Source organism: Plesiomonas shigelloides, from assembly GCF_900087055.1.
GTDB lineage: Bacteria > Pseudomonadota > Gammaproteobacteria > Enterobacterales > CAMTGL01 > Plesiomonas > Plesiomonas shigelloides.
This window is the reverse complement of the sequence record NZ_LT575468.1, coordinates 57,672-980,417: the sequence shown is the minus strand read 5'-3', so window position 1 is coordinate 980,417 and position 922,746 is coordinate 57,672. Positions and strand designations below refer to the sequence as shown.

Genomic DNA, 922,746 nt, shown 5'->3' with positions numbered 1-922,746 from the left:
CACGCATGGCATTAAGCATCGCACTCATCAGCTGCTCTGGGCGCGAAACGCGATCCCAATAGCGCGATACCGGACGGAAACAGTCGTTGGTGCTGATCGAGGCATCATGATACTGCTCCACCTGCTGCAACACCGGATCAGGCTGGCGGGTCGCAAACAGATCGCCAGGCAGTAACAAAATCGGCAGGCGGTTGGCGGTGGCTGTCGCGGCGGCCGTCACCATATTGGCCGCGCCCGGCCCTACTGATGAGGTAACCGCACAGATCCGACGGCGTTTGTGCTGTTTGGCAAAACCGAGCGCGATGTGCGCCATCCCTTGCTCATTGCAGCCTTGATACACCTGTAAGTCACCGGCATCTTGCTCCAACGCCTGCCCCAATCCCAGCACGTTACCATGCCCGAAAATGGTGAAGATCCCGTGTACGAACTTCTCTTCCACGCCGTCCACGTCGATATATTGCTGGTTCAAAAATTTCACCAGCGCCTGTGCGGTTGTCATTCTCTCTGTGCGCATAGCCACAACTCCAGATTCCCTGCTACCGTCACGCTGCCCGCATAACGGCGGCGCGCCTGCTTTCCGGCCAAGCCGGTGCCTTTGCTGTTCGCATTATTTCCATAACGATTACTTTATAGAATATTTATTTCATTTAAAGATTTATTCGAAATGAAATTGCCGGAGTGTGATCCGCATGCGGTTAAGCAGCACGCTGCCATCCACGCACGAAATCGAAAAAGACAGAAGACAGAAGACAGAAGACAGAAGACAGAAGACAGAAGACAGAAGACAGAAGACAGAAGAGTAACCCCGAGCCCACACCGCGCCCAGCGCAAACAGCACTCGCTAGCTCAAGACAAACAAAACAATGCCAGCGGTGCTAATAAATCGAAGAAGATCAGCCCCACCGATGGCGAACACCACCGGCGAGGTAACATGCGATACGCTCACTTACAGCGAGGCGGCCACATCTTGACCGGACGTTTGAAACGCCAACCCCACGGCCAGCGATTGCAGCAGACATAAGGTGGCAGATTGCGAGCGAAACGCGCCGACTTGCGCTTCTTTAACCACGAAACACACATCGCTCAGTGAGGCTAACGGACTGATTTGACTATCGGTGATCACAATTTGGCGTGCGCCGGTTTGGGAGGCCTTTTCACTGACCATCACCGTCTCCTCGGCATACGGCGTGAAGCTGATCGACAGCACCACATCCTCACGGCCCATCAGATTAAGCTGCTCCGCCAGCATGCCACCGAGGCCATCGAGCAACACCACCCGACGCTCCAGATGACTCAAGGCATAGCGCAAATAAGCCGCGGCGCTGAACGAGCGGCGCAAACCGATGACATAAATGGTCTGAGCTTGCTCCAGCAGATCAACTGCCCGCTGCATTTCCTCAGCGGGAGTATGCACCACCAGCTGCTGCAATGCCTGCGCATTAGCGCGGGCGAACTCTTGCAAAATATCGTGCGGTTGATCGGCGGCGCTGGCCCCTTCCATTTCCCGGAACAGACGTGCTCGCTCGGTGTAATTGGCGGTTTCCTTGACCAGATCTAGGCGAAATATCTGTTTCATTTCATTGAAACCGCTAAAGCCAAAGGTATTGGCAAACCGGATCAAGGTAGAAGGCGGCACATCGGCTTCTTTAGCAATCACCGCCACCGTCTGCATTGCCACGGTGTTTTTATTATCAATCACATACTTGGCAACCTGCTGCAGACGCTTACTCAGCTCTGCATAGCGGGCGCGGATTTGGTCTTGCAATTCGGCAAAATTTTTGGCACTGCTCACGCGAGTCTCCCCCGTTATATCCTTAGCTCTGCAGCGATGTTTACCGATGGCGAAACACCCTGATACCGCAGAAAAAGCGCGGACGCTGGTAATAAAGAATAGAATATCTGTTCTGTTATTCTATATCTATGAAAGATTTGAATAAATTAAGACACAAAAAAAAGCCGCCGCCTACCCTACTGTCTGCCGAACGGCATCGGGATCACAAAACAGAATAATGAAATCACTTTATGTTTAAATGAAATAAATATTTCATTATGCTTTTTGCATGACATCTTTGATCCTGCTGACAGAGAGAGAAACCGAATGGATATCGTACACAACTTTATCGGCGGCCAACTGACCGCGAGCCGCAGCGAACGTTTAGCCCCTGTGTTTAATCCGGCACTCGGTGAGCCGGTGCGGCAGGTCGCCCTCAGTACCGTGGCTGAAGTCGAACACGCGATCAGTGTCGCCGATGCCGCCTTCCCTGCATGGTCACGCACGCCACCACTGCGCCGTGCCCGCGTGATGTTCCGCTTTAAAGCCTTACTCGAACAGCACAAAGACCGGCTGGCACGCCTGATCTCAGAAGAGCACGGTAAGATCCTGTCCGATGCCCATGGCGAGTTGGTGCGCGGCTTAGAAGTGGTCGAGTTTGCCTGTGGTATTCCGCATCTGCAAAAAGGCGAACACTCGGCCAATGTGGGAACCGGGGTCGATAGCCATTCACTGATGCAACCGCTCGGGGTATGCGCCGGGATCACGCCGTTTAACTTCCCTGCCATGGTGCCAATGTGGATGTTCCCGATTGCACTGGCTACCGGCAATACCTTTATTCTCAAGCCCTCGGAAAAAGATCCGTCACTGGCGCTAGCACTGGCCGAACTGCTAAAAGAAGCCGGTCTGCCCGATGGTGTATTCAACGTAGTGAACGGCGATAAAGAAGCGGTGGATGTTCTGCTGACCGATCCGCGCATTCAAGCGGTGAGTTTTGTCGGTTCAACACCGATTGCCGAGTACATTTACTCGGTAGCCTCGGCGCACGGTAAACGCTGTCAGGCGCTGGGCGGCGCGAAAAACCACTGTATCGTGATGCCGGATGCCGATCTGGATATGACGGTGAACGCCATTATGGGCGCAGCATTTGGCGCGGCGGGTGAACGCTGCATGGCGCTGTCGGTGGCGGTAGCGGTTGGAGATGATGTAGCCGATGCCCTGATCGCCGGCGTCAAAGCGCGCATTGCCACAATGCGCGTCGGCCCAGGCATTTTACCGGCTGGTGAGCCCGAAAATGATATGGGACCGGTGATCTCCGCCCAGCACCGCGCGTCTATCCTGCACTATATCGATTCGGGTGTAGAACAAGGCGCGACCTTGTGTATCGATGGCCGAGCTTTCCACGTCGCCGGTCATGAGCAGGGTTTTTTTGTCGGCCCGACCTTGTTTGATCGGGTTACGCCAGAAATGCGGATCTATCAAGAGGAGATCTTCGGGCCGGTGCTGTGCGTGGTGCGCGCCCCCGATTATCACACCGCGCTGGAGCTGATTAATCGTCACCAATACGGTAACGGCACGGCCATTTTCACCCGTGATGGCGAAACCGCGCGTCAGTTTGGTGAGCAAGTGCAAGCGGGGATGGTGGGAATTAACGTGCCCATTCCAGTACCAATGGCATTCCACAGCTTTGGCGGCTGGAAGCGCTCAGTGTTTGGGCCATTGAATGTGCATGGCAGTGACGGCGTGCGTTTCTACACCCGCATGAAAACCATCACCAGCCGTTGGCCAGCGGGGGTGCGTTTGGAGCAACATAGCGGCACTTTCACCATGCCTACCCTCGAGTGATAGAAGCTCAATAACGTGCCAGAGCGCCGGCAAGTCAGAGCCAGGCGCAAGTAGCGGGATAACCCCCCGCTCGAACACCCACAAAAAAGCCGGCAATGCCGGCTTTTTTTATCAATCGGGTTTCTCACCGCGTGCTGAGCGTACTCGCTGTTCACGCTCTCTGTTCATACTCTCTGTTCACAACGGCAATTTAGCCGATTGCTCAAAGAGGCTGACGAGATTAGGTGCGACGATTTTTCATCTGCCGCTGTAAGTTCAGCAACAATTCCGCTTCGGCCTTAGGCAGCTCGCACTCTTGCATCAGCTCATCCAGACCGGCGCCCATTTCCGCCAGCTTGGTGGCACGGCTATACAGGCGATGCTCAGGATCGATATAGGTCACTTCATTCAGTTTGACACTAAACTGCTCCTGCTTATCCACCAGCTGATGCAGTTCATTTCCCAGACCGATAAAGCCGCCACGCAGCTCTTCGATACTTTTTCCGGTCGTATCAAACTGACGCCGGGCGGCCTTCAGCAATACTTCGCTGGCCTCAACCCGACGCAGAATGGTTTTATGTTGCCGCCACAGAGAAATCAGGCTCCACGCCAGACCGGCACAGACCACACTCAGTACCGCTACGGCAACCATTAATCCAATCATTACAGACCACTCAACTCATCCCACTCATCGTTGGTCAGTAATTTATTCAAATCTACCAGAATTAACAACTCTCCATCGCGGTTGGAGACGCCCTGAATGAAGCGCGAGCTCTCATCGGTGCCCACATTTGGCGTTTTGTCGATTTCTGATGCACGCAGGTAAACCACTTCTGCCACGCTGTCGACCAGAATACCGATCACTTGCTGTTCGGTTTCGATGATCACAATACGGGTATTGTCGGTCACATCACTTGGATACAGGCCAAAACGAGAGCGCGTATCAATCACGGTCACCACGTTACCGCGCAGGTTGATGATCCCCAGCACGTAAGATGGCGCGCCCGGCACTGGCGCGATTTCGCTGTAACGCAGCACTTCACGTACCTGCATTACATTAACCCCGTAGGTTTCTTCGCCCAGATTGAAGGTTACCCACTGTAATACTTTGTCGCGGCTTTCGCCGGTATCGACAGCACTGCTGCTATTCATTGCTGATTCCTTAATGATTATTCACAACCGACTTCAATCATGATCCGCTGGGCAACCCGCTCCAGTGGCAGGATTTCCGCGGCAATACCGGCTTTAACAATGGCCTGTGGCATACCGTATACCACGCAGCTCTCTTCATCCTGTGCCCAGATAGTTGCGCCCTGCTCATGCAGCAGTTTGGCGCCATCGCGACCATCGGCGCCCATACCGGTCAGCACAACCGCCAGAACTTTGTCACGATATTGACGGGCACACGAGGCAAAGGTGATATCCACGCACGGCTTGTAGTTCATGCGCTCACCGCCATCGAGGATCCGAATGCGCATCGCCCCCGGACGGCCATCCAGCACCATCTGCTTGCCACCCGGCGCCAGATAAGCGGTACCCGGTTGCACCACATCACCGTCTGCCGCTTCTTTGACGTTAATCTGACACAAGTTGTTCAGACGGCTGGCAAACGCCGCGGTAAAGGTCGCGGGCATGTGCTGGATCAGCAAAATTGGATGCGGGAAATTACCCGGCAATTTAGTCAGGATATTTTGCAGCGCAACCGGACCACCGGTTGAAGTGCCGATCGCCACCAACTGATACACCTTGCCACTACGGCGGGTATTCAGCGCCGCCGGACGCACCGGACGGTTCTCCGCAGCAGGCGCCGCGGCACGCAGCGGTGTCGCGCTGTTGCTGGTCGCTGGCGTGCGGCTCGCGCTCAAACTGCTGGTCGCTGGACGCTGACTGAGCAGAGGACGCACCCGATGACGAGAGATAGAGATCACCCGCTGTTGCAGCAAGGTAATCGCCTCTTCCCGATCGCGGGCGATATCTTCAAATTTCTTCGGCAGGAAATCGACGGCACCGGCGTCCAACGCATCCAGCGTGGCTTTGGCACCCTCATGGGTCAAAGAAGAGAACATCAGGATCGGCGTTGGCCGCACCCGCATAATTTCCCGTGCCGCATCAATGCCGTTCATCACCGGCATTTCGATGTCCATGGTGACGACATCAGGGCGCAACTGCTGCACTTTTTCGAGCGCTTCTTTGCCGTTGTTAGCGGTATCAATCACTTCCAGCTGTGGATGACTGTTCAGGATCTCACTGACACGGCGACGGAAAAATACCGAGTCATCAACAACTAATACTTTGATTCCCATTATCCCTCTACTTTTTTATCTCTTTTTTCGGGTCGTTATGACGGCAGGGATGAAGGCCAGCGCGCGCTGGCCCCAAGTCCTCAGCGATGGGTGTAATGTTTAAGCAGACCCGGTACATCCAGAATCAAAGCGATTCCGCCGTCACTGGTGATGGTGGCACCGGCCATGCCCGGCGTTCCTTGCAGGAATTTATCCAGCGCCTTAATCACCACTTCTTCCTGTCCGATCAGGGTATCGACCACAAAACCGATACGCTGATGGGCAATCTGAACAATCACCACATGGCCGAACTGCGGACGCTCCTGCTGGCATTCGCCGCGGGTTTTCGCCAGCCAGTCCTGTAAGTAAAACAGTGGGATGGCTTTGTTACGCACGATCACGGTCAACTGACCATCCACACAATTGGTTTTGCTCAGATCCAGATGGAAAATTTCATTCACGCTCGCCAGCGGCAGCGCGAAGGTTTGATTCGATACGCCAACCATCAGAGTTGGCAGGATAGCCAGCGTCAACGGCACTTTGATTTCCAAGCGGGTACCGCGCCCTTTGCTGGAATCAATGTGAATGGCACCGTTAAGTTTGGTGATACTGGTTTTCACCACGTCCATCCCCACGCCACGGCCGGAGATGTCGGAAATTTCTTTTTTGGTCGAGAAGCCCGGCGCAAAAATCAGCGCGTAGGCTTCATTGTCACTCAGGCGAGCGGCGGCATCGGCGTCCATCATGCCGCGATTAACGGCGATCCCACGCAGTTTTTCGGGATCCATCCCCGCGCCATCATCTTCGATGATCAGCAGGATATGGTCACCTTCTTGGGAAGCGGCCAGACGCACTTTACCTTGCGCCGGTTTACCCGCTTGTACGCGGACATCCGGCATTTCGATGCCGTGGTCCACCGCGTTACGCACCAAGTGCACCAACGGATCGGCCAGCGCTTCGACCAAGTTTTTATCCAGATCGGTGTCTTCCCCACTCAGCTCCAGTACCACCTCTTTTTTCAGGCTACGGGCCAAGTCGCGTACCACGCGCGGGAAGCGGCCAAATACCTTACGGATTGGCTGCATGCGGGTTTTCATCACGGCGCCTTGCAGATCAGCGGTCACCACATCGAGGTTGGCGCACGCTTTGGACATCTCTTCGTCATCGCTATTGATGCCAAGGCTGATCAGGCGGTTACGCACCAGTACCAGCTCGCCCACCATGTTCATGATGTCGTCGAGGGTCTTGGTATCCACGCGCAAAGTGGTTTCCGGTTGCACGGCGTTAGACGCTGGCGCTTTACTGGCCGCCGCAGCCACAGGGGCTGCTGGCGCACTTTCTTCCCGAGCCACATTCGGCACTGAGGCTGGTGCTGGGGTCGGTGCTGTTGCAACAGCGGCCGGCGCAGCTGGCGCTACCGGTGCAGCACTGGCGGATGCAGCTGGTAAACGGGTGACCGCAGGGCCTTTACCGGCACCGTGCAAATCATCGAGCAGACGCTCGAATTCGTCATCGGAGATTTCGTCACTGCTGGCCGTGGCCGGTGCGCGGGTGGCGGTAGCCGCAGGGCCTTTGCCAACACCGTGCAGGTCATCCAGCAGGCGTTCAAATTCGTCATCAGAGATGGCGTCGCTGCTCGCAGCAGGCGCGCTCTCGGTTGTTACTGCGGCCGGTGCCGCAGTGGCTGGTGCTAACGCTACTTCCGCTGACGCGCTCGGGCCTTTGCCTTCGCCGTGCAGGGCGTCGAGCAGGCGTTCAAACTCATCGTCGGAAATGTCGTCGATACCGAAGGTCTGCGGCGCAGCCGGTGGCTCGCTAGCCGCTTGCATTTGGGCCAGTGCATTCATTTCGGCCATCAGCAGCGCTTCGGCATCGGCAGCCGGAGCCACCGGAGCGGCGACAGGCTCTGGCACCACTTGCGGCGCGGCAGTCGGCTCTTCACACAGTTGATGCAAGGCTTCCAGCAGCTCAGGTGCAGCCGGTACCGGCTCTTCGCCGTTTTGCACTTGCTGGAACTGCGCCACCACGGTATCCAGTGCTTGTAAAATGACATCCATCAGCGCCGAGTCAATCTGTCGCTTACCGTTACGCAGAACGTCAAACACATTTTCAGCGCCGTGACAGGTGTCAACCAGTGATGTCAGGGACAGGAAACCTGCGCCCCCTTTGACCGTATGAAAGCCGCGGAAGATGGCATTCAGCAGGTCTTTGTCATTCGGCTGTTGTTCCAGCTCTACCAGCTGCTCTGACAGACGCTCGATGATCTCACCGGCTTCAATCAGAAAATCCTGCAGAATGTCTTCGTCTAGTTCAAAACTCATCACTTGCCCCTGAAAATGATTCTGAATATCTAATAAGCGACGGATTGACGCCGGGCTTAAAAGCCTAAGCTAGAGAGCAGATCGTCCACGTCATCCTGACTTTGAACCACATCTGCGCGTTTTTCGCGATCATGGATCGGGCCTTCGGCACAAATGGCCTGCGCGCGCAGATCTTGCTCTTGCAACGGATTCTCGACCTCAGTCATCCCGAACGACTTCATGATGTTGATCAGGTGCTCTTCCACCTCACCCACCAGCCCAGTCACACGACGGATAATCTGGCCGGTCAGATCCTGGAAGTCTTGCGACATCAAGATTTCGGTCAGCTGGCTACGCAACTGATCGCTTTGCTGTTCGGTCGACTTGAGGAATTCATCCAGCTCCAGACACAGAGACTTAAATTCCCCCAGCTCCATTTCGCGGTTAAACAGCTTCTGCCACACCGGTAAAATGGCACCGGTTCGCTCCGCCAAGCTGTCCGCAATGGGGAACGCCGCATCGACCGCATCCATGGTGCGGTTGGCTGCCGTTTCGGTCATGCTAACCACGTAATTCAAGCGGCCTTGTGCATCCGGCAAATCCTGCTGGGTCAGTTGCGACAGGCGTGGGTCTAATCTGAATTCTGACAGGCCGCTGTGCAGTACCCGCGTCACTTTGCCCACTTCATTGAACAGGGTGTTATAGCTTTGCGACGCTAACATCTGGACGATCTGGTTGGCTTCTTCCTGCTGACCATTTTCCAGCAGTGCCACCAGCTCTTTGGCTTGTTCGAGCGTGATCATGGGATCTCTTCCGTTCAGTGGGGATTACTGGATCCGCACGAAAATTTTGTCTAGTTTCTCTTTCAAGGTCGCCGCAGTGAACGGTTTAACGATGTAACCGTTAACGCCCGCTTGCGCCGCTTCGATAATCTGTTCACGCTTGGCTTCTGCGGTCACCATCAATACCGGCAGATGCTTAAGATCGGCATCGGCGCGGATGGTTTTCAGCAGGTCAATACCCTGCATACCCGGCATGTTCCAGTCGGTTACGACAAAATCAAAATCGCCGTTGCGCAGCATTGGTAAGGCGGTAGTACCGTCATCCGCTTCATGGGTATTGTTAAATCCCAGATCGCGCAGCAGGTTCTTAATGATGCGTCTCATCGTAGAGAAGTCGTCAACGATAAGGATTTTGATATCTTTGTCCAAAGTAGCCTCCAATGAGGTGTAGTGCTCAATTGAGTGAATAAAACGTGCCGCTTCTTATACGGCTGACCAAGCATGCAGCTTAGCCCGCAGACGGTGCATCGTCTGACTCAGAATCTGGCTGATCCGCGATTCGCTTACGCCAAGTACGGCGCCAATTTCTTTTAAATTCAATTCTTCATCGTAATACAGTGACAACACGAGGGCTTCGCGCTCCGGCAGGCTGCGAATGGCATCGGCCAGCGCCTGCTGGAAGTTGTCATTTTCCACGCCTTGAAACGGTAAATCGTCGTGACGGGCTTCTGGTGCAAACGCCACATCCTCGGGCACGCCGAGGTCATCAAAGCCAATCACTTTACCGCCGTTCACGTCTTGCAGCATGTGGTGGTACTCATCCAGTGAGACCTCCATATACGCGGCCACTTCGTGATCACGCGGATCGCGACCGAGCTGTTTTTCTAAATTTTCGATCGCTTCCGTAATGCTGCGACTGTTGCGGTGAACAGAGCGCGGGATCCAGTCGCCACGTCGGATCTCATCCAACATCGCGCCACGGATCCGAATGCCGGCATAGGTTTCAAAACTGGCCCCTTTGCTGGCATCGTAATTTTGCTGAGCTTCCAGCAGGCCAATCATGCCGGCCTGAACCAGATCTTCGAGCAGTACACTCGGTGGCAAGCGCCCCATCAGATGGCAGGCTATACGCTTCACCAGCGGAACATGGCGCATCAGCAGGCTGTTGCGATCCTGACATTGGCTGTAAGCCAGGGCTTTACTCACGACACTCTTCCTCCCGTATCATGACGGGACGGCGCAATAAGCGCTCGACGAAAAACTCGAGATGTCCTGTCGGGTGGTTCGGTGCCGGCCAACTGCTGGCGCGCTGGGCCAAGGTGTTCAAGGCCAACGCAGCCGGCGATTGCGGGTACGCATCCACCACCACTTTTTGCTTACGCACCGCCAACCGGACATGTTCATCCAGTGGGATGCAGGCCACCAGCTCTAAGCTGGCATCCAGAAAACGGTCAGTTACCCGACTCAGTTTGCTGAATAAATCTAAGCCTTCGCGGTAACTGCGCACCATGTTGGCGACAATCTTAAACCGGGTCAGGCCATGCTGACGGTTGAGCACCTTCATCAGGGCATACGCATCCGCAATTGAGGTTGGCTCATCACACACGGTAACCAGCACGTCTTGCGCCGCGCGCGAGAAGCTCATCACCATGTCAGAGATCCCCGCCGCGGTATCAATCAGCAGTACGTCGACCTGATCTTGCAGCGAGCTAAACGCGCGGATCAAACCGGCGTGCTGCGCCTCCGACAAATCGGTCATCGACTGGGTACCCGGCGATGCGGGGATCACCTTCAGGCCGTATGGCCCTTCCACGATGATATCTTCCAGATCGCACAAACCTGCCAGCACATGTGACAGGTTACGCCCCACTCGGATCCCGAGCAGCAGATCGACATTAGCCAGACTTAAGTCGGCATCAAAAATCATTACCCGCAGTCCTTTACGGGCCATAGCTACCGCCATGTTTAAGGTGATGTTGCTTTTCCCTACACCACCTTTACCACCAGTAACGGCGATAACCTTGGTTTTGGCCGGCTGTACCAGACTTCGTAAACCGCTGGCTTGATCATTTAAAACTGCATTACTCATAGAGGTCCGCTGCCTGAGGCTGAGCACGCTCGCTCGTCCAAAAATGCTGTACAGAGATGTCCTTATCCAACAATTCTGCCGCCCGTTTCACTAAGTTCTCCCGACTGGCAATCCGGATATCTTCCGGCACCCGCTGCCCGTCAGTGATGTAACTGATAGGTAAGGCGTTTTGAATCGTAACGCTCATTACCTCTCCCAAACTTAAGCTCTCATCCAGCTTGGTTAAAATGGTGCCGGAGAGGGGGATGCGCCGAAAATGTTCCACCGTTTCTTGCAGCACACTGCGCTGCGCGGTGGCCGGTAATACCAGCAGGCTCCGGATACGTTCGCCTTGGGTCTGCATCAGCGTGTTCAGCTGTTCTGTCAGGCGCAAATCGCGCTGACCCATACCGGCCGTATCCAGCAGGACAAAGTGTTTATGCCGCAGCTGATATAATACAGCGGCCAGTTCGTCCGCATCTTTAGCCGCCCGCACCGGACAGCCTAAAATTCGTCCATAGGTGGCCAATTGTTCATGGGCACCAATACGGTAGGAGTCGGTGGTCACCAAGGCGATATGCTCCGCGCCGTACTCCATGGCATAGCGCGCTGCCAGCTTGGCGATGGTGGTGGTTTTACCTACGCCTGTCGGGCCAACCAGCGCAACCACGCCGCCGCGGCTGAGCAAATTGTCATCCGAGATCATCAGCTGATCGGTCAGCAGCTCCAGCACCAACGACCACGCTTGCGTTAATTCGGTCTTTTCTGGGATATAACCCACCAGCTGTTCCGCCAGATTATCGGGAAAGCCCATCTTCAGCAGACGGTCAATCAGCATGGCGCGTACCGGCTCTTTGCGCTCCATCTCCTGCCACATCAGGTTCGAGACCTGATGCTCCAGCAACCGGCGGATAGACTGCATCTCACTGCGCATCTGCTCAAGGGCGCGCTGATTTTCTTGTGAGCGTGAGCGCGGGCGCGATTCGGTATTGGAAAGTGGATCAAGGTTGGCGTAGCGCGCGCCACCGTTCACAGGCGCATCAGTACTCGCCTGACGGCTCGCATCATGGCGCGCCGCGCTGCCTACCGCGCCTTGGCCGGCGTTGCTGCCAAGCGAATTAGGCATCCCCGCCGCCTGACTTTGGCTATCCGGTCGGCCTTCTTGGCGAAAACGCTGCTGGCGATCCAGCAAGGCACTCAGGGAGTCCGCCGGTGCGTCGTCTTGCTCACGACCACGGGCATAAAACGATGGCAAGGATGACGGTGCGCTGTCCGCAGCTGGTGCGCGATTATTCGCTGGCGCATAGCCAAAACCCGGCTGCGCAGATGTTGCGCCCGGCTTAAGCCCCTTGCCCTCTTCCATCAGTCGCTTGCGCGCAGCGGTCAGCTGGCTAACCAGCTCACGCTTGATGGCTTCATTGTCATCCTGCCGGCTGACCGGCGCGGCGGAAGCGGCGTCATCAAACGCGGCTACAATCTCAACCCCGCCTGCCACTTTCTTATTGGACATGATGACGGCATCCGGACCCAGATGCTCTTTCACCTGCTCCAGTGCTTCGCGCATGTCTTTGGCAAAAAAACGTTTGATCTTCAACACTGACCCCTGACGGTTTTATCGCCCGACTGAATTAACGATTCGAATTTGTTTATCATCCGGTACTTCCTGATAAGAAAGCACCCGTAAGCTTGGTATCGCGTTTTTCACAAAACGCGCCATGGTGGAGCGCAGTACCCCGGATGTCAGCAGTACCGCAGGTTCACCCTGCAGTTCCTGATCTTGCGCCGCCTGCAGCAGAGATTGTTGCAAACGTTCAGCCAAGCCCGGCTCAATGCCACCGGCATCGCCGCCCGCCGCCTGCATCGTTTTATGCAACATCTGTTCCAGCTCAGGGGCCAAGGTAATCACCGGCAATTCGCCCGCGTTACCGTTAATCTCCTGCACAATCATGCGGCGCAGTGCAATACGCACCGCGGCCGTCAGCACATCCGGATCTTGGCTACGCGGCGCATATTCGGTCAGGGTTTGTACGATGGTGCGGATATCGCGCACTGGAATGGCTTCGCTCAGCAGGTTTTGCAGCACTTTGACCACAGTACCCAGCGGCAGCGTCTCCGGCGTGAAGTTCTCCACCAGTTTCGGCGCACTGCGCGACAGCATCTGCAGTAGGTTTTGTACTTCTTCGTGACCAATCAGCTGCGAGGCGTTGTTGATCAACACCTGACTGATGTGGGTGGCCACCACCGTGGCCGCATCCACCACGGTGTAACCCAAGGCTTGCGCATGTTCACGCTGCTCAGGGGCTATCCACACCGCTTCCAGACCAAAGGCCGGATCGCGGGTTGCTTGGCCATCAATGGGGCCAAAAACCTGACCGGGATTGATAGCCAGCTCACAGTCGTGACGGATTTCCGCCTCACCGTAATTCACGCCCATTAACACGATGCGATAGGTGCTCGGTTGCAGCTCAAGGTTGTCGCGAATATGTACAGAAGGCAGTAAAAAGCCCAAGTCTTGCGACAGCTTCTTACGCACCCCTTTGATCCGCTCTAACAGCTCACCGTTTTGGCTGCGATCCACCAGCGGGATCAGGCGATAGCCCACTTCCAGCCCGATGATGTCAATCGGCTGTACGTCATCCCATGACAGCTCGCGCAGCGGCGCAGGCAAGGCTTCGGTCGGCGCGTCGGCTTGCTCTTTTTCCTGCACCGCCCGTTTTTTCTGCTGCTCCAGCTTCCAGTACACCAAACCGGCACAGGCCAACGCCAAGGACAAAAACGCAATGTGCGGCATGCCCGGCACAATCCCCATCACGAACAGAATGCCGGTGGCAATCATCAAGGATTTCGGGTTGCCAGTCATTTGCTGCACCAGCTGCTCGCCCATGTTCTCGGAGCGGTTCTGACGGGTCACCATGATGGCCGCCGCGATAGAGAGCAGCAGCGACGGGATTTGCGCTACCAGACCATCACCGATGGTCAGCAGGGTGTAGATAGACAACGCTTCGCCGGCGGACAACCCATGCTGGATCATGCCGATGAAAAAACCACCGATGATGTTGATAAACAGGATCAGGATACCGGCGATGGCATCGCCTTTAACGAATTTGGAGGCACCGTCCATGGAGCCGTAGAAGTCCGCTTCGCGGGTCACTTCTTCACGGCGGGAGCGGGCTTGTTCTTGGTCAATCAGACCGGCGTTCAAGTCGGCGTCAATCGCCATTTGTTTGCCGGGCATCGCATCGAGGGTAAAGCGGGCGCTCACCTCGGAGATACGGCCTGCACCTTTGGTCACGACCATGAAGTTGATGATCATCAAGATGACGAACACCACAATACCCACAGCGTAGTTACCGCCAATCACCACGTTACCGAACGCTTCGATCACCTTACCGGCCGCTTCCGGGCCGTTATGACCTTCCAGCAACACCACGCGGGTCGAGGCCACGTTCAGTGCCAAGCGCAATAACGTGGCAATCAGCAGCACCGTTGGGAACGCCGCGAAATCCACTGGCCGCAAGGAGTACACCGACACCATCAGCACCACCAGTGCCAACGCGATGTTGAAGGTAAACGCGATATCCAGCAGCATGGCTGGCATCGGTAGCACCACCATGGCCAGCGCCGCCAGCACCAGAAGCGGGGTACCGAGTCCGCGCAGCAGTTGTGTTTTATCCGATGGCAGTTTGCCCAATACCGCTTGGAGATTCATGAACAGCAGACCTGATCGTGCACTAAATTTTAGTTCAGCCGCCGTATCTTGCTGCCAGACGCACGCTAACTCGCGTTTTGCGAGCGGCGGCGCGTCTAAAAATCACACAAAACAGTGCGCTATCTCATTGAAGCGACGATAAATTGGCTGAACACCGTCAATATCTTGGTTTAAAGCAATATGAGTGCCAAGATTAACGGCGCAGATCGTCCGGAATTGGGAGCTCGTCCGGCAACGGAATTGGCCGACGGAAGGTTTTGCCCTTGCGGTATTGTTGCAGCTGGAATACGTAAGCCAGCACCTGCGCAACAGCCATAAACAGGCCATCGGGGATCGGCTGCTCCAACTCGGCGCTGTGGTACAACGCCCGCGCCAGAGGGGGCGCTGGGACTATCGGAATATCGTGGGCATTAGCAATTTCCCGGATCTTCATCGCCGTGAAGTCGACCCCTTTGGCTACTACCACCGGCGCTTTATCCACATCACGCTGATAGCGCAGTGCCACCGAAAAGTGCTCCGGGTTGGTGATAATCACATCCGCCGATGGCACTTCGCCCATCATACGGCGGCTGGCCATCTCGCGTTGTAACTGACGAATGCGCCCTTTGATGTGCGGGTTACCTTCGCTGTTTTTGTATTCTTCCTTCACTTCCTGCTTGGTCATCATCAGCTTTTGGCTGTGATTCCACAGCTGATACGGAATATCAATCGCCGCCACCAAAATCAGGGTACAACTGAGCAGCAGAACAAACCACAGTAGTGAATCGACCGCATGGAAAATATTGCGCGGGAAGGCTTCCAAGCTAAGCTGCGCCAAATCATTGCGCGTGTTGAGCAGCAAGCGCCAGGTCACCACACCAATGAGCAAGATCTTAAGAATGGATTTACCCAGTTCAACCCAGCTTTGCAGACCAAACATCCGCTTAATGCCAGACATTGGGTTCAGTTTGTTGAACTTAGGCTGCATCGCCTCAACCGAGAAGTTAAAGCCGCCGATTAGCGATGCGCCCAACACCGAGGCGACAAACAGCAGCAGCAAAATCATCGCCAGTGACGGTAAGATATTCAGCAGCGCTTTACAGGCAATGGTAAGCAGCGCATCAGAATCGAACACTTCATCACGGGTAAAGCTGAACAAACGGTGCATCAGGCGCGCCAATGCCATGGCAAGGTTCTGACCAAACCACAATAGCGCCACCGAGCCCATCACCAGCACGATCACCGTGGCAAACTCGCGCGAACGCGCAACCTGACCTTTTTTACGGGCGTCTTCTAAACGCTTAGACGACGCCTGTTCCGTGCGTTCTTGGCCGTCGGACTCCGCCATCAGGCGCCTCCTTTACGGTTACGAATAGCTGCAGTGTACTGCGGCAAGCCGGTCAGCATTACAAACCATCCCCACAGGTCATGTGCAGCAAGGTACACATATCATCCAGCGCCACACGCCAATAAATATCATAGTGGCGCGGGAAGGCGGACAGCAGATACCAGAGAGAGAACAAGCCGCACAGCAAAATCAGACCAAAGCCGAGGCTGTAAACGTTAAGCTGCGGCGCGGCGCGGTTCATGATCCCCATCGCGATGTTGACGGTCAGCAGCGAGATAATCGCCGACAACGACATACTCACTGAGCCGAGAAACAAAATGCCAAACCACTGACTCAGCAGATGGTAGCCGCCAGCGGTAATGCCGGTTTCCCCCACCGGTAAGGTGGTAAAACTGCGCACCAGCATCTCAATCATGATCAAATGACCATCGAGCAGCAAAAACACCAGCAGCGTCAGCATCATATAAATCTGACCCAGCAGCGGCGTATTCTGACCACTGGCCGGATCGACCATTGAGGCAAAACCGAGGCTCGATTGCATACTCACCACCTGCCCCAGCATCACAAAGATCTGGGTCAGAAACTGCGAGATCATGCCAATCGCCACGCCAATTAAGATCTGTTGCGCGGTGATCAGCGCACTGTGTAGGCTAAACAGCTCAATGCCTTGCGGCATGGCGGGAATGGAGGGCAATGACGCCAGCGTTACCGCTACCGCCAACAGCAAACGCACCCGCGCAGGCACGAACGCCGCGCCAATGGCGGTCATGGTCATCAGCATGCTGCTGATACGGGCAAACGGCCACAAGAAACTGGCCCAAAACTGCATGATATTGCCCGATAACCAATCCATCAGCGGATCACCCGAGGGATGTCATCAATCATGGCGTAAAAGAAATCCATCAGCTGACCGGTCATCCAGTGGCCGAGGAAAATCAGCGCCAAAATGGTCACTACCAGACGCGGTAAGAAGCTCAAGGTCTGTTCGTTGATCGAGGTGGCAGCCTGAAATACCGCCACCACCAGACCAATCAGCAACCCCGGCACCATGATGGCCGACACCATCACCAGTACCTGATAGAGCGCATGCTGAAAGATTTCTACAAAGGCTTCGGGAGACACCTGCGGTTCCTTGTTCTATGCAGCCACACGTCGATAACGCATGAAATTAATGAGTAAGATGCACTGAGACGCCAAACGGCAGTTTGTACATGTCGCAACCGCATGCACAAGTTACATGCTAAACCGCGCTACATACCAAAACTGCCGGCCAAGGTGCCTAAAACCAAATTCCAGCCATCCACCAGCACAAACAGCATCAGCTTAAATGGCAACGACACGATCATCGGCGACAGCATCATCATACCCATCGCCATCAACACACTGGCGACCACCAAGTCGATAATCAAAAACGGCAGGAACAGCATAAAGCCAATCTGGAACGCGGTTTTCAGCTCGCTGGTCACAAACGCTGGGATCAGCACGGTCATGCTGACCTGCTCCGGTGATTGCACCTTGTGACCGGATAAGCGCACGAAAGTGGCTAAATCGGTTTCGCGGGTCTGTCCCAGCATAAAGGCATGCAGGGGCTTCTGAGCGCGGGTAATGGCCTCTTGGGCGCTCACCTCTTCGCGCATATAAGGCTGCAAGGCATCTTGGTTGATCTTGTCCAGTACTGGCGACATTACAAACAAGGTCATGAACAAGGTAATGCCAATCAAAATCTGGTTAGACGGGCTTTGTTGCAGACCAATGGCTTGGCGCAAAATCGACAGCACCACAATAATGCGAGTAAACGAGGTCATCATGATGACAATGGCTGGCAAGAAGCTCAGCATGGTCATCAGGATCAACACCTGCAGCGATACCGAATAATCGGTGCCACCGCCTGGGTTATCGTTCATGGTGATGGCCGGAATACCGGTTCCCGCCGCCCATACCCCGGCCGGTAACAGCAACAACAACGGCAAGACAATATACAGCGGACGCTGCAACGTAGCCCGTAAGCTACGCAAGCGAGAAAAGGTCGGGAACATCAGTGAGCAGACTCGTTATCAGAAGCAGACGCAGCGGACTTGGCCGCCGACTTGCGTTTTTCCAGCAGGGCATTGAGCTGCTGCTGAAAGCCCGATGGCGGATTGGCGTGACTTTCCGGCGCGTCGCCCAACTCTTTGAGCAGGCTGATGCTTTGCGGCGTCACCCCCAGCAATAAACGCTGGCCTTCGACATTTACCACCATCAACCGCTCGCGCTGACCGAGCGCCTGTTGCTGCTCAACACGCATATTGCCATGCCCGTTAAACGGCAATCGCATACGCTTGGCGACCCAGCCCAATCCAACAATCAGACCCAGCACCAGCAGCAGTGACATCAGCGCCATGCCGATATTCATGTCCGGCTGGGCAGACCAAGCCGGTAACGGCAGCAACGCGGCTGCCGGTAAAAGACGTTTCATGCTTACTTCAGCTTCTTGATGCGTTCAGTTTGGCTGATCACATCGGTCAGACGGATGCCGAACTTGTCGTTCACCACCACCACTTCGCCGTGCGCGATCAAGGTGCCGTTAACCATCACGTCCAGCGGCTCACCGGCAATACGCTCCAGCTCCACCACCGAACCTTGGTTCAATTGCAGCAGGTTACGGATGCTGATCTGACTGCGACCCACTTCCATGGAGATGGTCACCGGAATGTCCAGAATGCTGTCCAGACGCTTACGCTCGTTTGGATTGAGCGGCACACTTTCGTCCTGCAGCTCTTCGAGCTCGGCACGCTTGACGCCATCGTCTTCCACGCCCATTTCGCTAGCCCACTGCGCGGCCAGTTTCTCCTGATCGGTTGTCATATCACTCATCGTCTAACACCACAATTTCATCGAGTAATTTATCGCTGCCCCGGATCAGGGACAGTTCACTTTTCATCACCTCCGGCCGTTTCAGACGCTCGGTGATCTTGAGGGCCAGATTCTCATTGGCCTGCCCTAACTGGGCACGGAAGCTCGGCAGGTCTTCAACATATACCAGCAGGTTTTCCGGCATATCCACCGGAATAATGTCGCCCGCTTTCATGTTCATCAGATCGCGCAGCGTCAGATCGACATCCAACAACTTGGCGCGCAGATCGACGTTGATCTCCATGATCTCTTCGCGCAGGGCCTTGCCCCAACGCATGTCGGTGTCGCTCTTGTCACCTTGAACACCGGCATCCAGCAGTTCACGAATTGGCTCCAGCATCGAATACGGCATAGTGATGTGCACATCGCCACCGCCGCCATCGAGTTCGATATGGAACGAGCTGACGACTACCACTTCGGTCGGGCTGACGATGTTGGCCATCGCTGGGTTCACTTCGGAGTCGAGATAATCGAACTCGACATCCATCACCGGTCCCCACGCCTCTTTGTAATCACCAAAGATCAGCTTAAGCAGCATCTGGATAATTCGGCGCTCGGCAGGGGTAAATTCCCGCCCTTCCACTTTATTTGGGAAACGGCCATCACCGCCGAAGAAGTTTTCCACCAAAATGAACACTAAGCGCGCTTCAAGCGTGATCAACGCAGTGCCCTTTAGTGGGCGGAAACGCACCATGTTCAAGCTGGTCGGCACAAACAGGGTGTGCACGTATTCACCAAACTTGAGCATTTGTACGCTGTTGATCGACACTTCGGCAGTGCGGCGCATCATGTTGAACAAACTGATGCGCATGTGACGGGCAAAACGTTCGTTAATCAGCTCCAGAGTCGGCATCCGGCCACGGACAATCCGATCCTGCGAGGAAAAGTCAAAGGCCTTCACACCCTGTGATTTCGGCTGCTCCGGCGCATCGTCAACGACATCGTCCACCCCGTGTAACAGGGCATCAATTTCGTCTTGTGAGAGGATATCAGACACGGGCTACCTTACTGCATGACATAACTGGTTAACAGGATCTGTTCAACGGCAGGTGCGTTGACCAATTTTTCCATCGAATCACGCACCTCTTTGAGGGCCTGATCACGCAGCAATTCACGGCTGCGCGGATCGCGCCACTGCTCTACGGTAGCCGCAGAGAAGGACGACAAAATAATGCTTTCAATCAGAGGTAAGTTCGCTTGCACCAAGGCGCGATCGGTTTCACTGCGTACCAGCAGTTGCACCCGGATCTCCACCAAGCGATCGCGCAGACCACCGGAGACGTTAAACACGAAGGGGCGCGAGGTATTCACATACATCGCCATGGTGCCCAATACCGGCGAGAAGCCTTTTTTCGGCAGGGATTCGCTCTTATCCGCAGCAAACCAGTAGTAACTACCGGCACCCGCGCCAATCACCAGCAGCGCGATCAGGCCGATAATCAGCCAGCGTTTTTTATTATTGCCGCTGGCGTTGCCATCCAGCGTAAGGTTCTCTGCCATCTGTTCTCTTTTCCTAATAATGTCTGACGGGAGCGGGGGAAACCGTCTTACGCGTAGTAATCGACCGCGTGTGCGCTGCCGGTGACTGTGTGCTGCTGTACCGTCAGGGCCTCGTCAGTACCGACATCGCTGCCATTGCCGAGGCTGCTGCCAGAGTGTCCCGGCGCGCCGCGCAGATCCTGACCTTGACCCGACGCACCGCCTTGCTGTTGCTGGCTTTGCTGCTGAACCTGCGTTTGTCCCAGTTGGATCCCTTGCTGGGCCAGCATTTCACGCAGCCGTGGCAAGGTTTGCTCCAGTAACTCGCGCGCATGGCTGTTTTGCACCACGATCCCGACTTGCGCCTGATCCTGATTGAGGTGCAATTTAATCTGCAAATTGCCCAGCTCTGGCGGGTCCAGACGGATTTCCACCGTATCCAGCTTGCGGTTAAGCAAAAACTGTACCTGTTCTTGCAAGGCTTGCGCACTTTGTTCCGGATGACGCAGCGGCAGCGGCGTAGGCGCTTGAGGTTCAGGCTGACGCATTGCCGACAAACCGTTATTGCCCTGCGCTTGGCGCAAGCTGTCGAGAAAATCGTGGGTGGCCGCTTGTGGATGCGCGGCTGTCGCTGGGGTGTCGGTAGCCTGATGGGTGGCGGCTTTGGTCGCGGCCAGCAGGGTGCTATCCGCTTTGCTGGTCGCGTTATCGCTTGGCTCATCGGTGCCGAGCAACATTTTTAAGGCACTCTCGGTATGCTGCGAAGATACCGCCGAAGCCTCCACTTTGGGCTCGCCCACCCCTTTTAATGCCGCCGCCATTTGCTCGGCGCTGGCGTTCAGTTTGCCACTGGCATCTAATTCTACGCTCGGCACTTGCGTGCGGCCTGACACGCCGGTCAACTGACTCAAGGCGTTCAGGTTCGCTTCTTTGCTGGCACTGCCTGCGCCGCCCTCGGCACCTTTTGCTGACTGCAAGGCCTGACGGCTCGCGGTGATTTGCTGCAGCCACGGATCATCGCTGGCACTGGCCACGGTCTCGGCTTTGCTGGCTGCGCTATTGGCATCCATGCTTGGCGAAGCCTTGGCGGACGCTTCGCTCTCTGCCTCGGAAGTATCGATAGTCAGGGTCTTATCACCGCTAGCTGAGTCGTCAGCCGCCTCTTGCGGCTTAGTCGCAGCAGTGTCGGCAGTATTCGCATTGGCGTCTACCGCGAGATCTTTTTTGTCTTTATTCGCGGCCGCTTTATCTTTTTTATCGGCTTTGTGGGATTTATCCGACTTATCTGTTTTGTCGGTTTTATCGGTATTGCCCGCCTTATCGCTGGCCGCCGTGTTTGCATTGTTATCTGCTTTTTTACCGGCGGCATCTTTTTGCCGCTCATCACGCTGCTGCGCTTTGTTCAGGCATTCATCAAAGCGACCGCTCGCAGAGGCTGAGCGTGCAGAGCCCGACGTTGGAGTCGAAGTTTGAGACACGGGGCCGGCACTGCCAGCGGCGGATGGCGCGGCGGGAAGAAGAACGGATTGTGGCATCTCAACCTTCCTTAGGATAATTAATCATGCAGGGAACAGAGCGCGGCTGACCGGCCAAGCAAAATGCGGCGCAGATCAAATCGCGTCAATTACTCAACCATATGAGCAAAAAGCACGCCAACAAATTGACATCCTGCCAAGATGCTTGCGGCTAAGATAGTTGCGCCAATCATATCCGCGCGAATCACACCAGTGCGCTTTAGCACGCTACGTCACCCAACGCGGCTATCTGCTGCATGCGGATTAACGCTGAGTTTGTAAACGGCGCAGCAACTGCGCCGCCATCTCATCATTTAATTTTTGCTCTTCGCGCGCGGCTTTTTGCTGCTTTTGTTTTTCGCGGCGCTCCACCAGCATTTCGAGGGATTTGCGTTTTTGCTTGGCATCCAGCCACAGCTCACGCGCGCGGTCCGCTTGCTCTTCAAAGGTGCGGCGAGCATAGTTTTGTTTGACCAGATTCTGATCCAAATGGCCAATAAACTGCTGCAGATGGTGATATTCACTGGCATTTAAACCAGCACAACCGCGCTGTGACATCTGTTGGCAGTAGTCATAGCGATACTCATGGATCCGCTCCATCTGCGCCTCATGCATGCTCAATTGCTGGCGCGCTTGTGACAGATGGCCGGAGGCATCTTGCTCTTTTTTACCGGCTTGCTCTAACAGTAAATCCAAGGCTTTCATGTTGCATTAACCTCTGCGTCAACCACCGAGCAGAACCTGTTTCAGATCACTGACACAGCGATCAAACGGCCAGACATCTTTCATACCCTGTTGCAGGTACTCATCGACCTTCGGTTTAAAATCAATCGCCTGATCCACCCGCGGATCATTGCCGCGCTGATAAGCGCCGATGGCAATCAGATCCTGATTGCGGTTGTAGGTGGCACAAATTTGCCGCACCGCGCGTGCCATCAGTTGATGCTCATTGCTGGTAATCGCTGGCATCACTCGGCTAACCGAGCGCTCAACATCAATCGCAGGATAGTGACCGGCATCAGCCAATTGGCGCGATAACACGATGTGACCATCAAGAATGGCCCGCGATGCATCGGCAATCGGGTCTTGCAGGTCATCACCTTCACTCAGTACGGTAAAGAATGCGGTGATCGAACCCTTCCCTTCCGCGCCATTACCGGCGCGCTCCACCAGTGCCGGCAGTTTGGCAAATACCGACGGCGGATAGCCTTTGGTGGCCGGAGGCTCGCCGACCGACAGCGCGATTTCCCGCTGCGCTTGAGCAAAACGGGTCAGTGAGTCCATCAGCAGCAGCACATCTTGCCCCTGATCACGAAAATATTCGGCGACCGTTAGCGCCGTCTGACAGCCTTTCAGACGCATCAGCGGTGAAGAATCCGCCGGCGCGGCGATCACCACCGAACGACGACGCCCCTCTTCACCTAAAATCTCTTCGATAAATTCACGCACCTCACGGCCACGCTCCCCGATCAGGCCCACTACCACCACCTGCGCGGTAGTACCGCGGGTCATCATGCCGAGGGTTACCGACTTACCAACACCGGAGCCGGCAAACAGGCCAATACGCTGACCCTTGCCTACCGTCAGCATGCTGTTGATGGCCTTGATGCCGACATCCAGCACTTCATGGATCGGTTTACGTTGCAGCGGGTTAATCGGCGCAGCAGAAAAATCGGCGCTTTGCTGACAGCGCAGCGGCCCTAAGCCATCGAGCGGACGGCCAACACCATCGATAATGCGCCCTAATAGCTCCGGCCCCACCGGGATCCCTTGCTTGCTGACAATCGGCGTGACGCGCGCACCCGGTAACACGCCGGTTAACGGCTCTGTGGGCATCAAAAACAGGGTATCGCCGCTAAAGCCGACCACTTCAGCTTCCATCTCACCAGAGACAGTTTCAATCAGGCACAGGCTACCGACCGGCGCACGGCAGCCAATGGCTTCCAAGGTCAACCCGACCACGCGCACCAGTTTACCGGCCGCCACCGGCTTATCGGCAAGATTGCGGCATTGATAAGCGGCCAGCGACTCACGCAGGGACATGCGCGGTCTCCGCATCGCTGCGCTGTGGCTCAGCACTGGTATCAGAAAGGGAATTGGCCTGCTCTGGCGTTAGCTGCGCTGGAGCTGACTCATCTGGCGCGAGCTCAGGCGGTGCCGGCGGCATGCGATCATGCGCAGCCTGTACCGCTTCATCTAGTGCTTCTAAGCGGCGATGGTTCACATGGCGAAATTGCTCCAGCACTTGCGCCAGACGCTGCGCCATATCACAGCGCACTTGCGAGACATGCTCACTGACCCGCACATCGCCGCGCGCCATCGCCGGATCGGCGCGCAAACGCCAACCCTGCTCACGAATTTGCTCTGGCGAATAGTGCTGCTCAACGCACGCTAAATCCTGCGGATGCAGACAGATTAACGGATGTTCGGCAGCAACCGGCAGCGCGGCAATGGCTTGGCGCAAAGTCTCCAGCAATACTGCCGGATTGAGACTGACCTCGGTTTGCGTCACTTCGCGAGTCAGCGTCAGCACCATGTGCAGCAGTTGCTGCTCGAGCTGGGTGTCGATATCGCGCAAAGGCTGATGCAACTGACCCAGCGCCTGAGTCAACGCCTGCACATGCTGCGCGATTTCGGCTTGCCCTTCGGCAATGCCCTGCTCACGGCCTTCGGCCAGCCCTTCAGTGAAACCGGCGCTCTTACCTTCGGCGTGACCGGCGGTAAAACCTTCTTGTTTACCTTCGGCGTGACCAGCGGCAAATCCCTCATCGCGGGCGGCCTGATGAATTTGCTCCAGCTCTTCGGCAGTCAGCGCCGGTACGCTCTCTTCCTGCTCCGGCTCGGGATCCGGCCAGCGGATTGTGCGGTTATAGCCCAGCGCGTTTAAGGTGCTTTCATCCAGCACCTCGTGACTGTAATCGGGCAGCGACCAGCTTTCAAACTGCTCGGCTGCGGTCTCGTCGGGGCGCACATAGCGGCCGGTTTGACGCTCATCCATCTGGTTACCTCACCGCTTAGATAAACTGATCGCCACTGCCAGGGCTGTTGATCACAATCTCGCCGGCATCGGCCATCCGACGAATGATAGCCAGCACCTCTTTCTGGGCGGCCTCCACATCGGCGACCCGTACTGGGCCCATGGCTTCCAGATCTTCGCGCAGCATTTCCACCGCCCGTTTGGACATATTGCGGTATACCTTTTCGCGCAGGTGTTCGTCGGCGCCTTTGAGAGCCCGCTGCAGCACATCGTTCGGCACTTCGCGCAACAACATCTGAATACCGCGATCTTCCACGTCCATCAGGTTGTCGAACACAAACATCAGATCGTGGATCTGCTGAGCCAGCTCTTCGTCGTGCTCGCGCAGAGAATCCATCAATGGCGATTCGATAGAGGTGTCCAGATAGTTCATGATCTCGGCCGCCGCCTTCGGTCCACCCATCTTCGCAGACTGGGCACCGGCTTGACCGGCGAACTGTTTCTCCATGATGTCGTTCAGCTCTTGCAGCGCGGCTGGCTGAACCTCGGACAAGTTCGCTATACGCATGGTCAAATCCAGACGTACCCGCTCTGGGAACTGGGCCAAGATACTGGCCGACTGATCCGGCTCCAGATAGGCCAACACAATGGTCTGGATCTGCGGGTGTTCGTGCTGGATGATGCTGGCCACCTGACGCGCATCCATCCACTTGAGGGTATCCAAGCCTTTGGAGCCACTGGACAAGATGATCTGATCCACCAGATTGCTGGCTTTATCTTCACCCAGTGCCGCCACCAAGGCATTACGCACGAAGTCATGGCTACCGACACCAATGCTGGTGAATTTCTGGATATCATCCACAAAGCGGCGATGCACATACGACACCTGATCGTGACCCGGGTCGAGGGTGACCGCCATCTGACGGCCCAGTTTCTGCACCTGCTTAGGCTCGAGTTTGCTGAGAATGTTACCGGCGTCTTCTTCGCTCAGGCTCAGCAACAAAATCGAGGCCATCTCCAGCCCCGACATCGAGACCGAAGGGGCCAGCTCATTATCATTTGTCATGGTTTTCCAGCCAGTACTTAATTACTTGCGTTGCCAACTCAGGCTCGTTCGCGGCCAGAGCCCGCACGGCTTTCACCAGATCTTCATCTCGGTGCAAGTTCGGCAGCTCCAACATACTGCCTATCGACAGGGTGCTGTCTTCCAAATCGCTGCTGAGCAATTTGAGCTCGTCTTCTTGCAGCAATTCGTTTTCGGCATCTTCTTGCAGTTGCTTGTCGATCTTCGGATTGAGCAGACGCTGCATCGCCGGACGCACCAGCACCAGCAGCAGAACCACCACCACCAGCGCCGCAGACAGATATCGAATGCTCTGACGGAAGTTCTCACTTTCCCAGAACGCCGGCTCGGTAATATCGGCCAAGGCATCGGTAGACGCGAAAGGTACGGAGACCAGCTCCAGCACGTCGCCGCGCTTCATGTCCATACCCAAACCGCCAATCAGCAAGCGACGTAAGTTTTCCAGTTCAGCATCATTTCGCGCCACACGCACCGCATTGCCGGTATCCGGCGCCGTACCCGGCTTGTAATCCACCGCCACCGAAACGCTCATTTTCTCCAGCTGACCGGTCGCCTGACGGGTGTGCTTAATGGTGGTATCCACCTCGTAGTTACGAGTCGACTCTTTGCTAAAGCTACCGTCGGAAAGCTTGTCACCGTTTTGCAGTGCTTTAACATCCTGCGGAATTGAAGAGTCCGCCGGTGGCTGATTGCTCAGCGCGCCCGGTACGCCGGCCACACCACGGCCACGGTTCACGTTCTCGCGGCTAAACTCACTGCGCATCGCCGGTTTGTCTTGGTCAAACTGCTTTTGCGTCTGTTCGCGCTGGGTAAAATCCATCAGCACGCCGACTTCGGCGGTATAGGCGCCCATGCCCAAGACCGGGATCAGGATGGAGTCAATCTTTTCGCGCAGCGCTTTTTCTTGCTGCCGCTGTAAGTCAAATTCCCGACGCTGGGCCATTGACGCTGGATCTTGGCTGCCGGAATTCAGCAAACGACCGGTTTGATCGGAAACCGTCACCCGCGTGGTGCTCAATCCCGGTACGGCCGATGCGACCATATCCACAATCGAGTCCACCTCTTCCTGAGTCAGGCTCTTACCGGCGCGCAGCGTCACCATCACGCTGGCACTGGCGTTGTTCTGATCGCGGATAAACACGCTCTCACGCGGCAGCGCCAACAGAACCTGCGCCTTCATCACGTTGCGAATTTGCTCAATCGCCGACGCCAACTGCCGCTCACGGCTTAGCTTCAGGCGTTCCCGCTCCAGACGCTGCGAAACCCCAAAGCCCATATCACTGAGCAAGATGCTATCACCGTTATCAGCCGGTTTATCCAGCCCGGCACGGGTCAGCATCAGTTGGACTTTCTGATATTGGTCTTGAGCGACCTTGATGGTGTTGCCATCGAGTTTGTAGGGCACTTTGTTCTGGTCAAGATAGTCCAGCGTCTGCACCAACTCTTCGTTACCGTAAGTGCCAAGCGGACGCATTTCCGGCTCTTGAGCCCAGAAAAAAGCAAAGATAATCAGCGCAATACAAATTGCGACTGCCACGACCAAGATCAGCTGGCGTAGCCAGTCGACCTGCGAGAGAAATTCAAAGCGCGAGGAGCGCTCACCCAGATCCGGATTTTGTCCGGCGCTACCTGCGCCCACCGGATCGGTTGCTGTTGCTAAAGTTGTACTGGAGTCTGCCATAATTCAACCGCGTGCCGTCAGACAGGCATACTCATGATTTCTTTATAAGCTTCAAGCAGCTTATTACGTACCTGTACCGTCGCCTCAAAGGCCACGGAGGATTTTTGCCCCGCGATCATCACATCTGCCAGCCCAACACTGTGATCGCCGGCATCAAAGCGCGTCGCCATGGTGTTAGAGGCCTTTTGCAGACCGTTGACATGGTTGATGGCATCCCCTAATAAAGCAGAGAAGTCCAAAGCACTGTTCTGCGCCGTACCCGTTACCGGCAGGCTGCGCGCGGATCCCGCAGCATCCAGAGCCATGCTCTTCATTTCTTGCTGTATTGCGGACAATTCCATCCTCAAACTCCATCGTCAAAACGTCATCAGAACGACTTAAATTAAGATTAATTACCCCTCATGCAATTTAGATACCACATCCGGCGAACCAAAATGTGGCATCACTCGCACCGAAATCGCCAACCTCTGCTGTAGCAAAAAAATGCGATGCGGGATTACTGCGGGATCGCTATCCCGCTATCGCGCATGCGAGCCAGTTTGTAGCGCAAGGTGCGAGGGCTAATGCCGAGGCGCTCCGCAGTTTCGAGGCGGCGCCCATCGCAGGCGTGCAGCGCCTGTAAAATCAAGTTGGCTTCCTGCAAACGCAGGTCACCATCGAGGGTAGCCGCCGAGGTTGCGCTTATCGCAGGATCCAAGCCTGCCTCGGGTAACGCTGCGCTCAGAGCGTCTTGCTCCGCATGGCTCACTGCAGGGGAAAACTCGCTCAGGGATGGCGTCATGGCCGTTTGACACTGCTCAGGCTCCAGCAAAATGTCATGCACGCCGATTTCATCGCTAGCGGATAAGATCAAGGCGCGCTGCATCACGTTGTCCAGTTCACGCACGTTGCCCGGCCAGCGGTAACGGCGCAGCAGCTGCGCCGCGTCGGCAGTCAAACGCGGTAAGGTACTGCGCCCTGTCAGCTGATAATCACGCGCAGCATGGCGCGCGAGCAGATAATGCGCCAGCGGGATAATGTCATCCGGTCGCTCACGCAAGGCGCTCAAGTGCAGTGGAAACACATTCAAGCGATAGTAGAGATCTTCACGAAATTCGCCCTGACGCACCGCATCCAGCAGCTGCCGGTTCGAGGTCGCCAGCACCCGTACGTTCAGGCTGATAGTCTTGCGTCCCCCTAAGCGCTCCACTTCACGCTCTTGTAGCACCCGCAATAATTTCGCCTGCAGGCTAAGCGCCATCTCACTGATTTCATCCAGCAGTAAGGTACCGCCTTGCGCCTGCTCAAACTTCCCTGGACAAGCTTGCACCGCGCCGGTAAACGCGCCCTTTTCATAGCCAAACAAGGTGGCTTCCAACATGTGATCCGGGATCGCCGCGCAGTTAATCGCCACGAATGGCGCACCGGCTCGCGGTGAGTGCTGATGGATAAAACGCGCTAGCACCTCTTTACCGACCCCACTCGGCCCTTGGATCATCACCGTCGCATCGGTCGCCGCCACTTTTTCGGCTAAGGTATACAAATGGCACGAACGAGCATCATGGATCACCGGCTGACTGGCACACTCAGAGGTCAGCTCAGTACCGTACTGTTCGCTATTGTTCGACGATGGGCTATTGCTAGACAGTGGATTTTGCCGACAAAAACGGCGCATATCCTGCGCTTGCGCACTGAGCTCCTGTAATCGCTCGTACAGCTTGCGCTGAAAACGCTGTCGCTGCTCAGGCTGCAAGGCCGCCGACTGTAACTCTTCAGCGTATAGCAACGCCGATGAAAGCGGCGCATGCAGTTGATGCGCGACCGAGGCCAAGATTTGGCCCAGTGACGAACGCTGTTGCTGCTTACTCACTCGCGCCTGTAACAAGCGCGAATCGGTCAAATCAGTGATCAAGATGAGTTGCCCCGCATCGGTTGCAGACAGCGCCACCCGCACCCGTCGCCCATCACGCAGCGACACTTCATGACCATCATCTTTTTGTGGTGCAAAACAGCGTTGGATAATATCTAACCAACGCTCACCACACAGAGGCTCGCCCAGCAAACGCACTGCTTCCGCATTGGCCTCGGCCACATAACCATGCCCATTCAGCACAATCACAGCCACCGGCATCGCCGCAATCATTTGCTGATAATAGGCAGCCGGTTGCAAGAGAGGAGCGACAGGGTCAGACATGGTTCCACCTTCATTTTGCTTAAGTCGCACTGACTGAAAACAGTGATTTATGGAGAACTAAGCAAATAGCAGACCAGAGCAGCAGAATCGGTGTGGTTATCCTTAGTGTACGGTAAAAGCATCATATAAAAGCCGATGCGGTTTCAAGATAAGAACAGAAAACTCATCACATCATATCGATGTATCAATAAGCGTATATTTTGGAAAACACAAAGATGCACAAGTGCGCCGCCGTGCATATAATTCGTTAATTATATGATGAAATAATAAAATAATTAGCCAACATTATTTTATATCATTATTTAGCAATCGCACGTTTAGCTAAAATTGCAGTCAAACCCCACTGCATATATTAACTGAGCCGAATAGCTCATAGCAGCGGAAAATAAACTTTGCATACCACACTATAGCCATACTTATATTTAGCGAATCGTGCTCAATTTTACCGGTAACATTCATAATTTAAGGTAACAACCAAAATTCAGCACGATTCGCCAATTACATCAAACTAGGTGTCTCATTATGATACTTGTCATTTACGTGCAGCCACCATGATAAAAATCCTCAGCATCAAGTTGAGAGTTGAGATATGCATCGAGGCAACTGGATTCGTGGCAGCTGTAAATAAAAAAGAGAAACATCAAAAACGCATAAAAAAACACCACTACTTAAACGGAGCATCCGAAAAGTCAGTGGTGTTTGATTGGAGACAGAACTAATAAGATGTGTAACAGAACGCTTAAACGGTCAAACTGCAGCGCTTTCCTTGTTCAATCCGTACTTACGCATTTTTTCAACCAATGTTGTACGGCGCATACCCAGCATGTCTGCGGCACGGGCTACAACCCAGAACTGAGCATCCAGCGCTTGACGAATCAATCCAATCTCCAAATCAGAGAGCATCTCTTTGAGGTTCATTCCTTCCGGCGGTAACGCACCCAAAGTAGACGGTCCTTCTGACTGGCTAGCCCCTGTGGCTGGCACCGCCTCGTTGAAGATCTCAGACAGTGCGGCACGCTCTAGCTCGGTTTGTTCATCTTCATGGCTACGCGGATAACCGTGTAATGCAGACAAGTCCTGCACGGCTGGTGTGGTATTCGGCTGGAAGCTCGATACCTCAACACTGCGGTATTTCGGTGGCAAATGGCAGATATCAATCAGCTCATCCGGATACAAAATAACTAAGCGCTCCACCAAATTCGCCAACTCACGCACATTACCCGACCAAGAGTACTCGCACAGTGAGTGCAGCGCTCGCGGAGTAAAGTGAACGGAGCGAGCACCTTCGGCAGTTAAACGCGATAGCAACTCTTGCAATAGCAAAGGAATATCCTCGGCCCGCTCACGCAGTGCTGGGACATCAATCGGGAATACATTCAGACGGTAGTACAAGTCTTGGCGAAACTCACCATTGGCAATCATCTCTTCCAAGTTACGGTGTGTTGCCGCAATCACTCGCACATCCGCGCGGATGGTCTTATTGCTCCCCACACGCTCAAAGCAACGCTCTTGCAATACACGCAGCAGCTTCACCTGCATGGACATCGGCATATCGCCGATTTCATCCAAGAACAGTGTACCGCCTTCAGCCAGTTCAAAACGGCCTTTACGCGCAGAAATGGCACCGGTAAACGCACCTTTTTCGTGCCCAAACAGCTCACTTTCCAACAATTCGGCTGGAATAGCGCCGCAGTTTAACGGAACAAAAGGCCCTTCTCGACGAGCAGAGTAATAGTGGATATTACGTGCCACCACCTCTTTACCGGTACCAGACTCACCTAAAATCAGCACGTTAGCGTCAGTAGGCGCTACTTGCTCAATCATACGGCGCACATTTTGCACCGCATGGCTGCGCCCTACCAGGCTACGGAATAGACTGTTTTTACGGGTAATTTGCGGATAAGAAGCCGAGTGCTTACCTTGAAATTCGTAACAGTGCCCCAGCGCTTCGGTTAACTGAACGTAGTTGAGAGGCTCAGCCACTTCGCCAACATAGTTAGCAAGCCCTTGTAAATCCTCGCCCTGCCCAGCAAACGTAATCACAGGGATATGATGATTGATACGCAGAAAATCAATCACTGCTTGATACTGAGAATCCGTACTTGTGATACGGCCGAGCAAACAGCCTGCCCAGGAATGCTTTTCCTCCAGAGACAGCTCTACATCTCTGGATGAAACAACGATATTTTCCTGACCTATAAAGTTAAAAATAACCGTCAGAACCTCACGGCGGTGAGGCTCATCTTCTATCAGTAAAAATTTTTGCAGTCCCGGCATGATTATGTGTCTAACGTAACGATTCTAGTATTTATGGCAGCGACTATAGCAATATCAGACTACCCTATAACATGAGCTTTATTTAATATTTCGTGATTTTGTGAGGTTATTAACTAAAATCCCGTATCGCTCAGTCATAAAAGCATAACATCAGAAAAAAATTATCACAAATAATTGTGATACATATCACTGTTCTCGCTTATTTAGCAGCATCCCTAAGTTTTTGCCAATTCTGTAACGAATTTATTCCGCACCGATATGATGTAAATCTGCAGGTATTTGATCCCATGAGCTTTTTATCTCACGTAATAATTCGATAACGGTGTCAAGACCTGCTGTCTCATTATTGACATTAGCGTCAAAAACTTGACGAATCATATAGTCATATAACCCTTCAAGATTATTAGCAATCGCTTCCGCCTCTGGCGTTTCACGGGTCAAACTGGCCTTTAGGTTAGTCAATATATCAATCGCCTTTCCTAGCCGCTCACCCTTTTGCGCGGTATTTCCGGCCTGCATCGCCGCCTTACCTTGAATTAAACGCTCAATAGCGCCGGCAAGCAGCATCTGAATAATCCGGTGTGGTGATGCCGCATCTAACTGACTGTCTACGGATACTTTTTTATAAGCTTGTAATGTGCCACGCATTATTTAAATTCACCTTTACTGCATAAATTCCAATGCAACTTACTGCGTACTGACTTGGCGATACGCATTAATCCCACGCTGGCCGCGTTTGCGCACAGCCAGCTTATCACCACACTCCTGCTTCGCGGTTTGCGCTAAGCAAAGCAAACTTTGCGTCTCTAGCAATAACTGCTGCTTATTCTCGACCGACAATGTTGGTATCAGGCGTTGCAACAGCTGCTGACGCTGTCCCATCAACTGTAAGATCTCATCTGGATCCGGATCCGCATCTGGGGCAAACAATTCACGAAGGCGGGTATCTAGCGCGCTGATTTCCACTAGCATGGTGTACTCCGCATAAAATTAGGCCAATGAGGACATCAAGGTGCTCATTTGCTGGTTCATCTGAGCAATCGACTGATCCAGGGCGCTAAACTGCGCTGTCACTCGAGCTTCGTACTCTTTCATGTGCTTTTCAAACGCACTAATCTGAGTATCTAACTTGCTCTTTTGCTCTTGTAGGGTTTTATCTTTTTCAGTCAGAGTGCCGCCAGTCCCCACATAGTCTTTCATCAGGGATTCCATTTTCCCGATGATACCGTCTTTTCCACCGAACATATCACCGGCTTGGGTAAAGTGCTTCTCTAACGCGCCATCCAGCTTTTTATCATCAATCTGAAGCTTACCGTCACGATCCGAGGTGATCCCTAAGTCAGCCAAGAATTTGATGTCTTTGTTGTTTTCGTCTGGAGCAGTCAGGATACCGCGCATCTCGGTATTTAGCGAACGAGTCAGACTATCGCCGGTCAGTGGGGCGGCTTTTTTTGTCTCTTTGTTGTATTTCGTTAGCTCAGTTGTAACGTCAATTACCTTGTTATAGGCATCGACAAACTTCTTCAGACTATCCTTTACTCCATCGCGATCGTAGTCGATGGTAATACGATTGGTCTTATAAGCATCCCCCACTTTTTCTGACACATCCGTCAGCTCCAAGGTGATGCCTTGAATAGCATTCTTCACCTTGTTGGTACTGCTCGTCATCTTCTGGCCATCAACGGTAAATTCAGCATCTTTAGCCGGTTGAGTTGACTGCCCGGCCAACATATTTGTCAGCTCTGTAGAGCCTGAGCCTGCTACGGTAAATTGATTCTCTTCACCGGTATCTTGCCCCACCAAGACAAGACGACTTGTACCATCATTTCCGGCAAGGATAGTAGCTTTTACACCTTTATTATCAGGTGACTTGTTGATGGCATCAGCCACCTCTTTAAGGCTACTTCCCTCTTTGATATCAACACTGAAGGTTTCTGAGCCATCTTTACCCACAGAAAAATCGAGTGTACCAGAGAATTTAGCGTCCGCATTCACTCCGTTCAGCGTTGTTTTTTGTTCACTAGCTAATTGCTGAACAGAAATATCAAAGTTTCCGGAGATAGCATTTTTATCTGCTGTCGCACTAAATGGCTGATCTTTACCATTAATTGTTACGCTGCGTTTTTCAAATGCTTCATCTTTCTGCATTTTTTCCAGCATATCTTTAAACTCAGACAGGCTGGACTTAAGTTGACCATAGGAAGAGAGCTGAGTGTCCAGTTTGGTTTGCTGGCTCTGGAACTGCTTCATTTTTGGTGTTGCTTCCGCTTTCACCATCATGTTAACCCAATCAGTGATCGGTAAGCCTGAGCCGATTCCCGGTGCACGCATAGTTTTCCCCTTCCTACATCATTTATTCGTTATCGCTGAGCAATAGTGTTTCAGCACAGCATCTATATCTCGGTGCGTTATACTTCGGTTTTAAGCAAAATTCCTGCCGCTTTGTCCGCCATTTGGCGCGCAATCACCAGCATATCCTCTGACGGGATCTGGCGGATCACCTCACCGCTGCGCTTATCCAACACTGAGACCACTTGGTTGCCCGACTTTTCATCAATACTAAACGCCAGCCCACGCTGCATGCTGTTCATGAATTTTTCAATCTGTGCGGTTACTTCACTTAAATCACTCTCTTCAAGATTTTTATCAACAAAATTGTGATTTTGCGGCGACGTATGCTCAGATGTCAGCATCTTGCCGGTGTTTTCGGCAAAATGAGCGTCGACAGAAGAAGAATGCTGTTTAGCCTGACGATTAATAGAATCAGTTGAAGGCAGCAGACTTGCTGCATGAGAAGAGATATCCATAAAGGAGCCTCTTAATCAGGATGTTTCAGATAATAAAAAGGGAGCAACGCTCCCTTTTTTATACTTGGCTGAGAAAGAATTAACCCAGCAGAGACAGCGCTGCTTGTGGCAGAGCTTTCGCTTGAGCCAGCATCGCGCCACCTGCTTGTTGCAGGATCTGCTGCTTGGTCATGTTGGTCGTTTCTTTCGCGAAGTCTACGTCCATGATACGGCTACGGCCAGCAGCGGAGTTTTCAGAGATGTTCTCCAGGTTGCTGATGGTGCTGCTCAGACGGTTTTGCAGCGCACCCAGATCAGCACGCTGGCTGTCGATTTGCTTCAGAGATGAGTCGATAACCAGCAGTGCTTTGTTAGAGCCGGACTGGGTAGACATATCGATGTCAGCCATAGAAATGGTAGCAGAAGCAGCAGCACCAGCAGCAGCCCCTTTAGCACCAATTTTGCTAGCGCTGATGATCTCCAGTTTGCCAGATGCATTTACAGATGCTGTTGCACCACTTTTACCAGACTGCTTATTAATTTCCTCTGCAACTTTGCTCAGGTCTACTTTACCATCGCCACCCATACATTTATTCATGGTTGCAGTATTGATAGTTGCAATCGCTTTACCATCAGCGCCACTGATAGCAAAACTAGTAGTTCCTGGAGTACCAGCAGTGCCAACAGTAACCTCTTTTGCACTCATCGTCACTGAATGAACTTTTGTTTTCAGATCGCTAGCTTTAGTACTGTTCAGGCTCAGGTTGATGGTTTCACCAGCTTCAGAACCTACCTGCAGTGCACGGCTACCGAAAGAACCATCCAGCAGTTTTTGGCCACCGAAAGAGGTAGTATTCGCGATACGATCCAGTTCAGTAGACAGAGCAGACACTTCTTTTTGGATTGCCGCACGGTCATCCGCAGAGTTAGTACCGTTAGCAGATTGCAGCGCTTTTTCACGCATAGTTTGCATGATGTTGGTAGATTCTTGCATTGCACCTTCAGCAGTTTGTGCAATGGAGATACCGTCGTTAGCGTTCTTTGCTGCCACATCCAGACCATTGATCTGAGAGGTCAGACGGTTGGAGATCTGCAGGCCAGCAGCATCATCTTTTGCAGAGTTGATACGGCTACCAGTAGACAGACGCTGGATGGATACGTTCAGCGCGTTGTTGGTTTTGTTCAGGTTACGCTGGGCATTCAGCGCGGTTACGTTGGTATTTACAGTAATAGCCATGCTTGTAATCTCCGTTAAACTTGCCGCCCAGCATACTGCCCGCAGCAACTTATTGATTGTGTTACGTCATTACTTATCGGCACTGCCGACAACAACATTAGCCCATTGATCAATTTTTTATTTTCATCGCTAGAACTAACGTTGCAGCCAGCATGCTGACTGCTTGTAATAGTTAATCGGCGGACGCTAGAAAACTTGAAGAATAAATTTCACCAATTCACACAATGCATTGATTAAAAAGAGTTTATTTATTTTCCGCGATGTAAACCCCGGATAAAAACACACCGATATGTCACCAATCGTATTGGCACAAGTTATGCTTGAGACTTGCCATAACGAGTTTGCAACGCGGCATGTCAAGAAATCGACTTCCTATAGAGGATGCATTCCCTTTGCAGCCCTTCACTAATGAATTAATGGCGTATCTATGTTTAATGACAAAGTGATTCTGGTAACCGGCGGTACTGGCTCTTTCGGTCACCAGTTTGTTGAAATGACTCTGGCCAAATACAACCCTAAAAAAATCATCATTTATTCACGTGATGAAATGAAACAATGGGATATGGCTAAGAAATATCCAAACGAAAAACGCCTGCGCTTTTTCATTGGTGACGTGCGTGATAAAGATCGTTTAATGCGTGCACTGGATGGCGTTGATTTTGTTGTGCACGCCGCCGCAACTAAAATTGTGCCTACCGCTGAATACAATCCGTTTGAATGCATCAAAACCAATATCAATGGTGCCATGAACCTAATTGATGCCTGCATCGATAAAGGTATTCAAAAAGTTGTCGCACTGTCTACAGATAAAGCTAGCAGCCCTGCGAACTTGTATGGGGCGACTAAGTTAGCCTCAGATAAGCTCTTTGTTGCGGGCAACTCTTACTCTGGTGCTAACAAAACCCGCTTTGCCGTTGTTCGCTATGGCAATGTGATGGGATCTCGCGGTTCAGTTATTCCATTTTTCCTGTCAATCAAAGACAAAGGCGTTCTGCCAGTAACAGATCCGCGCATGACACGCTTTATGATCACGCTAGAGCAAGGTGTTGAACTCATTTGGCATGCCTTCGCAGATATGGTGGGTGGCGAGATTTACGTTAAGAAAAGCCCGTCGATGAATATCACAGATATTGCAGCAACGATCGCACCGGAAGCACAACAAGAAATTGTCGGTATCCGTCCAGGTGAGAAACTGCATGAACAAATGATTGGTGTTGAAGACTCCTACTACACCTACGAATACCCTGAACATTATAAAATCCTACCCGCAATCCATGAGTGGCATGCATCTCCTGAGCGTATCAAAGATGGTAAGAAAGTGACTGAAGGCTTTGTTTATTCCAGTGATAACAACACTGAATGGATGAGCAAAGATACGCTTCAGACATGGATTGAGCTGAACCAAGCTAAAATTGGGAGTATCTGATTCATGATCCCTTACGGTAGACAGCAGATCTCTCAGGATGATATTGATGCCGTTGTTGCTGTATTGCAGTCGGATTTCTTAACTCAAGGGCCACAAGTGCCGGCCTTTGAGTTGGCTTTACAGCAAGCTACCGGCGCTCAATATGCTCTGGCTGTCAACAGTGCGACATCGGCGTTACATATTGCCTGTATGGCGCTCGGATTAGGTGTTGGCGATCGTTTATGGACAACACCGATTACCTTCGTCGCATCCGCTAACTGTGCCCGCTATTGTGGTGCCGATGTCGATTTTGTCGATATTGACCCCGTGACCTATAACTTGTGCCCACAGCAGCTGGAGAAAAAACTCAAGCAGGCTCAACAAAACGGTACCCTGCCAAAAATTGTTGTGCCGGTACATTTATGCGGCTATCCATGCGATATGGCAGCCATTTATGCGCTATCGCAAGAGTACGGCTTTCATATCATCGAAGATGCCTCGCACGCAATTGGGGGGCAATACCATGGCGAACCCATCGGTAACTGCCGATACTCCGACATCACGATTTTTAGCTTTCATCCGGTAAAAATCGTCACCACCGCCGAAGGTGGCGCTGCATTGACCAACTGCCCAGAATTAGCCGAGCGCATGGCACTGCTACGCAGCCATGGCATCACCCGAGAGCCATCAAGAATGCAGGGCGAAAGTCACGGTAGTTGGTATTACCAACAAATTGACCTTGGCTATAACTACCGTATGACCGAATTACAAGCCGCGCTCGGCGTTTCTCAAATGACACGCTTAGATGAGTTTGTTACGCGCCGCCATCAACTGGCCCAACGTTATCATGCAGCGCTACATGATTTACCGCTAACGCGGCCATTGTTCAGCCAACAAGATGCTTATTCTGCTCTTCATCTGTATGTGATCCGGCTTCAACGTTCAAAACTCAACAAAACACGGCGAGACATTTTTGATACGCTGAGAAATGCCGGAATCGGTGTCAATATTCACTATATCCCTGTTCATACCCAGCCTTATTATCAAAACTTAGGTTTTCAAATTGGCGAGTACCCGATAGCTGAAGCCTATTATGAAGACGCTATTTCATTACCTATGTTTGCGGCAATGACAGATCAGCAGCAAGACACCGTAATCGAAGTACTGCGTACCATTTTACAGGATGCACAACTGTGAAAATTGCATTGATCCCAGCACGAGGTGGTAGCAAGCGTATCCCTCATAAAAACATTCGTCCCTTTGCTGGAAAACCGATCATTGCTTACTCCATCGAAGCAGCTCTGCAAGCGGGCTGCTTCGATGCTGTCGTTGTATCGACTGATGATCCTGCAATCGCCGAGGTGGCGCAGCAATATGGTGCTGAAGTCCCCTTTATGCGGCCTGCGGATATTGCCAACGATTACGCGACAACTACGGATGTAATTCGACATGCTTTGCTGTGGTTTCACCAGCAGCAACAGCCCGTAGATGTATTGTGTTGCCTGTATGCCACGGCCCCTTTTGTACGTGCTGAAGATTTGTTGGCGGGATATCATTTATTGGCACAAGACGATACCGACTATGTATTCAGTGCCACCCGCTATGCTTTTCCGATCCAACGTGCGATTAGACTCGATGCCCAGCAACGAGTGAGCATGTTTCAACCTGAACACTTAAGCACTCGCTCACAAGACTTGCCTGAAGCATTTCATGATGCAGGCCAGTTTTACTGGGGAACCGCTGATGCTTTTTTAAATGGCAAACCTATCTTCTCCCCTGCTGCGCGCGCCATGATTTTACCCCGTCAGCGAGTACAGGATATTGATACACCTGAAGACTGGGAATATGCAGAGCTCATGTTTCGGTTATTGCACGATGAAAACTGAAAAGCCACGCCATATCCTTATTAGAGCCGACGCCTCAGCACTGATTGGTACGGGACATGTGATGCGCTGTATGGTCTTAGCACAGCATCTCACCGTATTAGGCTGTCAGGTTCATTTCATTTGCCGCGATTTACCAGGCAATCTGAATGATTATATTGCCGCTCATGGATATGGCATCACCGTATTACCTGATAATGCAGAATCCGTTACGTGGCAAGATGATGTTGCGAATATCATTACGCAACATGCGCACGCCGATGGGGTGATAGTTGATCACTATCAGCTAGGAAAAGAATGGGAGTCCGCAATTAGCACCCATTTTGCATGTCCTCTGCTGGCAATTGATGACATGAATCGTCCTCATCAGAGCGATTTAATCTTGGATCAAAATCTCTGGCCAGCCGGAAGTCAACGTTACTTAAATAGTCCAGGAACCCATCTTATCGGTCCTGAATACGCTTTATTACGGCCAAGTTTTGCCTCACTGAGAGAACAGCATTTACCCAGAGAAAATCAATTATTGGTCTGCTTTGGCGGTAGCGATCCAACGGGAGAGTGTGAAAAATTCTTACGCGCGGTACAAGAGATGCCCGCACTTCCCTTCACGGTTATCTTGATTGCCGGTCGAGCTAATTTGCGCTATCCGCAATTACAGGCAATCGCGGAAAACACGGATGTGTTGCTATATGCGCATCGCGATGATTTTGAACAACTGTTAGCTACCTCACATTACATGATTGGTGCATCTGGCAGTAGTAATTGGGAACGCCTGTGCTTAAACACGCCAGCTTCGGTGGTCTGTGTTGCGGATAATCAGCGTGATACATCCGAACATCTAGCGAATCTAGGTGCTATACGCTACCTAGGAGAAGCTCAACTCCTGAATTCTGCAGACTATTATGCTGAATTAACCTGGCTCATCCAACATTGGACTGCTCTTCCTACTTTATCGCCAATCACCATTGACGGTAATGGCGCAATTATTACAGCTAATTCATTTTTCAGGATACTCACATGCTGAAATTAACTCCGATGGATGATAAACATCTCGAACAGGTACTTGCATGGCGTAATCATCCAGATGTACGAAAAAACATGTATACAACGCATGTTATTTCATACGAAGAGCACTCGGTATGGTTCTCAAAAATTAAACATGACCCATCCTATGCTTATTTTATAGCCTATGCAGATATCGTACCCATGGGAGTTATTGCTTTTTCAGATATTAACCCAGCTGATAAATCCGCATCATGGGCATTTTACGCGGCGCAGCCTGCGCCACTTAAAGCTGGGAGCCTGTTAGAGTTTTACGCTTTAGAATATGCATTCCATAATTTGCAATTAGAACGTTTACGCTGTGAAGTTCTTGACTTCAATCACTCGGTGATAAAATTACACCAACGTTTTGGTTTTATTGCGCAGGATATTTGCTCAAATCATGGACAACACCAAGTCGTACATTTAGCGATAACCCGCACTATTTGGCAAGAATATCGTACTGTTATTGCAAAAAAATTGAAAATCACATTATGAATAAATACATTGAAATCGATGGTCGCCGTATTGGTGCAGACTACCCACCTTATATTATTGCTGAATTGTCAGCAAACCATAATGGCGATATCAACCGTGCAATCCAGATCATAGACGCAGCCAAACAAGCAGGCGCAGATGCTGTTAAATTGCAGACTTACACCGCAGACACTATCACCATTGAGCATGACAGTGATGAGTTCAAAATTCATGGTGGCTTGTGGGATGGTGAAACTCTGTATTCTCTCTATCAAAAAGCCCATCTACCGTGGGAATGGCATCAACCGCTATTCGAACATGCCAAAAAACTGGGAATTACGATATTTAGTTCGCCATTTGATTTTACTGCAGTAGATTTACTCGAACAGTTAGACGCACCCGCGTATAAAATTGCGTCATTTGAATTGGTTGATTTACCACTTATTCGCCGCGTCGCCCAAACCGGTAAGCCGATGATTATGTCAACGGGGATGGCAACTGCTGAAGAAATAGCAGAGGCCGTGAATACTGCACGCTCACATGGCTGCCAACAGCTCATATTGCTGCATTGTGTGAGTGGTTACCCTGCCCCCGCAGAGCAATATAATTTGCGGACAATTCCTGATATGGCACAACGCTTTAATAGCATCACGGGATTATCCGATCACACCTTGGATAATGCCACGGCGATTGCATCCGTCGCTCTAGGCGCTTGTGTGATAGAAAAACATGTGACTCTTGATCGCTCAGCCGGTGGACCGGATGACAGCTTTTCACTAGATCCCAATGAACTGACTCGTTTATGCCAAGATACCCGAACAGCATGGTCAGCTTTAGGCTGCGCGACCTATGAACGAACAGAAGCTGAAAAAGGCAACGTCAAGTTCCGACGCTCATTATATGTAGTAAAAGATATTGCTGTAGGAGAACAACTGAACGCTGATAACATTCGTAGCATTCGACCAGGCTTTGGCTTATCGCCACGATATTATGATGAAGTCCTAGGGAGAGTAGCCCATCGCCCATTAAAAAAAGGGACCGCCTTGTCGTGGGACGATATCAGTAATGGCTAACAGCTAAATAACCGCTCAAAGTAATCGCCCCGATAATCAATTATTGGGGCGATACTTAATGAATTATGCTTCAGTACGAGTCAACATATCTTTAACGCACTGTTGTACAACAGTAGACTTATCTTTCGTTAATGGTGAAAACAAATAGTACTGACGTCCCCAACCACTAAAGTCTTTATGCAGCACACCTTCCTCTTGGCCAAGATAATTGGCATATAGCATAATGGCAGGAACACCAGCAGCATACGCAATATCACCTACGGATGTACCTACTGAGATGACAAAATCCAGTGATTGATACAAGGCAGCAACGCCCATAAAGTCATTTTTTTGGTCAAGATCATCAAAAACAACCAAATCTTTTCCACGCTTTTGTAACTGCTTACGCTCTTTACTCACGTCATCGTATTGTAAAGAGATGATATTCGCATCCAACTCAAACACTGGCAGCATATCCATTACATCCAGTAAGCCCAAGTTACGCCCTTGGTTTCGCATCCCACTTCGCCATGAGATACCAATATTATATTTGCGTTTAGGTAATTGCTTGATGCGTTCTTTCCAGAAGTCAGTTAACTCTGTTGGCAATACTACATAGGGCTCTGTCCGCATTAATGAACCAGACTCACGGAAGTTAATTTCCATTAAATCACCAGCAGCCACAATGAACGTATTATCTTTAATATGTAAAAGTTCATCAGGGTAAGTACGTGACGAGCCATTAAATCCACATGGAATAAACTTAATCGTTGGAAATGCTAAGCTAAACATTTCGATAAGACGAGGTTCAGTATAGGCAATTACGTTTTTCGCTTTTTGAGCAGCTATAGCGTAGTTATGCGCAAAGCGGATTTCATCCCCAACCCCTTGCTCGCAATAAATCAATAGTGTTTCGTCATCTTTTAATTCTTGGCCTTGCCAGCGGTTAACTTCACGACCAAAACTTACGCGTTGGCCGCATTGCTCACCAAACCGATAAGACGCTAAAAATGCTTCATACTGCTTGCTCATCCATAAATATGAATGCCGATTCCATTTTGGCGACAACACATTCGGATAGCGTTCAATCAGATCCTGATACACCAAATCCCCTTGCTCACCCATCCCTAACCACTGGTAAATCTTGGCGGCAGCATCTGCCAACTCAATATTTTCCGGAAATTGGTGATATAACGGCAACAACTTATCTTGGAACTGACGTACCGTTGGGTAATCAAGGTTTTTATTGCTGCTTTGTAACCATTTAAACTCAGCAATAGCCATTTGGATGCGGTATTCATCAGATGGTTTATCTACACTCAGTTTCCGATAGGCTTTAAGAGCCTGCTCGTAGGCACCGGATTTGAGGTAGTTTTTGGCCAGAGTTTCATAGATAACAAAGCTTTGCGGGCAAGCTTTTACGCCTTCTTGCAAGATCTCACGTGCAGCAGGATATTCGCCTAAGTCATTGAGAATATAGCCGTACACATAGTAGATTCCTGGCTTACGGAAGCCTTTTTTATAAGCAAGTTCAGCTTTGGTTTTGGCCTGCTCATTTTTATCTTGGCGATGATAGAGATAAGCCCACAGAAAATCGTGTTCGGCATCACCGTCTTTGAGCTCTTGCGCCATTGAGAGCAAGAACTCAGCATCAGAGAAATCCCCGTTTTCGATCAGCGCTTGTGCTTGCTCATAATACTCTTGCAGCGTGGTTTCCAGCTCCACAATCTCTTCACTTTGCTGCACTTCACGCAGCAATGCACGGTAGCGCATGGCATTGGGTTTATCGCCAATTTGCTCGTAGGCTTCTTTCTTCAGCGTCAAAAGCTCGACACTACCGGAAATATGCTGTTCCAGCTCAGTCAATAAGTTCAGACAACTTACGTACTGCTGACTGCGAAAATAGGATTGTGCCAGCGTGAAATAGAGTTCAAGATTGTTTGGGTCACACTCGGCGGCGCGCCACAAATAGCGCTGAGCAGCTTCCTGGTTGTTGTTTTCAAAGGCAATCAGACCGGCGGTATGCTGATAGGTAAAATTGTCGGGACACAGGTCCGCCATCAGGCGTACAACCTGATAACCGTCTTCCTTGTTGCCCTGATTAAACAATTCCACGCCACGTTGAAAATGCGCTTCGATCTCTTCTGCCGAAGGCAGGTTCTGTATGTCAGACATGTTTTCCTCTGATTGCCCGTCACTGATATGCCTGATATAGCAATTATTACGCCATTTTCTGCGGTTTCTCTGCGGTATTCGGCATGATAAAGGCGTAAAAAAACCGCGCCTAAGCGCGGTTTTTCACCAAAGAAGCCATTTGTTATCTGCAGCCCATTAATTAAACAATTAGCGATAGCAGATTAAGTTTAGATATAGTTAAACAGACTCAACCCCTGCAACTTCATGAACGTGGCCTGACTGGCCTGCATTGAGCTACTGAGCATGGTCATCTGCAAAATGGCAGTCGGATAGTCCACATCCTCTTGGGTAGAGAGAGCGCTTTTTACCACCACATCATTATCGGCATGATCTTCTTTTGCAGTTTCCGCCGCTTGCATGCGCGTACCCACTTCACCACGTACCGAGTTCAGGTGTTTACTGATGGCATCCAGGTCGGCAAGACCCATACTGATGTTGCCGGTGTTGGTGCCATCTTGCACGTTTTTGATTGCGTCTTGCATTGCTTCGAATGCATCGATGGTTTTACCCGGCTTGATGCTGACTTTATCCGCACCATCATCTGACACTTTAGGCTCGCCGCTGAATTTGATCCGCGCCAGATCCTGCGTGCCATCATTGATCACCAGTTGGCCATTTTTCATATCCACTGGCTGCGGCTCCGGCGGTAATAACGCGCCTGTAGCTGTATCCGTTTTTTGCGCCGGAACGTACTCGCCCTTGCTATTTTTAGCCAGAAAACCGGTTGAGCCGTCAGCCATTTTGACAAACTCGACATCATACTGCTCATCAGAACCTTTCAGGTTCTCGGTGCTATTGATGAAGAAATCCGAGCCTTCGCTAAGATTGTAATCCGGTCGATAATCACCAAATGGGTTCGGCACTTGCTGGAACAGCTTTGCCCCAGAATCATTCACCGGAACTTGAATTGAGGATGCCACCTGCATGAAACGCTGTTCATCGTTGCCACGGTACTGAATTTTACCGCTGGCATCTTTGAAAAATGGCGGTTGATCGGTTTTGGTACCACCAAAGATATAGTTACCGGCTTCATCACGGGTATTGGCCAGATCAAACAGAGCATCTAAGTTAGATTGCATGTCTTGCGCCAGTGCATTACGGCCATCTTGGTCCAGTGACGGATTTAATGCCCCTTGCACACGCTCTTTGCTGTTTTGAATCAAATCGTCAGCATTTTTCAGGTAGGTCTCTTCCTGCCCTAAGCGATTGAGCGCCAAGTCCGCCATGTTGGTGTACTGCTGATTCAGGGTGCTTTGCTGTTTGAGGTTATGGATGGAGACCATGGCCACCGCATCATCACCGGCGGTCTGAACCCGTTTGCCAGAATCAATCTGGCTCCATACTTTGCTCAGCTCAACCTGCTTTTGCCCCATGTTAGTGGTAAACAGGCGGTAGTCCTGAAAAGAAGATACACGCATCATAATGCTGGTCCTGTAATGTAATCGGTAAAACGTCTGGCAAAGACCGGTCTAGACCGGTTTTCTTGGGCACGGCTCATTGAAGCTTTAATCAGCCCAGCGCGCCCATCAGGGTTTTAAAAATATCGTCGGCTAATGTAATGATCCGCGCACTGGCTGAGTAAGACTGCTGATAGCGAATCAAATTACCGGCCTCTTCGTTCAGATCCACACCGGAGACACTGCTAGCGCGAGTTGCCGCGCTCTGATACTCCAGTTTGGTGTGGCTGTAATCACGCATAGCCGATGACTGCGCCGCACCGATATCCGTATTGAGTTTTTCGTACACATCAAACAGGGTCTGGGTGCCGTTACCCATGATTTTGCTGTTCTGCAGATCTTGCATTGCCAGCAAGTTGGTGTTGCTACCTGAGGCAGGATCCATATCGATGCTGAAAGAATCGCCGACTTGCGGTTTACCGCCGAGGGTAATTTCCATCCCGCCCACGTTCACTTTAGCGCCTGCGGTATACTCGCCTTTTTGCAGCTCTTTTGGTGGCTCGCCACCATCGGTGATGCGGTATGACAACTTGCCGCCATCATCGAAGTATTCGATATTCAGCTTACGGCCATCAATCGGATAATTCGGATCGGCTTTATCTTTCACCGAGACATTCACGCTACCGCTGCCCTTGTTAGCTTCACCTTTGTTGGTAATGCCTTGCGCAGCGATTTGCGATGGATCGGTCATGTTCATACCGATATCCGCTGCACCTTGGCGGGTTGGACGAATTTCAATTTTATCGCCTTTGGCGATAGTGCCGCCGTTGATCTCCAGCGTGAAGCCGTATTTATCAGAGCTTAAACCGTTCATCGGCGTGCCTTTCGGCGTCAGCTTTTCCAGCTCGTTACCGCTCTTATCACGCAGAATGTAATCTTTACCGTCAAACTCGACTTGGAACGGACCGGCGCTGAGTTTGCTGACATCATCAATGTTGACGCCCAGATCCAAGCCCGGATTGTTGCTGATAGCACGGCTCTGCTTGGCCTGATCGCTATTGATATCGGTGAACATGTTTTGACCGATATCGCCATTGAGATCCAAGCCTTGTTGCTGCTGCTTGTTAATCGCATCCGCAATGCCTATCGCCATCAGACCGATTTGATCCATCGCCTTCGGAATATGCACATCGCGCATTTCAAACATCGCACCCAGCTTACCGCCGAGCGACTGGCCGTTGAGCGGCTTGCTGCTGTTACCCCAGCTAATCGCCATTTGGCTTTGACGAGGATCGGGTGAGCCATCCACCATCTTGATTTTGGCGCTGTCGCCACCGGACACAAGGGTGTGACCACCACCAATCAGGACGTTCATCGAGCCATCGTCTTTCGGCACCGTCGAGACTTGGGTGTACTCAGCCAGCTCGTCCAGCAGCGACTGACGACGGTCTTCCATCTCGTTGGAGCTACCGCCTTGTTCGACGATGGTTTTGTTCAGATCGGCCAACTCTTTGGCGATATCGTTAACCCGCTGCGCACTGCCGGTCAGCTGATCATTCAGTTCATTAACTTTGTTATCGAGGGTGCTGTGCAGGTTATTGAACTGGGCGGAGAGGTTTTTTCCCTGTTCAAGAACTTGCTGGCGCAGTGCAACATCATTCGGTGCATCGCCCAGTTTATTCACCGCATCAAACCAGCTGTTGAGGGTGTTCGGAATTTTAATCCCCACTTTCGACAGCAAGTTATCCAGCTCGGTCAACCCGGTGGTGCGCTGAGTGGCGTTGGAGAATTTGGTGGTCGCCATGTTCAGTTCGTTGTTGGCGTAAGTGCTGTACACGCGACGCACTTCGGTGATGTTCACACCGGTACCGAACTGCAGGTTGCCCTGATACTGGGTTCCGTTGGTGGTCTGAACCGCAACCTGACGGCTGTAACCGATGGTATTGACGTTATTGATGTTGTTACCGGTTACCCGAAGCTGAGCTTGGTTAGCCAATACACCGCTCATGCCCAGTTGCAGTAGATCATTCATTACCTTCTCCTCAATCTGATGTGCCCTGAAGCGGCGTTTAGCCAGTTCAGACGACGGCAGCTACCTGATATGTATCTGCCGTACTCAGAAAAACTTTACCCGAATCAGAACGGGAACCACTCGCTATTAAAGAAGCGTGACAACCAACCCTGCTTCTGGGTATCCGAGAACGCACCGGTACCGGAGTATTGGATACGCGCATTGGAAACTTTCACCGAGGCAATCACGTTATCTGGGCTAATGTCTTCTGGGCGGATCGTGCCGGTCAGGCGAATGAACTCTTCACCGTTATTCAAGGTGATCCACTTCTCGCCGCGCACACGCAGGTTACCGTTCGACAGCACCTGAATTACTTCCACCGAAATCGAGCCGCTTAGGCTGTTGCTCTGATCGGCGGCCGCCCCACCGTTAAAGTCATTGCTGTTAGTGATGCCAAAGGAAACCGGCACCCCGTTGATGGTCACAGGGCGACCGGCAATGGTTGGGCTTGGCAGGCTGGCGTTGCTCTCTTTGCTCAAGTCGGTCTTGGCGTTTTTCTTGGCTTTGGTGTTTTCCATCAGCTGCACGGTGATGATGTCACCTACCCGGTGCGCCTTGATATCCGAATACATCCCGCCGCCTTGCGGTTTAATAAACAGGGAGCCAGTCAGTTCAACCGGCGGCTTTGGCGCTGGCGGCGGCTCGACCGGTGCCCAGTTGGGATCATCGGCAATCGGTTTATTGGGGCTAGCACAACCGACTAGCGTGATCCCGCACAGCAGTACCAGCAGGGAAGAGATTCGGCGAAATTGCATCATGTTCACGGGTTCCGACAAAATAGATGACGTCTAGGCGCGTTATTCCAGCAGTGACTGGACACGGCGCAGAATACTGATGACCTTGTTGGCATAGCGCGGGTCGGTGGCATAACCGGCTTTTTGCAGATGCGAGATATAGTTTTCTGGATTGGCGGCCTGTTTGAGCGCCTGCGCGTAACGGCCGTTTTCTTGCAAGAAACGTACGTAATCCTCAAAGCTATCGGCAAAGCTGTCATAGGCTCGGAATGGAGAGGTCACGTTCACCGCCGTACCGTCGAAATACTCCAGCGTACGCACGGTGACCTTATCGCCATCCCAGCTCTTACCGGCTTTGATGTTAAACAGGTTATTACTGCTGCCGGCGGCGTTTTGAATGATGCTCTTGCCCCAACCGGTTTCCAAGGCGGCCTGCGCAATCAAAATTGCCGGCGTCGTCCCCAGTTTTTTAGCCGCTTTCAAGGCATGCGGGAACAAGGTCGCCACAAACTCTTGCGCGCTGGAAAAACCGTCTTCTGGCGCATCGGGCAAATTGTCATCGGTTCCCACCGAACGGGTTTTACGATGACTCGCGATGCCGGTCACCGGATCGGGTTGATGCAGACCAGAGGATTTATTTTTACGCAGGCGCAGCTCAGAGAGCAGATCGCCACCGGCCTGCGCGACCGGTGCAGCGCTGTTGCCCTCATGCTTGGCGTCTTTACCGCCCAATTGCGTGACCAGCAGATCTGCAAGCCCCAATGAGCCTTTGCGCGATAGCTCCGCCGCCAGCTCTTCGTCGTACATCTGCTGATAAAAATCTGCCGATGGCGAGTTAAACGGCGAGTCTTCGGATTTGAAGGCCGAGTTAGCGTCACGCATGCTTTTCAGCATCTGGCGCATAAAAGTGGCCTCGAACTGATTGGCTGCTGCGCGCAGCGCATCCTTATCATTTTTCAGCGCCGCCTCACGCATACGGCTGAGGCTGTTTAAGTCATGATAAGTACTGGCATCAACAAATCCGCTGTCCATCAGATCACCACCAACTCACCTTGAATCGCCCCGGCCTGTTTCAAGGCCTCGAGGATCGCCATCACATCAGACGGGCCCGCGCCAATATCGTTCACCGCCCGCACCAGATCGTCGAGGGTCACGCCCGGATCAAACTTCACCATCTTGGATTTGTTTTGATCGACTTGGACGTTAGACTGCGGTGTCACCACCGTTTGCCCTTGCGACAATGGATTTGGCTGACTGACATTGAGATTTTCGTTGATGGTCACGGTCAAGCCGCCATGGGTGATGGCTGCAGGGCGCAAACGCACATTCTGACCGACCACGATGGTGCCGGTACGGGAGTTGACCACAATCTTGGCCGCCTCTTCCGCTGGATCAAAATCGATATTTTCCACCGTCGACAGGAAATTCACCCGCTCGGTGGCATCGCGCGGCGCGCGCACTCGAATCGAGGTGCCATCAACCGCTTGGGCAATTTGACCACCTAAGGTGTCATTGATCGCCTCGGCCATACGGCGGGCGCTGGTAAAATCGGCACTGTGCAGGTTGTAGGTGATGAAATCGCCGCGATCAAACGGAGTTGGCACTTCCTGCTCCACCGTCGCACCGTTTGGAATTCGGCCTACGGTCGGGGTGTTGGCTTGCACCTTAGAGCCGTCATTGCCTTCGGCGCTAAAACCGCCGACCACTAAACTGCCCTGCGCCACCGCATACACCTGACCATCCAAGCCTTTCAGCATGGTTTGTAGCAGCATACCGCCGCGCAGGCTTTTGGCTTCACCCAGCGACGACACCGTGACATCCACGCTCTGCCCTTGCTTGGTAAACGGCGGCAACTCGGCGGTTACCGCTACCGCTGCCACGTTGTTGATCTTCGGCTTGACGTTGGCCGGGATCTGGATGCCAAAGTTTTGCAGCATCGCCTTGAAGCTCTGCTCGGTAAACGGGCTCTTTTCTCCGGTGCCGGTCAAACCCACCACCAGACCGTAACCCACTAACTGGTTACTGCGCACCCCTTCCACCACGGCCACATCTTTGATGCGCGCCGCGTGCACCGGCTGCCAACACAGGCAACCGATCACTATCCCTAACCAACCCAATCGCATGACGTTAGTTCTTACCTGCATTACAAGCGCTGTGACACATAGCCCAGCATTTCATCTACCGAGGAGATCACTTTGGAGTTCATTTCGAACACCCGCTGCGCTTCGATCAAGTTGATCAGCTCTTCGGTTACGTTCACGTTGGAGGATTCCAGCGCGCCCTGCTTGATTTTGCCAAGACCATCTAAACCTGGCGTACCTTCTTGCGCTTCACCGCTAGCACCGGTTTGCAGATACAGGTTTTCCCCGATCGGCTCCAGACCTTGCGGGTTTACAAAGCTGACCAAGGTGATCTGGCCGACTTGCTGCTCTTCAGCTTGCCCTTGCAGACGCGCAGAAACCTGACCATCGGCGCTGACGGTAACGGAAGTCGCATCCGCCGGTACCGAAATGTTCGGCTCCACCGGATAACCAGCCCCCGCGGTGACCAGATTGCCTTCGTCATCGCGCTGGAACTGCCCGTTACGGGTGTAAGCGGTCGAGCCATCTGGCATGCGGATCTGGAAGAAGCCATCACCGTCGATCATCATGTCGAAGGTGTTGCTGGTCACTTGCACGCCGCCTTGCTGGAAGTTTTTCTGCGTGGCCACCACTTTGGTACCACTACCCAGCATCAAACCGGATGGCATGGTGTCATCTTGCGCTGACGTTGCACCCGGTTGGTTGATTTTCTGGTACAGCAAATCCTCGAATACCACCCGGCCTTTTTTAAAGCCTACGGTGCTGGCGTTGGAAATGTTGTTCGAGATATTGCGAATGTTCGTTTGCTGGGCATCCAGACCGGTCTTACTGACCCACAGAGCGGGATCCATGGCATTCTCCTTCTTTATCAGTGCAGGCGCTTAGGCCTGCGCTGAAAACGGGCTCAACTCATTTTTAATAGCTGACTTTGAGCTGAATCATTCTCTTCGGCCGCTTTCATGGCCTTGACCTGCATATCGAACTGACGCTGCAAATCAATCATCTGTACCATCTCACCCACGGCACTGACGTTACTGGCTTCCAGCTTACCGCTCACCAGTGACACCGTCGGGTCGGCGGCCGGTGGCAGGCCATCTTGGGTGCGAAACAGGCCATCAGCGCCCTTCACCAGTGAGGCAATCGACGGATTCACCAGCTTGATGCGGCCACCTTGTTCGATGGCGTCTGGCGGCGCGCCTTTTGGCAAATACGAGATAGTGCCGTCAGAGCCGACTTGCACCTTGGCCAGTGGCTGCGGCAGCGTGATGGGATTGCCGTCTTCGCCCAAAATCGGCTGATTGGCAGCGTTGCGTAACTGGCCATTTTCATCCAGTTGCAGGTGACCGGCACGCGTATAGGCTTCACCGCCATTAGCGGCTTGCACCGCTAACCAGCCGTCACCGGCAATAGCGACGTCCAGATCACGGTTAGTGCTCATGAAGCCGCCGTGGGTAAAGTCACTGCCCGGACGCTCAGTCATGCTGAACACCCGTGACGGCAGCCCTTCGCCATACGCCTGCATGGCGCGAGCCTGTTCAAAATCTTTGCGGAACCCCTGCGTGTTGGCATTCGCCAAATTATTGGCGTGCACCCGCACACCTTGCAGGTTCTGCTTGGCACCGCTCATGGCGATGTACAGCATCTTGTCCATGTCTGATTACTGGCCCTTGCTGAAAATCGGTAAAACAGTTGCGTTCACCACACTATGCATCGCGGCATAGGCGCATACCGACATCGGTATGGCCGCATCTGTATAAGGCATACGTCTTACAAACTTAACTGCTGAAAAATGCTTACAAGAAACATGCCATATACCTCGCTCACGTCAGTACGAGTGAGATAATGCGGCCGAGTACACTTTGCTGCTATTAAAACGCTGAGTTATGCCCATACCGTGGATCTTGGTGGGCTAACTCAGCGCGAAAGCAAATGTGTTACGGCAAAATGGAATTAGCGGATCTGCAAGATGGTCTGCTGCAAGCCTTGGTCAATTTCCAGCGCACGGGAGTTCGCTTGGAAGTTACGCTGTGCCGAGATCAGATCCACCAGCTCGATGGTCATGTTGGTGTTGGACTCTTCCAGCGCACCGCTCATGATCTTACCGTTGGAGCCTTTACCTGGCTCACCAATCAGCATCGCACCAGAATCAGGTGTCGCGCGCCACTGGGTGCCACCAATCTGAGTCAGACCTTGTTCGTTCGGTACGGTCACCAGCATCACTTTACCCAGATACTCGCTCTTACCGTTGCTGTAGTTCGCCACCAGCAAACCGTCAGGACTAATATCCACCTTGGTCAGACGACCCACAACCACGCCGTTTTCGTTGATCTTTTTCACGTTAAAATCAGAGGCGTACTGTGTCGGCTTATCGAAATTAATTTCTAAGGTCTGCGCGGTATCGGCACCGTTCAAGTTGATGCCGGCTGCCGCCATGCTGACCGTTTTCGGATTGGTTGGTTTTTGCGTTTTCAGTGAGCCATCACTGTTGAACTCCAGCTTCACGCCTTTTTGGCCAGTACCGCCACTCGCTTCACCGCCATCGATATCCAACGCTTTTTCGTTACCGTCTTTATCGGTCACCGTGGTATAGGCTTCCCACGTGTTATCGGCTGTTTTAGCAAAGTAGGTGGTCATCGAGTAGCTGTTACCCAATGAGTCATAGATGCTGGTTGAAGTGGATTTGCTGTAAGTATCCGGATCGTCAAAATTAAATGGTGTTTTAGTAACAGCTGCTTGGTTAGCTGGCAGGTTTACCCCAACATCCAGTTTGGTTGACGCTGATGGCTGACCGGCCTCGGTGGGTACCTGTACCGGGCTAGAGGCTTGCAAACTCACGGAAGACGCCTGACCTTTGGCATCCACCGGCAGCACACGCAGATACTGACCGGCTGAGTTCACAATGTAGTTATCTTTGTTCAGCTTAAACTCACCGGCGCGCGTCAGGCTGACATCTTTGTAATCCATGCCGTTACTGACGGCAAAAAAGCCCTTACCGTTGACCCGCAAATCCAGTGGGTTATTGGTATAACGGGTCGAGCCTTCATGGAACTGCTGAGAAATCATCGCCGTCTGCACACCGCCGCCGACGGTGGTTTTCGGGTTTGAGAAAATGGAGGAAGAATACACATCCGAAAACTCAGCACGGGATTCTTTAAAGCCGACAGTATTGGCGTTGGCAATGTTGTTACTGGTGGTGCTCAGATCCTTTTGCGCAGCAAACAGGCCACTCAGGGAAATACTCGACATTATAAAAATCTCCGTAAACGTTGTTCGTCAGTTTCTTCTTTATCGTTGTCGTTCATCAGTCCAGTTTGCATTACCGGCGTATACGGCTTCTTGTCATCAGAGCCGCTCGACCCACCATCTGAACCATTCACTTTGCCCACTTCCAGAATGTTGCCAAGTGGAACACCGCCTTCGACACCCTTGACGTTGATCAGCGCACCGGCATCGGACTGCAATACCACACTGCTCACGCGGTGATACGTCGCCAACTGGTCGGTAATATCCTTGTTCTCGCCTTCAATCTCGGCAGTCGCTTTCAGCTTGTATTTGCCTTCTGGAACCGGATTACCGTCTTTATCGGTACCATCCCAGTTAAAGCGGATCACGCCATCTTTCTCGCCGCCCATATCAATGGTTTTGATCAGCTGGCCATTTTCATCTTCAACGCGAATCGAGAGGTTGTTGAGCTTCTCACCATTTTTGGAGAAGATCGCCCCGCTGACCTGACCGTTTTCCAGCCATACATCCGAGGTTGGCAACAACACGTCTTGGCCCACCAGCGATGACGCCTGCAGCGCCTGACCAGAGCCCATCAGCTGGTTCATCACCGCAAACTGATCGCCCATCTTGTTGATGCCGTCAACGGTGGCGAATGACGCCATCTGCGACACCATCTGATCGTTACTGACCGGATTGAACGGATCTTGATACGCCAGCTGCTGCGTCAACAGACGCATAAAATCTTGCTGATTTAACGAAGCCGTCGCGCCACCGGTTGGGGTCTCATTCGGGCGGGTATTGTCCGCATCGCTGGTCTTATTGGTGCCGTCAGCCGCTGATTTTTGCGTACCGTCGGTTGCCGCTTTGCCACCGGCGGCATTACTTTGCCGGCTCACCTGCTCTAGGTAGTTATTACTACGTAAGGTAGGGTCAATCATCTGTTACTCCTTACTTACCCAGATTCAGGGTTTGCATGGCCATTTGCTTAGCCGCATCGGCCACTTGCACGTTGGTCTGGTAAGAGCGCGACGCAGAAATCATGTCCGCCATCTCTTCCATCACATTCACGTTTGGCTTGAAGATATAACCGTCTTTGTTCGCCAACGGATGATCAGGGCTGTACTCCATATCCAGCGGCTTTTGGCTTTCAATGATGCCCGCGACCGATACCGGCACACTGCTCGAATCGCTCATCGCATCGTCCAACACCGCATTGAATACCGGATGACGCGCTTTGTAGGTTTGATCCGCAGAACTGCTCACGCTGTCGGCGTTGGCCAAGTTACTGGCGGTGGTGTTCAGTCGTACTGACTGCGCGCTCATGGCCGTACCAGCCACGTTAAATACATTAAACAGACTCATACTTAGTCTCCGCGAATGGCTTTTTTCAGACCGGAAAACTTGCTGCCCAGAAACTGCAGGGAAGCCTGATATTCAATGGTGTTTTCCATAAACAGGTTACGTTCCACCTGCAAATCTACGGTGTTACCGTCGCCACTGTCGGGCTGATTGGGAATGCGGTATCCCTTCACGCCAGAAAAATCGGCCGACGCCGCAATGTGGCGAGAATCGGTCATCGCCAAACTGCCACCGGTTAACTGGTCACTGCCCTGCGCAATGGCTTGATCCAGCGCCTGAGAAAAGTCCATATCCCGCGCTTTGTAGCCTGGGGTATCGGCATTGGCGATATTACTGGCCAGCATTTCGGTACGCTGGTTACGCAGGCCCGGGGTGTACTGGTGGATCCCCAGCGCCTTATCGAAACTGATTGCCATCATCATTCTCCGAATACATCTGTCTGGCGGTAAAGCAAACTTAATGCCAAGACACCGCCGGTTGTCATTTCCCTGCAGACCATTTGCCCACGCGCCGCACGCTAGGCATAGCTCTGCCTGCCTACACCGCGCTTAGCTCAACACCACGTATCAATCTTTAGCGGCAATCTCCCCACCACCCAACGGCAAAAACGGCAAAGCCCTGCCGCCGGCAAATACCCGTGAATTCATCATGCAGAAAAGAGAACGGCACCAAAGCGCCCAAAGCCGATTAACAAAGGGACCAGAGATAAGAAATAAGAAATAAGAAATAAGAAATAAGAAATAAGAAATAAGAAATAAGAAATAAGAGATAAGAGATAAGAGATAAGAGATAAGAGATAAGAGATAAGAGATAAGAGATAAGAGAAGGATAAAAACAACGCCGCGCGGCAAGTAGCGATAATCACCCGCGACCGAAACAAAAAACCCCGACAGAGGTCGGGGGACGGCCGGGAAAACCGGAAAGCTGATCAACGCAGCCTGCGGAACCGCGCTGATCGTGGTGTCCGGCCCTACACAATAAACCGATGCGGCATAGGCACAGCGGCCTACGCGCTTACTTCAAGCGATAAATAATGCCCGGATTGCAACGCACCATCTCAAAGCGCTCACTCAAGCCGCTCATTGATTCCGACGCGCCCAGCAGCAGGTAACCACCCGGATTCAGGCACGTAGCCAGCTGGTTAATCACCTTAGACTTCATCTCGGCGGAGAAGTAAATCAGCACGTTACGACAGAAAATGATGTCGAACTTGCCCATCAGCGCATAGCTCTCTTTCAAGTTCAGCGGCTTGAATGACACCATGCTGCGCACTTTGCTGTTGAGGCGCATCCGGCCATCCGGCAACGCTTCAAAGAACATGCGCTTACGCTCCGGTGACAGGCCGCGACCCAGCGCCAGATTGTCGTAAGCCGCCTCGCGGCATAAATCCAACATCTGCGGAGAGATATCGGTACCGACGATCTGCACCGGCTGTGGACCGGCCAGCATGCCCGGGCGACGCGCTTGCATCTCCAGCACTGTCATCGCAATCGAGTACGGCTCTTGGCCAGAAGAACAAGCTGCCGACCAAATCTTCAGTGGCCGCTTGCTCTGTGCCAGCTCAGGCAACAAACGCTCGGCCAGAATGTCGAACGGGTAGTTATCGCGAAACCACAGGGTTTCGTTGGTGGTCATCGCATCAACAACCGACATCCGCAGATCACGGTTCATGCCGGTCAGGGTATGCTTGAGCAGTTCAGACAGATGAGCATAACCATAGCGCGACAGCAGCGGAGTCAGGCGGCTGCGCACCAAATATTGTTTATTATCCCCCAGTACAATCCCGCACTGAGACTCCAGAAAACGGCTGAACTCTTTATATTCCTGATCACTGATGCTTACTGAATTCATTGATTACTCTGTTGCTAATTGCTGAAGTGCCTGCTTAACCGCACCGGCCAGCTCGTCGGGATTAAATTTGGCGATAAAGTTATTCGCGCCCACTTTGCTTACCATCGCTTGGTTAAACACACCGCTAAGCGAAGTGTGCAAAATCACATGCAGACCTTTAAGCTGTTCATTACTGCGGATCTCGGCGGTCAGGGTATAGCCGTCCATCTCCGGCATTTCGATATCGGAAATCACCAGCGCATAGTAATCCGTTACGCGGCCTTCCGATGCCACCTGACGCAGGCGATTCAGCGCTTCGCGGCCATCTTTGGCCATCTCGCATTCCAGCCCCACGGAGGTCAGCGCGCGTTCAATCTGCTTACGTGCCACACTGGAGTCATCGGCAACCAGAATTTTCTTACCGGCATTCACCACTTCTTGCGCCTGCGCCACCGTCTCATCCAGCACGTCTTGGCTGATGTGAGTGCGCACCGGTGAAATCTCATCCAGGATGCGCTCCACATCCAAAATCTCAACCAGCTCTTTATCCACCTCGGTCACCGCAGTCAGGTAGTTAATTTTACCCGCGCCTTTTGGTGGTGGCAGAATGGACTCCCAGTTCATGTTGATAATGCGCTCAACAGACTGTACCAAAAAGCCCTGCACCGAGCGGTTATACTCAGAGATGATGATAAAGCACTTAGACGGATCATCGACCGGCTTACCACCAATCGCCAAGCTCATGTCGATCACCGAAATGGTCTGACCCCGGATATGCGCGATGCCTTTTACGATCGGATTAAGATTCGGTAGCATGGTCAGGCGCGGGCACTGCAGCACTTCGCGTACTTTAAACACGTTAATGCCGTAACGCTGTGACCCGTTGAGTTTAAATGTCAGCAGCTCCAGTCGGTTCTGTCCGACTAATTGTGTGCGCTGATTGACCGAATCCAGAATTCCCGCCATAACGTGCTACTCCCAGGGGTATTTAAAGTGTTTCTTATAACTCGTATACCCCTTAGGATATCAGAGGTATTTTGCATAACAGGAGACGTTTTGTGTTTTTCTCAACGCCAGTGTCCAAGGCGACTCGCCCTATTGGTTTGTTTATCGGCATATTCTGCCTTTTCTTAAACGAAAATGGCATGGCCGCCAATGCTGAACCCGCCTATCAGGAGCCGTCGAGCATTACGCAAGCCGCAGAATCCTTTGTGATCAGCCAGTTACCGTCAGAAAACACGCTCCAGCATCAAGTTCGGGTTACGCCGCTCGATCCGCGTCTCAAATTTGAACGCTGTGCTACCGATTTAGAAACTACCTTACCGGGGCGGCAAACTATTACCTCACGGGCCACCGTATTGGTGCGTTGCCCGACCCAAAACTGGCAAGTGTATGTACCGGTCAAAATTTTGTCGGTCAGCCCAGTCGTGGTGAGCGCCCGCGCGATGCGTAGCGATACGGTGTTGCAGGCCGATGATCTGAACGTGGTGTATAAAGATGTGCGCCAAGCGCAAGCACGGATTTTTGACAATGTTGACGAGCTGGTTGGCGCCAAAACCATCAAACCTCTCAATGCCAATGCCCCTATCAGCACCGCGCAAATTTGTCAGGTGTGCAAAGGCGATCGCGTGGTACTCAAAGCCGGTAAGCCGGGCTTGAGTGTGGTGGCCTCCGGCACCGCGCTCGGCAATGGCACCGTCGGCGACACTATTCAGATCCGCAATAGCCGTTCGCAGCGCGTGATTAATGCGGTCGTCAGCCGTGTTGGTGAAGCGGTTGTCACTTATTAACTGCCGGTAAGCACAGCAAAAAAGGCGAAAATAATTATTCAAGTAATCATTTGCTACGCCGATACGCTATAACAAGAGCGACAGACAGTGAATGACTAAAATTCAATTCGCCGCAGGACTATAAACATGAGCAGCATCGATAAATTAAATTACGCCCTGAAGATGAATTCTGCGCCGGTGGGTAAAAAATCCACCAACGCCAATGCAGCCGTCAATGCCGACGCGACTGCCGCGCCACAGCAGCCGGCCGTTGCCCGTGACGGTGTTACCTTAACCTCACAGGCACAAGAATTGAGCCAGATCCCGAAACAAGTCAGCAGTGACATGAGCTTTGACAGCGCTAAAGTGGCGCGTCTGAAAGCCGCCGTTGAAAGTGGTGAATATCAGGTTAACCCGGAAAAGCTGGCCGCGAATTTGCTTAAGTTAGAGTCAGGCTCTCACTAACGTCAGACCGGCCATCAGAAGACCGGCGCGGCGCTGACCCCGAAACGGAATCATCATGACGCTGAGCATCAACGACTTACTTGAACAGCAGCAGCAAACACTGCTGGCGCTGGATCCTCTGATTGAGCAGGAGCTGCAAGCTCTGATTGCCCACGATGCCGAACAAATTCAGGCATTGAGCGAGCAAAAAAATCAGTTGCTGCAAACCCTGCAACAAGGCGATCAGGCGATTGCGGCGCATCCCGAGCGCAGCCAGTTATTGGCCGATGATCCGCGTTTGGTCGCGATTCGCCAAAGTCTGAGCTCTTGTCAGACCCGCAATGCATTGCTGGGCGAAGTGATGAAAGAAGCGCGGATTAGCCTCAGCCGTTTGGAAAGTCAGCTGATGGCAATTCGCGGTAAAGAGATGATGACCTACGATGCCGAAGGGCGTACCCGTAATACCTCTACGTTGGGGAATAATGTTCGGGTGTAACCCCTCACTAACTTGCGCTTTCCAGCAATAGAGATTGCCACTTAACCGCGCAGACTGCTGCTCAGAGCCGGTTGATGTGAATACTCAAGACACAAAAAAAGACAGATGTCGTCCTGCGCATCTGTCTTTTTTATTGTCTTAATTTGAGTTGAGTTTACGTTTAGTAAGTCGCTCCGCGCGCTGGCACCAAAATCACTGGCTGCGGTGCTGGCGCTGCGGGTTTAGCCGGTGCCGGCAGTGGCGGTAATTGTTTGACCTGACTCATGTCTAAACGCAGCTCAGTCACATAGTTATCGCCAACCGGATAGCTACGTACCACTTCCGCCCCGCGGATCACGCCCGCCGCCTGTGAGCGGATCCCCGCATCACGCAGTGCACCATCGGCGGCGACTTGCGAATCGGTATTGATGCGCAGACCATACACCTGCTCCGCCATATCGCGATACGCATCTAAACGCGAGGCACGCATGGCCTGAATTTGCCGCTCCTGCAAAGTTTTGCCGCTTTGAGTGGCAATGGGGGCATAACCGACCGCGGTCAGTGTCTGCCGGCTACCCGACGAGGCGCAACCCAATAACAGCCCACACAGTCCGATTACGCCTAACCACTTACGCATTGTTTGTCCTCTGCGCCAGCGCAGTCACCGCCGCTGACGTCACTAATAAATCAAATAGGTTCATGATGACGCAGGTTAACCGTTAGCTCGGTTTCCCTACCCTCACGGCGCCACAATACTTGGCGACGTAAAGCGGTTATCACCACGCACGATCATCCCATTACGCATCTGCACCAGATTCGGGTTGCCGATACTGCGCCCCAGTCGATCTGCCGGCAAGAAGCCTTGCGCCGTGGCGATCACCACGCGATCGCTAAAGCGGATAATGCGCGCGTTGATCTGAATACCGGAGCCTTGGCGCAACATGGTACCGGTCAGCACACTGTTCACCTGATAGGCTTTTTGCAGATCGCGCCAGTTACGGCTCAGGGCAAAATCCCCTTGCGGCGTGACTCGGATCTGGCCGGTGGTTTTATAGTCCAGCACTGTCATGCCACGCTGTTGCAGCTGATAGATAAAGGAGTCGGCCATCAGATTGCCCAGCCAGTTGGTTTGATCCATCTGCTGTAAATCGACGAATGAGGCCACTGCAATCGGCCCACTGGCCGCCAGCGTTTTATTGGAGTCCACCAACTGACGCGCCATCGCGTCGACAAAAAAGTCCAGACTGTGGCGTGGCAACACCTGAACCTGATTCTTGTCCATAACATACGGCTGATCTGCCGAGGGTTGATTACCGGCACAGCCGGTCAATAACAGCCCGGAGAGTGCCGCCAGCGGCAGTAATGTCTTCATGTGCTTCACGTTCTGCGTCCCAGTCACATTCTCTGTTATCTTATCGCCCGTTACGGTAAAAACTTGAACCGGATGAAACGGAACATTAATTGCATTACTCATAACATCGCCAACCGGTACAGTTATCACCGGCAGCAGCCACTGCCGCGGGCAATCACGATTCAGGTTCACGTAATGACATTGACACTCCGGCCGCGTGCCACCTGTCTGGCCACCGTGCTTATGCTGGCCAGCAGCTTATATACAAGCAACCTTTATGCCGCTTGGTATCAGACCACCGTCAGTATTCCGACGCAGGCGGGTAGCGAGAGCCAATTGCGCTCGCTCGCGCTCAGTGATGCCAGCGGTCAGCTGCTCGGTTATGCCGGGGTGTCGATGAACTATCAGCAACCGCTGGTCGCATCGCTACTCTCCGGCGATAAAGACGGCCAGACCATTCGTTACGCCGCCGGCAGCCCCGTACATGCAGCAACGGTGGTCAGTAGCGCTACCCAGAATGGCCGCTTTACCCTAACGTTACGTGCCGATATCATCCCTGATCGCAGCCTGTGCCGCCGACAAGGTTATCGCAAGCCGCTGGCGGTCTACCGCTTTGCGCTCAATGACTTGACGCAAGCCTCACTGGGCGCGATTTTCAATATCGATTCGGATTACCCACGGGTGTTAGAGCGTCAACTGCGCCAAGACCTGCAAGGTCTGCAAGTACGCAGCTATCAGAACGAGCACTTACCTGCGGATGCTTCAGCCAACTGGCTGGCCGCCGCCGGTGAGCAGCAGCAAGCGCAATATCTGCTGACCGGACAACTGATTGATTTAAGCCCTGCCCCTGTCACCGGTCTGAACTCGTTTTTCCGCGTCAGCCCGATGAAGCGCCACTTTGCAGTTAATATCAGCGTCTTTGATAGCTACAGCGGTGAGCAAGTTTTCGAGCGCCTGTATCGCACGGAAGCCGAATGGCCGTTTGAGCGCACCGAGCGTGTAGATACCAGCAGCGCCAACTTCTGGCAATCCGCCTACGGTTACGCGATTCGTCTGCAAACCGATCAGATAGCCCAAGATCTGGATACCGCCTTAGGCTGCTCGGCTACCCAAGCGCGTATCACTGAAATCAACGGCAACCGTCTGAAAATCAACATCGGGAGCCGCAACGGGGTACGTAAAGGCGATCGGGTTAAGCTGTTGCATACCACCGAGTTTGTCGATCAAAGTGGGAATGTCGCCGAGATGTTCACGCCGAGCGGTATGTCGCTGACGGTGTCGCAAGTCTACGCCACCTACGCGATCATCAATATCGGCAGCCTAAATACCGCTTCGACGATTCAGGTCGGCGATCTAGTGACTAAATCCTGAGCAGTCAGCCGGGATTACCGCGACAGAACTTAAAAACGCCGGATTTATCAGTATAATGACAGGCCGGCGTGCTCCCGTAGCTCAGATGGATAGAGCGTCCCCCTCCTAAGGGGAAGGCCACTGGTTCGAATCCAGTCGGGAGCACCATTAAAATCAATGATTTATAACACCCTCTCATCGTGCTAAAAGCCTATTTTTAGCTTAGGGCCCAACAGCTGACACGCTATAGACCACATATCAACATTTTACTCAAAGTTTAATGCGACTCTCTTTTCGCTTACGTATGCCTTTAGCGAAAGGTGTTCATTGACCGCGCCGTTATCGCTACTCAAAGATTCACTTTTCCTCAAGAAGTACGGATACCTCTGAGGGGATAATAAAGCACAGCTACATCCGTACCCCTCCCTGTACCCCTCTAATGCAGCGTATTGCAATCCATGAGTTTTTTTTACGCAGGCCATCAATGCTTTGAAAAAGCTCGCAAAGCGCAACAATCCATAAAAATTTCTTATACCTGCCAATCAAAAAAGCCATTTCTCACGGCGTAAAAGCGCAACTATAGTGTTTTCCTTGCCGCAAGACATTTTAATTTTCTATACCAGTAGATCTGTTTTCATTGCGGTCTCTTGCTCAACTCGCATAACAAGGAGTCAACTTGCGTCCTATTTCTGTCATCGGCCTCGGCGCCATGGGCTCTGCTCTTGCCTCCACCTTGCTCAAGGCAGGCCATCCGGTCACCGTCTGGAATCGCAGTGCAGCCAAGGCAACACCATTAATCGCGCTAGGAGCGACACTCGCGCCCTCAGTGAGTGAAGCTATCGCAGCGGGCGATATCACCCTAATCTGCATCGATAACTACGCCGTCAGCCAGCAGTTGCTGGACGAAGCGAGTAATACGGTGACAGGCAAAGTCGTGGTGCAGCTATCAACAGGCAGTCCGCAGGGAGCCAGAATGCTAGAGGGCTGGTGCCATGCCCGCGGATCCTGCTATCTGGATGGCGCTATCCTCTGCTTCCCCGATCAGATTGGCACTACTGATGCCAGTATCATCTGCTCAGGAGCCAACGCCGCCTTTAGCAAGACCGAGCCAGTACTGCGCCAGCTAGCCCCCACGCTTGAGCATGTCGCGGAAGCCGTGGGCGCTGCCGCCGCGCAGGATTGTGCGGTTGCGGCCTACTTTGCTGGTGGCCTACTCGGCGCGCTACACGGAGCACTCATCTGTGAAGCCGAGGGGCTCCCTGTCGCCAAGGTATGCGCTCAGTTCAGCGAGTTGTCGCCGATTTTAGGAGGCGATGTGGCTCACCTTGGCAAAACACTGGCCAGCGGCGACTTCGATCACCCCTACGCCAGCCTGAAAACGTGGAGTGCCGCCATTAGCCGCCTGACCGGTCACGCCACCGACGCGGGGATCGACAACCGTTTCCCACGTTTTGCCGCCGATTTGTTTGAAGAAGGGGTAGCGCAAGGATTGGGTCAGCAGGAGGTATCGGCGCTGATCAAGGTACTGCGGGCTCGCAATGGAGCAGCACTATGAACGATAAACAAATTGCTCTCGTCACCGGCGCCGCTGGCGGGATTGGCCGCGAGCTCTGCCTTGGCTTGGCTAACGCGGGCTATCGGGTAATAGCTACCGATCTAACCGTTTACTCTTTCGACCACCCCGAGATCCATTTTCACCCTCTCGATTTACGTGACGAACAGGCCATTGCACAGCTCTTTGCTGAAGTGCGCGCACAACACGGTGGTATTCATCTGCTGATCAACAACGGCGCCATCAGCAAGTTCCACACCCGTTTCGAAGAGCTTGGCACTGAGCAGTTCGATCTCATGATGGCCGTCAATGTGCGCGGCGCTATGCTGTGCGCCCGCGCTTTCGTTCAGGCCAACAGTGGTCTGCCCTATGGCCGTATCATCAATATTGCCTCCACCCGCTGGCAGCAGAACGAACCCGGCTGGGATGCCTACGGCGCGTCGAAGGGCGCGTTGGTTGCCCTCACTCAGTCCCTTGCCAACTCATTGGCCGAGTATCCGATCACCGTCAATGCCATCAGTCCTGGCTGGATCCAGACGGAGGATTACCACACCCTGACTGAAGCCGATCACCGCCAGCATCCAAGTGGCCGCGTCGGTCGCCCCGATGACATCACGCGTGCTTGCCTCTTTTTAGCCGACTCGCGGAATGACTTTATCAATGGTGCCAATCTGGTTGTCGATGGAGGGATGAGCAAGAAGATGATCTATCACACATCCGCGACATTCTGGGAAAACTAACTTGGAAAACTAAGCCAAGCAGGCGCGGTCAACAATGTGGCGCAGCATTCCGCACCATCCCAATGACGGTCTGGGATCCTTGTCTCACCACTACGAGCAAAAGCTGTGCTTTGTTGCTACAATGGCTGGCTTCGGGGTTCGCTTGATGCAGCGTCAGTCGAATGAATTGGCCGGTAAAATTACGCTCACACTGAGAAGCACACCCGTACACAACACCCTTTACAGTAGCCCTGCTCAAGCGGGGTTAATCACCACAGGATACTTTCCTTGAGTAATTCAGATACCCAGCCTGCACACGCGTTTTCGACTCTTAAGCTGAAACCCGAACTGCTTGATAACCTTTCCTCCATGGGCTACCACGCGATGACGCCCATTCAGGCCCAGAGTTTACCTGCCATTTTAGCGGGTGAGGATGTGATTGGTCAGGGCAAGACCGGCTCGGGTAAAACGGCGGCCTTCGGCCTTGGGTTACTCAACAAGTTAGATGTGAAGCGCTTTCGGATTCAAACCTTGGTGCTGTGCCCGACTCGGGAGCTGGCCGATCAGGTCGCGCAGGAGATCCGCACCCTCGCCCGCGGGATCCACAACGTAAAAGTGCTCACCCTATGCGGCGGTGTGCCGATGGGACCACAGATAGGCTCACTTGAGCACGGCGCGCACATTATCGTGGGTACGCCTGGCCGGATTGTGGATCACCTAGAGCGTAACCGCTTAGATTTGAGCAACCTCACGATGTTGGTGCTCGATGAAGCTGACTGCATGCTGGAGATGGGCTTTCAGCCGCAGCTGGAAGCGATTATTGCCAGCGCCCCTCGCCAGCGCCAGACGCTGCTGTTCAGTGCAACCTTCCCTGAGAAAATTCAGACCATTACCCAGAAGGTAATGCATAACCCTGTGATGGTGAAAGTCGCAGTAACCCACGAAAAGAGCACTATCGCCCAGCACTTCTTCCATTTGGAAGAGGACCGCGCGCGGATGCAGGCACTGCGTTTATTGCTGCTCGAACACAAACCTGAAAGCGCTGTGGTGTTCTGTAACACCAAGCGCGAAACCCAGAACGTAGCCGATGAGCTCGCCGCTTCTGGCTTTAGCGTGCTGGCACTGCACGGTGATTTGGAGCAGCGCGATCGCGACGAAACCCTGCTGCAATTTGCCAACAAGAGTGCTCGCGTGCTGGTGGCGACCGACGTAGCGGCCCGTGGACTGGATATCGATGCCCTCGATGCTGTGTTTAACTACCATATGGCTCACGATACCGAAGTGCACATTCACCGCATTGGCCGTACTGGCCGCGCAGGTAGCAAGGGCGCAGCCTTTACCTTCTTTAGCCACGAAGATGGCTACAAGATGGCGCTGCTGGAAGATTATCTGGAGCACGAAATTCACGACGAGCCGCTGCCATCAGCCAGCCTGCTGGGGCAAACGCCGACAGCGCCAGCCATGATCACCTTGCTCATCGATGGCGGTAAAAAGGATAAACTGCGCCCCGGCGATATCCTCGGTGCATTAACCGGCCAAAACGGCATCGACGCTGCCGCGGTGGGCAAGATTTTAGTCACCGATTACCGCGCCTATGTCGCGGTTAGCCGCAGTGTGGCAAAACAGGCTCTGAGCAAAATCACCAGTGGCCGTATTAAAGGTAAGTCATACCGCGCTCGTCTGATGAAGTAGGTTACTGCGCACCTCTCTACACAGAGCGCGTTGCTTACAACCCTGCTCTCGGCACCCGAATGGATGCCGAGAGCAATGTCTTATCGTAGGCGTAGTGTCATCGGCTTAACCGCCGCCACTACATCCCTCTGAAACTCGCTACAGCACGCACATCCCCACTGCCCACGCAAAAACTAAAACCGCCCCTGTACCTAAAATACTCCACGCAGTTATACTGTATATATTTACAGTTATTGGTGTGCCGCTATGTTTGCTATTCCTCAATCAACGCCCGATGAGCTCGCGCTTCCACTGTTCTTATCGCCAGCTGCATGTGGTTTTCCTAGCCCCGCGCAAGACTATGTCGAACAGACTATCGATCTTAACCAGCTCTGCATTGAACACCCTGCGGCAACGTTCTATGTGCGAGCCAGTGGCGATAGCATGCTGCAAGCGGGGATCCACTCCGGTGATTTGCTGGTGGTTGACCGTGCCGTTACCGCGACACAAGGTGCCATCGTTCTGGCCTGCCTTGATGGCGAGTTCACCGTTAAATATCTACAGACCCACCCTCACCCTGCGTTAGTGCCTGCCAATCCTGACTTTCCAGTTATCTATCTCAACCAAGGGCAAGAGTTAGAGGTGTTTGGTGTCGTGACCTACGTTTTGCATAAAACCAAGCTGGGGTAAGCAATGAGCCGAGCCGTCGCCCTTGTGGATGTGAACAACTTTTATGCCTCGTGCGAACGCTTGTTCCGACCGGATTTAAAAGGTCGTCCTATTGTGGTGCTGTCCAACAATGATGGTTGCGTGGTGGCGCGTAGCCCTGAGGCCAAAGCATTGGGCGTGCGTATGGCGGAGCCATTTTTCAAGATACGAAAAGCCTACGAAGCACAAGGCGGGGTCTGGTTTAGCTCCAATTATGCCTTGTATGCCGATATGTCGCAGCGGGTGATGAGTACACTGGAAAGCATGGTGCCGTCTATCGAGATCTACAGCATTGACGAGGCCTTCATTGAACTCAGTGAAACGTGGGCTGGCGATCTCAGTGAATACGCCAAGCAGATGAAAAACCGTGTCTCTCAGTGGACCGGGCTGCAAGTCGGTGTCGGTATTGGCCCCACCAAAACCTTAGCCAAGCTGGCTAACTATGCCGCCAAGCGTTGGCCTGCAACCGGTGGGGTTGTTGACCTGCGCGATCCGGTGCGCCGTCAAAAACTGCTCGCCATCACTCCGGTGGAAGAGATCTGGGGCATTGGTCGGCAATTGCGAACCAGCCTTAACGCGAAAGGCATTCACACGGCGGCAGATTTGCTGCGCATAGACAGTAAATCATTACGCCAAGCGTACAGCGTAACCCTTGAGCGAACGCTGTTAGAGCTGCAAGGCTGCCCGTGTACTGAGCTGGATGTAACTCCAGCAGCCAAACAACACATTGTGTGCTCACGCTCCTTTGGCGAACACATCACCGAGCGAGCCATCATGCATCAGGCGCTCGCGGCTTATATGGAGCGTGCTGCAGAAAAGCTGCGTCAAGAAGGTATGTGCTGTCGTCATGTCACCCTTTTTATCCGCACTAGCCCGTTTAGTGGTAAAGAGCCTTACTACGGCAATAAAGTCAGCACCCAGCTGTCTGCCGCCACGGCAGATACACGTCAGCTGCTAGCGCTGATCCCACCCCTACTTGAACGTATGTGGCGAGAGGGCTATCGCTATTTAAAAGGCGGCGTCATGCTGGCGGATTTCACGCCCCTCAACTGCCAGCAAGGCGATCTGTTTACCAGTCCACAATACCACCAGCGCAGCGAAGCATTAATGCAGGTCATCGACCGTATTAACCACAGCCATCGAGGAAAGATTCATTTTGCTTCGAGAGGCACCGATACCTCTGAATGGATGATGAAGCGCGAACATCTGAGTCCGCGCTATACCACGTCGCTAGCGGATATTTTGGTGGTGAGGTAACAGTAAAAGACTATTTCACTTTAAAACTCTAAACTGCTCATTGGATTCATGACCACTGTTGTCATGTCATTAAAATGTCATCCTTCTTCACTAGGTTTATTGGCTCTAACCTCTTTTAATGACGAGCTAATGCCATGAAATTAAAGCCGCTTTTTCTTTTTTTTGCCTCAGCACTCCCTCTACTGTCTCAGGCTGCAGACCTTAGCGTAGAACGTTATACCGTCTCTTTCCCCGCAGGGGATCGCGTCAGCTATAACGGAGCATTCGCAAAGAACTTCCCGCAAGGCTTACCCGTTGGCATTGGCTCAGGACTTGTATTTAACGGCGTTGAAAACGGTGATCTGCTATTCACCACCGTCACCGATCGCGGCCCGAATGCCGATGCGCCTTCGGTGGGCAAACAAGAGGCGAAGATTTTCGCTAATCCTGCGTTTGTCCCGCTCTTGATGGATATCCGCATCAGTAAAAATCAGGCCATCGCAACCGATGCTCGCCCTTTGCATGATAAAGATGGCCCTGTGAGTGGATTACCTTTGCCAAGCTCACTGATTGGCTCGACTAACGAAGCGGCCTTAAGCGATACCTTACAACCGGTATCCAGTGACCCACGAGGCTTAGATACCGAAGGGATCACGCCAGATGGTAAAGGTGGATTTTGGCTCAGTGATGAATATGGGCCATTTTTGATTCACGTCGATAAGCAGGGAAAAATTCTGGAAAAATATGCCCCAACGCCGGCTGCCGGCGAACAAGGGGTGGCCACGGGTTTACCTAACATCCTCAAATGGCGTCAGCCGAACCGTGGCTTTGAAGGGGTGACGCGCCTTCCTAATGGCCAGCTATTAGTGGCCGTACAAAGTACGCTGGATATCGAAGGAAAAAGTAAAAATACTGCTCAATTTACGCGCCTCATGAGCTTTGACCCAACAACGGGTAAGACAGCCATGTACGGCTATCCGATTGATGTCGATAGCTATAAAAAAGCCAAAGATGCCAAAATTGGTGACATTGTGGCGCTAGATAACCAGCATATTTTGCTAGTGGAACAAGGTAGTGATAAAGACAAGCAGATGATCAACAAGATCTATCTTGTCGACCTCACTGACGCCAGCGATCTTGCGGCCTTTGATAGCAGTGGCACCGCCCCTGAGTTTGATGATGCAAAAACATTGGCCAAACGTGGGATAAAACTGGCGCAAAAACGCGAAATTGCCGACCTGCGTAAACTCGGCTGGCAACATGAAAAAGTCGAAGGCCTCGCGCTCATTGATAATCATCGTATCGCCATACTGAATGATAATGATTTTGGCCTACAGCCTAAATTGATGAATGCCGAAGCAAACACCAAGAAAATCACCGACTATCAGGTCAATGAGCAAGGCAAACTCAACGTAGATGGAAAGCCCGTCGCCACCACGTTGGAACTCCCCCCACTGGAGCAACCAGAATCGTTGAGTGAGCTGTGGGTGATCACCTTGCCCGAAGCATTACGTTAATCGCTCTCGCCGACATCGCGCATGTGGAATACGGCGACATTCAGCTAAACATAAAGGCGCTTGGTGTTCCCAAGCGCCTTTATGCATAAATTCACTGGCATACCTCGGCAATCCGCTCATGAGGCTTTCTGTCTATAGGTCACATTGCTGCAGAATGTATTTTCCCTGAATTGGAACATCAGTCATCTTCTGGCTATCCCCACAGGCAAACCCATTGAGGTACATTTTTTCCGCCGATACAATGTCCTTATTAAATAAGAGGTTGTCATGTCTGTTAATTACTATAACCAAAATGCCCAAGCATTCTTTGCTGCCACTAAAGATGTTGATGTCTCTTCACTGATGGCGCGCTTTACGCCAGACCTTCCCCCACAAGCCCATATTTTAGATGCAGGTTGTGGCTCAGGACGTGATAGCAAGGCTTTTCTTGCCATGGGCTTTGCGGTGACCTCTTTTGACGCCAGTCATGAACTGGCTGCGGTTGCGGCCAACTACATCGGCCAACCTGTTCAGGTATGTACTTTCAGTGAGTTTACTCACACACAGCCTTTTGATGGGATCTGGGCGTGTGCCTCATTACTGCACGTGCCAGCCAGCCAACTACCACACACCTTTGCGCATTTAGCTTCCCTGCTAAAACCGCAAGGCCTGTTTTATTGTTCGTTCAAATATGGAGCGCACGATGAGGTGCGTGATGGGCGCGCGTTTACGCATTGCGATGAGGAACGGCTACAGCGCTTTATTGCGCATTCCGGATTAGTGCTACGCGAAACATGGAAGACCACCGATTTACGTCCTAGTCGTGAAAATGAATATTGGCTCAATGCCCTCTTAATTAAAGAATAAAAATAATGACCAATTTGGATTTGGCCGCACCATCACTCACACAGTCAGAGCATAAACTGATCACGGGTGGAGGCTCCGACCCCCTACTCCCGCAGTTGATACAAGCCATCAATCATGCCACTCAGATTGATATTGCGGTTTCGTTTATCCAGCCTTCTGGGCTTGAGTTACTCTTTACCCCACTACTCGATGCCCTAGAGCGTGATGTCACCATTAATATTCTGACGTCTGATTATCTGGCTATTACGAGCCCCTTTGCACTGCGCCGGCTGATGCAATTGCAAGAGCGCGGCGCTCAATGCCGGATTTTTGAATGCCAAGACGGCAACAGCTTCCACATGAAATCCTATATTTTTGTGCGGATGCATCATGGGGAAATGGCGGAAGGCTGCGCATTTATTGGCTCCAATAACATCAGTCGATCCGCCTTGCTTGATGGCCATGAATGGACATTACGCCACGACTACATGCCTCCAGCAAACTCACCGGCAGCGCAAGACTTCACCCATATTCAAGCCCAGTTTTTAGCCATTTTTCAGCATCCGTATACTCAATCACTCAGCCATACATGGATTGACGGCTACCAGATCCGACATGAGCAGACGAAAATTCACACCCCGCTGCTAAAAGCTATCTGGAAAGATGATGACATCAGTGACACCCCAACCCCGAACAGCATCCAAGAACTGGCATTAACCGCACTTGCCAATACCCGAAAAGCAGGCTTTAAACGTGGGTTAGTGGTACTGGCCACCGGTATGGGCAAAACATGGCTCGCCGCCTTCGATGCCCGCCAGATGCACGCCAAGCGCGTTTTGTTCGTTGCGCACCGCGAAGAGATTTTGCTACAAGCGGAAGAAACCTTTTTACGCCTAAACCCACATGCCCATACGGGGTTGTATAACGGTAATCAGAAAAATGGGGATGCGGATTATCTTTTTGCTTCGGTAAGCACCCTAGGTCAAGATGCCCACCTGCAACGCTTTGCGCCTGATCACTTCGATTACATCGTTGTGGATGAGTTTCATCACGCCAGTGCACAAACCTACCAAGCATTGCTGGCCTATTTTACCCCGACATTTTTATTGGGGTTAACGGCGACGCCTGAGCGAACTGATCGCGCCGATATTTTATCGCTGTGCGATAACAATCTGGTATACAGCCGCGATCTGCAATTCGGCATTAATGCCGGTATTCTGGTGCCCTTTACCTATTATGGGATCAGAGATGAGAGCGTGGATTATCAAGAGATCCCATGGCGCAACGGCAAATTTGATCCGGTTAAGTTAGAAAACCAGTTTGCAACCGAACGCCGCGCGAAACACATCTTCAACCACTGGCATGCCAAAAAACAGCAACGCACACTCGCCTTTTGCGTGTCAAAATCGCATGCCAACTATATGGATGCGTATTTTAAGCGTCATGGCATTCGTTCGTGCGCCGTATACAGTGATTCTACAATGCGGCGTAATGAAGCATTACGGCAGCTTAATAACGGTGAACTGGACATTATCTTTTCGGTCGATCTTTTTAATGAGGGCACCGATCTACCTGCTATAGATACGGTACTCATGATCCGCCCGACGGAGTCCAAGATCTTATTCTTACAGCAATTAGGTCGGGGGCTGCGTCTATCGCCAGCATCCAATAAAACCCAGCTCGTCGTGATTGATTTTGTCGGTAACCACACTGCGTTCTTGAATCGGCCTGCGGCATTACTGGGTACTCGTAATTTCCAGCAACTGAAAAAAGCACTGCGAGAGCCGACACTCACGCCGGGTTGCTTTGTCAATTTTGACCCAGTTGTAATTAAGTTGTGGTTAGCCTTGATAGAAGCAAAGGGATTTACCGCGAGCGAACATTACGCAGAGCTTACCGAACAATTAGGTCATCGCCCGACCGCCACGGAGTTTTACCAAAGCGAGTACCCCTTCAGTAAAATACGCCAACAATATCGCAGTTGGTTCGATCTCGTCGCACAACAAGAAAACAGCGATGATGAACTGCATCAAATACTGGCGCAGCATCATGCCCTCTTACTCAAAGGTATCGAAATGACCGCCATGAGTAAGTGCTTTAAAGCTGTCTTGCTGCAAGCTTTGCTGGAGCTCGACGGCTTCAACACCCCACCAACATTGAGTGCATTGGCGATTCGAAGTCACCGCGTATTATCTCGTCACCCCGATCTGAAAGCCACTGAGTTACCAGAGAAAATGCGCTCAGTAGAGGCAAAAGACAGTGCATGGCTTACTTATTGGAAAGGAAATCCGATTAAAGCGTTTACACATGCCAATGCCTCCGGTGAGCAGTGGTTTACTGTTCAAGATGATCGCTTTGTACCGACCTTCTCCGTTAAACCGCAGCATATCGAACGCTTTCACCAACTGGTGCAAGAGCTGGTGGATTTACGATTGGCGCAGTATGTGGAAAGGCGAGTGGAGCAATAACCGCGTTTAAACAAGAATGGAGAACCTAGGTCCATCAGAGTGATGTTATTTTTGAACTGACACAGAAAATGCACGTATCGGTGAATTAAAAGCATATGAGTCAGCCTTAACGGCCAAAACGTTGACGAAATGCAGTGGGTGTTAACCCCATGATGCGGATAAAGGCTTTCCGACAAGCACCGCTATCGTCATACCCCACCTGATTGGCAATCTGCGTAAATGACTCGGTGGTTGTTTCCAGCAACTCACATGCCCGTTGGATGCGCAGGCGCTGTAGGTATTCGTAAGGGGTGTAGCCGGTGGCTTTGGCAAAACGACGTAGCAAGGTGCGCTCTGTCACCGCGCCTTGCTGACTTAATTGGTTAAGCGTTATAGGTTGCGCCAGATGCGCCGCTAACCAACGCTGTAATTTCTCGATCATGCTATCGCCGTGCAAAAATGATGGCATAAACTGCTGATAAAAGCGCTGCTCGCGCTCGGCGGTATCGACCACCAACAGCTTACCCAAATTACGCATCACCAGCACTGATGCATAGCGCGCGACCAACTCCAAGCCTAAATCCACCCATGACATTAGCCCTCCGGCACTGATCACATCGCCATGATCAATCAAGATGGCATCTGTTTTGAGCGGTTGTTCGGGAAACTGCTGCGTAAAACTCTCAGCCAATCCCCAATGGGTGGTCACCGGACGTTGATGCAATACTCCGGCCCCAGCCAGCATAAAGCTGCCCGTACAGGCTGAGGCGATCACGCTACCGCGCTGATGAGCTGTGCGTAACCACGCCAGCACCTTTGTGGCCATATAGGGCGCAGTCCCCGGCGGTAGAATCACCACATCAAAATGAGTATTAACACCAAACGGCTCGGTAAAAATAGCAGGCGAAAACTGTACCTTGAGCCCCTGCTGGCGGCACTGCGTATTGGCCAGCACAAACATCTCTTCCAGCCCATAAACTGCCGATTTTAGTGCCTGAGGATAGTGATAAATGCCAAGAGTAATCTTCGTCATCGCCGCCTCAATGCGCATCTTATTCACGTGATATTTGTCGGTATTAGACTGTTTTATGTCATTTTAGACACTACAGCAAATGCCACTTCAGCGTCATACTCATTACACGCTTTACTCGATGTATTACCACTATCTCGTTCAACCCTAGCGCTGTAAATACAATGACCTTGTACTTGTAGGAGTGCGCCAAATGGAAAAGACTGCATTACTGATTATTGATCTGCAAAATGATTACTTCGCTGCCGGAGCCTTTCCGCTGTGGCAAGCCGAAGAGACCAAAGACCGCATTGTGGCATTTATGCATAAAGCGCAAGCGGCAGGTGTAGAGATTATTCACGTGCAACACATTGCCGATCCTGCGTTAGGCTTAGCGCCATTTTTTAATCAAGGCACAACCGGCGCAGAAATTCACCCGGATGTTTTGGCCGCAGCCCCTAATGCACCGATAGTGGTTAAAACCTTTGCCGATAGTTTTGTGAAAACCACATTAGAACACGTGTTGTCAGAAAGAGGCGTTAGCCGTTTGTGGGTCGCCGGCATGATGACGCAAAACTGCGTTACCCATACGGCAATCTCACGCTCAGCAGAAAAGTATGATGTCGCTATTTTGCCCGATTTATGCACCACGGTTTCTGAGATGCTGCATCTGATTGCTTTACATGCGGTTTCTACACGAATGGCATTAACACCAAGCGCTACGCTATTGCCATAATAACCAAGCCAAAGGAATCGGTTATTAATCGTAGAAATAGCAATGTAAGCGGTATTCATCATTACCGAACGCCGCTTTATTTCATCACCAATATTTCATAACCGAAACTTCATAATGAAGAAGAAAATAGCGCCGAAATAGCCCCACCAATGCGCATGAAGAAATGACCAAACTCGGTGAGAACATGCACGAACAACAGCGGCCAACGATAGGCGATGAACATGGCCGTCATGAAGCCTAAAAAGAAAAACCACGCGGGAAATAACCAATGGCGAGATGCCTGTTTTTCACGGGCATAGCTATCGTAGCTCTCTCTTCTTTTCGGTTCGTGATAAGACGGCCTTTCTCCTGCGGAATAACCAAGATCGGATCGCTCTCCATCGCGAAACTCTCGGGGATGATAAATATCTTTGGGGTCAAACATAAGCAGCCTCCTTGCACATCAATAGTAACAAAGGCGCTATGTCAGCTCAGATTTGGATAGGAAATGCGGGAAATAAAACACAAAACGTGCGGCATAATTGACTCAATTACACCGCATTATCTCAGCCTGCAGGAAAATCACACCAACAACGCTTATTCCTGATAAGCACCGGCGGAATACGTCAGCTCATAGCTGTGGCTGTAAATCTCGATGATGTTGCCAAACGGGTCTTCCATGTAGACCATACGGTATGGTTTTTCACCCGGATAGTATTCACGAACTGGCATGCGCTGCTTACCGCCTGCTGCCACAATGCGTGCAGCCAAGCCTTCGACATCCGGATCTTGCACGCTGAAGTGAAACACGCCCGTTTTCCAGAATTCAAAATTGTTCTCGCGCTGCTCGCTGTTCGGGAACTCGAACAACTCAATCCCTATTTTATCGCCGGTAGATAAGTGCGCGATCCGAAACGAACCCCAACCAGGGCCAAACACATCGTTGCACATCACGCCAATCGCCGAGTCATCTTCAGTGATGGTGGTGGCCGGCATAATCAGATACCAACCCATAACTTGGGTGTAAAACTCTACCGCACGATCTAAATCAGTAACGGTAATGCCGATATGCGAAAAGTTACGTGGATAAGTCATAAATCACCTGATGTTGTGTCAGAAAACAGGTGACATGATAGGGAGACTGAGCATAATTAAAAATAAGGTCAAAATAATGGATGCCATAAATATTTCTTATGCTTAATCCCCTCTGGTTAAAGACGCTGATCGCGATACAAGAAACCGGCAGCTTCACCCGCGCTGCGGAGCGACTCGATCTTACGCAAGCGGCCGTCAGCCAACATATCCAACGTCTGGAAGCAGAATGTGGGCCGCTGTTGCTGCGTAAACCGCGTCAACTCGAGCTCACGCCGCGCGGCTTACGCGTGTTGGCTTACGCCCGTGAACAACAACGAGCCAGTGAACGCCTGTATGCCGAGCTATCAGAAGATAACCCGCATGCGGGCAACATCCGCCTCTCAACTCCCGGCAGTATTGGCCTGCTGATCTACCCTTGGCTGCTAGAGCTGCAACAAACCTACCCGACGCTCAGTATCCAGCACCGCTTTGCCCCCACCACCGATATCATCTCTGCCGTGCTTGAAGGTCGCAGTGATCTGGGCGTGGTCGATCAAGCGCCTGAACACCCCAGTCTGCATGCCGAACCCTTGGCGCGCGAACCACTGTGTCTGGTAGTCCCCGCTGCTCTAGCTGAAGTTAGCTGGCCAGCATTGCAGACATTAGGCTTTATTGATCACCCCGATGGTCGCGCGATGGCATTGCGTTTACTTAGCCGTCAGTTTCCTGGCCAACGTTTAGATGACATTCCTGTGCACGGTTTTACTAACCAAATCAGCCTGATCCTTGAGCCGGTAGCGCGCGGTCTGGGCTTTACCGTACTTCCGCGCTTTGCGGTGACCGCATTCGCCAAATCTGAATTAATCCGCGTACATCACAGTGAATCGCCGGTTATCGATACCCTCTGGGCCATTCACCGCGCCGAATGGCCGCTTCCGGCACGCTATCAGCAATTATTAAGCGACATTAAACTGCGCATTACAGAGCAAAGTCAGGCAAAAGGTGCACAATAAAAACGTCGCGCCGTGTTATTTTCCGTATATTTAAATATATGCAATATAAAAAACTAATAGGTAGTAAGTTAATAGATAAACCCAATCCCAAAGAGGGATAAAACAACAGAAAGCCAAAGAAGATAAAAGGATAAAACCACGCCAACAGTCTACCCAGCCCACAGGGCCAAACAGCAAGGAAAGCGTAATAACTGATTAAAAAACAAAGCATAAATAACACTGCAAGATAGGTATCAATATCACTGCCGTTATAGTTTTCCTACAGCAAGAAATGCTATGATTAACAGATGTAGCCATTAATTGAGAATCGCAGTACCGCGCGAGTCATCTCAACAAAAGCATTGTCTAAAAGAAGTGTGACCGCGTTTTATTTCAACATCGCAGCAATATCCAGAATAAAGGTAAGGGCTATAGCGAGCTGTTTGTACAGAATAAATTAACGTTCTGTCATAAAAATAAATATGACACGCATTATAATAAATGGACATCGACAGCGGATAGCCAAGCTCTCTCTACGCGGTACAACCCGGTACATTCCACGCACACTTTGACATTACGGTTAGCCATATAAGATGAACGAAATTGCCATCAGTATCGTGAAAACCATAGGTTGTCTGGCAACCGTAACCTTTTTTTCTATTTACAGTACGTCGGATAACTATAACTACAATTACCACTGGCTGCTGGAACTGCTGACCTTTATCTCCACAATCGCCACGCCGCTGTTCTTTGTGGTGGCCGGTTACACCGATGCCAGCACCCGCAGTGAACCGGGCTGGCGCAACATAAAAACGCGTCGCTTAATGCTGGTGTTTATCTTCTGGCTCACCGCCCATTATCTGTTTACCCCTTATCAAAAGGGTTACCTGATCCATACGTGGTTTGCCATCTCGTTTGCCGCGATATACCTGTTAAATCCAATGATTATTTGGCTATCGGCCAATCGACGTTATTTTATTGCGCTGGTGGCAGTACTGTTTGTCTTTTCCTTTTTGTACGATTTCATTTTCTCGGTCGGACACTTTGGCCTCAATCTGCGCATTGAGCCGCAATATCGCATATGGAACTGGCTGTTATTTTATTTGACCGGGCAGCTACTCAGTGATCCCGAGATCTATAATGTCGTCACCCGAAAACGTAACATCAATATTATTATTGTCGCATTACCCATTATCTATGCGCTGAGCTGGTTATTTGAGCGGACGTATCTCTATCCACTGTTTGAGCGCGATAATAACTCCTTTTTCTTGATAGGTTCACCTATCTATACCTTGGTGATCGGGGTGATCATTGCGTCCAATAAACTCAGTAAATACATTCACAGTGATGTGATTAAAATTTTGCTGACCAAAACCAGTAAATCGATGACCGGCGTGTATATCCTGCACTATTCGATTTTCGCCCTGTTCTCATCGCAAATTGTTATCGACTCGATTGCGATCAAAATCGCGGTGTTACTGACTACCTTTGTGTCTTCGGTATTGCTCTCAATGCTACTGCTGTCGAACAAAGCCACTCGCGCCATCATTACCTTGTAAAAGGCGCGGTTAACACTAAAGCACGATAACGAGATAAAAAATTACATCGCTAAATCACATCACTCGCTAGCTCGCTGGTTATCTCACCGCAAAAAACAAGGCCGACGTGTTTGCACAGCGCCGGCCTTATTCATTCAGAGATCAGTGTCGCGTTATAACTCGGCGAACTCAGTGCCCCGTCACCGGATCGGGCTTGTTAAAGCAGCTGTAAATCACCGGCAAAATCAGCAACGTCAGTACCGTGGCAAAGCCAAGACCGAACATGATCACCACCGCCATACTCTGGAAAAACGCATCACTTAACAGCGGGATTAACCCCAGTACCGTGGTAAATGCGGTCAGCAAGATAGGCCGCATCCGCGATGCGGCGGCATAAATCACTGCCTCTTTAAACGGTTTCTCTTTGCGCTGTAAGCCAATCTCCTCCACCAGCACAATCCCGTTACGGATCAACATCCCGCTCAAACTGAGCAACCCAATCAACGCCATAAAGCCAAACGGGATCCCGGTGAGCAGAAAACCAAACGTCACCCCAATCATCGCCAGCGGTACGGTCAACCAAATGGCGACCGCATTTTTTAACGAGCTGAACATCAACACCGTGATGATAAACATGATGACAAAGGCCACCGGCAAGCTCAGCAACAGCCCTGACTGCGCATTCTTGGTACTCTCATAGTCCCCGCCCCACTCCAGCGAATAGCCTTGTGGCAGCACCAACGAATCCATCTTCGGTTTGATCTGCTGCAGCAACTCTGCCGAGGTTTCGCCGCTGACAGAGCTTGGGTCAGCCATCACGGTCAGGGTTCTTTTCCGATCGCGGCGCATAATCAGCGGGTCTTCCCACTCTGAGGTGAATTCACTGACCACGTTATCAATCGGGATAAAGGTGCGCTGGGCATTACTCCACACCATCACATCATTCAGGTGCTCGACATTTAAGTGCTCTTCGACTGGCGTTTGCAGCATGATCGGCATCAAACGGCTGCCGTCACGGTAAATACCGACCGGCGCGCCCTCAAAGTTCAGGCGTAATGCCAAATCCACTTCGCGCTTATCCACCCCCAACTCAGAGCCCAGATACTGAGAGTATTGTGGACGGATCACCTGTACCCGCTCGCGCCAATCATGCATCACCCCATCGGCGCTCGGCACAGTATTGAAAATCTGGATGGTTTGATCAGCCAAATTACGCAGCACTTCTGGATCGGCTCCAATGAAGCGAGCCTCAATCGAGCTGCTGTTTGATGGGCCAAACATGATGCGTTTTGACTGCACCCGCACATCCGGATACTGAGCGCGAATATACGACTCAATCTCTTTCACCATGCCAGGGATGACTTGCAGATCGTCGGTTTTCACCAAAATTTGCGCATAGTTAGAATACAAACGCTGGGCGTTGTAAGTCAGGATAAAGCGTAGCGCACCTTGACCGGTTGTCACCACCGTGCCTTTAACCGGCTCTTTTTCGCGAATATGCTGCTCAATTTCTGCTGCTACGCGCTCGGTGTGCTTGATATCGGTGTTAAACGGCAGCCACAAATCGACGAAGAAAATTGGCGTATTTGACGGAGGGAAAAAGCTCTGCCGCACCGAGCCAAATCCCCAGATAGACAGTGCTAGTAAGGCACCGAGGATTAACAGCGTCGGCGTTTTAAAGCGCAGCAATTTATCCAGCGTGCCCATATAAATACGGAACACTGCCCCCGAGTAAATAGCCTCGTCTTTCTGCTCGCTGTCCTCTGTCAAGGTTTCTGTAGCCGCGACGTCAGCGGGCTTAACGGTCGCATCCGCGGCCTTCTCGTCTACCGTACTGACCTCTGTAAGGGTTCCCTCACCGTGATCTTTGAAAATCCACTTCATCAGTACCGGCGTGATCGTGAGTGCAATAAACCAACTCAGCATCAAAGAGATCAGCAGAACCTGAAAGAGCGACTTACAATATTCACCGGTGGAATCATTCGACAGACCAATCGGCGCAAACGCCAGAATGGCGATAATGGTCGCCCCCAGTAGCGGCAGCATGGTTTTGCCCACCGCATACCGGATTGCCGCCAGCAACGATTTACCCTGCTTACCGGCAATCAATACCCCTTCCACAATCACTATCGAGTTATCAACCAGCATACTGAGCGAGATCACCAGCGCCCCGAGCGAGATCCGCTGCAGCTCAATATCCAGCATTTTCATGATAAACAAGGTCCCCAGCACGTTCAGTGCCAGCGACAACGCAATCACAATCCCGCTTTTCGCTCCCATAAAGAGCAGCAAGATCCCGATAACAATCAATAGCGAAATCAGAAAGTTGGCGATAAAGCCATTTACTGCCGTTTCTACTTCAGAGGCCTGATCGTAGAACAGGCTCATCTCCATCCCGGCAGGACGTTCGCTTTCCAGCTCGTTGAGTTTTTCCTTAACCAGATTACCGACATTAATCACGCTGACATTGGGCGCAAAAGACACCCCGAGCACCACCGCCGACATACCGTTAGCGCGGTAAATATTGTTAGGCGCGTGCGTTACCCCTTGCGTGATGGTGGCAATATCGCGCAAATACACACTTTTTGGTGCACCCGGCTCGCTGATCACCACCGTGCTCAACTCCTGCACACTGCTAAATTCACCGGTCGGATTGAGGCGGATCTTCTTGTTGCCCACCAGCACATTACCGGCATTAGACACCACGTTTTGCTGGCTCAAAATGGCATGCAAACGCTGCGGCGTGATATTGAACGACGCCATTTTGGCGCGCGAGACTTCAATTTGGATCTCTTCCGGAATAATCCCAGAGATCACCACCTTGCCCACCCCTGGGATCACCACCAGCTCGCGGCGCAAGGTTTCGGCAAAGTCACGTAAGCTTTGGTTACTGTAGCCTTTGCCATACAGGGAAAGAAAAATCCCGTACACGTCACCGAAGTCGTCATTCACAAACGGCGGACTGACTCCGGGCGGAAACGCCAGCGCGGCGTCAGCCACCCGCCGACGCAAGGTATCCCAGATTTGCGGCAGCTCATTCGGGCCATAGCGATCCAAGATGGAGACCGTGATTTGCGATAAGCCCACCCCAGAAATCGAAGTGATGTTATCCACATACGGCAATTGCTGGATAAAGCGCTCCAGCGGTAACGTCACCTCTTCTTCAACTTGTTTGGCCGACGCACCGTCATAACGGGTGACGATAACCGCCGTTTTGATGGTAAACGCGGGGTCTTCCAACTTTCCGATGTTAAGAAACGAGATAACGCCGCCCACGCCCAACAAGATAATCAGCAGCCAAGCGCGGGTATTGTCTTTTATGAAAAAATCTAGCAGTTTCATCATAAACCTCGCTCGCGGACCCAGATCCTCACTTGCTGATTTTCTTTAAGTTCATTGGCCCCTGTCGCTACGATGCGCTCACCATCGGATAAGCCGGAGAGCACCTGCACGCCCTCGGAGGTATACCCGCCCAGCGTCACGTTACGGGCTTCGACAAAATATTTACCTTCTTTTTCCTGCACCACCCACACGCAGGTTTTGCCGCAGATATTGCCATCTGGGCTAAAGACCGCATCCACCGGCACCACCACGCTCACGCGATTGGCCGCCGACGGGATGTTATCGAGATTGATACGCACCACGCCGCTCATCCCTGATAATAAAGGGAAATCTTTCGGCCGTGGCATGGTGAGCGTGACCTGATAAGTCAACGAGTTAGCCGATGCGTTAGCGCGGTGCTCTTTATATTGAGCAATAAACTCTTTACCGGGCAGGTTATTGATGGTCACTGTCGGCTGATAAGCTTTGTTCTGTTCATTGATTAGCTTGAATAAGCTTTCCGGCACATTGAACACCACATCCAATGTATCAAGGGAGTTTAAGGTCACAATGGTCTGCCCAGGGGAGATCACCTGATAATTGCTGACACTGACATTCGAAATAATTCCCGCAAATGGCGCGCGTAACTGCATATCTTGCAGCTCTTGTTTGACCAGATTCAGTGCCGCCAAGGCAGAATCTCGAGCGGCGCGCTGCACATCAAAATCCGCCTTGGACACCACATCTCGGGCTCTGAGCTGCGAGAAGCGGTTAAATTGTTTTTGCGCCAAATTATAGGAAGCTTGGCGATCCGACAGACGATGCAGCACATCATAGTTGTTGAGGCTAGCAATCAGTTGCCCCGGCGTGACTCGCTCGCCTTCCAACACTTCGACCCGATTGAGCGTGCCCGGCACTTTGAATGACAAGTCAGTCTTATCGCCAGCGACCACGCGCGCAGGGAAGGTACGAACGCCTTTTTTCAACGAATTACTCACGTCGTAGACATTCACCGGCCGTAATGTATCTTGCTCAGTCTGAGCACCTCTATCACAGCCGGAGAGGGCCATCACCAGACATACCATCATAATGCGCTTCATATTCACGGCAGCATCTCTTCACTTAACATTGAATGCGGTCACTCACAGAACAGCGGGGCGCAAACAGTTTGCTGAATCCTGAGCGATTGAATTTACGTTTTCGTGGCGTACCGGCTATCCGCTACGCCGCCATTTATGCTCGACCTTGTGCCATCCGAACGGTGTTAGTACGGATTAAGCTTAGTGCTGATTAAGACAGGCCAAGAGATCACTGCTGTCACTGCACGCAATCCGGCCTTCGACCACATCCATCATGTAGGTAAAGAAAGGATTGGATGTGGCACGCATCAGTGCATCCATCCCCACAATCAGTACCGATGATTCGCCGCGCATCGAAATTGTCCCTAGATTGATGCCATAGCGAGTTTTATCTACCGGCGCACTGCCATAGAGCGAGTCCGTCACAGAAAACGGCAGCGCAACGTGGGACAGCGAAAACATGTCATTCGGATAGCGGAGCCCAATCGGCGTCGTCAGGGTGCGCGTCTCGCCTGCGCGGGTCACTGTCGCCACCGCTTCCGGTGAGTTCGGCGTTAAGTTGGTAATCACGATGGTGTTGTAATTGCGCGCCCCGCGTGGCAACAAGGAGTTGACCGCGGTGTAAGCGGAGCGGCGGAATAACGGAGGGAAGCTGACCGCATGGTTAATATCAAACAGCACCAGTTCGCTGCCGTTATCGCCTAAATAGCGGTATAACGAGTTCACTACCGCACGGGTGCTGACCGTTGAGTCCATCACCGATTGGAACGTTAAAATCGGCGGTACTTTATGCAAGTCTTCCGGTGTCAGCTCACGAATACTTTGCTGTAACTCCTGCGTCAGCAAAAATGACTCTCTGGCCGCTTTCACCGGAAACGAGTTATATTTGAACGGATTAAATTCCGGAATAATGCTCAGCCATGCGGATTTAGCAAACGCAGGGAAGATAGAAGGCAATCCCGCCAAGCCAGCAAAGCGAGCAAAACTGGTAATGCCGATCATCGGCGATAACAGAATGACTTGTTGTGGCGTGCGCAGCGTTTTGTCATTGAGGCTAGAGAGGGTGTATTTCATCGCCAGCGCGCCGCCATTGGAAAAGCCCACAATGTGCAACGGCACCTGTTCACCGGCGAGCGCGGTGGCTTCGCGCACCGCCATACGGGTTACCGCCAACCACTCATTGCGCCCAACGCTAGTCAGCCCGGCCGGAACGGTACCGTGCCCCGGTAACCGCGGCGCCACCACCACAAACCCTTTCGACTGATACAGAGCAGCCATCTCGGTCAAACTATACGGCGTATCTGTCAGCCCATGCAGCAACACCACCGCGCCCTGCGGCTTGCCTTCTGGCATCAATAAATACGAACGGTTCCAGTCTTGATGGAATTTTGGCGGGTAAACCAAACTATTTTCGTAATAACGATTCAGTTCAGTTTTTTCACTTTCGGGAATTTTATCCGTGACATTTTCTTTTAAATTTTTATAAATATCATCTTCGCGCGCCAGATAATCACTAAAGCTCGCATTATCAACTTGCGCCACCGACATTTCATCGGGCGTCCACGTGTGCCACGCCTGCAGTTTAGGGCCGCGTTCAGTGTCATAAATTCGAATAGCAATCAGCGCCACTAAAAATACCAGTAGCAAGACGAAGATTTTCTTCACTGTCTTGACTGAAAATAACGCTAACCCGAAAATTTTTTTAAAAAAATTATTATTTAACATCATGAATACCCACCCAAAAGCAAGTATGCGCTGTTAATAATGGCTTTTAGTTCATACAGATAACGAGCCCGTACTTAGAATGAGTATAAACAGGGTTGGTTAAAATGCCACTGAGTGACAAGTTTTGTTATTGGTGCCTGTTTAACTACACCCTGTTATATCTTTATATCATTCGTTATCATTTACTTAGCCAACAGCACCTGCCAGAAAATTGTCGATTACCGTCTGCGGTCGCTCTTATGGTTTCGTCTATATGGTTTATCTATATTATTTTTCTATATCGCTTCGTCGGTTTTATGACGGCACATCGCGGTACGTTTATTCTTTTTTTCATGTCGTACTCTCCCTCTACGTTAACTATTTCTTTATTCACGTACTTCCTAAAATCGCTCACCGATAAACGTACCGACATGTCTTATTTATTGCGTTATGGGCGCGAACGCAATAAATCACGCCCATAACGGTTTATTTCGTTTGATTACGTGGAATTAATCCTCTTCTGAAGGATAAATCACATATTCAAACGGGTTATTGCTGTTATCCGCTGGCGTGGTAGTGCTGGTGCTAGTAACGGAAGCCGGAGTTGGCTGCGCATTGGTGGTTCCAGGGATAATTTCAAAGTCCGGCGTGAAGCGGACTAAGGTACTTTTCAGCTTGTTATAGGCTGAGCGATCCCCTTCCATCTTCACCTTGCCCGCTGACTCCAGTGCTTCAAAGGTCGTCGCCCCCATCATGACGTTGTTCAAATCAGCACGATTCAAGGTGATGGTTAAGGTCGGGTTCTTCGCCTGATAGTTGGCAATGTTGGTCAGGGTCGCGTTACTCATCTCAATTAAGTAACGTTCGTTGTTATCTGGCGTCACCAAGTTGATGGTAAATGCCATGCCATCGGCTTTTTTGCTATCCATGCTGATGCCGAGGAAATCCAGCCATAACGAGGTCGGCATGGCGCTAATCACATCGGGGCCGGTGGTTCTTGGCGGTAACGATTGCGGAATACCGGTGCGTAACTCGTAAGCACCTTGCAAGAAGCTATTACGCAAACTGGTACTTTCTTTCTGATAACCGAGCTGTTCATACGCATCAGCCAGTAAATTACGGGCATCTTGGTTTTTCGGTTCGGCGTACACCAGTTTGTTCAGGATCTCGGTGGCCTCCAAGTATTTGCCTTGCTCGTTCAGCTCTTTGCCTTTGGCCAAAATCTTGGCCGCACCGCCCATCATCTCGACATACAAAGGCGCAGATTCACGTGGCGACAGCGGGATCAGGGTGGCTGGGTTACCATCCCAATAACCGATAAAACGGTTGATGATCGCCCGTGAGTTATGCGGCTCAGAGCCGTGGTAACTGCGTGCCGCCCACTGACGCTGCAAGCTTGGTGGCGCTTGGTAGACATTGTGAATTTCGTTGATGGTGACGCCCTGATTGGCGTAATGCAGCACCTGATTATTCATATTGGCATACAGATCGCGCTGTGCACGCAGCACTTCTTTGATGCGATCATTACCCCAACGAGGCCAGCTGTGTGAGGCAAACATCACCTGCACATCATCGCCAAATTTGTACAAAGCAGTATTGATCTGTTTTGACCAGTTCAACGCATTTCGTACCGGTGCGCCGCGCAAGGTGTAGATGTTATGGATGGTTCCCGTAACGTTTTCTGCCGCCCAAAACGCGTTGAATTGCGGGAAGTAGGTGTTCATTTCCACCGGCGCTTCGGTATCTGGGGTGTTCTGGAACACCATTTTCACGCCATCAATGGTGATCTCTTCGAAATCATCTTTAATTAAGCGATTTGGCACCAGCAGGCCGGTATTACCCACCGCCACATTCTTACCAATGGCCTGATCCACATGCCCAAATGGGCTGCGATCTAACAACACCGCATATTGATACTGAAAGCGGCGTGCCATGGCATTACCCGCAAACACGTTTTCAGAAATGGCAGCTTCAACAAAACCGTCTGGAGCAATCAACGGCACTTTCCCGCTGGTCACATCGGCTTCATCCACTACGCCACGCACTCCACCAAAGTGGTCACCGTGCGAATGCGAAATCACCACGCCAACTACCGGCCGTTTGCCCAGTTTTTCATTCACGAACGCCAGCCCTGCCGCCGCAGTTTCGCGAGTTGTCAGTGGGTCAAAGATGATCCAGCCGGTATCCCCTTTGATGAAGGTCATGTTGGCCAAATCAAAACCACGTACCTGATAAATACGATCCGGCACCACTTCATACAGGCCATAAGCCATATTTAAAATGGCTTGTCGCTGTAATGAGGGGTGAATACTGGTGAAGTCTTTGCCCTGCAGCAGGAATTCATAGCTTTCCATATCCCAAGCAACGTTGCCGGCATCGGCCATGATCTTTTTAAATGGCGGTTTGGCAATAAAGCCTTTTTGAGATTCTTCAAAATCACGCGCATCTTCAAACGGTAAGCTGTTTTTATTCTGATCGTGCAGGGCAATCGTATATTTTGATGGTGGTTTGCCCTGTGGGTGGAAGTGTGCTGGCCCACTATCTGTCGCTGTAGCGGCAGGCGTTTCACTGCCGGCGGCATAAGCCGAGGTGGTGGCATGAACGGTCATCATCATCGCGGTAATCTGAGCAAGCTTACTTAATCTCATGGCTCTGTCCTTTTCGTTTACAGATACAGATAGCAAAGCATCGGGTCAGTACAGCTACTACTTGGGGTCCGGCATCCTCTTTTTTGGTAATGCGCATAAGCAATTAATTTAACTGCATGTAATTTCATTAACTACCAAGCAAAACCTAGGCCAACATATACACCCGAGGTCGCAACATCATAAACAAAACCGTCACGGTCATAATCAATCGAGAAGTAGCGGTAACCAAATCGACCTTGCAGTGTCGGGTTAAAGGCGTAGTTGACGCTGCCAATCATCTGCCACGTTAAATCAGAACCAGAGCCTGAGCCGCCAACATCGGCATAGCCCGTTACACTCCACTGGTTATAGTTCACGAAATCATGCAGTACGCGGATCCCCACATAAGGGTCTACCCAGCGTTTACGCTCTGAGGTTGTCGGTGTGACGCTCACATCGGGCAATAAAGGTGATGTCAGGGTGGCATTCGCGTCCCAGTTGATAATGTTGTAGCGCAGACCGGCAACCGCATCGACTTTGGTTTGCTCATCGAGCACGCGGTAATACCCTGCGACAGCATATTGTTGCTGCGTCACTTTGCCGTCAGCATCGATGTCGACCAAGCCGCGTGGGCCAGATAAGGTGGCCTGATCCGAGATCCGCAGATAGATGGCGTCCACCATCACACCCCAGCGGTCATAGCGCGCTTCAAAGGCAGCCATCCCCGCCATGTCCATGCGATCCCAGATATCAGAAAAACTTTGCTCAAATTGCTGGCCGTTACCGGGGCCTTCCGCTATCCCCACCTTGCCATCTTGGCCGACGGCCCAGATATAGGGCGTCAACTCATAATGCCACTGCGGAGTGCTCGCTTCGCTGCCAGCGGCCAACACCGTCGACGCAAAGAAAGAAGAGCTCAATACCATAACACCACAGCAAAATGCCTTTTTGCCGGTGCTTGTTGCCACGCCGATTGCCGTTTTAGTTGTACTGGCCATTGTGACTTTCCTTTTTCTGAATTGCCCTGCTTCCTACCTTGGTTTCCTACTCTGGATAGCTGGCCACATGTTCCGTTATGTAGAGCTCATGCTCAGCCTTACCGTGACGACCATGTTCACCAAGCTCACTGCCTGCAGGGACGTTATTTTGTGTTCCGGTATAGAGGTATTTTTTATTCAGTAACGCGGTCTTTATTACATGCTTATTGCTTAGAAAATCTGCCAGTGCGATTGAGTCAACCGCACTGGCATGTGTCATGCTTGCTGTTTCGTTTGTGGCTTAACCTTATTTAGCTTTGGGTTTATCCAGATTGTCGGAGGTCAATTCACCCGGCAGATAATCCGGTAAACGGCTGGCAGGGAAAATCGCCAACAGTGACAACATAGACATAATCAGCAGCCCGAACTTCAAGGCGCGTAAGCGCGCCTCTTCATTGACGCGCACTGCTTCTGCCACTTGCTCCGGTGTGGCCGAGGTTTGTGCCAGTACGCTTTCCAGACGGTCATTGCTGACGAAGTTGATGCTGTCCATATTCACTTGCGATTGCAGCTCTGGAGTCAGGATCGGCGTTTCCGCCACTCCGCGCATGACGTTAGCGCTGAGTAATCCCACCAGTAAGGCCCCCGCCACCGCAGTACCGATCGCGCCCGCTAAGTTGTTGGTGGTACCACGCAATGAGCCAACATCCCCCGCCAGCTCTTTGGGTGACGAACTTACCAGCACGTTGAACACCAGGGTCACCAACGAACCCTGACCAATACCGAACACCACCAACCCGAACAGTACCGCGAATTCACTCCAGTTGTTGCGCACCACGAACGACAGCCACAGCAGGGCGATCGTACAGGTAATAAAGCCGTAACGACCGATCTGCCGTGGCGTCCACTTACCGTAAAAGCGCACAATCAACATGGCGGAGAAGAACACCGACAGGTTAAACGGCATCATGGCAATGGCGGTCGCCATTGGGGTACTGCCCTGCACAATCTGGATATACAGTGGCACCGAGAAGTTCAGCATTGCCTCCAGCGCCACCACCGCAAACATGGCAATTACTGCCGCCCGTTCACTCGGCGAGTTAATCACTTCCAGCGCCAGCAGCGGCGTCTTGCCTTGCTCTTGACGACGACGCGTCCACACCACAAAGGCTTGCGCCAACACGATACCGACCACAATCATGAACGGCGCCGGAGACAGTCCGAATAAGGTAAACGGTGCGCTGTCAGTGGCTAAGCCAAAGCCCCAGCGATTGAGATTATTAAAACCGAACGACATCAAAATGATCGCCGCCGCCGCCAGCACCACACCAACCAGATCAATGCTGACATCTGGGCGCGCCTTATCGGCTTTCAGACGAAAACTCAGGATGAAAATGATCACCGACAGACCAATCAAGATCCCGAACGCCGGACGCCAACCGATGTAGGTGCCCAGCACACCACCGATAAGGAACGCACTCACCCCCGCACCGGCACGGGCCGAACCCAATGCACCCAGCGCCGTGGCTTGTTGTGAGCCGCGGTAGTTTTCAGCAATCAAGGCCACCAGCGCCGGTACCAGTGCCGCTGCGGTCAAGCCGCTTAACGCTTGGGCGCTGATCATGATGGTGGCATTCGGGCTGAAGGTCATCATGATCTGAGCAACACCGAAGACCAGTACGCTGACCCGGAACACATGCACCGGCCCAAAGCGCTGGTTAAGTTTGGCACCCAACATCACAAAACCCGCGACCGACAGCGAGTACATAACGATCGCCGTGGCAATGGTAGTCGGTGGAACGTTAAAGCTTCTGACCATCCCGCCCAGAGCAACGGGCAGAGAGGCAACGTTGAAGGACATGAGCACCTGAGCCATCGCAATGGCGATCATTGGTACCCAGGATTCTTTGACTTCTTGACCCGTGAGGTGAGCTGATTGATTACCCATAAGATCTCTAGCCTTTTAACAGGTGTTTTTGTTCTGCCAACATTCACGGCGGTCTGCCAGCAGACCGCCGCCTGCGTGACTTAACCTTTGTCGATGGTTTTATCGATATACGGTTCGGAAACAAACATATCCATGCCCAAGGTGCGCGATAAAAAGCGCGCGGCCAGCTGTCCTTTCACACTGTTACCCGCACTGTCTAGCAACGGCGCAAATGTCCCTAAGCCGCCTTTGCCCGGGGAGACGGTGACGATCCCGCCGCCAATCCCGCTTTTCCCCGGTAAACCAATGTCATACAGCCAATCACCGGAGGTTTCATACAAGCCCGCCGTCACCATGACCGCCAACGTGTAGTGGCAGACATCGTTGTCGACCACCCGCTCTTTGGTCAGCGGGTTGACGCCGCCGTCAGCCAAGGTCGCGCCCATCACCGCTAAGTCGCGCGCACTGACATTTAAAGCGCACTGACGGGTGTACAAATCGGTCGCGACCATCGGATCGCTGCCTAACCGCCCATAGCCTTGCAGCACGTTGGCGATCCCACGGTTACGAAAGTTGGTATCGCTGGCGCACTGATACACTTCTTCATTAAGTGTTAGTTTGCGACCGGCAAAACGGCAAAGTCCGTCGTAAATAAATTTCCATTGTTCATCACTCGTGGTACCGGGCACGAAGCTGGTGGTGGCGATAGCGCCTGGGTTTACCATGGGGTTAGTGCGACCATCAGTGGTTTTTTCAATCGCCGCCACGGAGTTAAAGGCCATGCCGGTGCTATTCACCCCGAGCAGCTCACGTGCGACTTTCGGGCCAATGGCTTGGCAAACCAGCGCAAACACAAAGGGTTTCGAGACACTCATGATGGTAAATTCATGGTCAATATCGCCGGCGGCGTGCAGCGAACCGTCGGTTCCCACCATGCAAATCGCAAACAGATCCGGATCGACGCGTTCTAATGCCGGATAAACCGTCGAAACCTTCCCATTCGTATCGGCACCGAAACGCGCATGCGCTTCTTGCACTAACGTGGTCACGGTATGTTGATCTGGCAGGTGGCCGGTTGAAACATAGCTGTTAAATCCGGTACTGGCTTTACTGGTTGGCATATCAGGTATCTCCGGTAGTCGCTGTTAATTACCATTCACTCAGCATGGCGGTAGAGATACAGTTAAGAATAGACAGGATTTTTAAAATCGCGGTGGCGTGTTGTGTTTATTGCGCAGGCAGAAGAACAAAAAAGAATCAACGTAGGGATGGTTATAAGCGTTTGATTAGGGATAGATTACGTGAGCGCCGCCTCCTTCAAACCTTACATCACGACGTTCTCTCACGATCGCTGGCGAGCCTCAAGCCTAACAAAAAGGGCTGCCATGCAGCCCTTTGACTTATTACTGTGATGCTATCCGCACTTTATCCTGCGGTTAAATTTTCACCCACGCATCGTTCCAGTGGCTACCGGTGCCAGGAGCATAATGGCTGGTAGAGCCACCACACCAACCACTAAATGGCCACGGTTTACACTCGTAATCACCCCCTGCATGACTCACGCGATCACCGGCCTGATAGGCGGTATCTGGGGTATAGGCCGGGTAATTATCTTGGTTGCCCTCATTCCCTTCATTACCGCCATTTCCTCCATTGTCTTCATTGCCGCCGCCGGCAACGGTATCGACCAACGTGACACTAAAACGCTGCTGCGAACCTTGCTTACCGCCTTCGGCCATCCCTTCCAGTAACAGGTCATAAGACCCAGCGCTGAGGTTGTCTAACGCCAGCAACAAGGTGCCATTCCCCTCAATGCGGGCGCTGGCATTACCGCGCGGATTACCCGCTTGCGCTAAGGTCGCGGTGATATCCACGGGGTTAGCGGTGGTGAGCGCCAACGACATAGCGACCTGCCCATTCACCAACGGGTATTCAGTATTGAGGTTATTCAGCGTGAACTCGCTGCTCGCCCCTGCCGTAGGCGGTACAAAATCGCCACTAACGTAGTTAATTTGCGTCCAACGGCTACTAAATAGCCATTTATTACCATTTACATGATAAACATTGGGTAATTGAGCACATTGATTTTTGGTATTAATAAAGCCAATACCGTAGAAACCCGACGAGCTCATGTAACACAGGGGTTGTCCATTTTGGTGTAATACCGGCTGATTAAGCTGTCCTTTTTGGTGCAGCGACAGCCAATCAAACTGGTTTGCGGGGGAAACTAATGGAACAAATTGGCCATTCGATTGGCGATAACGGATCAGTTCACCGGCGTCACAGCGATAGCCGCCGTCTACCGGCTCCACATAACCGTAATACTGCTCACCATCGGTGAAGGTAAAGCGGCACAAGTTGCGCTTTTCGTTCTCTTTCGGCAGCGTACTCATCAGCAACCGCTCTTGATTGTTCAGACCGCTCAGCTGCTCTGCACTAAACTCACTGCCGTTAGCCACCCAGCCCATGGGCATTTGCGAATACTGCATGAAATAACGATCAATGGTGTACATGTGGCTATCCGCCCGGTACTTACGCGCCCCTTGATTAACCGAGTTATAGCGATAGCTATCATTCTCTGGTTTATGGAAACCATTAAGATCGTCATCCATATACGGCAGATCGCCTTTGCGAATGTGGTAGTTAGCCAATTCGGTCATCAGCGGATGCCAACCGTAGCCCCCGTTGGCAAACGCGCTTTGGTGACCATAGTGACCGCCATCAAAACCGTGACCAAATTCATGCGCAATAACACCCCAACCACCGTAATAGTGGCTGACGAAGTTAAAGGTATCGACGCCAGTGATCCCCCCATTTCCCAGACCGCCGCCCATTGCAGTGATGCCCAAATTAAGGTGCGAGCGTTTCATCAAGCTCTGGTAGTAATGGGCATAATCCTCGGCAGTAAAGATCCCATTAGCGACGTAACTGTTGCCGCCGTTGCCAAACATGTCATAGCCCATGATGTTTTTGAAATTGAACCAGACATGCTTGAACTCTTCGGCCGATACCATGTACGCCAAGTTAGTGGCAATAATCAGCCACTCTTTGGCATACAGCGCATTCATGGCGCGCCACTTGGTGTCATTCGGATTCGTGCTGGCAAATCCGACATTCCACGTTGGTTTCAAGCGCGAGAGTTTTTGCGCAAACGGATCGCTGTCAGAGCTAAAACGGTGGGTAAATTGCGCCGGTAAGGCTACGCGGTTATCAAACAAGGCATTGAGATCAAACACCCCATCGCGGTTAGCGCTGTTAAAGCGGCCACTTTCGCCAAACGCACTTAACGGCAGGACAATCTGGGCATAAGCCGGCAAGCGATCAAACTGGCCGAGGATAAACCACTTGTTGACGCCACTGAGTTTGGACTCAATGTTGATATCACGCAGCTCTTGCGCCGCATAGTTGGTGATGCGCACGCGCTCATTATCGAGCAGTTCGGTTTTCACCAAGGAGTTGATGTTGACCGAGCGCAGTGACTTGTTGACCAACACTTCATACGGCTCATCTTTATCAAAGATGTACCCCACTGAGCTGGGCTGCAACTGATCAAATTTAAACTGCGGCACAGACAAGCTGCTGCCCGCCACAAACGCGATCTCTTTGGTCAGTAGCTCGTTGATCCCCAAGCCCTGGCTGTTGGCCGAAATCAACGTGTTCCCCGCAAGATGCAGATCATTGAGCGACGTTACCGGCGCATCATTAATACGCTTTACCGCAAAGGTTTCATTGGTAAAGCGGAAGCCGCCGTCAATAAAATCACGCATCGAATACCACGCGATCCGATCTTTAAAATTGACGACCAACTGCTCGCCATCGGTATCGATTTTTTGCAGTGAGCTATCGGAGATCACCTGCTCAGGCGCTAACGGCACACCATCACGCATGGCTTGCTCAAGCTTGCGCAGGTCATAAATGTAGTAGTTTTTACCGGTGGTATGGGCAATCAAATAGTCTTGCAGCAGATGCAGTTGCACCAGACGGTGGCTGTATTTGCCTTCAAACTCCAACAAGCCGGCAATCGGGGTTTTTAAGTTGTTTTCCGGCAGTATATCTTGCTGGCGATAAACCTTAATTTGGCTCAACGCATCGGCCACCAGCACATACTGGTCATTCGCCACCACCGCTTGAGTGCGATGCAAACTGTTGCTACCCGAATCGCGACCAGTACCGAGTGTGGTGACATGCTGGTGGTTATTATCCAGATCGAAGATGTCGACCCGATGCGAGTAACGCGATACCACGTACAGCAGGTTATTGCGGATATACAGCTCACTGACTTGGTTGTATTCGCTGCCTGTTCCGGTGATCTGGCCGATCACTTGGCGAGAGGCCAGATCGATAATCTGCACGCTGCCCGGATTGGTATTCTGGCTGACATATAACCGATCTTGATAGCGCTCCACGGCGGTGATCAAGCTGGCATCCAGCCCCAATTGTTCGGCTGGGATCTGCTCGCCGATATCCAGATTTTTCACCGTCGTATCAAACGAGTTGACGCGGCACGAGGCGGTTTCCAGTACCACATGGGTTTGCTCACCATTTTGGATGGTGCCGCGCGGGTAATACTCCATCAAACAGCCGTTGCCGTAATCATAATTTCCAAACAGCTTGTTAACGGCGACCACCCCACTGTCATACCAAGTGAGCTCCCAGTCTTGATTAAAGAAATTAAAGACATTACGGATGGCGGTTTCATCGGTAAAGGTCGGCTTTGGAAAATCAAACAGGATCCGGTTATCGGCAGTGAGACGATACTCGGTGCCGTTGACGTTCAGGTAACGTTGGCCGTCTTTAATGCTCACGTTATCGCCGTTTTCCGCTTCAGCGCGCAGCGCCGCCAAACGGTCGGTCATCAGTTGGTGATGTGTTTGATAGGTCTGGCGAAAATAATCTTGTTCGCTGGTGGTCGCCCACACTGAATGCGACAGACTTACCCCAATCATGGCGGCAAGGGTGGAGATCCTCATCATGTAACGCTCCTTTTGTCAGTGGCGTGAATAGGCAACCGTCGAAAAGTCAGTGCCTTAAAAGCTAAAACGGAAAGGGAATATCCATAGCGAAAATGAAGGGGCGGGCTGGCCGCCCCCTATTGGTTACTGAGCTAGGTTGCAGAGCTAGATTGCAGGTCTAAGTTGCAGATCTAGATTGCCGGATCACAGGCGCTGCCATGCATCAGACCACGCGCTACCGGTACCCGGCGCGTAATGGGCGGGAGACAGACCACACCAGCCGCTGTACGGCCACGGCTTACACTCGTAGTTCGCGCCGCTGTTGCTGACGCGATCGCCGGCTTGGTAGCTATTGCCGGCCACATAGGCCGGATAGTCGCCTTCGCTCCCTCCGCCTTGATTGTCTTCGCTCAGCGTCACGGTATGACGTTGCACCACTGGCTGCTGGCCTTCGGTCTTGCCTTCAATCACCAGTTCATAGCTACCGGCGCTGGCATTGCTGACCGCCAGCGTCAGTGCGCTGTTGCCGTTCACCTGAGCACTGACTTCCCCAAAGCGCTGACCGTTTTGCTGCAAGCTCGCGGCAATCTGCACCGGATTTTGGGTGGTCAGATTCAAACGGATGCTGACCTGACCGTTGACCAAGGTGTAGTGGGAATCAAGATTACTGAGGGTAAAATCGCTGCTGCCGGTCACCGGAGGTGGCGTGACCCCGCCGCTGCAATCACTGTCACCTTGCAGACGCCAGACACCCCATTCGCCGGTGGTACCTGGCTCTTCGCCTTGCGTCCACCACTCAGCGCGCCAGCTCTTACCGTTATGGCTGGCCAGATCGCCGCCCACGTAGGTTGCCTCTGCGCGCCAGGCATTGCTGCACTCACCACCACCGTCGGTTTCCGGCAACTTGCCATTGATGGTGTACACCAAATCGGTCGGCGCAGCAGACAGCGCAGTTTCGCTCAAGGTGCGGTTGTTACACACCACCCGCGCTTTGCTCGGTTGACTGTCGCTAGGCACGTTAATGTGGAATTTGTTCATCACAGCGCTCGATGCGCGGTGATTCAGCAGCTTAAAGCGCAGCACGCTGTCACGGGTTTCGACCTGTAACTGACAGTCATTACTGGACACTGTGGCGCTGTCATCGGGGTAGGTAAATCCATACGCTGCATGCAGTGCCGGATAGATGTAGCTTTGCAGACGCGCTTGCGGATCGTAGTAGCCGACCAAGGTGGTCACCGGAATTTCGAAACGCTGTGGTTGACGGGCAACGCGTGTATTCACCTCCGCCCGCTCTTGCCAGCGCTGGCCATCAGAGGTGAAAGTTTTCTTGTAGCCGTTGCTGACCAGAATTTCGCTGCCATTGATAAACAGATGACTGTTATAGCCTGCGCGGTGATCAATACTGATGCTGCGGCCCCGGTTTTCACTTGATGCCGCCGGCATATAAATGTTGCGCGCCCAGTGTCCGTTCCACATGCCAATTTTGACCAGCTCATACTCCGAAAGCAGCTGAGCCAGATTCTCGGCGCTCAGATTATCGACCGGGGCATTGACCGTTTCGAGTCCTTCTACGGTATGTTGGTATGGCTCCATGCGTGCGGTATCAGCATTCCATTTGCTAAATCCGGTCGGTGATTGGCTATCAAACACCGCTTTGCTGGCAAAGAAACGCTGGATCAGCGCCGCCGAGTTTGGGGTATATAAGGTAAAGCGGTTGGCTGCAGAGAATGGCTCGCCACCGGCCATCGCATCCTTACCAAACTGACGCCCGTCAAACGGCAACTGACACTGACCGTCGAGACAGGTTTCGGCCTGATTTTGACGCGGGAAAAAGTTTGGAATAAAGCGCAGCTTGTCGCTATCCCAACCCCAGGTCGAGTTGATTTGATCGGCGCTGCGATGCACCGAGCCACGAAAACCATCCACATAGTGGCCCAAGCCAAAGTTATGACCCACTTCGTGGCTAAATTCGTTACCCAGTGAATTATCCAGCGTGACAATACCGCCGCCGCCCGAACCACCGTGCACCTGTACGCCATTCGCATATTTGCCACGGCTGTTATGTGCCGCCAGCTGAGCGACCACAAACGGATGGCTACCCTCGCCTTCGCCCGCCGAGCTGTTAATACCGTAGTTAGCGTTATCAATACCGTGCGAGATCAGCTCTTTACCGATCCGCTGGCGCATAGTACCGCCATGCCAGCCGCCATCACTCGGGTCAAAGTCCGTCAGCAAAGTGCCGTTAGGCAACATCACTTCCGGTAAGTACAACGGTGCATACTGGTTAACCACCATGCGACGTGCTGGAAGGGTCTGGAAGTATTCGCGTTGCGCGTCAAAATCCTTGGCAAACGAAAAACGATCGCGCGGCTCTACCAACATCCCAATATCAATGGTGTGCAGCAGCAATTCGCCCGGCGCACCGACGGGAATATCCGTCAGCTCACCGGTTAAATTACCTTGGCGCACGGAAAGCGTAAGCCCTGGCACAATCCACTCGGCCGGTAACTCGCCACTCCACGTATCTGGGGCATAACTCAGGCGGTTGTTTTCCAACTCGCCTTCGCGAAACCACTGGCCGTTGGCATATTTAAACGCGATGGTTTGACCATTCGATACAGTGACTTTGCGCTCGCCATAATAAAGGTTTGAGTTATAACCGGCGCGTGAACGCATCCGCACCATCTTGCCTTCCAGCTCAGCGCCTTGTGGCAGATAGATATCGCGCACCCAACGGCCATCAGCAGTTTGGATCTCAACCAATGCACTCGTGGCCAGACGCTCTTTCAGAAAAGCGCCATTCTTGTCATCCAATTTGGCCAATTCAGCGCTGCTGTTAATGACCCGCGTTTCACCACTTTCTGGGGTAAAGTTAACGCCACCAGCAGGAACACCCGGTAGATGGTAGACCGTTTCTGGCAACGCCGATGGCGGCGCTAAGGTCACGGTGCCCAAAAGCGCGCCGCTGCTATCACGGGCATCAACAAACATCGGCGTGACCGCATCCGGTTGCAATGGCTGCACCAAAATCAGACTTTTGCGCAAACTGGTGAGGATGGGCTGGCGATCGCCTTCGAGAGCCTTAGACGGCAAGATTTGGCTTTGAGCAAACTGAACTTTGGCTTCCAGCTTTCCCACCAAATCATTTTTCGGTTGGATGCTGTTGAAATATAACGGAGAGGTGTCATTAGCGGATACAGGTAAAGCAGCGGTGACCAGTGAGGCTGCAATCAAGCATGAGAGATAGCTCATTTCCATATTACCTACCTTTTATTAAACAACTGTTTGTTAAATGAACAGCCATCAAACAACTGCGCCCTTATGCTTGTTAATTAATAAAAATCAACATGTTAACAAGAGCTGTTTGCTTTCAATTTCATCAGATACTCATACTGCGCGTATAAAAAGGGGCAGCCGAGCTGCCCCGATATGTCGATGAATATCGCGATGAGATAATCAGATTAGATAACGCGATGGATTACAGGCGATCCCACGCATCACCCCAAGCGCTGCCGCTGCCTGGTGCATAGTGCGCCGGGGAGCTGCCACACCAGCCGCTGTACGGCCACGGTTTGCACTCATAGTTCGCACCGCCATTGCTCACGCGATCGCCCGCTTGGTAGGCATTACCGGCCACATAGGCTGGGTAATCGCCCTCACCGCCACCGCCTTGGTTGTCTTCGCTCAGGGTCACGGCATGACGCTGTACCACCGGCTGTTGACCTTCGGCCTGACCTTCAATCACCAGCTCATAGCTGCCCGCCGTGGCATTGCTCACCGCCAAGGTCAGTGCGCTGTTACCGTTAACCAGCGCATTCACCGCGCCAAATGATTGGCCGTTTTGCTGCAGGCTGGCGGCAATTTGGACCGGGTTTTTGGTGGCCAGATTAAAGCGAATGCTGACTTGACCGTTGACCAAGGTGTAACGGGAGTCGAAGTTGCTGAGGGTGAAATCGCTGCTGCCGGTTACCGGAGGCGGAGTTACGCCGCCGTCACAATCACTGTCACCTTGCAGACGCCAAACGCCCCACTCTCCGGTCGTGCCCGGCTCGTCACCCTGCGTCCACCACTCGGCGCGCCAGCTCTTGCCGTTGTGGCTCACCAGATCGCCACCCACATAAGTCGCAGTGGCGCTCCAACCGTTAGTGCACACGCCGCCGCTTTCTTTCACGGTCACGTTACGCGCTTGCGTCACGGTCTGACCGGCGCTATCGCTCACTTGGTAGGTCAGGGTGTAACGGCCGACGGTGTTGCTATCTACACTGCCGCTCAGTTTGATGTGAGAGGTCAGATCGCCATCTTCTTCATCCTGCGCGCTCACGCCTGCCAATGGATCAAAGGCGGTGCCGAGGATCAAGGTGGTGTCGGCAATACCACTGAAGGTTGGCTTCATGTTGTAAACTTCAACCGTGCGCACTTGCTCGGTCTGGTTGTTGTCGCTGTCGCTCACTTTGTAGATCAGCGGGTACAGGCCGATACGCTGCGTATCCACTGAACCTTCGACGCGGATCTGCGCGGTCAGATCGCCGTCTTCGCGATCGCTGGCGCTAACGCCGCGCAGTGGATCAAACTGCGCACCTTGCTTGATGCGGATGTCGCTGATGCCGGAGAAGATTGGCTTGCCGTTTTCTACCGGTGGCGGAGTGATGTCCTGACCATGAATGAACGGGCCGTAGTTCTTAATGAACGACTCGTTATACGTCTGACCGGCAGCATTGCGCCCCATATCCCAGTTAATGGACCACGTCATCACCCCACGCAGTGGCTGACCTTGGCTCTTCAGACGATTGAAGGCGTTGTACAGCTTTTGTGGCTCTTGAACGTAGCCGGTTGCCGCGGCATCAATGTTGGTTGGAATACCGAACACCAGTTTGTCGTGTGGAATTTTGTAAAAACCGCGCGAGCCGTTGCTCAGAGAGTCCGCGATGTAGTAGATGAACTCTTCTTTCAGCGCGTCATTGTTCTGGGCAATCCAGCCAATACCATCGATGTAGATCCCATCGCCGCCTTGGTTGTAGAACTGCGGGTTGATCCAATCGTAGTAGCCTTCCAGATTACGGATGTACGGAATATACGCACCGTTGGTGGTCAGATACGGGAACTCTGGCGCCATAGTGATCAGGAAGTTTTTACCTTGAGCGCGGTAGTGGTCTTTGACGATACGCAGCGCTGCTGGGATCACAGTCTGGTTGTCGGCAGCGGTGATCGCCGCTTGTTCCAAGTCGATATCCAGACCATCAAAGCCATAGGTTTCCACCTGACGGATTATTTCATCTGCAAACGCCTGCTCTTGGCCTTTACGCAGTTCGATGTGCGCATCAGCGCCGCCCAGCGCCAGCAGTACCGAGCGACCTTGGCGGTTCAGTTCAGCAATCTGTGCGATGAACTCGCTTTCACTCATGCCAACAGCCGGATCCAGCTTAAACGTCGGGATCGGATCGCTGCCGTACACTTTCATAAAGGAGACATCAACCACGTTGTACTGTGGGTTGACTTGATCAAGCTTCACACATGGCGCAATACCGCCTTTGTAACCGGCGCCATCACACCAGTTATGCCAGTAACCCACCACCACACCGGATGATGGATTAACCATTGTCTGACCGGCATTGGCCGCATGCAGCATTGGGCTACTCACGCCAATCAGGCAGCCCAGCAAAGATAGTTTCAGCTTGTTCATTATTTCTCCCATTTATGCGTTAACAACGCCTTACCAGCAAATACTCAAAACTCATACATACGCAGTGCAACGCCCCTAAAACGGTGTGCGGTACACGTGCGCTGTAATTGGTACAAAATTCTGTGCAATTCGTTCTATCCCCTTCCTACTTGAAGCTGCAGCGGTGTTGGCTACGTTCGTTCACCCCAATCACATATTTCCTATGCTCATGGGGATTCACTCACGTACCGCCTACCTGCAACTTCAGGTTGTTTGGGTATATACAATATTGAACAACACGGATAGTCATCACCGGTTGGGCGATTGACCTACGCGCGAAAACTTATTTACGCCGCGCTCGCTTACACCCAGCGCGACTATTTTTTATTCATTGTTGTTGTGGTGGCAGATTTAAAAGAAAAGCGCTGTTTTTTCATTCTTATTATGTGCTGCGCATCTATTTTAAATGGATAAAACACACTTATTTCTGCCGCCATGACTTTTAAAGCGACAATATTATGACGACATTAATTTGACGAGCATGCTTCTGAATAACCGTGCAAATATATTACCCACAGACTCTTTGATTTCAGCACGTACTTAAAGTAAGTGTCAATGAGTTATATCTATTTAGCATTAATAAACAAAACCACCGCCTGCTTTATCCATACAAACAAATTTTAATGTCATATAATTTACGGCGTTAAATAAAGCCTATATGCAACTTGCTGGCTATTTTTTTAATTAACTCATTTTATATAACAACGAATAACCCAATACGCATTTAATGGCATAAAAAAGTAATAAATAACGCCGTTTAAAAAGCCCTGTTAAGACAGGGCTTTTTTAGGTATTACTCACTTTATGTAGTGATAATTGAGTCTAATTCGCCAGTTGCGTTATTTTTTCTCAATCCACGCATCTTGCCAGTGTGAACCGACACCCGGCTCATAATGGGTTGCAGTTTCGCTCCACTGCGAGCAATAGCCACTGTATGGGAATGGCTTACACTCATAGACTTTGCCGTTTTTCGGCTGCAGCACCGTTGTACCAGCAGTATAGGATTTGATGGACTGCGGGAACGTAAACTCATACTCACCGGATGGTTCGCCAGTTTCCTCCGCCTTCAGCATAAAGTCAGCGCTTTTTTGCAGCACTTTTTGTTCTTTATTGCTGGCTTTAACCACCAAGCGATGATGACCGGCCTGCGCATCCTGCACCGCCAGCGTGACATTGCGCGTGCTGTCTTGCAGATCAAACGCAGTGAACGCCTGCGCCACGCCGCCATGATTATAGATGGTAGCCTGAATCGCTAAATCGCCAACCGCACGCACGTCAAAGCTAATGCTGGCCTTACCTTCGCTTAAGGTATAGATCTCTTGCAGGCCGCTCAACTCAAGATCCAGTGGCAACGCACTTTCATCCTTAATGATTTCAATCTCAACTCGCTCCAATCCACTGTCTTTCTTGGCATAGACGGTATTTTGGCCATAAGCCGGATTGATATTGCCCTGTGCATCTTTCTGGCCTGCCTGATACAAGGTCTGGCTGCTATTAATCGCTTTCGACAGTGCGTAAGCCCACTGATTTTTCTCACCTTGCTCATTTGAGGCGATGGTCAGCGTGGTGGACAGCGCATGACGCTCACCTTGGGCATCAAACACACGCGTTTTGACTTTATCGCCGATGCTCAGATTGACGCTTGGATAGATGGTACCCACGTTTGCCCAGCTAAAATCAGGGATTTCGCTGTTATCGTCGTCAAACATCACGTCAATCATGTTATAGAAACTGTTGACGGTATCACCCACTTCCCACACCGCCAGAATAACGTGGTAACCGCTGCGCTCAGGGATCACGATGTCATGGCTAAATTGCTTCGGCGGCTGCTGCATATCACCGCTATGAACCGCAAACGGTGTTAATTCAAATGCATCGCGGGTCAGTGGCGCATTCTGATCCCAGTTCGGTTTGGTGATGTAATAACGCCACTCGCGCGTCACGTGGTTGGCGGTAAAATTCCAGCGAATGGTCTGCTTACCGCTTTTAATCGGCGTTTTACTCCAACGGGTGCTGGTTTGCGCATCCAGTTCGCTAAATTGCACCAAGCCCGCGCTCGCCAGCTTGCCATCCGCAGGGCCTGCTAACGGAAAACCATCTGGCCCTTCAATACTTTGTGGCTCCCACTGCACTGCGCCACAGTCACTGTTTAAGCCGGTTTTACAGGCGTAGCCACGTGATTGTGGCACTTCCACATAACCGTGGGCCCAAGCCGTCGAGCTAAACGCGGCGATTGTTAGCAATGCAATTTTAGTCAGTTTCATCATAGTTCCAGTTTAGAGATAAAAAACAGCGCAGAAGCGATGCTGCGCCAAAAAAGACCACCTCGGCGTGATACCGCTGCGGTCAAAAACGTTGATGCAATCCCTAAGAGGGCTTTATTAAATTTTTTATTTATATCCACGATTATTTATATCCGCTCCACGATACGGATATCAGCATTGATGCATATTGGTAATAAATTAGCGTTGTTACTCATCCTCCACCATGCAATACGCAAAGCAGATAAACTTAATTTTATATTGAGATTTAAATCAATCGTCTGCGCTTGATATACATCAGACAATTGGGTGCGCTAACTGGTCGCTTTAATAATCAATTTAATTATTTTATTAAGTAAACAGGAAAATTCGACAATAAACCGTCAAACCAAAACGCAAATAACGACAATATATTGACCCACAAATTCAGAAAGCAGTCAGAAAATAGAGTGTGCGTTAAGCATGCAAATAGACTTCTCATTTTATTGGCATTTGAGCACAGGGGTAAAAGGGCTGTCAATAAAGCTTAGATGACGTTTTCATTAATTCGCAATATTCACTAATCAAAATAGATTAAACACTCTAAATATACCGTATTCAGATTAGCCAGCCTGAAATTAATCGCACAAATCACGGTTTGTTTCTCACCGAATTTGATTTTGCATACCTCTAATTAGGTACTATTGAGTTAGATGTTTGAGTATCGATTGAAATTATGCCAACTCCAAATTCAATACGCGCACCTGCCCCGGCACCATTTCAGCACTGACATCAAAGAAACGTACTTGGATGCCAAACTCATCGTGTAGTGTATTGAGCCATGCCAGCAAACTGTTAAAACTGAGCGGATTGATGCTCAGTTGAATGCTATCGTCTTTATTCACAATCCGCGTTACCACTATCTGGTGCTGCTGCGCACTTTCGCTGATCACCTGCGCAAGTGAGCCTTGTGGGCGAGCGGGCCCCGCCTTAGGTTGCGCGTTGCGATGTGCCAGTATCTGCGGCTGCACCACTTGCATGCGCGTTAGCAAGGTTTGCTGCTGCTGCAATTGACTGCGCTCGTGCTCTAACGCTTGCTGCAACGGTTGCCAAATGCCCCAGTAATATCCGCCCACCAGCAATGCAACACTGGCCAGGATCACGAGGCGTTTTTCACGCGCTGAGCGCGCATGCCAATAAGGGGCCATCCGCAGCACTGCCATGCTGCCCACTCGAGTATAAGCATGACGCAGTGAATCAAAGCTTGAACCCTGTGCCGCCAGCCGCTCTGATAGGCGAGATAGATAACCGCGCATTAGGCTTTTCCTCCGCGTAAAATAAATTCGCCACTTACGCCGCCACTTACGCCACTGCTGCGGTTAACGCTGCTCTCTTGCGCCAGTGGGCTTAACTCCACCGAAAAGTGCGTTGCCAGCTGACGGCGCAGCGTATCAAAATCGGAAAAATTCCCTGCTCGCAACTTTAAACGCACCTCTTGGCGCGGCTGATCAAAGCGCAAGTTAAGTACACTCACTGGCGTAGCGAGCGCGGCGCTGTCTAATGCCTGCGCAATGGTCGGTAGCAACACCAATAACTCCTGTGTACTGCTCGCTGATTGCGTTTCGCGCAGTGCGGCATTGAGTTGAGCGCGTAAATTGACGATCCGTTTTTGCTCAGGGAATAACTGGCGGAACTGCTGCTCAGCGGCCTGCCGCGCCTGCGCGCTTTGCTGCGCCACACTCCATAGCGCCACCGCTCGCTCAACGGTCAACAGTGACAACAGCAGCGCTGCCGTAAACGCCAACGGCCGCCAGCGCCGCCACTGACGCCGCACATCTGTGCGCAAACGCCAGCGGCCAGTGAGCAACGTCGCGTTACTGGCGATAGCCGCACTGGGTGTGGTGAGCACTAATGTATTGATATCTTTAACCATCAGCGTATGTGCATCACGCGCTAACTCATCACCAGTCAACGCCGTTAATAAAGCCGGATAGTCTGTTAACGGCTGCGCGCTAAAGACTTGCCACTCTGGCGCACGTGACTCACCACGCGCCATCTCATCATGGTTGCTATCCGCCTGCAGCAATACACTCGCCAGCGCCATCTCAGTACTAAAACCGTGCCAGCCCTGCTGATGAAACAGCACGCGATCGGAGGCGATCAGCAGGCTATTTTCTGGCAATGCAGCCCAATCGGGTAACACGCGTGCCGAGGTGATGTTCGCCTTCGCCAGCCAATCGACAATCTGCTGCATGCGCCGATGTTCAATCACTGCCACGCTGGCCTTATCGCCTTGCAGCTGTAGCAAACTACAATGCAAAAGCTCGATATCTTGTGTCAGCTCATCTTCCAGCAAGGCGGGTAGCACTTTATCCGCTTGGCGCTGCGCACCTTTTGGCAATGTCACCGACCAGAGACTGACCCACTCGCCGGGAATCAACAGCTGAACAGTGGTGTTTGGCGTGACTAACGCGGCTACACTCTCGAGTTCAGCATGGCCAAACTGACCTTGCTGACTAGGCGTTTGCGCTAACGCGCCAGAAGGCGACTCTAAAGCAACGCACTGCCAGCGGATCGGCTGCTCGGCGCTGACCGGCAACAACAGACTCAGTAACTCACTCACTCCAAATCTCCTTGCTGATGCCACAGCACATAAAACCCTTGTCGATCCGAGGCCGAACGGCCAATCACCGCTTCACTGTCACGGCGCACGCCGTTCATCTCAATGCGCACTGACAGGCGAAAATAATCACTGCTCACCGTCAGCAACGTTTTTAGCCGCTGCTTAACGGCGCTATCCACATCGGCCAGCGCCGGTGTTTGTAAAAAAGCAGCAACGCTTTCCCAACCTTGCTGCGGACGCTCCCGCAAGATTTGTCCCGCCTGCATGCGGCTTAAATAAGGGGTAAACACCGCTTCAAGCAGCGGCGCATTATCCTCACCCAACGTGTTGACGTTAATACGTAAATTCTTCTCGGGGATAGTGCAAAGCACTGGCGCAACACGCTGATACAGCTCAGCATCCATCCCCTGTACCGGACGTATTTCGCTTACATCGGTCAATAAACTGTTGGGCGGATAAAAAGGCAGATCGCGCGCAAGATATTCACCGTCTTCTCGCCCTTGCGCGGTTTGCACCACGGAGTCAGCGTCAATAAATTCCCATAAATTGTCCGCTAACAGTTCGGCGCGGTACTCTGGCACATCCTGACTTTTAAGCAGCGCCAATAATTGGCGGACAACCAACGGCGTGCCGTTTTGCGCTGCGCTCTCTGGCGTTGGAATTACGGGCGCTGGATTTTCGGGTTCTGAATTTTCCGGCTCGGCGTTTTCTGGCTCGGTATTTTCCCCGCCGCCCTCACCGGTATTGGATGACGAGCCTGACGTTTGACCGGCCAGCGAGGTTTGCGCTTCATGCAGCGCATTAAGGTTAAAGCAGGCCTGTAAATCAGACAGCGCCAGGCTCACGCGCCCTTGTGGCAGCGCAAAGTGCAAATCCTCTTGCGCCCAGGATTGTGACAAATTCACTGTCGGCTCAAGCCCCACACTATCGCGTAACAGGCGCAGCGCCTGACTTTCGGCCGCCGTCGTCAGCCACGGCAATGCTTGATATTCTTGCTGATGCAAGGCGAGTCCGATTTGCTGTTGTATCCGCCCACTCATGTTAGCGGCCAGCAGCGTCATGACGGCGAGCAGCACCATCACTATCACCATCGCCATGCCACGCTTAGGTGGCTTAGTCGGCTTAGGTGGCAGAGCCAGTCGACGCGGCACATTAGCCGGTTTTCGCTTCATGCCCGCCCTCCACGGCCAGAGGGCAATAGCGCGCCGCGCAGTAACCACACTCGCTCAATGGTGCCTAATTGCGGGAAATCGAAAGTGATGCGAATGGCCTGTGGAATCGCTTGTGGGCTGCTCCACTGTCCACTCCAACGGCCATTATCATAAAACTGCACGCGCAGGGCATTCACCGGCGCTAACACCTGCACTTGCGGCGTCACGCGGCTATCCAGATCGGTTTGCGGCCACAGCCAACGCTCTAACTTACCCTCGGCGATTCGGTAGCCAACTTGGGTAAAGTGGCTGCGCGCCTGCATCATGTGCGGATTGACCACTCCACCTCGGGTAAAACGCAGCCCGACACCTTGCGAGCCCAGCACGCCATTGCCCACCAGTAACGCCGCCTCACGCCCAGCAGGGCCACTGCGCACCGTTTTGGGGATCATCTGGGTTAAATCGTGAGTCAGGTACTGCATCATCTGCTGCAATGCCTGCAACTCGCTGTGCTGCTGCTCGCTAATGCTATCGGCTTGCATCACGCCGCTCACCACCTGCTGACTCATCACGCTCAGCATGGCAAAAACCGCAATCGCCACCAGCATCTCCAGCAGGGTAAAGCCTGCGGCGGGAATTCGCGTAGACATACCCGTCCTGCGATGAGAAGAGACTGTCACCCGACTCTTCCTCATTAACGCAGCTCCGTCAGCGGTGCTGGCAACCAAATACGGCGCGTGACCAGCAACGCACTAAAATCGGCTTTGTGGCTGATCTCAATATCCATCGCTTGCAGCGTGCGATTATCCCCCGCTACCGCGCGGGTGCGCCAATACCAAGGCTGGCCGTCCACCACGGTTTCCCCTTGCTGGGTTTGATAGGCCAACGCACTCTCGCGGCTTCCCGCTTGCAAATAGAGCAAGGCACTTTGATTGTCGGCCAGCCAGTCACCCAGCATGCGCTCTTTTAAGCGCGCTTGGTGCGACAGCGTAGTGCCCGACACCTGCATGACCGTTAGCGACGCCATGGCAAAAATGGCCAAGGCGATCATCACTTCGAGCAGGGTAAATCCGGTCTGCAGACCTCGCAGATGAATGCTTCGACCATCAATGCGCTGACCTAAAGGTGTCGGATTAACCGGACGCATATTCGCCATGCCTTATCCCCCCACCGTACATTCGGTCAGCTGCGGCGACTGCCCAGCACTGACACTGACTTGCCAACAGGCTGACGGATAGCTTTGCACAAAACGCAAACTAAATGGCCGCTCCAGTTGATGCTCGGCAAACACCAGCTGCGGCGGGCGCTCAGCGCTGTGGCTTTGCATCTCCAGCTCAATGTCATGTAGGCTCAAACGTTGCTGCTGCAAATCCAAACCACCGGCGCGGACAGAAGGCAGCGCTGCCAGCTCTAATTGACTGCGCACCTGCGGCGGCAAGGTGACCTGCGAGCCCTGGCGAGCACGCGACTCCGGCTGCCACTGACCTTGCCGGCGCACCATCAGCTGATAACCATCAGGCTCCACTCGCACGCCCACCATCTCGCCACTGACCAAGGCTTCATCACGCAAGCGCGTCCACTGCGACCAAAAGGTGGCCGCAGCACCATGCGCGACGGGCTTGGTACCACTTGAAAGCGTTGGCACAATCATGCTGGTGACGGTGCCGAGCAGCACTATCACCAGCATCATCTCGAGCAGAGTAAAGCCGCGCGTCACCACTTACTTATGCAGCTCCTGCATGTTCCAATTACCAATATCCAAACCATTGCCTTCACCGCCCTCGACGCCATCAGCGCCGAGTGAATAGATATCCACCTGACCGTGCTCGCCCGGGCTTAAGTACTGATATTCGTTGCCCCACGGATCGGTTGGCAGACGTTTGATATAGCCATTTTCACGGTAGCGACGCGGCTGCGGCTCCCCATCCGGCTTGCTGACCAACGCTTGTAACCCTTGCTGGGTGCTCGGATATTGGCCGTTATCCAGCTTGTACATATCCAAACTGTTTTCCAGCGCGGTTAAATCACTGACCACTTTTTGCTGATCGGCACGCTCTTTGTTACCGAGCAAATTGGGCACCACCAAACTGGCCAGTACGCCCAAAATCACAATCACCACCATCACTTCCAACAAGGTAAAACCCGCTTGCGGCGCGCGTTTGACAGACTTTGAATACATGCGTTATCTCCGTGAGTTAGATTTTGGCCACTTACGCGCCAACCACACTTACATCCCAACCATGTTGTTGAGCTGCAACATCGGCTGCAAAATGGCGATGACAATAAAAAGCACCACGCCCGCCATCAGGACAATCAGCAAAGGCTCAAACACCCCTAGCGCAATCCCGACTTGGGTATCAAATTCGCGATCTTGGTTATCCGCAGCTTGCGCTAACATCGGCTCTAGCTCGCCACAGCGCTCACCTGAGGCGATCATGTACAACATCATCGGCGGGAATAAGCGCAGCTCGCCGAGCGCAGCGCGCAAACTACTGCCTTCGCGGATCCGCTCAGCAGCAGAAAGAATTTGCTGTTCGATATAGCGATTGGCACACACGCTGGCGGCAATACGCACACCATCGAGCACCGGAATGCGGCTTGCGGTGAGAATGCTTAAGGTGCGGGCAAAACGCGCGGTATTCAGGCCACGACTCACGCGCCCAATCACCGGTAAACGTAAAATGAAGCGATCCCAGCGCAAGCGCAGCGCTGGCTTTTGCAGTAAACGCTGCATCAACACGCCTAACGCCAGTAACGAGATCAAAAGCGGTAACCCGGCCACCTGTACGCCATCGCTTAAACTCATCAATAAGCGGGTGGAAGCAGGGAGCGCCTGCCCTAAATGCTCAAACTGCGCCACCACTTTAGGCACCACCGACGAGAGCAAAATGCCAATCACGCCGATAGCGACTAAGGTCAGCATCAGTGGATAGAGCATCGCCTGCAGCAAGCGGCTTTTCATGCGCTGTTTTTGTTCGGTGTAATCGGCCAAACGCAGCAACACGCGCTCTAAGTGGCTGGATTTTTCCCCTGCAGCCACCATCGAGCAAAACAGGGAATCAAACACCTGCGGATGTTCACGCAGGCTATCTGACAACGTAAACCCTTCTTGGATACGCGCACGTAAACTGAGCACCAGTGTTTTGATATGTAGCTTTTCACACTGTTCGCTCACCGCCTGTAAGCACTCTTCCAGCGGCATCGCCGCTTGCACCAAGGTGGCCAATTGACGAGTCAGCAGCGCCAAATCCGCCGAACTGACCCGCCGCTGCAACCAGCGCCGTGCGGAGGCTGCGCGCTTCCCCGTTGTTGGACTGCCCGCCGCATGTCCTACCGTAGTAGAGCACGGCGCAGCAGCCGGCGTGTCTACCGCCCACACTTCCACCGGCAGCAAATCTTGCGCGCGCAGCAGTTGCCGTGCATGACGGGGAGAGTCAGCTTCGGTCATCCCTTTACGCGTCCGCCCCGCAGCGGTTAAAGCCTGATAACGAAATAACGCCATCGCGCTTATCCTTCCTGTGTCACGCGCAACACCTCATCGAGCGAGGTGTCACCCGCCAGCACTTTTTGTAAGCCGTTACCGCGAATACCGGGGCGCAGGGCGCGTAGATGACTTTCCATCTGCGGCTCACCGGCGCGCTGATGAATCAAAATGCGCAGCGCCTCATCCACCACCATCAATTCATGGATGCCAGTACGGCCGCGAAAGCCTTTGAAATTGCATTCTGGGCAGCCTTCGGGGTGAAAGAGGGTGATAGGACTAGAATCAGCTGGGCGGATGCCGAGCAAACGGCGCTCTTCGCTATTGGCAGGCGCGGCGCGCCGGCAAGCCGGACACAAGGTACGCACCAGACGCTGCGCCATTACGCCGAGCAAACTGGAGGAGAGCAAAAACGGCTCGATGCCCATATCTTGCAAACGGGTGATCGCACCCACGGCGGTATTGGTGTGCAGAGTCGACAGCACTAAGTGGCCGGTCAGTGAGGCTTGGATGGCGATCTCCGCCGTTTCGGTATCGCGGATCTCCCCCACCATCACCACATCCGGGTCTTGACGCAAAATCGCGCGCAGGCCGCGAGCGAAGGTCATGCCGACCCGACTGTTCACTTGGGTCTGACCAATACCTTCAATGACGTATTCCACCGGGTCTTCAACGGTAAGAATATTGCGCGCCTGATCGTTCAGCTCCTGCAAGCCCGCATACAAGGTGGTACTTTTCCCCGAGCCGGTAGGGCCGGTAACCAGAAAAATGCCATGCGGACGATGCAGCAACGTGCGCAGTTCATCCGCCATCGCCGGCTGCATGCCAAGGTGCGCCAGTGTCAGGCGAGACTGATTTTTATCGAGCAAACGCAAGACGATGCGCTCACCCCAGGTGGAAGGCAGCGTAGAGACACGCACATCCACCGCGCGGCCACCGAGCAGCAACGCAATGCGGCCATCTTGCGGCACCCGCTTTTCAGCGATATCCAGCTTGGCCATCACCTTGATGCGCGAAACCAGCAGCGAAGCCAAGCGCCGTCCCGGACGCAGCACTTCATGCAGCGCGCCATCGACCCGAAAACGGATGATCAGGCTTTTCTCGAATGTCTCGATATGAATATCCGACGCGCCCTCTTTGATAGCTTCGGTCAGCATGGCGTTGATGAGTTTGATCATCGGTGCATCGTCGGCGCTTTCCAGCAGATCTTCCGTTTCCGGCATCTCTTCGGCCAGACTGAAAAAATCATCGTCCGCGCCAATGTCTTCCATCAACTGACGGCGCTCAGACGAGTCGCGCTGGTAAGTTTGCTCCAGCAACAGCTCCAACTGCGCCTCATCCACGTGCTGCAAAGCAAAAGGCGTATCCAAGCCACGGCGAAGCTCGAGCAACACCGCGCGCGACAAGGGATGCACGTGATACAGCGTTAAGCCATGCGTATTTTCTGCATTAGGCACTGCCAGTAATTGCCAGCGGCGAGCGTAGCTATAGGGTAAGCGTGGCGCGCGCTCGGTCGCGGAGTTCGCACTGCAGGGCGCATCCAAAGCAGTGCACTGTTCTGAGTCCAGTTTAGCGCCCTGCTCAGTCACCCGCGAGGTCGTTAACCGATTAGCCATGCGGAGCTTTCCCGAGCTGTAAGAAGGCTTGTACTTCCACCGCCACCGGTTGCTGGCCATAGGCCGGCAAAATCGGCTGCGCGGTTTGTGGCATCAGGCTCAAACCCTGCTCATCACGGTAGATTTGCTCGGCGCGGATATAGTTGTATTTGCGCTGGGAAATGCCGTCCGCCGCTAGCCCGTTACGTAAGATGGTTGGTCGGATAAACACCATCAGATTGCGTTTTTCTTTTTTATTGGCGGTGGATTTAAACAGATGCCCCAGCAGCGGAATATCGCCCAGCAAAGGTACTTTCGCGACACTTTCGCCGGCCTGATCATCAATCAGACCGCCCAGCACAATCAGCTCACCATCATCGGCCAACACGGTGGTTTTCAGCTTACGCTCGCCGAACACCACATCCAGATTGGTCTGGCCTTCCACTTTGGAAACTTCCTGCTCAATCACCAACTGCACCGCATTACCTTCGTTAATCTGCGGCGTAACTTTAAGCATGATGCCGACTTTCTTACGCTCGACGGTGTTGTACGGATTTTTATTGTCCGAGCCGGTGGTAGAGCCGGTTAACACCGGCACATCTTGCCCGACCATGAAGAACGCTTCTTGGTTATCCAAGGTGGTAATACTTGGCGTGGAGAGCACGTTGGATGACGAATCGGCCTTCACTGCCTGTACCAGCGCCATCCAATCGCCTTTCACAACGCCCACCGCCGTGCCGCTGTAACCGGCCAGCAGCTGGGTTAACGCCGACAGATCCCCCTCTTTATCAGGGTTAATGGTGGTCGCGCCATTTTCACTGATAATAGTGGAGCCTTTTTGCGGCTGGGCTTTCGACAACGCGCCGACCAAAGATCCGATAGGGATCTGAGTGCCATTGGAGAACTGCATCAATCCGGCATCTTTGGATGCCCATTGCACGCCAAAGTTGATGTTATTGCCTTCGGCGACTTCTACGATCAGCGCTTCCACATGCACCTGCGCGCGGCGCACATCCAGCTGGGTGATCACGCTTTCCAGCGAGCGCATAATGTCTTGCGGCGCGGTGACAATCAGCGCATTGCTGGTTTTGCTGGCCGCAATCGACACCACATCCTGACGGCTACGCACGCCCGCTTGACCTTCCCCTTGCGCCGCTTTCAACGAGCCGCTGACCTGATTGAGCACTTCCACCAGATCTTCGGCTTTACTGTACTTAAGGTAGAACACCTGACTGTTGCCACTGCGCTCCATCTCGGAGTCAAGTTGGCGGATCAGGCGCTTCATTTTGTCGCGGATTGCCGGATCGCCGCTGATCACCAAACTATTGGTACGCTCATCGGCTACCACTTGCGATTTCATGCTCGCCGGTTGGCTGTCTTTGCTATTTTTGGTCAGATTTTCCAGTACACGCGCGATTTCGGAGGAGGAAGCATGCTCGAGCGGGATCACCTCTTCGGACTTATTCCCGGCGCGATCCACCCGTTGGATCACCTCGGTCAAACGCTCTACCACCGCCGCGCGGCCAGTCAGCATAATCACGTTCGACGGATCGTAATTGACCACGTTGCCGGAGCCCGCGTTATCAATCATCTGGCGCAAAATCGGTGCCAGCTCGCGTACCGACACATTGCGCACCGGCACCACACGCGTGATCAGTTCATCGCCCTGATAATCATTGCCCTGTTCACCCAATACCGGCAGCGGCTCGGTTTTCGCCACATTCGACTTCACCACTTTCAGCACGCCATTATCCAGCGTCACCACCGCGTAGCCTTGCGACTCCAGCACATTCAAAAACAGCTGGTAATACTGCCGCTCATTAAGCGGCGTCACGGTGCGGATACTGACTTTGCCTTTGACATCCGCGCCCATGATGATGGTTTTATTCAGGTTACGGCCACTGGTCTCGATGAAGGTTTTGAGATCGGTATCTTTGAAATTGGCGCTGAACTCTTCGGCCAACACCGCCTGCGGGCTCAGCGTTGTGCCGACTAAAGCCAGACACAACATCAAGGCCGCCGGACGACGCCAAAAAGTGCGCGTAGCGCTAACACGCGCAGCACGAGGGGATACAAAACTGTTAGGCCACAACACGATGGAAATCTCTCCCGGATGGAATACCGTTTGGTACAGGATCACTGAAGTAGTGGTTCAGCACTGTATTACTGAGTGCCGGTTCATTAACGCAGGGGAATGCGCAACTCGTGGTGCGCCTCTTGCCGCTCAACCGTCATCACCAATTCGGTCATCGCCGGTAGCGTCATCAAGAGCTCCATCGCTTTGGCGTGCTCAGTCAATGACTGACCATTGAGCGCCACCACGATGTCCCCCAGCTGCAGTCCGGCAGCATCAAACAGGGTGCGGTCAGCCCCAGGCTCGACCCCCCATCCATACCTGTGCCCATCCTTGTTCACGGGATTAAAACGAAGAAAACTGAATAACTTTTGCGGATCCGCGGCCAAGGTTTGCCGCACCTTTGCCATTGACGACAGTTCGGTTTGGGTGGGCGCAGCCGTGCGCGTCACGGTCAGCAAACCGGCTTGCTCGGCTTCAGCCGGAAAGCTCAAACGCTCCAAACGGCCATTAATCGACAGCACCACAAAATCCGGCTGAATATCCACCACGGTGGCGTTATGTCGGCGCAGTTCATCGCCTTTTTCGTACGTCTGGGTATTACCCGCCGCATCGATCACCGCCGAAGGAAAACGCCCCGCGGAGATACCGCGCAGCACCAGTTTTAACGGCGTTTCTTTTAAAACCGCTGGCGGCGGTGGCGTCACAGCCGTTACCGGTGCGGGACGTCCAAACCAATGTTGCTGGGCTACCCGCTGCCAATTTAGCGACTCGGCATCAGCGCTGCCTGTTGCAGATGCCGAATTCGCAGACAGAGCCGCATCGTGCCTTGGCGAACTTACGCTGACCGCAACCGGATCGAACGTCAGCGCTTGCCACAGCGAGTAGCTGATCGCCCCTACCGTCAACAAACTGGCCGGTAACAGCAAAAAGCCACAGCACAGGCGCACCGATATACGGCGCCCCTGCGCACGCCATGCCCCACGCCACGGCGCACTGGGCAACTTAAACCGTCGATGAGCTGTCATTGCGCGCCCTGCTCGTTCCACTCGTCATATTCAGAAAATCATTCACCAGCGCGGTTAGCCGCGCGGGCATAGGACTGATTCGCGCATTGTGTTGCCGTGAGGTGCGCCGCTTGCAGGCTGCTCCCTTGCAGATTATTCACCTGCAGCCGGTAGCTCACCCCTTTCGCCAAATAGGTTCGTACCGTCGGATCGCTACATAAACCTTGCTGATAACCAGCCAGCACAGCGCTCGGGCTCATACGCGCAGCACTTTGATTATCCGCCACCAAGGTCAAACCAATTTCCGCGCCCTGCTGCTGTGCAAAGACCAACGTATAACCGGCCGCTTTTGCCGGCAGGCTTTGATTAATTTTTTGTACCTGACTCTCAGCAATGCTTTCCGCCACACTGTTTTTCGTCGAGGTGCTGCAGCCAGATAAAATAAGCAGACAGACTGCCGAAGCGATATAACCGTATTGTTTCATTCTCAACCTAACGTGTGGCATTAGCCCAAATTCAGCTTAAACGTAAACGAGTAGACAGCCGCGGCATGCCATTTAAATAGGTATGATATAAGGCTGCCTAAACGAATAATCACATTACCGCCTTGAGCGGTGATTAACCCTATAAGTCAGAGAGTCAGTACGCTAGAGCGTTAGTTATTGCTGTGGTTTCATCGTGTATTTAATCATGCAATTCATGGCCACGCGCTATAACCGCGCATCAACCTAAATAAACTGTCGATATACACAAACCCAGCACCCTATAGCCGATGGAATATTTAGCCTCACAGACATCATACATATGATTATTTGCTATTGTTTGCACGGCCACAGATAATTTATATGACTAATCACCTATCCCTTACCGAGATAACTTATTTATCACATGAATAATCCGCTTTAAAACAGCACTCAAGATAAGCGTGCTTCAATAAGCGGGCATGATAATGTCATAAAAAATAGCGCCAATACAACAAACAGATTTCTTATGCTCGTAGATTCACACCATTTGCTAAATAAATATCACGGCACTTAAAAATAGCACTCTTCAATGACAATTCAACTTGCGGAAATAGTAAGATAAATAGCCAAGAAAACAGTCAAATAAATGGCAAACAAATACCAATGGAATATTCAATCTCAATATGAAATGACTATTTACTGACGGAGAATGCGAAGATTAACGCCATATAAATGACGATAAGGAGTTTTGGCGTAAATTATTCTGACGAAGTAATAAGCGCCAATATTTAAAATAATACAATAATGGCTCGATAGCTCACTTATCCACCGAATCAGCCACATCAACCACCGCGTTATTACCCCGCTGTTATTGCGGCGCCGACTCACACACGGCATGCACCGGCTGCGGATAGTGCGAAGTGGCAAGCGCGACAAACCGGTCACGCAGCGGATCGGCTAACGCCGGATTCCACACCAAACTGATTTCCCAGCGAGAATGCGGCCCAGTCAACGGAAACAAGGTGACTGCTGGCCCGGCTATAAAACTGACGCTATGCGGTAAAATCGCGCTACCAATCCCCGCCGCCACCAAAGCCACCAGCGTTTGGATATCCTCGGCTTCTTGAATCACTCCAGTTAAGCGGTTAGCGCCCAAGAAATTAGCAATTTGCTGACTCAAGCCCGGACAACGCCGCCCCACCATCTGCAGCAATGGCTGACTGGCCAGCGCCGCCGGCACATCAAACGCAGCCGGATCCGCCCCCACCACACTGGTCGGCACGGCCAGCACCAGACGATCACTGAGCAAACGATGCTCGCTCAAGGTAGTGCCCCGTGGCCGGCGCATAAAGCCCAGTTGCAACTGGCCAGAGAGCAGCATTTCCTGCTGCACCGCCGATGGCATATCCTGCAAATGCACCATGACATCCGGAGCCTGCTGCTTAAAACGCGCCACCAATGACGGCGCCAACACAAAACTCGACAAGCCAAAACCAATGCGTAACTGACCGGCCAGCCCTTTGGCCAACGCCAACGCATGACGCTCGAACTCACTCGCCTGCTCAATCAACGCCTGAGCCTGCACCAACAGCTGACGACCCACCGCCGTCAACTCCGCACCATGTCGGCCACGATGAAATAAGGTGCAGCCAAGAGTCTGCTCTAACACCTGGATCTGCTTGGTAAGCGCAGGTTGGGTGATAAATAAGCGCTCGGCGGCGGCGCGATAGTTGGCAGTTTGCGCCACAGTGACAAAAGCTTGTAGCTGTCGAAGATCGAGTTTCATTCCATTTAGTTATCGAAATTGGCGATTTATTGATTATAAATTATCTAACTGACTTGTTCTAATAGTCTCATCCGCGCGGGACAACACTGTATTCATCACGATGCATCACTTTGCGTTCAGTGAATTATTTCGTTATCTAACGAGGTTCTCCTATGTCGACATCCACCGAATCCCGACTGCTGCGCCCTGCACAGAGTAGCCAAACATTTTTGTTTTTAATCAAAGAGCCTCTGGTGATCGCCCAACCCCTCGAGGCACCAGAAACCGGTGAGCTGCTGGTCAGTTTATTACGCCAAGGCTTTATTGTCGGGCCGGTCACCATTCGCGCCACAGACAGCCGGCAGGCGTTAGACTGTTATGACCAGCACGCGCAGCTGCAAGTCCTGACCACCCGTCTCGCACGCAGCAAAAATGGCCACCCTGCACCCGTACAGGTGATCGCATGAAGCACTTACAACTGCAGGCCGAGGCATTACTGCTGGATATGGATGGCACGCTGGTACAATCCACCACCGAGGTAGAAAAGGTCTGGCGACAATGGTGTCAATGGCACGCTTTAGCGCCAGAGCCGGTGCTGGCGATATGCCATGGCCAGCGCGCGCAAGAGGTGATCCGAACGATTGCCCCTCATTTGGACATTGCCACCGAAGCAGCGCGCCTAGATGCGCTGGAGCTCAGCCTAACCACCGACGTGCATGCCATCGCCGGTTGTCGTGAATGGCTGCAACGCCTCCCTCCCTCGCGCTGGGCGCTAGTAACATCCGCCAGCCATCCGTTGGCGCGTCAGCGATTGCAAAGCGCCGACTTACCTTTACCCGCCTTGCTGATTGGCGCAGAAGATGTGGCTCATGGCAAACCCGATCCACAGCCCTATTTACTGGCCGCGGCGCGCCTTGGCCTGGCACCGGCACGCTGCTTAGTCTTTGAAGATGCCCATGCAGGGATCACCAGCGCTTTGCAAGCCGGTTGTCAGGTGATTCAAGTCGGCGGCCAGCAAAAACAACATCCAGATGTCCGCGCGATCATCCGCGATTGGCAGCAGATTACGATTGATTGTCCGGCGCAAGGTCCGCTTTGCATCACGCTATCTGCCTGAATCATCTACGCCAAAGTCACCCACGCCAGAGCCATCCACGTAAGGCATCGGCAAAATGCACACGCCGAGCTCAGCAGGCCATGTGCGAGTAACTAGTGGCGGTCGCGCTTAAAATGGGTCGTGCGATGACCTACCGTCACTATCTCCCCGTCATCCAGCACCAGATAGTGGCGGCGTAAACGCTGACACTGCTGGTGACTGATGCTGGTCTGTTGCGCGAGGCGCGCCAAGCTCTTGCGGCTCCAGAAGAAAATCTCCCGTCCGCGATGATAATCAGCATGACCAAAATCCAGCAACCACTCCACGGCTTGACTCGAAATGCCGCGCTGCTGCATCCGTTGTTGTGCATGTCGGCTATACATAGGCTCACTCCTTAAGCAAATGAAGATACGAAGGGGTGTTAAGGACGCTCGATTCAGTATGGTCAATTTGACGCTCACTAACAAAACCCATCGTCACATATTTTTGACGCGCCCTATTCACCCTGTCAGTATATGTAGCCTGTGTAGTCATGCCGATACTGGCTACATCAACATGTCGCATTTTGGAGCACACCGCATGAGCACGGAGCTAACTTGGGATCAGACGCTACGCTTTCGTCTGCTAGAGATTGTCCTGCAATGGGAAGGTCGCCTGACTACCAACCACCTGTGTACCGCCTTTAATATTGGTCGCCAGCAGGCCTCACGGGACATCAACCGCTATAAAAATGATTTTGCTCCGCAAGGGTTAGAGTATGACCACTCCCTAAAAGGTTATCGCCCTACCGCCGAATTTAAACCGCAGTTTAGCCAAGGAAAGGTTGATGAATACCTGACGCTGCTGCACCGCGAAAAGCAGCACGCCGTGCAATCGCAGCAACAAGCGCTACTTACGCTCCCGCTGCTAGATTTGCGCTACGGCCATATCGAGATGCTGGATGTCCCCACTCGCCATGTCGATCCGGTGATTGTGCGCGGGTTGGTGCAAGCAGCACGCGGTCAGTTACGGGTGGATGTGAACTATGTGTCACTCAGCTCAGAAGAGGAAAGCGGACGCAATATCGTGCCGCACACTCTGGTCTATGATGGGATCCGCTGGCATGTGCGCGCGTATTGCGAGAAAAAAAGCGAGTATTTGGATTTTGTGATGAGCCGCTTTCGCGGTGAACCGGATTTGCTGGATGCCTCCGAGCATGGCCGCGAGCACGATGTCGAATGGAACACCTTGGTTACGGCCGAGATTATCCCCAATCCACATCTGAGCGCCGGACAACAAGCCATTATTGCCGCCGATTACGCGATGGACGACGGACATTTGTTGTTAACCCAGCGCATGCCGCTGATGCATTACGCACTGGAGCGGATGCAAGTCAGCTTTGATGATGAGCATCATCAGCAACCGGCACATGCGCCGATCATTTTGAAAAATCGCGCCGAACTGATCGCGCAAGGCTGCACATTTAAACTTAAAAGTGCCGACTTGCAGCCATCCATTACCGTTGCAAGCACGGCTTACGCGTAAGCCGTACAACATTGATCGGCGAATTTATCACTAGTAATCACAACTCGCCGTAACAATCCGCATGGTAGCCACAAGCAACACATCCACTCGGAGTCGAGCTTGTGGCGCAGTCATGGCGTCACGCTTCGAGCAGCAGAGGGCTTTCTTGCATAAAAAAGCCCTTATTTAACAAGCGCCAATTGAAGCCTTGGCTAAAATCTGATCCTGCATACACCGACAAGTCTTGCAGATACTCATCCTCCACCCCTTCTAGCGTCACTTTGCCTGCATAACATTTGCAGCAATGCACTAAGGCACAGAGTTGCTCTTGCGAACTACGCCAGACAATCTCTTTATCGATCTTTACCCCATCCCAAGGTAAGTCCAGTAACAAGCTGACTGTCGCATTATTGACGCCGTGATCATCCAACCATATTTCATGACCAAAAGATTGAATTATTTTAAAGGCGTTTTTTAATTTAATTAGCTGTTCCGCATCACATTCAAAACCATTAATCTCAAAGGCAAAATTAACCCATTTTATTTTTTTAGCCAACTTTATAAAGTCGGCATTAAATAGTGTTTTGTAATGAATATTCACATGTACACGCAGGTTATCACCTTTATTACTGACCGATAAAAGATCAGCAATTTGGTTCATTTGGATGCAGCTAACTTTTGTCACATCAGAGGCCGAAAGGGTTCCGAAGAAGCTGTCCACGCAATCAATGGCGATACTTCGTGAAAGTAATTCAAAAGAACTGACTTTCTTAGTCCTATTTTCAATTATTGGTTGCGCGATGACTCCGAACTCCATTTCTCTATATTTATATTTAAAGAGAACGTTGTTTAACATTTATAATTATCTTCGTTTTATATAAGGGCATTTTAAATAACATCCCGCAGATGCTAGGGAAGGTATACCATAACGAAAATTCGATGTAAAACGAGGTGAATAAGCATACATTTGATGTGGAACGTAATGCTGACAATATTCCGTCATTTTATTTCATACGATGTTTTGATAACACATAATGTATTACAATAAAGCGCGATAAATAGAACTCATTGTTTATTTTTTAGACGAAATATATTTCTCATTTTTTTGAACTTGAGCACACAGAACAATCAATACCACACACAATAGTGCTTGACTAATGGCAGTAAAGCGTAAACATAAAATTACACACTAAGTGTCACTTATGACTTGCGTGACGTCTGCCAGCGAACCAATCCGAATTTCCCCCGCACGATTAAATTTGCTTTTATCACTCAGCAACAATGATTGTGATGCGCGCTTAAGCAGCAAAGATTTAAAATCGGCGTTGTAGGCATTGGACTCCCACAGCTCGCCTTGCGCATCAATCCCTTCACAGGAAAAAATGAACAGATCGATCTCCAGATGACGTAATTGGGAGAGAATAGCCGGATTAACATAACAGGCATATTTGCGTTCAAGCACCCCACCTGAGCTGATGAGCCGGATATGCTGACAGCGCGCTAACGCTTGGCAAATACGCACGCTATTGGTAAATACCGTGATATCAATATCCGGTAACTGCCGCGCTAAATAGTAGCAAGTCGAGCTGGCATCTAACGCAATCACCATCCCCGGCTCAATCCATGACAATGCTTGGCGGGCGATATCGGCTTTACTGGAAAAATGACTTTTTAGACGGGAGCTAAACGGATCACCACTGTCTTGATTACCCAATCCGATGGCGGCCGCGCGGCCATGACGGCGCACAATGCGCCCTTGTTTCTGCAACACATTCAAGTCGCGACGAATGGTTTCCTTGCTGACTGCCAGCATCTGCGCCAGCGCCTCGGTAGACAGTGTTTCATGCTGTGCCAATAACTGCACAATAGCCTGATGGCGTTCGCTTTTCATCCTGCCTCCTGCACAAGGCCGCCCACACCTCGCAGGCGGCAGCAGGGCAAGATTACTGGGTCACGCCTTTCTTTAACAGGATATTGCCGTATTTGGCACACTCTCCTGTGACTACGATCGCAAAGGCCCGTTGTGCTCGCTCATAGAAGGCAAAACGATCAATTCGCTGCACCGGCGGTAACGGCTGCCGCGCATCGGCGCCGGCCAGCGCTTGCAAGTAACGCAACTCCACCTGCGGATCGAGGCTATCCCCTTCGACAGCGGCCATCATCACCAACGGCGGGGCATAGCTATCCAGCTCAAACAGTGGGATCACGGCCGCCAGCAAATCGCTAACACTCACGCCATCGGCACGTAACACCTGTGGGCCCATGCTGTGGGCGGGGAAGTGTGCATCGGCAAAAATAATCTCATCACCGTGCCCCATTTGCGCCAGCACTTTCAGTAAATCCGGTGAAATTAACGGCGAAATATTCTTCAGCATAATTCACTCTCACATTCGGTTTGACTCGCCAGCTGTTCACGCCACGCGTGGTACTGCGCCTGCTGCGCGCTTGGCAAGTACTCATGATAGGTCAGCGCCACTTCTGCGCGCGCCCGCTCTGGTGAGCTAAAATGTCCCGCGCCACTCCAAGCAAACATGGCCGCTCCCGACACCGTGGTCTCAGCATTATCCAATACGCGCACCGGCAACCCGAGCATATCGGCCTTGATTTGATTCCACAGGCTGTTACGGCTGCCGCCGCCCACCAACAGCAAACTCTCGGCAGTAAACCCACCAATGGTTTGCAACACGTTCAAGTTATGGCTCAATTGCCCACTCAAGCTTTCCAGCGCCGACCGATAAAAATGCCCGCGACGGGTATTCAGTGACGCGCCGCGCCAACCCGCTTGCCGTTTGGCCGACAGCAAGCTGCTGTCCATCACCAATCCGTCACAACCAGGCGCTACCGCCGCCGCCTCCGCCATCATTTGTGGATAAGCGTCTGACCGTGCGACTTGCGGCCAATACAACTCCCGCACCCACTCCAAAACGCCAGAGGCCAACCACTGCAGACCCGGATTAAACAGCCCCGCACAGCTATCTAGCTCGCACGTTGAGCCAGCATGTGCCGGTAACAGTGCCGTGTTCACATTCGGCGTGCGCACCATCAAAATTTCCCAGGTGCCGGAGGATAAGACCGGTTGATCTAAGCCAGCACCGGAGCCAAACAGCGCAAACTGAGTATCGTGACCGGCTGAAATCACTGGGATCCCCGCTGGTATGCCCAATTGCTCAGCCATCTGCGGGAGCAATGCCCCAACCACCTCACCGGCGGAAACCATTCGGGGGAATAAATCATTGCGCAGGCCAGTACGCTGCAAAATTTCGTCACTGAAACGTTCGCTGCGTACATCCAATAACTGGCTGGTGCCTGCCATAGTGCGATCGGTGGTAAATTCACCGGTCAAACGCTGATTAATGAGGGAAGAGATAAACAGCCACGCATGCGCTTGTTCGAGGACATCAGGGCGGTGATGCTTAAACCACAGCAGTTTGTACAGCGTATTGAAACTGAACTGCCCAATCCCTGACAGGGTTTGCAGCTGCGTCGCATCAATATAGCGCGCCACCTGCTCCATCTCGGCCACCGTGCGCGGACATTTCCAGCTGATCACCGGATACAACATCTGCCCTTTGGCATCCACCAATGCGCCGTCGACGCCAAACGTGGTCACCGTCAGCGCATGAATTCGCGCCCCTTGTAATTGCGGCATGATTTGCCGACAACAATCCGTAAAACGCTGCAAAATGGCATCCAAAGACCACACATGCCAATCGGGATTTTCCGCTCCCGGCGCACTGGCATTGGCGACCGCTGCCTGCGCCAGCCGATTACCGCGTGAATCAACCGCAATGGCTCGGACATTGGTCGCACCGCAATCCAGAACCAAAACCACATCATGAGTCATACAGGCTCCTTGGCAAATGTGGGCGGCATAGCCGCCCACTGAGGTAATTTCAACGTAAGCGCAAAGGAAAGCCCTTATTTGTACAGCGGACCGTAGTTACTGCAGGCACGATAATCTTGGCCTTCGCTATCCATGCCATGCGCCGCCCACGAGGATGGACGATAAATCGCTTCGTCAGCCACGTTATGCATGCAAACCGGAATGCGCAGCATAGAGGCCAACGTGATCAAATCAGCGCCCACGTGTCCGGCTGTCAGCACACCGTGGTTAGCGCCCCAGTTTGCCATCACCGAATAGACATCGCGGAATGGCCCTTGCCCAGTCAGGCGCGGTACAAACCAGGTGGTCGGCCAAGTGGCATTGGTGCGGTTGTCCAGAATGTCATGCATCTCATCCGGCAGCTCGACGCTCCAACCTTCAGCAATTTGCAGAACCGGCCCAACTCCTTTGATTAAGTTGACGCGACTCATGGTAAACGGCACGCCACCGCGGGTCAGGAAGCGAGATGAGAAACCGCCGCCACGGAAATATTCGTGGATCGCCGGACACCATTCGGTCGCCGCCAAGCACGCATCCGCTTCTTCTTGGCTAATCTCCCAATGCGGCTTGATAGTTGGACGCCCTTCCGCATCTTGCTGACGACAGGTTCCATCCAGCGCTGCCGAGCCGGAGTTAATCAGGTGGATAATGCCGTTTTCCGCCAGACCGGTCAGCGGTTGGCCTGTCACTCGCTGTACCGCCTCCGGTGACCAATACGTCCGAACATCAGCAAACACTTGTGCCGTACCGGTGAGCTGATGGCCAAACAGCATCGCGACGCCATTTAAGCTATCGTTTTCGGTCGCCACCACCAGCGGTTGACGCACCCCATTCCAGTCAAACGCGCTGTTCAGCAACGCTTCGGCGGTATCGCCATTCGGGTATTGATCGGTCCAGTGACGCTGACCTTGGAAACCGGCGGCCACTGCGTTATACCCCAGCGCCTCTTCACCCCATCCTTTTTCGGCTAACTTCGGATTGCCCTGCATCATGTCGCGGATACAGATCGCCATCAGCAGACTTTCACGCAGCACTTGGTAGTTATCTTCCGGCGAACGGCGATATTGTTCGCTATTCAGATCCGGCCCATAGCGGAAATGCCGATCCGCCCATGACAGCGCCAACGCTAACTCTTCTTCGTCATAAATGCCCTGATCAATACGGCGACGCAGCTCGGTCATGTCCACCGCCTGCACCTTCATCCCCAACCAAGACTCAAAGAAATCATGATCGACAATTGAACCGGCGATCCCCATCGAAACGCCGCCCAGCGACAGATAGCTCTTACCCTTGATGGCGGCCACCGCTAAACCGGCGCGCGTAAAGCGCAGCAATTTGTCCTGCACATCCTGCGGAATGCTGTTATCGCCAGCATCCTGCACATCTTCGCCATAAATCGAGAAGGCTGGGATCCCTTTTTGGCTGTGCGCTGCCAGCGCTGCGGCCAGATAGACAGCCCCAGGACGTTCAGTGCCATTAAAGCCCCAAATGGCTTTCGGGCGCTGCGGATCCATATCGATAGTTTCGCTGCCGTAGCACCAGCACGGCGTCACGGTAATGGTCAGGCCCACATTATGGCGACTGAATTTATCTTCACAGGCCGCGGATTCGGCCAGCCCAGCAATACAGGTATCGGCAATCACACACTCAACCGGCTCACCGCTAGGGTGGCGCAGCGTTTCACTGATCAGCGCTGCGGTAGCGCGCGCCATGCTCATGGTCTGCTCTTCCAGTGATTCACGCACCCCCATGCGGCGGCCATCAATCGCCGGACGGATCCCTACTTTTGGCAGACTTAATTTCGTTTTCATCGGGTTACCTCATGTAATCGGCTAAGCAAGTCAGAGCGGCCTTGGCCAGCCTGCTGTCAGAATCGCGTTATGAAAATGATTGTTAATGCGTCTCAAGAAGAGGCCTGACCGGCAGGCCCTCTTCCCTCTTAGGCCTTGTGACCTTTAAAACCAAAGTGAATCAGGTAGATAAAGCCCAGCATCGGGATAACAAACGCCATCCGGATCCCGGCCATATCGGAGATTTGTCCCATAATCGCAGTGAGTACCGCGCCGCCCAAAATGGCCATAATCAAGCAGCTGCCACCAAACTGAGTGTCTTTACCCAGGCCGTGCACTGACAAACCGAAAATGGTAGGGAACATCAAAGACATGCAGGCAGATACCGCGACCAACGCATAAATGCCGGTCATCCCGCCCACAAACATCACCAGCAGCAGACTGAGTGACGCCAGAGAAGCCAGTAACCCCAACAGCACCGCAGGTGAGATAAACTTCATCATGGCGGTACACACAAAACGTGAGGCCGAGAACAACACGATAGACACCAGCAGATAGGTAGATGCATCCGCCTCGTTACCGCCCATTTCCGTCATCACATAACGGATGGTGTAAGACCAGCAACCAATCTGCGCACCGACATAGAAAAATTGCCCCAGCACACCGCGCACAAAGTATTTCTTGGCCAGCAAGCGCCCAAAGCTGCTCTTCAGGCTCTGGTCACTGCCACCGGTATCACTGGCCACTGGCATGCGAGTAAACGCAATGGCTAACCACACCAGCATGATAACCAGCGCTACCACCACATACGGCCCCATCACCGCCGACAATTCAGCCGACTGGATAGAACCCAGCGCTTCCGGCGACATGGCCGCCCGTTCAGCATCGGTTGCGGGGTGCAGTTGCGACAAAATATAGAACTTACCGATCAAGACACCGGTGATAGAGCCAATCGGGTTAAACGATTGCGCCAGATTCAAACGGCGAGTGGCCGTTTCTTGTGGCCCCATCGCAATAATGTAGGGGTTGGCACTGGTCTCCAGAATCGATAAACCACCGGCCAGCACGAACAACGCCATCAGGAACGGGCCATACTCCATAATTTGACTGGCGGGATAAAATAACAATGCGCCAGTACAAAATAATCCGAGGCCTAATAGCACGCCGGCTTTATAGCTGAACCGTTTAATAAAGAGCGCGGCGGGTAAAGCCAGGCAAAAATAGGCACCATAAAAAGCAGTCTGCACTAAACCAGATTGCATATCCGTCAAGGTAAATACTTTTCTAAACTGTGCAATCAGCACATCGGTCATATTATTGGCCAGTCCCCACAATGCAAAACAACTGGTCAGTAATATAAACGGGATCAGAATATTCTTAGGCACCACCTCGGCTGACGGTGCATTACCAGCAATAATGTCCGCAGCCTCCGTGCTTTTGGTCGTTATTTCTGACATGGCTAACACTCCATTGGTTATCGGGTAGGGCATCATTATTTTTATGTCATGCTGTTATTTATTACGGTCAAACCGAACAATAATCAGGAACATGACTGTAGGGATGTCCCGCAGTTCAGAAGGAATTGGTCGCAATGCAATGCATTATTCTTTCTACTACTGACGCCAGAATACGCCTGTGGATGAATAGCCATTCGCCCACCATAATGCGCTGCAGATTAACGTCATTGGCCCATTTTTCAGCGCAGCACTGCTGCCGAAAAAGGAAACCTAAGTAAGATAACCATCAGGTAACCGCATACATCACCGCAGAGCTAAGAGCAGGTTAAACCGGTCTCTCAGCGCCAAGCGTAAGCAACAAGCTCAGTAACATCAGCCAGATAACAGCGCTGTTATGCCACAGAGTTTGCTACCTGTAATACGCTTCTTACCTGATTTTTTCATAATCCTGATTTAGGCCTCATCACACCGCCATTAAATCACACAATCTAATTTATTCATGACACCACGCCAGTGATGCCATAAAAAGCTTCGCGATTTAACAATCCGTACGATAAAAAACCCTCAGTCAGATTTAGCTTTTCTTACTCTACTTTTATCTCTGTTGCTGAGCTCTATTGGCTTGCACTCTTTGTATTTTGTTTCTGTTTTGTTTTTCATTTCTTTCTGCTTGCGGGTGTTGCTGACAATTAATTTAAAGACCTAACACGAATAAAATATGACGGGGCTCACATCGCCCCCTTTCATCCGGTTAAAATGTGAATTTAATCACTTTATCACCACATAAACCGCTGACCGTTTGATTCGTTCCCTAAAGAAAAAACACAAATACCAAATACATCATGACCGAATAAGCGCGTAATAATCAAAAACGGTCATTCATACAGCCACGCACATATTTAATGCCCGTTTTAGCGACCCAACAAAACAAACGGACAAAATAATTCCCGATTAAACATAGGGTTTACTTTAAAGAAAGTAATTCCTATTGACGAACGTCACAAAATAAACGCGAAAAATTCAATTCAACCGATATTAAGCTGAAGATAACTCAACAACAATTTACTCACTGCCTCTATCGAGACTCACATATAGAGACGGGTATAGAGAAGCAGACGTATTTAACGAATTATCGAAATTAAAATCCAAAACGAAATATCGAAACACCGTAATCATTAACGCTTTCATCTGGTGCGATTATCACGTATTGCCAAACCGCTTTACTTGGCGCCAGCACATACTCAAGGCCAACACCGGTGATCCGGCATCGCCTATCACTGATTGAATATAACCGAACATAGATGACGCTCGTCGTAAAAGGGGTACAGCATGGAAAGAGCAACACTGGCTCGTGAGATTATTGCGACTTGTCTGGAGATGACCCGACTGGGTCTGAATCAGGGAACTGCCGGTAACGTCAGCGTACGTTATCGTGATGGTATGCTGATCACGCCAACCGGCATTCCTTACGAGCAATTGACCGAAGATCATATTGTCTATATTGATGGCAATGGCCAACATGAAGCCGGTAAGCTGCCATCGAGTGAATGGCGCTTCCATCTGGCCGCCTATCAAACACGCCCTGATGCCAATGCCGTGTTGCATAACCATGCTATCCACTGCACAGCGGTATCTATTCTCAACCGCCCGATCCCTGCGATTCATTACATGATTGCCGCCGCTGGCGGCAACAGCATTCCATGTGCGCCTTACGCCACCTTCGGCACACGGGAGCTGTCTGAACATGTCATTAAAGCGCTGAAATACCGTAAAGCGACCTTGCTGCAACATCACGGGCTGATCGCCTGCGAAGAAAACCTAACCAAGGCCCTGTGGCTAGCACATGAAGTCGAAGTATTAGCGCGCCTTTATCTCACGACACTGGCAATTACCGATCCAGTGCCGGTGCTGTCAGACGAAGAGATCGCTGTGGTGCTGGAGAAATTCAAAACCTACGGTTTACGTATTGAAGAGTAAGCCACGCTCTCATCTCCGCCTTTCGGACACAAAAAAGCGGTGCTCAGCACCGCTTTTCTGCATTGATTCACATCAAACACTCATAACCGCGGATCACGCCCCCTCGAAGTGGTACTTCATATCCGTGTCATGGGTCATTTTAGTAAAGACCTGGTTGGTCAATTTATCGGTTAAATCAAGCGCCGCTTGCATGGTTTTATCTTCAAACTTTTGCAGCACTTGTTGCGCTTTAGCAGGCTCGGTTTTATAGAGCTTCAGATACTCTTGCTCCATCGCTGCTTGCCGCGCAGCGGTTTGTTCTTCGAACGCTTTATAAGCGCGTTGCACATCAGGGGCATACGCGTTGTAGTTTTGCATCACCAGCGTCTGCAGTTTGCGGTATTTCCAGTTTACCGATTCATTATCTGCCTGATCGGAGCCTTTATCATAACCTGGCAAATAGTGCTGAATACCTTGGTAATACGGCACGTACACACTCAGCGCTGGCATTCCATAAGCCACATACTCCACCTCTCCAATGGCTTTGGGTAAGTTCGGGCGAACCTGCAAAATATGCGACTCTTGTGTACGGAACACAGCAATCGGGCGATATGGCTCTGCTGGATTATTGTTCGTATACGGATCGTGTTTGGTGCCTTGATAATGATTACGCAGCGCCTGTTCAACCTGCGCGACCGAGATCTTCTGCGCCGGTTTTAGGAATACTGGGAAGTTTTTGCCATCAGTAATGGTGGTTTTCAGCTCCGGATTGAACATATGCTGTAAAGTCCAAACCCGAGGATAGTTATAGGTCAGATCGTTTTCGACATCCTGTGAATACACCTGATGGAAATTAAACGGCCCTTGCTGTGGGTTATACAGACCATGCTGCTCAGCAAAGCTAATCAAGGTTGGTGAGCCTAAATAGTTTGCCGTATCTTTAGGATCGTATTTTTGCAACCGGCCCTGATTAGCCGAGACAAAATATTGATCCGCAGGCAAACGAGTGGCCATCCACTGGTGGCCACTGCCGGTCTCCAGATACCAAAGATCGTGCTGGTCAACAAACGCCACCCCAAAACCTTCACCCGCCCCTTGCTGCTCAATAATTTTTCCCAGTAATTCCACGCCTTCACGCGCAGAATGGATCCGCGGCAAAATCACGGTTTGGATCGAGTCTTCGGTGATCCCCGTTTTTTCCACATATGGATCGACTTTCAGCACCGGCTGACCGTTATAGATAGTTTCAGTCGCCGTCATTCCCACGCCAGCAGAGTTAAAACCCACCTCGCCCATAGATTTATCTTGTGTATCAAAATCATGGATTGCGGTATAGCTCAGCGCCTCTTGCGGCAACGGATAGGTAAAATCATTACCGTGTGCTTTGAAAACCCCTTTCTGATGATGTGCCGCCGGATGGCTCACCATGTGTTTGGCATTGGTTGCGGAATAATCTTCATTACGCGCCGCAATAAATGAGCCATCCGCCGACGCCTGATTCCCCACCAAAATGGTGGTACAAGCGGACACCTGTCCAGCAAACAGCGCTGTCATCAACGCAGCAAGCAGCGTGGTCTTCATAAGGAACTCCGTTTTTCTCTTCTGTCTCACCGAGACTAAAACAGTAGACTGACTTTTTTCCCTCCACAAATCATCGAAATTAACAGCGAGTTACATTTTGTAAGCGGAGATGAGTGGTAATGTTTGGTAAATAAAAACATGAAGATTAATGTATGGGGGGTGATTTATGGTACTGTTTTAAATTTAAGATAGATGCAAATACTGAATCCTAATTTGGTTACTTACACAGGGGTGTTCGCTCTGTACAAGTAACCCACAATTATTTATAATTAGTCTGAATAACTCTAAACTACGCTACATCTACCACATGATTATTTTAAGTCAACATGAACAATAAAAACCATGTTATCTAAGACCCATTCCTAGCAAAATTAAATTAAAAATATACAATTAACTTAACTCTTATAAAATCTAAATGGTTTCGATATACTTATTTCTATCTAGAGTAATTTTCGATATACAGGTTTGACCCACCGCCTTCATATAAGGAGCGTCACTCTCATAATTAAAATCAGTTGACTCATAAAGACAAGCTGCATCTCTATAAGCTAACCACTTTCTTTGGGAGTCTTTGAATCGCTCTAACAGAAGAGGTGATTTTAATGTGTTTATTTTCTTCTTATACAAAATATTTAAATTAAGATCGGAATCTATATAATCGCAAATATCTGACTGTGAAGATTGAAGCCCATTTTTTTTATTTAAACTTAATGTGGACACATCAAAAAATATCACTATACCAGATGAGGATATTGCTATTTTATAAAAATATACCTCACCACTATCACCGTTAGATGAGTTAGAATTAACCACCACTTCATCAACAACCTGAGAATTACATTCTCGCCTATGTTTTTCAACAATATTAACATCCCTAGCATTTCCATCTAACTCAAAAGATATTATTTCATGACTTTTTCCTTCGATGAATATACCCCAAGATGAATCGTTCAATAATCGAGCATAAACCTCCGTAGCCATAACAGAGCTATTTGGAAAAACGAAAAAAAATGCAGCGATGAAAAATTTATAAAACATCATCAAAAACTCCCATTGAAATAAATGACGTAAGATTTTTAAATCGTTTTTGATAGCTATCATCATATTTGTTAACCACTTTAGTTATAGCGCTTGATTCAGCGTATGTGACACCTTGATCGGCTATGGAATATAATTTCTTTTGTCGCCAAAAAAACAATGCAGAGCGAATTGATATATCTATGTTAACAAGTAAATCGGGATTCAACTCATAATCATCAAGCGTACCCCACTCTGCCCGACTAAATCGGGTGAACTCCTTGTAATTACTTCTAAACGTTAATTGTTTCGCGCCTCTACCTCTATATTTATAACCATCACCACTTTTCACAGAACCATTTTCATATCTATTAGCATAAGCTTTATTAGCTATAGTGATTTGGTTAGCAGGATGCTCTCGAGTCCTTCCATCTTGCTCAGCTTCATCTGGCCTCTTAGAATAGTATTCAAATTTACCAATAAGAACACTTGGCTTATAGTTTAAATTCTCAACAACCTTAAAAGAAGAACCTACCTCTTGGTAAACTTGAGCCATAAAGTGGTATAGTCGGTTACTAGTATTAATTTTCATATTTTCAATATTACTATTTAATTCATTAGCAACAACATCTAGTAAATCGTCAGAGACTAATCCTATGTCACTCCATATTTTTCTTAACATGGCCAGTGTGATTTTTTTCTTTGAAAACTCAGACACCAACCCCATCATCCCAGCCGGATGAATAAACCACATTTTAGAGTTGCCCAATATCTCTTTAGCTTCTTCAACCCAAGCCATATTGTTGTGTACCTGCATTGCATATTCATACAGTTTAGGCTGGTCAGCTAGCTCTTTTTGAAGACGTGGCCACCCTTTATCACGCTTTATCCATTCACTTTCATGCTTGATAAATAACCGGCGCAGCTTGTTTGCCAAATCATCATCGGCCAAAGCAGATTTAATTTCGTCGCCACTCAGTACATTATCATTGTCTCGATCTATAGTTAGTTGGTCATAAAGAGTGCTAAAAAATGCCCCACCTTCCTGACCTTCTGTATCCTGTTTATCCAAGAACCCATCAGGATCACTACTGCCATCAACGAGTTTAACCCCTAACTTGCCCCAATCATGTTGGCTTAGTAACTCAGTATCACCCGCCAATAAGACAAATTCCCCAGCCAATTCCCCTTTTGCCGCAGCACGTTCGCGTACTCGAACAAATTTTTGGGTGCCATGAGTAACAATATCAGCCTTCTTTACCGCCAACGGGACAGTCAGTGGACCAAGTTTAGCCACATTCTTATAACTTGGTTGGTTTTTATGGTTAGTCAGGCGGCACGTATCAACCTCATTCTTCTTAATAACCAAGTAATCCTGACCACCGGTTACCTGCGCTTTGTTCTGGATACAATCGTTAAGCATCTGCTTATCTTGCGTATCTTTCTCAGTGACAAACACTTCAAAATGTACAGCCTTCTGATCAGGATCGAGGCTAAATCCACTCGCACTGGACGTTGCCACTTGGTGCTCGCCCCAATGGCCGATAACCTCGCCTGCCTGAACAGCTATTGGGTTACTATCACGCAATACAACCTTATCAAACTCAATCGGGATGCTAGATTCCGCGGTTAAAGCCGCACCGAATTTATTTTTTGCTAACCAGCCAATCGAACCCTTGCTAGCATTAGCCATCACCTGATTAGCACTATTCTTGACGGTTCCGTTCCCCACTTTGAACACTTGAACTTGACGAAAATCAGTAAGACCACCGTTAATCGTTACCATCTGTTGCTCACCTAACAACACAACTTCACTACCGGCAGGTACTCCAGTACTTTCTTCAGTACTGTCCGCCGTTTTTCTTAGCCATGTATTATTAGGTACTGTATAGCGAGCTGGCTTACTTTCCGGTGGAGTCAGCCAGTTAGGTTTCATTTTACACTCGGCCTTGATATATTTTGCCGCAATATAAAACAGTTCAGGATCTCCGGCCTTGGGCTCGGCATAGCACATCAATTGGTAAATTTGAGGCTCATTGCGCAAGTTGTATCTCTCAGACCAATTATTCCTATCCACTAAAATAACTTCAGCCCCTTTCCGCGCAATGCCTAATTTATCTTCAGACTTAAGCTGCAACCCCGCAGATCCCTTATAAATAGAGACGTCATTACCATCAACAACATACCGCTCAGGCTCAGCGCTATAGCTGTTTTCACAAGCTATATGCATGTACAAGCTATAAAAAGTTAAGCTGTTTTTATTTTTCTCTCCCGCCTCATAGCGGTGACGAATTAGGCAAAACGAAGGAGAGGTATACAAATCAATCTCGTGCTCAGGCTCCCCGGCTTCAGATTTACGCGTTGCTTTAGCAGGTTCAGTCGCAAACCGATAAGCAACAATTTCTCCATCAGCAATAGCACGAACAGCACCGCTTGAATGCCATCCCCCTTTTTCGCTGAGGTGAACTCCACCATGCCAAATACGATTACGTCCTATAGGGAAGGTTCCACTATTTAATTTATTGAGCTGGCTAATAAACTCATCAAGTGATGCAATTTCCTTGGGAGTACCCTCTCCCGCCAACTGCATGGGGTAGACGATTTTCATCTTTACTGTTCAACCCTATATTATACGTAAGCCATCAAACAGACGGTTGATAATCCACTTTAAGCATCCGCTCTTTGAGCAATGCCTCCATCGCCTCTTCCGTAGGCAGTGCCTTAATCAGCTCAACCGGCTCTGGAGCCTTCTCCGCGCCAATGCCTTTAGGAAGCGCGGGAGCCTGCCCCGCCCAACTCGTCCCCACTTCTGGGCTTCCTCCTGCATTGAGCTTAATATCTGGACCCACCAGCTTGATGCCACTTGGGTCGAGCTTCACAAAGCTACCGCCGCCACTTAGCGTCAGCTCCGAGCCTGCTTCTAATACCAATTTCTCTCCGACATTGATGTGCACTTCAGTGCCTGTATCCACCAACAGGGATTGCCCCACTTTTTGGTGCATATTGGTATCTACGGTCAAAGAGTAATCAGCTTGGATGTGCTCTCGTTTCTGCACATCAACCGTCAGGTGATCATTGGCCTTAATCCGCGTCACGCGTTCATTATCAATCGCGCAGTGCTCATCATGTGTAATGTGCCAAGTCGCATCCTGCTCAATAAGAGCGTTCAGATCCTTCTGGCCATGGATATAGATCTCTTCCTGCCCAGCCTGATCTTCAAAGCGCAGCTCGTTAAACCCTTGCCCTTGATGAGTCATCGTCCGCAGCACTGTGCGCGTTTTATGTTGTGGAAGCGGATACACTGGGCGCTGCGTGGCATGGTAGGTTCGCCCCGTCACTATGGGCTGGTCAGGATCACCGTCCAGAAATGACACAATCACCTCATGCCCGATGCGCGGAAGCGCCATGGCGCCATAATGTCCACCGGCCCATTCTTGCGATACGCGCACCCAACAAGAGCTTTGTTCATTACTCGCGCCGTATCTGTCCCACGGAAACTGCAACCGTACACGCCCATAGTTGTCACAATAGATCTCTTCACCTGCCGGACCGACCACGGTCGCTATCTGCGGGCCATCCACCATCGGCTTATGCGGCATCAATGCACGCCATGACATGTCCGCCGGGATCACCGCAAACTGGTTGTAATACAGTGTTGGCTCACTACCGCCTTCTTCTTCCAATGCTTGCGGTTGCTGACCGGTATGGCGAATGCCAACCACTTGCCACGCGACGTTGAATTTGGCATTCGGGTGCTCGTTTAACGTAAAGGCCATGCCGGGTTGCAACTGCGGCGCATTCGATTCACCTTGCCCCCGAAGAGCATCTGCGCGTAGCGCATCAAGGCGATAACCGCTCAACGCTTTACCACTCGGGTCTTGCTTGAAACGTCCGGGATAATCAAAATGTTGGTAGTGGTCCTGCTGATGCGCAAGCGCACTGCCTTGCTGACGATGGGAGAGTGCGTAAGCCGGCGTTTTGAAGCAGTAATCTTTGAGCTCAACTTCCGCCGGACGCACCGCTTCGACATACTGGAAACGGCGCACAAACGGCCCGTGTTGCTGACCTTGATTAGCCAGATTGAAAAACAGCGCGGGGCCTTGCTGCAACGCGGCATGATGATCGGTAAACACCACGCTATGTTTGCCCGAGGTAAACTCGTGATACCAACACATCCCCTCTTCTGCAGTTAAGCGCGCCAGAAAAGCCAGATCGGTTTCGCGATATTGCACGCAGTATTCACGCTGCGCATGGCTATCTTTGAGCGCAAAAGCATAATCAGTCACCCCAGCCTCTTGCAGCAAGATACTGATGATTTCCTGTGGTGTCAGGGCTTGAAACATGCGTGCGTTATGGCGCAGCGATAAGCGCCACAGCGCGGGGCGCACCGCTAGGCTATAGCGAGTACGGCGAAAACCGGTATCACCCTGTGAGAACTGACTCACCACGCCGTTCACGCGGCGCTGTAACTCGCCATCAAACCATATCAGCAACTCGCACGGCTGCTCCAACACGTCAGCTGCATCGATATCCGGTTGCAAACTGGCCAAATCTAGGCTGAGCAAAAACGGCGTATTAAGCTGCTCATCCAAGTCAAATGCCGCCACGGCAAAGGTGTTTTGCGGCAGCGCGCCCACCTTAACCGTAAACTGTAATCCCGTACTGTCTGTCATCACCCATCCTCTTCTCTGTCGCGCTTATCAGCCAGCCTGACCACTGCCAGAGCCGATGACGACACCACCGCAATCGACCGGCTTACCGGTAACCGCTATTGGCTGGCCATTCACCAACACTGAACCAACCCCTGCTGCAATACTGCGTGGATGGGGGGGATTATTGGGTTTATCGTGCGGCTCAAGGGCATCGCCTTGCCGTGCCACCGGCTTGTTGTCCAAGAACACATCAGGGCTGGCCGCAATCACCGGAGAAGGATGAAAGCCGTCATGATCGGTGCCGATATCACCCAGCAATACAATTGAAGGACACATAGTTAGCTCCTATTGATCGTCTGATCCGTTAATGAGGCCTTTAGCTATCAGAGCGGCTTTTTTGCAACTGATACAAACGCACGCTGAACGCTTTCAACTCACTTTCCAGTGCACTGAGATCGGCTTGACTGATCGGCTCTTGCGCACTCAATCTGGCTTCCAATGCATTCAAGCGCTGTGCAAACGGGGCTCCCGTCAGCAACGACTTTTGTACTTCGTACAACTGAGTTTTGAGGTAGGAAATACTGACGCTTTTACGCTGACTCTCGAGTACCTGTAAACGCTCCAATAACGCATCAACACCTTCCCGAGCGGCATCGTAATCGGCCAGCGATGGCAAATTGGTGAGATTTTTTTGCAAGCCATCCTGCCATTGCTGGTTCATAGTTTTAACGGCCAAAGAGTCCGGATACAGCATCTGTAATGCCTGATTTAAGCTGTCGCCATAGCGATACCAATACAAAGGCGAGGCTTGCTCAGCCTGCGTCAATTGACTCTGGTAGCGAGATAACACACGGCGCTCCATCCCCTGCAATGCCTGCTCACCTAACGTAGATCGCGCTTGGCGAATATCGTCATAGGTCAGCGCCAACGGCTGGATTGCCACTGGCTGCACCAGTGCTAACGCAGCCTCTTTTTTCTCTTGCTGGCCATAGCCAATCCACGCAATCAACGCGGGCAATAAACAACTCAGAGCGCCACAGGCAAACCAGAACCATGCCGGTTTTGGCTTACGCTGGGTCTCAATTTTGAGTACCGTTGGTTTCACTTGCCCTTTTTCACGGCCGACCAAGATGCTGCCGTGTGGCAAGGTTGGTGCCACCGTCACGGCACCATCACTCGCGCTGTCAGGGCTGAAGAACACCATTGGCGGGACCTGCATGTCATCGACTTTGCTGATCTGTTCGTCAGACACAATCACAATCTCGGTCTCATCAAACAGATGACTATAGCCCTCGACGAAATGCAGCAGATTCTCAATGCGCGGCACACGACTCAGCCCCGAGGTATGCAGCTTTTCACTGATCAATTGCAGCGCTCGCTCACTACGGTAAATCAGCCGTTTGTCTTCATGGCTAATCGGGTATTGGCGCATCACATCGCTGATCCGGGCAATGAACCAATCCAGCATCTCGATCCGAGCGCGCTCTTGATGCCGAGGCGGCCAGAAGGTGTCCCACTGCGTCACAATCAGATTCGCCAGAAACTCACAGCCTTCGGTAAAGCCGCGCAGCCCTTGTAAGCGCGCACGTGCCAAGGTGAAATAAATGGCGGTTTGTAAATCCACCCCGTGAATCTCAAAAATGCGACTGGCGAGCTGATGGATCCGTTGCCAATCCACATCGGGGCGCGATGCGTGGCTCAGTTTGTTAATTTCCGCGCGCAGCGCTTCATATTCCGGCAGCATGCGTGGGTCTTGCCCGACTTTCAGCGCCTGTTGTGCATCTTGCATCTTTAATAGGTCCTGTCACTTCGGGGCCTGATGGCCCCGTAACGGCTTAATACAGTGATTCGGGCAGACGGAACTGATTGAACAATCCACCGGCAAATGGGTTATGGCTAGCATCGGCGTATACCCGATAGGTCATCGCGCCTTTGTCGACTGGGAAGCGCACATCAAACGTGCCAGCATTCACCTGTGTCAGCTCACCTTTTTGCATCAAGCGGAACATCGCCCACGGTCCGGTAAAGCTTTCACTGCGGGGCGAGTTTTCACGGTTAGCTGGCACCAAGGTGATTTTACTTTCAGCACCATCACGCATCGTGTTCGGCCAAATCAGTGGGATTTTGCTACGCCGGCCATGCGCATACTCCAGCAGCTGCCCATCAATATTGAGCACACTGCGCCGTTTATTGGCGGTCAGCTCAATAGGCTCCAGCGCAAACTGCACTTCCAGATAGCCTTGAGCGTTAAAGAAGGTTTCCCGAATTTTGCTGGCGCGCTCCAGCTGCTTTAACAGCTCATTTTGCAACGGCGAGCCTTGTTCGCTACTCATTAACCCACTGTCTACCATCGGTTTTAAGTTGGTTTGATAGAAGCTATCCAGCGTGCCGCCAGGAGCAAAAAAACGCTCCATTTCAGAAAGTGGCGCATCTTTATCCGCCCCTAAATCAAACGGATAACGATCGGCCAGCAGGGTGGTAAACGGCTGAATCACCTGCTCTTGCCACTCTTGGTTGAGTGATGACATGGCCATATCCACCACCAAGGCAGCGCTTTGCTCGGCTATCTGCCCTACCCAGCGATTCAGCGGCGCCGGCAGACTGCGCGCATACTGCTGCAGAGCAAACACCGGATCGGCATACTTGTTACCTAGGCGGACTTGCACGGCTTTCAGCGCCGATTGGCCCGGATCATTGGCATTCACAATCAGCTCCAGATAGTGATACAGCTCAGTCAGTTTTTGGTTAACCTCCTGAATCACTGGCGCTTGCTCGCCATTACCACTTAACGCGGCATTGCTGTTAATAAACGGTCGACCAATACGGCTCAGGATCCCTTGCGCCAACGCATTTTCTTCCTCCGACAACGGCCGAATTCGCGTGTTGTTGTTGAGCGCGCTCAATACCCGTTGGAACGGTTGATCATTGCCAATCACAGCGGCCAACACGTTCAGCGCCTGCTCAGGGCTACTCAGTGGCTGGACATCCAAGCTGCTGAGCATTTTTTGCCAGTGGTTAACGTAATCGGTCACATAACGATCATTGACCTGACGAGAGATCTCCTTACGATCCGCCGCACTCAAACTGACTTGCTGGCGCTGGCCCAACACCCAAACATCCATGGCGGTTAAATCCATCAGGGTTTTATCCTGACGCAAGAAAAACTCGCTAAAGCCTGGCCACGTTAATAGGCGCGGTACGGTGCCAGCATCATCGCTACGCAGCACAAATACGCTGTCAAAGGTTGGACCCACTTCGTCACGAATGGCCAAATCGGGCGCTAACTGATCGTTGGCCTTCACCACCAAGCTTTGGTACACGCGCTGGAACATCGGTAACTTGCTCAGCTCACGCTGCGCGGCATAAACCGGCTTACTGAACGGAGCGAAGGCACTGATTGCAGCCTGATCTTTATTTTGCCGAGCGCCATACCAGTTGGTGTGTTGCAGGGCATAATCCAGATGCTGCATCAGCTGTTCTTGTACCTGCCCTTGACCAGGAAATGCCTGCTGCCAACGCTGAGCCATAAACTGTTCGACCAGGGCGTTATTGCGCCCAGAGGCATCATCGAGCATGCGCATTACGCGCAAGATCGCCAGTTTCTGCTCACTGCCTGCCGGCGCCTGATTTAAATCATCCAGCAACCCTTGCATGACCGCCGGTAAAAAGCGCAGGTTCAGCAGCTGCAGATAAGTGCCTTCAACATATGGCCCGATCCGATCGCCTTGATACAGACCCAAATCGGCCAACAATGGGGTTTTATCGCGATAATCACCAAACGACAGCGTCGCCTCACGAATCAAGTTCAAGCGCGGCAACTGGCTGTAGCCAAAGCCTTGCTCCCCCGTCAGCTCTCCGGTACCGGTAAAGGCCTGCGCTTTGTTCAGCACATTGTGACCCGCCGCTTCATTGACGCGGTAAAAGTGGTGCCAACCGGCAATCAGCAGCGCACAACACAACGACAGTGAACCCACCCCGATCGCCATCCGACGTCGGCGATACAAGGTATGCAGACGGTTCTCCCCGGCCAAATGCGCCTCAGGGAAGATGATGTCGGCAAACAAGCTACGCACAAAAAAGGCGTTCGATTCACCACGTAGCGCCGAATGCACCGGCTCGGCCAGCTGATAACGGTTGGACGCCGCTTGCGTGAAAGCATCAAACGGCACACCTTGCTGATACACCGAGCTGATATACACCCCGCGCATCAACAGCCCTTTTTGCTCTTTGTCGGTTAAGATGTCGCCCAGTACTTCCAGCACATAATCTTTCAGCCCCGCTAGCTGGCGTACAAACGCAAACAACGTGCTGCGCTGCGCCGCATCGAGCTTATCCAACATCATCGACGGCAGGTTGTTGTTCAGATGATCCAGCCACTGCGTCCAGAACTTATCCAGCTCCTGCAGCCACTCATCGCCTTGGCTACTATCCGGACTGAACGTGACTCCCAGTACGGCATCACGCGCCTCTTTATCCAACTGCTGATACAAGACATCAAAGCCACGCAGCATATCCAGCTTGGTCAGCGTGATGTACAGCGGCAAACGGGTATTAATGTGTAAGCTGATATCCTGCAAACGCGCGCACATCATCTGCGCATATGCCTGACGCTCTGCGACCCCAGCTTGTGCCAACCACGCCAGATCTAAGGTCAGCACCAAGCCATTTAATGGCTGGCGACGGCGGTTGCTACTCAACCAGCGCAAGGCGTGTTGCCACAAACGCTCATCAGCCCGCTCCGACTCCTGCGCACCGCTGTGCGCTTGCGTCAGCAATTTGCCATCCGGATCGAGCATCACAGCCTGCTCCCCAACCCAGCAATCAATCTGCTGATCGGCGGCATAATCGCGCAGCTCCGCTTCCAAACGCGGATTGAGTTTGTTGGCCGGATTGGCGCGATGGATCAAACTGCTTTTACCACTGCCCGGTAAACCAATCACCAGATACCACGGCATGGCATACAGCGCACCGCGCCCAAGATGCTCACGCAGCGCCTGTAACCAGCGATCGAGAAAATGCTGCTGCGCGTCCAAACGCGGCTTGACCGGATCGGCCTCGGCACTCTCTTGCTCTTGTCGCTCGGCCTTGAGCTGCTGCATCTTTTTCCAAATCTGCCAAGAGTAGACGCCAAAAATCAGCCACAACCAGACCAGGGTAAACACCACCCGATGCCAAATACCGGCCAAGGGTTTAAATTCTCCGAGCGTTAATTGTGGGCCTAACCACCAGCCCAACATGAGCGTCACCGCCCAGAGCACTACGCCGATCACCATCCATGAGATCCGGAATCGGGACATGACTTGCTTAATGAGGGAAAAAAAAGTTTTGAACATAACTATCCATTCAGCTCCGAATGTCTCATGCCGACCGCGGGGTCGCGTAACGTGCCAGGCGGTTGACCAACCCAGGCTCCCACTGTGCCAGTCCTAAGCGCTGTGTTTCCTGCCACAAAGATTGATATTGTTGGGCGGCCAAGTGCGGCATCCCTTCTGCAGCCAAAAGGTCAGCACCGGCCAACTGGTGATAAAAGCGACTGCGCGGCTCTTTGAGCTGCCGCACTTTTTCATCCAGCATGCTCAAGGCGCCGGACAGCCCTTGTGTCTGGCAGCAAGCCTGCAACTCGCCGCCTAAATCCGCTGAGCCGCCCGCTACACTGGCGGCCGGTTGCAACCACTGGCTACATTCAGCACTTAAAAACGGGGTGCCATCACTGAAGGTCATCTCGCGCAGTGTCGGTAAGCGCGCCAAAAACGCCCCCACCTCATCAGCAATGGCATTCGCGACGGCGGTATAGCCGAGTTTGAGCGCCACTTGTGCCGAGAGGTAATGCCCCTCAAACCAATAGGGTGCCAACGTCAGGCTGTGCTCGATTTTCTGCCATAGCGCCAGATCCGCTTGCGCCAGTGCGCTGCGATACTCATCCGCCATATCAGCAGAAAACGGCGCCAACTGGGTTTTATTAGCGCGACTAACCAAGGGCGCGGCCGTGATCCCACTCCACAGTGCGTGCCGCCGTAAGCGAAAACCGATTGCCGCACTCGGCTGCGCCTCAATGAGTAACTCAGCGACGCGCAACTGCGTCTGACGCCAAGCCCGTTCATCCGAGGTATCAATCGCCGACTGGCTACTGGCGCTCATCAGTGATGCCGCCCCGCCCGACACCGCGTTCTGGCCCGATATCGTTGACGATGCTGTTGATGCAGCAGGCGTCGCCGCCGCATCAGCCTTCGCCTGTTCGTGTTTTTGTCGCTGCGCGCGGCGTAAACCCGCTAATAATTCATCTAAAAGCGCACTTTTATCCGGTGCTAATGCATTCCAACGCTCAGCAAACGCTTCGCTCAGTTGCAAGAGCTGGGTTAACTCGGCGCTTGAGGCCGCGCTACATACGCGCTCTAATACTCCCTCAAAACGCTTGATGATCTGGCTCACCACCCGCTGTTTTTGCATCACGCTGGCCGGCCACGCACATGCCCAATAAGCCTCGACCCAGCAATCCAGTAACATCAGTGCGGTAGCAAACGGCGTGGCTTTAGCTGGGTGCTGCAGACAACGGGTCAATTGCGCCAACACCCGCATATCTTTGGTGCGCGTTTCCAGTAAGGTTAAACAAGCGCCCGCCACTTTCTGTAAATCCACTTGGCTATGCGCCAAAGAGCCGAGTTTGACTAACTCGGTCTCGACGCTCTCCCACAGCGGATCGTCAGCGGCAACGGCGCAGCGCATGGCTTCATCCGGTAGCGGCGTCAGCAAACGCTGACACCAAGGGTGTGAATGCTGCATCCTGCCTCCTACCACCGACACAACTGGCGCAGCGGTTGCAATGCCTCGGGCATGCCACTCAAATCCACGCGAATCGAAGAGCCATCGGAGGCCTGTAGCAACAACTCGCGTTGACCGCTCCAGTGCTTAAGCTCGTCAATCGCCGGCAATCCACGACCAAACTCCAACAGCAGCCCGTGGTCACGAACAAACCAGTTATTACCTGCCGGCTCACCATCTACCGATGCGCTCACCTGATCGCCCACCCAGGAGCTATCTAAACGCAGCCAAATGCGGGTAATGGCGTTATTACAACCTATCGCCAAGGTGCCACCGCGCAGCGCTGCACGCGTCAGTAGCAGATCATCGGAATCCGGCAGTTGGCCCAACATAAAAAGCGGGCTATCACCACTGCGGCTTGCTTCCTGCGCTTGGATTTGACGCCAGATAAGTGAACGCGGTGCGGCATCATGCGCGCTAACCGACACAGGAGCCTTGCTCGCACCTATTGCGTCATAACACGCTAAACGCGCCAACGGCGCGGCTTGCGCACGACAACGTTGCCATTCCACAGGCCAATCCGTTTGTGCCACCGCGCTGCTGGTCAGCAGTAACGCGGCCAGCGCCCAACCTTTCATCCATTAACCTCCAGCTTCTGGCATTTGTGATCCAGTGTGCGCTTCGGGATATTGAGGCTTTCCGCCACCCGCATCCGGTTACCTTGGAAATAACGCAACCGCGCTTCAATCACGGAAGCCTCAAATTGCTGCAAGGCTTGGCGCAAATCACTGACGTGGCAAAAATCATCCTGATAAGCATCCGGCTCCACGGTCAGGCGGTCGTGAATTTCCGGCGGTAAGGCCGACAAGGTGATCGCCTGTCCAGACGGCGTCTGAGCACACGCTACTTCCAACAAGTTACGCAGCTCACGCACATTGCCGGGAAAGTCATAACTGATTAACTGCTTGAGAAAACCACGCTGCAGCGCACCAAACGATTTGCCTTCTTGCGCGGCAAAATGAGCAATGAAATGCTCGCTAAGCACACTGATATCATCCGGCCGCTCACGCAGCGGCGTGAGCATCAACAGGCACTGACATAAGCGATGGTACAAGTCTTGGCGAAACAGCCCTTCACTGACCCGCTGCTCCAGCGGCTGGTGCGTAGCCGCAAGCAGGCGAAAATCGGAATACACCTCTTTATCGCCGCCCAACGGCCGAAAATGGCGTGTTTCCAGCACGCGCAGCAACTTGGCCTGCATTCCCGCAGGCATATCACCCACTTCATCCAGAAATAAGGTGCCGCCATTGGCTTGTGCAACGAGACCGGTTTTATTGCTTTGCGCCCCCGAAAACGCTCCTTTTTGGTACCCAAACAGCTCGCTTTCAATCAGGTTTTCTGGGATAGCCGCACAGTTGATCGCAACAAACGGCTTATCAGCACGCGCAGAACACTGATGCAGCAGACGAGCGACCACCTCTTTACCGGTGCCCGTTTCGCCCTGAATCAACACATTGAGGCGATGCGCTGCGGCCTTAGCAATTTGCTCACGCAGCTGTCGAATCGCACGCGATTCACCGACTAAGGTTTCTTTCAACCGCTCATCCTGACGCCGACGCTGCTCGCCTTCACCGCGCATTACGCGGATAGAGTCTTGTAAATCGCTGACCCCTCGACGCGAACGCCCTAAATCGCGGATCAGCGTAAGCTGACCGGTAAAAATCTGGGTTAGCAACGCCAGCGCATCTTGCGCTTGCCACTGTTTTAAACAGTCTGCCGTATCCAACAAAGCTAAAACCGCTACCGGTTTACCGTCATGGCTATGTAATGGCAGGCAGTGGATCCCGCTATCGGTGCCGGCTTGCGCTAACATGCGACGCAATCCGCTTGGACCAATACGCGCGCCGCCATGGAGAGACTCCCAAGTGCACACCTGATCGCGACACAGCGCCAAGGCCAGCGGATGGGTAAAATCATCCGCCGCCAATGACAACGTCGTCTCCTGCTCTCCCACCCAGCCACGGCATTGCAACTGGCGACCGCTGACATCCAGCATGCCCAGTAACGCACCGCGTGGCTGCCATCCTTGGCGCACAATCGCCAGCAACCAATCACACAGTGACGGCTCCCCGCGCGCCTGCGTCAGGGAGAACGCGAATTCGAGTGCCTGTTGCATGCTTAGCACTCCACCTCAGCGATAAACTCGCCCGCAGTGACGCCAAAGCTGACTTTACGCACCGATTCGCCCGCTGACAGCCGCTGCAACAATTGCAGCGAAACCGGTGGCAACAGCGCACCATCAATCACCGACTCGAGCATCCGCGCACCATTCTCACTGCGATTAGCGCGGCGTAAGATCTCCTCGTGCACCTGCGGGTCAATGTCTACCTCGGCGCCAAAGCGGCTCTGGAGCAACGACGTCAAACGCGCCAGCTTGCCACCGACAATCTCCACCAACGTGGCATGATCCAGCGGCAAATAGGGGATCACTTCCATCCGCGCCAACAGTGCGGGCTTAAAGAATGCCGCCAACTCTGGATACAGGGCATCGAGCAGATGCTCTGGCTGCTGGGCATACTCGACAATGGTTTGGAAACCTAAGTTGGAGGTGAGGAAAAACACCACATTTTTGCAATCGATGATGCGCCCTTCACCGTCGGCCAATTCCCCTTTATCAAAGGCTTGGTAGAACAGGTTCAGTACATCAGGGTGCGCCTTTTCGACCTCATCCAGCAGCACCACCGAATACGGTTTTTGCCGGATAGCCTCGGTTAACACGCCGCCTTCGCCAAAACCGACATAACCCGGCGGCGAGCCGATTAAACGCGAAACGGTATGTTTTTCCTGATATTCCGACATGTTGATGGTGGTCAGATACTGACGGCCACCAAACATCAGATCGGCAATCTGCACTACGGTTTCAGTCTTACCGACCCCGCTCGGCCCAACCAGCAAAAATGCCCCCAGCGGACGCCCTGGACGGCGCAAATCGGCGCGCGCAGTCAACAAATGGCGATGCAGATGGCTAACGGCCACATCTTGGCCTTTGATACAGGCCCCCAGATACTCCGGTAAGCGAGTCACCACATCTAACTCGCCTTGCGAGATCCGATTAAGTGGCACGCCAGTCCACTCAGCGATCACCGAGGCGATCTGACTCTTATCCACATGCGCTGAAACCAGCACCGACTCTTGTTGCAACACCGACAACTCGGCTTCAAGCGCGGTAAGCTGCGTGGTTTGTTCTGTCACATTCGCATCATCGGTGGCTGCATCGTGTTGCAACAACGCGGCGCGCACATCGATGATTTGCTGCACCATCACTTGCTGCTGCTGCCAATTGGCCTGCAAGCGTGTCAGTTCGGCGTTATCTTGCTCCTGCAATGCATGCAGTTGCGCCAAACGCTCACTGTGCTCTCCTAGCCCAATCACGCTTTGGCGCTCTAATTGGGTAATTTCCAACTCACGTTGGCGCAGCGCATTCTGCAAATGGCTAATCGCGCGCGGCGGAGTGGTCAAATTGATGGCGACGCGCGCACAGGCGGTATCCAGCACATCGATGGCTTTGTCGGGCAGCTGGCGACCGGAGATATAACGAGCCGATAACTGCGCCGCCGCTTGCAGTGCTTCATCATCAATCAATACGCCGTGGGCTTTTTCATAAATGCCGCGTAAGCCACGCAAAATGACTGTCGCTTCTTGCGCATCAGGCTCGCCCACTTTCACCAACTGGAAACGCCGAGAGAGCGCCGCATCCTTTTCGACGTATTTTTTATATTCACTCCACGTGGTTGCCGCAATGGTACGCAGCTCACCGCGCGCCAAGGCCGGTTTAATCAGGTTAGACACATCCAATCCACCAGCCTGATTACCCGCACCGATCAAGGTATGCGCTTCATCAATAAAGAGGATGATCGGGTACTCGGAGGCTTTCACCTCTTGCATCACGCCTTTAAAGCGCTTTTCAAATTCCCCTTTAACCGAAGCGCCGGCCTGCATCGCCCCTAAATCCAGCGACAACAGCGCTACATTACGCAATTTTTCTGGCACCTGTCCGGCCACAATCCGCAGAGCCAAGCCTTCAATTAGGGCACTTTTACCCACCCCAGCTTCGCCAACCACTATCGGGTTATTTTTACGGCGACGGGATAAGATATCGATCATCAGGTCGATTTCATGATCGCGGCACAACACCGGATCCAGCTGCCCTTTGCGTGCTTGCTCGGTGATGTTTTCGGTAAAACGTCCTAACAAAGAGGCATCGCTAGCGACGGCGTTTGCTTTGCTTTCGCCAGCCTGCGCCACCACCTCGGTTTCAGCCGAGTCTTTAACCCACTCATCAAACTGCTGGCGCACCAGATCGCGATTAATCACTGTCAGTAAACGCACTACCGAAGCAGGTAAATAGCGCGCAGGGCTCATCAGCAAGACCAGCAATAACACCCCGCTACGTAGCTGAGCGTGTTGCAACTCCGCCGACGCGAACAGCCAGCTATCTTGTAACCACTCCACCAATAACGGAGAAAAAGAGGGATATCCCTGCTCAAAAGACTGGCCATTGAGAGCAGGCTGCAACAGTTCATGCAGCGCCGCCATATCCACCCCTGCACGCTGCATGATCGCTTTGCTATCACACAGTGGGGTTTCCAGCATTTTGAGCAGCAGATGCTCAATTCGGATCTCCGTGCCCTGATGATTTACACACAGGGCTGCCGCTTCTTCCAGCATATGCCGGCAGACCGGATTCAGCCTTTCCACCAAGACGGGCAGTTCAATACGGATCAAAGCACGCTCTCCTTAACTTATTTCAACAAATCGCTTAGCTGGCGCAGTACGTCCTGCGTCTGGTTATCCAGCCGGGTGTAATACAAAACAAAAATGCCGGTCAGCAGCAGAGCGGCGCCGATACACAGGCTACGCAGCGACACCTGCCGCTTAAGCTGGTAACGGGATGCTTGCTGGCCTAAATCGAGATGAAATACCGTGGGTGCATCACGGCCATCGGGATACAGCTGGCGGTGCAACTGGCGGACCACGCGCTCAAACTCATCCCGACCATGGCTCATCACCCGATAGCGCCCTTCAAAACCCAGACACAGGCACAGGTAGATAAACTCCAGCACATCGCGATAGCGCGCGGGGTCTTCTTGTAATTTGCCTAACAGGACAAACACCTTTTCGCCGCCCCAGGTTTCGTTGTGAAACCGAGTCAATAACGAGTGTTCAGACCATTCACTTTGGCTGCCCCACTCACGGCTCATCACCGCCTCATCGATAAAGGTGCACAGGATGTAGCGAAACGAGAGCACCACACCGTTTTCATAGCCATGGGCCATCAGCTCTTGTTCGATGGCCTGAATTTCTGTCACCACACGCTGATACAGCTCGCCGACTTGGCTGTGGCTAGACAGCTGACGGACACGCAGCACCATGCCCAGTAGCGGCGTAACCGCATCAATCATAGGATTAATGCTGTGGCCGCGTAGGCGGAACCAATAATCAGAGTCCAGATCCAGCTGTGCGGCATGGTCATACAGCAGATCGTCCAGTTGCTCATGTTGAATAATGTCGATAGTCATCGCTCATCTCATCCCTGACTGCGGATCGCCCAGAACTGCATATCCAGCTCAGGGAAGTCTCCGGCGATATGGAAAGCCAACGTGTTACTTTGGGCCAACATCTGCCACGCGGGGCTTTGTCTATCCAGTTGGAAATAGCTGTAACCGGCGTGGTATGGCAGCTGACGCGGCGCCACCGGCAAAGGCAATAACGGGATCCCCGGTAACTGCAAACTAATCAGCTCACGAATTTTCTCGCTGGAGGCAATTTTGGTTTGCTGCAGCAATTGCTTACGCAGCTGCTCTTGTGGCATCCGCGCACGCACCGCCAGAACAAACTCGGCACTGGCCATCAAATCGCTGTCGCCCACCATCGCGACCATGATGCCGTACGGATGTTTGCGCAGCTGGATAGACACCGCACGCGGTGACAGCACGGTGCTCAGTGATTGGCGCAGCGCCAAGATCACCGGCTCGAAACTGACTTGCTGATCATCATGCCGGTAGGCCGGAAACTCTGGCGGCAATCGCGACTCGTCGGTAAAGGTCATCAACTCACCACACAGCTGCACCAAGGCCTCATGTAAACGCTCAGGATGCAAAGTGCCCAAACGGGCCAGATGAGAAAGCTGTGGCTGTGCCCGATTGAGCAGCTGCAACATCATGAACTCAGCGACATCCGCCACCCCTTGCTGACCGGGAGCGGCCAGACGCTGGGCTAGACTGCGCGCGCGTTCAGCCACCAGTCCGGCGGACTCGCCCAAAAAGCGCTTTAAGGTCGGGATCGCTGCCACGCTAATACTGCACGGCATAAAGTTCGGATCGAGCACCAAGCCGCCATCTGGGCGCTTATCCAAAATGCGCGCAATCGCGATCGCGGCATAGGCACTGCGATCTTCACGCTCCAACATCAGACGTAAGCTGACTTTGCCCACTTCCAGTGACGTAATATCGCCGCCGTCACTGTGCAGATCGCGCAGGTCATGGCGATGCGATTGCAAACGAGTCGCTACCGCTTGCCCTGACTCACCGACCTCACTGACGCCACTGACCGACAGCGGTAACGCCAGATACACTTTCTGGTTGGCCACCGAAACATCGGTGACCTCCAATGGCGGCGGCAATACATCATCCACGGGAATACTGAACACCGTACCGTCCGGCATCACGCCACTGGCGCCGACCAGCGCAATGCGCCCAAAGCCTAAGTAATCTTCATTGATGCTCAGCGACTGCAGACCATAAAAATAGTCACTCAGGGCACTTAAGCGAGCATGCAGCATGTGATCCGTATGCCGTTGCTGCTGCTGGAAATGCTGGGGCTTGATGAACAGCCCTTCACGCCAGATGACCCGATTTCGGCTCGACATGGTTATTCTTCTTCTTTTTGCAGTTCAACTTCATCCTGACGCAGGTGCACCAAGATCTGATAATGGCGGCCGGTGTTTTTGACCTTGATGACTTTGCGCCACTCGGCCTTATCCGGCTCGGCGTAATGGGCAATCACCCCGATATAGCGCACCTCTTCTTCCAGCTTCACGGGCGGTAGGTACTTGAATTGCCCAGGAAGTAAGGTGTAATCCTGATGATCGAGGTAGTTTTTCCCCAATACCTTGGCCACATCCTCGGTCACTTGATCGTAATCGGTGGCCAACAAGCGCGAATCTTCAGACAGCAGCAAAACCTGAAACTCTATGGGTGCCGCTTCGCCACTTTCATTCGGATTGACATCCGGCTCTGCCAGCAAACTTAAGCCCACAGTTGAAGGTTGATCGGCATTGCTGCCCACCTGAATATCCGGGTTCATCGCCACATCAGCCATCTTGCCGAGTGTGGTACAGCCGGTCAGCGCCAACAGCCATACCACACACCACAGTGTTCGCAGCATCAACGCAGCCCCTGTTGTTCGCGTACTGCGCGGTCATAGGCTTGCGCATACACCTGATGGAAGAGCTTATCGAAGCCTTGTTGACGTACTGAGGTCAGCTCACGGTAATAGTGCTGGTACATGGTCCACGCCCAACCTTCATCGAGGCTGTCGTTAGTACCGGTACGGCGATAGTGTTCAAAGCGCCCGAGCAATGCCTCTGGCGAAAAGGCATGTAAAATACTGTCCAGCGCCGTAGCAATTGCCTGCTGGTTCGCAATATGGTGGGTACGCACATTGTGCAGCACTTCGCTGATTGCAGCCGGTGCAGACAGATGCACCGGGCTTTTGCCGTCGGCAAACAGCAGCGGCAAGGTTGCTTCGTAATCCAGCCCCAGACGCAGAGGATTATCTTCAATGGGGCGCAAGTGTTTGTCGGCCAGCGCTGCTTGATCGGCTTGTACCGCGAGTAGCCCTTCCACCATCGCACGCAAGGTTTTGCCCATTTCTTCTAGCATATCGTGGGCTTGCTGGGAGTCGCGCAATTGCAAGCGCTGGCCCAGTCCACGCATCAGTGGCGTTAACGCCACATGATCCACATCGCCTTGTTCGGCTGGGATGCTGTAGGGATTATCAATCCCCGGCATATCAATGAATTCCTGATCCATGGTGTCCTCGATAGCTGAAAAAACAGATGCCGGAATAGCTGACGACAGCGCTGACGTCTGCGCCTCGGGTGTATGCAATAACGCGCTCAGTGACGTAGCCTGCTCACGCTCTAGGGCATGTAACGGATCGCTGTGCAACACAGACAAGCGCGCCGAATCATGACTGGCCAGCTCACGATTCCCATCGCTGGCCAGCCAGTCATCCAACTCATCGGCAGGATGATTGCCCAGCACCTGTTCAATGTTGGCCTCGGCCTGCACCTGTCCCAGATAGACCCGCAGACGAAATGGCCCAACCAGCAACTCATCACCCTGCTCTAGATAGACTTTGCGACTGCGTCCGACGGGCGTGGTGGCGCCGTTAATAAACGTTTGTCCGCTTAAATCGCACAGACAAAAACGGCCATCGTGCAGCTCGATACGGGCATGAGAAGGCAATACAGCGCCCAGACGATCGGTTAATACCCAGTCATCATGCGAGGCCGCACCTAAGGTGCCGCCATCATGATCAAACTGATATTGCACCTGAGAATGGCCATCCAGTTGCTCGCTGTTCAGTACTACCAAAGAGAGTTGCTGATTGAACGGGTTCACACTTACTCCTGCACACAAATCGTCACATACGGGTCAACGGGGGGTTGCCCTAAAAAACTGCTCCAGCCGAGCCGACCACTTTGTTCATCACCGAGCCGTAAACCGCGCGCTTGCTCTGCGCCAAATCCCAAACGCAGATCCCACGCCAACTGGTCACGCAAAATGAACGAGACAAAACGCACCAACGGCTGAAAATGTTCACCATTGGGGAGGAAACTCAAAAATCGCTCAAAACTTAAGGCGTTAATGCGTAAAACAAACTTACCGGCACAATCGTTGACCTTATCGCCCAGCACCAACTCGCCGCCGAGTCGCACATTGGCCCGCCCTAAACGGTTTTGTTGTTCGGGATGGACAGCCACTTTGCGCGCCTGCCACGCCTCTAACACCACATCCTCAAGGTCAAAACAGTGCGAAACCAAACCGGCGACCACTTCCGGTGAACGGCTGGGGCTTGCCAGCATTCCGGCGTAAGACAGCATCTTGGCGCGGTTGACCGGCAAGCTATCGCGCACCGCCTGATTACCAAGGCCAACGAGCGCAAACATCAACCGCGAAAACCCATCACTGCCGTTATCTTGAAAACGCACGTGATAGCGGTACTTGCGCCAACCGCGGTGTAACAAGGTCAATAGGCGATGATGGAAAAAGTCCAGAAACAAGCCCAGTTTCGGCTCACCCTGTGCGTACTCCCAGGCCAAATCATCCAAGTAATAACCGGGCATTGGCGATTGGCTGCCATGCAGCCCCAAAAACGCCACCTCCAACTGGTGGCGTCCCACCTCATCTTGCGAGACCTGCAACACATCGCTGGCCGGAAAACCGAGCGACGCAGCCGATTTAAACCGGATTTTTTCCTGTGCCGGTAAGCGATCGGTTTCCGCTTCCAGATCCATCTGCTCAAGGCGGCTCAACACCTCGACCAGCTGGAAAAAATTAAAACGAGGCGCGTCGTCCTGCGCCATCACATCATGGAGTGCTGACCTATCTGCACCGGCCATCGGTAGCGCTCCTGGTTATCAAGGTTGACCACTTCCAGCAGGTGAAACGCATTCACGCTGGCATACAACGAAAAAAAGTGCGCCAACACGGTGCTGAACAAGTAAAGTTCGCCCTCACTGCCAAAGGCGCTTTGGCGAATCGACAGCACCGATTTCAACCCACGAACAGGCATACCGCGTACCAGACGATCCACCGGAACGGTTTCAATCTGCTCAATACCTGCCAGACGCTTACGCGATGCCTGTTCCGCCTGCTTGTCATGCAAGGCAGGAAAATCGTAGGTGCGCAAAATTTGCACCAAGGCATCACGGCGCAGCAGCGAAACATAGTTCAGGGATAAGTTAGAAATCAGCGTCCAATGCAAGCTGCCATCTAGCGCTGGGCGCAGTGGGCGCGTCGGGCGCAGTAAATTCTTGAACGTGGCAAATGACGGTGAGCTGCCCGTGGGCACACAAATCGCACCGACCGGTAACCGCGCCGCTTTGCCACGATTAGTGCAGGTCAACGAGACCGAAACCGACTCATCCAGCCCCAACATGGCCGTTTCATCGCCGCGCACAAAAGACAGCGCATGCTCAAATCCATCACCGCTGACCGCTTCCCGTACTCGGATACGGTAGTACAATGCCTGCCGACCTTTAGCCCGTTCAATCTGATGCTGGAAGCTCTCAAACGGGTGATATTGCCGCGTCGCTCCGCGGGCGCGCCCAATGCCACCTTCAGCCCAGCTCTCCACTTTATCGACCGAAAAAATCTCGAAACTGTCCGCATAGCGATAGCTGGCTTTCAGCGGATATTCGGTCTGACGGCCATGCAAATTAATCGGCTCACTGTCATGCTGAAATAAATTAATCGCTGGCACACAATTAAGCTGCAAGGAATCTGGACGAATTTTTAATGCCGACGGCAAAGGCCGCTCAAAGCAAAAATGCAATTTAAATTCAGTCACCGCTAACGGCTGTTTTGGCCAATCGGCGCCCGCGCCTGAGAGCTCAAAGAACAAGAAACTTTCTGGAAAACAGAAATACTCCTGCAAAATGCGATAACCGGAATAAACGTTCCCTGGATAGGGCAGCAGCGCATCATCACGTTCAAAACCCAGCGCCTTTAACACCGACGCCGATTGACGAAAACGCTGACCATTAACCTCTAGCTCGATATAAGACAATTGCGCCGATAACCAGTAATACAGCTCATTGGCGGTATAGCTGTCACCGCCCAAATAAAAGCGCAATTTATCCAACTGTAATTCGGCTAAGGTCAGTGGACTGTGTAAATGAATTTCGGTGGTGATGGTGGATAAATCATTGCCGCTTTGCGCGCGAATATCGTGAATATCTGCCGGATAAATCCAGGCATCATGGCAAGTTTGAAAATGGCACGTCACCCCATCAACCGGCAAGCTGTCTAAACGACAACCGCGTGCCACCGGAGCCGGTTGCACAATCGCGCCAGGGATCACCGAAAATTGCATGACCGTCATGCTAGGTACTGGCCGCAAATAATTAGGCCACAGCATACCTAGCAAACCGTGGGTTAATTCTGGGAATTCATCTTCAATTTTGGCGCGCAGACTACCGGTTAAAAAGGCAAAGCCTTCCAGCAGGCGCTCGACATCCGGATCTGTAGTTTGTTCGGAAAGAAAACGCGTCAGCTCCGGATGAGCGTCAGCAAATTCACGCCCTTGCAGACGCAAATACGCCAATTCATCCCTGAAATAATTGTCCAGCGGCATCAGTAATTACACCATTCGATAGTGACGATGGTTATCCATATGAATATTGAAGGAGGTCACCTGCTCGATATTCTCCAACCGAACATGTGCTGTGACTTGAAATGACATTTCCAACGGGTTCATTAATGAGTCCGCTGACTGAACATCCACATGCACTATTCGGGGCTCATACCGGCGGATACATTGCCGGATCGCTTCCCTGATCCGTCCACGAATATCTGCACTGCCTTGTGTCGCATCATTCAAATCAATGACGCCTAATTCAGGGGCACTGCGGCAACTGCCAGGACGGGTATTGAGGACACAATCGAGTTGTTTTTTAACCGATACAATCAGTGTCTCAAGTTCTTTATCCGGAGAGACAGTGACTGTCTCTCCGCGAATGCGATCGAACAGGCTGGCCGTACTCCCTCTATCCCACGAGGTGAGTGACGGCATAAACCTTATTCCTTATCTAAACGGCCCACGAGAGACAGCTCAAAACTGGCACCCATATATTTAAAGTGTGGGCGTACTGACATCGCGACCTGATACCAGCCCGGTTCACCTTCCACATCCAGCACTTTAATTTGTGCCGCGCGCAGTGGACGACGGCTACGAACATCGGCTGGCGGGTTTTCCTGATCCGCTACGTACTGCTTAATCCAGCCATTCAGTTCACGCTCCAGATCCTGACGCTCTTTCCAAGAGCCGATCTGCTCGCGCTGCAACACTTTGATGTAATGCGCTAAACGGTTGATGATGAACATGTAAGGCAGCTGCGTACCCAGTTTGTAGTTGGTTTCCGCTTCTTTACCTTCTTTGGTATTCGGGAAGACCTTCGGCTTTTGTACCGAATTTGCCGAGAAGAATGCCGCATTATCGCTGTCTTTACGCATGGTCAGGGTGATAAAGCCCTCTTCAGCCATCTCGTATTCACGGCGATCGGTGATCAGCACTTCAGTTGGGATCTTCGCCTGCAGCTGTCCCATCGCTTCGTACACGTGTACCGGCAAATCGGTTACCGCACCACCGCTTTGTGGGCCGATAATGTTCGGGCACCAACGGTACTTGGCGAAACTGTCATTCAACGCCGACCCCATCAGATAAGCAGTATTACCCCACAGGTAGTGGTCGTGATCCGCGCTGATATCTTCTTTGTAGTTGAAAGTTTTGATTGGGTTTTCAACCGGATCGTACGGCAGACGCGCCAAGAAACGCGGTGCGGTCAGACCCAGATAGCGTGCATCTTCGGACTCACGTAGTGAGCGCCACTTGGTGTAAGCCGGACCTTCAAATACCGATTTCAGATCTTTGATGGACGGCAGATCAGTAAAACTATCAACCCCAAAGAAAGTCGGGGCTACGGAAGAGATAAACGGAGCATGCGCCATGGCGCCAACGGCACTGACATACTGCATCAGTTTGATATCTGGTGAGCTTTGGCTAAAGGCGTAATCACCGATCACCGCCCCCACCGGTTGACCACCAAATTGGCCATAACCACTGGAGTAAACATGTTTGTAAAAACCGGACTGGGTAATTTCTGGCGCAAACTCAAAATCATCCAGCAGCTCTTCTTTAGTGGCATGCAAGACTTGGATTTTGATGTTTTCACGAAAATCGGTACGATCCACCAACAGCTTCAAGGAGCGCCAAGAAGATTCCAGCTCTTTCAGTGGCTGAGCATGTAAAATGACATCCATCTGCTTGCTGAGTTTTTTATCTAACTCAACAATCATGCTATCCACCAGCGCTTTATTCACTGGCTCAGCGGTGTTGCCGCTATCCAGAATATTGGCCACCAACGCAGCAATACCCTGCTTAGCAACACTGTATCCCTCGTCTACCGGTGTAATTCTGGCTTGCGCCATAATTTCATCCAGCAACGAACCTGAAGAGGCCTGCACCCCGGCTTTAACTTGTTCTTCAACCACAGACATGTTTCGCTCTCTCTTCCTTTCTTATCCGATTATTCCGCCGGAGCAACCAGATCTAATTCCTTCAGTAATTGTTCGCGCGCTTCATCGCTGGATAATAAATCCTGCAAACGATTTCTAAACGCCGGAATATTTCCCAGTGGACCTTTCAGAGCTACCAGCGCTTCACGCAATTCCAGCAGTTTTTGCAATTCGGGAACTTGGTTAGCAATACTGTCTGGCGCAAAATCGGCCATAGAGGCAAACTGCAATTTCACTGGTAATTCATCTTGGCTCCCCTCTTCCAGACGATTTTGCACGCTGAAATTAAGTTCCAAACCCGACTCTTTCATCACGGAAGAGAAGTTATTTTTATCGATGGAAACGGTCTGCCGCTCTTCAATCGGTGTATCTTCGACGCGACCTTTCATATTACCGATAACCATCATTGTCATTGGTAATTCGATTTCGGCCTGCTGACCACCTGTGGCGGGAACATATTTAATATTGATACGTTCTTTTGGCGCAACGCTCACGCCAGTAATTCCTTTACCCATATTCCAGATACCAAGGTTAGAAGGCCAAACAGGCCTAGATGAGGAAATATCAGATATACCGCTAACTGCAGGATCTACAGACGGTATTACAACGAAGCAAAGACAGGTTTACTCGCGACTACACGGTTGAGAAGCAGATAATGCTAGAAATCTCATCCATCTAATTTGTCTGAGTAATATACGTGGAAAATCTACCCTGTCAATTAAACGCAACTACATGATTGCTTACAAATCACATTAAATGTGAGACATATCCCAATGCCAATGATTTCATATAAAAACAATTTAAACATTTTCGGAGATGGTCGTCTTATATAGGGCAAAATCTATTAACCAGGATAGATGTAGATACAAATAACATAATGGAATACAACTCAATAAATCTAGAACAAAATGGAATTATTTGTTTTTCATCCAATCACTAAATTCACTTTCTACTACAGGTGGCATCATTAAACCAAGATTAAACAAAGTGATTAACATTTTGCATAGTGTTCGCAAATAAAGCTCGTTTAAGGTAGTTGATTTACGAATCAATTAATTATCTAAAGACATTCTAATTTCACGTTATTCTTATCAAAAAAAGCAGCCCAACGGCTGCTTTTTTAGTGGGTATACGCACTAATATATTATGATAGCTATTGCTGCGCTCGCGCTAAAGGCGCTGCGGCAGTCAGCGGTAAACGGCGACGCTGCCACCACACAATTAATCCAAAGAGCATAAAGCCTGGGATCCAGATAATTTCTTTACGCCAGCGATCGGTAGGCGCTTTCACGCCAATAATCTGCTGATCAAACTCCAATCCCAATTCAGCGGCTGTACTGCCAAAGGTGACATTATCAATGAGTGTCTTACCATCTTGCTCATACAGCGCAATTCCGAGCTTTTGTAAGCGCTCTTCACCACTTTCGCCAGCGGGTACCGGTAGCAAGACCGTAAAGCGGCGAATTTTCCCTACCGCATCTGGCCCTTCTACTCGCAAGCGCAAATTGCTGTCCTCTTCCACATCACCCAACGTTTGTACTAGCTGCGCGGGCTCTATCTGACGATAGGGGTCATGGATCCGATCCATCCAAAATCCTGGACGGAACAAGGTAAAGGCCACCAACAGCAGCAATAAGCTCTCATACCAGCGGCTTTTGACGAGGAAATATCCCTGCGTTGCCGCAGCAAAGATCAACATGGCAACTGTTGCGACCGCAAAGATCAGTACCCCGTGGGCAAAATCCACGTTGATCAGCAACAGATCGGTGTTGAAGATAAACAAGAACGGCAACGCCGCGGTTCGCAAGCTGTAATAAAACGCGGTGATCCCAGTTTTAATCGGATCGCCTTTGGAGACCGCCGCAGCGGCAAACGAGGCCAAACCGACTGGTGGCGTCACATCCGCCATGATCCCGAAGTAAAACACAAACAGGTGCACGGCAATCAGCGGGACTATCAGGCCATTTTGCTGACCCAGCGTGACAATCACCGGCGCCAGCAAGCTGGACACCACGATGTAGTTCGCGGTGGTCGGCAAGCCCATCCCTAAGATCAAACTGAGCAAGGCGGTCAAGAGCAGCATCAGCAGCAAGTTGCCCATCGACAGGTATTCCACCAGATCGGCCAAGACCAAGCCGACCCCGGTCTGAGAAACGGCGCCAACAATAATACCGGCAGTGGCGGTAGCAATACCGATCCCTATCATGTTGCGCGCGCCAGCAATCAGCCCTTCACGCAAGTCCACCACACCATCATTGAACGAACCATAATCATGGCGCCCATCGGTGCGCAGCCAGTTCAGCAGCGGGCGTTGAGTCAACAAAATCACGACCAACATGACGGTGCCCCAAAACGCCGACAAACCCGGCGATAAGCGCTCGACCATCAAACACCAGACCAGCACCACCACCGGTAACAGGAAATGCAAGCCCGACAGCAACACCGAACGCGTCTGCGGCAGGCGCTCCAGTGGCGCATCAGGGTCTTCTGGCGGCAGCGGCTCATTGCTGGCTGCCACTTTCAGCAACCCCAGATAAGACAGTGCCAGCAAAACCCCAATCCCTGGCAGCGCATAATCGCCCAGCAATGGCTTAAGCCAGCCAAGGCCATAGTACACGGCCAGTGACACACCGCTAACCAACGCCGCGCCAAAGGCAAAGCCGGTCAAACGTTGTAACCAAGGGCGCGGTTGTACATTACCGATCGGCTGCATGCCGAGTTTCAACGCTTCCAAATGCACGATATAGAGCAGCGCAATATAAGAAATTGCCGCGGGTAAAAACGCATGCTTGATGATCTCAACATACGGAATGCCGACATACTCCACCATCAAAAAGGCGGCCGCGCCCATCACCGGCGGCATGATTTGCCCGTTCACTGAGGAGGCCACTTCCACCGCGCCGGCCTTTTCCTTGGAAAAGCCCACCCGCTTCATCATCGGGATGGTAAAGGTGCCGGTAGTCACTACGTTGGCAATGGATGAACCGGAAATTACCCCAGTCAGGGCCGATGCCACCACGGCCGCTTTAGCTGGCCCACCACGCAGGTGCCCCAACATACTAAAGGCCAGTTGGATAAAGTAGTGTCCAGCTCCAGCTCGCTCCAATAGCGCGCCAAACAGCACAAACAAAAAGACAAAACTGGTCGACACCCCAAGGGCAATACCAAATACCCCTTCGGTGGTGATCCACTGGTGATTGGCCAACGCCATCAAACTGACGCCGCGATGCGCCAGTAAACCCGGCATCCAAGGGCCGGCCAAGCTATAGCCTAAAAAGACAATCGCAATCACCGCTAACGCGGGGCCTAATGCGCGTCGCGCAGCTTCCAGCAGCAACGGGATACCCAGACAAGCCACGGCAAAATCTAACGTTGTCAGATTACCCGGTCGCTGGGCTAAAAACTCATAGGCTAAAAATAGATAGGCGGCGCAGCCAGCTCCGGCTAATCCCAATAGGATATCGCCGATAGGCACGCGATCACGCGGCGAGGTGCGCAAGGCCGGGAAAACCAAGTAAGCAAGCAAAATGGCAAACGCCAGATGAATGGAGCGCGCTTCGGTATCATTCAGCACCCCGATACCTAAAACAAACGGCAGTGGTGAGGCGATCCAGAGCTGAAACAATGACCAAAGTAGTGCCAGCATGGCAATCACTTTGCTCATCGCGCCCAATGGCAGGCGGGCGCCGACATCCTGAGCAATCAGATCTTCTGCTGATTGCAGTTCTTGTTGTGGTGTGTGTTGCATGGGGATGACTCCGTTGATACTACACAAACAGACCGGCTCTCTAACAAGCCGGCCTGCCTTATTGCGTAACGTGCGGCATAATCAGTGACACTGATTACATCCAGCCACGCTCTTTGTAGTAACGCTCGGCCCCTTCGTGCAGCGGCGCTGAAAGCCCCACTTTGATCATGTCGGTTTCTTGCAAATCGGCAAACGCCGGATGCAGACGCTTAAAGCGCGCTAAATTGTCAAACACTGATTTGGTGAGCTGGTACACCACTTCAGGATCAGTCTTGGCACTGGTCGACAGCACCGCTTTCCCGCCAATCGATGGCGTTGGCTGCGGGTTGCCTTTATACAATCCACCCGGGATCTCAGCTTTGGTGTAATAGCTCTTCTCGGCTAACAGTTTATCGATTTCAGGTCCGGTGACTGGCACCAGCACCGCATCGGTGGTGGTCGAGGCTTCTTGAATAGCACCGTTTGGATGACCGACAAAATAGCTCATGGCATCGATATTATTGTCACCCAACGCGGAAGCCTGCTCGGCCGGTTTCAACTCCGAAACCAGACGAAATGCCGACTTATCCCAACCTTTAACGCCCATGATCTCTTCAAAGGTATCACGCTGACCCGAGCCCGGATTACCGATATTCACGCGCTTATTTTTCAGCTCATCAAAGCCACCAATGGCCGCATCTTTACGTGCCAAGATGGTGAAAATTTCGCTTTGCAGCGAGAATACCGCCCGCATATCGTCCATCGCACCTTGCGCCTTGAATGGCTCTAAGCCTTTCATCGCTTTGTACTGGTGATCAGATTGCATGATACCGAAATTAAATTCGCCACTGCGGATCCCGTTAACGTTAGCCACGCCACCACCGCTAGCCGGGGCGTTACATTTGATCTCGTTCTGCGACGCACCCTGATTAAGAAAACGACAGATAGACTGGCCAGCCACGTAATACACCCCGGTTTGCCCACCGGTACCAATAGTGACAAAACGCTCAGCCGCTTGCGTGGCCGGTACAGACAAGGTTCCAAATAAAGCAGCAGAAATGGCACATGCCAGGGTTAATCCCTTCATCAATTAATCCTTTTTATCGTCATCAGAAGAGTGCCATCGTCCCCTCACGGGGAGATAACGTGGGTAGGTGCAATGTCTTCACGGCAAGAAGACGAATGACGGGGCGTCAACAATCAAGCGGAGGAAAGTTACACCCCATCACAAAAACACACATTCTGAAAATAACCCGAAACAGGCAGGTCAAGGCAAACACTAATCGTGATTCTGGCCGATATTCATCGATTTTTTTGAAGGGGATCAACTTAAAACAACGATTATTTACGCAGAAATTATCTGGATGTTTATTCTGATAACCAAGTTTGTAACATTATTTTATGTTTTGTCAGACCAGAGAGGGAATATTTGCTCAGCAAACCACGCAACAGCAAATACGCACTCAATTGCACACCAGCGACCAGCGACCAGCGACCAGCGACCAGCGACCAGCGACCAGCGACCAGCGACCAGCGACCAGCGACCAGCGACCAGCGACCAGCGACCAGCGAGATGTTAATCATAAAAAATAAACAGCAATAGGCACTGCCACTCGCAGTACCTATTACGGCGCATTACCGCTAGTTAACGGCTATCGAACGAGGCTCTATCAGAACGCAATTCGATAGGTCAAACCCACATTGCCTTCGCCACTGCCAAAACCGATATCTTGGTAGCCTGCCGAGAGACTCACCGCCTGATGTTTATCCGCAGCAAAGGTATAACTGGCCTCGACGTGCGGCATGACATCATCCACATCCGGCACTTGGTATTGGCTTGCTAGACCGGCAAAACCACCCAGCACACTGGCGACTGCACGGCTGTTGTGTTGCTTGAGGTTTTTCTCGAGACTGATATCCAAGCCCAGTGAAGAGCGCGCGCTGACCTGCCACTGCGTAGCTACCCCAAGAGCAGCCGAGGTGACTTTGCTGCGTAGCCCATCAAAATGTGCGGTAAAAACGGAGGTATCGACTTCGTCATAGCCATTCCAACGCAAGTCGTGGTAACTCAAGACGAGATACGGGGTCAGTTGTACATGGGTGCATGGTGTGAAGGTATAACCGCCACTGAGATTAAAATCATAGGCACGGGTGCGTGTATGGCCATAACCGATCTCGCGAGCATCGCCATTGTGGTAAGCCCGCTCAATGTCCATCCCTGCATCCAGTAAGGTGACACCAGCATAAGCTTTCCATCCTGCCTCGCCCGCATTACCGTAACCGGTAAACAGGGTAAAGGCTGGTGCTTGCTGGGTAATACGGCCACCATTGGCATCTTTGATGTGCATATCCGCAGCCATGGCCGATAACCCTAAGCGCCACTGTGGATAAAATTGGTAGGCAACGGTCAGACTCGCGGCCGGCACTCGATATTGCACCTCACCACCACGGAAACGTAAATCAGCCTGCGCTTTGACGCACATCCCATCGGCGCCAAAACTGGCGCAATCGGCCTGTGACGCGGCCACATCCAGTAACTGACGCTGTACCTCTAAATTACGTTGTACAAAGTACAAGGAGGACACCACCTGCCGCGTTTCGACGATACCACTGGCGTGATAACCCGGCTTAACCACATGGTGATCACTAGGATGTTCAGGCTCTGGTTTCGGTTGCTCTGGCTTAGGTTGCTCTGGCTTAGGTTGCTCTGGTTTTGGCTGCTCTGGCTTAGGCAGCTCTGGTTTAGGTTGCTCTGGTGTGGGTAATTCGGGATCAGGTTTGGGGCTTGAAGGATTAACATCAGCAGGATCTTTTAATTCTATCAAATGAGCCACATAACCATGGCCATTTGTCAATTGCCCTGCAATAGTTTCACTATCAGCCGAAATTGCATTAACCGACTTCACCGACATACTATTCGCTTGCACATGCGCATATTTTAGCCACTCATTAACCGAGTACATCCCGGCCCCTTCTTTCCATATAAAGCCGGTACGTTGTGTGTCGCTATCCGCTGACCCCACGATCACTTTACCAGTCGCACTAATAGCCTGTGCAGAGCTAGAACCGCTGTTATCTGCCCGCAGTGTACCTAAATCTCTAATCTTATTCTTATCCCAATAAACGGCACGACCTTCATTTTTAGCATTCGTGGAATAACCAATAATTCGCCCTGTATCGCTGACTCCTGTCGCTTGCGAAGTTCCGCCTAACGATTGTAATTCGACCATACCGGCTTGAGTCGTCCAACGAAATCCTTGCGTAACACCTGCGAAATTGGTACTACTCCCGACAATTACCGAACCATCATGATTCGCCGCTATGGCATTAGAATACTGACTTGATGAATGACTGAACGAACCTAAATCATGGATCGTATTCGCCACGCGATCCCAATAAACAGCATGTACATTATTATTTTTATCTGATGCAGTACCAACAATGATGCTCCCGTCTGCGCTAATACCATTTGCATAATAATCAGCACCGGGAGCCAGTGGCGTTAAATAAGTTAATTTTGATGCATCTGTCCACAAGACCCCCAGCATTAATGATGAGTTCTCAGGCATAACATAACCAACAATATACCTTCCATCACTGCTGACGCCCTGAGCATTACTCATCCCCTCTGTTTGAGCAAAAGGGATAGGTAAAGCAATAAGCCCATGAGATACGGTCCAAGCACCTGCTTGATTATTATTGGCTGGCGTTGCAATGAATCCGACTGCAATTTTCCCTGATGACGATAATGCCAACATATCTGAATAGGGATTTCCGCCCAAATCAACGATACCGTCTTTATCGAAATTTTCTAGCAAACCATTTTTTGCCAAAGGGACTGTTGCAGCCCATACGCTCATAGAGAGTGATAAGACAGCAACTCCTGTTATTGCTCGTAATGAGTTTATTTTCATTTCAATATTCTCTTTTATCACATTACTTACATAGCGCTATTCAGTGAGTGAGCGAAAGCAATGTGAAACCATTCAGTTCTATGTTTATATCCAAAGAAAATTGACCTCGATCCTGAGCATTATTAATTCGACCAACACAGTCTTTAGGCTAAGCATGACTTCTCAGACGGGATTATCTTGACCAATTGTTATTTCTTTATCATTTCGCCATGTAAGATGATATGTAGTAAAGAAACCATAAATTAAATTAGACGTTAAGGTACGAATGGAAGCACATGAAATGAAAGGCAATATAAAATAAAAGAGATCTAGGTCTTAGATGTGAGGGTAAAAACAAATATAATTCCAACAGCTAAATTACCCATTGAAATAATTTATTTGAAAAAAATACTAGACATCAGAGTTATAAAAAGGCCTAACGCATCGCGTTAGGCCTGAAGTCACAAGCCATGTCGATTACGACTTTTTATCCGCACTGAAAAAACCGTGATACAGCATATACAAGTGCGCTGAACTCCAAGAGAAGTTCGGTGCGCCTTGCTGAGCGCCGGTTTCTGGGTTGTAGTTCTCACGGATCGGGCCATCTTGCGTCAGGCCATTGGCATTGCGGAACAGCTTATTCGCCAGCTCCACCGCCTGTGCACGATAACCGTACTGCTCCATCCCTTTTACCCCAAAATAGAACTGATCCAGCCACACACGGCCACGCCAGTAGATATCTGGGCCATAGGCTGGGTTGGTTAACGCCGCCGTACCCAGTGGGATCAGGGTGTTAAACTCTTTCGGATCCAACATCACTTTGACCACCGCATCGGCATTCGCCTGTGTTGCGGCGCCATTAAACAGCGGTGACCACCCCTCCGGCCCTTTGCCGCGCTTATACAATGGCTCTCCGGCGCATCCGTTAGCCAAAGGTTTATCTGCAATTTCGATATCGTAGAAATAACCGCTCGGCGCATGGAACATACATGTATTGATGTACTCGGCCGTTTTTTCAGCGCGGCTGCGGAACGCTTTGGCTTCCTCAGGCTTACCTAAAATCTCGGCCATTTGTGCCAGATAGTGATTATCGCTGTACCAGTACGAGGCTTGGTCGACCGACTCTTGCAGCAGGGAGTAGCCTTTCAGCTGACCGGTTTTCGGATCGCGACTTTCAGCAAAACGGACCTGCCAGTCACCGGCGCTGCCGCCATTGGCCACGTAACGCGCTAACTGATCTTCATCGATAAAGCCAAACACGGCGGCATCATCACGCCCCGATTCCCAAGAGGCAGCGGTTTGCGCCGGAATAGTCAGCGACTGATAAGGCTTACCGGAGTCGAGCAGCGCGTTATAAGCCTCAATGCCGGTCATCTCCTGCTTTTTGCCATCGGCATAAGTGACGCTAAACAGCATCTTGCCATCGGCAGTGTTGTGCGCCACGTCAGTTGCCGCGCCGTACTCTGGGATGCCGTTGTTGTTAGTATCACGAGCACGCAGCCACCAATCATGATAAGCCACCAGCTTCGGATACATCTCATCCAGCCACGCTTTGGCTTCTTGCTCACGCTGATGCTCATTGTTCAGCGCGTTATACACTTCCCAGACCGCCCATGCAGCCAAAGAGGGCTTGGTGTTACGCTCATTCCAGTTACCGCCATCAGCATCTGGCTGGCCGGAAGCCTTACCGCGCTCTGGGCTCATGTTGTAGCCAATCACATCAATCACGTAACCGGCATCGTACGGGCGGATCGGATCATCGGCCTGAATTTGGCGCGAGAACACGGCGCGGATATTCGACATCGCCACATCCGGATTAAAGTGTGCCATGGCGTAAGCTTGCTTCCATGAGTCCCACGGCCACGTCAGGTTGCCGGAGAACCAACGTGAAGTCACCGATGGCGTTACGGTATCAAATGCCACCGCACCAGCGGCGCTACGCCAGTTACCATTGAGGGTTTCAATCGCTTTTACCGCAACGCGCTGCTGTTCGGTGCTGGTATTCGGGTTGGTCAGCCCACGCTGTAAATACTGATCCCAGCGCGTAACGGAAGCTTGCATCACTGCCTGTGGGTTAGCCAGAATTTCTTTCACTCGCGCCCGCTCTTGACGCGCCTCATCGGCGGTCAGCACATGGCTGTAGGTGGTATAAAACACGGTCGAGCCGGTGATCTCGGCCTGCGCGCGATAGCTATCGGCGCTAATTTGGGTCTGATGCGGTAACGAGCGAGTGAGCATAAACGCACTCTCACCCGAGGTGAGCAAGGCGTTCGGATCGCGTACACGGCCAAAATCGACCTGTACGCCATTCTCGGTGGTACTGAGGGTGCGCTGATAAGTCGGATAGGCTTCGGCTAACATCAGCTTATCCCCTTTCGGTTGGCCATTTTCGCCGTAATGCGCCTGCATCAATTGGCCTTGCCACTTCAGCGTCAGCGGCGCATTGGTGGTAATGCGGGTTTCCATCAGCGAGGTGCGATTCGAGGCAAAGCGCAGGGTCAGCGTCACGGTCACGCCATCGTCAGAGGTCAGCTCTTGCACCAGTGCGCCCGGGATGCTGTAAGCCTGCATCGCAAACGTCACGGGCTTGCCATTTTTCCACACCGACAGCTGATCAAACTGATCCGCCATGTAATTCATGTACTCTTCGGTCACCAACGCAGGCCCAGGAAAACCACCGGCCTCTGCAGCGGATGCCGGTAACAGGTGACCATGCCACGCCCCGAGGTCAAACAGTGGGTTATAGCGCATGTGGCCCTTTGAGGCAGTATCGCGCATAAACATCGGCTTACCGGTGCGATCAATGACATTGCGAAATTGCGGCGCTGACCACTGAGAGGGTTGCGTAGTCGCCGCTGGCGTAGCGTCTTGCGTAGACGCAGCAGGCGCAGCAGGCGCAGCCACAGACATAGCGGGCATTAACAACGCGGCACTGACCGCCACGGCACACAGATGTTTTTTCATGATTTACGACTTCCCTTATGTACAGCACATCAAACGGGTTTTATTTTTCGCGCAAAAATAAAACAGCTCTTCGCATTTTGCTTGTGCCTTTCCGGGAAAGTGTGAATCAGCTCCGTTTCTCAACCGCGTTCAGTGAGCCAGATCGGGTAATCGTTTACATTTGTCTTTCAAATGCCAATAAAGAGCAGACAAACAAAGGGTTAAACAGGGAAAAGAGACTGCCGAACAATCAGAAACTGACCGCCAATCCCAATGAATATCCGGTGGTGTTATCGCCGGTAATATAGCGCGCTACCAGCCGTGTGCGGGAGATCCAGATATCGTATTTGCTGGTATCAATTTCCATCCCCAAGCCAAACGAGGTCAGGTAATCAAACCCCAATGCCCCGCGCTGATCATCAAGAAATTCGGTATGCGCTGACTCCAACACCACCCGCACCGGGCGCTCAAAAAGGTGCATTCCGGTTGGGATACGGGTACGAAAATAGAGATTCAACTGCTCGGCCGACGCACCGCCGGCCACCGCACGGTCATCTTTTTGAAATGGCTCGAGACGGATGTTGGAGTAACGCGCTTCCACATCCATGTCATAGGCATCAGAGAAAAATTCATAATCCAACATTAACGAGCCGCCATAGCCATAAAAGCTCATACTGCCGCCATCTAGGAAAGCCAACTCTCGTCCGGTGCGATTTTCCAAAATCAGGCGACCTATCAACACATCACTGGCCACCGTGCCCAACGAAATGTTTAAGATTGGACGCAGCACCAAATGCTCACGCAAGGGAAAATCCCAACCCAATCCTCCAGCAGCCGAAAAGGCATTCCAACGAAACGGCACACTGCGCACCTCTTCACCCGAGGTGACGATAAAACGCGGATCATAACGGCTATAGCCCATAGTGCCTTCGGCATACAGCGGGAAATCGCTACTTAAAGTTGCGCCGCCACCAAACTGAGTCAGTCGCATGCCAACATCGTCATCATTCACATTACCGGACGCCACAGACAAATTGCTTGTCGTCACATCCGGCACGACCGTGAAGCTGAGCAAACTGGCGGCAGCGTTAATACGTTTTCGAACCAGCTCATCATTTTGCAACAGTGACTGGGCATCACTCGGCGCGCTCAACAACCCGCTCCATACCATGCATAAAACACAACTTAACGTTATTTTGTTCATGCTATGCCTTACTTCATCCGTTAACTCTGATTGTCGCTTCGTTGAGAGTGCACTTACGCTAATACATTTATACGGTGCAATTTGTTATCTCATCGCATTGTAGAATATAGCTGTCATAAGAACGTTACAGCGACACTGAAAGAGCATTCATTTATTAGTGGCAATAAATGAATTAATAGACTACTCCTTCATTCACTGAATAAATAGATACCTAAAATACGCAACCAATCGACAAAGCACAGCATAACAACTTGAATTATCAACAAAACAATACTCATGATTTTGTATACCTTAAAATGAATAATTCATGTTGGCTAAGTACTTTTTTTGCTATAGTCCACTGCTTTTAAATAAGATGGAGCTATAAACAACGAGCAAATTGAACTTTCATCAATAAATGTCTATATCAATATGCAGAAAATGAATGAATTACCACAAAACTAATTCACTGCATTAAATAATAGCAGCAAAAATTTCATAAATTATTTAAGGAGCTTCCTATGTTCCTCGATTATTTTGCTTTGGGGATCTTGGTTTTTGTGGTGCTCACCATATTTTACGGGGTGATCGTCATTCACGATATTCCTTACCACATCGCGCAAAAACGTAACCATCCACACCAAGATGCCATCCATGTTGCGGGCTGGGTCAGCCTGTTCACTCTGCACGTTTTATGGCCATTCTTATGGATTTGGGCCACCTTGTACCGCGAAGATCGCGGTTGGGGATTTGTGCAGCAAAAACTCGATGCTGAAGAAAACGAAATTCAACAACTCAAGGCCCGGCTTGCGGTACTCGAAGCCTCAGTAAAACCGGCCGAAACCCGCTCAAAAACCGAATAACAATCAGCAGGGAAACGTATGGATTTACTCATCATCCTGACCTATACCGCCTTTGCGTATGGGTGCTTTAAACTGTTTCGGATCCCCGTTAATAAATGGACGGTTCCGACTGCCATTTTGGGCGGAATTGTGATTGTCGGCGCGTTAGTGCTGACCATGAACTATAACCACCCTTACACCTATCGCGCGCAAAAAGCGGTGATTTCGGTACCGATCGTGCCGCAAGTCTCCGGCGTGGTCACCGAGGTTCTGGTGCAGTCTAATGATTGGATCAAAAAGGGCGATATTCTGTTTAAACTGGACCCCACCCGCTATCAAGCGCGTGTCGAGCGGCTGCAAGCGGATCTGGTCACCGTTAAACAACAAGTGTCGTCACTGCAAGCCAGTGTGCGTGAAGCCAATGCCAATGTCAGCCGCGCACAAGCCGATCGCGATAAAGCATTGCGCGACTCCGAGCGTTATTCTGGAGGCGGCAAGAAAGCTGTCAGCCCATTCTCCGAACAAGAGATCACCAATGCTCGGCAAAACTATTTAGCCCAAGAAGCGGTACTCGCCTCGGCGATTGCGGATCGCGAGCAGATCCAAGCACAACTCGATGGCATCATCAGCGGCGATAACTCACAAGTCGCCAGCCTGAAAGCCCAATTGGCGGAAGCCCGCTATAATCTAGACCAAACCATTATCCGCGCCCCAAGCGATGGCTATGTCACGCAAGTTTTATTGCAACCGGGCACCTATGCGGTAGCCATGCCGCTGCGACCGGTGATGGTCTTTATTCCAGCCCAAGACCGCCGCATCACCGCCGTCTTTCGGCAAAACTCATTTCTCAGCATAACACCGGGCGATGAAGCGGAGGCCGCATTTAACGGTATTCCCGGCAAAGTCTTCCCTGCTAAAGTGCTGAATGTTGCTCCGATCGTGCCAAACGGCAGTTATCAAGCCCAAGGCACGCTGCAAGGATTGACCTTTGACCCCTCGCGTGACGGTATTTACGTCACCTTGCTACTGGGGCCGGAAATCGACCAATACGCGCTGCCAGACGGGGTGAATGCGCAAGTGGCGATTTACTCCAAGCATTTCGAACACGTGGCCGTGATGCGTAAAGTGCTGCTACGCATGACCAGCTGGATGCACTACCTGTATCTGGATCACTGATAATCACCGCGATTGGAGAGCATCGGCTTTTCCTGTACCAATAATTGGGCGTGTTCATAACGACACGCCCATAACCTGATTCTCAAGTGCCTATTTCTTCAAACTCAACGCGTTACAACAACCCCACCTATACGACACACACCTTGTTGCATAAAGCACGTGCCGTCCGCCGTTATCCCTTTTATGATAGCCAGAACCAAGATCCGTCCTACCCAGAAAGCGGACTGAATGTGACGAAAAATGAAGGAAAAATAGCATGAATATCGTTGATGCAGCGCAAACCCGTTATTCCACCAAAGCGTTCGATGACACTCGTAAAATCAGCGATAACGATGTCGAATCGCTGATGGCCTTATTGCGCTTAAGCCCATCCAGTGTCAACCTGCAACCTTGGCATTTTGTGATTGCAGGCACCGACAATGCCAAACGCCGTCTGGCCAAAGGCACCCAAGACCTATACAGCTTTAACGAAGCCAAAGTGATGAATGCCTCACACGTGGTACTGTTTTGCGCTCGCACTGGAGTCGACCATGCTTATCTTGAGCACCTGATTGCCACCGAAGAGCGCGATGGCCGCTTTGCCGATCCAGCGATTAAAACCCTGAGCCACAATGCGCGCTCGTTGTTCGTCAACATGCACCGCTATGACCTCAAAGATCTGCAACATTGGATGGAAAAGCAGGTTTACCTGAATATGGGAACCTTGCTGCTGGGCGCTGCCGCGCTGGGCATTGATGCCGTGCCAATTGAAGGCTGTGATACCCGCATTTTGGATCAAGAGCTGAACCTGCGTGAGCAAGGCTTTACTGCAGTGGCAATGGTCGCGCTAGGATATCGCAAAGAGTCTGACTTTAACGCCAAACTGCCAAAATCGCGCCTGCCTGAAACCGAGATTTTTACCGTACTGGCGTAAAACCAGCCTTACGGCAGTTCATCGCAGCTCAAAACCATCCGGCGTTACGACGCCGGATTTAACTGCAATAAATCCCATTTATTGCCGTACAGATCCTGAAACACCACCACGGTGCCGTACGCTTCTTCCCGTGGCGCTTCACAAAACGATACCCCAGCCTGCTGCATCGTGTGGTAATCACGCCAAAAATCATCGGTCTGTAAAAATAAAAAGACCCGTCCACCGCTTTGATTTCCTATCGCCGCAACTTGCTGCTCGCCGACAGCCTTGGCTAGCAACAGCTGTGTCCCTTGCTGGCCGCGCGGTGCGACCAGTACCCAACGTTTACCTCCACCAAGTGGCGTATCTTCTGTCAGGATAAATCCCAGTTTTTCGGTATAAAAGGCGATCGCCTCATCATAATCGCGTACCACCAGCGCCACTTTGCCGATCATCTGCTGTCCTTCCACGCTCATTTTGGGGTCTCCTTCAATCTGTGGTGTACCGCCATCACGTTCTGGATGACGCCAACTGTTTTGCTTGCACTGCAATTGTATAATGAAAGATGCGGTGATATGGCTAGATCTAGATATGGTTCGATAATGCTGCCACCGCTACCGACGCTATCGCGCACCCATTGTCTACAATGCGATGCGCGGTGATTACATGGATTTTACTCTGCGCTCAGGCTACCCGATGCTCTTTCAATCCCTTGACGCTTCATCTAAAAATGTGATGACTCCCCGCGCCGCTCTGCGTGGTCTGACGGTCACAATACTGGCAACATTACTCAGCACCAGCGTAGCGCAGGCCACGCCATCCACCGCCGTCATCCCAACCGATCCCCCCGCCAGCAAAACAGACGCTGCGGATACTACAGCTCACCAACCCGCATTTCCCAACATCAGCACTCTGCTCGCGCAAGGCACGCTGGTGCACGGCCCGCTGCCGCTATTGAATAATGTGTATGACAAAGCCGAGCAAACAAAGCGCGATCTGCGCTTCTATCTGTTTGAGAATGCGGTATATCCGGTGACGTTTCCCTATGGTGATAAACACCCGTCTGAAGCCAAGATTTGGGATCGCTTAGACAACTTAGCCTCCTCTTCGCCCATCAAGGCGGTGTTCTATACCGATCTGGATACCGGCGGGGAAGACGAAGTCATTGTGATGTATGAAGATGCCACCGGACAACGCCTGCGCGCTTACGGTAAAAATGAGGCTACTTTAGCCGAAGGCGATTGGCTAACCCCGCCGCCACCTTCCGCCAATGTGCAAGTGCCACTCACGCGCCTGCAACCGCTGCTGGATACGCTAGCGCCAACCATCAAGCCCTTTACCGTAAACCAGACTCGGCGCGCCCTACTCGCCGTTCCTCCCCAGTTGTATCAGGCACGTTATGACGACAGAGCACTGACCGACCCACTGCTGCTCGCACTGCTGCACGGTCCATTACTGGCCAAAGCGAAAGTGCAGGCGGTTTTCGATGAAAATGGCTTTGCCCTGTTTCGCCCGCGGTCAGCGGACTCGACCAATACGCCTGTGGTGTTAAGTCAGCTAGGAGCGCGTGAAATGGGTCAAGTGCAGACCATTTTGCTGACCGTTCCCGAGCACACACGCCCAGCAGCGCCGGCAACGAATACAACCACAACAGATAAGCCTGCACCGGCCTCACCCTACGTGCTTACCGCGTTGCTACGTCGCCAAAACGTATCTTGTGGCAGTAATTTTCAGTCGTTTATTCTCACTGAAATGCGCTATCAGCAGGCGGATAGCCTGCAGCAAAACCCCGATGAGATTGAGGAAACCTTACTCGATGGCGAGCAGGTGCGTTTCATCGCCCAGCAATGTGAGCTTCGCCCTGAGCGCGTGGCGCATTTTCAACAAGGAATACGCCACGGCCAATGGCAAACGTGGGATCATGACTACGTATTGCTGCTCGAGCAAGGAGAGTACGTACAAGGTCAACGGCAAGGCGAGTGGAAACTGGGCCGCCGCCAGCCTTTTCCACCCATCTATACCTCCAACAACCTCTGGCAAGGTCGCTATCTGAATGACCAGCCGCAAGGCCTGTGGAAGCAAACCTTGATTTATCATGAGTCGATACGTGGCCGAGATACCCCCTTCGCCGGAGGAGAAAAGCACTACCAGAACGGCGTCTTGCATGGCGCTTATCAATCCTACCGCTTAGTCATGGGCAAAGATGCGAACGGGGAAAATCAAGTCCAACTGCAGCTATCAGAGCAAGGTCAACGGGTAAATGGTAACTATGAAGGCGTATGGCGCTCAGGTCTGGCTGACGGCGGTTATACCGATACCCAGTACCAAAACAGCCAAGTCAACGGCGAACAGCGCGAATACGATGCCGAGCAGCGTTTGCTCCGCATCTCCCATCTTCAAGGCGTGGAGCGTCAAGGGGAGGAGCAGCTCTTTTACCCGTCCGGACAGCTTAAAGAAATTAGCCACTATCAGAACAATGCGCGCACCGGCGCACAACTGATGTATCACCCCAACGGGCAACTGGCTCAGGTGCGTCACTGGCAGCCACTCCCGGTACCGGAAAACCCCAAACTCTGCCGCGGCTTTAGCTGCCTGCAAGATAAAGATAAGCCCAACTCGCTGCTCGAAGGCGAACAACGCGACTATGACGCACAAGGTCAACTGGTCAATGTCGAATATTATCAGACTGGTCAACGCAATGGCCCCAGCTACAGTTTCAGTGGAGCGCGCCTCACCAGCAGCAACCTGTATCGTAACGATCGCAATGACGGCGCCATCAGCCGCTACCTGACCGATACAAAATCCGCCCCAGCACAGGGCGAGCGGCTGATCAGCTACAATGACGCGCAAGACAACGTGCCTATCGGGCCGCTGTGGCTATTTGCCGCCGATGGCAGCTTGAGCGCCCTCGAACAAGGTTGTCGTCAGCGTAATGACCAATCAGATCCCGAAGCAGTATATAGCCTACCCGCTGCGTGGCGTAACGCCACGGCACGCTGCGCGAGCCAATACCGATTTAGCCCAACCGGTCAGCTAAACCGGCTGCGCTACGCCGATGATACGGCGAACGTGCAGTACGAAGTGCTGTATGACCCACAGGGAAACTGGCTCAGTCTGGCACAACCGCTGCCTGATGGAGAACAGCGTCTGCATCTGCGCCGCCAACCGGACGGCAGCATCACACAAAGCCACAGTCCGCTCTACGAGAGCTTATAGTGGAGATAAAAAAAACCGCTGTCGTTAGGTAACGGCAGCGGCGGGAAAGGTTCTCCACAAACAAGCAGTGGATGGAGCTGATAAGGAAACGCACACTGTCTGTACCGCCCAGCTCACAACCACTCCGGTACAGACAGCGTTTAACTCTTACTCCGCCAGTTACACGCGGCGATACGGCAGATACATCGGCGCCCACATACAAGCTTCAATGTGCTGCATCAGATCTTTGCCGTTTAGCGGATGCTGCGGATCATTGCGGACAATCTCTTTTAAGATCTCCGATGCTACATGCACCGAAATTCGGCGCAGTTCACTGATCCGCGGATACACCGTACCGCGCGCCAGATCGGAAGGCTCTACGCACTCGGCCAAAGCAAAAGCGGCGGTGGTAAAGATATCCGGTGAGATCTCGCGAATTTGGCTCACAATTGCCGCAAGGCCAACTCCCGGGAAGATAAACACGTTGTTACCCTGCCCAATGCGGTACGACTCGCCTTGATACTGCACATCTTTGAACGGGCTACCGGTCGCCACAATCGCCTGACCTTCGCTCCAACGGAAAATATCCTCCGGCAACGCCTCGCAATTACTGGTCGGGTTCGACAGCGGGAAAATCATTGGCCGTGCACAATGCTCCATCATCTGACGAATATGCGCCTCTTTAAACGCGCCGCCCGAGCCACTGGTACCCAGTAGCACCGTCACCGGCACATGGGTCAACACATCCATCAAATTAGCTTTGCCCGGCTCTTCAGTACGCCACATTTCCAGCAGCGCGCCCGGCTTGGCATAGCGGCGCTTGTACTCATCCAGATTATCGCGGTTATCACACACCAAGCCTTGCGTATCGAGAATATAGATGCGATCCCGCGCCGCCTGCGGCTCTAACCCTTCACGCAGCATACCGGCATAAATCTGATCCGCGACGCCAACCCCGCCAGCTCCAGCGCCATACACCAGATAATTTTGCTGGCCTAAGCTCTCGCCTTTACTGCGCACCGCGCCGATGATCCCCGCCAGCACTACCGCTCCGGTGCCCTGAATATCATCATTAAATGAGGGCAATTCCTGCTGATAGCGGCTTAAGTTATTAAAGGCATTCGATTTACTGAAATCTTCCCACTGCAATACTGCATTAGGGAAATGTACCTTCACCTGACGTACAAACTTCTCAATAAACGCGTCGTACTCCTGACCGCGAATCCGCTTATGGGGCTGTCCCAAATACATAGGATCGTCGAGCAGAGCCTGATTATCGGTACCCACATCCAGCGTGATCGGTAAGCAACAAGCAGGGTGGATCCCCGCCGCCAAGGTGTACAGTGACAACTTGCCAATCGGGATCCCCATCCCGCCGACCCCTTGGTCACCGATCCCCAAAATGCCTTGGCTATCGGTCACCACAATAATCTTGATGGTTTTGCCGTTAAAATGGCGCGCCATGTTCCCCATGTTGTCCACGTTTTCCGGCGTAATAAACAACCCGCGCGGCTTTTGGTAACGGTGGCTAAACTCCTGACAAGCTTTGCCCACCGTAGGGGTGTAGATAATCGGCGTCATCTGCTCCACATGCTGAGAAAGCAGCGCGTAGAACAACGTTTCGTTACGGTCTTGCAGCGAGCGCAAAAAGATATACTTTTCGATATCGGTCGAGGCGCTTTCAAACCCCTGATACACCCGCTCAATCTGATCATCAAACATCTGCACCTGAGGTGGCAACAGGCCGTCTAGCTCAAAATCGGCCCGCTCCTGCTCACTAAACGCTGTCCCCTTATTCAGGTTACGGTCATTGAGCAAATCCATGCCGGTCAATGAAACCGGCCGGAATTCATTACCTTCGGAGTCTTTCCAGCGTAAATACTTACCTGTAGCCATAGCCTCTCCCTTTTCCCCAGTGCCGAGCCGGTGAAAACACCGCGCCCGTGTTACCCGAACTCAACGTATTATGACAATTGCAGACGCTCTTACCCCGCAAGCAACCTCACCGTAGCGTACAGCCGACCGTGCAGAGCCATTGCTAATCTAATGATATTCCTGTGGAAAAGGTTATTTTGTGACCAGAGGCAAACTCCGCTGACTGGCAAGCGAATAAAGCGTGAATCGCCCCGCAACCTGCTAAGTAACGGCTTGCAGGGAATATCACTGCGTTTCCTGCGCGAAAAAATAATGGGATGAAAAAGCCAATACCTTAAAAAGGCACCGATTAAAGTAGATAAGGATACAAACACTTAAAAATAAAATGCAAAACAGCGAATATTATTTGAACGCAAAGTTATTTCAACGAGAAACTATTGGCGCAGTATTTTATATCCACTACGCCTCTCGCCTTGAAAAATCCGTGACACAATTCACAGCCAGCGTAAAAACAGCAGAGAATAATAAGATTGCAAAACATGACTAATAACCGCATTTATTTTTCAAATGTAATAACTTTCATTTTGTGACTCACACGTAATTATGGCGCAACCCACTGATAATTATTCACTATCAAGCATGATGCGCGCATAATTGTAACTGCAATAGGTTATAGTGAAATATCAGACACACCCTCTCACAACCGCCCCTCTGGGCAGTACACACTTGGCGGCGTATATTAACGGCGTTCATAAAATCAAGAACACACGAGTTTGATAACGGTTTTATTTCCTCGTTCGGACATGGCTTGTTTATAAATAAAATCGACCAGCCATAACGCTGAGCGAGCAAAATAAAAACCGGCATATGAAAATGCGTACACAGCATCAAAATATACTGACCAGGTTAATTTATTTTTAACTCATCGTGATGGAGTCAATTCATCACTGAGTCAACGTGTACCCTAATATCTTGACAAAAACGTTCTATACGTGAGGATCAAGCATGAATATTATTGCTGTAATGAGTGAGCGTGGTGCATTCTTCAAAGAAGAACCACTGCGTCAGCTGCAGGACACCCTTGAACAAAAGGGATTTGAAGTCGTCCTGCCATCAGATCGCGAAGATTTGATTAAGCTTTTGGAAAATAACCCGCGCATTTGCGGTGTGATTTTTGACTGGGATCTGTACAGCTTAGAGCTGTGCGCTGAAATCAGCCAACTGAATGAACACCTGCCGGTTTACGCTTTTGCCAATACTCACTCAACACTGGATGTCAGCCTCAACGACCTGCGCCTGAACGTCACGTTCTTTGAGTATGCGTTAGATACCGCAGCGGATATTGCGCTGAAAATTGAGCAAAAAACTGATGAATACATCAACACTATTCTGCCACCGCTGACCAAAGCGCTGTTCAAATATGTTGATGAAGGCAAATACACCTTCTGTACCCCAGGCCACATGGGCGGTACCGCGTTCCAAAAATCCCCTGTCGGTAGCCTGTTCTATGACTTCTTCGGTGAAAACACCATGAAGTCTGACATTTCTATCTCCGTCAGCGAGCTGGGCTCTTTGCTGGATCACTCCGGTCCGCACAAAGAGGCCGAAGAGTACATCGCCAAAGTCTTCAACGCTGAGCGCAGCTACATCGTTACTAACGGTACGTCCACCGCCAACAAAATTGTTGGTATGTACTCCTCACCGGCCGGTAGCACCGTACTGATTGACCGTAACTGCCACAAATCACTGACTCACCTGTTGATGATGAACAATGTGGTGCCGGTTTATCTGCGTCCAACCCGTAACGCCTACGGTATTCTGGGTGGGATCCCGAAAAGCGAATTCATGCACAGCACCATTGAGCAGAAGGTAAAAGAAGCGCCGAATGCCCAGTGGCCGGTCCATGCGGTCGTAACCAACTCCACCTATGATGGCCTGTTCTACAACACCGACTTCATCAAGCAAAATCTGGACGTCAAATCCATCCATTTTGACTCTGCATGGGTGCCTTATACCAACTTTGACCCGATCTACAAAGGCAAATGCGGTATGAGCGGTGACCGTGTACCGGGTAAAGTGATTTACGAAACCCAGTCCACTCACAAACTGCTGGCTGCCTTCTCACAAGCCTCGATGATCCACATTAAAGGTGATGTGAACGAAGAGACCTTCAACGAAGCCTTCATGATGCACACCTCAACATCACCGTTGTACAGCATCGTCGCTTCCGCTGAAATGTCTGCGGCCATGATGAAGGGCAACAGCGGTCGTCGCATGATCCGTGGCTCTATCGAGCGCGCCATCCGCTTCCGTAAAGAGATCAAGCGTCTGAACAAAGAGTCTGACGGCTGGTTCTTTGACGTATGGCAACCTGACAACATCGACAGCATCGAATGCTGGAACTTGGATCCGAAAGCCAAATGGCACGGCTTCAAAGATGTCGACAGCGACCATATGTATCTGGACCCAATCAAAGTCACCATTCTGACTCCGGGCCTGAACAAAGACGGTCAACTGGAAAGCACCGGTATCCCAGCGGCACTGGTGGCCAAGTATCTGGACCAACACGGCATCATCGTGGAAAAAACCGGTCCATACAGCATGCTGTTCCTGTTCAGCATCGGTATCGACAAAACCAAAGCACTTAGCCTGCTGCGTGCACTGACCGACTTCAAACGCGGTTATGATCTGAACCTGAAGATCAAAAACATCCTGCCAAGCCTGTACCAAGAAGATCCGGAATTCTACGCCGACATGCGTATCCAAGATCTGGCGGCTGGGATCCACAAACTGATTTGCCAGCACAAACTGCCAGATTTGATGTTCAGCGCCTTCGAAGTTCTGCCGAAGATGATCATGACACCGCACGAAGCCTTCCAAGAAGAGCTGCGCGGTAACGTGGAAGAGTGCTATCTGGATGAAGCGGTTGGCCGCATCAACGCGAACATGATCCTGCCATACCCACCAGGTGTGCCTCTGGTAATGCCAGGTGAAATGATCACCGAAGAAAGCCGCCCAGTGCTGGACTTCCTGCAGATGCTGTGCGAAATCGGCGCCCACTTCCCAGGCTTTGAAACCGACATCCACGGCGCTTATGCGCAAGCCGATGGCCGTTATACCGTTAAAGTCATCAAAAAATAACGGACACTGCTGCATGATGCATTAAGTCAATGCGATTGCAGAAACTGTCTCCAACCTCAAAGGCGTGGTTTATCCGCGCCTTTGCACGTTATCTCCCGCCGTTTTCAGCGCAGAAAATGGGGGACAGAAAACCTGTATTGCGATAGCCACCTCACCACCAAACGCCCAGTATGCTCTCTCAGACGCTCAAAGTGCTTCAGGCAAGGTTAATGCCATCAACGCCCCAAAACGTCCATCTCAGCAAGCTCTGTGCGCCTGCTGCGCTATAATCATACGCAGATAGCAGATAGCAGATAGCAGATAGCAGATAGCAGATAGCAGATAGCAGATAGCAGATAGCAGCTTATGCGAGAAAAAGTTTAGGGAAAATTAAGATTAATACGAAGGATTGAGAGAAGATAGAATTGTGAGAGCGAAATTTGGTGGAGCTAAGCGGGATCGAACCGCTGACCTCTTGCATGCCATGCAAGCGCTCTCCCAGCTGAGCTATAGCCCCATCATAAAGAAAGGTCGTGCGAGTTACTCTGATAATGAATCTGTGGTGATGATGGTGGAGCTAAGCGGGATCGAACCGCTGACCTCTTGCATGCCATGCAAGCGCTCTCCCAGCTGAGCTATAGCCCCAATCAAAACACATCACAGACTCTGAAAAGATGGTGGAGCTAAGCGGGATCGAACCGCTGACCTCCTGCGTGCAAAGCAGGCGCTCTCCCAGCTGAGCTATAGCCCCATCGCTATATCAGAGTGCTTAACTTAACATCATCGGTATGGGTACCGATAATGCTGCGAATCCTATACGTAAGACAGATGGTGGAGCTAAGCGGGATCGAACCGCTGACCTCTTGCATGCCATGCAAGCGCTCTCCCAGCTGAGCTATAGCCCCGTTACCTGACTCATGTAACAGAATCGCTGTAAGCGAGGCGAATAATAGGCATGCCGCCGCAGACTGTCAATACTATTCCCATGACTCTCTAGCTAAGTGCGCAAAAACTCAACACTTCAGCCGCGATTCTGGAAAAAATTGCCTCTATACCCAAACGACTTGACGTTGCAGGTAGGCGGCCAGTGAGTGAATTCCCATGAGCATAGGCAAACTATGTGATTGGGGTGAACGAACGTAGTCAACACCGCTGCAACTTCAAGTAGGAAAGGTATATTCGCCCATAAAAAAAGCAAGGCCATCACAGCCTTGCTTTTCCTTTTTACGCCTCGCTCGCCTTAGCTGGCGATAACGTGCGATTTACTGCGCCGCACGCGCCGCGATATACGCCAGCGCCATATCGATACGCGCTAATACGCGCTCACGACCAATGGCATGCACGGTGGCATCCACAGATGGCGACTGACCCGCACCGGTCACCGCGACACGCAGTGGCATACCAATTTTGCCCATGCCAATTTCCAGCGCATCGGCAGTGGCTTGGATAGCGGTATGAATCGCCTCAACATTCCACTCCACTTCCGCCAGACGAGCACGCACCGCTTCCAATGGCGCTTGCGCGACCGGACGCAGATGTTTTTTCGCCGCATCTTCATCAAACGCAGCAAAATCTTCGAAGAAGTAACGGCTAGCCGCTGCCATCTCTTTCAGTGTCTTGCAACGCTCGCCCAGCAACTTAACGATATCCGTCAGCACCGGACCATTTTCGGTGTTGATCCCTTGATCTTGCATATGCCACGCCAAGTACTCAGCAACACGCGCAGGATCAGCATGGTTGATATAGTGATGGTTCAGCCATAGCAGCTTATCGGTGTTAAACGCACTGGCTGATTTGCTTACCGCATCCAGCGAGAACAACTGCTCCATCTCAGCAATCGAGAAGATCTCCTGATCGCCATGGGACCAACCCAGACGCACCAGATAGTTCAGCAGCGCTTCTGGCAGGTAACCGTCATCACGGTACTGCATCACGCTCACCGCACCATGACGCTTAGACAGCTTCTTACCATCATCACCCAAGATCATCGATACGTGGGCATACTCAGGTACCGGCGCACCCAGCGCTTTCAGAATGTTGATCTGACGCGGCGTGTTGTTGATATGGTCTTCACCACGGATAACATGCGTGATCTCCATATCCCAGTCATCCACAACCACACAGAAGTTGTAAGTTGGCGAACCATCGGTACGGCGGATAATCAGGTCATCCAGCTCTTGGTTGCTAAATTCAATCGGACCACGGATCAGATCGTTAAAAATCACTGAGCCTTCTTGTGGGTTACGGAAACGCACCACATGCGGCTCATCCGGGGTATGATTATGCGCGTGATCGCGGCAGCAACCATCGTAACGTGGTTTCTCTTTCTTCTCTTCCTGCTCAGCACGCAGCGCTTCCAAACGCTCCTTAGAGCAATAGCAACGGTATGCGGTACCGGCTTCCAACATCTCATCGATGATGGCGTTGTAACGGTCAAAACGCTTGGTCTGATAATACGGGCCTTCATCCCAGCCCAGATCCAGCCAGTTCATCCCATCCATAATGGCATCGATGGCTTCCTGAGTAGAACGCTCCAGATCGGTATCTTCAATCCGCAGAACAAACTCACCGCCCATACGACGGGCATATAACCAAGAGTAAAGAGCGGTACGGGCACCACCCACATGCAGATAACCGGTAGGACTTGGCGCAAAACGCGTTTTAATTTTCATGGTGAATCCAGGCCTTTGCTAAAGCTGTAGATATAAGCAGGTATAAAATTCTGTCAGTAGTTACCGGCGTGATACCTCACATCACAACGCCACTACACACAGCACTCACAGCACACCGTCATGGTTTAACCTGCAAAACGCTATATATAGAGAAGAGCACACCGAATAAAACTGAAAAGTGGCGCTTATTTTAGCACTCCCCCCAGAATGCACCAAGGTAACTAACGCGTTGCAGGCTAAAGCGATGCAAAAAAAGTCATTTTGTGGAAAAATAAATCAAATAGCTTGTTTTTACGACGGACGTACAGTTTGGCTAAAAAAACCGTTGACTCTCAACGCTTAGCCCCTATAATGCGGCCCTCGTTGACGGCGGGCGATTAGCTCAGCTGGGAGAGCACCTCCCTTACAAGGAGGGGGTCACTGGTTCGAACCCGGTATCGCCCACCATACTTTCGCCGTCACGAAAACCTGATTATTCAGGTACTGGATGGGTCGTTAGCTCAGTCGGTAGAGCAGTTGACTTTTAATCAATTGGTCGCAGGTTCGAATCCTGCACGACCCACCATCTTTTACTGCTATACTTTGGCAGCGAAAATCCCAGGGCGATTAGCTCAGCTGGGAGAGCACCTCCCTTACAAGGAGGGGGTCACTGGTTCGAACCCGGTATCGCCCACCACTTCCTTTGTTAAAAGGAAGTCGTTAACTGAGATGTTTATCGAATAATAAACGATACATCAGTTAACGAATTAAAACTTGCTAAGTCTTTAAGTTTGCAGTGTACTGCACTTTTAGAGCGTAGGATGGGTCGTTAGCTCAGTCGGTAGAGCAGTTGACTTTTAATCAATTGGTCGCAGGTTCGAATCCTGCACGACCCACCATTCTTTCTCTGTAGACTCTGTCGCAGATTAAGTCCCAGGGCGATTAGCTCAGCTGGGAGAGCACCTCCCTTACAAGGAGGGGGTCACTGGTTCGAACCCGGTATCGCCCACCATATTCTCCTTCTCACGAAGGAAAACCTGATGATTACGTGAAACACCGTACTCCTCAGTTAAAAATGTGTTTTAGGATGGGTCGTTAGCTCAGTCGGTAGAGCAGTTGACTTTTAATCAATTGGTCGCAGGTTCGAATCCTGCACGACCCACCATTCTTTCTCTGTAGACTCTGTCGCAGATTAAGTCCCAGGGCGATTAGCTCAGCTGGGAGAGCACCTCCCTTACAAGGAGGGGGTCACTGGTTCGAACCCGGTATCGCCCACCATATTCTCCTTCTCACGAAGGAAAACCTGATGATTACGTGAAACACCGTACTCCTCAGTTAAAAATGTGTTTTAGGATGGGTCGTTAGCTCAGTCGGTAGAGCAGTTGACTTTTAATCAATTGGTCGCAGGTTCGAATCCTGCACGACCCACCATTCTTTCTCTGTAGACTCTGTCACAGATTAAGTCCCAGGGCGATTAGCTCAGCTGGGAGAGCACCTCCCTTACAAGGAGGGGGTCACTGGTTCGAACCCGGTATCGCCCACCATATTCTCCTTCTCACGAAGGAAAACCTGATGATTACGTGAAATACCGTATTCCTCAGTTAAAAATGTGTTTTAGGATGGGTCGTTAGCTCAGTCGGTAGAGCAGTTGACTTTTAATCAATTGGTCGCAGGTTCGAATCCTGCACGACCCACCATTATTTATCTGCTGACTCTGTCGCAGATTAAGTCCCAGGGCGATTAGCTCAGCTGGGAGAGCACCTCCCTTACAAGGAGGGGGTCACTGGTTCGAACCCGGTATCGCCCACCATATTCTCCTTCTCACGAAGGAAAACCTGATGATTACGTGAAACACCGTATTCCTCAGTTAAAAATGTGTTTTAGGATGGGTCGTTAGCTCAGTCGGTAGAGCAGTTGACTTTTAATCAATTGGTCGCAGGTTCGAATCCTGCACGACCCACCATTCTTTCTCTGCTGACTCTGTCGCAGATTAAGTCCCAGGGCGATTAGCTCAGCTGGGAGAGCACCTCCCTTACAAGGAGGGGGTCACTGGTTCGAACCCGGTATCGCCCACCATATTCTCCTTCTCACGAAGGAAAACCTGATGATTGCGTGAAATACCGTACTCCTCAGTTAAAAATGTGTTTTAGGATGGGTCGTTAGCTCAGTCGGTAGAGCAGTTGACTTTTAATCAATTGGTCGCAGGTTCGAATCCTGCACGACCCACCATTCTTTCTCTGTAGACTCTGTCGCAGATTAAGTCCCAGGGCGATTAGCTCAGCTGGGAGAGCACCTCCCTTACAAGGAGGGGGTCACTGGTTCGAACCCGGTATCGCCCACCATATTTCTGTCGATAAACATCATTTGCATATTCATTTGTATGGTTATCGAATAAAAAAAGCGCCTAATTAGGCGCTTTTTTGTATGCAAACCCAACCGATTGATCTCCAAGTCAAATCTTAATGTGAACCAAAAAATAACGCTTCAACGTGGAAATTTTGTTATCCACCTCTATATTTGTAACTGTAACGACATGTACGTGAACACGCAAACACAACATTTGTCACATATACGCGATAGAGGTCATTCACATGAAACGGGTAATTGCACTTACATTACTGCTAGCATCAGGGCTTAGTTCTACGGCATTTGCTTTTACTCTTGCAGGAACGCCAACTTACTTTCCTGAAGCGGCATTACAGCATTGCGCTACAGCAAATAATCTTTTTGTCTGCTTAGATAATTTTGCTCGATTTAATCCTGAAAAGGTCATCCCACCGCAAAAAAACACCAATTGATGGATCATACTCACCGATAAAAGGATCCGTCGGTGAGTATGCGCTCAGTCAAGCATTTTATTGAACAGAACCCCTATAGATTTCCGTTATTTGCGCCAGCATCCATAATTACTCGCAACCCCTATTATCTAAAACAAGCTGATCGTTACAATAACAAGGCCACTTCGTCTAAATAGGAACGATCAATGTTAATTCGCAAAACATTGCTATGCACCCTTATTGGTGTAAGCAGTCTTACTGCACAAGCAGCAGTCAATCTTGAGCTTCCACCTTCGCTGGTTATGATTATGGTGAATGGAGAAGAAGCGACTCCTGACATGCTCAAAGCTCAGCTAAAAAGCCCTACTTTTGTTCTGCCTGATGGCGAAAACCAGATCGTTTTCCGTTATGAAAATATGGTCAGAAATTCAGGTGGGTATGAAAAATTCGTATCCGATGCTTATATCGTAAAGTTCGATGCCTCGAATCAGAATTTAAAACTGGATATTCCTAAAATTGAAAATCGGGATGAGGCGCTACTCTTTGCTAAAAAGCAAAACTATACCATTAACAATATCGCGAACAATGCCCCAATCGCGATAGCTAAAGATGTGCTCATGAGCGGCGGATTCCAGTTTGTTCGCGATTTTGACAAAGAGCTCTATAAATATAATCAACAGAACAAGCCTGCTAGCCTACCAAGCATCAACGTCAAAATGGCTAATCTGCTCGGCGAGCATACCGGATCCTCGCAGCCAACAGCTGCTCTAGCATCCACAGTGGTAGCTACCACTGCGCCAGTACAAGCCTCAGCACCGGCAACAACAGCCGTATCGAATAATAAAAACATTGAACAGCTACAGCAATTATTTAATCAATACGATAGCGAAACACAAAAGAAATTCATCAGTTGGGCGGTACAAAACATCAAATAACCTTCATAAAAAGCCTTCTTTGCAAGGCTTTTTATTTCCCCTGATTAACGATTACCTGTCGTTCTCCCCCACTTACATCCAATCTGTTATAACTCACCGCCCCATGCCGTATCTGATGTAATGGCTTAATTAATTTTAATACTCGCACGGATATATTTTATCCAAAAAGAAAAGGCAAGCTTACGCTCGCCTTTTCCATTAGGTCTAACTCGGTAGGTGAATATTAGAAACCGTATTCCATACCAACCAAGTAGAACATGCCTTTTGAACCGCCATCAGCTTTGCCATCGTTGTAAACATCACGGTGGCCGATTCGTACATAAGGTACAAAATCATTAACTACAGCCATCAACTGACCAGATACCACTTCATCAGCTGTATTTTCAACCTTATTACCATTAAGCTCGTAATCAAAGTTCTTCGCATAACCCAGTTTAAAGCCTACTGGACCATTCCAGTACTGGCCGATGATAGACATAGAGTCTTGAGTCTTCTTATCACCGCCATTGTTAATTTTCTGCTCAGCAGACTTGAATGCGCCAGAGAAACCGAATCCAGCAGGTAAGCTAGCTTCAAAACCTACTAAGTAAGTAGAACGATCGGCCAGCACCGCATCAGCACCACTTACACGCTCCCAAGACACAGAGCCATCAGTATGGTGTACAAGCTTAATATCTGCAGCAGTAGCACCAGATACTTCATGGTTTGAGCCATTTTCATAGCCCGCATGCAACGTCAACGCATCGATAACTTTGTAGTGTGCACTTGCGCCGTACCAGTTATTGCCAGTAGAGCTAGTATTACCACGACCGGTTGCTACACTGAAAGAGAAACCACCCCATACTGGAGAATCGTAACGAATGGTATCGCCTTTACGATCATAGTTACCGGCAAAATCACCACCCCAGTCAAATACTTGACCTAAGCCAGGGTTAGAGTATGGCCAGTCAATCAGCTCATACAGAGGGGTCAGCATACGACCGAAACGGGCCGTACCCCATGAACCTTTAGCACCAATAAAAGTATCACGAGCACCTAACTTACCACTGCCACCATCATCACCTACATAGCCAGATTCGATCTGCGCAAAAACTTCGAAATCATCGAACATTTGCTTGCCTGCGCGGAAACCAACACGCGATTCGTTGTTGATGTCATAACCAGTACCGGTATCAGCGTAGTAGTTCAAGTCAACGGCGATAACACCATAAACTTCAACATTCATGCCGTTTTCGGTGCCAATTTTGTATGCATGAGCAGGAAGGGCGGCGAAAGAACCGATGATTGTTGCGGCAATCATACTTTTCTTAAACATGTGTGAAACTCCTATTTGTTGGACTTTTATCCATCTCTGTCATGCAGCCACTGCAGCCAGAGCTCTCCCAAAGAAAAAATTTTTCCGAAATCCCATACGGGTAAATGTGCAATGCCTTCATCTATCCGTATGGGAGGCAGTAGGTACATAACAAGAGTACTTTTGCAGCGCAAAACATCAACGGTTATTTGGGTGATTTTTATAAATTTATGACAGAGTGCAAAAATTTATTAGGGCATGCGGGGAACTATTTAAAATAGGCAGGTTCAAATGCGAAGCAGATCAATGAATTACAATTAAAACATTAAAAATCAATAAGTTATCAAATTACCCTATCCAATATAAAGCGTGCCGAGATCATAACTTGCGTTATTAGCACGCTTATTTATATGATTTACATCGCAGTTATTTGTTATAAAAATGCGTCTTTTATGATCTTGTTCCCAATATTAAACCCGCAGCCAATCACTGACTGCGGGACTTAATTTGCGGCAAAAACATTAATTCGCGAATTGGGATAAAAACTCATCTTCAGTGAGAATGGTGATCCCTAACGACTGTGCTTTGGTTAACTTTGAGCCCGCCGCCTCACCTGCGATCAGAAAATCGGTTTTCGCTGATACGCTACCAGTCACTTTACCGCCCATGGCTTGAATCCGACTTTTCGCCTCGTCACGGCTCATTTGTGTCAAGGTGCCGGTCAATACCACGGTTTTACCACTGAACAGTGACTCGCCGGCGACTTGCGGTTTAATGGCATCCGGCCAGTTCACACCTAAGGCCAACAAATCCTCAATCACGCTGTCATTATGTGGCTCACGCAGGAAATGATAGATATGCGTAGCCACCACCGTACCTACGTCAGGTACTGCTTGTAGCTGTTCAATATCGGCAGCGCGCAGAGCATCGAGCGTTGTAAAGTGATCGGCTAGGTTTGCGGCAGTCGCCTCGCCCACCTCACGGATACCCAGGGCATACAGAAAACGAGCGAACGTCGTCTGTTTGGCATGATTAATAGCGTTGAGTAGCTTTTGCGCCGACTTCGGCCCCATGCGCTCCAAGCGCGTCAGCTCGGCTAAAGATAGACGGAATAAATCAGCCGGCGTATGTACCAACTCACGTTCAACGAGCTGATCGACAATCTTCTCACCCATCCCTTCGATATCCAGCGCTCGGCGTGACGCAAAATGGCGCAGAGCCTCTTTGCGCTGCGCCGGACAAATCAGGCCGCCGCTGCAGCGAGCAACCGCCTCGCCTTCAATACGCTCGACAGCTGACTGGCACACAGGGCATTGAGATGGGAATGTCACTGCGTGCACCTGCTCTGGGCGCCGCTCCAGCACCACGCTAGCAATTTTAGGGATCACATCGCCGGCACGGCGGATCACCACATAATCGCCAATCATTAAGCCCAGACGAGTTATCTCATCGGCATTATGCAAGGTGGCATTACTGACCGTCACGCCGCCGACAAACACCGGATCAAGCTTAGCCACTGGCGTGATTGCGCCGGTACGCCCGACCTGAAACTCAACATCGCGCACCTGCGTGATCTCTTCTTGTGCGGGGAATTTGATGGCAACAGCCCAACGTGGCGCGCGAGCTACAAAGCCCAATTCATCTTGCAGCGCTAACGCATCGACCTTGATCACAACGCCATCAATATCAAAATTCAGCTGGTCGCGTTTGGCCTGAATCGCGTGGTAATAATCAATCACCGCTTCACCGCCGGTGACTTGACGCACTTCTTGGCTGACTGGGATCCCTAAAGCTTGTAGATATTGCAAACGTGCAACGTGGCTGTCCGGCAGCCTAGCGCCCTCAACAACACCCAAACCATAGGCATTGAAGGCTAATGGCCGTTGCGCGGTGATATTGCTGTCTAACTGACGCAGTGAGCCGGCAGCAGCATTACGTGGGTTAGCAAAGGTTTTGTCCCCGCGGCGCTGGGCCTGCTCGTTTAAGCGCTCAAATCCGTCACGGGTCATAAACACTTCGCCACGCACTTCTAGACGCGGTGGATAATCGCCACTTAAGCGTAAAGGCACATTGCGGATGGTGCGTACGTTGGCTGTGATATCTTCACCAGTAGTGCCATCGCCTCGGGTCGCGGCTTGAGTCAATACGCCATCAACATACAAAATACTGACCGCCAGCCCATCAAGCTTCGGCTCACAAGAATAGGTCAGCGCGGTGGCATCGCCTAAACGATCGGTAACCCGCTTTTGAAATGCCAAAAAGTCTTCGGCATCAAAGGCATTATCCAGCGACAACATCGGCACTTCATGCTGTACCTGTGCAAAACCGGTGAGCGCCTTGCCGCCGACCCGCTGTGTTGGCGAATCCGCAGTGATGAGCTCTGGGTGCGACTCTTCCAACGCGCGTAATTGCTGCATCAAGCGGTCATATTCCGCATCAGGGACTGACGGCTGATCCAGAACATAGTAAAGGTATTCGTGGTGACGCAGCTCTGCGCGCAATGCCAAAATCTGTTGTGCGATGGTCTTCGCCATATTCCTGCCCCGTAATGAGAAAAACCCCCGCAGTGCGGGGGTTTTATTCGTTTTAAACCCTGTCAGCCTGATGCATCACGATTTGGTTATGCACAGACCGCTTTAATGCGAACTTTGTATTCTTCGGTCTTTTGCGGTGTCCACATCCGGCGCTCATCATCCAGAACCAGCCCGCCCACATCATCAGCAATACGCTGAGCGGCCTGCAGCATCAATTTAAAGTTCTGACCCGCATCCCCATAAGAAGGGATCTGCATGAACATCGTGACGCCCGGCGTGGTGAAATGGTGCATCTGCGCCACATCAAATGTTCCCGGCTTAACCATGTTGGCCAAACTGAATAGCACTGGGCCATTACCCATCGGATCCACATGACGGTGGAAAATAGACATTTCACCGTGATGGAAACCCAGTTGCAGCAAGCTATTGAGCAAACGCTCACCATCGATCACCTGACCGTGATGCGCCGAAACGTTCAGTACCAGCACATCGCTCGTTGGCCGCTTTGGCTCCGGTTCTGGCGCTGGCTGCGCCGCAACAGTTTGTACCGGTTGTACCGGCGCTTCTTCAACTGGCGCAATCACCGGCTCCACACGCTCTTGTGGCGCACGTACCGTTACCGATGGCTCAGGGGTTGCGACACGCACCTCCGGCTCACGAGGACGCGCAGCTAACGGATCGTCTGCCTCGTCCATATACGCGGTCTCATCGGCACTGGTGGCAGAGAACGTCGGCTCCTGAGATACCGCAGCACTCGGGGTGACCACGCGCACGGCACCGATGCCGTCATCGTCATATTCACTTTCCGCAGCCGGCGGAGGCGGTGTCTTTTTCAGCCGCTTAACCGGTTTACTCCCGAAGACTGTTGGTTTTTCCTTGCGGCTTGCCCACAATCCATGCAATAACAAGGCAGCGATCGCAATCGCTCCCACCACAATTAAAATCAGACGCAAATCCTGCATCGCTGGTATCTCTTCAGTCCGCTGTTCTGGCTATGCCACACACACTATGCATCATACATAGCTGTTACTGCTGCTAACTTTATGTGTTAGTGCAGCGCTCTTCAAGTACTGAGCAAGATTTCTGGACGGTTAATAAAATTTTATCGTCGTTTTTGTCTAATTAAGCACCATTTTGCCTGACGTATTTGCAACCGTCTCGTTACGCCTCGGTGCACTCGCCCTTTCTGACCGCCAAGGCGGTGTGCTCAACAACGGTATGCTCAATGCATCAATACTAACAAGGCGTAGCGGATATCGAGAATCACTTATCTAGAATCACTGACGCACAGTCGCTATGATGCCGATATTCAGGTACAGAGCGGATATCTTAATTTATGCACAAAGCGCTGACACAAAATGGGATGAGCTATTTTCTGCAAGGATGGCGGCTGGCTTTCTTACCCGGGATCCGGCGATATGTGATTTTGCCGCTTCTCGTCAATATCTTGCTGCTGGGCGGCTCGTTTTACGCCCTGATGTTACATCTGGGCAGTTGGATCGATCGCTTACTCAGCCACGTTCCAGAATGGTTGCAATGGCTGAACTATCTGCTGTGGCCATTGGCGGTGATCAGTATCTTGCTGCTGTTCGGTTATTTTTTCAGCACTATCGCCAATATCATTGCATCCCCATTCAATGGCCTGTTAGCAGAGCAATTGGAAGCCAGACTGACTGGCGAAGAGCCACCCGTTACCGGCGTGATGACACTGCTGCGCGACGTGCCTCGTATTTTACGGCGTGAAGTGCGCAAGCTGACCTATTACCTACCCAAAGTGCTGGCGCTACTGCTGTTGTACTTTATTCCCGTGATTGGGCAGACCTTGGCACCGGTGCTGTGGTTTTTACTGACTGCGTGGATGCTGGCCGTGCAATACGCGGACTATCCTTTTGATAACCACAAAGTGCCGTTTGCCACCATGCGCGATGCCCTCAAGCAGCGTCGCCTGACCAGCTTAGGCTTTGGTGCCTTAATCAGCGCATGCACCATGATCCCACTGCTCAATCTGGTGATCATGCCGGTTGCCGTTTGCGGCGCTACGGCCATGTGGGTGGATTGCTACCGGCCACAGCTCAAAGGTAAGTTTGCCGAATAACTGCGCGTAAGCAACGCCCTAATGGCAAACCGCAAACGCAAAAAGAAAAAGCCCCAAAAGGGGCTTTTTCTTTTGTTGATGCCGTTGTTCGCTGGCCTAGATGCCGAATTATAAGCGGCGCAGCAACAGAGATCCGGCAGAATAACCGGCGCCAAAAGAACATAAGATCCCAAGCTCTCCGGACTTAAAATCGGCGTGATAACGATGAAACGCAATCACAGATCCGGCCGAACTGGTATTGGCAAATTCGTTCAGGATCAGTGGCGCCTCTTCTGGGGTTGGCTCACGACCCAAAATCTTGCGGGCAATAAACCCATTCATATTGCTGTTGGCTTGATGCAGCCACAAGCGCTTGAGATTTTCAGCGCGAAGACCTGCGCGGCTGAGTTGATTTTCCAGCAGCGTACACACCAGCGGCAGAACTTCTTTGAAGACTTTGCGCCCTTCCTGCACAAACAATTTATCCCTATCAAACTGGGTTTGTGGATGGGTTCGGTTCAAGAAACCAAAGTTATTGCGAATGTTGTTGGAAAATTGCGTTTGCAGCACCCGGTCTACGATCACAAACGCTTGTGCGTTATTACTTAACTCTCGCAGCTCCAGCACTACCGCGGTACAGGCATCCCCAAAGATAAAATGTGAATCCCGATCGCAGAAATTAACGTGACCACTGCAAATTTCAGGATTAATCACCAATGCCCGCTTAGCCATACCGGACAAAATCGCATCCATCGCCTGGCTGATACCAAAAGTTGCCGATGAGCAAGCCACATTCATATCAAAGGCGTAGCCGCGGGTGCCCAGTAGCTGTTGCACCTCAATGGCAATCGCCGGATAAGCGCGCTGTAGGTTGGACGCGGCAACAATCACCAGATCGATATCGTCTGCCTTCAAGGAGGCCTGACGTAGCGCGTCTTGCGCGGCCGCTGCCGCCATCTGCGCCATCCAACAAGGTTGATCGTTACTCGGCTCGGCCAACAACGGCTGCATGATCTCAGGATCCAAAATACCCTGCCGCGTCATCACATAGCGTTGCTGGATCCCGGAGGCTTTCTCGATAAACTCAGCACTCGAAGGTTGCAATGGCTGTATTTGTCCAGCCTGAATTGCTCCGTAGTTTTCCTGATTATAGCGCTCAACATAGCGATTAAACGCGTCCACCAATTCGTCATTACTGATGCGATATGGTGGGGTGTACAGACCTGAGCCGCTGATCACAACTTCCTGCATAACCGGTTCCTCTCGGAGCACATCCTGTTCGACATAGACTACCCCGCAGGCGTCAAGCAGCTCTCATGGCCTACCGTTACGCGCTGCAAAGCATAAAACGTGATCTTAAGATTACGTGTAGGTTAATAAATGTCGAGTAACCGCATGCAAGATTGCGGGGCTGGGCACGGGGAAACCTACTAATTGCAGAAATCACATAAGGATATGACGATTCTTTTCTTTTCATCGTGGCCGGTCAGCGTATGCTGATTCTCAACAGTACTGCATAGCTTCTCTGATCAGTCTGCCAAGGCAGGTTACTCGCGGTTCAGTGCTGGGTTTTGGGGATGAAACTGTTTATAACAAGATAACTGACATACTGAAAACGTTAGCGGAAGGAACAGATTATGAGCAAAATTTTTGCCGACAATTCACAAACCATTGGTCATACCCCGCTGGTACGCCTGAACCGCGTCGGCCCGAGCAATGTGCTGGTCAAAGTGGAATCCCGTAACCCTAGCTTCAGCGTGAAATGCCGGATTGGTGCCAACATGATCTGGGATGCCGAAAAACGCGGCATCCTGACCAAAGACAAAGAGTTGATTGAGCCCACCAGTGGCAATACTGGGATTGCTCTGGCTTATGTCGCCGCTGCACGTGGTTACCGTTTGACCCTGACCATGCCAGAAACCATGAGTCTGGAGCGTCGCAAACTGCTCAAAGCGCTGGGGGCGAACCTGATCCTGACCGAAGGCGCCAAAGGCATGAAAGGGGCGATCACCAAAGCCGAAGAGATTGTGGCGGCCGAGCCAGATCGCTACGTTCTGCTGCAACAATTTAATAACCCAGCCAACCCAGAAATTCATGAAAAAACCACCGGCCCAGAAATCTGGGAAGATACCGATGGTCAAGTGGATGTGTTTGTGGCCGGCGTTGGCACCGGTGGTACCCTGACTGGGGTTAGCCGTTATCTGAAAAACACCCGCGGCAAAGCGGTGATTTCTGTGGCGGTCGAGCCAAAAGACTCACCGGTGATCAGCCAAGCGTTGGCAGGGGAAGAGATCAAACCGGGCCCGCATAAAATTCAAGGCATTGGCGCCGGCTTTATCCCGAAAAACCTGGATTTGAGCCTGATTGACCGCGTGGAGCAAATCACCAACGAAGAAGCTATCTCCACGGCACGTCGTCTGATGGAAGAAGAAGGCATTTTGGCGGGGATCTCATCCGGCGCTGCCGTGGCAGCAGCTAACAAGCTGGCCGCCCTGCCAGAGTTTGCCGATAAAACCATCGTGGTGATCCTGCCATCGTCTGGTGAGCGCTATCTGAGTACTGCACTCTTTGCCGACATGTTCACTGAAAAAGAAATGCAACAGTAATGCCATTTTACTGAAATGAACAAAAAGGCATCATTTTTGATGCCTTTTTGTGCGCGAGTGCTAACTTCTACCTCTCCCGTTATTGATTTATTGTGCCCTCTCTTGTATTAAACCAATCAATTTTTTTAGTGCGTAAAATTATTCTCCTGACTACAACGTTCCTGTGCAGCATGGATAATCTTATACAATGCTGATTGATGTAGAATGTGAGTGGTTAACAGGGATCAATTTACGTTTCTGTTTCATCGACTATCATTTAATAACAAGACAGGTTGACGTTAGTTGGCATCGCTAATTAACGGATAATCTTCACTCATTGGGATGACATATTATGTTTGAGAAACAAGTTACTATCACTGCTCCAAATGGTCTGCACACTCGTCCAGCCGCTCAGTTTGTGAAAGAAGCGAAAGAGTTCACCTCTGACATTACTGTCAGCTCCAACGGCAAAAGCGCCAGCGCCAAGAGCCTGTTCAAGCTGCAAACTCTGGGCCTGACTCAGGGCACCGTAGTGACCATCGCAGCAGAAGGTGCGGATGAGAAGAATGCGGTTGAGCACCTGGTTAAGCTGATGGCTGAACTCGAGTAATCTCGGCTGTACTCTTAAGAACGCGTCACTGACACAGATTTTTAGATAGGTAGGGCTATGATTTCAGGCATCTTGGCATCACCGGGTATCGCTTTTGGTAAGGCATTACTGCTGAAAGAAGACGAGATTGTTATCAACCGCGCAACACTGGCCGACTCTGAGTTGGACAACGAAGTTGCCCGTTTCTTAACCGGTCGGACGAAAGCATCTGCCCAATTGGAAGCGATCAAACAAAAAGCAGCCGTGACTCTGGGCGAAGAAAAGGAAGCCATCTTCGAAGGTCACATCATGCTGCTGGAAGATGAAGAGCTAGAGCAGGAAATCATAGCCTACATTAAGGACAACAAAGCTTCTGCAGAAGCGGCGATTTATGCCATTATCGAAGGTCAGGCTCAGGCTCTGGAAGAGCTGGATGATGAGTACCTGAAAGAGCGTGCGGCTGACGTACGTGACATCGGTAAGCGTTTGCTGAAAAACGTGCTCGGCATGGACATCGTCGATTTGGGTGCCATCAGTGAAGAAGTGATTCTGGTTGCTAACGACCTGACTCCTTCAGAAACTGCGCAGCTGAATCTGGACAAAGTTTTAGGTTTCGTCACCGACATCGGTGGCCGGACATCCCACACCTCTATCATGGCGCGCTCTTTAGAGCTGCCAGCGATCGTGGGTACCAACAATGTAACTCAGCAGGTTAAATCCGGTGACTATCTGGTACTGGATGCGCTGAACAACGCTATCTACATCAACCCGACTGCAGCGCAAATCGAACAGCTGAAAGAGACGCAAGTTCGTTACGCCAATGAGAAAGCCGAGCTGGCTAAGCTCAAAGATCTGCCAGCCATGACGCTGGACGGTCATCAGGTTGAAGTGTGCGGTAACATCGGTACCGTACGTGATGTTGATGGTGTTGAGCGTAACGGCGGTGAAGGCGTTGGTCTGTACCGTACCGAATTCCTGTTTATGGATCGCGATGCGCTGCCAACCGAAGAAGAGCAGTTTGCCGCTTACAAAGCGGTTGCCGAAGCAATGGGCAGCCAAGCGGTTATCATCCGTACCATGGACATCGGTGGTGATAAGGACTTGCCTTATCTGAACCTGCCAAAAGAAATGAACCCATTCTTGGGCTGGCGTGCAATTCGTATCTGCTTGGATCGTAGAGAAATCCTGCGTACTCAGCTGCGTGCCATCCTGCGAGCTTCCGCCTTTGGTAAGCTGCGCATCATGTTCCCAATGGTGATTTCAGTGGAAGAAGTTCGCACCCTGCGTGCCGAACTGGATGCCCTGAAACTGGAACTGACCGCAGAAGGCCATGCGTTTGACGAGAGCATCGAAGTCGGTGTGATGGTTGAAACCCCGGCTGCAGCGGCGATCGCACACCATCTGGCGAAAGAAGTCGATTTCTTCAGTATCGGCACCAACGATTTGACCCAGTACACACTGGCAGTAGATCGGGGTAATGAGCTGATCTCTCACCTCTACAATCCGATGACACCAGCGGTTCTGACCCTGATCAAGCAGGTTATTGATGCCTCGCACAAAGAAGGGAAGTGGACCGGTATGTGTGGCGAGCTAGCCGGCGATGAGCGCGCGGCAGTGCTGCTGCTCGGTATGGGGCTTGATGAGTTCAGCATGAGTGCCATTTCCATTCCGCGCATCAAAAAAGTGATCCGTAACGTGAACTTTGAAGATGCTAAAGCGCTGGCAGAACATGCTTTGGCGCAGCCTACGGCAGCGGATATTATGGAGCTGATTAACAAGTTTCTGGAAGAAAAAGCACTTTGCTGATTGTGCTGAACGTGCAAGTACACTAAGTTAGCACTATCAAGCCGAATAATTACCGATAATTAGGAGAATACTATGGGTCTGTTCGATAAGTTGAAGAAACTGGTTTCCGATGATACCAGCGATGCCGGCAGCATTGAGATTTTTGCGCCGTTGTCAGGTGAAATCGTAAACATCGAAGATGTGCCTGATGTGGTATTTGCTGAGAAAATCGTAGGTGATGGTATTGCCATCAAGCCGGCCGGTAACAAGATGGTTGCACCGGTTGACGGTACTATTGGTAAGATCTTCGAAACCAACCATGCGTTCTCTATCGAATCTGACAGCGGTATTGAGCTGTTCGTACACTTCGGTATTGACACTGTTGAGCTGAAAGGCGAAGGCTTCAAGCGTATCGCTGAAGAAGGCCAGCGCGTGAAGATGGGCGATCCAGTGATTGAATTTGATCTGGCCGTTCTGGAAGCGAAAGCAAAATCTACCCTGACTCCAGTGGTTATCTCCAATATGGATGAAATCAAGGAGATGGTGAAGCTGTCTGGTAACGTAACCGTAGGTGAAACTCCGGTTCTGCGCATTAAAAAGTAATGCAGCCTAACGGCTAAAACAGAAAAGCCATCCCACGGGATGGCTTTTTTATGGCTGATTTTCATCACGCGACAGCAGAGTCAGAAGCGAACACCACCTTACAGCAGGTTACCTTCCATCTCCAAAATGGCAGGTGAAAATGCTGCCGTTGGATGTTGCAGGGCAAACAGCAACTTCTGTCCGTTATAAAAGCTCAGCGTATCAGCACGATCGGCTGCCACTTCCAGCCGGTTGACCTGACGCCAGTCAATATCCAGCTGACTGCCGCTATCTCCCACCAGCAGGCGATCGCCTTGCGCGCTGGCTGCCAATTGGCAATGGCCTTGCAGGCGAACCCGCACACCATCCATCATGGCCGAAACGGCCAGCGGGCCGGATTGCATTAACAGCTCAAACAGTTGACGTTGTTTACCGGATTTCAGTTTGGTCACCATATCCCTAGCTCATTGTTATCTTCGGGTTTCAGAGGGTATCTCGCGCACTTTCAGTCTGTTTTGTCTGAGAGCTAAACATGACTGGTCGGCAACAAAAAGGCTGACGACATAAAAAATGCGCGATAACGCGCATTATTCTACCGAAGAGCGGGCTAAAAGTGGAAGAAAACGAAATTCGTTTTCAAAACTCAGCACTGAATCGCTTCACAGTTGCTCAAGACGAGTACGTGACGGAGCAAAATAGTAGCCGCCGGTCACAGCACGGGTGTACTTCAGCAGGCGATCGTACTGGCCATCTTCCATGCCACCAAACATGCTCAGCAATTGCTGCTCAATGTTGCGCAGGGAATGGCAGTAAGCGCAGAAGTACAGACCATGTTCATCACTGACTTTGCCATAAGGCAGGCTGTGACGCAGGATTTTTAGCCCCTTGCCCTCTTCTTTCAGATCGACGCGGCTAACGTGTGAGTTGGCAAAGCGTTGCTCTGGCTCTAACTCTTCACTGTCAACCTTAGTACGGCCAATGGTCTTTTCCTGATCTTCTTCGCTTTGTGCATGCCATTTTGGCAAGTTATGCGCATAGCGCTGCACCAGAATATAGCTGCCGCCCTGATCCGGACCTTCTTCAATCACGCCCACTTGCTGACGAGTCTCATCCCCGTGCGGGTTTTCAGTGCCATCAATAAAGCCGGTCATGTCACGGGCATCTAGGTAACGGAAACCGTGCTGCTCATCCGTAACGGTGACACAATCGCCTAAGGCATTGAGAACCGCTTGTGCGAGCGCATAGTTCAGGTCGTGACGCTGAGAGTGAATGTGGATAAACAGATCTTCTTGCGTGGACGGTGCCAGATACGGCGCTTCGCCCAGCTCAACAAAAGACTTCAGCTCTGGCGCTTCTTCATCCCCTGCCAGTGTGCGCCACAGCGCTTCACCAAAGGCCCAAGTTCCAGACAGCTCGGCTTGTGGATCGCTCTCCGCATACTGCTGCACCATCGCCGGGAACTGCTTGGCAATATCACGCACCCGGGAAACACCCTGTTCAACATGTAAGACAAGGAACATGGCAAAGCGACTACCCTCCGGTACAATTCCGCTTTGTGCAATGGTCATACTGTTCTCCTGTTTTATTCTGCTTGTCATGCTTGGTATCAGTTATCGATTACGGTGCCGGAGCGGCCTGCCAGATAATCCGTTTTATCTGCCAGTCACGCAATGTTGCATCCGGTGGAAGCAAGGTTTGCGGGCCATCCCATTCACCACTGAAAACGTAACGAATGCGCTGATCTTGTGGCGCTTGGCAAATCACCGCCGAGTCCACCTCGGCCTGCCCGATTTTGCAATTGGCACCGAGCGCTTTGGGGTAGATATCGCTGAACCGGCTACCGACATGGGTTCCCCATTCGGTTTTAATCTCTGGGCTATCGATATCCACTGACGATATCTGACCGTCGGCTTTGCCGTTCACGGTCATCACACGGGCGTCATTTTGTCGCACTTCAGCATACGGCAGCACATCGGCCCCATTGGATTGCATGCCGGTGCGGATCTGAAATCCATCGCCTAATTGGCGGCTGATGGCATCGTGGGTGACGGGGGTATCCGCATCCAAGCCTAGCACGCTGTCGCCGGTCACGGTATCGCTACTGCCAAACCAACTCGTTGGCATCCAATTGCTGACGCCGAGGCTGCTACAGCCAGACAGCAATAGAGGGAAAGCTATCATCCATACGGGACGCTTCATTCGGTACTCCCTGGTAGTGGCCAGCACTGCCAGGATGGCAATGTGGCGCTAACGGATACGCAGTACAGCTATCTTACCAGACAATTATCCTCTGCGGTTGTCGGCAATATAGGTAGCCATGGCACAGGCTAGTTTGATGCTGAAGAGGAAGAGGTATGCGCCGGAAGGATGAAACAGCAGGCTAAACGACGGCTACGCAGCACATACAGCAGCGCCCATAGCGTCAGCACCGAGAAGGTCGCCGCCGTTAGCGAAAAATCAGCCGGCGCCAAAAGTAGCGTTTTAAGCGATAACAGCAGATCGCCCACCAGCATCACTGGCAACAAACGTCGGCTGCTGCGCCACAAACGTGGCCAATGCTGACGACGTCCGGCTAGCAAAAAGAGCGCCACCGCCGGTAGGCCGATGATCATGCCGAGCCAAAAATCATCGGTTTGCGGATAAAACAATCGCAACAGGCGATCGCCGGTATCGCGCGACGCGCCGGCAATCAAAAACAGCGCCCAGGTTTTGGCTTGTAGCACCAAAATCGTCCAATACCAGAGCGGTAAACGCAGCCAGCCATGCTGGTCATAATCATCCGGCGCGTACAGGCACGGGTCGGCGGTTTTACTCATCCACGCTATCTTCTATCAAGCGCTTGCCTAAGCAGATGGTGTCTTGAATATCGTAGCCAAGCTTTTCATACATGCTGATCACGGCCTGATTTTCTTCACGCACCAGCAGATGGATTTTCGGGCATCCGCGTGCAATCAGCTTTTTCTCCACCCGATTTACCAGCGCATTAGCTATTCCGCGCCCGCGGTAGTCCGGATGCACCGCCAGATAGTTCACCCAGCCACGATGGCCATCATAACCGCCCATAATGGTGCCAATCACTTCGCCAGCTACTTCGGCCACCAAAAACAGATCCGCACCCGCATGCACTTTGCGTTCAATATCGAGCTCAGGATCGTTCCATGGCCGAACCACATCGCACCGATCCCACAAGGTTAAAACCTCTTCAAAATCACTCTGTCTGAAAACGCGAATTTCCATAACCTTATCCGAACACTCGTTAAGCTGTTTGATTATTATACAATTATCAGCATGACCGAAATGCCATGCAATTCTTATTAGCCGAAAGGGCGTAACTTAGCATAACCACTGAGATCTGCCTCGGTCTGGAGTGCAAAAAAACTTAAAAAAGCCGGCGAACAGCGCGCTCCATCCCACAAAGCGCACCTCCGACCGCTAATGTGCTCTGCCACACCTTGTCGCACGCCAAACGTAACATGCCAAAAGATGCCCTCGTAGACGCCTTAACGCCCCCAAAATAGAGGATAAAAATCACGGTAAAGAGGTTAATAGCGAAAAGACGGAAAAACAAAGAGGAGACCACAAGGGATAAAACAAAGAACAAGAAGAGAGAAGAAGAGAAAACAAAAAAGAAAAAACAGCAGTAACCACGAAATCACACCGAAGAGATGACTATGAGTGGCTCATCACGATGCACCGATAAGCGGTGGTCAGCCCTATTTTCCTTCGGCGGTAGCCGGTTTCCCGCTTGCCGCCGAAGCTGCGCGCTTTAACCACGCGCGTACGCTGTGTATCAACCACACCTGAGGATATCAGGATTTATCCAGCGCGGCACAAATCAACGGCAAATGCTCCGTGATCCACGGCTGTTGCAGCGGGCCCCAATCCGAGAGCTGATAATAGCCATCATTATTGCGCACACCGTCCTGCACAAAGCGAACGTCGACACCCAGACCCGGTAACGCCTTCATGACATCCTGCAAGGTGCGTCGTGGCCAGCCGGTTATCTCCATTAAACAGGGAATATTAGGCCGTTCGGTCACCGCTAACAGATGACATAAATATAAACGACGGGCAAACACAGGGTTTAACGTCATAATGCACTCCCTAGCAAAATTTATATGCTCTATTATTCCACTGCCGTCGCCCCCCTGCGCGGCGAAAATGAATAACTGTGAGCGGCAGGACATTTTGTCTTTGCTTTACCGGCGCTGCTTCACACGGTATAAACGCTGAACCAAAGAAATCCCCATAAAAATAATCACCTAAACGGTAAGCCTTCTCCGCCTTTGCCCCCAAACGGCTGTGGCAAAAAGAGGCTTCACCACTAGCCCGTATTGTTACGGGTGACCGACTTTACTGACTAACTTTACTGACTAAAAGAGAGCACGCTATGACCACCATCTTCGGGATCAAAAACTGCGACACCATCAAAAAAGCCCGCCGCTGGCTGGAGCAAAACAACATCCCTTATCAATTTCATGACTACCGCGCCGATGGCGTTGATGCTGCACTACTCGCACCAGCCATCTCGCAGCTCGGTTGGCAGCCCCTGCTCAATACCCGTGGCACGACGTGGCGTGGCTTACCTGAAGAGGCCAAGCAGGTCACCACTGAAGAGCAAGCCATCGCCCTGATGGTGGCGCATCCTGCACTCATCAAACGCCCGTTATTGGCGCACAATGGCCAGTACTGGCTCGGTTTCAAAGAAGCCGACTATCAGCAGGTGTTTTACCCAGCCAATTAATGGCATAGTGAATGGCATCGTCATACCGCTAACCACCCACGTTTACAGGGAGTGCATCACGTAATGAGTAGTGTTGTTGATTTAAGCTGCGCACTGATCCGCAGCCCGTCGGTCAGCCCGCAGGATGCCGGTTGCCAGACGCTGTTGGCTGAGCGCTTGGCCGCGGCGGGCTTTACGCTGGAGTGGTTACCCTTTGGCGATACCCTGAATTTATGGGCGCGCCGCGGCACGGCCAGCCCGTGCTTTGCCTTTGCCGGCCATACCGATGTAGTCCCGGCAGGGGATACTAATTTGTGGCAGTCAGATCCTTTTACGCCGCAGATCCGCGATGGCATGTTATACGGGCGCGGCGCCGCCGACATGAAAGGCTCACTGGCCGCGATGGTGGTGGCTGCCGAGCGCTTTGTCGCTGCCCATCCCCAACACAGCGGTTCACTGGCGTTCTTGCTGACCTCAGATGAAGAAGCCAGCGCCATCAACGGCACGGTGAAAGTGGTAGAAACCCTGCAACAGCGCCACGAAATGATTGATTATTGTCTGGTGGGGGAGCCATCTAGCACCGAGCGGGTCGGCGATGTGGTCAAAAATGGCCGCCGCGGCTCGATGACCGCTAACTTGTACATTCAGGGCATTCAAGGCCATGTGGCCTACCCGCATCTGGCGGATAACCCAGTGCACAAGGCGTTACCATTCTTACAAGCGCTGACCGCTATCGAGTGGGATCAGGGCAATGCCTTTTTCCCGCCCACCAGCTTGCAAATCGCCAATATTCAGGCCGGAACCGGCAGTAATAACGTGATCCCTGGCGAGCTGTACGTGCAGTTTAATTTGCGCTTTAGCACTGAGGTTACCGATAGCCAAATTCAGCAGCGGGTAGCCGCATTACTGGCCGAGTATGATTTACCACACCGAATTGAATGGGTAATCTCCGGTCAGCCCTTTTTAACGCCAACAGGCCCTCTGGTGGATGCGGTGTCTGCCGCCATTGCCGAACACACCGGCCAAACCACCCAATTACTGACCACCGGCGGTACCTCCGATGGACGTTTTATCGCCCGCATGGGCACCCAAGTGGTCGAGCTGGGGCCAGTCAATGCCACCATTCACAAAGTCAATGAATGTGTCAGCGTGGACGATCTGGAGCAACTGACGCTGATTTATCAGCGGATTTTGGAGAAAATATTACCATGATGAACTCACTGCCGGCTGCCTGCCTGACCGGAAAAGACCGCGCTCATTTGTCGGCCCTCAATGAGCGGCATGCTTTGCACCACGCGGCACTACCGGCGTTTTTGGCTCTCCAACAGGCAGCGGCCCGCAGTGGTTTTAATCTGCAACCGGCCAGCAGTTTTCGCGATTTCTCGCGTCAGCAACTGATCTGGAACAGCAAATACCACGGCCAGCGACGCGTACATGACGATGCAGGCAACAATGTCGATGTGCTGCAGCTTGCGCCGTTGGAGCGCTGTCGTAAGATTTTGCGTTGGTCAGCCTTGCCGGGAGCCAGTCGCCATCACTGGGGTACCGAGATTGATGTGTACGATCCTGATGCGCTGCCCGCAGGCACGGCACTCCAACTAGAGCCGTGGGAATATCAGCCGGGCGGCTATTTCAGTGAGTTGTCTGCGTGGCTGGATGAGCATTTGGCCCACTATGATTTTTGTCGGCCATTTTTGCATGATCATGGTGGTGTCGCGGCAGAGCCGTGGCATATCAGCTATCATCCAGTGGCCGAAAAACTGGCCGAGCAGCTAACGCCAGCGCTGTTATTAGAGGCTTGGGAGCACGAAGAGATCGCCGGTAGCGATACGTTGCAAGCACATCTACCCGCGTTATTTCGTCGCTATGTGCAAAATCTGCCCGGCATGTAACGGCAAAACCGGCTAGCGCTGTTCCGTCATCAACGGGTCAGGATAGCCTGCCAAGTCCGCAAGGAGCGCCGCATGGATCTATTGGAAAAAGGCTGGTTCATTATCTTTTTAGTGATTGCCTTTATTGGTGGCAATCTGGCGGCGCTGCGCGTCACCGCCAATATGAAGTTTCCGCGCGGCAGAGCGCCGACCCAGCGAGATACAGACGCGCCAGTAGAGCCCCATACGGACGACAGCACCGATGCCAGTGATGGCAATACGCCTGATACTTCCCCTAATACGCCCCCTGATGCATCCAAAGCAGCGCCGTCAGCACCACCATCCTCCACGGCGGCAAATGTGCCACAACCGACGCTGAGCACAGAACAAAATGTAACCGCAACGCAACGGGAAAAGGCAGTCAGGAAACAAGATCACAATCATAACAATGACTTGGTATAAGTTCGGGAATACATCACGTTTCTGTCGCGTATGCCCTTCCACCGCCAAAGAAAACGGCTATTCTTGCAACAATTATTACAACGGATGAGGATCTGCATGACATACCAAGATGAGTATGAAAAAGCGCTCGCCGAATATTCGGAATATCAGGCCGCATGGCCTGTGACGTCTGAAAATGATACACCCGTAGCCGACTGCGAATTTACCTCCGATTCTGGGGCGTAAACCGCAGAGACTCACTTTCCAGCGCACTGCCTCTCCTCCCTAATCTTCTGCAGTGCGCTGACTTTTCTTTTGTCTTTTTTGTCCTTTTGCTTTGTTGCCCTTTCGCTTACATCCTATTAATTACAGTCATTATCTGTTTATCTCAGCGGCGAAATACCGCGCGATTGCAAGTAAGCCGCCACCTCCTGCCGACATGCCTGTAACCATGCCTTTTGGCCATGCAAGCCACATTCCTGCACAATATGCGCCACGCTTTGACGTTGTAACAGCCGCCGGCTCAGCAGTGGCAACGGTTCAGGTGAAGCCAAACGTAATAAACGCTGTAAAGCTGCCCAACTGGCTTCTATCGGACGATGCGCATAGGCAAAGCCCTGCAGCTCGCGCCAATCGGCGCTATCCAGCGACCGATCCACTGATGCGACACTGTTCGAATGAGTTTCTTGCGAGTGAGAAACCTCATCCAATGCATACTCTGCCGGCCAATCCATCCAATCGGCCGTAACTTGGTGCGGCCAGCGCCGCGCGAAATCAGCTTGCGCTTGCACTAACAGCTGCTGCCCAGCACTGGAACAAGGTCGGATCGCCATCGCGGCATAGCAACCACTGCTCGCCTCTTTTTGCGTGCCGATACGCACCAGATGAAAACCACAGCGCTGCCAAAATGCCCATAACGCCGGAGTAAAACCAAAACTCACCGACACAAAATCCTGTTGCTGCTGCACGGTTGCCGCCCAGACGGTTTCCAACAATGACGATGCCAACCCTAAACGTCGCCAATCCGGTAATACTGCAATTCGACTCACACGTAGCGAGCGCAGCTGGCAGGCGTGCGCGACCCCAGCATGCGCCGCTAAAGACTGCACCAACAAATTACCGCGCGGACGTCGCTCACCACGCCAGATGGCCTGCGCCAGCTCGGCGCTCAATCCGCCCTCCGGCACTAACCAAGCGGCAGCCGGAACCTGTTGTTCTGGCGTTTGCGCTAGCCAGAATTGTTGCTGTGGCGCATCCAGCAAACGGCGTAAATCTAACGGGCTGGTGCGGTAATGCGCGCCGGTCAGCAAGCCATAAAATCGCTGCAACAACACAGGCTCAGCGGCTAATTGCGCCGCTTGATAAGGCTGTACCGAGATGCCAGATACGGGGGGTGAGGCTGGCGCGCAATCTGCTGGTAAAGAATGTACGGAAACAGGAGCCAATTGCTGCTCGGCATCGAGCAATAATAAATCGGCAATGGTGGCTTCTAAGGGATCGCCTACGGCCCAACGCACCGGCGCGGACAAACTTAACGCATGCCACGGCGCCCCTGACGCTTGCAGCTCGGCGCAAAATTTAAGTAAAAAACCACGTCCGGTGCCTTCATACCCTTGCACAGTGGTCAGCAACAAACAGCGGCGAAAATAGGGTAGCAAGGCGCGCAGCTGTGGTGCGGGCAAGGCGGCAGCCTCATCCACAATCAGCCAATCAGCCAGCGGTGCGCCGGTTGACGCGGCCTGCTGGCAACGCGCCAGCAATGCATCCGGTGCGATAAATTCGGTTTGCTCACCACTGCGCTGCAGTAGCTGATCGCAAGCGGCGCGTTTCGGCGCCGTCACCCACAACGTCGCATTCGGGTGCACAGCCCCCCAACGCGACGCCAGCATCCCCGCCAAGGTGGATTTTCCCCGTCCGCGATCGGCCGTCAGGCAATAAATGCCCGGCTCGCCGTGCAGCAACTGCTGCAATAAACGCTGCTGATCGACTGTCGGTTGCCCATTGGGCGCAGACCACGGCGTGCTGACCGCCGCGTGATATTTCAAGAAAGGAAGCTGCGTGCTCGCTTCGAACACTGGCACAGACTCCCCCGATGAACCCTCACGCCACAACAGCGCCGGTGATTGCCGCAAGGTTTGCTGACAATGCCGCACAAAATTAGGCGTTGCAATGGCGCTGGGTTGCTCAGACCAACGTACGCTGTCGCAATCGGGAGTCGTCGGCCATTGCAGCCAGTCGGGTACCAAAAGCAGTAACCAGCTGCCCGCCGCTAAGGCGCCCGCCACAATGGCGAGCGCCTCGGCATCCAATCCTTGCCGCGCATCAAACAGGGCGTGAGTAAATTCCTGACCGAGCAAGGTACGCGCGGCGCGAAATGAGATGGCGGGCGTCGCCATGCCAAACGGCAACACGCTGTCGGCACTCGCCATATTGGGAGCAGGGAGATCGGGCACCAACTGCAACCAGTCACCGGGCAACGCATGTAAAAAACGCTGCGCCTGCGCGGCTGTCCATGCTGCACTGCCGCTCAGGCAGCACAGCTGACGATGTCCGCGCTGGCGTAACTCGTCGGTCATCTGTTGCAGTTGAATATCCACGCCGAACCTTTGTTTTGCTGCTATCACACAATAGCGGCATGCTAACAGATCAGCGGCCAAATGGCAGGTTGTCGCCCCTACCCACAGAGAACCGTGCGCAGGGGCGAATATCATGCATGAAGGTCAGTACAGTGCTTAGGCTCGCTGGCGATCATCGCGTTTATGACTATCCGGTTGGCCATTCTCGCGGCGGATCCGCAACTGCACTTGATGGGTTTTACCATCATCTTGCAATTGAATGCCCTCTTGGGGATTGTCGATACCATCGACCGTCATGCCCGTTGCGCTGTGATTATCGACCTGCTCCACCTCGATATGATATTCGGCGCTATGGTAACGATAGCGGATCGAAAAGCGATTCCACTCTTCGGGTAAGCAAGGTTCAATCAGTAAGCGCGTGCCACTGCGTTTGATCCCCAGCAATGACTCGCTCATGAGGCGGTACATCCAACCGGCCGAGCCGGTGTACCACGTCCAGCCACCACGGCCGGTATGCGGCGCTACCGCGTAAATATCAGCCGCCGCCACATACGGCTCGACTTTATACTGTGCCACTTGCGCTAAGCTCTTGCCGTGATTAAGCGGATTGAGCATGCGCGTAAGCTCCCACGCCCGCTCTTTATCGCCCAACGCGGCAAATGCCATGGCTGACCAAACCGCGGCATGGGTGTACTGCCCACCGTTTTCCCGCACGCCGGGCACATAACCCCGGATATAGCCGGGGTTTGGCTCGGCGCGATCAAAGGGTGGGTCAAGCAGCTGAATAATGTTTTCCGGCCGTTTTACCAGATGACGGTTTAACGCATGCATGGCTAAGCGGCTGCGCTCCAAAGCTCCCGCCCCCGATAGAACCGACCAACTTTGCGCGATGGCATCAATCCGGCACTCACTGTTAATCGCCGCCCCCAGCATGCTGCCGTTATCAAAATAGGCACGTCGATACCACTGACCATCCCAGCCATGTTGCTCCAGATTTTGTTGTAGCGGCTCAGCATATTGATGGCACATCTCAGCGATGGCGGTATCGCCGCAGCGCTCGGCCAATTCAGCAAAGCGCTGCAGTACGTCATACAGGAAAAAGCCGAGCCAAACACTCTCCCCGCGCCCGTGGATCCCAACCTGATCCATACCATCATTCCAGTCTCCCGAGCCCATCAGCGGTAACCCATGTTCACCAAAGCGCAGCCCGTGCATCAAGGCGCGCACCGCATGCTGATACAAGGTTTCACTCTGCCCTGAGGCGTGCATGGCATCGTAGTATGACTCTTCCCCTTCTTTGAGCTCGCGCCCTGCCAGATAACTAACCGACTCACGCAAGATGCTCAAATCACTGGTGCTATTCACGTAATGACACAGCACATACGGCAACCACAGATAATCATCCGAGCAGCGGGTACGCACGCCTTGTCCGAGCGGAGGATGCCACCAGTGCTGTACATCACCTTCGATAAACTGCCGTGCAGCCGCGGTCAGTAAGTGTTGGCGCAATAAGCTCGGAGCAGCATGCACCAATGCCATGCAATCTTGCAGCTGATCGCGAAAACCAAAGGCGCCGCCCGACTGATAATAGCCACTGCGCGCTTCCACGCGACAAGCTAAGGTCTGGTATAGCAGCCAGCCATTAAGCAGTACATCCAGCTCAGGCTCTGGGGTGCTGACCTGAACTGCGCCCAATGTGTTACGCCAAAACGCATGCACGGCCGCCAAAGCGCGATCGGCCTGCGCCACCATCCCACCATCATCACTGCGCCCATGCAACTGTTGCAATAACGCCAGTGCGCGGGTTTCATCCTCTTCAGCGCCCAACACAAACACCAGCTCACGGGCTTCGCCACTGAGCAGATGGACATTCACCTGCAGCGCCGCGCAAGGATCGCAACTGGCCGGATTGATGCCCGGCAGTCGCTCAGGTGCCTGTTCGACGGCCAGCCAAAGCGGCGCGCTTTCCTGACCGAGCGGCCCTAAGAACTGCTGGCGGTCATTACAGACACTGCGCTCGTGCATGCTGACATCAAAAAAGAGTGTTCGCGGATCGCCCGCGTGGTTGTATGTGTTGCGCGCCAACAACGCACGACTGCCCGCATCTTGCCAGCTAACCACGTGCAAGGCGGTTTTCTGTTTCAAATCACCGGCAATCCATTCGACATAGCCAGTGATTTGCAGATGACGGCGAACCGCAGAGCGATTCACCAGCCGCAGTTGCCAGAATTTCACCGGCCGTTCGCGATCGACAAACACCTGCAGACTGCTTTCAATGCCGCCTTGTTGATGCTCGAATACGCTATAGCCAAAGCCATGTCGCGTGCGGTATTCCCCCTCTCCCGTGCACGGTTGCGGCGTCGGCGACCAAAGTTCTCCCCGTTCCATATCACGGATATACAGCGCCTCCCCGCTCCGATCGGTCACCGGATCGTTATGCCACGGCGTCAGGCGATATTCATGCGCATTTTGATACCAGGTGTACGCTTGCCCACTTTCACTGATCACCGAGCCAAAATGAGGGTTCGCCAAGATATTGCTCCACGGCACCGGAGTTTTGCGTTGTCGATCTAGCAATAAAATGTACTCATGCCCATCGCGGCTAAAACCGCCTAAGCCGTTAAAAAACTGCAACTCTTGCTGCGAATAGGTGATGTCAGGCTCTGAAGACGCATCCTGCGGAGCGACGCGGTTAGCGCGTCGCGTCATCGACAACGCTGCCACCGAGGTGATCGACACCGAAGTGAGTGGCGTCACACTGGCCGCGCCCAGCGTAGCGGATGCTCCAATGCCAGAGATAGATGCTGAGCTTCGCGTATCACTTGCCAATTGCTCGGCTAATGAGCCGTGGCGCTCATCCAAAATCACCACTGCCACCGCCTGCAGCAAAGTTTGCTCCTCCGCCGTCAGATTTTGCATCGCACGCAGATAGACGCCGCCAGCGCGATCCACATACTCTGAGGCGCCGGTCGCATTCAGCAGTCCACCGAGGGAAGTTTGCAGCTCTTGGCGATAGCCTGAATGCTCTTGGTTGGCGATCACCAAATCGAAGATAAAACCTTTATGCCTGAGATAGGCATGCGCTTGCAGCAACTGGCGCACCAAACTCTCGCCATCGGCACTTTGTACCTGCACCAGCAAGATTGGATGATCGCCAGAGATCGCCTGCGGCCACAGATCCGATTGCCCGCGCCGGTTAACCTGCAAAATAGCCGGTTCAGCGCGCAGACGGGCGTCGGGGTACAAAATACGCCCTGCCAACTGGTTAAACAGCGCCGCATCCTGATCGTTGATATTAAGTTGATGTAAAAAGACCTGACTGTGCGTCCACGCTAAATGCTCGACCCGATCGGCCAAATGCGGATCGCGGTATTTATGCGCCAACAGCAAACAACTTTCGCGCTCTGGTGCGACCCCCAGTAGCAAATCTGCGGTAGCGGTGGATTGCGGTGCCAACGTGATACGACGGCGGATCGCCACTATCGGATCGAGCACCGCACCATGACTGTTGGTTAACGGTTGCTCTAATGCCTGCGGATTGGCCGCGCTACGCCCACGGCCAATGAACTTCATGCGGTCAGTTTCATAGCTGATAGCTTCGCTCTCGGCGCCTTGCACATTCAACTGATGGAACAACCACGGATTGCGCTCATGCGCCGTGCGTGCTCGGCGATGGCACAGCAAGGTCTGCAATCCAGCCACAATTTCCGTCTGCATAAAAAGATTGCTGAACGCGGGGTGCAGCTCATCGGTGATCAGCGGCGCCAGTACCACTTCGGCATAAGTGGTAAGCTCCAGTGTCAGTGGATGGTAGCTGTCATTGGTCAGTCGAATACGGCGCAGCTCCACATCATCTTCTGGAGAAACCACGATTTCGGTTTGTACCGACACCTGCGTCAAGCACTGGCTAAACTCAGCGCGCGACTCAGAAAATATCACCCGATATTCCGCTTCCGCCAGCTCCGGTCGTCGGCCAAATGGCTGGCATGTCACGCTATCCGTACGTGCGCTGTTTACCTCGCGCAGATAACAGAACAACCCATAGCGCTCGGTGGTGGCATCAGTGCGCCAGCGCGTCAACGCCAGCTGATGCCAACGGCTGTAGCCAGCCCCACTTTGGCTAAGCAGCACATGATAACGGGAGTTAGACAGCAACTGGATTTGCGGCTGCGTCAGATCGGCAACGCCAAATTGGCGGCGCACATCCCCCAGATCTGGGCGCTCTTCCCACACCGGTTCAAATTTCTGCCGCTGCACGTAAACGCTAATGACTTTCGGCATCCGCTCTTGCAGCAACAATTGGGTCGCTTTGAACAACGGCTCCGCACTGAAGCGCTGTGGCATGCGTGCCCCCAATAAAGCATGGGACAACGCCAAGAATCCCATACCTTGGTGATGCGCCATATAAGAGCGGATCAGGGCGTGAGTCTCGCCCCGATTCAGGCGCGACGGCGTAAAATCCAGCGCCTCATAAAAACCAAAACCACCGCGCGCGCCCATACCTTGCAGGCGCTGCAAATTGTGCAGCGCCGCTTGCGGCTCCAGCATCAATGCCATCATAGTGGCGTACGGCGCCACCACGCGGTCTTCCGCTAAGCCGCGCTTGAGCCCTAATCCGGGCACGCCAAACGCACGATATTGATAGTTAAACTGCGCATCGGTACGGTTATAACCAGACTCCGAAACGCCCCACGGCAAACCGGTTTGTCGGCCATAATGCATCTGTTGTAGCACAGCATGGTGGCAGGTGGTGCTGATGAGGGTATCTTGGTATGACGGCATCACCAATTGCGGCATCAGGTACTCAAACATCGAGCCGCTCCATGATGCCAGCACCGCGCGCCCATCTAACACTGTCAGCAAACGGCCCAAATTAAACCAGCTCTTCAAAGGAATTTGCCGCCGCGCAACCGCCAGAAAATAGCTCAGCCGCGCTTCTGATTGCAGCAAATCGTAGTGGCCAAGGTCAAACTGGTGCGAGTCTAGGTTATAGCCAACACGCAGTAACTGGCGCGCCGGATCGAACAGAAACTCAAAGTCCATATCTGCTAACGCTTCCAAGCGCTGGGCGAGCAATGCGATATCCGCCTGCTGCTGTTGCTGCACCGCGCTGCCCCCTTCTAGCTCGCTCACCAGCAACCCTGTTTGTTGCACTAACGCCTGCGACCAGCGCCGAGCCGCAGTACTGGTGTAGGTATCTTGAATATACAAATTGAGCTCAGCGGCCAGCTGCTGCACGCGGGTAAAGTAGGCCAGCGGCGATTGTTCCAACTCCGCGCCATTACAGCTCAACACTTCTTGCAAGCGATCGGTTAATGCCTCGGCCACCGGTGAGGCGCGCTCACCTAACGCCTGAATCAGAAGCTGCAAGGTATCCATCAATCCCTGCTGCCAACTGAGCCAATTAGGCGGAACTTCGCGTAGCGCCAATAACCCGCGGCGCAAAATCAGCAAATGACCGGCCAGATTGCCGCTGTCGACCGTTGAGATATAGCGAGGATAGAGCGGGCGCAGAGTCTGGGTGTCATACCAATTGTAAAAATGGCCTCGATAACGTCCTAATTGCTCAAGGGTATCTAACGTCTGGCGCGTGCGCGCCAGCAGTTCGCCTCGCGGGATATACCCAAAATCATACGCCGTCAGGTTGGCCAGTAACGACAACCCGATATTGGTCGGTGACGTGCGATGCGCCACCACCGGATCGGGTACTTCCTGATAATTATCCGGCGGCAAAAAGTGGTCATCTGCACTGACAAAGGTTTCAAAAAAGCCCCAGGTCTCGCGGCTGAGCTGGCGTAAATAGCGCTGCTGCTCACGAGATAAATTCGCCGGCGTGATCTGTACCGGCTGGCTTAGCCTTGCCATCAACCACGGCGTCAGTAACCAACCGGCGGCAATGGCCAACGCTAACCCAAGATTCGCCGACATGCTGAGTGCCACTAACGGCACCAGTAGCAATGCCAGCGTCCATGACAGCCACATCTGGCGATAAAAATCTGCCGCTAAGCGGGGCGCCTGTTGCTGCTGCGCCTCGGATGTTGTCCACTCCAGCATGCGCCGGTGACTGGCAAACATCCGCCATAATGCGGTGCTGGCCGCGCTGAGATGAAACAGCGTTTCAAAAGGAAGCAACAACAGTTGCAATCCTTGCTGACGAATGCGGCGCAACGCCTTAACAACGCTCAAACGGCTGTACTGCCACCACGAGACCTCTTTGGCCACCAGAGCTACATCTAACACCAGCGCCAGCAGCGCCGGTGATAGCCAAAGCAGCCCGACTATCCACAGCACACTTACTGGCGTCGTCAGCAATAATCCCCCCACCAGCAACATCAACGTGGCTAACGGCGTTAGGCTGCGGCGCAAGTTATCCAACAGTTTCCAGCGCGATAACGCCGATAACGTGTTGTCTTCCCAACTGCCGCCTAATGTCCGCACGCGCCGGCGCAGCCAAGGTAATAACTGCCAATCACCGCGCACCCAACGCCGGCGGCGAGCCACATCGGCTAAATAGTTATCCGGAGATTGTTCAAAGAGCGCAACATCACTGACCAAGCCCGAGCGCGCATAGCACCCTTCCAACAAATCATGACTGAGCACCTGATTCTCCGGCCAGCGCCCACGCAGCACTCGCTCGAAGACCGCCAGATCATAAATGCCTTTCCCGATGAACGAGCCTTCGCCAAACAGATCCTGATACACATCCGATACCGTGCGGGTATAAGGGTCAAGACCGCACTCGGTCGCGCACACGCGCAAATAAGCATTGAGCCCTTGCTCAGGGATTTGCTCGGCGATGCGCGGCTGTAAAATGCCATAACCGGCCACCACTCGCTGACAAATCGGATCGTAAACCGCCTGATTCAGTGGATGCGCCAAGGTGCCGATCAACTGGGTGGCACTACCGGGCGGCAGCTGGGTGTCGAGATCCAAGGTGATCACATAGCGAATATTACTCAGTACCGCGCGCCGACCTGCAATCACATCAAAGGCATCCGGATCTTGGCCGAGCAAAAAGGCATTCAGCGCCGCCAGTTTGCCGCGTTTGCGCTCATAGCCCATCCAGCAGCCTTCGCGCTCATTCCAGCGCCGCTCGCGGTGGAATAAGAAGAAGATACTGCCGCGACTGTCACCATTAATGCGTTGATTCAGGGCTTGGATATGTTGACGAACATGGTTCAACAGCCCTTCATCTTCCGGCAACGTGGGCTGCGGTGCATCGGTAAAATCGGTCAGCAACGCAAAGTGCAAATAAGGATCGGGATTGGCCAGATAACGCACTTCCAGTGCCGCCACCGCTGCATCAATTTGCGCCGGTGAGCGCAATAACATCGGCACCACCACCAACGAGCGATACTCCGGCGGTAAGCCATGAGAGAAATCCATTTTCGGCAGATGAGACGGCGTCACGGTGCGCGTCAGCAATTCATTGACCCACTGCACCGCCAGCTGACTGAATGCCAAAAACGCGCAAACCAGCAATAACCCGCAGCTGACCATAGCGAAGGGGCTGCTACCGGCAACCGCCGCGAAAAACGCAGGCATATCGCTAGCATGAGGCGTCAACATACTGAAGGCCAATACGCCCACCGCCAACAACGCAAATCCAGAAACGGCCAGCAAATATGCTGGCAGTGCATGACGATGTAAAAACTGCTGGCTGCGTCGCGTCAATGAACTGCGGATCCCCAACTCACGGGTTAGCTGCGTCTGACCGTCACCAATCAGGTAATAACCAACATGTAAACGCCGGTCCTGACTGTGATAACGCTCTCCGGCTTGCTGCGCTAACTCGACGCAGCGCCTTGCTACCACCGGCTCACTCACACGGGCACGGCGTGCCAAGCGCTCCAATTGATGGCGATAACGATCGCGCGTGGCAAAGTCCATGCGCGCGTACACCGCCGCCGGATCACTGCGCAAAATCTGCTCGCTGACGCTCATGGTTTCGACAAACTCCGGCCAGTTCATCTGCTCCAGTGCACGTAAGCTGTTGATGCTGTTACTGACCGACAACTGACTAACCGCCTGCGACTGCGCATGCTGCTGCAACGCGCTATCGAGCGTCATCCCTTGTTCCCGCAAACGCAGCGCCAACCAATCGGTCACCACCGACAAGCCAGGATCTTTGCCCTGTAAGCGACGCGTCAGCTCAGCCACAAAGCTGGCAGACAAGCACACCGGTGTCTGCGCCAACTCCGCCAACGCTTGGATCAACGCATCCGGTGACTGACGACTCACCTGCACCAACCGTTCGGCCCATGTCATCGCCAGCGCGGTGGTGTGTAATTCATCAGTCAGATGGCGAGCTATCCGGCGCAAATTTTCAATCAACGCCAGCCGCAACATGATGGGCAACGCCCATAACTCGCCCAAATTCAGATCCGATTGCTGCTGATAAGCACCAACAAAACGGCTGAAACTGTCTGCATCCCAATGACCATCGCCGTGCGCGATGGCTTCCAGCGCAATATCATAAACTCGTGGAATACCGTGCTGTGCGGGGTTATTCAGGCGCGGCAAACCGCGACCATACTCTTTCGGCAGATTTTGCCGAATCAGGTAAATTTGCTCTTCAATCAGATAATAGTTATCCAGCAGCCATTCCCCTGCGGGAGTGAGCTTTTGCTGCGAGGTAGATACTTGCAGCAGCTGACAGCAACGGATCAGGATCTGCTCATTTTCTGCCAAACGCGGCAATAAGCGCTCAGGGCAACGGCCTCGGCTGAGCTTGTGCGAGCGCGCCAGTACTCGGCCATGACGCTCCATTTGGCCAGCCGTAAATAATTCGGCCCGTAATGGCGCTTCCGCCTGTATACCGGCCACCTCCGGATGCTGCCAGCGCAGTTTGCGCCGTATCGCTGAAAAAAGGCTCATATTCACCGTCATCTCCCCTGTTCAGACGGAGACCGCACAACTCCGAAACCGTAAGGCGCACTATGCCTGCACGCGCATAAGCGCGACAGGTCATTGGTAAGCATAGAACACAAATGCTTAATACGATGACCGCATGAGTATTAAGCCTCATGACAAATTGGCAGAACGAAAGCCGAAGGCATGCAAAGCCACAGCAAAGGGATAAGAGGCAAGGAATAAGGGATAAGAGCAAAGCAAAAAAGAAAAGCAGAGCAGAGCGGCCCTGCGGATAGACATAGCGCTGATTTACTTAGCCGCAAGCAATCCTAGCTAAAACCCTAGCTAAAACTTCAGCCAAACACATAAAAACAACAGGGAGCCGGACGGCTCCCTGCTTATTGCCGGATAACACGCATTCGTGCTTAGGCATTGTTTTTCCACTCTCGGTTTACATCACGCCTACACGGATACGGCCTCGACCGACTTTACACGAACAGACTAGACGTAAACGTTTGCGTGGAAAAACCAAAGAAAATCAGGCCAGTTCAATACCCAGACGCTGCGCCACTTCTTCGTACGCTTCAATCACCCCGCCCAGACCTTGACGGAAACGGTCTTTGTCGAGTTTCTTCAGCGTATCTTTATCCCACAGACGGCAACCGTCCGGCGAGAACTCATCGCCCAGCACGATCTCCCCGTGGAACAGACCGAACTCCAGCTTGTAATCCACCAGAATCAGACCAGCATCGGCAAACAGCGCTTGCAGTACGGCATTGATCTTGAAGCTCAGCTCTTTCATCCGATCCAGTTGTTCATCGGTCACCCAGCCAAAAGAGCGGCAGTGGTACTCGTTGACCATCGGATCATGCAGGGCATCGTTTTTCAGGAACATTTCGAAGGTTGGCGGATTGAGCTCCATCCCTTCTTGTACACCCAGACGACGCACTAAAGAGCCGGCGGCACGGTTACGGATCACACACTCAACCGGTACCATATCCAGTTTTTTCACCAAGGCCTCAGTATCCGACAGCAGGGCTTCCATCTGCGTTGGAATACCGGCTTCGGCCAGTTTGGTCATGATGAAATAGTTAAATTTATTATTCACCATCCCTTTGCGATCCAGCTGCTCAATCCGCTGACCGTCAAAGGCTGAGGTATCATTACGGAACTCCAGCACCAGAAAATCCGGATTCTCTGTGCTGTACACCGTTTTAGCCTTACCACGATACAGCTCAGCTCGCTTCTGCATTTTTCTACTCCATGATTGAGGGGTGTATAAATAAGAAAAGGGGCCGAAGGCCCCTTTGATCCATTACTGGTTTACAGCTTGGCTGTCGAATACCGCCTGCACCGCTGGCAGCAAGGCTTCGAAGCTGCTGTCGGACAACGGCTTACCGTCTGCATCCGTCAGCGCCAAACTGGTACGGTTCCCCAGATCCCCGACTTGCAGCTTGTATTCACTGCGCGACAGTTGTGGATCTTTGGCCGACAGCGCACTCCAGCCGCTGTCTCCGATATTCTTGTAGCTCAAGGTCATTTGACCTTGTGGACGATTACGCTCTTCGACCGTAAAGCCCAGCTTGCTCAGCGTGGCTGGCAAACGCGCCCACACCACATCATAACCGGCACGCACGATATACACCGGCAAACCGGTATTATCCTGACCGGCCTGAACGTTCAGTACCGCGCCTTGCTGCGCCAAACGAGCGGCTTCTTGAGCACGGCTTTGCGCATCCATGGTGCTCATCAGTTTGTTGAGCAACATCGCGTTATAACGCTGGATCTCGGTGCTTTCGGTGACGCTCTGGCCTTGGCTGTCTTGCAGCTCGGTCAGGCGGCTTTGCAGCACAGTGTTGTAACCTTGGCTTTGTACCTGCAGCTGATAACGGGCGCGCATGTTCTGCACTTCATCGCTTTGGGTCCAATTCACCCAATCGGTGGTCAGCGTCATGTCAGCAGCTGATTGGCTGGCGATGGTCACTTTTTCTTGCTGCAGAGCACTTAACAGATTGCCCCACAAGGTTTGCGCTGGATATAAGCGCCCTTCCATGATCACTTGTGACAGATTGCCTTCCGATTGCGTACGGGAGCCGTTTAACAGCGGCATCACTTGCTGCGGAGGACGCACATCCACCTGCTTGCCCACAGGGCCTTGTCCAGCAGATGGGATCGCATAATCATTGGACGCCAGCGGCGCACTGACGCCGGCCGGCCATACCATGGCCGTTTGCGCCGGAGTATTCAGGTAACTGTCGTTACCGTTGACTTCGCGCTTGAAGCGACCGCCATCAGATGAACAGGCCGTCAGCGCCATCACCAGCGATAACCCTAACACGCTCTTTACGGACAGCGTGTTTTTCAGCACCGCAGTGCCTTTCAACGAGTGAGACATTCCTACTCCCAACAATTAGAGCAAACCAGCTGCAAGCAACGCTTTCTCGACACGGGGTTTAGCCGTCTCGCTCAGCGGTAACAAAGGTAGACGCAGCATGTCGTGGCTGATAAGACCCAGACGATGGCACGCCCACTTCACCGGAATCGGGTTTGATTCGGCAAATAAATCCACATGCAGCGGCATCAGTGTTGCGTTAATTTCTTCTGCAGCTTGCCACTCACCAGCCAGTGCCAAACGGCACATCCGGCTCATCGCTTCAGCTGCTACGTTTGCGGTGACCGAAATCACTCCGCGTCCGCCTTGCTGCATAAAGTCCAGCGCAGACGCATCATCGCCGCTTAACAGGGTAAACTCTGGCCCTGTTAACGCATGAATTTTTTGTACTCGGCTAATATCGCCAGTGGCCTCTTTCAGTGCCACGATATTAGGCACTTGCGCCAAACGGCCCACCGTTTCCGGCAGCAGATCGCAACCCGTACGGCCCGGCACATTATAAAGAATTTGCGGTAAATCGGTATGCGCGGCAATCGCCGAATAATGACGGAACAAGCCTTCTTGGGTCGGCTTATTGTAATAAGGCGTTACGCTCAGGCAACCCACCACGCCGGTATCGTTGAACATTTTGGTCAACGTGATAGCCTCGGCAGTGGCATTGGCACCGGTACCGGCAATCACAGGGATGCGGCCATCTGCGAACTCAAGGGTTTTCAGGACAACCTTGATGTGTTCTTCCACACTGAGCGTTGCCGACTCACCGGTGGTCCCCATGGCAACGATGGCATCAGTCCCACCGGCTACATGATACTCCACCAATTTTTTCAGGCTTGCATAATCAACTTCTCCGGCCTGATCCATCGGCGTAACTAGCGCAACAATGCTTCCTGAAAACATCTGATTATCTCCCTTGAATTTTGACTAATCATGGTACTTTTTACCGGACGATAAATGCAAGCTACACAATGCAGATACGGCTCAGTTTTGCTCACCGGAAACAAAATATTTTGTGCTACCATGCAAGCATCCATGCTTTCGGAGATATCAGGGTGCAACAGCCGCAAGCTCATTATCTGGTTCTGACCGCGGTCGGAACAAACCGTCCGGGGATCGTTAACACCATCACCCGTCACGTCAGCAGTTGCGATTGCAACATCGAAGACAGCCGTTTAGCCCTGCTCGGGGGCGAGTTCACCTTCATCATGTTGCTGTCCGGCAGTTGGAATGCCATCGCCCGCATCGAATCCACTTTGCCGGTTACCGCCGCCGAATTAAACCTGATGATCGTCATGAAGCGCACGGTGTGCGAGCCCAAAGCGCCGTACCCGGCGATGGTCTGGGTGCAGGTGGATGTGGATGACTCCCCGCACATCATCGAAAAATTTACCGACTTTTTTGCCTCGCGCAATTTGGATATTGCCGAGCTGGCCTCGAAGACCTTAGCACGGCCCGGACAAGTTCCCTTGCTCAGCATTCAGATTGCAGCCCACTGCCAAAACTGTGCGCTGGAGCAACATTCAGTGATTGATGATTTCCACGCTTTGTGTCAGAAATTGGGCGCACAGGGCAATATCAATGTTGCGGTTCACAGCCAGCCTGAGCAGCCGTAACCGGATACTGCCATAACAATGACCAGAATCTGAACACGCAAGGACTTACCGCTTATGCAAACGCTAAAGGCCGGAGATAAAGCTCCGCAATTTACGCTGCTCGATCAAGACGGCGAAGAGATCAGTCTGAGCGACTATCTGGGCAGCAAAGTGCTGGTCTATTTTTACCCGAAAGCCATGACGCCGGGTTGTACCGTACAGGCCTGTGGCTTACGGGATAGCCAGCCTGATCTGAAACAGTTTGGCGTCGATGTCCTGGGGATCAGCACCGATAAACCAGAGAAACTGTCGCGCTTTGCCGAAAAAGAGATGCTTAACTTCACCCTACTGTCTGACGAAAACCATCAGGTGGCCGAACAGTTCGGCGTCTGGGGTGAGAAGAAGTTCATGGGCAAAGTGTACGATGGTATCCATCGCATCAGCTTCCTGATTGATGAGCAAGGCACCGTGCAGCACGTCTTTGATAGCTTTAAGACCAAAGACCACCACGAAGTAGTGCTCAACTACCTGCGTAGCCTGTAAGCGCCGCGCTTAACAGCGCACGCCAACAAACACCAGACAGCAAAAAGGACGGGTTACCCCGTCCTTTTTATTTATTGGCTCTTCGCGTTTTGCTCTTCGCTTTGCCATTAAAGCGGCAAACAACTCACGCCGTTTCCATCGGTGGCTCTTCCGGCGCTGGCCAAACATTGATCACCGCCTTGACTAAGGTCGCCAGTGGGATGGCAAAAAAGACGCCCCAGAATCCCCACAGCCCACCAAAAACCAGCACCGACACAATAATCACCAACGGATGCAAATTCACCGCTTCCGAGAACAATACCGGCACCAGCAAGTTACCATCCAGCGCCTGAATAATCAGGTAGGCAGTGAGCAGATACCAGAACTCCGGCGAAATGCCCCACTGAAACAGCGCCACCAGCGCGACCGGAATGGTCACCAACGCCGCCCCGATATACGGGATCAACACCGACAGCCCCACTAATACCGCCAACAACAGCGGATAGTTCAGGCCAAAGGCGATAAACGTCAGGTACGAGGTCACCCCAACCACCAAAATTTCAATCACCTTACCGCGAATGTAGTTGGTGATTTGCTGGTTCATCTCCAGCCACACTTTACCGACCAGATGGCGATTTTTCGGCAGCACTCGCGATACGGCGCGAAACATCTGCTGTTTATCCTTGAGCAGGAAAAATACCATCAGCGGTACCAGCACCAGATACACCGCCAGTGCGACCAAGCTCACCAGTGACGCCAAAGATAACTTGAGCACCGATTCGCCCATGGCCAGAAACTTATCGCGCAAACTCGAGGTTAAGGTATCGAGCATGCTGTAATCGATATAATCTGGGTAATGCTCTGGCAAGGACGCGACAAAATTGTGGAATTGATTGAGCATGGTCGGAATATCACGTGCCAAATTGGCACACTGCTGCCAGAGGCTTGGCACCAACACCAGCACCGACAGCAACATCAAACCAACAAACGCCGACATCACCAGCACCACACTCAGCGTACGCGGCATCCCGTAATGGCTCAGACGGCCGACCGGCCACTCCAACAGGTACGCCAGCACAATCGCAGCCAGCAGCGGAGTGATCAAACTACTGAAAAAATAAAGGGTTCCGGCACCAATCAACAGCAGCAATGCCAGACTGACCGCCTGCGGATCGGAAAAGCGCTGGCGGTACCAGCGCAACAACATCGCCAACATTAACTTACAACTCCTTGGCTATCAGAAGGCCGACGGCTCAATTGCACCCGCCAGCGTGATAACGCCTGTTCATGCTCATGGGATACACACCATCCCTGCGCCAGTGCCAGACGGAGCAAATCATGCAACTCCGCCGAACCGGAAAGATAAAAAACCACCATTGCGGCATCAGGATACATGCGTAACGTTTTTTTCGCCTGCAATAACAGTTGCGGACAGCGTAACGCACTCAAATCAATTTGAATCATTTCCATAACATCTTGGCACCGGTGTAAGATGTCTGTCTATTGTAAAGGAGTGTCCCTGCGGGCAGAAGAACTTCTCCTGCAAAGCAGGGTCGAAGTTTACTTACGGCGTCGTTAGATTAAGGATAATACAGAGATCCATGGCATATCGATTTTCGCACTCTGCGATTGCCGGCTTGCTGACCGGCATTTTGCTTACCAGCAGCCTGCCCGTTCAAGCAGCGCTGGATTTACGTTTGCCGGAAAGCAGTCCGGATGCTGCGCTCGACCGCGATTTGCCGGATATCGGCACTGCTGGCGGCAGCGTACTCAGTATTAATCAGGAAAAAGAGCTAGGGGATTTTTACCTGCGCCAAATGCGCGGTAAAGCGCCGTTGATCTCCGATCCGCTGCTCGATGCCTATATCGCCGGTCTAGGCCAACGTCTGGTGCGGCATGCCGATTCGGTGCAAACACCGTTTAATTTCCTGCTGATCCGCAACAATAATCTCAACGCCTTCGCCTTTTTTGGCGGCAACGTCGTGCTGCACTCCGGCTTGATCCTGACCGCCGATAACGAAAGCGAACTGGCCTCGGTCATTGCGCACGAAATCTCACACGTTACCCAGCGCCATCTGGCGCGTGCGATGGAAGAGCAACAGCGCTCCGCACCGCTCACTTGGGCGGCAACCATCGGCTCGATATTGCTGACCATGGCAAACCCACAAATGGGGATGGCGGCGCTCAGCAGTACCTTGGCCGGTACGCAGCAAAATATGATTTCGTTTACCCAAAGCAACGAACAAGAAGCGGATCGGATTGGGATCGCCTTGCTGTCGCGCGCGGGCTTCGATCCGCAAGGTTCACCGTCATTTTTGGAAAAGCTCGCCGCGCAGTATCGTTACGCTTCTAAGCCACCCGAAATTTTGCTGACGCACCCGTTACCAGAAAGCCGTTTAGCCGAAGCGCAAACTCGCGCTAATCGCCTGCCACAACGCCATCCAAGCGGTTCACTGGAGTTCCAGCTAGCCAAAATCCGTCTGCTTGGGATGTACGGCAGCGGTGAAAATACGCTGTCTAGCGCCACACTGAATCAGATGAGCGCGCAAGGTAATGCGTTAGAAAAACAAGCGGCGCAGTACGGTAAAGCCTTGTTGGCTTATCAAAACCGCCAGTACGCGCAAGCACGCACCGAGTTACAACCGTTACTGACGCAGAGCCCGAAAAATCAGTGGTATATCGATCTGATGACCGACATTGATATCGGCCAGAATCGTGGTGCCGATGCGGTACGCCGCTTGCAACAGGCGCTGCAAAGCCAGCCCGATAGCCGCGTCTTACAGCTCAACTTGGCCAACGCCTATTACAAAGCCGGTCAGTCCCAAGAAGCGATCAAGCGCTTGGAGCGCTATACCTTCGCCAATCCAAATGATCTCAATGGTTGGGGACTGTCAGCCGAAGTGTATGCCGCGCTTGGTCAACGTGATGCCGAATTGGCCGCCCGCGCCGAAAACAGCGCACTGCAAGGCAATTTCGATGAAGCGATCACCTTGCTGACTAACGCTAGCCAGCTGGTGAAGGTCAATAGCCTCAAGCAAGCGCGCTATGATGCGCGCATTGATCAGCTGCGCCAGCTACAAAATCGCTACAGTAAATTTAAATCCTAAGATAACAACAAAAATCGCGCTCGCCATAATAACGAAAAAGGAAACATCGCTAATCATGCTGACCATTTATCACAACCCACGCTGCTCAAAAAGCCGAGAAACCTTAAGCCTGCTCGAAGAGCGTGGTCTGCAACCGGATGTGGTGCTGTACCTGCAAACACCACCTGATAAAGCCACCTTACAAGCGCTGATCCAACAGCTCGGCCTTGCCTCGGCACGTGACTTAATGCGACACAAAGAGAGCGCATATCTCGAGTTGGGTTTAGATAATCCGGCGCTGAGCGAAGATCAATTGCTGGATGCTATGCTGGCTCACCCACGGTTAATCGAGCGGCCAATTGTGGTCAATAACGGCCAAGCGCGTATTGGCCGTCCGCCGCAACAGGTTCTGGATATCCTCTGATGTCGGCGGTATTGGTACTGTATTACTCACGCCATGGAGCCACCCGCCGTCTGGCACAGCAGATTGCGCGCGGCGTCCAAGCCGAAGGTCTGCCCGTTTGGCTGCGCACCGTGCCCGAGTGGGGAGAAAGTACCTCCCATGCCGCCGAACATCCCGATGACGATCCGCGCGTTAGTGCGCATGAGCTCGAACACTGCATGGGGCTCGCCTTAGGCAGCCCCAGCTATTTTGGCCAAATGGCCGCACCCATGAAGCACTTTTGGGATAGCACCAGTGCCGACTGGCTCAAAGGCAGTCTGATCGACAAACCGGCCTGTGTGTTTACCTCATCATCCAGCCAACACGGCGGACAAGAGGCCACCTTACTGGGGTTGATGTTACCGCTGCTGCACCACGGTATGCTGGTGCTCGGCCTGCCCTACAGTGAACCGGCGCTGCATCAAACCCAGCAAGGCGGCGCGCCTTATGGTGCGGGGCATACCGGACATCAACCAGGTCTGAGCCCTCATGAGCAGCAACTGGCGCGCATTCAAGGGCAGCGACTGGCGCAGGTATGCAAAAAACTGCGTGACAATGCCCCGCCAGCACGCTGATACTGCCGCAAAGCGTGCTTTGGCAAATGGACAGACAATTAACAGGATGTTGATGATGGCACAGACCCCGATAACCCCTTCCGCAAGCTATCCACCACCCGGCACTTATACCCATACCTTGTGGCAAGGTACTCGTCTATTTTGGCTCGGGTTACTGTTATGGCAGGTGGTTTGGCATTTATGGCTTTCACCGCATCCGCACCTACCGGCATGGGCCGTCACGCTAGGCTGGTGTGCGCCGTTACTGTTCCCTTTACGTGGACTGTTTCAAGGGCGGCCGTATACCCATGCGTGGGCTAATTTCGTCCTGATGCTCTATTTTTTACATGCCTTAACGATCATCACCATTGATGAGGGTGAGCGCTGGCTGGGCATTGTCGAGCTGATCCTAACAAGCGGTAGCTTTACCTTAAATCTGCTGTACGCACGTAAACGTGGTCAAGAATTGGGGCTAAAACTGCGCAAACTAAAAGCGGAATAAAATCCCAAAACGACAACACGCGCCTCAGGTATCGCGCGCAATTAGCCTAGATAGCCACGATAGCCCTTAATAGAAAGAAAGATAACAAGATAAATAGATAGGCAGGCAAGTAGATAAAAAGCGAGAAAACCCAACTCAGAGCGAGAGGATCTCTTTCACAAACGGGATGGTCAGCTTACGCTGCGCCGCTATCGAGGCGTGATCGAGTTTATCTAAGGTATCAAACAAGGTCCGCATATCGCGGCTCAAACGCTTGAGCAGAAAGCGGCCAACATCTTCTGGCATCTCAAAGCCACGCAAACGCGCCCGCGCTTGCAGCGCCTGCAGCTTATCTTCATCCGCCAGTGGATAGAGTTTGTAGATCTGTCCCCAATCCAGACGCGATGCCAGATCCGGTAAGGTCAGGTTGAGTTGACGCGGTGCCTGATCACCGGCGATCAGCAAACGCGTGCGCCCCTGCTCACGGATCCGGTTATACAGGTCAAAAATCGCCAATTCCCACTCGGGATCGCCCGCGATCAGCTCGATATTATCGATACAAACCAGCGCCAGATGCTCCATGCCTTCTAGCACATCGGGACCAAAATACTCGCGTTTATCCAGCGGTACATAACCTACCGCCAGATTATGAGCAGACAGTTCGGCACACGCAGCGTGTAGCAGATGACTACGTCCCGCGCCTTTACGCGCCCAGAAGTAGAGATATCCGCCACTATCGCCCTGAATCAGGGATTGGATCGCCTCCAGCAATTGCTGGTTTTTACCCGGATAAAAACTGGAAAAGGTTTCATCGTCAGGAAGGTTGATCGGTAGCGACAGCTGAGCCGGTGTATTCAGATCCACTCAAGTCCACTCATTAATATAACTGCCGCTAAGTCTATCATGTTCAGGGCCATGTTAGAACTCACCTGGGGATCGGTTACGATCCCCATTGATATTTTAGCACTTTTCCCTGCGCCGCATTGCCCGCATCCATTTTCAGCGAACCGGCCGCCGCCAACTCTTTTTCCAAATCAGCGCGCGTTCCTTTCATCACCATGTGATATTCCACTTCGCTACCGGCCAGACCAATCATCTGTACATCCGTCGCCGCCGTCAGTGCTTTCAGGCGTTTACTGAGCTGCGTTAACTGATCAGGCGAGGTTATTCCTGCCACCACCAAGGCGTATTGATTATCAGCCAGCGGCGTAGAGGGGTAACTCATTTGCGGTGAAATCGCGGAGGCCGGCGGCGGCGTGGTACCGCTACGCATCACCGTGCCGGCATAGCCGCTCACACTGCTGGCATCCGGCAGCGCCGATTGTGCCTGCATATCTTGCTGCACCAGCTGCGCGGTAGGTAAAACGCCATCGGCCGATGCACTACCCGCCACGCTATTAGCTGCGGCACTGGCTGCCGCTGTCGCAGTCGCCGGTACATTCGCGGGTACCATTCCGCCAGCCACAGATGTCTCTTGTGGGCCAGTAATGGGCACCGCGGTTGTTGGGACAGCAGTTGTGGCGGCGGTCGCTGAGGCCGCGCCCATGGCAATAGGTGCCACAGCGGCAGTCGCAGCAGAATCGACAGCCGGTGCAGAGTTAGCCACAGGCTCTGAGCCAGCGTTAATCGCACCGACCGCAGCAGTGCTAGCAGGAGCAATGTTCGCCGAAGCGGCACCCGCCACGGCAGTAGCCGGTGTAGCCGCATCGCGCGCTTTTTTCGCGTAGTAATCGGCGACCTGCTCTAGCATCTCACCAACGGTCTGATCTGGCGCGCCCGGTAAGGTATATTCTTGCGATTGTGGCAGTGAAGTTTGCAGCTTATCTGGCGCGGCATCATACAGATGCCAGGTCAGGCTATCATTGTTCAGTGACGCCACCAGTACCGCATCCGGCTGGTAACGCAAACTGGCGGCGGCAATTGGGTTAATAAAGTTGCCGTACACATCGCTGGCCGACACCGCCATGTTATCTTCCAGATCGCCTAAAGGCAGCAGCAGTGGGATCCCGCGCTCCATGGCGACTTGACGCAGTTGTTCACGAGCAGCGGAATACTCTTGATCGAGCATGATGCGCCGCTCGCCTGCGCTGTTATTACCGCGGTTATCCACCAACCACAGCATGATGGCCGGACGATCATGGTTCCACACCGGTAAGCCTAAGGTTTGTGCCAAATGCTGCACAGCGGCTGGATCAAAGCTGACATCGGCGGTCTTTTCGCCGTTTTCATTGCGCGTTTGTGTTTGGGCAATATAACGACCAGCTTGTTGCTGAGCGCTTTGTAGCGCCGGAGAGGCCGGTAATTCACGCAGACCACTGTAGCGGATCAACATATCATCCAGCGCTTCGCTACGCTGAGCATCGGTCAGTTGGGCGCCACTTGCCGGCAAGCGCACCAGATAAAAATCATTCACCTCTGCCGCTTGCACGCCGCCCGCCAGTAGCAGGAAAGTCCATGCCACGATGGGTTTAATCCGCATACCTTGTTCCCCTTGGAGTTCTCGATTTCGGGTCTAACTACTCTAACTACGGGTATCAATGCCCGTATGACTGCCGCTTTTGACCGGTACATTGCCGCAAAAGTGCCGTAACCGCAAAAAATAAAACGCCGCACAAAGGCGGCGTCTGAAGCTGCTCGCAAAAATCTGTCATAGAAATCACACCGGAGCTGCTCGTGTCTACCACATGGCCTGCACTACATGGCCAGTAGCACGTAACAACAACCTGCAAGGTGATGTTCTATTTATAAAATCCCTGCGTCAGTGCTGGTTTAACTTATGTTGGCACTGATGATTGAGTACCGATTATTTAGTACCGAAGATCTTATCGCCCGCATCACCCAGACCCGGGATAATGTAGCCTTTTTCGTTCAGGCACTTATCCACGGACGCGCAATACAGCTCGATATCCGGATGCGCTTTTTCCAGCGCCGCGATCCCTTCTGGCGCTGCCACCAGCACCAGCACTTTAATGCTGCTGCAACCGGCTTTTTTCAGCAGGTCGATAGTCGCAATCATCGAGCCACCGGTAGCCAGCATTGGGTCAACCACCAGCGCCATACGCTCTTCGATGTTAGAGACCAGCTTCTGGAAGTAAGGTACCGGCTCCAGAGTCTCTTCATCACGGTACACGCCCACAACGCTGATGCGCGCGCTTGGCACGTGCTCCAGCACACCGTCCATCATGCCCAGACCGGCACGCAGGATCGGTACTACGGTAATTTTTTTACCCTTAATTTGCTCAACTTCGACTTTACCGCACCAGCCATCAATGGTAACCTTCTCGGTTTCCAGATCTGCGGTAGCTTCGTAGGTCAGCAAACTGCCCACTTCGGATGCCAGTTCACGGAAACGCTTGGTGCTGATATCAGCCTCACGCATCAGACCCAGTTTGTGCTTCACCAGAGGATGTTTGACCTCAACAACCTTCATAAACCTTCTCCTACACCAGCCCGAAATAAAATCGACAGATTATATACTGGAATTCACCCATTCCGGTAGACCTTCGCGTGCGTTTGCTCACAAGTTAATCGATTGCGCTTTACCACTACCCTTTTTTCACCCGCTACGCGCAACACCTCGCAAACGTTTGCCTTCGCTGCTAGAATGACGCCGCCGAGTTTAAACCCTGGACTAAACCGCGAGGAATCCCCGTGAGCAACAAGACCTCTTTGAGCTACAAAGATGCTGGTGTAGATATTGATGCAGGTAATGCGCTGGTCGACCGTATTAAAGGCGTCGTCGGCCGTACCCGCCGTCCGGAAGTGATGGGCGGGCTGGGTGGTTTTGGTGCGCTGTGTGCGTTACCGCAAAAATACCGTGAGCCGGTTCTGGTCTCAGGTACCGATGGTGTAGGTACCAAACTGCGTCTGGCGATGGATCTTAAGCGTCACGATACGATCGGTATCGATCTGGTGGCGATGTGCGTCAACGACCTGATCGTTCAGGGGGCCGAGCCTCTGTTTTTCCTCGACTATTACGCCACCGGCAAGCTGGATGTCGATACCGCAGCCGCCGTGATCACAGGGATTGCCAAAGGCTGTGAAGAGTCTGGGTGTTCGCTGGTCGGCGGTGAAACCGCTGAGATGCCGGGGATGTACCACGGTGATGATTATGACGTGGCCGGTTTTTGCGTAGGCGTGGTCGAAAAATCCGAAATCATTGACGGCAGCAAAGTACAAGCGGGCGATGCCTTGATTGCCCTCGCCTCCAGCGGCCCACACTCCAACGGTTATTCCCTGATCCGTAAAATTTTGGAAGTCAGCGGCCAAGACCCAGAGACTACCGAGCTTGAAGGTCAATCTCTGGCCGATCACCTGCTGGCACCCACCAAGCTGTATGTGCGCTCGGTACTGGAGCTGATTGCCAACAGTGAAATCCACGCCATTGCACACTTAACCGGTGGCGGTTTCTGGGAAAATATCCCGCGCGTGCTGCCAGAAAATACCCAAGCCATTATCGATGAAAGCAGCTGGCAATGGCCGGCCATCTTCCATTGGCTGCAAACGCAAGGGAATGTATCGACACATGAAATGTACCGCACCTTTAACTGCGGCGTGGGCATGATCATTGCGCTGCCACAGGCGCACGTAGAGTCGGCATTGAAAATTCTCACCGCAGCAGGTGAAAAAGCGTGGCAAATCGGTATGATCGGAGCATCGACTCCTAACGAACAACAAGTGGTCATCCGTTAATGTCTTCGTCATCTCAAAATATCGTGGTATTAGCTTCAGGCAACGGCTCCAATCTGCAAGCGATTATGGATGCTTGTGCGGCTGGACAAATTCCGGGTCAGGTTGCAGCAGTGATCTGCGATCGCAGCGATGCTTTCGCCCTGGAGCGTGCGCAGGCAGCCGGCATTCCAACGGCAGTACTGCGTCAGCGTGACTTCGCCGACCGCGCAGCTTTCGATGCTGCGCTGGCCGAACAGGTTGACCATTACCAGCCTGCGGTGGTGATTTTAGCCGGTTTCATGCGCGTGCTGAGCGATGCCTTCGTGCAGCGTTTTAGCGGTAAGCTGCTGAACATCCACCCATCCCTGCTGCCAAAATACCCAGGGTTAAATACCCACCAGCGGGCGATTGATGCCGGTGATACCGTGCACGGAGCCAGCATTCACTTCGTGACCGAGCAGCTCGATGGCGGCCCGATCATTTTGCAAGCGCAAGTGCCGATTTTTGATGATGACACCGCCGCCGATGTGGCCCAGCGCGTGCAAGAGCAAGAGCACCGCAGCTATCCATTGGTGATCAAATGGTTCTTGGAAGGCCGTCTGCAATACCAAAATCAGCAAGCGCTGATGGATGGTGAGCCACTGCCAGCCCAAGGCTATGCGGCAGAGTAACTCGGTTCATTACACCGATTACTGACTACAATGAGCACCAGAAAACCCGCTACGGCGGGTTTTTTATTGGCGCGCGGAGCCTGAACACCAACCGGCATTCACCACTTATCAGATCAATTTGTCAGCGATGGCCCATTTCTGCCTAATCGCATGCGCTACACTGCCACTAGGCAGAGTGAAGTTGTCGCCGTATTCCCCCATTTCCGAATTCAAGGAGTGCGTATGGCTAAGGACAAATTGAGTAAAGCCGTCTACGAGCGCGAATTGCTGGCGCTGCAAACAGAGCTGGTCAGCATGCAAGAGTGGGTCAAAGCCCAAAAGCTCAAAGTGGTGGTGGTGTTTGAAGGACGTGATGGCGCGGGCAAAGGCAGCACCATCAAAGCGATTACCGATAAGCTCAATCCGCGCGTGTGCCGGATTGTGGCGCTGGATAAACCCACAGAGCGTGAACGCAGCCAATGGTACTTCCAGCGTTATGTCGCCCAGTTACCGGCCGGTGGCGAAATCGTGCTGTTTGACCGCAGCTGGTATAACCGCGCAGGCGTTGAACGGGTGATGGGCTTTTGCAGCGATGCCGAATACGAAGAGTTTCTGCGTACCTGCCCCGAATTTGAGCGCATGCTGCAACGGGCAGGGATCATCTTGATTAAATACTGGTTCTCAGTGTCCGATGAAGAGCAGGAAAAACGCTTTTTAGAGCGCATCAATACGCCGCATAAGCGCTGGAAATTCAGCCCGATGGACTTAGAATCGCGCACCCGCTGGGCCGAATACTCGCAGGCCAAAGATCAGATGTTTGAGTTCACCGACACCAAAAACGCCCCTTGGTGGGTGGTGCCCTCAGATGATAAACGCAGTGCACGCTTAAACTGTATTCGACATCTGCTCTCGCAAGTGCCGTATGAAAAAATTACCTACGCGCCGGTGGAGTTACCGCCACTGAATAAAAATGGCTATCTGCGTATCCCGTATGAAAGCCAAACGTTGGTGCCTGATTTTTACGGCACTATGAATGGCGAACCGGAACTGCCAGACACTCATGGCAAGTAGGCTAGGCAAGTAAACCATACATCGTCTGTACATAACCTACGCGCTCCAACAACAACGCCGCCGTACCCGTTTATCCTATCGTGAAATAGGTCAGCCGGAGACGGCAGCGTTGACGTTATGGCTGATGCCACGCTGCCACGCACGCGCAGACATAGTTGTTACTGCAGCATCTGCTCCAGATCATCACCGTTTAAGTGACGCACATCTTTTCCTTTCACGAAGTAGAAAATGTACTCACAGATGTTCTGGCACCGATCGCCAATCCGCTCGATGGCGCGCGCGCACCACATGGCGGTCAGCACGTTAGGAATCGAGCGCGGATCTTCCATCATGTACGTCATCAGCTGACGGATAATCCCTTCATACTCTTTATCCACCTTGCGATCTTCACGGTAGACACGAATGGCCGCATCAACATCCATGCGAGCAAAGGCATCCAGCACGTCGTGCAGCATCTGAACGGTGTGGCTACCGAGCGACTCCAGACTCACCAGCAGTGGCTGATGCTGATTGGTGAAGTTCTCCAGCGCGGTCTTGGCAATCCGCTCGGCAACGTCGCCAATGCGCTCCAGCTCGGCGATGGTTTTAATAATCGCCATCACCAAACGTAAATCACTGGCTGTCGGCTGACGCTTAGCGATGATGCGCACACAGGCTTCATCAATGGACACTTCCATCATGTTGACCTTGGCATCATCTTGGATCACGCGCCGCGCCAGATTCTCATCACGATCGTGCATCGCACGGATAGCATCGGTCAGTTGTTGCTCCACCAGACCGCCCATGCTCATCACTTGGGTGCGGATGGTTTCCAGTTCGGTATTGAACTGGCCGGAAATGTGTTTATTTAATTGCATATTGTCCATATCAGCACCCATCCATTAACCATAACGACCGGTAATGTAGTCTTCGGTTTTCTTTTTCTTCGGAGTTGTAAACAGGGTATTGGTATCGGAATACTCAATCAGCTCCCCCATGTACATAAACGCCGTCTGATCGGATACGCGGGCTGCCTGTTGCATGTTGTGGGTTACAATCACCACAGTGTACTTGCTCTTCAGCTCGTTGATCAGCTCTTCAATCGTTAATGTTGATATCGGATCCAGTGCCGAGGTCGGTTCATCCAGTAACAGCACTTCCGGCTCGATGGCAATCGCGCGCGCAATCACCAGACGCTGCTGCTGACCGCCAGACAGGCCAAAGGCATTTTCATGCAGACGGTCTTTCACCTCATCCCAGATAGCCGCACCGCGCAGTGAACGCTCAACCGCTTCATCCAACACCCGGCGATCTTTGATGCCTTGCAGGCGCAAGCCATACACCACGTTTTCGTAGATGGATTTCGGGAACGGGTTCGGGCGCTGGAACACCATCCCAACGCGGCGACGCAGCGCCGCTACATCCACCGATTTGTCATAAATGTTATGACCATGCAGGGCAATCTCGCCGTCAACGCGGCACGTATCAACCAGATCGTTCATCCGGTTAAAGCAACGCAGCAAGGTCGACTTACCGCACCCTGATGGGCCGATAAACGCCGTTACCTGGCCTTTGGGGATCTTCATGCAAACATTAAATAACGCCTGCTTGTTACCGTAGAATAAATCCAGCTCCTTCACTTCCAGCGCGGTCAGCTCAGGGCTTAAGTTTTCCAGATCCAACACTGGAGAATCAGATACGTTGGCATTCAGTGTAATCATCACGCTTTCCTGTCAATACTGCCTAAACCGGCCGGTTAGATATCCATGGAACGGTATTTTTCACGTAAATGGTTACGGATGCCGATGGCGGTCAAGTTCAGACCGACAATCACAGTAACCAGCAGGAACGAGGTGGCAAACACCAGCGGACGGGCCGCCTCCACGTTCGGGCTCTGGAAGCCCACGTCGTAAATATGAAAGCCCAAGTGCATGAACTTACGATCCAGATGCACATACGGGAAGTTCAGATCGACCGGCAACGTCGGTGCCAGTTTCACTACCCCCACCAGCATCAACGGCGCCGTTTCACCGGCGGCGCGTGCCACCGCCAAAATCAAACCCGTCATAATCGCTGGGCTAGCCATCGGGATCACAATCCGCCACAGGGTTTCGGCTTTAGTCGCGCCCAAGGCCAGTGAGCCTTGACGCACCGCACTTGGAATACGTGACAAGCCTTCTTCGGTTGACACAATCACCACCGGCAAGGTCAAAATCGCCAGCGTGATCGCCGCCCACATCACCCCAGGGGTGCCGAACGTTGGCGTTGGCAGCGCTTCTGGGTAGAACAGCTTATCAATGCTGCCGCCCAGCATGTAGACGAAAAAGCCTAAGCCAAATACCCCGTACACAATCGACGGTACGCCGGCTAAGTTAATCACCGCGATGCGGATCACCTTGGTGATGGCGTTTTTACCGGCATATTCGTGCAAGTAGATCGCCGCGACCACCCCGAGCGGCGTCACCAACACCGACATCAGCAGCACCATGAATACGGTACCGAAAATCGCTGGGAACACCCCGCCTTCAGTGTTGGCTTCACGCGGGTCTTCGGTCAGGAACTTCCACACCTGATGGAACCAGTGCCCGACTTTCTGCACCCCGTGCATGTCATTCGGGTAGTAGGCATCCATCACGTTAGACATTGGGATGGTGACCACTTCCCCGCGCATATCTTTGACCAGCAGCGCATCACGACCGGTCTGCTCACGCAGACTCATCAGTTGCTGCTCCAGCGCCGAATACTGACGGTCAAAACCGGCGCGCTCGGCGGCAAACTGCGCTTCATCTTGCTCGGTCAGATTGCCTTGCAGCTGCAGCGCACGCTCACGCATCCGCAGGCGCTCTAATCCGTGGTTGATGGCACCGATATCCACTTTCTGCAAGCGGTCAATCTGCGCATTCAACTCCAGTACTCGCGCCAGACGACGCTGCATTTCGCCTTTCAGATCAGCGGTTTCCAGCGGCTGACCATTTTCGGTCATCCCCTGTAAGAAGCCGTAAAAGTTGCCGTTTTTCGCCCGCTCTAATACCAATACGCCTTCTGGCACCGTGCGCGACTTGATTTCACTTTCCAAAATGGTACGGAAATCAAGGTTCACGAACTCGCGGTTACCGGTTTTCACCAGATAACGCGGCACATCGGCATCGGGGAAGTTATCCAGATTCACGCCGTTGGCAATCAAACGCTCACGCGGCACCATCTCACGACCATGGATCTCGCCAATCACCCGCTCGATGCCTTGCTCGCTGATCACGCCAAATTGGTATACGGTGTGCGGCCAGAAATACACCAGACCGCGGGCACCAATCAGCAACAACAGCCCCACAACCGCAATCAGACTCAAGGAGACGGCGCCAGCCGTCATCCAGATCCACGGGGTTCCTGATTTAAACCACTTATTCATCACTCTTCCCTTACAGCGAGCTGTACTTGTCACGTAAACGCTGACGGATGTATTCCGCAATGGTGTTGAATACGAACGTAAAGACGAACAACACAAAAGCCGTCAAGAACAAGACCCGGTAATGGGTACTGGCCACTTCGGCCTCTGGCATTTCTACCGCGATGTTGGCCGCCAAGGTACGCAGCCCTTGGAAAATGCTCCAATCCAGAATTGGGGTGTTACCGGTCGCCATCAATACGATCATGGTTTCGCCTACCGCGCGGCCAAGGCCGATCATCACCGCCGAGAAAATCCCCGGGCTGGCGGTCAGCAATACGACGCGGGTTAAGGTCTGCCATGGTGTGGCGCCCAGCGCCAGTGAGCCGTTGGTCAGGTTACGTGGCACACTGAAAATCGCATCTTCCGCAATCGAGAAGATATTCGGGATCACCGCAAAACCCATCGCAATCCCCACCACTAAGGCGTTACGCTGGTCAAAGGTGATGCCCAAATCGTTGCTCAGATAATCGCGAATGTTGCCACCAAAGAAGGCGTGATCGATCCACGAGCTGGCCGAGAACGAGCCGTAGCCCACCAGCAAAATGACCGGCACTAACACCAGTGCATCCCAGCCCTCTTTAGAGCGCAAACGCTCTGGCAGACGGCCCCAGACAAAGGCGGTCAGCAAAATCGACACTGGCAGCAAGACCAAGAAGGTCAGCACCCCAGTGAGGTATTGCTCAAGTACCGGAGCCAACCACAAACCGGCCAAGAAGCCCAAGATCACGGTAGGCAGCGCGCCCATGATCTCCACGGTCGGTTTAATCGCTTTGCGCATCCCCGGCGACATGAAGTAGGCGGTATAAATTGCGCCGGCCAAAGCCAATGGCACAGCAAACAACATGGCGTAGAAAGCTGCTTTCAGGGTACCGAAGGAGATCGGCACCAAGCTCAGCTTGGACTCAAAATCATCACTGGCGGAGGTGGACTGCCACACATACTGCGGCTCACGATAACCTTCGTACCAGACTTTGTCCCACAAGGCACTCCAGCTTACTTCAGGGTGCTCGTTGTGTACTTGGTACAACTTCCAGCTGCCATCTTCTTCCAGCAACAAGCCATTAGCACGCGAAGAAATGGTCAACGCATTTGGTTTTTTATCCAGCAGCTTTTCTTGCAGCAGCTTATTGGCACTGGTGGTGTAGTACAGACCCACATTGCCGTTATCAGACAGCGTGACAAAGCCACGGCGGAAATACTCAGGTTGCAGTTGCACCAATGGGCCAGCATGGTTTTCCAGCTCACGGATTTGCGTCAACACTGGGCCTTTGCCCTTGTTAACATCAAACCATTGCGTGATGCGACCATCATCGGTAGCCACCAGCAGCGAACTGCCTCCCGGCATTAAGGCCAGTTTAGTTGGCGTCGCATCTTGGCTTAAGGTCACCACTTCACGCAGCTCAGGCGTATCACCGCGCAAATCAAAGATGTGCAGTTGTTTGCCAGACAGCAGATACAAAAAACGGCCGTTTGGTGTCAGCAGCAGCTCATTAATCTGCTTGGGAATATCCGCGATAGCCTGAACATCACCCTTCCATTCGGTTTCCCCGCTCAGCATATTTTCATCTTCGCTGTAACGGCCAAACAGCAGGCGATGGTCAGCAGTCAGACCCACCAGCTCGGCAGAGTCCTCTTGCACACTGACCGCTACACGCACCAACGGCTGCTTTTGGCTATCCAGCAGCAGTGGCGTTTCCCCCAGAGGGTATTTGATTTTTGGCGTGGTATGACGCTGGTTATCCGTCCCGAACAGGGAAGAGAACTGCGGTTGCACCACACTCACCGAGCCATCGGCATTGCCCAAAGCATAAATGCCCACGCTCGGAATGGTATAACCCACCGAGGTGCTATTGGGGCTGATCTTTTGTTGCAACAGCACCGTGCCCGGAGGCTGAGTACGATCGGCAGCCAGTTGAATATAGGTCAGCTCACCGTCCGTCGTCAGACGGTAACCGGCTTCGCTGCGCTCATCCAGCCCGAGCGCAAGCGCTGGCTTTTGTGTGTTCACGCTCACCTGCTGCTGTTTTTCGACTGAAGCCGATTTAAACAGTGGCAAAATCACGTACAGTAGATAAAAGAAAATCAGCATCAGTGCGACCAGAACCAGCATTCCGCCGCCGGTGACACCATACTTTGCGAGCTTATCTTTTAAGGCTCGGCTTTTGCTTCCCTTTAATGAAAGACTGACTGCATCAACCATGTGTATTCCCATTGACTACATGATGTAGCGAATTGTATGTCGGTTATATTACAGCTATGTGACAAAGATTGTTTATAGACTTAGTTACACTAATATGTTGATATCAGTGAAATATTATATAGTTTTTAGTGATGCCTCACGATTGTTCGTCTGCAGGGAAACATGAGCTTCAGTGGTGTACGACAATCCTGTGACATGGATGATTTAGGGAAACATTATGAGTCTGGAAAAGCTGTATATTGAAAAAGAGCTCAGTTGGCTTTCCTTTAACGAGCGCGTCTTGCAAGAAGCGGCCGACAAAACCAACCCGCTGATTGAGCGCGTGCGTTTTCTAGGGATTTACTCCAACAACCTCGATGAGTTTTACAAAGTGCGCTTTGCCGATGTGAAGCGGCGCATTTTGATTAACGAAGAGCAAGGCACCGAAGCCAGCGCACGGCATCTCCTGAAAAAAATCCAATCACGCGTTCTACGCATGAATCAGGATTTTGATTCACTGTATAACGAACTGTTACTGGAAATGGCACGTAATCAGATTTTCCTGATTAACGAGCGCCAATTGGCCGATGGCCAAAAACGCTGGCTGAAAGAGTATTTCCGCCATAATGTTCTGCAGTTCATCACCCCGACCATGCTGTCGTCACAGGTCGATTTGGTGCAGTTTATGCAGGATGACTACACCTACTTGGTGGTCGAGATGCGTAAAGATCAGGACATCCAATATGCCCTGATTGAGATCCCCTCCGATCGTCTGCCGCGCTTTGTCTCTTTGCCGCAAGAAAAACCGCGCCGCCGTAAAACCATCATCTTGCTGGATAACATCATTCGTTTTTGCCTCGATGACATCTTCCGTGGCTTTTTCGAGTACGACTCATTAGCCGCTTACTCGATGAAGATGACGCGCGATGCCGAGTACGACTTGATCAACGAGCTCGAATCCAGCCTGCTAGAGCAGATGTCGTACAGCTTAAAGCAACGTTTGACCGCCGAGCCGGTGCGCTTTGTCTATCAGCGTGATATGCCTGATGAGTTGGTGGATTTCCTGAAAGATAAGCTGGGGATCTCCTCATACGACTCGGTGATCCCGGGCGGACGCTATCACAATTTCAAAGACTTCATCGGTTTTCCGGATGTGGGCAAAGCCTCACTGGTCAACAAACCGCTGCCGCCGATGGAGCAATCCATTTTCTTGCGTCACGATACCGCCTTTGATGCCATTCGTGAACGCGATGTGCTGCTGTACTACCCGTACCACACCTTCAACCACTTTACGGAGTTTTTGCGGCAGGCCTCCTTTGATCCGAGCGTGGTCTCAATCAAGATCAATATCTATCGGGTTGCGAAAAACTCGCGCATCATCGACTCGATGATCCACGCCGCCAACAACGGTAAAAAAGTGACGGTGGTGGTTGAGCTGCAAGCTCGCTTTGACGAAGAGGCCAACATTCACTGGGCCAAGCAGCTGACCGAAGCAGGCGTGCACGTGATTTTCTCCATCCCGGGGCTGAAAATTCACTCCAAACTGTGCCTGATCACCCGCCGAGAAGGGGATAACTACGAGCGCTATGCGCACGTGGGCACCGGTAACTTCCACGAGAAAACCGCGCGTCTGTATACCGACTTCACCTTGCTGACCCGCGATCCGCGCATCACCAATGAAGTGCGTCGGGTATTTAACTTTATCGAAAACCCGTACCGTCCGGTGACCTTCGAGCACTTGATCGTGTCGCCACAAAACTCGCGCAAAGTGCTGTATCAGCTCATCGATCAAGAGATCTTGAATGCCCAAAGCGGCCAGACCGCGAAAATCTCGCTCAAGATCAATAATCTGGTCGATAAAGGTCTGATCGATCGGCTGTACGCCGCGTCTAATGCAGGGGTGTCGATTCGCTTGCTGATCCGCGGCATGTGTTCACTGGTGCCGGGCTTGAAGGATGTCAGCGAAAATATTCAGGTCACCAGTATTCTGGACCGTTACCTGGAGCACCCGAGAGTCTATGCTTTTGAAAACGGCGGAGAGCCTTTGGTTTATATCTCTTCTGCCGACTGGATGACCCGGAATATCGACTACCGGATTGAAGTGGGCGCGCCTATCTTCGACCCGCGTCTGAAAAAACAGGTACTGGATATTCTGGATCTGCAATTTAACGATACCGTCAAGGCTCGCATCATCGATAAAGAGCTGAGTAACCGCTATGTTCCGCGCGGCAACAAGCGCAAACTGCAGTCACAGATCGCTATCTATGATTACCTCAAAGGTGTCGAACAACGAGAACAGCAGGCGGATAACGATGCCAATCACCTCAATGCCTAATGTTAATGCCAGTAAGCCAAAAGAAATTGCCGCGATCGACTTAGGTTCGAACAGCTTCCACATGGTGGTCGCCCGAATTGTTGATGGCTCACTGCAGATCCTGTCACGTATCAAACAACGGGTGCATATGGCCGATGGGCTAGATGCGGAAAATCACTTAAGCCAAGAGGCGATGGATCGCGGCTTGGCCTGTTTGGCGCTGTTTGCCGAGCGTTTGCAGGGCTTTGATGAGGACAATGTCCGCATCGTGGCGACCCACACTCTGCGCCGCGCCGTCAACGCCGAACAGTTTCTGGACCAAGCAGCGGCTGTGCTGCCCTACCCCATCGAGCTCATCAGCGGGCAAGAAGAGGCGCGTCTGATTTATCTTGGCGTCGCCCATACCCAGTCCGAAACTGGCCGCCGTTTGGTGGTGGATATCGGCGGCGGCTCGACCGAGATGGTGATTGGTGAAGGTTTCGATCCCATTTTCGCCGAAAGCCGTCAGATGGGTTGCGTCAGCTTTGCCCAGCGCTTTTTCCCTGCCGGAAAAATTTCGGCCGGTGCATTTCGCAAAGCCTGCGTCGCCGCGCAGCAAAAAATCGAAAACTTAAGCTGGCAGTACCGTCAGCTGAACTGGGATTTTGCTCTCGGCTCATCAGGCACTATCAAAGCCATCCACGAAGTGATCTTGGCGCTGGGGGAAAAAGATGGTCACATCACCCGTGAGCGTTTGCAGCAGATCACCGATAAAGTGCTGGCCTTCGATGATTTTGCCTCGTTGAAATTGCCGGGTCTGCCGGATGAGCGCCAAGCGGTATTCGTACCGGGGCTGGCCATCTTGTGCGGCGTTTTCGATGAGCTGCAAATCAAAGAGATGCGTTTTTCCGATGGCGCCCTGCGTGAAGGGGTCATGTATGAAATGGAAGAGCGCTTTCGCTACGAAGACATTCGGGTGCGCACCGCGCTGAGTCTGGCCGAACGCTATCGCATCGATCGCGAACAAGCCGGTCGAGTGCGGGATACTGCGCTCAACTTGTATCAACAGTGGCAAGCGGATAACCAAGATGCGGCCAGCCCACGCTTAGAAACGCTGCTCGGTTGGGCGGCATTGCTGCATGAAGTGGGGCTGAGTATCAACGACAGCGGCATTCATCGCCACTCGGCGTATATTTTGCAGCACACCAACTTGCCGGGTTTCAACCAAGAGCAGCAAAACATGCTGGCGACGTTAGTGCGCTTTCAGCGTAAAGCGCTCAAGCTCGATGGTTTGCCTTCGTTTGCCCTGTTCAAGAAAAAGCAGGTGCAAGCGCTGATCCGTTTGCTGCGTATGAGCGTACTGTTTAATAAATTGCGCCAAGCTTCTAATCCACCGGCGTTTATGCGTTTGTATTGCCACGGCCATGACTGGCGCTTGATTCTGCCTGAAACTTATCTGGCGCAAAATGCGTTGGTGCAAGCCGACTTGGAAATTGAGCAAAATTACCTGCAAGACATCGGCTGGTCACTGACCATCGAAGAAGCCGGTATTCCGGCTGAGCACAGCGATGATTAATCGCGGCGATAAGCTATTCGGTTAAGGCGCTCGCCTGACAAAAAGTGGCTCACCGTGGGCCACTTTTTTGTCAAAAGCGCGTTATGTGGCGAGCTAGGCATGGGCGCCAAGGAATGAATGACAAGGATTTAAGATGGAACGAGTGACACTGGCCGCTGACGGCCCGCAATTTTCCCGCATGGTGATGGGCTACTGGCGTTTGCTGGAATGGAACATGACACCAATGCAACTGGCTGATTTCATCCAGCAACATATCGACCTTGGGATCACCACCACAGATCACGCCGATATCTATGGCGGCTATCAATGCGAAGCGGCGTTTGGCTCGGCGCTGAAACAGGCTCCGCATCTGCGCCAACAGATTGAAATCGTCAGTAAATGTGGAATTGCGCTGACCGCCCGCCCCGAGCACCAGCTCAATCACTACAATACCGAAGCGCGCCATATCATCCAGAGTGCCGAGCAATCGTTGCGTAACTTGCACACCGAATATCTCGATTTGCTGCTGATCCATCGCCCCGATCCATTAATGGACGCCGATGACGTGGCCGAGGCGTTCGTCCAGCTGCGAGCCAATGGCAAGGTGCGCCATGTCGGGGTATCCAACTTCACGCCAGCGCAATTTGCCTTGTTGCAAAGTCGACTGGATTTCCCGCTGGTCACCAATCAGCTGGAGATTTCACCGCAGTACCAAGACCTGTTACTAGACGGTACGCTGGATGATTGCCAGCAGCGTCGCATCGCCCCTATGGCCTGGTCTTGCTTGGGCGGTGGACGCCTGTTCAGCGCGCCGGAATATCAGCCGCTGCGTGACGAGCTGGAAACCATCCGTCAGGAACTGGGCGCCGCCAGTATCGAACAAGTGGTGTACGCGTGGGTCTTGCGCTTACCAAGCCGGCCACTGCCAATTATTGGCTCAGGGAAAATCCAGCGCGTCCAACAAGCGGCGGCGGCATTAACCCTGCCGCTGACGCGTCAACAATGGTTCCGTATTCGCAAAGCGGCACTGGGGTACGATGTGCCTTAATGGCTGGCACTGATACCGCTTTACCCCGCAATGACAGCACTTCCAGTCACAGCACCATTGCCAGTATCGTTTACCCATCGCTTACCAAGGTCGGCAACTCGCCGACCTCGTCTCATTCGCGGAGCTAATTAGCGGTTCTTATTCTCCGCCGGTGATCGCCTCCTGCGGACATATCTACTTAGCGCTAAGTTACATTTTCTGACCTTAAGCCAGATGACAAGTCAGCCTTGCCGACGGCATGCTTTTGCTACCTTCCTTAAGCGGTAGATTCGGACCTTTCATCATGAAAATACTGTTTCATATTGATACCCACGAACGCTGGGGCGTGCTGCTACACCAAATCCACAATACGCTGCGCGATGCGCAAAATCGGGTCGAAGACGTGGATATTCAGGTGGTGGCTGTCGGCACGGGTGTAATTGCGCTGCAACAACCGGTGGCTGAAAACTTAGGTTTCATCGACAACATGCGCGAGCTGTCACGTCAAGGCGTGCGTTTTTGTGTCTGTCACAATGCGCTTAATGCATTGGCGGTAGCGCCCGAGCGACTGACCGACTTTGTGCTGGTCGTGCCCGCCGGCATTGTCGCGCTGACCCAAAAGCAGCAACAAGGCTATGCTTATATTCGGGTCTAACCATAATTTGGGCTAGCAACCAGAGCGCATAATGACAGGATGCGCGCTATGGGCATCGCGCGCACCTGCCACTTACCACCTATCGATAACCGATGCCGCTCACACAAGCCGACAACCGGTGTCATATAGGGCTTGCTCAGGGTTGTTGAGTTCAGTCTGGCCACGGTACTCCGCCACGGGTCGCTCGCGCCGCGGCGCGCCGTTGATCCATTTCACAGTTGTTAAATTTCCGCGCCGTCACCGGCTGTCCTACGCGTCAGACAACGTAATATAGGGCAGCGTAAAATCTTGCCATTTTGGGCATATTCCACAGACTCACGAGGAGAATCGGATGTCCCACGCATTTTATCGCCATCTGGCTAACGAATTAGAGCAAGTCAAAGCCGATGGATTGTATAAACAAGAGCGCGTTATCACGTCTGCTCAACAAGCAGAGATTGAGGTTGGTGGACGCGAAGTGCTGAACTTCTGCGCCAATAACTATCTGGGACTAGCTAACCATCCGGCACTGATTGAAGCGGCCAAACACGGGCTGGATCAGCACGGCTTTGGTATGGCCTCGGTACGTTTTATCTGTGGTACACAAGACCTGCACCATGAGCTGGAACGCAAGATGTCCGCCTTTCTCGGCACCGAAGATACCATCTTGTACTCCTCCTGTTTTGATGCCAACGGCGGCCTGTTTGAAACGCTGCTGGGGGCCGAAGATGCCATCATCTCCGATGCACTGAACCATGCCTCTATCATTGATGGCGTGCGTCTGTCCAAAGCCAAGCGTTACCGCTATGCCAACAACGATATGGCCGCGCTGGAGCAGCAATTGCAGCAAGCCACTGCAGATGGCGCACGCTTTAAGCTGATCGCCACCGATGGCGTTTTTTCCATGGATGGCGTGATTGCCGACCTGAAAACCATCTGCGATCTGGCTGATAAATACGATGCGCTGGTGATGGTGGATGACTCGCACGCTGTGGGCTTTATCGGCGAAAACGGTCGTGGTACCCATGAATATTGTCAGGTGATGGAGCGCGTCGACATCATCACCGGTACGCTGGGCAAAGCGCTCGGCGGCGCATCCGGTGGTTACACCTCAGGCAAAAAAGAGGTGATCGACTGGCTGCGTCAGCGCTCACGCCCGTATCTGTTCTCAAACACACTGGCGCCAGCAATTGTGTCAGCGTCCATCAAAGTACTGGAGCTGCTCGAGCAAGGCGGCAGTTTGCGCCAACACCTGCAAGAAAACAGCCGCTATTTCCGTGAGCGCATGAGCGCGGCCGGCTTCACACTGGCTGGCGCCGATCATGCCATCATCCCAGTCATGTTGGGCGATGCCAAACTGGCTGCAGAAATGGCCAGCCGCATGCTGCAAGAAGGCATTTACGTGGTGGGCTTCTCTTATCCGGTGGTGCCGAAAGGTCAGGCGCGCATTCGCACGCAGATGTCTGCCGCGCACACCCGAGAGCAATTGGATCGCGCCATTGATGCTTTCATCCGCATCGGCCGCGAATTGAACGTGATCTAATGCCAGGTTGAGGCGTGCGCGCCTCGGCCTTTTGCCATCAATGCCAACCTCGGCCAACAACAGTGAAGTCATCAGTATGAAAGCACTTTCCAAATTACATCCCGAAAAAGGGATCTGGATGACCGACGTACCGGCTCCGGAGCTGGGACACAACGATTTACTGATCAAAATCCGCAAAACCGCAATCTGCGGTACCGACATGCACATCTACAACTGGGATGAGTGGTCACAAAAAACCATTCCCGTCCCGATGGTGGTCGGCCATGAGTACGTGGGCGAAGTGGTCGCTATTGGTCAGGAGGTGCGTGGGTTTGCCATTGGCGATCGCGTCTCTGGCGAAGGCCACATCACCTGTGGTTATTGCCGCAACTGCCGTGCCGGCCGCACCCACTTATGCCGTAACACCATCGGCGTCGGTGTTAACCGTCAGGGCTGTTTTGCCGAGTATCTGGTGATCCCTGCCTTTAACGCATTCAAACTGCCGGACAACATTCCCGATGATCTGGCGGCGATTTTCGATCCATTCGGTAACGCGGTGCACACTGCGCTGTCGTTCGATTTGGTCGGTGAGGATGTGTTGATCACGGGCGCTGGCCCAATCGGGATCATGGCGGCCGCCGTTTGTCGGCATGTCGGCGCGCGGCACGTGGTGATCACCGATGTGAATCCGTATCGTCTGGCGCTGGCCGAAAAAATGGGTGCCACACGCGCCGTGGATGTCAGCAAAGAAAAGCTGGCCGATGTGATGGCCGAGCTCGGCATGACCGAAGGATTCGATGTGGGGCTGGAGATGTCCGGCGTACCGTCGGCATTTCAAGAAATGCTGCTGCGCATGAACCACGGCGGCAAAATTGCCATGCTGGGCATTCCGCCATCCACCATGGCGATTGACTGGAATCAGGTGATTTTCAAAGGGCTGTTCATCAAAGGCATTTACGGTCGCGAGATGTTCGAAACTTGGTACAAGATGGCCAGCCTGATCCAATCGGGTCTGGATCTGAGCCCTATCATCACTCACCGCTTTGCTATCGATGATTTCCAACAAGGCTTCGATGCCATGGGATCGGGTCAATCAGGCAAAGTGATCCTGAACTGGGATTAATCACGTTCAGGCTGGTAATCCTGATTACCTTACCAAACAAAACAGGCCATCCGAAGATGGCCTGTTTTTTTATCCGCATGGGATCTTGGCAGCGAACTTGAGCGCTTATTTCAGGCCCAGAGTGGCCAGATCTTTTTCCAAGACTTTCGCTGGCACCGGAATGTAGCCGTCTTTGGCGACCAGCTCTTGTCCTTGCTTGGACAGAACCATCTTCAAGAACTCTGCTGTCATTGGATCCAGTGGCTTGTTCGGATGCTTGTTCACGTAGATATACAGGTAACGTGACAGCGGGTACGAGCCATTCACAGCGTTTTCTTCGGTTGGCTCAACATACTTGTCCCCTTTCTCTGCCAAAGGCAGGGCGCGCACGCCAGAGGTCTTGTAGCCGATACCGGTGTAACCGATGCTGTTCAGGGACGCGCCCACTGACTGCACGACCGATGCAGAGCCTGGTTGCTCGTTCACGTTGCTACGAAAATCGCCTTTACACAGGGCGTGATCTTTAAAGTAGCCATAGGTACCGGATACTGAGTTACGGCCATACAGCTGGATATCTTTATTCGCTAGCTCGCCGGTCACACCCAGCTGACCCCAACGGGTCACTTGCTCATTCGCGCCACACTTCAGCGTGGTGGAGTAAATGGCATCCAGTTGTTCAAAATTCAGGCCTTTGATTGGGTTATCTTTGTTAACAAAGACGGCCAGCGCATCGATCGCCACCGGAACCCCAATTGGCTGATAACCAAATTTTTTCTCGAAGGCTTCAATTTCCTTGCCTTTCATTTTACGGCTCATCGGGCCCAGCTGCGCCGTGCCTTCAGTCAGTGCTGGAGGCGCAGTAGAAGAGCCTGCCGCTTGCACTTGAATATTAACGTTCGGATATTCGCGCTTAAATTGCTCTGCCCATAAGGTCATCAAGTTAGCCAGGGTATCAGAACCCACTGATGACAGATTGCCAGACACACCGCTGACTTTTTTATATTCAGGCAAGCTGCTGTCTACTGCGGCATAAGTACTGCTAGCAAAAGACGCCATCAGAGTGAAACCTAATGCGCTTACCAGGGTTTTTACTTTCATGCACTCTCTCCGTAAAACGGTCCTTCGTGGAAGTCGCAGCCAGTATCCGGCTCGTTGATGACAGTTTTATCGCTAAAAAATGACAGTTAAATGACAATCCGGCCTTTCAACGTAACTTTCTTTACCTTTTGCATTGGCGTGAACACCATTACGGATGCCGCCGCGCCGCCGCATCAATGCGAATGCGGTAACAAGTCTTCGCGCACCACCAGTGAACGAGGCAAGACAAACGAGAACACACTGCCTTCGCCGAGGGTACTTTGAATATCCAGACGACTGTCATGGTGGATCAACGCGTGTTTCACAATCGCCAGCCCTAAGCCGCTACCACCGGTTTTGCGTGAGCGCGCCTTATCCACCCGATAGAACCGCTCGGTCAATCGGCCCAAATGATTGGCGGGGATCCCTGGGCCATTATCACGCACCTCAAAGCACGCACCGGCCGGTGTAGCGCGCCAACGCACGCGGATTGCCGTGCCATCAGGGGTGTGATTGATGGCGTTATACACCAAATTCGACACCGCACTGCGTAGCTGCTCGTTATCGCCATACACCAGCAGTTGTGGGTCGACCTCAAAGCTAACCTGATGGGTTTGACTGAGCGCCGCCGCTTCGTGCTCCAATTGTTGTAGCATCACCGGCACGTTAACCGGCTCACTCAAGTTAATCTCGGGTGCTGCTTCAATGCGCGATAAGGTCAGGATCTGCTCGACCAAAGATTCCATCCGCCGCGTTTGCTCCAACATGGTGCTGTGCGCTTTGGCCCATAGCGCCGGATCCAGATCGTCATCCAGCATTTCCAAATAACCCTGCAACACGGTCAGCGGCGTGCGCAGTTCATGGCTGACGTTGGCAAAGAAATTGCGCCGCATGCCCTCTAACTGGCGCATTTTGCTGATATCGCGCGCGGCGATCAGCAATTGCCCTTCACTGTAAGGCATGACGCGCAACTCTACATAGCGCTCGTGGTTCGCTGGCGAGGGGATCACCAACGCTTTGCTGAAATTTTGCGTTTGCAGATAGGCGGCGAAATCAGGGTTACGCACCAGATTCAAAATATGCTGCCCGCTGTCTTCCGGCCAACGAAACCCCAGCATGTGCTGCGCCAGTTTGTTACACCAAAAAATGCTGCCCTCTTCGGTACACACCACTACCGCATCGGGCAAGGATTCCGCTCCGCTACGAAAACGGCGGATCAAGGTGGCCAGCTCGCGTCGCCGCCGCCGGTTGCGCTGCTGCAAACGGTAAATCCCGTTAAACAGCGGCCCCCAGCTACCACGGCTGGTGGGCGGGGTCATGCTCTTGTCCACCCATAACCAACTGGATAACTTCAACTGGTTATAAAAATGCCACAACAGTGCCAACACAGAGGCGGCCAGCAATAATTCAAGGTAATGACCAAAAATCAGCCCAGCGACCAGCGCTGGGATATAAAAAAACGCCAGCTCGCGCGCCAGCGTTTTCCATGACAAACGTTCAACCATGGGGTACTCCATATCTCCACACTGACGTTTTCAGCAAGGGAGGTGCCGCTGTCGCAGGTTGTTTTATCCTGCCACTTAATACCGGGTCGAAAAACGGTAGCCGGAGCCGCGCACTGTTTGAATCAGGCGATCGTGTCCGCTGCCTTCCAACGCCTTACGCAGCCGCCGGATATGCACATCTACCGTGCGGTCTTCCACGTACACATTGGTTCCCCATACATTATTGAGGAGTTGTTCGCGGCTGTATACCCGCTCCTGATGCGTCATGAAAAAATGCAGCATCTTGAACTCGGTCGGCCCCATATCCAGCGGTTGTTCACCGGCGGTTACGCGGTGTGAGATAGGATCTAAACGCAGCCCCTGCACATCAATCACCTCTTCCACCGAGGTGGGTGCGATACGGCGCATTACGGCTTTAATCCGCGCGACCAGCTCTTTGGGTGAGAAGGGCTTGGTGATGTAATCATCGGCGCCCACTTCCAGCCCGCGCACGCGGTCTTCTTCTTCCCCCCGCGCCGTCAGCATGACCACCGGAATATTGCGCGTGAGCTCTTCACGTTTGAGGTGTTTGATGAGCTGGATCCCGGTGCCCCCCGGCAGCATCCAGTCGAGTAAAATCAGATCTGGATACGGCTCGGCCATTTTGCTCAGAGCCGCGTCATAATCTTCCGCTTCAACTGGCTCATAACCTTTTTGCTCCAGTACAAAGCAAACCATATCCCGGATGGGAGCTTCGTCTTCAACGACGAGGATGCGTCTTGCCATAACAGTTCCTGTTCTCTCCTGAGATGTCTGCGGCATTATGGGACAGTTTTATGACAGTTACGTTAAACCTGTTCTGCCGGTGATCGCAAAGCTTATCAAACGCCTAACGTCCACCGGCAGCTTCAAGTCACTTGCTACGTTACTGATTTAGCACCCGAATACGGCTACGGCCGCCCCCTAAGCTTTCGACCGCTATCCGCGTACCGATGCGCTCTACCAAGGTGCTGACATGGGAAATGACCCCGATTTGTCGGCCATCGGCTTGCAGAGCATCTAAGCAGGCTAATGCTTGCTCTAAGCTGTCGGGGTCTAGCGTGCCAAAGCCTTCATCGATAAACAGTGAGCCAAGCCGTCTGGTATCGGCACACAGCGATGCCAGCGCCAAAGCCAGTGCCAACGAGATCAAGAATGTCTCACCGCCGGAGAGGGACTCCACCGCCCGCACTTCATCGCCCATGTCATGATCAACTACCTGCAGCGCCAAGGTGCTGCCCGGCACGCGCATCAAGGCATAACGCGGCGCTAACGCATTTAGATGCTCGTTCGCCGCCAGCAGTAACTGCTCCAGCGTCAGCCCCTGCGCGAAAGTGCGGAATTTATTGCCGGTAGCCGAACCAATCAAATCGCTCAGTTGTAGCCACTGCTCGGTACGCTGTTGTTGCTGCGCGATCGCGTCACGCAAATTACCGGCGCGCTGGCGGGCCTCGTCAGCTTGGCGCAGACGGCTTTTCAGCTCGAACTCTTGATTACGCAGTAGCTCCAATTGCTGCTGCAAGCCCGTAAGCAGGGTTTCCATCGTTAACTGATGGGTTTGCGCCAGCTGCTGCAAACTGTCACTGGCTTGTGCGACTTGCTGCGCTAACGCTTGACGCTGCTGCTGGCGCTCTTGCAAGCGCGTGCTGGCTTGTTGCAACTCTTGCTCCAGCGTTTGCAGCTCGGCACGCTCGTGCTGCAGCCACGCTTCATCAAAACTCAGCAGATGTAACAAGGTCTGCTCATTGAGTTCCAGCTCTTGCTGGCAGTGCATCCAATCGGCCAACACTTGGCGCAATTGAGCAGCATTTTGCTGATGCTGCTCATCCAAGGTAGCCAGTGCGGCCTGTTCGGCGCTGATTTTTTGCTGGCTGGCTTGCAACTGGTTCTGAGTCTGACGCCGGCGCAGTTCAGCGCTTTGCCGCGCCGTGCGCGCTTGCTCTTCCAAACGTGCCAACGGCATGTCACCCAGCAGCGCGCGCCGCTGCTGTTGCAATGTTGCCTGCTCTTGCTGCAGCTGTTGCACCTGATCTTGCTCAGCTTGCCAACGCGCTTGCTTTTCCGCGATCCGCGCCTGCAATTCAGCCAGCTTCGGCTCATGCTCATGCAGCTGCAACTGCACTCGGGCCAGCTCTTCGGTCAACTTTTGATATTGAGCCACTTGCTGCGCCAACATCTGTAAATGCTGACCGGCATAAGACTGACCAATCCACTCGCGCCAACGCAAAGTGCCCACTGGCGCAGGACCAAATTGACGATCCAAACTCTCGGCGCGCTCGGTTTGTTGCAACTGCTCACGCTGCAATTGCGCTTGCAGATGCGTTAATTGCTCCCGTTGCTGCAGTTGCTCTTGCTCCAGTCGCGCCAGAGCTTGGCGTTCGGTGGCTAATTGATGCGATAGTTGCAAACGCTGCTGCTGGACCTGCTCATAACGGCGCTGCTCGATGTGCAGCCGCTCGCTGTGCAGCTCAGCCTGCTGTGCCTGCTTTTGCCAGTGCAATGCGGTTTGCTGTAATTGTCGCTGCCAGCTGGCGGCATCTTGCTCGACGCTCAACATCTGCCAGATCTCCTCCAGCCCTAATTCGACACACAGCGGAGCAATGTCACGCTCACAGGCCTGCAACTGCTCTAGCCACTGATTGAGCTGACGCTGGCGCAGCGGTTGCTCTTGCGCCGCTTGCTGTAACCAGTGCTGTAAGGCTTGGATTTCCGTTTCGCTTTGCCGCAATGCCGCTTCCAACTCACGCAACCGTTGCTGCTGACGGCTAAGCAAACTGTGCAACTGCGGTGCATGTTCTCGGTACGGATGCGTCAAGGAGCCACACAGCGGACACGGCTGCTCAGGTTTGAGCAGAGGGCGAAACTCATCAAGCTGAGCGGTGGCCAGCATCTGGCGCAACGCCTGCTCCGCTTCCCCATGCTGGGCGCGCAACTGGATGCGATTGATCTCTTGCGCGGCAATTTGCTGACGGGCTTCTTCAAGGCGTGCGCTCACTCGTTGCTCATCATCCTGCTGACGAGCAATCAGTTGCGACAGATGCAGCCAGTTGTCACTACGGGCGGCCAGCCGCTGCACTCGCTCCAACTGACTTAAAATCAGCGCCTGCTGTTGCTGCAAACTTTGCTGCTCTAAATAGGCCTGCGAGCGGCTATGTTCGTCCGGCGCTTCTCCCAATTGCTGCAACTGTGTATTGATGCTGTCAATCTGACGCTGCTGAGCGTTGAGCGCGGCCTCTTGATAAGGCTGGCGCTGAATCAGCTCTTGCTCCTGCACACGCCACTCGGTGAGCTGTTGCTGCGTGCGGCGGTATTGTTCGAGCATCTCTTGCAGCGGTTTAAACTGCGGGGCGATCGGTGCCAACGCGTGTAGCGGCTGTAATAACACCTCGATGTCAGTAAGCGCTCGCTTTCTTTCAGTTATCAAGCGCGACAGGCTTTCTCTCGCTTGCAATTCACTTTGTAATGCATCTTGCTGCTGACGTAATTCACGCTGTTTTTCTTGCTGTCGGCGCTGAACACTGTCGATTTGTTGCTCTAACAGCGCCCCTTGCTTGAGCTTCGGCTCGATTTGCGTCCAACTCAGTTCGGCTTTTTGCCATGCCTGCTCGGCAAGATCGGCCTGCTGGCGAATATCTGTCAGTAATCGCTCACTTTCCGCCACCAGCGCCTGCTGCTGGGTGAGTTTGTCTTCGGAGCGCTGGTGTTGCAGACGCGCTTCCATCAAACGGTTTAATGGCAAACGGGCACTTTGCACCCGCTCGACATCTTGCAGCGCCTGACGACGACCCTCCCAGCTCTGTAAGCGCGCTTGTAAAGTCTGCAGATGCGCTTCGCCACTGGCAACCGCCGCCTGTAATTCGCTATCGCGCTGCAAAATTTGCTGCTGGGCGCGCACCGTTTCCATCTGCTGTTCGTGGGCGGCCAAGCGGCGATGTAACTGCTCACTTTGCTGCTCCAGCGCCACTTGCTCTTCATCAGGTAACAGCTGTAAATCACCGAGCTGCGCCGATAACTGACTGAGCGCTTGCTCTTCGCTGCGCGCGCGCTCATAGGCCGCTTGTGACAGCCGCGAGTAAATCTCACCGCCGGTCATGCGCTCAAGTAACGCGGCACGCTCATCGGCATTGGCTTTCAAAAAGGCGGCAAACTCGCCCTGCGGCAGTAAAACGGCGCGCTGAAACTGCTCAAAGGACAGCCCAAGCAACTGCTCAATGCGCACCAAAACTTCGGTTTTCTTACCGGCAAAGCGCACGCCATCGGCCAGATTTTCTAGCCACATTTCGCTTTGCTGCAAGCGCCCATCGATGCGTCCACGGGCGCGGCGCACTGTCCAATGAGCGCGATAACGTTGGCCATCTTCAGCCAGAAAATCTACCTCAGCAAAACCCTCGGCTGCGCCGCGGCTGAGAATATTACGCACGTCATTGGCCGCAATCCGATTACTGTCATCATCACGGCCAATCTGCGCATCATTTTTGCGGTTACTTTGCAGACGTGGCATACGATCAAACAGCGCCAGACAAATCGCATCCAGCAAAGTACTTTTACCGGCACCGGTATTCCCGGTGATGGCAAACAGCCCCGCCTCACCTAAAATGCGGCCATCAAAATCAATCGTGAACGGCTGCTGCAAGCTGGCCAGATTCTCACCGCGCAGACTCAGAATTTTCATGGCAACTCCTCTTCATCCACCTGTTGCACCAGTTCACTAAACAGCTGTTGTAGTTGGGGGGCCGGCTCACCGTCAAAACGGCGCTGATAACATAGGCGAAACGCCTGCTCTGGCGTTAGTTCTGCCAAACGCGGCAACGGCGCGCCCTGCGCTTGGCTACGCGGTGGATAGCTCACACTGATTTTAGCCAGCCGCACCGGTTTATCCTCCAGCGCTGCCAAGACTTTTTCGCGGATCAGCGCCTGCGGCTTATCCAGCAACAGCTGCACATCCAGATACGGACGCCGTGCCAGATCCACCGGCGGTAAATCCAGCGCACGTAACTGCGCCAACACCGTGTCTAAATCCGCCGGACGCGTCGGTAAGCGCAGCATGTCGCAATAACGGGGGACCGGCAGCGCAGTCACTGAACTCAGCGCCGCGCCCTCAAATTCGCAGCGCAGCACTTGGTGACGATACTCATGTTCCGCCAGCGACAACGGCAGTGGTGAGCCGCTATAACGAATGTGCTCTTGGCCGCCTACGCGCTGCGCCAGATGCAGGTGGCCCAGCGCCACATAGCTCAGCTGTGGCGAGAAAATATCGACCGGCAGCGCATGCTGATTACCGCCCAGCACTCGGCGCTCCGACATCTCGGATAGCTGTCCGGCCGACATATAGGCATGTCCCATCGCCAATAACGGCACTTGGTCTGCGCTGGCTTTATCCAGTGCCGCCTGCGTAACCTGCCGATAGATCTCGCGCACACCGCTAATCAAACGATCTTCTTCCTGCTCGCTGGCTTCATGCTCAGGCTCAACATCGCGCGCAGGGGTTCGCAAATCGGCACTGCGTAAAAATGGCACTGCCAGTACCCAACCTTGCAGTTGTTGCGCACGGTCATACAGCGGCACCAGCAGGCGCTCACAATCAAGCTGGCCATGACTATCGCGGCTAACCGCGCCAATTAAGTGCAAATTAAAGGCGCGCAGCAGCTCATGTGGGGCATCCAGTTTACTCGGTGAATCATGGTTACCGCCCACCATCACCACATTCAGCGCCGGTAAGCGGCGCGTTACCTCGGCCAAAAAGCGGTACAGCATCTGCCACGCTGCCGCCGGCGGGTTCGCCGAATCAAACAGATCGCCACTGACCAACAGGGCATCGGCTTGCTCGGCAATCAAGGTTTCCAACAACCAGTCTAAAAAGGCCTGATGCTCGGCACTGCGGTCATAACCATGCAGGTGATGCCCCAGATGCCAATCTGCCGTATGGATAATTTTGAGTTTCTGCTTCGACATGCCTATCCCAAATTACGCTTATTTGACCAAGCGCCCACGCGCCTGACTCACCACGAGCCGCCTGTGGTTGACTCGCTTATTTTTGACTCGCCTGCTGACCACTTTGATGCGGTGAGATACCGCCGAATGAGCCCATCTCGCACTCTATGCCAGTAGAAAGCCCATTGTGCCTAAGCAAGCAACAACGGGCGACAACTTAAAGTCAGATCCGTTATCATTCTGGGTATCTTCCCGTCATCACAGCGAAAATCCCTATGCTCTGGTTCAAAAATCTGATGGTTTACCGTTTCACCCGCACCATTGATCTGCCGGTAGAAACGCTGGAAAAACAGCTGGCTGACTTTGCCTTCACCCCGTGTGGCAGTCAGGATATGGCTAAATTCGGCTGGGTGATGCCGCTGGGCCGTGACAGCAGTGCTTTTACGCATACCACACAAGGTCATATCTTACTCTGTGCGCGTAAAGAAGAGAAAATTCTGCCGGGTACCGTGATCAAAGAAGCGGTCAATGCCAAAGTGGCCAAGCTGGAAGCCGAGCAGCAACGCAAGCTAAAGAAAACCGAAAAAGACACCATCAAGGATGAAGTGCTGCACAGCCTGCTGCCGCGCGCCTTTAGCAAAACCAGTCAGACCCAAGCGTGGATCAATCCGCAAGCAGGCCTGATCATGATTGATGCCGCCTCCGCCAAGCGCGCTGAAGATCTGTTGGCCCTGCTGCGTAAAACCATCGGCAGCCTGCCTGTAGTCCCGCTGAGCGTACAAAAACCGATTGAATTGACCCTGACCGAATGGGTGCGCAGCGGTGATGTGCCAACCGGATTCAGCTTGCTGGAGGAAGCTGAACTCAAATCAGTGCTGGAAGACGGCGGCGTGATCCGCTGCAAACAGCAAAATCTGGTGTGTGATGAAATTGCCGCTCACATTGAAGCGCAAAAGCTGGTCACCAAACTGGCGCTGGATTGGCAAGATCGGATCAGCTTTATGCTGTGCGAAGATGGCTCGCTCAAGCGCCTGAAATTTGCTGACGAACTGCGCGAGCAAAATGATGACATCGACCGCGACGATCCTGCGCAGCGTTTCGATGCCGACTTCTCGCTGATGACGGCTGAATTGGCCGCGCTGATCACCCAGCTGACCGATGCGCTGGGCGGCCCTGCCGAGCCAACAGCCTAAGCGTCTTTACTATCCTCACGCGCGGACAAACAACAACCCAGGCGTCATGTCCGCGCCTCTTCTCTCGTCTCCCACATGGTCTTATTCTTTGGCTTTTTTACCGTCAGCACCGTTCTTTTCAGCGCAATAATCGATAAAAAATTGATAGAAAACATCGATAGAACTGCGCAGGGAATAATTGCCTACCTGATCACACTTTCGCAGCCCTGCATGCTAGAATGCCTGCCTCCGCAACAACGCGCCAGCAAGCCCCCCGCCACAGCGGTCGCTTCTTGCTCGCACAGCGGTTGACGTTTGCCTGTCCAATCAGGTTGGACAGGTCTGATTTGTGATCAGAATTGAGATGAAAGAGAACAGCATGTTTAAGCCTGAATTACTCTCTCCGGCCGGTAGCCTGAAAAATATGCGTTATGCCTTCGCCTATGGTGCCGATGCCGTGTATGCCGGTCAGCCGCGCTATAGCCTGCGAGTGCGTAACAACGAGTTCAACCACGAAAACCTGCAAATCGGCATCAATGAAGCCCACGCGCAAGGTAAAAAATTCTATGTGGTAGTGAACATTGCACCGCACAACTCCAAGCTGAAAACCTTCCTGCGCGATCTGAAACCGGTCGTGGATATGGGGCCGGATGCGCTGATCATGTCAGATCCGGGCTTAATCATGCTGGTGCGCGAAGCTTTCCCGCAGATGGATATCCATCTGTCCGTGCAAGCCAACGCCGTTAACTGGGCGACCGTTAAATTCTGGCAAAGCATGGGCCTGACCCGTGTGATTTTGTCGCGCGAGCTGTCACTGGACGAAATTGCCGAAATTCGCCAGCAAGTGCCAGATATGGAGCTGGAGATTTTTGTCCACGGTGCGCTGTGCATGGCCTATTCCGGTCGTTGCCTGCTGTCGGGCTACCTGAACAAGCGTGACCCGAACCAAGGCACCTGCACCAACGCTTGCCGTTGGGAATACAAGATGCACGAAGGCAAAGAAGACGATGCGGGGAATATCGTGCACAAGCAAGAGCCGATTGCTGTGCAGACAATCGATCCGGCCGCCGAGCCAACCTTGGGTGAAGGTCAGCCGACCAACAAGATGTTCCTGATTGAAGAAACCCAGCGTCCGGGTGAGTTCATGAGTGCCTTTGAAGATGAGCACGGCACTTACATGATGAACTCCAAAGACCTGCGCGCAATTCAGCACGTGGAGCGTCTGACGCAAATAGGCGTGCACTCGCTGAAAATCGAAGGCCGGACCAAATCTTTCTACTACTGTGCCCGTACTGCGCAGGTATATCGCAAAGCGATTGATGACGCCGCCGCCGGTAAGCCATTCGACAAGAGCTTGATGGACACCCTCGAGTCACTGGCGCACCGTGGTTATACCGAAGGCTTCCTGCGCCGTCATGTGCACGATGAGTACCAGAACTACGAGTACGGCTACTCGGTTTCCGATCGTCAGCAGTTTGTCGGTGAATTTACCGGTGAGCGCAAAAATGGGCTGGCCGAAGTAGCGGTGAAGAACAAGTTCTTGGTCGGTGATAGCGTCGAGCTGATGACCCCAAGCGGTAACATCAACTTCACCATCGAACAGCTGTTCAATAAAAAAGGCGAGGCCATTGACGCAGCGCCGGGTGATGGTCACATCGTTTACCTGCCACTGCCGGATGATATCGAGCTGAACTTTGCGCTGCTGATGCGTAACCTCAACGGCAACACCACCCGTAATCCGCATCAGGGCTAAGCAACATTGTGTAGCGACGTTTTGCCTGACTCGGTTTCACTCGGCGAGGTTTAACGTGCGCGCCCCATACACTGGGTATGCGCATAGCATGTGAGCCAGTCATGAAGGACGCTTTCGGGCGTCCTTGTTATTTGTAGGCTCAGTGATTTATCCCCCCAGCGCGCATCGCATCCGAACCGTTTGATCTGCTCTTATTTTTTTATCTCTTCCCCTCTTTTCTGCTTTCTTCTTACTGAGAATTGATTACTGAAAATGTTATCAACATGATCACAAAAGCCGCGCCATGCGGATAAGCGGCGCTAAAACCGAAGGAGAGAGAGGGAAATACCGCCGCATCCCTGCGCTATGACTTATCAAGCTCTCACCGCTCCGAGAAAAAACGCGCGAAACACTCACACTAAACTTAACCTAATCAAAGCATTAGACTTAAGCGTTAATTTATTTAAAAACAGAGCAACAAGACAGGTTAGACATTTTCGTTAGAAAAAAAGCCGCGCCTAATTGCCTTCATTTTGCATTTTGTATGCAACTCATTACCAATCCACCTCACACATTCATTAACATCACACAAACATTTTTATTGCTGGAAAAATACTTCGATTATGGTTATTAGCGTAGGCCGCTTTCTTACCCAGCGACCTGCTCCACAGGGTGCTGCGCACAAGCCGCTCCCCCCTACTCTGCGACTCAGGGATGCAACCATGTCGAATAAGAAACCTCTCACTCCGGCGCTCACGATGAGCGTTCTCAGTGTGGCCTGTCTGATGGCACTTCCCGCCCAGGCAGCCAGTGTCGACTGTACCAGCCTGCCGGTCTGGAACAGCGCGGCCGCCTATGGCGGTGGCAGCAAAGTCCAGCAGCAGAACAAGGCCTATCAGGCCAACTGGTGGAACCAGAATATGTCCCCAGACAAGTATTCCAACGCCTATCAGGAGTGGAAACTGCTGGGTGAATGTGGCTCCGCACCGGCGGTGAATACGCCGCCGAGCGTACAGCTGACCGCACCAGCCAACAACGCCAGCTTCAAACAAGGCGATGTGGTTACCCTACAAGCCAGCGCCAGTGATAGCGATGGCAGCGTCAGCAAAGTCGAGTTCTACATTGATGGCGTGAAAACCGCCACCAGCACCGCCGCGCCGTACAGCTATGCCTGGACCGCCACCACCGGCGCGCACACCCTGCTGGCCAAAGCCTATGATGATAAAGGCGCCACCACCGATAACAGCGTCAGTGTGACCGTTACCGCCACCACTACACCGCCAGTGGAAAACCAACTGCCGACTGTTACCCTAAGCGCCCCTACCAGCGCGCAAAGCGGTGCTAGCGTCACCTTGAGCGCCAGCGCCAAAGACAGCGATGGTACCATCAGTAAAGTGGAATTCTTTGTTGATAACCAGTTAGTTGGCAGCAGCGCCAGCGCACCGTATCAAGTCACCTGGAAAGCCACCGATGGCAGCCATGCGGTGCTGGCCAAAGCCACCGATGATAAAGGCGGCGTCGGCGCCTCTAGCGTGACCACCTTAGTGGTGGGTTCTAGCGTTAGCACCCAAGACCAGTGCCGCCCTGAGGGGCTGTATAAAACCGCTGGCGTCAACGTGCCGTATTGCACCGTGTATGACAAAGACGGTCGCGAGATGATGGGCGCCGATCACCCACGCAGGATCATCGGCTATTTCACCTCATGGCGTACCGGCACCAACGGCCAGCCGTCGTATCTGGCCAGCAATATCCCGTGGGATAAGATCACCCACATCAACTACGCCTTTGCGCATATCAGCCCGGATTTCAAACTGTCTGTCGGTAACGAAGCCGATCCGAAAAATGCGGCTACCGGCATGCAATGGCCGGGCGTGAATGGCGCAGAAATGGATCCGACCCTGAGCTACAAAGGCCACTTCAACCTGTTGAACAAGTACAAGAAGCTCTATCCGCACGTCAAAACCCTGATCTCTGTCGGCGGTTGGGCGGAAACCGGCGGATACTTTGATGACAGCGGCAAACGCGTCGCCTCCGGTGGCTTCTACAGCATGACCACCAATGCCGATGGCAGCGTCAATACCGCGGGGATCCAAACCTTTGCCAAATCCGCAGTGGAGTTTATCCGCAAGTATGGCTTTAACGGGGTGGACATTGATTACGAGTACGCCACCTCGATGTCCAAAGCCGGTAACCCAGATGACTTTGCTATCTCGGAAAAACTGCGTCCACATCTGATGAAGTCCTATGTGGTGCTGATGAAAACCCTGCGTGAAGAGCTGGATAAAGCCGGCGCCGCTGACAACAAGCACTATATGCTGACCGTAGCTGCGCCATCATCCGGCTACATGCTGCGCGGCATGGAGACCTACCAGATCACCCAGTATCTGGATTACGTCAACATCATGTCCTATGACCTGCACGGGGCATGGAACAACTATGTCGGCCACAATGCGCCACTGTTCGACAGCGGCAAAGATGCGGAGTTGGCGGCGTGGAACATGTATGGCACGGCGCAATACGGTGGGCTGGGTTACTTGAACACCGATTGGGCGGCACACTACTTCCGTGGCTCAATGCCTGCCGGTCGTATCAACATTGGCGTACCTTACTACACCCGTGGTTGGCAAAACGTCAGTGGTGGAGAGAATGGCCTGTGGGGTAGCGCAGCATTGCCAAACCAAGCCCAATGCCCACCGGGCACCGGTGGCGATCCGAAAAACCAGTGCGGTAACGGCGCGGTCGGGATTGATAACGTCTGGTTTGATGTCGATGTCCAAGGCAAAGAAATGTCCGGTGGTGGCAACCCCATCTGGCATGCGATGAACTTGGAAAAAGGGATCCTGCCAAGCTACATCCAGTCATACGGTTTAGATCCAGCGAACGATCCGCAAGATAAACTGACCGGTAAGTATGTCCGCTACTACGACAAAGTCTCGGTCGCGCCATGGCTGTGGAACGCCGAGAAGAAAGTGTTCCTGTCCACCGAAGATGCGGAGTCCATCAAGACCAAAGCCGATTATGTGGCCAATCAAGGTTTAGGTGGCGTCATGATCTGGGAGCTGGCCGGTGACTATGGCTGGTATCCAGAGCGTAACGGCGGCGAGTTCTATATCGGCACCACCATGACCAGTACCCTGTACGACAGCCTGAAAAATGCGCCAGCGTACGGTAACAAACTGGCCGAACGTGCCATGCCGGCCAAAGCGGTCGACATTGCCGTCACCATCAGCGGATTTAAAGTGGGCGATCAGAACTATCCGATCAACCCGAAAGTCCAGTTTAAAAACAACACCGGCGTTGATATCCCAGGTGGAACCGAGTTCCAGTTTGATATCCCGACCTCATCACCGGCCAATGCCGCGGATCAGTCTGGCGCCGGTCTGAAAGTGATCCAAGCCGGTCATACCGGTGACAACATCGGTGGTCTGAAAGGTAACTTCCATCGCGTGGCCTTTACGCTGCCCAGCTGGAAAACACTGGCCAAAGGGGAAACCTACGATCTGGACATCGTGTATTACCTGCCTATCACAGGCCCAGCTAACTACACCGTCAAGATCAATGGCACCGAATATGCGTTTGCCGCCGAATACCCCAACCTGCCTTTAGCCGACCTGAGTGCAGGCAACGGTAGCGGTGGAGGTACGGGTGGCGGTACCGCAACTGACAGCTGCAGCAGTAAAAATGTTGATGTCAGCAAAGTGAAGGTGTACCCGAACTGGACGCAAAATGGCTTCGCCACCGGCGGTGACCAGATGGCCTACCAGAACAAGGTCTACAAAGCCAACTGGTGGACTAACTCCGTTCCAGGTAGCGACAGCAGCTGGAGCTTCGTCTGCAGCTATTAATTGCGCACGCAACTCACTTAACCCTGAGCTTCCAGACCGTCCGGCGTGCCCGATAGGGGCGCCGCGGCGGTCGATAATCGGCAGGTTAACTCTTCTAAGGCGGCCAGTGCCGCCTTTTCTTTAGCCTCAAATGGCTCTTTTCTGCGCAAAATTTACATTTCGTGATCCCACGAAAAATGTCGGCATCCGGCCATCTAAAAGCACTGTTATTGATCTGGGAAATGGCTCACGATCGACGCGACACCTCGCGTATTCCCGCTGCGATAGCTGTTGATGCAATAACGATAACAAGGATCGGATCATGTTCGCATTTCGCTCAATCAAACATCAGATAACCTTTACTGGAGGCCTCAGCCTGCTGCTGGCGGTATCCGGTGTCTCCGCCTACTGTTACAGCTCGTTCTCCGGCCTCTCTGCCACCATCCAGCATTATTTCCAAAGCCACACCCAAGAAAGTACGGCGCAGTGGCTGGAAACGCTAGCCGATGAGGAAGCGCAAACTATCAGCCGCACCTTCGAGCAAGCCCTGACCAGTGCCACGACCTTAAGCCAGATTTTGGCCGGTAACCGCAGCAGCACCCAGCCACTGAGCCGTGAAGCGGCCACCCAACTCCTGCGCGATGTGTTGGATAAAAACCCCGATTTCCTGAGCGTGTATTCAGGCTGGGAAAAAGATGCCTTTGATGGCAACGATCTGGCCTACAGCGGTGGCAACCGTTATAGCCAGAAAAGTGGTAACTTTGCCCCTTATTGGAACCGCGGTGACGGCACGCTGGATCTGAACCCGCTCGGCGATTATTACGCCACCAAAGCCAGTCCAACCGGTATTCGCGCTTCGGAATGGTATCTGTGCCCAATGGAAAGTCTGTCCGCGTGCGCGGTAGACCCATCGGTATATACCGTCAAAGGGCAACAGACGCTGCTCTCTTCGTTTGTGGTACCGGTGATCACGGGCGGGAAGTTCCAAGGCTTAGTCGGCATCGATTACTCACTGAATTTCTTGCAGCAATTAGCACAACAAGTCAGTGGCGAGATTTTTAACGGCAACAGCCGCGTGCGTATTATCAGCCCGCGCGGCATCATCGCCGCAGACTCCGGTAATAACGAGGCAATCGGCAAAACCTTATCCGGCGCCGATACCGAGCAAATCCGGCAAATGCTGCAACAAGGCAAAACCCAAGTGCTGGCTCAGCAAGGTAACTTGTTAGTCTTCGCGCCAATTAGCTTGCGTGGTGTGCAACAAAAATGGGGCGTGGTGCTGGATGTCAGCGAAGCGACGGCCTTAGCCAAAGCTACCGCCGCCGAGCGCGCCATTGCCGATGAGTTCCGCCAAGCCATTTGGATCCAGTTGCTTGTCGGCTTGGCGCTAGCCCTACTCGGCATGCTGGGGATCGGATGGGCCGCGCGCGCCATTGCCCAACCGCTCAACCAAGTGGTGGCGATGCTGCGACGTCTGTCCGCTGCGGGCGGCGATCTCACCCAGCGGTTGGATATTCGCCGTAAAGATGAAACCGGTGAACTGGCGCGGGAAGTTAACCAACTGATCAGCCACATCCACAGCATTGTCACCGATGTGGCCGGTACCACCTTGACCTTGCAACAAGCGGCAGGCAATAGCGCGGTCAGTAGCCAACAGGCGCTGCGCCGTACTCAGCTGCAATTGCAGGAAATTGAGCAGATTGCTGCCGCAGTCAACGAGATGTCCTCCACCGCGCACTCAGTCACCGACAGCGCCCAGATGACGGCCAGCGCGGTTGAACAAACCCGTCATGCCGTTGAGCGCGGTCAGCATGTGGTGAATGACACCGCCAGCAGCATCCAACAGCTGTCGACGCAAGTGGACAGTGTGGCTGGGGAGATCCAGTCGCTGGAGCTGCAAAGTCAGCAAATCGGCACCATCTTGGACGTGATCCGCAATATCTCCGATCAAACCAACCTGCTGGCACTGAATGCCGCCATTGAAGCGGCGCGCGCCGGTGAGCACGGTCGCGGTTTTGCGGTAGTGGCCGACGAAGTGCGTGGACTGGCCTCAAAAACCCAGCACTCCACCACTGAAATTCAGGCCATGATCGACTCGCTGCGCCAAACCACCAGCAACGCCGTAGCCACCATGAGCGAAGGCCGTCAGCTGAGTCAGCAGGCGCTAAATGACATCGCCCATGCGGTCAATGCGCTGGATGAGATTGTGACCGCCGCCGATCAGATTCAAGATATGACCACCCAAATTGCCAGCGCCGCCGAAGAGCAATTTGCCGTGACCGAAGATATCAACCGCAATATCGTCAACATCAATCAGGCCGCATCCGAAGTGGCCGATGGAGCACGTAAAAATAATAGCGACACTCAGCATATGAACGAGCTTACCGCCGAAGTGATGACCAATTTGTCGCGCTTTCGCTATTAAGCGCGGTACATCCACGGCTCAGTAACTTCGTACGCTGCCGCGCTAAGCAACTAGCGCGGCAACAACAAAAAGGGATACGCATGGCGTATCCCTTTTTTATCACTCTGATTGGCTAGCACTCAGCTTTAATCTTGCGGATCGTCAAAGCCCAGCAGCAGCGTCAGTAAGAAACCAGCCACGACCGTCACCGCCATCCCAGCAAAATACAGCAGCACTTTACCCGGCACGATAGTCACGGCCAGCGGTACCCCCGACAGACCAAAGGTGATCACCGTGGCCACTTTCCAGTAGCAGATCAGCGCGCCGCCCAACGCACCACCCAGACAGGCGGCGATAAACGGACGCCCCAACGGCAAGGTCACACCAAAAATCAGCGGCTCACCGATACCGAGGATCCCCACCGGTAACGCGCCTTTGGTCATTGCTTTTAAGCGCGCATTTTTAGTTTTCAGCAGCACCGCAAAAGCCGCGCCCACTTGACCCATCCCCGCCATCGCTAAGATAGGCAGTAACGGGTTCGAACCATACTTTTGCAGCAACTCAACATGAATAGGCACTAAGCCTTGATGCAAACCGGACAACACCAGTGGCAAGAAGGTCCCGGACAAAATCGCGCCAACCAGCAAGCCACCCTTTTCAATCGCCCAGCTGGCGCCGTGAGCAATGGCATCGGAGATATAACCGCCCAGTGGCTGCAGCAGCACAATGGCTAAACTGGCGGTAATCAACGTCGTCAGCAGTGGATTAAGGATCAGCTCCAGCGATTCTGGCAACGCATGCCGCAGTTTTTTCTCCACCCAGCACATGAACGCCACCACCAACAGCACCGCGATGATCCCGCCGCGCCCCGGTTGCAGATGTTCACCAAATAGCTCAATTTGCGCCAGCCCGGGATGGGTCAAGATCCCGGCCATCACGCCGCCCATCGCCATCGAGCCGCCAAATACCCGCGCAGCATTCACACCGACCAAAATGCTCATGATCGAGAACACGGCATTGCCGAAGATCCCTAGCAAATTGAGCAGGTTCGGGTATTGATCCACCAAATCACCGGCAATATCGGGGCGCTTAAGCACATTGATAATGCCCAAGATCAGGCCCGACGCAATGAAAGCTGGAATGATCGGAATAAACACATTCCCCAGTTTTTTCAGCAGTTCACTGACCGGCATTTTGTATTTGGCTTTGGCCGCCGCTTTATTTTGCTCAACGGTATTGCCGCTGCTCTCAGCTGTGGCCAGTGGCGGCGCACCGGTCAGCAAAGCCTGCATGGCATCCACCACTTTGGCTGCCGCCCCCGGGCCGATAATGAACTGATGCTGGGCCCCTTGTTTGAGGTAGCCTTTCACTCCCGGCAACGCTTTGAGCGCTGCCAGATCGAGTCGGGATTCGTCACACACTTCAATCCGGACGCGAGTCATACAATTTTCCAGTTTGCGAATATTGGCTTCGCCGCCAATACCGCTTAGCAACTGCGCTGCCAGCGAGGAGAGGTTACTCATAGGATCATCCTGTCTGCTTATCTAGCCAATAGTCGGGCCAATCATCGAGGCAAATTTACGCCTGTAATGCGTGACGCAAGTAACCCTGATGCTGAGCCAAACGCGCAATGGCTTGCTCGGCATTTAGGCCGGTCAGGTGCATCAAGATTGCCGGTTTCACTTCATTGCCAGTCTGTGCCAGCAAATGCTCGGCTTCACTGCGGCTCGCTCCGGAGGCTTCCATCACAATGCGACACGCTCGGTCCACCAGCTTCTCATTCGTGGCTTTCACATCCACCATCAGGTTTTGGTAGGCTTTGCCCAGCTTCACCATCGCGCCGGTGGTCAGCATGTTGAGCACCAGCTTTTGCGCGGTACCAGCTTTCATGCGGGTCGAACCCGTCAGCGCTTCAGGGCCCACCAGTGGCGAAATGGCAATATCGGCCGCCGCGGCAATTTTAGAATCAGGGTTACAAGACACTGCCACCGTGGTACAGCCGGTAGCACGGGCATAGGCCAAGCCGCCCAGCACATAAGGGGTACGACCGGAAGCCGCAATGCCGACCACCACATCACGACTGGTCAACGCCAGCTGCTGCAAATCATGCTGACCTAATTCGGCGCTATCCTCAGCCCCTTCCACCGCTTTTAAAATGGCCCCCTCACCACCGGCAATCAGACCAATCACCATGCCATGTGGCACGCCGTAGGTTGGCGGACATTCGGAAGCATCCAAGATCCCTAACCGACCACTGGTACCCGCGCCCATGTAAATCAAACGACCACCTTGCTGGAATGCGGCTGTGATGCAATCAACCGCTTTAGCGATAGCCGGTAACTCCTGCGCTACCGCTTGCGGCACCAAGCGATCTTCGGCATTAAAGCGCGTCAACATCTCCAAGGTGGACAGCGTATCCAGATCCATGGTGTTTGGATTGCGGCTTTCTGAAATTAATTGGCCCAGATTCATGCGGTATCTCCGTTTCTGGCAAATTTGAAAGAGTTCAGTTAACTGAATTTTTAATTACATCGTTGAAATGATAATGGAATAATATATTCCACGGTTCAAGTGGTTGTTGGAATAATGAGCGGCCAATCACACAATACTTTGCTAAACTGACGCCACAACGGGTGTCGTTAAGACGAATTATCGTTAATAATCATTTTGTTATAATAAAAGGTACGACAGACAAAGGTCGGCCTTATTCCCGCTTCTGCCGCAGACGGAGTCCCGATGAGTTGTCTTCTCAAACTACAGCAGCTGTATGCGTCACTGCCGGCTAGCGAACAAAAATTGGCGGATTACCTGCAACAATTTCCCGCGCAGGCGCGTCAGATGTCGTCGAAAGCCTTGGCGGAAGCGGCGCAAGTGAGCCAATCCAGCGTGGTGAAATTTGCCCAAAAACTCGGTTATCGCGGCTTTACCGAGCTGCGTTTAGCCTTGGGGGATGATGTGATCCGCCGCGAAACGCAAGCTGACAGCGTAACGCTGCATAACCAGATCCGCAGTGATGATCCGCTGCCGCGGGTGGCGGATAAATTGATTGCCGAACACATCCGGACTTTGCAATCGACCTTGCAACTGAACGACGATCCGGCGCTGACTCAAGCGGTTCAGCTGCTGCTGCAAGCGAGACGGATCCAGATCTGCGGGATCGGCTCTTCGGGCTTGGTCGCCAAAGATCTCAGCTATAAGCTACTGAAAATTGGGATCAACGTGTTGTGCGAAACGGATGCCCACGTTCAGCTCACGATTGCGCAAACCTTGAGCGCAGATGATGTGCTATTGGCAATCTCTTTTTCCGGCGAGCGACGCGAGGTCAATCTGGCGGCGCAAGAAGCGCGCCAGCAAGGAGCGCAGGTCTTAGCGTTAACCGGCTTTCAGCCCAATAGCCTGCAACAACTGGCGACGCATTGCCTCTATACAGTGGCCGATGAGCAGACCGTGCGCAGTGCGGCTATGTTCTCGCGTACCGCGCAGCTGGCACTGACCGATCTGTTGTTTATGGGCATGGTGCAGCAAGATGCGGGCAATGCTCGGCACCGCATTTTGCACAGTGAAGCGCTGGTGAAAAAACTGGTGTGATCCGCGAAAAGAAAACTCAAGACAGAGAAAAAAGTGCCTGCGCTGTGGTCGATGCGGCTTTTATGCTACAGTGCGCCGGCCAAAACAGGCCATACTGATAAGAGCCCGCCAAGCATAACGGATGCTCGGTACGATGCTTATATGCGGCATGTGTCGTTTATATACTGAATTTGAAGAAGTTTTCCCATGGCTTTACTAATCACTGACAAATGCATTAATGCGATATGTGTGAACATTTACCAAAAACTATTTAAATTCAATGCAATAAAATCGTGTGTTATTTTTTGTGTTGCACAGCTAAGCAACACAAAAAGCCTCACACTCACTGCTTTTTATCTAGTGTTTGGGTGAGAGATAATTGCAAAGGTTCTTCTCTTCCCTATTTCAGCGGCTTCTGGCTTCATCAAGCTACTCGCTCATTCATTATGTACAAGTGTATGTACAAACAAAAATCATGCAGGTGATTGCACATTTTGAGCCACCAGCAGCATAGCAGAACATGCTATTACGCTCACTGGGCGTAACCCATGCCTACTCACCACACCAAAGTTAAAGTTATGATACTAATCGCTACACAAGCAATGCTCCGTGTAGCGATTTTTCCTAAATTTATATACGACCCGCTACAACCTCACCGCCAATGATCTCTAACACTTGTTGAGTAAGATCTTCGTCATTAGCTTTTTTATAATCATCGACGGTCTCCTTACTAAACTCAAACCTTGATTGTTTTCCGGTGTCATCATTTCGAACAAATATAAAGTTATCTCGATCACTGCCAGATTCAGCAAAATGAATTGTGTACATTTGACCATGAATTGGGATATTAATGGTACGGAAAATTTTAACGCCTAGTAACTGAGTCATTCTAACTCCTTAATCTAACTCTCGGATTGCTCTTTTTATATTTAATTCAGCGCCCTCTAGTTCATTTAATGCACGCCGAATATCTTGGTTCTCAGGTGATATGTTTCTTGCTCTCACCAACGCTCTCTGTGCATCATCAATTTCGTTTAATGCTCTCTTGAGCTTTTGTTTCGTTGACATATACTCACCTGATAAAAAAACAATTGTCATTACCGAAATGATAATAATTAAACTTAATGAAATCATCAGTGAAATAATAAAAACGTGATCGGCGCATTATTCCAACAACGCACTCGCATAACAATTTTTACGCACGTATGCAACACTGAGCGCTAATTTATACTATTAACCCCTACATAATTGGTTTTACCTTAATACATAACTTCAACCATCCTTTTCCAAGAAACAATAAGAGCTCAAACACAATGAGACACAAACTCGCGGTAATTAATACCAGCGGCCAATAGCAAAACCAACAAACTCAGCCTGAGTCCCAGCAGGCCTACTTGCTGCATCAACTACATAGTAATTTGCCTCTGTGGGTGTAGCGCTAAATGGTACCGACCATGATGCTCCTGTACTTAATCTAATACCTGGTGGCGGAGTAATTGGTGAGGAAATAAAGCGAGCAGGAAACGTCCATGTAACACTACCTGTATATAACCCTGCTCCATATGGGCTTGAACAAGAAGTGGAGAAGCTAGCGCGCCAATAACATATCATCGTACCATCAGCCCACTTTACATACTCTCCATTTGCATTTGAACCACGCTCTATAATTGCGCCAGTTGGAACTCCGGCAAGCTGTGACACTTGCCCCAAAATGCTATTTTGAGCATAAATTTCATACCACTGAGTATATTTCCCGGTACCACCAATATCAGCAGGACTGCCTGAGCGTGACGCCCTGCGACCATCTGAATAACCAGCAATGATTTGAGTTATCGTATCATTACCTCGGATGACCTGTAACAACCCATAAGCAACCGAAAACCCCGCAGGGGCATTCACGGCAGACGAACTTAGCCGATAGAATCCGGTATCGGTCACAGCATTCAAATCAGCTCTAGGCGCAAGCTGTATAATCTTGCTCACCTTCCCGCTCAGCGCCTCATCCAGCCCATAAATACCACTAATATTGTGAGCCGCACTCTTTGTTTCATGCTGTTTGATTCCGGCCGAGACTGCGCCAGCTGGCTCTGCCCCAATTTTTCCCGGCGTTAAGGTCACTGCGCCCTTTTCACCCTGAACGCTAGTGACAGACTCGGTATTGTCAATTTTGTAATAACTGCCACCATCAGATGTGGTGTAAACGAGCGTGTCACCCACGCCATAATCAATACCGCCAACAACACCGCCAGTAGTAACCTTCCAGAAAGTTGGCCGCTTAGTACTACCGACCATTACAGGCTGTGGGTATACCCCGCCAGACAAATTAACCGCACCGCCATCAATCAGAGCTCCAGCTGTTGCTTGCGCCGCCTCCTGTGCTTGGCGTGCATACTCTGCTGCTGCTGCATCATGACCTGCGGCGGATGCAGCTTTCTGTGTCGCGGTATCTGCTGCGCCCTGCGCCATGCTGGTTTTAGCTGCAACCTCATCACGCATCTGAGTAACAGACAGTGTATTAGCGGCAACGGATTGTGTGTTTTCTGATACCTGCTGAGCTTTGACACTAACGGTTTGCGTATTCTGCGCAACCTGATCGGTATTGCGTTGAACTGCGGCGGTGTTATTGGCCACGGACACCGTATTATCAGCTACCTGCTTAGCCTTGGCGCGAACGTCTGCAGCATCATTAACGATACTGTCACGCGCGCTATTTGCCTCGCCTGCAGACACTGCAGCCTCTCGTGCCTTAGTTTCTGTTACCTGCCGGTTCTGCTCTGTAACCGCTGCATCTTTAGCCGTTTGCTCTTTAGCGGCTACTGCTGTTGCCGCAGCATCTGTGGCTATCGTGGTTTTTTGCGCCACTACGACCTTATCGGATGCAACTTGCTGGGCATGCTCCGCAACATCACTTGCTGATTGAGTGACTATTTGCTCACTGTTTTTTGCTGACTCTGCCGCTTTCACAGCTTCGCTGCGCATGCTATCTACCAACCGGATAATTTCCGGTGTTAGATCATCCTCACCAGGGCTCATAAGGAATGTGTTCAAATCGCCGGGTGATGAATCGGCATACACACTAATTTGCCCAACCCGCTCAGGTTCAGCCCCATACACACTCACCGCTACAGCATAAGTGCCAGGCGCTGCCCTGAAACTGTATTCTCCATTGCCTCCAGTGACACAACGATAAGTTGAATGCTTGAGTACAACGCTGCTGTTTTTTACGCTGGATAGCGTCAACGTTACACCTGAACGTGGCTTGTCATCGGCTGGCTCCACCAGTCGCCCAGAAATGAGAATTTTTGAGTACATAAGAAAAGCTCGCTTGTCCGACGTACAGATACAAAAACACCACCTAGTTACAGGTGGTGTCTGCGTTCTGTCTTAGATTAAATGGATTAAAAGTGCTGCAAAATAACGATGGGCATACTGCGACAAGATGTATTTTGTGTGTTGGCCACACGAGCACTAATTGAAACGGTAATTGGCGTGTTGGCGGGAATAAGCACCGTCGCCGATCCCATATCAACACATCCACTGTATCCAGAGGCTGTAGCACCAAAATTGGAGCCATTAATGCTGACGCCATAGTTAGCAACAACCGGTGTATCACCATAGTTGATCGTGCCAAACACAGCGAACGCAGGTATGGATATGTAACTGTTACGCGGTAATGCCGGAATATTAATGCTCAAATATGCAGGTAGAGTTGAGCCGGCCCCGTGCCCTACTGCCCCAAGCGTATACGCCCTCGTCACATCCCCGACAATTTTGTCTGCATAAAGCCGCTTCACGGTACATGACTCATCAATCACGACATTCTGGAACAGCCCAGAAGTCGCATTAACTGAACCGGTGATGTTCGCCTTACGGGCATTTAGTGTGCCATCAGGCAACAGCTCGAATGCAGGCGGAAAGGCATTACTACGTATCGTTGCCGCTTCAACTAACCCTGATTTGATGACCGGTGAGTAAATTTCCGTACCAGCCACCAGCCGATCGCCTTTAATTGTTCCCAGCGCGATTAGGTCACCATCCATAAAGAGCTTCGGTACCACCCACTCTCTACCGTCATACATCCGTGATTCTGTGCGCGTGATATGGCCGTTACCGTCCAGCGCGTACACCGTAAAGACGGTGTCCTTACCGGGCAACGTATTAAAGGCTGAGGTAAATAGTGAATTAGCTGTTTGAGCATCAGAAGGGAACACGCCGGTTTCGGTGCGCAGACGAAATACACCTCCAGCTCCATTCCCCAGATCGTTTTTACTCGATATCGCGGTACCATCCAGCAGCCGCAATTCTCCCTTCACCACCAGCGTTCGCCGCCTGTTATCCCAATAGAGGTTACGCTGCAGCGTGTCCGGATCGGTAAACGAAACAAAGTCAGCCAGAAAATCTACCGCACTCGCCTCACTTTCAGCCGTGACCGTAATCCCCGATACACGCCCTTCCTTGTTGACGACTAATGCCGCCCGATCGGAGAGCAGAACAATGTTTGAACTGTTCTTTTCCACCATCTGCGACAAGTCTTTCGCCCAGTCCAGCTTGGGAATTTCAGGGCCGATAAGGTCGAGAATGTCCTCTGGCTGAAGCTTGGTTTTGATGTTCGCGATCACCAAGGTAGATTTTCCCACCCCGTTCACCGCACGGCAGCCATACCAATATTCAGTATCAGGAACACACTCCTGATCGTTGACTATCATGGCGCGGCCAAGCGGGTCGCTCATCGCTTCAACTTCCGCACGGCTCATACCCTTAAACCACTCATACTGCGTACCCAGCGCGGTTGGTGGCTGAATCACAGGGCGAGCGGTAACACTGAAGTTGGTTGATCTGAGCAATAAGGATGTCGGTGCGGTTGGTGGTGCAATCGTAAAGGTACTTTCCGTCTCTTGGCCTAACTGACCACCGGCATTTTTACCGCGGATAGAAACGGTATAGTCGCCCAAAGGTAAGTCGTAACAGACATACTCCGGATCGGTTGTTGTGTCGCGAAGGTGCAACTTATCAGCACGGCTCAGTCGCACTTCAAAGCTAATTCCCTCCATGACTCTGGGCGTATCCCAACGCATCTTGATTTGATAACTGTCACCATAGGGGAAAGCATCAATCTTCAGGTGTTCAACGGGTGGGATTTTGCCGCCGAAAATCGTGTCTGGTTTAGGGTCAAATACAGCGCCAGCATCAACCACCGCCTCTTTGTTCGGCTCGTGCTGTACTGCCTCGATTTTGAATTGCGTCGCAGTATCCGTTTTCTCTTCCGTGATTTTGATGCAGCGAAACAGCCGAGGACGAATATCGTCACGCGAAAGCGTCCAGATATCACCGGCACACATACCGTTCGGCACTTCGCCCAGAACCACGGTATCGGTAGATGGGTGACTGAATATCTGAGTCCTGACCGGCTTTGCATCGGCACCAATCCATGTCAGATATGCCGTAGCCCCATGATCAATCTCTGGCAACTCTACATCACGGTCGAGTTGCACATTCTGACCGATCACCTTTTTAATGCGCCCACCAATGCGGATCCCTGCATACCCACTGTCAGCAATTTGAATAATGTCACCGGGCAAGTGTTTCAGACCATCACGGCCAACCGAGAAGGATACGGATTGACGCTCGAGGCGCTCGGTTTCCAATATCCACTTTCCGGTGCGATGCGCTTGGCCGCGTGAAGTACAACCAAATGCCGAGACTTCAAGGACGTTCAGACCATAACGAGCAATAGCCTCATCATCGGCAACATACTCTATCTGTGTCTGCCAGGCGTTATCCGGAGAGATGTACTGGACGTGGACTGCGGTATGTCGTGCTTTGCGTGCACTGCTTTGATAGGTAAAGCGCCCATCGATAACGTTCGCCTCGGTATACATCCATACCGGATCTGCTGGCCGGTCTTGAATACAAGTCAGGGATAACCCATCCCAAACCGGCATCCCGCGAAATACCGAAGCCAAATCGCTGATCACGTCATAAGCTTTGCGTGCATCGGCCAGATAGACATTACAGGTCATGCGGGGTTCTTTATTCCCGTAACCGTCATCCACCCGTTCATCGCAATAACGGCCAATCATGTAGAGCGCAAACTTATCTGCGCCAAATGCTCCTAGCCGCTTCCCAAGGCCTGCTCGTTCGCAGGTCACCAAGTCATAGAAAATCCACGCGGGGTTATTTGTCCAGGCAACTTTGAAATTCCCCGTCCACAGGCCGGTATAGGTGCGGTTGTACGGGTCATAGTTATCCGGAACCTTTACCAATCGGCCACGCATCAAATAAGTCCGACGCGGAACCCCTCCGCTAAACTGTTCCGGATCAATTTGCATCCCGACCACTGCTGTATTCGGGTACGTCAGTTTGGCGTCAATGATTTCGGTATAACTTGACCACAGCGTACGGTTCTCCAACTTTGAAGAGGTACTGTCTGCTGTTAAGCGAACCACTCGCATATTGAATGGCCGTGCTGGCAAATTATCGAGTATTACCGAGCGCAGGTAGGTGCTGCGAGTTTTACCGCTGATCACCACCTTCTGCGCCTCAAACCAGCTGCCTCCGGAGGACTGTAACTGCACCGACATTTCAACTGTCGAGCCATACATGTCGCCGTCATCTTCCATCTGCAGAAGCGCTTGCACACCGACGGTCACGCGCACGCGGTTGATATCCGGATCCGTAACACTCCGGACAACCGGTTTACCCGCCTTTACCTCAACATCAACACGGATTTCATTTTCTACCGCAGGGAAACCGGACAGATAACTTTGGGCTTGCGTGCCGGAGCGCCACTCGGCGTTCACGCCACTGAAGTTTGCCTCTCCGGATGCGCTGATCACAGGGGTATCATTGAGAAATACACCTTTTAATCCACCAACCGGCCCCTCAATCGGGCCTTCTGAAATCAGATCAATCAGTGACAATACCTGACGAGATTTGAGGTTATCCGGTTCTTCATATGGAGTATGCTGACTCCCGCCGCCCTTACCCATCGCTTTACTCCGTTGATAAGCCCTGTGACAACACCTTGCTACCGGTCATCATTTCCCCGTACAGCAACGGGACGAACGAACCCTGTGCAATAGTGTTATCCAAACTAGAAAAGTAGGTGTTTTCTTTGCCGTTATCGGTGGTCCGGCTCTGCAATGTCGGCGTCTTCGTCAACAATGAGGCCACACCGCCCAGCGCCATGGATGCACCGATAGTCCCCATCGCGGCATAGACACCGGCAGAGATAAACGAAAACGGCGTAAAGAAAGACGCCGCTAATAAGGCCGTGCCGAGAATAGTTTGAAACCACCCGTTCTTGGCACCACTCACCACCGGCACGATGTGAATTACCGCGCTAGCCGGTAATGGACTTGTCATGCCCGTGACCAAATCCTGTTCACCGATATCGTCACGGTTGATACGCAGCCGGTACCGGCCATTTTGAATATGCGTTCGTAAATCTGGAATTTGCCAAGTCAGGCACTGCACCGCCTCTGCCGCCGTGGCTACGGATAAATCGAAACGGCGGCCAAATCGTTGTAAATCGCCATACAACCGAACGATGGCCATTGTTCATGTCTCCAAACACTATGAAGGTAGCGCGCCCAAAACCCACCAAACGGGTCGCGACGGCTAAAATGATTAGGTGTGTGATGCAGGATCATCTGATCACCGAGATACACCGCGGCATGATTTGCAGCAGAGCTACCTAGATGGATAAGAAAAATATCGCCCGGCTGAGCCTGATCTGCCGGCACTTGATAAAACCCAGTGGCACTCATGTTCTCCAAGTACAGTTCGGTACCGGTATGCCACCAATTATCTGCCCGCTCAAACTCAGGCAAGCGGATCCCGCACAGGTGATAGGCATCGCGCATCAGGGTATAACAGTCCATTGAGCCATGAGCAAAGACGCGACCAGCCAGAGCGGGAACAGGTAGGTATTCATGCAGCTCACCATTACACACGACGATCCACGACACACCGGTTTGTAACTGCATATGCCGATCAGCACTACTCAGCCATGGCACTCCATCTGGATGACTGTGCACAAGGGCTACCACGCTTTGTCCATGCAGCTCGGCATCAATCCATGCTTGCGGGGCTATCTCAAAGGTGCTCAGTGGATCTGCTGCCACGTTTTCACAGGGATAGTAACAGTCATCACTGAGCAAAAAGCCGCACGACTCCTGTGGCTCACATGCCAAGGCATGAGCCAAAATCTGCTGTTTATCCATAATGGATTACCTGAATTTCGCTGCAGACGGAAAACCACCAAACGGCAGAGGATTGTGAGCGCCAAACCGGAGCTTGCAGCTGGTTAGCCGTTTGCCGCAGCGATCGCATGCAGGGTCTGAGGTTGGATTATCTTTGATGTCGGCGACCGGTCCGCCGGTATACCCGCAGTCAGCCGAGCGATATTCAACTGGGCAAACGTCCGCGAGAATTGGGCGACAGGGGATGATCGCACCATCAGTCTCACAAGGTAGTGCTAATTCGTAAGAAACGGTCTCGCGCGTTTGTTCAATCATGCGCTCAATCTCGAAGCGCAACACCACCTCTTGCGTAGGATCCGCATTCACGTTCCCCTGCGGGAAGTTTGCGGCATCCAAAAATCGGGCATACACCTGCCGACGCGTTACTATCGCGCCAACCAAATCATCAAACTCAGCGTTCAACCCCGTTAGAAGTCCACCCACATTCGCCAAAGTAAGCTTCGGGCGATTACTGGTACCTTTAGCATTTCCCTCAAAACCAGAGCCAGAAACAGGAAAGGCTACATAGGTTTGCCCACGCCACACAACCGGTTGCCGTAGCTCTGTCATTCCGGCATAAAAGCGGTATACATCACCGCCAAATGCCGACATATCAACATCGTATAAAACAAGCAACGCATCTTGCTCAATGCGTGCTGTTTCAAAAATCATGGCATTGCTAATGTCTCTCACTGCACCACCTCATCAAATTCCGCACTGATTTCGGCATAGGTGTTGTAGCTTTTACGTGACCACTTCCGACATACATACCGGCCTTGCTGCCATGAATCCGGCGGCGTCCACAAAAACGCACGCACGGCACCATGATCAAACAGGAAATCATGTATAGCCGTAATGCGGTCCTTCGTACCTCGAAACTCAACGCGGTACTTGGCCAGCCGATGATTTATCCCGTCTGGACTGCGCTGCTCATAACCATCGCCAAACTTAACCGCATTAACACGTGGCTCGTGATTGGCCTCCATGGAAGAACGCGGAGCCCAGCCAAAAGTATGTAACGCCACATTAGCCTCCATAAAAAAAGCCCCGACTATATAGACGGGGCTAAACTTTATCCTGCCAAAATTCCTCCTGGCCTAGTTTCATCAACCATGGCCATTTGGGCTATTTGATACATTTGCTGTTTCATATCCTCAGACCACGACGATAGCTGTGACTGCAGGCCACCGTCACCGGACGTTTGAAACGTGTTGTGCAACGTGATCTGTACCGTACGCTGGCCACTGCCTAGCATCTGAGCCGTATCACGCCGACTAACAATCTGAGCCGGCCCCATGACAAACTCTGGCCCCACCTCCCCAGCAATCCCAAAACTGCCACTAGGGATGTAACCTCCAGAGTCATGATATCCAGTAAACTTCGGGATCTCCGGTATCAAATCACCTAGCCCAGGCGTAGTAGCAGCGCCAATACTGCCACCACCAAAGCCGAAGAATGACATTGCACTACGAGCGACCCACGTTTTTACCGCAACCTCCATCAACGTTTGAACCATGGTCTGCAAAATAGTGGCTGATGCGCTACGCATAACATCCGCCAAACTTTGCGTTCCCATAATCAGACCGGTTACCGAGTTAGCCGTTCTGTCGGCTACTGCGTTAATGGCATTGAGTGATGCCGCATGCCATGCAGACTGAGACTTGAACATATTCTGCTGAATCTCAAGTTCCTGTGCGGCACCTTGCTCAGATAATTGCTTCATCAGATACTGGTGCTGCTTCTTGGTCATCAGCTCATTGCGATATCCGGCCTCATAGAGAGCTTGTTTTTTTGCCATCTCATTTTGCAACGCTTTAAGCGGGTCAAACTCACCTTGCAATCCATCCAATGCACTAACCGCTGACTCCGACTTTTCACGCATGATACGCCGAAGCGAATCAGCTCTTGCCTTTGTCATTGCCTCCTGCGCATCTTGTGCTGAAAAGTCATTAGGGAACTGCTTTTGCAACTCCTTAATTTCTTTTAACGAGTCGGCCATCTCTTGGCGTATTGCTGCCATCGGCGAATACTTACCGATAAGCGATTGCCGCTCGCGTGCCGCATTGACTTGAATTTGCGTTCGCAAACGCTCTGACTCTAAGGTGCTGATGACTTTTTGTGATTCATAGCCCTTAATCTTATTCAGCAACTGCTGCTCATGGTTGGCAATTTGAGCCACTCGGCTCATGGACTCTTCGCGGATCCGCTTAATTTCCTCCTGCGCTTCTTTTGCCAAACTTTTCGATAAACGGATCCCCTCTTGCTTGGCTTTATTGCTAGCCTTTATCGCCTCCTGCTGATCAAAAAGCGCCTCTGCGCTTTGTTTGATTAGCTGCACTTCTCTTGGCGTCGCATCAGGTAGCTTATCCGTCCACTGAGCAACATAGCGCTGCTTATCTGTCATTTTGAGCAGCTCAGCTTCTCGCTGCAGCTTTGACAGTAACTCATCGGCACCAGCAGACAGAGACATCATTGGCGTGTTTGAAAGCGCTATGCGCTCCTGCAACAAACCATTGCCGGTTTTAATAACCTCGTTCACCTTAGCTTGCAAACGCGCAGCAATACCGGTTTGCTGGTTGTTTTTATCCAACTCAACAAAGTTATCCGCCAAACCTTGCGTCTGCTGCGCAGTGATCATCTGCAGCGTCGACTCGGATTGCGATAGTTGCTGATTGGCCTTAGCCAGCTTCTCTTTCAGCACCGCAAGCCGATCAGCATACATCTGCTGCAACTCCGGAGACTCCGTCAGCCCTTTGGCCCGCTGCATCGCTTGCTGTTGACGCTCGACCTCTTGGGCTGCCTCTTTTGCTTCACGAGTCTGAATCTGAATTGCCTGGCGAAGTTTTGCTGCCGACGCGCCCAGCTCGATATCATTCATCTTCCTGATTTTATCGACAGCCACATCAGCACTACCGGCAAAATCAATCAGCTCTTGGTTAGCTCGTTTAGTGTTTTCTGCATAGCTATACCATCCGGCCGCACCAACCGTTAATGCAGCAGTTACAAGCCCTAACGGACCACCGACAAAAGCAAGCGCAGCATTGCGCGCGTTAGCCACTGATGCAAATATCCGCCCCGTCACAGTTGCCTGTCGCTGCGCCTGTTGCAATGCCAATGTGCTAGTCTCGTTGCGAATCAGTGCTGCTGTGTGCGCATCGATTGCCTGTTTCTCAGCATACAATGCAGTTCGGATAGCTCCTGACTGCGCAGCCATCTGCGTACGAATGGCTGTTCTGGTTTTCTCTGATTGCGCTGCCGCCAACTGTGCAGCCAGATTACTTTGCACCGCCTGAGCAGCTTGACGCTCCGCCACAGCTTGAGCTCGCAGGCTCTCACTGCTCATCACCGCCGCGGCGGATTTCGCCTGAAAGCTCGCAGCTGACTCTATGTTTTTAGCCGCCAATTCACTGCCTGCACGCCATGCATCGCGAGAACTATTTACCACACGGATAAAACCCTGTTGCGCCAAAAGGCCCATTGCAGGTAAAGCAACATTGCTTGCAGTACTAGCAATGCTTTCAAAGTTAGCATTCAAGTAATTAACTGATTCTGATACGCTTTGTACTCCACTACGCATTGAATCATTTAAGCGCGATCCAATAGTCAGCGATAACGCCTCTACCGCAGAGTTAAGAGAAAGAATGTCACCATCAAGATTATCTGTACGCGCCGATGCCTGTTCATAAGCGGTTGATGTACCGGTTAACTGGTTGGTCAGTTCTTTCATCAACTCTTTGTTCTTAACAAGAACAGACGCTGCGGTGATGTTTTCCCGCCCAAACATCTGCACCATCTGGGCGGTGCCCATATTCTTTTTCCCCAGATTGTCTAGGGCACCAGATAACCCCACGACCGACGGTCGTAGGTTTCGGTCTGTCGCAGTATCTAAAATCAGCAGGATATTACGCAGTGCGGTACCGGCCTCACTCCCTTTGATTTCAGACTTGGCCAGTGTTTGAATTGCCGCGTTCAGCTCTTCAAATGGCACTCCCGCTTGTGCGGCAGCAACACCACCACCTTTGATAGCTTCAGTGGTTTCCTGAATCTCTGATGAACCGTATTTGGCCCCAGCAGCCAATACGTTGATATAGCGATCGGCCTGCTCTGCGCTGGCACTGTATTGGTTCAACGACAACGCCAGTGCCTTGGTTGCATCCGGCAGCGTCATGCCGGCCGCCTCAGCCAATGTCACTGCGCTTTTCGTGGTTTTCGTCAGCGCCTCATTGGATTCGAGCAAATCAGGCTTGGCCGATGCCATCAGCTTAAATGCCTCAGCAGCCTGAGAGGCAGATAGCGTGGTGGTTTGTCCAATCAAACGAGATTGCTTATCCAAAAAAGCCAACTGTTCACCGGTAGCGCCGGTGATCGCTGACAGGTCGGATAGAGATTTGGTATAACCGCGCGTATCACTGATCACGCGGTCAAATGTAACGCCAGCCACCAGCATGCCGGCATATGATTTAGAAACATCGAGGATGCTATCCCGCAGCCGCTTATAGCACGCATCAGATTCTTTCGCGGCAGAGTCAATCGTAGAGTGAGTGGCCTTAACCTTCCGCTCCGTGTTTTGAAATGCGTCAGACATATCACGCTGATAGGTCGCCGCATTGAGGCGTAGCGCCACAGACAAACTGGCAATATCAGACATAGTTAACTCATTATGCTAGCCACTGCCGCACACTGTGCATCTAGCGAAGATGCCTGCAAAAAAGTGTCGCTCGGCTCAGTGGACGTTGGATAAGAAGGTGGCGGGGTATCGACTTGATGATCTGCAGCTGAAATCCGAAAGTAGGCCAACCAATGGGTTAGAATGGCCGGAGGAAGATTGGCTATCAACGAGACATCAGGCTGGCTGAAACGGTCAGCCAGCGCGAACAATGTCATCAGCTGGGGACAGCTTCTTAGTTTTTTTCAGCTTCCTCGAGCGAGCCATTGCTCATTCGGTGCAGAGTATTGACGGCATCGATCAGTTCAGCATTGGAGCGGCTGGCCAGCAGCTCTTCCGTCGTTGGCAAATCACCGTCCGGATAGGCCGTGCCGTCCGGCTTGCATAATGCGCCCAGCACCAGTTCAGCTGCAGCCAACGCCTTTTCTTGTTCTGTTTTGTTCTCGTTCGTCACTAGCGCAATGTAGTCAACCTGCACAGCAACAGGCACCGCTCGAACGGTTGTCTTACTACCGAACAGTGAGACTTCTTTTACGACGCGGTTATCGGTCAAAAGCAGTGATTTAATAGTCATGTCGCACACCCTTACGCTTTAACTACAGCCGGCGAAGCTTTCTTGCTCCACTGGATATCGTTTTGTTTACCTTTGACCAGAATGCTGATCACCTTATTGGCTGGCGCCTGAATCTCTGCCATCTCCCAGCCAGCGAGAGAAATCAAGCTGGTAGAAATACGGCCATTCGGCATTTCAATTTTGAATTTGACCGTTTGACGGGCTTCGGCTGCATCCAGAAATGCTTGGAAGTCTTCATCGCCTGGGTTATCAATGAAGCCAAACTCTTTCTCTGGCCCTTTTGGCAGATCCGCAATCGCTTGGTCTTGGGTATCTAACAACGTGGTGCAATCGACAAAGCCACCCACGGCACCTTGCTTACCGACTGCGGTACAGTTCGGGAGAGGCTTGAGTGCGGCATCCTCTGCCGTATCAGCTCCCCAAGAAACCTTGGTACCCGCAGGTAACATGGCATACTGAGATGATTTTTTTGCGCTCATACTTACTTACGCCTCATTATGTGTAATTAAGAAATCTCGGATCCGGCACCACACAGCATCACTGTGGTCGTAATCCTCAGTGAATCCTCCACGCGCAACATACTGCACTGGGTAACCATCAATTTTGGCGTGCGCCAATCCAGCCCATGCCTGCAGCAGGAGTTTTTCGGTTTCGATGGTTTTTAATCGTGAAGGAGAGATGATTTTGAATTGGTAACGCTGGGTAATGATCGACACATCCGCGAGGCCGGTATCCGGCTTAAACTCGCTGACCACCTGATACACAATGCACTCATTCACATCATCAGGTCGTAACAGCGGATACACAGGTAGCCCCGTCAGTCGCTCGGCATCATTTTTCAAATGCACATCGAGCATACGTTCACCTATTTGTTTTTCGCTGCAATTCTCCGCTGCGCTCGCACAATACCCGCACCTAACTCTTCACGAAGAGTTTCTTCAATCTGCTGAATATTGCTATCCAATGCAGGCCGGATAAATGGTTTTGCCATTTGTTTTGACGTTCCGTATTCCTGCGCACGAGCTTTGATGTAATGAGGCGCTTTCATCTGTGGGCCTACACGTATAACCCGTTCGCCATCCTCTCGGATGGAGCGGATTTTTATCGTATCCCGCATATGCTGGCCGTGATTAGACTCGTCATAGCCAGCAGACTGGCGCATGGCTTCATGCACTGGTCGCATAGCTTTACGCCCCGCTCTAGCAAGCACTCGGCTTGCCACCTCATCGCCTAACTCATCCAGCGCTTGGCTGAGAGCTGACAGTCCTTCTATCTGAATATTGATCATCAATTACATCCGTCTGAGCTCGTAGTAACGTCCGATCGAGAATGCTGTTATCAATACTAATTACGTGGTAAGCAGTATTAAGAATTACCACTCGATCACTGGGTAACACGTCATTTCGTTTGCGCAATGTAAGAAGATATACAGAGATGGTTTTGTCTTGCGCTGTAGCAATTACAGAAGATGAACTGATAAATCGGACATCGCACCACGCACGCCCCACTTCCCCCCATGTTGCTGGTAATGGTGCGCCCGTTGGATCCCGACCGGATTGCTTACGTTGAATGACTGCGCGGTACCGGAGATCCCCGGCTCTTAATGGTTTCATAATCCATAAAACCGATAAAATTGCAGAATGTCTTCCGCTGCTAGCGGCATGACGGACGTCGCATCATTCTGACTGACGGCCTCACGATTCGAATACCAGTGCCCAATCATCAATAGCATCGCAGCTGTAATATCGGCATCAAGCAACAACGCATCTTCATCCTGAGCAAACCCATCATCAGACTCACTCTCATAGAGTTTTCGGTCCGTCTTCTTTTCTACGAATCGAACTGCAGCTGATATGTATGTGTTGAGCAACGTATCGTCATCTACAAAGTTTGGCTCTATACGGCAATGCTGCTTTACCAACTCCAAACTCAGCATGGAAACCCCCGGTGTTATTTTCTTGCTTTACGACCGGACGATGCAGGGACAGCTTGTTCTGGCGCCGCATCACCATCTGACGATGATTCATGATCTGTTCCTGCATCATTAGATGCAGCGTCACCCTCTAGGCTTGGTTCTATGCTGTTACCATCTATGTCAATGCCGACGGCATAGCCCTTGGCCACCAGCTCTCGAGCATGCTGTGCGTCCGTCTCAAACTCGTCGCCTTCACACACGACGTTGCGCCCCACCAAAATGGGTCGGCAGGCTTTCATCTTGGCCATAATCACATCCTGATTGGGCGGCACGCGGCCGCCCTTGAAACACTAAAGGGTTACTTAGACGCAGGTGCCGGTACGGTAAAAGAGCCATAGATAAAGGACTCGGGACGCTTCACCGCCAACGCCAAACGCTCCTCACAACGGATAGAAATCATGTTTTTCTCGAAGTCATCCGCGTTCTCGGTACTGATCACCACGTTGGACTCTTCGCGGTCAAACAGCTGAGCGCCGGCATTGAATGCACCGGTCAGGAATTTGCCTTTAAACGCTGCCGCTTCCGTAGCGACCACCGGCAACCCCCACAGAGTTGGCCCAGCCAAAGACGCCGGATTCGCAAGGATGTAACGGCCCAACGAGTCTTTGGTAAGCTCAATCTTGGCCCAATCAATAAAGTGCAAAACGTGTCCGGATGCAGGGAAACGAGCTAACTGCGCCTGCAGCATCGCTAAACGCAGATCATCAATGCCGTTTTGCTCAGCCACTTCAAACTCGGCTTTATAGGCCGTCGCTTGCGGGATGATGCCGTGTAGGTGAGCACCTGAGCCGTCACCGAACAAAATCTCCTGCTCTTCCACGTACTTCAGGCCATAACGCATTTCGGCATCAATCGTGGACTGCAGCTGGGCAAAGTCATCCAAGATCTGTTTGGACGCTTTGAACATGTGAGCGATGGTGGTCACCGGTGTGATTTTGGTGTTGAACTCAATACCGCTGTACGGCTTGGTGGTATTTTCCGGTACCGCTGCCGCGTTATTGGTAAAGCCGGTCTGCTGTACCCAGAACACCGCGGGAGAGCCGGTACGCCCCGGAGCAATCAGATCACGGATAAACAGGCGCTGCTTAGGTGCAGTATCAATGCCAGGCAAACGATGCGGCTCAACAACACCTTGTGCGACGCCGCTGGAAGTCAGCGCTGATTTAACGGGGATACTAAGGCGCTTGCCACCTTCAGCGGCACTAGCAAACATCTTCATCGCTTCAGCGGAAACAACTTGGTGACCGACCGATTCAATTACTTGCTGGGCATTCGCCAACGGCATATTCGCAACGTGCTGCTCCAACTCACCCAGAGAGGCTTTCAGCGTTTTTTCGGCTTCTTTCAAGGCATTGAGTTCGACAGCCATCTTATCGACGGACTCTTTGGTCTGCGCTGACAACTGGCCATGTTTCTTGGCTTCGCTCAACGCTTCTTCTGCTTTTGCATTGAATTTAGAAGACGCCTCTTCAATGCTGGCGGTAACTTTTTTCAGGATTTCATTTACTTCAGACATAAGCTCTCCGATATATCAGGCAGCCGGAACCAGAGTGCTCAGCGCAGACTCAAGACCAGCAAGAATTTCAGGGTTTATTGTTACGGCAGCGTCATGCATACCGTCATTGGTGGGGGCAGCGCCCGGCATGCTCCCCTTCAAGGCTTTCAGTAATCGCCGGCGTTCGGCGCGTGGGGTATTAGCTTTCGCGAGTAGCGCATCCAATTTGCGCAGCGCTGCGGCAGGAGAGTCAGGTTCACCGAGAACGGCATCCGCATCTAACAATGCATCAGCCATCCCCTTATCCACGGCATCCGCCCCACCGATGTAGGTTTCGTTATCCATCATTGCCATGATTTCGGTACCGCTTAGCCCACTGCGTACGCTGTAGATGTCCTGCATTGCACGATCAAACGGCTCCATGTCTTGGGCGACACGCACCAAATCATGCCGGTTACCAACGGCTGCAACCCAGCAGTTGTGGATCATCAGAAAAGCAGCGCGACCGATTTTCAGCTCATCGGCCGCCATGGCGATAATGGAAGCGGCGCTCGCAGCAATGCCGATGACTTTTACTGTGACGCGCCCGCTGTACTCCCGAAGTTGGTTATAAATGGCGAGCCCTTCGAACATGTCGCCACCGGGCGAGTTGATATTGACGACCACATCAGCGCCGCCCATGGCACGCAGCAAACCGGCCATTCGTTTTGCCGTCATGCCCTCGCCCCAGTAATCCGCACCAATGACATCCAGAATGGAAATCGTGTTTTCATCATCGGATGCTGCCGCCTGCAGAGAGCTATTCCAGCGCTCCATGGCCACCGGCGACAACTCACACGAGACGCGCGCGCAGGGGCGACCCGCCGGCGCCGCCGGAAGCGTTCGTTTAGTCATAAGGGAAAATCCTATGCGTTGTTTTTCAGCGGGGACTGTTCCGGAGGAATATCAGGGAACAGGAAGTTATGCAGTGCGAGCGACTGCAGGTTGTTTTTCTTCAGATCTTCAAGCGGCGTGAGGTTAAGTTGCACGGTATAAATGTCCCCGCCAGAGATTGGCGGAAGATTCTCTAAACGGCGCACATCATTACGACTCATCCAACCATTTTGCAGGGCCGTGGTGTAATACGCCGCTCGCCCAGCACTGTCTGCGCGTAGCAAGCCCTCCACGGAGAACTCGGCAAAATAGTCCTCATCATCGTCCAGCAAACAACGGGCAATCTCTTGCTCAATATTGACCAGAAGTGGACGTAATGTGTTTGTCAAAAACAGCAAATTCATGCCTTCAACACTGGACGCCCAACTGCTTTGCTTAGTCATGTGCCCAACCATAAATGGCGGGATCCTGAACCAGCGGCAAATTTCCTCGATACTAAAGGCGCGACTTTCCAGCAACTGCGCCGCCTCCGGATTCATGGTCACATTCTGGTATGAGAGTTTATTCTCCAATACCATCAGCTTGCCTGCGTTCTTTGAGCCAATAAAACTCTGCAGGCTTTTGCGCAAGCGCTCTCGCTGATCTTTATTTAGCGCATTTTCTGACGATAAAAAGCCCGTGCTCTGCAATCCGTTTTCAAATATTTTTGCAGCCGCCTCATCTACCGCCATTGCTGCACCAAACACATCAATACCGGCCTGTGTTGGCATCAAACCACAAATGCCATCTAAACCGAATCCGCGTATGTGCATCACCAACTCGGTAGGAATAACACGCTTTGCGCTACCTTCGGTGTAGGTGTATTCGAGGCGGCCATTGTCTAAGCGCTTAACCACCATGTTTTGCGGCAGTAACGGAACCAAAGCTACCAGCTTGCGGCCAATCATTTTCTTTTCGACAAAGGCATTGCCACGTAAACAGATGCTGGCTACCACCATCAGCATGAAGCGTGATGGGGTCATTTCGATATTAGGCCGTCGGCAAAGCACTTGATACGCAGGATGCTTTAGCGCTAATACCCGAGAGCCATCCTCTCGCCGCTGGTACACCTTTAGCGGCAATGTGGATACCGACTCACTGAGCAACCTTACGCAGCTCCATGTCGTAGACAACCGCATGATTTTGTCAGTCGTTACCACCTTTCCACTTGAGCTGGTACCAAACCATTCGTCCCAGAATGATCCGGTAGTTGTAGTGACTGGTACACCCAACCAATTTAAAAGGGCGCTTTTCACGCGCCCCGGTTGTTTAGTTTTGGCCATTACACACCTACGATTATCGGATCATCAAAAAAGCCCTCGACGTCACCATCGTCCAGTTCAACACCTTCAGCAGCACCAATTGCCATCGCTGCGGCAACAATGCCATCAATACGACCGGTACTGCGTTTCTTGGCGAAGATACGATTGTTCTTTTGATCAGCTTCGGTTACTGCTGACGCGGCATTCCAGCGAAGACACGGATTTGTTTTTATTGTTATGGACTCGTCATCTAACAATCCCTCAAACAGCTCAATCGAGTGAGGCATCCACAACCCTGAGTCTTGGGCCTTGAAAAAGCCCTGCCCATGAGGAACCAACGGCACCATAACGCCAGCCTCATCCAACTCTGGCTCGAGGTACTTAATCCGATACTGGTCAAAAGCGATAAGCCGTAGGTCAAATTGTTGCGAGAGCTCTGCGATCCGCTCAGCGACAAAGGCATATTTCACAGCCTTGCCCGGTGGTGCATGCATATGCCCTTTTTTAACCCACACGTCATAAGGTACGCGGTCAGTTTTAGCGCGGTGCAATAACGTATCTTGCGGAGTCCAAAACTCAACAGCCAAGATTTTTTTCTTTGGGAAATAGAGCGCAAGTGCGGTTAAGTCTCGCGTACCAGACAAGTCGAGTCCGCCATAACATTCCTCACCAGCCAGCTCAATGAGTTCAAAATCTTTCTCTCGAGCCATCCAGACATCACTGCTCATCCACGGATTATCCGCATCTACCCATTGGCAGAAATTAAGACGGCGAACAATGCTCTCCTTGGCCGGCATACCGCGCGCCTGTGTGACCTGTTCACGCAGATATTTATCCGTAAATGTGTAACCCAGTGACGGGTTAGCCTTCCCCCAGCACGATTCATCTTTGAAAGGGTCATCCCCTTCATCCAGCGAGCAGATAAACGAAAAGAAACTGTCGTCCTCTTCTGTGCCTGCAGCGATTTTTCTTCCGTACTCATGGTAGTCATAACAAACACTGGTTTTGTCATGTCCACTGTTGGTGATTAGGAACATTAGTGCCTGACGCCGACCTTTTGTCCCCGCCCGCATCATCTCAACGACGGTATTGGTTTTGTGTTCATGGACTTCATCAATCAAGGCACAGTGCGGTCGCGGCCCCGATTGCCCGTCATCAGAACTGATCGGCTTAAAGAAAGAACCCGTCTGCAGATATGCCAAGTTCCATGTATTAAGTCCCGCACCGGATTTAACCAACCGAGTAGACAATGCAGGCGACTGATCCACCATCGCCACCGCATCGCGGAACAAAATCATTGCCTGGTCTTTTTTGGTCGCCGCGGCGTACACCTCGGCACGCGGCTCGTTATCGGCCACCATGCAATACAAGCCAACCCCACCTGCTAATGGTGATTTGCCAGAGCCTTTACCCGATTCGATATAGCTCATCCGAAATCGACGGGTACCATCGCTGGACTTCCAGCCAAACAGTGAGCCAACAATGAAGCACTGCCACGGCAGCAGAATAAACGGCTTTCCCTCATGCTCACCGCCGTTGAGCTTGAGTACCTTGGCAAAGAAATCGATAACACGATTTGCTGCATCGACATCCCAAACCAGCCCACGCGACGGGCCATGCTCAAGATCTCTTAAGTGTCTGCTGCATGCATTGCGAATATCAGGGCCTGCGAGAATGCGGCCTTCAGTAACATCGCGTGCATACTGTGTTGCCGGGTCAGCCGAAGAACTGGCTGAGCGGGTCTTCTTTTTCCTCTCCACCATCTACTTTCACCTTCGTTCGTGCTGCCGGAGTGAGACCAAACTCAACGAGGTAACTTTTGAAACGGCGATCGGCATCTGCCAGCATGGCCACCGCCGGATTTGCCTTAATCAAGAAATCACCCATCTGAGTTTTTGTTGTGTAGGTCCTGCCTTCTATCGCGATAGTTTCACGTAGCTGCAGGATGTCGGCGTAAATATCACACAAGCGTTCTAGGGCTAAAGAGTCAGCCACAGTCAAAACGCCCATGTCGTCTAAAAGCAGGGACACCTTTACCCACGCCATTTTTCCCCAGTCGGTTAAATGCTCCGGAGGACTCGGTACTTCACGTCGTGGTTTAGGCTCATGATCATTGAGTTTTCGATTGCCCGGGTTACCGGTTACCACCTTTAAGTGGGTCGGTTTTGGTCGCCTTCCAGCCATCAGAACCTCCCAGAAAAAAACTTTTCATTTCGCGGTTGTGCGTAAAAAGGAGGACTGGCGGTCGTCAAAGGCGTTTCCCCTGAACTTTTAACCCGCCCCTCCCCAATGCGCGCTTGCACTGAATGGAATGCCATCCTCATCACAGCCTTGAGCTCGGCCTCGCTTCTCTGCCCGTTGCTTTGTTGAGTCATGATGTAACTTGCACAGCCCTTGCCAGTTGCTGGTATCCCAGAACAATTTCTGCGCTCGATCGATAGCAGCCTTATCGCCTGACTGCAGAGCCTCTTTGAGCCTGTGCGGTTGAATGTGGTCTACCACCGTTGCAGGGGTTATCTGCCCGTGCTCGCGGCACCACACGCATAACGGATGGCTTTTTAGGTACGACAACCTAGCCTTGTTCCAACGACTGCTATAAACGCTTGATGACTTCATGAGTCACTCCTCTTGGAATAAAGCGAGGTGCAATAATCTGCCCACTGCGGGAGCTGGATGCTATTGGCCTAAGCCTGTATAAGTGCAGATGCTCTCCCCGTGGGCATTATCGATGGCTCTCATTGAAAGCCATCTGTAATGCCCTTAGCCGAGCTGCAGCACACCGCTATCTACTGATCCGGAGAACGCAATCAAGCCGCTATAGGCTGGGACGTTTTTCCCCGTAGAGTCTTCAAATGCAGGAATCTCGCCATGCGTAATGGTGTATTCTTGCTGCCCTTCTTGTTCTGCGAAGCGCGCCAGCTCTTTGATCTGAGCAAGTGAAAGAGTAATCACATCAATCTCCTGTTTTAGTTACTGAGTTGTATATCCGCTCACATGCAGCACCTGCTACTCGAGCGCGGTCAGCTTCTTCTGCCATTGCTCCCGCAACTGCATCAGCTTCGCCGAGCAGCTCGGTGAGCACAGTGATAGAGGCTTCTGCTTTGCCTGCTCCGGCAGCTCCGGAAATCGAGCAGGAGCCACTGGATGAGAACTTAGCCCTGAGGGTTTTGAGTTGCTGCTGCAAGCCACGAGACTCAGCAGCGGCAGCATCACGCTTTGCTTTTTCCAGTTCATCGTTCGCCTCTTTCTCCTGAGCTGCTACAGCATCAGCCCGCCGTTGTTCTTCTGTACGGGCAGCTTCTTGCCTAAGCTGACGCTCTTCTGCATCAGCAGCATCACGCGCAATCCAGCGAGACTGCCACACCTCATTCATGGCAGCTTCCCCTGCGGAGTAACGCCACTCTGAGAAAAGCCACAGCGCCACTACAGCCATTGCGATGGCCAATAATGCACGGCGGCTAATCATGCCGGATACTCCGCACGACGCAGCTCAAAATGAGGGCCATCATAAAACCGCTCATCATCGCTACGACCATTCTCGTTCCAGTCACCACCCCAGCGAATCTTCACACCTAACTCACTGGCTGCAGAGAACATGGCTTCAGATACCGCAGTGAATACCTTACGGTCATTCCACGGGATAATTCCAGCCACCAGCGGAGCGCAGTCCACCGCGTGGCCAGTCAGGTGCCGGCTGTTCATGGTCTGGCTCTTGCCGTTGACCACCAGCTGACGCTGGCGAGCTTCGGTGCGCTTACCTTCAATGACTTTAAAGTCCACCTTGGTCAGCTCGATGGCGCGCTTCACCACCTTAACCAAGTCCGGATGCACGCCTCGCAGGTTTTCAAGGCTATGTTTGCCCAAGTAAAAAGACATCATTGCTCCTTTGGTACGTGCTTATTGATGATCCGCAAAGCAAAGATCTGCAGCTGCTTCACGCCGATAAAACCCACCATGCCGCCAATGAATGCAGCAGCGTCAACTGGTATGCCGAACCACTTCATTCCCGATACAAAGGAAAGAGAAAGGGCGCCACATAGCGCCCCTTCTAAAATCATCGTTCGTTTGGTACCGCCACCGTAGAGAACGCGGATAGCAGCAATGGTGAAGGCTAGACAAAAGGAATAGATAGTTGGTGAGTTCTGGTACGCCCATGCACATAGCATTGCCCAAATGCTGGGGTCTTTTTCCGGCATATAGCCCTCCTGAGCGTCATGGCGACGAGTCAGGGCTAACCAGTCGCATACAAAAAAGCCACCAGCACAAAAAGGCTGATGGCCGAAATTTGGGTACAAAAAAACCCGCTCGAGGCGGGTTTATGTCTATTGGATGCAGTAATCCACTATAGGATTACGATATTAAATCTGCCGCAAAATGAAATCAAGCTATCTAATGCGGAGCCATGCATCCATGAGAGCTGCCAAAAATAACGCTTATACGTTCGCTTTTTCAAAGCACAGCTTGATGGTTGGATTAGATGGTGAAGAAGAGACCTTCATCCAATCATCCACATCCGTCTTCACTAAAGCGGACAACATTTCTGCGTACGAATGAATCAGCTCTGCCAGCACAGAATACTCAACACGATTCACGGTATATTCCTGCTCAGAGACTTCGGACTTACCGTTCTTTTCATGCTTCATGTGCAGCGTGGTATAAAAAATGTAGAGCTTCGGCTCACGGGTGTTCGAATAGTCGATAGTCGCCTGAGAAAACAAGTTTTCCCATTTTTCCGAATGGCTCTGACTGAAGACAGACTTAGCCATATCAGTGATTTTGCTCTTCAACTTCGACTTGTCTGATTCACTAACGCCATCGTACAGCGACACGATTTGGTCAATCAGCTGATTGTAGTCTTTTGACTTGAAGGTCTGCTTAACGTAGTCATTAGTCAGCAGATGGAAGAATGGCGTGTTATCCATCCCAATGATGTAATTTGAAAAACGCTGCGCCACTACTTCTGGTGTTTGTACTGCTGGGTGAAAATCAGCTTTATTCTGGGTGTGGGTCATGATGCTAGAAATCGCGGTCGGCAAGTTACGCGGATCAGCAAAAATCTCAATACCCTTTGCATTAGGAGCACTGGTGTTGATACCTAAAAAATCCCCAACAGTATCAGCATACTGCGCCTGTTCTGTATTAACGGCCAACGTTGAAGCTGTTGCTGCCAAACTAACACCGCCTGCTACCCAATCGTTAACAAGCTGACGAACATTAGACATAGTATTTCCCTATCGGTTGATTACGGGCTTAGATGCCCTCTCACAGCTTAGTCCAAAAGACATACCCCTTTTACAAAATCACGAATTGTTCATAAAACCGGCCCCGTAAGATCCATGCCCTATGCCGCAAAACAAAATCAAGCCATATGGAAGGTTGCTAGTTCTTGTCGAAATTTCTGTTTTGCTAGCGCGTCCCAACCGTCGAGAATGCTTTTTACAAATTCAATTGCTGGGGCCCAATCACGGCGCCAACCTTTACGTAATACCGATGCATCTAAACCGGTATCAGCTGCGAGTACGGCAATGTATTCTGCCGGTCGATACTGGGCATCAACGTCAGTACCATGTCTAGCTACGTCATTGCAGATCAGAGGGATGAGTCGGATAAAAGCATCCCAGCGATCTTCGGAAAGTTTAAAACCGGCATCACCATAGCGACCAACGAACTCGCTCAGGACAACATCATAGAACTCTTGTGCTCGTCTATCGGAGATATAGCCAGGTGCGGCATAGGCAACCAACAGCCAACCGGATAAATGAGAAGGTAGCCTATCAACTGCAGCGAGCACTTTGCCTTTATCTAGCATCTTACAGATCTTTCTATCTGCGGTTTCATCACGGCCAGAGCTGACCTCGCCATAGCTGGTGGTTACACCCTCCGTAGCAATGCTAATTGCATCCCCTATTGACCTATTATTAATATCAATGACTAGCCCCATCTTCAGCTCGGATAAAATATGAACATGAAGATATTTTAATTGTTATAAAACCCCTTGGATAGACTACGCAATTTTTTATTTAAAGCGAAAAAATCATTTCGCTTAAGCAAAGGCCAATGATAGCCTTGACTCTCCGTAGCCATTGATATTTTAGACAAGCTAAGTAAGTCATTACTTTCAATCCCATCCAAGATAATTTTATCTACATGACACTTACAAACCTCCACTATCAATAACAATTGATGCATTGAACTACGCCAAACAATTTCCTTATCAATTTTTATCCCACTCCATGGGTAATCAAGTAGAGTACACAAAGATGATGAGTTAACACCAAAATGATCAAGCCATACTTCATGGCCATACTCTTTCAATTTCGAGATCGCAGATCTGACCTTTTGCATAAGCTCATAATCATAATCGAACCCCTTAACCTCAAATGAGAAACGATGATGATTATTCATTGCAGCTGATATAAACTCGGAATTTAGCAGGGCACTAACATCGATATTTATATGCATATTAAAACGACGAAAATCCAGTACAATATTGGATAATGCTTGCATCTTAATACAAGCCATTTTAGCCAAATCATTTACCCCCGACTCTAAATATAACCCATCAAAGCATGCTTCCTTATAGCATTTTGGCAAAAGCTCCACGGCTGTTATCTTACCTGAAGAGTTACTTACTATTGGCTGGGCAACCACATGAAAATCCATACCATTATATTTATAACAAAATATCAAATAATCATGCGTAATCGTACTCATACGGAATCCGGTCAAGAATTTAATTTAATGCGCTCATGGCTATGAGGCAAAATTTATAAAATAAGAGTTATTTATTTTGAAGTGAATATTTTTAAAATAAAGGGCTGACAAACCAGCCCTTTTGCAAATATCAAACAACAGTTAGAACTTATAACTTACACCAATCATACCTTGAATGCTGGTGTAATTATGGGCACCAACCTGAACTGATGTATTAGCCCAAACGCTCAGGTTGTTTTTAACGTTACCATCAACACCGACCTTGATCTGGGCTACATTTTTCACGCCAGCCTCAGCAATATTATATCCATTCATTGAAACTGAATTATCTCTTGTATTGTGAATCCAGTTCGCCTCAACAAACGGAGTAATATCTTTAACTTCTTTTTCTGCATCGATAGACTTCTCATTAAGAGAGAGTCTAACACCAAGTTTTGTTTGAAAATTACCGGAAATATTTGACTTAACAACAGTACCATTACCCTCAACAAATGTATCTGGTCTTACGCCCATATAAATAAGCTGCGCATGAGGTTTAACTATGAGACTAGTTTTGGTCCCATCTTCCGCAATAGTTTCTTTAAGTTTATTGATATTGCCAATTTCTAGAGATGCCGTTGTCCCTTTTGACTTATATTTCTCCGTAGACAACTCTTGCCCATCAACCGAGTTATTAAACCAAGAATACTGCAACCAAGAGTCAACGTATAATCCCTTCTCTTGCTGAGGGTTTTCAAACCATGTCCCATAAAAACCAAGGCTATACCCATCAACATGACCTTTCGCGGAGTAACCTGTCAGATCAGCTCTGGTCTTACTTGAACTATATCCATAGCCACCAAATGCACCAAAGGTAATAGAATCATTACCATTAGAGGACCCCTTATAAATATCCCCTCCCAATTGAGTCGTAAAACTATTAACTCTAGTTTTAGTACCATCAGATGAATCATTAAATGATGTGTGTTCCCCAACCTGTCTTAACCATAAACTATGATTTTTTTCTCCATTAAAATCAGCATGGTATGTGCTACCAATTCGATCGTAAAGGCTCATGTTAAACATCGTATTAGCTGCAATATTATTAGCTAAATAACTACCTACCTCTGGTCTTATCAATGGCTTAGGTGTTGGCTCTGGTGTTGGCTCTGGTGTTGGCTCTGGTGTTGGCTCTGGTGTTGGCTCTGGTGTTGGCTCTGGTGTTGTAAGATGACTTACTAAGTACCAATCTTTCTCTTTCTTGGTTAATTGATAATCATACGCCCCAGCAACAATCCTTGATTTTTGTTTAAAAATACCATTGGATTCGCCAGCAACACTGATTAATTCAATTCCGTTGATGGTTTGGTCGCCCATCCCCCCTGCATTTGAGACAGATACAAGAGATGTGCCACTACTATCACCGTCAATAATTAACTTGTTGGTTTCTGAGTTATCGCCCTCTAATTTTGTAACGAAGTGAATGGTTGCGTTATCACCATGATAGTTACCCTTAACGTGAACGGTTCTATCAGGAGAGGACAATACAACATCATTACCCTTCCCAAAATATAGATCACTACCACTCATAGCCAGATTATTCAGAACAGAACCAGCCGATTGCTTCCAGACACTATTGGCTAAAGAAACATCGGTGTTCCCACTGTCACCCAAAACAGATACACCATCTAAAATAGAACCTTGCGCATTAATAGCTAACTCACCTCCTTTGTTATCAAGCAAAACATTAGATCTCGATGACATAAGGTGGCTATCTAGCAAATTAATATTTGCAGAACCATCATTTATGGCTACTCCTGAGACCGCCCCGTCAACAGAGCTATTATCCAACGCTATAACCGCAGGATTTAGTGAGCCATTACCTGTAATTAGTAAACCATTAGCATTATCTGATACAAGGCTAGAATTTGATAAACCAAGAGTGCCGCCATTAAATAATGTGGCACCGTTAGCACCAACACCTGAGGTTTTTACATTCAAATTATCGCCAATTACCGAACCTTGACGAATAGCAATACCATGTGCATTAACACCAGTTGTCGATAAAGATGATTGTTTTATATTAACAGTTGCATCTTTACCATTAGCATAAACTGCGTAGCCGCCCTCACCTTTGGTATTGACTGTTATGCCAGTCCCTTCAATTAAGGATTTACTGCTTGGATTGTTTCCATCATTACCATCTTCCAGGGCGGATACACACTCACGACCGCCCCCTTGTAGTGAACATGACACTAAACCGAAAGAATTATATCCCTCCGTGCTAATCTCAGTTTTACCTGTAGCTGTAATTAATGTATCTAATCCTTCACCACTAACCTGTGATAATAAACCAACTGCCTGATTACCTTTTGTATCTATTTTATTAGTACCACTTAAGGTAACAGTGCTACCGAATTGGCTCACTACAGCGTTGGATGAATAATTTAGTGCTGAATTATTATTTCCTGATGTAGAAATGGAGCTGTCAGTAATAGATACTATTGTATCTTTATCTGTTGCTAGTACACCATATGCCCCTAATCCAGAGGTGGATACACCTACTTTATTCAGCGAAACGTTTGCTTTGTTTCCCGCATAAATAGCTTGAGCGCTATCTCCTACGGTAGATAGCGTAGAATTTTCAACAGATAACGATGAGTTAGCACCTTGTGCATTAGCAGCGTTAGAAAGCCCCGCTGTCATAACAGATGAATCAGACAGTGTCACATTACCACCGACTAACTCGATGCCATGAGAATCATCACCAGTAGTTTTTATAACAGAATTGTTATTTATTATTGCCTCTGAACCACCAGTAATTTCTATAGCAGAGCTTGTTTTTCCCGATGTAGTAACATCAACTCCAGAGGCTAAAACATTCCCCTTTGCCTGTGCAAAAATGCCAGATGAAACATCGCCTGATGTAATAACACTTGAGTTGGTTATATTGACAGAGCCATTATTCTCAGATATAACACCGGCACTATTAACAACTCTTAATCCATCGTGAGCCGTAGTTGAGCCATTGGATGATGCGATCACTTTTGAGTTATCAATATTGACGACCGCCCCATTGCCACTACTCAATACTGAACCACTGCTCGGAAGTTTCTTACCTCCTGATTCAGACGTAATCTCAGAACCTGATATATTAACCGTACCGCCTTGTTTTGCAGCAACGGAAAATGAATAGTTAGAAACACTATTAACTTTTGAATTGGTTATATTAACAGTTGCAGCATCTGATGATAAAACACCAAATGAATAAGGTGAAAATGCTGATATGCTAGATTGCTCTTCAATATTTACAGTAGAGCCATTTGAAGCGCTAACTGCAGGCGTGTTAGGGTTTCCTTTATTGTCACCAATGACGCCAACGAGATTGTGCACACCACCATCATCAAAACTTTGAACAGCAGCAAACGCACTACTAATTGAAGCAGCTAATAAACCTATTGTAAATATTGAATTATGAGAACATTTCATTTTAAAACGACCTTCTTATTTATTTGCCTTATCCCTGGCTATCCTCTCCTTGCTTTATTATCCACTGCAAAATAAACACATTATTAACCAAACCCTAAAGCCACAATAACAAAAATGACCGGGTGTTTTATAACATATAATACTGATTTTGATTTTGGAAGTATTTTCGCAATGAAAATATCCATTGATTTTATAAATCACACAATACACAAACAAGAATAGTTACAATAAAATAAAATAAAACATTCCATAAACAACTTTAAAAAACATTCACAACTAGCAATGCCATATAAATAATAGTTAATCATCAGCACAAAAAGATAAAACTCAGCATTTAAAAATAAAAAAGTACGAATCAACAAAATAACCAATCTACACATCAACACTAGTTCAGCTGATGCCTCTCTACCGTCAATAAGACGAAAGTAATTCCTAATATACGAATTAACTAAAAATGTAGCGCACAATGAAACTAAAATTAGTAACTCTAATTTTAGTTTCATTCGTTATTACTTTAATATTCCAAGAGAAAAAGCGGCATCTATCGTCTGCACCACATGCAACAACTGACTCCCATACACCTTCGCCCATGTCCTAGGATCTCTATGCAGTTCATCATGGTGCTGACGGCACAGTGGAATAGTGAAGATGTCATGAGCTTTGGTTCCCACGCCACCTTGGTTATGCCCAATCAAATGATGCGGATCATCAGCCTGAGATCCGCAGCAGACACACGGCTGGTTCTTAACCCACTGCGTATACTTTTCACATACCCACCTAATGCGCTTTGGTTTGAGCATAAATGATGCTGGCGGCTCTGGATCTACCTGAAGCGTTTTAACTGCCTTCTCTGTTCTAGCATCTAAAGCTGGAACTGAAGATACCGCTCTCTCAAGCTTCTGTTGTTGCTCAACTAAGCTAGAGCGCCCTTGCTTTACGTAATCCTCGCGCTTTTCTGGGATACGGAACCGCTCCCAATAATCAGGTTTATCACCTAACTTCAAAACCGGCTCGGGCTTAGGTTCCTTATAGCCAGCCATCTTTGCCATCAGAGCATCGGGTAAGTGGACTGTGAGTTCTTGGCTAACAGCGAACCACAAAACCTCATATAGAGACATAGGCCGGCCTGCAGGTACCTCAAGCCAAGAGCGCATCGTCTCGATGACATATTTACGGCGCAGCTGATCCAGTACTTGGTTCACTTTGGCAGCATATTCGCCGTCCCCTGCCCACCGTGATATTGAAGGGTCGTGATACCAACAGACTTGAAGTGCGCCTAAAGGGCTCTCCCAGATAATCTTTTCATGATGGCAAAACTTGTCATCCGCCAATTGGCATCGGTGGGTGTTTGTCCGCGCAATCCAGGCGCGCATTCCCTTTGTGCCACCACAGGCATTAAATACAGCCTCACTGGAATAGAACGCCATCATTTCAGGTGCAGCCTCAAGGCTGACATCAACCGTACCAGCATCACTTTTCTGCATGCTGTCAGGTGCGAGTGTTATCAGTACCTTCTTTCCCTGAAAACGTTGGACCGGTTCGGGCAGCTTGACCATAAGAACATCCAAGTCCTTCTGGATGTATGCCGGTACTAGATACGTTTTTTCAGAAAGCAAAATCTCAGCCCCCTTTTGCTAGCAGCTCCAGCAGGATTTGCACAAACCCCAATACCGATACGCCTGCAATCAGCCAAACCAAAAGTTCTACTACCGGTCGAATTATGCGTTTAGCCATGCTCACGCACTCCCCTAGCCGCTTTACAGCGTGCTGCCAAATCTCGAAGCGCACGAGCGGCCTTCAAGTCTTCGTCCCATGCATTAGAGTCAGACACCGGCGCGGTCACTGCTCTGCTGCGCGAACAGATGAACAGTCCACCGATAACGACAACCACCACGCCAGTTAGCATCAAGGCAATCAGCATCGGAAACTCTCCGCAAAGAAATAGGTCATCTGCTGTTCGTTTTGGACTTTCTGCACCACGCCGCCAGCACACAGCTCCGCGAGATCAGCAGCAAGGACAGGCTCACGCAAACCGGTCTGCTCACACAGCTCTACCGCAGTCCAAGCCTTTCGCTTGCTCCGAACAACATTGAGCAAAAACTCAATCCGGATATTTCTAATACTCACTGCAATACCCCCTTTGCTACTGATGTGCGGGCGCGAATGGCTGCCAGCATTGAGTCTCCCAACATCCGGTACCGGCCATCAACGTCAGCTTGCTGGGCTACACCAGCTGGGCGATGTTTATTTTCTAACTGAGCCACTGGTGATGGCACAGCCTCTCCGGACAGCAGTTTTTTCTCCCACTTCCGAAGCAGATTTTTTGCAGTCGAACGAACCTCTGCAGCGGTCTGGTTGTAGCGGTACATTGAGCGGCGCATATCCAGCACAATCCAGTACATCACCGGCGATGACCACGGGTATGCCTCTGGGATGCTGTAGTCGTGGTGGTTTGCACAGAACCGGTCAAACTCGGTCATCACATCGTCCAAGCTAGGCAAGCCAGGGATGGATGATTCAGCGCGACACCATGCGACAAATTGACCAACGCTAGGGATAAACGGCATCGGTTGAGAGCGAGCAACGCGCAATCCAACTCTGATCAGGGCCATGTCAGTAATACCGTTTTCAATCAACCCCTTTGCCCAAACCTGCTTGGCACTGTTCAAGCTTTGTGCATCTGGGTATGCGGTACGCCACGCAGGGAATGTGATCGCCAATTCGCGGAAAATCTCATTCACGTTTTGCACAGCTTCGGAATTAATCTGCACCTGCGAGTAATCCACAACACGCATCGCTGCGTTGCGCATGCCTGAACTGCTTACCTGCAAGTTTTCAAAGGTCTTAATCTCAGTCATGATCACAACCCCAATCCGTTATCAGCCCATGTGGTGTCATCCAGTGCATCTGACAGGTTGAACGCCGATGGTGCATTTCGGTCCCATGAATTACCGGCGCGGCTTGGGCGGCCGGCATCGTTCCAGTTGTGAGCCTTAACGACTCTGTCTTCGAATTTTGATGGTCGGAAAATCGTGGTCGGGCACAGGTGCTCGCGCATCTCAACGTCTGCGCCCCACATCTCGGAAAGGTAATCCAGCACCATGCGGCAGTCGTCCATGGTGTAACCCTCACGCAGTCGAGCCGAGATCATCCGAACATTGGCTGTACCTGCACGAAATCCCATGGTTGGAGCTGGCTTGCCAAGTTTGCTAGCCAGTTTGACTAGGTTTTGGTTCAAGTGGTCAATCAGGTCAGATACCTGCTGGCGGACGTCTTCCCCCTTGGGGGTAAGGGGGTTAGATCTTAGATCTTTAAGATTACTGGTAGATTCCGTACCCCGTTTTTGGGTGTCTTTGGCTCCAAAATTGGGTGTATTTACCTCAGTAACAGTACCGTTTTCGGTAGTGTTCATTTGGTTAACACACCCGTTTTCGGTAACGTTACCGTTTTTGGGTGTGTTCTCTTTATTAACAGCACCGTTTTTGGTGGTATTAAAACAAGCCCGTTTTTGGTGGTGTTGTGAGTCAGCGTAGCTTTCGTTAACACCCACCAGCCGATAAACAATAACCTGACGAGTTAAACCGCGACGCTCGCCAGTGTCTTCAATTAAGCCAAGCTCAACCAAGTGTTTAAGGCTTGTCTGCACGGTCTTAACGTTCAGCTCAGTAGCATCAGCTAATGCAGCGATAGATGGGTATGCACACAGATCAGCACCACACATATCAGCTAGCCACGTAAGAACCGCCTTTGATGAAGAACGGCCAGTCTTAATCGGCTTTGCCCATCTCATTGCGTCAATGCTCACTTTGCGCCTCCGAATGCAATTTTTTAAGACGCTTGGCTTGCTCTGCCCAGAACGCAGCAGCCTCCAGACGGTTGATAGCCCATTCACCAGCTGCGTCTTGCTTTGCGTAGTAGTACTGCGCTTTCCCATCGATGCCGAGAACCGTAGATTTCAGGATCGGCTGAATTGGATTGGAATAGGTCTGTGATTGATGCATTGCTATTGTCTCTCAACGTTTGTCAGTGCGGCGGTTACCGGTGGTCGGCCGGCTGCGCTCTGCAAGCATGTGTTCCAGATGTTCAATCGCGTGCTGATTAGCGCGCTGCACATCAATCCACTCGGCCAATGCCGCTCGAATTTGATCAGTAGACGCTGATTCGTTAAGAGGGATCTGCAGTGACGCCTCAATAGCCTCACCAAATTCTTTTGATGCAGAGCCAAGCTTTGCATTCAGATCTGGGACGTTAGGAGTGCAAGACGGTTCATTTACAGCGGAAACAATAAATCCAGCAGGGCCAAGCCATAGATTTAGAACTTCTTCCCCTAGCTTTTTTGGTATCCCACCAAAAAAAGCGACACTGAGATCTGAGACAACAGCACGTGCATCAGGCGTGTCTTTTGATAACCAGCGAGTAATGTTGGTGCGGTTATTAGCAATAGCTGCCTCACTGATTGTTTCACGCAATATTGGCTTGCCGTTTTCACGATGCAGGCCACCAGCAAAATAATGATGAGCAATTAGCTCACAGATAACAGAAACATCAGCCCCATGCTGAAAACGCCACGCGTCATACGCATAACGAATCAGCGTATGCAGCGTCATCATGTCGGTACTACGACGCTGTTGTTTATGAGTGAACACCCTATTTTTGTTCATTCTGATACCTTTGAGTTGTCAGGTGATTGTTGATGCTTCTCCGGGGAGAACTTCAGCTCACCATTAGTTAAAAAATGCAGCTTCATGGCCCAGTCGTCAGGAAGAACATCACCGGTCGCCTTCTGCCGCTGATAGACCGCAGCAGGAGAGATACCAAGAGCGCGTGCCATTTTTGAGCGGTTACCGAAATGTTTTGCGGCTTCGGTGATCGTCATCTTCTACGCCTCGAAATGTAAGTGTTATTACAATTTAATTTGTAAGCTAACTTTAGTCAATAGAATGTAAGCTAACTTATATTTTTAATTGGATGGGAGCTTTGCCATGGCTGAACTAGAAACCATCGGGCAGCGCGTTAAACGCCTGCGTAAAGCAATGAAAATGACTCAGATTCAGGTCGGTAAAGTGATCGGGATTTCCGGTGTTGCGGTTGGTGGATGGGAGCGTGACGAGTCCAAGCCTAGCGGCGAAAACCTATATCGCCTGGCAAAGCTTCTCGGTGTTGATGAGTCAGTGATCCTGTATGGTGGAAAAACGGAATCTTTTACGAATGCAGTACCAATGCCTACGGCAACAGCAAGGCTGGTCCCTGTGATCAGCTGGGTTCAAGCGGGACAGTGGACTGACACATGTGTGAGTGCACAGATAGATATGGACAGCGTACGCTGGCTAGAAACAACATCAAAAGTATCAGATAGCGCTTTTGCGCTCGAGGTGCGCGGTGACTCAATGACTAATCCGTACGGCGCGCCAAGCATCCCTGAAGGGTCTACCGTAGTGGTAGAGCCGCGTTATGGTTCTGTGGAAGAGTTAAACGGGAAAATTATCGTTGCCATGCTGGAAGGTGGCACTGAGGCAACAATAAAAAAACTGCAGATAGATGGCCCGACAAAGTATTTAGTTCCGTTAAATCCAACATATAAGCCTATGGAAGTTAACGGTAATTGCAGAATTGTCGGGCGAGTACGACAAGTTATTACCGAGCTTTAATCATAGTCGGCCCTGCTCAGCTCTAACACCAAGGACTGTTTTTGTTGCAGGGTCGAAATCGCATTCATAGATATGATTTACCCACGCACCAAACCCATTCTGGTACTGAATTTTATCCCCTATGTACGTTAGAGTGCCGGCATCTTTATCGAGCCAACGGTGATGACTAAATTTAGACTCGAGAGTTTTGTCAGTCCATTTAAAGCTGTTTTTTGCTAGCCGTTCGATCTCCTGATCGCACTTCATTGATGCAGCTAAACTGTTTTTATCTCCCCAGCACTGCAAACTTTGCCGGCATTCAGCTTCAATCTTAACCCTGCTATCAGTCTCATCACTTGATGTACATTTCAGCAACGAAAATACAATAAAAAACGTTCCTAACAAAACGAACAGACCACCAACAATGCCTAACCCCTGATCCTTTTTCTTTTCAGGAGCAGGAGTAGCAAAAGTAAAGCTTGGATTTTCAACGCCACAATGTGGACAAACCTTAGCCTCCGTTGAGACATCCTTTCCACACTCTCGGCATTTTGTCATTGCCATTGAAGTCATCCTCGAAACATAAAACGCCGCCAATTATAACATGCTGTTGTAACTGGATTTTTATATAACAAGAACGCCATCAACTTAGATTCTCGGCAAGAAAATAACTCTTTTGTGTTGACTAAATATAATTATGCTTATATTTTTTATTAAAACGACGGTTACGAGCACTGCTGTGTAACGGGCTCATTCCCCAACCTACACAGGTATCCAGTGCTTTCTACAGCAAAGCGCCTTGGTCTTCGGACTATTCCTTTTAACGGTCAATGGTGTGTAAACCGATGATCAGGACGCTTCGCTGTAGTGAATATTGAAATGGAGCACCGGCCAATGCAGAAGTAAGCGGACAGACCGCTCGGAGTCATCCGAAATGCTGAGTAGTGATCAGCAGCCGAGTACCTCTGGTAGCAAGAACAGTCTCTCTTGTCAGGCATCTTCACAAACGAGACCCGGTTACGCAGCTGTATGCCATATCAGCACCGGTCATGAGCCGAAGACATCCAAGGGCATGGGGTTGACTACCGTCGGTCGGTTATAAACCCAAAAGCATCAACGAGGCGGCGACTTTTGGGTGATACCGCCTAACCAGTAAAGCCTGTTAGCAGGTGTACTCTGGTCACGCTCGCTGTGAGGTGAGCACACAACTGAGATTGCACTGCGTGAGGGACACGATACCCCATGGAGTGCCTAGGCGAAAGGCAGCTCAAATCCGAGGCACTCCCCAACAATGGATGCGCCCTGAGGAATATCGGAGCCTGCTGCTCAAACAGTGCAATCTCAGTTGTGGTGAATGCGTAATAGCTAGACGCAACCTTAATAGCAGGACAGGTGGGAATAAGAGGCTTGAGACGCGCTTGAAAGCATAGCGGTAAATACCACCATCCGAGATCAGCTCCGGACACCACAACTCCTAAAGTAAGGAGGCAACATGCCAACACTGAAAATTAACTGGCAGGGTGCATGCCCACAGGGCTGAAATTCCAGAATAACCGTCACGCCAACTAATAAATTAATTTCCAGATAAACAGTGCTCACGCGCTGCGGATTAACTCAACCTGAAAAAGGCCAACCAATATGATGTGGTTCAAGAATTTAATTATTTACCGACTGACTCTCACGGTCGAATTCCATGAAGAAATTCTGGAGAAGCAGCTAGCCTATTTCGCATTTACTCCATGTGGAAGCCAAGACAGCTCAAAGTTCGGATGGGTTCCCGTGATCACCGGCACTCAAACCATGCTGCACAAGTCAGGTCACCACATCATATTGTGCGCACATCGCGAAACCAAGATTCTTCCTACTGCAGTGGTAAAGCAGGCCGTAAATGCCAAGGTGGCCAAGCTGGAATCTGAGCAGCAACGCAAGTTGCGTAAAGCAGAGAAAGACACCATCCGCGATGAAGTGCTGCATACCCTGCTTCCGCGCGCATTCAGCAAGCACGCACAAACCATGATCTGGATTGATACATCAACACAGCGCGTGGTCGTGAATGCTGGGTCAGCGAAACAGTCGGAAGACGTTCTGGCCTTACTTCGTAAAACCATCGGAAGCCTGCCAGTGGTACCACTTAGCGTACAAAAACCGATTGAGCTAACCCTTACCGACTGGGTACGCAACGGTGATCTTCCTGCGGGATTCAGCTTGCTTGAAGATGCTGAACTTAAGTCTGTTCTTGACGATGGCGGCATCATCCGCTGCAAGCATCAAGAACTGGACTGCGATGAAATTGCATCTCATATCGATGCGCAAAAGCTGGTAACCAAGCTGGCTCTGGATTGGCAAGACCGTATCAGTTTTATGCTTTGTGATGATGCATCTATCAAGCGCATTAAGTTTGCCGACGAACTGCGCGAACAAAACGATGACATTGACCGTGAGGATCCTGAAAAGCGTTTTGATGCTGACTTTGCTCTGATGACTGGCGAGCTTAACGCATTATTCAGCCAGATGTTTGATGCCCTTGGCGGTGAATCAAATAGCCAGGCATAGAAAGCAAAAACCCCGCTTTAACAGCGGGGGTTTTACGGGGTTCCGCGACCAAACGAAGCCCCTAGAGACAAGAGCAATGACCCAATCACAAGCCACTCTCTGCAAGAGCAGCATATCAAGTAATACAACAAAGAGACAAGACCAATGACCCAACAAATAAAAAAAGACGATGATTCACTGTTAACACCTGAGCAGGTATGCCTCATGCTAGGAGGAGTAACGACAAAAACATTGAGAGAATGGAATGTTAATCATAAATATAGAAAAATTCTATCGCCAATACGATTCACTCATCGTATTGTTAGATATAGAAAATCAGCTATTATTGAATTTATAAACAAGTGCGAAAGTGATTACTGAAAATTAATACCCTCCTAAAAACGAGAGTGTTGCAGCCCTCATTAACTATACCCTCGCAGGGCTGCTAAATTTTCAGCATTAATCTGTACCACCATGATTCCCATTATTTGTCAAATCAACCTTATTAATCTCCTCATAATACTCCCACCTTAATAGATTCATAACTATCATATAAATATTAAATACAAATGATTTTAATTGAAGAAGAAGATAAACAAGACTACTACCGATAAGCGTATAACCAAACTTAGAAATTAAAACCTTTATTGCATAAGGGTTCGTATCAAAAATGTTAAATAAATAGTTAATAGCATTACTTAGAAAACCACCTTTCTGCCCAAGAATCATCACCATTGCATATATTACAGCAAGTGAAATATACGAAATAAAAACCTTAATGAAAACAAAGAAGTTATATTTTAACGTTGGTAGGTTATACTTCTTGTTTTTATGATCCATCATGGCCAACATCATTTTTGGTTTGGTCAGTGTCGCAAAGATAGTAAACCCAGCAATAAGAAATCCCAATGTCGTAATTGAAAAATTAAACCCAAATGATGCCCAATCTCTCAAATTACTTAGAAGTATATCTGTCCGTTTTTCCAATAAAAACGAATTAATAGCCAGACATATAAAAACACAGGCTACAATAAATATTTGCAACCCCCCTGGGAATATAAAAAATGCTTGTTTATATATATCTAAAAGAGATTTCTCTTTCGTGATATCTTTGGGGTCAAAGGAGTACATAATTAAAACCGACCAAATAGTTTTTTGATATTATCTATTGTTTTGTTAGCTATATTTGGCATGGTAATAGCTCCCGCTTGAATAAGATCATTAAATTTTCTATATTGGGTGCGTGCAGATTTTTTTACTTCTTTAGGTAGTTCTTCAACGTCAACACTTAGGCTAAAACTATCCTGATTACCCTTTAAAGCATCACCATGCGCATCAATACCCTTTATATCAACAGCTGAATTACCAAGAGCAGTTGCCGTTACAGTTTTATCCAACACCTGTTTATTATCTAACCCTGTAGTATGACTTGTAAAATCGACCTTCACTACGGAGTCTTTCCCCATGCTAACTCGACTCTGATCCATAGAAGCCCAGAAGTCATCATTATCAATCTCTTCACGATTGGTAGGTAGAAGCTTAATGCTCAATTTATTTATCGTCTTAAATCTACCAATAAATTTATCTAATGATTCTTTATCTGCTAGCGGGGTAATCCGAAGATGTGGAGGTGGAGTATCCTCCATTAATTTTTTCTTTGTAACTCGCTCTAATTTTGGATTCTGTTCCCTAGCTTCATCAGCCTCGTCACGTTGTTTGCTAATATATTCCGCATACGCGTTACTTAAGCAATATTGACTTGTATGTTGAAAGTTTTGAATTGTTGGCGCACCAGGGACCTCTTTGGTTAAGATAAGTCGATGACTATTAAGAATAAGAAGGAAAGTTGAGCTTGGAGCAGATTCCATCTCATCCTTATCATCGACCAAACTACCATCTCTGAAAATTTGGTCACGTTTGAGCTTAGTGTTTTTTACTATTCGACCGGTGATCCCAAGAACTGGATTTTCTGCTTTATCGTCAAGAACTATAAGCTCAGTATCTAAAAAGAAAAATTCACTATGATCGCCAATTTTACGAACATACTTCATTTCATAAAATGACGGCATAACGACTTCATCAAACAGATCAAGAAGAACTTTTTTATTCCCAAACGTAAGGGTGTAGTTACCAAACTCAAGACGCTTAACAAATGACATTTTATCTTTCCCAGATTCTATAATAAAAAACAGCCACCATATCGAATTAATGCTAATTTGTGTGTATTTTAATTTAAAAACACATTCACTTAATATATAGAGATATAAAAACCACTATAAAATAAAAAAACCAACATTATCAAAATGTATTATATGACATAACATCATTTACTGTCACGATACACATAGAATTGTCGTCTAAACAAGAATCATGTCAATGATTGTTTTCCATCTTTTAATAATTGATTGATCCGCTCCACAATACTGCGATCATGTATCTGCATTGCTACCCGCTTTAACTCCATTTCTTCGTTAGACAGTTCATTCGAAAAATCATAATGCTCTGCCATTGGATCACGTGCCTTGTCGGAGTGGTGCATACACAGCTTGCTGATCTCGGTGGCATCCGCGCGTGAATATCCTGCGGCACGCAGCTGCACCAGCAAGTTGGATTTCAAAAATTTACGGCACATGGTGCAGAACGCACTATCGCGCCCCTTAACTGTGTGCTCGCCAATTTCACCGTAAATTGCACCATCAGGGGTATGCGTCTTAACCAGTTTATCCAAGCATCTGCGCTGGAATGGTTTAGTCGGCTTCCGCGGCATCACGAATACGTAGTCCTGATTCACGCTTCCGACTGGTGCTGAGTCACGCCACTGTTTTTGCTCGAGCAAAATAGCCTTTACGCTTGGAGTGACAGGTAAACGGAACTCTTTCTGCGTCTTCATTGCGCCGCGCATGCCCTCAGTTCCTGCCGGATACACTATCTCTGACAAGTCAGGCGACACATACTCCCACATCAAGTTTGTCACATTGATTGGGCGCACGCCTGTCATGATCATATACCGCACAGCATTGCGCTGTTGCTGTGACGAACACAAACCAACATTAACCCAAAGCTGTGCGATCGAATCCAGATCGGTATAACGGCGCGATGGCTGAGCCTTGTGCACGCGTGATGATACATAGTCTGCCGGCACCATGTCGGCCACGTTACGGCCACCAGCGAAGAGTGGCGCACCAAACGTCCAAAGCCGCCGCAGTTCCGCAAATAGCTCGATGGCATAACTGCCACGTACATCAGGCGACCGAATCCAGCCGTCCAGTATCTCAATGATTCGCGGGTACTGCACATCGCAGAACAGCTCACGCTCTCCAAAAGCCGGCCGTATCCACTTTTTCAGACGAACACAGTATGTCTCGAACGAGCGCTCACTCAACTTGCCCCGCGCTACTTTCCCGCGCAGATCCTCAATCATGGCATCAACAGCATGATGAACCGACTCTGCAGATAAACCGGTGGCAGCTTCCTCTTCCGCCTTCTCGCGCGCAATTTGGATTTGCATCTCTGGCCACTCGCCCAACTTCCGCCCCTTTAACCCCATTTTTTTGGGATACTCAGAGTAGAACGTAACCTTGCCAGCTTTGCTGAAATCAATACGCAGATAGCTCTCACGCTCATATTTAGATCGGCGCGGCTTACCTATTTCCGCTAGAATAGTTTTAGCAGCAGTAACACAAATCCTGAGCTGAGAGTTGGTATAGGGCGGTTTACATGCATCCCATGAGGATTCCGCCTTTAAATATGCTGGTGATTGATTGGTATAACCTTTCTGTGTTACAGAGTCCATGACCGCAACCCCCTGATCTAAAATGAGAGAATCAATAGTGCTAAACATTAGCACTGTTTGCTGGGTCAAAATAGTTTTGTGTTGCGGTTTTGTGTTACTGAAAGTCGTTTCCCATCGTTTTTATACTGTATATAAGTACAGATAGTGCGTTAACGTGCGCTTTGTTATATTCGATGTAACGGCATGATATATATAGACTTTATAGGTAAATCAGTAAGATGGCGTTACTAATCACTGACAAATGCATTAATTGCGATATGTGTGAACCCGAATGCCCTAATCAGGCCATTGCGATGGGGGAGCAGGTGTATGAAATCGATCCGGATCGCTGCACCGAATGCGTCGGGCATTACGATACTCCGACCTGCATTAAGGTTTGTCCGATTGACTGCATTATTACCGATCCGGCGCGCACCGAAACCGATGAGCAGCTGTGGGAAAAATTTGCCTTGTTGCACCATGCCGACAAGCTGTAAGCACCGATGACACAATAAAAAAGGCTGATCACCGATCAGCCTTTTTTTGTTTGTCACTTTTTTATTTGTTACTACTTTATTTGTCACTACGGACGATAAAGCTAGCGGAGGATAAAGCGCAGCGCCTGCAAGCAAGCCCTACGCCCATCCACCTAGGCCAGAATTAGGCCTGCACGCCGTGCTGACGCCACCATTCGCCCAGCAAAATACCGGTCGCGACAGACACGTTCAGACTTTCAACATGCCCAGTACCAGGGATAGACAAGGCCAGATCGCCCTGCTGCAGCGTATCATCGCTGATACCGCCCTTCTCTTCACCGAACACGATCACCACTTTAGCTGGCAGCTTAGTGCTGAACACAGACTGACCGGCATGGCTGGAGGTAGTCACGATGGTATAACCCGCCTGACGCAGACGCTCTAAGCCCGCAGCGAAATCTTCTACTGCGATCGGTTGCAGGAATTCAGCGCCACCTTCGGCAGTACGTACTGCGGCGCCAGACTCCAGATTGCCGGCTTGACGCATCACCACTCCACGAACACCAAAGTGCGCGCAAGAACGCATGATGCCGCCCAGATTGTGCGGGTTAGCCACATTTTCCAGCGCCAACAAGCAATCGCTGTCACGTGCGGTATCCAAATAGTCCAGCAGGTGCAGTGGACGACGCTTTTTGATCAGCAGACACACACCGCCATGGTGCTCACTACCGGCCACTTTCGCCATCTCTTCCGCATCGACCACGTGATAGGCTTTGCGGTTAGCCGCCATCCAGCGCAGGGTATCGCTAAAGCGTGGGGTGACTTGCGGGGTAAACCAGCCGCGTACAATCACATCCGGACGATTAGCAAACAGCACCTGACAGGCGTTCTCACCGTAAATACGGGTCTCTTCCGCGCGCTGACGGCGGATCTGATCCATATCGATACCATTATGCAGCGCTTCTGGCTCGTCAGACTCCACCTCAACACGCTCAGCGCTACGCGCATTACGCTTCAGGCTCAGGGTCTGCTCGCCGCCCACATAGGCAGACTCACGCTCAACGGGGGTGTGCGCCACGAAGGTCACATTGCCCTGTTCATCTTGTACACGGTCAAAGCGCTGCTTTTCTGCATTGCCGCGTGGTGCATCGCTACGGCGATCAGAGCGACGATCATCGCTGCGCTTGTCATGACGTGGACGGTCATCACGGCGACCTTCTCCACGGCCTTCGCTGCGGCGATCGTCGTTAAAGCGTGGCTTGCGCTCACCGTCACGCTCGAAGCGTGGGCGGTCATCGCGGCGACCGTCACCGCGGCCTTCGCTGCGGCGATCGTCGTTAAAGCGCGGCTTACGCTCGCCATCACGCTCGAAGCGTGGGCGGTCATCGCGGCGACCCTCACCACGGCCTTCGCTGCGGCGATCGTCGTTAAAGCGTGGCTTGCGCTCGCCATCACGCTCGAAGCGTGGGCGGTCATCGCGGCGACCTTCACCACGGCCTTCGCTGCGGCGATCATCGTTAAAGCGTGGCTTGCGCTCGCCATCACGCTCGAAGCGTGGGCGATCATCGCGGCGACCTTCACCACGGCCTTCGCTGCGGCGATCATCGTTAAAGCGTGGCTTGCGCTCACCGTCACGCTCGAAGCGTGGGCGATCATCGCGGCGACCTTCACCACGGCCTTCGCTGCGGCGATCGTCGTTAAAACGTGGCTTGCGCTCACCATCACGCTCGAAGCGCGGACGGTCATCACGGCGACCTTCACCACGGCCTTCGCTGCGGCGATTGTCGTTAAAACGTGGTTTTTGCTCGCCATCACGCTCGAAGCGTGGTCGGTCATCACGGCGACCTTCATTACGGCCTTCGCTGCGGCGCTCATCATTGAAGCGCGGCTTGCGCTCACCGTCACGTTCAAAGCGTGGGCGGTCATCACGGCGGCTCTCGTTGCCACCCCGGTTACCATAAGGGTTGTCGTAGCTGTTGTTGTCCCGGTTAAAGCGGGGTTTACGATCGTCGGTCATGAATTTCTCCAAAATTTTGGGGCGCGCAGCTTATCCGCCCATCCTTCTGGCAGCAAGCAACAAATTGATCGGCGCAGTGTAGCATTGATCACTGAAAAAGCGACGCTCTATGATTGTAATTCTCTATCAGAGCCATTGGTAAAACCGCATGGTTTTTCCAATGCCGCCCTCCTACAGTACAAGCATGAATTATTGTATGCCGGAACTCGGCAGGGGAAAGAGATGAATACAGTATGTCCGGCCTGTCAGGCCAAAAATCGGGTCCCCGAAGAGCGTCTGCAAGATGGCGCGAAATGTGGTCGTTGCCAGCATGAGCTGTTCGACGGTAGCGTGGTCAAAGCCACCAGCCAAACCTTCGATGCGCTGCTGGGCGATGACTTACCGGTAGTCGTCGATTTCTGGGCACCATGGTGTGGCCCATGCCGCAGCTTCGCGCCGATCTTTGAGCAAACCGCGGCCGAGCTGGCCGGTAAAGCGCGTTTTATCAAAGTCGATACCGAAGCCGAGCCTGCACTGGCGATGCGTTTTGCTATTCGCAGCATCCCAACGCTGATGATCTTCAAGCAAGGCAACAAGGTGGATGTGCTTAATGGCGCGCTGCCAAAAGCCCAATTTACCAGCTGGCTGGCGCCGCACCTCGGCGCATAACCGCGCACGACTTGCTCCACACGCATAAGCGCCTACAATAGGCGCTTTATTGCTTCCCTACGGTTTCTTTTTTCATGTCGTCCAATGCCGTTCTTCGCCTGCGCGCCACCCGTTTGGCACAGGCTACCCGCCCATTTTTGGCGCGCGGATGCCGCGTCGTGCGCTGTGAGCACTGCCTGCTGCCGCAGTCTCACTGCTTGTGTCACCTGATCCGCCAAGCGCCAGCGCGCAGCCAGTTCTGTCTGCTGATGTACGATACTGAGCCGATGAAACCGAGCAACACCGGTCGTCTTATTGCTGATGTTTTGCCCCATACGCAGGCGTTCCAGTGGTCACGCACCGCCGTTGACCCCGAGCTGCTGGCATTGCTTAACGATCCGACTTGCCAGCCTTACATCATCTTCCCTGCCAGTTATGCTGAGCCTGAGCGCGTGGTCAAACAACTGCCGCCGCCAGAACAAACGGCCGGTAAACGCCCGTTGTTTGTGATGCTGGATGGCACCTGGACCGAAGCGCGCAAAATGTTTCGTAAAAGCCCGTATCTGGACCACTTCCCTGTTCTGCCGCTCTATCCGGTTGCACAATCTTGTTATCAACTGCGCGAAGCCAGTACCGATGAACAGCTGTGCACTGCCGAAGTGGCCGCGCAGTTGCTGGCGATGGCCGGCGATCAAGACGCCGCCAGTGCATTGGACACCTTGTTTAGCCAATTCCGTCAGCACTATTTGGCCGCCAAACTGAACCGCAATATCGACCAGATCACAGCCGACACCCAGCGCTGAGGCATTACGCGGCAAGAGTGCTTATTATATAGACAGCTTGCCGGCCATCTCGCTCTCCTGTGCCGGCCCCTTTCAGGTCTGACGGAAGAGACTGCCATGAGCCAATACGGACTGAACGCTCTGCTGCGCCCCGCCTCGATTGCCGTGATTGGCGCATCGATACACCCGCATCGCGCCGGTTATCTGATGATGCGCAATCTCCTCGATGGCGGATTTACCGGCCCGGTATTGCCCGTTAGCCCGCGGCATAAAGCGGTGTGTGGCGTGCTGGCTTACCCTAATATCGCCAGTCTGCCGTTAACGCCCGATCTGGCCATCTTATGCACCCATGCGCGGCATGCGCCGACGCTGTTGCAGCAACTGGGGGAACGCGGCTGCCGAGCGGTGATCGTGTTATCCGGTCATGCTGCCGAGCACGAGCAATTACGCCAACTGGCCCAGCAATATCGGCTCCGTCTACTGGGTCCCAACAGTTTAGGGATCCTCGCGCCGTGGCAAGGGCTGAACGCCAGCTTCTCGCCAGTCGGCGCCCGCCCCGGCAAACTGGCGTTTGTCTCCCAATCGACAGCGGTCGCCACCACCGTATTGGACTGGGCCGCCCCGCGCCAGATTGGCTTTTCTCACTTTATCGCCCTCGGCGATGGGCTGGATGTCGACGTGGATGACCTGCTGGACTATCTGGCCAGCGACAGCAAAACCAGCGCCATCTTGCTCTATCTCGAACAGCTGACCGACGCGCGCCGCTTTCTCTCCGCCGCGCGCGCCGCCGCCCGTAATAAACCGATTTTGGTGGTCAAAAGTGGACGCAGCGCCGCGGCGCGCGCGCTACTGGATGCCCAAGGCTTGGACAGCGCCTACGATGCCGCCTTTGCCCGCGCCGGTTTACTGCGCGTACGCGATACCCACGAACTGTTTGCCGCCGTCGAAACCTTGCACCATAACCTAAAAGTGCGCGGCGAGCGTCTGGCCATCATCAGTAACGGTGCAGCGCCTGCTGCAATGGCGGTGGATGAATTGATCAGTCGCGGTGGCAAACTGGCCACCTTTAGTGCTGAAGAGCGTCAGCGCTTGCATCTCCCCGCAACCACCAACCCAATCCCGCTCAATCTGGGGGATGCGGCGTGCGCCGAGCACTATCTTGCCGCACTGCAGATGGTGCTCGACAGTGACCAGTGCGATGCCATTTTATTACTGCATGCCCCGAGCGCTATCTCACCGGCTACCGACACCGCCGAGCGCATCACTGCCTTTTTACACGCGCATCCCAAAGGTAAGCACAAAGATATCCTCACCTGCTGGAGCGGTGAGCAGGTCTCGTTGCAGGCGCGCCAACATTTTGCGGCGACCGGATTGCCAACTTACCGCACCGTTGAGAGCGCCGTGGCCGCGTTCATGCACCGGGTAGAATACAAACGCAATCAAAAGCAGCTGATGGAAACCCCGGTATCGCTGGCAGGCCTGCCCATTGATACCTCCGCCGCGCAAAGCCTGCTCAGTCAAGCCTGTGCGCAGCAGCAGTGGCAACTCGATACCTGTCAGGTGCGGGCCATTTTGCAAGCCTACAACCTGACCGTGCAGCCAGCACTGCCGGCCACCGATGCCGCCGAAGCAGTGATTCTGGCCGAACAACTCGGTTATCCGGTAGCGGTGAAACTGCGCTCGTACGATATTCCGCATAAATCAGACGTACAGGGCGTGATGCTCAATTTGCAAACGCCCCTTGAGGTGCAGCAAGCTGCAGACGCCATTTTAGAGCGCACCGCTCGCACCTATCCGGCTGCCGCACTACAGGGCTTACAAGTCCAAGCGATGGTGCAACGACAAGGGACACAAGAGCTGCGGATTAAAGTGGTTACCGATCCGGTATTTGGCCCGATCATTTTACTCGGTGAAGGTGGCTCGGAATGGCAGATGGAAAATGATGCGGTCGTCGCCCTACCGCCACTGAATCTGACGCTGGCGCGTTACTTGGTGATCAGCGCCCTTAAACGCGGCAAAATTCGCAACCGCACTCAACTCGATATCGGCGCGTTAAGCCGCTTACTGGTGCAGGTCTCCTACCTGATCCTCGATTGCCCGATGGTCAGTACGCTGGATATCCACCCGCTGCTAGCCTCCGGCAGTGACATGATCTTGCTGGATGTCGCCATGCAAATCGCCCCCCCCCAAGGCGATCCGCAGCGGCGCTTAGCGATCCGCCCTTACCCGAAAGAGCTCGAAGAGATCGTGCACTTAAAGCAAGGCGAACCCTGTATGTTGCGCCCAATCTTGCCCGAAGATGAACCACTGCACCGCGCCTTCATCGCCAATGTCACGCGTGAAGATCTGTACCGCCGCTATTTCAGCGAAGTTGGCGAGTTCAGCCATGAGGATCTGGCGCACATGACCCAGATTGACTACGATCGTGAAATGGCCTTTGTGGCGGTGCGCCAACTTGGCCATCAGCAAGAGATCATCGGGGTCGCCCGCGCCTTGGCCGACCCTGACTTTCAAGATGCCGAGTTTGCCGTGCTAGTACGCTCCGATCTCAAAGGTCTCGGTATTGGCCGCCTACTGATGGAAAAACTGATCCGCTATGCGCGCGATAGCGGATTACAGCGCTTAAGCGGGATCACCATGCCCGCCAATCAGGGCATGATCCGGCTGGCACAAAAGCTCGGTTTCCAGACCGAAATGCTGCTTGAAGATGGCATCGTCAACTTACAACTTCCCCTGACCGGCAGCGCGCCCTAAACCGCAGCGAAGCATCAGCACAGTCAACCCGCCATGCGCGGCGCGTTACCAGTCAATCCCGCGCCGCGCCTTTAAGCCCGCGTTAAACGCATGCTTCACAGGACGCATCTCGGTGACGGTATCCGCCATCTCCAACAGCGTACGGTGACAACCTCGACCGGTAATGATCACGCTTTGCTCCGCTGGGCGCAGCTCCAATGCCGCCACTATCTCTTCTAACGGCAAATAGTCGTACTGCACCATATAGGTCAGCTCATCCAGCACCACCAAATCCAACTCAGGGTCAGCCAACATGCGGCGCGCATGCAGCCAAGTCTCCTGCGCCGCAGCTTTATCGGTCTCGCGATTTTGCGTTTCCCACGTAAAGCCGGTCGCCATCACCTGAAACTCAACCCCCAACGGAGAGAGCAAATTCAGCTCGCCGTTATCCCAGTTGCCTTTGATAAACTGCACCACACCCGCCTTTTGGCCGTGTCCGACCGCGCGGGTCACGGTTCCCATCGCCGCCGTAGTTTTGCCTTTGCCATTTCCGGTCAGTACCAACAATAGCCCCCGCTCTTCTTGTGCACTGGCGATTTTGGCATCCACTTTTTCTTTAAGGCGTTGTTGGCGCGCCTGATGACGATCATCCACCGTTGAACTTCCTTCAGTCATTAACCGTTATTCATTCTTGTTATGGTTTTGCTTTATGAGTTTCGCATCGGAAAAACCCATGCGATAAGCGCTACACTTTGCCAGTTTTTCACGGCAAAACAATCCATGCACGCAACTTCCTCATCATATTCCCCATCACAAAAGACCCGCTTTGCGGTAAGGTAACGGCTTTATTTGCCGCCCGTTGATATAACGCTGAGATCGGAGCCTTAAGATGCCACAACCTACCGCTGCCTTTACCCTGATGGTGCAAGGAACCACCTCTGATGCCGGGAAAAGTGCGTTCGTTACCGGACTTTGTCGCGTTCTGCAGCGCCGAGGCTACCGCGTGGCACCGTTCAAATCGCAAAATATGGCACTGAACAGCGCAGTCAGCGCCGAAGGCGGTGAAATTGGCCGAGCGCAAGCGGTCCAAGCGCAAGCTTGTCGCATTGCTCCAAGCATTCACATGAATCCGGTACTGCTCAAACCGAGTACCGATATCGGCGCCCAAGTGATTGTGCAGGGCAAAGTATTCGCCAACATGGAAGCGCAGGTGTATCACCACCATAAACCGGCGCTGTTAGCCAAAGTGCTCGAATCCTTTCACTACCTGACCGAACGTTATGAAGCCGTGATTATCGAAGGTGCCGGTAGCCCTGCAGAAATCAACCTGCGCGATCGGGATATTGCTAACATGGGCTTTGCCGAAGAAGCCGATGTGCCGGTGATTATCATTGCCGATATCGACAAAGGCGGCGTCTTTGCCCACTTATATGGCACGCTCGCCCTGCTGTCGCCCAGCGAGCAAGCGCGCGTCAAAGGCTTTGTCATCAACCGTTTTCGCGGCGATATCAGCCTGCTACAAAGCGGTTTGGAGTGGTTAGAGCAAACAACCGGCAAGCCGGTGTTCGGTGTGTTGCCGTATCTACACAATCTGCATCTGGAAGCCGAGGATGCCATCAGCGCCGCCCAAATTACCGGCGAAACCCAGCTCAATGTGGTAGTACCGGTGCTGACCCGCACCAGTAATCATAACGATTTCGATGCCCTGCGCGCCCATCCCCAAGTCAACCTTCAGTTTGTCGCGCAAGGACAACCGTGGCCGCAAGCCGATCTGGTCATTATTCCCGGCACCAAATCCGTACGCGATGATTTGGCCTTCATCCGCCACAATGGTTGGGACAACGAGATTGCCCGCCACCTGCGCTATGGCGGTAAAGTCATCGGCATTTGCGGTGGCTATCAAATCTTGGGGCAAACCATCCGCGACCCACAAGGTCTAGAAGGCCCTGCCGGTAGCAGTGATGGCTTGGGCTTTTTACCGGTACAGACCACGCTGGAGCCGGAAAAGCAGCTAAAATCAGTGCAGGGCACCCTGCAGCTGCCGAGCCAAACTGAATGCCCGATCACAGGATATGAAATCCATCTCGGTCAAACGGAACACCCGGAGCAACAAAGTGTCATACAGTGCGATGATGGCTCCCGTGAGGGCTGCATCAGCCCAGACGGCCAAGTCATTGGCACCTATTGGCATGGCTTGTTTGACCATCCACAAGCTTGCCAACACTGGCTGCACTGGGCAGGGCTGGCCCATGCCGAACGGGTAGACATCGAACAACTGCGTGACTCCGCCATTGATCGGATCGCCGGTGCAATTGAAGCGCACATTGATCTGGAGGCGTTGTTGCACTGCAAACCACAGGGCTCTTGCAGTTAACTGCAGCAATCAGGCCAAAAACATGGTAATTTTAACGGTTCAACGTATTGTTTCGATACCCTGGCTATTCAACCAATACATTTTGATAAACTGAGTATTCTCGTGATGCTGTCAAAACTAAAACGCAACAAAAATCAGCAACACCTAGAGCTGCTGCCGTGTTTTCCTTTACAGGCTGATTGCGTTACCACTTTTTATCAGACGGAAGATTTTCGTCTGCAACTGCTTCGTCTGATAGAGCAGTCGCAACACCGTATCTACCTCTCAGCCCTGTATCTGGAAAACGATGAGGGTGGACGTGATGTACTGCAAGCCCTCTATGCGGCCAAGGCCGAGCGGCCACACCTGGATATCCGGATTTTTGTTGACTGGCATCGTGCCCAACGTGGACGTATCGGTGAAGGCGCGTCCTCCACCAACGCCGGTTGGTACACCGCCATGGCAAAGGCGCATCCCGAGACTGAAATTCCGATCTATGGCGTTCCGGTCAACACCCGTGAAGCACTGGGAGTATTGCACCTCAAAGGCTTCGTGTTTGATGACTACGTGCTCTATAGCGGCGCTAGCCTGAACAACGTCTACTTGCACCGTCTGGAAAAATACCGCTACGACCGCTATCACCAAATCCAACATACCGATTTGGCCAATAGCATGGTGAAGTTCATGCAAGATAGCCTGATGAACTCACCGGCGGTACAACGCTTAGATCGCGATGACAAACCGACGACGCAAGAAATCAAAGTAGCAATTAAGCGTTTTCGTCACGAGCTAAAAAGTGCCAATTACGAAACCTACGGTACGTGCACCAATGCTGATAATCTGAGCATCCGTCCGTTATGTGGTCTGGGCAAACGTAGCGCCCTGAATCTGGCGATTCAGGATCTGTTTGGCGCGGTAGAAGAGCAGCTCACCATCTGTACCCCGTATTTCAACCTGCCAGCCCCGTTGGTGAAATCCATTCATCAATTATTGGCGCAGGGAAAACGGGTAGAAATCATCATTGGTGACAAAACCGCCAACGATTTCTTCATCCCGCCGGAAGAAAAATTTAAAATTATCGGTGCGCTGCCTTACCTGTATGAAATTAACCTGCGCCGCTTCATGAGCCGCTTGCAACGTTTTATCAATAGCGAGCAGCTAGTGATCCGCCTATGGAAAGACAGCGATAACAGCTATCACCTCAAAGGAGTCTGGGTGGATAACCGTTGGCAAATGCTAACAGGTAATAACCTTAACCCACGTGCATGGGGCCTCGATCTGGAAAACGCCCTGCTGATCCACGATCCGAAAGGCGAATTGCAGACCCAGCGCCAAACCGAGCTGGAGCATATTCGCCAACATACACGGCATATTACCCACTACCAACAACTGGAAAATCTGCCGCAATACCCAGAGCCGGTGCGTAAGTTACTGCGTCGCTTAAGCCGAATGCGCATTGATCGCCTGATCAATAAAATCCTCTGATTGCGCGATTACGCGAAACAGTCCAAAAAGCCTGATGCGTCCCATCAGGCTTTTTTATTCTCCCTGCGCTCCGCAACACACCAAATTCAGGCCCCCAGCGTTCATCACGTCAGATTCGAGATTCGCGTACAGACATGTGATTGCCAAGCTTATTAACGCCAACGTCCGCGTGGCGCCGACATCGGTCGTACCGGTTTTGGTGCAGGCACCACACCTGAACGTATTGCTGGGCGCACCGTATGAGCGGGAAGTTTTTGCGGAGATAGGGCGGATGATGGCGTTCGTTGTAACTGCAATGCAGGATCGTGCGCACTCTCTCTCAATACCGAATTCGGCGTATGATTCGAGACCGGTCTGGCTTGCCAACGTTGGCGCGCGTTCATCTGCTGCTCCGCTGACATCGAATGCCAGCGACTGTCCAACTGCTGCTGCAATGCAGGAACATTGGCAGCAAAATGCCGCTCATTCCAATGCCCCACATGATCTTTAATCGCTTGCTGCCGCGCGGGATCTTGTGCCTGCCACCAATCCTGTAACCGCTCTTGCAGCTCATCACGATCGGCGCAGCAACCTGGATAGTAATAGATCCAATCATTCTCATGATAACGCCAAGGATCGTCATCGCCATAAAGGTAAGCATAACCGGCCTCAGAGCTAATAGCGGCCGTAGAGTGTGACCGGTAGCCCGCACAGCCGGTCATTACAGCGCACAAGACTAACAAGCCCAATACGCGTCGCGCATACTGTGCCGTCTTACCGCTTTTCGCCATATCTGTTGCCGCCCGTGATTGGATTATCTCGTCGACAATAAGCATAGCCTTGAAAAAAGGCCAACAGACAATAAAAGGAGATAAAAAACAGCGTAATAACGGGATAAAAGGGATAGAGGAAAAGAAAAGGAAAACTAAAAGAAGGAAATTAACAGCCCAAACCAAGCTATGACAGGCTGATAAAATCACTGGAATACGTCTAACAACGCTCAAAATTGAGTACGTATTCAAAACGGATAAAAGCCAAACGCAAAAAGCCCATCCGTTAGGATGGGCTTCTCACTAATTTAATGCCTGGCAGTTCCCTACTCTCGCATGGGGAGACCCCACACTACCATCGGCGCTACGGCGTTTCACTTCTGAGTTCGGCATGGGGTCAGGTGGGACCACCGCGCTATCGCCGCCAGGCAAATTCTGTTTCTCTATCGCGTACACTACTTGTGTCTCGCGCCAGAGTTAAAATCTAAAAACAAGCTAAATAACTGATGTATTGTTCTTTGAACAAGTAACTCGTGACTTCATTCATCCAACATCACTTTGGCGTTGTATGGTTAAGCCTCACGGGCAATTAGTACAGGTTAGCTCAACGTATCGCTACGCTTACACACCCTGCCTATCTACGTCGTAGTCTCCAACAACCCTTTAGGAGGCTTTAAGCCTCAGGGATGACTCATCTCGGGGCAAGTTTCGCGCTTAGATGCTTTCAGCGCTTATCTCTTCCGCATTTAGCTACCCGGCAATGCCACTGGCGTGACAACCGGAACACCAGAGATGCGTCCACTCCGGTCCTCTCGTACTAGGAGCAGCCCCCCTCAATCATCCAACGCCCACGACAGATAGGGACCGAACTGTCTCACGACGTTCTAAACCCAGCTCGCGTACCACTTTAAATGGCGAACAGCCATACCCTTGGGACCAACTTCAGCCCCAGGATGTGATGAGCCGACATCGAGGTGCCAAACACCGCCGTCGATATGAACTCTTGGGCGGTATCAGCCTGTTATCCCCGGAGTACCTTTTATCCGTTGAGCGATGGCCCTTCCATTCAGAACCACCGGATCACTAAGACCTACTTTCGTATCTGCTCGACCTGTCCGTCTCGCAGTTAAGCTAGCTTCTGCCTTTGCACTAACCGCATGATGTCCGACCATGCTTAGCTAACCTTCGTGCTCCTCCGTTACTCTTTAGGAGGAGACCGCCCCAGTCAAACTACCCACCAGACACTGTCCGTATCCCGGATTACGGGACAACGTTAGAACATCAAACATTAAAGGGTGGTATTTCAAGGTCGGCTCCACGCAAACTGGCGTTCACGTTTCAATGCCTCCCACCTATCCTACACATCAAGGCTCAATGTTCAGTGTCAAGCTATAGTAAAGGTTCACGGGGTCTTTCCGTCTTGCCGCGGGTACACTGCATCTTCACAGCGATTTCAATTTCACTGAGTCTCGGGTGGAGACAGCCTGGCCATCATTACGCCATTCGTGCAGGTCGGAACTTACCCGACAAGGAATTTCGCTACCTTAGGACCGTTATAGTTACGGCCGCCGTTTACCGGGGCTTCGATCAAGAGCTTCGCTTTCGCTAACCCCATCAATTAACCTTCCGGCACCGGGCAGGCGTCACACCGTATACGTCCACTTTCGTGTTTGCACAGTGCTGTGTTTTTAATAAACAGTTGCAGCCAGCTGGTATCTTCGACTGACTTCAGCTCCATCCGCAAGGGACTTCACCTACCGTCAGCGTGCCTTCTCCCGAAGTTACGGCACCATTTTGCCTAGTTCCTTCACCCGAGTTCTCTCAAGCGCCTGAGTATTCTCTACCTGACCACCTGTGTCGGTTTGGGGTACGATTTCTGGTAACCTGATGCTTAGAGGCTTTTCCTGGAAGCGTAGTATCAGCTACTTCAGCACCGTAGTGCTTCGTCATCACGCCTCAGTGTTAATGAAAGACCGGATTTGCCTAGTCTCTCCACCTTCACGCTTAAACCGGGACAACCGTCGCCCGGATAGCCTAACTTTCTCCGTCCCCCCTTCGCAGTTACCACAAGTACGGGAATATTAACCCGTTTCCCATCGACTACGCTTTTCAGCCTCGCCTTAGGGGTCGACTCACCCTGCTCCGATTAACGTTGAACAGGAACCCTTGGTCTTCCGGCGAGCGGGCTTTTCACCCGCTTTATCGTTACTTATGTCAGCATTCGCACTTCTGATACGTCCAGCATACCTCACAGTACACCTTCAACCGCTTACAGAACGCTCCCCTACCCAATAACACCTAAGTGTCATTGCCGCAGCTTCGGTGCATGGTTTAGCCCCGTTACATCTTCCGCGCAGGCCGACTCGACTAGTGAGCTATTACGCTTTCTTTAAATGATGGCTGCTTCTAAGCCAACATCCTAGCTGTCTAAGCCTTCCCACATCGTTTCCCACTTAACCATGACTTTGGGACCTTAGCTGGCGGTCTGGGTTGTTTCCCTCTTCACGACGGACGTTAGCACCCGCCGTGTGTCTCCCGGATAGCACTCTACGGTATTCGGAGTTTGCAAAGGGTTGGTAAGTCGGGATGACCCCCTAGCCTTAACAGTGCTCTACCCCCGTAGGTGTTCGTCCGAGGCGCTACCTAAATAGCTTTCGGGGAGAACCAGCTATCTCCCGGTTTGATTGGCCTTTCACCCCCAGCCACAAGTCATCCGCTAATTTTTCAACATTAGTCGGTTCGGTCCTCCAGTTAGTGTTACCCAACCTTCAACCTGCCCATGGCTAGATCACCGGGTTTCGGGTCTACACCTTGCAACTAAGACGCCCTATTAAGACTCGGTTTCCCTACGGCTCCCCTATTCGGTTAACCTCGCTACAAAATGTAAGTCGCTGACCCATTATACAAAAGGTACGCAGTCACACCACGAAGGTGCTCCCACTGCTTGTACGTACACGGTTTCAGGTTCTATTTCACTCCCCTCACAGGGGTTCTTTTCGCCTTTCCCTCACGGTACTGGTTCGCTATCGGTCAGTCAGGAGTATTTAGCCTTGGAGGATGGTCCCCCCATCTTCAAACAGGATACCACGTGTCCCGTCCTACTCATCGAGCTCACAGCAATGCGTCTTCGTGTACGGGGCTATCACCCTGTATCGCCGGACTTTCCAATCCGTTCCACTAACGCATCCACTGATTCAGACTCTGGGCTGCTCCGCGTTCGCTCGCCGCTACTAACGGAATCTCGGTTGATTTCTTTTCCTCGGGGTACTTAGATGTTTCAGTTCTCCCGGTTCGCCTCGTTAAGCTATGGATTCACTTAACGATACCTAAGTTATCTTAGGTGGGTTTCCCCATTCGGACATGGTTGGCTATAGCGCTCCATCCCAGCTCACCAACCCTTTTCGCAGGGTAGCACGTCCTTCATCGCCTCTGACTGCCAAGGCATCCACCGTGTACGCTTAGTCACTTAACCATACAACCCAAAATAATGTCGGGCTGAATGCTAGTCACTAAACTGGTCGTTGCCAGTTTCTCAAGTCGCTTGTTCTTAAGAACTTCAGTTATTTTTCAGCTTGTTTCCAGATTTTTAAAGAGCAATAAGTGGCGTCCCCTAGGGGATTCGAACCCCTGTTACCGCCGTGAAAGGGCGGTGTCCTAGGCCTCTAGACGAAGGGGACGCAACTAAATTCAAACAATCTGTGTGAACACTCAGCTTAAGCGCCAAATATCTCAGGTAAGGAGGTGATCCAACCGCAGGTTCCCCTACGGTTACCTTGTTACGACTTCACCCCAGTCATGAATCACAAAGTGGTAAGCGCCCTCCCGAAGGTTAAGCTACCTACTTCTTTTGCAACCCACTCCCATGGTGTGACGGGCGGTGTGTACAAGGCCCGGGAACGTATTCACCGCGGCATTCTGATCCGCGATTACTAGCGATTCCGACTTCATGGAGTCGAGTTGCAGACTCCAATCCGGACTACGACATACTTTATGGGATTCGCTCACTATCGCTAGCTTGCCGCCCTTTGTATATGCCATTGTAGCACGTGTGTAGCCCTACTCGTAAGGGCCATGATGACTTGACGTCATCCCCACCTTCCTCCGGTTTATCACCGGCAGTCTCCTTTGAGTTCCCGACCGAATCGCTGGCAACAAAGGATAAGGGTTGCGCTCGTTGCGGGACTTAACCCAACATTTCACAACACGAGCTGACGACAGCCATGCAGCACCTGTCTCACAGTTCCCGAAGGCACCAATCCATCTCTGGAAAGTTCTGTGGATGTCAAGAGTAGGTAAGGTTCTTCGCGTTGCATCGAATTAAACCACATGCTCCACCGCTTGTGCGGGCCCCCGTCAATTCATTTGAGTTTTAACCTTGCGGCCGTACTCCCCAGGCGGTCGATTTAACGCGTTAGCTCCGGAAGCCACGCCTCAAGGGCACAACCTCCAAATCGACATCGTTTACAGCGTGGACTACCAGGGTATCTAATCCTGTTTGCTCCCCACGCTTTCGCACCTGAGCGTCAGTCTTTGTCCAGGGGGCCGCCTTCGCCACCGGTATTCCTCCAGATCTCTACGCATTTCACCGCTACACCTGGAATTCTACCCCCCTCTACAAGACTCTAGCTTGCCAGTTTCAAATGCAGTTCCCAAGTTGAGCTCGGGGATTTCACATCTGACTTAACAAACCGCCTGCGTGCGCTTTACGCCCAGTAATTCCGATTAACGCTTGCACCCTCCGTATTACCGCGGCTGCTGGCACGGAGTTAGCCGGTGCTTCTTCTGCGAGTAACGTCAATGCCACTAGGTATTAACTAGTGACCCTTCCTCCCCGCTGAAAGTGCTTTACAACCCGAAGGCCTTCTTCACACACGCGGCATGGCTGCATCAGGCTTGCGCCCATTGTGCAATATTCCCCACTGCTGCCTCCCGTAGGAGTCTGGACCGTGTCTCAGTTCCAGTGTGACTGGTCATTCTCTCAAACCAGTTAGAGATCGTCGCCTTGGTGAGCCATTACCTCACCAACTAGCTAATCCCACCTGGGTTCATCCGATAGCATGAGGTCCGAAGAGCCCCCACTTTGGTCCGTAGACGTTATGCGGTATTAGCTACAGTTTCCCGTAGTTATCCCCCTCTATCGGGCAGATCCCCAGGCATTACTCACCCGTCCGCCGCTCGTCACCCAAGGAGCAAGCTCCTCTGTGTTACCGCTCGACTTGCATGTGTTAGGCCTGCCGCCAGCGTTCAATCTGAGCCATGATCAAACTCTTCAATTTAAAGTTTGTCGCTCGAATAAACTGGCAAATAAATTGTTCAGTCACTCGTTTAACTTAATATCTTTTGGATATCAGCATTCTCAAACGAGTGCCCACACAGATTGTCTGATTAACTTTTTAAAGAGCGTTTCGCTTCGGGTTTCACCCTTAGCGACAGGACGCGCATTATTCCGCTTTCCTGTTGTGCCGTCAAGCATTTTTTTATCATGCTTAACTGCGTTGTTTCGTTGACCACCGACCACTGTGATTTGCATCACTGCTGCCGTGTCAGTGGGGTCGCATTATAGGAGCGCGCCGCGAAAGCGCAAGCGCAAGCGCAAGCGATTTTGCTACAAAAAACGCTGAAATTACAATAAATAATGGCAACCCAACTTAAGCACTGAATACTCACATTTAATGCACAGGATACCCAGAAAGCCCTGTGGATAACCAAGAGTGGAATATGAAAATATAGAGGGAAACGCTCGACTCTTCGCTCTGTGACACCTGATGAGCCTGATGCACTCGTCAGAACCGCACAATTAGCCACGCTCCAGCTTAATGGCTTATAGCTATAAAAAAGGCCGCGTGATCTGCGGCCTTGTTAGTTCTACTTAAGTTCGGCTTATGGGCGTCTAGCCTCAGCGTGTCTGCTATCTATAGAACTATATAGATGACGTCAAACAACCGGTAACCTATTACGCGTAAACAGGGAAGCGAGCACAGATATCCAGTACCTGACCTTTCACACGCTCGATGGTTGCTTCATTGTTGATGTCATCCAGCACATCACACATCCAACCCGCCAGCAGTGCCGCTTCTTCTTCTTTAAAGCCACGACGAGAAATAGCTGGAGAGCCAATACGGATCCCCGACGTCACAAACGGACTGCGTGGATCGTTCGGCACGCTGTTTTTGTTCACGGTGATATTGGCTCGGCCCAGTGCCGCATCCGCATCTTTACCAGTGATATCTTTATCAATCAGATCCAGCAAGAACAGGTGGTTCTCAGTGCCGTTAGAAACAACTTTGTAGCCGCGTTTCTGGAATACATCCACCATCGCCTGTGCGTTACGCACGATTTGGAACTGCAGCGCTTTAAACTCCGGCTCCATAGCTTCTTTAAATGCTACGGCTTTTGCCGCAATCACATGCATCAGTGGGCCACCTTGGCCACCAGGGAACACGGCAGAGTTCAGCTTCTTATACAGATCTTCATCACCGGCAGCCGACAAAATCAAGCCACCACGAGGACCGGCCAGAGTCTTGTGCGTGGTAGTCGTCACCACGTGAGCGTGAGGCACTGGATTTGGATAGGCACCGGCAGCCACTAAGCCTGCAACGTGCGCCATATCCACAAACAGATAAGCCCCGACGCTGTCAGCAATTTCACGCAGACGCGCCCAATCCACCAGACGAGAGTAGGCAGAGAAACCACCGATGATCATCTTCGGCTTATGCTCTTGGGCCTGACGCGCCACATCATCATAATCAATGCGACCGTGCTCATCGATGCCGTAAGGCACGATGTTGTACAGTTTACCGGAGAAGTTAACCGGTGAACCGTGAGTCAGGTGGCCACCATGCGCCAAGCTCATGCCCAGAACGGTATCGCCCGGGTTTAGCAGCGCCATATACACCGCAGAGTTAGCTTGTGAACCGGAGTGTGGCTGCACGTTAGCGTAATCGGCACCAAACAGCGCCTTCGCGCGATCAATAGCCAACTGCTCAACAATATCCACATACTCACAACCGCCGTAGTAGCGCTTGCCCGGATAGCCTTCCGCGTATTTGTTGGTCAGCTGGGAGCCCTGGGCCTGCATAACGCGCGGGCTGGTATAGTTCTCTGACGCAATCAGCTCAATATGCTCTTCCTGACGCACAACTTCCTGCTGCATGGCCTGCCATAAGTCAGCATCGTAGTCGGCAATGTTCATGTCTCGTTTTAACATCTGCATCTCCTGATAACCTGAGCTAAGTCGCGGGATAAAACGGGCTGTCACCGGCGCTCCCGTGGGTCTGCGCCAAGTTTAATGCTTTTACCGAGGGACTGATAGCCCCTGCGGCAATTTTAACGCAAACGATTGCCAATCTAATTTGCAACAACCGCGACAGCTGAAAACAAAAACGGTGCCCGCGGCACCGTTTTGTGAATAACCTGATTCAAATGGCTTCTTCGTCTTGTTCACCGGTACGAATTCGGATCACACGCGCAACGTCATACACGAAGATTTTGCCGTCACCGATTTTACCAGTTTGCGCCGTTTGCATGATGGTATCGACACAGGTATCGACAATCTCATCGGCCACCACCATTTCAATTTTCACTTTGGGCAGAAAATCGACCATATACTCGGCACCGCGGTATAACTCGGTATGCCCTTTCTGGCGACCAAAGCCTTTCACTTCGGTCACCGTCATGCCGGTGATCCCGACTTCCGCCAGCGCTTCTCGGACATCATCCAGCTTGAACGGTTTGATGATTGCGTCAATTTTCTTCATGGCAGTTCCTTACCAGTTTACACGACCAAAGCCGGACGTTATTGGATAACGCCGATCCTTGCCAAAATTACGGGCGGTGATCCGCGGCCCTACCGCGGCCTGACGGCGCTTGTATTCGTTGATATCCACCAAACGAATGACCTTACGCACCACTTCTTCCTCGAATCCCATCGCCACCAGATCGGCCACCGATTTATCCTGCTCGACATAGGCGTGCAAAATCGCATCCAAAATGTCATACGGTGGCAAGCTGTCTTGGTCGACCTGATCCGGTGCCAGCTCTGCTGATGGCGGACGGTCAATGACTCGCTGCGGGATCACGTACGAGAGCGTATTACGGTATTCGGATAATTGGAAGACCAAGGTTTTCGGCACGTCTTTCAGCACATCGAAGCCACCGGCCATATCACCGTACAAGGTGGCATAGCCTACCGCCATCTCACTCTTGTTACCGGTGGTCAGTACCAAACGGCGACGCTTGTTCGATAGCGCCATCAACATCACGCCACGGCAACGAGCCTGCAAGTTCTCTTCGGTGGTATCTCGCTCGGTGCCAGCAAACATCGGTGCCAACTGCTGCATAAACGCATCAAACATCGGTTCGATAGAGACGATATCAAACTCGATACCTAGCAAATCAGCTTCTTCCTTGGCATCGGCTACACTGATATCGGCGGTATAGCGAAACGGCATCATGACCGCCTGCACTTTATCGGCGCCCAACGCATCCACGGCTATCGCCAGAGTTAAGGCCGAATCAATCCCGCCCGATAAGCCCAGTACTGCGCCTTGGAAACCATTTTTGGTGACATAGTCGCGCACGGCCAACACTAACGCTTGATAGGTTTGCGCCAGCAAACCTTGCGCTACAGCAGGTTGTGCCATCGGGGTAATAGTCAACGCATCCTGCTGTTTGTGCAATTGCACCTGTTCCACCTGCTCGGCAAATGCCGCCAGCCGATGCGTCATCTCACCTTGTGCGTTGAACACTTTCGAGCAACCATCAAACACTAGCTCATCTTGCCCACCGATTTGGTTCAGATACAGCAGTGGTAAGCCGGTACGGCGGCAATGCCCTTCCAGCAGACGTTGGCGTACTTGCGGCTTTTCTTGGTCGTACGGCGAAGCATTGATAGAGACTATCACCTCAGCACCGGCAGCATGCAGGGCATCAACCGGCGCATCAAACCACAGGTCTTCACAAATCAGCAGCCCCAGACGGACACCGTTGAGCTCCAACAGCGCATTTTTATCGCCCGCGCTAAAGTAACGCAGCTCATCAAATACGCCGTAGTTGGGTAATTTTTGCTTGTAGTAACGGATCAGCAAGCGGCCTTCGGCATACACAGACAGCGCATTGTATAACTTCCCGTCTTCCGGCCACGGATGCCCCACCAGTACGGCAGTCTTGTGTGACACCTGCGTAATCAGATCCAATTGGGCATTCACGCGCACCATCAAATCAGGACGCAGCAGCAAATCTTCGGGTGGATAGCCGGTTAACGCCAATTCAGGGAACACCACCAGATCGGCGCCGGCATCGGCCTGCTCACGCGTGGTAGTAATGATTTTTTGCGCATTGCCTTCAATATCGCCGACCAGCATATTCAGCTGTGCCAGAGCGACTGTCAGCGAACCGGTAACAGGCCCTTTCGTCATGACAAATCCAACTTATCCGTAACTAACTTCATACAGAGTTGTCTGCCGCCCAGTGATAGCCACAGACACAATAACGTGTTGCACACGATAATAAGATGCAACAACGACCGATACCATCCCCGCCAATGTTCTCCGCCGTTTTTCTACGCTCGGACACGTTGGCCAGAAACCGGATCAGTTATCCTTAAAATCGTTCGGGTCTAGCTCGTGACGCCCCAGCAGCTTATAAAATTCCGTGCGATTGCGTCCCGCCATACGCGCGGCTTGCGTCACGTTACCTTTGGCAATGTGCAGCAATTTACGCAGATAATGCAATTCAAAATGGCTGCGCGCATCAGCAAAGGTGGGTAGTGCGGTATTTTCCCCTTCCAACGCCTGTGCGACCAGCGCCTCGTTGATCACCGGCGCGGTGGTCAATGCCACACACTGCTCAATCACGTTCACTAATTGCCGCACATTCCCCGGCCACTCGGCGGCCATCAGCTGCTTGAGCGCTTCTTTGGAAAACGCGCGCACAAAGGGTTTATTACGCTCGGCAGCGTGGCGCAAAATGTGATCGGCTAGAAGGGGGATATCATCGGCACGCTCATTCAGTGCCGGCAGTTTGAGGTTAACCACGTTCAGGCGGTAGTAGAGATCTTCACGAAACTCGCCTTGCTCCATGGCTTTGACTAAATCACGGTGCGTGGCCGACACCACCCGCACATCAATGTCGATATCGCGGTTACTGCCCAGCGGACGGACTTTCCGCTCTTGCAAGACGCGCAGCAGTTTGACTTGCAGCGCCAAAGGCATATCGCCGATTTCATCCAGAAACAGGGTTCCCCCCTGCGCCGCTTGGAACAGGCCCTCACGCTGACTGACCGCGCCGGTAAACGCGCCTTTGGCATGGCCAAATAATTCAGACTCCAGCAACTGCTCCGGTAACGCGCCACAGTTAATGGCAATAAACGGCGCGCCGGCGCGCGGACTGGCTTTATGGATCGCCTGTGCCAACACTTCTTTACCGGTACCGCTAGCCCCGTTAATCAGAATACTGACATCGGACTGCGCCACCATTTTCGCCTGCTCCAGCAAACGTAACATGCCCGCATTACGGGTGATCACCCCCTCACGCCAGCGCTCATCACTGCTGGCCGGAGCATGTAACGCCAAGGCTTCATCAATGGCTTTATACAGTGCTTCTTTATCGACCGGCTTGGTCAGGAAGCTAAACACCCCCTGCCGCGTGGCGGCCACTGCATCGGGGATCGAGCCGTGGGCAGTCAGTAATATCACCGGCATACCGGGGATGCGCTTTTGGATTTCGCTGAACAGCGCCATGCCATCCATTTCATCCATGCGCAAATCACTGATCACGAGATCGATTTTATCGCGCTCTAAAATGCGCAGTGCTTCTTGCCCGTTCAGGGCGGTCTCTACCTGAAAGCCTTCACTGTTGAGACGCATCCCCAGCAGACGCAGCAAGCTGGGATCATCATCGACCAGCAGCAGGCTCGCTGTCTTTTTCGGTGTCATCAGCCTGAGGCTCCTTTATCTGATCTGGCGTCATCTGCTCCGGTGTCGAGGCTGGCGGCAATGGCTCATCCACCGAGGTATCCCCCACCGACGGCACGGCCAACTGCGGCAGTTTAGTGCTGTCATCTTGCTCGGGTACCGGCCGCACCGGCACCAGCTTACGTACCGACAGCTGACGCTCAATATCCATCAAACGGCGCAGCTTTTGCTCCGCATCATCCAGACGGCGATGCAACGTTTGCCGCTCGGCACGCAGCTCCGCCATCTCCATTTCCAATTGCTTCATCTCGCGCTGAGCGCGCAACCGCTCATCGGTCGCATTAATCAGCGTGACCTGTTGCTCCCGCCACAAACGCACCAGCGGTAACACGCTGGACGGCACTTGGTCACGTAAGCCACTTAAGGTATCCAGTGCACGCCGCCGCTGCGGTAAGCTCGGGCTGTCACGCAGCTCGACCAGCGTTTTTTTCAGCTGACCATGCCATGTGGTCGTCGGCAAGCTGGCGGCAAATTCACGCCGTGATTTAAACGGGATCTGATCTGCGCACTCAGAAACCCGCAACCAATAGGCAGCCATCTGAATCTGATTGGTGTTACTGCTATTCCAGATCGCCGCACACGAGCGACGGTAAAAATCTTCATTTTCAATTGAAGGTAACACGGGCTCCATTACCCGTGCCAATGCCTGAGTCGGGCGTCCGCTGCAAGCTGTCAGCAGCGTAACCGGCACCGCCAGTGCTACTCCCAGCATCCATTTTTTCATTTTATGAGACATGTTCAGGACTTAACGGTAATTCAATACGAAAACATACTGGCGCATAATCCACCTGCACCAAATCCAGTTCGCCCTGCATCCGCCGGATACAGTCACGCGCAATACTCAAGCCTAACCCGCTGCCTTTGACGGCGCCTTTGCGCTGTCGGCTACCCTGATAAAACGGCTCAAAAATCATTTCCCGCTCCGCCAGAGGAATCGAGGTGCCGGTATTGGCGATATCAATTTGAATTCGCGACTCTTTCAGGTTCTGTCGGCTACTGATCCAGATAGTGCCGGACTCCCCACCATAGTGCACCGCATTGGAGTACAGGTTATCCAGCACCCGACTGAGCAAGGTGGGCTCCGCCATGCAGTGACTAAAGGCCAGATCCAGATGGGTGCGCATGTTCTTCGCTTTGGCCGGCAAGCTATTGGCCACCATCACCTGCTCCAATAACGGCAGCAGCACCACATCCTGCATCTGCACCGGGGTATTGGCAATCTGGCGGTTATAATCCAGTAACTGCTCAATCAGCTGCTGCAAGTGCCGACTGCTGGAGTCCAAAATGGTGACTATCTCTTTTTGCGATTCGGTGAGCGGCCCAGCAATCTCATCCGCCAGCAAATCCGTACCTTCACGCATACTGGCCAACGGGGTTTTTAACTCATGCGAAATATGCCGCAAAAACTCGTGACGTTGCGATTCTAACCAACTCAAACGCTCACTGAGCCACACCACGCGCTGGGCGATCGATTTTAACTCGCGCGGCCCACGCAGCCCGGAGATATCGACAATCTTATGCCCTTCCCCGAGACGGTTAATCATGTGCTGGATACTTTTCACCGGCCCGATAATCATGCGGGTAAACAGCAACACCAGCACCAGACTGACCACAAACACGCTCAACGCCTGCCAACCAAAGTAGCGACCCCGATCGGCAATGGTCTGCTGTAACTGTTCACCGCGTGAGTAGATGATGTTACGGGTGGTCTCCAGCATCTGGGTATTGCTGCGCGCAAACTGCTCCAAAAGCGACAACGCTTCTGGCGTCAATCCTTCATTATTACACAGCGGCACCGCCAGCGCCTGCAGCTGGGTATGTAAATCCGCATAGTTGATTTTTTCCGGCAACGCGCGGGCATGTAAGGTCAGCTGACGCAGGTATTGCTTACGCTGATTTTGGTACAAATTCGCAAAGGTCTTATCACCAAACACACAGTACTGACGGTAGCTACGCTCCATCTCTAGCGCGATATTACTCATTACCTCCGAGCGCCGCGCATCGGCCAACGTAGAGCGGTTGAGCTGCTCGGCTTGTTCACTGAGGTTATCGAGCCCCCGATAAGCCTGATAGGCCAACAGCAGCAATGGCAGCAGCACCAGCACAAAGGCCAGCAAAACCAATTGCCGCAAAGAACGGGGTGAAAAGCGCATAAAGGTCATAATGGTGAATAATAGATAGAAGAATGCTACCTGAGCTCAGGCGCAGAGAAAAGATACAAACGCGATTCTTGCCCGAGGATGAGCAAGATCTGAGCGCTTGCGAGTGACAGAAAGAAGATAAAGTGACGGGTGACCGGGGTTTCCCCCGGTACGTCCCGGACCAGTCTGCTTGCGTTACACTTAAACGGGCAGAGCGGCTGTCAGGATACCAGACCGTATTTGCTACGCCTGCAGGGTGATGAAAACTGATGTTCATCGAAATCAGGCGACTGGTATCCGGCTTCTCAGCACGTACCGGATGATAAATCTCTGTTTATCGCAGTGGTACGTCGGGCGGAGTCTCACTCAACGTGGCGTCCGTAATTAGATAAGACCGTAGTCATTATCAAGGGTCGGACGTTAGACTCCATGACATTGGCATCATCCGATAAGTTTATGAAGCTAAGCTATCATAAGAAGGTGGATGAGCGCTTACGACCAATATAATGCAGCTGGCGTGCCATCTTTTTATTAAACGAAATAAACCATTGATTTAAAATGAATTAAATTTTAAATCAATGCTATCAAACTTACGCTTCTCATTGGCTATGGGTATTTCAGCTGGCAGCAACAGCTAAAACTGTCGCGAAAAAACGACAGGATAAAGCGCCAAACAAATATCCATTTAAAAACAACAAGATAAATGTCTCTTTTTGGCGACACGAATAAACACCCTTGTCGGCATTTCGCGACAATCAAATAAAAGCCATTAATAATCAAGCAATTAAAAAGGCGCTCTATTGAGCGCCTTCGGTTCAAAACCGGTGAAAAACCGGTCATTAGCTATACCGCGATAGCCGATTACCCCAGTTGACGACGCGCATTACGGAACATGCGCATCCACGGGCTATCTTCACCCCAGTTATCAGGATGCCAAGAATTGCTGACCGTACGGAACACCCGCTCAGGATGCGGCATCATGATAGTGACGCGACCATCCAAGTTAGTCACCGCGGTAATGCCGTTGACCGACCCGTTCGGGTTAGCAGGATAAGTGGTGGTCGCTTGCCCGGCGTTGTTCACAAAGCGCATCGCCACCAGCGCGCTTTGCTCCAGCGCATTGAGCTGCACCGTGTCGCGAAACTCCACTTGCCCTTCACCATGCGATACCGCAATTGGCATCCGTGAGCCGGCCATATCCGCCAGCAGCAGAGAAGGACTCGCCGCCACTTCCACCAGACTGAAACGCGCCTCGAAACGCTCCGAGCGGTTACGCACGAAACGTGGCCAGTTTTCAGTACCTGGGATCAGCTCATGCAAGTTGGACATCATCTGACAGCCATTACACACCCCGAGCGCCAGCGTATCTTGACGACGGAAGAACGACTCAAATTGATCCCGCGCCTGCGCGTTGAACAAAATCGACTTCGCCCAACCTTCACCGGCGCCCAAAACGTCACCGTACGAGAAGCCGCCGCAGGCCACCAGCGATTGGAACTGCTGCAAGTTGATGCGTCCGCCCAGAATATCGCTCATGTGCACATCGATGGCATCAAAACCAGCGCGATCGAACGCTGCCGCCATCTCGACATGCGAGTTCACGCCCTGCTCACGCAGCACCGCCAACTTCGGACGCACGCCAGTCGCAATGTACGGCGCGGCAATGTCGTCTGCCGAATCGAAGCTCAGGCGAACATTCAACCCCGGATCTTGCGGGTCACATTTGCCCGCAAACTCCTGATCGGCGCACTCTGGGTTATCACGACGACGCTGCATCTGCCACGTCATCTCCGCCCAGATCCCACGCAGGCGCGTGCGGGTATCTTCGATAATCACGCGGGTGCCACGGCGGATACTGAACAGATCATCGGTCACTGGTGCGCCAATTTCATGGGTGATATCCAGCAGGCCATGCTTGATCAGGATTTTACGCACATCGGTGATGGCACTATCGCGCACCTGCAGCACTGCGCCCAGCTCTTCACTGAACAGCACCGCCATGTTGTCATCACCCAGCGCACCAATATCCACTTCCACGCCGCAATGACCGGCAAAGGCCATCTCCGCCAGCGTAACCAGCAGACCACCATCCGAACGGTCGTGGTAGGCCAGCAGATGACGCGCCGCTACCAGCTCTTGCATCGCATTGAAGAAGGCCAGCAAACGCGCTGGATTATCCAAATCGGCCGGCTTATCGCCCAGTTGCTTATACACTTGGGCCAGTGCCGAGCCGCCAACGCGGTTACACCCTTCACCTAAGTCAATCAGCAGCAGGCGTGATGCGCCCAAATCGGTGCGCAGTTGTGGTGTCAGCGTGGCGCGAATATCTTCCACGCGGCTAAAGGCCGAGATCACCAGCGACAGCGGCGCGGTCACAGACAGCTCTTCGCCCTCTTGCTGCCAGCGGGTTTTCATCGACATCGAGTCTTTACCCACCGGAATGGTCAGACCCAGCGCCGGACACAGCTCTTCGCCCACCGCCTTCACTGCCGCATACAAACCGGCATCTTCACCCGGGTGACCGGCTGCCGCCATCCAGTTGGCGGACAGCTTGATACGCTTGATGTCACCGATGCGCGTCGCCGCGATATTGGTGATCGCTTCACCGACCGCCAGACGCGCCGAGGCGGCAAAGTCCAACAGCGCCACAGGCGCCCGCTCGCCCATCGACATCGCTTCGCCGTGATAAGTATCAAAGCTCGCCGCGGTGACCGCGCAGTCAGCAACAGGGATCTGCCACGGGCCAACCATTTGATCGCGCGCCACCATACCGGTGACACTGCGATCGCCGATGGTGATCAGGAAAGTTTTTTCGGCGACTGCCGGCAAGCGCAAGACGCGCTCCAGCGCTTCGTGCAGCGTAGCACCACCTAAATCGAGTTTTTTGCCCTGCATCTGCAAGGTCTTCACATCGCGCAGCATCTTCGGCGTGCTACCCAGCAGCACATCCATCGGTAAATCAATCGGATGGTTGTCAAAATGCGGGTCATACATATCCAGATGCAGCTCGGCGCAGGCCTCACCAATCACGGCGTACGGCGCACGCTCACGCTGGCACAGCGCTTCAAAGCGCGCCAGCTGATCAGGAGCTACCGCCAGCACATAACGCTCTTGCGATTCGTTACACCAGATCTCCAGCGGACTCATGCCCGGCTCATCGCTGGCAATGGCGCGCAGGTCAAAGCGACCGCCGCGGCCACCATCGTGCACCAGCTCTGGCATGGCGTTCGACAGGCCACCCGCGCCCACATCATGGATAAACAGGATTGGGTTGTCGTCGCCCAGCTGCCAGCAGCGGTCGATCACTTCCTGACAGCGGCGCTCCATCTCTGGGTTATCACGCTGCACGGAGGCAAAGTCCAAATCCTCTTGCGATTGGCCCGAGGTCATGGATGAAGCCGCGCCACCACCCAAACCGATATTCATTGCCGGGCCCCCCAGCACAATCAGTTTGGCGCCAACCGGAATCTCCCCTTTTTGAATATGATTTTCTCGGATATTACCGAGGCCACCAGCCAGCATGATCGGCTTATGATAGCCTCGCACTTCCTGCCCGTTATGGCTATTCACCTCTTCTTCGTAGGTGCGGAAGTAACCCAGCAACGCTGGACGGCCAAATTCGTTGTTAAACGCCGCGCCGCCCAGTGGGCCTTCGGTCATGATATCCAGCGCCGAAACGATGCGATCGGGCTTACCAAAATCGGTTTCCCACGGCTGTTCAAAGCCCGGAATGCGTAAGTTAGACACCGAGAAGCCCACTAAACCGGCTTTTGGTTTGGCGCCGCGCCCCGTAGCGCCTTCATCACGAATTTCCCCACCAGAGCCGGTGGCCGCACCTGGCCATGGTGAAATCGCGGTGGGGTGGTTGTGCGTTTCCACCTTCATCAGAATGTGAGTCGGCTCTTGATAGTATTCATAGCGGCCGGTGTCCGGCGCGGCAAAGAAACGCCCGGCAACCGAGCCTTCCATCACGGCGGCATTATCTTTATACGCCGAGAAGACATACTCAGGAGTCTTCTCGAAGGTGTTTTTGATCATCTTGAACAGCGATTTTGCCTGCGGCTGATCATCGATAATCCAATCGGCATTGAAAATCTTGTGGCGGCAGTGCTCAGAGTTGGCCTGCGCGAACATATAAAGCTCAATGTCATTCGGATTACGCTGCAGGCGAGTAAAGCTAGCCAACAGGTAATCAATTTCTTCATCGGCCAACGCCAGCCCTAGGCGCAGGTTTGCTTGCTCCAGCGCTGCGCGCCCTTCTTCCAGCACAGGAATTTGCTGTACCGGAGCGGGTGCCTGCTCACTGAACAGCACATCGGCTTGCTGCAACTCGGTAAACACACACTCCATCATGCGATCATGCAACAACGCTTTCACCGCCGCTAACTGCTCCGCAGTCAGAGCATCGGCCGTCAGGTAGTAGGCAATACCGCGCTCTAAGCGGCGCACCTGCGTCAAGCCACAGTTATGCGCAATGTCGGTAGCTTTGGAGGACCATGGCGATACCGTCCCCGGACGTGGCGTTACCAGCAGCAGATAGCCCTTTGGCTCATGCTCTGGCAATGACGGGCCATAACGTAACAGGCGTGCCAGCTTGACCTGTTCATCGGTGGAAAGGGGCGCGCTCAAATGGGCGAAATGCACATATTCGGCATACACATCCTGTACTGGCAGTTGCGCATCCAGGCAGGCAGACAGTAATTTGGTCACGCGAAAAGCTGAAAGCGCTGGCGAGCCGCGCATAATTTCCATCATCGTTTAGCTCTCTTTAAGGGCGGTTTGGCTAAAAGGCCGCCGTATTATAGAGAAATTGCCGCGCCGACGAAACCGTTTGCGTCATGATTATTCCTGACTTCGTTAGTAAGAAATTCCTACAGTCAGTAACCCCATCTTGTAATAAAAAGATTGCGTCACGGGCCTCGGTTGGAGAAAATGCCTTGGCCCAATTGAACAAAAAGTCACCAACACGTTATCACCAGTAACACTCTGTGAAGAGATAATCTATTGAAAACGCTGAATTTTAAATGGATCAGCTGTCTGTTACTTCTGGCCGTGGGATTGGCTGTATTATTACCGGGACGTAATTGGGTTTTTGACAGACGCAGCCAACTAGAACAAGTAAAAGAGCGCGGGGAGCTCCGCGTCGGCACCATCAACAGTGCCCTCTCTTATTACATCGGACCGAATGGTCCATCCGGCCTAGAGTATGAGCTCACCAAACGTTTCGCCGATTACCTCGGGGTCGAACTGCGGATTGAATCTGCCTTCAGCCTGACGGATCTGTTTCCGGCCGTAAACGAAAAACGGCTCGATATGGCAGCCGCCGGCCTGCTGTTTAATCAGGAACGCCTGTCTCAATTTCGGGTTGGCCCTTCTTACTATTCCGTATCCCAGCAGTTGGTATACCGGAAGGGGAAAGCGCGCCCGAAAAACTTAAACGATCTGAAAGGCACCTTGATGGTGGCCTCCGGTTCGGCACATGCAGCCTCACTGGCTAAGTTAACCGGCAAATTTAGCAATTTAAGCTGGAAAGCCACCACCGATCTCTCTTCGGATGAATTGCTACGCCAAGTGGCCGAAGGCTCACTGGATTACACCGTGGCTGACTCAGTGAGTATTGCGGCGCTGCAGCGCATCAAGCCCGAGCTGGCCGTCGCCTTCGATATCAGTGATGAAGAGCCAGTCGTCTGGTACATGCGTAAAAGCGATGACGACAGCCTGTACGCCGCGATGCTGGATTTCATGAGTGAGATTGTGGAAGACGGCACGCTGGCGCGTTTGGAAGAGAAATACTTCGGTCATATCGATGAGTTTGATTATGTCGATACCCGTACTTTCTTGGCCGAAATCGAAAAAACGCTGCCGCAATACCAGAAGCTGTTCGAGCAATATGCGGGCGAGCTGGATTGGCGTTTGCTGGCGGCGGTAGCCTATCAGGAATCGCATTGGGATCCGGATGCTACCTCACCTACCGGTGTGCGTGGCCTGATGATGTTGACCCGTCCAACTGCCGCCTCGGTGGGCGTCAGTGATCGCACCGATCCTGAGCAAAGCATTCGTGGTGGCTCCGATTATCTGGCGCGCTTGATGGATAAAATTCCAGAAAGCATTCCCGAAGACGAGCGAGCATGGTTTGCACTGGCGGCGTACAACATTGGCTTTGGTCATATGATGGATGCCCGTCGCCTGACCAAAACCCAAGGCGCCAATCCTGACTCTTGGGCGGATGTGAAGCAACGTCTGCCGATGCTCAGTCAAAAACGCTACTACGCGCAGACTCGCTACGGCTTTGCCCGTGGCGGTGAAGCCTTCCGCTACGTGGAGAACATTCGTCGCTACATGCAAAGTTTGGTGGGCTATGATCAGGCGCAGCAGCTGGCGATTGCCGCTAAAGCCAAAGAAGTCGCGCCGCTGAACGATAACGGTGAGCCGGCGGTGATCAATACCGCGCAAGAAGCGCGTGAGCAAAACGCGCTGCAACGTGCCGAGATGAAGCAAAGCCGTCAAGAGGCGATGACCGAGCTCAAATCCCCCGGCGCAGGCTTAGTTACCGCGAAGGTGAAAGAATAACGGTGCTGCCACACCGATACGCAAACAGCACATAAGAACGGTAAACAAAGTAAAAAGAGGAGCGCCTGCTCCTCTTTTTTTGTGTCTCTTGTGTCCTGTTTAAGCCATGGGTTCAGGCATCACTCACCTGCACACAGGCTCGAATATCAGCAACATTCATAAGCTCGCGTATCGGTACGCAATTCGGCCCACCAATATAACCGTAATAAATAATTCACATCTCGGTTATGCTTTTGGCCCGCGTAATTACCGGCTAATGTTAAAACTGGCATTTCACCATTTTTCCGCTACATATCCGCATATAGGCATAATTTTAGGTTAAAAAGCCGCAAAACCTGACTCTAACAGCACATCAGACACAATTAGCATGCAATATTGTCGGGCTGATCGCATTGGAGCATTTACCTGTGCGTCATAATCTGGTAACACTGAGCGTATGAGATGGACAAGGCAGTCAGTCCAAAGAGGTGTACCATGATCCGACGTCGTAAATTGATGAGCAGTAAGAAACCGGCGATTGGGGGCTCTCTGCGCCGCCTGCGCATGCAGGTGAACCGTAAGCGCAAGATCCTGTTTCGCAATCGCTTATTTACATTGATTAACCTGCAATACGATACAGCAGAAAGGATGCCAGAGCAGGTTTGTTGGGGACGCGTACCCGAGCCGTCTCACCACTAATTCAGCGCTATATCCACTTTACCCCGCACCACCCTATCCCAAATTGATTATGTATCCGAAACGGCTGCGGCTAGAATCCCGCAGCCAGAGCAGGTGCTGTTCTCTTACTCAACATCCTCGCCGAGCGAGCTCGATTCACGTGCCGCCTGACGCAACGCTTTTTTCTCAGCCCGACGCCGACGGAAAAATGCACTGAGCTGCGCCCCGCACTCGTCGGCTAATACGCCGCCCAGCACCTCTAACTGATGATTAAAGTGCGGTTCACGCAGCAAATTCATCACCGAGCCCGCGGTGCCGGTTTTCAAATCGCTGGCCCCAAACACCAGTTGCCGAATTCGGCCATGCACCATCGCGCCTGAACACATGGCGCAAGGCTCCAATGTCACATACAGCACCGCATCCAGCAGACGATAGTTTTGTACCACTTTGCCGCCTTGGCGGATCGCCATCATCTCCGCATGCGCGGTCGGATCATGTTGGCCGATGGAGCGATTCCAGCCTTCACCTATCACTTGGCCGTCCAACACCAATACTGCGCCGACTGGCACTTCACCTTCCGCTTCCGCTTTCGCAGCCAGCGTCATGGCATGACGCATCCAAAATTCGTGCTCCGCCTGTTGTATCACGTTACATTCTTACCTGATGGTTAGCGTTATCTCTTGCCGCCAATTATAGACAAGCCGCGCCATCCGGTCGCCTGCTTCTGCTACGTGGTTACATACAAGCATTTCCTCCGCCAATGTTACATGTGATGCCGACACTTCCCCATAAAAAACGGGCTGCCAAAGCAGCCCGTTATCGAAAAGCGGTCTATCAAAGCGTATCAAACGCTTTTTTAGTTCTGACCAACTTAACCTGCAACCGGATAGGTATAACCAGCTTGCAGACCCAGCGGCAGCCCCAGCGCCCACCATGCCAGCAGGAACAAAATCCAACTGATCATAAAGGCAATGGAGTACGGCATCATGATAGACACCAGCGTACCCACCCCGGTCTCTTTCACATAACGCTGGCAATACACCACCACCAGCGGGAAGAACACCATCAGCGGCGTAATAATGTTGGTGGTAGAGTCACCAATACGGAACGCTGCCTGCGTCAGCTCAGGAGACAAGCCCACCGCCATCAGCATCGGCACCATAATTGGTGACAACAGCGCCCATTTTGCAGACGCAGAGCCAATCAGGATGTTAACCATCGCCGTCAGCAGAACCATACCGATGATGGTCACTTCGCCCGGCAACGCCATCTCTTTGAGGACATTCGCCCCTGACAGCGCCAGCAGCGTACCCAGATTGGAATCGCCAAACGCTTTGATGAACTGCGCACAGAAAAACGCCATCACCATGTATGAGCCCATCTTGCTCATGGTGTTGCTCATGGCATCAATCACGTCTTTGCTGGTCTTGAAAGTACCCGCTACACGGCCATACACAATGCCAGGGAAGATAAACAGCAAGAAAATCAATGGCACAATCGACTTCATCACCGGCGCAGCATAGCTGGTCAGTGAGCCATCAGCAGCGCGCAGCGGTGATGTCTCAGGCCACAGCGCTGCGGCCAACAGGCCAAGACCGGCCAGCATCGCCCAGCTAGCAGCGCGGAAACCACGGTTTTCCGCCTCGCTGTAGGAGGTCATGTCTTCAGGCTCTGGCAGCGTATCGTTGAGCTTCATTTTGCTCACGCGCGGCTCAACCACTTTCTCGGTGACCCACCAGCCAACCAGTGTGATCATCAGGGAAGAGGCCATACCGAAGAACACGTTACACAGCGTGTTAACGGTGTAATCGCCATCCAGCAAACGAGCGGCCGATTGGGTAAAGCCTTGCAGCAGCGCATCGTTACCACACGGGATGAAGTTTGCGGCAAATCCACCCGATACCCCGGCAAAGGCAGCGGCCAGACCAACCAGCGGATGACGACCCGCGGCGTGGAAGATAATCCCACCAATTGGGATCACCAGCACGTAACCCGCATCCGCCGCAGTGTGGCTCAGCATGGCGACAAAAATCAGCATCGGGGTCAGCATGTGACCCGGCGTTACCCGCAGCAGTTTTTTCAAACCGGTGTTGATGTAGCCAGACTGCTCCGCCACACCGACCCCCAGCATGGCCACCAGTACGATGCCCAACGGTGCAAACGAGGTAAAGGTGGTGACCATATTGGCCAAGAAAGAGGTTAGCGCCGTACCGGTCAGCAGGTTATTGACCTGTACAGTTTCGCCATTGACAGGGTTAACCAGATCAAAGGTCACTTGTGACAGCAGTGCTGACACGCCCCACACCAGCAGCAAGGCGTACAAAAACATCATGGCTGGATCAGGAAGTTTGTTACCCGCACGTTCAACCGCGTTTAAAAAACGGGTCATCATTGTGGGCGAAGGGAGTTGTGCTTGTTGTTCACTCATACGCGTCCTGCATTTGTTATTTGAAGATGAAAAATCGGTGCATGCTAGCATAAACAAATTGTTTCATCTTATTTCCGCAGTAAAAACAGAGCGTATTTCACACAATATAAGCACAGATCGCTAAATATCATTCTGCGATTAGGTGATCAACCTAGCCAAATACTCATACAAAAAAGCCCCGCAGTGCGGGGCTAACATGACGAAGCAAGATAAATCGATATATGCTGACCGCCGATACAGCTAAAGCGGTCAGAGAGGAAGGATTATTCCCACTCGATAGTTGCCGGTGGCTTACCAGAAACATCGTAAACAACGCGGGAAATACCGTTGATTTCGTTGATGATTCGGTTAGACACTTTGCCCAACAGCTCATACGGCAGGTGCGCCCAATGGGCGGTCATAAAGTCGATGGTTTCTACCGCGCGCAGGGAGACCACCCAGTCATACTTGCGGCCATCGCCCATCACCCCAACCGAACGCACAGGCAGGAAGACCACGAAAGCTTGGCTGACTTTGTCGTACCAGTTGGCTTTATGCAGCTCTTCGATAAAGATGGCATCGGCACGGCGCAGGATATCGCAGTACTCTTTCTTCACTTCACCCAGTACGCGAACCCCCAAACCAGGACCAGGGAACGGGTGTCGGTACAGCATGTTATACGGCAGACCCAGCTCCAAACCAATACGACGCACTTCGTCTTTGAACAGCTCTTTGAGCGGCTCAACCAGACCCAGCGCCATCTCTTCTGGCAATCCACCTACGTTGTGGTGAGATTTGATCACGTGTGCCTTACCGGTCGCGGAGGCAGCGGATTCAATCACATCTGGATAGATAGTGCCTTGCGCCAGCCACTTCACGTTGCTGAGTTTGCCGGCTTCCTCGTCGAACACTTCCACGAACACGCGACCGATGGTCTTACGCTTTTGCTCTGGATCTTGAATACCAGCCAGTGCAGTCAAGAAACGCTCTTCGGCTTCCACACGGATAATGTTCAGGCCAAACTGATCGCCGAACATGTTCATCACTTGATCCGCTTCGTTCAAACGCAGCAGACCGTTGTCAACGAACACACAAGTCAGACGCTTACCGATCGCGCGGTGCAGCAGCATAGCGGTTACGGAAGAATCCACACCACCGGACAGACCTAAGATCACCTCATCATCGCCCACTTGCTCGCGGATCCGAGCCACCGCGTCATCGATGATAGTAGCTGGCGTCCACAGCGCTTCACAGCCACAGATCTCCAGTACGAAGTTCTCCAGCATGCGCTTACCCTGATGGGTATGGGTCACTTCTGGGTGGAACTGAACACCGTAAAAACGTTTTTCTTCGTTAGCCATCGCCGCAAACGGACAGGTATCCGTTACCGCAATAGTGCTGAAATCAGAAGGAATCGCTGTCACTTTATCGCCGTGACTCATCCACACATCCAGCAGTGGTTTGCCTTCGGCATTCACGCTGTCTTGTGCGCCTGCAAACAGACGGCTGTTACCCAGCACTTCCACACTGGCATAGCCAAATTCGCGCTCGTCAGAAGAGTGCACCATGCCGCCTAACTGCATCGCCATGGTCTGCATGCCATAGCACACGCCCAGTACCGGGACACCGGCGTTGAACACATATTCCGGCGCACGTGGGCTACCTTGCTCGGTAGTACTTTCTGGGCCACCAGAGAGGATAATACCGTTCGGGTTAAAGCTGCGGATCTGCTCTTCAGTGACATCCCAGGCCCACAATTCACAATATACGCCAATCTCACGGATACGGCGGGCAATCAGTTGGGTGTACTGAGAACCAAAATCGAGGATCAGAATACGGTGGTCGTGAATATTTTTGCTCATCGGTCACTCTGTTTTGAATTAACGGCGAAAAAGGTTACTGCAGCGGCGGGATTCATACGCCGCCGCTGCAAGCATACAGGCGGCTAATCAGCCCATACGGTAGTTCGGCGACTCTTTAGTGATGGTGACATCGTGTACATGGCTTTCTTTCATGCCCGCACCGGTGATGCGCACAAACTCGGACTTGGTGCGCAGATCTTCGATGGTGGCGCTACCGGTCAAGCCCATGCAAGAGCGCAAACCGCCCATTTGCTGGTGCACGATCTCTTTGAGTTTGCCTTTGTAAGCGATACGGCCTTCGATACCTTCTGGTACCAGCTTGTCGGCAGCGTTGTCGCTTTGGAAGTAACGGTCAGACGAGCCTTTTGACATCGCACCCAGTGAACCCATACCGCGGTAGGATTTGAATGCACGGCCTTGATACAGCTCGATTTCGCCTGGAGATTCTTCGGTACCGGCCAGCATCGAGCCAACCATCACGCAAGAAGCGCCTGCCGCAATGGCTTTAGCGATATCACCAGAGAAACGAATACCACCATCAGCAATCACCGGAATGCCCAGTGGCGCCAGCGCGGCAGCAGCATCAGATACTGCGGTAATTTGCGGTACACCCACGCCAGTTACGATACGAGTGGTACAGATAGAGCCTGGGCCGATGCCCACTTTCACGGCGCTGCAACCGGCTTCGGCCAGTGCCAATGCACCGGCTGCGGTAGCGACGTTACCGCCGATGATTTGCAGATCAGGATATTTAGCGCGGGTTTCACGGATACGTTGCAATACGCCTTCAGAGTGACCGTGCGAGGAGTCAATCAGCAGTACATCGATACCAGCTTCCACCAGCGCATCGATACGCTCTTCATTGCCCGCGCCCGCACCTACGGCCGCGCCTACACGCAGGCGACCCAGTTCGTCTTTACAGGCATTCGGCTTACGCTCGGCTTTTTGGAAGTCTTTTACTGTGATCATGCCTTTGAGGCGGAAGCTGCGATCCACCACCAGCACTTTTTCCACGCGACGCTCGTGCATCAGCGCCAGTACGTCGGTGCGTGGCGCGCCTTCCAGCACAGTCACCATACGTGGTTTTGGTGTCATCACCTTGGTTACAGGCTGATCCAAGTCAGTCACAAAGCGCACATCACGCCCGGTGATGATCCCCACCAGCTCCAGCTCATCGGTCACGACTGGGTAACCGGCAAAGCCGTTCTTCTCGGTCAGCGCCAGCACTTCGCGAATAGTGGTGGTCGGCTTCACGGTCACCGGATCGCTCACCACCCCACTTTCATATTTTTTCACTTTGCGGACTTCTTCAGCCTGACGCTCGATAGGCATATTCTTGTGAATAAAGCCCAGACCGCCTTCCTGTGCCAGCGCAATAGCCAGATCCGCTTCGGTCACGGTATCCATAGCAGCAGACAGCATCGGAATGTTCAGGCGAATGGTTTTAGTGAGCTGAGTGCTCAAGTTCGCAGTGTTTGGTAAGACAGTAGAATGGGCAGGAACGAGCAGAACGTCGTCAAAGGTCAAAGCTTCTTTTGCGATTCTTAACATTGCAATATCTCACCAGGGAAAGTGGAAGTTCAAAGTTCGATAAAATATTGCCGTCGCATTATACATGACGTAAACGATTAGCCAAACGTTTTTTCGCTTTGCTGCTTGCGTTTTTGCCTAGGTAACGTACTATCGATTGATCACCATCATTCTTCAGCCGGTAATCTGCGCGGAGCTGTTTTGCAAGAAAACCGTCCTATCTTCACTGTCTCTCGCCTCAATCAGGCGGTACGTTTACTCCTCGAAAGCCAACTGACACAAATCTGGATCAGCGGGGAAATCTCCAACCTTTCGATGCCCGTTTCTGGCCATTGGTACTTCACGCTCAAAGACCTGCAAGCGCAAGTCCGCTGCGCCATGTTCCGTACCAGCAATCGCAAAGTAACCTTTCGGCCGCAAAACGGCCAGCAAGTGTTGGTTCGGGCGAATGTCACTCTGTATGAGCCGCGTGGCGATTATCAGCTGGTCGTGGAAGGTATGCAGGCCGATGGGGCCGGTGATTTACAGCAGCAGTTTGAGCAGTTGAAAATGCAGCTGGCGGCAGAAGGATTATTTGCCCAAAGCGCTAAAAAGCCGCTGCCCGAGCATCCCAAGCAAGTGGGGATCATCACCTCCGCCAGTGGTGCCGCCTTGCAAGATATGTTGCAAATCTTGCAGCGCCGCGATCCGATGCTGCCGGTAGTGATTTATCCGGTGATGGTGCAAGGTAACGAGGCGCCGGCGCAAATTATCCGAGCGCTTACGCTAGCAAATGCCAGACGGGAGTGTGATGTGCTGATTGTCGGGCGCGGCGGTGGAGCACGGGAAGATTTGCTGGCGTTTAACAACGAAGCGGTTGCACGAGCAATTTTTGCCAGCCAACTACCGGTGATCAGCGCCGTTGGCCATGAAACCGATGTCACCATTGCCGATTTTGTTGCCGACCTGCGCGCGCCAACGCCGTCCGCCGCAGCAGAATTAGTCAGTCGCGACCAGCAAGCGCAGCTCACGCGCCTAAGCCAGAGCCAGCATCGCTTACAACAAGCTGCGATACGCCAGCTACAGCGCCAGCAGCAGCATCTGGAGCGCTTACAGCACCGTTTACTTCGCCAACACCCACAAGCGCGTCTACAGCGCCAGCAGATGCAGCTGGATGATTTACAACATCGCCTACAGCAAGCCACAGAGCGACTGTTGCAACGCCAGCAGCAGCGTACTGATAGCCTGTTACATCGGCTGCATACCCAAACGCCACGCCAGCGCATCGATCGCAGCCAACAACAGCTCGATCAGCTCACGGCTCGCCTGTCACAGCAAACGCAACACCTGCTGCACCAGCATGGACAGGCCTTGGGCCTACTCGGCGCACGTCTGCAGGCAGTCAGCCCACTGGCAACGCTGGCTCGTGGCTATGCAGTGGTGCAAGACGAACAGCGCCAGCTCATCACCTCGGTGCAGCAAGTGCAGGCCGGAGATAGCCTGCAAATTCGTCTTAGCGACGGCGTGGTGCACAGCCGCGTCGAGCGTACCCGCGAGTAATCTGCGGTATACGCTTATTCAGCGGCTTGAAAATAAAACTGCAATGTCTGCCGTGAGCGCGGCACATTGCAGTGATTACAAAAATAACTCTCAGCGCCACACGCCGCTAAACGCTGCAGCGGTTGTCCGCACTCAGGGCAATCAGCCAACCGGATAAAACTCTCGCCGCATTCTGGGCAGTGATAATGTCCTTTACTCCACACTAACTCGCCCGCACAGTGTGGACAGCTGTTTTCACCGCCATTTGGCATATCGCTTTGCGTATCACTCATCGCTGACTCCTGATATTTCCATTTCGATCTACGGTACTTTCTGTACGTGTGCTGTACTGGTAAAGCGGCACTCGATGCCAGCGCACCTTTGCCGCACCGTGAGTTCAGTATACCCAAAATGCAACACGGGAGCCCAAAGGCTCCCGCGATAGTGCAACAGGCAAGATCCAACTTTCGCTAGACGAAAATCAGTTCTTCGCTTTTTTGATGAATTTCAGCAGACGCTTACGCTTGTGCATCTGGCTCACACTCAGCAAGTTACGCTTCTGACCAAACGGGTTCGACGTCTCTTGGAATTGAATGCGGATCGGCGTACCCATGATCTTCAAGGAACGACGATAGTAGTTCATCAGGTAACGCTTGTAAGACTCCGGCAAGTCTTTGAGCTGGTTACCGTGGATCACGATGATCGGTGGGTTGTGGCCACCGGTGTGCGCATATTTGAGCTTAATACGACGACCATTCACCATTGGTGGCTGGTGATCTTGGGTCGCCATCTGCATGATCCGGGTCAGCATCGCCGTGCTCACACGCTTGGTCGCCGACGAATACGCTTCTTGGATCGACTCAAACAGGTTACCCACGCCACTGCCGTGCAGTGCCGAGATGAAGTGAATACGGGCAAAGTCCACGAAGTCCAGACGACGATCCAGCTCTTCTTTGACGCGATCTTTCACTGATTGATCCAGACCATCCCACTTGTTCACCACCACGACCAGCGAACGACCGGCATTCAGCACGAAACCGAGCAATGACAGGTCTTGATCGGAAATGCCCATGCGCGCATCCAGCACCAGCAGAACGACGTTAGCATCTTCGATTGCTTGCAGGGTTTTAATAACGGAGAACTTCTCCACCGTCTCGGTCACTTTACCGCGACGACGCACCCCAGCGGTATCGATCACCACGTAGTCTTGGCCATCACGCTCCATCGGGATATAGATACTGTCACGGGTAGTACCCGGCATATCGTAAACCACGACGCGATCTTCGCCCAGAATACGGTTGGTCAGCGTGGATTTACCCACGTTTGGACGACCGACCAAAGCAATCTTGATTGGACGATCATCCGGAGCCTGCTCCGCTTCGTCTTCCAGCTCTTCAGAATCGATCAGATCGCCGTTTTCATCAAACTGCAGATCTTCTGGCTCATTCCAGCCATCATCGCCTTCATCGGCCAGCTCGTCGTGCTCTTCTTCTTCCATCTCAGACACCAGCGGAGCCAGTGCCTGATCGATCAGAGCCGACACACCACGGCCATGCGCGGCAGCAATTTGATAAATCTCACCCAAACCCAGAGCGTAAAAATCGGCGCAATGCGCATCGGCATCGATACCGTCAACTTTGTTCGCGACTACCAGGGTTGGTTTTTCACGCATCCGCAGATGCTGGGCAATCGCCTGATCGGCGGTGGTCATGCCGGCACGGGCATCCACTAAAAACAGCACCACATCGGCTTCTTCAATCGCCATCAGCGATTGCTCTGCCATTTTGGTTTCCACACCGTCTTCGGTACCGTCAATACCACCGGTATCAATCACGATGAACTCATGGCCGGATAGAACCGCACGTCCATATTTGCGATCTCGGGTCAGGCCGGGAAAATCAGCAACCAACGCATCCCGCGTGCGGGTAAGACGATTGAACAGCGTGGATTTACCCACATTCGGACGTCCTACTAGAGCGACGACAGGAACCATAAAAACCTCTTATTTCTTATAGAGAAAACGGCTCCTGATCCCAAGATCAGGAGCCGTACCTCACCAATTACTACGCTTGCACTTATTTTTTCAGTGCAATCACATCACCGTTACGGGCCTGCACCAACAAGGTGTCATCGGCCACAACTGGCTCGGCATACAAACCGCTGCTGTCGACTTTGCTCTGGGCGACAAAACGGCCATCACCCAGATCCATCCAGTGCAGGTAGCCTTCGGCATCACCAACCACCAGATAGCCTTCATACACCACAGGCGCAGTCACACCACGGTACTGCAGAGCATTTTGGCTCCACAGCTCGGTGCCACCGCGAATATCCACCGCTACAATGCGACCGGTGCTGTCGACCAGATACAGGGTGTTGCCATCAATGACAAAGTCATTCACGGAGCCAAAGGAACGACGCCACAGTGGTTGACCGGAGCGCAGATCCAGCGCAGACAGCTCGCCGTTATACGCCAGTGCATATACCACATTATTCACCACAATCGGCGTGGCATCCACATCGGACAGGCGATCAATCTCAGTCGCCCCACCCGGCTTGGCGATACGTTGCTGCCAAATCAGCTGACCTTGATCCATCATGATGGCGGTCACGCGGCCACTGTCGCCGCCCACCAGCACGGCACCGTACGCTGTCACTGGGCTAGACTCGCCGCGAATCGACAGGGTTGGGGTATCTAGGTTAGCCGTCCAACGGATCTGGCCATCATCGGCATTCAGGGCCTGTAGCATACCATTTGTGGTATGCACCAGCACTATATTGTCTTCTACGGCAGGACGTGACAGCACTTCGCCGCCAACACGCGCCGTCCACTTCACGCTGCCATCGTCAGCATTCAGGGCATACAGCTCGGCCTTTTCGCTGGCCACATACACTGAGCCATCAGCGGCAGTCACGCCACCGGCTAACATCGGTGAAGTGCTGCTAGAGAAGAAGCCGGATTTTTCCGCCACGCTGGTTTTCCACAGCACATTGCCTTTTTCGGCATCCAGAGCGGCGACTTCGCCGTTACGGGACGCGGCGTAAACCTTGCCATCCATATAAGCTGGACGCAGACGGGAGAAGAAATCACCGACGCCGTTGCCCACGGAGGTATCCCACAATTTTTCTACTTTAAACTGGTTTTCCACTACCGGCAGTGGTGACATCTTCACCACATCTTCTTCGCCGCTAAACAAAGAGCAGCCGCTCAGTAATGTTGCTGCCAGCAAGCTGGTTGCCAGCAGATGATGGCGCTTTGCCATGCCAACCTCTCTTTAATCGTATGGCCACACTAAGATGCAGCGCGCCCCACTTACGTGATGCGCGCTGAGAGCCGTCTTAGTTGGATAAGTCGTTCAGCTTCATCTGCAACATGCCTTGCAGCGTCGGGTTTGCACCGTCGGTCATGGCCTGGGTGTAGGCCGCTTTCGCGCCAGCCAGATCATGTTTGCTCAGCAGGATATCGCCACGCAGTGCCAGCGCTTGTGGTTTCCAAGCCGCAGAGGTGATTTTATCCAAAGTCGCCAGTGCGTTATCCGACTGCCCCAGCTGCTGCTGAACGCGCGCCAGACGCAGAGTGATAACTGGAGTCAGCGTGGCATCTTGAGTATTGGCCTGCGCCCACTCCAGCTGCTTGGCTGCCGCGGCGTAATTACCTTGTTCAATCTGCGCTTTGCTCAGCTCGAGCGCGGTAAACACACCATAGGAGGTATCTGGATGGGCATCAATAAACGCCTGAGCCTGCTTATCCACCGCCTGCGCTTGTGTGCTGTCGGCTGCTTTGCTGCCGTCAGCCACAGTGTTCAGACCGGTCAATACTTGCTCGTATTGTGTCGACATTGCGGTGTAGTTATTGTGCTGATGAGACTGCCAGTAACGCCAGCCATACAATCCACCTAACCCCAGTACCGCACCGATAATGACGGCGCGGCCGTTGTCCTTCCACCATTGACGAAACGCGTCAAGTTGCTGCTCTTCTGTGGTATAGATGTCCACCGATTCCATCCTCATTAATTAAAACAGTGTCGCCAATCGTGCCACCGCTGCATCCTGACTCAGGGTTTCCTGATCTGAGGTATGCAGGTTTTTCAGTACTACCTGACCGGTCGCGATTTCACTCTCGCCCAGCACCAGCGCATACTGTGCGCCCACTTTATCTGCGCGTTTGAATTGCTTTTTAAAGTTACCGCCACCGCAGTGAGTCATGATGTTCAGCTCTGGCAGCAAATCACGCAGATTTTCGGCCAGACACATTGCCGCAGTCAGTGTACCTTCTCCGGCGGAAACCACATAAATATCAACCGGATTTTTAATTTCAATGCTCTGGTTAACGGTTTGCACCAGCAGAACCAGACGCTCCAAGCCCATGGCGAAGCCCACCGATGTGGTCGCGTGACCACCCAGCTGCTCAACCAGACCATCGTAGCGACCACCGCCACACACGGTACCTTGAGAGCCCAAGCTTTCAGTGACCCACTCGAACACGGTACGGTTGTAGTAATCCAGACCACGCACCAGACGGTTATTCAGGGTGTAAGCAATACCGGCAGCATCCAGCAGCGCACACAAGCCGTTGAAGTGATCGCGCGACTCGTCGTCCAGATAATCGGCCAGCTTCGGCGCATCGTTCAGCAGCGCTTGGATATCGGCATTTTTGGTATCCAGCACGCGCAGTGGGTTGGTGTACATGCGGCGCTTGCAATCTTCGTCCAGCACATCGATATGCTGCTCTAAGAATGCAATCAGCGCGGTACGGTAGTTAGCACGTGCTTCCAGAGAGCCGATCGAGTTCAGCTCCAGACGTACGTGATCGGCAATCCCCAGCTCACGCCACAGACGGGCGGTCATCATGATCAGCTCAGCATCGATATCCGGGCCTTGCAGACCGAACACTTCAACCCCAACCTGATGGAACTGGCGATAACGGCCTTTTTGCGGACGCTCGTGACGGAACATCGGGCCGATGTACCACAGGCGCTGTTCCTGATTGTACAGCAGGCCATGCTCGATACCGGCGCGAACACAGCTTGCTGTGCCTTCAGGTCGCAGGGTCAGGCTGTCGCCGTTGCGATCTTCAAAGGTGTACATCTCTTTTTCTACCACGTCGGTCACTTCACCGATCGCACGACAGAACAGCGGAGTCATCTCCACCAGAGGCATACGGATTTCACTGTACCCATAGCTCGCGACAACGCGCTTGATGGTACCTTCGATTTTTTGCCAGACCGGGGTTTCATTTGGCAGACAGTCATTCATCCCGCGGATGGCTTGGATTTGTTTGGCCACGTCACTTCTCTTTTGTAATTTGTCTGTATTCTTCGCAGAATCCGAAACTGCTCCGGCAGTCGCATCGGTGCCGACTGCCGGAGGATCCTTGCGGATTATAAATAGTTTGTTAGCGCCGATTCAATCAAGGCCGCCGCTACAGTTGTTACAGGCTGTCGGCGTTCAGATCACTCATCAATCTGATTGATGCCGATCCGGTTGCGCTCATCCATCATCGCCGCTTTGGCGCGGATTTTGGCTTCCAGCTCGTCGACCAGATTGTCGTTGTCAAAACGGGTCTTTTGACGCACGCCATCCTCGTAAAAACCGCTCTTGTTGCTGCCACCGGTGACGCCCAAATCGGACACCAGCGCTTCACCCGGGCCATTGACCACGCAACCGATGATAGATACATCCATTGGTGTGATCAGGTCTTCTAGGCGCTGCTCCAGCGCATTCACAGTGCTGATCACATCAAACTCTTGGCGTGAGCACGTCGGGCAAGCGATGAAGTTGATGCCACGCGAGCGAATACGCAGCGCTTTGAGGATATCAAAGCCCACTTTGATCTCTTCAACCGGATCAGCGGCCAGAGAAACGCGCAGCGTGTCACCGATACCTTCGGCCAGCAACATGCCCAGACCGATCGCCGATTTGACCGAGCCGCTACGTGCGCCGCCGGCTTCGGTGATCCCCAGATGCAAAGGCTGTTCGATCTGTTGCGCCAGCAGGCGATACGCTTGCACCGCCAAGAACACATCCGAAGCTTTAACACTGACTTTGAAATCAGGGAAGTTCAGACGGTCGAGGATTTCGACATGGCGCAGTGCAGATTCCACCAACGCTTGCGGCGTCGGCTCACCGTATTTTTCTTGGATATCCTTCTCCAGCGAGCCGGCGTTCACGCCGATCCGAATCGGGATATTGTTATCGCGCGCGCAATCCACAACGGCGCGAATGCGATCTTCACGGCCAATATTGCCCGGGTTGATGCGCAAACAGTCAACCCCGTACTCAGCCACTTTCAGCGCGATGCGGTAATCGAAGTGGATATCGGCCACCAGCGGTACCGTCACCTGCTGCTTGATCAGTTTAAAGGCTTCCGCCGCATCCATGGTCGGTACCGAAACCCGTACGATATCCGCCCCGACTCGCTCCAGCGCGCGGATCTGCGCCACTGTCGCATCCACATCGGTGGTACGGGTGTTGGTCATCGACTGCACGGAGATCGGTGCATTACCACCAACCGGTACATTACCCACGAAAATCTGGCGTGATTTACGCCGTTGAATTGGCGATTCCTTATGCATAACTTACTATCACTCTGTCAGGGGCAGCGTAAAGCGGGCCACCCGGCCGCTGGCGGCGTAGCGGCTCAGGTCAACCGGTTTCCCTTCGAAACTCAGGTTAACGGCGCCCGGCGCCCCAATGGTCAGACGGTAAGGCGGCGTACCGGACAAGCTCAGTTTCGCCCCTTGTTTTTGCAACCCGCTCGTCAGTTTCTGGCCAGTTGCATCTTTAATTTCTAACCAGCAATCACCGGTAAACTCCAGATTCAACGCACCCGCGGTTGCCACTTCCGCCGCCGCTTCCTCGGCTGGCGTTGTCACTGGGGCAACCGGATTACCATCGGCATTGAGCGCCACTGGCTGACCGTTGATCTCAGCAACGGCTGGCTGCGCCGCGTTGGCGGCAAGCGGTGCGGTGGCGCCTTGCGCTGTAGCTGGCGTCACCGCGCTAGCTACGCCAGCGGTAGCCGCCAGAGGTGCGCCATTGGCATCGGTCGCTGGCGCGGTCGCCGTGCCACTTACGCTATTAGCGTTAGTGGTGGCATCTTCCGGCACCGGCACGGCCGGCGTTTCGCTAATGGTTTGTGATTGTTCAGCAGGCGGCAGGGTGCTGGTCATTTTCTCCAGCTCGGCTTGCTGCGCCTGATGATTTTGCCACCACCACAGACCGGTCAAACTGATGACCACAAACAGCAACACCCAAGTGAACAGCATCAGCCGATTATCATGGCTGCGGCGCTCTTTTTTACTAGAGAAGCTTTGCATGTTGAGTTGTGGTGCAGGTTCTGCCGGCAGCACAGCGTTGATGGCCGCGACCATCTCCTGCTCTGGCAGGTTCACCAGTCGGGCATAGGAGCGGACATAACCACGGATAAAGGTCGGTGCCAGCTCAGAGGTCAGGGTATCCTCCTCTAACGCCCGCACGACAGAATTTTTTAAACACAAACGTTCGGCAACCTGAGCCTGTGAGTAGCCAAGTTGTTCACGTGCCTGACGCAGACGCTGTCCCGGCGTCATCGGACTTTCTGTATGTTGGGCTTCAGTATTCATTGGCTAAAAACTGCTGATAGCGTTGAGATTGAGGATATTCGCGCGCCAGTTGCTGACCGTATTGGTTCAGCGCACTGTACTGATTATTGATTTTCGCCAGACGGATATGCATCCACAGGCTGTCAGCACTGGGTGGTAACACGCGATCATAAGTGGCAAGCATAAACTGCGCCTGCGCACGATTACCTGATTTTAGTTCATTGTCAGCCAGTAACATGAGACGAGATCCCTTTGCCGGTTCATGTTTAAGCGCCCGGATCAGGTAGCCTTCAGCCTCTTGGGTTTTACCGGCTCGCATGGCACACAGCCCCATATTTTCGAGGCTATCTGCTGTCCGATAATAGTCCGGAATCGTTAATGCGGCCTTGAATTGTGTCTCAGCCTGCGCATATTTGCCTTGTGAGCACAAAAATGCACCGTAGTTATTCAGAATGTCACCGTTTTTCGGTGCTAAGCGCATGGCTTTGGTGTAATCGGTTTCGGCCTTGCTAAATTCGCCGACCCGCTGGTGATAATACGCCATAGCCATGTGAACGCGATAATCATCGGGCGCAAAGGCCTGCGCCCGTTCAAGATTTTGGCGTGCCAGTACCATTTCGCCCTGTTGCAGATAGCCCAGCCCCAGATTGATGCGTGCTTGCGCGGCATCTTCGGAGTTAATGGCTGCCCGCTCGGGAACACTACTGACACATCCCGACAGCAACACAGAAATGAACGCTGCTTGTAATACTGGTTTTAGCCTCATGCTTTCCTATCGCTACCCTGCTGTTATAACAAACAGAAATAAATCTCTGACAATTAGACCGTTTTAACGCTGATAGGTTCCCCGAGAGCCTGTTTCTTCAACACGCGCTTAGTCCGGTCGACCACTTCACCGGCCAACTGACCACAGGCGGCATCGATATCGTCACCACGGGTTTTACGCACAATCACGGTAATGCCGTATTCCATCAATGTTTTGGAGAAACGGTCAATCCGGCTGTTTGAGCTGCGGCCATACGGCGCGCCCGGGAACGGGTTCCATGGGATCAGGTTAACTTTGCACGGGGTATCTTTCAGGCACTCGGCCAACTGATGCGCGTGCTCGATGCCATCGTTGATGTGATCCAGCATCACATACTCTACCGTGACGCGGCCCTGATTGGCATTGGATTTCTCCAGATAACGACGCACAGAAGCCAAGAATGACTCGATATTGTACTTGCGGTTAATCGGTACAATTTCGTCACGGATAGCATCGGTCGGCGCGTGCAAGGAGATCGCCAGTGCCACATCAATCATGTCACCCAGCTTATCCAGTGCCGGAACCACCCCAGATGTAGACAGGGTAACACGGCGTTTCGACAGGCCAAATCCGAAATCATCTAACATGATCTCCATCGCAGGAATCACGTTACTGACGTTCAGCAATGGCTCGCCCATCCCCATCATCACGACGTTGGTGATAGGACGCTGACCGCTGTTCGTCGCCACCGGACCGATGGTTTTCGCGGCGCGCCATACCTGACCGATAATTTCGGAAACTCGCAGGTTACGGTTAAAACCTTGCTGCGCGGTGGAGCAGAACGTACATTCCAGCGCACAACCAACCTGAGAAGAGACGCACAAGGTCGCGCGGTCATCTTCTGGGATATACACGGTTTCTACGCGCTGGTCGCCCACCGCCAGTGCCCATTTGATCGTACCGTCACTGGAGCGCTGCTCTGCAACAATCTCCGGCGCTCGGATTTCGGCGACTTCCTTGAGTTTACCGCGCAACACCTTGTTGATATTGGTCATGGCGTCGAAATCATCGCAGCCAAAGTGGTAAATCCATTTCATGACCTGATCGGCGCGGAAAGGCTTTTCGCCCAAATCGGCAAAAAACGCGCGCATCGCTTCACGGTTCAGATCAAGAAGGTTAATTTTGGTGTTGGACATGCTTGCCTCGTTATTACACGTTATGGCGTGAAAGGAAATAAGTCGCCCCTTAATACACTGGCGCAATATGCAAACTGTGCAGACAAGGGCGCGGCATTGTACAAACTTTAAGATAGGCTTTCCACTCACAGACGGCAAAGAGCAGAAACAATCTGGAAACAGAAAAGGGAGCCGTAGCTCCCTTAGGAAATAGGTTCACCTAGGCGGCGCACATTGGCACGCAGCAAAGGCGATTAGGCGCGTGGAAAAACTTCCGCTGGCGTGAAGAAATAAGCAATTTCACGCTCGGCAGACGCAGGGGCGTCAGAGCCATGCACGGCGTTACGGCTCATGCTTTCGGCATAGTTCGCGCGCAGTGTTCCGGCTTGCGCCTGCGCAGGATTGGTTGAGCCCATGATCTCACGGTGACGGCGGATAGCGTCTTCCCCTTCCAGCACTTGCACCATGATAGGGCCTGAAGTCATAAAGGAGACCAGATCATCATAAAATGGTTTGCCCTGATGCTCCGCGTAAAAACCGGCCGCTTGCTCAGAGCTCAGATGCAGCATTTTGGCGGCCACAATGCGTAAACCGGCCGCTTCAAAGCGAGAATAGATGGCACCAATCAGATTTTTGGCAACCGCATCCGGTTTGATGATCGAGAATGTACGTTCGAGAGCCATGATATGTCCTATCGTTGTTATTTTAGGGCTGTTTTACGTTTTGTTGGCGACATGCACCGCCAGTGTTGGGTTCCGTCCTACGGGGTAAGCAATGCGCATATTGCCCCCGTCAAACACGCACATTATATAAACATTTCGTTAACCAAAACAACATAACAAAATGCCTGCGTGCGGTGTTATTGATGTGATTACGCCCCCAATGAGGGGTCATGTCACACGTTTACTTAACCGTATCGTCTGAAGCGAACGCTCGCCGGCCATAATCCGTGGCACCCACGTTTCACTCCACGATTACCGGTCTGTTCATCGCGAAGATGAACAGACCGGGGATTCACGTCTTCGTTGTAGACGTCGCGAATAGGTGAGTCACGAAAACAATCAGGTGCGCGTTAACAGCAAGCGTGCGATGGTCGCCACGCCTTGACCTGTGGCACCCGCAGCCCACAGGCTGTTGCTGCTATCAGCAAAGCTGGCGGCCAAATCGATATGCAACCATCCCTTGCCATTTTCTGGGGCAAAGCGCGACAAAAAGCCGGCCGCGTTGGACGCACCACCGGCGCCGCCCCCTTTCACCGCCCGACTGTTGGCGGTATCGGCATAGGCAGATGGGCACATCTCTTGATGCCAAGGCTCCAGTGGCAATGGCCACACCGGTTCACTGACCTCAGCCGCCACAGCTTGCGCCTGTTGCAGCAAGTCATGATCCAGCGCGAACAGGGCGTTGTAGTTATCCCCCAGCGCGGTCACCGCCGCACCGGTTAAGGTCGCCGCATCAATGATCAGTGGCGCGCCAGTAGCCGTGGCATCAATCAAACCATCAGCCAGCACCAGACGCCCTTCCGCATCGGTATTGACCACCTCGACGCTCACCCCATTGCGATAATGCAGAATATCACCCAGTTTATAGGCGTTACCGGCAATCAGGTTTTCCGCACAGCACAAGAACAACTTCACGTGACGGTTAAGACCTTGCATCAACGCCAAGCCCAACGCGGCAGTAACAGTCGCCGCGCCGCCCATGTCGCATTTCATGTGCAGCATGCCTTCGCTGGACTTGATGCTGTAGCCGCCGGAGTCAAAGGTGATCCCCTTACCCACCAGACAAGCGGCAACCGGGCCTGCGCCCGCATTAACATCGATTTCCAAAAATACCGGCGTATTGCTGCTGCCACGCCCGACACTGTGCACACCAACATAACCTTGGGCGAGCAGATCGCCATCATCTATCCAGCGGGTATTGATAAACTGCTCGGTACAGCTGCGAATAAAGGTTTCCGCTCTTTGCGCCAGAACTGACGGCGTCATATCTTGCGGCGCCGCATTGGTCACCTCACGCAGCCAACTGACCGCTTTCATGCGCTGCTGCAAACGGGTTTGCACCGCCTGATCGCCTTGATGCCAAGTGATCTGCTGGCCGCCTTTGGCGGTGGTAAAACCATTGGCAAAGGCCCACTGCGCCGCTTCGCTCCACTGCTCACCGCACAGCTCAACGGCATTGATACCCATTGACTGTAACGCACGCGCGGCTTTTTGAATTCGGCGCAGCGAGTACTGCGGATCCACATGCAACCAGACCTGATTGTCATGCAAAGATACCGGCGCCTGCGCCGACCAAGGCGCTTCAGGCGTCTTGGTGGTTAAATAGACTGCGATCGTCATGATCACCTCCAAGGTGTTCGATTATCTGAATGTTTGCACCGAAACGCACAACAGCCCCGCCTCATCGAGTACCGCGCAAGCGCGCGGACTCGGATGACCGCGGTGAACCGTTAATGCGTGCGCCATTACGCGTGCGCAGCGTCTGCCGCACGCTTGAGCAGCAAGTTCGCAAGAGAGCGAACACCAATGCCGGTCGCCCCAACAGACCACAGATCGCTGGCGCCTTTGCGGTAAGTGGCCGAGCAGTCGATGTGCAGCCAGTTACGACGATAATCACACACAAAGTAAGACAGGAACGCGGCAGCTGTGCTGGCGCCCGCGGTATATGGCGAGGTCGCGATATTGCACAGGTCAGCAAAGTTCGATGGCAACTGCTGGCGGTGCAGTTCGGCCAACGGCAAACGCCAGAACGCCTCTTGCTCTTCTTGCGCCGCCGTCAGCATCTGCGCGCTCAGCGCTTCATCGAAGCTGAACAGCGCGTGGTAATCGTTGCCCAGCGCGGTTTTCGCCGCGCCCGTCAGGGTTGCGCAGTCGATAATCAAACCGGCATTTTGCTGATCGGCATCCAGCAGACCATCGGCCAATACCAGACGGCCTTCGGCATCAGTATTGAGGATCTCAACGGTTTTGCCGTTACGGTAACGAATGATATCACCCAGCTTATAGGCATTGCCGCTGACCATGTTCTCGGCGCAGCACAGATACAGTTTCACCCGCTGGTTCAAACCACGGGCAATCGCCAGCCCCAGCGCACCGGTGACCAAGGCCGCACCGCCCATGTCAGATTTCATGGAGTCCATGGTGCCGCTCGGCTTGATGCTGTAACCACCGGAGTCAAAAGTGATGCCTTTGCCCACCAAACACGCCAATACTGGGGCATCGGCCTGACCACTAGGGTTGAAATCCAGCTGTAACATCGCAGGCACGCGATCGGAGCCGCGGCCCACGGTATAAATGCCGTTGTATTGCTGCTCACGCAGCTCAGAGCCGGTGATCACTTTAAAGCTCACCTTATCGCCCGCCAGCTCTTTGATAAATGCGGCAGCGCGTACCGACAATTGTTGCGGGCCTAACTCTTCAGCCGACAAGTTAATGGTATCGCGCACCCAGTCACCGCAGCGAATACGGGCATTCAGCTCACGTTGCTGCTCATCGGGCAAGGTCGGCAGCTCGGCGAAACGCTCACCTTTACTGGCGCGAAAACCTTGATGGAATGCCCAGCAGGATTCCAGATCCCAGCCATCACCGGCCAGACGCACGCGGCGGATCCCTTGGCCATCTAATTTACGCGCCGCTTTTTGTACACACTCGGCACTGTTGCCTTGCAGGTGAATACACACACCCAAATCGCTCATGCTCAGTAGCGCTTTATCCCCCCAGCGGCTATCGGCCGGCTCGGTTGATAGAAAAACGGACATCAGTTCAGACATAAACCACTCCTTGTGATCTCTTGTTCGTGTGAGTGTTTTTAAAAGGATAACCGCACATTGTTAACATATCTTAGGCGCAATGCGGCAGTTTTTTGCGGGTGATTTTGCAACGGGGGATGTAAAGGGACGTGACAGGCGATCAGAATAAAAAAACGGCCGCCGAAATACGGCAGCCGTTCAGTGATTACAGCGCCGGAACCCTTAGGCCCCGGTCTTAATCTGCTTCATCCATCCAACACAGGATGATCGCTTCGAGAATTTTTTCGTTCGAACGATCCGGTTGATCATCAAACTCATCCAACTCACAGATCCAGCGATGCAGATCGGTAAAACGAACGGTTTTCGGATCGGTATCCGGAAACTGCTCCAGCAGCGCCAGAGCAATGTCATGACTGTCTTGCCAGCGTAAGCCCATCTTCTCCATCCTCCCTGTAACCGGCAGTCTTCGACTACCGGACGGTATTAATGATGTTCGCGTGCGTGGTTGACGGTGTAGCGTGGGATCTCCACCACCAAATCTTCATCGCTAACACGCGCCTGACAGCTCAGACGACTTTCCGGCTCCAGCCCCCAGGCTTTATCCAGCATGTCATCTTCCAGCTCATCGCTCTCATTGAGCGAGTCAAAACCTTCGCGCACGATGCAGTGACACGTGGTGCAAGCACAGGACTTTTCACACGCGTGCTCAATTTCGATGCCGTTACGCAGTGCCGCATCCAAAATGGTTTCGCCTTCGGCGGCGTCGACCACCATGCCATCCGGACACAGGCTCTGATGCGGTAAAAAGACAATTTTAGGCATAATTACATCTCATCCACAGAGTGGCCGGTCAGTGCCCGGCGGATTGATTCATCCATACGACGTGCTGCAAACTCTTGGGTTGCAGCATCCACGGCTTTAATGGCCGCTTCAATATCGGCAGCGCGATCGCCTTGACGGGCGGTGCGCAGGGCGCCCAGCGCCTGCTCGATCGTGGCTAGCTCAGCGGCGCTCAGCAGCGCCGCGTCTTTTTCCAACGCCACGCTCAAGCTCTCAGCTACCCGATCGGCTTCCACTTGCTGTTCAGCCAGCATACGCGCTTGCATATCCTGCTCGGCATTGGCCATTGAGTCGCGCAGCATGCCGACAATTTCATCGTCGGTCAGGCCGTAAGACGGTTTAACCTGAATCGAGGATTGCACACCGGTGGACTTCTCCATCGCGGTGACGCTCAGCAAACCATCGGCATCCACCTGATAGGTCACGCGAATGTGCGCGCCACCGGCTGGCATGGCCGGAATGCCACGCAGGGTAAAGCGCGCCAGTGAGCGGCAATCATCCACCAGCTCACGCTCGCCTTGCACCACGTGCACCATCATGGCGCTTTGACCATCTTTGAAGGTGGTAAATTCTTGCGCGCGCGCCACAGGGATGGTGGTGTTACGCGGAATAATTTTCTCGACCAATCCGCCCATGGTTTCGATCCCCAGCGACAGTGGGATCACATCCAGCAGCAGCATTTCGGCATCTGGCTTGTTACCGGCCAAAATATCGGCCTGAATACCGGCGCCAATCGCTACCACTTTGTCAGGATCAATCGAGGTCAGTGGCTGACGATGAAAGAACTCGCCCACCATCTCGCGGACCAGTGGGGTACGAGTCGAGCCGCCCACCATCACCACTTCCAGCACCTCTTCGGCGCTGATACCGGCATCTTTCAATGCGCGGCGACAAGCCAGTAAGGTTTTCTTCACCAGCGGACGGATCAAGCTAGCAAACTGCTCACGGCTCACGTGGCCCTGCCAGTTAGCAATTTGTACACTGACGCTCTCGGCATCGCTCAAGGCAATTTTGGCGCGGATAGCTTCGTCCAGCAGTTGACGTTGCAACTGCGAGTCCGGCGTGCTGATCCCCGCTTGTTCGGCCAGCCAGTCGGCCAGCAGATGGTCAAAGTCGTCGCCACCGAGCGCGGAATCACCGCCGGTCGCCAGCACTTCAAACACGCCACGTGACAAACGCAACACCGAGATATCGAAGGTACCGCCGCCTAAGTCATAAACCGCGATCACCCCTTCTTGGCCGGAATCTAGGCCATAGGCAATCGCCGCAGCAGTCGGTTCATTGAGTAGACGCAAGACATGCAGACCGGCTAAACGCGCAGCATCTTTGGTGCCTTGGCGCTGCGCATCATCAAAGTAAGCCGGCACAGTGATCACCACGCCACTTAACGGGCCACCCAGTGTGGCTTCGGCGCGCGCACTCAGCGCTTTTAAGATCTCAGCCGATACCTGCACCGGATTGACCTCGCCCTGTACAGTGCGGATCTGCGGCAGGCCATTGGCTGAAGCCTCAAACTGATAAGGTAAGCTTGGATAACGCGCTTGGATATCGGCCAGCGAACGCCCCATCAGGCGTTTTACCGAAATGATGGTGTTAGCTGGATCACGTGCGGCATTGGCACGCGCATCCCAACCCACGGACAGGCTTTGTTCGCCCGCACCGTAGTGAACTACCGAAGGCAGCAAATGACGCCCTTCGGCATCTGGCAGCGTTTGTGCTTGCCCGCTGCGTACCGAGGCCACCAGTGAGTTGGTGGTCCCCAAATCAATTCCCGCCGCCAGACGATGCTGATGCGGTGCAGCCATCTGGCCGGGTTCAGCAATTTGTAATAACGCCATTGTCTTTTCCGTTATTACCCCAGCAAGTTGTCTTCCAGTCGCTCAACTTCCTGCCGGAGTTTGGCTAGAAACTTCAGTTTGCGTACCGTGTCAGCCGCGACATACCACTGCTGTTGTGCCAGTGCATCGCTCAGTTGCTGCATACGTTGGGCATGCATGTGTGCCACTCGCTGTTCAAAGGCTGACAGCGCGTCTTCGGCCGCATCCCCTTGCTCGGCAATCTCTTCCAGCTCTTCACGCAGCATCATTTGCTGCATCAAGAACTCGGTGTCGTGCATGGTGTGCTGCTCGCCAGCCAGCTCCAGCCCTTGTTGCGCCAGCAAATATTCGGCGCGTCGCAACGGATCTTTCAGCGTTTGGTAGCCGTCATTGATACGCGCGGCTTGCTGGACTGCCAGCAGACGATCACGCTCGGACGCCGTGGCAAAATTATCCGGATGACACTGTTTTTGCAGTTCACGGTACCGGACGGTTAAAAGGCTGCCGTCAACCTGAAAGTCAACGGGCAGCCCGAATAAGTCAAAATAGTTCATCGGTCACAACCTGATGTCAGTGACCGGTCAGACGTTGAAACTTTCGCCGCAACCGCACTCACCGGTAACATTCGGATTGTTGAACTTGAAGCCTTCGTTCAGGCCTTCACGGACGAAGTCCAGTTCAGTTCCGTCCAGAAATTGCAGGCTCTTGGTATCGACAATCACCTTAACGCCGTTGTTATCAAACACTACGTCATCGTCGTTCAGTACATCAACAAACTCCAGTACATAAGCCATACCGGAACAACCGGAGGTTTTTACCCCCAGACGCAGTCCGATACCTTTGCCGCGGTTTTGTAAAAACGTGCGGACACGGCTTTCTGCACTTTCAGTCATGGTGATTGCCATTTGCTCTACAACCTCTTTGTATCGTTCTTCGTATTATTCTGCGACGTCGTGCTTGCTCTTATAATCGGCAATTGCGGCTTTAATCGCATCTTCCGCCAGAATCGAGCAGTGAATCTTCACCGGTGGCAGCGCCAGTTCTTCGGCGATATCGGTGTTTTTGATGGCCGCTGCTTCATCCAGAGACTTACCTTTCACCCATTCGGTGACCAGTGAGCTGGATGCAATGGCAGAGCCACAACCGTAAGTTTTAAAGCGAGCATCTTCGATGATGCCGGCGTCGTTAACCTTGATCTGCAGCTTCATCACGTCGCCACAGGCAGGCGCCCCGACCATACCGCTACCGACGTTGGCGTCATTCTTATCAAACGCACCAACGTTACGCGGGTTTTCATAGTGGTCGATAACTTTATCACTGTATGCCATAGCCTAACTCCTCATAAACCGAAATTAATGATGCGCCCACTCAACGGTATTCAGATCGATACCTTCTTTGTACATGTCCCACAGCGGAGATAACTCACGCAGGCGGGTTACCGCAGAGCGGCAGAGCTCAATGGCGTAATCGACCTCTTCTTCCGTGGTATAACGACCAATGGAGAAGCGGATAGAACTGTGTGCCAGCTCATCGTTCAGACCCAGCGCACGCAATACATAAGACGGCTCTAAACTGGCGGAAGTACAGGCAGAACCGGAGGATACCGCCAAGTCTTTCAGCGCCATGATCAGGGATTCCCCTTCCACGAAAGCAAAGCTGACGTTCAGGTTACCGGCCATACGCTGTTCCAGATCGCCGTTCACGTACACCGCTTCCATGTCTTTCAGACCATTCCACAAACGGTCACGCAGGGTGCGGATGCGGGCCATCTCTTCGGCCATCTCTTCTTTAGCAATGCGGTACGCTTCGCCCATCCCCACAATTTGGTGGACCGGCAAAGTACCAGAACGCATGCCGCGTTCATGGCCACCACCGTGCATTTGCGCTTCCAGACGTACCCGTGGCTTACGGCGAACATACAGCGCGCCGATACCTTTCGGGCCGTACACTTTGTGGGCGGAGAAAGACATCAAATCCACTTTCAGCTCAGCCAGATCGATAGGCAGCTTGCCCACGCTCTGAGTGGCATCGACATGGAACAGGATGCCACGGCTACGGCACATTTCACCGATAGTGGCGATATCCTGAATCACACCGATTTCGTTGTTCACATGCATGATGGAAACCAAAATGGTATCCGGGCGCATGGCCGCTTCCAGCTTCGCCAGATCCACCAGACCGTTGGATTCTGGATCCAAATACGTCACTTCGAAGCCTTCACGCTCCATCTGGCGGCAGGTATCCAGCACTGCTTTGTGCTCGGTGGTACAGGTAATGATGTGCTTACCCTTTTTACCGTAGAAGTTCGCCACCCCTTTGATAGCCAGGTTATCCGCTTCGGTTGCCCCAGAGGTAAACACGATTTCACGCGGATCAGCATTCACCAGCTCAGCAATCTGGTTACGGGCGATATCCACCGCCTCTTCTGCCTGCCAACCAAAACGGTGGGAGCGAGATGCTGGGTTACCAAAGGTGCCGTCCATGGTCATGAACTGCATCATTTTTTCCGCAACACGCGGATCCATCGGGCAGGTGGCCGAATAATCAAGATAAATAGGCAATTTCATTTCATTGCTCCGTCACATTACGTCAGAGGTCAGGATCCCAATCACACACCCAGATTGATGCTATGTGCATCACGGTGCGAGGCAGCGGCTACGGTTACCGGACGGTGTGCGTGTTCCTGACGATCAGCAACTTGCAACACTTCCTGATTGGCCATTAATTCGGCTAACGTAATGTTATTTAAAAATCCACTGATCCTATCGCTAAGATCACGCCATAACGCATGGGTCAGGCAGCGGGCACCGCCCTGACAGTCACCTTTCCCTAAACACTTGGTGGCATCTACCGATTCATCCACGGCGGAGATCACCATACCAACCGCAATTTGGTCAGACGGTTTACCCAGCAGATAACCACCACCCGGACCACGCACGCTGTTAACCAGCCCTTGTTTGCGCAGTCTGGCAAAAAGCTGCTCCAGATATGACAGCGATATCCCTTGTCGTTCAGAGATATCCGCCAGTGATACCGGTCCTTGCTCGGAATGCAGTGCCACGTCCAACATAGCGGTCACTGCGTAACGTCCTTTTGATGTCAGTCTCATGGCACTTCATCCTTTATATTCAGATGTTGGCAGTGTGCCATTTCCTACTATTTTGGTCAAGTATTATCCTGACTGTTTTAGTCGGATTTATGTGACTTATCACTGAGCGCTTTCTGGATCCCGCTCAGCATACCGCGCAGGATATTGAGCTCCGCCGCTTCAGGGCGCGCACGGGTATACATCCGGCGTAATTTGCTCATCACCAAACCAGGGTTAGCTTTGCGGATGAAGTGCACGTCTGTCAGCACTTGCTCCAGATGTTGATAGAAGCGGTTCAAATCTTCCATCAGCGGGTATTCGGTAACTTGACCCGAGTAATCAGGTGCTGCTACACGCTGCTGCTCCAGCCAGTTCATGCGGATCTCATACGACAGCAGCTGTACCGCCATCGCCAGATTGAGCGAGCTGTACTCCGGATTGGCCGGAATGGTGACGTGGAAGTGGCACTGTTGCAGCTCTTCGTTAGTCAGCCCGACACGTTCGCGGCCAAATACCAAGGCAACCGGATGCTGCGCACACTCAGTTGCAATACGCTGACCACATTCACGCGGCTCAATCAGTGGCCACTGCAGACTGCGCGAGCGAGCACTGGTACCGATCACCAGCGCACAGCCGGCAATCGCTTCATCCAGCGAGCTGACGATTTTGGCTTGGCCAATGACGTCACTGGCACCCGCAGCCAAGGCGATCGCCTGGGAGTCGGGCTCAACTTTCGGATTAACCAGATACAAGTTGGTTAAGCCCATGGTTTTCATTGCTCGCGCGGTAGAACCCATATTGCCGGTATGGGAGGTTTCTACCAAAACAATCCGCACATTTTCTAACATGAATCGCTCTGATCGGGTTACCGCCGCCGGCCGAAACCAGCGGTCTGAAAAGGGGCATTATATTAACATATTTAAAACTGCTTGCGCAGGGATTCGGCATACAGAAACTGTGCGGTTCGGCACGTTTGCTTTCCTCGTGCTACAGATCGTCGGTCACTTATTACAGGCTGTAGCGCTTAGCCGGCGCGGGATAGCGCCGCGAGTTTATAACAAGCACGCGGATCTTCGCTTTAGCGTGGAATGCCGGAGCAGCGCCAAAATGGCTGAATAGGCAATAGCCTTACTTTTTACATGGATTTATCATCTCGCCGGTTTTCGCCTATATCCTTTGCAGTTTGCCACGCGAGTAGCACGTCAAAGGGGCGCAGCTATACCAGCCAATAAACAGATCCACAAAACCGACTGGATAAAAAACAACCGTTCCCTTTTGCTTACGCCTTTGCTATACTCCGCCACCGTTTTCCCGTTCTTTAACAACATCCACCGGAAGAGACCTATGCATCCGATGCTGAACATTGCCGTGCGTGCTGCGCGCAAGGCTGGTAACGTTATTGCCAAAGCTTACGAACAACCAGAATCTGTTGAGGCAACCCAGAAGGGTGCGAATGACTTTGTCACCAACGTCGACAAAGCAGCTGAAAAAGTCATCATTGATACCATCAAGAAATCCTATCCAAAGCACACCATTTATGGTGAAGAGTGCGGCGAGCAACTTGGTGAAGATCAAGACGTTCAATGGGTTATCGATCCGCTGGATGGCACCACCAACTTCATCAAACGTATTCCTCATTTCTCTGTTTCCATTGCAGTGCGCATCAAAGGCCGTACTGAAGTGGCAGTGGTTTATGACCCAATCCGCAACGAACTGTTTACCGCCACTCGCGGTAGCGGCGCTCAGCTGAACGGCTACCGTCTGCGTGCAGGCGATGCCAAAGACTTAACTGGCACCGTACTGGCCACAGGCTTCCCATTCAAAGCTAAGCAACACACCAATGCCTACATGGATATCATGAAAGCGCTGTTCGCACAGTGCGCTGATATGCGTCGTACCGGCTCTGCAGCGCTGGATCTGGCTTACGTTGCTGCTGGCCGTGTAGACGGTTTCTTCGAAATCGGTCTGAAGCCATGGGACACCGCAGCCGGTGAGCTGATGGTACGTGAAGCCGGTGGTCTGGTTTGTGACTTCGTTGGTGGCCACAACCACCTGCTGACCGGTAACACCGTGGCCGGTAATCCACGTGTTGTTCGCGCGATGCTGTCTTGCATGCGTGACGAGCTGAGCGAAGCGCTGAAGCGCTAATCGCCAGTACGGTTTACCCGTACTTAGCGTCTAACATACGCGAACATAACGACAAAAGGCCGCTCTCATGAGCGGCTTTTTTTGTTGCTGCCCATCGAATCGGCTACCCAGACATAAGCTACGCAGGACATGCAGCTATCCACTCGTATCCCCCACCGCTTTACAGCTGGAGCCACAGATTCAGGCATAAAAAAAGCCGCATCCAAGGATGCGGCTTTTTCAATACGAGGTGTTAACTCAGCGCATGCGCTCCATATCGGCACCTTCTTTTTCCACTACTGGCTGCAGCATGTGTTCGCGTTTGACGCCCAGTTTCAGGGCCAGCGCGGACGCTACGTAGATAGAAGAGTAAGTACCAATCAGGATCCCGATCAGCATTACGGTCGCAAAACCGTGGATCAGCGCACCACCGAACACGAACAGTGACAGAACAACCACCAGCGTAGTGGCGGAGGTCATCAAGGTCCGGCTCAGGGTTTGCGTCAGGGAGAGGTTCAGGATATCGCGTGGCGTACCACGACGCACCTTACGGAAGTTCTCCCGGATCCGGTCAAATACCACGATGGTATCGTTCAGTGAGTAACCCACCACCGACAGCAGCGATGCCACGATAGTCAGGTCCAGCTCAATGTGGAACAGCGACAGCACGCCCAGAGTCAGCAACACGTCGTGTGCCAGTGACAATACCGCACCCGCCGCCAGACGCCACTCAAAGCGGATCCCAACGTAAATCAGGATGCTGAGCAGGGAAACCAAAATGGCCATACCACCGGCTTGCGCCAGCTCGCTACCCACGTTTGGACCCACGAACTCGATACGGTGTACCTGCGCCTGCGCATCTACCCCTTGCTGGATAGCAGTCAGTACGCGGCGACCCAGCTCTTCACCTTTGATGTCATCTTTCGGTGGCATACGCACCATAACATCACGGGAAGTACCGAAGTTCTGCACAATGGCGTTGTCGAAACCGGCTTTTTGCAGTTCATCGCGCACTTGACCCAAATCGGCCGACTTGGAGAAAGTCACTTCAATCAGCGTACCGCCGGTGAAGTCCAACCCCCAGTTAAAGCCGTTTTTGACGATGATGCCAATTGAGGCAATCATCAGGATCAAAGAGAACACGAACGCCGCCGGGCCAAGACGCATGAAATCAAGCACCTTCGGCTGGCTATCCGGGTTATTACGTTTTTCAGTGACCACGTCTGTACTCCTTAGATAGACAGCTTAGTAATGCGCTTGCCGCCGTACAGGAAGTTCACGATCGCACGGGTACCGATGATCGCCGTGAACATTGAGGTCGCAATACCAATACTCAAGGTGATGGCAAAGCCTTTCACTGGACCCGTACCGACTGCGTACAGGATCAGCGCGGTGATCAGGGTGGTCACGTTGGCATCGGCAATACTGGAGAACGCATTGCTGTAACCTTCGTTAATCGCCTGCTGCACCGAGCGGCCATTACGCATCTCTTCGCGGATCCGCTCAAAGATCAGTACGTTGGCGTCTACCGCCATCCCCACGGTCAACACAATACCGGCAATCCCCGGCATGGTCAGCGTCGCCCCCGGCAGCATAGACATGATACCGACAATCAGCACCAAGTTAGCCAGCAGCGCACTGATCGCAATCAGACCAAACTTGCGATAGTAAATACCCATGAAGATCACCACCGCCGCCAGACCCCACATACAGGCATCCAGACCTTGCTGAATGTTCTGCGCACCCAAAGATGGGCCGATGGTACGTTCTTCAACGATCTGGATTGGCGCAATCAAGGCACCTGCACGCAGCAGCAGCGACAGGTTATGCGCTTCGGCTTGGCTATCAATACCGGTGATACGGAAGCTACGGCCCAAACGGGACTGAATGGTCGCCATGTTGATGACTTCATCATGCTTGACCAAAATCACTTTGCCGTTAGCGTCACGCTTGCCGCTGTCTTTGTATTCACTGAACAAGGTCGCCATCGGTTTACCGATGTTGTCCTTGGTGAAGTTGGCCATCTTAGTGCCGCCTTCGCTGTCCAGAGAAATGTTCACCTGCGGACGGTTGTACTCGTCAGAGCTGGAGCTGGAATCGGTGATATGGTCACCGGTCAGTACCACTTTCTTGTACAACAGAACTGGGCGACCATCACGCATGTACTGCAGCTCGGAGTCACCAGGCACACGGCCACTGACTGCCGCTTGCAGATCGGCTTGGTTGTTCACCAAACGGAATTCCAGCGTCGCGGTAGCACCCAAGATCTCTTTGGCGCGCGCCGTATCTTGAATACCTGGCAGCTCCACCACAATCCGGCTCGCGCCTTGACGCTGCACAATTGGCTCGGCAACACCCAGCTCGTTCACACGGTTACGCAAAATAGTGATGTTTTGCTGTACCGCGTATTCACGGGCTTCTTTCAGGCGCGCTTCGCTCAGCTGCGCGATAAAGGCGGTATCACCCATCGCGGTGAAGGTCAGATCACGGTGCAGCGGTTGCAGGTAGTCCAGTGCCGCAGTCAGCTCTTCAGGGGAGCGGAAGCGCACTTCAACAGCGCCCACGGCAGTACCGGAGTCCAGTTTACGCACGGAAGAATAGCGGATGCGTTTTTCACGCAGTTCAGAACGGAAGCTGTCTGCAGTTTGCTCCTGCAGTTTGCCCATGGCGGCATCCATATCCACTTCCATCAGGAAGTGCACACCACCACGCAGGTCCAGACCCAGTTTCATCGGGTTAGCACCGATATCTTCCAACCAACGCGGGGTGGAAGGTGCCAGGTTCAGGGCTACAGTGAATTTGTCTCCCAGCGCGTCCGCCACCAGATCACGGGCAGCCAGCTGTTCATCGGTATCTTTGAAGCGTACCAGAACGGTGCCGTTTTCCAGAGCAATGGCTTTAACCGGAAGTTTTTTCTCCGCCAGCAGGTCTTTAACCTTGTCCAGCGTTTGCATGTCGGTTGACGCGCCACGAACACCCGAAATTTGGATTGCCGGGTCTTCGCCATAAATATTTGGAAGTGCGTATAACGCACCGATGGTGACCACGAAGGCCACCATCAGATACTTCCACAAAGGATAACGGTTTAACACGACGGTCCCCTTAGGGAAGTATGGAAATTACAGGGACTTCATCGTGCCTTTTGGCAGTACCGCAGTCACGAAGTCTTTCTTGATGGTTACTTCGGTGGTGTCATTCAGAGCGATCACCAGATAACCGGATTCTGCGCTGGTTTTAGTCACACGACCGATCAGGCCACCGTTAGTCAGCACTTCATCACCTTTGCTGATGGATTCCATCAGGTTGCGGTGTTCTTTGGTGCGTTTTGCCTGTGGGCGGTAAATCATGAAATAGAAAATCAGGCCAAAAATTACCAGCATAAAAATCAGCTGCAGGCTGCTTCCTTGTGCCGGGGCACCGGCGGCCGCATAAGCGTCAGAAATGAACAGACTCATCGGTGAATATTCCTCTATTTATTTGTGGTTCAAAGGTGGAACAGGTTTTCCGATACGCGTATAAAACTCAGTCACAAACGTATCGAAATTACCGTTTTCAATTGCCTGACGGATGCCGGCCATTAAGCGCTGGTAATAACGCAAATTGTGAATGGTATTCAAACGAGCACCGAGAATTTCGTTGCAACGGTCCAGATGATACAAGTAGGCGCGTGTATAATTGCGACATGTGTAGCAATCACACTCTGCGTCTAATGGCGACAAGTCATCACGATACTTGGCATTACGGATTTTTACCACGCCATCCGTAACAAACAAGTGACCGTTACGCGCATTTCGGGTCGGCATCACACAGTCGAACATATCGATACCGCGGCGAACCCCTTCTACCAGATCTTCAGGCTTACCCACACCCATCAGATAGCGTGGTTTGTCTTGCGGCAGCTGAGGACAAGTATGCTCCAGAATGCGGTGCATATCCTCTTTTGGCTCGCCCACCGCCAGACCACCTACGGCATAGCCGTCAAAGCCGATTTCAGTCAGGCCTTTCACGGAGATGTCGCGCAGATCTTCATACACGCTACCCTGCACAATACCAAACAGCGCATTTTTGTTGCCCAGTTGGTCAAAGTGCTTACGGCAACGATCGGCCCAACGCAAAGACATCTCCATCGAGCGCTTGGCGTAATCCCAATCCGCCGGGTATGGCGTACATTCGTCAAAAATCATGACGATGTCGGAACCCAGATCATACTGGATTTCCATTGATTTTTCAGGGCTTAGGAATATCTTGTCACCATTTACTGGATTGCGAAAATGCACGCCTTCCTCGGTGATCTTGCGAATATCACCCAAACTGAATACTTGGAAACCACCCGAGTCAGTCAGGATTGGGCCTGGCCACTTCATGAAGTCATGCAGGTCGCCATGCTTACGCATAATGTCCTGACCTGGACGCAGCCACAGGTGGAAGGTGTTACCCAGCAAAATTTGGGCACCGGTTTCCTGCACTTCTTCAGGGGTCATCCCCTTCACTGTGCCGTAAGTTCCCACCGGCATGAAAGCCGGGGTTTCCACGGTTCCGCGTTCAAAAACCAAGCGGCCACGACGGGCATTACCTTGGGTGGTGATTAATTCGTATTTCATTTTTTCTCCCCGCATCAGAGAAACAGTCTGATAACGTCCGGTGACAATGACCACAGGATTGTGGAAAGGTTCATATTATCCGGCCAGACGTCGCGCCCGCTGACGGTATGCAGTAGCGCCCACGTCGGCCTTATTGCTCAATTATGCCTGACGCGTGATAAACATCGCATCACCATAACTGAAAAAGCGATATTGGTTCGCCACAGCTTCTTGATAAGCATGCATGACATGCTCATAACCAGCAAAGGCAGACACCAACATAATCAAGGTAGATTCTGGCAGGTGGAAGTTGGTGATCAGTGCATCCACCACTTTGAATTGATAACCAGGATAGATAAAGATATCGGTATCACGATGGAACGGCGCAATGATGGCGCTCTCGCCGGCGGCGCGTGCCGCACTTTCCAGTGAACGCACCGAGGTAGTGCCGACAGCAATTACGCGGTTACCACGCGCTTTACAAGCCAGTACAGCATCCACCACCTCTTGTGGCACTTCGGCGTACTCAGAGTGCATGTGGTGCTCTTCAATGGTATCAACGCGCACCGGTTGGAAGGTACCCGCGCCGACATGCAAAGTGACAAAAGCAAACTCCACGCCTTTGGCGTGCAGTTTTTCCAGCAACTGCTCATCGAAGTGCAGACCGGCGGTCGGTGCAGCCACCGCACCGGGCTTTTTGTTGTATACGGTTTGATAGCGCTCTTTATCGCTGTCCTCATCCGGACGGTCGATATACGGCGGCAGCGGCATGTGGCCGATCGCATCTAAAATAGCAAAGACATTGCGCTCGTCATCAAAACCGATTTCAAACAGCGCATCGTGACGCGCCAGCATAGTAGCGCGCACACTTTCATCTTCGCCCAGCAACAGCTCAGTACCCGGCTTCGGTGCTTTCGACGCGCGCACATGCGCCAGAATACGTTTGTCATCCAGTACGCGTTCAACCAACACTTCCAGCTTACCGCCAGAGACTTTACGGCCAAACATACGCGCCGGAATTACCCGAGTATTGTTGAAGACCACCAGATCGCCAGGCTGAATTTTGTCGACCACATCGGCAAAGGTGCCGTGGGTTAACGCGCCACTATTGCCGTCTAATGACAACAGGCGGCTAGAAGTACGCTCAGGTTGCGGATAGCGCGCAATCAGCGTTTCAGGCAGGGAAAAGGAAAAATCAGCAACTCGCATAACCAACACCGGGCAGAGATAAACAGGCGGCTAGTCTAGAGCCGCCTGCCGGTGTCTTCAAGTTGTTATGCGTGCTTTCTTCGCCGTAAAACATAAATCAGCGGCAAAAACAGGGCGATCCACAGCGGGAAACTGCCACCACCTTCACCGGGGCCACACTCGATCCCGCCACCAATCTGGCAATTATCGGTGGTCGGCGGCGTAACGGTACCACCGCCGCTACCGCCACTGGGTGCATACACCTCGGTAATGCTGCCATCTTGAATTCCGCTGATCCAACTCAAATACGAGGTGATGCGGGTATACACCGAGGGGACGTTAGTGCCGCAATTTTGCGTACCGAAACTGACAATCCCGACCTGTACACTGGAGCCTGTTTCACTGATAAGTGGGCCGCCACTGTCACCAAAACAGCTATCCACATATTGCCCTGAACCCGCACTGACCTCATCCCCTTTCGCACAAAACGCGCTATCGGGTAATCCCGGCCATGCCGTCTGGCAGACTTGCGCATCGATAGGATTTAACAGTGCCGTTTGCAAAACGGTACTGCCTTGGGTCGCGCTATTCGACGTTTTGCCCCAGCCGAGAATGCGCAAACCTTGTGGTGTAACCAACGCATGCTGAGATTGCGCTTCATTGGCTAACGCCAATGTGCCACCGGTATAGCTGACCGATAACCGGATCAGCGCAATGTCATTCAGCTGGCTATCAGGATTGTAGTCACGGTGCACATACACTTGCGCTGCAGGATGCTCATCGGCAGGTGTAAAACGGTCTTTATCCACCTGACCGGCAAATACACTGACATCGCTGGCTCCGGCCAGCCACGTTTTATCCGCCACACAGTGGGCAGCGGTCAGTACCCAACCAGAATTGATAAACGAGGCACCACACAGCAATTGGCTGGTTTGATCCGCAGTGGTTTTACGCACCTGCAGCAACCCCATCCACGGGTAGGTATGTACTGAAGCGACATCTTGCCCGCCAATCACCCGTACGCTCGGCGCTTCTGGAGTAACTGTTTGTGCGAACGTCTGCGCTGGCGTCATGCCTAACATCAGCATAGCCAACATGCTGATGCACCCGTTGTTGATTGCCCGTGTATGTTGACACCCCATCCTTCGTCCCTGCCTGTACTTATCCTGCACTCTGCGATACGGTTAAAAAACACTCACCGCGAGTTTATGCAATCTTTCTCGGCTTGGGCGAGATTGTTAAAGGATATTTGATTCACTTCGCAGGCATTTTTCCTGTGTTGCGTTACGGTTGCGGTATGCGCAGTTAAATCCGGAGGAGGGCTATCATGCTGCTTATCGGCGATATCATGACATCTAATCCGTACACTTTGCGGGCTGATAACAGTCTCACCGATGCCCGCGTGCTGATGGCTCAGCACAGGATCCGGCACATCCCAATCGTGGATGACGAGATGCAATTAATCGGGCTGATCACCCAGCGCGACATTCTGGCGGCGCAGACATCTTGCCTACTGTCGTTAAGCGAGAATCGGCGCATTGAGCAGGAGAATGAGATCCAGCTTGGCGAGCTGATGCGAACCCGAGTGCTGACTATCGATCTGCATGCCGGTATTCGCGCCGCAGCGCAGATCCTGTTTAAACACCGGATCGGCTGTCTGCCGGTTACCGAACAAAGCAAACTGGTGGGGATCATTACCGATTCCGATTTCGTGGCGGTGGCGATTCATCTGCTGGAGCTGGAAGAGGAAACCGATCCGCCAGAGCAAGATGAGTTGGATGACGACAGCCTCAATGGCTTATCCGTTGATCTTACTCCACAGGTGCGTACCAATAACGGCGACGAGTAAGTCCGGCGTTGCAGGATTATCGACGCCTCAATTCAAACGACTGTTCCAGCGAAAGCACACAAAGAAAATACACAAAAAAGGAGAAGCCTATGCTTCTCCTTTTCGTTTTAGGTTTGATTTTCGGTATAGCCTGTTTTTCCGTATCCCAACTGCCGCATTACCCGCAGAGAGGAGGCCTCACCTTAGAACTGATCTTCTTCGGTTGAGCCCGTCAGCGCAGTCACTGATGACTGACCGCCTTGGATCACGTTGGTCACCTTATCAAAGTAACCGGTGCCCACCTCTTGCTGGTGCGCCACGAAGGTATAGCCCTTGTCGGCACAGGCAAACTCCGGCTGCTGCACTTTTTCCACGTAGTGACGCATGCCCTCGCCCTGTGCGTAAGCATGGGCCAGATCGAACATGTTGAACCACATGCTGTGGATCCCCGCCAGCGTGATGAACTGGTATTTATAGCCCATGTCTGACAGCGCTTGTTGGAAGCGCGCGATAGTGGCGTCGTCCAAATTCTTCTTCCAGTTAAACGATGGCGAACAGTTATACGCCAGCAATTTACCTGGGAACTTAGCATGCACCGCGTCGGCAAACTTACGCGCTTGCTCCAGATCCGGTTTAGACGTTTCACACCACACCATATCTGCATACGGCGCATAAGCCAGAGCACGGCTGATTGCCTGATCGATGCCGGCGCGAGTACGGTAGAAGCCTTCACTGGTACGCTCACCGGTAATAAAATCGCTGTCATACGGATCGCAATCCGAAGTCAGCAGATCCGCCGCATCGGCATCGGTACGCGCCACCAGCAGAGTTGGCACGCCGCAGGTGTCCGCCGCCAAACGTGCGGCCACCAGCTTTTGGATCGCTTCTTGGGTTGGTACCAGCACCTTGCCGCCCATATGGCCGCATTTTTTCACCGACGCTAACTGATCTTCAAAGTGCACCGCACCGGCGCCCGCTTCGATCATCGATTTCATCAGTTCAAACGCATTCAGCACGCCGCCGAAACCGGCTTCTGCATCCGCGACAATGGGCAGGAAATAATCGGTATAACCGGCATCCCCCGGACCAATGCCGTTCGCCCACTGAATTTGATCGGCGCGGCGGAAGGAGTTATTGATACGCTGCACCACCGCTGGCACAGAGTTAGCCGGATACAGTGATTGATCTGGGTACATGGATGAGGCTAAGTTGGCATCTGCCGCCACCTGCCAGCCAGATAAGTACACCGCTTCGATGCCCGCTTTGGCTTGTTGCACCGCCTGACCACCGGTCAGCGCGCCCAGACTGTTGACATAGCCTTTCTTGGCTTCGCCGTTGACCAGACGCCACAGTTTCTCGGCTCCACGCTGCGCCAGTGAATGCTCAGGCACAAACGAGCCACGCAGGTTCACCACTTCCGCCGCAGTGTAAGGACGGCGGATCCCTTGCCAGCGCGGGTTTTCTTTCCAGTCTTTTTCCAGTGCAGCGATCTGCTGTTCGCGTGTCATGCTCATGGTCAAACTCCCTCTTATTTCGTTCTCATGTCAGGCGCTTATCGGATCTTTACAATCCATTACTCAGTTCAGATAACGGTAGCCAGGCAAAGTCAGAAAGTTGACCAGCTCATCCGATACCGTGATTTGCTCCATCAAGGCCGCCGCTTCCTCATAGCGACCTGTATCATATTTCTCGGCGCCTAACTCATCACGTAAGGTCGCCAGCTCTTCGCGCAACATGGCGCTGAACAAAGCTTTGGTCACCAACTTGCCGTTACTTAAGCGTTTTTGGTGCCGGATCCACTGCCAAATTGAGGTACGCGAAATCTCAGCGGTAGCCGCATCTTCCATCAGACCGTAAATGGGCACACAGCCGTTACCGGAGATCCACGCCTCGATGTACTGCACCGCCACTCGAATATTGGCGCGCATGCCCTCTTCGGTACGCTCGCCCTCACAAGGTTGCAGCAAATCCGCCGCAGTGACCGGCTCATCATGCTCGCGGCGCACATCCAGTTGATTGGCGCGGCCATCGAGTACGCGGTCGAACACTGCCATCGCCACATCGGCAAGGCCGGGGTGGGCTACCCACGTGCCGTCATGTCCATTACCGGCTTCCAGCTCTTTATCCGCGCGCACTTTATTCAGCACCCACTCATTACGCGCCGGATCTTTGCTTGGAATAAAGGCCGCCATACCGCCCATGGCAAATGCGCCACGGCGATGACAGGTACGGATCAGTAGGCGCGAATAGGCACTCAAGAACGGTTTGTCCATGGTCACCACTTGGCGATCTGGCAGGACTTTATCGGGGTGATTTTTCAGTGTTTTGATATAGCTAAAGATGTAGTCCCAACGACCACAGTTCAGGCCGACAATGTGGTCTCGCAGGTGATATAGGATCTCATCCATCTGAAACACGGCAGGCAGAGTCTCGATCAAGGCCGTCGCTTTGATGGTGCCGCGCGCCAAGCCGACATGATCTTCGGCGAAACTGAACACCTCACTCCACCATGCAGCTTCGTGATATGACTGCATCTTCGGCAGGTAGAAATACGGGCCGCTGCCTTTGGCCAGCAAACGCTGATGGTTATGGAAAAAGTAGAGTGCAAAATCAAACAGGTTGCCGGGAATAGGCTCGCCTTGATAGCGCATATGTTTTTCTTGCAGATGGAAGCCCCGCACCCGACAAATCAGCACCGCCGGATGGGCATTGAGTCGGTAGGATTTACCTTCTTCGCTGCGATATTCAATGGTGCCATCCACTGCATCGCGCAGGTTGATTTGCCCTTGGATCACTTTATCCCACGCCGGAGCCAAGGAGTCTTCGAAATCCGCCATGAAGACTTTAACGTTGGCATTTAAGGCATTGATGATCATTTTGCGTTCAACAGGGCCGGTGATCTCTACGCGGCGATCGCGCAAATCGGCAGGCACGCCACGGATAGTCCAGGCTTTTTCGCGAATGTGCTCGGTTTCAGGCAGAAAATCAGGCAATGCACCGGCATCAATCTGCGCTTGGAACGCTTCACGGGCCGCCAGCAATTGCGGTACCTGCGGGGCGAAACGGGTCACCAGCTCGGCCAGAAAATCCAATGCCTGTGGGGTAAGGATGGCCTGCTGCTCTGCGGTCAGAGGCTCAGTACAGGTCAGCAGCGGGTGCTGCGCCGAAGTATTGTGTTGTCCGCTCATACCCTTTCCTTATCATTTGTAAATTAGCAACCACTCACCCGGTATTGCTTAAGCTGATACACCGCTCGAATTACTGAGCCAGTGCTGCTGATTATGACGTGTCCCTATGGCAACAAAATGACCAATCGATAACAAAAAATCAACATCGCGTTTTAAGTTATCGTTTGAATTTGCTGAAAAATGGTTTCAGCTCAGCGAGATAAAAAAATGAATATGCTGAATATCCCTATAAAGTCATTGCTCTAAAAAGGGAGAGACTTCCGTTTTTGCTTCTCGTGTCCCACCACCAAAAATGAAAGTCTTTCAGTTATTTTATTACAAAACACTAACACACCAGTCGCGTACACGACGGCGTAATACAAAAAGACTCGGACAGGAAAAGAAAAAAAGCCAACGAAACGCGGGGTTATAGAGAAAAAATCGAACCAATGTGAACAACACCGATTTCAGGCTATAAAAACCTGAAACCGGCTGACTGAAAGTAAATACCGGCGGCGAGCACATCGAATAATAAAATGCCCAACGGCCAGCATAGAGGATTGCTGCGCCGTAAAGGTAAACAACAGGATTTTTATTCGTTTAGCAGCTCACCGACTATCTCGCCGAGCTTGCTGAAGGTATTAACGCGGCTGGAGCTCGGTCGCCAGACCAAACCGATATCACGGTAGGCCGGCGCATGAGGCGGATCGGTGATCACCAGATCCAGATTTTGTACTAGCCCTTGGCGAATGGCCATTTGCGGCACAAAGGTGGTGCCCAACCCATTGGCCACCATTTGTACCAAGGTATGCAAACTGGTGGCGGTAAACGGATTGATTTTATCGCTGTAAGCCAGATGACAGGCAGTTAAGGCATGCTCGGTCAAGCAATGCTCGCGCTCCAGCAAGTACACCGAGCCATCCGGCAGCTGATTGAAATCCAATGGCATGTGCAATTGGCTAGCCAGCGCTTTGGGCAGCACCATTTTGAACTTATCACGACCCACGATCCGGCTGTGCAAGCCATGAATGTCCACCGGTAACGCCAACAGCAAGACATCCAGCTGACCGCCTTTGAGCGCATCAATCAGCACCGAAGTGGTATCTTCACGCAATACCAACTCCAGTTTGGGATAGCGCTGTTGCACCTGTTTGACCAAATCACACAACAAGAACGGGGCAATGGTTGGAATGCAGCCGACCCGCAACTGCCCTTCCATTTCAGCCGTTTGGCTAGCGGCAAAATCGGTCAAATCTAATGTCCGCGCCAACAGTTCACGGGCGCGTTTAACCACCTCTTCGCCACTGGGGGTGAAGATAAAGGATTTGTGATCCCGTTCAATTAATGTACATCCCAGCCGTTCTTCTAGGCTCTGAATGCCGCTGCTTAGCGTAGACTGGCTAACGTAACAGGCTCGGGCAGCGCGGTTGAAGTGGCGCACGTCGTGCAGGGTAACAAGATAATGCAGTTGTTTCAGGGAAGGCCATTTATTATTCATCGTAAAATCCGATTACAACAATCGTTTTTTTTCGCTTTCCTCAATGTACCATCTTCCCTACACTAATTCTCGTTGTCTGAGAATATTCTCATCACCTCTAACTGAATCAATACGGGAGTTGCTATGGTTCTGGTAGCACGTCAAGCCCCAGACTTTACTGCAGCAGCAGTACTGGGTAACGGTGAAATCGTTGATAATTTCAACCTGAAGCAGCACATCGCAGGTAAAGCGGCCGTTCTGTTCTTCTATCCGCTGGACTTCACTTTTGTGTGCCCTTCTGAGCTGATCGCTTTTGATCACCGCATCGAAGAGTTCCAAAAACGCGGTGTTGAGGTGATTGGTGTTTCTATCGACTCCGAATTCACCCACAACGCATGGCGTAAAACCCCAGTAGACAAGGGCGGTATCGGCGAAGTTCGTTACCCACTGGTTGCTGACGTTAAACACGACATCTGCCGCGCTTACGGTGTTGAGCTGGAAGAAGCGGGTGTTGCTCTGCGTGGTTCTTTCCTGATCGACAAGCACGGCGTTGTGCGTCATCAGGTAGTAAACGACCTGCCACTGGGCCGTAACATTGATGAAATGCTGCGTATGGTTGATGCGCTGCAATTCCACGAAGAGCACGGCGATGTGTGCCCAGCTCAGTGGGAAAAAGGCAAGAAAGCGATGGAAGCCTCTCCGGACGGCGTAGCTCGCTTCCTGGCAGAAAACTCTGGCGATCTGTAATCGCTAAGCAGCCCAAGAGCTGTGTAAACTGACCTAATGAAAAACGCTTATCCCTTGGGATAAGCGTTTTTTTCTGCGCTTGATGGCTGACTATGCCTCATCACAAACAATGTCAGATGGGTCAGACCTCTGCCCCATGATAAGGCATCACCACCCAAACGGTAACCACCTATATTCAGTTAGCGATTTAACCACTCACCATAGCGGAACAGGCCATACTCGCCCGGCTGCATCGGATGCCACACTTCATCTTGGGTTAATGGCTGCGTGGCGATGATCGTCACCACATCTTGCGGCGTGGTCTGCTGCTGAAAATCAATCATCACGTCTTCATCCAGCAAGGTGGCTTTGCCAAACGGCGCACGGCGGGTCAACCAATGCAGCTTAGTGCCGCAATAAGCCATCACAAACTCACCGTCCGACAGCAGCATATTGAACACCCCGCGCTGTTGCAGCTGCGCGGCTAAGGTCGCAACGTAGGCAAACATGGCCGGCCAATCTTGCGGCTGCGCAGGATAACGTTGCTCAAGGCAATTGAGTAACCAGCAAAAGGCATGTTCGCTGTCAGTTTGCCCGACAGGGCGCTGACGGCCATCAGCCAACGCCGGTAAGTCGGTAAGCTGGCCATTGTGGGCATAAGTCCAATAACGCCCCCATAGCTCGCGCGTAAAGGGATGGGTATTTTCCAGTGACACCGGACCGCTGTTAGCTTGGCGAATGTGCGCGACCACCGCGCAAGATTTGATTGGGTAGTCTTGCACCAACTGCGCAATACGCGAATTGGCACTGGGGAGCGGATCTTTAAAGGTGCGAAAACCGCGACCTTCGTAGAACGTAATTCCCCAACCGTCTTTATGCGGGCCGGTTTGCCCACCGCGCCGCGCCAGTCCGGTAAAACTAAAGCAGATGTCCGTAGGGACATTAGCACTCATGCCGAGTAATTCGCACATACGCGGTCTCCTTTCCTGCCCTTGACTCTTGGCGGCGGTATCTTTGCGCTCTACTGGATACATCAGTGAGCCGGCACCACGACAGCTACGCCGCCATACCGGCCCAGCACGCCCAACTACGCCATTACGCGCCAGCCATTTCCTTTTCAATCAGCTGGATCATGATATGGATGGCTTTAATATGCACTTCCTGAATACGATCCGCATAACCAAAGTGTGGCACACGGATTTCAACATCGGCACTACCGGCCATCTTGCCGCCGTCTTTACCGGTCAGGGTCAGCACTTTCATGCCCTTGGCACGCGCCGCTTCAATCGCCTTGATGATGTTGCCCGAGTTACCGGACGTAGAAATGCCCAGCAGCACATCGCCCTCACGGCCTACCGCTTCAACATAACGAGAGAATACATAGTCATAACCAAAATCGTTGCTCACGCAAGACAGATGGCTCGGATCAGAGATAGCAATCGCCGGATAACCTGGGCGATTTTCACGGTAACGACCGGTCAGCTCTTCGGCAAAATGCATTGCGTCACAGTGCGAGCCGCCATTACCACATGACAAGACTTTGCCACCGGCTTTGAAGGAATCGGCAATCAGACGAGCAGCATCTTCAATGCTGGCAATGTTCTTTTCATCGGCCAGAAAATTATTCAGCACCTCAGACGCTTCACACAGCTCCGCACGGATCAGATCATGGTACATGGGTAAAACCTCAGGTCAGTTATTATCGGAATCCTTGGCAGTGTAACCAATTGCTGCAACGGCGAGAAGCATACAGGCAGTTACACGGCTGATAACGAATCAGCAGCAGTTTGTTGTAATTTCAATGTAAACGACTTGCTGCCAGTTTGATTTTGAACTAAAACATTCCTGTTATCAGGTCAGACCTCTGACCTAAATTAAGGAGTGCGCACCATGACCCTGATTCTTATTGTACTGAGCCTGATCCTGCTCGGTGCCTTGGCTTATCACCGGATCCCTCTGCTTCTGAGCAGTCGCATCTGTCTTGGCTCGGCTTTGCTGTGCGCACTGCTCGCCCCTGAAACCTTGTGGCTGTGGATCCCAGTACTTATTGTGGTGCTACCACTGAACTTCCTGTCCCTGCGTAAAAAATGGATCAGTGCCCCGATCCTGCGAACCTTCCGCCATATCATGCCGGCCATGTCTCGCACCGAAAAAGAAGCCATTGAAGCGGGAACCACCTGGTGGGAAGGGGAATTGTTCCGCGGTGAACCACAGTGGCAACTGCTGCAAAACTACCCAAAACCGCAGCTAAGTCCGGAAGAACAAGCCTTCTTAGATGGCCCCGTCGAAACCCTGTGCAGCATGACGCGTGATTTTGAAATCACTCATGAATTGGCTGACCTGCCCGCCCCGATTTGGCAATACCTGAAAGAGCAGCGCTTTTTTGCCATGATCATCCGCAAAGAGTATGGCGGGCTGGAGTTTTCCGCCTACGCACAGGCGCGGGTACTGCAAAAATTGGCCGGCGTATCTGGCGTGCTCTCTTCTACCGTTGGCGTGCCAAACTCACTCGGACCCGGTGAGCTGCTGCAACACTACGGCACTGAAGCACAAAAAAATTATTATCTGCCGCGTTTAGCCCGTGGCGAAGAGATCCCCTGTTTTGCGCTGACCAGCCCGGAAGCGGGCTCTGATGCTGGCGCAATTCCTGATACCGGCATTATTGGCCGTGGCCAGTGGCAAGGCGAAGAGATTGTCGGTATTTATCTGACGTGGAATAAACGCTACATCACCCTCGCGCCGATTGCGACCGTGCTGGGGCTGGCGTTCAAACTGCACGATCCCGAGCATTTATTGGGGATGGAAGAGGACTTAGGGATCACCTGCGCCCTGATCCCAACCCACACACCTGGCGTACAAATTGGTCGCCGCCACTTCCCTCTCAACGTGCCATTCCAAAACGGGCCAACACGTGGTGACAACGTCTTTGTGCCGTTGGATTACATCATTGGCGGTCAGGTAATGGCCGGACAAGGTTGGCGCATGCTGATGGAGTGCTTATCGGTAGGACGTGGGATCACTTTGCCCTCTAACGCCACCGGTGGCAGCAAAAGCGCCGCGCTGGCTACCGGTGCTTATGCTCGCATTCGTCGCCAATTTAAAATGCCGATTGGCCATATGGAAGGGATCGAAGAGCCGTTGGCGCGGCTGGCCGGTAACGTGTATGTGATGGACGCCGCCGCCACCTTAGCCACCACGGCTATCGATCTGGGCGAAAAGCCCGCGGTGGTCTCGGCGATCGTCAAATATCACTGTACCCACCGCGGCCAGCGCTGCCTGATAGATGCCATGGACATCGTCGGCGGCAAGGGGATTTGCATGGGGCCGTCCAATTTCTTGGCCCGAGCCTATCAAGGCGCACCGATCGCCATCACGGTAGAAGGTGCCAACATCCTGACCCGCAGCATGATTATCTATGGCCAAGGCGCGATTCGCTGCCACCCGTATGTATTACGCGAAATGCAGGCGGTGATGGAAGAAGAGCCGTTCGCTACTGAGCATTTCGACAACGCCCTGTTCGGCCATATCGGGTTTGTGTGCACCAATTTAGCCCGTTCACTGTGGCTCGGCCTGACCAATGGCCGCACCAGCGCCGCCCCAGTGCACGATGATACGGCGCGTTACTATCAGCGCATCAATCGCCTGTCTGCCAATCTGGCACTGCTATCGGATGTCAGCATGGGATTGTTTGGCGGCAGCCTAAAACGGCGCGAGCGTATTTCAGCGCGCTTGGGCGATATTCTGAGCCAACTGTTCTTGGCCTCAGCCGCACTGAAGCGCTTTGAAGACGAAGGCCGACTGGAAGCCGATCTGCCGCTACTGCATTGGGGGGTACAAGATTGCCTGTGGCAAGCCGAACAGGCCTTGTTAGATATTCTGGCTAATTTGCCGCAACGTCCGATCGCTGGGCTGCTGCGTTTGATCCTGCTGCCGCTAGGGGCGCGTGCTCGTCGACCTGATGATGCATTGGATCACCAGTTGGCGCGGTTACTGCAAACCCCATCACCGACCCGTGATCGCTTAGGCCGCGGTCAATATCTCGCGCCGATCGAAGGCAACCCAGCGGGACAGTTGGAAGAAGCGCTGCGCGATATTCTGCACGCCGAGCCGCTGTTCCGTAAGATTTGTCAGCATTTTAATACCGCGTATCCATTCACAGGGCTAGATAAACTGGCGGCTCGCGCTTTGGAGGCGGGCGTGATCCACGAGGAAGAGGCGCAATTGCTGATCCGCGCCGAACATGGACGCCTGCGCAGTATCAATGTGGATGATTTTGATCCGCGCGTATTACCCGCAGGTCAACAGGCATCCAGCGAAGCGCCGACAAGCTAAGCGGGTCACTCCACAAGGGTTCCGTTCCCTACGTTTTAACGTGCTCTCTCACACTCTGGGTTGCCGATGCAGCCCATTTTTTTATCCGGTAAAAAGCGAAACAGATCGCTGTTTCGGCGTTTATTTCGTGCTCTACGCCCCCACCAGCAGCAGCCACGGCTACACTTATTTTACCTGTGCGAAAATTTCATCGCTGCCACCACCGTTTCACGCGCCAAGCTTCACGCTCCGGTGCGATTACCGCCCGAGGTGGGACACGGCAAGCCGGTACGGAAACCGGATATTCAGCCGCGGTGGCAGCGAACACTGTTGTCAGCTTGAGGTCAGAAGGAAACGATCATGCCCATTGCCGCCACGCCCACAACCGAGCCTACGAGTGTTGCATCCATCACCCCGATTACCGAGCGAGCGGCTCGCCACGAGCATACCTGCTACCGCCACGCGCAGCGCAGCAGCTCGGCCAATCCGGAGCTGACCTTGATCGTTAGCTCCGTGCACAAGCGTGATCCGCGCTATGCCGCGGCCTTTCGTGAAGGGCGTGCGCGTTGGTATCACATGCCAGTCAGCACCAGTCGCCGCCAAGGGATGTTCACTCGCCAAATGGCTCAAATTCGCTACTGCGCCGTGGCCGTTCCGGTCAACGATCCCACCGTGCAAAAAGCTTTTTTCGTCTATCCGGTTCTCAGTATTCGCCTCACGGCGCGGGAAAAATTAAGCCGCGAACAAACCGGGAGCCAAACGCCACCCGCGCAAGGCGAACAACAATATTGGCTATTTGAACTGGGGGAAGCGATCCGTTTGCCGCAAGCGGTCATCAAACCCAATACCACTGCATTTTATTTTCGCCTCACTCAACTTTCCGCCTTGCAACAAGGCCTAAGCTGGGCTCGCCTGCCGGCACCCGATTGGCATCATCCTGCAGAACACAACACTCAGCGCAACCAAGCCAATCTGTTGTTGGTTAGCCATACCGAATAAGACAGAAGACAGAAGACAGAAGACAGAAGACAGAAATCTGGCCAAATCGCCAGATCGCAGGCAAGAAAAAACCCAGACAGCTTGCTGTCTGGGTTGATAAAGTGGCGGAGCGGACGGGACTCGAACCCGCGACCCCCGGCGTGACAGGCCGGTATTCTAACCGACTGAACTACCGCTCCGCGAAACTGGTGTCGAAGCTTTCGCTTCTACGCAATTCCGCATCAGTACTCGGAACGCGTTTTTTCTAATTGTTGGCGGTGCGGACGGGACTCGAACCCGCGACCCCCGGCGTGACAGGCCGGTATTCTAACCAACTGAACTACCGCACCGCGAAACTGTGCAAGCTTTCGCTTTTAAATCGGTTGTTGCTTTGAACCATGTTCCTGATAATACCTGTTCAGCGATATTCAGCAACATCATTCACAAAATAAGTGGCGGTGCGGACGGGACTCGAACCCGCGACCCCCGGCGTGACAGGCCGGTATTCTAACCGACTGAACTACCGCACCGCTCAATGCTTGCCGTCGCAAGCGGGGCGAATAATAGGGTTCATCCGCTAATGAGTCAATAGCCTTTTACACAAAATCTGCTTTTTTCACTTCATTCGCATAAAAAAACGGCAAAGCACTCTATTTTCAGCAAGTAAGCACAGGCAATGAGCACGGCTCCGCCGAGATCCCATCCCGCTATCCACGTGACTCATTGGGGCAGAGATGCAGCGCCTGATGGCCCGCCAGCCCTGCAACCTTGCTAACTGTAGTGCGTTTTAGCGCGAACTGGAGAGATCGCGCTGGCCGACTTTCTGGCTGCTGGCTTGCTGATGACGCAACACCTGCAAAGCCTGACGACGCTGATGAGCGCGGCGCAGGGCCATGCCGCACCAAATGGCCGCGCCAAATATGCCCACCACCAGCACGGTGCCTAATAGCACCATTTGCAGACGGTGTGAGCCTTGGTTGCGCGCAGCTTGCGTGACTGAGGCCAGCTCGGCCTGTGCCTGTTCGCTTAAAGCTTGCTGCTGCTTTTGCTGCGCCAGCTGATTAAGTAGCTGCTGAGTTTGCTGCTGACTGGTTACCACCATAAAGCGTTGCTCAGGCAATAACAGCGATAATGGTCGGTCGCCCACTTGCTGGGCATAAATCCACGCCGTCAGGCTGTAATTACCGATAAAGTCACGCTGCGGGATCTCCAGACTCACGCTATTGCCAGTGGCCGGTGCCTGTACCTGATATTCGGCATTCAGTCCGCCGGGGATCTTTTCATCCACCCGCACTAACAACGAGCCGGGCACGATACGCGTCGCATCACTGCTGACATCGAGCCGATGATTTTGACTGGCGGTACGCCCTTGTAAGAATTGTGCCTGCAGCGGCATCGGATGCACCGTTACCTGCTCACGAAATGGCGGTAGGTAAATGCCGTCACCGGTATTAATGGTCAGAACATACTCGCCGGGCGCCGGATTCACCGGTAATTGCATGGTAAAGATGCCATCGCCGGCTTTGGCGTCGAGGTGTTGCCCATCATCACGCAGCTCACCCGCCATTACTGCCGGGCGTCCAGCGCGCACGGTGTCTTGTCCTGCTTGTAAGGCGTGGTTGGCATTAACCGGCACAAACTCGGCATGCAGCCGCAGATGCTGCAAAATATCCGCGCGCAGCAAAGGCTGGTTGTTGACCAGCACCCGCGCGGTCAGTTTCAGCTGTTCATGTTGATACAACGGCTGCGGCATGCTATCGGCGCTCAGTTGCATGTCCGGCACTCCGATGAAGGTGCTTACCGTGCCTTCGGGGGCTGACACTTGCCACGGGCCTTGCATCGGACGATTGATGGTTACAATCTCCAATGTGGGCGAGCGCCACCAATGCACATCGGGGCTGTCCATCCGGGCGTTGAGCTTACTGCCATCCGGCTGCACTAAGACCAGTTGTTCTTGATTATCGCTGCGGCTGATCAGCAAAGTGAGCCACTGTACCGTGCGGTCGAGGCGAAAGCGGTTTGCAAAGATGGCATCGTGCTCGACGGTAATGCTGTCCGGTGGCGTCATCGGCGCTGTGGCGTCAGAGTCCATGGCTGCCACGCAGGCCGATAGGGTCATACCCAAACAGCAGGCCAACATACGAAACGCCAACCTACGAGGCCGTGTGAGTCGATTCGACCACCGGGTGATGCCCATCCGTGCCGTGATCGTAGCGCCGTTATCCAGCCCGTTGTGCATGCCCGCTCCTCACTTCTCGCTTCGCTGTTTGTGTCTACTGTGGTAAGCCGCGCTAAATTAAGTCGCGGCGGCTAGCCACAGTCCTTAACTCAAACGCGCCAAAGGCATGAGCCCCCTTTCTTCTGAACCAGATCCAAACGGGATTCATGCGCTTCTAATTCATCGGCTGAAGCACGGACAACCTTTAGAGACAATTGTGGCACCACACTGCGCTGCACATCACCTTGATGGTTAGTATTGTGCTCTTCGCTATCGCCGCTAAACGCCAGTGAGGTCTGACCGCCAGTCATCAACAGATAGACGTCAGCCAAGATCTCGGCATCGAGTAACGCCCCGTGCAGGGTACGGTGGCTGTTATCTATCCCGTAACGATCACACAAGGCATCGAGGTTATTACGCTTACCGGGGAAAATCTTACGCGCCATCGCCAAGGTATCGGTGATGCGGCAGAAGGTCTCGGTTTTGGCTAACCCACGGTTTAATAGCTCAAATTCATAATCCATAAAGCCGATATCGAACGGCGCGTTATGGATTACCAGCTCGGCGCCGCGGATAAAGTTAATAAACTCATCGGCGACAGCGGCAAACTCGGGCTTGTCTTGCAAAAATTCATCGGTGATCCCGTGAACCGCAATGGCTTCCGGATCAACCAAACGATCGGGCTTGATATAGACATGAAAATGCCGACCGGTTAAACGGCGGTTAACAATTTCCACCGCCCCGATCTCGATGATCTTGTGCCCTTCATAGTGCACGCCCAGTTTGTTCATACCGGTGGTTTCGGTATCCAGTACAACAATACGGTTTGAATCTGTGCTCATAGCGGTATTTATGTCAGACTTTGGGTTTAGAAAATAATAACGGGTTTAACCAAGATGCAAAAACAGATAGCCCTGTTTACGGACGGCTCCTGCCTCGGCAACCCCGGTCCCGGTGGTTACGGTATCGTACTGCGTTACCGCCAGCATGAAAAACAGCTCAGCGGCGGTTTTCGTCTTACCACCAACAACCGTATGGAGTTGCTGGCCGCAATCGTCGGTTTGGAGACCCTCAAAGAGCCGTGTCATGTGGACTTAACCACTGACAGCCAGTATGTCCGCCAAGGGATCACCAGCTGGATCCATAACTGGAAAAAACGCGGCTGGAAAACCGCCTCTAAGCAGCCGGTAAAAAATGCCGATTTATGGCAGCGCTTAGATTTGGCTGCCGCCCGCCATGATGTGGCGTGGCACTGGGTTAAAGGGCATGCGGGCCACCGCGAAAACGAACTGTGCGATCAACTGGCGCGCAGCGCCGCAGAAAATCCTACTCAGGATGACACCGGCTATCAGCCGGAGAGTTAACCTGTTGACAGGCACTGACCGGATACATCATTCGCGGGTTATTCAATGCCCGCTTAGAGCCGGTCAGGATCAGCGGGATGGTGCGCTTACGCGCCACCAGCAAGCGCCAACTGCCCAGCACCGGTAGATGGCAAGTGCAAAATCCCGCCAGTCGCCGCGAACTGGCCCGCCCCGGAAACGGTAGCATCGCCTCGGCATGGATCACTTCATAATTGAGCAGATGCAGCCAATCGGTGACCCTAAAGGGCGCAAACATCCGGCACTGATAGGGAAAGCGGCGTCGCAGCAGCGGTACACAGCGGCCAATCCCCGCCAGACTAAACGGGTTGCAATCAATCAAAATCAGATACCCATCATCCACCAGCACTCGGTCAACTTCGCGCAGCACCGCCATGCGGATCACTGGCGTAATCCAGCGTAAACGCCAGTAATGCGGCATCAAACGCTTTATTGGTAAAGGGCAAGCAATCCGGGTCAGCCAGCACGCTAAGTTGTGGGCCTTCTGGCGCCACCGCCACATGATGTTGGATGGGTGAGGCGGAGCTATCGAGATCTGCGCTCAGCGCACCTAACTTTAGTAGGTGAAAACCAAAGATCTTCCCCCACCATGGCGCTAATGTCTGATGCAGTAACTCACGGTAACGCTCCCCTTTCGGGATCATTGACCAGCCCAATGGGGGCAAAATAACACGGGATGTACGAGCCGGACGAATCACTCTATTATCCTCGTAACCAGAAAGCCAACGCCAATGGCGTCAAGCACAACAACGCCCATCAAAGGGAACGGCACTACTGTATGTAACGGGACTGTAGCGGGACAAGTTACGATACCCATTAACGATACAAGCCCCGCTAAACGTCACGACACAAGGAACTAGGCCATGTTACTCAGCATACCCGCGTTAACGGATAATTACATCTGGCTGTTTTGCCGCGATCAGCAACAGGCAGTGGTGGTCGACCCCGGTGAAGCCGAACCGGTGCTGCGCGTACTGAGCCAGCAGCAATTGAACCTGCATGCTATTTTACTCACCCACCATCACGGTGACCATACAGCAGGGGTTGAGACGCTGCGCCGTCACTACCCCAATGTGTTGGTGATTGGGCCACAAGAAACGGCCGCAGTACAGCCGACCCATCTGGTGCAAGGCGGTGAAACCGTAACCTTAGCCGATGCAGATCAGCAATGGCAGGTGATTGCCACGCCCGGTCATACCCTCGGCCATGTTTGCTATTACGCCGATGGCATCTTGTTTTGTGGCGATACGCTGTTTTCTATCGGTTGTGGACGTTTGTTCGAGGGCAGCGCAGAGCAGATGTATGACTCACTGCAACGCTTAAGCCAATTACCAGATAGCACACTGGTGTGTGCAGCACATGAATATACCGCAGCCAACTTGCGTTTTGCCCGCCATCTGGAGCCAGAAAATCCGGCGTTAAATGACTACGCACAAGACGTTGCAACACTGCGTCATCAACACTTACCGACCTTGCCGTCGACCTTGCGCCGTGAAAAAGCCTTAAATCCTTTTTTACGTTGTCGCGCGCCAAGTTTGCGAAACGTGTTGCAAAAGTCGGGTAAAAATCCATCCGAAAGCTCAATTTTTGCACAATTACGTGCTCTAAAAGACCAGTTTTAAGCCTTAAGGTTGTCAGCCGGTGGTCAGATAAGTATTATTGCACATCTTTTAAGCAACAACCGACCGGAATAACATGAAGGCACGAGCACTGATATTTGCCTCCGTGTTGCTGGCCGGCTGTCAGGCGCCGAATCACGCGTCGACGCCGTACCCTAGCACGCAGGAGTCATCAGTTCGTGACGACGCTGACCCGTCATCGTCGCGATGGGCCGATGAACAGCTCGCACAGCAAAATGTGTGGGACTTCATTGGCAACGAACTGAAACTAGATGTACCGAACAACGAACGGATCCGCAGTCAAAAATCACGCTACTTGCGTAATAAGAGTCATCTCCAACGTGTGGCAGAACGCTCTGAACCTTACCTGTACTGGATAGTAGAGGAAGTGAAGAAGCGTAATATGCCGATGGAAGTCGCGTTGTTACCCATGGTGGAGAGTGCTTTTGATCCGAACGCCTTATCCAGCGCCAATGCCGCCGGATTATGGCAGATCACCCCGGCAACGGGCCGCCGTTTTGGTTTAGACCAAAACTGGTGGTATGACGGCCGCCGCGATGTGGGCGCCTCTACGCGCGCTGCACTGGATCTGTTACAGCGCCTCAACACCATGTTTGACGGCGATTGGATGATGACGCTGGCCGCTTACAACGCGGGCGAAGGTCGGATCCAAAAAGCCATCAAAGCCAACCGCGCACACGGTAAGCCTACCGACTACTGGTCCTTGAATCTGCCGCGCGAAACGGCGCTGTATGTGCCGAAAGTCTTAGCACTGAGCGAAATTATCCGCAATGCCGACCGCTATGCGTTGAATCTGCCGCATATCGATAAGTCTACGGCACTGGCGCGGGTAAATGTAGGCCAGCAATTTGATCTGAATACCGCCGCGCAAGTGGTGGGCATGTCAGTGTCTGAATTGCAAACCCTGAACCCGGCCTATAAAACGCTGGCCACGGCCCCAACCGGTCCGCACTATCTGATGCTGCCAAAGCAAAAAGCTAAGCAGTTTAAGAAGATTTTGCGCGAAAATGGGGATGATTTAACTGTTCGCGTGGTTCGCCACAAAGTCCAAGCTGGTGAAAGTTTGGATGTGCTGGCGCGTCGTTACGAGATCTCTGCGCTGGATATCAAGCAGATCAATGAGCTCAACGGGGCCGGCATTCGCCGTGGTCAATATATCTTGCTGCCATTGTCGCAAAGCGAATATCTGGCCAAGAATAACCGCAGCGGAACTCGCAGTAGCGCGCAGAGCGGCGATGACAGCCGTATCGCCAAAAATAGCGTAACCAGCAGCTACAAAGTCAAATCGGGCGATACCCTGTCGACGATTGCCCGTCGCCATAACATGAGCAGCAGTGAGCTGGCCAAGTTAAACCGGATCAGTGTCAGCAGCCGTCTCAAGCTCGGCCAAACGCTGAAGCTGAAGGGCGACGCGCCAACGGAGATTGCCTATCGCGCACGTAAAGGCGACTCTCTGTACAGCATTGCCCAACGTCACGGCGTCGCTGTCGATGACTTGGTGCGCTGGAATGACTTGAGCCGCAAGAGCGTTCTCAAGCCTGGCACCGTCCTGACGGTGAAAGTGAAAAGCTGATAACGCTTAAACGTGATGCAAGCAGACAATAAAAAGGCAGCCGATTGGCTGCCTTTTTATTGAGTACTGATTTAGCTTCGATATGGGTTCAATATGCAGTTAGATATGCGGCTCGCTATACCGCCCGATATCTGGATCTACGGCTGCAACGTCACAGACGGCGCTTTTTTAACGGCCGGATTTTTAACAGCCGGTGTGGTGGCCACCGCTTTCGGTCGCGATGTCACCGCCGCTTGCTGTGCAGCGGCGTCTGGTCGACTAGGCAAACGGAAAGTCACCGCCAACGGATTATGATCTGACGCATCGGTATTGAGCACCGCCGCATCTTCTATCTTCAGGCCGCGATAAAAGACATGATCCAATGGATAGCCAAACGCCTGCTTGCGCTGATCTTGGGCAAACGGTACTTCATGCAAACCGACACTGGCCGCCATATGACGTAGCAACGCCAGACGCGTGGTACTCCAGCTATTAAAATCACCGGCCAAGATCACTGGCCCTTGATGCAGAGCGATTTGTGCCATCACCTGATGTAACTGCTGCCGATAGGCCTGCACGCCCATGGTGAAGTTCACCGCATGCACATTCACCACCATCAGGGATTCGCCATTATTGAGCGCATACACGCTAACCAGCGAGGATTTCGGCAGCTGTAACCACGGCTCCCATTCGCGCAGTGGGCAATAGTATTCGGCATCGGCAGAAGAGAGTGTCATCACCCCCGCCATCTGCTCACGAATGGAAAATGCCGCCACTTGCGCCACTGCTGGATAGCGGTGCGTGGCATAACGCAGTAACTCAGGCGAAGCCTGCGCCTCTTGCAACAACACCAGTTGCGAGCCATGAGCAAACTCAGACAGCGCCTGTAACCAGTCGCTACGCTGCTGTTTATAGATATTCCAGACCAGCACTTTGAGCGAGTCGGCATTCAGGTACTGACCCTGATCCGATTCACTGCCACAGCCTTGCATCACCGCCGCCGCTGCGGCAGGCTGATACTGCAAAACCACACTGTCATCCGGCACATCGACCGGCCACTGCCACGCGCCCACCGCCAGCAACGACGCTGTGGTGCCTAGCAGTAAACGTTTTTTACCTTTCATCCGACTGTAAAACCATCCGGTACGGGAACGTCAAATTTCGCTCAACCACGACACGCTAAGCGGCGCCGCGACAACCTGTTTTGCTACTCGGTACCGGCAACCTTGTGCTGGTCTTACACGGTATACAAGACCGCTAAAGTAACAAAAGTTGGCTACGCCGCCTAGCTAACTGGTGAAATTTTATGCACTGCATCAGCGGCAGGTAGAGTGTACAGCTCGTGCTACAGCGGCAATGCGGCTATAAATCAGCAACCGCCGCCGTACCACCGAGCTGACGCATTTGACGCAAAATCCACTGCTGACGCCGCACCACATAACCGGATGGCGCTTGCACCTTATAGCGAATCGGATTCGGTAATACTGCCGCCAACAGCGCTGCTTCACGGCTGGTTAAGCGACTCGCCGGCTTATGAAAGTAGTGATGCGCCGCGGCTTCAACGCCAAATATGCCAGGACCAAACTCAATGCTGTTTAGATAGACCGTCAAAATCCGCTCTTTACTCCAAAAAGTTTCCAACAGCACAGTGATCCCCGCTTCCAGCCCTTTGCGCAGCCACGAACGCTCGCCCCATAAAAAGACATTTTTGGCCGTTTGCTGGGTAATGGTCGAGCCGCCTCGCACACTACGCCCACGCTCGTTGTGCTGCAACGCTTTACGAATAGCGTCCCAGTCAAAACCAAAGTTTTCAGCAAAACGTTGGTCTTCAGCAGCGATTACCGCCAACTTCATGGCCGGCGCAATCTGATCGCTACTGACCCAGTCATGGCGAGCGCTAAAGGCAAAATGACCTTGCGCATAGGCTTCCACATAACGCTCGATAATCACGTTAGGGAGCGCCACGGGCACAAAGCGGTAAGCCACAATCAAGGCGAGCAGCATGCCAAAACCGACCGCTAATAGCCGCACCAGAATGCGTCGCCATCGTCTGAGCTTTTCCCTCATGCGCAGTGTTGATCCTCTACTGAAATCTGATTATCGAGAATGTAGCCAAGATTACTGACCTGGCCACGGCATGACCGGTACAGCAGTCAGCGAGTTCTTCGGTGAACCGTCCACGACGCGATCAGAATAAGTCAGATACACCAACGTATTGCGTTTCGGATCGTAAAAACGCACCACCTGCAATTTTTTGAAAATCAACGAGGTGCGCTTTTCAAACACCGATTCCCCATTGGCTTTACCGTTTTTAATGCGCTCCGACAAACTGATTGGCCCCACCTGACGGCAAGCAATCGACGCATCGGAGGTATCTTCGGCTAACCCTAACCCGCCTTTAATACCGCCGGTTTTAGCGCGGCTCAGGTAGCAGGTCACGCCACTGACTTCGGGGTCATCAAACGCATCGATCACGATTTTATGATCAGGGCCAAACAGCTTAAATACGGTATCGACCGAGCCAATTTGTTCGGCCGACGCCAATGCAGAAACACTCAATAACGCTAACGCCAAACAGCGATGTAAAACAGTTTTCATGGTCATAAGGTCAATCTCTGTGCAATATGTCTAAAGCGCGCAATAACCAGCGGCCTAAATCATCAATCTGTCGCCGCCGGCTTGCAGTAGCCAGTACGGGTCAGCGTAGTATCACGTACAAATATCTGTCATGTCTGGTGATTAACCGACAATGATAGCGCCAAGTTTGACTGCCGCGCCTCTTTCGACTCCAGTATGGGATACCTTGTGGATTAAAATACACATTAGTCACGTATTTATGGTATTTATCTACAAAAACACACAACTTCTTCGATATGATAACGGGGTCAGTGCTGAGGTTTGCGGTATAGTATGTAAAAAAGATGCTACATTTTGCCTGCCAGTGCCGCTTGATTGATTAAACAAATAATATTAGTTACCTGCGTGAAGCCGATATAATTTATCAGCACAAACAGAATGTCGAGTTAAGTTGAGGAACGCGTCATGGCCCAAGAGGCGATAGTCCGGGAACTGCTGCATTGGATTGAGACAAACCTAAGCAAGCCTCTGTCAATCGATGATATTGCAAATCGAGCTGGTTATTCAAAGTGGCATCTGCAGCGGATGTTCAAGGATATTACCGGGCACGCCATGGGCGCTTATTTGCGCGCACGCCGTCTGACCCGCTCCGCTCACGATTTACGCTCCACCAACCGCTCTATCTTAGATATTGCTCTGCACTACTGCTTCGATTCACAACAAACCTTTACCCGGGCGTTTAAAACTCAGTTTGACCGAACCCCTGCACAATACCGCCGTTTAGACGAATGGGATTGCAGCGGGATGCAGCCGCCGTTGTTGCGCCTGTACAAGCAAGAATTACCCGAGCCAACCTTTGTGCAGTTGCCAGACATTCCTCTGCGTGGCAGCACCGTGAGCTATTCAATTTCCTATCGCCGCGACGGAACCTTAAAGCCACGCTCCGTGCTCCAACATTGGCAGAAATTCCGCAACCTGTTTACGGCCGATAAGCCGGTGCCACCGCGCTTTTTTGCCCTGCTCTCCGGCGAAACTAAGAAAACCAATGAAGACGAGCAGCAGCTGTATTACACCTGCGCCGTGGATAGTGAGTACGCGCCAGAAGAGGGAAAACTCAGCGAGTACAATATCCCCGCCGGTGAATACGCTCGCTTTACCTATGTCGGGACATTCCGCGGTTTAACCGAGTTCATTGTGCACGTGTATTGTGATGTGATGCCGCTGCACAAGCTGACGCGCCGCGCCAGCCCTGATATCGAAATATTCCCAACCTCACCAGAGCGACCAATGGAGTTCGGGATCATCCAATGTGATTACTACATTCCGATCCGCCGCCCAGAAGAGTCTGCGCTCGCAGAGTAAAAAGTGCCGTATTAGCGCTGGATCTCATCCAGCGCTGGCAACAACAGGTGATGTGTATCGCCAAGGCGCTCCACTACCCAGCCACTCGCCAGCCAGTCATTATCCTGAAACTCCAGCACCGACACCGAACAATTGCGCAAGCGAAAGCGGCGCTCGGCATGAGCCGGTAATCCAATCACATTGCCAATCAAACTACCCAGCGCAATGCCGTGGCTGACAAACGCAATTTTACCCAGCCCACTTTCACTGAACTCATCCAACACCGCACGCATACGCAGGCTGACCTGTTGCAAGGTTTCCCCTTGAGGAATACAGCCGTGCGGCGTGCCATCTAAGATGCGCTGACGCCAACTGTGCTCTTCGGCCGTTAACTCATGCATCGCACGCGCTTCGAGCACGCCCATATTCATTTCGCGCAACCGGCTATCGGTGCGCACCGCACAGCAGCACTGTTCGGCAATGCGCGCCGCGGTTTGTTGCGCGCGGCCCAAATCGCTACTGATAATCTTCCCGATCCCTTCCTCGGCCAGATACTGACCGACCTGCGCTGCTTGCAACATCCCCAGCTCAGTGAGCGGGCTGTCGGTATGCCCTTGGATCCGGCGCGTGGCATTCCACTCGGTTTCTCCGTGACGAATCAGGTAAATTTGTGTCATTGTGTTCACCCAAGGTTATGTGTCATCCAAGGACATCTGTAGTCATTGTGTAGTCAGTGTGCCGGGAGTTATTTATGTACCATGTTGTTGTTGCCTCTGCCAACCCGTCCAAAATAAATGCGGTTCGCCACGCCTTTAAAGACGTGTTTGGCGACTGCCGCGTAGAAGGGATCGAAGTCGACAGTGGTGTGGCCGCGCAGCCGTTTGGTAATGAAGAAACGCGCCGCGGAGCCTACAACCGGGTACGCAATGCCGAGCTGGCCTGCCCGAAAGCCGACTTTTGGGTCGGGCTGGAAGCGGGCGTTGAAGGGCACCAAACCTTTGCGTGGATGGTAGTCTCAAACGGCCAGACGATGGGTGAATCGCGCTCAGCCAGCCTGACCTTGCCACCGCAAGTGCTGCAAGCACTCGAGCGCGGCGAAGAGCTGGGGCCGGTGATGGACCAACTGACGGGCGAGCAAAACATCAAACACAAAGGCGGCGCTATTGCGGTGTTTACCCACGGCGTACTCAGCCGTAGCAAGGTTTACCACCAAGCTCTGATTTTGGCGCTGATCCCGTTTATTAATCCGCAGTGGTTCTAAGGCGCTAACGGGTTCAGGTTGTTTGCCCGCGTTGTTTGCTCACGTAGCTTGCCCAAGTAGTTTGCCCACGCAACTAACGCGCAATAGTGACCCAGCAAAAGCCCCCCCAGTGATGCTAGACGAGGTGATGGCGCAATCGGTGATGTCAGTATGGCGTATCGGCTCTTGGCTTATTTCGCTACCACTGTCGCTGCCACGTCAGTCAATAATTGAGCTTCTAACCATGCCCGCGTATCGGTGGGGGCCATTTTCAAACTGTTGGAGCCGCGCGTGATGGTGGCGATCCCGGCACCGAGTTCGGTTTTGATTTCCCGCTGACTCATCTCACCACGCAGCAACTCTTGCACGATCCGCACCCGAGTGCCGAGCGCTTCGCGCTCATCAGGGGTGAGCAACAGCTGCAATACCGGTACATCCTGCCCGTCCTGCACCGCTTGGCGCAGCAAATCGATAAAGCCGCGCCACTCATCCTCGGTTTGTTGGCATGATTTTGACGGCGCCGTCGGCGTGCTCTGTTTCATCCGGATAGACTCCCTTGTTGGTCGAGCGACGGAGCGTCGCGATGCCTAAGATAGACCCGCGCGACGCTCCGGACTGATGTCATCAGTAACGTCGGCTCCATTCCGCCTCAGTTAGCACATCAGCCTGATTTTTCATCTGATAACGATAGAATACATCGTAGGCTAACACATTTTTGACGTATCCCCGGGTTTCGGTAAACGGGATACTCTCAATAAAGGCCAGCGCATCCAGACGCCCTCCGGCATTATTTAGCCAACGCGTTACCCGTGACGGCCCCGCGTTATAAGCGGCAGTCGATAAAATCCGGTTCCGACCAAATTTTTGATACACCTCTTCCAGATAAGCGGTGCCCAACTGGATATTCACCCCCGGCATAAACAGCTGATTATCTTGCGTCAGGCTGATGCCATTTTTCTTAGCGGTGTGCTGGGCGGTTTTCGGCATCAGCTGCATCAAACCGCGTGCGCCCACCGGTGATTGTGCCTGCGGGTTCCAAGCACTCTCTTGACGGGCAATCGCCATGGCGTAGCTCATCGAAATCGCTTTGTCGTCGGTCGACTGGCGGAACTGGTTCGGGTAAGCCAGCGGGAAACGCTCATCGAGGTGATCCCACAACTTGCCGCGAATAGTGCCCTGCACGCTCAGATCGCTCCAGCCCTGCTTTTGCGCATAACGCGTCAGCTCCGCTTTCACCGTTTGCGGTTGATGATCGATCAAACTGATCCACTCACTGCGCGCCAGATTGTGCTGATCCCAATACATCAGTTCGCGAATGCGCTGCACTTCCGGCCAGTTACCGGCATTCAGCACTTTGACCTGGCGCGAATCATTTTTCACCACGTACGGCTGGCCTAATTGCTGCGCCGCCACCATCGGGTAAAAACCACGACGTTCACTTAAGGTTTTCAGCAGCGCCTGAGCCTGTTTTTTCTGTCCTTTACGCTCAAGCACCCGCGCTTGCCAGTACAGCCATTCATCCTGCTCACGCGCAGAGGCCGGTAAACGGGCGATCCACTCACCGACATCGGTTATATCATTATGCTGCAGCGCCAGACGGATCCGTTTTTCAATTAATGACTTATCACCACTGCGCCGGATCACCGCATCACGCCAGCGGATCTGCTCGCTGTCATCGGCATCCATCATCCGGTTCGCCACCGCGCGCTCCATCTGCGCTACTTGCTCTTGGCTCATCGCCTGCGCTTTACTGAGCGGGCTAATCAGCAGGCGCGCATTATCCACATCGGCGCGCACCACGCGGTTAAAGGCAATTAAGGTCGCCTGACGCGCTATCGGGCTAGCCCCGTGAGTGCGGGCAAAGGTCAAAATGGTGTCAGGGTTGGCTTGCAGTGACAGCAACCCTTTGCCCATGGTCTGGTAGTTGGCCGGCAGCTGACGCCCTAAGTAGCTGAGCAAACTGCTGTTACCCGCTTTCATCGCCAGCAGCATCCGCTCCAAAATCGCCATCGGGGTATATTGATTGCTGGTTTGCCAGGCGGCGATTAGGTCATCACACGCATCCGGTAACGACTTGCCGGTCAACCAGATTTCGTGCGCGCCTTGCCAAGCTATTTTGCGCTCGCCGGTGGCGTAACGGGCATAGTAATAGCGGCACTGACCTGCAATCGAAGTCGGCGGCGTTGGGGTAAAGGTCAGTAATTGACGCCAGTCCTGCCGATTGGCCAGCTCCGCCTGAAAGCGATCGGTTAAGCCTTTAGCCAGTGGCATGGTCGGGTAACGCTGCACAAATGCACGCACCTGCGCAGCAGAGAGCTGGCTCATGTCCTGCGTTAATAAGCGGTATTCCAGATAGGGATAGAGCGGGTAATTTTTCAATGACGGCAGCAAACCGGCGGCAACCTCAGTCTGCTTGTCATCCAAGGCCGTTTTGGCTTGCTGATATAACTGACGCTCTGTGGCGGTAGGCTGAGCCAACGCCGGTATGCTAATCAGGCCTGCTACGCTCACCCAGCAAGCCCGGTAAATCCATTGGCGCAATGCCATCTGTTCACTCCTTGGTTAACCCTGATATCTCATCCTGCAATATTCCGCGGTTGAGTATAGTATGCCCGTTATAAAGAGACACTCTGGCTGGTATTTATTCCACCAATTGCATGCTGCTGGCTATGATACAAACTCCCTCGGTCGGCGGCGAGGCTCTGCGTGCGTTATCGGCGCAATTATTGCGTGCCACTTTACTCACCATCTTTACCCACGAGCGCATACAGCAACGCTGACCCAAAGCCAGATTCAATGGTAAACTAGGTACCTGTGTTCCATACATACCCTGCGGTATGTATCAGTCATGATGAACCCATTATTTATTAAGGTGTTATAACCGTGGCTCAATACGTTTATTCAATGCACCGCGTCGGCAAAGTGGTTCCGCCGAAGCGACATATCCTGAAAGATATCTCGTTGAGTTTCTTTCCGGGTGCCAAAATCGGTGTTCTCGGCCTCAACGGTGCCGGTAAATCTACTCTGCTGCGCATTATGGCCGGGGTTGATACCGAGATCGAAGGTGAAGCCCGTCCACAACCGGGGCTGAAAGTCGGCTACCTGCCGCAGGAGCCAAAACTTAATCCGGAGCACACCGTACGCGAAGCTATCGAAGATGCGGTAGCTGAGGTGAAAAACGCCCTGACCCGTCTGGATGAAGTGTACGCGCTGTACGCAGACCCAGAGGCTGACTTTGACCTGCTGGCCAAAGAGCAAGGCGAGTTGGAAGCTATCATTCAGGCGCATGATGGCCACAATCTGGATCACCAACTGGAGCGTGCGGCTGATGCGCTGCGTCTGCCGGCGTGGGATGCCAAGATTGGCAATCTGTCCGGTGGTGAGCGTCGCCGTGTGGCTATCTGCCGCCTGCTGCTGGAAAAACCAGACATGCTGCTGCTGGACGAACCAACCAACCACTTGGATGCGGAATCTGTGGCTTGGCTGGAGCGCTTCCTGCACGACTACGAAGGCACTGTGGTGGCAATCACCCACGATCGTTACTTCCTCGACAACGTCGCCGGCTGGATCTTGGAGCTGGACCGTGGTGAGGGGATCCCGTGGGAAGGTAACTACTCCTCTTGGCTGGAGCAAAAAGATCAGCGTCTGGCGCAAGAAGCGTCCGCTGAAGCGGCGCGTCGCAAGTCGATCGAAAAAGAGCTGGAGTGGGTACGTCAGAACCCAAAAGGTCGTCAGGCCAAGAGCAAAGCCCGTATGGCGCGCTTTGAAGAGCTTAACAACACTGATTACCAAAAGCGTAACGAGACCAACGAGCTGTTCATTCCGCCTGGTCCACGCCTCGGTGACAAAGTGGTGGATGTGGCCAATCTGGTCAAATCCTACGGCGATCGCACCTTGATCAACGATCTGTCGTTCAGTCTGCCAAAAGGCGCGATTGTCGGCATCATCGGTCCGAACGGTGCCGGTAAGTCTACGTTGTTCCGCATGCTGTCCGGCCAAGAGCAACCGGATTCCGGTACCATCACCTTAGGTGATACCGTGAAGCTGGCTTCTGTCGATCAGTTCCGTGATGCGATGGATGACAAGAAAACCGTGTTCGAAGAAGTGGCTAACGGTCAGGACATCCTGCGCATTGGTAACTTCGAGATCCCAAGCCGCGCCTATATCGGTCGCTTTAACTTCAAAGGCTCCGATCAGCAAAAACGCGTCGGCGAACTGTCCGGTGGTGAGCGTGGCCGTCTGCATCTGGCCAAGCTGTTGCAAACTGGCGGCAACCTGTTGCTGCTCGATGAACCAACCAACGACCTGGACGTAGAAACCCTGCGCGCGTTGGAAAACGCCCTGCTGGAGTTCCCAGGCTGCGCCATGGTTATCTCCCACGACCGTTGGTTCTTAGACCGTATCGCTACCCACATTCTGGACTATCAGGATGAAGGTAAGGTGGAGTTCTTCGAAGGTAACTTTACCGAATACGAAGAGTGGAAGAAGAAGACGTATGGTGCGGAATCTATCCAGCCGCGCCGCGCTAAATACACCCGCATGGTGAAATAAGCATTCGTCTGCACATTTCTACACCGTACCTGAGCTTCACATTAAAAAAGGCCGCGCTTATGCGGCCTTTTTTGTGACCTTTTTTATGACCTTTTCTATTCCCTTTTTTGCGGCCACTTTTTTATCTCTGCGTTATCCCGGTCTCTTATTGTGGCGTCTTATCTTGCTGACGATATAACGGCTATGTCCGCAAAGGTTATTATTTATGCGAAAAGCGTCTAACTGTACGGATTGTCGCCACTTAATTTCGTAGTAAACTTACAAACATGAAAGTGATAAACATCACAAAATAGACCCAGCAGTTTCACTGCACAAGAGAGCAACACGGAGGTACATCATGTTTATCTATCCACCCACTGTTTACAGCACTAACCAAAACGATAAGCCAAGCCTGCTGCCGCTGCGTACTCTGCACCGCTGTTGGGCGGCCATGATGAACCGCTGATCTGCGCAAATCGGCAGATACCGCGTACACACCGGAAGTGTAGTTTTATTACCTCATTCAACATGACGTAGCAGCCTCGGCATCCTCCGAGGCGCACAACTATAACGCAAGGTGTTTTATGTTCTTTTATCCGCCAACTCAGTATCTGACTAATCACCACGACAAACCCCGCTTTGCGGCGCTGTCGTTACGCTTCTGGCGTCGTGGTTAATCACCACCAGCCACACCTATCACACAACGGGCCGCCCACTATGGGCGGCCCGTTAGTTTTTTCCTCACGCCGACATCACTAGCCAGAATGATGCTCTGATGCCCGCACCGCGTATGCCCAGCGCCGTGCCCGCATTACAGCTCGTTAAACACATCCAACGCATCGGACAGTTTTTTCACCCCGAACACCTGCATACCGACCGGCGGTTGTTTTGGCATATTGGCAATTGGCACTATCGCCCGTTTAAAGCCATGTTTGGCCGCTTCGGTGATTCGCTCTTGGCCACTGGGCACCGGACGGATCTCGCCGGCCAGCCCAACTTCGCCAAAAATCACCAAATCACGCGGTAACGGACGATCACGTAAGCTGGACACCATCGCCAACAGCAACGCCAAATCGGCGCTGGTCTCGGTGACTTTCACTCCGCCCACCACGTTGACAAACACATCCTGATCGGCCATTTGCAACCCGCCATGCCGGTGCAATACCGCCAACAATAAAGATAAACGGTTCTGATCCAGCCCTACCGCCACCCGACGTGGATTGCCCAGCATCGAGTGATCCACCAGCGCCTGAATCTCCACCAGCAGCGGACGCGTCCCTTCCCACACCACCATCACGGAGCTGCCGGGCGCTTCTTCTTCACCGCGACTCAGGAAAATCGCCGACGGATTACTCACCTCACGCATCCCTTGCTCGGTCATGGCGAACACGCCCAGTTCATTGACGGCGCCAAAACGGTTTTTGTGGCTGCGCAGCATACGAAAACGCGAATCGGTATCGCCATCCAGTAACACGGAGCAGTCAATGCAGTGCTCCAGCACTTTCGGGCCAGCCAGCGAACCATCTTTGGTCACGTGACCGACCATGATGATGGCCACTTGCTTGGTTTTGGCAAAGCGCGTCAGGAACGCCGCCGTTTCCCGCACCTGCGCCACACTGCCGGGCGCCGATTGCACATCGGCCATGTGCATCACCTGAATTGAGTCGATCACCATGATCTGCGGCTGCTCTTGCTCGGCAATCAGGCAGATTTGCTCGACACTGGTTTCCGACAGCATTTTCAATTTATCGGTCGGCAATCCCAAACGGTGCGCCCGCATCGCCACCTGCTGCAGTGACTCTTCCCCTGTCACATACAGGGTGTTCATCTGCAGCGCCAAACGGCACATGGTCTGCAACAGCAGAGTACTTTTCCCCGCACCAGGGCTGCCACCAATCAAAATGGCACTGCCGGGCACCACGCCGCCGCCCAGAACCCGATCAAACTCCTTAAAACCGGAGGAAAAGCGAGGCAGTTCCTGTAGACTAATCTCGGCGAGAGTTTGCACCTTGCTGCTGCCTGCATGACCAGCATAGCCGCTCAAGCGTTCGTTACGACTGCCGGCCGCGCTGGCCAAACGCACTTCCGTAATGGTATTCCAAGCCTGACAGGCACTGCACTGCCCCTGCCAGCGCGGATAATCCGCGCCGCACTCATTGCACACAAAGGCACGTTTTGCTGCTTTCGCCACGGTAAGATGTTCCTTTAGTGAACTGGCAGTCGACAAAGGCCGCAAAGCCGCGCCATATCTGGCCACCGCCTCTGTCGTTACCGGATGGTTTTGTTAAACTGTATGCCGACAATCGGACTTTTTAAGCTTACGTAACAGTGATTGAGGATTATGCGTACTTCTAAACCGGATGAGCTCAATGCCATCCTACAGCAACTGATCCCTATGGGTTTGCATCCTAATTTGGATGATCTCATCCACAATATGTTGCCGGACAGTACGCCAAATGAACGCCTGCAACTGAAAATGCAGCTGCGCGAATTACACACCCCCTGCCTGCAACCGATCGACTTACGTAATCGTGTTGATGGCCGCTGCTATGAGCACCATATTCTGGGCCTCACGCACTGGCTGGATGATATCGCCCTCAACCTGTTTAAGCAGCAACTGGAATTGTATCAGCAACGCTATACCCGTGGGGTATACGATGCCGTGATGCAGGCCCACAATAATTTTAAAGTCCTGCACCAGAAAAAACAGCAGCGCAACAGCGAACCTGAGCCGGAAACCACCGAGGTGGCCAATCCGACCAGCAAAACGCTGGAAACCAAAAAGCTGCCAGTGAAAGTCGCGCGCTTTGGCTATCAGTTTATGCGCAACGAAATTCGCCTGCTGTATCACAGCCAAGTGCTGATCACCTTGTTGGAAACCCAATATCTGGTGCACGGCATAACGTTGGATATCTCGCTGGCCGGCTTGTGTCTGCGCGTTCCGCATGCAGTAGCGTTCAAGCTAGGACAAGAGCTGAACGTTCAGTTTGGCTCGCTGGGCGACAAACTGGGTTTGCCGGAGCTACGTAATGGCGTCAATTACCTGATTGTCGGCATTGAGCGCCAACCACAGCGCCAATTACTGCGCCTGCACATCAGTCAACCTGAACCTATCATGCAGCGTCTGATGGGCGCACTGGCACGCAGTGGCAGCAAGCAGGTACGGCTGAATGTTGATGATCTGCTCGAGCAGTTGCGCATTCGTGGTTTTGAGCAATCTTATCTTAACGCCACCACCACCTTGCCGCTGCTGATCAGCCAGCAAGGGACCTTGTATGCCCTGCACTCGCAAAATAACCGCGAGCTGTATCAATACTGGCACGATGAAGAGTATCAACCGGTGTTGGGGCGCTTTTTCACGCCTGAGCGCCTAAGCAAAATTTGTCCGCCGGGGGTTTCAACTGTTAAATCGCTGCTGTATAGCTTTATCCATCGCCAAGGGGGGCGCGCCTTTTTCTATTGCGCCCTGAACTCAGAGCTGACCGATCGCGCGCAGCGTAAACTGTTCTGGCATACCGGCGCGCGCCGCCCCAGTTTCCGCGTACAACGCCTGATCATCCGCCAGCTGACGGCCGATGATTTTAGCCCGCACGCGGAGCAGCAAACCCTGATTGCCGAGCATCAGTTAGGCGATCTGCGCTATCTGGTGTTACTGCAAGATTTGAGCAGCGAAGAGATCCGCAGCGAATATCAGCGCACGCCAAAGCCGAGCCTGCCTTTAGAGCAGCTCAACGAATACTGCTTACCGCGCCACAGTGTTCCGACCTTCGAGGTCAACATGTCGCAAGAGCCGCGCCGTCAGGCGCCGCGCTATCGTCATCAGACCGAGGTGGAAGTGACCACACCCGCCCAGCAAAAGGTGATTGGCTATACGGTCGATTTCTCGGAAACCGGCCTGCGCATCGTGCTCGGACAACCGGTAGACGTGCGCCGTAATCAGCCACTGCTGCTGGCGTTCTCGAAATGGCAGTCACTGGATAAGCAAATTCCACTGCGTAACTTGCCGTATCGGGTGCTGTATATCAATGCCGAGCAAAACCAGCTGGTACTGACCGCCAGTGGTCAGCCGGACGAACATACCGGCGTGCAGTTTATTCGCCGCTTGATCAACGCCAACCGCGGCGTGCTGCAAGAAGATACCGAACGTCAGCCACTACCGGGGATCATCGATATCTTCCGCCAGCTGACGGTGCCGCATCTGGCCAGCATTCCGATTTTCGTGGTGAAGGAAAATAACCTGTTCCGGCCAACGGCGCTGGGGATCACTCCAGCGACTTACCACCTAAACCACCGTCTGGGCCAAGACAGCACTGACGATCTGCTCGATCCGCTGCTCGGGGAATATTGGTCACAGCTAGTGTGTCGACCGCTGAACGAGCCATCGCGTCACGCGCTGCCCACCGATGTGAAAATTTACCTGTCGCTGCGCCAAGAGCGCTGGCAGCACAAGTTGCACGCCAAAAAGTTGGAAAGTGAGTTTGCCTCCAAGCAAGAGCAAGCGGAGTTTATCCGCCACGCCATGCGCCACGGCGAATTTATCGCGCTCAAGTTCCAGTTAACCCGCTACCAGCGCAATATTTTGCATCCGAACTTGATGCGTGATTTTCATCAGTTGATCCGCGCTAATCTCAGCCAAGCACGCACATTGGAACAAGAGCTGCTGGCGCTGTCGGCGATGATTGAGTTGACCGATTGCACCGAAGAAGTGCTGCTGCGCCAAGAGATGCACGGCAGTTTGTCGGATAGTCACTAATCCGCCATGCCGCGCTTTGACCATGCCGCATTTCAGCCACACTGAGCGCGATTGCGATGACGCAACATAACGCCAAATAAAGCGCAGCCAATCAACAATAACGGCCTCCCTTGGGAGGCCGTTATTGTTGAGGCGAAACCGCAGGCTAAACGCGCAGCGATTAGCAATCTCGGCACAAGCTGGCCGATAAGATACACAGCACACCCATCAAATCCGCGTGACGGATCACCACCTTGGCCTGCGCTTGCACTTTCGGCTTGGCGTGAAACGCGATGCCTAAGCCGGCGGCTTGCAGCATTTTCAGATCGTTAGCACCATCACCAATCCCAACCGTATTGCCGTGCGAAATAGCATATTGCAGCGCCAGTTCGCGTAACACCTGCGCTTTGCGCTCAGCATCCACAATCGGGCCGACCACGTCACCGGTTAAGCGCCCCGCTTCAATACCTAAACAATTGGCCTCGGCATGCACCAATTGCAGACGCTGCTTGAGCTCATCGGCAAAGTAGGTAAAGCCGCCGGAGGCAATCGCGACTTGCCAGCCAAAGGCTTGCAGTTTACGCACCAGCTCGGTCAAACCCGGCATCAACGGCAAAGTGTCCAATACCTGCGCTAAAATAGCGCTATCGGCGCCACGCAGGGTGCCGACACGCTGACGTAAGCTTTGGGCAAAGTCTAACTCACCGCGCATCGCACGCTCAGTCACTTCTGCCACTTGCTCACCGGTGCCCGCTAAGCGAGCGATTTCGTCGATACATTCAATCTGAATGGCGGTGGAGTCCATATCCATCACCAGCAATCCGGGGTGACGCAGTGACGGCTCCGCCCCCATGCGCGCAACATCCAGCTGCAATGCGTCCGCCGTGGCAGCAGCATCCACTGGCAGCTCACCGGCCAGACGAATGACCTGATAATCACTGACACGCCACACCGACACCAGCACGATGGCTTCGTCTAACTGACGCTGAAAACGGTCTAAACAGGCTTTATCTAAATTTTTCCCATACAGCAGCCATCCGCTTGCTCCCGCGGTATAATCAAGCGGCACCACTTCGCCCCGGCACAATGACAGCGGCAACAACGGCCAGTCAGAAATCGTCGACGGGAGGTGGGCAAAACTGACATCCTGATAATTCATGTGTGGCTTCCTGCTCTTGGTCCGTGAACAGCACGCAGGCGTCGTCTGCGTGAAGCAAAGTTGTGCTGATTAGGCTGATAAGAAAATGGCGCATAACGGCTTCGCACAGTCTGCACTTCGCTGCATATCTCATTCATCAGCGGCAAAGCAAACGAGTGCGCGACGCAGCATTGCTGCATCAAACTATCCTATTGCAGGGCTCTCTGGCAACTCTTGCCGCCCGCCGATGCGCGCAGATGCCGTTGAGAAACGACGCCGAGGATAAAATGAGTCGTGGATGTCAGAGCGCGGAGGAAAAACGCCGCCAAGAAAAAACGAAATCATAGGGAGCGCGTAACCTGTATGCGCACTCCTTTACTGTTACTGATAAATTAACGCTGTCGCCTTACTTGTTCGTGCGCACTGTTTACACTGAGATCTTCTGATGCCGATAATCAATTTTATCAAATATCACCTGCGCACTATCCTGATTTGCAGTATCGGGGCCTGTTTGCTGCTGTTGATGCTGCAATGGGCCAGCGTGTTTGGTATGAGTGCGCAAGCCTCACGCTCCAATCAGGTCGATCAGCTGGCACGCACCTTAACGCGGCAAATTGCCGGTAACCTCTCGCCGCTGATGAATAATGACGACGCTTCAGATCATGTCAGCGCCCTGCTGGACAAATTGACGCGCGAAGATCGGATCTTGGATGCCAGCGTCTACCGCATTGACGGCACTTTAATTGCGCAATCGGGTACCGCCACGACAGTGCGTGAACGTCTTGGGCTGGAAGGCAGTCAGCGCAATGCGCTGTTTAATCGGCAGATGGTGGAAGTGATCACCGAAAATAATGTGCCACTGGGCTTTTTACGGGTGACGCTGGATACCCACGTGCAATCCACTGACGATCGTCTGATTGATAACACCACCACGCTGATCCGTCTGATGCTGCTAACCTCGGCGTTAATTGGCGCGGTGATGGCACATATGCTGCTGAAAAACCGCACCTTCCATTGGCCACTGCGTAGCAGTGCCACAATCGAAACAGCTGCCGCTGCGCCAAAACGCCCCGCTCCCAGCGAGCCTTCGGTGGCCCAGCTCAAACAGCGCCGCCGCCGCCGTATGCCAGTGCGCAAGCCGCCCCAACGCCGTTAATACACGGCCAGCGTGCTCAACTGGCTGAAGTCATAACAAGCCATAAAAAAAGCGATGCCTTAGCATCGCTTTTTTGTACTGCGGTATCCCTTGTGAGCTTCCCCAAAGAGATGACCACTAAGGGACAGGATTACTCCTGATCGCCCAGCAGAACAGATTCCAGTGCGATTTCAATCATGTCGTTGAAAGTCAGCTGGCGCTCTTCAGCCGTAGTCTGCTCGTGAGTACGGATATGGTCAGACACGGTGCAGATAGTCAGCGCTTTAGCACCGAACTCTGCCGCCACGCCGTAGATGCCGGCCGCTTCCATTTCCACGCCCAGCACGCCGTATTTTTCCATCACGTCGAACATGGTTGGATCTGGCGTGTAGAACAGATCCGCAGAGAAGATGTTACCCACGCGCACGTTAGTGCCTTTGGCTTTCGCTGCATCAACGGCGTTACGCACCATGTCAAAGTCAGCGATAGCAGCAAAGTCGTGATCCTTGAAACGGATACGGTTTACTTTGGAATCGGTGCACGCACCCATACCGATGATCACTTCGCGCAGCTTCACGTCAGTGCTCACAGCACCGCAGGAGCCCACACGGATGATCTTCTTCACACCGTATTCGGTGATCAGCTCTTTAGCATAGATGGAGCAGGATGGGATACCCATACCGTGGCCCATCACAGAAATCTTACGGCCTTTGTAAGTACCGGTGAAACCCAGCATGTTACGCACGTTGGTCACTTCAACTGCGTCTTCCAGGAAAGTTTCTGCAATGTATTTAGCACGCAGCGGATCGCCTGGCATCAGAACGACGTCAGCAAAAGCACCGTTTTCAGCATTAATGTGCGGAGTTGCCATTGTTATAGGTTCCTTATTAGTTATTGCTTTACTCAGACCAAACTTGACTCAGACTAAAACGTCAGACCGTATCAGAACAGAGGTTTACCAAAATCCATCGGGGTGGTACCAAAGTACCCTGCCAGCGTCTGCCCGATGTCGGCGAAAGTTTCGCGCAGGCCCAGTGAGCCCGGTTTTACTTTCGGACCGAACACCAGCACCGGAATGTGCTCACGGGTGTGATCGGTACCCTGCCAGGTCGGGTCACAACCGTGATCCGCAGTCAGAATAAGAATATCATCTTCGCCGACCAGAGACAGCATTTCTGGCAGACGGCGGTCGAACAGCTCCAGCGCCGAAGCATAACCGGCAACGTCACGACGGTGACCGTACGAGGAGTCGAAATCCACAAAGTTGGTAAACACGATGGTGTTATCACCGGCTTGCTTCATCTCCTCCAGCGTCGCATCAAACAGCGCATCGATACCGGTCGCTTTCACCTTCTTGGTGATACCGACATGGGCATAGATATCGGCAATCTTACCGACCGACACCACATGGCCGTTTTTCTCATCCACCAGTTTTTTCAACACGGTGTCTGATGGTGGCTCAACCGCCAAGTCTTTACGGTTACCGGTACGTTGGAATTCACCGGGCTTGTTGCCGACAAACGGACGCGCAATCACGCGGCCAATGTTGTAACCATCGAGCTCTTCGCGCACGATTTTGCACAGGTCATACAGATTATCCAGACCGTAGGTCTCTTCATGGCAAGCAATCTGGAATACCGAGTCTGCCGAGGTGTAGAAAATCGGCTTGCCGGTACGCATGTGCTCTTCGCCCAGCTCATCCAGAATTTGAGTGCCGGAAGCATGGCAGTTACCCAAGTAACCTGGCAGCTTAGCGCGCGCCACGATGCGATCCAGCAGCTCTTGCGGGAAGCTGTTGTCGTGAGAGGAGAAGTAGCCCCAATCAAACAGTACTGGCACACCGGCGATTTCCCAGTGACCAGACGGGGTATCTTTACCGGAGGACAGCTCAGCAGCATGGCCGTAAGCGCCAATGATCTCGGCCTGAGGATCAAGCCCTGCAGGGAAACGACCGGTGGATTCTTCGGCCGCTTTGCCAAGGCCCATACGGCTTAAGTTTGGCAGATGCAAAGGCCCTTTGCGGCCGTTGTCTGCTTCACCGTTGGCGCACGCGTCAGCGATGTGACCCAGGGTATCCGCCCCAACATCACCAAATTTAACAGCATCTTCGGTAGCACCGATGCCGAATGAATCCAAAACCATGATAAAGGCGCGTTTCATGTGTGGCCTCCGTTAATTAAAGATCGTTCAGGCGAATACGGCGGTAGACATCAGGTGTCGGGGCCGGCGCTTCGCTGCTGATGGAAATAGCGTTCTGTATCGCGTTGGCAGCCTGCTGCCATTCGCTTTCGTTACGGGCATGGACGAGTGCCAGCGGACGCGAGGCATCCGCAATCTGGCCCAGACGCAATACCTGATTAAAGCCCACGCTGTAATCGATGGTATCGCCGGCATTACGGCGACCGCCGCCCATCCCCACCACGGCCATACCCAGCGCGCGGGTATCCATGGCAGAAACAAAACCGTTAGTTAAAGCATAAACCGGTTTAATCACCGTAGCCTGCGGTAAATACCTATCGTAATGTTCGATAAAATCGATAGGACCACCCAGCTCCGCCACCATACGACCAAAGATTTCGGCCGCGCGGCCATTATCCAGCACCGCATTCAGTTTGGCGCGTGCTTCCGCATCATCGGCGGCCAGACCGGACACCTGCAGCATCTCGCTGCACAGCGCCATGGTCACTTCATACAGACGTGGGTTACGGTATACCCCAGTCAGGAACTCCACCGCTTCACGCACTTCCAACGCATTACCGGCACTGGAGGCCAGCACCTGATTCATGTCAGTCAGCAGCGCCGTGGTCTTACAACCCGCACCATTGGCCACGCCCACAATCGAACGCGCCAACTCTTCTGACGCGGCGTAGGTTGGCATGAAGGCACCGGAGCCCACTTTCACGTCCATCACCAGCGCACCCAAACCGGCGGCCAATTTCTTCGACAAAATCGATGCGGTGATCAGTGAGATGGAGTCTACCGTGGCGGTAATATCGCGGGTGGCGTAAAAACGCTTATCCGCAGGGGCTAAATCACCGGTCTGGCCGATGATCGCCACGCCCACCTCACGGGTGATACGACGAAAACGCGCATTGTCCGGATGAATGTCATAACCCGGAATTGACTCCAGCTTGTCCAGCGTACCGCCGGTATGGCCCAAGCCACGGCCTGAAATCATTGGCACATAACCGCCACAGGCGGCTACCATCGGGCCTAACATCAAGGAGGTGACATCACCCACCCCGCCGGTGGAGTGCTTATCCACCACCGGGCCCGGTAAATCCAGATCATCCCAGCGCAGTACCATGCCGGAATCACGCATCGCCATGGTCAGCGACACGCGCTCATCCATGGTCATATCCTTGAAATAGATAGCCATCGCCAGCGCAGCAATTTGGCCTTCGCCAATGCTGTTATCAGCCACGCCCTGAATGAAAAATCGAATCTCAGCATCGCTCAGGGCAATGCCGTCGCGTTTTTTACGAATAATCTCTTGCGGCAGGAACATGGTTCACTCCCTAAGACTGCGGTCAGGATACAGAACATCAAGAGTGCCGGCTGACCGGCACTCTGTCAGACTCGAGGTGCTCAAACACCTTCGGATTATCGTGGAGAACGGGTGCTAAACAGCGCGCCCTTAGTAGCTGCTGTTGCTAGTGGCATCATAGCCCAGAGTATTGAGCAGGCTTGCCAGCAGGCTAGAGGCACCGAAACGGAAGTGACGCTTATCCGCCCAGCCGCTGCCCAGAATGTTGTCAGCCAGCGCCAGATACTGCGCCGCTTCTTCCGCGGTACGCACACCACCGGCTGGTTTGAAACCCACACGCTCAGACACGCCCATGTCACGGATCACTTCCATCATGATGCGGGCATATTCCAAGGTGGCGTTCACAGCAACCTTACCGGTCGAGGTCTTGATAAAATCAGCACCGGCATCGATAGAGATTTCAGACGCACGACGGATCAGCGCCTCTTCTTTCAGCTCACCGGTTTCGATGATCACTTTCAGCAGCACATGCTCGCCGCACGCATCTTTACAGGCTTTCACCAGGTCAAAACCAACCTGCTCGTTACCCGCCATCAGAGCGCGGTATGGGAATACCACGTCAACTTCATCCGCGCCATAGGCCACTGCCGCACGGGTTTCCGCCACTGCAATCGCAATGTCATCATTACCGTGTGGGAAGTTGGTCACTGTAGCAATGCTGATGTCTGGTGTTCCTTGCTCACGCAATGTTTTGCGCGCAATCGGAATAAAACGCGGGTAGATACAAACGGCCGCAGTTTCGCCAGCCGGGCTTTTGGCCTGATGACACAGTGCAATCACCTTTTCATCGGTGTCGTTGTCATTCAGTGTGGTCAGATCCATCAGACGCAAAGCGCGCTGTGCAGAAACTTTAATATCAGTCATGTGACTCTCCAACTCAACAAATCACTCAAAATTTGGGGCGCCGGCTGTCTGCCGGCTCCTGCGAGCGTTGGCGAGCGGACTTGTTCCCTGAAGACTTGAACATGATTTATTCGGCAATCATTGCCTGTTCAAGCGACATCCCTTTCACCGCACCCCTGCATACATCAGGGCTTAATTCCAGCGGTTAGCAAGCTAATTACCCGACAATTTCACAACACTGCCACTCTTGTTGCAATGCTAAGGAATTATAACATGAGACGATTCACAAAATATCGTACCGGAATCGTTTTCGTCAGCCGCCAAAATTCACGCCTCACCAGCTTAGTCCGTAATTTCACACGCGCCTCTCGCCACCAACGCCCTCAAATTACTCGTCCACCCACACCCAAAATCACCACAATGCCGAGAGCCCAAAAGCAAAAATTCAGTCAGGGCTCACCAGACAAAAGACAAAAAGACAAAAAGACAAAAAGATGAGAGATGAGAGATGAGAGATGAGAGATGAGAGATGAGAGATGAGAGAATCATCCTGCAACCCAAAACAACCGGCCACAACAACGCGCTCTTATCCGTGCTCTTATCCAAAGAGAAATCCAGATAAAAAAAAAATAACGCCACTCCTTACGGATGTGGCGTTATCACTTTTAGCATTCAGTGTAACGGCATGACTGACCGGCTTCAGCGGCCAATCAATAACGCTTACAGTGCCAAGAAGAAACCAGCAATGGTTGCACTCATCAGGTTAGACAGCGTACCCGCAACCACCGCCAACAGACCCAGACGGGCGATGTCGTGACGACGCGTTGGTGCCATGCTACCCAGACCACCCAGCAGGATAGCCACAGAAGACAGGTTAGCAAAACCACACAGGGCAAAAGAGATGATTGCTTTAGTGTGTGCAGACAGCACTTGCAGGCCAGCCGCGGCCACTTCTGCATCTGGCTTCAGGTACGGGGCAAAGTTCAGGTAAGCCACGAATTCGTTCACGATCACTTTCTGACCGATGAAAGAACCAGCGACATTCGCTTCGCTCCAAGGTACACCGATGATGAACGCCAGAGGAGAGAACACGTAACCTAAGATCAGCTCCAAAGACAGCTGCGGATAACCGAACCAGCTACCAACACCTGCGAAAATACCGTTGATCAGCGCGATCAGACCGATAAACGCCAGCAGCATCGCACCTACGTTCAGGGCCAGTTGCATACCAGATGCGGCACCGGCAGCAGCAGCATCGATAACGTTAGCTGGCTTGTCTTCCGCGTTGGCAGTATCAATTTCGTTAGTATCGCGCTCAGCTTCGGTTTCCGGAACCAGCAGCTTAGCGAACAGCAGACCACCCGGTGCGGCCATGAAGGACGCTGCAATCAGGTACTCCAACGGCACGCCCATCGACGCGTAACCCGCCAGTACGGAGCCCGCTACGGATGCCAGACCACCACACATTACCGCAAACAGCTCAGATTTGGTCATGGTCGCGATATATGGACGAACCACCAACGGCGCTTCAGTTTGACCAACGAAGATGTTCGCTGTTGCAGACAGAGACTCAGTACGAGAAGTACCCAGAGCCTTTTGCAGCGCACCACCTAAGATCTTGATAACCCACTGCATGATGCCTAAGTAGTACAGCACCGCGATCAGGGAAGAGAAGAACACGATAACTGGCAGAACGCGCAGGGCGAACACGAAGCCACCGCCGCCAAATACTTCGAACATTTTGTCAGAAGTCAGGCCGCCGAACAGGAAGTTAATCCCTTGGTTACCGTAAGCAATCACGTTTGCTACTGCTTCGGACATACCCAGCAGCACCTTACGGCCCGCTGGTACGTAAAGTACAAAGGCACCGATACCAGCTTGGATAGCAAATGCGCCACCCACTGTACGTAACTTAATGGCTTTACGGTTGCTGGAAAGCAGTACTGCAATTCCAATCAACACGGCCATGCCAACGAGGCTCATAATCAATTGCATGGAAGAAGATCCCTATGGTCTGGACACAGCAAATAATCGTATCAAAATATATCAGGCGAATTTAAACGAGGCTCACCTTGAAAACGGCGCTCATTATACATAGGGGAAGGGTCTCTTTCTTTACTCACATCACAAAAGTTACCCACCTTCAGAAACAATTATCATAAACACTAGACACCGATCACACTTATGACACCTCGATACCAGAGCTGACGCGCGGTTAATCGCTTGCGTTCACTCACAAATTTAGCATTTTAACGCTGTTTTTATAGACAATTTCAGCGATGTAATCCGGTGATTCGCTACGCAGTTCACACAATGCCTGAAAGATTTGTTGTACCCGCTCAGGCCGATTCGGTTGACCTTGATAACCACTTAATGGCATATCTGGCGCATCCGTTTCTAACACCAAACACTCCAACGGTAACGCCGCCACCGTACGGCGGGTTTTCTGCGCCCGCGCATAGCTGATCACGCCCCCTACACCAATACAGAGCCCTAACGCCACAAAAGCCTGCGCTTGTTGCAGTGAGCCGGAAAAACCGTGTAACACACCGCCTCTTGCCGGCGGACAGCGGCGCAGTTCTCGTAACAACAGATCGTGGCTTTTGCGCGAGTGCAACACCACCGGCAGCGCAAAACGATTGGCCAATGCTAATTGTGCGCGCAGCAATGTGATTTGCCGCGCCAGATCCGGCTCCGGCATCCATAAATCCAACCCTATCTCACCGATCGCCGCCACTTTTAGCGGCCGCCCGTCATCAGTGCACAGCGCTCCGGCGGCATGGTGGGTTAATAGCGTCTCTAAATGGGCCAGCGCACTCTCCGTGTGCTGCGCCACAAAAAGCGGATGTAACCCCAACGCGGCATAAATCCCCTCCTGCGCCGATAACGCTAGCACGGCGGAAAAATTTTGCTCGCTCACCGCCGGCACCAACATGGCCGCAATGCCTTGAGATCGCGCCTGCGCCCACGCCTCCTCACTGTGCCCTGCAAACGGCGGCGCATCAAAATGGCAATGCGTATCAATCAACGGGTGTTGATGAATCAATGTTTGTATCTCTATCTGTGCCAAGCGAACTCCCCTTGTTGGCTCACGCCGCTTTTCTCATCCTGACCATCAGCACCCCGCCAACACTTACCTTACGCGCCCCCCAACAGCGTGCCTCGGAGCACAATATGAGCGCAAAGCACACTTTTTTGCTCAGCGACTCGCCAATTCCTTTATGCTGTCGGTCAGTTGTTTTACCCTGTGCCTATTTATATGACGAAAAGGATGACGCAACCATGTCATTACTGAATAAACTACGCTGCGCCATGACGATGGGGCAAGGTCTGGCTCTACCTGAGCACTCTCCACAAGAAAATGATCAGCCATATCAGCTGTTTCAGAAGTGGTTTCACGATGCCCAAGACTCCGGGATTATCCTGCCCGAATCGATGACGTTGGCCACCGTCAGTGCCGATGGTCAGCCCTCTGCGCGTATTGTACTGCTCAAAGATGTGACCGAAGACGGATTCACCTTCTACACCAACTACGAGAGCCGTAAAGGGGAAGAGCTGGAGCAAAACCCGAAAGTGGCGCTGGTATTCCACTGGAACATCTTGCAGCGTCAGGTTCGTATTGAAGGCACAGTCGAGCGCGTCAGCCGTGAAACCTCAGATCGTTACTTCCAAAGCCGCCTGCGCGGAAGTCGAATTGGCGCTTGGGCATCACACCAGTCGCGTCCACTGAGCAGTCGTGAGGAGCTGGAGCAACGTGAAGCGGAGTTTGCGAAGCAATTCGCCGGTGGTGATGTACCGCTACCACCATACTGGGGCGGCTATCTGGTGCGTCCGCATGCCATTGAGTTTTGGCAGGGCAAAGCCAGCCGTCTGCACGACCGCATCCGCTTTGAGCGCGTGGGCGAAAACTGGCAACCACAGCGCCTGAATCCGTAATAGCTGGCGCGCTGTCGCTATAGTAGAAATAGCGGGAATAGCGCAACGCGCGTGCCCACGACAGCGCGAAAAGTAATGCCGGTGGCGGAATCTCCGCCCTATTATCGGCCTTACTCATCACCGATAGACTCACGCCATGCGGCAGCCAAAGTCGAATACTTCGGCTGCCATCTTTCCTTCCTGCACAAACGCGCTGTCTTCTGTCTTCTGTCTTCTGTCTGGGCAAAATGCACCTGTACCACCCCCACCGAAAGCAAACATAAAAACGCACGCAAACAACATATAAATTCAATTTAAGCAAATAATTTAGCTGCCCGTGCTGAATTTAGCCTGCTATGCCAGTGTATATTAAAACAGCAGTTGACAAACTTGGTTACAATGGGAAATTATCGGAAAAGGTGTCCTGACCTGCACAAGGTGAATCTGAACACAGGTGGCGCACTGAGCGGACACAGCGCCTGCCTGTTTATTGAATGAACAAATAAGGAGTTATCATGCAAGAGTCAACCCGAGCACGAGTAGCAGCCATCATCGGTGCGGCAGCGCGTGATAAACGGGTGCTGTCTGTCTATGATTATCACGCAGGACGCTACAAGAACACCCAGGTCAAGATCAGCAGTGGCCGGATCCGCGGTTATGACGTTAACAGCGGCAGCCACTTCATGAGCAATCAAGGGCGCCCGGGCAAACTGGATTTTTATGATGCCCAGACTCGCTCAAAAATTCAGCTCGAACTGAGCGGTAATCGCTTTAAAGGTTACGATTTCCATACCGGTAAATATTTCCACGGTAGCGTCAACGGTCATGCCATTGGTCTGTACGACACCGAAACCGGTCGGGTATATAATTATTCAGCCTGACACAGCGTCAGTTCGACGGTCGACAGCCTGCTCTCGAGCATAAAATCGGCCATAACATCGACCATAAAAAAAGCGCCTTACGGCGCTTTTTTATTCTGTCTGACAGCGTGACATTAATGTTCGCGCGTTTTGCGGAATTTCACTTCCGGATAGCGTTCTTGTGTCAGGTTCAGGTTAACCATGGTTGGCGCGATGTAAGTCAGGTTATCGCCACCATCCAGCGCCAAGTTCACTTCGTTCTTACGCTGGAACTCGTCGAACTTCTTGGCATCGTCACACTCAACCCAACGGGCCGTCGATACGTTCACCGACTCATACAGCGCATCCACGTTGTATTCCGACTTCAGACGCGCCACCACTACGTCAAACTGCAGCACACCGACCGCACCCACAATCAGATCGTTGTTGATCAGCGGACGGAACACCTGCACGGCACCTTCTTCAGACAGCTGAACCAGACCTTTGAGCAGCTGCTTTTGCTTGAGCGGATCACGCAGACGAATACGGCGGAACAGCTCTGGCGCAAAGTTCGGGATCCCAGTGAACTTCATGTCTTCACCTTGGGTGAAGGTATCACCAATCTGGATAGTTCCGTGGTTGTGCAGACCGATGATATCGCCAGCATAAGCCTCTTCAGCCTGCTCACGATCGCCGGCCATAAAGGTCAGCGCATCAGAAATGCCCACATCTTTACCCAGGCGCACATGGCGCAGTTTCATGCCCTTTTCATACTTACCGGACACGATCCGCATGAAGGCCACACGGTCACGGTGCTTCGGATCCATGTTCGCTTGGATCTTAAACACGAAGCCGCTGAACTTCTCTTCTTCCGCCGACACGGTACGGGTATCGGTCTGACGTGGCATTGGCGCGGGCGCCCACTGCACCAGACCATCGAGCATGTGGTCAACACCGAAGTTACCGAGCGCGGTACCGAAAAATACAGGGGTCAGCTCACCGTCTAAAAACGCTTGCTCATCAAACTCGTTAGATGCGCCTTGTACCAGCTCCAGCTCATCACGCAGCTGCGCCGCCAAGTCTTCACCCACCGCTTTATCCAGCTCAGGGTTATCCAGACCTTTAACGATGCGCACTTCCTGAATGGTGTGACCCATACCGGTTTGATACAGGTAGGTTTCATCTTTGTACAGATGGTACACACCTTTGAACAGCTTGCCGCAGCCAATTGGCCACGTGATTGGCGCACAAGCGATTTTCAGCTCGCTTTCCACTTCATCCAGCAATTCCATCGGATCGCGGATGTCACGGTCAAGTTTGTTCATGAAGGTCAGGATCGGCGTATCACGCAGACGGGTAACTTCCATCAGCTTACGGGTACGATCCTCAACACCTTTGGCGGCATCGATCACCATCAGACAGCAGTCAACCGCGGTCAAGGTACGGTAGGTATCTTCCGAGAAGTCTTCGTGACCCGGGGTATCCAGCAGGTTTACCAACGCATCGCGGTACGGGAACTGCATTACAGAGGTGGTAATCGAGATCCCACGCTGCTTTTCCATCTCCATCCAGTCGGATTTCGCATGTTGGCTTGAACCACGACCTTTTACCGTACCGGCGGTCTGAATGGCCTGTCCGAACAGCAACACTTTTTCCGTGATGGTGGTTTTACCGGCATCCGGGTGAGAGATAATTGCAAACGTGCGGCGAGTAGCCACTTCCTCTAGATATGACATAAAGCTTGGCAAATCCTGTAATTAATAAAGGAGATACAAGACCGGGTTACTATCTTGCCCTCTTCTGCAATACACGCAGTCGTACCGCGGTCGCAAACCGACGCGCCATACCACCTAAAATCAGTACTAATGATAACAACAGAGAGAACCGACAGTCTTGAGTCTGTCAGGCCCGGAACGGCAGCAGCCGGAGGGGCCGGATTATAGCTGAAAAATAGAGCAGCGTCAGCCCAGCGGCAATGCCATGATCACCGCATCTTCACGCCCATCCGCCGTCGGATAGTAATTTTTGCGCCGACTCACTTCATTAAAGCCTTCCGCCTCATACAAGGCGCGCGCAGGAGTGTTCGATTCGCGCACTTCCAGCCATAACGTCACAATTCCGCGTTCTTCTAAACGCTCAACCAGTGCTTGCAGCAAAGCGCGCCCGAAGCCTTGGCCCTGACACAGCGGGTCGACCGCCAGATTGAACAAGGTCGCTTCATCCAGTACGGTCTGGCAAATCGCAAATCCGGCCGGCACCTCTTCACGCAGCAGCTGCAAATTCAGGTAACGCTCGCCAAAATTATCGCGAAAGGTTTGCTTGCTCCACGGAAATGCATGCGCCGCACACTCAATGGGGTATACACGCTCCCACTCTGCAGCGTCTAATTCACAGATATTATAGTTGTTCATAGGTTACGATTTGCTGCCATAGTTGCCGTTTTGCCTGTGCATCCGGTCCGAATCGCGCCAACACCGGTGAGTGCAACGCCCGACAACCGTCAGGAATTTCTGCCTCACAGCCCATCAGCCAAAACCAGCACGGCTGGGCGATACGTAAAAATGCGACCTGCTCCGGTCGGATGCAGCACACCTGCTCCGCCGTTACCTGCAAGGTACTTAGCACGTCCTGACACAGGCGTACACTCAGTGCAGGCGGCTGCTCCGCCACAATCACCAGACGGATATGTGGGCCGACCGCTACCGACACATCCCCTTGCAATAAGGAAGGATGCCGCAACTGCCACTGGGTGATCCCCATCAGCTCTAATATCCAGTCTCGTCTTGTCACCATACGCCTTACGATCATGCCATCTTGAAAGAATAATAGGGTAACAGACCTTCCGTAGCAGTCACAGCTCCGGCAAGATCCTTTATACTGGCGTTTTGTCCCTGATATTCGAGAAAACACCATGCTGTGCGCTGCCAGTGAAGTTCTGCAACGTCATGAAGATGAATTTGCCTCCCGCCATGTGCTGTTTGCCGGCGATCTGCAGGATGACTATTGCCTGCATATGCCTGCGGCATCCCGCCGTGTGCATACCGCTCACTATGCTCGCTTCCTGAGCCTGCACCCACGTCTGGGCGATGCCATCAGCTATGGCATTATGGCAGATGCCAAATGGGTGGAGGGTACCGATACCCTCATCTATTACTGGCCAAAAACCAAACAAGAAGCGCTGATGCAACTCAGCCAGCTGTGCAGTGTCCTGCCTGCCGGTTGCGATATCTTTATTGTGGGGGAAAATCGGGTTGGCGTACGCTCAGCGGAAAGCCTGCTCAGCGCCTATGGCAATGCCCACAAAATTGACTCGGCCCGCCGCTGTGGCCTGTACCACCTGCACCTGACCGCGCAAGCGCCATTCTCGTTAGATCAATGGTGGCACAGTTATGCGCTGGATTCGCTGACCATTCACGCCCTGACAGGCGTCTTTAGCAGTGGTGAGCTGGATACCGGTACGCGTCTGCTGCTCTCCACCTTAAGCGAATCGCGCCAAGGCCGTGCACTGGATGTGGGCTGCGGGGCGGGCGTGATCGGCGCACATCTGGCGCAGCAATCGCCAAGCCTGCAGGTCACCCTGAGCGATATCAATGCCATGGCGGTAGAATCCGCGCGCGTGACGCTGGCCAATAACCAGCTCACCGGCACAGTTCTGGCCAGCGATGTGTTCTCCGATATCAGCGAACGCTTTGATCTGATTGTCTCCAACCCACCGTTCCATGATGGTGCCGATACCTGCTATCGCGCGACAGAGCTCTTGATCCGCGAAGCGCCACAGCACCTGCTGCCAGGCGGAGAGCTGCGAATTGTTGCCAACGCATTTTTGCCTTATCCGGACCTGCTCGATAGCGTATTTGGTGCCCACGAAGTGCTGGCCGTCACCGGTCGTTTCAAAGTTTACCGCGCCGTTTTAACGCGAAACGCGGGCAAATGATGATTTTTACAGCAAACAATCGCCAAATGACGATTTTTTTAAATTAATGATTGACGGCGCGGGGGAAATCGCTAAAAATGCGCCCCCGTAGCCAGTGAGATTATCGCTCACTGATTACCTCAGAACGAAGACTGCGAAGGTGGCGGAATTGGTAGACGCGCTAGCTTCAGGTGTTAGTGTCTTAACGGACGTGAGGGTTCAAGTCCCTCTCTTCGCACCAAGCGTTCTGAATAGTTGATGATAAAGTTGCACGCGAAGGTGGCGGAATTGGTAGACGCGCTAGCTTCAGGTGTTAGTGTCTTAACGGACGTGAGGGTTCAAGTCCCTCTCTTCGCACCACTTTGTCTTTAACACGATCTGATGATACCTGCGAAGGTGGCGGAATTGGTAGACGCGCTAGCTTCAGGTGTTAGTGTCTTAACGGACGTGAGGGTTCAAGTCCCTCTCTTCGCACCAAGCATCAGATTAATCAGCCGGATTGGCGGCGTAAATATCCAATCAAACACTCCAGTGCGAAGGTGGCGGAATTGGTAGACGCGCTAGCTTCAGGTGTTAGTGTCTTAACGGACGTGAGGGTTCAAGTCCCTCTCTTCGCACCAACAATTAACGGCGAAAGCCGTTTTTTTGTATCTAAAATTCGCCCCACACAGCCTTAGCGCACGATTTCCCTGTCTTTTTCGTCAGCCAGCGCCCCTTAACCGACCTTCCCTGTAAGCACTTACTCACACTCTTAGTAACTTGCCACGCCATGTACACTGGCTATCTCTTGTTACTCATTTGGCTCCACGATTTCATTATCCCTTCAATACCCGCTTTGCAGCGCCGGTTGATGCAGTGAGCCGCCATAGACACCCACTTGCATAGCGCGTACTCAACGCCTTCCTCTCCCGTTAAAAACGTTAATTTGTATCGGCGCGTCAATTACACGAATAATTGCACCACTTCGCAAAATTACACCACTAAATCACAATAATCTGTCTCTTTTCCTGCACTCTCCTTACCATTCACGTTAAAACCCGTCGGCATTTTTTCCAAAATCATCCGGAAAATTAACGAGAAATGGCATTACACGAGCGTGCATACAAAAAACTACAACCCAAGCTGATGCTGGCTTTTTTATTGTTCAGCATTATTCCGTTTAGTTTTGCTGCTTGGTTCCTGCTCAAAGTCCATGCCACCGATTTAACCGAACAGACCAACAACTATTTGGTTGCGGTACGTGACATCAAAAAAAACCAGCTCAATGACTACTTCCACTCCCTAGAAGAACAAGTACTGGGCTTTGTGAATACCGAACTGGCCACCGCCGCTGGCGGACGCTTTTATGGTTTGGTCAATGCTTTCCAAATGCTGGGCGATAATGACGATGAAGCGCGCAAAAATGCCCAGAATCGTTATATTCCGGGCAGTGGTGATAAACCCAATAACCTGATTAAAAACGAAACCCCGCAAGGTTACGGGGCCTATGTCGGTAGTGAGCGCTACCGTCTGTTACATAGCCGCTTTCACCCCTCGTTTGTTGAAAAGCTGCGTTTTTCCGATTTCTCCGACATCCTGATTGCCAATACTCAAGGCGATGTGGTCTATTCAGTGACTAAAAATCGTAATTTCGGCACCAACTTACTGCATGGCCAATGGAAACAAACCGGACTGGCGAACGCCTTTCGGCAAACCTTAAAAACGGTACAGCAAGATGACAGTGGCAGTGCCACCAGCAATAAAACTCCGCTGATTTTTATCGATTTCTCCACCGATCCCGTGACCAAAGAGCACACCGCTTATTTGGCCGCGCCGGTCAGTCAAAATGGCTATTTGCACTCTATTTTTATCTTCCAGCTGACCAAGCGCAAACTGAACAGTATTTTGAGTGATGCGACTTTACTCGGCCACACCAGCTCTATTTTGTTGGTCGGTCCCGATCACATTGCGCGCGGTATTACGCCGATTTACAGCAAACAGACCGGCAGCTTACAGCAGCTCAGCGCCCCTTTTATTACCCAAGCGTTAGAAGGTCACACCGGTAACGGGATCAGTCGCTCGATTGACGGTTCAGCCGTGATTGCCGCCTACACCCCACTGGATGTGTTCGGCCAGCATTGGGCGCTACTCACCGAAATGACCACCGAAGAGGCCTTTGCTCGGATCGCCGCGCTGAAAAAGCTGTTCTTGGCGATGATGGCGCTGACCTTGGCCGCCGTCATTTTGGCCTCGCACTGGCTTTCGAACTCCATCACCGCCCCGCTGCTCAAGCTGATGGAAGCGGCACGTGAAGTGGCCGACGGCAATTTAGATCATCCGATCGCCGGCCAAAACCGCACCGATGAGCTCGGCAGTCTGGCCAAAAGCTTTGCCTTTATGCAGGCCTCGATTCGCGATCAGCTGGATTTAATCAAAGCACAAAACGATGAATTAGAGCAGAAAGTGGCGTTAATCGAGCAGCAAAACAAAGAGTTGCAGGTAGCCGATAAGCTCAAAGATGAGTTTTTGGCCAATACCTCGCATGAGCTGCGCACCCCGCTGCACGGCATGTTAGGAATTGCCGAATCCATGTTGGCCGGCGCCGCCGGACCTCTCACGCCGCAGCAAGAGCATCAGCTGCATATGGTTGCCAAGAGCGGACATCGGCTGGCCAAGCTGGTTAACGAACTGCTCGACTACCACAAGATGCGCTACGGCGATCTGGAGCTGTACTTACAGCCGGTTGATGTCACCGCCGCGGCCAGCGTAGTGATTGAGTTATCGCAACATTTGGTCGCCGACAAACCGCTGAAAATCGTCAATCGCCTCGGTCACGATCTGCCCACCGTGATGGCCGATGAGCAGCGTCTGGAGCAAATTCTGTATAACCTGCTCGGCAATGCCATCAAGTTCACCACCGAAGGTAAAATCGTCCTGTCCGCCAGCCATGATGAGCAGTATCTGACCCTGTCGGTGCGCGACACCGGGCCTGGGATCGAGCCAGATATGCTGGCCACCATTTTTGAGCCACTGGTCCAAGCCGGTCAGCAACACAGCGCGGGGCTCGGGCTGGGTCTGAGCATCAGTCGCCAATTAGTCGAACTGATGCACGGTAGCTTATCGGTACACTCTGAACCATTGGTCGGCTCCACATTCAGTTTCCGCCTACCGCTTGCCACGGCAGATGCCACAACCCAGAGCGCGCGAAGCGACAGCGCACCGCTCACCACAACCTCACTCTTACCGCCGCTGACTTCTCATGGCGTCAATGCGGTACAACCAACCGTGCCGAGTCTGCCGCAATCGACCGATAACGCCCATCCAGCAGCGCGGATCCTGATTGTGGATGATGAGCCGATCAATATTCAGATCCTGTACAACTATCTGAGTCTGTCCGGCTTTAGCCTCGATAGTGTCACCCACGGCGAGGCGGCCATTGCCTACTGTTTACAACACGAACCCGATATTGTGTTGTTGGATGTCATGATGCCGGAAATCACCGGCTACGATGTCTGTAAGGCGCTGCGCGAACACTTTGACCGCCTGCAGCTGCCGGTGATTATGCTGACCGCCTTAAGCCAACCAGAAGAGATCGTGCGCGGCTTCAGCGCCGGCGCCAATGACTACCTGACCAAACCGTTTTGCCAAGAGGAGCTGCTGGCGCGCATTCAAGCCCAGCTCGATACCCGCCGTTTGGCCGGTATTGAGCAAGAAAACCAACAGCTGCAAGATACCTTGAATGCCGAGCAGCAGCTGACCCAGCACCTAAAAGAGATCCAACAACGTCTCTTAACCTTGCTCGAGCACAGTGCAGAGCCAATTCTTCTGACCGATACCCGCGGCAAAATCACCTTAGCTAACAAGGCGGCGGAAACCCTGCTCAGCGTTCCGGAAGCCGAGCTGGCTCTGCATACCCTCAAAGATTGGCTTGCTGAGCCACTCGAGCAGCTGTTACCGGCCAGTCGTGAGTTCTATCAAGGCGAAGTGACGCTCACCATTAATGGCGAAAGTAAGCCGTACAACCTGCAACTGTCACGCTTGCCGGCCAGCAGCGAGTTAGGTTATCTGGTGCTGTTCAATACCCGCGTTGAATTACCGACACATCGGGTACAAGCACTGGAAAATGCCCTCGAATCGGTGGTTTCCTTTGCTAGTGAAGGCAATCAAGCCACCTTGAGCCAATTACGCGAGTTGGGGAGCGAATTTGCCGAACTGGCCGAGCGTCTGCAATGCAGTGAAGAGCGCGATGCAAAGCTGCGGGAAAACATGGTAAAAGCCATGAAGCTGGCACTGGCTTATTGGGAAGAGAGTACCGGCAAGGGCAAATTTGATTTAGCCGAGCAAAGTGGCCTGTGGCGCGTCTACATTGACCGCGGCACCTTGCAGACTCGAACGATGGATAAATACCTGCAAATTGAAACCCTACCGAAAACGCCGCGCTGGCGCACGGTCATGAGTACGCTGGATTTTGTGCTGCAACAAGCGCGCAAACGTAGCGACAACCGCACCGTACTGGAAAATCTACGCCAACAGCTGCAATTGCTGCTTAAATAACGCTTTCGTAGCTCCAAGCTCCACTACATATAACGCTACACTGGCGCACCTGCGCCAGTGTAGCCATAAAAAGCGCCGAACAATCATCGCGCCACGCCGTCTTGTTATCCGTATTACGCTATACCCATCGAATGAGTCACGGTCATCGACTCGGCTTATCTGGCCATAGCGCCAACAACTGGCTTGCGAGGGGCTCATGCTCCCACGTAACCGACTCGTTCCCCCGCAGCCTGATAACAAGCCATCTAGCACCCACCGCCGCCAGCCTTGCTCTCTTTTTCTCTTCATTACCTCGGCGCGATAGCTACATCGAAGACTTCATCGATGACTTCATTGATTACTACATCCACGCTCCCAGCATCTTCGCGCTGTTCAATCATTAACCAATTAGCCCCTGCGCATCGAGCGAAGCCGCTTTGTGCACCAAGTCATATTTTCAGGGCAGAAATAAGTCGCGATGAGGAAGGTATCAGCGGTCTTGGGAGCACTCAAATTGGGTCATTTTGCAGCGCTTTCAGGCCAATATGACCAGAAGATGACGGGTTTGAGATACCAATCACAGGATTTCAAGCGCTTAATTTTTACGCAGACGAAAAAACAACGCCGTAAGTTTGCTTGCATTATTTTACGGACAAAAATAATAAACTCACTTAAAAAACATAAGGTTATAATTAATGCGAAATATCACACTTATTGCATTTGACCGGAACCACTGCGACACATTTCACATCCTGTTTTAGCCTCTGTAAAAGCGACGGAATAATTTTGCCGTTTTTAACGAGAAAACGTCGGAGTTTTACGATATTAACGAAAGCACTGATTGACGCTTTTGGTAAACAGGCGTTTCCTTAACGTGCTGAAGCAGGAAACACCACCGTTACGACGGGGAGAGAAATAGGAGATGTATAACGGTGGTCCACAGCAAGTAAGCCGATTTAGTTTTCCAAATTTGAAAACTTACGGACTTACCACTGCATCAAAACCAATAAGCAAATAGTAAGGAACAGCTATGCTTAGGAAGACTAAAATTGCGGTAGCACTGTTAGCAGCAGTCACATCTGGCCTCTCCGCAACTGCAACTGTTGCGGCAGAAAAATCAATGGTAACCATTGTGCCTGATTTTTTCACCGCGTTTGTTAGAAACTTTAACCCGTACCTGAACACCTCACTGCGTACCACTAATGACTTCATCTATGAACCATTAGTCGTATTCAACGAAATGAAAGGCAACGAGCCGGTATTCCGTCTGGCCACTGGTTTTACCATGGCACCGGATCTGAAGAGCATCACTTTCGACATCCGTGATGGCGTGAAATGGTCTGATGGACAACCATTCACTGCTGATGACGTCGTGTTCTCTTTCGACATGGTCAAAAAGCACCCAGAAATGGATTCCGTAGGTATCTACAAGTGGATCTCTAAAGCAGAGAAAGTTGGCCCGAACAAGGTCAAGTTTGATCTGGTAGAAGTGAACACTGCGGTTGCCAACGAAATCGTTAAGGTTCCAGTCGTTGCTAAGCACGTATGGGAAAAAGTCAAAGATCCAGTGACTTTCACCAACGAAAACCCTGTCGGTACCGGTCCTTATACCCAGATCGAGACTTTCACTCCGCAACTGTACGTACAGTGTGAAAACCCGAACTACTGGCAAAAAGACCAGGTTAAAGTTGACTGTCTGCGCATGCCGCAAATCGCCAACAACGATCAGCTGCTGGCTAAGATCGTTAACAGCGAGCTGGACTGGACGTCTTCCTTCATTCCTGACATCGACCGTACTTATGCTGCGGCATCACCAAACCACAAGTACTGGTATACCCCAGCAGGTACTACTGCATTCGTTCTGAACTACACCAGCCCGAACGCGGCAGTGAACGAAGCCATTAACAACGTTGACTTCCGCCGCGCCTTCTCCATGGCTCTGGATCGTCAAGCTATCATCGACATCGCGGCCTACGGTAACGGTGTGGTGAACGACTACGCTTCCGGTATTGGTCCAGCATTCAAAAACTGGGCAAGCGAAGATACTCACAACAAGTACAAGCCATTCATGACGCACGACGTGAAAGGCGCTAAAGAGCTGCTGGCGAAAGCAGGCTTTAAAGATACTAACGGTGACGGCTTCGTAGAAACCCCAAGCGGTAAGAAACTGGAACTGACCGTAATCAGCCCGAACGGCTGGACTGACTTCAACAACGTAGTACAGCTGGGTGTAGAACAACTGGCTGACGTCGGTATCAAAGCGAAAGCGGCCACTCCTGAATTTGCTGTCCTGAACACCAAGATGGCGAAAGGTGACTACGATGCAGCGTTCACCAACTACTTCCACGGTCCAACACCGTTCAAGTATTTCGATACCGCGTTCAACTCGAAGTACCAAGGTGGCGAGCAGTTCGGTCGCTTCGCTATGCACCACTACAAAGATGCTGAGCTGGACAAACTGCTGGACTCTTTCAACAAGACCGCAGACAAGAAAGAACAGCATGAGATCATGAATAAGATCCAAGAGCGCATCGCGTCTCAGCAGATCACTATTCCGGTCTACAGTGGCGTAGAGTTCTTCCAGTACAACACCAAGCGTTTCGACGGCTGGTTTAACGAGAAGAACCCGGTTGCCCGTCCACAAATCTGGAACGGCTACCCAGAGCGTTTACTGCAAGTACTGTCTCTGACTCCTAAGCAGTCTTAATTAACCCAGGGCCTGGGGTTGGCTCAGGCCTTACGTTAATACTCAACCCCCTGAGTATCCGCCAAGCAAGCTGGCTGAACGGAGCCAGGGGGTTTTCTTTACCCTAATAATTATAAAAAACTGTACCAGAAAGGAAACCAGGACACAAATTCTTAAGGAAAGGTGTGAGCTATGGGCTTTTTTATTAGACGTTTATCGTTTTATCTCGTCGCATTTATGGTCGCCGCGACGATTAATTTTGCGCTTCCTCGCGCAATGCCGGGTGATCCCGTCACCATGATGTTTGCTTCTGCCACCGCGCAGGTAACGCCGGAAAAAATCGAAGCACTGAAAAAAATGTTCGGGTTTGTGGATGCGCCTCTTTGGGAGCAGTACCTGACCTATATCAAGAGTATCTTCAGCGGTAACTTGGGCGTATCGACCCAGTTCTTCCCTGCCACTGTTAACGATGTACTGGCCTCGGCATTTGGTTGGTCACTGTTCCTCGCCGGTACCGCGATTATCGTCGCCTTTGCCATCGGCTCCGTAATGGGGATCTTCGCCGCTTGGTTCCGTGGCAGCCGTTATGACTCTTTTGCTTCGCCACTGATGATGGTGTTCCAAGCAGTGCCACCGGTGGTGGTTGCACTGTTGGCTCTGTTCATCTTTGGGGTCGGTCTGCAATGGTTCCCGACCAGCTACGCCTTTACTCCAGGCTCCGAGCCCGAGTTTAGTCTGGCATTCATCTCCGATGTCATGTACCACGCCATTTTGCCAGTGGGTTGCGCCGCGCTGATTCAGGTTGGGGGCTTCCTGATCACCATGCGTAACAACATGATTAACTTGCTGAACGAAGACTTCATCACCATGGCCAAAGCCAAAGGCTTGAGCCAGAACCGTGTGGTATTCAACTACGCAGCACGTAACGCCATCCTGCCAACCGTAACTGCACTGTCGATGGCACTGGGTACCGCAATCGGTGGTCAGCTGATTATCGAGATTGTCTTTAACTACCCGGGCCTTGGCACCGTGCTCTACAAAGCCATTTTGGCACGTGACTATCAGGTCATTCAGGGACAACTGCTGTTGATGTGTATCTTTATGCTGGCCTTCAACTTCATCGCTGACCTGCTGTACGTCGTTCTGGATCCACGTCTGCGTAAGGGAGGAAACTAAGCATGCGTATGCCAAATTTTGTCAAAATTGTGCTCGGTAACCCGAAAGCACTGGTCGGATCCGGCATCATCATTGCCTTCATCCTGTTGGCGCTGTCGGCCTCGTTCATCACCACCCATGTGCCGGATAAGCGTGTTGGCCGTCCACACGAAGCGCCAAGTGCTGAACACGTCATGGGCACCACCCGTATGGGCCGTGACGTGATGAGCCAAGTGATCCACGGCGGTAAAGTTTCCCTCGCCGTAGGCTTTGGTGCCGGGATCATCGTTTGTACCCTCGCCGTTGCGATGGGTGTCACTGCCGGTTACTTCGGTGGCAAGATTGATGAAGTCCTGACTTTCTTTATGAACGTGATGCTGGTTATTCCGCAATTGCCGCTCTTGTTCGTCCTTGCAGCCTTTATCGGTCAGGCGAGTCCTTTCGTCATCACACTCATAATAGGCTTCACGTCATGGGCGTGGGGCGCACGGGTGGTACGCGCACAGACCATGTCACTGCGTGAGAAGGAGTTTGTTAAAGCCGCCGAATTGCTGGGTGAACCGTCTTGGCGCATCATTCTGGTCGAAATTCTGCCGAACCTGATGTCCATCATTGGTGCGTCCTTCATCGGCTCGGTGATGTACGCCATCATGACCGAAGCGACCTTGGAATACTTAGGTCTGGGTGACCCAAATATCGTTAGCTGGGGCATCATGCTGTACAACGTACAAACCTCCTCGGCCATTCTGGTCGGCGCCTGGTGGGAAGTGGTCGCACCATGTCTGGCTCTGATTATTCTGGTTATCGGTCTGGCTCTGCTGAACTTTGCCGTCGATGAAATTGCCAACCCGCAGCTGCGCTCACAAAAAGGCATGCAACGCTGGAAGTCTATGATGCGTAAACAGCAGGAGGAAATAGCATGAGTAAGGATATTCAGCTGGAAATCCGCAACCTGTGCGTTGATTACATTACTGATGCCGGCGATGTGCGTGCGGTCAACAATGTCAGCTTTGATATCAAAAAAGGCGAGATCTTCGGTCTGGCCGGTGAGTCTGGTTGCGGTAAAAGTACCGTCGCCTTCTCAGCCATGCGACTGCACAAACCGCCTGCATTTATCACTGGCGGGGAGATCCTGTTCGATGGTCAGGATATTCTGAAATTCAGCGAAGCGAAGATGACCAAGTTTCGCTGGGAAAGCATCAGTATGGTGTTCCAAAGCGCCATGAACTCGCTCAACCCAGTACTGACGCTGGAAGAGCAGTTTTGTGACGTACTAATGGCCCACACCAACATGACTCGCGAACAGGCGATCCGCCGCGCCGAAGGTCTGCTGGAGATTGTGGATATCCACCCAAGCCGTCTGCGCGACTATCCGCACCAGTTCTCCGGCGGTATGCGCCAGCGTCTGGTAATTGCCATTGCTTTGGCGCTCAATCCAAAACTGATCATCATGGATGAGCCAACCACCGCACTGGACGTCGTCGTGCAGCGTGAGATCCTGCAAAAGATCTACGCCCTGAAAGAAGAATTCGGCTTCTCGATTCTGTTCATTACCCACGATCTGAGCTTGATGGTCGAGTTTACCGACCGGATCGGCATCATGTATGCCGGTGAACTGGCGGAAGTCGCGCCTTCCAAGGAGATCCTGACCAAGCCGTATCACCCGTACACCGAAGGGCTGTCCAACTCCTTCCCTCCGATGTTTGGTCCGAAGACGCCGCTAACTGGCATCCCAGGCAACCCGCTGAACTTACTGGAAATTCCGGTAGGCTGCCGCTTCCAGGCGCGCTGCCCGAAAGCCACACAGCAATGTTTCAGCGAGTACACCAAGCTGCATCAGGTTGAACCGCATCGATTTACCAACTGCCATCTGTTTACCCAGCAGGCTGCGCAAAAACTGGTTGTCGGGTAAGGAGTGGAAATATGTCGAATATCGTAGAACTGCCAATTGTTGAAGGGAAAAATCTGATTAAGGATTTCCCAATCAACAGCCATGCCCTCAACAAACCAATGATGCGGGCACTGAATGACGTGTCGTTTAAACTCTACCGCCGCCGTGCGCTGGCGGTAGTGGGTGAATCCGGCTCAGGTAAAAGTACCACCGCCCGGATCATCGCCAAGATGTACCACCAAAACGGCGGCCAGATCACCTATAAAGGCCGCAATATTGATGACATAAAATCCCGTCATGATCTGCTGAACTACCGGGCGGCAATTCAGATGGTGTGGCAAGATCCGTTCGGTTCATTGAACCCAACCCACACTATTTATCACCACATTGCGCGTCCACTGCTGCTGCACAAAAAAGTGAGCTCTCAGGCTGAGTGCCGTGAGCGCGTGTACCAGCTGCTAGAGCAAGTGGGTCTGGTACCGGTGAAAGCCACCTCAGAAAAATACCCGCACCAGCTCTCCGGCGGTCAACGTCAGCGGGTCAACATTGCTCGCAACTTAGCGGTAGAAGCCGATGTGGTACTGGCGGATGAACCGACCTCCATGCTGGACGTCTCGATTCGTGCTGGGGTGCTCAACTTACTGGAAGAGATGAAGCACGAAAACGACATGGCGATGATGTACATCACCCACGATATCGCCACCGCGCGTTATCTGGCAGAAGACATTGCCGTTATGTACGTTGGGCACATGGTGGAATGGGGTGATACCGAAGAGGTGATCCATCATCCTCAGCATCCGTACACCAAGCTGCTGATCTCGGCGGTACCGGATCCGAGCAAGAGTATCCACGCCAAGCTGGAAGGGGAAAAGGGCGAGATCCCGCTCTGGACACCAGACAGCGTCGGCTGTCCGTTCGCCGGACGCTGTACACACGCCACGGCCAAATGTACCGAAGCACTGCCCGAAGTGACTCAGCTTGGCAGTAACCACTTCGTTCGTTGCCACCTGTTTACATCATAAGGAACCAGCCATGCTGCTAGTAAACCATCTCGGCTACGAGCGGCACGGCGCAAAACAGGCGGTGCTGCAAGCACCGCCTGGTCTGCGCGGCCAGCAAGCCGGTCTATACCGTGAGGAAGACCAGGTAGTGGTGAGTCAGGTCGCCATCGTCAGTCAGGGCGCGGTCCCCGGCTGGAAAAACCGTTATTTCTACACTCTGGATTTTTCCGACTTTCAGGTATGTGGCCGCTTTTACCTGCAATGCGGCGATTATCGCTCCCATACTTTTACCATCGGTGACGGACTGGCGCTGCACGCCACGTTGTCCGATGTTTTGCACTATTTCAAATCCCAACGCTGTAGCGGACGCTACGATCTGCACGATCGTCAGGCGCACTTTTTTGATCAACCAGAGCGAGATCCGGTCGATCTGCATGGAGGTTGGTATGACGCCTCAGGGGATGTGAGTAAATACCTCAGCCATCTCTCGTATGCCAACTACATGAACCCGCAACAAACACCGCTGGTGGTGTGGAGTTTATTGCAAGCCAGCGAACTGTTGGCCAATGACTCGGCACTGAAAATCCAAAACCTGTATCACCGTCTGCTGGATGAAGCCCTGTTTGGCGCCGATTTTCTGGTACGCATGCAAGATCCCAACGGTTATTTCTACATGACGCTGTTCGATCGTTGGAGCAAACAGCCGCAGCAGCGCGAAATTTGCAGCTATGCAACCCAAGCCGGACATAAAGCGACCACTTACCAAGCGGCCTTCCGTCAAGGTGGCGGTATGGCGATTGCAGCGCTGGCTGATGCCTCCCGCCAGCCGCGTCACGGTGAATACCAGCAAGATGACTATCTGCGTGCGGCCTTAAGTGGCTATTGGCATCTGCGCGAATACAATCACCAGTATCTGGATGATGGCTGCGAAAATATTCTGGATGAGTATTGCGCCCTGCTGGCAGCCTCCGCGCTCTATCGCGCCACGCAAGATACCCGCTTGCAACAAGAGAGCCAGTACTGGGCCGAGCGTTTAATGCAGCGCCAATGCAGTGATGCACAATACCCGTACTACTGGTCTGCCAATGCCGATGGCTCGCGACCATTTTTCCATGCCTCGGATGCAGGATTACCGGTATTGGCGCTGGTGTATCACCTCCAGCACAGCGCCCTGCCCGCACAACAGGCCGCCTTGCAACAAACGCTGCGTCAAGCTATCGAGTTTGAGCTGCACATCACGGCCGAGCCGTTTAACCCGTTTGGCTATCCATGCCAATACGTCAAAGGCACCCACAGCGAAAAACGGCGTAGTTTCTTTATTCCACATGACAATGAAAGCGGTTACTGGTGGCAAGGCGAAAATGCCCGTTTAGCCTCTCTGGCCAGCATGGCCTATGCCGCAAAGCCGTACGCCAACGCCGAGCAACAACCGGCTCTAACCCACTATGCCAACGATGCGCTGCACTGGATTTTGGGCCGTAACCCGTTTGATATCTGCATGCTTGATGGCACAGGACACCACAACCCAACCTATTTGGATGCCTTCCCGAATGCCAAAGGGGGTGTCTGTAACGGCATTACCGCCGGTTTTGAGGATGAAGCCGATTTAGACTTCAAACCCCAACCGTACGATGAAGACATACTGCAAAACTGGCGCTGGGGAGAGCAATGGATCCCACATGCAGCCTGGTATTTATTAGCAATTACTTACCAGTACAAGGAGGCGCATCATGTCTGAGATTTTGTATGTGGGCGTTGACGGCGGTGGCACCGGATGCCGCGCGCGGATCCGCGACCAGCACGGCAATAACTTGGGTGAAGGCTATGCCGGAAGCGCCAATATCCTGCTGGGCAGCGAGTTGGCGATGCAAGCCGTACAACATGCCATTGGCGATGCGACGCAACAAGCCGGCCTTACCGTGCGCGACTATCAACGTATGCACGTCTGCTTTGCGTTAGCAGGCGCTGAGCATCAAGAGGCGCAAGACGCCTTTTCGCGTCTACCGACCTCCTATGCACGTCAAGTCCTGATCACCGATGCCCTTGGAGCCTGTCTGGGTGCCTGGGGCGGTGAAGATGGCGCCGTCCTGATTGCCGGTACCGGCTCTTGCGGCCTGCTGTATCGTACCGGTCACATCACCACCCTCGGTGGCCATGAATTCCCCATCTCCGATCAAGGTAGCGGGGCCCGGTTAGGCTTGGCCTGTATCCAGCAATCACTGCTGGCTATCGAAGGCATTACGGCCGCTTCCAGTTTGGCCGAAGCGATTTTCAGTCAGTTCGAGCAGAACATCGACAATATTGTCAGCTGGTCAAAGCAAGCGCTGCCACGTGACTATGCCAGCTTTGCGCCGCTAATTTTCCAGCATGCTGCGCACGATCATCTGGCCAAACAACTGCTGCAAGATACCGCGCGTGACATCGAACTGCTGCTCGATGCCCTGCTGCATAAAGGCGCCGAGCGCGTTGCGCTGATGGGCAGTATTGGCCGCCACATCCAGCCTTGGCTGCAAGAGCGTTATTTGGCTCGTTTGCAAGAACCACGCTTTGATGCGATCGACGGCGCCATTTTTTATGCCCGTCAACATCTGCCGGTGATCGAGAATGTCACCAGTGAAATCGATTAAGGATGATGCCGTGACGTCGTTGTTACTGGAATTGACCCTGTGTGAACACCAGCCGCCGTACTGTACATTTCGGGCTAGGTTGCACAACCGAGGTACGCAGTCTCTAGAGAACTGGCAGTGCTGTTTCTCTATTTGTCGCCTGATCAAACCGGACTCCGTACAGCCTGGCAGCATCAGCCAGACTGGCAGTTTTTGTCGCTTCAATCCGGTGGCGGCAGATGGCGCCATGCTCAGCTTACCGGCCGGTAGCAGCATCGATTTTCACTTTGCTATGGGCACTGCTCCCCTGCACTACCAGAGCGATGGCTTTGGTGATGCATATCTGGAAGTCTTGCAGGATGATGGTTCGTTGCAACGTTTGCCAATACAGATTGGCCACTTTGAGCTCGGCTTTGGTCGAGTGCAATCACAATGGCAAGCAGAGCCGGCGCTACCGTCACTCACCCCGCAAGTGGGCGTGATCCCACGCCCCTTGGTACAGCATGAGCAGGATGGTCAATTTACGCTCAATGAGCATACCACCCTGAGCTTAATGACGCCGCAAGCCGATGCGGCAGTGCAATGGTTGCAAGACGAAGTCGCGGCCCGTTGTGGCTTGGCATTACCGCTGGTACCCGCCACCAGCCCAGAGCGTGCTATCTGGTTTGAATGCGACCCGACGCTGGCACCGGCACAATATCAACTGACAATCCAACCGCAGCATATTCGCGTGCGCGCAGCTCAGCGCGAAGGGTTTATCTATGCAGTCGCCAGCGTGTTACAGCTGCTACCGGCAATACCCGCGCACACGCCATCTGGTGCCTATTGCCTGCCATGCACAGAGATTGACGATCAGCCACTGCATGGCTATCGCGGCATGATGCTCGATTGCGCGCGCCATTTTCACTCAGTCGCCACCGTCAAGCGTCTCATCAACCAGCTGGCCTACTGTAAACTTAACTATTTCCACTGGCACCTGACCGATGATGAAGGGTGGCGGGTAGAGATTAATGCCTACCCACAACTAACCAACATCGGTGCGTGGCGCGGTCCGCAAGAAACCTTGCTACCACAATACACCTGCCTGGCAGAGCGACACGGCGGTTACTACCGCCAATCGGAGATCCGCGAGGTCATCGCTTACGCTGCCGCGCGCGGCATCACCGTGATCCCTGAAATTGATATTCCGGGCCACTGCCGCGCCGCGATTTTGTCGTTGCCAGAGCTGCTTCGCGATCCACAAGACCGCTCGCAATACCGCAGTATCCAGTATTACAACGACAACGTGCTATCGCCCGCGCTAGAGGGAACCTACACCTTCATTCGCACCGTACTGGCTGAAATCTGCGCCCTGTTCCCATCGCCGTTTATCCATATTGGTGCCGATGAAGTGCCCGAAGGCGTTTGGACTGCCAGCCCTGCTTGCCAAGCGATGATGCAAACCCTGAATTATCGTTCGCCGAAAGAGTTGCAAGGTCACTTGCTGCGTTTTGCCGAAGAGATTTTGCATCAACACGGCAAACGCATGATGGGTTGGGAAGAAGCCACCCACGGCGAGAAAGTCAGTAAAGACACCATCATCTTCCCATGGCGTGGTGAAGAAGCGGGAATGGAATGTATTCACCAAGGCTACGATGTGATTATGCAGCCTGGGCAGTACACCTATTTGGATATGGCGCAAAGCCATAATCCTGATGAACCCGGCGTTGACTGGGCCAGAAGTGTGAATCTGGAACAGGCTTATCATTATGAGCCGCTGGCAGCTCTTCCTTCTGACTCACCGTTACGCAAACATATCCTCGGGGTACAGTGTGCCCTGTGGTGTGAACAAATTAACAATCAAAACCGAATGGATTACATGCTTTATCCGCGTTTGCTGGCAATTGCCGAAGCCGTGTGGAGCGCCAAAAGCCGGCGGGATTGGCCGGACTTTTTAGCCCGCTTATCCGGCCTGCGACCTTTGCTCGACCGACACGGAATTAATTATCGCCTGTTTCAGGTGTGAGAGATGCTACTTTAATAGGATGGTTTTTACATGAAATACGGTTACTTTGATAATGACAACAGGGAATATGTCATCACCCGTCCCGATGTGCCTGCACCTTGGACCAATTACCTGGGGGTGAAAGATTTCTGTACTGTTATTTCACATAATGCCGGCGGTTACTCCTTCTACAAATCACCGGAATACCACCGTGTGACCAAATTCCGTCCCAACGCCACCTTTGACCGTCCGGGACACTATGTGTACCTGCGTGATGATCAAAGCGGCGATTATTGGTCTATCTCTTGGCAGCCGGTAGGCAAAAGCCTCGAAGAAGCCCAATACGAATGTCGTCACGGACTGTCATATTCCAAGTTCAGCTGTGATTACAACGGCATCGAAGCGCGTAAAACCATCTTTGTTCCGGTCGATGACAGCGTCGAGCTATGGGATGTCACGTTAAAAAATACCGGTGATACAGCGCGCACCATCAGTGCGTTCTCCTTTGTCGAGTTCTCGTTCAGCCACATCACCTCCGACAACCAAAACCACCAAATGAGCCTGTACTCGGCCGGTACCCGTTATGAAAACAGCGTCATCGAATATGACCTGTTCTATAACCCAAGCCGTGAAACCGGATACTACTTCTTTGCCTCCAGCTTCACGCCAGACAGCTTTGATGGCCTGCGTGACAAATTCCTGGGCTTGTACCGTGATGAGTCCAACCCAATTGCGGTTGAGCGCGGTTATTGCTCCAACAGCTTCGAAAAAACTGGCAACCACTGCGGCGCGCTGCACAAAGCTTTTACCCTGCAACCGGGTGAAGAAGTCCGCTTCGTCTACATGTTAGGCGTCGGTGATATGGAAGCCGGCCAAGCGCTACAAGCCAAATACAGCAACTTGGCGAATGTCGATGCCGCCTTTGCCGGGATCAAACAGCATTGGGCGGAGCGTGTTGAGAAATTCCAGTGCCAGACCCCACATGCCGGTTTGGACACCATGCTCAACACGTGGACGTTGTACCAAGCCGAAACCTGCGTGGTCTGGTCACGCTTTGCCTCTTTCATCGAAGTCGGTGGCCGCACCGGTCTGGGTTATCGTGATACCGCGCAAGATGCGATGGCCGTACCGCACACCAACCCACAAAAAACCCGTCAGCGTCTGATTGAGCTGTTACGGGGTCAGGTTAAAGAAGGCTATGGCTTGCACCTGTTCGATCCAGCGTGGTTCGATCCGAACAAGAGCGACGCCCCAGCCTACAAATCACCGACCGTGGTGCCGACCCCGAATGCCGATGACATGATCCATGGGCTGGAAGATACCTGCTCCGATGATGCCCTGTGGCTGGTACCGACCGTTTGTCGCTACGTGATGGAAACCGGCGAAACCAGCTTCTTTGATGAAGTGGTGAACTACGCCGATGGCGGTGAAGGCACCGTGTATGAGCACCTGACCAAAATTCTGGACTTCTCCGCCAAATATGTCGGTGCGACCGGGATCTGTAAAGGCCTGCGCGCCGACTGGAACGACTGCCTGAACTTAGGCGGTGGCGAAAGTGCCATGGTGTCTTTCCTGCACTATTGGGCCATTGAAGCCTTTATCGAAGCGGCTCGCTTCTTAGGTAAAGACGCAGATGTTGAACGCTATCAAGCGATGGCAGAAAACGTCCGCATTGCCTGTGAAGAGAACCTGTGGGATGGCGATTGGTATATCCGCGGGATCACCAAAAAAGGTGAGAAGATCGGTACCCAAGAACAAACCGAAGGTAAGGTGCATCTGGAGTCCAACACTTGGGCTGTGGTTTCCGGTGTCGCCGATCCAGAGCGTGCCCGTAAAGCAATGGACTCCGTGGATGAGTACCTGTACTCGCCGTGGGGCCTGCACCTCAATGCGCCATCATTCGCCACCCCGAATGATGACATTGGGTTCGTTACGCGCGTGTATCAAGGCGTGAAAGAAAACGGCGCGATTTTCTCGCACCCTAACCCATGGGCATGGGTTGCCGAAGCCAAACTGGGTCGTGGCGATCGCGCCATGAAATTCTACGATGCCCTGCTGCCGTACAACCAAAATGATCAGATTGAAACACGTATCGCTGAACCGTACTCCTATGTGCAGTTCGTGATGGGTAAAGATCATACGTCGCACGGTAAAGCCAATCACCCGTGGCTGACCGGCTCGTCGGGCTGGGCCTACTTCGCCGCAACCAACTGGATCTTAGGCGTACGCTTGAGCTTCGAGGGTCTGATTGTTGATCCTTGTATCCCAACTGATTGGCCTGAGTTCCGTGTACAGCGCCAATGGCGCGGTGCGACGTTCAATATTCACGTACAAAACCCGGATGGCGTCAGCAAAGGCGTGAAATCGGTACTGCTCAATGGCACTCCGGTACAAGGCGCGATCCCGGCCCAGCCTGCCGGCACGACACATGATGTAGTCGTCATTATGGGCTAACCGATTGGGGGCATCCTCTGGATGCCCCATTTTGATGTTTATGGAGAGAAATGAGAGGAGCTCAATCATGATCCATTTCGGAACAGGTGGTTGGCGCGCATTTATTGGTGAAGAGTTCACCAAAGCTAACGTCGAACGCGTCAGTCAAGCGCTGGCCAATATCATCAAAGAACAACAAGCTGAAAAACAAGGATTTGTCGTCGGGTTTGACCGCCGCTTCTTATCAGACAAAGCCGCAAAGTGGATTGCCCAAGTGGTAGCGGCCAACGGGATCCCGGTCTATTTCGTCAAGAAGTACGCACCGACCCCAATGATCATGTACGCGGCTAAAAAGCTCGGTACCGCATTAAGCGCCTGCGTTACCGCTAGTCATAACCCAGCCGATTATAACGGGATCAAAGTGTTTGCCTTTGGCGGCCGTGATGCCAACGAAATTGAAACCCAGCAAGTTGAAACTTTAGCCAATCAATTAACTGCGGCGGATATCCAAAGTATCGATTTTGAAGAAGCATTAGCAGCAGGGAAAATCGAACTGTTCGATCCTACCAATGATTTCGTCGACTCCATTATCAATGCTATCGATATGGAAGCGATCAAAAACAGTCATCTGCGCGTGTTGCTGGATCCGATGTATGGCGTATCCAAAACCTGCTTGCAAACCGTATTAATCACCGCCCGCTGCGATCTGGACGTGATCAACGATCGCCATGACACGCTGTTTGGCGGCAAACTACCATCGCCAAGCGCTCATACTCTGGGTCGCCTGACCGAAATGGTGGTCGAGCAAGGTTATGACATCGGGATCGGTACCGATGGTGATGCCGACCGCTTAGGGATCATTGATGAAAAAGGTAATTTCATTCACCCCAATGAAATCCTCTGCTTGCTGTATTACTACCTGCTGAAATACAAAGGCTGGAAAGGCGGTGTCGTACGTAACGTAGCCACCACGCACCTGTTAGACAAGATTGCCCATAGCTTTGGTGAAGAGTGCTATGAAGTGCCAGTAGGTTTCAAGCACATTAGCTCCAAAATGGATGAGCAAGATGCACTGATTGGCGGCGAAAGTAGCGGTGGTTTGACGATCCGTGGCCATATCAAAGGGAAAGATGGGATCTTTGCCGCCAGCTTGCTAGTTGAGCTGATGAGTGTCACCGGTAAGAAGCTGTCTGAGCTGTTAAGCGAAATCTACAACGAGTATGGCTACTGTTATACCGCGGAAGGTGACTGCACCTTCAAAGCGTCCGAAAAGGAAACGCTGTATAACAAGATCTATGTGGAAAAAGCACTGCCAGACTTTGATTACGAAGTGGAAAGCGTCAGCTATGCTGATGGCGCCAAAGTTCGTTTCAAAAATGGCGGTTGGCTGATTGCCCGCTTCTCCGGTACCGAGCCATTGCTGCGTATTTTCGCCGAGATGGATTGCAAAGAGAGAGCAGAAGAAGTGCTGGAGCAGATGAAAGCCTTTTTACACGTTTAATCGCAACGCGATCTAGTACAGACGTAGAAAGACGTAACAATCCTCATCTCTCGTTTAACCCTGCTACGGCAGGGTTTTTTTATCGCTGCGTTACATGCTGGATATAGAGTACTAAATACTAGTGCCATCAATCAGCAAACCAAATACCAAGGTATAAAAAGATAAGAAGAACAAAAGATTAAAGAGGGAAATAGCAGGAAAGGAATAGATAATGCAAAAAAACAAACGCAAAAAGCCCATCCGTTAGGATGGGCTCTTCACTTATTTGATGCCTGGCAGTTCCCTACTCTCGCATGGGGAGACCCCACACTACCATCGGCGCTACGGCGTTTCACTTCTGAGTTCGGCATGGGGTCAGGTGGGACCACCGCGCTATCGCCGCCAGGCAAATTCTGTTTCTCTATCGCGTACACTACTTGTGTCTCGCGCCAGAGTTAAAATCTAAAAACAAGCTGTATAACTGATATGTTGTTCTTTGAACAAGTAACTGTGACTTCATTCATCCAACATCACTTTGGCGTTGTATGGTTAAGCCTCACGGGCAATTAGTACAGGTTAGCTCAACGTATCGCTACGCTTACACACCCTGCCTATCTACGTCGTAGTCTCCAACAACCCTTTAGGAGGCTTAAAGCCTCAGGGATGACTCATCTCGGGGCAAGTTTCGCGCTTAGATGCTTTCAGCGCTTATCTCTTCCGCATTTAGCTACCCGGCAATGCCACTGGCGTGACAACCGGAACACCAGAGATGCGTCCACTCCGGTCCTCTCGTACTAGGAGCAGCCCCCCTCAATCATCCAACGCCCACGACAGATAGGGACCGAACTGTCTCACGACGTTCTAAACCCAGCTCGCGTACCACTTTAAATGGCGAACAGCCATACCCTTGGGACCAACTTCAGCCCCAGGATGTGATGAGCCGACATCGAGGTGCCAAACACCGCCGTCGATATGAACTCTTGGGCGGTATCAGCCTGTTATCCCCGGAGTACCTTTTATCCGTTGAGCGATGGCCCTTCCATTCAGAACCACCGGATCACTAAGACCTACTTTCGTATCTGCTCGACCTGTCCGTCTCGCAGTTAAGCTAGCTTCTGCCTTTGCACTAACCGCATGATGTCCGACCATGCTTAGCTAACCTTCGTGCTCCTCCGTTACTCTTTAGGAGGAGACCGCCCCAGTCAAACTACCCACCAGACACTGTCCGTATCCCGGATTACGGGACAACGTTAGAACATCAAACATTAAAGGGTGGTATTTCAAGGTCGGCTCCACGCAAACTGGCGTTCACGTTTCAATGCCTCCCACCTATCCTACACATCAAGGCTCAATGTTCAGTGTCAAGCTATAGTAAAGGTTCACGGGGTCTTTCCGTCTTGCCGCGGGTACACTGCATCTTCACAGCGATTTCAATTTCACTGAGTCTCGGGTGGAGACAGCCTGGCCATCATTACGCCATTCGTGCAGGTCGGAACTTACCCGACAAGGAATTTCGCTACCTTAGGACCGTTATAGTTACGGCCGCCGTTTACCGGGGCTTCGATCAAGAGCTTCGCTTTCGCTAACCCCATCAATTAACCTTCCGGCACCGGGCAGGCGTCACACCGTATACGTCCACTTTCGTGTTTGCACAGTGCTGTGTTTTTAATAAACAGTTGCAGCCAGCTGGTATCTTCGACTGACTTCAGCTCCATCCGCAAGGGACTTCACCTACCGTCAGCGTGCCTTCTCCCGAAGTTACGGCACCATTTTGCCTAGTTCCTTCACCCGAGTTCTCTCAAGCGCCTGAGTATTCTCTACCTGACCACCTGTGTCGGTTTGGGGTACGATTTCTGGTAACCTGATGCTTAGAGGCTTTTCCTGGAAGCGTAGTATCAGCTACTTCAGCACCGTAGTGCTTCGTCATCACGCCTCAGTGTTAATGAAAGACCGGATTTGCCTAGTCTCTCCACCTTCACGCTTAAACCGGGACAACCGTCGCCCGGATAGCCTAACTTTCTCCGTCCCCCCTTCGCAGTTACCACAAGTACGGGAATATTAACCCGTTTCCCATCGACTACGCTTTTCAGCCTCGCCTTAGGGGTCGACTCACCCTGCTCCGATTAACGTTGAACAGGAACCCTTGGTCTTCCGGCGAGCGGGCTTTTCACCCGCTTTATCGTTACTTATGTCAGCATTCGCACTTCTGATACGTCCAGCATACCTCACAGTACACCTTCAACCGCTTACAGAACGCTCCCCTACCCAATAACACCTAAATGTCATTGCCGCAGCTTCGGTGCATGGTTTAGCCCCGTTACATCTTCCGCGCAGGCCGACTCGACTAGTGAGCTATTACGCTTTCTTTAAATGATGGCTGCTTCTAAGCCAACATCCTAGCTGTCTAAGCCTTCCCACATCGTTTCCCACTTAACCATGACTTTGGGACCTTAGCTGGCGGTCTGGGTTGTTTCCCTCTTCACGACGGACGTTAGCACCCGCCGTGTGTCTCCCGGATAGCACTCTACGGTATTCGGAGTTTGCAAAGGGTTGGTAAGTCGGGATGACCCCCTAGCCTTAACAGTGCTCTACCCCCGTAGGTGTTCGTCCGAGGCGCTACCTAAATAGCTTTCGGGGAGAACCAGCTATCTCCCGGTTTGATTGGCCTTTCACCCCCAGCCACAAGTCATCCGCTAATTTTTCAACATTAGTCGGTTCGGTCCTCCAGTTAGTGTTACCCAACCTTCAACCTGCCCATGGCTAGATCACCGGGTTTCGGGTCTACACCTTGCAACTAATTCGCCCAGTTAAGACTCGGTTTCCCTACGGCTCCCCTATTCGGTTAACCTCGCTACAAAATGTAAGTCGCTGACCCATTATACAAAAGGTACGCAGTCACACCACGAAGGTGCTCCCACTGCTTGTACGTACACGGTTTCAGGTTCTATTTCACTCCCCTCACAGGGGTTCTTTTCGCCTTTCCCTCACGGTACTGGTTCGCTATCGGTCAGTCAGGAGTATTTAGCCTTGGAGGATGGTCCCCCCATCTTCAAACAGGATACCACGTGTCCCGTCCTACTCATCGAGCTCACAGCAATGCGTCTTCGTGTACGGGGCTATCACCCTGTATCGCCGGACTTTCCAATCCGTTCCACTAACGCATCCACTGATTCAGACTCTGGGCTGCTCCGCGTTCGCTCGCCGCTACTAACGGAATCTCGGTTGATTTCTTTTCCTCGGGGTACTTAGATGTTTCAGTTCTCCCGGTTCGCCTCGTTAAGCTATGTATTCACTTAACGATACCTAAGTTATCTTAGGTGGGTTTCCCCATTCGGACATGGTTGGCTATAGCGCTCCATCCCAGCTCACCAACCCTTTTCGCAGGGTAGCACGTCCTTCATCGCCTCTGACTGCCAAGGCATCCACCGTGTACGCTTAGTCACTTAACCATACAACCCAAAATAATGTCGGGCTGAATGCTAGTCACTAAACTGGTCGTTGCCAGTTTCTCAAGTCGCTTGTTCTTAAGAACTTCAGTTATTTTTCAGCTTGTTTCCAGATTTTTAAAGAGCAATAAGTGGCGTCCCCTAGGGGATTCGAACCCCTGTTACCGCCGTGAAAGGGCGGTGTCCTAGGCCTCTAGACGAAGGGGACGCAACTAAATTCAAACAATCTGTGTGAACACTCAGCTTAAGCGCCAAATATCTCAGGTAAGGAGGTGATCCAACCGCAGGTTCCCCTACGGTTACCTTGTTACGACTTCACCCCAGTCATGAATCACAAAGTGGTAAGCGCCCTCCCGAAGGTTAAGCTACCTACTTCTTTTGCAACCCACTCCCATGGTGTGACGGGCGGTGTGTACAAGGCCCGGGAACGTATTCACCGCGGCATTCTGATCCGCGATTACTAGCGATTCCGACTTCATGGAGTCGAGTTGCAGACTCCAATCCGGACTACGACATACTTTATGGGATTCGCTCACTATCGCTAGCTTGCCGCCCTTTGTATATGCCATTGTAGCACGTGTGTAGCCCTACTCGTAAGGGCCATGATGACTTGACGTCATCCCCACCTTCCTCCGGTTTATCACCGGCAGTCTCCTTTGAGTTCCCGACCGAATCGCTGGCAACAAAGGATAAGGGTTGCGCTCGTTGCGGGACTTAACCCAACATTTCACAACACGAGCTGACGACAGCCATGCAGCACCTGTCTCACAGTTCCCGAAGGCACCAATCCATCTCTGGAAAGTTCTGTGGATGTCAAGAGTAGGTAAGGTTCTTCGCGTTGCATCGAATTAAACCACATGCTCCACCGCTTGTGCGGGCCCCCGTCAATTCATTTGAGTTTTAACCTTGCGGCCGTACTCCCCAGGCGGTCGATTTAACGCGTTAGCTCCGGAAGCCACGCCTCAAGGGCACAACCTCCAAATCGACATCGTTTACAGCGTGGACTACCAGGGTATCTAATCCTGTTTGCTCCCCACGCTTTCGCACCTGAGCGTCAGTCTTTGTCCAGGGGGCCGCCTTCGCCACCGGTATTCCTCCAGATCTCTACGCATTTCACCGCTACACCTGGAATTCTACCCCCCTCTACAAGACTCTAGCTTGCCAGTTTCAAATGCAGTTCCCAAGTTGAGCTCGGGGATTTCACATCTGACTTAACAAACCGCCTGCGTGCGCTTTACGCCCAGTAATTCCGATTAACGCTTGCACCCTCCGTATTACCGCGGCTGCTGGCACGGAGTTAGCCGGTGCTTCTTCTGCGAGTAACGTCAATGCCACTAGGTATTAACTAGTAGCCCTTCCTCCCCGCTGAAAGTGCTTTACAACCCGAAGGCCTTCTTCACACACGCGGCATGGCTGCATCAGGCTTGCGCCCATTGTGCAATATTCCCCACTGCTGCCTCCCGTAGGAGTCTGGACCGTGTCTCAGTTCCAGTGTGACTGGTCATTCTCTCAAACCAGTTAGAGATCGTCGCCTTGGTGAGCCATTACCTCACCAACTAGCTAATCCCACCTGGGTTCATCCGATAGCATGAGGTCCGAAGAGCCCCCACTTTGGTCCGTAGACATTATGCGGTATTAGCTACAGTTTCCCGTAGTTATCCCCCTCTATCGGGCAGATCCCCAGGCATTACTCACCCGTCCGCCGCTCGTCACCCAAGGAGCAAGCTCCTCTGTGTTACCGCTCGACTTGCATGTGTTAGGCCTGCCGCCAGCGTTCAATCTGAGCCATGATCAAACTCTTCAATTTAAAGTTTGTCGCTCGAATAAACTGGCAAATAAATTGTTCAGTCACTCGTTTAACTTAATATCTTTTGGATATCAGCATTCTCAAACGAGTGCCCACACAGATTGTCTGATTAACTTTTTAAAGAGCGTTTCGTTACCGAAGTAACGACAGGACGCGCATTATTCCGCTTTCCTGTTGTGCCGTCAAGCATTTTTTATCATGCTCAACTGCGTTGTTTCGTTGACCACCGACCACTGTGATTTGCATCACTGCTGCCGTGTCAGTGGGGTCGCATTATAGGGGTGCGCCGCGAAAGCGCAAGCGTTTTTCACCAGAAAAAACACCAAGCGAGCAAGATATGATCAGCGCTTCAGATACGCACAATCTACCCACACTCTACCCACATCAAACGCGCAAAAACTGTGTATAACTTGGCTTTTGCGTCGAAAAGATCAGGCTTCATTTGTACTCACGACGATCTACTGCGAGCCTTATTGTTCGTTTGCAATGGAATGACGCTTAATCTTCCTAATGAAGAATGGTTTTCTCCCTCTAATTCCTCACCATGTGCTTATGTATAACCTGCTTACCTCTTCTTATCGGTATCTATACAGGTAGGCATATATGCATATATAGAGAAGATGAATGAGGTATCAGTGTAATCACACAGAGAACCCGCTTCTTATCCCTCTCCTTTATTGGCTGTTTCTTTTGGAGGAGAGGCAGATGCCATCGCCGCACAGCAACACAGTGGTAATAAATGATAGAGAATTACGTTTACCGCCTGGCCGCTAGAGATAAAGATAAAGATAAAGATAAAGATAAAGATAAAGATAGAGATAGAGATAGAGATAGAGATAGAGATAGAGATAGAGATAGAGATAGAGATAGAGATAGAGCCTAGCCGACAAGATGCCCCTAGGCAAAAATTAGGTAGAGGAAAAACACGTAGTGCAGAAAAGCAAAAAGCCTTCCTAAACTGTTGCTTAGGAAGGCTTTTGGTGCCAGTGGACGGACTCGAACCGTCACACCCGAAGGCGGTTGATTTTGAATCAACTGTGTCTACCGATTTCACCACACTGGCTTTATGGTGTGGCATTATACATACCGTACTTTCGGCTGCAATAGAATTATGTCAATGTCGTGTTCAATTGCTTGAAAAAAAACCAATTACTTTATCCGATTAGCAATAATGTCTACACTCTGGCCGAAATCCTTTTCTTTTTATCGATACTTACAGGATGTATATGGCGGTACTTTCTTCTAATGGTTACCCGCGCGCCGGCTTTTTTCGCCGTTTAGGCGCTTTTGTCTATGATCTATTGCTATCGTTAGCGCTGGTGATGCTAGCCGGAGCAATTGCGGTGGGGATCACGGCCTTGCTGCACAGCATAAATCTGATTTCGTTAGGCGATGCAGTGGATGTTGCCGCGTATCTGGATAGCCAAGCATGGTATGCGTTTTATCTGCTGGGCTGCTTTTGTGCATTCTATGTTTGGTTCTGGCATAAAGCCGGCCAAACGCTGGGCATGAAAGCGTGGCGTTTACGGGTACAACAGCTTGATGGCCATAATCTCACGGTGACTCAATGTCTGGTGCGTTTGACAACAGCAACGGTAGGGCTAGGAAATCTGCTGGTTATCTTTGATCGCGGTAATCTGCGCGCGTTTCAAGATTATATGTCTGATAGCGAGATGGTGGTGCTTCCTGTTCGCCCTAAAACGAATGTTGTCAACAAGAATGCCACCGAAGAATAAACGCAACTCATCTTCCCTCATTCTAAAAACAATAACGCCGGGCAAGCCCGGCGTTATTACTGACAGAGATAGATGCAATATCAGCGGCGGCGCGTCAGCAAATACCAACTCAAACCGAGGAACAAGACACTCGGGAATGCGGCGCCAATCACCGCCGGCACGTGGTACACCAAGCTGAGTGGGCCAAAAATCTGATCGGCAACATAAAAGACGAAACCAAAACAGATCCCGGTCAATACCCGCGCGCCCATGGTCACACTACGCAGTGGGCCGAAAATGAACGACAAGGCCAACAACATCATGACACCGACCGTCACCGGCTGCAGAACTTTGCGCCACAACGCCAGCTCATAACGCCCGGTTTCTTGCCCGGTTTGCTTCAGATAATGAATGTACTGCCACAGCCCACTAATAGACAGCGATTCAGGCTTAATGGTCACTACGCTCAGCTTGTCGGGACTCAGGCTGGTTTTCCAGTCGGCCGAGAAGCGCTGCTCACCGGTTACCGCTTTTTCACCAATCACCGCTTCATCAATCTGGTGCAGTTTCCAACCTGAATCGGTGTAGTTCGCGCTATTGGCATACAACACTGATTGCAGCTGGTGCTGCGGATTGAATTTGTAGATGTTTACGCCACTGAGCTCTTGCTGGCTGACAATCCGCTCAATATAGATAAAGTCATCGCCATCTTTGGCCCACAGGCCACCGGATTTAGCCAACATCGAGCCGCCGTAGATGGCTTGTGCGCGCAGATTACGCGCCAGTTGATCACCCCACGGCGCACCCCACTCGCCCAGCGCCATGGTCAGGATCACCAGCGGAATCGCCGTTTTCATCACCGCCATCGCAATCTGTAAACGGGTAAAACCGGCCGCTTCCATCACCACCAGCTCACTGCGACTGGCCAGCATCCCCAAGCCTAACAACGCGCCCAACAGTGCCGCCATCGGGAAAAAGACACTGATGTCTGCCGGAACTGTCAGTAAGGTGAACAGACCGGCATCCCAGACACCGTAGGTACCTTCACCAACTTTCTTGAGCTGTTCGACAAATTTGATGATCCCAGACAGGCCCACCAAGGTGGCCAAGGTCATCATGATGGTGCCAAAAATCGTCCGGCCGATGTACCAATCAAAAATCCGCATCATGCCTGCGCTCCTTTCAACTGAGCCCGCAGACGACGCATTGGGATGCTGTCCCACATGTTCAAGATAATCCCCAGCAGCAAGAAGCCACCATTGGTTACCCAGATCCAGACCGCCGAATCCATCCGCCCATTATCCAGTGCTGATTTCAGCGCACTTTGCAGCAAGAAGTAGATGAGATACAACAGCAGTGCTGGCACCACATTCGCAAATCGCCCTTGGCGCGGATTCACCGCCGACAGCGGGATCACCAGCAGTGCCAAAATAGGTACCGCCGCAATCAGGGTCAACCGCCAGTGCAACTCGGCACGGGCATGAGAGTTATTTTCCTTCCACAGCGCAGCCGTTGGCATTTGCTCCCAATCGCCACTGTCGGCTTCGACATCCTGATGACCAATTACGGCGTTGTAGGTATCAAAGTGCGTGATCCGAAAATCGCGCAAGAAAGCCGTGCCTTCATAACGTACGCCGTTATCCAGCGTCAGCATTTGATCGCCATTTTTAGCTTTCTCTACTTCACCGGAAGTAGACACCACGACCGACGGACGGCTGCTCTCACCGCGTGGACGCAGCTGGGCCACGAACACATCTTGCAGCTGGTTACCTTCCAAGCGATTGACAAAAATCACCGAACTGCCATCGGGCGAGCTTTGGAATTGACCAGCTACCAAAGCGGCAAGCCCAGGGTTGGCTTTCGCTTCGCTGATCACTTGCGCTTCGGTTTTCGCCGACAGAGGACTCAACCAAAGCACGTTACCCGCAGCTAAAATGGAAGTCAGCAATGCCAACCATGCGGCGGCGCGCAGCAAGGTGCGTTTGCCCATCCCGCAGGCGAACATAACGGTCATTTCACTTTCGGCGTATAAGCGACCGTAAGTAAACAGTAAACCAACAAATAGGCTCAATGGCAGCATCAACTGCGCCATGTAAGGCAGGCCTAAGCCCAACACCGACATCACGAGGTTGGCCGGCAAATCGCCTTCCACCGCGGAGGATAAAACTCGGACTAACTTCTGGCAGAAGAAGATCAGCATCAGGACAAACAAGATGGCGATCTGGCTTTTCAGCACTTCCCGTACCAGATATCTAATAATGATCACGCTCTTTACGCCTATGAAAACTTGTCTTTTTGAGTGAATATCTATAGTTTTTTGGCTAATAGGCCATTTTTCAGAGCTTTGGCTGGATAAAAGCGCGGAATATCGTTTGTTCCGCATCGGCCTGAGCGCTGTTAATAATTCTGTCAATAGATTAACGCATTCATCTGGTGAAGGCGATCTACCTCACTGAGTTTTCTCATGAACCCGCCATTATCCAGAAAAGCACATCATTTGTCTTTAGGAGACTGCATGGAGTTTAGTGTAAAAAGCGGCAGCCCTGAAAAGCAGCGCAGCGCCTGCATTGTTGTTGGTGTCTTCGAGCCACGCCGTCTGTCACCGATCGCCGAGCAACTGGATAAGATCAGTGATGGTTATATTAGTTCATTATTGCGTCGCGGCGATCTGGAAGGCAAACCAGGCCAGATGCTGCTTTTACATCAGGTTCCCAACATTCTCTCCGAGCGCGTTTTACTGGTCGGCTGCGGTAAAGAGCGCGAGCTGGATGAGCGCCAGTTTAAGCAAATCATTCAAAAAACCATCAACACCTTGAATGAAACCGGCTCGATGGAAGCGGTGTGTTTTCTGACCGAACTGCATGTGCGCGGACGCAACACCTACTGGAAAGTGCGCCAAGCGGTGGAGTCGGCCAAAGAAGCGCTGTACACCTTTGATCAGATGAAGAGCATCAAGGTTGAACCGCGTCGCCCACTGCGCAAGCTGGTATTTAACGTGCCGACCCGCCGTGAGCTTTCGGTAGGCGAAAAGGCCATCCAACATGGTCTGGCCGTAGCTTCAGGCCTCAAAATTGCCAAAGATCTGGGCAATATGCCGCCGAATATTTGCAATCCGGCCTATCTGGCTTCTCATGCGCGCCAATTGGCCGATGAGTTCTCACCAGTCACCACCCGCGTGATTGGCGAGCAGCAGATGAAAGATCTGGGCATGAACGCCTATTTGGCGGTCGGTCAGGGCTCGCAAAATGAATCCCTGATGTCGGTTATCGAGTATAAGGGCGCCGCGAACCCAGACGACAAGCCGATTGTGCTAATCGGTAAAGGGCTGACCTTTGACTCCGGTGGTATTTCCATCAAGCCGTCTGACGGCATGGATGAGATGAAATACGACATGTGCGGCGCCGCGACTGTGTTCGGCGTGATGCGCGCCGTCGCTGAGCTGCAATTGCCGCTCAACGTGGTGGGCATTTTGGCCGGCTGCGAAAACATGCCAGATGGCCGCGCCTATCGCCCGGGCGATATCCTGACCACCATGTCCGGCCAAACGGTCGAGGTGTTGAATACCGACGCCGAAGGCCGCTTGGTGTTATGTGATACACTTACCTATGCTGAACGCTTCGACCCTGAGCTGGTGATTGACGTGGCCACCTTAACCGGAGCCTGTGTGATTGCCCTTGGTCACCACATCAGTGGCTTGCTGTCGAACCATAACCCGCTGGCCAACGATCTGCTGAGCGCCTCCGAGCAAGCAGGCGATCGCGCTTGGCGTCTGCCACTGGGTGATGAGTATCAGGAGCAGTTGGAGTCCAACTTTGCTGATATGGCCAACATCGGAGGCCGTCCAGCGGGTGCGATCACTGCCGGTTGCTTCTTGTCGCGTTTCACCAAGAAGTATTACTGGGCGCACTTAGACATTGCCGGCACCGCATGGCGTTCCGGCAAGAGCAAAGGTGCAACTGGTCGTCCGGTACCGCTGCTGACGCAATTCCTGCTGAACCGCGCTGGCGTTAGCATCGAAGAGTAAGCAGCCCTGCGGCCACTACACGGATTACGAGTAACCATTACCGGGGGCGGCAGCCCCCGTTTATATTATGATGAAACAAGCCACTTTTTATCTTCTGCCCGCGAGCGCCGACGGCGAATTGCCGGCAGGATTAAGCGCCCAGGCCTATCATGCCTGTCGTTTAGCTGCGGATGCTTGGCGACGCGGACAACGGGTGTTGATCGCCTGCGCGTCACAGACAGAGGCCTTTGCGGTAGATGAGGCGTTGTGGCAATTCGATCCGCAGCAGTTTGTGCCGCATAATCTGGCCGGCGAAGGGCCGCACTATGGCTCACCGGTAGAAATTGCCTGGCCAGAAAAACGTAGCGCGTCACGGCGCGATTTACTGATATCCTTATTACCAGATGTTGCCGACTTTGCTTCTGCTTTCCTTCAGGTGATAGACTTCGTCCCCTGCGAAGAGACGCTGAAACAGCAGGCGCGTGAGCGCTATAAGGCTTACCGACAGGCCGGCTTCCAGCTGACAACCCAAGATCTCGGCATTACGCCATCAACGAATTAGCCTTAAGATGACCATGGAAAAAACCTACAACCCGAACGCCATCGAACAAGCTCTGTATCAGGCTTGGGAAGAAAATGGCTACTTTAAGCCGCATGGTGATACCCGTCAGGAAAGCTACTGCATCATGATCCCGCCGCCGAATGTCACCGGCAGCCTGCACATGGGCCACGCGTTCCAGCAGACCATGATGGATGCTCTGACCCGTTACCAGCGTATGCAGGGTAAAAACACCCTGTGGCAGGTGGGGACCGACCATGCGGGGATCGCGACTCAGATGGTGGTTGAGCGCAAGATTGCCGCTGAAGAAGGCAAGACCCGTCATGACTATGGCCGGGATGCCTTTATCGACAAGATCTGGGAATGGAAAGCCGAGTCCGGTGGCACTATCTGTAAGCAGATGCGCCGTCTGGGTAACTCTGTCGATTGGGATCGTGAACGTTTCACCATGGATGAAGGCCTGTCCAATGCGGTGAAGGAAGTGTTCGTGCGCCTGTACGAAGATGACCTGATCTACCGCGGCAAGCGTCTGGTGAACTGGGATCCAAAACTGCACACCGCGATCTCCGATCTGGAAGTGGAAAACAAAGAGAGCAAAGGCTCCATGTGGCACTTCCGCTATCCGCTGGCTGATGGCGTGAAAACCGCGGACGGTAAAGACTACATCGTGGTCGCGACTACCCGTCCAGAAACCATGCTGGGTGATACCGGTGTGGCGGTGAACCCAGAAGATCCTCGCTACAAAGATCTGATCGGCAAAGAGATTATTTTGCCAATCGTCGGCCGTCGTATCCCAATCGTGGGTGACGAGCACGCCGATATGGAAAAAGGCACCGGCTGCGTGAAGATCACTCCGGCGCACGACTTTAACGACTATGAAGTCGGTAAACGTCACAACCTGCCAATGATCAACATTTTGACCTTCAATGCGGATATCCGTGATGAAGCCGAAGTGTTCAATACCAATGGCGAGCCAAGCACCGCTTACAGCACCGAGCTGCCTGCCAAGTACCGTGGTATGGAGCGTTTCGCGGCGCGTAAAGCCGTGGTGGCCGAATTTGAAGAGCTGGGTCTGCTGGAAGAGATCAAGCCACACGATCTGACCATTCCATACGGTGACCGTGGCGGCGTGGTGATCGAGCCGATGCTGACTGACCAGTGGTATGTGCGTGTTGCACCACTGGCAAAAACCGCCATTGAAGCAGTTGAGAACGGCGATATCCAATTCGTGCCTAAGCAGTACGAAAACATGTACTTTGCGTGGATGCGTGATATCCAAGACTGGTGTATTTCGCGTCAACTGTGGTGGGGTCACCGCATTCCGGCCTGGTATGACAACGCCGGTAACGTGTATGTAGGCCGTACCGAAGAAGAAGTGCGCAGCAAGTACAAGCTGGACAACGTGATTGTTCTGCGCCAAGACGATGACGTGCTGGATACTTGGTTCTCGTCAGCACTGTGGACCTTCTCCACACTGGGCTGGCCAGAAAACACCGAAGCGCTGAAAACCTTCCATCCAACCGACGTGTTGATGACCGGTTTTGACATCATCTTCTTCTGGGTGGCGCGCATGATCATGATGACCATGCACTTCATCAAAGACGAAGATGGCAAGCCACAAGTGCCATTCAAGACTGTGTACGTCACCGGTTTGATCCGTGACGAGCAAGGTCAGAAGATGTCGAAATCCAAGGGTAACGTGATTGACCCGCTGGATATGATTGACGGCATCTCACTGGAAGATCTGCTGGAAAAACGCACCGGTAACATGATGCAGCCGCAGCTGGCTGAGAAAATTGGCAAGAGTACCCAGAAGCAGTTCCCGAACGGCATCGAAGCACACGGTACTGACGCCCTGCGTTTCACCTTGGCGGCACTGGCCTCTACTGGCCGTGACATCAACTGGGATATGAAGCGTCTGGAAGGTTACCGTAACTTCTGTAATAAGCTGTGGAACGCCAGCCGTTTCGTACTGATGAACACCGAAGATCAAGATTGCGGCCTAAACGGCGGCGAGATGGTTCTGTCACTGGCAGACCGCTGGATCTTGGGTGAATTCAACAACACCGTGAAAGCATTCCGTGAGGCTCTAGACAACTACCGCTTCGATATCGCGGCCGGTATTTTGTACGAGTTCACTTGGAACCAGTTCTGTGACTGGTATCTGGAGCTGACTAAGCCGGTGATGAACAGCGGTAGCGATGCTGAACTGCGTGGTACCCGCCACACCCTGATTCAGGTGCTGGAAGGTCTGCTGCGTCTGGCTCATCCAATCATTCCGTTTATCACGGAAGAGATTTGGCAGCGCGTGAAAGTACTGGCTGGCGTGCAGGGCGATACCATCATGCTGCAGCCATTCCCAGAATATCAGCCAGAAGCGACCGATGCTGCCGCGATGGAAGATCTGGAGTGGATCAAGCAATTGATCATTGCGGTACGTAACATCCGTGCTGAAATGAACATCGCACCAAGCAAGCCGCTGGAGATCCTGCTGCGTAATACCAACGCGCAAGAGCAGCGCCGCGTGGAAGAAAACCGCACCTTCATCCAGAGTCTGGCGCGTCTGGACAACATCACACTGCTGGCCGATGGCGACAAGGGCCCAGTATCCGTGACCAAACTGGTCGGTCAGGCTGAACTGCTGATCCCAATGGCCGGTCTGATTGATAAGGATGCTGAGCTGGCGCGTCTGGCTAAAGAGATCGAGAAAGTGAACGGCGAAGTTGCTCGCATCGAAAGCAAGCTGGGTAACGAAGGCTTTGTGGCACGTGCGCCAGAAGCGGTCATTGCCAAAGAGCGTGAGAAGCTGGCCGGTTATGCCGAAGCCAAGCGCAAGCTCGAAGAGCAGCAAGGTGTGATTGCCTCTCTGTAATTGCGGATCTGTAATCGCAATCTACACCTAAGTACTGCGCGTACTTAACTGTATTCAAGCCCGTCGCCCGCGACGGGCTTTTTTTATGCGCCACATGCCCGCGCCAATAATTCGGCCGTCAGCAGACATAAAAAAACCGGGCCGCAAGCCCGGTTTTTATCCTGTTAGTGGCTATGGCCGTTGGCCTTGCCCGCCTAACGACATCCATCAGAATCAGTGGCGCGTTGGCGCGTCTTCTTCTTCGTCATCCTCGTCGTCGAAGAATTCATCATCTTCCTCTTCTTCGCCGTCCGGATCTTCAAAGTAGGTGCCCCAACCGTCGTAGTTGATGCCAAATTTCTCTGCCAGCTTCACCAACTGCTCAACTTGCGCATCGATCAGCTCGGCTTTCAGCGGGATTTCGCTGACGACGTCACAGCATACCAGCACGGAGCCGTCTTCGACTTCCAGCTCTTCAGCATCCGTCACTTCATAGCTCAGCTTGAACGCTTCAACGGCCGCCTTTTCCAGCTCCTCAAAACGCTCTGCGGACAAATGGTGCTCAATGGTATACAGCGCATCAGGATCGCTACCATCTTCCAGCAGTTCATCAATGATCAGGCGAGTCTCTTCCTGCTGTGCTTCCAGAAATTCACGGTCTGCCATAAGGCCTCCAGAGAGTTAAGTAATTCGGTTTTCATTGTCCCACACCCTGCCGCGCCTCACCACCGATACTTCCATTGCTTATAAATTAAACACAACACTTGAAAACAAATAAAAACTCAAATAGATTGAATAAATAGTCGATATTAACCACAAACAAAAGATAGATATGCAAACAAGGACGGACATATGGCTTTTAACCTGCGTAACCGGAACGTATTAAAACTCACCGATTTCACCAGCAAAGAGATCCAGCACTTAATTGAGCTGGCCAGTGAGCTGAAAAAGGCCAAATACGGCGGTTATGAGCGACCTCGCTTACAGGGAAAAAACATTGCGCTGATCTTTGAAAAGACCTCTACCCGTACCCGCTGTGCCTTTGAAGTGGCGGCCCATGATCAGGGCGCACACGTTACCTACTTAGGCCCATCTGGTTCACAAATCGGCTGTAAAGAGTCAATGGCCGACACGGCGCGAGTTCTCGGACGGATGTATGACGGCATTCAATATCGGGGCTTTGGTCAAGCGCGGGTCGAAGAGTTGGCGCGCTATGCCGGTGTGCCGGTCTGGAATGGCCTAACTGATGAGTTTCACCCCACGCAGATCTTAGCCGATTTCCTGACCATGCTCGAGCATGGACAAGGCAAACCGTTAAACCAGATGAAGCTGGCGTATCTCGGCGATGCCCGTAATAACATGGGGAACTCGCTGTTAGAAGGCGCGGCGCTGATGGGATTAGATCTGCGTTTGGTCGGCCCGAAAGCCTTTTGGCCGGAAGAGTCACTGGTTGCACAGTGCCAAGCCATTGCCGCTACCACCGGTGCCAAGCTGACCTTAACCGATAACGTCGCCGAAGGCGTGCAGGGCGTGGATTTCCTGTATACCGATGTGTGGGTCTCCATGGGCGAGCCAGAAAGTGCGTGGGCCGAGCGGATTGCCCTGATGAAGCCATATCAGATTAACATGGACGTGATCCGCCAAACCGGTAATCCACAGGTGAAATTCATGCACTGCTTACCGGCCTACCATGACGATCAAACCGAAATCGGCCGCGAGGTAAGCGCCAAATACGGCATGCAAGGGTTGGAAGTCACCCATGAGGTGTTTGAATCCCCCTATTCGATTGTGTTTGATGAAGCAGAAAACCGGATGCACACCATCAAAGCTGTGATGGTGGCCACACTCGGCGCGTAATCGATTGTCGAGTGCGCACGGTCATTTACCACCGTGCGCACTGTTGGCGATCTCCGGCCGCAAGGTGAATATTGCAGCGACCGCGTTTTTGCGTATAATGCGCGACAATTTGTCTGTCAGCTGGTCAGGATCATTGCGAATGCGTCACGCAAACGTTACATTGCGCCGACATGCCGCCCACTTCGCGGCCGTTCGTGGTTTTTTGATCCGCCGTGAAGGTCCAGTACAGGCACTTTCGTTATTACAAGAAAAAGCCCCTCAATTGCAGGGGCTTTTTTTTCGTCCATACCCCGTCAGGCTGCAGAGGAGCGCACCATGGCCAATCCCTTATACCGCAAAAACATCATCTCCATTCCGGAGTTCAGCCGTGCCGAGTTGGAGCTGGTGGTGGATACCGCCGCTCGCCTGAAAGCCACGCCACAGCCAACGTTACTGCAACATAAGGTAGTCGCCAGCTGCTTTTTTGAAGCCTCGACCCGCACCCGTTTGTCGTTCGAAACCGCCATTCAGCGCTTGGGCGGTAAAGTGATTGGTTTTGCTGACGGCAGCAACACGTCGCTGGGTAAAAAAGGCGAGACGCTGGCCGACTCGATTCGCGTGATCAGCAACTATGTGGATGCCATTGTGATGCGCCATCCACAAGAAGGTGCTGCACGCTTGGCTTCCGAGTTCTCCAACGGCGTTCCGGTTTTCAACGCCGGTGACGGCGCTAACCAGCACCCAAGCCAAACCTTGCTGGATCTGTTCACATTGCGTGAAACACAAGGCCGTTTGGACAACATCAGCATTGCCATGGTCGGCGATCTGAAATATGGCCGCACCGTGCACTCGCTGACTCAAGCCTTGGCCAAATTCAACGGCAACCGTTTCTATTTTATCGCCCCAGATGCTCTGGCAATGCCGGATTACATCCTCGAAGAGCTGGACAGCAAAGGCATCACCTACAGCCTGCATACTTCGATGGAAGAGGTGATCCCGCAGGTAGATATTCTGTACATGACGCGAGTACAGAAAGAGCGTTTTGACCCATCCGAATACGCCAACCTGAAATCGCAGTTTGTCCTCACCGCTGCGGCACTGAGCGATGCGCGCCCAAACTTGAAGATTTTGCACCCACTGCCGCGTATCGATGAGATCACCGTGGACGTGGACACCACCCCCTACGCCTACTATTTCCAGCAAGCCGATAACGGCGTGTATGCCCGTCAGGCACTGCTGGCATTGGTACTGAATCCTGAACTGAATCTGGCCTAAGGAGCTGAGCATGGAACGTGAAAATAAACTGCAGGTTGAAGCCATCAAAAACGGCACCGTGATCGACCATATTCCGGCCACCATCGGCATCAAGATTTTGAGCCTGTTTAAGTTCAGCGAAACACGCCAGCGGATCACCGTGGGCTTAAACCTGCCCTCCGCTGCTTTGGGACAAAAAGATCTGATCAAGATTGAAAATGTGTTCTTAACTGGCGAGCAAGCTAACCAGTTGGCTATCTATGCGCCAGATGCCACCGTAAACCAGATTGAAAACTATCAGGTGGTGCAAAAACGGCATCTGGAACTGCCGGAGTACATCGAGCATGTGCTGAACTGCCCGAACAGTAACTGTATCAGCCACAGCGAGCCGGTTAGCTCTGGTTTTTGGGTGCGCAAAAAAGCCCAGCAGGTGCTGTTAAAGTGCAAATACTGTGAAAAAGTGTTTGATAGTGAAGTGGTTACCGAGCAGCTGTAATCGACTCGCCATCAACTGACTCGATTTAGCTTACAATTGCCGTGTCAGCCTTTGGCACGGCTCACTGTGTTTCCTGTTGCACAGGCTTTATAATCCTAACGAACTCTTTTTAAACCGAATAAAAGGAAGCGTTATGAGTCATGTGATCAGCACCGCAAAAGCCCCTGCCGCCATCGGTCCTTATGTTCAGGGCGTCGATCTTGGCAGCATGGTGATCACCTCCGGTCAAATCCCAGTGAACCCGGCTACCGGTGAAATCGCAGAAGACGTGGTAGCTCAAGCCCGTCAATCTCTGGAAAACGTCCGTGCTATCGTTGAAGCCGCTAGCCTGCGTGTTGCCGATATCGTGAAAACTACCGTGTTTGTCAAAGATCTGAACGACTTCGCGGCTGTTAACGCCGAGTACGAAGCCTTCTTTACCGAACACAATGCACCATTCCCAGCACGCTCTTGCGTGGAAGTGGCGCGTCTGCCAAAAGACGTCAAAATCGAAATCGAAGCCATCGCTGTGCGTCGCGGTTGATTTCTTATACAGACAGGACCCTTGGTCCTGTCTGTGGCACACCAAATCCTTTCTAAAACTTGTTTCATCTCGCAAAACAAGCCACCTATCCTCTGTAGCAGACATGCGATAATAGCGATCTCTGTCATTGTCTTTGTCTGAGATCCAGCGCACATGAAATTAAAACACAAAGGATGGTTGTTGATTGGTGGACTTCTGATCGCCATGGTCGGTATTTCCCTGATCGGGTTATTAGCAATGCGGGCGGCCAGCGATCAGGATAATCGTGCTCGTATTCAACAATTGATGAAAAGCACGCTCTCCACCATTACTGAGCTTGAGCAGATGGCGGCCAGCGGCCAATTGCCTGAACAGCAAGCTAAGGCGATTGCCACTGACTTATTACGTGCCAACAAATATCATGACAGTGAATATGTCTATGTGGCCGATGAGAAGCTGAACTTCGTCGCGACACCACTCGAACCACAGCTGCACGGCACCAGCTTCCACGATTTTAAAGACGCCAGCGGCAACAGTGTCGGTGCAATTTTGCAAAATGCCCTGCGCGCCAATCACGGCCAATATACCGAGTACCACTGGACGTCGAAGCGTAACAATCAGGTGGTGGATTTGCTGTCGGTCGCCCAGCAAACCCCCCGCTGGAACTGGGTGGTCGGCACCGGGATCAGCGAGGCTGAAGTTAACCAGCGATTTTGGTCCAACGCCGGTTGGCAGCTGGGTATTTGTCTTCTGATTGCCACCCTTACCGGGCTGATTATCAGCCGCATGATCTGGGGTCTGCTGAATGATTTAGGCGGTGAGCCGGCCGATGTGAAACAGCTGGTGCAAGCGGTCGCCAATGGCGATCTGAGCCAACACCATGCCCAGCCAAACCGTGATGATGTCAGTATTCACGCCTCGGTGCTGCGCATGCGCCAATCGCTACATGATGTGGTACAACAGCTGCAGCAAAGTGTCGCGCACCTGCATGAGCACAGCCGCTCGATTGTGAGTAATACCGAGCACAGCACCCAGCTGATTGAGCAAGAGCGCGATGCTACCAACCGTATTGCCGCCACCGCGCACCAATTTAGCGAGCAAACCCGTTATGCCGCCGAGCAAACCCAACAAGCGCGGCAACAAAGTGAGCAAGCCTGTCTGCAATCGGATAATGGCCACAAGACCATCTTCGCAGCAGTCGGTCGCCTGACTGATATTGAACGCGATGTGGGCGAGACGCAGCAACGGATCGATGAGCTGGCCGATCAGGTCAACAACATCTCGGCGATTGTGGCGGTGATCAGTGATGTAGCCGAGCAGACGAACTTGCTGGCGCTGAATGCGGCCATCGAAGCGGCGCGTGCCGGTGAACAGGGGCGCGGCTTTGCGGTGGTGGCCGATGAGGTGCGTAAGCTGGCCGAGCGCACCAGTGTCGCGACTCGCGAAATCCATGACACCATTAAGCAAGTTCAGGCCAGCAGCCTGAATGCCAAAGGGCGTATGGACACCATGGTCGACGATTTGCACCGCGGGATCGTGCAGGCGCAAGACGGCGGCAGCTGCATCACCCAAATTCGCGCTGAAATCAGCGCCGCAGCCGATATGGTGGAAAGTACCCGTCAAATCCTGCAAGAGCAGGTACAAGCCAGCCAGAGTATCCGCCAAGATATTCGTGCTGTGGCCGACTCCTCAGGGCAAATTCTGCAGGTCTCCGGCGAGACGGCGGTACAAGCCGAAGCGATTTATCATGAGTCCGACGTCCTGTCTGGCCTGATCAAGCGCTTTCAGGTGTGATGCGCCACGGCTAATGAATGACACAAGGCATTCATAGCGATACAAAAAAGCGACCGTCATGCCTCGCATGCGGTCGCTTTTTTATGCCTGCTGTATCAGTCGATGAGAGTGGATTATGGGTTAACGGTAAATTGCCCCATGGTGCCACGATCGGCCATTTCCAAAATGCCACTGTGATAACGGAACGGATGATCAGCGCCAGCTGTTTGATCAAAGCGCACGATCAGCTCCACTTCGCTATCAACCCACACGGTATCTTTCCAACCGGCATCTTCGGCTTTCGGTGGCTGACCGTTCACCGACTGAATCCGGAACATAGCACCATGCAACGTAAATGGCTGCGGCGTTAACGCATGCACGATCCAACGCTCACTGGCCGCAAAACGGGTATCGATATCAACCCGACCTTCATTCCAGACCGCACCATTGATGCCAGGGCTGGCCACATCGCCCAGACGCAGGGTTCGGGTGCGCTCGATATTACTGACGCCCCCTTCCTCTGCCGGCAAGCGCGCCGGTAGCTTATCCGTCATCAGCGGCAACAAGCCTTCTGGGCGCAAGGTCAACACTTGTGAGGAGACCAAAATACTGGAGTCCTCAAACAAGCCCTTGATGCGATCCACCAACCCCGCCGACTCACCGGCTGTGAGGGTCACTTCATCGCCATTGCTCATGTCGATCAGAATCTCACGGCGCTCACCGGGAGCCAAGCTGAACTGCTTGACCTCCACCGGCGCATTGAGCAAACCCGCGTCACCGGCAATTACATACATCGAACGCGCATCACTCATCTGTAGCAGCAGACGACGGGCATTCGAGGCATTCACCAGACGCAAACGCACCCAGCCACGTGACACATTGATGAACGGATCTTGCACGCCATTGATCAGCAAGGTGTTACCGATAAAACCGCCCGGCGCCGCTTCATACTTCGGCTCACCAAACGGATTAAAGCGCTTATCTTGTAAAATCAGCGGAATATCATCAACGCCATAGTGCTTCGGCAAACGCAAGTCGCGGGTGTTTTCATCATCAACCAGCCACAGGCCCGCCAAGCCCCGATACACATGCTCGGCCATCTTGCCTTGGGTATCCGCATGGTACCAACAGGTAGAGGCAGCTTGGCGCACCGGTAAAATCGGCGCCCACTCTTTGCGCGGCTTCATCAACCACGCCGGTCCACCATCCAACACCCCCGGCACCCGCAGCCCCTGCACTCGCATGGAAACCGCTTCATCCAGACGGTTGCTGTAAATCAGCTTCACGTTGTCACCGCGCTTCACCCGCACGGTCGGCCCCAAATAGCGGCCGTTTACTCCCCACACCGACACCGGCGCCGCATTTTGACTAAACGCCCAATGCGTTCCCTGTAGGGTCAGAAATAATGGCCGCCCATGCCGATACTCCAACAAAGGAGGGATGGGTAATGGCTGAGACGGCCCAGTTGCCGCCTCCAGTTTCAGTGCCGGATAGACAGCCCCGGCACATACAGATGCTCCGGTCAGCTGTAAAAAACGTCGACGACTGAGAGCCATGATATCTCCGAAAACAAAATGATCCCGCGCCAGCCCTCGGCGGTCCCATCACCAGCCCGCGCTGGCGACGAACCGAGGAGCCGGCGCGCATGAACAAACCACGATAGCCTGCCAAGGCAGGCTGGATACGACTTACGCCGCGCGCTCTTGACGTTCGCGCTCGGCCACTTCGGCATTCAACTGCGCAATTTTATCGGCCGCCATCTGATGGCACAGCGCCGCCAGCTCACGCACATTTTCACGGGTGTAACCGGTGGTATCGATAGGAGGCAACATCTCAACGATCACATGCCCGTTATTCCAACGGTTCAGATTCACTTTGTTGTGCTGCTCAGAGGCGCACACAATCACCACCGGCACTCCGGCAGCAATCGCCGCATGGAAAGCTCCGGTTTTAAATGGCAACAAACCACGGCCACGGCTACGGGTTCCTTCTGGGAACATCCATACCGAAATATTGCGCTCTTTGATTTTGTCCACCACCTGAGAAATGGTGTCATGCGCCTTACTACGGTTATTTCGATCAATCAGAATGTTACCGGTGAGCCAGTACAGTTGACCAAAGAACGGGATCCACAGCAGGCTCTTTTTACCCACAGTCACCGTACGCGGCAACACCATGCCCGAGACAGTCACCATGTCGTAATTATTCTGGTGATTGGCGATATACACGCTGTCACCGAATTGCTCGAACCCTTGCGGGAAACGACGCTCAACTTTCAGCCCCATGACCCGATCTAATTTGCTAAACAGATGGGCGAACGTATACACATGACGTGGATTACGAGGGCTAAACAGACAATATAAACTGCCACCGATACACAGCAGCAACGCATACAGCAATACAATAATGGCGCGAACTACAACTAGCATAATCACCTCAGGCTTACAGCTGTGCGCTAGTATAACCACTTCAGCAAAAAACTCATCGCTCAACTGCAGAGTTTTGCTTGCACGCCCGCGCTTTATGCTCTACCGAAGTGACAGATAAACCGTGGTACGCCCTCGCCACGCAGTTCGCTAATACATGAGTCAAAGTTCGTGACATAGAGTTCGCAATACAGCGAAGTGAACATCGCCGAGATCTAAGCATCGTGAGCTGAATCATCCATTCGCGCACCATCAGGCTCGTTATCTCTATTCTCTCTCTCAGCCTCGCTGACTTAATTCGGCGCCCCAGTCTTTGCTATTATTTCGGTGCAAGCCGCTAACATAGGCACATTTATATTCAGCGTGGATGCGTAATAAAATAGTTAACCTGCTCAGCGCAATGATTAAATCATTTCCCCGGCATACTGGGAGATAAATCGAGAAATTTCATAATCACCCAGCAAAACTGCATATTTTTACTGGATGACAATATTTACACGGCAACACCCTATTTTGTTAGCATTTTCGCCATTTATTTCATATTTAGCGAAGTTCATCTGTAAGCTGTGGGTGAATTTTTCTTTGTTAACAATGCGGATCACTGAGAGTCCATATTTTATCTTTGATTACACTGCGATGTGCTTTTTATGCTCCGTTATACCTTTTTGAGCACGATATTTGTGTTATAGACTGAGTCAGGATTTTATCTCACCCAGATTCATGTTACTCCGAGGGATGTATGCGGCTAACTGATTTAAAGCAACTGTATTATTTTAGTCTGGTGTATCAAGAACAAAATCTCAGTAAAGCCGCGAATAAAGCGTTTATTACCCAATCGGCATTATCTCAACAATTAATTAAACTGGAGCAGCATTACGGCATCGCATTATTTGAGCGGCGCCAATCACATATGTTGCCCACCGAATTTGCCGAACATATCTACCCACAAGTCAGCCAATTAATCCGCGATGCCGACGCGCTGGAAAAAAGCGTTCGTCATTATCATGGTGGCAATCAGCAACAAATTCGTATCGGCATGGTGCAATCGGTTGAACCGGTGATCAATAACCTACTGCGTTATACCCTCAGCCAACCGGCGCTCAGCATGACCATTACCGAAGCGCCGGTCGCTCATCTGTTGGCCGAACTGACCGAACATAAGCTGGATATGGTGATTGGGCAGGCCGATCCGGCGCTACCACCGAATATTGAAAAACAACCGTTTTGCGATGATGAACTGATGGTGGTGCTGCCGCCCTCACACCCCTTGGCTACCAACAAAGAAATTTGTGTGCAGCAGCTGCGCGACCAGCATCTGATTTTATTGCCTGAGCCGCACATTACCCACAGCACGTTACTGAATCTGGCCAGTGAGCAAGATATCACACTGAAAATTACCGCCACCTTAAGCCAAATCACCGCTATCTTGGCGGCGGTCAACAGCCGTCTGGGACTAACAGTCTTACCGGCCACCGCCATGCAGCTGCAACCAGATACACAACTCATTTGGCGACGCTTAGCCGATGTGTATGAACGGCAACCGATTTGGATCTATTACCACGGTGGACAGAGCCAAGATATCGTGCTGCAAAATCTGATTAATTCCCTGCTGACACCTTGCTGCTGCTAAACGCATCGCACACCGATGCGGCTCGATAGCCACATCATTAAGCGACTAACAGGTCGGTTAACCGGCCTGTATCAGTGAGCGTTCACTTCGGCGCTGGCAATAGCACGCCAAGGCATATAACAGCGCCAACATCGCTAACGCATAACCGCTATGCCAACCGATAGCCAGCAACATCAGCACGCACAGTCCCGCCCCCAGCAACGCCGCCCAACGCACCCAGCCTTGCAATAACACCACGCCAGCCAGCATGGATAGCAAGTAAATCAACACAAAAATCCCGTTGGCATAGATGATCAGCTCAGATAATGACACCCCAAGCCCCTGCAATGCCAATGCCGATAGCGCGCATAAGCCCACCACCAAAGTTAGCGCATTGGCCGGTACCTGACGGCGCGATAAGCGCGCTAAACGGCTATTCGGACGCCACTGTGCTGCTTGTGCCCAAATCAGGCGAGCAAAGCTTTGCAGATAGATATTGATACTGGCAAAACAGGCCAGATAACCAATCAAGCAAGCAATCCGCTGCGCTCGTGGGCCAAACAGCCCACCCACAATCGACGGAATCGAGGCGGATGCCGGCAACTGGCTACCATAGGCAGAAAAGTGCAACACCGCCAAGGTACACAACCAATAGATGCTGCCCGCCACCAGCAAACCACACAACAAGGCACGCGGAAAATCGCGCTCCGGCTGGCGAAACTCCGAGCCCAAATGGGCAAACGCTTCGATCCCGACAAAACACCAGAACATCACTGCCAGTGCCTGTCCCAAGGTCACGGCCGCCGGCCATTGTGGCAGGCTTGGGGTCTGCCACAAGCGCCCCGCATAAGCGATCACCAGCACCAAACAGATGATCAGCAACGCTATCAGGGTTTGCACATTGGCCGATGAGCCCGCGCTGCGCAACCCCAGGCCGAGGATCAGCAGCAACGTCGCCAACTGCACGAGCATGGCCAAGCTAGCGCCCCAACCAAAGGCCGCCTGCCAAAAGCCGGCCGCAATCTGCAGCGCCGCGGGTAAACCGGCCGGGATCACGGATAAAAAGAGCCACGCCGTGGCTCGCCCCATGCGCTTGCCAAAGGCTTGTTCCACAAAATGCGCAGCACCGCCAGCGTGAGGATAATGACGGCCTAAAGCCGCAAAACCGATCGCCACCGGAAACACTAACGCAATCAGCAGTGGCCACACCCACAAGGCACCTTGACCGGCAATCACCGCCGCCAAGGCCGGAATAGCGAAAATGCCAGTTCCCAGCAACGACGTGGATAACAGCCCGATCCCCTGTAATAACCCGAGTTCTTGTTTTAACCCTGACATTGCGGCCCTTCCTTGCCCGACAGCCCTAAATACGCTTGGAATAAGCTAGCATGGGGCAAAAAAAAACAGGCGAAATAATCGCCTGTTTTCATCGTCTTTTTGGCATAACATCAGGAAGCACAACATCAAGACATGGTCAGGGTCAGAACCCCTTAGCTACCATGATGCTTGTACGCCTTAGCCGCGTCCGTCACGGATCGCCGCGATAATGTTGCTGGTAGAGCAGCCATCTTCAAAGTTCAACACTTTGACCTGACCACCCGCGGCAATCACTTCTGCGCCTCCGGCAATCTCATGCACCTGATAATCACCGCCTTTCACCAGCAAATCCGGCAATAAAGACGCAATCAGACGCTGCGGCGTGTCTTCTTCAAACGGTACCACCCAATCAACTGCGCCGAGACCAGCCAACACCGCCATGCGCTGTGACAACGGATTCACCGGACGGCTTTCGCCTTTCAAGCGTTTCACTGACTCATCGCTGTTCACCGCCACAATCAGCCGGTCACCCAGCTTACGGGCATTTTCCAGATACGAGACATGGCCAGCATGCAGAATGTCAAAGCAGCCATTGGTCATCACCACTTTCTCGCCGCGGCGACGCGCTTGCTGCATCATCAGCTTAAGCTCAGCTTCGCTCATCACGCCAAAACCGGTATTGCTACGGCCACGCACTGCGTTTTCCAGCTCCAGCGGTGACACTGTCGAGGTACCCAGTTTGCCCACCACCACACCTGCGGCAGCATTGGCCAAGAAACAGGCTTCGTCCAGTGACTTGCCTGCCGCCAACGTGGCGGCCAAGGTACCAATCACGGTATCGCCAGCACCGGTCACGTCATACACTTCCTGCGCCTGCGTTGGCAGATGCAGTGGCGCATGACCTTCACGCAGCAACGTCATGCCGTTTTCAGAGCGGGTGACCAATAAGGCATCTAAATCAAAGCGATGCAGCAGCGCCATGCCGCGCTCCACCAGCTCTTCTTCAGACTTACAGCGCCCGACCACCGCTTCAAACTCGGACAGATTTGGCGTCAATAAGGTCGCACCACGATAGCGCTCGAAATCATTACCTTTCGGATCAATCAGTACCGGTACACCGGCGCTACGTGCCAGCTGGATCATCGCCTGTACTGCGCTCAGCGCACCCTTGGCATAATCCGATAACACCAGCGCGCCAACGCGTGGCAATGCGTGGGTAATACGGTCTAACAATGGCTGCGGCGCCACGTTGTCGAACCCTTCTTCGAAGTCCAGACGCAGCAGTTGCTGATTGCGTGACAACACGCGCAGCTTGGTGATCGTCGGATGGGTGGGCACAGCGACGAAATCACACTCCACCTCCACCGCCTGCAGGGCCTGTGTCAGCGCTTGCGCCGCATCATCTTGGCCCGTCAGACCAACCAGACACGAGCGCGCACCGAGTGAGGCAATGTTCATCGCCACGTTAGCCGCACCGCCCGGACGTTCTTCAATCTGTTCGACCTTGACCACCGGTACCGGCGCTTCCGGTGAAATCCGGCTGGTCGGTCCGTGCCAGTAACGATCCAGCATGATATCCCCAACCACCAGAACCCCAGCGCGGGAATAATCAGGCAGAGTCACATTCATGGTTTGCTCCACACACAGCAAAAAAAGAAATTCTGGCAGAGTGTACCACAGGGCGGCATAACACACATGCAAGGCGGCGCTGTTGCAGGTAAACTAAGACGTCTGCCCAGCTAATGTGAAGTTCATCATGGTTCAAGCTCAATTTCGTACAGCATATTTTCATCCGCGCTACTGGCTGACTTGGCTAGGGATCGCGGCTTTATATCTGGTCACGCTGCTGCCTTATCCTTTGATTCGTCGGATCGGGTTCACACTGGGGCGGCTGTTTATGCGCATTGGTAAGCGTCGGGTAAAAATTGCCGAACGTAATCTTGAGCTGTGCTTTCCAGATATGAGCTGCGAGGCGCGCGCCCAAATTCTGCAAGAAAACTTTGAATCCACAGGGATGGCGGTGATGGAAACCGGCATGGCCTGGTTTTGGCCTGACTGGCGGGTTAAAAAAATCTTCCAAGTGGAAGGTTTGGAGCACATGCGTCAAGCGCAAGCCGAACAACGCGGTGTACTGCTCATTGGTGTGCACTTCCTAACCCTTGAGCTCGGTGCGCGCGTTTTTGGCATGTATAACCCTGGCGTGGGCGTCTACCGTCCAAACGATAATCCGCTGATGGACTGGCTGCAAACCTGGGGACGCCTGCGCTCTAACAAGTACATGATTGATCGTAAAGACGTAAAAGGGATGATCCGCGCCCTGCGTGCCGGTGAGATTATTTGGTACGCACCCGATCATGACTACGGCCCACGCCGCAGTGTCTTTGTCCCACTCTTTGCGGTCGATAAAGCGGCGACCACCACCGGCACCAGTATTCTGATGCAAGCCGCCGATCCAGCATTAGTGGCCTTTGCACCGATCCGCAATAAAGATGGCAGTGGTTACCGCTTAGTGATCTCCCCTGCTATCCAAGGCTTCCCGATGGATGATGAGGTTGCCGCGGCAGCCTTTATGAATCGGGTAGTCGAAAAAGAGATCTTGCGCGCACCAGGGCAATACATGTGGCTGCATCGCCGCTTTAAAACCCGCCCAGAAGGCGAATCCTCTTTGTATTGAAAAGCGTCTTAGTGTCTTATTACCTTAGTATCGATTCGCTTTGCTCTTCGTGAGACACAGGTAAACAGCGCCGCACTGCGGCGCTTTGGTTATTTTGAAGATGCACTTTTATGTGCGCATCAATTTACTCGTTGGTTCATCAACCTGCGAATAAAAACTCAATCAGCCAGCACGCTAACCGGCGTTTCCAACCACGTATGCCAGCTGTGCATCACCTGCTCACGCTCTTCGGTAAACTGGGGCGCACTCACCTTCCCTGGCAATTGCTGTAATGCCAAGCGATGGTTTTCATCGCGCAGCAAACAATAACAGGCGGTCAATTGCTGCGCCTCCGCTGCCGACATCAGCTCATAACGTTGCAGCAATTCGAAAATACGCACATTATCCGACCACTCAGTGATCGCCGGCTGCAAGGCGGCAAAACGCAGCACCAGATACTGAGCGATAAACTCAATATCGGTGATCCCCCCCGCATCGGCTTTCAAATCAAACGAGTTTTCACTGTGCGAACGCTCACCGTGAGTGTGATGCGCCTGCATCTTCTGGCGCATCGCCAACACCTCTTGGCGCAATGCTTCGGCGGAGCGTTCTTTGCACAAAATGCCATGCCGGATCTCGGCAAAGGCCGCTTGCAACATCGGGTCGCCATACACCATACGCGCCCGTACCAACGCTTGATGCTCCCACGTCCAGGCCTCTTGCGCCTGATAATCGGCAAAGGCTTCTAATGAGCTGACCAACAATCCGGCCGCCCCCGAAGGGCGCAAACGGGTATCCACCTCATACAGCACGCCACTGCTGGTACGCGTAGCAAACAGATGCATGATGCGCTGTGCAAGACGCAGATAGAACTGGCGGCCATCAATACTGCGCTCACCACTGGTGACCACCTCCGGTGGACAATCAATCAAAAACACCAGATCCAAATCCGAGCCGTAGCCAAGCTCCCAGCCGCCTAACTTGCCATAGCCCAGTACAGCAAAACCCTGACCGCCACGCTCAGCCAGATGCTGCGGCTCACCATAGCGCGCCGTCATTTGTCGCCACGCCTGACGCACTACCGCATCAATAATGGCCTCGGCCAGATAGGTGAGGTGATCGCTGACTTTCATCAGCGGCAATGCCCCCACAATATCAGCGGCAGCAATACGCAGCAGATGTGCCTGCTTAAATTGACGCAGTGCCTCCATCTGTTGCTCTTCATCCTCTTCCGGTACACGCAACAGATACTGACGCAGCTCATCACGGTATTGTGTCAACGGTAAGGGATGGTAAAGCGTCTGCGGGTCGAGCAATTCATCCAGCAACAATGGATACAGCGCTAACTGCTCAGCCACCCACGGTGACGCGGTGCACAGGGTCAGCAGGTGCGTTAACACCGTTGGGTGCTCCGCCAGCAACTCCAGATAAGTGGTGCGAGTAACAATGCGACTCATCAAGTGAATGATACGCGGCAATAACAGTGCCGCGTGTGGATGGCTAAGGCAGGCCGATAACAAACGTGGCATCAAGCGGTTCAACACCTCGCGACCACGCGGCCCCAACGTGCGTTTATCCACTTCGCGGTGAAAATCTTCCACCACTCGCAGCAATTTTGCGCCCGCCACCTCTTCATCAGGACTGGCCGGACAAAGCCGTAAACTCTCTTCCGCCGATAAGCGCCCTAACCACAAATCTTGATATAGCTGAAGCTGTGGCTCTTCGCTGGCACTGTCTTCCTCTTCCCCAATCAGGTGGGCGAAGACCGCCCGCACCGCCTGCATATGATGCTCTAGCGTAGCTTGTAACGCCGACCACTCGGCTACCTGCATCAGGTCGCACAACCGCGCTTGATCCAGCGCCGCAGACGGCAAGGTTTGGGTTTGCTCATCGCGGATCGCCTGTAAGCCATTTTCCAGCCGGCGCAAGTAGATATACGCCTGACACAGCCCATCGACCTCACTCGGTTGTAACAGCCCCAACTGGCCGATGGCCTGTAAAGTTGGCAGCAACGAGCGGCCCTGTAAGCTCGGCTCGCGTCCACCGCGGATCAACTGAAACACCTGCGCAATAAACTCGATCTCACGGATCCCGCCGGCACCAAGCTTGATGTTATCCACCAGCCCACGGCGGCGCACCTCACGAGCAATCATCCCTTTCATGGTGCGCAGAGATTGGATCACGCTAAAATCGATATACCGGCGAAACACAAACGGGCGCAGCATCTGCTTAAGCTCTGCGGCATATTCGCCACTGTCATCGCCCATCACCCGCGCTTTGATCATGGCGTAGCGCTCCCAGTCACGCCCCTGCTCCTGATAATAATCTTCCAGCGCCGGATAGCTCATCACCAACGGCCCACTCTCGCCAAACGGGCGCAAACGCATATCAACCCGATAGACAAAGCCGTCAACCGTAGGTTGATCCAAAGCTTTAATCAGCCTTTGCCCGAGGCGAGTAAAAAACTGCGCGTTATCCAATGCGCGCCGCCCACCGCGGGTTTGCCCGTTCTCTGGATACGCCAAAATCAGATCAATGTCGGAGGAAAAATTAAGCTCCGCGCCGCCTAACTTTCCCATCCCTAAAATCAGCAGCGGCTGCGCTTTCCCTTCGGCATTCACCGGCGTGCCCCACTCTCGGCAGCAAGACTGATACAACCAATCGCGCGCGCCCACTATCAAACTTTCCGCTAACGCACTGAGCTGGCGCAAAGTCTGCTCTGTCAGCGCAGCATCCTCCGGTGGAGCCAGATCCGGCTGACCGTGGATTTGCAACCAAGCGATACGCACCAACTCGGCATGACGAAAACGGCGCAGGGCCTGCATCAACCCCGCCTCATCACTGACCGCTTGCAACTGCTGTTGCAGCAAGGCCGCATATTCCTGCTCGCGGCCATAGGCCGGCGGCTGATGATACAGCTCATGTAACAGTGTTGGCTGGCACAATAAGGTATCGGCGATAAACTCTGACAGCGCCAAGGCACGGCGCAGCAGCGGGCGATGCGAAGCGGTTTGCCACAGTTGCAACGCGTCAGGCGCTTGCTCGGCTAAGCGCTGCCACGCCTGATCGGCGGCGGCATTTAGGGAGGGAGAAAGATGATCAGTCATGACGGCATCCGGTCCGTTAAAAATCAGCCACAGGGAACCGTTAAGATATCGGGGTTACTCACCTGCTGCCAATCAAAAAGTACCAATAAAAATGGCATGCATAAAAAAAGCCCCGTCGTTAACGGGGCTCCTTGTGTTGCTGGGATGTCGTACCGATATGGCTAAACGCGACCTCACTCACTACCTCACACGGGCGCAACATCAACCGGCTTCGAGACGAAACTCTCCAATTTCGGCCTGCAGCTTACTGGCTTGCTGTTGCATCGCCTCGGCCGTTTCGGTCAGCTCCCCAATCACGGTTACCGAGGCCGAAATCAGCTCACGCACATTGGTCAGGTTGTGGCTCATCTCCTGCGCCACCGAGCTTTGTTGCTGCGCTGCCGATGCAATTTGGAAATTCATCTCATTGATGCGCAGAACACTGGACTCAATACGGGTAAACTCGCTACCGGCACGCTCGATTTGCTCCGTACCTTCCGCCGCTTCCAGTACGCTTTGCTCCATCAAGGTCACCGCTTGCTGCGCGCTATTTTGCAGTTGCGAGATCATCTCTTGAATTTCGACCGTGGCATTTTGCGTGCGCTGCGCCAATTGACGCACTTCATCGGCGACTACCGCAAAACCACGCCCTTGCTCACCGGCGCGTGCCGCTTCAATGGCCGCATTCAGCGCCAGCAAGTTCGTCTGTTCGGAAATGCCGCGAATAGTCGAAACAACCGAACCAATCGAGCCCACTTGCTCTTCCACTTGGTTTACAGCCAAGGCCGACTCACGAATATCAGACGACAGCTGACGAATAACATCGGTGGTTTTGCCGACAAACACCGCGCCTTGCTTGGCCTGCTCGGCACTTTCGGCGGTCGATTGCGACGCCAGTTCGGTATTTTGCGCCACATCCTGCACAGTTGAGCTCATTTCACTCATGGCCGAAGCCAGCTGATCGATTTCGGCAAACTCTTCTTGTGTCGACTCACCGGTTTCGCGCATGGCCAGCGACATCACTTCCGCCACCGCCGACAGCTCCTGCGCGGTATTATTTTGTACCGTCACAATGCCACGCAGATTTTGCCGCGTCTGCTCCAGCGCCCGCGCCATATCGCCAAATTCATCTTTGCACGGCATCAATACCGGCACCGCCAAGTTTTTAGCCGCCAGCGCTTCAATGCCGTTTTTCAGATAACTTAACTGACGATGCATCATACGGACCGCGCCCACCAGCAGGACGATAAACATCACGATCATCACCACCGTTTGCCACACGCTACGCCAGATAAAATCCTGATAGGCCTGATCCGCGCTGTTTCTATCTAACGCTACCGCCGCCAACCAATCACCGGACTGCGCGCGAAAATAGCGCTGCTCGCCTTCATCACTCCAGCCCGACATGCCCGCGCCGCTATTCCACTCCTCATAACGCTTGAGCTGCGGATGCCCTAACAGCTGCTTATCCGGCGATACCGCATACACAGAGACTCCCGCTTGCTGCAACTGCTGCACCAAGGTCGCTTGCGAGCCAGTGGCCGCTTGATTGAGCAAGCTGGCCACCGACTGCGCCTGCTGCTCGGCCTGCGTTTGCGCCGTACTCAGCAGATGCTGACGCAACGTATCGGCATCCCACCACTGCTTACCGGTCAGGAGCACCGTACTGAATACCATTAGCAACACGGCTTTTGGTAATAACCGTACATTGACCAGCCATTTCTCCCAGAAATGAAATTGCATTGCGTCCATAGCATCCCTTTTTGATATCAATCAATCACGGCAATGGTGATCGTCTGTTAGGGGTATCGGCATCCATTGCGATCCCCCGATCAGCAATCCCGTAAAATCGGTGACAGGTCACAAAACCCCTGCGCAAAGCGCTGCAGTGCGTTCGGTGTATCTACCTGCGTCACAAAAGCAACAGTAACTTTACTTCAGCGCAAACACTACCACCAGTTTTGTCAGCATAAAAACCAGACGCATAACACATTTTGCCTGATAAGGCGGCCGCACTTATCCCGCTAAGCAGTCGGGAACACCACCAAGTACCGGTGCAGCAGCGCCATCGTCGATTTCACCCATACCCCTTGCGTTTGCCGGTGGGCATTTACAAAATCGAAACAATTCCCGTTCCCCATTACCGCGGCGCGCCTCATCACCAACGAACGCGGGAGCGGTTTTCCCAGACACAAGGATGAAATCATGCGCACACTCAAGGAATGGGGGCTGTGGCTCCTGATCGCACTGGCCGGTGCCGCCGCTTTTGGCACCTTAGCCCTGCACCGCGGGGAAAGTATCAATGCGATTTGGCTGATCACCGCAGCGGTCTCTTGCTACCTGATTGCCTACCGCTTTTACAGCCGCTTTATTGCCAATAAGGTGTTGGAGTTAAATGGCCAGCGCCTGACGCCCGCTGCGCGACACAATGATGGGTTGGATTATGTCCCGACCAACAAATGGGTGCTGTTCGGCCACCACTTTGCCGCCATTGCCGGCGCCGGCCCGTTAGTCGGACCGGTCCTGGCCGCGCAAATGGGCTATTTACCCGGTACTTTGTGGATTTTGGTCGGCGTAATGTTTGCTGGCGCAGTACAAGATTTTATCGTGCTGTTTATCTCCACCCGGCGCGACGGTAAATCGCTTGGAGAGATCATCAAAGCCGAATTAGGCCCAGTGGGCGGGGTCATTGCCTCGATTGGGATCTTAATGATCATGGTGATTTTGCTGGCGGTACTGGCGCTGGTGGTGGTGAAAGCGCTGGTTGGCAGCCCGTGGGGCAGCTTCACCATTGCTGCAACCATCCCACTGGCGGTCTTCATGGGCGTTTACATGCGTTATATTCGCCCCGGGAAAATTGCCGAAATCTCACTGATTGGTTTTGTGCTGTTAATGCTGGCGATTGTGTACGGTGAAGATGTCGCCCAAAGCAGCTTTGCCAGCTGGTTTACCCTAGATGGTAAGGCCCTGGCTTGGTCATTGATCATCTACGGTTTTATCGCCTCGGTATTGCCGGTGTGGTTGCTGTTGGCGCCGCGTGATTACCTGTCTACCTTCCTCAAAATCGGCACCATTGTCGGGCTGGCATTAGGCATCATAGTGGTGGCACCCGACATGCAAATGCCGTCCGTCACCCGTTTTATTGACGGCAGCGGGCCAGTATTTGCCGGTAACCTATTCCCGTTCCTGTTTATCACCATCGCCTGTGGTGCAATCTCCGGTTTCCACTCGCTGGTCTCCTCCGGCACAACACCGAAAATGCTGGAAAATGAAACCCATGCGCGCGCCATTGGCTATGGTGCGATGTTGATGGAATCCTTTGTCGCCATGATGGCGCTGATTGCAGCCTGTGTGCTGGAGCCGGGCGTCTATTTTGCCATGAACTCACCTGCGGCGCTGATTGGTACCACACCGCAAGAAGCGGCGGCGGCGATCAGTCAGTGGGGCTTTGTGGTCACGCCAGAAATGCTGAGCCAAATGGCGAAGGATGTGGGTGAGCAGACTATTTTGTCGCGCACCGGTGGCGCACCTACGCTGGCGGTGGGCATGGCGCATATTCTGTCGCAGGTGTTTGGTGGCGCGGGCATGATGGCGTTCTGGTATCACTTTGCCATCTTGTTCGAAGCGCTGTTTATTCTGACCACCATTGATGCCGGTACCCGCGTTTGCCGTTTTATGATCCAAGATTTGCTGGGCACCTTTTTCAAACCGCTGGGAAATACCGATTCTCTGCCGGCCAACCTGCTAGCCACTACGCTGGCGGTGAGCGGCTGGGGTTACTTCTTGTATCAAGGCGTGATTGATCCGCTGGGTGGCATCAATACCCTGTGGCCACTGTTTGGCATCGCCAACCAGATGCTGGCGGGCATGGCGTTAATTTTGTGTACCACCGTCTTGATCAAGATGAAAAAACTGCGTTTTGCGTGGATCACGGCCCTGCCTTGCGTGTGGGTACTGACCACGACCTTGTACTCCGGCTGGCTGAAGATCTTCAGTGAGAATCCAAAAATTGGTTTTCTGGCCCATGCTGAGAAATTCAATCAAGCCGCCGCCAGTGGCACCGTACTGGCCCCGGCCAAAACGTTAGAGCAGATGCAACAGGTCATTTTCAATGATTACGTGAACAGCGCCCTGAGCGCGCTCTTTATCAGTGTGGTACTGGCGATGCTGTTCTTCGGCGTACGCGCATCATTGCAAGCCATGCGCCTGCCCCACCCGAGCGCCAAAGAAACGCCGGCTCAATTTCAACATGATGCGTCATAAAAAAGCGCATTCTGAGTGATGCGAAAACGAGAGTGAGCAGCGACTCAGAATCAGAGGTGGGCGTGTTCAGCCCATCTCTGATTCACGTTACAAGAGCGATGCAAGTTAAGGAGAACACGATGCGCCAGATATCCATACCGCGGGTAAAAATACAGGCGATTTACCAACGGATGGCCGAAACGGCTCGCTTAATGGTCGGCATTCCTGACTATGCCCGTTATACTGCCCACATGCGTGAGCAGCATCCGGAGCTACCGGTATTGAGCGAGGCGGATTTTCATCGCGCCTGCATTGATGCTCGTTATCCGGGTAAAAAAGGCAAGCTCAGTAAATGCCCGTGCTAACTCAGCGTCGGGCCTAATAGCGATCAGAACCAATAACCGGCGGCGCTGAGCAGCGTGGGTCGCGCTGCTTCCAATGTCGCGGCCAATTCGGCTTGCTCTTGCTCCAACGCCGTCACACTGTTTGCCAACCACACCGACGAGGTTTCCGCTTCATCGACTGTCGCCATGCTCACCGCCAGTAAACGGCGCTCGGTTTCCCGTGCCTGTAGGCTGGCGAGCTGCGCGCCAAAGCGTTGCACCTCGGCCATAAAAAACTGGGCCTCATCCTGCGGATAAAGCGCCGCAAAAGCCAGTGCCACTTCGTTAAAGCGCTGCACTACCGGCGCTTGGTCCAGATATTGGCGTACGCTCAGTGGATGTCGGCCACCCAATCGGCTCTTCATCTCTGACCAATGCCGCCCCAGCTGGGTATCGGCAAAACGCTTCACTGGCGCAGCCAGCGCTTTTTGCCCAGCATCATCGGTAAAGCGCTGCCAAGTACTGAACGCCAACCAGTGGTTAAAGGCCAGCAACAGCGCAGCATAACGCGGGCTCAACAGTAACTGCTGATAATGCGCCAGTGGGAACGGGCCAGTTTGCGCCTGCAACTGCTCGCGACGCCCCTCCGACACGCTCTGATCCAACCACAACCAACGAGCACTGCCGGCCAATTGCTCTTCCAGCCACTGCATCTCCTGGCGTAAAGCGGCGCTGGCTTTGCGAGGAATATAACGGCCAAACAACGTCAGCCACTGACGGATAAAGGTCAGATCATCACGCATGGCCTGTAATGCCCGCACCGCCAAAGCAGCACCCTGTTCATCAAGACGCGCGATATCCGCTTCGGCACGCTGCCAGTGGCCAAGTAAGCCAGATAGCACTTGCACAAATGCCTGCTCTAGCGTCATTTTGCGCTGCAAGGTAAACGCCGGCAGACGTGGGCAGCGCGGCTCTGGCTCCCCAGCAGCCAAGCGATAGCCACGCGCGGCTTTACTGTCTTGTCCTTGCCGCAGGCCGCCGAGCGCACACAGAGCCTGCGCTAGGGTAAACAAGGCGTTCGCATCGCCGATCACCAACTCCAGTTCAATTTCACAAATGGGGGTTTGACGCTCGCCAGCCGTAATGCTGCCCTGATCCCAAGCCAGCTCAATTTGGCTGCCATCTGCGGCAGTAACCAGCCACTGCTCACGCTCAAAATCCGTGTTAAACAGCGGCTGTAAGCTATCTTGGATCGCCGCCAGATCCCACTGCGTCGGCCAACTGATGTCATGGCCAGCCTCACTAAAACGGGCTAACTCTGGGCGCGGCTCTGTCAACGGGACATTAAACTCTGGGCGCTGATGTAAACCGGCAACTACAGTGCCATCGGTTTTCAGGGTCTGGACATGTTGCTCGCCAATGGTACGCACCCGTAATCCCATTCTTGCCTGACGCAAATTTTGCGCTTGCGTATCATAATAGGTATTGATCAGGTGGCGGGTACGGTGCTCACTGGTCTGCCAATCCTGCAACAGGCGATACAGTGCCGGTTTCATCGCTGGGTCGACAATAAACTTTAACTCAATCTCAGTATTCATAACGAAAAACCAGAATTTGTCACACTTAACGGGCTATTTTTTGCAGCCGGAGCAGCAGAAATGTGCGGTTATTTGACTTCAAGCGGGTGAAGTCTGCGGTCACATACGATAACATGCGCATCCTCTGACAACTGTTGCGCAAATTAATCGCCAACAATAGGTACATTGGTTATGCCAGTTAATACTATTTTAGGTCTCTTTGCCAAGTCACCCATCAAACCTTTGGGTAAGCACTCGGATAAGGTGCACGAATGCTGTTTACAGCTGGTGCCTTTTTTTGAAGCTACTGCCCGAAATGATTGGGAACAGGCCAATAAGATCCGGGAAGAAATCTCCCAGTTGGAAAAACAGGCGGATACATTAAAACGTGAGATCCGACTGAAGCTCCCACGCGGGTTATTCTTACCGGTTGACCGTACTGACATGCTGGAATTGCTGACTCAGCAAGACAAGCTTGCCAACCGTGCTAAAGATATTTCCGGACGCGTCATCGGCCGCCATCTGCGCATCCCCGATGAAATGCACCCGGCTTTCATGAACTATCTGCAACGCTGCTTGGATGCAACCGCGCAATCCAATCGGGTCATCAATGAAATGGATGGTCTGTTGGAAACTGGCTTTAAAGGCCGTGAAGTTGCGCTGGTGGAAAACATGATCACGGAGTTGGATCACATCGAAGATGATACAGACCACCTCCAGATCCTGCTACGTCAGACGCTTTTGACGCTGGAAGATCAATTCAATCCGATTGATGTGGTGTTCCTGTACAAAACTCTGGAATGGGTGGGTGATTTGGCTGATCAGGCACTGCGCGTGGGCGCTCGCCTGGAACTGATGCTGGCTCGCTCATAACGTAGCAAAAAATAGGTACTTCAATGGAAATTTTGGCACAACACGGCTCGCTCATTGTGCTGGTCGCGGTTTTTCTTGGTCTGTTAATGGCCATCGGGATCGGCGCCAATGACGTAGCAAATGCCATGGGCACCTCAGTAGGTGCCAAGGCCGTCACCGTCAAGCAGGCTATTTTAATAGCCATGGTCTTTGAGTTTGCCGGCGCCTATCTGGCCGGTGGTGAAGTGACCCAGACTATCCGTAACGGGATCATCGAAACCTCACTGTTTACCCATGAACCACAAACCTTGGTGTTCGGGATGATGTCAGCCTTGCTGGCCGCCGGAACCTGGCTGATTGTGGCATCCGTCATGGGTTGGCCGGTCTCCACCACCCACTCGATTATCGGTGCTATCATCGGTTTTGCCTGCGTTTCAGTCGGTCCACACTCTGTGGATTGGGGCAGTGTAAAAGGGATCGTCGGCAGCTGGCTGATCACGCCACTGATTGCCGGTATTCTGGCCTACGGTATTTTTATCAGCGCCCAGCGCCTGATTTTTGATACCGAAACCCCAATGAAAAACGCTAAGCGCTATGGTCCGGTCTACATGTTCCTGACTGCGCTGGTAATTTTCTTGGTTACCATCAAAAAAGGTCTGAAGCACGTTGGTCTGGATCTGACCGATGCCGAAACCCTGCAGCTGTCGGTAATTGGCGGGCTGGTGGTAATGATTGGTGGCTACCTGTACATCAGCAGCAAAAAATTCGCCGCCAAAGCCGAATCTGAAAATGGTTTTGCCGGTGTTGAGCGCGTGTTTAGCGTGCTGATGGTGATCACCGCGTGTGCGATGGCTTTTGCCCACGGCTCCAACGATGTGGCAAACGCGATTGGCCCATTGTCGGCGATCGTGGCCGTGGTCAGTAGCGGTGGTGAGCTGCACAACTCCTCACCGATTGCTTGGTGGATCTTGCCATTGGGCGCGGTAGGTATCGTGATTGGTCTGGCGCTGCTGGGGCATAAAGTAATGGCCACCGTGGGTACCGGTATTACTGACCTGACCCCAAGCCGTGGTTTTGCGGCGCAGTTTGCAACCGCCACCACCGTGGTTATTGCTTCCGGTACTGGCCTGCCTATATCCACCACACAAACACTGGTGGGCGCGGTATTGGGTGTCGGTTTTGCCCGTGGTATCGCGGCGTTGAACCTCGGTGTCGTGCGTAATATCGTGGCATCGTGGATCATCACTCTGCCAGCCGGTGCTTTCCTGTCGATTATCTTCTTCTATCTGTTCCGCGCTATTTTCGCCTAATCGCATTTTTTGCGAGGCACTGCGCGTGTAACGATTTCGCATAATTGTCGTCAGACGCACAAAAGTCTGCTGCGGCACCCGATACGGGTGCCGCTTATTTGCGTCCGGTGCGCAAACCTTCTACTATGCACCCTTCCCGAACATGAACCAGAATGCGCAGAAATACCGACATTATGTCCAAATTAAGCACCAAAATTGCCGCCCTGCTGGTTGCAGCATTAACACTTCCCGCCTATGCCAATCAGACCCGTTATGTCTCTGATGAGCTGCAGGCGTATGTGCACTCCGGCCCGAGCACGCAATACCGAATTTTGGGCACCCTGAATGCAGGCGATGCCGTCACGCTCGATAGCGTGAATTCCGCCACTGGCTTTGCGCAGGTGACTGACAGCAAAGGCCGCCAGGTGTGGCTACCAGAAAATCAGCTCAGCGCCACGCCAAGTTTGCGTGTTCGCGTCCCTGAGCTGGAAGCGCAAGTTAAAGAGCTGACCGCGAAGCTCAGCACCATTGATGCCGATTGGCAGCAACGTACCCGTGATATGCAAGCTAAAGTCAGTCGCAGTGATAGCGATATGGCTGCGCTGCAAGGGGAAAACGAACGTCTGAAAGCCGAGCTGCAACAGGCCAAAGACAAGATGCAGACCCTGAATAATCATCTGGATGCGGAAAAGCGTGAGATCCTGATGCGCTGGTTTATCTATGGTGGCGGCGTTGCCGGTGCCGGTTTGCTGCTGGGGCTGCTGCTACCGCATCTGATCCCAACTCGCCGTCGTAAAGACCGCTGGATGCGCTAATTTGCGCCGATACCAACGTGCGCGCTAGCCGCAAACACGCTGAAGCAGATAAACGCAATAGCAACGCCGGCACATAAGAATATGTGCCGGCGTTGTTCATTTTTGCGCTCACCACACCAGACTATCTGCAGCACCACCAGCTCTACGCCTCTCATCGCGGCATACAACAGCCGTTCCCTCAGCCGCGACTACCCGGCCAATCCTGCAAGGCCGGCAACGCGGCCTGCTGCCCTTTCACCGCCAATACAATTTGCTCTGGCTCAATGCGCAGCAACTGCACGCCTTTAGCTAACTGCGCGCCACTGCGATAGACCTGTCCGTTAATCCGCACCCAGCGTTTGTCCGGTGCCGACACATAATTGTGCACTTCAAAACGCAGTGATGGGATCAACGCACGCCGCGCCGCCGGCAAATGACGTAACTGCGGCAATGCCTTGGCGCTAGCATCCTTCTTGGTCGAGGCGGTTGGCGACGTCGGCACGGTTATTTCTGGCCGAGTGACCGGTATGGAGCTACCCGATCTAACTGTGCCCGATGATGTTGTTGCGCCAGATTTATCCTGTAAGGCGGCACGAAACGCTTGCGCTAACTCCGGCGACACGCCACGCAAATCCAGTTTGTCCGGTGGCGTCAGCGCAGTATCGGTATCCGCTAGCCCACGGCTTGCCACCTCCGATACCGCTAACCCAGAGACATCACTATTGGCCGCAGGCGGTCGGCGCACCGGATCGGTCGGTAACGGTGGCGTCGGTAAAATATCGGCGGCCGTGATCAGGTTATCATCCAGTGCGATACCGGCAATCGGCGGTGGTAATGCCCAGCTCTCGCGCTCTGGCGATAACGCCGACGCTAACTGCTCAGCGCTAATACGCTCCGTTTCCAGACGCGGAAAACTTAATACCTGTGGCTGAACTAGATGATCCTCGGCCTTCGGTAATGCGGATGCTGTTGGCGCTGATGCAGGCTGCGCATGGGCATTTTCAATCGTCGGTATTCGCGGCTCAATGCTAGACACAGATGAGGTTGATACCTGCGGCGCGCGAGTATCTGGCCCGATGCCGTAACGTAAGCCAAGCCACATCCCGCTTGCCCCAAGCAGCAACAGCAATAATCGCAAACCAAGACGCTGATAACGGCGCTGTCGCTGCGCCAATGCGGCGGATGCGGCTGAATCCGCGCTTAATAGCGGACCGCCGGGGAGGGTTGGTAACAACGGTTCTCCGGTCACTTGGCGTCGCCGCTCTTGCTCGGCGCGACGCAACGCCGCCAAAATGGTCGACATTATCCGCTCTCCTTCACAAGCCGCGCACGCGGCGGTTCACTGATATTCTCATTGAGTGGGTCACTCGCCACCTGCGCTAACAAAGGGCCACCATTACCCGCACTAAGCGCGATCTGCGTCAGCGGGCCAGCCATCGCATCGGCCGGTAAGCCTTGCAGTTGCTGGAACTGACGCAACCGTTGCTCGAGCTCAGCATCAAAGCGGATATTCGGTGCTACCGAAGTGGTACTTTGGCTCGCCGCCACATCACTATGACTATCCGGTGGCGGTAAACGGCTCGCCAACCACTGCACTAAGGCACCTTGGTCGCCACGACGGATCACTCGCTGGCTCGATGGCTCCGGCGGTCGCCACAACAGGGTAAACTCCCCATTCCAGTGCGCCTCCAGCCATGAGCGAGACACCCGCCATCGGCTATCTCCCACCAATAGCTCCGCATCTTGGGCGGTCAAACGGTACAGCACCGCGGCATAATTTTGTTGCTGCTCTTGCAGCGATAACACCGCCGGATGATTCAACGCCGCCAGACGCGCTAAACTGGCCGTTCCCTGATAGCAACGCAGCGCCAACGCGCTAGCGGCATGGCAATCAGCCTGCCCGCTAGGTAGCTGATAGCCCCACACCTGAAAGAGCACCGCCAACGCCTGCTGCGGCGTAGAAGCAATGGTGCGCACACCCGAAAGAGTCTCCAACGACTCGCCGACCGCAGCACTTGGTAGGCTTGATACACTAGGCGCACTAGGCTCTGAAGCCGGAGGCAATACACTCAGATTCGGTACGCTCGCTACAGCCGCCGCAGTGGATAACGCCGTAACCGTTACCTGCGGTGTGGATATTGGCGTTGGGGTAAGCCCAAACCAACTGGGCTGCCATACTGCCAGCAGATAAATCGCCCCCGCACCGAACGCTATTGTGATGGGAGCCGACAGCATCGCATTCCCAGTATTCGCTGAAGAATGACGAGTAGACAGCCAAGAGGAAAACCACAACCGTGGCAACCGCAGTGCATGCTGCCCACGCAACTCGCGCCACGCACCGAGTACGCAGCGCCAGCCAATTTGCCGTTGCTGGTGGCCGTACGCGCGCATCAAGCAGCGCTCCGCCAGCAAATTCAGGCAACGCGGGATCCCGCCACTGCAACGGTACAAGACATAACCTGCTGCGCGACTAAAGGGCCAACCTTGGCCTGCCGCCACCTGCCAGCGATGCTGCAAATACTGCAGACTTTCGTCATAATCCAGCGGCGTCAGATGATAGCGCGCCGTGATGCGCTGCGCCAATTGACGCAACACCGGTAAATCCAACATCGCAGCCAACTCGGGCTGACCGATTAAAATCACCTGTAGCAGCTTGGTTTGGCCAGTTTCCAAATTGGTCAGTAGCCGCAATTGCTCTAACGCCGCCGGCGACAAATGCTGCGCCTCATCCACCAACACGATGGTTTTGCGCCCAGCGGCATGATTGTGCAAAAAATGGTGATGCAGTACTTCGGTAAGCTGGGCTAAGGATGCCATTGCCGGCACATGGGCGCCGAGCTCAGTGGCAATCGCCAGTAGCAGCTCTTGTGGGGTTAACAGCGGATTGAGGATCAAAGCCAACTGACACTGCGGATCGGTATGCTCCAGCATGGTACGCGCAGCCAACGTTTTACCGGTGCCCACCTCACCGGAGAGCAACACAAAGCCACCGCCATCACGCAAACCGTAAAACAGATGCACCAAGGCTTCGCGATAACGCTCGCTCAGGTACAAAAAACGCGGATCGGGCACCAACGCAAACGGAGCTTCGCGAAGCCCGAAAAAAGCCTGATACATGGCCTACTCCTTGTGCTGCGGCCGGTTGTCACATCCTGTCAACACAGCTTACCGGAAAGCGCTGCGATTACCATCCTCTGCGCGGATCTGGCCCGCAAACCGCGCACTGACCGGCATGTTGGCGCATAATCCGGTATACTGCACAGCAATAATCTCATCGACGCGGTGTTAAGGAGACAGGGTGCAGACATATCTGGTGGGTGGCGCAGTACGGGATCAATTGTTAGGGCTGCACGTCACCGAGCGCGACTGGGTAGTGGTTGGCGCAACGCCTGAGCAGCTGCTCGCGCAGGGCTATCAGCAAGTCGGCCGTGATTTTCCGGTGTTTTTACATCCGCGCACCCATGAGGAGTATGCGCTCGCACGTACTGAGCGCAAGCAAGGCCAAGGCTATACCGGTTTTGTCTGCCACGCCGCGCCTGATGTGACGCTCGAACAAGATTTACTGCGCCGCGATCTGACCATCAACGCGATCGCACAAGCAGAAGATGGCTCGCTCACCGATCCTTACGGTGGCCAACAGGATCTGCGCGATCGCTGGCTGCGTCATGTCTCCCCCGCTTTCAGCGAAGATCCGCTACGCGTATTGCGGGTGGCGCGTTTTGCCGCTCGGTTTGCCCACCTCGGTTTTCGTGTCGCACCAGAAACACTGGCGCTGATGCAGCAAATCAGTGCCAGTGGCGAGCTGACGCATCTCACCGCCGAGCGCGTGTGGAAAGAGACCGAGAAAGCCCTAAATAGCGCCGCACCGGATGTCTACTTTTCTGTATTACGCGCTTGCGGCGCGCTGGCGGTCTTATTCCCGGAGCTGGATAATCTGTTTGGCGTTCCGGCGCCCGAGAAGTGGCACCCAGAAATTGACAGCGGCATCCATACCCTGATGGCTTTACAGCAAGCTGCCCTGCGCGCTTATGGCCCTGAAGTGCGTTTTGCCGTGCTGTGCCATGACTTTGGCAAAGCCTTAACGCCGCCACAATTCTGGCCAAGCCATCACGGGCATGGCGAAAAAGGGGTACCGCTGATCCGCGAATTTTGCCGCCGTTTAAAAGTGCCGGCCAGCCATCAAGAGGCGGCCATTTTAGTCGCGCAAACCCACGGCAACCTACACAATGCCTTTGACTTGCGACCGGAAACAGTGTTGAAAATCTTTGACCAGTTGGATGTCTGGCGTCGGCCCGAACGCCTACAGTGGGCTTTAGAGGCCGCCCAAGCCGACTTTTGTGGCCGCTTGGGCTTTGAACAGCGTGCCTATCCACAAGCCGCTTACCTGCAAACGCTGTATCAAGCGGCCTTGAGCGTGGATGTCAAAGCCATCGTCGCGCAAGGGCTACGTGGGCCGGAAATCAAACATGCGGTGCAGCAACAGCGCCAACAATTGATCGCTGCCGCCAAAGAGGTCTATCCGCAGCCAGAATAATGCGTTGGCTCACCACCGACCTTTCTAGGGCTCCGCAATAAAAAAACCGGCACAAGGCCGGTTTTTTTCGTTATCTATCGAGCATCTGATTAGAATTAACCAATCACGACCCAATACACCATCGCGGCCAAAATAAAGCGATAGATGGCAAACGGCACGAACGAAATACGCTTAATCGCCGCCAAAAAGGTTTTGATCGCAATCATCGCCACCACAAATGCGGTGATAAAGCCAACCGCGAACATCGGCAAGTCAGACAGACTCAGAATGCTCCAGCTTTTCAGCAGATCTAAACCACTGGCGCCCAGCATCATCGGTACTGCCAGAATAAAGGAGTATTCCGCCGCCGCATGACGGCCCACCCCCAACAGCAAACCACCCGAGATGGTAGAGCCGGAGCGTGAGAAGCCCGGCCACAGCGCCAGACACTGGAACAGACCGATGCCAAAAGCCTGCTTGTAGCTGATCTCATCAATATTGTGCGCAGTAGTTTTCGGCTTAAAGTACTCCGCTACCAACAGCAGAACACCGCCGACCACCAAGGCATACATCACGGTTTGCGGGCCAAACAGATTGGCTTTAATCCAATCATGCACCAGCAAACCAATCACCACCGCCGGCAACATCCCCAGAATGATGTGCAATAACGTCAGGTGGCCACCGCTTTGCTGTGGCTTTTCACCAAAGTGGATCCCGATCAGGCCAAACATCCGCCGCCAGAACACCACCACCACCGCTAAAATAGAGCCGAGCTGGATAATGATCTCAAAGGTCGCCGCTTTCGGGCCTTCAAAGCCCAATAAGTGACCGACTAAGATCAAATGGCCGGTGGAAGATACGGGTAAAAATTCGGTCAAGCCTTCAACCACTCCTAGGATGAAAGCAATCAGCAACTCGGTCATGAACACGCCTACCTGCGAAAATAAACAACAAAAATCAATGTATAAACATGAAAACCGATCACCTAAGCCGAGCAAAGTCATCCTCAGCAGGCCGTCAGTGACCCTTACGCGATATTACAAATCGGTGTTACGCATCGGTATGGCAGCAAACGCTGACATCCACTACCGCACAAGTATGCAAACTAGCGCGGTTCACGTCTTGCCACGCAAAGCTCACCGGCCATAAACGCTGTGCCGGATCATTAAAACGCTGCCACAAGGTCGCGAAGGAGAGCCCGTTTTGCGGATGAGTCACGTCCGGGGCCAAATCGGCCAGCGGGCGTAACACAAAGGCATACTGCAGGATATCCGGACGCGGCAAATGTGGCTTATCGCTCTGACAGAGTCGGCCATACAGCAACAAGTCCAAGTCCAGCGTGCAGCAGCCAGCATACTGTGGATCGCGTCGTCCCCAACGCTGCTCAATCGCCTGCAATGCAGCACTCACTTCACACACTGTGCGCGCCGTTTTACAACGGGCGACCAGATTGTAATAGTTTCCGCTACAAACACCCACAGCTTCGGCTTCATAAACGGGGGAAAGTTCCACCTCGGCAAAGATTTGCTGTAACTCTGCCACCCCAGCGTTGAGGTGTTTTTCGCGCTCGGTGTTACTGCCAATCCCGATGAACAGCTCCACCATCAGGCTCGCTCTCCGCGCTCGATAATCACCCCGACTTGGCGGGCATTGGCCACCGCCCCCGGTTTCGCCACTCGTAGACGTAACCAGCGGATCCCAAACCGAGACATCAGCATCGCCGCGACCTCTTCGGCCACCCGCTCAACCAGCGCAAAGCGCCCTTGTTCGATAAAGGTGGTGACCGCTTCACTGACCGCAGCATAATCCAGACAGAACGCAACGTCATCGCTTTCACCGGCCGGACGGTTATTCCATGCCATTTCGATATCGAGCACTAATTTCTGCTTAATGGTCTGTTCCCAGTCATACACCCCGATGGTAGTGATGACGTTCAACTGGTCGATAAATACGATATCCATCACGTTGCTATCCATAAAAAAGAGAGGTCGGATACCCCAAACAGCCTAATTTGCGTATTATCAATGGAATCGGCACGCTCCGATAGCCACTGCGTCAATAATTCCGGATTCTGAGGAGGCCGCCATGAGCGCTATCGCACTTGGCATGATCATTTGCGCGTATCTGCTTGGCTCCATTTCCAGCGCAATTCTGATTTGCCGGCTGGCAGGCCTGCCTGACCCACGCGAAACCGGCTCCGGTAATCCGGGCGCCACTAACGTATTGCGCCTCGGTGGCCGCTTTGCCGCCCTCGCCGTTCTGATTGCTGATGTCGCCAAAGGCGGCTTACCGGTTTGGCTGGCCTATAAACTGGATCTCGCCCCTCCGGTACTGGGGATCATCGCGATCGCCGCCTGTCTCGGACACATCTATCCGATCTTCTTTCACTTTCAAGGCGGCAAAGGCGTCGCTACGGCGTTTGGGGCAATTGCCCCCATCAGTTGGGATATCACCGGCTTACTCAGCGGCACTTGGCTGATCACCTTGCTGCTGACCGGCTATTCATCCCTGGCCGCGGTGATTACCGCGCTGCTTGCACCGTTGTACGTATGGTGGTTCCGCCCTGAGTTCACCTTTCCTGTGGCCATGCTCTCGTGCCTGATTTTGCTGCGCCACCACGAAAATCTAGAGCGTTTATGGCGCGGCCAAGAGCCGAAAATCTGGCAAAAGTTTCGCCGCCCTCGGGAGCGCGAAGAGTAATCGTCAGTGAACAGTAACCAGTCACGCAGACATCAGCGCAATAAACTATTACCGCAATAAACAGCGGTTTTCTGGCCGCTTATGCCGCGCCACTTTGGCCATCCGTCTCGCGGCTAATTACGCACCAATACGCATGAAATGCACATTGGTCCGCTGTCGCGAACGTCGGCATATCGTCGTTTAACGACCACGAACATGCCGACATTGGCGATAAAATAAAGCCCGTGACTGATTAATGCCCAACGCGTCGATCACTCGGTTAACGGCTTTAACTCATTCATCGGCCAGCGCGGACGCGCGGAGACCGACAAGTCCTGAAACTCTTTGTTTTTCAAGCGCAGCATACCGGCATAAGCAATCATGGCACCGTTATCGGTACAAAACGCGGTACGCGGGTAATACACCTCACCACCGATGCTCTGCATCATCTCCGCCAGCTGACGGCGCAGCTCTTGGTTGGCACTCACGCCTCCGGCAATCACCAAACGTTTAAATCCGGTCTCTTTCAGCGCGCGTCGGCACTTAATCGCCAGAGTATCCACCACCGCTTGTTGGAACGCATGAGCAATATCGGCGCGGGTTTGCGGATCGTTGCCCTCTTTGTGGATGGTGTTCGCGGCAAAGGTTTTCAGGCCAGAAAAACTAAAATCCAAGCCAGGACGATCGGTCATCGGGCGCGGGAACACAAAACGTCCCGGCGTGCCTTGCTCAGCCAGCTTGGCCAACAGCGGACCGCCCGGATAATCCAGCCCCATCAATTTGGCCGTTTTATCAAACGCTTCCCCAGCAGCATCGTCAATCGACTCGCCTAAAAGCTGATAACGGCCAACGCCATCAACGCGGATCAACTGGGTGTGACCACCGGAAACCAGCAGTGCCACGAACGGGAACGGTGGCGGATTGTCTTCCAGCATCGGTGCCAGCAGATGGCCTTCCATGTGGTGTACCGCCACGGCTGGTACGCCCCACGCCATGGCCAACGAGCGGCCTACGGTCGCGCCGACTAACAGTGCGCCGACCAGCCCAGGACCGGAGGTATAGGCGACGCCATCAATATCACTCGGCGTCAGTCCGGCCTCTTTCAGTGCGGCCTGAATCAGGGGAACGGTTTTTTTTACGTGATCGCGTGAGGCCAGCTCCGGAACCACTCCGCCGTAATCAGCATGTAATTTTATCTGGCTATACAATTGGTTAGCCAACAGCCCGGCATTGTCGTCGTAAATTGCAACACCGGTCTCGTCACAGGAGGTTTCAATTCCTAGAATGCGCATAAGTGGCCTCAGGCTGACGTGGAAAGCCTGATATGTTATCCTGCACACTAAAATCACGCCAGCAGAACACGGTAGCGCTTTACAATCCCTATATCTTCGGATTAAAATTCCGCACCATTTTTAGTCAAGCTGGCGAATTGATAGTCAGCAGATTAACCCAATTTCCTTTGAGGTGAGAGGCATATGCCGGTAATCAAAGTACGTGAAAACGAGCCGTTCGACGTAGCTCTGCGTCGTTTCAAGCGTTCATGCGAAAAGGCAGGTATCCTGTCTGAAGTTCGCCGTCGCGAGTTCTACGAAAAACCAACTACTGAGCGTAAGCGCGCTAAAGCATCTGCTGTTAAGCGTCACGCGAAGAAGCTGGCTCGTGAAAACGCACGCCGCACTCGTCTGTACTGATGCTTTTGTGTGCTGAAACTGACGTTTCAGTACACCGCCTTCGGGCACGTCAGCGGAGTTCGGTACTGATTTATCAGAGGCGAATTTCTCACTGACAACCAGCTGTCTGCTGCAGTTCCTGCCGTTCGCGCGGAGTTTTCTCCGGACAGACAGCCGCTAACAGACTTCTGTTACAGCACAGGCCGTGCATTCCGCAAGGAACGCGCGGCTTTTGCTCGTTTATGAACTTGCTTCGTCTGACTAACCAATCATGAGGTGTCATGGCAGGTCAAATCCCCCGCGCATTTATTGATGATCTCCTGGCCCGGACTGACATTGTCGATCTGGTTGATGCCCGTGTGAAACTCAAAAAGCAGGGTAAGAACTACCATGCCTGCTGTCCGTTCCATAACGAGAAAACGCCATCGTTTACCGTCAGTGCCGAGAAACAGTTTTATCACTGCTTCGGTTGTGGCGCGCATGGCAACGCCATCGGATTTCTGATGGACTTTGATCGTCTGGAATTTGTGGAAGCGGTAGAAGAGCTCGCCAGTCAGCACGGATTAGAAATCCCGCGTGAAACCGGTAGCCATAGTCAACCGACGCAAGATCGTAAAGAGCGCCGCAGCCTGCATGAATTAATGGGGCAAGTGGCGGCCTATTACCGTGAACAACTGGTGCAGCCGAAATCGGCCAAAGCCCAGCAATACCTGACCCAACGTGGCCTGTCGGCCGAAGTGATTCATCGCTTCGGCATCGGCTTTGCGCCAGATGGCTGGGATAACGTATTGCGCCGTTTTGGTGGCAACAATCCGACGCAACAACAAATGTTGTCGGATGCGGGTCTCTTGGTTCACAATGAAGAGAGCCAACGCACCTATGACCGCTTTCGAGAGCGGGTGATGTTTCCCATCCGTGACCGGCGTGGGCGGGTCATCGGGTTTGGTGGCCGCATCATCGGCAATGGCACACCGAAATACCTCAACTCACCGGAAACAGTGATTTTCCATAAAGGTCGCGAACTGTATGGCCTTTATGAAGCGCAGCAAACCAATCCGAAACCAGATCACTTATTGGTGGTCGAAGGGTATATGGATGTGGTGGCGCTGGCACAGTTTGATATTAACTACGCCGTCGCCTCACTTGGCACCTCCACCACAGCAGAACATATTCAATTATTGCTGCGCAGTACCGATAACGTTATCTGCTGCTATGATGGAGATAATGCCGGTCGTGATGCGGCATGGCGAGCACTGGAAACTGCCCTGCCTTTCCTCAATGATGGCAAGCAGCTCAAATTTATGTTCCTGCCGGACGGGGAAGATCCTGATACACTGGTTCGTCAGGAAGGCAAACAGGCCTTCGAACAGCGTATTGGACACGCGCTGCCGCTGTCTGAGTTTTTATTTGAAACCCTGCTGCAACAAGTGGACTTGAGCAGCCGTGACGGGAAAGCCAAACTCAGCACACTGGCCATTCCGCTGATTGATAAAGTGCCCGGCGATACCTTGCGCTTGTATCTGCGCAATATTCTGGGCCAAAAGCTCGGCATTTTGGATGAAAACCAGTTAGAGCGGTTGCTGCCCAAAGCGCAGCAAGAGCGAGCGACCCCAGCCCCACAGATTAAACGTACACCGATGCGCGTGTTAATTGGTTTACTGGTGCAAAACCCAGCGCTGGCCAGCCAAGTGCCTTCGCTAGCCGGGTTAGAGCAGCTGGATATTCCCGGCTTGCCGCTGTTTATTCGGCTGGTACAAGCCTGTCAGGCACAGCCTGGGCTGACCACTGGCCAGTTATTAGAACATTGGCGCGGAACAAAAGAAGGTCAACAACTTGAAATGTTGGCCATGTGGAACCACATGATCACTGATGAGAATGTGGCTGACGAATTTTTGAACACGCTGGATCACCTCTACAGCCAATTAGTGGAGCAACGTATGAACCAGCTGATCGCAAAAGACCGAACACACGGCTTAAGTGCCGACGAGCGCAGGGAACTTGCCCTGCTAATCACTACAGCCAAACCGGGCAATGGCTAGTAGCTAGTAGAAAAAACGCCCAACTGTTATACTTGGCGGTTTACGCCGCAGCGTACTAGTTTCTTCTTTCAGACCTTGAAGTGTGGATATCGTCTTATGGAGCAAAACCCGCAGTCGCAGCTTAAGCTTCTTGTTACCAAGGGTAAAGAGCAAGGCTACCTGACCTATGCCGAGGTCAATGACCACCTGCCGGAAGATATGGTCGACTCCGATCAAATCGAAGACATTATCCAGATGATCAACGACATGGGTATTCAGGTGCTGGAAGAAGCACCCGATGCCGATGACCTGATGCTGGCAGAAAACCTCGCGGATGACGACGCAGCAGAAGCCGCTGCGCAAGTGCTGTCCAGCGTGGAATCTGAGATCGGACGAACCACGGACCCGGTGCGCATGTACATGCGCGAAATGGGCACCGTAGAACTGCTTACCCGTGAGGGTGAGATCGATATCGCCAAACGTATTGAAGACGGTATCAACCAAGTACAGTGCTCTGTTGCAGAGTATCCAGAAGCGATTACCTATCTTCTGGAGCAATATGATCGCGTCGAAGCGGGCACCTCCCGTCTGTCTGACCTGATCACCGGCTTTGTCGACCCGAATGCCGAAGAAGATATGGCACCTACGGCGACCCACGTCGGCTCTGAGCTGTCTGAAGAGCATCTGGCGGATGAGGATCTGGATGACGACGAAGAGGAAGAAGAGAGTGATGATTCTTCCGACGACGACGGCACCATCGATCCGGAGCTGGCGCGCGAGAAGTTCACTGAACTGCGCGATCAGTATGAAGTTACCCGTTTAGCGATCAAAGCCAACGGTCGTAACCATCCGGTTACCAACGAAGAGATTCAGAAGCTGTCTGAAGTCTTCAAGCAGTTCCGTCTGGTTCCAAAGCAATTTGACCATCTGGTAAACGCTATGCGTTCCATGATGGAGCGTGTCCGTACTCAGGAACGCATCATCATGAAACTGTGTGTGGAACAGTGCAAAATGCCGAAGAAAAACTTCGTCACTTTGTTCTCGGGTAATGAAACCAATCCACAGTGGATGGAAAAAGCACTGGCCGCCGGTAAACCGTGGTCAATGCGTTTAAGTGAAGTTAATGAAGAAGTGCAGCGTTGCCTGCAAAAGATGCGTCAGATCGAAGAAGAAACGGGTCTGACTATCGAGCAGGTAAAAGATATCAACCGTCGGATGTCTATCGGTGAAGCGAAAGCGCGCCGTGCGAAGAAAGAGATGGTTGAAGCAAACCTGCGTCTGGTTATTTCGATTGCCAAGAAATACACCAACCGCGGCCTGCAGTTCTTGGATCTGATCCAAGAAGGTAACATCGGTCTGATGAAAGCGGTGGATAAGTTTGAATACCGCCGTGGTTATAAGTTCTCGACCTATGCGACTTGGTGGATCCGTCAGGCTATCACCCGCTCTATCGCGGATCAGGCGCGCACCATCCGTATTCCGGTGCACATGATCGAAACCATCAACAAGCTGAACCGTATTTCACGGCAGATGCTGCAAGAGATGGGTCGTGAGCCGAGCCCTGAAGAGCTGGCTGAGCGCATGATGATGCCAGAAGACAAGATCCGCAAAGTGCTGAAGATTGCCAAAGAGCCAATCTCCATGGAAACCCCAATCGGGGATGATGAAGATTCGCATCTGGGTGATTTCATCGAGGATACTACCCTCGAACTGCCATTGGATTCGGCCACCTCAGAAAGCCTGCGCAACGCCACTCGCGATGTGCTGGAAGGTCTGACGGCGCGTGAAGCCAAAGTGCTGCGTATGCGTTTCGGTATCGATATGAACACCGACCACACGCTGGAAGAGGTAGGTAAGCAGTTTGACGTAACGCGTGAGCGTATCCGTCAGATTGAAGCCAAGGCACTGCGCAAACTGCGCCATCCGAGCCGCTCGGAAGTGCTGCGTAGCTTCCTCGACGAATAACATCGTCAGTCGCGTCACGCAAAGCAATAAAAAAGCCCGTCATTGACGGGCTTTTTCTTTATCAACGTCTTTATCGGTGTCGTTCTATTTGTGCTGTTTCGGTATCCGCAACAAAGAGCTGTACCTCAACAGCACCAACGCCAATAGCGAGCTTATTTGAGCGTCACGCGCGCAAACTTACGCTTACCCACCTGATACACGGCAGTGCTGCCTGCGCTCAGGGTCAGTTTGGCATCGTCGACTTTGTCGCCATCAATCTTCACGCCACCTTGCTTGATCATGCGCAGCGCTTCGGAAGTTGAGGCCACCAGATCTGCGTCTTTCAACAGGTTCGCAATAGCAATGCCTTCACTACCGGCATCCAGAGTCAGCTCTGGCATTTCATCTGGCATCGCGCCTTTTTGGAAGCGATTGATGAACTCTTGTTCCGCCGCATCCGCATCCGCTTGTGAGTGGAAACGGGCGATGATCTCTTTGGCCAGCCACACTTTCACGTCACGCGGGTTCAGTGTGCCTGCCGCCACGCGGGCTTTGAAATCTTCAATTTCAGCCAGTGGGCGGAAAGAGAGCAGCACATACCAATCCCACATCAGATCATCAGAGATAGACATCACTTTACCGAACATTTCGGACGGAGCTTCGCTGATCCCGATGTAGTTGTGCGCCGACTTGGACATCTTCTTCTCGCCGTCCAGACCCACCAGCAGTGGCATGGTGATGACGATCTGCGGCTTTTGTCCGTACTCTTTTTGCAGCTCACGACCCATCAGCAGGTTGAAGCGCTGGTCAGTACCACCGAGCTCAACGTCTGCTTCCAGCGCGACTGAGTCATACCCTTGCAGCAGCGGGTACATGAACTCGTGAATAGCGATGGACTGGTGATCATGGAAACGCTTTTTAAAGTCGTCACGCTCCAGCATCCGCGCCACGGTCTGACGAGAAGCCAGACGGATCATGCCTTCGGCACCCATCTCGCCCAACCAGCTGGAGTTAAATTCGATACGAGTCTTGGCGGGGTCCAGAACTTTGAACACCTGCTCTTTATAGGTCTCGGCGTTAGCCATGACCTGCTCTTTGGTCAGTGGCGGACGGGTGGTATTTTTACCTGACGGATCCCCCACCATACCGGTAAAGTCACCAATCAGGAAAATAACCTCATGGCCCAAGTCCTGGAACTGACGCAGTTTGGTCAGGATCACGGTGTGACCCAGATGGATATCCGGCGCAGTCGGGTCAGCACCCAGTTTTACACGCAGCGGACGCCCTTCTTTTAATTTGGCGATGAGTTCATCTTCCGGCAACAGGTCTTCCACACCGCGTTTAATTACCGCCAGTGCTTCTTCAATACGCACCATTGCGCTCTCCTAGATACGCGAAAATATTAATCATGAATTTGCCATACTACTGGATTCAATCGGCAAGGCAAACCGCTTAGGCCGCAATCTTGCCGATTATTCTGCCGCCGCAGGTTTACACCGGCATCGGGTGTAAACAAGCTGCAGACAAGATGTGAACCGCAGGCAAAAAAATCCCCGCCTGCGGCGGGGACATCAGAGATTCAGTGGGTCACTTAGATACTGAATGAGGAGCCGCAGCCGCAGGTACTCTTGGCATTCGGGTTTTGCACCACGAAGCGCGAACCTTCTAGGCCTTCGGTATAATCAACTTCACCACCGACCAGATATTGCAGGCTCATTGGATCAACCACCAGCGCCACACCGCTTTTTTCGATCAGCATGTCGCCGTCATTCACGGTTTCATCAAAGGTAAAACCATACTGGAAACCGCTGCAACCCCCACCGGTGATATACACTCGCAGTTTCAGGTTCGGGTTTTCTTCCTCGGCAATCAGTGCCTTCACTTTGTTTGCCGCGGCATCAGTAAATTCCAACGGCAACGCCGGTACTTCGCTCATTCTTTGGTCTCCGCAATCAGAAGCGGGGCTATTATCCAATACCTGACTAAATCGTTCAAGTATTGAACGCTCTGCCCGGTGGATAGCCCCGACCGATTGTATGTATCAAACGGACTGGCTTGGGGACGCCGCAGCTTGGGCAGCGGCAGCTTGTTGCTGCGCCTGCTTTTGCAAGGTGCGCTCCAAAAGCACAGTATACAGCGGACGACCACCCAATGCTTGTGCTAACAGTGTGGCACCCAGCACGGTGATCAGCATCGGTAAAATTAACTGGTAGTTTTCGGTCATCTCCAGCACCAATACCAGCCCCGTCAGTGGCGCCCGCACGGTAGCGGCAAACAGTGCGCCCATCCCTGCAATCGAGAAGGTGGCAATCTCCAAGTTATATTGCGGGAACAACATCGTGGCCAACGTACCGAACGCGGTACCAAACAAGGTGCCGATGGCCAGACTTGGGGCAAAAATACCACCCGGTGCGCCAGAGCAGAAGCACATTAAGGTGGTGATCACCCGAGCAAAGAAAATCAGCAGCAAGGCGGTGATGGTGAAGTTACCCTTAGCGGCAATCAGCACCAGTGACATGCCATCCCCTGACACTTCCGGTACCAGCAGTGCCAACAGACCACAGGTTCCCCCAATCACCGCACCAATCAGCACAAACTTCTTGCGCTGGCCGCCGTGCAAGGCAGCGAATCTATCTTGGCTCCAGAACACCATGCGGTTGAACAGCACACCAAACACGCCGAACAGCATGCCGAGAACCAGATACAGCCACAGGGAGTTGAGCGGTGCAAACCCAAGTGAGCCCACCGGCAACTCCGGTACCTGACCGGTGAAAAAGCGCACCATCAAACAGGCCATGATGACGCTAAGGAAAATGCCTTTAATCGAGATCAGGCTGTAACGAAACTGCGGGCGCATCTCTTCAATCACGAACAGTACGCCAGCCAGCGGGGCGTTAAACGCGGCGGTCAAACCGCCCGCAGCACCGGCCGCTAGCAAAGTATTGCGAATCTCGGGGTTTTTACCGAGACGGAACAGATCGGCAATCATCTGCGCGACCGCACCGCCCATCTGCACGGTCGGGCCTTCACGACCCAGCACCATCCCAGAGCCGAGGGTGCCGAGGCCACCGAAGAATTTGACCGGCAATACCCGCCACCAGCGTACCGGACGCAGGCCATCCATCGCCCCTTCAATTTCTTGAATACCGGAGCCGGCCGCTTCTGGCGCAAAGCGGTGCACCAGAAAATAACCGAAGGCCGCCAGCAGAGCCGACAGTAAAAAGACCCCGATCCACACCAACACCTGATAATCGGCCATAAAGGTCAGCGCATCGACCCGCTCAAACTTGACTCGGCTCACCATCCGATCGAAAGCGACCCCAACCCCGCCGGCCAACAGGCCGACCAAGGCACACAGGATCAGCACCAACACCGGAGTTTTATCCTGCTCGGCCAGACGACGAATTAACCCGCCGTGACCGGCAGAGGAAAGAGGCGTGGAAGGCTGCTTCGCAGCGGGCTGATTTGTGCTCTCCGCTGCAGATGACGTCTCGTTACTTGAAGCACTCATAGAACAAACGATCCTAATTCGCTTAATATGAAGAGAATTCACAACACCGCAGCCGTCTGTCAGGCAGATCGCTGCGTACTTACATTTCGATTACTATAGCTGTTTTATGCACCTGTCTCTGTGTCATCACAGACGATTGTGCTCACCAAGTGCGGTGGCCACCAAGCTGGCCGACTCAGCAACGTGGAACGGGCCCAGATCATAGACACGGTGCGGTCACAGACATTCAGGATAGCCGTATGACCAAATCTGCAACTTTGTTTGCCCAAGCGCAAAAAACCATCCCCGGCGGCGTCAACTCACCGGTCCGCGCCTTCAATGGTGTCGGCGGCAGCCCGCTGTTTATTGCCCGCGCTGATGGCGCGTATCTGTTTGATGTGGATGGCAAACAGTACACTGACTACGTCGGCTCTTGGGGGCCGATGGTGCTGGGACATAACCATCCTGCTATCCGTCAGGCGGTGATTGAAGCCGCTGAGCGCGGATTAAGCTTCGGCGCACCGACCGAGATGGAAGTGGTGATGGCCGAACTGGTGACCCGACTGGTGCCGTCCATGGAAATGATCCGCATGGTCAGCTCAGGCACAGAGGCTACCATGAGTGCTATCCGCTTAGCGCGCGGTTTCACAAATCGTGACAAAATAATTAAGTTCGAAGGCTGCTATCACGGTCATGCCGACTCCCTGCTGGTAAAAGCCGGCTCCGGCGCACTGACACTGGGCCAGCCTAACTCACCGGGTGTACCGGCGGATTTTGCCAAACACACCCTGACCTGTACGTATAACGATCTGAGCTCCGTCGAAGAAGCGTTCCGCGCGTATCCGAATGACATCGCCTGTATCATCGTCGAGCCGGTAGCGGGCAACATGAACTGTATCCCGCCACAACCAGATTTCCTGCCGGGGCTGCGTCGCCTGTGTGATCAGTATGGCGCATTGCTGATTATTGACGAGGTGATGACCGGTTTTCGTGTCGCCCTCGGCGGCGCGCAGGCGCACTATGGCGTGACGCCGGATCTGACCTGTCTGGGCAAGATCATCGGTGGCGGCATGCCAGTCGGTGCCTTTGGTGGCCGTCGTGATGTCATGGCGCACATCGCGCCAACCGGTCCGGTGTATCAGGCCGGTACGCTGTCCGGTAACCCAATTGCAATGGCCGCCGGTTATGCCTGCCTGACTACACTGGCAGAATCTGGCCAATCAGCGCGTTTAACCGCCCTGACCGAGCGTCTGGCCGATGGCCTGCGCGCCGCGGCTAAGCGCCAGAATATCGGTCTGGTGGTGAATCAGGTTGGCGGCATGTTTGGCCTGTTCTTCACCGATGCGCCGCAGGTCACCTGCTATCAAGAGGTGGTTGCCTGTGATGCCGAGCGCTTCAAGCGCTTCTTCCACCTGATGCTGGATGAAGGCCAGTATCTGGCACCATCGGCCTTTGAAGCCGGCTTTATGTCGCTGGCACACAGCGAAGCGGATATCGATGCCACCGTGGCCGCCGCCGAGCGCTGCTTTGCGCGTCTGCAAGACTGAAGTAGCACCAGTCGAAGCTAAAACGCTGGCGGTTTTGAAGTCGTGTCGCCATAGCAAAAAAGCCCCGTCGATGACGGGGCTTTTTTTACCGCGGGCAGTCAACTGCCCTTGTTACGTTCGGCTTACAAACCCAACACGTTCTGCAGCCAGCTTCCCATTTGATCCACCGGATTCGGTGGCGCACAGAACTGATCCGGATCGCTCGTCCACACCGGCAGCTTTTGCGGTGCACCGCAATCGAACTGACCGGATGGCGTCACGCCAATCCACGCGATCCCCGGTGGCATTTTCAGCACCAGTGGCATCGGCGGCAACGCTTCCAGATAGCGGCGATACAAGGTCAAGGCACCATTAGCACCGGTAAGCTTAGCTTCGCCGTTATCATCTCGGCCAACCCACACCGTCACCACGTTCTTACCATCTACCCCAACATACCAGCTGTCACGCAGCTCATTGGTAGTACCGGTTTTACCGGCCAATCCGGCGTTAAAGCTCTTATTCAGTGAGCGCGCAGTACCGGATGCCACCACCTGCTGCATACCGTACAGCGCCAAATCCGCGGCCTGTGTTGGCACTACGCTTTGCGCCTGCGGCAGGCTTTCGTACAGCGGCTGACCGTTCTCATCCAGCACGGTCCGCAAGGTCGACATCGGCACATACTGACCGCCACTGGCCAGTGTCTGGTACATCTGGGTCACTTCCATCGGCGTCAGGCTGATAGCCCCCAGCAACATCGCCGGTAAACGTGGGATGTACTGATTATCGATGCCCATCTTGGTCAGCTCAGTGGCGATGGTATCTAAGCCCACTTGCATGCCTAGGTTCACCGTTGGCACGTTGAGGGAGTTACTGAGCGCCGTCAGCAAAGTTACTGAGCCACGGTATTTACGATCGTAGTTTTTCGGCTGCCACAGCTGGCCATTTGGCATACGCATCGACAACGGATTATCCGACAGCGGCGTATTCAGGCGGAAGCGATCTGGCATGGTCAGTGCAGTCATGTATACCGGCGGCTTGATCAACGAGCCAATCGGACGCCGCGCCTGTAAAGCACGGTTAAAGCCAGCATAGCGGGTTTGCGCGCCGCCAATCATGGCGCGGATCTCCCCGCTGTAGCGGTCAGTAACCACCATGGCCGTTTCCAGCTGCTTCAGATGACGCTGACTGAGCAGCGCTGGAATGCCGTCTTGCACCGCTTTTTCCGCCGCGTTTTGCACTGCTGGATCTAGCGTGGTGAAAATGCGCATGCCCGAGAGTTTCTCTGACTTATCGCCGAGCGCCTGACGCAGCTCTTGGCGCATCACCTGCATATACGCCGGCTGGCTAGCCGTCACCACCCCACGCGCTTGGATCCCCAGCGGGCGCTTACTCAACAGGTCATACAGCTCTTGGTCAATGACCTGCTGCTCCTGCATCACTTTCAGCACCACATTGCGACGCTCAATGGCGCGTTCAGGGTAACGCCACGGGTTGTAATAGGATGGCCCTTTGACCATCCCCACCAACAGAGCCTGCTGATCGGTGGTCAGTTCATTCACCGGCCGACCAAAATAGAACAGGCTAGCCAGCGCAAATCCGTGAATTTGATCGTTGCCGTTTTGCCCCAGATAGACCTCATTCAGGTAGGTTTCCAGAATGCGCTCTTTGCTGTAGCGATAATCAATCAGCACCGCCATATAGGCTTCACGCGCCTTACGGATTAACGAGCGCTGATTGGTCAAAAACAGGTTTTTCGCCAGCTGCTGGGTAATGGTACTGCCGCCCTGCACAGTGCGACCGGCCAGCAAGTTGACCCAAATCGCGCGGCCAATGGCGAGTGGGTTGATGCCATCGTGCTGATAAAAGTCGCGATCTTCGGTTAACAGCAAGGTTTCGATGAGCAAATCAGGGAAACCTTCGCGCGGCGTAAACAGCCGTTGCTCGTTATGCGGTGACTGCAACATGGCGATCAGCTTCGGATCGATCCGCAGCATTTGCATCTGCTCATTGCTGTCCAGATCGCGCATGCTCACCAATTGATTATTGGCAAAGCTCAAACGTAGGCGCATCTGCGGCTCAGGGCCATCCGGAAAATCAAACGGACGACGGAAAATGTCGATGCTGCTCTTACCCACCACCATGTCACCAGGACGGCGCAATGCATTCACCGGACGGTATTGCATCCCTTCCAGCGCTTCGCTCATCATCTTGAGCGAATACGGCTCACCCGGTTGCAAGTTGATGATCCGGCTATACACCGAGGCCGGTAGCTGCCACACCTGACCATCCATCCGATCGCGAATTTTGCCATCCAGATAGATGCCCCACAGCGCCATCACCGCAATCCCGACCAGCGCCAGCTTCAGCCCAAGGCTCAATAAACGCCGTTTCCACGACGGACGCCGCGCCATCAGTTGCTCCTCCGCATCATCATCATCGGCGAGCTCATCATGATCGTCGTCATAGTCGTCGTCATACGCCTCCTCGTCTCGCTCATCATCGGGCAAGTCGCGGTCAGGATCGTCATACCACTCATCATCATCCTGTTCATTCTTCCGGTTATGTGCGGGCGAACGCCGTGCCGGCGCGCGGTTATTGCGCGCCGGTTTCTGGCGGCGTCCAATCGGAGCACGATCTTCATCCTGGTCGTCGTAACGCATGATCCCTGCCGGTTTCTCCTGCTTGCACGAGTCATCACTAACAGGCCGGCAAACGCAGCCTGAACAAATGCGGTATCACACCGATACAGCCATTAACGACTAACGGCATTAAAAGGCGCGATTATAACGTTGAATCAGGCAGCAGTGCTCGCTCTTTCACCCCATGCAGAGGACGAGGTCACAGCATACATGCGCCCTTGCTAAGGCGGCGTACTGAAAGCGTGAAGGTCGCCTTCCTTGCTTGCACACGCTCACCTTCCCCAGCCGCGCCCTTATTAGCCCTGCCAGTGCCGTTTCGTGGCACGAGTAGCTTGGGTATTGGCTGGATCGTCCGGCCACACATGCTTGGGATAACGCCCCTTCATCTCTTTTTGTACTTCTTTATACGCCCCTTGCCAGAAAGCCTGCAGATCGCGAGTGATCTGCAGTGGGCGACGTGCCGGTGACAATAACTCCAACACTAACGCCACACGGCCATCGGCAATACGCGGGGATGCCGACTCGCCAAACACCTCTTGCAGACGCACCGCCAGCACCGGATCGGCATCCGGCGCATAGCGGATCGCGATGCGCGAGCCGGTCGGCACGGTATAACACACCGGCAGCAGTTGCTCTAAACGCTGGCGCTGCTGCCAATCGAGCAGATTATTCAGCGCCGCGCTCAGATCCAACTGGCGTAAACCGCGCACATCACGCACGCCCTCAAGCTGTGGTCCTAACCAGCTATCCAGGGACGCGAGCAGCGCCTCATCCTCCACTGACGGCCACGGCAGCTCCGGTAACCAGCGTGCCGCACACTGTAAGCGCGCACGTAACTGCACCGCGGATTCATCCCAATTCAGCACCGCTAAGCCTTGCTCGGCGACCCAATCCAGCAGTGCTTGGCGCATTTGCGCCGGCTCAGGCGCGCTCATCGGCTGTTCGCTCAAGGTCAGCGCCCCTAAACGGCGACGGCGCAAAGCGCGCAATGTACCGCGCGCCTCATCCCACTCCAGCGCCATCTGCTCACTGACCAACTGAGGCAATTGTGCCGCCAGTACCTCCAATGAGCTAACCGGCCAAGCGAGCAAGATCCGCGCCTCACGGCTCGACGCGCCCAAAATCAGACTCGGGACGACCAGCGCCCGCTGAGCGGCCAGTGGACTGTCGGCCTCAATAAAAGCGCCGTTACCGCCAGATAACTGAAAACGGCCATCATGACTGCGTGCCACGCCAATGCGATCCGGATACGCGCTGGCCAACAGCTCGGCAATCAAATCCGGTGCGCTGTACGTGTTGTTTTCGGTAGCGCGCGTCGCGTTCGGCGTTAAGCGCCCCAACAACGTGTCGGCGCGCTGGCGCTGACGCGCGGTGAGGCGATCCGGATCCGGCGTCACTTGAGTGCGCGGCGGCTCTTCCAATAGCGCCACCAAACGCGCCGCTAATGCCGCTTCGCCGCGCTCCCGACCGCTGAGCAGCAGTACCCCGTGGCGGGGATCGCAGCCTAACGCCGCCAGCTCGCGGCCACGGGCGGTGAGTCGCCCTGACTCATCGGTGGCCTGTAAACGGCGCAGCAAGGTTTCTGCGGCGGCCTGATGGGCCACCGGAGGGTAATCAATAAAGCGCAGCGACTGCCATGAGCTGCAGCCCCACTGCAGCAATTCCAGCCAAATGGCGCTTAAATCGCTGCGGCACAGCTCCGGCGGCGTAAACTCGGCGGCGCGTTCTGCTTGTTCGCTGCTGTACAGGCGCAGACACACGCCCGGCTCGGTACGACCCGCACGCCCTGCGCGCTGGGTCATCGATGCCTTGGCGATTCGCGTGGTTTGCAAACGGGTCAGACCGCTACGCGGGTCAAAACTGGCCAGTCGCTCGGTGCCGCTATCGATCACCAAGCGCACACCTTCGATAGTCAAACTGGTTTCCGCCAAATTGGTCGCCAGCACCACTTTGCGCTGCCCACTGGGTGCGGGCGCAATTGCCCGTTGCTGCTCGGCCAAGGTGAGCGCGCCATACAGCGGACACACCTGCGTATCCGGCGGCAAGCGCCCCTCGAGACGGCGACTGACGCGCTCTATCTCGCCCATGCCGGGTAAAAACACCAACGCAGAGCCCGATTCCTGCACTAGCAGCTGACACACCGCCTGACTAACCGCCTCTTCCAGCGCTTGATGCGGCGGATAAGGTTGATGCAACACCGTGACCGGATGGGCTCGCCCCGCTGAGCTGACCAACGGCGCATCAGGCAACAAATTACGCAGCCCCTGATCATCTAAGGTGGCCGACATCACCAGCAGGCGTAGGTCATCACGCAGCCCTTCTTGCACATCCAGCGCCAAGGCCAACGCCAGCTCGGCTTGCACGCTGCGCTCATGAAATTCATCAAAAATAATCAGGCTCACCCCGTTCAACTCGGGGTCTTGCTGCAAGCGGCGGGTTAATACGCCTTCTGTCACCACTTCCAAGCGCGTCGCGGCGCTGACCTTGGCTTCGGCACGCATCCGGTAGCCCACGGTTTGCCCGCAGCGCTCACCGAGCTGACTGCTCAAACGCTCGGCGATACTGCGCGCAGCTAAGCGGCGCGGCTCCAGCAGTAAAATCGTTCCGCTCAGCCACGGCTGCTCCAGCAGCGTCAGCGGCAAATAGGTCGACTTGCCCGCGCCAGGCGGCGCGCTAAGCAATACCGCCGGATGCTGCTGCAATGCAGCCAGTACGTCAGGGATCACAGCGCAGATCGGTAAATCAGGAGCAGTCATGGTCATAACTCATACACCAGGCAAACCAGCTCAACACACAAAGCCAAGCTGTCGTCGTAAAAATCAGGCCGGCGCATTGTAGCAAACCCCTTGCAACCTGTACTCTGATGCGCAAAATGCGAGACAGGTAGACCTGCGCGTAAATAACCTGAAATGACCGTCAACCGAGACTATTTTGTTATATAAAGAGATGCCCGTGAGCTGCACCCAGCGCCTTTTCTTTACGTTGACCCTACAGCCGACGTTGGCGCGCAATATTGTGCATTGGCGCAACCAGACCTTTGATGTTCAGCGTCCGGCGCGCCCAACGCCGGCCACCCAGCTGCATCTGACACTGGCCTTTCTCGGCGAGACCCGACCGGTGCAGCGCGATAGTGTGTGCCGCATTGCCGAGCGGCTGCAAAACCAGCCCTTTAGTCTGACGCTGGATAACCTCGGTCACTGGCCGAAAGCCGGCATTATCTGGCTCGGCCCTCGGTATAGCCCACGGCCGCTATTGGCGCTGGCCTCGGCACTGCGCGCCGCCGCGGTGCGCTGTGGTTTGCCGCAACCGGCGACCCCGTTTAGCCCACATATCACCTTGTTTCGACGCGCCCATCATCCGCTGATCCTGCCGTCACAAACGCCGGGGTGGTCAGTCAGCTTTAGCCATTTTTCTCTGTACTGTTCAGAACTTACACCGCGCGGTAGCCGTTATACGGAGCTACAACGTTGGTCATTGGGAGCCCCCCATGCAGTTTGATCCCCCTTTGGAATGCGGCCGCTTAATTCGCCGTTACAAACGCTTTCTGGCTGACATTGAAATGCCGGACGGAAACACAATGACGTTGCATTGCGCCAATACCGGTGCAATGACAGGGTGCGCAACGCCCGGAGATCGGGTATGGTACTCCGCCTCCGAAAATCCGAAGCGTAAATACCGGCATAGCTGGGAGCTTACCGAAACCGCCGCGGGTGACTGGATCTGCGTAAATACACTACGCGCCAACGCCTTGGTGGAAGAAGCCTTGCGCGCCAATCGTATTTCGGAGCTGGTGGGCTATACACAAATTGCACGGGAAGTGCGTTACGGTGAGGAAAACAGCAGAATAGATCTGCTGCTAAGCGATCCAAAACGCGCTGACTGCTATATTGAAGTGAAGTCTGTCACCTTACTGCAACAACAGTGTGGATACTTTCCCGATGCCGTTACGGTTCGCGGACAAAAGCACCTTCGCGAACTGACGCAAATGGCTCAACAGGGAAAACGGGCTGTGCTGTTCTTCGCCGTCTTGCACAGCGGGATCACACAGGTACGTGCTGCCCGGCATATTGACCCGGATTATGCTCGGATGTTGACCGCGGCAGTACAGCAGGGCGTCGAGGTGATTTGCTATCAAGCAACCCTCTCGGCGCAAGGCATGGTGCTTAATACGCCGCTATCGTGGGCGGAATGAGCCGGTAAATTGCGCTTATCTTCACAGCATGGATGCGAAGAATTGCCATACCGGTATCCTTCTGCTATTTATAGCGGCCTAATTTTTACCCCCCACAGGGGGTGGGTAGCGCGAATTTAGGAGAAGCAGCATGCCAGAAGGCCAAATCAGGAAATCGTCTCTGGGCATTCTTGCCATCGCCGGTGTTGATCCTTACCAGGAAAAACCGGGCGAAGAGTACATGAATGACGCTCAGCTTGCGCATTTCAGAAAGATTCTTGAGGCATGGCGTAATCAGCTCAGGGTTGAGGTCGATCGCACAGTTACCCATATGCAGGATGAAGCAGCTAACTTCCCAGACCCGGTTGACCGGGCGGCACAGGAAGAAGAGTTCAGCCTGGAACTGCGTAACCGTGATCGTGAGCGTAAGCTGATCAAGAAGATCGAGAAGACTCTGCTGAAGATCGAAGAAGATGATTTCGGTTTCTGCGAGTCCTGCGGCGTTGAAATCGGGATCCGCCGCCTTGAAGCTCGTCCGACCGCTGATCTGTGCATCGACTGTAAGACACTGGCCGAGATCCGCGAAAAGCAGATGGCCGGTTAATTACCGTCAATACGCCAAACCAGAAGGGAGCCAAGGCTCCCTTTTGTCTTTTATTGCGCTGTCTTTATTGCGCAGTCTTTATTGCGCGTAGCCTTTATTGCGATCGGTGCCGTTTTAGCGCCATGCCGGCGGCCATCCGCCATACTCAGCCGCGCAGAATTGTATTAGGATAATGCGCATACCGACTGCCTTATCTGTCATCACGACCACCATGAATGAACTGCGTTATGTCGGCCGCTTTGCTCCGTCGCCGTCCGGTGATCTGCATTTCGGCTCTTTAGTCGCCGCCCTCGGCAGCTTCTTACAGGCCCGCCACCGCCAAGGGGTGTGGCAACTGCGTATCGAAGATATCGATCCGCCGCGCGAAGTCGCTGGCGCCAGTGAGCGCATTATCCGCACCCTCGAAGCCTATCACCTGTATTGGGATGGTCCGATTGTCTACCAATCGCAGCGCCATGCCGCCTATCAAGCGGTGATCGACACCCTACTGCAGCAAGGGGATGCCTATTACTGTCGCTGCTCACGCCAGCAACGCCAAGCGATGGGCGACGGCTACAACGGCCATTGCCGTCATTTAGGTTATGATGCCAAGGATGCGGCGCTACGCCTCTACCAGCACCAACCGGTGTACCGGTTTACCGACCAGCTCTTTGGTGAAGTTAGCGTGCCCACCGCACTGGCCGAAGAGGACTTTATTATCCGCCGCCGCGATGGGCTGTTCGCCTATAATCTGGCAGTGGTAATTGATGATATTCACCAAGGAATGACCGAAATTGTGCGCGGCGCTGATTTACTGGAGCCAACGGTGCGCCAAATCGCCCTGTATCAGCGTTTAAACGCGCCGGTGCCAGATTTTCTGCATTTGCCATTAGTGGTCAATGCTGATGGCAGCAAGCTGTCCAAGCAAAACCACGCGACCGCTATCGACCCAGCGAATCCTTTGCCACATCTGGCACGGGCGCTGCAATTTTTAGGTCAAGTATTGCCGACGGATTGGCAGCAAGGCAGCATCGATGAGCTGCTGCAATGGGCTATCACGCATTGGGATTTGCAGCGCATCCCGCGTCGCCATAGCGAGATCCCGCCACTGCACCCCTGAAAAGAGCGCCAGATAAGACCTAAATCGTGGCCATTTCGCCTCGTCATCCAGACTGGTGCGGTAAAAGCCGCGCTCTCCGCCATTCTCAATTGGCGGGGGCTGCGTTATTATTAGCCACAATTACTGACCGTAGCCGCCATGATCGCGGCCTGTACGGTTTTTTGCGTTGCCGCAGCACGGAGAGATCAGTTGCTCCCACCAGAGCGTGGAGCCGATCCGGTGCGCGGTATAACCCTTGTGAGGTGTACCATTTTTACACGCGTAGCCAATTTCTGTCGTAAAGTGCTCGGACAGTCAGACACTCCGACGGCTGAGACCCCAGCCACCCAGACAGGTCCTATCATTATTCCGCGCGAGCACCACGGAATCTCCCGCAAAGACATCAGTGAAAACGCGCTGAAGGTATTGTATCGCCTGCATAAAGCCGGTTACGAAGCCTATCTGGTTGGCGGCGGAGTGCGCGATCTGCTGCTCGGCAAACATCCAAAAGATTTTGACGTTTCCACCAATGCCACCCCTGAACAAGTCCGTCGCCTGTTCCGAAACTGCCGACTGGTTGGCCGCCGTTTCCGGCTGGCTCACGTGCTGTTTGGCGAAGAGGTGATCGAAGTGGCGACCTTCCGCGGCCATCATAGCCACGAAGAAGCGGAAGACGATCTGCAACCGCAGCAATCCACCCAATCCGATGGCGGTATGCTGCTGCGCGACAACGTGTACGGCAACATTGATGAAGATGCGCAGCGCCGCGACTTTACCGTCAACGGCCTGTACTACAACATCGCCGATTTCAGTATTCGTGACTACGCCAACGGCGTGGAAGACTTGCACAATCGCGTCCTGCGCTTGATTGGCGATCCGCAAACTCGCTATCGCGAAGATCCGGTGCGGATGCTGCGCGCGATCCGCTTTGCGGTCAAACTCGAGATGACGCTGACCCCAGAAACGGCCGATCCGATTCCAGAACTGGCCTACCTGCTGCACAGCATTCCGCCGGCACGCCTGTTTGAAGAATCCCTCAAGCTGCTGCAAGCCGGTTATGGTCTGCAAACCTACAAATTGCTGCGCCAATACAACCTGTTCCAGCAACTGTTCCCGACCATCGCCGCCGGTTTCACCCAGCATGAAGACAGCCAGCTAGAGCGAATGCTGGAGCGCGTGCTGCACAATACCGATGTGCGCATTCAAGAAGGTAAGCGTGTTAACCCAGCCTTCTTATTCGCGACCATGCTGTGGTACCCACTGGCTGAGCGCGCGCACGAAATTGCGCACGAAAGCGGCCTGACTTACTACGATGCTTTCATGCTGGCCATGAATGACATTTTGGATGAGCAGTGCAAAACACTGGCCATTCCGCGCCGGTTGACCACCTTGATCCGTGATATCTGGATGCTGCAACTGCGTCTGCCACGCCGTCAGGGTAAAAAAGCGCTGCGCTTGCTGGAGCATCCGAAATTCCGCGCCGGTTTTGATTTGCTGGAGCTGCGCGCCGGCCTAGAAGGTCGCGAATTGCAAACCCTGGTGCAGTGGTGGGCCGATTTCCAAGCCAGCAACGGCGATCAGCGCAATGATCTGATGCGCGATCTGGGCCGTGAAGGCGGTAACAGCAGCGATAAACCGCGTCGTCCACGTCGTCCGCATTTCCGTCGCCGTCGTCCGGCCGCGAAAAAGGCCGCCGAATGATCCGTACCTACATCGCGATCGGCAGTAATTTAGTCGAGCCGGTGCAACAAGCGCGCGCGGCGATCCGCGCGTTAGCTGCGCTACCAGACAGTCGTCTGGTAGCGGTCTCTGGGCTGTATCGCAGCAAACCGATGGGGCCGCAAGATCAGCCGGATTACATCAATGCCGTGGCGGCGCTGGATACCACGCTGACGCCACTAGCACTGCTGGACGCCACGCAGCAAATTGAGTTACAACAAGGCCGGGTACGCAAAGCCGAACGTTGGGGCCCACGTACTTTGGATCTGGATATTTTACTGTACGGTGATCAGCAGATAGATCACCCCAACTTGATCATTCCCCATTACGGCATGCGCACGCGTGAGTTTGTGCTCTATCCGTTGGCGGAAATCGCCCCCGCGTTGGTGTTGCCAGATGGCAGCACGCTGCAACACTGGGTCAGTCAGGTGGCAAGGAATAATCTGGAGCGCTGGCAGGACGCCTAATTTGACGCCGCCAGCGTCAACCCCATGCCCATACACATGCGCATGAGAAACTTGAACAATGATGTTCACACAACAGAAGAAGGGTCTGCATGAGTAAGATCACACTCACCCACCTGCGTCAGTGGAAGCAGGAAGGGCGCAAGTTCGCTTCCATTACCGCTTATGATGCCAGCTTTGCCAAACTGTTCACCGAGCAAGGCGTCCCCGTGATGCTGGTCGGCGATTCACTCGGTATGGTGCTGCAAGGACAGGACGACACCCTGCCGGTCACCGTTGATGAGATTGCCTACCATACCCGCTGCGTACGGCGCGGCGCGCCAGAGTGTCTGCTGCTGGCCGACATGCCGTTCATGAGTTACGCCACCCCCGAACAAGCCTGTCACAATGCCGCTCGCCTGATGCAAGCTGGTGCTAACATGGTCAAACTGGAAGGTGGTAGCTGGTTAAGTGACACTATTCGGATGTTGACCGAGCGCGCCGTACCGGTTTGTGCCCATTTAGGCCTCACCCCACAATCGGTCAACCTGATTGGTGGCTACAAGGTGCAAGGGCGCAATGCCGAAGCTGCCGAGCAAATCCTGCACGATGCATTAACCTTGCAACAAGCCGGTGCCCAAATGCTGGTACTGGAATGCGTTCCGGCCGCCTTGGCCGAAGAGATCACCCGCCGTTTGCTGATTCCGGTGATTGGGATCGGCGCCGGTGTCAGCACCGATGGCCAAATTCTGGTGATGCACGATGCGCTGGGGATTTCCGCCAACTACATGCCGAAATTCTCCAAAAACTATCTGGCTGAAACCGGTGATATCCGCCAAGCGATCCGCCAGTACGTCAGTGAAGTCGAGCAAAGTTTATTCCCCGCCGCCGAACACACCTTCAACTAAGATATCCCCGTTCGGACACATCGGGCTTAACACGCATAGGCTTCGGGGAGCATCAGGTTTCACGCCGCTCCCCGAGGTGAAGGAGTACAGCATGCTGATCATTGAAACGCCCCTGATTTTACGTCGTGAAATTCGCCGCCTAAAAAGTAGCGGCCAGCGCATTGCCTTCGTTCCGACCATGGGCAACTTGCACGACGGTCACCTGACCTTGATGCGCGAAGCGGCAGCGCGTGCCGATGTGGTGATTGCCAGCATCTTCGTCAATCCACTGCAATTTGATAATGCCAACGATCTGGCCAACTATCCGCGCACCCTCGAGCAAGACTGCGCCAAACTGCGCGCGGTTGGGGTTCACGCGGTGTTTACCCCCGATGCCAACGCCATTTACCCACGTGGGATGCACAATCAGGCGATTGTCGATGTCCCGGCCATTTCCAGCATTCTGGAAGGCGCTTGCCGTCCGGGACACTTTCGTGGTGTCGCAACCGTCGTCAGCACCCTGTTCCACTTAGTGCAACCGGATGTGGCCTGCTTCGGGCAAAAAGATTACCAACAGCTGGCGCTGATCCGGCAAATGGTGGCTGATCTGGCCTTTGATATTGAGATTGTCGGTGTGCCGACTGTGCGTGCGGCCGATGGCTTGGCTTTAAGCTCACGCAATGGCTACCTGAGCGCTGAAGAGCGAGCACAAGCACCCGCCTTGTATCGCGTGATGCAACAGATGGCCAGCGCACTGCAACAGCAGCCGATGGCCAGTGAGCAAATCATTGCGGACGGCAAAGAAGCGCTGGCCGCAGCCGGATTACGCGCCGATGAGCTCTTTATCCGCGATGCACACAGCTTGCAACCGCTGGATACGACTAGCCAACAGGCCGTATTACTGATGGCGGCATGGCTGGGCAAAGCGCGCCTGATCGACAATATGGTAGTAGACATTCACCCCTGATTAGGGAATAGTGTGCTGGTTAAAAGCTGTACGATAACGCGCCCTTTGCCGTCTCGTACAGTGCGGTACAGGGGCTGGCAAGTGCTGCCATCGCCTGTACTTCAACAAATTCAGTACAGCGAGTCAGTCGTACAAAGGATTGAAAGTTATGCAACGAACCATGCTGCGCGGCAAACTGCACCGGGTCACCGTAACCCAAGCCGATCTGCATTATGAAGGCTCCTGCGCCATCGATGTGGATTTTCTGGAGGCGGCCGGAATTTTAGAATATGAAGCCATTGATCTGTACAACGTGACCAATGGTGAGCGTTTCTCAACGTACGCGATTGCCGCCGAACGCGGCTCGAAAATCATCTCGGTCAACGGTGCCGCGGCGCATAAAGCCAGTGTCGGTGATTTGCTGATCATCTGCGCTTATGTGCAAGTCAGCGATGAAGAAGCACGTCGGCATAAGCCGATGGTCGCCTACTTCGATGAGCACAATAATCTGAAACGCCAAGCCCGCGCTATCCCCGTTCAGGTAGCCTAAGTGCCGCACTAAGCCCGATCTCCTACGCGTATCCGGTATTCCGGATGCGCGTCATCAATCTTGATACCGTACCATCTTCCCTTATTATGGCACCGCATGTAATTGCTTAATTATTGGTTAACTATTCACAACCATTTTATTACCGCCCGTGATCATCACCAACAAAAATCACAAAATAAAACCCCGTAAAATCACCACCATAAAGCGTTAATAGCCAGAATATAATCAATTAACACAATGAAACTATAAATAAGTGATATAAATTAAAGGAAAACTCTGAAACAGACGCTCTGTAATGTAAGATACCACTTTTGGGTTATCACCTTTATTATTTATGCACCGTCTAGCACGTTCTTCATGTCTGGCTCTGCTTGCCTGGGCGATCAGTTATATTGGCTTTGGCTACTTGAGCATACAGTTAACGGAGCTAGCACCCAAAAGCTTGGCACTGTTGTGGTTACCCGCCGGTATCGGTCTGTTGATGTATTGCCGCTACGGCAAGCGAGCCTTACCTTGGATTTTTTGCGCCTCCTTTGCCGTCAACGGGTATTACTCGCTGCTGAGCACCGATCAACAAATCCTGTATCTGCAATTTAATGTGCAAGATATTGGCTCATTGAGTGAAGGGCTGACCGAACTTGGCAATAGTCTCGTATCCAGCATACTGGCCAGTCTGATTGACTGTTTTGAGGCGTGGCTTGGCTTTCGGATCTGGCGTATTCCAGGCAAAATCTGGGCGCGTTGGAGCCAACTGATGTTGCTGCGTTTTACGTGGATGTGCTGTACCGTGCCTTTTATCAGCGCCGCGTTACAAGGCGTGGTATTCATCGCTCAACGTCGACAATTGATCACTTCAGATAGCGAACTCAACTGGCTGTGTTACATCCTCACCCAAGGCCTGAATAACACGCTGGGCATGTTTTTATTAGTACCTTTGCTGTACACCCTGATGCTGCAGCAGTTTCGCGGACTGCAGGTAAAATGGATACACTATGCCGGCTGGCTCATGTTGCCAATACCACTCTTGCTGGCTATTTATCATCCTATTTTCAGTGTGTTTATATTTATTTGCTCGGTGTGGCTGGTGCTGCAGTTTCGCTATCTGGGGGCTACCGCCTGCGTCTTTCTGCTCGGCTTGCAAGGGCTCACCTTGTCGTCACACAATCTGCTGTTTCATGCGCTATCATGTGATAATCACCGCTTAGCCTACTGGGCGATTTTGATTATTTCGATTGGTTTGCCTTTGCTGATGCTCGGCCAGATGCAAGAAGAGAACTTGGCAAACCGTACCTTGATGCAATGGCGTATTAACCATAAAACCCAAGCGCTTAAACATGCACTGCGCCGCACCGCCAAGCTGGCCAGTGAAGATCCGCTCACCCAACTCTATAACCGAGGCTGGGCACAAAAACACCTCGAAACGCTCTGGCCGCAATATCACGCGACAGCTGGAAAGTTATGCTTGCTGTTTATCGATATCGATCATTTCAAAAAAATTAACGACCGCTTTGGCCACCACAGTGGCGATCAAGTACTGACCGGCATTGCACGATTGCTGCGCGAACACACACCGGGAATTGGGATGATTGCCCGCTGGGGCGGTGAGGAGTTTATTATCGCGCTACACGATTATCCGTTGTCACAAGTCGAACGCCACGCCTCAGCACTGTGCCAGCAGATTGCTCGCCATTCGTTTGCTCACGGTGAGCAGGTAACGGTGAGTATTGGGATTGCGGCTAATCACGCGCAAGAGAGCCTGTCGTCAGCATTGAATCGCGCCGATCAGGCGATGTATCGCGCCAAACAGCAAGGACGCAATCAGGTCGTCAGTTGTCCGATGCTGGCTTAACGCAGCATCAGATACACCATCGCTGAGCACAAAAAATCCCGCCGCAGGCATGCCTGTCGGGCGGGATTGAAAAGGAAATATCCCCATCTTGGCAAGCTAACCGCATACAGCTTAAAGCTCGCCATGCATTGCACTAAATGAGTTACATTAGCGACATTAGCTGCGCAAACCCACGCCACGGGAAATCAGATGCCACGCAAAGGCATACAGCCCCAGCACGAACATCAGCAGCACGCCGAAGGTCATCGGTAAACCGACGTCGGAAATGCCGAGAAAGCCCTCACGAAAACCACTGATCATGTACACAATCGGGTTTAAGCGCGATACCCCTTGCCAGAACGGTGGCAGCAAGGTCAGGGAGTAAAAGACGCCGCCCAGATAGGTCAATGGGGTCAGTACAAAGGTTGGAATGATGCTGATGTCATCAAAGGTACGGGCATACACCGCGTTAATCAGGCCACCGAGCGCAAATACGATAGACGTCAGCAGTAACGTGGTTACCACCACCCACCAATGCTGCACTTCCAACGGAATGAAGAACAGTGACACCGCGGTCACCATGGCACCGACACACAAACCGCGCGCCACACCACCACCGACATAACCCCAGATAATCACATGAGTCGGCACCGGTGCCACCAGCAGCTCTTCCACGTTACGCTGAAACTTGGAGCTAAAAAACGACGAGGCTACGTTGGAATACGAGTTGGTGATCACCGACATCATGATCAGCCCCGGCACGATAAACTGCATGTAGGTAAACCCATGCATGTCGCCAATGCGCGAGCCAATCAAGTTGCCGAAAATCACAAAATAGAGCGACATGGTGATCACTGGCGGCACCAGCGTCTGCACCCAAATCCGCATAAAGCGGGTGATCTCTTTAATCCAGATACTTTGCAGCGCAACCCAATATAAACGCATCATGCCTGCTCTTCCTCTTCCTCTTGCTCACCGCGAACCAACGTGACAAACAGCTCTTCCAAGCGGTTGGCTTTATTACGCATACTCAGCACACGGATACCTTGCTGACTTAGCTGAGAGAAAATGCCGTTTAGCCCTTGCTCGCGCGCGACCACCACTTCCAATGTATTGGTATCCAAGAGCGTTGCCTGATAACCGGTCAGATTAGGGAGTGGGCTGTGCGGCGCCAGATCCAAGATAAAGGTCTCGTTCTCCAGCTTCGCCAGCAGCGATTTCATCGAAGTGTTTTCAATCAGCTCGCCACCTTGAATAATGCCGATATTACGGCACAGCATCTCGGCTTCTTCCAGATAGTGGGTCGTCAAAATGATGGTGGTGCCCAGCGCATTAAGCTCTTGCAGAAAACTCCACATCGAACGACGCAACTCGATGTCCACCCCTGCTGTAGGTTCATCCAGAATCAACAGTTTCGGCTCATGCATCAAAGCGCGCGCAATCATCAAGCGGCGTTTCATCCCGCCAGAGAGCATCCGTGCGCGGCTATCGCGCTTTTCCCATAAATCCAGTTGGGTCAGGTATTTTTCGGCGCGTACCAATGCCTCTTGGCGCGTGATGCCGTAATAACCGGCCTGATTCACCACTATCTGCAACACCGTTTCAAACGGGTTGAAATTAAATTCCTGCGGCACCAAACCTTGTTGACGTTTGGCATTAACCAGATCGGTATCGATATCATGACCAAACACACTCACCTTACCGGCCGTTTTGTTCACCAGCGAACTGATGATGCCGATGGTGGTCGATTTACCCGCGCCATTAGGGCCGAGTAAGGCATAAAAATCCCCAGCTTGCACTTGTAAATCAATGCCACGCAGTGCCTGCACCCCGTTGCTGTAGGTTTTGGTTAAGCCTTTTATTTCCAGCGCATACATATGCTCTGTGCTCCTGATTCACCGTGCGGTATTTGGTAACAGTTAACGTTTGTTTTTCCCGTCAGTTACCTTATATTGGCAAAGCTTTATTATACGCAAGACACGCTGACTTAACAGGGACGCCACCAATGCACAACATCGAACGCCTGATGCACAATAACCGGATCTGGTCCGAAAATATCAGCAACGAAGACCCGTCCTACTTTGAACGGTTGGCCCAGACCCAAAAGCCGCGTTATTTGTGGATTGGTTGCTCCGATAGCCGCGTGCCGGCCGAACGCCTAACCGGAATGGCACCGGGTGAACTGTTTGTGCACCGTAACGTGGCCAATCTGGTGATCCATACCGATCTTAACTGCCTGTCGGTCGTGCAATATGCCGTAGACGTGCTGCAAGTGGAACACATCATTATCTGCGGTCACTACAGCTGTGGTGGGGTACAAGCGGCGATCGATAACCCTGAACTGGGCCTTATCAACAACTGGCTGCTGCATATCCGCGATATTTGGTACAAGCATAGCCACCTGCTGGGCAAGATCCCGCATGATCAGCGCGGTGATATGTTAAGTGAACTGAACGTGATTGAGCAGGTGTATAACCTCGGTAACTCCACCATCATCCAATCGGCGTGGAAGCGCGATCAGAACGTGATGCTGCATGGCTGGGTTTACGGGATGCAAGACGGTCTGCTGCGCGATCTGAAAGTCAGCGCAACCAGCCGTGAGACGCTGGAGATGAATTATCGCAGCGCGATGGCGACCTTTATTCAGCAACACCAAGTGCTGCCGACCGAGCAAGAATAAAGCGCGCTTAAATCCCAGCGTAATAATCAATCAGCGCCCGTAGGCGCTGATTAGCAAACTGACATCAACAAACGAACATCAGCAAGCTGAAATTCCTGGCATTCGCAGACTTACTCTTGCGGAACCACTTTGCCGATGTACGACAGATTACGGTATTTTTGCGCATAATCGATGCCGTAACCCACCACAAACTCATCCGGGATGGTAAAGCCAACCCACTCCACCGGCACCTCAACTTCGCGGCGCTCTGGTTTATCCAGCAGCGTACAAATAGCCAAGGATTTCGGGCTACGCAGACTTAAAATCTCACGCACCTTGCTCAGGGTATAACCGGTATCAATGATGTCTTCGACGATCAGCACATCTTTACCGTTGATGTCATCATCCAGATCTTTCAGGATCCGCACATCACGGTTGCTGTTCATGCTGTTGCCATAGCTGGATGCAGTCATGAAGTCGACTTCTTGCGGCAGATCGATACTGCGCGCCAAATCCGCCATAAACATGAATGAGCCGCGCAGCAGGCCGATTAACACCAAGTCATTGCTACCCTGATAATGCGCCGTGATTTGGGCACCCAGTTCAGCAATCCGGTTTTTGACTTCCTGCTCGGAGATCATGACTTCAACGGTATGTTTCATTGATTTTATCCAGTTGATTTTCAATAACGTTATTGAGGTTGCCGCGCATGGTTCCACCGCGAGCAGTTCCACCGCAAGACAGTTCCGCCGCACGCCAACCGGTTTAAGAGCGTGACCGGGCTGACTGACGCCCCGTGCGGACACACAGCACGCCACTCCGGACCGCGCAAGTATACCAGAGACTCCGGTCGACTGCCGCTCTCGCACCTACCTCCCGTCCGGCACCATAAAAAAATCCCCGTCGGCCAAGGCCAGACGAGGATTTTTGGATTGATGATAACTGGTATTACACAGAGAGGCTCAACGTACGCTTATTGCGCCTGTTGTACGTCAACCACTTGCGCTTTAGTGCCTTGAACTTCGATGTCTACACGACGATCGGGTGCCAAGCAAGCAATCAGCGCGTTACGGTTATGGATCCCGTCACATTTAGTGCCGGTTACTGGATCCGCTTTACCGCGGCCTTCCACGCTAATCATGTTCGCTGGTGCGCCCAGTTGTTCCAGATAGTCGGCTACAGACTGCGCACGCTCTTTAGACAGCTTCATGTTGTAAGCGTCAGAGCCGATACGGTCAGTATAACCAATCACAATCATGCTCTGATTAGTCAGACCCATGTCACCGATTTGGCTATACAGTTTTTGCAGCGCTTGCTGACCTTCGGCCTTCAAGGTAGCTTTGTTGAAGTTGAACAGCACGTCAGAAGTCAGCGTGAAATGCTTGGTTTCCACTTCTGGCGCCGGAGCAGGGATTGGCGCTGGCACTGGCGCAGCTTCACCGAAGTGATACGCAACACCCAGGCTCAGCATACCGTTATCGGCTTTCATACCGGTATCGGACTCTTTACCCATTTTGCCCACCCACTGGTATTCCATACGGCCAGACCAGTGATCGTTAAAGGCATATTCGGCACCCAATGCCGCCACTGGCGCTACACCGTACTTGTCACCGTTGTGATCAAAGTGGGTGTTATCCAGATTACGCATATCAGCACGATAGCCCATGATCCCCAGACGGGTATAGATATCCATGCTGTTGTTCCAAATTGGCAGCGGATAGCTCAGTTTACCGGTCAGTTGAATACCTTGGCTGCTGAAGCGGCCGTCGCCATCATGCAGGGTATGCACACGCATGTTACCCATGTAGTCATAACCCAATTCAGCAGCTAACCATGGATTAAACTGGTAGCCCCCGAAGATACCGCCACCCACGTTGTTTTTCTTGGTGTCGGTTACGGTCATGTTGCTGTCATCAGACAGGCTGTAGTACTGACTCCAACCCAGTTTGGCACCAGTATACCAAGTGCCAGATTGAGGAGCTGCTTGGGTAGATGCGGCGAATGCCATGCCGGCCAGAGCCAGAGCGATTACTGTTTTTTTCATTGCGCGCCTCGTTATCATTCTGAAGGCAAAAAATTGATTTATCAGGCCTGTTTTGCAGTTACACACATCACGCTAGTCACGTGACTCTGCCTGCCAAATAAACAATGCTTGCCTGAGTCTAAGTTCGCGGCGTGACCGACATAAAACACCACTCGCATCCCAAATACGATGGCTGTTTTAGGCAGCACGTCTTGATTAGGCAGTCTACTCAGCGCACTGGCTGATGCTAGCCTTACGCTGGCGCATTGCGTAAAAAAGTGTTTATTGCTCAATCAGTTCCATCCAGCTTAAAACCTCATTGGGATGAAAAAACTGATCACAGAAAGATACCGTTACCCGCTAGAAACAACGCCACCGATGACGTACTGCGTAAGCCAATTGCGCTGCCACCTTACAACCGGTTACCGCCGTTCATGTTCGCTCACGGTTAGTTGCATCCCTAGATGTAAAGGGCGGTGAAAACGGTAACAGAATATGTCGAACAGAATCGGTCAAATCCACCGATTAAGCGCCTATATTTGGTTACGTTCGCGCATAAATAATCATCAATTTTCTTGGCTAAAAATGGTCTAACTTAATCGCCAGAGCTGTGCTTTTTTCCCTGCGTTCTCCTCAAGACAGCCAAGGCCAAGAGAACAGAGATCTGCAAGCAGGAAAACTTAGAAGGGAAAAGCAAGAAGAGAAGAAGAGAAGAAGAGAGAAGAGAAAACGAACCCGCACATGGCAACACAAGACGCCTCTTCCCGATTAACCTAAATTAACCGAAAAGAGACACTCTCTTGCGCCTACTGACTGACGGGCACCTTAACGAGCAAACAACACCGGCACTTGGCAATCTACCGCCAGATGCACACGCTCACCCGGCTGCAATGGCGTATTGGCGTGGATCATCAAACACACCCCCGCCAGCTCCACATGATAACAGCTGATGCTACCGAGGAACTGGCGACTGATCACCACCGCTTCACCGTTCGGATCGGCGCGCAGCTGCATCTGCTGCGGACGCAGCATCCACTCCACCTCACTGCCGGCAGCAAACGGCAATACTTCAGGGAAGGTAAAGCGCCCCAGTAGAGTATCCAGCGTCTGCTTATCCTCGCCCACCGTGGCCAGCAGATAATTGGCCGAGCCGAGGAAATCGGCCACAAAGCGACTGTGCGGCTGATGATACAGCGCCGACGGCTCACCGATTTGCGCAATGCGCCCTTCGTTCATCACCGCCATGCGCTCGGAAAAAGCAAAGGCCTCTTCTTTGCTGTGGGTAACGAAAATGGCCGCCACTCCACGATTTTTTAAGATCCGGCGGATCTCCTCAATCATGGCAAAACGCACCTGCGTATCGATGTTGGAAAACGGCTCATCCAGCAACAGCAACGCCGGCTTGCAGGCCAGCGCCCGCGCGATCGCCACCCGCTGCTGTTGGCCACCGGAGAGCTCGTGCGGGAAACGCTTTTCCAGCCCATCTAGCCGCACCAACGCCAGCATCTCCGCGATCGCCGCGCGGATCTGCGCTTTCGGTTGCCCATGCAAACCAAAGCCAACATTTTGCTCCACGGTTAAGTGCGGAAACAGCGCGTAGTCTTGAAAGATCATGCCCAGATGGCGGTGCTCTGGCGCAACCGTCATCCCTGCGCAGCTCATGCTGTCACCGGCAATCAAGATCTCGCCATCACTGAGCGGCAACAAGCCGGCAATCGCTTTGAGCAAGGTGGTTTTACCGCAACCACTGCTGCCAAGCAGACAGAGAATTTCATTCGGTGCCACATGCAGTGACAGATTTTGCAACACCGCCTTGCCTTCATAACGGCAGGTCAGGTCGGTAGCAGATAACGCATACATATCAGGACTTCCGCTGTAACGACAAGTTCAACCAAATCACCGGCAACAGACCCACCAGCACCAGTACCAGCGCCGGCAACGCCGCCAGCTCCAGCTGTTCATCGGAGGTAAAGGTAAAGACATGGGTGGCCAGCGTGTCAAAGTTAAATGGCCGCAGCAGTAAAGAGGCATTCAGCTCTTTCATGCTTTCGATAAACACCATCATTGCCGCGGTCAATAACCCGCGACGCAGCAACGGCAGATGCACCCGCCGCAACATCGACAGCGGACGGCTACCCAGTGTGCGACTGACCATATCCAGCGACGGCGACACCTTAGCCAAGGTGCTCTCCACCCCACCGACCGCCATCGCCGAGAAACGCACACTGTAGGCAAACACCAGCGCCAGCAACGAGCCACTGAACACCAACCCCGGCAGCGGCAACCCCAACGACTTAGCCAGTGCATTTAACCCGTGATCGGCGCCAGTCAGCGGGATCAGCAAACCAATCGCCAGCACAGTGCCCGGCACCGCATAGCCCAAAGAGGCCAAACGCATCGGCACGCTGCTGTAATTGCGTGGCTGTAAACGGTGATAAAAGTTCAGCAACAGCGCCACCAACAAGGTCAGACCGGATGCCAACAGAGACACACTCAGACTGTGCCAGCTGTAAGTTAAAAACTGCGCCGTCCACGACTGCTCAAAATAGAGCATCACCCAATACAACAATTTACCGATCGGCAAGCCAAACGCCAGCAGTACCAGCGTCCAGCAATACAGCTGCGCACCGGCAGAGCGCCAACCGTGCAGCGGCGTCAATTCATGCGCTTCACGCCCCATATGCTTTTGATAGACGCGCTGACGCCGCCGACTGTAGCGTTCTAAACTGACCAGCACAAACACCGCCAGCAGCATCAGCGCCGCGATTTTAGACGCCGCACTCAGATCGCCATAGCCCAGCCAAGTGTCATACACCGCAGTGGTTAAGGTCGGCACCGCAAAATAGGCCACGGTACCAAAATCGCCCAAGGTTTCCATCGCCACCAGCGATGCCCCCACGGCGATCGCCGGACGCGCCAGCGGCAAACACACCCGCCACAGTACCTGCCACGGCGAGGCACGCAACAAACGCGCCGATTGCAGCAATGTCGATGATTGCTCCATCAAGGCGGTACGGGTCAGCAAATAAATATACGGATAGAGCACCAGCGCCAAAATCAGGCAGGCGCCGCCTAAGGTGCGGATCGGAGGAAACCAGTAATCTTGCAGGGTCTGCCAGCCAAACAAGGCACGTAAACTGCCCTGCACCGGCCCGGAAAAGTCCAGCAAATCGGTATACAGATAGGCCACCAAATAACCGGGCAGCGCCAACGGCAAACAGAGCGCCCACTGCAACACTTTTTGGCCCGGAAAGCGGTACATCGCCATCAGCCAAGCTGCCGGTAAGCCGAGCAATAAGCTCAAGCCCACCGTGCCCGCCACCAGTAGCAGCGAATTGGTCAGATAACTGCTCAGTACGCTGTCCCACAGGTGACCAAACAGCTCACCGGAAGGCGATGACGCCTCAAAGAAAATGGCCGCAATCGGAACGACCAGCAAGAGCCCGCACAGCCATGCGGCAAGGCCCCAGCCCAGATTTTTCGGTTTACGCATGATACAACTTCATCATCAGGTCTGTGCCGGCGCAGCAACGACAACAGGGACAGCGGAGAAACTCTCCCTGTCCCTGTGCATCAATGTCTGCCTGTCGGTGTACAACACCGTCAATCGACTTACAGATCGAACTTCACTTCATCAATCAGCTGCAGAGCCTGATTGTAGTTATTGGCGATGGTCTCCAGCGGCAGTTTATCTGCTTTGAAAGTGCCCCATGACGCCACCAGCTCCGATGGTGCCACATCGGCTTTCACTGGGTATTCATAGTTCACTTCCGCGTACATGTGCTGCGCAGTATCGCCGCTCAGGAACTCCATCAGTTTGATTGCGTTATCTTTGTTTGGCGCATACTTGGTCAGCACCACACCACTGATGTTGACGTGCGTACCATCGGCCTGCTGGTTCGGGAAGTTAATGATCGCCGATTCAGCCCACGCCTTTTGCTTGTCATCTTCCAGCATCTTACCTAAGTAATAGCTGTTACCCAGCGCCAGATCGCACACACCTTCTTTAATGGCTTTCACCTGATCGCGATCGCCACCTTGTGGTTTTTGCGCCAAGTTAGCCTTCACGCCTTCCAGCCACGCACGGGTTTTTTCTACCCCTTGATGGGCAATCATCGACGCCACCAGCGAAACGTTATAGGCGTTTTTACCGGAGCGCACACACACTTTACCCTTGTACTTCGGATCGGCCAGATCCGCATAGGTAAAGCTCAGTGGCAAAGGACCTACACGATCTTTCGAGGAGTAAATGGCACGCGCACGCAGGGTCAGCGCAAACCAGCGGCCATCCGAGTCACGGTATTGCGCGGGGATATTTTTCTCCAGCACCGCATCTTGCAGTGGCTGCGCCAAACCGGCATTCACCACTTCCATCACGCGGCTGATATCCACGGTCAGCACCACGTCCGCAGGGCTCAACTCACCTTCACGCTTAAGGCGCTCCACCAAGCCTTTTTCGGCGTACACCATGTTGACCTTGATGCCGGTTTCTTTGGTGAACTCTTTGAGCATCGGCTCAATCAGATACGGTTGACGATAAGAATACACATTCACTTCATTGTCAGCGGCCAGCGCAGTGCCGGAAACCAAGGTGGCAGCCAGTAATGCCAGAGAGCTAAACGTACGCTTCATCTGTTCTTTTATCCCTATCGTTATGTGAGCTATCGTTGGAGTATGCTGACGCCGAAGGCGAATACGCCGTCTGACAGTCCGTTCAATTCAAGTAACACGAGTGATAACAACTATCATTTCGATTGATTATACGGATTCGCCGTCGCCTGTCATCCCCCTTTCCGGCTCTGCACATAAAAAAAACAGCCGGTCAGAAAACTACCGGCTGTTGCTCTCGCATTTATCACACTCACATCGCAGAGTTACTGGCTCATTGAGGCGTTAACCCACGGTAAAAGACAGCATCATGCCGGTATCTTCGTGCTCCAGCAGATGGCAATGCGCCATGTAAGGATGAGCTTGACCCGCCGGGAAGCGAAACTGCACCAAAATCTCGCTCTCATCGCCTTCGACACGCACGATATCCTTCCAGCCCTGACGATGCAGCGGCGGCGTCTGGCCGTTTTCGCGCAGAATGCGAAAACGACAGCCATGCACATGGAACGGATGCAGCATCATGTCGCCTTTACCGGAGATGATCCAGCGCTGCCACTGCCCCTGCGGGACATGAAATGCCGGAGTCGTCATCGAGAAAGTCTGGCCGTTGATCCGATTACCGTGCAGGATATCTGGCTTTGAGCTGGCCGCGTTCATATCATGCTGCCCAGCGGCCATGTCATGGCCAGCATGTTCGCCATGCGCCATGGTCGGCATACTCATCGCGCCCTCATCACTGACACTCTCACTCGCCGCCTTGCTAGACGCAGCGTGAGCAGGGCTAGCGCCGTGGCCGGCATGCGGATCACTGACCTTTTTCTCTGCACTGGCCGCCGGCGCACTCGGCATGCCGTGCATGGCATGCATAGCATGCCCGCCAGTCATCGAGCCCATCGCCGCTGGTCCGTATTTATCCATCAGCGCCTGCATCCCTAATCGGTCGAGCTCCGGATCCATACTCAGGTGCAAGGTTTGCGTCACCGCTGGCAATGGCGTCACTAACGCCGGTAATGCCACTAAGCTGGCCGGCAAATCGGTCACGCCCGTGTGTTCGCTCGGCTGGATTTGCAATACCGGTAGCGGCTTATCAAACGGCGCTAAGGTCATCCCCATCTGACCAACGGGCAGCAGCAGCAAGTCAAACGGCTTGCCGCTGTGAGTCGATACCAGCACTTCAAAACGCTCACCGGGTAGCAACTCTAGCTCTGGTACAGCAACCGGCGCGGCCAAAAAGCCGCCGTCACTGGCAATCACCTGTAACGGCTGACCGTCACTGCAGGCTAATTTCATGCTGCGCGCATTGGCGCCGTTTAACAACCGCAAACGCAGCCATCCCTTCGGTGCTCGATGCTGTGGGTACACCGCGCCATTGGTCAGCATCACGTCACCAAACCACCCGACCGCCGCACTCATCACATCCAGCTGATAATCTATCTGCCCATCGGCCTGCAAACGGCGATCTTGCAAGATCAGCGGAATGTCATCCACACCCCACTCTTTGGGTAGCGCCAACCGGCGGCTCTCGTCATCTTCCAGCAGTAATAAACCGGCCAGCCCCATGGCGACATGGCGTCCGGTCACTTGATGTGGATGCGGATGGAACCAACAGGTCGCCGCAGGCTGATCCAGCGTCAGCTGCGCCGTCCAGCTCGCTCCCGGAGCGATCATCTGATGTGGACCGCCATCTTGATCGCCGGGGATCTCCAGCCCGTGCCAGTGAATGGTGGTCGCTTCCGGTAGCTGATTAATCACCTTGATGGCGGTGCGCTGACCACGCTGTAGTTGTAGTGCTGGCCCCAGAAACGGGCCATTGATGCCCCACGTTGGGGTCGGTAATCCGGCATGCCAATAACTGATGCCGGTTTGTAAGGTCAGCGCCACCGGCTGCTCGGCATCGGCCACGACCAGCGGGGGGACAGGTAAAGCGCGCGAGGGAATGCCCAATTTGGCCCACACCATGCCACTCCAACTGCTGCTGAGACCCACGATAGAGGCCAGTTTTAGAAAGTCTCTGCGCTGCATAGCCGCTCCTGTTGTTTATCCACGGTTCACTCCGCGTTGCGTACATGCAGGCTAAAGCTTCCAGCAGGCGGAAGGTCAAGCAATATTTACAGCCACACTACAACTATGCCACAACTTGCTTATATTGCGGTTACGCGCCCAAGCGAAAGCTCACCAAGAAAAAGACAGAAGACAGAAGACAGAAGACAGAAGACAGAAGACAGAAGACAGAAGACAGAAGACAGAAGACAGAAGACAGAAGACAGAAGACAGCCTATTGAGGCCGAAAAAAGCCGCAAGGGAAAACGGTCAATTCCGTTCACCTTTGCGGCATCACATATCTCGTTCGGCTATACCCAAACGACTTGGAGTTGCAGGTAGGCGGCAAGTGAGTGAATCCCCATGAACATAGGCAAACTATGTGATTGGGGTGAACGAACGTAGCCAACACCGCTGCAGCTTCAAGTAGGAAGGGTATAAACTGGGCGCGTGCAGCGCCAGCCTAATTAGCGCTCCGTTAAAAACTGACGATAGGCCAGCAGCGCTTGCTCGAAATCCTCCAAGCCACACAGGCTCAGGCTCTCTTCATCATAGTACTGCAAATCATCTTCCAGCTGGTCACTGGAAAAATTCATCACATTGGCGCGCACCATCACCTCTTCACCGTCCATCAGCAACGTAAACTCACGCCCGACTAACTGCCATTGCCGCTCCGAGCCACGCACACTGTCGATACCGGCCAGCACAGTGGCAATTTTTTCTTGGTCACCAGCCACTTCATCATTCAACCAGCGCCCGACCGCTTCGTGCCCCATGGAAAACTCGGCTTTCACCGCGCCCATCAAATCACGTCGAAATTCATAATCCATACCGCCTCCGCACTTTGCTACTACTGCCGCGGTTGTTGCGGCGTTACCTCATGTCATATGCACTATCCTACCGCGCCCCACTGGCTGCGCCAACGCATCTCATAAAAAACCGGACATAACAAAACCCGTCATAGCCAAACCGGTGATAGCCAAGCCGTAGCGAAAAACCCGTGCCCTAAAAGACACGCCGAAAAAAGCCAAGCATAAAAAAACGGGAGACCGTATGGCCTCCCGTTATTAACGCGCTAAATTCACTGGCTACATTAACCCCATTAACCTCAGTGAACCCTGATTACTCCAGATTCAGCTTGGCTAACAGCAGCATCCGCTCACTTACACCGCCGTCTGGAAAATCACCGCATTGGCTTTTGCGGTATATTCCGGCAAATGGTTAAAGTTTAGGTAGCGATAGGTGTCTGCAGCAGTCGCATCCACTTCACGCATGGCCGCAAGATACTCATCGACACTCGGGATCCGCCCCAGTACCGCTGACAGTGCTGCCAGCTCGGCAGAAGCCAAGTAGACGTTCGCTCCGGTCCCCAAACGGTTCGGGAAGTTACGGGTTGAGGTCGACACCACGGTTGCCCCATCACGCACGCGCGCTTGGTTACCCATACACAGCGAGCAACCTGGGATCTCAATGCGTGCCCCAGAGCGGCCATACACGCCGTAGTAGCCCTCTTCGGTCAGCTGCGCAGCATCCATCTTGGTCGGCGGCGCAATCCACAAGCGGGTCGGGATCTGGCCTTTGAACTTGTCCAGCATCTTACCGGCGGCGCGGAAGTGACCGATGTTGGTCATGCACGAGCCGATGAACACCTCATCAATCTTGTCACCGGCTACGCTCGACAGCAGACGCGCATCATCCGGATCGTTCGGCGCGCACAAAATTGGCTCACGAATCGCGTTCAGATCGATGTCGATCACCGCACTGTACTCCGCATCGGCATCCGCCGACATCAGCTTCGGATCGGCCAACCAGGCTTCCATCCCCTGAATACGGCGCTCCAGCGTACGACGATCGCCATAACCTTCGGCAATCATCCACTTCAGCAGCACGATATTGGAGTTCAGGTACTCGATGATCGGCTCTTTATCCAGCTTGATGGTACAACCGGCGGCAGAGCGCTCGGCAGAGGCATCGGCCAGCTCAAAGGCTTGCTCCACTTTCAGCTGCGACAGCCCTTCGATCTCCAAAATCCGACCCGAGAAGATGTTCTTCTTGCCCTGTTTTTCCACCGTCAGCAGACCTTGCTGAATGGCATAATACGGGATGGCATGCACCAAATCGCGCAAGGTGATCCCCGGTTGCATCTCACCACGAAAACGCACCAGCACCGATTCAGGCATATCCAGCGGCATCACACCGGTCGCCGCAGCAAACGCCACCAGACCAGAGCCAGCAGGGAAAGAAATACCAATAGGGAAGCGGGTGTGCGAGTCACCGCCAGTCCCCACGGTATCCGGCAGCAACATGCGGTTCAACCAAGAGTGAATCACGCCATCGCCAGGACGCAGCGCCACACCGCCCCGATTCATGATGAAATCAGGCAGCGTATGGTGTGTTTGCACATCCACCGGCTTTGGATAGGCGGCGGTATGGCAGAATGACTGCATAGTCAGATCGGCGGAAAAACCCAAGCAAGCCAAGTCTTTCAGCTCATCGCGGGTCATCGGGCCGGTGGTATCTTGTGAACCCACCGAGGTCATCTTCGGCTCACAATAGGTTCCCGGACGTACGCCCGCCACGCCGCAGGCTTTACCCACCATCTTTTGCGCCAGCGTATAACCTTTACCGGTATCCGGCGCCGCCGCTGGGGTTTTAAACACGTCACTGGCCGGCAGACCTAGCGATTCGCGGGCTTTGGCAGTCAGGCCACGGCCGATAATCAGCGGAATACGGCCACCGGCACGCACTTCATCCAACAGCACATCAGTTTTCAGGCTAAAACGCGCCACCAGCTCGCCACTGTCGTGACGGCGGATCTCACCCAAATACGGGAAAATGTCGATCACATCGCCCATCTTGAGCAAGCTCACATCCACTTCGATCGGCAGTGCGCCCGCATCTTCCATGGTGTTAAAGAAAATCGGGGCAATTTTGCTGCCCAGCACCACACCGCCGCCCCGCTTGTTCGGCACAAACGGAATATCGTCGCCCATGAACCACAGCACGGAGTTGGTGGCCGATTTACGTGAAGAGCCGGTACCGACCACATCGCCCACATAGGCCAAAGGGAAACCTTTTTGTTTTAACGCGTCCAGCTGCTTGATCGGGCCAATGCTGCCGGGCTGATCAGGGTCAATTCCATCACGTGGGTTTTTCAGCATCGCCAAGGCGTGCAGAGGGATATCTGGGCGCGACCATGCATCAGGCGCAGGGGATAAATCATCGGTATTGGTTTCACCGCTGACTTTAAATACGGTAACGGTCATCTTGTCGGCCACCGCCGGGCGCGACAGATACCACTCAGCTTCAGCCCATGAACGGATCACCTGACGCGCGAAATCATTGCCGGCTTTGGCTTTGTCTTCCACGTCATAGAAGCTGTCGAACATCAGCAGGGTTTGCGACAGGGCTTTGGCCGCAATCGGCGCCAAACGCGCATCATCGAGCAGATCAATCAATGGCTGGATGTTGTAACCACCTTGCATGGTACCCAGCAGTTCCGTGGCATATTCTGCGCTGACAATCGGGGAATGCGCTTCACCACGCGCCACCGCCGCCAGAAAACCGGCCTTCACATAGGCCGCTTCATCCACACCCGGCGGAATACGATTGGCCAGCAGATCAAGCAAAAACGCTTCCTCACCCACTGGCGGGGCTTTCAGCAATTCGACCAAAGCCGCAGCCTGTGCGGCATCCAGGGGTTTGGCTACCACACCTTCGGCAGCGCGCTCAGCTACGTGTTGACGGTACGCTTCTAGCACGACGAATTCCTCTTCTTTGTATGTCCTGATTGTCGGAGCTTGCCGGATTGCCGACGCCCCTGTCCTTGTCTGTTCGCGTATCACTTTTTGGGTTACAGAAAGTCCCTTCTCGGAGCCTCAGACTAGCAGAATTCCGCCTGAACTTAAAACAAATGTTACACAGTTGTTGTGTTCAATAACGGCATAGCCGATTGCCTCCTTTCAGCTCACGTTTGCCGGTAAAACCGCAACCTCAGTGAGACTTACAATGAGCGACCAATCGTGAAATAGACCGCATGGTGTCCGCCTTCGGCTTGCCCATAGGCAAAATAAATCGGCCCAATCGGGGAGTCGATCCCGGTGAACACGCTACTGGCCCACACCGGCTCCTGATAGGCCCGATCAAACAGCGAGCTGGACTTATCCCACACCCGACCATGCTCCACTGACATACCAAAATAAAGCGGCGCGCGGAACAGACCAAAATCGTTATCACGCCAGCGATACTGATAAATCAGTGCGCCAAACGTGGCGTATTGGCCAGAGAGCTGATTGTGTTCAAAGCCGGATAAGCGCAAGAAGCCGCCCATGTCTTTTGGTCGCAACAATCCGGCTAACGGATCGTCGGAGATCAACGCACCACCAGAGAACTTGCCGATCAGGGCATGTCGTCCCCAACCGGTGGCCGTCACCAGATCCATATTGACATCGGTAAATGCGGTGCGTGAATAGAAGGTCTCATCGCCCCCTTGGGTATGCAAACGTGATTGCAGGTAGGCCAGATCCAAGTCCATCTTCACCCCACTGCGCGGGAAGGCGATGTTATCCAAGGTATCGTAGTTCACCCCCAGATACGGACCGACGTTTTGCCCTTCCAATCCCGCTTGTTTGAAGATTTGCGGGGTGATCTTGCCATCGACGTAACGCATCCCCAGTAGCGTCTGTTGCCACGGTAATGGCTGCCAGCCGAACGCCACTTCGCCCCAGTTCACCGCATAACGGTTCACCAGCACATTGTTACTGTCAGAGGCAAAATAGAGGTTGCGATCAAAGCGGTCGACTTGCGCGCGCCAATAGGTGAAATAGCGCTGATTCGGCACGATAGGCGCATATAATTCAGCCTTGAACCACTTATCTGAACCAAGCACCCCTTCCAAGCGCGCTTCCGCACCATAACGGCTCAGGCCAGTAAAGGTGGCTCCGCCGCCTAGCTGAATACTGGTATTGCCCGACAGGGTGTCTTCCAAGGCAAAACGAAAATCTAAGTAGTTCGGCCCCCACGTTTTCTCGCGCACCTTCACCACCAGCACTTGACGCACCCCGCGTTTTTCTAGCTGGTAATCCACCCGTTCAAAATTTCCCAGCGCATGCAGACGCCGCACCCGCGCTTCCATCTCGGCATCGCTTAAGCTCATGCCCGGGGTTAAAGCCAGTTTGCTGCGGATCAGGTGTTCATCAAAGCGGCTTTGGTTGACGATGACGATATCATCAATCTTGGTGCCCGATTGCAGATACGTCAGGTGTTTACGCAGCGCTTGCTTGCGTTTTTGGTACGCGGCGTACACTTCCGGGCTAGCACTGTAACGGGCCAGATCGCGCTCGGCGCCGCGCGCTGAATTCTCACCGCGCGCGATAATCTCCGGCATGCGATCGAAGGCGGCCATCGACATATCACTGACATTCGGGCGTAGCAACACATCGCGTTTACCCAGCAGCGCTGCCTGCTCGGCGGTATTCTTGCGCACCATAAAGGTCGACAACTGGTTCATGATCGACAAGGCATTATCCAGCTGATCGGCTTTTGCCAAATCGGCACCGATATCAACGGCAATCACCACATCGGCGCCCATCGCCCGTGCCACGCTGACCGGCAGGTTATTGACCACCCCGCCATCCACCAGCAGATGCCCTTCATAGCGCACCGGTGGCAATGCTCCCGGCACCGACATACTGGCTTGCATCACGGTCGGCAGGTGACCGTGCGCCATCACCACTTCGGTCACCGACTCGATATCGGTCGCCACCGCGCGATACGGGATTGGTAAGCGGTCAAAGTCATTGATCACCGGCAGATTTTTTACCGAATCGCGCAGCAAGACCGCCATCGACTGGCCTTGCACCAAGCCTTTAGGCGATTTCAGGGTCAGCCCATCAAAACCGATATTTGGCCGCAGCTGGAACACATCTTCGCGCTGCTTGCTACGAATCGGGCGCTCCGAGCGATCCACCTTATCGACAAAGCCTTGCCGCCAGTCAATGCGCTGCACCAGCACTTCAATTTCATCCGCGCTCATGCCCATGGCATAGAGGCCAGCGATATAAGCGCCAAAGCTGGTACCGGCAATGTAATCGATGGGGATCTGCAGCCGCTCTAGCTCACGCAGCACGCCAATATGCGCCGCGCCGCGAGCCCCGCCGCCGGATAACACCACGCCAATGGTTTCTCGAGCCAATAAAGGTGCCGACCACACCCACAGCAGCCCCAGCACCGCCACAAAACCGGTAACACGCCTTAACGCTTGTAACATGAGAAAATCCGTTTCCAATCTAAAAGTGAGCACTGCTTCGCCTCTCATCAGCGCAGTAAAAACCCAGCAAAGCGCTCACCAAGAGATGCGAGAGAGATAAAGTGTCATTCACGGTTCGTTCAAAGCCGTAACACGCCACAGGTCACCGACGACACCAGCATGACGGCCGAGTACTAGCATAACTTAGCTATACCATAACTTATCGCAAGCATAACCGCGCTGTATAAAAATTATCCATCCCCAACGAAAAATGCCAATAAAAAATGCCAGCCTGCTAGCAATAACAGACTGGCACTCATTTACCGAGAATGTACCGAGAAGTATCCGGTTAACGTCAGTACACCGGCCTGTAAACACGCCGGTTAACGCTAACTTACTGGATAGACTCTTCTGGGATAATTGGCGATGGCGTGTTCAGTACTTTGTTCAGTACCAGAATGTTGTTTTCATTCAACACACCGACCGCGCCCTGCAGATTCAGGGTGTTAATCAGGTAATCGTAACGGGCATTCGCCAGCTGACGGTTGGTGTTATACAGGCTACGGGTGCTGTTCAACACGTCAACGATGGTACGAGTACCCACTTCATAGCCCGCTTCGGTGGCATCCAAGGCACTCTTGGCAGAGACCACGGCTTGCTCGTTCGCTTTAATGGAGCTGATGGACGCCACAATGTTGTTGTGCGCTGCACGAACGTTTTTCTGGATCTCACGGTACGCTTGCTCCAGCGCTTCGCTTGAGCTGATAAAACCGTATTCGGCCTGACGTACTTCAGAGCTGGTGCGGCCACCGCTGTAGATAGGGATAGACAGCACCACGCCCACCGAGGTCGAATCACCGTTAGCGGATGGTGTTGGGCCTGATGTCACGTTGGTATCGGACACACCCACGGAGCCTTGCAATCCTAAGGTCGGCAGGTGACCGGAAGACGCCAAACGCACACCTTCACGTGACAGCTCTTGACCCAAACGGGCAGACATCAAGTTCAAGTTCTTGGCATCGGCTTCTTTCATCAGCTGATCAATTTTCAGCGGCATATCGGTGCTGAACTGCTTGGTATCCAGAATGTTGATCTGGCTTGGCAGGTTACCGGTGATTTCACGCAGGTTTTCCAGACTGTTGTCCAGATCGTTTTGCGCGGTGATCTGGCTCGCACGCACTTGGTCGTACTGAGCCTGTGCATCTTGCACGTCAGTGATCGCTACCAAACCCACGTCGAAACGCTGTTTAGTCTGCTCTAACTGGCGGAATACGGCTTTTTTCTCGGCCAGAATTACGGTCAGATTATCCTGCGCACGCAGCACACCGAAATAGGCATTCGCCACACGTAAAATCAGATTCTGCTGTGCTGCAGAGTAATTCACTTCGGCTTGGCTAGCACGTTTCTCAGACTGAGTCAGACGTACCCAATTGGCGCGGTCATATAAAGACTGAGTCAGGTTCAATTTAGCGGCGGTCTGATTCTGCTCATTCACCGTGTTGAAATTGCTGCGGCTGTAATCAGCAGTACCGGTAGCATTCAATTGTGGTAACAGACTGGCACGCGCCTGATTAATCTGCTCGACCACGCCATCACGGTCTGCCGCTGCTTTACGCAGCACCGGATCATTCGTTTTGGCTTGCTGGTAGATATCCAGTAAGGAATCTGCATAACTTGACATGCTGATACTACCGATGCTCAATCCGATCAGGATGGGCAGAATCTTCTTCATAGCTATTCCTTGTTCCAATAATTTTCTCTGACGCATTGTTGTATGATCAGTAACCGTCAAACTGCGCACTAGTGTATCAAAGTCTCTGCCGAGGAATAGGTTTTCCGTGCCATATTGATTAAAGATTTAGCGAAAAAAAAAGGAAAACCATCCACGCATCCCTTTAGTTTCAGTACGTTACTTTAACCGTACGACATAGCTGCAGTGTTTAAGGACAATTTTTGACCATGGTATCTTTGAAGCGTAACACCCCGTCTGACTTGCTGCCAACTGACTTTACCGAAGCTGACATTCAGATGGTGGACAAGCAACCGCTGTATAACGGTTTTTTCCGCCTCACCCGTTACCGTTTTCGCCATCGCTTATTTGCTGGTGGGATGAGCGGCGAAGTGAGCCGAGAAATTTTTGAACGCGGACATGCTGCCGCCTTATTAGCGTATGATCCGAAACAAGATAAAATCGTGTTGGTCGAACAGTTGCGGATTGCCGCGCTGGAAACCAGCGCTAGCCCGTGGTTACTGGAGTTAGTGGCGGGGATTATCGATCCGGGAGAAAGCCCGGAGCAAGTGGTGCGCCGTGAAGCGCAAGAAGAGGCTGGACTGACCGTACAACGCTGCGAGCCGATGCTAAGCTATCTGGCCAGCCCCGGTGGCAGCAGTGAGCGCTTATCGTTGTTTGTCGGCGAAGTGGTCGCGCCCGAATCCGGCACGCTGCATGGGCTGGCAGACGAGCACGAAGATATCAAAGTGCACGTGGTTGACCGCCAAACGGCCATGATGCTGATGGAGCGCGGACGCATTGATAACGCCGCCACCATTATTGCTCTGCAATGGCTGGCGTTGCATGGTGATGCACTACGAAAACGCTGGTTAAACGTGAAGTAACCCCGGTAGACAGCGCACAAAGCGGCAAAACGCAGCGCCGAAAACATGACAAAGAAGAAATGTGTGCCGTGCAGCAATTCTGATAATTTCATTTGGGGATCCATCACTGATCCATAAAATGCACCGAAATAATTCAAATTATCAGATAAACTGCATATCACCATTCACGGTGCCTATTGCCTATGCGTATCCCGATGCTCGGCCAGTAACGTCCAGCATCCAAGGCGCATCAGACGCCGAATAGATCAGGCACCGCATAAATAAGTGACTACAACACCCACAATACGAAGGAAAGCACTTGGAAAGCCTGTTTCAACCGCCGGTTGCAACTGAGCGGGTTCGACTCTTGCAAATCACAGATACGCATCTGTTTGCCGACGAAGAGGGAGCCCTGCTGGGGATTAACACCCTGCAAAGCTACCATGCGGTACTGGATGCCATTGTTGCCGAGCAGCAAATTGCCGAACAGCAACCGGTCGATCTGATTGTCGCGACTGGCGATTTGGCGCAAGACCATTCGCTGGAAGCCTATGACCGCTTTGCCGATGGCATCAGCCGTCTGGGCAGTCCGTGCGTCTGGCTGCCCGGAAACCACGATTTTCAGCCAGCAATGGTCGATGGCCTGCGCGGTAAAGGGATCCAGCCTTCCAAACAGGTGCTGCTTGGCGATCACTGGCAACTGATTCTGCTCGACAGTCAGGTGCTGGGTGTCCCGCATGGCGAGCTGAGTGATTACCAGCTGAACTGGCTAGCTGCGCGCCTTGATGCGCATCCTGAGCGCCATGCCGCCATCTTGCTGCACCACCATCCACTGCCTTCGGGTTGTACGTGGTTGGATCAGCACAGCCTACGTAACAGCCACGTGCTGGATGAGGTGCTCAGCAGCCGTCCTCAGGCCAAAGTGGTGTTGTGTGGTCACATCCACCAAGAGATGGATCTGAACTGGAATGGTCGCCGCTTGCTGGCAACGCCGTCCACCTGCATTCAGTTCAAGGCACACTGCACCAATTTTACCCTCGATCAGCTCACACCGGGCTGGCGTTATCTGGATCTGTTGCCGGATGGCCGCGTCGAAACGCAAGTCCACCGTCTAACCGACCAACGCTTTAGCCCAGATATGGAATCGGAGGGGTACTGATGGCGACCCTGATTTACCTGCACGGCTTTAATGGCTCGAGCGGCTCGGCCAAAGCCACCGAATTGCGAGACTGGCTGGCCGACGCGCTCCCGCAGGTACAGATGCACATCCCCGCCCTGCCGTATGCCCCGCAAGCGGCGATGGCCAAGGTGTGTGCGCTGATTGAAGCCTGTCAGGCCGCAGGAGAAACGCCGGCCTTGATTGGCTCGTCACTCGGCGGTTATTACGTCACTTACTTGTCGCAGCGCTATGGCCTGCGTGGGGTCGTGATTAACCCTGCGGTACGCCCGTTTGAGCTATTGCAAAACTTTCTCGGCCCGAACCACAACCCGTATACCGGCGAAGACTACATTCTGGGGCCGGAGCACATGCAGCAGCTGCTGGATTTGCACCTTCCGACCCTAGCACAGCCACAATTACTCTGGCTGTTACAGCAAACTGGCGATGAAGTGCTGGATTACCGGCAGGCGGTCGATTACTTCGCGCACAGCCGCGCAACCGTAGAGCCGGGTGGCAATCACGCCTTTACTGGTTTTTCACGCCATTTTGCTGCCATAATTGCCTTTCTCGGGCTAACCACGCCTTGACTTTTTATGGCCGCCTGACGACCATAATGCCCAAATACCTGTAAATATATACATACCATGACCCAGTCCAGTTATAACGCCGATGCCATTGAAGTTCTCAGTGGCCTTGAGCCGGTGCGTCGCCGGCCCGGTATGTACACCGATACGACGCGTCCGAACCACCTCGGGCAGGAAGTGATCGACAACAGCGTGGATGAAGCGCTGGCCGGGCATGCCACCCGTATCGATGTCATTTTGCACGCCGATCAGTCACTTGAAGTCATTGATAACGGTCGCGGTATGCCGGTAGATATCCACCCGGAAGAAGGTGTCTCAGGGGTCGAATTGATCCTATGTCGCCTGCACGCCGGCGGGAAATTCTCCAACAAAAACTACCAGTTCTCCGGCGGTCTGCACGGGGTGGGGATCTCTGTGGTCAACGCCTTGTCGAGCCGGGTTGAAGTTACCGTTAAGCGCGATGGCCAGATCTATTCGATCGTCTTTGCGGACGGCGAAAAAATCCAAGATCTGACCGTGATCGGCACCTGTGGCCGCCGTACCAGTGGTACGAGTGTGCACTTCTGGCCGACTGCCAGCTATTTTGATTCGGCCAAGTTCTCGGTCAGTCGTCTGACCCACCTGCTGAAAGCCAAAGCCGTGCTCTGTCCGGGGCTGGAAATCGTCTTTACCGATAAGGTCAACAACACCGAACAGCGCTGGCTGTATCAAGACGGCCTGAATGACTACCTGATTGATGCGGTCAAAGAGTTTGTCACCCTGCCAGAAACGCCGTTTACCGGTGCGGTGTCGACCGATACCGAAGCCGCCGATTGGGCGGTAGTCTGGCTGCCTGAAGGCGGCGAGCTGATTGGCGAAAGTTACGTTAACTTGATCCCCACCGCCCAAGGCGGCACCCATGTTAACGGCCTGCGCCAAGGTCTGCTGGATGCGATGCGTGAGTTTTGCGAATTCCGTAACTTGCTGCCGCGCGGCGTGAAGCTGTCCCCTGAAGATATCTGGGATCGCTGCGCCTATGTCTTGTCACTGAAAATGCAAGATCCGCAGTTTGCTGGCCAAACCAAAGAGCGCCTGTCGTCACGCCAAAGCGCGGCCTTTGTCTCTGGGGTGGTTAAAGATGCATTTAGCCTGTGGCTGAACCAGAACGTGCAATATGCCGAGCAACTGGCCGAGCTGGCGATTAACAGTGCCCAGCGCCGGATGCGCGCCGCCAAGAAAGTGGTGCGTAAAAAGCTCACCTCCGGCCCAGCTCTGCCCGGTAAACTGGCCGACTGCTCGTCACAAGACTTGAGTAAGACCGAACTCTTTTTGGTCGAAGGTGACTCTGCGGGCGGCTCAACCAAACAGGCGCGCGATCGCGAGTTTCAGGCGGTGATGCCGCTGCGCGGTAAGATCCTCAATACCTGGGAGGTTTCCTCAGATGAAGTGCTGGCCTCGCAAGAAGTGCACGACATTTCAGTGGCCATTGGTATCGATCCGGACAGCGATGATTTAAGCCAGCTGCGCTACGGGAAAGTCTGTATCCTCGCCGATGCCGACTCCGACGGCCTGCACATCGCCACCTTGCTGTGCGCGTTGTTCGTGCGCCATTTCCGCACCTTGGTCGAACAAGGACACGTGTATGTGGCGATGCCACCGCTGTTTCGTATCGATCTGGGCAAAGAAGTGCACTACGCCCTCGACGAAGACGAGAAGAACGGCATTCTTGAGCGCCTGAAAAAGAAAAAAGGTAAACCCAACGTACAGCGCTTCAAAGGTCTGGGTGAGATGAACCCGCTGCAGCTGCGCGAAACCACCATGGATCCGAACACCCGCCGCTTGGTGCAACTGACCATCGATGATCTGCAGCAAACGCTCGACATCATGGACATGCTGCTGGCGAAAAAACGTTCGGAAGACCGCCGCCACTGGCTGCAAAGCAAGGGCGATCTGGCGGACATTGAAGCCTGATTAACGTACACAGGAACACCCGATGACAGATTTGACTCAGGGCGGCATCGAGCGCGATGACAACGACGGCACCGAACGCCAGTCGCTGCGCGTGTTTACCGAAAATGCCTACCTCAACTACTCCATGTACGTGATCATGGATCGTGCCTTGCCGTTTATCGGCGATGGCCTCAAGCCGGTACAGCGCCGGATTGTGTACTCCATGTCCGAACTGGGGCTGAATGCGGCTGCCAAGTACAAAAAATCCGCCCGTACCGTGGGTGACGTGCTGGGTAAATACCACCCGCACGGTGACAGCGCCTGCTATGAAGCCATGGTGCTGATGGCGCAGCCGTTCTCCTACCGCTACCCGCTGATCGACGGTCAGGGCAACTGGGGGGCGCCGGATGATCCCAAATCCTTCGCCGCCATGCGTTACACCGAATCACGCCTGTCGAAAATGGCCGACGTGCTGCTCGGTGAGCTCGGTCAAGGCACGGTCGACTTCCAGCCCAACTTTGATGGTACCTTGCCAGAGCCTAAATGGCTGCCAGCTCGTCTGCCGCACATTTTGCTGAACGGCACCACCGGTATTGCGGTGGGGATGGCCACCGATATTCCGCCACACAACGTGCGCGAAATTGTCGGCGCAGTCTCGTTACTGATTGATAAGCCGGATGCCACGCTCGATGAGCTGATGACGCACGTACAAGGTCCGGATTACCCGACCGAAGCGGAAATCATCACCCCACAAAGTGACATCAAAAAAATCTACCAGACCGGTCGCGGCTCGATTCGCATGCGCGCACTGTGGAAAAAAGAGGACGGCGAAATCATCATCACCGCCCTGCCACACCAGTGCTCTGGGGCGAAAGTGCTGGAGCAGATCGCCGCGCAAATGCGCGCCAAGAAGCTGCCGATGGTCGATGACCTGCGCGATGAGTCGGATCACGAAAACCCAACCCGTCTGGTGATCGTGCCGAAATCCAGCCGCGTCGATGTCGACATGCTGATGAACCACCTGTTTGCCTCTACCGATCTGGAAAAGAGCTACCGGGTGAACCTCAACATGCTGGGTCTCGATGGCCGTCCGGCGGTTAAAGGCTTAGTCACTATTTTGAACGAGTGGCTGACTTTCCGTCGCGATACCATTCGTCGCCGTCTGCAGCACCGTCTGGAAAAAGTGCTCAAGCGTTTGCACATTCTGGAAGGCTTGCTAGTTGCGTTCCTCAATATCGATGAAGTGATCGATATCATCCGCACGCAAGACGAACCGAAAGCGGTATTGGTGGCGCGCTTTGGCATCACCGAAACCCAAGCCGAAGCCATTTTAGAGCTGAAACTGCGTCACTTGGCCAAGCTGGAAGAAGTGCGTATTCGCGCTGAACAAGCAGAGTTGGAAAAAGAGCGTCAGCAACTGGAAGCTCTGCTGGGCTCCGAGCGCCGTCTGAACACTTTGATGAAAAAAGAGCTGCAGGCCGATGCCGACAGCTTTGGCGATACACGTCGCTCGCCGCTGGTTGAGCGTAGCGAAGCCAAAGCACTGACCGAGCGTGACCTGACCCCAGCCGAGCCAGTGACCGTGGTGTTGTCCGAAATGGGCTGGGTGCGCTGCGCCAAAGGCCATGATGTGGATGCCGCGGGCTTAAGCTACAAAGCTGGCGATGCCTACCGCGGGTTTGCCCGTGGTAAGAGCAACCAACCGGTGGTCTTTATCGACTCCACCGGACGCAGTTATGCGCTCGATCCGATCACCTTGCCATCGGCCCGTGGTCAGGGCGAGCCGCTGACCGGCAAATTGACACCGCCTCCAGGCGCGGTCATCGAGCAGGTGTTGATGGAAGAGGACAACCAGAAACTGCTGTTGGCCTCTGACGCCGGTTACGGTTTCATCTGTACCTTCGCCGATCTGGTGGCGCGTAACCGCGCCGGTAAGGCACTGCTCAATCTGCCGGATAACGCCAAGGTGTTGCCGCCACTGAATGTCACCCGCGATGATGACCTGCTGATGGCCATCACCTCGGAAGGACGTATGCTGCTGTTCCCGGTCGCGGATCTGCCACAGCTGTCCAAAGGTAAAGGCAACAAGATAGTCACCATTCCATCGGCGCGCGCGGCGGCACGCGAAGAGTTGCTACTGCATCTGCGCTTGATTTCAGCTCAAGCCAGTGTGACCTTGCATGTGGGTAAACGTAAGCTGACCATCAAGCCTGATGATTTGAGCAAATTCCGCGCCGAGCGCGGCCGTAAAGGCACCTTGCTGCCACGCGGTCTGCAAAAGGTCGACCTGATTGAAGTGCAAGAGCCGGTGACCTTAACCAGCTCTGGTGACAGCGAAGAGTAAATCACGGGTACGGCGGTTAACACTCACCGTCGATATCCCCTGATGGCGCTCGCTAAAGAGACACCGCCCCGTTGTGATTTTTTCGCGATGGGGCTTTTTTTATAGTTGCGACCGCGCGCTTTTCATTGCGCATTACCATTTACAAAAGAGTGATATTTACCGCATTTGTATGTGTAATCACTGCAAGATTGTGATGGATATTCAATTTACATCACATTCCACTACAGTCATATCCACACTTGCCGATAGGCATGGCTGAGCCCCTCTCGCCTTGCAAGGATCGGATAGATGATGTCGATTACTGCCTTTTTACGCCGCTTTACTCTCAGACAAAAAATTCTCCTCAGCGTCAGCCTGTTCATTTTACTGAGCAACTTGATTGCCGGTACGCTTGGCTATCGTTCCGCGGAGGCTTTGATCCGCCACCAGCAGTTAGACGAATATCTCCCGGCCTTGCTCGAAGGCGAGCGCAATGCCTTAAACGGCGAATTTGAAACCCTGAAACAGGCCACCCGCCAAATCGCGGAAAACCCGTTCTTACTCAATTTTGCCGCCCAAGGTTTTCCTGCCGAGCAAGAGCCACAACTGATTGCCCTGCTCAATCAGGTCAAACAGCAGTTCAACCTGACCACCACCACCTTTGTCGACCGGCAAAGTAATCGCTTCTGGAATCAAGATGGTTTCCTGCGCGTGCTCAACCCACAGCAAGATGGTTGGTACTTCCCGTACCGCGATAGCGGCCGCACTTGGGATAACAGCATCTATCGCGAGGCCAACGGCAATCTTAAGTTGTTCGTCAACTACCAACAAACCAATGGCCGCGGAATGTCTGGTCTGGCGCAACCGTTGGATGCCGTGATTGCCCGTCTGCGCGCCATCAAAATCAAAGACAGCGGCTTTGTGTTCCTGACCGATGGCAACGGTAATGTCCGCCTGCATCCGGATAACAGCGTAAAAGATATGACGCCGCTGACTCAGCTGTATCAGGGCAACAGCGCCGCGCTGCTTAATCCACAGCACACCAGCGTGCAGGAATCGAGCCGTAATGGAGTTCCGGTATTGGTGGTCAGTACTTTGATCCCAGCGCTGAACTGGTATCTGGTGGCGGAAGTGCCACAGGCCGAAGTGTTCGCCTCACTGCAGCAATTGTTATGGCAACTGCTGAGTTGGGGCATTGGCGGCGGCATTGTGATGCTGCTGATTGCCGCCTTGGTCACCCACCGTCTACTACAACCGCTCAGTGAATCGGCGCGTCTGTTCACCGAGCTCGGCGATGGCAGCGGCGATCTGCAACGTCGCTTACCGGCGCAAGGCCAAGATGAGCTGGCGCAGCTGGCGCGTGGCTTTAACCGTTTTGCCGATAAAATCCAGCACTCACTGCAAGCGGTGGCCGATACCGCCAATGCGCTGCGTACCAGTGCCGAAAAAGTCGCCGAAGAGTCTGAACGCTCGCGTCTAGACAGCCATGCCCAGCGCGATAAAACCCTGATGGTGGTCACCGCCATTAATCAGATGGGAGCCACCGTACAAGAGATTGCCGGTAATGCTTCAGTGGCTGCCGATGCCACCCAAGGTGCGGAGCACGCCTCGGAGCAAGGCTTAACCATAGTCGGCAATACCAAGCAGACCATCCAAAATCTGGCCGACGACATGCAAAACATGGGCAGCGTGATCACCACCTTGGCCGGTCAGACCGAAAGTATCGGCACCATTTTGGACACCATTCGCGGCATCTCCGATCAAACCAACTTGCTGGCGCTGAATGCCGCCATTGAAGCGGCGCGCGCCGGTGAACAAGGACGCGGCTTTGCGGTAGTGGCCGAAGAGGTGCGCAAACTGGCCAGCCGCACATCGGATTCGACCGCCGAGATCCAAAGCATGATCGACCGACTGCAACAAGAAGCCCAGCACGCGGTACAGGCCAGCAGTCGCAGCCATGAGCGCAGTTTGCATGGCGTACAATCAGCCGAAGAGGTGCAGCACAGCTTAAATGACATCGCGGCACGCATTGCCCAGCTCAGCGACATGAACACGCAAGTGGCCGCCGCCACCGAAGAGCAGTCAACGGTAGTACAAGATATCAACCAGAATCTGGATAGCATCAATCAGTTGACCGAGCAAAATGCCGGAACAGCCGAACTGCTGTCGGAGCAAGCGGCCGGCTTACGCAGTCTGTCACAGCAACTGGAGCAGCTGGTCAGCGCGTTTCGCGTATAACCACACGCACAAAAAAGCCGGCCCTGAAATTCAGGACCGGCTTTTTATTGGCTCTCATGTTCACGGCACCCAGTGAGCATTGCTTAGTGCTTATTTCTTTGTGGCGTGCATTTCTTGCTTTGCGACTTTCTTACGTACAGTTTGCTTGCAGGCGTCTTAACTGCTGAACCGGCGGCTATGCTGCCGCCTGATCCCTTCCTTTTCTCGCATCACAACCGATGTAGCATCACTTATACACTAAGCTAGCCACACCAAGCACATCAATCACTATCACACTAACACTGCTCACTCAGCACCGCCGATAACCAATCGACTTTGTGTTGGCTTACTTTTTCTTGGCTTTCGGGTTTGGCAGGTCGGTAATCGAGCCTTCAAACACTTCTGCCGCCAGACCAACAGATTCATGCAGCGTCGGGTGCGCGTGGATAGTCAGCGCGATATCTTCGGCATCACAACCCATCTCGATAGCCAGACCGATTTCACCCAACAGTTCACCACCGTTAGTACCGACAATCGCGCCACCCAGAATGCGGTGCGTCTCTTTGTCGAAAATCAGCTTAGTCATACCGTCAGCGCAGTCAGAGGCGATCGCACGACCGGACGCAGCCCATGGGAAGGTCGCTGTTTCGTACTTCAGACCTTCGGCCTGACACTCTTTCTCGGTCTTACCTACCCACGCCACTTCCGGATCGGTATAGGCGATAGATGGGATCACTTTCGGATCGAAATAGTGTTTCTTACCGGCAATCACTTCGGCCGCAACGTGACCTTCGTGTACCCCTTTGTGTGCCAGCATTGGCTGACCCACGATGTCACCGATCGCATAAATGTGCGGAACGTTGGTGCGCATCTGCTTGTCGGTACGGATAAAGCCACGCTCATCGACTTCAACGCCTGCCAGACCGGCATCCAGTTGCTTACCGTTAGGCACACGACCGATGGCCACCAGCACGGCGTCATAACGCTGCGCTTCGGCAGGCGCTTTCTTGCCTTCCATGCTTACGTAAATACCGTCTTCACGGGCTTCCACCGCAGTCACCTTGGTTTCCAGCATCAAGTTAAACTTCTTGCTGATCTTCTTGGTGAACACTTTCACGATGTCTTTATCGGCAGCCGGGATCACCTGATCGAACATCTCGACCACGTCAATCTCTGAACCCAGCGCATGGTACACGGTACCCATTTCCAGACCGATAATACCGCCGCCCATCACCAGCAGGCGCTTAGGTACTTCTTTCAGCTCCAGCGCATCGGTTGAGTCCCAAATACGTGGATCTTCGTGCGGAATAAATGGCAGCTGAATTGGACGCGAACCGGCAGCAATGATGGCATTGTCGAAGTTCACGGTGGTCACGCCATCGGCGCCTTCCACGGCAATGCTGTTTGGACCGGTAAATTTACCCAGACCATTCACCACCTGCACTTTACGCATCTTCGCCATACCGGCCAGACCGCCAGTCAGTTGGCTGATAACTTTTTCTTTCCACAGACGGATCTTGTTGATGTCGGTGCTTGGCTCACCAAACACGATCCCGTGCTCGGCCAGTGATTTGGCCTCTTCAATCACCTTGGCAACGTGCAGCAGTGCCTTGGATGGGATACAACCCACGTTCAGACAGACACCACCCAGTGTGGAATAACGCTCGACGATCACTGTGTCCAGACCCAGATCCGCGCAGCGGAATGCTGCGGAATAACCTGCCGGGCCGGCACCCAGAACCACTACCTGGGCTTTGATTTCTTTGCTCATCATGACCTCGTTATAATCTTTTTCTTCCTGAACCGGGTACAGCGCGCACAACCGGAGGTTCACCGCGCCACGATTTTACAACCTTGTTAAAATCTCGCAAACAATGTTGCACCCGTTGTGCCTTATTCGTCGGTGCGGTCACAGCTTAAGCCGAAACCGCACCGGATCTGTCTTACATCACCAGACGGCGGATGTCAGACAGCGCGTTGTTCAGGAATGTGATGAAGCGGGCACCGTCAGCGCCATCGATCACGCGGTGATCGTAAGACAGTGACAGAGGCAGCATCAGACGTGGTGCGAACTCTTTGCCGTTCCACTTCGGCTTCATCTCAGACTTGGACACACCCAGAATGGCCACTTCCGGCGCATTCACAATTGGGGTGAAGGCTGTACCGCCAATACCGCCCAGGCTAGAGATAGTGAAGCAACCGCCCTGCATATCAGATGCAGTCAGCTTGCCAGCACGCGCCTTCTTGGAGATTTCCATCAGGTCACGTGACAACTCGGTGATGCTCTTCTTGTTCACATCACGTACCACTGGCACTACCAGACCGTTTGGCGTATCCACCGCAACACCGATGTTGATGTATTTCTTCAGCGTCAGCTTCTGACCATCTTCAGACAGTGAGCTGTTAAAGCGCGGCATCACTTCTAAGGCTTTGCCTACTGCTTTGAGGATAAACACCAGCGGGGTGATCTTCAGATCAGCCTTAGCGCGCTCCAGTTCAGCATTTTGCTGCTTACGGAAAGCTTCCAGTTCGGTGATATCCGCGTCGTCCCACTGCGTTACGTGCGGGATCATCACCCAGTTACGGTGCAGGTTAGCGCCGGAGATCTTCTGGATCCGACCCAGCTCAACTTCTTCCACTTCACCGAACTTGCTGAAGTCCACTTTCGGCCATGGCAGCAGACCCAGACCCGCGCCACCGCTCATCGCCGCCGACGAGGCAGCCTGACCGGATTCCAGACGCTTAAGCGCATCTTTCACGTAGTCTTGTACGTCTTCTTTCAGGATCCGACCCTTACGGCCAGTCCCTTTCACTTTGCCCAGGTTAACCCCGAACTCACGCGCCAAACGGCGTACCACTGGGGTTGCGTGAGCATAAGCATCGTTTTCTGCAAACTCAGCCGCAGCGGCTGGCTTAGCAGCGGCAGCTGGCGCTTCGGCTTTCACCGCGGCTGGCGCAGGTGCTGCACTGGCGACTGGCGCGCTGGCTACTGCTACAGCCGGAGCAGCACCGGCCACTTCAAACACCATGATCAGAGAGCCGGTAGACACTTTGCTACCCGCTTGAACTTTGATCTCTTTAACCACACCGGCAAACGGCGCAGGCACTTCCATCGAAGCCTTGTCACCTTCTACGGTGATCAGCGATTGCTCAGCTTCAACTTTATCGCCAACCGCAACCATGATCTCGGTGACTTCCACTTCGTCACCACCGATATCCGGCACGTTAACGTCTTTCGCCGCGCTGGCCGCAGGAGCGGCAACTGGCGCAGCAGCAGCTACTGGAGCCGCCGCTTGTGCTGGAGCGGCACCCGCCACTTCAAACACCATGATCAGGGAGCCAGTAGAGACTTTGCTACCCGCTTGCACTTTGATCTCTTTAACCACACCGGCAAACGGTGCAGGCACTTCCATGGACGCTTTATCGCCTTCCACGGTCAGCAGAGATTGCTCTTCGCTCACGCTGTCGCCCACGGCAACCATGATTTCAGTCACTTCGACTTCATCACTACCGATATCCGGTACGCACACTTCTTTCAGTGCTGCCGCCGCCGGTGCAGCAGCTGGAGCTGGCGCCGCTTGCGCGGCAACCGGGGCGGCTGCCGCCCCTTCTTGCTCGAATACCATAATCAGTGAGCCAGTAGACACTTTGCTGCCTACCTGCACTTTAATTTCTTTCACAATACCGCCCGCTGAGGCTGGTACTTCCATGGAGGCCTTATCGCCCTCCACGGTGATCAGGGATTGCTCGGCTTCCACTTTATCGCCGACGCTCACCAGAATTTCGGTAACTTCAACTTCATCCGCACCGATATCCGGAACAAAAATCTCAATACTCATGACAGGTGCCTCTTATGCGTACAGCGGGTTAACTTTATCGGCATCGATACCGAACTTAGCGATAGCCTCGGCGACCACTGACTTAGCGATTTCGCCACGGTTAGCCAGTTCAGTCAGCGCTGCAACCACCACGTAGTGGGCATCCACTTCGAAGTGACGGCGCAGGTTTTCGCGGCTGTCAGAGCGGCCGAAACCGTCAGTACCCAGTACGCGGTAGCTGCTAGCTGGCACGAACGCACGGATCTGCTCAGCAAACAGCTTCATGTAGTCAGTTGCAGCAATCGCTGGTGCATCGTTCATCACAGCAGTCACGAACGGTACGCGCGGCTGCGCTTCTGGATGCAGCATGTTCCAACGGTCACAATCTTGGCCTTCACGTGCCACTTCGGTGAACGAGGTCACGCTGTACACGTCAGAGCCCACGCCGTAGTCGGCAGACAGGATCTGCGCCGCTTCACGCACATGACGCAGGATAGCGCCAGAGCCCATCAGCTGAACCTTCGCCTTATCACCGGCCACGGTTTCCAGCTTGTAGATACCCTTACGGATCCCTTCTTCAGCGCCTTCTGGCATGGCTGGCTGATGGTAGTTTTCGTTCATGGTAGTCAGGTAGTAGAACACGTTCTCCTGCTCACCATACATGCGGCGCACGCCGTCTTGCATGATCACGGCCAGCTCGTAAGCGTAGGCAGGGTCATAAGCCACACAGTTAGGGATAGTCAGTGCTTGAATATGGCTGTGACCATCTTCGTGCTGCAGACCTTCACCGTTCAGAGTGGTGCGGCCTGAGGTACCGCCGACCAAGAAACCACGCGCTTGTTGGTCACCCGCCGCCCAGCACAGATCGCCGATACGTTGGAAACCAAACATGGAGTAGTAGATGTAGAACGGGATCATTGGCACATCGTTGGTGCTGTAAGACGTTGCCGCCGCCAGCCAAGAAGAGCCTGCGCCCAGTTCGTTAATACCTTCTTGCAGAACCTGACCGGCTTTGTCTTCTTTGTAGTAAGAAACAACTTCGCGATCCTGCGGGGTGTAGTTCTGACCCTGCGGGTTGTAGATACCCACTTGACGGAACAGACCTTCCATACCGAAAGTACGTGCTTCGTCGGCAATGATTGGCACGATATGCTGGCCAATCCCTTTGTCTTTCAGCAGCACATTCAGTGCACGCACAAACGCCATGGTGGTAGAGATATCACGCGCCTGCTCGCCCAGCAGTGCTTTGAATTCATCCAGTGCTGGAATAGCCAGCTCTTGGGTGAACTTCGGCAGACGGGTTGGTACATAACCTTTCAGCGCCTGACGACGGCCGTGCAGGTAGTTGTACTCTTCCGAGCCTTCTGGGAACTTGATGTATGGCAGCTTCTCGGTTTCTTCATCGCTCAGGTTGATGTTGAAACGGTCACGGAACTGCTTCACGCTGTCCATATCCAGTTTCTTCACGGAGTGAGCAATGTTCTTGCCTTCTGCCGCATCGCCCATGCCGTAACCTTTGATGGTCTTGGCCAGAATAACCACTGGCTTACCTTTGGTCTGCTTGGCTTTCTGGAATGCTGCGAAGACTTTCTCTGGATCGTGACCACCACGGTTCAGCGCCCAGATTTCGTCGTCGGTCATGTCTTTAACCAGTGCCGCCGTTTCTGGGTACTTGTTAAAGAAGTGCTCACGCACATAAGCACCGTCTTTGGACTTCAGGGTCTGATAGTCACCGTCAACAGTTTCGTTCATCAGCTGCAGCAGTTTACCGGAGGTATCTTTCTTCAGCAGTTCATCCCACTTGCTACCCCAGATAACCTTGATCACTTCCCAGCCAGCGCCGCGGAACAGACCTTCCAGCTCTTGTACGATCTTACCGTTACCGACCACTGGGCCATCCAGACGCTGCAGGTTACAGTTGATCACGTAGCACAGGTTGTCCAACTTCTCACGGGCCGCGAAAGTCAGTGCACCTTTGGATTCTGGCTCATCCATCTCACCGTCGCCCAAGAAGGCATATACGGTTTGCTCAGTGGTATTCTTCAGACCGCGATCGTTCAGATACTTCAGGAAGCGCGCCTGATAAATCGCATTGATTGGACCCAAGCCCATTGATACGGTCGGGAACTGCCAGAACTCAGGCATCAGTTTCGGGTGCGGATAAGAAGAAACGCCTTTGCCATCCACTTCCTGACGGAAGTTGTTCAGCTGCTCTTCAGTCAAGCGGCCTTCAATGAACGCACGGGCGTAGATCCCCGGAGAGATGTGACCCTGGAAGAACACCAGATCGCCGCCATCTTGCTCGTTACGCGCACGGAAGAAATGGTTGAATGCCACATCATAGATGGTGGCAGAAGACTGGAAGGACGCCATGTGGCCACCCAGATCCAGGTCTTTTTTGGAGGCACGCAGTACAGTCATGATGGCGTTCCAGCGGATCGCGGAACGGATACGACGCTCCAGCTCATGATTGCCCGGATAAGCCGGTTGTTCAGACGCCGGAATGGTATTGATGTAATCAGTGTGGATACCACTTGGCAGTGACACACCGTTTACACGTGCTTTATCCATGATCTGATCGATCAGGAACTGGGCACGCTCAACACCTTCTTCGCGAATTACCGATTCGAGAGCCTGCAACCAGTCGCTGGTTTCGATCGGATCCACGTCATTTTTCATCATGTCTGACATGGTGTTCTTCCTTATCTGCTTGTTCGGTCAATTTTGTTCAATCTGGAAGCCTTTCCGCGACCCTGTATGGGTTACCTGACGGAAAAACGCCTTCTTCTCGGTCTGCTTTCGCCGGCATATGTTTACCGGTCAATCCCTGCGTTGCTGCAGCCGCCGCAACGACCGTTCTTGACGGCTGTGTTCACGGCTAAGTTCCAGCAAAGTTTCCTCAATAAAGGCCAAATGACGGTGCGATGCTTCGCGTGCCGCCTCCGGCTGACGAGCCAAAATTGCGTCCACAATTTCAGCTCGGTGGCTGCTGACCTGCGCCAGCTTTTCACGCCGGGCATACAGCAGCTCAAAATTCTGTTTTACATTCTGCTCCAGCAGCGGAGCTAAGCAGCGCACCAGGTGTAATAACACCACGTTATGGGACGCCTCACTCACCACCACCAGATACTGCATCACCGCATCGGCTTCGGCCGCCGGATCATCTTTGGCTTGCGCCGCCACAATCGCCTGCTGACTCTCGCGTACGCGCGCAAAATCCGCATCCGTACCACGCAGTGCCGCGTAATAGGCCGACACGCCTTCGAGCGCATGACGCGTCTCTAGCAAATCGAACTGTGACTCCGGGTGGGAAGATAACAACTCACTGAGCGGATCACTGAAACTGTGCCAGAGTTGTTGCTGCACGAAAGTGCCGCCGCCCTGACGGCGCAGGAGTAACCCTTTTGCCTCAAGGCGCTGAATAGCTTCATGTAATGACGGGCGCGAAACATCAAACTGAACCGCCAGTTCCCGCTCCGGTGGCAGCTTCTGCCCCGGGCGTAATGTTCCTTCCAATATCAGGCGTTCCAGCTGCTGTTCAATCACATCAGACAGCTTTGGCTGACGAATTTTGCTGTAGGCCATGCAAACATCCATTTGAATTGAACTGCCTGCTACGTTGGGATCAATTTCGCCGACTGTCAATTGGTATTACCAATTTTACGGTGCGATAAAAATTACCAGAATCCCCAAAATGTGTCCAGACGAAAATTGATCTGAATCATGTTATACCGCCAATGGTAACAAAAACGCTTCAGCTAACATAACATTTGTCATACTTAAATTGGTCAGACCATTTAACGTTTGTCGTTTTAAACGCTTCGCTAAAGCTGTAACGAGTCAGCTTTATAACTGGCGGGAATAATCGGCCTTATTAGCGCGAAACTCGTATTTTTGGCTTATCGCGCTCAGGGAATTGACCTCCCGATCACGTACATAACCGCAGCACAAACCGTACATTCGCTGCTCAAATGTCACCTTTAGCGGGGAAGAGATAGGAATAAATAAAAATGTCGTCTTTTTGCATCCAGAAAAACGCATTAACAAAAAGACAGACAGAAGACAGAAGACAGAAAGCCAGCCACACAGGCTTGACCAAAAAAACAGGCCGCCCATCACTGAACGGCCTGTCGGCTCAATGTATCGCGTATGCCCGATGGCACTTCACACTAAAATGCAGCATGACAGCAAGTGAGCCTCGTTACAGCAATAAGCCATAAATGGTCAGCACTGCCAGCGCAATCACCAGCCACAACGCCGCCTTACGCGCCAGCGCAACCGCGTTTTGCGCCATCAGCTCCCACGAATCACAATCTTGCGGACTCAAAGCAAAGCGACCAATCTCAGCGAGCACCCGATGCGCCGGAGTATGCCAATCCATCACCGACACCATCCACGCCGGCAGTGCTTTTTCGCCACTGCCCGCAAACACATAGGCCAGCGAACAAAGTCGCACCGGGATCCAATCCAACCACCCCAACAGATGATCGACCCCAGACTGCGCTCGCAGCAGCGGATCTTCATGCTCCGCCAACCAGCTTTGATAGGCCCGCAGCGCGGTATAACCGAGCATAATGGCCGGCCCGCCGACCACAAACCAGAACGCAGGCGCCATGTAGTAGCGAAAGTTAGTCCACAGCAGCGCACTTTGCACCCCAATCAGCAGCGATTTCTCATCCTGCCCCGGCAAACCGTGAATACGCGCCAATTGCTCGGCGGCTAAACTGGCCGCTTCATTATCACCACGGCGTGCCGCCGTCAAAAAAGCATGATAACGGCGCCGTTTATATCCCGCCCCGATGCACAATAACCCCAGCGCAATCCAGCTCAGTAGCGTCAGCAAGCCAAACAGATGCCCACGGATCAGCCACAGATAGAGCAACGTCACCACCACCACGCCCAGCCAGAGCGCAAAACTGGTCACCAACGAAGGGCGACGAATTTTCGGCCACAGCCCTTGCAACCAGTGATCCAGTTGCCAGCGCTCGCCGGTTTTAAACAGACGCTCCCACGCCAGAATTAACAGCAAGCTAAACAGCTTCATGCCCACGGCACTCCTTTATTGCATTGTATTGCGTTGGTATACCCAAGCGACTTGGCGTAAGAAGGGTATATTCGATTAATGCGACTCACCACGAACCACGGCAAGCCGCGCATAAAAATCATCCCAATCAAAGGCTGGGCCCGGATCGGTTTTGCGCCCCGGCGCAATATCACTGTGGCCGGTGATCCTGAAAGACCCCTCCGGTGTCACCATGGCCGGATAAGTGTCTAGCAACAGCGCCGTCAGTGCCGCTAAACGCTGGTATTGCGCATCGCTGTAAGGCGTGTCGTCAGTGCCTTCTAACTCGATGCCCACCGAATAATCATTACAGCGTGGCCGCCCCGCGTACTCAGAGACCCCGGCATGCCATGCCCGCTGATTAAACGGAACATACTGCACAATCTCACCATCACGCCGGATCAAACAGTGCGCCGACACCCGTAGCTGATAAATATCGGCAAAATACGGATGTTCGTCTGGCGGCAAAGTGCCGCAAAACAGCTGATCAATGTACGGCCCGCCAAACTGACCGGGCGGTAAACTGATATTGTGCACCACCAGCAACGATACCGGCTCGTCTGCCGTCCTCGCATCACAATGGGGTGAAGGGCAGTGACGCACCCCCGCGCCGTTCAACCAGTTATCCTGCAACTGTAAGGCCGGTTGCTGTGTTGCCGTCATCACCTCGTTCCTTTCGTTGTTCTCTTTTGTATCGCGTTTTTGAATCCAGTTGAACAGTAAGCTTGCTGCGTTATTCGAACATAACACAAACATAACCCGCATCCCTCTGCATGCTGTTAGCATTATAAAAAGCTCACTATGAATTCATAGCTTCTAATGCCTAGCCTCTAATACCTAGCATAAATTCAGCACCGCAATTAATCGCCTGAATTAACAACATCGCTTCACGTCGCCGAGAGTTAACCTTGCTGCGGTTATGCTTAAGCAGATAACTGCACAGATATTTAAGCAATAGCCATTTAAGCAATAGCCATGCCGCTTCGGCTTACACCCCAAAGAGCTACCAGAACCGCTTCAGCCGTGCGCAGCGCAGAGTTTGTTACATGACGGATGCGAAAATACACGCAGTACGTTACCATCTTCAGCAGGATTTAAAGTGGAGTTAACCCATGCCGCGTCGCATTCATAATGCCGAGCAACGCCGTCTGATGCTGCAAGAACAGCTCAATAAGGATATCCCGTCTCGCGTACGGGCCGCACTGCAAGAAGATCTCGGCAGCGATCACCCCGTAGCCGATGCCGATCTCACCGCCGCACTGCTACCGGCCACCACCTCAGCCACCGCCCGCCTGATCACCCGTGAAGCCGGTGTGTTCTGCGGCCAACGCTGGGCGGATGAAGTGTGCCGTCAGCTGAGCGCCGGACACCCCGATCCGATCCAGCTGCACTGGAAAGTGCAAGATGGTGATAGCCTGCAGCCCAATCAGCTGCTGCTGGAGCTCACCGGTAATGCGCGCCTGATCCTGACCGCCGAGCGCACCATGCTCAACTTTATCCAGACCTTGTCTGGCACGGCCAGTGTAACCCGCCGCTATGTCGAGCAACTCGCCGGCACTCACACCCGCTTGCTGGATACACGCAAAACCTTGCCGGGCCTGCGCACCGCGCAAAAATACGCGGTACAGTGTGGTGGTGGCGTCAATCACCGTATCGGCCTGTATGACGCCTTCCTGATTAAGGAAAACCATATCATTGCCGCCGGTGGCGTTAAGCAGGCGGTAGACCAAGCGCATGCCCTCGCCCAACGCACCCTACAGCACGATGTGCCGGTAGAAGTGGAAGTCGAAAGCCTGTCTGAGTTGGATGCCGCCATCCAAGCTGGTGCCGACATCATCATGCTGGATAACTTTACCCTGCCGCTGATGCGTGATGCGGTGGCTCTCACTGCCGGTCGCGTGCAATTGGAAGTGTCCGGCAATGTGACGCTAGAATCGTTGGCTGATATTGCCGCTACCGGTGTGGATTTTATTTCTGTCGGCGCGCTCACTAAGCATGTCCGCGCACTGGATCTGTCACTGCGCTTTAGTGAGCAGTAAACGGTAGTGTATTAAGAAGACGCACCAATCAATATCTCCCCATAATTAGCACACCTGCACAACACAATACGCTAATTATGGGGTTATTCTTTCCCTCACCATCATCAATAACTCCTAAAGTTTTCCTGTAGCATCAAGGCGCTTTCGCCAATCATTTTCTATAGCTGATTGCATCACCAAAAATTATAAACCCAATCAACATTCATTAAACAGAAGAGGCTTTTATTAAATTCAGTCGCGTGCTAATTTAACCCTCACTCATAAAGCCTAATTAATACGCATATTCACTCATAGGAAATAACTCTGGGGAAATATTTTTAATAAAAATAGCGAATAAGCACATCGAGCATAGGTACAGTCTAAATAGCAACAACAAGCGAAATAGCCGTAAGCCTAATGTGGAAAAATGTACCATTCGCCAACCTGCAAAGCATGTGAAATTTATTGCAGCCACTGCTCGCTCTCTCTGGCACCTCTCATCTCACATACATAAATCTTTGTGATTCATTTTCCAACTCACCAAGCCGGCTTTGCAAACCTCCTCATGCTGTCAGCACAATAGCCTTGAGGGTCTGCTGCTCGTTGTCCTGCCGACTCTCAACATTACTGGCTAACTACCTTAAAAAAGCGGTGCCTGACCAAACGGCACCAAGCAAAGCTTAGCAGCCGGATGATGGAAAACCACAGATACGTTTTTCTATAAGGAAACGGGCGTGGCTTATGGATTTCCGCAAATACGGATTGCGGAGTGTGAGGTTAGGAGAGAACAAGATGAAAGCAGTGAACAAGGGTTTTACCCTGATTGAATTGATGATTGTGGTGGCCGTTATCGGCGTACTGGCGGCAATTGCGATTCCGCAATACCAAAATTACGTTGCTAAGGCTGAATTAGGATCAGCTCTTTCTACATTAGCTTCATTAAAAACTAATGTAGAAGATAAACTAGCCAGAGATGGTGATTTCCCTGTAGTTGCTGATAATGATGAAGCAGCAACTAAATTGGGGGCGCCAAAACCAACTAATGGTGTAATTACCTCTATTAAAGTTGGTGATGCGGGTGACGGCTCTATTATTTTCACTTTTAATTCAACCGGAAATAGCGAGAAAGTAAATGGAGCAACCGTCACATTGACGCGGGAAGCTGGAACATCCGCATGGAAATGCGAAGTTGACGGCACAAACATTACAGACGCGATAGCACCGAAAGGTTGTGATAAAGCGGCATCATAACATCTCGTATATTTTAGGGAGGTAATATCCTCCCTATCAAAACCAGAAAGTAAATATGGATAAGAAAAACACGATAAACAAATATCATCACCTATTTTTCCTTTTTATCGAATATAAAGCCCTTCCCCTACAAGAAGACGACAACACGCTCTATTTATCCATCGCCGATATTAACAACTACAAAGCCGCCGATGCTTTTCGCTTCGCCACCGGAAAAAATATCGAACTGGTGCAAGCAGATAAAAAAGAGCTGTATGCCCGTATTGAAGAGCTGACCGGCCAAAAAGTCGATGACATTGTTACTGCCGCCGACAGCGAAACCTTGGGCGAGCTTGATGAGCTCGACGGTGATAGCCGCAGCACCGACACCGCCGAAGTAGCCGATGAGCAAGATGAAGCGCCCATTGTGCGTTTTATCAACCAAATGCTCAGCCGCGCCGTACGGGTAAAAGCTTCCGACATTCACTTCGAACCCTACGAGAAAACCTATCGGGTCCGCTTTCGTATTGATGGCGTCTTGCAAGAAATTACTGCGCCACCACAAAAGCTGGCCCAGCGCCTCGCCGCACGCCTAAAAATCATGAGTCGGCTGGATATCGCCGAGCGCCGCGTACCACAAGATGGGCGCATCAAGCTTAAACTGAGCGAAGGCACCACCATTGATTTACGGGTTTCCACCCTGCCCACTCTGTTTGGCGAAAAGGTGGTACTGCGGATTCTCGACTCCTCTGCCGCCCGTTTGGATATCGAGCAACTGGGCTTTACTGCCCGTGACCAACAGCTGTACATCAATGCCCTAGCACGTCCGCAGGGGTTGATTCTGGTTACCGGCCCAACCGGAAGCGGTAAAACCGTCACCTTGTATACTGGCTTATCACGCCTGAATACCCCTGAGCGCAATATCTCAACGGCGGAAGACCCGGTAGAAATCAACTTAAGCGGCGTCAACCAAACCCAGATTAACACCCGTGCCGGCCTGACTTTCGCCAGTGCACTGCGCGCCTTTTTACGCCAAGATCCTGACGTGGTGATGGTCGGGGAGATTCGCGATCTAGAAACCGCCGAAATTGCGGTAAAAGCAGCACAAACCGGCCACTTGGTACTCTCCACGCTGCACACCAACTCAGCCGCCGAAACCTTAACCCGCCTATCGAATATGGGCGTACCAGCTTACAACATTGCCTCCTCGGTGAATCTGATCATTGCTCAGCGGTTGGCGAGGCGTTTATGCCCGCATTGCCGTGAAGCCATCACCTTGAGCTATGCCGAACAACAAGCCCGTGAGTTCACCCCGCTACAACCGGATGGGATCACCATTTACCGCGCCCACAAAGAAGGCTGCGATCACTGCAGCAGTGGCTACAAAGGGCGTACCGGTATTTACGAAATGATGCCGATGTCCGGCCAGCTGACCGATGCCATTTTACGCGGCGCTCACGCCCCTGAGCTCACCGCTATAGCCTGCCAACAGGGCATGCTGACCTTGCGTCAAGCAGGTTGTGCCAAAGTGGTTGAGGGGATCACCTCATTGGAAGAAATCGAGCGTGTAACAGGAGTGTAAGATGTCTGCACTGACCCAGCCGAAAGTCCGCAAGCAGTATGCCTATAAATGGAAGGCCGTAAATCGGCAGGGCCAAGAGACGTCAGGCGAATTAGATGCCAGCTCACTGGATGAGCTGAAAGTGATCCTGATGAGCCGTGGCTTTAGCCGCATTGAAGCGAAGAAGGTCTCGCAATCGGTATTTGCCAAGCTTAAAGATCGCATAAAGCCCTCGGATATTGCCTTTTTCAGTCGGCAACTTTCCACCATGCTGTTTGCTGGCGTTCCGGTGCTACAGGCACTGCGTTTAATTGGCGAAAGCCACGCTAAACCCAGTATGCGCCGTTTGATCAACGGGATCGCCGCCGATGTCGAAAGCGGTACCCCTATTTCGCAATCACTGCGTAAATACCCGCTGATCTTTGATGATCTCTTTTGCGATCTGGTCAGTACCGGTGAAGTCACCGGTCGCTTGGATCTGGTGATGGACAGGATCGCCACCCACCGCGAAAAAATGGAAGCGTTGAAATCTAAAATCAAAAAAGCACTCTTCTATCCCTCCATGGTCATGTTGGTAGCCATCGGAGTCTCTGTGCTAATGCTGCTGTTTGTCATCCCGCAATTTGAACAGCTTTATCACGGTTTTGGCTCTGAGTTACCGGCATTTACTCAGATGGTGCTCAATCTTTCTATCTTGTTACGTGAACAAGGTGGCTATGTCGCCGCCGGCATTGTGCTGGCCTTTTATCTCTATCGCCGTGCCTATCGCAGCTCCGAGAAAGTGCGCATGAAGCAAGATGCCGTGATGCTAAAAATGCCGGTGATCGGTGAAATGCTGCACAAAGCTTCGGTCGCCCGCTTTTCGCGTACCCTGTCGGTGACCTTCTCCGCCGGTGTGCCGCTCTTAAGTGGCCTACTTTCCGCCTCGGGCGCCTCCGGTAATTTGGTTTACCGCAATGCCATTTTGGCGGTACGCAAAGAAGCGGAGCAAGGCATTCCCATTCACTTGGCGATGCAAAAACAACAACTGTTCCCCGCTATCACTACGCAGATGGTGATGATTGGTGAAGAGTCCGGTTCGCTCGATGGGATGCTGGATAAAATCGCCAGTATTTACGAGCAAGAAGTGGATGATATGGTTGACGCACTGTCGAGCTTATTAGAACCTTTCATTATGGTGATTATCGGCGGGATCGTCGGCTCACTGGTGGTAGCTATGTACTTGCCAATATTCAATATGGGCAGCGTGATTGGATAAATCGCTCATGCCATGCCCCTATCTTCATCATCACATCCACCCTGACGGGTGGATGTTTGTTTAGGCAGCAGGATTAACGCGCATTCGTCGGCGCGGTCAAACGCGCTTCACCAATCTTATGTTGCAGGATAAAAAAGCCCGCATAGGCTGGTGAGGCGTTGGCCGGAATATCCAGTTTCGGCACATTCAGCGCATAAACAGTGATCTGATAGTTATGCGGTTGAGCGCCTGCCGGTGGACATGCACCGCCAAAGCCGTCATAGCCAAAATCATTACGCAGCTGGATCGCCCCTTTCGGCAACGCTTTGCTGTCTTTCATGCCGACATTTTCTGGCAGGCTATGCACATCCGCAGGAATATCGACCATCACCCAGTGCCACCAGCCACTGCCAGTCGGCGCATCCGGATCGTACATGGTCACGGCAAAACTCTTGGTGCCTTGTGGGATATCACTCCATTTCAGCGCCGGTGATTCGTTTTTACCGGTACAACCCCACCCATTAAAGATCTGCGCATTTTGTAAGGTCTTACCGTTTTCCACCGTTGGACTGCTTAAATCCATCGCCTGCGCACTCATACTCAGGCCACCCGCTACCATCAGACACGCTATCGCTTTTTTCGTAAACATATCTGCCACTCGCTTTAAAAGTAAAAATCTCATTAAGCATAGTCGGCCACTTAGCAAGATCCACTACGAGCAATACTTGGTCACAACATACTCAACCACGGCATGTACAACTTAGTTACCGCATCACGCATCACAGAGATAAAAAAATCCCGCGTTCCTAAGGATACGCGGGATTTTTTGCTATCTTATGTTGAGAGATTAACCGTTAAATACGCGGTTTTCCTGCTCTGCCACACGGATAAAAGTGGTGCGTTTGGTCAGCTCTTTTAATCGAGCCGCCCCCACATAGGTACAAGCCGAACGCAGGCCGCCCAATACATCCCGCACAGTATTTTCCACCGGACCACGGAATGGCAGCAGAACGGTTTTACCTTCTGAGGCGCGGTATTGCGCTACGCCACCAACATGGCGGTTCATTGCGGTATCGGAACTCATGCCGTAAAACTGCATGAATGTCTGACCATCTTGCTCCAGCAAGCGTCCTTCACACTCTTGGTGCGCCGCCAGCATGCCGCCCAGCATCACAAAGTCTGCACCGCCACCGAAGGCTTTCGCCACATCACCCGGGCAAGTACAGCCGCCATCGCTGACAATCTGGCCACCCAGACCGTGCGCGGCATCCGCACACTCAATCACGGCCGACAGCTGTGGATAGCCGACACCGGTTTTCACGCGCGTGGTGCACACCGATCCTGGGCCAATGCCCACTTTCACGATATCCGCACCGGAGAGGATCAACTCTTCGACCATCTCGCCGGTCACCACGTTACCGGCACAAATCACCTTGTTCGGGAACGCTGCACGCACTTTTTGTACATACGCCACGAAATGCTCGGAGTAACCGTTGGCTACATCGATACAGATGAAGTTCAACGCCTCACTCAGCGCCAGCACTTCTTGCAGTTTGATAAAATCTTGATCGGAGGTACCACTCGACACCATCACATACTTCAACACCTCAGCCGGCTGCGCAGCCACAAAGGCGGCCCACTGCTCGGTGGTGTAGTGTTTGTGAACTGCGGTTAGCATTTCAAAGCCCGCCAGCGCAGCAGCAATGCCGAAGGTGCCTACGGTATCCATATTGGCAGCGATAATAGGTACGCCAGACCATTGACAACCCGCATGCTTGAACGTAAAATTCCGATCCAATGTAACCTCTGAACGGCTCTTCAATGTAGAGCGCTTCGGACGGATCAGAACATCTTTGAAGCCAAGCTTCAGGTCTTCTTCGATACGCATTAAATAAGTAATCCTTTTCTTCTGTATTTCCGGCCGCTGTAGATTTTAGCCGATCCTCAGGCAGTCGGAGATAGTCGTTATATTGCTGTGATTATCGGACAATAATCACCATGCAATAAATTGCAGTTTTGCTACTGTGTTTCGCATGGTACGTGGAGCGGACACTCCAATACCACATCATACGCGATACTCAGCGTTCGGCAAGACTGCGATTTTTCTTTTTTTTCCTGTAAAATCGATAAAATTTATTCAAATTCCTGTCAGTGACAGACAGTCTGGATTATCCATTGGACGGAACCCTGCTCATTGCCTTTGCGGCGCTCTTTGGCTTGCTGATCGGCAGCTTTCTCAATGTCGTGATCTACCGCTATCCACTGATGTTGGAGCGGCGCTGGCACCTTGAATGTGCCGAACAATTCCCCGAACTCACTCCTCCGGCCGATGCACCGCGCTTTGATTTGATCCTGCCTGGCTCTCACTGCCCACACTGCCAACATCCGGTGCGCTGGTTTGATAACCTGCCCGTGCTGTCGTGGTTGGTACTGCGTGGTCATTGCCGCCATTGTCAGGCCCCAATCAGTAAACGCTATCCAGCCATTGAACTGCTCACCGCGCTGGTTTTTGCTCTGCCTGTCGCGCTGTGGGGGTTACAGATTTGGAGCGTCGCATGCGCCTTGTTTGGTGCGGTGCTGATCACCGCCAGCATGATTGACTTAGATAGAATGTGGTTGCCCGACAGCCTCACCCAACCGCTATTATGGGCCGGTTTATTACTGGCATGGGGCGGTTACTCGCCGTTATCCCTGCATGATGCGGTATTGGGCGCCGCGGTGGGCTATTTGAGCCTATGGAGCCTGTTTTGGATGTTCAAATTGCTGACCGGCAAAGAAGGCATGGGGCGCGGTGATTTTGTCTTGATGGCCGCACTCTGCGCTTGGAGTGGCCCGACCCAACTGCTGCTGATTGCCCTGCTCGCCTCGGTGTGTGGGCTGGTATATGCCGTGATTGCGCGTAAGACGCAGCAGGCTATCCCATTTGGCCCATGGCTGGCCTTGGGTGGCTGGATCAGCCTGCTGTTTAGTGACACCATATACGCTCACTATTTTGCACTGATGGGATATTAATGTGAGCTATGTGGTCGCCATTACCGGTGGGATTGGCAGTGGCAAAAGTACTGTCGCCAATTTGTTTACCCCATACGGTATTGAGCAAGTGGATGCCGATGTGATTGCCCGCCACGTTGTCGAACCGGGCACTCCGGCGCTGGCCGCGATCCGCGCCCATTTTGGTACCGATGTGCTGCAAAGCGATGGCGCGTTGGATCGCGCCGCGCTGCGTGCGCGGATTTTTGCTGAGCCTGAGGAAAAGCAGTGGCTGAATGCGCTGTTGCATCCCTTAATTGGTCAGGCTATGCGTCAAGCACTGGCTGCCGCGCGTTCCGAATATGTACTGTGGGTGGTACCGCTGTTAGTCGAAAATCAACTCTACACCGAGGCCGATCGCGTATTGGTGGTGGATGTCAGCCCACAAACGCAGATCCAGCGAACTCATCACCGCGATCAGGTCCCTATCGCACAAGTTGAGCAAATTCTGCGAGCACAAGCGACACGCGAACAGCGTCTGGCGGTAGCCGATGATGTGATCAATAACGATGGCGACCCGAGCCAACTCAGTGCGCAAGTCGCACGCCTGCATCAACACTATCTACAGCTAGCCGCCGCTAAACGCACCTGAGCCGTGCTCACGGAGGGGGGATTAACTGGCGCGTATGCACTGACACACGAGTACAGACTACCTATACAGACAAAAACAATATCCCTCCTCATCATCATGGCTGGTTGAAATAGCGATGATCCGCGCGTAAGTTTGCCCGCTTAATATTTCCTTCTAACACGCCGCTCTCAATTATTTAGTACATAGTTCAGCTTATAGCGCACAGCAAGAGCGGCAAGATAATGGGAATGCATAAAACAATACCCTCCGCTCACAATTGGTTTTAAACTTCCCCCATATTTGCAGCAATACAGCCGGCTAAAGGAGTGGAGATAATTTGCCCTTTCGCCGTGCCTATATTCTGTTATCGTAATACTCTCTTTTCGATGAATCAGACCCATGATGAATGACTCAACCCGTTCAGTGATTTTTGAACATCCCCTGAATGAGAAGATGCGAGCCTGGTTACGCATTGAATATCTGCTGCAACAGCTGGATGATAACCAGCACCTGAGCGATACCGCGCAGGCGATGGTTTTTTTCCGTACCATTGCCGATCTGTTGGAAGTATTAGATCGCGGAGAAGTGCGCACCGATCTGTTAAAGGATCTGGAGCGCCAACAGCAGAAACTGGCCCAATTTATTGATTCACCGGGTGTTGATTTAAGCCTGCTGCAAGATTTGCGCGCCCAGCTCAAACAGCACTACAGCGATTTGCTGGCCGCGCCACGTTTGGGTCAAGCGCTACGCGAAGACCGCTTCATCAGCCCTATTCGCCAGCGCCTGAGTATTCCCGGCGGCTGCTGCAGCTTTGATCTGCCGACCTTGCACCTGTGGCTGCATCTGCCGCACAGCGAGCAAGCACGCCAAGCTTTGGTGTGGATGGAAACCTTGTCGCCACTGCGTAATGCACTGCGGATGGTGCTGACGTTAGTACGGCAAATTGCGCCATTTCACCCGTGCGCGGCGAATGGCGGCTTTTTCCAAGACAACGGTGGCGATGCGGAAATGCTGCGTCTGCGGCTGCAGCTCGATGATATGGTGTACCCGCAAGTCTCCGGCCATAAGAGCCGCTATGCGATCCGCTTCCTGCCACTCGACAGTGAACACGGTGAAGTACCGGCCCAGTTAGCCTTTGAACTGGCCTGCTGCTGATAATACTCGGACAGCCGAACGTTATAGCCAAACAACGTGAAGTTGCAGCTAGGCGGCAAGTGAGTGAATCCCCATGCGCATAGGCAAACGATGTGATTGGGGTGAGCGAACGTAGCCAACACCGCTGTAGCTTCATGTAGAAAGGGTATATATCGCCTGTCCGGTCTGACGAGAGAGCCTGATAATGAGCAAACCTTTGGTAGTTGCCTGTCCTACATGCGGACAGGATGTCGAGTGGAGCGCGGCATCTGCGTTCCGTCCGTTTTGCAGCAAGCGCTGTCAGTTAATCGATCTGGGCGAATGGGCCGATGAGGAAAAACGCATTCCTGGCCCTGACGATCTGTCTGACGGCGAAAGCTGGAGCGAACAAGAATAATGTACACAACCGGCCCCTTGGCCGGTTTTTTATCGCGGTTTTATCACTGTTTTATCATTGCGTTACTGTTGCTTGACCGCTTATTCGGCACGCAAAGGCGCTTGAGCTTGAGCTTCGACGCGAGCCTGCTCCAGCAGAGTACGGATCACTGGCGCATTAGCCTCCGGAAACATCTCGGGCGTTAAGGTATGCTGAGGCACCCATGCCGAATGCTGCCCTTCGCGGCCATACGGCTGGCCCTGATAGCGTTCAATCAGGAAAAAGTACAAGTGCACATGCCGATCGGCAAACTCGAAGCTCAGGCTATCGAGCAAACGCGCCTCTTGCACCTCAATGCCAATCTCTTCATCCAGCTCGCGCCGTAGCGCATCTTCGGCACACTCACCCGCTTCAATCTTACCGCCCGGAAACTCCCAAAAGCCTGCCAGATGAGAATCTGCGCCACGCTGGGTCAAAAACACTTCCCGCTGCGCATTACGAATAATTCCCACGGCAACCTGAACCCGTTTTTTCACTCTGCCTCCGCTAGAACTGTCTTAAAAATACTGGCCATAAAATACTGGTCATCAAAGTACAGCCACAAAAAAGGGCATTACTGCCGTAATGCCCTTTTTGTATCCTGTCCGGCTTAGCCTTGCAACACGCCGTGACACTGTTTGTATTTTTTACCCGAGCCACATGGGCATGGTTCATTACGGCCGACCTTACGCTCACCGCGTACGACGGTACCACCGGTTTCACCTTGCTCATCCGCCTCGTCATGGCTGTACTTTTGCTTTTGGGCGATACGCTCCGCTTCAGCGCGGCGCTGCGCTTCCACCTGCTCAACCTCTTCTGGCATGCGCACACGCACCTTACTCAAGGTGCTGATCACATCCAGCTTCAGGTTTTCCAGCATATCAGTGAACATCTCAAACGATTCGCGCTTGTATTCCTGTTTCGGGTTCTTCTGCGCATAACCACGCAGGTGAATACCCTGACGCAGGTAATCCATCGCCGCCAAGTGCTCTTTCCACAAGGTATCCAGCGTTTGCAGCATCACCCCTTTTTCGAAATGGCGCATCATTGGCTCGCCGACCACTTCTTCTTTCAAGCGATACTGCTTTTCGGCCTCGGCAATCACCTGCTCACGCAGAGTTTCTTCGTGCAGGTTGTTGTCTTCATCCAGCCATTTCGCAATTGGCAGATGCAGGTCAAAGTCATTCGCCAGACGGTTTTCCAGACCTGCAACATCCCACATCTCTTCCAGAGATTGTGGTGGAATGTACTCGTCAATCACCGCGTTAAATACGTCAGCGCGGATCCCTTCAATGGATGCCCCGATCTCTTGCGCATCCAGCAGCTCGTTACGCTGTTCATAAATCGCTTTACGCTGGTCGTTAGCCACGTCATCGAATTCCAGCAGCTGCTTACGGATATCGAAGTTACGCGCTTCCACTTTACGCTGAGCGTTTTCAATCGCCTTGCTGACCCATGGGTGCTCGATGGCTTCACCTTCTTGCATGCCCAATTTCTTCATCATGTTGCTGACGCGATCCGAGGCAAAAATACGCATCAGGCTGTCTTCCATCGACAGGTAGAAACGAGAAGAACCCGGGTCACCCTGACGACCAGAACGGCCACGCAGCTGGTTATCGATACGGCGAGATTCATGGCGCTCAGTACCGATAATATGCAAACCACCAGCGGCAATGACTTGCTCATGCAGCTCATCCCAACGGGCTTTCAGCGCAGCGATTTGCTCGTCAGTTGGATTTTCCAGCGCCGCAGCATCGGCTTTCCAGCTACCACCCAGCAGGATATCGGTACCACGACCGGCCATGTTGGTGGCGATGGTTACCGCACCCGGCTTACCGGCTTGTGCCACGATATCCGCTTCTGAGGCGTGGAACTTGGCGTTCAGTACTTGGTGTGGAATACCGGCTTTTTTCAGCGCCTTAGACAGCTCTTCTGATTTTTCAATCGACACAGTACCAACCAGCGTTGGACGCCCGGCCGCTACTTGCGCTTTGATATCATCGATGATGGCATTGAATTTTTCGCGCTCGGTCATGTACACCAGATCGGCCATGTCCTTACGCACCATCGGACGGTTGGTTGGGATAACCACCGTGTCCAGATGATAAATCTGTTGGAATTCGAACGCTTCGGTATCTGCCGTACCGGTCATCCCGCCCAGCTTCTCATACAGACGGAAGTAGTTCTGGAAGGTGATTGAAGCCAGTGTCTGGTTTTCGTTTTGGATCTGCACGCCTTCTTTGGCTTCAACCGCCTGATGCAGACCATCGGACCAACGACGGCCCGGCATGGTACGGCCGGTGTGCTCATCGACGATCACCACTTCGCCATCTTTCACGATGTAATCGACATCGCGTTCGAACAGCGCGTGCGCACGCAAAGCGGCGTTGATGTGATGCAGCAGCGAGATATTAGCTGGTGAATACAGGGAATCACCCTCTTTCATCAGATTAGCTTCAATCATCAGCTCTTCGACTTTCACCTGACCACGCTCGGTCAAGTGCGCTTGACGCGCTTTTTCGTCTACGCTGAAATCGCCGTCACCTTGGAACTCTTCGCTGTCTTCTTTTTCCTGCTGTACCAGACGCGGGATCAGCTTGTTAACCTTGATGTACAGCTCAGAGCTGTCTTCGGCCGGACCAGAGATGATCAACGGTGTACGCGCTTCATCGATCAAAATGGAGTCCACTTCATCGACAATCGCATAATACAGCGGACGCTGTACGCGCTCTTCCGGGCTGAACGCCATGTTGTCACGCAGGTAGTCAAAACCGAATTCGTTGTTGGTACCGTAAGTGATGTCGGCGGCGTACGCTTCACGTTTCGCCGGTGCCGGCATGCCCGGCAGGTTAATGCCGACTGTCAGGCCCAAGAACTCAAACAGCGGACGGTTGGTTTCGGCGTCACGACGCGCCAAGTAGTCGTTCACGGTGATCACGTGCACGCCACGGCCGGTCAGCGCGTTCAGATACGCTGGCAGGGTCGCGGTTAGGGTTTTACCTTCACCGGTACGCATCTCGGCCACGTTACGGCCATTGAGCACCATACCGCCGATCATCTGGACGTCAAAGTGACGCATACCGAAGACCCGCTTACTGGCTTCACGTACGGTGGCAAAGGTTTCTGGGATCAACGAGTCCAGTGCCTCGCCTTTCTCAAGGCGCGCACGAAACTCCGGGGTTTTCGCTTTCAGCTCATCATCGCTGAGCGCCGCAAAGCTTTCTTCCAGTGCGTTAATCTGCTGAACCACTTTACGCAGACGGCGCAGAGTACGTTCGTTGCGGCTACCAAAAATTTTAGTCAGAACTTTAGTCAACATAACAGGTTACATCTTTATTCAGAGTCAATCCGTGGCTTTCCGGTGCATCCGGCATAAACCAAACATCCCGCTAGGTATATGGCGACAGTGCGGCGCGGGCCGCGTGTCTTTACGCCAAACGCAGCGGGCCGGCGCGGATCCCCTGAACTTGTGCTAACCAGCGTGACGGCAGATAAGCGGTGAACGCAGTCGGGATCACATCCCGCTGCGGATCAAGATGCGGCCGAGGCTGCGCAAGGCGCAACGCCGCAGAGAGTAAGACGCTATACGTAGGTTGTAGCAGAGGTGGCGTATCCAGCACCAACTCAGGCTCAACGTTGAGCTCAGTGGCCGCCTCGGGCCACCAAACACCAGCATACGGGCCAGCGTGTGGGGTATGGGGTGCTAAAATCTTAGCTAAGCGGGCAAAAAAGCCAGACACCGGACGCCAGTCTTGAACGCTGGCCTGCTCCGGTTGCGTAATCGACACACGCAGCGCAACGTGAGGCGCAGAGGGTGCAATTAATTCGTTGCGCAGACGCATCGCGCTATTGGCCAGAGCCGGTTGCGCACTGCGGCTGATGGCTGGATTCGCTGGACTCTCAGGGCGAGCTTCGTTTACTGTACTGGCAGAACTGACACCCGCGGCTACCACACCTAATAATAGGTGCGGCCACAGATGGCGACGGCCAAATTGTACACAACGAATCAGAATCGACATTCACCCTGTCTCTAGTCTGCGGGCCTGTTATTCACAACACTACCCGGAATTTCAACGGAACCTAACCTGTACGGTATTATTTACTATGCGTGATCACCGGCCACAATCCATTGATACTTTGCTCGGCGATTCCCAGTTGCACAATGTACAACAACGGGCCACAGCATTGTTGCAGCTCAATCAGGCAGTACGTGCCTTGCTGCCGCGCGAACTGCAACCACATTGTCGAGTTGCTAACTTCCGCCAAGGCATTTTAATCCTTGAAATCGCAAATGCCAGCTTTGCTTTACGTTTACGCTATCAAACACCGGCATTAATCAGCGCATTGCGCCAAAATACCCTGCCAACGTTAGTAACAATTGAACATCGAATCAATCCCGCGCTGGCAATTTCCGCCACATCTGTGCGGGAGACTGCACAAAGTCACTACCAGACGGATAAAAAAAGAACAATCAGTCCGCAAACTGCCGAGCATCTGCGTGTGCTAGCCAGTCACAGTCCAAAAGCATTGCGGGAAAAACTGGAGAAACTGGCTGCACTGGCCGGAGAGGAGACCAGTGCAGACCAAGAATAACGGCTCACGCCGCTGAGCGTTGCACCCGATGGCACTACTGGGTGCTACTCGTTGAATAACTTTGTTGCCGAACAACTTGTTGCTAAATAACCGGTCGCTAACTAGCCTACGTTTATGCGTAAACCAGTGATGGCGCAGCAAAGGTCACTGGAACTTGCGCTTCGTTTGCGAAGGTCACATATTCCCATGCGCTTTCTTTCGCCAGCATCGCCTGCAACAGCTTGTTGTTCAGTGCGTGACCGGATTTATAAGCCCGGAATTCACCGATGATGGTGTGACCACACATGTACAGATCGCCGATCGAGTCGAGGATTTTGTGTTTCACAAACTCGTCATCGTAACGCAAGCCATCTTCGTTCAACACGCGGTACTCATCCAGCACGATGGCGCAGTTGAAACTGCCACCTAAGCACAAGCCCTTGGATTGCAGGTATTCGATATCCCGCATAAAACCAAAGGTACGTGCACGGCTGATTTGGCTGATAAAGTTATCGGCAGAGAAATCCAGACGATAACGTTGAGCACCCGCATCGATCGCCGGATGATTAAAGTCGATGGTGAAATCGATCTTAAATCCGTTGAATGGCACAAACTCCGCCCACTTGTCACCGTCTTCCACGCGCACGGTTTCTTTGATGCGCACGAATTTCTTGGCGACATTCAGCTCTTCGATACCGGCATCTAACAGCAGGTACACGAATGGGCTAGCGCTACCATCCATAATTGGGATTTCAGGTGCATCCACATCGATGATGATGTTATCGATACCCAGACCCGCCAGAGCCGCATTTAAGTGCTCAACGGTAGAGATCCGCACATCATCGTCGTTGACCAGACACGTACAGAGCATGGTATCACGCACGGATTTCGCATCAGCCGGAAAATCAACCGGAGGATTCAAGTCAGTGCGACGATAGATGACCCCGGTGTTGGCCGGTGCCGGGCGCAGGGTCAGCGTTACCTTACGGCCGGTATGTAAACCGAGCCCGGTAGCTTCAATACTGCGTTTTAAGGTCCGTTGTTTGATCATCTTGTCTATCTCGTCTGCGTAACAAACTCATGTCATCTGACTACTAACTCTACTCTTATCCGGGCGTCTTCGCTTTCGGTATAAAAGTCTTACAACTTAGTAGTCAGACATGTTAACACAAGTGACGGAGATTCCAAATTGTTGCTTTCTTAATCGGCTTGCTTGCGCAGGAAGGCCGGAATATCCAAATAGTCTGGCTCTTTCGCTGGCTGCACCGCCGCCACAGGTTCATTGACCACTTTGGCTGGTTTTGGTTCCTGCTGGATTGGCGTCATGTTGTGTGCCGCATAACGGTCTTGCATCGTTTGTTGGTGCTGATGCTGAGGGTTATGCTTGTTGCTCACCAGAGTGATGTCAGGCTTACGCTCAACACCGATACCGGTCGCCACCACGGTCACACGCAGCTCGTCGGCCATATCCGGATCCAAAGAGGTACCGATCACCACAGTCGCGTTGTCAGAAGCAAACGCACGGATGGTGTTACCGACCGTCTCAAACTCGTCCAGACGCAGGTCAAAGCCCGCAGTAATGTTAACCAGCACACCACGCGCGCCAGCCAAGTCGATGTCTTCCAGCAGTGGGCTGGAAATCGCCATCTCAGCGGCTTCTTCTGCACGATCTTCACCGGAAGCCACACCGGAGCCCATCATGGCATAACCCATTTCGGACATCACGGTACGCACGTCAGCAAAGTCAACGTTCATCAGACCCGGACGGGTGATCAGCTCGGCAATACCCTGCACCGCACCTTTCAGTACGTCGTTGGCCGCACCAAATGCATCCAGCAGCGAAATACCGCGACCCAGCACTTTCAGCAGCTTGTCGTTTGGAATGGTGATCAAGGAGTCAACGTGCTTAGACAGCTCGGTGATCCCTTGGTCGGCAAAGGCCATACGCTTTTTGCCTTCGAAGCTAAATGGCTTAGTCACCACCGCTACGGTCAAAATGCCCAGCTCTTTGGCCAGCTCTGCCACCACTGGCGCTGCACCGGTACCGGTACCGCCGCCCATACCGGCTGCGATAAAGACCATATCGGAGCCTTCCAGCGCATTGCGCAGTGCTTCACGATCTTCTTCCGCCGCACCACGACCAACTTCTGGGTTAGCCCCAGCGCCCAGACCTTTGGTGATCCCGCCACCAATCTGGATAGTTTGGCCTACTGCGGTTTTACGCAGGGCCTGTGCGTCGGTGTTGACCGCGAAGAACTCAACACCCTCGATATTTTCACGCACCATGTGCTCGACGGCGTTACCACCGCCGCCACCGACGCCGATGACCTTTATCACCGCATCATTAATCATTGCCATTGGTTCAAACATAACCCTCTCCGTTTTGTGCCTGTCCGCAGCAGGTCTAAATCAGAATTCCCGTTTCAGCCAACCATTGAGGCGCTTTAGCATGCCGCCGACTGAGCGTTGTTTTTCAGTCTCGGCTTCCTCATTCATTTGTGATTCTTTGCCGTAGTGCAGCAATCCCACTACCGTTGAGTAATAAGGAGCCTGTGCATAGTCCGTTAAACCGGTTAAGTTTAACGGCTGTCCAATCCGGACCTGTGTATGGAATACACGCTCTGCACATTCAGCCAGCCCTTCCATCTGCGCTGCACCGCCGGTTAGTACAATACCGGCCGCCAAGTGGTGTTTAACCCCTTGCTGCCGAAGCTGTTCTTGTAACTCTTGCAACTCTTCATTGACCAAATTCAGCAACTCGGAATACCGAGGCTCAATCACTTCGGCCAATGTTTGGCGCTGTAGGCTGCGTGGTGGACGACCACCCACGCTCGGCACTTCCACCGTTTCTTCTCGGCTAACCAACGAACCGAGCGCGCAGCCATAACGCACTTTAATGGCTTCGGCATCCGTCGGCGGAGTACCAAACGCGTAAGCGATATCGCTGGTGACCACGTTACCCGCATACGGAATAACTTTGGTATGACGCAGCGCACCGCCGGTGTAGACCGCGATATCCATGGTGCCACCACCGATATCAACCACACACACACCCAACTCGCGTTCATCTTCGGTCAATACCGCATAGCTGGAAGCCAGACCGGCAAAAATTAGCTGGTCAACTTTCAGGCCACAGCGCTCTACGGCTTTGACAATATTCTTTGCCATATCGTTATGGCAGGTGATCAGGTGAACCTTGGCCTGCATCCGTACACCGGACAGCCCAACTGGGTTTTTAATCCCTTCCTGATAATCTATGGCATACTCTTGAGGAATAACATGCAGGATGCGGTGCTCTTCCTTAGTTTTTACCGATTTCGCTGTGTGAATAACATTATCCACATCGTCCTGCGAAACTTCTTCATCAGAAATCGGGACAATCCCCATTTCATTCTGGCAGCTAATATGCTTTCCTGATAGAGCCAGATAGACAGAAGATATCTGACAATCCGCCATCAGTTCAGCCTGATCCACCGCACGTTGTACGGACTTTACGACAGACTCAAGGTCGTTTACGCCGCCTTTATCCATACCGCGTGATGTGCTGCTGCCTACACCGATAATATTCAGCATTCCATCAGGAAGTACCTCTCCCACAAGGGCAGAGACTTTAAAGGTCCCGATCTCTAATCCAACAACCAGTTTTCTGTCCGTCGCCTTGGTCATTTTTTAACCTGACTTAGTATTCGCTTGATTTGTTGTTACCGGATTTGCTTTACCGCCCTGCGCCGGTGCCGGAACCAATAACGGTGCCCAACCTACCGCAAGACCGGTGTCGTAACGCAAATCAACATAACTGATCCGTTTATCCGTTTGCTGTTGCAGCAGCGGATAAAGCTCAATAAACCGCTTAAGGCGCTCCATCCGGTTGCCTCGTCCTAGCTCCAGCCGGATATCGCCATCCAGCCCGGCCTGCCAGGAATGGCGCGGACTCAATGCCAGCATTGTAAGGTGAAATCCATTCTCTTGCATGAGCTTTTCCATGCTGTGCCACGCATCCAACACTTCTTTTTCGGAGCCTTCCGGCCCGTATAACAGCGGCAATTGCCGGCTGGCCATACGGTCTAAAGGAGCACTGAATGATTTACCTTGATTATCAACCAATTGCATATCATTCCAGCGTGCAACCGGTACATATTCGGCCAGATTAATCCGCAAAACATCCGGCCATTCTTTACGTACTGACACCTGAGAGATCCACGGCATCAGCATCAATTGCTGTTGGATGCTACGCGCATCCTGCGTCATAAAGCTGCCCAGCGGCCCCATGGATAAGATGGCGCGCCGGATATCATCGTCGGTGGTAAACTCACGCTGTCCGGTGATCACCAACCGTGACAGCGGTAACCGCTGGCCGTCTTGTAACCAATCAATGGCTGACCACAATCCCTTCGCACCATACCCGGCTACCAGCAGAAAGAACAACAAACCACCCAAAAACGAAGCGACGGTTCGCTGTGAAGAGCGACGCCGCTGCGCCGCCTCTGGTGTCCGCGAAATAATGGAAGCCTGCGCCATATTAGACAGCCAGTCCGATAATTTTAGCCACTAATTGCGAAAAGCTCATCCCAGCCTGACGTGCCGCCATCGGTACTAAGCTGTGACTGGTCATGCCCGGTGCGGTATTCACTTCCAGCAGTTTGAATTCGCCCTGACCATCCATCATCACATCTACGCGGCCCCAGCCACGGCAACCCAGTGCGTCATAGGCGGTTTTCGCCAGTGCCGCGATCTGTTGCTCTTGCTCGGCATTCAGACCGCTCGGGCAGAAATAACCGGTCTCATCGGACAGGTATTTGGCCTGATAGTCATAAAAGGTGCCGGCGGCTTGAATACGGATGGATGGCAACACCTGATCGCCGACAATCGCAACAGTATACTCAGGACCACTCAGCCACTGCTCAACCAACACGGTGCTGTCATGCTCAAACGCTTTTTCCAGCGCCGGACGCAGCTCTTCGGCGCGGGTCACTTTGCTCATGCCCACACTGGAGCCTTCCAGAGAGGGTTTGACCATCAGCGGCAACCCAAGGCGCGCGATTATAGCGGTGAGACGCGCATCCTCCAACTGGCCAAATGTGACAGTTTCATACGCGGCCAACGGCAGGCCCAGCGCTTGCCAGATCAGCTTGGTACGCATCTTATCCATCGCCAGCGCCGAGGCCAGTACACCACTCCCGGTGTATGGCAAACCAATTTGCTCCAGCATCCCCTGCATGGAGCCATCTTCACCACCTCGACCGTGCAGAGCGATAAACGCGCGGCTAAATCCCTGTGCCGGCAAATCAGCGACGCTGATCTCCCGGGTATCAATCGGATGAGCATCAAAGCCGGCTTCACGCAGACCTGCCACAACGGCAGCACCTGAGTTCAGGGAGACTTCACGTTCCGCGGAGGTTCCGCCCAGCAATACTGCGACTTTCTCAGTCATGATTGTCCTCTTGCACTTGTTGCGGCTGTAACCGCATGGCCGCTAACTGACGGGCCACTTTGCCAATATCCCCGGCTCCCTGAGCCAAAACCAGATCCCCGCCTTTGAGCACCTGGCTTAAAATCGTCGGTAACTGTGATTGTTCCGGTACAAAAATCGGATCAACCTGACCCCGCGCGCGGATTGTACGACATAATGCGCGGCTGTCAGCCCCTTCGATCGGATTTTCTCCGGCGGCATAGACATCCAGCATCAGTAATACGTCAACCTGTGACAGTACACTGGCAAAATCTTCGTACAAATCACGTGTCCGCGTGTAGCGGTGCGGTTGGAAAATCATCACCAGACGGCGATCGGCCCAACCGGCACGGGCAGCTTTGATGGTGACATCCACTTCGCTTGGATGGTGACCATAGTCATCCACCAGCATCACATCACCATCGCCAACCTTGAACTCACCTAGACAGTCGAAACGACGGCCTGTTCCCTGAAAACTTTCAAGTGCGCGAACAATCGCCAGATCTTCGATGCCATCTTCGCTCGCAACGGCAATCGCCGCGGCGGCATTCAGGGCGTTATGACAACCCGGCATATTAAGTTTAACCTGTAACGGCGCATAACCCTTACGGCAGATAACGAAATGACCCTGTGCGCCTTGTTGACGATAGTCACAAATTTGCACATCCGCATCATCACTGAAGCCATAGGTCACGACATGACGTCCAATACGTGGCAGCAATTCACGTACCACCGGATCGTCGATACACATCACCGCCAGACCGTAAAACGGCAAATTATGCAGGAAATCGACAAAGGTCTGCTTGAGATTCTCAAAGCTGCCTTTGTAGGTATCCATGTGATCGGCTTCGATGTTAGTGACCACCGCCACCATCGGCTGCAGATGCAAGAAAGAGGCATCGCTCTCATCCGCTTCCGCAATCAGGTAACGGCTCGCCCCTAAACGCGCGTTAGTTCCGGTGGCTTTCACTAAACCGCCATTGACGAAGGTCGGATCGCGACCGGCTTCGGCAAAAATGCTGGAGACCAGCGCGGTCGTGGTAGTTTTACCGTGAGTACCGGCAATGGCTACGCCATGACGAAAACGCATCAGCTCGGCCAACATCTCGGCGCGGCGGATCACAGGAATGCGCGCTTCACGCGCCGCCATCACTTCAGGGTTCTCCGCTTTGATGGCGGTTGATACAACCACCACACTGGCATCGGTTACGTTCTGCGCGGCGTGCTGCAGGAAAATCTCAGCGCCAAGCGCACGCAGACGTTCGGTCACGGCATTTTCCGCCAGATCCGAGCCACTAATTTGATAGCCTTCATTGGCCAAGACTTCGGCAATACCGCCCATGCCTGCGCCACCAATGCCGACAAAGTGAATGCGGCTCACCCGGCGCATCTCCGGCACCATGGTGCGCAATTTCGCCAATTTTTGAGTCTGTATAGAGTTCATCATGTTCTCTTGTCTGCCAGCGCTTGAATAACAGCGGCAACCCGATCAGTTGCATCTGGAATCGCCGCGGCTCGCGCATGCTGCGCCATGGCCAGTAACTGCGGCCGGTTTAACAGCAACAGTTGCGCTTCCAGACGTTCCGCCGTCAGCTGGTCTTGTTCAATAATGTAAGCGGCTCCGGCCTTCTCCAGCGTTAAACCATTCAGGTATTGCTGACGGTCTTTATGCTGGAAGGGAACAAAAATCGCTGGAACCCCAGCGGCGGCCAGTTCAGACACGGTCAGAGCACCGGAGCGGCAAATGACGACATCCGCCCACTGATAGGCATCCGCCATGTCATCAATAAATTCAGTGATCTTGTGCCCGGTAGCGCCCGCAGCCTGATAAGCCTGCTCCACTTCCGGTAACGCACCTTTGCCGACTTGATGCCACAAGGTGATTTGGTCACCCAGCGCGGCGGCCACCGCAGGCAGGGTGCGGTTTAAGACACGCGCCCCTTGACTGCCACCCACAACCAATACGCGCAGCGGCCCGCTACGCTCTTTCATACGCTGCGCTGGCTCAGGTAACGCCAGCACATCTTGGCGTACCGGATTGCCAACCACCGGGGCCTTGGCAAACGCGCCCGGGAAGGCTTGCAGCACTTTGGCGGCAATACGTGATAACCAGCGGTTAGTCAGGCCGGCAATGGCATTTTGCTCATGCAGTACCACCGGAATGCCTTGCAGCCAAGCGGCAACGCCGCCAGGGCCAGAGACATAACCACCCATGCCCAACACCACATCCGGCTGGTAATCGCGCATAATCTGGCGCGCTTGGCGAATCGCACGCCAAATGCGCAGCGGCGCGCCCAACTGAGCACGCCAGCCTTTACCGCGTAAACCGGAGATCTGGATAAAGTCGATTTCGATGCCGTGTTTTGGCACCAGATCCGCTTCCATACGATCCGCCGTGCCCAGCCAGCGTACCTGCCAACCCTGTTCCATCAGCTGATGTGCTACGGCCAGCCCCGGGAACACGTGTCCTCCAGTACCACCGGCCATCACCAGCAAACGCTTCGCCTTCATCGGCTTCCTCTTACATGTGCCTGCGCCTTGGCCAGACGAGTCTCATGGTCAATGCGCAATAAAATTACCACTGCGGTGGACATAATCAGCAAACTGGAGCCGCCGTAACTGATCAACGGCAGCGTCAGCCCTTTGGTCGGCAGCATACCGGCGGCCGCCCCGACGTTAACCAACGCCTGAAAGCTAAACCAGATCCCGATGGCACAGGCCAAAAAGCCGGAAAAACGCAGTTCGGCTTCTAATGCACGCCGGCCAATGGCCAACGCACGGAAAGCGAGCAAGAATACCATTAACAGGATGAGAACCACACCGACATAACCGAGTTCTTCGCCGATAATCGAAAAAACAAAGTCAGTATGCGCTTCTGGTAAGTACTCCAACTTCTGAATCGAGTTACCGAGCCCCTGTCCCCAAAAATCACCGCGGCCAAACGCCATCAATGACTGGCTAAGCTGATAGCCACTGCCATACGGATCTTGCCACGGGTCGAGGAAGGAGGTAACGCGTCGAATTCGGTATGGCTCAGCCAAAATCAGCACTACCACCGCCATGATGCCGGTGATAATCAAGGCAATGAACTGCCACAGCGGTGCACCGGCCAAAAACAGCATGCCTAGGGTAGTCACGAACAGCACCACTACGGTACCTAAGTCAGGCTGTAACAGCAGCAGCATGGCCAGCAGCAGCATCACGCCCATCGGTTTTAAGAACCCGATACGGCTGCCGCGCACCTCATCGCCTTTACGCACCAGATAACCAGACAGGTAACAGAATAGCGACAGCTTCGTCAGCTCCGCCGGCTGAATACGGATCGGACCCAGCGCCAGCCAGCGCGATGCCCCGTTAACCGAGCTCCCCACCCCCAGTACCACGATCAGCATGGCAATCGACAGCAGCAAGAGTGGAACCCCCAGCTGCTGCCACATGCTCATCGGTATACGCAAGGTGACCAGCGCCAAGCCGAAGGCTAACACCAGATACAGCAAATGACGTTTGGCGAACAAAAACGGGTCGTCAGCCAAGCGCTGCCCCACCGGCATCGATGCCGAGGTCACCATGATAAAACCGATCACCGCCAAGCCAATCGCCAGCCAAAACAGCGTCCGGTCATACAGCTGTACGCCCGGATCATCGTTTTCCCATGTTCCGGTCACCCAGTTACTCAAGCGACCGAACAGGTTAAAGCCTCTCATCCCGCCAGCTCCCGAGCCAGACGGGTAAACTCATGACCACGTACTTCGAAATTCTTGAACTGATCCAAGCTGGCACATGCCGGTGACAGCAGCACCATGTCACCCGCCGTCACTTGCGGCTGAATCAGGCGCATCGCCTGCTCCATGGTGTCGGTCAGCACGGCGCCCTCTTTCAGCGCTGCCAATTGCGCGCCGTCGCGGCCAAAGCAGTACAGGTGGATATGACTATCTTGCAGCAACGGTTGTAGTGAGCTGAAATCAGCGCCTTTACCATCGCCGCCCAGCAGCAAGAACAAACGCCCAGCGACTTGCAGGCCATTGAGTGCCGCTTCAGTACTGCCTACATTGGTGGCTTTGGAGTCATTAATCCAACGCACACCGGCAGACTCATGCGCCAACTGGAAGCGATGATCCAAGCCAGTAAAGTTTTCCAGCGCCAACACAGAGCCATGACGGCTAATACCCGCGGCATCAGCAAGCGCCAGCGCCGCCAAGGCGTTGGCCTGGTTATGACGGCCAACCAGCTTCATACGCGCCACCGGCATGACCGGGAAACCGCCGGCAATCAGCCAGGTCTCACCCAAATGCTCACCCAGACAGTAATCGCCGTGCGACGGCGCAAAGCTGACGACTTCTGCGGTTGGTTGCTGCGGCAGCGTTAACGGATCCTCGGCATTCACCACGCACGTCTTGGCGCCTTGATAGACGCGCAATTTAGCCGCGCGGTAGTCGTCCATACCTTGATAGCGATCCATATGATCTTCGGTGACATTCAGCACCGTGGCGGCTTTGGCGTGCAGGCTCGAGGTCGTTTCCAGCTGGAAACTGGATAACTCCAGCACATACAGGTCATAGTCATCATTCAGCAGTGACAGGGCCGGAATGCCGATGTTACCGCCCACGCCGACACGCAAGCCGGCGCAGCGCGCCATCTCACCCACCAAGCTCGTGACAGTACTTTTACCGTTCGAGCCGGTAATGGCTACGATCGGCGCGCAGGCATCGCGGCAGAACAGTTCGATATCGCCCACCACTTCCACACCGGCGCGGATCGCCGCTTGCAGTTCAGGGCGCGCCAGCGCAATCCCTGGGCTGGCCACAATCAGATCGGCGGCCAGCAGCCACTCACTGTTCAAACTGCCGGTATGCAGCTCAACGCCGTCAGGCAAGCGATCTTGCCCCGCCGGTTGGCTGCGGGTATCCATCACCCGCGGCACCACACCCTGTTGCATGAAAAAATCCACGCAGGACAGGCCGGTACTCCCCAGCCCGATAATGACGATATTTTTACCCGCATAGCACGCCATGACAGACAATCCTTAGCGAATTTTCAAGGTAGCCAGTCCAATCAGAACCAGCATCAGCGAGATGATCCAAAAGCGCACGATCACTCGCGGCTCCGGCCAGCCTTTCAGTTCATAGTGGTGATGAATTGGCGCCATGCGGAAAATCCGCTGGCCACGCAATTTGAACGAGCCCACTTGCAAAATAACTGACAAGGTTTCCATCACAAACACGCCGCCCATGATCAGCAGCAGGAACTCTTGGCGCAGCAACACAGCGATGATCCCGAGCGCCCCGCCCAGCGCCAACGAGCCAACATCGCCCATGAAAACTTGGGCTGGGTAGGTGTTGAACCACAAAAAGCCCAGTCCGGCGCCCACGATCGCGGTACATACCACCACCAGCTCACCACTGTGACGGATATACGGGATATGCAGGTATTCGGCAAAATTCACGTTACCGGTCGCCCAAGCCACCAGCGCTAAACCCGCCGCCACGAACACGGTCGGCATGATGGCCAGGCCATCCAAACCATCGGTCAAGTTAACGGCGTTACTGGTTCCCACCACCACAAAGTACGTCAGCAGGATGTACAGCAAGCCCAGTTGCGGCATGATGTCTTTGAAAAATGGCACCACTAGCTGAGTAGCAGCGGTATCTTTACCGGTCGCGTACAGTGCAAACGCCACAATCAACGCAATCACCGACTGCCAGAAGTATTTCCAGCGAGCAATCAGCCCTTTGGTGTTCTTACGTACTACCTTGCGGTAATCATCGACAAAGCCCACCGCGCCATAGCCCAGCAGGACAAACAGCACACACCACACATACGGGTTGCTCAGATTGGCCCACAGCAGCACCGAAATGCTGATGGAGGTCAGGATCATCAAACCGCCCATGGTCGGGGTACCGCGCTTACTAAAATGCGACTCCGGGCCGTCGTTACGCACCACTTGGCCAATCTGCAATTTTTGCAGCCACGCAATCAGGTGTGGCCCCATCCACAAGGCAATGGCCAAGGCGGTCAGCAAACTGACAATGGCGCGAAGGGTAAGATAAGAAAACACATGGAATCCGCTGTAATACTTCACCAGCAATTCCGCTAACCAAACTAACATGTAAACGTCTCCTGCAGCGCCCGCACGACATCTTCCATAGCTGCGCTGCGCGAACCTTTCACCAATAGGGTGATATTGGCATCTTGTTGTAATTGTTGAGCGACATACGGCAGCAATACCGCCAGCAACGCGGCTTTATCACTGAAATGCTGCCCTTGACTTGGTGCACTGATCGCTTGGCTCAGAACGCCGACGGTGAAGACCTGATCGATACCGGCATCACGCGCCGCGTCACCGACCGCCTGATGACATTCGGCGCTCTCATCACCGAGCTCGCCCATATCACCGGCAATCAAAATCCGCAGCCCTGCATGCTGCGCTAATACCGCAATCCCCGCCTTCATTGAACCGACATTGGCGTTGTAGGTATCATCCCAGACCAACAGCGATGGTGTTAGCGCCAATGGGTATAAACGCCCTTTCACCGGCTGAAGCGAGGCTAACCCCGCGGCCACGTCAGATAATGATGCGCCTACAGCAAGACTCAGCGCCGCAGCGGCTAACGCATTAGACACATTGTGCAGCCCCGGATAAGGCAGCGCGATCGCCTGCTCACCCTCAGGGGTGTGCAAGGTAAAGGTCGTCAGCCCACGCGCACAGCGAATGTCGCTGGCGGTGTAATCCGCCGGCTGGCGCATCGACCAGGTACGCACGGTTTTACCCTGCAACGCCGGTTGCCAGCTCTGATGCTCATCGATATCCAGATTGACGATTGCGGTTCCTGTCTCGCTCAAGCCTTGGTAAATCTCGCCTTTCGCCTGCCGCACGCCCGCCAGTGAGCCAAAGCCCTCCAGATGCGCCGCCATCACGTTATTCACCAGCGCAGCCTCGGGTTGCACCAGTGCCGTGGTGTAGGCAATTTCACCGATATGGTTAGCGCCCAATTCCATCACCGCATAATCATGCTCGCTGGTCAGGCGCAGCAGTGTCAGTGGCACACCGATATCGTTATTAAAGTTACCCGCGGTATACAGCACGTTACCGCGCTGCGCCAAAATCGCTGCCGTCATCTCTTTTACGGTGGTTTTGCCCGATGAACCGGTCATGGCAACCACGCGCGCTCGGCACTGAGTGCGTACCCAATGGCCTAGCTGACCTAACGCCAAGCGGGTATCAGCCACCACAATTTGTGCGACCGCCAGCGGTAACTCGCGTTCAACCAGCAATGCCGCCGCGCCCTGCTCTTGCGCTTGCGCGGCAAAATCATGGGCATCAAAGCGCTCACCGCGCAGGGCGATAAACAGCGCACCGGCCGTCACTTTACGCGTATCGGTAGTCACCTCACCGATAGCGCGCTGCGCCTCTGGTGCGCTGGCCAGCAGCTTACCGCCGACAACCTGCGCCAATTGTTCTAACGACAGGGCAATCATGCCACCACTCCTAGCAGACGGGCTGCGGTTTCACGATCGGAGTAGTCCAGCTTGCGCTGACCGACAATTTGGTAATCCTCATGACCTTTACCGGCCAGCAGTACGACGTCATTCGGCGCGGCATTCATCACCGCGGCGGTGACCGCCTCGGCGCGACCAGCAATCACCTGCGCCACGCCCGGGGCCACCAGACCGGCCAAAATATCGGCCACGATCGCCTGCGGATCTTCAGTGCGCGGATTGTCATCGGTGATCACCACGCGATCGGCCAACTGCTCGGCCAGCGCGCCCATCAATGGACGCTTACCGCGGTCTCGATCGCCACCACAGCCAAACACACACCACAGCTGACCATGGCAGTGCAGGCGCGCCGCTTCCAGCGCTTTTTCCAACGCATCTGGAGTGTGGGCGTAGTCCACCAATACGGTTGGACGGCCCGGCGCGCTGAACACTTCCATCCGACCACAGACCGGTTGCAGGTGCGCGGCGCTACGCAGCAAATCTGCCAGCGGATAGTCCAACGCCAGTAACGTGGCTAATGCCAGCGTCAGGTTACTCACGTTAAACGCGCCCATCAGTGGGCTGTCAATTTGTCCATCGCCCCAGCTTGAGCGAAACGCAATACGCGCGCCTTGTGGGTGATATGCCACCTCGGTGACACACAGGAAACGGCCATCCCACGCCAGCGGCAATGTCGGCTGCATGCTGACCGCCACCGCGTGCGGCAGACGCGTTAACCACTCACGGCCAATGGCATCATCGGCGTTGATAATGGCCTGCCCAAACTGGTGAGTGGAGAACAAACGCCACTTGGCTTCGGCATAGTTCTCCATGGTGCCGTGGTAATCGAGGTGATCGCGGCTAAGATTGGTAAACACGGCTGCGGCAAATTGCAGCGCCGCTACTCGGTCTTGCACCAAGCCGTGGGAAGAGACTTCCATCGCCGCTACCGTGGCACCCTGCGCGCGGATATCCGACAGCACATGCTGCACATCCACCGCAGAGCCAGTGGTGTTCTCGGTGGGGATCACCTTACCCAGCAGGCCATTGCCCACTGTGCCCATCACTGCCGCAGTTTCACCCAGCAATTGCGCCCACTGTGCTACCAGTTGCGTGGTGGTGGTTTTGCCATTGGTGCCGGTAATGCCGATTAATTTTAATTGTTCGCTCGGCTGATGATAAAAGCGGCCGGCCAATGCCGACAGCTTGCGGTTAAGCTGGCTTAAGTACACCACCGGTACGCCGTGCACTTCACGGATACAACCGTCTGACGCTTCCCCTTCGGCTTCCGCAATCACGGCCGCGACACCCTGCGCGACGGCCTGCGCGATATAACGGCGGCCATCGGTCTTGTGTCCCAGAACCGCAATAAACAGATCGCCGGCCGCGGCCGTACGACTGTCTAGCGTCATCTCCCGTAACGCTCGCGCCGGAGCATCTTTTACCCAAGGCGCTAACAACGAGCGCAAATCATGTGTTGACACGGGCGTTCCCACTCCTATTAAGCACAACTTCATCTTCTGACGGCAAGGCATCAGGTTGGATGTTCAGAATGCGCAGTGCCCCGCCCATAATGGCGGAAAATACCGGGGCAGACACCGCACCACCGTAATACTGACCGGCCTGTGGTTCGTTGATGACCACCACCAGCGCTAACCGCGGATTACTGGCCGGAGCCACCCCTGCGGTATAGGCAATATACTTATCGACATACTTGCCGTTCGGACCAATTTTTTTCGCCGTACCGGTTTTCACCGCGATGCGATAACCATCCACCGCCGCACGACGACCACCACCGCCCGGCAAGGCCACCGCCTCCATCATGTGCACCACTTTACGGGTCAGCTCTTCTGAGAACACCCGTGTGCCTTCTACCGGCGGGTCCACTTTGGTGATCGACAACGGGCGATACACACCGAAACTACCGAGGGTGGCATAGGCGCGTGCCAGTTGCAGTGGCGTTACCATCAGACCATAACCAAACGAGAAGGTTGCGCGCTCGATGTCAGCCCAGCGGTTTTTCTGTAACATCATGCCGCTACTTTCCCCGACCAAACCCAGGTTAGTTGGCTGGCCAAAACCGAACTTGCTGTACGTTTCTGGCAGCGCGGTTTCTGGCATCGCTAACGCCAAGTGGGATACCCCTACGTTACTGGATTTTTGCAGCACGCCGGTCAACGTCAGCTCTGGATAGACCACGGTATCGCGCACCCGGTGGCCGTTCACGTAAAACGGCATGGTGTTGAGCACCGCATTTTCTTTTACCACTTTGCGATCCAGCGCGGTCAGCACCACCAACGGTTTCACGGTTGAACCCGGCTCAAAAGTATCGGTGATCGCGCGGTTACGGTAATGAGCGCTGTCAATCTGGGCACGGTTATTCGGGTTATATGACGGCAAGTTGGCCATCGCTAACACTTCACCGGTCTGTACATCCAGCAGCACAATGGAGCCGGACTCAGCCTTGTTGAAGGTCACCGCATTTTTCAGCTCACGGTAGGCCATCGCCTGCAAGCGCTCATCAATACTGAGCGACAAATCATGCGCGGCGCGGCTTTCCACCGCCGAGATATTCTCGACCACACGACCAAAGCGGTCTTTACGCACCACCCGCTTACCCGGCTCACCGGTCAGCCAGGTATCAAAGCTCTTCTCTACCCCTTCAATGCCTTTACCATCGATATTGGTAAAGCCAATGATGTGCGCACTCACCTCACCGCTCGGATAAAAACGGCGTGATTCCTGCTTAAGGTAAATTCCGGGGATTTTCAGTTCGCGAATGTAGGTCGCTAAAGAAGGGCTAATCTGGCGCGCCAGATAGATAAAACGGGAGTTCGGGTTGCTTTTTACCCGTGAAGTTAACTTATCCAGTGGAATACCAACCGCATCGGCCAGCGCATTCCAGCGTTCGTGTCTTTCCAGTGACGCGGTATCAGCAATCTCTTTCGGATCGGCCCACACCGCATCCACCGGCACACTCACCGCCAGCGGACGCCCAGCCCGATCCGTGATCATTCCGCGCGGCGTACTGACGGACTGCACCCGCAAAGAGCGCATATCCCCTTCGCGGATCAAGCGATCAGGATTGACCACTTGGATCCATGCCGCACGCAGCAACAGGCCAACCAGCGCCATTGCCATCACCCCACCCACCAGCACATAGCGCCAGCGAATAAAACTGGAATCGTTCTTCTCTTCCGGGCGTTTATTTTTCGACGTTCGGATCGGTTTCGCCATTATTGTTTAACCATTTTTTCCTGTGCCGGAGAAACCCGCTGCATCTGCAGTTTTTCGGTGGCAATCCGTTCTACTCGGCTGTGATCGCCGAGCGCATTTTCTTCCAGAATCAGGTTACGCCATTCAATATCCAGAGCATCCCGCTCTAACATCAGGTGCTCACGCTCCACAATCAGCAAGCGGGTGCGGTGAGTACTCAACACCACCGCCAACGCAGAGAGCAGCACCAGGATCAGCAACAACAGCGGGATCTTGCCAAACCGCAGCAAGTCCTCCGCAATAATTGAAGTCAGTGAGTGACGTTCGGTGCTCATCAGTCAGCCATCCGTTCCGCCACACGCAATACCGAGCTGCGCGAGCGTGCATTTTGCTCGATCTCTTCCTCTGACGGCTTAATCGCTTTACCAATGGTCAGCATTTTCTTCCCACCGGCCAGCTGCGCTTCGGTCAATGGCAGGCCATCAGGAATTTCTGGGCCTTTACTCTGACGACGGATAAAGCGCTTCACAATCCGGTCTTCCAGCGAATGGAAGCTAATCACGGATAAGCGGCCACCCGGCGCTAAAATGGTCAACGAGGCATCCAGTGCACGCTCAATCTCTTCTAATTCGCTATTGATATAGATACGAATCGCTTGGAAGGTACGGGTCGCCGGATGCTTGTGCTTCTCTTTCACTGGGCTAGCAGCCGCAACCAGCTCAGCCAGCTCACGGGTGCGGGTCATCGGCTCGCTCTGGTTACGCTCAACAATCGCGCGCGCAATGCGCTTAGCAAAACGCTCTTCACCGAAAGTTTTCAGCACCCACGCAATGTCTTCGGCTTCGGCTTTTTGCAGCCACTCGGCGGCAGAAAAACCACTGCTCGGATCCATACGCATATCCAGTGGGCCATCACGCATGAAGCTAAAACCACGCTCGGCATCATCCAATTGCGGTGACGAGACGCCCAGATCCAGCAAGAAGCCGTCAATTTTGCCGGTCAAACCCAGCTCTTCAACATACTGCTGCACATTCGAGAACGGGCCATGCACGATTTGAAAGCGCGGATCGTCGATGGTAGCCGCTTCAGCAATCGCCTGCGGATCACGGTCAATCGCAATCAGACGCCCTTGTGGGCCAAGTTGGGACAGGATCAGGCGAGAGTGTCCGCCACGACCGAAAGTACCATCGATATAGATACCATCTGGGCGAATAGCAAGACCGCCCACGGCCTCATGCAGCAGGACGGTAATATGGGAAGTTTGTTCTGACATAATTATAAAAATAGATCCTGTAATCGGGCAGACAGCACTGAAGGGCCGGTCTGCTCCGCCTGAATATCAAGTTGGATTTGCTGCTGCCATGCATCTGCATCCCAAATCTCAAATTTATTAAGCTGGCCGACCAGCATCAGCTCTTTGTGCAACTGGGCATAACTGCGCAAGGTGGCTGGCAATAAAATTCGTCCTGCGCTATCCATCTCACACTCGGCGGCATGCCCCAGCAACAAACGCTGAATACGCCGCTCTTCTGGCACCATGCTGGATAAACCAGCCAGTTTTTGCTCAATAAATTCCCACTGTGGTAATGGATAAAGCAGCAGACAGGGCTGATGGATGTCGATGGTGCAGATTAACTGTCCCAGACATTCATTCAGTAAGTGATCCCGGTAGCGGGTTGGTATCGCCAAGCGTCCTTTGCTGTCGAGGCTTAAGGACAGGGCACCACGAAACATGGTCGTTTTGTATCCCCTGCAACCCAAAATTCACCACAAAAACCCATAAATTCCCACAAATGCAAGTTTACGGAGGGGGGAAAAAGCTTGTCAAGCGTGATGCAGCACAGATTAGCCGCCATTTTTCGGGGAAATCAGAAAATTCATATGCTTATCCGTGCAACTGAATCCGAGATAAATATAAGAAGCGGCGTACTCAGTCCAAAAAGGAAAAAAGCCACGTCAAAGACGTGGCTTTTTCTCGAAATGAGGGAGTCGGCCGGTAAGCCGGGTTCTGTCGTGGACAGTCATTCCTCTAGGCCAGCACTCGCGCACTGGCTCAAGCAACCTACCCGGGTTCAATGCGGGCCGCACCAATGAACCCCTATTTGGTCTTGCTCCGGGTGGAGTTTACCGTGCCACGAACTGTTACCAGTCGCGCGGTGCGCTCTTACCGCACCCTTTCACCCTTACCTGATCCTGTGAAACACAGGCCATCGGCGGTTTGCTCTCTGTTGCACTAGTCGTCGGCTTGCGCCGCCCAGGCGTTACCTGGCACCCTGCCCTATGGAGCCCGGACTTTCCTCCCCCCCGTGTGTCTCCCCGAGGGGACGACCACGAAGCGGCGACTGTCTGGCCAACTCCGCGGCGGATTATAACGAGAAAGCGATCACAGCGCCAGTGTAAAGCGCACTGAAATCACTCACTCAAGTAATCCAGCCCGTAACGGTACAGAGCATTTTTCTTCACCCCGTGGATCTCAGCGGTTAACGCCGCCGCTTTTTTCAGCGGTAACTCTTGCGCCAACAAGGTCAAGGTCTTGATCACCGCTGCTGACAACGCATCCTCTTCGGCCGGTTTCGCGCCTTCCACAATTAGCACCATCTCACCACGGCGACGCACTTCATCCTCTTGCACCCAAGCTAGCAATTCACCAACCGGTGCACCATGGATGGTTTCCCAGGTTTTAGTTAGCTCCCGCGCCAGCACCACATAACGCTCGGCGCCCAGCACGGTGACCATATCTTGCAGACTATCGAGCAGACGGTGGGTCGATTCGTAGAAAATCAACGTGCGCGGCTCTTCCACAACGGCACGCAGCGTATCCTGACGCCCTTTGGTCTTCGCCGGCAAAAAGCCTTCAAAGCAAAAACGATCGGAGGCAATTCCCGAGGCGCTCAATGCCGCAATTGCCGCGCACGGCCCCGGCAGCGGCACCACTTTCACCCCCGCTTCACGGCAACGACGCACCAGATGGAAACCGGGATCACTGATCAGCGGCGTACCGGCATCGGAAATCAGTGCAATACTGTGGCCTTGGCACAGTTTTTCCACCAGCACTTCCGCTTTTTGTTGCTCATTATGATCATGCAGCGCAAAAAAGCGCGCTTGTATGCCAAAATGTTGTAACAATAATCCACTATGACGGGTATCTTCAGCGGCAATAAGATCGACCTGCTGTAATACATTCAGTGCCCGTTGAGTAATGTCTTCTAAGTTACCAATTGGCGTGGGAACTATGTACAGAGTTGCCGGAGTGATGAAAGATTGTTCGGTAGCTTTCATTGTATAGACTTCATTGCCGATTTAAGATTAACCGTCTCTAGGAAGAAACGTGACTGGAATGCCCATGCTTCCCTCTTTATGCTCCGGCGTCAATGCAAGACGCGTAATTTTACCGCTTTTCATGGCCTTTGCTCTGGCAGCCTGTCAAGCGCCACAACAATCAGGCTCTGGCAATGTGCCGGGTATCGAGCAATTGGCTTCGTCGGCCTATTATCTGCAGCAAGCTGCCACCAGCAGCGCGAAAGATAAAGCTACGTGGCAGTTGTTGGCGGTACAGGCACTGCTCAAAGAGAAGAACCTGCCACAAGCCGAACAAACCTTAACTGCGGTACAAGAGCCGCTAAGCGATGTACAGCGCCATGAAATGCTGCTGTTACGTGCTGAGCTAGACGTGGCCAAAAACAACATGCCCGCCGCCAGCAAATACTTGGCGGAGCTGAATGTGGCCATGCTGACGCCACTGCAAAAGATGCGCTATTACCAGACGCGTATCGCCGTGGATGACGCCAAAGGAAATATCATTGAATCCGTGCGTGATCATATCGCACTTTCCGAGTACCTCACCAGCCCAGAGCAAAAGCAGGCCAATCTAGACCAAACTTGGCAAGTGCTAAGTCAAGCACCGGCCAGCGAACTGGCACAAGCGGTGATCAGCCCGCAAGAAACCATTTTGCTCGGTTGGCTCGACTTGGCGCGGGTGTATCAGGAAAACCGCTATAATCTGCCACAACTGAAAGCCGGTATTGCCGATTGGAAAGCGCGCTTCCCGAAACATCCGGCCGCGTTGACTTTACCGACTCAGCTTAACCAATACCTGACGCTACCGGCTTCCACCATGGATGCTATCGGTCTGTTGCTGCCAGTCAGTGGCCAAAACCAAGCACTGGGCGATGCCATTCGCCAAGGCTTCATGGCTGGGATGCTGGATGACAGCAGTCGTAACCCGAATACCCGCGTACAAGTGTACGACACCGCCAGCAAACCGCTGCCGGCCATCATTCAGCAAGCCCAGCAAGAAGGGGTGCGTACCTTGGTCGGTCCGCTGTTGAAAAACCGGGTCGATGAACTGCTGAAAATGCAATTACCGGCCGATATGTCGGTGCTGGCACTAAACCAACCGGAAAACCCACCGGCCAATAACAGCATCTGCTACTACGCCCTGTCGCCAGAAGATGAAGCCGCCGATGCAGCGCAGCATATCTGGGATCAAGGCCAACGCACCCCGCTAGTACTGGTACCGGGTAATCCGTTTGGCCAGCGCGTCGCCAATGCGTTTCGTCGTCAGTGGCAACAGCTGAGCGGCAGTGAGCCGACCGTGCAATATTTTGGTGATACCGTCGCACTGCGCCAGAGCATCAACCAAAGCCTGCGTAGCCAAGGCAAAGCTGACATCCTGCGCCAAGTGCTGGGGGTATCCTTAAGCGCTGATGCCAACCGCGGCGCCATCGATGCTATCTATCTGGTCACTACCCCTGATGAGCTGTCACTGCTCAAGCCGTTTATCGATGCCTCACTGCTGAGCGGTCAGCAACGTCCTGCGCTGTACACCAGCTCACGCAGCAATCAGGCCGGTAATGGCCCAGATTTTCGTCTGGAGATGGATGGCGTGCAATTCAGCGATATCCCGATGCTGACCATTCCAAACTCACCGGCCGCGCAGCGCGTCAGCCAGATCTGGAGCAATCCGGACTACTCGCTGTCCCGCCTGTACGCCATGGGGATGGATGCTTGGACTCTGGCCAGCCACTTCAATGAGCTACGTCAGGTCAGTGGCTATCAGGTTGCCGGTCAGACCGGTCTGCTCAGTGCCAGTGAAAACTGCACCGTGCACCGTCAGCTGAACTGGCTGCGCTATCAGAACGGAGGACTGCTGCCAGTATCGATGAGTGTCGATCCTAACGCCGCCGCCAACGCACCAACCGGTGAACTGCCGGTGAATGCGCCGCTCGATAGCTCCACGCCTCCTGCGGCCACCACCGTGGCCGATCCTCTTGCTCAGTGAGCCTCTCCCGCCGGGCTTTAGGCGCGCAGTTTGAACAACGTGCGCGCCTGTATCTCGAACAGCAGGGGCTGCAATTCATCGCCGCCAACGTCACGCTGCGCGGCGGTGAATTGGATCTGATCATGCTTGATGGGTATGATTGGGTTTTCGTCGAAGTCCGCTACCGTCGCCATGCTCATTTAGGCTCTGCCGTCGACAGCGTCACGCCAACCAAACAACGTCGCTTGTATCACAGCGCGTCAGTTTGGTTGCATCAACGCGGACAAAGTATCGATACCGCCAATTGCCGCTTTGATATTGTGGCATTTGATGGGCCGGATGCCCGTATTAGCTGGTATCAGAACATCTTACACTACCATTAACAGACACTATGTTAGAACAAATCAAAGCCTGCTTTACCGAAAGCATTCAAACCCAAATAGCCGCGGCTGAAGCTCTGCCAGATGCCATTGCCCGCGCCGCTCTGGTGATGGCGCAGTGCCTGTTAAACGGCAATAAAATTCTTTGCTGCGGCAATGGTGCCTCGGCGGCCAATGCTCAGCACTTTACCGCATGTCTGGTGAATCGCTATGAAACCGAGCGTCCAAGCTTGCCGGCGATCGCCCTGACGGCGGACAGCATCATGCTGACCGCTATCGGCAATGATGACTTGCAAACCGAGATCTACTCCAAGCAAGTACGCGCGTTAGGTCAAAATGGCGATATTCTGCTGGCCATCTCCACCAAGGGAAACAGCAAAGATATCGTCAAAGCGGTGGAAGCTGCGGTCACCCGTGATATGACCATCATTGCCCTGACCGGCTATGACGGCGGTATTCTGGCCGGTTTATTGGGTGAGCAGGATGTGGAGATCCGCATTCCGTCCCACCGCCAGTCTCGCATTCAGGAGATGCATATGCTGACCCTGAACTGCCTGTGCGATCTGATTGACCGGACCTTGTTCCCACATCAGGACGATTAATTTCAGCCCATTTCAAGGAGAGCCTCCATGCGCATCACCGCTAAACTGGCCATTGTATTGCTGGCCTTTGCCTTGCAAGGTTGTGTCGGCGCCGTTATCGTCGGCGGCGCGGCAGTGGCCGGCAAAGTGGCCACCGATCCACGCAGTGTCGGCGGCCAGATTGACGATGAAACACTGGAGCTGCGCGTCGGCGATGCCCTGAGCAAAGATGCCCAGTTGAAAAAAGAAGCCCGCGTACTGCCCACGGCCTATGAAGGCCGCGTACTGTTAGTCGGCGAAACGCCAACCGCGGAGCTGGCCAAACACGCCGGCCAGATTGCGGCCGGTGTTCAAGGGGTAACGGCAGTGTATAACGAGATCCGTGTTGGTAAGCCGATCAGCTTCGGCACCATCTCTAACGATACGTGGATCACCACCAAAGTGCGCTCACAACTGCTCGGCAGTGACAAGGTCAAAGCCAGCAATGTGAAGGTCACCACCGAAAACGGGGAAGTGTTCTTGATTGGTAAACTGACCCGCGCAGAAGCCGACGCGGCCACCAATATTGCCCGTAACGTCAGTGGCGTGAAGCGGGTAGTAAAAGTGTTCGACTATGTGAATTAAGGTGAATTAAGTACAAGTGAATTAAGCGCAAATTCATTAAGTACGAACCAATTAAGTTAACGTAAGCGCCGACCTAAAAAAAATGCAGCCCATTAGGCTGCATTTTTTATTGTCCGGATTTCTTGTTGCATGCGCAGATAACAGCGCACAACCGGCACCGGACGGTTTCGGTTTATCACGCAGTGGGTTATTTCACTACGCGTAGAGTCGGACGACCACGCGGACGTGGCGGCTCATCATCTGGCCCGTTATCATCACCGGCCAGCTCTTCGACCAGCACCAGATTCGGCTCGGCATTGGCCGACGCTTCTTCTTCTGCCGCCGCCGCAAACTCGTCTTCATCCGGAAGATCATAGGCAACTTCCGGCTCAAACAGTGTGCCAGCGCCATTTTCACGCGCATACAGCGCCAGCACAGCCGCCATCGGCACATCGACTTGTTGCGGAATACCGCCAAAACGGGCATTGAAGCGAATAGCGTCGTTGCCCAGTTCCAGATTTCCTACCGCCCGCGGAGCAATGTTCAGTACGATCTGCCCATCACGGACAAAGTCCATCGGCACCTGTACTCCCGGCAACATGGCGTCCACCACCAGATGCGGGGTTAAATTATTGTCCAGCAACCAGTCATAATACGCCCGAACCAGATACGGTCGGCGAGGTTTCATCTGGGTTAACTCCATCTGTTACACCTTACCGTGCAAACGCATCTCACGCTCAGACTCGGTCAGGGCGGCCAAAAACGCATCACGTTCGAAAACGCGAGTCATGTAGCCTTTAATTTCTTTTGAACCCGGACCAATCAGGTCGATACCCAGTACCGGCAAACGCCACAACAGCGGAGCCAGATAGCAATCCACCAGACTGAACTCTTCGCTCATGAAGTATGGGAATTCATTGAATACCGGCGCAATTGCCAGCAGCTCTTCACGCAGTTGCTTACGCGCTGCGTCGGCTTCTACCGGAGTTCCCTGCTCAATCTTGTCCAGCAGACTGTACCAATCTTGTTCGATACGGTACATCATCTGACGGCTCTGGCCACGCGCTACCGGGTAAACCGGCATCAGTGGAGGATGCGGGAAGCGCTCGTCCAGGTATTCCATGATGATGCGTGCGTTATACAGCACCAATTCACGATCAACCAGTGTCGGTACGGAGTTGTACGGATTCAGATCCAGCAAGTCTTCCGGCAGATGCTCGGCATCAACCTGCTCAATTTCCACGCTCACGCCTTTCTCGGCCAGAACAATGCGAACTTGATGACTGAAAATATCGGTTGCACCAGAAAATAGCGTCATCACCGAGCGTTTGTTAGCTGCGATAGCCATTCAACCCTCCACTTAACTCAAATACACAAACGGCAAAAGGGGGCTCAAGCCCCCATGCCGATCGGATAAACCGAAAAACAGGCACCAGTTTCGCATAATTAGTGTACGTCGCGCCAGTATTCCTTTTTCAGCAAGTAGGCGAGGATAAAAAATACCACCAAAAATGCAAACACCCAGTAGCCAATTTGCTTACGCTGTTGCTTCATGGGTTCGCCGGAATATTCCAAGAAATTGGTAATATCCCGCACCGCTTGATCATACTCTTCGGCGTTCATTTCGCCTTGGCGCACGATCTTAGTACCAATCACCACCGCGTGCGGTTGACCGCCCACTTCATGCATCTCGACCACCGCTTCCGGCGTACCTTGCAGCTCTTCCAGTACATGCGGCATCCCCACGTTCGGGAATAGGGTGTTGTTCACCCCAAATGGCCGAGCCGGGTCGGCATAGAACGAATGCAAATAGGTATAAATCCAATCGGGGCTACGTAAACGCGCTTCCAAGGTCAAATCTGGTGGCGGCGCACCAAACCAACCGGCAGCATTTTTCTCCGGCATGGCATTGGTCATCAGATCGCCAATTTTGGCCTGATTATCAAAGATTAGGTTTTGCTTCATCAGCTCCGGCGGGATCCCCAAGTCAGTCGCGACCCGTTCATAACGCTGATATTTGGTGGAGTGACACCCCGCGCAATAATTCATAAACAGGCGCGCGCCATTTTGTAGCGAGGCTTTATCAGTTAAATCATTGTTGGCCCGCATTAACGCCACACCGGTCTCCGCCGCCGAGAGCGGAGCCGCGCAGAATAAGGCCAGACACATCACAATCCATGTTTTCATTTGAAAGTCACCCGTTCTGGCAGCGGTTTAGTCCGTTCATTTTTGCTGTAGAAGAACAGCAAGACAAAGAACATGAAATAACACAGGGTAAAAATCTGCGATAACAGGGTATACAGCGGTGTCGCCGGTAACGTACCGAGAATGCCAAGGGCGATAAAGCTAATCACAAACATCCCGATATTCAGGGTATGGAAACGGCTACGGTAACGGAATGAGCGCACCTTGCCGCGATCGATCCACGGCAGCAAGAACAGCACCGCAATCGAGAGCCCCATCATCACGACCCCTAATAATTTATCGGGGATCGCCCGCAAGATGGCGTAGAACGGGGTGAAGTACCACACCGGCGCAATGTGCGGAGGCGTTTTCAGGCCGTTAGCAGCTTCGAAGTTAGGCGGCTCAAGGAAATAACCACCCATCTCTGGGTTGAAGAAAATCACGTAGCAAAAGAAGAACAAGAAGCCAGCAACACCCATAATGTCTTTGACGGTGTAGTACGGATGGAAAGGAATGGCGTCTTTTGGCCAGCCGTTTTCATCTTTGTTTTTCTTGATCTCAATACCATCAGGGTTGTTCGACCCCACCTCATGCAGCGCCACGATGTGCAGGAACACCAACAGCACCAACACCAAAGGCAGCGCTATCACGTGCAGCGCAAAAAAGCGGTTCAAGGTCACGCCCGAGATCACGTAATCACCGCGGATCCACAACGTTAGCGCATCGCCGATCCCCGGGATCGCACCGAACAGCGAAATGATCACCTGCGCGCCCCAGAACGACATCTGGCCCCACGGCAACAGATAGCCCATGAAGGCTTCCGCCATCAGCACCAAAAACAGTAGCATACCAAAGATCCACAGCAGCTCACGTGGCTTTTGGTAGGAGCCATAAATCAGGCCGCGGAACATGTGTAGATAGACCACGATAAAGAAAAATGAGGCCCCGGTAGAGTGCATGTAACGCAGCAGCCAGCCATATTCCACATCACGCATGATGTATTCAATGGAGGCAAACGCCCCTTCCGCCGACGGGTTGTAGTTCATGGTCAGCCAGATCCCAGTGATAATCTGATTGACCAATACCAACATCGCCAGTGAGCCGAAGAAGTACCAGAAGTTGAAGTTTTTCGGCGCCGGATACTCACCCACATGCTTGTTATAAGTGGCGGTGAGCGGGATCCGCGCGTTGATCCAGTCGAGCAACTTATTCATTTACGCAGCCACTCCATTGTCATCTACGCCAATGAGGATGGTGTTGTCATCCACAAACTTATACGGCGGGATCATCAGATTCAGTGGCGCAGGAACGCCCTGAAAGACCCGTCCGGCCATATCAAATTTCGAGCCGTGGCACGGGCACAAAAAGCCGGACTGCACCCCTTCCACCTGTACGCCAAATCCCTCCGGCACATAACTCGGTGAGCAGCCTAAGTGCGTACAGATCCCCACCGCGACAAAAATATCCGGTTTTACCGAGCGGTACGCATTTTGTGCATAGTCAGGTTGCTGAGGTTCGGCGGACGCCGGATCGCGCAGTTTGCCATCATGGCTGGCCAGCTCTTGCAGTACTGCCTGCGGGCGGCGAACCAGCCATACCGGCTTACCGCGCCATTCCACCCGAATCAGCTGACCTTCTTCCAGTTTACTGATATCGACCTGTACCGGTGCACCAGCCGCTTTAGCCTTGGCACTGGGATTCCAGGATTTGATGAAGGGGACTGCCGCAAAAACCGCACCGACACCACCGACAACGCCCGTGGCCACGGTAAGAAAACGCCGGCGACTGCTGTTTACAGGCGCATTGTTCATCCCTCTATCTCCCATCGCTCCCGCTTGGTTATTGTTATCTATCCCTGCGGTATCATTGCTGCCTGATGAAGAAACGCTGCCGGCCTGATTTTAACAATCGACTAGCATGTGTTTCTCATAATTGCAAAAGTCAGGCAGATAATAAGAAAAACAACACTTTTTGACAAGTTATTAAAACCTTTTTGCAACATTTATGGATACAAAAAAGCCCGACCGAAGTCGAGCTTTTTGAGGATAATCGTAACTGCCGAAGCAGTATAGATTAACGCTTGGAGAACTGTGGACGACGACGTGCTTTGCGCAGACCCACTTTCTTACGTTCAACGCGACGAGCGTCACGTGTAACGAAGCCAGCTGCACGCAGAGCAGGACGAAGAGTCTCGTCGTATTGCATCAGAGCACGGGTGATACCGTGACGGATGGCGCCCGCTTGACCAGAAATACCACCACCAACTACGGTGATGTACAGGTCCAGCTTCTCGCTCATCTCAACCAGTTCCAGCGGCTGACGAACTACCATGCGGGCAGTTGGACGGCCGAAGTACTGATCCAGACTACGCTGGTTGATTACGATTTTACCGCTACCCGGCTTGATAAAGACGCGTGCGGAAGAGCTTTTGCGACGGCCAGTGCCGTAGTATTGATTCTCTGCCATTGCCTTGATCCCGTATTAGATGTCCAGAACTTGTGGTTGCTGTGCTGCGTGGTTGTGCTCAGCGCCAGCGTACACTTTCAGCTTACGGAACATGGCACGGCCCAGAGGACCTTTTGGCAGCATGCCCTTAACAGCGATTTCGATCACGCGCTCTGGATGCTTGGCGATCATTTCTTCGAAGGTAGCGGACTTCATGCCACCTACATAACCGCTGTGACGGTAATAGATCTTATCAGAACGCTTGTTACCAGTTACGGCAACTTTGTCAGCGTTCAGAACGATGATGTAATCACCAGTATCAACGTGCGGAGTGTATTCCGCCTTGTGCTTGCCGCGCAGACGACGAGCCAGCTCGGTCGCCAGACGACCCAGAGTCTTGCCGTTTGCGTCTACTACATACCAGTCGCGCTTAACGGTTTCTGGTTTAGCTACAAAAGTTTTCATGAAATAGCTTACCCAATAAAAAAGTTACACCCGGTGAATCAACGTCGGGAATGATGAAGATTCACGCTCACATGCTGCACAACAACCCCTTCGAGTTGCGTTTGCTAGCACCGTATTGGCGGGGACTACCAATGTAACGTGGGGTCGGAGGATTATAGTGAAGAGCGCCGATAAAATCGACTATTTTTTACATCACTTTGCCAGTTAAACCCCATGAGGCTGCGCAAGATAATCTAAGCTCTGCATCTCCTGCAAGCGGGAATAGCATCGTTGGTACTCAAAAGTTAATAAATTTCCCTGATAGAGCTGATTTTGCGCTGTTTCTGCCGAAATAATTAATTTTACGCGATGTGCATAAAATTCATCGACCAACGCTAAAAATCGGCGCGCGGTATCTTCTTGCTCGCTATTCATCGTACGCACATTGACCAATAGCACGGTATGAAACTGGTGCGCTAGCTCAATATAATCAGCCGGACTGCGCGCTTTTTGACACAGTTCGGCAAATTCCACCATCACCACGCCAGCCTGCGCCGCCAACACCGACAGTGGACGATGATGAATGTGCAGCACATGCAGTGAGTGCTCACCAACTGGCGCGCTTTCTCCAGTCAACTGCGTAAAGCACTGTTGCATCTGCGCGCTGGCGGTATGGCTAAGTGGCCAGTGATAAATGGAGGCTTGCTGTAAGGTACGCAGGCGATAATCCAACCCCGCATCCACATTCAAAACTTCGCAATGCTGTTTAATTTGCGCGATGGCCGGTAAAAAGCGTGCACGCTGCAGACCGTTACGGTACAGATCATCCGGCGCGACATTCGAAGTGGTAACCAGTACTACCCCTTCGGCAAACAGATAGGTAAACAGACGCCCCAGCAGCATGGCATCGGTGATGTCGGTCACCATGCACTCATCAAAGCAAATAACGTCATAGCGCGCCGCTAAGCTTTGGGCAATTTTGTGCAGTGGGTCTTCTTGGCCTTTTTTTAATGTCAGCTCATGGTGTAAATCATACATGAAGCGATGGAAATGCTGACGCAGCTTACGTTCACCGGGAAGCGCTTGATAGAACACTTCCATCAGCCACGTCTTACCTCGCCCGACACCGCCCCATAAATAGACCCCTCGCAGCCGATTGACGGCCGGTGCAGAGTGCTGGCCGCGCCCCGGTAACCAGCGCCGCAGCCACGAAATCCGCTCGGGGTGTACCGGATGATGCTGACGCTGTTGTAACTGCATGAAAAGCCGATCCAGTGCCGCTATGGCCTGCAATTGCGCACTGTCAGCCTGATAATGATGGCGAGTAAGCGCCTGCTGAAACAGGGCGCTGGGCTTAGTCACATCCATATGTCTGACCACTTCCTGATTTATTTTGGTTATAGTCCTTAGCGTGCTATCCGTCACACTAAAAGATGTCACTTATAGTACCACGCTGCAGGTAAGAGCAGGTATAGTGACACCATTACCACCCTGCTGATTAAGCTCGGTTTTCACTAGGAGTAATTATGACTTGGATGAGTGCGCTGATTTTTATCCTCGGCCTGGCTGCCGGTTTTGTACTGGCCCGTCTGACCCAAACGGATCTGCGTAAGCAAAAGAAAATGCAATCCGAATTGGAAAAAAATAAGTATGAATTGGAGCAGTACCGTCAGGAGCTGACCGATCACTTTGCCCATAGCGCCGAGCTGCTGGACAACATGGCTAACGATTACCGCAAGCTGTACCAGCACATGGCCAAGACCTCCAATCAATTGCTGCCTGAGCAGCCAAAGCAAGATAACCCATTTCGCTATCGTCTGACCGAAGCCGATAACGATCAGGCGCCTATCAGCATGCCGCGGGATTACTCCGATGAGCACTCCGGTTTGCTAAGCGGAAAAAAAAACGTAGGTCACTAATTGAACTAAATTGGAAGCAGACAGTCATACTAGCGATTGTATGTATTTTTCCCTGTTTTCGTTTTAATTGAGTGTGTGTATGAAAAAACCCGTGCTGTTACTGAGTGCTTTAACATTAAGTTTAGGCTTATCCATGAGTCCGGCGCCGGCCTTGGCCGCTCTACCGGCTACCGTAGATGGACAAGCAGTACCCAGTCTGGCGCCGATGCTGGAAAAAGTACTGCCGGCCGTGGTCGGTATTTCAGTGGAAGGGACTCAAGTACAACGCCAACGTCTGCCAGAAGAATTCAAATTCTTCTTCGGACCGGATTTTCCGACCGAGCAATCCAGCCAGAAACCGTTTCGTGGTTTGGGCTCTGGGGTGATTATTGATGCCGCCAAAGGCTATATCATCACCAACAACCATGTCATTAATGGTGCGGATAAAATCAGCGTACAACTGAAAGATGGCCGTGAGCTGAAGGCCAAGCTGATTGGTGCAGACAAGCAGTCTGACATTGCGCTGCTGCAAGTGGAAAATCCAAAAAATCTGACTGCGATTAAGATTGCTAATTCTGACAATCTGCGCGTCGGTGACTTTGCCGTGGCCGTCGGTAACCCGTTTGGTTTAGGGCAGACAGTAACCTCAGGGATTATTTCTGCGCTTGGCCGAACTGGCCTGAATCTGGAGAACTTTGAAAACTTCATCCAGACCGATGCGGCCATCAACCAAGGTAACTCCGGTGGCGCGCTGCTGAACCTGAACGGTGAGTTGATCGGGATTAACACCGCGATCTTAGCGCCAAGCGGCGGTAACGTTGGTATTGGCTTTGCCATTCCAAGCACCATGGCCAAAAACTTGGTTGATCAGATCATCCAGTTCGGCGGCGTTCGTCGTGGCATGCTCGGGATCAAAGGCGGTGAGTTAAACCCAGATCTGGCGCAAGCATTTGACGTTAACGCGCAAAAAGGTGCATTTGTCAGCGAAGTGGTACCGAACTCAGCTGCGGCCAAAGCTGGTATCAAAGCCGGTGACGTAATTGTGGCGATGGATGGTCAACCGATCACTAGCTTTGCCGAAATGCGCGCTAAGATCGCCACTATGGGTGCGGGCAAGACCGTGAAACTGGGACTGATGCGTGACGGTAAGAACATTGATACCAATGTGACACTGGCGCAAAACGATCAGGAGCAGACCAACGCGTCTAACCTGTATCCGGGTCTGGAAGGCGCTGATTTGCTGAATTACAGCAAAGGCGATGCGCACGGCGTGCAGATCACCAAAGTGGCCAAAGGATCACCAGCGGCGCGGATCGGCTTGCAAGATGGCGATATCATCATCGGTATTAACCGTCAGCAAGTGAAGAACTTAGGCGAGCTGCGTAAGATCCTGGACAGCAAACCGCCAGTGATTGCCATGAATATTCAGCGTGGCGATGCCTCTTTGTATATTCTGCTGCGTTAATCTCCTCCCGTGTCAGGATACCCGCGTGGTATCCTGACACTTATCCTCATCTCACACGACATCATCACGGCCCCTATGGTTGCAAAGCTGCTAAAAGCAATAGTTCTGGGTGTGCTCGCTGCCCTGCTGATCCTCTGGCTCTATCCTGAGCTGCGTAAAAGTGCCATTCCCTTGCCCTCACCGCATCTTTCGATGGGTGCTGAGCCCATGAGTTTTAACTCGGCGGTACGCGCAGCCGCGCCAGCAGTGGTCAATGTGTATAACCGCAGTATGGGGCAAAATACCCAAGATCAAACCCTCGGGATCCGCAACTTAGGCTCCGGGGTTATCATGGATCCGCGTGGTTATATCCTGACTAACCAACATGTGATCAGTAGCGCCGATCAAATCATTGTCGCCTTACAAGATGGCCGCGTGTATGAAGCCATGTTAGTGGGCTCCGATACCATGACCGATCTGGCGGTGCTGAAAATCGATGCCACTAACTTGCCGCAAATTCCACTGAATGCTGAGCGTCCGGCACGCATTGGCGATGTGGTGCTGGCGATAGGCAACCCCTACAACCTCGGCCAAACCATCACCCAAGGCATTATCAGTGCCACCGGTCGGATTGGTTTGAGCACCTTTGGCCGCCAAAACTTTTTGCAGACCGATGCCTCGATTAACCGCGGTAACTCCGGCGGCGCGTTGGTCAACAGCCTTGGTGAGCTGGTCGGCATTAACACCTTGAGCCTCGATAAGAGCAACTCCGGTGAGGCCGCCGAAGGGATTGGTTTTGCCATTCCGGTCGCGCTGGCCACCAAAATCATGCATAAGCTGATCCGCGATGGTCGGGTGATCCGCGGCTATATCGGCGTGCAAGGGCGTGAAATTGTACCTTCGACCACCCAGAGCTTTAGCATGGAGCGCATTCAGGGCATCATGATTGCTGGGCTGGATGAAAATGGCCCCGGCGCCAAAGCCGGCCTGCATGTGCGCGATATCGTCACGGCCATTGATGGCAAACCGGCCGTCAGTGCTGTTGGCGTGATGGATCAGGTTGCGGAGATCCGCCCCGGCTCAGAAGTACCGGTGAGCATTATCCGTGACGGTAAAGAGATGACCTTACCGGTCACCATCACCGAATACCCGATTCATTAAGCGCACGCTAGCCCTCACGACCATCTAACGTGAACGCCATAAAACGACAGCATAAAAAAAGCCACCGCATGCGGTGGCTTTTTTATTGGTTTTGAGTGGCTCGGCATTAACACCACCGACGCCATGACGCCGTCATTACGCGTCGACTTTCACGCGCTCAATATTGGCGCCTAAACCACGCAATTTATCTTCGATGCGCTCATAGCCGCGGTCGATGTGATAAATCCGATCCACCTCGGTCACCCCAGAGGCGATACAACCGGCCAGCACTAAACTGGCTGACGCGCGCAGATCGGTCGCCATCACTTGCGCCGGGCTCAATGTCTCAACGCCTTGGCTAATCACGGTGTTACCTTCAATCTCGGCATGCGCGCCCATTCGCATCAGCTCAGGAACGTGCATAAAGCGGTTTTCGAAGATAGTTTCGGTGATAACGCCAGTGCCTTCGGCGACCATGTTCAACAAGGTAAACTGTGCCTGCATATCGGTCGGGAAACCAGGGTGCGGCGCGGTGCGGATATTCACCGCTTTCAGGCGACGGCCTTCGGTATCAATGCTGATCCAGTCAGCCCCGGTTTCAATCTTAGCGCCAGCTTCACGCAGCTTAGCCAGCACAGCATCCAGCGTATCAGGCTTAGCATGACGGCAGATCACTTTACCGCCAGAAATAGCCGCGGCAATCAAGAAGGTACCGGTTTCAATGCGATCAGGCACCACGCGGTGTACACCGCCACCCAGACGCTCAACCCCTTCGATAGTGATGCGGTCAGTACCAGCTCCGGTGATTTTCGCGCCCAAGGTATTGAGGAAATCGGCGGTATCGACAATTTCCGGCTCACGCGCGGCGTTTTCAATCACTGTGGTACCGGTGGCCAGGGTTGCGGCGCTCATGATGGTCACGGTGGCACCGACGCTGACTTTGTCCATCACGATATGGGCACCGGTCAGACGACCATTTACCGACGCTTTCACATAGCCTTCTTCCAGACGGATCTCCGCGCCCAGCTGTTGCAAGCCCGCGATGTGCAGATCCACCGGACGCGCACCAATCGCACAGCCGCCCGGTAAAGAAACCTGACCACGACCGAAACGCGCAACCAATGGGCCTAATGCCCAAATAGAAGCTCGCATGGTTTTCACCAGATCGTACGGTGCACAAAACTCGTTTACTTGGCTCGCATCAACATGCACCGAACCATTACGCTCGACTTTCGCCCCCAGCTGACGCAGCAGCTTCATGGTGGTGTCAATGTCACGCAGGTGAGGCACGTTTTGGATCTCTACCGGCTCTTCGGCCAGCAGGGCCGCGAACAGGATTGGCAGCGCCGCATTCTTGGCACCAGAGATGTTAACCTCGCCGCTCAGGCGGGTCGGCCCTTTTACTCGAAATTTATCCATTCAGACAGCTCTCAGTCAGCTAGCTCGGCAGCAAGAATTTGCGCTCACGCTGCCATTCATCAGGGGTTAATGCCTTAATCGACAGCGCATGAATGCGGTTATCCGCAATGTAGTCCATTAAGGGGCCATAGACGGTTTGTTGTTTTTTGACCCGGCTCATATCGGCAAACTGGGCACTGACCGCGATCACTTGGAAATGACTGCCATCGCCGGTGACATAGGCGTCATCCAGCGCCAAAGCGGACATCAATACTTGTTTAATCTCGTTGGTATCCATAGCAAGCTCTCAGTTAGTGCCGGATGGCATGTACGGTGCCATTATCTCAGTCAGGTTGGACAAGCTGATCAGCGTTTGCATCGCCAGCGGAACCTGTACCAAACGGCACTGGCTACCACGGCGCTCTGCGTCCACCAGCAGGGTCATTAAAAAAGCAAGGCCGGCAGAGTCTATCCGACTCAACCGGCTCAGGTCGAGTACCGACTCACCCGCCGGTAACAGTTTTTCGCGTTGTGGCCAGAGGGAAAGCAGGGTTTCCCGATCTAGCTCACCTTCCAACGCGAAATGCGGCGCAGCCTCGCTGCGCCAGAGAAGACGTTCTGCCATCTTACCGCCTTTATTTCAGGGTAATCGGCGTCGCGGCCGCCTGATCCAGTTGCTTGGTCAGGGCTTCAATACCACCGGTGCGCAAAATGCCCGCCCACTCACCTTGTTTGGTGGTGATCATGCTGACGCCTTCGGCAATCATGTCATAGGCTTGCCATTCACCGGTCTTGGTGTTTTTACGCCATTTGAAATCCAAACGGGTTGCCGGTTTGCCCGGCTCCAACACATCCACCCGAATCGAGATGATGTTGCTGTCACCCAATGGCTTAGCGGGTTCAATTTGTACTTTCTGGTTGCTGTACAAAGTCAGTACTTGCGCATAAGACTGCACTAAATAACGCTCGAAAGCCGCAAAGTAAGCGGTACGCTGCGCTTCGCTGGCTTCTTTAAAATAACGCCCCAGCACTAATGAACCGGCATAACGTACATGCACATGCGGCATCAGATCTTTGCGCACGATATCTTTGAGCAGATTCGGGTTTTGCTTAATCTGTGGCTGTGCACTTTTCAAATTGGCAAACAATTCATCTGCCACCTGATTCATCAGCGTATAAGGATTAGTGGCATCCGCAGCCTGTGCTTGAACCCAAGGCGCGACGATCAACATCGCCAGCATTACAAATCGTTTCCACATCAGAGTTCTCCTCTTAGATTGCCCTTTGCTGCATTATTCGCTGTGCGCGCCGGAAGTATTACCGGAGCCGGAGCTGTTGCTGCCGCTGTTATACAAGAACTGACCAATCAGGTCTTCTAATACCATGGCTGACTTGGTGTCTTCGATACGATCGCCATCTTTAAGCATCGCGGTATCGGTATCCACAAAGCCTGGGATCAGCGACAGATACTGTTCGCCCAATAAACCGGCGGTGCGAATAGAGAGCGAGCTGGTTTCCGGAATTTCGTTATAACGGCTCAAGATCGCTAATTCGACTTTCGGCAGATAGGTTTTGGTATCCAACGTAATATTGGTAACCCGTCCAACCACCACACCGCCAATTTTGACCGGTGAGCGCACTTTAAGGCTGCCGATATTATCGAATGTCGCGGTCAGACGATAGGTCGGCTCATTGCCCAGCGATTTAATATCGGCCACTTTTAAGGCTAAAAATACCAGCGCGGCCAAACCGATAAGCATGAAAATGCCTACCCCGATTTCTTGTCGTTTATTCTGCTTCATGTGGATCAATTCCCAAACATCAGTGCAGTAAGCACAAAATCTAACGCCAATACGGCTAACGAAGCATGTACCACAGTACGGGTGGTCGCCTGACTGATACCTTCCGAAGTCGGCACCGCATCATAACCATTGAAGAGCGCAATCCAAGTCACCGTAATGGCAAACACCACGCTCTTTAGCAGGCCGTTGAGTAAATCGTACGACCAGCTAACCGATGACTGCATCACCGACCAGAAGCTGCCATGATCGATGCCTTTCCAATCGACACCCACCACGCCGCCGCCCCAAATACCAACGGCGACAAAAATCATCGACAAAATTGGCATGCTGATCACCCCGGCCCAAAAACGCGGCGCAATCACTCGGCGCAGCGGATCGACCGCCATCATCTCCAAGCTAGAAAGCTGCTCGGTGGCTTTCATCAAGCCGATTTCCGCCGTTAGCGCCGAGCCCGCGCGGCCAGCAAACAGCAAGGCCGTAACCACCGGCCCAAGCTCACGGAACAACGATAACGCCACCATCTGACCAAGGCTGGTTTCAGCGCCGAAATCCACCAAAATGATGTAGCCCTGCAGCGCCAGCACCATCCCAATAAAAAGGCCAGACACGATAATAATCAGCAGCGATTGCACGCCCACGCTATACAGCTGACGCAGCAACAGCGGGAATTGCTTAGCCGGTTGCGGGCGCCCCACTAGCGCGCCAAATAGCATCAGACCGGCACGGCCAAACGCCCCACATACATGCATGCCACGCCGTCCGAGCGCAGCCAAAGAATCTAACACCATTAACCGAATAACTCCGTACGATAATCCTGTGCCGGGAAGCGGAACGGCACGGGGCCGTCGGCTTTACCATCCAGGAACTGACGCACCCGCGGATCGGTATGCGCGCGCAGCGTATCTGGGGATCCCTGCGCTATCACATGCTGCTCTGCCACGATGTAAGCATAGTCAGAAATGCTGAGCACCTCCGGCACATCATGCGACACCACGATACAAGTCAGGCCCAGTGACTGATTGAGCTGACGAATTAACGTCACCAGCACGCCCATGTTGATCGGGTCTTGGCCAGCAAACGGCTCATCAAACATAATCAGCTGTGGGTCGAGCGCGATCGCCCGCGCCAACGCCGCACGCCGCGCCATCCCACCGGACAGCTCCGATGGCATCAACTGCGCCGCGCCGCGCAGCCCAACCGACTCCAGCTTCATCAGCACCACTTGACGCAGCAACTCCTCTGGCAAGCGGGTATGCTCGCGTAGCGCAAAGGCCACGTTTTCAAACACGTTCAGATCGGTGAATAACGCCCCAGACTGAAACAGCATGCTCATCTTTTTCCGCACGTCATATAAACGGCGACGCGACAATGCAGGGATATTCTCCCCATCAAACCAGATCTCGCCCGCAGAGGGCTGCAGCTGGCCGGCAATCAAGCGCAGCAGCGTGGTTTTACCGATCCCGGACGGGCCCATGATCGCCGTCACTTTGCCTTGCGGCACGACGAGGTTAATATCCTCAAAGATCGGACGTTCTCCCCGGTAGAAGCTCATATGACGAACTTCGACTAAGTTCGTTTCCGCCTGAGTCATAACATTCTCTATAGGTTGAAAGCGATAATAAAGTAGCCGGGCATAATAGGCATTAACCATACATATCTCAATAACCGAGCTTGGTTTGCCGTTTTACTTTTGCCGCCGCGACAGTCAAAATTAGCACCATAAAATCAGATACCGATATTAAACCATAGATTGTGCGCGCGGTTTTCAGTTAATGCGGTCGGCCGCCGCCTCGTTGGTGAAGGGTTTAATTTCGCTGCCCGCCAGCCTGCGCTGGCTCGGCTTACTACCGCAGTTCAGCATCACACGGAACGATGAGAATAATTATGCCAAACGCGTTTGATTTTCAGCACTGGGGACGCCATGTGGTCGCCACCGAACGGGACAGTATTGCCCAGCTCGAGCAGTATATTAATGATGACTTTGCCCGTGCGTGCCAACTGATCTACGCCGCCAGCGGTAAAGTGGTGGTGATGGGGATGGGCAAATCCGGCCATATCGGCCGTAAAATTGCCGCCACCTTGGCCAGTACCGGTACGCCGGCTTTTTTTGTCCATCCGGGCGAAGCCAGCCATGGCGATCTGGGGATGCTGAGTAAAGACGATGTCGTGCTGGCGATTTCCAACTCCGGTGAAGCTCATGAAATTCTGGCCTTGATCCCCGTCATCAAACGCCTTGGCAACCGCATGATCTGCATGACCGGCAAGCCAGACAGCAGCATGGCGCAAAATGCCGATGTGCACCTGTGTATCCATGTCCCGCAAGAAGCTTGCCCGCTCGGCTTAGCACCAACCTCCAGTACCACCGCAACCTTGGTGATGGGCGATGCTCTGGCGGTCGCCTTACTCAAAGCGCGCGGTTTTACCGCGGATGACTTTGCCCTGTCTCACCCAGGCGGCGCTTTGGGGCGTAAACTGCTGCTCAAAGTGCAAGACATCATGCACACCGGCGATGAATTACCGCATGTTGCCCCAGACGCCAGTCTGCGCGATACCGTGCTGGAAATTTCGCGCAAAAAACTGGGTATGGTAGTAATCTGCGACGACATGATGCATATTCAGGGCATTTTCACCGACGGTGACCTGCGCCGGGTGTTCGATTTGCACCATGACCTGCACAATATCATCATTCAACATGTCATGACCCCGGGCGGACTGCGTATTTCGCCAGACGCATTGGCGGTCGAAGCCCTGAATCTGATGCAACAGCGCAGCGTCTCTTGTCTGTTGGTCACACACAATGACACCCTGGTCGGGGTGATCCACATGCACGATTTGTTAAAGGCCGGAGTGGTATAATGCTGATAGAAACCTGTTACGGTGCCGTTGAGCGCCGCGTCGTTGAGCGCGCGGCACAGATTAAACTGCTAATCTGTGATGTTGACGGTGTACTGTCTGACGGGCTGATTTACATGGGCAACCAAGGCGAAGAGCTCAAAGCCTTCCACGTGCGTGATGGCTACGGGATCCGTTGCCTGCTGACTTCCGATATCGAAGTCGGCATCATCACCGGTCGCTCCTCACAACTGGTGGCCGATCGCGCCAAAACCTTGGGCATCAACCACCTGTACCAAGGACAACTAGATAAAATCGTCGCCTTCAATGCGCTGCTGGCCAAGTTGCAACTGCGTCCAGAACAAGTGGCCTATATCGGCGATGACCTGATTGACTGGCCGGTAATGCAACAAGTGGGATTATCGGTCTGTGTGGCCGATGCGCACCCAATGCTGCTGCCGCGGGCCCACTACACCACCCACCTGCGTGGCGGTCATGGCGCGGTACGTGAACTGTGCGATCTGATCTTGCTGGCACAGGGCAAGCTGGAACAGGCGCAAGGGCACTCCATATGAATATCCGCTGGAGTCTGTTCCTCGGCGCGATAGCGTTGGTATTGCTCGGCTGGCTGGCCACCAATGGTGGTAATGAGCCGACAGTGCCCGCCCCAGTGCAAGGCGATCCGTCGTTCTGGGGCAACAACATGCTGACCGTGGTTTACGACCCGACCGGGAAATTGCACTATAAATTGGTCTCCACCAAGGTTAAATATTATGCTGAAAACGGGAACACCGATTTCAGCCAACCGCTGATGACCTTGTATTCCGCAGAAGGAATACCCATCTGGATGGTACAGGCCAAAGATGCCGTGCTGACCAAAGATAAAATGCTATACCTGAAAGGCGATGTCGAAGTGAACAGCCTGACGCCGGACTCCCAGTTGGAAAAACTGGAAACCACACAGGCCACGATTAATCTGACCACTCAGGATATTACGTCCGATGCCAAGGTGACCGTTTACGGTGCCAACTTCACCTCAGTCGGACTGAAAATGCGCGGGAACCTACGTAACCGCACGGCCGAGCTGCAGGAACAGGTAAAATCCTACTATGAAATTAAAAAACCGTAACTTACTGGCAGTGTGTGTGCTGCTGGCGCTGAGCCGGCCGGCCTTGGCGGTCAAAGGGGATACCGATCAGCCGATTAACATCAACTCAGAGCAGCAATCGCTGGATCTGGCGACCAATACCGTGGTGTTCACCGGCAACGTGGTGCTGACCCAAGGTACGATTGATGTGAAAGCCGATAAAGTGGTGGTGATCCGCCCGAAAGATGAGAAAGGCAAAGAGATCATCGAAGGCTTCGGTAAACCGGCTACCTTTTATCAGATGCAGGACAACGGCAAGCCCGTTGAAGGCCATGCCGATAAGATTCGTTACGACTTGGGTAAAGACTTTGTGGAACTGATCGGAAATGCTGAGCTCAAACAATTAGATAGCAGCGTAAAAGCCGATCGCATTACCTACTTGATCCAAAAGCAACAGATGGATGCCTTCAGCAACAAAGGCCAGCGCGTGGTCACCGTATTGCAGCCGTCACAATTGAATAACTCCAACAAGAAAAGTAGCAACTAAATGGCAGTCCTGAGCGCAGAAAATCTGGCCAAAAGCTATAAAGGCCGCAAAGTGGTGGTCGACGTCAGTTTGACCGTCAAATCCGGTGAAATTGTCGGTTTGCTCGGCCCTAACGGTGCCGGTAAAACCACCACCTTTTACATGGTGGTCGGTCTGGTGGCCCGTGATAACGGTAGCATCAGTATTGATGGCGATGATATCAGCTTACTGCCGATGCATGCCCGTGCTCGCCGTGGCATTGGCTATCTGCCTCAGGAAGCCTCTATCTTCCGTCGCCTGACGGTGTACAACAACCTGATGGCGGTACTGGAAACTCGTAGCGATCTGGATCAGCAAGGCCGTGAAGCACGCGCTGAAGAGCTGCTGGATGAATTCCATATCCAGCACATTCGTGACAGCTTAGGGCAAGCACTGTCCGGCGGTGAACGCCGCCGAGTAGAAATTGCCCGCGCCCTAGCCGCCAATCCTAAATTTATCCTGCTGGATGAGCCTTTTGCCGGCGTAGACCCGATTTCGGTTATCGACATTAAGAACATCATTAAACACCTGCGTGATAGCGGGCTGGGCGTTCTGATCACCGACCACAATGTGCGGGAAACGTTGGATGTGTGCGAGCATGCCTACATCGTAAGTCAAGGACATATGATCGCACATGGGACTCCGGCAGAGATTCTGGAAAATGAACATGTTAAACGGGTATATCTGGGTGACCAGTTCCGTTTATAACGTAATATCATACTGAAAAGCGATGAGCTCCCGGCTTAGCCGGGAAGTACGGATACCGAGGTTGCATGAAGCCAAGTTTACAACTCAAGCTGAGTCAGCAATTAGCGATGACACCGCAACTGCAACAGGCGATCCGTCTGTTGCAACTGTCAACGCTTGAGCTGCAGCAAGAGATCCAACAGGCGCTGGAAAGCAACCCTCTGCTAGAGCTGGCCGACGATCTGGAAGAGATGCCACTGGATGCTCAAGCGCTGGCCCACACGGCGGAAACGCCGAGCCAATCAGCCAGCGCCGAGCATCAAGATGCCACCGACGCCGAGCCGTTGCTAGACAGCCGCGATGCACTGGAACAACAGGAGCTGCCACAGGAATTGCCGGTGGACGCGACCTGGGATGATCTCTATACCGCCGGAAATAACCTTACTGGTGGCTCCGGTAGTACCTCTGACAGCGATACCCCACAGTATCAAGGGGAAACCAACGAAACCCTGCAAGATTACCTGCTGTGGCAGGCTGAATTGTCGCGCTTAAGTGAAACCGACCATGCCATCGCCATCGCCATCATCGATGCGGTAGACGATGCCGGTTACCTCACGGTCTCTTTAGACGACATCTTAGCCAGCCTTGGCAATGAGCAGATTGAGCTGGACGAAGTGCAAGCGGTACTGACCCGCGTTCAACACTTTGACCCGATAGGCTCCGCAGCGCGCGACTTACGTGAATGCCTGCTGATCCAGTTAAACCAGCTCGCTGCCGATACGCCGTCATTGCCGCAAGCGCGGCTGATTATCAGCGAACATATCGATCTGCTGGCTAATCGTGATTTTCGCAGCCTGACGCGAGAAACGCGCCTGAAAGAGGACGATCTGAAAGCGGCGATCGCCTTGATCCAGACCCTCAATCCACGCCCAGGGCACAGCATCTCGCAAAGCGAGACCGAATACGTGATCCCCGATGTGGCAGTGCGCAAAATTGCCGGTGAATGGGTGGTGGAGCTCAATGGCGATGCCACACCGCGCCTGTCTATCAACCAGCACTACGCGGCCTTGTCACGCCAAATCAGCAACAGCAGTGACGTGCAATTTATCCGCAGTAATTTGCAAGATGCAAAGTGGTTGATCAAAAGTCTGGAAAGCCGTAATGATACTTTACTCAAAGTGGCTCGCTGTATTGTCGATCATCAGCAAGACTTCTTTGAGTATGGTGAAGAATCGATGAAGCCGATGGTGCTGGCCGATGTCGCCCAAACGGTGGAAATGCACGAATCAACCATATCACGCGTCACAACCCAAAAATATTTACATAGCCCACGCGGCATTTTTGAGCTTAAGTATTTCTTTTCAAGCCACGTTAGCACGGAAGATGGTGGCGAATGTTCATCCACGGCCATTCGAGCATTAGTCAAGAAAATGGTCGCGGCGGAAAATCCTGCGAAGCCGCTGAGCGATAGCAAAATCGCCTCAATGCTCGCAGACCAGGGGATCATGGTGGCGCGACGAACCATCGCCAAATACCGTGAATCACTCGCGATACCCCCGTCGAATCAGCGTAAACGCTTGGTTTAAAGACAACAGGATGAGGAAGACGCTTATGCAAATTAATCTGTCAGGTCATAATGTAGAAATTACAGAAGCGTTACGTGACTACGTCACCAACAAATTCAGTAAACTGGAACGTTTTTTTGAACATATCAACAATGTTCATGTCGTACTGACAGTGGAAAAAACCGTTCAGATTGCCGAAGCGACACTCCACGTGAATGCCGGTGAGCTGCATGCATCCGCCGAGCATGAAACTATGTACGCGGCCATTGACCTGCTGATTGACAAGCTTGCGCGTCAACTCACTAAACATAAAGACAAATTAAACAAGCAGTAATTATGCAACTTAGCTCAGTGCTGTCTCTGGACTGTACCCGTAGTGCGGTCCATTGCTCCAGCAAAAAACGTGCTCTGGAAATCATCAGTGAGCTGGCCGCCAGTCGGCTCACTGTCGCTCCGCAAACCCTGTTTGAAGCCATGCTGGCCCGCGAAAAAATGGGCAGTACCGGTATCGGTAATGGGATTGCTATTCCACACGGGAAAATGGAGCCAGGCACCACTACGGTGGCGGTGTTTATCCGTACCGAACAGCCGATCCCCTTTGACGCGGTAGACAATCAACCGGTCGATCTGCTGTTTGCCCTGCTGGTACCCGAAGATCAGTGCCAGCAACACCTGCAAACCTTGTCCGCCGTGGCCAAACGCCTCGCCGACAAGAGCGTTTGCCGGCGTTTAAGAACAGCACTTTCTGATGAAGAGCTGTATCAGATATTGACTGAGGAATAATGGAGTCGCGATCATGGTGTTAATGATCGTCAGCGGACGTTCAGGTTCAGGAAAATCCGTCGCCCTGCGGGCTATTGAAGATATGGGTTTTTACTGTGTCGATAACCTTCCTGTGACGCTGTTGCCCGAACTGGCCCGCTCCTTGATGGATCGGCAAACTTCGGCAGCAGTCAGTATCGACGTGCGTAACCTGCCCAACTCCCCAGCGGAGTTGGATAAAGCGCTGAACGATCTGCCGGAAGGCTTTGTCCCGCAGCTTCTGTTTTTAGATGCGGATCGCAATACCCTGATCCGCCGCTACAGCGACACACGTCGTCTGCACCCGCTCTCTAGCCAGAGTTTGTCACTGGAAAGCGCCATCGATACCGAAAATGAGCTGCTGGAGCCACTGCGCTCACGCGCTGACTTGGTGATTGATACCAGCGAGATGTCGGTGCATGAGCTGGCCGAAATGCTGCGCTCGCGCCTGCTCGGTAAACGCGAACGCGAACTGACCATGGTGTTTGAGTCGTTTGGCTTTAAGCACGGCATTCCGATTGATGCGGACTACGTGTTTGATGTGCGCTTCTTGCCTAACCCGCACTGGGATCCCAAACTGCGTCCGATGACCGGTTTGGATAAGCCCGTAGCGGCGTTTTTGGCCCGTCATACCGAAGTGCATAACTTTATCTACCAGACGCGCAGCTATCTGGAGCAGTGGTTGCCGATGCTGGAAACCAATAACCGCAGTTACCTGACCGTGGCCATAGGTTGTACCGGCGGTAAGCACCGCTCGGTGTACATTGCCGAACAGCTGGCAGACTATTTCCGCTCCCGTGGCAAGAATGTGCAATCACGCCACCGGACACTGGAAAAGCGGCCGAAAGACGCCCAAAACCCAGCGTAACCCACACAATACGGCGAGCATGCGCGATTGCTCACATCTGGCATACACTCACGCATTCAATAAAAAACAGCGGCCAAAAGCCGCTGTTTTTTTGTTTGGGTATTTTCTTTTGGCGACTGCATGGATCACCACAGGCTACCGTTATAAGCACTCTCTAAGGTTATATACCCAAACGAAATGCGGGAAATGCTTAAGGTAGCGGTAACATTCGTCGTAACAGATTCTGCCCCATGCGATGCGACATCAAAATCACCGCCAACACATGTACCACCACCAGCACCGTTAGCCCATCCACCAACCACGCGTGGATATCCGCCAACGGCCAGGCATCGCCCCAGCTCTGATCTTGGCCCCAACCAGTGGCCGCCACGGCCAATAGCCCTAACCAGAACAGCCAAATCGCCAGCGCACCTAACGGATTATGCTCCAACTGATTGGGCAACTCGCCGGAGCGGATCTGCGCCACATGATGACGCACCCGCGTCCAGCTCGGTAAAAACTGACTTAAGCGAGCCGGCCCACGTGCTAACGTTAGCCCCCACAGCAAGCGCAATAACACTAATGCTGCCACCGTCAGACCGATACGTTCATGCCACACACCGCCGGCTTCATTGAGCAGGCGGTTACATACAAAACCGCCGGCCACCAGCCAATGAGTCGCAATCACCACCGCATCCCAACGATCTGCTGGTAAGCGGTGTTTATTTACCTCGGCCATCGGTTAATCTTTCACTTTCAATTCTTTATGGTAATGATCGCGCACGGTTTTCATCTCGCCGATCACTTTTTTCGCCTCAGGCACCTTACCGTCAGCCAATAACGCGAGCGCTTGATCGGTTTGATCTTCAAGTTTGCTCAAGCCTGTCAGGTACGTTTTGTGCGCCTCGCTGTGTGCGGTCATCCCTTTAGGTTTGTTTGGGATCATCCCCTGCGCTTGCTGCGCGGCAGAGCGGATCGCCTGCAGATCGCGCGTCAGCAGTGCCGGATCATCACTTTTGCTAATCGCCCGGTAGTTGCGCGCGATGATCTTCATTGCCTGCTCGACATCAGCAATTTTTTCTTCCGCCCGCAACGGAGCACTCGCTAAGGTTGCCGCCAGACACACGCTGACCATCAGGGTTAATAGTTTCGCCATTGCACACTCCTTTTGCTCTACAAAAAACACACACTTTGTATACAAACGAGTATATCGGCTCACACAGAGTGGGGGAAATGCTTTTTCCTGCTCTCAAGACTCTCTTGCGCTGAAAAAACGCACAACACGAGCGCGAAACGCAGAATGTGAAAAACATCACGGCAAAAGCACTGCCTAGATAAAGGACAGGAAAGAAAGAAAAAGAGAAAAAGGAAGGAAAACACTGGGAAGCTAAAGCAATAACCACTATCCCTAATCACCTATCGTCCGCCACAAACGCGCCACGGACGATAGGTACTAGAAGACACTAACAGGATAATGTCGCCAGCATCAGCTACCGGCAATCTTCATGGTATCGAGCAAAATCGAACCGGTCTGGATGCTAGAGCGCAGCTCAAGATCACTGCCAACCGCCACCATATTCGTGAACATCTCTTTGAGATTACCGGCGATAGTGATCTCAGAGACCGGATACTGGATCTCGCCATTTTCCACCCAAAAACCGGCCGCGCCACGGGAATAGTCGCCCGTAACCGCATTCACGCCTTGCCCCATCAACTCAGTCACCAACAGACCCCTGTCCATCTGGCGCAGCAGCTGATTGAAATCTTGGCCGGTGTGTTGCACTTGCCAGTTGTGGATCCCGCCAGCATGACCGGTGGTTTGCATACCCAGCTTGCGCGCGGCATAGCTGGTCAGCAAATAAGTCTGCAACACGCCCTGCTCAATGATCTGCAAATCGCGCGTCCGTACCCCTTCGCTATCAAATGGCGTCGACGCCAGCCCTTTGAGCAAATGTGGACGTTCAACAATGTTGAACCACTCCGGCAGGATTTGATGGCCTAATTTATCTAATAAGAACGATGACTTACGATACAGATTGCCACCGCTGATCGCGCCGACCAGATGGCCAATCAAACCGGTGGCCACTTCCGCGCTAAACAGCACCGGCGCTTGCGTGGTGGCAATTTTACGCGCCCCTAAGCGGCTTAACGTACGGCGTGCACACTCTTCACCAACCCACTGTGGGCTCATCAAATCGGCCGCATCACGGGCGATGGTATAGCTGTAATCGCGCTCCATCTCGCCATTGTGCTCACCAATCATGCTGCATGACAGTGAATGTCGGCTAGACGGATAGCTGTGCAGCAAACCGTGGCTGTTACCGTACACTTTAACGCCGTAATGGCTGTTAAACGCCGCGCCATCACTGTTGGTGATCCGCGCATCGGCCGCCAGCGCGGTATTTTCCGCTTCAATGGCGTAACGCGCCGCCAGGTCAGGATCTATTTGCATCGGATGGAACAAATCAAGATCCGGGATCTCAAAGGCCATCAGCTCTTTATCCGCGGGCCCAGCATACGGATCCGGTGAGGTATGACGAGCAATTTCCAGCGCCGCTTCCACCGTCTGGCGGATCGCGCTCTCGCTCAGATCGGTCGTCGATGCGCTGCCTTTGCACTGACCCCGGTAGACCGTGATCCCCAAGGCACCATCACTGTTAAATTCAACGTTCTCAACGTCACCCAAACGGGTGCTGACACTGATCCCGGTGGTCTTGGTGATCGCCACTTCCGCGGCATCGCTTGCGGTTGCGGCCAGCTCCAGCGCACGTGCCACCGCATTTTCCAGCTCTTGACGCTGTTTGGTTACCTGAGTCACTGCATCCATAAATTCTGTCTGCCATGCTTAAATTGAACATTCTTCTCATGCAAGCATATCAGGAATAGGCAGCAATTTCGCAGCCATCGCACTAACCTGATAGAATCAGCAATTAAATTGACATGCCGTGAGTACTCGCAATGAGAAAACGTAATGATGACCTGCACTGGCAGGATGAGGAAGAAGAAGAGATCATCTGGGTCAGTAAGAGCGAAATCAAACGCGATGCTGAAGCCCTCAAAGCCTTGGGACAAGAGTTGATTGCTCTGGGTCGTCAGGCGCTGAACCGCGTACCGCTGGATGATGAGCTGCGCGCTGAAATCGAGCTGGCACAAAAAATCAGCAAGGAAGGCTTGCGCCGTCAGGTACAGTTCATCGGTAAAATGCTGCGCTCACGGGATGTGACGCCGATTGTCACTGCACTCGACAAGATGAAAAACAAGCATAATCAGCAAATTGCCCTGTTCCACAAGTTTGAGCGTATTCGCGATCAACTGCTGGAAAAAGGCGATGATGCGCTGGCGATGGTATTGCACGATTATCCGCAAGCTGACCGTCAGCATTTGCGTAATCTGGTGCGCAGTGCCCTGAAAGAAAAAGCCGACAACAAGCCGCCAAAAGCATATCGCGAAATCTTCCAGTATCTGAAAGAGCTGGCCGAGCAGCGCGAGAGCGAGGAGTCTGGCGAATAAGCGCTCTGTTGCTAGCGATAAAAACGTCTACCGCAGGTTACAAGGACAGTAACCCGGTAGCGGTCTCTAGGCAGACACCGCTACCACGCACCTAACGCGCACACTTAACTTAGGCGGTACCGCCCACGGTCATCGCATCCAGCTTCAGGGTTGGCTGACCAACGCCCACCGGCACGCTTTGCCCTTCTTTACCGCATACCCCAACGCCCTTATCCAGCGCCAGATCGTTACCCACCATCGACACCTGCTGCATCGCTTCGATACCAGAACCAACCAAGGTCGCGCCTTTGACCGGACGAGTAATCTGACCGTTTTCAATCAGATAGGCTTCGGAAGCGGAGAATACGAACTTACCAGAGGTGATATCCACCTGACCGCCACCAAAGTTAGGCGCGTACAGGCCATATTCCACACTGCTGATAATCTCTTGCGGTGTGTGTTGACCGGCCAACATGTAGGTATTGGTCATACGCGGCATCGGCAGGTGCGCATACGACTCACGGCGACCATTACCGGTTGGCGCCACGCCCATCAGGCGCGCGTTGAGCTTATCTTGCATGTAGCCTTTCAGAATACCGTTTTCAATCAGCACGTTGTACTGACCCGGTACTCCTTCATCATCGATATTCAATGAACCGCGGCGATGAGCCAACGTGCCGTCATCGACAATGGTACACAGCGGCGAGGTCACCTGCTCACCGATACGCCCGGAGAACACCGACGCTTCCTTACGGTTAAAATCACCTTCCAGACCATGACCAACCGCTTCATGCAACAACACGCCCGGCCAACCAGCCCCTAACACCACCGGCATGGTACCGGCAGGCGCTGGCGTGGCGTGCAGGTTCACCAACGCCTGACGCACCGCTTCACGGGCAAAGGCTTCGGCACGAATTTCGCCATTTTCTTCAGCTTGGAAATAGGCATAGCCGGTACGCGCGCCACCACCGGCAGAACCGCGTTCGCGCAAGCCATCGTCTTCCACCAGCACACTGACTGACAAACGCACCAGCGGACGAATATCCGCCGCCAGCGTGCCATCGGTGGCGGCCACCAGCACTTCTTCGTAAACGCCGGTTAAGCTGGCGGTCACTTCAGTCACGCGCGGATCAGCGGCACGCGCCGCTTTATCGACCTGATGCAACAGGGCAATTTTATCTTCCCGCGACAAGCTACCGAGCGGATCGACTGGCAGATAAATCCCGCTGGCGTTTTGCGCCATCAACGGGCGACATACACCCGATTGCCCTGCGGCGGCAATGCCACGAGCGGCCAGCGCACTTTGCTGCAGGCTATGACGGGTGATCTGATCGGCATACGCAAAACCGGTCTTTTCACCGCTGACCGCGCGCACACCCACCCCTTTATCGATGTTGTACGAGGCGTCTTTAATAATGCGATCTTCCAGCACCCACGCTTCGTGGTAACTGGACTGAAAATAGAGGTCGGCGTAATCCACATGGCGCTCGGCCAGCAGACTCAACGTTGTCTCGAGATCAGAAATATCAAGACCGGTCGGGGATAGTAACTGCTCACTGACAGCGTTCAGACTCATCGGGGGTACTCTTTATCTAATCCTGTGATGCGCCATAGCAGCCCATCACTTCAAAAATTGTGCATCAAACCGGTTATGCTGTAAGACCGGCATTTGATTGCGCAGTATAGGAAGCGCAGATACATCCACGCAAGCTTGTAACGGGGCGATCCGATCGGGCTGCTCTGTCACTACGCTGCCCCAGGGGTCCACCACCATGCTGTGTCCCCAGGTGTGGCGCTTAGGTGAGTGCCCACCCACTTGCGCCGCGGCCACCACCCAGCATTGGTTTTCGATTGCCCGTGCGCGCAGCAATACTTCCCAGTGCGCTTCACCGGTTACCGTGGTAAAGGCCGCAGGCACCACCAAAATTTCAGCGCCCTGCTGGCGTAGCTGCTGATACAAGCCGGGGAAACGTAAATCATAACAGATGGATAACCCCAGACGGCCAACCGGTGAGTCCACCACCACCACTTGCTGTCCGCCGCAGTAAGTTTGTGACTCGCAATAATGTCCTTGCGAGTCAGCCACTTCCACATCAAACAGGTGGATTTTATCGTAACGCGCGCGGATCTGGCCGCTAGCATCAAACAGCAGACAGCTGCTGGTCAAACGCTGGTCATCAGTACGGTGATACAGCGGCATCGAGCCAACCAGTAACCACTTGCTATAACGGCGAGCCAACGTAGCCAGCGTTTCTTGTAACCGACCTTCACCTTCGCGCTCGGCCCAGCCGCGGTAGGCCACCGCATCGGCAAATAACAACGCATTTTCCGGTAATACTACCAGCTGCACGCTGGCATCCAGTTGGCGCAATTGCCCTTCAATTTGCAGCAAATTCAGCTGCACATCAGCTCCGCTGCATAACTGCAAAAGGGCGATATTCGGTCTGCGAGCATCCATCAGAAATCTCCTTTTTCTATACGCTGCGTTTCCTGAACCTGCGGATTATCCATGCTACCTTCAATATGATAGCGCAGCAGGGAAAGCTTGCTCCACAGCGGTGACAAGGCTTGCGAGGCGGCAAATACCGCGAGTCCCGCCACCGGATTGACCATAAAGGCCGTGGCCACCGACAAACCGGCGCCCAGTTCAGGCGCTATCACGGCATCCATGTTAATGGTGCGGCGGTATAAATTCATATCCCCGCGCAGGGCGATATCGGCCAGCAAGCCGTCAATCAACAGGTTATCGGTACGCAGTATACCGCGGGTAATCGATGCCGTGCCGGTTATCTTGTCGTAAAAGAAACCTTCTTCAAACGCGTCACTGAAGTCCAGCCGCAGCTTACGCAGCAATGAGTCAGTACTCACTAACCGCAGAACCTGTCCGGTTCGGCCTCCGACTTCGGAGATCATCCCTTTACGCGCTTTTAGCGACAACGAGCCACCGAGCTGGGATAAATCCAGCTGCCACGGCGCTCCCGGCCAGCGCAGAGTAAAAGTCAGATCGGTTGGCGTATCACGCAGTGAAGTGGCCACACCAAAGTGGGTCAGCAATGCTGCCAGATTCGGAGTTTGCAATCGGCCTCCGACGGTCGTGAGCACCGCTTGCCCACGTCCGCCACGCCATGCACCATCAAAGGTTAAGGTGCCAAGGCCGGTATCAATCAAGCCATTGCTGAGGGTCAACGCCTGTGCCGATGGCGTCAAATCGGCCTGCACCCGTTTGAACGCCTGACCATCAATCTGGCAGTCATTACACCGCAGGCGCAGCGCTGGCCAACGGCGAAAATCGGTAGTTTGCGCCGCTGACGATGAGCTGGAACGGTTACTCGTCGCCGGTATCGGGCGGCTAGCCGCGCTACCTAAAGCCGGGCTAGAGACAGCACTGGAGTCAGGTGAGCGCCAATTGAGGTAGGCCAGATCAATGCGCCACGGCGCCTGACGATGCAGCGTCGCAGTACCGCGAATTTGCTGACCTAACGCCTTGAGCTGATAACTGTCACCTTGCAAGCGGCCATTGAGCGCTAGGTTATCCCAGCGCTGACCACCGAGCTGCAGCGTACCGGTATCCAGCTGCAGATAGTCGGGCAGATAACCTAACCAGCCGGCAGGCGTTGGGGTACTGCGACTTAAATTACTCACTGCCGGCACCAGCATGTCTTGCCACGCATCCAAATTCAGGCTCGGTAAGTTGGCGGTCAGCACCATAGCGCCAGCCGGACGCGCCTTCGAATTGACCGGCCCCACATCCAACCATGCACGCTGCAAGCTAGCCTGCGCCCCCACTTGCCAAGCGCCTTGGAAGCGCGCTAACGCCCCCCAGTTCGCCTGTACGGTAAAGCGTTTCAGATCGCCTTTGGCCGTCGCCTGCCAACGTTGCCCCTGCCAAGCGGCACTATCCAGCGGCGCCGGTAAGCGGCTGCGTACGGCGCCGAGCCCGCCGTCCAAATTCACCTGATAACGGGCCCCTCCGCTTGCCGGCAATTGCACCGCGACTTTGCCTTGCCAAGGCAGGCGGCCACTGAGTTGTTGCCACAGCGGAGTGTTCCACGCCTGCGGCAGTTGACTGACTTGCCAATTGCCTTTCAGGCCGACATCAATGGTGTAATTTTGCTGTTGCTGACGGGTGGTAAAATCGAGCGTGACCGGTTGCTGCCACAAGCGGGCTTGTAATGGCTGACTGCGTAGATTGCCGTTATCAAAGCGAAAATCACCTTTGACCCCCGACAATACCAAATCCAACGATTTCAAGCGCAGGGCGTTATTGTCTAACCACACACGGCCTTTGGCATCGGCCTGTGCGCCAGACAGCGGAATCGACAGCTGCAACTGCCCTTTCACCGGCCCTTGCAGTTGGATCTCTTGCAGCGCCGCGCCTACCGAGTCACGCAGTGGGGAGTGAGTCAGATAATATTGCACCTCCGGCGCGCGTCCTTGTACGCTGGCATCAATTTTCAAGTTGGCGTCGGCGTGCAGTGGATCAATGCTGGCCTCAATGCGGGTTGCGCGCGCCGCGCCCAAACGCGCTTGGGTGCTGTGCATCAACAAGCGATCGTCTTCAAACAGCAAGTCGAGATCCAAATCGCGCAGCGGCAACCAGTGAGGGTCAAACTGGAATACGGCCTGTCGTACCGGCACCGCCACCTGAAACACCCCATCATTGCCCTGATAAGGAAATTGCAGCGGATCGCCGGCCCACACCAAGGTCGCGCCCTGCACATGGCCGGCTTGCAGCGTCGGTTTTAGGTAATCGGTCAGCGCATTGCCCATCAGGCCACGAGGATAATAACGCCACGCCTGCGCCGCCTGATTCAAATTAATACCACCCAAAATGCCCAGCCATGGCGCTTGCGCCCGCGGCCAATCTAAGCGAAAACGACCATTAAACTGCAAATACGGCGAGCGTAAATCCACCCGCTCACTGCGCAGCTGCCAGCCTTGTTCGCCAAAGGTGGCCTGTAAGTCCACTTCACTGCCGGCCAGTGTAATCGGTTCAGGAAACTGCTGCGGATAGGTCAAGACACTGTGTGGACCAGCGCGCACCTGTAAGTTCGCCGCCGCTAACGAGCCTTGCAGATTACCGGTGACATCGGTCAGGGCGGGCCACTGCTCACCGCCGCGGATCCCCACATGGGCAAAACGAGCGTTTAGCGTGGTGTTTTCCAGTTTGGTCAGCGGTAACGTGAGGTTGAGAGCGCTGAGCTCCCCGTGCGGCTGCATTTGTTGCAACACCCGCAACGCCGGGATCTCCGGTACTGCTGCAGGTAACAATGGAGAGATCAAGGCCAGATCTAACGCAGAGCTTTGGATCTGCAGCTGATCTTGCTGATAGGTCGCTTGCAATGCGCTGAGCGGCCAAGGTTGTTGATCGGTTTGCAGTGCCAGCTGCGGCACTCGCGCCGTCAGGAGGTCACCGGTGCGCTGTAACTGTACCTGCAAACGGCGAAAGCTCAGGCTATGAGTATCGCTCCCCTGGCCCCAAAGACTGCGGCCATTTTCCAGCTGCAACAAGCCTTGTTGCATGCGGTTATCGGCTATCGTCAGCCACGCGCTGACACTCAGCTGCGCTGATTGCAAACCGCTTAGACGAGCGCCACGCTGCGTCAACCACGGCGTCAGATCCAGCTGCTCACCGTGCAGATAAATCTGCCCGCGCTCTAAACGATGCACCCCATCATAAAGATCAAAACGCAGATCCAGCGCGCCATAATTTTGCCCACCGCCCGCCAGCGCAATACTGCCTTGCGCCTGATGACGACGCTTGCCGTTATGCCAACCCAGTCGGTTGACGGTCAGCTGTAAAGGTTCACCGGAGGGCGTGATGAAACGAAATTGGCTATCTTGCAGCTCAAATTGACTGAGTTGGTCGAACACCAGCTCATCCAGCCGCCGCAGCGCTTGCCGATCATTATCATTACCGGCCGGCTCGCTGGCGCGCCACGGATAGCGGCTGTCCAAACGGACACCAGAAAAAATCAGGGAGGAAAACTGCCAGCGACGCTGCAGTAAGGATTGCCAGAGATTGAGCCGCCCTTCGACACGGGCAACCTGAACCTGCAATTTCGGCAGGTTTAAGGTGACATTTTCCAGCGTCAGCTGTGGACCGGCCGCCAGCCAGCGCCCTTGCAGCATACCGATATCCAGCGGTACGCCGGTCCAACTGCGCACCTGAGTCAGCAGCGGCTCACGCCACTGATTCAGGTGCGGTAACGCCAGACGTAATCCGCTGATCAGCAGGGCAATCAGCACCAGAATTCCGGCGAAAATACGTAGCCCCCAGGCTACGCGCGGTGATTGCCCCACAATCGGCTCCGTCACATCATGACGACATCAAACTGCTCTTGTTGATAGAGCGGTTCAGTTTGAATTTTAACCTGTTTTCCGATGAACAGCTCCAGCTCGGCCAGTGCATGCGACTCCTCGCCGCGTAGCGCATCCGCCACTGCCGCCGAGGCATACACCAAAAACTGATCGGCGTCATAGGCATGATGCACCCGCACGATTTCGCGCAGGATCTCATAACAGACACTTTCTACGGTCTTGACCGTACCGCGCCCTTGGCAGGTCGGGCATTCGCCACACAACACGTGCTCTAAGCTCTCACGAGTGCGCTTACGCGTCATCTCCACCAGCCCCAACTGGGTAAACCCGTTGATGTTGGTTTTGACCCGATCTTTGCCCAGCGCTTGCTCTAGCGAGTGCAGTACGCGCCGACGGTGCTCTTCACTCAGCATATCGATAAAATCGATAATGATGATGCCGCCTAAATTACGCAGGCGCAGCTGACGAGCGATAGCTTGAGTCGCTTCGATGTTGGTATTGAAGATAGTCTCTTCTAAATTGCGATGCCCAACAAAAGCGCCCGTGTTGATATCGATGGTGGTCATCGCTTCGGTCTGATCGATAATCAAATAACCGCCCGATTTGAGCTCCACTTTCCGATCCAGCACCCGCTGGATCTCATTTTCGATATCAAACAGGTCGAAAATCGGTTGGCGACCGGTATACAGCTCGAACTTGTCCGTCAGCTCTGGCACATATTCGCGGGTAAATTCGGTCAGCACTTCAAACATCTGTCGCGAGTCCACACGAATACGCGCTAATTCAGTACCGACAAAGTCGCGCAAAATGCGCTGACCAATCGCCAACTCACCGTACAAGGTAGTTCGGCTGCCCTGACGGGTTTTACGCTGCAGCACTTTACTCCACAGACGTTTTAAAAACGCCGCATCTTGCGCCAGCTCCGCTTCGCCCACGCCTTCGGCGGCGGTGCGAATAATAAAACCGCCCAGTTCGTCGCACTGCTGCGAGACAATGCTTTTCAAACGCTCGCGCTCAACTTCGCTCTCGATCCGCTGAGATACGCCGACATGGCTCGCCCCTGGCATAAACACCAGATAGCGTGAAGGCAGCGTGATATCCGTGGTCAAGCGCGCCCCTTTGGTGCCAAGCGGATCTTTAACCACCTGCACCATGATGTCTTGCCCTTGGCGCACCAACTCGGCAATATCGCGCACGCGAAATTGTTGTTGCTCGGTGTCCGCTACGCACTCGGTATGCGGAACGATGTCAGAAGCGTGCAAGAACGCGGCCTTTTCCAGACCAATATCGACAAAAGCGGCTTGCATCCCCGGCAATACCCGGCTGACTTTTCCCTTATAAATATTGCCGACGATCCCGCGTTTGGCCTCGCGCTCAATATGGACTTCCTGTAATACCCCGCCCTCGACCATCGCGATCCGGGTTTCACTCGGAGTAACGTTGATTAATAGCTCAGCCGTCATGGTAATTCCTCAACTCTTCTCTGTTCTGCCGGCGCACCCTGCCGTTTACGCGGTTCGGGTAAAACGAGCCAGCAGCTGATCGGTTTCCATTAAGGGTAAGCCCATCACAGCATGGTAACTGCCTGACAGGTGCGCCACGAAACGGCCACCTGCACCCTGAATGCCATAGGCACCGGCTTTATCCGCCGGTTCACCAGACTGAATATAGTGAGCAATATCCGCCGCCGTTAACGGGCGGAAGGTCACATCCGTGACCACGCAATCGCAATGCATCTGCTGGCGATCGGCCACCGCCACCGCGGTAAACACCTGATGAGTACGCCCAGACAGCGCTTGCAGCATGGTAGCGGCATGCGCTTCATCACGTGGCTTTTCCAGTACCTGCCCGTCTAATACCACAATGGTATCGGCAGCCACCACCGGATGATCCTGCGGTGCCACACTCACCCCGGCCTGGGCCTTATCCTGCGCTAACCGTAACACATATTGCTGCGGTGATTCTGACGGATCGTAAATTTCCGGTACATTGATCGGTAAAACGGTAAACTCCGCGTCCAGCAAGGCCAGCAGCTCACGCCGACGCGGGGAAGTGGATGCTAAATAAATCATACCCGTCCTTAACGGATGGCAAACTGGCGTCGTACTTTACGCAGCAGCAAAAACAGCCATGGCCACAACAGACCGCTGATCAAACTGCCCCACAGCATGTCGGGGTGGAACTGCACCGTTGAGACCAAAAACTCAGCCCAAAAGACGATCAGTTTGCAGGCCAGCGATAACACCAGCACCACCACCCCTTGTTGCCAGAGTGCCAAATTACGTAATAACTGAAAATTGAATGCCACCACATACGCCAGCAGGGACAGCGCCAGCGCATGTACCCCCAGCGTGGCGCCCTGCGCCAGATCCCAGATGATCCCGATGACAAAGGCGGTGCCGACATTCACCCGATGCGGCAACGCCACCACCCAGTAAATCAGCACCAAGGCCAGCCATGAGGGACGCAATGCATCCAGCTCCACCGGCCACGGCATCATCTGCAGCACCAGCGCAATCAAAAAGGACAGAGCAATCATGACTCGTCCACGGGCTCGATAAAAACTCACTGTCTTGCTCCCTGAACCGGTTTGGCGGCAGGCGGCGTGGCCGGTGTACGTGTCGCACTCGGCTTGTTAGCGGCCGGCGCAGTCGAGGCCGAAGGCTTAGCCGCGCCATTACCGCTAGCCGCAGCGCCGGCAGGTTTGGCTCTGGCAGGCGCGGTACCCGACGGTGTATTACTCGTAGGCGTTGTACTCGTAGGCGTAGCCCCCGAAGGCACGCTACCCTCGGCATCCGACGTGGTTTCAAGCGGCGGCAGCGCATCCGGGATCCGCTCACGTGCCGCTTCACGCACTTCATCGGCGGTTGGTGGCGGCGTGGTCTCACTCTTGTTCGGCCACAGCAGCAGCAGATAACGCAAACGCTCCAATTGGGCGGTCGGCGTTACCGACACCACGGCAAACGCGTTTTGGCTATCAACATCAAACGATTTGATAATCCCGACCGGATACCCTTCAGGGAAACGGCCGCCAAGCCCAGAGGTCACTAACATGTCACCGGGGCGAATATCGGTAGAGCTTGGAATATGCTCCAGTTGCAACTCATCGCGGCGTCCAGTGCCGCTGGCAATCACGCGAATATCGTTACGCAGTACCTGTACTGGGATCGCATGGGTTGCATCGGAGATCAGCAGCACTCGGCTCGACACCTTGCCAACCGAAATCACCTGTCCAACCACGCCTTTATCACTGATCACCGGCTGGCCAATGTACACGCCCTGATCCGATCCCTTATCGATCACCACCTGATGAGTGTAAGGATCCGTATCGGCGGTCAGTACCTGCGCCACCATCTTGCGCTCGTCGCTACGCAGCGGCGAACCGAGCAACTCACGTAACCGGTCGTTTTCATGTTTAAGCTGCTCGAGCATCAACAAATCACTGTTTTTAGTCAGTAACTCCTGACGCAAAGCGCGGTTTTCCAGAATTAAACGATCCTGACTTTCTAAACGCTCGGAGGCGGAATCCAGCAACTGACGCGGGGAATTGGCGAGATAGTGCAGCGGGCTTATCAGCGTGTCTAATGACGATCGTACACTGTTGAAAGTAATCAGCCGACTGTCCATGATCAGCAAGCTAACAGAAGTGACCACGGCCAGAAACAGACGCAATTGCAGGGATGGGCCACGGCCAAAAATCGGCTTCATAATGTTGTTCTAACCCTCGATATGCAGAGGGTGACGACGCAAACGCCGTCACCCGATCATTCGGCTCAATCTTCGCTGAACAGATCGCCGCCGTGCATATCGATCATTTCCAGCGCTTTACCGCCACCGCGAGCCACACAGGTCAGTGGATCTTCGGCGACCACCACCGGAATACCGGTTTCTTCGGTCAGCAAGCGCTCCAAGTTACGCAGCAGTGCTCCACCACCGGTCAGCACCATACCGCGCTCAGAAATGTCAGAAGCCAGCTCTGGCGGACACTGCTCCAGTGCCACCATCACCGCCGACACGATACCGGTCAACGGCTCTTGCAATGCTTCCAGAATTTCGTTGGAGTTCAGGGTAAAGCTACGCGGTACCCCTTCAGCCAAGTTACGGCCACGCACTTCGATTTCACGCACTTCGTCGCCCGGATAGGCCGAGCCGATTTCGTGCTTGATACGTTCAGCTGTCGCTTCACCAATCAGCGAGCCGTAGTTACGGCGCACATAGTTGATGATGGCTTCATCGAAACGGTCACCACCGATACGCACAGACGAGGAATACACCACGCCGTTCAAGGAGATCACCGCGACTTCGGTAGTACCACCACCGATATCGATCACCATGGAGCCGGTCGCTTCCGATACCGGCAGACCTGCACCGATCGCCGCCGCCATAGGCTCTTCAATCAGGAACACTTCACGCGCGCCAGCACCCAGTGCGGACTCACGGATTGCACGACGCTCAACTTGCGTCGCACCCACAGGCACACACACCAGAACGCGTGGGCTCGGACGCATCATGCTGTTGCTGTGCACTTGTTTGATGAAGTGCTGCAGCATCTTCTCAGTCACGAAGAAGTCTGCAATCACACCATCTTTCATCGGACGGATGGCCGCGATGTTGCCCGGAGTACGGCCCAACATCTGTTTGGCTTCATGCCCGACCGCTGCCACACTCTTGGATGAACCGGAACGATCCTGACGGATCGCCACCACGGAAGGTTCATTCAGAACAATGCCTTGTCCTTTCACATAGATCAGGGTGTTTGCGGTACCCAAATCGATGGACAAGTCATTGGAAAACATGCCACGAAACTTTTTAAACATAACTAACGGCCAATCCTGAAAACTCTGCCCGGAAAACTCGGGCTACTCTACCAACCCCTATCGCCCCGCTCAAGGCGCTATAAGGCTGGCAACGCAATTCTGATGGGAATAAAGACGTTATTCTCACCACGTATTTTTTAAATTTCTCTGCAACACAAGACATCAGCGCGTGTCAGCTCGCACTCAAGGTGACAACACCACGCGAATCAGGCCCGGGGACGACGAAAGGATAACTGTCGACGCTGAGTGACAGGTTTTACCGGCGCAAACAATGTGCCCTGACCGGCATAGACCCCTAATTTTCGTAATTTTGTCCATTCCTGCGTGGATTGTACACCAACGGCATACAAACGCGCGGTGGTTCCTGCACACGCACCAATCAGGCTACGTACAAATAATTGGTTTTCCGGACGCTGATCAATATTATGCACCAGACTCGGGTGTAACTTGATAATATCAATCTGCAGCAGTTTGATATAAAAAGTATTTACTACCGTCAGCCCAGCCTGCACGACCACCAATTTACAATCCATTCCTTTGAGGAAACGGGCCAGTGTACGCAATCTGTCGATGTGTTGACACAGATCTGCCTCTGCAAGTTCCAAAAATAATCGCTGCCGGATATTTCTTGGCTGCTGCATCAGCAGATCCCGTAACCAATACTGAAAAGATTTACGCAGTAATGCGTCCACGGTTAAATTGACCGCGATCCCCTCATGCCCCGGTATTTTCTCTAGCAAACGGATTGCCATCAACATAATTTCGCGATCAAATCGCTCAGCTAAACCTAACTGCTTGACCATCGGCATAAATTCAACCGAGCGTAACCAGTTGCCCTGTTCGTCTTTAATCCGAATAAACATTTCAACCTGTTCCGTAACTCCATCGCGACTTAAGATCGCTTGGGTAAATGGATACAGCTCTTTTTTATTAAGGGCATTTTCCAGCAGCGTGCGCCAACGAACCGAACCACGCACTGGTGCATCGTCTGGCCGCTCTTTGCTGCTGGCAAACCAGCTATTGCTGCCTTGCAGTGACGCCGAACGCACTGCCATCTCCGCTTCATCCATGACATTCTCCAGAATGTCATTTTGTCTAAAGCTGACCAAACCGATAAACACAAAGGCACTGGCATCAATACCGGAAGGCAGCGGTAATTGCTGAGTCATCTTCAGAATTTGTTCGGCCAGATGCCCGGCTTCCTTAATCCCCAACTGCGGCAGCAAGGCGGCAAAATCACCATCGAAATAACGCGCCAATAGGCCATTTGGTACACGCAGCACAAAGGTCGACAGTTGCGAAACCAGATCCTGAATCAGGGCATCGGCGACCTTGTCGCCCATGTCATGGCGCAGGACATCGATATCCGCCAACCGGATCACCATCACGCAGCCATGACTTTCCGGCTCATCCAGTAAAGCCGACAGCTGATTATCAAAGAACATCCGGTTCGACACCCCGGTCAGCTGATCCAAAAAGGTATGCGAACGAATAAAGGTATCGAAACGGCTACGCTCTTGCCGCGCATCATGCAGCTCGCTCATTAGCCGATCTAGCACCACACTGGCCGATTGCGGCCATTCGCGCGGGTCACGCTGCGGAATATCTTCAATGCCTTTTTTCAAGATCAATCGCGCGCGATCTTCGAGCATCTCGGCCCCCAGCAACTGTTCACGCAACCAGTTGAGACCAAAGATCAAACCAATGATCACCAGACCAGAAGCCAGTGAAATCGAAGACATCGAGGTGATGGAATAGGTGTAGCGCAGCAGCGGATCAACGGCGCTAATCTGCACCTGATCGCCCGGATTGAGCAGTAACGGATACTGATAATGCACCAGCATTTTGTCGTTGATTTCGACATTTTTTGGTGCTTGATAGTGATAAATCTCGCGGGCGGCATTGCGGATCGTCAGCGTCTGCACTTCTGCCGCCGCCAAAATCGGCGGTAGCCAGTCATCGAGCTTGTTTGGCTCATCTTTTTGCAGCGCCTGATCGATCACCGTCACCACGGTCAGCCAGCGGTGAGAGACCTGATCTTCGGCCAGCTGACGAAAACCCAGTGTGCCGCCAATCAGCATCACTACCATCGCCAGCCCTACAAATGACGTGACAAACGCCACAAATCGGGTGGTAAAACGCATCCTTGTTGTTATCCCATCAGTTGAGCACGCAGATTGGTACTTCGGGTCTGTGATATCCGTATTGATACCGGCGCGGTGTCTATATGGCGCTACTCGAAGGCCTTGCTAGCAGGCCTTCGCTCGACCAAACCGGCTACGTAAGCCGAATCCAGTCATAACACCAGTACATGCGCCTTGCCTCAAAGCTTGCCCGCATACCAATAAATAATGAGCCGTCGTGGGGCCGTCATGCAAGCATGGCAATATGGCTGCGGCGGCGTTCGGACTATGGCATCGAACTCCGTGCAGGAATATATGACAAATGGCGCGTTAACAGGTAATTTACTGACGATGGCCGCGTATCATCAAAAACACCGCATTTGCGGCTGCGAGCACTAAAATCGCCAAACTTCCCAATATTGTGCAGTAAATAATAGCTTTTCTCTAGGCTTACACTGCGGCATCAGCGCACATATTTGATTTTGTTTACGCTTTATTTTGTCATCTGATTTTTTCTTTATTATCCGGTACTGCCCAAGGAGAGCATCATGCAAGCCCTCATTCTCGAACAATCCGCCGATCAACACACCCTCGCTAACGTCCGTGAAATCTCGCCACAGCAATTACCGGAAAACAATGTCACGGTGGCCGTGCAGTGGTCGGGACTGAACTACAAAGATGCACTGGCGATCACGGGGCGCGGTAAGATCATCCGACAATTTCCGATGATCCCCGGCATTGATTTTGCCGGTACGGTGCTGGAATCTGCCGATCCACGTTATCAGGCTGGCGATGCGGTGATCCTGACCGGCTGGGGCGTGGGCGAAACCTACTTTGGCGGTCTGGCCGAACAAGCGCGCGTGAATGCAGACTGGCTGCTACCGCTGCCGGCGGGTTTGAGCCAGCGCCAGAGCATGATTATTGGTACTGCCGGTTTAACCGCTATGTTGTGTGTGATGGCGCTGGAAGCCGGCGGCGTCACCCCAGAGCAAGGCGAAGTGCTAGTCACTGGCGCCGGTGGCGGCGTGGGCAGTGTTGCGGTCTCGCTGCTTAGCCAATTAGGCTATCGCGTAGCCGCCGTAACCGGCCGCGCGGAAAATCATGCCTACCTGCAAGCGCTGGGCGCCAGCCGTATTATCGAGCGCGCAGCCCTGAGTGAGCCAGGCCGTCCGCTGGATAAACAGCACTGGGCAGGCGCTATCGACACCGTGGGTGGCCAGATGCTGGCCAACGTGCTGGCGCAAACCACCTATGGCGGCACAGTCGCGGCTTGCGGTCTGGCCGGCGGCGCAGGCCTGCCGACCACCGTGATGCCGTTTATTCTGCGGAACGTGCGCCTGCAAGGGGTCGATTCGGTACAAGCGCCGTATGCCGTGCGCCAACAGGCGTGGTCACGTCTGGCGACCTTGCTGCCAGAGAGCTTCTATCAACAGGCCGCGCAAGAGATCACGCTAGCCCAAGCGCCGGAGTATGCCGCACGCCTGCTGGATAATCAGGTCACTGGCCGCACCTTGGTTCGCCTGACGACTGATGCACCGTCTGTCTAAATCGCGATTTAGCAAATGTAAGTAATCAACACGGCACGCATAGCGTGCATAACGTGTATGGCATAGATATCAGGTTAAACCTACGCAAGGGGGCGTTTGTAGTAAAAAAACATCAAAACATACCCTGAAGTGGCCAGTTGTGCGCATCACTCCGGGAATGTTGTTTTTTTGCTCCGTAACTTGCGCTACATCAACACCCGACCAAGAGAAATACTTACAATAATTCTCATTAGGTCAGTTTAGTTTTTTCTGGAGGCATTCTTTGCCTCCTTTTTTTTATCTTTTTTCTGTCACTGTTGGCCACATCGTTTGTTCTGCTTTTGTGCTGTGCGCGTTATTACGGTCTTGGGCGTAGGACGCTTTCTCTTGGTTTTTTCCGTTTCCCCCAGAGCTGTTCCCTTCACGCGTTCCTCTTTCTTCGGTGGCGTACTGAGCGCCGTGTTGCCGTTGCCAAGTGTCGATATTGGCGTGATCCGCACGTTTTCCGCCCCATTTCCTGCTATGTTATCGCCCTTCACCCCGTCAAACTGTCTACCGGCCCTGACCGCGCCAGCCGTGCCTTGAGGATGCTTTTTAGAGTTTGGACTCTAATTTCATTGAGCGCATCTTCGCTGATAAGACCAGTATTTTGCTGCCAACTGAGCCGATATCATTATAATGATCAAAATCCTTGTGATAGATTGGCTTTCTTAAACCGCATCGCTGGTATAACAAAGCAAATCAGGGTATTTTCCCTTTATAGCCTCACGTTCGCCGGAGAAGTCAGCATAATGGCGCAAAATCTTCGCATTCTGGTCCTCAATGGTCCGAATCTGAACTTGCTCGGTCTGCGCGAGCCAAAACACTACGGCTCACAGACTCTGCCCCAGATTATTGCCCGCTTGACAGCTCAGGCCGAGGCCGCCGGCGTCGAACTGACCCATTTTCAATCCAATTCGGAAGCGGAATTAATCACCACTATCCATCAGGCCTATGGCCAGTGTGATTTTATCCTGATTAATCCGGCCGCCTTCACCCACACCAGTGTGGCACTGCGTGATGCACTGCTTGGGGTCGGCATTCCGTTTATTGAAATTCACTTATCGAACGTCCATGCCCGTGAGCCGTTCCGCCATCACTCGTATCTGTCGGATGTTGCCGTCGGGGTGATCTGTGGTCTGGGTGCTGACGGGTATGAATTTGCTCTACAGGCGGCACTGCGCCGTCTGTCATAAAACTAACAACTCTACGGAACCACGCTAATGGATATTCGTAAAATTAAAAAACTGATCGAACTGGTTGAAGAATCTGGTATTTCTGAGCTGGAAATTTCAGAAGGTGAAGAGTCGGTTCGTATCAGCCGTGTCATGACCGCGGCACCAGCCGTGCAGTATGTTGCCCAAGCCCCTGCGGCTGCGGTCGCTGCTGCCCCCGCTGCCGCTGCAGCGCCAGCTGACGTGAAGCCGGCGAGCGAAGCCATGACTGGCCATATCGTGCGCTCCCCAATGGTGGGTACGTTCTACCGCACCCCAAGCCCTGATGCGAAAGCCTTCGTGGAAGTGGGTCAAACCGTATCCGTTGGCGATCCACTGTGCATCGTCGAAGCCATGAAAATGATGAACCAGATTGAAGCCGACAAAGCCGGTGTGGTGAAAGCCATCCTGCTGGAAAACGGCCAGCCAGTAGAGTTTGATGAGCCGCTGGTTATCATCGAATAACGGGGAATAACCATGCTGGATAAAGTTGTTATCGCAAACCGCGGTGAAATTGCACTGCGTATTTTGCGTGCCTGTAAAGAGCTGGGAATTAAGACTGTCGCGGTACACTCTACCGCGGATCGTGAGCTGAAGCATGTGCGACTGGCCGACGAAACCGTATGTATCGGTCCGGCGCCATCCACTAAAAGCTACCTGAACATCCCAGCGATCATTGCGGCGGCAGAAATTACCGGCGCAGTGGCCATCCACCCAGGTTACGGCTTCCTGTCTGAAAACGCCGATTTTGCCGAACAAGTCGAGAACTCCGGCTTTATCTTTATCGGTCCACGCGCAGAAACCATCCGTCTGATGGGGGACAAAGTGTCCGCCATCACCGCGATGAAAGCGGCGGGCGTGCCTTGCGTACCGGGCTCTGACGGTCCGCTGGGCGATGATATGGAAAAAAACAAGGCGATTGCCAAGCGCATCGGCTATCCAATCATCGTGAAAGCCTCCGGCGGCGGCGGTGGCCGTGGTATGCGTGTGGTGCGCAGCGAAAAAGAGCTGGCGCAATCCATCACCATGACCCGTGCTGAAGCCAAAGCGGCGTTCAACAATGACATGGTCTACATGGAAAAGTATCTGGAAAATCCTCGTCATATCGAGATCCAGGTACTGGCCGATGGCCAAGGTCATGCCATTTATCTGGCCGAGCGTGACTGCTCTATGCAGCGCCGCCACCAGAAAGTGGTAGAAGAAGCGCCAGCACCGGGCATTACCCCGGAAATGCGTCGCCATATCGGTGAGCGTTGTACCAACGCCTGTATCGAAATCGGCTACCGCGGCGCGGGCACGTTTGAGTTCCTGTATGAAAACGGTGAGTTCTACTTTATCGAGATGAACACCCGTATTCAGGTAGAGCACCCAGTGACCGAGATGATCACTGGTATCGACTTGATCAAAGAGCAGCTGCGCATTGCTGCCGGCATGCCACTGTCTATCAAGCAAAGCGATGTACAGGTTCGTGGCCACGCCATCGAGTGCCGTATCAACGCCGAAGATCCGGAGACTTTCCTGCCATCACCGGGCAAGATCACCCATTTCCACTCACCGGGTGGTTTCGGCGTGCGCTGGGAATCTCACATCTACAGTGGTTATACCGTACCGCCACATTACGACTCCATGATCGGCAAACTGATCACCTACGGCGAAACCCGTGACGTGGCCATTGCTCGCATGCGTAATGCGCTGTCCGAAACCATTATTGATGGGATCAAAACCAACATCCCTCTGCAAGAGCAGATCATGGATGATCCAAACTTCCAGCAAGGTGGCACCAATATCCACTATCTGGAAAAGAAACTCGGCCTGCAGTAAGCCGCAGTTTGCACATCAAGCCAGCCTCGCGCTGGCTTTTTTTTTATCCTCTGCCGGATCTGCGCTACAATTGCCGCCTTTTTTCTGTTCTGGCTGTAAGGGGGACGTGGCGGATCATGCATGATCACCGTTTCAAACAGGCGCACCGTGAAGCGCGCTGGGCCTTCTGGCTGACGCTGGCCTATCTGGTTTGCTGGGCGGTTGCCGCCTACTTGCCGGACAGCAGCACCGGTTTCACCGGCTTGCCTCGCTGGTTCGAGCTAGCCTGCCTGCTGCTGCCGCTGGTTTTTATTTTCCTGTGTGCACTGATGGTCAAATACGTATACCGCGACATCTCACTGGAGAGCGATGATGAAAAGTGAGATTTTACTGCCACTGGTCGGCTATTTGGCCTTGGTGTTTGTGGTCGCCATCTACGCCTATTACAAGCGCGGCAAAGGCAGCTTCCTGAACGAGTACTATGTCGGCAACCGCTCAATGGGCGGCTTTTTGCTGGCCATGACGCTCACCGCCACTTACACCAGCGCCAGTTCGTTTATCGGCGGACCAGGTGCGGCGTACAAGTACGGTTTAGGCTGGGTGCTGCTGGCAATGATCCAACTGCCTGCGGCGTGGCTATCGCTGGGGGTGCTAGGGAAAAAATTCGCGATTTTATCGCGCCGTTACAATGCCCTGACTCTCAACGATCTGCTGTACGCCCGTTACCGCAACCGCACCGTGGTGTGGGTCTCGTGCGCCAGCATGTTGATCGCCTTTTTTGCCGCGATGACCGTGCAGTTTATCGGCGGTGCACGTCTGTTGCAGACTGCGGTGGGCATTCCGTATCTGGATGGCTTGCTGATTTTTGGTCTGACCGTGGGTCTGTACACCATGTTCGGTGGTTTTCGAGCGGTAGCAATGACTGATGCTCTGCAAGGCATCGTGATGATGGTCGGCACCTTGATCCTGCTGTTTGCGGTGATCCATGCCGCCGGTGGTCTGCCGGCCGCCATTCACACCCTGCACGATATCGATCCAGATTTGCTCAGCGCGCGTGGCCCTGATGGCATGCTAGATCTGCCGTTTATGGCCTCGTTCTGGGTGCTGGTTTGCTTTGGCGTCATTGGCTTGCCGCACACAGCGGTGCGCTGCATGGCCTACAAAGACAGCAAAGCGCTGCATTTTGGCATGATTGTCAGCACCTTGATTGTGGCCGTCTTGATGCTCGGCATGCACCTAACCGGTGCGCTCGGTCGCGCGGTTCTGCCCGATTTGGCCATTCCCGATCAGGTGATCCCGACTTTGATGATCCAAGTGCTGCCCCCACTGGCGGCAGGGATTTTCTTGGCCGCGCCGATGGCCGCCATCATGTCCACCATCGATGCGCAGCTGATCCAATCTTCCGCCACCTTGGTCAAAGATCTGTATCTGCGTCTACGTCCGCAAGATGAGCACAATGAAAAGCGGATCTCACGCCTGTCGACGTTGAGCACGTTGATTTTGGGTGTGCTGTTGATTCTGGCCGCATGGCAACCGCCGGAGATGATCATCTGGTTGAACTTGATGGCCTTTGGTGGTCTGCAAGCGGTGTTCTTATGGCCGCTGGTGCTGGGTTTGTACTGGGAGCGCGCCAACGCATGGGGCGCGTTAAGCTCGATGCTGTGTGGCGGTAGCAGCTACCTGCTGCTCAACATCTATGGTATGAAGCCGCTCGGCCTGCACGCCATTGTACCAACCTTGCTGATTGGGCTGTTGGCCTTCTTAATTGGCAATAAATTCGGTGAGCGCCACCAACCGGCGAGCGAGCCGGCGTTGCCACTGCCCAGCAGCGAAGCCTGAAACTCCCCCTGCCGCGTGCTATATTTAGCGGCAATCTGACTGACAACAGAGCGCGGCGTGGCCGCGCCCTTTTACTGACTGAGTGTTTATCATGCCTTGGATCCAACTGAAACTGAACACCACCGGTGCCCAAGCCGAAGCTATCGGCGATGTACTGATGGAAAGCGGCTCTGTCTCCATCACCTTCATGGACTCACACGACACCCCAGTATTTGAACCGCTGCCAGGTGAAACTCGCCTGTGGGGTGACACCGACGTGATGGCGCTGTATGACGCCGAAACCGATATGGCCGCCGTCATAGCGCAGCTGCAGCAATCACCACTGCTGGGTAACGATTTTGTGCACAAAATCGAGCAGCTGGAAGATAAAGACTGGGAGCGTGAGTGGATGGATAACTTCCACCCAATGCGCTTTGGTCAGCGTCTGTGGATCTGCCCAAGCTGGCGTGAAGTGCCGGAGCCTGAGGCGGTAAACGTGATGTTAGACCCAGGTCTGGCGTTCGGTACCGGTACCCACCCAACCACCGCCTTGTGTCTGGAGTGGTTAGACGGTCTGGATCTGGTGGGCAAAACGGTGGTCGACTTTGGTTGTGGCTCCGGCATTCTGGCCATTGCCGCACTGAAGCTGGGCGCTGCGCGCGCCGTGGGTATCGATATCGATCCCCAAGCCATCACCGCCAGCCGTGATAACGCTGAGCGTAACGGCGTGTCTGACCGTCTGGAGCTGTATCTGCCAAAAGATCAGCCACAAGATTTACTGGGTGATGTGGTGGTGGCCAACATTCTGGCCGGCCCACTGCGCGAGCTGGCACCGCTGATCAGCGTACTGCCAAAATCCGGTGGCCATCTGGGTCTGTCCGGTATTTTGGAATCGCAAGCCGAATCGGTGGCTGATGCGTACCGCGAGAAGTTTGTGCTCGATCCTATCGCCGAGCGCGAAGAGTGGTGCCGCATTACCGGTATCGCGCGCTAATTCAGTGAGCGATTGCGCTTAACGAAAGCGTAAACAAAAAGGGCATCCGCATGGATGCCCTTTTTTCTTGCTACTTTTCTTTCTGCGCCGTTTATATCTACGTTAACCTTTCCGGCTTCTATAACGCGCTGTATGCCATATCGAGAGCACTGATGTGGAGAACCCTCAGCATCCCGCTCAGTTAGCCTTTAACTGCGCTGATCTTGCTGCTAGCCGCCTTCTCGTTAGCGGCTAACGCTTGGCTATGTCGCAGCACCCACCAAGCCAAGACGGTGTACAGCACCGCTTGAGCCAGCAAGCGCCACAACGGCCCGCCCACTTCAGTCAGTGACGCGCCCATCTGGTTGTATTTGACCATCAGCTCGATACCGTTCACCCCTGGGATAGTGCGCGCCAGCCACAAAATTGGCCACGGGATCGCCATCGACGGCCAGACAAAACCAGCAGTAAACACAATCGGCAGCGATGAAATCAGCACCGCTTGTGTCGGGGTTTCACGCCGCGTCATGAAAAAGGTCAGCATCACCGCAAAGCAGTAAGTGGTCCAAAACAGCAGGGTGCACAACAACAAGAGCAACCACGGGTTGGCTTGCCGAACGATGTTGTAATGCTCAAAACATCCGCCGAGATAATACATCGCCGCCAGCAGATACAAGGGCACAAACACCAAACCGCGCGCCACCAGCACCGTCCACGGCGAGGCCTGTAGCCAGTAACCACGCTCTCCGCCCAAGGTACGCTCTTTACACTCGGCAGTTTGGATCCCGGCAGCAATCAGCAAGGTTTGGTGCAAAATCAGCACAAACACCGCCGGTACCACATACGCCACATAGCCAATGGTTGGGTTAAACAGGGCCTGCGTATCCGATTGCAGCGGCAGCGCGGTACTGAGCGCGCCCAAATACGGGGTACCTTGCGATAACTCCTTGGTCACTTTCACCTGCGCGCCCAAGGTGCCACTGACTTTGGCGATTGCCTCCGCAATAGAAGAGTAAATCAGAAAATAACTGGCATCCCCTTCCACCGCCACTACCGGACTTTTCCCCAGAAGTACATCGCGCTCAAAATGCAAAGGCAGCACCAGCAAACCATGCACCTCGCCTTGCTGCATCAGGGCATCGGCTTCTTGGCGCGAAGTCACCACTGCGCTGACCGTGACTTGCGGGGTCGACTCTACGCGGCGAATAAACTCGCGACTCAATGGCGAGTGATCGTTGTCCCACACCGCCACCGGCATATGCGTCACCACTTGCTGTGAGTACGGCAGCGGATAGAGCACCGAATAGAACAGCAATCCAGCAAATACCGTCATCAAGATGGCGCTGTTTTTTCCCAGCGCCAGCAGCTCTTGCCACCATACCTGTTTGAGGTTCATACCGGCATACCTCCGGTTTTACGCAGCTTCACCCGCAACAACCATAAAGCTGGCGGGATCATCAGCCAGAAAGCCAACAATGGCAGCATCGCCTGCCACGAGATACGCCAACTGGCGGCATAATTCATCTGCTGGATCTGCACCTGCATATAGTGGGAGATCGGAATAATATCCGACCAAAAACGGGCAAAGCCCGGCATATCCGCCAACGGGAAGGTGATCCCCATGAAGGCAAACGCCGGCGCGGTATATGCCGCCCCCGCACTGGCTGCGCGGCCATAATGAAAGCTGGTACAGTACAGCAAGGTGCCCATCGCCACATACGCGCCAATGGTCAGCCACTGCGCCAGCAAAAGCAGCGGGATACTGCCAGCAATACGCCAACCGAGCAGGACATCCATCCCCCATAAAAACAGCGCGCCATGTAACGCAAACCACAAGCCATACGGCAGCATTTTCCCCGCCAACGCCGCGCCCAAACAGCCATCCGCACTTTGCAGCCATGCGCGGCCATTACTGTCGCGCAGCTCTAAGCCCAATGCCGCAATCACCACGGTGATCAGGAAAATCTGCCACAGCGCCGGAACCACGGCCGTCACTAAAAACGGCACATAGTTAAGCCCGATGTTATACAGCGGCGTCAGCTGATTGCGCAGAGGCAACGCCTGCCCAATCGCCTGATAAGGGTTTTTCCCGCGCGCGACGTGGATCTGAGCATTAAGCTCGGTCGCCTTGGTGACGATGGTGGTTTGCAAGGCGGTATTGATCACCTTACCAATCAGCACATATTGGCTGTTGTAATAACCCATCACGCTCGGGCTTAAGTGTAATTTGACGTCCGTATCCAAACGATAGGGTAAAACCACCAGTGCATAGGCTTTGCCGCTACGCACCAAATGCATACCTTGCGCCAAATCATCGGCCTGATACGCCACCTGCAACGAAGGCGCGGCATCTAAACGCCGCGTCAAATCGCGCGATAGCGGGCTGTGATCCTGATCCAACACCGCAATCGGCAAATCTTGCGGGATCCCCACATGGAAAATCCCCCATATCAGGACAAAAAACAGCGGCGGCAGCCAGACCGTCAGCGCGAAAACCCAGCGGTCTTGTCGAATGCGTTGCCATTCACGCTGGGCCGTTAACCAGATGCCCGGTTTCACTTGGCCTCCAGCAGCACACTCATCCCAACGCGCAGCCCGTCAATCGGCGCCACCGGACGCATTTCAATCTGGAAGGTGCGCATGTCATAGCCGCGTCCCGGTTGGGTGGTACGCCACGTGGCATAATCGCCCATCACATTGATATAGGTGACTTTGAAGCGGAAAGTTTTGTCTGGGTCTAACGCCGGAATACGCACGTCAAACTCGCTCCCTTGCTTGAACTGAGCCAGCTTATCTTCCCGCACTTGAAACAGTGCCCACGCATCTTGCAAATCCACCAGCGTTACCACAGGGAATCCGGCCGGGGCCAGCTCGCCCGGATGCAACAATACCTGATCCACCACGCCATCGTGATATGCGGTCAGCTCCGCATCCGTCAGATAGGCCTGCACTTCTTGTACGGCGGCGGCGGCCATTTTTTCTTTCTCAGCCGCCGCCAGTTTCTCACCCTTACGTGAGCCCTCTACCGCCAGCTGATATTGCTGGAAGGCCGCCTGCTCAGTGTATTTGGCCGCTTCCCATCCGGTTTTGGCTTCATCGCGCTTTTGCTCTGCCATCACACCATCACGGTACAACGCATTCACGCGCTGATAGGTTTTCTCGGCCAACATGGCCGCCGCTTTGGCTTTCATCCACACATCTTTGGCTGCTGCAATCTGCTGGGTACGCGCGCCGTTATCCACTTCCTGTTTAACCGCCCCTGCCGCCGCTTCACCGGCTTTCGCCTGATTTAATTTGGCATCCAACTCTGGCGTCGATAGAACAAAAATCCGATCGCCGACCTTTACGTTTTGCCCTTTTTGCACCAGCACTTGCTCAATGCGCCCCGGCACCTTGGCCGATACAAAATACTGCTGCGCTTCAATCTGCCCTTGCATCAATTCACTGTGCGAGGAATAGGCTGCAAAATAGGTAATCACCAGCGCTGCAGCCACACCCGCGGCGGCAACCACTGCCGCGGTTTTCATTTTCTTGTTCATCCCATCACCTAAAACTGTTACCGCTGGTAGCGGTTAAATGCATCCGGTTGACCGGTTAAGGTCAGCAATTTGGCCAACGCATTGGTCATCCGATAACTGGCAGCTAATCGCTGGGTATCAATGGCCGCTTCGGTCATACGCGCATCCACCACATCTAAAGAGGTCGCCAGCCCTTGCTCAAAGGCTTTACTGCGCAGCAAGAAGTTCTCTTTGGCCAATGCCTGACTCGATTGTAGGGAATCGTATTCGGTCTTCGCCTGCTCCAGCTCGCGGTACGCTTGCTCAACCCCTACCTTTAATTGGCGCTGCAACTCGGCGCGGCGATAGCCCACCTCTTTGCGCGCCATGTGTGCGGCAGCCAGCAAATCATTACGTCCACTGTTATCAACCAGCGGCACGCTGACTCCCACGCCGACCATCCAATCAGGGGCGCGCTCGCCCAGAATGCTGTCATCGTGATACAGGTTATAGTTACCAAATGCCGCCACATTCGGCAGATAACGACCACGCTCGGCTTTTTCCAAGCTTTGTGCTTGCTTATCTTTAGCATCCAGCAGTGACATCGCGGGGTTCGCATTCAGCGCATCACGTACCAGCGTAGAGAGTGACGGCAGGGTCAGCTTGGTAACCAGTGGCGAGCTAGGCTGTACATCGTTTTGATGCAGCAACTCATCCAAAACCAACTGCGCGATTTCCAGTTCACGACGGGCATTTTCTGCCTCTACCTTAGCGCGATCGTACGCCACCTGTGCCGACAGACGTTCAACCTTCGCTATCTGGCCATGCTGTTCGAGCTTTTGCGCGTGCATCAGATGCTGCGCCAATGCATGCGCCACTTGGGTACGGGTCTGGTAGACGTTTTGCGCCAGCGTCACGCCATAATAGAAGCGGGTCAAATCGGAAAACGCCTGCAAGCGCTTTAACGCAAACTGCTGCTGCGCTTCCGAGGCTTGCGCATAGGCGGCGCTTTGCGCGGCGCTAATGCGGCCACCGGAGTAAATCACCCACAGCGCATTAACCCCTGCGGTTTTCACCGTTTGGTTCGATAAATCGGTTTCGGTAGGGATACTTTTAAGTTTAGCGACCGCCTCAGGACTCAGTAAGCCACTGGAAACCAACCCTCCGAGCAATTGATCCAGCTTGGGAGCCAAGGTTGGAAACGGCTGGATCTCTTTTAAATCCATCGACAGCGGATCACTTAACCGAGTGACCTGCGCATTCAAATCGACCTTCGGCAAATTCAGCCCATCCGACGCTTGCGCCATTTTTTGTGCTCGCTCAGCCGCGCTCATCTCTGCTTTTAAGCCGTCATTGACCTGCTGCAGAGTCTGCCAAGCCTGATCAAAATTCAAAGGTGCTGCCGCCACCCCCGAGGCCACAGGTAACAAAGAAACTGCCAGTGACAGGGCTGACAACTTCCGTTTCCAGTGCATTAACCGCATACTCGTTGTAATCCTTAGTGTATTTTGTCGTCCATTGTAATGAGTTAGCACACTAGAGCAAATGCTCCAATCCTGCGTCTCGTCTAATTATGCGCATTTTTTCAGCAGCGGCTAGGCGCGTTTACAGTAAAAAAAACCTTGACTATAAAAGTTCAGCAAAGTGTTCAAAGTTTGGCCTTTCCTCCAGCTAAAAAAATGCGTAATATACGCGCCCTTACAGGCACAGTATGGTTACCTTCCAGTCAATGCGTATCGGCCCTTATCAACTTAAAAATCGTCTGATTGTAGCGCCAATGGCCGGGATTACTGACCGACCATTTCGGATGCTCTGTCATGAGATGGGTGCCGGCATGGCTGTATCAGAGATGATGTCCTCCAATCCGGAGGTATGGCATACTGATAAGTCGCGCCTGCGCATGGTACATACTGATGAACCTGGGATCCGCAGTGTACAAATCGCGGGGTCTGATCCTGACGATATGGCAGGAGCAGCCAAAGCGAATGTGCAATACGGCGCTCAGATCATCGATATCAATATGGGGTGCCCAGCAAAGAAGATTAACCGTAAGTTAGCGGGCTCCGCTCTCTTGCAACATCCTGAGCTGGTTGAGCGCATCTTAAAAGCCGTCGTGAACGCGGTGGATGTGCCAGTAACCCTAAAAATTCGTACTGGATGGGACACGGACAACCGTAACTGTGTTCAGATTGCCCAGATCGCGGAACAATGCGGCATACAGGCCTTAGCCATACACGGTCGAACCCGTGCATGTCTGTTTAACGGCCATGCCGAATACCACAGTATCCGGACAGTCAAACAAGCGGTTTCCATTCCGGTGATTGCCAATGGCGATATTACCGACCCGCACAAAGCCAGAGAGGTTCTGGACTACACCGGTGCCGACGCACTGATGATAGGCCGTGCCGCTCAGGGAAGACCCTGGATCTTTCGGGAAATCCAGCACTATCTGGAAACGGGGGAAGAGTTACCGCCACCCTCACTGACTGAGGTTCGGCAGTTACTCCTCGGGCATATCCGAGCACTGCATGACTTTTACGGTCACGGCAAAGGATATCGGATCGCCCGCAAGCATGTTTCCTGGTATTTACAGGCACATGCGCCCGACGACCAGTTTCGGCGTGCATTTAACGCGATAGAGGATGCCAGCGAACAGCTGGAAGCGTTAGATGCTTATTTTGATAATCTTGCGTAAAAATAAAAAAGAGCTGAAAGAACCATGTTCGAACAACGCGTTAATTCTGACGTACTGACTGTTGCTACTATTAATGCTCAGGATCAGGTCACTCACAAACCACTGCGTGACTCCGTAAAACAGTCGCTGAAGAACTACTTCGCTCAGTTAAACGGCCAAGACGTTAATGAGCTGTACGAATTAGTACTGGCTGAAGTTGAACAGCCTCTTCTCGATATGGTCATGCAGTACACTCGCGGCAACCAAACCCGTGCAGCACTGATGATGGGTATCAACCGTGGCACTCTGCGCAAGAAGCTGAAGAAATACGGTATGAACTAATAGGACTCCTCTATCCTATAGTTTACGAATAAAAGCCGCCTTTCAGGTGGCTTTTATTTTATTCCTACATTCCCTCTTCTTTGCCTCGCCATTGCCCCATCATCACACACGCTCAAGCACGCCAATACACGCCTTCCGATTCACTACGCAGCACTTTATATTCCAACAGACAAACACCCGCCACAGCGCCTTTCCCATGCGTTTATTGATGTACTTTACGGCTCACACCTCTCATTCATAATTGCTATGTCTACCCGAGGTATAACCTGCACCTCGTCTGATTCGCATGCACCAAGATCAGCCACAAAACCCTCTAAAAGGGATACCAAGATAAGAGATAAGAGATAAGAGATAAGAGATAAGAGATAAGAGATAAGAGATAAGAGATAAGAGATAAGAACAATACCGGGAAACACCAAGCACCGCAAACAACAGCACAGCCTACTTAACACTGCATAAATCACTCATCAGCACATTTCCAACGGCAAGGCCACATAGCGCCTGATGCGCTGGCGTCTGCGGTTCTGACCGCAGGTCTGCGCCCACACCAACCCGCCATTTAGCTCACTCGAAAACGAGAACAAAGAGAAGAGAATGAGCGAAAACTGAGATAAAAAGGCAAACAGGGGATAACGCAGGGAAAGAAGAAGAGAAGATAAAACCTTAATGACATTAAAACCCCAAAACCCCAAACGCAAAAAGCCCATCCGCTAGGATGGGCTTTTCACTTATTTGATGCCTGGCAGTTCCCTACTCTCGCATGGGGAGACCCCACACTACCATCGGCGCTACGGCGTTTCACTTCTGAGTTCGGCATGGGGTCAGGTGGGACCACCGCGCTATCGCCGCCAGGCAAATTCTGTTTCTCTATCACGTACACATGTTGTTGTGTCTCGCGCCAGAGTTAAAATCTAAAAACAAGCTGTATAACTGATGTATTGTTCTTTGAACAAGTAACTGTGACTTCATTCATCCAACATCACTTTGGCGTTGTATGGTTAAGCCTCACGGGCAATTAGTACAGGTTAGCTCAACGTATCGCTACGCTTACACACCCTGCCTATCTACGTCGTAGTCTCCAACAACCCTTTAGGAAGCTTATAGCCTCAGGGATGACTCATCTCGGGGCAAGTTTCGCGCTTAGATGCTTTCAGCGCTTATCTCTTCCGCATTTAGCTACCCGGCAATGCCACTGGCGTGACAACCGGAACACCAGAGATGCGTCCACTCCGGTCCTCTCGTACTAGGAGCAGCCCCCCTCAATCATCCAACGCCCACGACAGATAGGGACCGAACTGTCTCACGACGTTCTAAACCCAGCTCGCGTACCACTTTAAATGGCGAACAGCCATACCCTTGGGACCAACTTCAGCCCCAGGATGTGATGAGCCGACATCGAGGTGCCAAACACCGCCGTCGATATGAACTCTTGGGCGGTATCAGCCTGTTATCCCCGGAGTACCTTTTATCCGTTGAGCGATGGCCCTTCCATTCAGAACCACCGGATCACTAAGACCTACTTTCGTATCTGCTCGACCTGTCCGTCTCGCAGTTAAGCTAGCTTCTGCCTTTGCACTAACCGCATGATGTCCGACCATGCTTAGCTAACCTTCGTGCTCCTCCGTTACTCTTTAGGAGGAGACCGCCCCAGTCAAACTACCCACCAGACACTGTCCGTATCCCGGATTACGGGACAACGTTAGAACATCAAACATTAAAGGGTGGTATTTCAAGGTCGGCTCCACGCAAACTGGCGTTCACGTTTCAATGCCTCCCACCTATCCTACACATCAAGGCTCAATGTTCAGTGTCAAGCTATAGTAAAGGTTCACGGGGTCTTTCCGTCTTGCCGCGGGTACACTGCATCTTCACAGCGATTTCAATTTCACTGAGTCTCGGGTGGAGACAGCCTGGCCATCATTACGCCATTCGTGCAGGTCGGAACTTACCCGACAAGGAATTTCGCTACCTTAGGACCGTTATAGTTACGGCCGCCGTTTACCGGGGCTTCGATCAAGAGCTTCGCTTTCGCTAACCCCATCAATTAACCTTCCGGCACCGGGCAGGCGTCACACCGTATACGTCCACTTTCGTGTTTGCACAGTGCTGTGTTTTTAATAAACAGTTGCAGCCAGCTGGTATCTTCGACTGACTTCAGCTCCATCCGCAAGGGACTTCACCTACCGTCAGCGTGCCTTCTCCCGAAGTTACGGCACCATTTTGCCTAGTTCCTTCACCCGAGTTCTCTCAAGCGCCTGAGTATTCTCTACCTGACCACCTGTGTCGGTTTGGGGTACGATTTCTGGTAACCTGATGCTTAGAGGCTTTTCCTGGAAGCGTAGTATCAGCTACTTCAGCACCGTAGTGCTTCGTCATCACGCCTCAGTGTTAATGAAAGACCGGATTTGCCTAGTCTCTCCACCTTCACGCTTAAACCGGGACAACCGTCGCCCGGATAGCCTAACTTTCTCCGTCCCCCCTTCGCAGTTACCACAAGTACGGGAATATTAACCCGTTTCCCATCGACTACGCTTTTCAGCCTCGCCTTAGGGGTCGACTCACCCTGCTCCGATTAACGTTGAACAGGAACCCTTGGTCTTCCGGCGAGCGGGCTTTTCACCCGCTTTATCGTTACTTATGTCAGCATTCGCACTTCTGATACGTCCAGCATACCTCACAGTACACCTTCAACCGCTTACAGAACGCTCCCCTACCCAATAACACCTAAGTGTCATTGCCGCAGCTTCGGTGCATGGTTTAGCCCCGTTACATCTTCCGCGCAGGCCGACTCGACTAGTGAGCTATTACGCTTTCTTTAAATGATGGCTGCTTCTAAGCCAACATCCTAGCTGTCTAAGCCTTCCCACATCGTTTCCCACTTAACCATGACTTTGGGACCTTAGCTGGCGGTCTGGGTTGTTTCCCTCTTCACGACGGACGTTAGCACCCGCCGTGTGTCTCCCGGATAGCACTCTACGGTATTCGGAGTTTGCAAAGGGTTGGTAAGTCGGGATGACCCCCTAGCCTTAACAGTGCTCTACCCCCGTAGGTGTTCGTCCGAGGCGCTACCTAAATAGCTTTCGGGGAGAACCAGCTATCTCCCGGTTTGATTGGCCTTTCACCCCCAGCCACAAGTCATCCGCTAATTTTTCAACATTAGTCGGTTCGGTCCTCCAGTTAGTGTTACCCAACCTTCAACCTGCCCATGGCTAGATCACCGGGTTTCGGGTCTACACCTTGCAACTAATTCGCCCTATTAAGACTCGGTTTCCCTACGGCTCCCCTATTCGGTTAACCTCGCTACAAAATGTAAGTCGCTGACCCATTATACAAAAGGTACGCAGTCACACCACGAAGGTGCTCCCACTGCTTGTACGTACACGGTTTCAGGTTCTATTTCACTCCCCTCACAGGGGTTCTTTTCGCCTTTCCCTCACGGTACTGGTTCGCTATCGGTCAGTCAGGAGTATTTAGCCTTGGAGGATGGTCCCCCCATCTTCAAACAGGATACCACGTGTCCCGTCCTACTCATCGAGCTCACAGCAATGCGTCTTCGTGTACGGGGCTATCACCCTGTATCGCCGGACTTTCCAATCCGTTCCACTAACGCATCCACTGATTCAGACTCTGGGCTGCTCCGCGTTCGCTCGCCGCTACTAACGGAATCTCGGTTGATTTCTTTTCCTCGGGGTACTTAGATGTTTCAGTTCTCCCGGTTCGCCTCGTTAAGCTATGTATTCACTTAACGATACCTAAGTTATCTTAGGTGGGTTTCCCCATTCGGACATGGTTGGCTATAGCGCTCCATCCCAGCTCACCAACCCTTTTCGCAGGGTAGCACGTCCTTCATCGCCTCTGACTGCCAAGGCATCCACCGTGTACGCTTAGTCACTTAACCATACAACCCAAAATAATGTCGGGCTGAATGCTAGTCACTAAACTGGTCGTTGCCAGTTTCTCAAGTCGCTTGTTCTTAAGAACTTCAGTTATTTTTCAGCTTGTTTCCAGATTTTTAAAGAGCATGTCGAGAATGACTTACGTCACAATGACCATATCGCAAAATAAACTGTTGATTTCAATTCATTTTGCGATATGGTGGAGCTAAGCGGGATCGAACCGCTGACCTCCTGCGTGCAAAGCAGGCGCTCTCCCAGCTGAGCTATAGCCCCGACGTTTTTCTTACTTTCCACTTTCTTGTACAAGAAGTGGTGGGTCTGAGTGGACTCGAACCACCGACCTCACCCTTATCAGGGGTGCGCTCTAACCACCTGAGCTACAGACCCATCGTAAGTGTCGCTCGTATTTATTAACCAAACAATCTGTGTGAACACTCAGCTTAAGCGCCGAATATCTCAGGTAAGGAGGTGATCCAACCGCAGGTTCCCCTACGGTTACCTTGTTACGACTTCACCCCAGTCATGAATCACAAAGTGGTAAGCGCCCTCCCGAAGGTTAAGCTACCTACTTCTTTTGCAACCCACTCCCATGGTGTGACGGGCGGTGTGTACAAGGCCCGGGAACGTATTCACCGCGGCATTCTGATCCGCGATTACTAGCGATTCCGACTTCATGGAGTCGAGTTGCAGACTCCAATCCGGACTACGACATACTTTATGGGATTCGCTCACTATCGCTAGCTTGCCGCCCTTTGTATATGCCATTGTAGCACGTGTGTAGCCCTACTCGTAAGGGCCATGATGACTTGACGTCATCCCCACCTTCCTCCGGTTTATCACCGGCAGTCTCCTTTGAGTTCCCGACCGAATCGCTGGCAACAAAGGATAAGGGTTGCGCTCGTTGCGGGACTTAACCCAACATTTCACAACACGAGCTGACGACAGCCATGCAGCACCTGTCTCAGAGTTCCCGAAGGCACCAATCCATCTCTGGAAAGTTCTCTGGATGTCAAGAGTAGGTAAGGTTCTTCGCGTTGCATCGAATTAAACCACATGCTCCACCGCTTGTGCGGGCCCCCGTCAATTCATTTGAGTTTTAACCTTGCGGCCGTACTCCCCAGGCGGTCGATTTAACGCGTTAGCTCCGGAAGCCACGCCTCAAGGGCACAACCTCCAAATCGACATCGTTTACAGCGTGGACTACCAGGGTATCTAATCCTGTTTGCTCCCCACGCTTTCGCACCTGAGCGTCAGTCTTTGTCCAGGGGGCCGCCTTCGCCACCGGTATTCCTCCAGATCTCTACGCATTTCACCGCTACACCTGGAATTCTACCCCCCTCTACAAGACTCTAGCTTGCCAGTTTCAAATGCAGTTCCCAAGTTGAGCTCGGGGATTTCACATCTGACTTAACAAACCGCCTGCGTGCGCTTTACGCCCAGTAATTCCGATTAACGCTTGCACCCTCCGTATTACCGCGGCTGCTGGCACGGAGTTAGCCGGTGCTTCTTCTGCGAGTAACGTCAATGCCACTAGGTATTAACTAGTGACCCTTCCTCCCCGCTGAAAGTGCTTTACAACCCGAAGGCCTTCTTCACACACGCGGCATGGCTGCATCAGGCTTGCGCCCATTGTGCAATATTCCCCACTGCTGCCTCCCGTAGGAGTCTGGACCGTGTCTCAGTTCCAGTGTGACTGGTCATTCTCTCAAACCAGTTAGAGATCGTCGCCTTGGTGAGCCATTACCTCACCAACTAGCTAATCCCACCTGGGTTCATCCGATAGCATGAGGTCCGAAGAGCCCCCACTTTGGTCCGTAGACATTATGCGGTATTAGCTACAGTTTCCCGTAGTTATCCCCCTCTATCGGGCAGATCCCCAGGCATTACTCACCCGTCCGCCGCTCGTCACCCAAGGAGCAAGCTCCTCTGTGTTACCGCTCGACTTGCATGTGTTAGGCCTGCCGCCAGCGTTCAATCTGAGCCATGATCAAACTCTTCAATTTAAAGTTTGTCGCTCGAATAAACTGGCAAATAAATTGTTCAGTCACTCGTTTAACTTAATATCTTTTGGATATCAGCATTCTCAAACGAGTGCCCACACAGATTGTCTGATTAACTTTTTAAAGAGCGTTTCGCTTCGGGTTTCACCCTTAGCGACAGGACGCGCATTATTCCGCTTTCCTGTTGTGCCGTCAAGCATTTTTTTATCATGCTTAACTGCGTTGTTTCGTTGACCACCGACCACTGTGATTTGCATCACTGCTGCCGTGTCAGTGGGGTCGCATTATAGGGCGTGATTTCATTCTGGCAAGCAAAAATTCGCACAATGCGATCGAGTGATTACTTTTTATTCTTTGCGAGGATCTTCGGCCTTACGTAAGATCCTGCGTACTGTCGGACGATCGTGATGGAATCTGTAGTTTCCACCTTTTTTATTCTGTGCTGATTGTACCGACCGCTGAACACCGTAGACTAACCGTAGATTAATCACATGAATAAGAAAGGTTTTAATTTATGACGGTATTGCGTCCTTATAAAGGCAAAACACCGGAAATTGGCCAACGGGTCATGCTGGATGAAAGTTGCGTCATTATCGGCCATGTTACGCTCGGTGATGATGTCAGCATCTGGCCTAGCGTGGTGATCCGCGGTGATGTGAACTATATCACTGTCGGTAATCGGACCAACATCCAAGACGGTAGTGTTCTGCACGTAACCCGTAAGACCAGCGATAACCCAGCCGGTCTACCGCTGTATCTGGGCGATGACGTGACCATCGGCCATAAAGCGGTGCTGCACGGTTGCACAGTTGGTAATCGGGTTCTGATTGGCATGGGCGCAATTATTCTTGATGGTGCAGTGATTGAAGATGAAGTGATCATTGGCGCCGGTGGTTTGGTTCCGCCACACAAGCATCTGGAAAGTGGTTATCTGTATCTGGGTAATCCGGTACGTCAGGCGCGTTTGCTGACTGCAGAAGAACGCACCTCGTTACAACAATCAGCCGATAACTATCTACATCTCAAGAACGAGTATCTGGCCGAACAAGCGCAATGATCAACGTGCGCTTACTGCAAGTGGATCATTCCGAGGTCATCAAACGCATCTTGTCTGATGGCCTCTTCGGCTTCTTCTTCAATATCCCAGCGCCATTGACGGAAAATCGCTAGCGCCTGTTCAGGAGCAACGAAGCAACCTGCTCGCACACCTAAGGCGTGTAAACCAATTCGACACTCAATCCGCATTCCCTGCACCATGGCCGGAAAGACCACTTGCTGCAACTCATCACTCCAGCGCTCCAGCTCTGGAAATAGGATTGCTTGATTCATGCTTATACTCTCTGACGTAACTGCGTAATAACCGGGAGAATCTCCGGCATGATACCACGCCATAAATAAAAGGCATGTGCCGCCTGCCCCACCAGCATGCCAATGCCATCGGCCAGTTGCTGCGCCCCAGCTTCTGCCGCGAAAGCTAAGAATGGCGTCAGTTCACGGCTGTAATACATGTCATAGCAGGCGGTCTGCGCCCCGATCACGCTGGCGGCAAGCGGAGGAACATCGCCCTGAATACCGCTGGCGGTTGCATTGATGATCAGATCGAATTCCGCGTCCACTAAGCTGGCATAGTCTGCTGCGGTGACCGTAACGCCACTCTCTACACTCATCGCTACCAGTGCTTGCGCCCGTACCAATGTGCGATTGGCAATGGTCAGCGAAGCGGGTTGTTGCTCGAGCAAAGGATGTAGCGCGCCACGTGCCGCACCACCAGCACCCAGCAACAAGATGCGCGCCCCTTGCAACGGAAACTGTAACCGACGTAAATCTTCCACCAAGCCAGCGCCATCAGTGTTATCGCCCAACAGCGAGCCATCGTCATTCAAGCGCAAGGTATTCACCGCTCCGGCCAACTGCGCGCGCGGAGTTTTATGTTCGGCGAGCTGGAAGGCCAACTCTTTGAACGGTACTGTGATATTACAGCCTCGCCCGTGCTGGCGAAAAAACTGGCGAATAAAATCATCACAGCCTTCTAGCGGACCGAGCAATGCCTCATAGCAGATGTCCTGCCCAGTCTGCTCGGCAAAGAGCCGATGGATCAATGGCGAACGACTGTGGTTTATCGGATGACCAATAACAGCATAATGATCCATGGCATTCAGGCTCCGTAGCAGGAATGGATGACAAAATACAACAAACAGCAATCAACTCGGGCGCAACACGGCGCCGGTTTGCGCATCCCGAATTTCAGACGGGTTCTCTCGCCCCCCCACCTGCCCGGATAACACCGCCAGCTGGGAGCCAAATTGCGCCACCACCTCTTGTTCTACACGGCAAGGAGGCAAGCCGGTCAAATTGGCACTGGTTGAGGTCAGCGGTTTACCAAATGTCTGGCACAAACGGCGCACATCTGGGTGATCGGAGACCCGCACCGCTATTGAGTCAAACTGACCCGTCAGCCAACGCGGCACTGACGATTTAGCCGGCATCACCCATGTCACCGGCCCTGGCCAGCTGTGTAAAATCCGCGCCAGACACTCAGCAGAGAGCTGGCTATCATCCACATATGGCAGCAGCTGGGCATAGTCAGAAGCAATGAGGATCAAGCCTTTTTCCACCGGTCGCTGTTTCAATGCTAACAACCGTTCAACGGCCAGCTGATTATCCGGATCACAGCCCACGCCAAAGACCGCTTCGGTGGGATAAGCAATGACCTCCCCCTGACGCAGGGCTGCCACACAGTGTTCTAATGAGCTCATGGGAATCTTCCGGAAATTAGTCGTGATCAATCCAGCGTCCGCACTGCTTGTTCGCACATTGCAGACGTACACCGTGCGCCGTTTTGCGCTCCAACAGCAATGGATAATGGCAGTGTGGGCATTCGCGGCTAATCGGTTTGTAATTGACGGCAAACTGACAGGCCGGATAGCGATCGCAGGCGTAGAACGTTTTGCCATAACGCGATAAGCGTTGCAACAGCTGTCCTGAGTGACATTGCGGACACGCCGCCGCCGTTTGCGCTGGGGCATCTAATGCTTGGGTATAGTCACACTGCGGATAAGCGGAGCAGCCCACAAACATCCCATAGCGACCTTGGCGCAACACCAAGTCCGCTTGGCAAACTGGACAAGGTTGGCCTTCCAGCACTTTAATGATGTGGCCATCACGCTGCTGCAGTGGGCGCAGATAATCACAAGCCGGATAGGCGCTACAGCCTAAAAAGAGGCCCTGCTTACCTTGACGGATTTGCAGGGCCGCGCCGCACTCCGGACACACATCCGACTGCGAATGCGCCTGAAATAACGGGGTCTTACTCATATTCAGTGCTGCATCCCTTCGCCTTTGGCTTCAAACAGGATGGTTTCCATCTTTTCATAGGCCGCTTCATGCCCCGGCACATTAAACAGCACCATCAGTACCACCCACTTCAGATCTTCAAGCTCCAGCTCACCGGCCTCCAGCTCCATCACCCGATCGATGACCATCTCGCGGGTGTCGGTATCCAAGACTTCAATCTGTTCTAAAAACAGCAAAAAGCCCCGACACTCGACATCCAGACGATTCATCTCTTCATCGGTATAGATGCGGATAGTATCCGGCGCTTGCGCCAGCAGATACGGCGTTACATCACTTTCCTGCAGAGCTGCCAGCTTCTCAAGCCAGATCAGCGCCTTGTTAATTTCTTCCGGATGAAAACCGGCCCGCGTCAACTCATCTGACAGGGCTTCCTGATCCACTTGGATTTCTTGCTCCGTGTGGACATAAGTTTCAAATAGGTACATCAATACGTCGAACATGGCCTGTCCTCCTTATCCGGACATAGCCGCCAGGTACTGCTGCGATCCAACCGGCCAGCTCTAACTCCAGTAACTGGATCAGAACTTCGGCAACAGGTTGGCCGGCACGTTCGGCGACAACATCTACAGGTGTAACTTCTTCCGTTACGGTAGCTAACAGCTTGGCAAATGGCAATTGCTGAGCCTCGGTAGATGCAATTAATTCTGTTTGCTGTTCATTTACCCAACAGAGCAGACTGCCAAGCTGCTCTTGAATATCGGCTGGCGACTCCACCAACCAAGCGCCTTGCCGGATCAGCTGATGGCAACCACGACTGGCCCCGCTACCAATGGCACCCGGTAAAGCAAACACCTCGCGTCCTTGCTCTAACGCATAACGCGCAGAAATCAACGAACCACTGCCTTCCGTGGCCTCTACCACCAATAAGCCAACCGCCAATCCACTGATAATGCGGTTGCGACGCGGAAAATGCTCTGGTCGCGCCGCCTGCCAAGGAAAAAACTCCGACACCAGCGCCCCTTGCTGCGCCACAATCTGCTGCGCTAAGCGTTGGTGCTGACGCGGGTAGAGTTTTTGCAAACCGCTGCCCAATACGGCCACCGTCAGCCCTGACACCTCCAATGCTGCCTGATGGCAACAAGCATCAATGCCCAGCGCCAAACCGCTGGTGATCACCATGCCACTGCGCGCTAATTCGGCCGCGAAATAATGTCCCCACTGTTTACCATACGGAGTGCAATCTCGGCTGCCCACCATCGCCAATTGTGGACGCAACAAAACCTCCGGCGAACCTTGTATAAATAAGACCACAGGCGCATCCGGGAGTTGCTGTAATAAAGGTGGGTACGCAGGAGAGTCCGGCGTTAAAATATGATGGGACGATGACGCATCACGCCACGCCAAAGCGTGCGCGACCCATTGTAGAGATTCTTGCTGCCAAAACGCACACTGACGCTCGCTCCAACCGAGGCGGCGCCAATCATCAACCGAGTTTGCTGCCAGTTGCGCCAAAGAACAGCGACTTAACCATTGTTTCAGGCGTACCGGACCGATGCCCGGTACGCTGTACAAGCGTAACCAACACTCAACCGGCGCTGGCATGATGCAAACTATCGGCGTAACGCGGGCTAATCACTTGTGCGCCCAGTCGGGTCGGCTCTTGCAGTGACATCAGTAAGCCCAGACTCAGTTTGTCCGTCACCTGAAACACCACCACTTGACCAACCCATTCACCCGGTAGACGCTCATTATTGCGATCGAGCCAACGCTGGCCGGTGGTCGCATCTTGCGCCAGTTTACGCCCTTCGCGTGTTTTCACCGTCTCCAAGCCCGGCGCTTTGACTAAAAACACATCGCCCTGACGCACACCTTGCGTTTTGCCGATATTCAGCGTCACCACATCACGCGGCACCATCCAGTTACTGCCACTGGAGGTATCTAAGATTTCACCTTTAATGGCGCTGCTCGGCTGTAAACCCATGCGCAGCGAGTAAGAATCAGACTGCAACTCCGGCACCACCACATCGCCTGGCGCAATCTCCAACAGCGGATCGCCCACCACCAACGCGGTGCTGACTGGCCCGCTCTCAGATACTTCAATCGTCGCCACTCGGCTCATGCGCACCCCGAGAGTCTGCCGATTGCTATCGCGAATAGTTTCTTGTGGACGGAACACCGCATAGCGCTCGCCACTCACCAACAGGCCATCGACATACAAAGGCCGACCGCCGGTCATCCGCCGCTGCCCATCATTATTACCAATCACCTTAGGCCACTCTTTCAGTGCCTGCTGATCGGCAATTTGCTCTTGATTAAGGTAAGTGAGCAAACGCCCCACATCCAACGTCGGGATCGGGCTGACGCCATAGGCCGTACCACTGCCCACGTGCGGATCTTTACTCAGCACCGGTTTGCCATTCACCCAATGCAGATACAAACGATCGCCCGGAAAGATCCAATGCGGATCGGCAATTTGCTGGTTCTTCTGCCAAATCTCCGGCCAACGCCACGGCTGGGTCAGAAACCGGCCGGCAATATCCCATAGCGTATCGCCCTTCCTCACGATATATTCTTGCGGATAGTTATCTTTGAGCTGAGGAGCACTTATACTCAGCCAAGGCACGAGCAACAGCAGAGATAGCCAACGAAACTTCACGGCATTTTACCTTTCAGATGGTGGTCGACGACCAAATGCTGTCAATCACCGGTGAAAATGTCTAGAATGTCACCGATCATCGGTTTAGAAATCAAGGTACAGCTCCAAGACTCTTATGGCAGTATTGCAGGTATTACATTTTCCCGACGAGCGGCTGCGCACCAAAGCGGCGCCGGTTGCTGAAGTGAATGCTGACATCCAGCGTATCGTAGACGATATGTTTGATACCATGTACGAAGAAGAAGGTATCGGACTGGCAGCTACACAAGTGAACATACACCAACGGATCGTTGTCATTGATGTGTCCGAAAACCGCAATGAACGTTTGGTTCTGATCAATCCGGAGCTGATTGAAAAATCAGGGGATACCGGAATCGAGGAAGGATGCCTGTCAGTCCCAGGTTCGCGGGCACTGATTGCCCGGGCCGAACAAGTCCGGATCCGTGCTCTTAACTATGAAGGGCAGCCTTTCGAGCTGGAAGCAGATGATCTGCTGGCGATCTGTATTCAACATGAAATGGATCACCTCGAAGGCAAACTGTTTGTCGATTACCTGTCACCGCTCAAACGTCAGCGCATCCGACAGAAGATTGAAAAGATGGATAAACAGGCCCGTCGTCAAGCTTAACGGAGTTACCTTTTGAGCCAAGCATTACGTATTGTCTTTGCCGGTACCCCTGATTTTGCAGCGCGTCATCTTGACGCGCTGCTCGCTTCTGAGCATCAGGTCGTCGGCGTCTACACCCAGCCGGATCGCCCGGCCGGTCGCGGAAAAAAACTCACCCCAAGTCCGGTCAAAGTACTGGCCGAACAACACGCCATTCCAGTATTCCAGCCGCCCACACTGCGCAAAGAAGAGTACCAGCAAGAGCTGGCCGCCCTGAATGCCGATGTGATGGTGGTGGTAGCCTATGGCTTAATCCTACCCAAAGTGGTGCTGGATCTGCCGCGTTTAGGTTGCATCAACGTACACGGCTCCTTGCTGCCCCGCTGGCGAGGCGCAGCGCCTATCCAGCGCTCACTGTGGGCCGGTGATAGCGAAACTGGCATCACCATCATGCAGATGGATATCGGTCTGGATACCGGCGATATGCTGCATAAGGTCGCTTGCCCAATTACTGCGCAAGACACCAGTGCCAGCTTGTACCAAAAATTGGCGGATATGGGCCCAGATGCCCTGCTGACCACCTTGGCCCAATTGGCCGAAGGTCGCGCCCAGCCGCAAGTGCAAGACGAAGCACTGGTTACTTACGCTGAAAAACTCAGCAAAGAAGAAGGTCGCCTCGATTGGCAGCAACCGGCTGATTTCAGTGAACGCTGCATTCGCGCCTTTAATCCATGGCCGATGAGCTATTTTGACGTCGCTGGGCAAACCATTAAAGTTTGGCAAGCCAACGTGCTGCCACACCAGCAAAACGCGACGCCGGGCACCGTGTTGCACGCCGACAAGCAGGGCATTCAAATTGCCACCGCAGAGGGCGTGTTGAACCTGACCGTCTTGCAGCCGGCCGGTAAAAAACCGATGCCAGTGCAAGACCTGCTCAATTCTCGACGGGAATGGTTTGAACCAGGCACCGTCCTTAGCTAACCCTAACTGATAAGCCGGCGATGCCGGCTTTTTTGATAATCATGAAAACAAACGTACGCGCCGTCGCCGCCGATATCCTTTACCAAGTGCTGGAGCAAGGCCAATCGCTCAGCAGTGCGCTGCCCAAAGCGCAGCACAAAATTGCTGAACGGGATGCGGGTCTCCTACAAGAAATCTGTTTTGGCACCTTGCGGGTATTACCGCGTCTGGAAGCTTGTCTACAACAGCTGCTGGAAAAACCGCTCAGCGGCAAACAACGCATTATCCATCAGCTGCTGCTGGTTGGTCTGTACCAGCTGCTGTATACCCGTATCCCGCCACATGCCGCGGTCGGCGAATCAGTTAATGCCGTGGTCGCCTTAAAGCGCCCAGCCTTCCGCGCCTTGGTCAATGGCGTGCTGCGCCGTTTCCAACGTGAACAAGATGCTATTTTGGCACTGGCAGATCAAAAATCTGCCCCAAGTCACCTGCATCCACAGTGGCTGGTCAAGCGTCTACAAAACGCCTATCCCGAACAGTGGAGTCACATCCTCGACAATAACAACCAAAAACCGCCGATGTGGCTGCGGGTCAACCGCCAACACCACAGCGCCGCAGACTATTTGGCGCTGTTAGCCGAGCAGCAGATCGACGCTGAACTCAGTGCTGAACACCCAGATGCCATCTTGTTGCATGCACCGGTTGCTGTTACCCGTCTACCGGGTTTTGCCGATGGTTGGGTCACCGTACAAGATTTGTCCGCCCAGCACGCCGCATTACTGCTGGAGCCGCAAAACGGCGAACTGATATTGGATGTGTGCGCTGCGCCGGGTGGGAAAACAACCCATATTCTGGAAATGGCACCACACGCGCAGGTCGTAGCGGTAGATGTCGAACAAACGCGTCTGAATCGTGTTGCGGAAAACCTTGAGCGATTAGGTCAACAGGCGACATTGATTTGTGGTGATGGCCGGCAGCCGCGCCAATGGTGGCCAGAAGGGCAATTTGACCGCATCTTATTGGATGCGCCGTGCTCGGCAACCGGCGTGATCCGCCGTCATCCTGATATCAAATGGCTCCGTCGTGCCGCCGATATCGACGTGCTCACCGAGCTGCAAAAAGAGATCTTCGATGCCACCTGGGATCTGCTCAAACCGGGCGGCATCTTGGTATATGCCACCTGCTCGGTGCTGCCAGAAGAAAACCATTTGCAGATTGAGGCTTTCCTGCAACGCACAAAGGATGCAGAATTGATCCCTCTAGGTAAGGATGCGCAGCCAGACTGGCAGCTATTACCGGATAGCCAACGCGGCGATGGCTTTTTCTATGCCAAACTAAGAAAAACAGCCTAACCTCAGATCAGTCAAACGGATACGATGCAATGAAGATTATTATCCTCGGCGCCGGCCAAGTCGGCGGCACACTGGCCGAAAATCTGGTGGGTGAAAATAACGACATCACGATCGTCGATCAGGATCCAGAGCGTCTACGCCAGTTACAGGATAAGTTTGACCTGCGCGTCGTGCTCGGCCACGGCGCACATCCGCGCGTACTGCGTGAAGCCGGCGCGCAAGATACCGACATGCTGGTTGCGGTCACCAACTCCGATGAAACCAACATGATCGCCTGTCAGGTAGCCTATTCGCTGTTCAACACCCCAAATCGGATCGCCCGGATCCGCGCGCCAGAGTACATCAAAGAGCAAGGTCGTCTGTTCACCAATGAAGCGGTGCCGATCGATTACTTGATCACACCAGAGCAACTGGTCACCGACTACATCCGCAAATTGATCGAATACCCAGGCGCACTGCAAGTGGTGAACTTCGCCGAAGATAAAGTCAGTTTGGTCGCGGTGAAAGCCTACTATGGTGGGCCGTTGGTCGGAAATGCCTTATCGGCGCTGCGTGAGCATATGCCACACATCGATACCCGCGTCGCAGCAATCTTCCGCCAAGGTCGTCCGATCAAACCACAGGGCACCACCATCATCGAAGCCGATGATGAAGTGTTCTTTGTCGCGGCAACACACCATATCCGCGCGGTCATGAGTGAATTACAACGGTTAGAAAAACCGTATAAGCGACTAATGATTGTCGGTGGCGGGAATATCGGGGCCGGGTTGGCCAAGGAGCTGGAGCAAAACTACAGCATCAAGCTCATTGAGCGTAACCCTGAGCGCGCTGCCGAGCTGGCTGAAATGCTGCACGACACCATCGTATTTTGTGGTGATGCCTCCGATCAGGAGCTGCTCAACGAAGAGCATATTGAGCAAGTCGATGTGTTCATCGCTATCACTAACGATGATGAAGCCAACATCATGTCGGCAATGCTAGCCAAGCGACTGGGCGCCAAAAAAGCCATGGTGCTGATCCAGCGCTCAGCCTATGTGGATCTGGTGCAAGGCGGCGTGATTGATGTGGCGATTTCGCCGCAGCAAGCCACCATTTCCGCACTGTTAACCCACGTACGCAAGGCCGACATCGTAAGTGTGTCCTCACTTCGACGTGGTGCAGCCGAAGCCATCGAAGCCATTGCCCACGGTGACGAGTCCACCTCGAAAGTGGTCGGGCGCGCAATTGGTGAAATTCGTCTGCCAAGCGGTACCACCATCGGTGCGATTGTCCGTGGCGACAGTGTGATGATTGCCCACGATGATACCGTCATCGAACAGGGCGACCACGTGGTAATGTTCCTGACTGATAAAAAGCACGTGCCCGACGTTGAACGTCTGTTCCAGCCGAGCCCGTTCTTCTTGTAAGCTCCTCAGCTCACCACCATCTCTCCCCAAAAAAGCAGAATTTATTCTGCTTTTTTATTTGCCTGAAATGTCACACAAAGTTAGGGTACAGGCTATATTCACATAATGTTGTGTTTATCGTTACCCCTATCAGCAACGTGGCGTACCCGCCGGTATACAAGCAAAGTACAAAAGGATTGGGATCATGAGCTTTTTAAAAGAATTTCGTGAATTTGCCATGCGTGGCAATGTGGTGGACTTAGCCGTCGGTGTGATTATCGGTGCGGCGTTTGGCAAAATTGTCTCTTCACTGGTCGGCGATATCATCATGCCCGTATTGGGATTGGTGATTGGTGGAGTCGATTTTCGTCAATTCCATCTCGAACTGCGTGAAGCCACCGCAGCAGCGCCAGCGCTCACGCTCAACTACGGCATGTTCATCCAGCAACTGTTCGATTTCACCATCATCGCATTTGCCATTTTTGTCGCCGTAAAAGCGTTGAATCGACTCAAACGTAAAGAAGAAGCCGTACCTGCGCCAACGCCTGAACCCAGTGCAGAAGAAAAGTTACTGACCGAAATTCGTGATTTACTTAAGCAGCAAAACGACAAGTGACAAGTAAGCAGTAAATAAGCATGTAGGAAGGGAAGCAGGGGAGTGGAAAAAAGACAATAAAAAAGCCGGGATAAACCCGGCTTTTTTAATTTGGCGTGATTACTCAGCTGCAGCTTCTGCAACTGGAGCACGGTCAACCAGCTCGATGTAAGCCATCGGCGCGTTGTCACCCGCACGGAAACCACACTTCAGGATACGAGTGTATCCGCCAGCACGGTTCACAAAACGTGGGCCCAATTCATTAAACAGTTTCGCAACGATCTCGTTATCACGAGTGCGAGCGAATGCCAGACGACGGTTTGCAACGCTGTCGGTCTTGGCAAGGGTGATCAGCGGCTCAACTACGCGACGCAGCTCTTTTGCCTTAGGCAGGGTCGTCTTGATTACTTCGTGACGAACCAGAGAGCTGGCCATGTTGCGGAACATAGCCTGACGATGGCTGCTGTTACGGTTCAGTTGACGACCACTCTTACGATGGCGCATGACCTTATCCTTCTCAGAAAAACCTTAACCTGTGATCTGGTTACTCATCAGCAATGCTTGCCGGAGGCCAGTTTTCCAGGCGCATACCCAGAGACAGACCGCGAGATGCCAGAACGTCCTTGATCTCAGTCAGAGACTTCTTACCAAGGTTTGGCGTCTTCAGCAGTTCAACTTCTGTACGCTGTACCAAATCACCGATGTAGTGGATAGCTTCTGCCTTCAGGCAGTTAGCAGAGCGGACAGTCAATTCCAGATCGTCGACAGGACGCAGCAGAATTGGATCGAATTCCGGCTTCTCTTCTTTCACTTCCGGCTGACGAACATCACGCAAGTCAACGAAAGCTTCCAGCTGTTCAGCCAGGATGGTCGCGGCACGACGGATCGCTTCTTCAGGATCAATAGTACCGTTGGTTTCCATCTCGATAACCAGCTTGTCCAGATCGGTACGCTGTTCAACACGGGCAGCTTCTACATTGTATGCAATGCGCTCTACCGGGCTGAAACAGGCATCGACCAGCAAACGACCGATCGGACGCTCGTCTTCTTCAGTATGAATACGAGCGGAAGCCGGCACATAACCACGACCACGCTGAACTTTGATACGCATGCTGATAGCGGCGTCTTCATCAGTCAGATGGCAGATTACGTGCTGCGGATTCACGATCTCAACATCACCGTCATGGATGATGTCGGCTGCGGTTACAGGGCCGATACCAGATTTATTCAGAGTCAGAATGACTTCATCTTTACCCTGAACCTTGACCGCGAGCCCTTTCAGGTTGAGCAGGATTTCCAGGATATCTTCCTGTACACCTTCTTTGGTGCTGTACTCATGCAGTACACCATCAATTTCAACCTCAGTCACCGCGCAACCCGGCATAGACGAAAGCAGAATGCGGCGCAGTGCGTTACCCAGAGTATGGCCAAAGCCACGCTCAAGTGGTTCAAGGGTGACCTTGGCATGCGTCGAACTGATTTGCTCGATATCTACCAGGCGCGGTTTAAGAAACTCTGTCACAGAACCCTGCATTGTGTCCTCTCTTTGCTGCTAAGCCTTACTTGGAGTAAAGCTCGACGATCAGGTGTTCGTTAATGTCCGCAGACAGATCGGAGCGCTCAGGAATGCGCTTGAACACACCTTCCATCTTCGCAGCGTCTACTTCCAGCCATGCTGCTTTTTCGCGCTGCTCAGCCAGCTCCATCGCTGCCTTGATACGAGCCTGCTTCTTAGATTTCTCGCGAATGCTGATTACGTCATTCACAGAAACTTGGAAAGAAGGAACGTTAACGACTTTACCATTAACCATGATCGCCTTGTGGCTTACCAACTGACGTGATTCAGCGCGAGTGGCACCGAAACCCATGCGGTAAACTACGTTATCTAAACGGCCTTCCAACAGCACCAACAGGTTTTCACCAGTGTTGCCTTTCAGGCGAGCGGCGGTTTTGTAGTAGTTACGGAACTGACGCTCCAGCACACCGTAGATACGACGTACTTTCTGCTTTTCACGTAACTGAACACCGTAGTCAGACAGACGTGGCTTGCGCGCACCGTGCTGACCAGGAGCGGTGTCAATTTTACACTTAGAGTCAATCGCACGTACGCCTGATTTCAGGAACAGGTCAGTACCTTCACGACGGCTCAGCTTGAGCTTAGGGCCCAGATATCTTGCCATTTTCTTTCTCCAACAATCCTAGAAACGTCGAGTTATACGCGGCGTTTCTTCGGCGGACGACAACCGTTGTGAGGAATCGGAGTCACATCAGTAATGTTAGTGATGCGGAAACCAGCCGCGTTCAGCGCGCGAATGGAAGACTCACGACCTGGGCCTGGGCCCTTAACCATAACTTCCAGGTTCTTCAGACCGTAGTCTTTAACCATCTCAGCACAGCGCTCTGCAGCAACCTGAGCAGCAAATGGAGTAGACTTACGAGAACCACGGAAACCTGAACCACCGGCAGTTGCCCAACCCAGAGCATTGCCTTGGCGGTCAGTGATAGTCACAATGGTGTTGTTGAAAGACGCATGGACATGAGCCACACCGTCAGAAACTTGTTTTCTTACACGCTTACGTGCACGAACTGGAGCTTTAGCCATTTTCTAACCCCGATTATTTTTTGATCGGTTTACGCGGGCCCTTACGGGTACGCGCGTTGGTCTTAGTACGCTGACCGCGAACTGGGAGACCACGACGATGACGCAGACCACGGTAGCAGCCAAGGTCCATCAGACGCTTGATGCTCAGGGTCACTTCACGACGCAGGTCACCTTCAACGGTGTACTTGGCAACTTCGTCACGCAGCTTATCGATTTGTTCTTCAGACAGCTCACTGATCTTAGTGCTTTCAGCAATACCCACAGCAGCCAGGATGGCTTGAGAGCGGGTCTTGCCGACGCCATAAATTGCAGTCAGAGCAATTACAGCATGCTTATGATCAGGAATGTTAATGCCTGCAATACGGGCCATATGCACTCCTAAATTTATATACTGGTAGGCCAATCTGAAAAGCCCGTTTTCAGGATACCCAAATGACCATACCAACTTCACACAAAAGGTCGGCTGGCTAATTTAGCCAGCCGGCCGTTACTTTGCAAGAAAAATATGCAGTAAATCAGCCTTGACGCTGTTTATGCTTTGGCTCGCTGCAAATCACACGCACAACACCGTTGCGCTTGATGATTTTGCAGTTACGGCACAGCTTCTTAACGGAAGCACGAACTTTCATTTCTACTCTCCGCAACCTTTGGTGGTGCTCTGTCGATTAACGACCAATCCCTTTCAGGTTGGCTTTCTTCAGAGCGGACTCATACTGATGAGACATCAGATGGGTCTGTACTTGAGCCATAAAATCCATGATAACAACAACGACGATCAACAACGATGTACCACCGAAGTAGAAACGCACGTTCCACGCTACCATCATGAACTCAGGTATCAAGCAGATAAAGGTGATATATAAAGCGCCTGCTAATGTCAGACGAGTCATCACTTTATCAATGTACTTCGCGGTTTGTTCACCCGGACGGATCCCTGGCACGAACGCACCTGACTTCTTCAGATTATCTGCTGTCTCACGCGGGTTAAACACCAACGCGGTATAGAAGAAGCAGAAGAAGATGATTGCAGCTGCATATAACATAGCATGTAACGGGCGACCCGGTTGCAATGCTAATGCAATGTCAGACAGCCATGTCATACCTGATCCTTGACTGAACCACTGCGCAAGCGTAGCGGGGAAAAGGATAATACTGGAAGCAAAGATAGCAGGAATAACCCCAGCCATATTCACTTTCAGTGGCAGGTGTGTACTTTGTGCCGCGAATACACGACGACCTTGTTGACGCTTGGCATAGTTTACAACAATTCTACGCTGACCGCGCTCAACAAATACAACAAAATACGTAACTGCAAAAACAATGGCGGCAATCAACAACAGCAGAAGTACATGCAGTTCGCCTTGACGCGCCTGTTCAAACGTATGTCCGATAGCAGAAGGTAATCCCGCCACGATACCTGCGAAGATAATCATGGAGATACCGTTACCGATACCGCGCTCAGTAATTTGCTCACCTAACCACATCAAGAACATGGTGCCGGTAACCAAACTTACAACCGCTGTAAAATAGAAACCAAAGCCCGGATTATGTACGAGACCTGGAATCATACTTGGTAAGCCAGTTGCAATACCGATTGCTTGGAATGTACCTAAAACCAGCGTGCCGTAACGGGTATAGTGGCTAATCTTACGACGCCCCGCTTCCCCTTCTTTCTTCAACTCTGCCAGCGGTGGGTACACCACCGTTAACAGCTGAACAATAATGGATGCCGAAATGTACGGCATAATGCCCAGAGCAAAGATCGACGCACGCTGAAGAGCACCACCGGAGAACATGTTAAACATCTCGATGATGGTGCCCTTCTGCTGTTCAAACAAGGTCGCAAGAACAGAGGCATCAATACCAGGAATTGGCACGTAGGAGCCAGCACGGAATACGATAATCGCACCCAACAGAAACAGTAAGCGACGCTTCAGTTCTGTCAGCCCGCCCTGAGCACCTCGAAAATCAAATCCTGGTTGTTTAGCCATCTGTTAATTATTCCTCGATTTTACCGCCAGCGGCTTCAATAGCTGCACGTGCACCTTTAGTGACACGCAGGCCACGTACGGTTACAGCGCGAGTTACGTCACCAGACAGAACAATCTTAGCGAATTCCATGTCTTTAGTGATGATGTTTGCCGCTTTCAGTGCGTTCAGATCGATCTGATCGCCTTCAACTTTAGCCAGCTCAGACAGACGAACTTCGGCTGTAACAGCTGCTTTCAGAGAAGTGAAACCGAACTTAGGCAGACGACGATACAAAGGCATTTGACCGCCTTCGAAACCGCGACGTACACCACCGCCGGAGCGGGATTTCTGGCCTTTGTGGCCGCGGCCACCGGTTTTACCCAAGCCAGAACCAATACCGCGACCTACACGCTTAGCTGATTGCTTAGCGCCTTCAGCCGGAGAAAGAGTATTCAAACGCATCTGTTACTCCTCAACCTTGATCATGTAGGATACTTGATTAATCATACCGCGAACTGCCGGAGTGTCGATCAGTTCAACAGTGTGATTCATGCGACGCAGGCCCAGGCCACGCAGGGTAGCTTTGTGCTTCGGCAGACGGCCGATGGAGCTACGAGTCTGAGTTACTTTGATAGTCTTAGCCATGGTCATTACCCCAGAATTTCTTCAACGGATTTGCCACGTTTAGCAGCGACCATCTCAGGAGACTTCATGTTAGCCAGAGCGTCGATGGTAGCGCGTACCACGTTGATCGGGTTAGTAGAGCCGTACGCTTTGGACAGAACGTTACGAACGCCTGCCACTTCCAGTACAGCACGCATAGCACCGCCAGCGATGATACCGGTACCTTCAGATGCCGGTTGCATGAAAACGCGAGAACCTGTGTGAGCACCTTTAATTGGGTGCTGCAGAGTACCGCTGTTCAGCGCAACGCTCACCATGCTGCGACGGGCTTTCTCCATCGCTTTTTGGATCGCTGCTGGAACTTCACGGGCTTTACCGTAACCAAAACCTACGCGGCCGTTACCATCACCCACTACTGTCAGAGCGGTGAAAGAGAAAATACGACCACCTTTAACGGTCTTAGATACACGGTTTACCGCGATCAGCTTTTCCTGCAGTTCACCAGCTTGTTTTTCGATGTTAGCCATCTTACACCTCTACCTTAGAACTGAAGGCCAGCTTCGCGGGCAGCATCTGCCAGCGCTTGGACACGGCCGTGATACTTGAAACCGGAACGGTCAAAAGCAACTGCTTTAACGCCTTTTTCCAGAGCGCGTTCAGCAACAGCTTTACCGACAGCGGCTGCGGCATCTTTATTACCGGTGTACTTCACTTGCTCAGCAATCGCTTTTTCTACAGTTGAAGCAGCGGCCAGAACTTCTGAACCGTTAGCTGCGATAACTTGCGCGTAGATGTGACGCGGAGTACGGTGAACCACCAGGCGAGTCGCACCCAGTTCTTTAATATTGCGACGTGCGCGGGTCGCACGACGGATACGAGCTGCTTTCTTATCCATAGTGTTACCTTACTTCTTCTTAGCCTCTTTGATACGCACGACTTCGTCAGCGTAACGTACACCTTTACCTTTGTAAGGCTCAGGACGGCGGTAAGCACGCAGGTCAGCTGCAACTTGGCCAATCACTTGCTTGTCAGAACCCTTCAGAACGATTTCGGTCTGAGTTGGGCATTCAGCAGTAACGCCAGCAGGCAGTTGGTGCTCAATTGGGTGTGAATAACCTAAGCTCAGAGCAATTGCATTGCCCTTCAGCGCCGCACGGTAACCAACACCTACCAGCTGCAGCTTCTTCTGGAAGCCTTCGGTAACACCTACCAGCATATTGTTAACCAGTGCACGAGCAGTACCAGACTGCGCGTTAGCACCCGCAACACCTTCGCGTGGAGCGAAAGTGATTGCGTTGTCAGCAAAGTTAACTTCTACGCCATGATGAATAGTACGAGTCAGCTCGCCATTCTTGCCTTTCAGGGTAATAACCTGACCGTTGAGTTTCACCTCTACGCCGGCAGGAATGACCACTGGTGCTTTAGCAACACGAGACATTCTTTCCTACCCCCTAATTAGGCTACGTAGCAGATGATCTCACCGCCGAGACCCGCTTGACGCGCGGCTCGATCAGTCATCACACCTTTAGACGTGGAGATTACGGCGATACCTAAACCACCCATAACTTTTGGCAGCACATCTTTCTTTTTGTAGATACGCAGGCCAGGGCGGCTTACACGCTGAATGCTCTCAACAACTGGATTGCCCTGGAAATAACGCAGGGTGATTTCCAGAACTGGCTTCGCGTCGCCTTCAACTTTGAAATCTTCGATGTAGCCTTCTTCTTTCAGCACGTTGGCAATTGCCACTTTCAGCTTGGAAGAAGGCATAGTGATCGCAAATTTCTTCGCTGCCTGACCGTTACGGATACGGGTCAGCATATCCGCGATCGGATCTTGCATGCTCATCTGTCTTTACTCCCGTGATTCAAATAGTGGTAAATTACCAGCTAGCCTTTTTCAGACCCGGAATTTCACCGCGCATAGCGGTTTCGCGGACCTTGATACGGCTCAGACCGAACTTACGCAGGAAACCGTGTGGACGACCAGTTTGGCGGCAACGGTTACGCTTACGGATCGGACTTGAATCACGTGGCATCTGTTGCAGTTTCAGCACAGCTGCCCAACGATCTTCGTCAGAGGCATTTACATCGGAGATGATTGCCTTCAGTTCTTGACGCTTAGCGAAGAACTTCTCAACCAATTCGGCACGCTTTACTTCACGTGCGATCATTGATTCCTTAGCCATAGTAACCCTACCTTACTTACGGAATGGGAAGTCAAACGCAGCCAGCAGTGCACGGCCTTCATCATCGCTCTTCGCAGTAGTGGTGATGGTAATATCCAGACCACGTACACGATCGACTTTATCGTAGTCGATTTCAGGGAAGATGATTTGCTCACGCACACCCATGCTGTAGTTGCCACGACCGTCGAATGACTTCGGGTTCAAACCACGGAAGTCACGGATACGTGGAACAGCAATGCTGATCAAACGCTCAAAGAATTCCCACATGCGTTCACCGCGCAGGGTTACTTTGCAGCCGATTGGATAACCCTGACGGATTTTAAAGCCAGCAACAGAGTTGCGAGCTTTAGTGATCAGTGGTTTCTGACCGGAGATCGCTGCCAGATCTGCCGCAGCATTATCCAACAACTTCTTATCAGCCAGAGCTTCACCGACACCCATGTTCAGGGTAATCTTTTCGACTCGTGGGACTTGCATGACAGATTTGTAGCCGAACTGCTCTTGCAGTTTCGCAACTACCTGCTCTTTGTAGTAATCATGCAGTTTCGCCATCGTACTACTCCAGAATTACTTGATAGTTTCGCCATTAGATTTAAAGAAACGGACTTTTTTGCCGTCTTCAAATCGGAAGCCTACACGGTCAGCCTTGCCGGTAGCCGCGTTGAAGATTGCAACGTTAGAAGGCTGGATTGCAGCTTCTTTTTCAACGATGCCACCGGTTACACCCATTGCCGGAACCGGCTTCTGGTGCTTCTTAACCAGGTTGATACCTTCAACGACCAGCTTGCCAGTAGGCAAAACCTTGGTCACTTTACCGCGCTTACCTTTATCTTTGCCAGTCAGCACGATAACTTCATCGTTACGACGGATTTTTGCAGCCATGGTTCAGCTCCTTACAGTACTTCGGGTGCCAGAGAAATGATCTTCATGAACTTTTCAGAACGCAGTTCACGAGTTACTGGGCCGAAAATACGTGTACCGATCGGCTGCTCACTGTTGTTGTTCAACAGAACGCAAGCGTTACGGTCGAAGCGAACGACAGATCCGTCCTGGCGACGAACACCCTTCTTGGTGCGCACCACCACCGCCTTCAGGACATCACCTTTCTTGACCTTGCCGCGAGGAATTGCTTCCTTCACGGTGATCTTGATGATGTCACCGACACCAGCGTAGCGACGGTGCGAGCCACCCAGAACCTTGATACACATTACGCTGCGCGCACCGGAGTTGTCGGCTACGTCCAGCATAGTCTGTTCTTGGATCATGTTAGTGCTCCGCTAAAGTCAACTACTAACAGCTCTAAGACATATAAATGAGCTGTCATGGACCCATCTCGGGTCAGGATTTCCCATTACCTAGGGCGGCGCATTATAACACCGCTTACTGAGCATGGGTAGACAAAAAGTAAACGACCCCATCGGGCCGTTTACCCGGTTCTTTATGCTTGTATGTAAAATCGTAAAGATTTAATTACAGTACAGCTTTTTCTACAACGCGAACCAGAGTCCAAGACTTGGTCTTAGACAGTGGACGACACTCGCGGATCTCTACCAGATCGCCAGCGCCACACTCGTTGTTCTCGTCATGCACGTGCAGCTTGGTAGTACGCTTGATGAATTTACCGTAGATTGGGTGCTTCACCATGCGCTCGATAGCTACAACGATGGACTTGTCCATCTTGTCGCTAACTACACGACCCTGCAGAGTACGGATTTTATCAGTCATTACGCACCCGCCTTCTCAGTCAGAACAGTTTTAACACGCGCGATGTTACGACGCACTTGTTTCAGCAGATGATTCTGCTGCAGCTGACCGGTGGCTGCTTGCATGCGCAGGTTGAACTGTTCACGCAGCAGGTTGAGCAGCTCAGCATTCAGCTCTTCAACGCTCTTTTCACGCAGTTCTTGTGCTTTCATCACATCACCGTCTTAGTTACAAAGGTGGTCTTGATTGGCAGCTTAGCCGCAGCCAGCTTAAATGCTTCACGAGCCAGCTCTTCAGAAACGCCATCCATCTCGTACAGAACCTTGCCAGGTTGGATCGGGGCTACCCAGTACTCAACGTTACCTTTACCCTTACCCATACGAACTTCAAGCGGCTTCTCAGTGATTGGTTTGTCTGGGAACACACGGATCCAGATTTTACCTTGACGCTTAACAGCACGAGTCATTGCACGACGAGCTGCTTCGATTTGACGAGCAGTCAGACGACCACGACCAACAGCCTTCAGACCGAAGGTGCCGAAGCTTACATCAGTGCCCGCAGCCAGACCGCGGTTGCGGCCTTTCATGATCTTACGGAACTTGGTACGCTTTGGTTGCAACATCACAATTCTCCTTACTTACGAGCTTTGCGCTGCTGCTTTTTAGGTTGTGCAGCCGGTTTTTCCGGTTGTTGCACAGCAGCCATACCGCCCAGGATCTCACCTTTGAAGATCCACACTTTCACGCCGATTACGCCGTAAGTAGTGTGAGCTTCAGCAGTGTTGTAGTCGATGTCAGCACGCAGGGTGTGCAATGGCACACGGCCTTCACGGTACCATTCAGTACGCGCGATTTCTGCGCCGCCCAGACGGCCGCTAACTTCAACTTTGATGCCTTTCGCACCCAGACGCATTGCGTTCTGTACCGCGCGCTTCATAGCACGACGGAACATTACACGACGTTCCAGCTGGGAAGTGATGCTTTCTGCAACCAGTTTCGCGTCCAGTTCTGGCTTACGAACTTCAGCGATGTTGATTTGAGCAGGAACACCTGCAATCTTGGCAACTACGTTGCGCAGCTTCTCAACATCTTCGCCTTTCTTACCGATTACTACGCCAGGACGAGCGGTGTGAATAGTCACACGGATGCTCTTCGCTGGACGCTCGATAACAATGCGAGAAACAGATGCTTTCGCCAGTTCCTTTGACAGGTACTGACGAACTTTAAAATCGCTGTCTAAGTTGTCAGCGAAATCTTTGGTATTGGCGAACCAGGTAGAGTCCCAAGGCTTAACAATACCCAGGCGAATACCATTAGGATGTACTTTCTGACCCATTGCTACTCTCCAGAATCTTAGCGATCAGACACAACCACAGTGATGTGGCTGGTGCGCTTCAGGATGCGATCTGCACGACCTTTAGCACGTGGCATGATGCGCTTCATGCTTGGACCTTCGTCTACGAAGATCTTGGAGATTTTCAGATCATCCACATCAGCGCCTTCGTTGTGCTCGGCGTTAGCAATGGCAGACTCCAGCACTTTCTTAACCAGATCAGCAGCTTTTTTGTTGCTGTAGGTCAGAATTTCCAGTGCAAGAGCAACTTTCTTACCGCGAACTAAGTCAGCTACCAGACGAGCTTTCTGCGCGGAAGTACGAGCATAACGGTGTTTAGCAATAGCTTCCATCTCTTACCTCTTAACGCTTCTTAGCCTTTTTATCGGCAGCGTGGCCGCGATAAGTACGAGTCGGAGCGAATTCGCCCAGCTTGTGACCAACCATTTCATCGGTAACATAAACTGGAACATGCTGACGACCATTATGGACGGCGATGGTCAAATTGATCATTGTAGGAATGATCATTGAACGACGGGACCAGGTCTTAACTGGTTTTTTATCCCCGCTTTCCACCGCTTTCTCTACCTTCTTCAGCAAGTGCAGGTCGATAAATGGACCTTTCTTGAGAGAACGTGGCATGGCTTATCCTCTAAATCGTGTCAATTACTTACGGCGACGTACGATGTACTTGTCGGTACGCTTATTGCTGCGAGTCTTCTTACCTTTGGTAGGAACGCCCCAAGGAGTTACTGGGTGCTTACCAAATGTACGACCCTCACCACCACCGTGTGGGTGATCTACTGGGTTCATCGCAGTACCGCGAACGGTAGGACGAACACCACGCCAGCGAGCTGCACCGGCTTTACCCAGTACGCGCAGCATGTGCTCAGAGTTACCAACTTCACCGATAGTTGCACGGCAGTCAGCCAGAACTTTGCGCATTTCGCCAGAACGCAGACGCAGGGTTACGTAGGCACCATCACGCGCAACAACTTGCACGTAAGTACCTGCAGAGCGAGCCAGCTGGCCGCCTTTACCTGGTTTCATTTCTACGTTGTGAACAGTAGCACCAACTGGGATGTTGCGCATTGGCAGGCAGTTACCTACCTTGATTGCGGCATCAGCACCAGATTGGATTTGGTCGCCAGCTTTCAGGCCTTTTGGAGCCAGAATGTAACGACGCTCACCGTCTTTATACAGAACCAGCGCGATGTTCGCGGAACGGTTCGGGTCGTATTCCAGGCGCTCAATGGTGGCTGGGATGCCATCTTTGTTACGCTTGAAGTCAACCAGACGATAATGTTGCTTATGACCACCACCGATGTGACGAGTAGTGATGCGGCCGTTGTTGTTACGACCACCAGTCTTAGACTTGGTGTCCAACAGAGCTGCAAAAGGCTTGCCTTTGTGCAGTTCGTTGTTAACCACTTTCACTACATGGCGACGACCCGGGGATGTCGGCTTACATTTAACGATAGCCATTGTTCTTTACTCCTCCGAATTACTCAGCGCCGCCAACGAAGTCCAGATTCTGGCCTTCTTTCAGGGTGACGTAAGCTTTCTTCAAGTCGCTACGACGACCAACGCGGGCACCGTGACGCTTAACTTTACCCTTCAGGATCAGGGTGCGTACGTCTTTAACTTCAACTTCAAACAGCTTTTCAACAGCTGCTTTGATTTCAGCTTTGGTGGCGTCTTTTGCTACTTTGAACACAATGGTGTTTTGTGTTTCAGCAGCCATAGTCGCTTTTTCAGAGATGTGCGGAGCACGCAATACTTTCAGCAGACGTTCTTCACGGATCATGCCAGCATCTCCTCAACTTGCTTAACAGCCTCAGCGGTCATTACAACCTTGTCGAACGCGATCAGGCTAACTGGATCCATGCCGTTTACGTCGCGAACGTCAACCTTAAACAGGTTGCGAGCTGCCAGGAACAGGTTCTCATCAACTTCAGCAGTGATGATCAGCACGTCTTCCAGAGCCATCTCTTTCAGTTTCTGTGCCAGCAGTTTGGTTTTTGGAGCTTCTACAGAGAAGTTCTCAACCACGATCAGACGTTCCTGACGAACCAGTTCGGACAGGATGCTCTTCATCGCACCGCGGTACATTTTCTTGTTAACTTTCTGGCTGTGATCTTGCGGCTTAGCAGCAAAAGTCACGCCACCAGAGCGCCAGATTGGGCTCTTGATGTCACCAGAACGAGCACGACCAGTGCCCTTTTGACGCCATGGTTTCTTACCAGAGCCAGAAACTTCAGCACGAGTTTTCTGAGCACGGGTACCTTGACGAGCACCTGCAGCGTAAGCAACAACAACCTGGTGAACCAGAGCTTCGTTGAAATCACGACCGAAGGTAGTCTCGGAAACAGTCAGCGCGCTTTGCGCGTCTTTCAATACCAATTCCATTCCTATACTCCTCCGCCGTTACGCCTTAACTGCCGGTTTCACGATCAGATCGCCGTTAGTTGCGCCAGGCACTGCACCTTTAACCAGCAGCAGTTTACGCTCAGCATCAACACGTACAACTTCCAGGGACTGCACTGTTACGCGTTCGTCACCCAAGTGACCGGTCATTTTTTTACCTTTGAACACGCGACCAGGAGTTTGGTTTTGACCGATGGAACCTAAAACACGGTGAGACAGGGAGTTACCGTGAGTCGCATCTTGAGTGCGGAAGTTCCAACGCTTAACACCACCTGCGAAGCCTTTACCTTTGGAAGTACCGGTAACGTCAACTTTCTTCACGTCAGCGAAGATGTCTACGTTAATTTCCTGGCCAACAGTGAATTCTTCACCGCTTTCCAGACGGAACTCCCACTTACCGCGGCCAGCTTCAACGCCAGCTTTAGCAAAATGACCTGCTTCAGGCTTGGTTACACGGTTAGCTTTCTTGCTGCCAGTAGTAACCTGAATCGCGCTGTAGCCGTCATTTTCCAGGGTCTTAACCTGGGTAACGCGGTTGGCTTCGATTTCGATAACGGTAACTGGGATGGACACGCCGTCTTCAGTGAAGACGCGGGTCATACCCACTTTACGTCCGACTAAACCAATCATTGTATCAACCTCTTATCGTACGAAGACCTGATTAGCCCAGGCTGATCTGCACGTCAACGCCGGCAGCCAGATCCAGACGCATCAGAGCATCAACGGTTTTTTCAGTTGGCTCGACGATGTCGACCAAGCGCTTGTGAGTGCGGATTTCGTACTGGTCACGCGCGTCTTTGTTAACGTGCGGAGAAATCAGTACGGTAAAGCGCTCTTTGCGGGTCGGCAGCGGAATCGGGCCACGAACCTGAGCGCCAGTGCGCTTAGCAGTCTCGACGATTTCCGCGGTTGATTGATCGATCAAGCGGTGATCGAACGCTTTCAAGCGGATACGGATTCTTTGGTTCTGCATGAGACCAGAGCTCCAACAATCTTAAGGCACATAAAAATCCCACTATCACTCGTTCTTGACGAGGAAGTGTGATTCGCTTCTTTTTTCGTAGTTCCCATATCGGGAACGTTGTATTGCCGGCCACTAGTGGAAATTACCGGCGATGAGTTTTAAAACTCAGCTTAGCCAAATCGGATAAGCCAGCGCATTATACGCAATCTGAGCTGAAGTGCAACCCTGTGATCAGGATTTGTTCACTTTCACTGTAAAACTCATGATCTTGCTGCACGCAAGTAAAGTAAAAGGACGCTTTCGCGTCCTTTTACCGGTATTGCGCTTAAAGCATCAATTACTTGATGATCTTAGCAACAACGCCCGCACCTACAGTACGGCCACCTTCACGGATAGCGAAGCGCAAGCCTTCGTCCATCGCGATTGGTGCAATCAGGGTAACAACCATTTGAATGTTGTCACCTGGCATTACCATCTCTACGCCTTCTGGCAGTTCGATGGTACCGGTCACGTCAGTTGTACGGAAGTAGAACTGTGGACGGTAGCCTTTGAAGAATGGAGTGTGACGACCACCTTCATCTTTGGACAGAATATAAACTTCTGCTACAAAGTTGGTGTGTGGGTTGATTGAGCCTGGCTTAGCCAGAACCTGACCACGCTCTACGTCATCACGCTTGGTACCACGCAGCAGAACACCTACGTTCTCGCCCGCACGACCTTCGTCCAGCAGCTTACGGAACATTTCAACGCCAGTACAAGTAGTCTTGGTAGTCTCTTTGATACCAACGATTTCTACTTCTTCACCAACTTTGATGATACCGCGCTCTACACGACCAGTTACTACAGTACCACGGCCGGAGATAGAGAATACGTCTTCGATTGGCAGCAGGAATGGCTTGTCGATAGCACGCTCTGGCTCAGGGATGTAGCTGTCCAGGTAGCCTGCCAGTTCAACAATCTTCTCTTCCCACTGAGCATCGCCTTCCAGCGCTTTCAGTGCAGAACCGCGAACAACTGGAGTATCGTCGCCTGGGAAGTCGTACTGAGACAGCAGCTCACGTACTTCCATTTCTACCAGTTCCAGCAGCTCTTCGTCATCAACCATGTCACACTTGTTCAGGAACACGATGATGTAAGGAACGCCTACCTGACGACCCAGCAGGATGTGCTCACGAGTCTGAGGCATTGGGCCGTCAGTCGCAGCTACTACCAGGATAGCGCCGTCCATCTGAGCAGCACCAGTGATCATGTTCTTCACGTAGTCGGCGTGACCTGGGCAGTCAACGTGCGCGTAGTGACGAGTTGGGGTGTCGTACTCTACGTGAGAAGTGTTGATGGTGATACCACGAGCTTTTTCTTCTGGCGCGTTATCGATCTGATCGAATGCACGAGCCTGACCACCGTATACTTTAGACAGTACGGTAGTGATAGCTGCAGTCAGGGTAGTTTTACCGTGGTCAACGTGGCCGATAGTACCAACGTTAACGTGCGGTTTAGTACGTTCAAATTTTTCTTTAGACACGGCTATATTCCTTACTATTGTGCTCTCCCCTGAGGAGAGAGCACGGGACTTAGGTTTAAACCTGGGTTTTAATCCTGTGGATTACTTACCACGGGCTTCAATAACGGCCTGAGCAACGTTGTTTGGCGCATCATCATACTTCAGGAATTCCATAGTGTATGATGCACGACCTTTGGTCAGAGAACGCAGCTGAGTTGCATAGCCGAACATTTCAGACAATGGAACTTCAGCATGGATCTTAACGCCAGTTACGTCGGATTCCTGACCACGCAGCAAACCGCGACGACGGCTCAAGTCACCGATAACGTCACCGGTGTTCTCTTCCGGAGTTTCTACTTCAACCTTCATGATTGGTTCAAGCAGAACTGGGTTTGCTTTCTTAAAGCCTTCTTTAAAGGCAAGAGACGCAGCCAGTTTAAACGCCAGTTCAGAGGAGTCAACGTCGTGGTAAGAACCGAAGTGCAGACGAACACCCATGTCAACAACTGGATAGCCAGCCAGAGGGCCAGACTTCAGCTGTTCCTGGATGCCTTTATCAACGGCTGGGATGTATTCGCCAGGAATTACACCACCCTTGATGTCGTTGATGAACTCGTAACCTTTCGGGTTAGAGCCCGGCTCCAGTGGGTACATGTCGATCACAACGTGACCGTACTGACCGCGACCACCAGACTGCTTAGCGTGTTTACCTTCAACATCGGTAACTTTCGCACGAATCGCTTCGCGGTAAGCAACCTGAGGTTTACCCACATTCGCTTCAACGTTGAATTCACGCTTCATACGGTCAACGATGATGTCCAGGTGCAATTCACCCATACCGGCGATGATAGTCTGGCCAGACTCTTCGTCAGTCCATACACGGAAAGACGGGTCTTCTTTCGCCAGACGGCCCAGAGCCAGACCCATTTTTTCTTGGTCAGCTTTGGTTTTTGGTTCAACTGCGATGGAGATTACCGGCTCAGGGAATTCCATACGCTCCAGAATGATTGGGTGATCTGGGTCACACAGGGTGTCACCAGTGGTCACGTCTTTCAGACCGATAGCTGCAGCGATGTCGCCCGCACGAACTTCTTTGATCTCTTCACGCTTGTTAGCGTGCATCTGTACGATACGACCAAAACGCTCACGCGCTGACTTCACGGAGTTCAGGATGGTATCACCGGAGTTAACCACACCAGAGTAAACGCGGAAGAAAGTCAGGTTACCCACGAATGGGTCGGTAGCGATTTTGAACGCCAGTGCAGCGAACGGCTCTTTGTCACTTGCGTGACGCTCAGCCGGAGTATCTTTACCGTCGTCTAGGATGCCGTTGATCGCAGGAACGTCAACTGGGGATGGCAGGTAGTCAACTACCGCATCCAGCATCGCCTGAACACCTTTGTTCTTGAACGCAGAACCACAGGTTACCAGGATGATTTCGTTGTTCAGAACGCGCTGACGCAGAGCATTTTTGATCTCTTCTTCAGTCAGTTCTTCACCACCCAGGTATTTCTCCATCAGCTCTTCAGAAGCTTCGGCAGCGGATTCGATCAGGTTCTGGTGCCATTCGTCAGCCAGATCCTGCATGTCAGCTGGGATCTCTTCGTATTCGAAGGTCACGCCTTGGTCTGCATCGTTCCAGTTGATGGCTTTCATTTTCACCAGGTCGATAACACCGGTGAAGCCTTCTTCAGCACCAATTGCCAGCTGCAGCGGAACAGGGTTCGCGCCCAGACGGGTTTTGATCTGACCAACAACTTTCAGGAAGTTAGCACCCATACGGTCCATTTTGTTAACGAACGCGATACGAGGTACTTTGTATTTGTTAGCCTGACGCCATACGGTCTCAGACTGTGGCTGAACGCCACCTACCGCACAGTAAACCATTACTGCACCGTCCAGTACACGCATAGAACGTTCTACTTCGATGGTGAAGTCAACGTGTCCTGGGGTGTCGATGATGTTTACGCGATGCGGTTCATACTGCTTAGCCATACCTGACCAGAATGCAGTAGTCGCAGCGGAGGTGATGGTAATACCACGCTCTTGTTCCTGTTCCATCCAGTCCATGGTGGCTGCGCCGTCATGAACTTCACCGATTTTGTGGTTTACACCGGTGTAGAACAGAATACGTTCGGTAGTAGTAGTTTTACCGGCGTCAATGTGAGCACTAATACCGATATTACGGTAGCGCTCGATAGGAGTAGTACGAGCCACGATGTCTTCCTCTATGAACTAAGGGCGTTCTTCTGTCGGAAAATAGGAAGTGCAGACTCCCAACAGAGTCTGCACTTTTCGGTATTACCAGCGATAGTGAGCGAACGCCTTGTTGGCTTCAGCCATGCGGTGAACGTCTTCACGTTTCTTAACTGCAGTACCTTTGTTGTCTGCAGCATCAGACAGTTCGTTCGCCAGACGCTGAGCCATGGATTTTTCACCGCGCTTACGAGCAGCTTCAACCAGCCAACGCATGCCCAGCGCGTTACGACGTACTGGACGTACTTCTACAGGCACCTGGTAAGTAGAACCACCTACACGGCGTGCTTTAACTTCTACTGCTGGACGAATGTTTTCCAGAGCAGTTTCGAAAGCTACCAAGTGATCTTTGCCAGAGCGCTGAGCCAGGATGTCCAGTGCAGTGTATACGATTGATTCAGCAGTAGACTTCTTACCGTCTACCATCACAACGTTGATGAATTTAGCCAACAGCTCAGATCCGAACTTTGGATCCGGCAGAATTTTACGTTGACCAATCACGCGACGACGTGGCATAGGAATTCTCCGTTTAAAACTTCAGGTTATCCAAAACTCAAAGAGTTTTTGATTTGTAAATGGGTGTTTGGCCTTACTTAACGGAGAACCATTAAGACTTAGGACGTTTTACACCGTACTTGGAACGAGATTGCTTACGGTCTTTAACGCCAGCGCAGTCCAGAGCGCCGCGAACGGTGTGATAACGCACACCTGGCAGGTCTTTAACACGACCACCGCGGATCAGAACTACGGAGTGCTCTTGCAGGTTGTGACCTTCACCGCCGATGTAGGAGGTAACTTCAAAACCGTTAGTCAGACGAACACGGCAAACTTTACGCAGAGCGGAGTTTGGTTTTTTTGGAGTGGTGGTATATACGCGAGTACATACGCCACGCTTTTGCGGACACGCTTGCAGCGCTGGAACGTTGCTCTTTTCAACGTTCTGGGTGCGCGGTTTGCGTACCAGCTGGTTAATAGTTGCCATTAAATATAGCTCCTGGTTTTACTTCGTAAACACGTGAAAAATCCTCCCCAGAGTATGGGGACGCAGCATTCTAGGATCGTGCCTTAAAGGTGTCAAGAAATATACAACATATGCATTTAAGGCAAGCTTCAAGTGTACTGCAGTTTGGCTATTCAGGGTACCGCAAACGCTGATTTTATCACCAACGCTGCTGGCAATTCAGTACGCCAGTTGTTGTGGATATTGCTCGGTGAGCGCAACCCAACCTGAATAATCAATAAGTTGTATCTGCGACAGCAATCGTTCTGCGATACCGCGCGCCTGCGCATCAGCCTGCAGAACATAGACTTTGACCGGACTGGCGGCCAGAGGTTCCGCAAACTCGCTGCCGGCGAGTGCGGCGAGGACGCCATCACTCCACAGTAACAGGGCGTCTTGCGCGGTGGCCAGACGCAGGATGTCAGTCAACGCTTGGCTGGCAAACGGTGAACTGGACAGGGTGTACAGCATAACGGCACTCCTTGAATCCGGATCAAGGTGGAGACAGAGATGGACACAATAACAGTCACGATGGGGCGCCAGCAGCACGGTGCAGAACCACGCCGCCGCCGTGGCGCAGTAGCCATCAAAAGGTCAGTATGGTGTCAAAACCTTGCAGGGTCTGCAGCAACTCATCTTGCTCTAGGCGCTGTGGGTTGAGCAGCAGTGGGCATTGGGCGTCCAAACCGCGGCGGCGCAGATCCGGCAGGTTGACGTAACACTGGGTGATGTCATACAGCGGCAATAAACCGAAGGTAGCGATATAGTCGCGACTTAGGATCAGCTGCGGTTGCTGCTCGGGTAGCAGTTGCAGTACGCCGTCGCCGATAAAAAAGACGCCCAGATCTTCGCTAAACGCTGAGGTGGCCAGTAAGGCGTCCAGCCCTTCCCGTCCGGCAGCGCTGCCGTGTGGAGCATGGGTAAAGACAAATGCGATGCGCTTCATCGGTAAGCACTCTCTTGGGATCTTAAAACTGCACGACGCGATCACAGGTCAAGGCGGCCTGTGCCAGTTCCCCCAACCCAGCCAAGGTAAAAGCTGGGTGTAAGTTAGCCGCGCTCAGTTGCTCTTGTTCGGCTTGCGCGGCATCCACCACGCCACGGCGCAAAGCCGCCGCGACACAGACGTTCAACGCAATATCATGCGCGGCCGCAAGATCACGCCATGCGTTGACCAGATGAAATTCATCACTGGCCGGCGCGGTCAGGGCGTTGGCATTGAGTACCCCATCGCGGTAGAAAAAAACCTGACTGATGCGATGGCCGCGCGCGAGCAAGGCACCGGCAAATTGGTAAGCACTGAGCGCCGCTTGTTGGCCATACACCGGGCCGGTCACCAACAAGGCGTAATTGAGCGGTTGAGGATTAGTCGCTGCCACTACTGAGGTCATCATTTTTGAACTGACGGATATATAAGTATACGGTGTGTTTGGAAATATTGAGGCGATCGGCCACTTGGTTGATGGCATCTTTGATGTCAAAAATCCCTTTCTCATACAGCGCCAACACAATCTGACGGTTCTTCAGGTTGTTGGAGACACTGCGATCGTTGTTCACTTCCTCAATGGTAAATTCCAGCGTTTGTGCCACCAGTTCATCAACTGAGCTGGCGAAGTTAACGTTAGACGGCGTTTCCCGCGCTTCTTCAGGCATAAAGGCTTTCAGCACTTGCGAGAACGGCGCATCTAAGTTGATGTTGATACACAACAAACCAATCACCCGATTTTCACGATTGCGGATCGCGATGGTGATGGATTTCATCAGCGCCCCGCCGCCTTTGGCGCGGGTGAAATAGGCGCGGGATACGCTGGCATCTTCCATGTCATGCAGCATACGCAAGGCCAAATCGGTGATAGGTGAGCCGATGGTGCGACCGGTGATTTCGCCGTTGGCGATCCGTACCGCGGAGTGCTTTAAATCTTCGAGCGAATGCAAGACGATTTCGCAATGTGAGCCAATCAGCGCAGCCAGACCATCAACCACGGCATGGTAGGAGTTCAGGATCTCGTGGTCCTGCTCACTGAAAGGCCGGTGATCGAGTAAATCGTGCTCTGACAGCACATCATTTAAGATAAGCTCATTCGACATTTCCATCTCGCATAGATTTCAGCAGGTTAACTTTTCATGGATTGTAACAGAAAGGTCAATTCTGGCGCGGAAAAATAAAAGCCGACACTCAGGCCGGCTTTTGTCTGCTCGTGAAAATGTGACGAGTGCGCTTATTTAGCCGCAGCTGGCGCTTCCACTTTCAGCAGTTCCACTTCGAACACCAGTGTGGAGTTAGGTGGAATGCCTGGGGTACCGTCAGCACCGTAAGCCAGCTCTGGCGGGATCACCAGCTTAATTTTACCGCCCGCTTTGATTTGCTGCAGACCTTCGGTCCAGCCTGGGATCACACGGTTCAGAGGGAACGTGACCGGCTCTTTACGATCGTAAGAGCTGTCGAATTTCTTACCGTCAATCAGGGTGCCGACGTAGTTAACCACTACGGTATCGGTCGCTTTCGGTGTTGCTCCGGTACCTTCTTTCTCTACCAGATACAGCAGACCGCTCTTGAGGCTCTTCACGCCTTTTTCTTTGGCGAATTTAGCGCGGAAAGCATCACCAGCTGCGGCGTTTGCTTTGGCTTGCTCAGCCATTTTGGCTTGGGCCAGCTTGCTGATCTTCATATCCAGCGCCTGCAGGGTTTGCTGGATTTCGGTATCGTTCATTTTGGATTTGCCGTTAAAGGCTTCTTGCATCCCTTTCAGAACTTCTTCGCGGCTCAGGTTCATGCCGATGTTTTTCTGCGCATCTAAGTTGGCAGAAACATAACGCGCCATGGAAGCCCCGATTGCGTAGGCTGCCTGCTGATCTTCATTCGCAAAACCGGCCACTTTTGGCGCAGTCACATTCGCTGGCTCTGCCGCCGGTGCTCCGGCTGCCATCACAGCGCCGCTGCCTAAAGACAGTGCGAGTGTCATCGCGATCAGCGATGATTTAAATGCTGGTTTCATTCTTCCTCCATGGGCGGGCAACGTGCCCGCACGATACCTTACGCGTAAAAGATGTGCGTAGTAATCAATATACTCGCGATTGGCGAAACTGCACAGGGCGTCCGAAAGCAATCTGTATAAATTCATTGCGACGACAATTATTTAGTGTAGATGATCTTTGTCTGTCAGCACTGTACCGGCAGATTTGACCGCACAGCGGTTGGATAATTCCCTCAAATAGGGTTTAATCGCGTTTTTGTGGCCGCCGGTGCCTAAGTACCGGCCATCAACGGGTGTGAGGCACGTGAATGAGCGAGTTAGCAGCATTACAGGCACGGCTGGATCATCTGGAAAGCCGTCAGGCATTTCAGGAAGTGACCATCGAAGAGCTGAATAAGGTCATTATCCAGCAACAAATTGAGCTGGAAAAATTGCGTACCCAAGTACGCTTTGCGGTCACCAAGTTACGGGAAGTGCAAGCCTCGCCAGTGGCTTCGCAGGCGGAAGAGACGCCTCCGCCGCATTACTGATCTCGGCATAATTTCGAGTAAATAGTCTCGGGAAAGTCGCGTGGCGTGAAAATCGCATTACGTGCAAGCCGCGCCATAAAAAAGGGCACCCTAGGGTGCCCTTTTGCTATCTTTTCGATGTTGCTCAGTGAGTGTGAGGATGCTCGCGCACCACCACTCGACCGGCTATCAGTGCTTGCAACCGCAACCACCGTGGTTACCACAACCACCTTCGTGGCCATGATCGTGGTCATGACCGTGACCGTGACCACCGCAGCAACCTTCGCCTTCACCGTGGCCGTGACCGCCGCAGCAGCCGCCTTCGTGTGAGTGCGCGCCGTGCACGTGACCGTGCTCCAGCTCTTCGGCAGTCGCTTCACGTACTGCAACCACTTCCACTGCGAAGTGCAGTGCTTGGCCAGCCAGCATGTGGTTACCGTCAACAACAACGTAGTCGTCGCCCACTTCGGTTACTTCTACTGGTACTGGACCTTGATCGGTATCCGCCAGGAAGCGCATGCCAACTTCGATTTCGTCCACACCCAGGAACACGTCTTTTGGTACGCGCTGAACCAGGTTGTCGTCGTAGTTACCGTAAGCTTCTTCAGCTGGAATGGTAATTTCGAAGCTGGCGCCAGCTTCACGGCCTTCCAGGGCATTTTCCAGGCCGGTGATCAGGTTGCCGTTACCATGCAGGTAATCCAGCGGCGCGCTGACCGGAGATTCGTCCACCAGCACACCATCTTCTGTACGTACTTGGTAGGCCAGGCTGACCACCACGTCTTTAGCAATTTTCATGGCAACTCCTGCCGTCGGTAGAAAAAGGATTATCTTTCGCGCGCCGATTGTAGCGGAAATCGGCAGTGCGCGGAAACCTCACAATGTTAATCCGGGCGAAAAACCCCGATTATTTGCTCGTCTGGGCGTTTGTGCTGTTCGATGTGCGCGGCGGCTTGCGTCTGGCTATGACCGCATTGCACGCACTCGACCACTTCGGTTTCCAGCTCCCGGTACAAAGCTAAGGTGTCCTGTTGCTGACAGTGTGGACACACGGCTCCGGCGATAAAGCGCCGACGTTTATTCATCTTCAACATCCCATCCTTGATGACGCAGACTTTCATTTTGCATCTCGCGCTCGAAAATATCATCCAGTTCGCGCCGCGCTTCTTTGACCCGCGAGATCTCGGTCACGCCCGCTTGATGCTGTGGCATCAGGTCACGCAGCATCTGCATGTCTAAGCGTTTGAAATACTGCTGCGCGCGGTAGGCGCGGTGCGGATGCATGCCGGTGGTCACCAACGCTTTTTTCCCTAACTCCAAGGCGCTGGAGAAGGTTTCGCGGCTAAATAAGGTAACGCCTGCGCTCAGCAGTGCGTGAGCCTCCACCCGCCCACGAGCACGAGCCAAAATCTGCAACTGTGGGAAGTGCTCTTGGCACAGGTGCACAATCTGCATGTTGGCTTCGTGATCGTCAGCGGCGATCACGATGGAATCGGCCTGTGCGGCACCGGCAGCGCGTAACAGCTCCAATTGCGTGGCATCGCCGTAATACACTTTGTAGCCGTAGCGGCGCAAGAACGACACTTGGTTCGGGTCGCGCTCCAATACCGTGATTCGCACTTTGTTAGCACTCAACAGTCGACCGACAATTTGGCCAAAGCGACCGAAACCGACGATGATCACCTGCGGCTCATCATCCTCCACATGCGGTTGCTCTTCGCTGACCGTTTGGGTGTTGAGGGCCTTGGCCAACCAGCGGTCGAGCAGCTTCATCAGCAGCGGCGTAGTCATCATCGACAAGCTCACGCTCACCAGCAGCAACGCCAGTTGCTGAGAGTCGATCACTCGGCTGGCAGCGGCGGCTGAGAACAGCACGAAAGCAAATTCCCCGCCCTGACTGAGCACCACCGACAACTGTAAGCGACTGGTCCGGCGCAAGCGGAACAAGATACTGACCAAAAACAGCACCGCCGCTTTAACGCTGACCAAGACCAGCACCATCAAGGCCACCCACAGCGGATCGGTGAGCAAAATGCCTAAGTTGACCGCCATACCCACCGAGATGAAAAACAGCCCCAACAACAGCCCTTTAAATGGCTCGATGGCAATTTCCAGCTCGTGACGAAACTCGCTCTCGGCCAACAACACGCCGGCGAGGAAAGTACCCAGCGCCATCGACAGGCCAATCGCCTGCATCAAAAAGGCGGTACCGAGCACCACCAGCAGCGCCGCAGCGGTAAAGACTTCACGCACACCGGTATTGGCAATCATGCGGAACAATGGGCGCAGCAGATAGCGGCCGCCCAGCAGCAACGCGGCCACGCCACCAACCCGGATCGCAATCATCGACCAGTCCGTGGTGTCACTGGCGCCCACCGCCAACATGGGGATCAAGGCCAACACCGGCACCACCGCCATGTCCTGAAACAGCAAAATGGCAAAGCCCGACTGCCCGCCATCGTTACGGGTCATGCCGTACTCGCGCATCAACTGCAAGCCCATAGCGGTGGAGGACATCGCCAGCCCCAGACCACTGATCAAGGCACTTTGCCAGCTAAAGCCAAGTAACAGCAGCAGCCCCATCAATAAGCCGGCGGTTAATAACACCTGTAACGCGCCGAGGCCGAAAATGGGTCGCCGCATCTGCCACAGTTTGCCGGGATTTAACTCCAAGCCGATGATAAACAGCAGCAACACCACCCCAAGTTCGGAGAAATGCAGTACCGCTTCCACATCATTAATCAGACGTAAGCCCCAAGGGCCAATGGCCATACCGGCCAGCAAATAGCCGAGAACCGCACCGATCCCCGCTTTACGTGCCAACGGCACGGCAATCACCGCCGCGCTCAAAAATAAAATTACATCATGCATGGAGCCGGTTTCAGACATCAGACTCGATCTCCAACTCAGATTCAGATTCGATCGCCAGCGGGGCGGTGAGCCACTGCTGGAAATTATGGACATGGGTTTGCATCACGTGCGGTTGCAAGTGGCGCGCCCAGTAGATCACTTGCGGGGCTATCCACTGCATTCGGCATAAGGCCGCCGTCAACTCGAACGGGCGCAGAATCTCTTCAATCGGATAGCGGTTATAGCCGGTACGGCTGTAAGCACGCGCCGGCCCGCCGATGGTGATCACCGAGTGCCAGTGCTTGCCCATCAAGGCATCGCCCTGTTTACCGTGGGCAAAATCTTTGACCAGCACCCGATCCATCCACTCTTTGAGGAGCGCCGGACAGCTGTACAGATACAACGGATGCAAAAACACAATCACATCGAAATCACGCAGCAGCGTCTGCTCGCGCTGCACATCGATAAAGAAATCCGGATACTGGGCGTACAAATCGTGTACGGTGACATTATCCAAGGCCGCCGCACCGTCCAGCAGTGCACGGTTCGCCACCGATTCTTGCAGATCCGGGTGGGCGACAATCAATAAAACGTTGGGTGGCGTCGGGGAAAGGCTCCGTTCGCGCATTCATTACTCCTGCTTTGCGTCACCTGAAGGTCGTCAGTGACCTGAATTTCCGTTACCATGCAGGCCTGTTTTTTTGGCATTTCTCGCATCAGCTCTCGCTCGCAAAGGCAACCTGCAATGATCGTATTTTCTAATATCCAGTTAATCCGCGGCAATCAGATGTTGCTGGATAACGCCAGCGCTACCATCAATCCCGGCCAGAAAGTCGGCCTGGTGGGAAAAAACGGCTGTGGTAAATCTACCCTGATTGCCTTGATTAAAGGCGAGCTTACTACCGATGCCGGTTCCATCTCCGTACCCGCCCACTGGGCGATGGCCTGGGTGAATCAAGAAACGCCGGCACTGGATATGCCTGCTATTGAGTATGTCATAGATGGCGACCGAGAGTACCGACAACTTGAACAGGCATTAGACTGCGCCAACCACGACAATGACGGGCACAAGATTGCCGAACTGCACGGCAAACTGGATGCTATTGGCGCGTGGTCGATTCGCTCCCGCGCTGCCAGCTTACTGCATGGCTTAGGTTTTTCGTCTGAACAGCATGTGCAACCGGTGAAAAGTTTCTCCGGTGGTTGGCGAATGCGCCTGAACTTGGCGCAAGCCCTGCTGTGTCGCTCTGACTTATTGCTGCTGGATGAACCGACCAACCACTTGGATCTGGACGCCGTGATCTGGCTGGAAAAATGGCTCAACAGCTATCGCGGCACCTTAGTGCTGATTTCCCACGACCGCGATTTCCTCGATCCGATTGTCGATAAGATTTTGCACATCGAGCAGCAACGCATCGATGAGTACACCGGTAACTACAGCTCCTTTGAAGTGCAGCGGGTGACTAAACTGTCGCAGCAGCAATCGCTGTATGAAAGCCAGCAAGCCAAAGTAGCCCATCTGCAATCGTTTATCGATCGCTTTAAAGCTAAGGCTTCCAAGGCTAAACAAGCCCAAAGCCGAGTGAAAGCCTTGGAGCGTATGGAGTTGATTGCCCCTGCGCACGTGGATAACCCATTTCGCTTTAGCTTCCGTGCGCCGGAGAGTCTGCCGAATCCGATTTTGAGCATGGAAAAAGTCAGCGCGGGCTACGGCGAGAAGATTATCCTCAACTCCGTGAAGCTCAACTTGGTGCCCGGCTCGCGTATCGGTCTGCTGGGGCGCAACGGCGCGGGTAAATCGACCCTGATTAAACTGCTGGCCGGAGAGCTGGCGCCGCTACACGGGGTGGTTGAGCTGTCGCGCGGCATCAAGCTCGGCTACTTTGCCCAGCATCAGCTGGAAACCCTGCACCCAGAAGAAAGCCCGCTGGTACATCTGGCGCGTTTAGCACCGCGAGAAACCGAACAGCAGCTGCGTGATTATCTCGGCGGCTTCGGTTTTCGCGGTGATAAAGTCACCGATCCGGTGGCGCCGTTCTCCGGTGGTGAGAAAGCCCGTCTGGTGCTGGCGCTTATTGTGTGGCAACGCCCGAACCTGCTGCTGCTGGATGAACCGACCAACCACTTGGATTTGGACATGCGCCAAGCGCTGACCGAAGCGCTGATCGACTTCGACGGCGCGATGGTGGTGGTTTCGCACGACCGTCACCTGCTGCGCTCGACCACCGACGATCTCTATCTGGTGCATGACGGTCAGGTCGAGCTGTTCCGCGGCGATCTGGATGATTACCAGCGTTGGCTGAGCGAAGAGCAAAAGCGTGAGCAACAAGACAGCCCTGCGACCAGCAGCACTGGCGACAAAGACAACACCAACAGCGCACAAGCCCGTAAAGAGCAAAAGCGCCGCGAAGCGGAATTCCGTCAGCAAACCCAGCCACTGCGCCGTCAGCTGACCAAACTGGAAAAAGAGTTGGAAACCTTAACCAGCAAGCTGCAAGAGGTGGAAACCCAGCTGGCCGATCCGGCGCTGTACGATGCCAGTCAGAAAGTGCGCATGACGGAGCTGTTGTCATTGCAAGTCAGCACCAAAAACGCGCTGGAAGAAACCGAGATGGCGTGGCTGGATGCCCAAAGTGAACTGGAAAACCTGCAGCAGGCTTTTGACACGTTAAGTTAAGCTCACGCAAGCAAGTTCACCAAGAAACCTAGTCCGTCACTGAATCGCCCCTGAGATGCCGCACTGCCGGTATCCCAGGGGGTGCATCGTTTTACCCCTTCCTCATAGCGCAGTGATAGATTTCAGGGATAAACGCGCCCCCATTTCCTTTTGCCGCAAAATCCGGTATCAACGTAGATTACGTTCTTATTGGATTGCTGATGTGACACCTATGTCTGCCAGGATCTGCGCGGCACATGAGCCGGCCGCCTTCATGCCTTTTCATCCCTTACGCGGTGCGCACAACCCGCACCTGCAAACGCTGTTGCCGCGCCTGCTGCGCCGCCAGCCACAATTTACCCCGATAACGCAAACGCTGGAGACGCCGGACGGCGATTTTCTCGAGCTGGCGTGGACCGAAAGTCCGCTGACCGCCAAACACAAACCGCGCGTGGTGCTGTTTCACGGTCTGGAGGGCAATTTCCACAGCCCGTATGCCCACGGACTGCTGCAAGCGATCCGCGATGCGGGCTGGTTGGGGCTTTTGATGCATTTTCGCGGTTGTGGCAGTGAGCCCAACCGTTTAGCGCGCGCCTATCACTCTGGCGATACCGCCGATGCCCGCTTCGTGTTGCAGTGGCTACAACTCAATTTTGGTGAGCAGAACACAGCGGCCATCGGTATTTCCCTCGGCGGCAATATGCTGGCGCGCTATCTAGCCGAATATGGCACAGACAGCCTGTTGCAAGCTGCGGTCACGGTTTCGGCGCCGTTTGCCCTCGAACCCTGCTCGCGTCGCCTCGAACAGGGCTTTTCGCGTATCTATCATCAGTACCTGCTGGGCAAAATGAAAAGCAACCTGCTGCGCAAAATGACGCTGCGGCGAGTGGATTTACCGCTGAGCCAAACGGAGATCCGCCAGCTGCGTCGCTTACGCGATTTTGACCATCTGCTGACCGCCCCGCTACACGGCTTTGACAGCGCCGAGGATTACTACCAGCGCTGCAGCGCCCTGCCGGTACTGGCGCATATCACCGTGCCGACCTTGATGCTACATGCCAAAGACGATCCCTTTATGACCGAGGCAGTGATCCCGCCGCAAGGCACGCTGCCGGCCAATATTGAGTATCAGCTGACCGAGCATGGTGGCCATGTCGGGTTTGTCGGCGGTACTTGGCAGCAGCCACAGATGTGGTTAGAGCAGCGTATTCCCCAATGGCTGCGCCCTCATTTAGAATAAGGCTAGCCCTCTGCGGGAATACCTCTGCGCGACAGCCGATCTATCTTGGAGCCTATTGAACCGATGATCATTCCTTGGCAACAACTTGAACCAGAAACCCTGAACAATTTGCTGGAATCGTTTGTCCTGCGTGAAGGCACCGATTACGGCCAGCAAGAGATGAGTTTTGCCGAAAAGACCGAACAGCTACGCCGCCAGCTGCAAAGCGGTGAAGCGGTGCTGGTGTGGTCGGAATTGCATGAGAGCCTGAATATCATGCGTCGCGACGAATTTAACGGTTAAGCGCGGTTTTATGCCGCTGCGTACCTGAGCAAGGAGTGCTTATGTCTGCGTTACATCCGATTATTGCGGTCACCGGCTCCAGTGGTGCGGGGACGACCACCACCAGCCGCGTATTCCGCAAGATGTTCAAAAAGATGCAGCTCAATGCCGCCTTCATCGAAGGGGACAGTTTTCACCGCTATACCCGCACCGAAATGGATACCGCGGTGCGCCGCGCCCGCGAGCAAGGCCGACATATCAGCTATTTTGGCCCGGAAGCCAACGATTTTGGCCGCTTAGAGGCCTGCCTAGCCCGCTATGCGCAATCCGGCGATGGCGAAGTGCGCAAATACTTGCACACCTTCGACGAAGCCGTACCTTACAACCAGCTACCCGGCACCTTTACCGATTGGCAGCCGCTGCCGGAAAACTCGGACCTGCTGTTTTATGAAGGCTTGCACGGTGCGGTGGTCACCGAGCAGCACAATGTGGCGCAGCATGTGGATTTGTTGATTGGCATGGTGCCGATCGTCAATCTGGAGTGGATCCAAAAACTGGTGCGCGATATTCATGAACGCGGCCACTCGCGCGAAGCGGTCATGCACTCGATCGTGCGCTCGATGGATGACTACATCAACTTCATCACCCCACAGTTTTCGCGTACCCACATCAACTTCCAACGCGTGCCGACGGTGGATACCTCAAACCCGTTCGCGGCCACCAGCATTCCCAGCATGGATGAGAGCTTTGTGGTGATCCACTTTCGCGAAGATTTTCAGGTCGATTTTCCCTACCTGCTGGCGATGATTCAGGGGGCATTTATTTCACGCATGAACACGCTGGTGGTACCGGGGGGCAAAATGGAATTGGCGATGGATCTGATTTTGACACCGGCAGTGGCCAAATTATTGCGAACACAATCTGTGCAATCGCAAAAATCGTGAAATAACCTGCACATTTGACAGACAATTTCGCCTAATTTGTCACAAGAGTTGGCTTTTTCGCGCTCAGCTAGTGGGATTTAATGATAAAAAACGTGCGGTGTGCCACAGGCTGGATCAAAATCAGAGCATCATTAAATTAGGCCGCTAGAATGCTACCCAATGAGAGGTAGCCTTGCAGCAGAACCCACGAGTCAATATGCTAAGGTCACAATACGTGTACAAAACGTAGAGATTGTCGGGCTGCGTTACACAGGGAAATATTGCTAGTCCTGTCGTATCAAGCGACTATGTAGAGGAAATATAAATGGTTCTTGGTAAACCGCAAACAGACCCTACCCTTGAGTGGTTTTTGTCTCATTGTCACATTCATAAATACCCATCCAAGAGCACGCTGATCCATGCAGGCGAAAAGGCAGAAACGCTGTACTACATCGTCAAAGGTTCCGTCGCTGTTCTGATTAAAGATGAAGAAGGTAAGGAGATGATCCTGTCCTATCTGAATCAGGGTGATTTTATTGGTGAACTGGGGCTATTCGAGGAAGGTCAGGAGCGTACTGCTTGGGTACGTGCCAAGAGTGCCTGCGAAGTGGCCGAGATCTCTTACAAGAAATTCCGTCAGCTGATCCAGGTTAACCCGGATATCCTGATGCGTCTTTCTGCCCAGATGGCTTCCCGTCTGCAGACCACCTCGCAGAAAGTGGGCAACTTGGCCTTCTTGGACGTAACTGGTCGTATCGCACAGACACTGCTGAATCTGGCCAAACAGCCAGACGCGATGACCCACCCAGACGGCATGCAAATCAAGATCACCCGTCAAGAGATCGGCCAGATTGTTGGCTGCTCCCGTGAAACGGTAGGTCGTATCCTGAAGATGCTGGAAGATCAGAACCTGATCTCCGCCCACGGTAAAACCATCGTGGTGTACGGCACGCGTTAATCTCCGGTTACTTTTCCGGTTTCAGGTAAAAGGCGCTTTTTAGCGCCTTTTGTGCTTTGATCTCAGAAACAGCCTGTTTTTTATGTCAGCCAAGAGCGGCTCATGAGATCGTTAAAACACCTGCTTCTTCATCCTGAATTCAACTTCGGCCTACGACAGACGCTGATTGTCGCTATTCCAGTGCTTACCGCGCTGGCGCTCGGCAATGTCATGTATGGCCTGCTGCTATTTTTATCCGTCCCTTGTTGTACGGTCGCCGGTTTAGACGCGCCGCAACAGCACTATCTGCGCCGCGTAGTCACCGTCGCCGCCATCTTTGCCTCTGCCAGTTTGTTTGTCGGTGGTTTGCTGCAATTGGGGCTACCGGAGCCGCTGATTTTACTGTTATTGGCGCTGGTGTATGGCGTTGTGCGGGAAATCAGCAGCCAAAATACCAAGCTGATGCCGGCATGCTTAGCGGCCGGCATTTTGACCTTAGCACTGCTGAAAATCTTCCCCTTCTGGCAAGCTGCGGGGGTGTTTTTAATTGGCGTGGCTTGGTTTGGTCTGTTTACTTTTTGCTGGATCCATCTGTGGAAATTCGTGCCGCTACGCGACACGCTCAACAAGTCTTACCGCGCCTTGGCCGATTATCTGGACAGCAAATATCAGGTATTAGTGAATGCCACTGACCCAGAGCAAGCCAGCTTAGTGTTACTGCAAAAACAGCAAAACCTGATGGAGTTGCTGTCGCAAAGCAGCCAATTATTGAATCAGTTAGATGCGCAAAGCTGGCCTGGTGGCCAGAAAATGCTACGTCTGTACCAAACTGCGCTGGATCTGCAAGAGCACATTACCAGCAGCCTGAATCAACCGCAGCGGGTACACGATGAGATTTGTGCCTGTCAGGCACAAGCGGTGATCTTGGGCAATGTCAGCATGATGGTGCAGCGCCTGCGCGCGATTGCCGACAGCATCCTGTACGCAGACCGACTCGCCGACTTTGATATGCAGGCGGGCCTGAATGACTTACAGCGGTTACAAACACAGCACCCTGACAGCGAAGTCCTGCACTTTTGCGCCTATCACTTCGGCCAAGTGGCACGCTTGCTGCAAACCCTGCGTCCGACCTACGAGCGCGAGCTGTGCCCACGCATCCCCGATCCGCCACTGCTGACTGCACTCAAAAATTACCTGAATTGGAATGCCTCTTCACTGCGCATGGCGGCACGCAGTGGCGTAACCTTAGCCATTGGCGCGCAAATCGGTGCCTTGCTCTCGCTACCGCGCTCGTATTGGGTCTTGCTGACCATCGTGCTGGTGATGCAAAGCGGCTATAACGCAACCAAGGTGCGCATTCAGCATCGAGCGTACGGCACATTACTGGGCTTGGTGCTCGGCACCGGTGTGCTGCTACTGAACCTGCCGCAAGCATGGCTGCTCGGGTTTATGTTTATCGGCACCTTGATTGGTTTTTCGCTGGTGCACAATCACTATGGTTGGGCGGTGGTGCTGCTCACCGTGATGGTGGTCTGTCTGCTGCAATTGCTGACGCACAACAGTGCGGCATTCTTGGTGGCGCGGATGGAAGATACCCTGCTCGGCTGCGTACTGGCGTTTCTCAGTACCACCTTGCTGTGGCCACAATGGCAAAGTACCCGTCTGCTGCAGTATGCCAATGCGCTGCTAGACAGTGTCGGCGAACACATGCACCGCTTAATCCATATGTTGGAGCGCCAAAGCATCAGTGCTGCTGAATTAAGTTTGTCGCGCATCAAGGTCAACCAAGCGCAGATGGATTTACACAACTCTTACGCACAAGCACTGCAAGAGCCAGGCTATAACAGTTTGTACCTTAAAGAGATCCTACTGTGGCAAGCGCATAGCCAGCAGCTCATCGAGCATATCAACAGCATGACGGTGGAGATTCGTGAGGGCGCAACTGAAGCCGAAGGCAATCTGCAGGCCTACCGTGAAGCGCTAGAGTTTGCGATCCAAGCTTGTCAGCAGCAGCTGGCTAACCGCACACCGCTGGCGGATAACAGCCTACAAAGCTTGCCGCTGCCGAGCTTACCGCCCGAAGACAGCGCGCTCGATCATCACTTCTATCGCATCTTATCGCACTTAAGTGAGATGTATGCCTTGTCGGGGATGGCAGTTGCATCGCGTCATCTGTGACTTCTCACGCTCTCACACGAGCCTGCCGATGATGACATCGCGTGAGAGCGTGCTAGTGTGGTAGCGTGAGTTAGTGCTGGCGGGTATCGGTACTGCTGAAGATGCTGGTTGCCGAACTTTCGACAAAGCCTTGGAACAAGGTGCCATCTTCTTGCGGATAACGCAGGGCAAACTCATAAAAGCAGCCCGGAATGGCGCAGGGTTGGTCACTAAAATGCACCATCACCGGATCGGCGAGCGTGGCGGACTGCTCCAGCTTCTGCGCTGGTGAGCCTTTGATCACCCCGCCTTGCTGATTCAGCGCAATCGCATGCTGCTCCAGTAAGGCATTAAACTGCGGCAAGGTATGAAAATCTTGCAGGTCATTGACCGATAAGGTGAAGTGATTAGCGCGAAAACCGAATGCTGCCAGCCACGCGGCATACTCGCTCTCCGCCAGCAGCAACTGGTAATCCGCCAGCGACAATTGCCAGAGCCGACCGGCCGCCAAGCCGAGGGGGCTATCGAACATATTTTCCGGCAATTGCGCCACCAGCGCCGCAATTAACTGCTGCGCCAACGGTGAGAGTTGGTCAACTTCCAGCTGGGAGATGAAAATCTTCGGTTGGCGCGGATCGAGGTGTTCCAAATGCACAGCGGTGAGCTTGCGTTCGACAAACTGATAGTGCCCTTCCACGCTGTAACCGAGCGCATCGAGCAACGGCAATAACCGTGATAAACCGGTCGCCGGTAGATTGAAGGTGCGCAGCGCCAGATGGTCATTAATCAGCGCCGCATCCTCGCCCAATAAGCGATTGACCTCACTCACCACCGGTGTGATGGCTATATAGTCTTGCCACCAGCGCTGTAACAAGCCATCTAAGTCACTGCCCGCGGTGCTGGGGTTATCCAGAATGAAGTTTCCCATGCTAATCCTCCTCTGCCTGTCAGAGTGTTAACCCGGGGCTAAGTTGAGCCGGCAAGGTGGCATGATCCAATTCCAACGAGGCAACCGGATAGGCGCAGTAATCGGCGGCATACAGTGCCGAGGGCCGATAGTTACCGGACGCACCACAGCCACCGAAAGGCGCAGCACTCGATGCGCCGGTCAGTGGACGATTCCAGTTGACGATCCCGGCGCGGATCTGAGTACGAAACTGCTGATACAGCGCCGGATCATCACTGAACAAGCCCGCCGCTAGCCCGTAACGGGTCTGATTCGCCCACTCTAGCGCTTGCGCAAAGCTCTGATAACGCTGCACTTGTAACAAAGGCCCAAAATACTCTTCATCCGGTAACGCGCTCACAGCGCTAACATCCAAAATCCCTGGCCGTAAAAAAGCTGGCCCTAATGCAAGCGGCTGCAGCGGTAACAACGCTTTAGCGCCCAATGCCAGTAGCTGCTCTTGCGCCTGCAGCATCTGCGCGGCCGCGGCATTGCTGATCAGCGGCCCACAAAATGGCTCCGGGCGTTGCTCTGGCGCGCCGATCAGTAACTGCTGAGTGGCCTGCACTAAGCGCTGTAGTAGCGCATCGCCCTCATCACCGATCGGTAACAGCAAGCGGCGCGCACAGGTACAACGCTGGCCGGCGGTCAGAAAGGCCGATAGCAGGATGTCGTGCACCACCGCTTTATGATCGCTCACCTGTTGCACGATCAGCGGGTTATTCCCCCCGAGCTCCATCGCCACAATGCGCTGCGGGAACGCCAGCGATTGCTGCGCCAACAGCCGTCCGGTACGCGCACTGCCGGTAAACAGCAGGCCATCAAGCTCCGGCGATGCCGCCAGCACAGCGCCAACCGACACGCCACCTTGCACCAGATTCACTACGCCATCCGGTAGACCGCTTTGTTGCCACAGCAATGCCAGCGCCTCGCCAGTCGCCGGCGTCAGCTCGGAGGGTTTAAACACCACCGTATTTCCGGCCAGCAGCGCCGGCATGATATGCCCATTAGGCAGATGGCCGGGAAAATTATACGGGCCAAACACCGCCATCACCCCGTGCGCGCGGTGGCGTACATGTGACACCCCCTGCGCCATCGGCTGCTGCCACTCACCACTGCGACTTTGGTAAGCCCGCCAAGAGATCTCGGCTTTGCCCAACATGGCGGCCAGTTCATTGCGACTTTCCCACAGCGGCTTACCGGTTTCGGCGCTGATCAAGCCGGCCAACCAGCTTTCTTGCTGGCGCACCTGCTCATTAAAATGCTGCAAATAGACAAAACGCTCATCAGGGCTAAGTTGCTGCCACGCCGGCCATGCGGTGCGTGCCGCCTTGAGCGCGGCCTGCACCTGCGCCTCAGTGGCGGCGGCACCTTGCCACAGCAACGCACCACTGGCCGGATTGTACGAATGCAGGACGCCCCCTTCCCCCGGTAACCAGCGGCCATCAATCAATAAACCGGACATGACGCCTCCTTGAATGCGCTGTGCTGCGCGTTATAACGGCAAAATCCGCACGCGGTCGCCGTCACTGATCTGCAAAAGCTGCGCGCTCTCATGGCTGATATGCGCCTCGTGCAGCTCTTCATCCACCGAAACCATCCCCAAACAGGCGCGAAAACGCTGGAAACGGGTCGAACTGATCAAGTGCAAACTGCCGCGGGTGGTATCTTCCATCACGCACGCTTTCATGCGCCGACTGTGACGTACGGCGCGGATGTCATTGCGCGCACACTCCACGGTCGGGCCGGCATCGAAGATGTCGACGTAGCCACGATGGTGAAAGCCCTCTTCCAGCAGCAACTGCAGCGCCGGTCGAGTTTGTGGATGCACTTGCCCAATCACCGCCTGCGCTTCAGGGCTGAGCAAGTTGATATAAATCGGGTGGCGCGGCATCAGTTCAGCGATAAAGCGCTTGTTTCCCGTGCCAGTGAGGCGATCGGCAGTACTGAAATCGATGTCAAAAAAGTGGGTGCGTAACCACTGGAAAAACGGCGAGTCGCCGTGTTCATCCGAAATCCCACGCATCTCGGCAATCACGGTTTCGGCAAAGCAGGCGGCAAACTCGGCGATAAACAACAAACGGCATTTCGACAGCAATTTGCCATGCTGACCGTGGCGATAAGCCGGCAACAAAAACAGCGTGCACAGCTCGGTGACGCCGGTGTAATCATTGCACAGGGTTAGGGTTTCTACAGTTTTGTAAACATTCAGCTCACGCGAGACATGCACCGCCTTGGCGCGGTGATAACTGTAAAACGGGTGCGCCAGACCGACACAAGACTCAATCGCGGTGGTACCCACCACCTGACCGGTATCAGTATCTTGGGCGACAAACAGAAAATCATACTCCCCCGGCGCAGTGGGGTGAGCCGCAAATGCCTGCTCGGCCTGTGTAATACGTTCAAGCAGGCGCGCCTCATCAGCCGGCAATGAGGTAAAGCCAAAGCCAGAGGCCTGTGCACACTGCATCAGCGCCGCCAAATCGGCACGGGTAACCGGACGGACGACCAGCATAGCGCCTCCTCACCCAGCACTGAGGCCAGATTGGCTACTCGCGGATGGAGGCATACAAACGCGGCGAATCGCCGCCCGCAAGCGTGCCATCCCCAACGCAATATCCTGCTCCTCAATCACCAATGACGGCGCAAAGCGCAGGACATCGGGTCCGGCCATCAGCAGCATCAGCCCTTCTTCGGCGGCCACATTTAAAAAGGCCTTCGCTTGCCCGATATAGGGCGCTTGTAGCTCAGCGCCAATCAGCAGCCCTAAACCGCGGATCTCGCGAAACAGACCGAACTCCTGATTGATGGCCTGCAACTGCTGATGAAACTGTCGCGCCCGTAGCAACACGCCCTCTTGCACACTCGGCGTATTGACGGTGCGCAGCACGGTATGCGCCACCGCACAGGCTAACGGATTACCGCCATAGGTCGAACCGTGGGTACCGACCGTCAAACTGGAGGCAAACTCACTGGTGGTCAGCATAGCGCCAATCGGAAAGCCACCGCCTAACGCTTTGGCGGTGGTGAGAATATCCGGCGTCACCGCGTATTGCATGTAGGCATACAAACTACCGGAGCGGCCAACGCCGGTCTGGACCTCATCGAAAATCAGTAAGGCGTCATGCTGATCGCACAGCTCACGCAGCCCACTTAAAAACGCTTCCGTGGCCGGAATGACTCCGCCTTCCCCTTGCACCGGCTCGACCATCACCGCGCAGGTGTGATCGCCGATCACGGCGCGCACCGCAGCCAGATCGTTATACGGCACATGGATGATGTCCGCCGGTTTGGGGCCAAAACCATCGGAGTATTTCGGCTGCCCGCCGGTACTGACGGTAAAAAAGGTGCGGCCATGAAAGGCCTGCCGAAAGGCGATAATCTGAGTTTTATACGGCGAGTGATGGTCGATGGCGTAACGACGCGCCAGTTTGAGCGCCGCCTCATTGGCTTCTGCGCCCGAATTGGCCAAAAAGACTTTACCGGCAAAAGTGTGCGTCACCAGATACTGCGCCAGCTGCAGTGCCGGCTCGTTGGTGTAGACATTGCTCAGGTGCCACAGGGTTTGCCCCTGCTGCAGCAAGGTTTCCACCAGCGCCGGATGGCAATGTCCGAGCGCATTAACGGCAATGCCACCGGTAAAATCGATGTACTCTTTGCCCTGCTGATCCCACACCCGTGAACCTTGGCCACGTACCGGAATAAAGGCCGCTGGCGCATAACACGGCACCATCAGCTGATCAAAACAGGCGCGCTTAACAGCACTCGCGCGGGGCGATAATGCTGTTAGAGGGGATAACAACGGGGAATCTGAAACTGCCGGGTCTTCACGCATACGCCGCTCCTCGCCAGACTGTCCGGCGCCGACGCGCCTCGCATTAACATTAAGTTAACACGAGTTTTTCGCTTTTGCCTATGTGCCGGCTCGCATTTCCTCTCTGCCGCAACGAACCACCACTGACCTATGCCCGCTCATCATAGCGCCGCACGCGGCATACGCTGACACAGCAAATCGAGGCAAGGCACAACAGAATGGCCGATAAAATGCGGCTAACGTCAGTAAAAATGAGAGGAAAAGAGGGAAAACACCAGGCAATTAGCCGGCAATAAAATTGGCCAGCAAGCTATGCCCTTGCTCGCTCAAGATGCTCTCGGGATGGAACTGCACCCCTTGCAGCGGTAAATGGCGGTGTCGGATCCCCATGATTTCATCAAAGCGACCATCACGCTCACTCCAAGCCGTAATATCAAAACAATCCGGCAGTGAATCAGCCTCCACCACCAGTGAGTGATAACGCGTGACCGACAGCGGATCGGGCAAGCCCTCAAAGACGCCCAAACCGGTATGCCGGATGGCCGAGACTTTGCCGTGCATCACCTGCCGTGCCCGTACCACCTTGCCGCCAAACACCTGCGCCAGCGCCTGATGACCCAGGCAGACGCCGAGGATCGGTAAACGCTCCGCAAAATGGTGGATAGCCGCCAGCGACACCCCTGCCTGATCGGGCGTGCAAGGCCCAGGGGAAATCACCAAATGGGATGGCGCAAGCTGCTCGATATCGGCCAGCGTTAGGCTATCGTTGCGGCGCACCATGACCTCACAGCCCAGCTCGCAAAAGTACTGGTACAGGTTATAGGTAAAAGAGTCATAGTTATCGATAAGCAGCAGCATAAAACACCTAAACAATTGATTTATAAAGGCATCAAAAGTAATAAATCAGAATGATACCCGCAACGATACCCGCTTTTTCCATTGATACCCGAGAGCTTTTGTATCAATGAGATAACCATCAAAAGCAGGCGCTTATGATAACTGCCGTTTACCTATTTCTCGATACCCATAACGCATACCGAAGATAGACTGAAAACCTGCCTCACAAATGCTCTACCGCCGCGCTCATCTTCAAGCCCAAAACCAGTCCGCCTTAGCAACATGATCACCGTATCATTTCCGATGTGATCACTACGCTTTTTCTATCATGTGATCATGATTCAGTGGTAAAACGCCCGTGCTACAAAGTCTCAGCTGCTGAACGAGCTTACACCAACGAGAACACAACAAACCAAAAACGCTCTAGGCGTACTCCTTGCGCCGCTTCAGACTCAAAAGTAAAAAGTGAAAAAGCAGAAAGCGGTGATCATCACGGGTAAAAACTCGCATTTTTCGGTATCGATGACATCGAATCACGGCACTCTAACCAACAACCAGACGTTGACTCCACGTAACGCAAAATAAAATTAGCGCCTATTATGTTTATCCCTCTGCAAGAAATTGAACGCTGGCATCATGAGCTTGAACTCACACTCATGCATGAGCATTTTGAACAAAAATGGCATTTAGCGAATATGACTCCGCCGCCAAATGAACTCGATGCCGTGTTAAGCAACCCACTACTTTGTGGATCTGGTTTGCTTGAGCTACTACAAAGACGAACGCAAATCTTGGGGGAAAAATTACTTTCTCTGCATTTTCCCGATAAAGACAAGCAATATCTTCATGAGAGGCGGCTCAAGAGCCTCCTGAGGGTCCATCAAAACGCACAAAAAGCCTATCTCCTCATGGGAGAGGTAAAGGCCGAGATTGATCAGATAGAGCTATCGCTCTTGCATAACACATTAGGTGAAGAGGCAACATTAGAAGAAAAATCAGCCCGCTTTGCTCAATCAAGGCTGCAATTACAGGCATTACTCAATCAAATCATTGCCCGTACCTTTGAGGCCACATACCTCGCTACGGCTTACGATTTCAACATCCAGAATTCATTTCATGTTGAACAAAGCTTCAATGTTCACGCCACTCGCCCCAAAAAAGCAGGAGAAGCTAAATCTCAGAAATACCAACCAGTACGCACAATCGTACAAAGCATGGGCCTGCATCTTATCACGCACTTTTCACATGGAACGCTGAAGAAAAAAGACATTGAAGAGGCCATTGCTAAGCACCTCGAAGCCTATGTAAAAAAACATTCAGATCGTAAAGATCCCGCATTTATTTACTTTGCAGCACGTTGCCCATCCCTTAAAACCATCAAAAACTGGCTAGTAGAGATTAAAACTCCGACCGCCACAGATGACGCGTCGGAGATCAATATTCAGCAACTACTCCAACAACTGAAGACCGCCTACCCCGCGAAAGCGATTCGCGAACAACTAAAATAACCATTTACAATCATATAGTTAACCTAATCACCTTAGGCCCTCATCACATGATGCGGGCTTTTTTTTCGATATCGGATACGCACAATAGCTCTCGAACCAAGGGGAACAACCCTGACATATCAATCAAATAAAACATGGGAGTTATATATGCAAGAAAACACAGCTAGCTACACTGATGGGTTCATCCGCGAAAAAGAACGTCGTGAAATCACGCAAATTTCTCGCACCACCGCATGGGATTTAGAGCGTAAAGGTCAGTTTCCTAAACGTCGTAAGCTGACACCGCATGGTAAAAGCGTCGCTTGGTTGCGCTCAGAAGTATTGGCATGGGTTGCCAGCCGTCAAGTGGTCGGAGGCCAGTAAGCTCATGATGTCAGCACATACACCAATCTATGACGATAACGAATCTATGTACCGTAAGGGTCTTCTTCGTACTCGTGACGTTGCCGAGTTACTCGATATCAGCGTGAGCTACCTGCGCAAATTGATCAAACAAGGAAAAGTGCCAGCACCGGATTTCTCTGATGGGCGCGTTTACCGCTGGCAGCGTTATACGATTCTGAACTTTTTAGGCACCCCTTACCCGCCATGCCAACCTTAAAACAAGATTGATTAGTCTCAATCATCGTATGAAAGAGCACTCAGGCACACTCCTCTTTAGGGGTTTTCGGCAACGGTAATACCTTGCTAACCCTTGCAGAGCAAGGGCTGGCTTCATCTTTCTTCCTGTAATGAGGGCGGTTACTTAAAGAATATAACCGCCCTTCTTTTCTGTTCGCTTATACGCAGATCTTTGGCATGGCATTTAGAGTCGAAGAGCAAAACTCCCGCCCCTATGCAGGTTACGGACAACATATCTGGCCTATCGTGAACGAACCCATCGATAAGCTCATGCTAAATAGCTTTATACGGCAGCTGGAAAAGATCCTGTCACACTACAGCAAGGTACTGCTCGTTAGAATTGATTTACACCCTCTGATCTACAGCCCTGATAACCGCTCAGTACAGCACGTGTTACGCGAGTTTAGCAAAATGGTACGCAAGAGCCCTTACAGCAAACAACTGGGCATTATTTGTGTGCGAGAAAGAGTGAACTCACACAAAGAACACTACCATCTCGTACTCATGCTCAACGGCAACAAGATACAAAAGCCAGATTACGTTCTGCACATGCTAAAAGAGCTGTGGCAGCGCCGCGTTAACGGTAGCGTTCATCTCGTGGAGAATAGCTACTACCGCATTGAGCGCGGCCAGTCACAAACCATTTTTGAGGCTATTTACCGCTTAAGCTATCTAGCCAAACAGCGCAGTAAAGAACGTGATAACCCGAAAGCCAGCAAACCTTACCTCAACACACTGCCATGGAAAGGCAATAGCAAACCCAAGGATGATCGCTTGCTGGTGGCGGTAAGATAGCGATGACATATCTAGCGTTAGAAATATCGTAACCACCAAAATGTTAAACTCTGATATGCCTCTCCAGTGGAAGTAACTCTCCTTGCTGGTTGAGTAATTAGCATATGTATCAAGTATTAATTTATTGCAATATAATTCACTCATCCATGATTCTTATGCCTAACTTACGGCTCTCACAAGCCATACTAGGCAAACCCCGAGACAAAATCAGCCATGAAGAAGGTGCTCGTATTTTTGAGCTGTATGTGGGGATAATGAGAAAACCATTAGGTAGACAGATAGGACATAAATAAATTGAGCACAAGCTGCAGACATTCGCTCATATGGCATATACATTAGATAACAACTACTACCACAAAGCACATTACTAGATGTGCTACATTGCAATTTTAGCTGCTCATTTATTTTCATATCAGAAGCAAAAAGGTGTGGCCAACCTCTCAACATCAGGTGTGTAAGCTTGCGCTCTCAACCGCTCCGAACACAAGCCTCTAGACAAAATTGAATTGAGGCTCTGTCTCCAGCTAGTGTGTCAGCTAAAGTTTAGGCTGTTACGCCGATTTCAAAGCAGCGATATCGTACCAAAATCAGCACGTAAGTATTTTGAGGTTGACCACAAACATTTTTTACCAAATCAATAACTATCATTCAACTCTTTTTTCTCAATCATTCTAATTAGATTTAGCTCATCCCACTTGACAAACCAGCTAGTCTCCAATAACAGGTTCAAATCCTCCTCTATTTCTAAGGGTTGCCTTTGCAAACTGGGCTCATATTTTTTTAGATACTTTCTATACAAATAGCGTCTTGTTTTAATTGAAACAAATGGACATGACATAACATCCAAAAATAGGTGGGCATTCTCTGAAGACTGTAGCAATTCCATGTCACCTAATATTTTTTTAACTTCATCTTCAAGAGTAACCTTAAATTCAAGATATGGTTTCCTATTCCTAAAATAAAACAACAAAGAAATTATTGTAAAATAGTCCATCTTTTTCTTTTTCAACACGCCATCAAAAAAACCCTTACCAATAAGGTAGTTATCACTAAAGAATGTTGCAGACAGAACGAGATTTATTTTTTCAATTGAAATAAACCCATCAATAAAAACACCGTCATCCCCCTTACCAAAGTTAATATTCTCAACAGAATTAACCAATGAATCCATGAAGACTCGGCTACTATCGCTGGATAGTTCTCTGAGATAACAACCAGCCAAAACCATTATTTTTGATAGTTTATATGAAGATGACACTCTCGGGCTAACACTAAATAAAAAAAGCATTATGTCACTCAATATGAACACAATATCTTTAACCTTGGTTTTAGTTTCATCATCACTATTAATAGTATCCACTGGAAATTTATGCATAACATACATTATCGTTTTAGCTAGGGATGAGATAACGTATGAGGAAACCTCATCATAAGAAGAACCACTATCTACACAAATTGCTTTTATATTGTTGATAAAATGCAATTTGAACTTATGCTTATCTTTTATCTTAGCAAGAGATACTACCCCATCAATTTTTGAATAGAGTTTAGAATAAAGCTCATTAATTGAGCTATTTACCTTTGTGAGCACCCCTGTTTTTTTTGTACAAAAAGGTCTCGAATACCTTTCAAACTTACTAACATTAAGTTGCAAATTGAACTCTTTTAGTTTGATATCAATGGTTTTGTAAATAATCTCCGCATCACTACCACTATTACAAAACAAAACAAAGTCATCTACATACCTTAAAATAGAATAATCTTTCCCGTTAACAAAACCAAACTCAGAAAAAAGATAGTTTTCTATATTAAAATCAATACGTTGAAAGATCAGCTCTGCAAAGACACGGCTAAATTCAGCGCCAATAGGAATACCATTTGTTTCATTATTATTGCTTCGCTGCATTAGAGTATCTAACTCCTGCCCGAATTGATTGCCATGCTTTACAAACTCACGAATATAAGGCTTACTTTTTAATGCCCAAGCAACAGAGTGTGTATAAATACTATCGAAGCAGTGTGAGACATCCAGCATCCACATAACCGAAAACTTCTTCTCTAACTCATAATACTCTTTACTTTGAAATAACTTATATTTCCTACCGTATCCAGAATAAGAAAAATATGATGAGGAATACCTTCTCATCAGTTCATTTCCTTCCGTTTCAATATCATCCCCTCTGTACTTATTCATCACATCATTTTCAAACATGAAAAATGAATTAGCGACCTTCCGCGGGTATCTTCTTGAATAATTGCTTTTAGATGCATTATGGGTAATTACTGGCGCATAATCCCTATAAAATTCACAGTAATTAACTTGTGCTCTTGGATGAATCAATGATAGATGTCTTAAACTTACTGGATCTTTTACTATACAATATACAAATGGAGAGCTTTGTGATTTTTTCCTCTGCATCCGACTTTCATATTTCATCGAATCATCGAGGGCGGGATTTATTATTTTTTTATAAAATGAACAAGTAGGATTAAAAGCAGATCCGCTTTCTTTTTTTTCACACTCGATTGCATTTAAATACAGCCCATCATTAGATAAAATAATTGGGCAATCAGTTGGCTGCGTATCACAAAGTAATGCTCGGAGATAATCTTTCTTGTCCAGCTTGATTGTTTTCTTTCTCATAGCCATATTTTTGTAATCTCTACATAGCGATTGAAATTATATGCCCTGTAAACTCGGCTTAAAAAACCCTTCTTAAAGCTATTACGAAGAATTTCTTTTTTTTGATTAATAGTAAGCGCGCGAAAATTAATCTTCCCAAATCGACCTCGATTAGATTTTACACAAAATATCAGAAAGTCATCCAATTCCTCCAAGCTTTTTGTCCCGCCATCAATCATCGAGTTGCTATAATACACTCCTGTACTAATTTTACTTTTCCCTGCCGAATCTGACGCCTTTATTTTCCTACTCAAATCTCTATTACTTGTAAGAAAGGAGATCCTATCTAATAAGAGTTTGAAGTCTCCATTCTTGTGGTAAGAATAAAACGCTTTAGCGACTCTTGTTTTTATTTTTTTTATTCTTTTTTTAGATAGTTCAACTCTTACGGTTCTATATACTCTTTGCGCTGCTCCTGCATTTTCCAAATAGTGGTCTACTATAGAAAATGCATAACCCAAAAAATCAAACTCATAAATTAATTTATCACCTCTACTGGCTTTATCACCACAACTTCGCTTTGGAATTAACGGTGAAATGCTTAACTTATTTTTGTTTAATCTCAATCCGTTAGGCAACACTCCCTGCACTTCTTTAATAAACTCACCATCATCCTCACATCCGTCCGAAATTATTATCATATCATCCACAAATCTAGAGTAATAAATAACGTTTGGATGTCTATTTATCACCTTATCAAAGTTAGACAAATATAGCTCTGACAATATCGGACTAATCTCAAGGCCTCTAGGCAATCCGCTTGACGAATGAATTCTCTCACAACTTCTTAGATACCATTCAATCAAGTTCTTTGTATGCATTGATATGCTTTGTTCGTTGTGAAGTTTATTTAGAAGCACTTGCAAATCAATTGACTCAAAAAAAGATTTTATGTCCAGTCGATAAACTCTATATACCGTACCTTCTTTTAAATAAATCTTTAACTCTGAAATTATATTATTCCTTTGCTTTGGCAGCAAAGACCTTACAGTTTTCAAGTTTGAGTTACAGTGTCTAAGAATTAGTTTTTCTTTCAGGCATGATGAAGAATAAACACAGTTTCCTTTCACGAAAATTTTATTTACACTAATTCCTGAGCGAAAGTTCTCATCAGCTATTTTAATGGCGTCATTGATTAACGAATCCACACAGGATCTACTCCCCATATTAGCTAGAGAATGTTTATCACTTTGACTCAAGCATCGTTTAAGTGCTGATGTGGTAAATGACTGTCGATTCATATTACTCCTTATGTAATCATCACACATAGACTCTCAATCGTTTTGACCAGAGCATTCATTGCGATATATTAGAGTTATTCTTCGTTCATAACACTAAGGTTAATATTAGCTTCCATGGTCTATAACAACTAAAATACCACTCAGACCCCATATGTGACTAGTTTATACATTTAGATATTACTCCAATAACATCACTACAGTTCCTCTATCAGAAAACCCTGACATTTGTAATATCAATCGCGTAAGCTATCATCTATGCCCTTGCTCAATCATACTCGCCAAATTTTGCGTCATGCATTTTCTTTCGGATACGTATTCAGCATGGTTATAGTTTGCCCTTACCTGATTACGCTCGTTATGCGCAAGTTGCCGTTCTATCATATCAAGGCGATATCCTGCCTGATTGAGAATGGTGGACGTCGCGGCACAAAAAAGATGGGCATGAAAATCAATGGAGCCTTCCCCATTAAACCTGAGCCGCTCCAATGCACGATTCTGAGTGGTTGGCGATGTCGGATTACGTGGCTCCCTCAAATTAAGAAACAGCAACTCATAGCTTTTGGTAAAGCGGCGTAATTCTCACGACAGCACAAGCGTCTGCTTTGAGATCGGCACGATATGCGCCATACCAGCTTTCATTTTTCAGCCATAGGACAATTTCTAGCTCTCATCCGAACGCTCAAAATCAAACCCAGCAATCTCATTGCGGAGTACTCTCTCATAGCAAACACATTCTCTTTAGCTACCAAGCGGTATTGGTAACGCTAGAACTTATTACCGAACTGGCATACTTCTAAATACAAGCCACCAGCCCCCGTCAACTAGATAGATTTATCGGAATCTTCGCCTCTGTTAGTACCATAGGTCGGATATCCTAATTTTGAGTCCCGCAACGACATATAGAATTTGCTGCATCGGCTTTGATGAATAAAAGCGAGTGAAATTTAAAAACGCTGACCGCTCTCTACCCTATGATGATCACTTTCCTTGCAGGTGCGGTAAACAGTGTGTTCATCAGGTTCTACACTGTTTTAATCTGTGTCATTTACTCATAATTTTTCACGCAACCGAGCTTAAGCGCACAAGCCTTGAACGGTCATTTTGAAATCACTAAATGCTGTAATACAGATGATCACTGGGGCGCGTTCATGGGTGTACAGGTTAATCTCCCAAATATGCCTGCATGCTCTCAAGAGCTCACGCGTTTTACGGTACAATCCGCTCTATTACGCGTCAATTAGCCCAATTCACGAAAGTAGCCTTTATGACTAACAACAACTTTTCTCAAGTCGCGGCCTTTATCTGGTCTGTTGCCGATCTGCTGCGCGGTGATTTCAAACAATCACAATACGGTCGGGTGATTTTGCCTTTTACCTTGCTACGCCGCCTTGAGTGTGTGCTTGCCCCAAGTAAAGAGGCTGTTGTTGCCGAGTACCATCGCATCACGCCGATGAACCTGCCGGAAGAAGCTCAAGAAAAATTCCTGCTGCGAGCAACGCAAACCCCAGCCAATCCAGAAGGGCTCGCATTCTTCAATATTTCGCCAATGAATTTGGCCACCATGGGGCAAAAAGACATCAAGGCCAACTTGGAAAAGTATGTGCAGTCATTCTCCAATGATGCGCGTGAAATCTTCGAGCACTTTAAGTTTGATGAATTTGTCGGGCTGCTGGCTGACGCCGACTTGCTGTACAAAGTGGTGAAAATGTTCGCCACCACTGACCTGAGCCCGACAACCATCTCTAACTATGAAATGGGCTTGGTGTTTGAAGAGTTGATCCGCCGCTTTGCTGAAAGCTCGAACGAAACCGCAGGGGAGCACTTTACCCCGCGTGATATCGTGCGCCTCACCACCTCATTGGTCTTTATGGAAGATGATGATGTACTCAACAAAGAAGGCATTATCCGCACCATCTATGACCCGACTTGCGGTACGGGCGGCTTCTTATCCTCCGGTATGGAATATGTGCATGAGCTTAACCCTCAGGCGGTAATGCGAGCCTTTGGTCAGGAGCTCAACCCTGAATCTTACGCTATCTGTAAGGCAGATATGCTGATCAAGGGGCAAGATGTTAGCCGCATCAAGCTGGGTAATACCCTATCAAATGACCAACTGCCTGCCGATAAATTTGATTACATGCTCTCTAACCCGCCGTTCGGGGTAGATTGGAAAAAGATTGAAAGCGACATTAAAGACGAACACGAGCAAAAAGGCTTTAATGGCCGCTTTGGTGCCGGTTTGCCGCGCGTATCGGATGGCTCACTGCTGTTTTTGCTGCACTTGATCAGTAAATTACGTGATACGCGTAATACAGAAAATGTCGTCAGTGACGGTGGTCGGATTGGCATTATCCTCAATGGCTCGCCGCTGTTTACCGGCAGTGCGGGAAGCGGTGAAAGTGAGATCCGCCGTTATATTCTGGAAGCTGACCTGCTCGAAGCCATTATTGCCCTGCCGACAGACATGTTCTACAACACCGGCATTGCCACCTATGTGTGGATCTTGACCAACAAGAAAGCCGCCGAGCGTAAAGGTAAGGTTCTGTTGATCAATGGTGCCGATTTGAGCTGTAAGATGCGCAAATCACTCGGCTCGAAGCGTAACTACTTAGACGAAGAAGAAATTCGCGCCATTACCAAAAGCTTCGGGGCCTTTGAAGCCAAAGAAGAACAAACCGAAAGCGGCAAACCTCTGAGCGCCAAGTTGTTCGATACTCATGCCTTTGGCTATCGCCGACTGACCATTGAGCGCCCACTGCGTCTGTCAGCGCAAATCACCGATGCCGCCATTGAGTCTTTACGCTTTGCCCCAAAACCGCTCAATACCGTGATGCAAGCGGTGTATACCCAATTTGGCACAACGTGGACAGACTCCACCTATGGCCAATTGGCGGATGTAGAAGCGGAAGTCCGCGCCCTGATTAAAGCTGACTTCCCTGAGCTGAAAGAAAAACAAATCAAAGACGTATTAGATAGCAAACTCTGGCTTAGCCAGCGCATGCTGGTGGATGCAGCCCAAACGCTACAAGCCGCTGTAGGCGACAAGCTAGGCGGCAAAGCGCAACCGTCACATGACTTCAATCAGTTTGAACTCACCCTCAAAGGGGCGCTGAAAGCCACTGACATCAAGTTAGATGCCAAGCAGAGAAAACAGTTTATCGACGCCATTACATGGAAAAACCCAGACGCCGAACCGGTTATCAAAAAAGTGCTGAAAGAAGATGCACAGCCTCTGTATGGCGCATTCAGCTATAAAGGCAAAGTGGTCGAATTTGAGCAAGATGGCGACCTGCGTGATAACGAAAACGTACCATTAGACCCGAGAGTAAGCACATTAAGCCTGATTGAAAGCTATGTGAAACGTGAAGTGCTGCCTCATGTACCCGATGCGTGGATTAACGCCGATAAGCGCGATGAACAAGATAACGAAATTGGCATTGTGGGTTATGAAATCCCGTTTAATCGCCATTTCTACGTTTATCAGCCGCCACGTGCACTGGAAGCTATTGATGCCGATCTGGATGCGGTAAGCCGTGACATTATGCAGCTGCTGCAAGAGGTGCATTCGTAATGACAGCTTTGAGCGAAATAAAAAAATATCAGGTATATCCAGAATACAAAAACTCTGAAGTGGATTGGGTTGGCTTCATCCCATCCCACTGGATTGTTACATCTTTAAAACGCTACGCCTACGTAAAAGGTGGCTTTGCTTTTTCTAGCGATTTATTTGGTGATGCCGGCAAGCCAGTAATCAGAATTGGTGATATTAAGCAAGACGGTTCTATTTCATTGGAGTCTTGCAAATATGTTCCTGCTGTTGTGGCGGAAAATAGCCAAGAGTACCTTGTATCAAAAGGTCAGCTACTCATGGCAATGACAGGAGCAACCATCGGTAAAGCTGGTATATATAATGGTGAATATCCCGCGCTGGTCAATCAACGAGTTGGACGATTTCAAGTTTACGATGACAAATTAAGTTATCGTTTTCTTTGGTACGTACTTAAAACACTTGGGTATCAAGAATATATTAGGCTAACAGCTTTTGGTGGTGCGCAGCCAAATATCAGTGATACAGCAATGGTTGCTTATGATTCGGCATTTCCTCCACTTGGCGAACAAACCCAAATCGCCAATTTCCTCGATCACGAAACGGCCAAAATCGATGCGCTGATCGAAAAACAGCAGCAACTGATTTCACTGCTACAAGAAAAGCGCCAAGCAGTCATTAGCCACGCCGTCACCAAAGGGCTAAACCCAGACGTACCGATGAAGGATTCAGGTGTTGAATGGTTGGGTGAAGTGCCAGAGCATTGGGTTGTTAGCAGAATAAAAAATTTCGCCAAAATTGACAGCGGACACACGCCAAGTAGACAGGTAGAAGAATACTGGATCGATTGCAATATACCTTGGGTATCTCTAAGTGATTCCAAGACCCTCAAGATTGTTGATTACATCGATGATACCAGCAACAAGATCAATGAATTGGGCATGGCGAACTCATCTGCTCACTTATTGCCTGAGCGCTCGGTTGTATTTACTCGAGATGCATCAATTGGCTTGAGTGCAATCATAAGCAAGCCAATGGCTGTGTCTCAGCATTTAATTGCTTGGATATGTAATGACTCGAAGCTAATTCCTGAGTTCCTATTGCTAATTTTTTATGCCATGGAAAATGAATTTGAAAGATATACATTTGGTGCAACGATTAAGACCATTGGCATGGATGATGTTCGTTCATTGAGCGGTGCTTTCCCGCCTCTTGAAGAACAAAGAGTTCTTGTAGAGTGGGCATTTCAAAAGATAGCCTCATTAAAGAATGGAATCGATAAAGCAGAAAGCATAGTTGAGCTATTAAAAGAGCGCCGCACAGCCCTTATTTCCGCCGCCGTAACCGGAAAAATCGACGTGCGTAACTGGCAAGCCCCCAGCCAATCCCCCACCACCAGCACTGAAGAGCAGGCGCTATGACAACACCGAGCACATTTATTGCGCAAGAGATCATTACGCTAATCCAGCAGGCCAAACAGCGCGCCGCCATGGCGGTAAACAGTGAGCTGACCTTGCTGTATTGGCACATTGGCCAGCGCATTAACCAAGCGGTGCTCGGCGGTGAACGGGCCGATTATGGCAAACAAATCGTCACCAATCTGGCTAAACAACTGACGGCCCAATTTGGCCGCGGCTGGAGCGCACAACAACTGCGCCACTGCATGAAGTTTGCCGAGTGTTATACCGATGAGCCGATTGTCTCCGCGCTGCGGAGACAATTAAGCTGGACGCACATTAAGACGCTGATTTATATCGATGATCCGCTAAAGCGAGACTTCTACAGCCAAATGGCCATCTGTGAGCATTGGTCTACCCGTACACTGGATGAACGTATTGGTGCCATGCTATTTGAGCGTACCGCCATTTCAAAGCAGCCCGATGAAACCATTCGCGCAGAACTGGCGGCATTACGTGAACAAGGGCAGTTTAATGAGCAACTGCTGCTTAAAGACCCTTACCTCCTCGATTTCCTTGATCTGAATGACCGCTATTTAGAAAAAGACCTCGAAGATGCCATCTTAAGAGATATTGAGCAGTTTCTGTTAGAGATGGGCGCAGGTTTTACCTTTATTGCACGGCAAAAGCGCATTCAAATTGATGAAGACGATTTTTATATCGATTTGCTGTTTTACAATCGCAAGTTAAAACGCTTGGTCGCTATTGATTTAAAGACGGAAAAATTTAAACACGCCCATAAAAGCCAGATGGAGCTGTATTTACGCTGGTTAGCGAAGTATGAACAAGAAGCGGACGAACAGCCGCCGATTGGCATTATTTTGTGCAGCAGTAAGAAACAAGAGCAAATTGAGCTGCTTGAGTTAGATAAATCAGGCATTCATGTTGCCGAGTATCTCACGGTATTACCGGCGATTGATGTGCTAAAAGAGAAACTTCACCATGCCACACAAGCCGCTAAATTACGTTTGGCACAAGACAAAGAATAAAAAGACAATACGATGAAAGACACAACAAGCGAACGGGTATTTCAGGACGATATCATCCACCAGCTGGTGGCCAACGGTTGGGTGCAAGGCAGTGGCGAAGGCTATAACCGTGAATCTGCGCTGTATGAAGCCGATGTTCTGCGCTTTATCCAGACCACGCAGCCAAAAGAGTGGCAGAAGTTCTGTACCATTTTCCCCACCGACTCTGAGCGCCATTTTCTGGATGCGTTAGTCACCCAGCTCAAGAAAGCTGATGAAAATGCAACCGATCGCGCCTCACGCACGTTCGGCACCTTAGGCGTATTGCGCCACGGTCTGAAAATTCGCAGCGCCCGTTTTACCTTGTGTCAGTTCAAACCCGAGCATAATCTCAACCCTGAAACGCTGGCTCGTTATCAGAACAATATCTGCCGAGTCGTGCCTGAGCTGGTTTACAGCCCGTATGCCACACAAGAGCACGAACAAGAAAGTGGCAAAAAAGCCAAGAGATGGCGCATTGATTTGGTGCTGTTCGTTAATGGTCTGCCGGTGGCCACGCTAGAGCTCAAATCTGAGTTCAAACAAGCCGTAGAAAACGCCATTGCCCAGTACAAGCTCACCCGCTTGCCCAAAGATCCCGCCACCAAAAATCCAGAGCCTCTGCTCACCTTCAAACGAGGGGCGCTGGTGCATTTTGCAGTGAGTCAGTATGAAGTGTATATGGCCACCAAGCTGGCCGGAGAAGAGACCTTCTTCCTACCCTTTAACAAAGGCACTCACGATGGCGGCAAGGGCAATGACATTCCCGATGATACCACCCGCTACGCGACAGATTACCTGTGGAATGAGGTATTAACCCCCGCTAACCTGCTTAATATCATCGGGCGTTTTATCCACCTGCAAATCGAAGAAAAAGAGGACTGGGAAGGTCGTAAGTATAAAAAAGAGACCCTGATTTTCCCGCGTTATCACCAATGGGATGTCGTCACCAAGCTAGTCAATGCCGCCATTGAGGAAGGTACAGGGAATAAGTATCTGATCCAGCACAGCGCAGGCTCTGGTAAATCAAACTCGATTGCATGGACAGCCCACCAGCTTTCCACGCTCTACGATGAGCAAGGAAACAAACAGTTCGACTCGGTGATTGTGGTCACTGACCGAACCGTGCTCGATGACCAGTTACAAGACACCATCTATCAGTTTGAACATGCCGATGGCGTTGTGGGCCGTATCAACCGCAAAGAAGGCGATGGCTCAAAATCAGAAAAGTTAGCCAGTGCATTGGAAACCTCACAGCCGATCATCATCGTCACCATTCAAACGTTCCCGTTTGTACTCAAAGCCATTGAGAACTCAACCGCACTTAAAGAGCGCCGTTACGCCATCATTGCCGATGAAGCTCACTCATCACAAACAGGGGCAACCGCTCGCCAGCTCAAAGAAGTGTTGATGACGGAAGAAGCCGATGATGACGTTGAGCTTTCTTCAGAAGACATTCTGGATGCCACCATTGCCGCTCGCCGTGGTAGCGCCAATCTTAGCTACTACGCGTTTACCGCGACCCCTAAAGCTAAAACCCTTGAGCTATTTGGCCGCAGACCTGATCCGTCACAACCAGCCTCTAAGCGTAACTTACCGGTCGCCTACCATGTGTATTCCATGCGACAAGCCATTGAAGAAGGCTTCATTCTGGATGTGCTGAGGAACTACACCAACTATAAGGTGATCTACCAGCTTAAGCAGAAGTTAGAAGCCGAAGATAAAGAAGTGGATGCCGGTAAAGCCAAGGTGAAACTCACCAACTGGGTACGCCTGCACGATCACAACATCTCACAGAAAGTGAAAGTGATTGTCGAACACTTTAAAAAGAACGTGATGGGCTTACTGGGTGGCCAAGCCAAAGCCATGGTCGTCACCAGTTCACGTAAAGAGGCGGTACGCTACAAACTCGCGTTTGATAAATACGTTGCCGAGCATAGCTATGCCGGTATTCGGGCCATGGTCGCCTTCTCAGGAGAGGTTGAGTTTAACGCCGCAGACCCTGATAGCAGCGCATTTATGGATCAGAAGTTCACCGAGCTCAATATGAACCCTGATCTGAAAGGGCGCGAAATGCGTAAAGCCTTTAACTCTGATGATTATCAAGTGATGCTGGTGGCTAACAAATTTCAAACCGGATTTGACCAGCCAAAGCTGTGCGCCATGTATGTGGATAAAAAGCTCGCCGGTGTGGAGTGTGTACAGACGCTTTCCCGTTTGAATCGCACCTATCCAAGCAAAGCGGAGTCCGGCACCTTTGTGCTCGATTTCTATAACGATCCGCAAGATATTCTCGATGCTTTCCAACCGTACTACCAAGTCGCCGAGCTCGAAGATGTGTCAGATACCGATAAAGTTTTCGACTTGTTCGAGAAGTTACGGGCGAGCGGAATTTTCTTGTGGTCAGAAGTAGAACAATTTGTTGATGCGTTTTTCACCAAAAACAAATCAAACGCCGCTATCAGCAATATCTGTAAACCTGCGGTTGATCGCTGGCGCAAGCGTTATAGCTCGGCAATAGAAGCCTATCTGCATGCGAAAAATGTCTTTGAACGCACCAAGAAAACCGGCGATGCCGTATTGATGGCGAATGCAGAAAACAGCTTCAAAGAGTGCAAGCAGGAAAAAGACCGTCTAGAGATCTTCAAAAAAGACTTGGGCAGTTATGTGCGCTTCTATGAGTTTATGTCACAGATTGTGGATTACGACGACAAAGAGCTCGAAAAACTGAGTCTGTACGCTCGCCATTTACGCCCACTGCTACGTGAGAAAGTCATTGAAGAAGATGAGCTGGATTTGAACAATGTGGTGATGACGCATTACCGCTTATCCAAAATCCGCCAGCAAGACATACAACTGCAAGAAAATACCCCCGAGTACTCGCTCAAACCGAGTAATGATGTCGGCACCGCTAAACCCAAAGACAAGAAAGAAGAGTTCTTATCACACATCATCGAGCGCCTGAACGAAGTTTTTGTGACTGATAATCTGACCGATAAAGACATGCTCAATTATGCCTTTACCGTGCGCGATAAACTCACTGAAAACGAGACAGTTATGAGCCAGATTGCCAACAACACACGGGAACAAGCCATGCTGGGCGATTTCCCTCGGGCAATTGATGACGCCATACTGAGCAGCAGCGCCGCCCACCAAGAGCAGATGATGCAGTTGTTATCTGATCCAAACAAAACCAAGCAATTTGCTCGGGTCGTGTTTGATATGTTGAGTGGGTATCAGGGATAACAGCAAAACCGCATAACGCGATAAGGGTTGGCAAATGCCAACCCTTTTTTTGTCTGTGATGCCAAACGGCCTAGGCAACAACGCTAAGAAAAGTCGGCGTGAGCGTGCTGATATTCCCTTGTTCAATAATATCCGCCCAATCCTGCATCATACGTTTTCTTTCGATAAGGTATTCGGCTTGGTTATAGCTTGCCCTCACCTGATTACGCTCTTTATGCGCAAGTTGCCGTTCGATGATATCAGGGCGATACCCTGCCTCATTGAGTATGGTGGACGCGGTGGCACGAAAACCATGGGCAGAAAAATCAATCGTGTCTTCCCCGTTGAACCCAAGCCGCTCTAATGCCCGATTCAGTGTGGTGGGTGATATCGGCTTGTGTGGATCACGTACATTAGGAAACAGCAACTCATGGTTTCCTGTAAAGTGGCGTAGTTCTTGTAACAGCGCCATTGCTTGCGTTGATAGCGGTACAATATGCGCCATACCCGCTTTCATCTTTTCAGCCGGAATACGCCATTCCGAACGCTCAAAATCAAACTCATGCCAACAGGCTTTACGCAGCTCTGCCGTTCTCACGAACAGCAACATCAGTAACTTCAGAGCAATGGCAATTGGACGCGTACCTGAATAGGTATCAATCGCCTGATTTAACCCTATCAGCTGATTGAGCAATAACGGTTTGTGGTGAACAGCTTTCTTTCGTGGAACCGCCCTCTTGAGAGCGGCGGCAGGATCAGCGTCTGCTCTCAATGTCGCTACCGCATAGCAAAAAATAGCCGATGACCATTGCCTAATCAGGTTTACTACAGAAGGCGCGCCTCTAGCATGCGCTCGGTTCATAAGTTCTAAGATATGCGCAGCCGTAACATGCTTAATCGGCAAATGGCCAACGAAGGGAAACACATCCGAAGCTAGAAAGCGATTAACCTGACGTAGATAGTATGGAGACCAACCAGCTTCTTTCTTCTCAATCCATTCACGAGCAATCGCTTCAAAAGTATTCGCATTTGCATGGGTAAGCACAAGGCGTTCGGTCTGACGCTGGTGGGCAGGGTGAATGCCTTTTCTAACTAAATCCCTTGCCCTATCACGAGCTTTTCTCGCCTCCGCCAAGCTCATCTCGGGGTATTCCCCCAGCGCAAACACATTCTCTTTACCTGCTATGCGGTATCGGTAACGCCAGAACCTATTACCGTTCGGGCGTATTTCTAAATACAAGCCACCAGCGTCCGTCAGTTTGATAGGTTTATCGGAAGGTTTGGTATTTCTGATCTTCGCGTCTGTCAGTGCCATAAGTCGGATACCCTGATTTTGATACCCGCAATGATACCCGCTTTTTCATTTAATGACAGTGAACAACGTCGAACAACGAAAAACACAAGACAATGTAAAGTAAGGAATTTTTATGAATTGGCGAACCACTACAAACGGTAAAAAACAAGAGTGTTAGTTATCGATAAGCAGCAACATAAACACTCGCGCCTGAGGCAAAAAACAGCGAAAGAAAACCGCGCAATGCGGCGTGTCACTGCGGTTATACCCAGATTGCGGATGAAAATCAATCTGATAACCCAACCGCTAAACTTCAGGTAAGGGGACGGTCGCGCAGTGCGTCACTACACCGCTACCGGTATCGATACCCACCGCAATACCCGCATCCATACCCAGATATACCGGCGATCGCGTGCGCTAGGCGAACCATCACAGCACTGTCGGCGTAAACCTCAGATAACAAAACGGGAAGCCACTGGCCTCCCGTTTTTCTCTCCCGGCCGACCAAAATCAGTCGGCAAGCACACACGCAGTGATTACAGTTTTTCACCTGCCAGCTGACGCATGGCGTTATCCATCGCGGTGATCAGCAGCATTTGTGGATCTTTGGCGCAGAACGCGTTCAGGTTCTCGATCACTTTCTTGTCAGTGTCGGCAGATTTAGCAATCTTCAGGTTACGGGTTTCAACGCTCGCGTTACCCATCATTGCCACCAGATCAGCAACATCTTGGCTGTGCTCTTTTGCCATCGCACCGGCTTCAGCACAAGTGATGTACACGTCGGCTGGCAAACCTGCATCGGCATTCGCCCATACGGCTGGAGCTGCGGTAACGGCCAGAGCAAACAATACTGCCTTTTTCATCTTTTTTATCCTGTAATCTGTTTACAACTAAAATCAGTTAATGCGGCCCAGAATCGCGCCACCAGCACCACCCACGGCAGCACCTTTCAGCGCACCTTCAATACCGTTGCCAGACAGCAGACCTGCTGCGGCACCCGCAATCGCGCCCACTTTGGCGCCTTTACGGGCTTTCTTACCTTTTTTACCGTCTTCGGTCATGGCACCAACACCAGCACCAAATGCTGCGCCTTTCAGCACGCCATTCACGCCCTGACCAGAAACCAGACCTACTGCAGCGCCAACCATTGCGCCTTTGGTCAGGCGGTTAGCCGCCAGTGCCGCTGGAGCAGACAGCAGGGAAGCTGACGTCAGCAGAACAATCATTAAACGCGAAACACCAGTACGGGATAACATGTGTATCTCTCCTGTTCACCGAAATGGATCCTTACTCTTGTGCTAGTCACACTGACTACCCAGAGCAGGTTTTCTTATGCTCGGCACGATACTCTGTGGCAGACCGCTTGTTTTGTCATTTCGTGGCATTAGCCCCTCATAGGGGATAAAAAAACAGGTCGCATACCTCCAGATCACAGTTTCCTGCGCTTTTGTCGGACTTAATATGCTATTTTAGTGATCCAGAACACAAAATCGCGCAATCGTTTCACATAGACTTCGCGCTTTTCATTTTTCCTTCTTTTCAATTACGGTAATTTGCGATGAGCACAATGAACCGCCTCCGGTTAACCTGGATCAGTTTTCTGTCATTCGGTTTAACCGGTGCCTTAATCGTTGTCACCGGTATCGTGATGAATTCGGTTGCCGACTTCTTTCATATTCCGCTGGCGAGCATGGGGAATACCTTTACCTTCCTCAATACCGGTATTCTGGTAGCCATTTTCCTCAATGCCTGGCTAGTCCACATCATTTCGCTGAAACGCCAACTGAGTATCGGTTTCGTACTGATGCTGTTTAGCGTGGTCGGCCTGATGTTCAGCAAAGGGCTGATGCTGTTCTCCCTGTGTATGTTTATTCTCGGGGTCGTGAGCGGTATTACCATGTCGATTGGTACTTTCCTGATCACCCAGCTGTACCATGGCCGTCGCCGTGGTTCGATGCTACTGATCACCGACTCATTCTTCAGCATGGCGGGGATGATTTTCCCGGTGGCGGCCGGTTATATTCTGGCGAGTCACGCTGCGTGGTACTGGGTATATGCGCTAATTGGCGTGGTGTATCTGGCGATTTACCTGTTGACCATGACCTCCGAATTCCCACCGCTGCATAAAAACGACAGCGATGGCAACGCGGTCATTAGCAGTGAACGCTGGGGCACAGGGGTGTTTGTGATTGCCGCCGCTGCGCTGTGCTACATCCTCGGTCAGATGATTTTCATCTCTTGGCTGCCAGATTATGTCAGCACCCAATTTAGTATGAGCGTGGAAAAAGCTGGCGCACTGGTCGGTAGTTTCTGGATGGCCTACATGATTGGGATGTGGATTTTCAGTGTGATCGTGCGCTTTTTTGACCTGTACCGTCTGGTGCTTGGTCTGACGCTGCTGGCTGCGCTCGCCATGTATGTGTTCATTGGCGATAACAGCGGTCACTATCTGCATATCAGCATTATTGCTCTGGGCTTTGTATCGAGCGCCATTTATACCTCGCTGATCACGCTGGGTTCGCAGCAGACCAAGGTGTCTTCACCGCGTCTGGTGAACTTCATCCTGACCAGCGGCACCGTCGGTACTATGCTGACATTCGTCGTCAGTAGCCCGATAATCCATCACTATGGGCCGAAAGTGGCACTGTGGAGTGCCAACGGTCTGTATGCAGCGGTATTTGTCCTGACCGCGCTGCTGGCGCTGTTCACTCAGCATCGCAACCATGGTCACGTCTAACTGCTAGACGATATACCGCTCGGCTGAAATGTCAGCCCATAAAAAAACCGGCCTTGGCCGGTTTTTTTGTTTCTACATGACGAATACGCTTAGGCATCACACCTTAAATCGCGCGTTCAAATTGCAGCATCAAACGGCGCATCGCTTCCAGCTGCGCGACCAACTGACGCGTGCTATCTACTGATTGATCACTGCTGCCAGCGGTGGCCACCGTCAGCTGATTGATATTCTCTATGTTGTGCGAGATCTGATCATTCATCTTGGCCTGTTCTTCTACCGCATCGGCAATCTGTCGGCTGCTGTCAGTCACTTGGTTGAGCACTTCGTTAATTTGCACCAAACGATGACCGGTTTCCGCCGCTTGCTGATTGCACTGCTCCGACAACGACGTCCCGCGCTCCACTGCTTCCACCGCCTGCGCCGCAATCGCCTGCAAGCGGGTGATCATCTGCTGAATTTCGCCGGTCGATGACTGGGTTTTCTGCGCTAAAGAGCGCACCTCATCGGCAACCACAGCAAAACCGCGCCCCGCTTCACCGGCGCGCGCCGCTTCAATCGCCGCATTCAGCGCCAGCAAGTTGGTTTGATCGGCAATCGCGCCAATCACATCCAAAATCCCTTCAATTTGGGTACTGCTTTGCGACAAATCGTGGATCACCTGCTTGGAGTTATCCAACTCCTCATGCAAGGCATGCACCGAATTGATGGTGGTTTCGACACTCTGCTGGCCTTCGCGCGAAATCTGCTGTGCTTGGGTGGTGATGCTCGACGCCAGCGCTGCGCTTTCCGCCACTTCATGAATCGAGGACGACATCTGATCCATCGCCACGCTCACATGCTCAGTCGCCAGCATTTGCTGACGCAAATTAGACTCAATCTGCTGACTGTTTTGCAGCTCTTGCTCGGCGGCCGTTAAAATCCGGCCAGAGGTTTCGGTCGCCCGCCCGACAATCGCCCGTAACTCAGCCTGACGCATCTTCAAGGCCAGCTCAATCACCGAAAAATCATCAAAGCGGCCGGTGTACACTTTTTCCATCAATGGGTTGTCATAGGTCTTCTGCGCCAATTGCTGCAAAGTGCGCAGCCGCCCCACCAGATACACGCTCACCGCGCCGGCCAAGCCACAGCCCAGCAAGCCCAATCCACCGGTCAGGGATAGCCCCTGCTGCCACAGCGCGATACCTTGCAACAACACACTGCCAAGTGTTAATACCGGCAACCCTGCCATCAACGCCAGACGGCGTAAGCGCGGCGTTTTATTGCGCCGCAAATCGGCATACAGAGCTTCTGCGCGCGCCACACTTTCGCGATCGGGCTTACTGCGCACCGATTGATACTCGATGACCTCGCCACGCGCATTGAGGATCGGGGTAACAAAGGCCGATACCCAGTAAAAGCCGCCATCCTGACAACGGTTCTTAACCAGCCCCATCCAGCTCTTTCCAGCGCGAATATACTGCCAGAGCTGAGCAAACGCCGGTTTCGGCATATCCGGATGACGTACGATATTATGCGGCTGGCCCTCGAGCTCCTCAGGCTGATAACCGGCGACCTGACAAAAATTCTGGTTAGCATAGGTGATCCGGCTATCCGGCGTGGTGGTCGAAATCAGATTCAGTCGGGCATCATAATCGACTTCCGTCGCCGCTCCGGCGCTAAAGCCTTGTGGTATCGTCATAAAAGATCCGCTGTAGTCCCATTTTGTGATGTATGCCGCTGCACCCGCGCGCGCATAGAAGTAATATAAAATGGGATATTGTTAATACTTGATTAAATAGGTGGCGCAAAAAAGTGGCACCCAAAAATGCATTGCGATAACACCGCATGGAACGTTGTTCTGTTCCGGTGTTTTGCTCCGGCGGCTGATAGCATTCACCAAGCAAATGGACGCTTATGAAACCGCAAGCATAACAAAGGGCGAGAGATGAGCCTACGCTATTAGCTCACCTTGCTTAGGCTAGCGGTAGCATCCACCCACTTATCAGACATATCTATAGCGGCCACCACCGTGTAAAACTTGAGTGACCCCGCCGGCTGCGCGCGGCTTGCGTGCATGACGTGGGTTTTATAGCAGCAGTAAACGGCCAGCCACTACCAGCAGTACGACGCCCATCGCGCGATCCAGCCACTTACCGGCTCGCACCAACTGGCGGAAAATCAGCGGCTGCGAGATCAGTAATACCACCAGCGCATACCAACCACCATCAATCACCCCCGCCGTAGTGGTGATCAGCAGTTTATCGCTCACCGAAAACCCCTCTTGCAAAAACGGGCTGAACAGCGCGACAAAAAACAGCATCAATTTAGGGTTGGTAAACGAGAATAAAAAGCCATCCAGCAAACCATTCCGCCGCGGTCCACTCGCATTGCTTTCCAAACCGCTGATCCCTTGGCTGCGCAGCGCGCCCCAAGCAAAGTACAGCAAACACACAATGCCGATGCCTTTAATAACCAAGAGCATTTGCGGATGAGTGTGCAGCAACGCGCCGAGGAAAAAAGCAGTCGCCAGCGCATACAGCGCCACACCGGCACCATGTCCGATCGCGGTGAGTAGACCGGTAACCGGCCCACTGCGTGAAGTATTGCGGATCACCAGCGCTAAGCTCGGCCCTGGGCTGACCGCGCCCAACATCAAAATACAGGCCAGTGAAAACCATTCGGTGAGGGTCATTGCATCATCCCTGAATGTGCTGCCACGGTGGGCAGGCAAAAGAATCCAAAACAAAACGACAGACTCGCTGGTCTGCCGCTTGTTAACACCCGATTACCTTACCGCAAAATCAGCGCCACGGCATCCTGCCGTGCTCCGTGCACTCTGTACCGGGTGTGGGGTGATAGACGTGCGGCTATCATGCACACCGTTATCATGCACGTCAGCGCGAACAGCAGGCGTAAACTCAGGTTCGACGCTATGCGCCTGACGGTATCTCTACGATGCCTTCTCGACACCATTTACCTGCTACCAATTACCAGCGACTCATTTATCCACAACCGTCAGATCGCGAATGTCGGTGCTGACGCCATTTTTCATCACCGAGTGGATCCCGTTTTGTGCCGAGACATCGGAAGAGTAGAGCTGACTTTGCCCAATCACCTGATGGTTACGTGCTTTGAGGACAAAATAGGGTTTATTGGAGCTGGCGACTTTCAGTTCAAAATGCGCCTCGTCCGTGGCATTTTTCTGCACCGACTCGATACCATTTAGCGCCGCCGCCTTCGTGGTATAGCGTTCGCTGGTCAGAATAATTTCGCCATTACTGGCTTTCAGATTAAACATAAACTGACCATCGCTGGCTTTTTTCAGTTCGAAATGTCCAATCATAATCGTGCCTCGCTGTGATACCTGCCCCGCCAGTGTGCGGTGCACACAAATGCCTGTCTCATTAAAAATAGACCGCGCAGCTCAAAGCGGACAATTTTATTTTATCTGTCATTGCTGGCAGGCTACGCCGCCAGAAAAAACTCAACGCTGGCGGCGTAACAAACGCCCATAGACCCCACCACTGCGCTGCCACACCGAGTCAAATAACGCCAGTAACGACGGGTTACCTTGCACCGACAAGGCCACCGCATGCAGCCGATTACCCGCCGCCGCCAATTGCGGTAATTGTTGCTGGATCTCCAGCCCACAACGTGGCGCGATAAAATCAGAAATCACCACGATATCGGCATTGTGGTAGGCCTGCTGCTGCAAACGCGCGATGGCTTGTGACAGACAGCGGTTTAAATCCGTCCCGCCGAGGAAACGATAGGATAGAAACGCCTTCGCCTGACTGAGCCCCTCGGCACCACATAGCTCGAAGCCCACCACTTGGGTTGAGAAGATCAGCACGTGACAATGACGATTTTGCGCTACCGCCTGCTGCATTAAGGCCAGCGTCAGCGCCTTAGCGCAGCGCTCAGGAAAACCGGCCATCGAGCCAGACGTATCCACACACACCACAAAGGGGCCACCGGCCACCAAATCTTGCGGCGCGCGCGCCGCTGGCGTGGCCTGTGGTGCGGGCGTTTTCTGCCACTGCAAGCCTTCTAGCTGATAGCTCAGCAGTTGCCCTTCGGCCAGTTGTTTGTAAAACAGGTATTCCAGCTCATCCACCGACAACATCACCGCCGAGGTGGTCAGCAAGCGCTCTAAATCGCGCCCAAAGCGGATCCCGGCCACCTCTTCTGGCGCTGGATCGGGCTGAGGCCGTGGACTATTTCCCTGCTGCAATAATTTGCGCCGCCGCTCCTCATCAGCGCGTCGGCCAAGCTCCGCGGCAATTTGTTGCAACTCGGGCTGACGCGCCAACCAGCGCGCGAGAGCATCCAGCTCATGCATCTCTTGCTGGCTCAAGCTGGCATCGGCCATATCCCATAAACGTCCGGCCTGCTGCGCATCCCCCGGTGGCACCAACTGCGACAGCTGCTCGGTAGCCTGCATGCGCCGGTACAATTGCTGTAACTGCTCTTCGCGCGCCTGATCCAGCCACTGTAGCTGTTCAGCCAGCACATCTTCATCCAGATAGTGTTGCCAGCGCTGCATAAAATCGTGACGTAACGACTCCAGCTCCGTCGGCGACGGCGCGCTCTTCATCGCCTGCACCAACGGTTTCACCGCCTGCTCTAGCGGTGCAATACCCTTGATTTGTAAACGCAGCGCTTCCAGATGGGTCAGAAACTCCCCCATCTCCATGGTCTCGTAGCTATGAAACAGCCCCAGCGTATGCAGCGCGGTTTGCGACAACTGCTGATGCACAATCACCAAACTCATCCGCTGCTTCCAGCGCTCGACCTCACGCTGCATCAATCCGCCCAGCCAGCCACCTTGACCACTGCTTTGCCCACGCGTGGCGCGCGCCACGCCTTGCTCAAGTTGCTCCGCCGCGCCAGCAACCCGCTTGGCGACCTGCGCTAGCGCCCCTTGCTGTAGCTCGTCGTCACGCAGAGGCATGCTCTTTCACTCGTCGATAGCAGGTCTCCAACGCCGCCAGCTCCTGCGCCAACTGGGTCAGCTCCAGCAAGAGCTGATCAAGACTGGCCTGGATTTGGTCGATAAAAATCTGATCGGCAAAATGATGCGGTAAGGTGTGGGTAAACTGACTACGTGCCAGCATCAGTTGCTGATACAGTTTTTGCTGCATGCTGGCCAGCTCATCCAGCTCTTGTTGCCACGTTTGTTCGGTATGAGCACTGACCGGCCAAATTCCACTGATGCCCAGTGGAATATCTTGATTGCGGGTATCGCGCACCACCAGCTGCTGTCGACTGTCGAGAGCAAAGCTCAAGTGCTGCACGCTCGTCTGGGTATTCACAAAGGCCGCAATGGTGCCGCTGCCACGCAGCAGCTGCTTTTGTAACTCCTGCGGGTCGACCAGAATCTGGTACGCCGCCTCGGCCGGCTGCGTGGAGAGCTGCGCCTGCGGCAATAGCGGGATCAACCGCAGCAACCCTTTATGCGCCATGTGCCGATACTGCCCCGCATGGGTCAGATCCAGCTGATAACGCTCACCCCGCAGACTGCTACTTTTTTTCAGCGCCGGACGCACCGCTAAGCGCCGCGCCTCTTGCTGACGCGCCACTTGCTCTTGCAGATGGCTGATTTGCAATGCCAGCTCGCGCTGCTCGTAGGCTTCCTCACGGGCATATTCACCGATTAAGGCGCGGATAAAATCGCGGGTCGGCAAATCACGCCACAGGCAATTCACCAAAATCAATAAATCCGGCGGCGTGATCTGACTACGGCCATTAAAAAAGGCACAGGCACGCAGCAAGTAAATGGCCTTTTTCCAGCGCCGATCGGAAATGTACAGATCCAGCTCCGGCGCTAACGCCTGCTTTTCCTCCAACCGCGTTTTGATGAAATAAATTTTCTCAAAACACGGATCCGGTAACTGCACCTGCGGGATCTGTTGCTGCCACTCCTGATACTCCTGCTCCGAAATTTTCAGCTCCGGTGGTACCGGATCGCGATACACATCATCGGCCGCCACCACCATCGAGCGAAAATTGTCTTTCTGCTCCACCTTGCCGACATACACCCGCAGCAACATGCGATCGTAAAACGGGTCTAACCCACCTTGAGGATCGGGCAATTCATTGGAAGCGGTGAGCAACAAACGCATCGGTAAACGCAGGGTTTGGGTGCCGTTACGAAACAAGCGCTCGTTCAGCACGGTCAGCAGGGTATTCAAAATCGCGGGGCTGGCTTTCCAAATCTCATCCAGAAACACGATATGGGAAGACGGCAGATAGCCCTCGGTCAGACGCACATACTGCCCTTGCTCTTTAAGCGCCTGAATCGACAATGGCCCAAACACCTCTTCTGGGGTGGAAAAGCGGGTCATCAGGTATTCAAAGGTGGTGGCCTCTTTAAAGGCGCACATCAGACGGCGAGCGATCAGACTTTTACCGATCCCGGGAGGCCCGAGCAGGAAAATACTCTCCCCGGATAACGCGGCCAGCAGGCTGAGTTTGAAGGCATTTTGGCGCTCGTACACGCCCTCACACAGATGGTGGTTTAAACGGCTGACTCGGCTGTTCAGGCGTTCACCTTGTTGCGCTGAAAACATCACGTACTGTTCCTTCTGCGCCCACCGCTAACGGAGAATTCTCCACACGGTGGGATCCGCACGATGCCGGTGCTCACTCTGCGCACCGACATACCCCTGTTACAAAGTGAAAAGTTACACAGTGAAAAATGACCGCGCGAAAAGCGGCAAAACAACAATCGCCACAAAGCACGGTCTTATCAGTTATGGGCATCCCCATAACTGATAATGAATAAATATGTAATCGTATCGTTACAGTAGTACTGCTCTGTTCGGTGCACCGTAAGATACGCCGTACAGGGCGACGCCCCATGGTAGGGTTATTATTCGTGAGGTTATGCCTAAACCTAGTGACTTGACCAAATCTTGTCAATCAATCTGATGACAGCCGATTGCAACTCATTTTCACCAAAGATAAAAGACCAACACAATCAGCGACATTTATTAACAGCACTGAGCTAGCCTGCGCGAGAAAATCACGTTTTATTCCGGCAGCTTTGCTGTCGCACGTTAATAAAATGTAGTCCCTAGAGTGATATTTATGCACATCATCGCATATTGTTATTTTGTGTAACGTCGCACTCAAACGTTGAAAAAATATGCAGGGATTATGCAAAAACGAGGCGAGCAAAGAACTAGGGAGTGACCCAAGCGAAGTGTGCGCAATCCGCAGAAGGCACATTAGCCGAGCACAAAACATACTCGACGAGGTGATAAGGAAAGATAAAAAAACCGGCCAGACGCGAAACGCGCCGGCCGGCTTACATTATTGATTCATTGAGCGATTGATGAGTGCGAATGATTGCTCCGCTATTACGGACGCGCGACAAAACCCACGGCGTCGTACACTTTCGCCAACGTCTCGGCGGCGCGCGCAGAGGCTTTCTTCGCCCCCTCACGCATCACTTGCTCCAGATACGCTTCGTCAGCACGATAGGCGTGGAAGCGCTCTTGCAGTTCGGTCAGCATGCCGGATACCGCATCGGCTACTGCGCCTTTCAAGTGACCGTACATTTTGCCTTCGAATTCCTGCTCCAGCTCAGCAATGGTTTTGCCGGTTACGCCAGACAGAATATCCAGCAGGTTCGATACCCCTGGTTTTTGCGCCACGTCGTAACGCACCACTGGCGGCTCTTCCGAGTCGGTCATCGCACGTTTGATTTTCTTGGTGACTGACTTTGGATCTTCCAGCAGGCCAACCACGTTATTGCGGTTGTCATCGGACTTAGACATCTTCTTGGTCGGCTCGAGCAGTGACATCACGCGCGCGCCCACTTTCGGGATGAATGGCTCAGGAATGCGGAAAATCTCACCGTACAGCGCATTAAAGCGCTGCGCCACATCGCGGCTCAGCTCCAAATGCTGCTTCTGATCTTCACCAACCGGCACTTGTGCGGCTTGATACAGCAGGATATCGGCCGCCATCAGCACCGGATAATCAAACAAACCGGCGGTGATGTTCTCAGCATAACGGCTGGATTTGTCTTTGAACTGGGTCATGCGGCTCAGCTCACCAAAATAGGTGTAGCAGTTCAGCACCCAACCTAACTGCGCATGCTCTGGCACATGTGACTGAACAAAGATGGTGCTCTTTTCTGGGTCGATACCACAGGCCAAATACAGGGCCAGCGTATCTAAAGTTGCTTTGCGCAGGGTGGCCGGATCTTGACGAACAGTGATGGCGTGCAAGTCCACGATACAGAACAGGCACTCATACTCATCCTGCATCTTCACCCACTGACGCAGTGCACCCATATAGTTACCGATGGTCAGTTCGCCGGAAGGCTGCACGCCGCTTAATACAACCGGTTTTTTGCTTACAGTGGGTTCACTCATCACTACTCTTCCTAAAATTCAATGCTCTAACCTGATCCGCGTCGGCGATAGCCGGTGACTCTCAGCGGTCAATGCCTAGCGCCGGTAATAAACCGGTAAACTGATGTAATACCAAATCCGGCTCACTCAATGCAATGGATTCGCCGTAATTGTATCCATAACTGAGGCCAACGCTCAGACAACCGGCCGCTTTGGCCGCTTTAATGTCATTTTCTGAGTCGCCGACAAACAGTAATTCTTGAGGGCGCAGCCCCAGTGTGCCGAGAACCAGATACAGTGCCGCCGGATGCGGTTTACGTACCACCACATCATCACCACCCAGCACCACACTGAAGTAATCGCTCAAGCCGAACTTCTCCAGCAGCGGACGCACAAAGGCACTCGGTTTGTTGGTCACGATCCCCAGCGGCAGCCCTTGCTGACGCAGGCGTGCCAAGGTGTCCAGCACCCCGGCATACAAGCGGCTACCGACGGTCAAATTGGCGGCGTAATGCTTATCGAACAAGGCGCGCGCTTCACGCAGTTGCTGACGCTCAGGGACAAACCCCTCTTGCGCCCACGTCAATGCCCGCTTTACCAGAATGTCGGCCCCGTTACCAATCCATTCCCGCACCCGATTTTCACCGGCTTTCGGATACTGCAGCTCTTCGAGCATCAGATCCACCGCCAGCGCCAAATCCGGTACGCTGTCAATCAGAGTGCCGTCGAGGTCAAAGACCACGCTGCGCACCCCGGAAAAACGCATCATACCGCCAACTCCAGCTCCGCGCGCATCTGAGCAATCACCGCCGCGTAATCTGGCTGGCTGAAAATCGCCGAGCCGGCCACAAACATATCCGCGCCAGCCGCTGCTATGTCACGGATATTGTCGACTTTCACCCCGCCATCGATCTCCAAGCGGATATCGCGGCCACTGGCATCAATGCGACGACGCACTTCGCGCAGCTTATCCAGCGTGGCTGGAATAAACGACTGACCGCCAAAGCCTGGGTTCACCGACATCAGCAAAATCACATCCAGCTTATCCATCACGTAATCCAGATAGCTCAGCGAGGTGGCAGGGTTGAGCACCAGACCGGCTTTACAGCCGCAATCTTTAATCAGTTGCAAGGTGCGATCGACATGCTCAGAGGCTTCCGGATGGAAGGTGATGTAGGTGGCGCCCGCTTTGGCAAAATCTGGGATGATGCGATCAACCGGTTTTACCATCAGATGCACATCAATCGGCGCAGTAATGCCGTAGTTGCGCAGAGCCTGACACACCATCGGGCCAATCGTCAGATTCGGCACATAATGGTTATCCATGACATCAAAGTGCACCACATCAGCACCGGCCGCCAATACCTTGGCTACGTCTTCCCCCAAACGGGCAAAGTCCGCCGATAAAATTGATGGCGCAATGAGGAAATCCTTCATCTTCCAGCTCTCCAGCAAATCAATCGTAAAAGGTCACCACCACCATGAGCGCGATTTGCACCCACCGTCACCCCGCTTTACGTCCGCCGGACGTAAACAGCGCCAACAGCTCGCCGACTTTATTGCGGCTACCGCCATTACGGCTAATGGTGCGCTTAACCTGTACCACATTCAATTGCGCCCCTTGATACAGGCGGCGCGTCAACGGCGTATCGTGATTGGAGATCAGAACCGGCACCCGCTGATGGGCTGCAATCTGATCGGCCAGCTCGGCCAAGGTGGCCTGATCATCGAGCGAAAAGCCGTTGCTGTGGTACGTGGTAAAGTTCGCGGTGGTCGAAAGCGGAGCATACGGCGGATCGCAGTACACCACGCAGTGTTTATCTACCCGCGCCAAAGTCTGGGCATAACTTTCACACACAAAGGTCGCGCGCTGCGCCTTGTGCGCAAAAAAGCGCAGCTCTTGCTCTGGGAAATAGGGTTTCTTGTACGACCCGAACGGCACATTAAAACCGCCTTTCAGGTTGTAACGACACAGGCCATTAAAGCCATGTCGGTTCATATACAGAAAAATCACCGCGCGACGATAAGGATCAACCGTCTGATTAAACTCATCGCGCAGGCGGTAATAGGCTTCCGCGCAGTTATGCTCGGGGGTAAACAACTGACGGGCATCGGCGATAAAGCTGTCTACATCCTGCTTGACCAGATTGTAGAGATTGATCAGATCGCTGTTGATGTCCGCCAGCACATACTCTTCAAAATCGGTATTCAAAAATACCGAGCCAGCGCCGACAAACGGCTCAATCAGACACTGCCCCGACGGTAAGTGGCGGCGGATTTCATCAACCAGGCTGTACTTGCCCCCGGCCCATTTGAGAAACGCGCGGTACTTCTTCATGCTGTGTGTTCTGCCACTTCTAGACTGCATTAAAGCGGCTAATTGTACTCAGTTTAATTAGCCGCTGCAGTGGGTTATTGCGCCCGCTTCAGTTCAGTTTGCACCTGACGGTATGACTTCACCCACGGTTGATCCGCTTTCATTGCCGTTGGCAGGGTGTTAATTGCCTGCTTGGCTTGGGCTACCGTTGGATAATTGCCCATGATCACCACGTACCAAGCCCGTCCATTACGGCGTGTTTCATACACCCGTAATTTGGAGGCCAAGCCACTTTTCTCAACAAAATGCCACGCATCTTTGAGCGAATGAGAGCCCGACAACTGCACGGTATAGTGCTTCGGTGACGCTTTTTCCAGCTCAGTATCACCGCTCAGACGGCTGCTGTGACGACGCTTAGTGCTGGCTGGCTTGGCAGCTGTTTCTTTTGCGGCCGTCGCTTTGGCGTTGTCCGCTTTCGCTGACTCGGCGCGCTTGGCCGCCGCCGCTTGCTCAGGGCTGATCGCCGTCGAGGTCGCTGTAGCGCTATCACTTGTGCTGGTCGCAGCCGGTTTGGCTTCCTCAGCGGCATTTGCGTTAGTCGCTGTCGCAGTCGGGGTGGCCGCTTGCTGGACTTGCTGCTCAGCCGCCACCAGCGCATCCACTACGTTGCCCGGTAACACCACGCGCTTGCCAGTTTGAGGCAGGATCTGGGCCTGTGTGGTTTCGCCCGGCTCTGCTGGCGCAGTGATTTGCGCCACCGGACTTTGTTCGGTCAAGCGCACTTGTTCGTTTTGCTGAATCGGCTCGACCTCACCGCTATTGAGACGGCCTTTAACGTCCGGAACCGGATCCAATGGCGCACCATCGACCTTCGGCAATACTTTTTCCGCGCTTGACGCATCGCTTTGGCCACCTAACGGCTGGCTAGAGACGGATGCGGCGCGATCGCCTGGGGTAAAGGTGGATTTGGCTGGCGCGGAGTGCTCAGACAGCCACACCCACGTACCGGCGCCCAGTGCCAGCAGCACCAAGACGGCTAAGCTGATCAAGCCAACCCGTGAGCGAGACTCTTTGGCGCGCTGTGCCCGCGGTTTAGGCAATAAATCGGGCTCAGGCTCTGGTAACAGCGGCTTTTCCGCTGCCGCCAACACCGCGCCTGGGCGCAATGCAGTACCCAGCAACGCTTCTGCATCCTGCGCCGGACGCTGCGCACGAACTAAAGCAGCCTTCATCAAGGTCAAGGCTTCGGCGCGGGTCAGCTGCGGCACATCGATGGTCATTTGCGCCACACCCTGCTGCGCCGGCAGCGCTTTGATGCGCTCAGCCAACCCCTCGGCTGGGCCAAACAGCACCACAGCACAACGACGATTACCGGCCTGACGGCTAGTGCCCGCCAGTTGCCATAACTCCATCAGCATGGCGTCAGACAACAGCTGCGCATCATCGACAATAATCAGCAGATCGCGACGCCCTTCACGGGCAAGCTCTGGCAAAAATTCGGCTAGCGGCGTGGCATCATCGTAAGCGGCTTGATCTACCAGCTGATGCACCAACAATGAGCGCACCAAGGTATCTGCCTGATCTTTACGACCGGCAAGCAGCGCACAACGTACCCGCTCGGGATCTTGCTCATCCAGCAGATGTTGGGCCAAAAAGCTCTTTCCGGCCCCTTCCGGTCCGCTGATATGAATAAACGGTGAGCCAAAGCGGCTCAGAAAACGGACGCGTGAGAGTACTTGAGTCTGCGAGTCCAGCTCAACCCACAGACGAGAGGGTGTGTTTTCCATCGAATTCTACTTAACCCCGGCATTCGGCAATCGCTGCCAGAACAACCTGTTGATCGGTTCCGCTGACGACGCTGGCCTGTCCGATCCCGTGTGGTAAAACCAGACGCAGCGTGCCCGCCAGCACTTTCTTATCCCGCAACATATGCGGCAGATAAGCGTCTGCCGCCATGGCAGCGGGGCCTTGCACAGGAAGACCGGCGCGCTGTAACAAGGCGCGTAGCCGTGCTACATCGGCGTCAGTGGCCAGCCCCAGATGACGCGACGTGACCATCGCCATCATCATTCCAGCCGCGACCGCTTCGCCATGCAGCCAAACGCCGTAGCCCATCTCCGCTTCAATAGCGTGACCAAAGGTGTGTCCCAGGTTCAGCAACGCGCGCTGCCCCTGTTCGGTTTCATCTGCCGCCACCACCTGCGCTTTCAGCTCACAGCAGCGACGCAGACAATAGGTCACCGCCTGCGGCTCCAGTGCCAGCACCTGCTCCAGATGCTGCTCTAACCAAGCAAAAAATGCGCCATCAATGATGACACCATACTTGATCACTTCTGCCAAACCGGCCGCAAACTCCCGCGCCGGTAAGGTACGCAGGGTATCGGTATCCATCACCACCGACACCGGCTGGTGAAACGCCCCGATCATGTTTTTACCCAGCGGGTGATTAACCGCCGTTTTTCCGCCAACGGAAGAGTCTACCTGCGCCAACAGCGTGGTCGGGATCTGGATAAACCGTACCCCGCGCTGATAACAGGCCGCCGCAAAACCAGTCAGATCGCCAATCACACCACCGCCAAGCGCCACCAACGTGGTATCTCGGCCATGATTGCCGGCCAGCAAGGCAGAGAAAACCTGATCCAAAATGGTCAAGGTTTTGTACTGCTCACCATCGGGCAACACCAGCGTCTCGACCTGACAGCCCAGCGTGCGCAAGCTGTGGCACACGGTCTGCAGATACAAAGGCTCTAGCGTGGTATTGGTCACCACCATCACTTTGTCACCCGCGCGCAGCGGATGAAAAGAAGCCGGGTGCGAAAGCAGCCCGGCTTGAATCGTGATAGGGTAGCTACGTTCCGCCAATTCTACGGTGATCCTTTCCATGGCATAACTTTCCTAACGTTAGTTACTGCTGTTCCAGCATCTCGATGATCTGTGTCGCCACCACTTTGGCACCCTGATCATCCGTACGAATAGTGATGTCGGCAATTTCTTCATACTGCGGGTTACGCGTGGCCGCCAGTGCTTCCAGCACTTCGCGTGGCTCCACATCGCCCTGCAGCAATGGCCGCTTCTTATCACGCTGGGTACGAGCCAGCTGTTTTTCGATGGTTGTTTCCAGATAAACCACGATTCCGCGCGCGGACAGACGGTTGCGCGTTTCGCGGGATTGAATGGAACCACCACCGGTGGCCAATACGATCCCCTGCTTTTCCGTCAGGTCATTGATTACTTTTTCTTCGCGAACACGAAAACCTTCTTCGCCTTCAACGTCAAATACCCAGCTGATATCGGCGCCAGTGCGGCGTTCGATTTCCTGATCGGAATCGAAAAATTCCATATTCAGCATCTGCGCCAGATATCTGCCGATAGTACTTTTACCGGCGCCCATAGGCCCGATTAGGAAAATATTACGTTTCTCTGCCATGTTTTTCGGTTTTTGCTTAAAACAACGTTTAAATACACCTCGCCCCGTCAAAAAATGCGATGACGAGACATGACCTGAATCCTCATAAGAACGTAGTGCGAGATCAGACTAAAAATTATCTCAAGAGTCGTGCCGGTTTGGCAACTGCATAAAGGCAATGCTTTCGAAAACCGCTGCTGCAGTTTTCGAAAGCCATCATCAAGGAGAGAGGGTTAACCACTGATAGGATCAGTGCTCACCGGGCGGTTCATGTTCTGCTGAACCACGCGCGGGGTAACAAAAATCACAAGCTCACGTTTTCCGGCTTTATCCATATCACGACGGAATAACCGTCCCATGACAGGAATATCCCCCAGTACCGGCACCTTATCTACACCTTTGATAGTAGTGTGCTGGAATACGCCGCCGAGTACAACTGTTTCCCCGTCATCGACCAAAACTTGCGTTTCGACTTCTTGCTTATCAACCGACACCGCTTCGCCGCGACCAATCTTGTATACCTTGCCTGGCGAGTTCTGGCTGACCTTCAGATCCAGAATGATTTGTCCGTTCGGGGTAATTTGTGGGGTAACGTCCAAACCGAGCACCGCATCTTTAAATTCGATAGTGGACGCGCCGCTGGAGCTGGCCACTTCATACGGCAGCTCCGTACCCTGTTTGATACTGGCTTGTTTCTTATTCGCCGTCAGCAAGCGTGGGCTCGCCACAATCTCCACGTTGTTTTCTCGCTCCAGCGCCGACAGCTCCAGATCCAGCAACTTACCGTTGATTTTGGCAATCTGGAACGCAATCGAGGCCGCGCCAGATGAGGCTGGCATGTTGACGTTCAAGAAATCATCCACGGTCGGTTTTTGATCCAAAGCGCCAATCGCGCCTAAGTTACCCTCTACCGAGCCGCCAATCATGCCGCCATTACCGGTATCCATCAGCATGCCCCAGCGCACGCCCAGCTCATCCAAGCTTTCGTCGTTGATGGTCACGATGCGCGCTTCAATCTGGATTTGGCTCACCGGACGGTCGAGCGAAGCCACCATCTGCCGCACGGTATCCAGCACGGTATCAATATCGCGGACCAGCAAGGTGTTGGTGCGCTCATCCACCGAGACCGAGCCGCGCGAAGAGAGCATGCGACCATTAGGTGCCGTCAGCATAGCGGCAATTTCAGAGGCTTTAGCAAAGTTGATATCGATGTATTCGGTTTGCAGCGGTTTTAATTCGCTCACCTGCGCATCCGCTTCCATCTCTCGGCGCTCGCGCTCAATCAGCACTTCACTCGGCGCCACTAACAGCACATTGCCGTCGATCCGCTTATCCAAACCTTTGGCGCGCAGAATAATGTCCAGCGCTTGCTGCCACGGCACATTATCCAGACGCAAGGTGATCTCCCCTTGCACGCTGTCGGTGGTGACCAAGTTGAACTGGTTATAATCCGCAATCACCTGCAGCACTGTACGGATAGGAACATTTTGGAAATTCAAAGAGATAGGTTTGCTGTACTGGGCCGGATTATTCACCTGCGCCCGCGCCGAGTTAGCGCGGCGAATTTGCACTTTCACCTGCGAACCTATGCGCTGCTGGTCATAATCCACCGGACCTTTGAGATCCAGTAACAAGCGGGTGTTCTGTCCGGTGGCTTCGCTGCGAATGGTTTTCACCGGTGTACCACGGCGGCTAACATCCATCTTATAGGCATCACCGGCCACGGTGGTGCGCGGTAAATCCAGCACCAAACGGCCACTGCTTTGCCGAATTGCCAAATCAGCCGGCGGCTGGACAAAGTTTAAGGTCAGCTCGGCCTGCCCGTCACCGCGCGGCACAAAATCCACCGATAGCAGGCTGCTGCCGGTGGGTTTGAGGATCGGGTTATTTTGCTGTACTTGCTCCGTCGAGCGGGTTTGCCCCAGCAGCAAAATGTAGCTTTTGCCTTCAGCGCGCAGCTCAAACGGCTCCTGACGCACCAGATCAAAACCAATCTTGGTACCTTTGGCGGAGGGTTTGATGTTAATGCCACGCAACATCGGGTTATTCACCCGAATGGTATTACCCAGTTTGCTTTTATCCACTTGCGAAAACGTCAGGGCCAGCGTGTTTGCCAGCGTATCACGCTGCTGCGCAGGGGTAGCCACCGGCTGATCGAAGATCATGCTGACCGCTAAACGATCGCCTTCTTGCCGTAATTTGACGTCTTCCAGTGTGGCGGCCCAGGCCGGGGACATCAACCCGAACCAGACTCCGGCTACCATCCAGTAGCGTAAACTGCGCACTGCTCCCTTCATCATCTTCTTATCCTGTCTTCACACTCTGCTTATCAGGCGCCAAAAGGCGAAGTATCCAGCGTCATAGCCACTTGCCGCTGCTGCCAGCAACCCCGTCCGTCACTGACCATCTCACGCAGCTCAATCTTATTCGGCGATACGGTTTCTAGGGTTCCCCAGTTCAAACCGAGAAAATCCCCCGGACCAATGCGCACCAACTCGGAATCGGGCGTTTCCACCAATGCCCACAGCTGACTTTTATCGCCAATCACGCCTCGGAATTTCAGTTTTTCCAGCCCGTACTGCTCAAGGGCGGTTTTCTTGCGCTCGGTATTTGGCTGCGCGCAATCAAAGCCGCGATCACCGGCCACTTCCATCTGTGGCGTCATAAAAGGATTGCGTAGCGGGGCGGCCACAAACAGCAAACGCCCAGTCCGCTCCAGCGCTTTCGGTGCGCTGATCCGCTCTTGCGGCACTTCTTGGTAAATGTCTTGCAGTACCGTTTCTAAATCTTGCTGCTCGCCCGAGTCACAGCCCGCCAGCAGTAACAGTGAGCCCAGCAACGCGCCGGCCCTCAGCGGCCAACGTGGGGTAGTCCGTCTCATTTTTTCGCCTCCGCTTGCTGGGCCTTCAGCTCATCGGCGCTGAGCAGGCGGAAGGTGGTTGCGCGCACCGAGAAACCCAACTGCTCACCTTGCTTACGCTCCAAGGTCAGATCGCTCAAGGTGATGATGCGCGGCAGCAAGGCGATATCACTGGAAAACTGCCCCAGCTCGCCAAACGAGCCTTTCAGCTCCAGTTGCAACGGCAAGGCTTGCAACAGCCCTTGCGGCTGCGGATTCATCCAGTTAATGCGGTCAAACTGCATGCCGTTACGCGTCCCCACCATGGTGATGGAGTCCAGCAACGAGGCCAGTTCATCTTGCGAAGGCAGCTGACGGCTCAAGGTCGCCAGTTGATTACTAAGCTGACGGTAACGCTCACGGGCCGCCGGTAACTGAGCGGCCAAATTGGCTTTGCTGCGAATTTGCGTCAGCAGCTCTTGCTCTTTAGCCTGCGCATCCTCATAGGCTTGCCAGCCCGGTAGCAGAACAAACCAGCCAGCCAGTGCGAAGATCACCAAAGTCGCGATACTGACAAAGGCCCACTGCATCTTGCGCGGCCAGTAGGCAATCTGGTCTAAATCCAGTTCACTCCATTGGCTCATCCTTTGATCTCCCCGAGCTTCTGCTTCATGTCGGCCAGCAACTGGAAGCGCATCTTGAACTCATCGAATTGGGTACCGTTTTTGTTGGCAACGATGGCGTCAATGGACACCCCATCCAGCCAATATGATGACTCCACCTGCCGCACCATCGACGACAAACGCACGTTCGACTCACTGCGCCCAGCAATTTCGACCCGCTCGCCATTGAGGGTAATTTTGTCGATGTACACCCCGGTCGGCACCACCAACGGCAGCAAGTTAAACAATCGGGTAACCTGATCGCGCTGCTTTTGCAGTGCCGATACGGCGGCGATCCGCTTGTTCACCAGCTCTTCTTTGGCTTTGATGTCGCGCAGCTCCGCCAATTTGGCATCCAACAACTGGATTTCCGATTGCAAACGGCTCAAGCGCGACTGTTGATGGGTATTGAGCTGATCAATGCCAAACCAGACCCCGACCAAAATCAAAAACCAAAAACCGCCCCACACGGCGACCTGACGGACAAAGCGCTGCTGTTGCTGTTGCCGCTCCAACTCACGCCAAGGTAACAGGTTGATTCCTTTCATCAGTTACCCTCCCAGACCGCCAGACCACAGGCCAAGGTAAACGGCCACGCATCCTCTTGCTGCGGTACGCTGACCGCCAGCGATAAACCGGCAAACGGCGACCACCCCTGTACTGGCACTGACAGTTGCGTGCTCAACACGCGGGTATCGCTTTCGCGCAGTTGGCCGCTAACCAGCAGGCCACTGGATTGTCGGCCGGTGGAGTGATACATCTGACGGATCAGCCCCAGTTGACGAGTCACTTCGCTCAACCACTGCTCTTGCAGCAGTGCCGGCGGCACCGAATTGCCTTCGCTTTGCGGGATATTCAGCGGTTGATCGCGGAAAAACAGCGGACTGCCGGGGACCGAAGTCACCAGCAGATTACGCGCCGACAAGTGCACCAGCAGTTGCTGCTCCAGCTCCAGTGCCGACGGTAGCGCGGCCTGTGCTTGCTCCAACGCACGGCGCAGCGCCAGCGGCGTGATATCGACGATATCGGCTTGTAAACCCGCGCCTTGCAACACCGCCAGATAGTCATTCATCAACTCACGGCGTGCCGCAGTGACCACCAGTTTCAAACGACCATTGGCGGTTTCTGCCCCTTCAGCGCGAAAATCGAAAGCCAGCTCATGCGGCGGTAGCGGGAATAATGAAGGTAATTCAGCCTCGACCCGAAACAGGCGCTCCTGCTCGGTTAAAAAGGCATCCACCATTAAGGTTTTTTGCATCACCGCAGCCCCCGGCAGCGCAATGCATAAACGCGCCAGACGGCGCGGCAGAATTTTGTGAATTTGACTTAATACGTCACGTAACGCGTCAGGGGCGATCAAACGATCGCCCTGAAACGTACTGGCTGGCACATTAATACTGTGCCAGCCCAGTAACTCCCAGCCCTGCCGGCGCGAACGGCACCACACCACGCGCACCGCATCGCTGGCAATGTCTAACCCTACACTGACAGAGCGTGCAAACATGTCTCTCCCTGCATCCTTGCGATGCCTGCTAACGGCGCCCTGTAAAGCCCGGCTTTAAAGACACCATGTCAAAGATGTAACTTCAAAATTCAAAAAAATCAGTCAATTCGCCAAAGTGCGAAGAAAAAATCAGCAAAGGGGTTACCCTTTCATTGCTTGCCTTTATACTACGCACTTAGTGTTTATAAACCGTTCGGTGCTTTAGTCGCGGGAATTCTCAGGTGAAGCTCATAAAGTATTTTTTGGTCGTTACACTGGCTTGCATCCTCTTGGGAGCAGCTTCGGTGTACGGCTTATATGTCTATGTCAAACCGCAATTGCCGGATGTAACAACCCTGCGCGATGTGCGTTTGCAAACCCCGATGCAGGTTTACAGTGCCGATGGCAAACTGATTTCGCAGTTTGGTGAAAAGCGCCGGATCCCGCTGACCTTACAACAGATCCCACCGCTGATGGTGGATGCCTTCATTGCAACAGAAGACAGCCGTTTTTATCAACACGACGGTATTGATCCGATTGGAATTTTGCGAGCTGCCTTTGTTTCTTTGACCGCCGGTCATGCAAAACAGGGCGCCAGCACCATTACGCAACAGTTAGCGCGTAACTTCTTCTTAAGTCCGGAAAAAACTTTGATGCGTAAAGTCAAAGAGGTTTTCTTGGCCTTGCGGATCGAGCAGCTGCTGACCAAAGATGAAATTCTGGATTTGTACCTGAATAAGATTTATCTCGGCTACCGCTCGTACGGAGTGGGGGCTGCGGCACAAGTCTATTTTGGTAAAGATGTCAGCCAGTTGAGCTTAGGTGAGATGGCAGTGATTGCCGGTCTGCCGAAAGCGCCATCAACCCTCAACCCACTGTACTCGTTAAGCCGCGCCGAACAGCGCCGTAACGTGGTGCTGTCGCGGATGCTGGAAGAGCGTTACATCACACAACAGCAGTACCAAGAAGCGATCAGCCAGCCGATTGTAGCCAGTTACCATGGGGCTGAAATCGAGCTACACGCGCCGTATCTGGCCGAAATGGTGCGCCAAGAGATGGTCAACCGCTATGGTGAAGATGCCTACACCGAAGGCTTCAAAGTCTTTACCACGGTGGACTCCACTACCCAATTGGCGGCCGAGCAGGCACTGCAAAACAACGTGATTGATTACGATCTGCGCCACGGCTATCGCGGTGCGGCCAATCAATTGTGGAACAGCAGTGAGCCGGCGTGGGATCTGAGCAAGATTGTCAGCAGCCTCAAGGCGCTGCCGACCTATGGCCCGTTCCAAGCCGCTGCCGTAACCGCGGTACAGGACAAATCCGCCAATGTGGTACTGGCCGATGGCCAGAGCATTACCCTAAGCTGGGATGGCATCAAGTGGGCGCGTCCGTTTATCAGTGATACCCGCCAAGGTGCATCACCGAAAAATGCGCGTGATGTGCTGAAAACCGGCCAACAAATCTGGGTACGCAAAGTCAATGACCAGTGGTGGCTGGGTCAAATTCCGGATGTGAACTCGGCGCTGATCTCCCTCAATCCAGAAAATGGTGCGGTGAAAGCGATTGTCGGCGGCTTTAGCTTTAACCAGAGCAAGTTCAATCTGGTTACACAAGCGACCCGTCAGATAGGTTCTAACATCAAGCCATTTATCTATGCCGCGGCGCTGGATAAAGGGTTGTCCTTGGCGACCATCCTCAACGATGCGCCAATTACCCGTTGGGATTCTGGCTCAGGCAGTGACTGGCGACCAAAAAACTCCCCTGCGGTGTATGACGGTCCATTGCGTTTACGCGTGGGTCTGGGGATGTCGAAGAACGTGATGATGGTGCGGGCACTGCGCGCGATCGGCGTTAACTTTGCCGCCGATTTCTTAGAGCGTTTTGGCTTTAACCCCGCCAACATTTCGCGCTATGAATCTCTGGCACTGGGTGCGGCCGAGTTTACCCCGCTGGAAGTGGCGCGCGGTTACTCGGTATTTGCCAACGGCGGTTATCTGATCACGCCATACTTCATCAGCAAGATTGAAGACTCCAACGGCAAACTGCTGGAAGAAGCCAAACCGCTGGTCGCCTGCACCGGTACCTGCAACATTCCGGTGGTGTATGGCGAAACACCAAAAGCCGCGGTATTGGGCAATGCGCTGACCGAAGATCTGCCAACCCAAGATGGCGTGGTGCCAACACCACAAATCGAGCATGTGGATACCCCACTGCTGGAGAAGAAAGAGGAAAGCGAAGGCTATGCGCCACACGTGATCAGCACCCAACTGGCGTTCCTGATCCGCGATGCGCTGGAATCGGCGATTTGGGGTGAACCGGGTGGTGGCTGGCAAGGCACCGGCTGGCGTGCTGCGCGTCTGCTTAAGCGTCATGATATCGGTGGTAAAACCGGTACCACCAACAGCTCGAAAGATGCGTGGTATTCCGGTTATGGTCCGCAGACCGTGACTTCCGTCTGGATTGGCTTTGACGATCACCGTCGGACACTGGGTCGCACCACCCAGAACCCGAACCTGAAAGGCCAACAGATCTCCGGCTACGAAGGGGGCGCTAAATCAGCGCAGCCAGCATGGGACAGCTTCATGCAGTCAACCTTAGCCGGCGTGCCTGAGCAGCCGAAGCAGATTCCGGACGGCATTTTGAGTATTCCTATCGATATGCAAACCGGTAAGCTGGCCGATGGTACCGGACGCAGCCGCGTCGAGTACTTCATCCCAGGCACTGAACCAACTGAAAAAGCCACCCATGAAGTGGGAACGACTATCTTTGATAGCAGTTCAGGCTCACAGCAAGAGCTGTTCTAAGTGTGCGCGCCACCTTCATCGGTGGCGCGTTTAGAACACATTGCTCGGATACAGCAATAAAAAAGGGCAGCGTAAGCTGCCCTTTTTTATTGTCCCTAAGTTAGCTGTGTTAGCCCTGACTGAGGTCTGGTGCGTGCAACTTAAGCATGCTTTAGCCAAGGTGCGACCGCAGACAGAAAGTAACGGCCACAATGACGGCCAATCCAATAGTCGTGATCCAGCTCGGTCTGGTTGCTACCTAAGGTTTTACTGGCCAAGGTATGGGGCGGGAAAATCTCGATAATGCGTAGCTTATCGGGCGGATTTAATAAAAAATGTTGGGTCTGCTTATAGCAGTGCTCGTGGTGCTCGACCATCTGCGCCATATGATGAAATTTACTGTGCGACAGCCACTTACTAAAGCGGCTCAACCACTCCGAGGTATAGTAGGGCTCAGAAGGCACCGTGCGGATCACCACAATCAGATCGGCGCCGCGCCGATAAGCTTCCTCAACCGGAATCGCCGCGCTGACACCTCCATCCCAATAGCGCACGCCACCCACATCCACTCCATTACGGTATAAACCGGGGATCGCCGACGACGCTTTCATCGCATCATGCCAATTATCGGCGCTGGCTGACATGTACACCGGCTGGAAGTCATCGTAGCGCGAGGCGCACATCAGAAATTCGCGATCTTGCAAACGCGCTTGGGCGCGATCCAACGCCAGTGGGTAAATTTGCGCGACCGAATCCATCAACCAATCCAGATTCAGCATATGGCCGCCGGTGGCGAACGACACGGGGCTAAAAAAGCGCTTCTGAGTGGTAAAACGGGTGATCACATTACGGGCATAACCGGCTTGATTGAGAACATAGGCCGAGGCGTTCTGCGCACCGGCAGAGGTGCCCAAGATCAGATCAAACGGGTAGTAGTTATCGCCGAGAAACTCATCCAACACCCCGGCAGTAAAAATTCCACGCTGACCGCCCCCTTCGCACACCAACGCCAATTTTTCATAGCGAACCGGCCGTGCAATAGACAGCGGTTCAATACACCCGATACTCAGCGGCAGACGCTTTCCCATAATGCAAACACGATCACCCAGTTAATCAAGACTGAGTTTTAGTGTAACGTTGAACCCGCTTAGCGGCTATGCCACTTCTGATTCACTTATCAGCAATTGGTAAGAATGGTTTTCCACGGCAATGCGGGATTACCAAAACTGATGAAATCGGGGTTTTCCAGCGTATCACGCCGATTGTAAGTCAGCGCCTCAAGATGCAAATCGCGCAGGTCACCGCCCGCTTCATGCAAAATGCACTGCGCTGCCGCGGTATCCCACTCGCCAGTCGGGCCTAAACGTAAATAGCAGTCCACCAACCCTTCCGCCACCATACAGCTTTTCAGCGAGCTCGAACCGTACGGAACAAATTGATAATTCCACTGTGGATTTAACTGCTGCTGCAACCGTGGTAAGGATTGTCGGCGGCTCACCGCGACGCGCAAACTGTGGCTATCCGGTGCGGTGGCGCGGATCTGCAGCCGAGTCTCTTGGCCGTGCTGATCGCGTTTATACGCTCCCTGACCTTGTACCGCGTAATACCACATTTGGGTCATCGGCGCATAAATCACCCCCATCACCGGTTGATGGTTGTCCATCAAGGCAATCATGGTGGAGAACTCACCGCTTCCGTAAATGAACTCTTGGGTGCCATCTAATGGGTCAATCAGCCAGTAACGCGGCCAGGCGGCGCGCTCGGCCAGCGCAATCTGGCAATCTTCTTCGGAGAGCACCGGAATCTCAGGTGTCAGGGCTTGCAAGCGTTCACACAGCAACCGATGGGCCGCCAAATCGGCGTTAGTCACTGGGGTGTGATCAGCTTTGAGCTGCGGATTGATGTTGCCCTGTTGGTAGATAGCGGCAATATGTCGCCCCGCTTCTTCGGCTATCGCCAATAGCGGCGATAACAGCGCCTGTGGAGTCATGCTGGGATCCTCACGCGTTAAAGTGTTTACGGCTGGCCGTCAGACTGCGCTTCGGCGCGCAACCAGTCACGCACCATAAACAGCGCGGTCATCGCCCGGGCCTCATTAAATTCAGGATGAGCCAATAAGCGGTCAATCTCGCTCAGCGGCCAGTAAATCAAATCCAAGGGCTCCGGCTCATCGCCTTCTAAGCGCTGTGGATAAAGATCGCGCGCCAGCACCAAGGTCATGTGGCTGGAAAAATAGGCCGGTGCCATACGCACCGATTTTAAGACCGTCAGCTCACGCGCACCAAAACCGGCCTCTTCCATCAGCTCACGGTTAGCAGCGTCCAGCACGCTTTCGCCGGGGTCGACCAAGCCTTTGGGGAAGCCCAACTCATAGCCTTCCACACCCACCGCGTATTCGCTGATCAGCAGCAATTGATCGCCAACCACCGGAACAATCATCACCGACTCGCGCTGATTCGGGCGCATCCGCTCGTATACTCGCTCGACGCCATTGGCAAAACGCAAGGCGACCGATTCCACATGGAACAAGCGCGAGCGCGCTACCGACTCCACCGCCAAAATTGCCGGTTTTTGTTTGCGTTCATCCTGAATGCACATGTACTTTATACCGCCTGATTGGTTATGCGTGGCCATGTCGCTGTGATGTTAACCTGCTGCTGCGATTATTGTGTCGCATGCAGGGCAACCACGGCAAGCCGTGATTACAAGGAAATTCTGATGTCTCCTGCTCTTCCCTGGTCCCAAATTGAAACGGTACTGCTGGATATGGACGGTACGTTGCTAGACCTGAAATTCGACAGCGAATTTTGGCTGCAACAAGTGCCGCAGGCGCTGGCTACTGCACGTGCAATTCCGTTGGAGCAAGCCCGTGCGCTGATCCGCGCTGAATACCATGCGGTGCGCCATACCATGAACTGGTACTGCTTTGATTATTGGAGTGACCGGCTGCAGCTAGATATTTACGCCATGACCACTGCACACGGGCCAACCGCGCGCCTGCGTGAAGATACGCTGCCATTTTTACAGGCGCTGCGCCAAAGTGGTCGCCGCACTATTTTGCTGACTAACGCGCATCCATACAGTTTGGCGGTTAAAGTCGAGCATACGGCGCTGGATGAATACCTCGATGGCATGATCTCAACCCACCACTATGGGGTACCGAAAGAAGATCAGTGCTTATGGCAGCAGGTACAGCAAGACGTGCAGTTTGATCCGGCGCAAACCCTGTTTGTTGATGATGCAGAAGTGATTTTGGATGCCGCACGCCAATTTGGCATTGGCTATTGTCTGGGAGTGGAAAATCCGGACTCGGCGGCAGATGCCATCAGCTTTGCCCGTCATCCGGGGATCCGCGATTACCGCACGTTGCTACCGGGCATTTTGGGGCAAAAAGCTTAACCGGCGAGCCAAGCGCTTGATCATGGCGCGGAACAGTCACCACTGCGGTTACGGCAAGGCCAGCTGTAACCGGTCGACCCGCACCACGCCGCCTTGTCCCGCCAACGACAAATCCAGCGCCGCCACCTCAATGCCGTATTGCAAACGTAAGCGCAGCAGCCAGCTCAAGAGTTGGTTAAACGGCAAGTCGGCCACCCACAGTTGCACTTGCCGATCTTGCGCCTGCATACGCGTCACGCTAATCGAATAGTTGGCGGCGCTGCGACTGACCTGCTCGGTCAAACTGCCGCCTGCAACGAGCGTTTGTGGCGCAGCTTGCTGCTGTTGCCACTGCCGGATCGCCGCTTCGGAGACCTGCAATTGCCGTAACAGCTGCTGATGCTGCTGCAAACGGGTCTCTTGCCGACTAATCGCCTGCTGCAACGGCTGCCAAATCCCCCAGTACAATCCACCAACCAGCAGCGACACCGCCGCCAACATCAGCAAACGTTGCTCACGGGCAGAATATTGCTGCCAGCGCTGCTGAGCTTGTGACCACCGGCTACGCCATCCCTTCATATGCTCCCGCTCTCCTGCTGTTTATGCCACGCGATACGCTGCGCCAAGGCTATTGTGCCGTTGAGATTCGCGGCTCAGCCCGCGCTTGCCGCTCCGCAGCCGCCGATTGATTTTGTACCGAGCGATCGCGCAGCACTAAACTGCCGGCCACTCCCGCACCATCACGACTCAGCGCGCCTTGCTCCACCTGAAAATAGCGCCCCAAGACGCTGCGCAGCTGCTCCAACTCCGCAAACCCGGCCGCTTGCACCTGCAAACGCAAACTTTGCTGATCGCGTTGGTATTGCAAACTTTTCACCTGTAACGGCTGGCGACTCAGCGCAGGGTCTTGCAGCGCCAACGCCACTTTGCGCAAATAGGGCACCAGCCCTTGCAACGGCGGCTGACCGCGCATCTGGCGTAGCACGGCATTGAGCTGAGCGCGCATATTGACGCGCCGCGTCTGCTGCGGGAATAACGCACGGTATGCCTGCTCGGCTTGTGTGGCAGCCTGATCGGCGGCTTGGGTTAGCTGCCACCAGCGCACGCCTTGCTCACCGAGTAGCAAGAGCGCCAACATCGCCAGTGCCGCCGCGATACTGCGCCATTGCCGCCACTGGCGCGCCTGCGCACTGCGCGGTGCAAACTCACCGCCCAATATTCCATGACGCTGCAGCTGATGTAATGCACTCGCCCCACGTAGCAGCAACGCGCCTTCATCGTTATTCACCTGCTTTGGCAATGGCCCACGCAACCCTAATGCCGATAGCTGCTCAGCGCTCGCCGCTAAGCCATACCAGACAACCTTCAGCGCCACATCGGGTTTTGTTTCGGGCGCTTTAGCTCGCGCGATAACATGTTCTGGCAGCTGCGCAGAGGCGGCCGCTAAGTCCTCCACATCCTTGGCCACATCTAAAACAGTAGAGGCTGATGAGGATGGCGTAGACAGCGCGCTAAGCGCAGTTAAAAAAGGCGCTGCCAGCAGGGGGTCAGCACTGCATCCTTGCCAATCGTGGGGATGCTGCGGATCATAACGGCGCGCCAATAGCCCATGGGAACTACTCAAAACCGTAAGAGTCACGGGAGTAGAGGCATATTGGAGCGTTGCGCTGCTTGATACCGACGTTGCAGCCAACGTTGCTGCCAAATTGGGCTCGGGCGTGGCAGATGGGCTCGGCAACGCCAGCCAGTCAGGCCACAGCGCTTGCAGATTAAAGCCACTCGTTATCGCGGCCTCATACCACTGACGCAGCACGTTGCGTTCAATAACCGCCACATGCCCACTGTCATGCTGACGCGGCAATAAAGAAAAATGCAGCGTCTCAATATCCTGCGCCAACTCATCTTCTAGCAACGCCGGTAATAAACGCGCTAATTGTCGACCACGCGCGGGCGGCAAACGACAAGCGCAGACACTAAACCACTGCCCCGGCAGCAATAACCACAGCGGTAAAGCCAGCAAACTCGGCTGCGTCTCCGCTAACGCGGCAAAAGACGCACTTTCGCCACGCGCACGGATCTCGCCCACGGCCGGTTGTGCTTGCCACCAACACAAGCGTGGCGATGCGCCGGGGATCACGCGCAGCAGCAATACCTCACTCATTGCATCTCTCCGAACTTATGGCGTTGAACATAAAATTGTCCGGACGCCGGATCTTGCTGCAGCAGGCTACGGACCCGCAGCGCGATCCGCCCCACGGTGACTTGCCCGTCTAACAGAAAATAACGACTGGTCAGCGCGAGCTGTGGCGCCAATTTACCCCGCGCCGTATCATCCAGCGCCGCCAACTCCGGCTCGGCCCAAAAAGAGGCAGCATCACGCCAGCCATCCACCGGTCGACGGGCCAGCAGCGCTTGCGCCTGCTCGGCGCTCAAATACGGTGTCAGTAACGCCTGCAGCAGCGGCGCTTGCTCGGGCATGACGGTATTCACATTCAGTTGCCAGCGCGTTTGTGGCAACGCGCAGATCCACGGCTGCAAACGCCGGTACAACAGCGCATCGACGCCTTGCACCGTGCGCAGCTCACTGTCATCCGCCAGTAGACTATTGGGCGTCAGTGACGGGATCGCGCGCGCTAAATATTCACTGTCTTCGGCGCCATAACGGCTGGTTAGCTGGCTGTCGCTATCCACATATTCCCAGAGGCTGTCGACCACCAGTTCAGCCTGATAACCATCAATGGGCTGCTCAGCGGTATTAAGGGCGCTTAGAAGCACTAACAATTGTTGAGCAATACGAGGACGCTCCTGAGTGCTACTTTGCGCTTTGATACCGGCCAGCGCATTGAGATTAAAACAGGCTTGCTGGTCGCGAATGGCGATGCGGATCTCGCCACCGCTAACCGGATACACCCGCTCACCCACCGCCCAACTTTGACTCAAATTAGCCCGAGGATCATCGGCCAGCGCCGCTTGCAACTCCGCGCTGGCCTGCTCTTCGGCGCTCAAGGCGTACCAGTAGGCTTGGGTAGCCTGTTGCCGACTGTCGCTATAGCGGATCTGCTGCTGCAAGCGCAAGGTAAAGCCGGTGGCCAATACGCTCAGCACCGCCAGCATCAGCAACACTAAAATCAGCGCCATGCCGGTAGTCGGCGATCCTCGGCGCAAGAGCGGCGTTGTCACACTCATCCACTGCCCCCACTCTCGCTACCGCCATTAGTGTCGCCCTCTGGCGCACCATTATCACTCGGCAGAATAGGTGCTGCGGGCAATAGCCACACGCGCTCCAACTCTCCCCAGCCGCGAACCGTTAAACGCAGGCGCACCGCATTGGGCAACACATCCGGATTTTGCCACTGCCGCTGCCATTGGCCGTCGTGATAGACCATCAGCTGCAGCCCTTCCACCTCGCTGAGCAAAGTGCGGATCTGTGGCTCGCTGTCTGCGGGCATGTCGGCAAAGGGCCAGCTTAAACGTTGCAATTGCCCGTCCAGCAAGCGATAAGCCACGCGCTGAAGATGTCCGCGTGGCAGTAGCATCTGCGGGTTGGCAACGCCAGTGCGGATCAGCAACCAGCCATCACCTTGCGATTGTAAGAACCCGTCGCCGACGATCAGTAGTGGCGTGCGACTTAACCCATCACTGCGCTGGCGGCGCGCCACAACTTGAGTAAAGTCGTTATGCAGCAATTGCATGGCACGCTGCATGTTGTTCATCCGCTCGGTCAGCGCAGCGCTCGTCTGATCGGCGCGGCGTACCCCATCAACCACCTGATAAATCCCTAAACTCAGTAACGCAAACACCGCAATAGCCACCAGCAACTCCAGCAAAGTAAAACCCAGCTGACTGACTCGGCGTAGAGGTGGCCGCCGGCGGCTGGAGCAGGCGTACTGCTGGCTGGTCGTCATAGCGCCGACTCCGTGCGCGGACGGGCAAAATAGCGGCGTAACACCGCCTCGGCACTGCCTTGGGGCTGACGACTCACCTGAATCTCAATCGCCGTCAGTGACGAGCCACTGGTCGGCACCGACTTACTACGCCAATACCAAGTGCGATTCGCCATTTGCGTTTCGCCGCGCTGACTACGCTGACGCTCGGCGGGCGGGAGTAATGACAAGAGTGCCAACTGGTTTTCCGCGACCCAACCGGCCAGCATTTTGTCTTGCAAGATAGCCAGATTGCGTAAACTGCTGCTGCCCGCTTGCATCACCGCCAGCGCTGCGCCAGCAAATACGGCCAGCGCCACCAGCACCTCCAGTAAAGTAAACCCATGCTGGGGTTTGGATTGAGCTGGATGATTGTGCCTAGCATGAGAGATACCCGAATGACTCTTGGCTTGCATCACGTCCCCTCACGGCCCGCTTGCAGTCGCCACTGGCCGCTGTCATCGCGCACCAGCAACCAACGCGCAGTACGCGACGCGCCTTGCAACACCAGCTGTAACGGCACCACATCGGCGCTACTGTCGAGCCACACTTGTGGCTGCAAGGCTTTATCGGCGTCCTCTTGCAACACCTGCATCTGATGCAAACTGAGGCGGTTTTGGTACAGCGCCATCTCTTGTTGCTGCATCTGTTGCCAACGATCGCTCCCCAACTGCCACTGCAGTTGCACCCCAGCAGGCAAGGCTTGTCGACCAGCTAATACCGCCGGTTCCCTAAGTGGTTGCCAGCGGTCGGCCTGTCGGCGTAAAAACTGATAACCGTCGGGGGTAAGGTATAAGCCATATAGCTGGCCACTCATCAGCGCGTCATCTTGCACCTGCTGGATTTGGCGCAATAGCTGCTCGGCGGCTTCTTTCTCCGGCTGTGCCGATACTGATGGCGGTAAGGTCATCAACACGCCACCGGCGGTCAAGCCGAGTAAAAACACCACCAGCATCAGCTCCAGCAGGGTAAAACCGCGCGCCGGCATTTACTTTTGATACTCACCCAGATTCCAGTTACCGATATCGGCAGCGGTTCCTTCACCGCCTTCCTGACCATCGGCGCCTAACGAGTAAATATCAATTTCGCCTTGCTCGCCGGGGCTCAAATACTGGTACTCATTGCCCCACGGATCTTGTGGCAAGCGTTTGATATAACCGCCATTGCGATAATTGCGTGGCTCTGGAGTCCCGGCGGGTTTACTGACCAACGCCTGCAGTCCTTGTTCGGTGCTCGGGTACACGCTGTTATCCAACTTGTACATATCCAGACTGTTTTCCAGCGCCACCAAATCAGTGACCACTTTTTGTTGGTCGGCTTTTTCTTTATTGCCGAGTAAATTGGGCACCACTAAGCTGGCCAAGATCCCTAAGATCACGATCACCACCATCACTTCCAGCAAGGTAAAACCACGTGCTAGCGACTGACCACCGCGTACTCGTTGCATGCTTGACACTCCTTGTTCATCACTCGACTCGCCACTGACAGCCACGCTCTTTACAGCCCGACCATGTTGTTGAGCTGCAGCATTGGCTGCAAAATTGCCACCACAATAAACAGCACCACCCCCGCCATGCTGACAATCAGCATCGGCTCAAAAATACCGAGCGCCAACGTGACTAGCGCTTCGAATTCCCGATCCTGATTATCTGCCGCGCGCAGCAGCATCGGCTCTAGCTCACCACTGCGCTCCCCTGAGGCAATCATGTGCAACATCATGGGGGGAAACAGGCCACTACTGCCGAGGGCCGCGCGTAAACTGCTGCCCTCCCGTACCCGTTCAGCGGCGGTTAAAATCTGGCTGCGAACATAGCGGTTAGACGCCACACTGGCAGCAATCTGCATTCCTTCCAGCAGCGGCACACTGCTGGACGACAAAATACTCAAGGTGCGGGCAAAACGGGCGGTATTCAGACCGCGACTGACTTTGCCCAGCAGCGGTAAACGCAGCCAAAACCTATCCCATCGCAAACGCAGCGCCGGTTGGCGTAACAACCGCTGCACCAGCACGCCCAGCACTAACAGCGCCCCGACCAGCCACAGCCCGTAATCGCGTACCCCGTCACTCAGCGCAATCAACAGTTGGGTACTGTGTGGTAAGGCTTGCCCGAGATGATCAAACTGCGCCACCACTTTCGGCACCACCGAGGCCAACAAAATGGCAATCACGCCAATGGCCACCACCGTCAACACCAGTGGGTAGATCATCGCCTGCAGCAATTTGCCTTTCATGTACTGGCGCTGCTCGGTGTAATCGGCCAGCCGACTCAACACCGCATCCAAGTGACCGGCTTTTTCACCGGCCGCCACCATGGCGCAAAACAGCTCATCAAAGACGAGTGGATAGGCGCGCAAACTATCAGCTAAGGTATGCCCTTCCAGCACTTGGGTGCGTACCGCCAACATCAGGCTTTTTAGGCGGTTTTTCTCACACTGTTCGGCCACGGCGCGCAAACACTCTTCCAGTGGCATCGCCGCTTGCACCAAGGTGGCCAATTGACGTGTCAGCAACGCCAACTCCGATGCGCTGATCCCTCGCTGCCAACGCAGGGTATGTGCGCTGGCCGGATTGTCGGCTGCAGAGCGCGTTTCATGTACGCTTTCGGCCAGCAAGCCTTGCTCGCGCAGCAGCTGCCGGGCTTGGCGCGCCGAGTCGGCCTCAATCAATCCTTTGTGGCGTTTACCCTGTAAGTTCACCGCTTGATACTGAAAGACGCTCACCCGCCCTCCCGCGTCACCCGCAGCACTTCGTCCAGAGTAGTGATCCCCGCCAGCACTTTTTGCAAGCCATCATCACGGATCCCGTGGCTGAAACGGCGCACATATTTTTCCAGCTCTTGCTCTCCGCAATCGCGGTGGATCATGTCGCGTACCGTTTCATCGGCTTCCAGCAATTCGTGAATACCGGTCCGTCCGCGAAAGCCTTTGTGATTACACTGCTCGCAACCCACCGCTTGGTACAACACCAACTCGGCCGGCATTTGATCGCCGAGTAAAGGGGCAAACAACGCGCGCTCCGTAGCAGTAGCGATATGCGGCGCGCGGCACGCCGGACACAAGGTGCGCACCAAGCGCTGCGCCAATACGCCGAGCAAACTGGAGGCAATCAAAAAAGGCTCGATGCCCATATCGCGCAAACGGGTCACCGCACCGACGGCGGTATTGGTGTGCAATGTCGAGAGCACCAAGTGACCGGTCAGCGAGGCCTGCACCGCAATCTGCGCGGTTTCCAGATCGCGAATTTCGCCCACCATCACCACATCCGGGTCTTGGCGCAAAATGGCGCGCAGGCCACGGGCAAAGGTCATCTCGACTTTCGGATTCACTTGGGTCTGACCGATGCCCTCGATGGCATATTCAATCGGGTCTTCCACGGTCAGGATATTGCGCTCTTCGCTGTTGAGCTCCTGCAAACCGGCATACAGCGTGGTACTTTTACCGGAACCAGTCGGGCCAGTGACCAGCAAGATGCCGTGGGGACGGAAAATCAGGCGGCGAAAGCGCGTTTGAATTGCGCTGTCCATCCCCAGACTGCTTAAAGTCAGCCGCGCTTGGTTTTTATCCAGCAAACGCAGCACCACCCGCTCACCATGATTTGACGGCATGGTCGACACCCGCACATCCACCGCTCGCCCGCCAAGCAATAGGGCAATGCGGCCATCTTGCGGCACCCGCTTTTCGGCAATATCCAGCTTGGCCATCACTTTGATCCGCGATACCAGTAAAGCAGCCAGTTTGCGACTGGGGCGCAGCACTTCACGCAACACGCCATCAATCCGAAAACGGATCAGCAAAGCTTTCTCGAAGGTTTCGATATGGATATCCGATGCCCCTTCTTTGATGGCTTCCCCGAGCATGGCGTTGATGAGCTTGATGATGGGCGCATCATCTTCGCTGGCCAGCAGATCTTCGGTCTGCGGCAACTCTTCGGCCAAGGTATAAAAATCCCCCTCGGCGCTGATATCCTCCATCAGCTGGCGCGCCTCACTGGAGTCGCGTTGATAGGCGCTGGTGAGTAAGGCTTCAAACTGCGAAGCGGCCACCTTTTCCGTCAAAAAGGGCTCGCCCAGCACGCGCCGTAACTCTTGTAGCACCGCTAAGGTCAGTGGCTGGCTGTGACAGACCCACAGTGCGCCCTCGCGCTGTTCGGCCAGCACTTGGAAGCGACGGGCAAAGGCGAACGGCAGCCGACGTGATCCGCTGCCGAGCGGCTCAGCGAGTGCTGATGCCGCATCGCTCTTCGCTTCACCGATACCCGTTAGGGCTCGACGCGCACTGTCTGGCTGACTCACAACGGGATCCCCCGTGCCAGTAAGAAGGCGCGCACTTCCGGCGGCAACTGTGGATCTTTACCGTACTCCGGCAGCACCGGTAACGGAGTTTGCGGCATCAGACTCATCCCCTGATCGGCGCGGTACAATTGCTCGGCGCGAATGTAGTTATATTTGCGCTGCGAAACCCCATCGGCGGCCATTCCATCACGTAAAATGGTTGGCCGGATAAAAATCATCAGGTTGCGTTTTTCTTTCTTGTTGGCGGTGGATTTAAACAGGTGTCCCAGCACTGGAATATCGCCCAACAACGGCACTTTGGCGATGCTCTCTCCGCCTTGATCGTCAATCAGGCCACCAAGCACAATCAGATCACCATCATCGGCCAGCACCGTGGTTTTCAATTTGCGCTCGGCAAACACCACATCCAAATTGGTCTGCCCTTCAACTTTCGACACCTCCTGCTCAATGGTCAGCTGCACCGCATTGCCTTCGTTAATTTGCGGCGTGACTTTCAGCATGGTGCCGACTTTTTTACGCTCCACGGTATTAAAGGGATTGGTGTTATTGGAGCCGGTGGTGGAGCCGGTTAGCACCGGCACATCTTGCCCAACCATGAACGAGGCTTCTTGGTTATCCAGCGTGGTAATGCTTGGCGTGGACAGCACGTTGGAGTTGGAATCCGTTTTGACCGCCTGCACCAAGGCCGCCCAGTCACCTTTGACTATCCCAATCGCTGCGCCACTGTAGCTGGCCAGCAGATCAGTTAAAGCGCTGATATCGCCTTTTTTATCCGGGTTCACGGTAGTGGAGCCGTTATCGCTCACCACAGTGGAGCCTTTTTCTGGCTTGGCTTGATACAACGCACCGGCTAACGGCCCGATAGGGATCTGGTTACCGTTGGCAAATTGCACTAAACCGGCATCTTTGGAGCCCCACTGGACGCCGAAATTGATGTTGTTCCCTTCCGCCACTTCGACAATCAGCGCCTCGACATGCACCTGCGCGCGGCGCACATCCAACTGAGCAATCACGCTTTGCAGCGACTGCATGATATCTGGCGGCGCGGTCACCACCAGCGCATTGGTATTTTTATTGGCGGCAATCGACACCAGCGTATTACCACGGGCAGCAGCGGCCTGCCCTTGCTGGGCTTCTTTGGCTGATTTGAGGTTGCCACTGACCTGATTGAGCACTTCCACCAGATCGTCGGCTTTGCTGTATTTGAGGTAGAACACCCGGCTGTTGCCGGTATTTTGGATTTCCGAATCCAACTGGTTAATCAGACGGCGCAAGTTCGCCCGCACCGCAGGATCGCCGCTGATCACTACACTGTTGGTGCGCTCATCGGCTACTACTTGTGATTTGAGGGTACTGGGCTGGTTTTGATCGTTGATTTTGTTGAGGCTGTCGATAACGCGCACCATCTCGGGTGCCGAAGCGTTTTGTAGCGTCACCACTTCATTGCTTTTATTGCCGGTCAGATCCACCCGATGGATCACGTCGGCCAGCCGATTCACTACCGAGGCACGGCCCGTTAGCATGATCACATTAGACGGATCATAGTTGACCACGTTGCCGGAGCCCGCGTTATCAATCAATTGGCGCAGCAAGGGGGCCAGCTCACGCACCGACACATTGCGCACCGGCACCACCCGCGTGATCATCTCATCGCCGGCAAAGCGGTTACTGTTGTCGGTCACCACCGGCAAGGGTTCGGTTTTGGCGTCACGGGATTTGACCACCTTGATCACCCCGTTATCCATCGCCACCGCTGAAAACCCGTTGGCCTGCAGCACATTGAGAAACAGCTGATAGTACTGCCGTTCATTCAGCAGCTCCGTGCTGCGCACGTTGACCTGCCCTTGCACACTGGGGTCAGTGATCACGGTTTTGTTCAGGTTACGCGCCACGGTATCGATAAAGGTGGCTAAGTCGGTATTTTTGAAGTTGGCGGAAAACTCGTTGTCACCCTCAATGGCGCTGGCGGGTAACCACCACAATGCCGCCAGCAACACCAGTGCTGGACGCATGACTGCCGACCATCGGCTTCCCACAACCTTGTGTTTCATGCCTCATCCTTGTCTGCCTGCCGCAGTGACACTACGGGCTAATCAGAATGTCATAGCGGATTTGATCGCGAACCACCGTCAGGGTCAGGCTGGTCAAATCCGGTAATTCACGCAGCGCCTGCTGGGCCTGTTGATCGTCGGTCAGATCCAGTCCATTCAGGGCTACGGCAATGTCTTTATCTTTTAATCCGGTATGCTCAAACAGCAGTCGATTGACCCCCGGGGACACCCGGTAGCCGACCAGCACGTTATCCTTGCGTACCGGACTGAGCCGGATATAGCTAAATATCTTTTGCGGCTCTCGGGCTATTTCGTCCCGTAGCGCTGCCAACTCACTGGCGTCCGACGCCGTGGGGGCGGCGGGCTTGCTCACCGCAACTCCGGCGCTCTTGGTTGACGCCGCTGGGCTGCTGGGCTCACCGGGCAAGACCAGTAGCTCCGTCACCCCGCCGTTATCCAGCCATACTTGCGTGGTCTCGACTTTCAGCAGACGCACGGCTGAACCAGCAATCGCCTCGCCCGGCATATAACTGGCCTGGCGACCTTGCGCTTCAATCACCGCCACACTGCGCGCCGGATCGCTGGCCGGTGCCACGCCGCGTAAAATAAAACTCAATTTTGTCACCGCTGCCGGGGCTGCAACCACCGGCGGCGCGACCGGTTTGTTCGCTAGCGCGCCGAACCACTGCTGCTGGAAAATGACGCCCAAATCCGCTTCCGTCAGCGCGGCCGCGGGCGCACTTTTGGTCGCCGAGGCGGCAAACGGAGCACTCAGGGGCGTCGCCGTCGGCAGTGGCTGGCCGATACGCCACAGCAATACTGCGGCATAACCGAGCACCCCAAGCCAACACAGGCGACTCACTAACGTGAGTTTATCGGTGCCAAACCCGCGGCGCATCCAATGCCCAGCGGTACTAGGCGCACGGGTCTGCGGCAACCCTGAGGGCCGCTTAGATTGTCGCCTGCGCGCTTGTAGCCTGCGAACCCAGGTTGTCAGCTGCTGCACCGCTGCGCTCCTTGCTGCTTGTGCGTGAATCAGGTACTGCGCACACCTTGTTGACGCACGCTCACGCACGATCTTTGCCCGATTTACGTCATGGTGTGACGCGGTCTATCCTTGAAGTTTATCTTACTCACGTCATTAAACATGAGTAACTAAAAATTAACATCTGACGTTGTGGTTTTTACTGTGATCCGGCGCGAAATCCCCATCAATTTTCACTGCGCGCTTGATCCTGACCAAAGCGCCTCCACATTAACTAACAGAGCGCCAGTCTAACCACACAGAATTGGGTTTACGCCGCAAGACGTGTGATAATTCCAACGTTGTTTTCAGCTGCTGCAGGATAACGCATGAGCGGAAAATCAGCCCCCTGTGAGGGCAATAAGTCGATCCGGCTCGACAAATGGCTGTGGGCCGCGCGGTTTTACAAAACTCGTGCGATGGCTCGCGAAATGATCGATGGCGGAAAAGTGCACTACAACGGTCAACGCAGTAAACCCAGCAAACTGGTGGAACTGGGTGCCACCCTCACCCTGCGTCAGGGACTGGATGAAAGGACGGTGGTGATACGGCAATTGAGCGAACAGCGCCGCGGCGCGCCTGACGCCCAATTGATGTATCAGGAAACGGCGGAAAGTGTGCAAAAGCGTGAGCAGCAAACGCTGGCTCGTAAGCTCAATGCCCTGACCATGCCGCATCCGGATCGCCGGCCGGATAAAAAAGAACGGCGCGATCTGATCCGATTCAAATACCGTGAGTCCGACTAATCCCGGCTCACTATCACTGAGAGAGCCTTATGCATAATCACGATCAACTGCATCGTTATCTGTTTGATAAAGTATCCGTCCGCGGTGAGCTGGTACGGGTGTCTGAAACCTACCGCCGGATGCTGGATAACCACACTTACCCGCAGCCGGTGCAAAAGCTGCTGGGCGAGATGCTGGTCGCGACCAGCCTGCTGACCGCGACGTTGAAGTTTGAAGGCACCATTACCGTGCAACTGCAAGGTGACGGTCCGCTGAAACTGGCGGTGATCAACGGTGATAACAACCAACAACTGCGTGGCGTAGCGCGTCTGCAAGGCGAGATCAGCGATGACATGAGCCTGCACCAGATGATTGGCCAAGGTCACTTGGTGATTACCATTACGCCAGAGCAAGGTGAGCGTTATCAGGGCATCGTGGCACTGGAAGGTGAAACGCTGGCCGAATGTCTGGAAGCGTACTTCGCCCAATCCGAACAGCTGCCAACCCGTCTGTTCCTGCTTACCGGTGAGTACCAGTCACAGCCAGTGGCCGGCGGTATGTTGCTGCAGGTATTGCCTGACGACAAAGGCCAAGCTGAAGAGTTCGAGCACTTAAGCCAACTGACGTCAACGGTCAAAGTCGAAGAGCTGTTTGGACTGGATGCCGAAGAAGTGCTGTATCGTCTGTATCACCAAGAAGAAGTAACGGTTTATCCGGCACAAGACGTAGTTTTCAAGTGTACCTGTTCAGCTGAACGTTCTGCAGCAGCCATTTTGACTGTTGATCCTGCAGAAATTGAGCAGATCCTCGCAGAAAACGGCGAAATCGATATGCATTGTGACTACTGCGGCGCACATTATCGGTTTGATGCGATGGATATTCAGGCACTACGAAACGGATCACACATAAATTCATCTAATCAGCTACACTGATCACAAGGCGGGAACATTCCCGCCTTTTCTTTGGTTTTTCCCCAGAAATAATAACAAAAATTTGAAGAGGCTCGCTGTCTCGATTAAGCACAACACTAATATGGTTATTAGTTGATGAGGATTTATCCAATTACAAAGGAGCTGAAAGATGAGCGTATTAGAGGTAGAAAGCCCAATCGCCTTAGATCTGGCCGCTTACGGCATCAAGGATGTCAGTGAGATCGTCTACAACCCGTCCTACGAACTGCTATTCCAAGAAGAAACCCGTTCCGATCTGTCCGGCTATGAGCGTGGCGTCGTCACCGATATGGGGGCTGTTGCCGTTGATACCGGGATCTTTACCGGTCGCTCACCGAAAGATAAATTCATTGTCCGTGATGACACCACCCGCGACACCATCTGGTGGGCGGATCAGGGCAAAGGCAAAAACGACAACAAAGCGATTTCCCCGGAAGTGTGGCATGACCTGAAAGGTCTGGTCACCAAGCAACTGTCCGGCAAGCGCCTGTTCGTGGTCGATGCCTTCTGCGGTGCCAACCCGGATACCCGTTTGAAAGTCCGCATCATCACCGAAGTAGCCTGGCAGGCGCACTTTGTGAAAAACATGTTCATTCGCCCAAGCGCGGAAGAGCTGCAAGATTTCACACCGGACTTCATCGTGATGAACGGTGCCAAGTGCACCAACCCACACTGGAAAGAGCAAGGTCTGAACTCAGAAAACTTCGTGGCGTTTAACCTGACCGAACGTATCCAGCTGATTGGCGGTACTTGGTACGGTGGCGAGATGAAGAAAGGCATGTTCTCGGTCATGAACTACCTGCTGCCGCTGCAAGGCATTGCTTCTATGCACTGCTCAGCCAACGTGGGTGAGAAAGGCGATGTTGCGGTCTTCTTCGGCCTGTCCGGTACCGGTAAAACCACGCTGTCGACCGATCCGAAGCGTCGCCTGATTGGGGATGACGAGCACGGCTGGGACAACGATGGAGTGTTCAACTTCGAGGGTGGTTGCTACGCTAAGACCATCAAGCTGTCGGAAGAAGCTGAGCCGGACATTTTCCATGCCATCAAACGCGATGCGCTGCTGGAAAACGTCACCGTGCGTGCCGATGGCTCGATCGACTTTGATGATGGCTCCAAAACCGAAAACACCCGTGTTTCTTACCCGATTTACCACATCCAAAATATCGTGAAGCCGGTTTCCAAGGCCGGACACGCTAACAAGGTGATCTTCCTGACGGCGGATGCGTTCGGCGTGCTGCCACCGGTGTCTAAGCTGACCCCAGAGCAAACCAAGTACCACTTCCTGTCTGGCTTTACCGCCAAACTGGCCGGTACTGAGCGGGGCATCACCGAGCCAACCCCAACCTTCTCTGCCTGCTTCGGCGCGGCCTTCCTGACACTGCACCCAACGCAGTATGCCGAAGTGCTGGTGAAGCGTATGGAAGCGGCGGGTGCGCAAGCCTATCTGGTCAACACCGGCTGGAACGGTACCGGTAAGCGGATCTCCATCAAGGATACCCGTGCCATTATCGATGCCATTTTGGATGGTTCAATCGAAGCGATGCCAACACAGCATCTGCCAATTTTCGATCTGGAGATGCCAACCGAGCTGCCAGGTGCCGACAGCAACATTCTCGACCCGCGTGATACCTACGCAGACGTGAATGAGTGGGAGCACAAGGCCAAAGATCTGGCACAGCGCTTTATCACCAACTTTGATAAGTACACCGATACCAAAGAAGGTGCTGCGCTGGTCGCGGCCGGTCCTCAACTCTAATGTTCTGACTCCTCCTCACCAACGGGCCTACGGGCCCGTTTTTTTTCGCTGCATCAACTTCATTCATTTTTAATGAACGTTAAGTTAATTTTATTCAAATATCATCAACGAAAATTCTGGCTTATGCTCTTTAGCACTGAACGTTGAAGGTTAAAAGGAGTCAGCTTATGCAAGATTTTATTATCGGAATTATGCTGGCCGTGCCCTGGGCACTTCTGTTTATCGTCGCCTTCTGGTGCTTCGCTCGCATCGATAAACACGATATCCAAGACCGGTAAGCTTTCAGTAATACCATTCAGTTCTATTGGCTAGTTCATTTTCATTTTGTGTGTTGGACAACACCGCTCGGCTTGAGCGGTTTTTTTTTGCCTGTCACCCGCCCTCTCCGCGCGACCTTGAGGGTGACGGCAACCACATACCGCGCGACATACAAAACGAACTGCCCCATAACGCACAACAGGGAGCCGCAGCTCCCTGTTGTTTTTTTTGGCCTTTGCGCCAATTTTTACGTCAGCCATGACACGTGACGACATATGGCAAATTTAGCGTTTTTTCCCTAACGCCGCCGCCAAAGCATCACTCATGGCGCTATTGCCGGCACTGCTCCCCGCGCCACCACGGCCGTTAGGCGCGCGATGGTTGCCCTGATTTGCACCGCGATTGCCGCCTCGGGCATTGCGCTCCGCTGACTGGCCGTTGCTGGCCGATGCCGGAGCGCCGCGACGGTTGCTCTCACCGGGCTGCTCATCTAAACGCATGGTCAGGGCAATACGGCGACGCTCAAGGTCGACTTCCAACACTTTGACCTTCACGATATCGCCAGCTTTGACCACCGTATGCGGGTCTTCCACAAATTTGTTCGACAGCGATGAGATGTGCACTAAGCCATCTTGGTGCACCCCGATATCGACAAACGCACCGAAGTTGGTGACGTTGGTGACGGTGCCTTCCAGTACCAAACCGGTCGACAGGTCTTCCAGCGTTTCAATGCCCTCGGCAAAGACGGCGGTTTTAAACTCCGGACGCGGATCGCGACCCGGTTTTTCCAGCTCACGCAGGATATCGGTCACCGTCGGTAGACCAAATTGCGCATCGGTAAACTGCGAGGCTTGCACGCCGCGCAGCGTCTCACCATTCCCCATCAACTCACGGATGGTCAAACCGGTAGCGACTAAAATACGCTCCACCAGCGGATAAGACTCAGGGTGCACCGTAGAGGCATCCAGTGGGTTTTCCCCGTCATTGATACGCAAAAAGCCGGCGCACTGCTCAAAGGCTTTCGGCCCTAAGCGCGGGACATCCAACAGCTGGGCGCGACGGGCAAAGCGGCCATGTTGGTCACGATACGCCACCACATTTTGCGCCAGCGTTTTGCTCAAACCGGCCACTCGGGTCAGCAGTGCCACTGAGGCGGTGTTCAAGTCTACGCCCACGGCGTTCACACAGTCTTCCACCACCGCATCCAGACGGCGTGCCAGCTGGCTTTGCGAAACATCGTGCTGATATTGACCAACACCAATGGCTTTCGGCTCGATTTTCACCAGCTCGGCCAACGGATCTTGCAGACGACGCGCAATCGACACCGCGCCGCGCAGTGACACATCCAGATCCGGAAACTCCAGAGCCGCCAGCTCGGAGGCGGAATACACCGACGCACCGGCTTCACTGACAGTGACTTTCTGCGCATGGATCGCAGGGTAACGCACCAGCATCTCGGCGGTAAAGCGATCGGTTTCCCGCGACGCCGTACCATTACCGATGGCAATCAAGGCCACTTGATGTTTCAGGCACAGTGCCGCCACCACTTGCAGCGCTTTTTCCTGCTGACCGGTGTGCGGATACACGGTTGCGGTATCCACCAGCTTACCGGTGGCATCCACTACCGCCACTTTCACCCCGGTACGCAAACCCGGATCCAGACCCATCGTGGCTTTAGCACCCGCAGGCGCGGCCATTAACAAATCATTGAGGTTACGGGCGAACACATTGATGGCTTCCGCTTCGGCCTGCTCACGCACGCTGGCCATCAACTCGGTCTCCATATGTAACAGAATTTTGATCCGCCACGCCCAGTTGATGACGCCTTGACGCCAGCTGTCGGCCGGCGCCGTGCCCAAACGCACCTGATAGTGCTCTGCAATCAGGGTTTCGCAATAGCTTTGACGGATACTTTCGTCTTGCTGCGGATCGGCATTCAAGCTCAGTTGCAAAATGCCTTCGTTACGACCACGGAACATCGCCAGTGCACGGTGTGACGGCACCTTAGCAATCGGCTCATGGTGGGCAAAGTAATCGCGAAACTTGGCGCCTTCCTCTTCTTTGCCGCTCACCACTTGCGCCACCAGATCGGCGTTCTGCCACAGATACGTGCGGATCTTGTGCAGCAAGGCAGCATCTTCAGCAAAACGCTCCATCAGGATATAACGGGCACCATCGAGCGCCGCTTTGCTGTCCGCCACGCCTTTTTCAGCATCGATATACGCCTGCGCCGCTTGCTCTGGATCTTGCTGCGGGTCTTGCCACAACAGATCGGCCAAAGGCTCCAGCCCCGCTTCGATAGCAATCTGGCCACGGGTACGGCGTTTAGGTTTGTACGGCAGGTACAGGTCTTCCAGCTCGGTTTTATTGTCGGCAGCCAAGATAGACTGCTCCAGCGCCTCACTGAGTTTGCCCTGCTCACGAATTGATTTCAGAATGCTCTGACGACGATCATCCAGTTCACGCAGGTACAACAGGCGGGTTTCCAGATTACGCAGTTGGGTATCGTCCAGACCGCCGGTCACTTCCTTACGGTAACGGGCGATAAAAGGAACCGTATTCCCTTCATCCAGCAGCCGGATCGCTGCCGTCACCTGCTCCGGGCGGGCATTCAGCTCGCCGGCAATCACATGGCTCATCGGTGTATTCATAGGCAGACTCAGATTCATCCTATTATTTTGAGTGACAGCCGACTTTTATACGTTTGTGCGTGGCAAAATACCAGCTGTCCGTATGCAGAAACCGGCCCAGATCAGGGTTGCGCGCCTGTACAGTTCACGAATCCGGAATAAGACCACCATCGCAATGGCAAAAGCACACTATATTACCCGTGAGGGCTGGATGGCTCTCGATCAAGAACTCAAATACCTGTGGAAAGTCGAACGACCGCAAGTGACCCAAGCGGTTTCCGAAGCGGCAGCCATGGGCGACCGTTCGGAAAACGCCGAATACATCTATGGCAAAAAGCGGTTACGGGAAATTGACCGCCGGGTACGCTTTCTGAGTAAACGCCTCGATGAACTGAAAATCGTCGACCCAAGTCCACAACAAGAGGGCAAAGTGTTCTTTGGCGCTTGGGTGCGACTGGAAAATGATGCCGGAGAAGAGAAGGTGTACCGCATTGTCGGCGCGGATGAGTTTAACCCAGCCAAAAACTGGATCTCGATTAACTCACCGGTGGCCCGCGCCTTAATCGGCAAAACGCTGGATGATGAAATTGAAGTGATGACCCCGTCCGGCGTGGCCAGTTATCTGGTGCTGGAAATCAGTTATCAGCCGCTGGTTTAACCTGCTTTCTCGACATAAGGAGTTAGATGGAATTTGTAACAATTTCCGGTACGGGAATTTGGCGAACTTGCATACAATAACGGAAGTGATTGTTTTATGACGACGCACACCCTGCTTTCCCGCATTCCCGTGTGATCAACTAGCCTTTTGGAGTATGACTATGCAAGAAAACCACAAGATCCTCGTGGTCGATGATGACATGCGCTTACGTGCCCTGCTGGAACGTTACCTGACTGAACAAGGTTTCGTGGTTCGCAGCGTGGCTAACGCTGAGCAAATGGATCGCTTACTGGTGCGGGAAAGTTTCCATCTGATGGTACTGGATCTGATGCTGCCCGGTGAAGATGGTCTGTCAATTTGCCGTCGTCTGCGTAGTCAGGATAACAATATCCCGATCATCATGCTGACCGCCAAGGGCGATGAAATTGACCGCATCGTGGGTCTGGAAGTGGGCGCGGATGACTATCTGCCAAAACCATTTAACCCGCGTGAGCTGCTGGCACGTCTGCGTGCTATTTTGCGCCGTCATACCACCGAACTGCCAGGTGCGCCGTCACAAGAAGAAGCGGTGATCGAATTCGGTCCATTCCGCCTGAATCTGGGTACCCGTGAAATGTTCCGCGGCGACGAAGCGATGCTGCTGACCAGCGGCGAGTTCGCGGTATTGAAAGCGCTGGTGACTCACCCACGTGAACCGCTGTCCCGTGACAAGCTGATGAATCTGGCCCGTGGCCGTGAATACAGTGCCATGGAGCGTGCCATCGACGTACAAATCTCCCGCCTGCGTCGCATGCTGGAAGAAGATCCGGCTCGTCCTCGCTACATCCAGACCGTATGGGGCCTGGGTTATGTGTTCGTACCGGACGACCATAAAGCATAATGTTCAGACTGTTGCCGCGAAGCACCTTCGCTCGCACGCTGCTGATGATGGTGGTGTTGCTGCTTATTTGCATGCTCACCACCTACATGGCAGTGATGAACTTTGCCATTCGTCCCACCGTCTCGCAGTTTAACCGGATGGTGGCTTATGAAATCAAATTGGCTGCCAAAATCGATAAACAGGCCTCGCCGCATGTGCGACAGATCCTGCGTAACGAGCTGGCGGCCGATCTGGATATTCAGCTGTACACCGAACAAGAAGCGATGAAAATGGGACTGGCAAATGCCGGTCATTATCCGTTTTTAGATCGCGAGTTCAGCCGTCTGTTTAATAAGCAGGTGGATGTGCGGCTGGAAACCGGCTCCGAGTTCTTCGTACTCTGGCTGCATGACCCAACCGATGCCGACAGCGATCTGTGGTCGCGCATTCCGCTGATTGAGCTGCGCCAAGAAGCCTTTGCACCGCTGTTCCGTTACATCTTTGCCATTTTCCTGCTTATCTTGGCCGGTGCGTGGGTGTTCATTCGCCTGCAAAACCGCCCGTTAGTGGAGCTGGAAAAAGCCGCGCTGCGCGTGGGTCGGGGTGAATACCCGGATGAGCTGCCGGAGCAAGGAGCCTCGGAAGTGCGCTCGGTGATCCACTCATTCAACGTGATGAGCCGCGGGATTAAAGCGCTGGCGCAAGACCGTAACCTGATCCTCGCGGGGATCAGTCATGACTTGCGTACCCCACTGACTCGCATCCGTCTGGCGACCGAGATGATGAGTCCGGAGGATGATTATCTGTCGGAGTCCATCAATAAAGACATTGATGAGTCGAACGAAATCATCGGCCAGTTTATCGACTTTTTGCGCGCGCAAAATGGTGATATGCCGACCGAGCCGTTTGACCTGAACCATTTGGTCAGCGAAGTGGCCACCGCCGAAAGCACCGAAGATCACATGATTAATGTCGATCTGTCGCACGAAGTGTTGCTGTGCAACATCCATCCGCTTTCGATTAAGCGCGCGATTGCCAATATCGTGACCAACGCCATCCGCTATGGTAACGGCATGATCAGCATGAGCAGTGGTGTGGATGACAAAGGGTGGGTCTGGGTTCAGGTGGAAGATAACGGCCCAGGGATTGCCGAAGCCGATCAGGAAAAACTGTTCCAGCCTTTCGTGCGCGGCGACGAAGCGCGCGGTAGCAGCGAAGGCTCCGGACTGGGTTTATCCATCCTAAAACGGATCATCGATGCCCACCACGGCAGCATTACGCTCGGTCGCAGTGCTACGTTGGGTGGCTTGTCGATGCGTATTTCTCTGCCCCGCGTGCATGAGCAAGATGCGATGACCAAATCGGTACAATCCGCCAAGAAAACCAGTTAAACCGGCCAACTACAGTAAGCCGATCACTGGCCCAACACGCTCTCTCGCCTCCCTCCCTGATTGTTAGGTTGGGAGGTTTTTTTTGCTGTTTATCGCTGTAGATGCGCCAAGATAGGTAGTGCATTAGGTTTTGGTACGAAAGGTGGCTTTCGGGCGCGGATGCACCGAATACCAGTAACGGCACACAATCACTTTGCCGTGCAGCGCCATTTGACGATTCACCGCGGTCAGGGCGTTGGGAAACGGTGGATAGAACAGCGGGCACTCCTCTTTGGTCTCCCACTGCCCTTCAATCAACGCTTCGCCTTCTGACTCCAGCAATACTGGCTCGGGCTCTGTGGCATGCTCTTCCCCGTCGTGGCCATCGGGATCATAGGGCAGTAACTCGCCCTGTTCATCATGCTGGTCAATACCACGCTGATGCGGCGCCGCTTCGGTGGGCGCCGTCTGCGGGATACGCTCACGGACCTGATTGTCATGCCCTGCCTGTTCAGTCGGCGGGTTCACCGAGGTGGGCAGAACCGAAACGGCCTGATGGGTCGGGCTGACATTCATCACCTGCGTATGCTTCCGTGGTTATAAAACAGTTATCCGAGCTGGCTGGACGAGCAAAACGCCTCGATCAGAGCAGCACAGTCGCGCGGCTGCGCAATAAAAGGTGCATGAGCCGATTCAGTCAGGATCTGCGCCTGAGACTGCGGCCAATAGCGACTGACACTGTCCACCACCTGTTGTGGAACCAGTGCGTCAAGCCGCCCATAAATGCGCAGCGCCGGCATACTCAAGCCAGCCAGTAACGGCCTATGATCTGTGTCGGCCAGCAGATCCAGACCTTTAGCCAGAACCTCGGTTGACGGTGCGGGAAGTGCCAATACCGCCTCTTTTAACCAACGGGTGTCTTGGCGTGCACTGCGCGTACCGAGCGTTTGCAGCGCCATAAAACCGCTCACCGTCTTGGCATAATCGGTGGCCAGTTGCTGGCGAAAATCAGCCAGTACCGCCGGTTTGATACCACGCCACCCTTGTTCAGCCACAAAACGGGGGGATGACGCTAAGGTAATCAAACCGCTAACCCGTTGCGGTGCTTGCAGCGCCACTTGTGTCGCCACCAAGCCACCCAGTGACCAACCGAGCCAAATCGCCTGTTCCGGGGCGTGTGCCAGCAAGGTCTCAGCCATCTGCGCCAGACTCAACGCGGGGAAATCCTGACTACGGCCATAGCCGGGCAAGTCCACCAAATGCAGACGAAATTGCGAACCTAATTCCGCCACCAGCGGCTGCCAAACAGCGCTATTCAGTCCCCAACCGTGCAACAGCACAAGATCGCGCGCTCCCGTACCTTGTGTCTGCCAGAATAGTCCTTGCATGCTCTACACTCGTTCGATGATGAGATAATCTGCGCCCATGCGATGAATGCCATGGACGCACCTGACCGGAGCGCGGTGATGCGCCAGCCTGTGTTTACCTGGCCAACCTTGCGCTGGCCGCGCTTGAGTCTGCCGCTGCAGCTCAATGCGCCCTGTTTGTTATGCCAACAGCCGCTGTTTCGTGCCGCGGATGCGATTTGTTATCGCTGTCACCACGATCTGCCCAGCACGCGCTGGCCTTGTCCACAATGTGGTTTGCAGCGCAGCGCCGCCAATGGGCCCTGTTACCGTTGTCAAAACATAACCCCACCGTGGCATTCGCTCGTGGCCGTCAGCGATTATTGTGCGCCGCTCGATAAGCTACTGCACCGCTTTAAATACCGCGGCCAATTCTGGCTGGCAACCCCACTGGCGCGATTATTGTTGTTGGCCTTACTGGCCGAACGCCGCACACGCCCCAGCCCATGGCCCGATTTGCTACTGCCAGTACCGCTGCATCGCCAACGTCAATGGCGGCGAGGTTTCAACCAAACAGCACTTCTGGCCCAGCCGCTGTCACACTGGCTGCAAATCTCGCTCGATTCAGACGTACTGATACGTTATAAGGAAAGTCAGGCCCAGCATACGTTGGGGCACACCGAGCGCCAGACCAATGCCCAGCACAGTTATGCCGTGACGCGTCCTCTAACCGGACTGCGGGTAGCCTTGCTGGATGATGTGGTGACCACCGGTGCGACCATTCAGGTACTGAGCCAAATGCTGCTGGCACAGGGCGCGGCCGAGGTGCAGATCTGGTGTCTGTGTCGGACACAGTAAGCCTCTACTCAGTGCCGATGAAAAGGTGTATGATGATTAACCAAGTAAATGAGTCAACTATTGGGACCCGCCATGATCCGCATTACTGATGCTGCACAAGCGCATTTCAGCAAGTTGCTAGCGCAACAAGCTGAAGGCACGAACATCCGTGTTTTTGTTGTTAATCCGGGCACGCCGAATGCAGAGTGCGGCGTTTCCTACTGTCCGGCTGATGCCGTGGAGATCAATGATACCGAGCTGAAGTTTGACGGTTTTTCCGCTTACGTCGATATCATGAGTGCCCCGTATCTGGAAGACGCCGAAATTGACTTCACCACTGACCAATTAGGCTCGCAGCTGACCTTGAAGGCACCGAATGCCAAGATGCGCAAAGTGGCCGACGATGCGCCACTGGCTGAGCGCGTCGAGTATGTGCTGCAGTCGCAAGTCAACCCACAGCTGGCGGCGCACGGTGGCCGAGTGTCACTGGTGGAAATTACTGCTGACGGCTTTGCGATCGTCCAGTTTGGTGGCGGTTGCAATGGCTGCTCGATGATTGATGTCACCTTGAAAGAAGGCATCGAAAAAGAGCTGCTGGCCCAGTTTAACGGCGAGCTCAAAGGCGTGAAAGACATCACCGAGCACCAGCGCGGCGATCACTCGTTCTACTGATCCCGTTAAGCCTATCGAGTGCGCCAACAGGGCGCACTCGTCTTATCTAGCTATTATCTGGTCTAGATTATCTGACCGTTTTATCAGGCCGACATGCCTAACGCTGGCAGTAACACCCGCCGACGGTAGTACTCCAAACTCACGCCACGCAATAGCAAAAACACCAACAGCGCCAGCCACAAACCGTGATTGCCCCACAGCGGCAACGCCAGCCAAACCGTGAGTAGATAACCACTTCCGGCAATTAGCATGCTGTTACGCATCTCGCGTCCACGCGTCGCGCCGATAAAAAGGCCATCCAGCAAATAGCAACCCATGCCCACTAGCGGTAACAACCACAGCCAAGGTAAAAATACCCGCGCTTGCGCACGCAGTGCCGGCAAGCTGGTCAGCATATCGATCAACCACGTACCGCACAGCAGGTAAGCGCTGCTAAACAGCAAAGCGACCGCCAACGCCTGCCGACAGGCGGCGCGCCACATCAGTTGCAGCTCGCGGGTATTGCGCGCCCCAATGGCGTGTCCGGCTAAGGCTTCCACCGCATAAGCAAAACCGTCCAGCGCAAACGCAGTGAAAGTCAGGAAGTTCAGTAGTAATGCATTGACCGCCACCACCTCGGCGCCCAAGCGGGTGCCCAGTACCGTAAACGCGGCAAAACACAGTTGCAGCACCAACGAGCGCAAAAAGATATCGCGGTTTAAGCCCAGTAAGCGGCGCAGTCCTGCTGACCAACACTGCCAACCGGCACGCAAACTCACGCCGCCTCGGCGCAGGTAATAGTGCACTAACCCTAATCCCAGCAGCAAGGTCAGGTACTCGGCGCACACACTCGCCCAAGCCGCGCCGCGCACTTGCCAACCGGCATACCACACCAAATAGATATCCAGCACAATATTGAGCAGATTGCCCCACACCAACAGCAAGACCGGCGCTTTCATGTGCTGCATGCCGAGCAACCAGCCCAGCAGCACCAAATTGGCTAAGGTAGCTGGCGCTGCCCAAAAGCGGATCGCAAGATAACTGTGCGCCTGCTGCGCCAACTCGCCTTGTGCGCCGCTGAGCTCTAAACCCCACGCAGTGAGCGGAGTACGCAGTAGCCATAAACCCAAGCCAATCAGTAGCCCCAACAACAGCGGTTGCAGCAATGCACGCGCGATCGCCGTTTGGTTATTCGCGCCGTTGGCCTGTGCGGTCATGCCGGTGGTGCTCATACGTAGGAAATTGAACATCATGGTGATAAAGGTGATCACCATGCTGCCAACCGCCACCGCCGACAGATACACCGCATTATCCAGATGCCCCATAACGGCGGTATCCACCAACCCCAGTAAAGGTACGGTGATATTAGACAAAATCATCGGCAGCGCTAATTGCCACAAGCGCCGATCGACTGCAGAAAACCAAGAAAACGTCACCACTGGTACCTATTAACCATCCATACATCATCAATCAAGGCGCGGCTCGGGATGCCGCGAGATTTTATGCGCCTGCTGTCATCCGCGCAGGGTGAACCATTACACCCAACCCAAAAGGCGCAGTATCCAAGTTCTTGGACGCATAAAAAAACCCGCCGTAGCGGGTTTTTAGCATATCACTGTTATGCACGCGATTATCGCTTCGCCTGTACGTGGCGCTATCACATCCAATCGCTATTGCGGATCACGCCCACCGCCAGACCTTCAATGGTCAATGACTGGGTGCGCAAGTCCACGACAATCGGAGCGAACTCTTCGTTCTCGGCATGCAGCAGCACTTCATTGCCACGTCGCTCTAAGCGCTTCACGGTGACATCATCTTCCACCCGCGCGACCACGACTTGACCATTACGCACATCTTGCGTTTTATGCACCGCCAGCAAATCGCCATCGAGGATGCCGATATTTTTCATCGACATACCATTAACGCGCAGCAGGAAATCAGCACTGGGCTTGAACATGGCCGGATCGACCTGATAATGGCCTTCCACATGCTGCTGCGCCAAAATTGGCTCACCGGCAGCCACACGGCCAATCAGTGGCAGACCATCATTGGCGGCCTCTTCTTCTGCCAGTTCCGCTAACAGACGGATCCCGCGCGATGCGCCCGCCACTATTTCAATGGCACCCTTACGCGCCAGCGCTTTCAGGTGTTCTTCTGCCGCGTTCGGCGAGCGAAAACCCAGATCACGGGCAATTTCAGCCCGAGTCGGCGGCATGCCCGTTTGCTCGATATGATCACGGATCAGATCGTAAACCTGTTGCTGTCGTTCGGTCAGTGGCTTCATCGTCTTATCCTGTCTGTTTATACAGTCATACTGGCAGTATATACAGGACTCGGGCGGTTGAAAACCCCGCAATCACCAAGGCCAAAGAATAATTCCCCACACCAGCGGTACCAGCACTAAGGCCACGAAAACCGCCGCCGAGCCCATATCTTTAGCGCGCCCGGCCAGCTCATGGTATTCATCACCAATCCGATCCACCACCGCTTCCACCGCGCTATTGAGCAACTCGGCGATCAGCACCAGCGCCACTACCATGATCATCAACACCTGCTCGATTGCGGTTACCGGCAGAAAGAAGGTCACCGGAATGAGGATCAGCGCCAAAAACACCTCTTGCCGAAACGCCGCCTCGTACTGAAACGCCTGCCGAAATCCCTGCCAAGAATAAATGGCGGCCTTATACACGCGTTTGAAGCCAGTATTTTTCTGCATCTTGGTTTTCATCCTATGCTTGTACAAGCTACGTTGACCACCATCCGGTGGGGCATATTGTTATCGGGAATAATCCTAGCGAAAAGCGCCGATCACGTGGCTATCCTGTCGCCAATTGCGCCGCCAGAGACGGACATCACGCGTGCAAACAGATCTTACCAGTGATTTCTGGTATCCTTGCTCGGTTGTATTGACGTTGAGGCCCCACCATGTCCGGTTGGAAGCGTATTTATCACAAATTTCTCGATCTGCCGCTGTCATTGCTGGTTAAAAGCAAGCTGATCCCGGCCGATCCGATCCAAGAGCTGCACATCGATCCGGCACGGCCGATCCTGTATGTGCTGCCATACAAATCTGATACTGATTTACTGACCCTGCGCCGCTACTGTCTGGCTCAGCATCTGCCTGATCCTTTAGCACCGCAAACCTTAAACAGCAAGACGCTGCCAAGCTACGTGTTTATCGACGAACGGCCACGGGTGTTCAAAAGCCGCGCACCGAAGCAAGAGTCGATCACCTTATTCCACGACTACCTGAACCTGCACCGCCAAGATCCTGAACTGGATGTACAGATGGTGCCAGTCACCGTGTTGTGGGGCCGTGCGCCAGGCCATGAAGGCCGCATGGAATTACCGCAACTGCGCCTGCTTAACGGGATTCAAAAACTGTTCGCCGTGCTGTGGCTCGGTCGCGACAGCTTCGTGCGTTTTTCTAACTGCGTTTCGCTACGCTACATGGCAGACCAACACGGTACTGACCAAACCATCGCCCAGAAACTGGCGCGGGTGGCGCGGATCCACTTCTCGCGTCAGCGCTTAGCGGCCGCAGGCCCACGTTTGCCGGATCGCAAAGCGCTGTTTAACCAACTGCTGCACTCCAAGGCCATCGAAAAAGCGGTGGCTGACGAAGTCAGCAATAGCAATATCTCACCAGAGAAAGCTAAACAAAAAGCCATCGGCATGATGGAAGAGATCGCCGCCAACTTCTCGTATGAGCTGGTGCGGATTGGCGATCGTTTCCTCGGCTGGCTGTGGAACCGCCTGTATCAGGGCATCAATGTGGAGCATGCCGAGCGAGTCCGTAAGCTGGCGCAAGACGGACACGAGATTGTGTACGTGCCGTGCCACCGCAGCCACATGGACTACCTGCTGCTCTCGTACGTGCTCTATCACCAAGGTTTGGTTCCACCGCACATTGCCGCTGGGATCAACTTGAACTTCTTCCCTGCTGGGCCAATTTTCCGCCGCGGTGGCGCCTTTTTCATTCGCCGCAGTTTCAAAGGCAACAGACTGTATTCTACGGTATTTCGTGAATATATGGCGGAGCTTTTTGCACGCGGTTATTCGGTGGAATACTTTATTGAAGGTGGCCGTTCGCGCACCGGTCGTCTGCTAGAGCCGAAGACCGGTACCTTGAGTATGACCCTGCAAGCCATGCTGCGCGGTTTGCAGCGCCCCATCTCGATCGTGCCGGTGTATATCGGTTACGAGCACGTGATGGAAGTCGGCACCTATGCCAACGAACTGCGCGGAGCAGCCAAGGAAAAAGAGAACCTGCTGCAGGTAATTCGCACCCTGCGCAAACTGCGCAATTTGGGTCAAGGTTATGTGAACTTCGGTGAGCCAATCCCGTTGGTGCCATACCTGAACCAAAACGTGCCGCAGTGGCGTGATGCGATCGATCCGATTGAACCACAACGGCCTCAATGGCTGGCCCCAACGGTGAATGATATCGCCCACCAGATCATGGTGCATATCAACAACGCTGCCGCCGCCAATGCCCTGAACCTGACCGCCACCGCGCTGCTGGCGTCGCGTCAGCGTGCATTGACGCGGGCGCAGCTGTTAGAGCAGCTGGAGTGCTACCAGCAACTGCTGAAAAACGTGCCGTACTCCAGCGAATGTACCGTACCGAATCAGACGCCAGAAGAGATGCTGGCACATGTGATGACGCTGGATAAGCTGCAAGTCGAGCACGACAGCTTAGGTGACATCATGCTGCTGGATCGCAAACAAGCGGTGCTGATGACCTATTATCGCAACAACATTCAGCACATGCTGATGTTGCCAGCCTTGGTAGCCAGTGTGGTGATTTGCCAGCAGCGCGTGACGCGCGAGCGCATTCACAACACTGTCAGCGGCTTGTATCCGCTGATCCAAGCGGAGCTGTTCATGCGCTATGACGCCGCCGAGCTGCCAGCACTGACCGAGCAGATCATTGCCGAGCTGCTGCGCCAGCAACTGATTTGTGCCGATGGCGATGAATTGCTGCTTAACAACGCGCGCATCCGTCCACTGCAACTGCTGGCTGCAGGAGTGCGTGAAGCACTGCAACGCTACGCCATCACGCTGGCACTGCTAAACACTGACCACAACATCAGTCGCGAAGCGCTGGAAAGCGAAAGCCAGCTGATTGCACAGCGTCTGTCAGTACTGCACGGCATCAATGCGCCGGAGTTCTTTGACAAGGCGGTGTTTGCGGCGCTGGTCAACACGCTGCAAACCTTGGGCTGCATCGATAACGAGCAGCAGGTGGTGACCGATAAAGTCGCCGCGCTGCATGCGCTGCTCAGCCCACAGTTATCGCCAGAAGTGCGCCTGACGATCGACAGCGCTGTCAGTGTGCGTCTGAGTACGCCTGCGGCGGAATAAGCTCGCAGGGTGTTGGCCTAGTGTGGCGTGACCGAGTGGCCTAACGAGGCCATGACTCGGCCATCTCGCCACCACAAAAAAGGACGTCCCAAGGGACGTCCTTTTTTATATCGCTCACCGAGCGCTTGCTCTGTTTTTTTAGTTCAAGGCACTCGTCGAAGAGGCAAAGATAACCGACTCAATGCAGCAGATAACTTGAGGCGATGCCGCAAAACAGCACCATCCCCACATAGTTATTATTCAAAAAGGCCTGAAAACAGGCATCGCGCTCGCGCTCTTTAAGCAACTGCTGCTGATAGACAAACAGCGCCGCACAGGCCAACAGTGACCAGTAATACAAGCTGCCCAGCTGACTTAAAACGCCAACCAAGACCAGCAATAACAAGGTCGCCAGCTGCAGCAAGCCGATAATCAACTTATCAAAACGGCCAAACAAGATAGCAGTGGATTTGATGCCAATGCGCAAATCATCATCCCGATCGACCATCGCATATTGGGTGTCGTACGCCACCGTCCAGCAGATGTTCGCCAGCAGCAGCAACCAGCAACTCAGGGGCAGCAGATTCATCTGCGCGGCAAACGCCATCGGAATTGACCAGCCAAATGCCACCCCCAGCACCAGCTGTGGCAGGTGGGTAAACCGCTTCATAAACGGATAGACCGCCGCCAATGCCAGCGCCACCAACGAGAGCACGATGGTCAGGCTATTCAGGGTTAAGACCAAGACAAACGCCAGAGCGACCAGCGCCACAAACAGCCAGCGCGCTTCAGACGGACGCACATCGCCACTCGGTAACGGACGGTTCGCGGTGCGTTTCACATGACCATCAAAGTGACGATCGGCATAATCATTGATGACACAACCGGCAGCGCGCATCACCACCACGCCCAGCACAAACACCAGCAAGACTGGCCAGTTCGGCTGTCCTTGCGCGGCCAGCCATAAAGCCCACAAGGTCGGCCACAGCAGCAATAAGGTGCCGATCGGCCGGTCCATTCGCATCAGACGCCAGTAAGCGCTCAGTTTCTCCCTCAGCATGAGCTTCTCTCCCTTTGATAAACCGGTGCCGACGGTAAGAAAACCTCCGTCACCGATAAATACTGCGGCCCGTGGCACAACGAGGAACGGCGCGCCAACAACGGCGAGCGCGCAGATAACGATAACGCTTGAGCCACCGCCAAAGGCAAGCAGACCCAACTGTGCTGTAATTCCCGGCGCTCAATCCCTGGCGCCCGAAACAGCAACTCGCCAATCGGTGTTTCACCGATCGCCCGCAAATCCATCCCCTGATGCTCAAGCATCGATAATGGGATCAAGGTGCGCGCATAAATCCACGGCTCGCCATCGCCACACAAAATCACTTCCCGCAACCAGAGCGAGCACTCGCCGGGCGGTAAAGGAATCTGCTCGGCGGCCGCTAACTGATCCAGAGTGACGATGCCCTGAAAGCCGATTTTAACCTGCAATTGTTGGCAATGACGGCGTAAATGCTGCGTCATCGATCCGTTATGCAGCACCCAGTCCGCCTGCTGCGGTGTGAGGGCATGCGGATCGGCAGACTGCCATGTTGCCTCTAGCGCATTACCCCGCGCCCAAGGGGAAAAGGTGGTGGCCAGCAAACTCATGATTATCGTCGTGCGTGATTAAGCGGCCTGCCACAAAGACGGCCGTTTTATTTTTCATTATTCTATCAGCTAACGGTACGATTTCCGTTAACAGATGTACACAGATAGGTTACGCCATGTTCAAATCCGCTCAGATTATCCGCGCGTTATGCTTTGCTTTGTTGCTCGGTCCGGCTCTGGTACAAGCCGCTGAAGAGTCGGCGGTGGCGCAGGCCTCTCCCTACCAATATCTGCCACTTGGCGATGATATTGTGACCAACTACCAGACCAACGGTAGCCAACTGGGCTTTTTACGGGTCAGCGTCAGTCTGATGGTGGCCAATCAAGCGGCCAAAGACAAGGTAGCACTGCACGAGCCGCAAATCCGTGATGCGCTGATCTGGATTTTGAGTGCACAGGATGAAAATCAGGTTAAATCGCTGAATCTGCGGGAAGCAACACGCAAAGCCTGTCTAGAGAAGGTCAATGCGCTGCTGCAAAAAGAGCTGGGCGAAAAGCCGGTGCTCGATGTGCTGTTTACCACCTATATCTATCAGTAAGACGTGCTGCGCACGGGTTAGCACTAATAACATCTGCACTCAGTAAAGCGCTGACATAAAAACGGGCGATCGCGCAAAATGCCATCGCCCGTTGGTGTACCCTGTTTGCGCAGTCTTATCGCATGGCACAGGCGTTCTTTTGGACTTCGCCAATGCCTAAGAACAGATAAGAGGCTATGCTTAGAAACTTATGTTTAGAAGCTTATGCTTAGGCGCTTATGCTCAGGCCACCGCAGACAGTTTGCCCTGCTTATCCAGCCACTCGGCCAAGTACGCTTGCTCTTCACCGGTCAGGAACATCCCCAGCTTGGTACGGCGCCACAATATATCTTCTGCCGTCTGCGCCCACTCTTGCGTTTGCAGGTAACGGATCTCGGCCTGATACAGATCATGGCCAAAATGCTGCCCCAACTCTTCCAATGACTCCGCGCCACGCAAAATCTGGCGGCTACGCGCCCCATAGGTGCAAGCATAGCGATACGCCATGTCAGCCGGTAACCACGGATAATCGCGACACAAGGCTTCGCTATACTGACGACGATCCATGCCCATCTCACCACCAGGCAATACACTCTGCGCCGTCCAATCAGGCCCCATCTCTGGGAAGTACGGCTGTAACCGGTGCATCGCCGCTTGTGCCAGCTTACGATAAGTGGTCAGCTTGCCGCCAAACACCGATAGCAACGGCGCTTTGCCCGACCAATCGGCCAATTCCAGCGTGTAATCACGGGTCACTGCTTGCGGTGAATCGGACTCATCATCACACAACGGACGTACACCGGCATAATGCCAGCGCACATCCTCACGGCGCAGTGGCGCGCTGAAATGGCGGTTATAGACCCCGAGCAGGTAGTCGATTTCGCTTTCATCAATCTGCACCGCGCGTGGATCGCCGTGGTATTCCACATCAGTGGTACCAATGATCGAGAATTTATCCAGCCACGGGATCACAAACACAATCCGGTGGTCTTCGTTTTGCAGGATATAAGCCTGTGGGCCGCTATTCACCCGTGGCACCACGATGTGGCTGCCTTTAATCAACCGAATATTGCGCGGGGAGGCCGCCTGCAAGCTGTCATCAAAGAACTGTTTTACCCACGGGCCGGTAGCATTCACCAGTGCACGCGCCCACCACACGCGGCGTTCACCACTGGCGTGCGGACCGCGTTGCTCAGTCTCCACCCGCCACAAGCCATTCTCACGCTTCGCGCTCACAACCGCGGTGCGGGTCAGCACCTGACCGCCTTTTTCCACCACCTGACGGGCATTAGCCACCACCAGACGCGCATCATCCACCCAGCAGTCGGAATATTCAAAACCGCGCCGTAAATCGGGCTGCAAACCATCTTGCGCCGCAAAACGAATACCGCAGCTGCCCGGCAGCGTGGTGCGCTTGCCCAGATGGTCATATAAAAACAGGCCCGCGCGGATCATCCACGCCGGACGCAAATGAGGCTGGTGCGGCAGACGAAAACGCATCGGAAATGCCAGATGCGGAGCCATTTTCAGCAGCACTTCGCGCTCGGCCAGCGCTTCGCCCACCAAACGAAACTCGTAGTGCTCCAGATAGCGCAGGCCGCCATGGATCAACTTAGAGCTGGCTGACGACGTGGCACCGGCCAGATCTGCCGCCTCGCATAACACCACCGATAAGCCGCGTCCTGCTGCATCCGCCGCAATACCGGCGCCATTAATCCCACCGCCGACTACCATCAGATCGTTGATTTCCATTGCACTCATACCACAGCCTCAAATGTTCGTTATCACGCAAAAATGAGTGTATGCGAAAATATCGCGCGCAGCAATAAGATAACAAAAACAAAACAACCGTATAAAGATAAGGGTTTTTCACTGACGGCATTAAACCGCAACTATGCCGCTATCCTCTGCTATGCAGTAACGTCAGGCGGGGCACGATTCAGCAGCGCGGTACCTAGTTATGACGCGTAATTTCGTGACCGCCTATCCAATAAGTGTAATCTGAACAGCGAGATAGCGCACAGCGCGTACAGGGGAATTTATTCTCCAACTTAGCCGCCGAGTTTGATCGTTGGCCATGTGCTTAAGCAATGAGCCTAAGCAATGCACCTAAACGTAGGGAGACTGCGAGTCGCGCAGAAATAAAAAATCCGGCCCGAAGGAGCCGGATTGAGAGAACAGATTAAAAATGTTCGTAAAGGAAAGTGTTCGTTAGCAAAGCACCAGATTCACATCACTGTCATCGAGCACTTTTTTCAGCTGCGGAGGCGGCACTTGATCGGTAAACAGGTAATCGACTTTATCAATTCCGCCCAGATTGACCATCGCACTGCGGCCAAATTTGGAGTGGTCAGTCACCAAGATCACGCAGCGCGAGTTGGCAATAATGGCATTTTTGGTGCGCACTTCGTGATAGTCGAACTCCAGCAGCGAGCCATCCAGATCAATGCCGGAGATCCCCAGAATGCCAAAATCCAAACGGAACTGAGAGATAAAATCGAGCGTCGCTTCGCCGACAATCCCGCCATCACGGTTACGCACTTCACCACCGGCCAAAATCACTTTGAAATCTTCTTTGCCGGTCAGCAATGTCGCGACATTCAGGTTATTGGTGACGATGCGCAGATCGCGGTGATTTAGCAGAGCATGCGCCACCGCTTCAGGGGTGGTACCGATATCAATAAACAAAGTCGCCCCATCGGGGATCAACTCAGCCACCGCTTGCGCAATACGAGATTTTTCCTCTGAACACATCCCTTTGCGGTCATGATAAGCGGTATTCACCGAGCTGGACGGCAACGCCGCACCACCGTGATGGCGGCGGATCACATTGCTGGCCGCCAAATCATTTAAATCGCGACGGATAGTCTGGGGGCTGACAGAAAAGTGCGCCACCAGATCTTCGGTGCTCACATAGCCGTGTTCGCGCACCAACTCCACGATCGCTTCGTGTCTTTGCGTCTGTTTCACCTGCTCTCCTACGCGTTTGTTTGCGTTTATCTTTTTATAAGAAACCGTGCGGTTCTGATTTTAATGTGCACGGCGGTATGCATGGCAATCCCAGAATGCCAGCGCGCAGCCGCTCAGTAATCCGATGATATGCGCCGTATTGGCCACGGATAAGCCGAACAGATTAAACCATCCTAGTACCAGCCAGACCAGCATAAAGGCCACCAGCGGACGCGGAATACTGACGCCGCGCTCCGGCGCGCGCTCGCCACTGACCCACAGGTAACCGACCAGCGCATACACCACGCCTGACAAACCACCAAAGTACACACCGCTGACCCACGCTTGCCCCACGCCCGACAGCAAGGCCGAAAACATGAATAGCTGCACCAACTTACCGGAGCCCAGTTTTTTCTCTAACGGGCCGCCCAGATCCCACCACCACAACAAGTTAAAGCTGATATGCAGCAAGGAAAAATGTAAAAAAGCGTGAGTGAACAAACGCCATAATTGCCAGTATTGCTCCGGTGTGCGGGCAAAGCCGAGCCAGCTAAACACCGTCGGCTCACCTACCAGCCACCCGGCCACGTACACCAACACGCACACCAGCATTATGGCCAGCGTAAAAGGCCCCGCCCCCACTTTCAGCGCCTGCAGATAAGAGAATGCCGGATAGTGAAAGCGGCTAGCGGTGGCGGTATCAGCACGCTGCCAGCTGGCATCTTGATACTGCGGAGCATCCGGATTGTGCAAGAAAGCCGCCAGCTCCTGCTGCGCTAGACTTTCCTGCGCCGGATCGAGCACATACAGAGCATACCCTTCCGGCTCTGGACGCAGCTCAATGCGCACGCCGCGCGTGGCCATATAATCAATGTAAGCCTGCGCCAGACGCGGGTTAGGCAGATGAATTAAAAACAGCATAAAGACGTTCCCGTAACAAACCGGAACGACGTCCGGTTATTCTGGCTGAAGCGGATCGCTCACCACTGGCGCCACTTTACGCCAGGCTTCAAAGCCGCCATTGAGACTGTATACCTCATCAAAGCCCTGATTAACAAGATATTGTGCTGCGCCCTGACTGCTGTTGCCGTGATAACACATCACAATCACCGGCATCGCAAAATCAGTCTGTTGCATAAAAGGTAGCAAGGATTGATTGGTCAGGTGAAATGCCTGTGGCGCATGGGCAGCGGCAAAACTTTGTGGATCGCGAATATCGACCAAAACCGCCTGCTCAGCCTGCAACTTTTGTAGCGCCTGTTCGACCGAAATAAACTGAAATTGCGTCATGCTCACCTCTGTAAACCACCACCGACGGCCAACGTTTGGCCGGAGCAAATAGGATTATCCGCTATCGCCGCATTGTACCGGATTCGGGCTTAGCACCAACCCGATGAACTGTGTGGACTCTCAAGAATGATTACAAGTTTTAACCCTTGTACATGTGAAAAACGCTAATGTAATCACAGCGCTATTGGGTCACTCCCGCTAGCCTGAACACTACGCATTACCCTCGCTACGTAAAGTTACTGTGTAAAACTACTGTTCGTATAATCACAGGCGGCACAGTTCAAGCAGCTTCACGTAGAGCGGGTACCACAGTGGTTTGTTAATCCCAATTATTGGTGACGACCGCGTTGTCGGTCATGTCATCCCTTGCATACGGAGTATCGAGGTGCTTCTATGGAATTCCCCCGTAAGGAACCCTTCCTGCTAGAGCCCGTGCTGTTGTCGTGGATTGCCGGTTATATCGATACCGTCGGTTTTATCGGCTTAAGCGGTCTGTTCACATCCAGTATTATCCAGAGCTTGATCGTCGCCAGCGCCCCATTGGCAACCACCTTGTGGCTGGCCGTCAGCGCAGTAGTTTGCTTTATGCTGGCGATGGCGGTGGTGACCTACAGTTTCACCCGCCAAAATCAGCACAGTATTTTTTATAAAGCGCGCTGGTATATGGCGGAAACCGTATTGCTGTTTTTATTTATGATTTGCGGCCACACTCTCAAGGCCGAGCCGGACAGCGATAATTTCTGGCTCTTGCTGACCAGCTTGCTGGGGGTGACAGCCATGGGGATCCACTGTGCGATTTCGCGCTTGATGCTGCGTCATCGCATTGGTACCGCGACCGCGACTGGGAATTTGATCCAGCTGACCATCCGTCTGACCGAGTTTTTTGCCACCAGCGAGCCTTATTGCGGCCAAAGCCGACGCGAAGAGCAAGCCTTGCTGTGGAGTCTGTTCTGGTCAGTGGTCAGTTTCATTTTGGGGATTACTGTGGCCGCCTATGGCTTTGCCCAAGACCGTTTCTTGTGCCTGATTTTACCGTGTGCCTTGATGCTGTTTTTAAGCTACAAGGAATACACCTTCGCCCACATCAACCGTCACCGTTCAGATACCGATGTGGCGCAGCGTGATTTACCTTAACTGGGATACGGCGCCGAGACATAAAAGCAGATAAAAAACAGACAACAAAGCCGTCGTAATGCGACGGCTTTTTTCTTTCTAAATACGCTGTATCTCTTTGAACCGATAGATATCTCTTCGCGCCGATGGCCTCACGCCCCCAGATAAGCTTCACACACGGCCGGGTTCGCCAGCAATTCCGCGCCAGTGCCGCTGAGTACCACATGCCCATTTTCCAGCACATAACCGCGATCGGATAACTTGAGCGCCTGATTGGCATTTTGCTCTACCAAGAAGATAGTCATCCCTTCGCGGCGCAGCTGCTCGATAATGCTGAAAATCTGCTGGATGATAATCGGTGCCAGACCTAACGAGGGCTCATCGAGCAATAACAGCCGCGGTTTAGCCATCAGCGCACGCCCAATCGCCAACATTTGCTGCTCACCGCCGGACATGGTGCCCGCACGTTGTTCGCGCCGCTCATACAAACGCGGGAACAGCTCGTATACGTGAGCCAAAATCCGCCGGTAATCCTCTTTGGCCGTATAAAAGCCGCCCATCGCCAAATTCTCTTCCACCGTAAGCCGCGCAAATACCCGCCGTCCTTCCGGCACAATCGCCAAGGACGAACGCATGATTTGCGCGGTCGGCCAGCCACTGATATCGGTGCCTTCCAGCAAAATTTGGCCACCACTGGCCGCAGGCTCGCCACAAATTGCGCCCAACAGCGTGGTTTTTCCCGCACCATTGGCGCCAATCAGGCTCACAATCTCGCCTTGATTGATGTGCATACTGATATCGTGCAGGGCTTGGATCTTTCCATAATGGGCACAGACATTACGCAGCTCCAGCATACATCCTCCTTGTGGGGCTTTTTGTTCTTCTTAGCATTCTTCTCGGCGCACTTCTTGGCTCACAGTTTAACCATGTGCACTGCGTGAGGCGCGGTTTTTGCTCTCCTCGCCGCATCATGCTTCCCCCAGATAGGCGCGGATCACATCTGGATGATGCCGGATCTGCGCAGGGGTGCCGCTTGCCAGCGGGGTGCCCTGATTGACCACATAGATGCGATCGGAGATCCCCATCACCAACTTCATGTCGTGCTCAATCAACAAAATCGCCACATCATGGTTCGCGCGCAAATCGAGGATCAAGGCATCCAGCGCTTCGGTCTCTTTCGGGTTTAAACCGGCCGCCGGCTCATCCAGCATCAACACTTTTGGCCGCGTCACCATACAGCGGGCAATCTCCAGCAAACGCTGCTGGCCATAAGCCAGATTACCGGCCATGCGGTTAGCATGCTCCGTCAGGCCGATTTTTTGCAGCCAATATTCAGCCGTGGCCAGCGCCTGCGCTTCCGCCGCGCGAAAGGCACGGGTTTTAAACAGGCCGCCGAATAAACCGGTATGCAGATGACGATGCTGCGCCACCAACAGGTTTTCCACCGCCGTCATCTCTTTAAACAGCCGCACGTGCTGGAAAGTGCGCACCACGCCCAAGCGGGCAATTTGATGCCCCGGCAAATGTTGAATCGGCGTTCCTTGCAGTAAAATCTGCCCACCAGAGGGGCGATAAAAACCGGTCAAACAGTTAAAGATGGTGGTCTTACCGGCCCCGTTTGGGCCGATGACCGAGATAATCTCACCGGGATGCAGCTCCAAGGCCACGCCGTTCACCGCCAGCAGGCCACCAAAGCGCATGCTCAAATCCGTGACTTGTAATAATGCACTCATGCTTGCTCTCCTACTGCGCGCGACGCCGCCTGCGGCTCTTCGGGAGAATCGGGCAGTGACAGATGCGGACGCTGCATCGGCAATAAGCCTTGTGGTCGCCACACCATCATCAGCACCATCATCAATCCAAACAGCAGCATCCGGTACTCATCAAACTGACGCGCTAACTCTGGCAATACGGTCATCACCACCGCAGCCAAAATCACCCCCACTTGGGAGCCCATGCCACCTAACACCACAATCGCCAAAATGATGGCCGACTCGATAAAGGTGAAGGACTCCGGACTGATAAAGCCTTGCCGCGCGGCAAAAAAACTGCCCGCAAAACCGGCAAAGGTGGCACCAATGGTAAAGGCAGTCAGTTTGATAATGGTGGGATTCAGCCCCAGAGAACGGCAAGCAATCTCATCTTCGCGCAGCGCTTCCCACGCCCGCCCCAACGGCATACGCAGTAAGCGATACACCACCAGCAACGTCAGCAACACCAGCAACAGCGCCATCAGATACAAGAAGATCACTTTGCTGTCACCGCTGTAAGGCAAGCCAAAAAACTGATGGAACGTCTCCCAGCCGCCATCTTTTACCGTGCGGTTAAACTCCAAACCGAACAAAGTAGGCTTCGGGATCTGGCCGATCCCATTCGGGCCGCCGGTGATCTCCGTTAAGTTCAGCAGCAAAATCCGGATGATCTCGCCAAAGCCGAGTGTCACAATCGCCAGATAATCACCGCGTAACCGCAGCACCGGAAATCCCAGCAAAAAACCAAACAGTGCCGCCAGCAAACCGGCAATCGGCAAGGCTTCCCAGAAGCTAAAACCCAGATAGCTGTTCAGCAAAGCGTAGCTATAGGCGCCCACCGCGTAAAAACCGACATACCCCAGATCGAGTAAGCCCGCCAATCCCACCACCACGTTCAGGCCTAAGCCCAGCATCACGTAAATCAAGGTTAAAGTGGCGATATCCACGGCGCTACGTGACACCAAAAATGGGAACAGCAGCGCCAGCCCCAACACCAGCAGCAACCAAAAGCGTGAACGTTGCGGATGCCGGCTCAGATCCAGCGCCGGTAACTCCACCACCGGCAGGCGCTGCTTGGCTCGCTGCCAATAGCCGCTCAACCACGGGCGCAGTAACTGCACCACAAAAACCAGCGCCGCACCGAGAAAAATCCAGCGCACTTGCGCCGGCTCCGCGCCACTGACGATCACTTGCCCACCTTCGTTGGTCAGGCGCAGGCCCATCAGCATAAAAGTCAGCACCACTAACATGCCGGCCGATAACAGTGCATGCATGAACGTCCGTTTCATTACACCTTCTCCACTTCAGGCCGCCCTAAAATGCCGCTCGGCATAAACAGCAACACGCTGATCAGTAACGCAAACGCCATCACATCTTTGTATTCGGTGCTGATATAACCGGCGGTCAACGCTTCCACCACGCCGAGCAGCAAACCACCCAGCATGGCGCCCGGAATACTGCCAATGCCGCCCAACACCGCCGCGGTAAAGGCTTTCAGCCCAGCCATAAAGCCGACATACGGGTTGACGACCCCGTAGTAGGTGCCCAGCAGCACACCGGCCACCGCCGCCATCGCCGCGCCAATAACAAAGGTCAGCGCAATCACCTGATTGGTATCGATACCGAGCAAGTTGGTCATCTTGATGTCTTCCGCGCAGGCGCGGCAAGCTCGCCCCATGCGCGAGTGACGGATAAACTGACTGAGGGCTAACATACTGACCAAGGTGACGACCCAGATCAGCACTTGCATGTAACTGAGGGTCATCTGGCCGCTACCACCCAGCTCCCAATTGCCCGGTAGCAGATGCGGGATAGTCAGGCTACGCGAGCCTTGCGCCAGACGGACATAGTTTTGCAGGAAAATCGACATCCCGATAGCCGAAATGAGCGCGATCAAACGTTTGGAATGGCGCACCGGTCGGTAGGCGACCCGCTCGATACTCCAGCCGTAGGCGCTGGTGATCACGATCGCCACCAAGAAGGCGGCGCCAATCAGCAGCACACTGGAGTCAATCCCTAACATCATCAGCAAGCCAATCACCAAAAAAGCGATATAGCTGCCAATCATGTACACCTCACCATGGGCAAAGTTGATCATGCCGATGATGCCGTACACCATGGTGTACCCGATGGCGATCAAGGCATAGGTACTGCCGATGGTCAGGCCGTTCAGCAGCTGTTGTACAAAATAGAAAAATTGCTCGGACATACGACGTTCCTTATCTTTCCGCTCAGTACATGGCCACTCGCCATGCTAAACACCGATCGGTATTGTCGTTTTGCGGAACTTGTTCCCTGTTCGCCGCCGCCCGCCTATACGGGCCGCTGACACGGGCAGTCACCCGCACGGGTGACTGCCAACGGATATCACCCTTTATTTCGCACTAGAGGTGCCGTCTGCGTGCCACTCAAACACCCCGAACTCGAAGCCTTTCAGGTCGCCTTTTTCATCCCACGTCAGCGGGCCCATCACGGTATTCACTGGCGCACTGCGCAGCGCTTTAGCCACCGCTTCAGGCTCTGTGCTACCGGCACGTTTGATGCCTTCACTGATCGCTTGCATCGCAGCATAGGTCGTCCACACGAACGGGCCGGTGCTGTCCCACTTCTTGGCCTTCAGCGCGTCAACAATCGGCTGGTTCGCTGGGTCTTGGTCGTATTTCTTCGGCAACGTTACCAGCAACCCTTCGGAAGCCGGGCCGGCAATGCTGGAGATCTCCTTGTTACCCACCCCTTCTGGACCCATAAAGCGCGCTTTCAGACCTGCCGCTTGCGCTTGGCGCAGTAACAGCCCCAGCTCTGGGTGGTAACCGCCGTAGTAAACAAAATCGACATTTTGCTGCTTGAGTTTGGCCAGCAAGGCAGAGAAATCTTTGTCGCCAGAGGTCACACCTTCAAAGGCCACAACCGGGATCCCCGCGCCTTCCAGCCCTTTTTTCACGCTGGTGGCAATGCCTTCGCCATACTGCTGTTTGTCGTGGATCACCGCCACGCGCTGCGGTTTAACCTGGTTGATGATGTATTTGGCAGCGGTTGGACCTTGGTCAGAATCCAGACCAATGGTGCGCAGCACCAGATCATAGCCTTGCGCCGTGATCTCCGGGCTGGTAGAGGCCGGCGTGACCATCAGTACTCCTTCATCCTGATACACATCAGACGCCGGTTGGGTCGAGGCCGAGCACAGGTGTCCGATGACAAACTTCACGCCGTCATTCACCACTTTGTTGGCTACCGCGACCGCTTGCTTAGGATCACAGGCATCGTCATATTCCACCGCGACAATCTTGTCGCCGTTGATCCCACCGGTCTGATTGAGCAATTCGGCGGCGATCCGGCCTCCGGTAAATTGCATATCACCGTACTGGGCTACTGGACCGGAAATCGGACCGGCAATCCCGATTTTGACTTCTCCGGCCATGCTGGCAGCTGAGTACAGGGCCAGGGCACTGCTGAGCGCGATAAACCCAGCGGTTTTATTCCATTTATTGATTACCATGATGATTCCTGCCTGTAATTATTCTAAGGACTTCCTGTTCTTCTGCGATGACAGGCCGATAACGCACGGCATACGTAAAATCACAGCCCGACACACAACCTTTTAACATCACTGTGAGTTGCGATACAAGCGCATTTATTCGCCACTCAACCCCAGAACCTGCAGCATAAGATTTCGTTTTGTCTGTAGCGCAAGCAAAAATCCAGATGTTTTCTCCACGCTCAAAAAACAAACACTCGTTTCATTTCAGGAAAATCCAACCAATCAGGACATTTATCGGCACAGAAAAAGTGTCGACAACCGAGGTTTATTTTTTCCCTGATCACGCGGGGAACCGAATTGCATAGCCAGCTGACGCGAGCCAGTCACATATTTCAGACTTTTTGTGGCACGCGGCATAAGCCGCAGCAATAAGTAACCTTTTATTTACAATGTGTGGCATATTTTTTACAGCTGATCCCCCAGCCGCTCTGGAGTACACTGGCGCACGATAACTGCCCAGTAGGCAACGGCTCAGTCACTGACAGGATGTAAGAGATGAAACTGACAATTGAACGGCTGGCGCAGCCGAGCGCCGCAGAGATGGCCGATTTACTGAAAATTTGGCCACAACAAAGTGCCACCCAGCTGCAGCAGCGCTTGGCCAATGCCGAGATTTTGCTGGTGGCGCGTTTTAACGATCATCTACTGGCCGGATTGTGGGTCACCCGCGATGGTCATCGCGGTCAGATCCAGCAATTACAGGTGCGCCCAGTCACCCGCCGCCGTGGCGTGGGGCGCTATCTGCTGGAGCAAACGCCGCTGTTAGTGCCGGAAATCAGCGTGTGGGAAATGGATGTGCGTACCGCCGAAGCCCCTACCGAGCTGACGGCGTTTTTGCATGCCTGCGGATGGCAAGCCCGTGATGCCAACAGCTGGTGTCCGATGACGGCTTAACTAGCCATCGTGATGATGGGATTGGCGCGATAAAACAGCGTGCTCGCGATTAACTGAGCCCGTCCAACCGACAGCAAAAAGCCGGCAATCTGCCGGCTTTTTCTATTCAGGTCGCGCAGTGACTCTACGCACGATATTAAACGCGGGATATTAAACTTCGATCGCCCCTTTGAGTTTTTTCAGGGCGTTTTTTTCCAGTTGGCGCACGCGCTCGGCAGACACTTGATAGTGATCCGCCAGCTCCTGCAAGGTCGCTTTCGGTTCATCTAACCAACGTGCTCGAATAATGTGCTGGCTACGCTCATCCAGCAGACTCATCGCATCGGCCAGTTTGTCGGCGGCGTGAGATTCCCAGTTATCTTCTTCGATCCCGTTGGCAAAATCTGACGATTTATCTTCCAAATAGAGTACCGGTGCCTGCGGTGTCTCGCGGCTTTCATCTTCCGGCCCTAAATCGAACGCCATATCCTGCGCCGCCATGCGCGATTCCATTTCACGCACATCTTCCGCCGTAACCCCAAGTTCACGGGCCACCATGTCGACTTCATCAAAATTGAACCAGCCGAGGCGTTGCTTAGTTTTACGCAGGTTAAAGAACAGCTTACGCTGTGCTTTGGTGGTGGCGACTTTCACGATGCGCCAGTTACGCAGCACATATTCGTGAATTTCAGCTTTGATCCAGTGCACAGCAAAGGAGACCAACCGAACCCCGACCTCAGGGTTAAAGCGGCGCACGGCTTTCATCAGGCCGATGTTGCCTTCCTGAATCAAATCCGCCTGCGGCAGACCGTAACCGGCATAATTGCGGGCTACGTGAATAACGAAGCGCAGGTGCGACAGGATCAACTTTTTCGCGGCCTGAATATCACCATGATAATGCAGCCGCTCGGCCAGCTCCTTCTCTTCCTCTGCACTCAGCATTGGAAAAGCGTTGGCGTTCCGGATGTAACTTTCCAGACTGCCTTGCGGAACCAGGGTCATGGATTGCATATCTTGTGTCATTAAGTCCTCTCGTTGAGATCGGTATTACAGGTATTGCTAGGCGGACTGCCGCTAAGGGCAAAGTCCTCAAACAGTCGGATATGAACCTAAACCTACGGCAATCAGACTGCCTAAAAACGCGGCCGATAGGACAGACATGCTGTGGCTATCGACCGTCAGTAATGTAGCGCACTTTACCCAGAGGGCAAAGGGTGAATCTTAACCAAGTGTATCTGTCACCGATACGCTTTTGTTGCGCTGCCAGCGTGATGCTGGCCGCAAAACAGACCTTTTATTGGACTGTGCAATCGCTTACGAGTTCCCAAAGGCGAAACAGTTTTTTTACTTAGGCGCAAACTCGCGTAAATGGCGCACGGTCGCTAACCATGCGGCGCACCAGCCAATCATGCCCGAGACAATCAGCAGCAACAGCACCTCTTCCAGCCCCGGCCCGCGCAGGGTAAAGCTGGTGCCAAACACCTGCATCACTTTGTCGACCTGCAACTGCAAGCGCCAGATGATAATGCTGTCCAGCAGCCACGCCAGCAGCCCACCGGCCAACCCGAGTAGTGCGCCACCGTATAAAAACGGACGCAGAATAAAGCCATCAGTCGCCCCAATCAGCTTCATCACTTCAATACTGTCGCGGCGATTGAAAATATTCAGACGCACACTGTTACCGATGATTAAAAATACCGCGCACAGCATCAACGTGGCCATCCACAGCGCCGCTTGTGCCACCAGCTCGGTCAAAGCAGTCAAGCGATCCAGCCAGGTGTTATCCAATTTGGCTTCACTGACCCCTTGTTGCGCCGCCAGCTTATCGCGCAAGGTGCTCAAGCCCGGCTCGCTGGCAAACTCGCCTTGTGGCCGAATGATGGCGACGGCCGGTAGCGGGTTGTCATTGAGCATATCCAGTGCGTCACTAAAACCAGACCACTGACGAAACTCATTGAGGCTATCGGCGCGTGATAAATAGGTCAGCTTGCTGGCACCCGGCAATTGACGCAGCTGATCGGCCACCGCTTGCGCTTGTGGATCGGTCAGCGTCTTTTGCAGGTACACGGTAATTTCCGGCTCCGGATACCACTGGTCAGCGGCTAACGAGGCATTTTTCCAGCCTAGGTAACACACTCCGGGTAAGGTCAGCGCAATGGCGATCACCAGAACCGTCAGAAACGTCGCCACCGGCTGCAGCAGTAAATCTTGCAGACAGTTGTGCCACGCATGTCGCCACTGTTCGCGCAAACTGCCACGACTGCGGGTTGGACGCGGATCTGAGCTTTTCTTCAGTGCTGCTTTAGCCACGAGGTGTCTCCTTCAGTCGTCCCTGTTCCAAGGTCAGCAGGCGATACGGCTTGCTGGCGATCAGCTGGGTATCGTGGGTAGCCATCAACACCGTCACACCGACCCGGTTGAACTCTTCAAACAGCCGCAAAATGCTGGCCGACAAGGCGTCGTCCAAATTACCGGTTGGTTCGTCGGCCAGCAGCAGCGCTGGCTTGTTCACCACGGCGCGGGCAATCCCCACCCGCTGCTGCTCGCCGCCCGAGAGCTGGATCGGCAGGCAGCGCGCTTTATCCAGCAGCCCGACTTTATCCAGCGCCGCAGACACGCGACGCTTAATCTCATCGGCACTGTTGCCGGTGATCACCAGCGGTAAGGCCACGTTTTCGTAGATGGTACGATCCATCAGCAGACGGTGATCTTGGAAGATCATGCCGATATGACGGCGCAAGAACGGCACCTCACGGTGTTTGAGGTGCGAAATTTCATGGCCGTCAAACCAGATCTGGCCGTCGCTTGGCCGTTCGATCCCGCAGATCAGCTTGAGCAGGGTACTTTTCCCCGCCCCGGAATGTCCGGTTAAAAATGCCATCTCGCCGGGTTGCAGGTGAAACGAGACCCCCTGCAATGCCTGACGGCCGCCAAGATAGGCTTTACTGACCTGCTGGAAACGGATCATCCTTTACTCCTCCCGGGCAAACAGTGCCTCGATAAAGTCTTTGGCATGGAACGGACGCAAATCTTCGATGCCTTCACCCACCCCGATATAACGGATTGGGATGCCAAACTGATCGGCAATCGCAAAGATCACGCCGCCTTTGGCTGTGCCGTCCAGTTTGGTCAGGGTGATACCGGTTAAGCCAACCGCTTCTTGGAACAACTTGGCTTGGCTAATCGCGTTCTGACCGGTACCGGCATCCAGCGTCAGCATGATTTCATGCGGCGCATTCTCATCAATCTTCTTCATCACCCGGACGATCTTCTTCAACTCTTCCATCAGGTGACTCTTATTCTGCAAACGGCCGGCGGTATCAGCGATCAGTACATCCACGCCACGCGCTTTGGCCGCCTGAATGGCGTCATAGATAACCGAAGCAGAATCAGCGCCGGTATGCTGAGCAATCACTGGGATCTTGTTGCGCTGGCCCCACACTTGCAGCTGCTCAACTGCCGCAGCACGGAAGGTATCCCCAGCCGCCAACATCACCGATTTGCCTTCCGACTGGAACTGACGCGCCAGCTTACCGATGGTGGTGGTTTTACCCACACCGTTCACGCCCACCATCAGGATCACGTACGGCGTGTGGCCTTCCACCTGCAACGGCGCTTCGACCGGCGTCAGAATGTCGGACATCTCTTCTTTCAGCAGCCCGTACAGAGCTTCCGCGTCACGCAGCTGCTTGCGGCTGGCATGCTGGGTCAGATTACCGATAATTTTCGAGGTGGTGCTCACCCCAACATCGGCAATCAGCAGTTGCTCTTCCAGCTCTTCAAACAGGTCATCATCAATTTTCTTGCCTCGGAACAGGCCAAAGAAGCCGGTGCCGATATTCTGTTTGGTTTTCAGCAGGCTACGCTTCAAGCGCGCAAAGAAGCCCTCTTTGGTTGGCTTTTCTTGCTCTTGCGGCTGCTCTTCTGCTTCTGCTTCTGCTTCTGCTTCTGCTTCTGCTTCTGCTTCTGCTTCTGCTTCTGCTTCTGCTTCTGCTTCTGCTTCTGCTTCTGCTTCTGCTTCTTCAGTGTGTGCCGGCGCGACCACGGCCACAACCGGCGGAATTTCGGGCTCTGGCTCTGGCTCTGGCTCTGGCTCTGGCTCTGGCTCTGGCTCTGGCTCTGGCTCTGGCTCTGGCTCTGGCTCTGGCTCTGGCTCTGGCTCTGGCTCTGGCTCTGGCTCTGGCTCTGGCTCTGCAGGCAGAGTAGCGCTCTCAATCACAGGAGCAACCGGCTCGCTCACGGGCTCACTGACCATTTCTGGCGCCTGAGTGACAACCGGTTCACTCACCTCAGCCGCCAGCGGCGCTGGCGTAGTGTCGACTTTCGGCTCGGAGTGAGGTTGTTCAGGCTGTTCAGGCTGTTCAGGCTGTTCAGGCTGTTCAGGCTGTTCAGGCTGTTCAGGCTGTTCAGGCTGTTCAGGCTGTTCAGGCTGTTCAGGCTGTTCAGGCTGTTCAGGCTGTTCAGGCTGTTCAGGCTGTTCAGGCTGTTCAGGCTGTTCAGGCTGTTCAGGCTGTTCAGTAACAGGCATAACCTCCGCTGGCTCGCTGTCAACTGACGCCGGCGCGTTAGCCGCGCTTTCTGCAACCACCGCGGCGGCCACAGACGAATCAGCCGACGACTGCGCAGGGGCCTGAGCTTGATGCTCTTCGACTGGCGAGGTCACGGCCTCGGTTGGGGAAGCAGACGTATCCGCAGTGGCCTGTTCGTCGACAGACTCCGGCTCTTTATTACGGCCCAATCCCAGCCACGACCAAAATCCACGTTTCTTTTCTTTAGTCATTTCGCAATACGACCCTGCGCAATTAGAATGTAATCTTGAATGAACCCCGTAGTTTACCACTTTCCTGGCGGTCAAAAAATTGTATGGCTAGACGATCTCCGACAACAGCAAAAAATCCTACCGGTCAAATCCGGATTATCAGCGGACAGTGGCGTGGACGCAAACTGCCCGTCCCAGACAGTCCGGGCCTGCGCCCAACCACCGACAGGGTACGGGAAACCGTCTTTAACTGGCTGGCGCCGGTGCTGCATGGGGCGCGCTGCCTCGATTGCTTTACCGGTAGCGGAGCGCTGGGGTTAGAAGCGCTGTCCCGCTATGCCAGTGAAGTCATTATGCTGGAATATGAGCGCAATGTAGCCGAACAGCTGCGAAAAAACGTGCAATTGTTGAAATCCGAGCAAGCCAAGGTGATTCAGACCGACAGTCTGCAGTATCTGGCTCAACCGGGGCAGCCGTTTGATGTGGTGTTCATCGATCCACCTTTTCGCCGCGGCATGCTGCACGATTGCTGTCGCCTGTTAGAGCAAAATAATTGGCTCAGCGCAGGGGCTTATATCTATGTCGAGGCCGAATTAGAGGCCGGCGACCTGCCCGTGCCGCACAACTGGCGCTTACACCGCGAGAAAACTGCCGGCCAAGTGGCCTATCGCTTGTATATTCGTGGCACGGAAGAGGCGCCTGCGGAGGCTGACGATGTGGCTTAATCTCGGGCGCGCCTTGATGCTGGTGGTGTGGGGGCTGCTACTGACTAATCTGGTACACCCGCTGTCACCGAAAACCCTGAGCGCTCTGCTGTATCTGCTGCTGGGGCTGACCTTGGTGATGCATACGCTGCAATTGCTGTTGGCGCGCACCCTGCTGGGCAAAAGCCGTCCGCTGGGACGCGCGGGCAGTCTGCGCGTGATGCTGTTTGGGGTGCTGGAGCTGATCCCACTGCGTCGCCGTTTGGAGCAAGATGCTAGCCAAGCGCAGCGCCTTCTGACGCAACGCTACCGCGCCAGCAACAATAGCCGAGCACCATAGTAAGACAGTTTAGCAAACAAGCGCAGAGCCAAAGCTAAGCATCAGCGAGAATGGCTGGGATGGATGACGCCGTAGGGCGTCATCCTGCAATCGACTCTATCTCGAATCACTTAGAGCCGGATAACGTACCTTGTCAGCGCGGCCTTAGCGGTTCACACCCGGCAGCGGCAAGTGGAAATAGCGCGCAATGCCATCGAGGAACATTTGGGTGGAGATCATCACCAAGATCAGCCCCATCAGACGCTCCATCGCATCCAAGCCTTTAGTTCCCAGCCAGCGATTCAGCACTTCTGACGACAGCAAAATCAGCACGCTCAAGCCCCACGACAGCAACAGCGCCAGCACCAAGGTCATGTTTTCCCCCGGATGCTGCTTTGCCAGCAGCAGCAAAGCCGCCAATACTGACGGTCCAGCTACCAGCGGGATCGCCAACGGCACCAAAAACGGCTCTTCACCCGGCTTTAATCCGGTCACGCCACCGGGCTTAGGGAAAATCATGCGGATCGCAATCAAGAACAGAATAATACCACCGGAAATCGACACGGTTTCTTCGCGGACATTCAGGAATGACAGCAGGTGATCGCCAGCAAACAAGAACAGCATCATCACCAGCAACGCAATCAGCAGCTCGCGCAACAAGACAAAACGTCTACGTTTTGGCTCCAAATGCCGCAATACCGACATAAATACCGGTAAATTTCCCAAAGGATCCATAATCAGAAACAACAGCACCGCTGCTGACATCATTTCCATCGTGCCTTTTCCTGCCTGTTGGCCGAGTAGTCAAACGGCAAGTATACCCAGTGGCCGTGGTAAAGCTCCATATGCAAGGGGCAGCGCGCGTGGCTTTAACCGGTCATTTATGGCTTAAATGCACATTTTCCCAGCAATAAATAGCGGATAAATCCCACTTTCTTTGTGTTATTAATTGAAAGCGGTAAAAAGCCGCCTTCAGGGGTTGCACCGGCTTATGCAATCGGTAAGGTGAAAGAGGTGCTCCGGCAATACGGCCGGCACATTTTCGGACTTTCACTCACTCAGCTTAGGATGATCGCGTGATGAAAAATGTAGGACTCGTTGGATGGCGTGGCATGGTCGGCTCCGTGCTGATGCAGCGCATGCAGGAAGAACAGGATTTCGCTCTGATTAACCCGGTGTTTTTCACCACCTCGCAAGCCGGTCAAGCGGCGCCGATGGTCGGCGGGAAAACGGGCGTGCTGCAAGATGCCTATGATCTGGATGCCCTGCGGGCGCTGGACATTATTATCACCTGCCAAGGCGGTGATTACACCAACGAGATCTACCCGAAATTACGCGCCAGCGGCTGGCAGGGGTACTGGATTGATGCGGCCTCTAGCCTGCGCATGCAAGACGAAGCCATCATCATTCTCGACCCAGTCAACCAGCAAGTGATCCAACGCGGTCTGGAGCAAGGCATCAAGACCTTTGTCGGCGGTAACTGCACCGTGAGTTTGATGCTGATGGCGCTCGGCGGCCTGTTTGCTGAAGATCTGGTGGAGTGGGTGTCGGTGGCCACCTATCAAGCCGCCTCTGGCGGTGGTGCGCGCCACATGCGTGAGCTGCTGACCCAAATGGGCATGCTGCAACAGACCGTAGCCAGCGAACTGGCCGATCCGGCCTCCGCCATTTTGGATATCGAACGTAAAGTTACCGCCAAAACCCGTGATGGCAGTCTGCCGGTGGATAACTTTGGCGTGCCGCTAGCAGGCAGTTTGATCCCGTGGATCGACAAACAACTGGATAACGGCCAGAGCCGTGAAGAGTGGAAAGGTCAGGCGGAAACCAACAAGATTTTGGGCATCGACGGCCAACCAATTCCGGTCGATGGCCTGTGTGTGCGTGTTGGCGCGCTGCGCTGCCACAGCCAAGCCTTCACCTTGAAGCTCAAGCGTGACGTCAGCCTAACCAGCATCGAACAGCTGCTGGCGACCCACAATGATTGGGTCAAAGTGATCCCGAACCAGCGCGAAATCACCATGCAAGAGCTGACGCCAGCCCGCGTGACCGGCACTCTGTCGGTACCGGTAGGCCGTCTGCGTAAGCTGAATATGGGGCCTGATTATCTGTCGGCCTTCACCGTGGGTGACCAGCTGCTGTGGGGCGCGGCCGAGCCGCTACGCCGCATGCTGCGTCTGCTGCTAAGCGCCTAAGCGCGGCCACAGTCATCGCTGCAACCGATGCACGCAATACCGTCCGGTACTGGCTGTACGCCGGACGGTTACACCGGCCAAAACCAGCCTAACAGCAAAAACAGCAAGGTGACGCCGAGCACCAAAATGGCCGCCAGCAGCCACATCAACCGTGGCGCGCGCGGAGTGAGTAACTGCTCACATTCGCGACACGCGCGGAAAAAATCGCGCTCATCCTCCAAGCGATAGCCATCTTCATGCATCAAGCGATTACGCACCGTGGCGATAAAACGCAATTTGCGCGCCGCCGCTTCCGGTAAACGATCGTCGCATGAGGTGATCAACTCATGTAATCCGCGTCCTTCGGCATGAAAATGCTGGCGCAGCAAGCGCTCCAGACGCCGGGTGGCTTTGACTACCCGATCTATTTGTCCCATGCCATCCTCCTTGTTGCCTGACTGCTGACGCGGCGAACGGCGCAACTAAGCCGCTCAGCTTCCCACGTTAAGCGCACCGATTTTTCTCTAGTGTGACTGATTTGTAAGCTGCTGTGCAACGGTTATCCCGTGGCCGCGACATCCCAAGCCATACGAGAAAACGGTGCGAGAAAAGATGATGAAACGCATCGCGCAGCCTGAAAACAATTTATTAACATTTTCAATTTGAGAGCGAGGTAACGTTACAGGCTGTTTGTTCGGTCTGCAGAGCAGCCCTTTGTTACAATCAATAGAAAAATCACAACGATAACCCTCTGTGACGCCGAAGAAGAGTGACAACCAAGCCAACGCGCAGTATGCGTTGGGCCGTCATTCCTATTCAGCGTTCACTGTGTCCCTACTGACTGTGAGAGTGAACCGCATGCCAATGACCAGATGCCGTTATTTTTCTGCTCTGGTTCTTTATTGTCTGAGTGCGCTGCTCCCGGCAGGCGCCGCCAGCCTCGACTTTAAAGGCACCTTAGCCACCCCGTTCCTCAACCATCCGCGCGGAGCCACTTTCAACGCCACCATTTTCTTCGACCCCAATGCCAGCAGTTTTGAATCAGGAGGCGAGCTGGGGGTCTGGCAACAAGAGCACTACCCGTTCCAGCAAGTGGCCATTGTGATTGAAGATCAGCTGTATCAGGTCAACGCTCTCGAGCAATCGGCGCTGGATAACCGCATTCGGATCGTCCACTGCCAAACCGTGACTGCGGTGTGTACCTTCGATGAAATCAGTTTACATGCCAACGGGGAAGTCAGCGGCCAATTAGATGCGCCCAGAATTCAATTTACCCTGCGGGGCAATGCCGGTTGGCTGAAAGACGCGCATTTACCGGATACCATGGCGCTGCGCGAGCTGATGCAAACCGCCAATCAGGCCAGCATGACGCTGCAATCGGACTTTGAGTCCTCCTCTTTGCGCATCGAGCGCTGACCGACGCCGAACCGCCGGCGCGGTGCCCTGTTCGCGTTACGCCGCCCGTAAGCAGGTCGACGCGTAGAATTGCGCCGCGACAGCGCGCACCGTCTACTACTCTGAGCGCCTTCTGTTATCATCATGCTCTCCGAGCTGGGAGTCATGCCACATGAAACGCCATTTAGTTTATCTGGGATCTCTTATCATGAGCGCAGTATTACAGGCCGCGCCGGTTGCCGAGCCGTCATCCTTTTCGCCGGCGCCGCGTGAAGCGAATTACCCCGAGTTTATGCAGCAACAGGTGACACCGTTTTGGCAGCAAGGGCAACAGCAGACCCTGACCAGCACCGATGGCCTGCCGCTACAAACCATCCGTTTTCACTCACCGCAGCATCAGCAGGTGATCATGGTAGTCAACGGACGACTGGAGAGTTTCCTCAAGTATCAGGAGCTGGCCTACGATCTGTTCCAGCAAGGCTATGATGTGGTGATGTTCGATCATCGCGGCCAAGGGCTATCGGGCCGAATGCTCTCTGATCGGCACAAAGGCTATGTGGCCGATTTCTCCGACTATCAGCGCGACATGAAACAGGTCTATCAAACCCTGATTGCTGGGCAAGGCTACCAACAAGCCTTCCTGCTGGCGCACTCGATGGGCGGCGCAGTCTCAGCCGGTTATCTGGAAACCTATCCACAAGACTTTACCGCCGCGGCGCTGTCCGCCCCGATGCTGGGGATCGCCTTACCACTGCCGCACTGGCTAACGCGCAGCATTACCGGTGTGGCCGAATGGGTAGAGAGCTGGGCAGAAAGTTATGCACCAGGCACGGGGCCGTACAAAGCCACGCCGTTTGCCAATAACGATCTGACCCACAGTGAGCCGCGTTATCAGTGGTTCCGTGAGCTGTATGCCGCCAATCCGAACGTGCAACTCGGTGGCCCTACCTTGCACTGGATCCGCGAAGGGATGCAGGCCGGTGAAGATGCCATCACCCACGCCCCCGAGCTGACCACCCCACTGCTGCTGCTACAAGGCGGCCAAGATTCGGTGGTCGATAACGAGGCGCACCGACGTTTTTGTACCGCGATGGCACAGGCGGGTCACCCATGCGAAGGCAATCAGCCATACGTGATTGACGGCGCGCGCCACGAGCTGCTGTTTGAGCAAGACCCGCTGCGCACCCAAGCTCTGCGCCAAATTTTGGCCTTTTTTGCGCGCTACTGATGTAGGCTGACTCGCGCCTCAACAGAGCAAAGCAGTAGGCAGCTGACGACGTGTCGATAAGCGGCACGTCGTTTATCTCTTAACCCGGCACACACCAACATTCTCACCTAACGGGATGTCATGGCTTTTGGTGAGCCAGATCACCTTACAGGATGAAATTTGTCAGATTAACAGACTGTCTGCGTGCAGCAGGTATACTGTGCTTTCTCCTTTCTGCTATCAGAGTGTGTGATTTATGTACCGAGTTGTAGCCTCCGATCTGGACGGAACCCTGCTGACACCGGATCACCGGGTCTCCCCTTTTACCGCCGATACCCTGCGTATGTTAACCGAGCAAGGGATCCGCTTTATTTTCGCCACCGGTCGCCATCACGTAGATGTAGCCAAGATCCGCGAAAATCTGGGGATTGATGCTTACATGGTGACCTCCAATGGCGCTCGGGTACACAATACCGCCGGTGATCTGGTGTTCAAACACGATCTGGCGCCGGAAATTGCCCATGATCTGATGACGCTGGCCCACAATCACCCTGACATCATCACCAACGTCTACCGTGAAGATGAATGGCACATCGATCGGGAAGTCGATTGGCTGGCCGAATTCCATGATGAAACCGGCTTCCATTGCAATATCAGCAACATGCAGCTGGTCGATTGTGATGGCGTAGCTAAGGTCTTTTATCTGGGCGCGCATGAAACCCTGCAGCCGATGGAAGAGGCGATCAACGCCCGCTTTGGCGACAAGGTCAATGTCAGCTTCTCACTGCCTGAGTGCTTGGAAGTGATGGCCGGCGGCGTGTCAAAAGGTCATGCGCTGGAGCAAGTGCTGCCCCTCAAAGGGATGACGCTGGCGGACTGCATCGCGTTTGGCGATGGCATGAATGACTTAGAGATGCTGAGCATGGTCGGCAAAGGCTGCGTGATGCAAAACGCGCATCAGCGCCTGAAAGATGCCCTGCCGGATGCAGAAGTGATTGGCGATAATGCCGATGAGGCCGTCGCGCACTATCTGCGCCGCATGTTTATCGCCTGATCTTGTTTCCACGCTAAACCCCGGTATACACTGAATGCCATCGTGGAGATGGCATTCCTCCCTTAACCGTCGGGTTTCCCGTCTGATGATGCCTGCTAGATTCCTGACTGTAACAGGAAGGCGGGCATGTGCGTGTTATCCCTGAGCGAATTGCGCGAAAATCGGTTCGCAAGACTCGGCTTACGTCACCCTGTCGACCCCTGTTGCAATCGGGAGTGATTGTCGCCAGTGTGCATTATTCGTGCGTAGCTAACGCCGAATGTGCACTCGGCGTGGTTATTTACGCCGGCAGGATTGCCGGCATGACGTTCAGGATCGCCAGTATGTCCGAAACATCCCTACTCAGCTCGTTGCTTGCCGTCAGTGGCGGCGCCGCTTTTGGTGCCTCTTTGCGCTGGTGGGTCAGCAGCAAGCTCAATACCCTCTTACCCCATCTGCCACCCGGTACCCTGCTGGTGAACCTGCTCGGTGGATTTTTGATTGGGATTGCGGTGGAAGTCTTTTTGCGTATGCCGCATCTATCACCGCATTTGCGCCTGTTTATCATCACCGGTTTTCTCGGTGGCCTCACCACCTTCTCCAGCTTTTCCGCCGAGATGATCACCTCGCTGCAAAAAGGCCATACCCTGTGGGTACTCGGTGGGATCACCTTGCACTTAGGCGGCTCGCTGCTGATGACCGTGGCCGGTATGAGCCTAACCCGCTTGTTGTGGCCGCAGTAAGTCACTGGCATCGGGAGCCCCCAAATAAAAAAGCCACCCGATACCATCAGCGGCACCATGAGTGGCTTTTTGCATGAAGCAATGTCAGAGGCTTCGTCAGTGAAACAGTGAATCTGGAGGGGGCGCCAGATTCACTGACCGCGCTTATTTGGCGGCGGCTTTCTGGTTACGCAAGAACTCTACCGCAACGTCTGGGAAGTCGGTGAACACGCCATCGACATCGGCGGTGTTGTAGAAGATATCCAGCATATCCGTCAGGTTCTTAGCATACGGCGGTACCTTACCGGCGTCTTGACGGAAGGTGTACGGGTGCACCACCAGACCGTTGGCATGGGCTTCTTTGACCATGATGGTGGTCTTGATGTTGCCCGGGGTGGAGCTCTCTTCTACCACCATCGGATACCATGGGCCGACGCCATCAGCATACTTGGCAATCTTGGCCATCGCGCCCGGCTCGAACATCCAGTCGTAGCTGTAGTTGGTCAGGGTGCCATCTTTGTTGATGACCATGGTTTCTTTGTCATCGGTCAGGGTGATCAGCTGTACCAGCTTGATATCCATCCCCATCTTCGGCAGCAGCTCATCGTGTACCCGCTGCAGATCTGGCGCGTCAAAGCTTTGCAGGAAAACTTTGTCATCTTTCTTGGTGTAGCCGTACTTTTTCAGGGTTTCCAGTACCGCCACGGAGATGTCTTTGCCTTCGGTTTTATGGAACCACGGCGCTTTGGTCTCGACATAAATCCCCACGTTTTTACCGGTGGAGTGGTTCATGCCTTGGATCATTTCGATCTCTTCGGCCAGCGTATGAATGCGAAAATCGCTCTTCCACATTGGGAAACGATTCGGGAATTTCTGGCTCATCTTGCCATCTTTATCCAGCACAAACTCTTCGGTAAACGAAAGTTGGCGAATTTCCGGCAAGGTGAAATCAATGGCGTAGTAACGGCCATCGGCGCGCGCACGGCCTGGGAATTTCTTGGCCACGTCAGTCACGCGATCCAGATAGTGGTCATGCAGGACGATCAGCTGATTGTCCTTGGTCATCACCACATCTTGCTCCAAATAATCGGCGCCCATCGCATGCGCCATGGCTTTGGCCGGCAGGGTATGCTCCGGCAAATAACCACTGGCACCACGGTGCGCGACGACAATTTTATCCCCGGTCTGGGCAAATACCGGTGCCACCAATACGGCACTGGTCATCAGTGCAAGCAGAGTCTTGTTCATCATTATCGCTCTTTGGTTTTATCAGTGTAGGGTAAGGTAAAGATGTAAGATGTTATTTTTATTGCAGTTTTATTTTTATTCGGCGGATTGCTGTCACAATCCGCCGCGTTGTTACTGATTGCTCAATGCGGTGCATGCGCACCACTATCCGATTAGGCTCGCTTAAGCGTTCGCCTTCTCTTCTTGTGCTTTGTTGTGATGGATCATGGTCAGCGCCAGCAAGATCACCGCCGCCACACAAGAGCCGATCAGCAACATGAAGCCACCATCCCAACCAAAGTGGTCTACGGTGTAACCCACCACGGCGTTCGCCGCAACTGAGCCACCGAGGTAACCGAACAGACCGGTAAAGCCCGCCGCGGTACCTGCCGCTTTCTTCGGAGCCAGCTCCAGCGCATGCAGACCAATCAGCATCACTGGGCCGTAAATCAGGAAGCCGATCGCCACCAGAGACGCCATATCCACCATCGGGTTACCCGGTGGGTTCAGCCAGTACACAGTAGTCGCCAGCGCAACCAGTACCATGAAGAACACGCCGGTGGCACCACGGTTACCTTTGAACACTTTGTCCGACATCCAACCACACACCAAGGTGCCCGGAATCCCCGCCCACTCGTAGAAGAAGTAAGCCCATGAGGATTTATCCACCGAGAAGTGCTTCACTTCTTTCAGATAAGTCGGTGCCCAGTCCAGTACGCCATAGCGCAGCAGATAGACGAATACGTTAGCAAAAGCGATATACCACAGCAGTTTGTTCGGCAGAATGTACTTGGTGAAGATCTCTTTAGCCGTCAGCTCCACTTCGTTCTTGGCGCTGTAATCTTCTGGATAGTCATCCTTGTACTCTTCGATTGGCGGCAAACCACAAGACTGTGGCGTATCACGCATGGTCAGGTAAGCGAAAATTGCCACCCCCACCGCGGCCGCAGCCGGTACATAGAACGCTGAGCGCCAATCATTGAACCAGCCCATGCCCAGAATGAACAGTGGACCAATCATGCCGCCACCCACGTTGTGGGCACAGTTCCAGATGGACACGATGCCGCCACGCTCTTTCTGTGACCACCAGTGCACCATAGTACGGCCGCAAGGAGGCCAACCCATGCCTTGTACCCAGCCATTTAAGAACAGCAGGACAAACATGATGGCGATGCTCGACGTGGCCCATGGCATAAAGCCCATGATGAAGAAAATCGCCGCTGACAGCAGCAGACCCGCAGTCAGGAACACCCGCGGGTTGGAGCGGTCAGATACCGCGCCCATCAGGAACTTAGACAGGCCGTAGGCGATGGCCACACCGGACATAGCAAAACCCAGATCCCCACGCGAGAACCCTTGTTCCACCAGATACGGCATTGCCAGTGAGAAGTTTTTACGGACGAGATAATAACCGGCATAGCCGAAGAAAATACCGGCAAAGATCTGCCAGCGCAGACGCTTATACGTGCTATCGATCTGCACTTCCGGCAGTCGGGCACGATGCGCCGCAGGACGGAAAATACTCAACATATTCGGATCCTCGATATGTCTGTGGCTGTTATTTTGTAGTAATGGGTTTGCGAAACCGAAAACGATTACGCGGCGAATGCCGTAAAAGGAACAGAGGCGACCCTATTGGCAGTTCGTAAACGAGCGCAATAATAGTGACTATGTTTCGTAAATGGTGTGAGTCAAAACACAATTCGTCATATTTATTATTAATTTTTCGTTTAAAATAAATCAGTTACGAACATATCTTTTTCGTTCGCTCCATTTTCATCCGCGCATTGGCATGATTTACACTGTATATAAATGTGACAAATGGTGATTGAAATCACAAATTAGCATTAATTAACGCTCATTTTGATTTCGTTTTTGCTCATTTATGGTCTATATCAAACATTTCAAACGGCGAAATTGCGATACTCCGCGCATGAACTGAACGCCTGCATGCGACTGACTTTCCTCTTCTAATTACCCGCAGTCGCACCGGCGTACCTCGTTGCCAAACCGCTGACCTGCGAGAACCCTGACCCTATGAATAGCGCAACCCGAATCGAAACTGATGTCGCGATTATCGGCGGCGGCGCCACCGGTGCTGGTGTCGCCCGCGACTGTGCCCTGCGCGGCCTGCGCTGCGTTCTGTTAGAGCGCGATGACATTGCTACCGGCGCGACCGGACGTAACCACGGCCTGTTGCACAGTGGCGCCCGTTATGCGGTGACTGACGAAGAGTCGGCCCGTGAATGTATCAGTGAAAACAAGATCTTAAAGAAGATTGCTCGCCACTGTATCGAACCGACTGGCGGCCTGTTTATCACCCTGCCAGAAGATGATTTGGCGTTTCAGGACGGCTTTATCCGCGCCTGCCAAACCGCAGGCATTGATGCCAAAGCTATTTCGCCGCAAGAGGCGATCCGCTTAGAGCCGTCGGTGAACCCAGCGCTGCTCGGTGCAGTGACCGTACCGGATGGCACCGTCGACCCGTTTCGTCTGACCGCCGCCAACATGCTGGATGCGCGGGAAAACGGCACTCAAGTGCTGACTTATTGCGAAGTGGTCGGGCTGATCCGCGAAGGCGATCGCGTGATTGGCGTGCGCGCTTTCAACCATCAAACGCATCAGGTGGTGGAAGTGTATGCGGCGATCGTGGTGAACGCCGGCGGGATCTGGGGTCAGCGCATTGCCGAATACGCGGATCTGAGCATTCGCATGTTCCCGGCCAAAGGCGCACTGCTGATCATGGGGCATCGCATCAATAACCGCGTGATCAACCGCTGCCGTAAACCGGCCGATGCCGATATTCTGGTGCCGGGCGATACCATCTCCTTAATTGGCACCACTTCCAGCCGCGTGCCGTATGATCGCATCGACGATATGCGCGTAACGCCAGAGGAAGTGGACATTCTGATCCGCGAAGGGGAAAAACTGGCCCCAGTGATGGGCCGCACCCGTATTCTGCGCGCCTATGCCGGGGTGCGTCCGCTGGTTGCTAGCGACAATGATCCGTCCGGTCGTAACGTCAGCCGCGGCATTGTGCTGCTGGATCACGCCGAGCGCGATGGTTTGGAAGGCTTTGTCACCATCACCGGTGGCAAGCTGATGACCTACCGTTTGATGGCCGAATGGGCCTCGGATCTGGTGTGCCGCAAACTCAATCACAGTGCCACCTGTACCACAGCGGAAAAACCGTTGCCGGGCTCAGAAGAGCGCACCGAAGATACCCACGCCAAACTGTTCAGCCTGCCAGCGCCACTGCGCGGCTCGGCAGTGTACCGCCACGGCGATCGCGCACCGCGCTTTGCCGCCGAAGATCGCACCGACAGCTCACTGGTGTGCGAATGTGAAGCAGTGACCGCCGCCGAAGTGCGCTATGCCGTTAACGAGCTGAAGGTGAATAACTTAATTGACCTGCGCCGGCGGACACGGGTCGGCATGGGCCCTTGTCAGGGTGAACTGTGCGCCTGTCGCGCCGCCGGTGCCATGGCCCGTTTCAAGGCCACCACCGCGCAGCAATCCACCGCCCAGCTGCAAAGCTTCCTCGAAGAGCGCTGGAAAGGGATCCGCCCGATTGCATGGGGCGATGCGCTGCGCGAATCTGAATTTACCAGCTGGGTGTATCAAGGCCTGTGTGGACTCGATGACATTCCACCTAGCCTGCCTGACACCGAATCGCCACACAGCAACACACTGCCACAGGGAGAGCCGCAATGAAGTTTGATGTTGCCATCATCGGAGCCGGTTTGGCCGGCCTGACCTGCGGTATTCAGCTGGCCGCCAGCGGTCAGCGCTGCACCATTATCAGCGCCGGTCAGTGTGCGCTGAATTTCTCATCCGGCTCACTGGATCTGCTCAGTCGCCTGCCAGATGGCACGGCGGTGGCCGCGCCACTGCAGGCGCTTGATCAGCTAACCACCCAAGCACCGCAGCATCCGTATACTCGCATGGGCAGCGCCGCCATGACGCGCCATGTCGCGCACTTTATGCAGCTGCTGCAAGCCAGCAATATCGAGATGCAAGGCGAGGCTCAGCACAATCATCTGCGCATGACCCCGCTCGGCAGCTTGCGTCCAACGTGGTTATCCCCACTGAGTGTACCGGTACAACCGCTACCACTGCCGGCACAAAGCGGAGCCTTAGCGCTGATTGGTATCGAAGGCTTCCATGATTTCCAACCGGAAATGGCGGCCGCCACCTTACAACAATACCCGGCCTATCAGGGCTGCCAGATCCTGACCGGCCAGTTGACCTTGCCACAGCTGGATCAGCTGCGTCGTAATCCCAGTGAGTTTCGCTCGGTTAACGTGGCGCGCGTACTGGAACAGCTAACCGACTTAGCACCATTGGCCGCCGAGCTAAAACGCGCCGCACAAGGTGCCACGACCGTGATCCTGCCGGCGGTATTAGGATTAGAGAACACCCGTCTGCGTAGCGAGTTAGAACGCCTCACCGGCCTGCAACTGCTGGAGCTGCCAACCCTGCCGCCATCCGTGCTGGGGATCCGCTTGCAACAAGTCCTCAAGCGCCGCTTCCAGCAGCTCGGTGGCCTGTTTATGAATGGCGATCAGGTGCAGTCCGCCCGCATCGAAAATCAGCGTGTAACCGCCTTGTATACCCGCAACCATGAAGAAATTCCGGTCGAGGCGCGCGATGTGGTGCTGGCCAGCGGTAGCTTTTTCAGTAATGGTCTGGTGGCAGAGTTTGATCGGATCCGTGAGCCGGTTTTCGGGCTGGATGTGATTGAAACCGGCCCACGCGCCGAGTGGAGCGAAGAGCGCTTCCTGACCAGCCAGCCATTCTTACAGTTTGGTGTCAGCGTCGATAACCGCCTGCGGGTGCGTAAAGACGGCCAAACGCTGCACAATGTGTATGCCATCGGCGCAGTGCTAGGTGGCTATGATCCGATTTATCAAGGCTGCGGCGCGGGAGTCTCGGTGACGACCGCCCTGCATGTCGCTGAACAGATCCTGCAACAGCAGGAGGAAACCGCATGAGCCAGACACACGACTCGAGCTTTGAAAGCTGCATTAAATGTACCGCCTGTACCACCTTGTGTCCGGTGGCCAAAGTCAATCCGGCCTATCCAGGGCCAAAACAAGCGGGGCCAGATGGCGAACGTCTGCGCCTCAAAGATCCGGCGCTGTACGATGACGCGCTGAAATACTGCACCAACTGCAAGCGCTGCGAAGTCGGGTGTCCATCGGATGTGAAAATCGGTGACATCATCCAGCGCGCACGTGCTCAGTACAGCCATAAAAAACCGACCCTGCGCGATGCGATTTTAAGCCACACCGATCTGATGGGGACGCTGTCGACCCCGTTCGCGCCGATCGTTAACCTGACCACCGGCTTAAAGCCGGTGCGTAAATTGCTGGATACGGCGCTGAAAGTCGACCATCGTCGTGAACTACCGAAATACTCACACGGCACTTTCCGTAACTGGTATCGCAAGCACGCCGACAGCCAAAAGCAGTTTGCCGAGCAAGTGGCCTATTTCCACGGCTGCTACGTCAACTACAACCATCCGCAACTGGGCAAAGATTTAATCCGTGTGTTTAACGCCATGGGAATTGGTGTGCAGTTGCTGGATCGGGAAAAATGCTGTGGTGTGCCGCTGATTGCCAACGGTTTTACCGACAAAGCGAAAAAGCAGGCCGCCTTCAACGTGCGCAATTTGGAAACCGCGGTGACCGAAAAAGGTCTGCCGGTGATTGCCACCTCGTCCACCTGTACCTTTACCCTGCGCGATGAGTATCCGCACATTCTGGGGGTGGATAACAGCAAGGTGCGCAGCCATATCGATCTGGTGACCCGCTTTTTGTACCGTGAGCTGAGTGCTGGGCGTGAACTTAAGCTCAAGCACACCCCGCTGCGCGTGGCATACCACACGCCTTGTCATATGGAAAAAATGGGCTGGGTGCCGTATACGCTGGATCTGCTGCAACGCATTCCGGGTCTCGAGCTCATCATGCTCGACTCGCAGTGCTGTGGGATCGCCGGTACCTACGGCTTCAAGAGCGAGAACTACGATACCTCGCAAGCCATCGGCGCGCCGCTGTTCCGTCAAATTGAGGAAAGCGGGGTCGATTTTGTGGTCTCCGATTGCGAAACCTGTAAATGGCAGATTGAGATGTCGACCAGCAAACGCTGCGAACACCCCATCACTGTGCTGGCGCAGGCGTTGGCGTAATGCTAACGCGCCCTTGCCTGATCAAGTCGGGTCAAGCGCGTTGGTGTAAGTAAACCGTGTCATCCCCCCAGCCGCTCTGCGGCTGGGACTTATCCTTGTGTGCTTAGGTCATAGTTACCTGTCTGAGGCCGGACACCACTGCCCTTTCCGGGTCCGGCTCTTTTTGCTCCGCACTCCCCTTTTCCGTGCCAAACAGCGTTTTTTCTCTGCTAAAACCGGCCTTTTCCCTGCAAATCATCTTTTTTAATGTTGGCAGTAAAATCTGCGTGATTTGCCTTACAAAAGCAGTAAAATGCCGCGCACTACGCTGCCGGTTTTCGCTTCAGTGCCCGGTAGCCAGCCTCTCATAACAACAAAATATCCAAACCAGTGATACAAGGAATGGTAATGAAAAAGTATGCGGCAATGGCGGTGATGTCTGTCGTTCTGGCAGGATGTGCCAGCAATCAGCCCCAGCAATCAGCGGACTATCAATACACCCCACCCACTCCCGTTGCGATCACCAGCAATGGCGAGATAGCTAAGCCCTATGATCTGACCTGGGCGCGCGCCGAGCGTTGGCTGAAAGAGCACAATCTGGCCGCCACCAACCAAGATCGCGCCGCCGGTTTGCTGTCGGTCACCCAAGCAGACTACGTAGATGGCCTCAAATATCTGGATTGCGGTAACGGTGGTAGCAAAGTGGCAATTGCCAACCCAGATGTGAAGCTGAATCTGATCATCACCCCCAATGGGGATAAAAGCGCGGCTAACGTGAACCTAAAAGGCACCAGCCGCGTCGACTACATCGATAGCGATGGCAGCCGGATCGCCGCGCCATCCGTCACCCCCGTGTGCGTATCACGCGGTGTGCTGGAAAGCGAGCTGCTGCAATACTTAAATCAATAAGCAAGCGCGCAGCATCTACAAAAGCCAAATAAAAACGGGCAGCCCCTCAGCTGCCCGTTCTTTTTATCGCTTGCTGACTTAACCCATCAGGCCAGCGCGGTGGTCTGCTCGGTACGCGTCAGGCGTTTGAGCAGCACATTCAGCAATACCCCGTAAGCGGGCAAGAACAGCCCCAAGCTGATGATTAGCTTAAAGCAGTAATCCACGGTGGCAATTTCCACCCAGTGCTGCGCCATGAACGGATCGGGGCTTTTGTAAAAGGCGATAAAGAAGAATGAGACCGTATCGCTAACATTGCCAAACAGCGTCGAAGCTGTTGGTGCTACCCACCACGCCTTCATCTGGCGCAGACGGTTAAAGACATTGATATCCAAGATCTGGCCGAGCAAGTAGGCCATAAAGCTGGCCACCGCAATACGCGCGACAAACAAGTTGAAATCGCCCAGCGCATTGAAGCCCTGAAATTCGCCGTTAAAAAACAGTACCGACACCACATACGAGATCAGCAGCGCAGGCGCCATGACCGCCAGAATAATCCGCCGCGCCAACGAGGCACCATAAATCCGCACCGTCAGGTCAGTCGCCAAGAAGATAAACGGGAATGAGAACGCGCCCCACGTGGTATGAAAACCAAAAATGGAGATCGGCAATTGCACCAGATAGTTACTGGAGGCAATGATAAATACGTGGAACAGCACCAGCCAGATCAGCGCATTACGCTGCTGGGCAGGAGAGAAGGATGACATTGATTGTGCACCTTTTTGTTGGTTGGGGTGAGGGAACCCAAATACATACCCAGCCTGTTGATTCGCTGCGTTATCGGCACGCAGCCACAGGCGTAAGGTGAAATTATAACCGTCTCATCTGGGCTTGTCAGCTCAAAACGTGCGCTCATCCGCGAAGATCTGCGCCAAAAAGGCTAAGACGTCGCCGCCCTCTTCATTCTGCGCTTCTAGCCACAAGCACTCGGTATAATGATCGCCACGCAGCAGCAAAGGGGTACCCTCAAATTCAACCCGCCAAGTGTGCAAATCGGCATCACATTGACGCTCTAAAACCTGCAGCTCTAACCGAGAAATCACCGGCAAAGCCCGCTCGGCGAAATTATCAAAATTGAGCCCCGGCGAGGGAATAGTTATTGAGTAATTTTCCATATCGATTCAAAAACTTCCAATTACGGCTGTGAATTATGCGTTAAGCGACAATATAAACATCAGCAGATTATTCATGAATCCGCAATAAATAGTCGAAGAAATTAAATTTTTCGGACATTTGTCCGATATATCTGTTCTGCTATTACGCTATACCTCCAGCACAAATCACCTTGTGTTATGGTTTTTTAACGCCCCGTCGTGGCGGCGTAGGCTTTCTCCTGGAGACAAAAATGTCATTCCGTGACCTGAATATTGGTAAAAAGCTGTTTTTATCTTTCTCGCTACTCGGCTTGGTTATTATCGGTATTGGTGCTTTATCACTTACTTTGTTTAGCCGCATGAATGAACAGACGTTGGACGTAACCGATAATATCGTTCCCGGCATCATGATCGTTTCTCAAACCAGTGAAGCCGTTAGCAGCTTTCGCCGTTACCAATTAGGTTATCAACTCGTATTAGATAATCCCCAAAAAAACCAATACTTCGATAAAATTAACGCACTGCGTGCACAAGTGGACTCCGAGCTGGAAAAATACGCACCGTATGCGTTCAGTGCGGAAGATAAGCAGATGTTTCAGAACGTAAAAATTCAGTGGCAGCGCTATCTGGATATCAATCAGGACGTAATGAATAATCTGCAAAATGGTAATTTAGCGCAAGCTGAGCAGATTTTACTCAATCAGGGCATGACACAATTTTCCGAGCTAAATAATTCCATCAATGCACTGATCAAAATTAATAAACAATACGCCAATGAAAGTCGCACCAAAGCTGTACAAATTTACTCCTCGGTGCAGCTGTATGTCTCCATCAGTATTCTAATTGCCATTGCGCTCGTTACTGTATTAGCCCGCGTTCTAACCCGCCAAATTCGCGACCCTCTCCTGACTATCCTGGATCAAGCCAAACAAATCTCTAACGGTAACCTGCAACGCGGTGTGCTGTGTGATTATCTGGCATCTGGCCAAGCGGCACGCGATGAGATTGGCCAAGTCGCCTTTGCTATTCGCGATATGAAAGAAGGCTTGGGACATCTGGTCAATGAAATATCCTCCTCCGTTTCCCAGCTCAGCACTGCGGTAGAAGAAGTGAGTGCCATTGCCGAACAATCTTCTCATGGCATGCAACAGCAGCAATCCGAAGTCTCGCAGCTGGCCACCGCGATGAACGAGATGCAATCCACCGTGCAAGAAGTCTCCCGTAACACCACCGATGCCGCCAGTGCCGCCCATCAAGCCTCCAATGCCTCAGATTCCGGCAGTAAAGTGGTGCAGGATGCAATTGGCAGTATCGAACGTGTCGCCAGTGAAATCGAACACTCCGGCCAAGTGGTTCAGCAGCTGGAGCAAGACAGTGCCAGCATCAGTGTGGTGCTGGATGTGATCCGCAACATTGCCGACCAAACTAACCTGCTGGCGCTGAACGCAGCAATTGAAGCGGCGCGCGCTGGTGAGCAAGGTCGCGGCTTTGCCGTGGTGGCCGATGAAGTCCGCACGCTGGCACAGCGCACCCAAGACTCGACCGCGGAGATCAACAAGATCATCGAAGTGCTGCAATCACGCGCCGCTGAAGCCGGTCAAGCGATGCAGATCAGTCGCCAACAGATGCATACTAGTGTCGAGCAAGCACGCAATGCTGGGGCCACCATCGCCCAAATTAACCACGCAGTGGTACGCATTTCCGATATGAACACTCAGATTGCCAGCGCTACCGAGCAGCAAAACTCGGTGACCGATGAGCTCAATCGCAGCATTGTCACTATCCACAATGCTTCCGATGAAGTGGCGCAAGGCGCGAATCAGACTGCGCAAGCCTGTGCGGAGCTGAGCCAGCTGGCCATTCACCTGCAACAGGTCACCAATCGTTTCGCGGTATAAATTCCCCCTGCATATCGCGCCGACATCAGTCGGCGCACTAAGATACCGCTTACACTGGCCGTCATTGAGAATATGGCGGTCAGTGATATATCCCTTCGCTTTTTCCTTTCCCCCAATACCGCTTTTTTATTCTTTTTCCTCTCTGGCTCTGTCGATTTATCATTCATTTAAAATCAATCAGTTAATCTAAACGCAACGGAATACACGCCGAATCGTCACACTAAATTTTCTTTTTTGCTTTAATTTTACCCAGCCGCAGCCGTTATTAATAAATATATACAAAAAGATACATATATTAAGTTGCACCATTGGGATGTTGTCGTTGCGACGCCTTATTCCTGACCGCTTAAACTTGCTAAATGAGAATAATGGTATGTTATTGAAGCACCTTTCCATCGGCAAAAAGCTGACCTCCGCATTTTCTTTATTGTGTTTGTTAATCATCGGCATCGGCCTATTCTCGCTGTTGCAATTCAGCCGCTTAAACGGTGGTTCACAGCATCTAGCAGAACAGGTGATCCCGAGCATCACTCAGGCGGCCACTATCGATAGCCACATCAGCCGATTGCGCCGCAATGAAATGGGGATCATCGTGGTCTACGATAACCCAACCATGAAGGCTGACTATCAGAAGCTGTTAGACGCCATTCCCGCCCAAATTGATGATGCCATTGCCCAATTTGCGCCGTTGCTGGAAAGCGAGCAGGAGCGCCAGATCTATAACAACATCAAAAATGAGTGGTTAGCCTATCAAGGTCTGCATCGTCAGATGATGGACGCTATCGAGCGCGGTGATTTGCAGCAAGCGCGTTATATTTTGGTCGACCAAAGCCGCAGCCTATTCAGACAACTCACCGCACACGTACAAGATTTAATCAATATTAATCAGACCTTTGCCAACAATGCACGCCAAGATGTAGACAATATCTTCAGTGCCTCGAAGGTCAGTATTGCTATCAGCATTGCGCTCGCCGTGGTCATGGTGGTGTTCTTTGCCACCCTGCTGACGCGGCAAATCCGCGATCCACTGTTGCTGCTAGTAAGTCAGGCACGCCTGATTGCTAACGGGCAGCTTGGCCGCTCTGCGCTGTGCGACTATATCGACTCCGGTAAACTCTCTCGCGATGAAACGGGGCAGCTGGCGATCCGGCAGATGAAAGAGGGGCTGTATACTCTGGTCAATGAAATCACCTCCTCGGTATCGCAACTCAGTGCCGCCGTCGAGGAAGTGAGTGCTATCGCCGAACAATCGGCGCACGGCATGCAGCAGCAACAGTCGGAAGTCTCACAATTGGCCACCGCCATGAACGAGATGCAATCCACGGTGCAAGAAGTGTCACGTAATACCACCGAAGCGGCATCCGCAGCACAAGTGGCCTCGGCCTCCTCAGGCAGTGGAAGCAAAGTGGTGCAAGATGCCATTGGCAGTATTGAGCGGGTCGCCAGTGAAATTGAACACTCCGGTCAAGTGGTACATCAGCTGGAGCAAGACAGCGCCAGCATCAGCATGGTTCTGGATGTGATCCGCAATATTGCCGATCAAACTAACTTACTGGCACTGAATGCGGCCATTGAGGCAGCGCGGGCTGGCGAACAAGGGCGTGGTTTTGCCGTGGTAGCCGATGAAGTACGCACGCTGGCACAGCGCACCCAAGACTCGACCGCTGAGATCAACAAAATTATCGAAGTACTGCAATCACGTGCCGCAGAAGCCGGTCAAGCCATGCAGTTAAGTCGTCAACAAATGCATACCAGTGTCGAGCAAGCGCGCAACGCCGGCGCCACCATCGAACAAATTAATGATGCGGTGATACGTATTTCCGATATGAATACCCAAATTGCCAGCGCCACCGAGCAGCAAAACTCCGTGACCGATGAGCTCAACCGCAGCATTGTTAACATCCACAATGCCTCCGATGAGGTGGCACAAGGTGCCAACCAGACCGCACAGGCCTGTGGTGAACTCAATCAACTGGCGAACAATCTACAGCAGACGATTGCTCGATTTAGTCTATAAGGGGTTCTCTTCGCTTTAGCTCGCATCTCTACACCGTGGCGCTGGCTATCCAAGCCAGCGCTGCCGGCCAAATACATTTCTCGATATAAGCACTTATATCAAGCCACAGGTTAAAGTTAGACATAAACACCACCACAATCACTTAATTAAGCACATCGAACCAGATAGTTAATTGAATATCGCACAATAAATCCAGCGCCACGGCAAAAACACAAAACAAAGTAAATATGACAGTGAGATATATTTATATTTGTCGCACAATTTAGTCGGCGACGTTATTTTTTGCATTGCGTGCGGTTTAATTGCCAATCGCTGCATATTTGGCTGTTTTTTATCCCAATGACACAGATCACATTTAATATTCTTTTTTTCTATCCGATAGATTCTTTCTGAATACATTATCGAAAATAGACCTGACGCATCATGTTTGAAACTAGCAATGGAGCATGCGGTTAAATTCAATTTCTGATGCGATATCACTGCCGTTATGCTGGAGCAATCAATGTCATTACGTGACTTAAATATCGGTAAAAAGCTGTTCTTATCCTTTTCCTTGCTCTGTCTGATTATTATCGGGATTGGGGGCTTATCACTGACACTGTTTCAACGCATGAACGCCGAAACGTTGGAAGTGACTGATAATACAGTACCTAGTCTGATGCTAGTGTCCGAAGCATCGATCCTGATTAGCGACTTTCGTCGTTACGAACTGGGCTATTTACTGGTTATTAATGACGCAAACCGTCAAGAGTATCTGAATAAATTGCTGGAGCTGAAACAAGATGCCAGTAATGAGTTGCAAAAATACGCCAGCTATGTATCAGGTGCCGATGATCAAGAGGCTTATCAGCGCGTCACCAATAAATGGGCGCAATATCTGAACATCCACAATCAGTTTATTTCCGCATTGCATGCAGGCGATATCAATCAAGCTAAGCAAATATTATTGACCTCCGGTAGTTCGACCATTTTTGAGCTGGATGATTTAATCGCCAACTTGATGAAAATTAACCGTGATTACAGTGTGGAAAATCGCACCTCTGCACTCTCTATTTATTCGATGGTAAAACTGAACGTCGGCATTGCGCTATTGGTGGCCATCGGTCTGGTGATATTACTGGCGACAGTGTTGACCCGTCAGATCCGCGATCCATTATTAGTCATTCTGGATCAAGCCCATCAAATTGCCCGCGGTGATTTACAACGTGGGGCGCTGTGTAATTTCCTCGACGCCGGTAAAGCCTCACAAGATGAAATCGGTCAGCTGGCCTTTGCCATTCGCGAGATGAAAGACAATTTGAGTGGCTTGGTGAGCGAGATATCCTCCTCGGTTTCCCAGCTCAGTACTGCGGTGGAGGAAGTGAGCGCCATTGCCGAGCAATCGTCACACGGTATGCAACAGCAGCAATCAGAGGTTTCGCAGCTGGCCACGGCGATGAACGAGATGCAATCCACGGTACAGGAAGTGTCGCGCAATACCACCGATGCCGCCAGCGCCGCCCAGCAAGCATCTGATGCCTCGGACTCCGGCAGCAAAGTGGTGCAGGATGCCATCGGCAGTATCGAGCGTGTAGCCGGTGAAATCGAGCACTCAGGCCAAGTGGTGCAGCAACTGGAGCAAGACAGTGCCAGCATCAGCGTAGTACTGGATGTGATCCGCAATATTGCCGACCAAACCAACTTGCTGGCGCTGAACGCCGCTATTGAAGCTGCGCGTGCCGGTGAACAAGGTCGCGGCTTTGCCGTGGTAGCCGATGAAGTGCGTACCTTGGCACAGCGCACCCAAGATTCCACCGCCGAGATCCATAAGATTATCGAGGTGCTGCAATCGCGTGCCGCCGAAGCGGGTCAAGCGATGCAGGTAAGCCGTCAACAAATGCACACCAGTGTTGAGCAAGCGCGCAATGCCGGTGCTACCATCGAGCAAATTAACCAAGCGGTGGTGCGCATTTCTGATATGAACACGCAGATTGCCAGTGCCACCGAGCAGCAAAGCTCAGTGACCGATGAACTCAATCGCAGCATTGTGACCATTCACAATGCCTCCGATGAAGTGGCGCAAGGCGCTAACCAAACTGCGCAAGCCTGTGCCGAACTCAGCCAACTGGCGATTCACTTGCAGCAAGTGACTAACCGCTTTGCCGTGTAAGCACGCACTCCCGATACGTTAACGGTGATTAAGCGCGGGTTGCCCTTCATTGGGCAACCCGCGCTTTATTGATGGCGATGTGTTAATCGCATCGAATGACCAAACCCACAGTACACTCTAGATACCTAGGCAGCAAAAAGCGTACTTCTCTGCCATCAATAACCCGCCGCCAATAAAAAACCACTCGTCATGTAATCCACGATCCCAATAATAGTGCAAGGTATACGGAAAGAAATTTTTACCATTACACTTTTATTCATTTCTATTATAAATCAATGCATTAGTGACTATTCGTCCGAAAGTGTGTCGAGAATGACATATTTATTTATATCTTTTGGCTTAATTCTGTCCGCCAGCGGCCGCTACTAATCGGTATACAAGGATAAACGTATCTTTTATCGCACCGGCCGGAGGTTCTCTCCGACCGTTACGGAACCTCTTTCTGATCGCTCACCTCTGCTAAACGAGAATAGTGATATGTTATTTAAGCATCTTTCCATCGGCAAAAAGCTGACTGCGGCGTTCTCGCTGTTATGTCTGCTGATTATCGGTATCGGCCTGTTTTCCTTACTGCAGTTCACTCGGCTGAATGCTGAATCACTGGATTTGACTGACAATGTCATGCCAAGTATCCGCGTGGCAGCCCGAATCAGTGATGAAGTGGGTAATTTCCGCCGCTATGAATTGGGCATGTTCTTGGTCAATGACGATCCAAGCCGCAATGCCGAATATCAGCGAGTGCTGCAAAATCTGCCGTCTCAAGTTGATGGTGCGCTGACCGAATATGGCCCGCTGGTCTACAGTGACCACGAACGTCAGACCTATAACAACATTAAAAATGAATGGTTGGCCTATCTGGGTCTGCACCGTCAGGTGATGGATATGTTAAACCGTGGCGAGGTTCAACAAGCACGCCACTTCTTCCTGACCCAAGGGATCCCTGCTTATCAGAAGCTGAATACCCAAACCACCGAGCTGATGAACATCAACCAAGCCTATGCGGTTGAAGGCCGTCAGATGGCGGAAAATGTGTTTAGTTCAGCCAAACTGAGCATCTTCATCTGCATCGCGGTGGCGATTGTTCTGGTGGTGGTTTTCGCTAACATCCTGACGCGTCAAATTCGCGATCCACTGCTGTTGCTGGTTGATCAAGCCAAACAGATTGCTGGCGGTAACTTGGCACGTGGCGCACTGTGTGACTATCTGGACTCCGGCAAAATGGCCAACGATGAAATCGGTCAGTTAGCCAAAGCGATTCGCCAGATGAAAGAAGGTCTGCACCAGCTGGTGAACGAAATCACCTCCTCAGTATCGCAGCTGAGCACTGCGGTGGAAGAAGTGAGCGCGATTGCCGAGCAGTCGTCACACGGTATGCAGCAGCAGCAAAGCGAAGTGTCGCAGCTGGCAACGGCGATGAACGAGATGCAATCCACCGTGATGGAAGTGTCCCGTAACACCACCGATGCCGCCTCAGCGGCGCACGATGCCTCCGAGTCTTCTGGCTCTGGTAGCAAAGTGGTGCACAGCGCGATCCACAGCATTGAAGCAGTGGCGCAAGAAATCGAACATTCTGGCCAAGTGGTACAGCAACTGGAGCAAGACAGTGCCAGCATCAGCGTGGTGTTGGACGTGATCCGCAACATTGCTGACCAAACCAACTTGCTGGCGCTGAACGCCGCTATTGAAGCTGCGCGTGCCGGTGAACAAGGTCGTGGCTTTGCGGTGGTCGCCGATGAAGTGCGTACCTTGGCGCAGCGTACCCAAGACTCGACGGCTGAAATCAACAAGATCATCGAAGTGTTGCAATCCCGTGCTGCCGAAGCCGGTCAAGCGATGCAGATCAGCCGTCAGCAGATGCAAACCAGCGTTGAGCAAGCGCGCAATGCCGGTGCCACTATCGAGCAGATCAATCAGGCGGTGATCCGGATTTCCGACATGAACACCCAGATTGCCAGCGCCACCGAAGAACAAAACTCTGTGACCGAAGAGCTGAACCGCAGCATCGTGAATATTCACAATGCCTCGGATGAAGTGGCGCAAGGCGCTAACCAAACGGCGCAAGCTTGTGCTGAGCTGAGCCAGTTGGCGGTACATCTGCAACAGATGACCAATCGCTTCGCCCTGTAAGCCTCGGCATCCTCTCGGCGTGGTACCACCACCACACCCGGAGCAGGACGCTAAGTAAATAGCGCGCAATAGAGCAACAGGCCATCCAGGCATACTGGGTGGCCTTTTTTATCTCTGCCGTTACCCGCCATCCCCTTTTTACCTCGCGTACTGTGCCTGGCACGGAAAGTTTTCCCAGCATGGATTCGCGCCTGGCTCGGCGATGCGTAAAAATCGAATATTCGTAATAATCGAAAGGTTTTGTGCGTTTTTTGCGCTTTTTTCATGCAGCAGCGGACTACACTGATCCCATCAAGTCCGGGAGGTGTGTATGTTACATCTGAGAAAAAGCGAGCAACGCGGTCATGCCAATCACGGCTGGCTAGATACCTGGCACAGCTTCTCTTTTGCTGATTACTTTGACCCCAGCTACATGGGCTTTTCGGCCCTACGGGTGATTAACGAAGATTTTATTGATGAAGGCTGCGGCTTTCCGACTCACCCGCACAAAGACATGGAGATTCTGACCTACGTCCGCCAAGGTCGGGTCGCCCATAAAGACAGCATGGGCAATGCCACTGAGGTGCAAGCGGGGGAATTCCAAATCATGAGCGCGGGGACCGGTATTCGCCACTCCGAATACAACCCGAGCAATGATGAGCTGCTGCACCTGTTCCAGATCTGGATCCTGCCGCAGCAAAAAGGGCTGGAGCCGCGCTATGCCCAGCGCCGTTTTGAGCCACAATCAGGGCCGCAATTGATCTTGTCACCGGATGCGCGCGATGGCTCGTTGCAGGTGTTTCAAGACATGCAGCTGTGGCGCTGGATGCTCCAGCAAGGTGAGCAAGCAACCTACACGCTGTTGGATAATCGCCGTTTATGGCTGCAACTGGTCAGTGGTAGCTTAACCGTCAATGGTGAACAGTTGGAAAACAGTGATGGGTTAGCGCTGTGGGAAGAAAATCTGCTGCACATCAGCGCCGACAGCGACAGTGAATTCCTGCTATTTGATTTGCCTTAATACGCGGGCGCGGATTAGCGAGCGCTAATTCGATGGCATAGCTCAACCGACATGCCTGTAACCGTCGAGCTATGCTCTTACAAGCCAAGCATGATGCTTGGCTTTTTTATTTCTACCTGCATCGAGAGCACAGCATTCGATTATTACTATTCGGTATCAATATGCTCGCGGATCAGGTGTAAGAACGGTGAGCCAAAGCGCTCCAGTTTACGCTGACCAACACCGTTAACGCTCAACATATCGCGCGCAGTAGTGGGCATTTGCTCAGCCATTTCCTGCAAAGTGGCATCGTTAAACACCACATACGGCGGGATCCCTTCTTCATCGGCGATGGATTTGCGCAGCTTACGCAGCTTGGCAAACAGCTGACGATCATAATGGCTCAACAGTGTCTTGGCGCTGCTACGCAGTTTGCCTAAGGTGACGCGTGGCTGCGCCAATTGCAAACTGACTTCCCCGCGCAGCAACGGTCTGGCCGCTTCGGTCAGCTGTAAGGCGGAATGCAGAGCAATATTCTGGGTGACAAAGCCTAAGTGGATCAGTTGACGTAGCACACTGACCCAATGTTCATGGCTGTGGTCACGCCCGACTCCGTACACCGAAAGCTTGTCATGACCATGATCGCGGATCCGCTGACTCTGCGCCCCGCGCAGCACTTCCACCACGTAGCCCAAACCAAAACGCTGGCCGACCCGATAAATGCACGATAGCGCCTTTTGCGCATCCTCCAAGCCATCATAACGCTTGGGCGGATCAAGGCAGATATCGCAGTTACCGCACGGCTCTTGGCGGCTCTCGCCAAAATAGTTCAGCAGTACCAGACGGCGACACGTTTGCGCTTCGGCAAATGCGCCCATGGCATTGAGCTTGTGGGTTTCCACATCCCGCACCGGTCCGGGCTCTTTTTCTTCCAGCATCCGGCGCAGCCACACCATATCGGCTGGGTCGAAGAACAATACCGCTTCGGCCGGTAAACCATCACGGCCAGCACGGCCCGTTTCTTGATAGTAGGATTCGATGTTGCGCGGAATATCAAAGTGCACCACAAAGCGCACGTTCGGCTTGTTGATCCCCATGCCGAACGCCACCGTAGCGACCACTATCTGTAAATCATCGCGCTGAAAAGCCTCTTGCACATCACTGCGCCGCTCGGTGGTTAATCCGGCGTGATACGCCGCGGCGCTCAAGCCACGGGCTTTCAGACGCTGGGCGGTATCTTCCACCTTGGTGCGGCTATTACAGTAGATAATGCCGCTTTTACCGCGCTGCTCTTGCACATAGCGCAGCAGCTGCTCGGCCGGTTTGAATTTTTCCACCAACGTGTAGCGAATATTGGGGCGGTCAAAGCTGCCCAGATGCAGATCGTAATCGGTGAGCGCCAGATGGCGCACGATATCTTGGCGGGTGGTGTCATCGGCTGTGGCGGTCAGCGCCATCACTGGCAGTTGTGGAAAGCGCTGTTTGATCTCGCCGAGCGCGCGGTATTCTGGGCGAAAATCGTGTCCCCACTGCGAGATACAGTGCGCCTCATCCACCGCCAATAACGAGAGAGGCCACTGCGCCAACTGCTGTTGCAAGCCGCCGGTTAATAAGCGCTCCGGTGAAACATACAGCAATTTGAGCACGCCGCTGCGCGCATCTTGCATTACTTGCAGTTGCTCTTCGCGGCTTAAGGTGGAATTCAGACAGGCGGCGGCCACGCCATTAGCGCGCAATTGGTCGACCTGATCTTTCATCAGCGAGATGAGCGGAGAAATCACCAAGGTCAGACCGGGCAATAACAGCGCCGGCACCTGATAACACAGCGATTTACCGCCACCGGTCGGCATGATGACCAGATTGTCACGGCCGTGCAGCGCCCGTTCGATGATCGCCGCCTGCCCAGGCCGGAACGACTGATAACCGAACACGTCGCGCAGAACCTGCGCGGCCGCTGAAGGAGCTGGAGAAACTTCCGCCACTGACACGCCGCCATCCTATCTCAAGAGAACACAAAGGCGGTATTGTAAAAACACTGCCGCCGTTTGTCGCTATCTGATCGCGGCGTGAGCACATTGCGCGCCGCCGACGCACCAGATATACGGCATGCAGTAACGTCGGCAAGCCCGTCAGTGACGCTTGTTACGCTGACCTACTTACATGATGTCATTCAACATCACGCCAATCCCGAACGAGGTCTGGCGGTAGTTGTAATCAATCATGGTTTGACCGTAACCGGTGAACAGCTGGGTGTAGAAGCGCACGCTTGGCGTCAGTGGATAGCTCCAGCCTAGCTGTACGCTGCCTTTGTCGGAATCCCAGTTGTAGCGCCCTTCCATGCTGTAGACGCTGTCACCGGCTTTATAGCCCACTTGCAGACGGTAGTGGCCGAGGTAATCGACGATATCGGGGTTGTCATCGTTTTTATCCGAGTCCACCCGCACCCACGGCTCTAAATCAACCATCCAGTTACCGCGCTGCGCCATGACGCGCGCATAAATGCGGTTCCAGCTGCGTGAGGTGTCGTGCTTTTCGTCCTGCTCATCGAAATAATCGTAGCCACGACCATTCGACTGGTGCACGAAACCGAACTCCAGCTCTTTAAAGCTCCAGCCGGCCAGATTGTAATCGGTGCTCCACGCGGTAAAGATGCGCGGCTCGTAATTGGTTTCCAAGAACGGCGCAGAAATCGAGAAATTCGTCGCTTGCCACACCGATTTTTGAGTATAGGCAGCGGCAATCACCGAGTTATGACCAAACGCGCCCCGCCAAATCGGGAAGGCAAAGCTGAGCTGGAATTTGATGTTGTCTTTACGCAGGTCATCCGCATCGTAGCCACGGTTGGCATACATGTCTTTGTTGAGACGATCGGTATAGGTGTACAGGATGTAATTGGTGTCATACGGGATCAGCAAAAATGGCGTGTCATGGCGCTCCAGCAAATTTGCAATCCGACCGGCATAATTGGGCCGACTCGCCGCGCTCGCTACTGACTCACTCGCCGTTGCTTCACTGGCCGGTACCGCTGTGCCAGCATCTAAATCCGTTTCCTGAGCCAGCACACTGGCACTGCCTAACGCACTGCTCAGTACCAGTCCTGCACTCAGCCATCCCCGCATACCTGACATAATTACTCCTCTTTAGGTTCTGCCTTCTGCCTTTATTGAGCTTGTTGCCGGCCCTGTCCGCGGTCAGGTTGCCGGTAGGTATCTGCTTATTGTGCGCGCATCCTAACAAGGAATCCCCCGCCGCTGTTAGCAATATCAAGCACTTTTGTGTGAGCAAAAATGTGTCGCAAAAAGTGTGGGCGGTCTGACGCATTGTGCGTGTTTTTTCATCAGCACTGATTTAAAGTAAAAACACTAACGCAACAGTTTAATCACATTAATGGTGATTACCGCTTATGGATAAGGAGCCTGTATGCCATCCCCCTACCTTTCTGTGGCTCAAGCGCGGGATTTTATCGGCCAGATCTTCATGCAGGACATGCCCTTTAACCGCCTGCTGGATATGCAGCTGACACAAAATGATGCAGATTTAGTCGAGATCCGCGTCCCGATGCGCGATGAGCTGATTGGCAATCCGCACCACCGGATCTTGCACGGCGGCGTGACCGCCGCCATTTTGGATGTGGTCGGCGGCATCTTAGCCGCCACCTCAGCCCTGACCCAAGGTGAGCAGCTGACCGAGGCTCTGTTGGCCGAGCGCCTCGGTAAAGTCGGTACCATCGATTTGCGTATCGACTACCTGCGCCCCGGCCGTGGCCAGATGCTGATCGCTACCGGCCACCTGATCCGCGCCGGTAACAAAGTGGCAGTCACCCGTATGGAGCTGCACAACGAGCACGGCACCCATATCGCGTTCGGGACCGGCACCTATCTGGTGGGATGATGCCCGCAGGGGCGAGAGCCTGCTCGCCCCCTACCGGTCTTCTCACTCTGCGCTCAGGCGCAGGCTCATTTTGACTTGGCGGCCACCGGCGGCGCGAACACCGCACTTAGCTGACCCGGTGCACGCAGGTAATGCAGCATCAGATCGCGCACCGTCTGTTCGGTAATGCCACTGAGTACCTGATTGACGTCCATCACCTCCTCTAACGGATAACCGGCTAAGCGGTACTGACTGAGCAGCTCCACCGTAGCAGCAGGTTGCCGCCAGATATCTTGCAACGAGGTCGCCACTTGGCCGCGCGCCTGGGTGAACTCTTGCTCACTGATCCCTTTATCCAGCAGCAAAGCCAGCTGCTCGGCTATCGCCTCTTGCGCTTCTTCTTGCTTGTCCGGTGCCACCAGCACCCGAATTTGTAGCAGATTCAGCTGCATGTCGGTGCTGGGGTAATCCATGTCCACCGCCACACCATAAGTGAGCCCCAAGGCTTCGCGCAGTTGATTCTCCAGACGTTGCTGCAAAATACGCAGCAGCATATCGTGCGCCAAGCGGTGGGCTAAATCATCTTGCATCGCCGGCACTGACAAGCGCGACTCGATAACCAAGGTGCGATCTTCTGGGTTGTCTTGCCGCAACAGCGGTTTACTCTGGCGCAGTAAGAACGGATAACGCGCCCACTCCGGCTCGCCGCCCAAATCAATGCCGCCTAAATAACGCGCGGCCAGCGCAAACACCTTGGCCGGATCCACATCGCCCACCACGACCAGCTCGGCATCTTGCATCGTCGAGATAAAGATCTGGTGCAGCGCCTGCAGCTGTTTCAGCGAAACTTGCTTGAGCTGCGCCGGCGTTGGTAACTCGGCATAGCGGTTATGCGGGAACAGATGTTGATCCAGCGCCTGATTAAAACGCCCTTGCGCGGTGGCCAGATACTGGGTCAACTGACTGGCTTGCTGAGTGCGCACATCGTCCAGCACCTGATTATCCAGCTTCGGCGCCAGTAAGCTCTGGCGCGCCATCGCCAACCAAGCATCGAGGTGTTCAACATCTGACGAGCCACCCAACCCATGCTGGCTCAGGGTGAGCAGTGGCCACATGTCTAAACGGTTCACATCCATAAACTGCTGCGTTTGGGTACGATCTAACGGCCCGACACCGTGCGCGCCCCACACGCCGAGCAATTGACTGGCAGGCAGCAGCTCCACCGGCAGTGAACGCACACCGCCACGCGAGCGTAAACGCAGATAAATGCGGTCTTTAGCTTGCGGGTCTTGGCGGACCAGCACCGATAAGCCGTTACTCAGCAACGCGCGACTCAGTTTCCACTGCGGCCAGCTTTGCTGCTCGGTGATCTGGCCGATCTGTGCTGGCGTAGCCAACATTTGCTGCGCGGCGGCGGCACCCGATTCGCTGCGACTCAACGGCGCTTGCGGCTGTGCGGACAAAAAGCGCCAGGCCTGCATCAGGCTATCAGCGGATTGCGCCGCTTCACTGTGCGGTTGCATCAGCACCAAGACCGGCTCGATCGCCAGCTGACGCTGCAGCTCTTGATTCACCCGCTCTAAACTTAAGTTTTGCAAGAAGGTGGCGCGTAAACGGCGATACTGCTCCGGTCCCAGATCTGGCGCCCCCGACTCGAGAGCAAACAGACGCTGATTAATAAAATCGCCGCTGGTCATGCGGGCGTATTGCTCGTAAAAGCGGTTGAGATCGTCATTGGCCAAGCGATGCGCTAAAGTCAGCTCGCTAGGTAACACCCCGTGCTGACGCAAACGAGCCAACTCGGTGGCCACAAATTGCAGCCACTTTTGCCGCTGCTCGGCATCGCTTTCCACGCTCAGCGCGCACGACTCGCGCGCATAACGCACACTGCAGCCCAAGGTTAAACTGATCGGCTGACTGCCATGCTGGCTGATGGCATCGCTCAGGCGCTGGCGGATCAAACCGCGCACAAAATCCCCCAACCACAACGCATCTAACGCGGCGCTGTCTTGTGGCGGCTGCCACGCGCTGTCCCACACCAACAGCAATTGGTTGTTCAATTGCTTGTGCGCGCTGATTTGCAGTGGGCTGGCCGCCAGTGGCGGCAGCACGGCCGGTGGCACGGCCTCGCTACGCTTGCCCTGCAGAGGGGCAAACAAATGCGCCACTTCACTGCTGACCTTGCGCGCATCCACATTGCCGCTGATCAGCAGCGTCATCGCATCTGGGGTGTACCACTGACGGTAAAAGGCCTGTAAACGCTCACGGGTGGCACTGTTGATCACCTCGGCTTCACCAATCGGATCGTGCTTGGCCAGCGCGGAGCCTTTGATTTGGTAATCCCACCACTGCTGATGGGCCGAACGTTGATTCTTATCGCGGGTCAGGCTCTCACCCAAAATGACCCCGCGCTCGGCCGACACCTGCGCCGGCTGCAAGCTCAGGCCACCGGCGACATCACTGAGCCAAGTCAGAGCCGGGGTCAGCAACTGCGGCTTATCGGCCGGTAAACTGATGCGGTACAGGGTGTTGTCATATTCGGTGGAGGCATTGAGGTCATCGCCAAAGGTCAACCCAGCTTGCTGCCAGAGATCGCGAATGGCTTGCTCAGGGAAACGGGCGGTGCCGTTAAAGGCCATGTGTTCCAGGAAATGAGCATAACCGGCCTGCTCAGGGCGCTCTTGTAGCGAGCCGGTACGCACCAGCAAGCGCAACTCGATGCGATCGTTCGGCCGCTGTGGGGTATTTAAGATCTGCCAATGCAGGCCGTTATCCAGTCGCCCTTCCAACCAAGCCGGATCCGGTTGCAACGCCTCGGCCGCCACCTGCGTAGCCACCAGCATCAGCGCCGCCGCCAGCCACGCCATCACGCGCGCCATACCACGCGCAAGGTGGCGCCTTACATATCCCTGTACCATGTTTTCTCATCCTGATAATCAGCCGATGGCGCCCCACATACGAGCAGCCATCACAAGCTTGGCGATAACAATATAAGTAATAATCTGCGTTAGTAATTAAGCAGTGATGCGCGCGTAATGACCCGCGCGTCACTTACTCAATGACAAACTGAACACGTCGGTTCTGTGCGCGTCCGGCGGCGGTGCTGTTGGTGGCGACCGGCTCACTTTCCCCAGCACTGCGCAGTGGGCCAATTTGCGAGGCCGGCGCGCTGTTATTCAGCAAACTGCGGGCGGTCGATTGCGAACGACGCATCCCGAGCCCTTGGTTAAAGGCAGCGCTACCAATGCTGTCGGTATGCCCGACCAAGCCCACACGCAGATCGCTTTGCTGCATCACGCGCGCCACACAGCGCACGATCGCCTGATCGCGCGGGTTAAGCTCGCTGCGATTAAAGGCAAAATGCACCGGATCGACCCCCAGCACATCAAACTGGTTATGTTGCAAATACTGCTCGCAATCCGCGGGGATCACCTGCGCCGGATAGGGGCCAGCAATCGGCATCTGATAACCGCGCGAGATCACTTCCTCATGGACCTGAAACAGCACCGGAACATCCGCCAACGCGCGGCTCACCGGTAGCGCCACCAAGGTGCTCATGACACAGCCCAGCCACCATCTGTGTGACCCAGTTCGTTGCAATGGCATCATATCCTTCTCCTGCATCCCACCGCGCGGTGATTATCCGCATCTGTCTATTATGCGAGCGAAAGTACCCAAGACGCAATGCCACGACCGCAGGCTACACCACGGCGCTTATTGGCTGTCGGCCTCGGTGGTGGGCGTTTTCGCACCCCGCTTACGCGGCGGCTCGGCCTGCAGCAATAAACCCTGTAAACGGGTAAATTGACGCGCCAGCTCCCGATTGAGCCACAGATAACCAAACGGACTGAGCGGCAAACGCCCCGCTTCACGCAGCGGTACAACGCCAGCTTGAACAAAGGTCTCGAACATGCCGCTATCCGGGCGCGATGCATCTTGGCCGCGCAAACGCATCGCCTGCGCGTTCATCGCCCGCGCCAGCTGCATTTGCTCGGCTTTCAGTTTCGGCAATTCCCAATGGATTTGCGCATCAGAATAAGCTTGGTGGGTTCCGACCAGCAGTTCTAAGGTACTGAGCATCAGACGCAGCAAGTTTTGAATTTCGTTGAGGGTTTCCAACGGTAAGAAGTGCTCACGCGAGGCCGGAGCCAACAGAGGCCGCATCGAAAGATGGCGGTTATAGATGGTTTTAATGGCTTGTTCGCTGTCAAGTGACTGTAACAGCGCTTCCGAGCGATGCACTTGATACAGTTGCGCCATCGCTTTGAGATTATCGCTCAGCAGTAATTGCCAGCGGCGTGACGCGTGTTGCGGGAAGATACTGCTAAAGAAGATCGCCAGCACGGTGCCGATCAAGACATCGGCGGCACGCCATAAGGCTTCTTGCTCGCCGGCCATTCCGCCCCAGCCAATCATGGCCAGCGTGATCCCGCACAGCATCGCCACATACGGGCGCTTGCCAAGGCCATAATAGCCACACGCCGTTGCCACCAGACTCATCCACGCCCATGCCGCCCACGGCGCAATCAACTGCATTTTGATACTAATCAGACCGGCGGCTGCGCCAATCAGGGTACCGAGAATGCGGTGCCAGCCCTTTTGCCACACGCCCCCCATGTAGGGAATGTTACTCATCACCACCAACAGGGTGACCAGTACCCACGGGCTATGGCCGAGCGGCGCGTAATGCAACAGGATTAAGGTCAGCAGGAAGGCCGAACCGACACGCAGCGCATGATAGGCTCGATAGTGGCGAAAGATAAATTCGCGATCAACTAAACGCACGGGAAGAACCACGCAGCAAAAAAGAGAGCCTGCATTTTAGCAGGCTCCTGGCGTGAGAACAGAAAAATGTGATTACAGCCACACAAACCAAGCGAACAAACTGATAACCAGAATGCACACTAAGTTCAGCCACCAACCCACGCGGATCATGTCGCGTTGGCGCACCAAACCGGTACCAAACACAATCGCATTCGGCGGTGTGGCCACTGGCAGCATGAAGGCAAACGATGCGCCCATCCCGATCACCAAGGTCAGCAGTAACGGCGGCATGCCTAAAGCTTCAGCCACAGTCGCAAACACCGGCACCAGCAGCGCCGCACTGGCGGTATTCGAGGTAAATTCGGTCAGGAAGATGATAAACGCGGCCACGGCTAAGATAATGATGAACCAGTGGCTGGCACCGAAGATGTCCGCCATGCCGTTGGCCATCACCAAGCTGGCACCAGAGTCTTTCAGCACCGCACTTAAGGTCAGACCGCCACCGAACAGCATCAGCACACCCCACTCGGTGTTTTTCTGAATTTGCTGCCAATTGGCCACGCCGGTTGCACCAATCAGCACCGCAGCACTTAACGCCACCAGTGAGTCAAATTGCTTGATCCCACCGAGTGCTGCACTGATTTGGCTACTGAAAATCCAGCACACTACCGTCACCGCAAAGATGCTCAAGGTGATCATGCGCGACGGTGTCCACACCATGGTTTCCGTTTCGATGCTGACCACATGCTTGAGGTTCGGGCGCAGCACCAGATACAGCACCGCCATCATCACCGGCATGGTCACCAGCATCACTGGCAGGCCGAACTTCATCCAACCGGCAAAATCCAATCCCAATTGAGCAGCGGCGATCGCGTTTGGTGGGCTGCCCACCAAGGTACCCAGACCGCCGATACTGGCGCTATAAGCCACCCCCAGCAGCACGAATACGAAAGTACGGCTGTCTTTTTCCTTATCCAATTTGCTCAGGATCCCCAGCGCCAGTGGCAGCATCATCGCCGCAGTGGCGGTGTTACTGATCCACATCGAAAGCGCTGCGGTAACCCCAAACAGCAGCAGCACCGCGGTCGACATCTTGCCGCGCGCCAGTACCATCAGACGATTAGCGATCAGGCGATCTAGCCCTTGAATATGCAGCGCGGTCGCCAGCGCAAAGCCGCCGAAGAACAGGAAAATAATCGGATCGGCAAACGAAGATAGTGCTTTAGGCGCATCCAACAAGCCAAGGCCGACGGCAACCAGCGGCACCAGCAGCGCGGTTAAGGTGACATGCAGCGCTTCGGTCAACCACAGCACGCCGATAAAGACCATCAGCGCCAAGCCTTTGTTAGCATCGGGGCTAAACGGTAATACGTTGAGTAATAAAGCAAACAGCGCCATATCCAGCAGGATAATGACGCCATTGCGGCTAACACCTGCGCCCAGCGCCGGAGTGAGAGGAACATCGGCCATATGGTAAAACTCCCTGTGAAAATACGACCTGTGGCCGGTATGCATGTAGAGTCACCTACAAACACACCTTGATTTCACACAAAGATAACCAAATAAAAACATTCAGCCAGAGGACAACTAGTCAAATATGCTACATATTATCAATCTGAGAGCTGAAGCGTTTTAGACCTTAAAAAGAATATGGCTATGCAAGCATAGCCATTTCTAACATTCGGCTGTTTTAAACCCCGCGGGTTAAATTCCTGCCGCGAGGTTGCCGTGTTTGCAATTGTTGTCGTAGTGACAGAATGCGACTTAGTGCCTAAAGCGCATGACTGAGGCGCTTAACGCCACACAAACCAAGCAAACAGCGTCACGATGCCGACGCACAGCAAGTTAAGCCAAATCCCCACGCGCACCATCTCGCTTTGGCGAATTTGCCCCGTACCAAACACAATCGCGTTGGGCGGTGTGGCCACCGGTAACATAAAGGCGCACGACGCCCCCATGCCGATCACCAGCGTCAGCAGGGCCGACGGCATGCCGAGCGCTTCAGCCACAGTCGCAAATACCGGCACTAACAGCGCTGCACTGGCGGTGTTAGAGGTAAATTCGGTCAGGAAGATGATAAACGCCGCCACCGCCAGAATAATGATGAACCAGTGACCGGCGCCAAACAGATCGGCCATGCCGTTAGCCATCACCACGCTAGCCCCTGACTCTTTTAACACCGCACTCAAGGTCAGGCCGCCGCCAAACAGCATCAGCACGCCCCACTCGGTGTTTTTCTGGATCTGCTGCCAATTAGCCACCCCACAGGCACCAATCAACACTGCGGCACTTAACGCCACCAGCGAGTCAAACTGCTTCACGCCCCCCAGCGCAGCACTGATCTGGGTACTGAAAATCCAACACACCACGGTCAGGGCAAAAATCGCCAGAGCCAGCAGACGCGGACGCGTCCAACTCAAGGTTTCCACTTCCACCTTAAAGGTATGGCGTAAGTTCGGGCGCAGCAGCAGATAAAGCAGCCCAATCATCAGCGGCATGGTGACCAGCATCACCGGGATCCCGAATTTCATCCAACCGGCAAAATCTAAACCCAATTGCGCCGCCGCGATCGCGTTTGGTGGGCTACCGACCAAGGTGCCCAAGCCACCAATACTGCAGCTATAGGCAATGCCGAGCAGCACAAACACGAAGGTACGGTGGTCTTTTTCGCGATCAAGCTGCGCCAGCACGCCCAGCGCCAGTGGCAGCATCATGGCGGCCGTGGCGGTGTTACTGATCCACATCGACAACCCCGCCGACACCCCAAACAGCATCATCACCGCCACGCTCATTCGACCGCGTGCCGCCAGCAGCAGCTGATTGGCCAGCAGACGGTCAATGCTCTGAATGTGCAGCGCGGTGGCCAAGGCAAAACCACCGAAGAACAGGAAAATGATCGGATCAGCAAACATCGACAGCGCTTTAGGCGCTTCCAGCAGCCCCAGCACCACCGCCATAATCGGCACCAGCAGCGCGGTCAGGGTGACGTGCAAGGCTTCGGTCAGCCACAGCACACCGATAAAAATCATCAGCGCCAACCCTTTGTTGGCCGCCGGCTCAAACGGTAAAAACGCCAACAGCAATCCCAGCAGCAGAATATCCGCTGCCAAAATCACACTGCTACGACTGATACCACCAGACGCGGGTGAAGGAGAGACAGACAGCTCGCTCATAAATCATCCTTTCTTGTTGGGGATCAATAACCCCGCAGTTAAGCAACAGACACAACCTCCGAGGCGCATCAATTTCACCAAACGATAACCGCAACACAACAAGGGATAAATTGATTTAAACGTTAACTATTCACTTTAATGCCAATGATGAGAGCTGAAACGAATAGTTAGGCGACCTTTTCCACTAAAAGACAGCAGAAATCGCGCCACTAAATTCGCCGGTAGCATTTTGTAGTACCTATGAGCGTTTACCCAAAAAAGAAACAACCCGTTAATAACAACCGCAAGCGGTATCCCGACACTATGTTTTCTCCGCCAACGATCTACCCTAACGCAAGGGACGCCTGTTGCCGGTGATTGCGCATCTGTGAGCCGGTACTGGGTCACGCCCAACTGGTTAGCGCCCCGCTCGCTGTTTTGCGTTCTCATTGATGGCTTGTCACGTTGATGCGTGTCACAGGCAGGTGTTCTGAAAGGAGTCAACATGTGGGATGTTGTTGATCTATCGCGGTTACAGTTTGCTCTGACCGCGCTCTATCACTTTATATTTGTACCCTTAACCCTCGGGTTGTCGTTTTTGCTGGTGATCATGGAAAGTTTGTATGTGGTCACCGGCAAAACCGTCTACCGCGATATGACCCAGTTCTGGGGTAAGCTGTTCGGGATTAACTTTGCGCTTGGTGTCGCCACCGGCCTGACCATGGAGTTCCAATTCGGGACCAACTGGTCATATTACTCGCACTATGTGGGGGATATTTTCGGCGCGCCGCTGGCGATGGAAGCCCTGATGGCCTTCTTCCTCGAATCCACCTTTGTCGGTATGTTTTTCTTTGGTTGGGAGCGGCTGAATAAATACCAGCACCTGCTCGCCACCTGGTTGGTGGCCTTCGGCTCCAATATCTCGGCGCTGTGGATCTTAAACGCTAACGGCTGGATGCAGTACCCCACCGGTGCCAGCTTTAACTACCAGACCATGCGCATGGAGATGGTCAGTTTTAGCGATCTGGTGTTTAACCCAGTCAGTCAGGTCAAATTTGTGCATACCGTCACCGCCGGTTATGTGGCTGGCGCGATGTTCGTGATGGCCATCAGCGCCTATTACCTGCTGCGCGGTCGTGATCGCGGCTTTGCCTTGCGCTCGTTTTCGGTCGCGGCCTGCTTTGGCATGCTGTCGATCCTCGGCGCAATTCAACTGGGTGACAGCTCCGCGTATGAAGTGGCCAAAGTGCAGCCGGTAAAACTGGCGGCAATGGAAGGCGAATGGCAAACCTCACCGGCTCCCGCACCGTTTCACTTAGTCGCTTGGCCGAACCAAGACGCGCAGAAAAATGATTTTGCCATCAAGATCCCGGCCTTATTAGGGATTTTAGCCACCCATTCGTTGGATAAACCGGTACCGGGATTAGTGCCGCTGATGAACGAAACCCTCCCGCGCTTAGAGCGTGGCCGCGAAGCCTATTTACTGCTTCAGCAAATCAATCAAGGCCAAGGCAACGCACAAACCCAAGCCGCGTTCGACAAAGTGAAAGCCGATTTGGGTTATGGCTGGTTGTTGAAACAGTATGCACCAGATATGACCAACGTCAGCAGCGAACAATACCAAGCGGCCATGAAAGGCAGCATCCCCGAAGTGGCTCCGGTGTTCTGGAGTTTCCGCATCATGATTGGCTGCGGCATGTTGATTGCGTTGGTGATGCTGGCGGCGATTATCCAAACCGTGCGCGGCAAAGTGGCCGACTCCCCACGGCTACTGCGCGTGTGTCTGTACAGCTTGCCGCTGCCGTGGTTTAGCATCGAAGCCGGTTGGTTCATGACCGAATTTGGCCGTCAACCGTGGGCGATTCAAGATGTGTTACCCACCGCCGCCGCTAACTCAGCGTTAACCGCCGGCCAGTTATGGTTCTCTATCTTGTTGATTTGCGGTCTGTACACCCTGTTCCTCATCGCCGAAGTCTACCTGATGATCAAATACGCCCGCTTGGGCCCCAGCAGTTTGCACACCGGTCGCTATGCGCTGGAGCAAGCCAGCCGCCCACAGGCCTAAGGAGAGATGACTATGTTTGATTACGAGACTCTGCGCCTGATCTGGTGGTTGATCATCGGCGTGATCTTAATTGGTTTTGCCGTCAGCGATGGCTTTGATATGGGGGTCGGTACGCTGCTGCCGTTTATTGCCGCTAACGATACCGAAAAGCGCATTTTACTCAACAGCGTCGGCCCACACTGGGAAGGTAATCAGGTGTGGCTGATCTTAGCTGGAGGGGCGCTGTTTGCCGCATGGCCTTTGGTGTACGCCGCAGCGTTCTCCGGTTTTTATGCTGCCATGATCATCTTGCTCAGCGCCCTGTTTTTCCGGCCACTGGCCTTTGATTATCGCGGCAAGATTGCCGATGCCCGCTGGCGTAACCTGTGGGATTGGGGTCTGTTTATCGGCAGCGCAGTACCAGCCGTACTGTTCGGTGTGGTGTTCGGTAACCTGCTGCAAGGGGTGCCGTTTACCTTAGATAACAATCTGCATATCAGCTACCAAGGCACCTTTTGGGCGCTGCTCAATCCGTTTGCCCTGCTGTGTGGCCTGCTTAGCCTGTGCATGATCTTGCTGCAAGGCAGTTGCTATTTGCAGCTCAAAACTGGCGGTGTGCTGCACCTGCGTGCGCGCATGATCACCCGTAGCAGTGGCTGGCTACTACTGTGCTGCTTCTTGCTAGCCGGCTACTGGTTGATGGAAGGGATCCCAGGCTATCTGCTGTTGCATGCAGACCCCAATGGCCCGTCTAACCCGCTGCTGAAAAGCGTCGCGGTAATGCCGGGGGCGTGGGCCAATAACTTTATCACGCATCCGTGGATGCTGGTCTTCCCGCTGCTGGCGGTCGTGATGTCGCTGCTGACCTTGCTCACCAGTGCGCGCCGCTGGTCTGGCTGGGCCTTTTTGACCGCCTCGCTGACTCAGGCTGGGGTGATCCTCACGGCGGGATTTACCCTGTTCCCGTTTGTGATGCCATCGAGCCTCAATCCGGTCGCCAGTCTTACCTTGTGGGATGGCACATCCAGCCATGAAACATTGGAGATCATGCTGATTATCGTGGCGATTTTCTTGCCGATCGTGCTGCTGTACACCGGATGGTGCTACTACAAGATGTTCGGCCGCTTACATGCCGACTTCATCGAGCAACATGATCATCAACTGTATTAAACGCGTGGGAGCGCTGGCATTAACCGCAGCGTTCCACACCATCTGAAGAGGTAGCCAAATATGTGGTATCTGGCATGGTTTTTGGCCATTTTACTGGCCTGTGCCTGCGCAATCATCCTCGGTGTCTGGTTGGAAAATACCCACCTACCGCCTGAACCGCCACAGGCGCAATAAATCGCCACGGACATCCGCCCACTAAAAAGCCCCACCTCTCGGCGGGGCTTTTTATGCATCACGTTATGCACCACGCAGCAGCGCTAGCCTAAGCAGACACAATTGCGCCCGTTTTGCTTGGCCTGATACAAAGCGACATCAGCGCGGCAAATGGTATCGGCCATATTCTCACCCACGCCCAACTCCACCACCCCAAACGAGGCAGTCACCGCAATATTGAGCGGCCAAATCGTCTGCTCAAACTCACTGCGCAGCTGCTCAGCCACATATTGCGCGCGGTACAAGGTCATATCAGGGCACAGCAACATAAACTCTTCACCGCCCCAACGCACCAAACGGCAATTGGCAGGGATCAAACTGCGACAACGATGCGCCAGATGCTGCAACACTTCATCCCCGACCAAATGGCCATAGGTGTCATTGATACGCTTGAAGTGGTCGATATCCAGCAAAATCATCGCGCCTTCCGTTTCGGCCTTGGTCGGCCGCCACATATCCAGCATCAAGGCGCGCGCGCCGTAGCGGTTCAATGCCCCAGTCAGCGGATCGTATTTGGCCTGATACTCCACCTCTTCATTACGCAGTTTCAGCATCAGATTCAGCTCTGACAACTGCTGCTGGCGCTGGCGAGCACTACGCAGCTGAGCGCGCATCTGTACGTGCATCAGCGACAAATAGGTCAGCATGCTCACTACCCACACCGCGATGATCAGCAGGTAATAATGCTCAGGTGAAATCCACTTACCGTGAAATTCCACATAATCAATCTGCAAACGGTGCTCACCGGCCGGCATCACCTCGCTAGAGGCAAATTCCAGCTGAAAGACCCGATCAAATTGCGGCAAGGCGTGTTGTACTGGCACTTTAAAATCGTTGATCCACCAGCTGGCCACCTGAAATGCGCGCATCGGTACATCCACCATATTGCCGGTATCGGCTGGACGCACAATCAGCTCGTTAACCTTATGCGATAATGGCTCATCGCAGCGCGAATAGGCCGGATCGTAATTACGCAGGTACAAACGCCAGAACTGCGGCTCTTCACCGGATGAGCGCAACGCAATGCGGATCCGCTCAAACTTAGACAAATCCAGCCCCAACTCCGGCTCCGCCACCAGCAGTGACGCCTCACAATACGGCCAACGATAATCGGTAGTTAACTGACAATTCAGATTAATCCGGCCATTTTTGTCTACCGTCACCACGGCTTCAGAAGTGCCACCGCGCACCCGATCATCTATCGGTTCAACACTGTCGGCACTCAAACCATCAATTCGGATCACCCGATGGGCAAACACCGGGTATAACACCACCGCCGCAACTGTTAGCAGCAACAGGGCAGTAAAAAACTTGGCCGCGGCATTCTGCCACACCATTAACCAGCGCTCTCTCATTACTCTTGGTATGTTCTTTTTATAAATTAGATCTACAACAGTGAAGTTTAGCATTGCTTAAAAAGGATTAAATGGAACAAACACGCAGTTATATGTCTGATTATTGGTTTTATCTGCCGAGAAAAGCCTACAAACAAGACAGGTATATGGCAACTGATGCACTGCATCAGAATCACCATGCCGCACCAAAACCTAAAATCCAGCCACGAGATAGAGATGCCAGATAGCGGTAGGAAGAAAAACGAACTGGCAGGGAGCCCAAGAGAAAAGAACAATAAGACCGAGGAAGGATAGGAGCCAAAACTCCAATACAAACAACTAATACAAAAAAACAATGCAAAAAACCCAGCCATAAGGCTGGGTTTTTCAAGAATGCTGGTCGGTGAGAGAGGATTCGAACCTCCGACCCACTGGTCCCAAACCAGTTGCGCTACCGGACTGCGCTACTCACCGAATGCCGCGCATATTAATCACCTGCCCGCCGGTCGTCAATCACTTTCTCGCACTTTTTCCGCTAGCCAGCGCGTGTTCGCTGCATTATTGTTCTTTTTGTGTGATTTACCGGCACCACCCGCCATTTTGGACGCGCACCGGCCATCAACCAGACCGGTACGCTCACGTAAGGAGCTGTCACATGAAACTGTTTTACACCCCGGGGGCCTGCTCGCTCTCTCCACATATCGTGCTTAACGAGTTAGGTTTGGCCCACACCCTAGAAAAAGTGGACCTGAAAACCAAGCAAACCGAACACGGCAGCGATTTTCGCCTCATCAACCCCAAAGGACAGGTGCCGACCCTACAGCTGGATGACGGCAGCATCTTGACCGAAGGGGTGGCGATTGTGCAGTACTTAGCCGATCAATGCCCAGAGGCCGGATTGCAGCCCGCGCCCGGCACCCGTGCTCACTACCATCTACTGGAAGTGCTGAACTTTATCGCCACCGAGCTGCATAAAGGCTGGGGCGGCCTATTTAACCCCGCCATGCCGGCAGATTATCGCCAGCAGGTCTTACAGCGGATCGCCGGTCAGCTTGAGGGCCTCAATCAGCAACTGACTGACGCCCCGTACGCGTGTGGCGATGCCTTTAGCATTGCCGACGCCTACCTGTTCACCATTTTGGGCTGGGCCAAGTGGCTGCATATCGAGCTCACGCCCTACCCGCAAGTACAAGCGTACTTAAGCCGTATTCAGGCGCGCCCTGCAGTACAAGCCACCTTACAGGCGGAAGGCTTGTTGTAACGCCGAAAATCGGTGTAGTGCTTACGCCCAACGCCCTGAACGACAGGCAAAAAAAGACCCACCGCAGTGAACGGCTCACTACGGTGGGTTTCCCGATCGCCTGTCTAGCAGCGATAAAATTACCCATTACCCAACAACTTTTGCCGCGATCTCTTTTTTTACTTACCGCGTCATTACTTACTTTTCCACTTCCACCGAAGCCTTCGCATCGTACAGCGCCGAACGTTACCGGCGCCCGAACTGATGCAAACTCACGCGAACTTACAGCAGCCCTTCGATTTGCTGATGCAGCTCTGGCGCCCACACGCCGCACTGTACCTGACCAATGTGCGGACGTTGCAGCAGCAGCATGGTCAGACGTGATTGCCCAATCCCGCCACCAATGGTCTGTGGCATGTGACCAGCCAGCAGACTCTGGTGCCACGCTTGTTGCAAGCGATCCTCATCCCCGGTCAGCGCCACCTGACGACGCAGAGCATCAGCATCGACACGAATACCCATCGATGACAGCTCCAGCACATCATCCAGCACCGGGTTCCACACCAGAATGTCACCGTTCAAACCGGCCAAGCCATCCACACCCGCCGAGCTCCAATCATCGTAATCTGGGGCGCGGCAATCATGGGCCTGACCGTCAGACAAGGTGCCGCCAATGCCCATCAGGAACACGGCACCCAGCTCTTTAGCAATCGCACGCTCACGCTCTTTGGCGCTCAAAGTTGGGTAGCGCTGCAGCAATTGCTCGCTGTGCATGAAATGAATGTCCGCAGGCAGGAACGGCGTCAGACCATACTCGGCGCACACCGCTTTTTCGGTCAGGCAGATGGCCTGATAAATCTTGCGAACCGTCTGCTGCAGATAGGCTGGAGTGCGCTCACCGTCGGCCATCACGCGCTCCCAATCCCACTGATCCACATACACCGAGTGGATAGCCGACAGACGATCTTCGTCCGGACGCAGCGCTTTCATGTGGGTATACAGCCCTTCACCAACGGCAAAACCGTAACGGCCCAGCGTGTGACGCTTCCACTTGGCCAGCGAGTGCACCACTTCAAACTGCGCCTGTGGCAAAGTTTTAACCTTCACCTGCACCGCTTGCTCGCTACCGGACAGGTTATCCTGAATACCGTCGCCCACCTGACTTAAAATCGGGCCCTGCACTTCCACCAGACCTAACTGATGGGCCAACTGGCGGGAGAAGAAATCTTTCACAAAACTGATTTGCTGCTGACGTTGGATAAATGACTTGTTCATCGTGCAAGGCCCCGTACATTCTTGTTTAATCTTATCGACGGTAACCCGTCATCTCTGTAGATGATTCTTCAATAAAACGCACAGCAAATTCAATAATCATCAATAAAAATAGTCTTGCTATACAGATATCAACAAAATATGCTGCTGTATATTAATGATTAACCAATATCAGGGATAAAAAATGCACGAGAATTATCGGATCGATAATCTGGATAAATCGATTTTGAGCGCGCTGATGGAAAATGCGCGTACTCCTTACGCCGAATTGGGCAAACGCTTTGCCGTCAGCGCCGGGACGATCCACGTGCGCGTCGAGAAGATGAAACAAGCCGGCATTATCGAAGGCACCCGCGTGCAGGTCAGCGCCAAGCGCCTCGGTTATGACGTGTGCTGCTTTATCGGCATCAATTTGAAGAGCGCCAAAGATTACCCCTCCGCGCTGGATAAACTGCGCGAGCTGGAAGAAGTGGTGGAGGCCTACTACACCACCGGTAATTACAGCATCTTCATCAAAGTGATGACCCGCTCGATTGATGAGTTGCAGCATGTGCTGGTGAACAAAATTCAGAATATCGATGAGATCCAGTCCACCGAAACCCTGATTTCCCTGCAAAACCCGATCTTGCGTGACGTTCGCCCGTAAGCGGCAAAGACACGGTCAGAACAAATGGCTGACCGTGACCTGATTTTTTCCATTGCGCTTGGACTCATACAAGCAGTCATCGGCCAGTTTAAAGGCGGTCTCAAACGCCTGCGCCCGCGCGATACACACCCCGATCGACACCGTAACCGGCAAGCCAGTCAGCGCCGACTCATCGGCAATGGTGCGCCGGATCAATTCGGCACGATGGCGTACCGTATCTTCGCGATCGGTCATCAGCAGCAGTAAAAACTCCTCGCCGCCCCAACGCGCGACAATATCGTCATCGCGGGTCAGGTTTTGCAGCACCTGCGCAATGGTCTGCAATACCTGATCGCCAATTGCATGCCCATGTCGATCATTGATCTGCTTGAAGTTGTCCACATCCAGCACCAACACGCTAAAACCACTGGGCAAGCGGCGCAGGTGATCGTTAACGTAATAACGATTATGCAGCCCCGTCAGCTCATCGCGATAAATCTTGTTTTTCACCCGTAGCACCCACGCCAGCAGCAGCACCAACGCACTGGCCGCTAATACAGCAATCAGCAATTCACTGGCCGATAATAACGACAGCTTGCTGTAAGCAATATTGATACGCTGCTGCGAGCATGGGATCAAAAAACTGTCTGGTGTATGGGCATCATTGAGAAAAAATTGGGTGTCGTGCTGCTGGTTAAAGCTGGCCACAATATGGCGGAAAATCATCGCCCGAATATCGGCAATCGCCACCGCCTGTAATTTACCCTCGGTATACAGTGGCATCAGCATACTGACCAATTGCAGCCCCGAGTAATTCTCCCGATAAGGCGCAGTGATATACACCCGACAGCCGCGAAAATCATCAGCATCATAGGACCGCTGCTGCCACAACGGATCAATTCGCGTCACCTGTTGCAAGGCTTGATCGGCTTGGCGGGAAAACAGCATATCGTGATACGGACGATAAGGCGTGACAATGACATAACCGCGCCCTTGCTGAATTAATCCTAACGTTGCCAGATGGTTATGGGTGATGAAATCAAGGTTTTGCTTAATTTGCTGCAAATTAGCAAAGATATCCGGTGCCCGTAACGTTTGCAGATCAGCATTCGGTAACGGGATAAATTTGATATACGCAAACTGCTTATTGCGCATGAGTAGCTCATTGGCCGGTAAGAACGGCACATTGTTATAAGCCACATAGAGGTTACGCAATTGGGCGTAACTGTCGAGAAACACCGCGTTGATTTCATTGAGCAGTAACGTTTTGTACTGCAGATAGCGACTCTGGGCATGCAAAAAAAAGAATAGCGTGACCAGCAGGCTGATCAGTACAAAACTGTAGCTCAACCAGAGCAGGCGTTTTTTATCGTTCATCCTAATATCACACGGTTAGTGTTGGCACGACGGTGAGCGGCAAGCGCCACACCACCGTGAGCGGTCATCATGCACCCGCTGTTTTCGCGGCCATGCATTATCAGCCGAGCTGATGACAGCCTATCGTGTTTTAGTATGACATAAATCCACCGCCCCTTCTGCCCTTGCTCACCCAAACCGCTTTTCATTGGTCCGACAAAAGTACAGCGCAAAATTTTTTTAGTGTTAATACGATCACACTCTTGCAAGGCTGTAACGTTTCAGCTAGGATGTTTTTAAGCCGAAACGAGAGGCGAATCACACAAAGGAGCATCATCATGACACTGTCTATTATCCGTCAACGCGCTATCCGTACTCAGAAGCAACAAGCCACTATTGCTCTAGTATCTCGTGCATTTAGCAAAGCGCGTGCTTACTGGCACATCCGTAATGCTCAAGCGCTGTAATCTCAGCGTCTGGTCGACATTACACAGCAACACAGCAACACAGCAACACAGCAACACAGCAACACAGCAACACAGCAACACAGCAACACAGCAACACAGCAACACAGCAAAAAATAGCATCAGATGTTATGCCCGATCAGGGCAAGCAAGACGTCATCACAAGCAGGCATCCGCCTGTAAGTAACCGGTTTGCACTATCACGCCAGAAGTATTGCGCGCCGCAACCGGATTTGACCATCACCGGACAGAAGCCGGTACAGGGATTGGTTTCTCTGAGGTTACATAGGACGTAACAGTAACCTCCTTTTCTTTTTCTGCGTTATTTTTCTTGGCTTCCTGCTTTCCTGCCGCATGCCAATACCCGCACGATACTTACACTCAACGTACATGCGCGACATCCGTATCACCACGCATCCTTGCGTGGCAAGTTTATTGGCTCACCTATTCCGTCAACAGCTGATACAACAACTCGCTATCGAGCTTATCGACTTGTGACTGGCCACTGAGCACCTTGTCTGCCAACTCGCGTTTTTCGGCGTGCAGCGCAACAATTTTCTCTTCGATCGTATCTTCTGCGACCAAGCGATACACCGTGACTGGCTGGGTTTGCCCCATACGGTGCGCCCGATCGCTGGCCTGATCTTCGACCGCCGGATTCCACCACGGATCCAGATGGATCACCGTATCCGCCTCGGTCAGGTTCAAACCGGTACCGCCAGCTTTCAAGCTGATCAGGAATAACGGGTGCTTCCCTTGTTTGAAATCGGCCACCGCTTGCTGACGAGCGGTGGATGAACTGCGCCCATCCAGATAACTGTACCCCAAGCCACGCGCCTCTAATTCATGGCGCAGTAACGTCAACAACCCAACGAACTGGCTGAAAATCAGGACCCGATGCTGGCCGGCCAGCGCTTCCGCCACCAGCAACAGGGTTTCCTCCAGCTTACTGGCACTGCCTTGATAATCAGGGAATGACAGTTGCGGATGGCAGCAAATTTGTCGCAAACGCGTCAGCCCAGAAAGCAAGGTCATCCCCGCGCCACGCTCAGGCTCTGCCGCCAGCTCCAGTAAGGTCTGATTACGCGCCTGTTCATACAGCGCCCGCTCTTGCTCACTTAAGCTTACGCTGTGGGTGATTTCGGTTTTCTCCGGCAGTTCAGTCAGCACCTGACGCTTAGTGCGGCGTAAAATAAACGGCGAGACCAGCGCGCGCAGACGTTGCAAGCTATCGCTGTCACGCACGGCCGAGGCATATTGGCGCATAAACTGCGCTTTGCTGCCGAGTAGCCCTGGGTTAATAAAGGCGAACAGGCTCCACAGCTCGGTTAAGTCGTTTTCCACCGGCGTGCCACTGAGGGCAATCCGCGCCTGCGCGCGCAAACGGAACAGCGAGCGTGCACGCTGGGTGTTGGCGTTTTTAATCTGCTGGGCTTCATCCAGAATCACGGTGGCCCAATCACGCGCACTGAGCCAACTGGCACAACGCGCCAGCAAGCCATAACTGATGATAATCACTTCCCCAGCGCCCGCGTTGGCAATAAGCTGCTGGCGATCTTCGCTTTGCTCCACATCATGCAACACCAACTCAGGGGCGAAGCGCTGCACTTCGCAGGCCCAGTTGTGCAAGACCGATTTCGGCACCACCACCAGCGCTGGACCTTGTTGCCGCCGTAAACGCAGCAACGTTAGCGCCTGCACGGTTTTACCAAGGCCCATGTCATCGGCCAGACAAGCGCCAAACCCATGTTCGCTCAGGTGCGCCAACCAGCGTACCCCTTCGCATTGATAGGCGCGCAGCGGCGCTAATAAGTCTGGTGCAATCGCCACCGGCTGCTGCCAGCGTTCGGTCAACGCCTGCCAGTGCGGATCGCCCGGCACCGCTTGTTGCTGCAGTAACTGCTGCAACGGGAAGGCCAGTTGCTGGGTAAAGCTTTGATCTGCCGCCACCAAATGGCGCAAAGTTGCCAGCTGCTGCTGCAAACGAGCAGTCAGCAACAAAATTTGCCCGTCATCCAAGGTGATATAGGCTTGCGGCTCATGACGCAGTAGCTGATCCAGTGAGGCCAGTTTCAGCTCTTCCAGTTGCAGCTCACCGTCGAGGGCAAACCACTGCTCACGGTCATTGACCCGTAACTTAAGATCGTCGGTATCGACCCGATAGGCACGTGGACTTTCCTTGTGCCACAGCAAACGCGCACTGTGCCGCTCTGGGCATGACTGCAAGGTGTGCAGCATGGCAATCGCTTCGGCTCCTTGCCAGCGCCAACGCGTTGGCTGCTCACCACTGCCACCATGGTTATGCTGACCGGTCGCGAACAACTGCTGCCAAACCTGCGCTTGCGCCAGTTCGGCCGCCAGATCACGACGTAGCCAATGCAGATGATCTTGCGGATCCATGATCCACGCTTCACCTTGCCCAGGCGGGAGCGGATGCGGCCACTCTTGCTCTGGCTGGGTGGTCAGCTGGATTTCCAGCGTATCGCCGCTCCAGTTCAGCCACAGATACGGGGTCGGCAACCACTCGGAGACCTGCACATTGCCCTGTAATTGCGGATGCTCGCTGTACCACGGTTGCTGCGGCCAGCGGGTTATCAATGTCTGCAAGGATGCCACCGCGCTCGGCGGTAAATCACTCGGGGTGCGCTGCAATGAGCGCAACAACGGCACTAAAGGCGCCGGCAACTGATAAAACTGCCAGACCGTGGCCGCCACTTGGCGCAATGTCCCGGCTTCCACCGCCAAACGCGGATTGAGCAGGCAACGCACGCCGTCGCCTTCTTGCGCGGGTAACAAACGCACCAAAGGCTGCAGCGGCAACAAAATCAGGCGCTCGCCCTCCGGCAATAAGACCCGAGGATGCCGGCTCAGCGCTTGCAGCAGCGGCTCATCCACCAGCACATCACGATAAAAATAGTGCTCTTGCGGGTTAGTCGCGCGATAGACGCGCAGGTCGTCTTCGTCCAGCAAACGCTCGGCTTCTAAACGCAGATTGTAAATGCTGACCTGCCGCCCTTTGGTCCAGCCCTTCTTGCCACGTTTTTGAATGCGCGCAGTCAGCTGCTTGGTTTTCGGCGCTAAGATCCACACCACCCGCTCATCGGCGCTGCTGTTGGTAGCCATCTCGTCCGCTAATGTCGGTTCAGACAACTCCGGCACCGGCGCCGCCGGACGACGTAAACCGTCTGGGAACAGTGAATTGAAGAGTGAATAGGTCGCCGGCTCACCGGCCAGTGCCCGTAATAAAGCTTGAGTTAACGCAATCAGCGGGGCACGCGGCGGATAACGCATGATATGGGCAAACGCGCTGCGCTGGCGCCGCTGTTCATCAGGGCCTGCGCCTTGCTGCACGGCGCGCAGCGCAAACAAGAGCAGATCGCCCCAGCGTGGTGGCTCCTCTCCCTGCAGCTCCAGCAGACGGTCGGCACTGTCGACATCGGCGGCCAACAGGCGCGCGCAGTAGTGTGCCGCCGGCCAATTTTCTACCGCTCGCAGCTGTTGCTGGATCTGGGTCAACGCGGCAGTACCGCGCTCTGGTGGCAGCAATAGCGCCGCCAGTAGACGGGAAAAGACCGCATCCACCGGCAACTCTTGCTCAGATGGCAACTGACGCTGGGCTGGCGCACTGCGAGCAATGCGATGCAGCCAATGGTTGGCCGGTAACGTTCCGGCTGAACATAAAAACGCACAGCCGGTCCAGCCTTGATACAAAGCCGTTAACCCCTGCGTATCCAGCACAGCTTGCGCCTGCTGCCAAAAATTCGGCTCACACTGGGTGCGGATCTGGCGCAACAAGGCATAACGCGCAAACGGTGCGATCCACTTAAGCGGAAGATAGCCAATCCCAGCCCACAACCACTCGGCATCCGCCAGCATATCGAGCCAATAGCCGCTATCGGCATCACATAACGGCAATGCCGCCGCTGGGGTAAGTGCGGCCTGCAATAGTGCCTGCCACGCTTGCATCAAGGGATCGTTACTGCTGGGTAAACTCGCGAGAGTCAGCTCACCGCGTTGCAATAAACGCAGCAGCGCCCAACCCCCGTTCGGGCTTAACAGATAGTGGCGCTCTGACTCGCTGCCTTCGCACTCCAACAGCTCGGCTTGCTGCAAGGCGGTCAGCACGTCGTCCAGTAACGATGAAGGCAGCCAGGGAAAATGCGACTCCACCCGTTGGGCCAACGCCGCGACCGGTAAACTGAAACTGGCCGACAGCTGACACAGCACTTCAATATGCAAAGGGTGAAGTAATAAAGACATCCGACATCCTGAGGTTACGCCAAAAACACTCATCAGGATGCCTCAGATAGCCGGTTCGGTTCAAGTGTTGCTATTGGTGCTGTGTCAAAAACCATAATAAAAGAAAGGGAATGACGACCCATTAGGCGGTATCACCTGTACTCAACTTGCCTCACATCCATGATGTGGGCCATCAACTCGAGGCACAGACCTCTTGCAGTTCAGGATCGCTACGCAGCAAGGTGCGTACTACCTCAGGCAGAGACAAACGCCAATCCAATGTCAGTGAGGCAGCGTCCTCTGCCGGTAATTGAGCACACAGCGCCGCCCGCGAGCGCTCGCTACACAATATGCTACTGGACGGCCTCGGCGCAGCTTGAGCAAACGCAGCTGATGCAATGGGCTCAATTCGAGGTAAACGCGCAGCCGGCCAGCCACATGCCAGCGCACAACGAAAAATTGCTTCGGCAAATTCAAACCAACTGACCGCGGGCGAGCCGGCCAGATGATAAATCCCCCCCGGCAAAGACGGCGCTGTCAGTGCGGGCAGAAAGCGGGCTAACTGCAATGCGCTGGTCGGACAGCCTCGTTGATCATTAACGATGCGCAGAACCGGCTGACGTAGCGCCAGATGCAGCATCGTGCGCACAAAATTACGGCCACATGGGCTGAATAACCACGCGGTGCGAATAACCCTAGCCTGCGGCAGGATCTCTAGCACCTGCAGCTCACCCTGCCATTTACTGTAACCGTAATAATTGATGGGCTGCGGGGTGTCGGTTTCGTTAAATACCTCGACCACGTCATTTGCCAGCGCGCGGCTTGCTGCGTTTTGGCCAGCAAACACATAGTCGGTCGAAAAATGCAGTAAAGTCGCGCCAACGTCACCTGCGGCACGCGCCAACTGTGCCGGTCCCACCACATTGGCCTGCCACGCGGCATGCGGCGCACTTTCGGCCGCATCCACCTGCGTAAAAGCGGCAGTATTGATGATCAGATCCGGTCGCCACTGCCGGACACACTGCTGTACTTGCTCAGGATGGGTAATATCCAACGTTTGCCGATCGCAGGCCAACAGCTCCCATTCAGCAGGAGCGACAGCGCAAAGTACCTGCCCAAGCTGGCCATTTTTTCCGGTCAGCAACACCCGCATGCGCGTAACGCCTCCAGCGTCAGACCCTGTTGGTCTTTTTCCGATAAGATTGGCGTTTCAACGGGCCACGGGATCTGTAGCGCCGGATCATCCCAGCGCAAACAGCGCTCATCGCCAGCATGATAATAACCCGTGCATTTGTATTCCACTTCCGCGCCCTGCGGCGAAAGTACGGCAAAGCCATGCGCAAAGCCTGGCGGGATCCAAAGCTGCGCCTGATCATCGGCCGACAGCACCATGCTCTCCCACTGGCCAAAGGTTGCCGAATCAGCGCGCAGATCCACCGCCACATCAAACACTGCGCCACTGACTACTCGGATCAATTTTCCCTGCGGATAGTGCTGTTGAAAATGCAGACCACGGATCACACCGGCCGCCGAATAGGAACGATTATCCTGCACAAATTCGTCAGTGATCCCCAGTAACGTCTGATAACGGCGCTTTTCGAACACTTCCAGAAAATAACCGCGCTCATCGCGATAGACCTGCGGATAGATATGAAATAGACCGGATAATCGGCCGGGCTTAACTTGCATGCGGTACTCCAAGCATACGAATAACAGTGCATTGGCATCTAACGCTTACCAGTATAAAAGAAAAAGCCATGCAATCGCTCACTGCATGGCTTGTCTTGGATAGCTCGTTTTTGGAAAGATACAACCGGATATCACACTCACCGCACTCCGCGTGCTGTTATTTCCCGTCAGGCGTTTCCAGTAAGAGCCGGTACAGCACGCCGCCGGCAATCCCACCTACTACCGGTATTACGCAAAAGACCCATAACTGCTCCAGCGCCCATGTTCCTTGAAACAGCGCGACGCCAATACTGCGCGCAGGGTTAACCGAAGTGTTAGTCACCGGCACGCTAATCAAGTGGATCAAGGTCAGCGCCAAGCCAATCGCCAATGGCGCAAATCCCGCCGGTGCGCGTTTATCAGTGGAGCCGTGGATCACTAACAGGAAAAACAGCGTCAGCACAAACTCTACCGTCATGGCGGCGGCTAAGGTATAGCCACCCGGGGAGTGCTCACCATAGCCATTGGCCGCAAAACCACTGGTGGTGGCATCAAAGCCGGCCTTACCGCTAGCAATCACATACAGCACCGCCGCAGCCGCTATCCCGCCTGCGATTTGCACAATGACATACGGCAATACCCGAGAGGCCGGAAAACGCCCTCCGGCACACAGGCCGATCGTCACTGCGGGGTTAAAATGGCCTCCAGAAATATGGCCCACCGCATAAGCCATGGTGACGACGGTCAAACCAAACGCGAATGCCACCCCCAAAAATCCTATTCCTAATTCGGGAAACGTGGCCGCCAAAATTGCGCTCCCACAACCCCCAAAAACCAACCAGAATGTTCCGAAGAACTCTGCCGTTAACGGTTTTTTCATCGCCATCCCTCTTAAATAAGCATTGAGTCAACCTCTCGAGGCCCATATCCACCAACGCCACTCGTCGACCGGCTCTGCTTGCCACGCTCTGCATCCGCTCGCCAACACGCCAGCACAACGAGTAATAGCCATCACATGTAATAACGGTGGAATATGTGAGACCCCACAGTAAAAGATAGAGCATGTATGGGCGGCACGGCGGCTGCGCACTCAAATGCATAAAAATCCGGCAAACGAGATAAATACAGGCAACGCAATGCTGCCAATCGCTATTTTCACAGCGTTTTATCGCTCAATAGTGCGCCCAGCCTATCCGCAGAAAATTGATATTTAATTTCCTAATGAAAATGCTATTTGTGATATTGATCGCGGAATATTTTATTAAGGCGCCGAAAACCAAATTGCCCGACAGCACGCCATTAATAAAATTACGCTGGCACAGTAAATGACATTATCAAATGACGTAAAGTTAACTGTACAAATAGAGCATTCATTGTCATAACCTGAAACAGGAGGCAATAAACATTCAGCCTTCTTTTTCTACCAAGTTACACTTCATTCAGTACGCAGCAATAAACCATCAATAAATGACATGCATAAATAAACACCACTTATGTACAACGAAATACACAAAATAAAGAGAGGAAAGGATAAATTACGCGCGGTTACAGAAAAGATTATTTCAACACATAAAACAAAGCGCTGGCGGCGCAAGGAAAGAAACATCTGGTTGCGTGAAATTACACTTAAAGATGATTACATACAATAACGACTTTTCGTCAGGATTACTGATTATTCATAAATTCATAAATAATTACGCGACACAAGGCACAATCCGATTTTCTCGACCTTTATTTTCTTCCCTATGCAGCTGTGTTAAAAAATAAACCAACTCATATACGGGATGTATATCGAGCCAGAAATGTTTATTCACGCATCAACATTAATGGCCTTATTTTCAGCAAAAACATAAATGCAATAACGGTATTATTCCTGCGCCGTTATCTCATTTATTAACATCCTTGGTGTGGGTTTTCGCTGCAGCAACAAATAAGGGTTCCTCATCCTCAGTTATGCACATCCTGTGCATATTTTAGTGACTTTGGATGAATAAATATTAAGTTTATCGAATAAAGAGATAAATTTTATGGCATCTTCAGATGATAACAAAATGGGGCTTATGGGCCTCACTGTGCTGGTAACAGTAAACATGATGGGCTCCGGTATTATCATGCTGCCGGCTAACCTCGCCGGTACAGGTGGTATTACCATGCTCTCCTGGCTGGTCACTACCGTGGGTGCGCTGTGTATCGCTTACACTTACGCAAAATGCGGTATGTTCTGTCACCGTGATGGCGGTATGTCTGCCTACTCACAAGAAGCGCACGGTAAGTCCTCCTTCTTCATCGCGTCTTATACCTATTATATTTGCTTGGTCATCAGTGCGGTGGCGATTGCCGTATCTGCGGTTGGCTACATGAAACCTTTCTTCCCATGGTTATCTGAATCTGCAGTACACGCTTTCTGGGGTGTCGTGGGCGTTCTGGTGTTGACCATGGTAGCTAACTTCTGGGGTCCTAAATACACCGGTGGTATTTCCAGCGTAACTGTATGGGGGATCATCATTCCTGTGGTGGGTCTGTCCATCATCGGTTGGTTCTGGTTCAAACCTGAACTGTTCGCCGCCGGCTGGAACCCACACCACGTTGGCACTATGGACGGGATCTCTTCCGGTATCGCTCTGACTCTGTGGGCCTTCTTGGGGATTGAAACTGCAGGTGCTAACTCCGGCGCCGTTCGTAACCCAGAAAAAACCGTACCACTGGCCGTTATGCTGGCGACCGTTTCCGTGGCTATCGTGTACATCGCGTCAACTACCGTAATTCAGGGTATCGTGCCTAACGCTGAACTGGCGAAATCCAGTGCGCCGTTCGGTCTGGTATTCAGCATGATGTTCACACCGTTTGTGGGCCAAGTGATTTGTGCTCTGGCCATCATCGCCTGTATCGGTTCTCTGCTGGCTTGGCAGTTCACTAACGCGCAAGTATCTTGGGCGGCAGCGCAAATGAAGCTGTTCCCAAGCATCTTCGGCAAAATGAACAAATACAACGCACCTATCGCCGGTATGCTGATCATGCTGGTGCTGGAGTTGCTGCTGGCAACCATGAGTATTTCTCCGAACACCGTACAACAGTTCAATACCCTGCTGAACCTGTCAGTGTTCATCAACATGGTGCCATACGTACTGTCTCAAACTGGTCTGTTTGTTATGCTGCGTAAAAACCACGTCAGTGCTAGCCAATGGAAGATTGGTGCCGTGGTGGGTGCTTTCGCTGCCATCTACAGTATCTACGGTGTGTACGCTTGTGGTCAGACTGCCGTGTTCTACGGCTCAATCCTGACTCTGCTGGGTTACATCTTCTACGGCTTCATCGCTGCGAATGACGTACCAAGCGATTACGATGTAAAACAAGAAAAAATGGAACGCGGTTATATTACTTACCCGTTCAAATAAGCTAAAAAAGCCATGCAGTTACCGCCCATTTAAGTGCTGTCTGCATGGCTTCGTAACACACACCGAATTGCCGTTTTTTTGTTGATGCTATTTTATCTTTGTGATCACAGACATCGTTTATACGATATTCTGTAGCCAATTCAGGCGGCATTTATGCCGCCTTTTTTTGTGTCGATGCCTAGGTTGCCGACTGACACATCCATTCTGTATCTGACCAATATCCCCTGACCTATCCCCAAAAAAAGCCATAAAAAAAAGAAAGGCGCCGGATCACTCCAACACCTTTCCTCTTTAAATGATTGTCTCAGTTTTATGCTTCAGCCGGACGCGCCAGCAATGCGCGGTAAATCAGACCACCGGCAATTCCGCCTAATGATGGGATCAAGCAAAACATCCACAACTGATCTAACGCCCAAGTACCTTGGAAAACTGCCGCCGCGATACTACGCGCAGGGTTAACCGAGGTATTGGTGACAGGGATGCTCACCAAATGAATGATGGTCAGCGTCAGACCAATCGCCAACGGCGCAAAGCCCGCAGGAGCGCGTTTTTCTGTCGCCCCGTGGATCACGATGACAAAAAACGCACTGAGGACAAACTCGCTCAGCATACAGGCGCTTAACGCATAACCGCCTGGTGAGTGAATGCCATAGCCATTAGCTGCAAAGCCGCTGGTTGTCGCATCAAACCCCGCCTTACCGCTGGCGATACCATACAGCACTGCCGCAGCGGCAATACCGCCGATAACCTGAGCGATGATGTAAGGTAACACGCGCGCCGCAGGGAAGCGTCCACCGGCCCACAGACCCAAGGTCACCGCGGGGTTAAAATGCGCTCCGGAGATATGCCCGACCGCATAAGCCATGGTGACTACTGTCAGACCAAAAGCCAACGCCACGCCCAAAAAGCCAATACCTAACTGAGGGAAAGCAGCAGAGATCAAGGCGCTACCACAGCCACCCAGAACCAGCCAGAAAGTACCGAAAAATTCGGCGCTAAAAGGTTTAAACATACACTGATGTCCTGTTTGTTAAAGAGCTGACATCAGGGTAAAGGCGGTCACGATGAACCGCCTAGCGGGGATTTGTAAGAGAGGTGAAGAATTGGTGTGGAAGGTTAAATCTAAACAATCACAGGCGTATGACATTGCTCGCTTGTGATAACAGCGATTTTTTCTGCTGCCAAACTAGATCGCAAATATCATCAGTTGGATTGAATGCCGCTGGTGCTTGTAACAATAAGCTGCGAATGCGCTCATGATCAAAGTCATGACAGGCTTGATCCAGCTCTTTAAGTAAGAGCGATAGATCCTGCCACGGTAGCATCACTTCGTTGGCCGTCATAATTCGTGGATGAGAGGTACCTTGAACTGAATCACCAATCAGTAATTCTTCATACAGTTTCTCACCTGGACGTAATCCCGTAACTTCAATGGCAATATCGCCATCTGGATTTTTATCATCCCGCACAGTCAAGCCACTTAACCGGATCATGCGTTTGGCTAAGTCATAAATCTTAACCGGATCGCCCATGTCTAAGACAAAGACATCGCCGCCATGCCCCATCGCCCCCGCTTGAATCACCAACTGCGATGCTTCAGGAATTGTCATAAAATAGCGAATAATGTCACGATGAGTCAGGGTAACTGGCCCACCTTGGGCAATCTGCTTTTCAAACAATGGTACAACTGAGCCCGAGGATCCCAGCACATTACCAAATCGCACCATACAAAAACGGGTTTTGCTTTGCCGTGCAGACAACGCCTGCAATACCAACTCAGCCAGGCGCTTGGTTGTCCCCATAGTGTTGGTCGGCCGCACCGCTTTATCGGTGGAAATCAACACAAAGGTTTCAACGCCACTATCGATCGCCGACTCAGCGCAGTACAAGGTACCAAACACATTATTACGCACCCCTTCCACCACATTATGCTCAACCAGAGGCACATGTTTATAAGCAGCCGCATGATAAACCGTTTGAATACCAAAGGACTTCATCACCATCTGTAAGCGATTCTGACGCTGCACCGAGCCCAACAGAGGGATCACTGAGACATCCAAACCTTCTTTATCACACAGCGTCGATAGCTCTTTCTCAATGGCATACAGGGCATATTCAGACAGTTCAAATAGAACCAATTTGGCTGGCTTATATCGAACAATTTGACGACAAAGCTCAGAGCCGATCGATCCTCCCGCCCCAGTGACCATAACTGCTTTGCCTGTAATGTTCTCCGCCATCAATTTGGCATCAGGAGCAACTGGATCACGGCCTAGCAAGTCATCAATCGATACTTTTTTGAGATTACTGATTTGTGCTCGACCTTCGACTAAATCGACCATGCCCGGAATAGAGAGAACTTCACACGGTAAATGCTCTAAACGAGTAATCACTTTCTGCCTTTGTGACTTACTGACGCTCGGCATCGCCAAAAGAATTTTCTTTATACCATAGCGATCTACTAGGTAACTCAGTTTATCCGAGGGATAAACTGTTACACCATGAATGACGGCCTTATGCAAGCGAGGATTATCATCCACAAATGCCACAGGAAAATATTCTTTTGCCTGCATTAATGCTGGCAATAATTGTCGGCCAGATTCACCAGCGCCATAAATCAAAACAGGCGCACTACCCTTAACTCCATAGTTAAGTATCATTCTAAAAAGCAATCTAGAGCCTGATGTCAGTAAAAGTAAAACCAAAAAATAAATTCCGACAACAGTGCGCGGCAACATTATGGATAGCGAATATGATATAACGACAAGAGATAACGTTGAGGCCAGAATACCAACTGATATTAGCAACATTATCTTTGCACTAACATACCGTAAGACTGCCCGATAAAGCCCAATCCTGATAAATATAAACACGGTAAATATGGTAAGAATAGCTGCAGCAAACCACATCGGTGCACTAAGAAAAGCCGTTTGCTCATCAAGCCTCAACCAATAAGACAACCAAAATGAGAATATCACCATAACTACATCAATGCAGATGATGATACCTCTCTTAACAATTCTTGGCAGCTCCAATATTCTATCAATCATCCTACACTACCTTATTATCGCGACAAAATCTTAATAAGAGTTTTCCAAATTATCACACAATCATACTTTACTGAATTGTTAGCAACATAATCCAAATAATATCTTTGCTTGATTGGAAGAATTATATCTATATAAGCCCTACGTGGGTCATCATAACTAGACAAAATCTCATTTTCATCTACCATTTCTATAGATGCTAAGTCAGTTATCCCTGGCCTAACCGATAAAACTTTTTCCCTTATATCATCAGGATACTCATCAATAAACTCCCTCACTTCCGGTCTTGGGCCAACCAAACTCATTGTTCCAGAAAGAACATCTATCAATTGAGGCAGCTCATCGATTTTGTACTTCCGTAAATACCATCCAACTCTGGTTACCCGAGCATCTTGACCAACTGTTATCCGTCCTTTTTTTTCTGAATCGATAAACATCGTTCTAAATTTATGTATCCTAAAATCTTTCCCAAATCTCCCAACTCTATACTGCCTAAAAAAAACACTCCCTTTAGAATCAGCAACAATTAACATTGACACAATGATAAAAACAGGAAATAGAAAAAGCAGGCCTAAGCCTGCCACGATAACATCAAAAATACGTTTCATTTAATATAAAATACCATTACATAAATAATTGTCTAATCGATTCGATAACGAACAACTGATCTTGATCCGTCATTTTAGTATAAAGAGGAATAGATATTTCATTTAAATAACACGCCTCAGAAACTGGAAAGTCACTGGCGTTCAAATTATATGTATCACGCCAAACCGGTTGCTTATGCAACGGTATAAAATGGACAGAACAACCAATTCCAAGATCTGATAACTTCTTAATAAAATCATCGCGATTAATAGCCGAATCAGTTTTTAAGCGGATAGGATATAGATGCCAAGCATGAATATCACTAGCATTAGTAGGCCATTCAGGCAATTCAAGTGGCAATTCTTTTAACGCATCATCGTAAATTTTTGCCATTCGTTGACGTTTTTTCTGAAAATCATCGATCTTTCTAAGTTGATGAATACCGATTGCCGCACAGATATCAGGCATATTGTATTTAAACCCTGGAGCTACAACCTCATAAAACCAAGAAGGAGTTTTAGACTGGTACCGGTCAAAAGCGTCACGACTGATTCCATGTAAACGCATTACCTTACAACGCTCAATTATATCTTTATTTTTTGAAACAACCATTCCGCCTTCACCGGTTGTCATAGTTTTATTGGCGTAGAAGCTAAAAACCGTAGCATCTGAATCAAGCGTTCCTATCTTACTTCCTTTATATGTTGTAGGAAATGCATGAGCGGCATCCTCGACAACCTTTAGGTCATATTTTTTAGCAATTGATAAGATTGAATCCATGTCACAAGCTAATCCAGCGAAGTGTACTGGAATAATCGCCTTTGTTTTATTAGTAATAGCCTTCTCAATGGCATCAACTGATATATTAAATGTTTTACGATCTACATCAACAATTACAGGATCAGCACCAAGGTACCTGACAATTTCGGCAGTAGCAGTGAATGTATATGATGGGACAATAACTTGGTCTCCAGGTTTTACGCCAACAGCTTCAAGAGCCAAATGTAAGCCCGACGTAGCAGAGTTAACAGCTAATGATTGAACGTTCGCTCCTAGGTAATTAGAAAATTCTTGTTCAAATTGCTTAGCCTTAGGACCTGTCGTAATCCAACCTGAACGTAAAGAGTCAATTACCTCTGCAATTTCTTCTTCGCCAATTTCAGGTAACGCAAAAGGAATAAAATTTTTCATTTAAAATACCTTTTCAAAAAAGATAATAACGATCCACATCCATAAGAAATATGATAAGACAAAAATATAAAAGGAAGAAATACTTTACCTATAAAACTTCGCCCATCTCGAATTGAAAACAAAATAGAAATAAGAAAATAAGAAAATAAGAAAGATAAATATATATAATCACCAGTAGCAAAGAAAAGAGAAAAAGATACAATTAAATACAAAACAAAAAAAAGTGGCACGATATGTCTAAAATAATATGCTCCAGACATAACAACCCAAAAACCATCAAGAAAACCTTTCTTTATGAAATCTTTAAAATTATCTCTAACATAATACTCAACAAATAAACTATTATCTGTATATAATGACAAATTATTGCTTAAAACTCTCTTATGAAAATCAATATCTTGATTTCTATCTAATACTTCATTAAAAAGTCCAACATCAAAAAACACATCTTTATTATATAAAGCAAAGACAGCCGTATCTGTTTTTTTTAGTCGATTATTTTTGTCTACGCACCTAAATGGAGAATTACCAACACCAAATTTCGATGCATAAAAATCCGCTACAATTGAACCAAACTTAGTTTTATAAGAATTAGTTAATACACCTCCAACACCAACAACGCTATCATCAAACTGCATAATATTAAAATAATCATCTAATAATTTAGATATATAGTTATTTGGAATATCACTATGTGCATCAACTCTACACACAAACTTACCATTAGCTTCTAGCACCCCAATATTCCAACCCGTAGCAAGAGTTCTTTTTTTATTATTGATAATTTTATGCTTAATGTTACTATGTTTAGAAAAAACATTCTGAACAATAGATATTGTATTATCAGATGAATCCCCATCTACAATAATCAATTCAAATTTATCTAATCCAACATCTTGATTAATAAATGCCAAAAGAGATTTTTCAATATACTTCTCTGCATTAAAGCAAACTATAATTAAAGATACTAGAACATCACTCACAAATACCACTCCTCATAAAATATAGTTTTCTTTTCCCTGAGTGAACTGAATCAACAAACAAAAATCTATTATCAACCGAGATCCTTGGATGTAAGTCACATCGAGAATAAGAAAAAAAACTCATTGACTCATAAAACAATCCAAGCTCGCGATAATCATTTTTGACAAGGTCATAAACAAACAACTTTTTAATTCTATTTTTATCTGGGTAAGTATCAGATATAATATATCTATTATGAACTATAGTAGGATGTCCATCAGAATATTTTCTTGCATCAAAAAACAATTTCTCTGTATTACAGGATTCAATTGACAATCTATAATAATTAAGCGAATCTATTTCTGCACCAAAAAAACCTATAATTTCATCATTCCCATTCCAACAACAATGACTAATAATCGATTCATTTATTAGGACTCGAACATTATCATTTATTAAATTCCAATGTATTAACCTTTCACGCTTTCCTTTAGGTGTATAGTATCGATGTATGAACATAACGGAACGTCCATCGGGAGCAAACATAAAATGATTGACCACATGTTCAACATCAATATTACATTTAAAATTAGTTCTCTTTAGCATTTCGTCTAAGGATAAAAATAATTCTATTCCGCCCGTGTTCAAATTAATGATTGAAATATCTGTAGAAAATGATTTTTTATTATAATAACCATAATCGCTATCATATTTAGCCAGCCATGAGAAATCTAACGTCACAGCCTTGTAATTATTCACATCATAAATCGGATAGTTTATTTTTTTTATAACCTTCATCAAAGACAAAGAATAGACAACACTAATGTATCCATTATTTTCATAGTCATTAAAAATTATATTGTCATCATCAATCCACATTAATCGGCTTCCCTGCTGCCAATTAAATGCTCGCGTATCATATAGCTTATAAACTTTGTTATTAAGAAGGTCTTTTACGCAAATAGATATATACTTAACTTTCTTTGGGTGTCGTTTAGTGCTAAACGCACTAGAGTGGAACAATACGTACCGCCCATTAGAGCTCATTGGACTATGGTCATAATAGCCAAAAAATGATTCTTCAGAATCATCAATTGAAATCTCGTATATTTTTGATTGAATAACCGTCTTATTTTTATTCAAAATAATTCCGAATAATGATGCGATATATAAATAAAAGAACTTAATAACATCCCTTACCTTAGGATACTTACTCAAGGCTAAGGAAATTTTTCTTTCAACATATTCTAACAACATATTCTCATCCTAGAATTACGTATAAAAACCACCGATAAAAAAATAGAAATATAAATATATATCGCTGGCGTCAATATATACTCATTAAAAAAGACATAGAAAGCCAAAGCAAAAACGCACCCTTTACCAATATACCCTCCGCATTTAAAAATTGGAGACAGCATTATATAAAATACAGAAATAAGCAAAATAAAACCAATAATCCCTAACTGAGCCGAATAAGATAAATAAAAATTATGCGCCAACCCAAAGTTGGTACTTCCTAAAAACTTTTTATCTATAGCCTTTACATAATTTGCAACACCTAATCCAGTGCCAATTAAATAATTTTCTTTTAAAACATCAACCCCAATAAATACTAACTCAACTCGACGATAATCATTCTGACTTTTTGTAAGAGTGTTACCACCAGAGAATATAACCTGTGACGAAGACAGCATTCGTTCAAGACGAGTGCCTATATCAGTAAAAGAAATACCTAAAGTTAGAAGAGGAACAAAAAACAATGATATTAATAACTTTTCCTTCTTTGTTAACTGAAGAAAAACAAAAAACAACGATATAGCAAATGATATTATTCCTGCTCGGCTATCTAGAAAAAGAAAGAACAGAGAGTACAATACAGATGAGACATACCAAGACTTTCGACCACGATAAAAGTATGAATATACACAATAAAAGCACACTACTATAATTGCGGTGGCATTTCTATTTAAATAAACTATAAAATTACTATCTTCAGAATAACCAATAAATAATTTTACAACTCCACAGATAATACCAAAACACATTACAACATTTATATTTCTAACCGAATGAGTTAAATAAAGCTCATCTTTACCAATGCAAAATGATACCAAAAGAACCAAAGCTATAAAATTAGAAAAAAACGATAATAAAATTACGACACCTGAGATATCCGCTGATAACAACAACATCTGAATGCTGATATAAATCAGGAATATGATGCCTAAAAATAATAATTTCTTTGTCCACAGAGAAACGTGAAACCTCAACGTTATTATAGATGTTAAAGCAACAAAGAAATAAAATATTAAATCTGAAATATAGCCAATAGGAACTCCAAAAAAACGCTCTAAATCAGAGTTCATTTGTCCATAAAAAAAAACCGGAAGGATATTAAATAACAAAAGTACAGGATATAGGTATATTAACATACTTAACCTTTATTAGACTTCCAATCGAGTCTAAACATATTAATGGAACGATATAAAACAACAACAGATTAATATAACAACCGCTACTGACCATTAATAATAAAATAAAAGAAAATTGGGACAAAGATCATCATTAGTGAATACTTATCATGAAGAATTTTCCCACAATCTTTTTTCACAGAAATAATATAAAATATTCCAATTACTAATGTTGCAATGGCACTTCCAAAAACCGCCCCACTCCATCCATACCGAGGTATAAAATAAAAGAAAACCGCTATTGAAATGACCACACCAATACAATACGATTTAACTCGCTCGCTTTGATTTCCACTACACACAAGATAAAGTTCATTTATTAGCCAAAAATTATATTTAATAAGAGCCATAAACATTATCAAAAATGTTGCAGAAGATATTACCTTATACTCATCACCAAACAATATCCCTACGAAATAGATGCCAAAAAAATAATAGCATAAACATAGTAATAAGACTAACAGTGATATATATCGTTGTAATTTCCTTATATTACCCCATTCAGAATTTTTCAGATAATAAGAAAATGAAGGCAATAAAACAGTATAAATAACATTAAACACTATCATTAGACCGGTATTAACCCTAGTTACCACCTGATATATAGCAACACTATTATAAGAGAAATATTCTTTTAATATAAAAAGGTCAATACTAGATAAAACAACATTTAGTAACACCAGAATAGCGAACGGAGTTGCATCCAAAAAATCTTTATAAACTAAAAGACTTGGTCTTTTTATATGAAAACATGGCACATTGCATTTATGTGATGAGAAAACCAAAAGCGAAATTGAGTATATGAATATTGATATCGCACTATAATATAGAGGTTCGATAAACAGAGATAAAAATAAATTACACCCAATATATATAATTGTTGAGTAGATATTTATATATAATTCACATCTAAACCGACCAACAGCCTGTAGCAAGCTAAATCTACCACTTGAAATACAAACAAAATATGCAGATGAAATATAAACAAGCAGAGTTAATGAAATTGAATCAGAAACATAAGAATAAAACATGAAGATTATAAAAATGAAGAAAAAAACATATGTTTTAACTCCATCACTTCTGGATAATAATTCTGATGCAGAATAACTATTATCAGAAATATCTTTCACTAATTTTGTTCTAAATCCATAATCAGAGAAGTTAAGCACAAACCAATAAACAGTAAACACATAACTAATAATACCAAATGTAGTAATATCTGACACATGTGCGAAATAAACAAAAACTCCTATTTGAAATATTGCTTTAAGTAAAAATGTACCACCTGCATCAATCATTTTTCTAAACATACACTGACCATTTAGAATAAACACATAGATTTTCACCCCTGCATTAATAACAGAGGTGAAATAGATTATTTATTCATGTTAATATAATTTAGCCTTTTAAAAATCTCACATACCACGGCATTGAAAGTCGTAATCCCTCTCTGATTTTTATATTTGGTCTATACTGTAGTAAATCTATAGCCTTAGTAACATCAGCCTGAGAATGCCTAACATCTCCAGATCTAAACTCTCTATACTTAATGCTCAATTTATCGATATGGTGAATTAAATTAAGCTCATCATAAATGTAACCAGATAATTCATTTAATGTTGTTCTATCACCAACTGCAACATTATATATATTATCTTTAGCACTGTCCTTCGCTAATGCAGATAATATATTCATTTGTATAACATTATCTATATAACAAAAATCACGACTCGTTTCACCATCGCCATTAATATATACGTCATCACCTTTAAGCATTGCTGCTGTCCATTTTGGAATTACTGCAGCATAAGCTCCATTAGGATCTTGACGACGACCAAATACATTAAAATAACGTAATCCAATAGTTTTAAAACCATATGTTCGAGCATATACCTGAGCATAAATCTCGTTAACATATTTAGTAACTGCATAAGGAGAAAGTGGATTACCAATGTTTTCCTCTACTTTTGGTAGTGCGGGATGATCTCCATAAGTTGAGCTTGATGCAGCATAAGTAAAACTTTGTACTTGTGCATTTTTAGCCGCATGTAAGATATTCAAAAATCCAGTAATATTAGTTGCATTGGTTGTTATAGGATCAACAATTGAACGAGGTACAGAACCTAGCGCAGCCTGATGTAAGACATGATCAACACCTTTCATAACTTGCTCACAGGTAGTGAGATCTCGAATATCACCTTCTATAAAGCAAAATCGACTCCACTGTTCAGTGGAAACTAATGTTTTAACTTCATCAAGATTATATTGATGTCCCGTGGAAAAGTTATCTAACCCAATAACAACCTGGTTTAATTTAAGTAACTTTTCTAAAAGATTTGATCCTATAAAGCCAGCGACACCAGTAATTAACCAAGTTTTCGGTGAAAAAATTAACTGCTGTGTAATCTCTTCATAGCGAGACATATAAATATCCATGTATATTAATCAAGTGCTAAACCTAGCATAAAATGCTGAGGTGTATCATATCAAAGAGGATTTGATTTTTTTAATCACTCTTACAAGCGCATATCGATACTTTTTTTATCAAGCACATATTTTAAATCGAACAAAACGTGCTCGTCTTTACCTAATGCACGAATAGCGCTCTCTCCCATCTCGCGAAACTCATTGTGTGCAACAGCGATAATTATTGCATCATAATGATTAACTTTAGGATCTTCACATAAAGTTAATCCATATTCATGTTGTGCCTCATCGGTAGAACACCATGGATCTATAATATCTATATTGATATTGTATTCTTTTAACTCTGAAATAATATCAATCACTTTAGTGTTTCGTAGATCTGGGCAATTCTCTTTAAATGTAAGCCCCATCACTAACACATTCGCCCCTTCAACTTGAATCCGTTGTTTCAACATTTTTTTGACTAACTGGGAAACGACATACTGCCCCATACTATCATTTAAACGACGTCCGGCTAAAATCATCTCTGGATGATAGCCGACACTTTGCGCTTTATGTGTAAGATAATAAGGATCTACACCTATACAGTGGCCACCTACTAAACCGGGCCTAAAAGGTAAAAAATTCCACTTCGTACCTGCAGCCTCAAGAACCTCTAAGGTATCAATCCCTAACTTATTAAATATAATAGATAACTCATTAATCAATGCAATATTGACATCTCGCTGCGTGTTTTCAATTACTTTTGCAGCCTCTGCTACTTTTATCGATGATGCTTTATGCGTACCGACAGTAATTATTAATTTATATAGCTGATCTACATACTCAGCAACATCCGGTGTAGATCCACTGGTCACCTTAAGGATATTAGTTACACGATGCTCTTTATCCCCAGGATTAATACGCTCAGGTGAATAACCGGCAAAAAAATCAATATTAAACTTAAGACCTGATACTTTCTCTACAACTGGTATACAATCTTCTTCTGTCGCTCCAGGGTAAACTGTTGACTCATAAATAATAACATCGCCTTTCTTTATTATCTTACCCAATGTTTCAGATGCTTTAATTAGAGGTGTTAGATCTGGCTGTTTATGTTTATCAATTGGAGTTGGAACAGTTACAATAAATACATTACACTCTTTTAGTGCATCTAATGAACAGGCGTACGTCAATTTAGTTGCTTCTAACAACTCTAAATTTGAGCACTCTAATGTACTATCGTGACCATTTCGCAATTCATCAATACGAGACTTATTAATATCAAATCCAATCGTCGTTACTTTCTTTCCAAACTCAACAGCAAGAGGCAATCCAACATAACCAAGGCCTATAATCCCAATTTTCGCATTCAAAGTATCGAATTTCATTTTCTTATCCATTATAAAGTGCACATAGAACATCTATTTCGCATTGACACAACAATACGTAACCCAGTTTAATCTAACTTGGTTTTATCTTTTAATGTCGCATAAACTAATGTACCAACTATAGCAAACATTGCCCCTAGTAATGCACCAAGAATCAAAATTAATGCTTTGTTGGGTTTGTCTTTTATAACTGGCTCAGATGGCTTCATTTGATATCGATATGCTTGCGCCTGAATGTTATCGCGTAACATTCCTTCTAACTCATCAATTTGACGTTTCACTTCGTAATATCTAAATGGGTAAATAATTGGCGCATCTTTAGTTGCTTTTAGCTCTGCTGATAACAGTTTTTCGCCGAGCAAGAACTTATAGCTACTTTGCGCATTATCGAAGCCGCCTTTGCTAGAGCGATAATCAATGATTCCGGCTTGTTCCGCAGTTGTTAAATCTCGCTGAATATGAGCTATTTGATCAAGCTTTTCTGATTTTCTCTGGAAATCTATGTCAATAATTTCTTTATTTAGATTAACCAAAAGAGTATTAACATTTTGACCAAACTCATCAAGACTTAATGTTACAGCTTGATTATTAACATTATTTAGATATCCCTGCAGTAGTTTATATGCCTCTTGCGCTGAGTCTGCCGATGCTTGTATTATGTAGTAACTTGTATTTCCCTTTTCCTTTGGTGGCGTAATCACAAGACCTTTATTCGCTTGCTCAGCTAACCAAATTTTCTTATCTTGTTCAGTAGATAAATTATTTGTTTCCTTTTTATAATACTCAGTACTCTCTAGAAATTTAACTTTGGTGTCTGGCGATTCAGCAATCAAAATCAAATCGGAAAACAACCCATTAGCCAACGCATTCGTATCTAACGGTTGATTTAATATTCGGGCATACGCTTGGCGAAATTTAAGATAGCTGCCTAATTCAGCAATACGTGGTGCTTGAATATAGGTTTTAGCCGTCCACTGCTCTTTTGCGGTAAAGGCATACACTGCTGCTAACCCCGTAGTCAGCAACGTGACACATAAAATAACCCATTTTTTCTTCCACAAGGTGCCTAAAAGCTCGAAAAGATCGATTTCATCCTCTGCTTTTGGCATATAAGTTGGATAGACCCCTTGCGGGATCAGATAAGGGGTCTGTTGTGGTTCAGATGCTTTTGACATGAAATCAATCCATTATTTATCAATGGGTTAAAAATAAAAATGAAGAATAAGCCTGACAAAAAAGTACGCTACCGCCCTTGAGTTTCAGCTCCCAAAGCGCTGCGCAGAAACAGGATATCGCCAACTGCGATACAACAAGTGATATCTGGGATTAGAGGACATGATCGAGAACACTCCATGTGAAGAGGCATATACCACCTCCCACTTCCCTGTTGCAAACCGGCGGATAGCCCGCAGAATTTGGAGTGCAGATTATAAAGCAATGCCTGTGGAAGGCCAAATCCGCCGTCAAAAAGACAACAGTATGTTTGTAAATTCTGTGAGGCGGAGCTGTACAAGCTGTCGCACGCTAGCGGCCTTGCAAAAAAGAATCGCGCGCAATTGCTTCAATTTATTTACGATTACCTTATAATCTGGCAACACAACCGAGTGGTCAATATTCAACCGCTGCGGTTCACAGCCCTGCTCAGACCGATTAAGAATGAACGCAGGATAAAAGGAAGCCGCTGGTTATTTAGGGAGAAAATCTGTGAACACTGTCTTCGTGCGTGCCAAGTCTATCTGCGCTAAGCCTCGCCAGGCGGCGTTAACTCTGCTGACCTTCCTGCTGCTGGGCGTATCCTGCTGGGTTGCCGCAGCCGATATGTCAGATGATGCAATTAGCGAACGCATCAAACCGGTCGGCGGGGTGTATCTAGCTGATGCTGCGGCTACCGCTAAACCGAGCGGGCCGCGTACCGGTGAGCAGGTGTATAACGGCGCCTGTATCGCCTGTCATGGCAGCGGAGCCTTAGGCGCACCAAAATTTCGTGATGCTGCGCAGTGGGCGCCACGTCTGAAGCAAGGTATCGATACCCTGCAAAAACATGCCATCGCCGGTTTAAATCAGATGCCGGCACGCGGAACCTGTACCGATTGTAGTGATGATGAAATCAAAGCTGCGATCGAATACATGACGAGCGGGTTATAAGCTACGCGATACTGCTAATCAGCATATAAAGAAAAATACCGCGCAAATAGGCAAATAGATAAAAGGAGGCCTCGGTGCCTCCTTTATATGTCTCTTCATGATTGTTTGCGCTAAATGACTCTAGCTCTAACTGACGATTTACCGGCGGTATTTTGCGCGAACGGTACTTTGTGCTGCCCTCTCATTAATTAAACTGACTGTTACATCACACCCAAAGACTGACCGGCTACCCACTCTGTGGCATACTTCATTAATTATTTTCATCACAAAACTATCTATGGACGCCTGGTATCTTCTTTATTGTAAACGCGGACAGCAAAGTCGGGCGGCACAGCATCTGGAGTTGCAAAATATCCGCTATTTTTGTCCGATGCTGACGGTAAAAAAACAGCGTCGCGGTCAATGGCAGGAAGAGGCCGAAGCACTGTTTGCCAATTACCTGTTTGTGCACTTTAATCCCGATCAGCTGAGTGTCACGCGAGTGCAAGCTACGCGCGGCGTGGCGCGTTTGGTGCGTTTTGGCGAAACGTTGGCGAGAGTACCGGATGAGGTGCTGATCGATTTAGCGCGACGTTACAATCCGCTGGTTGCACTACCGGAAGAGGGCAAAGTCTGTAGTCAGCCGATGTGTACCGCCTTACAACAGGCCTTGGCGGATATCGAGCAAGAAAGCAGTGGGGAAGTTCGTGCGCTACGCTTTTTGCAATTACTGCAAGATCATCGTCTGTTGGCTTCCCGTCATCGAGTGGAATAATCCAGCGTTCCGGCATTCCAATGTCATCGTGCGCACGCCCGTTGCGAGCGTCTTCCGCATTTATAAGCGCCTAAATAATTAGGCACTTATCTCTGTAGTCACTTACATGAGTAGACGCTTATATGCGTAAACACTAAGCGCATGGCCAGTAAGATCACTCGGGCCGTTTTTTTGCCTGCGCCAACATCTCGCGTAATCCGGCTACCCCTTGGCGGCCACGCTGCTGGCGCTGTTCAGCGCTGACTGGCGCTTTGCGCACTTCCCACTCTACGTCATCTTGCGGCAGTTCGTGCAAGAAGCGACTCGGCTCTGGGCGCAGCAACTCACCGTACTGGCGGCGTTCTTTACATAGGGTAAAGGTCAAGGTCTTCTGGGCGCGAGTGATCCCGACATACGCCAAACGGCGTTCTTCTTCCACATTGTCTTCATCCAAACTGGTCTGGTGTGGCAAGATCCCCTCCTCCATCCCAATTAAGAAGACATGCGGAAACTCCAGTCCTTTCGAGGCGTGCAGCGTCATTAACTGCACTTGATCAGCTTCGGCGTCATCTTCACCGCGCTCCAACATGTCGCGCAAGGTTAGGCGCTGCACCACCTGATTGATGGTCATGGGCTCCTCGCCGTCTTTCCCTTCCAGCATCTCGGTCACCCAGCCAAACAGGGTCGAAACGTTGCGCATGCGCATCTCGGCCGCTTTCGGGCTGGCGGAGGTCTCGTAGAGCCAGCTTTCATAATGGATGCCATGCACCAAATCACGCAGCGCGGCGACCGGATCGCCACGCTGGGCGCGATCGGCAATCTCGATGATCCAACGCGTAAACTGCCGCAGAGCCTCCAGCCCACGCCCATGCAAGTGCTGCTCCAATCCCAAATCAAAGCTGGCGGCAAACAGGCTATTGCCACGACTGTGCGCCCACGTCCCGAGCTTTTCCAAGGTCACCGGACCGATTTCACGCCGTGGGGTATTCACTACGCGCAGGAACGCGGTGTCATCATCAGGATTAATCAGCAGGCGCAAGTAGGCCATGATGTCTTTGATTTCGGCGCGAGCAAAGAAGGAAGTGCCACCCGAGATCTTGTACGGAATGCGGTTTTGCATCAGCATCTTTTCCAGCGTGCGCGACTGGTGATTACCGCGGTACAAAATGGCGTAATCTTTATATTGGGTCTTGTTCAAGAAACGGTGCGCGATAATCTCACCCACCACCCGCTCTGCCTCATGCTCTTCATTGTTAGCCTGCAGCACACGCAGCATCTCACCGGGACCGAGCTCGGAGAACAGCTGCTTTTCAAATTCATGTGGGTTGTTGGCAATCAGGATGTTGGCCGATTTTAATATGCGCTGCGAGGAGCGGTAGTTCTGCTCCAGTTTGATCACTTTCAACGCCGGAAAATCTTGGCGCAGTAAGGTTAAATTCTGCGGACGCGCGCCGCGCCATGAGTAAATCGACTGATCATCATCCCCTACCACGGTGAAACGGGCGCGCGCGCCGACCAGCAATTTCACCAGCTCGTACTGGCTGGTGTTGGTATCTTGATACTCATCCACCAATAAATAGCGAATCCGATTTTGCCAACGCTCTCGCACCTCTTCTTGGGTACGCAATAATAAGGTTGGCAGCAAAATCAGATCGTCAAAATCCAGCACATTGCAGGCACGTAGTTGGCGCGCATACTGCTCATAACACAGGGCAAACAGAATATCGAGCTCACCTTTGGCGCGCACTTTAGCCTGCTCGGGCAAGATCATGTCATTTTTCCAGCCGGAGATTTTTTGCACCAACTGGCTAAGGAGGTCTTTATCGCCTTTGAGGCTGTCTTCGGTCAGCTCTTTGAGCAACGCCATTTGGTCTTGATCATCAAACAGCGAAAAACCGGCTTTCAGCCCCAGCGCCTTGTATTCGCGCTTTAATATTTCCAAGCCCAGAGAGTGGAAGGTGGACACCAACAAGCCTTTGGTTTCACCGCGACCGAGCGTCTGCGTTACCCGCTCTTTCATCTCGCGCGCGGCCTTGTTGGTAAAGGTCACCGCCACAATGTGGCGCGCCTGATAACCGCAGCCGCGGATCAGGTGGGCAATTTTGTTAGTAATTACGCGGGTTTTTCCCGAGCCGGCGCCAGCCAGCACCAGACAGGGTCCGCTGACAAATTCAACTGCTTCCTGCTGACGGGGATTTAAACGCATTTTTCCGGCTCTCCGCGTAACTGTTGCAAACATAGTCCAACTTATTCTTAGTCGGTCGGCGATTCTAACAAAAAACCACACTGATGGGGATGAAAGGCGATAACTTACAACTGTACTCAACACGCAGCAATCGCACAAATTGCAATATCAGAGCATGCAGTTTTGTTTGGCAGGTCGCAAAATTACGCTTACAATATCGCCACTGAACGATCATTCAGTGATTCCCTTAACTGTAACAAATCATAACGCTGGCGGATGATGCTGGATACTCGACAACAGATTTTGCAAGCCACCGAGGTGGTACTGGCAACCCATGGATTTCAAGGGTTGTCGATGCACAAAGTAGCCCGTGAAGCGGGGATAGCCACCGGCACCATTTATTGTCACTTTAAAGACAAAGAAGACTTGCTGGTGCAACTGTGCAACACCATCCGGGATCGGATTGCCGAAAAGATCTGCGCCAATGTGGCGACCAGTGGCTCACTGTTCGCCCGTTATCGGCAGTTATGGTTAAATATCTGGAATTTTTGTAACCAATATCCGGACCAAATCAACAATCAGCAGCAGTATGATAACGTACCCGGTTTTTCTCAACCGGCGTGGGAAGAGCAGCTGCAACGCTACGCGGTCTGGTTTGCCTTATTGGAAGAGGGGATAGCCAGCCAGCAAATTCTCGATTTACCGAGGCAAGTGCTGTCGACCTTAAGCCTGGAAACGGCCTATTCCCTCTTCAAGCGGTTACACGCGACAGGCATCGAGCTGGATGATGCGATGCTAGAGCGCACGATTCAGGCCAGCTGGCGGTCTATCTGCCAGACGGCAGCGGATAACGAATAAAACAAACTTGAGCGGTATTTTAATACGGAGCATCAAAAAAGATGAAAAAATGGGTCGCAGGGATGTTACTGCTGGTGATCGTGCTGCTGGGCAGCGTCATTGGCTTTAACATATTCAAACAACACATGATTGCCAATGCTTTGGCCAATCGTCCGGAGCCGGATTATCCGGTAACTGCGGTTGACGTCAAAGCGACCGACTGGACCCCAACCATTGAAGCGATCGGTTTTATCGATCCGAATCAAGGGGTGAACGTCTCCACTCAGACGGCCGGTCTGATCAAGCAGATTAACTTCCAGTCCGGTGATAAGGTGCAAGCCGGTCAGGTTCTGGTGCAGCTGGATGACAGCGTGGAAGTGGCTAACCTGCAGGCGTCACAAGCTAAGCTGCCTGCGGTACGTGCGACTTACCAGCGTTATTTAGAGCTGTCCAAGACCAAGTTCGTGTCGAAGTCCAACTTGGATGAGGCCAAAGCGAACTATGAGTCTCTGCTGGCTCAAATTGACAGCCTGAAAGCGACCATCGCTCACTACAAAATCCGCGCGCCGTTCAGCGGTATCGTCGGGATCCGTAACGTTAACCTCGGTCAATATCTGCAACCAGGCACCAACATTGTGCGTCTGGAAGATGTGTCGGTGATGAAACTGCGTTTCACCGTACCGCAGACCGAAATTTCCCGTATCCATACCGGTCAGCCGATCGATATCTACGTGGACGCCTATCCAAAAGTGCCATTTAGCGGCCAAATCACCGCCATTGAACCGGCAGTGACCGCACAAAGTGGTCTGATTGAAGTGCAAGCTGACATTCCGAACAACGACGGTCGTCTGCGCTCCGGTATGTTTGCCCAAGCCAAAATCATTCTGCCAACGCTAAAAGATCAGATCGTGATCCCACAGACCGCGGTTGCTTTCACGCTATACGGGGAAACCGTATACGTGCTGAAGGAAAAGGATGGCGTACTGCGTGCCGCACAGCTGACAGTGAAGGCGGGCGATCGTCGCGGCGATAGCGTCCATATTCTGGACGGGTTGCAAGCCGGTGAACGTCTGGTGACCACTGGTCAGGTTCGTCTGAGTAACGACAGCAAAGTGCATGTTGTGAACGATGATCCGCTGGTTGTTCCAGCGCAGCCGCCGATGCTCTAATCCGGGAGAAAAGGAAGCATGCGTTTTACCGACATATTTATCCGCAGGCCGGTACTGGCAGCGTCGATCAGTTTTCTGATCGCCCTGCTCGGCCTGCAAGCTCTCATTAAAATGCAGGTGCGTCAGTATCCGGAAATGACGAATACCGTGATCACGGTCAGCACCAGCTACTTCGGGGCCAGTTCTGACCTGATCCAAGGTTTTATCACCACCCCGTTGGAACAGGCGATTGCGCAAGCGGATAACATCGATTTCATGACCTCCAGCAGTTTGATGGGGTCATCGGTGATTACCGTTTACATGAAGCTGAATACCAATCCGGATGCGGCAATGGCCGATATTCTGGCTAAGGTGAACTCGGTACGATCCCAGATGCCAAAAGAGGCGCAGGATCCGACCATTACCAGTTCCACCGGCTCCAGTACCGGTATTTTGTATATCGGCTTTACCAGTGATGCCATCAACTCCAGTCAGATCACCGACTACCTGAACCGCGTGGTAAAACCTATGCTGTTCACCGTTAACGGGGTAGCCAAGGTTGACCTGTACGGGGGCTCGGATTACGCCATGCGTGTCTGGCCAAACCCAGCCAAGATGGCGGCCTTCGGTATTACCGGTAGTGATTTAGCCCGCGTTCTGTCGGCGAACAACTACCAGTCTGCCGCCGGTCAGTCCAACGGTTACTTCGTGTATTACAACGGCAACGCCGATACGCAGGTCAATGACGTTAAGTCGATGCAAAACCTGGTGATCAGCAACAACGATGGACAAGTCATTCGTCTGTCGGACATTGCGAAAGTCACCATGGATAAGAGCTCTGACTTGTACCGTGCGAGTGCCAACGGTAAAGAAGCGGTAGTACTGGCGATTAACGGTGCACCATCGGCCAACCCGATCACCGTAGCGCAAGATGTGCTGAAGCTGCTGCCGGACATGGAACGTAACATGCCGAGCACCATCAAGATGCGCGTCATGTACGACTCCACCATTGCGATTAACGACTCTATCCACGAAGTGGTGAAAACCATCGTGGAAGCCGGTGTGATCGTACTGGTGGTGATCACCTTGTTCTTGGGCTCGCTGCGTGCGGTACTGATCCCAGTGGTCACCATCCCGCTGTCACTGATTGGTGTGGCCATGATGATGCAGCTGTTCGGGTTTACCTTGAACCTGATGACGCTGCTGGCGATGGTACTGGCAATCGGTCTGGTGGTGGATGACGCCATCGTGGTCTTGGAAAACGTCGACCGGCATATTAAGGAAGGCGAATCCCCGTTCCGCGCCGCCATCATCGGTACCCGTGAGATTGCGGTGCCGGTTATCTCGATGACCCTGACGCTGGGTGCGGTGTATGCGCCAATTGCCCTGATGGGTGGTTTGACCGGCTCTCTGTTTAAAGAGTTTGCCCTGACATTGGCTGGTGCAGTATTTGTGTCGGGTATCGTTGCGTTGACCTTGTCGCCGATGATGTGTGCGCACGTACTGAAAGCCAATGACAAGCCAAGCAAATTCGAGGAAACCGTTCACCATCTGCTGGAAAACCTGACCGCCCGCTACATGAATGCGCTGCGCGCTATCATGCAGCACCGCAGTGTGGTGATTGCGTTTGCCGTATTGGTGTTTATCTCGCTGCCGGTGCTGTTTAAGTTCATCCCAAGTGAACTGGCACCGAACGAAGATAACGGCGTCGTGATGCTGATGGGTACCGCGCCATCGAATGCCAACCTGGACTTCATCCAGCAAAGCATGGCGCCGGTAAACAAAATCCTGTCGGAGCAGCCTGAGGTGCAATACTCACAGCTGTTCTCCGGGATCCCAACCAGCAACCAAGCGCTGGGTCTGGCGACCTTGGTGCCATGGAGTGATCGCTCGGCCAGCCAGCAAGAAATTGCTAACCGGGTGACCAAGTTGGTGAAAGACGTACCGGCAATGTCGATTACCGCGTTCCAGATGCCATCCCTGCCGGGGGCATCCAGCGGTCTGCCATTCCAGTTCGTGATCACCACACCGAACAGCTTCGAAAGCCTGTTCCAGATTGCGTCGGATATGCTGGGCAAAATTCAGCATAACGGTATGTTCGTGTATTCCTCTATGGATCTGAACTACAACTCCGCCAACCTGAACATCAAGATCGATAAGGATAAAGCCGGTGCCTATGGCGTGACCATGCAGGATATCGGTAATGCCCTGTCCACCATGTTGGCCGGTGGTTATATCAACCGTATCGACCTGTATGGCCGTTCGTATCAGGTGATCCCACAGATGGAGCGTAAGTACCGTCTGAACCCGGATCTGCTGAACCAGCTGTATGTGAAAGCCTCTGACGGTGAGTCGGTACCACTGAGCAACTTGGTGAAAATCACCGTGACCTCAGCGCCACCATCACTGCCACACTTTAACCAGATGAACTCCGCCACTTTGAGTGCAGTTCTAGCTCCGGGTGTGACCATGGGTGACGCCGTAAACTGGATCGAAGCACAAGCCAGCGAAAGCATGCCACAAGGTTATAGCTATAACTTTATGGGTGAATCACGCCAGTTCGTTACCGAAGGTAATGCACTGATGGGCACCTTTGGTCTGGCACTGGCGGTGATCTTCTTGGTACTGTCCATCCAGTTTGAATCCGTGCGTGACCCTCTGGTCATTCTGGTTTCCGTACCGTTGGCGGTGTGTGGTGCCTTGGTCGCCTTGGCATGGGGCTTTGCCACCATGAACATCTACTCGCAGGTTGGCCTTATCACCTTGATCGGTCTGATTACCAAGCACGGTATTCTGATCTGTGAAGTGGCCAAAGAAGAGCAGTTGATGCATGGCCGCAACCGGATGGATGCGGTGATGGCGGCCGCCGAAGTGCGGATGCGTCCAATCCTGATGACCACTGCGGCGATGATTGCCGGTCTGATCCCTCTGCTGTATGCGGCCGGTCCTGGCGCCGCGGCGCGTTTCAGTATGGCGATCGTAATCGTCGCCGGTCTGGCGATCGGTACCCTGTTCACCCTGTTCGTTCTGCCAGTGATCTACACCTTCCTGGCGAGCCAGCACAAACCGCTGCCGGTGTTCGTGGAAGATAAAGATCTGGAAAAGCTACAGCGTGTGGATGAGGCGCGTGCCGCCCACCGTGAAAACCGTACGCAGGAATAATCACCCACAGGCCGTCTATGCTGGCGGCCACGGGCGTTGTCGATGATTGACTCATCGCTTCTTGCGACGCATCAGAGATGCACGGTCTGACAGCGCAGCCTGTGAGTCATGCGTTAAAGCCATCTTCATAAGAAGATGGCTTTTTTTTCGGCCGTCGTTTTTTCGCTTCTTTCCCGCAGACCTATCCTTCTATACCCACCGCCGCGACACTCAATCCCCATCTTGCGCGATTGCGCAAAGCAACCGGCGAAAGCGTGCGAATCATCACTGCCATGGTGCGCAGTCATTACCTATCGCGCCTCAGTTACCGTACAATAGAAGTCTATCTCAGGAGGAATGACGATGATTGATCCGAAAAAAATCGAGCAGATTGCCCGTCAGGTGCATGAATCTATGCCCAAGGGGATCCGCGATTTCGGCGAGGAAGCCGAGAAAAAGATCCGCCAAATTCTGCAAGCCCAACTGGCCAAGCTGGATGTGGTTAACCGCGAAGAATTTGATGTGCAGACCCAAGTGTTGCTGCGCACCCGCGAAAAGCTGATGCAGCTGGAAGCCCGTCTGACTGAGCTAGAAGCGCGTCAAGCCGGCGAGACCCCAGCCGAGCCACGCGACTAACACTGCCCTAACACGGCCCTAACGTAGCACCCACGCACTGCGTGGCTCTGCGTTACGGTTACAGTGCCGCTGTCATCGCGCGCAGCCATACGGTAAATCAGCTCGATTTGCCGTAGGCTGCTATCCAGCGTCCTCTCATCGAGGTGCTATTGCCTTGCCATTCCCCCGATTAATCGGTTTTAACTATCAGTTTTATTCTTCACACCGGTTGTCTTTTCAACAGTAATCCCGCTACACTGCAATAAATGATAATAAGTATCAATTGCAGCATGAGGCGCGCCGATGACTACACTGACTCTCCCCGCTCTGTTTACCTCCGTCCAGACAGTCCCTTTGGTACTGACACTGCTGGCCGGTGGCGCGACGTTTGTCGGTGCGCTAGCTGGGGTGATTGGTCGCAAACCCTCTAACCGCGTATTAAGCTTTGCCTTGGGTTTTGCCGCAGGGATCATGCTGCTGATTGCGCTGATGGAAATGCTGCCCGCGGCGCTAACCACGCCTGGCGTGTCGGCGCTGGCCGGTTACGCGGCCTTTATTGCCGGTCTGCTCGGTTACTTTGCCTTAGACCGTATGTTGCCACACGACCATGCCCATGACCTGATGCTGTCATCGGCCAAGCAAGGCGTGATGTCCGATAAAAAACTGCGCCGTACCGCCATGCTGCTGACGCTCGGCATTAGCTTGCACAACTTCCCAGAAGGCATTGCCACCTACATCACCGCCAGCAGTAACTTGGAGCTAGGATTAGGGATCGCGCTGGCCGTGGCGATTCACAATATTCCAGAAGGTCTAGCGGTGGCCGCACCGGTCTACGCCGCAACCGGCTCTAAACGCCAAGCAATTTTCTGGGCGGGCTTATCCGGGATTGCTGAAATTGCCGGTGGCTTGCTGGCCGCCTTAGTACTGGGCCCGATCATTTCGCCAGTGTTGATGGCGCTGATTATGGCGGCAGTAGCCGGGATCATGGTGGCGTTATCGGTGGATGAGTTGATGCCACTGGCCAAAGATCTGGCGCCAGAAGCCAACCCGAGCCACGGCGTTCTGTGTGGTATGGCGGTGATGGGATTTAGTTTGGCACTGCTGTAACAAATATGTATAACGTCAAAGAAGTCCATTCTCATTCCTAACGGCAACCAATTTATGCCGTTAGGATAGCGTGCAACAGCAACCGTCAGCGATCAGATAACATCTCGTACAGCTCACAGTACCGAACAAAAAAGAAACGGCATAAGTGGCTATTTATGACTACATTTCTTTTAATAAGGTCGACACAGAGAGCGGCAGAACAGCGCAATAGCCAGCCATTTTCATCTCCAGATGTATTATTTCAGGGCGGATTACTATGACCTCCTTTTGGCGTAACCGACGCTTCCCGCTACAAATTCAAATTGCCACCCTGTTCAGTCTGCTGATGTGCCTCGTCGGTGCGGTATTAATCGGCTTCAATTATTACCGCGCCAATCAATTGAATATTGATAATGCACGCGCCCAATATAACTATATCGGCAACAATGCCGCATCTGAGTTAGATCTCGCGACCCAAACCATGGGGATAGCGGTCAACCTGCTGACCACCATGCCGATCACCACCTACCAGACGCTAGAGCAGCGCTTTGACTCGCTGCCACGCCTGCGCGAAATTTTACGCAGTAGCCCCTACGCCAACTCGGTATACGCCGGTTATGCCGATGGCGATATGCTGCTGATGCGCCGCCTAACCTCACTTAATCGCACCAACTGGCAAGCTCCGCACAATGCTGATTGGCTGGTGCAAAGCATCGATCACAATGAACAAAATCCGAGCCAAGTCCGGCGTAATTTTCTCTATTTTGATGACCAGCTCAATCTGCTGCGTAACGACGACAAACCCGAGTACCTGTACGATCCGCGTGAGCGAGGTTGGTATCAAGCCAGCGTGAATACGGATCAGCAAATTATGTCGCCGATGTATGTGTTTGCCTCATCACGGGAAATCGGTACCACCCTCAGCCGGCGAGCCAAAAATCAGCACGCGGTGATTGGCATTGATATTTCACTGCGCACCTTCAGTGATTTATTGCGCGCCCAAAAGCTGCCAGCGGGCAGTAAAATGGCGCTGATTAGCCCGCAAGACACTATCATCGCCAGCCTTGACCCACGGGAAGTGATCCGCATGAATGCGGAGCGCCAGATCAGCATGGCGTCAGTCGAGACCTTCCCCAATCCACCGTTGTCTGAATTACTCAGCGCCACGCAAAATGCTCCACGTGAACAAGAACAACATCTGCTTTTTACTTATCACCAGCAGCCTTGGTTTGGTTCGGTACTCCCTATCCATAATGCTCATGGCGTATTTCGTCTAGCCATTGCTACCCCTGCTGACGTAATGCTAGAAAACGCCATCGATACCCGTAATCAATCCACGCTGATTGCCTGCCTGGTTCTGCTGGCCTCGCTGCCAATCACCTGGTGGATTGCCTACCGCATTGCCAAGCCACTGAATCAGCTACGACAAAATGCCGAGCAAATTCGCCGCTTTAGCTTCGATAGCCAAAAGCCGGTTAACTCCATCGTGCTGGAAATCGATGAGCTGGCACAAACCATGAACAAGATGCGTAGTACCATCCAACAATTCTTGCGTATTGGTAACTCGTTGGCCGCCGAGCGCGACTTCACTACCTTGCTGGCTGGCTTAATGCAAGAAACCACCCGGCTGGTCGGCATGGCCGGCGGGGTGATTTACCTGCCCGACCGTGATTGCACCACCCTGACCCCCGCCCTGTGGCAATGGCGCGAAGAGCGGCTAGATGCCAGCGCCTTGCCGCCGATTCACCTGAACCACACCACTAGCGCCTTGCTGCAACAAGCCTTACAAGGCGCAATGCTGCACTAGCATCAGATTTCAGCCGATAGCACGCCGGAGCTGCTGGCGCTCAGTAAAGCCCTTGGGCCGTTGGAGTCAGTGCTGGTCGCGATGCGCAATCGCAATGATCAACTGATTGGCTTGCTGGTACTGGTCAACCCGTTCAGTGCCGATCAGCATATCGAACCGGCTAAACTCAAACTGGTGGAAGCCTTAGCCGGTAACCTGTCGGTGACAGTGGAAACCCAGCGTCTGTTACAAGAGCAAAAAAACCTGTTGGATGCGTTTATCCAGCTGATGGCCGGAGCCATTGATGCCAAGAGTGCCTACACAGGCGGCCACTGCCAGCGTGTTCCTGTGCTGACCGAAATGTTGGCCGAAGCGGCGGTCGAGGCCAAAACCGGTCCGTTTGCCGAGTTCAGCTTAAGTGCCGATGAGCGTGAAGAGCTGCACATCGCCAGTTGGCTGCATGACTGCGGCAAAGTCACCACACCGGAGTTTGTGGTGGATAAAGCCACGAAGCTGGAGACCATCTACGATCGGCTGCACGAGATCCGAATGCGCATTGAAGTACTGAAGCGTGATGCCAAAATCCACGCATTGGAGCAGCAATTACAGGGCATCGACCCATCATCCGTCGAGCAGCAGTACCAAACCGCCATCGTGCAATTGGATGAAGATTTTCGCTTTATCGCTACCTGCAATATCGGTGGTGAGTTTATGTCGGATGAGCATTTACAGCGCCTACAACAGATTGCCGAACGGCGCTGGCTGCGCACACTGGATGACCGAATTGGCGTATCCCACGAAGAGTTGCAACGCAAAAAACGCACCCCAGCGCCAACACTGCCGGTTTGGGAGCCATTGCTGGCCGACCGCGATGATCACCTGTTCCCACGCGAAGCGCGCGATCAGCTACCACAAGGCTATGGCTTTAATATGCAGGCGCCGCATTACCTGTATAACCGTGGCGAGCTGTATAACCTGAGTGTTCGCCGTGGCACGCTGACCGATGAGGAGCGCTACAAGATCAACGAGCACATCGTGCAAACCATCGTGATGCTAAAAACCCTGCCTTTCCCGCGCAACATGTCGCATGTACCGGAAATTGCCGGCGGACACCATGAGCGCATGGATGGTAAAGGCTATCCGTGCCGCCTGACCGGCGAGCAAATGAGCCTGACCGCGCGCATGATGGCGATTGCCGATGTGTTTGAAGCCTTAACCGCGGTCGATAGACCGTATAAGAAAGGGAAAACCTTGAGTGAATCACTCGGTATTATGGCTAATATGGTGCAAGGTCAGCATCTGGATCCGCAGCTGTTTGCCCTGTTCCTCAGTAGCGGGATTTGGTACGAGTACGCACGCCGTTACATGCGTCCAGAACAAATTGATGAGGTGGATATCCAGCGCTTTATGCCGACTGCCAATGATGCGGCCTAATCGCATCTGACTCCGGTGAACCAAACAGCACAAGGCCGGCAACATGCCGGCCTTTATCTAGGCTGCGTACTTATACTGGGGTAAACGCGAAGCGATTGTCCGCGCAGGCGATGGCTCAAACAGTTAAGCCCAAACCCCAAGCATTACTCCGCAAATGGATACGCTTCGCGGTAAGCCACCAGATCTTCGATGGTCAGAACCGGCATCTGATGCTGGCGGGCAAATTCAATGACCTCAGGCGTGCGCGCCATGCTGCCATCATCGTTGGTCAGCTCACACAAGACGCCGTACGGTTTAAAGCCCGCCAGACGCATCAGATCGATGGTCGCTTCGGTATGACCGCGACGCGCCAACACGCCGCCATCTTGGGCGCGCAGTGGAAACACGTGTCCTGGGCGATGAATATCGGACGGACGCGCATCATCGGCAATCGCCGCGCGAATTGTGGTCACGCGATCTTGCGCTGAAACGCCGGTGGTGACACCGTGCGCCGCTTCAATGGTCACGGTAAAGGCGGTTTGATTCTGGCTGGAGTTCACTTCCACCATCATCGGCAGCTCCAGCTGACGACGACGCGCTTCGGTGATACACAGGCACACAATGCCGCTGCCATGACGAATCGTGAGCGCCATTTGCTCTGGCGTAATGGTTTCGGCGGCAAAAATCAGATCGCCTTCGTTCTCGCGATCTTCATCATCCAGCACCAATACACCGCGGCCAGCACGCAGTGCCGCTAAACCTTGTTCAACGCGGTCAATCGGGGAGCCAAAAGCACTAAGCAGTGACTGATTCATGGTAAAAAACGTCCTTCATGCAAATACTATGGATTACCAGAATCAGGGCACAACAAGAGGGAGTTACAGGTTATCGACCCTGCGCGCACCGCCAAACGGCGCCCGCGATCTACCGCCCGCTCACCACGGTATTTCACCTCTCGCCATCACGATTTGACAGCAAAAGCCAAATACAGACCAGTAAGCGCAGCCGATTGGCCGATCACCAGACAATAACAACCAGCTGCCATTGGCAGTGTAGTTGCGTGTCGTCACTCTCTTCTATCCGGACTATAACCGTCGGCCCCGGCTTCTCACCGGATCTGCTGACCCTGCCAAGGTGTGGCAGGCGCTCGCGGGCTGCTGCCGTTATGCCGCTGGCATAAGACAGATACCGCCGGTGGGGACTTACACCCCGCCCTGAGAATTTAACCTCCCGAGCATAACGCCAAGCCTGCGCGGCGGCAATCACTTGACCGCAAGAAGCGGGTTCGATCACGAAAAAAAGGGGCCGCAATCCGTAACACACCTCATCAGCGGCACAAACCAAAGCCACGTGGCATTGCAGGTAAGCGGCAAGTAGAACGGGTGTAAAAAAGCCCGGCCAAAGCCGGGCAACAGTTTACTTAATGTGATTTAGCGGAAAACGTTATGGTGTAGGGCGCCACTTAACCGGCCACGCTGATTTTCTTCATGTCGGTCATATAACCGCGCAGAGTCTGGCCAATCACCTCAATCGGGTGGTTGCGGATCGCTTCATTGACCGCGCGCAGCGCGGCGTTATCCACCCCAGCGGCAGGCACTGGCTGACCCAGATCGCCTTGCTGCAAAGTTGGCATCAGCTGATCGCGCAGCAATGGCACTGCGGCATTGGCAAACAGATAGTTTCCGTATTCTGCGGTATCGGAGATCACCACATTCATCTCATACAGACGCTTACGAGCAATAGTGTTGGCAATCAGCGGCAACTCGTGCAGTGATTCATAGTATGCCGACTCTGGATAAATACCGGACGCCACCATGGTCTCAAACGCCAATTCCACCCCGGCTTTAACCATCGCCACCATCACGGTGCCTTGGTCAAAGTAGGTTTGCTCTTCAATCTTACCGCTATAGACCGGCGCATTTTCAAACGCACTGTCACCGGTTTCGGCACGCCAGGTCAGCAGTTTGACATCATCTTCAGCCCAATCGGCCATCATGCCAGCAGAGAACTCACCACTGATGATGTCATCCATGTGTTTTTCAAACAGCGGACGCAAAATCTGCTTAATCTGCTCAGACAGCGCGAAGGCGCGCAGTTTGGCTGGATTCGACAGACGATCCAGCATCAAGGTGATGCCGCCTTGCTTGAGCGCTTCGGTAATGGTTTCCCAACCGAACTGGACCAACTTACCGGCATAAGCCGGATCGGTACCTTCCGCCACCAGCTGGTCATAGCACAATAACGAACCGGCCTGCAGCATGCCGCACAAAATGGTCTGCTCACCCATCAAATCCGACTTCACTTCGGCGACAAAAGAGGACTCCAGCACCCCGGCGCGATCGCCACCGGTCGCCACCGCCCACGCTTTGGCAATCGCCAAGCCTTCGCGCTGTGGATCGTTTTCTGGGTGCACCGCAATCAGGGTCGGCACACCAAAACCGCGTTTGTACTCTTCGCGCACTTCAGTACCCGGGCACTTCGGCGCCACCATCACCACGGTGATGTCTTTACGGATCTGCTCGCCTACTTCCACGATGTTAAAACCGTGCGAGTAACCTAAGGCCGCGCCTTGCTTCATCAGTGGCATAACCGCTTGCACCACTGCGGAGTGCTGCTTGTCTGGGGTCAGGTTCACCACCAGATCGGCTTGCGGGATCAGCTCTGCATAGGTGCCGACCACAAAACCGTTGTCGGTGGCTTTTTTCCACGACGCACGGCGCTCCGCAATCGCTTCATCACGCAGCGCATACGCCACCTCTAAACCCGAATCACGCATGTTGAGGCCCTGATTCAGACCTTGAGCGCCACAGCCAACAATCACCACTTTTTTGCCTTTCAGGTACTCGGCGCCGGCCGCAAACTCATCGCGCGCCATAAAGCGACATTTGCCCAGTTGCGCCAGCTGCTGGCGTAAATTCAAGGTATTAAAATAGTTAGCCATGACAAACTCTCCGTGATTCAGGTCCGTGGCACTGCAAGCAGCGCCGCGCTAAGGCTTTCGGGTAAGCATCAATTCCATTCTCCGGCCACTGTGACCGGCGCCGATGGCTGTTGCCGCAGGGTTAACGATGTAAACCGCGCGTAAGCAATCGGTGGCGTTAATCTGATACTAGGCGAAGATTGTCGTTGCTTAAATTGATATATTCCGAATATGGTATTGCATTATTTGCAACGTACGTGATGCGGCCAATACTCGTATCTCCTCGCACGGCCAGCAACACTAACCCCATGGAGAGTGGCAGATGGATCTGCGTGATTTGAAACTGTTTTTGCATCTGGCCGACAGCTGCCATTTTGGCCGCAGCGCCCAAGCTTGCCATGTCAGCCCTTCCACCTTATCGCGCCAAATTCAGCGCCTAGAAGAGGAAGCGGGGCAACCGTTGTTTGTGCGCGATAACCGTAGCGTCACCCTAACCGATGCCGGTCGTCAGCTGCGCCACTTTGCCGAGCAAACCTTGCTCAATTGGCAGCAGCTACAACATCAGCTGCGCCCACAAGCCGATGATCTGCAAGGGGAGCTGCGTCTGTTCTGCTCGGTGACCGCCGCCTACAGCCACTTGCCGGCCATTTTGGACCGTTTTCGCCTGCGTTACCCGAAAGTGGAGATCAAACTCAGCACCGGCGATGCGGCCGATGCGGTGGGGCGCGTGTTGCAAGATGCGGCAGATTTGGCGATCGCCGCCCGTCCCGAGCCGCTACCGGCCTCGGCGGCGTTTGTCTCACTGGGCGAAATTCCGCTGGCGCTGGTGATCCCCACCATAGCCTGTCAGGTACGCCAACAAGTCTTACAACAACCGGTGCCGTGGGCACAGGTGCCGTTTATCTTGCCGGAGCACGGCCCAGCGCGGCGGCGTATCGAGCAGTGGCTGCGCCTCCGACATGTCACACATCCGCACATATATGCGACCGTCGCCGGCCATGAAGCCATAGTGTCAATGGTGGCGCTCGGTTGCGGGGTGGCCGCCATTCCCACCGTGGTGGTAGAAAACAGCCCGGTGCGCGATCGAGTGGCCAAATTGGAAGGGGAATCGCTGGATTTTGTGCCGTTTGATCTGGGGGTCTGCGCGCAGAAAAAACGCTTACATGAGCCGCTATTAGCCGCGTTTTGGAATACGGTCAGCGCGCCATAACCCCCTATCCTCCTCGCGTAGCACTGCTCATAAGAAAACCCCAACCGCACCACAGCAAAAATACAAGCCATCCCTAACAGGGATGGCTCTGAGTGGCAATCTTGGTGGTTAAGTGGGCAATAACGCCGTTAACGAGCCAGAAAATAACGAAACGCGGGGTTATCGGTCTCATCATGGGCCACATAACCCAGCTCTTGCAGATGACGGTCAAAGGCTGACTGCTCATCTGGTGGCAAGGCAAAGGCGGCCAGTACCCGACCGTAATCGGCGCCGTGGTTACGGTAGTGGAATAAGGTGATATTCCAGCGCGTACCCAGCATCTGCAAAAAGCGCAGTAACGCCCCCGGACACTCGGGAAACTCCACGCTGTACAGCCGCTCACTCAAGGCCTGCGCCGGACGGCCGCCCACCATGTAACGCACGTGCAGTTTAGCCAACTCGTCATCGGATAAATCAAGGGTGTCATAACCCCCCGCACGCAGCTCGCTGACAATCTCTTGCCGCTCACTGATACCGCGGGTTAAGCGTACCCCAACCAAAATGCTGGCGTTGTCCGGATCGGCATAGCGGTAGTTAAACTCGGTGACCGAACGCCCGCCCAGCAACTGACAAAATTGCAGGAAGCTGCCTTTGCGCTCAGGAATAGTCACCGCCAGCAAGGCTTCGCGTTGCTCGCCCAGCTCACAGCGCTCGGAAACATAACGCAGACCATGGAAATTGAGGTTGGCACCAGACAACACATGCGCCAACCGCTCACCTTGGATGCCGTGTAGCTGGACATATTTTTTCAGCCCAGCCAGCGATAAGGCGCCAGAAGGCTCAGAAACCGCACGCACATCGTCAAACAAATCTTTCATCGCCGCACAGATGGCATCGTTATCCACCGTCACCACGTCATCCAGATAGTGCTGACACAGGCGGAAGGTCTCGTCGCCGATACGCTTCACCGCCACGCCATCGGCAAACATGCCAACTCGCGCCAGATCCACCGGCGCACCGGCTTCTAATGCCGCCTGCAAACAGGCAGCGTCTTCCGATTCAACGCCGATCACTTTGACTTGCGGCATCAACTGCTTGATCACCACCGCCACACCCGCCGCCAAACCACCACCGCCGACCGGCACAAACACCCGATCCAGATGCACGTCTTGCTGTAATAATTCCAGCGCCAGTGTACCTTGCCCGGCAATCACCGCCGGATGGTCAAACGGAGGGATAAAGGTCAGCCCTTGTTCGTGCGCTAAGGCTATCGCCTTGGCCTTGGCTTCATCGAAGTTATCGCCGTGCAGCAATACCTCAGCACCAAAGCCGCGCACTGCCTCCACCTTGATATCTGGGGTAGTCCGCGGCATCACAATCAAGGCTTTCAAGCCTTGGCGACTGGCCGACAGCGCTACGCCTTGAGCATGGTTACCGGCCGAGGCAGCAACCACCCCTGCGGCTTTTTGTGCCGGCGACAACGTAGCAATCATGGCGTGCGCCCCACGCAGCTTAAAGCTGTGCACCGGCTGGCGATCTTCGCGTTTGACCAACACACAGTTACCGAGACGCGCCGAGAGCTTATCCATCGTCTGTAACGGGGTGACCTGCGCAACCTCATACACCGGCGCTTGCACCACCGCGCGTAGGTACTCTAACGCTTGTGGCTGCGCGCTGAGAAAATCCGCTTGCGACATAGGTTACTCCTCTAGCTTGCTGCGATCGCGCACCGCACCGCGATCGGCACTGGTGGCCAAACTGGCGTAGGCGCGCAGCGCCAGCGATACAGGACGCTGGCGATCGACCGGCTTCCACGCCTGCTTACCGCGCGCTTGCATGGCCGCAGCTCGGGCGGCCAACGTTGCCTCATCCACCTCCAGCACGATGCTGCGCTGCGGGATATCAATGGCAATCAGATCGCTTTCTTCCACCAGCGCAATCACTCCACCGCTGGCCGCTTCTGGCGATACGTGACCAATCGACAACCCAGATGTGCCGCCCGAAAAACGGCCATCGGTGATCAGGGCGCACGCTTTGCCCAATCCCATCGATTTGAGGTAACTGGTTGGGTACAGCATCTCTTGCATCCCCGGTCCGCCCTTTGGCCCCTCGTAGCGGATCAGCACCACATCACCGGCGTTGATCTGACCGCCCAAAATCGCCTCCGCCGCGCTATCTTGGCTTTCAAATACCCGCGCCGGACCACGGAACAGTAAATTCTCCGCCTCTACCCCAGCGGTTTTGACGATGCAGCCGTTTTGCGCCAGATTGCCGGACAACACCGCCAACCCGCCATCTTGGCTGTACGCATGTTCGCGGCGACGGATACAGCCCTGCTCGCGATCGTCATCCAGTGTTGGCCAGCGGCAGGCTTGGGAAAAGGCGCGCGTGGTGCGAATACCGGCTGGGCCAGCGCGGAACATCTCGCGCACCGCCGGATCGTCCGTTTGCATGATGTCGTAGCGCGCCAGCGTATCGGTTAAATTCAGTTGCAGCACATTGCGCACTTCGCGGTTGAGCAGACCGGCACGATCAAGCTCACCAAGAATCCCCATCACACCACCCGCGCGGTGGACGTCTTCCATGTGATATTTCTGGGTGCTTGGCGCGACTTTACACAGGTGCGGCACTTGGCGTGATAAGCGGTCGATATCATCCATACCAAAATCGACCTCCGCTTCCTGCGCCGCCGCTAACAGGTGCAATACGGTGTTGGTAGAGCCGCCCATGGCGATATCCAGCACCATGGCGTTTTCAAACGCCGCCTTACTGGCAATGCTGCGTGGCAGCACGCGCGCATCGTCCTGTTCGTAATATTGCTTAGTCAAACTCACAATGCGCTGGCCAGCTTGCACGAACAGCTCACGGCGATCGGCGTGGGTCGCCAACAGTGAACCGTTGCCCGGTAAGCTCAAGCCTAAGGCTTCGGTCAGGCAGTTCATGGAGTTGGCGGTAAACATGCCCGAGCAAGAGCCGCAGGTTGGACAGGCCGAGCGTTCGACCTGTTGGCTTTGTTCATCGGAAACCTTGGGATCGGCGCCTTGGATCATGGCATCGACCAGATCCAGCTTGATGATTTGATCCGAGAGTTTAGTTTTACCGGCTTCCATCGGGCCGCCGGAGACAAAGATCACCGGGATATTGAGGCGCAGCGCAGCCATCAGCATTCCGGGGGTGATTTTGTCGCAGTTGGAGATACACACCATGGCATCGGCGCAGTGGGCGTTCACCATGTACTCGACCGAGTCGGCAATTAACTCTCGCGAGGGCAGGGAATACAGCATGCCGCCGTGGCCCATGGCGATCCCATCATCCACCGCGATGGTGTTGAACTCTTTGGCGACCCCGCCCGCCGCTTCAATTTCACCGGCCACCAACGCGCCTAAATCACGCAGGTGCACATGGCCCGGCACAAACTGGGTAAAGGAGTTCACCACCGCAATAATCGGCTTACCAAAATCACTTTCTTGCATGCCGGTGGCACGCCACAGTGCGCGCGCGCCCGCCATATTACGGCCATGCGTGGTGGTTGCGGAGCGGTACTTCGCCATGAAAATCATCCCTGTGTTGAGACGGCGGCGCTTCGCGCGCGCCGTAGAAAAACGGTATCGGCTGCACTATCACGACGGCCAACAGGCCGCCGCAAAGCTTATGCTGTTACTAGTACAGAACTGCGTGTACAAGTAGTCAGACTTACGGATTCACCGGATCCAACCAGCCCCACTTGTCTTCGGTTTCGCCACTGAACAGCCCGAAGAACGCCTGTTGCAAACGCTCGGTCACAGGGCCGCGGCGGCCAATACCGACTTCGATACCATCAATACTGCGCACCGGAGTGATTTCCGCGGCAGTGCCGGTCATAAATACTTCATCGGCCAGATACAGCGCTTCGCGGGCAATCACTTCTTCGCGTACTTCGTAGCCCAGATCGCGCGCCAAGGTGGTGATCGCATCGCGAGTAATCCCCGGCAGTGAAGCGCAAGTCGATGGTGGGGTATAAATCACGTTGTTTTTAATCACAAACAGGTTCTCACCCGCCCCTTCCGAAACATAGCCGCGCACATCCAGCGCAATGCCTTCGGCGTAACCATGACGGCGCGCTTCGCTGCCCACCAACAAGGAAGACAGATAGTTACCGCCAGCTTTGGCCGCGGTCGGAATGGTGTTGGGTGCAGCGCGATTCCACGACGACACCATCGCATCCACCCCTTGTTGCAGCGCTTCTTCGCCCAGATAGGCGCCCCACGGGAAAGCGGCGATGATCAAGTCACACTGATAGCCCGGTGGTGGATTGACCCCTAATCCCACATCACCGATAAAGGCCAGCGGACGAATGTAGGCGCTCTCCAGATGGTTGTCGCGCAAGGTGGCGCGGCATGCCTCCATCAGCTGCTCTAACGAATAAGGGATCGGGAAACGGTAGATTTTGGCGGAGTCCAGCAAGCGCTGCATGTGCTCACGGTGACGGAAGACCACCGGGCCTTTTGGCGTGTTGTAACAGCGGATCCCCTCAAACACCGACGTGCCATAGTGCATGGCGTGGGACAATACGTGTACTTTGGCCTCAGCCCAAGGCACCATCTCACCGTTAAACCAAATAAAATCTGCTTTCTTGCTCATCATTTCATCCTTGTCGCTTGGCCGTGCTTCAAGCACGGATCATCGGGTGGGGGGCGGCCAACATACCGTTACTGTCAGACTGTACAGCCCGCAGACAGACACTGGCGACATCAATCAATTTACCCAGCTGGGCGGATAACTGCTCCACCGGCCGCTCACTGCAGACCGTGAGCTCAATATTGACACGATCCGCGGCGTCTGCCAGCACCATATTCATGGCCCAGACCTGAAAACCGCGATGCCGTGTTACACGTAATACACGCTCGGCCACTTCGGGGCAAAAACGCGCATCGACCACCAACGTGTGCATCGCACTGTGGCTTGTCGGGGTATGGCTCATTGGGGATGTCATCACAGCGCCTCCAGCATAGTGTCATTTCCGGCGCCCGGTGGAACCAGTGGCCAGACGTTGTCCTGTTCGTTAATCCGTACGTGCAGCAGATAAGGGCCTGGGCTTGCCAGCATAGTTTCCAGCGCATCGGCCACTTGATCTTGGCGCCAAATTTGCTGACCTGGGATGCCAAACGCCGATGCCAACGTCAGAAAATCGGGGTTATCCGATAAATCGGTTTCACTAAAACGGCCAGCAAAAAACAGCGATTGCCACTGCCGCACCATGCCCAGACGCTGGTTATCCAGCAGTACGATTTTTACCGGCAGACGCCGGCGCTTAAGGGTGCCGAGCTCTTGCACGTTCATCATGAACGAGCCATCGCCGGAAACGCAGATCACGCAATCTTGTGGCCGCGCCATCTGCGCGCCCACCGCTGCCGGTAACCCAAAGCCCATAGTGCCCAGACCGGCGGAGGTCAGCAGATCGTGCGGAGAAGTAAACTGCATATGCTGAGCGACCCACATCTGGTGTTGGCCCACATCGGTGGTCACCACACTGGTGCGTGGACGACGCTGTGACAGAGTGCGCAGCAACGCCGGAGCATCAATGCGCTCACCGTGCTCTGCCGCGGCATAATCCCACGCGTGCTCGGCATTGAGCCCATCAATCTGCGCCAACCACGGCGCGATGCTAAGCGGCGCGGTCAGTGCAGCACTGAGGGCTGGCAGTAACGTACGCAGATCGCCGTGTAATACCACATCGGGACGGCGCAATTTGCCAAACTCGGCGCTGTCGATATCCAGATGGATCACCTTGGCGTCAGGGGCAAAGGTGTCTAACTTGCCGGTCACCCGGTCATCAAAACGCGCTCCGACTACCAGCAATAAATCGCACTGCTGCACCGCCAGATTGGCCGCTTTACTGCCGTGCATGCCAAGCATGCCTAAGTAGTACGGATGGTGCGGATCGACCGCGCCCAAGCCTTTCAAAGTCGCCACCGACGGTATGGCGCAGTGGCGCAGTAAGGCATTCAGCTGCGCGCTCGCGCCGGCCAAGGCTACGCCACCACCGACATACAGCATCGGGCGCTGCGCGGCTTGCAGCAACTGCTGGGCCTGCGCCAGTGCCGATGGTGGGCAGCTAGGCTGCGGCACATCGGCCACCGCCAACGGCTGCGGACGAATAGCCATCAGTTGAATATCTTTGGGAATATCGACCAACACCGGCCCCGGACGGCCACTGCTGGCCACGCGGAAGGCTTCGGCCAGTACCGAGGTCAGCTCCTCAGGACGACGCACTAAAAAACTGTGCTTGGTACAAGCCAAAGAAAGACCGAGCACATCCACTTCCTGAAAGGCATCGGTGCCAATCAGTGGGCTGGCCACTTGGCCGGTGATCGCCACCACCGGCACCGAATCCAGCAACGCATCGGCCAAACCGGTGATCAAATTGGTGGCACCTGGGCCAGACGTGGCGATACAGACCCCAACGCGACCGCTCGCCCGGGCATAACCGATCGCCGCCATCGCCGCCCCTTGCTCATGACGGCACAGCAGGTGCTCGACGCCACCATCATACAGGGCGTCATACACCGGCATAATCGCACCGCCCGGATAACCGAACACTGTCTCCACCCCTTGCGCTCGCAAGGCCTCTACCACCCATTGGGCTCCCGTTCGCTGCGATCCCGTCATGGCTTTACCTCATCTGCTCATGGCGGGTACGGATGCTTGGCGTGTCACTCATGCTCTGTACTCCTTGTGAATATGGCCACCGGTGTTCCTGTACGAAAAAGCCCCCGGACCTTTCGGTGCGGGGGCTTCTCGTTTTCCGGCTTGCCTGTCTGTTAGTCAGTCTGCCGTTTGCCAAGTGCGACCCCGCGCGGTGAGATAATAATCACCACGTTGACGATAATTAGGGTTAGCACGGCACGGATAGACTGCATAAGTCGAATTCTTTCCCGGATTTATTGTGTTTAGTTGTTGTGTTTGCCAGCTGACCACGCCCCCGGCAATGAGAGCCCGGTCATGCTTTGCACAATTAAAGAGGTATCACAGCTGTTCAGTTTTTGACAACTTATTTTTGCGAAAATCTTCGCGCATCCGAAAAGCGCCTGAATAACAAACTGATTTTTAAGGGTAAAAATGAAGCTCTTTTTTTTGCCCTCGCAGGCGCTCATCACAAGGAACACTCCACCGCTATGTCACTGGCCATTATTCACTGCCGCGCCAGCATCGGCGTGCAGGCTCCGGCAGTTACCATCGAAGTGCATATCAGCGCCGGTTTACCGGGGCTGACACTGGTTGGTCTGGCCGAAACCTCGGTCAAAGAGGCGCGCGATCGGGTGCGCAGTGCGCTACTCAATAGCGGGCTGGAATTTCCCGCTCGGCGCATTACCGTTAACTTGGCACCCGCCGATCTGCCCAAGGAAGGTGGCCGTTTCGACTTGCCGATCGCCCTCGGCATTCTGGCCGCCTCAGGGCAAATTGATGACCGTGCGCTGGCTCGCTATGAATTTACTGGCGAGTTAGCGCTCTCCGGTGAATTGCGCGCCGTTACTGGCGTGATCCCCGCGGTGATGGCCGCCCATAGCGCCGGCCGACAGCTGATTTTACCGGCTGCCAATGCCACTCAAGCGGGATTAGTGGGCAATGCCGCACCGTTGGTAGCGGAAAATCTGGCGCAAGTCTGCGCGCACTTAAACGGCAAACAGCCGCTAGCGCATCAAACGCCACTTGCAGCCAGTGCCACGCTAACGCCATCTAGCGCCGATTTGCAGGACATCATAGGTCAACAGCAAGCCAAACGGGCGCTGGAAATTGCCGCCGCCGGCCAACACAATTTGCTGCTACTTGGCCCGCCGGGCACCGGCAAAACCATGCTCGCTAGCCGACTGCGTGACTTGTTACCGCCGCTCAGTGACGCGCAAGCACTGGAAACTGCCGCGATTGGCTCGTTAGTGCACCAAGACATTCATGCCGGTAACTGGAAGCAGCGCCCGTTTCGCGCCCCGCACCACAGCGCCTCGCAAGCGGCCTTGGTCGGTGGCGGTAGCCTGCCGCGCCCGGGTGAGATCTCGCTAGCCCATAACGGGATTTTGTTTTTGGATGAGTTACCGGAGTTTGATCGCAAGGTGCTCGATGCACTGCGCGAGCCGTTGGAATCGGGGGAGATCATTATCTCGCGCGCCCAAGCCAAAGTGCGTTTTCCGGCCCGTTTTCAGCTGATCGCCGCCATGAACCCCAGCCCAAGCGGCCACTATCAAGGCACGCATAACCGCAGCTCACCGCAACAAGTGCTGCGCTATTTAAGCCGTTTATCCGGCCCGTTTTTAGACAGGTTTGATTTATCGATTGAAGTGCCACTGCTGCCGCAAGGCAGTTTGAGCGGGACGCCGCAACGCGGCGAGAGCAGTGCCGAGGTTCGAGAGCGCATCCTGCGCTGTCGCGAGCGGCAACTGGCGCGGCGTGGTAAACTCAATGCCGAACTGGGTAGCCGTGAAGTGGAGCAAGATTGCCATTTAAACAGCCAAGATGCGCTGTTTTTAGAGCAAACCTTGTGTCGACTCGGATTGTCGGTGCGTGCCTATCACCGGATCTTGAAAGTGGCGCGCACACTGGCTGATTTGGCCGCCGAGCCGCATTTGCAGCGCCAGCATCTGGCCGAAGCCCTCGGCTATCGCGCCATGGATCGCGTCTTACAACACCTTGGCCGCGTCGCCAATGGCCAATCGATGCCAGAGCCAGAGTAAGTGCGCCAATGTACGGCAAAAAAAACGGCGCCATCAGGCGCCGGTTGTTTTACTCATCGCTGTCGGTGTAGTCTTCGGCGGCATCGGCCTGCGGCTTACCGCCAGACAGGGTATGAAAACGCTTCGGACGCCGTGTATTGTCACGGTACTTGATCCAAACCTTTTCATTTTCCGTTGCTGCTGAACGCTCGCCGTGGCATACCGCCACGAACAGCTGCTCTTCTTCCGTGGCCGGCTGGCGCTTGCCAGAGTCCAGCTCATCGAAAGCGGCTCCCAGACGCTCGAGAATCTGTGCTTCCTTGATGGTGAAATCGCCATGACGGGCGAAACCACGCGGATAATGCTTATTATCGAAGAAGCGACGTGTTGTTACAAAGCTTTCCGCCATAATGAGACACGCTCCTAAAGTATCATGGTCGTGTGGTTTATGGCGCGGAGTATTAGTGAGGCTTGACGCCGCTGTAAAACAAAATATTTTTATCGTTATGATGAGTTTTTTTGGAGATGGGACGTGGATACCGAATTACTGAAAACCTTTATTGCCGTGAGTAAAACCCGGCACTTCGGTAAAGCCGCTGAATCCCTGTACCTGACCCAGTCCGCCGTGAGCTTTCGGATCCGCCAACTAGAGAGTCAGTTGGGGGTGGTGTTATTCAATCGTCATCGCCATAACATCCAGCTCACCGCGGCGGGCGAGCGCTTGGTGCCGTATGCCCGTACCCTACTGCAAACCTGGCAGCAGGCACGGCAGGAAGTGACCGAATCGCCGCAGCAAGGCCAGCCGCTGCGCCTCAGTGCGCCGGCCTGCCTGTGGGAGGCGGGATTGACCGACTGGCTTGGCCGGCTCAGCGAACAACACCCACAGCAACCGCTGCGCACCCTGATCAGCAGCTCCCGCTCCGTGAGCCGTCAGTTAGCCGAACAAGAGTGTGATTTGGCCTTCAGCCTCGATCTGCCGCGCAGCGAAGAGATTAACGCCCTCGCCTGCGGTGAAATCCGGTTACAATTGGGCACTAACCTGCCGAGCGGGGTACGGCTGCGCCCTGAGCAATATTGCCGCATCGATTGGGGCAACGCATTTATCCAGCAACAAGCGGTGTGGTTTGCGCCGGATCATCCACCACGGCTACAAAGTGAGTCGTTGCTGCAAACCTTGCAGCATCTGCATCATCAGCCGGGCTGTGCCTTTATCCCCGATCAGCTGGCGGCAAGCCAACTACCGGCGCAGTGGCGCGTGCAAGCCGATTTCCCGCCGCAAGTCTTTACCCTGCATGCCCTGTGGCCAGCCAATAGCCCACACGATGCACGCCTACGGGAATTGCTGCAAACACCAGTGTTTCCCTCATTGATCTGAGGGCTAACATAGACTGCACACAACAGCGCCGAAAACAGCTCGAGGGTGAGACACAGACCATGCATCTCACCCTCCGCGGGGGTCACTGACCAACACCCTTGCGTTTACATCGCGGTTTTTACATAGCGGTTGTTACATAGCGATGCTTAGGCGCGCGGCTGTTGCAGCAGGAATTTCACTACGCCATCATAGCTTTGGATAAACTGCTCGGTAGAATCCGCCGGCAAACCGCCCATGTTAATCTGGTATTTACCATCAATGATCACGGTCGGCACACCGCGCAGCTCATAGGCTTGCGCCGCTTGCTGTTGCTTGGCGACCAGCGCGTTGACCATGAAACTGTTCAGCGCCGAGTCATACTCTTGTGCACTTACCCCGATTTGCAAAAAGGCATTGCGGATATCAGCCACGCTGTTGATGGTGCGGGTTTTCTGGATCCCGTTAAACAGCACCGGTTGGATCTGCTTTTCCACCCCTAGCGCCATCGCCACCGCCCACGCACGGGTCAAATCCGGCCCTAACGGCCCTAAAAAATCGACGTGATATTGGATAAACTCACCGTCTTTCGGCAGCGCTGATTCGATCTTGGCCGGCAGGCCATAGTCATACTCAAACGCGTAACAATGCGGACAATAAAACGAGAAAAACTCTAGTGCTTGTGGCTTGGCGGTGGCCGGTTTATCAAAGGTGGTGTACTGCTTGCCATCGGTGAATTCCGCGGCCTGCAGTGCTGGGCTGAATGCGGGAGCCGCCAATAATAACGTTGCCACCAGCATCCCTACTTTCATCTTCATTATTTACACTCCCACAACAAAGGATATGAATCACGGAAAGTACTTTACGGGGGCGGACTGGCGCCAGCAAGGGCGAGATAAGAAAAGTTATGTAAAGAAAAACGCGCCCACCACGAATGCTGGACGCGCTTTACGATTGTGCTCGGTTACCACGGCAACCAGACGCTCAAACTTACTTTTGTTGCAGCAGGAATTTAACTAACGCGCCGTATTGCTGCACAAATTGATCATTGTTTTTCGCGTCAAAACCGCGAGGTTCGATGCGAAATTTGCCGTTAATGTAGATAGATGGCACGCCTTCCACTTGGAAGTCCTGCGCTGCTTTAGCTTGCTGCGCGACAAACGAGCTCACCATAAAGCTGCTCAGCGCGGCATCATACTCATCACCCTTCACACCGATTTTTTCAAACGCGGCGCGGATATCGGCTGGCGTTTTGATGCTACGGGTTTTCTGGATCCCTTCAAACAGCACCGGTGCTACTTTCTGCTCCACACCCAACACATTGGCCACCGCCCACGCTTGGCTCAGGTCTTTACCCAATGGGCCCAGAAAATCAACGTGGTATTGCTTGAACTGGCCATCTGTCGGCATTTCAGAGCGGATCATCTGCGGAATATGGAACGTATTTTCAAACGCAAAACACGCTGGGCAGTAGAAGGAGAAAAACTCAATGGCTTCCGGTCTGGCAGTAGCCGGACGCTCCAAAGCCACATACTGTTTACCCTCAGTAAACTCGGCGGCAGCCACTTGAGTCGCCAGCAACAATCCCGCTAACGTCAGCCAAATCTTCTTCATTTCCACATCCTTTAAAATAAACAATAAAAACACGCTGATGGTGCTAGGCAGACCCACACGGGTTGCCACCCACGCCTCTCTCTAAACCCAAACGATGCCGGTTGAAGCGCGCAAGAAACGCGCCTTAATACATTGGCATCAATTGCAATGGCGGTTCGCGCAACGCGGCGATCTGCTCTTTACAGGCCAAGATCTGCTGCTCCCAATAACGCGGCTCAGCAAACCATGGAAAGCTGCGCGGAAATGCTGGGTCTTCCCAGCGCCGAGCCAGCCACGCCATGTAATGCACCATCCTCAGACCACGCAAAGGCTCGATCAGTTGCAATTCCCGCGCAGTAAAATCACAAAATTCGCCATAACTTTCCAGCAGAATATCCAGCTGCATCAAACGCTCATGCCGCTCACCGTTAAGCAACATCCATAAATCCTGCACCGCTGGGCCATTGCGCGCGTCATCCAAATCGACAAACAGCGGGCCATCGCGCCACAAAATATTGCCCGGATGACAATCACCGTGCAGGCGCAGTGGCTGCCAATCGCTATACCAGTGCTGCTCGATTTCGTTGATCAGCATATTCAGATCGGCAAAGAACACCGGACGTAATTCGGCCGGAATAAAATCGGATTGTTGTAAAAAATCGCGCGGCTGATACAGGTATTCATCCAGCCCCAGCGTCGGCCGGGCGTTAAACAGCTGCTTTTGCCCCTGCTGGTGCAGACGGCCCATAAAGCGCCCCACCCACTCCAGCTGCTCCAGATTGTCCACTTCATACTGGCGTCCGCCGACACTCGGGAATACCGCAAACCAAAAACCCTCGTGCTGATGCAGGGTATCGCCTTGCAGGGTCAGTGGCGCTACCACCGGGATCTCGGCGGCGGCCAGCTCACAGGCAAACGCATGCTCTTCGCGGATCTGCGCCGCACTCCAGCGCTGTGGACGATAAAATTTCACCACGTACCGGCGCCGGTCTTCATCCAGTAACTGGTACACGCGGTTTTCATAGCTGTTAAGAGCCAACAAACCGGAATCGACACGGATCCCGACCACCTCTAGGGCATCCATAATCAGATCGGGAGAGAGTGTTTGAAAAGCAAATGCGCTGCTGTGCTCAGTCATGGTCGGCCTGTACCATCATCATCAAGTAGAGCACAGCATAGCAGAATCAGCCGGCGCAGCGCAGGCGGCAACATTCATTGATCAATTGCCAATTGCGCCTATCCCGCGCTGCCCTGCTATAAGACGCGGCACTTCACACCAGTTAAGTGCTATTGAGTACCCAAATTAACGCTCGCTAAAAAAGCGACTCTCCGCACTCACTGCGGCGCCGTTGCCGTTGACGGCAGTAGCACTAAAGCGGATCGGCTGCACCGCAGATAACGCCGCGCCTTCAGGTACGGCCAACGTCAGCGGAATGGTATCCACCTCACCAGGCGCCACTTGCACTTTCTGTGGCCCCAACCACTGCACATCAGTCGGCAGCCCTTGCACCGCTAACTGGTACGTCACCGGTTGCTGGGTTTTATTTTGCAGCTTGAGGATAAAGGTATTTTCAATCGCGCCTTCGTTGTTAATGCGATACAGCTGATTACGATCGCGCAGCACCTCTAAATTGGCCGGTTGTAAGCGCAGTAAATTGGCACTAAAGAGCCCGATCATCACCACCAGTACCAACCCATAGCCCAGCAGTTTCGGTCGCAGTAAGCGGGTTTTGTGGCCGGCCAGCTTGTGCTCGGTGGTATAGCTGATTAGTCCCGGTGCATAGCCCATCTGCTGCATGGTTTGATCGCAGGCATCGATACACGCCCCGCAGTTGATGCACTCATACTGCAAGCCTTGGCGAATATCGATGCCGGTCGGGCATACCTGCACGCACAGATCGCAATCGATACAGGCGCCTAGGCCTAAGCTCGCCGGATCAACTTTGCGCCGCCGCGGCCCACGCGGCTCTCCGCGCGCGCTGTCGTAGGCCACGATAAAGGTATCGCGATCGAACATCGCTGATTGAAAACGGGCGTACGGGCACATGTGCGTACACATGATAGAACGCATCCAACCGGCATTGGCGTAAGTGCAGGCGGTAAAAAACAGCACCCAAAAGACCGTCCACCCGCCAGAGGCGGCGCGGAAAAATTCGCTGTACAGTGCTTTCGCTGGCACAAAGTAGCTGACAAACGCCAATGCCGTCAGCAGGGAAAACCCCAGCCAGCACAGATGCGTGGCGGTTTTACGCAGAATTTTATTGGCGCTACGCGGGGCTTTATCCAATGCTCGACGCTGGTTGGCAGTGCCTTCAAAACGCTCTTCAAACCAGATAAAAATGAACGTCCACACCGTTTGCGGGCACAAATACCCGCACCAGACGCGGCCTAAAAAGGTGGTAATAAAAAACAGGGCAAAAGCGGCAATGATCAGTAACCAAGCCAGCAAGGTGAGATCTTGTGGAAACAAGGTGGTGGCAAAAAAGTGAAACTGTTGCTGCTCCACATCCAGCAAAATCGCTTGTCGCCCTTGGTAAGGTAACCACGGCAGCAGGAAAAACAGCAGCATCAACACCCAACCACCGTAACGACGTAGACGCTGATAAGTTCCGCTGACGGCGCGAACATACAGGCGCTGACTCGGGTCAAAATACTTCAACCCAGAAGGACTGTCCGAGGTGTTAATATCCGTGTTGACATTCTTGACCGGAATGGTCGATTTTTGCTGCGGATCTGGCTGCATTCCCGCTCTCCCTCGCTTGCTCCGCCACCGGCTGGCTAGGCGCAGATGCTTCCCTCGTTCGGCTGGGTTCCGCCTGAATCGATACCTGCGCTAATACTCCACAAATTCGCGCCCAGTATAACGCAGCTGCGCCCCACATAACGCAACTTTTTATTATCACCTTGCTTACATAAAGGCAAAAAGGGCTACCGAGACGCACTCATCACCAGCAAACCATATTTTGGCCATAAAAAAACGCCACGCGCTATACGTGACGTTTTGCATTGATTTGCGTTACGCTAACCCACGGCCAAGCGGGGCGCTCGCCTGCGATCAGTCTTTGATGATCCCACGTGCACGCAGCAGCGCGGTTTTGAAGTCATCTTCGTAATCTTTGGCCAGACCTGGGATTGGCGCGGCTTTATCGGCCTCACGCATTTTCAGGTGATAGATCAACACATCATCGGTCAGATCGTTGAAATCACCGGTAAAACCCGCTTCCTGCGCCAGTTTTTGTAAAAAGGCAATCAGGTTCAGATCGGGCTCTTTTTGCCAGGCCGGATGCAGCAGTTCAATCAATTCATTTACGCGATGGCATTTCATTGCAGGTTTACCTTCTGTTTTCCCGCACCCTGGGGTGCCGTATGTGCATTATTATCCCTGAAAAATAGCAGGGTTTACCGTCACAGCACAAGATCTGGGGCTAAAATGCAACTTTCTGCAGTGAAACTGCCGCTATATGCAGCTAAAGATAATGCAATTATTATGTATCTGAATATTTCAATTCTGGAAAGCAGCGCTAAAATGAAGCCGGAATTCAGCGAGCAAAGAAGGTGGCAGTGAACACAGTGATTAGCGGTGCCATTCTGGCCGGAGGCCGAGCTACACGCATGGACGGCGACGATAAGGGATTACGTCAGGTCGCCGGTCATCCTTTATACTGGTATGCCGTGCAACGCCTGCAACCGCAGGTCAGCAGCCTACACATTATCGCCAATCGCAATTTGCATAGTTATGCAGAAAGTGGTTTTCCTGTTTATCCCGATAGCACCCCTGATTTTCCTGGCCCCTTGGCCGGTATGCTCACCGCCTTACAACACTGTACGACAGAGTATGTGGTCTGTGTGCCCTGTGATAGCCCACTTTTGCCACGCGATCTGGTCGCGCGCTTCGCCCAGCAGATAGGGGATGCCAGTTGTGCCATTGCCCACGATGGTGAGCGAGCACATCCGGTGTTTGCGCTGTTACACCAGCGCTTGCTGCCGGCTATCAGTGCCAGTTTGCAACAAGGTGAGCGCCGGTTGATGGCCTTCTTCCAGCAGCAACATGCGGTAACAGTTGACTTTTCCGATCAGGCGGCGGCTTTCGTTAACGTAAATACGCCCTATAATTGTATGATGATAGAGTCTGAATTGGAGAAGTTGGAATGACGTTGCCGATCTTGGGAATTGTGGGTTACAGCGGCAGCGGGAAAACCACCTTGCTCAAAGCGCTGCTGCCTCTGCTACGCCAACAGGGGATCCGTCCAGCACTCATCAAGCACACCCACCACGATGTGGATGTCGACACCCCCGGCAAAGACAGCTTCGAGCTGCGTAAAGCCGGTGCGGAACAAACCATTGTGGTGTGCGATCAACGCTGGGCTTTGATGACCGAAACGCCGCCCGAGCGCGAGCCCGCGGCCAGTTTGGACTTTCTGTGCCGTCAGTTAGACCCCACGCGCACCGATCTGGTGTTGGTCGAAGGCTTTAAACACGAACCGATCCCCAAAATCGCTCTTTACCGACAGGAGGTAAACCGTCCGCTGGCCAGTTTGCTGGATGCGCAGGTGATTGCGCTCGGCTCTGATGAGCCACAGCCGGTCTCGGTACCGCAACTGGATCTGAATCAGCCACAGCAGTTTGTCGATTTTATCGCCCGCTGGCTGTTACAAAATAAGCACTCCATTTCATAGTATTTCGCACTATTTCATAATGTTTCATCCTACTAATATAGATAAAATTACCGTCGAACAATGGGCCGGCGGCTCTTATAACAACACCACCGCATTCGGTTGGGAGGACAAATGAATCACCACCATCAAAAAGCGGCCCAGCGTAATCTGTCATATCAGTTGGCAGAAAGTATCGGACGTCAGATTTTGGCAGGTCAAATCGCCCCCGGCGCAATTTTGCCGGGCGAAATGGAATTAGGTGAAATGTACGGGGTAAGCCGTACCGCAGTCCGTGAGGCTGTGAAAATGCTGGCCGCAAAAGGCATGTTGTTACCACGCCCGCGGATCGGAACCCGGGTCATGCCTCGTCGTAACTGGAACTTCCTGGATCAGGATCTCCTGACCTGGTGGGCAGAGCAGGACGACAAGCAAAAATTGGTCGACGACTTTCAGCTACTGCGGATTATGCTGGAGCCAAAAGCGGCAGCGATGGCCGCGCAATATGCGTCACCGGAAGACCGTCATCAGCTCTCGTTGCTGATGGGCGAAATGCGCGCGCTGGACGAGTGCTTTGATAAAGATCGTTGGATTGAAGTGGATACCCAATTCCACCAGATGATCTATTTTGCCAGTGGCAACCCGTTCCTGACGCCGTTCGGTAACCTGTTCAAAGCAGTATTCCAGGTTTATTTCCGTACCGTGACCCGTGACTCGGTGGTCAAACTGGAGCGTCATCAGGCCATTATCGATGCCATTTTGCGTTCGGATCCCGATGCAGCCTCCGCGGCGGTTACCGCGCTGATCGAGCACGACGAATAAGTAAAACGCTGCCGCACTACTCTGGTTAGTGCGCACGTTTTGTATCGCGTTTTTGCACCGTATAGATGATGCGCTACCGAACCAAGTGTCGACTTGGGGGTAGCGCACCAATCTTCAGCTTAGCTCGCGCAGTTAAGCACCTTCGTCAGAATAATCTACCCCCGCGATGCCAAATCCATTCATCGCCAAAAATTCCTGTTTTACGCCCTGATAATCGCCGTACTGCATGAAATTATCGGGATTTAACAAGGCTAAACGCGCATCGACCGCCTGCTGTACAGGCTCAGCCAACTCCCAGTCATCGAGGCGAATCAGCTGGTCACTGTCGGTATGTACCTGCTCGGCAAATAGTTGGCTGTGACATAAGCGCTGCATTTGATCCAAACAATCCTCATGCACGCCTTGCTCTTTCATCACCGCATACAGGGCCATCAAATACGGCGCCATCCCCGGGATAAAGATACTGGCTTTGGTGACCAAGGCTTTCGCTACGACCACCCACGCGCCGCCATCCAGCGTTTGTAATTGGGCATTAATCTGCTGCGCCCGCTGATGCAAATCCGCTTTCGCCTGCCCTAAGGTGCCATCACGGTATAACGGCCATGTACTGGCTGGGCCAATATAGGAAAAGGCCACGCTACGTGCGCCGGGGGCCAACACGCCAGCCTCTTGCAACGCCGTCATCCACTGCTGCCAATCCTCACCGCCCATCACGGTCACGGTATCCGCCATCTCTTGGCTGCTGGCCGGCTCAAGAGTTACCGGTTGCAGTTTATCGGTCGCCAGATCCAGCTGATAGCCTTGATAAGGCGCGCCCGCCGGTTTGATGGCCGAACGCACTTTACGCCCATCTACCGTGCGCTGACCGGCGGCCAAGCTGTACACCACCAGATCCACCTGACCAAAATCACGCCGGATAGTCTCAATCACCGTCTGCCGACTGGCCGGCGCAAATGCATCCAGCATCAACGTCTCACCCGGCAAACCTTGCTCAGCAGCCAACTCGGCAAACGCGGCACTTAAATGCCAACCGGCCGAGCCGCTGTACTGCCCCGATGGCCCACGCTCATAAGCCACGCCTAAGGTGCGCGCGGCATATTCTTGCAGCAACACCGTGCGCAGTGCTAAACCGTAACCCGATGATGCGCCCAGCACTAACACACGCGGGCCAGCCGATAAGGCCGAGTTTGAGTTCGGAGCCGTACAGCGGGCGGCCCAACTGCGCAAAAACGCAGCACACCCGGCCGGATGGCTGTTACGGGCAATCACGCCCTGAATGCTTGGTTCGATCATGTTGCCTCTCTTTGCCGCAGCGTCACGTCACGCAGGGGCACTCTTGCCCTCGTGCGCAGCACGACGCATCGTTGATGCCGATGGCATTGCTACTGATGACTACGTTAATGTGGCTCCTGATGAACGGCTCACCCAACACCGTATGCCTAGCGTTAGCAATAGCATGTTCTGCTGCTTTTTTCACCTCAAGGGCGCACGCTTGGTTAGGCGCAAGCACCTTGGCGTACGCGGCAAAGTGCGCTACAGTCTGCCCCCTTTTTTCCCGCTGTCAGGAGTAGGCTAGATGTATATCGGATTTGACTATGGTACCGCCAACTGTTCCATGGGGTATATGACCGAGCACGGCCCACGGCTACTGACACTGGAAAATGACTCGCCTTATTTGCCGTCGATGCTGTGCGCGCCGAGTCGCGAAGCGGTCAGTGAGTATCTGTACCGCCACTGGCAAGTGCCGGCAGATGGCCCGGCCAGCACCCAATTGCTGCGCTCGGCCATCAGCAGTAATCGCGAAGAAGATATTCAGGTTACGCCGGGTTGCTTAAGCTTTGGTCAGCAGGCGCTGAGCCAATACATGCGCGAGCCAGACGAAGTCTATTTCGTAAAATCCCCCAAATCGTTTCTCGGTGCCAACGGCTTAAAACCGCTACAAGTGGCGCTGTTTGAGGATTTGGTGTGCGCCATGATGTATCACATCCGCCAGCAAGCCGAGCAACAGCTACAGCAATCGCTGACCGAGGTGGTGATTGGCCGACCGGTAAACTTCCAAGGCACCGGTGGCGAGCAAGCCAACCAGCAAGCGGAAGGGATTTTGCTGCGCGCCGCGCGCCGCGCCGGTTGGCAGCGGGTCGAGTTTCAGTTTGAACCGGTCGCCGCCGGACTGGACTTTGAAGCCACCTTACAGCACGAACAGCGCGTGCTGGTGGCGGATATCGGCGGCGGAACCACCGACTGCTCACTGCTGCTGATGGGGCCGCAGTGGCATCCACGCGCCGATCGCCAGCAAAGCCTGCTCGGTCACAGCGGTTGCCGCATTGGCGGTAACGATCTGGATATCGCCTTGGCCTTTCATCGCCTGATGCCGCATCTGGGGCTGGGAGGCAACTTAAGTAACGGTATTGCCTTGCCGACCTTACCGTTCTGGAACGCCATCGCCATCAACAATGTGCCCGCACAGGCCGACTTTTATGGCAGTGCCAACGGTCAGGTGCTGCGTAATTTGCTGCATGATGCCGCCGAGCCGGCGGTATTCGAGCGTCTGCTCAAAGTTTATCGTCAGCGTCTCGGTTACCGTCTGGTGCGCTGCGCCGAAGAGAGCAAAATTGCACTGTCGCAGCAAGCAAGCTGTCAGGCTAACTTAGACTTTATCGCTCCAGCGCTCGCCTGCGAACTGCAGGTGAGCGATCTGGAAGAGGCCATCAGCCAACCGCTGCAAAAAATCAGCGAGCTGGTCCATGAAGCGTTAACCTGCGGCGGCGGTATGCCGGATGTGGTGTATTTAACCGGAGGCAGCGCTCGCTCGCCACTGCTGCGCGCGTTGTTGCAACAGCAGTTACCGGGCATCCCGCTGGTCAGTGGTGATGATTTTGGCTCGGTCACCGCCGGTCTTACCCGTTGGGCCAATATTCTGTTTCGCGGCTAACATATACCCAAACAACGAGAAGTTGCAGGTAGGCGGCAAGTGAGTGAATCCCATGAACATAGGCAAACTATGTGATTGGGGTGAACGAACGTAGCCAACACCGCTGCAGCTTCAAGTAGGAAGGTATACACACTTCGCACTGAATATGCTGACTGCGTGATTCGCACGCTGGTTACCGCTTAACGCGGGATAACCGGTGTGCTGACAGGATCGCGCACCGACATTCCTCAAGTGGCAGAAAATGCCAACTTTCCCTGCAAAGCACATTCGCCCTTTCTCTTTTGACCAAAATCCGGTCTAATTCTGCTGTTAAGCAGTGGAAGAATGAGGATTCGGCATGACAGCCCCCAGAAGTATGGCAGGATTACCGTGGATTGCGGCAATGGCGCTTTTCATGCAGACGCTCGACGCCACTATCCTCAACACCGCCCTGCCCGCCATGGCGGCCAGCTTGCAGCGCTCACCGATTGCCATGCAATCGGCCATCATCAGTTATACCCTGACCGTGGCTCTGCTGATCCCACTCAGTGGCTGGATGGCCGATCGCTTCGGCACCAAACGGGTATTCCAAATTGCAGTGGTGCTGTTCACGCTGGGTTCATTAAGCTGCGCCATGTCAGCCAATCTCAGCATGCTGATCGCCTCACGAATTTTCCAAGGGATCGGCGGCGCCATGATGATGCCAGTCGCGCGTTTAGCGCTGATCCGCGCCTACCCACGCGATCAACTGCTACCGGTGCTCAATTTTGTCACCATGCCGGGGCTCATCGGCCCGGTGCTCGGCCCACTGCTCGGCGGCTGGCTGGTCACCTACACCTCGTGGCACTGGATTTTCCTGATTAACCTGCCGATAGGTCTGGTCGGCTTATGGTATGCCAACCGCCACATGCCGAATGTCACCATGCAAACGCATCGCATGGACTGGCGCGGCTTTTTACTGTTTGGTCTGGGGCTAGTGCTGATCACGTTGGGATTAGAGATGCTGGGTGAGCGCAGCCATGCACGCTGGCAAGCCTACCTGACCAGCGCCACGGGGCTGCTGCTGCTGCTCGGCTATATTGGCCATGCTAAACGCTACGCTACGCCACTGATTGATTTGAAGCTGTTCCGGATCCGCACCTTTAGTATCGGGATTTGCGGTAACCTGTTTTCCCGTCTCGGCACTGGCGGGATCCCCTTTTTGCTGCCCCTGATGCTGCAAGTCAGCCTCGGTTACAGCGCCGAAGTCTCCGGTTGGATGATGGCGCCGATTGCGCTGGCCGCTATCTTGTCCAAGCCGTTTATCACCCGTTTGCTGCGCCGGTTTAGTTACCGCCGCACGCTGCTGCTCAGCACCTTGCTGATTGCCGCTTGTATCGCCGCACTCTCGTTCTATCATGAACATCACGCGCTGTGGCTATTGATGCCGGTGCTGTTCCTGTTCGGGATGCTGATGTCAGTACAACTGACTTCGATGAATACCTTGGCGCTGAGTAATCTGTCCGATCAGAACGCCAGTAGCGGCAACGCCGTTCTCAGCGTGGCGCAGCAACTGGCCATCAGTTTCGGTATTGCCAGTGGCGCGTCTATCCTCTCGTTATTTAAAGACAGCGGTCTGTCACTGCAATCGGCCTTCCACCACACCTATCTGACGGTGGCGCTGATCACCTTGCTGTCTGGCTTGGTCTTCTTACTGCTGAAAAAAGACGACGGTGCCAATATGCACCGTCGCCAAGAGCCGGTCATTAACGTGATGGAAGAGTAAACGCTTCGTTCAGCACAGAGTTACTCCACCCGAAAAATCTGGCCGTTTTGAATGCCGGCCAAGGCTTTGTAATACGCCTTGGCCACGCGCGCCGCATCCACCGCCTCAAAGCCAGGGAAGAAGGCGCCATATTGCGCCAACGACTCGGTCACCACGCTCGGGCTAACAGCATTAATCCGGATCCGGCGCGGCATTTCACAGGCGGCCGCCCGCACAAAATGCTCCACCGCACCATTGACCACACTCGCGCTGATCCCACCGGCAATCGGCTCCGAGCTTAAAATGCCGCTGATCAGCGTAATTGAGCCCCCTTCATTGAGCCACGGCAGCGCCGCCTGCGTCAGGTGAATTTGGCCAAGTAATTTACTGTTCAAGCCGACCTGCCACTCGGCCGTACTCATGGCGCTTAAGCTATTAAACGCCACCGCGCCACTGGCCACCACCAAGGCATCAAAGTGACCGACCCTCGCAAACAACTGCGCAATACTGTCCGCATCGGTCATATCCACCGTCCACTCGCCGCCTTGATGGCGCACGCCGATCACCTCATGCTGCTGTTGCAGCAATAATTGCTGTACTGCACGGCCGATGGTGCCACTGGCGCCAATAATCACTACCTTCATATTCACTCCCGCCTCCACAATGGGTGTCCTTTCAGTCTAGACCGCTGCCCATAAAGAAAAAGCGACTACAATGAACGCATTGTTTCCCTAGGAGCACCAATAGATGGATCTGACCCATCTGCAAAGTTTTTATCGCGTGGTACAGGCCGGTGGATTTTCGGCTGCCGCCGAGAGTTATGACTGCAGTAAAGGGATGCTAAGCCGGCATGTCAGCGCCCTCGAGCGTGCACTGCAGACACGTTTGCTGCAGCGCACAACACGTCGCCAGCATCTCACCGAGGCCGGACATCAGCTATACCAACAGGCCGAGCAGATTTTTGCCGATTTACGTGCGGCCGAGCAGGAGATCACGGCACTGACGCAGGAAGAGAGCGGCCATTTACGTTTTACCTGCCCAGCCAGCCTGGGCGATCAGTTGATTGGACCGGTCATGCAAGCATTTACCACGCGCTGTCCGCAGGTCACGGTGGCACTGAATTTTACTAACCGACCGTTAGACCTAATCGCCGAAGAACACGACATCGCGCTACGCGCGACCCCTTCGCCGCCAGCGAACCTCAGTGCGCGCTTACTTGGGCACTTACGCGATGTGGTCGTGGTCAGCCCGCGCTGGTTGGCGCGTTATGGCCGACCGGCCAGCCCACAGCAACTGCCGCCCGAGCACTGTTTCTTACAAGGTGATAATCCTGCTTGGGAGCAATGGCATTTTCGCCAAGGTGCACAGGCGGTGAGCCTGACGTTGAACGGCCGTTTACGCGCCAATCAGTACAGCAGTTTGCTGCAATTGGCGATGGCCGATGTCGGGATCGCTAAATGTCCGCTCCTGATTGCCGCGCCAGCTCTACAACGTGGCGAGCTGGTCACTCTACTCGATGATTGGCAGACCAGTGTACATCCGCTGTATTTACTGCATGTGGCGCAGCCCAATGTGCCGCGAAAAATTCAGATTTTCAGCGAAATTCTGCAGCAATGGTTTCAGGCTCACCCGCAATATTTGCTCTAAGCGCTAGCGCTGCCGAAACGCAGAGGAAAGATAAACAAACGCCCGTGTGTTCTGCCACTTTCTGGTGGAAAAACACACGGGCGTCTTATTAAACCCGAGTTGACCCCTAGCAGAAACCAATGAGCTTAACGGCTCGGTTGCTGCGGATAGAGGGTCCAGGTTTTGCGATCCAACGTCAGGTACTCTTTGCCCTGATAACGCAACATCACACTGCCTTCGTTCGCAGCCACCACAGGCACCGTCTGCGGCAATGCTTGCACCAAAGCACGCACATCCACGTTGTCCTGACTGAACGCTTGGCCATTGGCTAAATCAGCCACCAGCTGCGAAATGGCCAGATAACTGGAGGGCTGCGTCACGTGCATCGGCGATTGGCTGACGCGCGATTTGGCATTCACTAACTTAACCCCGACAGGGACATGCACAATCGATGGGCTCGGGATTTCCCGCATTCCCGATATCTGCATCAGATCACCGGTCAAGGCGGCACCATGCTCAGGCACAATCACCACCATCACCGGTCGACCGGATTGCTCCAGCTTCTGGATAAAGGCTTGCAGATCATCAAACAGACGGGTCAGGTTCTGCTTATAGTCGGCGCGGCTGGTTTGGCCGCGGTTATCGATGGTGCGATTGCCATCGTGCAAGGTGATGGTGTTGTAATACAGCACCTCGCGCGGTTTATCTGACTGCAGACGCTGCTGCCACCAGTTATCCAACACCGTCAAATCGCGATAGATTGGTGACCCATCAAATGAAGTCATCACCGGCGACATATTGGTCAAGGACATAGGCTCCGTCGCCAATCCACCAAATTTCCGCGCTTCGGCAACAAAATCACCAAAATGCCCATCATGGTTCATCGCCCAAGCTTCGCTAAACCCAATTTTCTGCAGATTATCAAACAGGTAACAACGTGGATCAGCCTGCGCGAACAGATCAGCATTGGTCTGCTGACCACAGCTAGCGCGCAGCAAACGGATCATCGCTGGCCCACTGTAGGTCGAGGCGGAGTTGAACTCATCAAACACCACATCCATCGATTGCCATAATGGATGCTCCATCAACCCAACCGCCTGCATATCTGACCAACTCAGCGAGCAGATATTCAAGATCAACACATCAAACGGCGCTTGAAGCGCCTCTGCAGCAGGGAAATTGGTGAACAGTTGGCTTTGCTGCTGGTAAAACTCACTCAGCGTGCGATTAAGTACCTCATCACTCGGCGGGGCGCCTGTGGCCGCCAGCGCCTGCTCGGCACTGCGGATATCACTATCGGCGCGATTCACCGCTTTATCGACACCGCGGCTAACCTGCTCCGCCTGTGCTTGCAGTTGCGGTTTTTCAACGCTCCACCACGGCTGCAAATACGGCCACAGGGTTAGTACCGCCAAAGTGCTAAAGATCAGCAGCGAAAAACGGATGAACTGACTTAAAAACAGGTAGACCACCAGCAGCGTCAAGCCTCCGGCCAGCCAGTTCCAGTTAATAAACCGCCCGGCCAGCTCCAGCATATAATCGGTCGAGAACGACTCTACCGCCGACGATTGTGCCAATAAGCGGTTAAAGGGCGGCAACCACGAATCGTAATAGAACAGCGCCACCGCAAACGGTAAGGCCAGTAACTGACGCCCACGATGCAGCCACAGCGGTGCCACAGGGAACAATAACCATGCCGCCAGCGCCAAGTTGTACAGCGGATGAAAGTTGATCAAGCCCTGCCAGAACAGCACCAGCTTGGTAATAAAGTAGAAATTCCATAATCCGAGCCCGCGCCAATGTCGCAGCGCTGGGGGTAACGGAGAGAGAGTCACATCGCTCATGGTCATCCCTTGATAATCACGGTGAGCCTTAGTTGCCCCGACAGGTTACTGATCTGTCGGAGTACGTGAACTAGACGGTCGTAACGTCATCAGGCGCTTGTTATAACGAGGGCGCCGCACCATATGGCGCAATACCCGCTGGGCAACTTGCCAAATCGGGCGCAGATAAAACCCCAGCAGACCGGCAATGATCGCCGTGATCAAAGTGACCTGACTGAACGACACTAAATCCATTATATGGCCTTAATCGGTAAGGTTATGGGCTTCACGGCAGCATGATTGCGCTCCAGCGCAGTCATCTCTACCTTACTGGATTGTAATTGCGGATCGCGCACACCCGCCCGCGCGGTCAGCTCGGCGGTAAAATCGGGCTGCTCCGGCAATTGTTGCAAACGAGCCAGCGCCTCTTGTATCTCTTCGCGCACCGACAACACTTGCGACTCGGTAAATAAGGTATTCACCGGCAGATAAAAGGCATTTTGCAACGCCCGCTCAGCATCATTGGGCCGACAGGCAAAGAAAAAGACATAGATATGATTATCGGCAACGGTCAGCACATCGCCTTGTCGGCGCATTTCACACTGGGCTAAGGCATCGGTCATGCTCAAGCTCATGGCCGGTGTCAGAATTAACATCAGCCCGCGCGTTTCACTGGTCAAACTACGGCGCATTTCATCTTGCAGTAGCCGAATAAATTCCGCCGCAGGCAGGTATCCTTTCAGCCGTTGTGGCTGCGATGCCGCCAGCAAGCTATCAATCTCTGGCCGGATCATGTGCGGATAAACTTGCCCCTGCACCATCTGCAGCAAACCGATGAAACGTGAAACATGACAAGCAAACGGCATCACCATATTGGCTCCGGCACTCAAAAACAGCCGATCATCCAAATTACGCAAGCAGTTAGCCGCTTCACGCACCACAATCTTCAAGCGTGCACCGCGCTCAGTGCGTAACTGGTAAATATCGCGGGCCAGCGCTTCGGTTTGACTGCTTTCCGTGATCGCAAAAATCACCGTGGCTTTTACTGCCTGTAGCGCCGCCTCCATCAAACGTGGCCGGTCGGGAAACAGCTTCCAATGTGCTGACGGCGCGATGGTATTGGCTAACACCTCTTGCATCGCCAACACCACATCATCATCGGCCAAAGAGGCACTGCTCAGGCTACCCCGCTCGGTATGCAGCACCAGCTGCGTATCCCGCTGCAATAGCATCAAACGCATACCGGACGTAACGCCCATCTCGTTGCGCCAATATGCCAGATCGTAATCCACCAGCTCGCCTTGACGACTCAAATGCACACAACCACTGAGCCAGTTATTGCCTCGGTTGAGCCACTGGCGCTGCTGACTGCTGTGCGCACCAGAGCCGATCACCAATACCGCCAGTTCCTGCTGCTCGGCCCAATGCGTAAACTGTTGCAGCGCACGATCCAAGCGCAGTAACTGGGCCGCTTGCGCGTCTGAGTCTTTTTCCAAGCCATCACAGCGGTAACGTACCACCAGCAAATCCGCCGCTTTACTGATACCAAACCACTCCATCTCAGCCGGTAAACGACGTAGCCACTCACCTTGTGGATCTTGGGTCAACGCAAACAGTTCACCCCGCACCTGCGGGTGGTGCAACGCACTCTGTAAGGCCTCCGTCATCGGCAGTGAAGAGGTGAGAAAATAACGGCTATCCGGCAACAACCCTTGAATAAAGGAAACCAGCAACAGATCGGCGACCGCTTCATCATCCACCGTCAGCCAATAAATGCCACCCTCGCGTAACTGAGTAAAATGCACGGGCAAAGCGTCAATGGCTAACTGAAACTTATTCCTCATTCTATTAGCCCCTCAATGATGGCGTTTAGGCTGTGCTATAATAATAGAACACGTCGTCTTAAAGATGTGCGTTTTATTTTTCACCGTATGATGATAAACATAACAGTAATAACAGGAACATAACGGTAATCTGCTACAAAATTTGATTTTGTTATCGCGTATTTGTTATCTCTGTCTAAAGTATAGAAAGAGGAGTGATTTAATTCTTTTTTCCTAAACCACTCGCGGTTATCCGTTGACGTTAACCACTCCGTGTTATCGAGAAAGTCTTTCAGTGTATAGATTTTCGCGTGCCGGCAGCGTCTGAGGAATGAGTGATGCAAACGAATCTGACGAACAGCACTACCGGTGAGGACGTAACTAACCTGCTTAACTGCTACCATATCAGTCAGTTACAGTACCTCGAAGTCAAAGACTTAGAAGCGATTAAAGGTATTACCGATCGCTGGCCTCTGTTGGCGCAAAGTTTGGTTACGCCAAAAGAACCAGATACAGAACATACCGCTGCAGCCTGAAAGTATTAATACCAACGTGATGTAATAAATTATTCTTCAAAGACGAACCCTTATAACCAAAAAATTAGTTGCCCCCCAAAGTTACATACATTTAGAAATAATGCGATTTTAGACGAATAACATTTCACGAGACACAGCGATAAAACGCGACGCAAATAAAAATAAAGAAATAAAAAACCAATATAACCACAACACAGCAGAATAAAAAAACAGTCAGCCAATACAATTTAGCAAAAGGAACGGTTAATCATGCCAGTCATTGCTATTCAGGGGATCCGTGGAGGATGCGGGACAACCACCGTCGCCGCAGGGCTGGCTGCCACCCTGCAAGCAATGGACTATCCGGTATTACTGTGGGATTTAAGCCCGCATAATCTGCTGGGTCAGCATGTCGGATTAGGTTTTCATATCAATACCGGTTGGGCGCAAGCTATCACCGAGCAACGTCCTTGGTATCAGGCGGCATTTGCCACCGGCTACCCGAATCTGTTGCTACTGCCATTTGGTCGGCCCACAAACTTTGCAGCATTAGATACGCTGCCCTCCACTTGGCTACAACAGGCGGTAAGCAGTCTGGCGCTGGATCGGCGCACTTGGATCATTCTCGATATTCCGCGCTATCCGCTCACCTTTGCCCAGCAAGCGCACGACATCGCCGATTTATGGCTACATGTCACCGAAGCGGATCCCGCCTGCCATGCACTGATGTATAGCGCCGCCCATCCAGCCGAGATGCTTACGCAACAGCAGGTGACGCCTGACGCCGCGGCGCTGGATCATCACTATTGGCTCGTCAATCGTCACCATACCTATCCCCAGCTGTCGCGCGATATCTGGCAACTGTGGCAGACCACCTTAGGCAATAAGCTGGTACCGGGCGCTATCCACCAAGATGAAGCGATCCGCGAAGCGCTAGCCACCAAACAGCTGATCACCGACTTTGCTCCGCAATCGCTGGCCGCTCAGGATTTTCTGTCGCTAGCGACTTGGTGCAAAAAAAGAGTGGAGCAGGGATCATGAGTGGCCATCTGCTCCTGCAACCCGGCCCTGCGGCCGCTATTCGTGACTATTATCAGCGCACCCACCGCCATTGGCGGGCGATCCCCGCGCTACTGATTACCGCCGGGTGGTTACTGCTGTGGTGTGTGCTGCGTTTAGAAGCCCCCGCCTGGTGCTGGCTGCGACAAAATCGGCGGCAACTGTATCCGCAGCTGCAACGCAGCTACCGCTTTGCCGATCCGTTACGCCTACTGCTGCAAACCCTGTGGTTACTGCTGCGCGGTGCGCGTAGTGCGCGCCCTGCAGCCACCCTGCGCCTGAGCGCGGCATCAGCGCGCCTGTTTGCCCTGCTGCGCCGTGGACGTCAGCGCCTGTATCACGCCCTGAATACCTTTCCATTTCACAGCCACCCGTGGGTGCAGCCGATGACGCAAACCGGCCCTTGGCACCAAGCACGCAGTAAATTGGCCGCACTCTGGCAGTGGGGCATCTTAGTGCTGGCGCTGGTCTTGGCTATTTTGTGTATCACCGAGCCGTTCGGCATGCTGGCTCAGCTGACCTTTGTGGTGATTTTGTGGGTGCTGGCTCTGCTGATCCGCAATGTCCCGGGGCGTTTTCCCAGCATGATGATGATTGTGCTGTCGGTGGTGATCTCCTGTCGCTACCTGTGGTGGCGCTATACCCAAACCTTGAACTGGGACAGCCCACTGGATTTAAGCTTCGGTCTTGGCCTGCTGGCAGCCGAAACCTACTCTTGGCTGGTGCTGATGCTGGGCTATTTCCAGACTATCTGGCCACTGCACCGCAGCCCCTATCCGCTGCCGTCAGATCCGAAGCTGTGGCCGAGCGTGGATATCTACATCCCCACCTATAACGAAGATTTGTCGGTGATCCGCCCGACGGTCTACGCCGCACTGGGCCTAGATTGGCCGCAAGAGAAGCTCAACATCTATATTCTGGATGATGGCCGGCGTAGCTATCTGGCTGACTTTGCCAGAGAAGTGGGCGTCCACTACCTGATCCGGGATAACAATTTCCACGCCAAAGCCGGTAACCTGAATGCGGCACTGAAGAAAACCCATGGCGAATTCGTCACCGTGTTTGACTGCGACCACATCCCGACCCGCTCATTCTTGCAGATGACGCTCGGCTGGTTCGTCAAAGACCCGCATATGGCGATGATGCAAACTCCGCATCACTTTTTCTCGCCCGATCCGTTTGAGCGTAACTTGGGCAACTTCCGCAAAACCCCGAACGAGAACACCCTGTTCTACGGCTTGGTGCAAGACGGTAATGACACTTGGGATGCGACCTTCTTCTGTGGCTCCTGCGCCGTGTTGCGTCGCACCGCGTTGGAGGAGATTGGCGGCTTTGCTGTCGAAACCGTGACCGAAGATGCGCACACCTCTTTGCGACTGCATCGCCACGGTTATCGCTCGGCCTACATTCGCATTCCCCAAGCGGCAGGGCTGGCGACCGAAAGTTTATCGGCGCACGTCGGCCAACGGATCCGCTGGGCGCGTGGTATGGTGCAGATCTTTCGCCTCGATAACCCATTGTTTGGAAAAGGATTATCTTGGGCACAGCGCTTGTGCTACACCAATGCCATGCTGCACTTTTTGTCCGGAGTCCCGCGGTTGGTGTACCTGACCGCCCCGTTGGCGTTTTTGATTTTCCACTCTTACATCATCTATGCCCCAGCGGTGATGATTATGCTGTACGTAATCCCACACATGACGCACGCCAGCATGACCAACTCGCGGATCCAAGGAAAATACCGCTACTCGTTTTGGAGTGAGATCTACGAAACCGTGCTGTCGTGGTATATCGCTCGCCCAACCACGGTGGCGTTGTTCAACCCCCGCAAAGGCTCCTTTAACGTTACCGCCAAAGGCGGTCTGATCGACGAGCAATATTTTGATTGGGATATCTCCAAGCCATTTTTAGTGCTCGCTATGCTGAATTTCCTCGGCGTACTGTTTGCTGGCTATCGCCTGATTTGGGGCCCCGCCGATGAAGCGATAACCGTGGTGATCAGTTTGCTGTGGACCTTGTATAACCTGCTGTTATTAGGCGGCGCTGTGGCGGTGGCCTCAGAGGTGAAACAGGTGCGGAAAACGCACCGCGTGCAGATCCGCTTGCCGGCAGTGCTGTATCGCAAAACCGGGCACGCCTTTCCTTGCATGATGGTGGATTACTCTGATGGCGGGGTGGGACTGGAATTGGATCATCCGCAAGCCTTTGATAGCAATGAGCCGATGACGTTGATGCTCAAACGCGGTACGCAAGAGTTTATGTTCCGCGCCAAGGTGTGTAACCAGCGCAATAACTTTGTCGGGATCCAGCTCGAACACATGGATTTGCAGTCACACATTAACTTTGTGCAATGCACCTTTGCCCGTGCCGACACTTGGGCGATGTGGCAAGAAAGCTATCAGCAAGATCAACCGATGCGCAGTATCCAAGATATCTTCGCGGTAGGGCTGCGCGGGTACAAACAAATGGCCAAGCAAGCACCACGGGCGATCGCTTGGCTGATCCGTCTGACGGTATGGCTGACGGAATGGTTTAGCTCATTTATACCCAGAACGCCGGCAATGACACTGGTTGCGGATCCCGTTAACTCTAAGCAAGAAGCTGAATTATGATGGCACTCTCACGTAATACCCTGTTGCTGGCGCTCGCTATGATCGGGGGGCTCCCTGAGCTGTGCGCAGCGCAAGAATATATTGGTGATACGCCGGCGCCGGCCGTATCGACTTCCGGCACCCCGTTGGCCACCACGGCCACGCCAAGTGCGGCCAACGCTAATAGCCCAAACAGCAGCGAAAATAGAGAGCAGGCGCCGATGACAAACTTGAGCCTGAGCTTTAATCAGCTGTTGCCAAGCGGGATCCTTGAGCTGCGTAATGCGCTTAAAACCATTCAAATGGATTTTGGCGTGCGCAGCGATCAGATAGTGACTGACGCCAAGTTGCATCTGATTTTTACCCCGTCACCGGCCATGTTACCGATCATGTCGCAGATTAAGGTGTACATGAACGATGAGCTGATGCAGGTGATCCCCATTCAACAAGAGCAGATGGGTAAAGAGGTGGACCATGTGGTCAGCCTCAATCCGCGCTTTATCAAAGATTTCAACACTGTCCGTTTTGAGCTGATCGGCCATTACAATGCGCCGTGCGAAGACCCGCTCAACAATGTGCTGTGGGCGGATTTGAGCCGGAAAAGCCGCTTGGATCTGAACGTGCAAACCGTAGCTCTGAGCAATGATTTATCACTGTTCCCTGAGCCGTTTTTTGACGCCCGCGATGTCAACCCGCTGCAATTACCGTTTGTGTTTGCCAGCATGCCGTCCACTGTCACCCAACAAGCGGCGTCCGCCTTGGCCTCGTGGTTTGGCGCACAGTCTAAATGGCGCGGACAGACCTTCCCCGTCAGCCTGAATCAGTTGCCAGAGCAAAATGCGATAGTGTTTGCCACCAACAGTCAGCGTCCGGATTTCCTGCGTGATTACCCGCCAGTTGAAGCGCCAACCGTGGAAATCATCAGCCATCCACAAAAACCGTATATCAAGCTGCTGCTGGTACTCGGTCGTGATGACGCCGATCTGCTTACTGCCGCACAAGGCATTTCTCTTGGCACCACCTTACTACGAGGTCAGTCCACCACCATCACCGAGGTGAAAACCCTGCTGCCACGCCAGCCGTATGACGCCCCGAACTGGGTGCGTACCGACCGCCCCATTCCGTTCAGCGAGCTGATGGATTACCCGCAGCAGTTGCAGGTCTCCGGTCTGACGCCGAACCCCATCACCCTGACCATGAATGTGCCGCCAGATCTGTTTACGTGGCGCAGCCCCGGTATTCCGCTTAACTTGCAATACCGCTACACGCCACCGGTCACCATGGATAGCTCACGGCTAAACGTCAGCATCAATGATCAGTTCGTGCAGGCGTTTTTACTGCGTGACTCTGGCCAAGGCGGTAGTTCCGAGCGCCTGCGCTTGCCTATTCTGACGGATATGTTCAGCCGTGATAGCGATGTGCTGATCCCCGCCCTGAAAATTGGTTCACGCAACCAACTGCGCTTTGATTTTGCCTTTGGCTCCTACACCAATGGCGGCCCACAGGGCATGTGCGTTACCAACATCACGCCCAATGTACATGCGGCGATTGAGCCAAGCTCCACCATCGATTTCAGTGGCTATCACCACTATATCGCCATGCCGGATTTACGCACCTTTGCCAATGTTGGCTATCCGTTTACGCGCTTGGCCGACTTGTCACAGACGCTGGTGCTGATGCCAGCCCAACCCACCCCATCCGAACTGGGATTACTGCTCAGTGTGATGGGTAAGATGGGCGCCTCGACCGGTTATCCGGCGGTGCAAGTCAGCATCACCGATAACTGGCAGCAAGCCAAAGAAGCCAATAAAGATCTCTTGCTGATTGGTCAGTTGGCGTCCGGCGATCCGTTACTGCAAAAAGATCACAGTGGTCTGATTGAACAAACCCGCGCTTGGCTTAACCAACCACTGCGTCAGGTACGAGAAATCAACCCCACGCCTGCCAAAGAGCCGAACCCGAATGTGAAAGCGGCCAGCCGAGTGGATACTCGCTCAGAAGGTAATATCGCGGCGATGATCGGTTTTGAGTCGCCATTTGGCACCCAGCGCAGCGTGGTGGCGATGCTGGCGTCCAACAGCGAAAATCTGGCGCTGATCACGCAAGGGCTGAATGATTCGGGTAAAGTCAGTGCCATGAGCGGCTCGGTGGTGGTCTTCCGAGATGGGCAAATTAACAGCGAGCGGGTTGGCGAGTTGTACTACGTCGGTCAACTGCCTTGGTGGATGCTGGTGTGGTATCACCTCTCCTCCTACCCGCTATTACTGGCGCTGATCGCGGCCGTCGCGGTGGTGCTGGTGAGTATCGCCCTGTGGAATACCATGCGCTGGGTGACCCGTCGTCGTTTGGATGACCAGCACAAATAAGGAGCAGGCACGGCCATGAGATACCGACGCACGGCGGCACTGCTGCTGATGTTACTGCTCAGCAGTACGAGCGTCCGTGCCAGCTGCACATGGCCGGCATGGGAAGCGTTCAAGCGCAACTTCATTGACCCGCAAGGGCGGGTCATTGATCGCAGTGACCCGCGCCTGATCACCACCTCCGAAGGGCAATCGTACGCGCTGTTCTTTGCCTTGGTGGCTGGCGATCAGCCCACCTTTCGCCGTCTGTTGCGCTGGACCGAAATCCATCTGGCGCACGGCGATCTGGCCACCCATCTACCCGCATGGTTATGGGGCTTAAACAAAACCGGCCAAGGCGAGGTGCTGGACAGCAACTCGGCGGCAGACTCGGATCTGTGGATTGCGTATACCTTAAGCGAAGCCGGACGGCTGTGGAAAATTCGCGACTACCAAAGCCGCAGCGCCCTGCTGTTGCAGCAGATTATCCGCCACGAAGTAGCAACGTTGCCCCAGCTGGGCCCAATGCTACTACCGGGCGCCCATGGCTTTCACCACGATGACAGCTGGACGCTGAACCCCAGCTATCTGCCCCCCTTTATCATCGACCGTTTAGCCATGCAGTATCCGCATCAAGTGTGGCCAGCAATGCGTGCCGCCACCCAGCGTTTACTGCAAGAAAGTGCGCCGCGCGGCTTTGCCCCCAACTGGATTAATTGGACTACCGCCGGTGCCTGGCAAGAGAAAAGCGGCAGTGGCTGGACTGGCAGCTATGATGCCATTCGGGTCTATCTGTGGGTGGGGATGCTCGACCCGCAAAACCCGCAGGCGCAGGCCTTACAACAGCACTTTGCCCCGATGGCGGACTATCTGCAGCAGCATCCCTTGCCGCCAGAAAGCATCAATACCCGCACCTTACAGGTTAATGGTGACGGTCCGGTCGGCTTTTCCGCGGCATTGCTGCCCCTGCTGAGTCGGCAATCGGATCCAAGCGCCTTACAGCGCCAGCAACAGCGGGTGGAGCAACAGCCTCCCGCTGCGGATGCCTATTACAATACGGTCTTAACACTGTTCGGACAGGGATGGCTGGACGGACGTTATCGTTTCTCCCCGCAAGGAGAATTGATTTTACAAGGTAGTTCTTCATGTCAGGAATAAAACCGCTGCTTTACTCCCTGCTGGCCGTCTCGTTGACGCCAGCGCTACTGACCAGCCCACCGGTACTGGCGGCGCAGCAAGAAGCTGCCTCGCCGACCCAGTGGCTGCTCAGCCAGGTAGCCTTGGGAGAAGCGACTAACCGCGACGATCTGGTTCAAGACTCTCTCGAACGACTGCGCAAAATTGCGCCCAATAATCCCGAGGTCTTAGCCGCGCAGCTGCGCTTTGAACTGCGCCAAAACCAAACGGAGCAAGCCGCCGCAACGTTAGAGCGTTTACGCGCACTAGCACCACAATCCGCGGCCTATCAACAATCGCAACGCGCCTATGCGCTGGTGCAGCCGCAAGGCAAAGCGCAGTTACAACAGGCGCGCTTGTTTGCCCGTGCTGGTCGTTATCAGCAAGCCATCGAACTGTACGATAAGCTGCTCGGCGGCGCATTCCCCACCCCGCAATTGGCGCTCGAATACTGGCAAGTCAAAAACCAGCTCCCCGACAGCCAAGCACAAGCGCGCCAAGCGATTGCCAAGCTCAGCCGCCAAAATCCAGACAACGGCCAACTGGCTCTGGCTTATGCACGCCAGCTGTTTAGCGAGCAAGCCGACTCCGAAGCCGGTTTTGCACTGCTCACGCGCCTCAGTAATGACGCACAAGAGCGTAACAATGCGGGCCAACTTTGGTACGATCAACTGCAACGCCTGCCGGTGAGTAACCAAACCGCCGCCTTGTGGCAGCGCTATTTACAGCTCTACCCGAATGCCAGCGCCGAAGCGCACAGCGCTTACCAAACCTTGCAAGCTACGCTCAGTAACCCCGCCTTTCAGGCCAAACAGCGCGCCAACCAAAAGATGGCGGCTAACAGCCAAGATTATGCGCAAATAGAGCAAGAGCTGCGCCGCGCGCTGCAAGGCTACCCGAATGATCCGGAATTACTGGGCGAGTTGGGTCGGTTACGTCTGCGTCAAAGCCGGCATAGCGAAGCGTTGGCCTTGTTTGAACAAGCGCAGAAAAATGACCCCTCCGCCGACGATGCGGCCAAATGGACTGCGCTGATCAATACCGCCCGTTATTGGGGTCTAATCCAAACCGGCGATCAGGCGCTGGAAAAAGGTCAATGGGCGCAAGCCGAACAAGCCTATCGTACGGCACTGCCGATTGAGCCGAATGACCCGTATGCCAGCCTTGGCTTGGCCGATCTGGCCGCCAAACGCGGACAAATTACTGAGGCCGATCGCGCCTACCAAGAGATTCAGCGCCGCTTCCCAGATAATGACAGCGCTTTACGTAAGCGTATCAATCTGCAGCTGGAGAAAAATCCACAACAAGCTAAAGCCTTGATCGCGGGCCTCTCGCCGGCGCAGCGCAAGCTATTTGCCAGTGATTTGCAGCAAATTGAAGCCGATCGGTTGCAAAAAGAGGCCGAAAAACTGCAACAGCAAGCAGAAACGCTACAGCAAGAAGCCGAAACCTTATCGGGACAAAATCAGCTGGCACAAGCCGAAAGCAAACTGGCGCGGGCACAGAAAATCCGCCCAGATGATATTTGGCTCACTTACCGCTTAGCCAAATTACGCGCCCAACTCGGACAGCCTCAACCGGAGGCAACCTTTGCCCCCTTGTTGAAACGCACGCCACGCAACCCGGATCTGATCTACGCATATAGCCTGTTTTTAGCCGGCCAAGGCCAAGAGCAAGCGGCAGTGCGTCAGCTGCGCAGCATCCCAGAAAAACAGTGGGATAACCGCATGCAAGAGCTGGCGGCGCGGCTGGAGTTCGGTGCGGTGATGGATAATGCTCGGGCGATGAAAAACCGCGGCCAAGACAAAACCGCGATCGCCTATCTACAGATGCAGCAAAAAACCTATCCAACTCAGGCCGCAATCCCACTGACGTTGGGCGATTGGGCGCAGCAAGCCGGTCAATGGGACAGCGCACGCCGCTATTATGCGCAGGCGCTGCTACTGGAGCCGCAAAATGCCGATGCACGCCTGAGCCTGATTGAGCTGGATCTTGCTCAAGGGAAAACCACCCAAGCGCGAACCGCCCTGACCCAGTTTGAAGCCGAGCCGGCACGAGGTACCGCCCAAACCCCAGAGTTACAACGCCGCCGCGCGGTATTATGGGCTGAGCTGGGCGAGCCGGAAAAAGCCAAAACGCAACTGCGACCACTGCTGACCGCGCAGGCCAGCGATCCCCGCCTATTCCGCGATGCCGCCCGTTTAGAGCGGCAAACCGGCAATCCGCAACAAGCCAAACAAGATTACCGTCGCGCCATGCAGCTCGCCAAGCTGGGTGACGGGCAGGATGATGTGGCGTACACCCAACAAACGCGCGTCAATGCCCAGGATGATTGGCTGCAACGCAGTATCCGCAGCGATGCCGAGAGCCTGTATCGCCAACAAGACCCCACCGTTACGCTTGAATACGATCGCTGGGGCAGTAACGGCACTGCCGGTACCTCCGATCTGACTGCCGGCAACGTGATGCTGGAAACCGCTATTCCGCTGCAAGACGGCCGCCTGTTTTTCCGCGTCGATCAAGTGCATATGGATGCCGGACGGATTGATTTAAGCAATCTGCGCGATGCCTCCGATTTTGGCAGCGCCTTGCTGTGCACACCAAATTGCCAATATGGCTCTGAACAACAGACCGCGAATGGCACTGCATTAGCGGTCGGCTGGCGCGGGGAGCGCTGGGAAGGCGATCTGGGGGTAACCCCGCTGGGCTTTGAGGTCACAGACTGGGTCGGAGGCATCCGTACCGAAGGCGATTTGGGCAAATTGGGCTGGTCCGCCGTGCTATCACGTCGACCACTGAGTAACTCGCTGTTAGCCTATGCCGGCACGGTCGATCCAAATACAGGCGAGGTCTGGGGCGGCGTGCGCGCAACCGGGGTCAAACTGGGCTTGAGCGCCGACCAAGGCGGAGCCTATGGCGCGTGGAGCAGCCTGCAATATCATCAACTGACCGGCGAGAATGTCGAGGACAACACGCGGCTGCGCGTGATGGGCGGCGTCTACCATCGTGTGATTGATGAGCCGCATCGGCGACTGCGGGTCGGCACCAACGCCATGTATTGGACGTTCGACAAAGACTTGAGCGGTTATACCTTCGGCCAAGGCGGTTACTACAGTCCGCAGCGTTATGTGTCACTGTCGCTGCCGGTCAGCTACAGTCAGCGCTGGCAAGATTGGTCGTTACATATGGAAGCCTCGGTCGGCTACTCATGGCCGAAATCCGACGGTGGGCCTTACTACCCGAACCGCCCTGATTTACAGCAAGAGGCGGTCAATCGCAGTGGCGACACGTTTATCAATCCCATTTACGGCCCCGGTGGCGAGCCGGGTTTTGGCTATCGTGCCCGTATGCTGGTAGAGCATCGCCTGACCCCCAACTGGTTTGTCGGTGCGGCGTTTGATCTGGAAAAATCCGATACCTACACGCCAAACCATGCGCTGGTCTATCTGCGTTACAGCTTTGATGGTTGGAGTGGCGATCTGTTATTGCCACCGGAGCCGCTGGTGCCATACGCTGACTTTGACTAATGCACTGATTTAGCGACGAGCGCCAGACTCGAAAAAACAAGAAGGCCATCCCAAAGGATGGCCTTCTTGTGGTAAATCTGATTGGTTTAACGCAACCGGAGCGTCATGTGGTTATTCGCTGAGCGCGGCTACCGACTCGCGGATCACCAAACTCGGCTCCAGCAACAAGATGTCCGCCGGTTTACTGCGATCATCAATGCGCGCCAGCAAGGTATCGACCGCCAATTGCCCCAAATCTTCTTTCGGTTGATGTATGGTCGACAGCGCTGGGGCCAAATAACGAGCCAGCTCAATATCATCGTAACCGAGTACCGACATGTCCTGCGGAATACGTAATCCCGCCTGATGCAACACCTGATAAGCGCCCACCGCCATCACATCGTTACCGGCAAACACCGCGGTCGGACGTGGCTCACAGGCCAGCAACTGCCGCATGCCCTTGATGCCGCCATCGAAATCAAAATCGCCCTCGGCCAAATACTGCGCCGATTCGGTAACACCGGCTTCTTGCAGCGCACGGCGATAACCCTGTAAGCGCCCTTGTGATGGCTGCTTATCCAAAGGCCCAGTGATAATGCCAATCCGGCGATGGCCCTGCGCGAGCAGGTAGCGGGTGGCCAGATAGCCACCGTATTCGGAGTTATCCTGAATCAAATCGGCGGCGATACCGAGCGGACCCCAATCCATCACCACCATTGGAATGGCCGGATGGCGACGAAACACATCCGAGACATCCACCCGCGATTCGCTGCACATCATCAGCAAGCCATCGACCCGCTTTTGCAGCAGCATATCCAGACTGTGGCTCATCCGCTTTGGATCGCCGGCGGTATTGCACAGCACCAGATTGTAGCCGCGCTCGTAGCAAGTCTGCTCGACGCCACGGACTACTTCGGCAAAAAACGGGTTATTACTGGTGGTCACCAGCATCCCGATGGTGCGGGTTTGATTGACCTTCAGGCTGCGCGCCAGTGCCGACGGGGAATAATTCAACGTTTCCACCGCCGCCATGATCCGCGCACGGATCTCATCACTCACAAAGCGACTGTTATTAATCACATGCGAGACGGTGGAGGTTGAAACGCCCGCCAGACGGGCAACATCCTTCATGGTCGCCATAATTACAGCGCCGTAGTCGGTTGCTGTTGCAAGAAGTAATCGGTTTCATTGCGCCACGGGATCGAAGGCTGGGCGCCAAAACGGGTCACCGACAGCGCGGCGGCCGCATGGGCAAAACGGATCGCAGCGGCCAGCGGTTTTTGCTCCAGCATGGCAGTCACAAACGCGGCATTAAAGGTATCGCCGGCGGCGGTGGTATCCAGCGCCTGCACGCGGAATCCGGGGATCAGCACGCCCGCATTATCTTGCTCGCTAAACCACACCCCGCGCGCACCCAAGGTGATCAGCACGGTACGGATCCCTTTGCCGTGCAGCATGGCGGCAGCGCGGGCCGCATCGGCATCCGAATCAATCTTGATGCCGGTCAGACATTCGGCTTCGGTTTCGTTCGGAGTAATGATATCCACCTGCGCCAATAGGCTATCAGGCAGCGCATGGGCCGGCGCAGGGTTTAAAATCACGGTGGTACCCGCGGCGCGCGCCGCGCTGGCTGCCGCCATGATGGTATCCAATGGAGTTTCCAGCTGCATCAGCAACGCATCAGCATCCCGGATCAGATCCAGATGAGGCTGTAAGCGATCAGGAGTCAACGCAGCGTTGGCTTCAGCAGCGATGCCAATGCTGTTCTCGCCGTGGGCGGACACAAAAATCATCGCCACACCGGTATTCATACCCGGAACGCGCATCACGCCTTGGACATCCACCCCATCACGCACAAACTGTTCGCGCATGCGGGCACCGATATCATCTTCACCAACACAGGCAATGAAGCTGACGTTAGCGCCCAAACGACCGGCCGCCACCGCCTGATTGGCGCCTTTACCGCCGAACACCACTTGATAGGCATGGCCGGTGAGGGTCTCACCCGGACGCGGGAAGTGATTAACAGACAGGATGTGATCAGCGTTCACGCTACCCAACACCACAAGTTTACCGGTGTGCATACAGTCTCCTTTCACCTGCGCGCAGCGCGTTGTACACGGGCGCAGCGGTTTCTCGCCCCGCGGCACAGCGAGGCACCCCGTTGGGTGGCCGCCGCATGGCGATGGCATTGCTGGGAAAACAGACCGGCAGCCTGGGCTGCCGGTCGCCTAACTTATTTGGTTACCACTTTCAGCGGAACAGGGATATTGGCTTCGACCGGTTGGCCTTTGAGCACTTTATCGGCTGTTTCTACGCCGATGCTGCCGATTTGATCCGGCTGCTGGGCAATAGTGGCGGCTAACTTACCACGCTGTACCGCTTTGATCCCGTCTTCGGTGCCGTCAAAACCCACCACCAGCACGTTTTCTTTGCCGGCAGCTTGCAGCGCACGCAGGGCGCCAAGCGCCATTTCATCGTTTTGAGCAAACACTGCTTGTACCTGAGGCTGCGCGGCCAACAGGTTTTCCATGACGTTCAGACCTTTCGTGCGGTCAAAATCAGCCGGTTGTGCCGCCAGCAGTTGCAGCTGATGGGCTTCGATGGCTTGCTTAAAGCCCGCGCCACGCTCACGGGCCGCCGACGTACCAGCGATCCCTTCTAATTCAATCACTTTGGCCTGCTTGCCCAGCTTCTCGGCGATGAAATCACCGGCCATCTTGCCGCCCGCGACGTTATCAGACGCGATGTGGCTGACCACTTTGCCTTTTTCCGCGCCGCGGTCGAGGGTGATCACCGGCAGGTTACTGCGATTGGCCATCGCTACCGCGTTGGCTACGGCGGCTGAGTCCGTTGGGTTGATCAGCAGCACCTTCACGCCACGCACGGTCAGGTCTTCCACGTTCGCCAGCTCTTTGGCCGGGTCATTTTGCGAGTCGAGCACAATCAGGTTATAGCCCAGCTCATTGGCTTTTTTCTCCGCCCCTTCTTTCATGGTGACGAAGAACGGGTTGTTCAGGGTGGAAACCACCATCGCCAGCGTGTCTTTCGCCAGTGCGTTACCGGTCAGAGACGCGCTCAGCAGAGCCGCAGAAACCACAGTAGCCAGTTTTTTGATGTTCATCCGATTTATCCTTGTCATTATGGGTTCAGAGGTTTATTTACCGCTTTTGTTATCCACCAGCACCGCCAGCAGGATCACGACCGCTTTGGCAATCATCTGGTAGTAAGACGACACGTCCAACAAGTTCAGGGCGTTGTTCAAAAAGCCAATGATCAGCGCACCAATTAAGGTCCCCATGATGCGCCCCTTACCACCGGCCAAACTGGTTCCACCCAGCACCACCGCGGCAATCGCATCCAGCTCATAGCCAGTACCGGCGGTTGGCTGCGCCGATGACAGACGCGAGGTGACAATCAGACCGGCCAGTGCCGCCAGCAAACCACACAGGGCGTACACGGCAATCTTGACCCGATCGACATTGATACCGGACAAACGGGTAGCGGCTTCATTCCCCCCCAGCGCATAGATATAACGGCCCATACGGGTGTGGTTCAGCATGTACCACGCAGCGATGAACACCAGCGCCATCAGCCAGATAGGCACAGGGATCCCAAACAGATAGCCGGTACCCAGCCACGCAAAGCTGTCGGCAGCATCGGAAAAACCGGTGCTGACCGGACGGCCATCGGTGTACACCAAGGTCGCCCCGCGCAGCAGTGTCATGGTGACCAAGGTAGCGATAAAGGCCTGCACCTTACCTTTGGCGATGATCACGCCGCTGATGCCACCCAGCGCAGCGCCGAGGGCCAGCGCCGCCGGAATCACCACATACACCGGTAACTCCAGCCCGACCATGGTGGCCGCTACCGCGCCACACAGCGCCAACACCGAGCCGACCGACAAATCAATGCCAGCGGTCAGGATAACCAAGGTCATCCCCACCGCAATAATGGCGTTGACCGAGGTCTGGCGCAGGATATTCAGCAGGTTATCCAGCATGAAAAAGTTAGGGTTTAAGAATGACACCACGGCAATCAGCACCAGCAGTGCAATCAGGGATTTTTGCTCCAGAAGCCATGCTTTACTGAAGTAACGGGAAGAGGATGTCTGGCCTTTCATGGTCTGCACACTCATGCTGCTTGTCCTGTGGGTTTACCGACGGCGGCGGCCATCAGTGCTTCTTGGGTTGCATTTTCAATTGCAAATTCACCGCTGATGCGGCCTTCGTGCATCACCAGTACCCGGTCGCTCATACCGAGCACTTCCGGCATTTCCGAGGAGACTAAAATGATGCTCAGCCCCTCTTGTTTGAACTGGTTGATCAACTGGTAAATCTCTTTCTTGGCGCCAACGTCGACCCCGCGGGTCGGTTCATCGAGGATCAGCACTTTAGGCCGCGTCATCAGCCCACGCGCAATCGCCACTTTCTGCTGATTACCGCCGGATAACAGGCCAATCGGTTGCGTCATGTGCGGGGTTTTGATGTTGAACAGGCGAATAAAATCCCCCACAGCTTGCTTTTCTTCCGCTTGATGCAGCGGAGCCAGCGGGCTAAAGCCACTGAAATACGGCAGCGCCGTCAGGGTCATATTCTCTTGCACCGACATGCCGAGCACTAAGCCATCGCCTTTACGATCTTCAGAGATGTAGACAATGCCGTGCTGCAAGCCATCTTGCGGCGAGCGGATATCCAGCGTCTGGCCATCTAATCGCACCTGACCGCTATGGCGCGCCAGCGCACCGTACAGCACTTTCATCAGCTCAGTACGCCCCGCGCCCATCAAGCCCGAAATACCTAAGATTTCGCCCTGATGCAGCTGGAAGCTGACATCATGCACCGCTTCGCCACACAGATTGTTAACCTCGAGGCGCAGAGCGCCGCGCGGCTGATTCAGCCGGGGATATTGTTCATCAAGACGACGACCGACCATCATTTCAATCAGGCGCTCTTCATCCAGCGCCGCCACTGGGCATTCGCCGATAAACTGGCCGTCACGCAATACGGTCACATCATCGCAAATCTCGAAAATCTCTTTTAAGCGGTGCGAGATGTAGACGATGCCGCGCCCTTCGGCTTTCAGCTCGCGGATCACCGCAAACAGCGCCTCGGTTTCGGTATCGGTCAGGGCATCGGTCGGTTCATCCATGATGATGACGCGCGACTCGAAACTGATCGCTTTGGCAATTTCTACCATCTGCTGCTCGCCAATCGACAGCTCACCTAACAAGGTGCGGCTGTTATGCCGTACATTGAGGCGCGCCAGCAGGCGGTCAGCTTCTTGGTACATGCGCGGCCAATCGATACGGCCAAAACGGCCGAGAAACTCGCGACCGAGGAAGATATTTTCGGCAATCGTCAGCTGTGGGATCAGGTTCAACTCCTGATGGATGATGCTGATTCCCGCCTCTTGCGACGCTTTCGGGCCATTGAAGCTGGCCGGTTGCCCTAAATAGTGCAGCGTACCGGCATCTTTGCTGTAAATGCCGGTCAGCACCTTCATCAGGGTCGACTTACCCGCGCCGTTTTCGCCCATCAGCGCCATCACCCGGCCGGGATACACCGTCAGGCTGGCGCCCGACAGGGCTTTCACGCCGGGGAAGGCTTTGTCGATACCGCTTAATTGCAGTAAAGGCATATCCGCCATAACGGGCTCCTTAAAACACCACGCCGGAGTAGAAAATCAGGTTGGCGTATGGGGTGCATTCACCACTACGCACCACTGCGCGGCTGCTGCGGGTACGCACCTTGAAGGTGTCATGCGGCACGTACTCGATAAAAATCTCGCGCCCTTGCTCCGCGGCCAGCAACTCCAGATGCGCCAGTACCGCGCGGTGCAGCTCAGGGCTCACCGTGGCAAACTCCTCGGCCATCAGTACCGCTTCCACCTGCATCTCCGCAGTGATGCTCTGCACCACCTGCATAAATGACGGCACCCCGTGGGTCAGCGCCAAATCAATACGCGCGGTTTCCGCGGGGATCGGCAGGCCAGCATCGGCAACTGTCACCGCATCGGTATGCCCTAAACAGGCGATCAGGTGAGATAACTCGGCATTCAGCAGCAGACTTTTTTTCATGGCCTTCTCTCGTGGCTGATTCAGGAAAATAGGCATCGAAACGTTTCGATATGCGCTAATTAAAGCATATCGGCGCAAAA

General features: G+C 53.0%; 771 protein-coding genes, 33 tRNA genes, 9 rRNA genes, 1 other RNA gene, 1 pseudogene and 2 riboswitches (1 of these 817 cut by a window edge). Of the genes and pseudogenes, 280 read left to right on the top strand and 535 right to left on the bottom strand.

Annotated features, from left to right (window positions below; translation table 11 throughout):
* Together iolD and NCTC9997_RS04330 are read right to left on the bottom strand one after the other, a co-directional pair.
* A protein-coding gene (gene iolD, locus NCTC9997_RS04340) for a 3D-(3,5/4)-trihydroxycyclohexane-1,2-dione acylhydrolase (decyclizing) (RefSeq protein WP_064977407.1) crosses the window boundary here: on the bottom strand, window positions 1-514 show its beginning. 1,421 nt of this gene lie to the left of the window's left edge; only the first 514 of its 1,935 coding nucleotides appear in the window; the start codon lies at window positions 512-514; its stop codon lies beyond the left edge, outside the window.
* 432 nt (window positions 515-946) lie between these two features.
* Complete coding sequence (locus tag NCTC9997_RS04330; protein ID WP_010862171.1) at window positions 947-1,792, bottom strand: MurR/RpiR family transcriptional regulator; 846 nt, start codon at window positions 1,790-1,792, stop codon at window positions 947-949.
* Window positions 1,793-2,098: 306 nt separating this feature from the next.
* Between NCTC9997_RS04330 and NCTC9997_RS04325 the strand changes: the two genes are divergently transcribed.
* Window positions 2,099-3,616 carry a CoA-acylating methylmalonate-semialdehyde dehydrogenase gene (locus tag NCTC9997_RS04325; RefSeq protein ID WP_064977406.1) on the top strand — a complete coding sequence of 506 codons (1,518 nt, stop codon included), beginning with the start codon at window positions 2,099-2,101 and terminating at the stop codon, window positions 3,614-3,616.
* 220 nt (window positions 3,617-3,836) lie between these two features.
* Here NCTC9997_RS04325 and NCTC9997_RS04320 read toward each other — a convergent pair whose 3' ends face one another.
* From NCTC9997_RS04320 to NCTC9997_RS04165, 32 genes are all read right to left on the bottom strand, one after another.
* Window positions 3,837-4,259, bottom strand: a complete 423-nt coding sequence (locus tag NCTC9997_RS04320) for a DUF2802 domain-containing protein (RefSeq protein WP_081632795.1) — start codon at window positions 4,257-4,259, stop codon at window positions 3,837-3,839.
* A complete protein-coding gene (locus NCTC9997_RS04315; protein WP_010862174.1) occupies window positions 4,259-4,747 on the bottom strand; it encodes a chemotaxis protein CheW in 489 nt (162 codons plus the stop codon). The genes NCTC9997_RS04320 and NCTC9997_RS04315 overlap by 1 nt, the downstream gene beginning before the upstream one ends.
* 17 nt (window positions 4,748-4,764) lie before the next feature.
* Complete coding sequence (locus NCTC9997_RS04310) at window positions 4,765-5,898, bottom strand: protein-glutamate methylesterase/protein-glutamine glutaminase (protein WP_010862175.1); 1,134 nt, start codon at window positions 5,896-5,898, stop codon at window positions 4,765-4,767.
* Window positions 5,899-5,978: 80 nt separating this feature from the next.
* Window positions 5,979-8,198 carry a chemotaxis protein CheA gene (locus NCTC9997_RS04305; RefSeq protein WP_064977405.1) on the bottom strand — a complete coding sequence of 740 codons (2,220 nt, stop codon included), beginning with the start codon at window positions 8,196-8,198 and terminating at the stop codon, window positions 5,979-5,981.
* Between the two features lie 56 nt (window positions 8,199-8,254).
* A complete protein-coding gene (locus NCTC9997_RS04300) occupies window positions 8,255-8,980 on the bottom strand; it encodes a protein phosphatase CheZ (protein ID WP_010862178.1) in 726 nt (241 codons plus the stop codon).
* Window positions 8,981-9,004: 24 nt separating this feature from the next.
* Window positions 9,005-9,343: a chemotaxis response regulator CheY gene (locus tag NCTC9997_RS04295; protein WP_230400812.1), complete on the bottom strand. Its 339-nt coding sequence runs from the start codon at window positions 9,341-9,343 to the stop codon at window positions 9,005-9,007.
* Between the two features lie 99 nt (window positions 9,344-9,442).
* On the bottom strand, window positions 9,443-10,165 hold the full coding sequence (locus NCTC9997_RS04290; RefSeq protein ID WP_010862180.1) for an RNA polymerase sigma factor FliA: 723 nt from the start codon (window positions 10,163-10,165) through the stop codon (window positions 9,443-9,445).
* Window positions 10,158-11,048, bottom strand: a complete 891-nt coding sequence (locus NCTC9997_RS04285) for a MinD/ParA family protein (RefSeq protein WP_010862181.1) — start codon at window positions 11,046-11,048, stop codon at window positions 10,158-10,160. Before NCTC9997_RS04285 ends, NCTC9997_RS04290 begins: the two co-directional genes overlap by 8 nt.
* Entirely contained in the window at window positions 11,041-12,621 is a 1,581-nt protein-coding gene (gene flhF / locus NCTC9997_RS04280) for a flagellar biosynthesis protein FlhF (RefSeq protein WP_064978430.1), read from the bottom strand. Before flhF ends, NCTC9997_RS04285 begins: the two co-directional genes overlap by 8 nt.
* An 18-nt stretch (window positions 12,622-12,639) precedes the next feature.
* Window positions 12,640-14,736 carry a flagellar biosynthesis protein FlhA gene (gene flhA / locus NCTC9997_RS04275; RefSeq protein ID WP_039045269.1) on the bottom strand — a complete coding sequence of 699 codons (2,097 nt, stop codon included), beginning with the start codon at window positions 14,734-14,736 and terminating at the stop codon, window positions 12,640-12,642.
* Between the two features lie 193 nt (window positions 14,737-14,929).
* Window positions 14,930-16,063, bottom strand: a complete 1,134-nt coding sequence (flhB, locus tag NCTC9997_RS04270) for a flagellar biosynthesis protein FlhB (protein WP_010862184.1) — start codon at window positions 16,061-16,063, stop codon at window positions 14,930-14,932.
* 58 nt (window positions 16,064-16,121) lie between these two features.
* Window positions 16,122-16,916: a flagellar biosynthetic protein FliR gene (gene fliR / locus NCTC9997_RS04265; protein ID WP_039045268.1), complete on the bottom strand. Its 795-nt coding sequence runs from the start codon at window positions 16,914-16,916 to the stop codon at window positions 16,122-16,124.
* The gene (gene fliQ, locus NCTC9997_RS04260; protein WP_047708894.1) at window positions 16,916-17,185 is read right to left on the bottom strand and encodes a flagellar biosynthesis protein FliQ; all 270 of its coding nucleotides are present in this window, start codon (window positions 17,183-17,185) and stop codon (window positions 16,916-16,918) included. Before fliQ ends, fliR begins: the two co-directional genes overlap by 1 nt.
* Before the next feature lie 128 nt (window positions 17,186-17,313).
* The gene (gene fliP, locus NCTC9997_RS04255; protein ID WP_052181453.1) at window positions 17,314-18,099 is read right to left on the bottom strand and encodes a flagellar type III secretion system pore protein FliP; all 786 of its coding nucleotides are present in this window, start codon (window positions 18,097-18,099) and stop codon (window positions 17,314-17,316) included.
* Window positions 18,099-18,518 (bottom strand): flagellar biosynthetic protein FliO, encoded by a 420-nt coding sequence (gene fliO / locus NCTC9997_RS04250; protein ID WP_064977404.1) that lies wholly within the window; start codon window positions 18,516-18,518, stop codon window positions 18,099-18,101. The genes fliP and fliO overlap by 1 nt, the downstream gene beginning before the upstream one ends.
* Before the next feature lie 2 nt (window positions 18,519-18,520).
* A complete protein-coding gene (gene fliN, locus NCTC9997_RS04245) occupies window positions 18,521-18,916 on the bottom strand; it encodes a flagellar motor switch protein FliN (RefSeq protein ID WP_036768569.1) in 396 nt (131 codons plus the stop codon).
* Window positions 18,909-19,952, bottom strand: coding sequence for a flagellar motor switch protein FliM (fliM, locus tag NCTC9997_RS04240; protein WP_010862190.1), 1,044 nt, complete (start codon window positions 19,950-19,952; stop codon window positions 18,909-18,911). Before fliM ends, fliN begins: the two co-directional genes overlap by 8 nt.
* Before the next feature lie 8 nt (window positions 19,953-19,960).
* Window positions 19,961-20,455, bottom strand: a complete 495-nt coding sequence (locus NCTC9997_RS04235; protein ID WP_010862191.1) for a flagellar basal body-associated FliL family protein — start codon at window positions 20,453-20,455, stop codon at window positions 19,961-19,963.
* Window positions 20,456-20,502: 47 nt separating this feature from the next.
* Window positions 20,503-21,969, bottom strand: a complete 1,467-nt coding sequence (locus NCTC9997_RS04230; protein WP_064977403.1) for a flagellar hook-length control protein FliK — start codon at window positions 21,967-21,969, stop codon at window positions 20,503-20,505.
* A gap of 243 nt (window positions 21,970-22,212) precedes the next feature.
* Window positions 22,213-22,653, bottom strand: coding sequence for a flagellar export protein FliJ (fliJ, locus tag NCTC9997_RS04225; RefSeq protein WP_010862193.1), 441 nt, complete (start codon window positions 22,651-22,653; stop codon window positions 22,213-22,215).
* Between the two features lie 18 nt (window positions 22,654-22,671).
* Window positions 22,672-23,991: a flagellar protein export ATPase FliI gene (fliI, locus tag NCTC9997_RS04220; protein ID WP_064977402.1), complete on the bottom strand. Its 1,320-nt coding sequence runs from the start codon at window positions 23,989-23,991 to the stop codon at window positions 22,672-22,674.
* Complete coding sequence (gene fliH, locus NCTC9997_RS04215; RefSeq protein WP_052181454.1) at window positions 23,978-24,946, bottom strand: flagellar assembly protein FliH; 969 nt, start codon at window positions 24,944-24,946, stop codon at window positions 23,978-23,980. The genes fliI and fliH overlap by 14 nt, the downstream gene beginning before the upstream one ends.
* Before the next feature lie 16 nt (window positions 24,947-24,962).
* Window positions 24,963-25,991 carry a flagellar motor switch protein FliG gene (gene fliG / locus NCTC9997_RS04210; RefSeq protein WP_010862196.1) on the bottom strand — a complete coding sequence of 343 codons (1,029 nt, stop codon included), beginning with the start codon at window positions 25,989-25,991 and terminating at the stop codon, window positions 24,963-24,965.
* Window positions 25,981-27,690: a flagellar basal-body MS-ring/collar protein FliF gene (gene fliF / locus NCTC9997_RS04205; protein ID WP_010862197.1), complete on the bottom strand. Its 1,710-nt coding sequence runs from the start codon at window positions 27,688-27,690 to the stop codon at window positions 25,981-25,983. The genes fliG and fliF overlap by 11 nt, the downstream gene beginning before the upstream one ends.
* Window positions 27,691-27,707: 17 nt before the next feature.
* Window positions 27,708-28,031, bottom strand: a complete 324-nt coding sequence (gene fliE / locus NCTC9997_RS04200) for a flagellar hook-basal body complex protein FliE (RefSeq protein WP_010862198.1) — start codon at window positions 28,029-28,031, stop codon at window positions 27,708-27,710.
* A gap of 155 nt (window positions 28,032-28,186) precedes the next feature.
* A complete protein-coding gene (locus NCTC9997_RS15405) occupies window positions 28,187-29,863 on the bottom strand; it encodes a sigma 54-interacting transcriptional regulator (RefSeq protein ID WP_064977401.1) in 1,677 nt (558 codons plus the stop codon).
* Between the two features lie 747 nt (window positions 29,864-30,610).
* Entirely contained in the window at window positions 30,611-32,140 is a 1,530-nt protein-coding gene (locus NCTC9997_RS04190; protein ID WP_039045266.1) for a sigma-54 dependent transcriptional regulator, read from the bottom strand.
* Between the two features lie 243 nt (window positions 32,141-32,383).
* A complete protein-coding gene (gene fliS, locus NCTC9997_RS04185; protein ID WP_039045265.1) occupies window positions 32,384-32,788 on the bottom strand; it encodes a flagellar export chaperone FliS in 405 nt (134 codons plus the stop codon).
* 39 nt (window positions 32,789-32,827) lie between these two features.
* Complete coding sequence (locus NCTC9997_RS04180) at window positions 32,828-33,112, bottom strand: hypothetical protein (RefSeq protein ID WP_039045264.1); 285 nt, start codon at window positions 33,110-33,112, stop codon at window positions 32,828-32,830.
* An 18-nt stretch (window positions 33,113-33,130) separates the two neighbouring features.
* Window positions 33,131-34,471 carry a flagellar filament capping protein FliD gene (gene fliD, locus NCTC9997_RS04175; RefSeq protein WP_064977400.1) on the bottom strand — a complete coding sequence of 447 codons (1,341 nt, stop codon included), beginning with the start codon at window positions 34,469-34,471 and terminating at the stop codon, window positions 33,131-33,133.
* 77 nt (window positions 34,472-34,548) lie between these two features.
* The gene (locus NCTC9997_RS04170; RefSeq protein WP_064977399.1) at window positions 34,549-34,947 is read right to left on the bottom strand and encodes a flagellar protein FlaG; all 399 of its coding nucleotides are present in this window, start codon (window positions 34,945-34,947) and stop codon (window positions 34,549-34,551) included.
* Between the two features lie 79 nt (window positions 34,948-35,026).
* Window positions 35,027-36,163 (bottom strand): flagellin, encoded by a 1,137-nt coding sequence (locus NCTC9997_RS04165; RefSeq protein ID WP_064977398.1) that lies wholly within the window; start codon window positions 36,161-36,163, stop codon window positions 35,027-35,029.
* A gap of 427 nt (window positions 36,164-36,590) precedes the next feature.
* Here NCTC9997_RS04165 and pseB point away from each other — a divergent pair, with 427 nt between their 5' ends.
* Genes pseB through pseI form a run of 6 tightly spaced genes read left to right on the top strand, consistent with a single transcriptional unit; the run spans window position 36,591 to window position 42,042 of the window.
* Entirely contained in the window at window positions 36,591-37,589 is a 999-nt protein-coding gene (gene pseB, locus NCTC9997_RS04160; protein ID WP_064977397.1) for a UDP-N-acetylglucosamine 4,6-dehydratase (inverting), read from the top strand.
* A gap of 3 nt (window positions 37,590-37,592) precedes the next feature.
* A complete protein-coding gene (pseC, locus tag NCTC9997_RS04155; RefSeq protein WP_064977396.1) occupies window positions 37,593-38,765 on the top strand; it encodes a UDP-4-amino-4,6-dideoxy-N-acetyl-beta-L-altrosamine transaminase in 1,173 nt (390 codons plus the stop codon).
* Window positions 38,762-39,454, top strand: coding sequence for a pseudaminic acid cytidylyltransferase (pseF, locus tag NCTC9997_RS04150; RefSeq protein ID WP_064977395.1), 693 nt, complete (start codon window positions 38,762-38,764; stop codon window positions 39,452-39,454). Before pseC ends, pseF begins: the two co-directional genes overlap by 4 nt.
* Entirely contained in the window at window positions 39,444-40,475 is a 1,032-nt protein-coding gene (gene pseG / locus NCTC9997_RS04145; protein ID WP_064977394.1) for a UDP-2,4-diacetamido-2,4,6-trideoxy-beta-L-altropyranose hydrolase, read from the top strand. Before pseF ends, pseG begins: the two co-directional genes overlap by 11 nt.
* A complete protein-coding gene (pseH, locus tag NCTC9997_RS04140; RefSeq protein ID WP_064977393.1) occupies window positions 40,469-40,990 on the top strand; it encodes a UDP-4-amino-4,6-dideoxy-N-acetyl-beta-L-altrosamine N-acetyltransferase in 522 nt (173 codons plus the stop codon). Before pseG ends, pseH begins: the two co-directional genes overlap by 7 nt.
* Window positions 40,987-42,042: a pseudaminic acid synthase gene (pseI, locus tag NCTC9997_RS04135; RefSeq protein WP_064977392.1), complete on the top strand. Its 1,056-nt coding sequence runs from the start codon at window positions 40,987-40,989 to the stop codon at window positions 42,040-42,042. The genes pseH and pseI overlap by 4 nt, the downstream gene beginning before the upstream one ends.
* Window positions 42,043-42,105: 63 nt before the next feature.
* On the opposite strand, the gene NCTC9997_RS04130 is transcribed toward pseI, so the two are convergent.
* The 14 genes from NCTC9997_RS04130 to NCTC9997_RS04065 all read right to left on the bottom strand — a co-directional run bounded on the left by NCTC9997_RS04130 (window position 42,106) and on the right by NCTC9997_RS04065 (window position 57,880).
* On the bottom strand, window positions 42,106-44,196 hold the full coding sequence (locus tag NCTC9997_RS04130; RefSeq protein ID WP_064977391.1) for a tetratricopeptide repeat protein: 2,091 nt from the start codon (window positions 44,194-44,196) through the stop codon (window positions 42,106-42,108).
* Between the two features lie 188 nt (window positions 44,197-44,384).
* Window positions 44,385-45,638 (bottom strand): flagellar hook-associated protein FlgL, encoded by a 1,254-nt coding sequence (gene flgL, locus NCTC9997_RS04125; RefSeq protein ID WP_064977390.1) that lies wholly within the window; start codon window positions 45,636-45,638, stop codon window positions 44,385-44,387.
* An 88-nt stretch (window positions 45,639-45,726) separates the two neighbouring features.
* Complete coding sequence (gene flgK / locus NCTC9997_RS04120) at window positions 45,727-47,646, bottom strand: flagellar hook-associated protein FlgK (protein WP_064977389.1); 1,920 nt, start codon at window positions 47,644-47,646, stop codon at window positions 45,727-45,729.
* Window positions 47,647-47,750: 104 nt separating this feature from the next.
* On the bottom strand, window positions 47,751-48,443 hold the full coding sequence (gene flgH / locus NCTC9997_RS04115; protein WP_010862219.1) for a flagellar basal body L-ring protein FlgH: 693 nt from the start codon (window positions 48,441-48,443) through the stop codon (window positions 47,751-47,753).
* 39 nt (window positions 48,444-48,482) lie between these two features.
* Complete coding sequence (gene flgJ / locus NCTC9997_RS04110) at window positions 48,483-49,451, bottom strand: flagellar assembly peptidoglycan hydrolase FlgJ (protein WP_039045253.1); 969 nt, start codon at window positions 49,449-49,451, stop codon at window positions 48,483-48,485.
* On the bottom strand, window positions 49,451-50,542 hold the full coding sequence (locus NCTC9997_RS04105) for a flagellar basal body P-ring protein FlgI (protein ID WP_064977388.1): 1,092 nt from the start codon (window positions 50,540-50,542) through the stop codon (window positions 49,451-49,453). Before NCTC9997_RS04105 ends, flgJ begins: the two co-directional genes overlap by 1 nt.
* A 20-nt stretch (window positions 50,543-50,562) precedes the next feature.
* Window positions 50,563-51,351 carry a flagellar basal-body rod protein FlgG gene (gene flgG, locus NCTC9997_RS04100; RefSeq protein ID WP_010862222.1) on the bottom strand — a complete coding sequence of 263 codons (789 nt, stop codon included), beginning with the start codon at window positions 51,349-51,351 and terminating at the stop codon, window positions 50,563-50,565.
* 53 nt (window positions 51,352-51,404) lie between these two features.
* Window positions 51,405-52,151, bottom strand: a complete 747-nt coding sequence (gene flgF, locus NCTC9997_RS04095) for a flagellar basal-body rod protein FlgF (RefSeq protein ID WP_064977387.1) — start codon at window positions 52,149-52,151, stop codon at window positions 51,405-51,407.
* 299 nt (window positions 52,152-52,450) lie between these two features.
* Entirely contained in the window at window positions 52,451-53,746 is a 1,296-nt protein-coding gene (flgE, locus tag NCTC9997_RS04090; protein ID WP_039045250.1) for a flagellar hook protein FlgE, read from the bottom strand.
* On the bottom strand, window positions 53,746-54,663 hold the full coding sequence (locus tag NCTC9997_RS04085; protein WP_064977386.1) for a flagellar hook assembly protein FlgD: 918 nt from the start codon (window positions 54,661-54,663) through the stop codon (window positions 53,746-53,748). The genes flgE and NCTC9997_RS04085 overlap by 1 nt, the downstream gene beginning before the upstream one ends.
* Window positions 54,664-54,673: 10 nt before the next feature.
* The gene (gene flgC / locus NCTC9997_RS04080) at window positions 54,674-55,087 is read right to left on the bottom strand and encodes a flagellar basal body rod protein FlgC (protein WP_010862226.1); all 414 of its coding nucleotides are present in this window, start codon (window positions 55,085-55,087) and stop codon (window positions 54,674-54,676) included.
* A gap of 2 nt (window positions 55,088-55,089) precedes the next feature.
* Window positions 55,090-55,500, bottom strand: coding sequence for a flagellar basal body rod protein FlgB (gene flgB, locus NCTC9997_RS04075; RefSeq protein ID WP_064977385.1), 411 nt, complete (start codon window positions 55,498-55,500; stop codon window positions 55,090-55,092).
* Between the two features lie 598 nt (window positions 55,501-56,098).
* Window positions 56,099-56,935: a CheR family methyltransferase gene (locus NCTC9997_RS04070; RefSeq protein ID WP_064977384.1), complete on the bottom strand. Its 837-nt coding sequence runs from the start codon at window positions 56,933-56,935 to the stop codon at window positions 56,099-56,101.
* Between the two features lie 3 nt (window positions 56,936-56,938).
* Window positions 56,939-57,880, bottom strand: coding sequence for a chemotaxis protein CheV (locus NCTC9997_RS04065; protein WP_010862229.1), 942 nt, complete (start codon window positions 57,878-57,880; stop codon window positions 56,939-56,941).
* A 92-nt stretch (window positions 57,881-57,972) separates the two neighbouring features.
* On the opposite strand from NCTC9997_RS04065, the gene flgA reads away from it, so the two are divergent.
* The 3 genes from flgA (at window position 57,973) to flgN (ending at window position 59,623) form a co-directional block, all read left to right on the top strand.
* Window positions 57,973-58,704, top strand: a complete 732-nt coding sequence (gene flgA, locus NCTC9997_RS04060) for a flagellar basal body P-ring formation chaperone FlgA (RefSeq protein ID WP_133240562.1) — start codon at window positions 57,973-57,975, stop codon at window positions 58,702-58,704.
* A 126-nt stretch (window positions 58,705-58,830) separates the two neighbouring features.
* Window positions 58,831-59,148 (top strand): flagellar biosynthesis anti-sigma factor FlgM, encoded by a 318-nt coding sequence (gene flgM, locus NCTC9997_RS04055; RefSeq protein WP_010862231.1) that lies wholly within the window; start codon window positions 58,831-58,833, stop codon window positions 59,146-59,148.
* Between the two features lie 55 nt (window positions 59,149-59,203).
* Entirely contained in the window at window positions 59,204-59,623 is a 420-nt protein-coding gene (flgN, locus tag NCTC9997_RS04050; RefSeq protein ID WP_010862232.1) for a flagellar export chaperone FlgN, read from the top strand.
* 160 nt (window positions 59,624-59,783) lie between these two features.
* On the opposite strand, the gene NCTC9997_RS04045 is transcribed toward flgN, so the two are convergent.
* Entirely contained in the window at window positions 59,784-60,239 is a 456-nt protein-coding gene (locus tag NCTC9997_RS04045; RefSeq protein WP_010862233.1) for an LPP20 family lipoprotein, read from the bottom strand.
* A gap of 102 nt (window positions 60,240-60,341) precedes the next feature.
* Window positions 60,342-60,974 (bottom strand): FlgO family outer membrane protein, encoded by a 633-nt coding sequence (locus tag NCTC9997_RS04040; protein WP_039045479.1) that lies wholly within the window; start codon window positions 60,972-60,974, stop codon window positions 60,342-60,344.
* 174 nt (window positions 60,975-61,148) lie between these two features.
* Here NCTC9997_RS04040 and NCTC9997_RS04035 point away from each other — a divergent pair, with 174 nt between their 5' ends.
* The 10 genes from NCTC9997_RS04035 (at window position 61,149) to NCTC9997_RS03990 (ending at window position 72,999) form a co-directional block, all read left to right on the top strand.
* Window positions 61,149-62,324, top strand: coding sequence for a flagella assembly protein FlgT middle domain-containing protein (locus NCTC9997_RS04035; RefSeq protein WP_064977383.1), 1,176 nt, complete (start codon window positions 61,149-61,151; stop codon window positions 62,322-62,324).
* Window positions 62,325-62,394: 70 nt separating this feature from the next.
* A tRNA-Arg gene (locus tag NCTC9997_RS04030) sits at window positions 62,395-62,471 on the top strand.
* Window positions 62,472-62,979: 508 nt separating this feature from the next.
* The gene (locus tag NCTC9997_RS04025) at window positions 62,980-63,858 is read left to right on the top strand and encodes an NAD(P)-dependent oxidoreductase (protein WP_064977382.1); all 879 of its coding nucleotides are present in this window, start codon (window positions 62,980-62,982) and stop codon (window positions 63,856-63,858) included.
* Window positions 63,855-64,595: an SDR family NAD(P)-dependent oxidoreductase gene (locus NCTC9997_RS04020; RefSeq protein WP_064977381.1), complete on the top strand. Its 741-nt coding sequence runs from the start codon at window positions 63,855-63,857 to the stop codon at window positions 64,593-64,595. The genes NCTC9997_RS04025 and NCTC9997_RS04020 overlap by 4 nt, the downstream gene beginning before the upstream one ends.
* 348 nt (window positions 64,596-64,943) lie before the next feature.
* On the top strand, window positions 64,944-66,266 hold the full coding sequence (gene dbpA / locus NCTC9997_RS04015) for an ATP-dependent RNA helicase DbpA (RefSeq protein WP_230405860.1): 1,323 nt from the start codon (window positions 64,944-64,946) through the stop codon (window positions 66,264-66,266).
* A 246-nt stretch (window positions 66,267-66,512) separates the two neighbouring features.
* Window positions 66,513-66,935: a translesion error-prone DNA polymerase V autoproteolytic subunit gene (gene umuD, locus NCTC9997_RS04010; RefSeq protein WP_064977379.1), complete on the top strand. Its 423-nt coding sequence runs from the start codon at window positions 66,513-66,515 to the stop codon at window positions 66,933-66,935.
* A 3-nt stretch (window positions 66,936-66,938) separates the two neighbouring features.
* On the top strand, window positions 66,939-68,210 hold the full coding sequence (gene umuC, locus NCTC9997_RS04005) for a translesion error-prone DNA polymerase V subunit UmuC (protein WP_064977378.1): 1,272 nt from the start codon (window positions 66,939-66,941) through the stop codon (window positions 68,208-68,210).
* 134 nt (window positions 68,211-68,344) lie between these two features.
* Complete coding sequence (locus tag NCTC9997_RS04000; protein ID WP_064977377.1) at window positions 68,345-69,706, top strand: esterase-like activity of phytase family protein; 1,362 nt, start codon at window positions 68,345-68,347, stop codon at window positions 69,704-69,706.
* 267 nt (window positions 69,707-69,973) lie between these two features.
* Complete coding sequence (locus tag NCTC9997_RS03995; RefSeq protein ID WP_064977376.1) at window positions 69,974-70,552, top strand: class I SAM-dependent methyltransferase; 579 nt, start codon at window positions 69,974-69,976, stop codon at window positions 70,550-70,552.
* A 5-nt stretch (window positions 70,553-70,557) separates the two neighbouring features.
* A complete protein-coding gene (locus tag NCTC9997_RS03990) occupies window positions 70,558-72,999 on the top strand; it encodes a DEAD/DEAH box helicase family protein (protein ID WP_064977375.1) in 2,442 nt (813 codons plus the stop codon).
* Window positions 73,000-73,105: 106 nt separating this feature from the next.
* Here NCTC9997_RS03990 and NCTC9997_RS03985 read toward each other — a convergent pair whose 3' ends face one another.
* A complete protein-coding gene (locus tag NCTC9997_RS03985) occupies window positions 73,106-74,011 on the bottom strand; it encodes a GlxA family transcriptional regulator (RefSeq protein ID WP_064978429.1) in 906 nt (301 codons plus the stop codon).
* 190 nt (window positions 74,012-74,201) lie between these two features.
* Here NCTC9997_RS03985 and NCTC9997_RS03980 point away from each other — a divergent pair, with 190 nt between their 5' ends.
* On the top strand, window positions 74,202-74,723 hold the full coding sequence (locus NCTC9997_RS03980; RefSeq protein WP_064977374.1) for a cysteine hydrolase family protein: 522 nt from the start codon (window positions 74,202-74,204) through the stop codon (window positions 74,721-74,723).
* A gap of 109 nt (window positions 74,724-74,832) precedes the next feature.
* On the opposite strand, the gene NCTC9997_RS03975 is transcribed toward NCTC9997_RS03980, so the two are convergent.
* Both NCTC9997_RS03975 and NCTC9997_RS03970 read right to left on the bottom strand, forming a co-directional pair.
* Window positions 74,833-75,147: a hypothetical protein gene (locus tag NCTC9997_RS03975; RefSeq protein ID WP_064977373.1), complete on the bottom strand. Its 315-nt coding sequence runs from the start codon at window positions 75,145-75,147 to the stop codon at window positions 74,833-74,835.
* A gap of 152 nt (window positions 75,148-75,299) precedes the next feature.
* Window positions 75,300-75,797 carry a lactoylglutathione lyase family protein gene (locus NCTC9997_RS03970; RefSeq protein WP_010862250.1) on the bottom strand — a complete coding sequence of 166 codons (498 nt, stop codon included), beginning with the start codon at window positions 75,795-75,797 and terminating at the stop codon, window positions 75,300-75,302.
* A 98-nt stretch (window positions 75,798-75,895) separates the two neighbouring features.
* Between NCTC9997_RS03970 and NCTC9997_RS03965 the strand changes: the two genes are divergently transcribed.
* Both NCTC9997_RS03965 and NCTC9997_RS03960 read left to right on the top strand, forming a co-directional pair.
* Window positions 75,896-76,789 carry a LysR family transcriptional regulator gene (locus NCTC9997_RS03965; protein WP_064977372.1) on the top strand — a complete coding sequence of 298 codons (894 nt, stop codon included), beginning with the start codon at window positions 75,896-75,898 and terminating at the stop codon, window positions 76,787-76,789.
* Window positions 76,790-77,361: 572 nt separating this feature from the next.
* On the top strand, window positions 77,362-78,327 hold the full coding sequence (locus NCTC9997_RS03960) for an acyltransferase (protein WP_010862252.1): 966 nt from the start codon (window positions 77,362-77,364) through the stop codon (window positions 78,325-78,327).
* Window positions 78,328-78,495: 168 nt separating this feature from the next.
* Here the strand turns inward: NCTC9997_RS03960 and NCTC9997_RS03955 are convergent, their stop codons facing one another.
* The 25 genes from NCTC9997_RS03955 to NCTC9997_RS03835 form a co-directional block, all read right to left on the bottom strand.
* Window positions 78,496-81,648, bottom strand: a complete 3,153-nt coding sequence (locus NCTC9997_RS03955; protein WP_064977371.1) for an efflux RND transporter permease subunit — start codon at window positions 81,646-81,648, stop codon at window positions 78,496-78,498.
* Window positions 81,648-82,733, bottom strand: coding sequence for an efflux RND transporter periplasmic adaptor subunit (locus tag NCTC9997_RS03950; protein ID WP_167550121.1), 1,086 nt, complete (start codon window positions 82,731-82,733; stop codon window positions 81,648-81,650). Before NCTC9997_RS03950 ends, NCTC9997_RS03955 begins: the two co-directional genes overlap by 1 nt.
* Window positions 82,734-82,907: 174 nt before the next feature.
* Window positions 82,908-84,431, bottom strand: a complete 1,524-nt coding sequence (locus NCTC9997_RS03945; protein ID WP_052021516.1) for an alpha/beta hydrolase — start codon at window positions 84,429-84,431, stop codon at window positions 82,908-82,910.
* 488 nt (window positions 84,432-84,919) lie between these two features.
* Window positions 84,920-87,058 carry an alkyl/aryl-sulfatase gene (locus tag NCTC9997_RS03940; protein ID WP_082935471.1) on the bottom strand — a complete coding sequence of 713 codons (2,139 nt, stop codon included), beginning with the start codon at window positions 87,056-87,058 and terminating at the stop codon, window positions 84,920-84,922.
* A gap of 131 nt (window positions 87,059-87,189) precedes the next feature.
* On the bottom strand, window positions 87,190-88,035 hold the full coding sequence (locus tag NCTC9997_RS03935; RefSeq protein ID WP_064977370.1) for a porin family protein: 846 nt from the start codon (window positions 88,033-88,035) through the stop codon (window positions 87,190-87,192).
* Window positions 88,036-88,081: 46 nt separating this feature from the next.
* Window positions 88,082-88,294 carry a hypothetical protein gene (locus NCTC9997_RS03930; RefSeq protein ID WP_064977369.1) on the bottom strand — a complete coding sequence of 71 codons (213 nt, stop codon included), beginning with the start codon at window positions 88,292-88,294 and terminating at the stop codon, window positions 88,082-88,084.
* A gap of 27 nt (window positions 88,295-88,321) precedes the next feature.
* Window positions 88,322-89,962, bottom strand: coding sequence for an MFS transporter (locus NCTC9997_RS03925; protein WP_010862259.1), 1,641 nt, complete (start codon window positions 89,960-89,962; stop codon window positions 88,322-88,324).
* An 80-nt stretch (window positions 89,963-90,042) separates the two neighbouring features.
* Window positions 90,043-91,062, bottom strand: a complete 1,020-nt coding sequence (gene glsA / locus NCTC9997_RS03920) for a glutaminase A (protein ID WP_064977368.1) — start codon at window positions 91,060-91,062, stop codon at window positions 90,043-90,045.
* A 315-nt stretch (window positions 91,063-91,377) separates the two neighbouring features.
* Window positions 91,378-94,914, bottom strand: coding sequence for a hypothetical protein (locus tag NCTC9997_RS03915; RefSeq protein ID WP_064977367.1), 3,537 nt, complete (start codon window positions 94,912-94,914; stop codon window positions 91,378-91,380).
* A 183-nt stretch (window positions 94,915-95,097) separates the two neighbouring features.
* On the bottom strand, window positions 95,098-98,151 hold the full coding sequence (locus tag NCTC9997_RS03910; RefSeq protein ID WP_082935470.1) for a M66 family metalloprotease: 3,054 nt from the start codon (window positions 98,149-98,151) through the stop codon (window positions 95,098-95,100).
* A gap of 220 nt (window positions 98,152-98,371) precedes the next feature.
* The gene (locus tag NCTC9997_RS03905) at window positions 98,372-100,573 is read right to left on the bottom strand and encodes an immunoglobulin-like domain-containing protein (RefSeq protein ID WP_064977366.1); all 2,202 of its coding nucleotides are present in this window, start codon (window positions 100,571-100,573) and stop codon (window positions 98,372-98,374) included.
* An 878-nt stretch (window positions 100,574-101,451) separates the two neighbouring features.
* Window positions 101,452-102,876: an N-acetylglucosamine-binding protein GbpA gene (gene gbpA / locus NCTC9997_RS03900; RefSeq protein WP_197665240.1), complete on the bottom strand. Its 1,425-nt coding sequence runs from the start codon at window positions 102,874-102,876 to the stop codon at window positions 101,452-101,454.
* Between the two features lie 710 nt (window positions 102,877-103,586).
* On the bottom strand, window positions 103,587-104,168 hold the full coding sequence (gspM, locus tag NCTC9997_RS03895) for a type II secretion system protein GspM (RefSeq protein WP_064977364.1): 582 nt from the start codon (window positions 104,166-104,168) through the stop codon (window positions 103,587-103,589).
* A complete protein-coding gene (gene gspL, locus NCTC9997_RS03890; RefSeq protein ID WP_064977363.1) occupies window positions 104,168-105,475 on the bottom strand; it encodes a type II secretion system protein GspL in 1,308 nt (435 codons plus the stop codon). The genes gspM (NCTC9997_RS03895) and gspL (NCTC9997_RS03890) overlap by 1 nt, the downstream gene beginning before the upstream one ends.
* Window positions 105,472-106,647 carry a type II secretion system minor pseudopilin GspK gene (gene gspK, locus NCTC9997_RS03885; RefSeq protein WP_064977362.1) on the bottom strand — a complete coding sequence of 392 codons (1,176 nt, stop codon included), beginning with the start codon at window positions 106,645-106,647 and terminating at the stop codon, window positions 105,472-105,474. Before gspK (NCTC9997_RS03885) ends, gspL (NCTC9997_RS03890) begins: the two co-directional genes overlap by 4 nt.
* Complete coding sequence (gene gspJ, locus NCTC9997_RS03880) at window positions 106,644-107,276, bottom strand: type II secretion system minor pseudopilin GspJ (RefSeq protein ID WP_010862268.1); 633 nt, start codon at window positions 107,274-107,276, stop codon at window positions 106,644-106,646. The genes gspK (NCTC9997_RS03885) and gspJ (NCTC9997_RS03880) overlap by 4 nt, the downstream gene beginning before the upstream one ends.
* A gap of 44 nt (window positions 107,277-107,320) precedes the next feature.
* A complete protein-coding gene (gene gspI, locus NCTC9997_RS03875) occupies window positions 107,321-107,782 on the bottom strand; it encodes a type II secretion system minor pseudopilin GspI (protein WP_082935468.1) in 462 nt (153 codons plus the stop codon).
* Window positions 107,783-107,785: 3 nt separating this feature from the next.
* Window positions 107,786-108,346, bottom strand: coding sequence for a type II secretion system minor pseudopilin GspH (gene gspH / locus NCTC9997_RS03870; RefSeq protein ID WP_082935467.1), 561 nt, complete (start codon window positions 108,344-108,346; stop codon window positions 107,786-107,788).
* Window positions 108,347-108,805: a type II secretion system major pseudopilin GspG gene (gene gspG / locus NCTC9997_RS03865; protein ID WP_064977361.1), complete on the bottom strand. Its 459-nt coding sequence runs from the start codon at window positions 108,803-108,805 to the stop codon at window positions 108,347-108,349.
* 48 nt (window positions 108,806-108,853) lie between these two features.
* Entirely contained in the window at window positions 108,854-110,128 is a 1,275-nt protein-coding gene (gene gspF / locus NCTC9997_RS03860) for a type II secretion system inner membrane protein GspF (protein ID WP_064977360.1), read from the bottom strand.
* A 5-nt stretch (window positions 110,129-110,133) separates the two neighbouring features.
* Window positions 110,134-111,723 carry a type II secretion system ATPase GspE gene (gspE, locus tag NCTC9997_RS03855; protein WP_082935466.1) on the bottom strand — a complete coding sequence of 530 codons (1,590 nt, stop codon included), beginning with the start codon at window positions 111,721-111,723 and terminating at the stop codon, window positions 110,134-110,136.
* Window positions 111,716-113,713: a type II secretion system secretin GspD gene (gspD, locus tag NCTC9997_RS03850; protein ID WP_082935583.1), complete on the bottom strand. Its 1,998-nt coding sequence runs from the start codon at window positions 113,711-113,713 to the stop codon at window positions 111,716-111,718. Before gspD (NCTC9997_RS03850) ends, gspE (NCTC9997_RS03855) begins: the two co-directional genes overlap by 8 nt.
* 170 nt (window positions 113,714-113,883) lie before the next feature.
* Complete coding sequence (gene gspC / locus NCTC9997_RS03845; protein ID WP_064977358.1) at window positions 113,884-114,804, bottom strand: type II secretion system protein GspC; 921 nt, start codon at window positions 114,802-114,804, stop codon at window positions 113,884-113,886.
* 38 nt (window positions 114,805-114,842) lie between these two features.
* Entirely contained in the window at window positions 114,843-115,268 is a 426-nt protein-coding gene (gene gspS2, locus NCTC9997_RS03840) for a type II secretion system pilot lipoprotein GspS-beta (protein ID WP_064977357.1), read from the bottom strand.
* 847 nt (window positions 115,269-116,115) lie between these two features.
* Window positions 116,116-117,033, bottom strand: coding sequence for a LysR family transcriptional regulator (locus NCTC9997_RS03835; protein WP_064977356.1), 918 nt, complete (start codon window positions 117,031-117,033; stop codon window positions 116,116-116,118).
* A gap of 152 nt (window positions 117,034-117,185) precedes the next feature.
* On the opposite strand from NCTC9997_RS03835, the gene NCTC9997_RS03830 reads away from it, so the two are divergent.
* Window positions 117,186-117,479 carry a hypothetical protein gene (locus tag NCTC9997_RS03830; protein ID WP_064977355.1) on the top strand — a complete coding sequence of 98 codons (294 nt, stop codon included), beginning with the start codon at window positions 117,186-117,188 and terminating at the stop codon, window positions 117,477-117,479.
* Window positions 117,476-118,129 carry an HAD-IA family hydrolase gene (locus NCTC9997_RS03825; RefSeq protein WP_064977354.1) on the top strand — a complete coding sequence of 218 codons (654 nt, stop codon included), beginning with the start codon at window positions 117,476-117,478 and terminating at the stop codon, window positions 118,127-118,129. Before NCTC9997_RS03830 ends, NCTC9997_RS03825 begins: the two co-directional genes overlap by 4 nt.
* A gap of 92 nt (window positions 118,130-118,221) precedes the next feature.
* On the opposite strand, the gene NCTC9997_RS03820 is transcribed toward NCTC9997_RS03825, so the two are convergent.
* Complete coding sequence (locus NCTC9997_RS03820) at window positions 118,222-118,491, bottom strand: DUF4258 domain-containing protein (protein ID WP_010862280.1); 270 nt, start codon at window positions 118,489-118,491, stop codon at window positions 118,222-118,224.
* 196 nt (window positions 118,492-118,687) lie between these two features.
* Between NCTC9997_RS03820 and NCTC9997_RS03815 the strand changes: the two genes are divergently transcribed.
* Window positions 118,688-119,632: a WYL domain-containing protein gene (locus NCTC9997_RS03815; protein ID WP_064977353.1), complete on the top strand. Its 945-nt coding sequence runs from the start codon at window positions 118,688-118,690 to the stop codon at window positions 119,630-119,632.
* A gap of 118 nt (window positions 119,633-119,750) precedes the next feature.
* Here NCTC9997_RS03815 and NCTC9997_RS03810 read toward each other — a convergent pair whose 3' ends face one another.
* From NCTC9997_RS03810 to fucP, 6 genes are all read right to left on the bottom strand, one after another.
* Window positions 119,751-120,467 carry an EAL domain-containing protein gene (locus NCTC9997_RS03810; RefSeq protein WP_071849677.1) on the bottom strand — a complete coding sequence of 239 codons (717 nt, stop codon included), beginning with the start codon at window positions 120,465-120,467 and terminating at the stop codon, window positions 119,751-119,753.
* Between the two features lie 333 nt (window positions 120,468-120,800).
* Window positions 120,801-121,502, bottom strand: a complete 702-nt coding sequence (fucR, locus tag NCTC9997_RS03805; RefSeq protein WP_064977351.1) for an L-fucose operon activator — start codon at window positions 121,500-121,502, stop codon at window positions 120,801-120,803.
* Between the two features lie 52 nt (window positions 121,503-121,554).
* Window positions 121,555-121,986, bottom strand: coding sequence for an L-fucose mutarotase (fucU, locus tag NCTC9997_RS03800; RefSeq protein ID WP_010862285.1), 432 nt, complete (start codon window positions 121,984-121,986; stop codon window positions 121,555-121,557).
* Window positions 121,980-123,455: an L-fuculokinase gene (fucK, locus tag NCTC9997_RS03795; protein ID WP_064977350.1), complete on the bottom strand. Its 1,476-nt coding sequence runs from the start codon at window positions 123,453-123,455 to the stop codon at window positions 121,980-121,982. The genes fucU and fucK overlap by 7 nt, the downstream gene beginning before the upstream one ends.
* 74 nt (window positions 123,456-123,529) lie before the next feature.
* Entirely contained in the window at window positions 123,530-125,305 is a 1,776-nt protein-coding gene (fucI, locus tag NCTC9997_RS03790; RefSeq protein ID WP_064977349.1) for an L-fucose isomerase, read from the bottom strand.
* A gap of 128 nt (window positions 125,306-125,433) precedes the next feature.
* A complete protein-coding gene (fucP, locus tag NCTC9997_RS03785; protein ID WP_010862288.1) occupies window positions 125,434-126,741 on the bottom strand; it encodes an L-fucose:H+ symporter permease in 1,308 nt (435 codons plus the stop codon).
* Window positions 126,742-128,070: 1,329 nt separating this feature from the next.
* Between fucP and fucA the strand changes: the two genes are divergently transcribed.
* Window positions 128,071-128,718, top strand: coding sequence for an L-fuculose-phosphate aldolase (gene fucA, locus NCTC9997_RS03780; RefSeq protein WP_064977348.1), 648 nt, complete (start codon window positions 128,071-128,073; stop codon window positions 128,716-128,718).
* A gap of 93 nt (window positions 128,719-128,811) precedes the next feature.
* Here fucA and NCTC9997_RS03775 read toward each other — a convergent pair whose 3' ends face one another.
* From NCTC9997_RS03775 to NCTC9997_RS03650, 26 genes are all read right to left on the bottom strand, one after another.
* Window positions 128,812-130,278: a C69 family dipeptidase gene (locus NCTC9997_RS03775; protein WP_064977347.1), complete on the bottom strand. Its 1,467-nt coding sequence runs from the start codon at window positions 130,276-130,278 to the stop codon at window positions 128,812-128,814.
* 411 nt (window positions 130,279-130,689) lie between these two features.
* Window positions 130,690-131,319: a lysozyme inhibitor LprI family protein gene (locus NCTC9997_RS03770; RefSeq protein WP_064977346.1), complete on the bottom strand. Its 630-nt coding sequence runs from the start codon at window positions 131,317-131,319 to the stop codon at window positions 130,690-130,692.
* Window positions 131,306-133,903: a glycoside hydrolase family 19 protein gene (locus NCTC9997_RS03765; protein ID WP_064977345.1), complete on the bottom strand. Its 2,598-nt coding sequence runs from the start codon at window positions 133,901-133,903 to the stop codon at window positions 131,306-131,308. The genes NCTC9997_RS03770 and NCTC9997_RS03765 overlap by 14 nt, the downstream gene beginning before the upstream one ends.
* Window positions 133,904-133,937: 34 nt before the next feature.
* Complete coding sequence (locus tag NCTC9997_RS03760) at window positions 133,938-135,968, bottom strand: type VI secretion system Vgr family protein (protein ID WP_064977344.1); 2,031 nt, start codon at window positions 135,966-135,968, stop codon at window positions 133,938-133,940.
* A gap of 27 nt (window positions 135,969-135,995) precedes the next feature.
* Window positions 135,996-136,283, bottom strand: coding sequence for a type VI secretion system PAAR protein (locus NCTC9997_RS03755; RefSeq protein WP_010862294.1), 288 nt, complete (start codon window positions 136,281-136,283; stop codon window positions 135,996-135,998).
* A gap of 40 nt (window positions 136,284-136,323) precedes the next feature.
* Window positions 136,324-137,736, bottom strand: a complete 1,413-nt coding sequence (locus NCTC9997_RS03750; protein WP_064977343.1) for a VasL domain-containing protein — start codon at window positions 137,734-137,736, stop codon at window positions 136,324-136,326.
* 46 nt (window positions 137,737-137,782) lie between these two features.
* Window positions 137,783-141,220, bottom strand: coding sequence for a type VI secretion system membrane subunit TssM (tssM, locus tag NCTC9997_RS03745; RefSeq protein WP_230405853.1), 3,438 nt, complete (start codon window positions 141,218-141,220; stop codon window positions 137,783-137,785).
* An 85-nt stretch (window positions 141,221-141,305) separates the two neighbouring features.
* The gene (gene tssA, locus NCTC9997_RS03740; protein WP_064977341.1) at window positions 141,306-142,727 is read right to left on the bottom strand and encodes a type VI secretion system protein TssA; all 1,422 of its coding nucleotides are present in this window, start codon (window positions 142,725-142,727) and stop codon (window positions 141,306-141,308) included.
* Between the two features lie 8 nt (window positions 142,728-142,735).
* Complete coding sequence (gene vasI / locus NCTC9997_RS03735; protein WP_064977340.1) at window positions 142,736-143,344, bottom strand: type VI secretion system-associated protein VasI; 609 nt, start codon at window positions 143,342-143,344, stop codon at window positions 142,736-142,738.
* Window positions 143,341-144,882 carry a sigma-54 interaction domain-containing protein gene (locus NCTC9997_RS03730; RefSeq protein ID WP_064977339.1) on the bottom strand — a complete coding sequence of 514 codons (1,542 nt, stop codon included), beginning with the start codon at window positions 144,880-144,882 and terminating at the stop codon, window positions 143,341-143,343. The genes vasI and NCTC9997_RS03730 overlap by 4 nt, the downstream gene beginning before the upstream one ends.
* Window positions 144,883-144,884: 2 nt before the next feature.
* Entirely contained in the window at window positions 144,885-147,491 is a 2,607-nt protein-coding gene (gene tssH / locus NCTC9997_RS03725; RefSeq protein WP_064977338.1) for a type VI secretion system ATPase TssH, read from the bottom strand.
* Window positions 147,492-147,508: 17 nt separating this feature from the next.
* A complete protein-coding gene (gene icmH, locus NCTC9997_RS03720) occupies window positions 147,509-148,285 on the bottom strand; it encodes a type IVB secretion system protein IcmH/DotU (RefSeq protein WP_010862301.1) in 777 nt (258 codons plus the stop codon).
* An 8-nt stretch (window positions 148,286-148,293) separates the two neighbouring features.
* Complete coding sequence (tssK, locus tag NCTC9997_RS03715) at window positions 148,294-149,634, bottom strand: type VI secretion system baseplate subunit TssK (protein WP_064977337.1); 1,341 nt, start codon at window positions 149,632-149,634, stop codon at window positions 148,294-148,296.
* A 2-nt stretch (window positions 149,635-149,636) separates the two neighbouring features.
* Window positions 149,637-150,152 (bottom strand): type VI secretion system lipoprotein TssJ, encoded by a 516-nt coding sequence (tssJ, locus tag NCTC9997_RS03710; protein ID WP_064977336.1) that lies wholly within the window; start codon window positions 150,150-150,152, stop codon window positions 149,637-149,639.
* Window positions 150,152-151,411, bottom strand: a complete 1,260-nt coding sequence (gene tagH, locus NCTC9997_RS03705; protein WP_230403419.1) for a type VI secretion system-associated FHA domain protein TagH — start codon at window positions 151,409-151,411, stop codon at window positions 150,152-150,154. Before tagH ends, tssJ begins: the two co-directional genes overlap by 1 nt.
* Window positions 151,396-152,394 (bottom strand): type VI secretion system baseplate subunit TssG, encoded by a 999-nt coding sequence (tssG, locus tag NCTC9997_RS03700; protein ID WP_064977335.1) that lies wholly within the window; start codon window positions 152,392-152,394, stop codon window positions 151,396-151,398. The genes tagH and tssG overlap by 16 nt, the downstream gene beginning before the upstream one ends.
* Window positions 152,358-154,130, bottom strand: coding sequence for a type VI secretion system baseplate subunit TssF (tssF, locus tag NCTC9997_RS03695; RefSeq protein ID WP_010862306.1), 1,773 nt, complete (start codon window positions 154,128-154,130; stop codon window positions 152,358-152,360). The genes tssG and tssF overlap by 37 nt, the downstream gene beginning before the upstream one ends.
* Window positions 154,131-154,136: 6 nt before the next feature.
* Window positions 154,137-154,568, bottom strand: coding sequence for a type VI secretion system baseplate subunit TssE (tssE, locus tag NCTC9997_RS03690; protein WP_010862307.1), 432 nt, complete (start codon window positions 154,566-154,568; stop codon window positions 154,137-154,139).
* A 5-nt stretch (window positions 154,569-154,573) separates the two neighbouring features.
* Complete coding sequence (tssC, locus tag NCTC9997_RS03685; RefSeq protein ID WP_064977334.1) at window positions 154,574-156,052, bottom strand: type VI secretion system contractile sheath large subunit; 1,479 nt, start codon at window positions 156,050-156,052, stop codon at window positions 154,574-154,576.
* A gap of 29 nt (window positions 156,053-156,081) precedes the next feature.
* Window positions 156,082-156,585, bottom strand: a complete 504-nt coding sequence (tssB, locus tag NCTC9997_RS03680; protein ID WP_036768596.1) for a type VI secretion system contractile sheath small subunit — start codon at window positions 156,583-156,585, stop codon at window positions 156,082-156,084.
* A gap of 638 nt (window positions 156,586-157,223) precedes the next feature.
* Window positions 157,224-159,818, bottom strand: coding sequence for a TRAP transporter permease (locus NCTC9997_RS03675; protein ID WP_064977333.1), 2,595 nt, complete (start codon window positions 159,816-159,818; stop codon window positions 157,224-157,226).
* 94 nt (window positions 159,819-159,912) lie between these two features.
* Window positions 159,913-160,884 carry a TAXI family TRAP transporter solute-binding subunit gene (locus NCTC9997_RS03670; protein WP_064977332.1) on the bottom strand — a complete coding sequence of 324 codons (972 nt, stop codon included), beginning with the start codon at window positions 160,882-160,884 and terminating at the stop codon, window positions 159,913-159,915.
* Between the two features lie 281 nt (window positions 160,885-161,165).
* On the bottom strand, window positions 161,166-161,381 hold the full coding sequence (locus tag NCTC9997_RS03665; protein WP_064977331.1) for a hypothetical protein: 216 nt from the start codon (window positions 161,379-161,381) through the stop codon (window positions 161,166-161,168).
* A gap of 86 nt (window positions 161,382-161,467) precedes the next feature.
* Window positions 161,468-163,732, bottom strand: a complete 2,265-nt coding sequence (locus NCTC9997_RS03660; RefSeq protein ID WP_156669236.1) for an autotransporter domain-containing protein — start codon at window positions 163,730-163,732, stop codon at window positions 161,468-161,470.
* Window positions 163,733-164,167: 435 nt separating this feature from the next.
* The gene (gene ygjK, locus NCTC9997_RS03655; RefSeq protein ID WP_071849676.1) at window positions 164,168-166,654 is read right to left on the bottom strand and encodes an alpha-glucosidase; all 2,487 of its coding nucleotides are present in this window, start codon (window positions 166,652-166,654) and stop codon (window positions 164,168-164,170) included.
* Between the two features lie 229 nt (window positions 166,655-166,883).
* Window positions 166,884-167,786 (bottom strand): autotransporter domain-containing protein, encoded by a 903-nt coding sequence (locus NCTC9997_RS03650; RefSeq protein ID WP_230402873.1) that lies wholly within the window; start codon window positions 167,784-167,786, stop codon window positions 166,884-166,886.
* A gap of 551 nt (window positions 167,787-168,337) precedes the next feature.
* On the opposite strand from NCTC9997_RS03650, the gene NCTC9997_RS03645 reads away from it, so the two are divergent.
* The 3 genes from NCTC9997_RS03645 (at window position 168,338) to nfsB (ending at window position 170,747) form a co-directional block, all read left to right on the top strand.
* Complete coding sequence (locus NCTC9997_RS03645) at window positions 168,338-168,679, top strand: DUF3302 domain-containing protein (protein WP_064977328.1); 342 nt, start codon at window positions 168,338-168,340, stop codon at window positions 168,677-168,679.
* An 18-nt stretch (window positions 168,680-168,697) separates the two neighbouring features.
* On the top strand, window positions 168,698-169,834 hold the full coding sequence (locus NCTC9997_RS03640; RefSeq protein WP_064977327.1) for an HlyD family secretion protein: 1,137 nt from the start codon (window positions 168,698-168,700) through the stop codon (window positions 169,832-169,834).
* A 256-nt stretch (window positions 169,835-170,090) separates the two neighbouring features.
* On the top strand, window positions 170,091-170,747 hold the full coding sequence (gene nfsB / locus NCTC9997_RS03635; protein ID WP_064977326.1) for an oxygen-insensitive NAD(P)H nitroreductase: 657 nt from the start codon (window positions 170,091-170,093) through the stop codon (window positions 170,745-170,747).
* Window positions 170,748-170,791: 44 nt separating this feature from the next.
* Here the strand turns inward: nfsB and NCTC9997_RS03630 are convergent, their stop codons facing one another.
* Window positions 170,792-171,202, bottom strand: coding sequence for a VOC family protein (locus tag NCTC9997_RS03630; RefSeq protein WP_064977325.1), 411 nt, complete (start codon window positions 171,200-171,202; stop codon window positions 170,792-170,794).
* 190 nt (window positions 171,203-171,392) lie between these two features.
* On the opposite strand from NCTC9997_RS03630, the gene NCTC9997_RS03625 reads away from it, so the two are divergent.
* Window positions 171,393-173,942, top strand: a complete 2,550-nt coding sequence (locus NCTC9997_RS03625) for a toxin-antitoxin system YwqK family antitoxin (RefSeq protein ID WP_167550120.1) — start codon at window positions 171,393-171,395, stop codon at window positions 173,940-173,942.
* A 159-nt stretch (window positions 173,943-174,101) separates the two neighbouring features.
* Here NCTC9997_RS03625 and NCTC9997_RS03620 read toward each other — a convergent pair whose 3' ends face one another.
* Window positions 174,102-175,817: an NAD-dependent malic enzyme gene (locus tag NCTC9997_RS03620; protein ID WP_064977323.1), complete on the bottom strand. Its 1,716-nt coding sequence runs from the start codon at window positions 175,815-175,817 to the stop codon at window positions 174,102-174,104.
* 984 nt (window positions 175,818-176,801) lie between these two features.
* Here NCTC9997_RS03620 and cadA point away from each other — a divergent pair.
* Entirely contained in the window at window positions 176,802-178,937 is a 2,136-nt protein-coding gene (gene cadA / locus NCTC9997_RS03615; protein ID WP_010862326.1) for a lysine decarboxylase, read from the top strand.
* A 420-nt stretch (window positions 178,938-179,357) separates the two neighbouring features.
* On the opposite strand, the gene NCTC9997_RS03610 is transcribed toward cadA, so the two are convergent.
* The 5 genes from NCTC9997_RS03610 to gltX form a co-directional block, all read right to left on the bottom strand.
* A tRNA-Ala gene (locus NCTC9997_RS03610) sits at window positions 179,358-179,433 on the bottom strand.
* Between the two features lie 52 nt (window positions 179,434-179,485).
* Window positions 179,486-179,561, bottom strand: a tRNA-Ala gene (locus NCTC9997_RS03605).
* A gap of 30 nt (window positions 179,562-179,591) precedes the next feature.
* Window positions 179,592-179,667, bottom strand: a tRNA-Ala gene (locus NCTC9997_RS03600).
* A 78-nt stretch (window positions 179,668-179,745) separates the two neighbouring features.
* Window positions 179,746-179,821 (bottom strand) — tRNA-Ala (locus NCTC9997_RS03595).
* Window positions 179,822-180,178: 357 nt separating this feature from the next.
* On the bottom strand, window positions 180,179-181,588 hold the full coding sequence (gene gltX / locus NCTC9997_RS03590; protein WP_064977322.1) for a glutamate--tRNA ligase: 1,410 nt from the start codon (window positions 181,586-181,588) through the stop codon (window positions 180,179-180,181).
* 371 nt (window positions 181,589-181,959) lie between these two features.
* On the opposite strand from gltX, the gene NCTC9997_RS03585 reads away from it, so the two are divergent.
* The 17 genes from NCTC9997_RS03585 (at window position 181,960) to NCTC9997_RS03505 (ending at window position 185,279) form a co-directional block, all read left to right on the top strand.
* Window positions 181,960-182,035 (top strand) — tRNA-Val (locus NCTC9997_RS03585).
* Window positions 182,036-182,077: 42 nt separating this feature from the next.
* Window positions 182,078-182,153: transfer RNA gene (locus tag NCTC9997_RS03580), tRNA-Lys, on the top strand.
* A 35-nt stretch (window positions 182,154-182,188) separates the two neighbouring features.
* Window positions 182,189-182,264: transfer RNA gene (locus NCTC9997_RS03575), tRNA-Val, on the top strand.
* 126 nt (window positions 182,265-182,390) lie between these two features.
* Window positions 182,391-182,466, top strand: a tRNA-Lys gene (locus tag NCTC9997_RS03570).
* A gap of 37 nt (window positions 182,467-182,503) precedes the next feature.
* A tRNA-Val gene (locus NCTC9997_RS03565) sits at window positions 182,504-182,579 on the top strand.
* Window positions 182,580-182,656: 77 nt separating this feature from the next.
* Window positions 182,657-182,732, top strand: a tRNA-Lys gene (locus tag NCTC9997_RS03560).
* 37 nt (window positions 182,733-182,769) lie between these two features.
* A tRNA-Val gene (locus NCTC9997_RS03555) sits at window positions 182,770-182,845 on the top strand.
* A gap of 77 nt (window positions 182,846-182,922) precedes the next feature.
* Window positions 182,923-182,998, top strand: a tRNA-Lys gene (locus tag NCTC9997_RS03550).
* Between the two features lie 37 nt (window positions 182,999-183,035).
* Window positions 183,036-183,111 (top strand) — tRNA-Val (locus NCTC9997_RS03545).
* A gap of 77 nt (window positions 183,112-183,188) precedes the next feature.
* Window positions 183,189-183,264: transfer RNA gene (locus tag NCTC9997_RS03540), tRNA-Lys, on the top strand.
* 37 nt (window positions 183,265-183,301) lie between these two features.
* Window positions 183,302-183,377, top strand: a tRNA-Val gene (locus NCTC9997_RS03535).
* A gap of 77 nt (window positions 183,378-183,454) precedes the next feature.
* Window positions 183,455-183,530 (top strand) — tRNA-Lys (locus NCTC9997_RS03530).
* A 37-nt stretch (window positions 183,531-183,567) separates the two neighbouring features.
* Window positions 183,568-183,643: transfer RNA gene (locus NCTC9997_RS03525), tRNA-Val, on the top strand.
* A gap of 77 nt (window positions 183,644-183,720) precedes the next feature.
* Window positions 183,721-183,796, top strand: a tRNA-Lys gene (locus NCTC9997_RS03520).
* A gap of 37 nt (window positions 183,797-183,833) precedes the next feature.
* Window positions 183,834-183,909: transfer RNA gene (locus NCTC9997_RS03515), tRNA-Val, on the top strand.
* Between the two features lie 249 nt (window positions 183,910-184,158).
* Window positions 184,159-184,365 (top strand): hypothetical protein, encoded by a 207-nt coding sequence (locus NCTC9997_RS03510; RefSeq protein WP_071849674.1) that lies wholly within the window; start codon window positions 184,159-184,161, stop codon window positions 184,363-184,365.
* A gap of 185 nt (window positions 184,366-184,550) precedes the next feature.
* A complete protein-coding gene (locus NCTC9997_RS03505; RefSeq protein ID WP_064977321.1) occupies window positions 184,551-185,279 on the top strand; it encodes a YccT family protein in 729 nt (242 codons plus the stop codon).
* A gap of 223 nt (window positions 185,280-185,502) precedes the next feature.
* Here NCTC9997_RS03505 and NCTC9997_RS03500 read toward each other — a convergent pair whose 3' ends face one another.
* From NCTC9997_RS03500 to zipA, 3 genes are all read right to left on the bottom strand, one after another.
* Entirely contained in the window at window positions 185,503-186,594 is a 1,092-nt protein-coding gene (locus NCTC9997_RS03500) for a porin (RefSeq protein WP_010862328.1), read from the bottom strand.
* 500 nt (window positions 186,595-187,094) lie between these two features.
* A complete protein-coding gene (gene ligA, locus NCTC9997_RS03495; protein WP_064977320.1) occupies window positions 187,095-189,107 on the bottom strand; it encodes an NAD-dependent DNA ligase LigA in 2,013 nt (670 codons plus the stop codon).
* A gap of 86 nt (window positions 189,108-189,193) precedes the next feature.
* On the bottom strand, window positions 189,194-190,069 hold the full coding sequence (zipA, locus tag NCTC9997_RS03490; RefSeq protein WP_039044626.1) for a cell division protein ZipA: 876 nt from the start codon (window positions 190,067-190,069) through the stop codon (window positions 189,194-189,196).
* Between the two features lie 374 nt (window positions 190,070-190,443).
* Between zipA and cysZ the strand changes: the two genes are divergently transcribed.
* Window positions 190,444-191,202, top strand: a complete 759-nt coding sequence (gene cysZ / locus NCTC9997_RS03485) for a sulfate transporter CysZ (RefSeq protein ID WP_010862331.1) — start codon at window positions 190,444-190,446, stop codon at window positions 191,200-191,202.
* Between the two features lie 108 nt (window positions 191,203-191,310).
* Here cysZ and NCTC9997_RS03480 read toward each other — a convergent pair whose 3' ends face one another.
* Window positions 191,311-192,432: a beta-ketoacyl-ACP synthase III gene (locus tag NCTC9997_RS03480; RefSeq protein ID WP_064977319.1), complete on the bottom strand. Its 1,122-nt coding sequence runs from the start codon at window positions 192,430-192,432 to the stop codon at window positions 191,311-191,313.
* Between the two features lie 386 nt (window positions 192,433-192,818).
* Between NCTC9997_RS03480 and cysK the strand changes: the two genes are divergently transcribed.
* The 4 genes from cysK to crr all read left to right on the top strand — a co-directional run bounded on the left by cysK (window position 192,819) and on the right by crr (window position 196,743).
* Window positions 192,819-193,787 carry a cysteine synthase A gene (gene cysK / locus NCTC9997_RS03475; RefSeq protein ID WP_010862333.1) on the top strand — a complete coding sequence of 323 codons (969 nt, stop codon included), beginning with the start codon at window positions 192,819-192,821 and terminating at the stop codon, window positions 193,785-193,787.
* Between the two features lie 331 nt (window positions 193,788-194,118).
* The gene (gene ptsH / locus NCTC9997_RS03470) at window positions 194,119-194,376 is read left to right on the top strand and encodes a phosphocarrier protein Hpr (RefSeq protein ID WP_010862334.1); all 258 of its coding nucleotides are present in this window, start codon (window positions 194,119-194,121) and stop codon (window positions 194,374-194,376) included.
* Window positions 194,377-194,433: 57 nt separating this feature from the next.
* Window positions 194,434-196,161 (top strand): phosphoenolpyruvate-protein phosphotransferase PtsI, encoded by a 1,728-nt coding sequence (gene ptsI / locus NCTC9997_RS03465; protein WP_010862335.1) that lies wholly within the window; start codon window positions 194,434-194,436, stop codon window positions 196,159-196,161.
* A gap of 72 nt (window positions 196,162-196,233) precedes the next feature.
* The gene (gene crr / locus NCTC9997_RS03460; protein ID WP_010862336.1) at window positions 196,234-196,743 is read left to right on the top strand and encodes a PTS glucose transporter subunit IIA; all 510 of its coding nucleotides are present in this window, start codon (window positions 196,234-196,236) and stop codon (window positions 196,741-196,743) included.
* Window positions 196,744-196,841: 98 nt separating this feature from the next.
* Here the strand turns inward: crr and NCTC9997_RS03455 are convergent, their stop codons facing one another.
* From NCTC9997_RS03455 to NCTC9997_RS03435, 5 genes are all read right to left on the bottom strand, one after another.
* Window positions 196,842-197,177 (bottom strand): hypothetical protein, encoded by a 336-nt coding sequence (locus NCTC9997_RS03455; RefSeq protein ID WP_010862337.1) that lies wholly within the window; start codon window positions 197,175-197,177, stop codon window positions 196,842-196,844.
* A gap of 204 nt (window positions 197,178-197,381) precedes the next feature.
* Window positions 197,382-198,290: a Dyp-type peroxidase gene (locus tag NCTC9997_RS03450; RefSeq protein WP_064977318.1), complete on the bottom strand. Its 909-nt coding sequence runs from the start codon at window positions 198,288-198,290 to the stop codon at window positions 197,382-197,384.
* Window positions 198,291-198,339: 49 nt separating this feature from the next.
* Window positions 198,340-198,921, bottom strand: coding sequence for a DUF1131 family protein (locus tag NCTC9997_RS03445; RefSeq protein ID WP_064977317.1), 582 nt, complete (start codon window positions 198,919-198,921; stop codon window positions 198,340-198,342).
* A 128-nt stretch (window positions 198,922-199,049) separates the two neighbouring features.
* On the bottom strand, window positions 199,050-199,538 hold the full coding sequence (locus NCTC9997_RS03440) for a DUF2919 domain-containing protein (protein WP_064977316.1): 489 nt from the start codon (window positions 199,536-199,538) through the stop codon (window positions 199,050-199,052).
* A complete protein-coding gene (locus NCTC9997_RS03435; protein WP_010862341.1) occupies window positions 199,531-199,959 on the bottom strand; it encodes a GNAT family acetyltransferase in 429 nt (142 codons plus the stop codon). Before NCTC9997_RS03435 ends, NCTC9997_RS03440 begins: the two co-directional genes overlap by 8 nt.
* A 438-nt stretch (window positions 199,960-200,397) precedes the next feature.
* On the opposite strand from NCTC9997_RS03435, the gene NCTC9997_RS15380 reads away from it, so the two are divergent.
* Window positions 200,398-200,526 carry a hypothetical protein gene (locus NCTC9997_RS15380; RefSeq protein ID WP_268952967.1) on the top strand — a complete coding sequence of 43 codons (129 nt, stop codon included), beginning with the start codon at window positions 200,398-200,400 and terminating at the stop codon, window positions 200,524-200,526.
* A 5-nt stretch (window positions 200,527-200,531) separates the two neighbouring features.
* Here NCTC9997_RS15380 and NCTC9997_RS03430 read toward each other — a convergent pair whose 3' ends face one another.
* The gene (locus tag NCTC9997_RS03430; protein WP_010862342.1) at window positions 200,532-200,816 is read right to left on the bottom strand and encodes a winged helix-turn-helix domain-containing protein; all 285 of its coding nucleotides are present in this window, start codon (window positions 200,814-200,816) and stop codon (window positions 200,532-200,534) included.
* Window positions 200,817-201,112: 296 nt separating this feature from the next.
* Between NCTC9997_RS03430 and NCTC9997_RS03425 the strand changes: the two genes are divergently transcribed.
* The 4 genes from NCTC9997_RS03425 (at window position 201,113) to NCTC9997_RS03410 (ending at window position 203,778) form a co-directional block, all read left to right on the top strand.
* A complete protein-coding gene (locus NCTC9997_RS03425; RefSeq protein ID WP_064977315.1) occupies window positions 201,113-201,466 on the top strand; it encodes an ArsC family reductase in 354 nt (117 codons plus the stop codon).
* Between the two features lie 63 nt (window positions 201,467-201,529).
* A complete protein-coding gene (gene dapE / locus NCTC9997_RS03420; protein WP_064977314.1) occupies window positions 201,530-202,657 on the top strand; it encodes a succinyl-diaminopimelate desuccinylase in 1,128 nt (375 codons plus the stop codon).
* Window positions 202,654-203,337, top strand: a complete 684-nt coding sequence (locus tag NCTC9997_RS03415; RefSeq protein ID WP_230405852.1) for a M15 family metallopeptidase — start codon at window positions 202,654-202,656, stop codon at window positions 203,335-203,337. Before dapE ends, NCTC9997_RS03415 begins: the two co-directional genes overlap by 4 nt.
* 72 nt (window positions 203,338-203,409) lie before the next feature.
* Window positions 203,410-203,778: a DUF2897 family protein gene (locus NCTC9997_RS03410; protein ID WP_064977313.1), complete on the top strand. Its 369-nt coding sequence runs from the start codon at window positions 203,410-203,412 to the stop codon at window positions 203,776-203,778.
* Window positions 203,779-204,140: 362 nt separating this feature from the next.
* On the opposite strand, the gene NCTC9997_RS03405 is transcribed toward NCTC9997_RS03410, so the two are convergent.
* The 5 genes from NCTC9997_RS03405 to dapA all read right to left on the bottom strand — a co-directional run bounded on the left by NCTC9997_RS03405 (window position 204,141) and on the right by dapA (window position 218,475).
* The gene (locus NCTC9997_RS03405) at window positions 204,141-206,354 is read right to left on the bottom strand and encodes a tRNA(Met) cytidine acetyltransferase TmcA (RefSeq protein ID WP_230405851.1); all 2,214 of its coding nucleotides are present in this window, start codon (window positions 206,352-206,354) and stop codon (window positions 204,141-204,143) included.
* 135 nt (window positions 206,355-206,489) lie between these two features.
* Window positions 206,490-215,210 (bottom strand): glycoside hydrolase family 94 protein, encoded by an 8,721-nt coding sequence (locus tag NCTC9997_RS03400; RefSeq protein ID WP_082935581.1) that lies wholly within the window; start codon window positions 215,208-215,210, stop codon window positions 206,490-206,492.
* A gap of 514 nt (window positions 215,211-215,724) precedes the next feature.
* A complete protein-coding gene (gene purC / locus NCTC9997_RS03395; protein WP_010862350.1) occupies window positions 215,725-216,438 on the bottom strand; it encodes a phosphoribosylaminoimidazolesuccinocarboxamide synthase in 714 nt (237 codons plus the stop codon).
* 63 nt (window positions 216,439-216,501) lie between these two features.
* Window positions 216,502-217,581, bottom strand: a complete 1,080-nt coding sequence (gene bamC / locus NCTC9997_RS03390; protein WP_064977312.1) for an outer membrane protein assembly factor BamC — start codon at window positions 217,579-217,581, stop codon at window positions 216,502-216,504.
* Between the two features lie 15 nt (window positions 217,582-217,596).
* A complete protein-coding gene (gene dapA, locus NCTC9997_RS03385) occupies window positions 217,597-218,475 on the bottom strand; it encodes a 4-hydroxy-tetrahydrodipicolinate synthase (RefSeq protein WP_010862352.1) in 879 nt (292 codons plus the stop codon).
* A 152-nt stretch (window positions 218,476-218,627) separates the two neighbouring features.
* Here dapA and NCTC9997_RS03380 point away from each other — a divergent pair, with 152 nt between their 5' ends.
* Together NCTC9997_RS03380 and bcp are read left to right on the top strand one after the other, a co-directional pair.
* On the top strand, window positions 218,628-219,188 hold the full coding sequence (locus NCTC9997_RS03380; RefSeq protein ID WP_010862353.1) for a glycine cleavage system transcriptional repressor: 561 nt from the start codon (window positions 218,628-218,630) through the stop codon (window positions 219,186-219,188).
* 54 nt (window positions 219,189-219,242) lie between these two features.
* Window positions 219,243-219,710: a thioredoxin-dependent thiol peroxidase gene (gene bcp, locus NCTC9997_RS03375; RefSeq protein ID WP_010862354.1), complete on the top strand. Its 468-nt coding sequence runs from the start codon at window positions 219,243-219,245 to the stop codon at window positions 219,708-219,710.
* Between the two features lie 124 nt (window positions 219,711-219,834).
* Here the strand turns inward: bcp and NCTC9997_RS03370 are convergent, their stop codons facing one another.
* Together NCTC9997_RS03370 and NCTC9997_RS03365 are read right to left on the bottom strand one after the other, a co-directional pair.
* The gene (locus NCTC9997_RS03370) at window positions 219,835-220,905 is read right to left on the bottom strand and encodes an AI-2E family transporter (protein WP_064977311.1); all 1,071 of its coding nucleotides are present in this window, start codon (window positions 220,903-220,905) and stop codon (window positions 219,835-219,837) included.
* The gene (locus tag NCTC9997_RS03365) at window positions 220,905-221,159 is read right to left on the bottom strand and encodes a sulfurtransferase TusA family protein (RefSeq protein WP_064977310.1); all 255 of its coding nucleotides are present in this window, start codon (window positions 221,157-221,159) and stop codon (window positions 220,905-220,907) included. The genes NCTC9997_RS03370 and NCTC9997_RS03365 overlap by 1 nt, the downstream gene beginning before the upstream one ends.
* A 131-nt stretch (window positions 221,160-221,290) precedes the next feature.
* Here NCTC9997_RS03365 and bepA point away from each other — a divergent pair, with 131 nt between their 5' ends.
* The 4 genes from bepA to NCTC9997_RS03345 are packed head-to-tail and all read left to right on the top strand — an operon-like array spanning window position 221,291 to window position 224,273.
* The gene (gene bepA / locus NCTC9997_RS03360) at window positions 221,291-222,796 is read left to right on the top strand and encodes a beta-barrel assembly-enhancing protease (protein WP_010862357.1); all 1,506 of its coding nucleotides are present in this window, start codon (window positions 221,291-221,293) and stop codon (window positions 222,794-222,796) included.
* Window positions 222,797-222,851: 55 nt separating this feature from the next.
* A complete protein-coding gene (arsC, locus tag NCTC9997_RS03355) occupies window positions 222,852-223,199 on the top strand; it encodes an arsenate reductase (glutaredoxin) (protein WP_064977309.1) in 348 nt (115 codons plus the stop codon).
* The gene (gene wrbA / locus NCTC9997_RS03350; RefSeq protein WP_064977308.1) at window positions 223,199-223,792 is read left to right on the top strand and encodes an NAD(P)H:quinone oxidoreductase; all 594 of its coding nucleotides are present in this window, start codon (window positions 223,199-223,201) and stop codon (window positions 223,790-223,792) included. Before arsC ends, wrbA begins: the two co-directional genes overlap by 1 nt.
* Before the next feature lie 52 nt (window positions 223,793-223,844).
* The gene (locus NCTC9997_RS03345) at window positions 223,845-224,273 is read left to right on the top strand and encodes a DUF2069 domain-containing protein (RefSeq protein WP_230405850.1); all 429 of its coding nucleotides are present in this window, start codon (window positions 223,845-223,847) and stop codon (window positions 224,271-224,273) included.
* Between the two features lie 135 nt (window positions 224,274-224,408).
* Here NCTC9997_RS03345 and hda read toward each other — a convergent pair whose 3' ends face one another.
* The 3 genes from hda to upp form a co-directional block, all read right to left on the bottom strand.
* A complete protein-coding gene (hda, locus tag NCTC9997_RS03340) occupies window positions 224,409-225,110 on the bottom strand; it encodes a DnaA inactivator Hda (RefSeq protein ID WP_215791181.1) in 702 nt (233 codons plus the stop codon).
* A gap of 82 nt (window positions 225,111-225,192) precedes the next feature.
* A complete protein-coding gene (locus tag NCTC9997_RS03335; RefSeq protein ID WP_064977307.1) occupies window positions 225,193-226,731 on the bottom strand; it encodes a DUF2066 domain-containing protein in 1,539 nt (512 codons plus the stop codon).
* A 324-nt stretch (window positions 226,732-227,055) separates the two neighbouring features.
* A complete protein-coding gene (gene upp / locus NCTC9997_RS03330; RefSeq protein ID WP_039044642.1) occupies window positions 227,056-227,682 on the bottom strand; it encodes a uracil phosphoribosyltransferase in 627 nt (208 codons plus the stop codon).
* A gap of 221 nt (window positions 227,683-227,903) precedes the next feature.
* Here upp and purM point away from each other — a divergent pair, with 221 nt between their 5' ends.
* From purM to ppk2, 3 genes are all read left to right on the top strand, one after another.
* On the top strand, window positions 227,904-228,944 hold the full coding sequence (purM, locus tag NCTC9997_RS03325; RefSeq protein ID WP_064977306.1) for a phosphoribosylformylglycinamidine cyclo-ligase: 1,041 nt from the start codon (window positions 227,904-227,906) through the stop codon (window positions 228,942-228,944).
* Window positions 228,944-229,594, top strand: coding sequence for a phosphoribosylglycinamide formyltransferase (gene purN, locus NCTC9997_RS03320; RefSeq protein WP_010862366.1), 651 nt, complete (start codon window positions 228,944-228,946; stop codon window positions 229,592-229,594). The genes purM and purN overlap by 1 nt, the downstream gene beginning before the upstream one ends.
* A 222-nt stretch (window positions 229,595-229,816) precedes the next feature.
* A complete protein-coding gene (gene ppk2 / locus NCTC9997_RS03315; protein ID WP_052241784.1) occupies window positions 229,817-230,644 on the top strand; it encodes a polyphosphate kinase 2 in 828 nt (275 codons plus the stop codon).
* Between the two features lie 158 nt (window positions 230,645-230,802).
* On the opposite strand, the gene phoU is transcribed toward ppk2, so the two are convergent.
* From phoU to NCTC9997_RS03295, 4 genes are read right to left on the bottom strand one after another with little or no spacing between them, the layout of a single operon-like run.
* Entirely contained in the window at window positions 230,803-231,510 is a 708-nt protein-coding gene (phoU, locus tag NCTC9997_RS03310) for a phosphate signaling complex protein PhoU (RefSeq protein ID WP_010862368.1), read from the bottom strand.
* A 15-nt stretch (window positions 231,511-231,525) separates the two neighbouring features.
* Window positions 231,526-232,344, bottom strand: a complete 819-nt coding sequence (gene pstB, locus NCTC9997_RS03305; protein WP_010862369.1) for a phosphate ABC transporter ATP-binding protein PstB — start codon at window positions 232,342-232,344, stop codon at window positions 231,526-231,528.
* Window positions 232,345-232,379: 35 nt separating this feature from the next.
* Window positions 232,380-234,029, bottom strand: coding sequence for a phosphate ABC transporter permease PstA (gene pstA / locus NCTC9997_RS03300; protein WP_010862370.1), 1,650 nt, complete (start codon window positions 234,027-234,029; stop codon window positions 232,380-232,382).
* Between the two features lie 10 nt (window positions 234,030-234,039).
* The gene (locus NCTC9997_RS03295; RefSeq protein WP_064977305.1) at window positions 234,040-236,268 is read right to left on the bottom strand and encodes an ABC transporter permease subunit; all 2,229 of its coding nucleotides are present in this window, start codon (window positions 236,266-236,268) and stop codon (window positions 234,040-234,042) included.
* A gap of 217 nt (window positions 236,269-236,485) precedes the next feature.
* Between NCTC9997_RS03295 and ppk1 the strand changes: the two genes are divergently transcribed.
* From ppk1 to tdh, 6 genes are all read left to right on the top strand, one after another.
* Window positions 236,486-238,582: a polyphosphate kinase 1 gene (ppk1, locus tag NCTC9997_RS03290; protein ID WP_010862372.1), complete on the top strand. Its 2,097-nt coding sequence runs from the start codon at window positions 236,486-236,488 to the stop codon at window positions 238,580-238,582.
* Complete coding sequence (gene ppx / locus NCTC9997_RS03285; protein WP_064977304.1) at window positions 238,560-240,116, top strand: exopolyphosphatase; 1,557 nt, start codon at window positions 238,560-238,562, stop codon at window positions 240,114-240,116. The genes ppk1 and ppx overlap by 23 nt, the downstream gene beginning before the upstream one ends.
* Before the next feature lie 133 nt (window positions 240,117-240,249).
* Window positions 240,250-241,143 carry an aldo/keto reductase gene (locus tag NCTC9997_RS03280; protein ID WP_064977303.1) on the top strand — a complete coding sequence of 298 codons (894 nt, stop codon included), beginning with the start codon at window positions 240,250-240,252 and terminating at the stop codon, window positions 241,141-241,143.
* Between the two features lie 283 nt (window positions 241,144-241,426).
* A complete protein-coding gene (locus tag NCTC9997_RS03275) occupies window positions 241,427-241,777 on the top strand; it encodes a DsrE family protein (protein ID WP_010862375.1) in 351 nt (116 codons plus the stop codon).
* A gap of 331 nt (window positions 241,778-242,108) precedes the next feature.
* Entirely contained in the window at window positions 242,109-243,299 is a 1,191-nt protein-coding gene (locus NCTC9997_RS03270; protein ID WP_064977302.1) for a glycine C-acetyltransferase, read from the top strand.
* A gap of 76 nt (window positions 243,300-243,375) precedes the next feature.
* Complete coding sequence (gene tdh / locus NCTC9997_RS03265; RefSeq protein ID WP_064978422.1) at window positions 243,376-244,401, top strand: L-threonine 3-dehydrogenase; 1,026 nt, start codon at window positions 243,376-243,378, stop codon at window positions 244,399-244,401.
* A 105-nt stretch (window positions 244,402-244,506) separates the two neighbouring features.
* On the opposite strand, the gene NCTC9997_RS03260 is transcribed toward tdh, so the two are convergent.
* The 5 genes from NCTC9997_RS03260 to NCTC9997_RS03240 all read right to left on the bottom strand — a co-directional run bounded on the left by NCTC9997_RS03260 (window position 244,507) and on the right by NCTC9997_RS03240 (window position 252,932).
* The gene (locus NCTC9997_RS03260) at window positions 244,507-245,478 is read right to left on the bottom strand and encodes a PstS family phosphate ABC transporter substrate-binding protein (RefSeq protein WP_010862378.1); all 972 of its coding nucleotides are present in this window, start codon (window positions 245,476-245,478) and stop codon (window positions 244,507-244,509) included.
* A 173-nt stretch (window positions 245,479-245,651) separates the two neighbouring features.
* Entirely contained in the window at window positions 245,652-246,962 is a 1,311-nt protein-coding gene (phoR, locus tag NCTC9997_RS03255) for a phosphate regulon sensor histidine kinase PhoR (RefSeq protein WP_064977301.1), read from the bottom strand.
* Between the two features lie 75 nt (window positions 246,963-247,037).
* Entirely contained in the window at window positions 247,038-247,727 is a 690-nt protein-coding gene (gene phoB / locus NCTC9997_RS03250; RefSeq protein ID WP_010862380.1) for a phosphate regulon transcriptional regulator PhoB, read from the bottom strand.
* Window positions 247,728-247,866: 139 nt separating this feature from the next.
* On the bottom strand, window positions 247,867-251,652 hold the full coding sequence (locus NCTC9997_RS03245) for an AAA family ATPase (RefSeq protein WP_064977300.1): 3,786 nt from the start codon (window positions 251,650-251,652) through the stop codon (window positions 247,867-247,869).
* The gene (locus NCTC9997_RS03240) at window positions 251,649-252,932 is read right to left on the bottom strand and encodes an exonuclease SbcCD subunit D C-terminal domain-containing protein (RefSeq protein ID WP_064977299.1); all 1,284 of its coding nucleotides are present in this window, start codon (window positions 252,930-252,932) and stop codon (window positions 251,649-251,651) included. Before NCTC9997_RS03240 ends, NCTC9997_RS03245 begins: the two co-directional genes overlap by 4 nt.
* 254 nt (window positions 252,933-253,186) lie before the next feature.
* On the opposite strand from NCTC9997_RS03240, the gene rdgC (NCTC9997_RS03235) reads away from it, so the two are divergent.
* The 4 genes from rdgC (NCTC9997_RS03235) to NCTC9997_RS03220 all read left to right on the top strand — a co-directional run bounded on the left by rdgC (NCTC9997_RS03235) (window position 253,187) and on the right by NCTC9997_RS03220 (window position 262,064).
* Window positions 253,187-254,104 carry a recombination-associated protein RdgC gene (rdgC, locus tag NCTC9997_RS03235; RefSeq protein WP_010862383.1) on the top strand — a complete coding sequence of 306 codons (918 nt, stop codon included), beginning with the start codon at window positions 253,187-253,189 and terminating at the stop codon, window positions 254,102-254,104.
* A 358-nt stretch (window positions 254,105-254,462) separates the two neighbouring features.
* Window positions 254,463-255,836 (top strand): prephenate-dependent tRNA uridine(34) hydroxylase TrhP, encoded by a 1,374-nt coding sequence (gene trhP / locus NCTC9997_RS03230; protein WP_064977298.1) that lies wholly within the window; start codon window positions 254,463-254,465, stop codon window positions 255,834-255,836.
* A gap of 701 nt (window positions 255,837-256,537) precedes the next feature.
* Window positions 256,538-259,660: a chitinase C-terminal domain-containing protein gene (locus tag NCTC9997_RS03225; RefSeq protein ID WP_064977297.1), complete on the top strand. Its 3,123-nt coding sequence runs from the start codon at window positions 256,538-256,540 to the stop codon at window positions 259,658-259,660.
* 301 nt (window positions 259,661-259,961) lie between these two features.
* Window positions 259,962-262,064, top strand: coding sequence for a methyl-accepting chemotaxis protein (locus NCTC9997_RS03220; RefSeq protein WP_064977296.1), 2,103 nt, complete (start codon window positions 259,962-259,964; stop codon window positions 262,062-262,064).
* A gap of 125 nt (window positions 262,065-262,189) precedes the next feature.
* Here NCTC9997_RS03220 and NCTC9997_RS03215 read toward each other — a convergent pair whose 3' ends face one another.
* Both NCTC9997_RS03215 and murQ read right to left on the bottom strand, forming a co-directional pair.
* Window positions 262,190-263,566 carry a PTS transporter subunit EIIC gene (locus NCTC9997_RS03215; protein ID WP_064977295.1) on the bottom strand — a complete coding sequence of 459 codons (1,377 nt, stop codon included), beginning with the start codon at window positions 263,564-263,566 and terminating at the stop codon, window positions 262,190-262,192.
* A gap of 55 nt (window positions 263,567-263,621) precedes the next feature.
* Window positions 263,622-264,515, bottom strand: a complete 894-nt coding sequence (murQ, locus tag NCTC9997_RS03210; RefSeq protein WP_064977294.1) for an N-acetylmuramic acid 6-phosphate etherase — start codon at window positions 264,513-264,515, stop codon at window positions 263,622-263,624.
* A gap of 264 nt (window positions 264,516-264,779) precedes the next feature.
* Between murQ and NCTC9997_RS03205 the strand changes: the two genes are divergently transcribed.
* On the top strand, window positions 264,780-265,631 hold the full coding sequence (locus NCTC9997_RS03205; protein ID WP_010862389.1) for a MurR/RpiR family transcriptional regulator: 852 nt from the start codon (window positions 264,780-264,782) through the stop codon (window positions 265,629-265,631).
* A 609-nt stretch (window positions 265,632-266,240) separates the two neighbouring features.
* On the opposite strand, the gene NCTC9997_RS03200 is transcribed toward NCTC9997_RS03205, so the two are convergent.
* The 37 genes from NCTC9997_RS03200 to NCTC9997_RS03030 form a co-directional block, all read right to left on the bottom strand.
* Window positions 266,241-266,498, bottom strand: a complete 258-nt coding sequence (locus tag NCTC9997_RS03200) for a hypothetical protein (protein ID WP_064977293.1) — start codon at window positions 266,496-266,498, stop codon at window positions 266,241-266,243.
* 9 nt (window positions 266,499-266,507) lie between these two features.
* Window positions 266,508-266,678 carry a hypothetical protein gene (locus NCTC9997_RS15145; RefSeq protein ID WP_167550119.1) on the bottom strand — a complete coding sequence of 57 codons (171 nt, stop codon included), beginning with the start codon at window positions 266,676-266,678 and terminating at the stop codon, window positions 266,508-266,510.
* Between the two features lie 267 nt (window positions 266,679-266,945).
* The gene (locus NCTC9997_RS03195) at window positions 266,946-268,922 is read right to left on the bottom strand and encodes a prophage tail fiber N-terminal domain-containing protein (protein ID WP_071849673.1); all 1,977 of its coding nucleotides are present in this window, start codon (window positions 268,920-268,922) and stop codon (window positions 266,946-266,948) included.
* Between the two features lie 86 nt (window positions 268,923-269,008).
* The gene (locus NCTC9997_RS03190; RefSeq protein ID WP_064977290.1) at window positions 269,009-272,599 is read right to left on the bottom strand and encodes a TipJ family phage tail tip protein; all 3,591 of its coding nucleotides are present in this window, start codon (window positions 272,597-272,599) and stop codon (window positions 269,009-269,011) included.
* A gap of 4 nt (window positions 272,600-272,603) precedes the next feature.
* Window positions 272,604-273,167, bottom strand: a complete 564-nt coding sequence (locus NCTC9997_RS03185) for a tail assembly protein (protein ID WP_064977289.1) — start codon at window positions 273,165-273,167, stop codon at window positions 272,604-272,606.
* Entirely contained in the window at window positions 273,104-273,835 is a 732-nt protein-coding gene (locus NCTC9997_RS03180; protein WP_064977288.1) for a C40 family peptidase, read from the bottom strand. Before NCTC9997_RS03180 ends, NCTC9997_RS03185 begins: the two co-directional genes overlap by 64 nt.
* 6 nt (window positions 273,836-273,841) lie before the next feature.
* Window positions 273,842-274,525: a phage minor tail protein L gene (locus NCTC9997_RS03175; RefSeq protein ID WP_139800009.1), complete on the bottom strand. Its 684-nt coding sequence runs from the start codon at window positions 274,523-274,525 to the stop codon at window positions 273,842-273,844.
* Between the two features lie 17 nt (window positions 274,526-274,542).
* Window positions 274,543-274,878: a phage tail protein gene (locus tag NCTC9997_RS03170; protein WP_167550118.1), complete on the bottom strand. Its 336-nt coding sequence runs from the start codon at window positions 274,876-274,878 to the stop codon at window positions 274,543-274,545.
* Between the two features lie 47 nt (window positions 274,879-274,925).
* Complete coding sequence (locus tag NCTC9997_RS03165) at window positions 274,926-278,501, bottom strand: phage tail tape measure protein (RefSeq protein WP_064977286.1); 3,576 nt, start codon at window positions 278,499-278,501, stop codon at window positions 274,926-274,928.
* A gap of 2 nt (window positions 278,502-278,503) precedes the next feature.
* The gene (locus tag NCTC9997_RS03160; RefSeq protein ID WP_156669234.1) at window positions 278,504-278,737 is read right to left on the bottom strand and encodes a hypothetical protein; all 234 of its coding nucleotides are present in this window, start codon (window positions 278,735-278,737) and stop codon (window positions 278,504-278,506) included.
* Window positions 278,738-278,754: 17 nt separating this feature from the next.
* Window positions 278,755-279,093 (bottom strand): hypothetical protein, encoded by a 339-nt coding sequence (locus NCTC9997_RS03155; protein ID WP_064977285.1) that lies wholly within the window; start codon window positions 279,091-279,093, stop codon window positions 278,755-278,757.
* A gap of 11 nt (window positions 279,094-279,104) precedes the next feature.
* Complete coding sequence (locus NCTC9997_RS03150) at window positions 279,105-279,572, bottom strand: phage tail protein (protein WP_064977284.1); 468 nt, start codon at window positions 279,570-279,572, stop codon at window positions 279,105-279,107.
* A gap of 6 nt (window positions 279,573-279,578) precedes the next feature.
* Window positions 279,579-279,950, bottom strand: coding sequence for a hypothetical protein (locus tag NCTC9997_RS03145; protein ID WP_064977283.1), 372 nt, complete (start codon window positions 279,948-279,950; stop codon window positions 279,579-279,581).
* A gap of 8 nt (window positions 279,951-279,958) precedes the next feature.
* A complete protein-coding gene (locus tag NCTC9997_RS03140; RefSeq protein ID WP_064977282.1) occupies window positions 279,959-280,381 on the bottom strand; it encodes an HK97-gp10 family putative phage morphogenesis protein in 423 nt (140 codons plus the stop codon).
* The gene (locus NCTC9997_RS15465) at window positions 280,329-280,706 is read right to left on the bottom strand and encodes a head-tail adaptor protein (protein ID WP_071849670.1); all 378 of its coding nucleotides are present in this window, start codon (window positions 280,704-280,706) and stop codon (window positions 280,329-280,331) included. The genes NCTC9997_RS03140 and NCTC9997_RS15465 overlap by 53 nt, the downstream gene beginning before the upstream one ends.
* Complete coding sequence (locus NCTC9997_RS03130; RefSeq protein ID WP_064977281.1) at window positions 280,703-281,029, bottom strand: head-tail connector protein; 327 nt, start codon at window positions 281,027-281,029, stop codon at window positions 280,703-280,705. The genes NCTC9997_RS15465 and NCTC9997_RS03130 overlap by 4 nt, the downstream gene beginning before the upstream one ends.
* 14 nt (window positions 281,030-281,043) lie before the next feature.
* Window positions 281,044-281,316 carry a hypothetical protein gene (locus NCTC9997_RS03125; RefSeq protein ID WP_064977280.1) on the bottom strand — a complete coding sequence of 91 codons (273 nt, stop codon included), beginning with the start codon at window positions 281,314-281,316 and terminating at the stop codon, window positions 281,044-281,046.
* Between the two features lie 50 nt (window positions 281,317-281,366).
* On the bottom strand, window positions 281,367-282,584 hold the full coding sequence (locus tag NCTC9997_RS03120) for a phage major capsid protein (RefSeq protein ID WP_064977279.1): 1,218 nt from the start codon (window positions 282,582-282,584) through the stop codon (window positions 281,367-281,369).
* Between the two features lie 15 nt (window positions 282,585-282,599).
* On the bottom strand, window positions 282,600-283,457 hold the full coding sequence (locus tag NCTC9997_RS03115; protein WP_064977278.1) for a head maturation protease, ClpP-related: 858 nt from the start codon (window positions 283,455-283,457) through the stop codon (window positions 282,600-282,602).
* An 11-nt stretch (window positions 283,458-283,468) separates the two neighbouring features.
* Window positions 283,469-284,758: a phage portal protein gene (locus NCTC9997_RS03110; RefSeq protein WP_064977277.1), complete on the bottom strand. Its 1,290-nt coding sequence runs from the start codon at window positions 284,756-284,758 to the stop codon at window positions 283,469-283,471.
* Window positions 284,758-286,500, bottom strand: coding sequence for a terminase large subunit (locus NCTC9997_RS03105; RefSeq protein WP_064977276.1), 1,743 nt, complete (start codon window positions 286,498-286,500; stop codon window positions 284,758-284,760). Before NCTC9997_RS03105 ends, NCTC9997_RS03110 begins: the two co-directional genes overlap by 1 nt.
* The gene (locus tag NCTC9997_RS03100; protein ID WP_064977275.1) at window positions 286,454-286,921 is read right to left on the bottom strand and encodes a phage terminase small subunit P27 family; all 468 of its coding nucleotides are present in this window, start codon (window positions 286,919-286,921) and stop codon (window positions 286,454-286,456) included. The genes NCTC9997_RS03105 and NCTC9997_RS03100 overlap by 47 nt, the downstream gene beginning before the upstream one ends.
* 87 nt (window positions 286,922-287,008) lie before the next feature.
* On the bottom strand, window positions 287,009-287,353 hold the full coding sequence (locus NCTC9997_RS15280) for an HNH endonuclease signature motif containing protein (RefSeq protein WP_064977274.1): 345 nt from the start codon (window positions 287,351-287,353) through the stop codon (window positions 287,009-287,011).
* 144 nt (window positions 287,354-287,497) lie between these two features.
* On the bottom strand, window positions 287,498-287,689 hold the full coding sequence (locus NCTC9997_RS03095; RefSeq protein WP_064977273.1) for a hypothetical protein: 192 nt from the start codon (window positions 287,687-287,689) through the stop codon (window positions 287,498-287,500).
* Window position 287,690: 1 nt separating this feature from the next.
* Entirely contained in the window at window positions 287,691-288,203 is a 513-nt protein-coding gene (locus NCTC9997_RS03090; RefSeq protein WP_064977272.1) for a DUF2514 family protein, read from the bottom strand.
* Window positions 288,200-288,616, bottom strand: a complete 417-nt coding sequence (locus tag NCTC9997_RS03085; protein ID WP_064977271.1) for a M15 family metallopeptidase — start codon at window positions 288,614-288,616, stop codon at window positions 288,200-288,202. The genes NCTC9997_RS03090 and NCTC9997_RS03085 overlap by 4 nt, the downstream gene beginning before the upstream one ends.
* Window positions 288,613-288,933, bottom strand: coding sequence for a phage holin, lambda family (locus NCTC9997_RS03080; RefSeq protein WP_064977270.1), 321 nt, complete (start codon window positions 288,931-288,933; stop codon window positions 288,613-288,615). Before NCTC9997_RS03080 ends, NCTC9997_RS03085 begins: the two co-directional genes overlap by 4 nt.
* 237 nt (window positions 288,934-289,170) lie before the next feature.
* The gene (locus NCTC9997_RS03075) at window positions 289,171-289,959 is read right to left on the bottom strand and encodes a hypothetical protein (RefSeq protein ID WP_197665238.1); all 789 of its coding nucleotides are present in this window, start codon (window positions 289,957-289,959) and stop codon (window positions 289,171-289,173) included.
* Between the two features lie 137 nt (window positions 289,960-290,096).
* Window positions 290,097-290,678, bottom strand: a complete 582-nt coding sequence (locus tag NCTC9997_RS03070; protein ID WP_064977269.1) for a hypothetical protein — start codon at window positions 290,676-290,678, stop codon at window positions 290,097-290,099.
* 35 nt (window positions 290,679-290,713) lie between these two features.
* On the bottom strand, window positions 290,714-291,451 hold the full coding sequence (locus NCTC9997_RS03065; protein WP_064977268.1) for an EAL domain-containing protein: 738 nt from the start codon (window positions 291,449-291,451) through the stop codon (window positions 290,714-290,716).
* A gap of 141 nt (window positions 291,452-291,592) precedes the next feature.
* Window positions 291,593-294,919: an autotransporter outer membrane beta-barrel domain-containing protein gene (locus tag NCTC9997_RS03060; RefSeq protein ID WP_082935460.1), complete on the bottom strand. Its 3,327-nt coding sequence runs from the start codon at window positions 294,917-294,919 to the stop codon at window positions 291,593-291,595.
* A gap of 509 nt (window positions 294,920-295,428) precedes the next feature.
* Window positions 295,429-296,535 (bottom strand): DUF968 domain-containing protein, encoded by a 1,107-nt coding sequence (locus tag NCTC9997_RS03055; protein WP_156669233.1) that lies wholly within the window; start codon window positions 296,533-296,535, stop codon window positions 295,429-295,431.
* A gap of 507 nt (window positions 296,536-297,042) precedes the next feature.
* Window positions 297,043-297,777, bottom strand: a complete 735-nt coding sequence (locus NCTC9997_RS03050; protein ID WP_064977263.1) for a replication protein P — start codon at window positions 297,775-297,777, stop codon at window positions 297,043-297,045.
* A gap of 2 nt (window positions 297,778-297,779) precedes the next feature.
* Complete coding sequence (locus tag NCTC9997_RS03045; protein ID WP_082935459.1) at window positions 297,780-298,724, bottom strand: conserved phage C-terminal domain-containing protein; 945 nt, start codon at window positions 298,722-298,724, stop codon at window positions 297,780-297,782.
* Window positions 298,714-298,920 (bottom strand): hypothetical protein, encoded by a 207-nt coding sequence (locus tag NCTC9997_RS03040; RefSeq protein WP_064977262.1) that lies wholly within the window; start codon window positions 298,918-298,920, stop codon window positions 298,714-298,716. Before NCTC9997_RS03040 ends, NCTC9997_RS03045 begins: the two co-directional genes overlap by 11 nt.
* A 12-nt stretch (window positions 298,921-298,932) precedes the next feature.
* A complete protein-coding gene (locus NCTC9997_RS03035) occupies window positions 298,933-299,580 on the bottom strand; it encodes a hypothetical protein (RefSeq protein ID WP_064977261.1) in 648 nt (215 codons plus the stop codon).
* Entirely contained in the window at window positions 299,577-299,795 is a 219-nt protein-coding gene (locus NCTC9997_RS03030; RefSeq protein ID WP_064977260.1) for a Cro/CI family transcriptional regulator, read from the bottom strand. Before NCTC9997_RS03030 ends, NCTC9997_RS03035 begins: the two co-directional genes overlap by 4 nt.
* A gap of 106 nt (window positions 299,796-299,901) precedes the next feature.
* Between NCTC9997_RS03030 and NCTC9997_RS03025 the strand changes: the two genes are divergently transcribed.
* Window positions 299,902-300,567 (top strand): LexA family protein, encoded by a 666-nt coding sequence (locus NCTC9997_RS03025; protein WP_064977259.1) that lies wholly within the window; start codon window positions 299,902-299,904, stop codon window positions 300,565-300,567.
* Here the strand turns inward: NCTC9997_RS03025 and NCTC9997_RS03020 are convergent, their stop codons facing one another.
* Window positions 300,568-301,110, bottom strand: coding sequence for a zinc ribbon domain-containing protein (locus tag NCTC9997_RS03020; protein ID WP_064977258.1), 543 nt, complete (start codon window positions 301,108-301,110; stop codon window positions 300,568-300,570).
* 1,074 nt (window positions 301,111-302,184) lie between these two features.
* Here NCTC9997_RS03020 and rdgC (NCTC9997_RS03015) point away from each other — a divergent pair.
* Window positions 302,185-303,099 (top strand): recombination-associated protein RdgC, encoded by a 915-nt coding sequence (rdgC, locus tag NCTC9997_RS03015; RefSeq protein ID WP_064977257.1) that lies wholly within the window; start codon window positions 302,185-302,187, stop codon window positions 303,097-303,099.
* Window positions 303,100-303,537: 438 nt separating this feature from the next.
* Here rdgC (NCTC9997_RS03015) and NCTC9997_RS03010 read toward each other — a convergent pair whose 3' ends face one another.
* The 3 genes from NCTC9997_RS03010 to NCTC9997_RS03000 all read right to left on the bottom strand — a co-directional run bounded on the left by NCTC9997_RS03010 (window position 303,538) and on the right by NCTC9997_RS03000 (window position 306,871).
* Window positions 303,538-304,209: a hypothetical protein gene (locus NCTC9997_RS03010; RefSeq protein ID WP_197665237.1), complete on the bottom strand. Its 672-nt coding sequence runs from the start codon at window positions 304,207-304,209 to the stop codon at window positions 303,538-303,540.
* A 2-nt stretch (window positions 304,210-304,211) separates the two neighbouring features.
* Entirely contained in the window at window positions 304,212-305,237 is a 1,026-nt protein-coding gene (locus NCTC9997_RS03005; RefSeq protein ID WP_064977255.1) for a hypothetical protein, read from the bottom strand.
* 209 nt (window positions 305,238-305,446) lie between these two features.
* Entirely contained in the window at window positions 305,447-306,871 is a 1,425-nt protein-coding gene (locus NCTC9997_RS03000; protein WP_064978419.1) for a site-specific integrase, read from the bottom strand.
* 218 nt (window positions 306,872-307,089) lie between these two features.
* On the opposite strand from NCTC9997_RS03000, the gene NCTC9997_RS02995 reads away from it, so the two are divergent.
* Entirely contained in the window at window positions 307,090-307,347 is a 258-nt protein-coding gene (locus tag NCTC9997_RS02995) for a YfhL family 4Fe-4S dicluster ferredoxin (protein WP_010862390.1), read from the top strand.
* A gap of 163 nt (window positions 307,348-307,510) precedes the next feature.
* Here NCTC9997_RS02995 and NCTC9997_RS15275 read toward each other — a convergent pair.
* Window positions 307,511-308,629, bottom strand: a pseudogene (locus tag NCTC9997_RS15275) (tRNA/rRNA methyltransferase); the annotation flags it as partial.
* Between the two features lie 936 nt (window positions 308,630-309,565).
* Between NCTC9997_RS15275 and trxC the strand changes: the two are divergent.
* From trxC to NCTC9997_RS02975, 3 genes are all read left to right on the top strand, one after another.
* Entirely contained in the window at window positions 309,566-309,991 is a 426-nt protein-coding gene (trxC, locus tag NCTC9997_RS02985; RefSeq protein ID WP_064977254.1) for a thioredoxin TrxC, read from the top strand.
* A 74-nt stretch (window positions 309,992-310,065) separates the two neighbouring features.
* The gene (locus tag NCTC9997_RS02980) at window positions 310,066-310,773 is read left to right on the top strand and encodes a tRNA-uridine aminocarboxypropyltransferase (RefSeq protein ID WP_064977253.1); all 708 of its coding nucleotides are present in this window, start codon (window positions 310,066-310,068) and stop codon (window positions 310,771-310,773) included.
* 96 nt (window positions 310,774-310,869) lie between these two features.
* The gene (locus NCTC9997_RS02975) at window positions 310,870-313,506 is read left to right on the top strand and encodes a bifunctional acetate--CoA ligase family protein/GNAT family N-acetyltransferase (RefSeq protein ID WP_064977252.1); all 2,637 of its coding nucleotides are present in this window, start codon (window positions 310,870-310,872) and stop codon (window positions 313,504-313,506) included.
* 45 nt (window positions 313,507-313,551) lie between these two features.
* Here the strand turns inward: NCTC9997_RS02975 and cobO are convergent, their stop codons facing one another.
* Entirely contained in the window at window positions 313,552-314,160 is a 609-nt protein-coding gene (cobO, locus tag NCTC9997_RS02970; protein ID WP_064977251.1) for a cob(I)yrinic acid a,c-diamide adenosyltransferase, read from the bottom strand.
* Between the two features lie 214 nt (window positions 314,161-314,374).
* Between cobO and NCTC9997_RS02965 the strand changes: the two genes are divergently transcribed.
* A complete protein-coding gene (locus NCTC9997_RS02965) occupies window positions 314,375-315,859 on the top strand; it encodes a cobyric acid synthase (protein WP_064977250.1) in 1,485 nt (494 codons plus the stop codon).
* 105 nt (window positions 315,860-315,964) lie between these two features.
* A complete protein-coding gene (gene pssA, locus NCTC9997_RS02960) occupies window positions 315,965-317,323 on the top strand; it encodes a CDP-diacylglycerol--serine O-phosphatidyltransferase (RefSeq protein ID WP_064977249.1) in 1,359 nt (452 codons plus the stop codon).
* 152 nt (window positions 317,324-317,475) lie between these two features.
* Here the strand turns inward: pssA and NCTC9997_RS02955 are convergent, their stop codons facing one another.
* The 12 genes from NCTC9997_RS02955 to purL all read right to left on the bottom strand — a co-directional run bounded on the left by NCTC9997_RS02955 (window position 317,476) and on the right by purL (window position 335,941).
* Window positions 317,476-318,093: a hypothetical protein gene (locus NCTC9997_RS02955; RefSeq protein WP_064977248.1), complete on the bottom strand. Its 618-nt coding sequence runs from the start codon at window positions 318,091-318,093 to the stop codon at window positions 317,476-317,478.
* A gap of 292 nt (window positions 318,094-318,385) precedes the next feature.
* Window positions 318,386-318,501 (bottom strand): 5S ribosomal RNA (gene rrf / locus NCTC9997_RS02950).
* Window positions 318,502-318,640: 139 nt separating this feature from the next.
* A 23S ribosomal RNA gene (locus tag NCTC9997_RS02945) occupies window positions 318,641-321,544 on the bottom strand.
* Window positions 321,545-321,673: 129 nt separating this feature from the next.
* Window positions 321,674-321,749: transfer RNA gene (locus NCTC9997_RS02940), tRNA-Glu, on the bottom strand.
* A 57-nt stretch (window positions 321,750-321,806) separates the two neighbouring features.
* Window positions 321,807-323,348: ribosomal RNA gene (locus NCTC9997_RS02935) — 16S ribosomal RNA — on the bottom strand.
* The 16S, 23S and 5S rRNA genes sit together here with 1 tRNA gene alongside, the layout of an rRNA operon.
* Window positions 323,349-324,025: 677 nt before the next feature.
* A complete protein-coding gene (glyA, locus tag NCTC9997_RS02930; protein WP_047708350.1) occupies window positions 324,026-325,279 on the bottom strand; it encodes a serine hydroxymethyltransferase in 1,254 nt (417 codons plus the stop codon).
* 211 nt (window positions 325,280-325,490) lie between these two features.
* Window positions 325,491-325,829: a nitrogen regulatory protein P-II gene (glnB, locus tag NCTC9997_RS02925; RefSeq protein WP_010862400.1), complete on the bottom strand. Its 339-nt coding sequence runs from the start codon at window positions 325,827-325,829 to the stop codon at window positions 325,491-325,493.
* Window positions 325,830-325,838: 9 nt separating this feature from the next.
* Window positions 325,839-327,488: an NAD+ synthase gene (locus NCTC9997_RS02920; RefSeq protein WP_064977247.1), complete on the bottom strand. Its 1,650-nt coding sequence runs from the start codon at window positions 327,486-327,488 to the stop codon at window positions 325,839-325,841.
* Between the two features lie 174 nt (window positions 327,489-327,662).
* Window positions 327,663-329,006: a two-component system response regulator GlrR gene (gene glrR, locus NCTC9997_RS02915; RefSeq protein WP_010862402.1), complete on the bottom strand. Its 1,344-nt coding sequence runs from the start codon at window positions 329,004-329,006 to the stop codon at window positions 327,663-327,665.
* Window positions 328,966-329,757 carry a hypothetical protein gene (locus NCTC9997_RS02910; RefSeq protein WP_165807666.1) on the bottom strand — a complete coding sequence of 264 codons (792 nt, stop codon included), beginning with the start codon at window positions 329,755-329,757 and terminating at the stop codon, window positions 328,966-328,968. The genes glrR and NCTC9997_RS02910 overlap by 41 nt, the downstream gene beginning before the upstream one ends.
* A 13-nt stretch (window positions 329,758-329,770) precedes the next feature.
* Window positions 329,771-331,198, bottom strand: a complete 1,428-nt coding sequence (locus tag NCTC9997_RS02905) for a sensor histidine kinase (protein ID WP_369795329.1) — start codon at window positions 331,196-331,198, stop codon at window positions 329,771-329,773.
* An 849-nt stretch (window positions 331,199-332,047) separates the two neighbouring features.
* Window positions 332,048-335,941 (bottom strand): phosphoribosylformylglycinamidine synthase, encoded by a 3,894-nt coding sequence (purL, locus tag NCTC9997_RS02900; protein WP_167550117.1) that lies wholly within the window; start codon window positions 335,939-335,941, stop codon window positions 332,048-332,050.
* Between the two features lie 249 nt (window positions 335,942-336,190).
* Here purL and mltF point away from each other — a divergent pair, with 249 nt between their 5' ends.
* Together mltF and NCTC9997_RS02890 are read left to right on the top strand one after the other, a co-directional pair.
* Window positions 336,191-337,756, top strand: a complete 1,566-nt coding sequence (gene mltF / locus NCTC9997_RS02895; RefSeq protein WP_064977246.1) for a membrane-bound lytic murein transglycosylase MltF — start codon at window positions 336,191-336,193, stop codon at window positions 337,754-337,756.
* A gap of 474 nt (window positions 337,757-338,230) precedes the next feature.
* Window positions 338,231-338,434: a hypothetical protein gene (locus NCTC9997_RS02890; RefSeq protein ID WP_039046714.1), complete on the top strand. Its 204-nt coding sequence runs from the start codon at window positions 338,231-338,233 to the stop codon at window positions 338,432-338,434.
* Window positions 338,435-338,538: 104 nt separating this feature from the next.
* Here the strand turns inward: NCTC9997_RS02890 and tadA are convergent, their stop codons facing one another.
* The 4 genes from tadA to guaB form a co-directional block, all read right to left on the bottom strand.
* The gene (gene tadA / locus NCTC9997_RS02885; RefSeq protein WP_010862409.1) at window positions 338,539-339,030 is read right to left on the bottom strand and encodes a tRNA adenosine(34) deaminase TadA; all 492 of its coding nucleotides are present in this window, start codon (window positions 339,028-339,030) and stop codon (window positions 338,539-338,541) included.
* Window positions 339,031-339,284: 254 nt separating this feature from the next.
* On the bottom strand, window positions 339,285-340,841 hold the full coding sequence (locus tag NCTC9997_RS02880) for an AbgT family transporter (RefSeq protein ID WP_064977245.1): 1,557 nt from the start codon (window positions 340,839-340,841) through the stop codon (window positions 339,285-339,287).
* Window positions 340,842-341,104: 263 nt separating this feature from the next.
* Window positions 341,105-342,682, bottom strand: a complete 1,578-nt coding sequence (gene guaA, locus NCTC9997_RS02875; protein WP_010862415.1) for a glutamine-hydrolyzing GMP synthase — start codon at window positions 342,680-342,682, stop codon at window positions 341,105-341,107.
* A gap of 87 nt (window positions 342,683-342,769) precedes the next feature.
* On the bottom strand, window positions 342,770-344,233 hold the full coding sequence (guaB, locus tag NCTC9997_RS02870) for an IMP dehydrogenase (RefSeq protein ID WP_064977244.1): 1,464 nt from the start codon (window positions 344,231-344,233) through the stop codon (window positions 342,770-342,772).
* Between the two features lie 180 nt (window positions 344,234-344,413).
* Between guaB and xseA the strand changes: the two genes are divergently transcribed.
* Window positions 344,414-345,751: an exodeoxyribonuclease VII large subunit gene (xseA, locus tag NCTC9997_RS02865; RefSeq protein ID WP_082935457.1), complete on the top strand. Its 1,338-nt coding sequence runs from the start codon at window positions 344,414-344,416 to the stop codon at window positions 345,749-345,751.
* A 14-nt stretch (window positions 345,752-345,765) separates the two neighbouring features.
* On the opposite strand, the gene NCTC9997_RS02860 is transcribed toward xseA, so the two are convergent.
* From NCTC9997_RS02860 to trmJ, 21 genes are all read right to left on the bottom strand, one after another.
* Entirely contained in the window at window positions 345,766-346,023 is a 258-nt protein-coding gene (locus tag NCTC9997_RS02860; protein ID WP_010862418.1) for a zinc ribbon domain-containing protein, read from the bottom strand.
* Window positions 346,024-346,211: 188 nt separating this feature from the next.
* On the bottom strand, window positions 346,212-347,723 hold the full coding sequence (der, locus tag NCTC9997_RS02855; protein WP_010862419.1) for a ribosome biogenesis GTPase Der: 1,512 nt from the start codon (window positions 347,721-347,723) through the stop codon (window positions 346,212-346,214).
* A gap of 82 nt (window positions 347,724-347,805) precedes the next feature.
* Complete coding sequence (gene bamB, locus NCTC9997_RS02850; protein ID WP_064977243.1) at window positions 347,806-348,990, bottom strand: outer membrane protein assembly factor BamB; 1,185 nt, start codon at window positions 348,988-348,990, stop codon at window positions 347,806-347,808.
* A gap of 76 nt (window positions 348,991-349,066) precedes the next feature.
* Window positions 349,067-349,723, bottom strand: a complete 657-nt coding sequence (locus NCTC9997_RS02845; RefSeq protein WP_064978416.1) for a YfgM family protein — start codon at window positions 349,721-349,723, stop codon at window positions 349,067-349,069.
* Window positions 349,724-349,741: 18 nt separating this feature from the next.
* Window positions 349,742-351,013 carry a histidine--tRNA ligase gene (hisS, locus tag NCTC9997_RS02840; protein ID WP_010862422.1) on the bottom strand — a complete coding sequence of 424 codons (1,272 nt, stop codon included), beginning with the start codon at window positions 351,011-351,013 and terminating at the stop codon, window positions 349,742-349,744.
* A gap of 167 nt (window positions 351,014-351,180) precedes the next feature.
* Window positions 351,181-352,302, bottom strand: coding sequence for a flavodoxin-dependent (E)-4-hydroxy-3-methylbut-2-enyl-diphosphate synthase (gene ispG, locus NCTC9997_RS02835; RefSeq protein WP_010862423.1), 1,122 nt, complete (start codon window positions 352,300-352,302; stop codon window positions 351,181-351,183).
* 9 nt (window positions 352,303-352,311) lie between these two features.
* A complete protein-coding gene (gene rodZ, locus NCTC9997_RS02830; protein WP_064977242.1) occupies window positions 352,312-353,331 on the bottom strand; it encodes a cytoskeleton protein RodZ in 1,020 nt (339 codons plus the stop codon).
* Entirely contained in the window at window positions 353,321-354,076 is a 756-nt protein-coding gene (gene pilW, locus NCTC9997_RS02825; protein ID WP_039046710.1) for a type IV pilus biogenesis/stability protein PilW, read from the bottom strand. The genes rodZ and pilW overlap by 11 nt, the downstream gene beginning before the upstream one ends.
* Window positions 354,077-354,129: 53 nt before the next feature.
* On the bottom strand, window positions 354,130-355,251 hold the full coding sequence (rlmN, locus tag NCTC9997_RS02820; RefSeq protein WP_010862427.1) for a dual-specificity RNA methyltransferase RlmN: 1,122 nt from the start codon (window positions 355,249-355,251) through the stop codon (window positions 354,130-354,132).
* A gap of 233 nt (window positions 355,252-355,484) precedes the next feature.
* Window positions 355,485-355,913, bottom strand: a complete 429-nt coding sequence (ndk, locus tag NCTC9997_RS02815) for a nucleoside-diphosphate kinase (protein WP_064977241.1) — start codon at window positions 355,911-355,913, stop codon at window positions 355,485-355,487.
* Window positions 355,914-356,291: 378 nt separating this feature from the next.
* Window positions 356,292-357,572, bottom strand: coding sequence for an aminopeptidase PepB (gene pepB / locus NCTC9997_RS02810; protein WP_064977240.1), 1,281 nt, complete (start codon window positions 357,570-357,572; stop codon window positions 356,292-356,294).
* 125 nt (window positions 357,573-357,697) lie between these two features.
* Window positions 357,698-359,002: an aminopeptidase PepB gene (gene pepB / locus NCTC9997_RS02805; RefSeq protein WP_230405849.1), complete on the bottom strand. Its 1,305-nt coding sequence runs from the start codon at window positions 359,000-359,002 to the stop codon at window positions 357,698-357,700.
* Window positions 359,003-359,216: 214 nt separating this feature from the next.
* Window positions 359,217-359,417, bottom strand: a complete 201-nt coding sequence (iscX, locus tag NCTC9997_RS02800; protein ID WP_064977239.1) for a Fe-S cluster assembly protein IscX — start codon at window positions 359,415-359,417, stop codon at window positions 359,217-359,219.
* Window positions 359,418-359,464: 47 nt separating this feature from the next.
* A complete protein-coding gene (gene fdx, locus NCTC9997_RS02795; protein ID WP_039046707.1) occupies window positions 359,465-359,803 on the bottom strand; it encodes an ISC system 2Fe-2S type ferredoxin in 339 nt (112 codons plus the stop codon).
* 2 nt (window positions 359,804-359,805) lie between these two features.
* Window positions 359,806-361,659 (bottom strand): Fe-S protein assembly chaperone HscA, encoded by a 1,854-nt coding sequence (gene hscA, locus NCTC9997_RS02790; RefSeq protein WP_064977238.1) that lies wholly within the window; start codon window positions 361,657-361,659, stop codon window positions 359,806-359,808.
* Window positions 361,660-361,673: 14 nt separating this feature from the next.
* On the bottom strand, window positions 361,674-362,192 hold the full coding sequence (gene hscB, locus NCTC9997_RS02785) for a co-chaperone HscB (RefSeq protein WP_064977237.1): 519 nt from the start codon (window positions 362,190-362,192) through the stop codon (window positions 361,674-361,676).
* Window positions 362,193-362,219: 27 nt separating this feature from the next.
* Complete coding sequence (gene iscA, locus NCTC9997_RS02780) at window positions 362,220-362,543, bottom strand: iron-sulfur cluster assembly protein IscA (protein ID WP_010862435.1); 324 nt, start codon at window positions 362,541-362,543, stop codon at window positions 362,220-362,222.
* Between the two features lie 33 nt (window positions 362,544-362,576).
* Window positions 362,577-362,966, bottom strand: a complete 390-nt coding sequence (gene iscU, locus NCTC9997_RS02775) for a Fe-S cluster assembly scaffold IscU (protein ID WP_064977236.1) — start codon at window positions 362,964-362,966, stop codon at window positions 362,577-362,579.
* Window positions 362,967-362,990: 24 nt separating this feature from the next.
* Window positions 362,991-364,205 carry an IscS subfamily cysteine desulfurase gene (locus NCTC9997_RS02770; protein ID WP_010862437.1) on the bottom strand — a complete coding sequence of 405 codons (1,215 nt, stop codon included), beginning with the start codon at window positions 364,203-364,205 and terminating at the stop codon, window positions 362,991-362,993.
* 41 nt (window positions 364,206-364,246) lie between these two features.
* Window positions 364,247-364,747: a Fe-S cluster assembly transcriptional regulator IscR gene (iscR, locus tag NCTC9997_RS02765; RefSeq protein WP_010862438.1), complete on the bottom strand. Its 501-nt coding sequence runs from the start codon at window positions 364,745-364,747 to the stop codon at window positions 364,247-364,249.
* 77 nt (window positions 364,748-364,824) lie between these two features.
* Window positions 364,825-365,574 carry a tRNA (cytosine(32)/uridine(32)-2'-O)-methyltransferase TrmJ gene (trmJ, locus tag NCTC9997_RS02760; protein WP_064977235.1) on the bottom strand — a complete coding sequence of 250 codons (750 nt, stop codon included), beginning with the start codon at window positions 365,572-365,574 and terminating at the stop codon, window positions 364,825-364,827.
* A gap of 496 nt (window positions 365,575-366,070) precedes the next feature.
* Between trmJ and suhB the strand changes: the two genes are divergently transcribed.
* On the top strand, window positions 366,071-366,874 hold the full coding sequence (gene suhB / locus NCTC9997_RS02755; protein ID WP_010862440.1) for an inositol-1-monophosphatase: 804 nt from the start codon (window positions 366,071-366,073) through the stop codon (window positions 366,872-366,874).
* A 237-nt stretch (window positions 366,875-367,111) separates the two neighbouring features.
* Here suhB and secF read toward each other — a convergent pair whose 3' ends face one another.
* The 6 genes from secF to NCTC9997_RS02725 form a co-directional block, all read right to left on the bottom strand.
* Entirely contained in the window at window positions 367,112-368,020 is a 909-nt protein-coding gene (secF, locus tag NCTC9997_RS02750) for a protein translocase subunit SecF (RefSeq protein WP_052021520.1), read from the bottom strand.
* 65 nt (window positions 368,021-368,085) lie between these two features.
* The gene (gene secD / locus NCTC9997_RS02745) at window positions 368,086-369,945 is read right to left on the bottom strand and encodes a protein translocase subunit SecD (RefSeq protein WP_010862442.1); all 1,860 of its coding nucleotides are present in this window, start codon (window positions 369,943-369,945) and stop codon (window positions 368,086-368,088) included.
* A gap of 27 nt (window positions 369,946-369,972) precedes the next feature.
* The gene (gene yajC, locus NCTC9997_RS02740) at window positions 369,973-370,308 is read right to left on the bottom strand and encodes a preprotein translocase subunit YajC (protein ID WP_010862443.1); all 336 of its coding nucleotides are present in this window, start codon (window positions 370,306-370,308) and stop codon (window positions 369,973-369,975) included.
* A gap of 18 nt (window positions 370,309-370,326) precedes the next feature.
* On the bottom strand, window positions 370,327-371,454 hold the full coding sequence (gene tgt, locus NCTC9997_RS02735; RefSeq protein WP_064977234.1) for a tRNA guanosine(34) transglycosylase Tgt: 1,128 nt from the start codon (window positions 371,452-371,454) through the stop codon (window positions 370,327-370,329).
* 141 nt (window positions 371,455-371,595) lie between these two features.
* A complete protein-coding gene (gene queA, locus NCTC9997_RS02730) occupies window positions 371,596-372,642 on the bottom strand; it encodes a tRNA preQ1(34) S-adenosylmethionine ribosyltransferase-isomerase QueA (RefSeq protein ID WP_064977233.1) in 1,047 nt (348 codons plus the stop codon).
* 65 nt (window positions 372,643-372,707) lie between these two features.
* A complete protein-coding gene (locus NCTC9997_RS02725; RefSeq protein WP_167550116.1) occupies window positions 372,708-373,718 on the bottom strand; it encodes a trypsin-like serine protease in 1,011 nt (336 codons plus the stop codon).
* A gap of 230 nt (window positions 373,719-373,948) precedes the next feature.
* On the opposite strand from NCTC9997_RS02725, the gene NCTC9997_RS02720 reads away from it, so the two are divergent.
* The gene (locus NCTC9997_RS02720) at window positions 373,949-374,470 is read left to right on the top strand and encodes a CBS domain-containing protein (RefSeq protein ID WP_064977231.1); all 522 of its coding nucleotides are present in this window, start codon (window positions 373,949-373,951) and stop codon (window positions 374,468-374,470) included.
* A gap of 182 nt (window positions 374,471-374,652) precedes the next feature.
* Here the strand turns inward: NCTC9997_RS02720 and aceA are convergent, their stop codons facing one another.
* The 3 genes from aceA to NCTC9997_RS02705 form a co-directional block, all read right to left on the bottom strand.
* Entirely contained in the window at window positions 374,653-375,963 is a 1,311-nt protein-coding gene (aceA, locus tag NCTC9997_RS02715; RefSeq protein ID WP_010862448.1) for an isocitrate lyase, read from the bottom strand.
* 63 nt (window positions 375,964-376,026) lie between these two features.
* Entirely contained in the window at window positions 376,027-377,637 is a 1,611-nt protein-coding gene (gene aceB, locus NCTC9997_RS02710; protein ID WP_064977230.1) for a malate synthase A, read from the bottom strand.
* A gap of 571 nt (window positions 377,638-378,208) precedes the next feature.
* Complete coding sequence (locus NCTC9997_RS02705) at window positions 378,209-379,114, bottom strand: hydrogen peroxide-inducible genes activator (RefSeq protein WP_039046701.1); 906 nt, start codon at window positions 379,112-379,114, stop codon at window positions 378,209-378,211.
* A gap of 123 nt (window positions 379,115-379,237) precedes the next feature.
* Between NCTC9997_RS02705 and NCTC9997_RS02700 the strand changes: the two genes are divergently transcribed.
* Window positions 379,238-379,840, top strand: a complete 603-nt coding sequence (locus NCTC9997_RS02700; RefSeq protein WP_010862451.1) for a peroxiredoxin C — start codon at window positions 379,238-379,240, stop codon at window positions 379,838-379,840.
* A 179-nt stretch (window positions 379,841-380,019) separates the two neighbouring features.
* On the opposite strand, the gene NCTC9997_RS02695 is transcribed toward NCTC9997_RS02700, so the two are convergent.
* Complete coding sequence (locus NCTC9997_RS02695; RefSeq protein WP_064977229.1) at window positions 380,020-380,790, bottom strand: class II glutamine amidotransferase; 771 nt, start codon at window positions 380,788-380,790, stop codon at window positions 380,020-380,022.
* 124 nt (window positions 380,791-380,914) lie between these two features.
* Entirely contained in the window at window positions 380,915-381,496 is a 582-nt protein-coding gene (lpcA, locus tag NCTC9997_RS02690) for a D-sedoheptulose 7-phosphate isomerase (protein WP_010862453.1), read from the bottom strand.
* A gap of 213 nt (window positions 381,497-381,709) precedes the next feature.
* Between lpcA and fadE the strand changes: the two genes are divergently transcribed.
* Together fadE and NCTC9997_RS02680 are read left to right on the top strand one after the other, a co-directional pair.
* Window positions 381,710-384,151: an acyl-CoA dehydrogenase FadE gene (fadE, locus tag NCTC9997_RS02685; protein WP_064977228.1), complete on the top strand. Its 2,442-nt coding sequence runs from the start codon at window positions 381,710-381,712 to the stop codon at window positions 384,149-384,151.
* A gap of 339 nt (window positions 384,152-384,490) precedes the next feature.
* Window positions 384,491-385,129, top strand: coding sequence for a hypothetical protein (locus tag NCTC9997_RS02680; RefSeq protein ID WP_064977227.1), 639 nt, complete (start codon window positions 384,491-384,493; stop codon window positions 385,127-385,129).
* A gap of 102 nt (window positions 385,130-385,231) precedes the next feature.
* On the opposite strand, the gene NCTC9997_RS02675 is transcribed toward NCTC9997_RS02680, so the two are convergent.
* From NCTC9997_RS02675 to dnaQ, 5 genes are all read right to left on the bottom strand, one after another.
* Window positions 385,232-385,308: transfer RNA gene (locus NCTC9997_RS02675), tRNA-Asp, on the bottom strand.
* 73 nt (window positions 385,309-385,381) lie between these two features.
* A tRNA-Asp gene (locus tag NCTC9997_RS02670) sits at window positions 385,382-385,458 on the bottom strand.
* A gap of 103 nt (window positions 385,459-385,561) precedes the next feature.
* Window positions 385,562-385,638, bottom strand: a tRNA-Asp gene (locus NCTC9997_RS02665).
* Between the two features lie 257 nt (window positions 385,639-385,895).
* Complete coding sequence (locus tag NCTC9997_RS02660; RefSeq protein ID WP_156669232.1) at window positions 385,896-387,260, bottom strand: choice-of-anchor X domain-containing protein; 1,365 nt, start codon at window positions 387,258-387,260, stop codon at window positions 385,896-385,898.
* Window positions 387,261-387,436: 176 nt separating this feature from the next.
* Window positions 387,437-388,168, bottom strand: a complete 732-nt coding sequence (gene dnaQ, locus NCTC9997_RS02655; RefSeq protein ID WP_010862457.1) for a DNA polymerase III subunit epsilon — start codon at window positions 388,166-388,168, stop codon at window positions 387,437-387,439.
* A gap of 54 nt (window positions 388,169-388,222) precedes the next feature.
* Here dnaQ and rnhA point away from each other — a divergent pair, with 54 nt between their 5' ends.
* Complete coding sequence (gene rnhA, locus NCTC9997_RS02650) at window positions 388,223-388,690, top strand: ribonuclease HI (protein ID WP_010862458.1); 468 nt, start codon at window positions 388,223-388,225, stop codon at window positions 388,688-388,690.
* Here the strand turns inward: rnhA and NCTC9997_RS02645 are convergent.
* On the bottom strand, window positions 388,653-389,129 hold the full coding sequence (locus NCTC9997_RS02645) for a hypothetical protein (RefSeq protein ID WP_156669231.1): 477 nt from the start codon (window positions 389,127-389,129) through the stop codon (window positions 388,653-388,655). The genes rnhA and NCTC9997_RS02645 overlap by 38 nt on opposite strands.
* Window positions 389,062-389,406, bottom strand: a complete 345-nt coding sequence (locus NCTC9997_RS02640; RefSeq protein ID WP_082935454.1) for a hypothetical protein — start codon at window positions 389,404-389,406, stop codon at window positions 389,062-389,064. Before NCTC9997_RS02640 ends, NCTC9997_RS02645 begins: the two co-directional genes overlap by 68 nt.
* A 165-nt stretch (window positions 389,407-389,571) precedes the next feature.
* Between NCTC9997_RS02640 and gloB the strand changes: the two genes are divergently transcribed.
* Complete coding sequence (gloB, locus tag NCTC9997_RS02635; RefSeq protein ID WP_064977225.1) at window positions 389,572-390,330, top strand: hydroxyacylglutathione hydrolase; 759 nt, start codon at window positions 389,572-389,574, stop codon at window positions 390,328-390,330.
* Between the two features lie 73 nt (window positions 390,331-390,403).
* Window positions 390,404-391,921, top strand: coding sequence for a LysM peptidoglycan-binding domain-containing protein (locus tag NCTC9997_RS02630; protein ID WP_010862461.1), 1,518 nt, complete (start codon window positions 390,404-390,406; stop codon window positions 391,919-391,921).
* A gap of 137 nt (window positions 391,922-392,058) precedes the next feature.
* On the opposite strand, the gene NCTC9997_RS02625 is transcribed toward NCTC9997_RS02630, so the two are convergent.
* The 3 genes from NCTC9997_RS02625 to creA all read right to left on the bottom strand — a co-directional run bounded on the left by NCTC9997_RS02625 (window position 392,059) and on the right by creA (window position 394,498).
* Window positions 392,059-393,024 carry an endonuclease/exonuclease/phosphatase family protein gene (locus NCTC9997_RS02625; RefSeq protein WP_064977224.1) on the bottom strand — a complete coding sequence of 322 codons (966 nt, stop codon included), beginning with the start codon at window positions 393,022-393,024 and terminating at the stop codon, window positions 392,059-392,061.
* Window positions 393,025-393,262: 238 nt separating this feature from the next.
* Window positions 393,263-393,967 (bottom strand): monofunctional biosynthetic peptidoglycan transglycosylase, encoded by a 705-nt coding sequence (mtgA, locus tag NCTC9997_RS02620; RefSeq protein ID WP_064977223.1) that lies wholly within the window; start codon window positions 393,965-393,967, stop codon window positions 393,263-393,265.
* 51 nt (window positions 393,968-394,018) lie between these two features.
* Complete coding sequence (gene creA / locus NCTC9997_RS02615; protein WP_369795325.1) at window positions 394,019-394,498, bottom strand: protein CreA; 480 nt, start codon at window positions 394,496-394,498, stop codon at window positions 394,019-394,021.
* A gap of 564 nt (window positions 394,499-395,062) precedes the next feature.
* Here creA and NCTC9997_RS02610 point away from each other — a divergent pair.
* The gene (locus tag NCTC9997_RS02610) at window positions 395,063-395,839 is read left to right on the top strand and encodes a GyrI-like domain-containing protein (RefSeq protein WP_230405379.1); all 777 of its coding nucleotides are present in this window, start codon (window positions 395,063-395,065) and stop codon (window positions 395,837-395,839) included.
* Between the two features lie 11 nt (window positions 395,840-395,850).
* Here NCTC9997_RS02610 and gpmB read toward each other — a convergent pair whose 3' ends face one another.
* Entirely contained in the window at window positions 395,851-396,495 is a 645-nt protein-coding gene (gpmB, locus tag NCTC9997_RS02605; RefSeq protein ID WP_010862466.1) for a 2,3-diphosphoglycerate-dependent phosphoglycerate mutase GpmB, read from the bottom strand.
* A gap of 74 nt (window positions 396,496-396,569) precedes the next feature.
* On the opposite strand from gpmB, the gene yjjX reads away from it, so the two are divergent.
* Window positions 396,570-397,079 (top strand): inosine/xanthosine triphosphatase, encoded by a 510-nt coding sequence (gene yjjX, locus NCTC9997_RS02600; protein WP_047708044.1) that lies wholly within the window; start codon window positions 396,570-396,572, stop codon window positions 397,077-397,079.
* 170 nt (window positions 397,080-397,249) lie between these two features.
* Here the strand turns inward: yjjX and trpR are convergent, their stop codons facing one another.
* Both trpR and sltY read right to left on the bottom strand, forming a co-directional pair.
* Entirely contained in the window at window positions 397,250-397,600 is a 351-nt protein-coding gene (gene trpR / locus NCTC9997_RS02595; protein WP_010862468.1) for a trp operon repressor, read from the bottom strand.
* 82 nt (window positions 397,601-397,682) lie between these two features.
* On the bottom strand, window positions 397,683-399,605 hold the full coding sequence (gene sltY / locus NCTC9997_RS02590; RefSeq protein ID WP_064977221.1) for a murein transglycosylase: 1,923 nt from the start codon (window positions 399,603-399,605) through the stop codon (window positions 397,683-397,685).
* A 336-nt stretch (window positions 399,606-399,941) separates the two neighbouring features.
* Between sltY and ettA the strand changes: the two genes are divergently transcribed.
* Entirely contained in the window at window positions 399,942-401,609 is a 1,668-nt protein-coding gene (gene ettA, locus NCTC9997_RS02585) for an energy-dependent translational throttle protein EttA (protein WP_064977220.1), read from the top strand.
* A 790-nt stretch (window positions 401,610-402,399) separates the two neighbouring features.
* Here ettA and radA read toward each other — a convergent pair.
* Entirely contained in the window at window positions 402,400-403,779 is a 1,380-nt protein-coding gene (gene radA, locus NCTC9997_RS02580) for a DNA repair protein RadA (RefSeq protein WP_064977219.1), read from the bottom strand.
* A gap of 150 nt (window positions 403,780-403,929) precedes the next feature.
* Between radA and NCTC9997_RS02575 the strand changes: the two genes are divergently transcribed.
* Window positions 403,930-406,341 (top strand): PilZ domain-containing protein, encoded by a 2,412-nt coding sequence (locus NCTC9997_RS02575; protein WP_064977218.1) that lies wholly within the window; start codon window positions 403,930-403,932, stop codon window positions 406,339-406,341.
* Between the two features lie 160 nt (window positions 406,342-406,501).
* Here NCTC9997_RS02575 and serB read toward each other — a convergent pair whose 3' ends face one another.
* Window positions 406,502-407,479 (bottom strand): phosphoserine phosphatase, encoded by a 978-nt coding sequence (gene serB, locus NCTC9997_RS02570; protein ID WP_064977217.1) that lies wholly within the window; start codon window positions 407,477-407,479, stop codon window positions 406,502-406,504.
* 424 nt (window positions 407,480-407,903) lie between these two features.
* Here serB and NCTC9997_RS02565 point away from each other — a divergent pair, with 424 nt between their 5' ends.
* The gene (locus NCTC9997_RS02565) at window positions 407,904-408,614 is read left to right on the top strand and encodes a YtjB family periplasmic protein (RefSeq protein WP_064977216.1); all 711 of its coding nucleotides are present in this window, start codon (window positions 407,904-407,906) and stop codon (window positions 408,612-408,614) included.
* A gap of 130 nt (window positions 408,615-408,744) precedes the next feature.
* On the opposite strand, the gene deoD is transcribed toward NCTC9997_RS02565, so the two are convergent.
* From deoD to NCTC9997_RS02535, 6 genes are all read right to left on the bottom strand, one after another.
* Window positions 408,745-409,464, bottom strand: coding sequence for a purine-nucleoside phosphorylase (gene deoD, locus NCTC9997_RS02560; protein ID WP_010862476.1), 720 nt, complete (start codon window positions 409,462-409,464; stop codon window positions 408,745-408,747).
* 71 nt (window positions 409,465-409,535) lie between these two features.
* Window positions 409,536-410,753 carry a phosphopentomutase gene (gene deoB, locus NCTC9997_RS02555; RefSeq protein ID WP_064977215.1) on the bottom strand — a complete coding sequence of 406 codons (1,218 nt, stop codon included), beginning with the start codon at window positions 410,751-410,753 and terminating at the stop codon, window positions 409,536-409,538.
* 16 nt (window positions 410,754-410,769) lie between these two features.
* Window positions 410,770-412,101 carry a thymidine phosphorylase gene (gene deoA / locus NCTC9997_RS02550; RefSeq protein ID WP_064977214.1) on the bottom strand — a complete coding sequence of 444 codons (1,332 nt, stop codon included), beginning with the start codon at window positions 412,099-412,101 and terminating at the stop codon, window positions 410,770-410,772.
* A 129-nt stretch (window positions 412,102-412,230) separates the two neighbouring features.
* Complete coding sequence (deoC, locus tag NCTC9997_RS02545; protein WP_010862479.1) at window positions 412,231-413,004, bottom strand: deoxyribose-phosphate aldolase; 774 nt, start codon at window positions 413,002-413,004, stop codon at window positions 412,231-412,233.
* A 699-nt stretch (window positions 413,005-413,703) separates the two neighbouring features.
* On the bottom strand, window positions 413,704-414,966 hold the full coding sequence (locus tag NCTC9997_RS02540; protein WP_170919644.1) for a NupC/NupG family nucleoside CNT transporter: 1,263 nt from the start codon (window positions 414,964-414,966) through the stop codon (window positions 413,704-413,706).
* Window positions 414,967-415,216: 250 nt separating this feature from the next.
* Complete coding sequence (locus NCTC9997_RS02535) at window positions 415,217-416,029, bottom strand: TatD family hydrolase (protein WP_230405848.1); 813 nt, start codon at window positions 416,027-416,029, stop codon at window positions 415,217-415,219.
* Between the two features lie 236 nt (window positions 416,030-416,265).
* Between NCTC9997_RS02535 and pdxH the strand changes: the two genes are divergently transcribed.
* Together pdxH and NCTC9997_RS02525 are read left to right on the top strand one after the other, a co-directional pair.
* Window positions 416,266-416,919: a pyridoxamine 5'-phosphate oxidase gene (gene pdxH, locus NCTC9997_RS02530; RefSeq protein WP_010862482.1), complete on the top strand. Its 654-nt coding sequence runs from the start codon at window positions 416,266-416,268 to the stop codon at window positions 416,917-416,919.
* Between the two features lie 494 nt (window positions 416,920-417,413).
* Window positions 417,414-417,779 (top strand): hypothetical protein, encoded by a 366-nt coding sequence (locus NCTC9997_RS02525; RefSeq protein ID WP_010862483.1) that lies wholly within the window; start codon window positions 417,414-417,416, stop codon window positions 417,777-417,779.
* A 113-nt stretch (window positions 417,780-417,892) separates the two neighbouring features.
* On the opposite strand, the gene prfC is transcribed toward NCTC9997_RS02525, so the two are convergent.
* The 3 genes from prfC to NCTC9997_RS02510 all read right to left on the bottom strand — a co-directional run bounded on the left by prfC (window position 417,893) and on the right by NCTC9997_RS02510 (window position 420,530).
* On the bottom strand, window positions 417,893-419,473 hold the full coding sequence (gene prfC / locus NCTC9997_RS02520) for a peptide chain release factor 3 (RefSeq protein WP_064977213.1): 1,581 nt from the start codon (window positions 419,471-419,473) through the stop codon (window positions 417,893-417,895).
* Between the two features lie 225 nt (window positions 419,474-419,698).
* The gene (rimI, locus tag NCTC9997_RS02515) at window positions 419,699-420,148 is read right to left on the bottom strand and encodes a ribosomal protein S18-alanine N-acetyltransferase (RefSeq protein WP_064977212.1); all 450 of its coding nucleotides are present in this window, start codon (window positions 420,146-420,148) and stop codon (window positions 419,699-419,701) included.
* Window positions 420,135-420,530: a DNA polymerase III subunit psi gene (locus NCTC9997_RS02510; protein WP_064977211.1), complete on the bottom strand. Its 396-nt coding sequence runs from the start codon at window positions 420,528-420,530 to the stop codon at window positions 420,135-420,137. The genes rimI and NCTC9997_RS02510 overlap by 14 nt, the downstream gene beginning before the upstream one ends.
* Before the next feature lie 118 nt (window positions 420,531-420,648).
* Between NCTC9997_RS02510 and rsmC the strand changes: the two genes are divergently transcribed.
* The 16 genes from rsmC to NCTC9997_RS02430 all read left to right on the top strand — a co-directional run bounded on the left by rsmC (window position 420,649) and on the right by NCTC9997_RS02430 (window position 441,419).
* Window positions 420,649-421,671 (top strand): 16S rRNA (guanine(1207)-N(2))-methyltransferase RsmC, encoded by a 1,023-nt coding sequence (gene rsmC, locus NCTC9997_RS02505; RefSeq protein WP_064977210.1) that lies wholly within the window; start codon window positions 420,649-420,651, stop codon window positions 421,669-421,671.
* Between the two features lie 133 nt (window positions 421,672-421,804).
* Window positions 421,805-421,891 (top strand) — tRNA-Leu (locus tag NCTC9997_RS02500).
* Between the two features lie 32 nt (window positions 421,892-421,923).
* A tRNA-Leu gene (locus NCTC9997_RS02495) sits at window positions 421,924-422,010 on the top strand.
* 30 nt (window positions 422,011-422,040) lie between these two features.
* Window positions 422,041-422,127, top strand: a tRNA-Leu gene (locus tag NCTC9997_RS02490).
* Window positions 422,128-422,183: 56 nt separating this feature from the next.
* Window positions 422,184-422,270, top strand: a tRNA-Leu gene (locus tag NCTC9997_RS02485).
* A gap of 460 nt (window positions 422,271-422,730) precedes the next feature.
* Window positions 422,731-426,183: a response regulator gene (locus NCTC9997_RS02480; protein WP_064977209.1), complete on the top strand. Its 3,453-nt coding sequence runs from the start codon at window positions 422,731-422,733 to the stop codon at window positions 426,181-426,183.
* Window positions 426,184-427,192: 1,009 nt separating this feature from the next.
* Window positions 427,193-428,869: an ABC transporter substrate-binding protein gene (locus tag NCTC9997_RS02475; protein WP_036768638.1), complete on the top strand. Its 1,677-nt coding sequence runs from the start codon at window positions 427,193-427,195 to the stop codon at window positions 428,867-428,869.
* Between the two features lie 171 nt (window positions 428,870-429,040).
* The gene (locus NCTC9997_RS02470) at window positions 429,041-430,024 is read left to right on the top strand and encodes an ABC transporter permease (RefSeq protein ID WP_010862510.1); all 984 of its coding nucleotides are present in this window, start codon (window positions 429,041-429,043) and stop codon (window positions 430,022-430,024) included.
* 2 nt (window positions 430,025-430,026) lie between these two features.
* Window positions 430,027-430,926 carry an ABC transporter permease gene (locus NCTC9997_RS02465; protein WP_010862511.1) on the top strand — a complete coding sequence of 300 codons (900 nt, stop codon included), beginning with the start codon at window positions 430,027-430,029 and terminating at the stop codon, window positions 430,924-430,926.
* Complete coding sequence (locus NCTC9997_RS02460; RefSeq protein ID WP_010862512.1) at window positions 430,923-431,915, top strand: ABC transporter ATP-binding protein; 993 nt, start codon at window positions 430,923-430,925, stop codon at window positions 431,913-431,915. The genes NCTC9997_RS02465 and NCTC9997_RS02460 overlap by 4 nt, the downstream gene beginning before the upstream one ends.
* An 11-nt stretch (window positions 431,916-431,926) precedes the next feature.
* Complete coding sequence (locus NCTC9997_RS02455; RefSeq protein WP_039044617.1) at window positions 431,927-432,916, top strand: ABC transporter ATP-binding protein; 990 nt, start codon at window positions 431,927-431,929, stop codon at window positions 432,914-432,916.
* Between the two features lie 10 nt (window positions 432,917-432,926).
* Window positions 432,927-434,633 carry a glycoside hydrolase family 9 protein gene (locus NCTC9997_RS02450; protein ID WP_064977207.1) on the top strand — a complete coding sequence of 569 codons (1,707 nt, stop codon included), beginning with the start codon at window positions 432,927-432,929 and terminating at the stop codon, window positions 434,631-434,633.
* Window positions 434,626-435,522 (top strand): glucosamine kinase nucleotide-binding domain-containing protein, encoded by an 897-nt coding sequence (locus NCTC9997_RS02445; RefSeq protein ID WP_064977206.1) that lies wholly within the window; start codon window positions 434,626-434,628, stop codon window positions 435,520-435,522. The genes NCTC9997_RS02450 and NCTC9997_RS02445 overlap by 8 nt, the downstream gene beginning before the upstream one ends.
* A gap of 10 nt (window positions 435,523-435,532) precedes the next feature.
* A complete protein-coding gene (locus NCTC9997_RS02440) occupies window positions 435,533-437,506 on the top strand; it encodes a beta-N-acetylhexosaminidase (protein ID WP_167550115.1) in 1,974 nt (657 codons plus the stop codon).
* A gap of 30 nt (window positions 437,507-437,536) precedes the next feature.
* Window positions 437,537-439,939: a GH36-type glycosyl hydrolase domain-containing protein gene (locus tag NCTC9997_RS02435; RefSeq protein WP_039044620.1), complete on the top strand. Its 2,403-nt coding sequence runs from the start codon at window positions 437,537-437,539 to the stop codon at window positions 439,937-439,939.
* 67 nt (window positions 439,940-440,006) lie between these two features.
* The gene (locus tag NCTC9997_RS02430; RefSeq protein ID WP_010862518.1) at window positions 440,007-441,419 is read left to right on the top strand and encodes a phosphoglucomutase/phosphomannomutase family protein; all 1,413 of its coding nucleotides are present in this window, start codon (window positions 440,007-440,009) and stop codon (window positions 441,417-441,419) included.
* Between the two features lie 270 nt (window positions 441,420-441,689).
* On the opposite strand, the gene rrf (NCTC9997_RS02425) is transcribed toward NCTC9997_RS02430, so the two are convergent.
* The 4 genes from rrf (NCTC9997_RS02425) to NCTC9997_RS02410 form a co-directional block, all read right to left on the bottom strand.
* Window positions 441,690-441,805, bottom strand: a 5S ribosomal RNA gene (gene rrf, locus NCTC9997_RS02425).
* Window positions 441,806-441,943: 138 nt separating this feature from the next.
* Window positions 441,944-444,847: ribosomal RNA gene (locus NCTC9997_RS02420) — 23S ribosomal RNA — on the bottom strand.
* Between the two features lie 129 nt (window positions 444,848-444,976).
* A tRNA-Glu gene (locus NCTC9997_RS02415) sits at window positions 444,977-445,052 on the bottom strand.
* Window positions 445,053-445,109: 57 nt separating this feature from the next.
* A 16S ribosomal RNA gene (locus NCTC9997_RS02410) occupies window positions 445,110-446,651 on the bottom strand.
* 739 nt (window positions 446,652-447,390) lie between these two features.
* Between NCTC9997_RS02410 and NCTC9997_RS02405 the strand changes: the two genes are divergently transcribed.
* The gene (locus NCTC9997_RS02405; RefSeq protein ID WP_156669230.1) at window positions 447,391-447,534 is read left to right on the top strand and encodes a hypothetical protein; all 144 of its coding nucleotides are present in this window, start codon (window positions 447,391-447,393) and stop codon (window positions 447,532-447,534) included.
* Between the two features lie 95 nt (window positions 447,535-447,629).
* Here the strand turns inward: NCTC9997_RS02405 and NCTC9997_RS02400 are convergent.
* A tRNA-Leu gene (locus tag NCTC9997_RS02400) sits at window positions 447,630-447,714 on the bottom strand.
* 163 nt (window positions 447,715-447,877) lie between these two features.
* Between NCTC9997_RS02400 and NCTC9997_RS02395 the strand changes: the two genes are divergently transcribed.
* On the top strand, window positions 447,878-448,387 hold the full coding sequence (locus NCTC9997_RS02395) for an RDD family protein (protein ID WP_082935452.1): 510 nt from the start codon (window positions 447,878-447,880) through the stop codon (window positions 448,385-448,387).
* A gap of 80 nt (window positions 448,388-448,467) precedes the next feature.
* Here the strand turns inward: NCTC9997_RS02395 and lptG are convergent, their stop codons facing one another.
* Window positions 448,468-449,535: an LPS export ABC transporter permease LptG gene (lptG, locus tag NCTC9997_RS02390; RefSeq protein WP_010862520.1), complete on the bottom strand. Its 1,068-nt coding sequence runs from the start codon at window positions 449,533-449,535 to the stop codon at window positions 448,468-448,470.
* A complete protein-coding gene (gene lptF, locus NCTC9997_RS02385; RefSeq protein ID WP_010862521.1) occupies window positions 449,532-450,632 on the bottom strand; it encodes an LPS export ABC transporter permease LptF in 1,101 nt (366 codons plus the stop codon). Before lptF ends, lptG begins: the two co-directional genes overlap by 4 nt.
* A gap of 249 nt (window positions 450,633-450,881) precedes the next feature.
* Between lptF and pepA the strand changes: the two genes are divergently transcribed.
* From pepA to NCTC9997_RS02370, 3 genes are all read left to right on the top strand, one after another.
* A complete protein-coding gene (gene pepA, locus NCTC9997_RS02380) occupies window positions 450,882-452,390 on the top strand; it encodes a leucyl aminopeptidase (RefSeq protein ID WP_010862522.1) in 1,509 nt (502 codons plus the stop codon).
* Window positions 452,391-452,460: 70 nt separating this feature from the next.
* Window positions 452,461-452,931, top strand: a complete 471-nt coding sequence (locus NCTC9997_RS02375; RefSeq protein WP_036769146.1) for a DNA polymerase III subunit chi — start codon at window positions 452,461-452,463, stop codon at window positions 452,929-452,931.
* Window positions 452,932-452,944: 13 nt separating this feature from the next.
* Complete coding sequence (locus NCTC9997_RS02370) at window positions 452,945-455,800, top strand: valine--tRNA ligase (protein WP_047708791.1); 2,856 nt, start codon at window positions 452,945-452,947, stop codon at window positions 455,798-455,800.
* A 213-nt stretch (window positions 455,801-456,013) separates the two neighbouring features.
* Here NCTC9997_RS02370 and rraB read toward each other — a convergent pair whose 3' ends face one another.
* A complete protein-coding gene (rraB, locus tag NCTC9997_RS02365) occupies window positions 456,014-456,445 on the bottom strand; it encodes a ribonuclease E inhibitor RraB (protein ID WP_010862525.1) in 432 nt (143 codons plus the stop codon).
* A 186-nt stretch (window positions 456,446-456,631) separates the two neighbouring features.
* On the opposite strand from rraB, the gene argF reads away from it, so the two are divergent.
* From argF to NCTC9997_RS02340, 5 genes are all read left to right on the top strand, one after another.
* Window positions 456,632-457,636, top strand: coding sequence for an ornithine carbamoyltransferase (argF, locus tag NCTC9997_RS02360; RefSeq protein ID WP_010862526.1), 1,005 nt, complete (start codon window positions 456,632-456,634; stop codon window positions 457,634-457,636).
* Window positions 457,637-457,951: 315 nt separating this feature from the next.
* On the top strand, window positions 457,952-458,890 hold the full coding sequence (gene pyrB / locus NCTC9997_RS02355; RefSeq protein ID WP_010862527.1) for an aspartate carbamoyltransferase: 939 nt from the start codon (window positions 457,952-457,954) through the stop codon (window positions 458,888-458,890).
* Between the two features lie 10 nt (window positions 458,891-458,900).
* Window positions 458,901-459,365 carry an aspartate carbamoyltransferase regulatory subunit gene (pyrI, locus tag NCTC9997_RS02350; protein ID WP_010862528.1) on the top strand — a complete coding sequence of 155 codons (465 nt, stop codon included), beginning with the start codon at window positions 458,901-458,903 and terminating at the stop codon, window positions 459,363-459,365.
* Window positions 459,366-459,498: 133 nt separating this feature from the next.
* On the top strand, window positions 459,499-459,888 hold the full coding sequence (ridA, locus tag NCTC9997_RS02345; RefSeq protein WP_010862529.1) for a 2-iminobutanoate/2-iminopropanoate deaminase: 390 nt from the start codon (window positions 459,499-459,501) through the stop codon (window positions 459,886-459,888).
* A 153-nt stretch (window positions 459,889-460,041) separates the two neighbouring features.
* Complete coding sequence (locus NCTC9997_RS02340; RefSeq protein WP_064977203.1) at window positions 460,042-461,661, top strand: methyl-accepting chemotaxis protein; 1,620 nt, start codon at window positions 460,042-460,044, stop codon at window positions 461,659-461,661.
* A gap of 113 nt (window positions 461,662-461,774) precedes the next feature.
* Here the strand turns inward: NCTC9997_RS02340 and ftsP are convergent, their stop codons facing one another.
* Window positions 461,775-463,196, bottom strand: coding sequence for a cell division protein FtsP (gene ftsP, locus NCTC9997_RS02335; protein WP_010862531.1), 1,422 nt, complete (start codon window positions 463,194-463,196; stop codon window positions 461,775-461,777).
* Between the two features lie 132 nt (window positions 463,197-463,328).
* The gene (locus tag NCTC9997_RS02330) at window positions 463,329-464,069 is read right to left on the bottom strand and encodes a 1-acylglycerol-3-phosphate O-acyltransferase (RefSeq protein ID WP_064978413.1); all 741 of its coding nucleotides are present in this window, start codon (window positions 464,067-464,069) and stop codon (window positions 463,329-463,331) included.
* Window positions 464,070-464,805: 736 nt separating this feature from the next.
* On the opposite strand from NCTC9997_RS02330, the gene NCTC9997_RS02325 reads away from it, so the two are divergent.
* Window positions 464,806-465,696: a LysR family transcriptional regulator gene (locus NCTC9997_RS02325; protein ID WP_064977202.1), complete on the top strand. Its 891-nt coding sequence runs from the start codon at window positions 464,806-464,808 to the stop codon at window positions 465,694-465,696.
* A gap of 57 nt (window positions 465,697-465,753) precedes the next feature.
* On the opposite strand, the gene yjeH is transcribed toward NCTC9997_RS02325, so the two are convergent.
* Both yjeH and hldE read right to left on the bottom strand, forming a co-directional pair.
* Window positions 465,754-467,013, bottom strand: a complete 1,260-nt coding sequence (yjeH, locus tag NCTC9997_RS02320) for an L-methionine/branched-chain amino acid transporter (protein WP_064977201.1) — start codon at window positions 467,011-467,013, stop codon at window positions 465,754-465,756.
* 177 nt (window positions 467,014-467,190) lie between these two features.
* Window positions 467,191-468,621 carry a bifunctional D-glycero-beta-D-manno-heptose-7-phosphate kinase/D-glycero-beta-D-manno-heptose 1-phosphate adenylyltransferase HldE gene (hldE, locus tag NCTC9997_RS02315; RefSeq protein WP_064978412.1) on the bottom strand — a complete coding sequence of 477 codons (1,431 nt, stop codon included), beginning with the start codon at window positions 468,619-468,621 and terminating at the stop codon, window positions 467,191-467,193.
* Window positions 468,622-468,748: 127 nt separating this feature from the next.
* On the opposite strand from hldE, the gene NCTC9997_RS02310 reads away from it, so the two are divergent.
* On the top strand, window positions 468,749-469,666 hold the full coding sequence (locus NCTC9997_RS02310) for a Kdo(2)-lipid IV(A) acyltransferase (protein ID WP_064977200.1): 918 nt from the start codon (window positions 468,749-468,751) through the stop codon (window positions 469,664-469,666).
* 158 nt (window positions 469,667-469,824) lie between these two features.
* On the opposite strand, the gene glnE is transcribed toward NCTC9997_RS02310, so the two are convergent.
* Entirely contained in the window at window positions 469,825-472,752 is a 2,928-nt protein-coding gene (gene glnE, locus NCTC9997_RS02305) for a bifunctional [glutamate--ammonia ligase]-adenylyl-L-tyrosine phosphorylase/[glutamate--ammonia-ligase] adenylyltransferase (protein WP_064977199.1), read from the bottom strand.
* A gap of 201 nt (window positions 472,753-472,953) precedes the next feature.
* Window positions 472,954-474,474 carry a methyl-accepting chemotaxis protein gene (locus tag NCTC9997_RS02300; RefSeq protein ID WP_197665234.1) on the bottom strand — a complete coding sequence of 507 codons (1,521 nt, stop codon included), beginning with the start codon at window positions 474,472-474,474 and terminating at the stop codon, window positions 472,954-472,956.
* Window positions 474,475-474,936: 462 nt separating this feature from the next.
* Between NCTC9997_RS02300 and NCTC9997_RS02295 the strand changes: the two genes are divergently transcribed.
* Window positions 474,937-476,994 (top strand): carbon starvation CstA family protein, encoded by a 2,058-nt coding sequence (locus NCTC9997_RS02295; protein WP_064977197.1) that lies wholly within the window; start codon window positions 474,937-474,939, stop codon window positions 476,992-476,994.
* Window positions 476,995-477,113: 119 nt separating this feature from the next.
* Window positions 477,114-477,338: a YbdD/YjiX family protein gene (locus NCTC9997_RS02290; protein WP_167550114.1), complete on the top strand. Its 225-nt coding sequence runs from the start codon at window positions 477,114-477,116 to the stop codon at window positions 477,336-477,338.
* 23 nt (window positions 477,339-477,361) lie between these two features.
* Here the strand turns inward: NCTC9997_RS02290 and NCTC9997_RS02285 are convergent, their stop codons facing one another.
* A complete protein-coding gene (locus tag NCTC9997_RS02285; protein WP_064977195.1) occupies window positions 477,362-478,894 on the bottom strand; it encodes a CYTH and CHAD domain-containing protein in 1,533 nt (510 codons plus the stop codon).
* Between the two features lie 171 nt (window positions 478,895-479,065).
* Here NCTC9997_RS02285 and NCTC9997_RS02280 point away from each other — a divergent pair, with 171 nt between their 5' ends.
* From NCTC9997_RS02280 to NCTC9997_RS02270, 3 genes are all read left to right on the top strand, one after another.
* On the top strand, window positions 479,066-479,746 hold the full coding sequence (locus NCTC9997_RS02280) for a TIGR00153 family protein (RefSeq protein WP_010862542.1): 681 nt from the start codon (window positions 479,066-479,068) through the stop codon (window positions 479,744-479,746).
* 23 nt (window positions 479,747-479,769) lie between these two features.
* Window positions 479,770-481,035, top strand: a complete 1,266-nt coding sequence (locus NCTC9997_RS02275) for an inorganic phosphate transporter (RefSeq protein WP_010862543.1) — start codon at window positions 479,770-479,772, stop codon at window positions 481,033-481,035.
* 173 nt (window positions 481,036-481,208) lie between these two features.
* A complete protein-coding gene (locus tag NCTC9997_RS02270) occupies window positions 481,209-481,829 on the top strand; it encodes a TIGR04211 family SH3 domain-containing protein (RefSeq protein ID WP_036769158.1) in 621 nt (206 codons plus the stop codon).
* Between the two features lie 178 nt (window positions 481,830-482,007).
* Here NCTC9997_RS02270 and NCTC9997_RS02265 read toward each other — a convergent pair whose 3' ends face one another.
* Both NCTC9997_RS02265 and NCTC9997_RS02260 read right to left on the bottom strand, forming a co-directional pair.
* On the bottom strand, window positions 482,008-483,111 hold the full coding sequence (locus NCTC9997_RS02265) for a general secretion pathway protein GspB (RefSeq protein WP_064977194.1): 1,104 nt from the start codon (window positions 483,109-483,111) through the stop codon (window positions 482,008-482,010).
* A complete protein-coding gene (locus NCTC9997_RS02260) occupies window positions 483,111-484,925 on the bottom strand; it encodes an ExeA family protein (RefSeq protein ID WP_064977193.1) in 1,815 nt (604 codons plus the stop codon). Before NCTC9997_RS02260 ends, NCTC9997_RS02265 begins: the two co-directional genes overlap by 1 nt.
* Before the next feature lie 181 nt (window positions 484,926-485,106).
* Between NCTC9997_RS02260 and NCTC9997_RS02255 the strand changes: the two genes are divergently transcribed.
* The gene (locus NCTC9997_RS02255; RefSeq protein WP_064977192.1) at window positions 485,107-486,342 is read left to right on the top strand and encodes a multifunctional CCA addition/repair protein; all 1,236 of its coding nucleotides are present in this window, start codon (window positions 485,107-485,109) and stop codon (window positions 486,340-486,342) included.
* Window positions 486,343-486,437: 95 nt separating this feature from the next.
* Here NCTC9997_RS02255 and bacA read toward each other — a convergent pair whose 3' ends face one another.
* The 3 genes from bacA to folB form a co-directional block, all read right to left on the bottom strand.
* On the bottom strand, window positions 486,438-487,244 hold the full coding sequence (bacA, locus tag NCTC9997_RS02250) for an undecaprenyl-diphosphate phosphatase (protein WP_010862548.1): 807 nt from the start codon (window positions 487,242-487,244) through the stop codon (window positions 486,438-486,440).
* 127 nt (window positions 487,245-487,371) lie between these two features.
* Complete coding sequence (gene folK / locus NCTC9997_RS02245; RefSeq protein WP_064977191.1) at window positions 487,372-487,926, bottom strand: 2-amino-4-hydroxy-6-hydroxymethyldihydropteridine diphosphokinase; 555 nt, start codon at window positions 487,924-487,926, stop codon at window positions 487,372-487,374.
* On the bottom strand, window positions 487,926-488,282 hold the full coding sequence (gene folB / locus NCTC9997_RS02240) for a bifunctional dihydroneopterin aldolase/7,8-dihydroneopterin epimerase (RefSeq protein ID WP_010862550.1): 357 nt from the start codon (window positions 488,280-488,282) through the stop codon (window positions 487,926-487,928). The genes folK (NCTC9997_RS02245) and folB overlap by 1 nt, the downstream gene beginning before the upstream one ends.
* A gap of 124 nt (window positions 488,283-488,406) precedes the next feature.
* Here folB and plsY point away from each other — a divergent pair, with 124 nt between their 5' ends.
* Window positions 488,407-489,021 (top strand): glycerol-3-phosphate 1-O-acyltransferase PlsY, encoded by a 615-nt coding sequence (plsY, locus tag NCTC9997_RS02235; protein WP_010862551.1) that lies wholly within the window; start codon window positions 488,407-488,409, stop codon window positions 489,019-489,021.
* 251 nt (window positions 489,022-489,272) lie between these two features.
* On the opposite strand, the gene tsaD is transcribed toward plsY, so the two are convergent.
* Window positions 489,273-490,292, bottom strand: coding sequence for a tRNA (adenosine(37)-N6)-threonylcarbamoyltransferase complex transferase subunit TsaD (gene tsaD, locus NCTC9997_RS02230; protein ID WP_064977190.1), 1,020 nt, complete (start codon window positions 490,290-490,292; stop codon window positions 489,273-489,275).
* 183 nt (window positions 490,293-490,475) lie between these two features.
* Here tsaD and rpsU point away from each other — a divergent pair, with 183 nt between their 5' ends.
* The 3 genes from rpsU (at window position 490,476) to rpoD (ending at window position 494,653) form a co-directional block, all read left to right on the top strand.
* Entirely contained in the window at window positions 490,476-490,691 is a 216-nt protein-coding gene (rpsU, locus tag NCTC9997_RS02225) for a 30S ribosomal protein S21 (RefSeq protein ID WP_010862554.1), read from the top strand.
* A 260-nt stretch (window positions 490,692-490,951) separates the two neighbouring features.
* Window positions 490,952-492,709: a DNA primase gene (gene dnaG / locus NCTC9997_RS02220; protein ID WP_010862555.1), complete on the top strand. Its 1,758-nt coding sequence runs from the start codon at window positions 490,952-490,954 to the stop codon at window positions 492,707-492,709.
* Window positions 492,710-492,805: 96 nt separating this feature from the next.
* On the top strand, window positions 492,806-494,653 hold the full coding sequence (rpoD, locus tag NCTC9997_RS02215) for an RNA polymerase sigma factor RpoD (RefSeq protein ID WP_010862556.1): 1,848 nt from the start codon (window positions 492,806-492,808) through the stop codon (window positions 494,651-494,653).
* 152 nt (window positions 494,654-494,805) lie between these two features.
* Here rpoD and tyrS read toward each other — a convergent pair whose 3' ends face one another.
* The 3 genes from tyrS to clcA form a co-directional block, all read right to left on the bottom strand.
* Complete coding sequence (tyrS, locus tag NCTC9997_RS02210) at window positions 494,806-496,008, bottom strand: tyrosine--tRNA ligase (protein WP_064977189.1); 1,203 nt, start codon at window positions 496,006-496,008, stop codon at window positions 494,806-494,808.
* Window positions 496,009-496,223: 215 nt separating this feature from the next.
* Window positions 496,224-496,568, bottom strand: a complete 345-nt coding sequence (erpA, locus tag NCTC9997_RS02205) for an iron-sulfur cluster insertion protein ErpA (protein ID WP_010862558.1) — start codon at window positions 496,566-496,568, stop codon at window positions 496,224-496,226.
* 105 nt (window positions 496,569-496,673) lie between these two features.
* Window positions 496,674-498,143 (bottom strand): H(+)/Cl(-) exchange transporter ClcA, encoded by a 1,470-nt coding sequence (gene clcA / locus NCTC9997_RS02200; protein ID WP_064977188.1) that lies wholly within the window; start codon window positions 498,141-498,143, stop codon window positions 496,674-496,676.
* Between the two features lie 239 nt (window positions 498,144-498,382).
* Between clcA and hemL the strand changes: the two genes are divergently transcribed.
* On the top strand, window positions 498,383-499,669 hold the full coding sequence (gene hemL / locus NCTC9997_RS02195; protein ID WP_047708752.1) for a glutamate-1-semialdehyde 2,1-aminomutase: 1,287 nt from the start codon (window positions 498,383-498,385) through the stop codon (window positions 499,667-499,669).
* A 122-nt stretch (window positions 499,670-499,791) separates the two neighbouring features.
* Here the strand turns inward: hemL and mrcB are convergent, their stop codons facing one another.
* On the bottom strand, window positions 499,792-502,308 hold the full coding sequence (gene mrcB, locus NCTC9997_RS02190) for a bifunctional glycosyl transferase/transpeptidase (protein WP_064977187.1): 2,517 nt from the start codon (window positions 502,306-502,308) through the stop codon (window positions 499,792-499,794).
* A gap of 275 nt (window positions 502,309-502,583) precedes the next feature.
* Window positions 502,584-505,049, bottom strand: a complete 2,466-nt coding sequence (hrpB, locus tag NCTC9997_RS02185) for an ATP-dependent helicase HrpB (protein WP_230405847.1) — start codon at window positions 505,047-505,049, stop codon at window positions 502,584-502,586.
* Window positions 505,050-505,239: 190 nt separating this feature from the next.
* Between hrpB and thpR the strand changes: the two genes are divergently transcribed.
* The 10 genes from thpR (at window position 505,240) to NCTC9997_RS02135 (ending at window position 514,534) form a co-directional block, all read left to right on the top strand.
* Entirely contained in the window at window positions 505,240-505,785 is a 546-nt protein-coding gene (gene thpR, locus NCTC9997_RS02180) for an RNA 2',3'-cyclic phosphodiesterase (RefSeq protein WP_064977185.1), read from the top strand.
* Window positions 505,775-506,479, top strand: a complete 705-nt coding sequence (sfsA, locus tag NCTC9997_RS02175; protein WP_064977184.1) for a DNA/RNA nuclease SfsA — start codon at window positions 505,775-505,777, stop codon at window positions 506,477-506,479. Before thpR ends, sfsA begins: the two co-directional genes overlap by 11 nt.
* A 130-nt stretch (window positions 506,480-506,609) precedes the next feature.
* Entirely contained in the window at window positions 506,610-507,062 is a 453-nt protein-coding gene (dksA, locus tag NCTC9997_RS02170; RefSeq protein ID WP_010862565.1) for an RNA polymerase-binding protein DksA, read from the top strand.
* A gap of 211 nt (window positions 507,063-507,273) precedes the next feature.
* Window positions 507,274-508,161 (top strand): tRNA glutamyl-Q(34) synthetase GluQRS, encoded by an 888-nt coding sequence (gene gluQRS / locus NCTC9997_RS02165; RefSeq protein ID WP_064978411.1) that lies wholly within the window; start codon window positions 507,274-507,276, stop codon window positions 508,159-508,161.
* 249 nt (window positions 508,162-508,410) lie between these two features.
* The gene (gene pcnB / locus NCTC9997_RS02160) at window positions 508,411-509,841 is read left to right on the top strand and encodes a polynucleotide adenylyltransferase PcnB (RefSeq protein WP_218185595.1); all 1,431 of its coding nucleotides are present in this window, start codon (window positions 508,411-508,413) and stop codon (window positions 509,839-509,841) included.
* Window positions 509,838-510,326 (top strand): 2-amino-4-hydroxy-6-hydroxymethyldihydropteridine diphosphokinase, encoded by a 489-nt coding sequence (gene folK / locus NCTC9997_RS02155; protein ID WP_010862568.1) that lies wholly within the window; start codon window positions 509,838-509,840, stop codon window positions 510,324-510,326. The genes pcnB and folK (NCTC9997_RS02155) overlap by 4 nt, the downstream gene beginning before the upstream one ends.
* Window positions 510,327-510,415: 89 nt before the next feature.
* Window positions 510,416-511,210, top strand: a complete 795-nt coding sequence (panB, locus tag NCTC9997_RS02150) for a 3-methyl-2-oxobutanoate hydroxymethyltransferase (protein WP_010862569.1) — start codon at window positions 510,416-510,418, stop codon at window positions 511,208-511,210.
* 91 nt (window positions 511,211-511,301) lie between these two features.
* The gene (gene panC / locus NCTC9997_RS02145; protein WP_064977183.1) at window positions 511,302-512,156 is read left to right on the top strand and encodes a pantoate--beta-alanine ligase; all 855 of its coding nucleotides are present in this window, start codon (window positions 511,302-511,304) and stop codon (window positions 512,154-512,156) included.
* A 148-nt stretch (window positions 512,157-512,304) separates the two neighbouring features.
* Complete coding sequence (panD, locus tag NCTC9997_RS02140) at window positions 512,305-512,685, top strand: aspartate 1-decarboxylase (protein WP_010862571.1); 381 nt, start codon at window positions 512,305-512,307, stop codon at window positions 512,683-512,685.
* A gap of 442 nt (window positions 512,686-513,127) precedes the next feature.
* The gene (locus NCTC9997_RS02135; protein WP_167550113.1) at window positions 513,128-514,534 is read left to right on the top strand and encodes a GGDEF domain-containing protein; all 1,407 of its coding nucleotides are present in this window, start codon (window positions 513,128-513,130) and stop codon (window positions 514,532-514,534) included.
* Between the two features lie 156 nt (window positions 514,535-514,690).
* Here the strand turns inward: NCTC9997_RS02135 and NCTC9997_RS02130 are convergent, their stop codons facing one another.
* Together NCTC9997_RS02130 and NCTC9997_RS02125 are read right to left on the bottom strand one after the other, a co-directional pair.
* Entirely contained in the window at window positions 514,691-515,461 is a 771-nt protein-coding gene (locus NCTC9997_RS02130) for an ABC transporter permease (RefSeq protein ID WP_039045939.1), read from the bottom strand.
* Window positions 515,458-516,390, bottom strand: coding sequence for an ABC transporter ATP-binding protein (locus NCTC9997_RS02125; protein ID WP_064977181.1), 933 nt, complete (start codon window positions 516,388-516,390; stop codon window positions 515,458-515,460). The genes NCTC9997_RS02130 and NCTC9997_RS02125 overlap by 4 nt, the downstream gene beginning before the upstream one ends.
* A 128-nt stretch (window positions 516,391-516,518) precedes the next feature.
* On the opposite strand from NCTC9997_RS02125, the gene can reads away from it, so the two are divergent.
* A complete protein-coding gene (can, locus tag NCTC9997_RS02120; RefSeq protein WP_010862576.1) occupies window positions 516,519-517,193 on the top strand; it encodes a carbonate dehydratase in 675 nt (224 codons plus the stop codon).
* Between the two features lie 110 nt (window positions 517,194-517,303).
* On the opposite strand, the gene hpt is transcribed toward can, so the two are convergent.
* The 10 genes from hpt to tolC form a co-directional block, all read right to left on the bottom strand.
* Window positions 517,304-517,834 (bottom strand): hypoxanthine phosphoribosyltransferase, encoded by a 531-nt coding sequence (hpt, locus tag NCTC9997_RS02115; RefSeq protein WP_010862577.1) that lies wholly within the window; start codon window positions 517,832-517,834, stop codon window positions 517,304-517,306.
* Between the two features lie 311 nt (window positions 517,835-518,145).
* On the bottom strand, window positions 518,146-519,216 hold the full coding sequence (gene ompA / locus NCTC9997_RS02110; RefSeq protein ID WP_010862578.1) for a porin OmpA: 1,071 nt from the start codon (window positions 519,214-519,216) through the stop codon (window positions 518,146-518,148).
* Between the two features lie 804 nt (window positions 519,217-520,020).
* Window positions 520,021-521,055 (bottom strand): ABC transporter ATP-binding protein, encoded by a 1,035-nt coding sequence (locus NCTC9997_RS02105; protein ID WP_064977180.1) that lies wholly within the window; start codon window positions 521,053-521,055, stop codon window positions 520,021-520,023.
* A gap of 1 nt (window position 521,056) precedes the next feature.
* The gene (locus NCTC9997_RS02100) at window positions 521,057-522,688 is read right to left on the bottom strand and encodes an ABC transporter permease (protein WP_064977179.1); all 1,632 of its coding nucleotides are present in this window, start codon (window positions 522,686-522,688) and stop codon (window positions 521,057-521,059) included.
* 119 nt (window positions 522,689-522,807) lie between these two features.
* Window positions 522,808-523,827 carry a Fe(3+) ABC transporter substrate-binding protein gene (locus NCTC9997_RS02095; protein WP_010862581.1) on the bottom strand — a complete coding sequence of 340 codons (1,020 nt, stop codon included), beginning with the start codon at window positions 523,825-523,827 and terminating at the stop codon, window positions 522,808-522,810.
* A gap of 261 nt (window positions 523,828-524,088) precedes the next feature.
* Window positions 524,089-525,825 (bottom strand): multicopper oxidase CueO, encoded by a 1,737-nt coding sequence (cueO, locus tag NCTC9997_RS02090; RefSeq protein ID WP_064977178.1) that lies wholly within the window; start codon window positions 525,823-525,825, stop codon window positions 524,089-524,091.
* Window positions 525,826-526,310: 485 nt separating this feature from the next.
* On the bottom strand, window positions 526,311-526,673 hold the full coding sequence (locus NCTC9997_RS02085) for a YacL family protein (RefSeq protein ID WP_010862583.1): 363 nt from the start codon (window positions 526,671-526,673) through the stop codon (window positions 526,311-526,313).
* Between the two features lie 333 nt (window positions 526,674-527,006).
* The gene (gene acnB / locus NCTC9997_RS02080; RefSeq protein WP_064977177.1) at window positions 527,007-529,604 is read right to left on the bottom strand and encodes a bifunctional aconitate hydratase 2/2-methylisocitrate dehydratase; all 2,598 of its coding nucleotides are present in this window, start codon (window positions 529,602-529,604) and stop codon (window positions 527,007-527,009) included.
* A gap of 242 nt (window positions 529,605-529,846) precedes the next feature.
* Entirely contained in the window at window positions 529,847-532,111 is a 2,265-nt protein-coding gene (locus tag NCTC9997_RS02075; RefSeq protein ID WP_039046514.1) for a patatin-like phospholipase family protein, read from the bottom strand.
* Window positions 532,112-532,484: 373 nt separating this feature from the next.
* The gene (gene tolC / locus NCTC9997_RS02070) at window positions 532,485-533,822 is read right to left on the bottom strand and encodes an outer membrane channel protein TolC (RefSeq protein ID WP_064977176.1); all 1,338 of its coding nucleotides are present in this window, start codon (window positions 533,820-533,822) and stop codon (window positions 532,485-532,487) included.
* Between the two features lie 227 nt (window positions 533,823-534,049).
* On the opposite strand from tolC, the gene nudF reads away from it, so the two are divergent.
* The 6 genes from nudF to NCTC9997_RS02040 all read left to right on the top strand — a co-directional run bounded on the left by nudF (window position 534,050) and on the right by NCTC9997_RS02040 (window position 542,918).
* Window positions 534,050-534,706 (top strand): ADP-ribose diphosphatase, encoded by a 657-nt coding sequence (gene nudF, locus NCTC9997_RS02065; protein WP_052181361.1) that lies wholly within the window; start codon window positions 534,050-534,052, stop codon window positions 534,704-534,706.
* Window positions 534,707-535,004: 298 nt separating this feature from the next.
* Window positions 535,005-535,844 carry a 3',5'-cyclic-AMP phosphodiesterase gene (cpdA, locus tag NCTC9997_RS02060; protein ID WP_064977175.1) on the top strand — a complete coding sequence of 280 codons (840 nt, stop codon included), beginning with the start codon at window positions 535,005-535,007 and terminating at the stop codon, window positions 535,842-535,844.
* Window positions 535,844-536,431, top strand: coding sequence for an esterase YqiA (yqiA, locus tag NCTC9997_RS02055; protein ID WP_039046517.1), 588 nt, complete (start codon window positions 535,844-535,846; stop codon window positions 536,429-536,431). Before cpdA ends, yqiA begins: the two co-directional genes overlap by 1 nt.
* A gap of 57 nt (window positions 536,432-536,488) precedes the next feature.
* The gene (gene parE, locus NCTC9997_RS02050; protein WP_064977174.1) at window positions 536,489-538,378 is read left to right on the top strand and encodes a DNA topoisomerase IV subunit B; all 1,890 of its coding nucleotides are present in this window, start codon (window positions 536,489-536,491) and stop codon (window positions 538,376-538,378) included.
* Window positions 538,379-538,400: 22 nt separating this feature from the next.
* Entirely contained in the window at window positions 538,401-540,701 is a 2,301-nt protein-coding gene (gene parC / locus NCTC9997_RS02045) for a DNA topoisomerase IV subunit A (RefSeq protein WP_064977173.1), read from the top strand.
* A 288-nt stretch (window positions 540,702-540,989) separates the two neighbouring features.
* Entirely contained in the window at window positions 540,990-542,918 is a 1,929-nt protein-coding gene (locus NCTC9997_RS02040) for a methyl-accepting chemotaxis protein (protein ID WP_082935449.1), read from the top strand.
* 325 nt (window positions 542,919-543,243) lie between these two features.
* Here the strand turns inward: NCTC9997_RS02040 and lpdA are convergent, their stop codons facing one another.
* The 6 genes from lpdA to ampD all read right to left on the bottom strand — a co-directional run bounded on the left by lpdA (window position 543,244) and on the right by ampD (window position 552,440).
* The gene (lpdA, locus tag NCTC9997_RS02035) at window positions 543,244-544,668 is read right to left on the bottom strand and encodes a dihydrolipoyl dehydrogenase (RefSeq protein WP_010862594.1); all 1,425 of its coding nucleotides are present in this window, start codon (window positions 544,666-544,668) and stop codon (window positions 543,244-543,246) included.
* 172 nt (window positions 544,669-544,840) lie between these two features.
* Window positions 544,841-546,736 (bottom strand): pyruvate dehydrogenase complex dihydrolipoyllysine-residue acetyltransferase, encoded by a 1,896-nt coding sequence (gene aceF, locus NCTC9997_RS02030; RefSeq protein ID WP_064977172.1) that lies wholly within the window; start codon window positions 546,734-546,736, stop codon window positions 544,841-544,843.
* A gap of 12 nt (window positions 546,737-546,748) precedes the next feature.
* Window positions 546,749-549,406, bottom strand: a complete 2,658-nt coding sequence (aceE, locus tag NCTC9997_RS02025; RefSeq protein ID WP_039046521.1) for a pyruvate dehydrogenase (acetyl-transferring), homodimeric type — start codon at window positions 549,404-549,406, stop codon at window positions 546,749-546,751.
* 129 nt (window positions 549,407-549,535) lie between these two features.
* Complete coding sequence (pdhR, locus tag NCTC9997_RS02020) at window positions 549,536-550,300, bottom strand: pyruvate dehydrogenase complex transcriptional repressor PdhR (RefSeq protein WP_064977171.1); 765 nt, start codon at window positions 550,298-550,300, stop codon at window positions 549,536-549,538.
* 616 nt (window positions 550,301-550,916) lie between these two features.
* The gene (ampE, locus tag NCTC9997_RS02015) at window positions 550,917-551,759 is read right to left on the bottom strand and encodes a beta-lactamase regulator AmpE (RefSeq protein WP_010862598.1); all 843 of its coding nucleotides are present in this window, start codon (window positions 551,757-551,759) and stop codon (window positions 550,917-550,919) included.
* Window positions 551,760-551,834: 75 nt separating this feature from the next.
* Window positions 551,835-552,440, bottom strand: a complete 606-nt coding sequence (gene ampD / locus NCTC9997_RS02010; protein WP_064978409.1) for a 1,6-anhydro-N-acetylmuramyl-L-alanine amidase AmpD — start codon at window positions 552,438-552,440, stop codon at window positions 551,835-551,837.
* 449 nt (window positions 552,441-552,889) lie between these two features.
* On the opposite strand from ampD, the gene nadC reads away from it, so the two are divergent.
* From nadC to NCTC9997_RS01990, 4 genes are all read left to right on the top strand, one after another.
* Window positions 552,890-553,816, top strand: coding sequence for a carboxylating nicotinate-nucleotide diphosphorylase (gene nadC, locus NCTC9997_RS02005; protein ID WP_064977170.1), 927 nt, complete (start codon window positions 552,890-552,892; stop codon window positions 553,814-553,816).
* A gap of 771 nt (window positions 553,817-554,587) precedes the next feature.
* Window positions 554,588-555,046 carry a pilin gene (locus NCTC9997_RS15400; protein WP_064978408.1) on the top strand — a complete coding sequence of 153 codons (459 nt, stop codon included), beginning with the start codon at window positions 554,588-554,590 and terminating at the stop codon, window positions 555,044-555,046.
* Between the two features lie 55 nt (window positions 555,047-555,101).
* The gene (gene pilB, locus NCTC9997_RS01995; RefSeq protein WP_064977169.1) at window positions 555,102-556,607 is read left to right on the top strand and encodes a type IV-A pilus assembly ATPase PilB; all 1,506 of its coding nucleotides are present in this window, start codon (window positions 555,102-555,104) and stop codon (window positions 556,605-556,607) included.
* Window position 556,608: 1 nt separating this feature from the next.
* The gene (locus NCTC9997_RS01990) at window positions 556,609-557,844 is read left to right on the top strand and encodes a type II secretion system F family protein (protein ID WP_064977168.1); all 1,236 of its coding nucleotides are present in this window, start codon (window positions 556,609-556,611) and stop codon (window positions 557,842-557,844) included.
* Window positions 557,845-557,917: 73 nt separating this feature from the next.
* On the opposite strand, the gene NCTC9997_RS01985 is transcribed toward NCTC9997_RS01990, so the two are convergent.
* On the bottom strand, window positions 557,918-558,472 hold the full coding sequence (locus tag NCTC9997_RS01985; RefSeq protein ID WP_064977167.1) for a YbhB/YbcL family Raf kinase inhibitor-like protein: 555 nt from the start codon (window positions 558,470-558,472) through the stop codon (window positions 557,918-557,920).
* A 198-nt stretch (window positions 558,473-558,670) separates the two neighbouring features.
* Entirely contained in the window at window positions 558,671-559,711 is a 1,041-nt protein-coding gene (locus NCTC9997_RS01980) for a GMP reductase (protein ID WP_010862605.1), read from the bottom strand.
* A 287-nt stretch (window positions 559,712-559,998) separates the two neighbouring features.
* On the opposite strand from NCTC9997_RS01980, the gene NCTC9997_RS01975 reads away from it, so the two are divergent.
* From NCTC9997_RS01975 to yacG, 4 genes are all read left to right on the top strand, one after another.
* On the top strand, window positions 559,999-560,835 hold the full coding sequence (locus NCTC9997_RS01975) for a prepilin peptidase (RefSeq protein ID WP_230405846.1): 837 nt from the start codon (window positions 559,999-560,001) through the stop codon (window positions 560,833-560,835).
* A gap of 1 nt (window position 560,836) precedes the next feature.
* On the top strand, window positions 560,837-561,445 hold the full coding sequence (coaE, locus tag NCTC9997_RS01970; RefSeq protein ID WP_064977166.1) for a dephospho-CoA kinase: 609 nt from the start codon (window positions 560,837-560,839) through the stop codon (window positions 561,443-561,445).
* A gap of 381 nt (window positions 561,446-561,826) precedes the next feature.
* Window positions 561,827-562,579: a cell division protein ZapD gene (gene zapD / locus NCTC9997_RS01965; RefSeq protein ID WP_064977165.1), complete on the top strand. Its 753-nt coding sequence runs from the start codon at window positions 561,827-561,829 to the stop codon at window positions 562,577-562,579.
* A 184-nt stretch (window positions 562,580-562,763) separates the two neighbouring features.
* A complete protein-coding gene (gene yacG, locus NCTC9997_RS01960) occupies window positions 562,764-562,955 on the top strand; it encodes a DNA gyrase inhibitor YacG (protein ID WP_039046505.1) in 192 nt (63 codons plus the stop codon).
* A gap of 80 nt (window positions 562,956-563,035) precedes the next feature.
* Here the strand turns inward: yacG and mutT are convergent, their stop codons facing one another.
* The 3 genes from mutT to NCTC9997_RS01945 form a co-directional block, all read right to left on the bottom strand.
* Entirely contained in the window at window positions 563,036-563,470 is a 435-nt protein-coding gene (gene mutT, locus NCTC9997_RS01955) for an 8-oxo-dGTP diphosphatase MutT (RefSeq protein WP_010862610.1), read from the bottom strand.
* Between the two features lie 113 nt (window positions 563,471-563,583).
* Window positions 563,584-566,292: a preprotein translocase subunit SecA gene (gene secA / locus NCTC9997_RS01950; protein ID WP_064977164.1), complete on the bottom strand. Its 2,709-nt coding sequence runs from the start codon at window positions 566,290-566,292 to the stop codon at window positions 563,584-563,586.
* Window positions 566,293-566,401: 109 nt separating this feature from the next.
* On the bottom strand, window positions 566,402-566,992 hold the full coding sequence (locus NCTC9997_RS01945) for a hypothetical protein (RefSeq protein WP_064977163.1): 591 nt from the start codon (window positions 566,990-566,992) through the stop codon (window positions 566,402-566,404).
* A gap of 85 nt (window positions 566,993-567,077) precedes the next feature.
* On the opposite strand from NCTC9997_RS01945, the gene NCTC9997_RS01940 reads away from it, so the two are divergent.
* Window positions 567,078-567,566, top strand: coding sequence for a DUF721 domain-containing protein (locus NCTC9997_RS01940; protein ID WP_010862613.1), 489 nt, complete (start codon window positions 567,078-567,080; stop codon window positions 567,564-567,566).
* A 112-nt stretch (window positions 567,567-567,678) separates the two neighbouring features.
* On the opposite strand, the gene lpxC is transcribed toward NCTC9997_RS01940, so the two are convergent.
* The 18 genes from lpxC to rsmI all read right to left on the bottom strand — a co-directional run bounded on the left by lpxC (window position 567,679) and on the right by rsmI (window position 586,965).
* Entirely contained in the window at window positions 567,679-568,596 is a 918-nt protein-coding gene (lpxC, locus tag NCTC9997_RS01935) for a UDP-3-O-acyl-N-acetylglucosamine deacetylase (protein ID WP_010862614.1), read from the bottom strand.
* Window positions 568,597-568,745: 149 nt separating this feature from the next.
* Window positions 568,746-569,915: a cell division protein FtsZ gene (gene ftsZ / locus NCTC9997_RS01930; RefSeq protein WP_010862615.1), complete on the bottom strand. Its 1,170-nt coding sequence runs from the start codon at window positions 569,913-569,915 to the stop codon at window positions 568,746-568,748.
* Window positions 569,916-569,954: 39 nt separating this feature from the next.
* Entirely contained in the window at window positions 569,955-571,211 is a 1,257-nt protein-coding gene (gene ftsA / locus NCTC9997_RS01925; protein ID WP_010862616.1) for a cell division protein FtsA, read from the bottom strand.
* Window positions 571,212-571,214: 3 nt separating this feature from the next.
* Window positions 571,215-572,063 (bottom strand): cell division protein FtsQ/DivIB, encoded by an 849-nt coding sequence (locus tag NCTC9997_RS01920; RefSeq protein ID WP_010862617.1) that lies wholly within the window; start codon window positions 572,061-572,063, stop codon window positions 571,215-571,217.
* A gap of 1 nt (window position 572,064) precedes the next feature.
* On the bottom strand, window positions 572,065-572,976 hold the full coding sequence (locus NCTC9997_RS01915) for a D-alanine--D-alanine ligase (protein ID WP_039046502.1): 912 nt from the start codon (window positions 572,974-572,976) through the stop codon (window positions 572,065-572,067).
* A complete protein-coding gene (murC, locus tag NCTC9997_RS01910) occupies window positions 572,969-574,429 on the bottom strand; it encodes a UDP-N-acetylmuramate--L-alanine ligase (protein WP_064978406.1) in 1,461 nt (486 codons plus the stop codon). Before murC ends, NCTC9997_RS01915 begins: the two co-directional genes overlap by 8 nt.
* An 8-nt stretch (window positions 574,430-574,437) precedes the next feature.
* Window positions 574,438-575,505, bottom strand: a complete 1,068-nt coding sequence (gene murG, locus NCTC9997_RS01905) for an undecaprenyldiphospho-muramoylpentapeptide beta-N-acetylglucosaminyltransferase (RefSeq protein WP_064977162.1) — start codon at window positions 575,503-575,505, stop codon at window positions 574,438-574,440.
* Complete coding sequence (gene ftsW / locus NCTC9997_RS01900) at window positions 575,502-576,698, bottom strand: cell division protein FtsW (protein ID WP_010862621.1); 1,197 nt, start codon at window positions 576,696-576,698, stop codon at window positions 575,502-575,504. Before ftsW ends, murG begins: the two co-directional genes overlap by 4 nt.
* Window positions 576,695-578,005, bottom strand: a complete 1,311-nt coding sequence (gene murD, locus NCTC9997_RS01895) for a UDP-N-acetylmuramoyl-L-alanine--D-glutamate ligase (RefSeq protein WP_064977161.1) — start codon at window positions 578,003-578,005, stop codon at window positions 576,695-576,697. Before murD ends, ftsW begins: the two co-directional genes overlap by 4 nt.
* A gap of 12 nt (window positions 578,006-578,017) precedes the next feature.
* Window positions 578,018-579,100 carry a phospho-N-acetylmuramoyl-pentapeptide-transferase gene (gene mraY, locus NCTC9997_RS01890; RefSeq protein WP_010862623.1) on the bottom strand — a complete coding sequence of 361 codons (1,083 nt, stop codon included), beginning with the start codon at window positions 579,098-579,100 and terminating at the stop codon, window positions 578,018-578,020.
* A complete protein-coding gene (gene murF / locus NCTC9997_RS01885) occupies window positions 579,094-580,470 on the bottom strand; it encodes a UDP-N-acetylmuramoyl-tripeptide--D-alanyl-D-alanine ligase (protein WP_064977160.1) in 1,377 nt (458 codons plus the stop codon). Before murF ends, mraY begins: the two co-directional genes overlap by 7 nt.
* The gene (gene murE, locus NCTC9997_RS01880) at window positions 580,467-581,954 is read right to left on the bottom strand and encodes a UDP-N-acetylmuramoyl-L-alanyl-D-glutamate--2,6-diaminopimelate ligase (RefSeq protein ID WP_064977159.1); all 1,488 of its coding nucleotides are present in this window, start codon (window positions 581,952-581,954) and stop codon (window positions 580,467-580,469) included. Before murE ends, murF begins: the two co-directional genes overlap by 4 nt.
* Complete coding sequence (gene ftsI, locus NCTC9997_RS01875) at window positions 581,941-583,707, bottom strand: peptidoglycan glycosyltransferase FtsI (protein ID WP_010862626.1); 1,767 nt, start codon at window positions 583,705-583,707, stop codon at window positions 581,941-581,943. The genes murE and ftsI overlap by 14 nt, the downstream gene beginning before the upstream one ends.
* Window positions 583,707-584,021, bottom strand: coding sequence for a cell division protein FtsL (ftsL, locus tag NCTC9997_RS01870; RefSeq protein ID WP_010862627.1), 315 nt, complete (start codon window positions 584,019-584,021; stop codon window positions 583,707-583,709). The genes ftsI and ftsL overlap by 1 nt, the downstream gene beginning before the upstream one ends.
* Entirely contained in the window at window positions 584,021-584,959 is a 939-nt protein-coding gene (gene rsmH / locus NCTC9997_RS01865; RefSeq protein ID WP_064977158.1) for a 16S rRNA (cytosine(1402)-N(4))-methyltransferase RsmH, read from the bottom strand. The genes ftsL and rsmH overlap by 1 nt, the downstream gene beginning before the upstream one ends.
* A gap of 2 nt (window positions 584,960-584,961) precedes the next feature.
* Window positions 584,962-585,420 (bottom strand): division/cell wall cluster transcriptional repressor MraZ, encoded by a 459-nt coding sequence (mraZ, locus tag NCTC9997_RS01860; RefSeq protein ID WP_010862629.1) that lies wholly within the window; start codon window positions 585,418-585,420, stop codon window positions 584,962-584,964.
* A gap of 247 nt (window positions 585,421-585,667) precedes the next feature.
* An RNA gene (gene rnpB / locus NCTC9997_RS01855) (RNase P RNA component class A) lies at window positions 585,668-586,044 on the bottom strand.
* Window positions 586,045-586,098: 54 nt separating this feature from the next.
* Entirely contained in the window at window positions 586,099-586,965 is an 867-nt protein-coding gene (gene rsmI, locus NCTC9997_RS01850) for a 16S rRNA (cytidine(1402)-2'-O)-methyltransferase (RefSeq protein ID WP_039046495.1), read from the bottom strand.
* Window positions 586,966-587,029: 64 nt separating this feature from the next.
* Here rsmI and NCTC9997_RS01845 point away from each other — a divergent pair, with 64 nt between their 5' ends.
* From NCTC9997_RS01845 to dolP, 4 genes are read left to right on the top strand one after another with little or no spacing between them, the layout of a single operon-like run.
* Window positions 587,030-588,967, top strand: a complete 1,938-nt coding sequence (locus NCTC9997_RS01845) for a penicillin-binding protein activator (protein WP_082935447.1) — start codon at window positions 587,030-587,032, stop codon at window positions 588,965-588,967.
* Window positions 588,964-589,329: a YraN family protein gene (locus NCTC9997_RS01840; RefSeq protein WP_039046494.1), complete on the top strand. Its 366-nt coding sequence runs from the start codon at window positions 588,964-588,966 to the stop codon at window positions 589,327-589,329. The genes NCTC9997_RS01845 and NCTC9997_RS01840 overlap by 4 nt, the downstream gene beginning before the upstream one ends.
* Before the next feature lie 8 nt (window positions 589,330-589,337).
* The gene (diaA, locus tag NCTC9997_RS01835; RefSeq protein ID WP_010862634.1) at window positions 589,338-589,928 is read left to right on the top strand and encodes a DnaA initiator-associating protein DiaA; all 591 of its coding nucleotides are present in this window, start codon (window positions 589,338-589,340) and stop codon (window positions 589,926-589,928) included.
* 27 nt (window positions 589,929-589,955) lie between these two features.
* The gene (dolP, locus tag NCTC9997_RS01830) at window positions 589,956-590,531 is read left to right on the top strand and encodes a division/outer membrane stress-associated lipid-binding lipoprotein (protein WP_010862635.1); all 576 of its coding nucleotides are present in this window, start codon (window positions 589,956-589,958) and stop codon (window positions 590,529-590,531) included.
* A gap of 187 nt (window positions 590,532-590,718) precedes the next feature.
* On the opposite strand, the gene sspB is transcribed toward dolP, so the two are convergent.
* From sspB to zapE, 8 genes are all read right to left on the bottom strand, one after another.
* Window positions 590,719-591,213 (bottom strand): ClpXP protease specificity-enhancing factor, encoded by a 495-nt coding sequence (gene sspB / locus NCTC9997_RS01825; protein ID WP_010862636.1) that lies wholly within the window; start codon window positions 591,211-591,213, stop codon window positions 590,719-590,721.
* A gap of 3 nt (window positions 591,214-591,216) precedes the next feature.
* Complete coding sequence (sspA, locus tag NCTC9997_RS01820) at window positions 591,217-591,858, bottom strand: stringent starvation protein SspA (RefSeq protein ID WP_010862637.1); 642 nt, start codon at window positions 591,856-591,858, stop codon at window positions 591,217-591,219.
* Window positions 591,859-591,956: 98 nt separating this feature from the next.
* Window positions 591,957-592,697, bottom strand: coding sequence for a cytochrome c1 (locus NCTC9997_RS01815; RefSeq protein WP_010862638.1), 741 nt, complete (start codon window positions 592,695-592,697; stop codon window positions 591,957-591,959).
* Window positions 592,694-593,908, bottom strand: coding sequence for a cytochrome b (locus NCTC9997_RS01810; RefSeq protein ID WP_010862639.1), 1,215 nt, complete (start codon window positions 593,906-593,908; stop codon window positions 592,694-592,696). Before NCTC9997_RS01810 ends, NCTC9997_RS01815 begins: the two co-directional genes overlap by 4 nt.
* On the bottom strand, window positions 593,909-594,505 hold the full coding sequence (gene petA, locus NCTC9997_RS01805) for a ubiquinol-cytochrome c reductase iron-sulfur subunit (RefSeq protein WP_010862640.1): 597 nt from the start codon (window positions 594,503-594,505) through the stop codon (window positions 593,909-593,911). It abuts the gene before it with no gap.
* A 262-nt stretch (window positions 594,506-594,767) separates the two neighbouring features.
* Entirely contained in the window at window positions 594,768-595,160 is a 393-nt protein-coding gene (rpsI, locus tag NCTC9997_RS01800) for a 30S ribosomal protein S9 (protein ID WP_010862641.1), read from the bottom strand.
* Window positions 595,161-595,175: 15 nt separating this feature from the next.
* A complete protein-coding gene (gene rplM / locus NCTC9997_RS01795) occupies window positions 595,176-595,604 on the bottom strand; it encodes a 50S ribosomal protein L13 (RefSeq protein ID WP_010862642.1) in 429 nt (142 codons plus the stop codon).
* Window positions 595,605-595,808: 204 nt separating this feature from the next.
* Window positions 595,809-596,951 (bottom strand): cell division protein ZapE, encoded by a 1,143-nt coding sequence (gene zapE, locus NCTC9997_RS01790; protein ID WP_064977156.1) that lies wholly within the window; start codon window positions 596,949-596,951, stop codon window positions 595,809-595,811.
* Between the two features lie 158 nt (window positions 596,952-597,109).
* Here zapE and zapG point away from each other — a divergent pair, with 158 nt between their 5' ends.
* From zapG to degS, 3 genes are all read left to right on the top strand, one after another.
* The gene (gene zapG / locus NCTC9997_RS01785) at window positions 597,110-597,502 is read left to right on the top strand and encodes a Z-ring associated protein ZapG (protein WP_064977155.1); all 393 of its coding nucleotides are present in this window, start codon (window positions 597,110-597,112) and stop codon (window positions 597,500-597,502) included.
* 79 nt (window positions 597,503-597,581) lie between these two features.
* Window positions 597,582-598,946 (top strand): Do family serine endopeptidase, encoded by a 1,365-nt coding sequence (locus NCTC9997_RS01780; RefSeq protein WP_064977154.1) that lies wholly within the window; start codon window positions 597,582-597,584, stop codon window positions 598,944-598,946.
* A 75-nt stretch (window positions 598,947-599,021) separates the two neighbouring features.
* Window positions 599,022-600,086, top strand: coding sequence for an outer membrane-stress sensor serine endopeptidase DegS (gene degS / locus NCTC9997_RS01775; protein ID WP_047708688.1), 1,065 nt, complete (start codon window positions 599,022-599,024; stop codon window positions 600,084-600,086).
* 135 nt (window positions 600,087-600,221) lie between these two features.
* Here degS and murA read toward each other — a convergent pair whose 3' ends face one another.
* From murA to mlaF, 7 genes are read right to left on the bottom strand one after another with little or no spacing between them, the layout of a single operon-like run.
* The gene (gene murA / locus NCTC9997_RS01770) at window positions 600,222-601,484 is read right to left on the bottom strand and encodes a UDP-N-acetylglucosamine 1-carboxyvinyltransferase (RefSeq protein WP_010862647.1); all 1,263 of its coding nucleotides are present in this window, start codon (window positions 601,482-601,484) and stop codon (window positions 600,222-600,224) included.
* A 19-nt stretch (window positions 601,485-601,503) separates the two neighbouring features.
* Window positions 601,504-601,761, bottom strand: a complete 258-nt coding sequence (gene ibaG, locus NCTC9997_RS01765) for a BolA family iron metabolism protein IbaG (protein WP_010862648.1) — start codon at window positions 601,759-601,761, stop codon at window positions 601,504-601,506.
* Window positions 601,762-601,770: 9 nt separating this feature from the next.
* On the bottom strand, window positions 601,771-602,088 hold the full coding sequence (locus NCTC9997_RS01760; protein ID WP_010862649.1) for an STAS domain-containing protein: 318 nt from the start codon (window positions 602,086-602,088) through the stop codon (window positions 601,771-601,773).
* A 10-nt stretch (window positions 602,089-602,098) separates the two neighbouring features.
* Window positions 602,099-602,722, bottom strand: coding sequence for a phospholipid-binding protein MlaC (gene mlaC / locus NCTC9997_RS01755; protein WP_010862650.1), 624 nt, complete (start codon window positions 602,720-602,722; stop codon window positions 602,099-602,101).
* 33 nt (window positions 602,723-602,755) lie between these two features.
* Entirely contained in the window at window positions 602,756-603,265 is a 510-nt protein-coding gene (gene mlaD, locus NCTC9997_RS01750) for an outer membrane lipid asymmetry maintenance protein MlaD (RefSeq protein ID WP_064977153.1), read from the bottom strand.
* 5 nt (window positions 603,266-603,270) lie between these two features.
* Window positions 603,271-604,053, bottom strand: a complete 783-nt coding sequence (gene mlaE / locus NCTC9997_RS01745; RefSeq protein WP_064977152.1) for a lipid asymmetry maintenance ABC transporter permease subunit MlaE — start codon at window positions 604,051-604,053, stop codon at window positions 603,271-603,273.
* On the bottom strand, window positions 604,053-604,856 hold the full coding sequence (mlaF, locus tag NCTC9997_RS01740) for a phospholipid ABC transporter ATP-binding protein MlaF (RefSeq protein ID WP_010862653.1): 804 nt from the start codon (window positions 604,854-604,856) through the stop codon (window positions 604,053-604,055). The genes mlaE and mlaF overlap by 1 nt, the downstream gene beginning before the upstream one ends.
* 281 nt (window positions 604,857-605,137) lie before the next feature.
* Between mlaF and kdsD the strand changes: the two genes are divergently transcribed.
* The 9 genes from kdsD (at window position 605,138) to rapZ (ending at window position 611,670) form a co-directional block, all read left to right on the top strand.
* Entirely contained in the window at window positions 605,138-606,121 is a 984-nt protein-coding gene (gene kdsD, locus NCTC9997_RS01735; RefSeq protein ID WP_106911418.1) for an arabinose-5-phosphate isomerase KdsD, read from the top strand.
* Window positions 606,121-606,672 carry a 3-deoxy-manno-octulosonate-8-phosphatase KdsC gene (gene kdsC, locus NCTC9997_RS01730; protein WP_010862655.1) on the top strand — a complete coding sequence of 184 codons (552 nt, stop codon included), beginning with the start codon at window positions 606,121-606,123 and terminating at the stop codon, window positions 606,670-606,672. The genes kdsD and kdsC overlap by 1 nt, the downstream gene beginning before the upstream one ends.
* The gene (gene lptC, locus NCTC9997_RS01725) at window positions 606,669-607,226 is read left to right on the top strand and encodes an LPS export ABC transporter periplasmic protein LptC (protein WP_010862656.1); all 558 of its coding nucleotides are present in this window, start codon (window positions 606,669-606,671) and stop codon (window positions 607,224-607,226) included. The genes kdsC and lptC overlap by 4 nt, the downstream gene beginning before the upstream one ends.
* A complete protein-coding gene (lptA, locus tag NCTC9997_RS01720) occupies window positions 607,207-607,731 on the top strand; it encodes a lipopolysaccharide ABC transporter substrate-binding protein LptA (protein ID WP_010862657.1) in 525 nt (174 codons plus the stop codon). The genes lptC and lptA overlap by 20 nt, the downstream gene beginning before the upstream one ends.
* Window positions 607,732-608,457, top strand: a complete 726-nt coding sequence (lptB, locus tag NCTC9997_RS01715) for an LPS export ABC transporter ATP-binding protein (RefSeq protein ID WP_010862658.1) — start codon at window positions 607,732-607,734, stop codon at window positions 608,455-608,457. It begins immediately after the preceding gene.
* 65 nt (window positions 608,458-608,522) lie between these two features.
* A complete protein-coding gene (rpoN, locus tag NCTC9997_RS01710) occupies window positions 608,523-610,022 on the top strand; it encodes an RNA polymerase factor sigma-54 (protein ID WP_064977151.1) in 1,500 nt (499 codons plus the stop codon).
* A gap of 25 nt (window positions 610,023-610,047) precedes the next feature.
* The gene (gene hpf, locus NCTC9997_RS01705) at window positions 610,048-610,335 is read left to right on the top strand and encodes a ribosome hibernation promoting factor (RefSeq protein WP_039046483.1); all 288 of its coding nucleotides are present in this window, start codon (window positions 610,048-610,050) and stop codon (window positions 610,333-610,335) included.
* A gap of 2 nt (window positions 610,336-610,337) precedes the next feature.
* On the top strand, window positions 610,338-610,784 hold the full coding sequence (gene ptsN / locus NCTC9997_RS01700; RefSeq protein ID WP_010862661.1) for a PTS IIA-like nitrogen regulatory protein PtsN: 447 nt from the start codon (window positions 610,338-610,340) through the stop codon (window positions 610,782-610,784).
* A 13-nt stretch (window positions 610,785-610,797) separates the two neighbouring features.
* Entirely contained in the window at window positions 610,798-611,670 is an 873-nt protein-coding gene (gene rapZ, locus NCTC9997_RS01695; RefSeq protein ID WP_010862662.1) for an RNase adapter RapZ, read from the top strand.
* Window positions 611,671-611,860: 190 nt separating this feature from the next.
* Here rapZ and NCTC9997_RS01690 read toward each other — a convergent pair whose 3' ends face one another.
* From NCTC9997_RS01690 to pmbA, 3 genes are all read right to left on the bottom strand, one after another.
* Window positions 611,861-612,388 carry a cytochrome b/b6 domain-containing protein gene (locus NCTC9997_RS01690; RefSeq protein WP_064977150.1) on the bottom strand — a complete coding sequence of 176 codons (528 nt, stop codon included), beginning with the start codon at window positions 612,386-612,388 and terminating at the stop codon, window positions 611,861-611,863.
* A 3-nt stretch (window positions 612,389-612,391) separates the two neighbouring features.
* Window positions 612,392-612,805 (bottom strand): cytochrome b562, encoded by a 414-nt coding sequence (locus NCTC9997_RS01685; protein ID WP_064977149.1) that lies wholly within the window; start codon window positions 612,803-612,805, stop codon window positions 612,392-612,394.
* 330 nt (window positions 612,806-613,135) lie between these two features.
* Window positions 613,136-614,476, bottom strand: coding sequence for a metalloprotease PmbA (pmbA, locus tag NCTC9997_RS01680; protein WP_064977148.1), 1,341 nt, complete (start codon window positions 614,474-614,476; stop codon window positions 613,136-613,138).
* A 131-nt stretch (window positions 614,477-614,607) separates the two neighbouring features.
* On the opposite strand from pmbA, the gene yjgA reads away from it, so the two are divergent.
* On the top strand, window positions 614,608-615,159 hold the full coding sequence (gene yjgA, locus NCTC9997_RS01675) for a ribosome biogenesis factor YjgA (RefSeq protein WP_010862666.1): 552 nt from the start codon (window positions 614,608-614,610) through the stop codon (window positions 615,157-615,159).
* A gap of 109 nt (window positions 615,160-615,268) precedes the next feature.
* Here yjgA and tldD read toward each other — a convergent pair whose 3' ends face one another.
* The 9 genes from tldD to csrD all read right to left on the bottom strand — a co-directional run bounded on the left by tldD (window position 615,269) and on the right by csrD (window position 628,420).
* Window positions 615,269-616,714 carry a metalloprotease TldD gene (gene tldD, locus NCTC9997_RS01670; protein ID WP_064977147.1) on the bottom strand — a complete coding sequence of 482 codons (1,446 nt, stop codon included), beginning with the start codon at window positions 616,712-616,714 and terminating at the stop codon, window positions 615,269-615,271.
* A 45-nt stretch (window positions 616,715-616,759) separates the two neighbouring features.
* On the bottom strand, window positions 616,760-617,596 hold the full coding sequence (locus tag NCTC9997_RS01665; protein ID WP_064977146.1) for a carbon-nitrogen hydrolase family protein: 837 nt from the start codon (window positions 617,594-617,596) through the stop codon (window positions 616,760-616,762).
* Window positions 617,596-621,441, bottom strand: a complete 3,846-nt coding sequence (locus tag NCTC9997_RS01660; protein WP_167550112.1) for a YhdP family protein — start codon at window positions 621,439-621,441, stop codon at window positions 617,596-617,598. Before NCTC9997_RS01660 ends, NCTC9997_RS01665 begins: the two co-directional genes overlap by 1 nt.
* Before the next feature lie 11 nt (window positions 621,442-621,452).
* Entirely contained in the window at window positions 621,453-622,922 is a 1,470-nt protein-coding gene (gene rng, locus NCTC9997_RS01655; RefSeq protein WP_010862670.1) for a ribonuclease G, read from the bottom strand.
* A gap of 45 nt (window positions 622,923-622,967) precedes the next feature.
* Window positions 622,968-623,531, bottom strand: a complete 564-nt coding sequence (locus NCTC9997_RS01650; protein ID WP_064977145.1) for a Maf family protein — start codon at window positions 623,529-623,531, stop codon at window positions 622,968-622,970.
* Window positions 623,532-623,539: 8 nt separating this feature from the next.
* The gene (gene mreD, locus NCTC9997_RS01645) at window positions 623,540-624,028 is read right to left on the bottom strand and encodes a rod shape-determining protein MreD (protein ID WP_010862672.1); all 489 of its coding nucleotides are present in this window, start codon (window positions 624,026-624,028) and stop codon (window positions 623,540-623,542) included.
* The gene (gene mreC / locus NCTC9997_RS01640; RefSeq protein WP_064977144.1) at window positions 624,025-625,167 is read right to left on the bottom strand and encodes a rod shape-determining protein MreC; all 1,143 of its coding nucleotides are present in this window, start codon (window positions 625,165-625,167) and stop codon (window positions 624,025-624,027) included. Before mreC ends, mreD begins: the two co-directional genes overlap by 4 nt.
* 65 nt (window positions 625,168-625,232) lie before the next feature.
* Window positions 625,233-626,276 (bottom strand): rod shape-determining protein MreB, encoded by a 1,044-nt coding sequence (gene mreB / locus NCTC9997_RS01635; RefSeq protein ID WP_010862674.1) that lies wholly within the window; start codon window positions 626,274-626,276, stop codon window positions 625,233-625,235.
* A gap of 206 nt (window positions 626,277-626,482) precedes the next feature.
* A complete protein-coding gene (gene csrD / locus NCTC9997_RS01630; RefSeq protein WP_047708703.1) occupies window positions 626,483-628,420 on the bottom strand; it encodes an RNase E specificity factor CsrD in 1,938 nt (645 codons plus the stop codon).
* Window positions 628,421-628,947: 527 nt separating this feature from the next.
* On the opposite strand from csrD, the gene acuI reads away from it, so the two are divergent.
* The 7 genes from acuI to prmA all read left to right on the top strand — a co-directional run bounded on the left by acuI (window position 628,948) and on the right by prmA (window position 635,790).
* Window positions 628,948-629,946, top strand: a complete 999-nt coding sequence (acuI, locus tag NCTC9997_RS01625) for an acrylyl-CoA reductase (NADPH) (protein ID WP_064977143.1) — start codon at window positions 628,948-628,950, stop codon at window positions 629,944-629,946.
* A gap of 770 nt (window positions 629,947-630,716) precedes the next feature.
* Window positions 630,717-631,160 carry a type II 3-dehydroquinate dehydratase gene (gene aroQ, locus NCTC9997_RS01620; RefSeq protein ID WP_010862678.1) on the top strand — a complete coding sequence of 148 codons (444 nt, stop codon included), beginning with the start codon at window positions 630,717-630,719 and terminating at the stop codon, window positions 631,158-631,160.
* A 27-nt stretch (window positions 631,161-631,187) separates the two neighbouring features.
* A complete protein-coding gene (gene accB / locus NCTC9997_RS01615) occupies window positions 631,188-631,643 on the top strand; it encodes an acetyl-CoA carboxylase biotin carboxyl carrier protein (protein WP_047708707.1) in 456 nt (151 codons plus the stop codon).
* A gap of 12 nt (window positions 631,644-631,655) precedes the next feature.
* Window positions 631,656-632,999, top strand: a complete 1,344-nt coding sequence (accC, locus tag NCTC9997_RS01610; RefSeq protein ID WP_039046475.1) for an acetyl-CoA carboxylase biotin carboxylase subunit — start codon at window positions 631,656-631,658, stop codon at window positions 632,997-632,999.
* 116 nt (window positions 633,000-633,115) lie between these two features.
* Window positions 633,116-633,361 (top strand): YhdT family protein, encoded by a 246-nt coding sequence (locus NCTC9997_RS01605; protein ID WP_010862682.1) that lies wholly within the window; start codon window positions 633,116-633,118, stop codon window positions 633,359-633,361.
* Entirely contained in the window at window positions 633,351-634,817 is a 1,467-nt protein-coding gene (panF, locus tag NCTC9997_RS01600; protein WP_039046474.1) for a sodium/pantothenate symporter, read from the top strand. Before NCTC9997_RS01605 ends, panF begins: the two co-directional genes overlap by 11 nt.
* Window positions 634,818-634,908: 91 nt before the next feature.
* Window positions 634,909-635,790 (top strand): 50S ribosomal protein L11 methyltransferase, encoded by an 882-nt coding sequence (prmA, locus tag NCTC9997_RS01595; RefSeq protein WP_047708710.1) that lies wholly within the window; start codon window positions 634,909-634,911, stop codon window positions 635,788-635,790.
* Window positions 635,791-635,971: 181 nt separating this feature from the next.
* Here the strand turns inward: prmA and NCTC9997_RS01590 are convergent, their stop codons facing one another.
* From NCTC9997_RS01590 to NCTC9997_RS01575, 4 genes are read right to left on the bottom strand one after another with little or no spacing between them, the layout of a single operon-like run.
* Window positions 635,972-637,165 carry an ABC transporter permease gene (locus tag NCTC9997_RS01590; protein WP_064977142.1) on the bottom strand — a complete coding sequence of 398 codons (1,194 nt, stop codon included), beginning with the start codon at window positions 637,163-637,165 and terminating at the stop codon, window positions 635,972-635,974.
* On the bottom strand, window positions 637,162-638,328 hold the full coding sequence (locus NCTC9997_RS01585; protein WP_082935445.1) for an ABC transporter permease: 1,167 nt from the start codon (window positions 638,326-638,328) through the stop codon (window positions 637,162-637,164). Before NCTC9997_RS01585 ends, NCTC9997_RS01590 begins: the two co-directional genes overlap by 4 nt.
* Entirely contained in the window at window positions 638,325-639,308 is a 984-nt protein-coding gene (locus tag NCTC9997_RS01580) for an HlyD family secretion protein (RefSeq protein ID WP_036768664.1), read from the bottom strand. The genes NCTC9997_RS01585 and NCTC9997_RS01580 overlap by 4 nt, the downstream gene beginning before the upstream one ends.
* 17 nt (window positions 639,309-639,325) lie before the next feature.
* Window positions 639,326-640,741: a TolC family protein gene (locus NCTC9997_RS01575; protein WP_167550111.1), complete on the bottom strand. Its 1,416-nt coding sequence runs from the start codon at window positions 640,739-640,741 to the stop codon at window positions 639,326-639,328.
* 254 nt (window positions 640,742-640,995) lie between these two features.
* Between NCTC9997_RS01575 and dusB the strand changes: the two genes are divergently transcribed.
* Together dusB and fis are read left to right on the top strand one after the other, a co-directional pair.
* Window positions 640,996-641,961, top strand: a complete 966-nt coding sequence (gene dusB, locus NCTC9997_RS01570; protein WP_010862689.1) for a tRNA dihydrouridine synthase DusB — start codon at window positions 640,996-640,998, stop codon at window positions 641,959-641,961.
* Between the two features lie 24 nt (window positions 641,962-641,985).
* The gene (fis, locus tag NCTC9997_RS01565) at window positions 641,986-642,282 is read left to right on the top strand and encodes a DNA-binding transcriptional regulator Fis (RefSeq protein WP_010862690.1); all 297 of its coding nucleotides are present in this window, start codon (window positions 641,986-641,988) and stop codon (window positions 642,280-642,282) included.
* 737 nt (window positions 642,283-643,019) lie between these two features.
* Here the strand turns inward: fis and rrf (NCTC9997_RS01560) are convergent.
* From rrf (NCTC9997_RS01560) to NCTC9997_RS01540, 5 genes are all read right to left on the bottom strand, one after another.
* Window positions 643,020-643,135: ribosomal RNA gene (rrf, locus tag NCTC9997_RS01560) — 5S ribosomal RNA — on the bottom strand.
* 141 nt (window positions 643,136-643,276) lie between these two features.
* Window positions 643,277-646,180: ribosomal RNA gene (locus NCTC9997_RS01555) — 23S ribosomal RNA — on the bottom strand.
* Window positions 646,181-646,375: 195 nt separating this feature from the next.
* A tRNA-Ala gene (locus NCTC9997_RS01550) sits at window positions 646,376-646,451 on the bottom strand.
* A gap of 37 nt (window positions 646,452-646,488) precedes the next feature.
* A tRNA-Ile gene (locus tag NCTC9997_RS01545) sits at window positions 646,489-646,565 on the bottom strand.
* A gap of 74 nt (window positions 646,566-646,639) precedes the next feature.
* Window positions 646,640-648,181 (bottom strand): 16S ribosomal RNA (locus NCTC9997_RS01540).
* 511 nt (window positions 648,182-648,692) lie between these two features.
* Here NCTC9997_RS01540 and NCTC9997_RS01535 point away from each other — a divergent pair.
* The gene (locus NCTC9997_RS01535) at window positions 648,693-649,235 is read left to right on the top strand and encodes a gamma carbonic anhydrase family protein (RefSeq protein ID WP_064977140.1); all 543 of its coding nucleotides are present in this window, start codon (window positions 648,693-648,695) and stop codon (window positions 649,233-649,235) included.
* 11 nt (window positions 649,236-649,246) lie between these two features.
* Here NCTC9997_RS01535 and NCTC9997_RS01530 read toward each other — a convergent pair whose 3' ends face one another.
* The 7 genes from NCTC9997_RS01530 to NCTC9997_RS01500 are packed head-to-tail and all read right to left on the bottom strand — an operon-like array spanning window position 649,247 to window position 654,035.
* Window positions 649,247-649,507, bottom strand: a complete 261-nt coding sequence (locus NCTC9997_RS01530; protein WP_039045909.1) for a DUF1488 family protein — start codon at window positions 649,505-649,507, stop codon at window positions 649,247-649,249.
* 2 nt (window positions 649,508-649,509) lie between these two features.
* Window positions 649,510-650,328 (bottom strand): shikimate dehydrogenase, encoded by an 819-nt coding sequence (gene aroE / locus NCTC9997_RS01525; RefSeq protein ID WP_064977139.1) that lies wholly within the window; start codon window positions 650,326-650,328, stop codon window positions 649,510-649,512.
* Window positions 650,329-650,379: 51 nt separating this feature from the next.
* Complete coding sequence (locus NCTC9997_RS01520) at window positions 650,380-650,934, bottom strand: L-threonylcarbamoyladenylate synthase type 1 TsaC (RefSeq protein ID WP_064977138.1); 555 nt, start codon at window positions 650,932-650,934, stop codon at window positions 650,380-650,382.
* 16 nt (window positions 650,935-650,950) lie between these two features.
* Entirely contained in the window at window positions 650,951-651,493 is a 543-nt protein-coding gene (locus tag NCTC9997_RS01515; protein WP_047709157.1) for a DNA topoisomerase family protein, read from the bottom strand.
* A 2-nt stretch (window positions 651,494-651,495) separates the two neighbouring features.
* The gene (locus NCTC9997_RS01510) at window positions 651,496-651,972 is read right to left on the bottom strand and encodes a DUF494 family protein (protein ID WP_010862698.1); all 477 of its coding nucleotides are present in this window, start codon (window positions 651,970-651,972) and stop codon (window positions 651,496-651,498) included.
* Complete coding sequence (gene dprA / locus NCTC9997_RS01505) at window positions 651,944-653,074, bottom strand: DNA-processing protein DprA (RefSeq protein ID WP_064977137.1); 1,131 nt, start codon at window positions 653,072-653,074, stop codon at window positions 651,944-651,946. Before dprA ends, NCTC9997_RS01510 begins: the two co-directional genes overlap by 29 nt.
* On the bottom strand, window positions 653,058-654,035 hold the full coding sequence (locus tag NCTC9997_RS01500; protein WP_167550110.1) for a LysM peptidoglycan-binding domain-containing protein: 978 nt from the start codon (window positions 654,033-654,035) through the stop codon (window positions 653,058-653,060). Before NCTC9997_RS01500 ends, dprA begins: the two co-directional genes overlap by 17 nt.
* A gap of 208 nt (window positions 654,036-654,243) precedes the next feature.
* On the opposite strand from NCTC9997_RS01500, the gene def reads away from it, so the two are divergent.
* The 5 genes from def (at window position 654,244) to mscL (ending at window position 659,048) form a co-directional block, all read left to right on the top strand.
* Window positions 654,244-654,756 carry a peptide deformylase gene (gene def, locus NCTC9997_RS01495; RefSeq protein ID WP_010862701.1) on the top strand — a complete coding sequence of 171 codons (513 nt, stop codon included), beginning with the start codon at window positions 654,244-654,246 and terminating at the stop codon, window positions 654,754-654,756.
* Window positions 654,757-654,768: 12 nt separating this feature from the next.
* Window positions 654,769-655,716: a methionyl-tRNA formyltransferase gene (fmt, locus tag NCTC9997_RS01490; RefSeq protein ID WP_047709159.1), complete on the top strand. Its 948-nt coding sequence runs from the start codon at window positions 654,769-654,771 to the stop codon at window positions 655,714-655,716.
* Window positions 655,717-655,757: 41 nt separating this feature from the next.
* Window positions 655,758-657,047, top strand: coding sequence for a 16S rRNA (cytosine(967)-C(5))-methyltransferase RsmB (gene rsmB / locus NCTC9997_RS01485; RefSeq protein ID WP_064978403.1), 1,290 nt, complete (start codon window positions 655,758-655,760; stop codon window positions 657,045-657,047).
* A gap of 29 nt (window positions 657,048-657,076) precedes the next feature.
* The gene (gene trkA, locus NCTC9997_RS01480) at window positions 657,077-658,453 is read left to right on the top strand and encodes a Trk system potassium transporter TrkA (RefSeq protein WP_010862704.1); all 1,377 of its coding nucleotides are present in this window, start codon (window positions 657,077-657,079) and stop codon (window positions 658,451-658,453) included.
* Between the two features lie 184 nt (window positions 658,454-658,637).
* On the top strand, window positions 658,638-659,048 hold the full coding sequence (gene mscL / locus NCTC9997_RS01475; RefSeq protein WP_064977135.1) for a large-conductance mechanosensitive channel protein MscL: 411 nt from the start codon (window positions 658,638-658,640) through the stop codon (window positions 659,046-659,048).
* A gap of 99 nt (window positions 659,049-659,147) precedes the next feature.
* Here mscL and rplQ read toward each other — a convergent pair whose 3' ends face one another.
* From rplQ to fkpA, 37 genes are all read right to left on the bottom strand, one after another.
* Window positions 659,148-659,531 (bottom strand): 50S ribosomal protein L17, encoded by a 384-nt coding sequence (gene rplQ, locus NCTC9997_RS01470; protein WP_010862706.1) that lies wholly within the window; start codon window positions 659,529-659,531, stop codon window positions 659,148-659,150.
* Window positions 659,532-659,571: 40 nt separating this feature from the next.
* Window positions 659,572-660,561 (bottom strand): DNA-directed RNA polymerase subunit alpha, encoded by a 990-nt coding sequence (locus NCTC9997_RS01465; RefSeq protein WP_010862707.1) that lies wholly within the window; start codon window positions 660,559-660,561, stop codon window positions 659,572-659,574.
* Window positions 660,562-660,586: 25 nt separating this feature from the next.
* Window positions 660,587-661,207: a 30S ribosomal protein S4 gene (gene rpsD / locus NCTC9997_RS01460; protein ID WP_010862708.1), complete on the bottom strand. Its 621-nt coding sequence runs from the start codon at window positions 661,205-661,207 to the stop codon at window positions 660,587-660,589.
* Between the two features lie 32 nt (window positions 661,208-661,239).
* Complete coding sequence (gene rpsK, locus NCTC9997_RS01455; RefSeq protein WP_010862709.1) at window positions 661,240-661,629, bottom strand: 30S ribosomal protein S11; 390 nt, start codon at window positions 661,627-661,629, stop codon at window positions 661,240-661,242.
* A gap of 13 nt (window positions 661,630-661,642) precedes the next feature.
* Window positions 661,643-661,999 carry a 30S ribosomal protein S13 gene (gene rpsM / locus NCTC9997_RS01450; RefSeq protein ID WP_010862710.1) on the bottom strand — a complete coding sequence of 119 codons (357 nt, stop codon included), beginning with the start codon at window positions 661,997-661,999 and terminating at the stop codon, window positions 661,643-661,645.
* A gap of 145 nt (window positions 662,000-662,144) precedes the next feature.
* Window positions 662,145-662,258 carry a 50S ribosomal protein L36 gene (gene rpmJ, locus NCTC9997_RS01445; RefSeq protein ID WP_010862711.1) on the bottom strand — a complete coding sequence of 38 codons (114 nt, stop codon included), beginning with the start codon at window positions 662,256-662,258 and terminating at the stop codon, window positions 662,145-662,147.
* Window positions 662,259-662,294: 36 nt separating this feature from the next.
* A complete protein-coding gene (gene secY / locus NCTC9997_RS01440) occupies window positions 662,295-663,620 on the bottom strand; it encodes a preprotein translocase subunit SecY (RefSeq protein ID WP_010862712.1) in 1,326 nt (441 codons plus the stop codon).
* A 7-nt stretch (window positions 663,621-663,627) separates the two neighbouring features.
* Entirely contained in the window at window positions 663,628-664,062 is a 435-nt protein-coding gene (gene rplO, locus NCTC9997_RS01435; protein WP_010862713.1) for a 50S ribosomal protein L15, read from the bottom strand.
* 3 nt (window positions 664,063-664,065) lie between these two features.
* Window positions 664,066-664,245, bottom strand: a complete 180-nt coding sequence (rpmD, locus tag NCTC9997_RS01430; RefSeq protein ID WP_010862714.1) for a 50S ribosomal protein L30 — start codon at window positions 664,243-664,245, stop codon at window positions 664,066-664,068.
* Between the two features lie 5 nt (window positions 664,246-664,250).
* Window positions 664,251-664,751 carry a 30S ribosomal protein S5 gene (gene rpsE / locus NCTC9997_RS01425; protein ID WP_010862715.1) on the bottom strand — a complete coding sequence of 167 codons (501 nt, stop codon included), beginning with the start codon at window positions 664,749-664,751 and terminating at the stop codon, window positions 664,251-664,253.
* Between the two features lie 14 nt (window positions 664,752-664,765).
* The gene (gene rplR, locus NCTC9997_RS01420) at window positions 664,766-665,119 is read right to left on the bottom strand and encodes a 50S ribosomal protein L18 (protein ID WP_010862716.1); all 354 of its coding nucleotides are present in this window, start codon (window positions 665,117-665,119) and stop codon (window positions 664,766-664,768) included.
* A 9-nt stretch (window positions 665,120-665,128) separates the two neighbouring features.
* Window positions 665,129-665,662: a 50S ribosomal protein L6 gene (gene rplF / locus NCTC9997_RS01415; protein WP_010862717.1), complete on the bottom strand. Its 534-nt coding sequence runs from the start codon at window positions 665,660-665,662 to the stop codon at window positions 665,129-665,131.
* A gap of 17 nt (window positions 665,663-665,679) precedes the next feature.
* Window positions 665,680-666,072 (bottom strand): 30S ribosomal protein S8, encoded by a 393-nt coding sequence (gene rpsH, locus NCTC9997_RS01410; protein ID WP_010862718.1) that lies wholly within the window; start codon window positions 666,070-666,072, stop codon window positions 665,680-665,682.
* Window positions 666,073-666,106: 34 nt separating this feature from the next.
* Window positions 666,107-666,412 carry a 30S ribosomal protein S14 gene (gene rpsN, locus NCTC9997_RS01405; RefSeq protein WP_010862719.1) on the bottom strand — a complete coding sequence of 102 codons (306 nt, stop codon included), beginning with the start codon at window positions 666,410-666,412 and terminating at the stop codon, window positions 666,107-666,109.
* A gap of 12 nt (window positions 666,413-666,424) precedes the next feature.
* Window positions 666,425-666,964, bottom strand: coding sequence for a 50S ribosomal protein L5 (gene rplE, locus NCTC9997_RS01400; RefSeq protein ID WP_010862720.1), 540 nt, complete (start codon window positions 666,962-666,964; stop codon window positions 666,425-666,427).
* A 15-nt stretch (window positions 666,965-666,979) separates the two neighbouring features.
* Window positions 666,980-667,294, bottom strand: coding sequence for a 50S ribosomal protein L24 (gene rplX, locus NCTC9997_RS01395; protein WP_010862721.1), 315 nt, complete (start codon window positions 667,292-667,294; stop codon window positions 666,980-666,982).
* An 11-nt stretch (window positions 667,295-667,305) separates the two neighbouring features.
* Entirely contained in the window at window positions 667,306-667,677 is a 372-nt protein-coding gene (rplN, locus tag NCTC9997_RS01390) for a 50S ribosomal protein L14 (protein ID WP_010862722.1), read from the bottom strand.
* 205 nt (window positions 667,678-667,882) lie between these two features.
* Window positions 667,883-668,137, bottom strand: a complete 255-nt coding sequence (rpsQ, locus tag NCTC9997_RS01385; protein WP_010862723.1) for a 30S ribosomal protein S17 — start codon at window positions 668,135-668,137, stop codon at window positions 667,883-667,885.
* A complete protein-coding gene (gene rpmC / locus NCTC9997_RS01380) occupies window positions 668,137-668,328 on the bottom strand; it encodes a 50S ribosomal protein L29 (protein WP_010862724.1) in 192 nt (63 codons plus the stop codon). The genes rpsQ and rpmC overlap by 1 nt, the downstream gene beginning before the upstream one ends.
* The gene (gene rplP / locus NCTC9997_RS01375) at window positions 668,328-668,738 is read right to left on the bottom strand and encodes a 50S ribosomal protein L16 (protein WP_010862725.1); all 411 of its coding nucleotides are present in this window, start codon (window positions 668,736-668,738) and stop codon (window positions 668,328-668,330) included. The genes rpmC and rplP overlap by 1 nt, the downstream gene beginning before the upstream one ends.
* An 11-nt stretch (window positions 668,739-668,749) precedes the next feature.
* A complete protein-coding gene (gene rpsC / locus NCTC9997_RS01370) occupies window positions 668,750-669,451 on the bottom strand; it encodes a 30S ribosomal protein S3 (protein ID WP_010862726.1) in 702 nt (233 codons plus the stop codon).
* 17 nt (window positions 669,452-669,468) lie between these two features.
* Entirely contained in the window at window positions 669,469-669,801 is a 333-nt protein-coding gene (gene rplV / locus NCTC9997_RS01365) for a 50S ribosomal protein L22 (protein WP_010862727.1), read from the bottom strand.
* Between the two features lie 10 nt (window positions 669,802-669,811).
* Window positions 669,812-670,090, bottom strand: coding sequence for a 30S ribosomal protein S19 (rpsS, locus tag NCTC9997_RS01360; protein ID WP_010862728.1), 279 nt, complete (start codon window positions 670,088-670,090; stop codon window positions 669,812-669,814).
* A gap of 24 nt (window positions 670,091-670,114) precedes the next feature.
* The gene (gene rplB, locus NCTC9997_RS01355) at window positions 670,115-670,933 is read right to left on the bottom strand and encodes a 50S ribosomal protein L2 (RefSeq protein ID WP_010862729.1); all 819 of its coding nucleotides are present in this window, start codon (window positions 670,931-670,933) and stop codon (window positions 670,115-670,117) included.
* A 19-nt stretch (window positions 670,934-670,952) separates the two neighbouring features.
* Window positions 670,953-671,255 (bottom strand): 50S ribosomal protein L23, encoded by a 303-nt coding sequence (gene rplW, locus NCTC9997_RS01350; protein WP_010862730.1) that lies wholly within the window; start codon window positions 671,253-671,255, stop codon window positions 670,953-670,955.
* The gene (rplD, locus tag NCTC9997_RS01345; RefSeq protein ID WP_010862731.1) at window positions 671,252-671,857 is read right to left on the bottom strand and encodes a 50S ribosomal protein L4; all 606 of its coding nucleotides are present in this window, start codon (window positions 671,855-671,857) and stop codon (window positions 671,252-671,254) included. The genes rplW and rplD overlap by 4 nt, the downstream gene beginning before the upstream one ends.
* A gap of 18 nt (window positions 671,858-671,875) precedes the next feature.
* Complete coding sequence (gene rplC / locus NCTC9997_RS01340; protein ID WP_010862732.1) at window positions 671,876-672,505, bottom strand: 50S ribosomal protein L3; 630 nt, start codon at window positions 672,503-672,505, stop codon at window positions 671,876-671,878.
* Window positions 672,506-672,536: 31 nt separating this feature from the next.
* Entirely contained in the window at window positions 672,537-672,848 is a 312-nt protein-coding gene (rpsJ, locus tag NCTC9997_RS01335) for a 30S ribosomal protein S10 (RefSeq protein ID WP_001181005.1), read from the bottom strand.
* A gap of 328 nt (window positions 672,849-673,176) precedes the next feature.
* Entirely contained in the window at window positions 673,177-674,361 is a 1,185-nt protein-coding gene (gene tuf, locus NCTC9997_RS01330; RefSeq protein ID WP_064977134.1) for an elongation factor Tu, read from the bottom strand.
* A gap of 81 nt (window positions 674,362-674,442) precedes the next feature.
* A complete protein-coding gene (fusA, locus tag NCTC9997_RS01325; RefSeq protein ID WP_010862735.1) occupies window positions 674,443-676,557 on the bottom strand; it encodes an elongation factor G in 2,115 nt (704 codons plus the stop codon).
* Between the two features lie 84 nt (window positions 676,558-676,641).
* On the bottom strand, window positions 676,642-677,112 hold the full coding sequence (gene rpsG, locus NCTC9997_RS01320) for a 30S ribosomal protein S7 (RefSeq protein WP_010862736.1): 471 nt from the start codon (window positions 677,110-677,112) through the stop codon (window positions 676,642-676,644).
* Between the two features lie 91 nt (window positions 677,113-677,203).
* On the bottom strand, window positions 677,204-677,578 hold the full coding sequence (gene rpsL, locus NCTC9997_RS01315) for a 30S ribosomal protein S12 (protein WP_010862737.1): 375 nt from the start codon (window positions 677,576-677,578) through the stop codon (window positions 677,204-677,206).
* A gap of 198 nt (window positions 677,579-677,776) precedes the next feature.
* Window positions 677,777-678,067, bottom strand: a complete 291-nt coding sequence (gene tusB, locus NCTC9997_RS01310) for a sulfurtransferase complex subunit TusB (protein ID WP_064977133.1) — start codon at window positions 678,065-678,067, stop codon at window positions 677,777-677,779.
* A gap of 115 nt (window positions 678,068-678,182) precedes the next feature.
* A complete protein-coding gene (tusC, locus tag NCTC9997_RS01305) occupies window positions 678,183-678,542 on the bottom strand; it encodes a sulfurtransferase complex subunit TusC (protein WP_064977132.1) in 360 nt (119 codons plus the stop codon).
* A gap of 22 nt (window positions 678,543-678,564) precedes the next feature.
* Window positions 678,565-678,987 carry a sulfurtransferase complex subunit TusD gene (gene tusD, locus NCTC9997_RS01300; protein WP_064978402.1) on the bottom strand — a complete coding sequence of 141 codons (423 nt, stop codon included), beginning with the start codon at window positions 678,985-678,987 and terminating at the stop codon, window positions 678,565-678,567.
* Complete coding sequence (locus tag NCTC9997_RS01295; protein WP_010862742.1) at window positions 678,962-679,684, bottom strand: helix-turn-helix transcriptional regulator; 723 nt, start codon at window positions 679,682-679,684, stop codon at window positions 678,962-678,964. The genes tusD and NCTC9997_RS01295 overlap by 26 nt, the downstream gene beginning before the upstream one ends.
* Before the next feature lie 131 nt (window positions 679,685-679,815).
* On the bottom strand, window positions 679,816-680,592 hold the full coding sequence (gene fkpA, locus NCTC9997_RS01290; protein WP_010862743.1) for an FKBP-type peptidyl-prolyl cis-trans isomerase: 777 nt from the start codon (window positions 680,590-680,592) through the stop codon (window positions 679,816-679,818).
* Window positions 680,593-680,879: 287 nt separating this feature from the next.
* Between fkpA and NCTC9997_RS01285 the strand changes: the two genes are divergently transcribed.
* A complete protein-coding gene (locus NCTC9997_RS01285; protein ID WP_010862744.1) occupies window positions 680,880-681,101 on the top strand; it encodes a SlyX family protein in 222 nt (73 codons plus the stop codon).
* A gap of 168 nt (window positions 681,102-681,269) precedes the next feature.
* Here NCTC9997_RS01285 and slyD read toward each other — a convergent pair whose 3' ends face one another.
* From slyD to kefG, 4 genes are all read right to left on the bottom strand, one after another.
* The gene (slyD, locus tag NCTC9997_RS01280; protein ID WP_064977131.1) at window positions 681,270-681,878 is read right to left on the bottom strand and encodes a peptidylprolyl isomerase; all 609 of its coding nucleotides are present in this window, start codon (window positions 681,876-681,878) and stop codon (window positions 681,270-681,272) included.
* A gap of 86 nt (window positions 681,879-681,964) precedes the next feature.
* Window positions 681,965-682,165, bottom strand: coding sequence for a YheV family putative zinc ribbon protein (locus tag NCTC9997_RS01275; RefSeq protein WP_064977130.1), 201 nt, complete (start codon window positions 682,163-682,165; stop codon window positions 681,965-681,967).
* On the bottom strand, window positions 682,158-683,969 hold the full coding sequence (kefB, locus tag NCTC9997_RS01270; protein ID WP_010862747.1) for a glutathione-regulated potassium-efflux system protein KefB: 1,812 nt from the start codon (window positions 683,967-683,969) through the stop codon (window positions 682,158-682,160). The genes NCTC9997_RS01275 and kefB overlap by 8 nt, the downstream gene beginning before the upstream one ends.
* Window positions 683,962-684,558, bottom strand: a complete 597-nt coding sequence (kefG, locus tag NCTC9997_RS01265; protein ID WP_010862748.1) for a glutathione-regulated potassium-efflux system ancillary protein KefG — start codon at window positions 684,556-684,558, stop codon at window positions 683,962-683,964. Before kefG ends, kefB begins: the two co-directional genes overlap by 8 nt.
* Window positions 684,559-684,675: 117 nt before the next feature.
* Between kefG and NCTC9997_RS01260 the strand changes: the two genes are divergently transcribed.
* The 6 genes from NCTC9997_RS01260 (at window position 684,676) to NCTC9997_RS01235 (ending at window position 692,125) form a co-directional block, all read left to right on the top strand.
* A complete protein-coding gene (locus NCTC9997_RS01260; protein ID WP_064977129.1) occupies window positions 684,676-686,607 on the top strand; it encodes an ABC transporter ATP-binding protein in 1,932 nt (643 codons plus the stop codon).
* 253 nt (window positions 686,608-686,860) lie between these two features.
* The gene (locus NCTC9997_RS01255; protein WP_039045985.1) at window positions 686,861-687,826 is read left to right on the top strand and encodes a hydrolase; all 966 of its coding nucleotides are present in this window, start codon (window positions 686,861-686,863) and stop codon (window positions 687,824-687,826) included.
* 63 nt (window positions 687,827-687,889) lie between these two features.
* Complete coding sequence (locus NCTC9997_RS01250) at window positions 687,890-688,108, top strand: YheU family protein (RefSeq protein WP_010862751.1); 219 nt, start codon at window positions 687,890-687,892, stop codon at window positions 688,106-688,108.
* Between the two features lie 41 nt (window positions 688,109-688,149).
* On the top strand, window positions 688,150-689,031 hold the full coding sequence (locus NCTC9997_RS01245) for a phosphoribulokinase (protein WP_010862752.1): 882 nt from the start codon (window positions 688,150-688,152) through the stop codon (window positions 689,029-689,031).
* A gap of 304 nt (window positions 689,032-689,335) precedes the next feature.
* A complete protein-coding gene (gene crp / locus NCTC9997_RS01240) occupies window positions 689,336-689,968 on the top strand; it encodes a cAMP-activated global transcriptional regulator CRP (RefSeq protein WP_010862753.1) in 633 nt (210 codons plus the stop codon).
* Between the two features lie 102 nt (window positions 689,969-690,070).
* Window positions 690,071-692,125 carry an FUSC family membrane protein gene (locus NCTC9997_RS01235; protein ID WP_064977128.1) on the top strand — a complete coding sequence of 685 codons (2,055 nt, stop codon included), beginning with the start codon at window positions 690,071-690,073 and terminating at the stop codon, window positions 692,123-692,125.
* A 70-nt stretch (window positions 692,126-692,195) separates the two neighbouring features.
* Here the strand turns inward: NCTC9997_RS01235 and NCTC9997_RS01230 are convergent, their stop codons facing one another.
* The 5 genes from NCTC9997_RS01230 to NCTC9997_RS01210 form a co-directional block, all read right to left on the bottom strand.
* Window positions 692,196-693,032: a DUF1338 domain-containing protein gene (locus NCTC9997_RS01230; protein ID WP_064977127.1), complete on the bottom strand. Its 837-nt coding sequence runs from the start codon at window positions 693,030-693,032 to the stop codon at window positions 692,196-692,198.
* Window positions 693,033-693,051: 19 nt separating this feature from the next.
* Window positions 693,052-694,515 (bottom strand): succinylglutamate-semialdehyde dehydrogenase, encoded by a 1,464-nt coding sequence (gene astD / locus NCTC9997_RS01225; protein WP_064977126.1) that lies wholly within the window; start codon window positions 694,513-694,515, stop codon window positions 693,052-693,054.
* A gap of 30 nt (window positions 694,516-694,545) precedes the next feature.
* Entirely contained in the window at window positions 694,546-695,565 is a 1,020-nt protein-coding gene (astA, locus tag NCTC9997_RS01220) for an arginine N-succinyltransferase (protein WP_064977125.1), read from the bottom strand.
* A gap of 9 nt (window positions 695,566-695,574) precedes the next feature.
* Window positions 695,575-696,783: an aspartate aminotransferase family protein gene (locus NCTC9997_RS01215; protein ID WP_064978401.1), complete on the bottom strand. Its 1,209-nt coding sequence runs from the start codon at window positions 696,781-696,783 to the stop codon at window positions 695,575-695,577.
* 363 nt (window positions 696,784-697,146) lie between these two features.
* The gene (locus tag NCTC9997_RS01210) at window positions 697,147-697,722 is read right to left on the bottom strand and encodes an aminodeoxychorismate synthase component II (RefSeq protein WP_010862759.1); all 576 of its coding nucleotides are present in this window, start codon (window positions 697,720-697,722) and stop codon (window positions 697,147-697,149) included.
* Between the two features lie 578 nt (window positions 697,723-698,300).
* Between NCTC9997_RS01210 and NCTC9997_RS01205 the strand changes: the two genes are divergently transcribed.
* From NCTC9997_RS01205 to NCTC9997_RS01190, 4 genes are all read left to right on the top strand, one after another.
* A complete protein-coding gene (locus tag NCTC9997_RS01205) occupies window positions 698,301-699,209 on the top strand; it encodes a hypothetical protein (RefSeq protein WP_064977124.1) in 909 nt (302 codons plus the stop codon).
* Between the two features lie 147 nt (window positions 699,210-699,356).
* Complete coding sequence (locus NCTC9997_RS01200; protein ID WP_047707109.1) at window positions 699,357-699,572, top strand: helix-turn-helix transcriptional regulator; 216 nt, start codon at window positions 699,357-699,359, stop codon at window positions 699,570-699,572.
* A 4-nt stretch (window positions 699,573-699,576) separates the two neighbouring features.
* The gene (locus NCTC9997_RS01195; protein ID WP_047707111.1) at window positions 699,577-699,810 is read left to right on the top strand and encodes a helix-turn-helix transcriptional regulator; all 234 of its coding nucleotides are present in this window, start codon (window positions 699,577-699,579) and stop codon (window positions 699,808-699,810) included.
* Between the two features lie 197 nt (window positions 699,811-700,007).
* Window positions 700,008-700,625: a YagK/YfjJ domain-containing protein gene (locus NCTC9997_RS01190; protein WP_064977123.1), complete on the top strand. Its 618-nt coding sequence runs from the start codon at window positions 700,008-700,010 to the stop codon at window positions 700,623-700,625.
* Window positions 700,626-701,259: 634 nt separating this feature from the next.
* On the opposite strand, the gene drt3b is transcribed toward NCTC9997_RS01190, so the two are convergent.
* The 3 genes from drt3b to NCTC9997_RS15460 all read right to left on the bottom strand — a co-directional run bounded on the left by drt3b (window position 701,260) and on the right by NCTC9997_RS15460 (window position 705,083).
* Entirely contained in the window at window positions 701,260-703,275 is a 2,016-nt protein-coding gene (drt3b, locus tag NCTC9997_RS01185; protein ID WP_064977122.1) for an antiviral reverse transcriptase Drt3b, read from the bottom strand.
* The gene (gene drt3a / locus NCTC9997_RS01180; protein ID WP_064977121.1) at window positions 703,266-704,549 is read right to left on the bottom strand and encodes an antiviral reverse transcriptase Drt3a; all 1,284 of its coding nucleotides are present in this window, start codon (window positions 704,547-704,549) and stop codon (window positions 703,266-703,268) included. Before drt3a ends, drt3b begins: the two co-directional genes overlap by 10 nt.
* A gap of 249 nt (window positions 704,550-704,798) precedes the next feature.
* On the bottom strand, window positions 704,799-705,083 hold the full coding sequence (locus tag NCTC9997_RS15460) for a hypothetical protein (RefSeq protein ID WP_413463049.1): 285 nt from the start codon (window positions 705,081-705,083) through the stop codon (window positions 704,799-704,801).
* A 730-nt stretch (window positions 705,084-705,813) separates the two neighbouring features.
* Here NCTC9997_RS15460 and NCTC9997_RS01170 point away from each other — a divergent pair.
* The 4 genes from NCTC9997_RS01170 to NCTC9997_RS01155 are packed head-to-tail and all read left to right on the top strand — an operon-like array spanning window position 705,814 to window position 713,806.
* Window positions 705,814-708,120, top strand: coding sequence for a type I restriction-modification system subunit M (locus NCTC9997_RS01170; RefSeq protein ID WP_064977119.1), 2,307 nt, complete (start codon window positions 705,814-705,816; stop codon window positions 708,118-708,120).
* Entirely contained in the window at window positions 708,120-709,517 is a 1,398-nt protein-coding gene (locus tag NCTC9997_RS01165; RefSeq protein ID WP_082935443.1) for a restriction endonuclease subunit S, read from the top strand. Before NCTC9997_RS01170 ends, NCTC9997_RS01165 begins: the two co-directional genes overlap by 1 nt.
* Entirely contained in the window at window positions 709,514-710,542 is a 1,029-nt protein-coding gene (locus tag NCTC9997_RS01160; RefSeq protein WP_064977118.1) for a PDDEXK nuclease domain-containing protein, read from the top strand. The genes NCTC9997_RS01165 and NCTC9997_RS01160 overlap by 4 nt, the downstream gene beginning before the upstream one ends.
* A 12-nt stretch (window positions 710,543-710,554) precedes the next feature.
* Window positions 710,555-713,806, top strand: coding sequence for a type I restriction endonuclease subunit R (locus NCTC9997_RS01155; RefSeq protein WP_064977117.1), 3,252 nt, complete (start codon window positions 710,555-710,557; stop codon window positions 713,804-713,806).
* Window positions 713,807-713,876: 70 nt separating this feature from the next.
* On the opposite strand, the gene NCTC9997_RS01150 is transcribed toward NCTC9997_RS01155, so the two are convergent.
* The 3 genes from NCTC9997_RS01150 to NCTC9997_RS01140 all read right to left on the bottom strand — a co-directional run bounded on the left by NCTC9997_RS01150 (window position 713,877) and on the right by NCTC9997_RS01140 (window position 716,305).
* Window positions 713,877-715,100, bottom strand: a complete 1,224-nt coding sequence (locus NCTC9997_RS01150; RefSeq protein ID WP_064977116.1) for a tyrosine-type recombinase/integrase — start codon at window positions 715,098-715,100, stop codon at window positions 713,877-713,879.
* A gap of 515 nt (window positions 715,101-715,615) precedes the next feature.
* On the bottom strand, window positions 715,616-715,942 hold the full coding sequence (locus NCTC9997_RS01145; protein ID WP_010862760.1) for a YmgD family protein: 327 nt from the start codon (window positions 715,940-715,942) through the stop codon (window positions 715,616-715,618).
* A 33-nt stretch (window positions 715,943-715,975) separates the two neighbouring features.
* On the bottom strand, window positions 715,976-716,305 hold the full coding sequence (locus tag NCTC9997_RS01140; protein WP_081632834.1) for a glycine zipper family protein: 330 nt from the start codon (window positions 716,303-716,305) through the stop codon (window positions 715,976-715,978).
* A gap of 332 nt (window positions 716,306-716,637) precedes the next feature.
* Between NCTC9997_RS01140 and tsgA the strand changes: the two genes are divergently transcribed.
* Window positions 716,638-717,816 (top strand): MFS transporter TsgA, encoded by a 1,179-nt coding sequence (gene tsgA, locus NCTC9997_RS01135; protein WP_036768678.1) that lies wholly within the window; start codon window positions 716,638-716,640, stop codon window positions 717,814-717,816.
* A 103-nt stretch (window positions 717,817-717,919) separates the two neighbouring features.
* Here the strand turns inward: tsgA and NCTC9997_RS01130 are convergent, their stop codons facing one another.
* The 17 genes from NCTC9997_RS01130 to pilM form a co-directional block, all read right to left on the bottom strand.
* Window positions 717,920-719,494 carry a methyl-accepting chemotaxis protein gene (locus NCTC9997_RS01130; RefSeq protein WP_010862763.1) on the bottom strand — a complete coding sequence of 525 codons (1,575 nt, stop codon included), beginning with the start codon at window positions 719,492-719,494 and terminating at the stop codon, window positions 717,920-717,922.
* Window positions 719,495-719,881: 387 nt separating this feature from the next.
* Window positions 719,882-720,487, bottom strand: a complete 606-nt coding sequence (locus NCTC9997_RS01125; protein ID WP_010862764.1) for a LysE family translocator — start codon at window positions 720,485-720,487, stop codon at window positions 719,882-719,884.
* 306 nt (window positions 720,488-720,793) lie between these two features.
* Entirely contained in the window at window positions 720,794-721,141 is a 348-nt protein-coding gene (locus tag NCTC9997_RS01120; RefSeq protein WP_036769217.1) for a YegP family protein, read from the bottom strand.
* A gap of 138 nt (window positions 721,142-721,279) precedes the next feature.
* Complete coding sequence (locus NCTC9997_RS01115; protein ID WP_064977115.1) at window positions 721,280-722,749, bottom strand: VWA domain-containing protein; 1,470 nt, start codon at window positions 722,747-722,749, stop codon at window positions 721,280-721,282.
* Complete coding sequence (locus tag NCTC9997_RS01110) at window positions 722,736-724,367, bottom strand: AAA family ATPase (protein ID WP_064977114.1); 1,632 nt, start codon at window positions 724,365-724,367, stop codon at window positions 722,736-722,738. Before NCTC9997_RS01110 ends, NCTC9997_RS01115 begins: the two co-directional genes overlap by 14 nt.
* Window positions 724,368-725,159: 792 nt before the next feature.
* Window positions 725,160-726,182 carry a tryptophan--tRNA ligase gene (gene trpS / locus NCTC9997_RS01105; protein ID WP_039045979.1) on the bottom strand — a complete coding sequence of 341 codons (1,023 nt, stop codon included), beginning with the start codon at window positions 726,180-726,182 and terminating at the stop codon, window positions 725,160-725,162.
* 61 nt (window positions 726,183-726,243) lie between these two features.
* Complete coding sequence (locus NCTC9997_RS01100) at window positions 726,244-726,930, bottom strand: phosphoglycolate phosphatase (protein WP_010862769.1); 687 nt, start codon at window positions 726,928-726,930, stop codon at window positions 726,244-726,246.
* Complete coding sequence (rpe, locus tag NCTC9997_RS01095) at window positions 726,927-727,598, bottom strand: ribulose-phosphate 3-epimerase (protein WP_010862770.1); 672 nt, start codon at window positions 727,596-727,598, stop codon at window positions 726,927-726,929. The genes NCTC9997_RS01100 and rpe overlap by 4 nt, the downstream gene beginning before the upstream one ends.
* Window positions 727,599-727,665: 67 nt before the next feature.
* Window positions 727,666-728,499, bottom strand: coding sequence for an adenine-specific DNA-methyltransferase (gene dam / locus NCTC9997_RS01090; RefSeq protein WP_010862771.1), 834 nt, complete (start codon window positions 728,497-728,499; stop codon window positions 727,666-727,668).
* A gap of 74 nt (window positions 728,500-728,573) precedes the next feature.
* Window positions 728,574-730,265 carry an SPOR domain-containing protein gene (locus tag NCTC9997_RS01085; RefSeq protein WP_064977113.1) on the bottom strand — a complete coding sequence of 564 codons (1,692 nt, stop codon included), beginning with the start codon at window positions 730,263-730,265 and terminating at the stop codon, window positions 728,574-728,576.
* A 10-nt stretch (window positions 730,266-730,275) separates the two neighbouring features.
* Window positions 730,276-731,361, bottom strand: coding sequence for a 3-dehydroquinate synthase (gene aroB / locus NCTC9997_RS01080; RefSeq protein ID WP_010862775.1), 1,086 nt, complete (start codon window positions 731,359-731,361; stop codon window positions 730,276-730,278).
* A gap of 22 nt (window positions 731,362-731,383) precedes the next feature.
* Window positions 731,384-731,905, bottom strand: a complete 522-nt coding sequence (gene aroK, locus NCTC9997_RS01075; protein WP_010862776.1) for a shikimate kinase AroK — start codon at window positions 731,903-731,905, stop codon at window positions 731,384-731,386.
* A 212-nt stretch (window positions 731,906-732,117) separates the two neighbouring features.
* Window positions 732,118-734,184 (bottom strand): type IV pilus secretin PilQ, encoded by a 2,067-nt coding sequence (locus tag NCTC9997_RS01070; RefSeq protein ID WP_156669226.1) that lies wholly within the window; start codon window positions 734,182-734,184, stop codon window positions 732,118-732,120.
* 29 nt (window positions 734,185-734,213) lie between these two features.
* Window positions 734,214-734,765 carry a pilus assembly protein PilP gene (locus NCTC9997_RS01065; RefSeq protein ID WP_064977112.1) on the bottom strand — a complete coding sequence of 184 codons (552 nt, stop codon included), beginning with the start codon at window positions 734,763-734,765 and terminating at the stop codon, window positions 734,214-734,216.
* Window positions 734,762-735,367 (bottom strand): type IV pilus inner membrane component PilO, encoded by a 606-nt coding sequence (locus NCTC9997_RS01060; RefSeq protein ID WP_052181238.1) that lies wholly within the window; start codon window positions 735,365-735,367, stop codon window positions 734,762-734,764. Before NCTC9997_RS01060 ends, NCTC9997_RS01065 begins: the two co-directional genes overlap by 4 nt.
* Complete coding sequence (locus tag NCTC9997_RS01055) at window positions 735,364-735,933, bottom strand: PilN domain-containing protein (RefSeq protein ID WP_064977111.1); 570 nt, start codon at window positions 735,931-735,933, stop codon at window positions 735,364-735,366. The genes NCTC9997_RS01060 and NCTC9997_RS01055 overlap by 4 nt, the downstream gene beginning before the upstream one ends.
* Window positions 735,933-736,889 carry a type IV pilus biogenesis protein PilM gene (gene pilM / locus NCTC9997_RS01050; RefSeq protein ID WP_064977110.1) on the bottom strand — a complete coding sequence of 319 codons (957 nt, stop codon included), beginning with the start codon at window positions 736,887-736,889 and terminating at the stop codon, window positions 735,933-735,935. The genes NCTC9997_RS01055 and pilM overlap by 1 nt, the downstream gene beginning before the upstream one ends.
* 221 nt (window positions 736,890-737,110) lie before the next feature.
* On the opposite strand from pilM, the gene mrcA reads away from it, so the two are divergent.
* Window positions 737,111-739,675: a peptidoglycan glycosyltransferase/peptidoglycan DD-transpeptidase MrcA gene (gene mrcA, locus NCTC9997_RS01045; RefSeq protein WP_064977109.1), complete on the top strand. Its 2,565-nt coding sequence runs from the start codon at window positions 737,111-737,113 to the stop codon at window positions 739,673-739,675.
* Between the two features lie 140 nt (window positions 739,676-739,815).
* Here the strand turns inward: mrcA and NCTC9997_RS01040 are convergent, their stop codons facing one another.
* From NCTC9997_RS01040 to nudE, 3 genes are all read right to left on the bottom strand, one after another.
* The gene (locus NCTC9997_RS01040; RefSeq protein WP_010862783.1) at window positions 739,816-740,742 is read right to left on the bottom strand and encodes a patatin-like phospholipase family protein; all 927 of its coding nucleotides are present in this window, start codon (window positions 740,740-740,742) and stop codon (window positions 739,816-739,818) included.
* 89 nt (window positions 740,743-740,831) lie between these two features.
* The gene (cysQ, locus tag NCTC9997_RS01035; protein WP_039045975.1) at window positions 740,832-741,644 is read right to left on the bottom strand and encodes a 3'(2'),5'-bisphosphate nucleotidase CysQ; all 813 of its coding nucleotides are present in this window, start codon (window positions 741,642-741,644) and stop codon (window positions 740,832-740,834) included.
* A gap of 26 nt (window positions 741,645-741,670) precedes the next feature.
* Window positions 741,671-742,252, bottom strand: a complete 582-nt coding sequence (gene nudE, locus NCTC9997_RS01030; protein ID WP_010862785.1) for an ADP compounds hydrolase NudE — start codon at window positions 742,250-742,252, stop codon at window positions 741,671-741,673.
* A gap of 120 nt (window positions 742,253-742,372) precedes the next feature.
* Here nudE and yrfG point away from each other — a divergent pair, with 120 nt between their 5' ends.
* On the top strand, window positions 742,373-743,053 hold the full coding sequence (yrfG, locus tag NCTC9997_RS01025; protein ID WP_064977108.1) for a GMP/IMP nucleotidase: 681 nt from the start codon (window positions 742,373-742,375) through the stop codon (window positions 743,051-743,053).
* Window positions 743,054-743,101: 48 nt separating this feature from the next.
* Here the strand turns inward: yrfG and gspM (NCTC9997_RS01020) are convergent, their stop codons facing one another.
* From gspM (NCTC9997_RS01020) to gspC (NCTC9997_RS00970), 11 genes are read right to left on the bottom strand one after another with little or no spacing between them, the layout of a single operon-like run.
* Complete coding sequence (gene gspM, locus NCTC9997_RS01020; RefSeq protein ID WP_064977107.1) at window positions 743,102-743,611, bottom strand: type II secretion system protein GspM; 510 nt, start codon at window positions 743,609-743,611, stop codon at window positions 743,102-743,104.
* 49 nt (window positions 743,612-743,660) lie between these two features.
* Window positions 743,661-745,193 (bottom strand): type II secretion system protein GspL, encoded by a 1,533-nt coding sequence (gene gspL / locus NCTC9997_RS01015; protein WP_064977106.1) that lies wholly within the window; start codon window positions 745,191-745,193, stop codon window positions 743,661-743,663.
* Window positions 745,190-746,218: a type II secretion system minor pseudopilin GspK gene (gspK, locus tag NCTC9997_RS01010; RefSeq protein WP_082935442.1), complete on the bottom strand. Its 1,029-nt coding sequence runs from the start codon at window positions 746,216-746,218 to the stop codon at window positions 745,190-745,192. Before gspK (NCTC9997_RS01010) ends, gspL (NCTC9997_RS01015) begins: the two co-directional genes overlap by 4 nt.
* Complete coding sequence (gene gspJ / locus NCTC9997_RS01005; protein ID WP_064977104.1) at window positions 746,215-746,937, bottom strand: type II secretion system minor pseudopilin GspJ; 723 nt, start codon at window positions 746,935-746,937, stop codon at window positions 746,215-746,217. Before gspJ (NCTC9997_RS01005) ends, gspK (NCTC9997_RS01010) begins: the two co-directional genes overlap by 4 nt.
* Entirely contained in the window at window positions 746,934-747,371 is a 438-nt protein-coding gene (gspI, locus tag NCTC9997_RS01000; RefSeq protein WP_082935441.1) for a type II secretion system minor pseudopilin GspI, read from the bottom strand. Before gspI (NCTC9997_RS01000) ends, gspJ (NCTC9997_RS01005) begins: the two co-directional genes overlap by 4 nt.
* Window positions 747,371-747,943, bottom strand: coding sequence for a type II secretion system minor pseudopilin GspH (gene gspH / locus NCTC9997_RS00995; RefSeq protein WP_064977103.1), 573 nt, complete (start codon window positions 747,941-747,943; stop codon window positions 747,371-747,373). Before gspH (NCTC9997_RS00995) ends, gspI (NCTC9997_RS01000) begins: the two co-directional genes overlap by 1 nt.
* Window positions 747,944-748,402, bottom strand: coding sequence for a type II secretion system major pseudopilin GspG (gene gspG, locus NCTC9997_RS00990; RefSeq protein ID WP_010862794.1), 459 nt, complete (start codon window positions 748,400-748,402; stop codon window positions 747,944-747,946).
* A gap of 50 nt (window positions 748,403-748,452) precedes the next feature.
* Entirely contained in the window at window positions 748,453-749,676 is a 1,224-nt protein-coding gene (gene gspF / locus NCTC9997_RS00985) for a type II secretion system inner membrane protein GspF (protein ID WP_064977102.1), read from the bottom strand.
* Window positions 749,673-751,208, bottom strand: a complete 1,536-nt coding sequence (gene gspE / locus NCTC9997_RS00980; RefSeq protein ID WP_064978397.1) for a type II secretion system ATPase GspE — start codon at window positions 751,206-751,208, stop codon at window positions 749,673-749,675. The genes gspF (NCTC9997_RS00985) and gspE (NCTC9997_RS00980) overlap by 4 nt, the downstream gene beginning before the upstream one ends.
* A 35-nt stretch (window positions 751,209-751,243) precedes the next feature.
* The gene (gspD, locus tag NCTC9997_RS00975; protein ID WP_010862797.1) at window positions 751,244-753,298 is read right to left on the bottom strand and encodes a type II secretion system secretin GspD; all 2,055 of its coding nucleotides are present in this window, start codon (window positions 753,296-753,298) and stop codon (window positions 751,244-751,246) included.
* A 31-nt stretch (window positions 753,299-753,329) separates the two neighbouring features.
* A complete protein-coding gene (gene gspC, locus NCTC9997_RS00970; RefSeq protein WP_156669225.1) occupies window positions 753,330-754,304 on the bottom strand; it encodes a type II secretion system protein GspC in 975 nt (324 codons plus the stop codon).
* A 347-nt stretch (window positions 754,305-754,651) separates the two neighbouring features.
* On the opposite strand from gspC (NCTC9997_RS00970), the gene hslR reads away from it, so the two are divergent.
* The 3 genes from hslR (at window position 754,652) to pckA (ending at window position 757,756) form a co-directional block, all read left to right on the top strand.
* Window positions 754,652-755,068 carry a ribosome-associated heat shock protein Hsp15 gene (gene hslR, locus NCTC9997_RS00965; RefSeq protein ID WP_010862799.1) on the top strand — a complete coding sequence of 139 codons (417 nt, stop codon included), beginning with the start codon at window positions 754,652-754,654 and terminating at the stop codon, window positions 755,066-755,068.
* A 29-nt stretch (window positions 755,069-755,097) separates the two neighbouring features.
* Window positions 755,098-755,979, top strand: coding sequence for an Hsp33 family molecular chaperone HslO (gene hslO, locus NCTC9997_RS00960; RefSeq protein WP_064977100.1), 882 nt, complete (start codon window positions 755,098-755,100; stop codon window positions 755,977-755,979).
* A gap of 148 nt (window positions 755,980-756,127) precedes the next feature.
* Window positions 756,128-757,756, top strand: coding sequence for a phosphoenolpyruvate carboxykinase (ATP) (gene pckA / locus NCTC9997_RS00955; RefSeq protein WP_010862801.1), 1,629 nt, complete (start codon window positions 756,128-756,130; stop codon window positions 757,754-757,756).
* Between the two features lie 542 nt (window positions 757,757-758,298).
* Here pckA and NCTC9997_RS00950 read toward each other — a convergent pair.
* Complete coding sequence (locus NCTC9997_RS00950) at window positions 758,299-760,665, bottom strand: Tex family protein (RefSeq protein ID WP_064977099.1); 2,367 nt, start codon at window positions 760,663-760,665, stop codon at window positions 758,299-758,301.
* Between the two features lie 154 nt (window positions 760,666-760,819).
* Here NCTC9997_RS00950 and greB point away from each other — a divergent pair, with 154 nt between their 5' ends.
* The 3 genes from greB (at window position 760,820) to envZ (ending at window position 763,552) form a co-directional block, all read left to right on the top strand.
* Entirely contained in the window at window positions 760,820-761,302 is a 483-nt protein-coding gene (greB, locus tag NCTC9997_RS00945) for a transcription elongation factor GreB (protein WP_010862804.1), read from the top strand.
* A gap of 160 nt (window positions 761,303-761,462) precedes the next feature.
* A complete protein-coding gene (ompR, locus tag NCTC9997_RS00940; RefSeq protein WP_010862805.1) occupies window positions 761,463-762,182 on the top strand; it encodes an osmolarity response regulator transcription factor OmpR in 720 nt (239 codons plus the stop codon).
* Window positions 762,182-763,552: a two-component system sensor histidine kinase EnvZ gene (gene envZ / locus NCTC9997_RS00935; RefSeq protein ID WP_010862806.1), complete on the top strand. Its 1,371-nt coding sequence runs from the start codon at window positions 762,182-762,184 to the stop codon at window positions 763,550-763,552. The genes ompR and envZ overlap by 1 nt, the downstream gene beginning before the upstream one ends.
* Window positions 763,553-763,675: 123 nt before the next feature.
* Here the strand turns inward: envZ and NCTC9997_RS00930 are convergent, their stop codons facing one another.
* Together NCTC9997_RS00930 and bioH are read right to left on the bottom strand one after the other, a co-directional pair.
* Window positions 763,676-764,110 carry a hypothetical protein gene (locus NCTC9997_RS00930; RefSeq protein WP_139800018.1) on the bottom strand — a complete coding sequence of 145 codons (435 nt, stop codon included), beginning with the start codon at window positions 764,108-764,110 and terminating at the stop codon, window positions 763,676-763,678.
* Window positions 764,111-764,139: 29 nt separating this feature from the next.
* Window positions 764,140-764,919 (bottom strand): pimeloyl-ACP methyl ester esterase BioH, encoded by a 780-nt coding sequence (gene bioH / locus NCTC9997_RS00925; RefSeq protein ID WP_064977098.1) that lies wholly within the window; start codon window positions 764,917-764,919, stop codon window positions 764,140-764,142.
* Between the two features lie 78 nt (window positions 764,920-764,997).
* On the opposite strand from bioH, the gene NCTC9997_RS00920 reads away from it, so the two are divergent.
* Both NCTC9997_RS00920 and nfuA read left to right on the top strand, forming a co-directional pair.
* Complete coding sequence (locus tag NCTC9997_RS00920; protein WP_064977097.1) at window positions 764,998-765,735, top strand: hypothetical protein; 738 nt, start codon at window positions 764,998-765,000, stop codon at window positions 765,733-765,735.
* Between the two features lie 72 nt (window positions 765,736-765,807).
* Window positions 765,808-766,386: a Fe-S biogenesis protein NfuA gene (gene nfuA, locus NCTC9997_RS00915; RefSeq protein WP_010862810.1), complete on the top strand. Its 579-nt coding sequence runs from the start codon at window positions 765,808-765,810 to the stop codon at window positions 766,384-766,386.
* Window positions 766,387-766,469: 83 nt separating this feature from the next.
* On the opposite strand, the gene dinF is transcribed toward nfuA, so the two are convergent.
* From dinF to NCTC9997_RS00900, 3 genes are all read right to left on the bottom strand, one after another.
* Complete coding sequence (gene dinF / locus NCTC9997_RS00910; protein WP_064978396.1) at window positions 766,470-767,744, bottom strand: MATE family efflux transporter DinF; 1,275 nt, start codon at window positions 767,742-767,744, stop codon at window positions 766,470-766,472.
* 278 nt (window positions 767,745-768,022) lie between these two features.
* Window positions 768,023-768,649 carry a transcriptional repressor LexA gene (gene lexA / locus NCTC9997_RS00905; RefSeq protein WP_010862812.1) on the bottom strand — a complete coding sequence of 209 codons (627 nt, stop codon included), beginning with the start codon at window positions 768,647-768,649 and terminating at the stop codon, window positions 768,023-768,025.
* Window positions 768,650-768,721: 72 nt separating this feature from the next.
* Window positions 768,722-769,081, bottom strand: coding sequence for a diacylglycerol kinase (locus NCTC9997_RS00900; protein ID WP_064978395.1), 360 nt, complete (start codon window positions 769,079-769,081; stop codon window positions 768,722-768,724).
* Window positions 769,082-769,290: 209 nt separating this feature from the next.
* Between NCTC9997_RS00900 and plsB the strand changes: the two genes are divergently transcribed.
* Window positions 769,291-771,732 carry a glycerol-3-phosphate 1-O-acyltransferase PlsB gene (gene plsB / locus NCTC9997_RS00895; RefSeq protein ID WP_064977096.1) on the top strand — a complete coding sequence of 814 codons (2,442 nt, stop codon included), beginning with the start codon at window positions 769,291-769,293 and terminating at the stop codon, window positions 771,730-771,732.
* Between the two features lie 178 nt (window positions 771,733-771,910).
* Here the strand turns inward: plsB and ubiA are convergent, their stop codons facing one another.
* Window positions 771,911-772,771 (bottom strand): 4-hydroxybenzoate octaprenyltransferase, encoded by an 861-nt coding sequence (gene ubiA, locus NCTC9997_RS00890; protein WP_010862815.1) that lies wholly within the window; start codon window positions 772,769-772,771, stop codon window positions 771,911-771,913.
* A complete protein-coding gene (locus tag NCTC9997_RS00885; protein WP_064977095.1) occupies window positions 772,765-773,358 on the bottom strand; it encodes a chorismate--pyruvate lyase family protein in 594 nt (197 codons plus the stop codon). Before NCTC9997_RS00885 ends, ubiA begins: the two co-directional genes overlap by 7 nt.
* A 116-nt stretch (window positions 773,359-773,474) precedes the next feature.
* Here NCTC9997_RS00885 and NCTC9997_RS00880 point away from each other — a divergent pair, with 116 nt between their 5' ends.
* Window positions 773,475-773,897, top strand: a complete 423-nt coding sequence (locus NCTC9997_RS00880; protein WP_010862817.1) for a flagellar basal body-associated FliL family protein — start codon at window positions 773,475-773,477, stop codon at window positions 773,895-773,897.
* A gap of 222 nt (window positions 773,898-774,119) precedes the next feature.
* Here NCTC9997_RS00880 and glpD read toward each other — a convergent pair whose 3' ends face one another.
* The 4 genes from glpD to glpE all read right to left on the bottom strand — a co-directional run bounded on the left by glpD (window position 774,120) and on the right by glpE (window position 778,115).
* Window positions 774,120-775,628, bottom strand: a complete 1,509-nt coding sequence (gene glpD / locus NCTC9997_RS00875) for a glycerol-3-phosphate dehydrogenase (RefSeq protein ID WP_064977094.1) — start codon at window positions 775,626-775,628, stop codon at window positions 774,120-774,122.
* A 459-nt stretch (window positions 775,629-776,087) separates the two neighbouring features.
* Window positions 776,088-776,846 (bottom strand): DeoR/GlpR family transcriptional regulator, encoded by a 759-nt coding sequence (locus NCTC9997_RS00870; protein ID WP_010862819.1) that lies wholly within the window; start codon window positions 776,844-776,846, stop codon window positions 776,088-776,090.
* A gap of 60 nt (window positions 776,847-776,906) precedes the next feature.
* Window positions 776,907-777,746 (bottom strand): rhomboid family intramembrane serine protease GlpG, encoded by an 840-nt coding sequence (glpG, locus tag NCTC9997_RS00865; protein WP_039045962.1) that lies wholly within the window; start codon window positions 777,744-777,746, stop codon window positions 776,907-776,909.
* Window positions 777,747-777,782: 36 nt separating this feature from the next.
* On the bottom strand, window positions 777,783-778,115 hold the full coding sequence (gene glpE / locus NCTC9997_RS00860; RefSeq protein ID WP_010862821.1) for a thiosulfate sulfurtransferase GlpE: 333 nt from the start codon (window positions 778,113-778,115) through the stop codon (window positions 777,783-777,785).
* A 393-nt stretch (window positions 778,116-778,508) separates the two neighbouring features.
* On the opposite strand from glpE, the gene NCTC9997_RS00855 reads away from it, so the two are divergent.
* A complete protein-coding gene (locus NCTC9997_RS00855; RefSeq protein WP_039045961.1) occupies window positions 778,509-779,249 on the top strand; it encodes a YoaK family protein in 741 nt (246 codons plus the stop codon).
* Between the two features lie 131 nt (window positions 779,250-779,380).
* Here the strand turns inward: NCTC9997_RS00855 and NCTC9997_RS00850 are convergent, their stop codons facing one another.
* From NCTC9997_RS00850 to NCTC9997_RS00830, 5 genes are all read right to left on the bottom strand, one after another.
* Window positions 779,381-780,082, bottom strand: coding sequence for an ATP-binding cassette domain-containing protein (locus tag NCTC9997_RS00850; protein WP_039045960.1), 702 nt, complete (start codon window positions 780,080-780,082; stop codon window positions 779,381-779,383).
* A 114-nt stretch (window positions 780,083-780,196) separates the two neighbouring features.
* Window positions 780,197-780,961 (bottom strand): high-affinity branched-chain amino acid ABC transporter ATP-binding protein LivG, encoded by a 765-nt coding sequence (gene livG / locus NCTC9997_RS00845; RefSeq protein ID WP_064977093.1) that lies wholly within the window; start codon window positions 780,959-780,961, stop codon window positions 780,197-780,199.
* Window positions 780,958-782,268 (bottom strand): high-affinity branched-chain amino acid ABC transporter permease LivM, encoded by a 1,311-nt coding sequence (locus tag NCTC9997_RS00840; protein ID WP_047707147.1) that lies wholly within the window; start codon window positions 782,266-782,268, stop codon window positions 780,958-780,960. The genes livG and NCTC9997_RS00840 overlap by 4 nt, the downstream gene beginning before the upstream one ends.
* Window positions 782,268-783,188, bottom strand: coding sequence for a high-affinity branched-chain amino acid ABC transporter permease LivH (gene livH, locus NCTC9997_RS00835; RefSeq protein WP_039045958.1), 921 nt, complete (start codon window positions 783,186-783,188; stop codon window positions 782,268-782,270). The genes NCTC9997_RS00840 and livH overlap by 1 nt, the downstream gene beginning before the upstream one ends.
* A gap of 165 nt (window positions 783,189-783,353) precedes the next feature.
* On the bottom strand, window positions 783,354-784,475 hold the full coding sequence (locus NCTC9997_RS00830) for a branched-chain amino acid ABC transporter substrate-binding protein (protein ID WP_152135401.1): 1,122 nt from the start codon (window positions 784,473-784,475) through the stop codon (window positions 783,354-783,356).
* Window positions 784,476-785,012: 537 nt separating this feature from the next.
* Here NCTC9997_RS00830 and panM point away from each other — a divergent pair.
* Window positions 785,013-785,411 (top strand): aspartate 1-decarboxylase autocleavage activator PanM, encoded by a 399-nt coding sequence (gene panM / locus NCTC9997_RS00825; RefSeq protein WP_039045957.1) that lies wholly within the window; start codon window positions 785,013-785,015, stop codon window positions 785,409-785,411.
* Between the two features lie 150 nt (window positions 785,412-785,561).
* Here the strand turns inward: panM and rpoH are convergent, their stop codons facing one another.
* The 4 genes from rpoH to ftsY all read right to left on the bottom strand — a co-directional run bounded on the left by rpoH (window position 785,562) and on the right by ftsY (window position 789,918).
* Window positions 785,562-786,413 (bottom strand): RNA polymerase sigma factor RpoH, encoded by an 852-nt coding sequence (rpoH, locus tag NCTC9997_RS00820; protein WP_039045956.1) that lies wholly within the window; start codon window positions 786,411-786,413, stop codon window positions 785,562-785,564.
* Window positions 786,414-786,734: 321 nt separating this feature from the next.
* Window positions 786,735-787,700 carry a permease-like cell division protein FtsX gene (ftsX, locus tag NCTC9997_RS00815; RefSeq protein ID WP_225624445.1) on the bottom strand — a complete coding sequence of 322 codons (966 nt, stop codon included), beginning with the start codon at window positions 787,698-787,700 and terminating at the stop codon, window positions 786,735-786,737.
* On the bottom strand, window positions 787,693-788,358 hold the full coding sequence (ftsE, locus tag NCTC9997_RS00810; protein ID WP_010862831.1) for a cell division ATP-binding protein FtsE: 666 nt from the start codon (window positions 788,356-788,358) through the stop codon (window positions 787,693-787,695). Before ftsE ends, ftsX begins: the two co-directional genes overlap by 8 nt.
* A 3-nt stretch (window positions 788,359-788,361) precedes the next feature.
* The gene (ftsY, locus tag NCTC9997_RS00805; protein ID WP_413463048.1) at window positions 788,362-789,918 is read right to left on the bottom strand and encodes a signal recognition particle-docking protein FtsY; all 1,557 of its coding nucleotides are present in this window, start codon (window positions 789,916-789,918) and stop codon (window positions 788,362-788,364) included.
* A gap of 335 nt (window positions 789,919-790,253) precedes the next feature.
* On the opposite strand from ftsY, the gene rsmD reads away from it, so the two are divergent.
* Together rsmD and NCTC9997_RS00795 are read left to right on the top strand one after the other, a co-directional pair.
* Entirely contained in the window at window positions 790,254-790,874 is a 621-nt protein-coding gene (gene rsmD, locus NCTC9997_RS00800; RefSeq protein ID WP_036768684.1) for a 16S rRNA (guanine(966)-N(2))-methyltransferase, read from the top strand.
* Window positions 790,864-791,193, top strand: coding sequence for a DUF1145 domain-containing protein (locus NCTC9997_RS00795; protein WP_082935440.1), 330 nt, complete (start codon window positions 790,864-790,866; stop codon window positions 791,191-791,193). The genes rsmD and NCTC9997_RS00795 overlap by 11 nt, the downstream gene beginning before the upstream one ends.
* 144 nt (window positions 791,194-791,337) lie before the next feature.
* Here NCTC9997_RS00795 and NCTC9997_RS00790 read toward each other — a convergent pair whose 3' ends face one another.
* Window positions 791,338-791,946: a YhgN family NAAT transporter gene (locus NCTC9997_RS00790; protein ID WP_010862836.1), complete on the bottom strand. Its 609-nt coding sequence runs from the start codon at window positions 791,944-791,946 to the stop codon at window positions 791,338-791,340.
* Window positions 791,947-792,251: 305 nt separating this feature from the next.
* Here NCTC9997_RS00790 and asd point away from each other — a divergent pair, with 305 nt between their 5' ends.
* Window positions 792,252-793,364: an aspartate-semialdehyde dehydrogenase gene (gene asd, locus NCTC9997_RS00785; protein ID WP_047709146.1), complete on the top strand. Its 1,113-nt coding sequence runs from the start codon at window positions 792,252-792,254 to the stop codon at window positions 793,362-793,364.
* 68 nt (window positions 793,365-793,432) lie between these two features.
* Here asd and NCTC9997_RS00780 read toward each other — a convergent pair whose 3' ends face one another.
* Window positions 793,433-793,780: a hypothetical protein gene (locus tag NCTC9997_RS00780; protein ID WP_010862838.1), complete on the bottom strand. Its 348-nt coding sequence runs from the start codon at window positions 793,778-793,780 to the stop codon at window positions 793,433-793,435.
* A gap of 421 nt (window positions 793,781-794,201) precedes the next feature.
* Between NCTC9997_RS00780 and NCTC9997_RS00775 the strand changes: the two genes are divergently transcribed.
* From NCTC9997_RS00775 to crcB, 4 genes are all read left to right on the top strand, one after another.
* Window positions 794,202-794,759: a hypothetical protein gene (locus tag NCTC9997_RS00775; protein ID WP_133240570.1), complete on the top strand. Its 558-nt coding sequence runs from the start codon at window positions 794,202-794,204 to the stop codon at window positions 794,757-794,759.
* A gap of 187 nt (window positions 794,760-794,946) precedes the next feature.
* Window positions 794,947-795,966 carry a lysophospholipase L2 gene (gene pldB / locus NCTC9997_RS00770; protein ID WP_064977091.1) on the top strand — a complete coding sequence of 340 codons (1,020 nt, stop codon included), beginning with the start codon at window positions 794,947-794,949 and terminating at the stop codon, window positions 795,964-795,966.
* Between the two features lie 235 nt (window positions 795,967-796,201).
* Window positions 796,202-796,999 (top strand): sugar/pyridoxal phosphate phosphatase YigL, encoded by a 798-nt coding sequence (yigL, locus tag NCTC9997_RS00765; RefSeq protein WP_064977090.1) that lies wholly within the window; start codon window positions 796,202-796,204, stop codon window positions 796,997-796,999.
* Window positions 797,000-797,034: 35 nt separating this feature from the next.
* Window positions 797,035-797,101, top strand: a riboswitch (Fluoride riboswitch).
* Window positions 797,102-797,322: 221 nt separating this feature from the next.
* A complete protein-coding gene (crcB, locus tag NCTC9997_RS00760; protein ID WP_010862842.1) occupies window positions 797,323-797,721 on the top strand; it encodes a fluoride efflux transporter CrcB in 399 nt (132 codons plus the stop codon).
* A 144-nt stretch (window positions 797,722-797,865) separates the two neighbouring features.
* Here the strand turns inward: crcB and glpQ are convergent, their stop codons facing one another.
* Both glpQ and glpT read right to left on the bottom strand, forming a co-directional pair.
* Window positions 797,866-798,948, bottom strand: coding sequence for a glycerophosphodiester phosphodiesterase (gene glpQ, locus NCTC9997_RS00755; protein WP_010862843.1), 1,083 nt, complete (start codon window positions 798,946-798,948; stop codon window positions 797,866-797,868).
* A 162-nt stretch (window positions 798,949-799,110) separates the two neighbouring features.
* A complete protein-coding gene (glpT, locus tag NCTC9997_RS00750) occupies window positions 799,111-800,457 on the bottom strand; it encodes a glycerol-3-phosphate transporter (protein ID WP_064977089.1) in 1,347 nt (448 codons plus the stop codon).
* 507 nt (window positions 800,458-800,964) lie between these two features.
* On the opposite strand from glpT, the gene glpA reads away from it, so the two are divergent.
* The 4 genes from glpA (at window position 800,965) to NCTC9997_RS00730 (ending at window position 806,005) form a co-directional block, all read left to right on the top strand.
* A complete protein-coding gene (glpA, locus tag NCTC9997_RS00745; RefSeq protein ID WP_064977088.1) occupies window positions 800,965-802,641 on the top strand; it encodes an anaerobic glycerol-3-phosphate dehydrogenase subunit A in 1,677 nt (558 codons plus the stop codon).
* The gene (glpB, locus tag NCTC9997_RS00740) at window positions 802,638-803,921 is read left to right on the top strand and encodes a glycerol-3-phosphate dehydrogenase subunit GlpB (protein WP_064977087.1); all 1,284 of its coding nucleotides are present in this window, start codon (window positions 802,638-802,640) and stop codon (window positions 803,919-803,921) included. The genes glpA and glpB overlap by 4 nt, the downstream gene beginning before the upstream one ends.
* Window positions 803,918-805,117, top strand: coding sequence for an anaerobic glycerol-3-phosphate dehydrogenase subunit GlpC (gene glpC / locus NCTC9997_RS00735; RefSeq protein ID WP_064977086.1), 1,200 nt, complete (start codon window positions 803,918-803,920; stop codon window positions 805,115-805,117). The genes glpB and glpC overlap by 4 nt, the downstream gene beginning before the upstream one ends.
* Window positions 805,118-805,504: 387 nt before the next feature.
* A complete protein-coding gene (locus tag NCTC9997_RS00730) occupies window positions 805,505-806,005 on the top strand; it encodes a hypothetical protein (protein WP_010862848.1) in 501 nt (166 codons plus the stop codon).
* Window positions 806,006-806,091: 86 nt separating this feature from the next.
* On the opposite strand, the gene NCTC9997_RS00725 is transcribed toward NCTC9997_RS00730, so the two are convergent.
* Window positions 806,092-806,751, bottom strand: a complete 660-nt coding sequence (locus tag NCTC9997_RS00725) for a 7-cyano-7-deazaguanine/7-aminomethyl-7-deazaguanine transporter (protein WP_010862849.1) — start codon at window positions 806,749-806,751, stop codon at window positions 806,092-806,094.
* 132 nt (window positions 806,752-806,883) lie between these two features.
* Window positions 806,884-807,159 carry a DUF3630 family protein gene (locus NCTC9997_RS00720; RefSeq protein WP_064977085.1) on the bottom strand — a complete coding sequence of 92 codons (276 nt, stop codon included), beginning with the start codon at window positions 807,157-807,159 and terminating at the stop codon, window positions 806,884-806,886.
* 230 nt (window positions 807,160-807,389) lie between these two features.
* Here NCTC9997_RS00720 and NCTC9997_RS00715 point away from each other — a divergent pair, with 230 nt between their 5' ends.
* The 5 genes from NCTC9997_RS00715 to NCTC9997_RS00695 all read left to right on the top strand — a co-directional run bounded on the left by NCTC9997_RS00715 (window position 807,390) and on the right by NCTC9997_RS00695 (window position 816,329).
* Window positions 807,390-809,036 (top strand): methyl-accepting chemotaxis protein, encoded by a 1,647-nt coding sequence (locus tag NCTC9997_RS00715; protein ID WP_010862851.1) that lies wholly within the window; start codon window positions 807,390-807,392, stop codon window positions 809,034-809,036.
* 373 nt (window positions 809,037-809,409) lie between these two features.
* Window positions 809,410-811,053, top strand: coding sequence for a methyl-accepting chemotaxis protein (locus tag NCTC9997_RS00710; protein WP_064977084.1), 1,644 nt, complete (start codon window positions 809,410-809,412; stop codon window positions 811,051-811,053).
* Window positions 811,054-811,555: 502 nt separating this feature from the next.
* The gene (locus NCTC9997_RS00705; protein WP_064977083.1) at window positions 811,556-813,202 is read left to right on the top strand and encodes a methyl-accepting chemotaxis protein; all 1,647 of its coding nucleotides are present in this window, start codon (window positions 811,556-811,558) and stop codon (window positions 813,200-813,202) included.
* A gap of 477 nt (window positions 813,203-813,679) precedes the next feature.
* On the top strand, window positions 813,680-815,329 hold the full coding sequence (locus NCTC9997_RS00700) for a methyl-accepting chemotaxis protein (RefSeq protein WP_064977082.1): 1,650 nt from the start codon (window positions 813,680-813,682) through the stop codon (window positions 815,327-815,329).
* Between the two features lie 310 nt (window positions 815,330-815,639).
* Complete coding sequence (locus NCTC9997_RS00695; protein ID WP_010862855.1) at window positions 815,640-816,329, top strand: pirin family protein; 690 nt, start codon at window positions 815,640-815,642, stop codon at window positions 816,327-816,329.
* A gap of 146 nt (window positions 816,330-816,475) precedes the next feature.
* Here the strand turns inward: NCTC9997_RS00695 and recQ are convergent, their stop codons facing one another.
* Both recQ and pldA read right to left on the bottom strand, forming a co-directional pair.
* Window positions 816,476-818,296, bottom strand: a complete 1,821-nt coding sequence (gene recQ, locus NCTC9997_RS00690) for an ATP-dependent DNA helicase RecQ (protein WP_010862856.1) — start codon at window positions 818,294-818,296, stop codon at window positions 816,476-816,478.
* Between the two features lie 168 nt (window positions 818,297-818,464).
* Entirely contained in the window at window positions 818,465-819,436 is a 972-nt protein-coding gene (gene pldA / locus NCTC9997_RS00685) for a phospholipase A (RefSeq protein ID WP_082935439.1), read from the bottom strand.
* Between the two features lie 292 nt (window positions 819,437-819,728).
* On the opposite strand from pldA, the gene NCTC9997_RS00680 reads away from it, so the two are divergent.
* Window positions 819,729-820,199 (top strand): thioesterase family protein, encoded by a 471-nt coding sequence (locus NCTC9997_RS00680; protein WP_039046430.1) that lies wholly within the window; start codon window positions 819,729-819,731, stop codon window positions 820,197-820,199.
* 65 nt (window positions 820,200-820,264) lie between these two features.
* Here NCTC9997_RS00680 and NCTC9997_RS00675 read toward each other — a convergent pair whose 3' ends face one another.
* The 5 genes from NCTC9997_RS00675 to NCTC9997_RS00655 form a co-directional block, all read right to left on the bottom strand.
* The gene (locus tag NCTC9997_RS00675; protein ID WP_082935438.1) at window positions 820,265-823,096 is read right to left on the bottom strand and encodes a M16 family metallopeptidase; all 2,832 of its coding nucleotides are present in this window, start codon (window positions 823,094-823,096) and stop codon (window positions 820,265-820,267) included.
* 133 nt (window positions 823,097-823,229) lie between these two features.
* Entirely contained in the window at window positions 823,230-823,787 is a 558-nt protein-coding gene (locus NCTC9997_RS00670) for an OmpA family protein (RefSeq protein WP_165807660.1), read from the bottom strand.
* Between the two features lie 105 nt (window positions 823,788-823,892).
* The gene (locus NCTC9997_RS00665) at window positions 823,893-824,963 is read right to left on the bottom strand and encodes an FUSC family protein (protein WP_064977079.1); all 1,071 of its coding nucleotides are present in this window, start codon (window positions 824,961-824,963) and stop codon (window positions 823,893-823,895) included.
* Between the two features lie 72 nt (window positions 824,964-825,035).
* Window positions 825,036-826,412 (bottom strand): SLC13 family permease, encoded by a 1,377-nt coding sequence (locus NCTC9997_RS00660; RefSeq protein ID WP_010862862.1) that lies wholly within the window; start codon window positions 826,410-826,412, stop codon window positions 825,036-825,038.
* A 323-nt stretch (window positions 826,413-826,735) separates the two neighbouring features.
* Window positions 826,736-828,115 (bottom strand): SLC13 family permease, encoded by a 1,380-nt coding sequence (locus NCTC9997_RS00655; protein WP_177331138.1) that lies wholly within the window; start codon window positions 828,113-828,115, stop codon window positions 826,736-826,738.
* Window positions 828,116-828,599: 484 nt separating this feature from the next.
* Here NCTC9997_RS00655 and NCTC9997_RS00650 point away from each other — a divergent pair, with 484 nt between their 5' ends.
* Genes NCTC9997_RS00650 through cydX form a run of 3 tightly spaced genes read left to right on the top strand, consistent with a single transcriptional unit; the run spans window position 828,600 to window position 831,482 of the window.
* On the top strand, window positions 828,600-830,159 hold the full coding sequence (locus NCTC9997_RS00650; RefSeq protein ID WP_064977078.1) for a cytochrome ubiquinol oxidase subunit I: 1,560 nt from the start codon (window positions 828,600-828,602) through the stop codon (window positions 830,157-830,159).
* A gap of 12 nt (window positions 830,160-830,171) precedes the next feature.
* Window positions 830,172-831,308, top strand: coding sequence for a cytochrome d ubiquinol oxidase subunit II (cydB, locus tag NCTC9997_RS00645; RefSeq protein ID WP_064977077.1), 1,137 nt, complete (start codon window positions 830,172-830,174; stop codon window positions 831,306-831,308).
* Window positions 831,309-831,368: 60 nt separating this feature from the next.
* Complete coding sequence (cydX, locus tag NCTC9997_RS00640) at window positions 831,369-831,482, top strand: cytochrome bd-I oxidase subunit CydX (RefSeq protein ID WP_010862866.1); 114 nt, start codon at window positions 831,369-831,371, stop codon at window positions 831,480-831,482.
* Window positions 831,483-831,565: 83 nt separating this feature from the next.
* Here the strand turns inward: cydX and NCTC9997_RS00635 are convergent, their stop codons facing one another.
* Window positions 831,566-832,858 carry a GGDEF domain-containing protein gene (locus NCTC9997_RS00635; RefSeq protein WP_159033746.1) on the bottom strand — a complete coding sequence of 431 codons (1,293 nt, stop codon included), beginning with the start codon at window positions 832,856-832,858 and terminating at the stop codon, window positions 831,566-831,568.
* Between the two features lie 394 nt (window positions 832,859-833,252).
* Window positions 833,253-833,329 (bottom strand) — tRNA-Pro (locus tag NCTC9997_RS00630).
* 181 nt (window positions 833,330-833,510) lie between these two features.
* On the opposite strand from NCTC9997_RS00630, the gene gstA reads away from it, so the two are divergent.
* Complete coding sequence (gene gstA / locus NCTC9997_RS00625; protein ID WP_064977076.1) at window positions 833,511-834,116, top strand: glutathione transferase GstA; 606 nt, start codon at window positions 833,511-833,513, stop codon at window positions 834,114-834,116.
* A gap of 261 nt (window positions 834,117-834,377) precedes the next feature.
* Here the strand turns inward: gstA and asnA are convergent, their stop codons facing one another.
* Window positions 834,378-835,370, bottom strand: coding sequence for an aspartate--ammonia ligase (asnA, locus tag NCTC9997_RS00620; RefSeq protein ID WP_064977075.1), 993 nt, complete (start codon window positions 835,368-835,370; stop codon window positions 834,378-834,380).
* A 181-nt stretch (window positions 835,371-835,551) separates the two neighbouring features.
* On the opposite strand from asnA, the gene asnC reads away from it, so the two are divergent.
* Window positions 835,552-836,013, top strand: coding sequence for a transcriptional regulator AsnC (asnC, locus tag NCTC9997_RS00615; protein ID WP_010862870.1), 462 nt, complete (start codon window positions 835,552-835,554; stop codon window positions 836,011-836,013).
* Window positions 836,014-836,028: 15 nt separating this feature from the next.
* On the opposite strand, the gene NCTC9997_RS00610 is transcribed toward asnC, so the two are convergent.
* Window positions 836,029-837,369 (bottom strand): GGDEF domain-containing protein, encoded by a 1,341-nt coding sequence (locus NCTC9997_RS00610; protein ID WP_064977074.1) that lies wholly within the window; start codon window positions 837,367-837,369, stop codon window positions 836,029-836,031.
* 317 nt (window positions 837,370-837,686) lie between these two features.
* Between NCTC9997_RS00610 and NCTC9997_RS15375 the strand changes: the two genes are divergently transcribed.
* Complete coding sequence (locus NCTC9997_RS15375) at window positions 837,687-837,815, top strand: hypothetical protein (RefSeq protein WP_255359295.1); 129 nt, start codon at window positions 837,687-837,689, stop codon at window positions 837,813-837,815.
* Between the two features lie 441 nt (window positions 837,816-838,256).
* Here the strand turns inward: NCTC9997_RS15375 and NCTC9997_RS00605 are convergent, their stop codons facing one another.
* From NCTC9997_RS00605 to aqpZ (NCTC9997_RS00590), 4 genes are all read right to left on the bottom strand, one after another.
* Window positions 838,257-842,072, bottom strand: a complete 3,816-nt coding sequence (locus tag NCTC9997_RS00605) for a DEAD/DEAH box helicase (protein ID WP_064977073.1) — start codon at window positions 842,070-842,072, stop codon at window positions 838,257-838,259.
* 172 nt (window positions 842,073-842,244) lie between these two features.
* Window positions 842,245-843,204: a dTDP-4-dehydrorhamnose reductase gene (gene rfbD, locus NCTC9997_RS00600; RefSeq protein WP_064977072.1), complete on the bottom strand. Its 960-nt coding sequence runs from the start codon at window positions 843,202-843,204 to the stop codon at window positions 842,245-842,247.
* On the bottom strand, window positions 843,189-843,740 hold the full coding sequence (gene rfbC, locus NCTC9997_RS00595; RefSeq protein WP_064977071.1) for a dTDP-4-dehydrorhamnose 3,5-epimerase: 552 nt from the start codon (window positions 843,738-843,740) through the stop codon (window positions 843,189-843,191). Before rfbC ends, rfbD begins: the two co-directional genes overlap by 16 nt.
* Before the next feature lie 157 nt (window positions 843,741-843,897).
* Window positions 843,898-844,599, bottom strand: coding sequence for an aquaporin Z (aqpZ, locus tag NCTC9997_RS00590; protein WP_064977070.1), 702 nt, complete (start codon window positions 844,597-844,599; stop codon window positions 843,898-843,900).
* Window positions 844,600-845,746: 1,147 nt separating this feature from the next.
* On the opposite strand from aqpZ (NCTC9997_RS00590), the gene potE reads away from it, so the two are divergent.
* Window positions 845,747-847,114: a putrescine-ornithine antiporter gene (potE, locus tag NCTC9997_RS00585; protein ID WP_010862877.1), complete on the top strand. Its 1,368-nt coding sequence runs from the start codon at window positions 845,747-845,749 to the stop codon at window positions 847,112-847,114.
* Window positions 847,115-847,424: 310 nt separating this feature from the next.
* Here potE and aqpZ (NCTC9997_RS00580) read toward each other — a convergent pair whose 3' ends face one another.
* The 11 genes from aqpZ (NCTC9997_RS00580) to NCTC9997_RS00530 form a co-directional block, all read right to left on the bottom strand.
* On the bottom strand, window positions 847,425-848,126 hold the full coding sequence (gene aqpZ, locus NCTC9997_RS00580; protein WP_010862878.1) for an aquaporin Z: 702 nt from the start codon (window positions 848,124-848,126) through the stop codon (window positions 847,425-847,427).
* A gap of 118 nt (window positions 848,127-848,244) precedes the next feature.
* Window positions 848,245-850,164 (bottom strand): nucleoside-diphosphate sugar epimerase/dehydratase, encoded by a 1,920-nt coding sequence (locus NCTC9997_RS00575; protein ID WP_071849664.1) that lies wholly within the window; start codon window positions 850,162-850,164, stop codon window positions 848,245-848,247.
* A 14-nt stretch (window positions 850,165-850,178) separates the two neighbouring features.
* The gene (locus NCTC9997_RS00570; protein ID WP_064977069.1) at window positions 850,179-850,769 is read right to left on the bottom strand and encodes a sugar transferase; all 591 of its coding nucleotides are present in this window, start codon (window positions 850,767-850,769) and stop codon (window positions 850,179-850,181) included.
* A 16-nt stretch (window positions 850,770-850,785) separates the two neighbouring features.
* Window positions 850,786-851,940, bottom strand: a complete 1,155-nt coding sequence (locus NCTC9997_RS00565; RefSeq protein ID WP_064977068.1) for a DegT/DnrJ/EryC1/StrS family aminotransferase — start codon at window positions 851,938-851,940, stop codon at window positions 850,786-850,788.
* Window positions 851,937-852,923 (bottom strand): glycosyltransferase family 2 protein, encoded by a 987-nt coding sequence (locus NCTC9997_RS00560; protein ID WP_064977067.1) that lies wholly within the window; start codon window positions 852,921-852,923, stop codon window positions 851,937-851,939. The genes NCTC9997_RS00565 and NCTC9997_RS00560 overlap by 4 nt, the downstream gene beginning before the upstream one ends.
* Window positions 852,916-854,160, bottom strand: coding sequence for a UDP-GalNAcA C5 epimerase WbgV (gene wbgV, locus NCTC9997_RS00555; RefSeq protein WP_000923778.1), 1,245 nt, complete (start codon window positions 854,158-854,160; stop codon window positions 852,916-852,918). The genes NCTC9997_RS00560 and wbgV overlap by 8 nt, the downstream gene beginning before the upstream one ends.
* On the bottom strand, window positions 854,151-855,272 hold the full coding sequence (locus tag NCTC9997_RS00550; protein WP_230405396.1) for an O-antigen ligase family protein: 1,122 nt from the start codon (window positions 855,270-855,272) through the stop codon (window positions 854,151-854,153). The genes wbgV and NCTC9997_RS00550 overlap by 10 nt, the downstream gene beginning before the upstream one ends.
* Window positions 855,273-855,421: 149 nt before the next feature.
* Window positions 855,422-856,687: a lipopolysaccharide biosynthesis protein gene (locus tag NCTC9997_RS00545; protein WP_230405395.1), complete on the bottom strand. Its 1,266-nt coding sequence runs from the start codon at window positions 856,685-856,687 to the stop codon at window positions 855,422-855,424.
* An 88-nt stretch (window positions 856,688-856,775) separates the two neighbouring features.
* Complete coding sequence (locus NCTC9997_RS00540; protein ID WP_064977065.1) at window positions 856,776-857,801, bottom strand: NAD-dependent epimerase/dehydratase family protein; 1,026 nt, start codon at window positions 857,799-857,801, stop codon at window positions 856,776-856,778.
* 92 nt (window positions 857,802-857,893) lie between these two features.
* On the bottom strand, window positions 857,894-859,174 hold the full coding sequence (tviB, locus tag NCTC9997_RS00535) for a Vi polysaccharide biosynthesis UDP-N-acetylglucosamine C-6 dehydrogenase TviB (protein WP_005138823.1): 1,281 nt from the start codon (window positions 859,172-859,174) through the stop codon (window positions 857,894-857,896).
* Between the two features lie 68 nt (window positions 859,175-859,242).
* Window positions 859,243-860,349 (bottom strand): LPS O-antigen chain length determinant protein WzzB, encoded by a 1,107-nt coding sequence (locus NCTC9997_RS00530; RefSeq protein WP_064977064.1) that lies wholly within the window; start codon window positions 860,347-860,349, stop codon window positions 859,243-859,245.
* Window positions 860,350-860,878: 529 nt separating this feature from the next.
* On the opposite strand from NCTC9997_RS00530, the gene NCTC9997_RS00525 reads away from it, so the two are divergent.
* Window positions 860,879-861,319: a c-type cytochrome gene (locus tag NCTC9997_RS00525; RefSeq protein WP_197665230.1), complete on the top strand. Its 441-nt coding sequence runs from the start codon at window positions 860,879-860,881 to the stop codon at window positions 861,317-861,319.
* A 277-nt stretch (window positions 861,320-861,596) separates the two neighbouring features.
* Complete coding sequence (gene rfaH, locus NCTC9997_RS00520; RefSeq protein WP_064977063.1) at window positions 861,597-862,073, top strand: transcription/translation regulatory transformer protein RfaH; 477 nt, start codon at window positions 861,597-861,599, stop codon at window positions 862,071-862,073.
* Window positions 862,074-862,227: 154 nt separating this feature from the next.
* Here rfaH and rep read toward each other — a convergent pair whose 3' ends face one another.
* A complete protein-coding gene (gene rep / locus NCTC9997_RS00515) occupies window positions 862,228-864,258 on the bottom strand; it encodes a DNA helicase Rep (RefSeq protein ID WP_064977062.1) in 2,031 nt (676 codons plus the stop codon).
* 255 nt (window positions 864,259-864,513) lie between these two features.
* Between rep and NCTC9997_RS00510 the strand changes: the two genes are divergently transcribed.
* The 7 genes from NCTC9997_RS00510 (at window position 864,514) to NCTC9997_RS00480 (ending at window position 874,284) form a co-directional block, all read left to right on the top strand.
* Window positions 864,514-865,095, top strand: a complete 582-nt coding sequence (locus tag NCTC9997_RS00510; protein WP_036768696.1) for a TetR/AcrR family transcriptional regulator — start codon at window positions 864,514-864,516, stop codon at window positions 865,093-865,095.
* Window positions 865,096-865,136: 41 nt separating this feature from the next.
* A complete protein-coding gene (locus NCTC9997_RS00505) occupies window positions 865,137-866,243 on the top strand; it encodes an efflux RND transporter periplasmic adaptor subunit (protein WP_010862903.1) in 1,107 nt (368 codons plus the stop codon).
* A gap of 18 nt (window positions 866,244-866,261) precedes the next feature.
* The gene (locus NCTC9997_RS00500) at window positions 866,262-869,384 is read left to right on the top strand and encodes a multidrug efflux RND transporter permease subunit (protein ID WP_010862904.1); all 3,123 of its coding nucleotides are present in this window, start codon (window positions 866,262-866,264) and stop codon (window positions 869,382-869,384) included.
* A gap of 342 nt (window positions 869,385-869,726) precedes the next feature.
* Window positions 869,727-869,999: a ubiquinone biosynthesis accessory factor UbiK gene (gene ubiK, locus NCTC9997_RS00495; protein WP_010862905.1), complete on the top strand. Its 273-nt coding sequence runs from the start codon at window positions 869,727-869,729 to the stop codon at window positions 869,997-869,999.
* Between the two features lie 282 nt (window positions 870,000-870,281).
* Entirely contained in the window at window positions 870,282-871,085 is an 804-nt protein-coding gene (gene zupT / locus NCTC9997_RS00490; protein WP_010862906.1) for a zinc transporter ZupT, read from the top strand.
* 256 nt (window positions 871,086-871,341) lie between these two features.
* Window positions 871,342-872,871 (top strand): HAMP domain-containing protein, encoded by a 1,530-nt coding sequence (locus tag NCTC9997_RS00485; RefSeq protein WP_082935433.1) that lies wholly within the window; start codon window positions 871,342-871,344, stop codon window positions 872,869-872,871.
* Window positions 872,872-872,952: 81 nt separating this feature from the next.
* On the top strand, window positions 872,953-874,284 hold the full coding sequence (locus NCTC9997_RS00480; protein ID WP_156669224.1) for an HD-GYP domain-containing protein: 1,332 nt from the start codon (window positions 872,953-872,955) through the stop codon (window positions 874,282-874,284).
* Between the two features lie 143 nt (window positions 874,285-874,427).
* Here the strand turns inward: NCTC9997_RS00480 and ribB are convergent, their stop codons facing one another.
* Window positions 874,428-875,078: a 3,4-dihydroxy-2-butanone-4-phosphate synthase gene (gene ribB, locus NCTC9997_RS00475; RefSeq protein ID WP_064977061.1), complete on the bottom strand. Its 651-nt coding sequence runs from the start codon at window positions 875,076-875,078 to the stop codon at window positions 874,428-874,430.
* A 249-nt stretch (window positions 875,079-875,327) separates the two neighbouring features.
* Window positions 875,328-875,489, bottom strand: a riboswitch (FMN riboswitch).
* Between the two features lie 236 nt (window positions 875,490-875,725).
* Complete coding sequence (gene ilvC / locus NCTC9997_RS00470) at window positions 875,726-877,204, bottom strand: ketol-acid reductoisomerase (protein WP_064977060.1); 1,479 nt, start codon at window positions 877,202-877,204, stop codon at window positions 875,726-875,728.
* Between the two features lie 301 nt (window positions 877,205-877,505).
* Between ilvC and ilvY the strand changes: the two genes are divergently transcribed.
* Window positions 877,506-878,393, top strand: a complete 888-nt coding sequence (ilvY, locus tag NCTC9997_RS00465) for an HTH-type transcriptional activator IlvY (RefSeq protein ID WP_064977059.1) — start codon at window positions 877,506-877,508, stop codon at window positions 878,391-878,393.
* A gap of 128 nt (window positions 878,394-878,521) precedes the next feature.
* Here the strand turns inward: ilvY and ilvA are convergent, their stop codons facing one another.
* The 5 genes from ilvA to ilvG all read right to left on the bottom strand — a co-directional run bounded on the left by ilvA (window position 878,522) and on the right by ilvG (window position 885,020).
* The gene (gene ilvA / locus NCTC9997_RS00460) at window positions 878,522-880,069 is read right to left on the bottom strand and encodes a threonine ammonia-lyase, biosynthetic (protein ID WP_064977058.1); all 1,548 of its coding nucleotides are present in this window, start codon (window positions 880,067-880,069) and stop codon (window positions 878,522-878,524) included.
* Between the two features lie 3 nt (window positions 880,070-880,072).
* Window positions 880,073-881,923, bottom strand: a complete 1,851-nt coding sequence (gene ilvD / locus NCTC9997_RS00455; protein ID WP_064977057.1) for a dihydroxy-acid dehydratase — start codon at window positions 881,921-881,923, stop codon at window positions 880,073-880,075.
* A gap of 142 nt (window positions 881,924-882,065) precedes the next feature.
* The gene (locus NCTC9997_RS00450; protein WP_167550108.1) at window positions 882,066-882,995 is read right to left on the bottom strand and encodes a branched-chain amino acid transaminase; all 930 of its coding nucleotides are present in this window, start codon (window positions 882,993-882,995) and stop codon (window positions 882,066-882,068) included.
* 25 nt (window positions 882,996-883,020) lie between these two features.
* The gene (ilvM, locus tag NCTC9997_RS00445; protein ID WP_230400905.1) at window positions 883,021-883,344 is read right to left on the bottom strand and encodes an acetolactate synthase 2 small subunit; all 324 of its coding nucleotides are present in this window, start codon (window positions 883,342-883,344) and stop codon (window positions 883,021-883,023) included.
* On the bottom strand, window positions 883,344-885,020 hold the full coding sequence (gene ilvG / locus NCTC9997_RS00440) for an acetolactate synthase 2 catalytic subunit (protein WP_064977056.1): 1,677 nt from the start codon (window positions 885,018-885,020) through the stop codon (window positions 883,344-883,346). The genes ilvM and ilvG overlap by 1 nt, the downstream gene beginning before the upstream one ends.
* A 506-nt stretch (window positions 885,021-885,526) precedes the next feature.
* Here ilvG and NCTC9997_RS00430 point away from each other — a divergent pair.
* Window positions 885,527-887,077, top strand: a complete 1,551-nt coding sequence (locus tag NCTC9997_RS00430) for a YifB family Mg chelatase-like AAA ATPase (RefSeq protein WP_064977054.1) — start codon at window positions 885,527-885,529, stop codon at window positions 887,075-887,077.
* A 49-nt stretch (window positions 887,078-887,126) separates the two neighbouring features.
* On the opposite strand, the gene NCTC9997_RS00425 is transcribed toward NCTC9997_RS00430, so the two are convergent.
* A complete protein-coding gene (locus NCTC9997_RS00425; RefSeq protein ID WP_010862918.1) occupies window positions 887,127-887,465 on the bottom strand; it encodes a MaoP family protein in 339 nt (112 codons plus the stop codon).
* Window positions 887,466-887,588: 123 nt separating this feature from the next.
* On the opposite strand from NCTC9997_RS00425, the gene hdfR reads away from it, so the two are divergent.
* On the top strand, window positions 887,589-888,431 hold the full coding sequence (gene hdfR, locus NCTC9997_RS00420; protein ID WP_064977053.1) for an HTH-type transcriptional regulator HdfR: 843 nt from the start codon (window positions 887,589-887,591) through the stop codon (window positions 888,429-888,431).
* A gap of 146 nt (window positions 888,432-888,577) precedes the next feature.
* Here the strand turns inward: hdfR and NCTC9997_RS00415 are convergent, their stop codons facing one another.
* From NCTC9997_RS00415 to NCTC9997_RS00395, 5 genes are all read right to left on the bottom strand, one after another.
* Window positions 888,578-889,207, bottom strand: a complete 630-nt coding sequence (locus NCTC9997_RS00415; protein WP_036769310.1) for a DsbA family protein — start codon at window positions 889,205-889,207, stop codon at window positions 888,578-888,580.
* Between the two features lie 190 nt (window positions 889,208-889,397).
* Window positions 889,398-890,021, bottom strand: a complete 624-nt coding sequence (gene dsbA, locus NCTC9997_RS00410; RefSeq protein WP_010862921.1) for a thiol:disulfide interchange protein DsbA — start codon at window positions 890,019-890,021, stop codon at window positions 889,398-889,400.
* A 124-nt stretch (window positions 890,022-890,145) separates the two neighbouring features.
* Complete coding sequence (locus tag NCTC9997_RS00405) at window positions 890,146-891,138, bottom strand: serine/threonine protein kinase (protein ID WP_064977052.1); 993 nt, start codon at window positions 891,136-891,138, stop codon at window positions 890,146-890,148.
* A gap of 165 nt (window positions 891,139-891,303) precedes the next feature.
* Complete coding sequence (gene ccoG, locus NCTC9997_RS00400) at window positions 891,304-892,743, bottom strand: cytochrome c oxidase accessory protein CcoG (RefSeq protein ID WP_064977051.1); 1,440 nt, start codon at window positions 892,741-892,743, stop codon at window positions 891,304-891,306.
* Window positions 892,744-893,055: 312 nt separating this feature from the next.
* Complete coding sequence (locus tag NCTC9997_RS00395; RefSeq protein ID WP_010862924.1) at window positions 893,056-893,325, bottom strand: YihD family protein; 270 nt, start codon at window positions 893,323-893,325, stop codon at window positions 893,056-893,058.
* Between the two features lie 287 nt (window positions 893,326-893,612).
* Here NCTC9997_RS00395 and mobA point away from each other — a divergent pair, with 287 nt between their 5' ends.
* The 3 genes from mobA (at window position 893,613) to NCTC9997_RS00380 (ending at window position 895,474) form a co-directional block, all read left to right on the top strand.
* Window positions 893,613-894,152: a molybdenum cofactor guanylyltransferase MobA gene (mobA, locus tag NCTC9997_RS00390; RefSeq protein WP_413463055.1), complete on the top strand. Its 540-nt coding sequence runs from the start codon at window positions 893,613-893,615 to the stop codon at window positions 894,150-894,152.
* Window positions 894,149-894,676 carry a molybdopterin-guanine dinucleotide biosynthesis protein MobB gene (mobB, locus tag NCTC9997_RS00385; RefSeq protein WP_010862926.1) on the top strand — a complete coding sequence of 176 codons (528 nt, stop codon included), beginning with the start codon at window positions 894,149-894,151 and terminating at the stop codon, window positions 894,674-894,676. The genes mobA and mobB overlap by 4 nt, the downstream gene beginning before the upstream one ends.
* A gap of 111 nt (window positions 894,677-894,787) precedes the next feature.
* Window positions 894,788-895,474 (top strand): FadR/GntR family transcriptional regulator, encoded by a 687-nt coding sequence (locus NCTC9997_RS00380; RefSeq protein WP_010862927.1) that lies wholly within the window; start codon window positions 894,788-894,790, stop codon window positions 895,472-895,474.
* A gap of 132 nt (window positions 895,475-895,606) precedes the next feature.
* Here the strand turns inward: NCTC9997_RS00380 and fabV are convergent, their stop codons facing one another.
* The gene (gene fabV, locus NCTC9997_RS00375) at window positions 895,607-896,767 is read right to left on the bottom strand and encodes an enoyl-ACP reductase FabV (protein WP_064977049.1); all 1,161 of its coding nucleotides are present in this window, start codon (window positions 896,765-896,767) and stop codon (window positions 895,607-895,609) included.
* 283 nt (window positions 896,768-897,050) lie between these two features.
* Between fabV and yegD the strand changes: the two genes are divergently transcribed.
* Both yegD and mdtD read left to right on the top strand, forming a co-directional pair.
* Entirely contained in the window at window positions 897,051-898,406 is a 1,356-nt protein-coding gene (gene yegD / locus NCTC9997_RS00370; RefSeq protein ID WP_064977048.1) for a molecular chaperone, read from the top strand.
* A 337-nt stretch (window positions 898,407-898,743) separates the two neighbouring features.
* Entirely contained in the window at window positions 898,744-900,150 is a 1,407-nt protein-coding gene (mdtD, locus tag NCTC9997_RS00365) for a multidrug transporter subunit MdtD (RefSeq protein WP_047707378.1), read from the top strand.
* A 20-nt stretch (window positions 900,151-900,170) separates the two neighbouring features.
* Here the strand turns inward: mdtD and NCTC9997_RS00360 are convergent, their stop codons facing one another.
* A complete protein-coding gene (locus NCTC9997_RS00360) occupies window positions 900,171-900,773 on the bottom strand; it encodes a short chain dehydrogenase (RefSeq protein WP_064977047.1) in 603 nt (200 codons plus the stop codon).
* 103 nt (window positions 900,774-900,876) lie between these two features.
* Between NCTC9997_RS00360 and NCTC9997_RS00355 the strand changes: the two genes are divergently transcribed.
* On the top strand, window positions 900,877-901,776 hold the full coding sequence (locus NCTC9997_RS00355; protein ID WP_064977046.1) for a LysR family transcriptional regulator: 900 nt from the start codon (window positions 900,877-900,879) through the stop codon (window positions 901,774-901,776).
* Window positions 901,777-901,901: 125 nt separating this feature from the next.
* Here the strand turns inward: NCTC9997_RS00355 and bcsG are convergent, their stop codons facing one another.
* The 3 genes from bcsG to bcsE are packed head-to-tail and all read right to left on the bottom strand — an operon-like array spanning window position 901,902 to window position 905,422.
* A complete protein-coding gene (gene bcsG / locus NCTC9997_RS00350) occupies window positions 901,902-903,599 on the bottom strand; it encodes a cellulose biosynthesis protein BcsG (protein ID WP_010862933.1) in 1,698 nt (565 codons plus the stop codon).
* 45 nt (window positions 903,600-903,644) lie between these two features.
* Entirely contained in the window at window positions 903,645-903,833 is a 189-nt protein-coding gene (gene bcsF / locus NCTC9997_RS00345) for a cellulose biosynthesis protein BcsF (RefSeq protein WP_010862934.1), read from the bottom strand.
* Entirely contained in the window at window positions 903,833-905,422 is a 1,590-nt protein-coding gene (gene bcsE / locus NCTC9997_RS00340) for a cellulose biosynthesis protein BcsE (protein ID WP_010862935.1), read from the bottom strand. Before bcsE ends, bcsF begins: the two co-directional genes overlap by 1 nt.
* A gap of 317 nt (window positions 905,423-905,739) precedes the next feature.
* Between bcsE and NCTC9997_RS00335 the strand changes: the two genes are divergently transcribed.
* From NCTC9997_RS00335 to bcsC, 6 genes are all read left to right on the top strand, one after another.
* Window positions 905,740-905,937, top strand: coding sequence for a cellulose biosynthesis BcsR family protein (locus NCTC9997_RS00335; protein ID WP_010862936.1), 198 nt, complete (start codon window positions 905,740-905,742; stop codon window positions 905,935-905,937).
* 249 nt (window positions 905,938-906,186) lie between these two features.
* Window positions 906,187-906,957, top strand: a complete 771-nt coding sequence (gene bcsQ, locus NCTC9997_RS00330) for a cellulose biosynthesis protein BcsQ (RefSeq protein WP_010862937.1) — start codon at window positions 906,187-906,189, stop codon at window positions 906,955-906,957.
* On the top strand, window positions 906,954-909,584 hold the full coding sequence (gene bcsA, locus NCTC9997_RS00325) for a UDP-forming cellulose synthase catalytic subunit (RefSeq protein ID WP_064977044.1): 2,631 nt from the start codon (window positions 906,954-906,956) through the stop codon (window positions 909,582-909,584). The genes bcsQ and bcsA overlap by 4 nt, the downstream gene beginning before the upstream one ends.
* Window positions 909,581-911,929 carry a cellulose biosynthesis cyclic di-GMP-binding regulatory protein BcsB gene (gene bcsB / locus NCTC9997_RS00320; RefSeq protein ID WP_230405844.1) on the top strand — a complete coding sequence of 783 codons (2,349 nt, stop codon included), beginning with the start codon at window positions 909,581-909,583 and terminating at the stop codon, window positions 911,927-911,929. The genes bcsA and bcsB overlap by 4 nt, the downstream gene beginning before the upstream one ends.
* A 15-nt stretch (window positions 911,930-911,944) precedes the next feature.
* On the top strand, window positions 911,945-913,063 hold the full coding sequence (bcsZ, locus tag NCTC9997_RS00315) for a cellulose synthase complex periplasmic endoglucanase BcsZ (RefSeq protein WP_064977043.1): 1,119 nt from the start codon (window positions 911,945-911,947) through the stop codon (window positions 913,061-913,063).
* On the top strand, window positions 913,051-916,608 hold the full coding sequence (bcsC, locus tag NCTC9997_RS00310; protein ID WP_064977042.1) for a cellulose synthase complex outer membrane protein BcsC: 3,558 nt from the start codon (window positions 913,051-913,053) through the stop codon (window positions 916,606-916,608). Before bcsZ ends, bcsC begins: the two co-directional genes overlap by 13 nt.
* A gap of 111 nt (window positions 916,609-916,719) precedes the next feature.
* Here the strand turns inward: bcsC and rbsR are convergent, their stop codons facing one another.
* From rbsR to rbsD, 6 genes are all read right to left on the bottom strand, one after another.
* The gene (rbsR, locus tag NCTC9997_RS00305) at window positions 916,720-917,727 is read right to left on the bottom strand and encodes a ribose operon transcriptional repressor RbsR (protein WP_039046381.1); all 1,008 of its coding nucleotides are present in this window, start codon (window positions 917,725-917,727) and stop codon (window positions 916,720-916,722) included.
* A gap of 2 nt (window positions 917,728-917,729) precedes the next feature.
* Window positions 917,730-918,671 (bottom strand): ribokinase, encoded by a 942-nt coding sequence (gene rbsK, locus NCTC9997_RS00300; protein WP_039046380.1) that lies wholly within the window; start codon window positions 918,669-918,671, stop codon window positions 917,730-917,732.
* A gap of 152 nt (window positions 918,672-918,823) precedes the next feature.
* Window positions 918,824-919,711 carry a ribose ABC transporter substrate-binding protein RbsB gene (gene rbsB, locus NCTC9997_RS00295; protein ID WP_010862944.1) on the bottom strand — a complete coding sequence of 296 codons (888 nt, stop codon included), beginning with the start codon at window positions 919,709-919,711 and terminating at the stop codon, window positions 918,824-918,826.
* Window positions 919,712-919,744: 33 nt separating this feature from the next.
* Entirely contained in the window at window positions 919,745-920,725 is a 981-nt protein-coding gene (rbsC, locus tag NCTC9997_RS00290; protein WP_010862945.1) for a ribose ABC transporter permease, read from the bottom strand.
* Window positions 920,722-922,227, bottom strand: a complete 1,506-nt coding sequence (gene rbsA / locus NCTC9997_RS00285) for a ribose ABC transporter ATP-binding protein RbsA (protein ID WP_036769320.1) — start codon at window positions 922,225-922,227, stop codon at window positions 920,722-920,724. The genes rbsC and rbsA overlap by 4 nt, the downstream gene beginning before the upstream one ends.
* Window positions 922,228-922,246: 19 nt before the next feature.
* A complete protein-coding gene (rbsD, locus tag NCTC9997_RS00280; RefSeq protein WP_010862947.1) occupies window positions 922,247-922,666 on the bottom strand; it encodes a D-ribose pyranase in 420 nt (139 codons plus the stop codon).
* Window positions 922,667-922,746 lie beyond the last annotated feature (80 nt).

Bases quoted from the DNA above. Each gene is read 5' to 3' on its own strand.
- ispG (WP_010862423.1), bottom strand. From the start codon at position 352,302: ATGCATAAGGAATCGCCAATTCAACGGCGTAAATCACGCCAGATTTTC.
- erpA (WP_010862558.1), bottom strand. From the start codon at position 496,568: ATGAGCGAAGTACCGGCGTTGCCGTTGGAATTTACTGATGCCGCGGCA.
- cydX (WP_010862866.1), top strand. From the start codon at position 831,369: ATGTGGTATCTGGCATGGTTTTTGGCCATTTTACTGGCCTGTGCCTGC.
- rpmJ (WP_010862711.1), bottom strand. From the start codon at position 662,258: ATGAAAGTTCGTGCTTCCGTTAAGAAGCTGTGCCGTAACTGCAAAATC.
- guaA (WP_010862415.1), bottom strand. From the start codon at position 342,682: ATGAGCAAAAATATTCACGACCACCGTATTCTGATCCTCGATTTTGGT.
- NCTC9997_RS00790 (WP_010862836.1), bottom strand. From the start codon at position 791,946: ATGGAAATGATGTCAGCAGCGGTGCTGTTGTTTCTGATTATGGATCCT.
- gspJ (WP_010862268.1), bottom strand. From the start codon at position 107,276: ATGTCTACGCGAATTCCCGCCGCAGGCTTTACCCTGCTGGAGATGCTG.
- flgG (WP_010862222.1), bottom strand. From the start codon at position 51,351: ATGGATCCCGCTCTGTGGGTCAGTAAGACCGGTCTGGATGCCCAGCAA.
- hldE (WP_064978412.1), bottom strand. From the start codon at position 468,621: ATGAATGTGACTCTGCCTGATTATTCCCGCGCTGGGGTTCTGGTGGTT.
- NCTC9997_RS01980 (WP_010862605.1), bottom strand. From the start codon at position 559,711: ATGCGTATCGAAGAAGACCTGAAGCTTGGCTTCAAAGATGTTCTGATC.
- NCTC9997_RS00720 (WP_064977085.1), bottom strand. From the start codon at position 807,159: ATGGAAAATTACTCAATAACTATTCCCTCGCCGGGGCTCAATTTTGAT.
- NCTC9997_RS03225 (WP_064977297.1), top strand. From the start codon at position 256,538: ATGTCGAATAAGAAACCTCTCACTCCGGCGCTCACGATGAGCGTTCTC.
- pseC (WP_064977396.1), top strand. From the start codon at position 37,593: ATGATCCCTTACGGTAGACAGCAGATCTCTCAGGATGATATTGATGCC.
- NCTC9997_RS02700 (WP_010862451.1), top strand. From the start codon at position 379,238: ATGGTTCTGGTAGCACGTCAAGCCCCAGACTTTACTGCAGCAGCAGTA.
- ilvA (WP_064977058.1), bottom strand. From the start codon at position 880,069: ATGTCGCAAGCGGATTTTCTCAGCGCGCAGCCACAAGCGTTAGAGTAC.
- nadC (WP_064977170.1), top strand. From the start codon at position 552,890: ATGCCGCGTCGCATTCATAATGCCGAGCAACGCCGTCTGATGCTGCAA.
- dksA (WP_010862565.1), top strand. From the start codon at position 506,610: ATGCCAGAAGGCCAAATCAGGAAATCGTCTCTGGGCATTCTTGCCATC.
- ptsN (WP_010862661.1), top strand. From the start codon at position 610,338: ATGCAACTTAGCTCAGTGCTGTCTCTGGACTGTACCCGTAGTGCGGTC.
- tusB (WP_064977133.1), bottom strand. From the start codon at position 678,067: ATGCTGTACACCCTGTCCAGTTCACCGTTTGCCAGCCAAGCGTTGACT.
- pdhR (WP_064977171.1), bottom strand. From the start codon at position 550,300: ATGGCCTACAGCAAAATTCGTCAGCCAAAGCTGTCTGATGTGATTGAA.
- NCTC9997_RS04230 (WP_064977403.1), bottom strand. From the start codon at position 21,969: ATGCCACAATCCGTTCTTCTTCCCGCCGCGCCATCCGCCGCTGGCAGT.
- rfbD (WP_064977072.1), bottom strand. From the start codon at position 843,204: ATGCGGGTGTTGCTGACCGGAAAAAATGGCCAGCTTGGGCAGGTACTT.
- NCTC9997_RS03260 (WP_010862378.1), bottom strand. From the start codon at position 245,478: ATGAAAGTAAAAACCCTGGTAAGCGCATTAGGTTTCACTCTGATGGCG.
- NCTC9997_RS01945 (WP_064977163.1), bottom strand. From the start codon at position 566,992: ATGTCGATTCTGATTCGTTGTGTACAATTTGGCCGTCGCCATCTGTGG.
- NCTC9997_RS00610 (WP_064977074.1), bottom strand. From the start codon at position 837,369: ATGAACGATAAAAAACGCCTGCTCTGGTTGAGCTACAGTTTTGTACTG.
- bamB (WP_064977243.1), bottom strand. From the start codon at position 348,990: ATGGCAAAGCGCCATCATCTGCTGGCAACCAGCTTGCTGGCAGCAACA.
- phoB (WP_010862380.1), bottom strand. From the start codon at position 247,727: ATGGCAAGACGCATCCTCGTCGTTGAAGACGAAGCTCCCATCCGGGAT.
- creA (WP_369795325.1), bottom strand. From the start codon at position 394,498: ATGAAAACTGTTTTACATCGCTGTTTGGCGTTAGCGTTATTGAGTGTT.
- NCTC9997_RS01510 (WP_010862698.1), bottom strand. From the start codon at position 651,972: ATGTTCGACGTATTGATGTACCTATTTGAAACTTATGTCCACACGGAG.
- NCTC9997_RS00855 (WP_039045961.1), top strand. From the start codon at position 778,509: ATGGAATTCCCCCGTAAGGAACCCTTCCTGCTAGAGCCCGTGCTGTTG.
- aqpZ (WP_064977070.1), bottom strand. From the start codon at position 844,599: ATGAAAAAACCGTTAACGGCAGAGTTCTTCGGAACATTCTGGTTGGTT.
- NCTC9997_RS03925 (WP_010862259.1), bottom strand. From the start codon at position 89,962: ATGGGTAATCAATCAGCTCACCTCACGGGTCAAGAAGTCAAAGAATCC.
- NCTC9997_RS03760 (WP_064977344.1), bottom strand. From the start codon at position 135,968: ATGACAGACAGTACGGGATTACAGTTTACGGTTAAGGTGGGCGCGCTG.
- NCTC9997_RS02465 (WP_010862511.1), top strand. From the start codon at position 430,027: ATGCGTATGCCAAATTTTGTCAAAATTGTGCTCGGTAACCCGAAAGCA.
- cadA (WP_010862326.1), top strand. From the start codon at position 176,802: ATGAATATTATTGCTGTAATGAGTGAGCGTGGTGCATTCTTCAAAGAA.
- rpsK (WP_010862709.1), bottom strand. From the start codon at position 661,629: ATGGCTAAAGCTCCAGTTCGTGCACGTAAGCGTGTAAGAAAACAAGTT.
- iscX (WP_064977239.1), bottom strand. From the start codon at position 359,417: ATGGGCTTACGCTGGCAAGACAGTCATGACATTGCTCTGGCGCTGCTG.
- NCTC9997_RS00730 (WP_010862848.1), top strand. From the start codon at position 805,505: ATGAAAAAGTATGCGGCAATGGCGGTGATGTCTGTCGTTCTGGCAGGA.
- NCTC9997_RS03200 (WP_064977293.1), bottom strand. From the start codon at position 266,498: ATGACTCAGTTACTAGGCGTTAAAATTTTCCGTACCATTAATATCCCA.
- rpoH (WP_039045956.1), bottom strand. From the start codon at position 786,413: ATGACACAAGATATGCAATCCATGACCCTGGTTCCGCAAGGCAGTCTG.
- fis (WP_010862690.1), top strand. From the start codon at position 641,986: ATGTTCGAACAACGCGTTAATTCTGACGTACTGACTGTTGCTACTATT.
- acuI (WP_064977143.1), top strand. From the start codon at position 628,948: ATGCAAGCCCTCATTCTCGAACAATCCGCCGATCAACACACCCTCGCT.
- NCTC9997_RS03975 (WP_064977373.1), bottom strand. From the start codon at position 75,147: ATGTTTGACCCCAAAGATATTTATCATCCCCGAGAGTTTCGCGATGGA.
- NCTC9997_RS02280 (WP_010862542.1), top strand. From the start codon at position 479,066: ATGCCAGTTAATACTATTTTAGGTCTCTTTGCCAAGTCACCCATCAAA.
- fucI (WP_064977349.1), bottom strand. From the start codon at position 125,305: ATGAAAACGAAATTAAGTCTGCCAAAAGTAGGGATCCGTCCGGCGATT.
- ppk1 (WP_010862372.1), top strand. From the start codon at position 236,486: ATGAGTCTGGAAAAGCTGTATATTGAAAAAGAGCTCAGTTGGCTTTCC.
- NCTC9997_RS04070 (WP_064977384.1), bottom strand. From the start codon at position 56,935: ATGAATTCAGTAAGCATCAGTGATCAGGAATATAAAGAGTTCAGCCGT.
- tssF (WP_010862306.1), bottom strand. From the start codon at position 154,130: ATGCCGCTGGACAATTATTTCAGGGATGAATTGGCGTATTTGCGTCTG.
- tdh (WP_064978422.1), top strand. From the start codon at position 243,376: ATGAAAGCACTTTCCAAATTACATCCCGAAAAAGGGATCTGGATGACC.
- murF (WP_064977160.1), bottom strand. From the start codon at position 580,470: ATGATTGCCCTGTCGTTAGAACAATTGGCGCAGGTTGTCGGCGGTAAG.
- secF (WP_052021520.1), bottom strand. From the start codon at position 368,020: ATGCGTCTTGGCCCGGCGGCGTTCGTGTTCTCTTTGATCCTGATGATT.
- NCTC9997_RS01055 (WP_064977111.1), bottom strand. From the start codon at position 735,933: ATGAAAGGAATCAACCTGTTACCTTGGCGTGAGTTGGAGCGGCAACAG.
- NCTC9997_RS01985 (WP_064977167.1), bottom strand. From the start codon at position 558,472: ATGTTTACGAAAAAAGCGATAGCGTGTCTGATGGTAGCGGGTGGCCTG.
- panC (WP_064977183.1), top strand. From the start codon at position 511,302: ATGCTGATCATTGAAACGCCCCTGATTTTACGTCGTGAAATTCGCCGC.
- NCTC9997_RS02975 (WP_064977252.1), top strand. From the start codon at position 310,870: ATGAGCCAATACGGACTGAACGCTCTGCTGCGCCCCGCCTCGATTGCC.
- NCTC9997_RS01160 (WP_064977118.1), top strand. From the start codon at position 709,514: ATGACAACACCGAGCACATTTATTGCGCAAGAGATCATTACGCTAATC.
- asnC (WP_010862870.1), top strand. From the start codon at position 835,552: ATGCACGAGAATTATCGGATCGATAATCTGGATAAATCGATTTTGAGC.
- rimI (WP_064977212.1), bottom strand. From the start codon at position 420,148: ATGAACAACTATAATATCTGTGAATTAGACGCTGCAGAGTGGGAGCGT.
- NCTC9997_RS01530 (WP_039045909.1), bottom strand. From the start codon at position 649,507: ATGAATCAAGCAATCCTATTTCCAGAGCTGGAGCGCTGGAGTGATGAG.
- NCTC9997_RS03985 (WP_064978429.1), bottom strand. From the start codon at position 74,011: ATGACGAAGATTACTCTTGGCATTTATCACTATCCTCAGGCACTAAAA.
- NCTC9997_RS02565 (WP_064977216.1), top strand. From the start codon at position 407,904: ATGCCGATAATCAATTTTATCAAATATCACCTGCGCACTATCCTGATT.
- fucR (WP_064977351.1), bottom strand. From the start codon at position 121,502: ATGAAAAGCGAACGCCATCAGGCTATTGTGCAGTTATTGGCACAGCAT.
- trxC (WP_064977254.1), top strand. From the start codon at position 309,566: ATGAATACAGTATGTCCGGCCTGTCAGGCCAAAAATCGGGTCCCCGAA.
- NCTC9997_RS01920 (WP_010862617.1), bottom strand. From the start codon at position 572,063: ATGGCGCAGGCTTCCATTATTTCGCGGACACCAGAGGCGGCGCAGCGG.
- NCTC9997_RS02085 (WP_010862583.1), bottom strand. From the start codon at position 526,673: ATGGATTATGAATTTCGACGTGATTTGATGGGCGCGGTGAAAGCCGAG.
- NCTC9997_RS00450 (WP_167550108.1), bottom strand. From the start codon at position 882,995: ATGATGAGCAAGAAAGCAGATTTTATTTGGTTTAACGGTGAGATGGTG.
- NCTC9997_RS03940 (WP_082935471.1), bottom strand. From the start codon at position 87,058: ATGAGATTAAGTAAGCTTGCTCAGATTACCGCGATGATGATGACCGTT.
- NCTC9997_RS03440 (WP_064977316.1), bottom strand. From the start codon at position 199,538: ATGAGTAAAACCGCCGACCCGTGCCTGTACGCGCCGGATGATTATGAC.
- NCTC9997_RS02340 (WP_064977203.1), top strand. From the start codon at position 460,042: ATGAAATTAAAACACAAAGGATGGTTGTTGATTGGTGGACTTCTGATC.
- NCTC9997_RS03835 (WP_064977356.1), bottom strand. From the start codon at position 117,033: ATGAAACTCGATCTTCGACAGCTACAAGCTTTTGTCACTGTGGCGCAA.
- fliP (WP_052181453.1), bottom strand. From the start codon at position 18,099: ATGTTCCCGACCTTTTCTCGCTTGCGTAGCTTACGGGCTACGTTGCAG.
- NCTC9997_RS03050 (WP_064977263.1), bottom strand. From the start codon at position 297,777: ATGACTGAGATTAAGACCTTTGAAAACTTGCAGGTAAGCAGTTCAGGC.
- NCTC9997_RS03245 (WP_064977300.1), bottom strand. From the start codon at position 251,652: ATGAAAATTCTGAGTCTGCGCGGTGAGAATCTGGCCAGCTTGCAGCAG.
- ftsW (WP_010862621.1), bottom strand. From the start codon at position 576,698: ATGAGAGGCTTTAACCTGTTCGGTCGCTTGAGTAACTGGGTGACCGGA.
- yajC (WP_010862443.1), bottom strand. From the start codon at position 370,308: ATGAGTCTGTTCATTTCTGACGCTTATGCGGCCGCCGGTGCCCCGGCA.
- NCTC9997_RS04300 (WP_010862178.1), bottom strand. From the start codon at position 8,980: ATGATCACGCTCGAACAAGCCAAAGAGCTGGTGGCACTGCTGGAAAAT.
- NCTC9997_RS03295 (WP_064977305.1), bottom strand. From the start codon at position 236,268: ATGGTTGATGCAGTCAGTCTTTCATTAAAGGGAAGCAAAAGCCGAGCC.
- fliF (WP_010862197.1), bottom strand. From the start codon at position 27,690: ATGGCAGACTCCAGTACAACTTTAGCAACAGCAACCGATCCGGTGGGC.
- NCTC9997_RS03195 (WP_071849673.1), bottom strand. From the start codon at position 268,922: ATGTACTCAAAAATTCTCATTTCTGGGCGACTGGTGGAGCCAGCCGAT.
- fliJ (WP_010862193.1), bottom strand. From the start codon at position 22,653: ATGAAAGCCTTGGATTTACTGTTAGAGCAAGCCGGTAAAAAAGAGCAA.
- NCTC9997_RS01650 (WP_064977145.1), bottom strand. From the start codon at position 623,531: ATGATTTATTTAGCATCCACTTCCCCGCGTCGGCGTGAGCTGCTGGCC.
- NCTC9997_RS03500 (WP_010862328.1), bottom strand. From the start codon at position 186,594: ATGTTTAAGAAAAGTATGATTGCCGCAACAATCATCGGTTCTTTCGCC.
- folK (WP_064977191.1), bottom strand. From the start codon at position 487,926: ATGGTGGAGCTGTTCATCGGGATTGGCAGTAACACCGAGCGCGAAAAA.
- NCTC9997_RS01285 (WP_010862744.1), top strand. From the start codon at position 680,880: ATGAGCGAGTTAGCAGCATTACAGGCACGGCTGGATCATCTGGAAAGC.
- NCTC9997_RS01150 (WP_064977116.1), bottom strand. From the start codon at position 715,100: ATGGCACTGACAGACGCGAAGATCAGAAATACCAAACCTTCCGATAAA.
- bepA (WP_010862357.1), top strand. From the start codon at position 221,291: ATGGCATATCGATTTTCGCACTCTGCGATTGCCGGCTTGCTGACCGGC.
- gspF (WP_064977360.1), bottom strand. From the start codon at position 110,128: ATGGCGTTATTTCGTTATCAGGCTTTAACCGCTGCGGGGCGGACGCGT.
- flgJ (WP_039045253.1), bottom strand. From the start codon at position 49,451: ATGGACAGCGGATTTGTTGATGCCAGTACTTATCATGACTTAAACAGC.
- NCTC9997_RS01520 (WP_064977138.1), bottom strand. From the start codon at position 650,934: ATGAGCTCATTAGAACACTGTGTGGCAGCCCTGCGTCAGGGGGAGGTC.
- ppx (WP_064977304.1), top strand. From the start codon at position 238,560: ATGCCAATCACCTCAATGCCTAATGTTAATGCCAGTAAGCCAAAAGAA.
- NCTC9997_RS01140 (WP_081632834.1), bottom strand. From the start codon at position 716,305: ATGATTGTTCTGCTGACGTCAGCTTCCCTGCTGTCTGCTCCAGCGGCA.
- guaB (WP_064977244.1), bottom strand. From the start codon at position 344,233: ATGTTAAGAATCGCAAAAGAAGCTTTGACCTTTGACGACGTTCTGCTC.
- mrcB (WP_064977187.1), bottom strand. From the start codon at position 502,308: ATGCGTTACGACGACCAGGATGAAGATCGTGCTCCGATTGGACGCCGC.
- rplD (WP_010862731.1), bottom strand. From the start codon at position 671,857: ATGGAATTGGTATTGAAAGACGCGCAAAGCGCGCTGACTGTTTCCGAG.
- NCTC9997_RS02610 (WP_230405379.1), top strand. From the start codon at position 395,063: ATGTTCAAGGATATTACCGGGCACGCCATGGGCGCTTATTTGCGCGCA.
- NCTC9997_RS00485 (WP_082935433.1), top strand. From the start codon at position 871,342: ATGACCTCCTTTTGGCGTAACCGACGCTTCCCGCTACAAATTCAAATT.
- panD (WP_010862571.1), top strand. From the start codon at position 512,305: ATGCAACGAACCATGCTGCGCGGCAAACTGCACCGGGTCACCGTAACC.
- flgC (WP_010862226.1), bottom strand. From the start codon at position 55,087: ATGAGTCTGTTTAATGTATTTAACGTGGCTGGTACGGCCATGAGCGCG.
- NCTC9997_RS03090 (WP_064977272.1), bottom strand. From the start codon at position 288,203: ATGATTAGCCGCCGTGCATTATTGGCCATCGCAATGGCTGTAGTGGCG.
- NCTC9997_RS04065 (WP_010862229.1), bottom strand. From the start codon at position 57,880: ATGGCGGGAATTCTGGATTCGGTCAATCAGCGCACACAATTAGTCGGA.
- yjgA (WP_010862666.1), top strand. From the start codon at position 614,608: ATGAGAAAACGTAATGATGACCTGCACTGGCAGGATGAGGAAGAAGAA.
- NCTC9997_RS00530 (WP_064977064.1), bottom strand. From the start codon at position 860,349: ATGTCAAAAGCATCTGAACCACAACAGACCCCTTATCTGATCCCGCAA.
- vasI (WP_064977340.1), bottom strand. From the start codon at position 143,344: ATGAAAGGTTGGGCGCTGGCCGCGTTACTGCTGACCAGCAGCGCGGTG.
- NCTC9997_RS02995 (WP_010862390.1), top strand. From the start codon at position 307,090: ATGGCGTTACTAATCACTGACAAATGCATTAATTGCGATATGTGTGAA.
- NCTC9997_RS04305 (WP_064977405.1), bottom strand. From the start codon at position 8,198: ATGAGTTTTGAACTAGACGAAGACATTCTGCAGGATTTTCTGATTGAA.
- yacG (WP_039046505.1), top strand. From the start codon at position 562,764: ATGAGCAAACCTTTGGTAGTTGCCTGTCCTACATGCGGACAGGATGTC.
- tsgA (WP_036768678.1), top strand. From the start codon at position 716,638: ATGAGCACAATGAACCGCCTCCGGTTAACCTGGATCAGTTTTCTGTCA.
- glpB (WP_064977087.1), top strand. From the start codon at position 802,638: ATGAAGTTTGATGTTGCCATCATCGGAGCCGGTTTGGCCGGCCTGACC.
- NCTC9997_RS00660 (WP_010862862.1), bottom strand. From the start codon at position 826,412: ATGGCCGATGTTCCTCTCACTCCGGCGCTGGGCGCAGGTGTTAGCCGC.
- NCTC9997_RS00405 (WP_064977052.1), bottom strand. From the start codon at position 891,138: ATGACTGAGCACAGCAGCGCATTTGCTTTTCAAACACTCTCTCCCGAT.
- rpsU (WP_010862554.1), top strand. From the start codon at position 490,476: ATGCCGGTAATCAAAGTACGTGAAAACGAGCCGTTCGACGTAGCTCTG.
- trkA (WP_010862704.1), top strand. From the start codon at position 657,077: ATGAAGATTATTATCCTCGGCGCCGGCCAAGTCGGCGGCACACTGGCC.
- kdsC (WP_010862655.1), top strand. From the start codon at position 606,121: ATGCTGATAGAAACCTGTTACGGTGCCGTTGAGCGCCGCGTCGTTGAG.
- NCTC9997_RS03755 (WP_010862294.1), bottom strand. From the start codon at position 136,283: ATGTGTCCTTCAATTGTATTGCTGGGTGATATCGGCACCGATCATGAC.
- NCTC9997_RS02575 (WP_064977218.1), top strand. From the start codon at position 403,930: ATGCGTACTTCTAAACCGGATGAGCTCAATGCCATCCTACAGCAACTG.
- prmA (WP_047708710.1), top strand. From the start codon at position 634,909: ATGCCTTGGATCCAACTGAAACTGAACACCACCGGTGCCCAAGCCGAA.
- ompA (WP_010862578.1), bottom strand. From the start codon at position 519,216: ATGAAAAAAACAGTAATCGCTCTGGCTCTGGCCGGCATGGCATTCGCC.
- lptG (WP_010862520.1), bottom strand. From the start codon at position 449,535: ATGATGCGGATTTTTGATTGGTACATCGGCCGGACGATTTTTGGCACC.
- fucA (WP_064977348.1), top strand. From the start codon at position 128,071: ATGGAAAGAGCAACACTGGCTCGTGAGATTATTGCGACTTGTCTGGAG.
- NCTC9997_RS01195 (WP_047707111.1), top strand. From the start codon at position 699,577: ATGATGTCAGCACATACACCAATCTATGACGATAACGAATCTATGTAC.
- purC (WP_010862350.1), bottom strand. From the start codon at position 216,438: ATGCAGAAGCGAGCTGAGCTGTATCGTGGTAAGGCTAAAACGGTGTAC.
- cueO (WP_064977178.1), bottom strand. From the start codon at position 525,825: ATGCAGCGCAGAGACTTTCTAAAACTGGCCTCTATCGTGGGTCTCAGC.
- ligA (WP_064977320.1), bottom strand. From the start codon at position 189,107: ATGGCGAAGACCATCGCACAACAGATTTTGGCATTGCGCGCAGAGCTG.
- NCTC9997_RS03280 (WP_064977303.1), top strand. From the start codon at position 240,250: ATGGAACGAGTGACACTGGCCGCTGACGGCCCGCAATTTTCCCGCATG.
- NCTC9997_RS01590 (WP_064977142.1), bottom strand. From the start codon at position 637,165: ATGAACCTCAAACAGGTATGGTGGCAAGAGCTGCTGGCGCTGGGAAAA.
- lexA (WP_010862812.1), bottom strand. From the start codon at position 768,649: ATGAAGCCACTGACCGAACGACAGCAACAGGTTTACGATCTGATCCGT.
- rpsQ (WP_010862723.1), bottom strand. From the start codon at position 668,137: ATGACTGATAAAATCCGTACTCTGCAGGGTCGTGTAGTTAGCGACAAG.
- suhB (WP_010862440.1), top strand. From the start codon at position 366,071: ATGCATCCGATGCTGAACATTGCCGTGCGTGCTGCGCGCAAGGCTGGT.
- NCTC9997_RS02475 (WP_036768638.1), top strand. From the start codon at position 427,193: ATGCTTAGGAAGACTAAAATTGCGGTAGCACTGTTAGCAGCAGTCACA.
- NCTC9997_RS00700 (WP_064977082.1), top strand. From the start codon at position 813,680: ATGTTATTTAAGCATCTTTCCATCGGCAAAAAGCTGACTGCGGCGTTC.
- potE (WP_010862877.1), top strand. From the start codon at position 845,747: ATGGCATCTTCAGATGATAACAAAATGGGGCTTATGGGCCTCACTGTG.
- rbsA (WP_036769320.1), bottom strand. From the start codon at position 922,227: ATGCCTTTACTGCAATTAAGCGGTATCGACAAAGCCTTCCCCGGCGTG.
- NCTC9997_RS01515 (WP_047709157.1), bottom strand. From the start codon at position 651,493: ATGAGTAAGACCCCGTTATTTCAGGCGCATTCGCAGTCGGATGTGTGT.
- NCTC9997_RS01110 (WP_064977114.1), bottom strand. From the start codon at position 724,367: ATGTTTTCAGCGCAACAAGGTGAACGCCTGAACAGCCGAGTCAGCCGT.
- mtgA (WP_064977223.1), bottom strand. From the start codon at position 393,967: ATGAGGGAAAAGCTCAGACGATGGCGACGCATTCTGGTGCGGCTATTA.
- glpA (WP_064977088.1), top strand. From the start codon at position 800,965: ATGAATAGCGCAACCCGAATCGAAACTGATGTCGCGATTATCGGCGGC.
- pepB (WP_064977240.1), bottom strand. From the start codon at position 357,572: ATGACGATCGCAGTCTATTTAACCACCAAGACGCCTGAAGCGCCTTGG.
- NCTC9997_RS02460 (WP_010862512.1), top strand. From the start codon at position 430,923: ATGAGTAAGGATATTCAGCTGGAAATCCGCAACCTGTGCGTTGATTAC.
- NCTC9997_RS15400 (WP_064978408.1), top strand. From the start codon at position 554,588: ATGAAAGCAGTGAACAAGGGTTTTACCCTGATTGAATTGATGATTGTG.
- ilvD (WP_064977057.1), bottom strand. From the start codon at position 881,923: ATGGCGAAGTACCGCTCCGCAACCACCACGCATGGCCGTAATATGGCG.
- astD (WP_064977126.1), bottom strand. From the start codon at position 694,515: ATGTCCGGTTTATTGATTGATGGCCGCTGGTTACCGGGGGAAGGGGGC.
- nudF (WP_052181361.1), top strand. From the start codon at position 534,050: ATGGTATCTTTGAAGCGTAACACCCCGTCTGACTTGCTGCCAACTGAC.
- lpxC (WP_010862614.1), bottom strand. From the start codon at position 568,596: ATGATCAAACAACGGACCTTAAAACGCAGTATTGAAGCTACCGGGCTC.
- NCTC9997_RS00335 (WP_010862936.1), top strand. From the start codon at position 905,740: ATGCAAACGAATCTGACGAACAGCACTACCGGTGAGGACGTAACTAAC.
- rbsD (WP_010862947.1), bottom strand. From the start codon at position 922,666: ATGAAAAAAAGTCTGCTGCTGAATGCCGAGTTATCTCACCTGATCGCC.
- NCTC9997_RS01170 (WP_064977119.1), top strand. From the start codon at position 705,814: ATGACTAACAACAACTTTTCTCAAGTCGCGGCCTTTATCTGGTCTGTT.
- NCTC9997_RS15280 (WP_064977274.1), bottom strand. From the start codon at position 287,353: ATGAAGTCATCAAGCGTTTATAGCAGTCGTTGGAACAAGGCTAGGTTG.
- NCTC9997_RS00710 (WP_064977084.1), top strand. From the start codon at position 809,410: ATGTTATTGAAGCACCTTTCCATCGGCAAAAAGCTGACCTCCGCATTT.
- bamC (WP_064977312.1), bottom strand. From the start codon at position 217,581: ATGTCTCACTCGTTGAAAGGCACTGCGGTGCTGAAAAACACGCTGTCC.
- NCTC9997_RS01205 (WP_064977124.1), top strand. From the start codon at position 698,301: ATGTTTATCCCTCTGCAAGAAATTGAACGCTGGCATCATGAGCTTGAA.
- flgB (WP_064977385.1), bottom strand. From the start codon at position 55,500: ATGGCAATCAGTTTCGATAAGGCGCTGGGGATCCACCAGTACACCCCG.
- murG (WP_064977162.1), bottom strand. From the start codon at position 575,505: ATGAAGGCGAAGCGTTTGCTGGTGATGGCCGGTGGTACTGGAGGACAC.
- NCTC9997_RS03130 (WP_064977281.1), bottom strand. From the start codon at position 281,029: ATGCTGAGTTTGGAGTTGGTAAAGCAGCATTGCCGTATAGAGCCAAAC.
- NCTC9997_RS03270 (WP_064977302.1), top strand. From the start codon at position 242,109: ATGTCCCACGCATTTTATCGCCATCTGGCTAACGAATTAGAGCAAGTC.
- rep (WP_064977062.1), bottom strand. From the start codon at position 864,258: ATGCGTTTAAATCCCCGTCAGCAGGAAGCAGTTGAATTTGTCAGCGGA.
- zapG (WP_064977155.1), top strand. From the start codon at position 597,110: ATGACTTGGATGAGTGCGCTGATTTTTATCCTCGGCCTGGCTGCCGGT.
- rdgC (WP_064977257.1), top strand. From the start codon at position 302,185: ATGATGTGGTTCAAGAATTTAATTATTTACCGACTGACTCTCACGGTC.
- NCTC9997_RS01200 (WP_047707109.1), top strand. From the start codon at position 699,357: ATGCAAGAAAACACAGCTAGCTACACTGATGGGTTCATCCGCGAAAAA.
- glpQ (WP_010862843.1), bottom strand. From the start codon at position 798,948: ATGAACAAGACTCTGCTTGCACTGATGACCAGTGCCGTATTGGTGGCA.
- NCTC9997_RS00880 (WP_010862817.1), top strand. From the start codon at position 773,475: ATGTTCAAATCCGCTCAGATTATCCGCGCGTTATGCTTTGCTTTGTTG.
- ftsI (WP_010862626.1), bottom strand. From the start codon at position 583,707: ATGGCGAAACCGATCCGAACGTCGAAAAATAAACGCCCGGAAGAGAAG.
- NCTC9997_RS02455 (WP_039044617.1), top strand. From the start codon at position 431,927: ATGTCGAATATCGTAGAACTGCCAATTGTTGAAGGGAAAAATCTGATT.
- pldB (WP_064977091.1), top strand. From the start codon at position 794,947: ATGAGCGCAGTATTACAGGCCGCGCCGGTTGCCGAGCCGTCATCCTTT.
- bcsB (WP_230405844.1), top strand. From the start codon at position 909,581: ATGATGGCACTCTCACGTAATACCCTGTTGCTGGCGCTCGCTATGATC.
- pilB (WP_064977169.1), top strand. From the start codon at position 555,102: ATGGATAAGAAAAACACGATAAACAAATATCATCACCTATTTTTCCTT.
- NCTC9997_RS04325 (WP_064977406.1), top strand. From the start codon at position 2,099: ATGGATATCGTACACAACTTTATCGGCGGCCAACTGACCGCGAGCCGC.
- bacA (WP_010862548.1), bottom strand. From the start codon at position 487,244: ATGACCGAGTTGCTGATTGCTTTCATCCTAGGAGTGGTTGAAGGCTTG.
- rfbC (WP_064977071.1), bottom strand. From the start codon at position 843,740: ATGCAAGTTAAGCCCGGCCGATTATCCGGTCTATTTCATATCTATCCG.
- tssK (WP_064977337.1), bottom strand. From the start codon at position 149,634: ATGTCGAGCCGAAATCGGGTCATCTGGCGTGAAGGGCTGTTCATCAAG.
- fucU (WP_010862285.1), bottom strand. From the start codon at position 121,986: ATGCTGAAGAATATTTCGCCGTTAATTTCACCGGATTTACTGAAAGTG.
- rplB (WP_010862729.1), bottom strand. From the start codon at position 670,933: ATGGCTATCGTTAAATGTAAGCCGACATCCCCGGGTCGTCGCCATGTA.
- rplX (WP_010862721.1), bottom strand. From the start codon at position 667,294: ATGGCTGCAAAAATCCGTCGTAACGATGAAGTTATCGTGCTGACTGGC.
- NCTC9997_RS02510 (WP_064977211.1), bottom strand. From the start codon at position 420,530: ATGGTGACAAGACGAGACTGGATATTAGAGCTGATGGGGATCACCCAG.
- purN (WP_010862366.1), top strand. From the start codon at position 228,944: ATGTCTTCGTCATCTCAAAATATCGTGGTATTAGCTTCAGGCAACGGC.
- NCTC9997_RS02630 (WP_010862461.1), top strand. From the start codon at position 390,404: ATGAAGGCACGAGCACTGATATTTGCCTCCGTGTTGCTGGCCGGCTGT.
- ptsI (WP_010862335.1), top strand. From the start codon at position 194,434: ATGATTTCAGGCATCTTGGCATCACCGGGTATCGCTTTTGGTAAGGCA.
- fabV (WP_064977049.1), bottom strand. From the start codon at position 896,767: ATGATCGAACCAAGCATTCAGGGCGTGATTGCCCGTAACAGCCATCCG.
- NCTC9997_RS03825 (WP_064977354.1), top strand. From the start codon at position 117,476: ATGAAGCACTTACAACTGCAGGCCGAGGCATTACTGCTGGATATGGAT.
- NCTC9997_RS03165 (WP_064977286.1), bottom strand. From the start codon at position 278,501: ATGTCTGATATTGCCAGTTTGTCTGTGGCGCTACGCCTCAATGCGGCG.
- ampD (WP_064978409.1), bottom strand. From the start codon at position 552,440: ATGACGGCAACACAGCAACCGGCCTTACAGTTGCAGGATAACTGGTTG.
- dprA (WP_064977137.1), bottom strand. From the start codon at position 653,074: ATGCCAGCGCCGGTTGAGTGTTGGTTACGCTTGTACAGCGTACCGGGC.
- NCTC9997_RS03670 (WP_064977332.1), bottom strand. From the start codon at position 160,884: ATGAAGGGATTAACCCTGGCATGTGCCATTTCTGCTGCTTTATTTGGA.
- glpC (WP_064977086.1), top strand. From the start codon at position 803,918: ATGAGCCAGACACACGACTCGAGCTTTGAAAGCTGCATTAAATGTACC.
- rodZ (WP_064977242.1), bottom strand. From the start codon at position 353,331: ATGAATACTGAAGCCCAACATACAGAAAGTCCGATGACGCCGGGACAG.
- NCTC9997_RS03445 (WP_064977317.1), bottom strand. From the start codon at position 198,921: ATGAAGCGTCCCGTATGGATGATAGCTTTCCCTCTATTGCTGTCTGGC.
- pepA (WP_010862522.1), top strand. From the start codon at position 450,882: ATGGAGTTTAGTGTAAAAAGCGGCAGCCCTGAAAAGCAGCGCAGCGCC.
- gspK (WP_064977362.1), bottom strand. From the start codon at position 106,647: ATGAAGCGAAAACCGGCTAATGTGCCGCGTCGACTGGCTCTGCCACCT.
- mlaF (WP_010862653.1), bottom strand. From the start codon at position 604,856: ATGACTCAGGCGGAAACGAACTTAGTCGAAGTTCGTCATATGAGCTTC.
- upp (WP_039044642.1), bottom strand. From the start codon at position 227,682: ATGAAGGTTGTTGAGGTCAAACATCCTCTGGTGAAGCACAAACTGGGT.
- NCTC9997_RS00950 (WP_064977099.1), bottom strand. From the start codon at position 760,665: ATGAATACACCGATGAGCCATGTGATTGCCGGCGAGCTGAATGCCCGC.
- NCTC9997_RS02540 (WP_170919644.1), bottom strand. From the start codon at position 414,966: ATGAGCCTCGTTGGCATGGCCGTGTTGATTGGAATTGCAGTACTGCTT.
- gpmB (WP_010862466.1), bottom strand. From the start codon at position 396,495: ATGACACAAATTTACCTGATTCGTCACGGAGAAACCGAGTGGAATGCC.
- ubiK (WP_010862905.1), top strand. From the start codon at position 869,727: ATGATTGATCCGAAAAAAATCGAGCAGATTGCCCGTCAGGTGCATGAA.
- glyA (WP_047708350.1), bottom strand. From the start codon at position 325,279: ATGTTAAAACGAGACATGAACATTGCCGACTACGATGCTGACTTATGG.
- NCTC9997_RS03645 (WP_064977328.1), top strand. From the start codon at position 168,338: ATGTTCCTCGATTATTTTGCTTTGGGGATCTTGGTTTTTGTGGTGCTC.
- lpdA (WP_010862594.1), bottom strand. From the start codon at position 544,668: ATGAGCAAAGAAATCAAAGCCCAGGTAGTGGTTCTGGGTGCCGGCCCG.
- NCTC9997_RS03100 (WP_064977275.1), bottom strand. From the start codon at position 286,921: ATGGCTGGAAGGCGACCAAAACCGACCCACTTAAAGGTGGTAACCGGT.
- murA (WP_010862647.1), bottom strand. From the start codon at position 601,484: ATGGATAAATTTCGAGTAAAAGGGCCGACCCGCCTGAGCGGCGAGGTT.
- mobA (WP_413463055.1), top strand. From the start codon at position 893,613: ATGGACGGCGACGATAAGGGATTACGTCAGGTCGCCGGTCATCCTTTA.
- trpS (WP_039045979.1), bottom strand. From the start codon at position 726,182: ATGAGTGAACCCACTGTAAGCAAAAAACCGGTTGTATTAAGCGGCGTG.
- NCTC9997_RS01165 (WP_082935443.1), top strand. From the start codon at position 708,120: ATGACAGCTTTGAGCGAAATAAAAAAATATCAGGTATATCCAGAATAC.
- tssC (WP_064977334.1), bottom strand. From the start codon at position 156,052: ATGTCTGTGGTTGAAGAACAAGTTAAAGCCGGGGTGCAGGCCTCTTCA.
- yrfG (WP_064977108.1), top strand. From the start codon at position 742,373: ATGTCTCCTGCTCTTCCCTGGTCCCAAATTGAAACGGTACTGCTGGAT.
- rsmD (WP_036768684.1), top strand. From the start codon at position 790,254: ATGGCTAGACGATCTCCGACAACAGCAAAAAATCCTACCGGTCAAATC.
- NCTC9997_RS01060 (WP_052181238.1), bottom strand. From the start codon at position 735,367: ATGAGCCAATGGAGTGAACTGGATTTAGACCAGATTGCCTACTGGCCG.
- crcB (WP_010862842.1), top strand. From the start codon at position 797,323: ATGTCCGAAACATCCCTACTCAGCTCGTTGCTTGCCGTCAGTGGCGGC.
- NCTC9997_RS03765 (WP_064977345.1), bottom strand. From the start codon at position 133,903: ATGAAAATCGTCTACCCCATGCAGTTGGCGGGAGAGGGTACTCCCAAG.
- NCTC9997_RS03140 (WP_064977282.1), bottom strand. From the start codon at position 280,381: ATGATCAATATTCAGATAGAAGGACTGTCAGCTCTCAGCCAAGCGCTG.
- NCTC9997_RS04020 (WP_064977381.1), top strand. From the start codon at position 63,855: ATGAACGATAAACAAATTGCTCTCGTCACCGGCGCCGCTGGCGGGATT.
- NCTC9997_RS01040 (WP_010862783.1), bottom strand. From the start codon at position 740,742: ATGGGAAAGCGTCTGCCGCTGAGTATCGGGTGTATTGAACCGCTGTCT.
- tusD (WP_064978402.1), bottom strand. From the start codon at position 678,987: ATGACCTCAGTAGTGGCAGCGACTAATCCTCAACCGCTCAATTACGCC.
- NCTC9997_RS00780 (WP_010862838.1), bottom strand. From the start codon at position 793,780: ATGGGACAAATAGATCGGGTAGTCAAAGCCACCCGGCGTCTGGAGCGC.
- zipA (WP_039044626.1), bottom strand. From the start codon at position 190,069: ATGCAGGATTTGCGTCTGATTTTAATTGTGGTGGGAGCGATTGCGATC.
- NCTC9997_RS01580 (WP_036768664.1), bottom strand. From the start codon at position 639,308: ATGAACAAGAAAATGAAAACCGCGGCAGTGGTTGCCGCCGCGGGTGTG.
- fliO (WP_064977404.1), bottom strand. From the start codon at position 18,518: ATGAAACGTCTTTTACCGGCAGCCGCGTTGCTGCCGTTACCGGCTTGG.
- NCTC9997_RS03345 (WP_230405850.1), top strand. From the start codon at position 223,845: ATGATGGCACAGACCCCGATAACCCCTTCCGCAAGCTATCCACCACCC.
- yjjX (WP_047708044.1), top strand. From the start codon at position 396,570: ATGTACCATGTTGTTGTTGCCTCTGCCAACCCGTCCAAAATAAATGCG.
- dbpA (WP_230405860.1), top strand. From the start codon at position 64,944: ATGGGCTACCACGCGATGACGCCCATTCAGGCCCAGAGTTTACCTGCC.
- NCTC9997_RS02040 (WP_082935449.1), top strand. From the start codon at position 540,990: ATGATGTCGATTACTGCCTTTTTACGCCGCTTTACTCTCAGACAAAAA.
- NCTC9997_RS02395 (WP_082935452.1), top strand. From the start codon at position 447,878: ATGGCGGTACTTTCTTCTAATGGTTACCCGCGCGCCGGCTTTTTTCGC.
- rpsS (WP_010862728.1), bottom strand. From the start codon at position 670,090: ATGCCACGTTCTCTCAAGAAAGGTCCATTTATCGACCTGCACTTGCTG.
- mlaE (WP_064977152.1), bottom strand. From the start codon at position 604,053: ATGGTGTTAGATTCTTTGGCTGCGCTCGGACGGCGTGGCATGCATGTA.
- fkpA (WP_010862743.1), bottom strand. From the start codon at position 680,592: ATGAAACCAGCATTTAAATCATCGCTGATCGCGATGACACTCGCACTG.
- murD (WP_064977161.1), bottom strand. From the start codon at position 578,005: ATGGCGTGCTATGCGGGTAAAAATATCGTCATTATCGGGCTGGGGAGT.
- ftsA (WP_010862616.1), bottom strand. From the start codon at position 571,211: ATGACCAAGGCGACGGACAGAAAACTGGTTGTTGGATTAGAGATCGGG.
- dusB (WP_010862689.1), top strand. From the start codon at position 640,996: ATGCGTATCGGCCCTTATCAACTTAAAAATCGTCTGATTGTAGCGCCA.
- NCTC9997_RS01760 (WP_010862649.1), bottom strand. From the start codon at position 602,088: ATGGCAGAACGTCTTCTCTGGCGCAGCGAGGCTGCGCCGCATTTCGCG.
- rpsL (WP_010862737.1), bottom strand. From the start codon at position 677,578: ATGGCAACTATTAACCAGCTGGTACGCAAACCGCGCACCCAGAACGTT.
- NCTC9997_RS03110 (WP_064977277.1), bottom strand. From the start codon at position 284,758: ATGGCCAAAACTAAACAACCGGGGCGCGTGAAAAGCGCCCTTTTAAAT.
- NCTC9997_RS02450 (WP_064977207.1), top strand. From the start codon at position 432,927: ATGCTGCTAGTAAACCATCTCGGCTACGAGCGGCACGGCGCAAAACAG.
- wrbA (WP_064977308.1), top strand. From the start codon at position 223,199: ATGTCGGCGGTATTGGTACTGTATTACTCACGCCATGGAGCCACCCGC.
- NCTC9997_RS03125 (WP_064977280.1), bottom strand. From the start codon at position 281,316: ATGGCCAAGATGAAAGCCTGCCGACCCATTTTGGTGGGGCGCAACGTC.
- rbsR (WP_039046381.1), bottom strand. From the start codon at position 917,727: ATGGCGACCATGAAGGATGTTGCCCGTCTGGCGGGCGTTTCAACCTCC.
- NCTC9997_RS02880 (WP_064977245.1), bottom strand. From the start codon at position 340,841: ATGAGTGAACAACAAGCACAACTCCCTTCGCCCACAATGATGACCCGT.
- ribB (WP_064977061.1), bottom strand. From the start codon at position 875,078: ATGAATCAGTCACTGCTTAGTGCTTTTGGCTCCCCGATTGACCGCGTT.
- mreC (WP_064977144.1), bottom strand. From the start codon at position 625,167: ATGAAGCCGATTTTTGGCCGTGGCCCATCCCTGCAATTGCGTCTGTTT.
- gspL (WP_064977106.1), bottom strand. From the start codon at position 745,193: ATGAGTGAGGTATTGCTGCTGCGCGTGATCCCCGGCGCATCGCCACGC.
- panM (WP_039045957.1), top strand. From the start codon at position 785,013: ATGAAACTGACAATTGAACGGCTGGCGCAGCCGAGCGCCGCAGAGATG.
- rpsC (WP_010862726.1), bottom strand. From the start codon at position 669,451: ATGGGTCAGAAAGTACATCCTAATGGTATTCGCCTGGGTATTGTTAAG.
- hrpB (WP_230405847.1), bottom strand. From the start codon at position 505,049: ATGACCATGACTGCTCCTGATTTACCGATCTGCGCTGTGATCCCTGAC.
- NCTC9997_RS00920 (WP_064977097.1), top strand. From the start codon at position 764,998: ATGCGCCAGCCTGTGTTTACCTGGCCAACCTTGCGCTGGCCGCGCTTG.
- pilW (WP_039046710.1), bottom strand. From the start codon at position 354,076: ATGAGGCTAAAACCAGTATTACAAGCAGCGTTCATTTCTGTGTTGCTG.
- NCTC9997_RS01815 (WP_010862638.1), bottom strand. From the start codon at position 592,697: ATGAAAACATGGATTGTGATGTGTCTGGCCTTATTCTGCGCGGCTCCG.
- phoU (WP_010862368.1), bottom strand. From the start codon at position 231,510: ATGGACAATATGCAATTAAATAAACACATTTCCGGCCAGTTCAATACC.
- kefB (WP_010862747.1), bottom strand. From the start codon at position 683,969: ATGTCTGAAACCGGCTCCATGCATGATGTAATTTTATTTTTGAGCGCG.
- NCTC9997_RS00540 (WP_064977065.1), bottom strand. From the start codon at position 857,801: ATGTCTCGCTATGAAGAGATTACACAGCAGTTAATTTTTTCACCGAAA.
- NCTC9997_RS03410 (WP_064977313.1), top strand. From the start codon at position 203,410: ATGGATCTATTGGAAAAAGGCTGGTTCATTATCTTTTTAGTGATTGCC.
- envZ (WP_010862806.1), top strand. From the start codon at position 762,182: ATGTTCAGACTGTTGCCGCGAAGCACCTTCGCTCGCACGCTGCTGATG.
- NCTC9997_RS02125 (WP_064977181.1), bottom strand. From the start codon at position 516,390: ATGTATGCGCTGGAAATAAAAGGCTTAACCAAAACCTACAGCAACGGG.
- bcsF (WP_010862934.1), bottom strand. From the start codon at position 903,833: ATGGATTTAGTGTCGTTCAGTCAGGTCACTTTGATCACGGCGATCATT.
- NCTC9997_RS03030 (WP_064977260.1), bottom strand. From the start codon at position 299,795: ATGACGATCACCGAAGCCGCAAAACATTTCGGTAACCGCTCAAAAATG.
- NCTC9997_RS03185 (WP_064977289.1), bottom strand. From the start codon at position 273,167: ATGGCCATCGTTCGGTTGTATGGCGATTTACAACGATTTGGCCGCCGT.
- NCTC9997_RS00670 (WP_165807660.1), bottom strand. From the start codon at position 823,787: ATGATGCCATTGCAACGAACTGGGTCACACAGATGGTGGCTGGGCTGT.
- NCTC9997_RS02905 (WP_369795329.1), bottom strand. From the start codon at position 331,198: ATGCGCTTTTCACCCCGTTCTTTGCGGCAATTGGTTTTGCTGGCCTTT.
- can (WP_010862576.1), top strand. From the start codon at position 516,519: ATGCACAACATCGAACGCCTGATGCACAATAACCGGATCTGGTCCGAA.
- NCTC9997_RS01465 (WP_010862707.1), bottom strand. From the start codon at position 660,561: ATGCAGGGTTCTGTGACAGAGTTTCTTAAACCGCGCCTGGTAGATATC.
- NCTC9997_RS00795 (WP_082935440.1), top strand. From the start codon at position 790,864: ATGTGGCTTAATCTCGGGCGCGCCTTGATGCTGGTGGTGTGGGGGCTG.
- NCTC9997_RS00725 (WP_010862849.1), bottom strand. From the start codon at position 806,751: ATGTCATCCTTCTCTCCTGCCCAGCAGCGTAATGCGCTGATCTGGCTG.
- gbpA (WP_197665240.1), bottom strand. From the start codon at position 102,876: ATGAAACTGACTAAAATTGCATTGCTAACAATCGCCGCGTTTAGCTCG.
- NCTC9997_RS03155 (WP_064977285.1), bottom strand. From the start codon at position 279,093: ATGACTATTAAATCACTGCTTTTGACCGATAACCGCGTCGTAAAAGAA.
- NCTC9997_RS03005 (WP_064977255.1), bottom strand. From the start codon at position 305,237: ATGTCATTTGTTAAGCGTCTTGAGTTTGGTAACTACACCCTTACGTTT.
- rlmN (WP_010862427.1), bottom strand. From the start codon at position 355,251: ATGTCCAACACCAAAATTAACCTTCTTGATCTGAACCGTGAAGCGATG.
- NCTC9997_RS03240 (WP_064977299.1), bottom strand. From the start codon at position 252,932: ATGTCGAAGCAGAAACTCAAAATTATCCATACGGCAGATTGGCATCTG.
- gspD (WP_082935583.1), bottom strand. From the start codon at position 113,713: ATGTTGTGTCTGGCTTTAGTCGGCACAACGCTGAGCCCGCAGGCGGTG.
- NCTC9997_RS01575 (WP_167550111.1), bottom strand. From the start codon at position 640,741: ATGCACTGGAAACGGAAGTTGTCAGCCCTGTCACTGGCAGTTTCTTTG.
- NCTC9997_RS03665 (WP_064977331.1), bottom strand. From the start codon at position 161,381: ATGATTAACATCTCGCTGGTCGCTGGTCGCTGGTCGCTGGTCGCTGGT.
- NCTC9997_RS02100 (WP_064977179.1), bottom strand. From the start codon at position 522,688: ATGCGTAAACCGAAAAATCTGGGCTGGGGCCTTGCCGCATGGCTGTGC.
- aroQ (WP_010862678.1), top strand. From the start codon at position 630,717: ATGGCGCAAAATCTTCGCATTCTGGTCCTCAATGGTCCGAATCTGAAC.
- ampE (WP_010862598.1), bottom strand. From the start codon at position 551,759: ATGAAGCTGTTTAGCTTGCTGTTAATTCTGGCGTGGGAGCGTCTGTTT.
- NCTC9997_RS02130 (WP_039045939.1), bottom strand. From the start codon at position 515,461: ATGATGCGTTTATATTGGGTTGCGCTGCAAAGTATCTGGATTAAAGAG.
- NCTC9997_RS03180 (WP_064977288.1), bottom strand. From the start codon at position 273,835: ATGGATAAACAGCAGATTTTGGCTCATGCCTTGGCATGTGAGCCACAG.
- gspI (WP_082935441.1), bottom strand. From the start codon at position 747,371: ATGCAAGCCAAGAGTCATTCGGGTATCTCTCATGCTAGGCACAATCAT.
- kefG (WP_010862748.1), bottom strand. From the start codon at position 684,558: ATGCGCGAACGGAGCCTTTCCCCGACGCCACCCAACGTTTTATTGATT.
- purL (WP_167550117.1), bottom strand. From the start codon at position 335,941: ATGATGGAAATTATGCGCGGCTCGCCAGCGCTTTCAGCTTTTCGCGTG.
- tssA (WP_064977341.1), bottom strand. From the start codon at position 142,727: ATGCAGCATTCACACCCTTGGTGTCAGCGTTTGCTGACGCCGCTACCG.
- NCTC9997_RS03640 (WP_064977327.1), top strand. From the start codon at position 168,698: ATGGATTTACTCATCATCCTGACCTATACCGCCTTTGCGTATGGGTGC.
- ibaG (WP_010862648.1), bottom strand. From the start codon at position 601,761: ATGGATACCAACGAGATTAAACAAGTATTGATGTCCGCTTTGGCGCTG.
- pdxH (WP_010862482.1), top strand. From the start codon at position 416,266: ATGTCATTACTGAATAAACTACGCTGCGCCATGACGATGGGGCAAGGT.
- NCTC9997_RS03215 (WP_064977295.1), bottom strand. From the start codon at position 263,566: ATGAGTAACCTCTCCTCGCTGGCAGCGCAGTTGCTAAGCGGTATTGGC.
- yigL (WP_064977090.1), top strand. From the start codon at position 796,202: ATGTACCGAGTTGTAGCCTCCGATCTGGACGGAACCCTGCTGACACCG.
- NCTC9997_RS03630 (WP_064977325.1), bottom strand. From the start codon at position 171,202: ATGAGCGTGGAAGGACAGCAGATGATCGGCAAAGTGGCGCTGGTGGTA.
- fliI (WP_064977402.1), bottom strand. From the start codon at position 23,991: ATGTCCCTGCGTGAGTCGCTGGCCGCTTATCAATGCCGCAATCTTGCC.
- ridA (WP_010862529.1), top strand. From the start codon at position 459,499: ATGAGTCATGTGATCAGCACCGCAAAAGCCCCTGCCGCCATCGGTCCT.
- rpsJ (WP_001181005.1), bottom strand. From the start codon at position 672,848: ATGCAGAACCAAAGAATCCGTATCCGCTTGAAAGCGTTCGATCACCGC.
- iscU (WP_064977236.1), bottom strand. From the start codon at position 362,966: ATGGCATACAGTGATAAAGTTATCGACCACTATGAAAACCCGCGTAAC.
- deoB (WP_064977215.1), bottom strand. From the start codon at position 410,753: ATGAAACGCGCCTTTATCATGGTTTTGGATTCATTCGGCATCGGTGCT.
- NCTC9997_RS04320 (WP_081632795.1), bottom strand. From the start codon at position 4,259: ATGATTGGATTAATGGTTGCCGTAGCGGTACTGAGTGTGGTCTGTGCC.
- yqiA (WP_039046517.1), top strand. From the start codon at position 535,844: ATGGCGACCCTGATTTACCTGCACGGCTTTAATGGCTCGAGCGGCTCG.
- NCTC9997_RS01295 (WP_010862742.1), bottom strand. From the start codon at position 679,684: ATGTCGAATGAGCTTATCTTAAATGATGTGCTGTCAGAGCACGATTTA.
- bcsQ (WP_010862937.1), top strand. From the start codon at position 906,187: ATGCCAGTCATTGCTATTCAGGGGATCCGTGGAGGATGCGGGACAACC.
- ilvC (WP_064977060.1), bottom strand. From the start codon at position 877,204: ATGGCTAACTATTTTAATACCTTGAATTTACGCCAGCAGCTGGCGCAA.
- NCTC9997_RS02330 (WP_064978413.1), bottom strand. From the start codon at position 464,069: ATGCTAGTTGTAGTTCGCGCCATTATTGTATTGCTGTATGCGTTGCTG.
- NCTC9997_RS03120 (WP_064977279.1), bottom strand. From the start codon at position 282,584: ATGTCTGAAGTAAATGAAATCCTGAAAAAAGTTACCGCCAGCATTGAA.
- NCTC9997_RS02625 (WP_064977224.1), bottom strand. From the start codon at position 393,024: ATGAAAGGTAAAAAACGTTTACTGCTAGGCACCACAGCGTCGTTGCTG.
- NCTC9997_RS00830 (WP_152135401.1), bottom strand. From the start codon at position 784,475: ATGGTAATCAATAAATGGAATAAAACCGCTGGGTTTATCGCGCTCAGC.
- ubiA (WP_010862815.1), bottom strand. From the start codon at position 772,771: ATGCTGAGGGAGAAACTGAGCGCTTACTGGCGTCTGATGCGAATGGAC.
- gspE (WP_082935466.1), bottom strand. From the start codon at position 111,723: ATGGCTAATCGGTTAACGACCTCGCGGGTGACTGAGCAGGGCGCTAAA.
- greB (WP_010862804.1), top strand. From the start codon at position 760,820: ATGGCAAAAGCACACTATATTACCCGTGAGGGCTGGATGGCTCTCGAT.
- NCTC9997_RS03205 (WP_010862389.1), top strand. From the start codon at position 264,780: ATGAGTTGTCTTCTCAAACTACAGCAGCTGTATGCGTCACTGCCGGCT.
- NCTC9997_RS03085 (WP_064977271.1), bottom strand. From the start codon at position 288,616: ATGATGTCTTTTTACTTGGGCAAACATAGCCTTGAAAACCTGCGAGGC.
- NCTC9997_RS03910 (WP_082935470.1), bottom strand. From the start codon at position 98,151: ATGGAAATGAGCTATCTCTCATGCTTGATTGCAGCCTCACTGGTCACC.
- NCTC9997_RS00675 (WP_082935438.1), bottom strand. From the start codon at position 823,096: ATGGTACAGGGATATGTAAGGCGCCACCTTGCGCGTGGTATGGCGCGC.
- NCTC9997_RS02470 (WP_010862510.1), top strand. From the start codon at position 429,041: ATGGGCTTTTTTATTAGACGTTTATCGTTTTATCTCGTCGCATTTATG.
- NCTC9997_RS01230 (WP_064977127.1), bottom strand. From the start codon at position 693,032: ATGGGAAACTTCATTCTGGATAACCCCAGCACCGCGGGCAGTGACTTA.
- NCTC9997_RS03000 (WP_064978419.1), bottom strand. From the start codon at position 306,871: ATGGACTCTGTAACACAGAAAGGTTATACCAATCAATCACCAGCATAT.
- NCTC9997_RS01065 (WP_064977112.1), bottom strand. From the start codon at position 734,765: ATGAGACGGACTACCCCACGTTGGCCGCTGAGGGCCGGCGCGTTGCTG.
- rpsH (WP_010862718.1), bottom strand. From the start codon at position 666,072: ATGAGCATGCAAGATCCGATCGCGGATATGCTGACCCGTATCCGTAAC.
- ilvG (WP_064977056.1), bottom strand. From the start codon at position 885,020: ATGACGGGATCGCAGCGAACGGGAGCCCAATGGGTGGTAGAGGCCTTG.
- NCTC9997_RS01210 (WP_010862759.1), bottom strand. From the start codon at position 697,722: ATGCTGCTGCTTATCGATAACTATGACTCTTTTACCTATAACCTGTAC.
- argF (WP_010862526.1), top strand. From the start codon at position 456,632: ATGGCTTTTAACCTGCGTAACCGGAACGTATTAAAACTCACCGATTTC.
- yegD (WP_064977048.1), top strand. From the start codon at position 897,051: ATGTATATCGGATTTGACTATGGTACCGCCAACTGTTCCATGGGGTAT.
- flhB (WP_010862184.1), bottom strand. From the start codon at position 16,063: ATGGCGGAGTCCGACGGCCAAGAACGCACGGAACAGGCGTCGTCTAAG.
- bcsZ (WP_064977043.1), top strand. From the start codon at position 911,945: ATGAGATACCGACGCACGGCGGCACTGCTGCTGATGTTACTGCTCAGC.
- NCTC9997_RS00715 (WP_010862851.1), top strand. From the start codon at position 807,390: ATGTCATTCCGTGACCTGAATATTGGTAAAAAGCTGTTTTTATCTTTC.
- crr (WP_010862336.1), top strand. From the start codon at position 196,234: ATGGGTCTGTTCGATAAGTTGAAGAAACTGGTTTCCGATGATACCAGC.
- NCTC9997_RS00680 (WP_039046430.1), top strand. From the start codon at position 819,729: ATGCCATCCCCCTACCTTTCTGTGGCTCAAGCGCGGGATTTTATCGGC.
- deoD (WP_010862476.1), bottom strand. From the start codon at position 409,464: ATGGCAACTCCGCACATTAATGCTGAAAACGGTGCTTTTGCTGACGTC.
- NCTC9997_RS01215 (WP_064978401.1), bottom strand. From the start codon at position 696,783: ATGGTGCCGTGTTATGCGCCAGCGGCCTTTATTCCGGTACGTGGCCAA.
- glpT (WP_064977089.1), bottom strand. From the start codon at position 800,457: ATGTTGAGTATTTTCCGTCCTGCGGCGCATCGTGCCCGACTGCCGGAA.
- ompR (WP_010862805.1), top strand. From the start codon at position 761,463: ATGCAAGAAAACCACAAGATCCTCGTGGTCGATGATGACATGCGCTTA.
- rplW (WP_010862730.1), bottom strand. From the start codon at position 671,255: ATGATCCGTGAAGAACGTCTGCTGAAAGTATTGCGTGCTCCGCACATC.
- NCTC9997_RS03145 (WP_064977283.1), bottom strand. From the start codon at position 279,950: ATGCTCGATGTGCATTTGAAAAATGATGCCGAGCGACTGACGGGGCTA.
- phoR (WP_064977301.1), bottom strand. From the start codon at position 246,962: ATGGTTGAACGTTTGTCATGGAAAACGCTGGCGCGCGAGCTGGCGTTT.
- def (WP_010862701.1), top strand. From the start codon at position 654,244: ATGGCAGTATTGCAGGTATTACATTTTCCCGACGAGCGGCTGCGCACC.
- petA (WP_010862640.1), bottom strand. From the start codon at position 594,505: ATGAACAATGCGCCTGTAAACAGCAGTCGCCGGCGTTTTCTTACCGTG.
- mraY (WP_010862623.1), bottom strand. From the start codon at position 579,100: ATGTTAGTTTGGTTAGCGGAATTGCTGGTGAAGTATTACAGCGGATTC.
- NCTC9997_RS15375 (WP_255359295.1), top strand. From the start codon at position 837,687: ATGACACTGTCTATTATCCGTCAACGCGCTATCCGTACTCAGAAGCAA.
- iscA (WP_010862435.1), bottom strand. From the start codon at position 362,543: ATGGCAATCACCATGACTGAAAGTGCAGAAAGCCGTGTCCGCACGTTT.
- rpsI (WP_010862641.1), bottom strand. From the start codon at position 595,160: ATGGCAGAGAATCAATACTACGGCACTGGCCGTCGCAAAAGCTCTTCC.
- rsmB (WP_064978403.1), top strand. From the start codon at position 655,758: ATGAAAACAAACGTACGCGCCGTCGCCGCCGATATCCTTTACCAAGTG.
- NCTC9997_RS01245 (WP_010862752.1), top strand. From the start codon at position 688,150: ATGTCTGCGTTACATCCGATTATTGCGGTCACCGGCTCCAGTGGTGCG.
- NCTC9997_RS02375 (WP_036769146.1), top strand. From the start codon at position 452,461: ATGAAACAAGCCACTTTTTATCTTCTGCCCGCGAGCGCCGACGGCGAA.
- crp (WP_010862753.1), top strand. From the start codon at position 689,336: ATGGTTCTTGGTAAACCGCAAACAGACCCTACCCTTGAGTGGTTTTTG.
- NCTC9997_RS01255 (WP_039045985.1), top strand. From the start codon at position 686,861: ATGCCTTTTCATCCCTTACGCGGTGCGCACAACCCGCACCTGCAAACG.
- rng (WP_010862670.1), bottom strand. From the start codon at position 622,922: ATGACGGCTGAGCTATTAATCAACGTTACTCCGAGTGAAACCCGGATC.
- cydB (WP_064977077.1), top strand. From the start codon at position 830,172: ATGTTTGATTACGAGACTCTGCGCCTGATCTGGTGGTTGATCATCGGC.
- lpcA (WP_010862453.1), bottom strand. From the start codon at position 381,496: ATGTACCATGATCTGATCCGTGCGGAGCTGTGTGAAGCGTCTGAGGTG.
- NCTC9997_RS04165 (WP_064977398.1), bottom strand. From the start codon at position 36,163: ATGGCTATTACTGTAAATACCAACGTAACCGCGCTGAATGCCCAGCGT.
- NCTC9997_RS01250 (WP_010862751.1), top strand. From the start codon at position 687,890: ATGATCATTCCTTGGCAACAACTTGAACCAGAAACCCTGAACAATTTG.
- gspD (WP_010862797.1), bottom strand. From the start codon at position 753,298: ATGAAACACAAGGTTGTGGGAAGCCGATGGTCGGCAGTCATGCGTCCA.
- pldA (WP_082935439.1), bottom strand. From the start codon at position 819,436: ATGTCAGGTATGCGGGGATGGCTGAGTGCAGGACTGGTACTGAGCAGT.
- lptB (WP_010862658.1), top strand. From the start codon at position 607,732: ATGGCAGTCCTGAGCGCAGAAAATCTGGCCAAAAGCTATAAAGGCCGC.
- NCTC9997_RS01260 (WP_064977129.1), top strand. From the start codon at position 684,676: ATGATCGTATTTTCTAATATCCAGTTAATCCGCGGCAATCAGATGTTG.
- mscL (WP_064977135.1), top strand. From the start codon at position 658,638: ATGAGCTTTTTAAAAGAATTTCGTGAATTTGCCATGCGTGGCAATGTG.
- NCTC9997_RS02770 (WP_010862437.1), bottom strand. From the start codon at position 364,205: ATGAAATTGCCTATTTATCTTGATTATTCGGCCACCTGCCCGATGGAT.
- NCTC9997_RS03770 (WP_064977346.1), bottom strand. From the start codon at position 131,319: ATGATGTTTTATAAATTTTTCATCGCTGCATTTTTTTTCGTTTTTCCA.
- hscA (WP_064977238.1), bottom strand. From the start codon at position 361,659: ATGGCGTTATTACAAATTGCTGAACCCGGCCAGATGGCTGCACCGCAT.
- pseB (WP_064977397.1), top strand. From the start codon at position 36,591: ATGTTTAATGACAAAGTGATTCTGGTAACCGGCGGTACTGGCTCTTTC.
- fliE (WP_010862198.1), bottom strand. From the start codon at position 28,031: ATGGAATTGTCCGCAATACAGCAAGAAATGAAGAGCATGGCTCTGGAT.
- NCTC9997_RS02980 (WP_064977253.1), top strand. From the start codon at position 310,066: ATGTCGTCCAATGCCGTTCTTCGCCTGCGCGCCACCCGTTTGGCACAG.
- NCTC9997_RS04105 (WP_064977388.1), bottom strand. From the start codon at position 50,542: ATGCGATTGGGTTGGTTAGGGATAGTGATCGGTTGCCTGTGTTGGCAG.
- NCTC9997_RS02310 (WP_064977200.1), top strand. From the start codon at position 468,749: ATGGTTCAAGCTCAATTTCGTACAGCATATTTTCATCCGCGCTACTGG.
- rnhA (WP_010862458.1), top strand. From the start codon at position 388,223: ATGCAAAAACAGATAGCCCTGTTTACGGACGGCTCCTGCCTCGGCAAC.
- NCTC9997_RS03220 (WP_064977296.1), top strand. From the start codon at position 259,962: ATGTTCGCATTTCGCTCAATCAAACATCAGATAACCTTTACTGGAGGC.
- NCTC9997_RS03810 (WP_071849677.1), bottom strand. From the start codon at position 120,467: ATGTTAAACAACGTTCTCTTTAAATATAAATATAGAGAAATGGAGTTC.
- NCTC9997_RS02480 (WP_064977209.1), top strand. From the start codon at position 422,731: ATGGCATTACACGAGCGTGCATACAAAAAACTACAACCCAAGCTGATG.
- tadA (WP_010862409.1), bottom strand. From the start codon at position 339,030: ATGCGTCATGCCATGACGCTGGCTGCGAAAGCGGAAGCGGAAGGTGAA.
- NCTC9997_RS02295 (WP_064977197.1), top strand. From the start codon at position 474,937: ATGCGCACACTCAAGGAATGGGGGCTGTGGCTCCTGATCGCACTGGCC.
- ftsL (WP_010862627.1), bottom strand. From the start codon at position 584,021: ATGAGCACCGAACGTCACTCACTGACTTCAATTATTGCGGAGGACTTG.
- NCTC9997_RS03965 (WP_064977372.1), top strand. From the start codon at position 75,896: ATGCTTAATCCCCTCTGGTTAAAGACGCTGATCGCGATACAAGAAACC.
- gspI (WP_082935468.1), bottom strand. From the start codon at position 107,782: ATGGCGAATATGCGTCCGGTTAATCCGACACCTTTAGGTCAGCGCATT.
- aroK (WP_010862776.1), bottom strand. From the start codon at position 731,905: ATGGCAGAGAAACGTAATATTTTCCTAATCGGGCCTATGGGCGCCGGT.
- tssM (WP_230405853.1), bottom strand. From the start codon at position 141,220: ATGGTGATCGGCGTAGTGCTCTGGGCGGTGACGCTCATGTTGGGCTGG.
- gluQRS (WP_064978411.1), top strand. From the start codon at position 507,274: ATGAATGAACTGCGTTATGTCGGCCGCTTTGCTCCGTCGCCGTCCGGT.
- NCTC9997_RS03435 (WP_010862341.1), bottom strand. From the start codon at position 199,959: ATGGAAATTCGCGTTTTCAGACAGAGTGATTTTGAAGAGGTTTTAACC.
- rplN (WP_010862722.1), bottom strand. From the start codon at position 667,677: ATGATCCAAGAACAGACTATGCTGGACGTAGCCGACAACTCCGGTGCG.
- zapD (WP_064977165.1), top strand. From the start codon at position 561,827: ATGAATGACTCAACCCGTTCAGTGATTTTTGAACATCCCCTGAATGAG.
- NCTC9997_RS03970 (WP_010862250.1), bottom strand. From the start codon at position 75,797: ATGACTTATCCACGTAACTTTTCGCATATCGGCATTACCGTTACTGAT.
- gstA (WP_064977076.1), top strand. From the start codon at position 833,511: ATGAAACTGTTTTACACCCCGGGGGCCTGCTCGCTCTCTCCACATATC.
- NCTC9997_RS04310 (WP_010862175.1), bottom strand. From the start codon at position 5,898: ATGGGAATCAAAGTATTAGTTGTTGATGACTCGGTATTTTTCCGTCGC.
- NCTC9997_RS03505 (WP_064977321.1), top strand. From the start codon at position 184,551: ATGTTAATTCGCAAAACATTGCTATGCACCCTTATTGGTGTAAGCAGT.
- NCTC9997_RS03730 (WP_064977339.1), bottom strand. From the start codon at position 144,882: ATGCAACAGGCACTCGAATTCGCGTTCTCCCTGACGCAGGCGCGCGGG.
- NCTC9997_RS04190 (WP_039045266.1), bottom strand. From the start codon at position 32,140: ATGCCGGGACTGCAAAAATTTTTACTGATAGAAGATGAGCCTCACCGC.
- NCTC9997_RS03190 (WP_064977290.1), bottom strand. From the start codon at position 272,599: ATGGGTAAGGGCGGCGGGAGTCAGCATACTCCATATGAAGAACCGGAT.
- NCTC9997_RS03480 (WP_064977319.1), bottom strand. From the start codon at position 192,432: ATGCAGGAAGTTGTGATCAGCGGCTCAGGTCTGTACACCCCACCATAT.
- NCTC9997_RS00395 (WP_010862924.1), bottom strand. From the start codon at position 893,325: ATGAAATGCCATCGCGTAAATGAATTGATTGAACTGCTGCATCCGGCC.
- gspH (WP_064977103.1), bottom strand. From the start codon at position 747,943: ATGCCGGCGCGCGGTTTTACCCTGCTGGAGCTGATGCTGGTGGTGTTT.
- bcsA (WP_064977044.1), top strand. From the start codon at position 906,954: ATGAGTGGCCATCTGCTCCTGCAACCCGGCCCTGCGGCCGCTATTCGT.
- fliH (WP_052181454.1), bottom strand. From the start codon at position 24,946: ATGGATGAGCGTCAAACCGGCCGCTATGTGCGCCCCGACGAGACCGCA.
- pyrI (WP_010862528.1), top strand. From the start codon at position 458,901: ATGGAACGTGAAAATAAACTGCAGGTTGAAGCCATCAAAAACGGCACC.
- lptA (WP_010862657.1), top strand. From the start codon at position 607,207: ATGAAATTAAAAAACCGTAACTTACTGGCAGTGTGTGTGCTGCTGGCG.
- NCTC9997_RS03450 (WP_064977318.1), bottom strand. From the start codon at position 198,290: ATGACCATTGCACAAAGCGGAATTGTACCGGAGGGTAGTCGCTTTGCC.
- nudE (WP_010862785.1), bottom strand. From the start codon at position 742,252: ATGTGCATTCAGGATGAACGCAAACAAAAACCGGCAATTTTGGCGGTG.
- plsB (WP_064977096.1), top strand. From the start codon at position 769,291: ATGTCCGGTTGGAAGCGTATTTATCACAAATTTCTCGATCTGCCGCTG.
- NCTC9997_RS00635 (WP_159033746.1), bottom strand. From the start codon at position 832,858: ATGGTGTGGCAGAATGCCGCGGCCAAGTTTTTTACTGCCCTGTTGCTG.
- tviB (WP_005138823.1), bottom strand. From the start codon at position 859,174: ATGAAATTCGATACTTTGAATGCGAAAATTGGGATTATAGGCCTTGGT.
- zapE (WP_064977156.1), bottom strand. From the start codon at position 596,951: ATGGATGTGACTAAGCCCAGCGCCCTGTTTCAGCAGGCGCTTACTCGC.
- ilvM (WP_230400905.1), bottom strand. From the start codon at position 883,344: ATGACATCCCCAATGAGCCATACCCCGACAAGCCACAGTGCGATGCAC.
- flgM (WP_010862231.1), top strand. From the start codon at position 58,831: ATGAGCAGCATCGATAAATTAAATTACGCCCTGAAGATGAATTCTGCG.
- tolC (WP_064977176.1), bottom strand. From the start codon at position 533,822: ATGAAGAAGATTCTGCCCATCCTGATCGGATTGAGCATCGGTAGTATC.
- umuC (WP_064977378.1), top strand. From the start codon at position 66,939: ATGAGCCGAGCCGTCGCCCTTGTGGATGTGAACAACTTTTATGCCTCG.
- bcsG (WP_010862933.1), bottom strand. From the start codon at position 903,599: ATGAGCGATGTGACTCTCTCTCCGTTACCCCCAGCGCTGCGACATTGG.
- rpmC (WP_010862724.1), bottom strand. From the start codon at position 668,328: ATGAAAGCACAAGAACTGCGTGAAAAGAGCGTTGAAGAGCTGAATGCT.
- trmJ (WP_064977235.1), bottom strand. From the start codon at position 365,574: ATGTTAGAAAATGTGCGGATTGTTTTGGTAGAAACCTCCCATACCGGC.
- plsY (WP_010862551.1), top strand. From the start codon at position 488,407: ATGAGCGCTATCGCACTTGGCATGATCATTTGCGCGTATCTGCTTGGC.
- NCTC9997_RS02705 (WP_039046701.1), bottom strand. From the start codon at position 379,114: ATGAATAATAAATGGCCTTCCCTGAAACAACTGCATTATCTTGTTACC.
- dolP (WP_010862635.1), top strand. From the start codon at position 589,956: ATGCGCATCACCGCTAAACTGGCCATTGTATTGCTGGCCTTTGCCTTG.
- pyrB (WP_010862527.1), top strand. From the start codon at position 457,952: ATGGCCAATCCCTTATACCGCAAAAACATCATCTCCATTCCGGAGTTC.
- NCTC9997_RS01235 (WP_064977128.1), top strand. From the start codon at position 690,071: ATGAGATCGTTAAAACACCTGCTTCTTCATCCTGAATTCAACTTCGGC.
- gspG (WP_064977361.1), bottom strand. From the start codon at position 108,805: ATGTATTCAAAGTCTGTCAAACGCGCGCCGCAAGCGGGTTTTACCTTG.
- tusC (WP_064977132.1), bottom strand. From the start codon at position 678,542: ATGAAGCGCATCGCATTTGTCTTTACCCATGCTCCACACGGCAGCGCT.
- NCTC9997_RS03075 (WP_197665238.1), bottom strand. From the start codon at position 289,959: ATGTCTAATGTTCGTCAGCTTGTTAACGATTGGGTAGCAGGCGGTGTT.
- NCTC9997_RS00480 (WP_156669224.1), top strand. From the start codon at position 872,953: ATGCGCAATCGCAATGATCAACTGATTGGCTTGCTGGTACTGGTCAAC.
- NCTC9997_RS01845 (WP_082935447.1), top strand. From the start codon at position 587,030: ATGCTTCCCTCTTTATGCTCCGGCGTCAATGCAAGACGCGTAATTTTA.
- NCTC9997_RS01145 (WP_010862760.1), bottom strand. From the start codon at position 715,942: ATGAAAAAGGCAGTATTGTTTGCTCTGGCCGTTACCGCAGCTCCAGCC.
- NCTC9997_RS00500 (WP_010862904.1), top strand. From the start codon at position 866,262: ATGCGTTTTACCGACATATTTATCCGCAGGCCGGTACTGGCAGCGTCG.
- NCTC9997_RS00550 (WP_230405396.1), bottom strand. From the start codon at position 855,272: ATGAACTCTGATTTAGAGCGTTTTTTTGGAGTTCCTATTGGCTATATT.
- NCTC9997_RS03175 (WP_139800009.1), bottom strand. From the start codon at position 274,525: ATGATTTTTGAAACAGCACGCATTGAGCAAGATGCGTTGCTTGTTTTA.
- parE (WP_064977174.1), top strand. From the start codon at position 536,489: ATGACCCAGTCCAGTTATAACGCCGATGCCATTGAAGTTCTCAGTGGC.
- NCTC9997_RS02435 (WP_039044620.1), top strand. From the start codon at position 437,537: ATGAAATACGGTTACTTTGATAATGACAACAGGGAATATGTCATCACC.
- pstA (WP_010862370.1), bottom strand. From the start codon at position 234,029: ATGAATAAGTGGTTTAAATCAGGAACCCCGTGGATCTGGATGACGGCT.
- NCTC9997_RS00850 (WP_039045960.1), bottom strand. From the start codon at position 780,082: ATGCTGGAGCTGCGTAATGTCTGTGCCCATTATGGAAAGATCCAAGCC.
- fliG (WP_010862196.1), bottom strand. From the start codon at position 25,991: ATGACAAATGATAATGAGCTGGCCCCTTCGGTCTCGATGTCGGGGCTG.
- cysK (WP_010862333.1), top strand. From the start codon at position 192,819: ATGAGCAAAATTTTTGCCGACAATTCACAAACCATTGGTCATACCCCG.
- NCTC9997_RS01780 (WP_064977154.1), top strand. From the start codon at position 597,582: ATGAAAAAACCCGTGCTGTTACTGAGTGCTTTAACATTAAGTTTAGGC.
- NCTC9997_RS03040 (WP_064977262.1), bottom strand. From the start codon at position 298,920: ATGCATCAATCACAGACCTATTCCAATCCAATTCAGCCGATCCTGAAA.
- gspM (WP_064977364.1), bottom strand. From the start codon at position 104,168: ATGCGCGGTTATCTATCTCGCCTATCAGAGCGGCTGGCGGCACAGGGT.
- rbsC (WP_010862945.1), bottom strand. From the start codon at position 920,725: ATGAGTGTGCAGACCATGAAAGGCCAGACATCCTCTTCCCGTTACTTC.
- NCTC9997_RS03625 (WP_167550120.1), top strand. From the start codon at position 171,393: ATGGATTTTACTCTGCGCTCAGGCTACCCGATGCTCTTTCAATCCCTT.
- NCTC9997_RS04040 (WP_039045479.1), bottom strand. From the start codon at position 60,974: ATGAAGACATTACTGCCGCTGGCGGCACTCTCCGGGCTGTTATTGACC.
- hslO (WP_064977100.1), top strand. From the start codon at position 755,098: ATGCATAATCACGATCAACTGCATCGTTATCTGTTTGATAAAGTATCC.
- NCTC9997_RS01535 (WP_064977140.1), top strand. From the start codon at position 648,693: ATGACGGTATTGCGTCCTTATAAAGGCAAAACACCGGAAATTGGCCAA.
- asd (WP_047709146.1), top strand. From the start codon at position 792,252: ATGAAAAATGTAGGACTCGTTGGATGGCGTGGCATGGTCGGCTCCGTG.
- NCTC9997_RS03400 (WP_082935581.1), bottom strand. From the start codon at position 215,210: ATGAGCCTTTTTTCAGCGATACGGCGCAAACTGCGCTGGCAGCATCCG.
- mlaD (WP_064977153.1), bottom strand. From the start codon at position 603,265: ATGAAGCAGAATAAACGACAAGAAATCGGGGTAGGCATTTTCATGCTT.
- NCTC9997_RS04180 (WP_039045264.1), bottom strand. From the start codon at position 33,112: ATGCTAGTGGAAATCAGCGCGCTAGATACCCGCCTTCGTGAATTGTTT.
- rpsM (WP_010862710.1), bottom strand. From the start codon at position 661,999: ATGGCCCGTATTGCAGGCATTAACATTCCTGATCATAAGCATGCTGTA.
- NCTC9997_RS04045 (WP_010862233.1), bottom strand. From the start codon at position 60,239: ATGCGTAAGTGGTTAGGCGTAATCGGACTGTGTGGGCTGTTATTGGGT.
- aroB (WP_010862775.1), bottom strand. From the start codon at position 731,361: ATGGAAAGGATCACCGTAGAATTGGCGGAACGTAGCTACCCTATCACG.
- tyrS (WP_064977189.1), bottom strand. From the start codon at position 496,008: ATGGTGCGTATTGAAGAAGCACTGGCGGTAATTAAACGCGGTGTGGAA.
- NCTC9997_RS03510 (WP_071849674.1), top strand. From the start codon at position 184,159: ATGAAACGGGTAATTGCACTTACATTACTGCTAGCATCAGGGCTTAGT.
- deoC (WP_010862479.1), bottom strand. From the start codon at position 413,004: ATGACTGATATTAAAGTTTCTGCACAGCGCGCTTTGCGTCTGATGGAT.
- dnaQ (WP_010862457.1), bottom strand. From the start codon at position 388,168: ATGAGCACAGATTCAAACCGTATTGTTGTACTGGATACCGAAACCACC.
- gspM (WP_064977107.1), bottom strand. From the start codon at position 743,611: ATGAAGGGATGGCGTAGCCGGTGGTCACAAGCTCAGCAGCGCTGGCAG.
- dinF (WP_064978396.1), bottom strand. From the start codon at position 767,744: ATGATTTTGTCTAATATCACCGTACCTTTACTGGGGTTGGTGGATACC.
- tsaD (WP_064977190.1), bottom strand. From the start codon at position 490,292: ATGCGCATTCTAGGAATTGAAACCTCCTGTGACGAGACCGGTGTTGCA.
- NCTC9997_RS01690 (WP_064977150.1), bottom strand. From the start codon at position 612,388: ATGGCCGAGGTAAATAAACACCGCTTACCAGCAGATCGTTGGGATGCG.
- NCTC9997_RS00380 (WP_010862927.1), top strand. From the start codon at position 894,788: ATGAATCACCACCATCAAAAAGCGGCCCAGCGTAATCTGTCATATCAG.
- NCTC9997_RS00705 (WP_064977083.1), top strand. From the start codon at position 811,556: ATGTCATTACGTGACTTAAATATCGGTAAAAAGCTGTTCTTATCCTTT.
- NCTC9997_RS02445 (WP_064977206.1), top strand. From the start codon at position 434,626: ATGTCTGAGATTTTGTATGTGGGCGTTGACGGCGGTGGCACCGGATGC.
- rplP (WP_010862725.1), bottom strand. From the start codon at position 668,738: ATGTTGCAACCAAAGCGTACCAAGTTCCGTAAGATCATGAAAGGCCGC.
- rplR (WP_010862716.1), bottom strand. From the start codon at position 665,119: ATGGATAAGAAAGCAGCTCGTATCCGTCGTGCGACCCGCGCACGTCGC.
- NCTC9997_RS01125 (WP_010862764.1), bottom strand. From the start codon at position 720,487: ATGACCCTCACCGAATGGTTTTCACTGGCCTGTATTTTGATGTTGGGC.
- folB (WP_010862550.1), bottom strand. From the start codon at position 488,282: ATGGATATCGTATTTATCGACCAGTTGAACGTCATCACTACCATCGGG.
- NCTC9997_RS02105 (WP_064977180.1), bottom strand. From the start codon at position 521,055: ATGTATGCGTTATCTGCTACCGACCTGACCTGCCGTTATGAAGGCAAG.
- NCTC9997_RS03430 (WP_010862342.1), bottom strand. From the start codon at position 200,816: ATGACGTTAAACCCTGTGTTTGCCCGTCGTTTATATTTATGTCATCTG.
- NCTC9997_RS01915 (WP_039046502.1), bottom strand. From the start codon at position 572,976: ATGACTGAGAAAGTCGCAGTATTGCTGGGCGGAACCTCCGCGGAACGT.
- pseH (WP_064977393.1), top strand. From the start codon at position 40,469: ATGCTGAAATTAACTCCGATGGATGATAAACATCTCGAACAGGTACTT.
- NCTC9997_RS02075 (WP_039046514.1), bottom strand. From the start codon at position 532,111: ATGTTACAAGCGTTAAGGCGTGTTACCGGTTTTGTGGCGGTGCTGGGG.
- NCTC9997_RS00775 (WP_133240570.1), top strand. From the start codon at position 794,202: ATGCCAATGACCAGATGCCGTTATTTTTCTGCTCTGGTTCTTTATTGT.
- rplV (WP_010862727.1), bottom strand. From the start codon at position 669,801: ATGGAAGCTATTGCTAAACACCGTTATGCTCGTACTTCCGCGCAGAAA.
- fliD (WP_064977400.1), bottom strand. From the start codon at position 34,471: ATGCGTGCACCGGGAATCGGCTCAGGCTTACCGATCACTGATTGGGTT.
- rpoN (WP_064977151.1), top strand. From the start codon at position 608,523: ATGAAGCCAAGTTTACAACTCAAGCTGAGTCAGCAATTAGCGATGACA.
- NCTC9997_RS01070 (WP_156669226.1), bottom strand. From the start codon at position 734,184: ATGATGAAGGGAGCAGTGCGCAGTTTACGCTACTGGATGGTAGCCGGA.
- panB (WP_010862569.1), top strand. From the start codon at position 510,416: ATGAGTAAGATCACACTCACCCACCTGCGTCAGTGGAAGCAGGAAGGG.
- NCTC9997_RS02095 (WP_010862581.1), bottom strand. From the start codon at position 523,827: ATGAAGCGTACGTTTAGCTCTCTGGCATTACTGGCTGCCACCTTGGTT.
- NCTC9997_RS15145 (WP_167550119.1), bottom strand. From the start codon at position 266,678: ATGTCAACGAAACAAAAGCTCAAGAGAGCATTAAACGAAATTGATGAT.
- ptsH (WP_010862334.1), top strand. From the start codon at position 194,119: ATGTTTGAGAAACAAGTTACTATCACTGCTCCAAATGGTCTGCACACT.
- ygjK (WP_071849676.1), bottom strand. From the start codon at position 166,654: ATGAAAAAACATCTGTGTGCCGTGGCGGTCAGTGCCGCGTTGTTAATG.
- NCTC9997_RS02965 (WP_064977250.1), top strand. From the start codon at position 314,375: ATGCCACAACCTACCGCTGCCTTTACCCTGATGGTGCAAGGAACCACC.
- NCTC9997_RS03915 (WP_064977367.1), bottom strand. From the start codon at position 94,914: ATGATGAGGATCTCCACCCTTGCCGCCATGATTGGGGTAAGTCTGTCG.
- NCTC9997_RS03020 (WP_064977258.1), bottom strand. From the start codon at position 301,110: ATGGCAATGACAAAATGCCGAGAGTGTGGAAAGGATGTCTCAACGGAG.
- NCTC9997_RS00430 (WP_064977054.1), top strand. From the start codon at position 885,527: ATGTCACTGGCCATTATTCACTGCCGCGCCAGCATCGGCGTGCAGGCT.
- NCTC9997_RS02720 (WP_064977231.1), top strand. From the start codon at position 373,949: ATGCTGCTTATCGGCGATATCATGACATCTAATCCGTACACTTTGCGG.
- NCTC9997_RS03750 (WP_064977343.1), bottom strand. From the start codon at position 137,736: ATGCAAGATGCACAACAGGCGCTGAAAGTCGGGCAAGACCCACGCATG.
- NCTC9997_RS03455 (WP_010862337.1), bottom strand. From the start codon at position 197,177: ATGGTGACCAAACTGAAATCCGGTAAACAACGTCAACTGTTTGAGCTG.
- NCTC9997_RS03060 (WP_082935460.1), bottom strand. From the start codon at position 294,919: ATGAAATGTTCTCATAATTCAATATTTACAATAGGTTTATTAGCTGCT.
- rpoD (WP_010862556.1), top strand. From the start codon at position 492,806: ATGGAGCAAAACCCGCAGTCGCAGCTTAAGCTTCTTGTTACCAAGGGT.
- parC (WP_064977173.1), top strand. From the start codon at position 538,401: ATGACAGATTTGACTCAGGGCGGCATCGAGCGCGATGACAACGACGGC.
- rapZ (WP_010862662.1), top strand. From the start codon at position 610,798: ATGGTGTTAATGATCGTCAGCGGACGTTCAGGTTCAGGAAAATCCGTC.
- nfuA (WP_010862810.1), top strand. From the start codon at position 765,808: ATGATCCGCATTACTGATGCTGCACAAGCGCATTTCAGCAAGTTGCTA.
- rpsD (WP_010862708.1), bottom strand. From the start codon at position 661,207: ATGGCAAGATATCTGGGCCCTAAGCTCAAGCTGAGCCGTCGTGAAGGT.
- gspG (WP_010862794.1), bottom strand. From the start codon at position 748,402: ATGCAACGAGTACGCGGTGGTCAGTCGCTAGCACGTGGTTTTACCTTG.
- NCTC9997_RS00425 (WP_010862918.1), bottom strand. From the start codon at position 887,465: ATGGCGGAAAGCTTTGTAACAACACGTCGCTTCTTCGATAATAAGCAT.
- rplO (WP_010862713.1), bottom strand. From the start codon at position 664,062: ATGCGTTTGAATACTCTTTCTCCGGCTGAAGGCGCTAAGCAATCAGCT.
- bcsE (WP_010862935.1), bottom strand. From the start codon at position 905,422: ATGAGGAATAAGTTTCAGTTAGCCATTGACGCTTTGCCCGTGCATTTT.
- pseG (WP_064977394.1), top strand. From the start codon at position 39,444: ATGAAAACTGAAAAGCCACGCCATATCCTTATTAGAGCCGACGCCTCA.
- NCTC9997_RS03115 (WP_064977278.1), bottom strand. From the start codon at position 283,457: ATGACTAAACGAACGCTTCCGGCGGCGCCGGCGGGTCGCCCCTGCGCG.
- fliR (WP_039045268.1), bottom strand. From the start codon at position 16,916: ATGGATTGGTTATCGGGCAATATCATGCAGTTTTGGGCCAGTTTCTTG.
- NCTC9997_RS04295 (WP_230400812.1), bottom strand. From the start codon at position 9,343: ATGAGACGCATCATTAAGAACCTGCTGCGCGATCTGGGATTTAACAAT.
- NCTC9997_RS02325 (WP_064977202.1), top strand. From the start codon at position 464,806: ATGCGGCTAACTGATTTAAAGCAACTGTATTATTTTAGTCTGGTGTAT.
- slyD (WP_064977131.1), bottom strand. From the start codon at position 681,878: ATGAAAATTGCTAAAGACGTGGTGGTCAGCCTGGCCTACCAAGTACGT.
- NCTC9997_RS04315 (WP_010862174.1), bottom strand. From the start codon at position 4,747: ATGAATAGCAGCAGTGCTGTCGATACCGGCGAAAGCCGCGACAAAGTA.
- rplE (WP_010862720.1), bottom strand. From the start codon at position 666,964: ATGGCGAAACTGCATGATTACTACAAAGAGCAGGTAGTTGCGAAACTG.
- NCTC9997_RS01605 (WP_010862682.1), top strand. From the start codon at position 633,116: ATGCATGATCACCGTTTCAAACAGGCGCACCGTGAAGCGCGCTGGGCC.
- flgL (WP_064977390.1), bottom strand. From the start codon at position 45,638: ATGATGCGTGTATCTTCTTTTCAGGACTACCGCCTGTTTACCACTAAC.
- hemL (WP_047708752.1), top strand. From the start codon at position 498,383: ATGACCAAATCTGCAACTTTGTTTGCCCAAGCGCAAAAAACCATCCCC.
- NCTC9997_RS03955 (WP_064977371.1), bottom strand. From the start codon at position 81,648: ATGAAACTGCTAGATTTTTTCATAAAAGACAATACCCGCGCTTGGCTG.
- drt3b (WP_064977122.1), bottom strand. From the start codon at position 703,275: ATGGCTATGAGAAAGAAAACAATCAAGCTGGACAAGAAAGATTATCTC.
- NCTC9997_RS03815 (WP_064977353.1), top strand. From the start codon at position 118,688: ATGAGCACGGAGCTAACTTGGGATCAGACGCTACGCTTTCGTCTGCTA.
- NCTC9997_RS03035 (WP_064977261.1), bottom strand. From the start codon at position 299,580: ATGAACAAAAATAGGGTGTTCACTCATAAACAACAGCGTCGTAGTACC.
- sltY (WP_064977221.1), bottom strand. From the start codon at position 399,605: ATGGCATTGCGCCAATGGATTTACCGGGCTTGCTGGGTGAGCGTAGCA.
- diaA (WP_010862634.1), top strand. From the start codon at position 589,338: ATGTTAGAACAAATCAAAGCCTGCTTTACCGAAAGCATTCAAACCCAA.
- NCTC9997_RS00650 (WP_064977078.1), top strand. From the start codon at position 828,600: ATGTGGGATGTTGTTGATCTATCGCGGTTACAGTTTGCTCTGACCGCG.
- NCTC9997_RS03995 (WP_064977376.1), top strand. From the start codon at position 69,974: ATGTCTGTTAATTACTATAACCAAAATGCCCAAGCATTCTTTGCTGCC.
- cysQ (WP_039045975.1), bottom strand. From the start codon at position 741,644: ATGACTCCACAGGCGCTGTTATCGCCGCTATTGGCGATAGCCGAAGAA.
- rsmC (WP_064977210.1), top strand. From the start codon at position 420,649: ATGCTGTGCGCTGCCAGTGAAGTTCTGCAACGTCATGAAGATGAATTT.
- dnaG (WP_010862555.1), top strand. From the start codon at position 490,952: ATGGCAGGTCAAATCCCCCGCGCATTTATTGATGATCTCCTGGCCCGG.
- tssE (WP_010862307.1), bottom strand. From the start codon at position 154,568: ATGCCGTCACTCACCTCGTGGGATAGAGGGAGTACGGCCAGCCTGTTC.
- NCTC9997_RS03105 (WP_064977276.1), bottom strand. From the start codon at position 286,500: ATGGTGGAGAGGAAAAAGAAGACCCGCTCAGCCAGTTCTTCGGCTGAC.
- hslR (WP_010862799.1), top strand. From the start codon at position 754,652: ATGAGCGGAAAATCAGCCCCCTGTGAGGGCAATAAGTCGATCCGGCTC.
- pseI (WP_064977392.1), top strand. From the start codon at position 40,987: ATGAATAAATACATTGAAATCGATGGTCGCCGTATTGGTGCAGACTAC.
- rraB (WP_010862525.1), bottom strand. From the start codon at position 456,445: ATGGCAGACCGTGAATTTCTGGAAGCACAGCAGGAAGAGACTCGCCTG.
- NCTC9997_RS03945 (WP_052021516.1), bottom strand. From the start codon at position 84,431: ATGTTAAATAATAATTTTTTTAAAAAAATTTTCGGGTTAGCGTTATTT.
- bioH (WP_064977098.1), bottom strand. From the start codon at position 764,919: ATGCAAGGACTATTCTGGCAGACACAAGGTACGGGAGCGCGCGATCTT.
- dam (WP_010862771.1), bottom strand. From the start codon at position 728,499: ATGAAGAAGTACCGCGCGTTTCTCAAATGGGCCGGGGGCAAGTACAGC.
- rpe (WP_010862770.1), bottom strand. From the start codon at position 727,598: ATGAAGGATTTCCTCATTGCGCCATCAATTTTATCGGCGGACTTTGCC.
- fucP (WP_010862288.1), bottom strand. From the start codon at position 126,741: ATGTCAGAAATAACGACCAAAAGCACGGAGGCTGCGGACATTATTGCT.
- NCTC9997_RS00695 (WP_010862855.1), top strand. From the start codon at position 815,640: ATGTTACATCTGAGAAAAAGCGAGCAACGCGGTCATGCCAATCACGGC.
- cobO (WP_064977251.1), bottom strand. From the start codon at position 314,160: ATGACTGAAGGAAGTTCAACGGTGGATGATCGTCATCAGGCGCGCCAA.
- NCTC9997_RS02910 (WP_165807666.1), bottom strand. From the start codon at position 329,757: ATGCTGGGAGTAGCACTGGCGGTGCCGGTTACGCTGCTGACAGCTTGC.
- aceB (WP_064977230.1), bottom strand. From the start codon at position 377,637: ATGAGCGGACAACACAATACTTCGGCGCAGCACCCGCTGCTGACCTGT.
- NCTC9997_RS03960 (WP_010862252.1), top strand. From the start codon at position 77,362: ATGAACGAAATTGCCATCAGTATCGTGAAAACCATAGGTTGTCTGGCA.
- NCTC9997_RS03820 (WP_010862280.1), bottom strand. From the start codon at position 118,491: ATGTATAGCCGACATGCACAACAACGGATGCAGCAGCGCGGCATTTCG.
- aqpZ (WP_010862878.1), bottom strand. From the start codon at position 848,126: ATGTTTAAACCTTTTAGCGCCGAATTTTTCGGTACTTTCTGGCTGGTT.
- fliS (WP_039045265.1), bottom strand. From the start codon at position 32,788: ATGCGTGGCACATTACAAGCTTATAAAAAAGTATCCGTAGACAGTCAG.
- NCTC9997_RS01810 (WP_010862639.1), bottom strand. From the start codon at position 593,908: ATGAATAAGTTGCTCGACTGGATCAACGCGCGGATCCCGCTCACCGCC.
- NCTC9997_RS01100 (WP_010862769.1), bottom strand. From the start codon at position 726,930: ATGATGCGTTTTTCCGGGGTGCGCAGCGTGGTCTTTGACCTCGACGGC.
- NCTC9997_RS04235 (WP_010862191.1), bottom strand. From the start codon at position 20,455: ATGGCAGAGAACCTTACGCTGGATGGCAACGCCAGCGGCAATAATAAA.
- NCTC9997_RS03150 (WP_064977284.1), bottom strand. From the start codon at position 279,572: ATGAGCGCAAAAAAATCATCTCAGTATGCCATGTTACCTGCGGGTACC.
- fdx (WP_039046707.1), bottom strand. From the start codon at position 359,803: ATGCCTAAAATTGTCTTTTTACCGCATCAGAGCCTGTGTCCGGATGGC.
- queA (WP_064977233.1), bottom strand. From the start codon at position 372,642: ATGCGAGTTGCTGATTTTTCCTTTTCCCTGCCTGAAACGCTGATTGCG.
- deoA (WP_064977214.1), bottom strand. From the start codon at position 412,101: ATGTTCCTGCCGCAAGAGATTATTCGTAAAAAACGCGACGGCATTGCC.
- NCTC9997_RS00840 (WP_047707147.1), bottom strand. From the start codon at position 782,268: ATGAAACGGACGTTCATGCATGCACTGTTATCGGCCGGCATGTTAGTG.
- cysZ (WP_010862331.1), top strand. From the start codon at position 190,444: ATGCACAAAGCGCTGACACAAAATGGGATGAGCTATTTTCTGCAAGGA.
- NCTC9997_RS01990 (WP_064977168.1), top strand. From the start codon at position 556,609: ATGTCTGCACTGACCCAGCCGAAAGTCCGCAAGCAGTATGCCTATAAA.
- drt3a (WP_064977121.1), bottom strand. From the start codon at position 704,549: ATGAATCGACAGTCATTTACCACATCAGCACTTAAACGATGCTTGAGT.
- aroE (WP_064977139.1), bottom strand. From the start codon at position 650,328: ATGGATCATTATGCTGTTATTGGTCATCCGATAAACCACAGTCGTTCG.
- NCTC9997_RS03415 (WP_230405852.1), top strand. From the start codon at position 202,654: ATGATGAACTCACTGCCGGCTGCCTGCCTGACCGGAAAAGACCGCGCT.
- arsC (WP_064977309.1), top strand. From the start codon at position 222,852: ATGCTGACCATTTATCACAACCCACGCTGCTCAAAAAGCCGAGAAACC.
- NCTC9997_RS02955 (WP_064977248.1), bottom strand. From the start codon at position 318,093: ATGGCGAAAAGCGGTAAGACGGCACAGTATGCGCGACGCGTATTGGGC.
- ccoG (WP_064977051.1), bottom strand. From the start codon at position 892,743: ATGCAGCCAGATCCGCAGCAAAAATCGACCATTCCGGTCAAGAATGTC.
- NCTC9997_RS01685 (WP_064977149.1), bottom strand. From the start codon at position 612,805: ATGGCGAAACTATTAACCCTGATGGTCAGCGTGTGTCTGGCGGCAACC.
- NCTC9997_RS00570 (WP_064977069.1), bottom strand. From the start codon at position 850,769: ATGAAACGTATTTTTGATGTTATCGTGGCAGGCTTAGGCCTGCTTTTT.
- glpG (WP_039045962.1), bottom strand. From the start codon at position 777,746: ATGCTGTTTTTAATTCATCTGCCTAACCCGCGTCTGGCGCAGGCTTAC.
- panF (WP_039046474.1), top strand. From the start codon at position 633,351: ATGAAAAGTGAGATTTTACTGCCACTGGTCGGCTATTTGGCCTTGGTG.
- NCTC9997_RS04035 (WP_064977383.1), top strand. From the start codon at position 61,149: ATGACATTGACACTCCGGCCGCGTGCCACCTGTCTGGCCACCGTGCTT.
- folK (WP_010862568.1), top strand. From the start codon at position 509,838: ATGATCCGTACCTACATCGCGATCGGCAGTAATTTAGTCGAGCCGGTG.
- dsbA (WP_010862921.1), bottom strand. From the start codon at position 890,021: ATGAAGAAGATTTGGCTGACGTTAGCGGGATTGTTGCTGGCGACTCAA.
- rdgC (WP_010862383.1), top strand. From the start codon at position 253,187: ATGCTCTGGTTCAAAAATCTGATGGTTTACCGTTTCACCCGCACCATT.
- serB (WP_064977217.1), bottom strand. From the start codon at position 407,479: ATGAATTATCAGGATGTCAGTTTTGCCCACCTCCCGTCGACGATTTCT.
- ftsE (WP_010862831.1), bottom strand. From the start codon at position 788,358: ATGATCCGTTTCCAGCAGGTCAGTAAAGCCTATCTTGGCGGCCGTCAG.
- NCTC9997_RS03990 (WP_064977375.1), top strand. From the start codon at position 70,558: ATGACCAATTTGGATTTGGCCGCACCATCACTCACACAGTCAGAGCAT.
- NCTC9997_RS00575 (WP_071849664.1), bottom strand. From the start codon at position 850,164: ATGATTGATAGAATATTGGAGCTGCCAAGAATTGTTAAGAGAGGTATC.
- trpR (WP_010862468.1), bottom strand. From the start codon at position 397,600: ATGAAACAGAGCACGCCGACGGCGCCGTCAAAATCATGCCAACAAACC.
- sspB (WP_010862636.1), bottom strand. From the start codon at position 591,213: ATGGAGTTAACCCAGATGAAACCTCGCCGACCGTATCTGGTTCGGGCG.
- rplM (WP_010862642.1), bottom strand. From the start codon at position 595,604: ATGAAAACTTTTGTAGCTAAACCAGAAACCGTTAAGCGCGACTGGTAT.
- NCTC9997_RS02645 (WP_156669231.1), bottom strand. From the start codon at position 389,129: ATGCCGCATTACTGGCGTTTACGCTGGATTACGCCAGTGATCCGCATG.
- sspA (WP_010862637.1), bottom strand. From the start codon at position 591,858: ATGGCTATCGCAGCTAACAAACGCTCGGTGATGACGCTATTTTCTGGT.
- NCTC9997_RS03980 (WP_064977374.1), top strand. From the start codon at position 74,202: ATGGAAAAGACTGCATTACTGATTATTGATCTGCAAAATGATTACTTC.
- NCTC9997_RS03070 (WP_064977269.1), bottom strand. From the start codon at position 290,678: ATGGGGCTAGTCATTGATATTAATAATAGGTCAATAGGGGATGCAATT.
- ftsZ (WP_010862615.1), bottom strand. From the start codon at position 569,915: ATGTTTGAACCAATGGCAATGATTAATGATGCGGTGATAAAGGTCATC.
- flgK (WP_064977389.1), bottom strand. From the start codon at position 47,646: ATGAATGATCTACTGCAACTGGGCATGAGCGGTGTATTGGCTAACCAA.
- NCTC9997_RS00360 (WP_064977047.1), bottom strand. From the start codon at position 900,773: ATGAAGGTAGTGATTATTGGCGCCAGTGGCACCATCGGCCGTGCAGTA.
- pmbA (WP_064977148.1), bottom strand. From the start codon at position 614,476: ATGGATGCAGTGACTCAGGTAACCAAACAGCGTCAAGAGCTGGAAAAT.
- NCTC9997_RS02890 (WP_039046714.1), top strand. From the start codon at position 338,231: ATGATCCGACGTCGTAAATTGATGAGCAGTAAGAAACCGGCGATTGGG.
- NCTC9997_RS02300 (WP_197665234.1), bottom strand. From the start codon at position 474,474: ATGCAATTTCATTTCTGGGAGAAATGGCTGGTCAATGTACGGTTATTA.
- gspS2 (WP_064977357.1), bottom strand. From the start codon at position 115,268: ATGAAACAATACGGTTATATCGCTTCGGCAGTCTGTCTGCTTATTTTA.
- NCTC9997_RS03775 (WP_064977347.1), bottom strand. From the start codon at position 130,278: ATGAAGACCACGCTGCTTGCTGCGTTGATGACAGCGCTGTTTGCTGGA.
- pilM (WP_064977110.1), bottom strand. From the start codon at position 736,889: ATGTTTGCACGCTCTGTCAGTGTAGGGTTAGACATTGCCAGCGATGCG.
- NCTC9997_RS00885 (WP_064977095.1), bottom strand. From the start codon at position 773,358: ATGAGTTTGCTGGCCACCACCTTTTCCCCTTGGGCGCGGGGTAATGCG.
- glpD (WP_064977094.1), bottom strand. From the start codon at position 775,628: ATGGAAATCAACGATCTGATGGTAGTCGGCGGTGGGATTAATGGCGCC.
- NCTC9997_RS00510 (WP_036768696.1), top strand. From the start codon at position 864,514: ATGATGCTGGATACTCGACAACAGATTTTGCAAGCCACCGAGGTGGTA.
- mreB (WP_010862674.1), bottom strand. From the start codon at position 626,276: ATGTTTAAAAAGTTTCGTGGCATGTTTTCCAATGACTTGTCCATCGAT.
- NCTC9997_RS03935 (WP_064977370.1), bottom strand. From the start codon at position 88,035: ATGGCCAGTACAACTAAAACGGCAATCGGCGTGGCAACAAGCACCGGC.
- rpsN (WP_010862719.1), bottom strand. From the start codon at position 666,412: ATGGCTAAGGAATCAATGATCGCACGTGAAGTAAAGCGTGCCGAATTG.
- NCTC9997_RS00505 (WP_010862903.1), top strand. From the start codon at position 865,137: ATGAAAAAATGGGTCGCAGGGATGTTACTGCTGGTGATCGTGCTGCTG.
- NCTC9997_RS01155 (WP_064977117.1), top strand. From the start codon at position 710,555: ATGAAAGACACAACAAGCGAACGGGTATTTCAGGACGATATCATCCAC.
- NCTC9997_RS00900 (WP_064978395.1), bottom strand. From the start codon at position 769,081: ATGCAGAAAAATACTGGCTTCAAACGCGTGTATAAGGCCGCCATTTAT.
- aceA (WP_010862448.1), bottom strand. From the start codon at position 375,963: ATGAGCATGACACGCGAACAGCAGATCGCTGCACTGGAAAAAGACTGG.
- NCTC9997_RS02275 (WP_010862543.1), top strand. From the start codon at position 479,770: ATGGAAATTTTGGCACAACACGGCTCGCTCATTGTGCTGGTCGCGGTT.
- icmH (WP_010862301.1), bottom strand. From the start codon at position 148,285: ATGACTATCGACATTATTCAACATGAGCAACTGGACGATCTGCTGTAT.
- glsA (WP_064977368.1), bottom strand. From the start codon at position 91,062: ATGCCAACCAGTAAAGCCAGTACCGGATTTAACAGCTATGTTTCAACC.
- NCTC9997_RS04085 (WP_064977386.1), bottom strand. From the start codon at position 54,663: ATGATTGACCCTACCTTACGTAGTAATAACTACCTAGAGCAGGTGAGC.
- trhP (WP_064977298.1), top strand. From the start codon at position 254,463: ATGTTTAAGCCTGAATTACTCTCTCCGGCCGGTAGCCTGAAAAATATG.
- NCTC9997_RS02695 (WP_064977229.1), bottom strand. From the start codon at position 380,790: ATGTGCGAATTACTCGGCATGAGTGCTAATGTCCCTACGGACATCTGC.
- flhA (WP_039045269.1), bottom strand. From the start codon at position 14,736: ATGAATCTCCAAGCGGTATTGGGCAAACTGCCATCGGATAAAACACAA.
- secA (WP_064977164.1), bottom strand. From the start codon at position 566,292: ATGTTGACTAAAGTTCTGACTAAAATTTTTGGTAGCCGCAACGAACGT.
- rpsG (WP_010862736.1), bottom strand. From the start codon at position 677,112: ATGCCACGTCGTCGCGTGATTGGTCAACGTAAAATTCTGCCGGATCCA.
- NCTC9997_RS00655 (WP_177331138.1), bottom strand. From the start codon at position 828,115: ATGAGCGAGCTGTCTGTCTCTCCTTCACCCGCGTCTGGTGGTATCAGT.
- NCTC9997_RS02405 (WP_156669230.1), top strand. From the start codon at position 447,391: ATGATAGAGAATTACGTTTACCGCCTGGCCGCTAGAGATAAAGATAAA.
- NCTC9997_RS15405 (WP_064977401.1), bottom strand. From the start codon at position 29,863: ATGTCTGACCCTGTCGCTCCTCTCTTGCAACCGGCTGCCTATTATCAG.
- NCTC9997_RS02285 (WP_064977195.1), bottom strand. From the start codon at position 478,894: ATGAATACTGAGATTGAGTTAAAGTTTATTGTCGACCCAGCGATGAAA.
- glnB (WP_010862400.1), bottom strand. From the start codon at position 325,829: ATGAAGAAAATTGACGCAATCATCAAACCGTTCAAGCTGGATGATGTC.
- NCTC9997_RS02290 (WP_167550114.1), top strand. From the start codon at position 477,114: ATGCGCCAGATATCCATACCGCGGGTAAAAATACAGGCGATTTACCAA.
- aceE (WP_039046521.1), bottom strand. From the start codon at position 549,406: ATGTCAGACATGATGAAAAATGACGTGGATCCGATCGAAACCAGCGAC.
- zupT (WP_010862906.1), top strand. From the start codon at position 870,282: ATGACTACACTGACTCTCCCCGCTCTGTTTACCTCCGTCCAGACAGTC.
- ilvY (WP_064977059.1), top strand. From the start codon at position 877,506: ATGGATCTGCGTGATTTGAAACTGTTTTTGCATCTGGCCGACAGCTGC.
- mraZ (WP_010862629.1), bottom strand. From the start codon at position 585,420: ATGTTTCGTGGTGCCCTGTCCTTAAGCCTCGACAGCAAAGGACGCTTG.
- NCTC9997_RS00605 (WP_064977073.1), bottom strand. From the start codon at position 842,072: ATGTCTTTATTACTTCACCCTTTGCATATTGAAGTGCTGTGTCAGCTG.
- NCTC9997_RS03905 (WP_064977366.1), bottom strand. From the start codon at position 100,573: ATGAACAAGCTGAAACTATCTTTGCTGGGCTGCCTGATTGGCGTGAGT.
- NCTC9997_RS01940 (WP_010862613.1), top strand. From the start codon at position 567,078: ATGCGTGATCACCGGCCACAATCCATTGATACTTTGCTCGGCGATTCC.
- NCTC9997_RS01115 (WP_064977115.1), bottom strand. From the start codon at position 722,749: ATGCCTCTGCGTGACGACGAGCTACAGCAAGGGGCGCTAGCGCAGGTC.
- tssG (WP_064977335.1), bottom strand. From the start codon at position 152,394: ATGGCCGGTGCAGATAGGTCAGCACTCCATGATGTGATGGCGCAGGAC.
- ndk (WP_064977241.1), bottom strand. From the start codon at position 355,913: ATGGCTCTCGAACGTACATTCTCGATCATCAAACCGGATGCGGTTGCC.
- rplC (WP_010862732.1), bottom strand. From the start codon at position 672,505: ATGATTGGTTTAGTCGGACGTAAAGTGGGTATGACCCGCGTCTTCACT.
- tldD (WP_064977147.1), bottom strand. From the start codon at position 616,714: ATGAGTCTGAACGCTGTCAGTGAGCAGTTACTATCCCCGACCGGTCTT.
- dapE (WP_064977314.1), top strand. From the start codon at position 201,530: ATGAGTAGTGTTGTTGATTTAAGCTGCGCACTGATCCGCAGCCCGTCG.
- NCTC9997_RS02430 (WP_010862518.1), top strand. From the start codon at position 440,007: ATGATCCATTTCGGAACAGGTGGTTGGCGCGCATTTATTGGTGAAGAG.
- flgF (WP_064977387.1), bottom strand. From the start codon at position 52,151: ATGGACAAGATGCTGTACATCGCCATGAGCGGTGCCAAGCAGAACCTG.
- rbsB (WP_010862944.1), bottom strand. From the start codon at position 919,711: ATGAACATCAAAAAACTGGCTACTGTGGTTTCTGCGGCTCTGCTGAGC.
- pckA (WP_010862801.1), top strand. From the start codon at position 756,128: ATGAGCGTATTAGAGGTAGAAAGCCCAATCGCCTTAGATCTGGCCGCT.
- NCTC9997_RS02680 (WP_064977227.1), top strand. From the start codon at position 384,491: ATGCCCATTGCCGCCACGCCCACAACCGAGCCTACGAGTGTTGCATCC.
- nfsB (WP_064977326.1), top strand. From the start codon at position 170,091: ATGAATATCGTTGATGCAGCGCAAACCCGTTATTCCACCAAAGCGTTC.
- NCTC9997_RS04130 (WP_064977391.1), bottom strand. From the start codon at position 44,196: ATGTCTGACATACAGAACCTGCCTTCGGCAGAAGAGATCGAAGCGCAT.
- mobB (WP_010862926.1), top strand. From the start codon at position 894,149: ATGACGTTGCCGATCTTGGGAATTGTGGGTTACAGCGGCAGCGGGAAA.
- pssA (WP_064977249.1), top strand. From the start codon at position 315,965: ATGCTGTCAAAACTAAAACGCAACAAAAATCAGCAACACCTAGAGCTG.
- NCTC9997_RS03620 (WP_064977323.1), bottom strand. From the start codon at position 175,817: ATGGCTACAGGTAAGTATTTACGCTGGAAAGACTCCGAAGGTAATGAA.
- accB (WP_047708707.1), top strand. From the start codon at position 631,188: ATGGATATTCGTAAAATTAAAAAACTGATCGAACTGGTTGAAGAATCT.
- rsmI (WP_039046495.1), bottom strand. From the start codon at position 586,965: ATGAAAGCTACCGAACAATCTTTCATCACTCCGGCAACTCTGTACATA.
- NCTC9997_RS03080 (WP_064977270.1), bottom strand. From the start codon at position 288,933: ATGCCGGAAAAAGACCCCAGCATTTGGGCAATGCTATGTGCATGGGCG.
- rplQ (WP_010862706.1), bottom strand. From the start codon at position 659,531: ATGCGCCATCGTAAGAGTGGTCGTCAACTGAACCGTAACAGCAGCCAT.
- flgN (WP_010862232.1), top strand. From the start codon at position 59,204: ATGACGCTGAGCATCAACGACTTACTTGAACAGCAGCAGCAAACACTG.
- fliN (WP_036768569.1), bottom strand. From the start codon at position 18,916: ATGAGTGATATGACAACCGATCAGGAGAAACTGGCCGCGCAGTGGGCT.
- mdtD (WP_047707378.1), top strand. From the start codon at position 898,744: ATGACAGCCCCCAGAAGTATGGCAGGATTACCGTGGATTGCGGCAATG.
- NCTC9997_RS04285 (WP_010862181.1), bottom strand. From the start codon at position 11,048: ATGAGTAATGCAGTTTTAAATGATCAAGCCAGCGGTTTACGAAGTCTG.
- rpmD (WP_010862714.1), bottom strand. From the start codon at position 664,245: ATGGCTAAGACTATCAAAGTAACTCAGACTCGTAGCTCCATCGGCCGT.
- NCTC9997_RS01085 (WP_064977113.1), bottom strand. From the start codon at position 730,265: ATGGAAAACACACCCTCTCGTCTGTGGGTTGAGCTGGACTCGCAGACT.
- NCTC9997_RS01190 (WP_064977123.1), top strand. From the start codon at position 700,008: ATGGCATTTAGAGTCGAAGAGCAAAACTCCCGCCCCTATGCAGGTTAC.
- NCTC9997_RS02525 (WP_010862483.1), top strand. From the start codon at position 417,414: ATGCAAGAGTCAACCCGAGCACGAGTAGCAGCCATCATCGGTGCGGCA.
- pepB (WP_230405849.1), bottom strand. From the start codon at position 359,002: ATGTCTGAACTGATGTCCGTTTTTCTATCAACCGAGCCGGCCGATAGC.
- NCTC9997_RS03160 (WP_156669234.1), bottom strand. From the start codon at position 278,737: ATGACATTGTTCGCGCTGGCTGACCGTTTCAGCCAGCCTGATGTCTCG.
- wbgV (WP_000923778.1), bottom strand. From the start codon at position 854,160: ATGTTGTTAGAATATGTTGAAAGAAAAATTTCCTTAGCCTTGAGTAAG.
- glpE (WP_010862821.1), bottom strand. From the start codon at position 778,115: ATGACGCAATTTCAGTTTATTTCGGTCGAACAGGCGCTACAAAAGTTG.
- NCTC9997_RS01275 (WP_064977130.1), bottom strand. From the start codon at position 682,165: ATGAATAAACGTCGGCGCTTTATCGCCGGAGCCGTGTGTCCACACTGT.
- livH (WP_039045958.1), bottom strand. From the start codon at position 783,188: ATGTCCGAGCAATTTTTCTATTTTGTACAACAGCTGCTGAACGGCCTG.
- dapA (WP_010862352.1), bottom strand. From the start codon at position 218,475: ATGTTTTCAGGAAGCATTGTTGCGCTAGTTACGCCGATGGATCAGGCC.
- glrR (WP_010862402.1), bottom strand. From the start codon at position 329,006: ATGACACCGAAAAAGACAGCGAGCCTGCTGCTGGTCGATGATGATCCC.
- NCTC9997_RS00355 (WP_064977046.1), top strand. From the start codon at position 900,877: ATGGATCTGACCCATCTGCAAAGTTTTTATCGCGTGGTACAGGCCGGT.
- lptC (WP_010862656.1), top strand. From the start codon at position 606,669: ATGAATATCCGCTGGAGTCTGTTCCTCGGCGCGATAGCGTTGGTATTG.
- tssB (WP_036768596.1), bottom strand. From the start codon at position 156,585: ATGGGTAAAGGAATTACTGGCGTGAGCGTTGCGCCAAAAGAACGTATC.
- secY (WP_010862712.1), bottom strand. From the start codon at position 663,620: ATGGCTAAACAACCAGGATTTGATTTTCGAGGTGCTCAGGGCGGGCTG.
- flgH (WP_010862219.1), bottom strand. From the start codon at position 48,443: ATGATGCAATTTCGCCGAATCTCTTCCCTGCTGGTACTGCTGTGCGGG.
- rfaH (WP_064977063.1), top strand. From the start codon at position 861,597: ATGGACGCCTGGTATCTTCTTTATTGTAAACGCGGACAGCAAAGTCGG.
- degS (WP_047708688.1), top strand. From the start codon at position 599,022: ATGGTTGCAAAGCTGCTAAAAGCAATAGTTCTGGGTGTGCTCGCTGCC.
- ppk2 (WP_052241784.1), top strand. From the start codon at position 229,817: ATGGCTAAGGACAAATTGAGTAAAGCCGTCTACGAGCGCGAATTGCTG.
- NCTC9997_RS00415 (WP_036769310.1), bottom strand. From the start codon at position 889,207: ATGCTGGTGGCAACGTTATTATTGGCGGCTCCCGCATTCAGCCCAGCA.
- asnA (WP_064977075.1), bottom strand. From the start codon at position 835,370: ATGAACAAGTCATTTATCCAACGTCAGCAGCAAATCAGTTTTGTGAAA.
- umuD (WP_064977379.1), top strand. From the start codon at position 66,513: ATGTTTGCTATTCCTCAATCAACGCCCGATGAGCTCGCGCTTCCACTG.
- sfsA (WP_064977184.1), top strand. From the start codon at position 505,775: ATGCAGTTTGATCCCCCTTTGGAATGCGGCCGCTTAATTCGCCGTTAC.
- ftsY (WP_413463048.1), bottom strand. From the start codon at position 789,918: ATGCCTGTTACTGAACAGCCTGAACAGCCTGAACAGCCTGAACAGCCT.
- NCTC9997_RS01665 (WP_064977146.1), bottom strand. From the start codon at position 617,596: ATGGATGCTCGCAGACCGAATATCGCCCTTTTGCAGTTATGCAGCGGA.
- glnE (WP_064977199.1), bottom strand. From the start codon at position 472,752: ATGACTGATCATCTTTCTCCCTCCCTAAATGCCGCCGCCGATCAGGCG.
- NCTC9997_RS02270 (WP_036769158.1), top strand. From the start codon at position 481,209: ATGTCCAAATTAAGCACCAAAATTGCCGCCCTGCTGGTTGCAGCATTA.
- gltX (WP_064977322.1), bottom strand. From the start codon at position 181,588: ATGAAAATTAAAACGCGTTTTGCGCCAAGTCCTACCGGTTATCTGCAT.
- NCTC9997_RS00545 (WP_230405395.1), bottom strand. From the start codon at position 856,687: ATGTTTAGAAAAATGATTGATGCAGGTGGTACATTTTTACTTAAAGCA.
- der (WP_010862419.1), bottom strand. From the start codon at position 347,723: ATGGTTCCTGTCGTCGCTCTAGTAGGACGTCCGAATGTGGGTAAATCC.
- NCTC9997_RS03065 (WP_064977268.1), bottom strand. From the start codon at position 291,451: ATGAGTACGATTACGCATGATTATTTGATATTTTGTTATAAATATAAT.
- fucK (WP_064977350.1), bottom strand. From the start codon at position 123,455: ATGACTCATGATGTGGTTTTGGTTCTGGATTGCGGTGCGACCAATGTC.
- livG (WP_064977093.1), bottom strand. From the start codon at position 780,961: ATGAGTGCATTATTACAAGTCACGGATTTGAGCATGCGCTTTGGTGGC.
- astA (WP_064977125.1), bottom strand. From the start codon at position 695,565: ATGCTGGTCGTCCGTCCGGTTACCCGTGCCGATTTGGCGGCGCTGATG.
- clcA (WP_064977188.1), bottom strand. From the start codon at position 498,143: ATGAGTGCTTCAAGTAACGAGACGTCATCTGCAGCGGAGAGCACAAAT.
- aceF (WP_064977172.1), bottom strand. From the start codon at position 546,736: ATGAGTATTGAGATTTTTGTTCCGGATATCGGTGCGGATGAAGTTGAA.
- NCTC9997_RS03830 (WP_064977355.1), top strand. From the start codon at position 117,186: ATGTCGACATCCACCGAATCCCGACTGCTGCGCCCTGCACAGAGTAGC.
- fadE (WP_064977228.1), top strand. From the start codon at position 381,710: ATGACCCTGATTCTTATTGTACTGAGCCTGATCCTGCTCGGTGCCTTG.
- NCTC9997_RS02860 (WP_010862418.1), bottom strand. From the start codon at position 346,023: ATGAGTGATACGCAAAGCGATATGCCAAATGGCGGTGAAAACAGCTGT.
- hpf (WP_039046483.1), top strand. From the start codon at position 610,048: ATGCAAATTAATCTGTCAGGTCATAATGTAGAAATTACAGAAGCGTTA.
- NCTC9997_RS03930 (WP_064977369.1), bottom strand. From the start codon at position 88,294: ATGACACATGCCAGTGCGGTTGACTCAATCGCACTGGCAGATTTTCTA.
- tgt (WP_064977234.1), bottom strand. From the start codon at position 371,454: ATGAAATACGAATTAATCACCACCCAAGGTAATGCCCGTCGTGGCCGC.
- gloB (WP_064977225.1), top strand. From the start codon at position 389,572: ATGTTACTCAGCATACCCGCGTTAACGGATAATTACATCTGGCTGTTT.
- NCTC9997_RS03010 (WP_197665237.1), bottom strand. From the start codon at position 304,209: ATGTACTCCTTTGACCCCAAAGATATCACGAAAGAGAAATCTCTTTTA.
- NCTC9997_RS03370 (WP_064977311.1), bottom strand. From the start codon at position 220,905: ATGTTGGCGATGTTGTTGCGCTGGTACCGCCAGCGCTTTTCCGATCCG.
- tssJ (WP_064977336.1), bottom strand. From the start codon at position 150,152: ATGCTGCGAACACTGTGGTGTGTGGTATGGCTGTTGGCGCTGACCGGC.
- NCTC9997_RS00565 (WP_064977068.1), bottom strand. From the start codon at position 851,940: ATGAAAAATTTTATTCCTTTTGCGTTACCTGAAATTGGCGAAGAAGAA.
- NCTC9997_RS03365 (WP_064977310.1), bottom strand. From the start codon at position 221,159: ATGGAAATGATTCAAATTGATTTGAGTGCGTTACGCTGTCCGCAACTG.
- gspJ (WP_064977104.1), bottom strand. From the start codon at position 746,937: ATGACGACCAGCCAGCAGTACGCCTGCTCCAGCCGCCGGCGGCCACCT.
- accC (WP_039046475.1), top strand. From the start codon at position 631,656: ATGCTGGATAAAGTTGTTATCGCAAACCGCGGTGAAATTGCACTGCGT.
- mlaC (WP_010862650.1), bottom strand. From the start codon at position 602,722: ATGTGGAAACGATTTGTAATGCTGGCGATGTTGATCGTCGCGCCTTGG.
- NCTC9997_RS02260 (WP_064977193.1), bottom strand. From the start codon at position 484,925: ATGTATCAGGCTTTTTTCGGGCTTCGCGAAGCTCCGTTTGCGTTGGTG.
- NCTC9997_RS02265 (WP_064977194.1), bottom strand. From the start codon at position 483,111: ATGTCGACCATTTTGGCGGCGTTGCGTCGCGCCGAGCAAGAGCGGCGA.
- ftsP (WP_010862531.1), bottom strand. From the start codon at position 463,196: ATGGCTCTCAGTCGTCGACGTTTTTTACAGCTGACCGGAGCATCTGTA.
- gspK (WP_082935442.1), bottom strand. From the start codon at position 746,218: ATGAGTGTGACAACGCCGCTCTTGCGCCGAGGATCGCCGACTACCGGC.
- NCTC9997_RS01130 (WP_010862763.1), bottom strand. From the start codon at position 719,494: ATGACGATACCACAAGGCTTTAGCGCCGGAGCGGCGACGGAAGTCGAT.
- rsmH (WP_064977158.1), bottom strand. From the start codon at position 584,959: ATGTCAGAACAAACTTCCCATATTACCGTCCTGCTGCATGAGGCCGTG.
- csrD (WP_047708703.1), bottom strand. From the start codon at position 628,420: ATGCGTTTTACCACCCGATTTGTGGCGTTTGTCACGTCATTTGTAGGG.
- bcsC (WP_064977042.1), top strand. From the start codon at position 913,051: ATGTCAGGAATAAAACCGCTGCTTTACTCCCTGCTGGCCGTCTCGTTG.
- rpsE (WP_010862715.1), bottom strand. From the start codon at position 664,751: ATGGCTAACATCGAAAAACAAGCTGGTGAACTGCAGGAAAAGCTGATC.
- NCTC9997_RS03675 (WP_064977333.1), bottom strand. From the start codon at position 159,818: ATGCAACACACACCACAACAAGAACTGCAATCAGCAGAAGATCTGATT.
- NCTC9997_RS04000 (WP_064977377.1), top strand. From the start codon at position 68,345: ATGAAATTAAAGCCGCTTTTTCTTTTTTTTGCCTCAGCACTCCCTCTA.
- rplF (WP_010862717.1), bottom strand. From the start codon at position 665,662: ATGTCTCGTGTTGCTAAAGCACCAGTGGTCATTCCTGCCGGCGTAGAG.
- NCTC9997_RS02370 (WP_047708791.1), top strand. From the start codon at position 452,945: ATGGAAAAAACCTACAACCCGAACGCCATCGAACAAGCTCTGTATCAG.
- yjeH (WP_064977201.1), bottom strand. From the start codon at position 467,013: ATGTCAGGGTTAAAACAAGAACTCGGGTTATTACAGGGGATCGGGCTG.
- NCTC9997_RS02920 (WP_064977247.1), bottom strand. From the start codon at position 327,488: ATGACGAAAGGGCCTGTTACCGGTTCGCTGACAGTCGCTCTGGCACAG.
- rbsK (WP_039046380.1), bottom strand. From the start codon at position 918,671: ATGCACACCGGTAAACTTGTGGTGTTGGGTAGCGTGAACGCTGATCAC.
- NCTC9997_RS03275 (WP_010862375.1), top strand. From the start codon at position 241,427: ATGAAAATACTGTTTCATATTGATACCCACGAACGCTGGGGCGTGCTG.
- NCTC9997_RS03025 (WP_064977259.1), top strand. From the start codon at position 299,902: ATGGCTGAACTAGAAACCATCGGGCAGCGCGTTAAACGCCTGCGTAAA.
- pstB (WP_010862369.1), bottom strand. From the start codon at position 232,344: ATGATTACACTGAATGCCAACGTATCTGATTCTCCAGTGTTGGATCTG.
- gspC (WP_064977358.1), bottom strand. From the start codon at position 114,804: ATGACAGCTCATCGACGGTTTAAGTTGCCCAGTGCGCCGTGGCGTGGG.
- murQ (WP_064977294.1), bottom strand. From the start codon at position 264,515: ATGAATCTGGGCCAATTAATTTCAGAAAGCCGCAATCCAAACACCATG.
- prfC (WP_064977213.1), bottom strand. From the start codon at position 419,473: ATGTCATATCTAGAGGAAGTGGCTACTCGCCGCACGTTTGCAATTATC.
- NCTC9997_RS04170 (WP_064977399.1), bottom strand. From the start codon at position 34,947: ATGGATATCTCTTCTCATGCAGCAAGTCTGCTGCCTTCAACTGATTCT.
- hscB (WP_064977237.1), bottom strand. From the start codon at position 362,192: ATGAACTATTTTGACTTATTCGGGCTGCCCGTTGACTTTCAGGTTGAC.
- NCTC9997_RS03425 (WP_064977315.1), top strand. From the start codon at position 201,113: ATGACCACCATCTTCGGGATCAAAAACTGCGACACCATCAAAAAAGCC.
- hpt (WP_010862577.1), bottom strand. From the start codon at position 517,834: ATGAAACATACCGTTGAAGTCATGATCTCCGAGCAGGAAGTCAAAAAC.
- bcp (WP_010862354.1), top strand. From the start codon at position 219,243: ATGCAAACGCTAAAGGCCGGAGATAAAGCTCCGCAATTTACGCTGCTC.
- flgE (WP_039045250.1), bottom strand. From the start codon at position 53,746: ATGTCGAGTATTTCCCTGAGTGGCCTGTTTGCTGCGCAAAAGGATCTG.
- NCTC9997_RS02725 (WP_167550116.1), bottom strand. From the start codon at position 373,718: ATGTTGGCTATGCTGATGTTAGGCATGACGCCAGCGCAGACGTTCGCA.
- NCTC9997_RS15465 (WP_071849670.1), bottom strand. From the start codon at position 280,706: ATGAAACCATTAAGAGCCGGGGATCTCCGGTACCGCGCAGTCATTCAA.
- iscR (WP_010862438.1), bottom strand. From the start codon at position 364,747: ATGAGACTGACATCAAAAGGACGTTACGCAGTGACCGCTATGTTGGAC.
- NCTC9997_RS03335 (WP_064977307.1), bottom strand. From the start codon at position 226,731: ATGCGGATTAAACCCATCGTGGCATGGACTTTCCTGCTACTGGCGGGC.
- kdsD (WP_106911418.1), top strand. From the start codon at position 605,138: ATGAGAATAATTATGCCAAACGCGTTTGATTTTCAGCACTGGGGACGC.